This is a genomic window from Cognatundibacterium squillarum (genome assembly GCF_014652435.1).
Taxonomy (GTDB): domain Bacteria; phylum Pseudomonadota; class Gammaproteobacteria; order Burkholderiales; family Burkholderiaceae_D; genus Undibacterium; species Undibacterium squillarum.
Window position 1 is genome coordinate 230,687 of record NZ_BMYU01000001.1, and the last position, 764,688, is coordinate 995,374.

The 764,688-nt window shown below is 51.8% G+C and carries 630 protein-coding genes, 18 tRNA genes, 1 other RNA gene, 1 pseudogene and 3 riboswitches (1 of these 653 running past the window's edge); of the genes and pseudogenes, 243 read left to right on the forward strand and 407 right to left on the reverse strand.

Features of this window, described 5'->3' with window-relative positions; all coding sequences use genetic code 11:
- The 6 genes from IE092_RS01005 to IE092_RS01030 all read right to left on the reverse strand — a co-directional run.
- On the reverse strand, positions 1-2,201 hold the 5' portion of the coding sequence (locus tag IE092_RS01005; RefSeq protein WP_189355149.1) for an alpha-2-macroglobulin family protein. The gene continues 3,520 nt to the left of window position 1, outside the view; the window shows 2,201 of its 5,721 coding nt (coding positions 1-2,201); the start codon lies at positions 2,199-2,201; its stop codon lies beyond the left edge, outside the window.
- Positions 2,202-2,204: 3 nt separating this feature from the next.
- Entirely contained in the window at positions 2,205-4,091 is a 1,887-nt protein-coding gene (locus IE092_RS01010; RefSeq protein WP_189355150.1) for an MFS transporter, read from the reverse strand.
- Positions 4,092-4,279: 188 nt separating this feature from the next.
- The gene (locus tag IE092_RS01015) at positions 4,280-5,026 is read right to left on the reverse strand and encodes a polysaccharide deacetylase family protein (protein ID WP_189355151.1); all 747 of its coding nucleotides are present in this window, start codon (positions 5,024-5,026) and stop codon (positions 4,280-4,282) included.
- Between the two features lies 1 nt (position 5,027).
- Positions 5,028-6,332: a hypothetical protein gene (locus IE092_RS01020; RefSeq protein WP_189355152.1), complete on the reverse strand. Its 1,305-nt coding sequence runs from the start codon at positions 6,330-6,332 to the stop codon at positions 5,028-5,030.
- Positions 6,329-7,033, reverse strand: a complete 705-nt coding sequence (lolD, locus tag IE092_RS01025) for a lipoprotein-releasing ABC transporter ATP-binding protein LolD (protein ID WP_189355153.1) — start codon at positions 7,031-7,033, stop codon at positions 6,329-6,331. Before lolD ends, IE092_RS01020 begins: the two co-directional genes overlap by 4 nt.
- On the reverse strand, positions 7,026-8,297 hold the full coding sequence (locus tag IE092_RS01030; protein ID WP_229792962.1) for a lipoprotein-releasing ABC transporter permease subunit: 1,272 nt from the start codon (positions 8,295-8,297) through the stop codon (positions 7,026-7,028). Before IE092_RS01030 ends, lolD begins: the two co-directional genes overlap by 8 nt.
- Before the next feature lie 40 nt (positions 8,298-8,337).
- On the opposite strand from IE092_RS01030, the gene IE092_RS01035 reads away from it, so the two are divergent.
- The 3 genes from IE092_RS01035 to IE092_RS01045 all read left to right on the forward strand — a co-directional run bounded on the left by IE092_RS01035 (position 8,338) and on the right by IE092_RS01045 (position 13,149).
- A complete protein-coding gene (locus tag IE092_RS01035) occupies positions 8,338-9,312 on the forward strand; it encodes a hypothetical protein (protein ID WP_189355155.1) in 975 nt (324 codons plus the stop codon).
- Positions 9,309-11,003 carry a single-stranded-DNA-specific exonuclease RecJ gene (recJ, locus tag IE092_RS01040; protein WP_189355156.1) on the forward strand — a complete coding sequence of 565 codons (1,695 nt, stop codon included), beginning with the start codon at positions 9,309-9,311 and terminating at the stop codon, positions 11,001-11,003. The genes IE092_RS01035 and recJ overlap by 4 nt, the downstream gene beginning before the upstream one ends.
- Before the next feature lie 112 nt (positions 11,004-11,115).
- Positions 11,116-13,149 carry a M13 family metallopeptidase gene (locus tag IE092_RS01045; protein ID WP_189355157.1) on the forward strand — a complete coding sequence of 678 codons (2,034 nt, stop codon included), beginning with the start codon at positions 11,116-11,118 and terminating at the stop codon, positions 13,147-13,149.
- 367 nt (positions 13,150-13,516) lie between these two features.
- Here IE092_RS01045 and IE092_RS01050 read toward each other — a convergent pair whose 3' ends face one another.
- Both IE092_RS01050 and IE092_RS01055 read right to left on the reverse strand, forming a co-directional pair.
- A complete protein-coding gene (locus IE092_RS01050; protein ID WP_189355158.1) occupies positions 13,517-16,543 on the reverse strand; it encodes an HD domain-containing protein in 3,027 nt (1,008 codons plus the stop codon).
- A 431-nt stretch (positions 16,544-16,974) separates the two neighbouring features.
- A complete protein-coding gene (locus tag IE092_RS01055; RefSeq protein ID WP_229792963.1) occupies positions 16,975-17,988 on the reverse strand; it encodes a site-specific integrase in 1,014 nt (337 codons plus the stop codon).
- A 139-nt stretch (positions 17,989-18,127) separates the two neighbouring features.
- Between IE092_RS01055 and IE092_RS01060 the strand changes: the two genes are divergently transcribed.
- The 5 genes from IE092_RS01060 (at position 18,128) to IE092_RS01075 (ending at position 22,634) form a co-directional block, all read left to right on the forward strand.
- Positions 18,128-19,216, forward strand: coding sequence for a DNA-binding protein (locus tag IE092_RS01060; RefSeq protein WP_189355159.1), 1,089 nt, complete (start codon positions 18,128-18,130; stop codon positions 19,214-19,216).
- Between the two features lie 239 nt (positions 19,217-19,455).
- A complete protein-coding gene (locus IE092_RS01065) occupies positions 19,456-19,740 on the forward strand; it encodes a FeoA family protein (protein WP_189355160.1) in 285 nt (94 codons plus the stop codon).
- 20 nt (positions 19,741-19,760) lie between these two features.
- The gene (feoB, locus tag IE092_RS01070) at positions 19,761-21,644 is read left to right on the forward strand and encodes a ferrous iron transporter B (RefSeq protein WP_189355161.1); all 1,884 of its coding nucleotides are present in this window, start codon (positions 19,761-19,763) and stop codon (positions 21,642-21,644) included.
- Position 21,645: 1 nt separating this feature from the next.
- Positions 21,646-21,900 (forward strand): hypothetical protein, encoded by a 255-nt coding sequence (locus IE092_RS18670; RefSeq protein ID WP_229792964.1) that lies wholly within the window; start codon positions 21,646-21,648, stop codon positions 21,898-21,900.
- A 137-nt stretch (positions 21,901-22,037) separates the two neighbouring features.
- Positions 22,038-22,634 carry a hypothetical protein gene (locus tag IE092_RS01075; RefSeq protein ID WP_189355162.1) on the forward strand — a complete coding sequence of 199 codons (597 nt, stop codon included), beginning with the start codon at positions 22,038-22,040 and terminating at the stop codon, positions 22,632-22,634.
- A gap of 378 nt (positions 22,635-23,012) precedes the next feature.
- On the opposite strand, the gene IE092_RS01080 is transcribed toward IE092_RS01075, so the two are convergent.
- The 7 genes from IE092_RS01080 to IE092_RS01110 form a co-directional block, all read right to left on the reverse strand.
- Positions 23,013-24,614: an ABC-F family ATPase gene (locus IE092_RS01080; protein ID WP_189355163.1), complete on the reverse strand. Its 1,602-nt coding sequence runs from the start codon at positions 24,612-24,614 to the stop codon at positions 23,013-23,015.
- 64 nt (positions 24,615-24,678) lie between these two features.
- Complete coding sequence (locus tag IE092_RS01085; RefSeq protein ID WP_189355164.1) at positions 24,679-25,353, reverse strand: GAF domain-containing protein; 675 nt, start codon at positions 25,351-25,353, stop codon at positions 24,679-24,681.
- A 54-nt stretch (positions 25,354-25,407) separates the two neighbouring features.
- Positions 25,408-25,484, reverse strand: a tRNA-Arg gene (locus IE092_RS01090).
- A gap of 83 nt (positions 25,485-25,567) precedes the next feature.
- Positions 25,568-26,908 (reverse strand): phosphoglucosamine mutase, encoded by a 1,341-nt coding sequence (gene glmM, locus IE092_RS01095; RefSeq protein WP_189355165.1) that lies wholly within the window; start codon positions 26,906-26,908, stop codon positions 25,568-25,570.
- A 16-nt stretch (positions 26,909-26,924) separates the two neighbouring features.
- On the reverse strand, positions 26,925-27,764 hold the full coding sequence (gene folP, locus IE092_RS01100) for a dihydropteroate synthase (protein WP_189355166.1): 840 nt from the start codon (positions 27,762-27,764) through the stop codon (positions 26,925-26,927).
- A 49-nt stretch (positions 27,765-27,813) separates the two neighbouring features.
- Positions 27,814-29,691: an ATP-dependent zinc metalloprotease FtsH gene (ftsH, locus tag IE092_RS01105; RefSeq protein ID WP_308427093.1), complete on the reverse strand. Its 1,878-nt coding sequence runs from the start codon at positions 29,689-29,691 to the stop codon at positions 27,814-27,816.
- Between the two features lie 112 nt (positions 29,692-29,803).
- Positions 29,804-30,448 (reverse strand): RlmE family RNA methyltransferase, encoded by a 645-nt coding sequence (locus IE092_RS01110; RefSeq protein WP_189355167.1) that lies wholly within the window; start codon positions 30,446-30,448, stop codon positions 29,804-29,806.
- Between the two features lie 32 nt (positions 30,449-30,480).
- Between IE092_RS01110 and yhbY the strand changes: the two genes are divergently transcribed.
- A complete protein-coding gene (yhbY, locus tag IE092_RS01115; protein WP_189355168.1) occupies positions 30,481-30,951 on the forward strand; it encodes a ribosome assembly RNA-binding protein YhbY in 471 nt (156 codons plus the stop codon).
- Positions 30,952-30,994: 43 nt separating this feature from the next.
- Here yhbY and greA read toward each other — a convergent pair whose 3' ends face one another.
- From greA to IE092_RS01135, 4 genes are all read right to left on the reverse strand, one after another.
- On the reverse strand, positions 30,995-31,471 hold the full coding sequence (gene greA, locus IE092_RS01120) for a transcription elongation factor GreA (protein WP_189355169.1): 477 nt from the start codon (positions 31,469-31,471) through the stop codon (positions 30,995-30,997).
- A gap of 118 nt (positions 31,472-31,589) precedes the next feature.
- Positions 31,590-34,808 carry a carbamoyl-phosphate synthase large subunit gene (gene carB, locus IE092_RS01125; protein WP_189355170.1) on the reverse strand — a complete coding sequence of 1,073 codons (3,219 nt, stop codon included), beginning with the start codon at positions 34,806-34,808 and terminating at the stop codon, positions 31,590-31,592.
- A gap of 4 nt (positions 34,809-34,812) precedes the next feature.
- Positions 34,813-35,979, reverse strand: a complete 1,167-nt coding sequence (gene carA / locus IE092_RS01130) for a glutamine-hydrolyzing carbamoyl-phosphate synthase small subunit (RefSeq protein ID WP_189355749.1) — start codon at positions 35,977-35,979, stop codon at positions 34,813-34,815.
- A 267-nt stretch (positions 35,980-36,246) separates the two neighbouring features.
- Positions 36,247-36,663: a heme-binding protein gene (locus IE092_RS01135; protein WP_189355171.1), complete on the reverse strand. Its 417-nt coding sequence runs from the start codon at positions 36,661-36,663 to the stop codon at positions 36,247-36,249.
- A gap of 257 nt (positions 36,664-36,920) precedes the next feature.
- Here IE092_RS01135 and IE092_RS01140 point away from each other — a divergent pair, with 257 nt between their 5' ends.
- On the forward strand, positions 36,921-37,466 hold the full coding sequence (locus tag IE092_RS01140; RefSeq protein ID WP_189355172.1) for a C40 family peptidase: 546 nt from the start codon (positions 36,921-36,923) through the stop codon (positions 37,464-37,466).
- Positions 37,467-37,557: 91 nt separating this feature from the next.
- On the opposite strand, the gene IE092_RS01145 is transcribed toward IE092_RS01140, so the two are convergent.
- On the reverse strand, positions 37,558-38,526 hold the full coding sequence (locus tag IE092_RS01145) for a patatin-like phospholipase family protein (protein ID WP_373295313.1): 969 nt from the start codon (positions 38,524-38,526) through the stop codon (positions 37,558-37,560).
- A 263-nt stretch (positions 38,527-38,789) separates the two neighbouring features.
- Between IE092_RS01145 and IE092_RS01150 the strand changes: the two genes are divergently transcribed.
- Together IE092_RS01150 and IE092_RS01155 are read left to right on the forward strand one after the other, a co-directional pair.
- A complete protein-coding gene (locus tag IE092_RS01150; RefSeq protein WP_229792965.1) occupies positions 38,790-40,886 on the forward strand; it encodes a bifunctional 2',3'-cyclic-nucleotide 2'-phosphodiesterase/3'-nucleotidase in 2,097 nt (698 codons plus the stop codon).
- Positions 40,887-40,953: 67 nt separating this feature from the next.
- A complete protein-coding gene (locus IE092_RS01155) occupies positions 40,954-41,688 on the forward strand; it encodes a tetratricopeptide repeat protein (RefSeq protein ID WP_189355173.1) in 735 nt (244 codons plus the stop codon).
- 226 nt (positions 41,689-41,914) lie between these two features.
- Here IE092_RS01155 and IE092_RS01160 read toward each other — a convergent pair whose 3' ends face one another.
- The 9 genes from IE092_RS01160 to IE092_RS01200 form a co-directional block, all read right to left on the reverse strand.
- Positions 41,915-42,202 carry a hypothetical protein gene (locus IE092_RS01160; protein ID WP_189355174.1) on the reverse strand — a complete coding sequence of 96 codons (288 nt, stop codon included), beginning with the start codon at positions 42,200-42,202 and terminating at the stop codon, positions 41,915-41,917.
- 634 nt (positions 42,203-42,836) lie between these two features.
- A tRNA-Ser gene (locus IE092_RS01165) sits at positions 42,837-42,927 on the reverse strand.
- A gap of 55 nt (positions 42,928-42,982) precedes the next feature.
- Positions 42,983-44,992 (reverse strand): putative bifunctional diguanylate cyclase/phosphodiesterase, encoded by a 2,010-nt coding sequence (locus IE092_RS01170; protein ID WP_189355175.1) that lies wholly within the window; start codon positions 44,990-44,992, stop codon positions 42,983-42,985.
- Position 44,993: 1 nt separating this feature from the next.
- Positions 44,994-46,178: an EAL and HDOD domain-containing protein gene (locus tag IE092_RS01175; protein WP_189355176.1), complete on the reverse strand. Its 1,185-nt coding sequence runs from the start codon at positions 46,176-46,178 to the stop codon at positions 44,994-44,996.
- Positions 46,179-46,511: 333 nt separating this feature from the next.
- Positions 46,512-47,759, reverse strand: a complete 1,248-nt coding sequence (gene hemW / locus IE092_RS01180) for a radical SAM family heme chaperone HemW (protein ID WP_189355177.1) — start codon at positions 47,757-47,759, stop codon at positions 46,512-46,514.
- Entirely contained in the window at positions 47,759-48,343 is a 585-nt protein-coding gene (gene rdgB, locus IE092_RS01185) for an RdgB/HAM1 family non-canonical purine NTP pyrophosphatase (RefSeq protein ID WP_189355178.1), read from the reverse strand. The genes hemW and rdgB overlap by 1 nt, the downstream gene beginning before the upstream one ends.
- Positions 48,340-49,074 carry a ribonuclease PH gene (rph, locus tag IE092_RS01190; RefSeq protein ID WP_189355179.1) on the reverse strand — a complete coding sequence of 245 codons (735 nt, stop codon included), beginning with the start codon at positions 49,072-49,074 and terminating at the stop codon, positions 48,340-48,342. Before rph ends, rdgB begins: the two co-directional genes overlap by 4 nt.
- Before the next feature lies 1 nt (position 49,075).
- On the reverse strand, positions 49,076-50,017 hold the full coding sequence (locus IE092_RS01195; RefSeq protein ID WP_189355180.1) for a PP2C family protein-serine/threonine phosphatase: 942 nt from the start codon (positions 50,015-50,017) through the stop codon (positions 49,076-49,078).
- Between the two features lie 36 nt (positions 50,018-50,053).
- Entirely contained in the window at positions 50,054-51,067 is a 1,014-nt protein-coding gene (locus tag IE092_RS01200; protein WP_229792966.1) for a serine/threonine protein kinase, read from the reverse strand.
- 122 nt (positions 51,068-51,189) lie between these two features.
- Between IE092_RS01200 and IE092_RS01205 the strand changes: the two genes are divergently transcribed.
- From IE092_RS01205 to IE092_RS18675, 7 genes are all read left to right on the forward strand, one after another.
- Positions 51,190-52,104 (forward strand): YicC/YloC family endoribonuclease, encoded by a 915-nt coding sequence (locus IE092_RS01205; RefSeq protein WP_229792967.1) that lies wholly within the window; start codon positions 51,190-51,192, stop codon positions 52,102-52,104.
- An 87-nt stretch (positions 52,105-52,191) separates the two neighbouring features.
- Positions 52,192-52,836 carry a guanylate kinase gene (gene gmk / locus IE092_RS01210; RefSeq protein ID WP_189355181.1) on the forward strand — a complete coding sequence of 215 codons (645 nt, stop codon included), beginning with the start codon at positions 52,192-52,194 and terminating at the stop codon, positions 52,834-52,836.
- 18 nt (positions 52,837-52,854) lie between these two features.
- Complete coding sequence (rpoZ, locus tag IE092_RS01215; RefSeq protein WP_189355182.1) at positions 52,855-53,058, forward strand: DNA-directed RNA polymerase subunit omega; 204 nt, start codon at positions 52,855-52,857, stop codon at positions 53,056-53,058.
- Positions 53,059-53,117: 59 nt separating this feature from the next.
- A complete protein-coding gene (locus tag IE092_RS01220; RefSeq protein ID WP_189355183.1) occupies positions 53,118-55,376 on the forward strand; it encodes a RelA/SpoT family protein in 2,259 nt (752 codons plus the stop codon).
- 43 nt (positions 55,377-55,419) lie between these two features.
- On the forward strand, positions 55,420-56,508 hold the full coding sequence (gene moaA / locus IE092_RS01225; protein WP_308427102.1) for a GTP 3',8-cyclase MoaA: 1,089 nt from the start codon (positions 55,420-55,422) through the stop codon (positions 56,506-56,508).
- Positions 56,509-56,510: 2 nt separating this feature from the next.
- On the forward strand, positions 56,511-57,143 hold the full coding sequence (mobA, locus tag IE092_RS01230) for a molybdenum cofactor guanylyltransferase MobA (protein WP_268249256.1): 633 nt from the start codon (positions 56,511-56,513) through the stop codon (positions 57,141-57,143).
- Between the two features lie 298 nt (positions 57,144-57,441).
- The gene (locus IE092_RS18675; protein ID WP_229792968.1) at positions 57,442-58,308 is read left to right on the forward strand and encodes a peptidylprolyl isomerase; all 867 of its coding nucleotides are present in this window, start codon (positions 57,442-57,444) and stop codon (positions 58,306-58,308) included.
- Positions 58,309-58,390: 82 nt separating this feature from the next.
- Here IE092_RS18675 and IE092_RS01240 read toward each other — a convergent pair whose 3' ends face one another.
- The gene (locus IE092_RS01240) at positions 58,391-60,739 is read right to left on the reverse strand and encodes a hypothetical protein (protein ID WP_189355186.1); all 2,349 of its coding nucleotides are present in this window, start codon (positions 60,737-60,739) and stop codon (positions 58,391-58,393) included.
- Positions 60,740-60,808: 69 nt separating this feature from the next.
- Between IE092_RS01240 and IE092_RS01245 the strand changes: the two genes are divergently transcribed.
- On the forward strand, positions 60,809-62,170 hold the full coding sequence (locus IE092_RS01245) for an O-antigen ligase family protein (protein WP_189355187.1): 1,362 nt from the start codon (positions 60,809-60,811) through the stop codon (positions 62,168-62,170).
- Here the strand turns inward: IE092_RS01245 and IE092_RS01250 are convergent.
- Genes IE092_RS01250 through IE092_RS01270 form a run of 5 tightly spaced genes read right to left on the reverse strand, consistent with a single transcriptional unit; the run spans position 62,113 to position 67,438 of the window.
- On the reverse strand, positions 62,113-63,162 hold the full coding sequence (locus tag IE092_RS01250) for an acyltransferase family protein (RefSeq protein ID WP_189355188.1): 1,050 nt from the start codon (positions 63,160-63,162) through the stop codon (positions 62,113-62,115). The two genes, IE092_RS01245 and IE092_RS01250, sit on opposite strands and share 58 nt — an antisense overlap.
- Positions 63,162-64,100 (reverse strand): glycosyltransferase family 2 protein, encoded by a 939-nt coding sequence (locus IE092_RS01255; RefSeq protein ID WP_189355189.1) that lies wholly within the window; start codon positions 64,098-64,100, stop codon positions 63,162-63,164. The genes IE092_RS01250 and IE092_RS01255 overlap by 1 nt, the downstream gene beginning before the upstream one ends.
- A 4-nt stretch (positions 64,101-64,104) precedes the next feature.
- Positions 64,105-65,019 carry a polysaccharide biosynthesis tyrosine autokinase gene (locus tag IE092_RS01260; RefSeq protein WP_189355190.1) on the reverse strand — a complete coding sequence of 305 codons (915 nt, stop codon included), beginning with the start codon at positions 65,017-65,019 and terminating at the stop codon, positions 64,105-64,107.
- 23 nt (positions 65,020-65,042) lie between these two features.
- Entirely contained in the window at positions 65,043-66,452 is a 1,410-nt protein-coding gene (locus tag IE092_RS01265; RefSeq protein WP_189355191.1) for a Wzz/FepE/Etk N-terminal domain-containing protein, read from the reverse strand.
- 8 nt (positions 66,453-66,460) lie between these two features.
- Positions 66,461-67,438, reverse strand: coding sequence for an SLBB domain-containing protein (locus tag IE092_RS01270; protein WP_189355192.1), 978 nt, complete (start codon positions 67,436-67,438; stop codon positions 66,461-66,463).
- A 235-nt stretch (positions 67,439-67,673) separates the two neighbouring features.
- On the opposite strand from IE092_RS01270, the gene IE092_RS01275 reads away from it, so the two are divergent.
- Both IE092_RS01275 and IE092_RS01280 read left to right on the forward strand, forming a co-directional pair.
- On the forward strand, positions 67,674-68,564 hold the full coding sequence (locus tag IE092_RS01275; protein ID WP_189355193.1) for a glycosyltransferase family 2 protein: 891 nt from the start codon (positions 67,674-67,676) through the stop codon (positions 68,562-68,564).
- Between the two features lie 30 nt (positions 68,565-68,594).
- Positions 68,595-70,010, forward strand: a complete 1,416-nt coding sequence (locus tag IE092_RS01280) for an undecaprenyl-phosphate glucose phosphotransferase (protein WP_189355194.1) — start codon at positions 68,595-68,597, stop codon at positions 70,008-70,010.
- A gap of 111 nt (positions 70,011-70,121) precedes the next feature.
- Here IE092_RS01280 and IE092_RS01285 read toward each other — a convergent pair whose 3' ends face one another.
- Both IE092_RS01285 and IE092_RS01290 read right to left on the reverse strand, forming a co-directional pair.
- Entirely contained in the window at positions 70,122-71,174 is a 1,053-nt protein-coding gene (locus IE092_RS01285; RefSeq protein WP_189355195.1) for a GNAT family N-acetyltransferase, read from the reverse strand.
- A complete protein-coding gene (locus IE092_RS01290) occupies positions 71,149-72,429 on the reverse strand; it encodes a YihY family inner membrane protein (RefSeq protein WP_189355196.1) in 1,281 nt (426 codons plus the stop codon). The genes IE092_RS01285 and IE092_RS01290 overlap by 26 nt, the downstream gene beginning before the upstream one ends.
- A gap of 69 nt (positions 72,430-72,498) precedes the next feature.
- Here IE092_RS01290 and wrbA point away from each other — a divergent pair, with 69 nt between their 5' ends.
- The 5 genes from wrbA (at position 72,499) to IE092_RS01315 (ending at position 76,628) form a co-directional block, all read left to right on the forward strand.
- Positions 72,499-73,107 carry an NAD(P)H:quinone oxidoreductase gene (gene wrbA, locus IE092_RS01295; RefSeq protein ID WP_189355197.1) on the forward strand — a complete coding sequence of 203 codons (609 nt, stop codon included), beginning with the start codon at positions 72,499-72,501 and terminating at the stop codon, positions 73,105-73,107.
- Positions 73,104-73,499: a DUF2069 domain-containing protein gene (locus tag IE092_RS01300; RefSeq protein ID WP_189355198.1), complete on the forward strand. Its 396-nt coding sequence runs from the start codon at positions 73,104-73,106 to the stop codon at positions 73,497-73,499. The genes wrbA and IE092_RS01300 overlap by 4 nt, the downstream gene beginning before the upstream one ends.
- 3 nt (positions 73,500-73,502) lie before the next feature.
- Positions 73,503-74,933: an FAD-binding oxidoreductase gene (locus IE092_RS01305; protein WP_189355199.1), complete on the forward strand. Its 1,431-nt coding sequence runs from the start codon at positions 73,503-73,505 to the stop codon at positions 74,931-74,933.
- Between the two features lie 15 nt (positions 74,934-74,948).
- Positions 74,949-75,416, forward strand: a complete 468-nt coding sequence (locus IE092_RS01310; protein ID WP_189355200.1) for a DUF4124 domain-containing protein — start codon at positions 74,949-74,951, stop codon at positions 75,414-75,416.
- 111 nt (positions 75,417-75,527) lie between these two features.
- The gene (locus IE092_RS01315) at positions 75,528-76,628 is read left to right on the forward strand and encodes an NADH:flavin oxidoreductase/NADH oxidase (protein ID WP_189355201.1); all 1,101 of its coding nucleotides are present in this window, start codon (positions 75,528-75,530) and stop codon (positions 76,626-76,628) included.
- 341 nt (positions 76,629-76,969) lie between these two features.
- Here the strand turns inward: IE092_RS01315 and IE092_RS01320 are convergent, their stop codons facing one another.
- The 3 genes from IE092_RS01320 to ppsA all read right to left on the reverse strand — a co-directional run bounded on the left by IE092_RS01320 (position 76,970) and on the right by ppsA (position 80,907).
- Positions 76,970-77,896, reverse strand: coding sequence for an SPFH domain-containing protein (locus IE092_RS01320; protein WP_189355202.1), 927 nt, complete (start codon positions 77,894-77,896; stop codon positions 76,970-76,972).
- A 33-nt stretch (positions 77,897-77,929) separates the two neighbouring features.
- The gene (locus IE092_RS01325) at positions 77,930-78,352 is read right to left on the reverse strand and encodes an NfeD family protein (protein WP_189355203.1); all 423 of its coding nucleotides are present in this window, start codon (positions 78,350-78,352) and stop codon (positions 77,930-77,932) included.
- A gap of 146 nt (positions 78,353-78,498) precedes the next feature.
- On the reverse strand, positions 78,499-80,907 hold the full coding sequence (gene ppsA / locus IE092_RS01330; protein ID WP_189355204.1) for a phosphoenolpyruvate synthase: 2,409 nt from the start codon (positions 80,905-80,907) through the stop codon (positions 78,499-78,501).
- Between the two features lie 210 nt (positions 80,908-81,117).
- On the opposite strand from ppsA, the gene ppsR reads away from it, so the two are divergent.
- Positions 81,118-81,966 (forward strand): posphoenolpyruvate synthetase regulatory kinase/phosphorylase PpsR, encoded by an 849-nt coding sequence (gene ppsR, locus IE092_RS01335; protein ID WP_189355205.1) that lies wholly within the window; start codon positions 81,118-81,120, stop codon positions 81,964-81,966.
- Positions 81,967-82,319: 353 nt separating this feature from the next.
- Here the strand turns inward: ppsR and IE092_RS01340 are convergent, their stop codons facing one another.
- The 15 genes from IE092_RS01340 to IE092_RS01410 form a co-directional block, all read right to left on the reverse strand.
- Entirely contained in the window at positions 82,320-83,105 is a 786-nt protein-coding gene (locus IE092_RS01340) for a TrmH family RNA methyltransferase (protein ID WP_189355206.1), read from the reverse strand.
- Between the two features lies 1 nt (position 83,106).
- Complete coding sequence (rnhB, locus tag IE092_RS01345; protein ID WP_189355207.1) at positions 83,107-83,706, reverse strand: ribonuclease HII; 600 nt, start codon at positions 83,704-83,706, stop codon at positions 83,107-83,109.
- Positions 83,703-83,960: a glutaredoxin family protein gene (locus tag IE092_RS01350; RefSeq protein WP_189355208.1), complete on the reverse strand. Its 258-nt coding sequence runs from the start codon at positions 83,958-83,960 to the stop codon at positions 83,703-83,705. Before IE092_RS01350 ends, rnhB begins: the two co-directional genes overlap by 4 nt.
- 69 nt (positions 83,961-84,029) lie before the next feature.
- A complete protein-coding gene (locus IE092_RS01355; protein ID WP_189355209.1) occupies positions 84,030-85,490 on the reverse strand; it encodes a DegQ family serine endoprotease in 1,461 nt (486 codons plus the stop codon).
- Between the two features lie 17 nt (positions 85,491-85,507).
- Positions 85,508-86,485, reverse strand: a complete 978-nt coding sequence (locus tag IE092_RS01360; protein WP_229792970.1) for a MucB/RseB C-terminal domain-containing protein — start codon at positions 86,483-86,485, stop codon at positions 85,508-85,510.
- A gap of 10 nt (positions 86,486-86,495) precedes the next feature.
- On the reverse strand, positions 86,496-87,104 hold the full coding sequence (locus IE092_RS01365) for a sigma-E factor negative regulatory protein (RefSeq protein WP_189355210.1): 609 nt from the start codon (positions 87,102-87,104) through the stop codon (positions 86,496-86,498).
- A 30-nt stretch (positions 87,105-87,134) separates the two neighbouring features.
- Complete coding sequence (gene rpoE, locus IE092_RS01370) at positions 87,135-87,737, reverse strand: RNA polymerase sigma factor RpoE (protein WP_189355211.1); 603 nt, start codon at positions 87,735-87,737, stop codon at positions 87,135-87,137.
- 596 nt (positions 87,738-88,333) lie between these two features.
- Positions 88,334-89,575 carry a beta-ketoacyl-ACP synthase II gene (fabF, locus tag IE092_RS01375; protein ID WP_189355212.1) on the reverse strand — a complete coding sequence of 414 codons (1,242 nt, stop codon included), beginning with the start codon at positions 89,573-89,575 and terminating at the stop codon, positions 88,334-88,336.
- Positions 89,576-89,607: 32 nt separating this feature from the next.
- Positions 89,608-89,847 carry an acyl carrier protein gene (acpP, locus tag IE092_RS01380; RefSeq protein WP_189355213.1) on the reverse strand — a complete coding sequence of 80 codons (240 nt, stop codon included), beginning with the start codon at positions 89,845-89,847 and terminating at the stop codon, positions 89,608-89,610.
- Positions 89,848-89,993: 146 nt separating this feature from the next.
- Complete coding sequence (fabG, locus tag IE092_RS01385) at positions 89,994-90,737, reverse strand: 3-oxoacyl-ACP reductase FabG (protein ID WP_189355214.1); 744 nt, start codon at positions 90,735-90,737, stop codon at positions 89,994-89,996.
- 2 nt (positions 90,738-90,739) lie between these two features.
- Positions 90,740-91,672 carry an ACP S-malonyltransferase gene (fabD, locus tag IE092_RS01390; RefSeq protein WP_189355215.1) on the reverse strand — a complete coding sequence of 311 codons (933 nt, stop codon included), beginning with the start codon at positions 91,670-91,672 and terminating at the stop codon, positions 90,740-90,742.
- Positions 91,673-91,702: 30 nt separating this feature from the next.
- Positions 91,703-92,689 (reverse strand): beta-ketoacyl-ACP synthase III, encoded by a 987-nt coding sequence (locus IE092_RS01395; protein ID WP_189355216.1) that lies wholly within the window; start codon positions 92,687-92,689, stop codon positions 91,703-91,705.
- Complete coding sequence (gene plsX / locus IE092_RS01400; protein WP_189355217.1) at positions 92,686-93,762, reverse strand: phosphate acyltransferase PlsX; 1,077 nt, start codon at positions 93,760-93,762, stop codon at positions 92,686-92,688. Before plsX ends, IE092_RS01395 begins: the two co-directional genes overlap by 4 nt.
- A 240-nt stretch (positions 93,763-94,002) precedes the next feature.
- Positions 94,003-94,185, reverse strand: coding sequence for a 50S ribosomal protein L32 (gene rpmF / locus IE092_RS01405; protein WP_189355218.1), 183 nt, complete (start codon positions 94,183-94,185; stop codon positions 94,003-94,005).
- Positions 94,186-94,310: 125 nt separating this feature from the next.
- A complete protein-coding gene (locus IE092_RS01410) occupies positions 94,311-94,835 on the reverse strand; it encodes a YceD family protein (protein WP_189355219.1) in 525 nt (174 codons plus the stop codon).
- Between the two features lie 110 nt (positions 94,836-94,945).
- On the opposite strand from IE092_RS01410, the gene IE092_RS01415 reads away from it, so the two are divergent.
- The 3 genes from IE092_RS01415 to IE092_RS01425 all read left to right on the forward strand — a co-directional run bounded on the left by IE092_RS01415 (position 94,946) and on the right by IE092_RS01425 (position 97,610).
- Positions 94,946-95,587 (forward strand): Maf-like protein, encoded by a 642-nt coding sequence (locus tag IE092_RS01415; RefSeq protein WP_189355220.1) that lies wholly within the window; start codon positions 94,946-94,948, stop codon positions 95,585-95,587.
- A 13-nt stretch (positions 95,588-95,600) separates the two neighbouring features.
- Positions 95,601-96,356, forward strand: a complete 756-nt coding sequence (locus tag IE092_RS01420; RefSeq protein ID WP_189355221.1) for an SAM-dependent methyltransferase — start codon at positions 95,601-95,603, stop codon at positions 96,354-96,356.
- Positions 96,357-96,449: 93 nt separating this feature from the next.
- Positions 96,450-97,610, forward strand: a complete 1,161-nt coding sequence (locus IE092_RS01425) for an iron-containing alcohol dehydrogenase (RefSeq protein ID WP_189355222.1) — start codon at positions 96,450-96,452, stop codon at positions 97,608-97,610.
- On the opposite strand, the gene IE092_RS01430 is transcribed toward IE092_RS01425, so the two are convergent.
- The 6 genes from IE092_RS01430 to IE092_RS01455 form a co-directional block, all read right to left on the reverse strand.
- The gene (locus IE092_RS01430; RefSeq protein ID WP_189355223.1) at positions 97,611-98,471 is read right to left on the reverse strand and encodes a substrate-binding periplasmic protein; all 861 of its coding nucleotides are present in this window, start codon (positions 98,469-98,471) and stop codon (positions 97,611-97,613) included.
- Between the two features lie 803 nt (positions 98,472-99,274).
- On the reverse strand, positions 99,275-100,492 hold the full coding sequence (locus tag IE092_RS01435) for a hypothetical protein (protein WP_189355224.1): 1,218 nt from the start codon (positions 100,490-100,492) through the stop codon (positions 99,275-99,277).
- 59 nt (positions 100,493-100,551) lie between these two features.
- On the reverse strand, positions 100,552-101,310 hold the full coding sequence (locus tag IE092_RS01440; protein ID WP_189355225.1) for a hypothetical protein: 759 nt from the start codon (positions 101,308-101,310) through the stop codon (positions 100,552-100,554).
- Between the two features lie 7 nt (positions 101,311-101,317).
- Positions 101,318-101,896: a hypothetical protein gene (locus IE092_RS01445; RefSeq protein WP_189355226.1), complete on the reverse strand. Its 579-nt coding sequence runs from the start codon at positions 101,894-101,896 to the stop codon at positions 101,318-101,320.
- The gene (locus IE092_RS01450) at positions 101,893-102,171 is read right to left on the reverse strand and encodes a DnaJ domain-containing protein (protein ID WP_189355227.1); all 279 of its coding nucleotides are present in this window, start codon (positions 102,169-102,171) and stop codon (positions 101,893-101,895) included. The genes IE092_RS01445 and IE092_RS01450 overlap by 4 nt, the downstream gene beginning before the upstream one ends.
- A gap of 55 nt (positions 102,172-102,226) precedes the next feature.
- A complete protein-coding gene (locus IE092_RS01455; protein WP_189355228.1) occupies positions 102,227-102,706 on the reverse strand; it encodes an FKBP-type peptidyl-prolyl cis-trans isomerase in 480 nt (159 codons plus the stop codon).
- Between the two features lie 404 nt (positions 102,707-103,110).
- On the opposite strand from IE092_RS01455, the gene IE092_RS01460 reads away from it, so the two are divergent.
- From IE092_RS01460 to IE092_RS01475, 4 genes are all read left to right on the forward strand, one after another.
- Positions 103,111-104,319 (forward strand): hypothetical protein, encoded by a 1,209-nt coding sequence (locus tag IE092_RS01460; protein WP_189355229.1) that lies wholly within the window; start codon positions 103,111-103,113, stop codon positions 104,317-104,319.
- A gap of 4 nt (positions 104,320-104,323) precedes the next feature.
- Positions 104,324-104,761, forward strand: a complete 438-nt coding sequence (locus IE092_RS01465; RefSeq protein WP_189355230.1) for a hypothetical protein — start codon at positions 104,324-104,326, stop codon at positions 104,759-104,761.
- The gene (locus IE092_RS01470) at positions 104,762-106,390 is read left to right on the forward strand and encodes a sensor domain-containing diguanylate cyclase (RefSeq protein ID WP_189355231.1); all 1,629 of its coding nucleotides are present in this window, start codon (positions 104,762-104,764) and stop codon (positions 106,388-106,390) included.
- A gap of 259 nt (positions 106,391-106,649) precedes the next feature.
- Positions 106,650-108,566 (forward strand): tetratricopeptide repeat-containing diguanylate cyclase, encoded by a 1,917-nt coding sequence (locus IE092_RS01475; protein WP_189355232.1) that lies wholly within the window; start codon positions 106,650-106,652, stop codon positions 108,564-108,566.
- Positions 108,567-108,577: 11 nt separating this feature from the next.
- Here IE092_RS01475 and IE092_RS01480 read toward each other — a convergent pair whose 3' ends face one another.
- The 7 genes from IE092_RS01480 to IE092_RS01510 all read right to left on the reverse strand — a co-directional run bounded on the left by IE092_RS01480 (position 108,578) and on the right by IE092_RS01510 (position 117,420).
- The gene (locus tag IE092_RS01480) at positions 108,578-110,002 is read right to left on the reverse strand and encodes a DNA recombination protein RmuC (protein WP_189355233.1); all 1,425 of its coding nucleotides are present in this window, start codon (positions 110,000-110,002) and stop codon (positions 108,578-108,580) included.
- Complete coding sequence (locus IE092_RS01485; protein WP_189355234.1) at positions 110,002-110,445, reverse strand: group II truncated hemoglobin; 444 nt, start codon at positions 110,443-110,445, stop codon at positions 110,002-110,004. Before IE092_RS01485 ends, IE092_RS01480 begins: the two co-directional genes overlap by 1 nt.
- 37 nt (positions 110,446-110,482) lie before the next feature.
- Positions 110,483-112,981, reverse strand: coding sequence for an ABC transporter permease (locus IE092_RS01490; RefSeq protein ID WP_229792971.1), 2,499 nt, complete (start codon positions 112,979-112,981; stop codon positions 110,483-110,485).
- A 26-nt stretch (positions 112,982-113,007) separates the two neighbouring features.
- Positions 113,008-114,246: a cystathionine gamma-synthase family protein gene (locus IE092_RS01495; RefSeq protein ID WP_189355235.1), complete on the reverse strand. Its 1,239-nt coding sequence runs from the start codon at positions 114,244-114,246 to the stop codon at positions 113,008-113,010.
- A 77-nt stretch (positions 114,247-114,323) separates the two neighbouring features.
- Positions 114,324-115,385, reverse strand: coding sequence for a patatin-like phospholipase family protein (locus IE092_RS01500; protein ID WP_189355236.1), 1,062 nt, complete (start codon positions 115,383-115,385; stop codon positions 114,324-114,326).
- Between the two features lie 124 nt (positions 115,386-115,509).
- Positions 115,510-116,406, reverse strand: a complete 897-nt coding sequence (locus tag IE092_RS01505; RefSeq protein WP_189355237.1) for an alpha/beta fold hydrolase — start codon at positions 116,404-116,406, stop codon at positions 115,510-115,512.
- Positions 116,407-116,769: 363 nt separating this feature from the next.
- Positions 116,770-117,420 carry a flagella assembly protein FlgT middle domain-containing protein gene (locus IE092_RS01510; RefSeq protein ID WP_189355238.1) on the reverse strand — a complete coding sequence of 217 codons (651 nt, stop codon included), beginning with the start codon at positions 117,418-117,420 and terminating at the stop codon, positions 116,770-116,772.
- Positions 117,421-117,641: 221 nt separating this feature from the next.
- Here IE092_RS01510 and IE092_RS01515 point away from each other — a divergent pair, with 221 nt between their 5' ends.
- Positions 117,642-118,205 carry a GNAT family N-acetyltransferase gene (locus tag IE092_RS01515; protein ID WP_189355239.1) on the forward strand — a complete coding sequence of 188 codons (564 nt, stop codon included), beginning with the start codon at positions 117,642-117,644 and terminating at the stop codon, positions 118,203-118,205.
- A 210-nt stretch (positions 118,206-118,415) separates the two neighbouring features.
- Positions 118,416-119,036 carry a GIN domain-containing protein gene (locus IE092_RS01520; RefSeq protein ID WP_189355240.1) on the forward strand — a complete coding sequence of 207 codons (621 nt, stop codon included), beginning with the start codon at positions 118,416-118,418 and terminating at the stop codon, positions 119,034-119,036.
- A gap of 90 nt (positions 119,037-119,126) precedes the next feature.
- Here the strand turns inward: IE092_RS01520 and IE092_RS01525 are convergent, their stop codons facing one another.
- Complete coding sequence (locus tag IE092_RS01525) at positions 119,127-119,933, reverse strand: ferritin-like domain-containing protein (RefSeq protein ID WP_189355241.1); 807 nt, start codon at positions 119,931-119,933, stop codon at positions 119,127-119,129.
- 141 nt (positions 119,934-120,074) lie between these two features.
- On the opposite strand from IE092_RS01525, the gene IE092_RS01530 reads away from it, so the two are divergent.
- Both IE092_RS01530 and hslO read left to right on the forward strand, forming a co-directional pair.
- On the forward strand, positions 120,075-120,599 hold the full coding sequence (locus IE092_RS01530) for a gamma carbonic anhydrase family protein (protein ID WP_189355242.1): 525 nt from the start codon (positions 120,075-120,077) through the stop codon (positions 120,597-120,599).
- A 96-nt stretch (positions 120,600-120,695) separates the two neighbouring features.
- Entirely contained in the window at positions 120,696-121,622 is a 927-nt protein-coding gene (gene hslO / locus IE092_RS01535) for an Hsp33 family molecular chaperone HslO (protein WP_189355243.1), read from the forward strand.
- 316 nt (positions 121,623-121,938) lie between these two features.
- Here hslO and IE092_RS01540 read toward each other — a convergent pair whose 3' ends face one another.
- From IE092_RS01540 to rraA, 25 genes are all read right to left on the reverse strand, one after another.
- A complete protein-coding gene (locus IE092_RS01540; protein WP_189355244.1) occupies positions 121,939-122,748 on the reverse strand; it encodes a 4'-phosphopantetheinyl transferase family protein in 810 nt (269 codons plus the stop codon).
- A gap of 6 nt (positions 122,749-122,754) precedes the next feature.
- On the reverse strand, positions 122,755-124,032 hold the full coding sequence (locus tag IE092_RS01545; protein WP_189355245.1) for a hypothetical protein: 1,278 nt from the start codon (positions 124,030-124,032) through the stop codon (positions 122,755-122,757).
- Complete coding sequence (locus tag IE092_RS01550) at positions 124,029-127,169, reverse strand: outer membrane lipoprotein-sorting protein (RefSeq protein WP_189355246.1); 3,141 nt, start codon at positions 127,167-127,169, stop codon at positions 124,029-124,031. The genes IE092_RS01545 and IE092_RS01550 overlap by 4 nt, the downstream gene beginning before the upstream one ends.
- 243 nt (positions 127,170-127,412) lie before the next feature.
- The gene (locus IE092_RS01555; protein WP_189355247.1) at positions 127,413-127,877 is read right to left on the reverse strand and encodes an SRPBCC family protein; all 465 of its coding nucleotides are present in this window, start codon (positions 127,875-127,877) and stop codon (positions 127,413-127,415) included.
- Positions 127,874-131,893: a non-ribosomal peptide synthetase gene (locus IE092_RS01560; RefSeq protein WP_195826273.1), complete on the reverse strand. Its 4,020-nt coding sequence runs from the start codon at positions 131,891-131,893 to the stop codon at positions 127,874-127,876. Before IE092_RS01560 ends, IE092_RS01555 begins: the two co-directional genes overlap by 4 nt.
- Positions 131,890-132,171: an acyl carrier protein gene (locus IE092_RS01565; RefSeq protein ID WP_189355248.1), complete on the reverse strand. Its 282-nt coding sequence runs from the start codon at positions 132,169-132,171 to the stop codon at positions 131,890-131,892. Before IE092_RS01565 ends, IE092_RS01560 begins: the two co-directional genes overlap by 4 nt.
- A 24-nt stretch (positions 132,172-132,195) precedes the next feature.
- A complete protein-coding gene (locus IE092_RS01570; protein WP_189355249.1) occupies positions 132,196-133,959 on the reverse strand; it encodes an acyl-CoA dehydrogenase family protein in 1,764 nt (587 codons plus the stop codon).
- Entirely contained in the window at positions 133,949-135,703 is a 1,755-nt protein-coding gene (locus IE092_RS01575; protein ID WP_189355250.1) for a fatty acyl-AMP ligase, read from the reverse strand. Before IE092_RS01575 ends, IE092_RS01570 begins: the two co-directional genes overlap by 11 nt.
- Positions 135,704-136,103: 400 nt before the next feature.
- Positions 136,104-137,279: an acyl-CoA dehydrogenase gene (locus IE092_RS01580; protein ID WP_189355251.1), complete on the reverse strand. Its 1,176-nt coding sequence runs from the start codon at positions 137,277-137,279 to the stop codon at positions 136,104-136,106.
- A gap of 169 nt (positions 137,280-137,448) precedes the next feature.
- The gene (locus IE092_RS01585) at positions 137,449-137,856 is read right to left on the reverse strand and encodes a RidA family protein (RefSeq protein WP_189355252.1); all 408 of its coding nucleotides are present in this window, start codon (positions 137,854-137,856) and stop codon (positions 137,449-137,451) included.
- Positions 137,853-139,046 (reverse strand): acyl-CoA dehydrogenase family protein, encoded by a 1,194-nt coding sequence (locus tag IE092_RS01590; RefSeq protein WP_189355253.1) that lies wholly within the window; start codon positions 139,044-139,046, stop codon positions 137,853-137,855. The genes IE092_RS01585 and IE092_RS01590 overlap by 4 nt, the downstream gene beginning before the upstream one ends.
- 1 nt (position 139,047) lies before the next feature.
- Complete coding sequence (locus tag IE092_RS01595; RefSeq protein WP_189355254.1) at positions 139,048-139,902, reverse strand: enoyl-CoA hydratase family protein; 855 nt, start codon at positions 139,900-139,902, stop codon at positions 139,048-139,050.
- A gap of 34 nt (positions 139,903-139,936) precedes the next feature.
- The gene (locus IE092_RS01600; RefSeq protein ID WP_189355255.1) at positions 139,937-140,431 is read right to left on the reverse strand and encodes a MarR family winged helix-turn-helix transcriptional regulator; all 495 of its coding nucleotides are present in this window, start codon (positions 140,429-140,431) and stop codon (positions 139,937-139,939) included.
- 101 nt (positions 140,432-140,532) lie between these two features.
- The gene (locus tag IE092_RS01605) at positions 140,533-141,324 is read right to left on the reverse strand and encodes an SDR family NAD(P)-dependent oxidoreductase (protein WP_189355256.1); all 792 of its coding nucleotides are present in this window, start codon (positions 141,322-141,324) and stop codon (positions 140,533-140,535) included.
- Positions 141,324-143,657 (reverse strand): oxidoreductase, encoded by a 2,334-nt coding sequence (locus tag IE092_RS01610; protein WP_189355257.1) that lies wholly within the window; start codon positions 143,655-143,657, stop codon positions 141,324-141,326. The genes IE092_RS01605 and IE092_RS01610 overlap by 1 nt, the downstream gene beginning before the upstream one ends.
- Positions 143,654-145,303 (reverse strand): AMP-binding protein, encoded by a 1,650-nt coding sequence (locus tag IE092_RS01615; protein WP_189355258.1) that lies wholly within the window; start codon positions 145,301-145,303, stop codon positions 143,654-143,656. Before IE092_RS01615 ends, IE092_RS01610 begins: the two co-directional genes overlap by 4 nt.
- A 147-nt stretch (positions 145,304-145,450) precedes the next feature.
- On the reverse strand, positions 145,451-145,789 hold the full coding sequence (gene ftsB / locus IE092_RS01620; RefSeq protein WP_189355259.1) for a cell division protein FtsB: 339 nt from the start codon (positions 145,787-145,789) through the stop codon (positions 145,451-145,453).
- A gap of 54 nt (positions 145,790-145,843) precedes the next feature.
- On the reverse strand, positions 145,844-147,127 hold the full coding sequence (gene eno, locus IE092_RS01625) for a phosphopyruvate hydratase (RefSeq protein WP_189355260.1): 1,284 nt from the start codon (positions 147,125-147,127) through the stop codon (positions 145,844-145,846).
- Between the two features lie 144 nt (positions 147,128-147,271).
- Positions 147,272-148,123, reverse strand: a complete 852-nt coding sequence (kdsA, locus tag IE092_RS01630) for a 3-deoxy-8-phosphooctulonate synthase (RefSeq protein WP_189355261.1) — start codon at positions 148,121-148,123, stop codon at positions 147,272-147,274.
- 26 nt (positions 148,124-148,149) lie between these two features.
- Positions 148,150-149,778, reverse strand: a complete 1,629-nt coding sequence (locus tag IE092_RS01635; protein WP_189355262.1) for a CTP synthase — start codon at positions 149,776-149,778, stop codon at positions 148,150-148,152.
- 96 nt (positions 149,779-149,874) lie between these two features.
- Positions 149,875-150,816, reverse strand: coding sequence for a lipid A deacylase LpxR family protein (locus IE092_RS01640; protein ID WP_189355263.1), 942 nt, complete (start codon positions 150,814-150,816; stop codon positions 149,875-149,877).
- Positions 150,817-150,845: 29 nt separating this feature from the next.
- A complete protein-coding gene (locus IE092_RS01645) occupies positions 150,846-151,658 on the reverse strand; it encodes an alpha/beta fold hydrolase (protein WP_189355264.1) in 813 nt (270 codons plus the stop codon).
- Entirely contained in the window at positions 151,651-154,098 is a 2,448-nt protein-coding gene (locus IE092_RS01650; RefSeq protein ID WP_189355265.1) for a DNA internalization-related competence protein ComEC/Rec2, read from the reverse strand. The genes IE092_RS01645 and IE092_RS01650 overlap by 8 nt, the downstream gene beginning before the upstream one ends.
- Positions 154,095-154,898, reverse strand: coding sequence for a TatD family hydrolase (locus IE092_RS01655; RefSeq protein WP_189355757.1), 804 nt, complete (start codon positions 154,896-154,898; stop codon positions 154,095-154,097). The genes IE092_RS01650 and IE092_RS01655 overlap by 4 nt, the downstream gene beginning before the upstream one ends.
- Before the next feature lie 166 nt (positions 154,899-155,064).
- Positions 155,065-155,562, reverse strand: a complete 498-nt coding sequence (gene rraA / locus IE092_RS01660) for a ribonuclease E activity regulator RraA (protein ID WP_189355266.1) — start codon at positions 155,560-155,562, stop codon at positions 155,065-155,067.
- Positions 155,563-156,360: 798 nt separating this feature from the next.
- On the opposite strand from rraA, the gene IE092_RS01665 reads away from it, so the two are divergent.
- Positions 156,361-158,490, forward strand: a complete 2,130-nt coding sequence (locus IE092_RS01665; protein ID WP_189355267.1) for an NACHT domain-containing protein — start codon at positions 156,361-156,363, stop codon at positions 158,488-158,490.
- Positions 158,480-159,355, forward strand: coding sequence for a RelA/SpoT domain-containing protein (locus IE092_RS01670; RefSeq protein WP_189355268.1), 876 nt, complete (start codon positions 158,480-158,482; stop codon positions 159,353-159,355). The genes IE092_RS01665 and IE092_RS01670 overlap by 11 nt, the downstream gene beginning before the upstream one ends.
- A gap of 200 nt (positions 159,356-159,555) precedes the next feature.
- Here IE092_RS01670 and IE092_RS01675 read toward each other — a convergent pair whose 3' ends face one another.
- Positions 159,556-160,782 (reverse strand): MFS transporter, encoded by a 1,227-nt coding sequence (locus IE092_RS01675; protein ID WP_189355269.1) that lies wholly within the window; start codon positions 160,780-160,782, stop codon positions 159,556-159,558.
- Between the two features lie 268 nt (positions 160,783-161,050).
- Between IE092_RS01675 and IE092_RS01680 the strand changes: the two genes are divergently transcribed.
- Positions 161,051-161,890, forward strand: a complete 840-nt coding sequence (locus tag IE092_RS01680) for an AraC family transcriptional regulator (protein ID WP_189355270.1) — start codon at positions 161,051-161,053, stop codon at positions 161,888-161,890.
- 102 nt (positions 161,891-161,992) lie between these two features.
- Positions 161,993-162,286, forward strand: a complete 294-nt coding sequence (locus IE092_RS01685; protein ID WP_189355271.1) for a putative quinol monooxygenase — start codon at positions 161,993-161,995, stop codon at positions 162,284-162,286.
- A gap of 350 nt (positions 162,287-162,636) precedes the next feature.
- On the opposite strand, the gene clpB is transcribed toward IE092_RS01685, so the two are convergent.
- Complete coding sequence (gene clpB, locus IE092_RS01695; protein ID WP_189355273.1) at positions 162,637-165,228, reverse strand: ATP-dependent chaperone ClpB; 2,592 nt, start codon at positions 165,226-165,228, stop codon at positions 162,637-162,639.
- Between the two features lie 237 nt (positions 165,229-165,465).
- Between clpB and IE092_RS01700 the strand changes: the two genes are divergently transcribed.
- Positions 165,466-167,352 carry a cold-shock protein gene (locus IE092_RS01700; RefSeq protein ID WP_189355274.1) on the forward strand — a complete coding sequence of 629 codons (1,887 nt, stop codon included), beginning with the start codon at positions 165,466-165,468 and terminating at the stop codon, positions 167,350-167,352.
- A 66-nt stretch (positions 167,353-167,418) separates the two neighbouring features.
- Here IE092_RS01700 and pip read toward each other — a convergent pair whose 3' ends face one another.
- From pip to IE092_RS01725, 5 genes are all read right to left on the reverse strand, one after another.
- Positions 167,419-168,378 carry a prolyl aminopeptidase gene (gene pip, locus IE092_RS01705; protein WP_189355275.1) on the reverse strand — a complete coding sequence of 320 codons (960 nt, stop codon included), beginning with the start codon at positions 168,376-168,378 and terminating at the stop codon, positions 167,419-167,421.
- A 153-nt stretch (positions 168,379-168,531) separates the two neighbouring features.
- Positions 168,532-170,676: a TonB-dependent receptor plug domain-containing protein gene (locus IE092_RS01710; protein ID WP_189355276.1), complete on the reverse strand. Its 2,145-nt coding sequence runs from the start codon at positions 170,674-170,676 to the stop codon at positions 168,532-168,534.
- Positions 170,677-170,866: 190 nt separating this feature from the next.
- Positions 170,867-172,723, reverse strand: coding sequence for a M56 family metallopeptidase (locus IE092_RS01715; RefSeq protein ID WP_189355277.1), 1,857 nt, complete (start codon positions 172,721-172,723; stop codon positions 170,867-170,869).
- On the reverse strand, positions 172,720-173,127 hold the full coding sequence (locus IE092_RS01720) for a BlaI/MecI/CopY family transcriptional regulator (RefSeq protein WP_189355278.1): 408 nt from the start codon (positions 173,125-173,127) through the stop codon (positions 172,720-172,722). Before IE092_RS01720 ends, IE092_RS01715 begins: the two co-directional genes overlap by 4 nt.
- 222 nt (positions 173,128-173,349) lie before the next feature.
- Complete coding sequence (locus IE092_RS01725; RefSeq protein WP_189355279.1) at positions 173,350-174,627, reverse strand: DEAD/DEAH box helicase; 1,278 nt, start codon at positions 174,625-174,627, stop codon at positions 173,350-173,352.
- A gap of 113 nt (positions 174,628-174,740) precedes the next feature.
- On the opposite strand from IE092_RS01725, the gene IE092_RS01730 reads away from it, so the two are divergent.
- On the forward strand, positions 174,741-175,472 hold the full coding sequence (locus tag IE092_RS01730) for a hypothetical protein (protein WP_189355280.1): 732 nt from the start codon (positions 174,741-174,743) through the stop codon (positions 175,470-175,472).
- Positions 175,473-175,474: 2 nt separating this feature from the next.
- Here IE092_RS01730 and crcB read toward each other — a convergent pair whose 3' ends face one another.
- From crcB to IE092_RS01755, 5 genes are all read right to left on the reverse strand, one after another.
- Positions 175,475-175,855 (reverse strand): fluoride efflux transporter CrcB, encoded by a 381-nt coding sequence (gene crcB / locus IE092_RS01735; RefSeq protein ID WP_189355281.1) that lies wholly within the window; start codon positions 175,853-175,855, stop codon positions 175,475-175,477.
- The gene (gene moaE / locus IE092_RS01740) at positions 175,852-176,331 is read right to left on the reverse strand and encodes a molybdopterin synthase catalytic subunit MoaE (protein ID WP_189355282.1); all 480 of its coding nucleotides are present in this window, start codon (positions 176,329-176,331) and stop codon (positions 175,852-175,854) included. Before moaE ends, crcB begins: the two co-directional genes overlap by 4 nt.
- A gap of 1 nt (position 176,332) precedes the next feature.
- Entirely contained in the window at positions 176,333-176,596 is a 264-nt protein-coding gene (gene moaD / locus IE092_RS01745) for a molybdopterin converting factor subunit 1 (RefSeq protein ID WP_189355283.1), read from the reverse strand.
- A 1-nt stretch (position 176,597) separates the two neighbouring features.
- Positions 176,598-177,812 (reverse strand): molybdopterin molybdotransferase MoeA, encoded by a 1,215-nt coding sequence (locus IE092_RS01750; RefSeq protein WP_229792972.1) that lies wholly within the window; start codon positions 177,810-177,812, stop codon positions 176,598-176,600.
- Between the two features lie 207 nt (positions 177,813-178,019).
- Positions 178,020-178,508 (reverse strand): outer membrane lipoprotein, encoded by a 489-nt coding sequence (locus IE092_RS01755; RefSeq protein ID WP_189355284.1) that lies wholly within the window; start codon positions 178,506-178,508, stop codon positions 178,020-178,022.
- 272 nt (positions 178,509-178,780) lie between these two features.
- Here IE092_RS01755 and IE092_RS01760 point away from each other — a divergent pair, with 272 nt between their 5' ends.
- From IE092_RS01760 to IE092_RS01770, 3 genes are read left to right on the forward strand one after another with little or no spacing between them, the layout of a single operon-like run.
- Complete coding sequence (locus IE092_RS01760; RefSeq protein WP_189355285.1) at positions 178,781-179,635, forward strand: phosphate/phosphite/phosphonate ABC transporter substrate-binding protein; 855 nt, start codon at positions 178,781-178,783, stop codon at positions 179,633-179,635.
- Positions 179,636-179,656: 21 nt separating this feature from the next.
- Positions 179,657-181,756 (forward strand): ATP-binding protein, encoded by a 2,100-nt coding sequence (locus tag IE092_RS01765; protein ID WP_189355286.1) that lies wholly within the window; start codon positions 179,657-179,659, stop codon positions 181,754-181,756.
- On the forward strand, positions 181,753-182,439 hold the full coding sequence (locus IE092_RS01770) for a 4'-phosphopantetheinyl transferase family protein (protein WP_189355287.1): 687 nt from the start codon (positions 181,753-181,755) through the stop codon (positions 182,437-182,439). Before IE092_RS01765 ends, IE092_RS01770 begins: the two co-directional genes overlap by 4 nt.
- A gap of 276 nt (positions 182,440-182,715) precedes the next feature.
- Here the strand turns inward: IE092_RS01770 and IE092_RS01775 are convergent, their stop codons facing one another.
- The 3 genes from IE092_RS01775 to adhP form a co-directional block, all read right to left on the reverse strand.
- Complete coding sequence (locus IE092_RS01775; RefSeq protein ID WP_189355288.1) at positions 182,716-184,944, reverse strand: ATP-binding protein; 2,229 nt, start codon at positions 184,942-184,944, stop codon at positions 182,716-182,718.
- 63 nt (positions 184,945-185,007) lie between these two features.
- A complete protein-coding gene (locus tag IE092_RS01780) occupies positions 185,008-185,499 on the reverse strand; it encodes a cache domain-containing protein (protein ID WP_189355289.1) in 492 nt (163 codons plus the stop codon).
- A 517-nt stretch (positions 185,500-186,016) separates the two neighbouring features.
- Positions 186,017-187,042 (reverse strand): alcohol dehydrogenase AdhP, encoded by a 1,026-nt coding sequence (gene adhP, locus IE092_RS01785; RefSeq protein WP_189355290.1) that lies wholly within the window; start codon positions 187,040-187,042, stop codon positions 186,017-186,019.
- 315 nt (positions 187,043-187,357) lie between these two features.
- Here adhP and IE092_RS01790 point away from each other — a divergent pair, with 315 nt between their 5' ends.
- Complete coding sequence (locus tag IE092_RS01790) at positions 187,358-188,731, forward strand: M16 family metallopeptidase (RefSeq protein WP_189355291.1); 1,374 nt, start codon at positions 187,358-187,360, stop codon at positions 188,729-188,731.
- Between the two features lie 296 nt (positions 188,732-189,027).
- Here IE092_RS01790 and IE092_RS01795 read toward each other — a convergent pair whose 3' ends face one another.
- From IE092_RS01795 to IE092_RS01810, 4 genes and pseudogenes are all read right to left on the reverse strand, one after another.
- A complete protein-coding gene (locus IE092_RS01795; protein WP_189355292.1) occupies positions 189,028-190,833 on the reverse strand; it encodes an ATP-binding protein in 1,806 nt (601 codons plus the stop codon).
- Positions 190,826-192,034 (reverse strand): hypothetical protein, encoded by a 1,209-nt coding sequence (locus tag IE092_RS01800; protein ID WP_189355293.1) that lies wholly within the window; start codon positions 192,032-192,034, stop codon positions 190,826-190,828. The genes IE092_RS01795 and IE092_RS01800 overlap by 8 nt, the downstream gene beginning before the upstream one ends.
- 146 nt (positions 192,035-192,180) lie before the next feature.
- Positions 192,181-193,108, reverse strand: a pseudogene (locus tag IE092_RS01805) (IS5 family transposase).
- Positions 193,109-193,425: 317 nt separating this feature from the next.
- Positions 193,426-193,515, reverse strand: a tRNA-Ser gene (locus tag IE092_RS01810).
- A 173-nt stretch (positions 193,516-193,688) separates the two neighbouring features.
- Here IE092_RS01810 and IE092_RS01815 point away from each other — a divergent pair.
- The gene (locus IE092_RS01815; RefSeq protein ID WP_189355294.1) at positions 193,689-195,536 is read left to right on the forward strand and encodes a GGDEF domain-containing protein; all 1,848 of its coding nucleotides are present in this window, start codon (positions 193,689-193,691) and stop codon (positions 195,534-195,536) included.
- A gap of 369 nt (positions 195,537-195,905) precedes the next feature.
- On the opposite strand, the gene serS is transcribed toward IE092_RS01815, so the two are convergent.
- The 5 genes from serS to IE092_RS01840 all read right to left on the reverse strand — a co-directional run bounded on the left by serS (position 195,906) and on the right by IE092_RS01840 (position 202,580).
- Positions 195,906-197,201: a serine--tRNA ligase gene (gene serS / locus IE092_RS01820; protein WP_189355295.1), complete on the reverse strand. Its 1,296-nt coding sequence runs from the start codon at positions 197,199-197,201 to the stop codon at positions 195,906-195,908.
- Positions 197,202-197,315: 114 nt separating this feature from the next.
- Positions 197,316-198,083 carry a hypothetical protein gene (locus IE092_RS01825; RefSeq protein WP_189355296.1) on the reverse strand — a complete coding sequence of 256 codons (768 nt, stop codon included), beginning with the start codon at positions 198,081-198,083 and terminating at the stop codon, positions 197,316-197,318.
- A gap of 147 nt (positions 198,084-198,230) precedes the next feature.
- Complete coding sequence (locus tag IE092_RS01830; RefSeq protein ID WP_189355297.1) at positions 198,231-199,529, reverse strand: replication-associated recombination protein A; 1,299 nt, start codon at positions 199,527-199,529, stop codon at positions 198,231-198,233.
- A gap of 5 nt (positions 199,530-199,534) precedes the next feature.
- Positions 199,535-200,176, reverse strand: a complete 642-nt coding sequence (lolA, locus tag IE092_RS01835; protein ID WP_189355759.1) for an outer membrane lipoprotein chaperone LolA — start codon at positions 200,174-200,176, stop codon at positions 199,535-199,537.
- Positions 200,177-200,237: 61 nt separating this feature from the next.
- Positions 200,238-202,580, reverse strand: a complete 2,343-nt coding sequence (locus tag IE092_RS01840) for a DNA translocase FtsK (RefSeq protein ID WP_189355298.1) — start codon at positions 202,578-202,580, stop codon at positions 200,238-200,240.
- Between the two features lie 204 nt (positions 202,581-202,784).
- Between IE092_RS01840 and trxB the strand changes: the two genes are divergently transcribed.
- A complete protein-coding gene (trxB, locus tag IE092_RS01845; RefSeq protein WP_189355299.1) occupies positions 202,785-203,732 on the forward strand; it encodes a thioredoxin-disulfide reductase in 948 nt (315 codons plus the stop codon).
- 18 nt (positions 203,733-203,750) lie between these two features.
- The gene (locus IE092_RS01850; RefSeq protein ID WP_189355300.1) at positions 203,751-204,386 is read left to right on the forward strand and encodes a Smr/MutS family protein; all 636 of its coding nucleotides are present in this window, start codon (positions 203,751-203,753) and stop codon (positions 204,384-204,386) included.
- A gap of 54 nt (positions 204,387-204,440) precedes the next feature.
- Here the strand turns inward: IE092_RS01850 and IE092_RS01855 are convergent, their stop codons facing one another.
- The 3 genes from IE092_RS01855 to IE092_RS01865 form a co-directional block, all read right to left on the reverse strand.
- The gene (locus IE092_RS01855; protein WP_229792973.1) at positions 204,441-205,526 is read right to left on the reverse strand and encodes an ABC transporter substrate-binding protein; all 1,086 of its coding nucleotides are present in this window, start codon (positions 205,524-205,526) and stop codon (positions 204,441-204,443) included.
- Positions 205,527-205,601: 75 nt separating this feature from the next.
- Positions 205,602-205,940 (reverse strand): P-II family nitrogen regulator, encoded by a 339-nt coding sequence (locus IE092_RS01860; protein WP_189355302.1) that lies wholly within the window; start codon positions 205,938-205,940, stop codon positions 205,602-205,604.
- Positions 205,941-205,958: 18 nt separating this feature from the next.
- Positions 205,959-207,575 carry an NAD+ synthase gene (locus IE092_RS01865; RefSeq protein ID WP_189355303.1) on the reverse strand — a complete coding sequence of 539 codons (1,617 nt, stop codon included), beginning with the start codon at positions 207,573-207,575 and terminating at the stop codon, positions 205,959-205,961.
- A 255-nt stretch (positions 207,576-207,830) separates the two neighbouring features.
- Between IE092_RS01865 and IE092_RS01870 the strand changes: the two genes are divergently transcribed.
- Positions 207,831-208,856, forward strand: a complete 1,026-nt coding sequence (locus tag IE092_RS01870; RefSeq protein ID WP_189355304.1) for a serine/threonine protein kinase — start codon at positions 207,831-207,833, stop codon at positions 208,854-208,856.
- A 79-nt stretch (positions 208,857-208,935) separates the two neighbouring features.
- Here the strand turns inward: IE092_RS01870 and ppa are convergent, their stop codons facing one another.
- The 5 genes from ppa to hemC all read right to left on the reverse strand — a co-directional run bounded on the left by ppa (position 208,936) and on the right by hemC (position 213,586).
- Positions 208,936-209,472, reverse strand: coding sequence for an inorganic diphosphatase (gene ppa / locus IE092_RS01875; protein ID WP_189355305.1), 537 nt, complete (start codon positions 209,470-209,472; stop codon positions 208,936-208,938).
- Between the two features lie 94 nt (positions 209,473-209,566).
- Positions 209,567-210,763, reverse strand: a complete 1,197-nt coding sequence (locus tag IE092_RS01880; protein WP_189355306.1) for a heme biosynthesis protein HemY — start codon at positions 210,761-210,763, stop codon at positions 209,567-209,569.
- Positions 210,764-210,765: 2 nt separating this feature from the next.
- Positions 210,766-211,905, reverse strand: a complete 1,140-nt coding sequence (locus tag IE092_RS01885; protein ID WP_189355307.1) for a uroporphyrinogen-III C-methyltransferase — start codon at positions 211,903-211,905, stop codon at positions 210,766-210,768.
- On the reverse strand, positions 211,902-212,678 hold the full coding sequence (locus tag IE092_RS01890; protein WP_189355308.1) for a uroporphyrinogen-III synthase: 777 nt from the start codon (positions 212,676-212,678) through the stop codon (positions 211,902-211,904). The genes IE092_RS01885 and IE092_RS01890 overlap by 4 nt, the downstream gene beginning before the upstream one ends.
- Positions 212,679-212,701: 23 nt before the next feature.
- Positions 212,702-213,586 carry a hydroxymethylbilane synthase gene (gene hemC, locus IE092_RS01895; RefSeq protein ID WP_229793024.1) on the reverse strand — a complete coding sequence of 295 codons (885 nt, stop codon included), beginning with the start codon at positions 213,584-213,586 and terminating at the stop codon, positions 212,702-212,704.
- A gap of 289 nt (positions 213,587-213,875) precedes the next feature.
- On the opposite strand from hemC, the gene trpS reads away from it, so the two are divergent.
- From trpS to IE092_RS01935, 8 genes are all read left to right on the forward strand, one after another.
- Entirely contained in the window at positions 213,876-214,901 is a 1,026-nt protein-coding gene (trpS, locus tag IE092_RS01900) for a tryptophan--tRNA ligase (protein WP_189355310.1), read from the forward strand.
- Entirely contained in the window at positions 214,901-216,127 is a 1,227-nt protein-coding gene (locus IE092_RS01905) for a winged helix-turn-helix domain-containing protein (protein ID WP_189355311.1), read from the forward strand. Before trpS ends, IE092_RS01905 begins: the two co-directional genes overlap by 1 nt.
- Before the next feature lie 140 nt (positions 216,128-216,267).
- Positions 216,268-216,903, forward strand: coding sequence for a response regulator (locus IE092_RS01910; protein ID WP_189355312.1), 636 nt, complete (start codon positions 216,268-216,270; stop codon positions 216,901-216,903).
- Positions 216,904-217,040: 137 nt separating this feature from the next.
- A complete protein-coding gene (locus IE092_RS01915) occupies positions 217,041-217,424 on the forward strand; it encodes a response regulator (RefSeq protein WP_189355313.1) in 384 nt (127 codons plus the stop codon).
- 76 nt (positions 217,425-217,500) lie between these two features.
- Positions 217,501-218,316: a Crp/Fnr family transcriptional regulator gene (locus IE092_RS01920; RefSeq protein WP_189355760.1), complete on the forward strand. Its 816-nt coding sequence runs from the start codon at positions 217,501-217,503 to the stop codon at positions 218,314-218,316.
- 62 nt (positions 218,317-218,378) lie between these two features.
- Complete coding sequence (locus IE092_RS01925) at positions 218,379-219,218, forward strand: universal stress protein (RefSeq protein ID WP_189355314.1); 840 nt, start codon at positions 218,379-218,381, stop codon at positions 219,216-219,218.
- 321 nt (positions 219,219-219,539) lie between these two features.
- The gene (locus IE092_RS01930) at positions 219,540-221,480 is read left to right on the forward strand and encodes an MASE3 domain-containing protein (protein ID WP_189355315.1); all 1,941 of its coding nucleotides are present in this window, start codon (positions 219,540-219,542) and stop codon (positions 221,478-221,480) included.
- A 55-nt stretch (positions 221,481-221,535) separates the two neighbouring features.
- Positions 221,536-221,859, forward strand: a complete 324-nt coding sequence (locus IE092_RS01935; protein ID WP_229792975.1) for a flagellar basal body rod C-terminal domain-containing protein — start codon at positions 221,536-221,538, stop codon at positions 221,857-221,859.
- A 15-nt stretch (positions 221,860-221,874) separates the two neighbouring features.
- Here IE092_RS01935 and IE092_RS01940 read toward each other — a convergent pair whose 3' ends face one another.
- The 13 genes from IE092_RS01940 to IE092_RS02000 form a co-directional block, all read right to left on the reverse strand.
- Positions 221,875-222,600: a sulfite exporter TauE/SafE family protein gene (locus IE092_RS01940; protein WP_189355316.1), complete on the reverse strand. Its 726-nt coding sequence runs from the start codon at positions 222,598-222,600 to the stop codon at positions 221,875-221,877.
- A 1-nt stretch (position 222,601) separates the two neighbouring features.
- Entirely contained in the window at positions 222,602-223,999 is a 1,398-nt protein-coding gene (hemN, locus tag IE092_RS01945; protein ID WP_189355317.1) for an oxygen-independent coproporphyrinogen III oxidase, read from the reverse strand.
- Between the two features lie 11 nt (positions 224,000-224,010).
- Positions 224,011-224,262: a hypothetical protein gene (locus tag IE092_RS01950; protein WP_229792976.1), complete on the reverse strand. Its 252-nt coding sequence runs from the start codon at positions 224,260-224,262 to the stop codon at positions 224,011-224,013.
- Positions 224,263-224,320: 58 nt separating this feature from the next.
- Entirely contained in the window at positions 224,321-224,872 is a 552-nt protein-coding gene (locus IE092_RS01955) for a FixH family protein (protein WP_189355318.1), read from the reverse strand.
- A gap of 25 nt (positions 224,873-224,897) precedes the next feature.
- Positions 224,898-226,310: a cytochrome c oxidase accessory protein CcoG gene (ccoG, locus tag IE092_RS01960; RefSeq protein WP_189355319.1), complete on the reverse strand. Its 1,413-nt coding sequence runs from the start codon at positions 226,308-226,310 to the stop codon at positions 224,898-224,900.
- A 70-nt stretch (positions 226,311-226,380) separates the two neighbouring features.
- Positions 226,381-227,373, reverse strand: coding sequence for a cytochrome-c oxidase, cbb3-type subunit III (gene ccoP, locus IE092_RS01965; RefSeq protein WP_189355320.1), 993 nt, complete (start codon positions 227,371-227,373; stop codon positions 226,381-226,383).
- A gap of 2 nt (positions 227,374-227,375) precedes the next feature.
- On the reverse strand, positions 227,376-227,522 hold the full coding sequence (locus IE092_RS18935; protein WP_189355321.1) for a cbb3-type cytochrome oxidase subunit 3: 147 nt from the start codon (positions 227,520-227,522) through the stop codon (positions 227,376-227,378).
- A 34-nt stretch (positions 227,523-227,556) separates the two neighbouring features.
- Positions 227,557-228,174 (reverse strand): cytochrome-c oxidase, cbb3-type subunit II, encoded by a 618-nt coding sequence (gene ccoO / locus IE092_RS01975; protein ID WP_189355322.1) that lies wholly within the window; start codon positions 228,172-228,174, stop codon positions 227,557-227,559.
- Between the two features lie 17 nt (positions 228,175-228,191).
- Positions 228,192-229,622, reverse strand: coding sequence for a cytochrome-c oxidase, cbb3-type subunit I (gene ccoN, locus IE092_RS01980; protein ID WP_189355323.1), 1,431 nt, complete (start codon positions 229,620-229,622; stop codon positions 228,192-228,194).
- Positions 229,623-229,833: 211 nt separating this feature from the next.
- Positions 229,834-231,753: a SurA N-terminal domain-containing protein gene (locus IE092_RS01985; RefSeq protein WP_189355324.1), complete on the reverse strand. Its 1,920-nt coding sequence runs from the start codon at positions 231,751-231,753 to the stop codon at positions 229,834-229,836.
- 83 nt (positions 231,754-231,836) lie between these two features.
- Positions 231,837-231,913, reverse strand: a tRNA-Asp gene (locus tag IE092_RS01990).
- Positions 231,914-231,929: 16 nt separating this feature from the next.
- Positions 231,930-232,005, reverse strand: a tRNA-Val gene (locus IE092_RS01995).
- Positions 232,006-232,054: 49 nt separating this feature from the next.
- A complete protein-coding gene (locus IE092_RS02000) occupies positions 232,055-232,342 on the reverse strand; it encodes an HU family DNA-binding protein (protein ID WP_268249257.1) in 288 nt (95 codons plus the stop codon).
- A 251-nt stretch (positions 232,343-232,593) separates the two neighbouring features.
- On the opposite strand from IE092_RS02000, the gene nadB reads away from it, so the two are divergent.
- The 6 genes from nadB to IE092_RS02030 all read left to right on the forward strand — a co-directional run bounded on the left by nadB (position 232,594) and on the right by IE092_RS02030 (position 240,522).
- Complete coding sequence (gene nadB, locus IE092_RS02005) at positions 232,594-234,201, forward strand: L-aspartate oxidase (RefSeq protein WP_189355326.1); 1,608 nt, start codon at positions 232,594-232,596, stop codon at positions 234,199-234,201.
- Positions 234,202-234,465: 264 nt separating this feature from the next.
- Entirely contained in the window at positions 234,466-235,119 is a 654-nt protein-coding gene (locus IE092_RS02010; RefSeq protein ID WP_189355327.1) for a class I SAM-dependent DNA methyltransferase, read from the forward strand.
- A 324-nt stretch (positions 235,120-235,443) separates the two neighbouring features.
- Positions 235,444-236,109: an ABC transporter ATP-binding protein gene (locus IE092_RS02015; RefSeq protein WP_189355328.1), complete on the forward strand. Its 666-nt coding sequence runs from the start codon at positions 235,444-235,446 to the stop codon at positions 236,107-236,109.
- Positions 236,106-238,067 (forward strand): HlyD family secretion protein, encoded by a 1,962-nt coding sequence (locus IE092_RS02020; RefSeq protein ID WP_189355329.1) that lies wholly within the window; start codon positions 236,106-236,108, stop codon positions 238,065-238,067. Before IE092_RS02015 ends, IE092_RS02020 begins: the two co-directional genes overlap by 4 nt.
- Before the next feature lie 2 nt (positions 238,068-238,069).
- Complete coding sequence (locus IE092_RS02025; RefSeq protein ID WP_189355330.1) at positions 238,070-239,287, forward strand: efflux RND transporter periplasmic adaptor subunit; 1,218 nt, start codon at positions 238,070-238,072, stop codon at positions 239,285-239,287.
- Positions 239,284-240,522, forward strand: coding sequence for an ABC transporter permease (locus IE092_RS02030; protein WP_189355331.1), 1,239 nt, complete (start codon positions 239,284-239,286; stop codon positions 240,520-240,522). Before IE092_RS02025 ends, IE092_RS02030 begins: the two co-directional genes overlap by 4 nt.
- 93 nt (positions 240,523-240,615) lie before the next feature.
- On the opposite strand, the gene IE092_RS02035 is transcribed toward IE092_RS02030, so the two are convergent.
- The 9 genes from IE092_RS02035 to IE092_RS02075 all read right to left on the reverse strand — a co-directional run bounded on the left by IE092_RS02035 (position 240,616) and on the right by IE092_RS02075 (position 251,583).
- The gene (locus IE092_RS02035; protein WP_189355332.1) at positions 240,616-241,470 is read right to left on the reverse strand and encodes a LytR/AlgR family response regulator transcription factor; all 855 of its coding nucleotides are present in this window, start codon (positions 241,468-241,470) and stop codon (positions 240,616-240,618) included.
- Between the two features lie 14 nt (positions 241,471-241,484).
- Positions 241,485-242,384, reverse strand: coding sequence for a sensor histidine kinase (locus tag IE092_RS02040; RefSeq protein WP_189355333.1), 900 nt, complete (start codon positions 242,382-242,384; stop codon positions 241,485-241,487).
- Entirely contained in the window at positions 242,377-242,685 is a 309-nt protein-coding gene (locus tag IE092_RS02045) for a hypothetical protein (RefSeq protein ID WP_189355334.1), read from the reverse strand. The genes IE092_RS02040 and IE092_RS02045 overlap by 8 nt, the downstream gene beginning before the upstream one ends.
- 191 nt (positions 242,686-242,876) lie before the next feature.
- Positions 242,877-243,824: a hypothetical protein gene (locus tag IE092_RS02050; protein WP_189355335.1), complete on the reverse strand. Its 948-nt coding sequence runs from the start codon at positions 243,822-243,824 to the stop codon at positions 242,877-242,879.
- 152 nt (positions 243,825-243,976) lie between these two features.
- Complete coding sequence (locus tag IE092_RS02055; protein ID WP_189355336.1) at positions 243,977-244,924, reverse strand: hypothetical protein; 948 nt, start codon at positions 244,922-244,924, stop codon at positions 243,977-243,979.
- Positions 244,925-245,240: 316 nt separating this feature from the next.
- Positions 245,241-246,107: a carboxylating nicotinate-nucleotide diphosphorylase gene (gene nadC / locus IE092_RS02060; protein WP_189355337.1), complete on the reverse strand. Its 867-nt coding sequence runs from the start codon at positions 246,105-246,107 to the stop codon at positions 245,241-245,243.
- Between the two features lie 28 nt (positions 246,108-246,135).
- Positions 246,136-247,272: a quinolinate synthase NadA gene (gene nadA, locus IE092_RS02065; RefSeq protein ID WP_373295314.1), complete on the reverse strand. Its 1,137-nt coding sequence runs from the start codon at positions 247,270-247,272 to the stop codon at positions 246,136-246,138.
- Positions 247,273-247,483: 211 nt separating this feature from the next.
- Positions 247,484-249,547: a M13 family metallopeptidase gene (locus tag IE092_RS02070; RefSeq protein ID WP_189355338.1), complete on the reverse strand. Its 2,064-nt coding sequence runs from the start codon at positions 249,545-249,547 to the stop codon at positions 247,484-247,486.
- A 65-nt stretch (positions 249,548-249,612) separates the two neighbouring features.
- Positions 249,613-251,583 carry a CocE/NonD family hydrolase gene (locus IE092_RS02075; protein WP_229792977.1) on the reverse strand — a complete coding sequence of 657 codons (1,971 nt, stop codon included), beginning with the start codon at positions 251,581-251,583 and terminating at the stop codon, positions 249,613-249,615.
- Between the two features lie 252 nt (positions 251,584-251,835).
- Between IE092_RS02075 and IE092_RS02080 the strand changes: the two genes are divergently transcribed.
- Entirely contained in the window at positions 251,836-252,300 is a 465-nt protein-coding gene (locus IE092_RS02080) for a hypothetical protein (RefSeq protein WP_189355339.1), read from the forward strand.
- A gap of 155 nt (positions 252,301-252,455) precedes the next feature.
- On the opposite strand, the gene IE092_RS02085 is transcribed toward IE092_RS02080, so the two are convergent.
- The gene (locus IE092_RS02085; RefSeq protein WP_189355340.1) at positions 252,456-253,415 is read right to left on the reverse strand and encodes a chemotaxis protein; all 960 of its coding nucleotides are present in this window, start codon (positions 253,413-253,415) and stop codon (positions 252,456-252,458) included.
- Positions 253,416-253,576: 161 nt separating this feature from the next.
- Positions 253,577-254,947, reverse strand: a complete 1,371-nt coding sequence (gene ppnN / locus IE092_RS02090; protein WP_308427094.1) for a nucleotide 5'-monophosphate nucleosidase PpnN — start codon at positions 254,945-254,947, stop codon at positions 253,577-253,579.
- A 197-nt stretch (positions 254,948-255,144) separates the two neighbouring features.
- Here ppnN and IE092_RS02095 point away from each other — a divergent pair.
- Positions 255,145-255,221 (forward strand) — tRNA-Met (locus IE092_RS02095).
- 131 nt (positions 255,222-255,352) lie between these two features.
- Complete coding sequence (locus IE092_RS02100) at positions 255,353-255,610, forward strand: hypothetical protein (protein ID WP_189355341.1); 258 nt, start codon at positions 255,353-255,355, stop codon at positions 255,608-255,610.
- A 119-nt stretch (positions 255,611-255,729) separates the two neighbouring features.
- Here IE092_RS02100 and IE092_RS02105 read toward each other — a convergent pair whose 3' ends face one another.
- The gene (locus IE092_RS02105) at positions 255,730-256,524 is read right to left on the reverse strand and encodes a LytR/AlgR family response regulator transcription factor (protein ID WP_229792978.1); all 795 of its coding nucleotides are present in this window, start codon (positions 256,522-256,524) and stop codon (positions 255,730-255,732) included.
- Entirely contained in the window at positions 256,521-257,558 is a 1,038-nt protein-coding gene (locus IE092_RS02110) for a sensor histidine kinase (RefSeq protein ID WP_189355342.1), read from the reverse strand. Before IE092_RS02110 ends, IE092_RS02105 begins: the two co-directional genes overlap by 4 nt.
- A gap of 101 nt (positions 257,559-257,659) precedes the next feature.
- On the opposite strand from IE092_RS02110, the gene argH reads away from it, so the two are divergent.
- Positions 257,660-259,054, forward strand: coding sequence for an argininosuccinate lyase (gene argH / locus IE092_RS02115; protein WP_189355343.1), 1,395 nt, complete (start codon positions 257,660-257,662; stop codon positions 259,052-259,054).
- Between the two features lie 222 nt (positions 259,055-259,276).
- On the opposite strand, the gene IE092_RS02120 is transcribed toward argH, so the two are convergent.
- Both IE092_RS02120 and pmbA read right to left on the reverse strand, forming a co-directional pair.
- Positions 259,277-260,050, reverse strand: coding sequence for a pseudouridine synthase (locus IE092_RS02120; RefSeq protein ID WP_229792979.1), 774 nt, complete (start codon positions 260,048-260,050; stop codon positions 259,277-259,279).
- Positions 260,051-260,183: 133 nt separating this feature from the next.
- The gene (gene pmbA / locus IE092_RS02125; protein WP_189355344.1) at positions 260,184-261,536 is read right to left on the reverse strand and encodes a metalloprotease PmbA; all 1,353 of its coding nucleotides are present in this window, start codon (positions 261,534-261,536) and stop codon (positions 260,184-260,186) included.
- Between the two features lie 229 nt (positions 261,537-261,765).
- On the opposite strand from pmbA, the gene yjgA reads away from it, so the two are divergent.
- From yjgA to IE092_RS02140, 3 genes are all read left to right on the forward strand, one after another.
- A complete protein-coding gene (gene yjgA / locus IE092_RS02130; RefSeq protein WP_189355345.1) occupies positions 261,766-262,374 on the forward strand; it encodes a ribosome biogenesis factor YjgA in 609 nt (202 codons plus the stop codon).
- Positions 262,367-262,987: a molybdopterin adenylyltransferase gene (gene mog / locus IE092_RS02135; RefSeq protein ID WP_229792980.1), complete on the forward strand. Its 621-nt coding sequence runs from the start codon at positions 262,367-262,369 to the stop codon at positions 262,985-262,987. The genes yjgA and mog overlap by 8 nt, the downstream gene beginning before the upstream one ends.
- A gap of 170 nt (positions 262,988-263,157) precedes the next feature.
- Positions 263,158-263,841, forward strand: a complete 684-nt coding sequence (locus IE092_RS02140; protein WP_189355769.1) for an alpha/beta hydrolase — start codon at positions 263,158-263,160, stop codon at positions 263,839-263,841.
- A gap of 281 nt (positions 263,842-264,122) precedes the next feature.
- On the opposite strand, the gene IE092_RS02145 is transcribed toward IE092_RS02140, so the two are convergent.
- Both IE092_RS02145 and purU read right to left on the reverse strand, forming a co-directional pair.
- Positions 264,123-264,665 carry a YaeQ family protein gene (locus IE092_RS02145; RefSeq protein ID WP_189355346.1) on the reverse strand — a complete coding sequence of 181 codons (543 nt, stop codon included), beginning with the start codon at positions 264,663-264,665 and terminating at the stop codon, positions 264,123-264,125.
- The gene (purU, locus tag IE092_RS02150; protein WP_189355347.1) at positions 264,665-265,531 is read right to left on the reverse strand and encodes a formyltetrahydrofolate deformylase; all 867 of its coding nucleotides are present in this window, start codon (positions 265,529-265,531) and stop codon (positions 264,665-264,667) included. Before purU ends, IE092_RS02145 begins: the two co-directional genes overlap by 1 nt.
- 1,037 nt (positions 265,532-266,568) lie before the next feature.
- Between purU and IE092_RS02155 the strand changes: the two genes are divergently transcribed.
- Positions 266,569-269,685 (forward strand): collagenase, encoded by a 3,117-nt coding sequence (locus tag IE092_RS02155; protein ID WP_189355348.1) that lies wholly within the window; start codon positions 266,569-266,571, stop codon positions 269,683-269,685.
- 286 nt (positions 269,686-269,971) lie between these two features.
- Here IE092_RS02155 and otnI read toward each other — a convergent pair whose 3' ends face one another.
- Both otnI and IE092_RS02165 read right to left on the reverse strand, forming a co-directional pair.
- Positions 269,972-270,760: a 2-oxo-tetronate isomerase gene (gene otnI / locus IE092_RS02160; protein WP_189355349.1), complete on the reverse strand. Its 789-nt coding sequence runs from the start codon at positions 270,758-270,760 to the stop codon at positions 269,972-269,974.
- Between the two features lies 1 nt (position 270,761).
- The gene (locus IE092_RS02165; RefSeq protein ID WP_189355350.1) at positions 270,762-271,733 is read right to left on the reverse strand and encodes a bile acid:sodium symporter family protein; all 972 of its coding nucleotides are present in this window, start codon (positions 271,731-271,733) and stop codon (positions 270,762-270,764) included.
- A gap of 248 nt (positions 271,734-271,981) precedes the next feature.
- Here IE092_RS02165 and pepF point away from each other — a divergent pair, with 248 nt between their 5' ends.
- Both pepF and IE092_RS02175 read left to right on the forward strand, forming a co-directional pair.
- Positions 271,982-273,847 carry an oligoendopeptidase F gene (pepF, locus tag IE092_RS02170; protein ID WP_229792981.1) on the forward strand — a complete coding sequence of 622 codons (1,866 nt, stop codon included), beginning with the start codon at positions 271,982-271,984 and terminating at the stop codon, positions 273,845-273,847.
- A gap of 149 nt (positions 273,848-273,996) precedes the next feature.
- Entirely contained in the window at positions 273,997-274,596 is a 600-nt protein-coding gene (locus IE092_RS02175) for a hemerythrin domain-containing protein (protein ID WP_189355352.1), read from the forward strand.
- 19 nt (positions 274,597-274,615) lie between these two features.
- Here the strand turns inward: IE092_RS02175 and IE092_RS02180 are convergent, their stop codons facing one another.
- Positions 274,616-275,023, reverse strand: coding sequence for a DUF4019 domain-containing protein (locus IE092_RS02180; protein WP_189355353.1), 408 nt, complete (start codon positions 275,021-275,023; stop codon positions 274,616-274,618).
- Positions 275,024-275,163: 140 nt separating this feature from the next.
- On the opposite strand from IE092_RS02180, the gene IE092_RS02185 reads away from it, so the two are divergent.
- Positions 275,164-276,231, forward strand: coding sequence for a WD40/YVTN/BNR-like repeat-containing protein (locus IE092_RS02185; protein ID WP_189355354.1), 1,068 nt, complete (start codon positions 275,164-275,166; stop codon positions 276,229-276,231).
- On the opposite strand, the gene recD is transcribed toward IE092_RS02185, so the two are convergent.
- Genes recD through recC form a run of 3 tightly spaced genes read right to left on the reverse strand, consistent with a single transcriptional unit; the run spans position 276,213 to position 285,227 of the window.
- Complete coding sequence (recD, locus tag IE092_RS02190; RefSeq protein ID WP_229792982.1) at positions 276,213-278,171, reverse strand: exodeoxyribonuclease V subunit alpha; 1,959 nt, start codon at positions 278,169-278,171, stop codon at positions 276,213-276,215. The genes IE092_RS02185 and recD overlap by 19 nt on opposite strands.
- Positions 278,172-278,185: 14 nt before the next feature.
- The gene (recB, locus tag IE092_RS02195; protein ID WP_189355356.1) at positions 278,186-281,800 is read right to left on the reverse strand and encodes an exodeoxyribonuclease V subunit beta; all 3,615 of its coding nucleotides are present in this window, start codon (positions 281,798-281,800) and stop codon (positions 278,186-278,188) included.
- On the reverse strand, positions 281,793-285,227 hold the full coding sequence (gene recC, locus IE092_RS02200) for an exodeoxyribonuclease V subunit gamma (RefSeq protein ID WP_189355357.1): 3,435 nt from the start codon (positions 285,225-285,227) through the stop codon (positions 281,793-281,795). Before recC ends, recB begins: the two co-directional genes overlap by 8 nt.
- Before the next feature lie 268 nt (positions 285,228-285,495).
- Here recC and IE092_RS18685 point away from each other — a divergent pair, with 268 nt between their 5' ends.
- Both IE092_RS18685 and IE092_RS02210 read left to right on the forward strand, forming a co-directional pair.
- Positions 285,496-286,395, forward strand: coding sequence for a DUF1186 domain-containing protein (locus IE092_RS18685; protein WP_229792983.1), 900 nt, complete (start codon positions 285,496-285,498; stop codon positions 286,393-286,395).
- 600 nt (positions 286,396-286,995) lie between these two features.
- Positions 286,996-288,276, forward strand: a complete 1,281-nt coding sequence (locus tag IE092_RS02210) for a dicarboxylate/amino acid:cation symporter (protein WP_189355358.1) — start codon at positions 286,996-286,998, stop codon at positions 288,274-288,276.
- Positions 288,277-288,387: 111 nt separating this feature from the next.
- Here IE092_RS02210 and IE092_RS02215 read toward each other — a convergent pair whose 3' ends face one another.
- The 4 genes from IE092_RS02215 to IE092_RS02230 form a co-directional block, all read right to left on the reverse strand.
- Positions 288,388-289,905, reverse strand: a complete 1,518-nt coding sequence (locus IE092_RS02215) for a hypothetical protein (protein WP_189355359.1) — start codon at positions 289,903-289,905, stop codon at positions 288,388-288,390.
- 426 nt (positions 289,906-290,331) lie between these two features.
- On the reverse strand, positions 290,332-291,030 hold the full coding sequence (locus tag IE092_RS02220; RefSeq protein WP_189355360.1) for an SLATT domain-containing protein: 699 nt from the start codon (positions 291,028-291,030) through the stop codon (positions 290,332-290,334).
- Between the two features lie 87 nt (positions 291,031-291,117).
- Positions 291,118-294,096 carry an antiviral RADAR system adenosine deaminase RdrB gene (gene rdrB / locus IE092_RS02225; RefSeq protein WP_308427096.1) on the reverse strand — a complete coding sequence of 993 codons (2,979 nt, stop codon included), beginning with the start codon at positions 294,094-294,096 and terminating at the stop codon, positions 291,118-291,120.
- Entirely contained in the window at positions 294,080-296,449 is a 2,370-nt protein-coding gene (locus IE092_RS02230; protein ID WP_189355362.1) for a hypothetical protein, read from the reverse strand. Before IE092_RS02230 ends, rdrB begins: the two co-directional genes overlap by 17 nt.
- Before the next feature lie 144 nt (positions 296,450-296,593).
- Here IE092_RS02230 and IE092_RS02235 point away from each other — a divergent pair, with 144 nt between their 5' ends.
- Entirely contained in the window at positions 296,594-297,505 is a 912-nt protein-coding gene (locus IE092_RS02235) for an alpha/beta hydrolase (RefSeq protein WP_189355363.1), read from the forward strand.
- 428 nt (positions 297,506-297,933) lie between these two features.
- Here IE092_RS02235 and hrpA read toward each other — a convergent pair whose 3' ends face one another.
- On the reverse strand, positions 297,934-302,127 hold the full coding sequence (gene hrpA, locus IE092_RS02240) for an ATP-dependent RNA helicase HrpA (protein ID WP_189355364.1): 4,194 nt from the start codon (positions 302,125-302,127) through the stop codon (positions 297,934-297,936).
- A 171-nt stretch (positions 302,128-302,298) separates the two neighbouring features.
- Here hrpA and IE092_RS02245 point away from each other — a divergent pair, with 171 nt between their 5' ends.
- From IE092_RS02245 to IE092_RS02260, 4 genes are all read left to right on the forward strand, one after another.
- Positions 302,299-302,526 (forward strand): DUF2798 domain-containing protein, encoded by a 228-nt coding sequence (locus tag IE092_RS02245; protein ID WP_189355365.1) that lies wholly within the window; start codon positions 302,299-302,301, stop codon positions 302,524-302,526.
- A 189-nt stretch (positions 302,527-302,715) separates the two neighbouring features.
- Positions 302,716-303,861: a tetratricopeptide repeat protein gene (locus tag IE092_RS02250; RefSeq protein ID WP_189355366.1), complete on the forward strand. Its 1,146-nt coding sequence runs from the start codon at positions 302,716-302,718 to the stop codon at positions 303,859-303,861.
- Between the two features lie 57 nt (positions 303,862-303,918).
- On the forward strand, positions 303,919-305,229 hold the full coding sequence (argA, locus tag IE092_RS02255; RefSeq protein ID WP_189355367.1) for an amino-acid N-acetyltransferase: 1,311 nt from the start codon (positions 303,919-303,921) through the stop codon (positions 305,227-305,229).
- Between the two features lie 47 nt (positions 305,230-305,276).
- On the forward strand, positions 305,277-305,549 hold the full coding sequence (locus IE092_RS02260; RefSeq protein WP_189355368.1) for an oxidative damage protection protein: 273 nt from the start codon (positions 305,277-305,279) through the stop codon (positions 305,547-305,549).
- Between the two features lie 314 nt (positions 305,550-305,863).
- Here IE092_RS02260 and IE092_RS02265 read toward each other — a convergent pair whose 3' ends face one another.
- The 3 genes from IE092_RS02265 to IE092_RS02275 all read right to left on the reverse strand — a co-directional run bounded on the left by IE092_RS02265 (position 305,864) and on the right by IE092_RS02275 (position 308,424).
- The gene (locus IE092_RS02265; protein ID WP_229792985.1) at positions 305,864-306,592 is read right to left on the reverse strand and encodes a carbonic anhydrase family protein; all 729 of its coding nucleotides are present in this window, start codon (positions 306,590-306,592) and stop codon (positions 305,864-305,866) included.
- A gap of 80 nt (positions 306,593-306,672) precedes the next feature.
- Complete coding sequence (gene rpiA / locus IE092_RS02270; protein ID WP_189355369.1) at positions 306,673-307,344, reverse strand: ribose-5-phosphate isomerase RpiA; 672 nt, start codon at positions 307,342-307,344, stop codon at positions 306,673-306,675.
- A gap of 60 nt (positions 307,345-307,404) precedes the next feature.
- Positions 307,405-308,424 carry a serine/threonine protein kinase gene (locus tag IE092_RS02275; protein ID WP_373295315.1) on the reverse strand — a complete coding sequence of 340 codons (1,020 nt, stop codon included), beginning with the start codon at positions 308,422-308,424 and terminating at the stop codon, positions 307,405-307,407.
- A gap of 117 nt (positions 308,425-308,541) precedes the next feature.
- Here IE092_RS02275 and IE092_RS02280 point away from each other — a divergent pair, with 117 nt between their 5' ends.
- Positions 308,542-309,231: a UPF0149 family protein gene (locus IE092_RS02280; protein ID WP_189355371.1), complete on the forward strand. Its 690-nt coding sequence runs from the start codon at positions 308,542-308,544 to the stop codon at positions 309,229-309,231.
- Positions 309,232-309,332: 101 nt separating this feature from the next.
- A complete protein-coding gene (locus IE092_RS02285; protein ID WP_189355372.1) occupies positions 309,333-309,587 on the forward strand; it encodes an acyl-CoA-binding protein in 255 nt (84 codons plus the stop codon).
- A gap of 64 nt (positions 309,588-309,651) precedes the next feature.
- On the opposite strand, the gene IE092_RS02290 is transcribed toward IE092_RS02285, so the two are convergent.
- On the reverse strand, positions 309,652-310,617 hold the full coding sequence (locus IE092_RS02290; protein ID WP_189355373.1) for a 2-hydroxyacid dehydrogenase: 966 nt from the start codon (positions 310,615-310,617) through the stop codon (positions 309,652-309,654).
- A gap of 344 nt (positions 310,618-310,961) precedes the next feature.
- Between IE092_RS02290 and fdxA the strand changes: the two genes are divergently transcribed.
- Positions 310,962-311,285: a ferredoxin FdxA gene (gene fdxA / locus IE092_RS02295; protein ID WP_189355374.1), complete on the forward strand. Its 324-nt coding sequence runs from the start codon at positions 310,962-310,964 to the stop codon at positions 311,283-311,285.
- A gap of 62 nt (positions 311,286-311,347) precedes the next feature.
- Complete coding sequence (locus tag IE092_RS02300) at positions 311,348-312,418, forward strand: NAD(P)/FAD-dependent oxidoreductase (RefSeq protein WP_189355375.1); 1,071 nt, start codon at positions 311,348-311,350, stop codon at positions 312,416-312,418.
- A gap of 63 nt (positions 312,419-312,481) precedes the next feature.
- Here the strand turns inward: IE092_RS02300 and IE092_RS02305 are convergent, their stop codons facing one another.
- On the reverse strand, positions 312,482-313,609 hold the full coding sequence (locus IE092_RS02305) for a response regulator (RefSeq protein WP_189355376.1): 1,128 nt from the start codon (positions 313,607-313,609) through the stop codon (positions 312,482-312,484).
- Between the two features lie 64 nt (positions 313,610-313,673).
- A complete protein-coding gene (locus tag IE092_RS02310) occupies positions 313,674-317,930 on the reverse strand; it encodes a response regulator (protein WP_229792986.1) in 4,257 nt (1,418 codons plus the stop codon).
- A gap of 291 nt (positions 317,931-318,221) precedes the next feature.
- Between IE092_RS02310 and IE092_RS02315 the strand changes: the two genes are divergently transcribed.
- The 3 genes from IE092_RS02315 (at position 318,222) to nth (ending at position 320,900) form a co-directional block, all read left to right on the forward strand.
- Positions 318,222-319,457, forward strand: coding sequence for a polyhydroxyalkanoate depolymerase (locus tag IE092_RS02315; RefSeq protein ID WP_189355378.1), 1,236 nt, complete (start codon positions 318,222-318,224; stop codon positions 319,455-319,457).
- 113 nt (positions 319,458-319,570) lie between these two features.
- A complete protein-coding gene (rsxB, locus tag IE092_RS02320) occupies positions 319,571-320,260 on the forward strand; it encodes an electron transport complex subunit RsxB (RefSeq protein ID WP_189355379.1) in 690 nt (229 codons plus the stop codon).
- The gene (gene nth, locus IE092_RS02325; RefSeq protein ID WP_189355380.1) at positions 320,253-320,900 is read left to right on the forward strand and encodes an endonuclease III; all 648 of its coding nucleotides are present in this window, start codon (positions 320,253-320,255) and stop codon (positions 320,898-320,900) included. Before rsxB ends, nth begins: the two co-directional genes overlap by 8 nt.
- 348 nt (positions 320,901-321,248) lie before the next feature.
- Here the strand turns inward: nth and IE092_RS02330 are convergent, their stop codons facing one another.
- Entirely contained in the window at positions 321,249-321,833 is a 585-nt protein-coding gene (locus IE092_RS02330) for a malonic semialdehyde reductase (RefSeq protein ID WP_189355381.1), read from the reverse strand.
- 109 nt (positions 321,834-321,942) lie between these two features.
- Here IE092_RS02330 and IE092_RS02335 point away from each other — a divergent pair, with 109 nt between their 5' ends.
- The gene (locus IE092_RS02335) at positions 321,943-322,374 is read left to right on the forward strand and encodes a DUF1841 family protein (protein ID WP_189355382.1); all 432 of its coding nucleotides are present in this window, start codon (positions 321,943-321,945) and stop codon (positions 322,372-322,374) included.
- Between the two features lie 35 nt (positions 322,375-322,409).
- Here the strand turns inward: IE092_RS02335 and IE092_RS02340 are convergent, their stop codons facing one another.
- A complete protein-coding gene (locus IE092_RS02340) occupies positions 322,410-322,760 on the reverse strand; it encodes a c-type cytochrome (protein WP_189355383.1) in 351 nt (116 codons plus the stop codon).
- A gap of 17 nt (positions 322,761-322,777) precedes the next feature.
- Entirely contained in the window at positions 322,778-323,101 is a 324-nt protein-coding gene (locus IE092_RS02345) for a c-type cytochrome (protein WP_189355384.1), read from the reverse strand.
- 262 nt (positions 323,102-323,363) lie between these two features.
- On the opposite strand from IE092_RS02345, the gene IE092_RS02350 reads away from it, so the two are divergent.
- Entirely contained in the window at positions 323,364-324,227 is an 864-nt protein-coding gene (locus IE092_RS02350; protein ID WP_189355385.1) for an AAA family ATPase, read from the forward strand.
- A gap of 79 nt (positions 324,228-324,306) precedes the next feature.
- Here the strand turns inward: IE092_RS02350 and acs are convergent, their stop codons facing one another.
- Positions 324,307-326,301, reverse strand: coding sequence for an acetate--CoA ligase (acs, locus tag IE092_RS02355; RefSeq protein ID WP_189355386.1), 1,995 nt, complete (start codon positions 326,299-326,301; stop codon positions 324,307-324,309).
- Between the two features lie 271 nt (positions 326,302-326,572).
- On the opposite strand from acs, the gene IE092_RS02360 reads away from it, so the two are divergent.
- From IE092_RS02360 to murI, 3 genes are all read left to right on the forward strand, one after another.
- Positions 326,573-327,172, forward strand: a complete 600-nt coding sequence (locus IE092_RS02360) for a TIGR00645 family protein (RefSeq protein ID WP_189355387.1) — start codon at positions 326,573-326,575, stop codon at positions 327,170-327,172.
- A 66-nt stretch (positions 327,173-327,238) separates the two neighbouring features.
- Positions 327,239-328,756 (forward strand): fumarate hydratase, encoded by a 1,518-nt coding sequence (locus IE092_RS02365; RefSeq protein ID WP_189355388.1) that lies wholly within the window; start codon positions 327,239-327,241, stop codon positions 328,754-328,756.
- A 30-nt stretch (positions 328,757-328,786) separates the two neighbouring features.
- Complete coding sequence (gene murI, locus IE092_RS02370) at positions 328,787-329,650, forward strand: glutamate racemase (protein ID WP_229792987.1); 864 nt, start codon at positions 328,787-328,789, stop codon at positions 329,648-329,650.
- A gap of 84 nt (positions 329,651-329,734) precedes the next feature.
- On the opposite strand, the gene IE092_RS02375 is transcribed toward murI, so the two are convergent.
- The 3 genes from IE092_RS02375 to IE092_RS02385 all read right to left on the reverse strand — a co-directional run bounded on the left by IE092_RS02375 (position 329,735) and on the right by IE092_RS02385 (position 331,777).
- A complete protein-coding gene (locus IE092_RS02375; protein ID WP_308427097.1) occupies positions 329,735-330,190 on the reverse strand; it encodes a pilin in 456 nt (151 codons plus the stop codon).
- A 95-nt stretch (positions 330,191-330,285) separates the two neighbouring features.
- A complete protein-coding gene (locus IE092_RS02380) occupies positions 330,286-330,741 on the reverse strand; it encodes a pilin (RefSeq protein ID WP_189355389.1) in 456 nt (151 codons plus the stop codon).
- A 421-nt stretch (positions 330,742-331,162) separates the two neighbouring features.
- Positions 331,163-331,777: a LysE/ArgO family amino acid transporter gene (locus IE092_RS02385; RefSeq protein WP_189355390.1), complete on the reverse strand. Its 615-nt coding sequence runs from the start codon at positions 331,775-331,777 to the stop codon at positions 331,163-331,165.
- 103 nt (positions 331,778-331,880) lie between these two features.
- On the opposite strand from IE092_RS02385, the gene IE092_RS02390 reads away from it, so the two are divergent.
- Positions 331,881-332,783 carry a LysR family transcriptional regulator ArgP gene (locus IE092_RS02390; RefSeq protein WP_189355391.1) on the forward strand — a complete coding sequence of 301 codons (903 nt, stop codon included), beginning with the start codon at positions 331,881-331,883 and terminating at the stop codon, positions 332,781-332,783.
- Between the two features lie 56 nt (positions 332,784-332,839).
- Here the strand turns inward: IE092_RS02390 and IE092_RS02395 are convergent, their stop codons facing one another.
- Positions 332,840-333,874: a zinc-binding alcohol dehydrogenase family protein gene (locus tag IE092_RS02395; protein ID WP_189355392.1), complete on the reverse strand. Its 1,035-nt coding sequence runs from the start codon at positions 333,872-333,874 to the stop codon at positions 332,840-332,842.
- 88 nt (positions 333,875-333,962) lie between these two features.
- Between IE092_RS02395 and IE092_RS02400 the strand changes: the two genes are divergently transcribed.
- Positions 333,963-334,880 (forward strand): LysR family transcriptional regulator, encoded by a 918-nt coding sequence (locus IE092_RS02400; RefSeq protein WP_189355393.1) that lies wholly within the window; start codon positions 333,963-333,965, stop codon positions 334,878-334,880.
- 239 nt (positions 334,881-335,119) lie between these two features.
- On the opposite strand, the gene IE092_RS02405 is transcribed toward IE092_RS02400, so the two are convergent.
- Both IE092_RS02405 and IE092_RS02410 read right to left on the reverse strand, forming a co-directional pair.
- Complete coding sequence (locus IE092_RS02405) at positions 335,120-336,073, reverse strand: alpha/beta hydrolase (RefSeq protein WP_189355394.1); 954 nt, start codon at positions 336,071-336,073, stop codon at positions 335,120-335,122.
- Between the two features lie 17 nt (positions 336,074-336,090).
- The gene (locus tag IE092_RS02410) at positions 336,091-337,005 is read right to left on the reverse strand and encodes an alpha/beta hydrolase (protein ID WP_189355395.1); all 915 of its coding nucleotides are present in this window, start codon (positions 337,003-337,005) and stop codon (positions 336,091-336,093) included.
- Positions 337,006-337,128: 123 nt separating this feature from the next.
- On the opposite strand from IE092_RS02410, the gene IE092_RS02415 reads away from it, so the two are divergent.
- Positions 337,129-338,088, forward strand: coding sequence for a LysR family transcriptional regulator (locus IE092_RS02415; protein ID WP_189355396.1), 960 nt, complete (start codon positions 337,129-337,131; stop codon positions 338,086-338,088).
- A gap of 268 nt (positions 338,089-338,356) precedes the next feature.
- Here the strand turns inward: IE092_RS02415 and IE092_RS02420 are convergent, their stop codons facing one another.
- Both IE092_RS02420 and IE092_RS02425 read right to left on the reverse strand, forming a co-directional pair.
- Positions 338,357-338,752, reverse strand: a complete 396-nt coding sequence (locus IE092_RS02420; RefSeq protein ID WP_229792988.1) for an MAPEG family protein — start codon at positions 338,750-338,752, stop codon at positions 338,357-338,359.
- Positions 338,753-338,974: 222 nt separating this feature from the next.
- Positions 338,975-340,168, reverse strand: a complete 1,194-nt coding sequence (locus IE092_RS02425; RefSeq protein WP_189355397.1) for an amino acid aminotransferase — start codon at positions 340,166-340,168, stop codon at positions 338,975-338,977.
- A gap of 601 nt (positions 340,169-340,769) precedes the next feature.
- On the opposite strand from IE092_RS02425, the gene IE092_RS02430 reads away from it, so the two are divergent.
- From IE092_RS02430 to IE092_RS02440, 3 genes are read left to right on the forward strand one after another with little or no spacing between them, the layout of a single operon-like run.
- Positions 340,770-341,396, forward strand: coding sequence for a hypothetical protein (locus IE092_RS02430; RefSeq protein WP_189355398.1), 627 nt, complete (start codon positions 340,770-340,772; stop codon positions 341,394-341,396).
- A gap of 41 nt (positions 341,397-341,437) precedes the next feature.
- Entirely contained in the window at positions 341,438-342,475 is a 1,038-nt protein-coding gene (locus IE092_RS02435; protein WP_189355399.1) for a nucleoside hydrolase, read from the forward strand.
- A 43-nt stretch (positions 342,476-342,518) separates the two neighbouring features.
- Complete coding sequence (locus IE092_RS02440; RefSeq protein WP_189355400.1) at positions 342,519-344,144, forward strand: hypothetical protein; 1,626 nt, start codon at positions 342,519-342,521, stop codon at positions 344,142-344,144.
- 387 nt (positions 344,145-344,531) lie between these two features.
- Here IE092_RS02440 and IE092_RS02445 read toward each other — a convergent pair whose 3' ends face one another.
- A complete protein-coding gene (locus IE092_RS02445) occupies positions 344,532-347,810 on the reverse strand; it encodes an amidohydrolase family protein (RefSeq protein WP_189355401.1) in 3,279 nt (1,092 codons plus the stop codon).
- A 731-nt stretch (positions 347,811-348,541) separates the two neighbouring features.
- Here IE092_RS02445 and IE092_RS02450 point away from each other — a divergent pair.
- Together IE092_RS02450 and IE092_RS02455 are read left to right on the forward strand one after the other, a co-directional pair.
- A complete protein-coding gene (locus IE092_RS02450) occupies positions 348,542-351,370 on the forward strand; it encodes a TonB-dependent receptor plug domain-containing protein (protein WP_189355402.1) in 2,829 nt (942 codons plus the stop codon).
- A gap of 187 nt (positions 351,371-351,557) precedes the next feature.
- Entirely contained in the window at positions 351,558-353,810 is a 2,253-nt protein-coding gene (locus IE092_RS02455) for a carbohydrate binding family 9 domain-containing protein (protein WP_189355403.1), read from the forward strand.
- Between the two features lie 81 nt (positions 353,811-353,891).
- Here IE092_RS02455 and IE092_RS02460 read toward each other — a convergent pair whose 3' ends face one another.
- The 8 genes from IE092_RS02460 to IE092_RS02495 all read right to left on the reverse strand — a co-directional run bounded on the left by IE092_RS02460 (position 353,892) and on the right by IE092_RS02495 (position 364,378).
- The gene (locus IE092_RS02460) at positions 353,892-355,325 is read right to left on the reverse strand and encodes an aldehyde dehydrogenase family protein (protein ID WP_189355404.1); all 1,434 of its coding nucleotides are present in this window, start codon (positions 355,323-355,325) and stop codon (positions 353,892-353,894) included.
- The gene (locus tag IE092_RS02465; RefSeq protein WP_189355405.1) at positions 355,325-356,611 is read right to left on the reverse strand and encodes an NAD(P)/FAD-dependent oxidoreductase; all 1,287 of its coding nucleotides are present in this window, start codon (positions 356,609-356,611) and stop codon (positions 355,325-355,327) included. Before IE092_RS02465 ends, IE092_RS02460 begins: the two co-directional genes overlap by 1 nt.
- Positions 356,608-356,874, reverse strand: coding sequence for a (2Fe-2S)-binding protein (locus tag IE092_RS02470; RefSeq protein ID WP_189355406.1), 267 nt, complete (start codon positions 356,872-356,874; stop codon positions 356,608-356,610). Before IE092_RS02470 ends, IE092_RS02465 begins: the two co-directional genes overlap by 4 nt.
- On the reverse strand, positions 356,867-358,000 hold the full coding sequence (locus IE092_RS02475) for an NAD(P)/FAD-dependent oxidoreductase (protein WP_189355407.1): 1,134 nt from the start codon (positions 357,998-358,000) through the stop codon (positions 356,867-356,869). The genes IE092_RS02470 and IE092_RS02475 overlap by 8 nt, the downstream gene beginning before the upstream one ends.
- Before the next feature lie 21 nt (positions 358,001-358,021).
- Positions 358,022-358,918 (reverse strand): dihydrodipicolinate synthase family protein, encoded by an 897-nt coding sequence (locus tag IE092_RS02480; RefSeq protein ID WP_189355408.1) that lies wholly within the window; start codon positions 358,916-358,918, stop codon positions 358,022-358,024.
- A 575-nt stretch (positions 358,919-359,493) separates the two neighbouring features.
- Positions 359,494-361,059 carry an FGGY-family carbohydrate kinase gene (locus IE092_RS02485; protein WP_189355409.1) on the reverse strand — a complete coding sequence of 522 codons (1,566 nt, stop codon included), beginning with the start codon at positions 361,057-361,059 and terminating at the stop codon, positions 359,494-359,496.
- 94 nt (positions 361,060-361,153) lie between these two features.
- On the reverse strand, positions 361,154-362,770 hold the full coding sequence (locus tag IE092_RS02490; protein WP_189355410.1) for a glycerol-3-phosphate dehydrogenase/oxidase: 1,617 nt from the start codon (positions 362,768-362,770) through the stop codon (positions 361,154-361,156).
- A 3-nt stretch (positions 362,771-362,773) separates the two neighbouring features.
- Positions 362,774-364,378, reverse strand: a complete 1,605-nt coding sequence (locus IE092_RS02495) for an FAD-binding oxidoreductase (RefSeq protein WP_189355411.1) — start codon at positions 364,376-364,378, stop codon at positions 362,774-362,776.
- 99 nt (positions 364,379-364,477) lie between these two features.
- Here IE092_RS02495 and IE092_RS02500 point away from each other — a divergent pair, with 99 nt between their 5' ends.
- The 3 genes from IE092_RS02500 to IE092_RS02510 all read left to right on the forward strand — a co-directional run bounded on the left by IE092_RS02500 (position 364,478) and on the right by IE092_RS02510 (position 367,090).
- Positions 364,478-365,521 carry an AraC family transcriptional regulator gene (locus IE092_RS02500; protein WP_189355412.1) on the forward strand — a complete coding sequence of 348 codons (1,044 nt, stop codon included), beginning with the start codon at positions 364,478-364,480 and terminating at the stop codon, positions 365,519-365,521.
- Between the two features lie 137 nt (positions 365,522-365,658).
- On the forward strand, positions 365,659-366,417 hold the full coding sequence (locus IE092_RS02505) for a cupin-like domain-containing protein (protein ID WP_189355413.1): 759 nt from the start codon (positions 365,659-365,661) through the stop codon (positions 366,415-366,417).
- The gene (locus IE092_RS02510; RefSeq protein ID WP_189355414.1) at positions 366,410-367,090 is read left to right on the forward strand and encodes a hypothetical protein; all 681 of its coding nucleotides are present in this window, start codon (positions 366,410-366,412) and stop codon (positions 367,088-367,090) included. The genes IE092_RS02505 and IE092_RS02510 overlap by 8 nt, the downstream gene beginning before the upstream one ends.
- Positions 367,091-367,209: 119 nt before the next feature.
- On the opposite strand, the gene IE092_RS02515 is transcribed toward IE092_RS02510, so the two are convergent.
- The 3 genes from IE092_RS02515 to IE092_RS02525 form a co-directional block, all read right to left on the reverse strand.
- Positions 367,210-369,438: an ATP-binding protein gene (locus tag IE092_RS02515; RefSeq protein ID WP_189355415.1), complete on the reverse strand. Its 2,229-nt coding sequence runs from the start codon at positions 369,436-369,438 to the stop codon at positions 367,210-367,212.
- Positions 369,435-371,168, reverse strand: coding sequence for an ABC transporter substrate-binding protein (locus IE092_RS02520; protein ID WP_189355416.1), 1,734 nt, complete (start codon positions 371,166-371,168; stop codon positions 369,435-369,437). Before IE092_RS02520 ends, IE092_RS02515 begins: the two co-directional genes overlap by 4 nt.
- Before the next feature lie 577 nt (positions 371,169-371,745).
- Positions 371,746-374,514 (reverse strand): ImpA family metalloprotease, encoded by a 2,769-nt coding sequence (locus IE092_RS02525; RefSeq protein WP_189355417.1) that lies wholly within the window; start codon positions 374,512-374,514, stop codon positions 371,746-371,748.
- 318 nt (positions 374,515-374,832) lie between these two features.
- Between IE092_RS02525 and IE092_RS02530 the strand changes: the two genes are divergently transcribed.
- Complete coding sequence (locus IE092_RS02530) at positions 374,833-375,918, forward strand: hypothetical protein (RefSeq protein ID WP_189355418.1); 1,086 nt, start codon at positions 374,833-374,835, stop codon at positions 375,916-375,918.
- On the opposite strand, the gene IE092_RS02535 is transcribed toward IE092_RS02530, so the two are convergent.
- From IE092_RS02535 to IE092_RS02550, 4 genes are all read right to left on the reverse strand, one after another.
- Positions 375,874-376,353: a hypothetical protein gene (locus IE092_RS02535; protein WP_189355419.1), complete on the reverse strand. Its 480-nt coding sequence runs from the start codon at positions 376,351-376,353 to the stop codon at positions 375,874-375,876. The two genes, IE092_RS02530 and IE092_RS02535, sit on opposite strands and share 45 nt — an antisense overlap.
- Positions 376,354-376,691: 338 nt before the next feature.
- Positions 376,692-377,060, reverse strand: coding sequence for a response regulator transcription factor (locus IE092_RS02540; RefSeq protein ID WP_189355420.1), 369 nt, complete (start codon positions 377,058-377,060; stop codon positions 376,692-376,694).
- Positions 377,061-377,278: 218 nt separating this feature from the next.
- The gene (locus tag IE092_RS02545) at positions 377,279-377,917 is read right to left on the reverse strand and encodes a response regulator transcription factor (protein WP_189355421.1); all 639 of its coding nucleotides are present in this window, start codon (positions 377,915-377,917) and stop codon (positions 377,279-377,281) included.
- Entirely contained in the window at positions 377,910-379,763 is a 1,854-nt protein-coding gene (locus tag IE092_RS02550; protein WP_189355422.1) for an ATP-binding protein, read from the reverse strand. The genes IE092_RS02545 and IE092_RS02550 overlap by 8 nt, the downstream gene beginning before the upstream one ends.
- A gap of 377 nt (positions 379,764-380,140) precedes the next feature.
- On the opposite strand from IE092_RS02550, the gene metG reads away from it, so the two are divergent.
- The 3 genes from metG to IE092_RS02565 are packed head-to-tail and all read left to right on the forward strand — an operon-like array spanning position 380,141 to position 384,493.
- A complete protein-coding gene (metG, locus tag IE092_RS02555) occupies positions 380,141-382,195 on the forward strand; it encodes a methionine--tRNA ligase (RefSeq protein ID WP_189355423.1) in 2,055 nt (684 codons plus the stop codon).
- 4 nt (positions 382,196-382,199) lie between these two features.
- Positions 382,200-382,679: a GNAT family N-acetyltransferase gene (locus IE092_RS02560; protein ID WP_189355424.1), complete on the forward strand. Its 480-nt coding sequence runs from the start codon at positions 382,200-382,202 to the stop codon at positions 382,677-382,679.
- 26 nt (positions 382,680-382,705) lie between these two features.
- Positions 382,706-384,493 carry an aminopeptidase P family protein gene (locus IE092_RS02565; protein ID WP_189355425.1) on the forward strand — a complete coding sequence of 596 codons (1,788 nt, stop codon included), beginning with the start codon at positions 382,706-382,708 and terminating at the stop codon, positions 384,491-384,493.
- Positions 384,494-384,627: 134 nt separating this feature from the next.
- Here IE092_RS02565 and IE092_RS02570 read toward each other — a convergent pair whose 3' ends face one another.
- Complete coding sequence (locus IE092_RS02570; RefSeq protein WP_189355426.1) at positions 384,628-385,575, reverse strand: TraB/GumN family protein; 948 nt, start codon at positions 385,573-385,575, stop codon at positions 384,628-384,630.
- Between the two features lie 673 nt (positions 385,576-386,248).
- On the opposite strand from IE092_RS02570, the gene IE092_RS02575 reads away from it, so the two are divergent.
- Positions 386,249-386,407: a hypothetical protein gene (locus IE092_RS02575; RefSeq protein ID WP_189355427.1), complete on the forward strand. Its 159-nt coding sequence runs from the start codon at positions 386,249-386,251 to the stop codon at positions 386,405-386,407.
- A gap of 113 nt (positions 386,408-386,520) precedes the next feature.
- Here the strand turns inward: IE092_RS02575 and IE092_RS02580 are convergent, their stop codons facing one another.
- Positions 386,521-386,763, reverse strand: coding sequence for a hypothetical protein (locus IE092_RS02580; protein ID WP_189355428.1), 243 nt, complete (start codon positions 386,761-386,763; stop codon positions 386,521-386,523).
- On the opposite strand from IE092_RS02580, the gene IE092_RS02585 reads away from it, so the two are divergent.
- On the forward strand, positions 386,762-387,427 hold the full coding sequence (locus IE092_RS02585) for a hypothetical protein (RefSeq protein ID WP_189355429.1): 666 nt from the start codon (positions 386,762-386,764) through the stop codon (positions 387,425-387,427). The genes IE092_RS02580 and IE092_RS02585 overlap by 2 nt on opposite strands.
- A gap of 198 nt (positions 387,428-387,625) precedes the next feature.
- Here the strand turns inward: IE092_RS02585 and IE092_RS02590 are convergent, their stop codons facing one another.
- Complete coding sequence (locus IE092_RS02590) at positions 387,626-388,540, reverse strand: LysR family transcriptional regulator (protein WP_189355430.1); 915 nt, start codon at positions 388,538-388,540, stop codon at positions 387,626-387,628.
- A gap of 102 nt (positions 388,541-388,642) precedes the next feature.
- Between IE092_RS02590 and IE092_RS02595 the strand changes: the two genes are divergently transcribed.
- Positions 388,643-389,662, forward strand: coding sequence for a YeiH family protein (locus tag IE092_RS02595; RefSeq protein ID WP_189355431.1), 1,020 nt, complete (start codon positions 388,643-388,645; stop codon positions 389,660-389,662).
- 30 nt (positions 389,663-389,692) lie between these two features.
- On the opposite strand, the gene IE092_RS02600 is transcribed toward IE092_RS02595, so the two are convergent.
- Positions 389,693-390,448 (reverse strand): PilZ domain-containing protein, encoded by a 756-nt coding sequence (locus IE092_RS02600; RefSeq protein WP_189355432.1) that lies wholly within the window; start codon positions 390,446-390,448, stop codon positions 389,693-389,695.
- A 363-nt stretch (positions 390,449-390,811) separates the two neighbouring features.
- Between IE092_RS02600 and IE092_RS02605 the strand changes: the two genes are divergently transcribed.
- Complete coding sequence (locus tag IE092_RS02605) at positions 390,812-391,138, forward strand: Hpt domain-containing protein (protein ID WP_189355433.1); 327 nt, start codon at positions 390,812-390,814, stop codon at positions 391,136-391,138.
- Between the two features lie 19 nt (positions 391,139-391,157).
- On the opposite strand, the gene phoR is transcribed toward IE092_RS02605, so the two are convergent.
- From phoR to pstS (IE092_RS02640), 7 genes are all read right to left on the reverse strand, one after another.
- Positions 391,158-392,456, reverse strand: a complete 1,299-nt coding sequence (phoR, locus tag IE092_RS02610) for a phosphate regulon sensor histidine kinase PhoR (RefSeq protein ID WP_189355434.1) — start codon at positions 392,454-392,456, stop codon at positions 391,158-391,160.
- A 101-nt stretch (positions 392,457-392,557) separates the two neighbouring features.
- Complete coding sequence (gene phoB, locus IE092_RS02615; protein ID WP_189355435.1) at positions 392,558-393,244, reverse strand: phosphate regulon transcriptional regulator PhoB; 687 nt, start codon at positions 393,242-393,244, stop codon at positions 392,558-392,560.
- A gap of 17 nt (positions 393,245-393,261) precedes the next feature.
- Positions 393,262-393,969: a phosphate signaling complex protein PhoU gene (gene phoU / locus IE092_RS02620; RefSeq protein ID WP_189355436.1), complete on the reverse strand. Its 708-nt coding sequence runs from the start codon at positions 393,967-393,969 to the stop codon at positions 393,262-393,264.
- Positions 393,970-393,995: 26 nt separating this feature from the next.
- Positions 393,996-394,772 (reverse strand): phosphate ABC transporter ATP-binding protein PstB, encoded by a 777-nt coding sequence (pstB, locus tag IE092_RS02625; protein WP_189355437.1) that lies wholly within the window; start codon positions 394,770-394,772, stop codon positions 393,996-393,998.
- Positions 394,773-394,784: 12 nt separating this feature from the next.
- Positions 394,785-395,654: a phosphate ABC transporter permease PstA gene (gene pstA, locus IE092_RS02630; RefSeq protein WP_189355438.1), complete on the reverse strand. Its 870-nt coding sequence runs from the start codon at positions 395,652-395,654 to the stop codon at positions 394,785-394,787.
- Positions 395,654-396,598: a phosphate ABC transporter permease subunit PstC gene (pstC, locus tag IE092_RS02635; protein ID WP_229793027.1), complete on the reverse strand. Its 945-nt coding sequence runs from the start codon at positions 396,596-396,598 to the stop codon at positions 395,654-395,656. Before pstC ends, pstA begins: the two co-directional genes overlap by 1 nt.
- 185 nt (positions 396,599-396,783) lie before the next feature.
- Positions 396,784-397,827 (reverse strand): phosphate ABC transporter substrate-binding protein PstS, encoded by a 1,044-nt coding sequence (gene pstS, locus IE092_RS02640; protein WP_189355440.1) that lies wholly within the window; start codon positions 397,825-397,827, stop codon positions 396,784-396,786.
- 317 nt (positions 397,828-398,144) lie between these two features.
- On the opposite strand from pstS (IE092_RS02640), the gene ppk1 reads away from it, so the two are divergent.
- Positions 398,145-400,247 (forward strand): polyphosphate kinase 1, encoded by a 2,103-nt coding sequence (ppk1, locus tag IE092_RS02645; protein WP_229793028.1) that lies wholly within the window; start codon positions 398,145-398,147, stop codon positions 400,245-400,247.
- Positions 400,247-400,729, forward strand: coding sequence for a SixA phosphatase family protein (locus tag IE092_RS02650; RefSeq protein ID WP_189355442.1), 483 nt, complete (start codon positions 400,247-400,249; stop codon positions 400,727-400,729). The genes ppk1 and IE092_RS02650 overlap by 1 nt, the downstream gene beginning before the upstream one ends.
- 432 nt (positions 400,730-401,161) lie before the next feature.
- Here the strand turns inward: IE092_RS02650 and IE092_RS02655 are convergent, their stop codons facing one another.
- From IE092_RS02655 to IE092_RS02665, 3 genes are all read right to left on the reverse strand, one after another.
- Positions 401,162-402,019, reverse strand: coding sequence for a UDP-2,3-diacylglucosamine diphosphatase (locus IE092_RS02655; RefSeq protein ID WP_229793029.1), 858 nt, complete (start codon positions 402,017-402,019; stop codon positions 401,162-401,164).
- A gap of 6 nt (positions 402,020-402,025) precedes the next feature.
- On the reverse strand, positions 402,026-402,787 hold the full coding sequence (locus IE092_RS02660) for a GNAT family N-acetyltransferase (RefSeq protein WP_189355444.1): 762 nt from the start codon (positions 402,785-402,787) through the stop codon (positions 402,026-402,028).
- A gap of 261 nt (positions 402,788-403,048) precedes the next feature.
- Positions 403,049-403,432 carry a hypothetical protein gene (locus IE092_RS02665; protein ID WP_189355445.1) on the reverse strand — a complete coding sequence of 128 codons (384 nt, stop codon included), beginning with the start codon at positions 403,430-403,432 and terminating at the stop codon, positions 403,049-403,051.
- Positions 403,433-403,759: 327 nt separating this feature from the next.
- Here IE092_RS02665 and pstS (IE092_RS02670) point away from each other — a divergent pair, with 327 nt between their 5' ends.
- A complete protein-coding gene (gene pstS / locus IE092_RS02670; RefSeq protein ID WP_229792989.1) occupies positions 403,760-404,743 on the forward strand; it encodes a phosphate ABC transporter substrate-binding protein PstS in 984 nt (327 codons plus the stop codon).
- A 105-nt stretch (positions 404,744-404,848) separates the two neighbouring features.
- Here the strand turns inward: pstS (IE092_RS02670) and IE092_RS02675 are convergent, their stop codons facing one another.
- Positions 404,849-405,694, reverse strand: a complete 846-nt coding sequence (locus IE092_RS02675; protein ID WP_189355447.1) for a hypothetical protein — start codon at positions 405,692-405,694, stop codon at positions 404,849-404,851.
- Positions 405,695-406,144: 450 nt separating this feature from the next.
- On the opposite strand from IE092_RS02675, the gene rpoD (IE092_RS02680) reads away from it, so the two are divergent.
- Together rpoD (IE092_RS02680) and IE092_RS02685 are read left to right on the forward strand one after the other, a co-directional pair.
- Positions 406,145-409,099, forward strand: coding sequence for an RNA polymerase sigma factor RpoD (rpoD, locus tag IE092_RS02680; protein WP_308427098.1), 2,955 nt, complete (start codon positions 406,145-406,147; stop codon positions 409,097-409,099).
- Positions 409,100-409,183: 84 nt separating this feature from the next.
- Positions 409,184-409,384 (forward strand): hypothetical protein, encoded by a 201-nt coding sequence (locus tag IE092_RS02685; protein ID WP_189355448.1) that lies wholly within the window; start codon positions 409,184-409,186, stop codon positions 409,382-409,384.
- A gap of 128 nt (positions 409,385-409,512) precedes the next feature.
- Here the strand turns inward: IE092_RS02685 and IE092_RS02690 are convergent, their stop codons facing one another.
- From IE092_RS02690 to IE092_RS02700, 3 genes are all read right to left on the reverse strand, one after another.
- On the reverse strand, positions 409,513-410,064 hold the full coding sequence (locus tag IE092_RS02690; RefSeq protein ID WP_229792990.1) for an AAA family ATPase: 552 nt from the start codon (positions 410,062-410,064) through the stop codon (positions 409,513-409,515).
- Positions 410,040-410,627: a nicotinamide riboside transporter PnuC gene (gene pnuC, locus IE092_RS02695; RefSeq protein WP_189355449.1), complete on the reverse strand. Its 588-nt coding sequence runs from the start codon at positions 410,625-410,627 to the stop codon at positions 410,040-410,042. Before pnuC ends, IE092_RS02690 begins: the two co-directional genes overlap by 25 nt.
- A gap of 173 nt (positions 410,628-410,800) precedes the next feature.
- Entirely contained in the window at positions 410,801-413,059 is a 2,259-nt protein-coding gene (locus tag IE092_RS02700) for a TonB-dependent receptor plug domain-containing protein (RefSeq protein WP_189355450.1), read from the reverse strand.
- A 266-nt stretch (positions 413,060-413,325) separates the two neighbouring features.
- Between IE092_RS02700 and IE092_RS02705 the strand changes: the two genes are divergently transcribed.
- Complete coding sequence (locus IE092_RS02705) at positions 413,326-413,958, forward strand: response regulator (protein WP_189355451.1); 633 nt, start codon at positions 413,326-413,328, stop codon at positions 413,956-413,958.
- A gap of 90 nt (positions 413,959-414,048) precedes the next feature.
- On the opposite strand, the gene maiA is transcribed toward IE092_RS02705, so the two are convergent.
- Complete coding sequence (gene maiA / locus IE092_RS02710) at positions 414,049-414,705, reverse strand: maleylacetoacetate isomerase (RefSeq protein ID WP_189355452.1); 657 nt, start codon at positions 414,703-414,705, stop codon at positions 414,049-414,051.
- A 228-nt stretch (positions 414,706-414,933) separates the two neighbouring features.
- Here maiA and IE092_RS02715 point away from each other — a divergent pair, with 228 nt between their 5' ends.
- Positions 414,934-416,244 carry a TRZ/ATZ family hydrolase gene (locus IE092_RS02715; RefSeq protein WP_189355453.1) on the forward strand — a complete coding sequence of 437 codons (1,311 nt, stop codon included), beginning with the start codon at positions 414,934-414,936 and terminating at the stop codon, positions 416,242-416,244.
- A gap of 136 nt (positions 416,245-416,380) precedes the next feature.
- Entirely contained in the window at positions 416,381-418,156 is a 1,776-nt protein-coding gene (locus IE092_RS02720; RefSeq protein WP_229792991.1) for a M14 family metallopeptidase, read from the forward strand.
- Positions 418,157-418,595: 439 nt separating this feature from the next.
- Here IE092_RS02720 and IE092_RS02725 read toward each other — a convergent pair whose 3' ends face one another.
- The gene (locus tag IE092_RS02725; RefSeq protein ID WP_189355454.1) at positions 418,596-419,882 is read right to left on the reverse strand and encodes a hypothetical protein; all 1,287 of its coding nucleotides are present in this window, start codon (positions 419,880-419,882) and stop codon (positions 418,596-418,598) included.
- 380 nt (positions 419,883-420,262) lie between these two features.
- Positions 420,263-421,501 (reverse strand): nucleoside recognition domain-containing protein, encoded by a 1,239-nt coding sequence (locus IE092_RS02730; protein ID WP_189355455.1) that lies wholly within the window; start codon positions 421,499-421,501, stop codon positions 420,263-420,265.
- Positions 421,502-421,653: 152 nt separating this feature from the next.
- Here IE092_RS02730 and IE092_RS02735 point away from each other — a divergent pair, with 152 nt between their 5' ends.
- The 4 genes from IE092_RS02735 to IE092_RS02750 all read left to right on the forward strand — a co-directional run bounded on the left by IE092_RS02735 (position 421,654) and on the right by IE092_RS02750 (position 424,335).
- Positions 421,654-422,100 (forward strand): hypothetical protein, encoded by a 447-nt coding sequence (locus IE092_RS02735; RefSeq protein WP_189355456.1) that lies wholly within the window; start codon positions 421,654-421,656, stop codon positions 422,098-422,100.
- Positions 422,101-422,201: 101 nt separating this feature from the next.
- Positions 422,202-422,504 carry a hypothetical protein gene (locus tag IE092_RS02740; RefSeq protein ID WP_189355457.1) on the forward strand — a complete coding sequence of 101 codons (303 nt, stop codon included), beginning with the start codon at positions 422,202-422,204 and terminating at the stop codon, positions 422,502-422,504.
- Positions 422,501-423,301 (forward strand): HDOD domain-containing protein, encoded by an 801-nt coding sequence (locus tag IE092_RS02745; protein WP_189355458.1) that lies wholly within the window; start codon positions 422,501-422,503, stop codon positions 423,299-423,301. Before IE092_RS02740 ends, IE092_RS02745 begins: the two co-directional genes overlap by 4 nt.
- A gap of 5 nt (positions 423,302-423,306) precedes the next feature.
- Positions 423,307-424,335: a GGDEF domain-containing protein gene (locus tag IE092_RS02750; protein ID WP_189355459.1), complete on the forward strand. Its 1,029-nt coding sequence runs from the start codon at positions 423,307-423,309 to the stop codon at positions 424,333-424,335.
- 122 nt (positions 424,336-424,457) lie between these two features.
- Here the strand turns inward: IE092_RS02750 and IE092_RS02755 are convergent, their stop codons facing one another.
- From IE092_RS02755 to IE092_RS02775, 5 genes are all read right to left on the reverse strand, one after another.
- Positions 424,458-425,135 (reverse strand): OmpW/AlkL family protein, encoded by a 678-nt coding sequence (locus IE092_RS02755; protein ID WP_189355460.1) that lies wholly within the window; start codon positions 425,133-425,135, stop codon positions 424,458-424,460.
- 14 nt (positions 425,136-425,149) lie between these two features.
- Entirely contained in the window at positions 425,150-426,682 is a 1,533-nt protein-coding gene (locus IE092_RS02760; RefSeq protein ID WP_189355461.1) for an alpha/beta hydrolase family protein, read from the reverse strand.
- Between the two features lie 398 nt (positions 426,683-427,080).
- A complete protein-coding gene (locus IE092_RS02765) occupies positions 427,081-427,863 on the reverse strand; it encodes an HvfC/BufC N-terminal domain-containing protein (RefSeq protein WP_189355462.1) in 783 nt (260 codons plus the stop codon).
- Positions 427,850-428,728: an MNIO family bufferin maturase gene (gene bufB, locus IE092_RS02770; protein ID WP_229792992.1), complete on the reverse strand. Its 879-nt coding sequence runs from the start codon at positions 428,726-428,728 to the stop codon at positions 427,850-427,852. The genes IE092_RS02765 and bufB overlap by 14 nt, the downstream gene beginning before the upstream one ends.
- A 6-nt stretch (positions 428,729-428,734) precedes the next feature.
- Entirely contained in the window at positions 428,735-429,025 is a 291-nt protein-coding gene (locus IE092_RS02775; RefSeq protein WP_189355463.1) for a BufA1 family periplasmic bufferin-type metallophore, read from the reverse strand.
- Between the two features lie 261 nt (positions 429,026-429,286).
- On the opposite strand from IE092_RS02775, the gene IE092_RS02780 reads away from it, so the two are divergent.
- Entirely contained in the window at positions 429,287-429,502 is a 216-nt protein-coding gene (locus tag IE092_RS02780; RefSeq protein ID WP_189355464.1) for an RNA-binding S4 domain-containing protein, read from the forward strand.
- 11 nt (positions 429,503-429,513) lie between these two features.
- On the opposite strand, the gene IE092_RS02785 is transcribed toward IE092_RS02780, so the two are convergent.
- Both IE092_RS02785 and IE092_RS02790 read right to left on the reverse strand, forming a co-directional pair.
- Entirely contained in the window at positions 429,514-429,948 is a 435-nt protein-coding gene (locus tag IE092_RS02785; protein ID WP_189355465.1) for a hemerythrin domain-containing protein, read from the reverse strand.
- 135 nt (positions 429,949-430,083) lie between these two features.
- A complete protein-coding gene (locus IE092_RS02790; protein ID WP_189355466.1) occupies positions 430,084-430,284 on the reverse strand; it encodes a YjfB family protein in 201 nt (66 codons plus the stop codon).
- Positions 430,285-430,477: 193 nt separating this feature from the next.
- Here IE092_RS02790 and IE092_RS02795 point away from each other — a divergent pair, with 193 nt between their 5' ends.
- Positions 430,478-431,608, forward strand: coding sequence for an ABC transporter substrate-binding protein (locus tag IE092_RS02795; protein WP_189355467.1), 1,131 nt, complete (start codon positions 430,478-430,480; stop codon positions 431,606-431,608).
- Positions 431,609-431,699: 91 nt separating this feature from the next.
- Complete coding sequence (locus IE092_RS02800; protein ID WP_189355468.1) at positions 431,700-432,239, forward strand: porin family protein; 540 nt, start codon at positions 431,700-431,702, stop codon at positions 432,237-432,239.
- Between the two features lie 327 nt (positions 432,240-432,566).
- Here IE092_RS02800 and IE092_RS02805 read toward each other — a convergent pair whose 3' ends face one another.
- The 5 genes from IE092_RS02805 to edd form a co-directional block, all read right to left on the reverse strand.
- Positions 432,567-433,019, reverse strand: coding sequence for a hypothetical protein (locus IE092_RS02805; RefSeq protein ID WP_229792993.1), 453 nt, complete (start codon positions 433,017-433,019; stop codon positions 432,567-432,569).
- Between the two features lie 496 nt (positions 433,020-433,515).
- Positions 433,516-436,272, reverse strand: coding sequence for a phosphoenolpyruvate carboxylase (ppc, locus tag IE092_RS02810; protein ID WP_189355470.1), 2,757 nt, complete (start codon positions 436,270-436,272; stop codon positions 433,516-433,518).
- Positions 436,273-436,452: 180 nt separating this feature from the next.
- Positions 436,453-438,087, reverse strand: a complete 1,635-nt coding sequence (gene pgi, locus IE092_RS02815) for a glucose-6-phosphate isomerase (RefSeq protein ID WP_229792994.1) — start codon at positions 438,085-438,087, stop codon at positions 436,453-436,455.
- Between the two features lie 85 nt (positions 438,088-438,172).
- On the reverse strand, positions 438,173-438,817 hold the full coding sequence (gene eda, locus IE092_RS02820) for a bifunctional 4-hydroxy-2-oxoglutarate aldolase/2-dehydro-3-deoxy-phosphogluconate aldolase (RefSeq protein ID WP_189355471.1): 645 nt from the start codon (positions 438,815-438,817) through the stop codon (positions 438,173-438,175).
- A gap of 75 nt (positions 438,818-438,892) precedes the next feature.
- Entirely contained in the window at positions 438,893-440,743 is a 1,851-nt protein-coding gene (gene edd / locus IE092_RS02825; RefSeq protein ID WP_189355472.1) for a phosphogluconate dehydratase, read from the reverse strand.
- Between the two features lie 323 nt (positions 440,744-441,066).
- Here edd and zwf point away from each other — a divergent pair, with 323 nt between their 5' ends.
- The 5 genes from zwf (at position 441,067) to IE092_RS02850 (ending at position 445,745) form a co-directional block, all read left to right on the forward strand.
- Complete coding sequence (zwf, locus tag IE092_RS02830) at positions 441,067-442,527, forward strand: glucose-6-phosphate dehydrogenase (RefSeq protein WP_189355473.1); 1,461 nt, start codon at positions 441,067-441,069, stop codon at positions 442,525-442,527.
- A complete protein-coding gene (locus IE092_RS02835; protein WP_189355474.1) occupies positions 442,514-443,209 on the forward strand; it encodes a 6-phosphogluconolactonase in 696 nt (231 codons plus the stop codon). Before zwf ends, IE092_RS02835 begins: the two co-directional genes overlap by 14 nt.
- Before the next feature lie 116 nt (positions 443,210-443,325).
- Positions 443,326-444,216: an SIS domain-containing protein gene (locus tag IE092_RS02840; protein ID WP_189355475.1), complete on the forward strand. Its 891-nt coding sequence runs from the start codon at positions 443,326-443,328 to the stop codon at positions 444,214-444,216.
- Between the two features lie 202 nt (positions 444,217-444,418).
- A complete protein-coding gene (locus tag IE092_RS02845; RefSeq protein ID WP_189355476.1) occupies positions 444,419-445,261 on the forward strand; it encodes an HDOD domain-containing protein in 843 nt (280 codons plus the stop codon).
- Between the two features lie 16 nt (positions 445,262-445,277).
- Positions 445,278-445,745: a YciI family protein gene (locus IE092_RS02850; RefSeq protein WP_189355477.1), complete on the forward strand. Its 468-nt coding sequence runs from the start codon at positions 445,278-445,280 to the stop codon at positions 445,743-445,745.
- A gap of 157 nt (positions 445,746-445,902) precedes the next feature.
- On the opposite strand, the gene IE092_RS02855 is transcribed toward IE092_RS02850, so the two are convergent.
- From IE092_RS02855 to IE092_RS02875, 5 genes are all read right to left on the reverse strand, one after another.
- Positions 445,903-446,385, reverse strand: a complete 483-nt coding sequence (locus IE092_RS02855; protein ID WP_189355478.1) for an SAM-dependent methyltransferase — start codon at positions 446,383-446,385, stop codon at positions 445,903-445,905.
- A gap of 150 nt (positions 446,386-446,535) precedes the next feature.
- Entirely contained in the window at positions 446,536-447,105 is a 570-nt protein-coding gene (locus IE092_RS02860) for a P-loop nucleotide/nucleoside kinase family protein (RefSeq protein ID WP_308427099.1), read from the reverse strand.
- A gap of 4 nt (positions 447,106-447,109) precedes the next feature.
- Positions 447,110-447,547 carry a GNAT family N-acetyltransferase gene (locus IE092_RS02865; protein WP_229792995.1) on the reverse strand — a complete coding sequence of 146 codons (438 nt, stop codon included), beginning with the start codon at positions 447,545-447,547 and terminating at the stop codon, positions 447,110-447,112.
- Between the two features lie 89 nt (positions 447,548-447,636).
- Positions 447,637-448,275 (reverse strand): GTP cyclohydrolase II, encoded by a 639-nt coding sequence (gene ribA, locus IE092_RS02870; protein ID WP_189355480.1) that lies wholly within the window; start codon positions 448,273-448,275, stop codon positions 447,637-447,639.
- 425 nt (positions 448,276-448,700) lie between these two features.
- Positions 448,701-450,392 (reverse strand): hypothetical protein, encoded by a 1,692-nt coding sequence (locus tag IE092_RS02875; RefSeq protein WP_189355481.1) that lies wholly within the window; start codon positions 450,390-450,392, stop codon positions 448,701-448,703.
- 631 nt (positions 450,393-451,023) lie between these two features.
- Here IE092_RS02875 and IE092_RS02880 point away from each other — a divergent pair.
- Positions 451,024-451,848, forward strand: a complete 825-nt coding sequence (locus IE092_RS02880) for a hypothetical protein (protein ID WP_189355482.1) — start codon at positions 451,024-451,026, stop codon at positions 451,846-451,848.
- Between the two features lie 353 nt (positions 451,849-452,201).
- Here IE092_RS02880 and ilvD read toward each other — a convergent pair whose 3' ends face one another.
- The gene (gene ilvD, locus IE092_RS02885) at positions 452,202-454,091 is read right to left on the reverse strand and encodes a dihydroxy-acid dehydratase (RefSeq protein ID WP_189355483.1); all 1,890 of its coding nucleotides are present in this window, start codon (positions 454,089-454,091) and stop codon (positions 452,202-452,204) included.
- 941 nt (positions 454,092-455,032) lie between these two features.
- On the opposite strand from ilvD, the gene IE092_RS02890 reads away from it, so the two are divergent.
- Entirely contained in the window at positions 455,033-457,231 is a 2,199-nt protein-coding gene (locus IE092_RS02890) for a TonB-dependent receptor plug domain-containing protein (protein ID WP_189355484.1), read from the forward strand.
- Positions 457,232-457,305: 74 nt separating this feature from the next.
- On the opposite strand, the gene IE092_RS02895 is transcribed toward IE092_RS02890, so the two are convergent.
- Complete coding sequence (locus tag IE092_RS02895) at positions 457,306-458,076, reverse strand: substrate-binding periplasmic protein (RefSeq protein ID WP_189355485.1); 771 nt, start codon at positions 458,074-458,076, stop codon at positions 457,306-457,308.
- 335 nt (positions 458,077-458,411) lie between these two features.
- The gene (locus tag IE092_RS02900) at positions 458,412-458,936 is read right to left on the reverse strand and encodes a MarR family winged helix-turn-helix transcriptional regulator (RefSeq protein ID WP_189355486.1); all 525 of its coding nucleotides are present in this window, start codon (positions 458,934-458,936) and stop codon (positions 458,412-458,414) included.
- A gap of 147 nt (positions 458,937-459,083) precedes the next feature.
- On the opposite strand from IE092_RS02900, the gene IE092_RS02905 reads away from it, so the two are divergent.
- Entirely contained in the window at positions 459,084-459,968 is an 885-nt protein-coding gene (locus IE092_RS02905; protein ID WP_189355487.1) for an EamA family transporter, read from the forward strand.
- Between the two features lie 6 nt (positions 459,969-459,974).
- Here the strand turns inward: IE092_RS02905 and IE092_RS02910 are convergent, their stop codons facing one another.
- From IE092_RS02910 to IE092_RS02945, 8 genes are all read right to left on the reverse strand, one after another.
- Complete coding sequence (locus tag IE092_RS02910; protein WP_189355488.1) at positions 459,975-460,703, reverse strand: sterol desaturase family protein; 729 nt, start codon at positions 460,701-460,703, stop codon at positions 459,975-459,977.
- 143 nt (positions 460,704-460,846) lie between these two features.
- Positions 460,847-462,505, reverse strand: coding sequence for a methyl-accepting chemotaxis protein (locus IE092_RS02915; RefSeq protein ID WP_189355489.1), 1,659 nt, complete (start codon positions 462,503-462,505; stop codon positions 460,847-460,849).
- 494 nt (positions 462,506-462,999) lie between these two features.
- A complete protein-coding gene (locus IE092_RS02920) occupies positions 463,000-467,109 on the reverse strand; it encodes a translocation/assembly module TamB domain-containing protein (protein ID WP_189355490.1) in 4,110 nt (1,369 codons plus the stop codon).
- A gap of 11 nt (positions 467,110-467,120) precedes the next feature.
- Positions 467,121-468,857 (reverse strand): autotransporter assembly complex protein TamA, encoded by a 1,737-nt coding sequence (locus IE092_RS02925; RefSeq protein ID WP_189355491.1) that lies wholly within the window; start codon positions 468,855-468,857, stop codon positions 467,121-467,123.
- Between the two features lie 116 nt (positions 468,858-468,973).
- Complete coding sequence (locus IE092_RS02930; protein WP_229792996.1) at positions 468,974-469,414, reverse strand: biopolymer transporter ExbD; 441 nt, start codon at positions 469,412-469,414, stop codon at positions 468,974-468,976.
- An 11-nt stretch (positions 469,415-469,425) separates the two neighbouring features.
- A complete protein-coding gene (gene tolQ / locus IE092_RS02935) occupies positions 469,426-470,121 on the reverse strand; it encodes a protein TolQ (protein ID WP_189355492.1) in 696 nt (231 codons plus the stop codon).
- 18 nt (positions 470,122-470,139) lie between these two features.
- Positions 470,140-470,559 carry a tol-pal system-associated acyl-CoA thioesterase gene (gene ybgC, locus IE092_RS02940; protein ID WP_189355493.1) on the reverse strand — a complete coding sequence of 140 codons (420 nt, stop codon included), beginning with the start codon at positions 470,557-470,559 and terminating at the stop codon, positions 470,140-470,142.
- 81 nt (positions 470,560-470,640) lie between these two features.
- The gene (locus tag IE092_RS02945) at positions 470,641-471,390 is read right to left on the reverse strand and encodes an SDR family NAD(P)-dependent oxidoreductase (RefSeq protein ID WP_189355494.1); all 750 of its coding nucleotides are present in this window, start codon (positions 471,388-471,390) and stop codon (positions 470,641-470,643) included.
- Positions 471,391-471,590: 200 nt separating this feature from the next.
- Positions 471,591-471,714: riboswitch (ZMP/ZTP riboswitch) on the forward strand.
- 105 nt (positions 471,715-471,819) lie between these two features.
- Between IE092_RS02945 and glyA the strand changes: the two genes are divergently transcribed.
- The 3 genes from glyA (at position 471,820) to IE092_RS02960 (ending at position 474,672) form a co-directional block, all read left to right on the forward strand.
- The gene (glyA, locus tag IE092_RS02950) at positions 471,820-473,070 is read left to right on the forward strand and encodes a serine hydroxymethyltransferase (RefSeq protein WP_189355495.1); all 1,251 of its coding nucleotides are present in this window, start codon (positions 471,820-471,822) and stop codon (positions 473,068-473,070) included.
- Between the two features lie 92 nt (positions 473,071-473,162).
- Positions 473,163-473,612 (forward strand): transcriptional regulator NrdR, encoded by a 450-nt coding sequence (gene nrdR, locus IE092_RS02955; protein ID WP_189355496.1) that lies wholly within the window; start codon positions 473,163-473,165, stop codon positions 473,610-473,612.
- 460 nt (positions 473,613-474,072) lie between these two features.
- Positions 474,073-474,672 carry a hypothetical protein gene (locus IE092_RS02960; RefSeq protein WP_189355497.1) on the forward strand — a complete coding sequence of 200 codons (600 nt, stop codon included), beginning with the start codon at positions 474,073-474,075 and terminating at the stop codon, positions 474,670-474,672.
- A gap of 401 nt (positions 474,673-475,073) precedes the next feature.
- On the opposite strand, the gene IE092_RS02965 is transcribed toward IE092_RS02960, so the two are convergent.
- The 5 genes from IE092_RS02965 to IE092_RS02985 all read right to left on the reverse strand — a co-directional run bounded on the left by IE092_RS02965 (position 475,074) and on the right by IE092_RS02985 (position 481,585).
- Positions 475,074-475,149 (reverse strand) — tRNA-His (locus tag IE092_RS02965).
- Between the two features lie 272 nt (positions 475,150-475,421).
- Positions 475,422-475,868: a copper chaperone PCu(A)C gene (locus tag IE092_RS02970; RefSeq protein ID WP_189355498.1), complete on the reverse strand. Its 447-nt coding sequence runs from the start codon at positions 475,866-475,868 to the stop codon at positions 475,422-475,424.
- Positions 475,869-475,925: 57 nt separating this feature from the next.
- Positions 475,926-476,957, reverse strand: coding sequence for a tRNA dihydrouridine(20/20a) synthase DusA (gene dusA, locus IE092_RS02975; protein ID WP_268249261.1), 1,032 nt, complete (start codon positions 476,955-476,957; stop codon positions 475,926-475,928).
- Between the two features lie 161 nt (positions 476,958-477,118).
- On the reverse strand, positions 477,119-481,192 hold the full coding sequence (locus IE092_RS02980; protein WP_189355499.1) for a DEAD/DEAH box helicase: 4,074 nt from the start codon (positions 481,190-481,192) through the stop codon (positions 477,119-477,121).
- Positions 481,193-481,255: 63 nt separating this feature from the next.
- Entirely contained in the window at positions 481,256-481,585 is a 330-nt protein-coding gene (locus tag IE092_RS02985) for a DMT family transporter (protein ID WP_189355500.1), read from the reverse strand.
- 253 nt (positions 481,586-481,838) lie between these two features.
- Between IE092_RS02985 and IE092_RS02990 the strand changes: the two genes are divergently transcribed.
- On the forward strand, positions 481,839-482,657 hold the full coding sequence (locus IE092_RS02990; protein WP_189355501.1) for a M48 family metalloprotease: 819 nt from the start codon (positions 481,839-481,841) through the stop codon (positions 482,655-482,657).
- Here IE092_RS02990 and IE092_RS02995 read toward each other — a convergent pair.
- A complete protein-coding gene (locus tag IE092_RS02995) occupies positions 482,647-482,955 on the reverse strand; it encodes a DUF1294 domain-containing protein (protein WP_189355502.1) in 309 nt (102 codons plus the stop codon). The genes IE092_RS02990 and IE092_RS02995 overlap by 11 nt on opposite strands.
- 142 nt (positions 482,956-483,097) lie before the next feature.
- Here IE092_RS02995 and ccoG (IE092_RS03000) point away from each other — a divergent pair, with 142 nt between their 5' ends.
- Together ccoG (IE092_RS03000) and IE092_RS03005 are read left to right on the forward strand one after the other, a co-directional pair.
- Positions 483,098-484,537 (forward strand): cytochrome c oxidase accessory protein CcoG, encoded by a 1,440-nt coding sequence (ccoG, locus tag IE092_RS03000; protein WP_189355503.1) that lies wholly within the window; start codon positions 483,098-483,100, stop codon positions 484,535-484,537.
- Positions 484,538-484,546: 9 nt separating this feature from the next.
- Positions 484,547-485,974 carry an aminotransferase-like domain-containing protein gene (locus tag IE092_RS03005; protein ID WP_189355504.1) on the forward strand — a complete coding sequence of 476 codons (1,428 nt, stop codon included), beginning with the start codon at positions 484,547-484,549 and terminating at the stop codon, positions 485,972-485,974.
- Between the two features lie 210 nt (positions 485,975-486,184).
- Here IE092_RS03005 and IE092_RS03010 read toward each other — a convergent pair whose 3' ends face one another.
- From IE092_RS03010 to IE092_RS03080, 15 genes are all read right to left on the reverse strand, one after another.
- Positions 486,185-487,258, reverse strand: coding sequence for a hypothetical protein (locus IE092_RS03010; RefSeq protein WP_189355505.1), 1,074 nt, complete (start codon positions 487,256-487,258; stop codon positions 486,185-486,187).
- 486 nt (positions 487,259-487,744) lie between these two features.
- Positions 487,745-490,231 (reverse strand): PKD domain-containing protein, encoded by a 2,487-nt coding sequence (locus tag IE092_RS03015; protein WP_229792997.1) that lies wholly within the window; start codon positions 490,229-490,231, stop codon positions 487,745-487,747.
- 281 nt (positions 490,232-490,512) lie between these two features.
- A complete protein-coding gene (locus IE092_RS03020) occupies positions 490,513-492,957 on the reverse strand; it encodes a PKD domain-containing protein (protein ID WP_189355507.1) in 2,445 nt (814 codons plus the stop codon).
- Positions 492,958-493,081: 124 nt separating this feature from the next.
- On the reverse strand, positions 493,082-494,443 hold the full coding sequence (gene trhP / locus IE092_RS03025; protein WP_189355508.1) for a prephenate-dependent tRNA uridine(34) hydroxylase TrhP: 1,362 nt from the start codon (positions 494,441-494,443) through the stop codon (positions 493,082-493,084).
- An 82-nt stretch (positions 494,444-494,525) separates the two neighbouring features.
- On the reverse strand, positions 494,526-495,410 hold the full coding sequence (locus tag IE092_RS03030; protein ID WP_189355509.1) for a DMT family transporter: 885 nt from the start codon (positions 495,408-495,410) through the stop codon (positions 494,526-494,528).
- A gap of 374 nt (positions 495,411-495,784) precedes the next feature.
- Positions 495,785-497,596 (reverse strand): DUF4153 domain-containing protein, encoded by a 1,812-nt coding sequence (locus IE092_RS03035; RefSeq protein ID WP_189355510.1) that lies wholly within the window; start codon positions 497,594-497,596, stop codon positions 495,785-495,787.
- Between the two features lie 407 nt (positions 497,597-498,003).
- Positions 498,004-499,845, reverse strand: a complete 1,842-nt coding sequence (typA, locus tag IE092_RS03040; RefSeq protein ID WP_189355511.1) for a translational GTPase TypA — start codon at positions 499,843-499,845, stop codon at positions 498,004-498,006.
- 111 nt (positions 499,846-499,956) lie between these two features.
- Entirely contained in the window at positions 499,957-500,892 is a 936-nt protein-coding gene (truB, locus tag IE092_RS03045; RefSeq protein WP_189355512.1) for a tRNA pseudouridine(55) synthase TruB, read from the reverse strand.
- A gap of 43 nt (positions 500,893-500,935) precedes the next feature.
- Positions 500,936-501,331, reverse strand: coding sequence for a 30S ribosome-binding factor RbfA (rbfA, locus tag IE092_RS03050; protein WP_189355513.1), 396 nt, complete (start codon positions 501,329-501,331; stop codon positions 500,936-500,938).
- Between the two features lie 57 nt (positions 501,332-501,388).
- Complete coding sequence (gene infB / locus IE092_RS03055; RefSeq protein ID WP_189355514.1) at positions 501,389-504,247, reverse strand: translation initiation factor IF-2; 2,859 nt, start codon at positions 504,245-504,247, stop codon at positions 501,389-501,391.
- A gap of 46 nt (positions 504,248-504,293) precedes the next feature.
- On the reverse strand, positions 504,294-505,853 hold the full coding sequence (nusA, locus tag IE092_RS03060) for a transcription termination factor NusA (RefSeq protein ID WP_189355515.1): 1,560 nt from the start codon (positions 505,851-505,853) through the stop codon (positions 504,294-504,296).
- On the reverse strand, positions 505,850-506,335 hold the full coding sequence (gene rimP, locus IE092_RS03065; RefSeq protein ID WP_189355516.1) for a ribosome maturation factor RimP: 486 nt from the start codon (positions 506,333-506,335) through the stop codon (positions 505,850-505,852). Before rimP ends, nusA begins: the two co-directional genes overlap by 4 nt.
- 208 nt (positions 506,336-506,543) lie before the next feature.
- Entirely contained in the window at positions 506,544-508,052 is a 1,509-nt protein-coding gene (locus tag IE092_RS03070) for a pseudouridine synthase (RefSeq protein WP_229793031.1), read from the reverse strand.
- The gene (scpB, locus tag IE092_RS03075; RefSeq protein WP_189355518.1) at positions 508,042-508,824 is read right to left on the reverse strand and encodes an SMC-Scp complex subunit ScpB; all 783 of its coding nucleotides are present in this window, start codon (positions 508,822-508,824) and stop codon (positions 508,042-508,044) included. The genes IE092_RS03070 and scpB overlap by 11 nt, the downstream gene beginning before the upstream one ends.
- A gap of 251 nt (positions 508,825-509,075) precedes the next feature.
- Positions 509,076-509,152 (reverse strand) — tRNA-Met (locus tag IE092_RS03080).
- 171 nt (positions 509,153-509,323) lie between these two features.
- Here IE092_RS03080 and IE092_RS03085 point away from each other — a divergent pair.
- From IE092_RS03085 to IE092_RS03110, 6 genes are all read left to right on the forward strand, one after another.
- Positions 509,324-509,896 (forward strand): NUDIX hydrolase, encoded by a 573-nt coding sequence (locus IE092_RS03085; RefSeq protein WP_189355519.1) that lies wholly within the window; start codon positions 509,324-509,326, stop codon positions 509,894-509,896.
- Entirely contained in the window at positions 509,893-510,609 is a 717-nt protein-coding gene (gene aat, locus IE092_RS03090; protein WP_189355520.1) for a leucyl/phenylalanyl-tRNA--protein transferase, read from the forward strand. Before IE092_RS03085 ends, aat begins: the two co-directional genes overlap by 4 nt.
- Positions 510,606-511,334, forward strand: coding sequence for an arginyltransferase (locus tag IE092_RS03095; RefSeq protein ID WP_189355521.1), 729 nt, complete (start codon positions 510,606-510,608; stop codon positions 511,332-511,334). The genes aat and IE092_RS03095 overlap by 4 nt, the downstream gene beginning before the upstream one ends.
- 50 nt (positions 511,335-511,384) lie before the next feature.
- Positions 511,385-512,440 (forward strand): quinone-dependent dihydroorotate dehydrogenase, encoded by a 1,056-nt coding sequence (locus IE092_RS03100; protein WP_189355522.1) that lies wholly within the window; start codon positions 511,385-511,387, stop codon positions 512,438-512,440.
- A 206-nt stretch (positions 512,441-512,646) separates the two neighbouring features.
- Positions 512,647-514,920: a catecholate siderophore receptor Fiu gene (locus tag IE092_RS03105; protein ID WP_189355523.1), complete on the forward strand. Its 2,274-nt coding sequence runs from the start codon at positions 512,647-512,649 to the stop codon at positions 514,918-514,920.
- A 109-nt stretch (positions 514,921-515,029) separates the two neighbouring features.
- Positions 515,030-515,710 (forward strand): Fe2+-dependent dioxygenase, encoded by a 681-nt coding sequence (locus IE092_RS03110; protein WP_189355524.1) that lies wholly within the window; start codon positions 515,030-515,032, stop codon positions 515,708-515,710.
- Positions 515,711-515,912: 202 nt separating this feature from the next.
- On the opposite strand, the gene IE092_RS03115 is transcribed toward IE092_RS03110, so the two are convergent.
- Genes IE092_RS03115 through IE092_RS03125 form a run of 3 tightly spaced genes read right to left on the reverse strand, consistent with a single transcriptional unit; the run spans position 515,913 to position 518,523 of the window.
- Positions 515,913-517,025 carry a zinc ribbon domain-containing protein gene (locus IE092_RS03115; protein ID WP_189355525.1) on the reverse strand — a complete coding sequence of 371 codons (1,113 nt, stop codon included), beginning with the start codon at positions 517,023-517,025 and terminating at the stop codon, positions 515,913-515,915.
- A gap of 34 nt (positions 517,026-517,059) precedes the next feature.
- Positions 517,060-517,545 (reverse strand): GNAT family N-acetyltransferase, encoded by a 486-nt coding sequence (locus IE092_RS03120; RefSeq protein WP_189355526.1) that lies wholly within the window; start codon positions 517,543-517,545, stop codon positions 517,060-517,062.
- Positions 517,546-517,572: 27 nt separating this feature from the next.
- The gene (locus IE092_RS03125; protein ID WP_229792998.1) at positions 517,573-518,523 is read right to left on the reverse strand and encodes a peptidylprolyl isomerase; all 951 of its coding nucleotides are present in this window, start codon (positions 518,521-518,523) and stop codon (positions 517,573-517,575) included.
- 355 nt (positions 518,524-518,878) lie between these two features.
- Between IE092_RS03125 and IE092_RS03130 the strand changes: the two genes are divergently transcribed.
- Positions 518,879-519,898 carry an SDH family Clp fold serine proteinase gene (locus tag IE092_RS03130; RefSeq protein WP_189355527.1) on the forward strand — a complete coding sequence of 340 codons (1,020 nt, stop codon included), beginning with the start codon at positions 518,879-518,881 and terminating at the stop codon, positions 519,896-519,898.
- Between the two features lie 202 nt (positions 519,899-520,100).
- Here the strand turns inward: IE092_RS03130 and IE092_RS03135 are convergent, their stop codons facing one another.
- From IE092_RS03135 to ribB, 4 genes are all read right to left on the reverse strand, one after another.
- A complete protein-coding gene (locus IE092_RS03135) occupies positions 520,101-521,033 on the reverse strand; it encodes a methyltransferase domain-containing protein (protein ID WP_189355528.1) in 933 nt (310 codons plus the stop codon).
- A gap of 192 nt (positions 521,034-521,225) precedes the next feature.
- Positions 521,226-521,441 carry a hypothetical protein gene (locus IE092_RS03140; protein ID WP_189355529.1) on the reverse strand — a complete coding sequence of 72 codons (216 nt, stop codon included), beginning with the start codon at positions 521,439-521,441 and terminating at the stop codon, positions 521,226-521,228.
- The gene (locus IE092_RS03145; RefSeq protein WP_189355530.1) at positions 521,426-522,037 is read right to left on the reverse strand and encodes a fumarylacetoacetate hydrolase family protein; all 612 of its coding nucleotides are present in this window, start codon (positions 522,035-522,037) and stop codon (positions 521,426-521,428) included. Before IE092_RS03145 ends, IE092_RS03140 begins: the two co-directional genes overlap by 16 nt.
- 126 nt (positions 522,038-522,163) lie before the next feature.
- Entirely contained in the window at positions 522,164-522,889 is a 726-nt protein-coding gene (gene ribB, locus IE092_RS03150) for a 3,4-dihydroxy-2-butanone-4-phosphate synthase (RefSeq protein WP_189355531.1), read from the reverse strand.
- Positions 522,890-523,024: 135 nt separating this feature from the next.
- Positions 523,025-523,175: riboswitch (FMN riboswitch) on the reverse strand.
- 382 nt (positions 523,176-523,557) lie between these two features.
- On the opposite strand from ribB, the gene IE092_RS03155 reads away from it, so the two are divergent.
- From IE092_RS03155 to cobA, 9 genes are all read left to right on the forward strand, one after another.
- Positions 523,558-526,386, forward strand: a complete 2,829-nt coding sequence (locus IE092_RS03155; protein WP_189355532.1) for a TonB-dependent receptor plug domain-containing protein — start codon at positions 523,558-523,560, stop codon at positions 526,384-526,386.
- Between the two features lie 441 nt (positions 526,387-526,827).
- Positions 526,828-529,572, forward strand: coding sequence for a TonB-dependent receptor (locus IE092_RS03160; protein WP_189355533.1), 2,745 nt, complete (start codon positions 526,828-526,830; stop codon positions 529,570-529,572).
- A gap of 262 nt (positions 529,573-529,834) precedes the next feature.
- Positions 529,835-530,608, forward strand: coding sequence for a sulfite exporter TauE/SafE family protein (locus tag IE092_RS03165; RefSeq protein WP_189355534.1), 774 nt, complete (start codon positions 529,835-529,837; stop codon positions 530,606-530,608).
- Between the two features lie 47 nt (positions 530,609-530,655).
- Positions 530,656-532,362: a nitrite/sulfite reductase gene (locus IE092_RS03170; protein WP_189355535.1), complete on the forward strand. Its 1,707-nt coding sequence runs from the start codon at positions 530,656-530,658 to the stop codon at positions 532,360-532,362.
- Between the two features lie 11 nt (positions 532,363-532,373).
- Positions 532,374-532,907 carry a DUF934 domain-containing protein gene (locus IE092_RS03175; protein ID WP_189355783.1) on the forward strand — a complete coding sequence of 178 codons (534 nt, stop codon included), beginning with the start codon at positions 532,374-532,376 and terminating at the stop codon, positions 532,905-532,907.
- Positions 532,904-533,617, forward strand: a complete 714-nt coding sequence (locus tag IE092_RS03180) for a phosphoadenylyl-sulfate reductase (protein ID WP_189355536.1) — start codon at positions 532,904-532,906, stop codon at positions 533,615-533,617. The genes IE092_RS03175 and IE092_RS03180 overlap by 4 nt, the downstream gene beginning before the upstream one ends.
- A 35-nt stretch (positions 533,618-533,652) precedes the next feature.
- A complete protein-coding gene (gene cysD / locus IE092_RS03185) occupies positions 533,653-534,588 on the forward strand; it encodes a sulfate adenylyltransferase subunit CysD (RefSeq protein ID WP_189355537.1) in 936 nt (311 codons plus the stop codon).
- Complete coding sequence (locus IE092_RS03190; protein WP_189355538.1) at positions 534,588-535,904, forward strand: sulfate adenylyltransferase subunit 1; 1,317 nt, start codon at positions 534,588-534,590, stop codon at positions 535,902-535,904. Before cysD ends, IE092_RS03190 begins: the two co-directional genes overlap by 1 nt.
- Positions 535,901-536,629 (forward strand): uroporphyrinogen-III C-methyltransferase, encoded by a 729-nt coding sequence (cobA, locus tag IE092_RS03195; protein WP_189355539.1) that lies wholly within the window; start codon positions 535,901-535,903, stop codon positions 536,627-536,629. The genes IE092_RS03190 and cobA overlap by 4 nt, the downstream gene beginning before the upstream one ends.
- Positions 536,630-536,897: 268 nt before the next feature.
- Here cobA and IE092_RS03200 read toward each other — a convergent pair whose 3' ends face one another.
- Entirely contained in the window at positions 536,898-537,644 is a 747-nt protein-coding gene (locus tag IE092_RS03200) for a LytR/AlgR family response regulator transcription factor (RefSeq protein WP_189355540.1), read from the reverse strand.
- 33 nt (positions 537,645-537,677) lie between these two features.
- Positions 537,678-538,733: a sensor histidine kinase gene (locus tag IE092_RS03205; protein ID WP_189355541.1), complete on the reverse strand. Its 1,056-nt coding sequence runs from the start codon at positions 538,731-538,733 to the stop codon at positions 537,678-537,680.
- A 198-nt stretch (positions 538,734-538,931) separates the two neighbouring features.
- On the opposite strand from IE092_RS03205, the gene sodC reads away from it, so the two are divergent.
- Positions 538,932-539,447 (forward strand): superoxide dismutase family protein, encoded by a 516-nt coding sequence (gene sodC, locus IE092_RS03210; protein ID WP_189355542.1) that lies wholly within the window; start codon positions 538,932-538,934, stop codon positions 539,445-539,447.
- A gap of 46 nt (positions 539,448-539,493) precedes the next feature.
- Here sodC and IE092_RS03215 read toward each other — a convergent pair whose 3' ends face one another.
- From IE092_RS03215 to lptF, 3 genes are read right to left on the reverse strand one after another with little or no spacing between them, the layout of a single operon-like run.
- Positions 539,494-539,865 carry a sirohydrochlorin chelatase gene (locus tag IE092_RS03215; protein WP_189355543.1) on the reverse strand — a complete coding sequence of 124 codons (372 nt, stop codon included), beginning with the start codon at positions 539,863-539,865 and terminating at the stop codon, positions 539,494-539,496.
- A complete protein-coding gene (lptG, locus tag IE092_RS03220; RefSeq protein ID WP_189355544.1) occupies positions 539,865-540,995 on the reverse strand; it encodes an LPS export ABC transporter permease LptG in 1,131 nt (376 codons plus the stop codon). Before lptG ends, IE092_RS03215 begins: the two co-directional genes overlap by 1 nt.
- A complete protein-coding gene (lptF, locus tag IE092_RS03225) occupies positions 540,992-542,125 on the reverse strand; it encodes an LPS export ABC transporter permease LptF (RefSeq protein ID WP_189355545.1) in 1,134 nt (377 codons plus the stop codon). Before lptF ends, lptG begins: the two co-directional genes overlap by 4 nt.
- 50 nt (positions 542,126-542,175) lie before the next feature.
- On the opposite strand from lptF, the gene IE092_RS03230 reads away from it, so the two are divergent.
- On the forward strand, positions 542,176-543,684 hold the full coding sequence (locus tag IE092_RS03230; protein WP_189355546.1) for a leucyl aminopeptidase: 1,509 nt from the start codon (positions 542,176-542,178) through the stop codon (positions 543,682-543,684).
- Between the two features lie 64 nt (positions 543,685-543,748).
- Positions 543,749-544,522, forward strand: coding sequence for an exodeoxyribonuclease III (gene xth, locus IE092_RS03235; protein WP_189355547.1), 774 nt, complete (start codon positions 543,749-543,751; stop codon positions 544,520-544,522).
- Positions 544,523-544,683: 161 nt separating this feature from the next.
- Here the strand turns inward: xth and IE092_RS18985 are convergent, their stop codons facing one another.
- Positions 544,684-546,558, reverse strand: coding sequence for a methyl-accepting chemotaxis protein (locus IE092_RS18985; protein WP_189355548.1), 1,875 nt, complete (start codon positions 546,556-546,558; stop codon positions 544,684-544,686).
- Positions 546,559-546,777: 219 nt separating this feature from the next.
- Between IE092_RS18985 and IE092_RS03245 the strand changes: the two genes are divergently transcribed.
- Positions 546,778-547,305, forward strand: a complete 528-nt coding sequence (locus IE092_RS03245; RefSeq protein WP_189355549.1) for a GNAT family N-acetyltransferase — start codon at positions 546,778-546,780, stop codon at positions 547,303-547,305.
- Between the two features lie 147 nt (positions 547,306-547,452).
- On the forward strand, positions 547,453-547,866 hold the full coding sequence (locus IE092_RS03250; protein ID WP_189355550.1) for a hypothetical protein: 414 nt from the start codon (positions 547,453-547,455) through the stop codon (positions 547,864-547,866).
- A 338-nt stretch (positions 547,867-548,204) separates the two neighbouring features.
- On the opposite strand, the gene IE092_RS03255 is transcribed toward IE092_RS03250, so the two are convergent.
- Entirely contained in the window at positions 548,205-548,675 is a 471-nt protein-coding gene (locus IE092_RS03255) for a cyanophycin metabolism-associated DUF1854 family protein (protein ID WP_189355551.1), read from the reverse strand.
- Complete coding sequence (locus IE092_RS03260; protein ID WP_189355552.1) at positions 548,675-550,933, reverse strand: cyanophycin metabolism-associated ABC transporter; 2,259 nt, start codon at positions 550,931-550,933, stop codon at positions 548,675-548,677. The genes IE092_RS03255 and IE092_RS03260 overlap by 1 nt, the downstream gene beginning before the upstream one ends.
- A gap of 371 nt (positions 550,934-551,304) precedes the next feature.
- Here IE092_RS03260 and IE092_RS03265 point away from each other — a divergent pair, with 371 nt between their 5' ends.
- Together IE092_RS03265 and cphA are read left to right on the forward strand one after the other, a co-directional pair.
- Positions 551,305-553,467: a cyanophycin synthetase gene (locus IE092_RS03265; RefSeq protein ID WP_189355553.1), complete on the forward strand. Its 2,163-nt coding sequence runs from the start codon at positions 551,305-551,307 to the stop codon at positions 553,465-553,467.
- A 119-nt stretch (positions 553,468-553,586) separates the two neighbouring features.
- Entirely contained in the window at positions 553,587-556,157 is a 2,571-nt protein-coding gene (gene cphA, locus IE092_RS03270) for a cyanophycin synthetase (RefSeq protein WP_189355554.1), read from the forward strand.
- Between the two features lie 69 nt (positions 556,158-556,226).
- Here the strand turns inward: cphA and IE092_RS03275 are convergent, their stop codons facing one another.
- The 4 genes from IE092_RS03275 to IE092_RS03290 form a co-directional block, all read right to left on the reverse strand.
- Entirely contained in the window at positions 556,227-557,216 is a 990-nt protein-coding gene (locus IE092_RS03275; protein WP_189355555.1) for a response regulator, read from the reverse strand.
- Positions 557,213-560,851, reverse strand: a complete 3,639-nt coding sequence (locus IE092_RS03280; RefSeq protein WP_189355556.1) for an MHYT domain-containing protein — start codon at positions 560,849-560,851, stop codon at positions 557,213-557,215. Before IE092_RS03280 ends, IE092_RS03275 begins: the two co-directional genes overlap by 4 nt.
- A 241-nt stretch (positions 560,852-561,092) precedes the next feature.
- The gene (rnhA, locus tag IE092_RS03285; RefSeq protein WP_189355557.1) at positions 561,093-561,545 is read right to left on the reverse strand and encodes a ribonuclease HI; all 453 of its coding nucleotides are present in this window, start codon (positions 561,543-561,545) and stop codon (positions 561,093-561,095) included.
- Positions 561,538-562,296 carry a class I SAM-dependent methyltransferase gene (locus IE092_RS03290; RefSeq protein WP_189355558.1) on the reverse strand — a complete coding sequence of 253 codons (759 nt, stop codon included), beginning with the start codon at positions 562,294-562,296 and terminating at the stop codon, positions 561,538-561,540. Before IE092_RS03290 ends, rnhA begins: the two co-directional genes overlap by 8 nt.
- A gap of 24 nt (positions 562,297-562,320) precedes the next feature.
- On the opposite strand from IE092_RS03290, the gene gloB reads away from it, so the two are divergent.
- The 3 genes from gloB to IE092_RS03305 all read left to right on the forward strand — a co-directional run bounded on the left by gloB (position 562,321) and on the right by IE092_RS03305 (position 565,007).
- Positions 562,321-563,094, forward strand: coding sequence for a hydroxyacylglutathione hydrolase (gene gloB, locus IE092_RS03295; RefSeq protein WP_229792999.1), 774 nt, complete (start codon positions 562,321-562,323; stop codon positions 563,092-563,094).
- A gap of 61 nt (positions 563,095-563,155) precedes the next feature.
- Positions 563,156-564,313, forward strand: coding sequence for an elongation factor P maturation arginine rhamnosyltransferase EarP (earP, locus tag IE092_RS03300; RefSeq protein WP_189355559.1), 1,158 nt, complete (start codon positions 563,156-563,158; stop codon positions 564,311-564,313).
- Positions 564,314-564,431: 118 nt separating this feature from the next.
- The gene (locus IE092_RS03305; protein WP_189355560.1) at positions 564,432-565,007 is read left to right on the forward strand and encodes an elongation factor P; all 576 of its coding nucleotides are present in this window, start codon (positions 564,432-564,434) and stop codon (positions 565,005-565,007) included.
- A 177-nt stretch (positions 565,008-565,184) separates the two neighbouring features.
- Here the strand turns inward: IE092_RS03305 and IE092_RS03310 are convergent, their stop codons facing one another.
- From IE092_RS03310 to IE092_RS03335, 6 genes are all read right to left on the reverse strand, one after another.
- Complete coding sequence (locus tag IE092_RS03310; RefSeq protein ID WP_189355561.1) at positions 565,185-565,634, reverse strand: DUF2214 family protein; 450 nt, start codon at positions 565,632-565,634, stop codon at positions 565,185-565,187.
- 585 nt (positions 565,635-566,219) lie between these two features.
- Complete coding sequence (locus IE092_RS03315; RefSeq protein ID WP_373295316.1) at positions 566,220-567,011, reverse strand: MetQ/NlpA family ABC transporter substrate-binding protein; 792 nt, start codon at positions 567,009-567,011, stop codon at positions 566,220-566,222.
- Positions 567,012-567,061: 50 nt separating this feature from the next.
- Entirely contained in the window at positions 567,062-567,721 is a 660-nt protein-coding gene (locus tag IE092_RS03320; protein ID WP_189355563.1) for a methionine ABC transporter permease, read from the reverse strand.
- Positions 567,721-568,758, reverse strand: a complete 1,038-nt coding sequence (locus tag IE092_RS03325) for a methionine ABC transporter ATP-binding protein (RefSeq protein ID WP_189355564.1) — start codon at positions 568,756-568,758, stop codon at positions 567,721-567,723. The genes IE092_RS03320 and IE092_RS03325 overlap by 1 nt, the downstream gene beginning before the upstream one ends.
- Before the next feature lie 247 nt (positions 568,759-569,005).
- The gene (locus tag IE092_RS03330; RefSeq protein WP_189355565.1) at positions 569,006-570,535 is read right to left on the reverse strand and encodes a thioredoxin family protein; all 1,530 of its coding nucleotides are present in this window, start codon (positions 570,533-570,535) and stop codon (positions 569,006-569,008) included.
- 163 nt (positions 570,536-570,698) lie between these two features.
- The gene (locus tag IE092_RS03335) at positions 570,699-571,253 is read right to left on the reverse strand and encodes a cysteine hydrolase family protein (RefSeq protein ID WP_189355566.1); all 555 of its coding nucleotides are present in this window, start codon (positions 571,251-571,253) and stop codon (positions 570,699-570,701) included.
- Between the two features lie 374 nt (positions 571,254-571,627).
- Between IE092_RS03335 and IE092_RS03340 the strand changes: the two genes are divergently transcribed.
- Together IE092_RS03340 and IE092_RS03345 are read left to right on the forward strand one after the other, a co-directional pair.
- Positions 571,628-572,932 (forward strand): GGDEF domain-containing protein, encoded by a 1,305-nt coding sequence (locus IE092_RS03340; protein ID WP_189355567.1) that lies wholly within the window; start codon positions 571,628-571,630, stop codon positions 572,930-572,932.
- A 180-nt stretch (positions 572,933-573,112) separates the two neighbouring features.
- Complete coding sequence (locus tag IE092_RS03345; protein WP_189355568.1) at positions 573,113-575,527, forward strand: S9 family peptidase; 2,415 nt, start codon at positions 573,113-573,115, stop codon at positions 575,525-575,527.
- A 205-nt stretch (positions 575,528-575,732) separates the two neighbouring features.
- Here the strand turns inward: IE092_RS03345 and uvrB are convergent, their stop codons facing one another.
- Positions 575,733-577,841 (reverse strand): excinuclease ABC subunit UvrB, encoded by a 2,109-nt coding sequence (gene uvrB / locus IE092_RS03350; protein WP_189355569.1) that lies wholly within the window; start codon positions 577,839-577,841, stop codon positions 575,733-575,735.
- A gap of 239 nt (positions 577,842-578,080) precedes the next feature.
- Here uvrB and IE092_RS03355 point away from each other — a divergent pair, with 239 nt between their 5' ends.
- The 5 genes from IE092_RS03355 to IE092_RS03375 all read left to right on the forward strand — a co-directional run bounded on the left by IE092_RS03355 (position 578,081) and on the right by IE092_RS03375 (position 581,985).
- Positions 578,081-579,295: an amino acid aminotransferase gene (locus IE092_RS03355; RefSeq protein ID WP_189355570.1), complete on the forward strand. Its 1,215-nt coding sequence runs from the start codon at positions 578,081-578,083 to the stop codon at positions 579,293-579,295.
- Between the two features lie 65 nt (positions 579,296-579,360).
- Positions 579,361-579,436: transfer RNA gene (locus IE092_RS03360), tRNA-Asn, on the forward strand.
- A 71-nt stretch (positions 579,437-579,507) separates the two neighbouring features.
- Positions 579,508-579,583, forward strand: a tRNA-Asn gene (locus tag IE092_RS03365).
- A 95-nt stretch (positions 579,584-579,678) separates the two neighbouring features.
- Positions 579,679-579,754: transfer RNA gene (locus tag IE092_RS03370), tRNA-Asn, on the forward strand.
- A 239-nt stretch (positions 579,755-579,993) separates the two neighbouring features.
- Complete coding sequence (locus IE092_RS03375) at positions 579,994-581,985, forward strand: methyl-accepting chemotaxis protein (RefSeq protein WP_189355571.1); 1,992 nt, start codon at positions 579,994-579,996, stop codon at positions 581,983-581,985.
- Between the two features lie 473 nt (positions 581,986-582,458).
- Here IE092_RS03375 and IE092_RS03380 read toward each other — a convergent pair whose 3' ends face one another.
- From IE092_RS03380 to IE092_RS03435, 12 genes are all read right to left on the reverse strand, one after another.
- Entirely contained in the window at positions 582,459-582,806 is a 348-nt protein-coding gene (locus IE092_RS03380; protein ID WP_229793000.1) for a MerR family transcriptional regulator, read from the reverse strand.
- A 37-nt stretch (positions 582,807-582,843) separates the two neighbouring features.
- On the reverse strand, positions 582,844-583,257 hold the full coding sequence (locus tag IE092_RS03385) for an integration host factor subunit alpha (RefSeq protein WP_189355573.1): 414 nt from the start codon (positions 583,255-583,257) through the stop codon (positions 582,844-582,846).
- 42 nt (positions 583,258-583,299) lie between these two features.
- Entirely contained in the window at positions 583,300-585,714 is a 2,415-nt protein-coding gene (gene pheT, locus IE092_RS03390) for a phenylalanine--tRNA ligase subunit beta (RefSeq protein ID WP_189355574.1), read from the reverse strand.
- Positions 585,715-585,754: 40 nt separating this feature from the next.
- On the reverse strand, positions 585,755-586,771 hold the full coding sequence (gene pheS / locus IE092_RS03395; RefSeq protein ID WP_189355575.1) for a phenylalanine--tRNA ligase subunit alpha: 1,017 nt from the start codon (positions 586,769-586,771) through the stop codon (positions 585,755-585,757).
- Between the two features lie 124 nt (positions 586,772-586,895).
- Entirely contained in the window at positions 586,896-587,255 is a 360-nt protein-coding gene (rplT, locus tag IE092_RS03400) for a 50S ribosomal protein L20 (RefSeq protein ID WP_189355576.1), read from the reverse strand.
- 24 nt (positions 587,256-587,279) lie between these two features.
- Positions 587,280-587,477 carry a 50S ribosomal protein L35 gene (gene rpmI, locus IE092_RS03405; protein WP_189355577.1) on the reverse strand — a complete coding sequence of 66 codons (198 nt, stop codon included), beginning with the start codon at positions 587,475-587,477 and terminating at the stop codon, positions 587,280-587,282.
- Between the two features lie 163 nt (positions 587,478-587,640).
- Complete coding sequence (gene infC, locus IE092_RS03410) at positions 587,641-588,177, reverse strand: translation initiation factor IF-3 (RefSeq protein WP_189355578.1); 537 nt, start codon at positions 588,175-588,177, stop codon at positions 587,641-587,643.
- A gap of 58 nt (positions 588,178-588,235) precedes the next feature.
- Entirely contained in the window at positions 588,236-590,146 is a 1,911-nt protein-coding gene (gene thrS, locus IE092_RS03415; RefSeq protein ID WP_189355579.1) for a threonine--tRNA ligase, read from the reverse strand.
- A 198-nt stretch (positions 590,147-590,344) separates the two neighbouring features.
- Positions 590,345-590,421: transfer RNA gene (locus IE092_RS03420), tRNA-Val, on the reverse strand.
- A gap of 61 nt (positions 590,422-590,482) precedes the next feature.
- The gene (locus tag IE092_RS03425; protein WP_189355580.1) at positions 590,483-592,723 is read right to left on the reverse strand and encodes a RelA/SpoT family protein; all 2,241 of its coding nucleotides are present in this window, start codon (positions 592,721-592,723) and stop codon (positions 590,483-590,485) included.
- Positions 592,724-592,751: 28 nt separating this feature from the next.
- Complete coding sequence (locus tag IE092_RS03430) at positions 592,752-593,102, reverse strand: RidA family protein (RefSeq protein ID WP_189355581.1); 351 nt, start codon at positions 593,100-593,102, stop codon at positions 592,752-592,754.
- A gap of 14 nt (positions 593,103-593,116) precedes the next feature.
- A complete protein-coding gene (locus tag IE092_RS03435) occupies positions 593,117-593,983 on the reverse strand; it encodes an alpha/beta fold hydrolase (protein ID WP_229793001.1) in 867 nt (288 codons plus the stop codon).
- 158 nt (positions 593,984-594,141) lie between these two features.
- Here IE092_RS03435 and IE092_RS03440 point away from each other — a divergent pair, with 158 nt between their 5' ends.
- Entirely contained in the window at positions 594,142-594,936 is a 795-nt protein-coding gene (locus tag IE092_RS03440) for a 3-hydroxybutyrate dehydrogenase (RefSeq protein ID WP_189355582.1), read from the forward strand.
- A gap of 256 nt (positions 594,937-595,192) precedes the next feature.
- On the opposite strand, the gene IE092_RS03445 is transcribed toward IE092_RS03440, so the two are convergent.
- Together IE092_RS03445 and IE092_RS03450 are read right to left on the reverse strand one after the other, a co-directional pair.
- Positions 595,193-595,834, reverse strand: a complete 642-nt coding sequence (locus IE092_RS03445; protein WP_189355583.1) for a CoA transferase subunit B — start codon at positions 595,832-595,834, stop codon at positions 595,193-595,195.
- A 19-nt stretch (positions 595,835-595,853) separates the two neighbouring features.
- Positions 595,854-596,558, reverse strand: coding sequence for a CoA transferase subunit A (locus IE092_RS03450; protein WP_189355584.1), 705 nt, complete (start codon positions 596,556-596,558; stop codon positions 595,854-595,856).
- Positions 596,559-596,688: 130 nt separating this feature from the next.
- Here IE092_RS03450 and IE092_RS03455 point away from each other — a divergent pair, with 130 nt between their 5' ends.
- A complete protein-coding gene (locus tag IE092_RS03455) occupies positions 596,689-597,252 on the forward strand; it encodes a LuxR C-terminal-related transcriptional regulator (protein ID WP_189355585.1) in 564 nt (187 codons plus the stop codon).
- A 1-nt stretch (position 597,253) separates the two neighbouring features.
- On the opposite strand, the gene IE092_RS03460 is transcribed toward IE092_RS03455, so the two are convergent.
- Entirely contained in the window at positions 597,254-597,706 is a 453-nt protein-coding gene (locus IE092_RS03460; protein ID WP_189355586.1) for an acyl-CoA thioesterase, read from the reverse strand.
- A 2-nt stretch (positions 597,707-597,708) separates the two neighbouring features.
- Positions 597,709-598,485 carry an SDR family oxidoreductase gene (locus IE092_RS03465; RefSeq protein ID WP_189355587.1) on the reverse strand — a complete coding sequence of 259 codons (777 nt, stop codon included), beginning with the start codon at positions 598,483-598,485 and terminating at the stop codon, positions 597,709-597,711.
- A gap of 516 nt (positions 598,486-599,001) precedes the next feature.
- Here IE092_RS03465 and IE092_RS03470 point away from each other — a divergent pair.
- The gene (locus IE092_RS03470; protein ID WP_189355786.1) at positions 599,002-600,630 is read left to right on the forward strand and encodes an electron transfer flavoprotein-ubiquinone oxidoreductase; all 1,629 of its coding nucleotides are present in this window, start codon (positions 599,002-599,004) and stop codon (positions 600,628-600,630) included.
- 95 nt (positions 600,631-600,725) lie between these two features.
- Here the strand turns inward: IE092_RS03470 and IE092_RS03475 are convergent, their stop codons facing one another.
- The 27 genes from IE092_RS03475 to IE092_RS03605 all read right to left on the reverse strand — a co-directional run bounded on the left by IE092_RS03475 (position 600,726) and on the right by IE092_RS03605 (position 628,145).
- Entirely contained in the window at positions 600,726-601,298 is a 573-nt protein-coding gene (locus tag IE092_RS03475) for an NUDIX domain-containing protein (protein ID WP_189355588.1), read from the reverse strand.
- Entirely contained in the window at positions 601,288-601,596 is a 309-nt protein-coding gene (locus IE092_RS03480) for a DUF2818 family protein (protein ID WP_189355589.1), read from the reverse strand. The genes IE092_RS03475 and IE092_RS03480 overlap by 11 nt, the downstream gene beginning before the upstream one ends.
- Positions 601,597-601,605: 9 nt before the next feature.
- Positions 601,606-603,081, reverse strand: a complete 1,476-nt coding sequence (gene nuoN / locus IE092_RS03485) for an NADH-quinone oxidoreductase subunit NuoN (protein ID WP_189355590.1) — start codon at positions 603,079-603,081, stop codon at positions 601,606-601,608.
- A 67-nt stretch (positions 603,082-603,148) separates the two neighbouring features.
- Entirely contained in the window at positions 603,149-604,642 is a 1,494-nt protein-coding gene (locus tag IE092_RS03490) for an NADH-quinone oxidoreductase subunit M (RefSeq protein WP_189355591.1), read from the reverse strand.
- A gap of 25 nt (positions 604,643-604,667) precedes the next feature.
- Entirely contained in the window at positions 604,668-606,710 is a 2,043-nt protein-coding gene (nuoL, locus tag IE092_RS03495) for an NADH-quinone oxidoreductase subunit L (protein WP_189355592.1), read from the reverse strand.
- A 74-nt stretch (positions 606,711-606,784) separates the two neighbouring features.
- Positions 606,785-607,093 carry an NADH-quinone oxidoreductase subunit NuoK gene (gene nuoK, locus IE092_RS03500; RefSeq protein ID WP_189355593.1) on the reverse strand — a complete coding sequence of 103 codons (309 nt, stop codon included), beginning with the start codon at positions 607,091-607,093 and terminating at the stop codon, positions 606,785-606,787.
- A gap of 1 nt (position 607,094) precedes the next feature.
- Positions 607,095-607,718, reverse strand: coding sequence for an NADH-quinone oxidoreductase subunit J (locus IE092_RS03505; protein WP_189355594.1), 624 nt, complete (start codon positions 607,716-607,718; stop codon positions 607,095-607,097).
- A gap of 14 nt (positions 607,719-607,732) precedes the next feature.
- Positions 607,733-608,221, reverse strand: a complete 489-nt coding sequence (gene nuoI / locus IE092_RS03510) for an NADH-quinone oxidoreductase subunit NuoI (RefSeq protein WP_189355595.1) — start codon at positions 608,219-608,221, stop codon at positions 607,733-607,735.
- A gap of 13 nt (positions 608,222-608,234) precedes the next feature.
- A complete protein-coding gene (gene nuoH / locus IE092_RS03515; protein WP_189355596.1) occupies positions 608,235-609,299 on the reverse strand; it encodes an NADH-quinone oxidoreductase subunit NuoH in 1,065 nt (354 codons plus the stop codon).
- The gene (nuoG, locus tag IE092_RS03520) at positions 609,299-611,605 is read right to left on the reverse strand and encodes an NADH-quinone oxidoreductase subunit NuoG (protein WP_189355597.1); all 2,307 of its coding nucleotides are present in this window, start codon (positions 611,603-611,605) and stop codon (positions 609,299-609,301) included. The genes nuoH and nuoG overlap by 1 nt, the downstream gene beginning before the upstream one ends.
- 32 nt (positions 611,606-611,637) lie before the next feature.
- Complete coding sequence (nuoF, locus tag IE092_RS03525) at positions 611,638-612,933, reverse strand: NADH-quinone oxidoreductase subunit NuoF (RefSeq protein ID WP_189355598.1); 1,296 nt, start codon at positions 612,931-612,933, stop codon at positions 611,638-611,640.
- Positions 612,933-613,421: an NADH-quinone oxidoreductase subunit NuoE gene (gene nuoE, locus IE092_RS03530; protein ID WP_189355599.1), complete on the reverse strand. Its 489-nt coding sequence runs from the start codon at positions 613,419-613,421 to the stop codon at positions 612,933-612,935. The genes nuoF and nuoE overlap by 1 nt, the downstream gene beginning before the upstream one ends.
- A 32-nt stretch (positions 613,422-613,453) precedes the next feature.
- On the reverse strand, positions 613,454-614,707 hold the full coding sequence (locus tag IE092_RS03535) for an NADH-quinone oxidoreductase subunit D (protein ID WP_189355600.1): 1,254 nt from the start codon (positions 614,705-614,707) through the stop codon (positions 613,454-613,456).
- Positions 614,707-615,303: an NADH-quinone oxidoreductase subunit C gene (locus IE092_RS03540; RefSeq protein ID WP_189355601.1), complete on the reverse strand. Its 597-nt coding sequence runs from the start codon at positions 615,301-615,303 to the stop codon at positions 614,707-614,709. The genes IE092_RS03535 and IE092_RS03540 overlap by 1 nt, the downstream gene beginning before the upstream one ends.
- Before the next feature lie 28 nt (positions 615,304-615,331).
- Positions 615,332-615,808, reverse strand: a complete 477-nt coding sequence (locus IE092_RS03545; RefSeq protein ID WP_189355602.1) for a NuoB/complex I 20 kDa subunit family protein — start codon at positions 615,806-615,808, stop codon at positions 615,332-615,334.
- Positions 615,809-615,814: 6 nt separating this feature from the next.
- Positions 615,815-616,174, reverse strand: a complete 360-nt coding sequence (locus IE092_RS03550; RefSeq protein WP_189355603.1) for an NADH-quinone oxidoreductase subunit A — start codon at positions 616,172-616,174, stop codon at positions 615,815-615,817.
- Positions 616,175-616,272: 98 nt separating this feature from the next.
- A tRNA-Leu gene (locus IE092_RS03555) sits at positions 616,273-616,357 on the reverse strand.
- A gap of 90 nt (positions 616,358-616,447) precedes the next feature.
- A complete protein-coding gene (secG, locus tag IE092_RS03560; RefSeq protein WP_189355604.1) occupies positions 616,448-616,801 on the reverse strand; it encodes a preprotein translocase subunit SecG in 354 nt (117 codons plus the stop codon).
- 33 nt (positions 616,802-616,834) lie between these two features.
- Positions 616,835-617,584, reverse strand: a complete 750-nt coding sequence (tpiA, locus tag IE092_RS03565) for a triose-phosphate isomerase (RefSeq protein ID WP_189355605.1) — start codon at positions 617,582-617,584, stop codon at positions 616,835-616,837.
- 70 nt (positions 617,585-617,654) lie between these two features.
- Positions 617,655-618,635, reverse strand: a complete 981-nt coding sequence (locus IE092_RS03570; RefSeq protein WP_189355606.1) for an NAD(P)H-quinone oxidoreductase — start codon at positions 618,633-618,635, stop codon at positions 617,655-617,657.
- Between the two features lie 402 nt (positions 618,636-619,037).
- Positions 619,038-621,167 carry a polyribonucleotide nucleotidyltransferase gene (gene pnp, locus IE092_RS03575; RefSeq protein WP_189355607.1) on the reverse strand — a complete coding sequence of 710 codons (2,130 nt, stop codon included), beginning with the start codon at positions 621,165-621,167 and terminating at the stop codon, positions 619,038-619,040.
- Between the two features lie 203 nt (positions 621,168-621,370).
- Entirely contained in the window at positions 621,371-621,640 is a 270-nt protein-coding gene (gene rpsO, locus IE092_RS03580; RefSeq protein ID WP_189355608.1) for a 30S ribosomal protein S15, read from the reverse strand.
- Positions 621,641-621,754: 114 nt separating this feature from the next.
- Positions 621,755-623,293 (reverse strand): 2-isopropylmalate synthase, encoded by a 1,539-nt coding sequence (locus tag IE092_RS03585; protein ID WP_189355609.1) that lies wholly within the window; start codon positions 623,291-623,293, stop codon positions 621,755-621,757.
- Between the two features lie 335 nt (positions 623,294-623,628).
- Positions 623,629-624,357 carry an SIMPL domain-containing protein gene (locus IE092_RS03590; RefSeq protein WP_229793003.1) on the reverse strand — a complete coding sequence of 243 codons (729 nt, stop codon included), beginning with the start codon at positions 624,355-624,357 and terminating at the stop codon, positions 623,629-623,631.
- 510 nt (positions 624,358-624,867) lie between these two features.
- Complete coding sequence (gene ilvC / locus IE092_RS03595) at positions 624,868-625,884, reverse strand: ketol-acid reductoisomerase (RefSeq protein WP_189355611.1); 1,017 nt, start codon at positions 625,882-625,884, stop codon at positions 624,868-624,870.
- Positions 625,885-625,938: 54 nt separating this feature from the next.
- Positions 625,939-626,430 carry an acetolactate synthase small subunit gene (gene ilvN / locus IE092_RS03600; protein ID WP_189355612.1) on the reverse strand — a complete coding sequence of 164 codons (492 nt, stop codon included), beginning with the start codon at positions 626,428-626,430 and terminating at the stop codon, positions 625,939-625,941.
- Positions 626,430-628,145 carry an acetolactate synthase 3 catalytic subunit gene (locus IE092_RS03605; protein WP_189355613.1) on the reverse strand — a complete coding sequence of 572 codons (1,716 nt, stop codon included), beginning with the start codon at positions 628,143-628,145 and terminating at the stop codon, positions 626,430-626,432. Before IE092_RS03605 ends, ilvN begins: the two co-directional genes overlap by 1 nt.
- 513 nt (positions 628,146-628,658) lie before the next feature.
- Here IE092_RS03605 and IE092_RS03610 point away from each other — a divergent pair.
- The 13 genes from IE092_RS03610 (at position 628,659) to IE092_RS03670 (ending at position 639,494) form a co-directional block, all read left to right on the forward strand.
- Positions 628,659-629,231, forward strand: a complete 573-nt coding sequence (locus tag IE092_RS03610) for an RNA polymerase sigma factor (protein ID WP_189355614.1) — start codon at positions 628,659-628,661, stop codon at positions 629,229-629,231.
- Complete coding sequence (locus IE092_RS03615; RefSeq protein WP_189355615.1) at positions 629,228-629,656, forward strand: DUF3619 family protein; 429 nt, start codon at positions 629,228-629,230, stop codon at positions 629,654-629,656. The genes IE092_RS03610 and IE092_RS03615 overlap by 4 nt, the downstream gene beginning before the upstream one ends.
- Before the next feature lie 62 nt (positions 629,657-629,718).
- The gene (locus tag IE092_RS03620) at positions 629,719-630,339 is read left to right on the forward strand and encodes a DUF3106 domain-containing protein (protein ID WP_189355616.1); all 621 of its coding nucleotides are present in this window, start codon (positions 629,719-629,721) and stop codon (positions 630,337-630,339) included.
- On the forward strand, positions 630,336-630,854 hold the full coding sequence (locus tag IE092_RS03625; protein ID WP_189355617.1) for an RDD family protein: 519 nt from the start codon (positions 630,336-630,338) through the stop codon (positions 630,852-630,854). Before IE092_RS03620 ends, IE092_RS03625 begins: the two co-directional genes overlap by 4 nt.
- Positions 630,855-630,917: 63 nt before the next feature.
- The gene (locus IE092_RS03630; protein ID WP_189355618.1) at positions 630,918-631,589 is read left to right on the forward strand and encodes a TetR/AcrR family transcriptional regulator; all 672 of its coding nucleotides are present in this window, start codon (positions 630,918-630,920) and stop codon (positions 631,587-631,589) included.
- A complete protein-coding gene (locus IE092_RS03635) occupies positions 631,586-632,182 on the forward strand; it encodes an LOG family protein (protein ID WP_189355619.1) in 597 nt (198 codons plus the stop codon). Before IE092_RS03630 ends, IE092_RS03635 begins: the two co-directional genes overlap by 4 nt.
- Positions 632,183-632,269: 87 nt before the next feature.
- Positions 632,270-632,479 carry a DUF3460 family protein gene (locus tag IE092_RS03640; RefSeq protein ID WP_189355620.1) on the forward strand — a complete coding sequence of 70 codons (210 nt, stop codon included), beginning with the start codon at positions 632,270-632,272 and terminating at the stop codon, positions 632,477-632,479.
- A gap of 34 nt (positions 632,480-632,513) precedes the next feature.
- Entirely contained in the window at positions 632,514-633,359 is an 846-nt protein-coding gene (locus IE092_RS03645) for a segregation and condensation protein A (RefSeq protein ID WP_189355621.1), read from the forward strand.
- Between the two features lie 29 nt (positions 633,360-633,388).
- Entirely contained in the window at positions 633,389-634,228 is an 840-nt protein-coding gene (panC, locus tag IE092_RS03650) for a pantoate--beta-alanine ligase (RefSeq protein ID WP_189355622.1), read from the forward strand.
- 3 nt (positions 634,229-634,231) lie between these two features.
- The gene (locus tag IE092_RS03655) at positions 634,232-635,122 is read left to right on the forward strand and encodes a cobalamin-binding protein (RefSeq protein ID WP_189355623.1); all 891 of its coding nucleotides are present in this window, start codon (positions 634,232-634,234) and stop codon (positions 635,120-635,122) included.
- 315 nt (positions 635,123-635,437) lie between these two features.
- Positions 635,438-636,328, forward strand: coding sequence for an EamA family transporter RarD (rarD, locus tag IE092_RS03660; RefSeq protein ID WP_189355624.1), 891 nt, complete (start codon positions 635,438-635,440; stop codon positions 636,326-636,328).
- A gap of 57 nt (positions 636,329-636,385) precedes the next feature.
- Positions 636,386-636,481, forward strand: a riboswitch (TPP riboswitch).
- 57 nt (positions 636,482-636,538) lie between these two features.
- Positions 636,539-638,656 (forward strand): TonB-dependent receptor, encoded by a 2,118-nt coding sequence (locus tag IE092_RS03665; protein WP_229793005.1) that lies wholly within the window; start codon positions 636,539-636,541, stop codon positions 638,654-638,656.
- Positions 638,657-639,086: 430 nt separating this feature from the next.
- Positions 639,087-639,494 (forward strand): GFA family protein, encoded by a 408-nt coding sequence (locus IE092_RS03670; RefSeq protein WP_189355625.1) that lies wholly within the window; start codon positions 639,087-639,089, stop codon positions 639,492-639,494.
- Positions 639,495-639,577: 83 nt separating this feature from the next.
- On the opposite strand, the gene IE092_RS03675 is transcribed toward IE092_RS03670, so the two are convergent.
- The 11 genes from IE092_RS03675 to IE092_RS03725 form a co-directional block, all read right to left on the reverse strand.
- Entirely contained in the window at positions 639,578-640,108 is a 531-nt protein-coding gene (locus IE092_RS03675) for a DUF3455 domain-containing protein (protein ID WP_189355626.1), read from the reverse strand.
- Positions 640,109-640,550: 442 nt separating this feature from the next.
- Positions 640,551-642,008, reverse strand: coding sequence for a Ppx/GppA phosphatase family protein (locus IE092_RS03680; protein ID WP_189355627.1), 1,458 nt, complete (start codon positions 642,006-642,008; stop codon positions 640,551-640,553).
- Between the two features lie 97 nt (positions 642,009-642,105).
- The gene (locus tag IE092_RS03685) at positions 642,106-643,008 is read right to left on the reverse strand and encodes a class I SAM-dependent methyltransferase (RefSeq protein ID WP_189355628.1); all 903 of its coding nucleotides are present in this window, start codon (positions 643,006-643,008) and stop codon (positions 642,106-642,108) included.
- A 156-nt stretch (positions 643,009-643,164) separates the two neighbouring features.
- Positions 643,165-643,240: transfer RNA gene (locus tag IE092_RS03690), tRNA-Lys, on the reverse strand.
- Positions 643,241-643,284: 44 nt separating this feature from the next.
- Positions 643,285-643,360 (reverse strand) — tRNA-Lys (locus IE092_RS03695).
- Positions 643,361-643,394: 34 nt separating this feature from the next.
- A tRNA-Lys gene (locus IE092_RS03700) sits at positions 643,395-643,470 on the reverse strand.
- Positions 643,471-643,532: 62 nt separating this feature from the next.
- Positions 643,533-644,291, reverse strand: a complete 759-nt coding sequence (ybgF, locus tag IE092_RS03705) for a tol-pal system protein YbgF (protein ID WP_189355629.1) — start codon at positions 644,289-644,291, stop codon at positions 643,533-643,535.
- 94 nt (positions 644,292-644,385) lie between these two features.
- Complete coding sequence (gene pal / locus IE092_RS03710; protein ID WP_189355630.1) at positions 644,386-644,922, reverse strand: peptidoglycan-associated lipoprotein Pal; 537 nt, start codon at positions 644,920-644,922, stop codon at positions 644,386-644,388.
- Between the two features lie 23 nt (positions 644,923-644,945).
- Positions 644,946-646,232 carry a Tol-Pal system beta propeller repeat protein TolB gene (gene tolB, locus IE092_RS03715; protein ID WP_189355631.1) on the reverse strand — a complete coding sequence of 429 codons (1,287 nt, stop codon included), beginning with the start codon at positions 646,230-646,232 and terminating at the stop codon, positions 644,946-644,948.
- A gap of 6 nt (positions 646,233-646,238) precedes the next feature.
- Positions 646,239-647,225, reverse strand: coding sequence for a cell envelope integrity protein TolA (gene tolA, locus IE092_RS03720; protein ID WP_229793006.1), 987 nt, complete (start codon positions 647,223-647,225; stop codon positions 646,239-646,241).
- Positions 647,226-647,372: 147 nt separating this feature from the next.
- Positions 647,373-648,062 carry a TetR/AcrR family transcriptional regulator gene (locus tag IE092_RS03725; protein ID WP_189355632.1) on the reverse strand — a complete coding sequence of 230 codons (690 nt, stop codon included), beginning with the start codon at positions 648,060-648,062 and terminating at the stop codon, positions 647,373-647,375.
- A 114-nt stretch (positions 648,063-648,176) separates the two neighbouring features.
- Between IE092_RS03725 and IE092_RS03730 the strand changes: the two genes are divergently transcribed.
- Complete coding sequence (locus IE092_RS03730) at positions 648,177-649,232, forward strand: MBL fold metallo-hydrolase (protein ID WP_189355633.1); 1,056 nt, start codon at positions 648,177-648,179, stop codon at positions 649,230-649,232.
- A 187-nt stretch (positions 649,233-649,419) separates the two neighbouring features.
- Here the strand turns inward: IE092_RS03730 and IE092_RS03735 are convergent, their stop codons facing one another.
- The 5 genes from IE092_RS03735 to pepN all read right to left on the reverse strand — a co-directional run bounded on the left by IE092_RS03735 (position 649,420) and on the right by pepN (position 656,165).
- Positions 649,420-649,872 carry an SMI1/KNR4 family protein gene (locus IE092_RS03735; RefSeq protein ID WP_189355634.1) on the reverse strand — a complete coding sequence of 151 codons (453 nt, stop codon included), beginning with the start codon at positions 649,870-649,872 and terminating at the stop codon, positions 649,420-649,422.
- Between the two features lie 19 nt (positions 649,873-649,891).
- Positions 649,892-650,521, reverse strand: coding sequence for an RDD family protein (locus tag IE092_RS03740; RefSeq protein ID WP_189355635.1), 630 nt, complete (start codon positions 650,519-650,521; stop codon positions 649,892-649,894).
- A 463-nt stretch (positions 650,522-650,984) separates the two neighbouring features.
- Positions 650,985-651,824, reverse strand: a complete 840-nt coding sequence (locus tag IE092_RS03745; protein WP_189355636.1) for a TraB/GumN family protein — start codon at positions 651,822-651,824, stop codon at positions 650,985-650,987.
- A 643-nt stretch (positions 651,825-652,467) separates the two neighbouring features.
- Positions 652,468-653,469, reverse strand: a complete 1,002-nt coding sequence (locus IE092_RS03750; RefSeq protein ID WP_189355637.1) for a class 1 fructose-bisphosphatase — start codon at positions 653,467-653,469, stop codon at positions 652,468-652,470.
- Between the two features lie 20 nt (positions 653,470-653,489).
- A complete protein-coding gene (gene pepN / locus IE092_RS03755; RefSeq protein WP_189355638.1) occupies positions 653,490-656,165 on the reverse strand; it encodes an aminopeptidase N in 2,676 nt (891 codons plus the stop codon).
- 312 nt (positions 656,166-656,477) lie between these two features.
- Here pepN and IE092_RS03760 point away from each other — a divergent pair, with 312 nt between their 5' ends.
- Complete coding sequence (locus IE092_RS03760; RefSeq protein WP_189355639.1) at positions 656,478-657,101, forward strand: hypothetical protein; 624 nt, start codon at positions 656,478-656,480, stop codon at positions 657,099-657,101.
- Positions 657,102-657,256: 155 nt separating this feature from the next.
- Here the strand turns inward: IE092_RS03760 and IE092_RS03765 are convergent, their stop codons facing one another.
- Positions 657,257-659,392, reverse strand: coding sequence for a DUF1631 family protein (locus IE092_RS03765; protein WP_189355640.1), 2,136 nt, complete (start codon positions 659,390-659,392; stop codon positions 657,257-657,259).
- Between the two features lie 672 nt (positions 659,393-660,064).
- Here IE092_RS03765 and IE092_RS03770 point away from each other — a divergent pair.
- The 9 genes from IE092_RS03770 (at position 660,065) to rng (ending at position 667,459) form a co-directional block, all read left to right on the forward strand.
- Positions 660,065-660,325 carry a hypothetical protein gene (locus IE092_RS03770; RefSeq protein WP_189355641.1) on the forward strand — a complete coding sequence of 87 codons (261 nt, stop codon included), beginning with the start codon at positions 660,065-660,067 and terminating at the stop codon, positions 660,323-660,325.
- A 159-nt stretch (positions 660,326-660,484) separates the two neighbouring features.
- The gene (locus tag IE092_RS03775; RefSeq protein WP_189355642.1) at positions 660,485-661,210 is read left to right on the forward strand and encodes a YebC/PmpR family DNA-binding transcriptional regulator; all 726 of its coding nucleotides are present in this window, start codon (positions 660,485-660,487) and stop codon (positions 661,208-661,210) included.
- Between the two features lies 1 nt (position 661,211).
- Complete coding sequence (gene purD, locus IE092_RS03780) at positions 661,212-662,486, forward strand: phosphoribosylamine--glycine ligase (protein ID WP_189355643.1); 1,275 nt, start codon at positions 661,212-661,214, stop codon at positions 662,484-662,486.
- Between the two features lie 71 nt (positions 662,487-662,557).
- Positions 662,558-663,457, forward strand: a complete 900-nt coding sequence (gene hemF, locus IE092_RS03785; RefSeq protein ID WP_189355644.1) for an oxygen-dependent coproporphyrinogen oxidase — start codon at positions 662,558-662,560, stop codon at positions 663,455-663,457.
- Positions 663,457-664,119 (forward strand): nicotinate (nicotinamide) nucleotide adenylyltransferase, encoded by a 663-nt coding sequence (gene nadD, locus IE092_RS03790; protein ID WP_189355645.1) that lies wholly within the window; start codon positions 663,457-663,459, stop codon positions 664,117-664,119. The genes hemF and nadD overlap by 1 nt, the downstream gene beginning before the upstream one ends.
- Before the next feature lie 2 nt (positions 664,120-664,121).
- Positions 664,122-664,799 carry a ribosome silencing factor gene (gene rsfS / locus IE092_RS03795; RefSeq protein WP_189355646.1) on the forward strand — a complete coding sequence of 226 codons (678 nt, stop codon included), beginning with the start codon at positions 664,122-664,124 and terminating at the stop codon, positions 664,797-664,799.
- Positions 664,800-664,888: 89 nt separating this feature from the next.
- A complete protein-coding gene (gene rlmH, locus IE092_RS03800) occupies positions 664,889-665,359 on the forward strand; it encodes a 23S rRNA (pseudouridine(1915)-N(3))-methyltransferase RlmH (protein ID WP_189355647.1) in 471 nt (156 codons plus the stop codon).
- A 12-nt stretch (positions 665,360-665,371) separates the two neighbouring features.
- A complete protein-coding gene (locus IE092_RS03805) occupies positions 665,372-665,986 on the forward strand; it encodes a Maf family protein (protein ID WP_189355789.1) in 615 nt (204 codons plus the stop codon).
- A gap of 6 nt (positions 665,987-665,992) precedes the next feature.
- The gene (gene rng, locus IE092_RS03810) at positions 665,993-667,459 is read left to right on the forward strand and encodes a ribonuclease G (protein ID WP_189355790.1); all 1,467 of its coding nucleotides are present in this window, start codon (positions 665,993-665,995) and stop codon (positions 667,457-667,459) included.
- A gap of 199 nt (positions 667,460-667,658) precedes the next feature.
- Here rng and IE092_RS03815 read toward each other — a convergent pair whose 3' ends face one another.
- The gene (locus IE092_RS03815; protein ID WP_189355648.1) at positions 667,659-668,549 is read right to left on the reverse strand and encodes a LysR family transcriptional regulator; all 891 of its coding nucleotides are present in this window, start codon (positions 668,547-668,549) and stop codon (positions 667,659-667,661) included.
- A gap of 153 nt (positions 668,550-668,702) precedes the next feature.
- On the opposite strand from IE092_RS03815, the gene IE092_RS03820 reads away from it, so the two are divergent.
- Both IE092_RS03820 and IE092_RS03825 read left to right on the forward strand, forming a co-directional pair.
- Positions 668,703-669,566, forward strand: coding sequence for an MBL fold metallo-hydrolase (locus IE092_RS03820; RefSeq protein WP_189355649.1), 864 nt, complete (start codon positions 668,703-668,705; stop codon positions 669,564-669,566).
- Positions 669,567-669,812: 246 nt separating this feature from the next.
- Entirely contained in the window at positions 669,813-670,241 is a 429-nt protein-coding gene (locus IE092_RS03825; RefSeq protein WP_229793007.1) for a lysozyme inhibitor LprI family protein, read from the forward strand.
- A gap of 95 nt (positions 670,242-670,336) precedes the next feature.
- Here IE092_RS03825 and IE092_RS03830 read toward each other — a convergent pair whose 3' ends face one another.
- Complete coding sequence (locus tag IE092_RS03830; protein ID WP_189355651.1) at positions 670,337-672,016, reverse strand: long-chain-fatty-acid--CoA ligase; 1,680 nt, start codon at positions 672,014-672,016, stop codon at positions 670,337-670,339.
- A 183-nt stretch (positions 672,017-672,199) separates the two neighbouring features.
- Here IE092_RS03830 and IE092_RS03835 point away from each other — a divergent pair, with 183 nt between their 5' ends.
- A complete protein-coding gene (locus tag IE092_RS03835; protein ID WP_189355652.1) occupies positions 672,200-673,231 on the forward strand; it encodes an acyltransferase family protein in 1,032 nt (343 codons plus the stop codon).
- 22 nt (positions 673,232-673,253) lie between these two features.
- Here the strand turns inward: IE092_RS03835 and IE092_RS03840 are convergent, their stop codons facing one another.
- From IE092_RS03840 to IE092_RS03875, 8 genes are all read right to left on the reverse strand, one after another.
- Complete coding sequence (locus IE092_RS03840) at positions 673,254-674,444, reverse strand: acetate/propionate family kinase (protein WP_189355653.1); 1,191 nt, start codon at positions 674,442-674,444, stop codon at positions 673,254-673,256.
- Positions 674,441-675,865, reverse strand: a complete 1,425-nt coding sequence (locus IE092_RS03845) for a bifunctional enoyl-CoA hydratase/phosphate acetyltransferase (protein WP_189355654.1) — start codon at positions 675,863-675,865, stop codon at positions 674,441-674,443. Before IE092_RS03845 ends, IE092_RS03840 begins: the two co-directional genes overlap by 4 nt.
- A gap of 20 nt (positions 675,866-675,885) precedes the next feature.
- Positions 675,886-676,653, reverse strand: a complete 768-nt coding sequence (gene fabI, locus IE092_RS03850; protein WP_189355655.1) for an enoyl-ACP reductase FabI — start codon at positions 676,651-676,653, stop codon at positions 675,886-675,888.
- A gap of 97 nt (positions 676,654-676,750) precedes the next feature.
- Positions 676,751-677,905, reverse strand: coding sequence for an ABC transporter permease (locus IE092_RS03855; RefSeq protein ID WP_189355656.1), 1,155 nt, complete (start codon positions 677,903-677,905; stop codon positions 676,751-676,753).
- Positions 677,906-677,912: 7 nt separating this feature from the next.
- Positions 677,913-679,097, reverse strand: a complete 1,185-nt coding sequence (locus IE092_RS03860; protein WP_189355657.1) for an ABC transporter permease — start codon at positions 679,095-679,097, stop codon at positions 677,913-677,915.
- The gene (locus IE092_RS03865; protein ID WP_229793008.1) at positions 679,094-681,112 is read right to left on the reverse strand and encodes an ATP-binding cassette domain-containing protein; all 2,019 of its coding nucleotides are present in this window, start codon (positions 681,110-681,112) and stop codon (positions 679,094-679,096) included. The genes IE092_RS03860 and IE092_RS03865 overlap by 4 nt, the downstream gene beginning before the upstream one ends.
- Positions 681,088-682,200, reverse strand: coding sequence for an HlyD family secretion protein (locus IE092_RS03870; RefSeq protein WP_189355658.1), 1,113 nt, complete (start codon positions 682,198-682,200; stop codon positions 681,088-681,090). The genes IE092_RS03865 and IE092_RS03870 overlap by 25 nt, the downstream gene beginning before the upstream one ends.
- 25 nt (positions 682,201-682,225) lie before the next feature.
- Complete coding sequence (locus tag IE092_RS03875; protein ID WP_189355659.1) at positions 682,226-683,551, reverse strand: TolC family protein; 1,326 nt, start codon at positions 683,549-683,551, stop codon at positions 682,226-682,228.
- Positions 683,552-683,953: 402 nt separating this feature from the next.
- Here IE092_RS03875 and IE092_RS03880 point away from each other — a divergent pair, with 402 nt between their 5' ends.
- A complete protein-coding gene (locus IE092_RS03880; RefSeq protein ID WP_189355660.1) occupies positions 683,954-685,765 on the forward strand; it encodes a PHA/PHB synthase family protein in 1,812 nt (603 codons plus the stop codon).
- Here the strand turns inward: IE092_RS03880 and IE092_RS03885 are convergent.
- From IE092_RS03885 to dnaE, 6 genes are all read right to left on the reverse strand, one after another.
- Positions 685,759-686,694 (reverse strand): DUF808 domain-containing protein, encoded by a 936-nt coding sequence (locus IE092_RS03885; protein ID WP_189355661.1) that lies wholly within the window; start codon positions 686,692-686,694, stop codon positions 685,759-685,761. The two genes, IE092_RS03880 and IE092_RS03885, sit on opposite strands and share 7 nt — an antisense overlap.
- A gap of 802 nt (positions 686,695-687,496) precedes the next feature.
- Positions 687,497-688,096, reverse strand: a complete 600-nt coding sequence (locus IE092_RS03890; protein ID WP_189355662.1) for a Crp/Fnr family transcriptional regulator — start codon at positions 688,094-688,096, stop codon at positions 687,497-687,499.
- Positions 688,087-689,112, reverse strand: a complete 1,026-nt coding sequence (gene waaF / locus IE092_RS03895) for a lipopolysaccharide heptosyltransferase II (protein ID WP_189355663.1) — start codon at positions 689,110-689,112, stop codon at positions 688,087-688,089. The genes IE092_RS03890 and waaF overlap by 10 nt, the downstream gene beginning before the upstream one ends.
- A 21-nt stretch (positions 689,113-689,133) precedes the next feature.
- Entirely contained in the window at positions 689,134-690,948 is a 1,815-nt protein-coding gene (gene msbA, locus IE092_RS03900) for a lipid A export permease/ATP-binding protein MsbA (protein ID WP_189355664.1), read from the reverse strand.
- Positions 690,949-691,002: 54 nt separating this feature from the next.
- Positions 691,003-692,277: an O-antigen ligase family protein gene (locus IE092_RS03905; RefSeq protein ID WP_189355665.1), complete on the reverse strand. Its 1,275-nt coding sequence runs from the start codon at positions 692,275-692,277 to the stop codon at positions 691,003-691,005.
- Between the two features lie 4 nt (positions 692,278-692,281).
- On the reverse strand, positions 692,282-695,713 hold the full coding sequence (dnaE, locus tag IE092_RS03910) for a DNA polymerase III subunit alpha (protein ID WP_229793034.1): 3,432 nt from the start codon (positions 695,711-695,713) through the stop codon (positions 692,282-692,284).
- 291 nt (positions 695,714-696,004) lie between these two features.
- Here dnaE and IE092_RS03915 point away from each other — a divergent pair, with 291 nt between their 5' ends.
- Together IE092_RS03915 and IE092_RS03920 are read left to right on the forward strand one after the other, a co-directional pair.
- Positions 696,005-697,735, forward strand: a complete 1,731-nt coding sequence (locus IE092_RS03915; RefSeq protein ID WP_189355667.1) for a glutamine--tRNA ligase/YqeY domain fusion protein — start codon at positions 696,005-696,007, stop codon at positions 697,733-697,735.
- A gap of 155 nt (positions 697,736-697,890) precedes the next feature.
- A complete protein-coding gene (locus tag IE092_RS03920) occupies positions 697,891-698,814 on the forward strand; it encodes a type 2 periplasmic-binding domain-containing protein (RefSeq protein ID WP_189355668.1) in 924 nt (307 codons plus the stop codon).
- Between the two features lie 56 nt (positions 698,815-698,870).
- Here the strand turns inward: IE092_RS03920 and IE092_RS03925 are convergent, their stop codons facing one another.
- Complete coding sequence (locus IE092_RS03925) at positions 698,871-699,545, reverse strand: hypothetical protein (protein ID WP_189355669.1); 675 nt, start codon at positions 699,543-699,545, stop codon at positions 698,871-698,873.
- A gap of 366 nt (positions 699,546-699,911) precedes the next feature.
- On the opposite strand from IE092_RS03925, the gene IE092_RS03930 reads away from it, so the two are divergent.
- From IE092_RS03930 to IE092_RS03940, 3 genes are all read left to right on the forward strand, one after another.
- Entirely contained in the window at positions 699,912-700,247 is a 336-nt protein-coding gene (locus tag IE092_RS03930) for an energy transducer TonB (protein ID WP_189355670.1), read from the forward strand.
- Between the two features lie 184 nt (positions 700,248-700,431).
- Positions 700,432-701,907 (forward strand): aminoacyl-histidine dipeptidase, encoded by a 1,476-nt coding sequence (locus IE092_RS03935; protein ID WP_189355671.1) that lies wholly within the window; start codon positions 700,432-700,434, stop codon positions 701,905-701,907.
- 121 nt (positions 701,908-702,028) lie between these two features.
- Positions 702,029-702,376 (forward strand): c-type cytochrome, encoded by a 348-nt coding sequence (locus IE092_RS03940; protein ID WP_189355672.1) that lies wholly within the window; start codon positions 702,029-702,031, stop codon positions 702,374-702,376.
- 99 nt (positions 702,377-702,475) lie between these two features.
- Here the strand turns inward: IE092_RS03940 and IE092_RS03945 are convergent, their stop codons facing one another.
- The gene (locus tag IE092_RS03945) at positions 702,476-703,057 is read right to left on the reverse strand and encodes an outer membrane beta-barrel protein (protein WP_189355673.1); all 582 of its coding nucleotides are present in this window, start codon (positions 703,055-703,057) and stop codon (positions 702,476-702,478) included.
- Positions 703,058-703,400: 343 nt separating this feature from the next.
- Here IE092_RS03945 and IE092_RS03950 point away from each other — a divergent pair, with 343 nt between their 5' ends.
- From IE092_RS03950 to IE092_RS03965, 4 genes are all read left to right on the forward strand, one after another.
- On the forward strand, positions 703,401-704,168 hold the full coding sequence (locus IE092_RS03950) for a response regulator (protein ID WP_189355674.1): 768 nt from the start codon (positions 703,401-703,403) through the stop codon (positions 704,166-704,168).
- A 125-nt stretch (positions 704,169-704,293) separates the two neighbouring features.
- Positions 704,294-704,971, forward strand: coding sequence for a TonB family protein (locus IE092_RS03955; protein WP_189355675.1), 678 nt, complete (start codon positions 704,294-704,296; stop codon positions 704,969-704,971).
- A 289-nt stretch (positions 704,972-705,260) separates the two neighbouring features.
- Complete coding sequence (locus IE092_RS03960) at positions 705,261-705,923, forward strand: TonB family protein (RefSeq protein ID WP_189355676.1); 663 nt, start codon at positions 705,261-705,263, stop codon at positions 705,921-705,923.
- 379 nt (positions 705,924-706,302) lie between these two features.
- Positions 706,303-707,586: an MFS transporter gene (locus IE092_RS03965; RefSeq protein WP_189355677.1), complete on the forward strand. Its 1,284-nt coding sequence runs from the start codon at positions 706,303-706,305 to the stop codon at positions 707,584-707,586.
- Here the strand turns inward: IE092_RS03965 and IE092_RS03970 are convergent.
- Positions 707,580-707,996: a hypothetical protein gene (locus tag IE092_RS03970; RefSeq protein WP_189355678.1), complete on the reverse strand. Its 417-nt coding sequence runs from the start codon at positions 707,994-707,996 to the stop codon at positions 707,580-707,582. The two genes, IE092_RS03965 and IE092_RS03970, sit on opposite strands and share 7 nt — an antisense overlap.
- A 173-nt stretch (positions 707,997-708,169) precedes the next feature.
- Between IE092_RS03970 and IE092_RS03975 the strand changes: the two genes are divergently transcribed.
- Positions 708,170-708,628 (forward strand): hypothetical protein, encoded by a 459-nt coding sequence (locus IE092_RS03975; protein ID WP_189355679.1) that lies wholly within the window; start codon positions 708,170-708,172, stop codon positions 708,626-708,628.
- Between the two features lie 44 nt (positions 708,629-708,672).
- On the opposite strand, the gene IE092_RS03980 is transcribed toward IE092_RS03975, so the two are convergent.
- Positions 708,673-709,065, reverse strand: a complete 393-nt coding sequence (locus IE092_RS03980; RefSeq protein ID WP_189355680.1) for a nucleotide pyrophosphohydrolase — start codon at positions 709,063-709,065, stop codon at positions 708,673-708,675.
- 254 nt (positions 709,066-709,319) lie between these two features.
- Here IE092_RS03980 and IE092_RS18940 point away from each other — a divergent pair, with 254 nt between their 5' ends.
- From IE092_RS18940 to IE092_RS04020, 8 genes are all read left to right on the forward strand, one after another.
- Positions 709,320-710,216, forward strand: coding sequence for a hypothetical protein (locus IE092_RS18940; RefSeq protein ID WP_268249262.1), 897 nt, complete (start codon positions 709,320-709,322; stop codon positions 710,214-710,216).
- Between the two features lie 158 nt (positions 710,217-710,374).
- Positions 710,375-711,394, forward strand: a complete 1,020-nt coding sequence (locus IE092_RS03990; protein ID WP_189355681.1) for a class I SAM-dependent methyltransferase — start codon at positions 710,375-710,377, stop codon at positions 711,392-711,394.
- A gap of 62 nt (positions 711,395-711,456) precedes the next feature.
- Positions 711,457-711,828 carry a hypothetical protein gene (locus tag IE092_RS03995; protein WP_189355682.1) on the forward strand — a complete coding sequence of 124 codons (372 nt, stop codon included), beginning with the start codon at positions 711,457-711,459 and terminating at the stop codon, positions 711,826-711,828.
- A 163-nt stretch (positions 711,829-711,991) separates the two neighbouring features.
- Positions 711,992-712,348 (forward strand): hypothetical protein, encoded by a 357-nt coding sequence (locus tag IE092_RS04000; RefSeq protein WP_189355683.1) that lies wholly within the window; start codon positions 711,992-711,994, stop codon positions 712,346-712,348.
- Between the two features lie 17 nt (positions 712,349-712,365).
- Positions 712,366-713,058: a LiaI-LiaF-like domain-containing protein gene (locus IE092_RS04005; RefSeq protein WP_189355684.1), complete on the forward strand. Its 693-nt coding sequence runs from the start codon at positions 712,366-712,368 to the stop codon at positions 713,056-713,058.
- A 2-nt stretch (positions 713,059-713,060) separates the two neighbouring features.
- On the forward strand, positions 713,061-714,131 hold the full coding sequence (locus IE092_RS04010; protein ID WP_189355685.1) for a sensor histidine kinase: 1,071 nt from the start codon (positions 713,061-713,063) through the stop codon (positions 714,129-714,131).
- On the forward strand, positions 714,128-714,877 hold the full coding sequence (locus IE092_RS04015) for a LytR/AlgR family response regulator transcription factor (RefSeq protein ID WP_189355686.1): 750 nt from the start codon (positions 714,128-714,130) through the stop codon (positions 714,875-714,877). Before IE092_RS04010 ends, IE092_RS04015 begins: the two co-directional genes overlap by 4 nt.
- Before the next feature lie 113 nt (positions 714,878-714,990).
- Entirely contained in the window at positions 714,991-715,281 is a 291-nt protein-coding gene (locus IE092_RS04020; protein ID WP_189355687.1) for a hypothetical protein, read from the forward strand.
- Here IE092_RS04020 and pyrF read toward each other — a convergent pair whose 3' ends face one another.
- On the reverse strand, positions 715,282-716,100 hold the full coding sequence (pyrF, locus tag IE092_RS04025; RefSeq protein ID WP_189355688.1) for an orotidine-5'-phosphate decarboxylase: 819 nt from the start codon (positions 716,098-716,100) through the stop codon (positions 715,282-715,284). It abuts the gene before it with no gap.
- Between the two features lie 106 nt (positions 716,101-716,206).
- On the opposite strand from pyrF, the gene IE092_RS04030 reads away from it, so the two are divergent.
- On the forward strand, positions 716,207-716,662 hold the full coding sequence (locus IE092_RS04030) for a MarR family winged helix-turn-helix transcriptional regulator (RefSeq protein WP_189355689.1): 456 nt from the start codon (positions 716,207-716,209) through the stop codon (positions 716,660-716,662).
- 141 nt (positions 716,663-716,803) lie between these two features.
- Here IE092_RS04030 and IE092_RS04035 read toward each other — a convergent pair whose 3' ends face one another.
- The gene (locus IE092_RS04035) at positions 716,804-718,876 is read right to left on the reverse strand and encodes a TonB-dependent receptor (RefSeq protein ID WP_189355690.1); all 2,073 of its coding nucleotides are present in this window, start codon (positions 718,874-718,876) and stop codon (positions 716,804-716,806) included.
- Positions 718,877-719,472: 596 nt separating this feature from the next.
- Here IE092_RS04035 and IE092_RS04040 point away from each other — a divergent pair.
- Positions 719,473-719,892: an organic hydroperoxide resistance protein gene (locus IE092_RS04040; RefSeq protein ID WP_189355691.1), complete on the forward strand. Its 420-nt coding sequence runs from the start codon at positions 719,473-719,475 to the stop codon at positions 719,890-719,892.
- A gap of 251 nt (positions 719,893-720,143) precedes the next feature.
- Here the strand turns inward: IE092_RS04040 and IE092_RS04045 are convergent, their stop codons facing one another.
- From IE092_RS04045 to IE092_RS04075, 7 genes are all read right to left on the reverse strand, one after another.
- Positions 720,144-721,625 (reverse strand): DEAD/DEAH box helicase, encoded by a 1,482-nt coding sequence (locus IE092_RS04045; RefSeq protein WP_189355792.1) that lies wholly within the window; start codon positions 721,623-721,625, stop codon positions 720,144-720,146.
- A 224-nt stretch (positions 721,626-721,849) separates the two neighbouring features.
- Positions 721,850-721,926, reverse strand: a tRNA-Ile gene (locus IE092_RS04050).
- Between the two features lie 103 nt (positions 721,927-722,029).
- Positions 722,030-724,786, reverse strand: coding sequence for an RNA polymerase sigma factor RpoD (gene rpoD, locus IE092_RS04055; RefSeq protein ID WP_373295317.1), 2,757 nt, complete (start codon positions 724,784-724,786; stop codon positions 722,030-722,032).
- A gap of 429 nt (positions 724,787-725,215) precedes the next feature.
- On the reverse strand, positions 725,216-726,997 hold the full coding sequence (gene dnaG / locus IE092_RS04060; RefSeq protein WP_189355692.1) for a DNA primase: 1,782 nt from the start codon (positions 726,995-726,997) through the stop codon (positions 725,216-725,218).
- Between the two features lie 28 nt (positions 726,998-727,025).
- Entirely contained in the window at positions 727,026-727,472 is a 447-nt protein-coding gene (locus IE092_RS04065; RefSeq protein WP_189355693.1) for a GatB/YqeY domain-containing protein, read from the reverse strand.
- Positions 727,473-727,592: 120 nt separating this feature from the next.
- A complete protein-coding gene (gene rpsU / locus IE092_RS04070) occupies positions 727,593-727,805 on the reverse strand; it encodes a 30S ribosomal protein S21 (protein WP_005877634.1) in 213 nt (70 codons plus the stop codon).
- 133 nt (positions 727,806-727,938) lie between these two features.
- A complete protein-coding gene (locus IE092_RS04075) occupies positions 727,939-729,132 on the reverse strand; it encodes a BaiN/RdsA family NAD(P)/FAD-dependent oxidoreductase (protein ID WP_189355694.1) in 1,194 nt (397 codons plus the stop codon).
- A 345-nt stretch (positions 729,133-729,477) separates the two neighbouring features.
- Here IE092_RS04075 and IE092_RS04080 point away from each other — a divergent pair, with 345 nt between their 5' ends.
- Entirely contained in the window at positions 729,478-731,739 is a 2,262-nt protein-coding gene (locus tag IE092_RS04080) for a TonB-dependent receptor (RefSeq protein ID WP_229793009.1), read from the forward strand.
- Between the two features lie 98 nt (positions 731,740-731,837).
- On the opposite strand, the gene ybiB is transcribed toward IE092_RS04080, so the two are convergent.
- The 5 genes from ybiB to IE092_RS04105 all read right to left on the reverse strand — a co-directional run bounded on the left by ybiB (position 731,838) and on the right by IE092_RS04105 (position 734,483).
- The gene (gene ybiB, locus IE092_RS04085; RefSeq protein ID WP_189355695.1) at positions 731,838-732,815 is read right to left on the reverse strand and encodes a DNA-binding protein YbiB; all 978 of its coding nucleotides are present in this window, start codon (positions 732,813-732,815) and stop codon (positions 731,838-731,840) included.
- Positions 732,805-733,275: an EVE domain-containing protein gene (locus IE092_RS04090; protein WP_189355696.1), complete on the reverse strand. Its 471-nt coding sequence runs from the start codon at positions 733,273-733,275 to the stop codon at positions 732,805-732,807. Before IE092_RS04090 ends, ybiB begins: the two co-directional genes overlap by 11 nt.
- A 152-nt stretch (positions 733,276-733,427) precedes the next feature.
- Positions 733,428-733,607, reverse strand: a non-coding RNA gene (gene ssrS / locus IE092_RS04095) — 6S RNA.
- A 67-nt stretch (positions 733,608-733,674) separates the two neighbouring features.
- Positions 733,675-733,986 carry a cell division protein ZapA gene (locus IE092_RS04100; RefSeq protein ID WP_189355795.1) on the reverse strand — a complete coding sequence of 104 codons (312 nt, stop codon included), beginning with the start codon at positions 733,984-733,986 and terminating at the stop codon, positions 733,675-733,677.
- An 11-nt stretch (positions 733,987-733,997) separates the two neighbouring features.
- The gene (locus IE092_RS04105) at positions 733,998-734,483 is read right to left on the reverse strand and encodes a hypothetical protein (protein ID WP_189355697.1); all 486 of its coding nucleotides are present in this window, start codon (positions 734,481-734,483) and stop codon (positions 733,998-734,000) included.
- A 519-nt stretch (positions 734,484-735,002) separates the two neighbouring features.
- Here IE092_RS04105 and trxA point away from each other — a divergent pair.
- Together trxA and rho are read left to right on the forward strand one after the other, a co-directional pair.
- The gene (gene trxA, locus IE092_RS04110) at positions 735,003-735,329 is read left to right on the forward strand and encodes a thioredoxin TrxA (RefSeq protein ID WP_189355698.1); all 327 of its coding nucleotides are present in this window, start codon (positions 735,003-735,005) and stop codon (positions 735,327-735,329) included.
- 188 nt (positions 735,330-735,517) lie between these two features.
- The gene (rho, locus tag IE092_RS04115; RefSeq protein WP_189355699.1) at positions 735,518-736,780 is read left to right on the forward strand and encodes a transcription termination factor Rho; all 1,263 of its coding nucleotides are present in this window, start codon (positions 735,518-735,520) and stop codon (positions 736,778-736,780) included.
- On the opposite strand, the gene IE092_RS04120 is transcribed toward rho, so the two are convergent.
- Positions 736,730-737,149 carry a hypothetical protein gene (locus tag IE092_RS04120; RefSeq protein ID WP_189355700.1) on the reverse strand — a complete coding sequence of 140 codons (420 nt, stop codon included), beginning with the start codon at positions 737,147-737,149 and terminating at the stop codon, positions 736,730-736,732. The two genes, rho and IE092_RS04120, sit on opposite strands and share 51 nt — an antisense overlap.
- Positions 737,150-737,181: 32 nt before the next feature.
- Between IE092_RS04120 and IE092_RS04125 the strand changes: the two genes are divergently transcribed.
- From IE092_RS04125 to IE092_RS04140, 4 genes are all read left to right on the forward strand, one after another.
- Complete coding sequence (locus tag IE092_RS04125) at positions 737,182-737,715, forward strand: hypothetical protein (RefSeq protein ID WP_189355701.1); 534 nt, start codon at positions 737,182-737,184, stop codon at positions 737,713-737,715.
- 85 nt (positions 737,716-737,800) lie between these two features.
- On the forward strand, positions 737,801-738,334 hold the full coding sequence (locus tag IE092_RS04130; RefSeq protein ID WP_189355702.1) for a hypothetical protein: 534 nt from the start codon (positions 737,801-737,803) through the stop codon (positions 738,332-738,334).
- A gap of 50 nt (positions 738,335-738,384) precedes the next feature.
- Positions 738,385-738,873: a hypothetical protein gene (locus tag IE092_RS04135; RefSeq protein ID WP_189355703.1), complete on the forward strand. Its 489-nt coding sequence runs from the start codon at positions 738,385-738,387 to the stop codon at positions 738,871-738,873.
- Between the two features lie 21 nt (positions 738,874-738,894).
- Complete coding sequence (locus IE092_RS04140) at positions 738,895-739,584, forward strand: DNA alkylation repair protein (protein WP_189355704.1); 690 nt, start codon at positions 738,895-738,897, stop codon at positions 739,582-739,584.
- A gap of 325 nt (positions 739,585-739,909) precedes the next feature.
- Here IE092_RS04140 and IE092_RS04145 read toward each other — a convergent pair whose 3' ends face one another.
- The 6 genes from IE092_RS04145 to IE092_RS04170 all read right to left on the reverse strand — a co-directional run bounded on the left by IE092_RS04145 (position 739,910) and on the right by IE092_RS04170 (position 750,130).
- Positions 739,910-741,607, reverse strand: coding sequence for a hypothetical protein (locus IE092_RS04145; RefSeq protein ID WP_189355705.1), 1,698 nt, complete (start codon positions 741,605-741,607; stop codon positions 739,910-739,912).
- A gap of 9 nt (positions 741,608-741,616) precedes the next feature.
- Entirely contained in the window at positions 741,617-743,650 is a 2,034-nt protein-coding gene (locus IE092_RS18990; RefSeq protein ID WP_189355706.1) for a hypothetical protein, read from the reverse strand.
- Positions 743,651-743,863: 213 nt separating this feature from the next.
- Positions 743,864-745,288 carry an efflux transporter outer membrane subunit gene (locus IE092_RS04155; RefSeq protein ID WP_189355707.1) on the reverse strand — a complete coding sequence of 475 codons (1,425 nt, stop codon included), beginning with the start codon at positions 745,286-745,288 and terminating at the stop codon, positions 743,864-743,866.
- 3 nt (positions 745,289-745,291) lie between these two features.
- Entirely contained in the window at positions 745,292-748,444 is a 3,153-nt protein-coding gene (locus tag IE092_RS04160) for an efflux RND transporter permease subunit (RefSeq protein ID WP_189355708.1), read from the reverse strand.
- Between the two features lie 79 nt (positions 748,445-748,523).
- Positions 748,524-749,849: an efflux RND transporter periplasmic adaptor subunit gene (locus IE092_RS04165; RefSeq protein WP_189355709.1), complete on the reverse strand. Its 1,326-nt coding sequence runs from the start codon at positions 749,847-749,849 to the stop codon at positions 748,524-748,526.
- 89 nt (positions 749,850-749,938) lie between these two features.
- A complete protein-coding gene (locus IE092_RS04170; protein WP_189355710.1) occupies positions 749,939-750,130 on the reverse strand; it encodes a hypothetical protein in 192 nt (63 codons plus the stop codon).
- Between the two features lie 84 nt (positions 750,131-750,214).
- Between IE092_RS04170 and IE092_RS04175 the strand changes: the two genes are divergently transcribed.
- Positions 750,215-750,889, forward strand: coding sequence for a TetR family transcriptional regulator (locus tag IE092_RS04175; protein WP_189355711.1), 675 nt, complete (start codon positions 750,215-750,217; stop codon positions 750,887-750,889).
- 253 nt (positions 750,890-751,142) lie between these two features.
- Here IE092_RS04175 and IE092_RS04180 read toward each other — a convergent pair whose 3' ends face one another.
- Positions 751,143-751,772 (reverse strand): trimeric intracellular cation channel family protein, encoded by a 630-nt coding sequence (locus IE092_RS04180; protein ID WP_229793014.1) that lies wholly within the window; start codon positions 751,770-751,772, stop codon positions 751,143-751,145.
- 290 nt (positions 751,773-752,062) lie between these two features.
- On the opposite strand from IE092_RS04180, the gene IE092_RS04185 reads away from it, so the two are divergent.
- From IE092_RS04185 to IE092_RS04200, 4 genes are all read left to right on the forward strand, one after another.
- Positions 752,063-752,332 (forward strand): type B 50S ribosomal protein L31, encoded by a 270-nt coding sequence (locus IE092_RS04185; RefSeq protein ID WP_189355712.1) that lies wholly within the window; start codon positions 752,063-752,065, stop codon positions 752,330-752,332.
- A 168-nt stretch (positions 752,333-752,500) separates the two neighbouring features.
- Positions 752,501-754,219 carry an ArnT family glycosyltransferase gene (locus IE092_RS04190; protein WP_189355713.1) on the forward strand — a complete coding sequence of 573 codons (1,719 nt, stop codon included), beginning with the start codon at positions 752,501-752,503 and terminating at the stop codon, positions 754,217-754,219.
- On the forward strand, positions 754,219-755,586 hold the full coding sequence (locus IE092_RS04195; protein ID WP_189355714.1) for an MATE family efflux transporter: 1,368 nt from the start codon (positions 754,219-754,221) through the stop codon (positions 755,584-755,586). Before IE092_RS04190 ends, IE092_RS04195 begins: the two co-directional genes overlap by 1 nt.
- Before the next feature lie 53 nt (positions 755,587-755,639).
- Positions 755,640-755,724, forward strand: a tRNA-Leu gene (locus IE092_RS04200).
- 245 nt (positions 755,725-755,969) lie between these two features.
- On the opposite strand, the gene IE092_RS04205 is transcribed toward IE092_RS04200, so the two are convergent.
- The 3 genes from IE092_RS04205 to IE092_RS04215 all read right to left on the reverse strand — a co-directional run bounded on the left by IE092_RS04205 (position 755,970) and on the right by IE092_RS04215 (position 758,233).
- Positions 755,970-756,278 carry a hypothetical protein gene (locus IE092_RS04205; protein ID WP_189355715.1) on the reverse strand — a complete coding sequence of 103 codons (309 nt, stop codon included), beginning with the start codon at positions 756,276-756,278 and terminating at the stop codon, positions 755,970-755,972.
- Positions 756,279-756,398: 120 nt separating this feature from the next.
- On the reverse strand, positions 756,399-757,187 hold the full coding sequence (locus IE092_RS04210; protein WP_189355716.1) for a substrate-binding periplasmic protein: 789 nt from the start codon (positions 757,185-757,187) through the stop codon (positions 756,399-756,401).
- Positions 757,188-757,450: 263 nt separating this feature from the next.
- Complete coding sequence (locus IE092_RS04215; protein WP_189355717.1) at positions 757,451-758,233, reverse strand: SDR family NAD(P)-dependent oxidoreductase; 783 nt, start codon at positions 758,231-758,233, stop codon at positions 757,451-757,453.
- Between the two features lie 79 nt (positions 758,234-758,312).
- On the opposite strand from IE092_RS04215, the gene IE092_RS04220 reads away from it, so the two are divergent.
- Entirely contained in the window at positions 758,313-759,488 is a 1,176-nt protein-coding gene (locus IE092_RS04220; RefSeq protein WP_189355718.1) for a phosphatase PAP2 family protein, read from the forward strand.
- Positions 759,485-760,108, forward strand: a complete 624-nt coding sequence (locus IE092_RS04225; RefSeq protein ID WP_189355719.1) for a CDP-alcohol phosphatidyltransferase family protein — start codon at positions 759,485-759,487, stop codon at positions 760,106-760,108. Before IE092_RS04220 ends, IE092_RS04225 begins: the two co-directional genes overlap by 4 nt.
- On the opposite strand, the gene IE092_RS04230 is transcribed toward IE092_RS04225, so the two are convergent.
- From IE092_RS04230 to IE092_RS18730, 5 genes are all read right to left on the reverse strand, one after another.
- Positions 760,074-761,831 carry a bifunctional alpha/beta hydrolase/class I SAM-dependent methyltransferase gene (locus IE092_RS04230; protein ID WP_189355720.1) on the reverse strand — a complete coding sequence of 586 codons (1,758 nt, stop codon included), beginning with the start codon at positions 761,829-761,831 and terminating at the stop codon, positions 760,074-760,076. The two genes, IE092_RS04225 and IE092_RS04230, sit on opposite strands and share 35 nt — an antisense overlap.
- A 32-nt stretch (positions 761,832-761,863) precedes the next feature.
- Positions 761,864-762,784 (reverse strand): phosphatidate cytidylyltransferase, encoded by a 921-nt coding sequence (locus IE092_RS04235; protein ID WP_189355721.1) that lies wholly within the window; start codon positions 762,782-762,784, stop codon positions 761,864-761,866.
- A 334-nt stretch (positions 762,785-763,118) separates the two neighbouring features.
- Positions 763,119-763,589 carry a hypothetical protein gene (locus IE092_RS04240; protein ID WP_189355722.1) on the reverse strand — a complete coding sequence of 157 codons (471 nt, stop codon included), beginning with the start codon at positions 763,587-763,589 and terminating at the stop codon, positions 763,119-763,121.
- Between the two features lie 84 nt (positions 763,590-763,673).
- Entirely contained in the window at positions 763,674-764,054 is a 381-nt protein-coding gene (locus tag IE092_RS04245; protein ID WP_189355723.1) for a VOC family protein, read from the reverse strand.
- Between the two features lie 400 nt (positions 764,055-764,454).
- A partial coding sequence (locus IE092_RS18730; protein WP_229793015.1) for a hypothetical protein occupies positions 764,455-764,688 on the reverse strand: 234 nt, incomplete at its 5' end.

Below are 764,688 nucleotides of genomic sequence, written 5' to 3' on the forward strand. Positions count from 1 at the left end.
AATTCTTCGACACGGAAACTGCCAGTCAGATACGTGCCGCTCGGCAAGCCCCATTCTTCATATTCCGGGCGTTTCTCCGTTGGGGGTGTGCTTTCCAGATACACTTCATACGTGCCGAGTTTTGCCTGCTGCGGAATCGCAAATTGCGTCAGCGCGGACTGATTACCGCGCCACTGCAACGGAAACACATATTCCTGCCCGCTACCCTGATGCACAATGCGCACTTTCACCGGCAAGTCTTTCGGATTCACATTTCCAAATCCGTTACGGGATTCAGAGCGGAAAACGTGTTTCATTGAAACCGTCTGACCCGCACGGAACAGCGGGCGGTCAAAAATCGTATGCGCCCGTTTGGTGCTGACCGGACTGAAATCTGTCGGGAAATTGAAGCGGAAACTTTCTATCCCCTGATTCCAGCTGGACAAGACAAAAGACATGTCTTCCACACCGTTAGCATCTGTCAGGCGTGCGCTGGCGAACAATCCCTGAATTTTGGCTTCAGCGCCCTGCACTGACGGACAAGCCTGGTCGGATGTAACGTTTGCCAGCACCGTTCCCTGCGCGCCGGTTTTACCGTTCCAGATTTGTTTGCCGTGGCAATCAGAAATACGTATCTCGGCACCTGCAACCGGTTTTCCGTTATCCAAACGCGTAACCCAGACCAGACTGTTTTCACGACCCGTTTTCAGATGTACTGCAAGATTGGTCGTGAGCGCACTGGTGCGTACATACATTGGTGCGTCGCGGTCCAGCAGCGCTTTGCCGAGTAAACGGGATTCCACTTCAAACACATAAAAACCCGGCTTGCGCATTGGAATACCAACCACTTCGAACGGGCGCTTATTATCGTTAGCTGCGCTTGGTAAACTGATTTTTTCTGTCCCTTTTTGCTGATTCAGTAAAGACAGGGTGCGCGACTGCACATCTTCCTTACCGATACGCAGTATGGATTCATGGTACTTATTCAGTTGCGCGATCCAGCCTATGATGGCAGCATCTTCCGTTGCCCGTAATTGCGTCAGCTGACCTGCCGGCTTTTTGCCATCTGCCTGCTTTACGCCAATATCCAATTCAACCTGACGTAAGGTCAGTGGCATTGCTGCATCCGGCGTCCATTCAACAATCCCGAATGGCGCGGTCGCAAATTTTGCCAGCGGTGGAAAATCTGCGGTACGGATTTTCATCGGGAAAGCAGATGCATTCTCCAATTTGCGACCGGACTCATCCGTCAGGGAAGATGGCAATTCAAGGCTCAGCTCAGCATTTTCCGTATAAGGAGCAGGAAAACTGACATAGCTCAGCGTCTGCGCTTTCTTGTCGTCTGCAGACAAAACCGGTTTCAGCGTTGCCTTTGGCGTTTTCAGAGTGATTTTTTCAATCAGTTCACGCTTAACCGGTGTGTTGAATGTCAGTGTCAGCGGGAGTATCGGCGTACAGGCAGCGCGGGCATTTTCGCGTGTGCAATTCATCTCTGCAGTAAATGCCGGTCTGACTTTGTAACGGAAAGATTGTGGCTTAGAGTTTGCCGGTCCACCTTCGGTACTGACGATACCTTTCTCCCACACAACCCTTACTTCAGCGGCGTTCGGAAAGGTTTGCTGGCACTGAATAACAGAGACGCGGTCATCAGTGACTTTGATTTGCAGATTATCCAGTATCGCTTTCCGATCTTTGCCTGACACCAGCTTCACAGGGATGCGCTCTTCCACCCCTTTACGTTCGCAATAAACTTTTTCACGCAATACAGATTCCGCCACCGGAGCAGAATGCTGTAATACAAATGCCTGATCTTCTTCGATCTGTGCGCTTGCATATGGCTGAATGCGGCTGACAAAAGGTCCGCCAGTGGTAAAGGTAAATGTACTTTGTCCTTGAACCGGGCTGCCCGACAAGGCATTCAGTCCGGCGATCAGCTTAAACTGGCAATTCAGGCCGGAACCCAGTGGCTCTGTAAATTCATATACCCAGTTTTTTTCATTGGTCCAGCGCCCGTTTCCTCTGGCTTTACATTGCACCGTGAAAGGATCTTTAATTTTCGGATCACCGAATGCGATCATCGGCTCTGAAAACTGTGCCCTGACCTGACTGATCTGAGTGACTTCACCCTGCGGTGAAAAACTGGCGACCGTTGCCGCCTGAGAACCTGCTGCTAACGCATAAAGTGCAACCAGTGGCAGCGCTGAACGCCAGTAATTTGTCATGTCTTATCTCCAGTTTCCACGCAACGCAGTCACGCGCTCTTGCAATATTTCAGGTGTCACTGCGGTAGGCAGCATAGGCTCACCGACAACCAGCTCCAGTCTGGAGAATGGCCCGCGACGGAATGCGCGTTCAAACGGATTCGTTTTATCGCGCGAGAAAATACTGCCCCACAAACCACGCAACGCCATCGGAATCACCGGTACAGGTGTGCGCTCGATAATTTTCATCACGCCGCCTTTGAACTGATTAATGTCACCGTTACCGGTAAGCCGGCCTTCCGGGAAAATACAGACCAGTTCGCCCTCTTCCAGCGCCTGTGCAATATCGATGAAAGATTTTTCCATCAGCCATTTGTCTTCTTTTGCCGGTGCAATCGGAATGGTTTTGGCGGTGCGGAAAATCCAGGAAATCAGCGGGATTTTAAAAATATTGTGATCCATTACAAAACGTACAGGACGCGGGCTGCATGCCATCAGCACGACTGCATCCAGATAACTGACGTGATTACAAACCAGTACCGCCGGGCCTTGTTCCGGAATATGTTCAGTGCCGATACCCCGCACTTTATGAATAGTATGAATCAGTATCCATGCGAGGAAGCGCATCAGGAATTCCGGTACCAGACTGAAAATGTAAGCGGCAACGAATACATTCAGAATGGCGGTTGCGAGAAATATCTGGGGAATCGTAAAGCCTTTTACCAGCATCGCACTTGCTGCGAGTGATGCAACTACCATGAACAGCGCGTTCAGGATATTCATCCCAGCAATCGTGCGTGACAAATGTCCCGGTTCGCAGCGAGTCTGAATCAGCGCGAATAAAGGCACGATGTAAAAGCCACCGAATACACCAAGCAGTACGATGTCTGCCAGCAAGCGGATTGCGCCCGGTTGCATCACAAACTGCATTGCGGTGACATTCTGTGCTGCGACATACGCCTGACTTGCCAGCGCTAAATCAATGCCGAACAGGCTCAGACCAATCGAACCGAATGGCACGAGACCGATTTCCACCTTGTGACCGGATAATTTTTCACACAGCAGAGAGCCGGCGCCGATACCGAAAGAGAAAACTGTCAGCAACAGCACGAACACCGAGTGGTCGCCGCGCAGGAAATCTTTCGCAAATAGAGGAAACTGGGCAAGAATAATCGCGCCGTAAAACCAGAACCACGAGTTGCCGAGTAAGGATAAAAAAACCGGCCGGTTCTGCTTACTGAAAGCGATATTGCGGATGGTTTCCGTTACCGGATTCCAGTTCATCTTCAGGTCGGGATCCGCTGCCGGGGATTCAGGAATCCCAAGACTCGCAATATATCCGAGTACTGCGATGCCGATGGTGATACCAGCGACCAGCATCACACCGCCATCACCATGTGAAACCAGCATTGCGCCGAGGATTTCACCGAGCAAAATGCCGACGAAGGTGCCCATTTCGATCAGACCGTTACCACCGATCAACTCATCGGTATGCAAATGTTGCGGCAGGTACGCGTACTTGACGGGGCCGAATAAGGTTGAGTGTATCCCCATGCCCGCCACACCGCCGATCAGCACCCATACATTGTGTTGCAGCCAGCCGTAAGCGCAGACCAGCATAATCACGATCTCAAGCAGTTTCACTCTGCGGGCCAGCCAGCCTTTTTCTTTTTTATCTGCCAGTTGTCCGGCAGATGCCGACAAGATGACAAAAGGCAGAATAAACAAACCCGGAATTAACTGATTCAGCAGACTTACCGGCATGTTTGTCCAGTGCAAAGCGTCAAATGTCAGCACTGTTAACAATGCAGTTTTAAATACATTGTCATTAAACGCGCCCAGAAACTGGGTCCAGAAAAACGGCGCAAAGCGCTTTTGCCGCATCAGGGAGAACTGGCTATTTGAGCTCATGGTAGATTCATTTTTTGCAAAAACCCGTTTATTCTAACGAAGCTCAGCATGAATCCGGCAAAAATTTACATCATGAAACCAGCAATAAACACAGAGGCTGTATTTGCATTTCCTGACGGAAATGCAAAGCGCCGATGATGGCACCGGCAGGTGCTCAGGATGGCGGGAAAATAGCTGCAAGCGCGGCTTTAGCTGCGTCGCGCCTGTTCGAAATACAAAATGGCATCACGGATTGTTTTCACTTCGCAGCCTGCGCTGATTGCTTCTGCAATACAAAAACCCAGCAACTCCGGTGTCGCACCCCATTGTCCGGGTTGATGGGTTACTTCGTGCGTGTAGAAGATCAGCCAGCCTTTTCGCTTCGCAACATCCTGAATCAGTGCCTGTAATGTTTGTGGCGTCATTCGGCCTTCATACAAGGCCATCGCAGGTAGAGCGTAGACATCAGCACCATCGAACATGGTGCGGTTTCCGGTAATACGGGCATAGCCAAAGTGCGCTTTCGCTAGCAATTTCGAGGCAAAGCTGTATGCGCCGAACGGAAAAGCAAATCCGGATAAAGGTAATTGCAGGCGCTTAAAAAAATCCTGATTACGCAGCAAATCTGCCTGAATCTGATCCCTGTCAGCGCGCTCGCAATGTGTGTGTGAAAACGTATGGCAGCCTAGTTCGTGGCCGGCGAGGTGCAATTGCCGGAGAATGTCTTCAGAGTGGCATTGCTGCCCTTGCTCGGTCTGATCAGTCAAACCACCGCACACAAAAAATGTTCCGCGAACACCGTGCTTTTCCAGTATTGCGGCACCCTGCTCACAAGCACTCAGCGGTACATCGTCAAAACTGAAACTTACCACGCCGCGCGGCGCATGAAACGGCAACCAGCTTTTTGCAAAGTGACGGGCAGCAAAACGGCTTATCCTGCGTATCAGCGATTGCATTTTATTGTCCTTCAACAGCACTGTAATGCTGTTGATAGCGGCGCAGGCGCAGTTTATCCGCGCTGCCAGTCTGGTTCTCAAAAGTATATTCAAGTGCAAGGCTGATAATCCGCTGTGACTGGCGCAAACCGTCCTCATCGCGATTCGAGCGTTCTGCGATACCATCCAGCATCAGACGCCAGCGCGGATCAAACTGCCATACAGCACCTGCACCGAAACGCTGCAGCTTTTCATTACGGGTTGCATAGCCGCGCGTGCGGACTATGCGCTCAATAAGTTGCTGTTCACTGTTCTGATGCAAATAAGACAGATTCATTTTCCATTTCGGAGAGTAATTCCAGCTCAGATCCAGTCTTTGTCCTGTTGCGGTGACATACTGAATCGCCGGATCAATCAGCGAATACGGACGATTAAACAGCTGCAAATCAAAGCGCAGTGACGGTGAAAAATGATAAGTGCCGCGCAGTACAAGATTCGTCAGATAAGTATCCCGACTGTCATCGAAATGATATTCACGGCGGATTTTTCCCAGATGACCACTGAAAACAGTCTTTGGGCTGTACAACCATTCGATGTCTGCAGCCAGTTCGCGTTCTTTATATCCCTGATCCAGATCTGCAATTTGCCGGAAATCGCGATCGGTAAATTGTGCTTCACCCTGACGCACGCCAGCCTGCACACTTGAGCCGGTTGGCGATGTATAACGCAGAAAAAACTGTCCGCCTTTTTCATGATTGTTATACAGCTGATTCACTGCTAATTCATAATTGGTTTGATTGCGGTACAAACCGGCATTGAACTGAAAATCATTCATCAGCTTCCAGTAAGCATTCAAATCGGTCTGCCGTGATGTCACCAGATCACGGTCGGTCAGACTGCCATTGATATACTGAAACAGTTTTTTTCCGGTGCCCGCATGCGCCTGCAGCAATACATTATTAGCGATGCTGACATCCAGCGTGGCGTCACCGGCGCTTTCACGGTGATTCAGCTGACTGTAATCTTTGTAGTGAACCGAGCCCAGTGAGCCCGTCAGAATCAGCCGTGTCTGATCCGAAGCCAGCGGAATCAGCACGCCGGCACGGAGATTAGCGCCGGTAACTGTATCACCACCGCGTTGTTCCTGTTGCACGGGGCCAGGTCCGGGGCCGCCGGGCGCGGGATTATCATAAAACTTCAGCGGGTTACTGTCACTGCGCAGCGAAGTTTCCATTTGCAATGCCAGTTCCGCTGCCATGGCAGAACCCGAAAATGCGCTGATCAGCGCAATCGCGACCGATGAATTTTTCAGCGCACGGTATTTCATGCCAGTTCCTTTAAACCTTCAGACGTCAGCCGCAATCTGCGGTCGCAACGTGCGGCGAGTTGCTGGTCGTGGGTCACAATAACGAATGCCGTTGCGAGGGTTTGTGACAGCTCCAGCATCAGGTCGAATACCTGTTGTGCCGTATCCGTATCCAGATTGCCGGTTGGCTCATCTGCCAGCACGCACGCCGGATCAGTGACCAGTGCACGTGCAAGCGCAACACGCTGACGTTCGCCACCGGACAGTTCACCCGGTACATGGGTGATCCGCGCCTCCAGTCCGACTTTGATCAGCATTTCTTTTGCCTTTTGTTGTGCCTGTTCGCGATTGCAGCGACGGATCAGTAAAGGCATGGCGACGTTATCAAGCGCAGTAAATTCCGCCAGCAAATGATGGAACTGGTACACAAAACCCAGCGCATGATTACGTAAATCGCCGCGTTTCTTTTCGCTGATATCGTTCAGACATTGCCCGAGCAAATGCACGGTTCCGTTGCTCGGTGTGTCCAGCCCACCAAGCAAATGCAGCAAGGTGGATTTACCTGAACCGGATGCGCCAACAATTGCCAGCCTTTCACCTGCATGAACATTGATACTGACTTTGTCCAGCACACGCACAATAGAATTACCTTCGGTAAAACTCTTACTGAGATTCTGACCAGCAAGCACCAGATCACCGTGTTGAATACGGGAATTATTCATAACGTAAAGCCTCCGCCGGTTTAACTCTGGAAGCTTTCCAGCTCGGATATAGGGTTGCGACAAATGCGAGAGATACCGCAATCACACTGATCTGCCAGACATCAGGCCAGCGCAGATCAGAAGGCAGGCTGGAAACGAAATACAGTTCACGCGGCAGGAAAGCGACGCCCAGCATGCGTTCGATCGCCGGAACAATGACATCGATATTCAGTGCAACTGCAACGCCCAGCAGTACGCCGCCCAGCGTACCGACGATACCGGTAATGCCGCCCTGAATCATGAAAATCTTCGTGATCGACCATTGTGATGCACCGAGTGTACGCATGATCGCGATATCGGCTTGCTTGTCCGTCACCGTCATGACTAGCGTCGATACCAGATTAAACGCTGCCACCGCCACAATCAGGGTCAGGATAATGAACATCATGGTTTTTTCTGTTTTGACTGCCGCAAAATAATTGCGGTTTTGCTGAGACCAGTCGCGGATCAGCAAATCACCGCTCAGACTGCGCGACAATTCCAGCGCAATTTGCGGTGCTTTCAGCATGTCATTGACTTTTAAACGGATACCGGTCGGTGCGGACAGGCGGAAAAACTTTTGCGCATCATCCAGCTGCATGAATGCCATGCCGGAATCGTATTCGTAATGGCCTGCTTCAAAAATGCCGACGACACGAAACGCTTTCAGTCGCGGCATAACGCCCGCTGGCGTCATTTGTCCTTCCGGTGCCGCCAGCGTGACTTTGTCACCCACACCGACATGCAGACCTTCCGCCAGTGCGGCACCGAGAATGATATTGAACTCACCGGCACGCAAATCGTCCCAACTGCCGACCTTGATTTTGTCTGCAACTTCGGAAACCTTCCGCTCTTCTTCCGGCAGCACACCACGCAAAATAACGCCGCGCATGGTTTCATCGTGCAGAATCATCGACTGCCCGTCGACATACGGTGCGGCACCTTTTACTGCCGGATTGCGTAATGCTTCCGTTGCCGTGGTTTTCCAAGCAGGCGCAGAGCCGCTCGGATCAAAAACTTCAATATGTGCGACGACCGATAACATGCGGTCGCGGACTTCTTTCTGGAATCCGTTCATGACGGATAAGACAATGATCAGGGCAGCCACGCCAAGCCCGATGCCTAACATCGAGATAGTCGAGATGAAAGAAATGAAACGATTCCGGCCACTGCGTTTGCCTGCACGGGTATAACGCAGACCGACCAGCCATTCATAAGGCAAATTTTTCACTATGTGTTGAACCACAAAATTCAGGTAGGCGAGAGTTTGCCATACAATCACGCCTATGAAAAATCTGACACTCATTTTGCCGTTTGCAATTCCGCCTGCGGAATTTCTGACGGACTTTCGCAAATCGCTGAAAATGCCCGCGCTCAGCCAACTGTTTGCCGGGCTTGAACAAACCAGTACCCATTCAATCGACGACTTTTCGCCGGCGCTGCCACACGAATACTGGCAGGCAGGAATGCACTTGCAAGCACCGGTCAACAGTCCGCCGGTTGCCTGGCATCTGATGCAGTCTGCCGGTATTCCGGTGACGGAAGGTTTCTGGTTTTTGCTGCAGCCAATTCATATTCACGTCGCCCGCGATCATCTGGTACTGACCGATACCGAGCGCTTAGAAATCAGTCAGGCGGAAGCTGAAGCTTTTTTTGCGATCGCTGCGGAAGTTGCTGCTGAATATGGTCTGACTCTGCAATACGGGAATCCGCAACAATGGTTTGTACGCGCAGATAAATGGTGTGAATTGCGCACCAGTACCACTGCGGCTGCATCCGGCCACAACATCGATATCTGGATGCCGCGTGGTGAGGGAGAACGTCAGTGGCGTCAGTTCCAGAATGAAATACAAATGCGCTGGCATGATCACCCGCTGAATCAGGAGCGGGAAATGCGCGGCCTGCGTACTGTCAATTCGGTCTGGATTTCCTGCGGCGCAGGCCAGCATTTACCTTCGTTTCAGAATTCCGTCATCTGGAGCGGAAAATACCATGCAGACCAGCATCCGGTCTTGCAGGTGAATACGCTCAGTTCACACGCACTGAACAGTGACTGGGGCATGTGGCTGGATCAGATGCAAACGCTGGATCAAACGCTGTTCGCACCGGTGCTGGCGGAATTGCAATCCGGAAAATGGCATTCCGTGACGGTGCTGATCAGCGATTCCCGCAAGCTGTGCACGCTTACTTGTAAAAAAGTGCCTGGCTGGAAATTCTGGCAGCGCGGATCACTGGAACCTTTATTCGGAGCCGCAGCATGACGACGATCGCCAGCCGGCCTTATTCTGAAGCCATTGCCCAGCGCTTAAAAAGCGAAGGCATCCACCCTGTACTCGCACGCATTTTTGCTGCCCGAGGCATACAAAGCAGTGCCGAGCTGAATATGGAGCTGGGCGCCCTGCTCCCGCCATCCGGTTTGAAAGGCATACAGGAAGCCGCTGTATTTCTGGCAGATTGCATCGCAGCCGGGAAACGAATGACCGTGATTGCAGATTATGACTGCGATGGCGCGACTGCCTGTGCTGTGGCGATACGCGGCTTGCGTATGTTCGGCGCGCAAATGACGTATATCGTTCCCAACCGGTTTGAATATGGTTACGGGCTGACACCGGAAATCGTGGAACTTGCAATACAGACCCACGCACCCGATGTGCTGATCACGGTCGATAACGGCATTGCCAGTGTCGATGGTGTAAAAACAGCGCGCGATAAAGGTTTATCGGTACTGATTACCGATCACCATTTACCGGGCGACACCCTGCCTGACGCCAATGTGATTGTGAATCCGAACCAGCCGGATTGTGGCTTTGACAGCAAATCGCTGGCCGGTGTCGGGGTTATGTTTTATGTGTTACTGGCATTGCGCGCTGAATTACGTCAGCGTGGCATGTTCGATCAGCGCAGCCAGCCGCGCCTCGATACTTTATTAGACCTGGTAGCACTGGGAACCGTAGCAGACGTGGTCAGTCTGGACAGCAACAATCGGGTGCTGGTGGCGCAGGGCTTAAAGCGTATTCGTCAGGGTCAGTTTTGTCCGGGCGTAGCCGCTCTGTTTCGTGTTGCGGGTCGCGATTTTCCTCAGGCTACGCCGTTCGACATGGGATTTGCGCTCGGCCCGCGTCTGAACGCTGCCGGACGTCTGGCCGATATGTCACTGGGTATTGAATGCCTGCTGACTGACAGCATGGAACGCGCATGGGAAATCGCGCAGATGCTGAACAGCATGAATGCAGAGCGCAAACAAATCGAGCAGGACATGCAGGAAGTTGCGCTGATTCAACTGGAATTGTATGGCTCCGATGCGCAGCATGCGATTGTGGCGTTCGATGAAAACTGGCATCAGGGCGTGATCGGTATTCTCGCATCGCGTCTGAAAGACAAGTTTTATCGCCCCGTGATTGCATTTGCACCGGGCGATGCCGGATTGCTGAAAGGCTCTGGCCGCTCTATTCCCGGTTTTCACATGCGCGATGCATTGGATCTGGTGTCCAAACGTTATCCGGATCTGATCAGCAAATTTGGCGGACATGCAATGGCAGCCGGTCTGACCATTGCGCAGGATGATTTACCGCGCTTCGCCAAAGCGTTTGAAACCGTGGCGCAGGAATGGCTGCAAAAAGAAGATTTACAGAAAGTTGTTGCCACCGATGGCGCGCTGAGCGCCGACGCGTTCAGTCTGGATTTTGTGTATCTGATGGATCAGTACGTGTGGGGGCAATCTTTCCCGCCGCCAACTTTCAGCGGTGAATTCCGTGTGATACAACAGCGTGTTCTGAAAGAACGGCATCTGAAACTGGTGCTGGAGCGCGAAGACGGCACGCGCTACGACGGTATCTGGTTCGGCCATAATACCTATGTACCGGATGTCGCGCATGTAGCTTTCCGTCTGGATATCAATGAATACAACGGCACAACAAGGTTGCAGTTACTGGTAGAACATATCGAGGAATAGCGTTTTTCTGTGACTGCGGGAACCAAGTTTCCGGTCCGTGGTCACAAACCTGCTGCACGGGCAAAGTCATATTGTCCGGCATTCATATAACTCACGACGAGGGGAATTCAGTATGAAAACCAAAATCGCACAGGCCGCAGCAATCCTGCTGGCAGGTCTGGCAAGTTCCGGTCTGGCACAAGCAGGCATGGACAAAGCCGGTATCGAAACCAGCTTCCGCGACACTACAGTGCGTCCGCAGGATGACTTTTACCGCCATGTAAATGGTAAATGGCTGAAAACAGCAGAAATTCCTGCTGATCGTTCCAGCGCCGGCGCCTTCATGGATTTGCGCGAAGCGGTTGTTCCGCGCCTGCACACGCTGATCGAAAATCTGCAAAAGAAACCGGGCGCAGCAGGCAGCGATGCACAGAAAATCGGTGATTTGTACGCCAGTTTCATGGATACCCGCCAGATTGAAGCAGCAGGTCTGAAACCATTGCACGCTGAATTCGCAAAAGTGGATGCCATTAAAGACAAGGCCGAACTGCCTGCGCTGTTTGCCTGGCTGAACCGCATGTCCGTACTGGCGCCGCTGGATATTTCTGTGCATCAGGACAATAAAGATTCCACCAAATACGTACTGGACGTTGGTCAGTCCGGCACTGCGCTGCCAGACCGTGATTATTACCTGAAAGACGATGATGCCAAACTGAAAGGCACACGTGAAAAGTATCAGGCACATATCGCCAAAATGCTGAAAATGTCCGGCGATAAAGAAGCTGAAGCCCATGCAGCTGCGATTCTGGCACTGGAAACCGAATTTGCCCGCGCCCAATGGACCAAAGTTGAACTGCGCGATCCGGTAAAAGCCTACAACAAAGTAGAACTGGCGAAACTGGGCGAAGTGACCACAGGCTTTGACTGGAATGCTTACCTGAAAGCTCTGGGCGTGACAGGTAAAGTGGATTACCTGATTCTGGCGCAGCCAAGCTACCTGAAAGGCATGAGCGAAGTTCTGGCAAAAACACCGCTGGACACCATCAAGGTTTACCTGAAATGGAATCTGCTGGCATCTGCCGCATCTCAGTTGCCGAAAGAATACGCGGACGAAAGCTTTGCTTTCTTTGCACAAACCCTGCGCGGCGTACCGCAACAGGAAGTTCGCTGGAAACGCGGCGTGCGTCTGGTGGATTCCGGCATGGGTGAAAGCCTCGGCAAGCTGTACGTCGAAAAATACTTCCCTGCCAGCAGCAAAGCCCGCATGGAAGAACTGGTCGGCAATCTGCTGCAAGCTTACAAAGACAGCGTCGGTACGCTGGACTGGATGAGCGACGCGACTAAAAAAGAAGCGCTGGGCAAACTGGCGACCTTCATGCCGAAAATCGGTTATCCGAACAAATGGAAAGATTACTCTGCGCTGCAAATCAAAAAAGGCGATGCGCTGGGTAACCTGCGCGCCATTCGCCAGTTTGCTGCAGATGCTGAACTGGCAAAGCTGGGCAAACCGGTAGACCGCGATGAATGGGGCATGACACCACAAACCGTCAATGCTTACTACAACCCGGAAATGAATGAAATCGTATTCCCGGCAGCAATTCTGCAGGCACCGTTCTTCAATCCGAAAGCAGACGACGCAGTGAACTACGGCGCAATCGGCGCGGTCATCGGTCATGAAATCAGCCACGGTTTCGATGATCAGGGCGCACAGTACGATGGTCAGGGTAATCTGCGTGACTGGTGGACAAAAGAAGACCACGAAAAATTCGCCGCGAAAACCGCTGCACTGGTGAAACAGTACAACGGCTACAGCCCGATTCCGGGTTACAACGTCAACGGCGAACTGACACTGGGCGAAAACATTGCGGATAACTCCGGTCTGGCCATTGCCTACAAAGCGTACAAACTGTCCCTGAAAGGCAAACCGGCACCAGTCATCAACGGCATGACCGGCGAACAACGCTTCTTCATGGGCTTTGCGCAGGTTTGGCGCGGCAAAATCCGTGAACAGGAAGCGATCATCCGCATCAAAACCGATCCGCACTCCCCTGGCGAATTCCGCGCCAACGGCACACTGCGTAACATGCCATCGTTCTACGATGCATTCGGCGTCAAACCAGGCGACAAGCTGTATCTGGCACCAACCGAGCGCGTATCGATCTGGTAATTGTTTGCGCTTAGCTGTATTTGTTCAGGCAAATGCAGCTAAGCTGCGCAGAAACAAAAAACCGTCTGTTGTAATGACAGACGGTTTTTTTATGCCCGTTTCATTTCAAGTGTTCAATCGTCAGACGTATGGCGCTGAAGCCTCATCATCGGCGCCACGGATGCCCGGAATTGCTCCAAAATGCCAATAAACACCCCAAATGCGGACTTTGGCACAGCGATCCGGCGGTCGTCGGTAGAAAGTCTGGCTGTCCAAAATGTTCAAATGACGAACTTTGCATAACATTCAACAAATGCGCCACTGGAAATCTTTTGTGAAATCTGAATTGCAAACTTGCTTTGAAAAATAAAATTATCGATAGACTAACTTACTCAATTTTTTTCTGCCGCAACTTAGTCCAATGCCTAGAATTTCCTGTTTTCTTCATAAGATTACCATCAATATATTCAATTAAATTTTTATAGGCCTTTTTGATTTCCTCAAGTGATAATTGCTTAATTAAATGCGGCTGAATAAAATTGCAAATCTGATCAAGTTGATGATTTGTGCACTCAATACTTCCCTTAAATCCATTGTACAAAAAAGGCAACAATAAATAATTGCAATTAAGTCCTATTGAATGAGGATATAACATTTCTACTCGCAACGCCGTCTCAGGTTTTAAGTAAAGCTCTTCCCAATATTCACCTCTACAGGGCAATAGATACCTGCTACAATTCATTGGATCCAAACCTTCGATCAATGCCCGAGCTAAAGCCCTGTCCGTATATAAATTTTTCTCACTTTTTGAGAATTTATAAAATAAATTAATCGAAAAATGCAAGTTAAATTCTCTAATTGAAATATATTCATCCACCTCATTCAATCCAATATCCTTGCGATCAACTATTGATATATTGTTGCACGATTCTTTTCCCCAAGCTCTCCACAAAATCTGAATAAAATCTTTATCTTCAATCTCGATTAAACTTGATGAAAAATTTTTCGAATAATCATAACGATAACTATGAAAACAAGCAAAAAATTCATTTTTCTCAAAATATTCTCTAAAAGTATTTCCCCCCCAAATTTCAACCAAATCTAACCATGCATCATTTGATTTGATTGCAAAGTCTCTCCAGTGGCTTTCGTACTTGATTGCCATTTTACTCAAAAATAGAGAAAATAGGGGGTCTTTGAAAATGGCTTCATTTTTTTCGATATCGCGCTCAACCGCTATTTTCAATACCTCTAAAATAAGCTCCCCCAATTTTTCTTTTGCATCTGAAGCTATCGAATCTCTACTTGCATTTAGCCATTCACTGGCTTTTCCTGACATTAAATCTAATTCAATGTTAATATTTGGTATTTTGATAGCATTAAACTTAAAGGGCTGCCCCTTAAAGGATATATGAAAATTTGGCGGCCCAAAACTCGACCGATTCAATTCATAATAAAAAATTATATTATGGCCATTCAATTCAATATAATTCAAGCTTTGATCGCGACTTGCATCAAATAGCTTGCTTTTACCAAAATGATAATTACATTCATAACCATCTATCAACACTCCTTCAATAGGAAGAATGGATTTTTGTGAAAAATTTATAATCCGATCCGCCAATTCAGCTGCATCCTTCGGGAAATAATCATTCAAAACCGGATCAAATTGACTAATAAAATGCATTTGTGTTGCTTTTCGTCTATCAAGGGACCAGTTTTTTGACGAATTTTCGATTTCTACTTCAAATTTAATTTCTGTTCCATAGTCGAAAGACACGTCAAAAGGAATGGTTTTGATCGTAACCATACCTTCGTTTACTCCCGTTGGGCTGTGCATCGTTATTTTCAGCTGTTCGTTCGTAAAAATGCTCTTGGTAATTATTGTAATTTTATCAGTTACCATAAAAACACTTTGCAGTCCGATACCGAATGCACCGGAAGGTTTTATCCATTCAGGCATAGACTTAATCAAACTTTGTCTTTCAGTATTGCGCTGAGAGCCGCCGACCCTCGACATATGTGCTAAGTCTGTACGACTAATACCGGTACCTTTATCTTTAATATGTATTCGCCAAAATGATTTTCCTGCATCATCTGAAGCTGGCACCCCGGTTTCCACAAGGTTAACTTTCACTCCCCAGTCAGCAAACTCTTTTTGAAAAGATTCATAATTTTCCTGATTAAATGCCCAGCTTGGTAATACATCCCTTTTTGTCAGCCAAATTCGTAGCAGTGTTGCATCGATGGCATTTTGTAAAAGCTCTCTGATGCAAGCAAATTTCGTGTTGTACAGATTACTACCCTGCAATAATTCAAATGCTTTCGCTGTATCAACCGTGAATTGAGGACGTTCACCCGCTTTGAGTAACTGATATTCCCCCGCAAGCCGAACCGATATTTCTCCGAGCGTAGGAAGCAAGCCAAGCTCCCTGCTGGGAACAATGTCCTGCCAGTGCGACATTTGGTCTTGCATTTCTTGCTTCAGCCAGTCGAACCACTTGAATGTCTCGATATACCCATCAATGTTTTCACATTCAGCAGACACTTCAATCCGTTCGCGATCCATCCGCAAATGTCGAATGGCGGCATGTTTATGCTCATGCGCTTTGCTGAGATGTGGTCTGTTTTCTCCGGCAATGCGCTGCATGACCGGACAGAAACGGTTATCGTCCATGTCCAGCAAATCGCCCATACGCAAAAGACAGGCAACAAATCGCGGATGGCAATCTTCCTGCGCCATACCTGCTTCGCGAAACGGCAACCCTTTGGTGTTTGAAATAAGATCTGAAAATGGCACGCCATGCATTTGGCAGATATTGCCGAGCAAACGAAAGAGCCTTGCAGGAATCAGCTCGGTTCTTGGCGAACTGATGCCAACAGTTGCCCACGGGTCTTGTACGATTGCATTGGATCGCGTCGCGTGACTCTGGCGAAACCACTCTGCCATCAATTGCCGGAATTTATCTAATGCATCAAGCGGCGTATCTGCACCACTAAAACATTTCGTCAGATCTTTTGCGTCAAAAGTAAGTGCAAACCGGTGCAGTTCATGGTTGGGTGAATTGCGGATGCTGTCGAGATACGTTTCGAATGCCGGGTTATTTAAAGCATCTTTAAGAGCATCGGCAGGAACGACCATGCCGATGTCGTGCCAGTACGCCGCCTCCAGTAACAGCCAAGTATCTGTCGCAGTTAGCAACTTGATGTTGTCGCCCAGAAGGCGCTCGATATTGATAAGGATTTGCTTGCAGTGCGATTCATCATGGCGACTGTAGTGCGGAAAAAGATTTCCAACAGTTTGCAGGGCTTTCGGAATTATTTTTTCGTCATAGCCCCATTGATTCAGCAATGTTGCTAATGCGGAATGCTCTTCTGCTTTTGCTTTGAGATGCTTGATAAGAATGTCAGCCATGTTGTCATTTTTCAGGTTGGATCCATCCGTCAGTGTGTTGCGCTCAGTTTTGTCAGTGTTGGTTCAAAGCCATTCACTGAAGTTTTCTGATACGCATTACTTGGATAGAAAAAATCGGCGCTGCTCGCAATGTCGCCACTATTTCGGATTTTTATGCAGATGAAATCGTCAGGCAACGAATTAGCAATATTAAATCTTATTTTTCATTTTGATTTGAATATTGAACAATTTTTGTCACAAATGCATCTGTATACACGACGCGCTACGATTTGAAGAGATGAGGTTGGTGAAAAAACACCTTTTCAGGTCAATTTACACACCAAATGCGGACTTTGGCACAGCGATCTGGCGGTTGTCGGCAGAAAGTCCGGCTGTCCAAAATGTTCAAATGACGATATTTGCATAATGGCCGACCGTAAAACTGTGTGCGTCTACGGCTTGCGTTTCGCGATCTGCGTGACCACGCTTTCCTCAAACAGATCAGCATCGGCAATATAACGGTGCACGGTGGTGTCTGAACGCCAGCCGCCCTGACGTTTAATGGCGCGGAAACTTGCGCCGGCATGGTAAGCCTCCGTCGCCATGCCACGGCGCAGGCTGTGGCTGGAAATGGCTTGCGAAGGACCGGCGACATCCTGCAAATGTTTTTTGATGACGAGATTGATGCCATGTCCGGTCATGGCGTTTGCGCTGAGTTGCCCCCACTGATTGATGGCGCGGAAAACCGGCCCTTGCGTGATGTCTGCTGCCGCAAGCCAGCGTTTCAGCAGCGTGGCAGCGCAGCTGGCTTCATTGGTATAAGGAACGGCTTTCTGCAAGCCTTCACCGGTCTGATCCGTTTTTGAGCGTGGCAACAGTATGACAACGCCGCGCTTTTCCCACTGCAAATCTTCTGCTTTTAAGGCTGCCAGTTCAGAGCGGCGAAAGCCACCGGAAAACCCTAAACACAATAAAGCCATATCGCGCTGTGCTGCCAGATCACCCTGTTTGCTCATTCGCTCACAAACCGCGCTCAGCATGGCGCTGTCAGCCGGCGCAGCCTTCTTTTGCGGACTGCCGTGGGTGCGGCGTATGCCGGTCAGCAATTTGCGGATATCCGGTTTTGCCGTCGGGTCATCGAATCCCTGCAGTGTATGCCAGCTCGACAGCGCAGCAATACGCAGGCTGAGTGTGCTGCTTTTCAGGCTGGCGGCATGGGTCAGCAGATAGTCGCGCAGCATTTGTTCCGTCGCAGGTAAGACAAACCCTGCCCTCAGAAACTGCCGGATGGCCGTCTGATACGCGCGCCGTGTATTCGGGCTGGTGGCGGCTGCCAGAAATTGCTGGTGCAGCCTGGTCAATTCCTCGGTATTCGCCAGTGCATTCGCATCGTTTTTTACGGCAATTTTGGTTTTTTCTGAGGAAACACCGGCAAATGCACTATTTTGAGTTTTGCGTAACGACATGGGCAATCAGCATTATTGAGCTTTACTAACTTTCGATAATATACATTAGCGTAAGTTATTTCGTGAATTTTTTCTGAAATTTTAATCGTAATTTGCTACACTATTACGTATTACGTTATTTATTACTTTATTTGCAGATATGGCCAGATCAGGAATCCTCTATTCGGACGTTGCCAAAGCCGCGAGCCAGCTAACTGAACTCGGGCATCCGGTAACGGTTGATAATGTGCGCAAAATGCTCGGAGATACCGGCAGTAAAAGTACGATTGCACCGTATCTGCGCCAGTGGCGCGAAAATCATGCACTGGAGAGCGAATCCTCCCGCCTGAAGCTGCCACCTTCCCTGCTGTCTGCTGTTCAGTCTTTATATGAAGGAATGCAGCAGGAGGCGGAAATCCGTTTCACGGAAGCAGAAAAGCAGCATGAAGAAGCCGTTGCAACGCTGCAGGCCGAATTGCACACGCTGAAAAAGCGATTAGACGAAAGTGCACAAGCCCATCAGGAAGCGTTGATGGAATTGCGCTTAAGTCAGAAAGAACATCGCAAAACGCTGGAAACACTGGAGCGCGAACGCTTACAAAGTCTGGCGCAGCAACAGCAAATCACCCTGCTGAATCAGCGCCTGACCGACAAACTGCAGCACCTGCAAATGCAGGAAGAGCAATTGCAGCAGGCGCATCAGCAGTTTGAGCATTTTCAGGCGGCCAGCATGCGCCAGCGACAAGAAGAAACAGCAATGCATGAAGGTCGCCTGCAACTGGCAGAGCAGCAATTGCGCAAAACGCAGGCGCAATTGAGTGAAACGCAGGCGCAAGCCAAAGCCCATGAATCGGATCTGCATAATCTGAGCCGTCTTTATGAGGCGGCACTGACATCACAGGCACAACTGAAGCAGCAACTGGAGTCTGAAAAATCGCAGTCTCTGACGCTGAAACTGCAATTACAAAGCAGCGAAGAACAACAAAAACTCGTGCGTCTGCAGGCAGAAGATCATGAGCAGCGTCAGTTTGTGCTGGCAACCGAAAAAGCAAGGCTGGAAGAACGCCTGCATCTGCTGGAGCAGGAAATGCGCCGGATGCAGGAAAATCTGGGGACGCGTGAGCAGGAGCATCAGACTTTGCTCAGCACCGTCGCCGATCTCAGCGCAGCACTGGTGCATCCGGAAGCGGAAACCAAAGAAAAGCCCGTCGCCGCGCCACGCAAGCGCCGCAAACCAGCCGCAGACTAATCATCTTGGTCGCCAGATTCAGCGCACATCACGTCGCTGACTCTGGCGACGATCAGGATACATCTGCATGCTTCTGTTCGGAAAAGGCCGGCATCCCGCCCGCCTTTTCTTGCGTCATCACAAGAAACATCCGGATACCCGCCCTGCCCTCATGGATTCAAACTAGAATGATTGCAGCACAGGAGTTATTGAGATATATTCTCATTATCATTTCGAATTAACCCTTTCCCGCCGCTGCCATGAGAAATTCCACCCGCACTGATGGCGTCCAGTCCACACTGGATCAATTGAAAGTTGGAGAATCTGCCATCGTTTCCGGCATTTGCGACCATGCACAGCATGGTCCTGAGACACAAATGCGCGAAATTTCGCGCCGCCTGAAAGAACTGGGCTTTGTTGCCGGCGAATCGATTCGTGTGCTGCATCGCGGCTACTTCGGCGGCGAGCCGGTTGCAGTCAGGGTTGGTCACTCTACTTTTGCTCTGCGCAATTTTGAAGCAGCCCTGATCGGCGTCACTAAATAAAGCTCACGTGGTATTCATGCATGGCAACACTTCCGAAGGCAACACCTCGGATTGCGCTGGTTGGCAATCCTAACTGCGGCAAAACTGCTCTCTTCAATCGCCTGACCGGCGCCCGACAAAAAGTCGCCAATTACGCCGGTGTCACCATAGAACGCAAAGAAGGACGCTTCGTTGCCCCTGATGGCAAAGAGTGGCGCATTCTCGATTTGCCCGGCACTTACAGTCTGCGCGCTGTTACACCGGATGAAAAAATCACAGAACAAGTGCTGACCGGTCATCAGAAAGATGAGTCTGTTCCTGATCTGATCCTGTGCGTAGTCGATGCATCGAATCTGCAGCGTGGCTTACGGCTGGCGCTGGAGCTGAAAGCGCTCGGCCATCCGATGATGCTGGCGCTGAATATGATGGATATTGCAGCGAAAAAAGGTCTGGAAGTCGATGTGGCTAAGTTATCGGCAATGCTCGGGATGCCGGTTGTCGAAACGATCGCGGTATCACCACAAGGCATACGCGCACTCTGCGGCGAACTGGAAAGCTTCGCAAAAACCCTGCCTGATCAGCCGCCATCTGCACTGGAGCTGCAAACAACTGCACCGGAAGTAATTCATGCAGAAGTCAATCGCATTCTGAAAGACGTGATGCACGCTGCCAGTGAACGGCTTGATCACTTCCGCAGTCTCAGCTATCAGGCTGACCGCTGGGTGCTGAATCCGGTTACCGGACCGCTGATTTTCGCAATACTGATGTTTCTGGTATTTCAGGCGGTTTTTGCATGGGCGCAGATTCCGATGGAATTTATCAAAGGCAGCATGGAAGATCTGGGATCGCTGGTGGAAACCCATATGGCGCCTGGCGTCCTTCAGGGTTTGCTGGTCAAAGGTGTGATAGGCGGCGCTGGCAGCGTGCTGGTGTTCCTGCCGCAGATTCTGATTCTGTTCTTCTTCATTCTGGTGATGGAAGATTCCGGCTACCTGCCGCGCGCCGCCTTCCTGCTGGATCGCTTGATGGGGAAAGTCGGTTTGTCCGGCCGCGCATTCATTCCGCTGTTATCAAGTTTTGCCTGCGCGGTACCCGGCATTATGGCAACCCGCACCATTCAGAATCCGCGCGACCGGCTGATCACCATCATGATTGCGCCGCTGATGACTTGCTCTGCCCGCTTGCCGGTTTACGCACTGATCATTGCCGCATTTATTCCAGACCGCGAAGTGCTGGGTATCATGAATCTGCAAGGTCTGGTGCTGTTTGGCTTGTACATAGGCGGTATCGTTTCGGCCATGCTGGTTGCGCTGTTCTTTAAACATCGCTGGGGCAATGCAGCACCGAATCCCTTAATGCTGGAATTGCCGGATTACCGCCTGCCGAATGGCCGCAATCTGGCGCTGGGATTGTGGGAACGTGCAAAAGTTTTCGTCACCCGTGTCGGTACGATTATTTTGTCGCTCATGGTAATTTTGTGGTTCCTCAGCAGCTTTCCGGGCGCACCGGAAGGCGCAGACAAGCCGGAGATTTATTACAGCATCGCCGGTTATCTTGGTCGCGCACTGGAAGTGGTATTTGCACCGATCGGCTTTAACTGGCAGATTTGTATCGCACTGGTGCCGGGTCTTGCCGCACGCGAAGTGGCTGTGGCTGCACTGGGTACGGTCTATGCGTTGTCTCAGAGCGGCGAGCAGTTAAATCAGGCGCTGGAACCGCTGATTGCGCAATCCTGGTCTTTGCCAACTGCACTGTCACTGCTGGCCTGGTATGTGTTTGCACCGCAGTGTATTGCGACGCTGAGTATCGTGCGTCGCGAAACAAACTCAGTACGCTATCCGCTGATGATGGCAGGCTATTTGTTCGGTCTGGCATACGCTGCATCGTTCCTCGTGTATCAGATTTCGCGTCTTCTGTTAGCCTGATATGCAAACTTTCCTGACTGCGCTGATTGTTCTGATTTGCGTCTGGCATCTGGCAATGCGCTGGATGCCGGCAAAAATACTGGCCTCCCTACGCAAGAAAGCCAGTCATTCGGTGTTCCGGTTCCTGCTTCCTAAGGTGCCGGTGGCTTCCTGCGGTAGTGGCTGCAACTCCTGCAGTGATTGTCCTGATGACAACCCGCAAAACGGTCAGCAGCAATTCAAATCCATTCCGGTCCGCGTACAAAAATCTGACTGACGGTATTTCTGCTGTTTTTAGAGGCAACATTCGTACCCAAATACAACATTGCCCACAAGTACAATAGCGTAAAGCCGGCATGTCAGATATGCTGATTTCCCCCGATAGTGTCACAAGCACGGCAAAGAAATCAGTGTATGCTGGATATCATCTACGATAAAACCGACAAAGGCCGCGAAGAAATTGCTTCGCGTAAATTTGGCTTATCTGTCAAAACCCGATCATTGTTGCTGTTAATTGATGGTAAAACAGCTGCCAGTGACTTGCTGGCAAAACTGTCTTCCGTTGGTCTGGATATCAGCCGGCTTGATGAACTGATCGAAGGCGATTTTATTGGCCCGCGCGCAATTGCGGAACCGGAATCGCAGGCTGCACAGGAGGCTGCCGCCGCGTCCCAACCCGCGCCAGGTCTTGCGTCAACCGCAACAGAACAAGCCAGCAGCTTCCGTGAGGGTATGAGTGATGCAGACCGTTTTCAGGCGGTCTATCGTTTTTACAATGAATCTATCAAAGCCAATCTTGGCTTCCGTGGTTTTACACTGCAACTGAAAGTGGAAAAAGCTGCCGATATGGCAGATTTTGAACAACTGCGCGTTCCGTTTCTGAAAGCAGTGATGAAAGTCTGCGACCGTGACACCGCCCGCAAACTGCGCGACCGCCTCGACCCCCTGCTCTATCTCGGCGACATCCATCTGGACAGTTTTATCGAAGTGAAAAAGAACGGGACGGAATAAGTTCTGAACCCCGGCTTCCTTCTTTCTCAGTAAAAGGCATCGTTTTGCCAGTCGGCAACGGTGCTTTTTTATTTTCTGCAATCCGGTGTGGAGGGTTGCAAATCCTCCTTCATTTCTTACTTGCCCCACTGCAATCCTGACAGGTAAGCAATGCTAAGGCGGGGATTGCATCTGAACGGGCAATTTCGTTCGATTTACGGCCTAAATGCGGACTCCTGCACAGGCATCCGGCGCTCGTCGGCAGAAAGTCCGGACCTCCAGAAACACCGGATGACGATTCCTGCACAGCCAGTGATACTGCTGATCCCCAATTCAGCAATAAAAAAGGCTGAGCGTATGCTCAGCCTTTTTTAACACCGGATACCGGACAGGCAATAATTACTGAATGCCCTGACTGGTCAGATACTCTTCGTAAGTGCCTTTGAAATCGATTACCTGACCATCTTTGATTTCCAGAATACGGTTTGCCAGCGACGAAACAAATTCGCGGTCATGCGAAACGAAAATCAGTGTACCGGCATATTTTTCCAGCGCGATATTCAGAGATTCGATCGATTCCATATCCATATGGTTGGTCGGCTCATCCAGCAGCAGCACGTTGTGACGGCCAAGCATCAGCTTGCCGTACAGCATGCGGCCTTTTTCACCACCTGATAAAACTTTGACCGATTTACGGACATCATCACCACCGAACAGCAGACGGCCGAGGATGGAACGGACAGCCTGATCATCATCGCCTTCTTTGGTCCATTGCCCCATCCAGTCTGTCAGATTCAGATCACGTGCAAATTCTTCGGCCGGATCTTGCGGCATGTAGCCAACCGATGCGTTTTCCGCCCATTTCACCAGGCCATGGTCGCCGGACAATTGTGCAATGTCAGCGCCACCGATACAGCGCAGCAATGTGGTTTTACCCGCGCCGTTGGCACCGATAATCGCGATTTTTTCACCGGCTTCCACCATGATGTCGAAACTGGTAAAGATCTGGCGATCGTATTTCTTTGCCAGGCCCTGCACTTCAACCGCCAGACGGTGCAGTTTTTTCTCACCTTCAAAACGCACAAACGGGTTCTGACGGCTGGAAGGCTTGAATTCTTCAACTTTGATCTTATCGATCTGTTTCGCACGTGATGTCGCCTGACGTGCCTTAGATTTGTTTGCAGAGAAGCGGCGAACGAAGTCTTGCAGTTCAGCAATTTTTTCTTTTGCTTTGGCATTATTCGCCAGTGCCTGAGCGCGCGCCTGCGATGCTGCCAGCATGTAGTCGTCGTAGTTGCCCGGATAGACCTTCAGCGTGCCGTAATCCATATCCGCCATGTGCGTACAAACCTGATTCAGGAAGTGGCGATCATGGGAAATGATGATCATGGTGGAGTTGCGCTCATTCAGCACATCTTCCAGCCAGCGAATGGTGTTGATATCCAGGTTATTGGTCGGTTCGTCGAGCAGCAATACGTCCGGATTCGAAAACAGTGCCTGAGCCAGCAATACACGCAGTTTCCAGCCCGGTGCAATTGCACTCATCGGCCCCTGATGCAGGTCAATCGCAATGCCAACGCCCAGCAGCAGTTCACCAGCACGGGATTCCGCAGTATAACCATCGAATTCAGCGAAGCGCGCTTCCAGATCAGCTGCGCGCATGTAGTCTTCGTCAGTCGCTTCCGGATTCGCGTAAATGGCATCACGTTCAGACATTGCCGCCCACATTTCTGTGTGGCCCATCATCACGACGTCCAGTACGCGCATGTCTTCGTACGCAAACTGATCCTGTTTCAGCTTACCAAGACGGATATTCGGGTCCAGAATCACAGAACCTGAGCTTGGTTCCAGATCGCCGCCAAGAATTTTCATGAAGGTCGATTTACCACAACCGTTCGCCCCGATCAGACCATAACGGTTACCTTCACCGAATTTGACGGAGATATTTTCGAACAGGGGCTTTGGCCCGAACTGCATTGTAATATTGGCGGTAGAAAGCACTGCTTTATCCTTTTATAGAAATCTGAAACAACCCGCAATTATACCATCCGCGACTGCATGGAATTTACAGAATACTGCTCAACGCAACGCAAACTGCGAGCAGCAAAGCCAGCTCATCATTCTGGTAAAGATTCTGGCGGAAGGTTTCCGCATCAATAATCCCAAGTACCTTGCCATCGGTTGTCAGCACTGGTAAGCAAGCTTCGGCATTCACCTTTGGATCACAAGTATAGTACTCGCCGCCTCTGGCAACATAAGCTTGCACATCGTGAATGATACGCCCACGCCCGGACAAACCAACCGAACTGTTGTTGCTGATCGCAGCAAATTCCGGTGTTAGCGGAAATTCTGCACGCGAAGGGGCGCCGAAATACGCAAGCTTTACCAGCGCACGATGCGCGTCAAGTTGTCGGGCCTGATAAATACCAAACCAGTCTGACTGACTATGCTGCCGGTAAAAGGCGGTAATTTGTGTTACAGCTTTGAGTAAAGGTTTAGCGACAAGCGCATCGCCACCCAGCGTTTTTAACAAGTCGTAAGGTTCGGACGCCAGTTGACCGAACAGAGAACATGAGCCACCCTCTCCCAGCTCGGGGACAGCATATTGCCATGCGATATCTATTTCTTCAGATGTGGCTAACGCGGACTTCAATGCGTCCAGATATTGCTGTGCTTTCTCGAGAACTGCAGAACCAATATCCTGCAATCCAACCTGCCCTGCGTATGCGGAAACATCCATTCCTGAATCACTCCTTGAAATGAAAAAAGCCCGGAATATCCGGGCTTTGAAATCTGGCCTGCCCAGTAGGAATCGAACCTACGACCCCGGGCTTAGAAGGCCCGTGCTCTATCCAACTGAGCTATGGACAGCAAATTTTTCTGTCAGAAAAATTTCTGAAGGCAGAATAGTACATGATGGCACCCCTACTTTCAATAAGGACACCAAAAATTCCTTATCCGCGCAAATGTGCCGCTAAACGGTGTGCACATGCATGTGCAAGATCAGCGTTGTCCGCCTCAACCATCACGCGGATCAACGGTTCCGTGCCAGAAGCGCGAATCAGAACGCGGCCACGATCACCGAGCTCTTCTTCCACTGCTGCTTTGTCTGCGACCATTGCTGCATTCGCTCTCCAGTCGGTTCCTGCCGCAACACGTACATTGACCAGCGACTGCGGATACAGATTCAGATCCTTCACCGCCTCGTCCAGAGATACTTTTTTACGTTGCAGCGCAGACAGAACCTGCAGAGCGGACACAATACCGTCACCAGTAGAGTGTTTATCCAGACACAGCAAATGACCCGAGCCTTCACCACCAAGCAACCAGCCGTGCTCAGCCAGTTGTTCCAGTACGTAGCGATCCCCAACCTTCGCGCGCACAAAGCCAATACCTTTTTGCTTCAACGCGACTTCGACCGCCATATTCGTCATCAGCGTACCGACAACACCTGCAACCGGCCCGGTAGATAAACGATCCGTTGCCATCAGATACAACAACTGATCACCATTGTAGATTTGACCATGTTTATCAACCATGATCAGGCGATCTGCATCACCATCGAGGGCGATACCAAGATCGGCATGATTTGCGCGGACAGCTACGGCAAGCGTTTCAGGGTGAGTTGCGCCAACTTTATCGTTAATGTTTAAACCATTCGGTGTATTGCCAATTGCAATAACTTCTGCACCGAGCTCATGGAATACATTCGGGGCGATATCATAGGCGGCGCCATGCGCGCAATCGACGACAATTTTCAAGCCACGTAAATCGAGTTCCGATGGAAAAGTACTCTTGCAGAACTCAATATAACGACCATTGGCATCGCGTAAACGGTGTGCTTTCCCGAGTGCGTCGGACGAAACGCATTGCATACCTTTTTCCAATTCCGCTTCGATTGCCAATTCAATTTCATCTGGCAACTTGTTACCTGAGGCAGAGAAAAATTTGATACCGTTATCGTCGAACGGATTGTGCGAAGCGGAAATAACAACACCAGCTTGCAAACGGAGGGCGCGCGTGAGATATGCAACAGCTGGTGTCGGCATTGGCCCCGCCAGCATGACATCGACGCCCGCAGCAGAGAATCCTGCTTCAAGGCTGGCTTCAAGCATATAGCCGGAAATACGGGTATCTTTACCGATTAAAATTGTTGGTTTGACACCGGGGGCAGCATTACCCTGCGCAAGGACTTTACCCGCAGCATAACCCAGACGCATTACAAAGTCTGGTGTAATCGGACTTACACCAACTTTGCCACGAATACCGTCTGTCCCAAAGAATTTTCTTGTCATTTTAATTTTCTCAATCTCAGATTAAATTCCGCATTACTTTCAAAGCATCGACTGTTTCTGGTACATCGTGTACGCGAACGATTGCAGCCCCAAGTTGTACGCCGGCCAGAGCACCGGCAAGACTGCCAGCGAGCCTCTGGTCTGTTGATTTTCCTGTTAAGCCGCCAATCATAGACTTACGTGAAATACCAATCAATAGAGGCAAGCCAAATTCATCTGAAAAATATGGTATTTTTTTAAACAAATCTACATTGTGCTGCAAAGATTTACCGAATCCGAACCCGGGATCCAGAGAAATTCTGGCACGCTCAATGCCACTCGATTCAAATTCCTGCAATCTTTCCCGAAAGTAGGCATGAACCTCTGATACCACATCCTCATATGCTGGTGCAGTCTGCATGGTTTCAGGCGTTTTTTGCATATGCATGATGCATAGTCCAACATTGCTGTCAGCCACAGCAGATACCGACTCCCGGCTTTGAAAGCCTTTGATATCGTTAACCATGTCCGCTCCCGCAGCAATTACCTCCCGCATCACTTCTGGCTTATAGGTATCGACCGATATTGCAACACCACTATCCCTTAACGCATAAACTGCAGGCATCACACGATCCAACTCTTCCTGCAAAGATAAAGGCTTTGAGCCGGGACGCGTAGACTCACCACCGATATCAATAATATCTACTCCTGCTTCAATCATTAATTGCGCATGATCCAGTGCGAGATCCAGATTGCGAAACTTACCGCCATCTGAAAACGAATCCGGTGTGACATTTAAGATCCCCATCACCAGCGGACAATAAGGTTCCGGGGAGATCGCGAATTCAAAGCGACCACATTGAAAAACTGGGTTCATAATAAAAAAAGGTGAGTCAGACTCACCTTGAAAGAGATTACAAATCGGATCAGGCGTGAGCCGCAGCGCCTGGGGTTAATCCACCGTCACTGCTGCCGGATGGTTTTACCGTTGCCGAGCTAACCTTAGGAGGACGCGGTTCCATTCCCGCCATAATGTCATTGATCTGATCAGCGTCGATGGTTTCCCAGTCGAGCAATGCTTTTGTCATAGCCTCAACTTTGTCGCGGTTCTCTTCGAGCAATCGACGCGCAAGTGCGTACTGTTCATCAAGAATGCGCTTAATTTCCGAATCGACTTTTTGTTGGGTTGCTTCGGAAATTGTTTTTGATGATCCGCCAAAGTAGCCATCCTGACTGTCTTCATAAACCATTACGCCCATCTCAGACATACCGAATTTAGTCACCATTGCTCTTGCAAGTTTGGTCGCACGGGCAAAGTCATTGGAAGCACCGGTGGACATCTGGTTGACAAAAACCTCCTCAGCAATACGTCCGCCAAACAAAATAGCAATTTCTTCCAGCATTTTGTCTTTGTAGCCGCTGATCTGATCATGCTCTGGCAATTGCCACGTCAGTCCTAAAGCGTACCCGCGCGGCATAATCGTTACTTTATGTACCGGGTCTGCCTTAGGCAATAATTTTGCGACAACTGCGTGACCGGATTCGTGGTAAGCCGTATTTCTGCGCTCTTCTTCACGCATTACCATGGATTTGCGCTCCGGACCCATGAAAATCTTATCCTTCGCATCTTCAAAGTCCTGCATCTCGACGAAGCGTTTGTTACGGCGTGCAGCAAACAGGGCGGCTTCATTGACAAGATTTGCCAGTTCAGCACCCGAAAAACCCGGTGTTCCACGAGCCAGAATGTCTGCTTTTACATCCGAACTTACCGGAACCTTGCGCATGTGTACGTTCAGAATCTGCTCGCGGCCACGAATATCCGGCAACCCTACATTCACCTGACGATCAAAACGACCAGGGCGCAACAAGGCTTTATCAAGTACATCCGCACGGTTGGTTGCTGCAATCACAATTACGCCGGAATTTGGTTCAAAACCATCCATCTCGACAAGCATCTGATTCAGTGTTTGCTCGCGCTCGTCATTTCCACCACCCATCCCAGCTCCGCGATGGCGACCAACAGCGTCAATTTCGTCAATGAAAATGATGCACGGAGAGTGTTTTTTCGCAGTTTCGAACATGTCGCGCACACGAGATGCACCAACACCAACGAACATTTCAACGAAATCCGAACCGGAAATAGTAAAGAAAGGAACTTTCGCTTCGCCGGCGATGGCACGCGCCAACAGGGTTTTACCCGTTCCTGGCGGCCCAACCATCAGAATGCCACGGGGAATGCGCCCGCCGAGCTTTTGAAATTTACTTGGATCGCGCAGAAAGTCGACAACTTCAGTCACTTCTTCTTTTGCCTCGTCACAACCGGCAACATCAGCAAAAGTAACATTATTGTTTGTATCATCCAGCATTCTTGCTTTTGATTTACCAAATGAGAATGCCCCGCCTTTGCCGCCGCCTTGCATTTGGCGCATAAAAAACACCCAGACACCTATCAACAAAAGCATCGGGAACCATGAGATAAATATCTGCGACAGGAAGGATTGCTCTTCAGGTGCTTTAACGTCAAATTTAACGTTGTTGCTGACCAGATCACTTACTAAACCGCGATCAAGAATCGTGATTTGGGACTTAATCTTTGTGCCTTCTGTGGTGACGGCAGTGACAGTCCGTGCCGCCTCGTCAATAGTTGCTTCTTTAATGCGGTTATTTTTTACCCGTTCCAAAAACTCCGAGTATGGAACAGATGCGCCGATATTGGCACTCTTGCTCTCGAATTGTTTAAATAAAGTAAACAGCACCAGAGCCACGACGACCCAGATTGCTGCTTTTGAGAACATATTATTCACGAAAACTCCTTAAAAACAGGACGAGGCTTTTCAATCAGGCGATTCTACCTTTATTACAAAAAGCCTGCTAAGTGGCATATGCAGGCCACCTTGCGAATTATCAACCCCAAATTCATTGAGAATTTTTCAAACCTTTTCCCAGCAAGAATATCTCGGACGATTTATCCCTGCTCGCCTTTGGTTTCTTATTGGAAACAAGTTTAAATTCACTTTTGAACATTGTCACAATATTATTGTAAGCAGGACCATGAAAACACTTTACCAGCAATGCACCATTGGGCTTGAGATGTGCTTTTGCAAAATCTACGGCGAGCTCCATGATGTATTCTATTCTTGCCGCATCGACCGTTGGGTGCCCAGACAGATTTGGCGCCATATCTGACAAAACCAAATCCAGCTTTCTACCTTTCAGGCGTTCCTCCAGTTGATCCAAAACTGCCTCTTCGGTGAAGTCCCCCTGAATAAAGTCGACATCAGCAACCGGGGCCATAGGAAGTAAGTCCAATGCAAAGATTTCCCCGTGGATTCCTCCCCCCTCTTTTCCGGAAAGCTTATTGCGCACATATTGCGACCAGCTACCCGGCGCCGCACCAAGATCGACGATCAGTTGTCCGGGACGGATGAGTTTTTCTGATTCATCGATCTCTTTTAACTTGTAAACTGCACGGGCCCGATAGCCCTCTTTTTGCGCCAGTTTCACGTAAGGATCATTAATATGATCGTGAATCCAATTTTGATTGAATTTATTCTTTGCCATTCGCGTAAAATACAGCCTTGAAAGGAAATTTTATGTTGAAACTTACACCTGCTGAGCGCAGTGATTTGCGCTCACAAGCACATGGACTGAAACCCGTTGTTCTGATCGGCGAAGCCGGTCTCAGCGAGACAGTTGTTAAAGAAATTGATGCTGCACTGAATGCACACGGCCTGATCAAAGTTCGTGTCTTTGGCGACGATCGTGAAGCACGCATTGAAATATTCGACACAATTTGTGCTGACTTGAAAGCTGCACCGATTCAACACATCGGAAAACTGCTGGTGCTATACCGCCAGCAAAAAGAGAACTCAAAGACAAGCAATTCAGCCCCTAAAGGGAAAGGATTGCGTGAAGTAACGATTGTCAAACCGAGCGCCAGTGGCACAAAAAAACCAACGGTTAAAAAAGTTCTGGTTAAAGGCAATGAGCGGGTAACCCAGGGCGGCAACATTAAGCGCGCTAAGCAACGCCAGTCCAGCGCAAAGAAAACAGTACTTCGCTGATACTAAAAACAAACCGGCGCCGTGCGCCGGTTTGTTTTGTCGCTTACAGATACTTTACATCGAGAATTTCATATTCACGAACGCCTGCCGGCGCCTGAACGCCAACAACATCACCAGCATATTTACCAATTAATGCCCGTGCGATCGGGGACGTAATCGACACTTTACTTACTTTAATGTCTGCTTCGTCTTCACCAACAATCTGGTAACTGACTTTTTGCCCGTTTTCCAGATCTTCCAGCGCGACTGTCGCGCCAAAAACCACACGCCCCTCTGCATCGAGTTCAGACGGATCGATTACCTGTGCAGAGCTTAATTTTCCCTCAAGCTCTGCGATACGACCTTCGATAAAAGCCTGACGCTCTTTAGCAGCATCATATTCCGCATTTTCCGAAAGATCACCCTGAGCCCGCGCCTCTGCGATTGCATTAATCACCGCCGGACGCTCTTTTGTTTTCAGCGTGTGCAATTCTTGCTTCAGTAATTCCGCGCCAAATTTGGTAATAGGTACTGTACTCATTTACTTACCAGAAAAATGAAAAAGAAAAAATACAGAGGCCACAGCCAACATCTTTACAGATGTTCAGTGCGGCCTCTGTATTCAGGATTGTGACGGCTACCCGTCACTTAATTGCTCGTCAGTTTAAAGACTTATGCAAGCCTTGTAAATCATAAACATGCAACTGGTTCAAGTGACGCATCCCCTCAACAGCTGCTTCTGCTCCGGCAATTGTAGTGAACGTCGTCGCACGTGCCGCCAATGCGGATGTACGAATTGCGCGAGAGTCCAGAATTGCATTGCGACGCTCTTCTACGGTATTAATTACCATTGCAATATCGTTATTTTTGATCATATCAACAACGTGCGGACGTCCTTCAACCACTTTGTTGACGACAGAAACAGGAACGCCTTCAGCTGCAATCGCTGCTGCCGTGCCACGGGTTGCAACGATTGAAAAGCCCAGCTCGACCAGATCTTTCGCCACTTTCACGGCACGTGGCTTGTCACTGTTTTTGATGCTCAGGAAAACCTTACCGCCTGTTGGCAGTTTCACACCGGCACCGAGCTGAGACTTAACAAACGCTTCGCCGAATGTCTTGCCAACACCCATCACTTCGCCCGTCGATTTCATTTCAGGACCCAGAATAGTATCTACGCCAGGGAATTTAACGAACGGGAAAACAGCTTCTTTCACGCTGTAGTAAGGCGGGACGACTTCCTCGCCGATACCCTGTGAGTCCAGAGACTGACCAACCATGCAGCGTGCCGCAATCTTAGCCAGTTGCAAGCCTGTCGCCTTGGATACGTAAGGCACTGTCCGTGAAGCACGCGGATTCACTTCCAGAACGTAGACCACATCCTGACCTTCAGACTGCTGAATCGCAAACTGTACGTTCATCAGACCAACGACGTTCAGACCTTTGGCCATCAATGCGGTTTGGCGCTTCAGTTCGTTAATCGTTTCCTGTTTCAGGGAATATGGCGGCAACGAGCAAGCTGAGTCACCTGAGTGAACACCAGCTTGTTCAATATGCTCCATGACACCACCGATAAAGGTGCGCTCTCCGTCAGACAAGCAGTCAACGTCAACTTCAATCGCATCATTCAGGAAGCGATCCAGCAATACCGGAGAATCATTGGAAACTTTCACCGCTTCACGCATATAGCGCTCAAGATCACGTTGCTCGTGAACGATTTCCATCGCACGACCACCCAGAACATAAGACGGACGAACCACCAGTGGGTAACCGATTTCCTGTGCCAGAGCCAGTGCTTCAGACTCAGTACGTGCCGTACGATTAGGCGGTTGACGCAGGCCCAGATCCTGCAACAGTTTCTGGAAGCGTTCACGGTCTTCCGCTGCATCGATCATGTCAGGAGATGTACCTACGATAGGCACACCGTTAGCTTCCAGATCCAGAGCAAGCTTCAGCGGCGTCTGGCCACCGTATTGGACAATCACGCCGACAGGCTTTTCTTTGTCGACAATTTCCAGTACATCTTCCAGTGTCAGCGGTTCGAAATACAAACGATCAGATGTATCGTAGTCAGTCGAAACTGTCTCAGGATTACAGTTCACCATAATGGTTTCGTAACCATCTTCGCGCATCGCGAATGCCGCATGAACACAGCAATAATCGAACTCAATACCCTGACCGATACGGTTAGGACCTCCACCCAGCACCATGATTTTTTTCTTATCAGTAGGCTGAGATTCGCACTCCTCTTCATATGTGGAGTACATGTACGCTGTGTTAGTTGCAAACTCACCTGCACAGGTATCCACGCGCTTATATACCGGACGAACATTCAGTGCACGGCGTTTTTCACGCACGGCAGCATCAGTAGTTTTCAGCAGTTTCGCAAGTCGGCGGTCAGAGAAGCCTTTTTTCTTCAGCGTCAGCATCAGATCGCGGTCGATGTTTTCCAGTTGCTGCTCATCCAGCCAGAGCTCGATATCTACGATATCTTTGATCTGAACGAGGAACCATGGATCGATGTGTGTCAGCTGATGCACTTCCTCAAGACTGAAACCCTGCGCGAACGCATCACCAACGTACCAGATACGATCAGGGCCCGGCTCACCCAGTTCTTTTTCCAGAATCTCGCGATCCTGGGTTTTTTCATTCATACCATCCACGCCAACTTCCAGACCACGCAGTGCTTTCTGGAATGACTCCTGGAAGGTGCGGCCGATTGCCATGACTTCGCCGACCGATTTCATTTGCGTTGTCAGGCGATTATCAGCCTGTGGGAATTTCTCAAACGCGAAACGCGGAATCTTGGTAACAACGTAGTCAATCGAAGGCTCAAATGATGCTGGTGTTGCGCCACCAGTGATTTCATTGCGCAGTTCATCCAGTGTGAAGCCTACGGCCAGTTTTGCCGCAATTTTTGCAATCGGGAAACCAGTTGCTTTCGATGCCAGCGCGGAAGAGCGGGAAACGCGCGGATTCATCTCAATTACGATCATACGGCCATCTGCCGGATTAACCGAGAACTGCACGTTGGAGCCGCCAGTGTCCACACCGATTTCACGCAGAACTGCCAGCGAGGCGTTACGCATGATCTGATACTCTTTATCAGTCAGCGTTTGAGCAGGTGCTACAGTGATCGAGTCACCGGTGTGTACACCCATCGGATCCAGATTTTCGATCGAGCAAACGATAATGCAGTTATCTGCTTTATCGCGCACGACTTCCATTTCATACTCTTTCCAGCCAATCAGCGACTCTTCAATCAGCAACTCATTGGTAGGGGAAGCTTCCAGGCCACGCTTACAGATTGTCTCGAACTCTTCAGGATTGTAAGCAATACCACCACCTGTACCACCCATCGTGAATGAAGGGCGGATAATGACAGGGAAGCCTACATCTTTCTGCACTGCCCATGCTTCATCCATGGAATGCGCGATACCGGAACGGGCTGAACCCAGACCGATGCGCGTCATCGCTTCTTTGAATTTCTGACGGTCTTCTGCTTTGTCAATCGCTTCAGGTGTCGCGCCGATCAGCTCCACTTTGTACTTGTGCAGTACGCCGTTACGCCACAGATCCAGCGCGCAATTCAGTGCGGTCTGACCGCCCATCGTTGGCAGAATCGCGTCCGGACGTTCTTTGTCGATGATGCGCTCAACGACTTGCCATGTGATTGGCTCGATGTAAGTCACATCGGCCATTTCAGGGTCGGTCATAATGGTCGCAGGATTGCTGTTGACCAGAATGACGCGATAGCCCTCTTCGCGCAATGCCTTACATGCCTGAGCACCGGAATAATCGAACTCACAAGCCTGACCGATGATGATCGGACCAGCGCCAATAATCAGAATACTTTTTATATCGTTACGTTTTGGCATCTTATTACTCTCCTGTATTCGCCTTGGACTTCGCTTCTGTCATCAGACCGGTAAAGCGGTCAAACAGGTAAGCAATATCATGCGGACCCGGCGATGCTTCAGGATGGCCCTGGAAGCAGAATGCTGGTTTATCCGTACGGGCAAAGCCCTGCAGGGAGCCGTCGAACAGAGACACATGCGTAACGCGGCAATTTGCCGGCAGAGATTCAGCATCAACGGCAAAACCGTGATTCTGAGAAGTGATCAGCACCTGACGGGTATCCAGATCCTGTACAGGGTGGTTACCACCGTGGTGACCGAATTTCATCTTCAGTGTTTTTGCACCGGATGCCAGCGCCATAATCTGATGGCCTAAGCAGATACCAAAGGTCGGGATACCTTTTTCAATCAGCTCGCGCGCTGCATTGATCGCATAATCGCAAGGCTCAGGATCGCCTGGGCCGTTCGACAGGAATACACCGTCCGGATTCAGTGCCAGCACATCTGCTGCACTGGATTGCGCAGGCAGCACCGTTACTTTGCAACCGCGCTCAGCCAGCATACGCAAAATATTGCGTTTTACGCCGAAATCAAAAGCAACCACATGGAATTTTGGCGCAGTCTGCTGACCATAACCTTCACCCAGTTTCCATTCGGATTCGGCCCAGACATAGGAAGATGTCGAGGAAACGACTTTCGCCAGATCCATGCCCGCCAGACCCGGAAAGCCTTTTGCCAGTGCGACTGCTTTTTCAGCATCGGTACCGACATAAATCGTACCCGCCTGAGCACCTTTTTCACGCAGAATACGGGTCAGCTTGCGGGTATCAATACCTGCAATAGCAACGATGTTCTGGGATTTGAGATAGTCAGAAAGGGAGGATTCAGAGCGGAAGTTCGAATGCAGCAGAGGAAGGTCACGAATAATTAAACCAGCTGCATGAATCTTTTCAGATTCGACGTCTTCAGAATTGACGCCGGTATTACCAATATGCGGATAAGTCAGTGTAACGATTTGGGAACTGTAACTCGGATCAGTCAGAATTTCCTGATAACCCGTCATGGAAGTATTAAAAACAACTTCACCAACGGTATGTCCGGAAGCACCAATCGAATATCCGGTGAACACGGTACCATCTGCGAGAGCGAGTATTGCGGGTTCACGGCCTGAATGAAGAAGGGACTGCGGAATGGGCAGCAAGGGCAACTCCTGTATTGTTACCGCCGCTGCGTCACCCCAATTTGACTTTGTTCAGCCTCTTCCAATCCGAAGCAGCCTGAATGTGAAATATAACTGGAGCAAATGTTAATTTGGGTAGGCGCTACGGCGAATTTTTGGATTAGATAAACCCTCAGATTATAGCTCAGCAGCGCCTTTTTGGCAATCCTGAATACTGAAAAAACAAGAACTTAGCGATAAGTCATGTGAATCGGGATTGCCTTTTGGTGCTGCATTTTTTCAGTTCGGATCGAGACCAAGTGCAACGATGCCCGCTTTGGCAATTTGCGCATCCTGACTGGATTTGACACCGGACACACCAATCGCGCCGACACATACGCCGTCAGCAAATACCGGAACACCCCCCTCCAGCATTCCTTCCAGCCCCGGAGCACTGAGGAAGGAATAACGACCGTTATTAATCATTTCTTCATAAATACGGGATTCACGTTTTCCCAGTGCTGCAGCGACGGCTTTTGCCGGTGCAATTTGCGCAGAAACCGGCGCTACACCATCCATACGCTGCAGATATAACAGGTGACCGCCATCATCAACAATTGCGATTACGACAGGCCATTGATTTGCCAGCGCTTCGGCCTCTGCCGCCGCAGCCATTTTCTTTGCATCTTCCAGACTCAGCACGGGTTTCGTGTACATCGTTACTCCATTCCTGTTTTCAAAATATTCACCGCAGCGGCGATTGTTATCGCTCGCGAGGAAACCGGATTGTAGAGGATTTACTCCAGCCCAAACCGCGCTGCGATTTCTTTCATCTGTTCGTGCGCCAGAAATGGCCAAATCGCTTTGCTGGGGCGCAAACAAATGAAAACGAGTTTTCATGTCAATCGCCAAACCGTTTACATTGTTTCAAACTTCGCTTAGAGTAGAACGGTTTTTGTTTTTCAGGTGCTAAGATGCTAACAAACGTTTCCAGATTAAAAAGAAATGTCGCGTACGCCGTCGTTGCACTCAGCCTGCAGGCAGGTTTCGCGATCAACGCCAGCGCTGATGAGAAAAACCCCTTCCCAGAATCTTCTACCGCGTACACCAAACTGCAGGAATTGCGCCAGCGCGCTTCCGATCTGACACTGAAAGCCATGGATTTTGTCGGCATTCATTACAAACGCGGTGGCTCCACTCCTGAAAACGGCCTCGATTGCAGTGGTTTTGTACGTTTAGTCTTCAAAGATGCGGTTGGCGCTGAATTACCGCGCACTTCTGCTGAAATCAGTAAAGTCGGTGAAAAGATTGAAGTAAAAGATTTGCAACCAGGCGATCTGGTGTTTTACAACACATTACGTCGCGGCTTTTCCCACGTTGGCATTTATCTGGGCGACAACAAATTTATTCACTCACCTTCCGCCGGTGGTCAGGTGCGTATAGAAAGCATGGATCTCAGCTACTGGAAGCAGCGTTTTAATGGTGCGCGACGCATCAATGAACAGGAAGCTGGTAAGTAAGCTTGACGGACAGCGGTAAACTAAAAAACGGAGGCATTGCCTCCGTTTTTTAGTTTACCGCATCGGCTCAGGCACGACGCGGAATGTCTGATCATCTTTCCAGCAACTGACGGATCTTATGCTTCAGTTCCGGCATCAGTGCCATTGCCGCTTTTTCACCTGCCAGAATTGCATGATTACGGCTGGTAAAGTCACTGCTCTTCATGTTTGGCAGATCAGGGCGAATCACGATGTCAGCCTGCTTCAGTTCAAACTGATTAATGCTCTGCCCCATAATGGAAACGGTTTGCATCAGAATATCAATCGTACCGGAACTGCTCTGCCCTTCCACCGCTTGCGAAATATTGACGGCAATCACCAGATCCGCACCCATTTCGCGTGCAAAGCGTACCGGCACCGGCGAAACCAGTCCGCCATCCACATACTGACGATCATTGATCTTCACGGGCTGAAACACAGCCGGAACGGCAGAAGATGCACGCACTGCCGCACCGGTATTGCCGCGCTGAAATAAAATCGGCTGACCAGTTGCCAGATCGGTCGCCACTGCGCCGAATGGCTTCTTCAGACGCTCAATCGGCACATTGCCAACCATACGATTCACATAAGCCTGCAGCGCATCGCCTTTCAGGACACCGCTGGATTTGGCAAACAAAGGCAATGACCAGTCAGAAATGGTTGCCTCATCCATTTCCAGCGCCATTTTTTGCAAAGTAAAACCGTTATTGCCTGCCGCATACATCGCACCAACCACACTGCCCGCACTGGTGCCGACGATAATATCCGGAACGATGCCCTGCGATTCCAGCGCCTTAATCACGCCGATATGCGCAAAACCACGTGCCGCACCGCCGCCGAGTGCCAGACCGATACGTACAGGTTTCGGTGTTTTCGGTACAGCCACCGGAGCCGGTGTCGCTACTGCCGGTGCTGGCGGTGGCGCACTCCCTGTCACACAGGCCGATAAACCGGTGCTCAGTACCGCCATTCCAAACAAGCGCTTGAGCGCTGCCCTTTTGCCTGTATCACCTGCAACCATTTTCAATTTGCCTCGCAGCATGCTAATCCTTTTATTCTGCTTCAGAAAACCCCGCATTATATAAGACGAATGCTGTGCAAATGCAGCAGAACGACCGAAGGCATCGCGCATCTGCACATGTTCCTTTGATGAATTTAATTCATGCGAAACTTACGTCATGCCAATGACATATTTGCATCCGATAATTCGCCGGCCTTGCCACTGAACGTTGTCGGCAAGAAATTCAAAATAAAAGCAAACGATTGCTACAATGCGCAATCGTTTGCACTACATGACAAGGGAATATGATGAAAGCGCCGTTTCGTTTAACGCCTGTTCTGGCTTTACTACTTTCTGCCTGTGCAAACAACTCTTCCGACAGTCCTGCACCATCCACGGCAAATAGCATTCCGGAAGGCACCATCGTTAAGCTTGCTTTACTGGAAACCACCGATTTGCATCAGAACATACTGAGCTATGACTACTACGGCCTGAAAGCCGACACCAGTCTTGGTCTGGAGCGCACCGCCGCCCTGATTGCTTCTGCGCGCGCGGAAAACCCGAACAATGTCTTACTCGACGATGGCGATACGATTCAGGGCACGCTGCTCGGTGATTTTCAGGCTGTCGCCTCCCCTGTGACCTGCGGCAATACGCTGGCGATCCATAAAGTGATGAATGCCCTGCGTTACGACGGCGCGGGCGTCGGCAATCATGAATTCAACTATGGTCTGAATTTCCTGAGTCAGATTACCAATACCGATTTCAGCGTCACCGGCATTGCAGCGCCAACTAATTGCGGCGCACCGAAGTTTCCCGTGGTATTGGCGAACGTTGTGAACGCCAGCTCCAAAAAACCGATCTTCAGCCCGTATTCGATTTTGCCGAAACGTTTCACTGCAACCCGTCCTGATGGCACCAGCATGGATGTCAATGTGAATGTCGGTATTATCGGCTTTGCGCCTCCGCAGATTATGGAATGGGATCAGAAGCATCTGGATGGCAAAGTCATGGTCAACGGTCTGGTGGAATCTGCAAACCAGTATGTGCCGGAAATGCGCACCAAAGGTGCAGATCTGGTCGTGGCCTTGTCGCACGGCGGTCTGGACACATCCGCGTATAGTCCGAAAATGGAAAACGGCAGTTACCACCTGACGACTACCGGTATCGATGCACTGATGCTGGGTCACTCACATCTGATTTTCCCGCAAGCGAAAGAAGCCGGCGGCCCGAAAATTGATTCATCGCTGGCCGCACTGCCAGCCGATAAAGTCGATGTCGTTAAAGGTCTGGTCAATGGCGTGCCAGCCGTGATGGCGCAAAGCTGGGGACGTCGCCTCGGTATCATTCAGATGACGCTGAAATACCAAGGCGGCAAATGGGTCGTGCAGAAAGATCAGACCAATGTTGAAGCTCGCGGCTTTAAATACAAAGATGGCACAACGATCGTTGACGCTGACGCTTCCGTCGCGCCGCTGGTCGATACCGAACACAAAGCTGCGGTGGCTTACGCCAGCCAGCCTATCGGCACCACCACAGACTTTGAAATGTCCGCCTATTTTGCGCTTGCCGGCGATGTGACTGCGATTCAGATCGTGAATCAGGCACAAATTGATTACGTCAAAAATCTGCTGTTAACGACAACTGATCCTGTGCTCAGCACTTACAAGTCGATTCCGGTAATTTCTTGCAGTGCGCCGTTCAAAGCCGGTCGTAACGGTCCTACTGACTTTACCGATGTTGCGCCGGGTGCGAACGCCGCAGCACCGTTTGCCCTGCAGGTACGCAATCCGGGAGACTTGTATTTGTACGGCAATAACAATCTGCAAGCCGTCAAAATCAAAGGCAGCGATCTGAAAGCATGGCTGGAAACGGCAGCCAAGCAATTTGCGCAAATTAATCCGGCGCTGACCACAGAGCAGGATCTGGTTCCATCCTACGGCACCATCTACAACTATGATGTGTTCTACGCTGACAACAACGCGCTGCAGTATCAGATCGATGTGACCAAACCTGCCGGCAGCCGTATTGTGAATCTGAGCTATCAGGGCAAAGCGATTGCTGATACAGACGACTTTATCGTTGCAACCAACGATTATCGCGCTGGTGGCGGTGGCAGTGTGCCGGGGATTGATGGCAGCAAAACCATCATAAAATCACCGGATGCAAATCAGGCCGTGGTTGCCACTTATCTGAAAAAAGCCGGTAAGCTGACGCTCGCGAATAACGGCAGCGGACAAAGCTGGTCTTTCGTCAAAGTCGCAACGCAGGGTCCGGTGATTCTGCGCTCCACGCCGGGCAAACTGGCGGTAGCACAAGCACTGGGACTGGCCCGGGTACGTGCAGAAGGTTCCGTTGATGCAAGCGGCTATGCCAAATACCAGATCGACCTTTCTAAATAAACCAATGTAAATCAGGCGCCTGTTTCTGTTTCAGAAGCAGGCGCTGTCTGACACAGAGCTTATTGAAATGTTGAAACGATACCCATTCCTGCTGGTGCTGGCGACTACCTGCGCACTGTCTGCATGCTCACTTGGCAGAACACCGGTTCCTGGCAACGCCTATCTGGAATCGCTGGGCATACGCGCACGTCAGGCCAGTGATCTCGCCGCCATCAGCGAACTTCAGCGCTGGTCGCAGCAACATCTGGTGACCGCGCAGCGTGAGCTGGGCTTGTCGCTGGCGCGCACCGAAGACAAATATCCTGATGCCGTTTTCTGGTTACTGGAAGCAGCCCGTCAGGGTGACGCAGAAGCGCAGTTCCAGATTGCCGAAGCGTTCTTTCATGCGCGCCTCGGTCTGCAAAAACAAAGCACACAAGCCTACCGCTGGTATCAGGCGGCGGCTGCACAGAATGATCACAAAGCAGCACTGATGCTGGCACGCATGGCCAAGTACGGCGATGGCACAGTCGCCAGCACGGCAAGTTCGCTGCAATGGCTGCGACGTGCCGCAGACCTGGGCAATGCGCAAGCCATGTTCCTGTTATCCAATGCATATGAACACGGCGAAGGCGTGAATGCCGATCCGGCACTCGCCCGTGAATGGCTGGAAAAAGCGGCGGATGGTGAATATCCCCCAGCCGTGCATCAGCTCGCCCTGTTGCTGGAAACCGATCAGAAGCCGGAAGAGCGTGAACGCGCCCGCTTACTGCGCAAAGAAGCCACCGACGAACGCCATCTGCGCTGGAAAAACTACCAGTAACACCACCACCCTGCCTGTCATGCGTGGCAGAACGCAGGAGTGCATTGCATGCTTAAACGTCGCTGATTGTGCACTTTCCCGCATCAGCGACTTTTCAGACCACCCCGGAGCGCCAGCATTCATGCCGGCATCCGGGAAAACAGGCTGTTTTTCTGTGCTGAAATGCGCAAACAGGGGCGCTGGCGGCAAAATGGCCGGCCTCTGTTGCAGTCATAAAAACAAACGCTTACTTACTGAATTTATCCAGATGTATTGCCAGCAGTTTGCAAGAGGATTTCGGCTCGGACGATGCCTGCAACTGGAATCGCTGACCAGTCTTTGTCACGATCACGGCCCAACTGCCATCAAATGCATAGCTTGCGGGTAGCCCCTCAATCGCAACGCTCTGACGGGCGGATTCGCCGGCTGAAGCATGCTTCGCCGGCAGTACTTTTTTTACCGGACCAATCTCCGCCGCGATTCGCTCCAGAGACTGAGAAACCGCATCACCCGGCTTCGCGAACATCTTTGCCAAATCGCTCACCTTCCCTTGCGATAACAATCTGGCTGACTGTACTGCACATGAATCCGCCGCATTGGCAGCAATTGAAATCAACAACCCCAAAGATAAAACGATACAACGCTTCATTTATTTGCCCTTTAAAAAACGCCTTCGTAAGACAGAAAATTTACTGAAAATACAATAAATTATCCATATTGCATATTATTTCGATATTGCTTCGAATGCAATAACAGCTACCTGACTTCGCATTTTTTCTTCATCCTTACAAAGATGTTTCAGCGTCATTTCTTCCGGCTTTCCAGCACTGATCCTGAGAAAGAAAAATGGGAAGCCGGATTTGTCGTCCGATTGGATGATCCACAACGAACCGGAATTTGGCTTCAAACAGGCCTGAATGCGGTGTTCTGCATAGCGATCCGGCGGTCGTCGGCAGAAAGTCCGAGCCTCAGAAAATGGTCGATGACGATCCTTGCACAGTCGTAGAAGTAAACACAGAAGACTGACCTGAAATTACAGATCAAAGAGAAGGACATTTCTTCTCGAAGGAGTAGCAGAGATATGAGCAATTTATTGCGCTTAAGCTGAGAGGAAATCAGACAGCAAAAACAAAAACGCCCTTGAAAATCAAGGGCGTTTTTGATGAAACTGGCGGAAGGTGTGAGATTCGAACTCACGGAGAGCTTTCGCCCTCGTCGGTTTTCAAGACCGGTGCATTAAACCAGCTCTGCCAACCTTCCGAAGCCATAAAGTATAGAGCATCGTTGATAGCAACGCAAGAGCATGAAGGCATTTTCAGGCGCCTGATACCGCTTGCCGGCGCAGAATTGTCAGGTATTCGTCGCCGGACATCGGCTTCGCCAGCAAGTAACCCTGCACCTCAGCGCATTCAGCATCCCGCAAGAAGGCCAGTTGCTCCTCGGTTTCCACGCCCTCTGCCACCACATTCAGCTGCAGGCGCTTCGCCATACTGATAATGGCGCTGGCAATCGCGCAGTCACTGACATCTGCAGGAATGCCGCGCACGAATGACTGGTCGATTTTGATGCAGGCAATCGGGAAGCGCTTCAGATAGGTCAGACTCGAATATCCCGTACCGAAATCATCCAGTGTCAGCGTCAGGCCAAGTGCGACCAGGCCTTTCATAATGGTGATCACTTCTTCTTCGCTGTGCATCAGCGTGCTTTCAGTGATTTCCAGCTCCAGCCAGTCCGGCGCAATACGATAGCGCTGCAGTAAGCCGGCAATATGCTGAGGCAATTGCGCAGTAAAGCTTTTTGCAGACAAATTCACAGCAATCCGCGTCGGATGAATGCCCAGCGCACTCCATTGCGCAGCCTGCTGGCATGCTTTGTCCAGCACCCATGCATCCAGCTCCTGAATCAGATCACTTTTTTCTGCGGCGGGAATAAATGCAGCCGGAGATTGTATGCCACGCTCCGGATCGCGCCAGCGCACCAGCGCCTCAGATCCCGCCAGCTGACTGGTTTGCGCATGGTATTTCGGTTGAAATACCAGATAAAACTCATTGCACTGCAAAGCGCGGCGCAATGCGGATTCCATTGCCAGCTGATTGCTGACTTGCGCATCCAGACTCTGGCTGTAGTACGCATAAGCACCGCTCGCGCCCTGACGATTCAGCTTAGCTTTACCCATCGCGATATCGGCACGGTGCAGCAAGACATCGGCATTTTCACCATCGGCCGGTGCGATACTGATGCCGATACTGGCACCTACCTGCAGTGGAAATTCGCCGATCTGCAATGGCACGAATAAGGCTTCCAGAATCTTGTTTGCCACAACGCTGGCATGATATTCCTCGGCGATGTCTGTCAGCATGACAGCAAATTCATCGCCATTCAGATGCGCGACGATATCTTCTTCACGCAGCGTGGCCTTCAGGCGCTTACCGACTTCAATCAGCAGAGAATTACCATACTGATGACCCAGCGTGTCATTAATCAGCTTAAACCGGTTCAGATCCACATACAGCACCGCACAGCGTTGCTGCTTACGCGCCCCCGTCTGCAATTGCTGATCGGCCAGCTTTAAAAATAACTGGCGGTTCGGCAGGCTGGTCAGCGCATCAAAGTAGGATAAATAATCCAGCTTCTCTTCAAATTGCTTGCGGTCACTGATGTCGGTCAGATAGCCAGCCATTGCCACCGGCTGCCCTGCTTCGTTTTTCAGGATAGACAGCGTCAGGCTTGCCCAGAAAACTTCGCCGTTTTTGCGCTTGCGTCGCACTTCCATCGTGCGTCCGCCATGGGTCAGAAAATAATCTGACTGCGGATCATCTTCTTCATTTTCATAAAGAAATATGACATTTTGTCCGATCGCTTCTTCAGCGGTGTAACCAAATAAACGCTCAGCTCCCGCGTTCCAGCTCAGAATGAAGCCAGCCAGATCCATCGTAATGACCGACTCATGGATCTGATCCAGAATTTGCAGCTGCTGAATGTATCGATCGCGCTCCGGATCAGAAAAACGCCGTACTGAAGCGCGCACCGCCATCAGTTCTGAGCAAATTGCAGACAGAGATTGCAAGTGCTGCCAGTCATCCGCATCGGGCAAGCGCCCTTCTAAATGCATGCGCAGGAAGTGATCTGCGGTGATCGCCTGCGAAGGGATATCCGTGGTCTGCAAGAGATTCTGCGCAGACGAGCTCAGATGAAATTCACCAAATCCCGCATCGTTCAGCTCCTGGTTCAAATTTGCCAGAAACTGCGAGTCAGAATCATTCACCATTGCTTTGGCGAAACGCAATCCATGCTCGAAAAAACGCCACGAAGATTTGCCGGCCAAATCAGAGCTCCTTACAAACCTGATTGACCCACTGGAATGCGCTCTGCACTGACTCGTAGTATGCCGTGCTATCAAGTTCACGCTGCTGCAGCAGTTGCGCTATTTGCGGATTCCAGCGTCTGTCTGCATGCGCCGCGATTTGCAGGCATTCACCCAGCAAGCCTTCTCTGTGCATCAGTGCGTTCAGCACGTCATCTTCCAGATGCAGAGGCGTCAGCACTTTTTCCAGTTCTGTACCAAACAAGACATCAAGCAGCGAAAACATTCCGGTCATAAACGCGCTGTCTCCGGCATCTCTGCTCCCGCCGGAACGCAGTACCAGTGCCTCCATCATTGCCGCCCTGAACGCAGCGCGTGGCATCAGCGGATGCAGACTGCCGGGCTGATTCGCCTGGCTTGCGTATAACAGCAATTGCAGCCAGCGCTGCAATTGCCGCCTGCCGATCAGAGCAATTGCCTGATTTAAAGAGCTTACTTTGGTCATCTGCGCGAATGCAGCAGAACTGACCAGTTTAAATAATAAAAATGATAAATTCGGATCCTGCCTGAACAACTCTTCCAGTTCACGGGTATCCGCATCACGCGCCACCAGCCCTAACAGCTTCAGCAAGCGCGTGCGGGCAGACTGATCTGCCTGACTTTGTACGGACACCGGCACATAAGGATAGCTACCCTCAAACCATTGAAAGCCACAAGCTTTCATTTGTTCGAATACAGCGGAATCTGCGATCCCGCTGGCAAGATGGATTCCGCGATGCAAACCACTGACACGTATTCTCGCGCCAGTCGGTAACACTTCTTGCAATGAGTAACACAGATTCTGCGCGCCATCCCATTCCGCCTGCGCATCTGAAGGCATTACCATGAAGCTCAAGCCTTCGCTGCGCAGATGACGCAGACGTGCCTGATGATCTGCTTGCAGACACTGCTGCTCATCGAACAACAGATGCAGTTTAGATGCGGGCAAGCGTTGCCCGAGGTCAGCGGGAATTTCAGCGATATCGCCAACCGGAACAATCAGCTTTAATCCGGCAAGCTGATCAAACCAGCCTGACTCCTGCATTCCTTGAAGGGTTTGAATAATCTGAAATTGCGCTGCGTTTCCGAAATCGGGAAATAAGGCAACAATTTGCTGCCGGGCATTCGAAACGGGCCTGAAAGTCGCAATCGGAAATTGAAAAGTCATACGTGGTAAATGCATTTACCCATTGTTACGGGCATTATTTTTATGTTTCAGACTGTAAATGATGCGCCCTGCGAAAGCAATCGCTTACAGCCATCTTCACCCGATAAACCACAGGGAAACCGGAAAAATATTTCCGAAAACGTTTTGAAAGCAATCTGCACATTTAGATATGCGAAGATTGCGCAAGAAATACTGGTCGCGGCACAGAACAGCCAAGCCCGGTATGGGATTTTTTTGGATTCCAAAAAAAGAAAGGCCACGGATCTGCGGCCTTTCTTTTACTTAATATTTACTGATGCATTACTGCAAAGATTGCAAATACCAAAGTACTCGCTACTTCAAAAACATTTCCTGCAAATTATTCAGAAAATCTCTGCCTGCTTCAGTCGGCGCAATCCTCTGATAGTCGCGGAACAGTAAGCCTTTTTGCTCTGCCAGCTGCAATTCTTTTTCTATGGTGTTCAGCGTCAGGCCGGTTCGCTCCTGAAACAAAGCAACCGGAAAACCATCACGCAAACGCAAAGCGTTCAGCATGAATTCGAATGGCAGATCCTCCGTTGCCACTTCAGAAGATTCCTGCACCGCGTTCCCTTCAGCAACAGCCTGCATATAGGCTTTTGGCTGTTTGTGACGCATTTGCCTTACGATGCGGTGCGGAAATGATATTTTGGAATGCGCACCGGCACCGATACCAAGGTAATCACCGAACTGCCAGTAATTCAGGTTATGCCGGGACATTCGTCCCGGTTTGGCATAAGCAGACACTTCATAATTGATATAACCACCACCTGAAAGCCGTTCACGCAGCATCTGATGCATATCTGCACTCAGATCATCGTCAGGAATCACAGGTGGAAACTTTGCAAAATAAGTGTTCGGCTCTATCGTCAGATGATACAAAGATAAATGCGACGTACCGAAAGAGAGTGCTGTCTGAACATCCAGCTCACATTGCTCCAGAGTCTGCCCGGGCAATGCAAACATCAAGTCCAGATTGATGTTGTCAAAATGCGTAGCCGCAAATTCCGCCGCACGCTGGGCTTCGTCCCCCTGATGAATACGCCCGAGTTTTTGCAAAAACTCGTCGTTGAAGCTTTGCACTCCGATCGATAGGCGATTGATCCCGCTGTCTCTGTAGGCACGGAATTTCTCCACTTCAAACGTCCCCGGATTGGCTTCCATCGTAATTTCAGCGTCCAGTTCCAGCGGTAGTAGTGTACGGATATCGGATAATAGTCTGTCCATGCCCTGCGCACTCAGCAGACTGGGTGTGCCGCCCCCGATAAATACGGTCTGGATGCGACGCCCCCAGATCAGGGGCAAAGCCGCTTCCAGATCACCGCGCAAGGCATCGAGATACGCAGCCTCATCGCTGTCTGGCTTATGTTCGTGCGAATTAAAATCGCAATAAGGACATTTTCTGACACACCACGGAAAATGCACGTACAGGGACAGCGGTGGGAGCGCAGAAAGATTCAGCGAACCGGGAGATAAATATTGCGCCAGAACCGTTTGAGGAACGGCGGACAAATCCTGACGCACCGTTTTTGCAGCCTGCGCTGCCGTTTTAATCGGAATCATTACTTCAGTTTTTCAAGCAAAGTCTGCAGTGCTTTACCACGGTGAGAAATACGGTTTTTATGCGCAGGATCCAGCTCTGCCACAGTGCAGCCGGATTCCGGCAGCCAGAAGTGCGGATCATATCCGAATCCGTTCTCACCACGCGGCTCAGCAACAATCTGTCCTCGCAAAATGCCATCAGCGATCACGGGCTGCGGATCATTGGCATGTCTTACAAAAACCAGAACGCAATAGTAATAAGCTGACCAGTCCTCATGCTGCTGCAGATCTGCCATCAGCTTCGCATTATTCCGTGCATCTGATTTTGGTTCACCTGCAAATCGCGCAGACAAAACACCCGGCGCTCCGCCAAGAGCGTTAACACAAATACCTGAGTCATCCGCCAGTGCAGGCAAACCAGTAATGGCTGCGGCGTGACGCGCTTTACGCAGTGCATTTTCCACAAACGTATTAAATGGTTCGTCCGTATCACTGACATTCAGCTGCTGTTGCGACAGTACTTCAAAACCCAGCGGGGCCAGAATTTCACCAAACTCTTTCAGCTTTCCGGCGTTACCGGAGGCCAGAACTAATTGCTGGCTCATGCACTCAGCCCCAGCGCCTGTTTTTGTAATGCAATCAGATCAGCAATACCGTCTTCGGCCAGATCCAGTAACCGATTCATTGTTGCACGGCTGAAAGCAACACCTTCCGCTGTACCCTGCACTTCGATAAACTCGCCACTCTCTGTCATCACAACATTCATGTCGGTATCACACTGCGAGTCCTCGTCATAATCCAGATCCAGAACGGGCAAACCCTCGTAGACGCCAACAGAGATCGCTGCAACAAACTGACGCACCGGTGTCCGGGTAATCAAGCCCTTATCAAGCAAACCCTGAATCGCGTCATATGCAGCAACCATTGCGCCAGTAATTGATGCTGTGCGTGTGCCGCCATCGGCCTGAATTACATCGCAGTCCAGATGAATTGTGCGCTCACCAAGCAGACTCAGATCAAATGCTGCTCGCAGCGAGCGTCCTATCAGGCGCTGAATTTCCTGGGTACGACCGCTTTGTTTACCTTTAGCAGCTTCGCGATCCATACGCGAATGCGTGGAACGCGGCAGCATGCCGTATTCAGCCGTCAACCAGCCCTGCCCTTTCCCTTTAAGAAAAGACGGTACTTTTTCGTCCACACTTGCCGTACAGATAACACGGGTACCGCCAAACTCAATCAGTACAGAGCCTTCGGCATGTTTGGTAAAGTGACGGCTGATTGTTACCGGACGTAAGGCATCAGCGGAACGACCGCCAGGACGCGAAGTAGTTGTCATATCAAAATTTACCTGTCAGTTTCGATGACTTATGAATAGCATTACGAATTTCCGCAATCGCTTTCTCAATTTCAGCATCGTTGAAAACATCTTGCTCTCCTTGCTCGCCTAAAACGTCGGGATCAAGAGGGGCCTGAATTGTGGTGGTGATCGACCCGATTGGCAAGGTGTTTGTTGTGATCACAGAGGACTCGTCGAGCCTGTCATCACCCTCCCACATCATTGCAAGAGCAGTCGTATTGTCACCATTTTTTCCGGCAATACTGACTGCCGTGCGAATCAGCTCAGGAATTGCACGGACAATCGTGTGCTCTTGCAAGCGTTGTGCCACTAGATGATCAGGCAAAGTCGACCACAATCCGTCGGAACAGAGCAAAATCAGATCGCCCGGCTGCAAAGCCGCACGGCGGGATAACTCAACAATCGGTGAATTTGGCGCTCCCAGACAGTTGAACAATTTATTCCGGTCGGGATGAGTATGCCTTTCTGACGGATCAACTTTGCCTTGCGCGATGAGGGTCTCAAGTCTGGAGTGATCCTTTGTACGCAGCAGGATTTGTCCCTGACGAATCCAGTAAAGTCGCGAATCACCGCAATGGGCCCAGTAGGCGTGACCATGCTGAATAATGCAGGCAACGATTGTTGTACGCGGTGTTTCAGGTAGATTATTCATCGTTCTGTAACGATGGATCTCCTGATGCGCGGCAAGGAAACTATCCTCTAAGAAGCGCTCCGGCCTCGCAATCGTTGGCTGCGCCTGTTGCTGAAACAGGCTACCCACGGTTTGCATCGCAATTGCTGCTGCCATTTCGCCCATAATATGGCCACCCATACCATCAGCCAGCAACAGCAAAATTGCATCGCGGGTAAAACTGTAGCCCATACGGTCCTGATTGACTTTACGTCCGCCGATATGGCTTTCTTGATAAACTGAAAATCGCATGAATGAGTTCGATCGTTAACGCATCACTATTAAATATTAATTAAGCGTACTTTCCTGAATAGTGGTGTTATCCCCATCTTTGTCAGATCGTTTTTTTCGCTCAAATAATGTCGATATCTTATGCTTCATTTTTTCCAGCATAGTCGGCTCAGCCTGAGGCTCGACCTTCGCTGCTAGCGCTTTTTGCAGTGCGAATACGCTTTGCGGACGCTCCAGCGGATCTAATTTCAGACACCAGCGCACTACCTCAATCAACTCTTCGGAATAAACCCCTTCCAACTTCCGGTAATGGGATTCCATTTTGTCATTGGTTTTGCGCTGATCAGCGGGTTGCGGTGGGGCACCAATCATACAGGCAAACATCGATGCGCCAATGCTGTAGATATCTGTCCATGGCCCCAGATTTCCATTTTTCTGGTAGAGCTCAGGAGCAGCAAAACCCGGAGTGTACATTGGGTACAGTTTAGGAATATCTGTCTTCAGCGTCTGGCGTGCAGCACCAAAGTCCAGCAAAATCGGCGTCCCGTCAAGGCGGAGATAAATGTTCGCGGGTTTTAAATCCAGATGCAGCAATTTATTAGTATGTACTTCGCGCAAACCATTCATCACCTGATTAAACATGCGGCGGATAAAACGCTCAGATACCAGCGGTTTCTCACCCTTATCGCGCCGGCGCAGGATGTGTTCCTGCAATGAGCGACCCGACTCATACGCCATTACCATGTAAACGGTTTCATTGGCACGGAAAAAATTGATAACACTGACAACGTTCGGATGAGAAATACGCGCCAGTGCGCGCCCTTCTTCAAAAAAGCATTTCAGTCCGATTCGGTAAACCGGCAAGTTCTCAGCGGAAATCGCAGGTACCAGTTCACCTTGCTGACGTAAGGCCAGTGAGCTTGGCAAATATTCTTTAATTGCTACCGCATTGCCATCTTCATCTGACGCGAGGTATACAATACTAAAGCCACCGGACGCGATTTTCTTTACAATGCGATATCCGGCAATTTCAAGCCCGTCCGGCAAAGGGGCATTATTTTGTGCAGCCATTGCTTATCCAATCCTGTTGACAGCAGCGATTGTGTGGACTCTGCAGGGTTTTGTAAACATCTGCCTTACCAACAACCAATATTGCGCATAAATCTGTGCAATGTTACCAAAAAGGAACAAATTTGAGCATCCAAAGTATGACCGGGTTTGCGACCAGCTCCCTTGAAACCGAAGCAGGTACCATTACCGTCGAACTCAAAAGCGTTAACTCCCGCTTCCTTGACCTTCAATTTCGCATCAACGATGATTTTCGGGCGGTAGAAAGCATATTCCGCGAACTGATTTCACGTCAGATTTCACGCGGCAAAGTTGAATGCCGCTTCAGCTTCGGTAAGAAAATCGCGTCCGGTCAACAAAAAAATCTGAATCAGGAAGCTTTAAAACAGCTGCAAACACTGGAGCAGCAGGTAGCCGCACTCTTCCCTAATGCGCAACCACTGACCACGCACGACATTCTTCGCTGGCCTGGCGTGATGGAGGAACAGGAAATTTCAGGCGAAGCACTGCAGCCAGCAATCCTGCAAACCATTCAGCAAGCGCTGGAGCAATTCAGAATATCACGCGAACGCGAAGGTGAAGCACTGACAGCGGTACTCCTGAGCAAAATCACCGCCATGGAAGAAATCGTCGAACGCATTACGCCATTAATGCCACAAGTACTGCAGCAATTCCAGCAAAAAGCGACAACTCGCCTCGAAGAAGCGCTCGGTTTTGCCGGTTCGGAAAGCACGCAGACAACGACAACGATCACCCGCGACGAAGCCCTGGATCGCATTCGCCAGGAAGTGACGCTTTACGGCGTGAAGATTGATGTTGCCGAAGAACTAGCACGACTTGGCGCTCATTTGAAAGAAACCCGGCACATTCTGAAAAAAGGCGGCCCGGTCGGCAAACGTCTCGATTTCATGATGCAGGAACTGAATCGCGAAGCAAATACGCTGGGATCCAAAGCAGCAATCAAAGATCTGGCGGACGCATCAATGGAGTTAAAACTACTGATAGAACAAATGCGCGAACAAGTTCAGAACCTTGAATAAGCCGGCTGGTTTGCTTATACTCTCGGTCAACAAGGGCGGGTTTATCCCGCCCTCATTTATTTGTTCGTCTAATCCGGAATAGAAAATATGATCCCTAGCGCTGAACTGGCTGGCAGCCTGTTTATCGTGGCAGCCCCGTCGGGTGCCGGAAAATCGACGCTGGTGAACGCTTTACTGGCGCAAGAGCCAAATATTCGCCTGTCGATTTCATTTACCACGCGCCAGCCGCGCCCAGGCGAAGAAAATGGCCGCGAGTACCACTTCACTACCGTAGAAGATTTCATTGAGCGCCGTGCAAACGGAGAATTTCTCGAATCAGCTGAGGTGCACGGAAATTATTACGGCACTTCCCGTATTTTGATTGAGAATGCGATGCGTCAGGGAACGGACGTATTACTTGAGATTGACTGGCAAGGTGCGCAGCAGGTGCGTAAACAATTTCCCGGCGCGATTGGCATTTTCATTCTTCCACCATCTATTCAGGCACTGGAAGAGCGCCTCAACAAGCGCGGCACCGATGAACCGCACGTAATCACGCGACGACTGCTGGCTGCTGGCGGAGAAATCGCGCACTCGCCGGAGTTTGAGTATGTTATTATTAACGAAGACTTTGGAACTGCGCTGTCTGAGTTGTCTGCAATTGTCAAATCAGCACGATGCCGATTCCGGCAACAAACAGCACGCAACACGGACTTATTTGCGCAACTTGGCATTCATGCCAGCCCGAACTGAACTTACCCAGGATTAAACATGGCACGTATTACTGTTGAAGATTCTCTGAAAACTATCCCTAACCGTTTTGAACTGACTCTGTGTGCGACTTACCGTGCACGTCAGCTGCTGCAAGGTCATTCGCCAAAAGTAGAGGCGAAAAACAAACCAGCAGTTATGGCATTGCGTGAAATCGCTGCAGGCAAAGTCGGAACAGAAATGCTGAAAAAAGTACCGGTCTGATAACACCGTACTTTCCTCACTGAGCGGCCGGGAGTTCCAGAATGCATATATCGGAAGATATGTCATCTCTGTCAACTAACCCGGCTGTTCGTTTTTCTGACACCCATCAGGATAAATCAGGCATCTTGGATCTGCGCGACTCTTCAGCACCCTCCGGAAATCTTCAGGTTGGCGTTGCTTCAATTACTACACTGACTGAAAAACTTTCCACCTATTTGTCGGCCCAGGACTTAAAACTGGTCCGCGACGCATATCGTTTTTCTGACGAAATGCATTTGGGTCAGGTCAGGAAATCCGGCGAACCTTACATATCCCACCCGATTGCTGTTGCGGAAATCTGCGCGGAATGGAAGCTGGATGTTCAGGCTATCATGGCAGCGCTGTTGCATGATGTGATGGAAGATCAGGGTGTCAAAAAAGAAGAGCTGATTGAACGTTTCGGTGCGCCGGTCGCCGCGATGGTTGACGGTCTTTCGAAACTCGAAAAAATCGAGTTTCAAAGTCAGATTGAAGCGCAGGCAGAAAACTTCCGGAAGATGTTGCTCGCCATGGCGAGGGACGTACGTGTGATTCTGGTGAAACTGGCTGACCGCCTGCACAACATGCGTACGCTGGGCGTAATGCTTCCGGCAAAAAAAAGACGCATCTCCCGTGAAACCATGGATGTTTATGTGCCGATCGCGCATCGTCTTGGTTTGAATAATCTGTACCGTGAGTTACAGGATCTGGCATTCTCACACCTGTTTCCGATGCGTTACCGGACCTTATCGAAAGCAGTGCGTGCTGCCAGGGGTAACCGGCGCGAGGTCGTTAACAAAATACTCAGCTCAGTGAAAGAGTCACTGAGCGCTGCCGGCATTGAGGCGGAAGTATACGGGCGCGAAAAAACGCTGTACGGCATTTACCGCAAGATGCTCGATAAACACTTGTCGTTCTCACAAGTGCTGGATGTATATGGTTTCCGCGTAGTTGTTGAGAATTTCCGCGAGAGCTATTACGCACTCGGTACCCTGCATGCATTGTTCAAACCAATGCCGGGCAAATTCAAGGATTACATTGCCATTCCAAAAACCAATGGCTACCAGTCTTTGCACACAACGCTGATCGGCCCTTACGGCACACCGGTTGAATTTCAGATTCGTACCCGTGAGATGCACCGCGTTGCGGAATCTGGTGTTGCAGCGCACTGGCTGTACAAAAATGAAGGATCAAATCTGACGGATTTGCAGCAGCGGACCCATGCATGGCTGCAGTCCCTGCTCGATATTCAAAAGCAAACCGGCGATTCTGCCGAGTTTCTTGAGCATGTCAAAGTCGACTTATTCCCCGGCTCGGTTTACGTCTTTACACCGAAATCTAAAATTGTGGCATTGCCGCGTGGCGCTACCGCGCTGGATTTCGCATACAACATTCATACAGATATCGGTGATCAGGCAATTGCGACGCGCATTAACAACGAGCCTGTTCCACTACGTTCCGAATTAAAAAACGGAGATATCGTCGAAATTATTACATCCCCGAATTCCCGACCGACTGCGAACTGGTTGTCTTACGTCCGCACAGGGAAAGCTCGTTCTGCGATACGCCATTTCCTGCGCACAGCCAATCTGAATGAGTCGACTGAGCTCGGAAAACAATTGCTGGCACAGGCACTTGTTGCGCTTCAGTTAAATCCGGAATTGCCTGATTTTCTCGTGGACAAACTCCTCAACGAGTCCACGGCAAAATCTATGGATGAGTTGTATACCGATATCGGTATCGGTAAACGCATGGCTGCACTGGTCGCGCGCCACATACTGGATCTGGTACAGGATGATTCGCCGACGATTCCATTCCAGCAATACGGCGACCGCCAGGTACACCGCCCTGCTCCGGTTATCATCTATGGCAGCGAAGGCGTTTCTGTACAACTTGCGGCTTGCTGTATGCCAATTCCAGGCGACGGGATTATAGGGCAGTTAAAGCGCGATCAGGGTCTTGTCGTCCATACTGACGATTGCAAACACGCAAAACGTTTGCTGACCAAAGAACCGGATCGCTGGATTGATGTGACCTGGGGCGACGATCTGAACCGCCGGTTCGACACGCGAATTTCGGTTGTCATCACCAATGAACGCGGTGCGCTGGCGAGGATTGCAGCAGAAATCGGCGAAGCAGATATCAATATTTCTCATGTCAATATGGAAGATGGCGATTCGAATGACATGACTCACATCCATTTCACCATACAAGTCGAAAGCCGTAACCATCTGGCGAAACTGATGCGCAGCATTCGTCATCTGAACGGCGTATCGCGGGTTACACGCGAGCGGGGCTGAGCAGTTTCCGACAATTCCCGCTGATCAACGTATGAACCAGAAAATGATTCCTGTAGTTCCGTCCAGACCGGCTGCGAAGCCGGTTCCGCCGGCACAAATGAGCAGTGGTGACGTACTTGATCAGTACGGAAGACGCTTCACAGACTTGCGCATATCGGTCACAGATCGCTGCAATTTCCGTTGCGGCTACTGCATGCCGAAAGAAGTTTTCACACCGGATTATCCGTATCTGCCACGCAGCAGCATCCTGAGTTTTGAAGAAATCACCCGCGTCGCCGGAGCGGCGGCTGTGATGGGCGTGACAAAATTCCGGCTGACCGGCGGCGAACCCTTGCTGCGTAAGGACATTAGTTCGCTGATACGCATGCTGTCCGGCCTGAAGACGACAAATGGCTCGAAACCGGACATAACCCTGACAACAAACGGCGTTTTGCTGACCCGCAAAGCGATGGAGCTGCGCGATGCGGGGCTCGACCGCGTCACCGTTTCACTGGACGCAATGTCTGATACCAACTTTCAACGTATGAGTGATTCAGATTTTTCTGTCCGGGATGTGCTGGCTGGGATTCACCATGCGCTGGAATGCGGCTTCCGAAAAGTCAAAGTCAATATGGTCGTGCGCAAGGGCTGGAATGAGAATGAGGTCATTGCGATGGTGGACTATTTCCGCCAGTTGCCAGTCGCACTGCGCTTTATTGAATATATGGACGTCGGAGCAAGTAACAGTTGGAGTTTACAGGAAGTCGTTTCCAGCAACAGTTTGCTGGAGAACATCCGACAGGCCGGCAATACCCTGGTTGCGCTACCTGCTGAAACCGGCTCGGATACCGCAAGCCGCTGGCAGCATCATGATGCACCGGGGGAAATCGGTTTTATTTCCAGCATCAGCCAGCCTTTCTGTCATAGTTGCAGCCGTTTAAGGCTGTCTACAGACGGCAAAATCTATACCTGCTTATTTGCCAGTGAAGGCTTTGATTTACGGCCATTATTGCTCGCAAACGCCGATCAGCAGACACTGCAAAATGCACTGACCGGCATCTGGCAGCAGCGTGATGATCGCTACTCAGTGACGCGCACACAGGCAACTGCTCAGCGCCGCGAACGCATCGAAATGTCGTACATCGGTGGCTGACAATGCCGCTACAGACGCTTTCCACCCTGACTTGCAACGATATTACCGGCTTAATTCTGGCCGGCGGCCGGAGCAGTCGCATGGGCGGACAGGATAAGGGCCTGATACAGCTACACGGCTTACCACAGGCGCAATGGCTTGCGCAGCAACTGCGCCTGCAAACTGCCGGGGTTCTGATCAGCGCAAACCGCCATATCAACATCTATCAGCGCTTTGGATTTCCGGTAATTCAGGACGATGACGATAGTTTCGCAGGACCGCTGGCTGGCATACTGGCAGCACTCAGACACTGCCCTACCTCCCTGCTACTGGTCACCCCATGCGATACGCCAGCAGTACACCCAGAGCTCGCACTGCTGCTGCTACGCCGTCTTCAGCAGGATGAACGCCCACTGGCATATATACAAACAATCAGTACTACCGGCGAATCGCGCGATCATCCGGGATTTGCGCTGATACATCGCGACCTTTCAGGCCAGCTGGAGGCATATCTGGCAAGTGGTCAGCGTCGCGTTTTGCAGTGGTTTCGGGAACAGAAAGCCAGCGTCTGTGTGGTACCGGATCACATCAGTTTTCACAACCTGAATACGCCGGAAGCCGTCAGTGCTTACCAGAGCGTAGCTGGCTCCCGCTAGCCCGATCCACTTCTAAAGTCACTCAGTTGTGCAAATATCGTCATCCATCAATTTCTGAGAGCCGGACTTTCTGCCGACGACCGCCAGATTGCTGTGCTGAACTCCGCATTCTGGCCTTTTTTACACGATTTCCGGCATCTCGAAGCCTCCTCACAGAATTGCATTTCAAAGTCCGCTCCCCCTGCCCCCGGAGTATTGCAGCACGCGCTTTCTTTCAGTTGCGCAATTTGATACAGAAAAGCGCACGCAAACCAGCGGCGGCACAGTAAAATATTTATTTATTTGACTGGAGATCAGATTGAAAGCATCAGTTTGGATTCTGAGCGGACTCGCAGCGGCAGCTTTGCTCAGCGCCTGCGGTGGCAACAAAAGCGATACACCGACCGTCACCGCAACGGTCAGCAGCGTCAGTATTGACCCTCTGAGCTATCGCAAACTGACCACCATCACCATCAATGGTCAGAATCTGGATAAAGGTATCAATATACTGAGCATGCTTCCGAACCAGAGTACAGCTTGCCTGAATTTGACAGAAGTTGCAGGCGGCACTGCCACTAAACGCACTTTCACTTGCAAAGTCGTTGGCTTAGGCAATGTGGTGACAACAATTACGGATACATTAACAAAAGTACTGTATCAGGCAACGCAAACATCTTCTCTTGCCTTACCTCCGCAGGTGACTATGGTGACCGATAAGGGAACAGTCGTCATCGAATTAAATCCTTATAAAGCACCAGTCACCGTAGATAACTTCCTGAATTATGTAGAGAGCGGATTTTATCCAAGCAAAATTTTCCACCGCGTAGAGGCAGGACTGGTGATTCAGGGCGGTGGCTATACCAAGGATCTGGTTGCAGCAGCAACAAATAATCCGATCAAACTGGAAACTGCGGTTGGACTCAGCAATACTCGCGGCACAATCGGACTGGCACGGACATCAGACCCGAATTCCGGTACTTCTCAGTTCTACTTCAATCTCAAAGATAACAGCGCCGCATTTGACTATCAAAGCGCAGCATCTCCCGGCTATGCAGTGTTTGGTCAGATTGTTTCCGGACTGGATGTGATGGATGCGATCGCCGGCGTACCGGTTTCCACGCAAAATGGCATGTCCAATGTACCGGTGACGCCGGTGCTGATTCAGTCTGTCAAACAGACCCAGTAAGCCCTTAATCAGGAAAAGCGCCGGAGTATCCGGCGCGTATGCCATACAAAACCGCGCTGTCGTTTGCCGACAACGCGGCTTTTTATTTAACGATAATTTCGTACCAGGGACTCTCTGCCCTGATTCTCAGCGTCAGCACCCCGTTATTCAGAATAACATTATCTGACTGCAGATTAGCGGATCTCTGCCCACGCTCATCAAGCTGATACACAGTGACTTTTTGCCCGGACACTGGCAAACCAATGCTGATGTCCAGTTTCTCCATCCATACCGGCCCCTGCGTACTTCGTGAACCTGAGGGGTGCGTGCTTCCACTCTGGTCCGGTTCCAGCGTCTGCCACATTGCATCACCTTTATACGGCACCAAATGTTTAGGACGGAAACCGGTTCCGGTTTTCTGCGAACCGGTGCTTGCACCCGCCACAGTCAGCAACAAGCGACGAGACTTGTCCAGCGGCATGCCATCACGTGTGGTCAGGCTGACCACCGCGAAACCGCGGCTACCCGGCGCGTGCTGAACGGACCATCCGTTGGTTGCGTTTGCATCACCAAACCCCGCATATACCGCTGCGAAGCGATCGGCCCAGATCAATTGCCCAGGCTGCGCATTCCACACCGGAACTGCGGCCTGAGTACTGGTCGCAATGGCTTTCTGACGCAGCACAGCTTGCGACGAAGCTGCAGTCTGCACACTGATTCTGTATTGCAAAGTGTCGGTTGCGACTAATCCAAAACGTCGGCGGACAAAGTCGTCCATGACCGCCGGATCAATACTTTCTCCACTCAGTGCCAGACTGATCATTTCCGGCTCAGAGACGGGCAGAACCTGCTGCTCTGGTAAAGCATTCATCTGAAATTGCCTGAATACAGAGGCCAGTGTGCCAAAACTGACCAACTGACTACTGTGATTATTCAGATTAAATGCGCTCATCCATGTATCGTCATCCGGCATTTGCCCATACTGAAAAAAGAATAAACCATCCCAGTCCTGCAAACTCGCGAGCGTCACCATTGCGGGAACAATCTCCGCCGATTGCCGGTTCGGGTAGGCCTGATTAAATTCGCTGACCACAAATGGCTTTTGACGGTCACGGTAAAAACTGCGCTTCAGCAGCGCTCCCGTCGTATCCCGCAGACTGGATGCATTCCTTATCCGCCAATCCTGATCTGACCAGCCTCCACCGGGAAAATCATAGTGATCCGTATAAAAATGCTCATCTGCATAATCCATATTCCGCTGACTCAGCTGATTCGCAAGACCACCAAAATAACGCTGCGTACCAGTCACAGCAACCTGCTCGCCCGCTTCCTGCCTGATCACCTGCCGCAAATTTTCGAAGTATTGCTGATCAGTTTCGATCAAAAAGCGGACAAAATCCGCAGCGCGCAGACCCAGTCCCTCTGCAGCGGGCTGATAACGGATTTCCAGAAATCCGGGCAAGGGCAAGCCTAGTTTATGAAACAGTTTGCGCCCCAGCCTGCGAATGCGCTCTATCCATCCAGTGCCTGTCTCGGGCGCAATCGCCTCGTCTTTTTTGAGGTAAACCGCTCCCTGCGCCGGTAATTCGCAAGTCTTCCAGCGCTGGCATGCGACTTCTGTGCTGCCGTATTCCCGTGCGATCCACTTGCGCCAGAGGGCAGTCCATGTGCGCTCATATTCGCCATTCAGTTTATCCAGCTCACCACGCTGCCAGGCGCCCACCAGAGAAGATTCGTTATTAATCTCCACCATGGCCAGCGCCGGATCATTTTTCAGCTCCAGCTGCCGTAACAACTGCCGGGCAAGTTCCGCCTGCAATGCAATCATCCTCGGATCAATCAGATGCAAGGGATGACTGTTAACGGGCATTTGTGCGCCATCGAGCAGTGGATTCACCTGATCGACAGCAGGCCTGAACCGGTAGTTAACATGCAGATTCAGATTGGCATAGATGCCCTCTTCTCTGAGAACACTGATGAAGTGACGCAAACGCCTGATCGCTTCCGGATGAAAACTGGGGAATGCGCTGTTTGTCAGCAAGCCAGTGGGTGGTGAACTTTCATCTGACAGTGCAGCGTCCATCTGATGCAAGCGGACGGCGTTCAGCCCCAGTCTTTTAAAGCGCAGCGCCAGTATGCGTGCCTGCTCTTCATCCGGAAAACAGGCAGGTCCGGACAAATTTATTCCGAATATACGAATGCGCTGATCATCCGCGGTTCCGGGACGCCGGTCGCGGCCTACCTTAAAAAAATGCCCGTCATGTGCAACGATTTTGTCTTCTTCGCCAATACGCCTGTTCAGACCGGAAAAATCCACCACTGGTGCAAGCCGGTCAGGATCGGGACGAAATCCATACCAGTTCAGGGTTTCAGCCTGTGCAGAATTGCCCAAAGCCATCATCACTGCCAAGACGCTGGCGAGGCGATAGAAATAATTGTGCGTTTTTTTCATTGTTGCCGAAATTGAATAGCGTGCTAACCGTTAAAATAGCGCATCCTGAAGCAAAGCACACTGATTCTCATGCAACTGCCGTTGAAATCTCCGACATCTGTCTTAAGCCCTTTGGCAGAAGCATGGCTGCTGCGCCTGATCGTCATTTTATTTGTGGTCTTTGCCTTGCTTCCCTATGGCATCTCATGGGACTACACCGGCACGTCCTCGTTAACAATGGAAGGTTCGCTTGCTGTAAAACTGGAATGGGGTAGCCTGTTTGCAGTGTCAGGGTTTCTGCTTTATCAGTATCCGGCGCTGGCTATACGAAACCTGAAAGCGCTGAATCCTTTTCTGATTCTGATCTTATTGTGGTGTCTCGGTTCTTTTATCTGGTCACCAATGCCCGGCGTTACTTTCAAACGGGCAATCCAGTTGTATGGGTTTGTTGCGATCGGACTGGCATTACAGATCTCTGATCACCCCGTCCGGTTAATCGTCTCGAGCATGCTCTATACACTGATGGTGATGCTGGCTGCTTCGTTTGTGATGGGTATAGTTAATCCCACAATCGGTGTTGATTATGAGCTTGGCGGCGCATGGCGTGGCATATTGTCGCAAAAGAATGAGCTCGGACAAGTCGCAGCAATGTCCATTTTGCTGTGGCAGGTACTCGCCTGCATTTCAAAGGTGAACATGCGGATCATGGCCGTTTCACTGATCTTTGCGTTTCTGATGCTGGTATTAAGTAAAAGCTCGACCAGTATGATCGTCACAATCACAACCAGCAGCATTTTTCACTTGCTGCGAAAACCCCGTATTGATTCGGAATACGCCGTAACGCGGGTATTGCTGAGTTTACTTTGCCTGATCCTGGTCGCACTATTTATATTTTTTATGCAAGAGTCGCGTCTTCCGACATCTGCTGAAGTAACCGCCCCCATTGCAGGCTTGTTCGGAAAAGCGTCGGACCTCACGGGGCGAACAGATATCTGGGAACTCGTCTGGCTGGAAATTCGCCGGCACTGGGTGATGGGGCTGGGCTACGGCGCTTTCTGGCTCGGGCCAGACAGTCTTTCACAATATGTCATCGACGCTTTGCACTGGATTCCACTGCAATCGCACAATGGCTATCTGGATATTCTGAATGAGCAAGGTTTAGTCGGATTGACGCTGACCGTTCTGGTCATTCTGTATCATGCTTACAGCTTGTTGCTGATGCGCAGAACAGATCAGACGCAGGCAGCGTTCTGGACAGCGATGTTACTGATCATTGTTGTCACTAATTTCACGGAAAGCAGTTTGTTTCGTGGCTTTGGATTTCTGAATGTCTTTTTCTTCATTGCGATGTGCACAGTGACTTCACACAATCGCGCGCAACGCGATAAGGCAATTCAGGATTTCAGGAATTTACGTCCCGCGCGTAAACCAGGATTCTCTACACAACGATAAGACAAATCCGCCATTACAAAAGATAGCAGCGTCATCGCAAGAATTCGCCAGATCAACGCCGCGTTCCCCATCCAGAACACAACAATGCCAAATGCCAGCCAGTGATACAGGTAAAGCGAATAGCTGATTTTCCCTACATACAGAAAAAAACGATTCGATAACAATTGGCTGATAGCTGAATTACTCAGAACTGCGTAGGGAAACAACAAAAACAACGCGAGCCCTTGCAAACTGTAGCGTAAAGATTCGCGAAATTCTTCCGAACGTATCAGCAAAGTTGCCAGAATAATTGCTGTTCCGGCAACAAAGCAATGCATATTATTTAAACGCTCCCACAGCGCTTGTTTTCGCGCCAACAAAACAGCAAGTAGTGTGCCGTACAAAATAGAATCAACACGGGTATCAGTTGCTTTGTAAATGCGGTAATGCGGTAATTGTTCCAGCCCGACGCCAAAGGCCAGCCAGCATCGCCAGCACAGCACAATGACCAGCACGCCAACAATCAGCGAAACAAAACGCTTCCAGCTGACGATCAGTCCGACGAACAAGCTCGGGAAAATCAGATAAAAGTGTTCCTCAACAGCGAGCGACCAGGTAATTGCAAGCGGTGGCGGAAATGTGTCTCCGGAAAATCCGATGAAAATTCCGTAGTAATTCGCGGTGTACAGAAACACTGCCAGAATTTCCTTCCAGCCAACTCCCTGTCCGGCAAGCTGTAACGTCAGGACAGATAAAAAAATGAACACTGTCAGTGCGGGCATCAGCCTGAAAAAACGCCTGATATAAAAATGCGAAATTCGCATGCTTCCAGTCGTATCCCACTCACTGATCATCAGGCGGGTAATAATAAAACCACTGATAAAAAAGAAGATGGTGACACCCAGCCCGCCAGGAACAATATGTCCCAACCATGCATGGGAAATCAGTACCAGTAAGATTGATACCGCCCGCAAACCATCAAGAGCGGCGATACGTGAAGATCCGTGCGACATTATTTCTTTTCACTTTCCGCGCCGTAAGCCTGCGCAGGCGCGTGTGTGAACACCGATAACTTCCCGAACTGAGAAGCAGCAATTCGCGCCCAGTGGAATGCCTTCAGTGGCTTAATGGGACAGAGAAAAATTGTCAGTCCAATGGCAATCGCCGCTTGTAAAATCGCTCTGAAACCCAGCTCAAGGCCTACCAGAAACCGTTTTTCCGCAGGCGCCATTTTCATCTCAGTTTTCAAGAACAAACCACCTGTCCGAAAAGATCGTTTCAGTAGCCAAGCTGCGTTTGCACGATCTGCAGGCACAACTTCGGATACAGGCGCATCATCACACCAAACCATGCTGGCTGCGGCAAGCTCAAGCTGACGGAATAGGAGAGAGTCTTCACCGCCAGTGCGACCGAACTCAGGATCGAATACAAAACCCTGTGTTGATCCCAGCTTAAATAGCAATTCTTTCCGAATCAGCACGTTGCCGCTGCGGGCATTTTTATGATTAATCATGGTTCCGGACGCCATACGCGGACGCTCAAAATAACCGCCTTTAATCAGCCAGTCTGGCGTATCCGGCAAATATCGCGGTACAACCGGCGCAAAAACCACATCAGCAGAATATTGTTGCTGAACTTTTAAAAGTTGAGATAACCAGTCTTCCTTTGGCAGCTCGTCATCATCCACCATTGCAAGCCACTCGCCCCGGGCCACGGAAATCGCTTCATTACGCGCAAGAGAAATATTGGATGCGCTGATATGCCGGCATACCAAGCGCTCTCCCCAATACTGTTTTTGTGCCTCAAGAACCTGCGTCGCGGATGCGGCAGGGTCATTATCAATGACAACCACCTCAAAGGAATCAGCGCATTGCTGAAAACGCAAAACGTGAAGCAATTCGTCTAATAATGCTGGCCGTCGGAACGTGCAGATGCAGATACTGATCAGCATACTGTCAGCCCCTGCGGCGACCAAATCTGAAAAAGCTTCGTAAGCGGCTCAACAGAGTGCTTTTCTGATCAGCATGCGGCGCATGGTTAAATACCGTTCCGAGCACTTCGACGCCCGCAATCTGCATCGACTCTCTCAGAGTGCGCAAGTCATCTATTTCTGTCTGATCTTTTCTTGCGATGAGTAAAGCGTGTCCGGTCTGATGTGCAATCATTTGTGCATCAGACGCCAGCGAGGCCGGAAAAGTATCCAGAATAAACGCATCAAAACGCTCTGTATGACTCTCCAGTAACCGCCGGATTTCTGGTAAGCGAATCAGTTCAAGCGGGTTGGGCGGAAGTGGTCCTGCAGGAAGAAAATGCAGATTCGGCATCAGTGGCAAAGCAACTTCGTCCAGCGTACGACGCTGCGCCAGAACGGACGATAGTCCATCGGGGTTTTCGAAACCAAATAAGTGATGCAAATCACCTTGCCGTAAATCCGCATCAATCAGCAAAGTTCTGCGGCCTGCCTGTGCGACTGCAACGGCGAGACTCGCAGCCATGTATGACTTTCCATCCCCGGTACCTGCACTGACGACGGCAATGCGTATCTGATCCTGATTCGCGAATTTCAGCAACAGTTCGCTGCGTAATCGCCTGATTTCCTCAGACTCTCTTGAAAATGGCTGGCGCAGAAATGTCAGTTTTTCGCCCGCAATTCCGGAATACTGTAACTGATATGAGTGACCGAACTGTTCACCAAGCGCAGCGTCAATCTGACTCTGTGTTAAGAACCCGAGATATAACGCTGCGTCACCGAACCGCATCTTCCGCTCGCGCTGAGTCTGTCCAATCTGCTCGATTTGTTGCGCGTCAAGCAAGCCTTGCTCAAGGAACAAATCACCAAGCCGGGCAACTTTTTGTTTGGCTGCGCTCAATTCAAAACTCCTGTGATCTGCCTTCATGACTGCGTGAAATAACGTACTTTCTCGTTGAAGCCAACCTGTGCCATCACAGGAACGTCAAACTCTTTTTCAAGATCTTCAACACAACGTACTTTGCGGCGGCGCAGCTCTAACAAAAACGACAAACTCAGACTGAACATCAGACCCGCGATAGCACCGAATATCAAATTGTTTTTTAACAATGGTTTCGATGCCTTCTCTGGCAATTCAGCCCAGCGCATCACAGACGCATTTGCAATAGCGACATTACTGGTCATCAGCAACTCATCAAATTTCTGGATCGCGGCGTTGTAAACTTTTTGTACTGAATCAAGCTGACGCTGATAGGAATTTATAACGTTGCGGTGTTTTTTATTTTCAAAGGTCTTTTTTTGATATGCAGCGAGTTCGTTCTCGATTTCTTTTTCCTGCTGGCGCAAGCGACTTTCCGAAGAATTCAGGGATGCAATTGCCGTGGCCGATTCCCGTTGCAGTTTATCAACCAGATTCTGACGTTCATCCTGTAATGCGATAAATTTCGGGTGCCTTGGGCCCAGTGTCGTCTTTGCATTTGCAATTTGTGCATCCAGTGCGGTTAATGCCGCCTTAACGCCTGAAATATGTCCGACACCCGCAACTTCCGGCAAATCAGAGCCGGGGTTTCCTTGTCTGATCAGCTGGTCAAAAGTTTGTCTTTTAGATTGTGCCTCTACCCGCGCCATTTGCAATTCAATCAGACGGGCACTGAGCGCAGCCATTTGCTTGGACTCGAGATCTGCACGCTCGTCAACATCCACAATCTGAAATTCTTCCTGATAGGCAGTCAGCTTTTTCTGAATATCGTCTATTTGTTTAGAGAGTGTTTCTAACTGCGCGTTGTACTGATCTTTCCTTGCACGTGCCGGAGCATTCATCATTTCCAGCGACAAATCAATGTAAGCACGGATTGCAGAATTCACGACATCGCGTGCAGTTTGCGGATTGCCGGACGAATACAAAATCTCAATAACGCGACTGTTTTTTCTTGGTGCGACTTCGATATTTTTTGCGACTGACTCCGCCAGATCACGTATCGCGCGCTGGCTGCCATATTTCTCAGACAGCTTTCGCGCTTCCATTGTATCCATCAGACCGAGATCACGGATCACCCGTTCAGCCACTTGCACACTCTTGATCACGTCAAACTGCGTTTGCAGATAGCTTTCATCCTGCATAGGATGAAATTGCTTTCCAGCAATCGGATCGTTGACCCGATAGTCGATAAAAATATCAGCACTGGCCTGATAAGTTTTTGGCAGCAACACAGTCACACCGCCGGCGACCAGTACAGATGCAGTTGTAACCGCAGCAATCAGCTTCCGGCGTGCTTTCAGCATCGCGCCTATCTGTACAAAAGACAGCACGAAATCAGCTGGAGATCTTTGCATGCCTGTCCTCAGAAAATACGCTCATTGACGAACACAACATCTCCGGGCAAAACGACATCGCGGATACTTGCGGAAATTTCCTGTATCTCACCTTTGTCATTTTTTCTTAATATACGGATACGGGAAGATGAGCCACGTTCACTGACACCACCACCAATCGCAAGAACACGCATCACATTCAGATCATCTTCGACCGGGTACATACCGGGTTTGCGAACTTCGCCGTATACATAAAAACTCTTTTGCTGTCCAACGATAATGACATCGTTCGGACGAATTCGCTGCATCAGGCGCTCCGCATTTTTATTGTCATCAAAATTCAGAGTCAGCGTCTCGGTGTTGCCATCACTTTCAGCATCCTGATGTTTGCGCAGAATACGAATCTGTTTATCCGCACGCTGGGTCAGTCCTCCTGCAATACTGATGGCATCCAGAATTGAAATTTGTCCCTGGATCGGGAACTTTCCTGGCCGGCTGACTTCGCCCATGACAGAAAATGCCCTGCTGACCTGCTGCCCGATTCTTGCAGATACTTTGGGATTCAATAAATACTGCCCTTGCTCAAGTTTGCGTGCAAACATCTGCGCAATTTCGATTGCCGATTTACCCTTCACCTCCAGCGTTCCGATCAGCGGCAGTGTAATCAGCCCCGAACTGCCGACGACAACATCTGCACTCAGATCAGGCTGACCGAATACCGTTATCAGAATCTGATCGCCCTCTCCTGCCAGGTCCGTACTGACTTCCGAAGGCTCTTCATTGCTGAGATTTTGCAATGCCGTTCTCATCGGGCTCTCAACGGCAACCGGTATGGTGGCGACAACAGGAAAATCTGCCTGCACTGGCGCAGTAAGCCAGTAGTCGAGTTTTAAGCGCAGAGGCTCAGACTCCTGTGCATATGTGTTACCTGACAGGCCAAACACCGCTCCGGCAGCCATACCCAGCCCCAGAAAGCGTCGCCATGAAGATGCAGACTTTTGTAACACAGAATTCATTGAAGAAGGCAAAGGCAAGTAGAACAAATATTTTATCGTGCCGCACAAGCGCAGAGCCAGCATTTTGTCATAAAAACAAAGCAAATCTGCAAATTTCAAAGACGATATCCGCATTGGGCTAACAATAATTAACTGTTTGCAATTGTTACATATCCTAAGCTGGGATAACATTGTAAAAAAGAAAAATCCTAAGCCCTGCCACTATTTATCTCTGTTCAACCCGCTCATGCAAAATTCCTCTGTAACAGTCGTCCCGCTTGCAATTGTGGCTCCGGTACGCGATGAAGCGAAACTCATTCGTCTGACTCTGGATTCGCTGATACGCCAAACTGTTCAGCCAGTGGAGTGCTTATTCGTCGATGACGGCTCAACCGATGACACCTTTGACATCATTCAGTCGTATTCCGCACAGTTTCCGTTTATCCGCGTCATCAAACGCGGTGATCGCGGTTTCAGGAAAGTTGGCGGCGGCGTGGTCGCTGCATTTAAATTCGGCGTTAGCCAGATTCAACATCAAGAATATCAGTTTGTAGCAAAACTCGACGGTGATATGTCATTCGGGCCGGAATATCTGGAAAAGATGTTCGCACAGTTTGCTGCACATCCGAAACTGGCCTGCGTTTCGGGAAAAGTATTTCGCCCGGAAGGCGATTTACTGATTGAAGAGCAGATTATCGATGAGCATGTAGCTGGTCAGTTCAAGTTATACCGTCGTGAGGCTTTCGAAGAAATCGGCGGATTCGTTGAGGAAGTCATGTGGGACGGGATTGACGTTCACATGTCGCGTATGAAAGGCTGGGAAACTAAAAGCTTTTATGACAAAGATGCGATCTTGTATCACCACCGCCTGATGGGGTCTTCCGACAAAAACGTTTACAAAGGCAGATTGCGCTGGGGGCGTGGCATCTGGTTTATGGGCTACCACCCGCTTTACGCTGTGGCTTCCGGATGTTTTCGTATGCGGGAAAAGCCTTTTGTGATCGGTGGCTTACTTATTATTGCCGGATATCTGGGCGCCGCATTACGGTCTGCTCCACGCTATAACTACCCTGGTTTCCGCACTTACCTGCAAAGCTGGCAGTTAGGTCAGTTAAAAAAAATGCTGTTGCGGCACTGATTCCGCATTTCAACTGATACTGAATTAACAATGATAGGTTCCAGCCAATCTCACCAATCTTTAGCCGGACAGATTTTCTCTGTCCTGGTTGGCATTTCCCTCAGTGCTGTTGTTTGTGGAAATTTATTTTTCATCATTCATTTTGTAGACAACACTGAAACGCGCATCTTTGCAGCAAGCTTCCTGATTTCTGCGCTTACAAGCCTGATTGTTTTTTCCAGTCACAGCCTGTTAAATGCACTGCAAAGTCGTCGTGCGTTTACCTTATTTCCGCGTCTGACCTGGCGTTGGCTAACTGTTTTCATGGTTGTCTTACTGACAGCTTATGCAGATAAAGCAACAGAACAACTGTCACGAAAGGTGATGCTGATCTGGCTTGGCAGCACGCCGTTTATCTTATTCTCGTGCGCACTGGCGATTCGGTACGCGGCAAAGGTTTATTATTCCAATGCTGAAAACCGCCGTAAAGCGGTGATGATATGGTCAAATTCTGCGACGGCTGATCTGACAACAGCGCTGCGAAACTCGCCCCTTGCAGCGATTGATTTGATCGGTTTTTTTGATAATCGCACCGAAACCCGTCCTCACGCCGATTTAAAATGGATGGGTACACTGGAAGATGCCATTGAGTGGCTAATCGACCCTGAAACTGGCAAGATGCGTGTAGATGTCGTTTTTGTCGGTTTAAATAACAACGAACCTCCTGAACTCGGTGAAGTGATCGAAGTGTTGTTCGACAGTACAGTCACCACATACTTCGTTCCGGAAGCACTGATCTTCGGAATGCCGGGCATTCAGTTGCGCGAACTGGCTGGAAAACCGGTGCTCGCCTCAGTAGAACCGCCGTTCTTTGGTATTGCAGCATTACCCAAACGCTTACTGGATTTTTTCGGTGCGCTGACAGGTATTCTGTTGCTTTCACCGGTGATGGTCGCCGTTGCGATTGGCGTCAAACTCAGCTCGCCTGGCCCGGTACTGTTCAGACAAGTACGTTATGGTATTGCCGGAAAACCGATCAATGTTTACAAATTCCGCTCTATGCGTGCCGCGAACCGGGATGCTCCTGTTATTCAGGCAACGGTAAACGATCCCCGCGTCACCGCATTCGGTAGTTTCATCCGGCGCACTTCTCTTGATGAATTACCGCAACTGTTCAATGTATTGTCCGGCGATATGAGTCTGGTCGGCCCGCGCCCGCATGCTGTTTCCCACAATGAACTGTATCGCAAATTAGTTAGTGGCTATATGTTCCGCCACAAAGTAAAACCGGGCATTACAGGCTGGGCACAGGTGAATGGCTTACGAGGTGAGACGGAGACGCTGGAAAAAATGCAAAAGCGTGTGGATTACGATTTGTATTATGTTCAGCACTGGTCTTTCTGGCTGGACATTGTGATTATCTGGCGCACAATTAAAGTGCTGTTCGGCGATAAAAACGCTTACTAAAAATCATAATAAGCATCAAAAAAGCGTCGGGAACCAATGATACCCGACGCGTTTTTGGCTTGGTTTTACGACGGATTCTTCCTTCAACTTGCCATTTGCCCCCGTGCAAATTTATCTTAGCCTGTTCTTGAGGTTTCTTAATTGCTGCCCGAACACCGAAGACTTCATTTGCTCACGTGCCAGCCAGAATTTTCGTAAGAAGAACCCCTTCCAGGCAGGTACCGTAATCACTCCCTCACTCAGCGCTATACTGCCGGTCGCAAATCTTTGCTTGTAAGCCTGCTCACCACGTCCGAGATCAACCATCGTTAAGCCGTGTTCAGCTGCCGCTTCGGCGCAGCGTGCCAGCAAAATCAATCCGGGTGAATATTCTGCGTAGCGGGTCTCATACCATGGAAACCAGTAATGCAGCGTTTTACCGGAACGTATGCCAAAGTGTGCAGCAATCAGCACGTCGCCCGCGTAAAGCCCAGACAATACACCGGCAAACAAAGGGGCCTGTGCAGAATGCAGCATTTCAACGGATTCACGTATCCATGTCGTCCGGAAAATGTCAGCTTGTTCACCAAGAGTGCGTACAAACTGGTCTGATTTGCCTGCCAGCAATGCATTCAGATCACGTTGTTCTGCACTGTGCCAGACGAAATTTACCGGACCAACTTTGTTTCCGAGCTTTCTGACATTGGTATCAATTTTCTTAAACAGGCTGGCTTCCCTGCCCGTCTGCAGCTTTTGCTGGTAAGCCCCGTAGCCTCCGCTCAGATCCATCGTCAGACTGCGCGATCCTTTCCATACGTAATCTTGAAATTCTGTAAACGTCGCCGGTACGTGGTTGAAATCCAGCCGATGTATGCCTGTCTGCCGGAAAGCACCGGCGCAATCAGGCAGTTCTGTTTGCTCTCTGATCCAGCCCTGATAATCCGTCAGCCCCTCCCCAATCACCGTGGTACGTTGTGGCGTATGATGCAAGGGCAGGATTCCGCATAGACGGTTATTTTGCTCAGCGAGCAAAAGATATACGTCGTCGCGAGTCCGCGCTATTGCCTGCGTGTATGCCGGATGAAAATACGGACTGTGATACAAAGGTTCGGTTGCCAACATAGCCAGCCACCGGCTGACCACAGACTCATCAAGCTCTTTACTGTGGATGCGGGTATATTTCATTGGCGTCCTGCGGTTTAACAAAATAATCGTGCAAGCTGATCAGCAAACCCGTCTCAATACGTTTTTCTATGAACGCGGAAAAATGGCTGCCATGCATGGGTTCATACACAAACAAGCGATAGACATCCGCCATAGTCAGCTCTTTCGGATTCAGCGTCAGCATCCAGAATTCCTGCGGTCCTTCGGATAACTTCAGCCATGCTGCGGCACTTGCTGCAGAAACTTCGGGGACGACACGTGCTACCCATTTTTTTTCTGCCATCCGTTCCAGCAGATTTTCAATTTCATCCAGACCAAACCGCGTTGCTGAACGCAATTGCGTCAGACTCAGCATGGCCTGATGATCCTGCTCACGGGCTTTCACCAGCAGCCCAAGCAGTTGCATCGCATCGTCAAAAGCGCTGCCCGGCGCGGGCACGTGCCACCAGCGTTCAAAGCGTACAACGGGTAAAGACGCAGCAATTACAGCGCCGATCAGCGTAATCATCCAGGACAAATAAATCCAGACCAGAAAGATCGGAATAGCAGCTAACGCACCGTAGACCATGGTGTACGTCGGGAAATGCGTAACAAACAAAGCGAATCCACGCTTGGCAATTTCAAATGCGCACGATGCGACAAAACCGCCCCATGCTGCATCACGCCAGTCCACGCTGCGGTTCGGGACTGTCGTATACAGCAAGGTATAAGCACCCATCGTGAACAAAATCGAAATCGCGGTATACGCAACACCGCCGATAAAAGGAAGTGTCCCAACCACACCACTGGTTGCAGTAAACAAATAAGAAGTGACTGATATCGAAGCACCGATCAGCAACGGCCCCAGCGTCACAATGGCCCAGTACACCAGCAAACTTTGAAAAAACGGGCGCGGCCGTTTTACCTGCCATATCTGATTGAATGCTTTATCAATCATGGCCATGGTAGCGATGGCAGTAAACATCAGCATCACACCGCTGACTGCAGACAGGCGCGTTGCCTTCGTTGCGAACTGGGTTAAATAACCGAGAATCGTATTCGCAAACGCTTTCGGCATCAGATTCTGGACGAAATATGCTTCGAGCGACGTGCGGAAAGTATTGAATAACGGAAAGGCGGTAAAGATAGCCAGTGCCACCGTAATAATCGGCACGATGGCCAGCACAGAAGTCATGGTAAGACTGCCTGCCACCTGCGTCAGTCTGCCTTCACGCAAACGGCGCAATCCGAATTTCAGCAGGTTTTGAGTTTGTCGCCAGCTAATCAAGCGCATCATATTCTTTTTCAGTCATACACTGCGCTATTTTAATAAGTTTCGTTGCTAAAGGCTCATATAATACGCGCCATGAACACGATCTCTATCCTCATTCTTTACTATTCCCGCCACGGCGCAACACATGCACTCGCCGAACTGATCGCACAGGGCGTGGAAAGCGTGGCCGGATGCGAGGCCCGTATCCGCACGGTACCGCCGGTTTCCGCCAATTGCGAAGCGACCGCACCGGCAATCCCCGATACCGGGCCACCGTACGTTGAGCTGGAAGATTTGCGCGAATGTGCTGCACTGGCACTCGGTTCACCGACCCGTTTCGGCAACATGGCTGCGCCGCTGAAATATTTTCTGGACTCCACCAGTACCGAATGGCTGGCAGGATCGCTGAGTGGCAAACCGGCGTGCGTATTTACCTCTACCGGCAGCATGCACGGTGGTCAGGAATCCACACTACTTAGCATGATGCTGCCGCTGCTCCATCACGGCATGATGATTGTTGGCATTCCCTACGCCGAACCCGATCTGATGCTCACGGCCAGCGGCGGTTCACCTTACGGAGCAACCCACTGGTCTGGCCTGGACGGCAAACAAAAAATTACAGATGAAACCCGAAAGCTGACAATTGCGCTCGGGAAACGCCTTGCCACCACCGCGATGACGCTGCAACGGGGCCGTGCATGACACTGACACCAAAACAAGTTCTCGGGCATAAGCTCGCAGGTATCAGTTGGGCACTGTTGATCTTGTTGTGTCTCAGTTGGGAAATATGGCTCGCACCATTACGTAGTGGCGGTTCCTGGCTGGCGCTGAAAGCGCTGCCACTGCTGTTTCTCGCCAAGGGAATGATCAAAAGAGACAATTACACGCTGCAATGGGGATCGATGCTGGTCTGGCTGTACTTTACCGAAGGGATTGTGCGCGGATTCAGTGATACAAATCAGGTATCCGCGTGGCTGGCAATCGGCGAACTGGTGTTGTCACTGCTGCTGTTTGCCGGTATTGCGCTGTATCTGTATCCGATGAAAAAGGCGGCCAAGCGCTTAAAAAAAGCAGCGGAGCCTCGTACGGAGTGAACAATGACGCAAGGCTCACTGCTTTACACAGATTTTCTGGCCGCATGCCGCGCGGTATGCGGAGAACAATTCGTCATCACCGATACTGCAGAGAAACAGATTTTTGAATCCGAATGGCGCGGACGTCAGAAAGGCGATGCACTTGCCGTTGTCTTGCCCGCTTCAACGCGTGAAGTCGCCGACATTGTCCGACTATGCCGCGATGCAAATGTCGCCATTGTTCCGCAAGGCGGCAATACAGGTTTAGTGCTTGGTAGCATCCCCACTGCGCCGCAAACTGCAATTATCCTCTCAACCCGCCGCCTGAACCGGGTTCGTCAGCTTGATTCTGATGGAAATACCCTGATTGCCGAAGCGGGCTGCACGCTCGCAGCCATTCAGCAAGCGGCTGCAGAGGTCAATCGACTATTTCCGCTGTCACTGGCATCAGAGGGAAGCTGCACCATCGGTGGCAATTTATCGACGAATGCTGGCGGCACCGCCGTACTGCGTTATGGAAATACACGCGATCTCTGTCTGGGGCTGGAAGTGGTCACGGCTAACGGGGAAATCCTGACCCAGTTACATGGCTTACGCAAAGACAATACCGGCTATGACCTGAAACAGTGGTTCATCGGTGCAGAAGGAACACTGGGCATCATTACCGCCGCCGTTCTGAAACTGTATCCGCAACCGCGCAGCCGCTGCACAGCATTGCTGGCGGTGCAGTCGGCGGAAGATGCCTTACACATTTTGCGGCTTGCGGGAGATCAGTTCGGCCCAGCGCTGACGACATTTGAACTCATTTCCCGCGTTTGCACGGATCTGGTTCTGCAGCATATTCCCGGTACCCGCGCAGTATTTGCACAGCCTTATCCGTACCAGATTTTGCTGGAAATTTCTGATTTTCACCCTTCTGCACATACTGCGGCGGTCTGGGAAGACTTTCAGCAAAACCTGATTCAGGCAAATTTGCTGGCAGACGGTGTACTTGCCACATCGGTAGCGCAGGCAGATGCCTTCTGGAAGTTGCGTGAATCCATTTCAGAAGCGCAGGCAAAAGCCGGACGGAATCTCAAGCATGATATCGCCGTACCGGTCAGCCGCATCCCTGAATTTATTAAACAAACAGAACACCTGCTGTCCAGCCGATGCCCGGGTGCGCAAGTCGTGTGCTTCGGTCATATGGGGGACGGTAATCTGCATTTTAATGTCAGTACCCAAGCCGTAGACCGCCAACTGACGCCGGATGCGCTGAATGATGAAGGAGTCAGTCGTCTGATTCATGATCAGGTTCATGTGTTTGGTGGTTCATTTTCTGCAGAACACGGAATCGGTGCGATGAAGCGCGACGACATGCTGCGTTATAAGTCAGAAACCGCACTTTCCCTGATGCGTGCCGTCAAGCAGGCGCTGGACCCTGCTGGTATGATGAATCCGGGCAAAATTTTGTAATATATTTAAATTTCCATGAAAGTAAGATCCCTGTTATTGCATAGCGTGGCACTCAGCCTCATGTTTGTGCTGCCGCCACTGTCAGCGCAGGCAGATATCATGCGCTGCGAAAAAAACGGACAAGTCATTTACCAGCATGATGCCTGCCCGAAAGGTACCAACTCACTCGGTCAGCTGAAGCCCTTACCTGCGCCCTCCGAAAAACAGAAAAAGGAAGCGCGCAGACAAGCCGATCAGGACAAAAAACAAACCGAGCAAATGCGGAATCAGCGTCTGAAACGTGAAGAAAAAACAGATCGCGAGATCCGGCGTGCTGTCGCCAGCTCAGAAAAAGCCCGAGTGTTATGTGACAAAGCAAAATTGCGGGTGAAATGGGCGGAAGAAGATTTGCGCGGCGCGGGACCAAAACAGGAAAACAAGGCGCGTCAGAAATTACGTCGGGAAAAAGAAAAAGCCGAACTGAGCTGTAAAAACCCGCGCTGACAAGCTCACTTCTTCGGCATTCATCCCCGCCGTTAAGTCATTTTTTGTATCTCTGAAATATATTGCCAGCTGGCGCATAATGATTCTGTCTTTTTCAAGAATGGAAATTTTATGCAAAGCCAGCTGTTCACGCCGTTTCAACTGGGCAAACTCACCTTACCTAACCGCATCATCATCGCGCCGATGTGCCAGTACTCAGCGCAAGATGGTTTTCCGTCTGACTGGCATTTAATGCATCTCGGCGCAATGTCGCATTCCGGCGCGGGTTTGCTGATTCTGGAAGCAACGGCCGTTGAAGCGCGCGGCCGTATTTCACCACTCGATCTGGGTATCTGGTCTGACGCGCATGCTGAATCACTGAAAGATCTGGTAACCCGCTTGCGCCAGTATTCTGCGATGCCACTGGCAATTCAGCTTGCACATGCAGGACGCAAGGCTTCCAGCGCTGCCCCCTGGAATGGCGGACAACTACTGAATACCGATCAGGGTGGCTGGCAAACTGTTGCGCCATCGGCGATTCCACACTATGCCCATGATGCTGCTCCACATGCACTGACGCTGGGTGATATCCAGGAAGTTCGTCAGGCATTTACGGACGCTGCGCGTCGTGCTGTCGCAGCGGGATTCGACAGCATAGAACTGCATGCGGCGCACGGGTACCTGCTGCATCAGTTCATGTCTCCCCTGTCCAATCAGCGTACGGATCAGTATGGCGGCAGCCTGGAAAACCGTCTGCGCCTGACGCTGGAAATTTTTGACGACATGAAACGCGTCATTCCGGCTGACTACCCTCTGGGCATTCGCATTTCAGCAAGCGACTGGGCTGATGGCGGCTGGGATCTGGAAGGCAGCCTGATTCTGACGAAAGAACTGGAAAAACGCGGCTGCGCGTTTATTCATGTATCCAGTGGTGGCCTTTCCGCGCAACAGAAAATCCCGTTAGAACCGGGTTATCAGGTACCGTTTGCTAAAGCGATCAAAGCCGTCACCAGCATGCCGGTGATTGCCGTCGGTCTGATTACAGAGGCTAAACAAGCCGAACAAATCTTGCAGGAGCAGGAAGCAGACCTGATCGGCGTTGCCCGCGTCATGCTTTATAACCCGCACTGGCCATGGCACGCAGCGGCGGAGCTTGGCGCTGGCATTCATGCACCACGTCAGTACTGGCGCTCGCAGCCACGCGAAGTAAAAGATTTGTTTATCGGGATGTAAGCTTAAAAACACTGAGCCTGACCCGACTATGAAGTCAGGCTCAGAACCGCCCTCAGTGTTGGAAACAGTCTGAAACTGTCTGAAATCACCCAAAAATGCCTGAAATGCGCAGTTCTGCATAGCGATCTGGCGGTCGTCGGCAGAAAGTCCGGCTCTCCGAAAATCGCAAATGCGGATTTTTGCACAATGCTTGTCCGTCATCCGCGATAACCGGTACACCTTCCCTGCCCGTCTGCTTTCGCCATGCTGCAATAAAGAAAAACGGCCATCATTGCAGATGGCCGTTTTCTGTTTGTCGATACTACGGGTAACTAACGAGCTTTCCTGTGTCGCTGACAGCCTTACTGCGCTTTGCCGTTCTGCTTCAGCACCTGCATCGCGCTGGCTAACAAACTACTCATATCCCCGAAGTTTCCGGGAACAATCAGGCTATTGTTAGTTTTTGCCAGTTTGCCGAAGGCTTCCACATATTGCTCGGCGACTTTCAGATTCATCGCATCGCTGCCACCCGGCTGTTGAATTGCCGAAGCGGTAACACGCAAAGCTTCTGCACTGGCTTGTGCAATTGCCAGAATCGCGGCGGCCTCACCTTCAGCACGGTTAATCGCTGCTTGTTTTTCACCTTCAGACTTTGCAATCGCCGCCTCACGTTCGCCGCTGGCCAGATTGATTTGCTCCTGCTTACGACCTTCAGAAGCGGCAATCAAAGCCCGCTTTTCACGTTCAGCAGTGATCTGTGCCTGCATTGCATGCAAAATCTCTTTCGGCGGTGTTAAATCCTTGATTTCATAGCGCAACACCTTCACACCCCAGTTCGCCGCTGACTCATCAATCGCATTCACCACGGTGGTGTTGATGTGATCACGTTCTTCAAACGTTTTATCCAGCTCCATCCGGCCAACGACAGAACGCAGGGTTGTCTGCGCCAGTTGCGTGATCGCAGCGATATAGTTGGATGAACCGTAAGAAGCGCGCATCGGATCTGTGACCTGAAAATACAGAATACCGTCAACCTGAAGCTGCGTATTGTCTTTGGTGATACAGACCTGTGGCGGCACATCCAGCGGGATTTCTTTCAGCACGTGCTTATATGCAATACGGTCAATAAACGGCATCACGATATTCAGACCCGGCCCCAGCGTGGAATGGTATTTCCCCAGCCGCTCCACCACCCAGGCATGCTGCTGCGGAACGACGTTGACGGTTTTCATCGCGAACACAATCACGACAAATAAAATGATCAGCGCAACAACACCAAAACCTTCCATGAAAACCTCCGTATAACGATTTATAGGCCCTGATTACGAACGGACGACCAGGGTATTACCACGCACTTCTTCAATCAGAAAATTGCCTGCTACCGGATGCCCTGCCAGAAGTTCCACATCCCACTGACATCCGCGATGGCAGGCTCGGGTGACAAAGCGTCCATTGCCGATATCCCGCCATTCATCGACACGGATTACCTGACCAATATCCAGAGAATTTTCCGTATCTGACGATTTTGCTGTGCTTTGCGGCCGGATCTTGTTTAGCATGGTCACTGCAGAAGCCGCCACAAATGCGGCAACAATGATTTGTGGCGCCAGTCCGGCACCCGCATACGCTGCAATTCCGCCGGCAACAAAACCAATCGCCACCATCAGCAAGTAAAAGGTTCCGGTCAGTATTTCTGCAATCAGCAGAATGCCGGTCAGTACGCCCCACCACATCCAGTCAGCCATGATTTTCTCCTTGTCGAAGTCTTGCCATTCTTGGTTATTGTGTACATTTCTGCACCGGTAATTTTGATCCTATTTCACCTGCTTTGCTTACGCGCATAAAAAAAGAGGCTCTTACGAGCCTCTTTTCTGTTCAGATTTACAACAAATCACTTCGCTGCCAGTTTTTTCCATGTTTCAACAACGGAATCCGGATTCAGAGAAATCGATTCGATGCCTTCCTGCATCAGCCACTCGGCAAAATCAGGATGATCCGAAGGACCCTGACCGCAAATACCGACGTATTTACCGGCTGCGCGGCAAGCAGCGATCGCTTTCGACAGCAGCGCACGTACCGCCGGATCACGTTCATCAAAATCAGCTGCCAGCAATTCCATACCGGAATCACGGTCCAGACCCAGTGTCAGCTGTGTCAGGTCGTTAGAACCGATAGAGAAACCGTCGAAGTACTCAAGGAATTGTTCCGCCAGAATCGCGTTTGATGGCACTTCGCACATCATGATGACGCGCAAGCCATTTTCGCCACGTTTCAGGCCATTTTTTGCCAGCAGATCAATGACGCGTGCAGCCTGTGGCAAAGTACGCACGAATGGCACCATCAGTTCCACGTTGGTCAGACCCATTTCATCACGGACGCGGCGCATTGCCAGACATTCCATTTCAAATGCGGCACCGAAATCTTGTGCAATGTAGCGCGCTGCGCCACGGAAGCCCAGCATCGGATTTTCTTCATCCGGTTCGTAGCGGGAACCACCAATCAGTTTTTTGTACTCATTGGATTTAAAGTCAGACAAACGCACGATGACTTTTTTCGGCCAGAACGCAGCAGCAATCGTTGCAACGCCCTCTGCCAGTTTGTCGACATAAAACGCTTTCGGCGAAGCATGACCACGCGCCACAGATTCCACCGCTTTTTTGAGCGAAGGATCAATATTCGGGTATTCCAGAATGGCTTTCGGATGGACGCCGATATTGTTATTAATGATGAATTCCAGGCGCGCCAGGCCAACACCTTCGTTTGGTACGGACTGGAAATCGAAAGCCAGTTGCGGGTTACCGACGTTCAGCATGATTTTTACCGGCAGCTCAGGCAGCTCACCGCGGACTTCCTCAGTGATTTCTGTTTCCAGCAAACCGTCGTAAATCTTACCTTCATCGCCTTCGGCACAGGATACGGTGACCAGCGTGCCGTCTTTCAGCATTTCTGTCGCATCGCCACAGCCAACCACTGCCGGCACACCCAGTTCGCGCGCAATAATCGCTGCATGGCAGGTACGGCCGCCACGGTTAGTGACGATCGCGGATGCACGTTTCATGACCGGTTCCCAGTTCGGGTCTGTCATGTCAGCAACCAGAACATCACCTGGCTGTACACGTTCCATCTCAGACGGATCATTGATCACGCGCACCGGACCGGCACCGATTTTCTGACCGATCGCACGGCCTGAAGCCAGCACAGTACCACTGCCTTTCAGACGGAATTTTTGCTGCGCGTCATGGGCTTTTTCCTGAGACTTCACAGTTTCAGGACGTGCCTGCAGGATGTACAGTTTGCCGTCACGGCCATCTTTACCCCATTCGATATCCATCGGACGGCCATAGTGTTTCTCGATGATCACGGCATATTTTGCCAGTTCAACGATTTCACGGTCTTCCAGCGAATAGCGGTTACGCAGTTCGATTGGTACATCCACGGTTTTCACCGAGCGGCCAGCTTTGGCTTCGCCGGTGAATTCCATTTTGATCAGTTTGGAACCGATGTTTTTACGGATTACCGGCAGTTTGCCCAGTTCCAGCATCGGTTTGTGAACGTAGAATTCGTCAGGGTTAACCGCACCCTGCACCACGGTTTCACCCAGACCATAGCTCGAAGTGATGAATACCACATCTTTGAAACCGGATTCCGTATCGATGGTGAACATCACACCGGCAGCGCCAGTATCAGAGCGCACCATACGCTGAATACCGGCGGACAGTGCAACTTCGGAGTGCGTGAAGCCTTTGTGAACGCGGTAAGAAATCGCACGGTCGTTATACAGCGACGCGAATACGTGTTTGATTGCTTCCAGCACGTTATCGATACCGACCACATTCAGGAAAGTTTCCTGCTGGCCTGCAAAGGATGCGTCAGGCAAATCTTCCGCTGTCGCAGAAGAACGCACCGCAAACGACACTTCACTTTCGGAGTCAGCTACCAGACGGTGATAAAAAGATTCGATTTCCGCCAGCAAACGTGGCTGGAACGGTGTTTCAACGATCCACTCACGGATTTCCGCACCGGCTTTCGCCAATTCTTTCACGTCATCGATATCCAGCGATGCCAGACGTTGTTCGATTTTTTTTGCCAGAGAGCTTTCGCCGTCTTTGCTGTATTCGAGAAAATCACGGAAAGCTTGCGCTGTGGTGGCGAAACCACCCGGCACACGGACGCCGGCAGTTGCCAGCTGGCTGATCATTTCACCCAGCGAAGCATTTTTACCGCCAACCGACTCCACATCGGTCATCCTTAATTCTTCAAACGAAGCAACGTACACGGCTTCTTTTACTGCGTCAGACATAACAACCCCATTTTGATGATAAGAAATCTGTCTTAGCGCGATTTACATCATGCACCCGGAATATTTTTATTCTTGTTCGCACGGGGAACGATAAAATGCACTACTGTTGCTCCATTTTACATGCTGTACTGCAAAATTGATCTAGCCTAGAAAATATATTCGAGTAATTGTTTTCACCGAACACTTTCATTCTTTTTGACCTGATTCTGTATGAACTCATCCGCTAACAGCACAATGCCCATCGCCAACCGTACCGTCTTTTTTGTTTCAGACGGTACCGGTATCACTGCGGAAACTTTCGGACATTCGGTCCTGACCCAGTTTGACATGAAATTCAAACAGGTGCGCCTGCCTTTTATCGATACGCTGGATAAGGCGCATGAGGCGGTACGTAAGATCAATGATGCTTTTGATCGCGAAGGTGCACGCCCGATTGTTTTCTCGACTCTGGTGAAGTCTGACCTGGCTAAAGTAATATTTTCCTCCAGAGGTATGCATATGGATCTGATCCAGACCTTTGTATCACCGCTGGAGCAGGAACTGGGTGTCAAATCCACCCACACCATCGGGCGCAGCCATAATGTCGCAGATACAGAAGAGTATAAAAACCGGATTGAAGCGATTAATTTCTCGCTGGCGCATGATGATGGTCAGTCAGATAAAAATCTGTCGACTGCCGATGTGATTCTGGTTGGGGTGTCGCGCAGTGGCAAAACACCAACCAGTCTGTATCTGGCAATGCAATATGGCATCAAAGCCGCCAATTACCCGCTGATTCCGGAAGATTTTGAACGCGGCAAGCTGCCTTCCTGCCTTCCTGCATATAAACATAAATTGTTCGGTCTGAGTATCATGCCTGAGCGTTTATCAGAAATCCGTAACGAACGCCGTCCGGGCAGCAAATATGCATCACTGGAAAACTGCCGCTATGAAGTCAACGAAGCAGAGGCACTGATGCGTAAAGAAGGCATACGCTGGTTATCTTCCACCACCAAATCGATTGAAGAAATTTCGACCACGATACTGCAGGAAATTAAGGCTGACGTTCGTATTTACTAATGCGCTGACACAGGCAAGTGTCGCCTGTACAAAGAACTGAGTAAGAAAAAGCACCGGCTTCCAGACAGGAACCGGTGCTTTTTGTTTTGCCGGAGAGGAAACCTCCCTTGAATGAAGTCGTCAGCCGGATAGGCCGGCTAAATCAGCCGAAACCGCGTTTCAGGAGCCCCAAAATGCCTCAAATGCGGATTCAGGCACAGCGATCCGGCGGTCGTCGGCAGAAAGTCCGGCTCTCACAAAATACCAAATGACGATATTTGCATAGTCTGCTACTCAACACTCAGGAAAATTCCCCGCCTGAGCCAATGGGCCGCTGAACTGCGATACCCGTTCAGCGCAGCCGAGCCGAGCGCTCAGGCCAGCAATTGCCGCCTTTGCTCAAAGAAACAAACGGCTGCGCTGGCGGCGACGTTCATCGATTCAATTTTCGGGGATTGCGGGATAGTGACGGTCAGGTCAGCACGCTGCATCAGCTCCGCAGACACACCGCTGCCTTCGTGACCAAACAGCCATGCAACCGGACGCGCCAGATTGGCTGCATAAATCGTGGTTTCGGTATGAGAACTGGTCGCGCACAAAGGCATCTGCAGCTTATCTGTGATTGCAGACAATTCCAGCCCTTCGTAAATATTCAGTGCAAAATGCGCGCCCATGCCCGCACGCAACACCTTTGGCGACCATGCCGCTACCGTGCCTTGCCCGCAAATCACATGCTGAATTTCCGCCGCTGCCGCACTGCGCAATATTGAGCCAAGATTGCCGGGGTCCTGTACGCCATCCAGCAAGACCACAGTCTCGTGCAGGCGGTCAGGCATAGGGCAAACCGGTGTATCGATCAGTAAGGCAACCGGCACGCCGTTTTCCACCTGACTCAGGGCGGCATACAAGGCATCCGGCAGGCAAATCACTTCGGTGCCGCGGTCTTCGGCGCGGGCAACCAGCGGCACCACTTCGGACATCCGCATACCGGTTTCCGACACAATCATGGTGGCCTTTGCAGCGATATGATCAAAATATGCATCACACAAATGGACGCCGTCGAGTATCGTTTTTCCGGCTTTTTTGCGGGCTTGCGCGCTGGATGCAAGCTGACGCATTTCCTTATAACGCGGGTTATCGCGCGAACTGATGATCTTCATATCAACCTAATAATTTTTTAACTGGCCCGAAAGATTTACGATGCACCGGCGTTACGCCATGCTGTGCCAGACGTGCCAGATGCAGTGCAGTTGGATAGCCTTTGTGCTGATCAAATGCATAATCCGGATATTGCTGATGCAACACCATCAGTTGTGCGTCCCGGGCGGTTTTTGCCAGAATCGACGCGGCTGAGATTTCTGCGACTTTATCGTCGCCTTTTACAATCGCCTCAGATCGTACCTTCATCACAGGACAGCGATTACCATCGATCAGCGCCAGTTCCGGAACGATTGCCAATCCTTCGACCGCTCTGCGCATGGCCAGCATCGTCGCCTGCAGAATATTCAGTTCATCAATTTCCTCAACACTGGCCTCAGCAATATGCCAGGCCAGTGCTTTTTCTTTGATTTCTTCGGCCAGTGCATCACGCTGCGCTTCGCTTAGCTTTTTGGAGTCCCGTAAACCGTTGATTGGCTTTTCAGGGTTCAGAATGACTGCCGCAGCAACTACGGAACCGGCCAGCGGACCACGCCCTGCCTCATCCACGCCACAGCGCAGAATATCTTCCTCGATGGCGAATAAATCCATGGTTTCCGTCATGATTGTTCCTGTACAAATGCAGTGACTGCCTTCGCGTCCAGATGATAGTGGCATAATTGCTGCCAGCCATTGCTAACCGAATAGCCTGTCAGCACCGGAACCAGTTCATCATATTTCTCAACAAGTGCCGGATCTGCATCGACATCCGTGATCTCCAGATCGTATGGCAGGTCACCGAGCAAGGCTTTCAGTGCGAGGGCCATATCCTCACATAAATGACAGTAACTGCGGGAGTACAGGGTAAATTTCAGCATAAGCAGTTTTATCCGGATAAAAAAAGAGCCAGCCCGCACGGGCTGGCTCCCAACAGAGTGATTTTATGCTTATTGCTGCGGTTTAAGCAATACGAACTGAGAAACACGGTCGCGACGCACCAGCACAACGGCTGCTTTCTTCGGATCCAGTTTTGCCACAATCGCAGCAAACTGTTTAGCGTCTTTCACTTCCAGCTGATTCAGCGACAGAATATAGTCGCCCGGCATAATGCCAGCCGCAGCTGCAGCGCCGTCAACCGCTTCCACCACTACACCACCGGACTGCAAATCACGTTTTTGCGCTTCGCTCAGATCAGTTACCGTTAAGCCCAGCGAATTAGCAATTTCTTTCTTGGACTTTTTATCGGCTTTTTGCGCAGTTTTGTCGGTTTCTGCCTCACCGATCACCAGCGCGACTTCACGTTGTGCACCATTACGCCAGACGGAAATATTCGCTTTTGTATCAGGCTTCAGGGCACCAACTGCGCGTGTCAGATCGACTGGCTTCTCGATAACTTGTCCGTTGAATTTCAGGACTACGTCACCGTCACGCAAGCCTGCTTTCTCTGCCGGAGAGCCCGGTTCGACTTGCGCAATCACCACGCCCTGCACTTTCGGCAAACCGATTTGTTCGGCGATGTCTTTTGACAGCTCAGCAATCCGAACACCCAGACGGCCACGTGATACCTTGCCACCAGCTTTGATTTGTTCGGAGACGCGGATTGCCTCATCAATCGGAATCGCAAACGAAATGCCCATATAGCCGCCGGAACGGCTGTAAATCTGTGAATTAATACCAATGACTTCGCCCCGCATATTAATCAGCGGACCACCGGAATTACCGGGGTTGACGGCAACGTCCGTCTGGATCAGAGGAACAAAATCACCGGTGTCACGGGCTTTTGCTGAGACGATACCCGCCGTTACCGTATTCTCAAGATCGAATGGTGAACCGATAGCAATCACCCATTCACCGGCACGCACTTTCGAAGAATCGCCGACATTTACTTTCGGCAGATTTTTTGCCTCAATCTTCAGGACCGCGACATCAGTCTTCGCGTCACGACCAACTACTTTCGCCTTGAATTCGCGCTTATCTGTCAGCTTCACATACACTTCGGAAGCGCCTTCGATAACGTGTGCATTGGTCAGCACGTAACCATCAGCAGAAACAATGAAGCCGGAACCGACTCCGCGCGGAATTTCTTCCTCGTGTTGTGGGGTTGAACGTTTTTTCGGTGCTGCCTTCGGAACCGGCATACCCCAGAAACGACGGAAAAATTCCAGTGCCGGATCTTCTTCAGCAAAGCCATTTCCTGCCTGAATTTTTTCCGTTGTACGGATATTCACGACAGCAGGTCCGACTTTATCCACCAGTTCGGTGAAATCCGGCAGTCCGGCGACTGCAGCGCTGGCTGCATGGGTTTGCGGCATCAGATGACTGGCTAACGGAAAGGCGCCAGCCAGTCCACTCAGCACGGCAAATGCGACAATTGTTTTTTTCAAAGGAAAAAGTTTATTTTCTTTCATAGACTCGTTCTCGATGATTACTTAACTGGCCGGAATTCCAGTGAGCTGACCACCTGACGTACCACGGAGGCAGGCACCTCACCGACTACTGTTATCCATGCATCGCCGACCCTGCGTGCAGTGATATTCATTGCTCCCTGCTGGATACTGCCTTCTGTACGCCCTTCGGAATCCGGCTCAACGAAGACAGAAAACGCACCCAGACCGTCAGAGAAGGTCATTTGTATGACCGGATGGGTTTTTCCGCCCGTACCACCGGCAATCAGACGTTTAATTTCTTTCGTCTTTTTATATCCGGCTGGCAATTGCTTCACGATCCATCCCGAACTTATATTGGATTGCACCGTCAGATTTTCAATACGCCAGTTTGCAGCGCCGCTAAAGCCGGGTTTCAGTTTTGAACGGTCGATATCTCCGACCTGCAATTGGGTAAACGCAATCTGTTCAATCACTTCATTCCGTGTATTAACGGTTTGCGCACGCAACAGCAGGTTGCTGTTTTTATCCGCGCACAACTTATAGCCGTAACGGAAGCCATCTTTCGGATCCAGTAAATATGTCTGGCAATCAAGACCCGCTACCCGGGCGGACTCGCCTTTGCGTATATGGTAAATCTCGGACAGTGCTTGTGCGTTCTGTGTCAGAAGCGCGGGAAATGATTCCGGATTAACATCTTTCTCGACCTGAACGAGTTTTTGTTCCGGCAAATAGCATGAGACTTCGTCATTACGGCGAATGTATTCTCTCGGCTTCCCGTCGAGGATCTCCAGCTTTTCGATCTCATTACCGCCGTCATTGACATGCGTAATCCGCGATGTTCGTATCTGGTTCGCCTGCTGATACACAAAGGTGCCCGAATAGCTGAGCTTTTGCGCAGCAAGCTGGATGCTTTTCAGCACTTTCTGAGGATCATTTTTTTCCCCGGAACCCGCCGCAAATGCAAAAGCACTTCCGGCCAGCAACAACATTCCGAGGTAAATTTTTTTATACAACATCTTTACGTGTTCACTTTTCCTGAGCAGGCTGAGTAACTACCGCTGCCTTGCTGATTGTCGGAGAAAACCGCTGGTGTGCAACCAGATAGCTGTCGATTCGCGGGTCTCGCAGCATATCAAGCTGATTCGGCTTAACGACCGCCACCTCATCACTGGCAGATGCTTGTGCAGAACGCACTTCAGGTTTAGCTGATGCCAGCTGGAATCCACTTTTCGCGGCAGCCATTTCAGCCGGCTGAGCAGGCGCTCTGCCGGTTCCGGCAATTTGCGGCATCAGTACAAATGCCATCAGACCGGCAGCAATTGCACCGGCAAAACCCCACTTGTATGGTGCATATTTTCTTTCCTGTGAGCCCTGAGGATTGTTTGCAGGCAGCGGAGCCGAAAGGATGACAGGCTCAGACGCAAATCGCTCAGCAAATTTCTCGTTAAAAGACGAGCTCATTGGCATATTCAGATCATCAGAACGCAACGCATCACCAATCTGATGATAAAGATCCCATTCATCTTTCAGGCCGGACTGTTCAAGCTGGCGAATCAATGCGTCCAGTTCTGCATGATCAGCTTCGCCATCCATGAGGGACGACACAGCTTCTTTTTCGCGATCAATATGGTTCATAGTTTTCCTGCACTTCTTTCTTAACAACGCTTACCAGCGCTGATCAATATTGGTTCCAAGCAAGGGCCGCAGCTTTTCTGCAATCGCTTCACGGGCTCTGAAAATACGGCTGCGAACAGTTCCGATCGGGCAAAGCATGACTTCTGCAATTTCGTCGTAACTCAAACCTTCAATTTCACGCAAGGTGATGGCGTTTCTTAACTCTTCCGGCAGCGCATGCATCGCAGCATTCACCGTCTGAGCAATTTGCTTACTAAGCAACAGCGATTCAGGCGTATTAATGTCTTTCAACCCATCCGCATCGACAAAACCTTCCGCCTCCTCTACATCTGCTTCAGTAGAAGTCGGCGCCTTTCTGCCCTGCGTGACAAGATGGTTCTTTGCCGTATTGATGCCAATTCGGTACAGCCAGGTATAAAACGCTGACTCACCTCGAAAATTTGGCAACGCCCGGTACGCCTTAATAAATGCCTCCTGCACAACATCTTCAGCCTCAGCCTGATCGTAGACGAGCCGCGACACGAGCCGCATCAGTTTCCGCTGATATTTGGAAACCAGAAGCTCGAAGGCTTTTTTATCACCACGCTGGACGCGTTCAACCAGTATCTGGTCTATCTCGCGTTCTGTTGTCACTCAATTATCCTTATTATTTTCCGGCTCAACTCCGGCAAGCGTTTCTATGCTCACGTTATATAGAACAACAGTAATCCCGGTAAGTTCCCGGATAAAACGTAAAATTTCGTTTCAATATTGATTTTCATTATGTAAACGGCGCACGGCAATCTGAAATTTACGCCAGTCCTCCTGACACATCATATCAATTGCTACCCAATACGTACGATAACCGATCTCAGATGTGTGCCTACCAAGGGATACCATCCAGGGCAAAGCGACATCAGCATGCATACATGGCAGCTCCTTCACATCGTTGCCAGTTCCCATCAAAAGCGTGATACAGCCGTCCGGTTTTAAGAAAATCGTTTTAACGCATTCAAATTTTGCACGCCAATAATGCAACCCGAAAGTCAGCGCAATGATTGCTGTGGGCAGGACCAGAAATCTAGACTAGAACGAAACAAATATTGAAATGCCGCATGCGCACAACAAGATCTGCATAGCGCCAACAAGAGACAACAGACTGGAATTTTTCACAACAATCAAAATCAATTTCCCATAAAAAAAGCGCCTTATTCAAACGAATAAGGCGCTCCGATTGCAATTGACTGAAATCAGACTTTTCCGAATATCAACGTACCGTTAGTACCGCCGAAACCAAAAGAGTTTTTCATTGCATAATCAATTTTCATCTCACGTGCAACATTCGGAACATAGTCCAGATCGCACTCAGGATCAGGAGTGTGCAGATTAATGGTTGGCGGTGCAATCTGATGATGCACAGCCAGTACTGTGAACACAGATTCCAGTCCACCTGCACCACCGAGCAAGTGACCAGTCATCGACTTCGTCGAACTGATCGCCAGCTTTGCTGCATGATCACCAAACGCTGCTTTAATCGCTTCCGTTTCGTTTTTATCACCCAGCGGAGTGGAAGTACCATGTGCATTCAGGTACTGAATATCTGAAGCGCTCAGACCTGCATCCTTCAATGCATTGACCATACTGCGGCGAGGTCCATCCATACTTGGTGAAGTGATATGGTACGCATCACCGCTCATACCAAATCCCAGCACTTCCGCATAAATTTTGGCACCACGTGCTTTTGCGTGCTCATATTCTTCCAGCACCATCACACCTGCACCCTCACCCAGAACAAATCCATCCCGGTCTTTATCCCACGGACGGGATGCTGTTGCAGGATCATCATTGCGTGAAGATAATGCACGCGCTGCGGCGAAACCACCAACACCCAGTGGTGAAATGGTCGATTCAGCACCGCCCGCCACAACGACATCCGCATCACCATATTCAATCATACGTGCAGCAGAACCAATGCAGTGCAAACCTGTTGTACATGCTGTCACCAGCGACAGGTTTGGCCCCTTGAGACCGTATCTGATCGACAAATGCCCGGAAATCATATTGATGATCGAAGCAGGCACGAAGAAAGGGCTGATGCGGCGCGGGCCGCGTTCAGTCAGCACTTCTTTTGTCTCTTCAATCATCGGCAAGCCCCCGATACCGGACCCTACGATGACGCCGATACGATCGGCATTTTCTTCGGTGACAACCAGACCTGAATCCTGAAACGCCTGCACGCCCGCTGCGATACCAAAATGAATAAAGGTATCCATCGAACGTGCTTCTTTCGCAGGAATGTACTCTTCAACGTTGAAGCCCTTCACCTCTCCGGCAAAATGCGTGGAAAATGGTGTGGCATCAAATTTAGTGATCGTAGCGATACCGGACTGACCCGCTTTAGCGGCATCCCATGCACTGGCAATCGAGTTACCAATCGGGGAAATACAACCCAGGCCGGTGACGACAACACGACGTTTATGCGTACGACTCAAGCGCTTCTCCTGAATGTTGATAATCGTGCTGATTACGCGCCAACGTGTTTTGTTGCGTAGTCGATAGCTTGTTGCACGGTAGTGATTTTTTCAGCTTCTTCGTCAGGAATTTCCATTTCGAATTCGTCTTCCAGCGCCATTACCAGTTCAACTGTGTCCAGAGAGTCTGCACCCAGATCGTCAACGAAAGAGGATTCAGTTTTGATGTCAGCTTCTGCGACGCCCAGTTGTTCTGCGACGATTTTCTTAACGCGTTGTTCGATATCGGACATGTGTATCTCCAGTGAAAAAATCAAAAATAAGGGGCCTGTTTAAGGTGCGCGCATTTTATCAGGTTTATACGCCAAAAAAGCAAGTCCCGGGTTAATTAGCGACATTTGCCGTTATTTTCGGCAAAATCACCACTAAAATCCATCTATTAAGCCAGATACATACCGCCGTTTACATGCAGTGTCGTACCTGTAATATAACCAGCGTCACGCGAAGCCAGGAAAACCGTTGCAGCAGCAACATCTTCCGGACGACCAAGCTTCGCCATCGGAATTTGCGACAGGATCGCGGCCTTCTGATCATCCGTCAGCGCCTGCGTCATATCAGTATCGATAAAACCCGGCGCAATACAATTTACGGTGATATTACGGCTGCCGATTTCACGCGCAAGCGCGCGACTCATACCAGCAACGCCCGCTTTTGCAGCTGCGTAGTTCATTTGCCCCGGGTTGCCGGAAGAACCAACCACAGAAGTGATATTAATAATGCGGCCATGTTTGGCTTTCATCATTCCGCGCAGCACAGCACGCGACAATCGCGCAACAGCTGATAGATTTGTGGAAATAACGTTATCCCACTCTTCTTCTTTCATACGCATTGCCAGCTGATCCTGTGTGATCCCCGCATTATTGACGAGTACTGACAATGCGCCATATTCCTTCTGAATTTCATCGACCAGCGAGGATGTGCGCTCTATATCGTTGACATTGAACACAACGCCCTTACCATTCACACCAGCTTCAGCAAAATATGCTGTGATCGCTGCTGCACCAGCCTCTGAGGTTGCTGTTCCTACGACTTTCGCACCAGACTTTGCCAGCGCAAGCGCAATCGCTTTACCAATACCGCGTGATGCACCGGTAACCAGTGCTACTTCATTATCCAAAGTCATGTTCATTTCAGTGTTTCCAGTACTTTTTCAAGGGTTGCCTGATCATAAATCGCATCACCGATCAAATCAGCGTGAATACGCTTAGTCAGACCCGCAAGTACTTTACCGGGACCGCATTCGATAATATGCGTGATACCGCTCTGCCGCATAGACTGCACACTTTCAACCCAGCGAACAGGACTTGCAGCCTGACGAACCAGCGCATCTTTAATGGACTGAGGGTCTGTCACGATTGCTACGTCCACATTGTTGATAACAGGTATAGACGGCGCGGAAAAACTTACATCCGCAAGATATTCGCGCAAACGATCCGAGGCAGGCTTCAGTAAAGACGAATGAAATGGCGCAGAAACCGGTAGAGGAAGCGCGCGTTTTGCGCCCTTTGCTTTCGCAATTTCGCAAGCCCGCTCAACGGCGGCTTTTGTGCCGGCGATGACTACCTGTGCAGGCGCATTAAAATTGACAGCCTCAACAACCTCTCCCTGAGAAGCTTCCTGGCATGCTGCACGCACATCATCGTCTGACAATCCGAGAATAGCAGCCATACCACCCTGCCCTACCGGGACAGCTTCCTGCATAACTTTTGCGCGAAAACGCACCAGCGGAACAGCATCCTTAAATGCGATAACACCTGCAGCAACGAGTGCGGAATACTCACCCAGACTATGTCCGGCTACCAATCGCGGTAATTTACCGCTAGCTGCAATCCATGCACGATAAGCCGCCACTGCGGCGGTCAGCATAACCGGTTGCGTATTGGTTGTGAGATCCAGTTCTTCTTTCGGACCTTCAGCGATCAGTTTTGCGAGATCCATCCCAATTGCTTCAGAAGCCTCTGCAACGGTCTGCGCCACAACGGGATTTTCACCAAATCCGTTCAGCATTCCAATCGCCTGCGACCCCTGTCCGGGAAAGACGAATGCAAATTGCGTCATAGTAATTTTCTTCCTCGTGTAAAAATATCGTCAGATCTGAACGATCGCGGCACCCCAGGTAAATCCGCCTCCCACACCTTCCAGCAGTACTTTGTGTCCTGACTGAATTCGTCCATCACGCACAGCAAGATCAAGTGCTAACGGAATAGAAGCGGCAGATGTATTGCCATGCTGGTCGACAGTTACGATCAGCTTCTCCAGAGGGAGCTGCATTTTCTTCGCTGTACCGTGCATGATGCGGATGTTAGCCTGATGCGGAACAAGCCAGTCGATATCGGCAGCTTTCAAGCCAGACATTTCAAGCACTTCGTTCGCAACTTTATCAAGTGCAGTAACAGCGAGCTTAAATACGGCCTGACCATCCATATGCAGATAAGCACTGCCATCGACAACACCCTGACCGACCCGTCCTGGGACACATAAAATATCGGTGTAATTGCCATCAGCGTGCAATTTGGTTGCCAGCACACCCGGCGTTTCCGAGCGCGACAATACAACCGCGCCGGCACCATCACCAAACAGAACGCACGTTGTGCGGTCTTCAAAATTGAGGATACGGGAAAAAACTTCAGCACCGATAATCAGCGCATTTTTATGCGCACCGGTTTTGATCAGGCTGTCAGCCAGCGTCAGTGCATAAACAAAGCCTGTGCATACCGCCTGCACATCCATTGCTGCCGCACCGTTCTGTATACCCAGCTTTCGCTGAACAACACATGCAGTTGAAGGGAATCCGCCGATAAAATCCGGCGTCGATGTCGCCAGAATAATCAGATCAATGTCGCTTGACTGCATTTTTGCAGCCTCGAGCGCGTTCTGTGCGGCGATCACAGCCATATCACTGGCCAGCGCACCCTTCTCTGCATAATGCCGTGCTTCGATGCCGCTGCGGCTGACTATCCAGTCATGTGAAGTTTCAATTCCCTTTGCAGCGAGCTCTTCGGCGAGCTCGTGATTTGTCACCCTGCGGGGCGGCAAATAGCTTCCCGTTCCAACAATTTTGCTGAAAAATGTCATGCGGTCTTTTGGTTAAGTGGTTCTTGATCTGCAGGCAAAGGCTGATCCTGCGCAGGCATCAGTTTTGCCATCGAACTCGAAATCCGGCTCAGCACGTCATTTTTTGCCGCATCAAACGCACGCTGAATCGCCCATTCGTAACTGTATTTATCAGCACTGCCATGGCTTTTAAAGACCAGGCCACGCAATCCAAGCAGACTGCCGCCGTTATAATTAGATGGGTTCATCGTACGGGAAATGGACTTCAGTGCACCACGGGCAATCACAGCACCGAGCATATTCAGAATACTGCTCTTAAATGAACTGGTCAGCGTGGTTTTCACAAATCTGCCTAAACCTTCAACAGCCTTCAGTGTGACATTTCCGACAAAGCCGTCGCAGACAACAATGTCTGTCGTGCCTTTGAAAATGTCATTACCTTCAACATTGCCGTAGAAATTCAGCAATCCGCGTTCATGGTCAGCACGCAGTAACAACGCTGTCTTCTTAACAACATCATTGCCTTTGATATCTTCTTCACCAACGTTGAGCAAGCCAACGCTCGGACGCTCCTTGCCTTCCAGAGCGGATACCAGTGCGGAACCCATAATCGCAAACTGATGCAAATGTTGCGGTTCGCAATCGACGTTTGCGCCGAGATCGAGCATATAAGTCGGACGGTTAGTCTGATTCGGCAGCATACTGCAAATCGCCGGACGGTCTACGCCTTGCATCGTCTTTAAGACGTATCGCGAAACTGCCATCAGTGCTCCGGTGTTGCCGGCTGACACACATGCATGCGCCAGACCATCTTTCACCTGAGTAACCGCCACACGCATTGATGAATCTTTTTTGCGACGTAATGCCACTTCCACCGGATCATCCATCGCCACCACTTCGGAGGCATGAACGATTTTCAGACGCGGATGTTGCTGTGCATTCAGCTTTTTCAGCTCCATCTGAATATCCGATTCCAGTCCAACCAGCAGGAATTCGACGTCAGGCTCACGGTTTGCAAAAGCGACTGCTGCTGCAACTGTTACCGCTGGCCCATGGTCTCCCCCCATGCAGTCAATGGAAATTTTTATTGTCATGTAGTGTTACAGAACTTCAATGCGAAACAGCTAGTGTATCAAATTAGAGGACTATTTCAGTTATTTTGATTACCTCAAAGATAACAAAAACATAGTTTTTTTCAAAAACCGCCCGCCCTGATGCACCAAACTGGGTTAAAAAATGCGAATCCATCCCCGAATTCGCGCCATAAAAACCAAATAAAAAAGCGGCGTCAAGTGCGAGACTTGAACCGCCGCTTTTTCAGATCCAAAAATCAATTATTCGTCGTTTTTGGTTTTCAATACTTTACGACCACGGTAGAAGCCGTTAGGGCTGATGTGGTGACGCAGGTGAGTTTCACCGGTTGTTGGTTCGATTGCCAACTGTGGTGCAGTCAGAAAATCGTGAGAACGGTGCATACCACGTTTGGATGGGGATTTTTTATTTTGCTGAACTGCCATGATAACTCCTAATACTTCAAAAAAGGTTTCTAAAAATTTACACACCTGGTTGAAGAGCAGACACGTCGCCAACCAAGAATACTTAAACAATACTTCAACCTAAGTGCTTTTTCAGAATAATGCCACTAGGTACGCCCATTCCAGTTTTTCAATACAGCAAACGGCGATTCTTTTTTGCTGCCGTCAGCAGGAGTAGTCTCCGCCTTCGGAACTGAATTACCGGAAGTGTCCGGGCATACTGCATGTCTGGGCGATTGGGGTATTGCCAGCAACGCTTCATCTTCAATCAGATCCCTGACATTCAATGATTTGCTGCCCACTACAACATCGACCTCGTCGTCTTCGAGCAATGCTTCAATTTCATCCGCATCCTCTTCAGACTTCGCGAGGACCAATACAGATTCTGAATCTATTTCGTATGCAAACGGTGTCAGACAACGCTGACACACCAGATTCACTGCACCGCTTACGGTGAGCGTCAGTTCGGGATGTCCGTACTGATTCTGGCCACCTGTCAGCGACCATTCCAGTACACCCTCAGAATTGGCACAGTCTTCTGACAAACGCAGTAACTCTGCGACTTGCAGACTTCCGCTTGACTGTTCATTGTTACGGCAGAAAGCGAAAGCATCAATCACAAAATCTTGCATAGGATTATTTGAACCCAGAAAACCTGCGATAATAACAGCATTCAGCCTACCTAGTCAAAGGCTTCGCTGACTTTTTTACCAGAGCGCGGCAAAGCCCGTATTGTACCAATATGCTTTCTTCAGATACACCTTTTTCTTCTTCTGCCAGACTGATTCTGGCCTCCGGATCGGTTTACCGGCAAGAATTATTGCAGCGATTGCAAATTCCTTTTTCTTGCGTCAGCCCGAATATCGACGAAACACCGCTACCCGGAGAATTACCTCAGGAAACCGCCCTGCGTCTCGCACAGCAAAAAGCACAGCATGTCGCTCGTCAGCACGCGGGAAGCATTGTGATTGGCTCGGATCAGGTGGCAGCGCTGGATCAATTGCAGATCGGCAAGCCGGGAAATCATCAGCGCGCGCTGGAACAACTAATGCTGATGCGCGGACGCGAAGTGATTTTCCACACGGCGTTGTGCGTTACCGACAGCAGGGAGCACGCTGAGCACCCGGTGCAACTGGTGAATGTGCAAACACGCGTCACAATGCGCAACTTACCGGAACATGAACTGGACGCCTATTTACGCATAGAACAACCTTACGATTGCGCAGGATCAGCAAAAAATGAAGGCCTCGGTATCGCGCTGCTGGAATCAGTTGTCAGTGACGACCCCACGGCACTGACTGGCCTGCCGATGATTGCACTGACAGGCATGCTGCGCCGCTGCGGCGTGCCTTTCTTTTCCACAGCACAACCCCTCTCCCGATAAAAACATCCCGGTTATGAAGCAAACAGGAACACTTTTTTTACTCCCGAACACGCTGGGAAACAACAACGACACTGCAGATATTCTGCAACACATTATTCCTGATGCGGTACAGCACCGCACCACTGGTCTGCGCTATCTCATCGCTGAAAATGCAAAAACTGCACGCGCACATCTGAAGCTGGTTGCCAACCGTCATCCGCTGCAAACCACACTGCAGGAAATCCGGATCAGCGAGCTGAATATCAATACACCGGCAAATGCGCTGGATGCCTTACTGGAACCATTGCTGAATGGCGAAGATGCAGGCCTGATATCCGAAGCAGGTGTTCCTGCAGTGGCTGATCCGGGTGCTGCGCTGGTTCGGCTTGCACATCAGCGCGGCATCAAGGTGCGTCCGCTGGTCGGGCCGTCCTCGCTACTGCTGGCAGTAATGGGGAGCGGTCTGAACGGACAAAGCTTTGCTTTTCACGGTTATTTGCCAACGGATGCGGCGCAGCGGGCAAAACGCATCAAAGAACTTGAGGAGCGCTCCCGCAAGGAGAAACAAACGCAGCTGTTTATCGAAACACCTTATCGTAATGCTGCTTTTCTGGAGGCCTTGTTGCAGCATTGCCACCCGTCTACCTCGGCCTGTATTGCTACTGATCTGACACTCGATAGCGAAAGCCTGCAGACGCGCACCGTCGCAGAATGGAAAAAGCACATCAGCCAGTGCGGTCAGCCTGATTTCCATAAGAAACCGACTGTTTTTCTGTTTCTTGCAGTGTAAAAATCCTGAGCAACCCCGCCAGAAAAGCCGGTCACCGACCGGCTTTTCTTTTTTCCGCTACCATTAGCAGCTTTCTTGCACAGCGGAGTCATTATGCTGAATTTCGATTTCTACAATCCAACCCACATCGCTTTCGGCGAAGGCAAAATTGCTGATCTGAATACTTTGGTACCGGAAAAAGCACGGGTTCTGATGCTGTACGGCGGCGGCAGTATTCACAAAAACGGTGTTTACGATGAAGTCAAACACGCACTGGGAAGCCGCTTAATTGCCGAGTTTTCCGGCATCGAGCCAAACCCGACCTATGAAACCCTGATGAAGGCGGTTGCCGACGTTAAGACACATCAGATTGATTTTCTGCTCGCTGTTGGCGGTGGCTCTGTCATCGATGGAACGAAATTCGTCGCAGCTGCCGCTGTCTTTGAGGGCGAAGATCCGTGGGAAATTCTGGAAAAACGCGGCAATAACGTCAGCAGCGCCCTGCCATTCGGCAGCGTGCTGACACTGCCTGCCACCGGCTCAGAAATGAATTCCGGCGCTGTGATTACACGCACTTCCATTCACGCCAAACTCGCTTTCGGCAGCCGCCACTGCTTCCCGCAATTCTCGGTGCTTGATCCGGTAAAAACCTACACGCTGCCAGTTCGCCAGGTCGGCAACGGCGTTGTGGATGCTTTCGTGCATGTGATGGAACAGTATCTGACCTACCCCGTGAATTCCCCGGTGCAGGATCGCTTTGCCGAAGGTTTGCTGCTGACGCTGATCGAAGAAGGCCCGAAAGCCCTGGAAACGCCTGAGAACTACGAAGTACGCGCCAATCTGATGTGGGCTGCAACGATGGCGCTGAATGGCGTTATTTCTACCGGTGTGCCGCAAGACTGGGCAACCCATATGATTGGCCACGAACTCACTGCCCTGCACGGACTTGATCACGCGCAGACGCTGGCAATTGTTTTACCTGCGATGCTGCGGGTACGCAAAGATGCGAAACGCGAAAAATTACTGCAGTTTGCAGCCCGTGTATGGCAAATTCAGGAAGGTGATGAAGATGCCCGCATCGAAGCCGCGATCAGTCGTATGCAGGCATTCTTTGAACAAATGGGTGTCAAAACCCGGCTGCGGGATTATGGCCTGAGCGCAGAGCAAATTCCTGCCATCATGACTTCCCTTGAAGCCCACCGCATGACCAAACTCGGTGAACACCGCGATGTCACGCCAGACGTCAGCCGTCAGGTGCTGGAGCTGGCTGTGTAATCAACGCACTGTGACTTTTGTAACCGGATATGGCCCCATTTTCACCAGGCGGGCAAATTCCGGTTGCAGGTGACGATGCAGGATCTGATCCAGCGTACCATCATCTTTGATGGCCTGCAGCGCCTGCCGCAAACGCTCGATATCTTTAGTCGCCATACGCTGGCGCGACAACACCAGCGAGCCGGTAACATCATCCGTCATCGACCAGTCTGCTATCTGACCCGGTGACAGGCTTTTGCTGCCGGTGATTATCGGGGCAAGACTAGTTGGCAAACCAAGTATTGCGCTGACCCGTTTCGCCTGAAAAATCCGAACCAGTGTCGGATAATCGGACGCTTCTACGATACGCCCCTGCTTTCGCAAGGTTTCAACCACTTCATCGTAATATTTTCCGTGGCGGAAGCTTTTGACGACGCCCAGCATCAGGGTACTGTCCCTTAAGAAGGCTTCCTGCGTTGCGATCAGTGCCGCCACTTCCGGTTGCATCAGTACATAATTGCGGGTGGTAATGTAAGGCAAAAAGACGGCGAATTTTTCCCGTTCCGGCGTTGCAATACCGGAAACCGTCATATCCAACGTGGCAGCTTCCATACGACTCCAGATTCTGACCCGGGAATCAACACTGGTTTGTAATTTGCAACCACTACGCTTCACCAGTTCATCAATCAAATCTTTATCGATACCCGCCCCGCCGTTTTCCGCCTGGTAATACAAGGTACCAAATTCGTAAAACGCAAGCTGGTAGGGACCACAAGCTGCCGCCTGCGTCCCCCATTGCATAACTCCGAAACAAATCGTCAGCTGAAAAACAACTGATAAGCGTGTTTTGCGCAGCTGCGTCGATACGATATTTTCACCCATTAATACATCGCCCCACTTATGCCTTTATCGATTTCACAATGAACTACGCAATATCGACCCCCATCGTTAGCATGTTCAGTCTTACCAGGAACATCGCGAATTTCCAATAATTTATCAGTAAACATAGGCACTTTTCACTATTTTTCACATTGAGTACTGCACACTGCGCAAAAAAATGCCCAACATCATCGACTGAACAACTACATCATTTTGCGTGACCGCAGACAAATCCCGTACCAACGCCAGCAGAGCGGGGGCACAGATTTCTTCCTACCTGATTACGGTTACTGCAAAAACTCTTGTGGCAAAACCGGTGACCAAGGCAGGAAAAATACAGATTTCAGCCTAGCAGTCCGGCGGTAACCGGCGAATACGCTGACTTTGCGAAATGCATGAATGCGGATAACTGTACAATCCATGCCCCTTGCAGACATATGGCGTTCGAGAGCGTACATTCCTTGCGCATCGATTTGTTTGCGACCCTTATCGCAAAGCAGAACCGAAAATGATATGAGCCAGATTTGAATCGGATGCTCAATCACGCCAAGAACGCTGAGAACACCGTTAACCAGTTAAAATGCGGTGTTCTGCACAGGTCCCGGCTTGTCGTCGGCAGAAACACCGGGCTTACGAAATGCACCCATGCAGATTGCTGCATCATGGCGTGTCCGAATCGGCACTGAGATTGTCATCTGCCAAAGGAAAAGACCATAAAAAAGCCCCCGATCACAGGCGGGGGCTTTCTCGTTTTGAGTCAGGTTCGGATTGTGTCAAGCGACATTCCGGCCAGATACCGGAAGAGATCAGCGATTTTGCTGGATATGACAATGCATCGCTAAGAAACGCAAAGCGCCTGTGTAAGTGTCATCCCATTCGTCCATCATGTAATTCTCCGCCTCTTCCACGAATATCTGCCAGTCTTCCAGCAAACCTTCCTGTTTTTCATGCGGGGCATGCTGACGAATCCAGGTAACGGCTTTTTCGTGCGCAAAACCCTGCTCACGGAACTGCTTCACCAGTGCTTTCGCATTTTTCACCGGCAGTTCTGTTTTCGGCGTCACACCGGCTGCGATACACAGGAACAAGGTCATGAGCGAATCGACATCGGTTTTACCCTGCGTGATCCGTGTCCACTCTTTCGAGACCAGTGCATCGTAAGCCGAGGTATCTTCGATCTCGATATCGCGCAGGAAGTAACGGTCTTTCAGGGTGAACACCAGACGGTCCAGCGATTGCTTTTTATCTGCAAACACCGGTACATCCTGGGCAATAATCTCTGCGCGCACACGTTCAGCCACAGGCAGCCAATGTTCCGGCACTTCCGATAAATCGATCTGTTCCAGTGCCTGCAGGCGCTTCGCCGCACTCAGCTTACGTACCGATTCAGCCATCCGTGCGAAGTCGACCTGATTCTGCAATTCAGTTTCGTTGTCGCCAAACGCAATCAGCAACAACGCTGTCCGTACCACACTGGCAGCCTCGATATGCTCTTCTTTCAGATCCGCTGCACCCAGCCCCAGATAACCGGCAAACCAGACCGCCGCATCCAACTCTTCCTGATTCTGCTTCCGGTAAGCCAGCGCTTTCAGGTAGGCGTCGTAATCTTCTTTCAAAGACCAGGCATCAAGAAAGTCTTCGACTTTGCCTTTTGCCACTTCACCGAACATCGGAAATTCCGGCATGGCGAATAAGGCTTTCAGCAAGCCGGAGCCGCCGCGTGACAAGGTCAGAAAAGTATTGTCGCGTATCATGCGGGCAGCGACATCGACATCACCTTCCGACACATCACGCAAATACAAACTGACCAGATTCACGATGCGTTTACGCGCCAGCTCCAGCTCCGGACGCAGGTATTTACTGCCGAAAGCATCGGCAATCTGCACAATGCCCTTCGCCGCTTCAGTGCCCAGCGTTTCCATACGGGCAGAAGTCAGAATGGCACGCTGCAGACCGTGCCGCAGCGCGGTTTCAAAAAACGGCCGGTTATCGACCACTGCAATATGTAATCCGGTTCCTGTCATGGAATACCTTTAGCAAAAAGAGAAGTAATGAAGAAACGAATATCAGTCAGCGCAATGCATCAGAGCGCGGACTCTTCATCATCGTCGTCTTTATCTTCTTCTTTGCGCAGTGGCTCGTGGCCATCATCTTCCGCAACACCGCCGCTCTCTTCCAGCTCTTCCTGCTGCATCTTCGCCAGATAGGCACGATAACGGGCGCGCAGCTTCATCAGCACTTCGCGGAAAATTTCCGGCAATTCATTGCGCAGAATATGGGTGACCTGCATCCAGTCATGATCTTCCAGATTCGCCATATCCAGCGGTGATGCCAGCCCTTCCGTATCGCGGTCCAGATTCATCAGATCATCTTCACGCGCTTCGGTGCGGCTGTCGCCGTATTCATGCAGATCAAAGGTGGCGTATTTGTAAAAATGCTCAACCATCGGCGCACGGTCCAGCAGATAATCTGCCAGCGCATCATAGCCACCATCGACTTCACCGATTTCATACAGAAATTCGGCAGGATCCGCGCCTTCGCGGAAAATCACCGAATTAATCATGCCGCGCAGCTGTTCATGCGTCTGATCGCCGTAGCGGCGCTCCAGCACAACCGCCTGTGCAAACTGTTCAGGCGTCACCAGCAGGTTGATCACGGATTCACGCGAAGCATCGTATTCACGAATCACTGCCAGCAAATCTTTCGATGGCAGATCATCGAGCGCGCGTACCAGAGCACGGTCGCCCTGCGTATCCGCAATCGACACCAGTGCATGTTCAGCACCGGCAATGTCACCGGCCATAATCAGATTCTGTGCTTCAATAATTGCAGGCAAAGTCATTTATCGCTCACTCCTTACGGTCAAAGCCTTGTTCTACCAGCCAGTCAGCACCGGCCTCGTCCAGATCACGGTCATCACCATCATCGCCGTCATCGCGGTCGTAACGGCCTACATTGCCATCATCACCATCGTAATCATCATCGCTGCTGTCGTCGTCTTCATCCTGATCGTTCTGAGGCGCCGCCGTTTGTGCACCGCGATGACCGCGCAGCAAATATTCCAGTGCAGCAGCGATCACCAGAAAGCGATCACCGCCCTCTTCTTTCAGCACCAGCTTCGCCAGTGCCTCCGCCCAGGGTTCCAGACGCACAGATTTCGTCAGCGCAGACCATGCCGGCAACTGATGCGCTTCTTTGCTGATGACGCCTTCCAGAGCCAGCGGATTCAGGAAAATAAATGCCTGATGAAATGCCGGTGCCAGCATTTCAGGATTGCTTTCCATCATCGGTAACAACAAAGGTAATTGCTGCGCTTTTTCGCGCAGACGTGCTTTCAGTACGTTTTTACCTTCTGAATCTGACTTCAGATCTTCAATTTCCGCCTGATAAACCGCCATCAGGTCATCAAAAAAACGTGACAACTTCACTGTGTTACTCCTGCAATATAGTTTTGCCAGATCTCGCCTGCTGTTTCCAGCGGCGAATCCAGCAAATTACGGCGCCGGTTATCATCATAAGCGGCCCGTTTTTCATCATCTGACAAAACGTCATACGCTTCTTTCACCTCATGAAATTTCTGAGGTGCCAGTTCCGAGCTGTTACGGTCAGGATGGAACTCCGCCGCTTTCACCCGGAACGCTTTTTTAATGTCCGCCAGCGTCGCTGTTGGTGCGAGACCAAGAATGATGTAATAGTCTTTCATCTGTCTGTTAAGCGTGATTTCTGACAAACTGTCCCGATCCGGCGCTGCTCAGGCATCAATGATGATGGCCGCCTTCGCCGTGTACGTGGCCGTGTGCCACTTCTTCATCGGTAGCAGCACGTACTTCCAGTACTTCGGTTTCAAAACGGATATGCATGCCTGCCAGAGGATGATTGCCATCCAGAGTTACTTTGCCGTCTTCAATCGCACGCACGGTGAACAGCAAATGTTCACCGGTGGTTTCATCCAGTGTTTCAAACTGCATACCGATTTCGATGTCCGGCGGGAATGCGCTGACTTCTTCTTCGCGCATATACTCGGCATCGTATTCGCCGAAACCATCTTCCGGTGACAGCTCAACCACCACCTGATCACCGGCTTTTTTGTTTTCCAGCGCGGCTTCCACTGCAGGCAGGATATTGTCGTAGCCACCATGCAAATACACGATCGGCGCTGCGTTCTGATCGATCAGCTGACCATCCGCGTTAAACATTTTGTAGTTCAGAGTGACAACTGAGTTTTGTTGGATTTGCATGATTTTTAATTGAATTGATTGCGGGAGAATGATTTCCGGTGGTGCAGATGTCTTTGATGCCACCGGGACAAGGGGCGGTATTGTAGCAGATAAAGCCCCCCTGACCTGCCGGAAAATGCTGACCGGAAGCCTGACGCAGCTTAACCGAATCTGCACCGGACCGGCTTGAAAGATAGGCATTCAAGCCGCGAATTCAATAGCAGTCAGATCAAAACCACATCAGATAGTCAAAAATCTTGAAAACGGTGGTGTTGTTATAGCAGCAGCAAAGTTTCTGCCTATACTGCAACCATACTGACAGCACAAAAACAGCGACAATGCGAACCCTCATTCCAATTAGACATGCAAACCGCTGTGACCGAAAGCCAGGAGAACTTTTCCTGCTATCGGGCATTTTGTTTTTTTTGGCAGTAAGCAGCACAGCCAGATCACAAGCGGAAGAATTACCCGGCGTCGAACTGACCGGTTTCGGCACTTTCGGTGCCGCTTACAACACCACGAACAAAGTTGACTTACTACGCGATCTGTCACAAACCAATGGCGTTGGTTACAGCCGAAAATTAGATTTCGGACTTGATTCGAATGTAGGCCTGCAGCTGGATATGCACTCAGCTGTCAGAACAATCAGTGGTGCAATACAGGTCGTCGCAAAACGCGATCATGCTGGGATTACACCTAATCTGACCCTTGCATTCGTCCGCTATGCCGAAGATGATTGGTCACTCCGCACAGGTCGTGTCGGCTTTGATGTCTACCCCAATGCAGATTCGCGCCTGATCGGTTACTCCTATGTCTGGCAACGTCCTCCGGTTGAATTTTTCGGCCCTTTAATTTTCTCTCATTTCGATGGTGCAGATCTTCAGTTTCGGTATCGTCGCGATAACCAGGAATGGCGGTTGAAGCTGTATTCCGGCATTACGAATGAAAAGGTTGAAGTCACGCCGGCCAGCACTTATTTCTTGCTGAACCATTCGCGCCTGCACGGCGGTCATCTTGAGTATCGCCAGGATCCCTGGTCTTTCCGTGCGTCGTATGCAGAACTGCATATTGCGAATGAGAATCCCGCTCTACAAAGTTCACTGGATCAGTTGCGCTCTCCGGGCATCAGCTTTTTTGTCCCGAATGCGAATCCTGTGGCCGATAAGCTTCAGATGAAGGGCAAGGTATTCCGATTCAGCGCACTCAGCCTGACCTACGACAACGGACCATGGCTGTGGGAAGCTATGGCAGGTCGCACCCTGACCGGCAATACTTTTATTCCGGACTATAAGGCAGGCTTTATCAGTGGTAGTTACCGGCGCGGAAAATTCACGCATTACGGCGTACTTTCTGCCATTCGCCCGCTGACAGATCCAGAAAAAGCCATTGTGCTGCCCGGTGCGCCACCTGAGCTGATTGCTGGTGCAAATGCACTGAATACCCAAATGATAAATCAGCGCGGCTGGCAAACTTCGTTGTCGGCAGGCTTGCGTTATGACCTTACGCCACAATCAAATCTTAAGTTTCAGATCGATTTTGTACGCAGTCACGATAATCTGCTGCTCCGACGAGTACAACCCGACTGGAATCGTGAGGCAGTTTTACTGAGTGCTACCTATAACTTTATTTTCTGAACTTATGCGCCGCTTCTGTCTGTTATGGCTATTCACACTCTTACTGACGGTGACTCAAACCGCCAGTGCTGAGCTCGTGGTTGTCGTCAGTGCCGCATCCGGAATCGAAAAAATGAGCCGTGACGAAGTGGTCGATCTGTTTATGGGGCGCACCAGGAAATTACCGAACGGCACGCTGGCCATTCCGGTCGATTTATCAAATACCAACCCGGAAAAAGCACTTTTTTATCAGCAACTGATAGGACGGGAACTGGCCGAAGTCAATTCTTACTGGGCTCGCCTGCGATTTTCCGGACAGGGAATGCCGCCAATACAGGCGGAAAATGCGGATGAGCTAGTACGCTTAATTGCTGACAATAAAAGTGCAATCGGATACATTGACCGGAAAAAACTGGATCGTCGCCTGAAACCGGTTTATATATTTAGCCAGACTACTCCCTGAATGAAAAATTTTCTGACCAACAGTTTACTCGCCCGCACAACGGTGCTCGTGCTTGGCATCAGTTTTCTAGTGGGTAGTCTGTTTTCAGGTCTTGCGTATATTTACTTTTTACAGGCAGAACAAGAACGTGCTGTCAGCTACACAGCTGGTTTGCTGGACACTGTCGAGGACACAATGCAAATCGCCTGCTACCTCTCTGATCGTAATCTGGCAAAAGATGTGGTAGACGGTATTGGCAAGCGCAAGGAAGTCAAAAGCATACGAATCAGTAACAGTAAAGCCGTTCTGGCTGAATTCCACCGAAAGAACAGTGGAGCAGTCACTGCGCTGCCAGACTGGCTGGTACCCGGGACGGGCCAAATTAATAAAACAATTTATTCTCCATTTAACTTGCGCGAACCAGTTTGCCAGGCATCGATTGAGCTGAGTCAGCCTGAAATCAGAAATCATAGTAACCGTAACGCAGGATTTATTGCGGCATTGCTATTAATTGAAATGATAGTTCTGTCTGTGGTCGCAGGGGGACTGATTTTGCTAATGGTTGTCAGACCGATTCAGAAAATCTCACGCGGTCTGCACAGACTGAACGCCGAGCAAGGCCAACAGTTACCGGCGCTGTCCAGTCACCGTTACGATGAATTGGGTACGCTGATCGACGACATTAATTTGCTGATTATCAAACTAGTGGCACTTATCAGCAAGGAACGTGCATTAAAAACGGAGCACGAAAAAGGTGAACTGAAACTGAGAACGATTTTTGAAAAAGCCGAAACCGGCATTTTTCAGTTGAATGACTCCGGCGAAATTCTGGCATCTAATCCGGCATTCAGACGTATGCTGGCCTTGCCTGAACATTTATCTCACGCCCCCGATGCTTTATTGCGTCTAATGGAAGGTCAGGAACTACGGTTGCATCTGATGATCTATCAGGCAACTCATCAACAACAAACCATGGCAGAGGACTTCTGCATTGAACCAGAACAGAGCGGTGGCCAGAAAAAATGGATACACCTAGTCGTACACTCCGCCAGCGAAGGTGTCCTGCAAGGATTGATTAATGATGTAACCGAACGTAAACGTCAGGAAGAACAAGCGCAACGGCTAGCAGTTACTGATCATTTGACCGGATTGAACAACAGACTTGGCTTCGAACGGGAAATTCAGCGCCTGCATAAAGAACACCTGGCAAATAACGGGCAGCCATTTGTATTGATGATGATAGACCTGGACCAGTTTAAGCAAGTGAACGATACGCTGGGACACCACGCTGGTGATCAGGTATTACGCCATTTCGCGACTTTACTTAACTCTGTTCTGCGGAAAACCGATTTCACGGCGCGCTTAGGGGGAGACGAATTTGTTGCGCTGCTAAAAGATGTGCATGAATATGCGACTGCACAAAAAGTTGCAGAAAAAATCCTGTCACTAGTGGCAGAGCCTGTCATGATAGAAGATAGCAGCGAGGCGCGTATTGGAGCAAGTATCGGCATTTGTTTTGCAGACCAAAGCGCATTTGATATTCAGGAGTTAATGAATGCTGCCGACGATGCCATGTACACAGTAAAGCAATCCGGTAGAAATGGTTTTCACCTCCGAATACTGAATCCACCTGAAAGCGTCCCTAAATGACGAATGGTGCACAAATGAAATTTTGATCAGGCTGATCCTGTTATCAAAGAAATCTAACCCGCACAGTAGTATACAAAGGCAATAAATCAAATATATTATTGCCTCTTTTCCCTCTGGAGGTCAGCAGATGCAACTCGCAAAGAATTTACGAAAATTCTGTTGCACTGCACTTGTAATCTCTGGTTTTACGTCTGCAGCCACGAACGCACGTCAGTTGGAACATCTGGGGATGGAAGTCTTTTCACCATTTGAGACTGAAATGGATCAACTGGCAAATCGCTATGGCGACAAGCCGGAACTTGCCCTCAAGTACCTCGCAGAGCTAAAAGCAAAAACAACTATTCCGGTCGAAATCGCTACTGCACAAGCATACCGTTGCGGCTTACTGTCGGGATTACGCAAGTTAAAAGATATCCCTGCAGTTATTTCTGAACTGGAATCGGTACCTGCTGATGGAGGTCAGCGTCAGGCAAAACTGGCTGCTGTAGAACTCTGTAAATTGTACGCGCTAGATGAAACTGAGCGCGGTAAGTATGACAGCCTGGTAGCAGCAGCGTTTCACTTTATCAAATCCGCGCAAGCACCGACTTTGCGGTACTGGATCAGTACCATGTATGTCGATATGACATCACGTCAGGGACGTGCGCGCGATGCAATGGAAGCAGCAAAAATTGCTCTGAACGTCGCACGTTCGAATAATGACACTCGCCGCCAAAGCACCGCTCTGCGGGATCTTGCGCTAATCGAGGTTGACTTCGGCAGCAAGGAGGATGCGCTTACCCATATTGATGAAGCTATCCGTATGGCACAGACCGGAAATGTCCCCGCTTCTGAACTCGAATACATGCTGAACCGCGGTTTTATCTTAACTGCACTACAACAGATAAAGGACGCAAAGAAATGTTATCAGCAAGCTGAAACACTGGCCGCTCAGCTCAACCGTGATGATATTCCCGGAATCATTTGGAGCAACCTCAGTGACATTGCTTATCAGGAAGGTAAATTTCAGGATTCGAAAGTTTTATCCGAGAAACTATTGCAATGGGCGAATAGCAGAAAAGATGTAAGGATGGCCGCCTATGCGCGTGTTTCTCTCGGTATCGTACTCATACGGCTTGGTCAGCCTGATCTGGCTGACAATTACTTTCATGATGGCATTCGCTATTTTGAGTCGGAAAAACAGCTGGTTGACATGAGAGAGTATTACGGAATCCGCGCTGTGGCATTGGCCGCTGCAGGTGACTTCAAACGTGCCTATTATTCTCTCGAAAAAAAACTGGATTACAGTACAGAAATCGATCAGAACAGCCGTGGTCATGATGCTGCCGAATTGCGTGAATTATTAAAAACTGAACAACGTGAAAAAGAAAATCTGGAACTGCGTCAGCAAGCACAACAAAGCCGGGTCGCGGTAAAAGAAGCCCAACTGAGGATACAGCGCTGGTGGCTGCTGGCCGGCCTGCTCGGCGTATTTTTACTTGCCGCAATTCAGGTTATCTGGTTTTCACGTCGTAAAAACCAGTTATTAGAAAGAGAGAATCAGCATCTTGACCGTGAACGCTATCTTGATGCGTTGACAGGGCTACATAACTGGCGCTATCTGATGGACAGAAAAGCACAAATGTGGGCACATGCCTTACAAGAACATCAGCGCGGTCGCTGCGCCGCCATCATGATTATTGACGCTGACTTCTTTAAAAAAGTTAACGACACCTTCGGCCATGCAGCGGGCGATGCCGCGCTGATTGAGATTGCGAACCGTTTGAAACGCAATATACGCGAGACGGATTTGCTGGTACGCTGGGGCGGTGAAGAGTTTGTCATCTTTACTGATGCACCGAACCAGGAAGGACTGATTAATCAGATCGACCGGCTGCTAAAGGATTTCAAACCATTCCCATTGAATTTTGAGGAGCAGCAAATCACGCTGAGTGTCTCAATCGGCTATGCACTGATGCCTCTGAGCTGGGCTGATCAGAGTCATGCAGATATTGATCAGTCGCTGATTATGGCGGATTCCGCATTGTATATGGCAAAATCCCGTGGACGTAACCGAGCAATCGGTGTTCATTTACTGCGTCAGCAAAAACTTGACCGGCAACAGATACTGCAGGATCTGAGCCTCACAGAGGGGGCAGGCGAGGCAATACTGGTGGAATCTGTCGGCCCGAAATAAAACTCAGATAATCAGTTCACATCTTCTGCTGACGAATCCAGCAGGCTTTGTGTTTTCTCGTCGGGCAATGCTTCTACTTGCTTCAGCTTGCGGCTCATCTGACGTGTTCTGACTTCTGCCTGATCAATATTCCGTGCAGCTTTTTCTAAGGCAGTGCGGGTTGCCGCGAGCACATCACCGAACTTGGTAAATTCGGTTTTCACAGCCCCCAGCACTTCCCAGACTTCAGACGAACGTTTTTCCAGCGTCAGTGTACGGAAACCCATTTGCAGACTGTTCAGCAATGCCGATAAAGTTGACGGGCCGGCAATAGTAACGCGGCTGACGCGCTGAATTTCATCTGCCAGTCCCGGACGACGCATGACTTCCGCGTATAAACCTTCAGTTGGCAGAAACAGAATGGCAAAATCCGTAGAAAATGGCGGAACGATATACTTTTCAGCGATTGTTCTGGCCTCGCTTCTGACAGCACGTTCCAGTTCACGACCCGCAGTCAGCACTGCGTCTGCATCCGCGCGGTCTGCCGCTTCCTGCAGCCGTTCATATTGTTCTTTCGGGAATTTCGCATCAACCGGCAACCAGACTGCTTCAGCGTCATCACTGCGCCCAGGCAGACGAATCGCGAACTCAACCCTCTCCCCGCTTCCCCGCCGGACCTCAACATTTTTGGCGTATTGTGCCGGCGTCAGCATCTGTTCCAGAATCATCTCAAGCTGCACTTCGCCCCATGTGCCGCGCGTTTTCACATTGGTCAGGACTTTTTTCAGATCGCCAACGCCAGTTGCCAGTTGCTGCATTTCACCAAGTCCCTGATGGACTTTTTCCAGTCTGTCAGACACCAGCCGGAACGATTCACCCAGCCTTTGCTCCAGCGTTGCATGCAGTTTCTCATCAACCGTCTTACGCATTTCTTCCAGCTTCTGCGTATTGTCGGTCTGTAACTGAGCGATTTTCTGCTCCAGTGTCTGTCGTATTTCCTGCAAGCGGCTGGCGTTACCTTCGCTCAGTGCCAGAACCGATTGCTGCAATGAATCCGATAGCTGGCGCAGCGCTGCGCCCTGCTCTTCGCGCAATTGCTGACTGAGCTGCGTCTGTGTCTGGCGGAACATTTCCAGCTGTTGCGCAAAGCTGTCAAGCTGCGCTTTTGCAGACAAATGATGTTGCTGCTGTTGCGCAATCAACAGTTGCTGCAAGCGAGTTTGCCCGGCTGCAGCCTCCTGCCTGCCGGATGACGCTTGTTGCTGAATCTGATCACCCAGCGCACGCACGGTGCGCTCCTGCTCTGCCACAATCTGTGCGTTCAAATGCTGCAGCATTTGCTGCAATTGCGCATCTGCTTCCTGCCCTGTTGCGCCTGCATTCTTTCTGATCTGCCAGATTTGCAGACCCAGTACCGCGATCACCAGCCCTGGCAGCAGCCAATCCAGTCCGCTCATCAGCGGCCCGCCTGATTCCGCATCCAGTCGGCGGTCTGATAAAACGACATCATTAAATGCTCCTGCATTTCCTGATCAAGTCCGACATCCTGCATCGCCCATGCCATGCAGCGCAACCACTGATCCCGTTCACTGACACCGATTGCGTAAGGTAAGTGCCGCGCACGTAAGCGCGGGTGTCCGAACTGACTGATATACAGATCCGGACCACCCATCCAGCCACTGAGAAACCAGAACAATTTATCGCGCGAACTGTCCATCGGCGTCGGGTGCATCGCACGAATTCCGGCAAACTCCGGTTCCAGCTCCATCAGGTCATAAAACCGGTCTACCAGTTCGCGAACCACCGTTTCTCCGCCAATGCGTTCGTAAAGCGTTTGCTCACGGTCGTTTGTCTGTTCTGTCGTTTCCTGAGAATCTTGCTTTGAACCTTGCTCTGTCACTGCCAATACCTTTTAATTAAAATATTAATTTAGAACGTCAGCTGGCTTCGCGCAGACTGGCGACCGGTGGCCGCGTCAGAATACGCTGCAGACCAACGCCGGCAGCCAGCAAAGAGCATGAAATGCCGGCGATGATGCCTGCAATCCATGGCAACAGCGAGAACTGCCACGTAAATTCGAAAAACTGTGTCGCCAGCATCCATCCTATTGCGCTGGCTGTCAGTGCTGCGAGGACACCGGACATCATGCCCAGTAAGCTGAATTCCAGCCACTGTGCACGCTGTAATTGCTTTTTAGTCGCGCCCAGTGCCCGCAACAGTGCCGACTCTTGCTGGCGCACATCCAGCGACCCTGCTAATGCAGCGTAAAGCACCAGCATGCCGGATACCAGCGCAAACAGGAACAGGAATTCGACCGCTGCAATCACCTGATTCAGCACATCCTGCACTTGTTTCACCATCGCCCCGCTGTCAACCACGGTCAGATTCGGAAAATCTGCGCTGAGCTGGCTGACACGCTGCATCTGTTCCGGTTTGACATGAAATGCAGAAATCCAGCTTTGCGGTAAATTTTCAGCAACGTCCGGCGTCAGCAATACAAAAAAGTTCACGCGCATCGAAGCCCAGTCCACTTTACGCAGACTGGTGATTTTGACTTCGAATTTCTGACCGGCCACATCAAACTGCAGTTTATCGTACAGTTTCAGCCCCAGTGTTTTTGCCAGGCCTTCCTCTACCGACGCACCCGATGTTTCGTAAGGTTCAAACCAGCTACCGGCAGTCAGCTGATTAGCAGCAGGCAAGCGATCACTGGTTGATAAATTAAATTCGCGATCCACCAGACGTTTTGCCTGATCCGCCGCATAATCATCCACGCTGACAGCTTTTCCGTTCACTGCGGTCAGCCTGCCGCGTATCATCGGATACATCGGTGGCTGCTGAAATTCGCTGAGCCTGTTTGCGATATCGGCTTTTTGTTCCGGCTGTACATTCAGGACAAAATGATTCGGCGCATCCGGCGGCGATGCCTGACGCCAGGCGGCCAGTAAATCCTGACGCACAACCGTCAGTAACAGCAATGCTGTCAGACCAAGAGCCAGCGAAACCATTTGCACCACTGTCACCATCCGGCGGCGCAACAGATTATTCACGGCAAAACGCCAGCTCTGAAATGGCAGACGGTGGCGCAGCAATCCCAGCACGGACAATAATCCCCTTCCCGCCAGAGCAAACACCCCGCCCGCAACCACAAACCCGACCGCCAGCAAGATACTCATTTTGATCTGGCCGGTATGCCAGATCATCAGACCCAGCATCGCAAGCAGTCCGGTCAGATACGCGCCCCATAACCACTGGCGTCCGCTATCTAACTGACGGCGAATCACATGGGTGTGCGGCACTTTACGTAAACGCAGCACTTGCGGCATCGCAAAACCGGCAAGCAAAACCACACCTGTAAGCAAACCTTTTCCTGCCGTCGCAACACTCGCCGGTGGCAAATCGGTGGTCAGCAGATCGCCGAGCCAGCGTATCAGTGCCAGATGGCCTGCATAACCCAGCAAGACACCCGCAACACTGCCGGCAATCGCCAGCATCAGAAATTCCAGCGCAAACACGGTTGTTGCCTGCGTCTGCGTTAAACCCAGACAACGCAACATAGCGACCGCATCCAGATGACGCTGCATATAGCGATTTGCTGCCATCGCAATCGCCAGTGCTGCCAGTAAGGCCGCGAGTAAGCTGACCAGAGACAGGAATTGCTCTGCGCGATCCAGTGTGCTGCGCATTTCCGGTCTGCCACTTTCCCAGCTTTCCATCCGGACGCCGCGATACTGTCCCTTGTCCAGCATGGTTTGCCACTGCTTTTGCAAACCGGCTATGGCATTCTTTTCGCCGGCAACCAGCAAACGGTAGGTCACACGGGAACCATCCTGTATCAGTCCGGTTGCTGACAGATCAGACATCGCAATCATCGCGCGCGGCGCAAAGTTCATAAAGCCTGCGCCACGATCCGGCTCGTTTTCAATCACAGCGGCGATACGTAAAGTCAGATCACCGAGACGCAAAGCCTGTCCGGTTTTCAGATTCAGCGCATACAGCAGGCTCTGATCGACCCAGACCGTGCCTGCTGCCGGTGCACTGGCAGATTGCAACTGGTTTTGTGCATCACGGATTTTCAGCGTGCCGCGCAGGGGGTAAGCAGTTGAGACCGCTTTCAGTGAAACCAGTTTTGCAGACGGCTGTTCGTTATCCGTACTAAAAGCCATACTGGGAAACACGACGGTTTCGGCGCTTTGCACGCCACTGGCAGCAATTTTTTCTTTCCACTCAGGAGCCAGTGGCTGATCACCGCTGACCAGTAAATCGGATGCGAGTAACTGGTGGGCATTCTGCTCCAGTCCGGCGCGCATACGGTCACTGAGAAAACCCACGGAGGCCAGCGAAGCCACCGCGATCATCAGTGCAATCAAGAGAAAATTCAGTTCCCCTGCGCGCCAGTCACGCAAAGTCATTCGTCCGGCCAGCGATGCAATCATGCCCAGCTCCTGTCAGTATTGGCAGATCAGGCTTGCAGCGCCTGCGTAAAATCGTGAACGATGTCGGCGGTATCTTCGATACCGACGGAGACACGGATCAGTGAATCCGCAATCCCCATTTCCGCACGGCGTGCAGCGCCCATTTCGAAGAAGATGGTGTGCGCAACCGGAATCACAAGCGTGCGGGTATCACCCAGATGCGTGGCATTGATCGCCAGTTGCATACGGTTCAGATAATCAAAACAATCAATTTCCGGTTTCAGTTCAAAACTGAACAGGCCGCCATAATGGCGGAACAATTCTGTCGCCAGCGCATGCTGCGGATGCGATGCCAGACCCGGATAATGCACCACGGCGACGCGCTCGTCGGCTGCCAGCGCTTCTGCAATGGTTTTGGCATTGTGGCAGGCACGCTCCATGCGCAACGCCAGCGTTTCTGCGCCAATCGCAATCTGATGTGCCGCATCAGGCGACAGGCTGGCGCCGAAATCGCGCAATGCTTTGGCACGAATCTGCGATAAGCCCTGCATCGCTGCAGGCTGTTTGCGGAAGTTATCTGCAATATTCGGATAAGCAGACCAGTCAAATAAACCAGTATCGGTAATAGCGCCACCCAGCACATTGCCGTGGCCGGCAATCGACTTCGTCAGCGAATTCACGACCAGACCTGCACCGACGGCTACCGGACGGAACAGATAAGGCGAAGTCATGGTGTTATCCACCACAAACAGAATGCCGCGTTCAGCACACAATGCACCGATGCGCTTCAGATCAGCAATCTGGGTACGCGGATTCGCGATGGTTTCCACAAACACCATGCGGGTTTCCGGTTTCAGTGCTGCCCGCACATGCTCCACATCCGTCGCATCCACCATCGATACCTGCACGCCCTGTGTTGCAACGGTTTGCCACACACTGTTGGTGTTACCGAACAGAAAAGACGATGAAACGATGTGATCACCCTGACGCAGCAAGGCCTGAAAAACAGCGCCAATGGCCGCCATGCCGGTTGAAAAACAAATGCTTCCTTTGCCGCCTTCCATCGAAGTCAGCTTTTCCTCAAGCGCACTGACAGTCGGATTGCCCTGACGGCCGTAACGATAACCGCTGGCTTTCCCCTGAAACACATCAGCCAGTTCCCGGGCATCTTTATAGCCATACATCACCGCCGTATGTACCGGCTTGTGAACCGAACCGTGTTCAATGGATTTCTGGCGGTCGTGATGCAGGATCGTGGTGGTAAAGCCTTTGTTTGCGGAAGTCATATGCAAATTACGTCAGTGGTTGAACGGAAACTGCGAGTGTAACGCAGAAGCCCGCACACTGCGCATCTTCACCAGCGTCAGACCGCCTTCGGCAGTGACGCAATGGTTTGCATCCCGCGCTGATAACCGTATTCCCATTGCAGGCGGTTCATCGCAAGGAATTGTTCATATTTTTCCGGCAGGCTCAGGTGAATACGGTTCTGCCGCCAGTCCGCTTTCATTCTGATCTGATGATCCACCAGTGCGGTTTCCATATCGCTGGTATCAATCCACGCTGCAGCAGGGCTTTGCATCATTTTGCGCAGCCGGTAATTTCCGTTAAAACCAAGCACACGGCGTACCGCAGGCAGGCTTTTAAACCAGTCGTATTCCGCTTTTCTTTCCATCCAGACTTCCGTCGCCAGCGCACTGGCAATTTCCATCGGAAATAAATCGGTCACGCCCCCCAGAAAATCACCGTGTGGCGAACGATGGCAGGGAAAATAAAACATATCAGATACCGAAGCACGTGCGGCGTCAGCCATATCGGTGGTCTGAATCACGCTCAGCTGCGGTGCAACCCGTGAATGCGGCAAAAACGCAGCACTGACCGGAGACAACTGCCCATGTAAATGCTGCAGTTGCGGGCTGTTTGTGAAAATCGTTTCTTCAAACCACGGTGCGCTGCGCCACTGTCCGGTGGCATGTTGCGGATACAGAATTTTGCCGGCGATCACAGCAACATCGCTGCCTGCCTGCTCAGGCAAGGGCGGCAAGGGTAATTCGCCGGGAACCGAAAACAGAAAATCCTGATACAGATCGGGAATGCGTTTGTACTGCGGCGGAGTCGCCCAGCGCTTCAGCAGGGATCTGGACACCGTAATCATGGACTGGCGCGGATTCCAGCGCAGGCTTTGCCAGAACGCGAACATCGCTTCAGAATCCAGCCAGGCACGGCGCTGCGCATCAGTTTCCAGACCGGCAATCACATTCGCCGCAATCGCTGCACCACAGGTGGCCAGCAGCAGATCCGGCTTGTGGCCATGCTCTTCCATCGCGGCATACACGCCGAGATAATAACCAAACCGAAAACCGCCGCCGCACATTACCAGACAACGCTGATAAGGCTTAGGCCCTGCCTGCTCCAGAAAACTTGTCATACCTGCCGCACGTGATACAAAAGACCGGCATTCTGGCACGGATTAGCGGATGCCGCTGCGCAGATCAGGCAAAGCTGAATCTGACGCAAACCCGAAAACAACGGTTTATCCCGTTTACACCGTATCAGCGCAATAAAAAGGCTTCGATCAGCGATGCGAGCAAGGCTGGCTGATCATGATGCAGCATGTGTCCGGCATCGGTCAGGAAATGTTTTTCCAGATCTTTGAACGCGCTGAGACGGCGTTCGATTTCTGGTCTGGCCTGCTCTTTTGCGCCCATCCATTCCCAGACATTGGTGTCTTCCGCTTCCGCCCACATCACTGGTGCGGTGACAGCCTGCCAGCAAGCCAGCATTTCATCGGTGTGGAACAAAATAGGACTCACACGCTTGTGCGCCGGATCGCCCAGAATCGCCCATTGTCCGTCTGCACCCTGCTCTGCCCAGTGCTGCGCCAGAAATGCAGCTTTGTCATCGCTGAGGCGCGGATTGGTTTTCTGCAGGCGCTGCGCGACTTCCTGCAGCGTGGCATAGGTTTTCATGCCCATCGGGGTACGGATTTCGTCCATCCAGCGGCGATAACGCTTCGGCGCCTGTTCCGGCGTGGTGGAAGGCAAACCAAAGCCCTCCAGATCAATCAGCTTGCGCACCCGTTCCGGACGTGAGCCTGCATACATTGTGACCACGTTTGCGCCCATGCTGTGACCGAGCAGATTTACCGGTTCGTCCGGACTGTAGTGCTGCAGTATCGCATCCAGATCCGCCAGATAATCCGGGAACCAGTAGCAATCAGTCGCTGGTGCTTTGGTCAGTCCGAAACCACGCCAGTCGGCGGCAATCACATGCCAGTCATGCTGCAAATGATCGACCACAAACTGAAACGACGCCGATACATCCATCCAGCCATGCATCATAAACAGCTTAGGCGCACCCTCATGCCCCCAGTGACGCAGGTGGTAACGGATACCGCGGATCTCGAGAAATTCGGAACGGGATGGCTGATGTTCTGTTGCGATAGACATGCGAAAGCTTTCCAGTAGATGACGATGAAGTGGCTGTGGTCAGCACAAAATAAAACGAACGTTCGCTTATTATAGCCACTTTTCAGGCAATGCACTTTCCGCTCAGAAAGATGGCATAAGCCGCACACCCGCAACCCGTAACATCGTTTGCTTTGAGAGTTTTCCGGTCCAGACGGTTGGATCGGCTGCCGGATGACAGTCCGGCGCGTCAGCAAACCGTAGTCACATCATGCAGAAATCGTCATTTGTATTTTCCGGACAGCCAGAGTTTCTGCCGACGATCGCCGGATTGGTATGCCAGAATCCGCATTTGAGCCAATTTTTGGCATTTTCCGGCACTTTTGCGTGTGCAGAACAGGAGGCTCAGCGCCCTGCCAGTGACTCCAGCACCGATTTCGCCGCCTGATCCGCCACTTCCAGCACGACTTTGCCGTAAGGATGGGCAGCGAAGCCCTGTCCGCCGAACACTTGCTGTTTGCCGATGGGCGCATCACCCTCCACTTCTGCGCTGAAACGATGGCGGGCAACCAGTTGCCCTTCGGTGGTGTCGTAAATATCGAGATCCAGCTCGATTGCACGATGATGCTTCGTCCACAGGCCGAACAACAGGCTGGTCTGGCGCATGCCGGTATTGCGAATTTCTCCGGCAATCACATAGCGCACACCATAGGCTTTGGCGACTTGCGCCAGTAAAGCCGGCGTCGGTGTTTTCGCGGGCCATTCGGTGGATAAAAAATCCGGTGTGATACGCAGCGAAACTTGCTGGCTTTGCTCCAGCCGCCGCGCCAGTTCGCGCGGGAAGCCCTGTGCAATATCATCCAGATCGGCGCTTTGCGCCGGTTTATTCACGATAAATCCGGTCATCAGTATCGCTTTTCCGGCTTCACGCACCGGCGTCACAGATTGCACTTGCACACCGGCATTGGCAGGCGAAATCACTGCAGCGCATAAACTCAGCAATACAAGCAGATTGCGGGTAGCGGATAACAGCGTATGGCGAACGGGATTTTTCATCATCATCCTCAGAATCAATATCAGATAAGCATCGCACAGGACGCAACAACTGCATTTGATTTCTTTACGGCAGGAAACCCGCGTTCTGTAACGGTTTCCCGATGCACTCCGCGCTTGTCGCCCGGAATCCACATTTCCGGGAAAAAACACGGCATCTGTTCACAGTCTGTGCTGTTATCTGCCATACAATGCCAGATCTTACCTGCAAGACACTTTTTTCTATGTCCGAACTGAAGCTGACACCAGCCCGCGCGGAAGATGCCGCAGCGGTACTGGCCTTTGAGCGCGAAAACCGCGCGCATTTTGAACGCTGGATTGCCAGCCGCGGCGATGCCTACTACCACCTTGCGCAAGTGGAAAAAAGTCTGCAAGAAGCCCAATGGATGTGGGCTGCCGGACGCGAATACCACGTACTGGCATGGCATCAGGAAACGCTGGTCGGCCGTCTGACCATACGGAATATTGAACGCACCTACTATCAGAAAGGCGAAATCGGTTACCGCTTCGCAGAAGCTTCCGGCGGACGCGGCTTCGCCAGTGCCGCGGTGAATCTGCTTGCGCAAAAAGCCTTTGCAGAATTTGGTCTGCACCGAATTGAATCCAAAATTATCGTCGACAACCTGCCCTCGGTCGGCGTGATGCGCAAAAGCGGATTCCGGCAGTACGGACATGCCAGATCCGCTGTGTTACGCCATGATCAGTGGCACGATTTACTACTGTTTGAACGCCTGCATCCGGACTTCGTAACAGCGGAGCCGCCAACTGAGCCGGCGCAGAAACTCTGAAATAAGAAGCTGAAACCTGATGCCGGTTTCGTCACGCGGTGACGAAGTCATTCTCCGGCTGATAGTGAAAAAACACAATTCAACCCGCGGATTTGTCAGTCTGTCGCAATCCGCTGGTTCTTGCCCGACGGACAAAACATAATCCACCCACGTTTTGAAGACAACAACGCTGCAACACAGCGTGAAACACCAACCATCAGGAGATTCTTTATGCGCACCGCTCTCGTTCTTGCCAGTTTGCTGATTTCTCAGGTCGCTTTTGCCGGTGAATCTGTCCGCACCGTCACCAATTTCACAACGATCAAAGCAAAAGGCGCATTTAACATGGTGGTCGAAGTCGGCAAGAATCCTTCTGTGGTGGTCAAAGGCAGTAACCAGTTCGCAGACCGCATCAGCACCGAAGTCGTTGGTGATGAACTGCGCATTATGAACAAAGATCACAAAAACAATACCGTCAACAGCGACGATCAGGTCATCATCACCGTGCCGGCGCTGAACAGAATTAAAGTGGAAGGTGTCGGTGCAACGACGGTTTCCAATCTGAACAATAAAGAATTTGAAATTGAATACGAAGGCGTTGGCAAACTGGTCGCCAGCGGCAAATCCACCAATCTGCGTCTGAGCGCCAAAGGTGTTGGCATGGTCGATGCAAAACAACTGGTGGCAGAACAGGTTTCCGCTACGCTGGATGGCGTGGGCTCGGTCGATGTCCATGCGAAAAACCAGCTCAGCGCTTCTGTACACGGCATCGGTTCGCTGACTTACTACGGCAAACCAAAAACCGTCAGCAAAACGGCTGACGGCATCGGCAGCATCCGCGCCGGTGACTGATCACCCCGAATACCGGTAGTCTCTCTGTGCGTCCCTCTCCCCAGGTTACGGACGCTTACTCCCCGGGAAATGCTTCCTCCCGGGGATTTTTTACTGGCCCTGCAGCCAGACTAATTCTGACTCGGTAAATCCGGCCTGACGCCTTCCCTCCAGATTAAACGGTCCGCGCAGACGCGGCGCCTTATATCGTTCTGACAACACCGGATAGTAAGCAAGCGCATCATGCCCTTCTTTCCGGCATTGATAGTTGTACCAGCGGTTCCCGATCTCCACATGCCCGATTTCTTCATCGTAAATCGTTTGCATGATTTCACCGGCGCGCAAATCGCCCGCCTGTACCAGCTTTTGCATCAGCCCCGGTGTCACATCCAGCCCGCGTGCTTCCATGGTGCGCGGCACCAGTGCCAGACGTGCGGTCAGATCAGCTTTGGTTTTTTCCGCCATTTCCCACAGACTGTTATGGGCGGAAAAACTGCCATACGGAAATCCGAGGTCACGTAAATGCGCGTTCAGCAAACTGAAGTGCTTAGCTTCTTCGCGTGCGACTTTCATCCAGTCGGTATAAAACGCCGGTGGCATATCTGCAAAACGCCAGATGATATCGAGCGCCAGATTGATCGCATTCATTTCGATATGTGCCAGTGCATGCAGCAGAACAGCGCGGCCTTCGACCGTATGCATAGCACGCCGCCCGACTTTTCCCGGTGCTACCAGTTCCGGCTTAGCGGGACGGCCGGGAATGCCTTCCGGGCAGGCAAATTGCTGCGCCGTATCGCAAGGCATATTTTCAGGCAGGTTCAGCACAAAGCGGGATTTATCATCCGCATCGCAGATCAGCAAAGCTTGCAGCGCTGCAGCCCGCAATTCAGCAGGCGTTTCAGGTAGATAATTTGTCATTCGGCGTAGAAAAACGATTTTGGCGGGCAGTAAAGTGGCGGCAGATGTAAAATACCGGTCTTTCGCAGCATTGCCCCGTTCAGTGCGCCACACCAGTCCGGTGAGACGCGACGCAAAACCCGCTATTTTACGGAAATTCCTATGCCAATCTACCAGTTGGGTCCGCATATCCCGCAAATTGATGACACTGCGTACATCACCGATACCGCCAAACTGATCGGTAAAGTGCAGATTGATGCACGTGCCAGTATCTGGTTTGACGTGACGATTCGTGGTGACAATGAGTTAATTCATATCGGGGAAAATTCCAACGTCCAGGAATCCTGCGTATTGCATACCGATCCGGGTTATCCGCTGACGGTGGGGCCAAACGTCACTATCGGCCATCAGGCCATGCTGCACGGTTGCACGATTGGCGAAGGTTCGCTGATCGGCATTCAGGCCGTCATTCTGAACGGTGCGAAAATCGGAAAAAACTGTCTGGTCGGTGCCGGTGCGCTGGTGACTGAAGGCAAAGAATTTCCGGACAATTCCCTGATCATCGGTGCACCGGCCAAAGCCGTGCGCACCCTGACCGAAGCCGATCTGGCCGGTATGCAGCGCAATACCGCCAATTACGCAGAACGTGGTCAGTTGTATAAAACTGAACTGAAACGCATAGATTAAGCCTGTGCCTCAGCCTTACCAACCCGGTTCCGGCTGTACGAACCGGGTTTTGTCGTTATGCGCCATGCAAACGGCAATTTTTAGCAAGAAGAGATTATGAGCGATACATTACAAAAATTCATGTTTGAACACGCCGGTGTGCGTGGTGAGCTGGTGGAATTGCAAGCCTCCTGGCAACAAATTCAGGAACACCAGCAATATCCAGCGCCGGTGCGCAACCTGCTGGGTGAAATGATGGCAGCCGCCGCGCTGCTGTCCGCCAATCTGAAATTCAACGGCTCCATGATTCTGCAAGTGCATGGCGATGGCCCGGTCAAACTGCTGGTAGTGGAATGCGATTCCCAGCTGCGTCTGCGCGGCACTGCTAAGCTGCGTGAAGATGCGCCGATTGCCGATGACGCCAGCCTGCACGATCTGATCCACTCGCACGGCAATGGCCGCTGCGTGATCACGCTTGATCCGGCAGACAAAGTCCCCGGCCAGCAAGCGTATCAGGGCATTGTGCCGCTGGATGGTGATGATATCGCGACCATTCTGGAAAACTACATGCTGCGTTCGGAACAGCTGGACACCAAACTATGGCTGGCGGCTGATCATCAGAATGCACGCGGCATGCTGCTGCAAAAACTGCCGCGTCACGGCGGCACGCAGGCGCAGGTGGAAGATGAGCAACAGGCATGGAACCACGCTGTTATGCTGGGTGACACGCTGCGTCGTGAAGAGATGCTGGAACATGACATCCAGACCCTGATGCACCGTTTATTCTGGGAAGAAACCCTGCGCGTCTTCGATCCGCTGCACCCTTCTTTCCATTGCACCTGCAGCCGCGAAAAAGTCGGCAATATGCTGAAGATGCTGGGCGCACAGGAAGTGGAATCTGCGCTGGCGGATATGGGCAGCATTGAAGTGAAATGCGACTTCTGCGGCCAGAAACAGCAATTTGATGCCGTGGACTGCGCACAGTTGTTTATCGCAGATGCAACGACAGAAACCACTGTCAGCGACACCGCAACACGCCACTGATCCCGCTGACCGGCGAATCACGTGGCGTTTCAGCTGAATGGCTGAAAGCTGAAAAAACGGGCTGCAATCGACGCAGCCCGTTTTGCTTTCCGGCCTGGATTTGGTGTTGGCTTCGGCTTTGGCTTTGGCTTTGGCTTTGGCTTTGGCTTTGGCTTTGGCTTTCAGCAGCTTAGCGAATCGCTGGCATCTGTAGGAAAAATTGCAGAAGCAATAGCGTTTCACCCTTCACCAGCAGCCTGCCTCCTGTGCTCTGCAAACCACGCAGCGCCACCCGTTTTTTGCGGGAGCGACGCTACTATCATGCAGAAATCGTCATTCACACTTTCCGGAGAGCCAGACTTTCTGCCGACGACAGCCGGATCGCCATGCTGAAATCCGCATTTGGGGTATTTTCGGGCTGCCAGAGGGCATTGTCAGCGCATACAGTGTCGTCATTACGGCAAGCCTTAAGCAGACCCTCAGCCTCGCAGCATTGCACACGCACAGGCTGCGCCGTACACAAAGCAGCCGAATAGCCCTCAGCCGCCGGAATTTCCTGAATACACCAGTCGGTACCGAGCTGATATTCCCATGCAGGCGCGACTTCTGCCGACTGAAAATCTTCGCGGATAAAAATCGCTTGCGGCGGCAATTGCAGCCCCAGACCGGTGTGCTTCATCAGGGCTTCTTTGGCGACCCAGTGGCGGTAAAACTGTTTGATTTTGTCTGTGTCAGACATACTATGCAGCCGCGTTTGCTCTGCCGTCTGCATGACATATGGTACTAATTGCTGCATGACTTCCGCTGTGGCCTGATGCGCTTCCAGATCCAGTCCGACCGGACATGCAGCAACCGCCAGCATGATGTGCTGCCCCGCGTGGCTCAGACTGAAATGCAGAGGCTCGGGTGTTTCTGATAGCAGCGAAGGTTTGCCAAGTGCGGAGTAGGAAAACCGCAAATCCGCAGCATCCCTGCCCGTGGCATCCGCCAGTGCAATGCGCAGGCCGTAATGCGCCTGATCAAACCGTTCTGTTAAGGTGGAAAAACGCAGACGGCTGCGACGCCGCTGCTCATGCTGATCAAACTGCAGTCCGGCAGCATACGCTCGCCGGACTGCATGCCAGCGATACAAACGCACCGTCGGCATGCGGACTCAGAACCCCGTGCGCAGTTGCAGATACAGCAGATTGTTATCTTTCAGCTGGCCGAAAAAATGGCTGCGCGGCCCGAAATAACGCTCTGCACCGGCTTGTACATGCCATTGATCATTCAGTGCGTAATCCACTTTGACACGCCATAATCCGGCACGTTCCGGTGCCAGCATCAGACCGCTGACTTCTGCCACTAAGCTGTCATTCAGTTTGCGGGTTGCCAGTCGCCATGTCAGCCCGTACTGGGATGCAAGTGTCTGATTCTGAAAACTGGCTTGCTGCATTGCCAGTGTTCTTTGCAAAGGATCTGCCAGACTCTGCGGATCACGCCAGCCGGATACGCGCTGCAACAGCACTTGTACGCCCAGCGTGGTATTGCCACCCAGTTCGGCTTCCGGCCCGGCAACCAGCATCCACTGGTGACGTTTAGGCTGCAGCAAGGCGGCACTGTCTGCTTCCACGCTGTCGGTAAAACGGGAATACGCTGCTTCAGCACGCCAGATCAGACCGCCATAGCTGGCGCTGAAATCTGCACCCAGCACGGTTGCCTGCGCCGGACGCATATGCAATTGCAAACCCTGTGCATTCATGCTGACATGTGCCAGTCCCGGCATCACGTCCGGCCCGCGCAGCAATGACAGCGAGGCGTCCACACCTTCTCCGCTGTAATCCCATTTCAGTGCCATGGCTTGCTGCTGCACTGCCTCAGACGCATGCCATTGCACACCCGGCATTGCCGGTAAGGGAATACGGTGACTCTGCAGCGCCGGTATCGCGATCAGACTGAATTGCCCGATACCGGTGCTGTAAATGAATTGCACGGCATCGCTGCCGTTGCGCTGATCAGCATCTTCCGGTGTCAGCAGCCGAAAATCTTTCGGGCTCAGATTATCGGTGGGATTCACACCATCAGCCCGTCCCCAGACCAGCAACTGCCGCCCGGCGCGGATCTGCACATCACCGAACTGCTGCCGCCAGTACAATTCGCGTAATGCACCGCGCCGCAGCGCTGGCGCATTTTCCGGTGTCTGCGCACGCAGCCAGCCTTTGGCAAGCACCTGACCCGCAGCCCCCGCATCCAGTCTGAACTGACTCCACAGAGATGCCTGCGCGAGATTGCCATGCGCACTCAGCTGACGGTCACCGCTCCATAACTCGGCGCGGGCAGAATGCTGATGATCCATCGCAATTCCTGCATGTTCGTCGTCCGCACTTGCTGGCAGCGGCAATAATGCCGCCGCCAGTAAGGCCGGAGACCAGGCTCGCGGCAGCTTCATCATTTCTCCAGCTCGCGGGGCGAAAACAAAGATTCCGCTACATTCTGATCTGCCTTGAATTCCTGCAGACGGATACTGGTTTTGTGACCGGTCTGTACGTTTTCAGCTTCAGACAGCATCGCTTGCCATTTGCCCTGATTGCCGGCTGCACGGATATCACTCTGCACAAACTTTTTCAGCAACTGACCACCCGCATCGTAAGCTTCCGCTTTGCTGGCAACGAAATTATCTTTACGCACCCAGCTGATACGGCGCGAATAGCCTGTCTGAGCGGTAATTTGCGCGCTTTCCGGCAGTGATTCGATGACGTAATGCCCGATGCCGTCGACATTTTCCTCACGCAGCAACTTATGCTTCCATTCATCGACTTTGTAGCCAATCACATCGGCGTAGCTGAAGTCGGTACCGACGAAAGCATCTTTTTTGTTGGATGCAGATAAGCGGCGCACCTTACCCAGCGCTGGCAGATAAATCCACATATCGTCATCGGCACCTGTGCGTTCGATCAGCAGACTGGCCGTGCCTTTAATGTCTGCCGGTGAACTGAATCGCACCAGACGCATATTGTCATTCCCGTTGGCTTGCAGACGGGTATAACCGCTGGTTTTACGTACACGGGTCGAACCGTCTTTCGCTGTCAGGGTGAATGTCGCTTCTGCAACCGAGTCCTTAAGTTTGGTTGCTGCCAGATTTTTGCGCATGATATCGCTGGCTGACAGCGTTTCAGCATGCGCCATGCGTGCAACAGACAACAACAGTGCCGAACCCAGTCCCAGTGCGACCAGCAATTGCCACCACGGACGCTGACGATGCGATTCGAAAATAAAGCGCGGTTTCATCATCAGCAGCGTACCCGGCACCAGTGTCAGCGACGCCCATGCACTGACCACCATCGCCAGAACAATGAACAGAGACAGCCATTTGTGCACGTTATAGCCGAACGATAATGCCAGCACGCCATAACCACCCGCTACCGCCGTTGCCACAAACAACGCCGCTTTACCGGCAGTTGCCAGTGTTTCACGGGTTGCAGTGGCCTCATCCTGACCGGAAGCCACTTGCTCACGCATACGGTACAGCAGATAAATCGCGTAATCGGCACCGATACCGACGGCCATCGCGGAGATCAGGGAATTCGGAATATTCAGCGGAATACCGAACATCCCCATCACACCAAACACCGCCGCCACCGCCATAACCAGCGGCAACAAGACGATAAAACCTGCGGTGAATGAACGGAATGCCAGTGCAGACACCACGAAAATCGCGAGTGCAATCTGAACGATGTTCAGGATTTTGCCCTTCACCATCGTATCCGTCAGTGCAATGGTCTGCGCCACATCGCCGCCGAAACTGACGGTAATATCCGGACCAAATGCTTTCTGTGTATGTGCCTGCAAGTTGTTAACTAACTGCTTGATATACGCATTAGAACCGGTTTTCAGCAAAATCGTGATCTTGCCTGCTTTGTACTGAGTGTCGACCACAGAATCAAAATCGCCAGGTTCACCGGAAATGGAATACAACAACAGGTATTGCGAAATCAGTTCACGCGAATCGGGTAAATGATCGAACTGTGCCTGATCTGCGTGCATCGCACGGTTCATGCGCTTCAGGTAATCAACGATAGATAAGGTTTTGCCGACGTGATCCAGACTTTCTGCGTAACGCTGAGTACTTTCAATCGCTTTCAGAACAGCCGGATCTTTCAGTGTATCTTCGGTCTTCCCTTCCACCATGATGTACAGACTGTTCGTGCCACCCAGTTGCTGATTCAGGAAATCATCATCCTTCTGTACAGTCAGATCTTCAGCAAAAAAGTTTTTGGTCGCGTTATCAATCACCACCTTATTCATACCGAAACCAAACACCACCAGCAAGGCTGCCAGACTGGCAAACACCGCTTTACGGCGTACCGGCGAAATCACTTGCTCTGCGATCCAGCGCGGAATACGGTCCCAGATACGCATTTTCTTTTCGGTAGCACGATCTGCATCGCTAGGCGGCTTCAGCATGGAACGCACGGCCGGGATGAAAGTCATTTCAAGCACAACAGCGCTCAGTACACCGCTACCGGTGAAAATACCGAAAGCGCGGATCGATTCAATCTCGAAGACCAGCAGCGAGAAAAACCCGAGTGCCGCCACGCCACCCGCAATCATCATGACCGGTCCGACGCCGGACAAAGAACGTATCACTGCCTCGCGGTTTGCTTCTACCGGCGACATATTTTCAATTTTGCGCAGCAATTCGTATTCTTCGTAAAAGCGCTTCAGCAGCTGTACCGCATGCCCTGCCGCGATAGCGAGAATCAGAATCGGTGTCGGCGAATTGAAGATATCCATTTGCTGACCGGACATACCCATCATGCCCGTGGACCACATCACGGCCATCAGTGCAGTCACCAGCGGCAAAATCAATCCCTGCTTGGTGCGGAATGCTTCGAAGTGCAGTAAGCCAATCACCAGCAATGCGATCGGGAACAGAATATTAATCCGTTCCGCAAATTTTTCGGTCTGATCCAGATACACCGGATTGCCACCAAAGGTAACGAGCACATCTTTACCCGCTTCCGCTTCGACAACAGCTTTCACCGGTTCTACCATCTTCTGAAAACCGTCTGAACGCTCTTTCAGCTCGACCATAATGGCAGCTGTTTTATAGTCTGCAGAAACCACTGTTTGCAGATACACAGGATTTGCCGCGAGTGCCGTTTTCACCTGAGTAATTTCATCAGGACTCAGATGTGTTTTTTCCAGCAAAGGCTTCACTTCCAGACCATCGTCCACGCCACGAATTGCTTTTGCAGGCCGTGCTGCCAGACTCAGAAGCGTGCTTTTATTCACCCCTTCCAGTGTTTCCAGCTTACGTGTAATGCGTTCCACACTTTCCAGCACCGCCGGCTGAAATACATCACCTTCGCGTGCGGAAATACCGATCAGCATCAGGTATTTTGATCCGAAGACTTTATCAACATGATTAGTGGCCTGAATATAGGGGTGCCCCTGTGGTGCCAGCGTTGCCGGGTCGATAATGACCTTGAGCCCGGCGCCGAAAAATCCCAGCACGCCGGTCACCACCAGCGTGACAGCGATGACCGCAATGCGGTATCGCAACAGCCATTGAGCGTAGCGAGTCATGATTTCCTTTTTCTGAAGAAATTCGTTGATATTGAATAGTGATCACCGGGCCAGAGAGCCGGTGAATCGGGTTCCGCCAATTAATGACTTAAAAGTCATTAATTGGCGGTGGAAGTATAAACAGGGGCTTCCATGTGCGGATAGACGAACTGTGACCGCGAATTGTGCAGATGTGGCACAGTAATTTTTACTCTGCAGTTTCAGATAAACATCCGATCGCAGTCGTACTCCACACGCGTCTGCTTACGCTGCAAGCTGGCGCTCCAGCGTGACGAAGTCTTTTTCGATCTGACTGACAAGCACTTTTCGTAAGATTGATGCGGGCAGAATGCCGAAAAATTTGCCCGGTTCTGCGGCGAAATGCCAGTGAATGCGTGTGTGCCGCCCGTCTTCCTCAAAGCGATACTGCCCTTTGTAATAAAACGGCCCGTCGATGACTTCAAACGCGTAATCGCTGTCGGGGCGCACATCCAGAATACGGGCACGAAAATCCATTTTGCGCCCCAGAAAGCTGAACTTGATGCTGTATTCGGCACCGCTTGCAGGTGCAGATGCATGCAACTGTGCGTCCACGCACGAGCCCTGCCAGATTTTGTCATTGACCGGATTCGATAAATAGGCGAATACTTTGCTGCGCGGTGCTTTCAGCACATATTCGGTTTCCGCTTCGATCAGCTGACGCTGCACTTCTTTTACAGTACTACTCATACTAAAAAACCTTCCATTGCTGCATTCGGATAAAAACGCTCGATTTCGGCTGCCACCGCTTTTGCCTGCGGCGCGTACATAATGGAGTTGTGATCGCCGGGCAAATCTATCTGTGTCAGTGCCGTTGTAATCAGTTCAGACCAGCCCAGATCCGGGCCAAAATCTTCTTTTTCATCCTGCGCTTTAATCAGTAATGCAGGAATTTCCTCCCCTTCCGGGAAATACGTCTGCAGTGCGATACCGTTGCCAATATAGACTTCAAAATAGCGTTGCAACTGTTCCGCGTCAGCGTCAACCGGCAATACCGCAATTTCTTTCGCGCGGTCCAGCACATAGGCAAACATTTGATCTGCTTCCAGCTGACGCAATGTTTCCGGTGCGATTGTCAGTGTCTTGTTGAATGGTGCAGCGAGATCCCTCGCAAACCACGATAACAAGGTCGCGTCGTCCGCATCGGATGGCACATTGGCCGGCACCGGTGCGCGGGAGTCAATCAGGAAAATGCCGCGAATCTGTTCGCCCGCAGCCCTCAACTGGCGTGCAGCCTCATAGGCAATCACGCCACCGAAGCACCAGCCACCGAGCAGGTAAGGTCCGTGAGGCTGCGCAACGCGCAAATCCTGTAAATACCGGGCTGCCATGTCTTCTACCGTGACATCGGCTTCACCGGTTTGTTCAAGACCAGGCGACTGAAATGCCAGTACAGGTCGGGACGCATTGAAATGACGATTCAGTTCAAGATAGCAAAATACATTGCCACCGATAGGATGGAACATCCAGACGGGCTGCACCTGCTCACCGGGACGCAGGGTGATCAGGCTGCCTTTAGTCGCACTGTTTTCACCACGGATGTAGGCAGCCAGCGTCGCCACTGTCGAAAACTGAATCAGATTACCAACGGCGATTTCGGCACCGAATACTTCTTTGATACTCGCAACCAGCCGCACGGCTAACAACGAGTGTCCGCCCATCGCAAAAAAATCATCATGAATACCGACCTCCGGCAAATCCAGACATTCCGCAAAGATGCGGGCTAACTGAATTTCCGTGGCATCGCGCGGTTCTGCAAAGTTACTTGCGGAAACCGTGACTTGGGGCGCAGGCAGTGCGTGCCGGTTGATTTTTCCGCTAACGGTGAGCGGAAACGCCGGCATGAATACATAAGCAGACGGAATCATGTAGCCGGGCAACACCGAGCGCAGTGCAGCGCTGATACTTTCCGCCGGTAATGGTTCTCCGGTGAGATAAGCGACTAAGCGCAAATCACGGGGTTTGTCTTCACGAACAATGACGAATGCAGTGCGTTCCGGATACTGCCTGCTGAGCACATTTTCAATTTCTCCGGTTTCTATCCGGTAGCCTCGCAGTTTGACCTGAAAGTCCAGACGGCCCAGATGTTCTGGCTGACCATCGAAACGCAGACGTGCACGGTCACCGGTTTTGTACAGACGTCCTTCAGATTCCAGTCCAGGCAACACCCGGAAACGATCTGCTGTCAGATCTGGCATGTTGTAATAGCCTTTGGCCAGTCCTTCTCCGCCAATCCACAGTTCGCCGGGAACGCCGCGAGGAACCGGTCTGCCATCCTGATCCAGTATCAGCATCACGGTATTCAGTACTGGCTGGCCTATCGTTACATTGCCCTTGCCCACACGTGCGGCGGAAGACCAGACCGTTGTTTCTGTCGGGCCATACAAATTCCAGACTTCTTTACCTTTGCTCAGCAGCAAAGCTGCAAGAGAGGTATCCAGTACGTCGCCGCCGCTGAGTATTCGTAAATCAGGTGTTCCCTGCCAGCCGGCATCCGTCAGCATGCGCCAGGTCGCCGGCGTTGCCTGCATCAACGTCACCGGTTCGCGCTGAAGAATGTCGATTAACAGCGCGGGTTGTGTCGCACTGTCACGATCTGCAATCCGGACGCTGGCACCCTGCGTCAGTGGCAGAAATAACTCCAGCAGAGAAATATCGAATGCCGTTGTGGTCACTGCCAGCAGACGATCTTCTTCTGACATCGGAAACAATGCCTGCATGCCGAGCATAAAGTTCATCAAAGAACGGTGACCAACTTCGACACCTTTCGGCTTTCCGGTGGAACCTGAGGTAAATAAGATGTATGCGGTCTGCAGCTGACTAACCGGGAAAACATCCGTTTCCGGCATGCTTATACCGGACTCCGCATTCAGGATATCGCTGAGCAGATACATCGGGCGTTTTGCTGCAGATACCAGATCCTGCCAGATATCCGTGATCACGATGGCAAGGTCTGCTTCTTCAGCAATTGCCGATAACCGTTCTTCAGGAAATGACGGATCCATTGGTACATAAGCGCAACCAGCCATCCAGCAGCCAAGTATGCTGGTGACCGTCTCCACACTGCGCTGCAGGCACAAACCAACCGTAGCACCCTCTGCAATTCCTGCTGTTTTGATGGCGTCACGGAACAACTTTGCCTGTTGCCACATTGCCGCGTAACTGATGGACTTTGACTGATCGCACAGCGCAACACGCTCAGGGAACTGGGAACAATTTTCTGCAATCAACTGCAAAATCCCTGAATGCGGCAATGTTCGTTCCGGCCCGCGTAATAGCGAGAGGCTGTTGATATCCGGTTGTGCAGTTGTCTGACCTGAAGTCAGCGTGTCATCTGCGGCAACTGCTGCGGCAATCTCTTGTAAGCGCATGACGAATTGCGCGGCAAAATCCGGGCTGAATAACTGATCGTTATATTTCAACACACCGGCAAAACAGTGGTCTTTTTCACCGCCCATTTCGAGCAGGATCTCTTGCTGGCCTTCCTGTTGCGGAACATAAAATGGGCGCAAACGGAAATCACCGCAATCAATGCACGTATCTGCGGGCTCAGCGAGGAAGAAATCTGCGAAATCCGCCAGCAGTGGCAAACGCTCCCAGGAAAATCCTATCTGTGCCAGCGGCGTATAACTCGAATCCCTCGGTGGTGCAAGTTCTTCGACCAGCCAGTTAAACGGGCATTGCTGATAACGCAGTCCGTCAATAACATGTTTTCTGACCTGTGCCAGTAAGTCGGAAAAAGCTGTTCCTGCGGAAAAACTGGCCCTTAACGGCAGCGTATTGACGAATTGTCCCAGCATTGTTCGTTGTGCACGTTCGGTACGACCGGCAACCGGCGATGCAACGACAAAGTCTTCACTGCCGGAGAAACGCTGCAGTGCAAAGAAGAAAACCGACAACATCACCATAAACGGCGTAGCCGCGTGTTTTTGCGCTAACTGGCGAATGCCGTCACTGACATCCCGTCGCATCTGAAATGGCAGTGACTTGCCACGATGCACCTGTACCGCAGGGCGCGGAAAATCTGTCACCAGTTCATGCACTGGTGGTGCGCCATTCAGTTGTGCGTGCCAGTATTTAATCCATGACGATTGCTTTTCGGGCGATGCGATCAGTCTTTCCTGTGCCTTCGCATAATCAAGATAACCCGAACCATCGGGCGATAACCCGCCGGATGCAGTGATGTCCAGCCGGGATGCAACTTCCTGCAATAACAATCCTAATGACCAGAAGTCAAGCAAGGCGTGATGTACTGCCAGAACCAGCAGGCAGGATTCGGAATGGCGACGCAACAGATGTACACGCCACAACGGTGCATGCGTCAGATCGAACGGCGCGGAAGACAAAGCGCGCGCGTGTTCGCGCAGAGTTGCTTCATCCATATGCTCTGCATCATGTTCAAGCACAAGAGGCCGAACACTGTCATACAGTTGCATGCAAGGAGCATCCTGATCTGCAGGCATCGCGCAACGCAGCACCGGATAATCCGCAGCGATCTGATGTAAAAATGCCGTTACATCATCAACAGACAGAGGCTTCCCGTCAATCTGCACGCTGAAAACCAGATTATATGCACCACAATCAGGTGCAAGATTCTGAATGAACCACAGACCACGCTGCTCGTAAGCCAGCGGCACTCTTTTCACAGGCGCACGCTCAGCTTCCCCGATCTGGCCGCTGGTGTACTGTTTTGTACTATCCGTCATGCAGTTACGCCTTCACCCTGTGCTTTACCAGTGAGCATCCCTTCCAGATGTGCAGCAAGTGCATCTATGGTTGGGCAATCCCACAGCAGAGTCGATGGCAACTCAATGTGAAATGCTTCCTCCAGTTCCCCGGCAATCGTCAGTGCGGCGATGGAATCGAGGCCGTAAGAAGTCAGCGCTTCATCCGCACGAATGTCCGTAATATTCAGTCGCAGCTCTTTAGCGAGCAAATTGCTGATTAACTCTGTCAGTGCCTGTTTATCTGTTCCAGCTTGCATAGCATCATTCCCGAAAAAAATTGATTAACTGTTTTGTTCCGCTTGCCCGGCTACTGCCAATTGCCATGGAATCAATGAAAACATTTGTGATTCCCGGTACTGTCTGAACAATTGATCAAGCAGCTGCCCCACCTGATTATGTTGCAGACTGCCGGTATGAAAATCTGCTGAGCCACCGCGCTCAAGTACTGCAGAAAGCCATACCCCCTGCCTGCAAAACTCATCCAGACCTTCGCGGTTAAACACCCAGAATCCCAGCGCACAAATACAGGCATGAATCGCACAATAGCGTTCAGCAAAGGCAAATTGTTGCGGCGTATTGCGCTCGCCCCGCACAACTTCTGAATTCTGAATTTCAGATTCCAGCTGTTCCAACCGCTGTAATAATTTTTCTGATTGCGCACTGATAGCTGCTGTCCGGGCACACTCAGGCTGATCAGCAGAAATTTTGCTGAGAATATTGATCAGATGGGGCAGGCTCTCTGCCACAGCATCTCTTCCGCGTCCGTGCAATTCAAAACTTTCAAACGGAAAAGCTGGTAAATCAGCCCGTAAATCAAACAGAGGGCGTATCTCTTCGGGCGTTAATTTCCTGCTGTTTGACGCACGATTTTTCGCGATTCCCGGCAACAGCGTTGCAAGGCTGTCAAGGCAGACAATACTGCTGCCATCAAATACCGAAACAATGGCGCCATCGCGCAGGAACTTCTGAAAAATGCCTTCGCAATACTCTTCACGCATGAAGTAGCGGGCCCCCAGTAAGGAAGCCAATTTCTGACAGGAAAAGTCGATCAGATAGGTGTTCTGAACTTTTGCAACACTTGACCAGGAAGAAAAATGCTTAGGAAATAAATGCAGACCACGTGCCGAAATGACCGAAACAGTCTCCGCCATTAACTGCGATATATAAGCGTTTGCCAGCGTTTCGCGCGTGTGCGGCAAATCTGCCATGCGGCCGTTGTACAACTGACGCTCAAGTGCAAACTGTGTTACCAGCCTGAGTGCAGAATCGCCGACACCCAGCGACAGCGCGGTACAGAAAGTTCTCGTGACCTGAAACCCTTTTAAGGCAAGTTCCAGTCCGTGACCTTCTTGTCCGATGCGTGCTGATGCGGGCATCAGTGCGTCGCGAAAACCGACACCACTGATATCGCAACCGCGCAGACCGTGTGTTTTTACCCGTGGTAAATGGTAATACTGGCGGCAATCCAGTTCCCGTTTATTCACGATAAACAAAGAGTGATTGCGCAGACTTGTGTCGTCCCTGACCTTTGCCAGCAACACTAGAAATCCGGAGCGTGTCGCACGATTAATCGGCCATTTTTCGCCACTTAGCCGGTAAGAACCATCTTCCTGAACTTCCGCCGTCAGTTCATTCGCAATCAGATCAGCACCGTGTGTTTTTTCCGAATATGCTAAACACGGGAATTCCCCGTTGTTCAGTACCCACCGGGCGATTTTCTGTTTCTGATCACTGTGTCCGCCAATCCACGCCAGCATTGTCCACAGCATAGTGCTGTAACTGACCGCCGCAGACATGTTGCGGCGTGCGAGAACTCTGCCAAGTGCCACAAAGGATTCCGCCGACTCAAATTGCCCGCCCAGCTGCACCGGCACATATACCTGATGCAATCCCAAATTGTGCAGACGTGTCACTTCCGCTTCGGGAAATGCATCTGCTTCGTCCAGTGCCATTGCTTTAGCATAGGAAAAAAGATTGCTACTCAATGCGGGGTCACCAAATCGCTGATCTGTTTCTGCCGCAAACCGGTACTGATCAGGCGTCATCACTTACTCCCGGCTGCACCTGCGCATCGTTCTCAGGCAACAGCGTCAATTCTCCGGCCTGCCAGCGTTTTCTCGTCTGCAGACGCTGAATTTTCCCACTGGACGTTTTTGATACTTCGCCCGCTGTGACCAGCACAAGGTGATCAATCTGTAATTGATGATGTTTAGAAACCGCATCTCGAATAATCGCCCGAAGGAAATCTTGCCCCTCACGGTATTTACGGTCGATCTCAACAACAATGACTAATTGTTCAGCGTCGGCATGATCGACTGAAAATGCGGCGACACCCTGAGCACGAATGGCGGGATGAAGACCATTGACTGTTTTCTCAAGATCATGCGGATAATGATTCTGTCCCCTCAGAATAATGAGGTCTTTTATGCGGCCAGTGACGTATACATGCTGCTCCCTCATCACACCAAGATCACCGCTGCGTAACCACTGCGCATCATCACCTTTAAGCTGGTTATGAAACGCATATTGCGTTTCTTCCGGCCTCTCCCAGTAGCCTGCAGCAACCGTTGCACCGGAAATCCATATTTCGCCAACCTGACCATCCGACAGGACTTGCATGGTTTCAGGATGCACAATGGCAACTTTGACTTCAGAATCGGCTCTGCCGCTGCTAACCAGTTCGGTGCTGTCGTCCGGACTATGCGGCTCACAGATACGACCGTGTGTCAGCCCTGTTCTCGAGACTGAAATACTGTGCACGCCTTCCTGAAATGCCATTCCGGTGACGAATAACGTGGTCTCTGCCATCCCATAGCAAGGCATAAATGCCGCGGGCCGGAAACCCGCCGGTGCAAATGTTTCCGAAAATGCCCTCAGTGTTTCCGCACGAATAGGTTCGGCACCATTACCGGCAACCTGCCATGCACTCAGATCCAGTGTTTCCACGATCTCAGGCCGTGCACGTCTGACACAATGCTCATAACCAAAATTTGGTCCGGCACTGTGCGTAGCCTTAAACTTTGTCATTGCTTCCAGCCAGCGCATTGGCCTCTGAAGAAATGTTGCCGGTGACATCAGATGCACAGGAAAGCCCGTGTACATTGGCTGCAGTATGCCGCCAATCAGGCCCATATCATGGTAAGGCGGCAACCAGATCACCCCAACTGAGCTTCGATCACAACTCATATTCCTGGCGATCATACGGGAATTCGTGATCAGGTGATCATGTGTCAGCATGACACCTTTAGGTATACCTGTGGAACCAGATGTATATTGCAGAACTGCCAGTGAATCCGGACGCAATGCGGGCTCGCGCCATTCAGATACATCAGGCAATTGCGCTTCATCACTTGCCAGCGTTTTGAGCCCGGACTGTATCAATGCCTGCCATGCTGTGTCCTGCAACTGCGAAACAACCTGACGGGTAGAGATCAGTACAGAGGCTCGGGCACTTTGTGTTACCTGTAATACGCGCTCATAAGATGCATTCATTCTCGGCGCGTACACCGGCACGGCTATCATCCCGGCGTAAAAGCAGGCCATCATTGCGCAGATATAATCAGCCCCTGGCTGAAATAACAGAACGACGCGATCGCCGGCGCTGGCCATTTGCTGCAGCATCGCTGCAATACGCTGAGCCTTCACATCCAGCTCTGCGTAAGTCATCAGCACTTCATCGTCCAGTGTATTACCGATAAAGCCAAATGCTGTCTGATCTGGCGTGTCTTCAGCTCGGTAGCGCAGTAGCTCCAGCCAGTGTTTAAAAGGAGATTTTTCTGTTTGCCGCATATTAGGTGCATCCCTGTCGGACAGTATTCAGGGCAAGCGCCGCAAATCTGTCTTAATTAGTTTTTTAACTTTTTCATTTTTTAGTATATCAACTCTAATTTTGCCGACGATAGACGATTCACATTCAAATCACATAATCAAATTGCATAGTTCTCCAACGGCAATAACGTGCAATCACTTACGCTTACATCTGCTTACATTTTTTATTAACTAAACAGCTTAACAATAAAATCCTCGGTAAAGCACTCCATTCGGAGCTGAGCACAATTCACTGTTTACGCCCTGAAGCAAGCATTAAAAAACTCTCGGCGGGCATGCAATTACCCCTTAAACGAATTCAACAAACAAAAAAAAACGGCAGGAAAACCCTGCCGTTTTTTTCATTCTTATGCTCAGCAAATCAGAATGCAGCGATACCTGTCTGCGCACGTCCGAGTATCAGTGCATGAATATCATGCGTGCCTTCATAGGTATTAACCACTTCCAGATTGACCATGTGACGTGCAATGCCGAACTCATCGGAAATGCCGTTGCCGCCAAGCATATCGCGGGCAACACGGGCGATATCCAGCGATTTACCGCAGGAATTACGCTTCATAATCGACGTGATTTCTACCGCTGCCGTGCCTTCATCTTTCATGCGGCCCAGACGCAGACAGCCTTGCAGTGCCAGCGTGATTTCGGTTTGCATATCCGCCAGTTTTTTCTGTACCAGCTGATTTGCAGCAAGTGGTTTGCCAAACTGCTTACGGTCGATGGTGTACTGACGTGCCATATGCCAGCAATATTCCGCTGCACCCAGTGCGCCCCAGGCGATACCGTAACGCGCTGAATTCAGGCATGTGAACGGGCCTTTCAGACCTTCCACACCCGGCATCAGATTTTCTTCCGGTACAAACACTTCATCCATCACGATTTCACCGGTAATCGATGCGCGCAGGCCGACTTTGCCGTGAATTGCCGGCGCGGACAAACCTTTCCAGCCTTTTTCCAGAATGAAACCACGGATTTTGCCGTCATCGGTTTTCGCCCAGACGACAAATACGTCGGCGATCGGGCTGTTGGTAATCCACATTTTAGAACCGGTCAGCGCGTAACCGCCCGGTACGGATTTGGCACGGGTAACCATGCTGGCCGGATCAGAGCCGTGGTTAGGTTCGGTCAGGCCAAAGCAGCCTATCCATTCACCGGTTGCCAGTTTCGGCAGGTATTTTTGCTTTTGCGCTTCCGTACCGAATTCGAAAATCGGTACCATTACCAGCGAGCTTTGTACACTCATCATGGAGCGGTAGCCGGAATCAACGCGTTCGACTTCACGTGCAATCAGACCATAGCTGACGTAATTCAGGCCGGCGCCACCGTATTCTGCAGGAATGGTCGGACCCAGCAGACCCAGCTCACCCATTTCACGGAAAATGGCCGGATCAGTTTTTTCGTGACGGAAAGCCTCCAGTACGCGTGGCATCAGACGCTCTTCGCAATACGCACGCGCAGCATCCTGCACCATACGTTCTTCCTCGGTCAGCTGCGAGGACAGTAACAGAGGGTCTTCCCATTGAAACACCGGCTTAGCCATCAATATCTCCTGATTTATTTGTTCTTAAACGATTTTACGAAGCGGTTACTTCGTTTTGCGCCGGATCGGGAATCACTAATTCCGCGCTCCGGCCTGATCCCGCCAACTGGTATGCTTGCGGCAGGCGCTAGTATACGCAAGCTGAACCGCGCTGAGTAAACATTCCTGATCAGACGTTGCGGGACGGAATCACTGCAGTTGCTTCGATTTCCACCTTCGCACCGTCTTCCATCAGTGCTGCCACCTGTACCGCTGTCATTGCCGGAAAATGCCGTCCGAAAATCTCGCGGTAGACTGCGCCGAGTGCCTTGCGTTGTGCCAGATACTCTGCTTTGTCAGTCACATACCAGGTCAGACGCACGACATGCGCAGGTTCTGCACCGCCACTCGCCAGCACATCAACAATGTTTTGCAATGCCTGGCGTGCCTGCAAAACAAAATCATCACTGACCAGTTGCTGGTGCTGATCCCAGCCTATCATGCCACTGACAAATACCATGGTGCCGCTGGCAGCGATGCCATTGGCGTAGCCTGAAGGGCGCGGCCAGCCATCCGGCTGTAAAACTTTCTGACTCATACATTTCCACCCTGCCGCGCATTTTTCAGCGTTTCTCTGGCAATAATGATCTGCTGCACTTCACTGGCACCTTCATAGATGCGTAAAGCCCGGATTTCGCGGTACAAACGCTCCGTTAATGCGCCGCTGACGACACCGGCACCGCCATGTAATTGCAGCGCAGTGTCGATGATTTTCTGTGCTTCTTCGGTAGCACGCCACTTCGCCATGGCAGCTTCTTTTGTGACTGGTATGCCCTGATCCCGTCGCCACGCGGCACGGTAAATCAGCAAAGCACTGCTATCGGCAGCGGTGACCATGTCTGCCAGTTGCGCTTGTGCCAGCTGGAAATCCGCCAGATAACCCTGAAACATTTTGCGGCTGAGCATGCGCTGTGTTGCCGCGTCCAGTGCGGCCCGCGCAAACCCCAGTGCGGCCGCCGCCACCGATGTACGGAACACATCCAGCGTTGCCATCGCCAGCTTGAATCCCTGCCCCGCCGCGCCGATACGCTGACTGGCCGGAATACGGCACTGGTGAAAACGCAGGCGTGCCAGCGGATGCGGCGCCATCACATCGATCCGTTCGGCGATTTCGAATCCCGGCGTATCCGCATCCACGATAAATGCGGAAATGCCGCGCGCCCCCGGCGCTTCTCCGGTGCGTGCAAACACAACATAAAAGTCTGCGATGCCGCCGTTTGAAATCCAGGTTTTCTCGCCGTTCAGTACATATCCGTCACCGTCAGCAGTTGCACTGCATTGCATCGCCGCCACATCAGAACCTGCATCCGGTTCGGACAATGCAAAGGCGGCGATTGCCGTGCCGTTTACTACCCGCGGTAAGTAGCGTGCTTTTTGGGCTTCGGTACCGAACAGGGAGATCGCGCCGGAACCCAGCCCCTGCATTGCCAGTGCAAAATCCGCCAGCCCGTGATAGCGCGCCAGCGTTTCTCGCAGCAGACACAAAATTCGGGTATCAATCTGCTCGCTGGCGCCGCCGTATTCTGTACCCGCAACCACGTAACGCAGCCAGCCACCATCCGCCAGCCGGCGCACCAGTTCACGGCATATTGCATCAGCGTCGTCGTGTCCCAGTTGCAGATGCTGCTGCGCCCACTGATCCAGTTCAGGCAGAAACTTGCGATGGAAATCATCGAAAAACGGCCATTCCATTTGCTCGGATACGGCTTGCGGTAATGCTGCACTCATTTCAGTTTCCTTCGAATTCCGGCTTGCTGCGTGCAACAAACGCATGGTAAGCACGATGAAAATCATTGGTCATCATGCAGATTGCCTGCGCCTGCGCTTCTGCTTCAATCGCTTCATCAATGCCCATATTCCATTCCTGATGCAGCATTTTTTTGGTCATACTGTTCGCAAAGGTCGGGCCCGAGGCCAGTTGCGCTGCAAATTGCTGCGCAGTTGCCAGCACCTGATCGCTTTCCGTCAGACGATTGTAAAAGCCCCAGCGTTCGCCCTCGTCCGCCGTCATTACCCGTCCGCTGAACAATAATTCTGAGGCGCGGCCCTGACCAATCAGGCGCGGCAACATCGCACACGCCCCCATATCACAACCGGCCAGTCCGACTTTGTTGAACAGGAAGGCGGTCTTTGTCTGCGGCGTGGCAAAACGGATATCCGAGGCCATCGCCAGAATCGCACCGGCACCGACGCAAACACCGTCGATTGCAGCAATCACAGGCTGCGGGCAATGGCGTATCGCCTTCACCAGATCGCCGGTCAGGCGGGTAAATGCCAGCAAAGATGGCATATCCATCGTTGTCAGCGGGCCAATAATTTCGTGCACATCACCACCGGAACAAAAATTTCCGCCAGCGCCGGTCAGCACGACAGCATGCACTGCTTTACTGTCTGAAAGCGCACGGAAAAAATCACGCAATTCGGTGTAAGAATCAAAACTCAGTGGATTTTTACGGTCGGGACGGTTCAGCGTCACCGTTGCCACGCCATCGCTGATCTGCAATGCAGAATGTTGCAAACGCAGATGGGCAGTACCGGTTTGCTGGCCTGGTAAGTTTGCGGATGTACCGGGTAAATAATTCATGCCATTCACTTTCTCAGCGCCAGTGCGCCGCTGCTTAATCCCGCGAAGCGTCGGTCAGATGATTTTTAAGGCGGGTCAGAATAGTCTGCATCTGATCTTTTTCATCAGCAGGCAAACCCGACATCAGTTCTTTCACCCAACCCTCATGGACTTTTGCCATACGGTGAAAACTCTGACGTCCCTGTTCGGTCAGGCGCACGGTATAAACGCGGCGATCCAGATGATCAGCTTCACGGATTACAAGACCTTCCGCTTCCAGCTGATCGGTGATGCCGGTCACGTTTCCGCCGGTCACCATCATGCGGCGTGACAACTCGCCCATGCGCAAGCCTTCCGGATAGCGCTCCAGTTGCGCCATCAGATCGAAGCGGGGCAGGGTTATGCTGAATTGCTCACGCAAACGGCTGCGGATTTCACGTTCTATCATCATGCTGCATGACAACATCCGCAGCCACAATCGCAGCGACTGGTGATGATCATCGGTCAGGCGACTTTCCAGATCCCTGATTTCGGGCTCTTGAGCATTCATTTTGTGTTCCAGATACTCCCGGGGGTATATTTCAACCACCGCATGTTTATTCGGACAATCGTGCCATTTTATCGGATACTCCCCTCTCTTGCAGGGGGGCGTCAGCCTGTCCACTCTGCGCCGCACACCGGAAACACTTGTCCGGAATACGCTTGCTGAGATGGCTGACAAAGCCAGCGCACCATCTCCGCGACCTCTTCAGGCTGTATCAGTCTGCCCTGCGGATTGGCAGCAGCCAGTACAGCCTGTGCCTGATTCCGCGTCAGTTGCTTTGCCTGCATCAGATTTTCCAGCGCTTGCTCTGCGATGCCGGTTTCGGTGTAACCGGGGCAAACTGCATTGACCGTGATGCCCGTAGCGGCATATTCCAGCGCGACCGTTCTGGTCAGGCCCAGCAATGCATGCTTGGCAGCGCTGTAAGCAGAGATCGTTTTGTAAGGTTTGATGGCGGCTGTACTGCAGATATTGATAATGCGGCCTTGCGGTAGTTTCTGCATGTCGGGCAGAACCGCCTGCATCGTCTGTACCGCGCCGAGCACATGAACCGCGTACATTTCTGTGAATTTCGCTGCTGTGGTATCTGCAAATTTTGCGCTGTGCGCACTGCCCGCATTGTTGACCAGAATACTGACAGGCCCGAAACGTGCCTTTGCGCTTTGCGCAGCCAGCTGCACCTGAGCGAGATCGGCCACGTCCATCGTCTCACAGGCTATACCGCCCGGATTCAGTGCGTTGAGTCTCTGCGCTGCCGACGCCAGCACATCGCTGCGACGACCGCTGATCGTAAGCTTCGCACCATCGCGCAGCAAAGCGGCTGCGATTGCGTAGCCGATACCGGAGCCACCGCCGGTAATCCATGCATGCTGTCCTTGCAGGCTGCCGGAATTTGCCATTACGGATTCTCCTTGCTGGTCTGTAATTGTTGTCTCAGTTGCCGCTCCCCCGCTTGCCATGACAAGGGCCACTGCCCTGCAATACCCGCCTGCGCCAACTGATGCAGGGTCCAGTTCGGATTCATCAGATGCGGCCTGCCAATTGCACATAAATCCGCACGTCCGGCCGCAATGATGGTATTCACCTGATCCAGCGAAGTAATCGCACCGACCGCCATCGTGGCAATGCCAGCCTCCTGACGAATCTGATCTGCAAACGGGGTCTGATACATGCGTCCGTACACCGGCTGCTGATCGCAATGGACTTGACCGGATGAGCAATCGATCAGATCAGCGCCTGCCTCACGGAAGCGTAATGCAATCTCGGTTGCCATTTCCGGCGTCATACCGCCCTCCAGCCAGTCGTGCGCAGAAATTCTGACCGAGACCGGCAAATGCGCCGGCCAGACCGCGCGCACTGCAGCGAAGACTTCCAACGGATAACGGCAGCGCGCTTCTGTACTGCCACCATAGGCATCAACTCTGTTATTCGTCAGCGGCGATAAAAAACCCGATAACAGATAACCGTGAGCGCAGTGCAACTCCAGCCAATCAAATCCTGCACAGGCTGCACGATGCGCGGCTTCCACAAACGCTTGTTTTACCAGCTGCATCTGACTGAGTGTGATTTGTTCTGCCTTGACTGAAACACCTTTACGCCAGACCGTTTCACTGGCAGCGATCAAAGGCCAGCCATCTTCACCTAATGGCAGGTCTTCACCTTCCCATGGCACATGACACGCACCTTTAGCGCCGGCATGTCCAAGCTGAATCCCGATACGTGCATCGCTATGGCGATGTACCGCATCGGTGATACGCCGCCATGCCACCAGTTGCTCATCGTTGTACAAACCGGTACAGGCAGGTGTAATGCGGGCATCTGCACTGACAGCTGTCATTTCCGTCATCACCAGCCCTGCGCCACCCATTGCCCTGCTCAGGTAATGCATTAAGTGATAATCACCGGCGATACCATCCTTTGCCTGATACTGCGCCATTGGTGAAACAACGATTCGGTTTTTCAGATGCAGTTCACGCAGGCGGAACGGTGTCATCGCTGGTGAGATACGCGAAACTCCCGAACATTCGATTCCTGACTGCGATGCAATCTGCTGCTCAACTGTCGTCACCAGCGCAGGATCGCGCAGCGCCAGATTGTCGTGCAGAATTCGCTGACTACGTGTGAGCAATGAGTAAGCCATCTGCCACATTGGCAGTCGCTGGTACCTGCCCGCATGTTCAAACCAGTTCATCGAATTGCGTGCTGCGCTCTGATAGCGCAAGAAGCCGGTTTGCCGGATTTGTTCGTATTGCTGCAATGCAGACGACAAATTCCGGGGATCACTGGCACAAAGCTGCGATACCAGCTCCGCCATATCATCCATTGCCAGACGGGTGCCGGAACCGATAGAAAAATGCGCAGTATGCGCTGCATCACCGGCCAGAACGACTGAAAGCTGCCGGCCATCCGCCTGCACTTTCGTCTGCCAGCGCTGACAAAACAATTGCGGAAACTGCATCCACTGCACAGAGCCGCGCTGCTGCTGATGTTGTGCGTACAGGCTATGCCCCTGCAAATCCCTGGCAAACAATGTTTCCAGCCGGTTCAGGGATTCCTCAGTCTGCATCGACGCCCACCCACCCTGCTCCCAGACCGCTTCGGGCATCTCCACAATCCAGGTGGCACAAACGCCATCACTATTTTTGTGATGGCGATACGCATGTGCCTGTATCCAGCCATGTTCTGTTTCAACAAAGGAAAACAGGAAACTATCCAGCGGCAAGCTTGTTCCCAGCCAGACGAAACGGGTCTTACCCTGCGTTTGCCGTGGCTGAAACGTAGACTGCAATTGCTGACGCACCGCGCTGTACAAGCCATCGGCGCCGATCAGTAAGTCTGCCTGCATACTGATTGCCATTTGCACCGGATCCGTTACCGCTCGCTGCCAATGAAAAATCACACCGGCGGATTCACACAAATCCTGTAATTGCTGCAGTAACTGATAGCGACTGATTGCATAAAAATCGTGACCTGAACTGCGTACGACTTCCGTATTGCGCCGTATTTCTATGGTGTCCCAGTGATGCAATGAGGGGGCGAGTGCTGCAGCAAGATCAGCATCCTGAACACCGATGGCTTCCAGTGCATCTTCCGACAACACCACACCCCAGCCGAAGGTATCTTGCGCTGCATGGCGCTCTGTCAGATGAATTTCCCAGCCTGGACAGCGTTTTTTCAGCAATAACGCACCGAACAATCCTGCTGGCCCGCCGCCGTTAATCAGAATTTTCATTGCACCTCCTCTGCACTTTGTTGCAACCCGGATTGACGCAATGCATAGCGTTGCAGCTTGCCGCTGTCAGTACGCGGCAGTGAAGAAACAAATTCAATTAAACGCGGATATTTATACGGCGCGATCCGCTGTTTGACCCAGTGCTGCAGGATTTCTGTGATGGCTGCATCAGCCATTTGCGGATCACGTAACACGACAAAGGCTTTGACCAGTTGTCCGCGCATTTTATCCGGCACACCAATCACAGCACATTCAGCGACCTGTTCGTGCGCCAGCAAAGCATCTTCCACTTCGCTGGCAGCGATGTTGTAACCTGCACTGACGATCATGTCATCAATACGGCCGTGATAATAAAAATAGCCATCCTGATCCATCGCATATGCATCGCCGGTCAGATTCCAGCCGTTCTGTACATAGGTTTGCTGACGGATATCGTTCAGGTAGCGACAACCTGTCGGCCCTTTCACAGCAAGTTTGCCAACAACGCCTGGTGCACATAACTGGCCGTTTGCATCCAGCACACAGGCCTGATAGCCGGGAATCACTTTTCCAGTCGCACCGGCCCTGACTTCATCGCCCGCCGCCGCAATAAAAATATGCAGCATTTCCGTCGAGCCTATGCCATCAATCATGGTTAAACCTGTGGCAGATTCAAATGCTGTACGTGTTGCGACAGGCAGTACTTCTCCTGCAGAAACCACCGTGCGCAATGAGCGCAAGTCCGCTTGCGGCAGTAAAGGCAGCATTTGCCGGTAACAAGTCGGTGCGGTATAGCACACCGTGATCTGATGTTCTGCGATCGTGCTCAGCAAACTCTCCGGCGTGTAGCGCTCCAGCAAGATACTTGCTGCGCCATAACGCAGAGGAAACAGCAGCAACCCGCCGAGCCCGAAAGTGAAAGCCAGCGGTGGTGTACCGGTAAATACATCGTGCTGCGTGATCCTGAGTACCGAGCGCGGAAACAAGTCACAGATCGCCAGCAGATCTTCATGAAAATGCACCGTTGCTTTGGGCTTGCCGGTGGTACCGGAGGTAAATGCAATCAGACAAGGATCATCTCTGGCGGTATCTGCCACCTGAAATTCCGCAGCATTTGCTTGCTGCACTGTTTGCAGAAATACAGAATCAGCTTCGCGAAAACGGATAACACAGAGATTTTTTAAAATGCCATCGTCCATCTGCGCGACCTGGGTAAATACCTGCTCATCGCACAAAATATGACTGACACGGGCATACATTGCCATTGCGCTCAGTTCTTTTGCCCGCAGCATCGGCATAGCGGGAACAGCAATTGCACCGGCACGTATCACCGCCAGCAAACAAGCAGCCAGCCAGGGATGATTTGTTCCGCTGATCAGCACGCGTTGTCCGGCTTTTAAACCGTATGTTCTCTGCAGGGTTAAAGCGATGCGGGCAGAAACAGATGACAGCTCGGCATACGTCCAGCGCACACCGCTGCCAGCCAGTGCAAGACGTTCTGCGAACTGCTTATCCTGCGCTTTTTCAAGTAATACTTCCGCACAATTCAGTCGGTCGGGGTACTGTAATTCAGGAAGAGAAAAAGGCCGTTCGGGCCAGAGATTTTTTGACGGGAGATGCTGACGCACAAATGCGGCATCATCTGCACCAGAGACCTGCATGGTCATCCGTTACTCCGGTTGCGACAATGCACGATACTTTAAACCTAAAATAATTTCAGGTAAATACTATTCAGCAGGATCAGACTGCGCGAAGTATTATTCCTTGTCCGCTGACAAGAATAATTTCAGAGGAGAGACAACGGGAAAACTGCATCAGCGCTTACGCTTTTCCGCAGGAGGTGCCGGCTCTTTCGGTGCCGGTGGTGGTGGCAGACTGGCATTCGCATCCAGAATCTGCACAAAAATCTCATCCTTGCGCAGCATGCCAAGTTCAAGGCGTGCACGTTCTTCAACAGACTCTGTTGAGTTTTTCAGATTATCGATTTCGGAAGCCAGCTTCGCATTACGCTCACGCAATTGCTCATTTTTACCATGCACCTGTCCGAGCTGACGTTCCAGTTCCCAGACACGCAGCCAGCCACCTTTCCCCAGCCACAGCGGGTACTGAATCAGGATCAATAAACATGCAAAAGCAAGCGCAATAAGACGCACAATAAACACCTTGCCGACACAAAGGGCTTATGCCCTTCGTGTCAGTCACAACAATTACTTCAGATTGTAGAACGCGTCGCGACCAGGGTAAGTAGCGATTTCACCCAGATCTTCTTCGATGCGCAGCAGCTGATTGTATTTCGCCATACGATCAGAACGGGACATAGAGCCAGTTTTGATCTGCAGTGCGTTAGTACCAACAGCGATATCTGCAATTGTGCTGTCTTCTGTTTCACCGGAACGGTGAGAAATTACTGCAGTGTAACCTGCGCGTTTTGCCATTTCGATGGCTGCGAAAGTTTCTGTCAGTGTACCGATCTGATTGATTTTGATCAGAATAGAGTTAGCGATATTTTTCTGAATACCTTCCTTCAGAATTTTCGTATTGGTCACGAACAGATCGTCACCAACCAGCTGAACTTTTTTGCCCAGTTTTTCTGTCAGAATTGCCCAGCCTTCCCAGTCGCCTTCTGCCATACCGTCTTCGATGGAGATGATAGGATATTTATCAACCCAGGTCGCCAGCAGGTTAGCGAAATCGGTAGAAGACAGTATCAGGCCTTCGCCTTCCAGATGGTATTTGCCGTCTTTGTGGAATTCCGAAGCAGCGCAATCCAGACCCAGCGCGATTTGTGTACCTGGCTCATAGCCAGCAGTTTCAATCGCCTGAATAATCAGCTTGATCGCTTCTTCATGATTTTCAACGGAAGGAGCGAAACCACCTTCATCACCAACAGCAGTTGTCAGGCCTTTGTCGTGCAGGATTTTTTTCAGTGTGTGGAATACTTCAGCACCGTAACGGATCGCTTCACGGAAAGATGGTGCGCCAACCGGAATAATCATGAATTCCTGCAGATCCAGATTGTTATCTGCGTGCGCGCCACCGTTGATCACGTTCATCATCGGTACCGGCAATTGCATTGCACCGGAACCGCCGAAATAACGGTACAGTGGCAGACCAGCTTCTTCTGCCGCAGCTTTTGCAACTGCCATCGAGACTGCCAGCATTGCATTCGCGCCCAGACGGCTCTTGTTTTCTGTGCCGTCCAGATCGATCATTGTACGATCCAGGAAAGCCTGTTCGTTTGCGTCCAGACCGATAATCGCTTCTGCGATTTCAGTATTGATATGCTCAACCGCTTTCAGTACACCTTTACCGAAGTAACGGGATTTGTCGCCGTCACGCAGTTCGATCGCTTCACGCGAACCGGTGGATGCGCCGGACGGAACGGCAGCACGGCCCATTACGCCGGATTCCAGCAGTACATCGCATTCCACGGTTGGATTACCACGGGAATCGATCACTTCGCGGCCAATAATATCTACGATAGCGCTCATACAAAGCTCCTAAGTTGAATAAGAAAACACAAACCTTACGGAAATCAGTCTGACCGACAAAGAAAAGCGCATAAAAAACGCGGCGGACAGACTGAATGCTGCTGTCGCCGCGTTTTTCGCAGCCACAGCGGCTACAAATGCGGATCAGAAATCAGCTTCGAGAAAGCCTGTTTTCTTAACGACGCGGTCAAGATCCGCCATCGTTTCCAGAAGTTCTTTCATGCGACCCAGCGGCACCGCGTTCGGGCCATCGCATAAAGCTTCTGCAGGATTCGGATGCGTTTCCATGAATACACCGGAAACACCTGCGGCGATTGCCGCGCGTGCCAGCACAGGCACAAATTGACGTTCACCACCGGAAGAAACGCCCTGCCCGCCCGGCAATTGCACGGAGTGGGTGGCATCAAATACAACCGGGCAACCGGTTTCGCGCATGATTGCGAGCGAACGCATATCGGAAACCAGATTGTTATAGCCGAACGAAACACCACGTTCGCAGGCCATGAAATTATCTTCATTCAGACCGGCAGCACGTGCTGCTGCACGTGCTTTACCAATCACATTGACCATATCGCGCGGTGCGAGGAACTGGCCTTTTTTAATATTCACCGGCTTACCGGAACGCCCGCAGGCTTCAATGAAGTCTGTCTGACGGCACAGGAAAGCCGGTGTCTGCAACACATCAACTACCGCTGCAACAGGCGTAATTTCTTCTGTGGAGTGAATATCGGTCAGTACCGGTACGCCAATCTCACGTTTGACTTTTGCCAGAATTTCCAGCCCGCGCTCCATACCAAGGCCGCGGAAAGAATTACCGGAAGAACGATTAGCTTTATCAAACGAGGATTTGTAAATAAACGGAATACCGAGTTCTGTCGTGATCTCTTTCAGATAACCCGCTGTATCCAGCGCCATTTGTTCTGTTTCAATCACACACGGACCAGCAATCAGAAAGAAAGGCTGGTTCAGACCGACTTCAAATCCACATAATTTCATACTGTTTTCCTTTTACAGCGCAAATATCAGGACTGCTTCTGAGCGAGTGCTGCTTTGACAAACGCGATAAACAGCGGATGGCCGTCGCGTGGTGTCGATTTGAACTCAGGGTGATATTGCACGCCGATATAGAACGGATGCACGTCACGTGGCAATTCCATGATTTCACACAGATCTTCTGTCGCAGTACGGGAAGAAACCACCAGACCAGCCTGCTCAATACGCGTCAGGTAATGGTTGTTTGCTTCGTAACGGTGACGGTGACGTTCAGTCACAACGTTGCCGTAGATTTCTGATGCCAGTGTGTTTGGTTTGATTGCGCAGGTCTGTGCACCCAGACGCATGGTGCCGCCGAGATCGGAATTTTCATCACGTTTCTCAACTTTACCGTCAGCGTTTTGCCATTCATCGATCAGCGCGACAACCGGTTGCGGTGTTTCAGGATCAAACTCAGTCGAGTTAGCCTGACCCAGACCTGCCATATTACGTGCGTATTCGATCAGCGCTACTTGCATACCGAGGCAGATACCGAGGTAAGGCACTTTGTTTTCACGGGCAAAACGGGCAGCTTTGATTTTGCCTTCCACGCCGCGTTTGCCGAAACCACCCGGCACCAGAATCGCATCGAATTTTTTCAGGGAATCTGTACCTTGCGCTTCGATTTCTTCGGAGTCTACGTACTCGATGTTCACACGGCTTTCGGTGTGGATACCGGCATGACGCAGCGCTTCTGTCAGCGATTTGTACGATTCAGTCAGATCGACATACTTACCAACCATGCCGATGGTGATTTCTTCTTTCGGGTTTTCCAGCGCGTACACCAGTTTGTCCCACATAGACAAATCAGCTGGTTTAGGATTGATGCCGAGTGCTTCACAAACGATGGTATCCAGACCCTGAGCACGCAGCATTTGCGGAATCTTGTAGATGGTGTCTGCGTCCCAGACGGAAATCACGCCTTCTTCGCGAATGTTTGCGAACAGGGAGATTTTTGCGCGCTCATCGTCAGGAATACGACGATCAGAACGGCACAGCAGCGCGTCAGGGAAAATACCGATTTCGCGCAGCTTCTGAACGCTGTGCTGTGTCGGTTTGGTTTTCAGTTCGCCTGCAGCAGCAACGTAAGGAACCAGTGTCAGATGCACGAAAGACGCATTATTGCGGCCAGCGCGCAGACTCAGCTGACGTGCTGCTTCCAGGAATGGCAGGGACTCGATATCGCCAACGGTACCACCGATTTCAACGATCGCGATTTCTGCGCCTGCTGCGCCGCGATGGATGAATTCCTGGATTTCATTGGTGATGTGCGGGATAACCTGAACGGTTTTACCCAGATATTCGCCACGACGTTCTTTACGGATCACGGATTCGTAAATCTGACCGGTCGTGAAGTTATTCACTTTCTTCATCTTGCTGCTGATGAAGCGCTCATAGTGTCCCAGATCCAGATCGGTTTCCGCGCCGTCATCGGTAACGAAAACTTCACCATGCTGGAATGGGCTCATTGTGCCCGGATCAACGTTAATATACGGATCCAGTTTGAGCATTGTGACTTTGAGGCCGCGCGATTCGAGGATCGCGGCGAGAGAGGCAGCGGCAATACCTTTGCCCAGAGAGGAGACTACGCCCCCGGTAACGAAAACGAATTTTGTCATTGCAGAAGGTGCCCTACGGCACAAGCGGGAAATCGGAATTATACATCAGCTTTGGCTGAGTACACGAGTACCCGCGAATTCTGCCATATTTCCGGCTCAGTTTTGATATGCAAATTGCAATCTGACGAAATTCTGATTTCCGGTTGCATCGGTGATTTCCCGGATCTCATTCATACGCCGCACCACGGAAGCATTGATGCCCCACTGCGCACCCTGCCAGCGATATCCGAGTTCAACTTCACCGCCGCGGTGACGAATATGGACAGGCAACGTCTGGTTGCGGAAGTAACCGCCCTGCACGGTCGCGTTATAGCCCACCCATTTAAGTTCCGTGCGCAAAAAGGCATAGGAAGCTTGCTGTCCTGGCAATAAATTCAGATTGCCTGCGCGCAATTCAGCCTCGACGCCGGCATCGGTAAAAATATTTCCAAAGCGGCCTTTGACCAGCGGGCGAAACTCAACGCCAGTCCACGGCAGCATTTTCCCCGGAGAATAACTGCCGGACAACACCACGCCCGCCTCGTTTTTCAGCTGCGTGCTCCAGCCCTGCGCTTGCGGCTGACGTAAAATTTTATGCAGAACTTCCTGAGACTTTTCGCCTGCGGCGCACGGACCAAGGCAGCCAATGTCCAGTCCGATTTTCCATGAGCGTCCGGTTGCATCGGTTTGCTCACGCCAGACACCGCCATACAACCATGCCGCATACGGGTGATCAATCACCGGCATTTGCGCTGGTGGCAACTTGATATCCGAACCCGTGTATAAATCCTGACCGAGTCGCCAGCCGTATTCCACCACCTGTGTACCGGATTGCAGCATGAAGCGACGACTTAAATGGTCGCCAGCTGTGTAAAAGCGGTCATCACGCTTCAGCAACAGGCTGTCATTTTCAACTTCCACCATCCATTCCGATTTCCCCTGACTGCTGACTTTCTGCCACTCCTGCCAGTCAGGCAAGACCTGCGCAAAAGTTAAGCCGGAAGCGCTGATCAGCATGAAGGCAAAAACTGTATGAACGGTATTTTTGGAAATCATCATCGGTATCCGGAAAGTACAAGGATCTGATTTTAACGTGTGGCAGCCGACTGGCTGATGACTTTCTGCAACATTTTCAGCACAGTTTCTGCGGTTTCTTTCGGCTTCTCCATGGGTATCAGGTGCCCGCCGGAAATCAGCGTGTAATGCTCTTTCATTAAACGTCTGGTATGGCGATCACCCGCCATGCCACATTCTTTTGATTCCGTTCCGCCGACAAATCCCAGCGGCACATCCGGCCATTCATGAATCAGCTTACCCATATGGTGCGGCATGGTGCGGTAGATCCGCGTCTCAATGTCACGCAGAAAGCGCAAAGTTACGCCATCAGCATTCACTTCAGTTCCTGCATGGACGTAATCCCACAGCACTTCAGGCTCCCATGCCTGAAACACTTCTTTGACAGCGAAATGCTGATGCACTGCCTGATGGTTTTCCCACTGCTGTTTGCGAACTTCAGAAAAGCGCGCCGGTGAGAGGTATTTATCGACACCCAGCTTTTTGATTGTCCAGAGCACACCGGCACGCCAACCCGCCACAATCGGTGCATCAATCACCACCACGGCTTTCACCAGCTCCGGATGCTGATGCGCAACCAGCATGGACAGCAAACCACCCAGCGAATGGCCGAGCAATATCACCGGTTCCTGATAACGCTGGCGCAAATCAGTAGCGATTTCCTGAATCAGCCATGGCCAGCAATCCGTCACCGGATAATCCGGATGATGTCCGATGCGTTCTGTGCTTTGTATCTCGTAATGCGGTTCCAGATACGATAAAAACCGGCGGTAAGTGCCTGCCGGAAAACCGTTACCGTGCAAAAAATGTAATCGGGGTTTATTCATGGTCTCCACTCCCGTCTGCGCGGGTTTGCCAGTAGCGTGGCCGGTCGCGCCGGTAGCTGCTGACTTCAGTTGTTTCTGAAAAAACAAACTGTATCGCACCTTCCGAGTCACTACGTAGACGTTTTACTCCAAAATCCGCATAGCGCTGCCACACGTCGGCGCGCGGATGCCGGTAACGATTTCTGTAGCCAAGCTGAAACACCGCCCATTCCGCTTGCACCGCTCGCAGAAATGCGGGCGTTGACGACGTGCCGCTGCCGTGGTGCGGCACAAGTAAGACATTGGCGCGTAACTTGTCCGGCAGCATTTGCAGCATTTCATCTTCCTGCACCGCTTCGATATCGCCTGCCAGTAAGATCACCTGATCACGATAAGCGATACGCAGCACACAACTGCGCGCATTCGGCTTCCATTTATCACTGGTATAACTGACCGCAGCCGGTTGTAAAAACTCAAAATCCACACTATCCCAATGCCAGCGCATTCCGGCTTCGCAGCGCTGATGCGGACGCATACGAGCTTGCAACGCATACTGTTCGGGCAAAGAACTGTACCACTGCGCCGTGGCAATATTTTTTGCGATACTCGCCGCACCGCCGGAATGATCAGTGTCCTGATGTGAAACAATCACCGCATCCAGCTTTGAAATTCCCCGGCTTTGCAAATACGGCAGCACAATCCGCGCACCTGCATCTGCACCGGCATTCCATGCAGGACCAGTGTCGTACAGCAAGCGATGATGCGGCGTTTCCACCAGCACCGCCATCCCCTGCCCTACATCCAGAAACCGGACAACCAATCCGGCTTCCTGCAATGGCACCGGCAACAGCAATGGCAGCCAGCCGCACAAACCCAGCCAGCGTAAAGGCCAGCGTCGCGGTAAAAGCAGAATCAGACTACCCGCCGTTGCCAGCAGCAAATACGGCCATTCCGGCACGGGACGCTGCCACACTGCCCACGCAGGTGCCGCCATCCATTCCATCAATGGCATTAACCACGATAACAACAGATGCGCCAGTTGCCACACCAGCTTTGCCAGTGCGTCCGGTAGCAGACAGCCAAACAGCGCAAGCGGCGTAACCAGCCAGCCGATCACCGGAATCGCGATTGCATTGGTGAATGGACTCACCAGACTGAACTGACCAAACCAGAACAGACACGCCGGCAACATGGCCGCCATCAGCGCCCACTGACTTTGCAGTGCCTGCATCAGCTTCTGCCGCCAGTGCATTTTCTTTGCTGGTTTCTCCGGATCCGGTTGTACTACCGCCATCAAAGCCGCAACCGCGCCGAACGATAACCAGAATCCCGGCCACATCGCCGCCCACGGATCACACATCAGAACAAGCGCCAACGCCATCGCCAGTATTTGTGAGGAACGCCACGGAATACCGCCGAATGCAGCCAGCGCCGCAACCGTCAGCATAATTGCGGTACGTTGTGCTGGCACGCCGAAACCCGCCAGCGCCACATACAGCCAGGCCGTGATCACACCGGAAATCAGCATGATGTGTTGCGTCGGGCAGCGCAAAGGCAATGCCGGTTGCAGCGGCAACCATGCAGAACGTCGCCAGATCTGTCCGCACAGCCATGCCACCAGTGCCGCAATCATGGTGATATGCGATCCGCTGATCGAAATCAGATGCCCGATGCCGCTGCGCATCAGCATGCTCCAGTCATCCTGCGAAATGCCGCGCTGCTCGCCGATCACCAGTGCTACCACCACGGCGGCGTAACGCTGCTCCGGCAACGCGGCATATATCCGGTCGCGCAAACTTGCCCGCCAGCGTGCTATTTGTGCTGTCGCAGACCAGCCTGTATCGCTGCATGGTCGCAGGCTGGCAACGCGAACAGACGCCGCACCATCCAGCCCCTGTTCCAGCGCCCACAGTTCGCTGTCAAAACCACCGGGATTCGCGGTACCGTGAATCTGCTTCAGCCGCAGTTGCATTTGCCAGCACTGGCCGGAAATCAGTTCCGGCAAGGCTTCGCGTTGGGGAAACCAGTTTGCACCGAGTTTTTGCGGGGAATGGAATGTGTCGATATTCGCAGGCCAGTCCGCCTGCAGCAACTTCGCTGTGAAGTGCCAGCCAGTATCATTGCGGTAAGGCAAACCCTCGATTTGTATCAGCGCCTGAATTTCCTGCCCGTCAAACGCCTGTGGCAATCGGGTTTGCAGCGCGTCACAGGCTTGCCAGTGCGCCCAGCTCAGTCCCGCCAGCAAGCCAAGCATTGGCGAAACCAGCAAACACCACCAGTGATGGCGGCGCTGAACCGTACTGGTATCGGATTTAAACCTTGTATGACGCCGCAGCCACCACCACAGCCCATGCAAAAATAAAACCGCGATCAGTATCTGATTTGCATATGTGTTGATCAGTGTCGCTTGTTGCTGCAGGATCAGCGTACCAGCCAGAAATCCCGCAGCCCAGCGCCTCATCGCAGTAAAGCCTCCAGCCGTGGCATGGCCGCGATCGCATTCTGTGTTGTGATACGGGCGGTTTCTTCCGGCGTCCAGCCACGCAATTCCGCCAGCACCTGCGCAATCTGCGGCAATTCTGCCGGACTATTACGCTGACCGTGCAACCAAGCTGGCGGAATATCCGGCGCATCGGTTTCGAGCACGATGGATTCCGGCGGCAGTTCGGCCGCCAGTCTGCGAATCTGGCGCGAACCGGAAAACGTCATGGTGCCGCCGAAGCCCAGCTTAAAACCGAGCTTAATAAATTCCATCGCCTGATGATGGCTGCCATTGAATGCGTGCGCGATGCCGCCGTGCACCGGAATCCGGCGTAAATGTTTCAGAATCTGATCTTGCGATCTGCGCACATGCAACAGCACCGGCAAATCAAAATCACGTGCGATTTTTAACTGCTCGCGGTAAAACCATTCCTGCTTCTCTGCCAGCGGCGCTTCACGCAATGCCGGCACAAAATAATCCAGCCCGATTTCACCAACCGCCACCAGCCGCGCATCCTGCGGCAGCCGCTGCGCAATCTGCTCGCGCAACAGCGCAATATCGCTCTCGTCGGATACCGGCACATACATGGGGTGAATCCCCAGCGCATAACTGCAACCAGGCAAACGCGCTGCCATTTCCGCCGCCTGCGCAAAGGTATTGCGATGCACCGCCGGAATCACCACCTGCGCCACACCACACTGCTGCGCCTGCGCACGGATGTGTGCCGCTTCATCACCAAACTCAGAAGCGTCCAGATGGCAGTGGGTATCAATCAACATCGCTGGCGTCAGCATTTCCGGCATCACAAACAAAGAAAATCAGAAAAAAAAGCAGTGTAGCGCGGATGAAGAACACTGTCTCTGCAGCAACCTATTTCAATCATGCACTGACAACAAAAACAAACAGCCGGACATGCCGGCTGCGTAACATCAAAAACAAAATACTTCAGCTATGCAAAGGCTGACTGGAAACAATCACACCGTCCTCGTCTGCATACAGCCATTCTCCCGGCGCGACGCGCACACCGTCGATTTGTACCACCGCATCCTGCAAACCACCGCCGCGCTTGATACTACGAACAGGAATAGTGCCGAGCGCTTTGACGCCGACTTCACAAGCTGCCAGTTCCGCGCTGTCACGTACGCAACCGTGGACCACAATGCCGGACCAGCCATTCTGCTCCGCCAGCTTGCCCAGATTGCCACCCACCAGCGCGCAACGCAGGCTGGCGCCGCCATCGATCAGCAACACGCGGCCATGTCCCGGCGTTTCCAGCAAAGTACGCACCAGCCCGTTATCTTCAAACAAACGCAAAGTCACCACCTGCCCCGCAAAACGCAGCACGCCACCGTAATCACGAAATACCGGCGGCAACGCACGCACGATACCGCGCGCAATCAGGTCTTCATTGGCATCACACAAATCACAGGTCTGAAAATCCATGGCTACTCCTAGCGGTTGAGTTAACGATTCCGCATCAGTTTGCCATGGTTTACCGAAAGTTGGCGCATCCGCCGCCAGAGCATCAACTCAAATTTGCGCTGCCGCAGACGCCGACCATGTTGCAGAAATCGTCATCAGCCCATTCCGGACAACCAGACTTTCTGCCGACGACCGCCAGATTGGTGTGCGGGAATCCGCATTTTGGGTGGAAAATAGTGATGTTGCGCTGATCTAAACCTGATATTTTTTCATAAAGATGAGGACGGGCATCAAATAAATTGAGATATCAAAATAACAGAAGCATGATGAACAAGCCGCAAAATTAAAATCAATAAATCAACCCAGAACCATTTTGCAATACCGCGATTTTGAGCAAAAATATATCTTATATCAAAAAAAACAAAAAATTTAAATAAAAAATCCTTAAAAATAAATTAAAATTAACTTTACTTACGAATTCCCCATTAAAATTTAATCTAATCTAATCTAATCTAATCTAATCTAATCTAATCTAATCTAATCTAATCCAATCAAATTAAATAAAATTGTTGCATTTTAATAATTAAAACATCAAACTTATATCAATATACTTCAACTTTTCCTATTTCGCACAACCAACGACAAAAGGAATTGGCGCTGAAATATTGATAGACAGCAATGCTATTTTTTGCAAAACATGATATCCTAACCATTGTTTTTTTAACAAACCCTACCAGTAGCTGAGTTACTTAAACTTTTCAACATCCTGCTTCCGATCAATAGACTCTATCTCGCAGCGTACTTCGAAAATGAAATCTCATGGATATCTATCTCAAGCAAAAATTAACTGAAGTCTACAAATCATACGGCTTCACCCTCGCCAAATCTTACGAGACAGATGAAGTGTTAGTTTTCACTTTAAAGACTGGCTACTTTGACAATGCCGACATCGTTCCTACGAATCAAAAATCAAACTCGGATCAAGCATTTAAAGAATTCTCCGATTCGGGATTTGCGTGCACGATACGACCATACATGTCTCCACTGCAAGCAGAACAACAACTTTTCAATGGATTTTTCTCTGTTGAATCAGTTTTAGCTCGTTTATCTAACGATTATCATCGATTCACAAATGCAATAGTTTCGGTATTCTCTTCTGAGGCCAAATATGAATATATAAATGCTCCCTATTTGATAAATGGACGAATGGGAATGCAGTCACCGGCTGACGAAGTAATATCACGAATCGAAATAAAAAAACCTACACTCTTCTTAATTGAAGCAGCTGCTGGCTTCGGAAAAACCTGCGCAGCTTACGAATTAGTAAATAAGTTAACGAAAAAAGGCGGTGTTTTACCGTTATTTTCGGAGCTTGCTCGAAATCGACAAGCTGTCATTTTTCGGCATATTTTACTCGATGAAATTGATCATACGTTTCCTATGCTCAGTTCCCGTCTCGTTCAAAATGAAATGCGCAATGGACGTGTCATTACAATACTTGATGGATTTGACGAGCTGCTACGAAAAAACGAAGATGGCAGTGAATTTGAGAATCATGAGCCAATGCTAGAGACTATTGGTGAATTCCTGACTGGCAATGCGAAAATTGTTCTAACAACACGTCGAACAATACTGTTCGAAGGTGACGCCTTCCACAACTGGGTTGACAAACATACTGACGATTTTGATTTAATACGAATCAAAATAAGTGAACCTCGTGTCGCTGACTGGCTGCCAGAATCTAGATTATCCGCATTAAGTGATACGGGATTAAAAGTTGAACATATCGCCAATCCGGTACTTTTATCTTATTTAAGATGTATTTCAGACGATAAATTTTCGGAAGTCGCCTCAAAACCGCATGAACTTGTTGAAAGGTATTTTGAGTTCATGCTAGACAGGGAAACCATTCGACAAGATCTCCGAATAAGTCAGGCTCGTCAGCAAAGAATTTTAAAGTCAATTGCCGAAGACATGATGAATTTCGGCTACACATCAGAATCACGTGATTACATAGTTGATCAAATTGCTCGTGATAATTCTAGATTAATTGAAGATGCAATAGCTTCATATCCACCAGGACAACGTCCTACGAAAGATGAGGTTGCAAACAAACTCGCAAGTCATGCACTATTAGATCGAAATATTAGAGAGCCCGACAAGATAGGATTTGTTAATGAATTTGTATTTGGGCACTTTGTAGCGCAAGTTATTACTAAAGATCGTGAATGGATAAGCGATGACCTTCGGTTTATTGAACCCGCTGTAATTTCTTATCAACCTCGATCTTTTCAAGCAAAAGAGAAGTTGTGGCATAGCCTTGAATCATCACTCGAATTCCTCTCTGCTTCAGACAAAGTAGATTTTTCCGCAAAGTTACTCGGATCGGTTACTTTTGATTTAAAAAATGATGAGGCTCAAGGTATTGACTTTACAGATATTCAAATTGGTGCGGGAAAGATCGACAGTTTTCAATTTAATGAATGTGTCTTTAGACGATGCTCTTTTGATCTTAGAAATCTAAGCAATGTCACTTTTTTAAACTGTAAGTATTACGACTGCAGCATCCTTGAATCAAATGCCGGCGGCCCAATTCATGAGCTAGGAGGTACCGGTGATGATGCGATTATAGAAATGCTAACCAAATCAACTATAGCCACTGCAATTTCCATAACTCCTGATAGACAGCAGCTAATTGAGCGCGCCGTTTTAGAGAGGTTCTGGCCAGTGGGTAGGGACACGGTAACACACAAACATCGACCAATTAAGGGCATTTGCGCAGGCTTGGGTGAATTTAAGAATGGCGAAGTATTGGACACGATCACAGTATTAAAGCGCAAAGATATATTACGAGTACCTCATCAATCATCTTTTGTAGAAATTAATTTCGAGAAAATCCTCGAAATCAGAGATATCCTCGGTAGAACTGGGAGCGTAAATGGCAACTAATTTCAAGCACACAGCAGAAAAGCTCCGCAGAAATGTAGAAAGTATTTTGCAGCGAGTTGGAATTCTATGCCGCGTATTCGCGAGAGGCAAAGATGATAAATCCTTAGAGAAGAAACTATCCAAAGAAAAAGGGAAATATTCAATTGGCGGAAAGTTAATACAAGATGCGATTGGCATCAGGGTTGCCGTTTATTTTTCCGAAGACGTTGAAATTGTAGCCGCACTTTTACATAAAGAATTCACTCACAAAGAAGCATCCTCAACTGTTGACTTGCCAAGGAATGATCAGTTTGCAGTTACTAGACACAATTTAGTTTTTCAAGTTCCTTCAGAAGACATGGCTGATATGCAAAGAGATATTGGAAAATTACCAATTGACTGCACTTTCGAAGTCCAACTTAGAAGCATTCTTTCCGAAGGTTGGCATGAGGTAGAGCATGATCTTCGCTATAAGTCGAAGGAAAACTGGGTAGGTCAAGATGACTTAAGTCGTGCACTAAATGGAATAATAGCAACCATCGAAACATCCGAATGGACTATGCGGAAAATATTTGATGACTTAGCCTACAGAAACTATAAATCTAAGAAATGGGCTGAAATGTTACATAATCGAATTCGGATGAGAACTGCGCCTAACTTGTCGGAGGAACTCTGTTTACTATTTAATTCTGACCCAGATATAGCAAAATCATTATTTCGACTTAATCGGAAAGAATTAATTTTCTTCCTAAATCAATTAAGGCCGACTTTACCGCTTACATTAGATAATGTTGTGTATGTTTGGAATCACCTAAAAATCTCAGACGAAAGGATAAAAAAACTAACCCCTGATTATATTGCCAATACAATTGGCATTAATTCTTAGTAGATTAATAAAATAAATTAGTTTAAACTTTGATCACTTAATTTTGAACTTTTGCAAAAAAAGTGCCGCATTTCACACAACCAGATTTTCTGCCGACGACAGCCGAATCGAAACGCCGGAATCCGCATTTGGGGCGAATTCCGGCTGAAAAGGTGGTGAAGAGGTGCTGCTGAGGGGGGGTAGCAGCGGTTCAGAGGTCATCAGGCTTGTGCAGCCAGTTGGCGGGCGCGGGTGTTGTTGCCGACGTTGACGGCGGTGGCGATGGCCAGTATCTGAAAAATGGCGACGCCGATGAACAGCGATGCGACCATGTGCTGGTCCATGAAAACACCGAACAGCACCGGTGCGATGGCCAGTCCGCTGTCCAGACCGGAGTACACGATGCCGTAGACGCGGCCAGTTGCGTTGGCGGGTGCGGCGGCACGAATCATCAGGTCACGCGATGGTCCGGCGATGCCGGTACAGAAGCCGGTCGCTGCCATCAGCGCCAGTGCCAGTGCGCCGTTGCCTGCGCCTGTGGCGAGTATCAGTGCGAACACAGCAGAGCCGACGAAAGCGATTGCAATGGTGCGGTCGTGTTTGCCGCCACGCGCTGCCAGTACGCCACCGGCGAACATACCGAAAGCGGAAGCCAGCATAAAGGCGGAATACGCGGAGGTAGCCGCGTTCAGCGACATGCCGTACAGCTCGCGCAGTGCGGTTGCTGCAAAACTGTGTACGCCGCCCAGTGCCATTGCGGTCAGGAAGAAGAAGGCAAAGCACATCCAGACGGTAGGCAGTTTCAGAAAATCCAGCCCGCCGCCTTTCGCGCCTTGCACTGCTTTTTGCGACGGTTTGGTTTGCAGCACTTCGCGGTAAGCAAACAGTAGGCACAGTACCAATGCCGGTAATGCGGCGGCAGACAACAAAGCGCTACGCCAGCCTGCAATTTGCGCAATGCCGACCAGAAACACCGGTGCGCAGGCCCAGCCCAGATTGCCGGTTAAGCCGTGTACAGAAAAAGCGTACGCTAAACGCGGATGCGAGACTTTCTGGTTCAGCAGCGAGTAATCTGCCGGATGGAAGACGCTGTTACCGACACCGGCGATGACCGCACCGGCAGCCAGCATCCAGACGCCGTTTGCCATCGATAACACTATGGCAGACAGCATCAGGCAGAACACGCCGAAAAACAGTACGGTGCGTGCGCCGAGTTTATCCACCACAAAACCGGAAGAGGCCTGACCAATGCCGGAGACCACAAAAAACGCGGTCATCAGCATGCCTAGCTCGGCGTAGCTGAGGCCAAATTCCGCCTTAATCCACGGGAACAAAGGCGCGAGTATCAAATGAAAAAAATGGGAAATACTGTGTGCCAGCCCCACCAGTGCAATCACCAGTGCATCCTGCCGGACCGGCACGGCAGGCATCGCCTGTGCTGTTGTCATTCCAGACTCCTTATTCTGTCTGCTATCTCTTACGGATAGCGTTTGTGCCGTTTCCGGCAAAATAAACCCAGTGTTGCGCAACATCATCAGTGTAAAGAAAAGCGGTTTGGCGCATTTCAGTTAAACTGACATCTTTTAGTGATTTCACGCCAACCCGCACTGCACGGATTTACTGGCTGAAGTGAGCCGGGTTTTGCCGTTGAAACCCTGTTCAGTCTGCCACCGGCATCACCATCGCTTGCAGATCAACTTTCAGGAAAAATCCGCCATGCCTGTACCGGTACTCACCGACACCAGCACCTCGCCCTACCAGCCGGATCAGCAGCATCCGGTGCGGCTGATTGCGCGCAATCTGAATCAGGGTGAAAAACTGGCACCGCACAGCCATCCGTGGGCGCAGTTAACCTATTCGCCGCAGGGCATGCTGAAAGTCACTGCCGACGCGCAGGTCTGGTTTGTGCCACCGCAACGTGCAATCTGGATACCGCCCGGCATTCCGCATGAAGTCACCACCCTCAGCACTGCCCGCTTGCGGGTATTGCACATTGATGCGTCGCATAATCCGCGCCCTGCCACTAACTGTGAAGTCTTAGAAATTTGTCCGTTAGTTAAAGAATTGATTGCACGTATGGAGCAACTGGACCCGTCCGTTGCCTGCGAGCGTGAATTACGTCTGAGTGCGGTGTTGTGCGATGAAATTCAGGCGGCGCCATCAATTCCTGTGCATTTACCAATGCCGTCTGAAAAACGCTTGCGTGCCGCCTGCGACTGGCTGATTGCCCATCCGGCGGATGCGGATTCACTGGAGATCGTTGCCCGTCATGCTGGTGCTTCTGCGCGTACGCTGAACCGCTTGTTTGAAAAAGAATTGCATATGAGTTTTGTGCAATGGCGGCAGCAAATGCGCCTGAGTCTGGCTGTGCCGCTGGTAGCGCAAGGACTGCCCTTGTCGCGGGTGGCAGCGGAACTCGGTTATGCCAGCCAGTCCGCATTCAGCGCCATGTTCCGCAAGGCGCTGGGCGTGCCGCCGGGAATGTTTTTCAGCGGTCATCAATCCAGTTCATCCGAGGCGAATAGTCTGCAGGTGGAATCCGCGTCTTCTTCGTAACGATCGGCAGCATCGTAACAACCTCGCAGCCGATATATCAAACCTATTTTAATTTCCATCTTTACAATGAAAGCTATCAATTTACTCTGATTGCCTTTCACTATGTCCAGTATCGCCCTCTCCGTAACCTTTACCTGTTTGCCAGAACACCTCGCCGCAATTGTGAGCGCACTGGTGCAGCACCGTGTGCGCAGCCTGCAAACCGAACCGGGAACGCTGCAGTTTGAAATCATGACGCCGGATGACAAGGCCGACAGCATCATCCTGTTTGAACTGTATGCCAGCCAGCAAGCGATGGAAACGCATATGGAAGGCAGCAGCCTTGCGCAATTCCGTGCCGAAACCGAGGGACAGATTCTGACCATCAACGTGGAGACATGCAGCCACCATCGCTGACAGGCTTTGGCGGTTTCGCTGGCGAATCATCAGCGTTTCTTTGCCTGCTCACCAGACATCACCGTAAGCCTCCAAAAAGCCTGATTTGGGGCTAAATGCGGATTTCTGCACACCAATCCGGCGGTCGTCGGCAGAAAGTCCGGCGCTCCGAAAAATGAAAATGCTGATTTCTGCATAATATCGTCTGACTCCAAGCAATTTTTATCTGCCATCCGGTGCTGCCTGAGCAGCGCACCACTCTGCCCTTCTGCGTTCCTGCAGACAAAAAAAGGGCGACAATTGCTTGCCGCCCCAACTTGCTTTCTTTCCGGCCTGATGTCAGGCCACGCGTGCATTGTATGCCGCGAAACTTACGCCTTGCTGAAATGCAGTGCACCGTCCTGTACGTCGATACGGATTGTATCTTTTGCTGCAAATTCGCCTTTCAGCAAACTGCGCGACAGCACGTTTTCGATTTCCTGCTGAATCGCCCGTTTCAGCGGACGCGCACCGTACACCGGATCGAAACCGGCTTCGGCGATTTTCAGCAGCGCGGCATCGCTGACCTGCAAACCGATTTCCAGCTGCGCCAGACGTTTTTCCAGGGTTTTCAGCTGGATTTTTGCAATCGAGCCGATGTGTTTTGCATCCAGTCCGTGGAACACCACAATTTCATCGATACGGTTGATGAATTCCGGACGGAAATGGGTTTTCACCTCGGCCATCACCGCCGTTTTTACCAGCGCCGGCTCACTGCCTTCCATCGCCTGAATCTGATGTGAACCCAGATTCGACGTCATCACAATCACCGTATTTTTGAAATCCACGGTACGGCCTTGTCCGTCGGTCATGCGGCCATCGTCCAGTGCCTGTAACAGGATATTAAAGACGTCGTGATGCGCTTTTTCAACCTCGTCCAGCAAAATCACACTGTACGGTTTGCGACGCACTGCTTCGGTCAGATAACCGCCTTCTTCGTAACCGACATAGCCCGGGGGCGCACCGATCAGACGGGCGACCGAATGTTTCTCCATGAATTCGCTCATGTCGATGCGGATCAGCGCTTCTTCACTGTCGAACAGGAAAGTCGCCAGCGCTTTACACAACTCGGTTTTACCGACACCGGTCGGGCCTAAGAACATGAACGAACCGTACGGACGTCCCGGATCGCCAAGCCCCGCACGGGAACGGCGAATCGCATCCGACACGGCAACAATCGCTTCATGCTGCCCCACAACACGCTCATGCAGCACATCTTCCATGCGCAGCAGCTTATCGCGCTCGCCCTGCATCATTTTCGAGACCGGAATACCGGTTGCACGCGATACGATTTCTGCGATTTCTTCCGCACCAACTTGTGTACGCAGCAGACGGTTTTTCGCAGGCTGACCATCGGCTGCGCCTTCTGCGGCATCGGCTTGTTTCAGTTGCGCTTCCAGCTCAGGCAGCTTGCCGTACTGCAGTTCCGACATGGTTTGCCAGTCACCTTTGCGACGCGCTTCTTCCATTTTCTGACGGATGCGCTCAATCTCTTCCTTGATATGCGCACTGCCCTGCACCGAGGCTTTTTCGGCTTTCCAGATTTCTTCCAGATCCGCGTATTCGCGCGACAAACGGGAAATTTCTTCCTCAATCAGCGCCAGCCGTTTATGCGAAGCTTCATCTTTTTCACGCTTCACTGCTTCGCGTTCGATTTTTAACTGAATCAGACGGCGGTCCAGCTTATCCATCACTTCCGGTTTGGAATCGATTTCGATTTTGATTTTCGATGCTGCTTCATCGATCAGATCAATCGCTTTATCCGGTAAGAAGCGGTCGGTGATATAGCGGTGCGACAATTCTGCCGCTGCCACAATCGCCGGATCGGTGATGTCCACGCCATGATGGACTTCGTATTTTTCTTGCAGGCCGCGCAGAATCGCAATCGTCGCTTCGACGCTTGGTTCATCCACCAGAATTTTCTGGAAACGGCGTTCCAGCGCAGCATCTTTTTCAATGTATTTGCGGTATTCGTCCAGCGTGGTCGCGCCAACGCAATGCAGTTCACCACGCGCCAGCGCAGGTTTCAGCATGTTACCGGCATCAATCGCGCCTTCGGCTTTACCGGCACCGACCATGGTATGAATTTCATCAATAAACACAATGGTCTGGCCTTCATCCATCGCGATTTCTTTGAGCACAGCTTTCAGGCGCTCTTCAAATTCACCACGGTATTTGGCACCGGCCAGCAAGGCCGCCATATCCAGACTCAGCACCCGTTTATTGCGCAGACTGTCCGGCACTTCGCCATTTACGATACGCTGCGCCAGCCCTTCCACAATCGCGGTTTTACCCACGCCCGGTTCACCGATCAGCACGGGATTATTTTTACTGCGGCGTTGCAGAACCTGAATTGCGCGACGAATTTCATCGTCGCGGCCAATCACCGGATCCAGCTTGCCCTGGCGGGCGCGTTCTGTCAGATCCAGTGTGTATTTTTTCAGGGCTTCGCGCTGGCCTTCTGCTTCCGGACTATCAACCTGTGCACTGCCGCGCACTGCATTAATCGCGGCTTCGATAGCGCTGCGGGTCAGACCGTTTTCTTTGGCGATGCGGCCTGTATCGGACTTATCTTCTGTCAGCGCCAGCAATACCATTTCCGAGGCCAGAAACTGATCCTGACGTTTTTGCGCTTCTTTATCGGCCAGATTCAGCAGACCACCCAGTTCGCGACCCAACTGAACTTGTCCGCCATTTCCTGACACTTTCGGCAGACGCTCGAGAGATTGTTTTAAGGCATTCTGTAAACCATTTACATTCACACCGGCGCGTTGCAACAGCGAACGGCTGCTGCCGTCACTTTGCTGCAGCATCGCCAGAATCAAATGCTGGGTTTCAATGTAAGGATGATCGTTACCGACAGCCATGCTTTGCGCATCTGCCAGTGCTTCCTGCAATTTGGTCGTAAATTTATCGAGACGCATGATTGTGCTCCTGATTTTGAATTAACTCCCAATTTGGGGCTGAGAAATGCTTTTCAAGCAGTTTAGAAAACGCCTGCGCATAAAAATTTGTTTTAGCGCAAACCTGTTCCCTTGCGGATTTAAGTACGAATTATTCTGACAAGCATTCCTGAAAATCTGAGGCAGCCAACCGCGTTCTGATAGTCGCTCAGGTAATATTGTGTTGTAATAAACTTTTTTGTCTCCGGCCCTCTGATTATGTCGTTCGATTTCAATACCAAAGATCAGTTATTCAGTCGTTATCCGAACCCCTATAAAACCGAAAACTGGTTTCTGCTCGGTGTCAGCCTGCTGAATTTAGCGGGCGTAATCGTGTTATTTCTGAATGCCCGTGCTTATCTGCGTAATGGCGAACACATGCTGTTTGGTATGTGTATGGTCTTGACCGTGCTGTTTTTATTCGTGCTGGGCCGCACCGCAATCCGTTTGCTGACACAGCTGCGTTTTGTCTTTGGTCGCGGTTATCCCGCAGGTCTGGCACCGGAGCTGAATGCAGGTGTGATTGGTCACAGCAAACAGGCAGATCAGCTGATCGAACTGATGCGGCATCAGACCATTCCGTTCAGCGAACCGCAAGGGCCGGTGGAGGGCTTACTGTTTGCGCTGTTCCGCAGTCTGCTGGTTGCGCCGGGCGCGGTGCGTGAACAGGCAAAACAGCATTTTGAATCGTTGCTGATACACGGCGCTTTATTACTGTCCTTGCTGAGTTCCTGGTTATTGTTCAGCGGCAGTGATCAGGAAGGTGTGGTGTCTGTGCTGTATCTGCCATTAACCGGTTTGTCGCTGCTGACAGTTTTACAGCGCCGCTACGCCGCACAACAACAGACTTCTGCTTTCCCGTTTATGCTGCGCCTGATCGGCCTGATCGGTTTTGCGATTCTGGGGCCGGTGCTGGTACCGCGTGTGCTGCCGCATGCAGACCTGACACCGATGTGGACGCCGCCGCTGATTTTGCTGACAGGCACATTGCTGAATGCGGGTCTGGCTTTATATGCGCTGGTGGCGCAGCTGGATATTCCGACTTCCACTTCCGTCGCCTGCGAAGAAACCCGCCTGACCATGAATGCCGCGCCGGGCCAGCTCTGGACGGAAATCAATCAGTTGTTCAAAGAAAACTGGTTTGAAGGCATTCCTAACCGCGCTTACGCCAATATCACACCGGAAATTGCCGGTGAAATCCGCGGCCGTTTTCAGGGTTACATTCTGGAAGAAACCCAGCCGGAACCGGTACATCCCAGCGGCAATGGTGAGCCGGGACGATTGCTGCAAACCCGCTTCGGCCCTGCGCTGCTGGCATTGAACGGTCTTGCAGTACTGGCAGCATTTTCAGCATTTCTGAGTGCGGCGATTTTGTCGTCATCGCTTTCTGATTTTAAACCAGCCGGCGTGTACAACTTCGTATTGTGCCTGCTGGCCTTGCAAATGCTGACCTTACACGCGCTGCGTTCCGGTCATTTGCTGTGGTCGCGTATGTATTTCCGTTCCACGCTGATCTGGATAGAAACGCAGGGTACGTATCAGACTGCGGATTTTCAGGTTGGTAATCAGATGAACAGCCATTTCTCATCCCGTTCATCCGTCACCCGTACAGAGGACGCAATTCTGCGCGTATGGATGGCAGATTTGTACACCGTGTGCTTTGGTAAAGAAAATCAGCGCTATCTGGTATCGCTGGCGCCTTCGCTGGTGAAACCAGCCTGGTATTTGCGCCGTCTGGAAGAGTTTGCACGCAATCAGTCTTCCGTTGCCGCGCCGGTGTCTACGCGTGATCTGGAACATACCCGCACCATGAGTGGCTTTGAAGCGCTGGCGAAACAAACGCCGGATCAGCAAAGCCTGCAACAGAATCAGATCGCACAACCGGAACAATGCCCGTTGCCAACCATAGGCCATGGTCGCATCAAATTAATTCAGCAGGATCGCGGCTTTGGCTTTATTCAGCAGCAAGGCGGGCCGGATATGTATTTCCGTGTTCAGCATCTGGAAACCCAGGATTTACAAGCCGGTGCCGAAGTGCGTTTCGAAATCATCAGCACGCAGCGCGGTTCGGAAGCACGTAAGATTCGTGCGCTGAACGAGCAATGATCCGCTAATCTGAACACACACAAAAAAGGCCGCACACAGCGGCCTTTTTCATGACAACAGATGCCGTCAGCTGAATGCGCGACGCAAGCGGAAATCTTCGGTCGCCTGCACCAGCGCCTTGGCAATACCCGGCTCCATCGCGGCGTGTCCGGCATTCTGGATCACGTGGTAGGCAGCTTCCGGCCATGCATTATGCAAGCGCCATGCGGAAACCGGAGGACAGATTACATCGTAACGGCCTTGCACGATCACAGCAGGCAGATGGCGGATACGCGCGATATTGGTGATCAGCGCATCGTCTTCCATAAACGCGCCGTTCAGCATGTAATGCGCTTCGAGACGACCAATGCCGAGGCTGACGGCATCGGATTCAAAACTGGCAATCGCATCGGCCTGCGGTTCCAGGAACAGGCAGGAACCTTCGTAGCGGCTCCAGTTGCGTGCGGCTTCGGTGTAAATCGCCGGATCATCGCAGAACAGGCGTTTGACATAGGCTTGCAGCAAATCGCCGCGTTCGTCTTCCGGTACGCCTTCGGCAAAGCGCTGATGGATTTCCGGATAAAACCAGCGCATACCATTAACGAACCAGTCGACTTCTTTACGGGTGCACATGAAAATGCCGCGCAGAATAAAGCCAAGACAGCGTTCCGGATGCGTTTCGCCGTAAGCCAGCGCCAGCGTGGAACCCCAGGAACCGCCGAACACCAGCCACTGATCGATGCCGAGCATAGCTCGCAATTGTTCGATATCGCTGATCAGCAATTGCGTCGTATTTTGACGGTATTCACCGAGCGGCAATGATTTCCCTGCGCCGCGCTGATCAAACAGCACAATACGGTAATGCTCCGGATGAAAAAAACGGCGGTGTGTCGGAGATGTACCCGCACCCGGGCCGCCGTGCAGGAACAGCACAGGAATGCCGTTTGGATTGCCGCACTCTTCCCAGTAAATCGTATGCAGATCATCGACCGGCAGCATGCCGTGGCGGTGCGGCTCAGTGGCCGGAAACAGAATATCGTCGCTCATGAATTGTCCTCGCTTCAGGTCTGGAATGCGGGGATTATAGGCGGCAGCACCGGCGCTGTGCACGCTGATGACAGCAGCGGCTGCACAAATCGATAAAATTCGGTGCAGCCGCCGGAATGCAGCAAACCTGTTCGGCAAGCGCCCCTCGCCGCCTTACATTTTGATTTGCCAGACCAGCTTCACTGTGCGTGCTTTGCCAACCCGCATATTTTCTTCCAGCTCCAAACCCTGATACCGGTAGCGGTCTGTACTGTCATGGCTGCGTGCGAGCAAATCTGTGACACTGAGTTTGAATTGCTGACTGCCCTGCTGCCAGTGCAGATACCAGTCCAGTTGCAGCGGATGGTGATTTTCTGCCTGCAACACGCTGGTTTCGTTATAGGTTTCGGTTCCCTGCCATTGCAGACTGAGGCCGCTTTTCCATGCGCCGTTCTGCAAATCGAGCTGCCACTGTGCGCCGTAAGGTAATTGTTCCGGCAGGCGCGAATTGACGCCGTTCAGCTTCAGCTGTGACCAGTTGGCATAGGCATGCCAGCGCATCTGATAACGCAGGTCGCCGAATTTGCCGTCACGCTTCAGTTCAGCCTCGGCACCTATCCAGCGTGCGCTGCCCTGATTCACGGGACGACTATTCCAGATGCCATTCGTCTGCGTCAGATCGTAACCGATACGGTCGCGCATCTGACGTGCGAATAATCCCAGTTCCAGCGCACTGCTTTCATCCAGTTTGCGCTGGTGATTGAATTCAATACCGGTAATCGCTTCCGGTTTCAGCGCCGGATTACCGGTCTGATCCGGATTAAATGGTGAATTGTGATCATCCACCCGATAGCGGCGCGGAATCAGCTGAAAACTAGTCGGCAGCTTCCAGTTCTGGCTTATACCTAGACGCCATTCCTGCCCTTCCGCTGTTTTCCAGACTTGCTGCCATACCGGGCTGATCAGCCAGCGGCTTTGCTCCACAGGCGAGGTCTGATTATCACGCAACCGGTTTTGCCAGTATTCCAGCCGTATGCCCGCCTGCTGATGCCAGCCGGTTTGCTGGAACCAGTTACGCTCCAGCCACAAGGTGCTGCGACTGCTGTCGGCGATAAAGCGGCGCTGATCGCTGTCAGGCATGCCGCCATTCAGTGGCTGGTCGGTTTCATCACGGGTTTCCGTGCGTGAAGCCGGTTGCCAGCTGATACCGCCTTTCCAGCCCTGCTCATCGGCATTGATTTGCTGCCAGTTCAGCGCAAGCCGGAATTCATTGTCGTGCACGCTGCCGGTAACCAGCCGCTGTTCCAGCGCCTTCCCTTGCAGATCGCTGCCACTGAAATCGTAACGGGTATGACGTAACTGCTGATTCCAGCCTGCAATCAGACTGAGTTTGCCCCAGTCTGCCTCGCGCTGATCCCATTGCATTTCCTGCCGCCAGCTGCGGTTCAGCGCGGCAAACTGGCTTTGATTGAACGGAAAAGGTACCGCATCGCCGCTGATCACTGTTTCCTGTCTTTGTTTATCCTGTGCCGGACGACTCCATTGCAGCCAGCTTTGCCAGCCCAGTTGTCCGCCGGAAGGAATCCGCCATTGCAACCGCTGCTGGCTGCTGAGCACGGTTTTGCGCTGCTGGCTGGTTTCCGTCATGCTTTGCTGCACGGGATGCTGCAAATCGTTATTGCGCCGGTCTGCCTGCAATAAACCATCTTCGGTTTGCTGTTCCGCCTGCAGATTCCAGAAGCCCGACCAGTCGCCATGCTGACCTGACTGACGCAGCGCGAACACCGGACTCCAGCGTCCCTGACGTAAAGACTGCGTCAGTTCGGCTTCACTCTGCCCTGCACGAAAACGCGGCTTCAGAATCAGGTTAATGCTGCCCGCTGCCGCTTGCTGGCTTTGCCCTGCTCCCGGTGTGCGTTCGATCTCGATGCGCTCAATCTGGCTGGCCGGAATACTGTCCACGGAAAATCCGCGCGGCATCAGTTGCCCGTCGACCAGTATCTGCACATAGCCATTGCCCATGCCGCGCAGACGCACTTCGCTGGCTTTCGCACCCTGCTGCACGATCTGCACGCCCGGTAACTGGCGCAGTAATTCGCTGGCATCGGTCGCGCCAAACTGGCTTAAATCGCTGCGCTGGAAGCTTTGCTTGTTGCTGAATTCGTCAGACCGCCCCTCCGGAGCGCCAGAGTTGACGCGGACAACCTGAATTTCCTGTGCTAAAACCCGCATTTGAGGACAAAACAGACCAAAACAGCCTGCCAGCAGACAAACTGCAGGGCGCAGCCGGAAACCCGAAAACAAAACAGCGTGAGACATAGACGTTCAGCCTTTCAAAGTGTGATGGATGCACCCCACCCTGCCGGTACGCAAACGCGAAAACCGGCAAATGCAGAGTGCAGTTCACCCGCACTGCAGCGCCAGGCTGCAATGCAGATCAGTTCAGAAAATCAGAGAAAATTAGGAACCGGTTGCCACAAGCCAGAACCTTGCAGCAGCCGGAACGGGCTTATGAAGCTGGCCGCTGCATAGTGCGGTTTGCCAGTGGCGGGCTGGTGTTGGCGGATGGCGTGGCCTGACGTAATTGCTGCAGAATCTGACGCGCATCTTCCGTGCGCTGTTCCGGACTGGCGGCGTGCATTAACACGATCAGAACACGGCGTCCGTTCAGATTGGTCAGCATGGTCAGGCAACGTCCGGCTTTGCGCGAATAACCGGTTTTGGTGACGCTCATTTGCCAGTCCGTATCACCGACCAGTTGATTCGAGTGCCAGAAACGCTGGCTTTTGCCATGCAGGTTCAGAGTAAGCTCCGGCATGGTGCTCAGTCTGCGGATTTCCGGATAGCTGGCTGCGGCCTGCAGTAAGCGTGCAATATCCCGCGCACTGGCTGCATTTGCTTCATCCACACCGGACGGGCTGACAAACTGCATGGTCTGCATGCCCAGCGCCTGCATTTTGCGCTTCGCCGCTGCATAAAACGCCGCTTCGCCACCGGGAAAATGTCTTGCCAGCACATTCGCCGCCTGATTGCTGGAAGGGATCAGCATCAGCGCCAGCCAGTCAGCACGGCGCAGGGACATACCGGCCTTCATTTTCAACGGCAAGACATTCGGATCACGCAGATCAGCGGCCTCAGCAGACAATTGCTCGTCGAGCGCTGCACCACTGTCCAGCACCAGCATCGCGGTCATCAGCTTGGAAATCGATGCCATCGGTACCACCGTATCCGCTGCTTTTTCCAGCAATACACGTCCACTGGCTTCATCCATCACCAGCGCATGGCTGGAATGGGTATCGACATAGATTTTCTGCTGAAATGCTGCCAGCGTTGCACCGGATGGTTCAGGTAACACACGTTCCAGCGGTGCAGGCTCCGTACCGCGTTCTGCCACTGCAGGGCTCCACAGGCCACCGCCCGCCAGCGCCAGCAATACTGAGACCAGTGCCGGTGCCAGCGTACGCCAGCGCAATCGTTGCTGCTCCGGACGTACCAGACGGCGGATACGGCTCAGCAAATCGCCACCATGCGCAGCCAGCCCCTGCTGATGCGTATGCAGTTGCCACTGATCGAGTTGCTGTAAGGCCAGCGCGAGCTGACGGCCATCACCGGTCAGCTGTCGTGCAATATCATCGGCGATCAGTTCGCGCTCTCTATCGATCTGACGACACAGCCACCAGACACCCGGATGAAAAAACAGACAGGTTTGCACGCCTTGCTGCAGCATCAGGAAGAAATAATCCCAGCGTGAAATATGCGCCGCTTCATGTGCCAGCAAAGCTTGCAGCGATGGCAGATCCATCCCCGTCAGTAAAGATGCCGGTACCAGAATCACCGGCTTTATCAAACCCGTAGTCAGCATCGCTGTCACTTGCGGATGCGCGAGTACGCGTACTGCACGGCGCTCGCCCAGTTTTTGCAGTTGCGTACCGACATACGCAGACAGTTCGCCCTGCAAAGCGGAAGATTGCCGGATCAGACGGCGCAGCCACCATAAACCCAGCGCCACGCGGCTGCCCATCAACAGGACACCCGCCAGCCAGCCACATACCAGCACCGGCATCGCCGCACGCAGGCTTTTCATCCAGCCCGGCTCCGCCACGGCTGCCAGCGGACTACCCATCGCTGTCCAGGCATCCATACTCAGCACTTGCGGTACGCCCCAGCCACTGAGCACCGTAGCGACCGGCATCAGCCAGCAAGCCAGCAGCGCCGTCAGTGCCAGCGCATAACGCTGACGCGGATGGCGGTTACGCATGGCTGCCAGCAACACCGCCGCCCCGCCGCTGATCAGCGCCACCTGCCAGACTGCATGCAGCAGCATCCAGCCCAGTGTTTCAGTCCAGACCATCAGTACCGGTTTCATGATTTGTCGTCTTTGAGGAATTTGGCGATTTCTTCGCGTTCAGAATTGCTGACATGTCCACGCAGTGCTGCCAGCACCAGAGACTTGGCTGAACCGGCAAATACTTTCTGGATCATGTCTTTCAGCAGACTGGTTTGCAGCGAATCCTGTGCCACCACCGGTGCATATACATGCGAACGCTGACTCTCATCGCGACTCAGCATGCCTTTGCCATGCATGATTTGTAACTGACGCAGCACATTCGCGTAAGTCAGGTCCGCACGTTCGCGCAGCATGAATTCGTGTAATTGTTTTGCAGTGGCAGGGCCGGTCTGAAACAAGGCTTGCAGAAAACTCAGTTCCGCTGCGGTGGGTTTCACTGGTTGGGCGGAATCGGGGCTGAGGTCTTTATCGGTCTGGGTCATTACCTGTCCTTCACGGAATATCGGAATAGCACAATGGTTGCAGAATAACTTTTCTAGAAAAGTTTGTCTACAACTTTCTGGCGATATTCATGACAGGTTTGATGGCGATCCGAAATCCGGTTTCAGCACCATGCAGGAAAACGGATGCCTTGCAGAAAACACGGAAATGGATAAGAAATAAAAAAAGACGCCCGTTGCAGGCGTCTTGGTTCCCTCAATACCTTAAATGCTTCCGCTGTTCTTTTCAGCCTGCGCTGCCAAAGCACGCAGCTTGTCTTTTTTACTCGGGCGTTTTCCTTTGACGCCGCCGTTAGGATCGCTGACTTTGGCCTGAGCAACCTGCTCCAGCGTTTCAGGGCTAATTTCGAAACCCGGCACTTGTTCACGTTCAATTCTGACACCGTGACGTTTTTCAATCAGCCGGAAATGTGCTTCATTGGCGGCATCAGCACAGATAAAGCTGACCGCCATCCCCGCTTCACCGGCGCGTCCGGTGCGACCTATGCGGTGGGTGTAATCTTCGCTGGAACGCGGCAAATCAAAATTCACCACCACCGGCAACTGACTGATATCGATACCGCGGGCTGCCACATCCGTCGCAATCACAATTTTGACGCGGGCATCTTTAAAGTCACTCAGCACCTGCATACGCTTACCCTGCGTTTGCTCACCATGTAAGGCTTCGGCACTGATATGCAGGCGGCGTAATTTGGTTGCGATCAGATCAGCACTGTACTTGGTTGCCACAAACACCAGCACGCGCGACCATTTCTCCGTTTTGAATAAATGTTTCAGCAACTGAGTGCGCCGTTTTGCATCGACCAGAATCGCGCGCTGGAGAATATCCGGCTTGCCTTCTTCTGTAGTCGGAATGTTGACCTTCACCGCATCACGCAACAAAGTATGCGCCAGTTCTCGGATGCTGTCGGAAAACGTCGCAGAGAAAAAGCAATGCTGGCGTTGCGCCGGCAATAATTTCAGCACCGCATTCAATTCTTCCGCAAAACCCAGCGCCAGCATGCGGTCTGCTTCATCCAGCACCAGTCGCTCCACCTGATCCAGGCGCAACGCATTCTGCTGCACCAGATCCAGCAAGCGCCCGGGCGTCGCCACCACAATATCGGCACCGCCACGTAAATGCAGCATTTGCGGATTAATCGAAATCCCGCCGAATAAGACTGCCAACTTCGGATAATGCGTAAAACTTTTACTCAGCGTGCGTAAGGTATCGCCGACCTGCACCGCCAGCTCACGGGTTGGCACCAGAATCAGCGTGTGCACTGTCTTCCGCGTAGTCGCTTTGCGCTGCAGATGCCATTCCAGCACCGGCAAACAATAGGCCGCTGTTTTCCCCGAACCGGTTTGCGCACTCGCCAGCACATCTTTGCCTGCCAGAATGGAAGGAATGACTTCGCTTTGTACCGGCGTAGGCTGGGTAAAACCTTGCTGCTGCGCCGCGTTTCGCAAAGGAGTGGAAAGACCGAGTTGAGAAAATGACATTGAGTACTTTGGAGGAATGAAAGAGGTAAAACTGCGTAACCGTGATTTTAAGGGAATTATGCGGTGACTTGTTACAATGCAGGCCAGCCAGCCACTTTTCTTTACATACCGCCATGAATCCATATCAAACCCTGACCTCTTCCATCCTGAATCAGGCGGGCTTGAATTGTCATGCGGTTTTCCGGATATCCGATTTACCGGAAGCGATGCTTAACTGCCTGCGCGATGCAAATCCTGACTATATGCATTACCGGCAACTGATTTTAATCGGACACGGTGGCAGGGATTTCTGGGCAGCCTTGACAGCACAAGCAGCCGCGCAGAATAAACCAATGACAAGGCAGGAAGATGAACATCCGGTGGACGATTTTACGGTGAGTAAAGTGCAGGAATATATGCAGACCGAACATCCGCAGGCTGCATATACCCTGCTGTATCCGGGCGCTTATCTGCTGAATCTGCAGGAACTCGGACAACTGGCCGGATGGCATCATGCGTCGCCGTTTATGGTCGGGATCAACAGCAGCTTCGGCCCGTGGTTCGCGTATCGCGCGGTAGTCTTAGCGAATACAGATTTACCGATCACGGCGCAGCATCAGAGCGCGCCGCCATGTCAGCGTTGTGATGAAAAAATCTGCATCCGCACCTGCCCCGCTGCCGCATTAACGGTTGACAGCTACGACTTAGCAAAATGCCTGCACTACCGAAAGCAGGGAAATTCACTGTGTGAAATGAACTGCATCGCTCGCTGGTCTTGTCCGGAAGCGCCGGAACACCGCTATACCAAAGAACAAATGCAGTATCACTATGGTTGTTCGATCAGGATGATCAAACACAGCACCTAATTTCAGTGCAGCCACTTCCACAACTGATAACCGGCGAAGCAACAGGCAACCGAGCCCATCAAATGCACAGCGCTGTGCGCTAAGGCCCAGCCGGGTTCGCCTTTTTGCAGTAAAGCCATTGCTTCGGCAGAAAAGGTGGAAAACGTCGTCAGACCGCCAAGGAAGCCGGTCACAATGAATAAGCGCCATTCCGGCGCAATGGCTGTGGCTTCGTTGAAGAACGCCACCGCCATGCCAATCATCAGTCCGCCACCCAGATTGGCCGCCAGCGTACCGAGCGGCAGTGTCGCCAGAATGCCGTTAAAACTCAGCGATAACCACCAGCGCAGCCACGCACCAAGTGCAGCACCGACGCCGACTGCAACAAATCCGGCCGGATTCATATCGCACAATCCTGCGGCACACCTGCTGCAATCCATTTTTCCAGTGCAACCTGATCGGTTTCACGCGCATCAACCCAGCGCTCACCTTCGGGTGTTTGTTCTTTCTTCCAGAACGGCGCTTCGGTTTTCAGATAATCCATGATGAATTCACAGGCGGCGAAGGCATTCCCGCGATGACGGCTGGCAACGGCAACCAGCACAATCTGATCGGTGGGCAGTAAAGGGCCGACGCGGTGAATGACTGTTACATCGATCAGTTCCCAGCGCTGCTGCGCCTGCTCAGTAATCTGCTGCAGGGCTTTCTCTGTCATGCCCGGATAGTGCTCCAACTCCATGCCAGCCACGCTTTTACCTTCGTTGATATCGCGCACCAGTCCGATAAAACTGACGATTGCACCGGTGTCGGGACGTCCGGCGCGCATCGCATTTAACTCGGTCTGCAAATCAAAGTCAGCGGTTTGCACCTGAATTTTCATATCAACCTCCGGTCACCGGCGGGAAAAATGCGACTTCACAACCGGCATGAATTTCTGCTTCCGGCTCGCACATTTCGTGATCCAGCGCCATACGCAGAGCGCGGCCTTCGGCCAGCACTTCCGACCACGGTTCGCCACGGCTGCACAGCCACGCACGCACATCACCGACCGTTCTGACGCTGTCAGGTACGTCGGCTTTTTCTTCACTGATACCGAGCTTTTCACGCACGCTGGCAAAAAAACGTAATTCAATCAGGGTTGCCATCTCAGACTGCTCCTAAAAATTCAAACGGCAGATAGTTCACCATCTCGCCTCTTTGTATGGTTTGTCCCGGCGGAATGCTGACCAGTCCATCGCCCCACACCGCCGATGTCAGCACGCCCGAACCCTGATTCACAAAACGGTCTACACCGCCGCTTGCATTGCAACGTACGCGGATAAATTCGTGACGACGGTCCGCTTTCGGCCAGTCAAAATCAGCACGCATGGCAATGCTGCGCGGCGCTTGCTGCGGCATGCCTTGCAGCGCCAGCAGGAAAGGCCGCACAAACAGCAGGAAGGTCACAAAACTGGAGACCGGATTGCCCGGCAAACCGACAAAAAAGCTTTGCCCGACTTGTCCGAAGGCCAGTGGTTTGCCCGGCTTCATTGCAATCTGCCACAGATGCAAATGCCCTTCCGCCTGTACTGCAGGCCGCACATGGTCTTCTTCACCAACGGAAACACCACCGGAAGTAATGATCAGGTCATTCCCTTTTGCCGCCTCACGCAAAGCGGCGCGTGTTGCTTCGAGCTTGTCCGGCACAATGCCCAGATCGGTGATGTCGCAGCCGTGCTGCTCCAGCAAGCCGCGAAGCATGAAACGGTTAGAGTTATAAATCGCACCCGGTTTTAAAGGCTGACCCGGCATAGTCAGTTCGTCACCTGTAAAAAACACGGCAACGCGCAAACGGCGCAACACTGGCAGTGTTGCCAGTCCGACCGAGGCTGCCAGTCCCAGATGCGCTGCACCGAGACGGGTTCCGGCTGGCAAAATCACCGCACCGGCTTGTACATCTTCACCACGACGACGCACCCACTCACCGGCTGCGGGTTGATGCAGAATGCGCACACTATCGCCCTGCACTTCGGTTTGTTCCTGCATGACTACGGCATCAGCACCGGCCGGTATCATTGCGCCGGTAAAAATTCGCGCAGCCGTGCCTGCTTGCAAAGGCGCACCGACCACACCAGCAGGAATACGCTGACTGACCGGCAGCAGCGCATCACCGGAAGCGCAATCCGCTGCACGCACTGCGTAACCATCCATCTGCGTATTATCCGCCGGTGGCACATCCAGTTGCGACAACTGATCGCTGGCCAGTACGCGGTTCCAGCATTGCTCAGTCGGCAATATTTCACTTTCCGCGACTGGGCGGACAGCTTGCATCAAATAGTCCAGTGCTTCCTGCACACTCAACATCGGGGCTTTAGGTTTCATTCCGCTCACAAATCGGCTCTTCAGAAATAAATGACTGCCAGCATTGTAACGGCTTCGACTGCCAACTTGCAGCAGCACGCTATGTCTGCATGGTTTTTCGCGTCAATTCCTTGATCCTGCGCGGGTTTTCCGGACACAAAAAAACCGGTCAGCCTTGCGACTGCCGGTTTCTTCGCAATTCGGATTCCGAATGCCGGAATGATCCGCTTAATTGACTGCGATGATTTGTCCGTTCTGAATTGTGACACGTACACGGTCACCGACACGGTAATAGCCACGCTGATCCAGCACCATCACACGGCGTTCTCCGTTCGGGAACTGGAAGGTGAATTCATATTTCACCTGATCAGGTGTACGGTTTCTTTCCATTTCGTTGCCAGCAATCGCACCGGCAATTGCACCGCCCACTGTTGCCAGATCACGTCCGGTTCCTTTGCCGACCTGATGACCGAGCACACCGCCTACCAGCGCCCCGACAGCCGCACCACCGCCGGATGTTTTACCCTGTACATTCATAGGCCGTAAATCCACGATAGTCACGGTTTCGGTGTAAGTAGAGCTGTATTGCTGAGGATAGCTATGGCGATAATTCTGCGGATAATCGCGGTAGCCCGGCTGGCTGTTGTGATAGTGATTCGTGCTGGAACAACCCGCAAGCACAGCGAGCAAAGGGAAAACAAGGTAAATAGGTTTCATAACAACTCCTGTAAATGCGGTGTGATCTGCATGAAACGCCTGAACAGCCGGATTTGTTGACTTCAGCGCTTATTCTGATTTTTTCAGCTTTCGCGTCACGCTGATTTTCTTCAGAACAACAGATTGCAAAATTTCATGGCAGAGCCAGTTTCAGAATAGCAACTTCCTGTTTTTCGGCCATAATGCAGTGAATTCCTGCAGTCTCGTTGCGTTTTTCTTTTTGAGCCAGTCCGGGCCACGGTGGCACCGGCGTTTAATACGTTACGGAGAACATGATGCGCCGCTTTTTCAAACCCTTCGCTGTCCTCGGTCTGAGCCTGCTGACTCAGCTTCCGTCTCAGGCTGTTGCTGAAGAAACGGTGTACCGTTTCTCACCGGTGAATCAGTACGATATCAATCTGACAGCGGCGTACTGGAATCCGATCATCAACTATGTTTCCGAAAAAAGCGGCGTGAAGCTGAGCCTGAAAATAGGCCGCACCAGTGCTGACACCACCAGCTATGTACTGGCAAAAGAAGTGGAATTTGTGTTCAGCAATCACTTATTTTCACCGGAACGCGAAAAACTGGGATGGCGGGTATTCGGCAGACGGAATACACCTCCGATTCAGGGGCAAATCGTCGTGCCATCAGATTCTCCGGTACAAACGATCCGTGATTTGCAAAGCACGTCCGTTGCATTCCCGGGGCCGGAAGCCTTCATTGCCTACAAAGTGCCCTACGCACACTTATTGAATCAGGGTGTGAACGTCAATGTTGTTTTCGGTGGCAATATGAACGGTGCAATTGCGCAACTTTTTGCAGGTAAGGTTCAGGCAGTCGGCGGCAACTCTCAATTACTGGAATCGTATGCGAACCGGGAGAAAAAATCTTTCCGCATTTTGTGGACCTCAGAACCTTACTATGATCTCGCATTGATGGCATCCAGCAAAGTCAGTGACACCACGCTGAAAGCCGTTGCCAACGCATTTATGCAGATGAAAAATGACCCGCGCGGCCGCGAAATTCTGCACGAGAGTGCTGCGAAAGTCGGACTTGATAAAGACGCTTATTTTATTCCATCCGATGGCAGCGAGTATGCAAGTTACCGGCGCTTTTATCAAACTGCGCCTTCGACGCTGCGTTAATGGTGTCAATACGAGAAACATATGAATTACCTGTGGCGCCAGATACAAAGGATATTGCCGCAATCACTGGTTGCGCGGGTGTTCGCATTGTATATGGCCACCTGGCTGCTGATAATGGGAACCGGCTTAGGTATTTATTATGAAACCCGCTTCACCCAGGTCATTCGCGATGCCCAGGAGTCGGCCGCCTCATTACTGGAAGTATCCGCACATATTGTTTCGGACAGCGCTGTAATTGGTGACTATGACACCATACAGCGCACTCTGAATAAAATGGTGGTCAGCCCCAGTTTTCTGTCAGCACAATTTATCCCGATCGACGCCGGCAAAATGAGCAGCCATCCGAAATCCCGCGCCAAATCAGACTCAGCGCCTGTCTGGATAGTGGATCAGGTCAGTGCCCGCTTATACGACGATAACCGTGTGCTGCGGGTGGGTGGACAGGATTACGGCGTGCTGCGCCTCAGTTTTGATGACATTCAAATTGCACAGGATATGTGGCAGGTTGCCCGTGCCGCGCTGTATATGATGCTCATCAGTTTTGCCAGCGGTCTGTTGCTGATCTGGTATCCGCTGCGGCGCTGGCTGGGTACACTGCAGGAGGTACATGCACGCAGTCTGGAGACCGGTGGTAACAGCGATGAAGATAATCTGGCGCTGATTGAACAGGCTCCGGCCGAGATGCGGCAAACTTTGGTAAGTTTGCAGTCTACCGCTGCTCGTTTACGCAGCGAGTTGCAGGAGAGAGAAAACAACCTGAATTCGCTGCGTAGTATTCTGATCAGTATGCTGACGCAACCTTCGGGTGAATTACCGACCGATGTAACGACCAGCGATATCATTCAGCAAATTTCAGCACTGATACAGGAACGTGAACAGACCAGGCAGGCACTGACTCAGGCGAAAGAACAGGCAGAAGCAGCCAACCGGGCAAAAAGTGATTTTCTTGCAAACATGAGTCATGAAATCCGCACGCCGATGAATGGCATGATAGGTATGCTGGATCTCTGTCTGGACACGCAACTGACCGGCGAGCAGCGCGAATATCTCAGTGTGGCACAGCGCTCGGCAGAAAATTTGCAAGTCATCATCCGCGACATCCTCGATTTCAGCAAAATCGAAGCCAATAAAGTCGACATTGAAAAGCTGCCGGTTCAGTTGCATCAGTTACTGAAAGATCTGATTCCTGCGCACCAGACAACTGCAGGCGGTAAAAATCTTGCGCTGTCTTTACAGATCAATGAGCTGGTGCCGCAGCACATACTCAGTGACCCGGTCCGTATCAATCAGATTCTGAATAATCTGATTAGTAATGCACTGAAATTTACCGAATACGGCGCGGTCAATATCGAATGCACATATACGCCAGACAGCGAACTTCCCTTGTCTATTGCCGTCAGCGACAGCGGTATCGGTATTCCCTTGCAGGATCAGGAAAGGGTGTTCGATGCGTTCGCACAACAGGACATTTCAACGACACGCCGCTTTGGCGGAACGGGATTAGGACTCAGCATCAGCCAGCGCCTGGCCAGGCTGCTCGGCGGAAAAATCAGCCTGAGCAGCAGACCGGGGCTGGGCAGTTGCTTCACACTGCATCTTCCTGTCATTACAGTTGCCGCCAATCCGGCCCGTCAATCTGCAAACACTGGTCTGTTATTACCGCAACAGCATCCGGTGACGCTGCAGATTCTGATTGTCGAAGACAATGAAATTAACCAGACCCTGATTACGACACTGATTCAGAAGCAAGGACATCAGAGCAAGCTGGCATGCAACGGACAAGAAGCTGTTGCACTATGCGAATGTCAGCGATTTGATCTGATCCTGATGGATTTGCAAATGCCGGTCATGGGTGGACTGGAGGCGACGCGCCTGATACGCCAGCTGGAGCAACAGGAGCAACAAACGCCCACACCGATTTACGCCCTGTCCGCCTCTGCACTGGCCAGTGAGCAGGAAGAAGCCATGGCAGCAGGGCTGGATGGCTACATGACCAAACCGATCAATCGTCAATTACTGAATCAGTTATTGCAGGCTATTGCCACGAGCAAAAGTCTTAAGGCACCACCGCCATCTGCTATTCCCGGTTCAGGTCTGCTCAATCCTGCTGCACATCCATGAGCGATACCATTTATTACCAAACCGGAGATATCCGGCAGGAAGATTTTGTACTGCATCTCCATTTACTGAATGACAGTGAACGCCTGCGTGCAATGCGTTACCAGCATCTTTCCGATAAACTCCGTTTCGCCTGCACCCGTATTGCGCTGAAGCGCTTGCTGGCACAGCTAACAAAAAGCAATGCTGAGCATATCGCGATTCAGTTGACGCCTGAAGGCCAGCCATATTGCGTACAAGAAGGCAATCGCTGGCAAATCAGTGTCAGTCACTGCGAACAGCATTATCTGATTGCGGCGACCAGGGCGGAACTGGCGATTGGCACGGATCTGGAAGTTTGTCACCGGCATGCTGCATGTCACAGCGATATGCAGACAAGCTTTTGCCATCCACAGGAAATCACTCTGCTGAAGTCACTGCCCCCCTCACAGCAAAACCATGCAGCACAAAGCATCTGGAGCGTCAAAGAAGCATTGCTGAAAGCACGCGGCACAGGCTTACGAAGTGATCCCTGTGCTATTCGGCTGCCAGTGCCATTTCCGGCGCAATACGATCTGAAGATCTGGGGAGCGCATTTTCGGCTGATCCAACAGACCCTGTTGCATCCAGTGAATCCGCTGCTGCTGCTGACTTTCTGTGCAAATAATCCGAGAGCAGACTGGCTGCCCGTCAGCACGCCGATGTAGCGTCAGTCTGCGCATCAATGTTCTTACGACTACCCCAGTCGACCTGCATTTGCCTGAAAACTGCCTAAATGCGGAATTTGGCACAGTAACCGGGCTGTCGTCGGGAGGAAATCCGGGCTTCTACAAAATACAAATGCGGATTTCTGCACATTCAGCAGCCTGTTAAATCCTCCGGCGCTTTGCTTTGCCGGATCAGATAAGTCTTTTTGATCAACGCCAGGCGGTGACAAACTGTACCAAACAACGCACCAGGCTCTGTGCAGGTGGTCAGAGCGTTCAGGCATTCGCAGCGTTAGACTTGACTGGTGCAATTTTCGGAATAATCAGGTGAAAACGGGTACCATGACCGGGCTCACTTTCCAGCGTCACCCTTCCCCCGAGCACGTCCGTCACCAGGTTGTACACAATATGCAGCCCTAATCCGGAACCACCCTGACCAAATTTGGTGGTAAAAAAAGGATCGAATACACGCTTAATATGATCCTGTGGTATGCCAATGCCATCGTCACTGAATCTGATTTCAACCTGCGTCTCATTCAGCAAGCGCGCCTGCAATTGCATCGTTCCCTGCGTACGCCCTTCAAATCCGTGAATAATCGCATTATTGATAATGTTACTCAGGATCTGAGAAATGGCTCCCGGAAAACTGTCCATGCAAATACCGTCGTCCAGATCCGTCTGAATCTGATATCCGGTTCGCTTATATACCGGCTCCAGTGTCAGCAACACTTCCTCGATGGTTTCCCTGAGTTGAAAGACACGACGCTGATCACTCGACTGATCCACCGCAACCCGCTTAAAACTGACTATCAGTTGCGCTGCGCGCTGAAGATTGCGCAGCAGAATATCCGCCCCTTTCCCGGTATCTTCCACCAATTGCAGCAAGCGGCTTTTTCGTAATTGTCCGGTTTGAATTTCATCCACCAGTCTGCTGGTATTTTCATGGATCGTGCTGGCAACCAGCAGGCTGTTACCAATCGGCGTATTTAATTCATGTGAAATGCCGGCCACAAGACAACCCAGTGCCGCCATTTTTTCAGAGCGGAACATCTCCTCCTGCATCACTTTCATCGTGTTCAGTGCGTGCTCTAATTCAAGGTTAGTAGCAGCAAGGCTGCGTGTACGCTCAGTGACTTTCTCTTCTAACTGAATATTCAAAAGCCGTATCTGCAACTCAACTTCCCGTAAGCGGGAAATATCGATAGGCGAAAAAATCAGTAATTGTTCCGTGTCCGACGTAAAACTTTTCGACGAAATCTGACAAATGCTGACATTGCCATGATGATCACGCAATTTGACTTCGAACTGCCGGACAACGCCACTTTCAAGCAAGCGTTGATGATGAAAGCAGGCATCCTTAGGGTTATCCCAGATATTCAGATCGTCCAGTGATCTGTTGAGCACCTGATCCAGGGAATAACCCCATTGTTGCAGCAAATTTGTATTAATCGCGAGGATACGTCTTTCATGCAGGCTCAGCAGCGCCAGCGGTACCGGGGAGTTTTCAAACAAGTGCGTGAATTTCCGTTCACTCTGCATTAAATGCGCCTGCGAAGCCAGCAATGAACGTTCAGATTCATGTAACTGACGGAATTTTCGCCACAATAAAAATGCCAGCGTAACAACCAGTAAAATCATCAGGCCCGCAAACAAAATCCGGTTCTGACTTCGCTCCCGCCACGGACTCATAATGACATCAATATCTCGTGCGAAGATAGAAATGACCGGATAATCGGCAAACTTCCGGTAAATATAGAGACTGGTTTTCGTATCTTTGTCACCGAGAAAATCCTGCAGCTCCAGCATTCCTTCCTGCGGCGCGTCTTTCAGCCTGAGAACCACCGGCGACTTCGACAGATCCTGTCCGACTTCCTGCGGATTAAAAGGAATGCGGACAATCACAACACCTTCATTGGTAAACAAGGAAACTTTGGCTTTGCTGTCCCGGGCGACACGCTGATAAACATGATTAAAAAACGAAACGCTGATATCGGTACTGATAATCCCCAGATAACGGCCATCGTCCAGAAACACATTGCGTGCCACCGGTACGACCAGCTCTGCATCGTAAAATCGCTGAAACGGACGTCCGAGTATGGTTTTCTTTTCCTCTCTGTGTTTCAGCAGATACGGGATATATACCCGGTCATCCGCATCAGTCTGGTACGCGGGGTAATCAATCGAACTGACCCACGCCTGACCGTCCGGATTGACAAACTGCAGCGCTTTGAAGGTACTGTTGAAGGGTTGCGCTTTGGTAAGGATTTGCCGGATCAGATTGTCATCAATTTTATTGCGTTTGCCTTCATTCACAATTGCATTGACGACGCTGTCCAGGTTGCGGTCGGCGTCACGCATGGTTTGCAGCGCATGCTCTTCCAGCAAACGCACTGCAATCAGGCCATGCTGAAACTCAGAATCGACAGTGAGCTTACGGTCCTGCTCAATTGCCCACCAGGATTGAAAAACGATGCCAATAATGATCAGGCTCGCAAAAAGCAGCAACAATGAGGCCGTTGTCTTTAAAGAAAGCGCCGCTTTTTTCATGTAAATCAGAAAATTTGTCCGTTATTGATAAATGCCGGTGCCGATACAAAAATCTGTTCCGGGCACACGCTCAACATAGCCCTGTTTTGGCTCAACCTCTTTCGTTACCGGATTAGGCCAGCGATAGCGGGTCCAGCCTTTGCCATCCTTACTCTCGAAACAGGCTTTAACCAGATCCCTGATAATAAACACACCGTCAATATCACGCATATCCAGCATCACTTTTCCGCGAATTTTGGGATTTTTACCATGCACAGATTGAAACCCGTTTCTGTCTAAGGTGTAGACATAGAGATCCCCGTGGGGATTGATTGCACTTTTACTATTAAACGGACTATCAAGCCGGTTGAATTCAATGATCGCTTTATCCACCCCGTTTTCCTGAATATAGCTTTGCGCTTTTGCAATCAGTTGTGTCGCCATTCGGGCATCGCTGCGTTCCAGCGCCCGCGCAGAGATAAAAGGCGTGAAAGAGATAAGGAACGCCATTAAATAACGTTGTGAACGCAACATATATCACCCCGAAAAGAGAAAACACCCGGATTTCATTGTAATAGAAAAAACTCCGGAATCATGGCGAATACACCTTGCTGCAGATAAAACCACCAGCTTTTTCCCGTTTTGCCACCACAGTGCAACATACCCAGGCCCGCCTCCCCGGACGCATACAATTTCCATGCGAAAAAACCGCCAAACAGTCACCCACCCTGCCACTGCATACACCGCCCCCCCCCAACCGCGCCCCTTACTCCGAAAACAGCCTGAATGCGGACTTCAGCATAGCAATCCCGCTCTCGCCGGCAGAATGCGCGGCTTTACAATTCGAGTTTATGCAGATCACTGCACAATCATCCGCAATACAAGCGCCGTCATGCCCGAAAACACCACCTCACAGCCGCGCCGCTACATCATCGATCTGTTTAACACGCCACTACCGCCATCAATGCAAAAACGCCCGGTCGGGCGTTTGTCATTTACAGCTTGCTTAAAACGCCGGCCCACCAGTAAACAAGCGGGCCTGCACAGTTTATTAACGTAAATCCAGCACGATACGTCCGTCTATCTTACCTTGTTCCATGCGCTCAAAAATCGCATTGATATTGTCCAGCTTGTCCCAGGTAAAATGCGCCGCTACTTTGCCTTCAGCAGCAAACACCAGCGATTCTTCCAGATCCTGACGGGTACCGACAATCGAACCGCGCACGGTAATGCGTTTTAACACCGTGTTAAACACCGGCAGAGAAATATCGCCCGGCGGCAAACCAACCAGCGCCATCGTACCTTTGGCACGCAGGAAACCGAAAGCCTGCTCCATCGCTTTCGGCGACACCGCCGTGACCAGCGCGCCGTGTGCACCACCGGTAATGCGCTGTACATCCGCCACGGCATTGATACTGCGACCGTCCACCACCATATCTGCACCCAGCTTTTTCGCCAGCACCAGCTTTTCTTCATGGATGTCTGCAGCGATCACGTGCATCCCCATCGCTTTCGCGTACTGCACCGCCATATGACCCAGACCGCCGATACCGGAAATCACCACCCATTCACCGGGGCTCACTTCGGTTTCTTTCAGGCCTTTATAGACCGTCACACCGGCGCATAACACCGGCGCTGCAGGGCCGAATTCCAGACCATCCGGCAGCAAGCCCACAAAATTCGGATCTGCCAGACCATACTGCGCAAAACTGCCATTCACCGAGTAACCGGTATTCTGCTGCTCACCACACAGCGTTTCCCAGCCGGTGCGGCAAGGCGTGCAGCAACCGCAAGCCGTATGCAGCCACGGCACGCCAACGCGGTCACCCTCTTTCAGACGCTTCACACCCGCACCCAGCGCCGCCACATAGCCAACACCTTCATGCCCCGGAATAAAAGGCGGCGTCGGTTTCACCGGCCAGTCACCATTGGCCGCATGCAAATCCGTATGACAAACCCCGCTCGCTTCATATTTCACCAGAATCTGCCCCGGCCCCGGCGTTGGCACCGGTACTTCCTCAATCGACAGTGGCTTACCAAATTCACGTACTACCGCAGCTTTCATCATCGTCGCCATTTGAACTTCCTCCGCAAAACAAGTGAATAAATGACCTGCCGGTCATATGGGACTTAGTATGCGTATAAAGTGCGAAGGGGTATTGATGGAGGTCTAATGATTGAATCAATACAAAGTGCAACTTTAATTACCTAAAAGTATTAATACTGCACAAGTATGGATATACTGACTAGTTTTCAAAAACACAATTCCAATAACCAGTGCCGTCATTTTAATAGATGCCCGTCCTTGAACGTTTGACCGATAGTGCACATCCGGAATACGGTGAGATTCATCAATCCTGCAAAACTCAATGAATATTTAAACAGGAGAAATATGCGTATTTTGTCTATTGTCGTTTTCTCATTCTGGCTGATCGGTAATCAATGTGCATGGAGCTCGGTTACTCAGCAAGAGATGCTCACCTATGTCGGCGAGTCACATGGTATCCGTGAATACAAGCTCAACAATCAATTACAGATTCTGCTGAAACCGGATACAAGTAGCACCGAACTAGCTGTCAACATGATTTACCACCACGGCAGAAAAAATGAACAATTAGGACTAACAGAGTTAAACCATGTCCTGGAACACTATCTCGTGCAAAGAAGCGAGGAAACGCATAAGAACAATCACCCTGATTTGAAATTCAGAGGTACAGGAATTACTTCCAGCGACTTTACCTACTATCGCTCAGTTCTGAAAAATGAGACAGATCTGGCTCCTTTCATCGAAATGGAAAGAGAACGCATGAGCCAATTCAAAGATCATTTGCCTTACCTGAGGCAATCTGTCGATGAAGTAGACGAAGAGCTCACGGCAGCACATCAAAATAAAACTTACACGGAATATTGCCTGATGCTGAAAGATCTCTTCAGAAACGAAGCCTATGGCGTTAATCCAGTCGGCGAAAAACAAGACTTACGACGCATCACTCTGCAAGATCTCAAACAATACTGGTCTGAACACTATCGTCCGGACCGCGCCACCCTGTTGATTGCCGGCAATTTTGACTTACCAAGTACATTAGCACTGATTACAGAAAAATTTTCCAGCGTTCCACTACCGCAGCAAGTGTCAAAAAAGTTCGAATATCAACAATTGCCACAGTTTGGTGAAAGGGAATTCATCATCCGTAAACACGATGCCAAACCCGTGGTGTGGGTCGGATACCGTGTACCACAACTAAATTCATCGGAATACGCTGCGGTATTGATGGCAGGTACATTCATTTCTCCGACGACGGATACCAGCATTTGGCAAAAGTCCTTGCTGGATGCAAAAAAAGCTGAATCCGTCGACGCGTACACTTTCCCATTCGTACACGGCAGCGCTTTCATGTTGAGGATACGCTTGAGTACAGAACAGCAACTCGCGGAACTAAGAAAATTTCTGACACAGCAAGAAAAAAATCTGGCTTTGCAGGTGACGGATAAGATGATCAACGCACAAAAAGCAGAGCTATTGGATGATTTGAACAAAAAGGACATATCGCCAAAACAATTTGTGGAAAGTATTGCACCGCATGTTGTCAGTGGGGACTGGCAAAGCTATTACCGCTTACGTGACGAAATTGAGAATATGAATGCGGTGAAATATCGTCAAAGTTTGCAACGCTGGTTTAGACCAGAAAACCGAACTCTCGGCATTTTCCTTGATCCGCGTGACAGCCAGCCTTTGACTACGCCGAAACCAAAAAGGAACGGTTAGGCAAGGCGTGAAAATACAGCGCCGCCGAATTGAAGCATCAGATGGCGCAATGACAGCAAACAAAAAAGCCCGTCGTTTTCACGACGGGCTTTTTATGAGGGGGGGGTGAAGTCGAATAATCTACTGAAAACCGCATGAATAAAAGGTTTACGTGTTTTGAGATTGACTCATGGATGCAACCATGGATGCAAAAAGAATTTCTCAATTACTTTCCTGCCTCCATGCTTGGTTTGGTACTTCGAGGTATCGCACAAATTACTTGGCAAACAACCTAGTTGATCAATCAAACATGCGCATTAGGCGTCTGCTTCCTTTCTCCATCGTTTTACGACATCGTTAAAATCAATTACACGCCAATTGGAATTCCATTCAGTATAAGTGTCAATGCTTGCCGATTTTGGTTCCGGACAAGGTGGAGGAAGTTGAACCAAACTTGGCATAAGAACTGCATCACCAACAATGAAAGCCTCACCCTGCCTTAGCGTTGGCAACAATTCAACTAGCTCGCTAGAGCTGTCGGGCAGCAATGCCTTTATATAGTTTTGGTCTGCTTTATTGGTTAATCTAAGTGATAAAAAATTATTGCATTGGGAAAAAATGGTATCGGAAACTTCCGATGGACGCTGACTAACAACCATGAGACTTAACCCATATTTCCGACCTTCTTTAGCAATTCGTTCGATCGATTTTTTTGCCGCTTTGTAGTCAGCTCCTCCGGTCTGAGGGATGTAATTATGAGCCTCTTCGCAAACGATCAAAAAGGGGATGTCATTTTTAAGATTCTGAGAGTGCCTAATTTTAGAGTAGTGAAAAGCAAAATCAAAAATCAGCCGCGAAATTAGACTTACAGTAATGCTCAACACCTCAAAAGGAATGCCACTTAGATCGACAATCGTCACATTCGATTTGTTTAAGTACCCTAGAAATTGTTGTAGTACTTTTTCAAAATCGTCTGTTTTTAATTCTGCGCCGGATGCGTCCGTGGGATTAAGCAAGAAGCCAAGTCTTTTATCATTGATACGCGTCTCCAAACGTGAAACGAAACGGTCGAATTCACCGTTAAATCCTCCCTCTTTTGACACCTTCGAACCCAGAATTTTATGAGAAGAATTTCCAGTTGAGGCTTCGAATTGAATGGGATCCCACAACTTGTTTTCGGAATATTCAATGTCTTTGATAGGGATAGAGGCAAAATAATTTTTTGAATCTTTCTCGTACACCGTTAAGTTGTTTTTATTTTCAATATAGTTGAATACTTCTTTTATCGAAAAGTAAACGGGAGTGTCATACGTTATTTTTTCTATTTTCGGATTATGTCGTTCTTTGTTAGCTATAACTGCTCTCTTAAATTGAGAAATTTGGTTATGCTTGTTTTGTTCGCCGCTCTCAATAAAAAGCGCTTCCAACTCCTCTGAGTTCATCAGCCAATAAGGGATTCGCAACTTATCAACATCGAGAACGTTCAGATTGAATTTCTCCGAATCGCTAATAGTGAATGCAGAAGCGTACTCCGAGTGGATATCGAATATTAAAATATGCGAATTCTTTTGGGTTTCTGAATACTCGTTTTTGAAATTACTAATTCCGACTGCACCTTGCAACAAACTCGCCACAGTACAAGACTTACCTGATCCAGTGGACCCCACAACGCCAATATGTTTACCAAAAAATTTGTCACCGTCGACGTAAAATGGCACGTTCTCGTTACCCGATAGCATTCCAATTTTAAAATTGAAATCGGCTGTGTTTGAGAAAATTACTGCAAGATCGGACTGACCAAAAACATATACTGACTCCGTTGGTACCGGCAATACTTGACTACCTCGCACAAACGTAAATTCTGTGCCCTTCTTTATCAAAGCCCCGAGGGGATTAGCATCCAAAACAAATCGCCACACCGCAGTGCTACCTTCATCCTTAACTATCTGGGTACTGGTAATATTTTTAATTGATGCGACGGCGAAGTTATGATTTCCATCTTCAATTTTCAAGAATTTCCCAACTTGCAATTGCGATTTATTTCCTTCGAAGTACTCCAGCCCCTCAATCTCAATTGAGATCTTGTCCGGCGCACTGGAAGTTACATATCCAATTTTATTCATGGGTTCCTCTTAGTTGCATAACATATTCAAGCTCCTTGAAACTTGATATACCTAAATGAATTACATTAACATCCGAGACATCAAGGTCAGTAGGAATTGAGTCACATACACAAAAAAGGTCTTGGCTCCTCCTATAATTCAATGGGGCAATAGTCGGGCGAGTATGCAGGAGGCGAAGGTCGAACTCACGCTCCCTTATTTTTCCGCGAGCTTGCTTTGTAATCGGTTCTCTAAATAATTCCGTAATTTCAAAGTTTGAGCCAACCATGCCCGTTGTAACCTTTACTTCCTTTCGAAATAAGCGAGATTGAATGTCATTTATCCCCGATATGTCTTTCTCGATGGCTATCAAAGGCGTCTTATCGTGCGACGGTTTTGTATGGTATTTTTTCAGATAGTTGCAAACAAAAATGACAATTTCGTCGTCAAAGTTATCTATTGCATCTGGCTGAAAATAAAAAAACCGTTCACGACTATTCTGTGAGAGACCTTCGGAAAGTTGTTTTCTCACAGCTTCCAAAATTTTCTTCTTGTTTCTCGATGCGAGTACCCATTTCGATACGGCTGTTGCATTAGCTGCTGACAGATAATCATAGAAAATTCTTCGAGTTATCTTTCGATCCGACTCTTGCTTCAAACTCGAAAGTTTTGCGACGCGATGTATTGCGTTCGGATAAAGTACGCAATCCACATCAGCGTCGTTTAATCCGAGCGTGCGAAGGGCGTTCATTGCCTCTTGTTCTAGTTCATCAATAGACGGCCCAAAATCCAGAATCACATTATCTAGAAAAGTATTTTTATCGAACGGACTAATAATCCGAGCGACAATTTTTTTTAGCTCTTGATCACCTGTCGCCAAAGCGTTTTCCAATGTTTGCGCCGTGATTTTGCGCTCACCTTGTGCCTCTCCCGGTACATGTACGAATATCCGATAACTAATCGTTTTTGCAGTTGACTTTGAGAATGTTTCAGCCATCTGGAGTAGCGGCTTGAAGATCAAACTTTCAGAAAATGTCGAAGCAGCTTCATGATATTTGCATTGGACAGCTTTCAATGTGCCATCCAGAGCTTCAATATCAATGTCTTCTACCAAACCTTCCACGGTAATTATTTCCCCTGCAGTGGCACCAACAACCGAAATTATTGTTTTATTAAATTGATACAAAAAACCTTTAATCGTGCTGTCAGCCGTTCGCTTCATATCTCTCCTCGCCTCATTAAAGTATCAATCGCGTACAAAAACGAGAATAACTTATTTAGCAATATTTTGTGAATGCATTTTTAATATCAATAGGCGCTGTTGCACAAATCCTGAACAGGTCGGGACTCACTTTTCCCCAAACCGATTTACGCCACCGCCGCCGTGCATGGACGACCCAGCATGCTGAAGCGATTCAAGATGGCAGCACGCGCTTGCAGCTCTGCCACTTGTCCATCGAAGCACAGAACCATCATCCTTTCACCCAACCGTTTGAACCAATACATCTTGGTTTCCACCAAACTGCGGCGATGATAGCCGCTCCAGCGCTTCCAAATCGCCCGGCCCAGTCGTTTGGTTGCCCGTAGAATCTCGTTCCGAGCCAGCACACCCAGCGATCTTCCTTTCCACGATCTTGCATTCTTGCGAGTCGGAAAGCATCCACTTGCACCCCGCGCGGCAATCGCTTCATGACAGGCCTGAGTATCGAAAGCCCCATCACCGCTCACGCAGCTTATCGGCTCATCGGCCGGGATCTGCGCCAATAGCGAAGGCAGCATTTGCGCATCGCCCTGTCGGTTGTCAGTCACCTCAATGGCGCGAATCTGCAGGGTTTGCGCATCGATGCCCAGATGCACTTTGCGCCATTGCCGGCGATATTCTGCGCCGTGCTTCTTGGTTTTCCACTCACCTTCGCCCAGCATCTTGATGCCTGTGCTATCCACCAGCAGATGCAGCGCACCTGAGCTTTTCTGGTAGGGAATCTTGACCTGCAGCGTCTGCTGCCGCCTGGATAGCGTGCTGAAATCTGGGACACTCCAGACCCGCCAGCTTGAGCAGGCTTTGGATGAAGCCGATGGTCTGCCTCAACGCCAGTCCAAACAGGTTTTTGATGGGCAGGCAGAATTGAATGGCGGCATCGCTATAGGTCTGCGTCCGTCCGCGCGTACCGCGTGGAGTGGCCTGCCATGACATGTTTGTGTCCAGCCAGACGGACAGAGAGCCGCGTTGGATCAGAGCTTGGGTGTGGGCTTGCCAGTTGGTAGTGCGGTAACGTTTCGGAGCGGGCTTGGTCATGCCACTATCTTACCAAGCCTCGCTAGGGAAGGATTTGTGCAACAGCGCCGGTTGCCGCTCGCCAGTTCAATATCTGGAAAATTGGATGAAGAAACAAAATCAAGAGAATTTGGCTGCATGACATTCACTTGATGGCTTACTAAATATCAAGAGACGCGCAACTGACACGGTGGAGGATAAAAACTCACAAAGAGCATTGCCTATGACAGGCAAAGTAAGTGATCTTTGCTCTCACCGTTAATGGCATACTAAGTGGCATACCGATTGACTTAAAAAACAAAAAAGCCCTTGAAAATCAAGGGCTTATTGCACTAACTTGGCGGAGAGGGGGGGATTCGAACCCCCGATAGGTGTTACCCTACGCCTGATTTCGAGTCAGGTACATTCAACCACTCTGCCACCTCTCCGGCTTGGGTTGTTCGCTTTTGCGAAGCCTCGCATTATAGCAAGACATTGCCCGCAATTCAATCACGCCTGTCTTTTTCCGTTTGACTGTGCAGAAACCACTGCTGAAATATTGCGGTCATAAAATTTACATATAGTTTTACCTCAGAGAAACAAGTTTCGGATGGGGTTGGTTATGGAGAGCACATTGTATGCACAAGACCGTGGTGTGCTTCAGGATTTACTGAATTCGGCGGCGATCAGCAGTGCGGCTGCGCAGCCGTCTTTGCATCAGCATCTGAAAGATATCGTTCGCAACCGCCAGCTTACCGCCCGCTTCCAGCCGATTATCGAAATGAGCGATGGCTCCATTCTGGGGTATGAGGGGTTGATTCGCGGCCCGTCGGATTCGCCTTTGCATTCGCCGATCAATTTATTCAAAACCGCGGCTGATTTTCAGATGACGGTGACGGTGGAGCATTTGTGCCGTCAGATTGTGATGGAGCAGTTTGCGGCGCAAAAGCTGCCGGGCAAGCTGTTCTTAAATGTAAGCCCGGAAACGCTGATGCAGCGCGATGCGCGTTACGGCGAAACGCTGGAATACATTCATCATCTGGGTATTGCGCCGGATTCTGTGATTATTGAGCTGACAGAAAATCAGCCTACGCATGATTACGCGCTGCTGGCGGATGCGGTCATGCATTACCGCGACATGGGTTTTGAGATTGCGATTGATGATCTGGGTGAGGGTTTTTCCAGCCTGCGCCTGTGGTCTGAGCTGAAGCCGGATTACGTCAAAATTGACATGCACTTTATTCAGGGCATACATCAGGATCAGGTCAAAGCACAGTTTGTGCGTTCGATTCAGTCAATTGCAGAAAAATCCGGTACCCGTGTGATTGCGGAAGGCATAGAAACACATCAGGAATTGCTGGCACTGCGCGATATTGGTGTGGCTTGCGGTCAGGGCTATCACATCGCCCGCCCTCACCCGCGCCCGACGCATTCGGTGTCTGCGGAGGTGGCAAAAGTGCTGTCAGCGAATCAGTGGGCGCAGCGTAAAAGCACGCCGAAGGTGCAACATACCTTAATCGAACGCATTCTGCGCGATGTTCCGTCGATTCCATCCACCATGCGCAACCGCGATGTTGAGACGATGTTTCTGGAAAACCCGAAACTGCAACTGATTCCGGTGGTGGATGACGGTGTTCCGGTCGGCATTATCAACCGCTATCGCTTAATCGACAGTTTTGCGCGGCCGTTTCAGCGTGAGGTTCAGGGGAAAAAAGCCTGCAAAATCTTTATGGATGAAAATCCGGTGATTGTGGATCGCGGTACGACGATGCAGGAAGTCAGCCAGATCATTGTTGAAGCGAATCCGGATCATCTGATTAACGGCATTATCATCACCGAAAACGGTCAGTACGCCGGCATTTGCACCGGCCCGGATCTGATGCGTGAGATTACGCAATTGCAGATCAATGCAGCGCGTTACGCGAATCCGCTGACGGAATTGCCGGGCAATGTACCGATCAATGAGCATATCGACGAGTTGCTGGAAAAAGAAATCGCGTTCTGCGCCTGCTACTGCGATCTGGATCATTTCAAACCATTCAACGATGTGTACGGTTATCGTCGCGGTGATGACATCATTCAAATGACCAGCGCCCTGTTAAAGCGCCATTGCGATCCGAAGCGGGATTTTATCGGGCATATCGGCGGCGATGACTTCATTATTCTGTTTCAGAGCGACGACTGGCATCAGCGCTGCGAACAGATTCTGACGGAGTTCGCAGAAGATATTCAAAACTATTACAGCCATGAAGATCTGGAGCGCGGCGGTTATCTGAGCGAAGACCGGCAAGGCACGCGGGTGTTCTGCCCGCTGATCAGTTTGTCGATTGGCGCGGTAAAAGCCAGACCGGGTCAGTTCTACACCCATCATCAGATTTCGATTGCGGCAGCGGATGCGAAGAAGCAGGCCAAGAAAGTGCGTGGCAATAGTTTGTTTGTAGACCGCCGGCAGGATGGCGCGCCTAACTGAGCGAGGATCGTCGTCTGCGGGTGTGCGCAACTACAGGTACTCGCAGTTTCGCGGACACAATTTGCCAGTCATAGTCGAACCGGACGGGCTTTCTGATACCCGCAATTGTGCACAGATCGTCATTTGCCATTTACGGAGAGCCGGACTTTCTGCCGACGACCGCCGGATCGCTATGCAAAACTCCGCATTTGAGGCATTTTTGGCCTGAAAATGGCTGTTCGGGGACTGCCCGGCAGCTGCCCTGCTCCCTCCCCAGTCTGACTAGCTGACACGGAAAACAAAAAGCACCGTTTTGCCTATTGCAGAAACGGTGCTTTTTTGGGGTTACTGCGCCGGAAAAAGCGCAGTTCAGCCGGAATACGTCAGCAATTAAGCTGCCGGTGTCAGTTTTTCCAGACCGCCCATGTAAGGACGCAGTACTTCCGGAATAATCACAGAGCCATCGGCTTGCTGGTAGTTTTCCAGCACGGCAACCAGTGTACGACCCACTGCCAGACCGGAGCCGTTCAGTGTGTGTACCGCTTCCGGTTTACCAGCCGCGTTGCGGTAACGGGCTTGCATACGGCGCGCCTGGAAGGCTTCCATGTTCGATACGGAAGAGATTTCACGGTAAGCATTTTGCGCTGGCAGCCACACTTCCAGATCGAAAGTTTTGGTGGAACCAAAACCCATGTCGCCGGTACACAGCAACAGTACGCGGTATGGCAGACCCAGTTTTTGCAGAACGGCTTCCGCGTGCTGCACCATTTCATCCAGCGCTTGCATGGATGTTTCCGGTTGCACGATTTGCACCATTTCTACTTTGTCGAACTGATGCTGACGGATCATGCCGCGGGTATCGCGGCCATAGCTGCCGGCTTCGGAACGGAAGCATGGTGTATGCGCAGTCAGTTTTACCGGCAATGCATCAGCTGGCAGAATTTCATCGCGTACGGTGTTGGTCAGCGATACTTCGGCAGTCGGAATCAGGTACAGGTTTTCACCTTCGCCTTCCTGGCCGCCTTTTTTCACCGCGAACAGGTCTTCTTCAAATTTCGGCAACTGGCCGGTACCGCGCATGGAATCGGCGTTCACAATGTACGGTGTGTAGACTTCGGTGTAGCCGTGTTCGCTGGTTTGCAGATCCAGCATGAACTGCGCGAGCGCGCGGTGCAGACGGGCGATGCCGCCTTTCATCACCGCAAAACGGGAACCGGTCAGCTTGGTCGCGGTATCAAAATCCAGACCCAGACCAGCGCCGACATCGACGTGATCTTTGACTTCAAAATCAAAGGTCGGCACGGTACCGAAACGGCGTACTTCCACGTTGCCGGTTTCATCCTGACCAACCGGTACGGATTCATGCGGCAGGTTCGGGATATTCAGCAGGAAAGCCTGCATTTTTTCCTGTACTTCCGCCAGACGCACTTCAGACGCTTTCAGCTCATCACCAATACCGTCCACTTCGGCCATGACAGCGCTGACATCTTCGCCCTTGCCTTTGAGAACGCCAATCTGTTTGGACAGATTTTTACGTTTGCCCTGCAATTCTTCGGTGCGGGACTGAATCTGCTTACGCTCAGACTCCAGCGCATTGAATGCTTCGGTATCCAGTTTGAACTTACGGGTTGCCAGACGCGCGGCAACATTGTCTATATCTTTGCGTAACAGTTGAATGTCTATCATGATGATCTGATATCAGCGACTAAAAATTCGAATCCGGTATTGTAGCAAGGCCACCACCAAATCCCTAGTGTTGCGTTGCAATACCGCGGTCGGCTACGCCGGCGAAAGCCGCCCTCAGCTTTGCGCACCGGCTGGCGAATTTGCAAGAAATTTCAGCAAAGCACGGGCATTCAGCCAGTCGCCGATTTTCAGCTTGGTCGGCTTCAGCGTGATTTTCGTCTGAATGATTTCGGCTTCGCTCGGCTGAATCGCGAGATATACCGGTTTCAGACGCGAATAGACTTCGCGCCGCATGAAGCGGTTGCGGTTATAACTGATCGACAGATAAAGCAAACCCAGTATGCTGACTGCTGTAATACCAACTACCCAGAGCGGATGATCTATCAGCGGGCCGAGCAAACTACCGATCAAAGCACCAAGCACAAACGCCGCCATACCCGTCAAAAGTCCGGTCAGCGTGACGTTTGAGCCTTGCTTTTCTGCCAGATACGATAAATGGTACAAAGGCTGAAGCAGCAAATGCTGGCGCTCTGCCGGGGAAAGCTCTTGCGGACGCTGGCGCATTTTTTCGCTGAGCGCCACATCTTCCTGCCAGATTTCCATACAGTTCGGGTTGGTTTCTTCAATCAGTAAATCCAGTGGTTTTAATTCGCTGGCTGTATGAAAGGCCTGATCAAGATTTCTGTAATGTTCCGCACCACAATGCTGGCAGGTAAATGTATGTCCGACCGGATCGCCTTTGGAAAAGCTGATGTAATACACGTGGCTGGCGAGATGAATTCGTGTCACTTTGAACTCACGCATGTCGTGGCAGACAGCGCACCAGTTTGCGATAAAACCTTCCGGAAAGCGCTTTTGCTTCTTACCCCAGATGATGAACATTTGTATCCCCCGATACTGAAAATCGAAACTTTATTTTTTCTTAATTTTCTGCTTAATATGCTGGCAAAAATTCTCTTTTGAATTCAGATTTCATTACCTTGTTCAATTGCAGCTAAAGCCACAAAAATACTGTTCTGCATTACAGAATTACTCACTCTCCTGATCCAGCTTGCGTAAAAAAGCCAGCTTATCAGCGATCTTCAGCTCCAGACCGCGCGGTACTGGTTGGTACCAGTCTGGCTTCTCGATACCGTCAGGAAAATAGTTTTCTCCTGCCGCGTAAGCGTGTGGCTCATCATGTGCGTAGCGATAAGCCTTGCCATAGCCAAGCTCGCTCATCAGTTTGGTCGGTGCATTGCGCAAATGAATCGGCACTTCCCGGCTTCTATCCTGCTTCACAAAAGCGCGTGCCTGTTTGTACGCCATATACCCCGCATTACTTTTTGCAGCAACCGCCAGATAAATCACCGCCTGTGCCAGCGCCAGCTCACCTTCCGGGCTGCCAAGCCGTTCAAACGTGGTCGCCGCATCATTGGCGATTTGCATCGCGCGCGGATCAGCAAGGCCGATATCTTCCCATGCCATGCGCACGATGCGGCGCGACAGATACTGCGCATCCGCGCCGCCGTCCAGCATACGACACAGCCAGTACAGTGCTGCATCCGGATCAGAGCCACGCACTGACTTATGCAATGCCGAAATCTGGTCGTAAAAATTGTCACCGCCCTTATCGAAACGGCGGCTGTTGAGGCTGAGCGCATTTTGTAAAAACTCAGCATTAATCTGTGTTTTTCCGGCGGCAGATGCTGCGGAAGCGATTTGCTCCAGCAAATTCAGAAATCGTCTGGCGTCGCCGTCTGCGTAACCAATCAGAATCTGGATTGCTGGCTCATCAAACGCTAAATCGTGAATCACTTCTGCGCGGGCACGTTCCAGCAACTGGCGTAATTCGTCATCCGTCAGCGATTTCAGAACGTAGACCTGCGCACGGCTCAGCAACGCAGAATTGACTTCAAATGAAGGGTTTTCGGTGGTTGCACCAATGAAGGTAATCAGTCCGCTTTCCGCGTAAGGCAGCAACGCATCCTGTTGCGACTTATTAAAGCGATGAATCTCATCGACAAACAGAATCGTGCGTCGGCCGCGCTGCAGATATTGCTCAGCCTGCTCCATCGCGGCGCGAATATCTTTGACGCCGGAAAATACCGCCGACAACGCAATAAATTCGCAATCGAAAGAATGGGCAGTTAAGCGGGCCAGCGTGGTTTTACCCACGCCGGGTGGTCCCCAGAAAATCATGGAATGTGGCTTGCCGGACTGAAAAGCCAGCCGCAGCGGCTTGCCTTCGCCCAGCAAATGACTCTGCCCGACCACATCTGACAATTTTTTCGGGCGCAGGCTTTCCGCTAACGGTGCCTGCTGTTCCTGCGAAAACAAATCATTCATACCGCTTACGGACGCAGTACGTCGGCACCGGCTGGCACCACAAATTTAAACTGATCCGGCTTCAGCGCAGGGTTTCTCTCCATGTTTTTCAGCGTGACCAGAGAAACTTGCCCGAAGCTGTCGCGCAATTCCAGCGCATACGGCAAGCCATCTTTCATTCCCACGCCGATGTGCTCAAATTGGGAATCTTTGGCTTTGGGAATCGCATCCAGCCATTCCATACCCTGCTTCTGACCGGCTTCTTTCAGTGTGAAATTCTTGTCCAGTTCAGCCGTACCGGAAACACCGAACAATATCGCTGCCGGACTGGAGCCAAGTGAGTTGCCGAGATCCCGTATCGTGACCTGATTCAAATCTTTATCGTACAAAAAAAGTTTGTCGCCATCAGCCTGCAGCACTTGCTCGTAAGGCTTTTGATAAATCCAGATAAATTTACCCGGACGCGCAAAAACAAAATTACCGCTGAGCGTTTTTGTCACTTTCGGCGCGCCATTCGTCATGCGCACCTGCTGCTGCACAAACTCGCCTTTAGCACTTTTTGTTTGTGCAGCAAACTGGCGAAATTGCTCAACGGCAGAAGCAAATGCCGCTTGCGAAAACAATAAACCCGATGCGGTTGCCATCAGCAAACCGGCTTTCATCAACATACGACGCAAAAGAATTCCTTTCGAATTGACTTACTTTGCCTGCTTATTTATTCCTGCTTACTTATTCCTGATTATTCCCTGCAGGAACCAGAATTTCGCGATTGCCATTTGACTGCATAGAAGAGACCACGCCGGAGGCTTCCATTTGCTCCAGCAAACGGGCAGCGCGGTTGTAACCAATCCGCAAATGGCGCTGCACCAGAGAAATCGAAGCGCGGCGGTTCTTCAGAACAATCGCCACCGCCTGGTCGTACAGAGCATCTGACTCCGTACCGCCTTCTGCACCACCGCCTGCTGCTGCACCGCCTTCTTCGGACAGCGTACCGCCTTCCAGAATACCTTCGATGTAATTCGGCTCGCCCTGCTCTTTCAGATGCTCCACCACGCGATGTACTTCGTCATCCGACACAAAAGCGCCATGAACGCGAATCGGCAATGCAGTGCCCGGCGGCATGTACAGCATGTCACCCATACCAAGCAGGGTTTCCGCGCCCATCTGGTCAAGAATCGTACGGGAATCGATCTTACTGCTGACCTGAAACGCAATACGGGTTGGAATATTCGCTTTAATCAGACCGGTAATCACATCCACCGACGGACGCTGCGTTGCCAGAATTAAGTGAATACCGGCTGCACGGGCTTTTTGAGCGATACGCGCAATCAGCTCTTCCACCTTTTTACCGACCACCATCATCAGATCTGCCAGCTCATCAATAATGATGACAATGGTTGGCAACTTATCCAGCGGCTCCGGCGCATCCGGTGTCAGGCTGAACGGGTTAGGAATTTTTTCTTCCTTGCGATTAGCTTCGGCGATCTTTGCGTTGTATCCGGCCAGATTACGCACGCCAAGCTTAGACATCAGCTTATAGCGACGTTCCATTTCCGACACCGCCCAGTTCAGCGCGTGGCCTGCTTGCCGCATGTCCGTGACAACCGGCGCCAGCAAATGCGGAATCCCTTCATACACCGACATTTCCAGCATTTTCGGATCGATCAGAATCATCCGCACATCGTTCGGATCCGACTTATACAGCAGCGACAAAATCGTCGCATTAATACCGACCGACTTACCGGAGCCGGTCGTACCAGCAATCAGCAAATGCGGCATTTTAGCGAGGTCCGCGACAATCGGATTACCGGCAATATCCTTACCCAGTGCCACAGTCAGTGCGGACTGGCTGTCGTTGTAAACTTTCGAGCCGAGAATTTCAGTCAGACGCACAATCTGACGCTTAGGATTCGGCAATTCGAGGCCCATGAAATTTTTGCCCGGAATTGTCTCCACCACGCGAATCGACGTCAGTGCAAGTGAACGCGCGAGATCGCGCGCCAGATTCACAATCTGGCTGCCTTTGACTCCGGTGGCAGGCTCAATCTCATAACGGGTAATAACAGGCCCCGGATAGGCCGCAACGACTTTGGCCTCGACGCCAAAATCGGAAAGTTTTTTCTCAATCAGGCGACTGGTGAATTCCAGTGTCTGAACACTGACCGTTTCCTGCGCAGGCGGCGCTTCATCCAGCAAACCCAGCGGCGGCAGGTTGGTGTCCGGCAGTTCATTGAACAGCGACACCTGCTTCTCTTTCTCAACCCGTTCGGATTTTTGTACCGCAACCACCTGTGGTTCTATGCGTACCGGTGCAGCCTCGGTAATCTTAGCGCGCTCCTGAACAATGGCTTCTTCACGTTTTACTGCTGCGGTTTGTCCCATTCGGCGGTCTTCTGCTGCCGCAATCTGATCCTGTACCGATACAAATAACCACTCAACGCCCGCGCCTATTTTCTCTGCAATGGTCAGCCACGACATTTGAAAATACAAACTGAGGCCCAGCGCCAGCATTAGCAACAACAGCAGTGTCGCACCGGTGAAGCCGAGTACTCCTTGCAGTAAATTGCCAACGATATTTCCGAGTACTCCGCCCGGTTCCAGCGGCAATGGCAGCTTGTGCGAATACAAACGCAGATACTCAATCCCCATCGATCCGGTAAGGATCATGGCGAAACCCAGTTTACGACCGATGATGTGCAGAAGGTTTTCCTTGTCCTCATCCAGTTCCGGCTTTAATGCAAGCCGGCCTGATAAAGTCCTGTACGAAACCATCACTTGCCTGACACCACCGACAATCCACCACCAGGCGGAAGCGCCGAAGACGTAAAACAAAACATCTGACAGCCAGGCACCGAACTTGCCACCCAGATTATGGACGTGCAGCACATCACGCGCCTGAGACCAGCCCGGATCAAGCTTTGAATAGCTGCCAAGAATCAGCACCAGACAAATGGTCAGCGCGGCGAAGATAATCCAGCGCGCCTCCATCAGCAGAACAAACATCCTGCCAGGCAACGGCGGCAATGCTGTTGTCTTCTCTGTACGTTTATAAGCTTCGTTTCCTGATGTCATAAAAACCTGAAATGCATGCTGCAACAGCAAAATGACAAGATAGCATGTAAGCCTGTGCTGCAGCAAACCCGCTCAGCGGTTTGCCGCCGCTTGGTCTATAATTCGGCCTGCTGAGCGCCGCCCGATCGGGTGCAGTGCTTTATGCCCCCTGACACTGAAGCTGCAGCGGGCTTTTTTACACTTCCATTTTTGACAGGTTTATCCATGGCGACAACGAAACATGCACGTGTCCTGATTTTAGGTTCTGGCCCGGCGGGCTACTCGGCCGCTATTTACGCTGCCAGGGCAAATCTGAATCCGGTTCTGATTACCGGTGTTGAGCAAGGCGGTCAGTTGATGACTACCACTGACGTTGAAAACTGGCCTGCAGACCCGAACGGTGTTCAGGGCCCGGAACTGATGCAACGATTCCTGCAGCATGCCGAGCGTTTCAATACCGAAATGATTTTCGATTACATCCACACCGCAAAACTGACAGAAAAACCAATCCGTCTGATCGGTGACGCAGGTGAATATACATGTGACTCGCTGATCATCGCCACAGGTGCATCTGCGCAATATCTCGGTTTGCCTTCTGAAGAAGCATTCATGGGTAAAGGTGTGTCTGCATGTGCAACTTGCGACGGTTTCTTCTACCGCGGTAAAGAAGTCGCCGTAGTTGGCGGTGGCAATACAGCGGTTGAAGAAGCACTGTATTTGTCGAATATTGCAAGCAAAGTGACTGTTATTCACCGTCGCGACAAATTCCGCGCCGAAGCCATCCTGATCGACCGTCTGATGGCAAAAGTCGCCGAAGGCAAAGTTGAAGTTAAATGGAACCACACACTGGATGAAGTAAAAGGTGATAACAGCGGCGTTACCTCAGTAGATATCCGCTCTGCAGAAGGTACCGTCACCAATGTGCCTGTGCATGGCGTATTTATCGCAATCGGCCACAAACCAAATACCGGTATTTTTGATGGTCAGCTGGACATGCAGAATGGCTACATCAAGACCCGCATGGGCAACGAAGGTATGGCAACGGCAACCAATATTCCGGGCGTATTTGCAGCTGGCGATGTGCAGGATCATATTTATCGTCAGGCGATTACCAGCGCAGGCACAGGCTGTATGGCTGCACTGGATGCGCAACGTTATCTGGAAGAACACTGATATCGCTCACGGACGGCTATGGCAAATCTGAAAAATTTCGCTGATCTCAAGTCACTTTCCGCTCAGTTAAAAGCAGAAAGTGAGAAAAAAGCGCGCGAAAGAGCCTTACGTGAAGAAGAAATGCGTAAGGCAGCTGCAGAAGCTAACATTTTCAGAACTGCAGTGGCCGGCGTCACACCGGTACGTACAGTGCAACGTCACGTACCGGAAACTCAACGCCCTGCTCCACTGCCGTTTCAGCATATCGCTGATGAGCAGGCGGCGTTAATGGAGTCCCTTTCTGATGAATTTGACGCTGAGTCCTTGCTGGAAACGGATGAAGCACTGAGCTATGCCCGCCCGGGGGTAGGCCCTGATGTCGTCAGAAAATTACGTAAAGGCAACTGGGTTATTCAGGCGCAACTGGATTTGCATGGGAAGCGTCGCGATCAGGCCAGAGAAAGTCTCGGAGAGTTTCTGAGAAAATGCTGCAAAAACGGGACACGCTGCGTACGCATTATTCATGGCAAAGGAAATGGCTCGATGAATAAAGAACCAGTTCTGAAGCACAAAGTCAGAACATGGCTGGTACAGAAAGAGGAAGTTCTGGCATTTTCGCAGGCAACAGCCGCAGACGGCGGATCTGGCGCCCTGATCGTTTTACTGCAATCATAGAGATAATTGCCAAACAGGCCGTAGGCATACATTTTGGCGAAGGTGGTACAAAATTCAGTTTTTGAACTTGCCGTCTGCCCCGATTACCGTCATTTCAACAAACCTGGAACCATTATGACTGGTTCGAGAAAACTGAATATCAAAGCCGCTAAGGGCGTAAGTCCGCGTATTGATGGTCTCAAGTGCTGAAATGAATTTCTCACGCGTCAGTTCAGGGCCTGCCCTCCTCAGCCCCTCGACAAACACTTTTGCCGCGATATAGCCCTCAAAGCTGGAAAAATTCAACTGTTCATAGCCAGCTTTTCGCATTACGGCTGCGTACTCATTCACCAGAGGATTTGCCGTTGTCCATGGAAACGGAACAACCTGAGATATCACGACGCCATGCGCATCTTTACCAAGCAAATCCATCAAGGCCTGACCACCGACAAATGAAACGTTGTAGAACTGTCCGGCAAATCCACGATCACGCATTTGTCGTATCAACGCTGCAGAGGAACTGTACGCACTGATCTGAACAACGACTTCTGGCTTCTTCAGCATCAGCCGCTGAACGGCTGCACCCACATCCGTACTGTTACGCTCGACTGTCGCCGTTTCGACCAGACTCAGATTACGTTTTCTGAGTGCATTTTCGATGCCGGCTAAACCAGCAAGACCGTAGGCATCATTCTGATAAAAAACGGCAATCTTCCGAATTCCCATTCTTACAGAACGGTCAATCAGAAATTCCGTTTCATCGTTATATCCTGCACGGATATTAAAAACAAACCGGTTGAATGGCTCACGCATCGAGGACGCACCAGTCAACGGTGCAAAAAACGGAATCCGGACCGCATTCACGATCGGAATTGCCGCATTGCTGGTAGGTGTACCGACATAGCCAAACAATGCAAATACATTCTCTTTTGCAATCAGTATTCTTGTGTTCGCAGCGGCGTGATCCGCCTCATACTGATCGTCTCGGGTCAGCAGACGAATCTGACGTTTATGAACGCCCCCGATTGTATTGACGTAATCAAAATAGGCCAGAGCTCCTGCCCGATATTGCGTACCAAGTTCTGCTGCCGGTCCGGAGAACGCGGCAGATTGCCCGATCACAATCTGCGCCGGCGTCACCCCCGGAACATCCGCAGACATACTTATTCCGGGAGTTAATACCGCGAATAATGTTACAACCCGGATAATCTGACGCCGGACTGAAGACATATCTTATCAGACAGCGTCCGGACCGGTCTCGCCAGTCCGGATACGAATGACCTGCTCAACATTTTGCACAAAAATTTTGCCGTCACCAATCTTACCAGTGTGTGCTGCCTTGATGATCGCATCAACCGCATGATCGGCGATCTTGTCATCCACTACAATTTCGACCTTTATTTTTGGCAGAAAGTCGACGACATACTCTGCACCACGATAAAGTTCTGTATGGCCCTTCTGACGACCAAAACCTTTTACTTCGGTCACAGTCAAACCGGTAACCCCTACTTCAGCCAGACTTTCGCGCACTTCATCCAGCTTAAATGGTTTGATAATTGCGGTAATTTGTTTCATGTTGCACTCCTATGCTACTTAGTCTCTGAATTTAGATGTAATCGGATGACGCCAGTCACGACCGAATGCACGATGCGTTATACGTATCCCCACTGGTGCCTGACGTCGTTTATATTCGTTCAGCTTAATCAGACGCGTCACTTTCTCAACGTCTTCGGCAGCAAATCCTGTCGCAATAATTGCCTCGCGCGACTGATTTTCTTCCATATACATACGCATGATAGCGTCGAGAATTTCGTATTCCGGCAAAGAATCCTGGTCCTTCTGATCCGGACGCAACTCTGCTGACGGCGGGCGCGTGATAATACGTTCAGGAATCACCTCGGATAAACTATTTCTGTAATGACATAACTTATACACGAGTGTCTTTGCAATATCTTTAATTACCGCAAAGCCACCAGCCATATCGCCGTACAAGGTACAGTAACCCACGGCCATCTCGCTTTTATTACCAGTCGTCAGCACAATTGAGCCATACTTGTTCGACATTGCCATCAGGATCGTTCCCCTGATTCGCGCCTGAATATTTTCCTCGGTAGTATCTACAGGCAAACCCGAAAATTCTTGCGCAAGCGTTGCATTAAAAGCATCAAAACATGGATTAATCGATATTTCGTCGTAACGCACACCGAGACGCCGAACCATGTCCCGAGAGTCAGTCAGCGAAATGTCCGCTGTATATGGAGATGGCATCATCACCGCCCGGACTTTCTCAGCACCAAGCGCATCACACGCAATTGCCAACGTCAAAGCTGAATCAACACCACCGGACAGGCCAAGAAGCACGCCCGGGAAACCATTTTTACTGACGTAATCCCTCACCCCCAGAACAAGCGCTTGGTATACATCTGCTTCCTGCGACTGCACCGGATTCAGTGACTTATTACTGGAAAATGCTTTTCCATTCCATTCAACTAGACCAAAGTCTTCCGCACAGTGCAAAAGGGTAGTAACGATTGCACCGTCCGAATTCAAAACAAACGAGCTACCGTCAAAAACCAACTCGTCCTGCCCGCCAACAAGATTGCAATAGACTAACGCAAGCCCCTGTTCACAGACGTTTTTACGCATCACATCCAGGCGTTGCGCCTGCTTACCCATGTGATAAGGAGAACCATTTGGAACTAACAGAATTTCAGCACCAGCGGCCTTGGCCATTGCCGGAGCATCAGGGAACCAGGTATCCTCACAGATATTGATACCGACTCTCGTACCTTTTACATCAAATACACAAGCGGAATTGCCCGCAGAGAAATAGCGGACTTCATCAAACACCATATTATTCGGCAAATTGTGCTTGAGATAAGTGCATTTTATCGCGCCATTCGCCAGCACAGAAACTGCATTAAAGTAATCGTGACCGGCAACAGCCGGATGTCCTACCAGGACATGGAGACCGGGAAAAACCGCGAGCCTTTCAGCTAGTTTATAAAGTTCTTGTTCACATTGCCTGTAAAATCCCGGCCGCAGCAATAAATCTTCAGGTGGATAGCCCGCAATACTAAGCTCTGGAGTAACAACAATATCCGAGCTATCGGTTGAAGCCCGAGATGCTGCCTGAAAAATTTTTTCTGCATTTCCGGCCAGATCACCAACAAGGCTGTTTATTTGTGCAACTGCTATCTTTAAATTCATATCTAATTCAAAAAACCGGTCAGCAAAGAAGCTACCATTATCGCATGCTCACTCCGGGCATACAAAAACAGCCTGAAAAGGAGATTTTTTCGAATCAGCAACCAGTGCCGGAAGATGGCATCCGTAGTTGTATTCAGGTTAAATTTCGATGAAATTCGGAGTATGTGTGCATACCTTGTGTCATTGAATTAACAATTTGCGTATTCACTGACCTGCAGACTTGAAATTTTGTAAGGTTCAGTGCATCCTCCGTACATGCAATCAGAATCAAACTTCGAAAAAGACCCGAATTCGCTCACACCGTTGAACAAACGGGCAGGACGTTTTTTGCTTACCGAAAAACTGGGGAGTGGCACAGACGGCACTGTCTACAAAGGGCATGATCCTGTCATTGATCGTGACGTTGCGATCAAAATTTTAACTCCGCCGGCAAATCCAGCCGAAAGGAAGTCTCGGGAACAACAGTTTATTAATGAAGCCCGCGCGGCTGGTCGCTTATCACACCCGAACATAGTTACCATTTTCGACACATCTGTTGAGAATGGCACCACTTTTATTGCAATGGAGTTTCTTCCGGGACGCGATTTAAGGGGTGAGCTGAACTCTGGCAGAAAATTCGATATTATTGAAGCTGCTAATATCGTTCAGAAAATTGCTGAAGCTCTGCACTTTGCACACCAGAACGGTGTAATTCACCGAGATATTAAACCAGGCAATATTTTTGTCTTACCCAACGGGCAACCCAAAGTGGTCGATTTTGGGATTGCACGTGCACCTAATAGAGTCCACACCCCGGGGAATACCAGTGGAGCTACCCTTTTCCACAATAATGTGATGGGTACACCAAACTATATGTCGCCCGAACAGGCAATGGGTCGAAATGTTGATGAAAAAACAGACATTTACTCCCTTGGAGCGGTCTTGTACGAATTAATTGCTGGCGTGAAACCATTTCCAAGTCAGGATATGGATAAACTACTTCAGCAAATCATTCACAAGTCACCAAAACCAATCGCAAATTATGCACCAAATGTGCCAGAGCAATTAGTCAGAGTTATTGTGAAGGCAATGCAAAAAGACCCGAAACAGCGATATCAGACAGCAGGTGAAATGTCGGCTGCGTTGATACAATTTCTCGAGCGTGACAGAAAGCTTAAACGGAAAAGAAAAAACGGCGACGCAGGGGCGACACCGGAAACAGGGAATGCATTGCCCTGGGTTAGCATTGTCGCCATTGTCATAGCGATTGCGTGTATCGGTTTATATTATTTTTTACGTTAAAATTTAACGAACAATTTAAAGCACAATAAAAAAAGAGCGATGAATATTCATCGCGCTTTTTTTATTGTACTTTGAGAACTTATTTGTCAGCGTCTGCAAAATTTTTCACGCCATCCAGGATTTCCTGTTTAGCTTCTTCGGCGCCAGTCCATCCTTCAACTTTGACCCATTTGCCTTTTTCCAGATCTTTGTAGTGCTCAAAGAAATGCTGTATCTGACGCAAAGTTAATTCATTCAGATCTTCAGGCTTTTGAATATTGCTATAAATCGGCAGCAATTTATCAACCGGAACAGCAAGAACTTTTGCATCCGAACCGCCTTCGTCGGTCATACGCAGCATACCAACCGCGCGGCATCGCACTACTACGCCTGGCAACAGCGGGAATGGAGTAATAACCAATACATCCACAGGATCGCCATCACCAGCGATAGTTTGCGGAACATACCCATAATTGCACGGATAATGCATCGCAGTGCCCATGAAACGATCAACAAAAATTGCGCCAGACTCTTTATCCACTTCGTATTTGATCGGATCAGAGTTCATCGGAATTTCAATGATGACGTTAAAGTCATTTGGCACATCACGCCCTGCAGGCACATTATTCAGGCTCATTGCTTTCTTTCTGATAGAAAATTTAGTCAATAAAACAGACGATTAGCGATTATATCGGGATTTAACTGAGTTTGGCGCGTTGCAACAAAAAAGCTTAAAGACTGGTCGCCAGCGCACAGCGTTTGTAGCAACGCGCAGCATCCTCTTCCTGACCGAGCGATTCAAACAGTTGAGCAAGTTTAAGATTAGCTTCACGAACAGTTTCGCCAGCAATTGCATCATCAATTGCCTGCTCAAAATGTCGTTGTGCTTTTCCCCAAAGTTTTTGCCGGTTGCAAAGAGTACCCAGCGTCAACGCCAGTTCTGCATCGGAAGGATGCTCTGCTACCCAGCGTTCGCAATTTTCGATCTGGCTCAACAAGGCTGCGGATCCTTCTGGTGCAGCAGCATCACGATACGGTTTCAGTAAGCGCTCATCCCACTTCTCTTCCATCGCTTTTTCCACAACCAGACGGGACTCATCAAACAGTCCGCGGTCATTAAATGCCACAGCCGCATGAAGTGCAATAGAGGCGCGCTTTCTCTCGGCAGAAGGAATCTCAAACCAGACACGCTTCAATGACTCCCCGTCATGCCCATGATCTTTCAGTAAATCTTCATATGACAAATCTTTTAAGCGTGCCGCAAGTGCCGGGTGAATTGCATGATGCTTCTCCAGCGTCTTTACTAGCTTTAAAACATCTTGCCAGCGACGAGCCTGCTGGTTTGCTTTCAGCGCCCAACGCAAAACCTGAATGTGGCGACTGCCGTTTGCTTGCAATTCCCTCACTGACTCAAGTGCTTTTTCAGAATCATGCTGATCAACATGCAATTCCGTAGACGTCACCAGTCGTGCAACTTTGTGACTGGCATCTGATGCTGCGTTCTCCAGCCATTCGTCACGCCGCCCGAACTGTCCCATGTGATGTGCAGCACGCGCTCCGATAAGCGCAGCAATACTACTGTTCTCCGGCAACTCCGCAGCTCGACTCGCAGCTTTTTCCGCATAGCCAAAACGACCTTCAAACAAGGTACGTATAGACTCACGAAGTGCTTTATTTGCATCACGCTCTTTCTTACCCTGACGATACTCCGCAACCCTCGCAGGCATTTTACGAGCCGATTCAAGAGCATTTAATGCAATATGCAAAGCGACAAATAAAAACAGGATAGCAATGATTGCGAGATTCAGTGACAGGTCTATTCTGTAAGGTGGAAAGAAAACCACTATATTGCCCGGGTTGTACCTTGCGCCAATTGCCAACCCCACGGCAAAAGTGAATAAGACCAGTAGGCGAATAAAAATACGCATAATCAGGGCTTCACTTTGTAATTACGGACTGCTGTCAGACTTTCAGATAAATTCGGCATTTCAATTGACAAATTACTACCCTGAATTTGTCTTAACAAAGTTTGTACTGTTTGGGTTTGTTTGGCCCTGCTGTCGAAATACTTACCGAGCACATCCTGAGCAAGGATAATGTCATTGCGAAAAACACCTTCATTTCGTGACAGCAGCGCCAGCCTTGCATTCAGCAATCGCAGCTTCAGATTCTCGCGAGCGAAATAGGCTTGCTCAGGAGCCAGCAGCAATGCATCCGGATGCTCAACATTTCGCACACGAATCAACTGCCTCAATTCAGACCACATTTCAGTAGAGAAGCTCTGCCATCCATCCTGAAGCCGCGCAGAGAAAGTCAGCTCATCGGCTACGGGTTGCTCGTTTTTACCCAATTTAGCATTGTTCGATTTTGGTAAAACCCGCAGTGGCGCTTTTGGAGCCGTAGCAGCAGGTACTGTTTTTTCTGCAGACCAGAGCGGGATATGATCAACCTGTGCGATCACGCTATCCAGACGCAATGCAATGCCAGGCAAATCAAGTGCAGGCAAAGACTTGAGTCGCTCAATGTCTTTAGCGATCGCTCTCCGAATCGCAATAAACTGCGGCTTATCCGACTTTGCAAGGCGATTATCCGCGTTTTGCAGTGCAATCAACGCCCCTGGTACATTGCCAGCGAGTTGAAGCTGCTGACTTGCCGTCGAAAGCACTTGCTCAATTTCTGCAAGTGCCCATTCATCTCGATTCCGAGACAAATCCTGATACACCTGCTCCAGAGCCAGTTGCTGACTTTGCGCCTCTGACTGCTTACCTTCAAGCAAAATAATTTTTGCCTGCATTTCTTTTACGGTTTCCTGAGCGCTCTTTGCAACTACTCTGGTTTCGTTACCGCTCAGATCAGAAGTCTGCAAACGACGGGCAACTTCCTCTCGTAACGAAGAAATCTGATTTTGAGAAGTCCACCAATTCGCTGCAAGCAGAATCGCCAGCACACCAGACATAACATATGCCGGATGAACCCATCCCCCCTGCGGAGAATGGACGATCGCAGGCGCGACAACCGGAGACACGGTAGTCGGAGCTGACGCTCCGTTTGGATTTTCCTGTTCGTTCATACTTTGTTTGAAAGTGCGATCATTAAATTCTGATCACCAGAACCTGTCAGCTCAATACGGGAAAACCCGAGTTGCCTGGCAGTTTCTGCAATTCTGACATGCGGGACAAAAAGCCGCTGCGATTGCAATTTTGCCACGAATGCGCGATCTTCACCGAGTCTTTCTGCGAAGCTTATCAGGAAACGCAGTGATTCCGAGCTGGTAATTATCCAATCGTTTTGTTCTGACAACAAAGAAACCAGCAATTTCGCGCGCTCAGCATCGAATACCGGTGGCAAGCGGCGATAGGCAACCAGCGTTTCCAATTCCATACCCCGCGCCGTCAATTGTTCAGGTAACAGCTCACGACCCGATTGACCTCTTACGAGCAATACCTTTCTGCCCTTGAACCGCGCTACATCAATTAACGCAAGCAAAGCTTCTGAATCCATCCTGTCCGAAGGACCAGGGGCAAGGATTTCAACACTTTGCCCGTTCAGGTATTGCCGGATCGCTTTGGCACCTGAAAAACCAACAGCCGACGCAACAGTGTCTTGCGGCCATACTCTTGATTGTTTGTCAAAAAAAGCGTCCACTGCGTTTGGACTAACAAACACAACCAGCGAAAATCTTTGTAAATTACGCCAGACTTTCTCAATTTCTGCTCGGTCTTCCAGCGCAACAATTTCCAGCATTGGAAATGCAACTGCCGTAAATCCATCCGCGCACAAAGCATCACATAAAATCTGCGCCTGCCTGTCCGGTCTGGTTACAATGACTTTCGGATTAGCCATAACAGAGATAGCTCACGCAATCACTATGCAACCGAGCGACAAGCAGCGAGAATTGCTGCTGCATCCTGATCCTCTAAAGACTGAATAATCGCTTTTGTCAGTTGATCCAGGTCCTGAACACTCGCTGACATATCAGCTTTGGCAACATTGACGCCGTCAACAGATGCAATCATCGCTCTGAAACGCGCTTGCCCGTCAGCAATTTCCACATGCGCGGCTAATGGTACCTGGCAACTACCGCCAAATGCCCGAGACACGACGCGTTCAGCATGAACACTCAACGCTGTATCTGTATGATTCAGTGGAGCCAAAATCGCTGCAATTTCCGGCCGCCCGGCTGGAATTTCAATCGCCATGGCACCCTGCCCCGCAGCGGGCAGACTATCTTCCGGATCCAGAATTGCACGAATTCGCTCTGGCATACCAAGCCGCTTCAAGCCTGCTGCTGCCAGAATAATGGCTGCATACTCGCCTTCATCCAGCTTACGCAAACGGGTACCGAGATTCCCCCTTAATGGACGAATTTCAAGGTGCGGATAGCGTTGAGCAATCATTGCCTGACGACGAAGACTGCTGGTGCCAACAATACTGCCGGCGGGCAATTCCGATAAATTTGCATACACGGAAGACACAAACGCATCGCGCGGATCTTCACGCTCCAGAATGGCAGCCAGATCGAATCCATCCGGTAGCTCCATTGGAACATCTTTCAGGGAATGCACCGCCAGATCTGCACGCCCCTCGCTCATTGCCACTTCCAGCTCTTTGACGAACAACCCTTTACCACCAACTTTAGACAAGGCGCGATCGAGGATCTGGTCGCCACGCGTTGTCATTCCCAATATCTGGACATCACATGCCGGATATAAAGCTTTCAGGCGATCTCTGACATGCTCAGCTTGCCACATTGCAAGCGGACTCTCACGCGACGCGATCACGAGTTTCTCAGGTACGGAAAAATTCAAGATAGGCTTCCTAAATCAAAACGAATGTCGGATAAAACCGGATGCGGCGCATTCTAACACTGGCCGCATTGACAATCCCCCGTTTTCGTCAATGTTTCAGGTTAAAATTAGGACAGGATCTGCAATTTGCAGATCAAAAGCCAGCGTCGGTGTGCATTCTGATCGCAATCAGCGTACACATCAGTGGTCAATTTACTTACGAGACTGAGCTTATTCGCTCACACAAATTCTTATGCAAGAAACAATACAAACAGAAAAAAAAGAGCACCTTATTCTGACCGGTGACCGCCCTACCGGCCCGTTACACATCGGCCACTACGTTGGCAGTTTGCGCAACCGCGTTAGTTACCAGCATCAGTATAAGCAATACATCATGATTGCCGATGCGCAGGCGCTGACCGACAACATGGACAACCCTGTTAAAGTTCACAACAATGTGATCGAGGTTGCTCTGGATTATCTGGCTGTTGGTATTGATCCATCGAAAACAACGATTTTTATTCAGTCTCAGATTCCCGAACTGACTGAGCTGACTTTTTATTACATGAATCTGGTCACTGTTTCACGCCTGGAACGTAACCCGACCATCAAGCAGGAAATCGTTATGCGTAATTTTGAGCGTGATATTCCTGCCGGTTTTCTGACCTATCCGGTAAGTCAGGCTGCTGACATTACCGCATTTAAAGCATCACTTGTTCCGGTTGGCGAAGATCAGATCCCGATGATTGAGCAAACCAACGAAATTGTGCGCCGCTTCAATCGTCTGGTGAATAAAGATGTTCTGGTTGAATGCGAAGCGTTCGTTCCGGAAATTGGCCGCTTGCCTGGCATTGACGGCAAAGCGAAAATGAGTAAATCACTGGGCAACGCGATTAATCTCTGCTCCAGTGCACAAGAAATCACCGCAGCAGTTCGCAACATTTACACAGACCCGCTGCACCTGAAAGTCAGTGATCCCGGTCACCTTGAGGGCAATGTCGCGTTCATGTATCTGGATGCGTTTGACCCCGACAAAGAAGGTCTGCAAGCAATGAAAGATCATTACGTTCGCGGTGGTCTCGGTGATTCGGTCGTTAAAAAGCGGCTGGAAGGGATTCTGCAAGAATTACTCGGTCCAATTCGTGAACGACGCGAAGAATTTGCTAAAGATAAAGCTCAGGTACTGGAAATTCTGCGTCAGGGCACGATTCGTGCGCGTGAGGTTGCTGCGCAAACGACGGACGAGGTCAAATCCGCAATTGGCCTGAAGCATTTCTGATGACGATCGTGCAGGAAATTTCGCAACGGCATGCGCGCTTCCTGCACCTGAACGCACAAGGACTGCTGCGCTATCCGCAAGGAACGCCTCAGAAAGAGCATGTACTTTCATGCATACAAAAAATGGGCGTACTTCAGATTGACACAATCAATGTGGTAGCGCGCAGCCCGTATCTGGTACTCTGGTCCAGACTTGGGCAATACCAACCGGAGTTTTTGCGCGACCTTCTGGTTGAAACCAGGCTGTTTGAATTCTGGGCACACGAAGCAAGCTTCCTTCCTATCGAAGATTTCGCCCATTTCCGGCATCAAATGTTAGATCCGGCTCACCTTGGCTGGCGCTTTAATCACCGATGGCTGAATGAGCAATCAGAGAACATTCGCAAGGTTCTCAAAAAAATCTCAGAATCAGGGCCAATGCGCTCAAAAGATTTTGAACGTCGCAACGACGGCAACAGCGGCTGGTGGGACTGGAAGCCGGAAAAAAAGTCGCTTGAAGTTTTACTTACAACTGGTCAATTAATGGTTCGGGATCGCGATCAGTTTCAGCGCGTTTACGACCTGACATCCCGTGTTCTGCCCGAGTGGTCAGACGAAAACAATCCTTATTCACCAAAAGACAGCGAAGCTTATTTGCTAAGCAAATCTGTAGCAGCACTTGGTATTTGTTGTGCAGACTGGGTGCCTGACTATTTCAGAATGCGCCTTAAACATATAAATCTGCAGGCATTTCTGAAAGCGCAAGCAGACGCGGGTAATTTTATTCCCGTCAGAATTGAGGGCGATCATCGCCAGTTTTATGTGCATCAGGAATTTTCTGAACTCCTGCACAATCCTCCTCCCCTTTCCAACGCACTGAAAGCAACCAGAATTCTGTCGCCATTTGACCCCGCAGTTTGGGACAGGCGCAGAGCAAAAGAACTATTTGAATTTGATTACAAACTGGAGTGTTATACACCAGAGAATAAGCGACGTTACGGCTACTTCTGCTTACCGATACTGCGAGACGGACAAATGATTGCACGTATGGACGCGAAAGCACACCGACAACACAAAATATTTGAAGTGAAGTCCCTGCACCTTGAGTCGGGCATCAGACAGTCTGCTGCTATGTTCAGTGACGTGAATAAAAAAATACAGGAAATGGCTTCATGGCATGACTGCAACAGCATCCGGTATGGCGCTGATGTTCCGTCCGGATTTCAACTCGCTGATATTTCGTGTTAATCCGCAACGGATTACTGAGCTTACTTTTCCATCACCGATTGATGAATATCTTTCCAGTCAGAAAACTTTTTAACTTCTTATAAACCCGATACAATGCACGTCTGACTTGTTTTACTCCGTACTTTGTACAACGCCTGACTATGATCCGAATTCTGATTGCCGACGACCACACCATAATGCGCGAAGGACTTAAGCGTATTCTGGATGGTATTGATGACATTCGGGTAATCGGGGAAGCAGTAGACGGGTTTGATACACTGGATAAAGTCCGGCACAATGAATTTGATGTCCTGCTGATGGATCTTTCAATGCCAGGACGCAGTGGTGTTGACCTGATCCGGCAAATCAAAGATGAATTTCCCAAGCTGCCAATTCTGATTCTGACTATGCACGAAGAGGAACAGTACGCAGTCCGCGCCATTCGTGCGGGTGCGCGTGGATATCTAACGAAAGAAAGTGCGGGTACCCAGCTGGTAACTGCTCTTCGTAAAGTTGCTTCCGGTCGCCCTTACATCAGCATTGAAGTTGCTGAGCAACTAGCAATGAATGCGATGCCGGCAAGTGACGATATGCCGCATACCGCCTTATCCGACCGAGAATTCGAAGTCTTTTGCCATCTGGTGAAAGGCAAGTCGATTACCGAAATTGGCGACTTACTGCATCTGAGCGTTAAAACCGTCAGCACTCACAAAATGCGTATTATGCAGAAGATGAACATGAGTAATCTCTCTGACATGGTCCAGTACGCTATCACCCACAATCTGCTGCAATCCTGATTTCGTGCTTGTAGGAATATTCCTATAACAGCGACGCGGAATCTGACATTTCAATTCAGCATCCCCCTGATTTAAATCAAGTACTTATTTCCTGATAATACTCATACGCAACAAGCGGTGATGTGTATCAAGAAATCATGAATTTATTTATCGTTGAAGACTCCATTCTGATTCAGAACAGGCTTGTCAGATTTATCGAAGAAATCCCTGGCATGCATGTTGTTGGCGTTAGCGCTGACATCCGTTCTGCGTATGAAGGTGTTATGCGTCACAACACTGACGCGATGATTCTTGATCTGCAACTTGGTGAAGAAAGTGGTCTGACTCTGCTGCGGGAAATCAAAAAAACCCGCCCTGAAATTAAAGTTGTCGTACTGACCAATCATTCGACTGAGGATTACCGCACACAGGCATTACGTGCCGGCGCTGATGGTTTTTTAGATAAATCCCGGGATTTCGCCGAAATCCCTGCTTATCTGATGCGCTGGCAAGGACCAGATTTCAATTCTCAGATTAACTAACTTTTTCGTGCGGAGACTTAAAATGACTACTGCAGCATTCCAAACCCAGGGCAGCACAACTAAACGTATGGTCAGCATGGGCGGATCAAATGAAGCCGGCTGGCGCTGCCATGGCAACCTCTGGTCAAATCTGCGCGAAATTTGCGATCTGTTGCACATTCAGGCACCGGTTGCCTGCCAGGATGACGAAGTTCTGTTTCAGCACGTTCGCTTCAAAGCAGGTCAGCGCGTTCATACTATCGGCCAGACATTCGACACGCTGTATCTGGTGAATTCCGGATTCCTGAAAACGGTGCTGATCGATGAATACGGCAATGAGCAAGTGTTGAGTTTCCCGATGAAAGGTGACTTGCTGGGTATTGATGGTATTCATTCGCAACATCATGCATCAGAAGCAGTTGCATTATCTGATTGTGACATTATCCTGATTCCATACAAAGTGTTTGCAGCACTGGGTCGCAGCCATGCTGAGCTGGAACATGCGATGTTCTCTGTACTGAGCCGTGAACTGGTACGCGAACAGATTATGATTGGTATGCTGAGCGCGCTGAGTGCAGAAGCGAAAGTTGCGCGCTTCCTGACCAACCTCGGTGAACGCTTCAGTATGCTGGGTTATTCCGGCAAATCATTTAACCTGCGTATGACCCGTCATGAAATCGGCAGCTATCTGGGGCTGACACTGGAAACAGTCAGCCGTACACTGTCTGCGTTTAATGAAATGGGGCTGATCCAGGTTGATCAGCGCGAAATCACCCTGCTGGACACGAATGCATTGAAAACACTGCGTCGCCTGCCACCTGCAAAAGCACGCGCAAAAGTAACAGATAAAGTGCAGGCGCTGGTTGGCAAAAAACTGCTGCCTCAATGGAGTGGCGACGCTGTTGCAGCCTGATTAAGGCTCAGAACAGAACTAAGCGTACATTTCAGTAATCTGCATTTCACCGGGAGAACACAATGGCTTACAAAACCATCCTTGTCCATGTTGATGAATCCGAGCGCTGCCAGTTACGTGTTGACGTTGCGGCCGAAATCGCAAGAAAATCAGATTCACACCTGATTGGAGCGGCAATTACCGGCGTGTCACGCTTCATTTATCAGGATGGCAATCTGGGTGCTGCCGATCCGAATCTGGCTTTACATCTGAACTATCTGAAAGAGCGGGCTGAGGCTGCAGCAGCGAAATTTCGTGTACGCACCGATGCATTAGGTGTACGTTCGTCCGAACTGGCAGTAGTGAATGATGAGGCGGGTGGCGGTATGGGCTTACTGGCGCGTTACAGCGACCTGCTGGTCATCGGACAAACCAACCGTGACGAACCGTCGCCAAGTGTTTTGCCGGATTTCCCGGAATATCTGGTTCTGAATACCGGTCGTCCAGTGCTGATTATTCCGTATGCCGGCAGCTTCCCGACGATTGGGAAACGTCCAATGATTGCCTGGGATGCCAGCCGTGCTGCAACCCGCGCAGTGACCGACGCCCTGCCTTTGCTTAAGGAAGCAGATCTGGTGCAGGTCGCAATCTTTAATGTTAAAGCTGATCCGGATGCACACGGTGACCAGCCTGGCGCAGACATCGCGACATATCTTGCGCGCCATGGTGTTCGTGTCGCGGTCTCCGTACACAAAACGAAAACAGATATCGGAAATGCAATCCTGTCTTTGGCACACGATCTCGACAGCGACTTACTTGTCATGGGCGGATACGGACACTCGCGGTTCCGCGAAATGATTATGGGCGGTGCCACTCGCACTATCCTTGAAAGCATGACAATTCCGGTGCTGATGTCACACTGATTGACAGCACAAACTGTCAGCAACACCGACGAAGCCGTTCACTGATTTTCAGTGAACGGATTTTTGTTTTTAAGCCCCACTGCACATGGGATTTCCGCAGCACCCTTTATCTTTAAATGTGCAGAAATCTGCATTTGTATTTTCTGGACGGCCAGACTCTCTGCCGACGAGCGGGATATTGATATGCAGAAATCCGCAAATCAGCCAGAAACCGGCACTTTCAGCGCGCCAGACAAATCTCCGAATAACCCTGCGCCAGGTAGGCGCTTTGACAATAAATTTTTCGCTACAATGCAGACTTTTGATTTTCGGAATATCGCTATGACCAGCACTCCCCGGTCGACCGCCCCCGCATTGAAACAGGCAATTGCCGCTGCAGTCTTCGCATTGATAGCATCGCTGATCCTCTGGACTAACCAGCAGCATGTTTCGCGCTTTTTCATGCTCTCGCCGTTGCTGGTGCATACGCTTCTTGAAACCATCACGATTACCATTTTCGTATCCGTTTTCATCGTCTGCTGGAATGCTTTTGGCGGATACCGCAGTCGCAGCAGCGTCGTACTGGCCGTCACATTTTTAAGCGCTGCGATTCTGGGATTTGTACATGCGATCAGTTTTCAGGGGATGCCGGAATTTACCGGTCCGTCTGACATGCACAAGTCTTTCTCAGCATGGATCGCCAGCAGAGCCATCATCGCCCTGACACTGCTGGGCTTATCGATGAATCCGAAAGACCCGAACCTGTCTCAAAAGCAGTCAGATGCTTTTCTGATGACCGGACTTGTTCTGACTGCGGTTATTTGCGGGATTATTTTTCTGTTTCCCCATGCTGTGCCGCTGATGTATTCCGAACAGCATGGACAGACGAATTTCAAGATCGCATGTGAGATCGTTCTGATCCTCATCAATCTGATTTCCGCAGCACTTTTTCTGAAACACAGCCTGAAAGGGCCTGATCAACAGGTAGAAGACCGGCTTGAGATTGCACGCGTACCCCTGTTTCTCGCCAGCTGGCTGATGGGTATTTCTGAAGTTTATTTTTCACTCTATGCTGAACGCAGTGACGTGAATGTTGCGATTGGTCACTTTCTCCAGCTCGCTGCAGCAATTGCAATTTACCGCAGCATGGTTGCGATCAACATTCATAAACCCTACACCCGCCTCGCCACGCAAACCATCGAAATCGCACGTTCTGCCAGTGAGCTTGCTGCTCAGCGCGAACGTCTGCACCGCATGATCGACACTGCAATTGACGGCATCATTACCGTTGATGAACATCAGACTATCCTCATGATCAACCCGGCAGCGGCGGCTATTTTCGGATATGACGCAGAATATCTGATGGGAAAAAGCCTGACGCTTCTGCTCCCTGAGCGCCATCGTGCCGGACATGGCGGCCATTTAAAAAAATTCGGAGAAACAGGTTCAACCCGACGCAAAATGGGAAGTCACTACGAAGATTTCTACATTACAGGTCGCCGCGCTGATGGTACAGAGTTCCCGATGGAAGCTTCTATCGCTCATCAGCTGGAAAATGGTGCCCGTATTTATACTGTGATCTTCCGCGATATCACGGACCGTAAAATCGCCAAAGAAAAGATGGCGCAATACCATGAAGAACTGAGCCAGCTGTCTGCAGCGTTGCAGTCTATCCGTGAAGAAGAGCGCAAGCATATCGCACGTGAGCTGCACGATGATCTGGGGCAGTTGCTGGCAGCCTTGCGGATGGATCTGACGCTGGTGCAACGGGCGCCGGAACTTGCTGCAAAGAGTCAGTCCGCGATTCAGAGTATGGACCAGTTAATTCTGACCGCGATCACCACCCTGAGACGAATCGCCACAGATTTGCGCCCGCGTGCGCTGGATGAGGGTGGGCTCTACTTTGCACTACAAACTTTGCAACGTGAATTTTCGCATCGGCACATGATTGACTGTGAGCTGATCGCAGACGAAGACCAACTGACGCTGGATGATGCACGCAGTACAGCAATTTTCCGTATCGTTCAGGAGTCGCTGACTAATGTTGCCCGGCACGCAGAAGCAAGTGCTGTCACCATTGAGTTCGAACATTTCCCCGACAAAATCGTCTTCAGTATCTGTGACAACGGTAAAGGGATCGATGAAGAAGATATGCGCAAATCGCGTTCGTTCGGGCTGGTTGGTATGCGTGAACGCGTCAAAGCGATGCATGGCCATTTTCATGTTTCCGGCAATGCAGGTGAAGGCACTTGCCTGCATGTTGAGTTACCGTTTTCCCGTTAAAGTTCCGGGCAAACTGCGTAACCAGGTGCTACACTGAAACGTCAGACAGGAGAATATGATGAGTATCGGTGCAATTTCCAGCGGACTTTCGGGCTTACGTTCAGCACAGATGGCGCTGGATGTCAGCGCACATAACATCGCAAACGCCAATACTGCCGGCTTTAAACCACAAACGATTCAGCATCAGGAATCACCGACGGGAGGTGTGAGTTCTTCTGTTTCAGCACCGCAAGCCGCCGGCCAGGCAGCAGAATCGGGGACCGATCTTGCCACTGAAACAGTCAACTCACTGGTCTACAAGCATCAGTTTGGCATCAATGCAAAAGTAATTCAGACGGCTGACCAGAATCTCGGCACGCTGGTAAACATAAAAGCCTGAAAAAACACCCCTGATTCACTTAGGTGGCACAACACACAGCCAGTCAGGCATATGACCTGACTGAATTCCTGCGATCCCGGCAACAGCCAACCCGATCAGTAACAGCCCCGCACCCAGCGAGAACCATTTGCGCTTCTCCTGCAATCCAATCACCGTCAGCAATTTTTGTGATACCAGCAAATGGGGCAATGCACACAAGCCAAACACTGCCATCAGAAGCGCTCCGGACAGCATGTCTCCCGAAAAAATCGCGAGCGGAACTACTGCATACAGCAAGCCACAAGGCAGTGTCCCCCATAACAGCCCGGCAATATAAGGTTGTCGTTGAATAATCCTTTGCGCAGCATCCAGGCTGCGCTCTTGCCAGGTAGCGAAGCCTGAGGGCAAACGGAAATTTGGTATCGATACACCGGTCAGACGGAGACCGAGAATCGCCAGCGCCAGATATCCGGCAATCATTACCGCAATATGGGTTTTCCCACCGAAAAAGAATAAACCCTTCTGCCCTGCCAATCCCAGAACACCGCCCGCCGACATATAGACACTGAGACGCCCTGTGTGTAACCAGAATTTTGTCGCACCAGAATACGCTTGCTTTGCATTTACAATTGCAATGACTTTTTGAGATGTTGTCTGAGGACGCATGAGTAAGCTGGTCAGGCTACCGCACATAGCAGCGCAGTGGATACCTCCCAGCAGTCCGGCAGATGCCGCCGCGGTCAGCAACGGTATCGTCAGCATGTCAGATTAATTTCGAATAACGCGCTGTCGTTTGTTGCTGCAGGAATGCATCAAAAACCATTCCGAAAGCGCGGACAAAGAAGCGACCTTTCGGCAAAACGGATATCCGGTCATCCGTTACTTGCAGCAAACCATGCTCTTCGTACTGTCGTAAAGTTGCAATTTCATCGGCAAAATGCGCAGAAAGATCGCGCCCGGTTTCACGTCCGAGTTCGGCAAAATCAATCCCGTTACTGCACATCAGATCAAGAATAATTTGTCTGCGTAACACATCCTCATCACTCAAATGTATGCCTTTCTCAACCGGCAACTGATGCTCGTCAATCGCTGCATAATACTCATCGAGTGTACGAAGATTCTGAACATAGGATTTACCAAGCTTGCCAATTGCTGACAAACCCAATGCAATCAGATCACACTCAGCACGGGTTGTATATCCCTGAAAATTCCGGTGCAAACTGCCATCATCCATTGCTTTCGCCAGGCCATCATCCGGCTTCGCAAAATGGTCCAGACCAATGTAGACATAACCGGCCTCGATCAGACGACGAAGGGACATGAAAAAAATCTCCAGTCTTTGCTCAGCAGTCGGCAAGTCTGCCTCTGCAATCCGTCTCTGAGGCTTAAAACGCTCAGGTAAATGCGCGTAATTGTATAAAGCAATACGATCCGGACTGAGTTCAATCACCTGATCAAGCGTGCGTGTAAAACTGGCAAGATTTTGTTTTGGTAAACCGTAAATCAGATCGAAGTTAATTGAACTGAATCCGTGTGCACGTGACTGTTCAATGGTTCGCTTAACCATTTCAAAATCCTGAATCCGGTGCACTGCTTTCTGCACTTCCGGATCAAAATCCTGAACTCCGAGGCTGGTACGGTTAAATCCAACTTCCTGCAACAGTGCCAGCGTCGATTCATCTACGGTACGCGGATCGATTTCAATGGAAATTTCAGCATCTGGCGCAAAATCAAAATGCGTCCTTAATAAATTCATCAGGCGACGAATTTCATCATGACTGAGAAATGTAGGCGTACCACCACCCAGGTGAAGCTGGCTCAGTGTCTCACGCGCTCCCAGGTGCGCTAATACCAGATTCAGTTCTTTCTCAAGATAATCCAGATACTTAGCTGACCGTCCGTGATCCTTCGTAATGACTTTATTACACGCACAGTAATAGCAAAGCGACGCACAAAACGGAATGTGTATGTACAGAGAAAGTGGTTTCTTCTCGGTTTGTGACGCGCGCTCCTGCAAATAGGCGATATAGTCTTCAGCCTTAAAATCTGCATGAAAACGATCAGCGGTCGGATATGAAGTATAACGAGGACCGAGTTTATCAAAGCGGCGAATGAGTTGTTCCGGGATATCCAGAACAGAATTAGTCAACATCGAAGTCATTTTATTTTTGCTTAACGGGCCTTCTGAACCAGCAATACAGTGAGGCCACTGGAGAGAATACCGAGCAACCAGAAAGCAAAAAAACCAATCGTATATACGCCGGTAATATGCATCTGCAGTCGCTCGTCGAATATGATCAGCTCCATCGGGTCGACCAGACTGAATACCAGCCCGGTAGCAGCACATGCCATCAAAAATGCTGGCCACAACACAATCATCATTGCCGGACCAAAGAAAAAACGTCCTGATTTTCGGGTTTCCATGCTATCTCCCCCTCTGTTATTGAAGCTGATGTCAATCGCCAGGGAAGCGCTGACTATTTTAAAGTGCAGATAGCTGCGCCACCTTCACTTCGGGGTTATACCAGTCCCCCGTCAGTCGCCAATCTGTAGTCTCTAATTTGATATGAAACAATTTAACAGAACCTGATGAAAGTTTCGATATGAAATTCAGATCACCTTCATAGCTGCCATCTGCGTTGCGGTTAAGTGGCAAACGATGTATTACTTCGTTAACACTCGAGGCGTTATCCGAAGCACGCGCCAGACTCAACTGGACTTTTTCAGGCAGCACAGTGTCCGGAGCGGCACTGTTTAGTTGCATACGGATTTTCGATGTTTTCAGATCGATATACAGGCTGGCATTCAGTCCCAGAGCCTTTGCTTTGGCATCGCGCTGAATATCTTTGTTGATCATTAAACCCTGTTTGTAGTAGTCGTCCGCCACAACCTTATCAGATCCTTTTATCGCGATGTATCCTGTAATGACACTGGCAACGACGACAAACGCAGGCCCACCTGCCACGAGCAACAGCCACGGCTCTTTGTACCAGACATCACGTTTCTTAGGCTTCAGGTTCAGTGTTGCTTCCATTTAGTTCTCCTGATGTTCCGCCAGATTATCGCGGAACGATAAATACGGCCTTTTCACTTACTTTTATTGCTGGCTCGTCGGTATTCTGAATTTCAAACCGGATACGGTTTGAACCTGTTTGAACCGACGAAGCTGGAATTCGTACGCGAACAGGGAAAGCTTTGGTTGTTGCTGCATTTACTTCAATCTGTTCATTCATCAGCAACTCTGCACCTGCAGCACCCGTCACTTTAACGGTGTAGTGCTGCTTCTGCTCCTTCGTATTCATTACCTGCAGTCGATACACATTTTCTATTGCACCCGTCTCGGTAATTTTTGGCATGCCACGATCTCTCAGCACATCGACCTTTAACGGGATATGCAGGTAAAGAGAAATCCCGGACAAAATAATTATCAACAGTAAAATGCCCGAATAAATCAGGGTACGAAGCCGGAATACACGTTGCCACATCGCTTTCTTATCCAGTTTACGATCGAGTGCGTGCTCGGTGGTATAACGGATTAAGCCCCGCTCATATCCCATTTTATCCATCACCTGATTGCAACTGTCTGCGCATAATCCGCATGCGATGCACTCATATTGCAATCCATTGCGGATATCAATTCCCATCGGGCAGACCTGAACACAAATACCGCAGTCAACACAAGAACCAAGACCCTGGGCTTTGTAGTCAACTTTTTTATTTCGAGAACCACGTGGGTCACCGCGCTCTTTGTCGTACGTAACGATCAGCGTATCCTTGTCAAACATGGCACTTTGAAAGCGCGCATATGGACACATGTATTTGCACACCTGTTCACGCATCCAGCCTGCGTTACCATAGGTAGCAAAACCGTAAAACAGCAGCCAGAAAATTTCCCATGGGCCGAGCGTAAAATTCAAGATCTCGACTGACAGGTCACGGATCGGAGTGAAATAGCCGACAAAGGTAAATCCCGTCCACAAACTCAGTACAAGCCAGATAAAGTGCTTAAGGAATTTCAGCGAAAATTTACGGGCGGTCAGTGGCGATGCATCCAGTTTCAGACGGGCATTGCGATCACCTTCGACTTTATATTCAATCCACAGAAATATTTGCGTATACACCGACTGCGGACATGCATATCCGCAAAACAAGCGGCCAGCAATAGCTGTAAATAAGAATAGTGATAAAGCGGAGATCACCAACAAAACGGCGAGATAAATAAAATCCTGTGGCCAGAAGACAAAGCCGAAAATATAAAATTTCCGAGTGACCAGATCAAACAAAACAGCCTGGCGCTCGTTCCAGTTGAGCCAGGCTGTTCCGTAAAATAGTAACTGAGTAAACGCGACCAGTACCCAGCGCCAGGAGGCAAACCAACCAGTCTGATGGCGGGGATAGATTTTCTTCCGTTCTTCGAAAAGAGCTATTTCCTTTTCTTCGGGCTCAATGGGTATGATCGGGATTTGCTTCATAAATCGCTTCTCAAAAAAAATGAGTTACAGTCTTCCTCATATACAGGAGCGACTGTAACCCAATTTTGTCTTACTTAGATTGTGCTACATCAGTACCAGCTGCGATTTGTTTTACGGAGTCCATCTCGGCTGCAGAAACTTTTGCACCATTGCTCGACAGGCCCCAAACATATGCCGCTAACAAGTGAATCTTACCTTTTGTCAGAATGTCTTTATGGGCAGGCATCTGATTGGTTCGACCTTTATTAATCGTTTCCATAATGGTATCGATACTGCCGCCATACAACCAAGTTTTATCAGTCAAATTCGGCGCGCCGATTGCCTGATTACCTTTACCGTCAGCCCCGTGACATGCCGCACAAGCTGCAAATTTAGGTTTGCCGAGTGCTGCTTTGATCGGATCATGTGCACCACCAGACAGACTAAGGACGTAGTTAGCGACATTTTTAACATCTTCGTCGCCACCAATTGCAGCTCCCATCGGAGGCATTACGCCATGACGGCCTTCAGTAATTGTCGTTTTAATTACCTCCGGATCACCACCATACAACCAGTCTGTATCAGTCAGATTTGGATAGCCTTTTCCGCCTTGCGCGTCAGAACCATGACACTGAGCGCAAGTATTCAGAAATAAACGCTGACCGATTTCTTTCGCTGCAGGATCTTTCGAAACATCCTTCAGATCCATCGCCAGATATTTATCAAAAATTTTGGCGTATTGCTCTTCACCCGCCTTCATTTCTTTTTCATAGGCACCTACCTGACTCCAGCCGAAGGTTCCCTGGCGATCACCAAAACCCGGATAAACAACCAGATATCCAATACTGAAAATGATGGTCAGATAGAACAACCATTGCCACCATTTAGGCAAGGGATTATTTTCTTCCATCAAGTCGGCATCCCAAACGTGACCGGTTGTTTCAGCTGGTAAAGGCTTGCCGTCCGCACCAACTTTAACCTTTACGTGCGACTGAGACCATAACAGCAACGCACAGGCGACGATACTGATGGTGACAACAATAGCAATACCGATGCCCCACCATTCACTAAAAAAATCTGCCATGACTATTTTCCATTCTCATTATCAATTGGCAAACGTGCCAGTTTCTCGAAGCGCTCTTTGTTATCCGAACTGAATGCCCAGTAAACAATACCCAAAAAAACAAGCAGGCTGATCACTGTGACAACACTACTGATAATTGTAAAATTCATAATTATTCCTTCCGGCAACAAAAAGCGTTTTCAATCAGTTCTTATTTTTGATCGCAGTACCCAGAACCTGCAGATAAGCAATCAGCGCATCGAGCTCTGTCTTATTTTCAAGTTCAGCAGGACCTGCCTGAATTTCCGCATCGGAATAAGGTACACCCAGCGTTTTCATCGCAGACATTTTCGGTGCGATACTCTTTGGGTCCAGTGCATTTTTTGCGAGCCATGGGTAAGCAGGCATATTGGACTCAACGACAACAGAGCGCGGGTCATTCAAATGATCACGATGCCAGTTATCGCTGTAACGGCCACCTACACGAGCCAGATCCGGGCCTGTACGCTTACTACCCCATTGGAACGGATGATCATAAACAGACTCACCTGCAACCGAGTAGTGACCATAACGTTCGGTTTCAGCACGGAACGGACGAATCATCTGAGAATGACAACCGTAGCAACCCTCGCGAAGATAAATATCCCGACCAGCCAGTTGAAGCGCGGTGTATGGCTTCAGACCAGCAACAGGTTGCGTGGTTGATTTTTGAAAGAACAACGGAACAATCTCAACCAGTCCGCCAACACTGATCGTCAGAATCACCAGCACAAGCAACAGGCCAACATTACGTTCAATCAGGTCATGTGTAAATTTACTCATTCTATTTCTCCTTCCGGTTAAGCGTGTGCAGACACAGCAGGAATTGCATTGTTTGCAGGCTTCGCTGTCATCAGGGTACGCACAACGTTGTAACCCATGACCACCATACCGGACAGATACATCAGGCCACCGGTCAGACGAATCAGATAGTACGGATAGGTTGCTTTCACAGATTCAACAAAGGTGTATGTCAAGGTACCGTCTTCGTTAACTGCACGCCACATCAGACCCTGCATCACACCTGCAATCCACATTGCGGCGATATACAGAACCACACCGATCGTTGCAACCCAGAAGTGCACTTCAATCAGGCGCTTGCTGTACATTTGTGTCTGACCAAACAAGCGAGGCACCAGGTAGTACAAACTGCCGATAGAAATAAAGCCAACCCAGCCCAGCGCACCAGAGTGAACGTGACCAACCGTCCAGTCTGTGTAATGCGACAGCGCATTGACTGTTTTGATCGCCATCATCGGGCCTTCAAAGGTGGACATACCGTAGAAAGACAGCGAAACAATCAGGAAGCGCAGGATAGGATCTGAGCGGAGTTTACTCCATGCACCGGACAAGGTCATGATACCGTTGACCATACCACCCCAGGATGGTGCCAGCAAAATCAGGGAGAACAGCATACCCAGCGATTGCGCCCAGTCAGGCAGTGCTGTGTAGTGCAGATGGTGAGGACCCGCCCACATATATGTGAAGATCAGCGCCCAGAAGTGAACGATAGAAAGGCGATAAGAATAAACCGGACGTTCGATTTGCTTAGGAATGAAATAGTACATCATGCCAAGGAAACCGGCAGTCAGGAAGAAACCAACCGCATTATGGCCGTACCACCACTGAACCATTGCGTCCTGTACGCCAGCGTATGCAGAGTAAGACTTTGTCAGGCCAACTGGCAATGCTGCACTATTAACGATATGCAAAACCGCAACCGCAACGATAAATGCACCGTAGAACCAGTTCGCCACATAAATGTGTTCAACTTTACGTTTTACCAGCGTACCGAAGAAAACAACTGCGTAGGCAACCCAAACCACAGCGATCAGCAGATCGATTGGCCATTCCAGTTCAGCATATTCTTTACCCTGAGAAATACCCAGCGGCAAACTCACCACTGCGCCCAGCAAAACAAGTTGCCAGCCCCAGAACGTGAACTCAGGCAACCAGCCACCGAACAGGCGCGCATTGGTTGTACGCTGAACGACATAGTAGGAAGTTGCAAACAAGGCACAGCCACCGAATGCAAAAATAACCGCATTCGTGTGTAACGGTCGTAACCGCCCATAGCTAAGCCATGGTATGCCACCCAGGAATTCGGGCCATGCCAGCTGGGTTGCAATAACGACACCAACCAGCATGCCGATAATGCCCCAGATAACAGCCATGACCGCAAATTGACGCACAACTCGATAGTTGTATGTGTTTTCTTTAGTTATCGTCATGATCTCACTCTGTTGTAACACTCTGTTGTAAAAATCCACAGCTAGAATAACAATCGCACTGTGTAAACATCTTGATACAAGTCAAACGTCACCGGAATCCAAATCAGGATGGAATACCGAACAACAAAAGCAAGCATAGTCCTGCAAATGCATGACGAAAATAGAAACGGCGCCACAGGGGCGCCGTTTTTTTGATCTGAGACAAGTCAGCTTAATTTGCTGGCTTAGGTACTGTCAGAGCACTTTTATTTACCGTTGTTTTCGCTTTCTTTTTCAAAGCTTCCACATAAGCAGCTAACTCCTGCTCAGCATAAATAGAGGCCAGCTGTTGCTGCTCCTGAGCGCGTCGCGCCTGGTCTGGCGTACCGTCAGAAACTTTATTAACACGGATCACCGCATAACCCAGCCCAGGGATTTCAACACCCGTCATTGCCGGCAATTGACGTGTATCAGCCTTCATGATTTGAGGAACCGCAATTGCAGGCACACCTTCAGGTTTCGTACGCGAGATAGTGACAGGCGCTGCAAATCCTTCTGCAGAAGGTGCCTTTTGCAGAGCTGCGAGCTTTGCCTTGCCTTCGGATGCCGCCAGTTTCGCTGACTCCTCTTCTGTCAGTCGCGTCACAATCAATTGACGTACCTGATCCAGTGGACGGCGCGACGCCGCTTTGTACTCGGTAACATGCGCTGCAATGATATTGCCGCCACCGATGTCAACCGCTTCTGTGTTGTGATTTTTCTTAATCACATCATCAGCAAACAAGGCCTTCAGGAATTTCTGATTGTTCAAAGGCAATGTAGCCGGTGCTGCAGGAATACCTTTTCGGGTAATACCTTCCGCGGTTTCAATTTTCAGTTTCCACTTGTCTGCCACGCCTTTCAGGCTGTCAGGCTGCTGATACACAGCATCGGTAAATGCTTCTACTGCTTCACCATATGCTTTACCTGCTTTTTGCTTCTTAATATCTGCAACAATCTGATCTTTCACTTCTGCCAGAGGTTTTACGCTTCCCGCACTCAATGAAGTCAGCTGAATAATGTGGTAGCCGTACTGGGTTTGCACCAGATCACTGATCTCGTCTTTTTTCAAACGGAATACAGCGTCTTCGAATGGCTTAACCATTGCATTTTTGGCGACAACACCCAGATCGCCGCCCGCTTCTTTCGAACCAGGATCGTCAGAGTTTTCTTTTGCCAGCTTTGCAAACAAATCCGGATTTTTGCGGATCTGTTCCAGCAAAGCCTGCGCTTTTGCGCGTGCTTTTTCTTTATCCGCCGGCGCTGCTTTTTCAGATGCTGCGATCAGGATATGTCGCGCAGAACGCTGTTCTTCGGTAGTGAATTGCTTCGCATTTGCTTTGTAGAATTCATTGATTTCGGTGTCATTGACACTTACCTGCGCTGCCAGTGCTTCCGCATTCAGAATCACATATTCAGCTTTGACAGCTTCCGGTACTTCGAAGTTTGCTGCGTTCTTCTCGTAATACGCCTTCACCATCTCATCCGTGATGTTTACCTTGGATGCAAAATCAGCGTTTTTCAGAATCATCAACTGCACTTCACGTTCCTGCTCACTCAGCAAAGCAATACGCTGTGCGACAGATTTCGGAACGATGGCGGTATTTTGCACTGCGCCGATCAGCTGCTGGAAAGCCAGTGTCTGGCGACGCTCATATTCATAACCTGCTTTGGTATAACCGCTGCGGGCGAGCAATTGTTCGAATTTATCTTTATCGAGTTTGCCGTCAGCACCGATCAGCGCCGGGTTGTTCATATAGTCATTCGCCAGAACACGGTCAGGAATGACGATGCGCTCTTCCTGCACTTCAGCGGTGATTGCGCGCTGGGCAAGAATTTCATCCAGAATGGCCTCACGTGCTTCCGGTGTATTCAGCATTTTCGGATCGAACTGCGGACCGTATGCCTGACGTAAAGAGTCCGCTTTATTACGAACGGCAATTTCAAGCTCTTGCTGGGTGATCGACTGACCAGCAACGCTTGCAACCTCAGCACCAGCCTCCGCTTTAGAGCGGGTGTAGCTTTCAATGCCAAACAAAGCAAAAGACGGGAAAATAATCAGCAACAGCAAAAACTGCATTAAACGCTGATGGGTACGGATGTATTCAAACATGTTCAACCAATCAAATGACTGAAAAAATAAACACGGAAAACAGATATAAAAAAAGGCGAACATATGTTCGCCTTTTCGGAATCTGGCGGAGCGGACGGGGCTCGAACCCGCGACCCCCGGCGTGACAGGCCGGTATTCTAACCAACTGAACTACCGCTCCGAATATCTGTGTACGCTGGTGGGTGCTGAGAGGGTCGAACTCCCGACCTACGCCTTGTAAGGGCGCCGCTCTACCAACTGAGCTAAGCACCCAGCGCTTTGCAGATGCGCCGCATTATAACATAACGCGGCAACAAAGGCATTAGTTTACTGCATCTTTTAACGCTTTACCAGGTTTAAATTTAGGCACCTTGGCTGCCTTGATCTTAATTGCTGCGCCGGTTTGCGGATTGCGGCCGGTTCTGGCAGCGCGTTTGCCGACAGAAAACGTGCCGAAACCCACCAGCGTTACCGTTCCGTTTTTCTTCAGCGTCGTTTTGATTGCGCCGACCAATGCGTCCAGCGCACGTGCAGATGCTGCTTTAGAAATATCTGCCGTCTTCGCAATATGGTCGATCAACTCAGTCTTATTCACGTAAAGCCCCCTCACAAAATTTAGTATCACGCAATTGTTTTGTATGCCAGATCTTGTTGCCGGCGAATCCTCAGGGAGCCGCCGCGACTGCGCACAGTATTAGAACAAGTGCCAAACTGCCATGTCAAGCAAATTACCTGAGCATGCAATCAGGCTGTAGGTTTGTCACATAAATAGTCGCTATAATCGCAGATTCGCGCCGGTTTGCCGCAACACAGAGGCAAGTGCCGCGCGGAAACACCGGAGACTCTGAAAAGCAACGTGTTATGAAAACCTATGATGTCGTGATTGTTGGCAGCGGACTGGCCGGATTATCGGTGGCCCTGCATCTGGCAAAAACCCGCAAAGTGGCGGTGATTACAAAACGAAAACTGCTGGATGGTGCCAGCGACTGGGCACAAGGCGGCATTGCTGCCGTTCTGGATTCTCATGACAGTCATGAAGAACATGTCAGCGATACTCTGATTGCCGGTGCTGGCTTGTGCGATGAAGGCGCCACCCGCTACATCATTGAGCATGGCCGTGAAGCCATTGAGTGGCTGATTGAACAAGGCGTGCCATTTACTCGCGATGATGAAGCTGAACTGGGTTTTCATCTGACCCGCGAAGGTGGTCACAGCCAGCGCCGCATTATTCATGCCGCTGACGCCACCGGCCACGCCGTTCAGGTAACACTGGAACAGAAAGTCCGTGCGCATCCGAACATCGCTCTGTACGAACATCATTACGCAATTGATCTGATCACCAGCGCCAAGCTAGGCGACAGCTCGCCGACACCACGCTGTCTCGGTTTGTATGCACAGGATATTAAGACCGGCGAAGTACATACCTTCTCCGCTCAGCATACGATTATGGCGACCGGCGGTGCCGGTAAAGTGTATTTATATACGACAAATCCTGACACTGCGACAGGTGACGGCATTGCGATGGCGTGGCGCGCAGGATGCCGCGTCGGGAATATGGAATTTATTCAGTTCCATCCAACCTGCCTGTATCACCCTTACGCCAAATCTTTCCTGATCACGGAAGCTGTGCGTGGCGAAGGCGGCGTACTGAAATTACCGGCAGAAGCCGGCGCCGCGGCAGGCAAGCGCTTCATGCTGGATCATGACGAGCGCGCCGAACTCGCGCCGCGCGATGTCGTTGCACGCGCGATCGACTTCGAAATGAAAAAACGTGGTCTGGATTATGTGGAACTGGATATTTCCCACCAGCCGCCGGAATTCCTGAAAGAGCACTTCCCGACCATTTATGCGCGCTGTCTGGAACTGGGAATCGACATGACGAAACAAGCGATTCCGGTGGTTCCGGCAGTCCATTTCACCTGCGGTGGCGTGGTGACGGACACCAATGGCCGCACTGATATTCCGGGCCTGTATGCAATCGGTGAAACTGCATACACCGGCCTGCACGGTGCGAATCGTCTGGCCTCCAATTCGCTGCTGGAATGTCTGGTGATTGGCAAAGCGGCTGCTGGTTTTATTGAAGCTCAGCAACGCGTGAATCCGATTGCCCTGCCCGACTGGGATGAAAGCCGCGTGTCGGATGCTGACGAAGAAGTGGTGATCGCCCATAACTGGGATGAGCTGCGTCGCTTCATGTGGAATTACGTGGGCATTGTGCGTACGACCAAACGGCTGGAACGTGCCAAACACCGCATTCGCCTGCTGAAAGAAGAAATCGATGAATACTATTCGCACTTCCGCATCTCCAGCGATTTGCTGGAATTGCGGAATCTGGTGGAAGTTGCATCACTGATCGTCAATTCTGCGCTGTCGCGCCGTGAAAGCCGTGGCCTGCATTTCAGCCGCGATTATCCGGATACCCTGCCGAAAGCACTGCCGACGGTGTTATCACCGAAACGCAAACGCTGACGCCCTTCCGGTGCACATCGTGTCGGCCGGAACTCAGCAGAAACACCCATACAGCCCGGCACTGCGCCGGGCTTTTGTTTTGCGTCACTGGCCAGCTTCCGTCCGCAACGGTTACAAACCGTCAAAAAAAGGCTCAAATGCGGTGTTCAGCACAGCTACCGGCTGGTTGTCGGCAGAAAGTCCGGGGCTTGGCAAACGTGCAATGACGATTCCTGCATCATATAATTGTTGCCTGCCCTTTTATTTCAGAGAGTGAGCGAGGTTATGGATCAAAGCGCACAGGATATGCAAACCTATTACAGTGCCCGCGCCTCGTATTACGACGCTGTGTATCTGAAGCCGGAGCGGCAGGCGGATATCCAATTTCTGAGCGCCTATTTACCGGCGCAATTTGCAGGCAGGAATGTGCTTGAAATCGCTTGCGGCACGGGTTACTGGACGCAGCACATTGCGCCGGTGACGCGCAGCATGCTGGCGACTGACGGCAATGCCGATCCGCTCTCCTTTGCCCGTCAGCGTCCCGGCACTGCACACATTGCATTTCAGGTTGCAGATGCGTTTGCGCTGGAAAATATCAGCAGTGAGTTTGACGCCGCCTTTGCCGGACTGTGGTTTTCACACGTTCTGAAGCAGGATCAGCAAAGATTTCTGAATGGCTTATATTCACGGTTGCAGCCCGGAGCCAGAGTCATCATGATCGACAACAATGCATCGCAGTTGCTGGATTTTCCGATCACGGAAACCGATGCAGACGGCAATACCTTCCAGCACCGCGATTTACGCGATGGTTCGGTGCACCGCATACTGAAAAATTTTCCGGCCGAAGCAGAACTGCGCGCACTGGTGGACGGTTGCGCAACGGACATTTCCTATCAGAACCTCGGTCATTTCTGGCTGTTCAGTTACACCCTGAAGTAAAGCCTCTGCACGAACCAACGGAAGACACTTAACAAAACCGGAAGTCCGGATGCGTAAAAGCACTGAAAATGCCTGAAATGCGGTTTATGGCACAACCATCTGCCGCTTGCCCGCGAAAACAGTGCGTCTCTGTATTTGGCTCTTGCCGATTTTTGCACAATCAAACCACCATTCCGCCGCTCTCAAAGGCGAATTCTCACAACTTCTTACACAAATATTGACTTTTAGTCTTTTCATAGTCACATTGTCGGCTCTTTCTTTTCAGAACTGTTTTTTGTACCTAACAGCAAAAAGCATTCTCAGATACTCCGCGGTGACTCAGGCATGATTCAGCTAGACAATATACAGCGCCACTACAAACAGGGCGGCGGCACGATACAGGCATTACGCGGACTCAGTTTACGCATCGCGCCCGGTGAATTTGTCGCGATTATGGGCTCTTCCGGTTCCGGCAAATCCACTTTACTGAATATTCTTGGCGCACTGGATAAACCCAGCGCCGGCAGTTACCGGCTGAACGGTACGGAAGTCGGCGCAATGGATGACGATGCAGCATCTGCCCTGCGCAGCCGGCAAATCGGCTTTGTATTTCAGTCATTCCACTTGCTGCCACGCTTAACCGTACTGGAAAACGTGCTGCTGCCGCAGCGCTACTTGCCGGAACAAGACCCGGAAGCACCGCAGCGTGCACGCGCACTGCTGGAACGCATGGGTCTCGGTCATCGCATTGATCACCGCCCCGGAGAACTGTCCGGTGGTCAGCTGCAGCGTGCCGCAATTGCGCGCGCCTTGCTGAATCAGCCTTCCCTGTTACTGGCGGATGAACCCACCGGCAATCTGGACAGCAAAAGTGCGACCGACGTACTGCAGTTATTTTCTGAATTACACAGTCTGGGTCAGACCATCGTACTGGTTACACATGATCCGAATGTCGCAGCAAAAGCGCAACGCACTATCCTCTTAAACGACGGCAATCTGGTTTCCGCATGACATCCCCTCAGTTTCTTATGACGCGGCTGGCCAGCGCCACCGCAATCGCCCTGCTCTGCCTGCAGGCTCACGCTGACACAAGCAATGCGACTACGCCAGCGAAACCCGCAGCAGCAAGCCAAAGACTGGTTATTCTGAATGGCAGTGTGGATTCGCTGAACAGTCAGTCACTGTTTATTCCCGTCTCTGACATTAATCCGGTTACTTTGAAATTTTTTGTACCGGAAGGCGGCAAAGTCAAAAAAGGCGATGTGGTGTTATCGATAGGCACTTCGGGCAACAACACGCAGGAAATGCAAACCCGTCAGGAACAGCAGCAAGTGAAAATGGCGCTGGAACTGGCAAAGCTGGAAGTGGTGGCGATTGAGGCAGAACGGGCACTGCATACGGCCCAGATCGCGCTGGCGAAAGCACGACTGGACGCCAGCCTGCCGCAAGGTCAGATCAGTGCGCTGGATTACGACAAATACCAGACCGATAAAGAAAAAGCGCTCAAAGAACTGGAAATCCGTAAAACTGCGGTCGAGATCGCGCGTAAAAACATCGCCAAAACCAAAACTGACGGCGAACTGGAAGCACGTAAAAACCAGTTGCAAATGGCGTATCTGCTGAAGGAAAACGCAAACACGTCGGTTCATGCAGAAGTGGATGGTGTCGTTATTCATGCATTTAACCAGTGGCGTGGCGAACGTTATGACGAAGGCGTACCCGGATTTTCCGGGCACCGTGCCGGTCAGGTAATGACAGATGGTGCTTTTGAACTGATTGCCTGGGCACTGGAAGCCGACCGCCTGTCGCTGAAAGAAGGCATGCCAGTCTATCTGACGCCAGACGCTTATCCCGGGAAAACGATCAGCAGCACGATCAAGCGCATCAGCCCGGCACCGGAAGCCGGCCCTTCCGGAGAAAAAGGACGTTTTTTCAAAGTCACGATTCCTTTACCGCCGCAAGCCGGCCTGACTTACGCACCGGGAATGAGCATTCGCGTCAGTACCGCACCAGCACCAGCGCGCCATCTGAGCCAGTCCCTGCCCGACAATCTGACCATTGATGGCGAAGTCTTATCGCGCAATTACCGGTCGATTATTCCGCCATCCATTCGCTACATCTGGAATTACACCGTTGGCCAGATCGTGCCGGAAGGCACGCATCTGAAGGCTGGTGAACAAGTCTTGCAACTGCAATCGACCGAGGTGCAGGAGCGACTGGTCACATCGCGCAATTTACTGAATGAAAAAAATAAAGCGTTAGAAAAATTACTGCTGGAACAGAAAGAAGCGGAAAGACTGGGCGAAATCCAGATTGCGGAAGCCCGTGCAGCAGCAGAAAAGGCGGCGCGTAAAGCGACGATGCCGAAAGAGCTGATACGACGTATTGATTACGACAAACTGGTGATTGATAAAGAAGCCGGTCAGGCACAGCTCGAATTGCAGCAAAAGCTGGTCGCAGCACAATCTGCGCAGCGCAATGCAGAGAAACGTTTCCTGCAAACTGAAATGCAGATGGAACAAAAGAATCTGAACGATTTGCAGGCTGGCATTAAAGCACTGACCATCACGGCACCAACTGCCGGTATCGTGCAATACCGGATGTCTTATGACGATGAAAAAATCAAGAAAGGCAGCAAAGTCTGGATGGGACAAACCATTGCCGGACTGGCAGACCCGGACAACATGTATATCAAAGCAAAAGTGCCGGAAGCCCAATACGGTTTAATCAGCATGGGGCAAACCGTGACTGTCAAACTGCCCGGTGGCAATCAGACTGCACAGGCAAAAATACTGAGACCGGGACTGGCTTTTCAGTCACGCTCTCATACCGACAACAGCATTGTCCGTGATCTGGAACTGGAATTTACACAACGCCCGGCCAATCTGAAACCCGGCTCCGCTGTGCAAGTCATTATCCCGCTGACGAAGGCGGCCACCTCTGCTCAGCCAAAATCCACTGCAAAATGAAGATGCGATTCCCACTCTCTGCCGCTGCGCTCGGCGTTTCTTTATTAATCAGCGCATGCAGCCAGCCCGCCGAGCAGAATGCGACCACTGAAATCCTGCAAGAAGCGGCATGGCGCGAAACCATGGAAATTCAGGGTGAAGTCATTGCCCCTGAAAAAACACCGGTCAACGTACCCGGCTCGGGCTGGGCTCCGCGCATTCTTGAATACATCGCGCAAAACGGCAACGCTGTCAAAAAAGGTGATCTGATTGCGCGTTACCGTGCACCACGATCGGAAACAGAGCTGGCAAAAGCAGAACTGGAACTGGACCGCAAAGAACTGGCACGCGAAGAGCTGGAACGCAACGATACCAAACGCCGTGCCGAAATCCATGCAGACCAGAGCAAAGTCAATGCTGATCTGCATTTAAGCGAACGCTATTCAGGTGCGGATCAGCAATTATTCTCGCGCAATAAAGTCCTCGACACGATTCAGGATCAGGCGTTTCTGAAACAAAAACAAGGCTATCTGAACTGGCAATTGTCACAAACCAGTGTGCGTACGCAGTCGGATCAGGCACTGCTGCGTTCGCAACTGGAATCTGTCACGCAAAAAAGAGATACCGAAGCGAATGCTTTGCAGCAACTGGAAGTCCGCGCACCGCATGATGGCTTTCTGATGCTGGAAAAAAACTGGAGCGGTATGACACCGATGGTCGGTGCAACCGCAAGGCCGGGCGATGTGATCGGGAATTTGCCGGATCTTTCGCATCTGGTTGCTAATTTTCAGATTCCTGAACAGCGCACCTTTGCACTGCAAACCGGCCAGACCATTGAAGTCAGGCTGATGGGCAGCGGCAAACATGTGCCGCTGAAAGTCACCCGTATCGGCACTACTGCCAGCCCGATCGGCGAAAAATCGCCGGTTAAATTTATCGAAGTGGATGCGGCATTCAGTGCAGAACATATTCAGCAAATGCAATTAACACCGGGGCAATCGCTGAGCGGCAATCTGATTTTCGCGAATAAGGAAAAAATCCTGACCGTACCGAACATTGCACTGAAAGAAGAAAACGGCCAGTTCTTCGTATTCCGGATCGAACAGGGAAAACCCGTCAAAACCGCCGTCAAACTCGGGTTACGCGGCCCTACCCGCTCTGAAATCACCGAGGGCTTACGTGCCGGCATGCAAATCAGCCTGATTCCGACCACTGAACAAAAAGAAAAATCCGCATCATGAATATTCCGTTTGCCCTGATCACCGAAGCGGTGGATGAGCTCAGCCGACGCAAACTGCGTACCGGTTTAACCCTGCTGGGCATGTTGTTCGGCGTGGCTTCGATTGTTGCGATGCTGGCGGTTGGCGAAGGCAGCCGGCGCGAGGCGTTGCGTCTGGTATCGGAGCTGGGTCTGCAGAATCTGATCGTGGAATCCAAGAACCTCAGCAATGAACAATTGAAAGAGATCCGCGGACGCAGTCTGGGCCTGAGCAGTGATGACGGCGCCGCTGCGTTGCTGGCAGTACCCGGTGCGGAATCCGTTGCCTTGCGCACCGAAATCAAAACCGACCAGATTGTGTACGGTCAGAAAGTCGAAACCGGCCATACTTTTGCTGTGACGGAACCGTATGCACAGCAATCCGGATTACAAACCGGCGCTGGCCGCTGGTTTAATGCATCGGATTTTGCAACACAGGCTGCCGTTGCCGTGATCGGCCCGCGTATCGCGGCGCAGTTATTCGGTCAGGTAAATCCGGTCGGAGAATTTATCCGCGTCAATAATGTCTGGCTGCAGGTGGTTGGCGTACTGGCTGACCGCGCCAAAAGCAAATCGGAATTTGAAGGCATTAAGCTGGGGCTGGATGATGAACGGATTTTTGTACCGTGGGACAGCGCAAAAATGCGCTTTCCCGTGCGTGAACTGGAAGATGAAGTCAGTTCTCTGAGCCTGCGTTTGCGCGAAGGCACATCGCCGGAAGCGGCAGCCCGCGTACTGCAACGCCTGATCGAAGCACGCCATAACGGTGCAGACGACACCACCCTGATCGTACCGATGGGTTTGTACCGCCAGAACCAGCAAACCCAGAAAATTTTTACGATTGTAATGAGTTCCATTGCCGCCGTTTCATTACTGGTTGGCGGCATTGGCATCATGAATATCATGCTCGCGAATGTACTGGAACGTAAAAAAGAAATCGGTTTAAAGCGTGCTCTGGGAGCAACCCAGCGCGATATCGTGCGCCAGTTTCTGGCCGAAGCACTGGTGATTTCCGGAATGGGTGCGCTGCTCGGCTTGCTGGCCGGTATTGCGGCCGCTTACAGTATTGCAGCGCTGGCAGGCTGGTCGGTGGCATGGTCACCACTGACGCTGATCATCGCCGTTTCTGCCTGCGTTGCCACCGGTCTGGGCTTCGGTGTTTTCCCCGCCCGTCAGGCCGCACAGCTTGATCCGATTGCGGCGTTACGCAGCGAATAAATTCTGCAGTTCACGGTGTCCCGCAAACGGACACCGTTTTCTATCTTTCCTGTAAATTTCACATTAATTTAAATATTTACAAAATCTAACCACTCACATCTGCTGAAACAAATGTGTATGGTTGCGACTGACTTCCAGTTTCTCTGTACTGCCTTTGATGCTGACTAACTGGCGGCCACGAAAATCGCGGGTGACTTCTGCAATCGCGGAAACGCGCACCAGCGACGAGCGGTGGATACGCCAGAATTCATCCGGGTCCAGTTCATCTTCCAGCTCTTTCAGCGATTTACGAATCAGATATTGCGCCTGCTCGGTTTGCACCAGCGTGTATTTTTCATCCGATTTAAAAAACAGAATTTCTTTGGTGCTGATCATGCGCAGGCTGGTACCGACACTGGCCTGCACCCAGCGCAGATAATCGCGCTTCTGCCCCTGCTGCATTTGCTGCTGTATCAGCTGGGTCAGCATGGTTTGCACATCGGTGGCAACCGGCAGATTTTCACTGGCGTTGCCCGCTGCAATCGCGGGACGTGACTGCGCCTGTGCTGCTTCTGCTGCTTTGCGCTTTTCGGAGATGCGTTCTTTCAGGCGGTCACAGGTCTGCGCTAAACGCTCTGCATCCACTGGTTTGAGCAGGTAATCCATCGCACCGCGTTCAAACGCTGCAATCGCATATTCGTTATATGCGGTGACAAACACCACCTGTGCCATCGCAGCCAGCTGTGCTGCCGCTTCAATGCCGTTTTTACCGGGCATACGAATATCCAGAAACACCACATCCGGTTGCAGCGCCTGCGCCTGTTCAATCGCAGCGATACCATTACCCGCTTCGCCGGCGATTTCCAGTTCCGGCCACACCTGCGCAAGACGGCTGCGCAGCCAGTCGCGCATTGGCGCTTCGTCATCTACCAGTAAAGCCCGCACTGTGCTTATATTTCCGATACTCATGCCCTTTTGTCTCCTTAAGTTTGGCTTACTGTGTCTGCAGCCGGAACACGCAGAATAAATGTCGCGCCACCCGCTGCCGGAATTTCTGTCAGCAGACTTGCCTGCCCTTTGTACAAGGCGCGTAAGCGTTCACGGATGTTTGATAAACCCACACCGTCGTCGGCATGCATGTCTAAGCCGACACCATTGTCGCTGACTTCCACTTCCATAAACCCGTCCTGCAATCTCGCACTAATACGAATCTCGCCACCTTCGGTACTCGGCTCCAGCCCGTGCTTGATCGCGTTTTCGACCAGCGTCTGTACCATCATTGAAGGAAAGGCTTCCAGCGCCAGCGCTTCCGGCACATCAATGCTGAAGCGTAATCGCTGCTGCATCCTTGCCTGCATGATGTTCAGATAGGCGCGTGACAATTCGATTTGCTGTCCCAGCGTCCCCATCCCCTGCTGACGCATTTGCGGCATGGCAGAACGCAGATAGCGAATCAGGTCGGCATGGACTTTCGATGCCTGTTGCGGCTGTGTTTCAATCAGCTGACCAATCAGCGCCAGCGTATTAAATAAAAAGTGCGGTTCAATCTGTGCCTGCAGCGCAGCCATTTCTGCTTCTAACACGCGCCGCTCCAGTGCCTCCATATCGGCTCGCGATGCTGCAGCCACCGCTGCCAGTTCCGCACGGTGCTTACCACCGGCCAGACTTTTGATCAGGATGGACACCACAATCAGCCAGAATGCCAGCGGCCCCAGCCCCATCGTTCCGCCGATGATCAGCACCAGAAACGATACAAAAAACAGATACTTCCACGAGATGACTGCCAGCCAGTCAAAAAACTTCCACCAGCCCTCCCGCAACAAATCGCGTACCTCCAGCACAATACTGCGCAGTGACGGAGGTACAAACTCAGGCTTATTCATGATCTTCTTTTTTCTCGCTGTCAGGTGCCGGTAATGCGATCGCGGCAGGCTCGCTCTTTTCTGCGCTGTCTTCTGCCGGATTCACAAAGCATTTTACCAACAGTGCTGTCAGAACAAACACATTTGCCAGTGGCACCAGTGCCAGAATGCCACTCAGTATCCACACCAGCAAAATCACCGCAAACAGGCGCAGCCAGCTCATCGCAACAATCTTGGTGACAAACCACATCCAGCAATAATGGATGGTTTCGCCGGTTTGAATGACGGTTTCCAGAATCGGGTTACGTTGTGTGCTGTTCATGATCTCTCTCCTCGGGTGTGTGTTGAAATGTGCTGCTGATGGACACAGTGTGCACCGCCCCCGCCCCTGCTTCCAGCTGCCTGCGACTAAGTGCAGCAGCAACGGGTTTAATGGCAGGATGGCGGGTTAAACGGGAGTGAGATTTTTCGTTACGACAGAACGGATGCTGAAACTGCGGTGTGAATGTGCGGTTAAGGGCGGATAAGTCGGGAGAAATCTCTGGTTTGAAATGCTGTGACGATGATGTCACGCAATATGATCAACTGTTGAAACAGAGCAGGCTTAGAGGCGTACTTGTCGCGGTAGTAAGAGTCTATGCTGTCAAAACACTTGCTATCGTGCACACAAAAGGTCAGCAATATCAGACTATTAGCCTTGCAATCCACGCCCAACTGGCAGGAGGCCCAACGCCAGGCATCTTCAACCAATTCTCTGCGTCCATTGTCGGCATATGTCTCACCGTTGACCCAGTAACTTTGCTCACCCTTTTCGTTGTAATAACGGCTTGCTTCAGTCGCATAGAGTGCAATCGTGGCGGGATCCTGCAACTCTGCAAGTCCGCTCATCAGTTTCAGGCGCTGTGTCGCAGTGAACCTACTTTCTTGTACCAACTGAAAAAAATCATTTCTGACGCGCTCAAGCAAATCTCCGGACTCGACAATTCCGCCAACAAATTCATTTATACCTTCAAGGCTGAGTTCCCTGCTGGTAAATCCATGACAGCGATAGCGCAAATCATTGAGTGCAGCCTGTTTTTTTGCAAACAAGCCGGCATCGGTGTAATCGGTTGCTTTGACATCTGCAACCTTTCTAATGAAGAGACAAATATTGATCGCATCAAAAGCATACGTCCCACCACCTTCCTGCGGACGTTTTTTCGCCATTTCCGCAAAGGCACGCAAGTCCTTGCTGGCGTAAAACGCCTTTGCAATCTCCAGCGTTTTCCCTTTGGTCGGGTTTGGTGCAGCAGCAGGCTCAGAACTTGCCTGTACAGGTACAGCGGGCTGTTTATTGATCGCAACAAGCTGCGCAGGATTAGCCGGCCCAAGCGTGAGATCGGGCGACGTCTGATACCAGCGCCAAACGGCAAAGCCACTCACTGCCAGCAAAACTGCGACGCCTGCAATGCGCTTATTCACCGGTTTCTCCCATTCTTTGTAACGATTAACTGTGTACGCCGTTATGCAAACGCTGCCAGCGACATTGTCTGCGGAAAAACAGACAAGAATTTCGCATCGCGGTCATCACACATAGATGTCTGTTTTGAATTGCCTCGTACCGAATACTGTCATTACGGCTTAATCAGCTTAGAAAAATCTCTGTTTTGAAATGCAGTGACGATGATGTCACGCAATACGATCAACTGTTGAAACAGAGCGGGTTTAGAGGCGTACTTGTCGCGGTAGTAAGAGTCTATGCTGTCAAAACATTTGCTATCGTGCACACAAAGGGTCAGCAATTTCAGGCTGTTAGCCTTGCAATCTACCCCCAGCTGGCAGGAGGCCCAACGCCAGGCATCTTCAACCAACTCTCTGCGTCCATTGTCTGCATAGGTCTCTCCATTAATCCAGTAACTTTGCTCATTTTTTTCGTTGTAATAACGGCTTGCTTCAGTCGCATAGAGTGCAATCGTGGCGGGATCCTGCAACTCTGCAAGTCCGTTCATCAGTTTCAGGCGCTGTGTCGCAGTGAACCTACTTTCTTGTACCAGCCGAAAAAAATCATTTCTGACGCGCTCAAGCAAATCTCCGGACTCGACAATTCCCCCAACAAATTCATTCATACCTTCAAGGCTGAGTTCCCTGCTGGTAAATCCATGACAGCGGTAGCGCAAATCATTGAGTGCAGCCTGTTTTTTTGCAAACAAGCCGGCATCGGTGTAATCGGTTGCTTTGACATCTGCAACCTTTCTAATGAAGAGACAAATATTGATCGCATCAAAAGCATACGTCCCACCACCTTCCTGCGGACGTTTTTTCGCCATTTCCGCAAAGGCACGCAAGTCCTTACTGGCGTAATACGCCTTTGCAATTTCCAGTGTTTTCCCTTTGGTCGGGTTTGGTGCAGCAGCAGGCTCAGAACTTGCCGGTACAGGTACAGCGGGCTGTTTATTGATAGCAACAAGCTGCGCAGGATTAGCCGGCACAAGCGTGAGATCGGGCGACGTCTGATACCAGCGCCAAACGGCAAAGCCACCCACTACCAGCAGAACTGCAACGCCTGCAATACGTTTATTCATCCGGTTTTCCTGTTTTTGTCTATTTGCGTATTCCGTGCTTCCTGGTAATTCATGTCGCCAGAGAAACATTTTCTCAGCAGATTAACGGTGAAGTGCAAAAAGCGCAATAAAACAGGTGAAATGCGGTGTTCAGCACAAGGATCCGGCGGTCGTCGGCAGAAAGTCTGGCTGTCAGAAAATAGTAAATGACGATGGCTGCACAGTACCTAGCCGCATAGCCAAAAAAAACCACCGCAGACCAGCAGGTTTGCAGTGGTTTTTTTTGCAGCCGACCAGCGCTGAAACTGCGCGCTAATCAAATTGCTAATCACATCATTTACAGCACGCGCAGCGAGTAATCGGTGGCTTTGACGTCTTTGGTCAGGCTGCCGATGGAAATGCGGTCGACGCCGGTTTCGGCGATGGCGCGCAGCGTGGAATGATCGACGCCGCCGGAGGCTTCCAGCAAAGCGCGGCCTGCGTTGATGCTGACCGCTTCGCGCATCATGTCCGTACTGAAGTTATCGAGCAGAATCGATGTCGCACCGGCGTCCAGTGCCTGATGCAGTTCGTCCAGATTTTCAACTTCAACCTGAATGCTGACACCGGCGTTCAGCGCGAATGCCTGTTGCATCGCCGGCGCGATACCGCCCGCGGCGGCGATATGGTTTTCCTTGATCAGAATGCCGTCGTACAGTGCCAGACGCTGGTTTTTACCGCCGCCGACGCGAACTGCGTATTTCTGCGCCAGACGCAGGCCAGGCAGCGTTTTGCGGGTATCCAGCACGGCAGCGCGGGTGCCTTCGGTCAGTACTGCGTAGTGACGGGTTTTAGTGGCAACACCGGACAGCAATTGCAGGAAGTTCAGCGCGGAACGTTCTGCGGTCAGCAGCGCGCGTGCGGGTGCTTCGATGCGGCATACCACGCTGTCGGCACGCATCAGATCGCCTTCGGCATATTGCCAGTCAACGACGATACTGGAATCGCAGGCTTGCATCACCGCATCAAACCACGGTGCGCCGCACAGTACGGCATCTTCGCGCACAATCACTTGTGCTTTCACACGTTCTTCCGCCGGTACCAGCAGGCCGGTCAGATCGCCGCTGCCGACATCTTCTGCCAGTGCGTCGCGGATATTGCGCTCAAACGCTTGCTGCAGGTCTGCATCAAACGGTGCATGCGCATTGTTGAGGTTGCTAGACATAAGAGACTTTCTCTGAAAATAAAGCGGATCAGGCCGGACCGATGTTCTGGAACAGCGCACCGTCTTTGGCCAGATCGCCGGACGGACGCACATTCGCTTTCTTCGCTGCAGCGAAGTCCAGCATACGGTCGATACAGGTTTTGGCTTTCTGTGCGATGGCGGTATCAACGTTGATTTCATTGCTGCCGGTTTCCAGCACGTGCAGCAGATTGCGCAAGCCATTCATCGCCATCCACGGGCAATGCGCGCAGCTCTTGCAAGTGGCGCTGTTGCCGGCAGTCGGCGCAACGATAAAGCGTTTGCCCGGCGCAGCCATTTGCATTTTGTGCAGAATGCCGTTGTCGGTGGCGACGATGAATTCCTGCGCATCCATGGTTTGCGCGGCATGAATCAGTTGCGAAGTGGAGCCGACCACATCGGCCTGTGCCACTACAGACGCTGGCGATTCCGGATGCACCAGCACTTTGGCGTTCGGATATTCCGCCTTCATCACATCCAGTTCCACGCCTTTGAATTCATCATGCACCAGACAGGAACCCTGCCACAGCAGCATGTCAGCGCCGGTTTCTTTCTGAATGTAGCTGCCCAGATGTTTGTCCGGCGCCCACAGAATTTTTTTGCCTTGTGCATGCAGGTAGCGCACGATGTCCAGACCGATGCTGGAAGTCACCATCCAGTCGGCGCGTGCTTTGACGGCGGCGCTGGTGTTGGCATACACCACCACGGTGCGGTCAGGATGGGCATCGCAGAACGCCGCGAATTCATTCGCATCACAGCCCAGATCCAGCGAACAGGTCGCATCCAGATCCGGCATCAGAATGGTTTTTTCCGGGCTCAGAATTTTGGCGGTTTCGCCCATAAAGCGCACACCGGCCACGATCAGGGTTTTAGCTTCATGATCACGGCCAAAACGCGCCATTTCCAGCGAATCAGATACGCAGCCGCCGGTTTCTTCGGCCAGATCCTGCAAGTCCGCATCCACATAGTAATGCGCCACCAGTACCGCCTGCTTTTCTTTCAGCAAGGCACGGATACGGTTTTTCAGGGCGATTTTTTCTTCCGGTGTCGGCATATCCGGCACTTTGGCCCACGCATTGGCGACACAACTGCTGCCTTCTTCCATTAAAGGACGTTCAAATTCAACGACTTTGGTAGCTTCCATCATTCTCTGCCTATCGCCGGAAGCACGCTGGAAGGCGTTCCGGCATCAAAATATACTCCCCCGGGGTATATAAAAAGGCCCAGTGTTTACGCTGACAATAGGCCGGTTTTGGCATATACCCCCTGTTTTTCAGGGAAATTGAGGATAAAAAACGCCGGTTGCGCTGTGGGCGGAACCGGCGTTGGGATCACAGCAAAGGCGATAGTATACGCTGTTACCAGATATTCACACGCTTTGCCTCAGTACGCAGTGGCGAACGCTTGCCTTCGCAACGGAAAGCCGCACTGAATTCCGGCATATTTGCCAGCGGTGCCAGCACACGGTATTTGTCCGGCGAGTGCGGATCAGTTGCCAGCGTCATGCGCAGCATTTCATCACGGATATTGCTGCGGAAGCTTTGCGCATTTGCGACGAAGAAGCGTTGTTCGGCTGTCAGACCATCCAGTTCCGGTTGCGGGTTTTTCGCCAGCGCTTTACGCAATGCCGCCAGCGCAATCTTCATCCCGCCCAGATCGGCAATGTTTTCACCGGCAGTCAGCTTGCCGTTGATATGCAGCTTGTCGATAGGATTGTATTCGCCAAACTGCACTTCAATCGCTTTGGCACGGCGCACGAATTCTTTTTCATCCGACTTGGTCCACCAGCTTTTCAGATTGCCTTCGGCATCAAACTGACGGCCTTCATCATCAAATGCATGGGTCAGTTCATGGCCGATGGTGGCACCGGTATTGCCGTAATTCGCTGCCAGATCGCCCTGCACATGGTACAGCGGCGCCTGCAGAATACCGGCCGGGAACACGATTTCATTCATGCTCGGGTTGTAATACGCATTCACGGTTTGCGGTGTCATACCCCATTCGGTGCGGTCTATCGGCTTGCCGAGGCGATTAATCATGCGCTGATATTCAAATGCAGACGCACGTTTCACGTTACCGGCGTAATCATCACGCTTGATTTGCAGACCGCTGTAATCGCGCCAGACATCCGGATAACCGATCTTCACCATAATGCTGTCCAGCTTTTTGTAAGCCTGCTGCTTGGTCACATCCGACATCCAGCTCAGGCCGGCGATGTTTTCACGCATCGCTTCTTTGATGTTATTCACCATGTCCAGCACACCTGCCTTGGCTTCCGGCCCGAATTGCTGTGCCACATACAATTGCCCCAGCGATTCGCCTGCACTGTGATCCAGCACTTCGAGCACGCGCTTCCAGCGCGGCGATAATTCTTTGGTGCCTGCCAGTTTCTGTCCGTTGAACGCAAAATTCTGTTCAACAAAGGCTTTGCTCAGATACGGCGCATAGCTGCTGACCACATCCCAGCGCAACAGCAATTGCCAGTCGCTGACCGGTACGGATTGCATTAACTGATCCAGACCTTTAAAGAAGGCAGGATGGGCGATATTCAGCGGGCCCGGATCTTTCACGCCTGCCGCTTCAAAGAAGGCTTTCCAGTCGGTGCGCGGTGCCATTTTTTGCAAGCCGGCCAGATCGGATAAGTGATAGCTGGCTTCCGGATCGCGTAATGCCACTTTATCCATACTGACTTTCGCCAGACGGGTTTCCAGCGCCAGAATGCGTTTTGCCGCATCAGCCGCCGCCGCTTCGCTGTCGCCCGCCAGCACCAGCATGCTGGCCACATGCTTCAGGTAAGCGGCGCGGATGTCTTTGCTTGCTTTATCCTGTTTCAGATAATAGTCGCGGTCTGGCAGACTCAAACCACCCTGTGAGATTTGTGCGATATAACGGCTGGCGTTTTTGGTATCCTGATCCACCACGAAGCCAAAACCACTGCTGATGCCTTCACGGTGAAATTCACCAATTACCTGCATTAACTGCGTGCGGTCTTTGATCGCAGCCACTTTTTGCAAGGCTGGCTGCATCGGTTGCGCACCCAGTTGCTCAATCCGCGCTTCATCCATGCCACTGGCGAAAAAATCACCGACCAGTTTTTCACTGCCTTTCGCATCCGCTTTATTCACCGCTGCTTCCGCCAGCGTGCGCAGAATATTCAGGTTGCGCTCGTTCACTTCTTCGTAGGCGCTGTAGCGGGAACGGTCTGCCGGTACCGGATTATTTTTCAGCCAGACACCATTCGCAAATTCGTAAAAGTCAGTACAGGCATCGGCTTTGCGGTTCATGGTATCTGCCTGCAGTACCAGCGCATTCGAGACAGTAGTTACAGGAGTCACAGCAACCGCAGACGCTGAGACACCGGCAATGGCCAGCGCCATCAGGCAAGGTTTCAGTTTCTTCAAAAAGTGAGACTGGATTTTCATCGTGTTAATTTTTTCTTTATATAAATCGTTAAAGCAGTTCGGCTGGCATTTTCGATAATGCGCCGTCAGGGCTGATGCTGCGTAGGATTGGCACGCTGCAACACCGGTAACACCAGTGCCGAATACTGGCCGGGCGCATGATAGACGCGCTGCGTGGCTTTGACAAAATCTTCCGGTTTAGCGGAAGGAATGTGCATAAACTTTTGCGGATTCAGATCCACCAGCGGAAACCAGCTGCTTTGTATCTGCACCATAATGCGGTGCCCGCGGCGGAAAGTGTGATTCACATCCGGCAGTGCAAAATGCAGTTTGCTGACTTCACCGGGGACGAAGGCTTCCGGCTTTTCAAAACTGTTGCGGAACTTACCGCGGAAAGGTTCGCCGCGCACCAGTTGCTGATAACCACCCATTGCCAGCTCCGGCGCAGGCACATCTTCACCGCGTTTGCGTCGTTGCGGCGCATCCGGATAATCGTCCGGATACACGTCAATCAGTTTCACTACAAAGTCCGCATCCGTGCCGGTGGTAGAGACAAACAATTGCGGCTGCACCGGACCAGCGACCGTCACGTCATCTTCCAGCACATCGGTCATATACGTCAGCACATCCGGACGCTGCGAGGCAAAACGCTGATCGCCAACCATGTACTCGCGCGGCGCACCGGTGGCCGGATAATTGATAAATGGCACCGGTTTTTTCGGATCGGCAATGTATTCGTCAAACGCTGCGCCCGCTGCCGGTTGCTGCCAGCTGAGTTTGCCATCGGCCTGCAAATACAAGCTGACTTGCTTGGCCTGCTTTGGCGGCCAGCTCGCATATTCACGCCAGACATTGGTGCCGGTTTCAAACGCATGCACTTCCGGCAGCGTTTTTCCCTGTACGCCTTTCAGATGCTGTTCAAAGAAAGGGAACAGAATATTCTTGCGATAGTATTCCGAGGTTTTGCTGCCGAATTGCACCAGCCCCAGCGATTTGCCATCGGCGCCAGCCCAGCCACCGTGTACCCACGGGCCAATCACCAGTCCGTTATACGGCGCTTTGGCATTGGCCGGGCGATTGGCGCGAATGGACTGATAGGTATAAAACGGACCTGCCACATCTTCCGCATCAAACAAACCGCCGACAGTCAGCACGGCAGCGCTGATATTGCGCAGATGGCGGGAAATATCACGGCTTTGCCAGAACGCATCATAGGTATCGTGCTGTATGGTTGGCATCAGCAGCTCGCGCTGTTCCGGCGACATTTGCGCCAGAATATTCCCCAGCGATAAATGCTTCAGAAAATAACGGTAACCATCCGGTGTGCCGTAATCAAATTTCTGCCAGCCGCGCGGTTCCTGTGTCGGATTTTTCTGTTCGGTGAAGCTGGCGTAAAAGTCAAAATTCGCCGCCAGCATCAGCGCACCGTTGTGATAGGTATCGTCACCTTTGTAAAGGTTCGTCACTGGTGCCTGCGGAGAAGCCGCTTTGATCGCCGGATGCGAATCGATGATACTGGCCGAGGTGTAGAAACCCGGATACGAAATGCCCCAGATACCGACTTTACCGTTATTGCCACCGATATTCTTCAGCAGCCACTCTACGGTGTCGTACATATCCTGACTTTCGATCCCCTCACCCGGTTTCTTCGCAGGATTCTGATGCGGCGTCATTTCCTGCCATTTGCCTTCCGACATAAAACGTCCACGCACATCCTGATTCACAAAGATATAACCGGCTTCCTGAAATTCTTTTCCAGGACCCAGCGAGGAAGGATAAAAATCAACGCCGTAATGATTTTCTGCACCTGAAAAATTGCCGCTGCCGTAAGGTGTGCGCACCATCAGAAACGGATAGGTTTTACTGCTGTCTTTCGGCACATACACTACTGTCATCAGCTTTACGCCATCGCGCATCGGAATACGGAACTCGTATTTGGTATATTTTTCCTGCACCAGATTTGCCGGTGGTTCGTCTGCTGCCAGCGTCTGAGGTGCAAAGGCCGCTGCGCCGAGCGCCAGCAACATTGCCTGACATAATCGCTTGAGTTTCATCATTTCCCTTGTTATTCCGTATAGATACAGAGCCTGCATGCCGCCACCCGGGGCAGCCGTCTGTGCGCTGTTACAAAACGCAAAGCTGCAGAAGCGCCACTTTGCTATGATGCACAGATACGCCGCATGAAAGATGCAGTGACCGGAAGTTCGTCAAAAAGTTTCCGGTTTCACACGAAAAAACCTGTATCCGCCTTGATGTGCGGAATACGGGTTTCCTTTTTACCGTGCGGTATTCTCCAGAACAGGATTGCTATGAATACCTTACTCCGTTTGTTCCTTACTGCCGCAGTAATGTGCAGTGCCGGGGCAGTTCAGGCTGAAGTACGCACCAGCATTTCAATCGGCTTCGGTACCGGATGGCACAGTCACGGGCACAGCATTTACCGCCCGTATTATGGTCATCATCATTATTACCGGCCTGCTCCGGTGTATTTCGGCCCGACAGTCACCTATTACAGCTCGCCGACGGTCTATGTCGCTCCCGCACCAGGCTATACCGTGTACAGCGCGCCAGTTGTCAGCAGCGCACCTGTCACGGTCTACAACGATATTCCCATCACCCGTGAAACCGTGACCGTCTACGACAGCCCGCGTCCGGCTGGCGCACCACCGGTCGATGGTTCCGGCGACTGGTGGTACTGCCATCAGCCTGATGGTTTTTATCCTGCAATAAAAACCTGCCCGTCCGGCTGGCAACGCGTACCGGCAAACCGCTGATCCATACACAGCTGTTCTGAGATACTGCACGTCGTTTGCGCAAGACAATCAGGAGATTCAGCCCCGTCACAGCAACAACAGCGCCAATAAAAAACCCGCGCCGGACAACACCGGAGCGGGTTTTCATCATCAGGCGGCATTCACCGCCGAAGGAATTACTTTTTCGCGAGAATGTTCCGAATCGTTGCAGCCAGCTCTTCCGCAACGAACTTCGCCACATATGCATCCGCACCAACCGCACGGATATGTTCTTCGTTCGTCGAGCCAGACAGCGACGAGTGAATAATCACAGGCAGCGACTTATACCGGTCATCCTGTTTAATCTTGCGTGTCAGGGTGAAGCCGTCCATTTCCGGCATTTCCAGATCGGTCAGCACCAGCGCAATTTTTTCACGCAAAGGTTTACCTTCAGCTGCAGCACCGGCAGCAATCGCCTGCAGTTTATCCCAGGCTTCTTTACCGGTTTTGGTCATAATGAATGGCGCATGAATCGCACCCAGTGTCTGCTCGATCAGGCTGCGCGCCACACCGGAATCATCGGCTGCCAGAATTACCGCACCCGGATTCAGCTGCAATTTACTACCAACCGTTTCAGGATCAACATCCTTGCCTTCCGGCGGGGCAATCTGGCGCAGAATCTGCTCCACATCGAGCACCTGTGCCAGACGGGTCGCTTCATTATCACCGTCCAGGCGCGCAATACTGGTCACCATACCACCAACCGCACTGTTCTCCGCAGACAGAACCTGGTTCCAGTCCAGACGAACGATTTCTTCCACTGACTCCACCGCGAACGCCTGCGTAGTGCGCGCATATTCCGTGACCAGCATAATATTCAGACCGGTTTTCGGTTTGCAGCCGACGACCGAAGGCAAATCCACCACGGGAATAATCTGTCCGCGCAAATTCACCACACCCAGCATATGCGGCATAGAACCGGCTACCGCCGTGATTGCCGGCATCGCGACGATTTCCCGCACCTTAAACACGTTTATGCCGAACAATTCGGAACGGGTTTCAGAAGCATCCATGCCCAGTCTGAACAGCAACAATTCAAACTTATTCGAGCCGGTCAGATTGGTACGCTCATCGACTTCTTGTTGTACGGTGCTCATAAATATTCCTATCTCAATTGGAAAACAGTGTTCAGTACCCCCCCTGTCTGCTGGCTTAATCTGATACAACACACAGCTTCATGCAGGGTAAAGATGACATCATCTTAGATTACCGCAGCCACAGAGAACAAGGCTAACTGTCAAATTCCGAAAAGTTGATGTTATTTAACAATACGATAGCAAGGCTGATACGCTTTGCCGGGTAGCTTCATCCTGTGTTGCGCAACAAACGATGTCAGCAATTTATCCATACGCTCCATGATATCGGCGTCACCATGAATTTCGAACAATCCATTTTCCTCAATCGCCCGGATTCCCTGCGCCTTCACGTTACCGGCAACAATACCGGAAAACGCTCTGCGCAACTGCGCAGCCAGCATATGTACAGGCTGATCGCGGCATATAGCGAGATTACGCATATTGTCATGCGTCGGGTCAAACGGACGCTGAAATTCCGGATCAATATGCAGCAACCAGTTGAAGTAGTACGCATCCCCTTTTTGCTTACGAAATGCACGTACATCACGAATACCATCAACCACTGCACTCGCCACCGCCTCAGGATTCTGTATGATTATCTGATAACGCTTTTGCGCTTCAGCACCAAGTGTATCGCCGATAAACTGATCAATCTGACGGAAATAAGCCTCTGCTGACGCCGGTCCGGTAAAAATCAGCGGGAATGGCAAATCCCGATTTTCAGGATGCAACAGAATTCCCAGCAAATACAAAATTTCTTCCGCAGTACCCGCACCGCCGGGAAACACAATCACGGCATGTCCGATACGCACAAAGGCTTCGAGGCGCTTTTCGATGTCCGGCATAATCACCAGATCATTCACGATCGGGTTCGGCGCTTCTGCAGCAATAATACCTGGCTCGGTCAACCCGATATAACGCCCCTGGCCTACACGCTGTTTTGCATGGCCTATGGTCGCCCCTTTCATCGGGCCTTTCATCGCCCCCGGACCACAACCGGTACAGATATCCTGACCGCGCAGGCCAAGCTGATATCCGACCTGCTTGGTGTAATCGTATTCTTCGCCGGAAATCGAATGCCCGCCCCAGCACACCACCAGATTCGGGTTAACTTGCGGCTGCAGCAGATTGGCATTGCGCAGAATATGAAATACCGCATTCGTGACACCCTCGGTATCACTCAGGTCAAATTGCGGATTGGACGTAATGTCTGCATGAATAAACAGGATATCGCGCAACACCGCAAATAAATGTTCCTGTATCCCCTTGATCATCACGCCGTCAACAAAAGCTTTTGCCGGCGCATTTTTCACTTCCAGCTTAATACCGCGCTCACGCTGGATGATGTTGACTTCAAAATTCTTATAACGCTCCAGCAATTCTTTCCCATCATCCAGACCGCTGCCGGTATTTAATACGGCCAGCGCACAATTTCTGAATACGGTGTACAAACCACCATGGCTGCTGTCGAGCAGTTTTCCGACTTCCGCTTTCGACAACACTTCCATCCGCCCTTCCGGCGAAATCACACTGTCGATTGTTGCGTATTCCATAGCATTCTCCTTCTGTGACAGGCTGACTGTTATCAATCGCCAGCCGCCTGTTTGCCCATTATGCACACAACTTTCCGGCGCGGAAGCTTGTCGCAGAGAAATCATGCATTTTTTAACATCCTGTTTGATTTTCATATCAAACACCCGCAAGGCCTTGCTTTTACGCCCTTACCTGTATATACTTCATGCCTCTCAGACGCGGGGTGGAGCAGTCTGGCAGCTCGTCGGGCTCATAACCCGAAGGTCGTAGGTTCAAATCCTGCCCCCGCAACCAAATCTCTCTTCAGCGTGCGTCCGCACCAGCTCAAACAATACCCATAACACCAACAGGAAAATTTTCTGATGGCGGATTATTGCGTTTTGCGTGACGCGCAGGCTGATTCGTAACCAGGCTGATACGGGCACATGAAAGATCACAAAGACAATGCGACACTGGAGTTGCCGGGCTTTGAGCTCCCGCTTCCCTTTGATCTGCCTGATCAGAAAAAAATAATTCCGACCGGACGCAAACCGCGCCGCCGGCAGGAGCAACTAGATTTACTGGCCGAACTGGGGCCAACGGATGTCACCGGCTTACCGGCATGGATCAAAGACGAATCACTCGATGATACCGGCCTGCCGGTCTGGCGATCCGAAGATGACGGACAGGATCAGCAAACCTGATTTCAATAATGTCAAAGCCAGAAAATGTCTTGATCCGGAAATTCTTTTAAAACAAAAAGCCCGCAATTAAGCGGGCTTTTTATTGATTTCCCGTCGCAAGAACGGGAAACACTCACACATTATCGCAGCAGCGGCTTGATGACCGACCACTGACGGCGCGAAACCGGCAGTTTTTCCGCGCAGCCGGCAACCAGCACCTGCCAGCCTTCTGAGACTTTTTCATCGCCATTCGGGCGACTGACTGACTGCACCACCTTCTCGACACCTGCGATTGCACTGCGGCGCACCAGCGCATTGCGGTGTACGCGCACAAAGCGGTCCGGAAATTCTGCTTCCAGCGATGTCAGCGAATCTTCGATCAGGTAAGAACGGAAAGATGTGTGCAGAGACACATATTTCTGATCCGCTTTCATAAACAGCACCTCGGAGACCGGCACCATCACAACACGACCGCGCTCCATAATTGAGAAGCTGGTGCGCGCAGGACGACGATCATCAGTACCGGAAATCTCGGGTTGCGGCAGACGCGCACGAACACGGCGCAGCGATTCCAGCAAGCGACTTGCGCGCACCGGTTTCAGCAGATAATCGGTTGCCTGCACTTCAAATGCTGGCAATGCAAATTCTTCGTATGCGGTGATATAAATAATTTGCGGACGATCACCCTCACCGGAAGCTGCACGCAGCGCTTTCGCGAATTCAATGCCCGTCATGACTGGCATCTGCACATCCAGCAGAATGACATCCGGTTTCACAGTCTGCATCAGACGCAATGCTTCCTGCGCATCACCAGTCTCTGCCACCACTTCGTGCGGAAATTCGTGTGCAATGTCATCCAGCAGGGTGCGCAAACGCACACGTGCAGGGGCTTCGTCATCCACAATTGCTATTTTGAACATTTGCTCAGTTTTCATTTTTTCGCCGGGAAATACAGTTTTACTACAAATTCTGAATTGAGCGCCTCACTGGTCATCCCTGCCTCGACATCGTATAACAAAGACAGTCTTTGTCGGATATTGTCTAGTGCAATCTGATTACCGGACGCTGCATAACCAGGCGTATGCTGCGGATTTTTAACAGTGACATCAACTTTATTTAAACTTTTTTTCAAATGTATCGAAACGGTTGCAACTTGTAACGAAGGTTCGACACCGTAATGCACGGCATTTTCGATTAACGGCTGCAATAACAGCGCAGGTACTTGTATCTCCCTGATATCCGCATCAGATAAGCCGGTAATCTGCCAGTCCGTTTGCAAGCGCTCTCCGAGCCGTACACTTTCAATTGCCAGATATTGTTTACAAAGCTGCAATTCATCTTCCAGAGAAATCATGATGCGGGCGTCACGCATCAGTGCACGGAACAAATCTGACAAATCCTCCAGCACGCGTTCGGCGCGACGCGGGTCCTGCCGGATCAGCGACAACACGGTGTTCAGGCTGTTAAATAAAAAGTGCGGACGTATCCGCGCCTGCAAAGCTTGCAGCCTGGCTTCTGCCAGTACCGGCGAATACGCGCGGGTGCGCAGTTCGAAGTAGCGCTGCAGCGCCATCCCCGTTACAAAGACAATTGTCATCACCGGCAAACGCTGAAATCGCGGATAAATCACATCCAGCACATCCGCAAGCCGGAACAGCTCCGCCACCACCCAGATCAGCAGAGCCGGAACAAGCCCGCAGGACAATCGTTGCAACCACGGGTGCAAACCAGCTTTCGGCATCAGCATACGCAATTTGCACAGCATAAGAACCGAACCGAGTACAACGGGCACCATCAGCGCGACCGCTTCGGCAAAATTTTGCACAAGCAGCAATCCCGATTCACCGCGCGCAGCAAGAATCAGAAACAAACCACCACTGACCGCTGCGAGTATGCGAAAAAGTACGCCAGTGTTGCAGCAATCGGGAATGAAGGCTTCTAAAACCTGAGTATTTTCTGTTTTCCGCATAGCAAAAAATGGCTGATTATCTGAGGGAATTATGCGCCATTGCTTTATAATCGTATGGAAATTTCCGACAAAAACGCAGTAATCTACGGCGAATGAGCAACATGACATCACAATTCCAGAAAAAAAGCGAAGCCTGGTCGGCGCGCTTTTCCGAGCCGGTTTCCGATCTCGTCAAACGTTATACAGCCTCTGTTTTTTTCGATAACCGCATGGCGGAAGTCGATATTCAGGGTTCGTTAGCCCATGCAGAAATGCTGTGCGCACAAGGCATCATCACAACACAGGATCATGCAGATATCCAGCGCGGAATGGCGCAGATTCTTGACGAAATCCGCAACGGCCAGTTCACCTGGCTGCTGGACCTGGAAGATGTGCATCTGAATATCGAAAAACGTCTGACCGAACTGGTAGGCGATGCCGGCAAACGTCTGCATACCGGCCGTTCGCGTAATGATCAGGTTGCAACAGATATCCGCCTGTATCTGCGTGGTGCGATCGATAATATCGTTGGCTTGCTGAAAGATTTACGCGCTGCGCTGATTAATCTGGCGGAACAAAACACCGACACCATTCTGCCGGGCTTTACCCATATGCAGGTAGCGCAGCCGATTACTTTCGGCCATCACATGCTGGCCTATGTGGAAATGTTCAGCCGCGATACCGAACGTTTGCTGGATTGCCGCAAACGTGTTAACCGCCTGCCGCTGGGTGCAGCGGCGCTGGCTGGCACCACCTTCCCGATTGACCGTGAACGTGTTGCTGCCACACTGGGCTTTGATGCGGTGTGCTACAACTCACTGGATGCCGTGTCTGACCGCGATTTCGCGATTGAATTCTGTGCGGCAGCTGCACTGATCATGACGCATATTTCGCGTATGTCAGAAGAGCTGATTATCTGGATGAGCCCGCGCGTCGGCTTCATTGATATGGCAGACCGTTTCTGCACCGGCTCGTCCATCATGCCGCAAAAGAAAAATCCGGACGTTCCGGAACTGGCACGTGGCAAAACCGGCCGCGTGAACGGTCATCTGATTGCATTGCTGACCCTGATGAAAGGCCAGCCGCTGGCATACAACAAAGACAATCAGGAAGACAAAGAACCGCTGTTCGACACCGTGGATACGCTGGTCGATACCCTGCGTATTTTTGCTGATCTGGCCACCGGCATCCGCGTGAAGCCGGACGCAATGCGCGCTGCTGCATTCCAGGGCTACGCGACAGCAACCGATCTGGCCGATTATCTGGTCAAAAAAGGTCTGCCTTTCCGTGACGCGCACGAAGCTGTGGCGCATGCTGTGCGTACCTGCGTGGAGAAAAACTGCGATCTCAGCGAATTACCGCTGGCAGAGCTGCAGGCTTACTCACCGCTGATCGCTGACGATGTGTTTGAAGTGCTGACACTGGAAGGTTCGGTTGCAGCACGTAATCACGTTGGCGGCACGGCACCGGAACAAGTGCGTCTGGCAATTGCCCGCGCCCGTGCAGCGCTGAACTGATCGCTGTTTCTACTGAAAACAGGAAAGCCACCTGCGGGTGGCTTTTTCTTTTGCAGACTGGAAAATGAAGCTGCTACCGATCAGACTTACTCAAAGACCGGTCTGAAGCACCCAAAATGCCCCAAATGCGGTGTTCAGCACAGCGATCCGGCGGTCGTCGGCAGAAAGTCCGGCTCTCCGGAAATGATCAATGCGGATAGCTGCACAATACGAGCCACTATCTCAGACTGAAATGTCGGCAGCTGGCGGCGTACAGACATACGCCTGCATCGCATTCAGCGTGTCTGCAAACATCGCTGCAGGCGGACAATCCAGTCGCAATGCTTCACCGCTGACCGGATGCTGCAAGCTCATCGCAGTACACGCCAGCATCAGCCGGTGACAATCAAAATGCTCACGAAAATAGCGGTTATACGCACCGCGTCCGTAACGCACATCGCCAATCAGCGGATGAAAAATATGTTTGAAGTGGCGGCGTATCTGGTGCTGGCGTCCGGTTTCCGGAAACACATTCACCAGCGAGAACCTGCTGACCGGATAACGCTCGATCAGCGCCGGAATTTCAAAACACTGCACACGTTCATAGCGGGTTTGCGCGCTTTGTTTTTCTTCGGTAGTCGCATCGTCATAATCATCTTCCACCCGTCCCAGAGCATGATCAATGTAACCCTGTGCAGGCACGAAGCCACGCACCAGCGCCTGATACTGCTTATGAATGCGCTGCTCTGCAAATTGGCGCATCAGATGCTGGGCCGTTTCCTTTTGCAAAGCCATCAGCAGAATGCCGGAAGTCGGTTTATCCAGCCGGTGCACAGGATGCACATACTGTCCGATCTGATCGCGCACGATCTGCAATGCGAAACGGGTTTCGTGACGATCGATTTCACTGCGGTGCACCAGTAAGCCAGAAGGTTTATGCACGGCAATCAGGTATTCATCGCGATAAATCACATCCAGTGTTTCCGCTGCGGTTTCTGCGGGAGTTTCAGTATTCACAGACAGCATCAGCGCACCCATTTACTCATTTTTGATTTGTTTAATAAACTGATTCAGAAAATCCGGATTCTGAAAAGCACAACGCGTCCATTGCTGGACGCGTTGTCGGAAAAAGCTCAGGCTGCAGTGGCGTTTAGTTACCTGCCACCATCATTTCTTCAATCAGAATCGAGCCGGTTTCTTTGTTGCCGCGTATCAGCGTATCGTTACCGATGGCAGCGATCTGCATATACATACTGCGCAGATTTCCGGCAATCGTCACCTCTTCCACCGGATACTGAATCACACCGTTTTCCACCCAGTAACCGGATGCGCCGCGCGAATAATCGCCGCTGACATAATTCACGCCCTGTCCCATCAGTTCCGTCACCAGCAAACCGGTACCCATTTTGCGCAGCATGCCTTCAAACGTATCTGCCTTGCGGGTCAGCTTCGATGCGAAGCGCAGATTGTGCGAGCCACCGGCGTTACCGGTCGTTGTCATGCCAAGTTTGCGGGCGGAATACGAAGACAGGAAATAACCTTGCAGCACACCGTCTTTCACCAGATCACGCTTCTGTGTACGCACGCCTTCATCATCAAACGGCGCAGAACCGGAACCGCCAATCACATGCGGATCTTCGATCACGCTGATATGTTCCGGGAAAATCTGTGTACCCAGCGAATCCAGCAGGAAAGTGGATTTGCGGTACAGCGCAGTACCCGCCGTTGCCTGCACCAGCGAACCGAGCAAACCTGCTGCCAGCGGCGCTTCAAACAACACCGGACATTTGCGCGTATCCAGCTTGCGGCCATTCAGACGGGCCAGTGCACGTTCGGCGGCGTAGCGGCCGATATCTTCCGGCGCTGCCAGTTTTTTCGGATTACGCTGTGATGAATACCAGTCGTCACGCTGCATTTTTGCACCGCGACCGGCAATCGGACAAACCGAAATCGTATGACGCGAAACAGGATAACCACCGATAAAACCACGCGAATTCGCATGTACGAAATGCGACTGCTGCAAATGCACGCCAGCGCCTTCGCTATTGGTAATGCGCTTATCAACGGCAAACGCTGCGTTTTCTGCGCGCAGTGCGATTTCCATCGCTTCTTCCGCAGAAATTTTCCACGGATAGCAAAGCTTCAGATCACGCGGACTGGTTTCCATCAACGCTTCATCCGGCAAACCGGCGCAGTCATCTTCTGCGGTAAAACGCGCAATGTTGTAAGCCGCATCGACGGTATCGCGCAGCGATTGCAGCGAAAAATCGGAAGTGCTGGCATTACCGCGACGCTGTCCCAGATACACGGTCACGCCGATACCTTTGTCACGGTTTTGTTCAATCGTTTCTACTTTTCCTTTACGTACGCCCACCGACAGGCCTTCGCCCTCACTGATTTCCACCGCGGCGTCGCTTGCGCCTTTTTCGCGTGCGAACTGCAACACATCGGCGGCGATTTGCTTTAACTGTTCCTGCGTGTGGGTAAATACGGGTTTGCTCATAAGCGGAAGTTTCTGGTTGTAAGAGAAAAGACAGAGATTACCAAAACAATATCAATATTGCCGGACAGCGTGCAGACAGGCGGATCTGCGATATCTTGCCGCACGCCGGATTTTGCGATCTTTTTCAGGGACTTAGCGCCTTGCAGCAGCCCAAAATCGCATCTATCCTCAGTAAAACGGTTATCATAGCAGCCGTTTCAATGAGTTTATATAGTAAAGGCGCTGAATTATGCCAAATCCGAACCGTGGCTCCTGCGGATTCCAGTCCAATGAGTTTGAGCAAGAGTACGACCGTCCGTCCAAATCCCAGTTAAAGCGCGAAATGGATGCCCTGCAAAAGCTGGGCGGCGAGCTGGTTGACCAGCCGCGTGACCGCGTTAAACGTGTACCAATGCCAGAAGATGTGCGCGACGCCATTCTGGAATGCCAGAAAATCAAAAACCATGAAGGCCGCCGTCGCCAGATGCAATACGTCGGCAAGAAAATGCGCTCGCTGACGGAAGAAGAAGTTGCAACCATCCAGCGCACCATCGATAGCTGGAAAGGCAGCTCCAAAGCAGAAACCGCACTGATGCATTCTCTGGAACGCCGCCGCGATCTGCTGCTGACCGATGAAAATGCACTGACTGAGCTGCTGACTGAATACCCAGAACTGGATGCGCAGCAAATGCGTACGCTGATTCGTAACGCACGCAAAGAACAGGCTGAAAGCAAACCGCCAAAAGCCTATCGTGAAATTTTCCAGATTCTGAAACAGTGCGCACATCAGGCTGCACTGGATGCCAAAGCGGCTGCTGATGCTGCGTCCGGCGATGATGACGAGGAAGACGATGCGTAATGATCTGACCGAACGCGCTTTGCGCATCGGTCTGGTCTCGGTGTCCGACCGCGCTTCGTCCGGCACGTATCAGGATCAGGGCATTCCTGCGCTGCGCGAATGGCTCGCCAGCGCACTGAGTTCCCCGTTTGAAATCCATGACCGCCTGATTCCGGATGAACGCGCACAAATCGAAACCACGCTGGTGGATTTGTGCGACAACCTGCACTGCGATCTGGTTCTGACCACCGGTGGCACCGGCCCTGCGCGGCGCGATGTGACACCGGAAGCCACGCTGGCCATCGGCACCAAAGAGATGCCGGGTTTCGGCGAGCAAATGCGCCAGATCAGTCTGCGCTTTGTGCCGACCGCGATTTTATCGCGTCAGGTTGCCGTCATTCGCGAAACGGATACGCACGCGGCACTGATTATGAATCTGCCGGGCCAGCCAAAATCGATCCGCGAAACGCTGGAAGGTTTGCGCGATGCCGACGGCAAAGTGATTGTGCCGGGTATTTTCGCGGCAGTGCCTTACTGCATCGATTTAATCGGCGGTCCGTATGCGGAAACACGCGGCGAAGTCTGCGCAGCCTTCCGCCCGAAATCGGCCATCCGTCCGGCAAAACCTGCCTGACACGGCGGGCATCCGCTGACGGATCTGAATACATGCCTGCATCACCGAAACGCCGACACACCACCAAAGCCTTGCTGGCACTGACGCTGGCAGCGGGTGGCGTGGGCGCAGCGGCGTATGCGGGCATTTCTGCGACTGCAAGTTCAACCTCACAACGAAAGTCACGCTCTATGAGTTCTCTGCTGCACTTTACCGAAGTGGAATCCGGCCAGAATCCGGAATTTGCGATTATCTGGATGCATGGTCTCGGCGACGAAGGCCGCTCTTTTGTCTCACTGGTTCAGGAACTGGATTTATCCCGCACCGGCGCAATCCGGTTTATTTTCCCGGATGCACCGATGATGCCGGTAACCATCAATAATGGTTATGTGATGCGCGCCTGGTACGACATTCTGGGTACCGATATTGCACGCCGCGAAGATGAAGCGGGTTTGCGCGTTTCGCAAATTGAAATCGAAAAACTGATCCTGCGCGAAATCCAGCGCGGCATTCCGGCTTCGCGTATTTTCCTTGCTGGTTTCTCTCAGGGTTGCGCCATGACGCTGCAAACCGGTTTGCGTTATCCGGAAAAACTGGCGGGTCTGATCTGTCTGTCCGGTTACATGCCGCTGGCGGACAAAATCACTGCTGAACGCGATGCCGCCAATCAGAGTACGCCAGTATTTCTGGCACACGGCGTGCATGATCCGGTCGTTCCTCTGCAACGCGCGGAACAGGCACGTGATCTTCTGAACTCGCTGGGCTACTCCGTTGAATGGCATCAGTATTTTATGCAGCACTCGATGAACATGCAGGAAGTGCAGGATATCTCTGCATGGCTGAACCGCGTCTGCGCGACGATCCGTCAGGGCTGAGCCTGAGACTAAGGCTGAGCCTCAGACCGCTCTGCCGGACAATATAAAAAATGCGGATGACTGTGCAGTTATCCGCATTTGTCTTTTCCGGATGACCAGACTTTCTGCCGACGACCGCCGGATTGCTGTGCTGATCGCCGCATTTCGGGCAATTCTGAGCAATTCTGGGCACTCCGGCAGCCGCCCGAACCAGCGCTGGCAAGATGCATCTGTTCAGGCAAAAAAACAGGGAGCCTGCGCTCCCTGTTTTCGTTTAACTCAGAAGGATTTCAGCAACCGCATTAACCCGGTTGTTTCAGCACTTCCGGCTGCACTTCTACGGTCTGATCACCACTGCTGATCCAGATTTGTCCGTCCTGTATCGTGCATTGCAACTGCATGTTGCGGCTGGCAAATTTTTCCAGCGCCTGACTTTGTTCAGACGGAATATTGATGACCTTCAGCACTTTTGCGCGATCCAGACGGCTGTTCATCGCTTTCCACCAGACATCGCTGGCGGATGCGTAGCTGTACACCACCACTTGCTCCGAACGACCGCAGGCTTTCAGCAGGCGGCGGTCATCCGGCTGCCCGACTTCCACCCATAACTGCACCGCGTCGGTATAGTCTTTTTCCCACAGATCCGGCTCCTCACTGTCGGAAATGCCTTTACCGAATTCCAGACGCTCAGATGCATGCAGCGCAAAGGCCAGCACGCGGATCATCACGCGCTCTTCGGTTTCAGACGGATGACGGGCAATCGTCAGGGCATGGGTCGCGTAGTAACCGCGGTCCATATCAGAAATAGTCAGTTCTGCTTTATAGATGGTGGATTTAAGTGCCATTATCGAAATACAACTGTTTTGTGTCCGTTTAAGAGTATGCGGTGCTCAACAAACCATTTCACTGCGCGCGCCAGCACCACACACTCCACATCACGTCCGATCGCGGTCAGTTCTTCCGGTGTCATCGCGTGATCAACCCTTTCCACATCCTGCTCGATAATCGGCCCCTCATCCAGATCCGTGGTGACAAAATGGGCGGTCGCGCCAATCAGTTTGACGCCACGCTCATGGGCCTGATAGTAAGGTTTCGCCCCTTTAAAGCTGGGCAGAAAAGAATGGTGAATATTGATCGCGCGCCCTTCCAGCGCCTGACACATCGATGCGGACAATATTTGCATGTACCGCGCCAGCACGACTAATTCTGTCTGATGCTGCGCCAGTACTTCCAGTATCCGCGCTTCCTGTGCCTGCTTTTGTGCATCGTTTGCACCGGCTGGCAAAGGAAAATGATGAAACGGAATATTGTAACTTGCCGCCAGCTGATAAAAGTCGGCGTGATTGGAAATAATTGCGCAAATCTCCACCGGCAGCAGACCGCTGCGGTAGCGGAACAGCAAATCGTTCAGACAATGCCCGATCCGCGACACGAAAATCACCACTCTGGGTTTGTGATGCGCGTCGTGCATTTCCCATTTCATGTGCATCGCTTCCGCAACCGGCGCGAATGCGGTGCGCAGACCGTCAAGGCTGTGTTCCGGTGTTTCAGCGGCAAAGTGAATACGCATAAAGTAAGTGTCTGATTGCAGATCACCGTACTGCGCAGAATCCAGAATATTGCAGCCCTGCTCCACCAGAAAACCGGAAACGCGGTGCACAATGCCGCGCTGATCCGGGCAGGACAAAGTTAAGATAAATTCCTGTTGCATAAAATCCCGTTCTGACGAACACGTCAGTTTCCGTTGAAAAGTGAAAACTGTACCTGATTTTTGCATTCATTTCGAATTTTATTCAGCCAACTACCGCCTTCGCGCAGTGCAGCAAATTTTGCTATGCAAGACCCCTGACGCTTGCTCAAGCCCGAAAGACATCAGGAATCCGCATTACCATTTATCGCCCGATTATTTCCTACAGGCAATTCTTTTAGCATACTCACACTTTTTTACTTGCTAAACAGCAAAGACAGTGGCAGGCGCTCACTTGCCAGATACCGCTTCGCACAAAATATTGTTCTCAGGAAATTTTCATCATTTTCATTACCTTTTCGCAAAGTCATCCGCTGTTCGTCGCTCGCGATAAACCTATGATTTCCATAAAGAAAGCTCATATCAGAGCTATGCATGCGGCATTCGGCATATGCAGAACAACCAAATATGCGTTAGAGGAAGCGCTCGAAACGGAATTTTATTTACCGAAATCAACGAAAAATTCAGCCCTCTGCCTTTTTATTCACGCGCATGATTTCCGATATTTCAGAAATACATATCTCATTTTTACAACAAGATTGTTTCACTGTGACTAATGATTAGTCGTTTTGTTACATCAAAACCTTCCAAAGCAGCAACTTTGCATACTTTTTTCTGTTTTTTTACAAATCCGCTTTGACTTTCGTCTGCGCTTCAACAAATATACCAATCGTATATTTTACGAATATCGGCAACACAGCTGATAACGAAGACAGATGAACTCTGGATCCGCTATCAGATTTTGACTGAGGGAATGCCAGTGCCCGCATGAAAACTGCATCAGGCACAGCAAACCTGAAAGGAGAACGAAAGGCTTTTATACGCAAAATATATTTGAAGGAGGTGCACAAAGGGAATGCAAACCACACCCCAGACACGAGCCTGCAAGTTAGCGGTGCAGGAAAAAATGGGGGAGCCTTAACCGGCGCAATAACAACAAGTCAGTACCTGACACATTGAAATAGCAGTACGAAATCTCTCACCTTAGTAAGGAGAACTCAGTGAGTACAAGTAACCGTTTCGTTCCAAACACACGTCTGCTCGCCGTATCCGCAGCTGTGATTTCTGTTTTCGCAACATTCAGTACAGAAGCAAACGCCGCAGGTCAGCACGACAAAGAAATGCGCGGCATGCGTAAATCCGGCTCGATGGAGTCGATGGTATTCGGTCAGCATCATCAGCACAAAGCACTGAGCCCTGCTGAACGTATGCCGAAGCAGGCAAGCACCTCCACCACCGCAAAAGTTGACTACAGCAAAAAGCAGACTACTTCGCTGCAACGCCCTTCGCTGCTGAAAGCCAACATGTCCGTCGCTGAAAAAGCGTCTGCACCAAAAGGCGTCAGCAAAGCCGCCGTTGCTGCATGTGACCGCGCAGCGTTCGCATCTGCTTCCGGCTCCACACTGGTCAATCTGGTGAAATCTTCCAGCACTGACTGTATCAATGATCTGTTCGGTGTTTCCGGCTCTCAGGCCGCTGCAATTTTCAAAGAAAGCCAGATGGTTTCTGTGGCGAATGCGTTCCGTACCGCAGCAGCTTCCTATGACGGCACGAACTCCAGCAGCATCGAACAGTTAGTCATGTTCCTGCGCGCAGGTTACTACGTTCAGTGGTATGACACTTCTGTCGGTACTTACGGTGCGACACTGACCACCGCGATTCAGGGCGCGCTGGATGCATTCTCTTCGAACGCCAACTTTGGCCTGATCAATGATGTACACGGTGAAATTCTGGGCGAAGTTGTGACGCTGGTTGACAGCTCCAGCCAGAATGCACGTTACCTGAACAGCATCGTTAAACGCGTTCTGACACTGAACAACAGCTTCCTGAACTACTGGTGGATGCGCGGTGCTGTAAATAATGCATTCACTGTATTGTTCCGTGGCCATCAGAATGCTGACTTCCAGGCGCTGGTGAAATCGGATACATCCATCATCGATACCCTGTACAACTTCATGAATACCAACTGGAGTGTTCTGGGCACCGACAATGACTATCTGGTTGCCAATGCCGGTCGCGAAATGGGCCGTTTCCTGCAATATGCGGAAGGCAGCGCGCTGAAGAGCATTGCAAAATCCCGTGTCAAAACGATGATCGACCGCAGCAGCATCACCGGCCCGACAGCATCTGTCTGGGTTGGCCTGGGCGAAATGGTCGATTATTACGACAAAGCCAACTGCAGCTATTACAACATGTGTGACTTCCAGACGAAACTGGATGCCACCATTCTGCCGATCAAATATAACTGCTCCCCTACCCTGCGTCTGAAAGCTCAGTCTCTGACAACAGCACAATTGCAGGAAGCATGTAATATCGTTGGCGGTGAAGAAGGTTACTTCCATCAGCAAGTTCAGTCCGGCAATATTCCGGTCGCGAACGACAATAACACCCAGCTGGAAATGGTAATTTTCAGCAGCTCCAAAGACTACGGCAATTACGCAGGTTCCCTGTACGGTATCGATACCAACAATGGTGGTATGTATCTGGAAGGTGATCCGTCTGCTGCAGGTAATCAGCCACGCTTCATTGCTTACCAGGCTGAATGGATGCTGCCGAAGTTCGAAATCTGGAATCTGACGCATGAATACATCCACTATCTGGATGGCCGTTTCGATATGTATGGCGACTTCAATGCTTCGATCTCGGTACCGAAAACCATCTGGTGGATCGAAGGTTTTGCCGAGTACATTTCTTACTCTTACCGCAAACTGGATTACACCGATGCGAAAAACCAGGCTGCAACCGGTGCATACCGTCTGAGCGATATTTTCGCAAACGACTATAACTCCGGCCAAACCCGTGTTTATAACTGGGGTTATCTGGCGGTACGTTACATGTTCGAAAAACAGCGTAACAAAGTCTCTTCTGTACTGGGCTACCTGCGTCCGGGTAATTACTCTGGCTACAGCAGCTACATGAACAGTCTCGGCACCTCGCTGGATTCTGACTTCGCGAACTGGCTGCCATGCGTGAACAATGCATCCCTGCCGCAATGTACTGGCACAACACCGCCAGTCAACAGCGCACCGGTTGCAGCATTCAACAGCAGCGTAAACGGTCTGACCGTGGCATTTACTGACACATCGACAGACAGCGACGGCGCAATTGCTTCCCGCAGCTGGAACTTCGGTGACGGTACAACATCGACTGCAGCAAACCCGAGCAAAACTTACTCTGCAGCAGGTACCTACACAGTAACTCTGAAAGTAACAGACAATGCAGGTGCAAGCACGACCACCAGCAAAACTGTGACTGTCAGCGCAACACAGACCAACAAACCACCGGTTGCTGCATTCAACAGCACAGCCAGCGGCCTGACTGTGAACTTCACTGACGCATCCACCGATGCAGACGGCACAATCGCTTCCCGCAGCTGGAACTTTGGTGACGGCACAACTTCCACCGCAGCGAATCCAAGCAAAACCTACGCTGCAGCAGGTACTTATACTGTGACACTGACAGTAAAAGACAATGCAGGTGCAAGCACCACCGTCAGCAAAACCGTGACTGTGAGCGCAGGTACAACCAATAAAGCACCGGTTGCTGCTTTCACTAACACTGTTTCCGGTCTGACAGCGACCTTCACTGATGGCTCTACTGATGCAGACGGCACGATCGCATCCCGCAGCTGGAACTTCGGCGACGGTACAACATCGACCGCAGCAAACCCAAGCAAAACTTACGCTGCAGCAGGTACCTACACGGTAACGCTGACAGTGAAAGACAATGCTGGCGCAAGCGCAACTGTGTCGAAATCGGTGACTGTCACTTCCGGCGGTACTTCTCTGCCAGAATGTACAGGTAGCGCTGAAGTGCTGGGCAAAAACTGCGTACGCAGCAACCTGAGCGCAACAGCCGGTAACTATGTCTACATGTACATCAACGTACCTGCAGGCACACCGAAACTGACCATCACGACCTCCGGCGGCACTGGCAATGCAGATCTGTTTGTCAGCACACTGGGTACATGGGCAACCCGTGATTACTACAACTACGGTTCTTACACCAGCGGCAACAACGAAACTGTTGTTGTGAACAATCCACCAGCTGGTTATGTATTCGTCAGTCTGTACGCAACCACCAACTTCTCCGGCGTGAAGGTCACTACTCAGTACTGATCCTGAACTCCTGATAAGTTCAAGGCCTGACGCCAGTCAGGCCTCTGCAAAACACAAAGCCGCCGTAGTGATACGGCGGCTTTGTTGTTTCAGGCACGGATGGAACCAGTGATGAAGACAGTGATTCTGCGCGGCACCGGAGAAACAAAGATTATGCGGCTATCGTCATTTCCGATTCTGCAAGGCCCGGACTTTCTGCCGACGACCGCTGGATCGCTGTGCAGAGCACCGCATTCAGGGCCAATTCAGGCTGGTTAAAGGCTGATTCAAGGCTGGTTGACGGCTGTCAGCGAAGATCGCGCAGCCAGCTCAGGCCTGCAGACGTATTGCCTTGCGGACGATATTCACAACCGACCCAGCCGCTGTAAGCCAGCTCGTCCATGCGCTGAAACAAATACGGATAGTGAATTTCACCAATATCCGGCTCATGCCGCCCCGGATAACCGGCAAGCTGTATATGCGCAATCTGCCCGTGCTCACGCACCAGACCATCCTGCAGCCAGTGACTGAGACTGCCTTCCGTGCGCTGACAATGGTAAATATCGAACTGCACCGCCAGCGCAGGATGTTGCAGTTCTGCGCAAATCTCTGCAGCCTGCGCCTGATAACGCAAAAAGTAGCCCAGCATATCAGCATTATTAATCGGTTCAATCAGAATGCGGCATCCGGCTTGTTCAGCAAGATCTGCGGCGTAAGCCAGATTCTGCAGATAGGTGTTACGGTATTCACCGGCATCTGCACCGGCAGGCAGGATGCCAGCCATCACATGAATCAGCCGGTTCCCCAGCACTTCCGCATAGTGCAGCGCCAGCGCGATACCTTCACGGAATTCAGCCTCTCTGCCCGGCAGTGCCGCCAGTCCGCGCTCGCCGCCATCCCAGTCACCGGGCGGCGCATTGAATAAGACTTGCTGCAAACCGTGCTGTTGCAGCAGCGATTTCAGTTTGTCCGGCTGCCATGCGTAAGGAAATAAATATTCCACGCCCTGAAAACCGTCCGCCGCAGCCGCAGCAAACCGTTCTGTGAACGGTACTTCGTTGTACATCATGCTCAGATTTGCAGCGAACTTCGGCATTTCACTCTCCTTCGGACTGATTCGCAAAGCGCTGCGCCAGCACTGTGCATACCATCAATTGCAACTGGTGAAATAACATGATCGGTAACAGCACGATCCCGGCTGCGCCGCCCGCAAACAAGACTTTTGCCATCGGCACGCCGCTGGCCAGACTCTTTTTCGAACCGCAAAATAAAATCGTAATGCTGTCAGCACGGTTAAAGCCCAGCAAGCGTGAAGTTAACACGGCAAACACCATGATAATCGCCAGTATCAGCGCACTCACCAGCAGCAAAGTGCCGATCAGACTCAGCGGCAGTTTGCTCCATAAACCCTGCACCACGGCTTCACTGAACGCGACGTACACCACCAGCAGAATCGAACTCTGATCCAGTTTTTTCAGAAATACCGAATGACGGTCCACCACTTTGCGCAACAGCGGACGCAATACCTGCCCCGCCACAAAAGGCAGCAATAACTGGTTCACAATTTTCAGTACCGGCTCCCATGAAAACGGTCCGGCATCACCGGTTTTTACCAGCAAACTCACCAGTACCGGTGTGATGAAAATACCGAGAATATTGCTGGCAGATGCACTGCAAACCGCCGCAGGAACGTTGCCGCGCGCTACGGAGGTAAATGCAATCGATGACTGCACGGTCGATGGCAGCACGCATAAATACATCACACCCAGATACAGTTCCGGCGTCAGCCACGGTTGCAGCAAGGGTTTCAGGACGATGCCGAGCAAGGGAAATACCGCAAACGTGATGCTCAGCACCAGCAAATGCAGCCGCCAGTGGAATAAGCCGGCAATCACTGCCTCCCGCGATAAGCGTGCGCCGTGCATGAAAAACAGTAAGGCAATCATCCCCACCGACACCTGATCAATACCGGCAGCGAATTGTCCGCGTGCCGGAAAAAAACTCGCCAGCAAAATCATGCTGAACAGCATCAGCATCATGGCGTCGGGTAAATATTGTTTTAATTTCATATGTTTCGTTTCGGAAAATGACGGAAATTTCGCTGCAAGAAAAAATCGTCCGCCAATCAGGCAAACTGACTTTCCGGCGTCAGAACAATCCAACGAAATCACCGCGCAAAGATCGGATTCATCGTCAGATTGCCGAATTTTCTGTGTATTTTAAGATCATGCCACGCTACGGGGTATAACCGAAGTTATCTGTACCGGAAATGCTTTATATTCGCGGATTACCCCGACTGTTAATGATGGAGTTTGTCATGAAACCTCGCCTGATTCCCCTACTGATCAGCCTTTGCCTGTCTGCGCCTGCGATAAGCAACGCTGCGCATCCTAACGATACTGAAGCGTTCCGCTGGAAACTCAGTGATATGTACAGCACGCAGACAGCGTGGAAAGACGATGCAGCGAAAATGCGTGAGCAGCTGACCCAGTTTCAGCAATGCGCAGGCCAACTGACGGCAACGCAGGCGAAGTTTAAAGCCTGTCTGGATCAGTATGCGGATATTCAGAAGCGGTTTGCGCGTCTGGCCGTGTATGCGTCGCAGTTCCACGATCAGGATACCGGCAATACAGCCGGTCTGGATTTACAGCAACAGGCCGATATTCTGGGTAACAAGCTGGAAGAGGCCACTTCCTTCCTGCGTCCGGAACTGATTGCCGCCGGCCCGAAAAAAATCGACGCGTATCTGGCAAAAGACAAATCCCTGCAAATTTACCGTCAGCCGCTGACCGATATTTTGCGCAGCAGCGCCCACACCCTGAGCAAATCCAGCGAACAAATCGTTGCACAGTTCGGTGCAGCCACCGGTACAGCAGCAGCAACCTACAGCACGCTGTCAAATGCCGATATGCCGTGGCCAAAGATCAAGTTGGCTGACGGTCAGGAAGTGACGATTGATCAGGCCGCTTACACAAAATATCGCGCCGCCGGTAACCGCGATGACCGCAAACGGGTGTTTGATGCATTCTGGGGCAAGTGGAAAGAGTTTGAACGCAGCTATGGCGTGATTTTTTACGAGCAACTGAAGCGCGACAGCGTCTACGCCAAAGTCCGTAACTATCCGGATTCACTGACACAAGCGCTGGATGGAAATAATCTGCCGCGCGCTGTCTATGACACGCTGATCGCGCAAACCCGCGCTAACTTGCCGACGCTGCACCGCTATTTCCGCCTGCGCGCGAACATGCTGGGTGTAAAAGACCTGCAATATTTCGACATTTACCCGCCTCTGGTTTCCGGCAACTTCGTTTACCCGATTGATCAGGGCGTGAAATTCATGCTGGACTCCGTTAAACCGCTGGGCGACAGTTACACCACCGCGATGACAAAAGCCACCACTGCAGGCTGGATGGATGTGTATCCGCGTCCGCGTAAGCGTTCCGGCGCCTACATGAACGGTGCTGCTTACGATGTGCATCCTTACATTCTGCTGAACTACAACGATGACTACGAATCCGTCTCCACGCTCGCGCACGAGTGGGGCCATGCGATGCATTCGTATTTATCGAACGGCACCCAACCGTTTATCACATCGGATTACCCGACCTTCACAGCGGAAATCGCATCGACCACGAATGAAGTTTTCCTGCTGGATCACATGCTGAAGATCGCAAAAACCGATGAAGAACGCTTGCTGTATCTGGGTTCTGCACTGGAAAACCTGCGCGGCACCTTCTTCCGTCAGGCGATGTTTGCCGACTTCGAACGCGAAGTACATGCCCGCGTTGATAAAGGTGAATCGCTGACCGGTGAAGAACTCAGCAAAATCTATACAGATATTCTGAAAAGCTATCACGGCGATAAAGAAGGTGTCATGAAAATTGATGACACTTACGGCATCGAATGGGCGTACATTCCGCACTTTTATAACCGCTTTTATGTATTCCAGTATGCGACTTCCATCGCGGCCGGTTCGATGTTTGCAGACAGTATCCTGCAAGGCAAAGACGGTGCACGTGACCGCTATCTGAACATTCTGAAAGCAGGCAGCTCGGCTTATCCTTACGATCTGGTGAAATCTGCCGGTGTGGATCTGGCCAGCCCTGCGCCGTATCAGGCAGTGTTTAAACGTATGAATGCGATCATGGATCAGATTGAAGCGATTCAGGCGAAAAAGAAATAAATAACGCAAAAAATTACGGTGCAATACTGAACGGACTGTGAACTTTAGCTCACAGTCCGTTTTTTTATCCTTTTGCCTTTGCGCTCAGTCAAAATCCCCTCGAATCCCTAGGGTTAAATTAGCCGCAAACAACCTGACGGAGACCACAATTGAGCGCCAGAAACTTTCATCCGATTTCAGTTGATATCATTCAGCAGGAACATGAACATCTTTCCGCGGTCATTCAGGGCATGCTGTATTTTGTGCGTGCCATCAAAATGGGTGGTACACCGCCAGATCTGAAAGTGTTCCGTGCAATGCTGTACTACATCACGGAATATCCGGAAAAAATTCATCATCCCAAAGAAGACCAGTATCTGTTCGCCAAAATCAAAGAGCGCACCCATCAGCTCGATTTTGAACTGGACGCACTGATTGAACAGCACAGCCGTGGCGAAATGCTGGTGCATACGCTGCAGGACACGCTGCTGGAATACGAATTCGCCGGTGCACCGGCCTTCGATAAATTTGCAGAACAGGTGGAACAGTACGTGAAGTTCTACTATCAGCACATGCGCAAAGAGGAAGAAGTCATTCTTCCGGTTGCCAAACAGGTGCTGCATATTGCTGACTGGCAGGAAGTGGATCAGGCTTTCATGGAAAACCGCAAACGCCTCGATGACAGCGGCGAACGCTATCGTTATGAGCAATTATTCTCGCTGATCGTCAACATCAGCCCCGCCCCGATCGGCGTGGCTGATCCGCTGTAATCGTTACATTACAGGCGGGTTATTGCAGAAAATAACCCGTCACCTTCCAGCTGCCGTCTTTGGTCTCGGTCAGCACCACGGTTTCCTTTACCTGCGGTGCTTTTTCAAAAGCAGTCTGATACACCACAATTTTGTACTTACCCGCCGGTGCGCCGGGAAGATCGGATTTGATGTCTTCCGTTTTAAATTCGCGCTTCAGCATTTTGCCGGTCTGTGCATGAATTTGTTGCAGCGTTTGGGTCCATTGCAGCTCGCTCACATTTGCCTGAAAACCGGCATCAGCCTCTTTCCACGACTTTGCAAAATCACCCTGATCAATTATCTGCACCCAGCGGTCCGCCGCTTCGTGGGTGCTCTGATCGGCGGCAATGGCTGTTCCGCTCAGCAAACTCAGGCTCACAGCAATACAAGAAATCCAGCGACGCATAGGTTTTTCCTCTTCTGTAACGGGTCACACACCCGGATGTGGCAGTTTAGCGCAAAAAATTGCCAAAATGCATATTTGAGCACAGCCATCGGGCGGACGTCCTCTACAATAGTGGCTCTCCGAAAACAGGAAATGACGAAATGCGCGTACAACCATCACTGTTGCTGACCTCACTTTGCTTACTGATCAGTCAGGAAATTTATGCCGCTGACGCGGTCTGGCAACGATTCAACAGCCCTGTCACCGCAGAATTGCGCGGCCTGTCTGTGGTCAGCAGCTCGGTAGCCTGGGCCAGCGGCGCACAGGGAACGGTGTTGCGCACCACCGATGGTGAACACTGGGAAAAGATCGCCGTACCCGGTGCAGAAAAACTGGATTTCCGTGCGATCAAAGCATTCAGCGATCAGATTGCGTGGATCATGAGTGCGGGACCGGGCGACAGCTCCCGTATCTTCCTGACCAGAGATGGCGGCCAGCACTGGGAACAGCGTTTTGTGAATACTGACCCGAAAGGCTTCTGGAATGCGATTACCGTTACCACCGAAGGCATACTGACGGTTTTCGGCGATCCGGACAGTAACGGACTGCAATTCTGGCAAACCAATGCGCAAGGACAGAATTTACAAAGACTGCCTGTTTCTGATGCCTTGCGTCCGCTGGAAAATGAAGGCGCATTTGCCGCCAGCGGCACTTGCCTGTTTCAGCTGAACCCGCAGCATTTGTGGGCGGTCACCGGCGGCGCAGTGCGTGCCAGAATCGCGCGCAGTAGCGATGGCGGTCAGCGCTGGGAAATGCATGATTTACCGCTGGCCGCCGGTGCCGCCAGCCGTGGTGCTTTTTCCGTCAGTTTCCGCGATCCGCTGAACGGCGTTGTGGCGGGCGGTGACTACAAAGAAATTCACTACGACAGCGCCAACCTCGCGCTGACCAGCGACGGCGGCAAAAACTGGCAGAGCATACGGGCTTTGCCAGCCGGATTTTTATCCGTTGTCACGCATATTCCGGGAACCCGGCAAACCGTGGTGGCCGGCGGTCTGACCGGTTCCGGAGTCAGTCGGGATGGTGGTCTGCACTGGCAACAGCTGGACAGCACACCGGTGAACACAATTGCGTTTGCCGACCCGCAGCATGGCTGGGCCATCGGCCCTAAAGGTTTGCTGCTGCGCTACCAGGGACCGGCGCTGGATACTCAGTCCGACAGCAAGTAACGCAATCCGCTGTTACGGCGTGTCACCTGCGCCGTTGCCTGTTCCAGACTGCCGGGCGATGCGGTCAGCAAGGTAAAGCAGGTTTTTGCGCGGGTAATGCCGGTGTACAGCAATTCGCGGGTCAGCACCTGTGTTTGCTGCGGCGGCAACACCAGCGCCACATGGCCGAATTCTGAACCCTGTGATTTATGAACCGTCATCGCATACGCCGTTTCCACATCGCTCAGCCGGCTTGCCAGCACGCTGTGTAACTGATCTCCGGCAGGAAAATACACCCGCACTGAACCTTCACGCGCCGGATCCGGCAGACAAATCCCGATGTCACCGTTGAATACACGCAGACTGTAATCATTGCGGGTCACAATCACCGGCCGTCCCACATACCAGTCACCCTGACGCCGGATTTTTTCCTGTTTCAGCAGGGCCGTTTCGATCAGCGTATTGATGCCCTGCACACCCCAGTCGCCTTCGCGCACCGCACACAGCACACGGAAGCGGTCAAATGCTTTCAGCACCGCTTTTACCCAGCTGTCGTAGTCGGGCCAGGATTCTGGTCCGGCGTTCAGTACAGACCTGAATGCCGCGTAGCCGCTTGCATCCGTATGGGCATCCCTGCCATGCAGAAACAATGGCAGACTTGCTGCAATCTGCGCCGGCTGTTGCCAGCTCAGCACATCATCTTCCGCTGCGCGCAGTACGCTGGCCGCACTTGCCGCATCTCCGCGATTGACCGCCAGCGCAAGCTGACCAATCGCACCACCGAAGCGGCGACTCTGGCGCAGCATCGCGGTGTGCTGCGCCAGCAGGCTGCGACTGGTCAGGAAATTGTCCGGTATTTGCTCTCCGGTCGCGTCAGCCAGCCAGTCTGCCGTCGCGCGGCTGTAGCCGCCTTCGGTGGCAAATTCGCATAAATCTGCCATCACTGCACCGGCTTCCACCGAAGCAAGCTGATCTTTATCACCGAGCAGTATCAGTAAAGTATGCGGCGCCAGCGCATCGAGCAGATTCGCCATCATTTCCAGATGAATCATCGACGCTTCGTCCACCACCAGTACATCCATTTGTAAAGGATTACCGGCATGGTGACGCAGACGACGGGTGTCTGGTCGCGCGCCAAGCAGACTATGCAGCGTGGTTGCAGACGGGATCGCACTCGCCAGCTGTTCCGCACTCAGCACGCTGTTGAGCACCGGTGCCAGCGCAGCCAGTGCCGCATCAATCGATTGTTTCAGGCGGGCCGCAGCTTTTCCTGTCGGTGCGGCCAGTGCAATCCGGAACTGATCCGGATGTTCCTGCAAAGCCAGCAGCAGACACAATAAACGCGCAACGGTGAATGTTTTACCGGTACCGGGGCCACCGGTAATCACACTGAATCGTCCGCGCAATGCCAGCGCACAGGCAATGCGTTGCCAGTCCGGCCCTGCATCTGCCGCATTTTCCGGATTTGCCGGAAACAGTTTTTCCAGCCATGCGCGGATGCGTTCTGACGGCAAATCACCGTCATTCGCATGCGCAGTTTGCAAGCGCCGCTGAATGGCCGTCGCAATCGCTTGTTCATCCTGCCAGTAACGGCGCAGATACAAGCGGTTCTGATCCAGAATCAAAGGTTGTCCGGCATCCGCTTGCCCGCTATCCGCCAGCCATACCAGCCTGCAAGCGGCTAACACTTGCCGCCAGCCAGCGAGGTCTGCAGGCAGAACACCAAAGGCTGCCTGCAGCAAAACACGCTCTTCGGTATTCAGCGCTGTCAGCAGTAAGGCAGGCGCTGATTCGTCATCTACACAAATACAGGAATGCCCCTGCGCTTCCGCCTCTGTCAGCTGCAACACAAGCCAGATCAATGCATCCGGTACAGGTGCATGTCTTTGCAGATAGCGTATAAAGTTCAGTGTTAACAAACTCAGCCTGCCATCCTGTGCCAGTTGCTGCAGTGTATTCATTGCAGAGTCCTGCATCAGATAATCTCCTCGTTGCTGCAACTGAGCATTATTTCCAGTGCATCCATCCATTCAGCATCAGGCGCAAGCAATACGCAGCCTGAGGTTTCCGCATTTGCGACACCGCGCAGAAAATAAAACACAGCACCGCCGAGATGTTGTTGCGGCACATAGTCATCGCCAAGCCGCAGTTTCAGTAAGCGGTGTAAAGCCAGCAGATACAGCATACCCTGCACTTCATAGCGGTGCTGCAGCATCGCTTGTTGCAATGCTGCACCGTGATACGCATCATCGTTGTTGCCAAGTGCATTCGACTTGTAATCCATCACCCAGTATTTGCCGTCGTGCTCCACGACCAGATCCATAAAGCCGCGCAGCATGCCCTTTACAGCACTGTCTGCCAGCGCTGGACGCGCCAGTTCGGGCCAGATGGTTTGCTGGCTCAGCTGATCAAGTTCAGCAACAGAAAACGCATCCGCGGGGAACCAGAACTCCATTTCCGGCACACAGCTTCCGGTTTGCGCCAGCGGCACGCCCCATTGTGGAATCGCGGTCTGACTGATTTGCTGTAACCAGACTATCACTTCTTCCTGACGGTGCGCCCAGCCAGCGCGTTCACAACGTGCGCGCACTGCATCTGCAAACCAGGCTTGCGTCGAAATACCAAATCCCTCGCCCGCCAGCCATTCAAGCTGCTCATGCAAAAACTGGCCCGGAACCGGACCGCGCGGAAACCCATGCCAGACTTGCGCTACGCTGACTTTATCGGGGACACTGTCATCGCGCTCACCCAGCTTATCCAGCAGCGGCAAAGGTGTGCGTACCGATTCGCCCAGCCCGCGCGTAATTGAGCTGTAACTGACAACCGCCCAGTCACGTTCAAAACGTGCCTGATACACCGAAGCCGGATAGACAGGCGGCGGACTATTGCGTGGCAACCAGCGCGAGACGCCGGCCTGCTCCGGCAGATGCAGTATCTGCATCGCGGAACAATCTGCACAGATGTTTTGCAAACGTTCTTCTAATGCCTGCTGTACTTCATCACCAAACAGCCCGAACAGATACGCCAGTCCGCCGTAGCGGAATTGCTCCTCGACATCAGCAACGCCCAGCCACATTGCATGGCGCGGGCGGGTCAGCGCCACATACAGCAAACGTAAATCTTCCTCCAGCTTCAGTAAGCGCAGACGCAGACTGCTTTCCTTGCTTTTGGCAAAATCCAGCCGCGTCTGTCCGCCTTCTTCCGGCAATTGATAAAACGCTGCTTTGGCATCCGGACTTTTGCGCATACCAGCCGCAATAAACGGCAAAAACACCAGCGGATATTCCAGACCTTTGGATTTATGAATCGTGATCACCTGCACCAGTTCCGCATCGCTTTCCAGCCGCAGCACATGCTCGTCTGACTCGCCGGGATCATGAATTTGTTCTTCCAGCCAGCGTATCAGCGCCTGCTCACCTTCCAGCTGCACACTGGCTTGCTGCAGCAATTCCGCCAGATGCAGCAAATCCGTCAGACGACGCTCACCATCCTGCTCTGTCAGTAAGCGTGAGCCCAGCGACATGCCGTGTATCATTTGCCGTATCATCGCCAGCACGCCCTGCCTGCGCCAGATTTGCTGCCACTGACGCAACTGCTCGACTTGCTGCTCCCACGCATAATCATCTTCGGCATACGCTTGCAGCTCATCCCAATGCCTGCAGGCGCTGCGGGTTGCCAGCGCTGCGCGGGCTTTTCCAGCCGCCAGCGGGTCTGCTACCGCCTGCAGCCAGTACAGCACATCCTGCGCTTGCGGGGTCTGAAAAATCGAATCTTTATCCGACAGATACACCGATGCGACACCGCGCTGACTGAGTGCTGCACGGATTTCTGCCGCTTCATAACGGTTACGCACCAGCACTGCCATATCAGCCGGACGCAAGGCACGGAAATTGTCATCGCTGCGGAATCCGCATTCTGCATCGTTCAGCAATTGCACCATATGCTCCGCACATTGCTGCGCCAGCTCACGTCGGAAATCCGCTTCCTTCGTTTCGCTGATTTGCGGCAGCATCCATTGCAGACCGGGAATATCCGCATTGCCCCGTACCAGTTTTTCTGAGCGGCCTTTTGCCTTCACGGGTTCAAACGGTAAAGGATTATGTTCGCCGCGCCGGAAACAGAATGCGCCACCGGCTTGCCCGTTTTCCGGATCTTCGGCCAGCATAAACACATGATTCACTGCATCCACCACCGCTTCCACCGAGCGGAAATTGGTATCCAGCACGTAATGTCGGCCTTCCGTTGCGCTGCGTGCAGTCAGGTAACTGCGGATATCCGCGCCACGGAAACCGTAAATCGCCTGCTTAGGATCGCCAATCAGAAACACGCCGGTATCGTTGCGGTTTTCCGCAATCGCATACAGCGCATCAAAAATCATGTACTGATCCGGCGAGGTATCCTGAAATTCATCAATCAGTGCCACCGGAAACTGCTGACGTATGCGTGCAGCCAGTTGTGCCGCATTGTCGCCCTGTAAAGCGGCACGCAAACGCTGAAGCATGTCCGCAAAACCAAATTCACGTGCTTGCTGCTTCAGCACTGCCATACGATGACTGATACCGGCAGCAGCGTGCCCGAACAGTAATGGCTTTTCAGTGGGAATTGCCGCCAGTGCCTGCTCCAACTGCTCTATGCTGTCTGCGATGCGTGGCAACTCACCTTCTTTGCCTTTTTTCCAGCAAGTTTCCAGATGTATGCTGGTCCATTTTTCCAGATAGGTAATGGTCTTCGCCGCCGGAAAAGCACGTTCCGCATTTGCCAGCCAGTCAAATACGTCGGTGAAAAATCCTTCCACCGATGTTGCTCTGAGCTTATTACCATTCAGCGCGTCACAATTATCCTGATACCAGCTACCCAGCTCTTCGAGCAAAGTTTTCCATTCCGATTTAATCTGCGTTGCCGCCTTCAGAGCTTCCTGATCCGCAAATTGCAGACACTCCGTCAGCGAACGATGCTGCCAGTGCTCATAACGAAGGGCATGCGGCAGCATGGCGCGGATTTTTTCTTCGAGCACATAGACATTGCTCCAGACTTGCTGAACCCGCACAAAATCTTCCGCACCGAGCGGATAAACTTGCTGACGCCAGTAATCCTTGCTCGCCTGTTCACGCCAGCCGCTTTCATCGGCATTCAGTTCTTCATCAAACAAACTGCCACTGTCAAATGCATGCTCACGCAGCATGCGCTGACACCATGCATCAATCGTGAATACTGCGCTGTCATCCATCGCTTCCGCGGCCATCGCCAGACGATAAGCCGCCTGTTCGCGTGCAGCGGGGTCTTCATATTCCTGCAGCAAGCCGCTCAGAAACGGGTCCGCAGCTTTCGCATCACCGCGAAACACCTGTGCTGCTTCAATTAAACGCGAACGTATCCGGTCAGACAATTCACGGGTTGCCGCCCGGGTAAATGTCATCACCAGAATTTCTGCCGGTTGCAAAGGCCGCACGAATGCATTGCCGCCGCCGTGCCCCAGCACCAGACGCAAATACAGTGCTGCAATTGTCCAGGTTTTTCCGGTACCGGCACTGGCTTCAATCAGACGCGAACCGTGCAAGGGAAATGCGGCCGCCTGTAAAATTTCACTCATCCTGTTTCTCCTGCGCCGCATCACCACTATCCAGCATTTGCACCTGCACTTGGGTCTCTGCCCAGATCAGCAAAGGCTGATACAAAGCTTTTGCCAGCACATCAAACTCTCCTGCCTGCAGCAAGCTGCCGAAGTCCGGCCAGCAACGCGCCAGCGCGAGGTCTTTATGAACTTCGCCTTCATTAAAAGCATCGCCCTCAAATGCCTGTTGCGCTGCACGTAAATCTTCATTTTTCTTCAGCCATTCCAGCGCACTGCGGCTGGCAATGCCCAACGGCCGCGTCATCCCCTGCATCCAGTAAGCCAGCAAAGTCTGCAAATACTGTTGCGCCTGAGGCTGGGGAATCGCCGGCATTTCCAGCCACGCATCACGCCCAACCAGCAACTGCGTCAGAGCAACGCCCTGAGCACCGGCAATGATTTGCCGTATCCATGACTGAAAGAGTTTTTCAGGCAAAGCCAGCGGCTTTCTCTTTTGCCCGTTGGTCAGCTTGGTCGGCGTAAAATCCAGCAAGCGCCAGCCCCGCCCTTGCTCAACCAGCCCACCGGTCCAGTCTTCCAGCAAAATGTGCTCCGTACTGTAGCGCCATTGCTGAGTGCCGCTGGCTTCACCAGCTTCCTGTGCAAGTCGCCACCAGGTACGCAACACCGGCTCCGCCTCTCCCATCAGTTGAACAGCAATCTGCTCGCCGGTGTGGGATAAAGGCAAAACACCTTCACGCCGTATGGTTTCCAGCCTTTGTTGTAACTGTGTATTCAGATCGTCATCTGCAAACTGATCGCGCTCGGTCAGCCTGCTGAGCAGCGCCCAGCTTTCCAGTCCGTCAATTGCAAACGGTTCATCATCCTGACTTTGCGCGCTTTCCTGATCAAAACGGATTTGCAGACGCTGCGCCATAAAGGCTTTGACTGGTTGCTTTAAAAAATCGGCCAGCTGTTTGATATTCAGTTTTTGCCCGGATTCCGGCGGCGTCAGGCTCAGTGGTGCAGCCTCAGTCGTCGCCGCATGCACTGCAGCCCATTCACGCGCCCAGGTCAGGCTCGGTTCTGATTCAAAATAGCGGCGGCTGAATGGTTGCAGTGGATGCTCGGTCAGCAAGCCATGCGCAGGCAAATGCCAGCATTGCGCGATGTAATCACGCAACTGTGACACCAGCACCGAAGGCGGTTGCCAGCTGTTGTCGCGTATGCTGCGTCCTGTCCAGCTGATATACAGTTTCTGACGCGCAGCCAGCAAAGCTTCCAGCATCAGGTAACGGTCATCCTCCCGACGCGAACGGTCACCCGGCCGCTGCATGCCGGGCATACGCAGCAAATCAAAGTCAGCCGATGGTGTGCGGCGCGGGTAATCGCCATCGTTCATACCCAGCAGACAAACCACTTTAAACGGCACTGCACGCATCGGCATCAGCGTACAGAAGGTCACTCCTCCCGACATGAAACGCTGATTCAGATCCGGTTCATCAATCATGGATAACCAGGCTTCCGCTGCCACCGTCAGTTGCAGAGGCTGATCAAACTGCGCCAGCGCGCAATCATCCACCCAGCGCTGCAAAGCCTGCTCCGCCTGCAGCAGCGTCATTTTGTCGCGCTCATCTGCCGCATCAAAAAACTGCTGAATCAGTTCACGGAATAAGCTCGCCCACGCTAACGGCGTGTAGCTTTGCAGCATGCGGTCGCTCCATTGCTGCAAGCGATGCAGCAATTCCGCCAGCGATCCTGCCAGCACAGCATCCAGCCCGGCCACCTCTGCAAACGGCGCAATGCCGTCGAAACCGCTGTGATCGCCGTTGGCGTAACCGGTGAGCATGCGTTCCAGACCAAACAGCCAGGAATTCTGTGCACCGGTGGCACCCAGTCCCAGACGCTGCCTGTGCGCATCATCCAGTCCCCAGCGTATGCCTGCACCTTCAATCCAGCGTGCCAGCAAAGGCAAATCGTTTTCACGGATACGGAATCGCTGAGCGAGCGCCGGCACTTCGAGTAAATCGCGAACCTGACTCTGACTGCAGCGCTGATCCGGTAATTTCAGCAGCCATTCCAGTGCAATCAGTAAAGGGTTTTGCTGGCGCTCTTTGGTATCCGCAATTTCATACGGAATATAACGGGTATCGTGACGCGGATACTGGCCGAACACGGCATGAATCGCCGGTATCCATTTCTGTAAATCCGGCACCATCACCACAATGTCACGCGGACGCAATCCGGCATTGGGTTCAGCAGAATTGGCCAGCCAGTTCAGGCACTGATCATGCAACACTTCCACTTCGCGCTGCGCACTGTGCGCCACATGAAATTCCAGCGAACGGTCATCCTCTGCAAGCGGCAGACGCGCATGCTCACTGACCGGCTGTAAATCGCGGATCGCTGCCTGAATTTGCTGCAGCAATGTACTGCCCTCACCTTCGCTGAACAAATCCAGCCGCAGACTGGAATACTGCCTGCGGGTCGCATCCGCATCGTCAAAACCATCCAGCATACGAATAAAGTCACGCCCCAGTTTGCCCCATGCAGCCAGCAAAGGATGGGCATGCGCGTGTAATTGTTCGGGCGGCAAAGCGTCCAGTGACACACTGCGGGACTTCTCACGCGCGGCACGGCGGCGTTCGGCACGCAGTAATTCGCGGCCTTCGATAATATCGCCCCAGTAATACTGACAGGGATTACTGACCGCAATCACGACTTGGGTGTAACGCGCCATCGCACTCAGTGCTTCCATGGTCTGCTGCGGCATTGCCGACAAACCAAACACCACCACGCGACGCGGCAAGCCATGCGGTCTTGCCTGTGCATCCTGTAATGCAGAAACAAAGCGCTGATGCACGTGCGAACGGCCCGAAGCCCGCTGTTCTGCATCCACGCTGTCTGTAACTGCTCGCCACAGCACCGGTTGCCAGCGCTGATCGTCCGGAACCGGCACCGGCTCACCGGCAGCACGGCGTAACTGATCCAGCCCGGCTTCCCAGTCCTGCAACCAGTCTGCACGGAACATCTGATAACCGTCGAATAAGTCAGCAATACGGGTTGCCAGCTGATAAGCGCGGATTTGTGTTCCGTCCTGTAAATACTGACGTAAAGGTTCGCATTCCGGCAGTGCCAGTACCTGGGGCAGCATTTGCTGCAAGCGCCAGCCCAGCGCAGATTTATCCAGCGGCGAGCGTTTTGCCACTTGCTGATGCCCCAGCACCTGCCGGTAGGCATCCCACAAAAAACGCGCTGGCAGCATGACTTTTGCCGAAGCACATACGCCCTGACGGCGTGCCATTGCAATCTTCAGCCATTCCGCCACACCGTTCGACTGCACGATCATGATTTCCGGTTCCAGCACGCTCAGCGGATTTTGCTGTATCCATTGCAAAACGGCTTCACCGAGTTGCTCCAGCTGATTGCCATGCAAAACAATCAGGCCGGGTTGTATGCTAGTCATTGTGCTTTTATCCATTCAGCAAAGCTGCGTTCCGACGGCCATCAGGCAGCTTTTCGCTGCCCGCCACCGGACTGCATCGTCTATTTACAAATTGACACAAAATATACCCGATGCGACCTGCTTACACCAGCCTGCGCATCGCCTATCCTGCTGCCAGACCATCAGCAGCTGACGCAAGCGCGTAGTAAAACTCCGTCACAAACTGTTATACTGCCGCATTAACGCGGGCGACTCTGGTCGCCCGTTCGCATTTACCGGAATCTCTGACATGACATCTACCCCGATCTGGCCTGCGCTGGCCGAGCAACTCCGCTTCCAGACTGCTCCCTTCCCGGCGGACGCAATTCAGGCAATTGCCGCGCACAAAGAGGCTGTGATCCCCGAACTGATTCAGGTATTACAGGACACTGCCCGCGATCCGTCTGCCGCATCCGATGGCAATTACATGCTGCACCTTTACGCCATGCATTTGCTGGCTGCCTGGCGCGTCACGGATGCGTATGCTGCGATGGTGGCAATTGGCGGCTTTGGCGATGAGCAGCTGGAAATGATCATGGGCGATGTGATTACCGAAACCTATGGCCGTTGTCTGGCATCGGTTTGCGATGGCAATACCGCGCCGCTGCAAGCCATGTTTGAAAACAATGGCATTTCAGTCTGGTCACGCACCGCTGCGCTGATCGCATGGCAGGTCCGCGTCATCAGCGGCGATAACGAGCGTGCGCCATTGCTGCAATTCCTGCAGGAACAAGGTGAAAAGCTCGCGAATCAGCGCCGCCACGAGAGCGAAGGCGATGCGATTCTGCTGGAAACCATCGTCGATGTTGCCACCGCGCTATGCGCCAACGAAATGCTGGATCAGATCAACAGCTGGTTTGATGAAAACCTGCTGGACCCGCAACTGAGTGACCGCGACTGGCTGAACGAACATATCCACGCCGATTTTCAGGCCAGCCGTTTGCTGGAACTGCAGCATGGCAAAAGCTATATCAGCGACGTGGAAAAAGAAATGGGCTGGTGGCCGGTGTTTCAGGAACCGGAAAAACAAACTTTCCGCAAAACCTATACCCAGCACACAATACGCAAAGAAGCCAAAATCGGACGCAATGATCCCTGCCCTTGCGGCAGCGGTAAAAAATATAAAAAGTGCCACGGCAGCGACGTTTAATACGGGCATCACGATACGCTGGCAAGTAAAGAAAACGGATATCCGCCAACGCTGGCCGATATCCGTTTTTGTTTTCGTTTATTTTTTACGATCTTCTGATACCGCCATCAAATTCCATCACCGGCATGAAGATTTCGCCATCTGAATTACACACTTAAGGAATCTGTGATTCCTGATACTCCCAAAAACAGCAAGCACTTAGACGTTTTTCTCAAATCACACAGACTATTGTGGTTATCCCCAATTCATAATGCGGCAAGGCGGTGGCATGATGCACACGCATCATGCTGTTTCTGCTCTCTGTGCAAATCGTCTTCATCTGCGTGCGCAGCCGGCAAAGCCAACGGTCAACCGGTCTCAGCTTTCACGCTGTAAGTCAGGTTCACCAGCCAAATGCATGCCCCCACCGGGCGACAAACTGATCGGACCACAAGTCTGAACTGAATTTTCCGTGACATCCGGTTAACGCAGGATGGCATGGCTCCTGTTTTATTTTTTGTGATCGCATATCCCGCGAGGGCTGCGCTCATCCCGAAAAAAGCAAGCCACAACAATGACACTGGCAGACGCAGGATGATCTGCTACTAAGGAGAACTATTGATGAAGAAAAAATCCAATACGCTGATGATTTTCATCGCGATGATCGCCGGTATCGGCGTCGGCTATGCCTGCCACGAAACCTGGGCTGGCACCAAATTCGCGACCGAACTCTCCGGTTACTTCTCTATCCTGACAGACATCTTCCTGCGACTGATCAAAATGATCATCGCACTGCTGGTGTTTTCAACGCTGTCGGTTGGTATTGCCAATCTCGGCGACACCAAAACCGTCGGCCGTATCGGTGTGAAATCCATGGGCTGGTTTGTGATTGCATCGCTGGTCTCGTTGTCTATCGGTATGCTGCTGTCGAATGCGCTGCAACTCGGTACCAATCTCGGTCTGCCGCTGCCGGATGTGCACGCTGCCACCAATCTGAAAACCAGTGCATTTAATCTGAAAGATTTCGTCGGCCATCTGTTCCCGAAATCGCCGATTGAAGCGATGGCGAATAATGAAATCCTGCAAATCGTCGTGTTCTCGCTGTTCTTCGGCTCTGCACTGGCAGCACTGGGTGAATCCGGTAAGAAACTGACAGCAGTGATTGATGAACTGGCGCACGTGATGCTGAAAATCACCGGTTCCATCATGACACTCGCACCAGTGGCGGTATTTGCTGCGATGGCTTCCGTCATCACCACACAAGGTCTGGGCGTACTGGTAACGTTCGCGAAGTTCATGGCAGGTTTCTACTTCGGTCTGGCGATTCTGTGGGCGCTGCTGATTGCGGCGGGCTTTATGTTCATCGGCAAATCCATCTTCCGTCTGATGGCGCTGATCCGCGAACCATTCCTGCTGGCATTCTCTACTGCAAGTTCTGAAGCGGCTTACCCGAAAATTCTGGACGCACTGGATAAATTCGGCGTACAACGCAAAATCTCCAGCTTCGTTCTGCCGATGGGTTACTCCTTCAATCTGGATGGCTCGATGATGTACTGCACCTTCGCGGTTCTGTTCATCGCACAGGCTTACGGTATCGAACTGTCGGTCAGCACCCAAATCACCATGCTGCTGTTGCTGATGGTGACATCCAAAGGTATGGCCGGTGTGCCACGCGCTTCGCTGGTCGTAATCGCTGCAACACTGAATCAGTTCAACATTCCTGAAGCAGGCTTGCTGCTGATCATGGGTGTGGACCAATTCCTGGATATGGGCCGCTCTGCAACCAATGCGGTTGGTAACTCGATTGCCGCTGCCGTAATCGCGAAATGGGAAAACGGTATCGACCCGAACGCCAATGTCGCCAATATTGAAAACGCGAAATCCGGCAAAAAAGTCGCCTGATTTCAACACCCCCTGCCTGCCGTTTCGCTCCTGAGGCGGCAACAGACAACGCCCCGGTTTTCTCTGAAAGCCGGGGCGTTTTGTTTTGATACTGAGGAGGTCAACAACGCATTAATTTTCCGTTGTCGGTAATTGCGGCGGCAATGACCAGACAGCCGTCGTCTGCCATTGTGTCTGAGGTTCATTCACATTGGTGGTGACGATACACGCTGTGCCGTGGGTTCCGTCGGTACCGAGCGACATCACCACATCAGTGAACAGGGCGGGATATGCGAGGATGTACATCAGCGGAACATAAATCACGCTATGGCGTCCATGCCCGTTATAGATCACATTGTTATTTCCCTGAATTGTCAGGCAATCGCCGCTCGCATTAGTCAATGACAAACCACCGAAAGCCGTCAGCGGCACAGGGTTAAACGGGGTAAAACCGGTCACGAATGTTTTACCGATTACGCCCTCCAGTTTTACCAGTGCATTCGTTCGCGCATCATAACTACGGGTCAGTGTCAGCTTCACGCCAAATTCCGGTATGGTCAGTTCGCCGTCTTTGTAACTCATATTGCTATTAATACGATCAAAGTAGCAGCCTTGCGATTGCACACCGTCGAAAGACCAGCTGATCAGCACCATATAACAATCGGCAGAATGCCCCGGAAGCCAGGTGGAATACTGCGCCTGAATCGAAACAAAACCTGCTGGCGTGCAGCGATCCGGGCCGTTTGCATAGGTCAGCGGATAGTAGCCACTGAAATTGACCAGATCGATATCCGGCTCGCCAAGAATATTCGGCCAAATTGTCGGCGCATCAGGAATCGTAAGTAAAGAACGTACAGGATTTGCACCGCCGTCACACATATCATTACACGCGAAACCTTTGTTACCCGATGTTCCCATAATCAGATGCACATAACTTTCCAGCTGCGGGAACAGGAAGTAGTACATATTCAGGTTATAAACAAAGGCTGGCACTGCCATTAACACCCCATCGTTAGAACCAAAATCGTAACGCAACTGATAATTCGCCCCGATTTCCATGACTTCGACAGGCGCGCTGCCGGAGGTGGATGCATAGTATTTTCCGGCGAACAGGGTTGCCTGAATCGGATTATTATAAGTCTGGCCAGTCACTGTCACTTCTATGCTGCCCGGCAAAGTAATCGTTCCGGTACAAGTGGCGACAGCACCGTATGTGTCAGCGTTACGCACAAAACTCAGCTCGATTCTCAGACCATATTTGTTCGTTTGTACCAGAGTCGTTCCGTCAAATGCAGAATCAAACCGGAACCGATTCGCATGCTTTCCATCCAGCGAAACAATCAGCGTTACATCCAGATACGGCTCACTCAGCGCAGGTGTCACAACCATGTTGGCATCAATCGCGAAGAAAGCACCCGTCGCCACCGATTCCGATGCGGCATCCGGACCGGAAGCACTCAGCGTGTAATAGCCATTCCACAGCATCAGCGCCTCGCGCGCGGCTTTACCCTGTGCAGTGTTATTTTCTGGCGTTACACCGGGCACACTCAGCGTTTGCAACAACTTTTGATAATAATCGCGTGATTCTGCCGATGGCTTTGTGTGACGTGTTGCATGCATCATGCTGACTACCTGTGGTTCCTGACTCATACCGATCTCCGAATTGACGTGTTGAAAGAGGATTGCAAACTGAATGGCAGTACAAACACCAGACGCCACACCCGCTGGCTGGCGCATGGTCAGCACCCAATTGCAAAGAGCGTGCCTCCCGCATTAATCACCAGCGCAACACACAAAAAGCACAGAAATCCACACCCCGAAGCAAGCCGCCTTACACGTAATCGCATGATTTAACACCGCAGAACACGTCAACAGCCCCAAATGCGGTGTTCAGCACAGCGATCCGGCGGTCGTCGGCAAAAAGTCCGGGCTTCCGGAAATGCGAAATGCCGATAACTGCACAACGTTCACAGGATTCATCTGCAAATTCAGCGACCAAAACAAAACGCGGACAATTGCCCGCGTTTGCATTGCTCAATCACTGCACCGGCAACAGGCCGGTTCCGTGATGTTATATCAGCCTGCCTTACCCTCTTCTGCCGCCTTCGGCACCGAGGTTTTCATGCCAGCTTTAAAACTGCTGATCCATTGTTCGGTTTCGGTCTGAATGATGTTGTAGCGTGCGCTGGAAACGCGAATCAGTTCGGTGAGTTCTTTGGCCAGATCCGGCTTACCGGCACCGGCTACCTGCAAAGCCAGCCAGTTCAGTTCAAACTCTTCGGACAAACGCTGCAAGCGCTGCCTTGCCATCTCAAAACGCATCCATGCATCGGCATTACCGTAGTAGCGCTCGTAGGCATACATGGTTGCCGTCACCACCATCATGACCGAGGTGGCACTGGCCGGAATCGTCCATGTTCCCAGATTGAACGGCGTGATCACCGGAAGCACCGCAGAAACACCACCAAATCCGATCATCGATCCCCGAATCAGACGCGCCCAGAACGCCCGCTTCTGCTTAGCGCCGTCATACCATGCAATATCTGCCTCAATGGATTTCATCAGCTTATCCCTGGCATCCACAATACTTTGCGCCGCATCCTGACTAAACGGCATCGCCTGCGCCAGCACTGCGGGATCGGCCGCCACCTGATACGGCTGCTCCGACGCATCCGTCGCCAGCGCTGCCGGTGGTGCGATCGCATCAGCGCCGGCATCACCGGTATTATCTGAAGCCGATGGCGTCGCTGCCAGTTGCGGATCTTGTTCTGCCATGTGATTTACTCCTGTTGTTATTGTTAATGAGATAGCGTGCTGCAGATTCTATCCGTTTGCGTTGACTGCAATATGAAACTTCGGCGGTCAGTGTGCTTTCCGCCACACGGGTACATGCTTTTGCCTGAACTCGTCCATCCCCGCCTGACGCAGTTTTTTCACCCATGCTTCAGCCAGAGCCTCTTCGTCACCACGATCCAGTGCGGCCTCTTTCAGTAAGCGGAATTCCGTGCGCAACGTCGTTGGCATAATGCCGGGGTCATCGGTATTGATACATACCGTCATTGGCTTTTTTCTCAGGCCGAAAACATTGAATTTGCCGCCTGCATTCAAATCCGCTTTCGCAACCGGATACCAGCGGAATACCGGATGCTCTTTAAAATCTTCCAGTCTGGCGATATAGGTATTCGAAGTCAGATTCACTTCTATCATCAGACCCAGATCAGCGTACTCCTGCATTTTGACATCCTGCAGCGCGTGGATGAATTTCAGTTCGTCGGAATGATAGAAATCCGTCAGCATGTTTAATGCATCGGGTTCAGCCACAGCAGGCAACGCCGTTCCGCGACGCAAACTGCTGACGCGCACTTTCAGCAAACCGTCTTTCGTGAAATCGCAATAACCAAACGGAGGAGGTTTCGGCAACGCGGGGCGAACCTTGATAGCGGTCTTTTCCTCTTTTTGTGCTTTCGAATCTTTTTTCCCGGCTTTACCGGAAGCTGCCTTTCCAGAGGTTTTTTCGTCACCGTTATTCTGACCGGAAGTTTCCGGTTGCCAAGATGGCTTCTGCACTTCCAGCCAGCGCGCCCGCTGCAAAAACAGTTTGCCTGCTTTGTTATCGGACTGCTTCAGCAGATCAAGGTCGGGCAAGGCGGCCAGCGTTGCATCGTCCTGCACGCCGGATTGCTGCCAGCGTAAAAACTGCCAGTAGCAATTTCGGCGCAGCTTCCATGCGGTGTACAAATCGTCGATAAGGATAGATTCCGTCGCCGATTTTTCCTGACAATCCTTGCGCAACTGGCGCGTTTCAAGCCTTTGCTTCAGCGGGTGTTCCCATGCAAAGCACACCGGATGCAGCCACGGCACATAAGGCAGCAAGCGGCGTATGCGTTTTTCCAAATGGTCTTTTACCTTTGCACACCACGGCAATCGTTCCGCCAGCGCGCCAGCTTCATGCCAGGCCCACACCAGATTATCGACATGCTCATCCACCGGCAGCAACGCATCGCCATGCCGCGCCAGCCAGCTTTCTGCATCCACACCCAGCGCCAGCGCATGACCTAAGCGATCACCTTTTTTCATCGCACAAAACTGCACGGTTTCATCCAGATGCCGCAAGCCGGACAAAGGATGAGCGTAATCCTCGCCCGCATGAATACTGAAATGCCAGCCCTTCAGAAGATCAGCACTTTCTGATGCAGCACCGACTAAGGCTTGCAAACTGCGTTCTGTCTGCCGCGCCACAAACGCTTGCCGCAACCAGCGTAATGCCGGTGCATACACTTCAATCCGCACCAGATTTTCATCGCCAGCCACATCCAGCCCGCGTATCCACGCGGCCGGACGCAATGTCTGTTGCTGTTCATCAGACAGTTGAGAACTCAGTCCCAGCAATTCCGGCCTGTCCCAGCCGGACAAACTAAAACACTGCTGCAGCAAGGCTCTGGCTTCATGCCAGACTTTTTCGGGGTGATGCTGAAATGCCGGAGTGCGCAAAAAATGAATGCAGAAATGCCAGCGCTCCATCAACGCGCGATACGCATTCGCCTGCGCCGCTGTTGGCGGCACAAATCGGCTTGCAACTGCATCACCGTAAGCGCTGTCGGGCTGCACAGCCTTTTCCATTTGCTTCAGCCACAGGGCTAAGTCTTTGGGATTGAGCTTGCTGCGCGTTACTTTCAGCTCTGCCACATCTTTGGCATTCTGAAACAACACCTGCGCGGCATTGAATTGATTCGGCGCTGATTTTCCCCAGCGCAAAGGTTCATCATAATACTGCACGAAGCGGCTCAGGCCCTGCCCGTCCATAATCACTTCGCGCCGCAGACGATTAATCCGGTTCAGAAAATACAGCGTCAGCGTACGGAAACGCTCGCAGCAGTGCGGATCCTGATAATGCCACCACAGCCAGATCAGCAAATACAGCCACGCTTTCGACACATCACCGGCCTGCATATATAACGCAACCTGCTTGCGCAACCACGCCGGATTCACCACCGATTCATCCGCGGGTTGCTGCGCAATACCGTACCAGTCCACCTGCATTTCTGTCTGAAACAACCACGCCTGCCCGATGGAATACTGAATCAGTGCATTGATACGCTGATGATGCTGATCCTTCGTAACAGTTTGCTGTTGCGTTTTTTTCGTTTCAGCGGATGGCAGCAACCAGTCTGGCAGCTGCAACAAGGCTGCCAGCAAACGCTGTAACTCCTTTATCAATTCCTGCTGCGCATGCTGCTTTAACTGCCCCTTTGCCGGATGCAACACCGCCAGCATCAGCGCCAGCCCGCTGCCATACACACCACCCAGATGCACGTGATTTTCCGCAACCGCAGCAGCATTTTTTTGGACGGGCGGACTAAACAAAGGCTGCAAAGCATCAATCAGTTCTGACGCTTTACTGACTTCCTCAAATTTTTCAGTCTTCGTTTGATCGCGAAAATCTTTCGCTAACTGCCACGCCGCCACATACGCCGGATCAAGCCGTGCGCACAGACGCACAAAATCCGGCTCAGTCTCTTTGCGGTAATGCAAGCCGCCATTGGTCGTATCAAAAAGCTCTGCAGCCAACTGATCCAGCGCTTTGAACTCCGGTGTGACAAGCATTTCTGACGGCCAGATTAATTCCACTGCGTGAGCGATTTCGTTCAGGCGGAAGCGACGGGGCCATTCGTTATCAACTTCTTGGGCAAGAAGTTTTCGACACTCACCCGAACAACCAAAAATATTTAATTTATCTTTTAGTTCAAAATGAAGTAAATTGGTTTTTACCATCCCAGAAATCAAATCAGAGCAAAATATCACAAACTTAACAGAATCAACTACATTAGATATCTTCTTCATGGTAAGTCGGTGTATTCACATTCAGCCAATTACGAATTGGGTGCGTGTGAAAAATTTCATATGCGTACCCCTTTGATTGCCCACTCGAAGTTTGAATATTCGCGCCATAGATTTCAGAAAAGACAAATCCTTCACCAACGTAGCCAAATCCAGAACCATTTGATATTTCAGAATGATTTTTTACCTCGTAACTACCAATCGCCGCGCAAAATGCATTAAATGCTCTCAAACCCAATTCAGCTACATCAGTTACGTCATTAACTTCCTTAAATCGCCCCCAATCACTTTCATACTCCGCCAACTGAGTAAAAAACTTATTCATTACACGATATATTAATAAAGCACTTGGCTGATCTGGCCAAAATTCGTTATATTTAGATCGCCACTCGATTAATTGACTCGAATATTCCGCAACAATTTCTTCCCAATGAGGAAGTTCACTTAAAACGCGGTAATCTTCCCTATGCACGTCATTTGAAGAGTTAAATTTTGAAATCCTATCTTCCTGAAATTCAGGAAAACCAATTACTTTTGTTTTGGAGAACGCAACCAATGAATAAAAAGGAACCTCATTCAATACATTCCTAACCGCATCAACACAAACATTCTTAAATAGCCCAAGAACTAAAATCTCAAAAAGTCGCCCAAAATAAACAAAAGATCCATGATCTTCCTGTAAATACACTTGATTATGACTGAGAAGCTTACTGACAAAAATTTTATTTTCACTGTTTCCAAACAAAGCACCAGGAATTGGAACACCTTTATCTGGAGGAGGATACGATAAGACTGTCTTTTCCGGCAAATTATTCAACCAAAATTCATTAAAAATAATCCCATCTAAATGCTCCCTCCACTGCACCCCAAGCCCTTCAACAATACATCCATCTTTAAATGCATTTAATTGATCCAAAGGCTGAAACAAAGCCACTTCGAAAACAGAGGTTTCGGGCACAAAAGGCTTCAACATATTTCGATCAAAATCAAGCCAATTAGCCTGTGCCAAATAAATCAACAGCAAGTCCTTTTGATAGTCTCCCGATTGCAATACATCAATCAACTTCAATCTTATTTTTTTCTCAAAATTTAAATATTCCTCTCTTTTTTCCAACCTAAGAATCTCGCACAAGTAAACAATATTCTCTTCTTTCAAATCAAAATTCGCAGAAAGAAACCTATCCAGCTCAATCAACTCAGACTTAACCGCAGAAATTAGCTGAGCAAGAGACCTAACACTAGAGAAAGAAAATTTAATCCAACTACTCTCAAAATCATTCAACCAAAAATTATGAATCCTATTTAACAAATTAAAGAATTCGCTAAGAGAAATTGAGAGTGGCGACCCATCTTTACTCAAATAAATCTTTGGATTAGCAATGTGTTGCTTGAGACTTTGAACTAAATTTCTCCTTGCAACCGGCAGAAGTTTCCTTTCATATTCATCAGCCAGATTTTTTGCACGCAGTTTTGCATCATCAACCTCAACCGTGCGTGCCTTAGCAGTAATTCCTTCGAAAAAATTCCGCCAGATCACTTCGTGAAACAAATCAAGATCACCGGAAATGATGGGGACTACATAAGGTGAAGCCAAATAACGCCTCACAACTTCCAGATTATTAAATGCGTGTTGCAATGACGTATCCACATCATCAATTGGCAACACGATCAGTCTCTTACCGGTGATTTTGAGTGCCTCGTAAAACAACTTGTGCACTTCATCGCTGACGCTGTGATTGCCAATAAAAGCACGCAACTTATCCATGCCAAATTCTGATTTCTGCTTCTGAGTCCCCTCCAAAGCACTTCCAAGTGCCTGCAATCGCGCATAAAAAGTTTTGGATTTTTCGTAATCTTGCGTTGCGTCCTTCACTTCTTTATTTCGAAGCAAGGCCGCGACAATAATGTTGAGGAAAAGGTCGTCGTCATTCTCCAGCAGAGTGGGATCAACGGGTTTTAGAATCAATAAAACTTTTGATAACGGGAGTATTTCAGGGTTGTTTCCTGACCTATTTATTTCAACTAGTTCGTCCTTCATAAAGGTCGGCAAATTGACGAGAATCGTACTTTTTCCAGTACCCCTGCCACCGTCCAGCAAAATGGCGTTATGGGCACGGTGTTCATCCAGATCGAGAATTGCTTCAACTGAATTAGGCAAATCATCTTTTTTCTCGATGTTCTCTTTATCTTTACTAAACGAATCGCTTGTTTTATTGACGCTTTCTTTAAGAAATCCCGCAATCCGCTGATATACCGGTCGCGCCAGCAGATATTCCGGCTTTGCTTGCTTTGCCTGTTCGCCCTGATCAATCGGAAAGTAAATGATGTCTTTATCTTCGCTCGCCTTCGTCGCCATATCGCCCGCCCGTGCAGATTGCATAAAACAACAACTATAAAACAGCACTTATCAGATTGGTTAGTCAAATCACTAAGACTGCTCAAAATCGTAGAAAATAGCGCACCGGCGCAAAAATGCCGGAGAACAGAACAGGAGACGACGATGAGACTTTGGCAGCAAATGGGTGTGGCGGCGGCTTTGTCGCTGGCGGTACTGGGGCAGGTGCAGGCGCAGACGGCGGGTGGTTCGGCTGCTGCAGCAAGTGCGGCGCAGGCTTTACCGGCGAGTAAGCCGTATGTGATTGCGCAGACTTACACGCTGCAATCGCAGGTGCTGAATGAGCAGCGCGAGCTGAACATAATGCTGCCGGAGGGGTATCACGAACATCCGGAGCTGCGTTATCCGGTGGTGTATTTGCTGGATGGCGGGCAGCATGAAGATTTCACGCATATGGCGGGTGCGGTGCAGTATGCGAGTTTTTCGTGGGTGCAGCGTTTACCGCCGGTGATTCTGGTGGGGATTGCGAATACGGACCGTAAGCGCGATATGACGTTTAAAGCCTCGCCAAAATTCGTGTGGCCGAAGTGGATGCATGCGTACACGGATGCCTATAAAAACGCCGGTGGTTCGGATGCGTTTATCCGTTATATCGAAACTGAGGTGCAACCGTATGTGCAGCAGCATTTCCGTACCGGGCCGGACAAAATGCTGGTCGGGCAATCGCTGGCGGCTTTGCTGGCAACGGAGATTCTGCTGAAGAAGCCTGCGCTGTTTAATCAGTATGTGATGATGAGTCCGAGCTTGTGGTGGGACAATCAGTCGCTGCTGAAGCAAGCGCCGCAGTTGTTGCGAAACATGCCTGCCGCGCCGATGAAGGTGTATCTGGCGGTGGGCAATGAAGGGCCGGAAATGGTGAACGATGCGCGTGCGCTGGCGGCGCTGATCCGCAAGCATAAGCCGCGCAATACGCAATTTGTGTTTGAGTATTTGCCGAAAGAAGATCACGGCACGATTTTGCATCCGGCAACGCTGAATGCCTTTGCGCATTTCTTTCCGCGTCCGCCGGAAAAATAAACTTCTTCCGCTTTAATGAAGTGCATCACAGCCAGCCTTGCTTTGCAGCGCTGGCTGTTTTATTTGATTAGGTTTGGTTTTGAATTCCCAGATTCAATCCGCTCGGCATGGTCACGGCTGGCATCCTACACCTTGCAGGCGCAACGTGGCGCATCGAGATTGCCCGCAGGCCGCTGAAAATGCCTGAAAACGGCTAATTTGCGGAGTTCTGCATAGCGATCCGGCGGTCGTCGGCAGAAAGTCTGGCTGGCCGGAAATCACAAATGCGGATTTCTGCACAAAATTATCTGGTGGCGCTTGCGAAGCCGCAGCCGCCAGCCTGCTATTACAGCCTTGTTTCTGCTGCCACAAAGCAAAACGCCCGCAGATAATTCTCTGCGAGCGTTTTTGCGTTGTTTTGCGTTTTTCGCGGGTTACGAAGCGGACGATCAGCGTTGCAGGCTTTCCCAGACTTTTTGCAAACGCTTCACCGATACCGGCATCGGCGTTTTGAGTTCCTGTGCAAACAGGGACACGCGCAATTCTTCCAGCATCCAGCGGAATTCAATCAGCTTAGGATCGGCATCCGCACCGTGGCGGCGCGGGTGGCGCAGCCAGGCTTGTGCAACGCTGTTCCATTCTGCCATTTGCTTCTGATCGCGCGCCGGATCAGCGCGCAGCTTGTCGATACGCACTGCCATCGCTTTCAGATAACGCGGAAAATGCGCGAGCTGCACATAATCGTTTTCCGCGATAAAGCGTTTATGCACCAGTTGCTGCAACTGCGTTTGCATGTCTGCGGCTGCGGCACTGTGTGCTTTAACGGACTGGATTTTTTTCGGCAGCGCATGGTACTCGCTGAGAATTAATCCTGCCAGTCGCGCAATTTCATTCGCCAGCAAATTCAGACGCGCCTTGCCTTCTTCGCGACGCTGACGGAATTCGCCTTCGTTCGATGGCATACCATTTTGCAGGCAGGCGCGTTCCAGCGCGGTCTGAATAATCTGATCGCGCAATTCTTCGTGCGAACCCAGTGCCATAAACTGCATGCCCATTTGCTGCATGCCAGGAATATTTTTTTCTAAGAACTTGACCTGTTCTTTGAGCTGCAATGCAAACAAACGGCGCAAGCCGGTGCGGTGGATACGCGCTGCCTCATCCGGATCATCAAATACTTCAATCTGGCAATGGGTTTGCTGATCCACCAGCGCCGGATAACCGATCAGGGTTTGTTTGCCCTGCTGCACTTCCAGCAGTTCCGGCAATTCACCAAAGGTCCAGTCGGTCAGTTTTTCCTGCTGATACACCACGGGCGCAGCACCGCCCTTGCCTTGCGGTCTGGCGCTGGCTTGCGGCACGGCGGCGCTGCGGCTTTGCGCGCTGACGGCTTCGTCTGCATCATTACCGCCTTCCAGCAGGGCCAGTTTTTCTGCGCTGGCGATTTTCTGGAAGCTTTCACGCGCCTGTCCGCCCAGTTCTGCGCGCAGGCTGGCGAGATTACGACCCATATCCAGCTGGCGTCCGTGCTCATCCACCACTTTGAAATTCATTGCCAGATGGGCTGGCAAGGTTTCAAATTTGAAGTCGGTGCTTTTGCACAGCAAGCCGGTTTTTTCGCGGATATCAGCGATCAGCACATCCAGAAAAATCCCTTTCCCGAAATCATTACGCTCACAGAATCCGGCGGCGTATTCCGGCAAAGGTACGCAGTGGCGGCGGATTTTTTGCGGCAGCGATTTCAGTAACAGCTGCACTTTTTCTTTCAGCATGCCCGGCACCAGCCATTCGCCACGCTCTGCCGATACCTGATTCAGCAGATACAGCGGCACGCTCATAGTCACACCGTCACGCGGGCTGCCCGGTTCAAAGTGATAACTGAGCTGCACCGCCACGCCGGACACCTGCATGGTTTTCGGGAAGAAATCTGTGGTGATGCCTGCAGCCTCGTGGCGCATCAGATCATCTTTCACCAAATACAGCATTTTCGGCGTGGTGCGCGTGGCTTCGCGGTGCCATTGCTCAAACTCCACCGCATTACAAATGCCGGGCGGAATCAGCTTGTCGTAAAACGCGACGATCAGTTCATCATCCACCAGCACGTCTAAACGGCGTGACTTGTGTTCAAGATTTTCAATCTCGCGCACCAGTTGCTGGTTATGTGCAAAGAATGGCAGACGGGTTTCAAACTCGCCGTTCACCAGTGCTTCGCGGATAAAGATGGTACGCGCTTCATCCGGATTGATATTGCCGAAGTTGATACGGCGCTGGCTGTACACCACCAGCCCGTACAGCGTGGCGCGTTCATGTGCGACAACTTGACCGGCTTTCTTTTCCCAGCGCGGATCGCCGTAAGATTTTTTCAGCAAATGCGCGCCGGTTTTTTCCAGCCATTCCGGCTGTATCTGCGCAATGCAGCGACCGTACAAACGCGAGGTATCCACCAGTTCCGCACACATAATCCAGCGACCGGCTTTCTTACTCAGATGCGAACCGGGCCAGATATGAAACTTAATGCCGCGCGCGCCGAGGTAATGGCTGTCTTCATCCGATTTATAACCAATGTTACCGAGCAAACCCGTCAGCAGCGCCAGATGCAATTGCTCGTAGGTGGCTGGCTTCTCATTCATGCGCCAGCCCTGCTCTTTCACAATCGTCAGCAATTGCGAATGCACTTCGCGCCATTCGCGCAGGCGCAGCTGATTCACAAAATTGCTGCGGCAGTTATCCTGCAACTGGCGATTGGTTTTTTTATGTTCTATCGCGTCTTCAAACCATTTCCACAGTTTCAGATACGATAAAAATTCCGATTTCTCATCGGCAAATTTTTTATGCGCCTGATCTGCAGCTGCCTGCGCTTCCAGCGGACGTTCACGCGGGTCCTGTACCGACAAGGCGGCGGCGATGATCAGCACTTCCTGCAGGGCTTGCTGATCGCGCGCTGCCAGAATCATGCGGCCAACGCGCGGATCTAATGGCAGCTTGGCGAGCTGACGACCAACCGCAGTCAGCTGATTGGTTTCATCCATCGCGCCCAGTTCCTGCAGCAGCTGATAACCGTCAGCAATGGCGCGGCCCAGCGGTGGCTCGATGAACGGGAAGCTTTCTACGTCAGTCAGGCGCAGCGATTTCATGCGCAGAATGACAGATGCCAGCGAAGAACGCAGAATTTCCGGATCGGTAAAACGTGCGCGCTGCTGAAACTCTTTTTCATCGTACAAACGAATACAGACACCGGACGAAACACGGCCGCAACGACCAGCACGCTGATTCGCCGCCGATTGCGCAATCGATTCGATTTGTAATTGCTCGACCTTATTGCGGTAGCTGTAACGCTTTACCCGCGCCAGACCGGTATCCACCACAAAGCGTATGCCGGGTACCGTCAGCGAGGTCTCAGCGACGTTGGTCGCCAGCACAATACGGCGTGCATTCGATGGTTTGAAAATGCGTTCCTGCTCCTGCGCCGATAAACGCGCAAACAGCGGCAGAATTTCCACATGCGGCGGATGGTGTTTGCGTAAAGCTTCCGCTGCGTCGCGGATTTCGCGCTCGCCCGGCAGGAAGATCAGCACATCACCGGAACCCAAACGGCACAGTTCATCCACCGCGTCGGTGATTGCGGTCATCAGATCGCGGTCTTTATCTTTTTCTGTGTCCTGCACCGGACGGTAACGGATTTCCACCGGATATAAACGACCGGACACTTCAATCACCGGTGCCGGTTTTTGCTGCGCATCGCAGAAATGGCGCGCGAAGCGGTCGGCATCAATGGTGGCGGACGTGATGATAATTTTCAGATCCGGACGTTTCGGCAGAATCTGCTTCAGATAGCCGAGCAGAAAATCAATGTTCAGGCTGCGTTCATGCGCTTCGTCGATGATGATGGTGTCGTACTGACGCAGCAAAGGATCGGTCTGGGTTTCTGCCAGCAGAATACCGTCGGTCATCAGCTTGACGCAGGCACCTTCGTTCAGCGTATCGGTAAAACGCACTTTATAACCGACATGCTCCCCCAGTGGCGAGCCGAGTTCCTGCGCAATCCGTTTTGCAGTGGACGATGCAGCGATACGGCGCGGCTGGGTGTGGCCGATCATGCCGGTGCTGCCACGTCCAACTTCCAGACAAATTTTCGGCAGCTGTGTGGTTTTACCGGAACCGGTTTCACCGCAAACAATCACCACCTGATTTGCAATCAGTGCATTTGCAATATCCTCGCGCTTGCCGGATACCGGCAATTCTTCAGGGAAAGTGATTTCCGGTAAAGGATTGCGTTTCGCCAGAAACGGATGCACCTGCCCTGCAGTGTTTTTAGCGCCGGATTGATTCGGCTTCCGGCTGGCAACTTTGCTGTTTTGTTGTGCTCTAGCTGGTGCTGCCGGCGATTTCTGCATTTCTGCGGGTTTTCGCGGCACACCCTGACGGCTGCCCTGATTACGCTGTGTATCCTGCGTGCCATTGCGGGTTTGCGTTGCCGCCTGCGGCCTACGTGCCTGCGCATCACCACTGTTCAGTGACGGCGTGTTTATTTGCTGCTTTTGCTGTTGTTCTTTTTGTTCGATCAGCTGCGCGCGTAAATCGCGCAATCCGGCCAGTCCGTCCAGTTTGGCGGCGCTGCCGGAAGTAGATGTTTTTTTCTGTGTCATAGGGGCGGGATTATCCCAGATTTAGCCAGCAGCGACAAAACCGGGCTGCGCCGATTGCGCAGCTTTGTTGCGATGCTGTTATGCAAAAATTTTCTGTACTGACTTGACTTAAAGTGCGCTGGAACTTTTAGACTTTGCAGTTCTTTCTTTTTAGCGAATAAGAGTTTTACGATGATTCCGAAAAAATATGCGCAGCTGGTGTTCAGCCTGATTCTCTCCGGCCTGATGTCTTTACTGGTTTCCGGCATCACCACGATCCGCACTACCGGCCTGCATGATCAGACGTTGCATTTATGGCTGAGCGCATGGCTGCCGGCGTGGATAGTGGCATTTCCGTCGGTGATGGTGGTTGCGCCGCTGACGCAAAAACTGGTGGCGATGCTGGTGCGTAAAGACTAACCAGTTATCAGCACCAACTAACAAATGCCATAAAAGTAGTCGCCTCGTAAAGTTATATATATCTGGCAGGAACTACCGTCAGCTGCTAAAACGCAAATGAAAGAATCATCGGAAAATCAGTCAACCCGAGGTTGTAAACTTCTTTTCGGTGTTTAGGTCCGCCAAACATTGTGCGATGAGGAGCTGGCTATGTTCACACGTTTGCTGTTTTTTATGCTGTTTTCAATACTGACCGGCTGCGCCACCCAGACGAAAGTAGCGCAACCCGCTTTGTTTCATGACGCTGCTTTTGCGCTGAGCCGCAGCGAACCGCGTGCCGAAGATGTTCTGAAAGTCAGCGAACCGATGCGGGAATTCCTGAAGCAGCATGTGCGTGCCGGAAACGGCGATATGCGTGTCAGGTTGTATCAGGCGCTGAAAAAAAACAGTGGTCTGATGCTGGAATACGATGCCGAAGAAACGCTGAATGCGAGCGAAGCATTTGATCGTAAAAGCGGTAATTGCCTGTCGCTGGTACTGATGACCGCCGCAATGGCGCGTGAGCTGGGGCTGGATGTGCGCTTTCAGAATGTACGCATGGATGACAGCTGGACCCGTACCGATCATATATTGCTGGCATCCGGCCATGTAAACGTGCTGCTGGGGCAGCGTACCAGTGCCTTTGATCTGGATCTGGGCGACCATGCTTCGCTGATTATCGATTTCCTGCCACCGGGTGTTGCAATGCGTCAGCAAGCCGACATCATCTCCGAAAAACGTATTGTGGCGATGTATTTCAATAACCGCGCTGCTGAACTGCTGGCACGCGGCAAAGCTGGCGAAGCCTACTGGTACGCAAAAGCAGCCATCACAACAGACCCTGACTTTTCGATTGCGATTAACACTCTCGGCGTCGTGTATCGCAAACAAGCGATGTTTGCGGAGGCCGAACAGTTATTTCGCTACATTGTCGTAACGCAACCGGAAAATGTTGTCGCACTCAGTAATCTGCAAGAGTTACTGGTAACCCGTCAACGCCCAGCAGAAGCCGCTGCTGTGGCGACACAACTGGCAAAACTGCAGCCGGAACCACCTTTTTATTTCCTGAATCAGGGCAAACAAGCGTATCAGGAAGGCCGCTTTGCCGATGCGCGCAAACTGATCGAGAAAGAGTTGCGCAAAGATCCGTATAACGAAGAATCTTACTTCTGGCTGGCACGTACCTATTTCCAGCTTGGCAATCTGCAGAAAACCGATGAAAACCTGCAAATGGCGGAGAAAAATGCGCTGACGCGGAAATCGCAGGATTTGTATTATAAAAAGCGCCAGTCTCTGGCTTTACTGGCGCAAAAATAAGTTTCCGGAAGGCACAGACTATGCAAGATTCCTGCGTGATCAGATTATAATTCGCGCATGGAAAATCCCGTTCAATTCGTTCAGTGGCTGCGCTCGGTCGCACCGTATATTCATGCCTTCCGTGGCAAGACTTTCGTCGTGGCCTTTCCGGGCGAGCTGGTCGTTGCCGGCGCACTGCCTGTTCTGGCGCAGGATTTGTCTTTATTGCATGCTCTCGGCATCAAAATTGTGATCGTACACGGATCGCGCCCACAGGTGGCTGAACAGCTGGCCTTGCGAAATGTCGATGCCCACTTCCATCATGGCGTTCGTATTACCGATATCGCAGCGATGGAATGTTCAAAAGAAGCTGCCGGTGAACTGCGCCTGGATATCGAAGCAGCATTCAGCCAGGGCTTGCCTAATACCCCGATGGCACACTCTGCGATCCGTATTATTTCCGGCAATTTTGTGACCGCACGACCAATCGGCATTGTGAACGGCGTAGATTTCGGTCTGACCGGTGTTACCCGTAAAGTGGCAGCGGAAACCATTCATAAAATTCTGGAAGCAGGCAGTCTGGTACTGCTTGGCCCGCTGGGCTTTTCGCCGACAGGTGAAGCATTTAACCTGACGATGGAAGACGTGGCGGTTTCGGCAGCAACTGCGCTGAAAGCAGACAAACTGATCTTCATCACCGAAACACCGATGATGGTGGATCAGGACAATGAAGAAATTCACGAATTATCATATCAGCATGCTGACGACGAGCTAAGCGCCGGTTATCTGCCGCCGGATTCTGCGTTTTATCTGGAACACGCTGCCAAAGCCTGCAAAGCCGGCGTACCGCGTGTGCATATCGTGCCTTACGCGATGGATGGCTCTGCGTTGCTGGAATTGTTCACGCACGATGGTGTGGGCACGATGGTCACATCGGAAAATCTGGAAACACTGCGTGAAGCGACGATTGAAGATGTCGGTGCGATCATTAAACTGATCGAACCACTGGAAGCGGACGGTACGCTGGTGAAACGCGGCCGCGAACTGATAGAACGCGAAATCAACCAGTTCTCTGTGATTGAGCATGACGGCGTGATCTTTGGTTGCGCAGCCCTCTATCCTTTCCATTACGACAAAATGGCAGAAATGGCCTGCCTGACGGTAAATCCGGACGTGCAGGGTCAGGGCGATGGCGAACGGATACTCAAACACATGGAAAGACGCGCCCGCCGCGCTGGTTTCCATTCGCTGTTTGTACTGACGACGCGCACCGAACACTGGTTCCTGAAGCGCGGATTCGTGAAGGCGACTGTCGACGATTTACCGCGTGACCGTCAGAAAATGTACAACTGGCAACGCAAATCTCTGGTACTGATCAAGCAGCTGTAAGCAGCTTTACGTATAATCGCGGCATCGCAAATTCAACAGGAGTTACTATGGCCCGCATGGTCCACTGCATTAAACTGGATAAAGAAGCAGAAGGTCTGGATTTCGCACCGGTTCCGGGCGAACTGGGCGCGAGAATTTATCAATCCGTTTCCAAAGAAGCCTGGGCTGGCTGGATCAAACACCAGACTATGCTGGTGAATGAAAACCGCCTGAATCTGGCTGATATCCGTGCCCGTAAATACCTGATGGCACAAATGGAAAAGCATTTCTTCGGCGATGGCGCAGATGCTGCTGCCGGTTACGTACCACCGACTGCCTGATCTCGTTCAGCGCGAATAAAAAGCCTCCTGCAAACGGAGGCTTTTTTATTTCTGTTGCGTTTGCCGCAACGGATCGCAAAAACAGATCTGTTCCCGTGCATTTGCTTTTGCACCCGGCAGACGCCGCACAGGTAAGCTGCCTGCAGGCTGAAAAATGCCCCAAATACCCTCAAATGCGGCTTTCAGCACAGCGATGCGGCGGTCGTCGGCAGAAAGTCCGGGCCTCCGGAAACACCATATGACGATAACTGCACAAAAGCCCGTTTTCCTGACGCAGAAAAACGGGCTTTTTCGGGAGATTAGCTGATACGGAATCAGTTCAGGAAATCAACTTTCCCGGTTTCCACGTCATGCATTGCACCGATCACTTTGATCTGGCCTTTATCGACCATTTCTTTCAGCACCGGGCTTTTATCCAGAATCGTTTTCACAGTCATGCGCACATTGGTTTCGGCTGCAGCATCCACAAAGTGATGATTTTTGGAGGAGCGGTCGCTGCCATGCACATTCGGCGTTGCTTTGACTGCTGGCGAGATTTTTTCGATCAGTGCGGTCAGATTACCCATTTTCACGCCATCACAGGCACCTTTGACTGCGCCGCAGTGGGTATGCCCCACCACCACAATCGCTTTGGAACCGGCAACTTTGGATGCATACTCCAGGCTGCCCAGAATATCTTCATTGACGATATTTCCGGCAACACGGGCGGTAAACATATCACCGATACCCTGATCGAACACCAGTGCAGGGTCAGAACGGGAATCAATGCAGGAAACGATACTGACAAACGGGAACTGACCTTGTGAACCGGCAGCTTTGGTCTGGGCGATCAGATCACGCTTTACCATATTGCCAGACAGGAAACGGGCATTCCCATCTTTCAAGCGCTGAATTGCTTCCTCCGGTGTGACCTTAGCCTGAGATTCTTTGGTCATCGGTACATTCAGAACGGCATCCGCAAACACGGATGGTGCGGTTCCGAATGTTGCGGCAACCAGTGCTGCCGCCATGACCACCTTTTTCAGACCGATTTCCTTCAACATAGTGACTCCTCTCTGTAATTAATTAGAATGAGCGAAAATCATAATGACTCAGGCAGCGACAGCACAATTCGCTTTTTCCTTCAGAACTGTAAGGTTTTTACCCCATTAGTTGTTCCCAATAAACATACGTCCGCGCCTTGTGCCGCAAATAAGCCTACAGTCACAACACCAACGATATTATTAATGCTTGCCTCCATTGCAACCGGATCACTAATCTGCATCCCGTGCACGTCCAGTATATAGTTGCCGTTGTCAGTTACCAGTGGTTTCTCATCTTTCAGGCGTAATTTTGCCTGACCACCCAATGCGTTCAGTTTACGGGCCACGACCGCATGCGACATCGGAATCACTTCTACTGGTAACGGAAATTTGCCGAGCGTCGGCACCAGTTTGGAGCCATCAGCAATACAAATGAATTTTTGCGCAACGGACGCCACGATTTTTTCGCGGGTCAGTGCTGCGCCGCCACCTTTGATCATCGCGCCGCTGGCGGTGATTTCATCCGCGCCATCGATATACACTGGCATGCTGGTCACATCATTCAGATCCAGCACTTCAAAGCCATGTGCGCGCAGACGCGCGGCGGTTGCTTCAGACGATGCAACCGTGGCTTTGACTTTATCTTTGATTTTCGCCAGTTCATCAATGAAAAAATTGGCTGTCGAGCCAGTGCCGACACCAACGATGTCGTTCTCAACCACATAAGCAATCGCTGCTTTTGCCACTTCCAGTTTCAGTTCGTCCTGAGTCATGATTTCACTTCTTTCTAACAAATAAAAAACGTTTAAGGATGCTCCTGCAAGCAAAACGCCTTACACCGGCCATAAGGTCGGTGCCTGCATTGCAGCAATCTGTTCCTGTAATTCTGTAATTTTTTCCTGCCAGTAACGCGGCGTTCCAAACCACGAAAATGCGGCAACAAATGCCGGATCAAAACGGCGCTGCGCCAGCCATGCGGAATAATGGATCAGCCGCAAAGTGCGTAAAGCTTCAATCAGATGCAGCTGACGCGGATTGAATTCATAGAAGTCTTCGTAACCCGCCAGTAAATCGCCGAGTTGCGCCTGCATATCAGCACGTTCACCGGATAAGAGCATCCACAAATCCTGCACCGGCGGCCCGCTGCGCGCATCATCAAAATCCACAAAATGCGGGCCTGCCTCATCGCCATCATCCACCCACAACACATTGCCCGGATGACAGTCTCCGTGCAGACGAATTTGCGGCACATCACCCGCCAGATCAAACTGACGCTGCACCTGATCCAGTGCACGCTGGCTCGTATCAGCCCAGGCAGCTTTCAATTCATCCGGTATCAGATCCGGTGTCTGCAGCAACCATGCGCGTGGCTCAAATCCGAAACTTTGTATATTCAGCGCAGGACGATGCGCAAAGGCTGTTGTTGCGCCCTGTGCATGAATCCGTCCGATAAAGCGCCCCAGCCATTCCAGAGTAGCCGGATCATGTAATTCCGGCGCATGCCCGCGCTGACGCGGAAACAGCGCGAACCGGAATGCCTGCCAGTGACGCAGCGTATTTCCCTGCGCATCCGGCAATGCGGTCACCACCGGAATTTCCGCCTGCGCCAGCGCTGCGGAGAACTGATGCTCCTCAATAATTGCGGCATCGGTCCAGCGTTCAGGTCGGTAAAATTTAGCGATCAGCGGCGGGCCGTCTTCGACGCCAACCTGATACACACGGTTCTCATAACTGTTTAAAGCCAGCAAACGGCCGTCAACCATCCAGCCGGCCTGTTCCACTGCGTCCAGCACCAGATCCGGCGTCAGCCCCGAAAAGTGCGAAAAATCCTGATTTTTATCCATAGGCGGCATTGTAAGGTGAATCGATTCTGACTCAGCGATTTTCTGGGCGTGATACCTGAAAAATCGTGCAGATGCCCGCCTGAGCGGCTACACTTCGGATATTTCAACGAATACGAAGTAATTGCTATGCATCTTGATGAACCATTGAGCGATAAGGAATTTAACGAACTGGACAAGTTTCTGATGTCTGACCGTGTTGGTGATGACGGTATGACAATGGACGCTTTGCACGGTTTTCTGACGGCGATCGCAATCGGCCCGGAAATGATTCCTGTACAGGAATGGCTGCCAGTGGTCTGGGGCTTACCGGACAATGAACAGCCGAAATTCAAGACTGACAATGAAATGAAACGCATCACGAATCTGATCGCGCGTTTCATGAACGAAGTGCAGATTACCTTTGAAGTCGCACCACAAGAGTTTGAGCCGCTGTACTGCGTACAGGAGCATAACGGCAAAGAACTGGTTGACGGCGAAACCTGGGCCTGGGGCTTCTGCGAAGGCATGCGCCTGCGCGAAGACCAATGGCAACCGGCATGGGAAGATGCACTGGCAGGTCCGGTGCTGCATCAGATTTATTTGCTGGGCGCAGAAGAAATCGAGGAAGAGGAAGTTGAATTCGTTGACACACCGGAGAAATGCCATACGCTGGCGCTGTCGATTGAAAAAGGCATTCGTACCGTGCGTCAGTTCTGGGCACCGCTGCGCAAAAATGGCGTGGAAACCGTGAAACGCGAAGCGCCGAAAACCGGTCGCAATGATCCGTGCACCTGCGGCAGCGGCAAGAAATTCAAAGTCTGCTGCGGCGCAGAGTAAGTACACAGCGCCTGTTGAAGAAAACCTCTACGGCGCTGGCTGTTTTGAAATGCTGACATCGTGTTAAGGTAATTGCCTGTTTATCCGCAGAGGGAATTTTCATGAGCTTACAGCAACAATTTGAACAGGCAGTTATCGATTCCAAAGCGCTGCCAGAGCGTCCGGACAATATGACACTGCTGAAAATTTACGCACTTTACAAACAAGGCGCGAGCGGCGATGTCACCGGTGATCGCCCTGGCATGATGGATTTTGTTGCGCGCGCCAAGTTTGACGCATGGGCAGAGCTGAAAGGCACTGCACAGGAAACAGCAATGCAAAGCTATATCGATCTGATCAATTCGCTCAAAGGCTGATGATCTGAGCAATACAAGCAGCAAAAAAACGGGAGGTTTTCCTCCCGTTTTTTATTTCCGCAATTTACCACAAGGGATTTTTTGCCTGCCCGTTTAGCAGTCCGGCAATCAGATTATCCGCAGCACAATCTGCCATTGCTCTGCGTGTTTTGACTGATGCGCTGGCAATATGCGGTGTCAGCACCACGTTTTCCAGCGTCAGAAAATCCTGCGCAAACGCAGGTTCGTTTTCAAACACATCCAGTCCGGCAGCTGCAATCCTGCGCTCACGCAAAGCGACAATCAGCGCATGATCATCCACCACACCGCCGCGTGCAATATTGGTCAGCGTGGCCGTCGGCTTCATCATCGCCAGCTCTGCTTCACCGACAGCATGGTGCGACGCGGCTGAATACGGCAGCACCAGAATAATGTGATCAGCCTGCCTGAACAGCGTTTCTTTGCTCACATACTGCGCCTGATTCGCCTGCGCTTCCTGCTCTGCGCTGAGGCGACTGCGATTGTGATACATCACCTGCATCCCGAAACCCTGTGCACGGCGCGCAATCGCCTGCCCTATCCTTCCCATGCCCAGAATACCGAGCGTGCTGCCGTGGATATCAGCGCCGGACATCAGGTCGTAATGCCATTTATTCCATTTTCCGGCACGCAGAAAATGCTCTGCCTCAGTGACACGACGCGCAGTCGCCATCATCAGCGCCCAGCCAAAATCTGCCGTCGTCTCGGTCAGCACATCCGGCGTGTTACTGGCCAGAACACCGGCTGCCTGCATCGCAGGAATATCCAGATTATCGTAACCCACTGCCATATTGGCGACCATGCGAAGGTCAGGACAGGCTTGCAGCACTGCGCCATCAATTCGTGACGAGCCGGTGACGAGCGCCCCTGCTTTCCCCTGCAATCGCTGAATCAGCTCTTGCGGCGTGAAGAGGTGATCATCCTGATTTGATTCGACTTCAAATACACTTTCCAGACGGCGCAAAACCTCCGGGAAAATGGCACGTGCAACCAGAATGGCGGGTTTCGACATAGATCATTTCCTGAAATTAACTGGCAAATCATCGCTGAAACAGCGTTCGTCCTTCCGGCCTGCGCTGAGCAACGACATGGACAAAAATAGTCATTGTGACATTACAGCACTGATCATGCACAAATTTTCGGCTATTTACCCTGTTCATCCGTGAAAATCTGTTTTATACCGGTGTGAGCGCGGTCCGGATGCTGAGCACACCCCGCATTTGCTTATGCGCAAACTATATAAGCTCAGTTTGTGAGAAGCGCTGAATTGCCTTAAAATACAAGGCTTTGCAACCCACAGAGTCTTTTGCTTACTCGCAGGGCTAACAATTTACGTATTTTTTTGATTGGACTGTTATGACCCACGTTGTGACCGAATCCTGCATCCGCTGCCGCTACACCGATTGCGTGGATGTCTGCCCTGTTGACTGCTTCCGCGCCGGCCCGAATTTCCTGGCCATCGATCCAGATGAGTGTATCGACTGCGCAGTGTGCGTCGCAGAATGCCCGGCAAACGCAATTTACGCTGAAGAAGATGTACCAGCAGATCAGCAAAAATTCATTAAGCTGAATGCCGATCTGGCACGTTCCTGGCCTTCCATCACCAAAACCGTTGCACCTCTGGCGGATGCGGATGACTGGAAAGACGTTAAGGACAAACTGCAGTACCTCGAACGTTAATCCCTTGCCAGCCCGGCGCTGGCATTGTTTTAGTCTGACTGTATCTGAAAGCACTTCCTGCTATGGAAAATCAACAAACCACTCTGGCTGATGGCGTCATCGACGCGGATGCCGTTATTATCGGCGCCGGCCCGGTCGGCCTGTTCCAGGTATTCGAGCTCGGTCTGCTCGAAATCAAAGCACACGTTATCGACTCTCTGCCAGTTGTTGGTGGTCAGTGCGTGGAGCTGTATCCTGACAAACCAATCTACGACATCCCTGCCGTACCGGTCTGTACCGGTCAGGAACTGACTGACAATCTGCTGAAGCAGATCGAACCGTTTGAACCGACTTTCCATCTGGGTCAGGAAGTGACTGTGGTTGAACGTCGTGAAGATGGCCGTTTCAATGTCGAAACATCCACCGGCACACGCTTCATCACGAAAACCATTTTCATCGCTGCAGGCGTTGGCTCCTTCCAGCCACGCACACTGAAAGTGGACGGTATCGAAGAATTCGAAGGTAAACAGGTTTTCTACCGCGTCAAAGATCCTAGCCAGTTCCACGGCAAAAATCTGGTCATCTGCGGTGGCGGTGACTCCGCGCTGGACTGGGCACTGAATCTGGTTGGCAAAGCAGAATCCGTTATTCTGGTACACCGTCGCGAAGATTTCCGCGCTGCACCTGCATCCGTCGCAAAAATGAAAGAACTGTGCGACAACTACGAAATGCAATTGCTGATCGGTCAGGTAACCGGCGTAGAAAACAAAGACGGCGTAATGTCCGAAATTAAAGTGACTGGCGCTGACGGTGTAACCCGTCGCCTGGAACTGGACAATCTGCTGGTATTCTTCGGCCTGTCGCCGAAACTCGGCCCAATCGCTGAATGGGGCCTGGAAATCGAGCGTAAGCAGCTGAAAGTCATGAACACCGAAAAGTTCGAAACCAATGTTCCGGGCATTTTCGCGGTTGGCGACATCAATACTTACCCTGGTAAGAAAAAACTGATCCTGTCAGGCTTCCACGAAGCGGCACTGGCTGCGTTCGGTGCTGCACCGTACATTTTCCCTGAAAAGAAAATCCACATGCAGTACACCACCACTTCCCCGAAACTGCACAAGATTCTGGGCGTGGAAACACCAGTGTTTGACTGAAACACAGTCTGCCGAAAAAAAAGCGCATCATCGATGCGCTTTTTTACTTTATGCCTTTCGGTATCAGGCGGCCTGATGAGAGCTCAGCATACTTTTTGCAGTCTGGCTACGGATACAACTAACCGCCATTTCAATTGCGTCAGAAATCTCCAGTGCAACCGCCACCATCGCAGGATCGAACTGCGTCCCCGCTCCTTCAGCCAGCAACAGCATCGCCTCCTGATGCGAGCGCAAAGTTTCATAATGCCTGGAACGTGTTAAACCATCATAAGCATCCGCAATCGCCATCAGACGCGCAGATACGGGAATTTCCTCTGCAATCAACCCCTGAGGATAGCCTTTTCCGTCCCAGCGCTCCTGATGCGAGTAAGCCAGTTCTTTTGCGATTCGCAAAAATAAATGCGGCTTCCCGAGAAACTCTTCGACCGACAGAATAATTTCAAGTCCGAGTTGCGGATGCTGACGCATTAATGCGTATTCGTTCTGATCAAGCTTTCCCTGCTTGAATAAGACCTGATCCGGTAAGCCCAGCTTGCCAACGTCATGCAAAGGAATTGTCTTAAATAGTGCAGCCAGATATTCATCCGACAAAAGCTGACGGTGCACTCCTTTTTCCTGCATGCGTTTTGCAAGCAATAAGGCAATCTGCTGCGTCACCTTAATGTGACGGGCCGCATCTGAATCACGTGCCTCCGCCATTAAGCCCATCGTCATAATCAAAGCATCTTGCATACGCGCCAGCTCAATTGTCTTTTCTTTGACGCTATTTGCGAGTAAAGCATTGGAATTTTGCAATCGGGCATTCGCTTCTTGCAGAGCAATCTGGGATGCAATTCTGGTCAGAATCAGCGCTGGAGCCATTGGCTTTGCCAGATAATCAACCGCACCTAACTGCAGACCCAGCTCTTCATCTTCCGCACGATGGCTGGCACTATGGAAAATCACTGGTATCGCAGCGGTTTTCGGATTCTGTTTCAACCGCCGGCAGACCTCAAAACCATCCAGGTCCGGCATCATAACATCCAGCACAATCAAATCCGGACAAGGCATCATCTCAGCAAGTTCCAGTGCACGAAATCCGTCTTTCGCAATACGAATACGGTATTTCTCACGCAGTAAATGATGCAGCACGGCGAGATTATCGGGCACATCATCCACGATCAAAATCAAGGGTTTGCCTGAATTACTCATCTTTAACAACTCCCCCTTATCACTGACACACTAAACGGCTGAAAGATCTACGCATTCGCACACGCTAGGCATTTTCGCGGGAAAGCTGTTCGTGCAAGAGCCCGGCTGCCGTCGGAAAATCAAAATCACGAATTGCGCTACTGAATGATTTATAGCGCTCAACACCAAAAATCTGAGAAAATTGATCAGCATTTTCTTCAATCAGCTCAATTGCGTCCGCATCTGACTGATGCAATTGATTTAAGCATTGCCGAATCAATTGCATATTCAGTCCGGTATGCTCCTGGTTTTTTTTAGCATCCTGAACAGGTAAATTCCGCATAGCTTCCTCTGCTGCCTGCAACGCTTGCTGCAACAACTGTTCACATTGATCAAAAAACTGCAAAATTTCCCGCGCTGCTTTTTTCTCACGCAGCGCCATTTCCAGACCTTCAGCAGCATCGCGCAACAAATTGGCAGCAACTAATCCTGCCACGCCTTTGAGCGTATGTATGATTCTGATCGCATCCTGCATACGCCCCTCAATGTAAGCTTGACGACCAGTCTGCGCAGCATCCGACTGGTCACTCTGGAACCTGCGCAATAGCTCCGCATACAATCGGACATCTCCCATCGTTCGGCGCAAACCATCTGCAACGATCAGACCGGGAATCTGCACGTGCCTCATTTCAGCGGCACGGACGGGTTCAGTAAGCGTTTTTTCAGCGCACAAAAATTCCGGACAATATCGCGCCACAATTTCATACAACGATGCAGGTTCAACCGGTTTGGCCAGATGCTCATCCATACCGGAATCAATGCAGCGCTGCTGCTCTATCGGCATCGCATGTGCGGTCATCGCGATAATCGGCAGTCGGCTGTATCGTCCGTCCTTACGAATCAGCATCGTTGCTTCATGCCCGTCGAGTTCCGGCATCTGCACATCCATCAATACCATACCGTAATTACTGGCTGTACCCGGGGCCAGTTTGGATAAGGCCTGGTGCCCGTTTTCTGCAATATCGACTTCAATACCAGCCGCTTCTAATAACTCTCTCGCAATTTGCTGATTCACTTCATTATCTTCCACCAGCAACACCCGGAGCCCGGAGAAACGCGGAATACTCAATGCCATCGTCGTTGAAAGTCCGGCCTCTGACTCCGGCATCATCGATGCCAGGCACTGCTGCAACGCGTGCAAAGTTACCGGTTTACGTAAAAAAGCATCCGGCGCATCCAATTCGGACCTCGCACCGTCGCGTGCAAGCATCCCAGTCAGAATATATTTGGGTTTCTTACGCAGTATTTTCAGATTTTTGAGTAAATTAATCAGTGCAAGTCCGTCCAGCTGCGGCATCATCAGATCGCTAAATACCAGATCAAAACCATCGTTCTGATCTGCACTGGAAATCAAATCGATTGCCCGTACCGACTTATCGACGACAACAGCATCGATTCCCTGGAAGCGTAATAGCTCAACCAGTGCTCTTGCTGCTTGCGCATGATCATCTACGATTAATGCCTTCAAAGGCTGATCGCGCAACACCTGTATTGGTTGCCACTTTTCTGCCAATGTAAAACTGATTTCACAGCTGACAGTTGTACCATCCCCCTCCTGGCTTTGGAGCTCAATGCAGCCCCCCATCAGCTCGACCACCCGGCGGGAAATGGACAAACCAAGCCCAGTACCACCAAAGCGCCGGGTTGTAGATTCATCGGCCTGACTGAAAGGCTGAAATAACCGGTTTTGCTGTTCACTGGACATACCAATACCAGTATCAGAAACAGTAAATCCCAACGTTGCCTGAGCACTGTCACGACGTACCAGTTTACAACTCAGCGTCACCTGTCCGTGATCGGTAAATTTAATCGCATTATTCACCAGATTAATCAGAACCTGACTCAGGCGCAGCCCATCACCCATCAGGCGCCATGGCACTTCGGGGTCAATCTGAATCAGAAATTCCAGTTTCTTTTCAAATGCACGGTCAGCCGTCATCAGGCTGATATTTTCAAATACCTCGTGCAGATCGAACTCCACTTGTTCAATCCTGAGCTTGCCTGCCTCGACTTTGGAAAAATCCAGAATATCGTTAATGATGCCCAATAGAGATACGCCAGCGCGATGTATTTTTTCAACGTAGTCACGTTGTTTTTCGTTCAGGCCGGTTCGCAGCGCAAGATGCGCCATACCGATAATTGCATTCATCGGCGTGCGTATTTCGTGGCTCATGTTAGCCAGAAACATCGATTTGGCTGCTGTTGTTTCTTCGGCATGGATACGGGCACGCTCAGCCTCCCGTAAATCATTTTCCATTTGCAGCGTCTGCAGACGCATCTGCTCTGCCATACTTTCACGCAGTTGCTGCTCAAGCAGTTTCTTCTGCGTCACATCGGAAATAAATGACAAGTTAGCCGGTGCACCATCCCATTCAATCAGCACCGATGACATTTCTATCCACACCAGTTCGCCGGATGCGTGCGATAAATTGCAGCTGAAATCTGCAGCGTGCCCACCGTTTTCCAGGCAGTGACTGACATGTGCATCAAAACCGGCACGCCAGTCCGCATTCAGCAAAGCTGAAAATACACTTCCCCGTAGCGCGCCGGAGTCCCGGCCAAACAGCTGACAAATACGCGAATTGAAGAAAACAGCCTTGCCGTGCTGCAGAACGACAATACCTTCGGAAGCATTTTCAACGACTTGCTTGTAACGTTGCTCGGAAACGCTGAGATTGATTTCCAGCTGGCGGCGCAGAGTGATGTCCATGACCACCCAGACCGTCCCCAGCGCCGGGCGGGTCTGATCCACCGCTCTGCCGGAAAAATGCACCCAGAAAAGACTGCCATCGGCACGACGCATCTGGATTTCACTGTCAAACGATTCACCGCGCCATACCGCTGCACTGACCGCCGAAGCACATTGCAGGAAATTTTCCCGCGACGGATAGAACTGCTCGAGCGAAGAACCAAGAACAACATCGCGTTCAAACCCGAATAACTGACACAAAGGGGTATTGGCCCATTTAATGCGCCCGTGATTATCCAGAAACAGCATCCCGACAATTGAGTTTTCGAGGATCGTTTCGCGCTCGGCCAGAATGCGCTGCAGTTGATCATCCAGCGCTTTACGCTGCACAACAGCCTCCTCCGCGAGACGGCGCGCCAGCTCCGCTTCTTGCAATTCATGACGGATATGCAAGGTCTGCACATGAACGCGGGTTGCCAGCCCTTGCGCTCGTGCATACATTTCGAGATAGCGCTGCTGCTCTTTAAAGCCCAGCTCCCAATGACCGATTTCGCCGTAAATTTCAATCAGTTCTGCCATCGCACGCAACGGCGTATAGATGTAACCCTTGTCACCGGCAACAGCAATTGCATGCTTCAGCGCATGTATCGCTTCCGGATAACGCTGGTGGCAACGGTGCAGATAACCGCTGACCCACCATGCGTAAGAACGCAAAGGACGATCTTCTGAGTCTTCAATTAATTCCAGCGCAGCTTCGCACAGACGCTCGGCTTCACTGAGCTGGCCACGCTTCGCCAGCGTGTAAGAGGCAACCGCTGAGAAAAAAGCCTTACTGGCTTTATCTGTGTAATGCGCAGCACCTTTGGCCAGGTAATTAGCAACGCAGGAATATGCATCATCATATTTTTCGCGCGCCAGATAACACAACGCCAGCATGGTGGAAATAAACGGCGCCAGCCAGCGCTCATCTGAATCAACGGCAATCTCACGTGCTTCTTCCAGCAAGGGTTCAGCATCTTCCGCATTACCACTGATATATAAAACTTCGCCGAGATTCGCGAGAATCTGCGAGGCGCGGTTGGGGATGTGCAGGCGACGCGCCTGCCCGAGTGCATTGTAAAGATGCCGGATCGCCTCTTCTGTATATCCGAGATCCTGCGACAATGCACCCAGTAAGTTAAACACCAGGACAGATAAACGGTGATCTTTTGCAGGAAGCAACTGCAGGATGCGGGCATGGCACAGGGAATATGCCTGCTCAGCCTTGCCGTGACGCCACCAGACGGAAACCGTACCGAGTAAGGCAAATGCAAGCCCCTCAGAATCACCAATCAGCTCAAACATCATGGCAGTGCGTTCGAATTCCGGCTCTGCCGCACTGAGTTTGCCTTCAAAAAAGTCCGCGTAGGCAGACAGCAGGTCAGCCAGCGTACCCAGAACTGGTCGGCGGGAAGCGACGGCATCTGACTTCAACCGACCTGCGATCAGGCGTCCCATTTGCGGGGAATCCCGCATTAAATCGAATGCAACAAAACACTGTTCACGCCAATCGAGTTCGGTCTGAGTCACGTTGATCCCCGTTTTTTTATTCATTTACCGCAAGTCATATGAGCAGAAAAACAAGCTTTCTGTACCTGCCCGCCGGTTTTAACGGTTTTTGGGGCAGCAGACCCGACAATTCAGCAGAAAATTATACTTTATCCAAGCATTTAACATAAATTTGCAGGAAAACTAACAACGCTTTTTCGCAACAGCGCAAATTCTCCTAAACTCATTTATGATGCAATGCAAAAAACCAACTGTGTTTCGTCATCAGATGCACAGCGCTCAGGACAAGTCGGTATACTTGGATCAAGTTGCGACCTTTTTCAGAAAGAAGTCATCATGCTCTACCAATTTCATGAATTGAACCGTGCTTTTCTGAACCCATTGACACAATGGGCCGAAGCTTCAGCAAAATTGTTCACGAATCCTGTTTCTCCGCTGGCACACACACCTTTCTCACAGCGTATTGCTGCTGGCTATGAACTGATGTTCCGCCTGGGCAAAGATTATGAAAAACCGGAATTCGGCCTGACTTCTACAACTATTGGTAAGCAAGTCGTTGAAATCGTACAGCGTACGGAAGTGATCAAGCCTTTCTGCAAGCTGCTGCATTTCAAAAAAGTACTTGATGATAAAGAGCTGGCAAAGCTCGATCAGCCCAAAGTCTTACTGGTTGCTCCGTTATCCGGCCACCACGCGACACTGCTGCGCGATACGGTGCGCGGCCTGCTGCCGCAGCACGATGTGTATATCACCGACTGGACAGATGCGCGTATGGTGCCGCTGTCGGAAGGCCCGTTCCATCTGCATGACTACATTTACTATGTGCAGGATTTTATCCGCCTGCTCGGCCCCGATGTGCACGTAATTTCTGTCTGCCAGCCAACCGTACCGGTACTGGCGGCAATTTCACTAATGGCGACAGAGAAAGATCCTAAGCTTCCAAAATCGATGACGATGATGGGTGGCCCGATCGATCCGCGCAACTCGCCTACGCAGGTCAACAATCTGGCCACTGAGAAAAAATTCTCATGGTTTGAAAACACCGTTATTTACGGCGTTCCCGCCAACTATCCGGGCTATGGCCGCAAAGTGTATCCGGGCTTTTTGCAGCACACCGGCTTTGTCGCGATGAATCCGGACCGTCATGCACAAAGTCACTGGGATTATTATCAGAACCTGATCAAAGGGGATGATGAATCTGCTGAGCAGCACCGCAAGTTTTATGATGAATACAATGCCGTACTGGATTTACCGGCAGAGTATTATCTGGAAACCATCAAAACAGTATTTCAGGAATTCCGCCTGCCGAAAGGCACTTGGGAAGTTGAGGGTAAACTGGTTCGTCCGCAGGATATTAAAACTGTGGCACTGTTCACAATCGAAGGTGAGCTGGACGATATCTCCGGCCCTGGTCAGACACAAGCGGCCCACAATATCTGCAGCAACATTCCTGCAAGCATGAAACAAGACTTCGTGGCACCGGGTTGCGGTCACTATGGTATTTTCTCCGGTCGCCGCTGGCGCGAACTGATTTGCCCGAAAATCGGCGAATTCATCCAGAAACACCGCTGATCTCCGCCATCATCAGCCTGAAGCACTGAAAAGCCACCGTCATGGTGGCTTTTTCGTTGATACCGCGTAGCGTTACAGCGATAATCACCGTTTTTGCAAGATAAAGAACTGCCGTGTCTACCATCACCGCCAGCCAGATTGACGCTCTGTTACCGCAAACCCAGTGCACCAAGTGCGGCTACCCTTCCTGCCACGATTACGCAGTTGCCATCGCTGACAATCAGGCATCGTACAATCAATGCCCGCCGGGCGGCGCCGAAGGCATACGTCGCCTCGCGCACTTACTCGGCAAACCGGAAATCCCGTTAAACCCGGCGAATGGCGAAGAACGCGAACGTCCGGTTGCCATCATCCGTGAACAGTTTTGCATAGGCTGCACCTTGTGTATTCAGGCTTGTCCGGTCGATGCGATTGTCGGCGCGGGTAAGCAAATGCACAGCATCGTGCCGGATTTGTGTACCGGCTGCGAATTATGCATCCCCCCCTGCCCGGTCGATTGTATTGATCTGGAAAGTGTCACACCGGGTAATACCGGATGGTCTGCATGGAGTCAGGCACAGGCGGAAACTTCACGACTGGCATTTGACCGCCGTAAAATCCGCTTAGTCCGAGAAAAAGAAGAGAACGATGCGCGTCTGGCTGCCAAAGCCGTGGCAAAACTGGCCGCCGTAAATGCTGAAGCAACCCACAACGATGCGGAAGCTGCCGAAAAAGCCCGCAAAAAAGCCATCATTGAAGCCGCGATTGAGCGCGCGCGCCTGAAAAAACTGGAAGCCGAGCAAAAAGCCCAAAACAATGAATAACGCCAAACGTCGCGAGATCTTTTTACGCCTGCAGGCGCAAAACCCGCATCCGACCACGGAGCTGGAATACAGCACGCCGTTTGAATTACTGATTGCGGTTTTGCTGTCGGCACAGGCCACGGATGTATCGGTCAACAAAGCTACCCGTAAGCTGTATCCGGTAGCAAACACACCGGCAGCGTTGCTGGCGCTGGGTGTTGACAGTCTGATGCCGTATATCCAAACCATTGGTTTGTACAAAACCAAGGCGAAGAATGTGATCGCAACCTGCCAGATTCTGCTGGAACAGCACGGTGGCGAAGTGCCGAAATCACGCGAAGCGCTGGAAGCCCTGCCTGGGGTGGGCCGTAAAACCGCAAATGTGGTGATGAATACCGCATTTGGCGAACCTACGATTGCGGTTGATACGCATATTTTCCGTGTCTCCAACCGTACCGGTCTGGCACCGGGCAAAAACGTGGATATCGTCGAAGAAAAACTGCTGAAGTTTGTGCCACCGGAATTCAAACTGGATGCGCATCACTGGCTAATTCTGCACGGTCGCTACACCTGTATTGCACGCAAGCCCAAATGCTGGAATTGCATGATCGCTGATCTCTGCGATTTCAAGCCCAAAACACCGGTTCCGGACGGCGTGTAAGCGCTGAAAAACACAGTCTGTCATCAAAGCACTGCGCCGTATTCTCATGAACGAATATGGCGCTTTTTTTTATTTGCCGCAGAGCAGGCCAAATCGGCCTGAAATGCCTCAAATGCGGACTTTGGCACAGCAACCCGGCGGTCGTCGGCAGAAAGTCCGGGCTTCCGAAAACAGCAGATGACGATATCTGCACATAAACCAGCTCATCATCCGCCACGGAGGCAAGTTCTGCGACCAAAGAAAAACGGAGAAAACCTGCTGCGGACAGCAAACTTTTCTCCGTTCATTCACTTCATCACAGCCGGAAGCCTGAATTGCGCTACTCAGCGCAGCCGGTTCCGGTAAGAGTTACACAATCTGGCAAGCCTCATCGAAACTCAGGCGTGGCAGGCGCGGATGGACGCCGGCGATATCGCCATAACCCAGATTGCAGACAAAATTCACTTTGACGGAAGTACCGCCGAAGAAGGCTGCATTCAGCTTATCGGCATCAAAACCGGACATCGGGCCGCAATCCAGACCAACAGCGCGGGCTGCCAGCATCAGGTAAGCACCTTGCAGCGAGCTGTTACGGAAGGCGGTGGCATCAATCACAGGCTGATTGCCGGCAAACCATGAACGTGCATCAGCGTGCGGAAACAGTTGCGGCAGTTTTTCAAAGAATTCCATGTCCATGCCGATAATCGCAGTCACCGGTGCAGTTTTGGTTTTCTCCAGATTCCCTTCGGACATGCATGCCAGCAGTTTTTCTTTCTGCTCGACAGAACGGACAAAGACGATGCGTGCCGGAGACGCATTGGCGGAGGTTGGCGCCCATTTCATCAGGTCATAGACCTGTTTGAGCAACGCATCCGACACCGGTTTTTCCAGCCAGCGGTTATGCGTGCGTGCATCATTGAACAAGGTATTCAGTGCTTCCTGACTTAACATCATTCTCTCCTTTTAAGAAACAGCAGAACTATACCGAATTCTGCCGCTTTCAGGACAGTCTGCCGAAAAGCCCCTACAATAGCCGCTTTTTACAGTTCGCCGGAATTCAGCAATGTTTAACCCCAGCCAGCAGGATGTGCGCCGCTTTTTTTGTGAAACATTTCAGAAAATGCGTGAAAACGGCATTCTGACGCCACTCGAAACCATCGCCGCCGACTGGATCGGTCAGCATCCGGAATACCATGATGATCTGGCCGACACCGAGCGTGCACTGGAAGCCAATTACGCGGTTGATCAAGGCAAAACCAACCCGTTTCTGCATTTATCGATGCATTTATCGATCAGTGAACAGATTTCTATTGATCAGCCGCGCGGCGTCAAAGCAGCTTTTTTTGCACTGGCAAACCGCTTCGGCAATGAGCATGATGCGCACCATGAAATGATGGAAGCGCTGGGACAAATGATCTGGACGTCGCAACGATCCGGTCTGCCGCCGGACGGACAAGCCTACATGGATGATCTGGCAAGACGCGCGCGGGGTTAAATTCCGCCGGAACTTAACCCGCCGCCTGAAGATGCTTACTTCTGTACCACCAGCGTACCGGGCAGCGAATGCAGATACGCTGCAATGTTTTCAATATCGGCTGCACTCAGTGCTTTGGCCTGCCCGCCCATGATGGCATTGGCCCGCCCGTTCGGGCCTTTATCACCGCGCTGATAAGCTTTCAGCGCCTGCACCAGATAGTCCTGATGTTGTCCGGCCAGCTTAGGATAAGCCGGATCAATCGGACTTTGAAAATCTTTGCCGTGACAGGATGCGCAATTGAATTTTTCTGCAGCAACCTTCCCCGCCTCCACATTTCCACCCGCCAGTACGGATTGGCTGACCAGCAATAAGCCAGCAGCCGTTATGCTCAGGAATCGCTTCATCGTTTTCTCCGCTTCGCTTATTTCTGCTGTGAGTAATAGGCCGCCAGATCGGCGATATCCTGCTCTGTCAGGCTACCGGCAATGCCGCGCATCGTCGGGTTTTTGCGCTCACCTTTCTGATACGCCTTCAGTGCCGCCTCGATGTATTTCGCGGACTGCCCGCCTATCATCGGAACCTGAAAGACTTCAGGGAAACTGGCTTTGTAGCCGGGAATCGCATGACAGCCAATGCACATCGCGATTTTCTTGTCAGCAGCGTCTTTCGCCTTACCTACCACTTCTGCCGCCTGTGCTCCGTGAGCCAATCCCGCCAATGCGAGTAATGCAAACAGTTTTTTCATAGGAGTCATCAAAAATTGGAATCGGAAAACGTCGTCACAACATCTTGATACTGCTCATAATTCTAATATGATCCAGAACAAAACCCGTGCAGCTTTATTGCTTTTCCGCCATAAACCCAACAACATTCGATGCTGCATTTGCACAAAAAACACGCACTTCCCGGTTTCAATTCCCGCGGACTAAAGGCCAGCCTCCAAAAACTTCAAAGCGTTCTGACGTATACTCAGCGCCTCAGTAACCGATTTCTTCTCAGGATTTTCCATGTCACAGTCCCCAGCCGCACCACGCTTTGAAGGCAGTGAGCGATATGTTGCCACCGCCGATCTGAAACTGGCAGTCAATGCTGCTTTACGCCTGCAGCGTCCCTTGCTGATTAAAGGCGAACCGGGTACCGGCAAAACCCTACTGGCGGAAGAAGTTGCTGCAGCACTCAATATGCCTCTGCTTCAGTGGCACATCAAATCCACCACCAAAGCGCAACAGGGCTTGTATGAATACGATGCCGTTTCGCGTCTGCGCGATTCGCAACTGGGTGATGAGCGCGTCAAAGATATTCAGAACTACATCGTGAAAGGCGTGTTGTGGCAGGCGTTCACCGCCGATGAGCCTGTCGTGTTGCTGATCGACGAAATCGACAAAGCAGATCTGGAATTTCCGAACGACTTGCTGCGCGAACTCGACCGTATGGAGTTTTATGTCTATGAAACCCGTGAAATGGTCAGAGCCAAGCACCGTCCGCTGGTCATCATCACGTCTAATAATGAAAAAGAATTGCCGGACGCTTTCCTGCGCCGCTGTTTCTTCCACTACATCTGCTTCCCGGATAAACCAACGATGGAAGATATCGTGAAGGTTCACTTCCCCACGCTGAAGGCGGACTTGCTGGCACAGGCACTGGAAACCTTTTATGAGGTGCGCAATGTCGCCGGACTGAAAAAGAAACCTTCTACTTCTGAACTGATCGACTGGCTGAAATTACTGATGGCAGAAGACATTCCGCCGGAAGCACTGAAAAATCAGGACAGACAAAACCTGATTCCACCGCTGCACGGTGCTTTACTGAAAAATGAACAGGATGTGCATTTATTTGAGCGCATCATGATGATGGCCCGTAATCACCGCTGATTTGCAGATAAAAAAAGCTCCGGCAGTTGCCGGAGCCAAGTCGGAGGTAATGCACTTACACAGAAACTGACAGACAGGTTTATTGTGCCTGTTTGAGTTGCTCCAGAATGGCAGGATTTTCCAGTGTGGACACATCCTGCGTAATTGCTTCACCCTTCGCCAGCACGCGCAGCAAACGGCGCATAATTTTGCCGGAACGGGTTTTCGGCAAGTTGTCGCCAAAACGGATTTCTTTCGGTTTTGCAATCGGGCCGATTTCTTTCGCCACCCAGTTACGCAATTCCGTTGCGATTTTCTTGGCTTCATCCCCGGTCGGACGTGCACCTTTCAGCACCACGAAAGCACAGATCGCCTCACCGGTTGTGTCATCCGGTTTACCAACCACAGCAGCTTCTGCCACCAGCGGATTGGCCACCAGCGCGGATTCAATTTCCATCGTTCCCATGCGATGGCCGGACACGTTCAGCACGTCATCAATACGACCGGTAATCGTGAAATATGCAGTATCCTTATTGCGAATCGCGCCGTCGCCAGCCAGATACAGTTTGCCGCCAAACTCTTCCGGGAAATAGCTCTTCTTGAAGCGTTCCGGATCGCCCCAGATCGTACGGATCATCGATGGCCACGGACGTTTCACAACCAGAATGCCGCCCTGCCCGTTCGGCAGATCGTTACCGGTTTCATCGACAATTGCAGCCATAATGCCCGGTAAAGGCAGCGTGCAGGAACCCGGCACCAGCGGTGTTGCGCCAGGCAGCGGCGTCATCATATGGCCGCCGGTTTCAGTCTGCCAGAATGTATCCACGATAGGGCAGCGCTCCTGCCCCACATTGCGGTGATACCACATCCACGCTTCAGGATTGATCGGCTCACCAACGGAACCAAGCAAACGCAGGCTGGAAATATCATATTTCAGCGGATGCACGGCAGGATCAGCGTCAGAAGCTTTGATCAGGGAACGGATTGCGGTTGGTGCTGTGTAGAAGATTGTCGCTTTATGTTTCTCGATCATGCTCCAGAAGCGACCGGCATTCGGATAGGTCGGCACACCTTCAAATACGATTTCGGTTGCGCCCATCGCCAGCGGACCATACGCAATATAACTGTGACCAGTGACCCAGCCGATATCAGCAGTACACCAAAACACGTCATCCGGTTTGATATCGAAAGTCCATTTCATCGTGAGCTTTGCCCACAGCAGATAACCACCGGTGGAATGCTGCACGCCTTTTGGTTTTCCGGTAGAGCCGGATGTGTACAGAATGAACAGCGGATGTTCCGCATCCACCCATTCAGGTTCGCAATCAGCCGCCTGATTCGCTACCAGTTCATGCATCCACAAATCACGGCCTGCTGTGAAACCAATTTGTCCGCCGGTACGACGGTAAATCACAACATTGCGTACTTTTTCGCAATCGCCCATCGCAATCGCTTCATCAACGATGGATTTCAGCGGCAAGTGTTTGCCGCCGCGTACCTGTTCGTCAGCAGTGATGACAGCGACCGCACCAACGTCAACAATACGTTCCTGCAGCGACTTTGCAGAGAAACCACCGAACACAACAGAATGGGTTGCGCCGATACGCGCACAAGCCTGCATCGCCACCACGCCTTCCACCGACATCGGCATGTAAATCACGACGCGATCACCTTTAACGATTCCCAGTGATTTCAGACCATTCGCAAACTGACAGACCTTTGCATGCAACTCACGGTACGTAACCTTCGTAACAGTGCCATCATCAGCTTCAAAAATCAGCGCTACTTTTTCAGCATTGCCGTTCTGCAGATTCACATCAAGACAGTTGTAAGAGGCGTTCAGCAAACCATCTTCAAACCAGCGATAGAACGGAACATTGGATTCATTCAGCACGGATTCAAATGGTTTGTGCCATGTCAGATTTTCTTTCGCCAGACGTCCCCAGAAGCCTTCGTAATCCTGCTCCGCTTCTTTGCACAGAGCATGGTAAGCATCCATTCCGGAGATTGCAGCTTTGGCTGCAAATTCTGCCGGTGGCGGGAAAATACGATTTTCAGCTTTTACGTCATCTTGTGTGTTTTGCAGATCGCTCATGCTTGTCTCCGGTTAGTTATTCATCGTTCAGGCGATACCAGACTTCCCCTGAACACAGATCGTATGCAATCACCTTAACGCCGCAGTCTTACGAAACCCTTACGCTGCGTTTGCGTTGAATCATACCCACTTTACATTACCAGATTAATACCTGTCAAAATCCAGTGTAATACCATGCAATTTTCTGCACGGACGCCATGCTTTTTGCACGCAAAATTATCGGGGATGTAAAATACCGGCTTTGATTTCATGCTGATAAGGCAATACACCTATGACTGACAACGCGACCAAAAAACGTCTGACACCGTTATCCGGTTTGATTTTCTTCAGCCGCTGGCTGCAATTACCGCTGTATCTGGGCCTGATACTGGCGCAATGTGTGTACGTCTTTCACTTCTGGGTAGAACTGACGGATCTGATCGGTGCTGCAATGGGCAATCAGGCGGCACTGGAACACATTCTGGATGCGGTGTCCACCGGCGGCAATCGCCCGTCCAAACTGAATGAAACCACCATCATGCTGGTGGTGCTCGGACTGATTGACGTGGTGATGATTTCCAACCTGCTGATCATGGTCATCATCGGCGGCTACGAAACTTTTGTTTCCAAACTCGGACTGGAAGGCCATCCGGATCAGCCGGAATGGTTATCGCACGTGAATGCATCTGTACTGAAAGTAAAACTGGCAATGGCGATCATCGGTATCTCATCGATTCACTTGCTGAAAACATTTATCAATGCAGCCAACTATGATGTGAAAGTGCTGGTTGCGCAAACTGTGATCCACATGGCGTTTTTACTTTCCGCACTGGCCATTGCCTACTGTGACCAGATCGTGACAAAAACTCAGCTCGCAGGAAACGAGCACTGATCAAAACGGGGTACAATCACCCCGTTTTTTGTTTATTACCCAGTTTTTTTAGCCAAGAGCCATATCATGACAGTCATTAAGCAAGACGATCTGATTGAATCCGTTGCAGCCGCGCTGCAATACATCAGCTACTATCACCCGGCTGACTACATCGCCCATCTGGCACGCGCCTATGAAGCAGAGCAAAGCCCTGCAGCAAAAGACGCGATTGCGCAGATTCTGACCAACTCCCGTATGTGCGCAGAAGGCAAACGCCCTATCTGTCAGGATACCGGCATCGTCAACGTATTCATGAAAGTGGGTATGGGCGTGCGTCTGGAAGGTTTTTCCGGCTCTATCGTTGACGCCGTCAACGAAGGTGTACGCCGCGCTTACAACTTTGCCGACAATAAACTGCGCGCCTCCATCGTAGCTGACCCGCAGTTTGACCGCAAAAATACCAAAGACAACACACCGGCTGTGGTGCATGTGGAACTGGTTCCGGGTAACACAATCGATGTAAGTCTGGCAGCCAAAGGCGGCGGCTCTGAAAACAAAACCAAATTCGTGATGCTGAATCCTTCCGATTCGCTGGTCGACTGGGTACTGAAAACTGTACCGCTGATGGGCGCTGGCTGGTGTCCGCCAGGCATGCTGGGTATCGGTATCGGTGGTACCGCTGAAAAAGCAATGCTGATGGCAAAAGAGTCCCTGATGGACGACATCGACATGTACGAGCTGAAACAGCGCGGCCCGCAAAACAAACTGGAAGAACTGCGTATCGAACTGTGCGACAAAATCAACGCACTCGGTATCGGTGCACAAGGTCTGGGCGGCCTGACCACGGTGCTGGACGTGAAGATCAATATGTATCCGACTCACGCTGCATCCAAACCGGTTGCGATGATCCCGAACTGCGCAGCAACCCGCCATGCACACTTTGTACTGGATGGTTCCGGCCCTTCTTACATCGAACCACCAAAACTGTCTGACTGGCCTGAAGTACACTGGACTCCGGATACAGAAAAATCCCAACGCGTCAATCTGGACACACTGACCAAGGAAGAAGTCGCTTCCTGGAAACCGGGTCAGACCCTGCTGCTGAACGGTAAAATGCTGACTGGCCGTGACGCTGCACACAAACGCATTCAGGACATGCTGTCCAAAGGCGAAAAACTGCCGGTTGACTTCACTAACCGCATTATTTATTACGTTGGCCCGGTTGATCCTGTGCGTGATGAAGTGGTTGGTCCTGCAGGCCCGACAACCGCCACCCGTATGGACAAATTCACTGGCATGATGCTGGAACAAACCGGCCTGATCGCGATGGTCGGTAAAGCAGAACGCGGCCCGACAGCGATTGAACAAATTCAGAAACACAAATCTGCGTATCTGATGGCAGTTGGCGGTGCAGCATATCTGGTTTCGAAAGCGATCAAATCTGCCAAAGTCGTCGGCTTTGAAGATCTCGGCATGGAAGCAATCTATGAATTTGATGTTCAGGACATGCCAGTAACCGTTGCAGTAGACTCTACCGGTACTTCTGTTCATCAGACCGGTCCGAAAGAATGGCAGGCTAAAATCGGTATCATTCCAATGAACTGATTTGATCTTTACTGATCAGACAGCTCCGGCATGCAATACATGCCGGAGTTTTTTATTTCAAAACGTATGAGTCAACTTCAAGCTGATGCGCCTGTTGGTATTTTTGATTCCGGCATTGGCGGCCTATCTGTAGTGCGCCATCTGCGCAAACAATTGCCACAGGAATCTTTACTGTATTTTGCAGACTCCGCATACAATCCGTACGGTGATCGTGATACTGAATGGCTCGCAGCACGCAGCATCAGAATTGCTGAGTATCTGTTTGCCCGTGGAGCAAAAGCACTGGTTGTTGCATGCAACACTGCTACCGCAGCCGCGATTCATGCAATCCGTTCCCAATTCCCGCATAAGATTGTCATTGGGCTGGAACCTGGTTTAAAACCGGCTATCGCCGCCACAAATAATGGTCACATTGGCGTACTTGCAACCAGCGCAACCTTACGCAGTGAAAAGTTTGCTGCGCTATGCAAACAACTTGCAAAACCGGATTTACATTTTCATTTGCAAGCCTGTCCCGGACTTGCAGATCGGATCGAGCACGGGGAATTACAATCACCCCAGACACTAGACATGGTCCGGCATTATTTAGCACCACTGCTCGACGTGGGCTGCGATAGTCTGGTACTCGGCTGCACACACTATCCATTCGTTGCTGATCAGATTCTCAATTTGTGGCAACAACACTCCGGCAATACGCCGGCATTGATTGACACCGGGGAAGCGGTTATCCGCCATCTGCGAAATTTACTGAATCAGTCCAGACTCTTAAATCCAGCTACAAGTCCGCCCACTTTGTGCTGGCTCAGCACAGGACAGTCAGTATCTATCACTGAGGCACTACGTCACTTATTGCCAGAGGCTGACAGCAGTAACATGGAATCCGTATCACTCTGATTCAGACCAGATTTTCTGCCGGAATATTTAAGAATAAATAAAAATACCCCGCTGCGCGGGGTATTTTCCTCCTAAAGTCGGGAGTTATTTGCAGGCAACCGGGCGAAATTTCAGTTCAACCGTACCACCATTGCAGCTCCATGTATTTCCACCGTCTGCGGTTTCCATGAAGATCGTTTTAGTATCTGCCTGACCGGACGTCATGGTTGCCGTGATTTTTCCAATCGGAAAACTACCATCAAGTGTATCCTTCAATTTCGAATATTTACCGATCGTTGTTGCGGTCAATTCCGTTGCATTCGGAGCAACTGCAGCGGAAGTTGGCACTAATTTAGTCGGCCAAACATTCTTCTGGTAACCGTATTCAGCCAACGGACCTTTTAATCCGCCCATCAGTTCAATTGCCTCCGAAACCTGTGCACGAGTGGTGTAGTCATTGTAAGCCGGAAGTGCAACTGCAGCCAGAATACCAATGATCGCAACAACAATCATCAATTCGATCAGCGTAAAGCCTCTTTGAACCTTTGCATTGATTTTCATAACAAATCTCCGAATATTAACTAATTAAAATATGGTTCGATTTCCTTCAGAAAAAACAAGAATTAAATCTTTCAGGAAATCACATGAAAAAATTATTACTTACAAGCCACCGGACGAAATTTCATTTCTACTGTTCCGCCGTTGCACGACCAGGTATTACCGCCATCTGCGGTTTCCATGAATACAGTCTTTGTATCCGCCTGACCAGAGGTCATCGTTGCTGTCATTTTTCCGATTGGGAAAGTACCGTCAATCGTATCTTTCAGCGTTGAATATTTACCTACCGTTGTAGCCGTTAACTCGGTAGCTGTCGGACCGACGGCAGCCGATGTCGGGACCAGCTTTGTAGGCCATGCCTTGGTTTCATAGGCAAACGATGCCAGTGGTTGCTTCAAACCACCCATCAGTTCGATCGCTTCAGATACCTGAGCGCGTGTGGTGTAGTCGTTGTATGCGGGCAGCGCAACTGCCGCCAAAATGCCGATAATTGCGACAACAATCATCAGCTCGATCAGTGTGAAGCCTTTTTGAATTTGTGCTGCTACTTTCATTGTCTATCTCCAGTTTAGAACGGTTATCCCCCCGTCCAATTCAGAGCAACCCATGTGCCATGTTGATATTCCTTAAATAGGCATTGAATTCTGCGCAGCGATGACTGGACGCGTCAACACAATGACAATTAATGTTAATTTATGAAATATGCATATGCTAAGTGAATATTTCAGATTGAAATAACATTTTTTGTCAGATTCATATTAACCGAGGAAAGTTCAGCAGAAAATCAGTGACGTGTACTGACTGTATTTTTTCAAAGACTTGAATGCAGAACGGAGTAATTCACTCTGCAATGGCAGGCTCCCTGCACCCGATACCATACGGTCCAAGTCATCACAGAAAAAAGCCGCCTTCGTTCTGTAAAAGCCCCGTCACCAAGTGTCACCAAAGCATCGGCGCACATATACAAAAAGACATTCACACACCCTGTGTCAGCAGCATCAAAGCCATAGACCACATCGTCACCACAATCAGTGCATCGACGATTTGCCATGCGCGGGGATGTGCGAATAGCGGTGCGAGTCTGCCTGCGCCGAAACCAATCAGGCTGAACCAGCCAAGGCTGGCTGCGCTGGCACCGGCGATAAACCACCAGCGCAAATCCGGTGGTTGCTGCGCACCAATGCCTCCCATCAGCAGAACCGTATCAAGATACACATGCGGATTCAGGACGGTAAACGCGGCAGCTTGCGCGAGTATGGCTGCGGTTGTGGCTGTTCCGGTAGCTGCCGCCACCGCCATTTGCTGCCCTCTTCTGACACGTTGCAAAGCTTGCCAGCCATAGATAATCAAAAAGCAGGCGCCGCCTGCGGCAAGTAACTGATTCAGTAGCGGACTGGCTTTCAGTGTTTGCGACAATCCAAGCACACCACTGCTAATCAGCACAGCATCGGTTGCTGCACAGAAAATAACTACCGGCCAGATACTTTCACGGCGCAAGCCCTGACGTAAAACGAAAATATTCTGCGCCCCGATCGCTACGATCAGACTCAGACACACCATCAAACCCTGAAAAAATGCTGCCAGCATCATGTCACCCTGTTTTCAAGCACTTTACGAAGAAGTCAGCAGCTTGCCTTCCGCACAAAATGAAGACAAACTATATTTACTTAATCAAATGTAGAAAAACTTAATCATGTTTGACTATGAAGCCCTGGCGGCGCTGTCTGCTGTGATCAGAGAAGGCAGCTTTGAACGTGCGGCACGTGCCTTGCACGTTACGCCTTCGGCGGTGTCACAACGCATACGATTGCTGGAGGAGCGTGCCGGATGTGCGCTGGTGGTGCGCGGGCAACCTTGCGAAGCCACGGAAACCGGTCGCCAGCTATGTCTGCATGCAGATCGCGTCCGGCTGCTGGAACTGGAATGTCAGCAAAACTTACCCGGACTGATGCTGGATCCGGAATCGCGCGCGACAATTTCGGTTGCCGTCAACGCAGACAGTATGGCCAGCTGGTTCGCGCCCGCGATGGCGGCGTTTGCGGCGGTTTCTCCGGTATTGCTGCAAGTCTCAGTTGATAATCAGGATCACACCAGCCAGTGGCTGAAAAATGGTGAAGTGATGGCAGCGGTCACCAGTGCCCGGCAGGCTGCCGCCGGATGCAATAGTCTGCCGCTCGGCGCGATGCGTTACCGCGCTACAGCCAGTCCGGCGTTTATGGCGCGTTACTTTGCGGACGGGGTGACTGCTGACAGCCTGAGAACAGCACCAAGCCTGCTGTTCAACCACAAAGACACCTTGCAGGACCTCTGGGTAGAAAGCCTGTGCGGCATTGCCATCCCCTTACAACGCCACACCCTGCCATCCAGCCACGCTTTTGTGAAAGCGACGGTGGCTGGCATGGGCTGGGGCATGAATCCGGATTTTCTGATCGAGCCATATCTGAACGATGGTTCTCTGGTTGAACTGGTGCCGGATACACCGCTGGATGTGCCGCTGTACTGGCAGACTGCGCGCGCTGCATCGCGCATTCTCGACCAGTTCAGTCGTCACATTCTGGCGGCAGCAGAAACCGCACTGATGCCTCTGTCAGCATGAGCCTTCACCTGCATCGCTGAAGTGGCAAAACCGCTGCCACATCCGGTACCAGCCAGTCATTCAGATGCAAAGCCGCTGATCACGATTTTGCCGATAGTTTGCTGGGTTTCAATCAAACGATGCGCTTCACGCAGGGTGGCGGCATTGAATGGCTGCATGACTTCGCTCAGTGTCGTGCGCAAACGGCCGCTGTCAACCAGCGCGGCTACTTCCGCCAGCAATGCGCCCTGTGCTGCGATATCTTCCGTACTGAACATCGAACGGGTGAACATGCTTTCCCAGTGCAGCGAAATGCTTTTGCGTTTCAGCGGCATCACATCCAGCACGTCGGCATCGTCAATTACTGCCAGCTGGCCTTGCGGCGTCAGGCATTCCACATACTGCGCCATGTAATCGGTGGTATGCGTCAGGCTGGCGATCATATCGACGCTGTTCAGGCCCAATGCCTGCAATTGCGGCAGCAGTGGCTGATGGTGATTAATCACATGATCCGCACCCAGTTCGCGGCACCATGCTGCTGAAGATTCACGGGACGCGGTGGCGATCACCGTCAGATCCGTCAACTGTTTTGCCAGTTGTATCATCATCGAGCCTACCCCGCCTGCACCACCGGTAACCAGCAATGTGCGCTGACGCGGCTTGCGTGGTTCAGCGTCTTTGCGCTGCACCTGCAGACGGTCGAACAGGATTTCCCATGCGGTGATGGTGGTCAGCGGCATCGCAGCAGCCTGCTCATCGCTGAGGCTTTGCGGCGCAACTGCAATCAGACGTGCGTCCACCGCCTGATATTGCGCATTGCTGCCCTGACGCGCCAGCGCACCGGCGTAATACACGCGCTGCCCCGGCTGAAATCCGCTGACTGCGCTGCCAGTCGTCACAATTTCACCGACTGCATCCCAGCCCGGAATCCGCACTTCTCCCGCTGCAGGCGCAGCCAGTCTGCGAATTTTGGTATCGACAGGATTGACGGCAATCGCACTGATTTTGACAAGCACATCGTGCGCTTCCGGCACCGGCAGCGGCAATTCCAGATCGATCAGGGCTTCAGGGTGACTGACAGGTAAAGACTGACGAAATCCAACGGCTTTCATGATTTTCCTTTCGTGAACAAAATGTATGCGATGATTGTAGACTTCAAAATATTTTTGATTAAGCCTGATAATTCCGAAAGACTTTCAAATGAAAATTGAAAATATCAGCGATTTGCGGGTCTTGCTGGCGACTGCACGTCAGGGCTCGCTGAGTGCAGCAGCACGCGAGCTGGAAATCACACCAGCCGCAGCCAGCGCCATGCTGAAGCGGCTGGAACAGCAACTCGGCGCGCGCTTATTTGTGCGTTCCACCCGTGCATTGCGTTTAACCAGCGAAGGTGAACTGCTGCTGAACTACGCCAGACGGGCGCTGGAATTACTGGAAGAAGGCATTACGCAGGTTGGCGTTGGCACTACCCATCTGAGCGGTCATATCCGCGTCGCCGCGCCATCGGATTTGTCACGCCACTGGCTGCTGCCGTGGTTTGATCAGTTTATGGAAATGCATCCGCAAGTCAGCATTGCACTGACCGTCAGCGACAAATTGCAGGACTTGCACCGCGATGCACTGGATCTGGCGATACGCTACGGCGAGCTGGCAGATTCCGGTCTGGTCGCGCGTTTGCTGGCCGAAACGCAGCGCATTGCCTGCGCCAGCCCTGCCTATTTTGCCCGTCACGGCTACCCTTCTGATCCGGATGACTTGCAGCGGCATGACTGCATCAGCCTGCATATTGCGGGACAGCGAGATACTTTATGGTGGTTTTCAAGGGCAACATCCGGCACAAAACCGGACATACGCGAGGTGCGGATACAGCCGCGCCGCAGTGTGGATGATGGCGCGCTGGCGCATGACTGGGCGCTGGGCGGCAAAGGCATTACCTACAAATCGGCGCTGGATATTCACGACGATCTGCAACAAGGCCGTTTGCTGCCCGCGCTGCCGGACTGGCAAGGCAAACCGTATCCACTGCACGCCTTGTATCCGGCCAATCGTTTTCTGCCGGCGCGCGTCAGAGCGCTGACCGACTTTCTGGCGCAGCAATTCGCTGCTTTACGCAGATAAACTGGCCATTGCAGCGAGCCTGATTGTGCAGACATCGTCTTTACAAAATTTGTGAGCGCCAGACTTTCTGCCGACGACCAGCCGGCTGCTGTGCTGAACTCCGCATTCTCGCTTGTTTTGCACCTTTTTTGATGATTTCCCCCGCTTGCGCATCGCGTTTCAAGGTACAAGGACTTGCCGGTACCTGAACACAGGTCCGGCAAGCATTGCGCTGACAGGGGTGTCGTTGCGGTCGCAGATCAGCGTGCAGACTCCGCCGCTAAATGACGCCTGAAGAATGGCAGCATCTGTTCCAGTACCTGCGCCACCGCTTCAGGCTGATCGTACAAATCATAATGAGAGCAGTCAGGCACAATCAGCAATTGCTTATCACGCGATGCAGCCCGTCCATAAATCTCATGCGCATCCCGGTAAGCACCGAAGCCGCCCGGCTGATCACCTGCCACCACTAACAAAGGCTGCGTCAGGAATTGTTCTGCAAACTGAAATGCATCCCATGCCACTGCCGCACCGTTAAATGACATCAGATTGCGGGTCTGTCCGTTTGCAGCTTGTCCGCGCGGTGTTTTGTAATATTCTGTCGCCTGCAATACATCGACATCCTGAATGCCGGCCTGTTGCGCTGCCTGCGGTGATGCGGGCAGCAAATCCTGCTCCAGTCTGTCCGCACCGGCCGCTTCCGCACTGCGCTGTTGCGCGATTGCCTGCAGAGCAGCCAGCGGCTGAAACTGACTGAAGCCTTCACGCATTAAGCGCCCGAAATTCACACCGGTAATGGATGCCAGAGCGCGAATGCGGTGATCCGTCATAGCGGCCTGTATCGTATAGCCGCCACCCCCGCAAATGCCGATCGCACCGATACGCTGCGCATCCACATACGACAGGCTTTGCAGATAATCGACAGCAAACCGGATATCCGATACCCGCAACGCCGGATCTTCCAGCCAGCGCGGTGCACCGCCACTCTCACCCTGAAAACTGGCGTCAAATGCGAGCACAATCATGCCCGCCCGCGCCAGTGCCGCACCATACACACTGCCCGACGTTTGCTCCTTACAACTGCCGATAGGATGGGTGCTGACGATGGCAGCATATTGTCTGGCAGGATCGAAATCCGGCGGCAGATACAAATGACCGGCAGACATCCAGCCCAGATTCTGAAATTCCACTGTTTTCACTGTGTGCGTATTCATGGCGGTTCCCGGTCTGCTTACAGTGTACGCTGGAAGAACGCGGTCAGGCTGCTGACTGCCTGCTCAACATACACAGGGACATCGTACAAAGACATATGATTGGCACCCGCGACGATATGCAATTGCTTATCCTCCGTGGCTGCACGCTGCATCAGATCCTCACTCATCCATTTGCTGCCGGCATCACTGCCCGCCACCATCAGCAAAGGCTGTGTCAGGAACAAATCAGCGAACTGATAGGCATCGTAAGTCACCAGCTGATTCAGACTGCGCACCGTCATCAGACTCGGGGAACGCGGATGGGCGCAACGCGCTGTGCGGTAGTATTCCCAGGCTTCACGCAGCTCAGCGTTTGGCGCATCTTCTGCGCTTAAAGGTGCCAGCGGCAGCGCGGCAGCCTCATCCTGACCTGCATGCTGTGTGCGACTGTCGGCACCCATTTTCAGCAGCGCCTGAGCGACGCTCACTGCCTGCGTGCTATCCCAGCCCTGACGGAACATTTGCCCGATATTCACAGCGCTGACCGTTGCCACCGCACGAATACGCGGATCATTGATCGCCGCGTTCACGGTATAGCCACCGCCGGCGCAAATCCCCATAGCACCAATGCGCTGTGCATCGACATAAGGCAACGTGGTCAGATAATCAATCACTGCACTGACGTCTTCAGTGCGAATCGCCGGATTTTCCAGCTGGCGCGGCATACCACCGCTTTCACCCTGATACGAGGCATCAAACGCCACCGCAATCACGCCGGAGTCAGCCAGATGACGCGCATATAAGCCTGCAGTCTGCTCTTTCACGCCGCCACCCGGATGGGTCACAACCACGGCCGGATAAGTGCGGGCCGGATCGAATCCCTGCGGAAAGTAAATGTCTGCCGACATGGTGATAGCTTGTGCATTGCGGTTTTCAAAACGATGGTTTTCCATGATCAATCTCCTGAACTGTGATGAAGCGCTGAAGTAGTGCAACAGGTCCCATCTTAGGCACTTGATTCGTTCAGATAAATCCCATTACCATGACATCACTGTTTAGCCAAACTTTACAATACCATGATAGATCCGCATTTACTGCCTGCGCTGGCCTGGTTCGTCCGGGTGGCACAGCATCGCAGCTTTACCCGCGCTGCGCTGGAAATGGATGTCTCACGGGCGGCGCTGTCACAGCAAGTCAAAGCGCTGGAACAACAACTGAAAGTGCGCTTACTGAACCGCACCACACGTGATATGTCGCTGACGGAAGAAGGCCAGCGCCTGTACGATGTACTGGCACCGGCATTCAGCCATATCGGGCAGGCAGTTGCCAGTGCCGGTGATCAGGGCAAAGAACCCGGCGGTTTGATACGCCTGACCACGTCGCGGCCGGCAGCACGCTTGCTGATTGAACCGCATCTCGGCGAATTTCTGCGCCGTTACCCCAAGCTCAGACTGGAACTGGATTTAGATGACGGTATGTCGAATATCTTTGCAGAAGGCATGGATGCCGGCATCCGCCTCGGCGAAAGTCTGGACCCGAACGTGGTGGCAGTGCCGGTCACGCCGCCGCTGGAAATGGCCATCGTCGGTGCACCGGACTATCTGCAACGCGCCGGCATACCGCAAACACCACAGGATTTATCCGGACACAATTGCATCGCCTACCGTTTCACCACCAGTGGCACACTGGATCGCTGGAGCTTTACCCAGCCGGACGAAAGCGCGCGCATAGTGCAACTCGAACCGCAGGGGAATGCCGTCTTTAATGATGATGACAGTATGTTGCGTGCAGCCTTGCAAGGCACAGGTTTAGTCCAGCATCTGGACTTATGCGTGCTGCCGTATCTGCAGTCCGGACAATTACAGCGCGTACTGAGTAACTGGTGCAAGCCCTTCCCCGGCTTCTTTCTGTATCTGCCTTCCCGCGCACAGATGCCAGCCAAGATCCGCGCACTGATGGACTTTCTGATCGAAAAACGTCAGCTTTTAGAACAAGCACAAAGCGCATTACGCAAGAACGCACTGAAAACAGATTGAAATTACACTGCGCCAGTCGCCCGATATCCACCTGAAAACTGCCCGCAATTGTGCAAAATTCGTCATTATGGATTTTGCGAGCGCCGGACTTTCTGCCGACGACCAGCCGCTTGCTGTGCTGAACTCCGCATTTGAGGGGGTTACGGGCCTCTTTCAGGCATTTTCGAGACCTGCGATCAGGTCTGGACACGTTCAGACGGAACACCATGTAGCCGGTCCGGGTACTGCGATGTACTGAAGCGGCTGTGTTGTCTCAGCGATGCGCCTGTCAGCTTTCGATGACAATCACCGCCCACATCGCCAGCACCGCCAGAAAATTCAGCGTAAATACGATGCCGCGCAAGCGCACATTACTCGTCAGTATCTGCACGCCGCTGTGTAAGACTCTGCCTGTCACAAACAACCACGCCAGCACAGGCAGTGCAGCACTGCTCAGCGCCAGCAATTCGCTGAGCAGACAAGCCACGTAGAACAGCATTGGCCATTCAAACTGATTTTTCAGATTCGCACTGATGCGCGGCTCAAATACGGCAAACGGATTCGAACCATGGGGATTTCGTCCCACACCCCATACTGCCGGTGCACGGGCGATGGTCAGCAATACATACAGGCTAGCGAGCAACAGTACATGGACAAACATCGGTAACAATAATTCATGCAACATACTCTTCTTTCCTGAGAGAGCGATCTGTCGGAGAAAATAACATTAACGTCAGATATTTACTTACACGCAATTAACACAGTATTGACATGTCAACTGACATCTTCCGCAAATATTGCTTACAGAGTACAAACAAAAAAGCGGTGACAGAAAACTGTACACCGCTTTTTACTTTGTCTGTACGGCAGCGTCATGCAATCCCCGCTGCCAGCAAACAGACTTGATTTACTTCAGCACTGCTGCAATCGCGTTTGCTGCTGCTTCCACGTTACCGCTGTTCAGACCAGCGATACACATACGGCCGGAGCGAACCAGATACAGGCCGAACTCTTCACGCAGGCGATCGCACTGTTCTGCGCTCAGGCCGGTGTAGCTGAACATACCGCGCTGTGTCAGGAAGTAAGAGAAATCGCGGCCCGGCACTTTGGCGCTCAGGACATCATGCAGTTTGCGGCGCATTAACTGAATGCGTTCGCGCATTTCTTTGACTTCTGCTTCCCACATCGGACGCAGTGTTGCATCGCTCAGCACTTGCGCCACCAGCTGACCACCGTGGATAGGCGGGTTGGAGTAATTGCGGCGAATCGTTGCTTTCATCTGACCCAGTACATTCACTGCCTGTGCTGCGTCCGGACACACTACGCTCAGTGCGCCGCAACGTTCGCCGTACAGGCTCATGCTCTTGGAGAAAGAATTCGCCACGAAGAAGCTCAGGCCCTGCTCTGCGAACAGACGGATCGCAAACGCATCTTCGTCGATACCGTCGCCGTAACCCTGATACGCCAGATCCATGAAAGGAATCAGTTCGCGTTCTTTGATCACAGGAACCAGCGCCTGCCATTGTTCTTTGCTCAGATCCACACCGGTCGGATTGTGGCAGCAAGCGTGCAGCAATACGATGCTGTGTTTGTCCGCCGCTTTCAGAGCTTCCAGCATGGCCTCAAATTTCAGGCCACCGGTGGCGCTGTCGTAGTAAGGATAGGTTTTGACGGTCATGCCGCAGCCTTCAAACACGGCGCGGTGGTTATCCCAGGTCGGATCGCTGACCAGCATTACAGATTGCGGGAAGTAACGCTTGATGAAATCGCCGCCGATTTTCAGGCCGCCGCTGGAACCCACGGTTTGCATGGTCACGACACGGCCTTCTTTGACTGCTGCACTGTCTGTACCGAACAGCAATTGCTGTACCGCGCTGCGGAAATTCGCTGCGCCTTCCATCGGCAGATAAGGACGCGCACCGGCATCATTCACCACTTTGTGCTCTGCAGCACGCACCGATGGCAGCATCGGAATCTTGCCGTTGTCGTCAAAGTAAATACCGATCGAAACGTTGATTTTGCCCGGGCGGGTATCTTTGCCGAATGCTTCGTTCAGAGACAAAATTGGATCGCCTGGGTAGGCTTCGACGTGCTGAAACATAGATGGACTCCAGAGTAAAAAATCATCGCCCTGCCACTGCAGACGTTTTTTGCAGCGCAGACAGAAAGCGCCATTTTGACATACTCCGCCTGCAAAACAGGATACACATGGTGTTTTTACGGGGGCTTTTCTGTGCGGATTCCCCTACGCATTCACTGATTTTCTGAAAAATGAAAATCCATGCCGCAAAAAATTGATTAATCAGGAAAAAATATTTCACTTCCTGAAGCATTTGTTTTTCAACAATATTATCTTTTTAAAATTATCGGACAGCTTCACCAAAATACTCTCCGCCACCCGCCCTCCCCCCGCAACAGTGCTGTTTTTTGCTACGCACCACATCCGGCTACCGTGACACGCAACGTTGCTCCCTATTCTCATCTGCGCTTTATACGACCTCATCAACGGACCGGACAATAAAACAACAGCATGAACCCATTGCTATGCAGCAATATTCAAAATTCATAATGCGTTTCGTTTCTGACGCTGATTAGCAATTGCCTCGCAATATTTAGAAACAACATAATTGGCATAATGCTTGCTAATAATTCCTTCATTAACTATCTTAAAATTCCAATTTCATAACATCGGGGAGACAAAAATGAAGAAAATTTCACATGCTGTGTTAATTTACATGTTAGCTGCCGCACAACCGGTGGCATTTACATTCGGGATACTGAGTTTCCACGATGACGCGCACGCTCAATCTGCAAACTCCACAGCCAGCCTGTCGCAAAAAGCGCAAAACTACCAGCAAATGTGTAATGCCGCGGGTGGCTACTTTCAGACCGGCACGGTGAATTCCACAACGAACAATGATTATCCGCAAGTCACCAATTACACCTCCGGTAAGAAGCGTCAGGGCATCCCACTATCGCATACACATATTGAAATCACTTCCGCGATTGACGGCAATATTTACGATGTCGCGATCGATAACGTCTTCGCCACAGATTACGACCCGAACAGCTACGTGGTGCCGCCGTCCTATGTGAACGGTATTCAGGCGGGTGGCAATCTGTATCTGTGCAGCGGCAACCCGACCAAAGTGCCGTACACCGTTTCGGAATCCGTCGCCAGTGCGGGTTTCGACTGGGTGCATACCAACTGTGCAGCCAGCGGCTATTCCACTTCTTTCAAAAACGGCTTTATCTACAACGATCAGGGCGTGAATCTGACCAACAGTCAGACCTATTGCTACTTGTGGCCATCCAGCTCTTCTAACTGATTCACCCGTCCACTTTTACATAGAGAGAACAGGAAATTCCGATGAAACAACGTACAAAAGTCATTATCGATACGGATGTCGATTTCGATGATTACATGGCCATGGTCTACCTGATGCAAAACCCCGACATCGATGTCATCGCGATTGCGGTGACCGGTTGCGGCGCGGTGCATTTATCCAAAGGCGTGGATAACGTCGCCAATCTGCTCACATTATTCGGCGAACGCGCACTGAAAACACCGGTGCTGCGCGGTGCGCAGGCACCGTTAAGCTTCAGCAATGTGTTTCCGGCAGATGTGCGCAACGGTGCAGATCTGCATTACGCAGCTGCTTTCCCCGGCGTAAATCCGTCTCCGGCGATTTACGAGGCTCAGAGCTGGCTGCATGACTTCTTCATGCATAACGATGAACCGGTAACAGTGTTATCGATTGGCGGTGGCACCAACTTCGGCACGCTGTTCCGCAGCGCACAGCAAAACCCTGCCCTGCAAGCGAAACTGCTGAGCGGCATACAGCAAATCGTGATGATGGGTGGAAATATCCTGCCACGCGATATTTCACCGGGTGCAGAAGGCAATATTGTTCCGACACTGGGCAATAACGTGATTTACCGGAACACCGTGGCGGAGTGGAATATTTTTATCGATCCGCTGGGTGCGCAACTGATGTTTGCATCCGGTGTTCCGATGCGTCTTATCGCCCTGAATGCCACAAATGATGTGCCGCTGGATCAGGATTTTGTGAATCAGCTCAACGATATCAATACACCGCAAGCGAAATTCCTGAGCGCCGTACTGGCGTATCCGGAAAACGCTGCCGGTATCGGCACGTATCTGTCATTCTGGGACCCGCTGGCTGCCTGCACGATTCAGGTGCCATCACTGGTCAGCACCCAGACTTTCCGTTTGCTGGTGTGTCAGGAACTGAACGAAGAAGACGATCAGAGCGCCAGCCTGATCGTGGATAACGAGCGCGGCGCCGCCATTGAAGTTGCCATTTCTGCTGACAAAAACGCGGTTTACACAGAATTTCTGCGCGTATTACGTCTGCGTCTGCCCGACACCTGCAGCAGCCAGTGAAGTAAAAAAGACCGTAATGACCAATCCCAAAAAGGACAACACCATGTTTAAACGATCTGTGAACACCGCCATGCAGGCCGGCATTATTGCGCTGCTGGGAATGTCAGCATCTGCTTATGCCGCCAAACCGGTTAACACTTGCAGCGGTACCTATCCTAGCTACTGGCAGGATGTCGCACCGAAATTTGCTGAAATGTGGAAAGGCCAGACCATTTCGAATGCACCGACAGGTGCTTATTCGGGCCCGATATTTAAATTGTCCGATGATTATCCGCGTCAGCCGGTAGATGACAAAGCCAATCAGCCGTGGCGCTCTGCCAAATTTGATCCGCTGTTCGACCCTGCCACACCGCAGGATGTGAAAGCCAGACTGGCAAAAGAATACGGCTGGCTGGTGTACAACTACATTCTGGCAGGCAATATCAACCAGCCGGGCCAATCCGATTTTGATGTCTGTGAAAATCCTGTGCGTCCGTGGTATCACATCGCATTCCAGACCTATGATCCTTTGAGTGGCCGCGAATTTATTCACGGCCTGACCCGTGAAGCACCGGTTACTTTCTCGATCAAATCCGGCACCGGCACAGCGGCCACCACCATGTGGGCGGTTGCCGTCTATAACGCCACCGCGGCTTACACACTGGGCACCGTCTGGCAAAAAGACGGTACAGCAAAAATCCCGACCTCGAATATCCGCTTTCAGGAAGGCGCTGTGATCGGCAAACCGCTGTTCAATACCGCAACGCTGGATCAGTTGCCGGTGCTGGCAAATATGCCGCGCTGGAATGCGAATATTTCGGATCCGACTTTCTGCAATGCACCGCAGGGCGCTTCCATGGCGGAACAATCCGCTGCCTGTCCGCGTAATTACGCCGCGTGGAACGATGTCCGTTTGCTGCAGTTTGATATTTCGATTGCAGACAGCCGCGCCAAAGGCACGGGCTGGGTTTACGGGACTTTCGTTGCCGACGGTCAGCGTAAAGCCAAAGTCAAAGATGAATGGCAGCGCGTGAGCCTGCTCGGCATGATGTGGGGTAACGATACGCCGCCACCAGGCCAGCTGGCTTACAACTATCCGCCTAATCCGCGCAAAAACGGCTTTAAAGAAGAAGTGATTTTCTGGGATGTGGTGGATGAACTGAATTCCTACGGCGGTACCGGTATGGTGCAGCGCATGGGACATCTGGGCTCCAATCATCGTCTGAATGGCCCTGCAGATAATGCCAACAGTTCCTGTATGTCTTGCCACGGCACGGCGTCCGTACCGGATTCCACATTCACGACACCGCCACTGCTGGCAAAATTCACATCGAATATGACGTATCAGTCAGTTGCGCCGGTAAATGGTCTGAAAACGGTCGGTCTGGACCGCAGCGGCTCACCGGCAACCGTGAAAAACGATGTCAGCTTCAGTGAAATGGATGCCATTTATTTTGCGAACGTGATGGCGGGTACATCATTCAATATGACAACACCATCCGGCAAAAATGTGATGGGTGAAGGCGTGCCGAATTATCCGAATCCTGCGCAGAAGCAATGGATTTCGCTGGATTATTCGCTGCAGCTGTCGATGTCGCTGACTCAGTGGATGCAGTGGAAGGCCGCCGAAGCTGCGCAGACGCCGCCGGAAAAACGTCAGTTCGTCAAAGCATTGCGCCGCACACAGTAATCGCTTTCTCAGCGCTTTACTGAAAAAACGCCGGACGTGTTCCGGCGTTTTTCTTTTTGCTTGCGGGCAATCTGCCAGCGACAGGTCGCCAGACGCAAGGTTGAAGTGCCTGAACGCCCGAAAATGCCTCAAATGCGGACTTTCGCACAGAAAAAACACCCTGTTTCGTTGTCGTCCGCGAAAACAGTGGCGCTCCGGCCTGCCTGTTTTCAGGCAAATGACGATTTCTGCAGAATCGGACAAGCCTGATAACAAAAAAGCTGCCCGGAAACCGGACAGCTTTTTTGTCTTATCAGCAGCGGTACGCAACACAAATGCTTGCCGCGTAGCTGCTTCAGCCTTGCAATGTAAAACGCTGTACAGCGCATTACAGCCATTTACAGCGCATTACTCATGGTTGTGATTGTGCGAATAATCGATCGCATCCACTGGTGCATTCGCGCCCTGCTTGCCTTCAAAGAAGAATGGCTTGCGTGGTTTGGCGCCTTTGCCTTGCGGATTCATGGTCGCGGTATCGTACAGGCGGCCATTAATCATCACGTGAGTTAAACGATCCGACTGACGGATATCTGCCACCGGATTGCCATCCACCACCATCAGGTCAGCCAGCTTACCGACTTCCAGCGAACCGACGTCTTTATCCAGTCCCAGATATTTTGCGCCATTCAGCGTGGCACTGCGGATGGCTTCCATCGGTGTCATACCGCCCATCACCAGTGTCCACATTTCCCAGTGTGCAGCCAGACCTTCACGCTGACCGTGTGCGCCCAGATTCACCGGCACACCGGCACGCTGCAGTTCGGTTGCCACTTTGGCGGCTTTGATCACGTTGAAATCTTCTTCCGGCGCAGTTTCGCGACGCACACTGCGCGGTTGCAGCACAGTGCGCGGCACGTATTTCGACAGAATCGGATGTTCCCAGACATTGGTGCGCGCATACCAGTAATGTTCGCCATCCAGACCGCCGTAAGCCACGCCCAGCGTCGGCGTGTAACCGACCGCCGTTTGCGACCACAACTGGCGCACATCATCATAGATATTCGCCACCGGCAACGCATGTTCAACACCGGTATGCCCGTCCACCACCATAGTCATATTGTGCTGGAACAGCGAACCGCCCTCCGGCACCACCATCATGCCTGTCTGACGCGCCGCTTCCAGAATTTGCTGACGCTGTTCGCGGCGCGGCTGATTATAGCTTTTCACAGAAATCGCACCGGCAGCTTTCATACGCTTCAGGTGTGTCAGCGCATCATCGTAATTGTTTACCACGGCGCTGAAATTACTCTTTGCACCGTAGAGTATCGTACCGGTCGAGAAAATACGCGGCGCCACCACCAGACCGGCTTTCTGCATTTCACTGTGAGTAAAAATCGTGCCGGTATCATTCGAAGGATCGTGAATCGTGGTCACACCAAACGCCAGCGAGGCATAATCAATCCAGCTTTGCTGCGGAATAATGCCGTCTTCACCCATGCCGCCATGCCAGTGCACATCCACAATACCCGGCAAAATGGTTTTACCACTGACATCCACACGCTCCGCACCGGCTGGCACAGCGATGTCCGCTGCTTTGCCTATCGCTTTGATACGGTTGTTTTCAATCACGATGCGGCCCTGCTCGATGACCTCATCACCGCGCATGGTCACAATACGCGCACCATCCAGAACTTTGATGCCGGTCGGCTTATCTGCCTGCATACGCAAACCGATTTCCAGTCCACGTTCAGGATTCGGCGCTGCTTTCGCATCGGCGGCCGCACCTGCCTGCCACGGGAACGCATCTTTCAGCTCACGGGTGAACAATTCATTCCCCAGCGCAAAATGCAGCTTGCGACCATCGCCGGACCAATGCAGATACTGACCGGCATTCACATCTAACTGTTTTACCGGCAGCGCATCCATGTTTTTACCGATAGTGACGGGCTTACCGGCTTGAGGTAACGGCGTCACATACGCGTGGAATCGTTCACCGAAGGCCAGCCACTGACCATCCGGCGACAAGGCAAATTCACCGGCGAATTCACTCTTCGCGACCGGCGCTTCCTGATGGGACTGCAAATCGAGGCGCACTAAGGATGTGGTCCAGTCAACTTCACCACTGTATTTGGTACGGCTGACATACAGCACATCGGAGCGGTCTGCCCATTGCGGATTGTTTCCCTCTTCCGTGACCAGTTTCGCCTCGCCACTGCCGTCCGCCGCTGTCACATACACACCGGTTTCCATGCCATGCCATGGCGTCGTCAGGTAACCACCTTTAGATTTTACGAAGCTGACCGATTTGCCATCCGGCGAGAATGCCGGTTGCAGATATTTACCCGGCGCTTTGGTGATTACCGTTTCCTTACCGCTGGAAACATCCAGCACGCGCACACTGCCAAGTTGCTGATCATCCCAGGTCGTGAAAACCAGCTTTTTACCATCACGCGAAAAACGCGGGAAGTATTCAAAATGATCTGCCTGACGGGTTATGCGACGCGGTGTGCCATTTGGTAAATCACGCAGATACAAATGGCCCATCGCGGAGTACACCACTTTATCGCCCGCCGGTGACACATTCACCCAGCGCAACTGGTGCACTTCGAACTGATCCGGCGCGACTTCATGCGCAAAACGTAATGCAGGACGGACTTCGCGGCTGTCTTTGACGTGGAAGGCAATCTCTTTCGCGCCGCCTTTGAAAGGATCCACCCGCCAGATACGGCCTTTGGCCCAGACCACAATTTCCTTACTGCCCGGTGTCCATGCGAATGCCGGATACACGCCGTGAATTGCCCACGATTCCTGCATGTCACGTTCCAGCTCCGGCCATGCAGCACGCTCTTCACCGGTTTGCAAATCTTTCAGGAATAAAGTGGACTGATTACGGATGCGGCGCACGAATGCCAGATAACGGCCATCCGGCGAAGGAACAGGACGTACCGCACCGCCCGGGCCACCGGCAACGGCTTTGACTTTACCGTCGCGCAAATCTTTGCGGAAAATCTGGTAAATCTGGTTGTTTGAATCCTTGTTGTATTCAAACGCCGTTCCGCCGGTGGTGTCCTGCGAGTAGTACACATAACGGCCATCCGGCGAAAATGCCGGTTCACCCAGATCTTTTTGCCAGCTCGGTTTTTCATTCAGCTGAATACCTGCACCGCCATTGACGTGGTACATCCAGATTTCACCGGAACCCAGCGAACGGGTGCCGCTGTAATGCTTGCGTGCGGCGATGTACTGACCATTCGGATGCCAGACCGGATTATTCAGCAAGCGGAAATCTTCTTTGGTGATCGCGCGCGCGTCGCTGCCATCGGCATTCATGACCCAGATATTGTCACCGCCGCCCGCATCCGACATAAATGCGATCTTTTTACCGTCCGGCGAAAATTTAGGCTGCATTTCCCACGCCACCGAATGCGTCAGCGCTTTCGCTTCCCCGCCCTCGGCAGGCATCAGATAGATATCACCGAGCAGATCAAAGGTGATCCATTTGCCATCCGGGCTGATATCCACACTCATCCAGGTGCCGGTACGGGTATCAATACCAACCGTTTTTGCCTCACCGGGTGGCTGATTCACATTCCATTTTGGTTTTTCAGCTGGCTTGCTGTCTGCTGCAACAGCGGGCATCGCAAACAAACTGGCAATCGCCAGTGAGATCAGGCTGGTTTTGAACATGCTGCATTTTCTCCGTTGAATTTTTGTTTTGTAGCGCGGCAATCTTACTGACTGCCAGACGGTGCCGGACCAGCGCAGTTTCCGCACATTCACAGTGCAAAAACATCCCGCCGGTTGCACCTGATTTCGGTGTTTTATTCGGGTGCGGCGTTCAGACGAAAACCCGGAAGCAAAGTTCCTGAAAATTTTTTTGCATATCAGCGGTGTAAGCGTCTTTTCTGAGGCTTGGAAATACTATCCGGCACAATGAAGCGCCTTTCTGTGCATCTTTACACTATTTTCAAACACTGTTTTTCATATTTATTTTGCATTATTGCTGCACCATTTTTGTGCAATCATAAAATGATGAAAATATGGTCAAAACCGGTGCAATTCTGTGTTTTGTGCAGTTTTACGCACCTAGACGCCTTAATTACCAAAGCTTATATGGGTATTCGTGAAACTTATTTTGCATGAAAACCTTTTTTCACCTTGTCGCAAAAAACGAACAAAAAAACGACAATTTTTTATCAAATATTCATCGTTTTAAATAAATTTCGTCAGTTTTTGGAAACAAAACGTTACTATTAATTTTGGGGCGGAAATTTTTTCTCAGCGAGGGGGATCTCGCGGGGGAGAAGAAGTAGCAAATCAGTTCCACCATCGTCTGAAAAGGCGAACAAAAGATGCAGGCAAGCCCTGTCAAATCCCGGCAAAACGTACGGGTTTTCTTATAACTGGAGAGTTAAAGAATGAAATTAACTAAAATTACTCTGGCGCTGGCAGCTATCGGTATGTCTACCGTTGCCTTCGCACAAGAGAAAACTGAGACCACGGAGAAGATTCAGAAAGTTGAAGTGACTGGTACAAGTATTAAACGTACCAACACTGAAACAGCTTCCCCTGTTCAGGTGATCAAAGCCGAAGACATCAAACGTTCCGGCGCATCGAACATGACCGAACTGTTGCAGACTATCCCTGCAATCACTTCCGGTGGTCAGAATGACTTCACTTCCGGTAACGGTTTTGCTGCAGGTACGGCAACTGCATCCCTGCGTGGTATGGGCTCGGCATCGACCCTGACCCTGATCAACGGCCGCCGTATGGCAGCGACTGCAACTGCAGATCCTAACTCTGGTCAGTCCACCCTGTACAACATCAACAACATCCCGATGTCCGCGATTGAGCGTATCGAAGTTGTGAAAGACGGTGCATCCGCTGTTTACGGCTCTGACGCGATTGCCGGTGTTGTTAACATTATTCTGAAAAAAGAATACACAGGCTTCGAAGCAACTGCGACCGAAACTGGCGCAACCCAAGGCGGCTTCAAAAACCACAATATCTCTCTGTTCGGTGGCTGGGGCGATGTTGAAACAAACGGTTTCAATGTGATGGTTGGTCTGGATGCATCCAAGCGTCCTGGCACCAAGTACACCAAAACCGGCGGTCTGAACATGAACGCGGTGAATCTGGGTAGCTTCTCCGGTGGTTCCCAAACCGACCCTGATTCTGCAATCACATACACACCAAACTTCTACCCTGAATCGGCAAAAGGCAGCGGCGCGTTCCTGACAACGTCCCCACTGACACCGACCAAGTGTCCTGCAAATCAGATCAGCACAACATGGTTCGCCACTGGCAAACCAACTTGCGTAATGGATCTGAGCCAGTTCGGTTACCACACAACACCATCCAAATCTGCAAACCTGTTCTCACGTATCTCGTTTAACGTGAACAAAGACATTCAGGGTTATGTAGAGGCAAGCTACTCCCGTCTGGAAAATGACTTCCCAGGTGGCGGTGGTTTCGCAACATTGTCCAGCAGCCTGTCTACCTGGTTTGACCCGGCAGGTAACCGCCGTTCGTTCCGCTTCGTTATGCCAGCGAACCATCCTGACAATCCACTGTTCCAGGCAGATCCGAATAACCAGCTGCGCGTTGTTACCGGCGCACGTCTGGCTGACATCGCTGCAGGCACATACGTTACTCAGGACACTTACCGTATCGTCGGTGGTCTGAGCGGCACACACTTCGGCTGGGACTGGCAGTCTGGCGTTCTGCTGAACCAATCCAAACGTGATCAGCGTGAAACCGGTATGATCAATTCCGTCACTGCACAAGCAGCACTGGAACAATACCGCTTCGGCGGCAGCAACAGCGCTGCTCTGCTGGCACAAATCAGCCCTGAAGCACTGTCTACCGGTAAAACAAAAGTTAACTCTGTTGACTTTAAAGCTTCCCGTGAATACGGTGCTTTGCCAGGTGGCGCAGTTGGTATCGCTGCTGGCGCTGAATTCCGTAAAGAATCCATCGATATGACACCTGATGCCAACCTGGCAGCTGGTAACTTCGTTGGTCGCGGTGGTTCTTCTGCTACTGGTTCCCGCAATGTTTCTTCTCTGTTCACAGAGCTGAATCTGCCAGTATGGAAAACTATCAATATCGAAGCAGCGGTTCGTTATGACCGTTACAGCGATTACGGTTCTTCCACAACACCAAAACTGGGCTTCAAATACACACCAATTCCGGAACTGAGCATCCGCGGTACTGTTGCTGAAGGCTTCCGTGCACCTGGCCTGACACAGATTTCCAAATCTAACGTGTCCAGCTTCCAGTCCATTTCCACATGGCGCGACAACGTTCGCTGCCCGGGCGGTAAAGTGATCCCTGGTGCAACTGGCTACGAAAGCGCAAATGAATGTAACGCAGCTTCCAGCTCCGCAACACGTACTATTGCGTCCTTCATCGTTGCAAATCCGGATCTGAAACCAGAAACATCCCGCAGCAAAACGCTGGGGCTGGTATTTGCTCCGACAAACAGCCTGAGCGCAACACTGGATATCTATGAAATCAGCCGCAAAAACGAAGTTGATCGTCTGAGCTCTAACGACATCCTGCGTAAGCTGTACCAGGAAGGTAATACTTTCTACAACGACGTGGTATTCCGCAGCCCTGATCCTGCTACTCAGCTGAAAGATGCTGCCGGCAATCCGATCCCAGGCACTGGCACTATCGTTGGTGTAAAACGTAAATACCTGAACCTGGGTGAAACCATCGTTAAAGGTGTGGATCTGGACATTACCTACAAAGCTAATCTCGGCTCTCTGGGTAAAGTAACAACCTCCCTGTTCGCTGGTTACAACGACAGCTACAAGTTCCAGCGTGAAGTCGGTAACCCATACGTTGACGAAGCAGGTACTGAAGTTGCTCCACGTCTGAAATCCCGTGTAAACGTCAGCTGGGAAAAAGGCGACTACACTGTGTTTGGCTCGATGAACTACACCAGCGATTACAGCCTGGCAAGCTTCAACACCACTACCGGTGTGAAGACTGAATGTCCGGCATCTGTATCCGTTGCTCCGTACACCATCACCAATCCAGGTTGCCGCGTTCCTGCAGACTACACGTTTGACTTCGGCGCAAGCTACAAAGGCTTCAAAAACCTGACTCTGCGTGCAACTATCCGTAATATGTTTGATCGTGCTGCACCATACGATCCATACTACACCTACTACAACACCGTTCTGGCTAACCCGAATGGTCGTCGTTTCTCTGTTTCCGCAAACTACAAATTCTTCTGATTTGGCAGTTTAAAGACAGTGAGTTAAAAAGCCCGGTCTCTGATCGGGCTTTTTTTATATCCGGAGAAAATCGGGGTGAGAAGAAAATATCTCTGAAAACAGGGCACAACACCGGAACTTACATTTCCGTTTTACGATCAGAGCAGGCAAGCATCAACGATGCAGACGCACATTCCCAATATCAATAATGACATTCAGAAAAAAAACCTTACTCGCCTGCCTGCTAACATCCGCTTTTTTCGGCACGATGACTTCCGGGGCACACGCGCAAACACAAAGCTTTCAGGCGGTTCGCATTCCGGATAATGCCCCCAAAATCAATATCGACGGAAAACTGAATGATCCTTTATGGCAGTCAGCACCGGTGTCAGATACTTTTTATCAGACGCAACCCATCGATAAGCAAAAGGCGCATCTGAAAACTGAAGTCCGGATACTGTACGACGACAAATATTTGTACGTGGGTATCCGTGCTTATGACAACGCGCCTGCAGATATTCGCGCCCCATTTGCGCGTCGGGACAAGGTCAGCATCGATCAGGATTTTATTGCCCTTTATATCGATCCCAGCGGCGCACACAAAGCATCTCAGGTGTTTTACGTCAATGCCAGAGGTGCTGTCATGGATGGCATCTACAGTGATATGACGGGCGACGATACTGCGCCGGATTACCAGTACGACGTCGCAACTGCAATTGACAACGAAGGCTGGACAGCAGAATACCGGATTCCGTTTTCGGAGATTGCTTACAACAAAGATGCGACGCAACCCTGGAGCTTGCTGGTATTAAGGAATATGACCCGGGATCAGCGCTATCGCATGTACAGTGGTGGCGTAACACGTGCTGCCAGTTGCAATCTGTGCTTTTCTGATCCAGTGACTGGCTTACGCGACTTGCCGTCTGCAAGCAACTGGCATCTGACACCGCAACTGGTGGTGCGCCGTGCTGAAGACCGCAGCGGCGATCAGGTAACGCGCTCAGCGTCCAGCCGCGATCTGAGTCTGGATCTGAAATTCCGCCCGGATTCTTCAACTACCATCGACGGCACGATCAAGCCGGACTTTTCTCAGATTGAACTCGACGCACCGCAATTATCCGGCAATACAAAATTCAGTATTTTTTCACCGGAAAAACGTCCGTTTTTCCTGGAAGGTGCGGATATTTTCAAAACACCGCTGAACGTTATCAGTACACGCAGCATCGCCAATCCTGATGCCGGTTTGCGATACACGAAAAGGGATGAGCAGAAAGATATCAGCGTTCTGGTCAGCCGGGATGCTGCAGGTGGCTTAGTATTACTTCCGAACAGTTACTACACCGGGCTGGCGACTTCAGTAACCCGTTCCGTTGCGACTGATGCACGTGTCAATTTTCGTTTCGGCAATATGTCTGCAGGTGCAGTACTGACGGATCGTAATTACGGTGACGGCCGCGGCTATAACCGGGTATTCGGTCCGGATCTGGTATGGCAGGCAGATGAAAACGAGTTATTGCGTATTCAGTTACTTGGCAGTCAGACTACTGCTCAGGCAGGCACTGATGGCAATCTGCAATCCGGCAATACGACCAGCGGCTATGCCGCCTTTGCTGACTGGTACCGAGGCAATGATGCTTGGTCCTACTCGGCAACGTATAAAGACTTCAGCAAAAACTTCCGTGCGGACAATGGTTTTTTTGCCCAAACCGGATTCCGCAGTGTCAATGGTGAGCTTGTCAGAAAATGGGGCAAGTATCCCCCGCTGCATGAACTGAATACCTATTTACAGGCAGAATATAAGCTTGATGCCGATGGAAACCTGATGTCCCAAAGCTTTACACCCGGCATACGGATCGCAAGCCATTACGACAGCAGCGCTTATTTTGCAGTCAGCCCTTCGGTGCGTTCGCGTATTCAACGGTTTGGTGAAGCGTATGACACACGTAAAATTCTGACGGGATTTGCTCTTAGTCCCGGACGCCATCTGGCGCGACTGACAATCGATATGACGTTCGGTGATACGATTGATGTCGATGCGAACCGTATTGGTCGTGGCGGCACACTTACCGCAAGCGCCAAAATACGCGCACATGACAGACTGGAAATTGAACCAAGTTACGCAGTAAACTGGATAGATCATCCGGGCAATACAGCAATCAGCCAGAAAGGGCGTGCATTTACGGAAACAGCAATTCAGTTAAACACCATCGCACACTTCAGCAGCAAGGATACGTTGCGCTGGATTTACCAGGGCAGACATACCTCCCGCAACCCTTCCCTTTACAACTTCAGCGTGACACCGGACAGTCAGCGTCAGGTGAATTCCGTTGTATATACCCATACACAAGCGCTGGGCAAAGTAATTTATCTCGGCTGGACACAATCCACGGCGGAAGCAGCCATAACTTCGCCGCGCACAAAACAGCAGGAAATTTTTGCGAAATTTTCCTGGAGGATCTGATTGCATATTCAGATCAATAGAAAACCGACAGAAACAAAAACGGCCTCCTTACGGAAGCCGTTTTTTATGAAACAAACAGAATCAGCCAGCAAAGGTATAACTGGTTTTCATGGTCGTGAAGAATTCAACAGCAGCAGAGCCCTGTTCACGCGCACCGTAACTGGAGCCTTTGGTGCCGCCGAACGGCACATGGTAGTCCACACCGGCTGTCGGCACATTCACCATCACCATACCGGCACGTGCATGACGCTTGAAGTGTGTAGCATGCTTCAGAGATGTTGTGCAAATACCGGCTGTTAAGCCAAATTCCGTATCGTTTGCCAGTTGCAGCGCATGTTCATAATTCTTCGCCGGAATAACCGAAGCAACCGGGCCAAAGATTTCTTCACGTGCATGCACCATAGCCGGATCACAATCAGTAAACAGTGCAGGATTCAGGAAATAACCTTCTGTGTCGCGTTTCAGCAGATCACCGCCAAATGCCAGCGTGGCACCTTCGTTTTTCGCAATTTCGATATAGCGAAGATTCTGTTCCAGTTGCGACTGATCAGCAACCGGACCGATATCAATGCCAGCGTGCAATGCATGACCAACTTTAATTTGCGCGAGCTTGTCTTTCATTGCAGCGACAAATGCGTGATAAATGCCCTCTTCCACGATCAGGCGGGAAGATGCGGTACAACGCTGGCCGGTGGAATAGAAAGCACCCTGAATGGCGGCATTTACCGCAACATTCAGATCTGTATCCGCCAAAATCACCAGCGGATTTTTACCACCCATTTCCAGCTGCACTTTGGCACGGCGCGCTGCACACGCTGTCAGCACACGCGTACCCGTTGCAACGGATCCGGTAAAGCTGATTGCATCAACACGACGGTCATTCACCATCGCCTCACCGACAACACGACCAGGGCCGGAAACCAGATTAAATACACCTGCAGGCAAACCGGAACGGCTGATAATTTCCGCCATTTCCCAAGAGCAGCCCGGTACCAGATCCGCCGGCTTCAACAACACGGTATTGCCGTAAGCCAGTGCCGGAGCGACTTTCCAAGCAGGAATCGCAATCGGGAAATTCCATGGCGCAATGATACCGACAGTACCAACTGGTTCACGGGTCACATCCACATCAAGACCGGGACGTACCGATGCCAGCTTGTCGCCACGAATGCGCAATGCTTCCTGCGCAAAAAATTTGAAAATGGCGGCTGCACGCCCGACTTCACCAATTGCCTCCGGCAAGGTCTTACCTTCTTCACGCGCCAGCAAAGTACCGAGCTCATTTTTGCGCTCATTGATTTCAGTACCGATTTTATCGAGGATATCGGCACGCAGCTGAACATTAGAATGTCGCCAGGATTCAGCAGCATTGCTGGCTGCAGCAATCGCCATCTCAACTTCGTTTGTTCCGGCGCTGGCATATTCGCCAACCACATCACTCAAATCAGAAGGGCTGCGCGTTGTGGTAACTTTTGCGCCTTCTAACCATTCACCATTAATAAAAAGTTTCTTCATTACTTAGCTTCCTTAAGAGAAGAGGCAGCAATCGCTGCAAGAGTTGATGTTCTGCATGGAAATACAGGCTGGCGTAATTCAGGTGCATCCCAGCCAAACATGGTTTGACAGGCTGCGCCACAGATTCGTCCCTGGCAGGCACCCATACCAGCGCGGGTAACCAGTTTTGCGGCGCGCCAGCTATCGTGCTGGCGTAATTCAGCAAGTGACACGTCTTCGCAACGGCAAACCAGTGTGGCATCAGAAGCGAGCTGACGCATCTCCTCAGACACCGCAAATGTCTCACGTAACAAATGCATGAAGTGTTGAGCATGCTCACGCTTCGTTTCATCGTCCTGACTAACGACCTGATCACTTGCAGCCAGTCCGGCAATATGCCCTTCAGCAATCGCCTTCTCAACACCACCAAAACCCGTGATTTCACCGGCGGCATAGATGTGGGGTGCAGAAGTACACTGACGCTCATCGTGCGTCACTACACCTGCAGCCACATTACAGCCGAGTAAGCGTGCAATTTCTGTGTTAGGTATAATGCCAAAGCCACAAGCGAGCATATCAGCCTGCACTGTCATTAATTCCCCGCCACGCCGCAAGTGCACTTCCGTCAGCTGAGCGTCTCCAACCGCCTTTTCAATAAGGACATTGCTCAGGTAAGGTATTTTTTTCAGCGACCAGTACAGTGAGATTGCCTGTGTTGCTTTACTCCGGTGATGCAGACATAACTGCCACATAAACCGTGACAATGCTGAAAATGGCTGCGCTTCGGCAACCAGCAGTACTTCGGCACCGGCTTTATGCGCTGTTTCTGCGACTGCCAGCAATAGTGGCCCGGTTCCCGCGATCACAATACGCTTACCGCGCACATCCGCACCCGCCTTAATCAGGGCTTGCAAGCCGCCGGCGCCTGTTACTCCCGGCAATGTCCAGCCATCGAATGGCAGTAAGAGTTCTCGTCCGCCATTGCAAAGAATCAGTCGCTCATAGCGAACACTGACGACTTTATCAGCCAGTTCGAAAATTGCTTCATGCGTATGGTTGAAGGCGACCAGACGTGCACTGTGCAGCCACTGCACATTCAGCGCATTCTGACAACGATCCCAGAAAATGCCTGCGCGTGTATCCGGCACTTTCTTTGGCCCGCCGCGCCAGATTTGCCCGCCGGGTACCGGATTATCGTCTGCGATCAGTATCTGTTTACCGGAATTCAGTGCCGCACTTGCCGCTGCCAGCCCTGCCGGTCCGGCACCGATAATCAGAATGCCGGTTTGTAATTCCTGAAGCTTCATACGGCTGCTTTCTTATCCGTCTGTATGACCATACCTGCTTCACACATCGTCTGACATGCAAGGCTGTGCGGATGCCCGTTGATCTGTACGCGGCATTCCTGACAAATTCCCATACCACAAACAGCAAATCGCGCAGCACCAGCAACAGAACGACGCGTCAGCAGGGATTCTTCTTTCATCAGGAGCGCGGCTACACTAACACCTTGCTCTGCTTCAACTTGTTTGCCATTGACCCAGAGTCTGATCCGGTTTTTATCAGGCATAGTGCAATTTCTCCCGGGTTATGAAACGCGAAGGGTCATAAGGCTGCATATCAAGCGCAGTCGGTTTTCCCGACATCTGTGCCGCAAGCAAATGTGCTGTCGCGAATGCCGTTGTAACGCCCAGCCCTTCATGTCCGGCTGCGATCCAGATTCCAGTTTGTACCGGATGCTGTCCGATCACAGGATGTCCATCCGGCGAAGCCGGTCGCATCCCCGCCCAGGCACGGATAATCCGCATCTCTGCAAGACAAGGTAATAATTCGGTTGCCGATCGCAGCACTGCGCTCAGTGCGCGCGGGTCCAGCGCCGTATCTGTTTGCTGATCCTGCCTGCAGGAACCAATCAGCCATTGTCCGGTTGGTCTCGGCTGAACATTGGCAGCAACAGTCAGCGCATCTGCAGTCACCGCAGCCTGACCATAATTCATGCTGACCACCTGATGCTGCAGCCGTCCCGGATAGCGATCCGTAATCGCGAGGTGCCCTTTGCGCGGGAAAATTCTGAAATCCGGTAATAAGCGACTGACACTGGTACCTGCAGCGACAACGATCTGTTCTGCATGTAAAGTGCTGCCATCACTGAGGATCACACCATCCTGATGCAAAGAGACGACGGCGCGTCCGAATTCGCACCTTCCCCCAGCTTTACGTAGCTGCTCTGTCAGATAGTGCGCAACTGCGGGCGGGTAAATGACTGCGTCGCCGGATACTCGCACACCGCCTGCCAAACCACTGCGCAGGCTGGGCTCCAGCCGGCGTAACTGGTCGCTGCTCACCAGTCCGGCGCGCCAGTGATGATGGTTCAGCCGTTCAGCACGGCGTGCTGCTTCTGCCAGTTGCTCTTCATTCTCAGCAACCCACAAAGTACCGCACTGACTGTAATCACCGACACCGGGATGCTCCCGAACGAAGTCCTGCCACAGATTCAGCGCGTACAGGCACAGATTCAGTTCATCTTCAGATTCATCCAGCGCGACCAGATGTCCCATACCGGCAGCAGTCACACCGCTTCCGGGAGACTTTTCATCAACCAGTGTGACCCGGTAACCCTGTTGCTGCAAAGTGAAAGCGCAGGCCGATCCAACGATGCCTGCGCCTATCACCAGCACATCGGCTTTGTTGCCCATGTGTTGATCACCTATCTCAGATTATGCAAAGCTTGGCAGCTTAGGACGGTTCGCCAGAGCAGCTTTAACAACTGCTTCTGCACGTGTACGTGGCTCGCCTTCCAGCGGCATACGTGGCAAACGTACGCGTTCGTTAGAGTCGATCACCATGGCTTCAACCAGTTTGATGTTCTGAACCAGATATGTGGAAACGTCCAGATCCAGCAATGGACGGAACCAGCGGTAAATATCCAGCGCTTCAGCGTAACGGCCAGCCTGAACCAGGCGGTAGATTGCAACGGTTTCGTGCGGGAATGCCACCACCAGACCGGCAACCCAGCCAATCGCACCGGCTGTCAGTGCTTCGAATGCCAGATTATCCACACCAGTGAAAACGTCATAGCGACGACCCAGACGATTGATGATTTCTGTTGTACGGCGGATATCATCGGAAGATTCTTTCACCGCGACGAAACGCTTGTCGTCTGCCAGTTCTTCCAGCATATCGGTTGTCACATCAACACGGTAAGCAATACGGTTGGAGTAAATCATGACTGGCAGATCTGCTGCTGCAGCGATTGCACGCAGATTAGCAATCGTTTCTTTTGCATTGGTGTGATAGATGGTGCTTGGTACAACCATCAGACCGTCAGCGCCTGCTTTCGCGCCTTTTTCTGCCAGCGCACATGCATCGCGAGTGGATGCCTCAGCCACGGTCAGCAATGCAGGTTTTGCACCGGTCACTTGCTTAGTGACTTTCAGAACTTCAATACGTTCATCATGCGACAGGAATGGGCCCTCACCCAGAGAACCGCAAGCGATCAGACCATCGCAGCCTGCATCCATCAGGAACTTGAAGCAACGCTCCATTTCGTTATAGTCCAGCTTGTCGTCGGCTGTGAATTTAGTCGTTACCGCAGGAATAACACCTTGCCACATGATTTACCTTACTTTCTCCGGCTAGTCCGGTATCTGTTAAAAAGTTAAGAATTCACCGCAACAGTCCGGTGCACCGGCTATCCGGCACACCTGTTCCCGCTCGTGTCCGAGAGACTGATGCGGAACATTGCACAGTTTAAGCAGCCGTACGTAGCCCGTCTTGATAGTTGTAACCAGACAAAAAGCAGAATTCTGCACAGTAAAATACTGCTGTTTTCAGGTAGCCAACAGAAGTTTTTGCTGCACGACTGCATTTCCATTGGGCAATTTCACCCTGATTTCGTGGTGTAAGCCGATGAGAAATACCCGGTTTTCCGTATTTTTCCGGAAAAATATCGCCAGATTTGGAATTTACTTTGATATATCAGGATGGAAAACGAATTTATTTTATTTCTGCGTTAATTAAAAATCGGCTTCCGTCAGCTTAAATAAAGATGAAATCCGCACAGTAATTGTCGTTTTTTTATCAGCGGAGAAATCAATCGATGGCGAAATCTGCCACATCAGAAAGAAATTGCGAACAAACCCGTGTTTGCAGTTAACTGCACAAGCCAGCCAAAACCGCACAGACTGGCTTACTCATGCATTTTCGGATAACCGGTAATTTCCTGTATGGATTTGTACAGGGGTTGCAGACGACTGTACATTTTGCAATAGACTTTTTTGTACAGCGCATCATACATCTGATGATGATGTGCAATCGGTTCAAAGGTCCGGCCAATGCGGGTCATGGCTGCGATGGCACTATGAAAATCGCTGTAACACCCGACACCGACAGCCGCATTAATTGCCGCACCGAGTCCGGACGTTTCATAGACGTGAGGTCTGGAAGTAGGCAGACCAAAAATATCCGCGGTCAGCTGCATCGCCGCATCGCTTTGCGAGCCGCCACCGGATATCCGCAGACTGGTGACAGCAACGCCGCTGCGTTTTTCGATACGCTCTTTTCCTTCACGCAAGGCATAGGCCAGCCCTTCAAGAATGGCGCGATACATATGCGCACGGTTATGAACATCACCGAACCCTATCATGGCACCTTTGGCTTCCGGCCCCGGGATTTTGATGCCCGGCGTCCAGTAAGGCTGTAGCATTAATCCCATTGCCCCCGGTGGTACGGAATTCACCAGTTCGTCGAACAGGCTTTCAGGCGATACACCCAGCTGTTCGGCTGCCAGACGCTCGTTTAAGCCGAATTGTTCCTTAAACCAGTTGACCATCCAGTAGCCACGGAAAATCTGCACTTCTGTGCTGTAAGCGCCCGGAATAGCCGCCGGATACGGCGGGATAAACGGTGTGACTTCCACATATTTGCGGCTGGTTGTGTTGATCGTCGCCGTTGTGCCGTAGCTAAGACATCCGATATGCGGCGCTTCGCAACCTGCGCCAATCACTTCGCAGGCTTTATCTGCTGCTGCCGCAATCACCGGCGTACCTTCCAGCAGGCCGGTCATTGCAGCAGCACTGGCTGTGATCTTACCCAGCAGACTGCCCGGAGGAACCAGTTCCGGCAACATCTCTTCTTTTACCGCCAGCGCCTGCCATTTCCAGTCCCATTTGGGTGCCCAGCGCAAACCTTTGTAATCAAACGGAATATAGCCAACCTGCGAGCCGGAAGAATCACGAATACAACCGGTAAGACGATAGTTCAGGAAACCGGACAACAGCAGAAAGTGCGCGGTTTTATCCCAGATTTCCGGCTGCATGTGTTTGATCCAGTTCAGCTCGGCCTCACCCCGGAAAAAACGGATGGTATCAGCCACACCGGCAACCTTAAACGCGGCCAGCCACAGTGGATTGACGGGCGGATAGTGTTCGGTACGGCGCTGATCCAGCCATGTGATTGCGAGACGCAAAGGCTGCCCCTGCGCATCAAGATTCACTACAGTGCCGCGCTGCGTGGTCACCGAGACCGCTGCCACATGCTCCGGCCCCGCGGAAGATTGCGCCCATAGACGCTGGCAGGCGGTACACACTGCCTGCCAGTAACCGTCTGCATCGTGCTCAGCCCAGCCGGGCTGCGCAGAAAAATAGGCTTCCAGATGCACCTGCGATTTGGCAACGATATTTCCGTGCACATCAAACAAAATTGCGCGTACGCTCTGAGTGCCGTTATCGATGGCGAGCAGATACGTTGCCGACATAAGTCCCCTCGTTTCTTTTTTCTTTATCTTTATTTTTTATTTCAGCTTCGTTGATGTGGCGCGACTGCATTTTTCCGGATGACTTCCGGATTGTTCAACTGTTCTGCAAGCAGACAGCAGGCAACTGATATGCATCGCGCCAGATCGCCAGATAGCGCTGCTGTTCGAACTGCCAGCGCTGATCATCCCAGCCCAGCGCAGTCTGACACAGGCCACGCAGCACTGACAAGTGAGCTTCACCACCCTGCGGCAGAATCAGCCCGTAACGTGTGCGCCGCAGCAGCAAATCATCCAGATGATGCACGCTTTCATGTCTGGCACACCAGACCAGCTCAGCCCACAGAATCTGAGTACCGGCGACAAATGCCTCCGGCACATTACACCGGATACTTAGTATGTCCCGCGCCGCATTGCCGTAGTACCCGCACAAGCGCTGCCACAAATCAGCAGGGATCCCGGTAGGCGTGTTGATTTCGTTCAGCGGGCTGAATAACCGTTCATGCCCGACCGCCGCATCAGGTAATGGCAGAACGTCGGACAAACTATCCAGCGCCTCTTTTGCAATCAGGCGGAACGTCGTCAGCTTGCCGCCCGTCACCGTCAGCAAACCATTTTCCTGCCATAACACATGATCACGCGAGACTTGCGAAGGATCGGCGTGTCCGTCATCGACTACCGGCCTTACACCCGCATAGCAGGACAGCACATCGGCTGTGGTCAGCGCCAGCGAAGGAAATTGCCAGTGCAGAGCACGCATCAGGTAATCCACTTCTTGCTTGCTGATGCGCGGTTCCTGATCAGCAGACTCCTGATGATCCAGATCCGTGGTCCCCACCAGCGTTACCCCTTCCCACGGATACAGAAAAACCGGACGGCCGTCATCCGGATGCAGCAGGCTGACCGCCTGCGCCACCGGCAAACGCCATGCCGGAAATAGTAAATGACTGCCGCGTAACGGGCGCAGTTTCTGCGTATCCGGAAGCACTTTCCGCAACTGATCCGACCATGCGCCGCAGGCATTTATAACGATCTTTGCTCTGACTTCGACAATGTCGTCGCTGTCTGCAGCGCAAAGCGCAGCTCCGCAGACCTGATCACCGTCATATAACAAATGCTGCACTTTCAGATAATTCCGACACACTGCACCCAGTGCGCGTGCTTCCTGCAGTACCCGCAACACCAGTCGCACGTCATCGGTTTTCGCATCCAGATAGCACATACCGCCGTCCAGCCCTTCGGCGCGGATATGCGGCGCCAGCCAGCGGTATTCGGTCTGGTTATACTGATGGCGCGCATGGCTACCGGCCATTTTGTCGTAGATGGCCAGCCCCAGCGCAAACAGCCAGCGCGACGGGCCTTTACCGCGATAATGGCTGAACGCAAAACTCTGCGGCTGTACCAGCCCCGGCGCTTCATTCAGCAAGCGCTGACGTTCGCGCACTGAATCACGGGTGAGTTTCCACTGCCCTTCTTTCAGATAGCGCAGACCACCGTGTACCAGTTTGGATGAACGACTGGAGCTGCCCCAGGCGAAATCTTTTTGCTCTGCCAGCAAAACACGGTAACCGGCCCGCGCCGCTTCCAGCGCAATCCCCGCACCGGTAATACCGCCTCCGGCAATCAGAATATCCACTTCTGCCGGCAGTGTTTGCGCACTCCCGTTATTTGCGATGCGCTGGCTGCGCCAGTCATGCTCACCGTTCACAGACATACTTCAGTCTCCTTTCGCCGCAACACATTTACCGGGATTCATCATGTCCTGCGGATCAAAATGGCGGTAAAGACTGCGTATCACTTCCAGCCCCGCTTGCCCTTTTTCCACATGCAGATACGGGGCATGATCCAGCCCGACGCCATGCTGATGGCTGATGGTGCCGCCAAATGTTGTGATCGCTTCGGATGCTGCGCGCTTCAATCGCTGCCAGCGCCGCAAATCCGTCTGATAATCGCCACTCAGACGGTACACAAACGTGGTGTACACACTCGCTCCCTGCGTGTACACATGCGACAAATGCGTATAGGTGTGAACAGCCTCGCCCTCTTCGGCGAATGCGCCACGCGCCGCCTGCTCCACTGCCTGCATCAGCGGCGTGATGCGCGACCAGTCAGTCGCCGTTTCCACCGTATCAATTGCGTATCCCATATCCCATAAGGTGTTACGCAGATACACATTGCGGAAGCGCCCGTGCTGCCACTTCTTCCCCAGCAAGGTCCCGAGTCCGATACCGCTGTGCTGACGCCAGACCTGTTTCGCCTGCTGCAAAGCCTGCCGCACCTGCAATGCACTGCCACTGGTACCGATAATCGCCATGCATTTCTGCTCCGCGCAACCACGCCAGCGCAGGTAACGCTCCAGCCACGTCACTTGCTGCACATGCCCTGCCAGTTTCAGGCTGGTTGCGGTTTCGGTTGCGTTCGACAGACGCAGCATGGATAAAGGAATTTGCTGCTGCGCCATTTGCCGCAGCGCCTGCCTTCCGCTTTCCCAGTCCGGAAAACATACAGCAATGAAACTTTCTTTTTCCGGCAAGCGCTGCACCCGTACGGTTACATCCGTCAGCACGCCGATGCGCCCTTCTGAGCCCAGCACGATTTCACGCAAATCCGTACCCGCAGCGGATGCCGGAAATGCGCGGATATCCAGCGAACCACCCGGCGTTTCCAGATGCCCGCCCGCAAACATGGCTTCGATGCGGCCATAACCCAGCGATTGCTGACCGGACGAACGCGTTACCACCCAGCCGCCCAGACTGGAATATTCAAACGATTGCGGGAAATGCCCCAGCGTAAAGCCCCGCGCACGCAGTTGCGCTTCCAGATCCGGTCCCAGCACACCGGCACCGAAAGTTGCCAGTTGCGCTTCCGTATCCAGCGATTGCAATTGCATCATGCGCTGCATCACCAGCGTGATGACTGGCCGTGACGAAGCCTGCACATTCACATGACCCGCCACGCTGGTCCCTCCGCCGTAAGGAATCACCACACAACCTTGCTGCGCCGCCTGTTGCAGCACTGCGCGAACCTCTTCCCGACTTTCCGGAAACGCCACCGCATCCGGTGCCTGTGCAATCAGCCCGTAGCGTAATTGCAGCCAGTCGGGCAGGCTCTGCCCCAGACTGTAGCGGATACGCTGTGCCGGATTCGTCGTCCACAGTTTTGTGTCGTCCAGTCTTGACGCCGACAAGCGGGCAATCGCTGTGTTCAAATCCGCATTTGGACCATTTTTGGCCTCTCCGAGCACTTCCAGCAGGAATAGTTTTGCCTCCGGCGCCAGCGGCAGCTGAACCTGCTCATCCCCCCAACCATTCCATCTGCGCATGTTGTCTGTCCTTTTTTCCGTTTTCTGACAAGTTGCCGTAAGATTAGCGAGGTCCGTCAGGCGCGTATTGCGCACAGACGTCAGGATTTTTGCGAAAACATGCCAAACACCGATTTACGCCCTGCCACCGGTCCGTCCACTACTCACATTGTCAGCCTTGCATATCTGCAACCGCTGCAGGATGTGCTGCATGCCCGCAACAGTTCGCTCGAAAATCTGATGCAGCATGCGGGTCTGCGGCACAACGCCGCAGCGGATGTCATGCCCGCCGGCCACTATCTGCAATTACTCGATGCCGGTGCGGCGCTGTTCGATGATCCGTTTTTTGGTCTGCATTGCGGAGAAAAGACGCGGCTTGGCGCCTATAACGTGTACGGGATGATCCTGATGAGCTGTCAGGATCTCGGGGAAGCACTGCATCAGACCATGCGCTATGAAGAACTGGCGCATGATCTGGGCAGATCTGAATTGCTGATCGACTGCGACTACGCCGAATACCGCTGGCACAGCCACTTTCCGCAAGCCAGCCGCCATCTGGCAGAAAGTGTGTTTGCGGGCATCCGCGTGTTTGCCGACTGGTTTGCAGGTCAGCCCTTGCCGCCCGGCGAATTACGCTTTCAACATACCGCGCCAACGGATTGCCGTGAGTATCTGCGGGTGTTCGGCGCGATGCCGGCATTTGAAGCGGATTGTCATGCCGTCCGTTTTCCCGCAGCACTTTTACGCTTACCGGTGCCGAATGCCGATCAGTCCATGGCCAGTATGCTGCGCCAGCACGCCGACACCCTGCTGCAGAAAAAACGTCAGCAAGCCTTACCGGACATTGTGCGGCAGCTGCGTCAGTTATTCGAACATCAGCTCAAAAGCGGCGAGCTGAAACTCATCGATGCTGCGGCATACCTGCAAATGAGTGCTCGCACACTGCAACGCAAACTGGCGGAAGCCGGCACCGGATTCCAGCAAGTGCTGGATCAGACCCGTTATGAGCTGGCTTGTGTGTATCTGGCAAATCAGGAGCTCAGCCTGACCGATATCGCCTTCCTGCTCGGCTATCAGGAACAAAGCAGCTTCCAGCACGCCTTCCGCAGCTGGAGCGGCATCACACCGGGGCAATACCGTCAGCGCCCACACAGGACGACTTGATCGCTATCTCTGCTTGCAACAAAAGAAAATGCACATTTATGTAATTTTTTGTAAGCAGTGGAAAGTAAATATTTAAATTAACAATACGAACTTCCAGACTTTCTAAAATGCGGCCTTTTTTCTGACAGGTCGCCTGCATGTTGATCCGACGCGCTTTAAAGCTCCGTGCTGACGAAGTTAAGTCTGCCATTACCCGCCTCGATACTCCACTACTAATCCAGAACAGTCCGGAATTCGCTGATTTTTGCGCGGACTGGAATTTACAAAATCTGCGGTCAATGACCGAAGATCAACTGGTCAGTATCGTTACTGCGAACCGCGAACAAGAGGCAACCCGATTCCGGGAAGTCAGTCTGCATCAGTTCCTGAACAGCCTGCATCTGCGTCACCAACAAGACTTTCGCTATTTGAAAGAATTTCCACTCAACGCATTGCATCACGAGTTACCCAAGGCACTGGCACAACACCGCTTTATTCCGAAATCCGGAATCGCCGGCAATGCATGGATAGGCAGCGGCCAGACAACAACCGGTACGCACTTCGATCTGTTCGATAACTTACTGTTTCAGGTCGATGGTAGCAAAGCAATCTGGCTCGCGCCACCTTACGCAATCTCCCGCCAGCAGTACTCCCGAAAATATGATCGTTTTGCACGACTTGCGACAACGCAACTGGCTGAGCTGCCGGACGCTGTCCGGATTGAAGTGCAGCGAGGTGATTTACTTTTCATCCCGCGCCGCTGGTGGCATCAGGTGCAAAACCTGACCCCTTCTTTCACCGTCAGCGGCTTCCATTACAGCCGCACAGAAATACTGACACGTGCTGTTCCTGAATACCTGCGCCACGGTGCGCACTGCATAAACCCTTTACGAAGAGAGTGTACTTGCCATGTCTGACTTAACCGTACGATTGCTAAGCAATGCGGATCTGGATGCCCTGTTAACCCTGGAACATAAGAAATGGGAGCCTTCCCAGTGTGCAAGCCGCGAAATGTTATCCGTTCGCCTGATGCATTTACCAAGAACCAGCTGGGGTGCATTTCGTGCCAATGGCGAACTGGTCGGCAGCCTGTTTGTGATGCGTAAATGCCGGCAGCGACTTGCTTTAAGCAAGAACTGGTACGAAACCACCCACGGCGGCATTGGTTTTCCGGAGGATGATGCACCCTATTGGTTCGGTATCAGCCTGACCTGTGACGATATTCATGCACAGTCTGCGTTGTTTGCCTTTGCCATGCAAAGCGCACTGGAACAAGGTATACGCTCGGTATTTCTGGGCTCACCGGTACCCGGTTTCGCAAAAGCACGTCAGCGGCAACCGGAATTAAGTCTGCAGGAATATGTCGCCCAGACCAGAACTGACAAACGCGGCGGTACCGCCGTACCGGCAGATCCTCAGCTTTACTACTATCACCAGCGCGGATTTAACCAGATTCTGGCTGCGCACGAAAATTACTTTGAACATGATGCAGCACTGAATTGCGCTGCGCTGCTGGAATACGTGCTTATCCCCGATCCGGCGGTTTCACAGAATCAAACCACCGAAATCCCCGGCAGAACCTGGATGTAACCCCCCATACATAAAAGTTTAATCCATCGTATTTTTACCGAAAAAAACAAAAAAGCATCGTTCTCCGGTCCGGAAAAACGGTGCTTTTTTCCTTGCGCCGCAGTATAGCGATGCCGATGTCAGTGTTGCGCTTCCGGCGCTATGGCAGGCAGTATCAGTGTGAAGCTGGTGCCTTTGCCGGGTTCGCTCTCTAAATGGATACGTCCACCCAGAATTTCTGTGACCAGGTTGTACACGATATTCATCCCCAGTCCGGAACCGCCCTGTCCGAATTTGGTGGTAAAGAACGGGTCGAATACCTTACTCAGATGATCAGCAGCAATGCCATGACCATCATCACTGAAATGAATTTCAACCGCATTATCTGCATTCAGCCGGGTTTCCAGCTGCATCAGACCCGCACTGCGGCCTTCAAAGCCATGACGGATGGCGTTTGCAATAAAATTGCTGATGATCTGCCCCAGCGCCCCCGGATAACTGTTCATACTGATCCCTTCAGCCAGCCTGGTTTCCAGCTTGTACGGTGTCTTCAGATACATCGACGAGTTGGTCAGTAAAATTTCCTGCAGCGTTTCTTTCAGATCGAACTGGCGACGCATATCGCTGGACTGGTCCACAGCAACATGTTTAAAGCTGCGTATCAGCTCGGAGGCGCGCGCCAGAGATCGCATCAGCACATCGGCACCGAAATTCAGATTATCCAGCAACTGATTCAGCATGGAACGTTTTAACTGGCCATTGTCCGCTTCGCGCCGGAAGCGCCTGATTTCATCCTGTAAAGTGCTGGTCACAGTCACACTGTTACCGATAGGCGTGTTCAGTTCGTGTGCAATTCCCGCAACCAGCGCGCCCAGTGAGGCCAGTTTTTCCTGCCGGATAACCTCTTCCTGCATCATCCGCACCGATTGCAGCGCCTGCGCCAGTTCGGCATTTGACTGTTCCAGATTACGCGTTCGTTTGGCGACACGGTCTTCCAGTTCGGCATTCAGTTCCAGCAGCTTCTGCTCAGCAGCCAACGCACGGGTGACATCCATCGGAGTAACAATGTAACGGGTTTCGTCACCAACAAATATTTCCCGTGCAGAAAGTAAACAGGTACGCACCGCGCCGTCGGCGCGGATCAGTTCAGCCTGAAACTGATCAAGCTGCTGATTTTCATTTAATTGTTTTACAAACTGTGTAAGTTGCTCAGGGTGCTTCCAGAAACCCGTCTGCCAGTCTGTCTGATCACCGGCAAGGACCGATTTGTTGTATCCGAATAAATCCACCCAGGCCTGATTCACGGTCTCGATTCTTCTGTGCCGTAAATCTACCAGCGACAAAGCCAGAGGAGAGTGCTCGAAAATTTCGGAAAATTTATATTCTGCCTGCCGCAATACCGCTTCTGATCGGCGCAATTTTGACAATTGACGACCGAGCAATGCCATCATCACCATCAACGCAACCAGCACCAGTCCGGTATACATCAGTTTGTGTTGCACCCGTTTTTCCCAGCCCGCCAGCATACTTTCGAAATCACGTCCGTATACCACAGTCACCGGGTAGTTTTTTATTTTACGGAAAACATATAAACGGCGAAATTCATCATCCAGCCAGCTGTCATCTTCAATCTCGCCCTCACTCCCCATCGCTGCCAGAAGCGTGGTTGCGTCCTGTGCAGCAATATCACGTCCGGCATAACGCGCTTCAAATGGCGAGCGGATAATGATAAATCCTGCATCTGCAATCAGCGCCAGCATCACATTATTTTCTACTGCAATACCGTTATATAAATCACCAAAATAAGAAAGACGAATATTGGCGCTGATGATACCAATCTTACGGTTATCGCTATCGTAAACATAACGAGACAGTGGCACCACTAGCTGGCTGTCATACGGGCTTTGATAAGGATGTCCGAACACAATACGGGTATAACTGGGATTCAGCAAAAGAAACTGTATGTCATCACGTTCAGCAATATTCACGCTGTGCGCCGGAAAATCTGGCGACTCCACCCAGCTTTCGCCATTCGGATGAATAAACTGCAGCGACTTCATAAAACGTGAATCCTGTAGTACGTTCTGACGCAGAACTCGCTGCACCAAACGCTCATCAATACTGACATCCGCAATCTGCTCCGCCACCGCATCCAGCTTACGCGCACCGTCTTCAAATGTCTGCGTGACATGCTCCTCCAGAATCCGTATTGCCACGTGACCATTGGATTTTTCCGCATCAATAGTCTGTTTACGATCGTCGGTCAGACTCCAGTAAGTCTGCACCACAATCGCAAATGCCATGCCGATACCCAGCAGTAACAGGCTGAGTTTATGCGATACGGCGCCGGTATCCTGCGCGTCTTTCATCGCAGTCTCCCTTCTTTCCACGCTTGCAGTAAGCGCTCATAGGGAATAGTTTCACCGGGTGGCTTTTCGTTGGGCAGTGCCTGCCACGGTGCACCTTTACCAGTCAGATAGCGATCTTTACCTTGCTTTGCATTTAACTTTGGTGTGCAGTGCATCATGCCGCGACGCTGCAACTGCCCCAGTACATCATCCATTTGCTGTGCCAGTTGCCCCATCGCCTTCGACGGAGACAATTTGCCGTCGACAGCCAGGCCAATGTTGCGCCACCACAGTTCTGCCATCTTCGGATAATCGGGCACATTTGTTCCGGTCGGCGTCCATGCGATACGTGCAGGGCCGCGGTAAAACTCAATCAGCCCGCCGAACTGATCTGCATGTTCTGTGAAATAAGGATGCCGGATGTCTGACTCGCGGATGAAAGTCAGTCCAGTAATCGACTTTTTCAGGGAAACGGTACGGGATGTGACAAACTGCGCATACAACCATGCAGCCGCCTTACGCCAGCGCGGCGTGGACTTCAGAAACGTCCAGCTTCCGACATCCTGATAACCATTCTGCATTCCTTGCTTCCAGTATGCACCGTGCGGTGATGGTGCCATACGCCAGCGCGGTTTACCCGACGCATCAGTTACCGGCAAGCCGGGTTTATTCAGTGCAGCAGTAAATCCGGTATACCAGAAAATCTGCTGGGCAATTTGTCCCTGTCCCGGCACCGGACCTGCCTGCGTAAAATTCAATTGCTTTGCTTCCGGCGGTGCAAACCGGTTCAGCCAGTCCAGATAGCGGCTGAGTGCATAGATTGCTGCAGGAGAATCGGTTGCGCCACCGCGCTCCACCGAAGCAGCAACCGGCGTACACTGATCACCGGCAACACGAATACCCCATTCGTCGACGGGCAATCCGTTTGGCAAACCCTTATCCGCGACACCTGCCATCGACAACCATGCATCCGTAAAACGCCATCCCAGTGAAGGGTCACGGGCACCATAATCCATATGGCCATAAACACGTTTTCCGTCGAGTTCCCGCACATGCACAGAAAAAAACTCTGCAATGTCTTCATAAGCGGACCAGTTTAAAGGCACACCTAAGGCGTACCCGTATTTTTCACGGAAACGCTGCTGTAAGTCTTCGCGAGCGAACCAGTCGGCACGGAACCAGTAGAGATTGGCAAATTGCTGATCAGGTAACTGGTAAAGTTTTCCATCGGGACCTGTCGTAAACTTCAGGCCGATAAAATCTTTCAGATCCAGCGTTGGGCTGGTGAAATCACGTCCGTCTTCCTTCATATAGTCGGTCAGGGGTTCGACCAGACCATAGCGATAGTGTGTGCCGATTAAATCCGAATCTGTCACCCAGCCATCGTAAGGACTGTCCGGACTATCCATCGCTTGTCTGAATCTGCTGACCAGTGTGCCTTCCGGTACGATATCGTGTACGACGCGGATACCGGTGATTTCAAAAAACGCTTTTGCAAGCACTGCGGATTCGTAATGATGGGTTGCGAGATCTTCCGATATGACCCGAACCTCGCGAATGCCATTCAGACGCAGACGATCCGCTGCGAGCACAAACCAGCGCATTTCGCTGCGTTGCTGCTCAGCCGAAAGTGAAGATGGCTTAAATTCTTTTTGTATCCAGCGGTCCGCATCAGACTGCCCTGCCATTGCAGTAACGCACATCAGCGATGTGCAGAGAATGGCTGTTACAGACCAACGGGTTAACCTCATACATTTCACTCCGGTACTGCAAAAGATGGTGATTTAGTTTGCAAAACGAACCAGTATCCTGCGTCGGTACCGCGTAACAAAATCTGCAAATGACAATGCTTTCGAACCTTTATGCAAAAAACTATGCAATCGGGTAAGAAGTTTGTTAAGCCATTATAGGTATGACGCTTTAACAACCGCAAGCAAGTACAGACTGTGCAGGCAGTTGAATGCAGGGAATTTGGGAAACAACAAAATGAAAACGGAGCCACAAGGGCTCCGTCTGAAATGCGGGACCGGCGACTACCGCAAAGCAGCAAGCACACCGGACTGCCGTCATACATATCGGTTGTATGTACAGCAGTTGTTGCAAACTATATCACACGATCTCTAAATCAGCACAAGTAGCACCGAAAAACAGTAGCTTGTTTGCAACAACTGAATTTCCATCATTCCAAAACAAAACCGGCCAGCCGCTTGCGCGAACTGACCGGTACCACCGTCATACATATCGGTTGTATGTACAGCAGATGAGTGAACTTTATCAGATCAATACTACAAAATCATGACATAAAACAAAGTTCATGCTTCCTGCCACTCAGTACGGATACGCTGGTGTTTTTCCGTCGATATCTACCCAGACACCGGTTTGAACCTGATTACCCTTGCCCGGTGCAAGTGCATATAACCATAAAGGTGCAACCGGCAGTTTCAGATCAGATACCGAGTCCAGTGAACGCTGATCCAGCGGAATACCCCATGCTGCAAAGTACTGACGCATATCCTGACCGATAATCTGTGAACTCAGTACGTACAACAAATCGTGGTTCGTGATTGTGTTGTTCGCATACCGGCCCATTGCATACTTAGATGCATTTGCGGCCGTCCAGTCTTTTGCCACTAAGCGGTCACCCTTGGTCAGCAAAGTCAGATACTCCAGTGATGTATCGACCGTCGGCTTATCCATTCCCAGTCGGAAACGGGTGTACAAGAAACCAAGCTGGAAATGCACTGCACGCATTGCGTTCTGGTTATCGCTGTTCCACAGGCGATTGCTCATTTCTGCCACCAGATCGTTACCGGTTTTTCCGGTTGCCCGGCTTGCGCTCAGATAACCGTACAAACCTTTGTAATCGATGCGATCACCGCTGACATCTTCCCCGGACACAGCGTAGTTACGCATGGCGGATGCTGTCGAGAGAATATTGTTATCGCACTCAACCACACAGCCTGCTGTACCCGGCGGCACAATATGGTGAACACGTTGCACGGTGTTATGGCCAAGTTCATGCCACCAGCCCCAGCCCGCCGCAATACCTGCAAATCCGTCAGACGGGTTACCGGAACACAGGAAACCGCAAGTTGCAATCCAGCCGACAAAATGTTGTACGCCCGGCGCGCGGTGCATATCACCGTCGCACGTCCATCCGAGTTTGTCGCATACTGCTTTCACGTTTGCAGACATCGCCATATTGCTGTAACCGTTGGCAATATGGTTCGAATCGAAAATACGGGCGCGCAGATTATCCTGAATGTAGTCACGCGGGTCTTTGTTACCGATCACGCTAAGCGCATAAGCATTCGTCTGATGCACTTCACCACCGACAAATTTCGATGTCTGCCAGCCAAACACTTTAGACTTAATCACGGCGGATGCTGCATCAATCTCAGCCTGCGACATTTCTTTCGTGAAGTCAAAATGGCCGTACTTAGCGCCACCTTTAATCTGCAGCTTCACGACCTTGCCAGCTGCCAGTCCACTGTAATTTAAATACAGCGGGCCACCAAACGGTGTCACGAATACATTATCTGTTGTCGCTGACAAAGGAATATTAGGTGAAACGGGTTTGCGCGGACGGCCATACTTTTTACCGTCTGACACCGGATTGCCCCACGTGCGCGCAAATCCTGACTGAATACCAAGCGAACCGCCTGCCGCATCAACGATACGTATCGCCACCGGTTTGCCGGGTACGGCTGCACGTCCGATGGCTGTGATACCGCTGCCTTGCGCAATCGTTACGTCGATACTTTCAAAGTCGGTGCTGACCGGCATAGCAGCCGCTTCTTTTGGCATAAAGTCGCCATAACCATTAGGCGCAATCGTAGTTTTTTCACGGTTAAAAACAACCCAGGAATCACTCGCGTAGGTACGCAAAAAATCCGGCGCTGTCGACTTTTGCTCTGGTGGCAACTGACCATATTTTGTGACTGACGGACGCCATAAATCTGCCCATAACACCAGCAACTTATGCAAATCCATCGTCGTTCCGCTGAACAAATTCAGACCCCTGCTCTGAATACCGTTGACCTCATTCATCATCAGCGTGACCGGATTCAGCGGCGTACTGTCCGCTGCAAAATCCCAGAGTAACTGATCCGTTTGCAATTTCTGTATTGTGCCAATCAGGCCCGCCATCTTATCCGCCCGGCCAATAGTATCTGCCGCAGTACGTGTATTCGAAATTTTCAGATCATCCGCAGACGCAAAATAATTTCCCGGATACCCGCCAACATCAATACCCATCGCATTTGCGACTTTACGACCACCGCCGGATTCAATCCAGCTCGGCGCAAAATACACCACGACCTTACCCGCGTTCAGATACGTCTGAATCTGCGCACTCAGCCCCGCAACATCTTTTGTTCCGCCACCAAACACCATCAGGTCAGTATTTTGCCAACAAGTATTCGCCAGATCGGTCAGATCACAGCTGACTTCCTGCGCCTGCCAGCCGGATTTCTTAAAAAAGTTATTCACATTAGCGGCACCGTAGCCAGCTACCGTGAATTTAACGGTTGCCGGCATCGCACCATCAGGATTGCCGGTCACCAGCCAGGTCATCACACGCTGAAACAATGGCAAATGCTGTTGCTGATTCGTCGAACCTGCCATCCATGACAACACATCCGCACCGTAAGCCAGCCCGCGTCCCTTGCCGACAACGGAAAATGCGGCCATACCGTTACCGCCATCAGCATCCAGAAAGCTGACTGCTGAAGTAGAGTTTTGCGGATAAATGGCAATGCTGTTGCCGGTATAAGTCAGTGACTGATCAAGATCCGCACCGTTTTTTCGCAAAATGCTGCCCAGCAAAGCAACCTGCTGTTGCTGAACATTCCCGGCGATCACCAGGGCTTTTTGCAGCAAGCTCGGCTGTGCTGCAGCCGGATCCAGTCCGGAGGCATCACCAGTTTGCATCGCGGTTGCAATTTTTTCATCCAGAGTGGGCACTTTTGGCGGCGTAACGACACCGGTATTGCTGTCTCCACCCGAAGCTGAACCGGAACCACCTCCGCCACCACCACAAGCCGCGAGCAACACGGCTGCGGCAAGCAAGCTCAATTGTTTTTTTAACATTTGCATACCAATCTGTTATCAGGTCATGAAATAGGGCTGACACCATGCCGGAAAAGGGTTCGTGCTTTACAGCAAGCCGGGGGAGCCTGAATCTCTCAATACAAAGTCAATTTTCTGTTAAGTGAACAGAAGTGCAATACACGGAACAGCAATTTCCGGATTCTGGCGTCAGCATGAAAAAGTTTACGCATGGCAATGGGTTTTGCCTATTGCACTTTGGTGCAACTCCACGAAATCCTGTATGTTGATGCAGCGCAGACCGGGGCGATCAGGCAGGGAAATTGGTAAAATGTAAGACTCGCTTTTGCACAAGAAATATTAAGCATGTCATCCATCACTGCCAACGACAATCCTTTCCTGACTGAATCAGCAACAGCGCACACTGCAGCAATCTTGCGACACGCATTTCTGCATGATGCGCAGCAAGCTGCATTATTGATTTCTGACTATCGTTGTGAACTGACATGCATACTGACTGAAGCCTACAGACGCAATTTGCCGCAGGCAGCCGTCTTGCATTTTGATCAGTTAGCACCGCAACAAGTGCTTGATCATATTCTCGCATTACCCGCCGGCGCACTGGTGGTGCTGGTTCAGTCCACGCATTTCCGGCTTGAAGCTTATCGCTTGCGGGTTGAATTATTTAAACGCGGATTAAAAGTGATTGAACATCCGCATCTGGAACGCATGCTGCCAGATGAAATATCGACTTACATTGAGTCGCTGGCCTACGATCCGGATTACTACCGCAATACCGGTAAGGGTTTAAAGAAACTGATCGATTGCGCAAGGAGTGGCATTGTTGACAGCGGCAACGGCGCACAATTATTTTTTGATGGCGGTTTTGAGCCAGCACGACTGAATGTGGGCGACTACAGTGGCATGCAAAATGTAGGCGGACAATTTCCCATCGGCGAAGTTTTTACCGAAGCGGTTGATCTGGAAAAAGTGCATGGCCGCGTCAACATTTTTATATTCGGCGACACCAACTTCCGCATCAATGAGCCGGAAACGCCGATCACTCTGATTGTTGAGTCCGGCAAAGTGACTGGCACAGAAAACAGTACACCGGAGTTTGATACGGTTCTGGAAAATATCCGCCGTGATGAAGGTGGCATCGTCTGGGTTCGTGAACTCGGCTTCGGATTAAACCGTGCTTTCAGTGCGGAACGACGGGTTCGGGACATAGGCACCTATGAACGTATGTGCGGCATCCATTTGTCACTGGGCGCAAAACACGGCAGCTACGGCAAACCCCATATTAAACGCGGCGAAGGTCGCTATCATATTGATGTTTTTGCCATCACAAAACAAGTATGGCTCGATCAGAATAATGTTTTTCAGAATGGTGCCTGGCAATTGCCATCAGAATCCGGCCTGAGCGAAGCCGTATTGTCCACTGAGGGCTGACTGCAACTGTACCTGCCAGTCTGGCTGCGCCAGCATTTGAGACAATTGTCTTAACATGCGCAGCACATCCAGCTGGCGAGTTAGCACAGGCGCAAATCCGAACTGCGCCATGTGTGTCAGATCAAAATCTACCTGAACACCACTCAGCATCAGTGCCTGCAGCATCAGATGCCCGTCTTCATGCAGTACAGCAAATGCAGGCGCACCACTCTCCTGCTCAGGAAAAGCGATATCAAATTCCCCCTCCGGAAACCAGTCATGCAGGCGTTGCGCGAGCGCATGACGACTGAGCGCATGTGGCTCCTGCGGGCAATACACCAGCACATATTCATGCGGCGCAATGAAGGGATGCGCGGACTCTACCGGCAATGCCGGCACCTGCTCTGGTTGCTGAGACAACAAATAACTGACAACGGCTGCATCCAGCGTACTCATCCGGCTTCCTTCCCGATTCGGGTTTAATCTGAACATCTGAAACACCGTAATTCGTTTTCGCCACATTTCCCGCCAGAGCGATTTCTCTGAACAGGACTCGCATTGCATGACGACATCTGGTGCACTATTCCGATTGTAGAAAACTTACGCTGTGCTTCATATTGCACTTTGGTGCAGCCAGATGCATATCAGTACGAATTTATGAAGGGAATTGATGCTTTGCGTCGTCATTGGCGCACTGCTGCAAAGATGGCGAGCACCACACGCAATTTTCAGCGTTCAGGTACACATAGGATGAAACGACTCTAGCTAAAAAACGCGGGAGAAGAAACGGAAAATCAGCCGAGCGACTGAGCATCGCGCAGAGATTGCAACAGATTCAGCAATTCCGCCTTTTCGACCGGACGACGAATAACCGGCAATGCTAATCCGGGTACAGTACGTGGCAAGCGCGGCGCAACCCGCTCATCCGCCATCAGTATCAAAGGAAAACGCTGTTGCAAAGCGCTGAGCCGCTCGCTGAGATCCGTTTGCGCCAGCATACGTTCGCTGACTTCCAGAATAACGCAACCGGGATTGTTATTTTCTGCGTTGGCAAAGTCGGTCATCGCATCGTAGCACTGCACGGTATACGCGTAAGCCCCCAGTACCAGACTCAGGACAGCCCGTTCGAAATCGTTACCGGAAATAATATGGGTTACAAACACAAGCGACTGCCTCAGAGAAACGCAAAATACTGCCGAAAACCTATCGTGCGCTGAAATCGCAGTACACAGCTTGATCCGGATCGTGATATTGCTCAAAACCCCAAGTATACGTAACTGAGTGGCTCTTGCCTATCGTACTTTGGTGCAAAAGTGCAAATGATTGAAAATAATCGTGTCTGAATTCGCCAGTAAATCTACAAAATTTGAAATAATTTTTTCTATTTAGGCACCTGATTCAGGTTCAGCACACCAAGTTGAGTTGCCTGTAAAACAAGTTCCGCCAGTGTATCTGCCTGCATTTTTTCCATCACACTGCTGCGGTGGGCTTTGATTGTCCGCTCCGAAGTCCCCAGCTCAAACGCTATTTGCTTGTTCAGCTTGCCACGAACAACCTGATGGAATACTTCCAGCTCACGTTCGGTCAGTTGTCCAAGCCGGTAACGCAAATCATCCAACCTGATACGTTCAGCCCTTGCACTGGCACTGCGCTGATGCGCTGCATCCACCGCCCGCAGCAAATCTTCCTTTCGTACCGGCTTACTCAGAAAATCATCTGCGCCCGCTTTGATCGCCCGCACACTCATCGAGATGTCACCATAGGCAGTCAGAAAAATTACCGGCACCGGGCACTGACGGCGGTTCAGCGCTTCCTGTACTTCAAGTCCGCTGAGACCGGGCATATTCACGTCCAGCAACAGACAGCTGACGACATCTTCCGGTTGCATCTGAAAGAAATGCGCACCGGATTCAAAGGTCTGAACACGATAGCCGCAGGCCTGCAGCAGAATGCTCAGACCGGAACGCACGGAGGCATCATCGTCAACCACGTACACAAGCGGTAAGGTTTGTTCACTCATGATGTCCACGCAGTAAAGGAAGTTTGAAGCGCATAATGCCTCCACCGAGGCGATTTTCTGCCCAGATATGGCCACCGTGCGCCTGCACGATTGACGCGCTGATCCATAAACCCAGACCAACCCCTTCCGGTTTGGTCGTGAAGAAAGACTCAAAGACCCGTTCAACACCCTGATCAAAGCCAGTCCCGGTGTCTACCACCGAAATCCTGACCTGATCACTGGCATACAGACTGGTCTCCAGCGTAATCACCCGCTCTTTTCCTTTTTTACGGTCAATGGCATCCATACTGTTCAGTATCAGATTCACCAGTACCTGCTGTAACTGCACGATATTGATCGACACCAGCATCCCGTCCGGACCGAGGTTATCGCGAATCTGAATGCGCCGGACTTTGGCTTCGATTGACAGAAAATTCAATACCTTACGTACGAGCCAGTTAATATCAACCGGCGTCAGTTCGGTATCTGACTTCGTCAGTAAACCCTTCATATTCCGGATCAGTTCATCGGCGCGTAAATTATCGCGGCGTATGTTCTGCAGGGTTTCGTGCAACAAATCGTAGGCCGGCGGTTCCCGCTTCAGAAAAATCATCGCTGCTTCGACATTCGATAAAATCGCTGCCAGCGGCTGCATTAATTCATGTCCGATCGCTTCGTTATAAATTGATGCAGTCATTTTGCGGTTCATTTGCGTAATCTGACTGAGTACCTGCCGCGAAGCATCGACTGCACTGGAATGCAGACGGCGCTCAATCACCAGCGCGATCACTGCAATCAGCAGCAATAAGAATGTGGCGAAGGCTGCAATCAGATACCAGCGGTAGGCTTCCCAGATGGTCGGAGTGTAAAAGCGGCGCTGCGTACCTGCGGGCAGGCGCGAATCCGGTATTTGCCAGCGTTCGGCCTGATGGTTATCCAGCAGCGGAATAAAGCCGGAACTGATCAGATCATGCGAGCCTTCTTTTCCGGCTTTTGCTTTTAGTGCGAGTGCCGCTGTTTCCTTTGCCAGCTCAGAAAAATCAAAACTCAGCGCAACCAGCGGACCTTTCCCCAACTGTCCGGGCTCATCCACAATCACCGGATGCTGGGCCTGCGCCAGAACAGCTTGCAGCAAGTCTGCGCCGTATTGTCTGGCGCTGGCACGGTCAGCACTTTGCAAACCCTGAAAAATCACACTGCCTGCAGGCAGCTTACGAATTTCCTCAAGTACATCGGCAAGCGGTAAATGCCGTAAATCCTGAATACTCAGTTCGTCGGACATTTGCAATGCCTGCTGTCGGAAGAAAGTCCGGTTGAGCTCACCGGGCGGCACGCTGCCTGTCAGCACCAGACGCTTTGTGCCGGGCAACAGGGTCTTCACAACATGCACCACATTGGAAAAGTTGGCGCGCAACACTTTACCGTTGAAATGCGGCGGCAGATTCATCTGGATAACATCCACATCACTGGCCAGCGAAAAAACCACCGGCGTTCCGGGCCACATCCATTTTTCGTATTGCAGACTAAAGCGCAAAGCTTGCTGGCCGGTCACGATAATCACATCCGGTGGTACATTTTTGTATTTGTCGCGGAACCAGCGCGCCAGATTCTGGCGATAGGTTTCATGCGGAAATTCCTGCAGATCAAGAGATTCGTGATACAGCGTGACGTTACCGGCCTCCTCCAGCGACTGATGCAGTTGCCCGTAAAACTCCTGCAAGCCCTGATCGCGGCGCGATTCCGGTGTCAGCAATAAAATACGTTTACCGTCCGCAGCGTGCACTGTCGGCAGATAACCTGCAACGACAAACGCCAGCATCAGCCAGATCAGCGTATTCAAAAAACGATGCATTAAACGTACTGACATACGCAATCACTTCACGGAGCACACAGCATGTGCGGATTAAACAGATGGCGGGATACCGGCGTTTGAGGCTGAATGCACGCATTAAGCGGTGACGAAAACAGCATCGGCCCTTGCAGCGACACAAGGCTGGATAATTGCGTTAAAGCAATGAGATCGGAATTATCTTCGAAATCGCAACGATCAGCAAAATAATTTACCGATTAACGGCGGTCATTTCCATATTTTCAATTGCCAGACTGATTACAAATCCGCACAAAGCCAGTAAAACATGCATCGCATGAGGAAGTCTTCGGGTTTCGCAAGGGCTATAAGCGGAAATTCAGCTCCGTTCGCTGCTAGAATAACGCTCTTGTTCTATCTCTATGATTGCGAATCCTATGACCAGAAAGTTGTTTGTCACTACCGCTCTCCCTTATGCCAACGCGCCCTTCCATCTGGGCCACATCATGGAATACATCCAGGCAGATATCTGGGTGAGAAACCAACGAATGTCTGGCAGTGAAGTGCATTTCGTAGGGGCAGATGATGCGCACGGTGCGCCAATCATGATTGCTGCAGAAAAAGCCGGTCTGACACCACAGGAATTTGTCGGCCGCATCGCCGCAGGTCGTCAGCAGTACCTCGACGGATTCCATATCCGCTTTGATAACTGGCATTCCACCGACGGCCCGGAAAACCATGCGTTGTCACAAGACATTTACCGCAAACTGAAAGCTGCCGGTTTTATTATCAGCAAAACCATTGAACAGTTTTTTGATCCGGTCAAAAACATGTTCCTGCCGGACCGTTATATCAAAGGCGAATGCCCGAAATGCGGCGCAAAAGATCAGTACGGCGATTCCTGCGAAGTCTGCAGCGCCGTGTATGCACCGACTGAAGTCAAAAACCCGTACTCTGTACTGACAGGCGCTACGCCGGTTCTGAAATCCTCTGAACACTTTTTCTTCCAGTTATCCAATCCGCAATGCGTTGAGTTTCTGCGTAACTGGGCGCTGTCGGATAACCGTCTGCAGTCTGAAGTTGCGAATAAATGCCGCGAGTGGCTGGAAGGCGAAGGCGGTCTGGGTGACTGGGATATCAGCCGCGATGCGCCTTACTTCGGCATCGAAATTCCGGATGCACCGGGCAAGTATTTCTACGTCTGGCTGGATGCGCCGGTCGGTTATCTGGCTTCGCTGAAAAATTATTTCGCGAAAACCGGTCGCGACTTCGATGCATTCATGGCTGACCCGCAAACCGAACAGATTCACTTCATCGGTAAAGACATTACCTATTTCCATACGCTGTTCTGGCCTGCGATGCTGAAATTCTCCGGTTACAAAACACCGGATTCCGTTTACGCGCACGGCTTCGTCACCGTTTCCGGTGAAAAAATGTCGAAGTCGCGCGGCACCGGTATTTCTCCGCTGCGCTATCTGGAAATCGGCATGAACCCGGAATGGCTGCGTTATTACTTCGCTGCCAAGCTGAATGCAAAAGTCGAAGATCTGGATCTGAATCCTGAAGACTTCGTTGCCCGCGTCAATGCAGACCTGATCGGCAAATACATCAACATCGCCAGCCGCGCATCCGGCTTCATCACCAAACGTTTTGACGGCGTGATCAATACCGCATGGGCAACTGACAGCGATGAATTCCTGAGCCATATCCGTGCCGCCGCCGGTGAAATCCGCGCGTTTTATGAAAACCGTGAATACGGTAAAGCGCTGCGCGCCACGATGGAACAGGCGGATTACATCAACGCTTATGTGGACGCCAACAAACCGTGGGAACTGGCAAAAAATGCCGATAACAATGCGCGCCTGCAGGAAGTTTGCAGCCGCTTGCTGGAAGCCTTCCGTATCCTGACAATTTATCTGAAACCGGTACTGCCTGCGCTGGCAGCCAAAGTGGAAGCGCAACTGAATATCGGCGAACTGAGCTGGGCAGACGTGAACACGCCGATGGCAGATCAGCACAAAGTCAATGCGTATGAGCATCTGATGCAGCGCGTTGATATCAAAGTCTTCGACGACCTGTTCGATCCGCCAGCACCGGCGGCTACTGCTGCAGCGGCAGAACCTGCAGCAGCAAGCATTGAACCGATTGCCGAAGAAATCAAAATTGACGACTTCGCCAAAGTCGATCTGCGTATCGCCAAAATCGTGAATTGCGAACACGTTGAAGGTTCCGACAAACTGCTGCGCCTGACACTGGATGTCGGCGAAGGCCGCACCCGCAATGTATTCTCCGGTATCAAATCCGCGTACCAGCCGGAACAACTGATCGGAAAATTCACTGTGATGGTGGCCAATCTGGCACCGCGTAAAATGAAGTTCGGCATGTCCGAAGGCATGGTACTGGCGGCATCCGCTGCGGATGAAAAAGCCAATCCGGGTCTGTACATTCTGGAACCGTGGGCTGGCGCCGAGCCAGGCATGCGCGTCCGTTAAGCGTATGCCCGACCTTACGATACGCGAAGCGGGTCAGACGGATGCGGCGTTAATCGCCGACCTGACCCGCCAGTGCTGGGCCAACAAAGTTGCGTCCAGCTCCAGCGGCCACCGTGAAAATGCTGAACAGGTAGAAACAGAGCTCGCGCACGGCGGCGGATTCATCATGTATCTCGATGATGTTCCTGCCGGATCTGTGCGCTGGCTGCCGGTGGATATGGATGCCAGTATCTGGGAAATGCGGCGCATGGGTGTCCTGCCCGCTTTCCGTGGTCAGGGTTACTCTGAGCACTTACTGGAAGCAGTGATTCTGGCCGCGCAGACCGCCGGCATTGAAGAACTGCGACTGGGTGTGCGCATTGATCAGCCCCGCCTGCTGGATTTATATGCTGCTTACGAATTTGAACTGGCACCTGAGCTGGACTATGCTCATGCTAACCCCGCCGAACCCAAACCTTATGTGATGCGCCGCTTTTTGCGCTGATCTCTCGCCCTCTCCGGAACTCTTTCATGAAAACGATACCAGAACGTTTATCCGCACTGCGTCAGGCGATGCAAGCGCAGCAGGTACATGCCTGCCTGATTCCTTCTGCTGATCCCCATTTATCCGAATATCTGCCGGAACGCTGGCAGGGTCGCGAGTATTTCACCGGTTTCACCGGCTCGGTCGGCACGCTGATCGTCACCGCTGACTTTGCCGGTTTGTGGGTGGACAGCCGCTACTGGAGTCAGGCAGAAACCGAACTGGCCGGCACCGGCATCACCATGATGAAAACCAATTCCGCAGCCGCTACCAGCTATATCGAATGGCTGGCACAACATCTGGGCGCTGGTCAGGTGCTGAGCGTGGATGGCATGGTGCTCGGCCTCGCAACTGCCCGTATGCTGGAACGTCAGGCAGCGCAATCCGGCTTTATCCTGAAAACCGATACCGATGTGACCGACCTGATCTGGCACGACCGCGCCAGCCTGCCAACCGCAGCGGTCTACAGCCACATGGCGCCGTTCGCCGTGGTCAGCCGCGCGGAAAAACTGGCGCAAGTCCGTGGCCGCATGCAGGAACTCGGTGCGCAGCATCATTTGATTTCTACCGTGGACGATATTGCATGGCTGCTGAATCTGCGCGGCGGCGATGTCAGCTACAACCCTGTATTCATTTCGCACCTGTTGCTGAATGCGGAACAAGGCACGCTGTTTATCGCCGAAGGCAAAGTACCGGGCCCGATTGCCGCCGAACTGGCTGCCGACGGCATTCAGATCGCTGCTTACAACAACACCATCGCCGCATTGTCCGCGCTGCCTGCTGACAGCAGCGTGCTGATTGATCCGCGCCGCGTGACATTTGGTCTGCGCTCCGCCATTCCGGCCAGCGCCAAAGTCATTGAAGCGATCAACCCTTCTGTCTTCTTCAAATCCCGTAAAACTGCCGGTGAAGCGCAGTTTATCCGTGAAGCGATGGAACAGGATGGCGCAGCCCTGTGTGAATTTTTCAGCTGGCTGGACAAAGCACTCGGACAAGAACGCATCACCGAAATCACGATTGATGAACAAATCTGCGCGGCACGTGCGCGTCAGCCTCACTTCATCAGCCCTAGCTTCGGCACCATCGCCGGCTTCAATGCCAATGGCGCAATGCCGCACTACCGCGCCACACCGGCATCGCATGCTGTAATTGAAGGCGATGGCCTGCTGCTGATCGATTCCGGCGGCCAGTACTTGAACGGCACCACCGACATCACCCGCGTGGTGGCAATCGGCGAAGTCAGTCAGGCACAAAAGCGCGATTTCACACTGGTGCTGAAAGGCATGATCAACCTGTCCCGTGCTCACTTCCCGACCGGCACGCTGTCTCCGGCGCTGGATACGCTGGCGCGCATTCCGCTGTGGCAGGAAGGCATTAACTTCGGTCATGGCACCGGCCACGGCGTCGGTTATTTCCTGAACGTGCATGAAGGCCCGCAATCCATCAGCCCGACCATCGCCGAGCCACACATGGCACTGCTGCCGGGCATGGTGACTTCAAATGAACCGGGCATTTACCGTCCGGGACAATGGGGCGTGCGTATCGAAAACCTGATTATGACCGCCGATGCCGGCGACGAAGGCTTCGGCAGTTTCCTGAAATTCGAAACCCTGACCCTGTGCCCGATCGACACCCGCTGTCTGGATACCAGCCTGATGCGCGACGATGAAATCGCGTGGCTGAACGATTATCACGACACCGTCCGCGCCCGCCTGTCCCCGCGCGTCAGCGGCAACGCCCTCGAATGGCTGCACCGCGCAACGCAACCGGTTTAAGGCAATACATTTCCGGCTTTGCGCTGAATGTGAAAAAGAGGAGCAATGCTCCTCTTTTTTATTTTTACTCGATTCGGACTAATCAAGGCAATCAGTATTTATCATTTCAACAATCTTTCATGCCGACTTGCCCATCAATTTACCTTCGTGATTTTATATTTCTTATCCTTTAACATCTTCAACAACCCACTCTCCCCAACCAAATGATCAACCCCTACCGCAAACAATATTCCGCTCTTACCACTGGAAATTTTTTCAATCTTCTTTAAAAATCCTACGTTTCTCAAATTTACTACTTTTCCAACATAGAAATTCGAATAAAAATTATTTCTTCTCGAAAAATCACCAAGACTTTTCTCAGCCAAAGAAATATCTGAATTAGCCCAGGCTTCGAATAAGTCAATTCCTCGCTGGCGTATCACTCCCTGCTCGACCAAATTAACATAATCTCTAAAATATCTAACCTGCTGATCTTCTGTCATTTTATTGAAGATATTTGCCTGAAAAGTAGCACCCTCCAGCTCATTAACAGTAATATTATTTTCCTTAGCCAAGACAATCAGCTGCTCTTCCGTTCCAAGTTCCAAATTCAAATTTTCACTATTAGGAATAGGGACAGCATTTACCAAATACCATGGCTGCAATGACTCATACTCATCCTCAGAAAAAATCTCCATTTCACTCACGAGATTTTTTTTCAATAAATTATAATACTTTTCACCAATTAGATTAACAAGTTTCTTACCACCTGCTTTTCGCTTGGAATTTAAATCTACCAAATCTATTGCCGAATCATCCATGATTACTTCCACGTAAATTCCGGATGATTTTTTTGCAGCATTAATAATATTCAACCCTATTTTTTGCCGATTTGAAATTCCTGCATGAATTGTACCCAACAAATAGAATCCTCTCTGATCTTTTTCAACAAAATATAAAAAACCATTCAAACTCACAGAAGAACTCTCCGGGACATCTGCAAATTTTACATTTTCAGCATAAGCAAGACTAAAAACTGAATGCAAAACAAAAAAGGAAGCAAAAAATAATTTTACAATTTTTAGCCTTAAACTCAATATCATCTTCAAACCCATTTAAATGACTTTTTTAGTTAGTTAAAAACAAAAATGGGATCTATGAAAGCAGCACCATCATCAGCGCTATCACAGCAAACCATTTAAGTCACAGCCTTACAATCAATGGTTCAATACACAGGTACTGTGCACAAGTAAGCCTGCACTATCGATCATGGGCAATGTTATCTCTGTAACAAGCAAGGTAAACAATCCAGCCCCGTCCCTATTTAGCATACGCGATTTGTTAAAAACTGTTAACTATACAGGCAAAATTCTCAATTTTACTTAAATTATATTGATATGTTAGAAAGGATTACTCGTAGAAGATAATTCAACCTTGATTCACACCCGAATAAAACAACTCTACACATAGTTACACTTGCAATTACTGAAATTTAATTAGGAGGCAACTACAAACATTCATCATTCTTTGCTTTGCACTGCGTGAAAATTAAAAAAGCATATTGATGCTCAATACTCCTTTCCATTCTCGGAGATAAGCAAACCTGACCTTCGCCCACTTTGCACAAAATGCCACCAGCACTGCGGCTGTTGTACGCAAGTTGCAAGTCACTGCAGGTCACTATGCAATTTGTATAAGTACCGATAGGATGCCGTTCAGATCTTTGCATTTTTTCATCAGTACCTGAATTCGCACTCAGCGAAGGAGATGGTTCTAATGAAGTCTGCCCTCAACACAGCATTTGGCACCATGGCTGGCACGGCCGTCTACAGCTGGCTGACCAGCAGCCCTGCCGAAATCGATCTCCAGCGTACGCTGTGGGTCGGTGTGATTACGATTTTACTTTTACGACTGTTTCAACTGATCAGGCACTGAGACTTCGCGCACTCCAGCGATGAGCGCAGCATCGTGCTTCGACAGATGGAACGCGCAAAGCACGCCAAAATCGCACCAAATCAGTGCAAAATGCGGGCTTCAGCACAGCTTTTTTAGCTTACCCCCTTGTCGTCGGCGATGGCTCTGGCTTTCCGGGGCATGGCTTTTTGAATGAATGCGGGTTTCTGCATAGTTATGGCTACTGCCAGAATGAAGTCCGGACGCCCGGCTGTGACAGGTAGCGCGTGGTGCCTGTTGCAGTGCATCTGCAATCCTTCATCAAATACCGCAGATGACGCGCAGGTGACTGGTATTCCTCTTACAATCCCGCTCACCGGATCAACAGAAACGATCATGCTCAAAGCCGACAAATTACTGATCACACAACTGGCATCCGCCGAAGACACTGAGCGCCAGCATGCGGCGCTGGCGTTACAGGCGCTGCCACGCGGACACTTTGAAGACCATCCGCCGTCGCGTAAATTCATTCTGGGCTTGCAGGCCGCGCTGCTGCTGGCGTATCAGACCAGTGCTTCTGAGCTGGTCAGGGACTGGTGCGTGCAACTGCTGGCGGATGCGCAAGTCATGGGGGCGGAAATGGAAGGCCTCGTCAAAGCGGCACTGCAGCCGGAATGCGCTTTTCTGAAAACCCTGCTGTACTACATTTCGCTGAACCCGCGCCGGTTTCAGGATTGCAAATCACAAATTCTGCGCTTGTCGGCGCACCCTGACGAAGAAGTGCGCTGGCGTTGCGCGTATGTGCTGGAAATGCTGGTACTGGACTACGACAGCGACGCCGCCACTCTGCGCGGACTCTTCGCTGATAGTTGCGAAACAACCCGGACCTACGCCGTTCTGGCGTTCAAACGATTGCGCCGTCTGGAAGTGGAAGACATTTCAGCCTTGCAGGCGCTGATTCAGACGAATGCCGATGCTGCCAGCGCCCATGCGCAGGATTTGCTGGCAGGAAGAATTGACCCGTATTGCAGTGCCGATCCGCTGGCGCACCAGCGCGGCTGACATCCGCCCGCGTTCTGAGGTGGCGGCTGGCATTTGCTGTCATCGTATCTGGCATCGTCTTTTATGACTAAAATCGCACCAATTCAGTGCAAAATGCGGACTTCAGCACAGCTTTTTTAGCCTGTCGCCTTGTCGTCGGCGATGGCTCTGGCTTTCGGGGGCATAGCTTTTTGAACGAATGCGGGTTTCTGCATAGTCTCAGGTGTTGCTGGCGGGTGGTTGCCACTGGCGCAGGTACTGAAATAAGGCGGTGGCGGCTTTGGTGCGGCTTTTTTGCGGGTGCCAGATGAGGTAAAGCTGCCGGTAAAGTATGCCGGTTGGCAGCTGCAATTCAGCCAGCGTGCCATTGTTCAGCATATCCGTGACAGCGATACGCGACAGGTAAGCGATACCCAGTCCGGCGGCAACGGCTTGCTTAATGGCTTCGGACTGCCCCAGTTCTGCCATGCGTGGCTGATCGCCGAGCAAGGGGCGGATTTGCTGTTCCCAGACTTCGCGGGTACCGGAGCCCGGTTCGCGCAGCAGCCATTGCGCCTGCTTCAGCGCTGCCAGCCGCTGACCGGGGCTCATGGCCAGCAGCGCATCTTCTTTGGCACAGACCAGCACCAGTTCTTCCCGCAGCCACGGCTCGCAAGCGAGTTCGGCTTGGTGACATTCCCCTTCGATCAGCCCGACGTCGGCGCGCAAGCCATGCACCAGCGCAATCACATCGGCAGTATTGCGAATCAGTAATTCAGGCAAGCCGGTTGTCAGTGCGGACGGCAGTTCGCGTCTGGCCTGCGCCAGCAGCGGCGGGCAATAGTAATTGCCGATGGTGGTGCTGGCGGCGAAGCGCACGCGTTGCCAGTTATTGCCTGCGCTGAAATCCTGTTGCAGGGTTTGCGCCTGATCGAGCAAGGGTTGCGCCTGCGCCTTCAAGGCCTCGCCTTCCGCATTCAGCGCAAGGCGTTTGCCGATACGCTCAAACACGCGGGTATCGAGCTGGTTTTCCAGTTCATGCAAACCCGCGCTGACCGCGGATTGCGACAATCCCAGCTGTTCCCCCGCTGCCGCCGTGCTGCCGTAGTCAGCAATCGCAATGAAAATCTCTAACTGTCTGAGCGTGATGCGCATAGGCTTAACCAGTTTTTTAGTTTGATTTGACTAGTTTAATCCGTTTTACAGCTTAATTGCGCAGGTTTAGGATGAAGGCATTGTTCTGACTGAGGTTTCATCATGTTGTCGCGCATCTCCCCTGCCCGCATTCAGCCATTTTTGTCCGGTAGCGCACTGGCCTTGCTGGTGGCCTTACTGTCTTTGTGGCTGGTCAGTGCGTGGATACCGGCCAGCGCGGGAATCACGCCGCTGCATCTGAGCCTGATTGCCGGTTGCGTGCTTGCGCACAGTCTGCCGGCCAGCTGGCAATCACATTGTGCTGCGGGGCTGGGCTGGTCGCGCCAGACGCTGCTGCGGCTTGGGATTGCGCTGTATGGCTTGCAGGTCAGCTGGTCGGATCTGGCGGCACTCGGCCCTGCCACACTGCGCGATACGATACTGGTGGTGTTTTCAACAATCGGCCTCGCGGCATGGGCCGGCCCGCGCTTGCTGGGGCTGAACCGTCGTGAATCCTTACTGATCGGGGTTGGCAACGGCATTTGCGGTGCGGCGGCGATTATGGCGGCATCGGACACCCTGCGCGCGCGGCAACAGGAAACACAGGCCGCAGTGGCAGGCGTGATGATCTTCGGGACGCTGAGTATGTTGCTGTATCCGTATCTGGCCAGCCTGCTGCATTTATCCCTGCACGGCACGGCAAGGGCGCTGGGCGGCACAATACAGGAGGTGGCGCAGGTGCTGGTGGCGGCGCGTCAGTTTGATGCAGACGCCCTGCCCGCCGCAATCGGCAGCAAAATGTTCCGCGTCATTCTGCTGACACCGGTGATCTTACTGCTGAACCGCAGCACGCCTGTCAGCGATGCAGACGGTGCGCGGACACAAAGCCGTCCGGCAGCCGTACCGTGGTTTATTCTGGCATTCATTGCTGTAATTACGATTCACCCGTTTTTGCAGCTGAGCGCCGGTACGCATACCGCGCTGATTAAAGCCGATCAGTTGATGCTGACCATGGCGATGTTTGCACTGGGCATGCAAATGCAGATTCCGGCGCTGATCAGAGGCAGCCGCCGTACACTGGGTCTGGGTGCGATTTTATGGGTCTGGCTGACCATCTGCGCCGCGCTGATTGCGGGCATCTGATTTCAGCAAATGCTGCGCTGAGCGTAGCGTTCAGCGCAGATGCGGCTTGTGGGCGCTTTCTGCCATTACCAGTTTACGCAAGCGGTTTGCCTGCGCTTCCGGCAGATCGACAATTTCAAAGCCCAGCTCCAGATTCTGACCGCGATGCACCTTGTTACGCAGGCGCGCACTGACCTGAAAACTCTGACCGTCTTTAATCATCAGGTCTGCCACACAGTGCTGGTCCATCATTTCAAAAAAATGCGACTCTTCCCGGACGCCAGCAACTAACCGGAAACCGCGCTCGCTGAAATCGCGTAACTGACAACGGAATTCACGCAGCTGCTGATCCAGTATCCTGACTGTGGAACGACTGTCCGTGACGTAAATACGCAAATAACGCCGGAATTCAGACATCAGCAACTTGTCCGGCAGCTGAAAATGCCAGTGCAGTGCCGCATCGTTTTGCTCACTTTGCAGCAGCGTGGTTTGCGCCAGATAATTTTTGATGCCGTCCGAAAACGCCATGTTCAACGCCTGACCATCAGCTGCCGGCATACCGGGTGCCTGACTGGCGGCAACCAGCACCGCGGATTCTGATGCATGCATTTGTATAAAATTACCGTGAAGTACGGTGATATTTTCATCCATCAGCAATCGCACGCCTGCACGTCTTTCACACAATGCACTGAAAATATCCCGCAGCGTTTCCTCCCCTGCAATGACAGGATCTGCGTCACGCGCAGTATTCGCCGTCAAATCTTGTCCCGTACCTTTACCGGCATCCGGACTCTCCAAGGTCAGCACGGAATATATCCGTTTCCACCAGCCTGCCATTACCCTGCAACCTTTTTCTTCATTTTGTTTCCACTTCGCGTTTAGCGAAGCACCATGGTCCTGCTGTACTTTTATCAAAGCAGCGACACCATATCCTGTTCGCCTGTGCTCCGCAATCTTATGCACAGTTTTTCAATCATCTGTCGCAATTTACGTAGTAATTTACGCATACTCCGGTGTCCCGCCGACGGCCGGGAATGCTTCATGCAGTCCTTTCGTATCAGGATGGCCGATAATTTCAGTTGCGTTGTTAATTTCTGTTAATGTGATATTAAAGAGATAAAATGCAGTCAGCCTTGCAAAGCGTCGCGCAGACGCATTAGGAGAGAATAAATGACTTCTGTCTTCGATTACACGCTCGCATTACAACACGCAGATCAGGAAATTGTACAAATTATGCGTGCGCCGTTTCTGGCGGCCTTACCCCAGTATATGCAGGAAATTGAATCAGCATTAGCAGAGCTGCGCCATGATGATTTACGCAGACATGCCCACACGCTGAAGGGTCTGGCAGGGAATTTTTCAGCTGAGCCTGTGGTTTTACTATGTCTTCAGCTTGAGGTGCTGGGGCAACAAAAACGCGCCGAACTGGGAATTGCGTCCATGCCTTTGCTGCGAAAAGAAGTAAGCGCGCTGGAGGCAGCCCTCAGCGCGACCTGACTACTGCCGTTGCGGCGCATTATCCCTGCGTGTGCGCCGCAGACAGCGGGAATTGCACGCTGAACTGACTGCCCACATCTGGTGTGGAATCAATCATCAGTTGCGCATGGTGACGCAGCAAAACATGCTTCACAATCGCCAGACCCAGACCGGTTCCCTGCGTTTCACGCGAACGGCTCTTATCAACACGATAAAAACGTTCGGTTAAGCGGGAAATATGTTCCGGACTGATACCGATACCATCATCTTCCACCGAGAAGCGCGGGCCTTTATCTGTTTGCTCCCAGCGCAACTGTATGGTGCCACCCTCCGGTGTGTAACGAATCGCATTCGTCACCAGATTGGTCAGTGCACTGCGGATTTCATCGGTACTGCCTTTCAGATCCGGACCATCGGTATGCAGGGTAATCACGTGACGGCCATTAGACAAAGCATTCGCTTCCTGCAGAATCTGCTCCAGCAAAGCACGCATATTAATCACTTCCATGCGAACCAGATGATCCATTGATTCCAGACGGGTCAGCGTCAGCATATCTTCCACCAGACGCTGCATACGGTTACCCTGCTCAGTCATTAAACGGATATGCGCAGCGCGGGTTTCTTTATCCATTTCCACGCCGGATGCGGCGATTTCCAGAAAGCCGTTAATCACGGTCAGCGGCGTGCGCAATTCGTGCGAAGCATTCGCAATAAAATCTCGGCGCAGCATGTCGATACGTTCAGATTCAGTCACATCATGCGTAACCAGAATCTGACGGCGGTTTTCAAACGGAATGATATGCACGATCAGTTTGTGATCGCGGAAAGATAAGGTCAGTGGCGTGTCGTAACGTCCCAGAATAATGTAATCCATGAATTCCGGACTGCGCACCAGATTGGTCACACGCATGCCTTTATCATGATGCAGGCTGAGGCCCAGATGCCGTTCTGCCGCCGGATTACACCATTCCAGAAACAGCACGTCATCCATAATCACCACACCGTCCGGCAGCAGGGTCATAGCCTGACGGAAACGCGCCAGCCACTCCGCCAGTTCGGCCTGATTTTTTTCATCGCCGCGACGCAGTTTGTACAGACGCGAAAACACTTCCATCCATGCACCGCTGCCGTCCGGCAAACGGGAACTGCTGGGATGATCCAGCCACACCGCCAGTCGCTGCAGATAATACAGCTGATGCAAAAACAAGCCGAGCACGCCTGCAAAGCCGAGCAACAATCCCGTGGTAACGCCCCAGAAGTAGCATGCCAGCCAGGTACCGGCAATAATCAGCAGAATACGAACAGAATTAGAAATCCAGAAAATGGTGCTTGGAGACATGGGCACAGGGAGGAAGAGATTGCAAACCGGCGAGCCGGTAAACATTCAGGGCAGAAAACTTCTGCCCTGATATTCAGAAACAACCGGCAAGCAGCGCCGGTTTAAGGCTTTTCAGACAACATATAACCAACACTGCGTACAGTGCGGATTAGGTTCTCTGCATTTTTTAACACTTTGCGCAAACGCAGTACGTGTACGTCCACGGTACGCTCTTCGATCACCACATGGTCGCCCCAGACTTTATCCAGCAGTTGGCTGCGGGAAAACACACGTTCCGGATGCGCCATGAAAAACTTCAGCAGTTTGTATTCCGCATGACCAATTTCCACTTTCTGATCATGAATACGGACGGTACAACTAACCGGATCCAGAATCACCGGTCCTGCTGTCAGTGCCGTCTGTGAATGCTCAGGCGCTTTACGGCGCAGCAAGGCTTTCACGCGGGCGGTCAGTTCACGCGGCGAAAACGGTTTGGTGACATAGTCATCCGCACCATGATCCAGACCGGCGATTTTGTCTTCTTCCATGCTTTTTGCTGTCAGCATGATGACCGGAATTTCATTGAACTGACGGTCCGAGCGGATTTTTGACAGCAAACGCAGTCCGCTCTGATCCGGCAGCATCCAGTCCAGCAGAATCAGCTGCGGTGTGCGGCGCTGGATAAATTCCCAGGCTTCACCTGTGCTGCCAACAGCCACCGTATTCCATCCGGCAGCCTTCAGGGTAAAACTGACCAGCTCAACAATCGCTGGTTCATCTTCAACTATTAAAATCGTGGTATCGGCCATATCAGAGTCGTTCCATCTTATTGTTGTTCCTGGCGGGCAGCCACGTAATCCGAGTGGCGAATGTCCTTACCTTCAACAATATAAATGGTGTGTTCCGCAATATTTTTCGCATGATCGCCGATGCGCTCTATCGCTTTTGCCACCCACAGGGTGTTCAGCGAAGAAGAGATCGTCGACGGGTCTTCCATCATATACGTGATGAGATTCCGCATAATCGAGCGAAAATCGTTGTCAATAATAGCATCTTGTGCAATTAACTTAACAGCCTTTTCCTGATCCAGACGGGCAAATGCATCCAGCGAATCATGCAGCATGTCAGCCACACTGCTGGCCAGCACGCGCACAGTTTCATATTCACTGAAAATCGGCAGGCTGCGACGGCCTTGTGCGGATTCTTTTGCGATGCGTGCAATCTTGGTGGATTCATCACCGATGCGTTCCAGATCGGTAATCACCTTGCCGGTTGCCATCACGGTACGCAGATCATTGGCAGCTGGCTGACGTTTAACGATCAGGTGGCTGCACATGTCATCCAGCGCTACTTCCAGACGGTTAACTTCCAGATCAGACTGAATGACCGCCTCAGCCTGTTCCGCATTACCGCTGCGGAAACATGCCATTGCGTCATGGAAATGGCTTTCTACCAGGCCGCCCATCAGCAGAACCTTGGAGCGAATCGCCTCCAGATCCATGTCGTATTGTTTTGAAGAATGTTCTCCAGTCACAGCTTTCTCCTCTTTTTATCCGGGAATCAGCCGAAACGGCCGGTAATGTAATCCTGTGTTTCTTTTTTCACAGGGTTCATAAAGATCTGATCGGTTTCACCAAACTCAACCAGTTCGCCCAGATACATATACGCAGTGTAATCAGAGCAACGCGCCGCTTGCTGCATGTTATGCGTGACGATCGCGATCGTGTACTCTTCTTTTAATTCATTGATCAGCTCTTCGATTTTCACGGTGGAAATCGGATCCAGCGCAGACGTTGGTTCATCCAGCAACAGTACATCCGGCTTCACGGCAACACCACGGGCGATACACAAACGCTGCTGCTGACCACCGGACAGGCTCAGACCACTCTTATTCAGTTTGTCTTTCACTTCGGTCCAGATCGCTGCTTTTTTCAGCGCCCATTCAACACGCTCATCCATTTCACCTTTGGACAGGTTTTCGTACAGACGCACGCCGAATGCGATGTTGTCGTATACCGACATCGGGAACGGTGTCGGCTTCTGGAACACCATACCGACTTTTGCGCGCAGCAAGTTAATATCCTGATCACCATCCAGAATATTTTTGCCGTTATAAATGATTTTGCCTTCAGCACGCTGACCCGGATACAGATCGTACATACGGTTTAAAGTACGCAGCAGCGTGGATTTACCGCAACCGGACGGGCCGATAAATGCAGTGACTTTTTTATCAAAAATATTCAGATTAATATCGCGCAGACTGCGGGTTGCACCGTAAAAAAAGTTCAGTCCGTTAATTTCAATCGCTTTTTTCAGATCGTTCGCTTGAGTAGTCATATCGGTGCTCAATTAATGCTGTGTTTTTTGGTTAAACAGGGTGCGGGACAGGATATTTAATCCGAGTACGCTGAAGGTAATCAGCAATGCACCACCCCAGGCGAGTTCACGCCAGTTGTCATACGGGCTCATTGCGAACTGATAAATCACAACCGGCAGATTGGCCATTGGTTTATTCATGTTGGCGCTGAAGAACTGGTTGTTCAGTGCGGTGAACAGCAGCGGTGCTGTTTCGCCGGAAATACGCGCAACCGCCAGCAGAATACCTGTCACCACACCGGCTTTCACTGCACGCAGACGCACCATCAGGGCAACTTTCCAGCGCGGTGCACCGAGTGCAAATGCTGCTTCACGTAAGCTGGCAGGTACCAGACCAAGCATATTATCGGTGGTACGCACAACAACCGGAATCGCAATCAGAGAGATCGCAATACTGCCTGCCCAGCCGGAAAAATGCTTCACGTTGGCAACATAGACCGCATATACAAACAGACCAATCACAATCGATGGTGCGGACAGCATGATGTCGGTCACAAAGCGTGTCAGACCGCCGAACCAGCTTTTATCACCGTATTCCGCCAGATAAATACCGGCCAGAATGCCGATTGGTGTCGAGATCAGCGTGGCGCTGCCGACCATCATCAGCGAGCCGACAATCGCATTCGCCAGACCGCCGCCATCGCTGCCCGGTGCCGGTGTCGATTCGGTGAACATGGTCCAGTGAATCGCGCTGACGCCTTTGCCGATCAGGATAAACAAGATCCACAGCAAGGCACCGATACCGAAAGCCATTGCTAACGAAGAGAAAAAGATACCGATTTTGTGACGCAGCAAACGGCTGCGGTAAACCGGATTATTGGCAGTTAATGTGATGTTTTCCATTATTTTGCTCCCTCACTCTTACTCAGACCCAGCAGCAACAATTTGGCTGCGGACAGGACGATGAAGGTGATCACAAACAGAATCAGGCCCAGTTCAAACAGGGAGGCGACATGCAGTGGCGATTCCGCTTCAGCAAATTCATTCGCCAGTGTCGATGCAATACTGTTACCGGCGGCAAACAAAGACCAGGACAGCTTGTGTGCGTTACCAATCACAAATGTCACCGCCATGGTTTCACCGAGTGCACGGCCCAGACCCAGCATCACGCCGCCAACCACACCAATTTTGGTGTACGGCAATACAATCTTGCGCACCACTTCCCATTTGGTGCAGCCCAGACCGTATGCAGATTCTTTCAGAACCGGCGGCACCACTTCAAACACATCGCGCATCACAGAAGAAATGAACGGGATAATCATGACCGCGAGAATGATGCCCGCAGTCAGAATACCCAGACCAATCATCGGACCGGAAAACAGTACGCCGATGACTGGCAGCTTACCGAGCGTCTTCGCGAGAAACGGTTGTGCGTATTCAGAAAACAGCGGTGCAAATACAAACAAACCCCACATACCGTAAATGATACTTGGCACACCGGCCAGCAGCTCAATCGCGGTTCCCAGCGGGCGTTTCAGCCAGGCCGGGCAAATTTCAGTGAGGAATAATGCAATACCGAAGCTGACCGGAAATGCGATCAGCAGAGCGATCAGCGAGGTTGCCAGCGTGCCGACAATCGCGATCATGCCACCGAACTGATCATTCACAGGATCCCATTCGATGGTCGTAATAAAAGCGAATCCGTATTCTTTCAGCGCAGGCATTGCGCGCAGGAACAGAGAAACAATAATACCGAGCAAAACGACCAGCACCAGTGCTGCGAAGCTCAGGGTAATTTTATGAAACAGAAAGTCTTGCCAGCGCTGGCGACGCATAATCTGATGCATACGCTCATCGCTGATTGCCGCATTGACCGGCACTTGCACAGACTCGTTCGGGTGTATAACCGAAGGTGAACTCATGTTGACCTGAGAAGTTGATGTGGACATAAGCTATTTAGCTGACTGACAGCGCCGGCAGAACCGGCATCTGCCAGAAAAAACGGGGAAGACTGGCTTCCCCGTCACTGAAATTACCAGAGCGCCTTACCGGAAGCGTCTTTGATTTTTGCTTTCCAGCTGTCTTCAATCAGTTTGACAACCGGTGCTGGCATAGGAACGTATTCCAGTTCTGTTGCCATCTGACCACCGTTTTTGAGTGCCCAGTTAAAGAACTTCAGCACTTCTTTACCTTTTTCTGCTTCAGCCTGAGATTTGTGCATCAGGATGAAAGAAGCACCGGTAACTGGCCATGTTGCTTTGCCTGGCTGGTTAGTCAGCACCAGATACATGCCCGGTGCTTTTGCCCAGTCAGCATTCGCTGCAGCGGCTTTGAAGTTTTCGTCATCAGGAGAAACAAACTGACCGTCCAGATTTTTCATCTGTGCGAAAGTCATCTTGTTGCGTTTTACGTAAGCGTATTCCACGTAACCGATGGAGTTTTTAATACGTTGAACGTTCGCTGCCACGCCTTCGTTACCTTTACCGCCCAGACCAACCGGCCATTTCACGGCAGTCGCTGCACCAACGGAGGATTTGAATTCTGCGCTGACTTTGCTCAGGTAATCGGTCCACAGGAAAGTGGTACCGGAACCGTCAGAGCGGTGTACAACGGTGATGTCTTCCGCAGGCAGTTTAACGCCAGGGTTGATAGAAGCGATTTCAGCTGCATTCCATTTGGTGATTTTGCCGCCGAAAATACCTGCCAGCACTTCACCTGTCATTTTCAGCTGACCAGGTGCAATACCGTCAACATTCAGTACCGGAACAACACCGCCAATCACTGCCGGAAATTGTGTCAGACCTTCCGCTTCCAGCTCTTCCGCTTTCAGAGGCATGTCAGATGCACCAAAATCAACCGTTTTTGCTTTGATTTGTTTGATACCACCACCGGAACCGATGGACTGATAGTTCAGACCATTACCAGTCGTTTTTTTGTATGCTTCCGCCCATTTAGCGTAGATCGGGTACGGGAAAGTTGCGCCAGCACCGGTGATATCCGCCGCTTGTGCAACAGAGTAAGTAGCAGCTACACCAACTGCAGCGATCAGGGATTTGACGACACGATTCATTTGCATGTTCACCTCAGGGTTAAATAACAAGTGTTGTTAATGCGAGGCGAACTTTAATGACGAAATATGACCGGATTATGACAAGATGAAATCCGTATGAAATATTTCACCAGCGTGAAATATTTTCTGTCATAAAATTGTCATACAGGCCATTTAGAATATGGCAAACAGCAATGAAAAAGCCTATGACTCAAAGACTTACACCAGAATCAGCCTCCCCTGTAACAAATGCGGCGACTGATCAGCCAGCCGGAACATCTGCACCGGCTCCGGAGGCTTCTGTGACAGACGATACGGAAACCAGCATCCCCGCAGCGGGTAACATTCGCGTCCGCCGTGGCGCCGGCACCGAAGGAAGCCGCAATCTGATTTTTCTGGATCGTGAAATTTCACAGATCGCATTTAACTGGCGGGTACTGGCGCAAGCAGAAGACAAACAGGTACCACTGCTGGAACGCTTAAAGTACTTATGTATCGTCGGCAGTAATCTGGATGAGTTTTTTGAAGTCCGCATCGCCAGCCTGCTGGCCCAGAATACCGTTGATGGCGAATTGTCTCAGGATCCGGCATTCCGGCAGCAGTTACGGAAAATTTCTGAAAACTGCCATCAGCTGGCGCAACGCCAGTACGAATTACTGAACACAGAAATTCTTCCGCTGCTGGCAAAAAAAGGCGTCCGAATCCTGCGCCACAATGACCGCAACGAAGCGCAGCGTGCATGGGTGAAAGCCTACTTCGAACGCGAAGTCAAACCGCTGCTGACCCCGATTGGTCTTGATCCTGCCCATCCGTTCCCGCAAGTCGTCAATAAAAGTCTTAACTTCATCGTTTCACTGGCTGGCAAAGATGCCTTTGGTCGCGGTACTGCGATTGCCATTGTGAAAGCACCCCGTGTATTACCGCGCATCATTAAGCTGCCGGAAGAAATTTCCGGTAACTGCATGGCATTCTGCCTGCTGTCTTCCGTAATTCATTCCCATATCGAAGATTTGTTTAATGGTCGCGAAGTCATTAATTACTCACAATTCCGCGTTACCCGCGACAGTGATTTATGGGTTGATGAAGAAGAAGTAAAAAATCTGCGTCAGGCCTTGCAGGGCGAATTGCAAACCCGCCAGTTCGGCGAAGCCGTGCGTCTGGAAGTCGCTAAAAACTGTCCGAAAGAATTGTCGGACTTCCTGCTGGCGCAATTCAATCTGCCGCAAGACCGTCTGTATGCCGTTGATGGCCCGGTGAATATGGTACGTCTGGGCGAATTGCTGGATTATGTGCGCCAGCCTAGCCTGCGCTTCCCGCCGTTTGCAGCGCGCTTTGTGACAAAAGCAAATGGTCTGGATATGTTCAGCAATCTGCGTAAGCATGACATTCTGCTGCACCACCCGTTCCAGGCCTTCCAGACCGTGATTGATTTCATCCGCTCGGCCTCGCTGGACCCGAATGTGGTCGCGATCAAACAAACGGTGTACCGCACCGGTATGAATTCCGACCTGATGGAATCGCTGATTACGGCAGCCCGCCTTGGTAAGGAAGTCACGGTCGTTGTCGAGTTAAAAGCCCGTTTCGATGAAGAAGCGAATATCAACTGGGCAGACCGCTTACAGCAAGCCGGTGCGCAAGTGGTGTACGGCGTTGTCGGTTTGAAAACCCATGCCAAGATGGCGCTGGTGATCCGCCGCGAAGAAGGCGGCGTACTGCGCCACTACGCCCACTTAGGTACGGGCAATTACCACCCCTCCACCACACGTTTCTATACCGACTTTGGTTTGCTGACCGCACATCACGGTATTGCCACCGAAGTCAATGAAGTATTTATCCACCTGACCGGCCTGAATAAACCGAAAAAGCTGGAGCATCTGTGGCTGGCACCATTTGGTCTGCAACCGCAAATCATTAAAGCGATCCGCAATGAAGCGCGCATCGCCCGCGAAGGCCGCCCTGCCCGCATCATTGCCAAAATGAATGCGCTGCTGGATGAATCCGTGATCCGCGCTTTGTACGCCGCGTCTGCCGATGGCGTAAAAATTGACCTGATCGTGCGTGGCGCCTGTGCTTTGCGTCCGGGCGTACCGGGCTTATCGGAAAATATCCGCGTGCGCTCCATCATCGGCCGCTTCCTGGAACACAGCCGGATTTATTACTTCCGCAATGATCTGGCACATGATGTCTATCTGGGCAGCGCCGACTGGATGAACCGTAATCTGTTCCGCCGTATCGAAGTCGCTTTCCCGGTACTGGACAAAGCGCTCAAAAAGCGTGTGATCAGCGAAGGTTTAGACCCTTACCTGAAAGACAATACCAACGCCTGGGTGCTGGACAGCGAGGGCAATTACGAACGTCGCAAACCGCGTGGCAAGCAAGCTGCTTTCTGCGCCCAGAATTATCTGATGCAGCAATTAGGTTCTCTCTCTCATACGGACGATGACTAATGGACTTAATCCTCTGGAGACATGCAGAAGCAGAGTTCGCCACGGGCGACATGCAGGACAGTGACCGCAAGCTGACTGCAAAAGGCTTAAAACAAGCCGCGAAAATGGCATTCTGGCTGGACAGCGTACTGCCGGACACTTGCCGGATTCTGGTCAGCCCCGCGGTGCGTACCCGCAGCACCGCGGATGCCCTGCTGGAATATGGCCGCAAGTACAAAGTGATGCCTGAACTGGGTGTGGATGCCACGGTGCGGGAAGCCCTGCTGGCCGCCAACTGGCCCTACAGCCGCGAACCGGTGATGATCGTCGGTCATCAGCCCTATCTGGGCGAAATCGTCGGCGAATTGCTCGGACATCCGCTGCATGACTATTCAGTCCGTAAAGCGAATGTCTGGTGGATTTCGCAGAAACAGAAAGAAACCACGGACGCAGAAACGTATCTGAAAGCCATCATGGCGCCGGATCTGGTTCTGAAATCCTGATCACGCTGAAGCACCGGTACGCAATGTGCCGGTGCGCTGTTCCACCCATATTCCCCCAGAAAGCCAGTGCCGGTATCGTACAGTGAGACCGGCAGCTTCTGCTCATCAAGAAGTCAGAATTGCGCTTGGCAAATGATGCAGGCGCGGCTTACACCGCGATCATTGCTGGGGAAACCACCCGTAACTGATCCGCAATTGCCGCAGAGTCCGTGGCAAAGTGCTGACAATGGCAAAAAATGGCTGAAAATGCCAAAAATGCGGATTCTGGCATAGCGATCCGGCGGTCGTCGGCAGAAAGTCCGGGACTCACAAAAATGCAAATGACGATATTTGCACAATACTTACTGAGCCCCCCCCCGTTAGCCGGAGCTTTACTAAAGTCGAAAAGATCAGCGCCGGATGCAGTGCAGCAGACCGCTGCACTGCACCACATCAGGCAATAATGCCTTCACTGACAGGCGCTGCTGCACCGTTTTCCGGATCTTTCGATGCATGCTGATACACCACATCGTGCCAGGTCACGATACTCAGCTGCCCTGCCGCATCTTCCACCAGTGCCGACAAGCTTTCTACCCAGTCACCGTCGTTGCAATACAGAATGCCGTTGATATCGCGGATTTCAGGCTTATGAATATGACCACAAATTACACCATGCAAACCTTTACGGCGCGCTTCTTCGGCTAAAGCATCTTCAAAACGGGTAATGTAGCTGACCGCATTTTTGACTTTCAGCTTCAGATATTGTGACAGTGACCAGTAAGGCAGTCCGGCGCGGGCGCGCCAGATGTTGTAGATCTGATTGAATTTCAGAATCATGGTGTACAGGCTGTCCCCCAGATAGGCCAGCCATTTGGCGCAGGCAATCACGCCGTCGAAACGGTCGCCGTGCAACACCAGCAATCGGCGGCCATCGGCGGTGGTGTGTACCAGTTCATCACGAATCTGGATACCGCCAAAGTTCAGATCAATAAACTGGCGCACCGATTCATCATGGTTGCCGGGAACGAAAATCACATTCGTCCCCTTCTTCGCCTTTTTCAGCACCGTCTGAATGATGTTGTTGTGAGTCTGATCCCAGTACCAGCGGCGTTTCAGCTGCCAGCCATCGATGATGTCGCCGACCAGATACAGGGTTTCGGATTCAGTGGCCTTTAAAAATTCCAGCAAACGGGCCGCCTGACAACCGGTGGTACCGAGATGCAGGTCAGAAATCCAGATGGTGCGGAACTTCTGCACATCTTTCTTACTGACCTTATGCAGTTTTTTCCCGAGGAAGCGGTCGGCCTGCATCAGCATTTACTCACCGGTACCGTAATGACGGGCATAACGGGCATCCAGATTCGCCAGCGGCAGCATCACAAACAGATCAGCGCTGTGGAAATCAGGATCCCAGGCCGGTTCACCGCAAATCCACGCGCCGGCACGCAGATAGCCTTTCAGCAGCGGCGGAATACGGGCATCACTGGCCTGCGCTTCAATGCCATCCAGCGGGAAAGGCAGCAAAGGACTGACGCGGTATTCCAGCGGGCACATTTCTTTTTCTGTCAGACTGCGATAAATCGCTGCCGCATTCACACCGCCATCGGTCAGACTGATGCTGGCGCAACCAATCAGGTGCGAGCAGCGTTCACGGCGCATGTAAGCCGCAATACCGGCCCACAGCATCATAATCACCGCACCGCTGCGGTAGTCCGGATGGATACAGGCGCGGCCTGCTTCTGCAATGCCGGAACGCAGATTCGCCAGACGAGTTAAATCGAATTCTGTTTCGGAATAATAACGACCAATCGTGCGTGCCGCATTCGGGCCGAGGATACGGTAGGTGCCGACGACTTTCAGGGTTTTGCTGTCGCGCACCAGTAAGTGATCGCAATGTTCATCGAACTCATCCTGATCCAGACCTTCCGCATTTGCCAGCGCAGACAAGCCCATACTTTCGATAAATACTTTGTAACGCAGGCGCTGCACTTCCCGGATTTCTTCCGGTGTGGTTGCCAGACTGAGACTCAGTTTGGAAAAACTCGGATTTGCATCGGCCGGGATCGTAAGTAATCGCATGAATTGTCCTTTTGCTCATAAATGTGCTTGACTGACAGGCACAGATTAATGAGGGATTACTTCAGGACGATGACGTTTTGATTGCAGTTTAATGACAGGCAAAAAATACAACAAATGCTCAGGAAATAAGCAATCAGCAAGGAAGAAACGTGATGAAAACGACAGCAGAAAATGCGGACGGGACTAACAGGAATGCAGCAGCGCAGGCACACAGGGTGTCTGCGCTGATCAACAGAAAATGTAAAGACAGTAACGCGCTGTTTAATCGCGGTCTTTTTTCGGGCGGCCAGCCTTCAGGACAGGCAGTTCCGCGATCAGTTTTTTCAGTGCCGGCGTTTCTGTCTGACTCAGCAGCAGCAAACCAATGCGCAGCAGCTGACTTTTCTTCACTTCAATACCGGCTTTCAGGCAGGCTTTTTTGGTTGCGCCCAGAATCGCGTACTCATCTTCGGGCATAGTGAAACTGTCACGCACCAGCCTGGTTTTTGCCGGTTTAGCCGGTGCTTTGGCGACTTTCAGTCTGACCGGCGCTTTTGCCGCAACTTTGGCGACTTCCGCTTTCTTCACTTCGTCTTTCACCGTTGCAGTCTTCTGTCTGCTGACAGCGCGTACTGTCGTCGTATCCCGTTTTGTCGTAACCGCCATAAGGTCCTCAGTCAAAATAAGCAATTCGTTAATCGATATAAACCATTCCAGCATCCGGTATCAGCATACCTGCATGGCATGACAACTTTGTTACCGGAGAGTAGCAAATTCATCAGAAAAAAGCTTCAGAGTCACACTCTAACCGGCGGATATATCAAGGTGAGATGCGCAATGGACGAATTTCCGAATTTGCTTCAGCGCAGGCACTGTCATAATCACGCCTTTTTCCGCAGCGTTTGTCAGCGGGCCGTCGAAAGCCGTTATATGTTAACAAAGTTGTTCAGTTCTCTCTGTGTCAGCGCAATCTGTGTATTCAGTAACGCAGCAATGGCACAGGATATTCAGGGCGCAGGTTCTTCCGCCGCCGCTCCGCTGTATCAGTTGTGGGCCGATGCATTCGGTAAAGCCAAAGGCAGCAAAATTGCGTATCAGGCCAGCGGTTCTTCGTCCGGCATTCGCCAGATTAAAGAAGCTAAAACTGATTTCGGTGCGAGCGATGTTGCTTTACCCGCTTCCGAACTCAAACGCCATGCCTTGCTGCAGTTTCCGTCTGCCATTTCCGGTGTGGCCGTTGTCTATCATCTGCCCGGCATCAAATCTCAGGAATTGCGTCTGACCGGTGATTTATTAGCGCAGATTTTTTCCGGAAAAATCACGCAATGGAATGATGCACGCCTGCAATCAGCCAATCCGCAATTACGTTTGCCAGCGAAAGCCATTGAAGTACTGGTGCGTGAAGATGGCTCGGGCACGACCTGGAATTTCAGCGATTATCTGAGCAAAGTCAGCACTGGCTGGAAAGCCGAAACCGGCCGCGATTTCGTATTGCGCTGGCAACCGCATTTCCGCGCCACCAAAGGCAGCAGCGGTGTTGCCGCAGCGCTCAGAAAAACGCCGTTCAGTATCAGCTATATCGATTACAACTATGTGCTGCAGGAAAAACTGGACGCTGCACAGTTACAGAATCAGGATGGCAAATTCGTCAGCCCCGGTGGAGAAAGTTTTGCCGCCGCGCTGAACAACAGTCGCTGGAAAGCCGAAGGCGGATTTGATGAAACACTGACCAATCAGCCGGGTGCGAAAAGCTGGCCGATTACCATGGGTACCTTTGTGATTCTGCCGCAGGTGACTGCCAGTCCGGCGCAAACCCGCACTGCATTGCAGTTTTTTACGTGGGCGTTTATGAATGGCGACCGTCTGGTCGGTGCTGCAGACTTTGTGCGCTTACCGGATGCGATACAGGCACGTATTTTCCGCGAACTGAACAGTGTGACAACCCGTGACGGCAAACCACTGAGCTTTTATCAGTAACAGGTTTACGATTATTGTCAGCGACATCTCGCAGCAAATAAAAAAAGCGCAGAACCACCATTCTGCGCTTTTTGTTTTTCGGTCATTCACATATTCAGATCAGCATCACTCCGCCGGTGCCTGCATCCATTGCTGCGGCGTGCAGCGATCCCAGTTCATGCCCGCAGCGTAAAACAGTGCTGCGCGGTTTTTCGATAAGAAGTTAAAAGATGGCTGCTGAATCACCTTCACCTGCCCTGCGCTGACAAAAAATTCGACGGTATATTTCGGATACGCCATCACCAGACCACCCGGTACAAACGATACGTCTTCAGGACGGATAATCGCCGCCAGCTGGATCTCGGTCGCACCGGTAACCACCGCCTTCAGGCGCTGAGAATTTTTCTTATACGCTTCACGCTCTGCCATATTGTCACGGGCAGAACTGAGCTTACGGATAATATTCAGCGGATTGGTGCCGACACTGACCAGCGACTCCAGATCAGACAAGGAAGGATCGCGTGCCACTTCGACAATGCTGCGCCAGGTTGGTTTTTCCGGCAGCGTGATACTCAGCTCCGTCACTGCCTCAGTACGTGCCGCCAGTGATTTCATCCATGCATCTGCATCATCGCCCCAGTGGCGGCGGGTAGCGGTTGCGTAGCCGCGGCAACTGTAAAAAGCAGCCGCATCGCGGCGGCTGAGTTTCCCACTGAGCTTGCCATCCTCAAAAATCAGCGCGCCTGGCTCACCTTCGGTCAGCGCGAGGTAATGCCAGACCTTGCCCTGGCTGTCTTTGACTTCAAAACGCTCCATAACGGCTTCAGGCGGGAAATCAGCGACGACCTTACGGGCTTCCTGCGTCGCACTCACCTGTACCGTCTGGGCCTTTGCCAGAACGTTCTGCGCGCACAGCAAAGGCAGCACCAGAGCGCAACAGCGCAGCGCCGGTCTGATCTGATGGTGTTTCATACTTCAGCTCCGTAACAAAAAGGCATACAAAATAACAAACTGTTGCCATGCCCGCCAGAAAATTCTGATCAGACACGAATAAAACCGTGAAAACGTTTTACATGATTTAACATAATTTTCCGTCAACACCGCCTGTGCCAGCCCTTACTGCATAAGGGTTTCCCACGAAGTCGCAAAAATTTTATACAATTGCGCCCTTTCGGATTTCTGCAATTTACCAGACAAAGCTTGTCAGGCAAGGCGAAGACTAGGATAATCTCGCCCTCGCGCAAAAATCCTGTGCGTATAACCGAGTAAGATGATTTCGCTTTTTTGTCAGCGTAGCCCGCTAATTTTCAGCGGGCTTTTTCGTCCGTGTCTGCCGTTGATCTGTCACTTTGATCGTCTGCAGCATCTCGCTATTGCCAAGCTCACTTGACTAGCCCTTTGTTGCCGTACTGAACTTGTTACATGAAAAACAGCTTAACTGACTCATCGACTGCCAACGTAAAAACAGGCTCCACGCTCACGCTGGGTAAAAAGACCCTGCAGCTGAACCGTGGCGCAGCCCCTGCAGCTGCTGCGACACCTGCCCAAGCTGAAGTCACTGCACCTGAAACGGTTGCCGGTGCTGATGCATCCGGCGCCGTACCTGTCATTACCCGCCGCAAAGTCCGCATTCAGAATGTGGCAACTGCAGCGGTCGCTGCACCAAAAGCCTGGACAGCAGAAGAAATCGAAGCAATGGCGCAGATGCCGGAAAGTGAACTTGCTTCCGCCGGTCTGCAAATTCCTGCTGAGCCTGTAACACCTGAAATCATTGCGGAAACTGCGACACCGGAAACGGATGCCGCTGCTGCAGTGATGGCTGCCATCGCCGCACCTGCTGCACCGGCCGAAGCAGAACCGGTCAAACCGGAAGTGAAAGCGGAAATCCGTGCCGACCTGCGTGCGGAACTGCATACCCTGAACGGCAATGACCTGCAAAAACCGCGTGCCGCCGTGATTCGTAAGACACTGGCGAAACCGGCTAAAAAATTATTGCTGGCTGATCAGAAGCAGGACATCAGCAATGTTGCCGGCAGCACCATTAAGAAAGAAGCGCGCATCAGTAATTCGCGCTTTGCGGAACCCTCTCCGGTCAAAACACTGAAACCTGTCAGCGCAGCACCGGCAAGAACCGTCGTGCGCGCAGCGGCGCCTGCAGTGCCTGCAACACCGGTCACACCTGCGCCGGTTGCACGCTTTGAACAGCCTGCGATCATTGCACCTGTCAGTGCACCGGCACCGGTTGCTGTTGCACCTGTGATGCCAGCCGCACCTGTGCGTCCTGCAGCTGTTGCAGCAGCGCCGGCAACACCGGCAGCACCGGCGAAACCTGTCGTCGCCGCATTCAGCGATGCCGATGCGGCAGCAATTCTGACACCGGTAAAAGATGTAAAACGTGGCCGTAAAGCCGTGGATGCGGATGCCGAAGGCGATGAAATCGCCATGCTGAATGCCGCCGAATCTGCAGAGATCAAACTCGCAGCGCGTGCACGCACCCGCAAGAAAGATACACCGGAAGCAGAAGCAGCGCGTCTGGAACACTATCGCAAGCAATTAGCCAAACTGATACGTCTGGGCAAAGACCGTACTTACCTGACTCACGCTGAAATCAATGATCATCTGCCGGAAGAAGTGGCAGATGCTGAAATGATTCAGGAAGTCATCAGCACCCTGAACGATATGGGTATTGCTGTGTACGATCAGGCACCGGACGCAGCCATGATGCTGCTGACCGATACCGTGGTCAGCAATGTCAGTGATGATGAAGCGGAAACCGTGGCAGCGTCTGCGCTGGCCACAGTCGATTCCGACTTCGGCCGCACGACCGACCCGGTTCGTATGTATATGCGTGAAATGGGCGGCGTGGAATTGCTGACACGCAGCGGCGAAATCGAAATCGCCAAGCGTATCGAAGAAGGCCTGAAAGACATGGTGCAGGCAATTTCTGCCTGCCCGGTCACGATTTCTGAAATTCTGGCAATCGCCGACCGTATCGAAAAAGATGAAGTCCTCGCCGATGATGTGGTCGATGGCTTTATTGCTGCGGAAGACAATGAAAACGCCAGCCTGATGCTGAACGACGGCGATGATCTGGATGAAGAAGTCGGCGGAGACGATGACAATGTATCCGACAGCGTCGGGGGCATCAGCGATGAGCAACTGGCACAGCTGAAAGCAACGGCACTGCAAAAACTGCGTTTTGTCGCCAGCAACTTTGAAAAACTCAAAGAAGCGCGTGCAATGGACGGTTATCAGTCTGCAGCCTATCAGCAGGCGCAGCGTGCGATTACCGCAGAACTGCAAACCATTCGCTTTACCACCAAGACAGCAGAAAAACTGTGCGACACCCTGCGCAAGCAGATGAAGGAATTGCGCACGGCAGAAAAGCAATTGATGGATCTGGTGGTGAACCGCTGCGCGATGCCGCGTGAGTATTTCATCAGTATGATTAAAGTACACGCAACCAATCCTGACTGGTTTGAACAGGAAATGGCATCCGGCAAACCATATGCCGCTGCCCTGTCCCGTCATATCCACGCGGTACGCGAACAGCAGCGCCGTCTGATTGAGCTGGAAAACCGCGTTGAACTGCCGCTCAGTGATCTGCGTGACATTAACCGTCAGATGATTGCCGGTGAAAAACGTTCTGCAGAAGCCAAACAGGCGATGACTGAGGCCAATCTGCGTCTGGTCATTTCGATTGCGAAAAAATACGTGAACCGTGGTCTGCAATTCCTGGATCTGATTCAGGAAGGCAATATCGGCCTGCTGAAAGCGGTTGATAAATTTGAATACCGCCGCGGCTACAAATTCTCTACCTATGCAACATGGTGGATTCGTCAGGCAATCGCCCGTGCGATTGCAGATCAGGCACGCACGATCCGCGTTCCGGTGCATATGATTGAAACCATCAATAAGATGAACCGCGTTCGCCGTCAGTTGCTGCAATCCACCGGTCTGGAACCTGAACCGGTTGCGATCGCAGAGAAAATGGGCTTACCGGAATCCAAAGTCCGCGAAATCCTGAAGATTTCCAAAGAACCGGTATCGCTGGACGTCCCAATCGGTGATGATGGCGATTCCGCGCTGAGCGACTTTATCGAAGACGGCAACACCATGTCGCCTATGCACGCAGCAATGCAGGCATCGGTTAACGCCAAGCTGAAAGAAGCACTGGATGGCCTGAGCCCGCGTGAAGCGAAAGTTTTGCGCATGCGTTTCGGTCTGGAAACATCCACCGAGTTCACGCTGGAAGAAGTTGGCAAACAGTTTGAAGTAACGCGCGAACGTATTCGTCAGATCGAAGCGAAAGCGATGAAGAAACTGCGTACACCGGGCAAAGCAGAACAATTGCGCAGCCTGATGGAAAACGAATAAGTCTGAGCTGATCGCTTAGTACTGTTGAAAAAACGCCCGCGAATGTTGCGGGCGTTTTGTTTTGGATGTCAGCGACGGCAAGAAATGTCCGCATTGTCCGTGCCGCAGAAATTCATCGTCCCGCTCATGCGCCGTCAAACGGCACAACAAGTCAATAAAGCACGCTCCGAACGCGGTGACTATGCAAAAATCCGCATGTGTGATTTCCGGAGCGCCAGAGTTTCTGCCGACGACAAGCCGGATGCTATGCAGAACCCCGCATTTAGGCTGAAAAATGGCCTTTGACAGCACTTTTGACCGTCACAACGGACTTTACTCATCAGACCCAGTTTAAAACGATCTTCAGCACAGAGACTGAAAAAACAAAAAAGCCGCTCAGCGAGCGGCTTTAACAGCAACGACCGGCAATCAACTCAGGCGCCGATCAGAAAATCCATGGCAAACGCGACCTGATCCAGACGCTCCTGCATACCGCCAGCGAGCAGCAAATGCGGGATTTCGCGCTCTTCCAGCTCCTGCTGCAACTTATCGTGAATACGCTGGCGTACCGCAGGTGACTCGCGCTGCAAACCGTCATCCACCCACGCAAAGTCAGGCGAGGTCAGCAAAGTGAAATCGTAGTCATGGGTTGCAGCCAGCTCAAACAACGCCAGATCAGCTTTACCGAAATAATGTTCGCTGTATAAACGAATCATCAGCGGCGAGGTATCGCAGAACAGAAAGCGATTCGCCTGCGGCAGCATTTCTGCCTCGCGCTGCACCTGCATACGCGCGATGTCAATTTGCTCATGTTCTTTTGGTGTGCGCTGATGCTGCGCGACAAAATCACGCAGATATTCCGGCACCCATACCGTGTTGTAATGCGTTGCCAGCGCTTGTGCCAGCGACGTTTTACCGCTGCACTCCGCACCGACAATCACAATTTTCTGAACCGGTTTATTTAATTCTGCAGATCCTGCTTCCAACGTTCCCACCCCTGTACTGCCATCAACACAAAAATACCGTATAACACCGCGGTCAGCTGCAAACCTTTATACAGATACAAACCAACGTACAGCACGTCCACTGCAATCCAGATCAGCCAGTTTTCGACGCGCTTTTTGGCGAGCAGATACTGCCCGACCAGACTGCCTGCCGTCAGAAATGCATCGATGTAAGGTACATCGCTGTCTGTATAAATACGCAATGCTGCAGCAATCGCCACAAACGATACGCCCCAGCTGGCAAACACAGCAAGCTGCCCGCGCTGTGTCAGCTCCGTCACAGGTAATGCGCGTTGCTCAATACCGCGCAACCACCAGATCCAGCCCTGTACCGATACCGCGACGAACACCGCTTGCAGTGCCATATCGCCATACAGTGCAGACTGAAAAAACACCACGCCGTACATCAGCGACGAGACAATCGAAAACAGCCATGCCCAGTGCAACTGACGGATATTCAGCCAGACCGTCGCCACCGACAGCATAAAAGAAATCAGTTCCAGCCAGCTGGTGCTGAACGGACCGATGACCAGTGCATCGTTCATTCTGTACCCTGTAAAAAGTCAGTCCGGCATTATCGGCGATGATCGCGGTACTGTCATGAAAAACTTTGAAAAATTGCCCCCGGACAGACAAGCTGTACGGGGGCAGGTTTATTGCTGCGTTACGGCGTGCACCATCATCGTGCGCACAATCACTTACATCATGTTTTCAGTGCTCAGAACTTGTGTTCAAACATCGCACGGAAAGTCACGGTGGTTGGTGTGTAATTCGTTTGCACGATAGAACCGGCCGCGTTGTAGTAAGTGGATTGCGACAGATTATCCTGATGCAGCCAGTTCGAGACCGAAGCACGCAGGCTGGTTTTCGGATCGAATTTCCACAGTGCATATACATCCACCACACGCTTCGGTGTTGAATATGCGGTGCGGTCTGCAGCAATACGTACTTCGCCTGCACCCTGATAACCGTAGTTACCACCGACAGTCAGCGGCGTACCGTCGATCTTGTAATCGACACCAATGTTTGCGCTGACCGGCGTTTGTGAGGCCAGACGGTTGTTCGGGCCAGGTACAGAACTCAGATCCGAGAAGTTAAACGATGCATTTGCGCGCAGATCAATCGAAGGCGCATTGTCCATCAGCGCGCGCAGCGGCATTTTTGCATCCAGCTCTATGCCTTTGGTGGTTGCATTACCGGCATTCGCAGGCATCGATACCCAGCGGCCATCAATCTGGTTTAACTGTGTAATCACCACATCCGTGATTTTACGCATGTACACGCTGGCACTCAGCACACCGCCCTGTGGCATGTAATGTTCGTATGCCAGATCCAGACCCCAAGCCAGTTCAGGCTTCAGATTCGGATTACCGGTGGAATCCGGATTGGTTTGCTTATTGTCTGTCGACAGGAAGCGACGCGGAATCAGCGAATTGGTGTCAGGTGCTTTGTAAGTGCGGGTCAGTCCGAATCGCAGCTGATCATTTTTACTGTCCGGCAGTTTGTACAGGGTTTGCAGAATTGGGCTGAATACGCTGGAACGGTTTTTCACGTCAGCATAGGTATTACCGGAACTCTTGGTTTCCAGACCTTCCCAGCGCAGACCGGCGTACACCGACCATTGCTTGGTCACGTTCCATTCATCCTGCGCAAACAAAGCCAGACGCGACACGGTTGCATCAAAATCTTCATTCAGATTAATCGGTGTCAGCTTGGTGCCGGTGACCGGATCAGCCGTCACCACATCTGCCTGCGTACGGGTTTCATTCCGTTTGGAATACTCAGCATCCCAGCCGAATACAACGGAATGGTCTTCGATGAACGGTGCGCTGTACTTACCGCTGGTAGTCCAGCCTTTCGCCGTGCCGGACGATGAGGTACTGCGATTCAGAATCGATGCGCCATTGTTGCCAAAGCCGGCCAGATCAACATCCGATTCACGTTTATTCAGGTTAACACCAAACTTCACATCGAGTTTGGCACTGTCCGCCATGCGGTGTATCCAGTTCAGATTACTGCGCAGCATCGCAAATTCAGACGTCACACGCTGCAAATCCGACAGGTATTGCGGCTGCGGCCCGCTTGGTGCTGCAGTCACTTCCGAGTTGTAGCCACGGAAGCGGTTCGCGTTAATAAAACTCTGGCTGGTGATGATGTCACCGTTCGGCAAATTCCAGTTAACACGCGGCGACATACCAAGGCCATCAAACGTGCCCCAGTTATTTGAATCTGTGCGCTGATTACCGGTTTGCTTACCGGTGGTATCGAAATACTGCGTCGTGGAATACGACGGACGCTCAAACTTACCGTGATTCAGATTACCGGAAACCGAGTACGACATCGCGCCCGCTTTATCCGAAATCTGAAAATTCACGTTCGCGCCGTACTTACCGCCGTCGGACTGGCCGCCGGCTTTGATTTCGCGCTGCGCAGTCTGAATTGCACGTTTCAGAACGATATTAATCGCACCGGCAACTGCCTGCGTGCTCAGTTCTGCAGTTGCAGCACGGATGACTTCAATACGCTCAATCAGATCAGGAGAAATCGAATCCAGCGAAAAACCCGGCGGACTTGGCTCGCCATTCAGCAGAATCTGGGTATAGCCTGCACCCAGGCCACGCATACGGATTTCACCACCACGACCCTGCACGCCGCCAATGGTCACACCCGGCAAACGCTTCAGAACGTCACCAACGGTGGTATCACCAAAACGCACGATTTCTTCTTGTGTGACAACGATTTTTGTAGCCGTGTCCTGACGACGCTCGTCATAGCCTTTTGCGCCCTGCACTTCCACTTTTTGCACTGCGCCAGTATCCGGCACCGCTTTTTTGACGTCCACCGCTTTTTTCGGCGCTTCTTTTACAGGTGTTTCAGGTGATTGCTGTGCATGCGCAAATACCGGCAGTGTCATCATCACTGCCAGTGTGAGCATACGTTTCGGCGTGTTCGGCATCTTGGCTTTCTGGGTTTTCATCGTAGTCAGATTGAGTCATTACTGCGCATATGATGCTGCATTGCACGAGAAAGTTCCCCGCATACAAACATCGTTAATCTTTGATACTTTTCAGCGTCCGCAGCAACACTGCGATACACTGACAACACATAATTACTACGCGTAATAACCAACCGGAATGCAGTCTTTCAGCCACAAACTGCCTGATTCACCGCTTGATTAAGGGATGCAGTTCACATATCATGAATTGGTAAAAAGACTTTTTCCAAGCACCAGGGAGCACACTGATGATGTCACAACACAGTAAAATGCCCGGCTTGATAAGTAAGCGCTGCACGCAGTCTACGGGCAATCTGACATTTGGCAGCGACTATTTTCTGACAGCAATTCCGTCACTCATCTTGCAGGATGGCATTTCATCTGCCTGCGAAGCGGATGACGATATGATCAGCTTCGCAGACGAAGAGGCTGATGGTTCTGCCGCCAAAAATGAGCTTACTCCGTGGAAAATCCTGATCACGGATGACGATAAAAACGTGCATGAAACCACATTGCTGGCACTCAGCGGTGTACGCATTCACGGACGACCTCTGCAATTTCTGCATGCATACTCTGCCGGCGAAGCCCGTCAGTTACTGCAGAGCATCCCGGATATTTCTCTGATACTGCTGGATGTGGTAATGGAAACCGTGGACGCAGGTTTGCGACTGGTCGAAACCATACGCGGCGAAATGAATCAGAAAGCCATTAAAATTGTGTTGCGCACCGGTCAGCCCGGCTATGCACCGGAGGATACCGTCAGCCATCAGTTCTCTATCGACGGTTACACCACCAAATCCAAACTGACCCGCTCGCTGCTGATTTCTGTCCTTAGCGACATTCTTGGTGACGCACATAAAGCCAATAGTTTCGCCAGCTAAGCAAACCGAAAATTTTTAAAGCAATAAAAAAGCCCCGTTGTGACCGGGGCTTTTTTATTACGAAGCAAAACAGTCAGCACAGTTATCCGCTTATTCTGCATCCGGTTGCGCCGAAGGCTGCGCCTGCTGGAATGCCGGCAATGCCATACAGCGTTCATACACCGCCATCAGCAAAGGCATAGACGACAAATCACACTGAAAACGCTGTGCATTAAAGATTTGCGGAATCAGTACGCATTCTGCCAGACCCGGTTGCTCACCAAAGCAAAACGGCGTTTGTACCGCGCGCTGCTGCAAGCGCTGCTCCAGTACTTGCAAACCACTTTCGCACCAGTGTTTATACCAGGCATTTTTCTGTTCATCGCTGACACCCAGTGTTTGCGACAGATATTTCAGGATACGCAGGTTATTCACCGGATGAATTTCACAGGCTATCGCCAGCGCAAATGCACGCACTGACGCACGACTGGCTGCATCTTGCGGCAACAGCGGATGTTCCGGATGGGTTTCTTCCAGATATTCAATGATCGCCAGTGACTGGCTCAGCACCACTTCACTGTCCGCGCCGTCATCCACCAGCGCAGGCACCAGCCCTTCCGGATTGATCTGACGATAGGCATCAGACAATTGTTCTCCGCCGTTACGCAGCAAATGCACGCCGGCATGCTCATAGGAAATGCCTTTCAGATTGAGTGCAATACGTACGCGATATGAAGCGGAACTGCGGAAATAACTGTACAGACGCATGAGAAGTCTCCGGTAAAAAGGACGTTTTATGCCTGGATTGTAGCAATCAGACTGCTTAACTGCACATACCGCAAGAATACGGTAGCGGAAGCGGCCATTGACACCCATTCACCGCTGGCGGGTATTTTTGAAGTGAGTTCTATATAATGAGGCACGATTTTGCCCCGCTGCTCAGCATCTGCACCTGCGCTGCAAGCCGCTGCACGGGGCCACAAAAAAGGATACACAATGACAATAACATGCCTGCACCCTGCTTATCTTATTCCCGTGGAGCCCGCCAATCAGGTACTGACCGGTCACGCACTGGTGATGAATGACAGCCTGATCGAAGCCATCCTTCCTTCTGATGAAGCGCGTCTGCGCTATCCGGATGCAATCCATCAGGAATTACCGGATCACGCCCTGACACCGGGCTTCATCAATCTACACGGCCACTCAGCGATGAGCCTGCTGCGCGGGCTGGCGGACGATCTGGCCCTGATGGACTGGCTGAATCACCACATCTGGCCCGCTGAAAAAGCCCATGTTTCTGACGAGTTTGTGTTCGACGGCACCAGTTTTGCGATGGCGGAAATGCTGCGCGGCGGTACGACCACCATCAATGACATGTATTTCCACCACACTGCGGTAGCACGTGCCGGCATCGCATCCGGCATGAATACCGTGGTTGGCTGCAGCATTCTGGAATTTCCTACCGGCTACGCGCAGGATGCCACCGGTTATCTGCAGTTAGCAGAAGATGCGATCAATGAATACCGTGGACAACCCGGCATCGGCTTCACCCTCGCACCGCATGCGCCTTACACTGTTGCCGACGATACCTTCCGCAAAGTCGCTGCTATGGCGGCAGACAAAGGCGTGCGTATCCATTGCCATATCCACGAAACCAATGACGAAGTTCAGGGCAGCATCAGCCAGTACGGCAAGCGTCCGCTGGCACGTCTGGCAGAACTTGGATTGCTGAGCGAGCAACTGATCGCCGCGCACATGGTGCACACCACCGATGAAGACATCGCATTACTGGCAAAACACGGCGTGCACATCGCTCACAATCCGGCCTCTAATCTGAAACTGGCTTCCGGTTTTGCACGAATTCACGCAATGCAGCAAGCCGGTATCAACATCGGTATCGGTACCGATGGCGCTGCCAGCAATAACAAGCTGGATATGATGGCTGACACCCGCTTGGCAGCGATTCTGGCCAAAGCGCAGTCCAGCGATCCGACCGCAGTGAATGCACACACTGCGCTGCGCATGGCGACACTGGATGGTGCAAAGGCGCTGGGCATGGCAGACCGCACCGGCAGCCTGACGGCTGGCAAACAGGCGGATGTGATCGCGATTGATTTGTCGGCAATCGAAACCCAGCCTGTGTTTGATCCGGTATCCCATGTGATTTACGCAGCCGGTCGCGAGCAGGTCAGCCACGTCTGGGTACGCGGCAAAGCGCTGCTGGTGAACCGTGAATTGCAGACACTGGATCAGCAAGCCTTACTGGCAAAAGCACGCTGGTGGCAGCAACGCATACGCCCGCAATGAACTTTTAGCAAACAGAGCCGTCTGACTTCGCGTCAGGCGGTTTTTGCAGGACGGGCCGCAACGGCCACCGCTCCCTTTTCCACGGCGCCAGTGCGCGTCTGACCGGTTTCCGGTTCATATTCTCAGTTGGTTGACGATGATGATGCATAAGTTATTGCCAGCGGCGCTGGCTTGTCTGTTTGCAGTACCGGCGGCGCAGGCTGCTGAAAACATGGTGACATTGGCGGAAAAATCTCAGTTCACCAAAACCGGGCGCTACACCGAAGTCGATACCCTGTGTAAAAATTTCCAGAAAAATTATCCGAAATGGGTACGCTGTCAGGAAATCGGCCGCTCACCGGAAGGCCGCCCGATCCTGGTGCTGATCGCCACCAAAACCGGCGCACTGACGCCACTGACCGCTAAAGAAAAACAGATTCCGGTGACGCTGCTGCAGGGTGGCATTCATGCCGGAGAAATCGACGGCAAAGACGCCGGATTTCTGGTGCTGCGCGAATTACTCGAAAACCCGTCCAGCGACGTGCTGGACAAGCAAGTCGTGATGTTTGTGCCGGTATTTAACGTAGACGGACACGAACGTTTCGGCAAATGGAACCGCCCGAATCAGCGCGGCCCGGAAGAAATGGGCTGGCGCACCAGCGCACAGAATGCCAATCTGAACCGCGATTACGCCAAAGCAGACACGCCGGAAATGCAGGCGATGCTGCGAATGGTGAATCAGTGGGACCCGCTGGTCACGGTGGATCTGCATGTGACCGATGGGGCTAAATTTGAGCATGATGTGTCTGTGCAGGTAGAACCAAAACATGCGGGCGATGAAAAACTGCGCACAGCCGGTCAGTTACTGCAGCAGGCCGTTTTGCAGGATCTGAGCAAAGCCGGTTCGCTGCCGCAACCGTTTTATATGTCGTTTAATCAGGAAGACGATCCGATGTCCGGCTTCACGGATGAAGTACCGGGCGCACGTTTTTCCAACGGTTATTTCATGCTGCGCAACCGCTTCGGCATTCTGGTCGAAACCCATTCGTGGAAAGACTACGCCACCCGCGTCCGCACTACACGCAACACACTGCATTCAGTGCTGAATCAGGTCGCACAGCAAGGCGCACAATGGAAAAAACTGGCCGAAGAAGCCGATCAGCAAGCGATGCGGATGGCGGGCAAAGATATTCCGGTCAGCTACCGCAGCACTGATGCCTACAAAACCATCGAATTCCGGGGCTACGCCTACACCCGCACCCAGTCGGACATTTCCGGCGCGCTGATGACACGTTACGACGAAAGCAAGCCGCAAATCTGGCGTGTGAAACTGCGCGATCAGAACGTACCCGACAAGCTGGCACGCCTGCCGGAAGGCGGCTATGTGGTACCGGCTGCCTGGGCGAAAATGGTGGTCGAAAAACTGCGCGTACACGGCATCCAGTTTCAGGCACTGACCAGCGGCTGGAAGGATGTCAGCGTTGAGCGCTTCCAGACCGAAAAAGCCAGCTTCCGTCCAGCGTCGTATGAAGGCCGTCAACCGCTGGAAGTTAAAGGCCAGTGGGTCGCTGATCAGAAACTGCAGTTTGCACGCGGCAGTATCTTCATCCCTTCTGCCCAGCCAAAATCGGCACTGGTGGCAACGCTGTTTGATCCGGCTTCCGCCGATTCCCTGCTGAGCTGGGGCTTGTTCAATCAGGCATTCGAACGCAAAGAATACATGGAAGCCTATGTCGCTGAAGAGGTAGCCCGTGAGCAACTGGCAGCCGATCCGGAACTACGTAAGCAATTCGAACAAAAACTGCGCAGCGACCCGGCATTCGCCAAAGACCCTGCAGCACGTCTGGAATTCTTCGCGCGTCGTCACAGTTCCTGGGATACGGCTTATCAGCAATATCCAGTCTACAAAACGGCGCAGATCCCGAAAAGCTGAGATGTGAACACGGGCGACGGATCACCTGCCCGTGCGCTTGCCCTTACCCGCAAAAACAAAACCGGCCTTCGTCAGGGCCGGTTTTGTTTTATACCTACTGGAACTTTGCCCGCTATCCGGCACAACAAACAGCCATGCATTGTGCAGAACTCCGCATCACCCGGTTTCGGAGAGCCAGACTTTCTGCCGACGACCGTCGGATCGCTGTGCTGAACACCGCATTTGGGGCATTTTCAGGGCTTTACGGCGCTGTTTCAGGGAAGTACGCGAGCAGCTAATGAAGCAGGCTGCCCGATGGATACCGAGTTTGTTCCGGATTGCAATAAATCGTTCGTTCGGATGCTGCCGGTGAAAGCATCATTAAACTGTTACCAAAACTTTCAAGCCAAGGCGTACCAGCCCGCCTTGCGCATGAGAGCATCCAAATATCAGGCACAGTTCAGAACTGATTCTTTTTCCCCAATCTGGCATTCACAATCGTATTGGCAATTACGCGGCGAATCTCACCCTGTATCAGCGTCGCGCACAATCCGGGCTGAACGGGAAGTTCATGCGGGCAAGTGTCGAGAAACACTTCGCGGCAATCTTTTGCGCCACTCAGACAGTATGGATCTTCGTTAAGGACTAATACATCTCTGCCGGATTTAAAATAGCGAATTGAACCCTGGTAAGCGTCCATACTCTTATATGCAGCGTCCTGCTTCAGCATGTCGCGCCAGTAACGAGGCCTTGACCAGGATTGTGTCATTAAGAAATACCGCACGAACTGGCTGGCACCCAAAAAGTGCTTTACCTCCTCAGCCCCGACACGATACTTCGCAAAAAGCTCTCCCAGCTTTACGTATTCTTCGGAACTAAGCTCAGTGCCGTAGCTTTGGCTGAGCATACTTAGCGCTTCGATCATCTGGATGAAAATTCCTTCACCAATGCGCTGTTCATTGCAGTCGGACTCCGGAATGCCTATCTTGCTGCAATAACTGGCACTGTCTTCAATCAGACCCAAAGGTATATACTTCCGCCACTCAACCGAGTGCGAATGTAAGTTACGCAACTCATGCAACGATCGTCCCAAGCCCTGCCTTCGTAACATAGACCAGTGCGTCCAGTGTACAGTCTGTAAAAGAGTATTAAGTTGCATTGATACGCCAGGGCAGCTAATCATGAGCAGTGGTTCTTCACGCAATCTTCCGTCACTGACCAATTTCGCTACATGATTACATCCATGCGAGACGCCGATAATCACCAATGGCTGCTTCAAATCTGATGCCAACTGACGAGCCTGATCGAGTGCGCGCTCCGCTTGGCTCTGTGCATCTGCCAGACTAAAATTTGCCTGAGCGTTTCGAGACTGACAGTATTTTCTGTAATCATCTGAATTATTGATGTTTTTGTGAAGTCGTTCGGTGCAATACCTGACACGTGGCAACGCTGAGGTCGCGGCAGACACACCACTGTGCTCAGTACCAAGCAAGCTGGACAAAAACCATGTTGCATTATCGGTAGGGGACAAAATCCGCATCGTGGCAAAATCAGCCACTCCCTCGGTGCCCGGAAGGTACAAGATCACTGCACCGTCACGATCATGCTTATTTTCTAATTTTTCACATTTACCAGCGATACCTCCAATAGCAGGATCTATGCTGCACGAGCCTGATCGTCCATGCGCATTAAGAATAACAAGGGCTAAAATGAAAAAAACGATAGTATTAACTTTAATTGAGGACATTCACCGACCTTTCCTCGGCAATTAATTCACCATCCGGTGAATATTGTGAATTTCAGATAGAGAAGTCCGGCTGACTGATCAGTCGCCGCTCCACCAGCCAGCAAACAAAAAACCGGCCTTCGTCAAAGCCGGCTTTGTTTTTTATTCGCCGGAACTTTGCCCGCTATCCCGTACAATCATCAGGCGCACATTGTGCAGAACTCCGCATCACCCTGTTTCGGAGAGCCAGACTTTCTGCCGACGACCGCCGGATCGCTGTGCTGAACACCGCATTTGGGGCATTTTCAGGGCTTTACTGGGCTGTCTGAGGCTTGCGCCGCGACAGCACGGACAGCCGGATACCGTCCGTGGTTGCGCTGCCCTGCCCGCTTCGTAAAGATTCAGTGAAAGAACAAATAAGCCACGCCAATTGCGGCGATCACGCCTGCCAGATCTGCCAGCAAACCCATAGGAATTGCGTAGCGGGTTTTGCGGATGCCAACTGAGCCAAAATACAGGGCGACGATGTAGAAGGTAGTGTCAGCCGAGCCCTGGAAAATACAGGCCAGACGGCCGGCAAACGAATCCACGCCGAAGGTTTTCATGGTATCGACCATCATGGCGCGTGCGCCGCTGCCAGAAAGGGGTTTCATCAGCGCGGTGGGCAAGGCATTGACAAAATCGGTGTTCCAGCCGAATGCGGCGAACAAGGCTTCAAAGCCTTTGACAATCAGCCCCAGCACGCCGGAATTGCGCAGCAAGCCAATCGCCACCAGCATGCCGACCAGATACGGAATGATGGTCAGCGAAGTTTGTATGCCGCCTTTCGCACCTTCGATGAAGGTGTCGTAGACATTCACGCCTTTGCGCATGGCGGCGACGATGAAGCCGGTAATGATCAGCAACAGCAGGAAGTTCGCACTGACTTTGGAAAAGGTTTCCAGCTCGGCGCGCGTCATCCATTCGCTCATACCCCAGACCATTGCGGCGATTGCGGCGCTGATACCGCCGAGCCAGCCGAGCAACACACGGTCCCACAGATTGATGCGCTGGCGTATCGCCACTGCCAGCATGCCGGTGACCGTGGCCACATAGGTTGCAATCAGACAGGGAATGAAGATATCCGACGGATTCTGCGCGCCCAGCACCGCGCGCTGCGCCATAATCGCCAGCGGAATCAGTGTCAGGCCGGAGGTATGCAGCACCAGAAACATAATCTGCGCATCGCTGGCGGTTTCTTTGTCCGTATTCAGGCTTTGCAGGCTTTCCATGGCTTTCAGGCCAAATGGCGTGGCAGCGTTATCCAGCCCGAGTAAATTGGCGGAAAAGTTCATCACCATGTGGCCATTGGCCGGATGATCTGCCGGTACTCCGGGGAAGATGCGCGAAAAAAATGGTGCAATCTTACGCGCCAGCCATGCCACTACACCGGCTTTCTCACCGACCTGCATCAGGCCCAGCCACAGCGTCATCACCCCTGCCAGCGGCAAAGCGATATCCATCACTGCAATGCGGGCGGATTCAAAAGTGCCGTCCATCATGCGCTTGAAGACCTCGGTATCGCCGAGGAACAGAAACTGCAATACGGCAGCCGCAAAACTGACCAGAAAGAAGCCTATCCAGATGTAATTCAGAATCATTGCGTTTACGGAAATCAAAACCGCCAATGTATAACGAAACTGTGCTGCGGGAACAGCCTTTTTGACTGCAGTGATCCGGCCATTCATGCTGTCAGCCGAATGCAGACCTGCGCCGTTAAAGGCATATCCCGATTTTATTTACGGAGTTCATCATGCGCTTCGCACTTCTGACTGCCGCGCTGCTGGCCGGCGCACTGCATACCGGCACCGCTTCCGCCCAGCAATGGGATAACTGGAGTTATTCCGGTTACAGCCCTGCACCGCAAATCACGTATGACTATGTCTATTATCCGGCGCAACAGGTGTATTACTCACCGCGCTTCCGTACTTGGTACTGGCCGGAACAATCGCGCTGGATCGAAAGCGCCTACTTACCATCGTATATCCGGGTCGATTACCGCAGTGGTGGTTACAACATTCGCTTATCCAGCCGCGTTCCGTACACCCAGCATATTTACGTGGAACAGCAATACGGCCACATGTGGCGCAGAGTGCCTGAATGGCGCCGCGAATACCGCGAAGAGCGCTGGGAGGAACGATACGAGCGCCCGCGACATCACCACCATCATCATCACGGACACCACGGTCACCGTGACTGATCCGCAAATGCTGCCATCTGACGCGAAATGCTCCTACGCAAGCCAGCGTACTCAGAGTATGATGAATAGAACATCAACTCAGCACAAACGAAAGGCAAGCGATGAATGCACGCTCGTATATCGTTCTGTCAAAGGCCGAACCCGGTCAGCAACTGGCTGAAGCGGTACAGGATCAGCACGGGATGGTGTTATTACCGGCCGGCGCAACCCTGACGATTCATCACCTGCAGCATTTGCAGGACCATGGTGTCAGTATTCTGAGTATTCAGACCGGCGAAACAGCCATTCCTTCTGATCCGCAGCAACTGACGCAACGACTGAATCATTTGTTCAGCACTGCCGGCAATTCGGATGCAGCCTTGCAGTTGCGTCTGGCCATTCAGCATTACCGGAGCCAGTCATGAACAGAACAGCGATACACGAGCCTGTTCCATCGCTGGCTAAATTGCAGACCCTGCCGGTAATGCCCGGTGTATTACGCTTGCTGTTCGAGGCAGGAAAACAGGAAAACCCTGAACCGGTTGAACTGAGCCATCTGATCGCGCTGGACCCGGGACTGACCGCAAAACTACTGCGCCTGACCAATGCGTCACATTTCGGCACAAACTCGAAAGTGGTTACCGCTGATCAGGCTGCCGCACTGCTCGGCAGCAATCAGTTACTGCAAATGGCAGCAGTCACCAGTCATCACAATCCGGCATCGCTTTTACCGGCAGATGCACTGGAGCAGTTCTGGCGACGCAGCATTGCGACTGCTTTTTGCGCTAAAGCAATCGCACGCACGCATCACATGAAACATGATTACGCCTACACCGCCGGGTTGCTGCATCGTTGCGGAGATCTCGTACGCATGTTGTATCCCGATTTGCATACAACAACGTCTGAGGGCAACATACCGCTGACGGCGATCCAGGCTGGCACAGCACTGGCACGCCAGTGGCAGTTTGCAGATACGCTGACTGACGCACTTACCCATTTCACAGCGCCACCCGACGATCCGCATCAGTTGCTTGCATCAGTCGTGCATCTGGCGGAAGCCTTTGTCACAGCACTGGATATTTGCGGCGACAAGGCAGCCACACTGCCCTTGCTGAGCACTCACGCTTGGGATACCCTAGCGCTGACAGAAGCCGAATGCCTGCAGGTATTCCGCGAGACAGAAATGCACGCGCTGGCTACCTTCGATTTACTTCAGATCTGAATTTTATGCTGCTGGACAAAACGGTTTTAGAACGCGTCAACACCTTTCAACACATCGAATATCCGCTGGAAGCCATACAACTGTTCAGAAATATTTCTGATAACAATCTCGGCGTCATCCGTCATCTGATACAGGATTGCGACATCGTCCGCGCCCGTGCCGGACAAACTGTGCTGGATGCCAGCAGTGCGGGTTCCCGTCTGTATATCGTGCTCAGTGGTGCACTCGGCGTCACTATGCTGAATGAAGACGGTAATCATCTGGAAAACACGATCACACAGTACTTACCCGGCGAATGTGTCGGCGAAATATCTGTGCTGGATGAAGAAATCCATTCTGCAACTGTGTCTGCGATTCATGACAGTTTGCTGTTGGTAATTGAATCGTCCATCGTCTGGCAATTGATTGAAGAGTCCAACGGCGTTGCGCGCAACTTGCTGCAACTCTTGTCATTCCGCATCCGCGCTGCCAATGCACAAATCCGCAGCCGCAAAAAAGTCGGCGAGTTTTATCGCCAGTTATCGATGGTCGATGGCTTAACCGGCCTTCACAACCGCGCCTGGCTGAATCAGCAATTGCCATCACTGATTCAGGCTGCGCATGGCGGCAATCAGCCGCTCAGCATTGTAATGGTCGATCTGGATCACTTTAAGCGCTTTAACGATACCTACGGTCATCTGCGTGGCGATGACGCATTGCAGGCGGCAGCCAAAGTATTGAATTCAGGGCTGCGCCCGACGGATTTTGCGGCACGCTATGGCGGCGAAGAAATGCTGGTGATTTTGCCGGAGACAGATTTACAGGCAGCCAGCATCGTTGCAGAACGCCTTTGCCAGCGATTGCGCAGCGCACCTGTCTTCACGGAATCAGACAAACCTTTACCTCACATTACCGGTTCATTTGGTGTTGCCACGCTGCAGGAAGGCGAGGATTTTCAGAAATTGCTGGATCGCGCCGACAGCGCACTGTATTTCGCAAAGCAATCCGGCCGCAATCAGGTAGCTTGCGCTCCGGCACTCAACAACATGAACTGATTCTGCCTGCAATTTCTGCTGAAAAAAGAGGCTGGAATAAGGAGTTAAACAGGCAGAGTTATGTGTGTTTGCCAAACAAAAAAGGGAGCTCACGCTCCCTTTTTTACATCTGAACAATACGATCAGAATGCGTAACCAACGCCAACTGTCACAACGATTGGTTTGAAATCAATGGTTGTTGTACGGTCGATACTGCCGGTAGTAGCACGCAGGTCAGTTTTCACTTTCGCTGCCGCAACCGATGCACACAAACGCCATTTTTCAGTCAGTTTGTAGTTCACACCGATCTGTGCTGCCAAACCCCAGGAGCTGGTCAGATTGATCTTGGTCGGACCACCTGTTGCCAGATCATTTGCTGGTGTCGAGTTCGCATCAAAGAACTGCGTGTAGTTCACACCGGCACCAACGAAAGGACGCAGGTTGTCAGACGGCGAACCGAAGTTATAGTTCGCAAACACGGTTGGCGCACGTTGTTTCACTTTCGCCAGTACACCGTACGGAGCCAGTTTGCCGCGACCAAACACTTCATGTTCTGGCGGAAGACCTGCCACAAAGTCGATATCCCAGTGGTCTGTCAGACGTTTTGTCACGCCGAACAGCAGAGTCTTCGCGTTACCAACCGTAATACCGGCTGGTTGTGGCGTCAGGAATTCAGGACCATTGCTTTTGAAGTCCGGAGATTCAGGATGCAGTGCAATACCAATCACACCTGCACGTACGGTAATGCCCAGATCTTCCGCGAAGCTGCTGCCTGCTGCTAATGTCAGGGCGACTGCGGCTGCAATTTTCAATACTTTCATTGTCGGCCTCCTGATTAGTTAGATTGCGCCAGCACTTGCTGGAAGAAACCACGTGCTGCAGCATTGCAGAACGGTGGAACCAGAGTACCGTGGTATGCACTGGCAACGGCTGTTGCCGGGTTCTGACCCGCAGCTTGTGCTGCAGCAATCACTTTTGCTTTGGAAGTCGCAAAACCAACTTTTGCTGCCGCAAACGGATCAGTTGCACCGGTTACTGCAGAATCAACGTCCAGAACAGGCAATGCTGCTGCTGGGAAACCTTTACCCTGGAAGAATGCCTGCGTCAGCTGAGTATTCACCCAGAATACTGTCGGGTCAGCGTTACCGCCGCACAGCATGACAGGATTAGAAGGCACGAAATTACGCAGATCGTTTTTCAGTGCTGCTTTACGGAACGGATGTGCGGGTGTGCAGTTCAGTGGATCCAGAGGATTCGCGCCACACTTATTCGCTTGCAGATCCGCCAGATAGGCATTACGGAACGATGTTTTGATCAGGTTGCCATCACCGAAGAATGCTGCAAATTGCGCAGATGTCGGACCAGGCAGCGAGTCTTTTGCGAATGTCGCTGTTTGCGGCAGTTTGCCGGATGTGTACAGATCGCTCAGTGTGTACTGACCAGGAATCAGAGATTCGATACCGGTTGCGTATTTATCTTCATAAATATCGCCCGGGGTGTTGTACAAGCCACCGTAAGATTTTTGCCAGCCGGTTGTGATCATTGGCAGGAAAGCGGTACCACCCAGGTTCGGGCTGCCTGCGAAAATCGCGTCACCCATTGTGCTGATCGCGTAAGGACCAGACATACCAGCGGTTGCAGTCACTTTAAATTCAGAAGAATAAGTAGATTGCATTGCTTTTTGCGTTGCAACCGCAACGTGGCCACCCTGAGAGTAACCTGCGATCAGCAGTTTGCCGGAATCCTGCGCACCAATCACAGGGAATGCTTTACGTGCAGCACGCATTGCATCAACCATGTCGTTGGCTTGCTGTTCAGCATTCAGATATGGATGGTAGGACAGAGAAGAAACATCGTAGCCAGCATAGTTAGGCGCAACGACGATGAAACCCTGAGCGGCGTACATCGCTGCAACCAGCGTTGCTTCGGCGTAGCCGGAAACGTTCGCCATGTTGAATGCTTTTTCGACAGTAGTGCCGTGCGCATACAGCAAAACCGGACGTGGACCAGCACATGCCGGATCAGAGCCGGAAGGTACGTACATCGCTGCCGTTGCCGTCGCTGGCTCATTTGCGCCACCGACGGTTGCATATTTCATGTAATAGACCGACAGCGCGCATTTCGGCGTACCTGTGACCTGTGTAATACCAGGAGAACCTGCTTCCAGCTTCGCAGCGAATGCGGCTGGCTCCAGTTTAGGCAGTGCTTCGCCGTTAGCCTGTGGAATCGGCACCTGAATTGGCGGACTCGCGAGCAAAGTACCGCGAGCCATGGAATCAGTTACTGTCGGACCAGGTGTCCCGCTGCCACCACAAGCTGCCAGAACAGCAGTTGCGAGCAGGGATAACGCGACGTGGTGTTGACGCATTGTTGTCTCCTCTAAGAATTATGTAGTCAAGTTTGCAAGAAGCAATCGTCTTCAAATGGAACGAGCGTTCAAAAAACTCAGGTTTAGTATCTCACCAGCACATTTACTATGGTAGTAAAAAGCACAAATCTAGAGGAAATCCTCTTAATTAAAAAACCTTAAGTCCAAAGCGGAAATAAGCCGCATAAGGGCGCGAATTATAGGCGCTGCCGGTTAATTTTAAAAGACGATTTCAGCATAACTTTGATTATGCTGATTTTGCAATCTGACACAATTAAATTCGCGTTTGTGGGATTTTTGCGACGCATGAAAGCGAGGCTCAGCATTGCTCCGACAGGCGCGCCGGAAACATACTGTCAGCAGTAATCAGACTGATCTGCAAGACAGGCTTTCAAGGCTTATTCGGCAGCAAATACACCCAACGCAAGCCAGCGCTGCACACATTGCAAAACCTGCTCTGGCGAAACCGATTCCGCAACCAGCAGATGGGTCAATGCATAACCCAGCGCATTACCTGCAGCAATGGATGACAAGGCCTGAAATTCCGGCGCACTGATCACGCTCACTTCAGCCCGCCAGACAGGCCGGCTGACAACCGCATACTGCCCATACTCCTGCCATGCAAGCCCGTCCACATCACCGTTCTGATGTGCCAGCCAGATCTCGGTCACATTTCCCTTGAATTGCATTATCTGCACGCAATCAGAAATCTTCAGCTTCACCTGCATCATGCGGTCAATTTCAGCACCACACTGACTGATTAACTGATGCAGCGTCAGCAATTTCTGATCCGCAGCGTAATAGATCCGATGCACTTGCCATTCGAGGCGGGCCACCTCTGCCAAGTAAGGATATCCGGCACATAGCGGACTTTGACAAACAAAATCTGAAAATGAGGCACCGTACAAATGCAGGTCACCGCTTAACGAGGGCGTTTCTTCTGCGTACGTGTCCGCCAGTGCGTGAAAGCATTGCACGCCAACCAACTGACACAAAACAGGATAAGCCTGCTTCAGAACTTGTCTGCGCTGCGCACGCTGGCTGTCGCGGTACAGATGCAGTCCGTTTTCAAACGGCGACACCAGCAAGCCGGATAACTTCTGAACATCGGTATCCCGCTGACGAATTGCATCAAGCAATGTAGCCTGCCATGTTAAATCCGGCGATTCATGATTCTGCATTTCCGCCTCCCGCAGCGCTCCGGATTTCCCTGACTTCCTGCAATTCAGACAACAAATCTGACAATGGGGGAATGTCCGCATCGCGCTCTATCATCACCGGAACTGAAGCAGCACCGTGCTGACAAGCGAACCGGTACAAGTCAATCACCTGATCTGTCAGCGGCGCGTCATGGGTATCAAACAACAATTCGCCACGAACCTGATGTCCGGCAAGATGAATCTCCGTGATCTGATCGAGCGGCAGAGCAAGGTAGCGCATCAGCTCAGCGCGGGCATCCACTTTGTGATTCCACTGGCTGACATATAAATTATTGATATCCAGCAGAACACCGCAACCACTGCGACGTGCAAGCGTTGTCAGGAATTCTGCCTCTGTCATATCGGCATCCTGAAAGCGGACGTAGGACGAAACATTTTCCAGCGCAATCCGGCACCCGAGAAAGTTTTGTACCTGGTCTACCCTGTCCGTCAGCCAGCCGAGTAAATTACGACGCATCGGCAGCGGCAATAATTCGTTAGCAAATACGCCGCCAGCGGCATTCCAGCAAAGATGCTCAGAAACCGCCGCTGGCTGCACCTGACGTATCAGCGATTTGAGTTTTTCGAGGTGGCTCAGAGACAAAGGATCCGCAGAGCCGATGCCAAGCCCCACGCCATGCAAACTGACTGGATAATCCTCGCGCAAGCGCATCAGCACATGACGGTCGTAGCCGCCCTCACTGAAATAATTCTCTGAGTGGACTTCCAGCCAGTCGACCGGCTGTTTTTTTTCGAGAAAATCCGGATAGTGTGCGTGACGCAAGCCCAGTCCGACACCGGACAAAGGATGCGGGGCTTGCGCAGCTGGTGTAACGATCTGACTCACGCCAGATTACTTACTCATTTCCATCACTTTGGCACCCTTGTCTTTCGGGTCGGTTTTGCCACCAAGCTTCTCGCAAGTACCTGCAGGGACTTTTTTCCATTCATTCGGATCATTATCCTTGCTCGCCTGCCCTGCACAACCGTGTGAACCGTCTTTGCTTGCACAATCATTCTGACCGGCTTTCGCAATGCCGTAGCAACGTTCGGATTTTGCTTTAGCCGGTGCGTCTGCAGCGTCTGCCGCACCTGCACTGATCAGTCCCGCCAGAACGGCGGCAATCATTGCCTGCTGATTCATAGATATCTCCTCTGAGTAATCAAAAGCAGTTTCCTTAACAGTGAGGAAACCTTGCTGCGCATCATACATTTCCTGATAAAACCATGCAGCATTTGCCGGCGGATAATTTCATCACTGATGATTATTGACCTTCACAATTACAGGTGTACAGTAGGAAAACCTTTTACCGCCTTTCCATTAGTCTGCGATACCAAACCTCAGCAATGCCGGCACCTCTGGTTCTGGTGTATGCTTCACCCTTTTTTGCTCAGAAAGTCCATTATGGAAAAGATTACCGTCCCGCTGCGCGGTGAGTTCATCGAACTGAACCAGCTTTTGAAGATCGCAGGTGTCTGCGATAGTGGTGGCGCCGGAAAAATGATCGTCGCCAGTGGTGATGTGACTGTGGATGGCCAGCAGGAATTGCGCAAAACTGCAAAAATCCGTGCCGGCCAGGTCGTACAGATCGGTGATATCCGGATTTCGGTCACCGAATAAACATAGCTTGCTTAAGCAGGCGTTTGCCCGGCAGCAGACGCCGGTGCGGGCTCTTTATTCCATGCAATCATAAAACGCGCCAGCATGTTATCCATGGTATCGACATGGTGTTCAAACCAGTGCGGCAATTCTTCTGCCAGTTTCTGTCCGAGATCCGTTTCACCAGCGAGATAGCGGCTGCGTACCTCGCGCATGATTTCCAGTACAGAATCATGCTCTTGTTTATGACAGCCGACCGGCGGAAAATTTGTTTCTTCCATCCAGCGGTTTTCCTGCTCGAAGTGCTCAACCGAATGCGCAATCAGCGCGTCCAGACGTTCGATAAATGTGTCCGGCGAACCCTTACCCAATGCGGCACATAGGGTCACGAACTCGACATGTGTTTCATCCATCGGGCCATAACTGAGTTTCAGGCGGTCTGACCAGCCCCATTCTGTGTTTTCCATGCTCTATCCTGAAAATGCAATGCCCCGCATTATCCGGCATCAGCGTGCTTTTCGCTTGCGTCAGATCAGTGGATTCCGGCCGCAGGCATAAAAAATGCGGCTGACGCCGCATTGTGTGTATGAAAACGGAGAAACTCAGGCCGTCGTATTAATGTTGCGTCCCAGATGCGGCGGCAGATTGCTGGTTGCCTGATTATTCGGGATCGCTTCTATCAGTGCAGTTGCACTTTCAGCCTGTATTTCATTGGCTTTCTTCAGAACAGCAATGCTGACCGCCTGTGCATTGCCGACATCTGCCAGTGTTGTAGACAATTTCGCAATTCCAGTGACGTCCATGACATTACTCCTTATCTGTACGTTTCTGTTAACGTCACGATGCAAGACCTTCTGAAGGGCAATGCACAAAATAAAAGCAGATTTTTGTGCTGCAAAGCATCATTTTTTCCGTAGCGAAACAGCACAGTCACTGGTAGGTCATATTTGAGCGGCAAACTTCGGGACTTGTTTCAATTTCCGGTTTGCAAGCATCATGTTGAAGACTTTTATCACGCCGCTATTACGCTGTTTCATTCTGTTTTTTATCACAACCTTGTCGCTGCCACTCAGTGCGCAGGACAATCTGATCATTGTCGGACAAGCTATTGATTTATCCGGCCCGAACGCGGCGGTCGGTCGCGACTATGTGGCCGGCATCACCACATTTTTTGACAGTATCAACAGCCACGGTGGCATCCACGGCAAACGCGTCCGCTATCTGGTGCGTGACGATCAGGGTAATCCGGCCAACTCTGCAAAGCTGGCAGCGGAGCTGATCGAACGCGACAAAGCAGATTTTCTGATCGGTGGCATCGGCGCATCCACAGTCGATGCCGTTGTCGCAACATCAGCCTTTCAGCAAAGCAAAATCAGCCTGTTTGCACCTTTGTCCGGCGTGCAGAAACAGCATGGCGGCCGCGTGGTGTACTGGCGTCCGAGCGCAGAACAGGAGATGCAATACATCTTCTCCTACTTCGATAAACTCGGCATTCGTCAGGTTGGCATCGCGCTGCAGGAAAACAGTGTCAATCACGACATGTACCAGTATGTTGTGAATGAAATCCAGCGTCGCAAAATGACTCTCAGCGGCGTCGTCAAAATTACCGGCAATCCGACGGAACTGAGTCGCGAATCCGCTAAGCTGGCTGCCGGCAATCCGAACATTGTGATCACCGTTGCAGACACTGTGGCGACCGGCTTGTTTCTGAAATCTTTCCGCCGCTCTGCGCCGAAAGTATTTGTTGCCGGACTGTCGCTGACCAATCTGGATACGGTCGCAGAACTGGCGGGGCGTAGCGCGCTGGAATGGACGGTGTTTTCACAAGTAGTACCGAATCCGCTCGGCAAAAAATCGGTTGTACAGATTGACCATAGCAATATGATGAAGAAATTCCGTGACGAAGAACTGTCTTCACTGACCTTCGAAGGTTTTCTGGTCGCAAAAACCCTGAGCCGCGCCATGCAGAATGGCCGTGGCGGACGCGATGCATTTGCCGGCATGACAGGTCAAAAAAATCAGATTGATCTCGGCGGATTTCTGATGACCCCGGATGAACAGCAAAACCGGATATCCGGATTTGTTGATATTGCATTATTCCGTAAAGGCGGCGGCCTTTTGTTCTGATTTACCACGACCTGAAGTCGCAAAATTATTGCTTTGCATCACTATTCCGATTAGGCTTACGCGCGTTGAAACAAGCATAGGCAATCGTGTTATGAATAAAGTCGTTATTTCCGTTTTGCTGGCCTGCGCCAGTCTGTTGCTGACCAATACCGCTGCTGCACAAGTGTATGGCGGTATCGGCGCCGGCAAAACCTCATGGTCCTTAAACTGCACAAGTACCTGCAGTGCCAGCAAACCGGATGTACACCTGACACTGGGCTACGATCTGGGTCAGGACTGGAGCGTGGAAGGTCGTTTCAGTAAATTATCGGACGTTACTGAAACCACAAAACAATGGCGTTTCCGCAGCTACCAGACCGAAGTCGCCGGTCTGCGCCGGTTCATGGTGCAAAACAATCTGGTGACGTTTGGTAAATTCGGCGTGACGTACACCCGTTTCAGCCCGCAGGAAACCAATGGTGCCACCGTAGAGAAAAGCAACCGCTTCAGCCCGATGGTTGGCGTTGGCCTGGCCTATAAGATCACCAATCTGGTCGCAGTACGCGGCGAAATCGAAACCCGCCAGATTCGCTTTATGGAGCAAAACAGCAAGATCACCAGCGTCTCGCTCGGTATCCAGAAAGCATTCTGATCGCAGAAGTTGCGACCTGAACACGGATGCGGCAAATCCGTTTGCTGCAAATTAAAACACCGCTCCTCCATCCGGACAGCGGTGTTTTAATTTATGGATCACACAGACTTTCGCTGGTCAGAACCAAGTCAGCTGCGGAACTGCCAGTTTTTGCTCAAAAATACCCCAAATGCGGAGTACAGCACAGCAATCCGGCGGTCGTCGGCAGAAAGTCCGGCTCTCTGGAAATGCAAGATGACGATCTTTGCACAACAAGACTACCGGTTTGCACTTCTGACTTATATTTCTCCCTCAATTTAAGCCCGACAAGGTACTCCATTCAGAGCATCAGTCAGATGCAGAACCGATGATGACAAAGGAAGCATCAGTACGACTGAATAAAAGGGCAAAATCCCAAAAAACCGGATATGCAGGATGTCCTGTTTTAAGCCAGAAACGCTCAATTTTGTTTGCCGCCTTCGCTTGCTTCCGCACTTCCGCAAGCAATTCGTCCAAACAATTTGAGAATTCTACTGAAGCGACCACTTCCGCATCCGGTCCTGCGCCGGTATCCCCGGAGAACATTAAACTGTCTTGTATTTCGGCGACGATCTCATCCTCAGTGACTTCCTGAAATTCAACCGCGAGCACTTCGGCTCCCAGAACAGAGGAAACTCTGTTGTCTGATGATTCGCCAGCCATAGCTGTGACTTGATAACTTTGCAAAAAGACCGTGTAGTTTGTGGCATTACTATTCAAGCGCTCGCACATCTCGGAAAGTATCGCTGACTTCATCAACATAAGTTCTGATTTGAAATTTATAAGTATCAATAACAAGTTTCTGCGATTAGTTGCAGTCATCACGGTGCAGGAACAATTGTCTCACCGTTGCACTCGGCGCATTCAGTCAAGACCGCAGTCCAGCGACCGTTATTTTCCTGCTCACTACAGACAACGCCACGGCCGCCACATTTCGGACAAATCTGAAATCCATACTGCTGCTCACGCCTGCTACGGCGTATGGCCTCCAGAAACATTCTGCGTCGTATGGCCGTTTTTAAATCAGTTGAACTCAAAAAATAGACTCCTTTCCTTACACTCAACTGCCACCGCTGACTTTACTAGCAAATGCGGTGTTCAGCACAGCAATCCGGTGATTGTCGGCAGAAAGTCCGGCTCTCCGAAAATGCAAGATGACGAACTTTGCACAAATACAATCGTTTTCAAACTGAGAAAACCATAAAAAAACGCTGCTCATCGTATCCCATGAGCAGCGTTTTTCAGAAGCGGAACGAACTTAACCGCTGTTGCGCAAGCCGGCGGCGATGCCGTTGATGGTCAGGTGGATGCCACGGCGGACGCGTTCGTCTGCGTCACCTTCGCGGAAGCGTTGCAGCAGTTCGATCTGTACGTGGTTCAGCGGTGACATATACGGGAAGCGGTTGCGGATTGAGCGTGCCAGCAGCGGATTCGCTTCCAGCAATTCATTCTGTCCCGAAATTTGCTTCAGCACGGCAATGGTCAGGCTGTGCTCATCCTGCATACGCGGGAAAATGCGGTCACGCAGTGCCGGATCGCGCACCAGTTGCGCATAACGGCTGGCGATACCGATATCGCTTTTTGCCAGCACCATTTCCATATTCGACAGTACCGTCGCAAAGAAAGACCAGTTTTTGAACATGGCTTGCAGGGTTGCGAGGCCGGAGTCCGAATGTTTTGCCAGATAACGCTGTACCGCAGTACCAAAGCCGAACCAGCCCGGCAGCATCAGACGGCATTGTGACCAGCTGAATACCCACGGAATAGCGCGCAAATCTTCAATCGCCGTGGTCTTTTTACGCGAAGCCGGACGGCTGCCGATATTCAGACCGGCGATTTCAGAAATCACTGTCGATTCCCAGAAATACTGTTCAAAGCCATCGGTTTCGTACACCAGATCACGGTAAGCGCGGAATGCATCAGCGGACAATTCTTCCATCGCCGCCAGATACGCGGCTTCCGGCGCCGGTTCCTGATGCGCAAGCAGACTGGCTTCCACTGTGGCAGCAGCCAGCACTTCCAGATTACGGCGGCCGACTTCCGGATTACCGTATTTGGCGGTAATCACTTCACCCTGCTCGGTCAGACGGATTTGTCCCTGCACTGCACCGGCTGGCTGCGCCAGAATCGCCTGATAGCTAGGGCCGCCGCCACGACCAACGGAGCCGCCGCGACCGTGGAACAGGCGCAGACGCACGCCGTGTTTTTCAAATACTTTGATCAGTTCCAGCTCGGCTTTATACAACTCCCAGCCGGAAGTCAGGAAACCGCCGTCTTTATTGCTGTCGGAGTAACCGAGCATGACTTCCTGCGCCTGCGCACGGCTTGGCAGGAATCGCGCGTATTCCGGCAGGCTGAATAAACGGTCCATCGCGGTGGCGCTGTGCTGCAAGTCGCCGATGGTTTCAAACAGCGGGATGATGTTCACATCCAGACGCCCTTCCTGCGGATGCAGCAAGCCGGATTCTTTCAGTAACAGCGCCAGCTCCAGCATGTCGGACACACCGTCCGTTTTGGAAATGATGCAGTTCGGCACCGCCTGACGACCGTAACGCTGATGCGCGAGCGCCGCACCACGGTAAATTGCCAGCTCGGAGCGGGTTTCGTCAGAGTACGTCAGATAAGGCGATACCAGCGGACGTGCCGATGCGATTTCGCGGCACAGCAAGGCAATCCGGCCCTCTTCATCCAGACTCAGATAATCCACCGATGCATCAGCAGCGCGCAGCAATTCTGCCACCACGCGCTCATGCACATCCGAGTTCTGACGCAGATCCAGCGGTGCCAGATAGAAACCGAATACGCGCACCGCACGGCGCAAATGACGCAGACGGCCACGGGTAATTTTGGCGGAACCGTTTTCCACCAGCGACTGATGAATGATATCCAGATCTGCCGCCAGTGCTTCAGCGCTGTCATACGGTGCTGCGGGGCCACTTGGTGGTATGACTGCATGTGCGCCGAGCAAACGGGTATACGTTGCCGCCAGACGTGCATAGATGCCGCTGATCGCCAGACGATAAGGTTCATCGGAACGGTGTGGCGAATGATCCGGCGAGCTTTCTGCCAGTGCGCGTAAATCATCCGACACATTCACCAGCAACGTCGCCATCGACAATTGCGAACCCAGCGTATGCAATTCTTCCAGATAAAAACGGAAAACGCGGTTCGCCTGCATGGCCAGTGTTTTTTCCAGCACTTCTGCCGTCACAAACGGATTGCCGTCGCGGTCGCCGCCGATCCAGCTGCCCATTTTCATGAAGCTTGGTAATTCTTTTTGCGCGAAAGCCGGATCACGGGCGCGCAGCACATCTTCCAGTCCCGCGTACAGCGAGGGTAATTCGCGCAGGAAGGTGTAGTCGTAAAAACTCAGGCCATTTTCGACTTCATCCAGCACCGATAATTTGGAAGTACGCAGCATGCGGGTTTGCCACAGCGTCAGTACTGCGCGTCCCAGTGCTTCATCGTTCGCTTCCTGCTCTTCCGGTGTTAACTGCATACGGTCGCGCTCGTCGAGCAAGCGCGCAATCACCATCTGGCAATTCAGAATACTTTTACGCTGCACTTCAGTCGGATGCGCGGTCAGTACCGGCACCACGCTGGCAGTATCGAAGAATTGTCCGATTTCATCGCTGCTGCGACCGGATGCATACAGCGCATCAATCGTGTAAGCCAGTGTACCCGGACGCGGTGCAGAGCCAGCGATCTGATGCGCGCGGGTGCGGCGAATGTGGTGCTGATCTTCCGCAATATTCACCAGATGCGAAAAATAACTGAACGCACGGATTAGCTGCGTCATTGCATCATTGCTGAGGCCATCCAGTGTCGCTTCCAGTGTGGTACGCGCTGCCACATCCGCATCGCGGCTGAAACGCACCGATAACTGACGCACGGTTTCGATGCTGTCGAAAATCTCATCACCATGCTGATTGCGGACTGTATCACCCAGAATACGACCGAGGCGGCGGATATCATCACGCAGGCTCTGATCTTTATCGTCTTGAAGTTCTTTCATTTTGAGGGCCGGAGTTAAGTGAGCATTCATGGCAAAGTGTAAAGGAGGACAAACAACGCACAGATGAAAATTATCGACGCGTGTGTGCACTGCAACAAACCGATTCGGGAGTCATTGACACCGTAAATCCGTTTGCTGCAGAAATCAGCTTAAAAAAGGAATTTGACGTGAGACTTACATTCAGGCGACGCGACGCAGTTTCTGACTGCGTGCCACCGCTTGCAATAAGCCACGGGTGGAACTGTCTTCCGGTTCGCGTACCGCAGCAGGATCGAGGTTGATTAATTGCTGCGCCAGCGATTTACCCAGCTCCACGCCCCACTGATCGAAGGCATTGATATCCCAGATCACCGATTGCACAAACACTTTGTGTTCGTACAAGGCGATCAGCGCCCCCAGCGAACGCGGTGTCAGGGCATCCAGCATCAGCGTGGAAGTCGGACGATTGCCTTCAAACACGCGGTGCGCCAGTACGTGATCCGGCTGATCACCGAGTTCCTGACGCACTTCTTCCAGCGTTTTACCCCAGGCCATGGCTTTGGACTGCGCAAAGCAGTTCGCCAGCAAGGCCTGATTGTGACTGGCAAGGCCGGCATCATCATCCGCCACCACGATGAAATCAGTAGGAATAATCGTTGCGCCCTGATGCAGCAACTGGAAGTAAGCATGCTGACCATTGGTACCGGCTTCGCCGAACAGAATTGCGGACGTTGAATAATCCACACGCTGACCTTCACGGGTCACGGATTTACCGTTACTTTCCATTTCCAGCTGTTGCAGATACGCCGGTAAGCGCGTCATACGCTGGTGATACGGCGCAATCGACAAAGCCTGCAGACCGAGGAAGTTGATATTCCAGACACCGATCAGCGCCATCAGCACAGGCAGATTCTGTTCCAGCGGTGCATGCGCAAAATGCAAATCCATTTCATGCGCACCGGCCAGCATTTCTTCAAAACGATCCGGGCCAATGTACAGCGCAATCGACAAACCAATCGCGCTCCACATCGAATAACGGCCACCCGCCCAGTTCCAGAACGGGAAAACATTTTCTGCCGCAATACCGAAGGCTTCTGCGGCTTTGACATTGGTACTGAGCGCTACAAAATGCTGACGAATCTGATCGGTAGGGCAACCATGCGCCAGCATCCATTCGCGGGCTGTTTTCGCATTGGTCAGCGTTTCCATGGTGGTGAAGGTTTTCGATGCCACCACGAATAAAGTCGTTTCAGGATCGGCATTTGCCAGCGCATCTGCCACATGGCGGCCATCCACATTCGAGACAAAATGCAGCGATAAATTCTTTTGCGACCACGGGGCCAGCGCGATACACGCCATTTGCGGACCCAGATCAGAACCGCCGATACCGATATTCACAATTGTACGTATCGGTTTGCCGGTGTAACCGAGCCAGCGCCCTTCCCTGACCGCATTCGCAAACTCACGCATTTGCGTCAGTACCGCATGCACATCTGCCGCGATATTCTGACCATTCAGCATGAAGGATTCTTCTTTTGGCAAACGCAATACCGTATGCAGCACGGCACGGTTTTCGGTGTGATTAACCGCTTCACCGCGCAGCATCGCATCACGACGCTGCTCCACTTGCTGTTGTCTTGCCAGCGCCAGCAAATTCAGTTTCGCCGTCGTGTCCATGCGCTGTTTGGAATAGTCGAGCAGAATGCCACAGGCCGATGCAGAAAAATGGTTAAAGCGTTGCGGGTCCGCTTTAAACAAGTCTTTCAGACTGGGCATATGGGTAGCACGTTGTTGCAACAGGCACCAGAGCGGCGTACGGGAAACAGAATGAGCCATGATAGTCAGTACAATCCGGGAAGAAAAAACAGGTTCAACACAAAAAAAAGGCAACGCCCTGACGGGAGTTGCCTGAATTCAGAGATCAGCTTTGCCGGCCTGCAGCCGCCGCAGCGGCAGCGAGCTGGCCGATTTGCGCCCAGTCAGCAGCATTGATCAGCGGTGCAGGACACATCCATGAACCACCGACGCACAATACGTTAGGCTGGGCCAGCATTTGCGGTGTGCTTTCCACAGTCACACCACCGGTCAGGCAGAATTTCACATCCGGGAACGGGCCGCCGAGTGCTTTCGCCATTTTGACGCCACCCACCAGATCGGCCGGAAACAGTTTCACAACTTTGAAGCCATGCTCCACCGCCAGCATCAGATCGCTGGCACTGCCGACACCCGGAAAATAAGGCAAAGCACTGTCACGCGCTGCTGCCGCCAGTACCGGTGTAATGCCGGGGCTGATACCGAACGCCGCACCGGTGGCGAGCACCGCATCCAGTTGTGCCGGTGTCAGAATGGTGCCTGCACCGACAGTAACTTGCGGGCAGGCTTTCACGACTTCTTTCAGCACCGTCATTGCATTCGGTGTACGCAGTGTGATTTCCACTGCTGGCAAGCCGTTTGCCGCCAGCGCATTCACGCAATGAATCGCCTGATCGACATCATCGGTTACCAGAATCGGCAATACTTTGACTTCTGCGAGTTGCGCGGTAATTTCATTCAGTTGCTTGCTCATCTTGTCTCCTGTTCTGTCTTCCCCGCACGGTGATCCGCTGCACACAGGGGGAGCTGTGCGCAGCGGCTACCGGCATCAGACAGCGGTATCGATAAATAAAGTACTTGCACCCTGCTCCGGACTGGTCACGACCAGACGCTGCGCAGCAAATAAATCACGGCCAAAGCCTGTTGTTGTATCCGGTTTAGCAGAACGCACGGCACGGCTGTTCCATTCAGCTTCATCCACTAAAGCACGCAATTCACCGGTATGCACATTCAGTTCGATCAGATCGCCGTCGCGCACTTTGCCAAGCGGGCCGCCTTGTGCCACTTCCGGACTGACGTGCAGTGCCGCCGGGACTTTGCCGGAAGCGCCGGACATACGGCCATCGGTGACCAGCGCCACTTTGTGGCCTGCAGACATCAGGCTGCCGAGTACCGGTGTGAACTGATGCAGCTCCGGCATACCGTTGGCACGCGGGCCCTGATAAATCACCACCGCAACAAAATCACGGTTCAGCTCACCGGCTTTATACGCGTTAACAAGTGCATCCTGTGATTCAAACACCACCGCCGGTGCGCGGATAATCCAAGCATCTTTCGGCACCGCTGATGCTTTCACAATCGCACGACCGAGGTTACCCTGCAGCAAACGCAAGCCACCGGTTGGCGCAAATGGTTCAGCGACTGGTCGCAGTACGCTGGTGTCGCCGGACACTTCCGGCAGTGCATCCCATTGCACACGACCATCTTCACCCAGCGATGGTGTCACTGCGTGACCATGCAAGCCTTGTTTGCCGAATACGGTCATCACGTCGCCGTGCATCAGGCCAGCATTTACCAGTTCACGAATTACAAACGACGGGCCACCGGCATCCTGGAAAGCATTCACATCGGCGGTACCATTCGGATACACACGCGCCAACAGCGGTACCACGGACGACAATTCATCGAAATCCTGCCAGTCGATCAGAATGCCGGCTGCACGGGCAACCGCAATCCAGTGAATCGTGTGATTGGTAGAACCTCCGGTTGCCAGCAGAGAAATCAGTGCATTGACGATGGTTTTTTCATTCACCAGCTCGCCAATCGGCGTGTAATCACCGGCGATTTCTGTCAGTTGCACGATGCGCTCTGTCGCAGCTTCGGTCAGAGCATTACGCAGCGGGCTGGAAGGATGTACGAAAGCAGAACCCGGTAAATGCAGGCCCATCGCTTCCAGCAGCATCTGATTACTGTTAGCCGTACCGTAAAAAGTACAAGTACCGGCGCTGTGATAAGCCGCGCTTTCTGCTGCCAGCAATTCTTCTTTGGTCGCTTTGCCCTGCGCATAACGTTCGCGTACAGCCGCTTTTTCTTTGTTCGACAAACCGGAACCCATGGGCCCTGCCGGTACAAAAATCACCGGCAAATGACCGAACGCCAGTGCACCGATCAGCAAGCCCGGCACGATTTTGTCGCAGATACCAAGACACAAAGCTGCATCAAAAGCATCGTGCGATAAGGCGACTGCCGTTGCCTGCGCAATCACATCGCGCGAGAACAGCGACAATTCCATGCCCGGACGACCTTGCGTCACACCGTCACACATCGCTGGTACTGCGCCGGCAACCTGCGCAGTGGCACCGGCTTTCAGTGCAGCCTGACGTATCAGTTCCGGATAGCCTTCATACGGCTGATGCGCGGACAACATATCGTTGTAGGCCGTCACGATGCCGATATTCGGTTTTTGCGCCTGCGCCAGCCAGATTTTCGATTTACTGTCCATCGCCGCATTGGCATGCGCCTGATTGGCACATGACAAACTGCTGCGACGCGGGCCACGGCCTTTGAACTGACGGAGTTGTTCGAGATAGGCAGTGCGCAGCGATCGGCTGCGTTCTGTAATACGTTGCGTGACCTGTTGGATCACTGGGTGGAGACCGGAAGTTGTGGTAGTTGTCATTTAACTCACCTATGCTGTTGGCAGCGGTTACTGCCCGGAAGATCAAAATGTTCACGCAAACCGTTGTCAGGTACTGCACCGCCCCGGTTTGCGTAAAAATTCTGATGACCAGCTGACAGAACGATAGCACAAATTCAGAAATTTACGTAACAAACTTTCAGAATTGACGATTTATACGAAAAATTTACAGAAACAAAACCACAAAAACGTAAAGAAACTACATTTTTGATTTTTTTCTGGCATAATTCAAACACTGAAAAAGTACCGGAACGCCATGCCGGCAAGCCGGTTGAACAGCACAGCCAACTCTCTGTGGAGACACTATGACCACCTTTGTTCTTTTCGGCGGCACCGGCGATCTGGCCCGGCGCAAGATTATTCCGGCGCTGTACAGTGCCTTTGTGAACGACAGGCTGGATGCCTCGTTCCGCTTTATCGGCGCTGCCCGCGAAGGCTTGCAAAGCGAAGATTACCGTCAGCGTGTTGCTGACGCGATTGCCCAGTTCGGCGGCAAAGTGTCCGGCGGCACACCTGAAAAACTGGCGGCATTTCTGGCTGTCACCTACTACCAGAAAGTCGATGCGCGCATTCCGGAAGATTTCGAAGGTTTGCGGGCACAGATTCCGGTCAGCGAAGCCAACCCGACGCTGTTCTATCTGGCGACGGCACCGAACATTTTTATTCCAGTAGTTGAACAATTACATGCGCACGGCCTGACTGCAGGCAATGCACGCGTTGTGGTTGAAAAACCGCTGGGGCGTGACGGGCAGTCAGCGCAAGCGATTAATCAGGCGCTGCGTCAGTATCTGCATGAAAAACAAATCTATCGTATCGACCATTATCTCGGTAAAGAAATGGTGCAAAACCTGCTGGCGCTTCGTTTTGCCAATTCTTTCCTGGAGCCGCTGTGGAATCGCAAATGGATACAGGACGTCCACATTTCGATTTCTGAGCAGGTTGGTGTCGAATCCCGTGGTGATTTCTATGATCAGACCGGCGCGATGCGCGACATGATCCAGAACCACTTGCTGCAACTGGTGTCGATTGTGGCAATGGAACCACCGGTAAATGCTGATCCGGATTCGATCCGTGATGAAAAAGTCAAAGCCCTGCGTGCTTTACACAAATTCACACCGGAAGAAGTTTCCAAAAAAACAGTGCGCGGCCAGTACCGTGCAGGTGCAGTCGATGGCAAAGCCGTACCGGGCTACCAGACTGAACCCGGCGTGCCGACCGCTTCGCGTACTGAAACCTTTGTCGCCATCCGTGCAGAAATTGATAACTGGCGCTGGGCTGGCGTACCGTTCTATCTGCGTACCGGCAAACGTATGGCAACCCGCAGCGCGGAAATCACGATCAATTTCAAACCGATTCCGTATGCGATTTTCGGTAACGGACAAGGCCCGATGCGCTCTAACCGTCTGGTGATTTCTTTGCAGCCGGAAGAAAGCGTCAAACTGTTTATGAAAGCCAAAGAACCGGGCGAAGGCATACGCTTATCCGAAGTGGCGCTGGATCTGGACTTCGCTGAGGTATCCACTTCACGCCGCGTGGAATCGTATGAACGCCTGTTACTGGATGCGATGCACGGCGATCTGACCTTGTTTGTACGTGATGATGAACTGATGGCAGCATGGAACTGGGTTGACCCTATTCTGCAGGCATGGCAAAACGATAGCGAAGGCCTGAAATCGTATATCGCCGGCAGCTGGGGGCCAGCCGCTGCCAGCTATCTGCTGGCACAGCATGGTGCAGCCTGGGGAGAAGAATATGTTGAAGGCTGATCCGGGTATGCAGGCAAATTTACAGTGGCACACATTTGAAAATTTTGATGCGCTGAGCACTGCGCTCAGCGAGCAATGGCTGACGCTGATACAGCAAGCGGAGACCGGCAGCAGTTTTGCACTGGCTGGAGGTTCCACACCTTCACCGGTGTACCGCAAACTGGATACCTTGCTGGCGCAAAACAAAACGCCTGCACTGTGCAAACTGGTCGCGACGGATGAACGCTGGGTCACGGATGCCGATGCCCAAAGCAATGAAGGTTTATTCCGCCGTTGTTTTGAGCAAAGCATGAATGCTGGTCAAACCGCACTGGTTTCACTGAAAGATGCTGCCAGTACGCCGGAAGTGGCCACGTCCGCGATTCATCAGCGTCTGCAACAGCAATTGCCGAAAGCCTTTGACGCTGTGCTGATCGGTATGGGCGCGGACGGTCATGTGGCTTCACTGTTCCCGGGTGCACCGGTGCAGCATGATGATCTGGATTGTCTGGCTGCGCTGCATCCGCAAACCCGCCAGTGCCGTATGTCCTTATCGCTGCCGCGTCTGGTGAATACCCGCCGTATCTGGCTGGTGATCAGCGGCGCAGAGAAGCGTCAGGTACTCGAAAATGCAGCGGGTTTACCGGTAGAAGCGCTGGTACGTGCCGCTGGCTGCACGGTTGATGTGTTCTGGTGTCCATGACGACGCCACCTGCTGTCAGCCATCCCTGACAGCAGGTATCTTTCCCTGTCCGGGGCGGTTACAATTCCGCTTCCATCCACCGGTTTCACGACAAATCTGCGCATAAGAAAAAGACGATGGCAACCTCGCTGACCGATACCCGCTCTTCCCCGCCGAACGAAAAAGGCTTACTGGCCCGCATCCGCATTGCCAGTACGGCACTCAGCCGCGCTGAACGGCAGGTGGCAGAATTTCTGCTGCAAAAACCGCATGATGCACTGGAAATGTCGATCCGCGTTCTCGCGCAAGCCTGCGATGTCAGCGAACCGACCGTGGCCCGCTTTTCGCAAAGTCTGGGGTTTGACGGATTTAAGTCCTTCAAACTTGCCTTTGCCAAAAGTCTGGCAACCGGCATTCCGTATCTGCATCTGGATGTGAATCAGGCCGATCAGGTGCGCGATGTATTACCGAAAGTGTTTGACCGCACCATCGCAGCACTGATGGAAGCGCGCAATAACGCGAATATTCCGAATTTCGAAGCAGCCGTGAACCTGCTGGCGCGCGCACGCCGGATTGAATGTTACGGCCTCGGCTATTCCGGCGCACTGGCGACCGATGCGCAACTGAAATTTTTCCGTTTCGGCATTCCGACCACCGTATTTTGTGATGCCCACTTGCAGGCGCAGTCTGCCTCGTTACTGAACAGTGACTGTGTCGTGGTGGCATTTTCCCGCACCGGCCGCACCCGCGATCTGATCCACAGTGTGCAGATCGCCAAAAATGCCGGTGCGCGTGTACTGGTGCTGTGCGCCAGCGGCGGCCCGCTGGCGGATCTGGCCGATGTGCATCTGAGTGTGGACGTGGAGGAAGATCCGGATGTGTACACGCCGATGACTTCCCGCCTCGCCCATCTGACCTATATCGATGCTCTGGCGGTTGCCGTGACATTGCTGCGCGGACCGGCGGCAATTGATATGCTGGAAAAAGTGAAATCCAGCATCAGCGCCAAACGCGTACAGCAAGAATAAACCGCAAGACGGAATCACCAGCCCGACATTCAGCCCGCATCACATCTGAAACGCCGAAAACATTGCTGTACAGCATGTTTTCGGCGTTTTTCGTTTTCTGACCTCGCTTATTCGTCGTACAAAACCGACAAACAAACACCCTTTGCCGCCGCGCAATCGCATCGCACGTGGTTTTCAGTAATACTGTTTTACGGAGGTGTTTATGGTTCAACTGACAAGCGAACAAATTGCGCAAGACATTCAGGACTTACCCAGTCTGCCGGGTCTGGTGATGGATATTCTGAACAACATCGATCAGGACGACGTGGATGTGCGCGAACTGGCAGAAAAAGTGTCACGCGATCTGGCGCTGACCGCAAAGACCCTGCGTTTTGCCAATTCTGCGTATTACACCACCATGGTGAAAGTCACCACCATTGATCAGGCGATCAGCCTGCTGGGTTTAAATCAGGTCAGACAAATCATTATCAGTGCCGCGCTGACCGGCTGCTTTCCGGAAAATAATTGCCCCGGCTTCAGCCATCTGCAATTCTGGCGACATTCCAATCTGGTAGCGATTGTTGCCCGCTTGCTGGCAAAGCACCTGAAATTCAATCCCGTCGTCGCTGGCACTGCAGGCATATTGCACGACATCGGCACGTTGGTGCTGGTCAGCAGTCACAGTGATGCCTACGCCGAAGTATTGCGGCATCAGGAAGAAAAACAATTACAGCAATTGTTTGCAGAGCGTCACATACTCGGCACCGATCATGCGGCAGTCGGCGAAGCGCTGGCGCGCGCGTGGATGTTCTCTGAAGAAATGACCCATGCAATTGCCTACCACCATCAGCCGGAACGGCCCGGTGCCGGCTTTCTTGCCACCATCATTCACGTGGCGAACGGTATCACCCACGCGATTACCGAAAGTGCCAGCACGGAAATTCGCGATGCCGACATTTCCGCACTATCATGGCAAAGTCTGGGCATCAGCGAAGCGGATTTGCAGGCACTGACCAATGAAGCCGCTGATCTGTTTGTCCGCATGGAAAGTGAAATTGACCTGTAAACCGGAAGGAATGAACATGCGCCGCGCCCTGCTCATCAGTTTATTTTGCAGCACACTGTCCGCTGCTTCTGCGAATGCGCAGGAAGCCCAGCTTGCCAATCCTGATTTCAAACCGGAACTGGCAAAACAGCTCGGGGCCGACAAAATCGGCATGCGCCATTATGTGATGGTGATTCTGAAAACCGGCCCGAACAAAATCCCTGCTGGTAAAGAGCGCGACGCGATGTTCGCCGGTCACTTTGCGAATATGAAGCGGCTGGCTGCCGAAGGAAAATTAATGGTGGCGGGTCCGGCAGATGGCGTGGATGGCTGGCGCGGTCTGTTCTTTTTCGCAGTCGATAATATCGACGCCGCCCGCGAACTGACCGCTACCGATCCGGTGATTCAGCAAGGCGAAATGATCGCCGAGTATCACAAAGTGTATTTATCTGCGGCACTGATGCAGGTACCGCAGATACACAAACAAATCTCCGCAAAAAACTGAAACGCCTTGCAGGCATCTGCGCATGCTTCAGGATGCCTGAAAATGCCCGAAATGCGGACTTCTGCATAGCAATCCGGCGGTCGTCGGCAGAAAGTCCGGGGCTCAGCAAATGCCTGATGCGGATAGCTGCACAGACAAGCATCCCGTCAGCTGATATTCAGGGCTTGCCAGCATCTGCCTCAGACCAGTAATCCTGCATGAGCTCTGTTGACCATTGCGGCTGAATTATCGCTTGCCGTGGTAGAAATTCCTGCATGACCGGTTTAATGTCGAGCACCGGCGTACCATCGATTGCATCCAGCTCAGCCACCCGCAACGCATTGCCATCCACCGACAACAAGCGGCAAATTGTACTGCCGATCCGATTCGGTCTTGCCTTCGCCCGTTGTGCGAAAATGCCCAGCTTTGGCCACGCCGGATTATTTCTCGGGTGACGTGCACCATAGGTCAAATGCTGCTCATCAACCTGATGAAACAAAAACAGAATCTCCACATGTGAAAACCCGGACAAACCTTGCAGCGCTTCCGGCTGCACAGTATCCACCAGCCTGATCACAGAAACTTCATTCCCCCAAAAATCATCCTGCGCTTGCAAACGCTTTGCCTCCACATAGGCAACCGGTTTCATGGTAATTTCCATAGCATTCCCTGTGAATGCGGGATCATGTTCAGCGATACCCGCAGATTGAACGAAGGGGATCTGATTTGATTAAAGCTTCCCAGTCAACAAGCTGCACCGCATGCAGTCAAAATCAGATGCCAGATCGACCAAAGCGCTTATTCGCCGGCTTCACAATGCGCTGGCGGGCAGCGTATCGCTGAAATAAAACCGGATATCAAACTCGCGGCACTCATCTTCATCCGGTGCCTGCCACATCTGACTCGCAATTTCAAAAACCGTCTCTGTCACTTGCATCGCATAAGTCGGTCCTCGCTCACGATTGCGCTGCTGCACGCGCTGCCAGCGTACTTCCTGCGATGCATCCAGTACATGCATTGTCAAAGGAAAACCCGCTGCGATGATCTGACGGCAAAACGCTTGTCGCTGTTCCGCCTGAATTAAACCCATTTCCAGAATCACGTCTTGACCGCTGGCGAGGATCTGCTGCGCATGCCACCACAAGGTTTGCAATAAACGCTCTTTACGTGCGAGATACCAGTTCACCACATCCGTTTGCGGACGATCCGGGCTGAACAAGGCCACAAACCATTGATCCAGCGCCAGATGGACTGCCTGCTTTTCGTTTGCCAGTTGTGCCGAAAACCTTGACTTACCGGCTCCGACAGGACCTTCGATCAGATATACCATTGGCATGATGTATTCCTCTGAAGAATTTTTATCATGCCATGATATCAACAAACATTCAGTTTGTCGGTGATTGCATCAGCCAGTAAGCACCATCGTCGCAATCGCCGCTTTCTATCGCAGAGAAACCTTGTGCCATATAAAAATTCACTGCAGGCTGATTGAGTTGCAGGCATTTTAACTGCCAGGCTTCTTGCTGCCATTGCGGCAATTGCTGCAGTAAAGCTGCACCGATACCGAGTCGCTGATGCGTGGCAGCGACGTAAAGGTGGTGGATGAATCGTGATTCTGATTGCACAGAAATGAATCCGGCCAGCTGTCCCTGTGCATCTTCGGCCAGCAGGATATTTTCACCGCTGGTTTGTGCGTCCAGATCTTGCAACTGAAAACGACGGATGTCGGTCCAGTGAAATGCAGCAATCCGGGATTGCAGAAATAAACGGCGCATGGCTGGCCAGTCACTTTCCTGCGGCGGCCGGATAACAAGTTGCGTCAAGTATTTGCCTCACTCATGAAGAAATTAATATTTTCGCAAATTTACGCGCAAAAAAAATGCGGAGACTGGCTCCGCATTTTTTACTGGATTTATTCGTCCGCTTCAGCGCTGAACAAGTGGCCGAGTTTTTCGGCTTTGGTGCTCAGGTAGCGTTCATTGTGCGGGTTGCGGCCGGCGATGATCGGCACCTGTTCGCTGACGGGCACATTCATGCCCTGCATGGCGGCCAGTTTGCGCGGGTTGTTCGTCATCAGGCGTAAGGACGAGATGCCGAGATGGCGTACCATCGGTTCAACCAGCCCGTAATGGCGCAGATCTGCGGCGAAACCCAGCTTCTGATTCGCTTCCACTGTATCAGCGCCCTGATCCTGCAAATGATAGGCGCGGACTTTGTTCAGCAAGCCGATACCGCGTCCTTCCTGACGCAGATAAAACAATACGCCGCGGCCTTCATCCGCGATACGCTGCAGCGCGGTTTCCAGTTGCGGGCCACAGTCGCAGCGCGCGCTGAACAGCGCGTCACCGGTCAGGCATTCGGAATGGATGCGCGACAGCACAGGTTCACCGTCGGCCACGTTCCCCAGCGTCAGCACCACGTGCTCTTTGCCGGTGGATGTTTCAAAAAACGCATGCATTTGAAATTCTGCCCAGCGGGTGGGCAAGCGGCAGGATTCAACAAACACCAGATCCTGCGCGCTGTTTGCGGCAGGCGCCACGGTTTCAGACATAGACAAACTCATAATATTTTTCGGATAGCGGCTGCGGGTTTCCGGAGGCGACAGTCAATGTGGCGGGCAAAGCCGGAAAGCGGCAAAACAGCAAGTATAAACGAGTGCGGATTTTTCAACCGGAAACCACTGCGTTTTCGAGGAATCTGACCAGTCAGCCAGCATGAAATCCGATTTTATCTGACAGCTTCGCCGCTGACTTTGCGGCGCAACACCGCCTGCGGCAAACAAAGCGCACTATGCAGAACGCCGCATTCAGGCAAAAACAGCCCTGCCCGCTGCGCCACTGTTTGCGCCGGTGTCCGCAAAACACCATGAAAATGCTGTGCTGAACCCCGCATTCCGGGGTTTTCAGCGCATTTTCAGCGGCCCGCAACTTCCGGGCAAGCTGCGGCAGTCAGGCATTCGCCATAGCCATGGACATGCTAGGGTTGCAGGACTTTCAGCGCGGCATCGGTCTGCAATTGAAAGAACGCCGAAAACATCGTCAGCGGCTGCCTGCATTGCAGTGTCAGCGTTTGCCCCTGCGCCAGCCCCAGCCGCACTTCCTGACGATCGCGGCAAGCGCTCACCATGGCTGGCAAGGTGCGGCGGTCACCGCTGTATGGCAAACCTTCAATCTGTGTGACGCTGACTTCGGCGCGCAAGCGCTGACATTGCGGCAAACCGCTGAGCACGATGCGGTCTTTCTGCGGATACAGATTGCGCATTCCGCTGCAGTCTTCGCGCATCAGTTGCCCGATCGCGCTGACCAGCATTTCATGCTGCTGCTCAGCGGTCGGTGCTGCGCTGACGGCAAATGGGGATGCGCTCAGCCACTCCTGCCACACCTGCTGCATGCGGAAGTCAGAGCGCAGCAATCGCGGCAAATGACGCGGCAGGCAATCCGCCTGATCACCGCATTCCATCATGCCGGCAAAATCGACCGGCATCTTCTGGGCGGAAGACGTCTGCTGAGCTTGCAGCAAGCGGCGATAGTAAGCATCCAGTCTGGCGTAAGCCTGTCCCGGCGGCGCACTGCCAGTCAGCGCATACACATAAGCCGGCAAGCCGCAGACATAACCGATGCGCCCGCCATCGACTTCAGCCCGGCTCAGGCTGCGTAAAGAACGCTGTCCGGCTGTAATCAGGCAACTGGCCAGCGCATTATCCACATCCGCCGCTGCTTGCTGCGGAGTCAGCCAGCCCTGATGCAGACTGGTCATCCAGCGTAAAAATTCTGCGCCGCCTTCATGGATCAGGCGCTCTTCCGCGTAGCTGGCAACACCGGTCGGATACATCTGAAACCGGTGACTGAATTCATGCGCCACAAACTGTGATACCGTGCGCTGTCCGCCCTCGTCCATGGTCAGCGGCCAGTTAAAAAATGCCAGTTGCAGAATATCCTGCGCATTGCCGTTGAAATAAGTCGGCCCGCCGTCCCGGATGGATGCTGCAGCAACCATCGGCATCTGAAACGGCACCGATGGCAGGCGTTCACGCAAATGCTGCACGGTATGATCAGCCACATCCCGTATCAGCGTCACCGTGGCTGGCGGCACATCCGGATCAGCATAAAACGGCGCACCTTCGAAGCGGATTGTCGCGTCCGGCAACAGTAAGGCTGGCTGGCTGTCGCGCTCTTTAACGCCGGTATCCAGCACCAGTTGCGCAGGCACAGCCTGACCGCCGGTTGCCACCGCAGGCGCATTCAGCACGTAACGGCTGTCACCGCAGGTATTGTCGACCGCATAATTCGAGGTGTGCAGTAACACCGCCTGCCCCAGCGGTAAAGCGGGCTGGTAGTGGTGATAAATCTTTTTTGTGACCGGCACCGCAAAACGCGCCACACAATTTGCCGCATTTGCTGCCTGCTTCCACACAATCTGATCGCCTTCCAGCCGTGCGCAATCGTTCAGCGCCTGCCAGCCATCGCGCAAGCCTTCGTCGTCGCGGTTCTCTTTGCGCAGTCGTAAACGCTGGCAGGCTTTCTGCGGCGCGTAACTGACTTCCAGTTGCTGCGCATCGCGGTAAGTGATCTGTATCGTCAGAGGCGCACCGGACTGCGCGTACGCAACCGCCTGCCCTGCCAGCAGCACCAGCCCCGCCACCCGGCATTTGCTCCATCCCCAACCCATCTCAGCCTCCTGTCACCTGCAGCGCACGACACGCCGCACATTGGTCAGGAAAGCAGTTTCCGGCAAAACAAGATTGCCTTACAAGCAAATTCCGGTAGTAAGTCCGCTTCCGCTCCGTAGCTGTGGGACGCACGCGACAAGCACATTCATTATGCAGAACACCGCATTTGTGTAATAACACCCCCTGCCCGCTCAGCCACTGTTTTCGCGGATGTCCTGAAAAAATGGCGAAAAGGCTGTGCTGAATGCCGCATTTTGTTCATCTAAGCTGCCTTAAACCATACTGACCACAGCAATGCGCTGGATATGCGCAAATACGAATGATAGTTATTTGCATTATGCATAGCAATATGCAAAGTATTTCGTTATCCTTTATTTAACTTCTGCAGCTTTACGGTAAATGGATTTACTCTCGGTCACGAATCTTTTCTGCCGATGCTGTTTTTGCGTATGGGAATGTCCGCAGGAACACTGTTTGTCAGATAGATGAACGAATGACAAAGAGATATCTCCGCATGCAAACGGGCATTAGATATGCCTTGTCGGAAACATATTTCAGTACTCTGTTCAACCGGAATAATGACCAATTCAGGCAAATGCGATTGGTGCAACCAAGCAAAGTGAAGATCATATGAATAAGAAGTTGCCCACCATTTTCCTGGGCTGTGCCATGCTCGGTGGTTTAGCGCTTTTAATACAAACACCGGAAGTGAGAGAGCACAGAGTTCTGGCACCAGTGCCATATACCAGCCCTGAAATCATTCGCGATAAGCCGGTTCAGCCTGTCGAGAGCTTCCAGCCCAAAAAGAAAGAGGTGTTATTCACCCCGGCAGAAATCCTGATCATTAACGCCTGGTTGAAGAAACACGGCTATATGTTGTCAGTCTCAGCGAATGGAAAAGTCAGTTTATCCGGCAATCACGGTTATCTGCATTACGACCATCACACGCTGCTCAGCCTCGCAAAAAGCGGGGATACGATTGCGGCCAGCACCCTAGGCGCACGCGCCATTTCCTCGGAGCATTTGCTGGATAACAGATCTGCTCAGGAAAACAGCGACCTTCAGCATGCATTACTCGATGCAACCGCACGTGGCTTAACAAGCAGCATTGATCAGTTAATTATTCTGAAAACGCAGGACTATATCCAGTCTTACGACAGAAAACTAAAAACATTCGACAGCAACCATATTATTGATGCGTATGCCTACCTGAATATACTCAAATTACGCAGAAGTATCGATACGGAACTTCGCGAATATTCACTGCAAATGGCCAGAAAATTAAGTGCCTCCGAATATGCACTGGCACGACAACGAACGGCGGAAATTTACGCTTTTTTGTTGCAACGACGGGCTGAGCTTGGCATGGGGCCATTTGAAAATACTGATTCAGCTGAAACTCAGGCATTGCTGCAACGCTTTTTCCGGGCACTTGAGCAAGGTGAAATTGCGTGAGTCAACTTTTCGCAAATACTCGCCTGTCGCAGCGAACAACTGAGTTTTTTTACCCTTGCGTAATCTGTTCACGTCGCTGAGCACTGAATAAATATCTACCCGATATGTGCAAGATTCCGCATTTGCGCAAAAACACCCCTGCCCGCTCAGCCACTGTTTTCGCGGACGTCCTGAAAAAATGGTGAAAAAGCTGTGCTGAATGCCGCATTTCGGGCATTTTCAGGCGTTTTCGGTGTGCATACGGATTCGGAGCAGATCAGGAAGCACGGCGTCTCTGCTCGGCGATTTTCGGTGCATAAAAAAAGGGGAGCCTAGGCTCCCCGGACACTGGAACAACAGAGCAAAACAAAATCTTATCGGCGGCGGATCTGGCTGATGTCGCGTACTGCGCCACGGTCGGCAGAGGTAGCCAGCGCGGCGTAGGCTTGCAGTGCTTGCGAGACATAGCGTTCGCGGTTTTCCGGCTGCCATGCGGCATCGCCACGGGCTTCCATCGCGGCACGACGCGCTGCCAGTTCTTCATCGCTGATACGCAGCTGAATGGTACGAGCAGGAATGTCGATGTCGATCATGTCACCTTCCTGCACCAGACCAATCGCACCGCCTTCGGCCGCTTCCGGTGAGGCATGACCGATTACCAGACCGGAAGAACCGCCGGAAAAACGACCATCAGTGAACAAGGCGCAGGCTTTGCCCAGACCCTTTGATTTGATGTACGAGGTCGGATACAGCATTTCCTGCATACCCGGGCCGCCTTTCGGGCCTTCGTAGCGAATAATGACCACATCGCCTTCATGCACGGTATCACCGAGAATGCCCGCGACTGCATCGTCCTGACTTTCGAAGACACGCGCTTTGCCGCTGAATTTCAGAATACTTTCATCCACACCGGCAGTTTTTACGATACAGCCTTTTTCAGCCAGATTGCCGTACAGCACAGCAAGTCCGCCATCCTGCGAATACGCATGGGCGCGGTCGCGGATGCAACCGTTTTCGCGGTCGGTATCGGCGCTGTCGAAACGCTTATCCTGCGAGAAAGCTTCCTGCGTCGGCACGCCGCCCGGTGCAGCGCGGTAAAAGTGTTTTACTGCTTCGTCGCCGGTCACCGTGATATCGTATTTCGCAATCGCCTCCGCCATGCTGGCGCTGTGCACAGTAGGACGGCTGGTGTCGATCAGACCTGCACGCGCGAGTTCGCCGAGAATCGACATAATGCCACCGGCGCGGTGTACATCTTCGATGTGGAATTTATCGGTCATCGGCGCAACTTTGCACAGGCAAGGTACTTTGCGCGAGATGCGGTCGATGTCGGCCATGGTGAAATCCACACCGGCTTCATGCGCCGCTGCCAGCAAGTGAAGCACGGTATTGGTGGAACCACCCATCGCCACATCCAGCGCCATCGCGTTTTCAAAGGTTGCTTTGGTCGCAATCGAGCGTGGCAGAACGCTGGCATCGTCTTGTTCATAATAACGGCGTGCCAGTGCAACGATCTGGCGGCCTGCCTGCAGGAATAATTCACGACGGTCTGCATGGGTGGCGAGTGTTGTGCCATTGCCCGGCAGCGACAAACCCAGCGCTTCGGTCAGGCAGTTCATCGAATTGGCAGTGAACATGCCGGAGCAGGAACCGCAAGTCGGACAAGCGGAACGTTCGATCCGGCCAACTTCTTCATCGCTGACCGAGGTATCACCCGCTTTGATCATGGCATCCACCAGATCCAGCTTTTTCACGATGCTGACCGCCTGCGAGGCCGGTTGATTTGCCGGATGGAACACATCAATTACTTTACCCGCTTCCATCGGGCCGCCGGAAACAAACACTGCCGGAATATTCAGGCGCATGGCGGCCATCAGCATGCCGGGTGTGATTTTGTCGCAGTTGGAAATACAAACCATCGCGTCCGCGCAATGCGCATTCACCATGTATTCCACGGAATCTGCAATCAGTTCACGCGAAGGCAGCGAATACAGCATGCCGCCATGCCCCATTGCGATACCGTCATCCACGGCGATGGTGTTGAATTCTTTCGCCACGCCGCCAGCCGCTTCAATTTCACGCGCCACCATCTGGCCCAGATCTTTCAGATGCACATGGCCCGGCACAAACTGCGTGAAGGAATTCACGACAGCAATAATCGGTTTGTTGAAGTCCGCATCGGTCATACCGGTAGCGCGCCACAAAGCGCGCGCACCAGCCATATTGCGACCATGCGTAGTTGTACGGGAACGGTATTGGGGCATGCCTGACCTCTTTCTAATTCAATTCAGCGCAGAAGAATCCGCGTTTTCTGTATAAAAATGAGCATGCACCAGCTTATTTATCTGGTCAAATACCAAAATTGAATGTGATTTATTCGTTTTTCAGATAAATCAAAGAACAGCACCGGAACGCAGTGTCGCTGATTCAGGCTATCTGACGCTTATGACGACTAACTCAGGCGGTTTCGCCCGGCAAAGCTTTCCGCTTGTATCGCGCAGCCGGGTCGCTGACGGATTTTCTTGCACGGTAATTCCGGTAAAGAACCGTAATCATCCAGGGTACGTACACCGCAAACAGTATCGTTTTATGGGTGAACCAGAATACACATACCCAAACAATCAGCAGCGCCATTTCCCACTTCGGGATGTCGGCGCGATAGCGGTCTGTCAGAAAAGTCCCGCAATGCGGGCAACTCTCACATAAATGTGAAGGTTTGTACCACTTTTGGTTTGGTGGCCATTCCGCCATCACGGGCTTATCAAAGCCTCCGTGACATTGAGGACAATGGTACTGACCGGCAGGCATTGCAGGTCGCAAGTGCTGATCACAGGTACGGCAAACAGATGCCTCCGAATCCAGCGGTTGACCACAGTTTTCGCATCGTGAATTTGGTGAATGCATAGCGCAGTACATCCTTTCCATGGTTAAGCCACATCAATCTGGGAAGCCAGAGTAAAACGCTGATCGGAGAACGCAACTGCGGGCAAACAAATGTAGCTCAGACTTTATGCTTTTGCGATCCAATCCAGACTAAGGGATAGATACAAAGCAGTATGAATTATGCATTTCACGCCATAAATCCGGCGTTTCATCGCAAACCGGATTTCAGCGCGAATGCATGTCGATATAGTTCGCTCCGTTGAAGACACACAAACAATTCATTCACCGCTGCGCAGGCAGCAGTTAATACGGAGACTTAACAATGCCATACCCGATGAGTTCAGTTCTGACCCTGTTGTTATCTAATGTTCTGGTTGTGAGCGCACATGCGCAGCAAGCACCGGCACCGCAAACTGCGCCGGCAACACCGGCTGTCAAAGCTGCAGGTCAGCAAGAGCCGCAAAAAGTGGAAGTTCAGGCACGCGGTGAAGTACAGGCAGCGCGTCAGGAAGCAGCGGCACGTACCATTATTTCGAATGCAGATCTGGTGAAGTTCGGCGACACCAATATTCTTGATGCGATGCGCAAAGTACCGGGCGTGCAGGTGAACAATAATAAAATCCAGCTGGCCGGACTGAATGCAAACTACACGCAGGTTCTGATTGACGGCGAGCCGCCACGCGGCGTGAACGTGGAAGATATCCCGATGCAAATGATAGACCGCATCGAAATTTATCGTACCGCAAATGCACAGTTCAGTACGCAGGCCGTCGGCGGCACTGTCAATATCATCCTGAAACGCTCTGCAGCCACCAGCCAGCCTATGCGCTCCATTAAGCTGACAGCCGGTTATAACCAGCGCGAACAGGGGACGGTGGAATTTAATGACTCGGGTAAAAACGGGAATCTGTCACACAATGTGGCGGTCACTGCATCGCTGAACAATATCGGTTCTGGCGTGCCGCGCACAACACTGACAGAGCAAAGCATTGCAGACAGTAACGGCAAAATTTTGCAGCAATACAATTCAAATATGGACAAACGTATGTCAGACCGCGATATACGCATTGTGCCGCGCTTCACCTATAAGACCGCAAACAATATTAACCTGATCTCCACTACGATGTTTGCCCACGCAAATGGCGAAGCAGATTCAGGCAGAGCGTATCAGTTCCTGCAGGGACCGGTGCTCGATATCGGAAGCATCAGATATCACGACACGAATAACCGCACCAGCCTGAACAGTACATTGCGCGCAATGGCCAGTCTGGACAACGATATTAAGCTGGATATTTCCGGCGGTTTCCACGCCAACCGCATGAAGAATGGTCAGACTTCCAGCAATTTTGCACCGGATGGCAAACTGAGTTTCGACCGGAATTACGATACCAATGTGCGCGTTCTTGGCGGACATACCAGCGGCAAAGTCAGCTTCCCGACTAATGCTGAGCACGATATCGTGGTTGGCTGGACCGGTTCACGTACTGTAGTCAATATTGATCGTGACCAGACTGACATTCCAGCAGGCGGTGCAGCAGTTTTCCTGCCGCAAAATGCACGCAATGAATTAACCAAAGCTGCGATTTATGCGCAGGACGAATGGAAATTCCAGAAAAATTCTTCTCTGTATCTGGGCCTCCGTTGGGAGTCGCTGGGCATTGCCAGTGAAGGGTCTGCGCAACAGAAATCCGACTACAACACCAGTGTTCTGAGTCCTATCGTACAAACGATGTGGCAGCTGAATCCGGAAAATACAGATCGTATCCGTGTCGGGCTGGCACGTACTTATCAGGCACCGAATGATTTTTATCTGGTGTCACCGAAAATCTATTCTGTAAATAATTCGATTCAGAATCCTAATTTTGTTGGCAACCCTACCCTGCGTCCGGAATTAGCATGGGGACTGGATACCGCATTTGAACATAATGGCAAAGACGGTCTGAATTATTCGGCACGCGCCAAAATCCAGCAGATCAATGATTTACATCGCGAAACGCTGTACTTTGATAACAATGCCTGGTGGAAAAAATATGTGAATGCCGGCAGCGCGCGCGGTGCAAGTCTGGAACTGTCAACGCAATTCCCGTTAAAACGCTTTATGACAGATGCGCCTGATCTGGATGTCAGTCTGACTTACATTCACTTCTGGTCTGATGTAAAAGGCTTCCCTGAGCCATACAATCAGCTGAATCCTTACACCTACCAGTTCACGCTGAATATGAATTACCGTATGAAAGCCCTGCCAGTCACGATGGGAATGAATGCACGCCTGCAGGATGCACACTGGCAGCAAATCAGCTTAACTGACCGTGAATATGTGAAATCACCTGCCACACTGGATCTGTATGCCATGTGGAAGATTGATAAACAGAGCTCGCTGCGCTTAGCGGTAAACAACATCACTAACAGCAACATGACGGATCAGACCGTTATCAGTAATGTGCCGGGCTTTATCAGCAGCACCCGTACGCAGAATGAACGTGCTCGTCAGATCAACCTGAGCTACGAACACAAGTTCTGATTAACACAAATAAAAAAGCCGGAAGCAATCAGCATTGCTTCCGGCTTTTTCTTTTGCAAGCTGCAAACCTCTTGTTAATCCGGCGCTCTCAGCAACAAATACCTCGCCTGCTCTGCACCGACATAACGGGTATAAATTTTTTCGAGTGTACCGTCCTCATGCATGGCGCGAATGCCACGCTGCATGATCTCCACCGAGGTTTGAGGAACGCGCTGACGCGACAGCACAAGTCCATGCGGCACTACGTCCGATGGCGCCCAGTCCAGAATCACAAAACTATTCGCCATTTCTTTACGACGCAAAGGTTCCAGACTGGTTGGCAATGCGAGAAAAGCATCGACACGCTTTGCCATAAACAAGCGCACGACACTGTCAAAATCTGCGGCTTCTTCAACGCGATGCTGTTCACGCAAACGGGCAAGCCAGGCATCATACAAAGCCCCGTGCCGGAAACTTTTAACAACGGCAACTCTTAAATTTTTTTCCGCAAGAAATCCGTCAGCAGTATGGGTACGCGCAGGCAGTGAAGCTGACACAAGCAGAAAATTCCGCGTAGAAAAATAGGGAATAAACCGCGCAAACTGTTCACGCTCGGGCGTTGCAATTCCGGAAACTGTCATGTCCAGCGTTTGCTGACTCATCTGATGCCAGATTCTGACTCTTGATTCCAGTACGGTCTGAAACTGGCAACCGGTGCGCTTACTCAATTCGTCAGCAACATCTTTATCTATGCCGGCATACCCGCCCTGTGGCAATTTAAAATACAGCGCACCAAGCTCATAAAATGCCAGCTGAAAACTTCCGCAATCAGACTGCGCCGCCATCACCGGCTGCATTGTCATCATGCAAGTAATCACACCGACTCCGCACAGATCTTTCGATCTGTGACGGATTGAATGCCAATTGCTCTTGAATGCCTGGAATAACACCATACCTCCGCAATTCACATTACCTCATACATCCGCCACATTGTCAGACGTAATGCAGACATTGTTTGCTTGTAGCCGCAAGCCAGCGAAAAACAAACGGGAACTACTCTGGCTGGTGTTCAGAAGTACAAAAAGTGAAGCTCAATTTAAGCATAGACAACGAAGCAGCACGTGCGGCAACGGGCCCGCTTGTTTAACAAAATTTAACCGTACATGCGACGGTAAGGCGACGACGAAGGATAGGGTGATCGCTATGAAAACTTTGACTCGAGTAAGCGCAATAATTGCTTTAAGCCTGCATCCAGTTGCCTGCAGGCTTCCGGGTCAAGCCCCTGCAGAATCCTGTGTTGATTTTCAGCATGGGCTGCAATCACTTTTTCTATCATTGAGAACCCGGAAGAACTGAGTTGCACCAGCATGGAACGCGCATCGGCAGGATTAGGCAGGCGCTCGATCAGACCACGGCTTTCCAGTTGCTGCAATTGCCGCGTCATTGTTCCGGAGCTGAGCATCAGTGATGAAAATAATGCCGTGGGGGATAAACGGTATGGCTGGCCGGAGCGTCGTAACGTTGCCAGCACATCAAATTCCCAGTGACTTAGGTCATACTCCGCAAAAACCACTGCCAGTTGCTTTTGAACCAGTGCACCGGTACGTGCTAACCGCCCCAGTACACCCATCGCACTGACATCCAAATCGGGTCTTTCACAGTGCCACTGTCCAAGAATCCGGTCTACAGCATCGTCAGGCAGCAAAATTTTGTTTAAGTCAGGCATAGTCAATCCGCTAACAGTGAGTCTTTCCGCAGTATCCCGCAGGAATGTCATGTCACCCGCAATAGCTCAGGGGCTTATGTCAGTTTATCTTGAATTCGAGGTAAATTCACCCTATTATGTGATTTATCTTGAATGCGAGACAAATACATGCAACATGCTCCACATTATCTGCGTGACATATTACTGACCGCGATTGCCCCAATGCTCTGGGGAACAACTTACATCCTCACAACGCAAGTATTACCGCCGGATCGTCCGTACACTGCCGCTGTGATCAGGGTATTACCTGCTGGCCTGATTTTGCTGGCATGGGCCAGATCTCTGCCTGCACGTGGCTGGTGGTTGAAACTCTGCGTACTTGCCGCACTGAACATCGGCATTTTTCAGGCATTTCTGTTCATCGCTGCCTATCGCCTGCCCGGTGGGCTGGCAGCGATATTCGGCGCGTTGCAACCCTTGATTACGATGGCACTGGCCAGTTTCGCCAGCCGCCGCTCTCCGGGGTGGCGCATGATAGCCGTGGCACTGCTTGGATTACCCGGCATGGCAATGCTGTTATGGTCCCCCGGAATGCAATGGGATCTGACCGGCGTACTCGCTGCTTTTGCCGGCGTCTGCTGTGTATCTGCCGGTGCTTTTCTGGTGAGGCGCTGGCAACCACCGATGTCTGTCATTGCACTGACAGGCTGGCAGTGTGCGCTCGGGGGATTCATGCTGCTACCACTCGCTCTTTTACTTGAGCCTGCGCTACCGGCACTCAGCCTGCAGCAAATCGCCGGTTACAGCTATCTTTCCGGATTTGGTGCCTTGCTGGCCTATGTACTGTGGATACGCGGCATACAAAAACTGCCGCTCGCAGCGTCATCTTCTCTGGCCTTACTGAGTCCCGTCGTTGCAACGATTCTCGGCTGGGCTATTCTGGATCAGAAACTCGCCGCACCTGCAATGGCAGGTATGGGAATTGTTTTACTCAGTGTTTATCTGGTTCAGCGGGAAGCGGCAAAACCGATCACGCCTGCCAGCAACCGGTGACATCCGTTATAAGGTTTTATGTACATCACGGCCACACAGCATATCGTTGATGCGGCCGGATTTCTCCGGGTCAAAACCGACTTTTTCAATCCATTGTTCTGTATTATTCCAGGTGCCGAACAGCATATCCCAAAGCGGCAAGCCATAGTTCTGCGCATGATGTTCCCACGCGTGATGCACTCTGTGCATTTCCGGTCGTTGAATAAAATATCCCAGCCAGCGTGGCGAACGGGTATCAGAATGCAGGTAGATATCAAATAGACCGGTGAAAATCAGCCCCCACATTGCAGCAACCGGTGTCGCACCAAATAGCAGATAGCTGCTGAAACTGGACATCATCGTTGCGGCAGCAGTTTCCAGCGGGTGCGCAAAGAAAGCCGTCAGAGATTCAATTCTCAGCGCAGAATGATGCAGCTGATGTACGTGTCGCCACAAAAAATCTGAGGCATGCGTGGCGCGATGCCACCAGTAAAAAATAAAGCTGGTGCTTAAGAAACAAAGAAAACCGAGCAACACATCCGGTATTTTTCCACCCAAAGGCATCAGCGCAAAACTCTGCCATCCCGAAAGCAACCAGCCGACCACCAGTGAAGCGATCGCTGACACTGTCGCAAGAGAAAACGAAAGAATCTGCCAGCGTTTATCGCAAGCATTACCGGAAGCAGGCGCAATCACTTCGCGTGTGAACAGTGTTATCAGCGCCAGCAAGATCACTGGATACGCAAGCCATTCCATAAATTCCTCTTTTTTCGCACATTGTTATTCAGCTATTTTGCCGTGAATTTATCGGTGCAACAAATCAAAATGCCGGACATCCGCCCGGCATTTTCACAATAACTGAAAAATTTAGAGAATCAAAAGAATTCCGGGTACAGAAATCACCAGGATTGCTCAATTTGCCTGCTTTGAGCCGCATGCGTTGCAATGCCTGGCTCCTGCGGCGCACGTCTGATTCTTGGCTGCATCTGAATAATATTTTCCTGTTGTGTCGTCAATTCAAATGCATTCACCAGATCGCGCAAAACACTGACCTCTTCTTCCAGTTTTTCTGCCGAATACGTCGCTGCGGACACAATCTGCATGTTTTGCTGTGTCATCTCATCGATTTCGATGACTGACTGGTTGACAGTTGAAATGCCAAGACTCTGTTCTTGCGTTGACACCGTGAACTCCTGCATCAGTGCCGCGACCTTTTTCACTCCGCTGACCAGCTCGTCCATACTCTGTCCGGCTTCATCAACCAGCTCCGCCCCCTGTTCCACCTGCTCGACAGAGTGCTGAATCAATTCTTTAATTTCTTTAGCAGCGCTTGCGCTGCGCTGCGCCAGTGCACGCACTTCACTGGCAACAACTGAAAAACCACGCCCCTGATCACCTGCCCGCGCTGCTTCTACTGCCGCATTCAGCGCCAAAATATTGGTCTGAAATGCAATACCATCGATCACAGAAATAATGTCTGCAATACGAGAGGAACTGTGGCGTATCGCGCCCATAGTCTGCACAACTTTCTGCACAGCACGACCACTGGTATCTGCCAATCCTGCAGAACGGATAGCCACCTCACTTGCCTCACGCGAATTCGCGGCATTGTGCTGCACAGCGACCGTAATCTCTTCCATGGAACTGGCCGTCTGTTCCAGTGATCCCTTTTGAGATTCTGTATGTTGCGCCAGTTCACCACTGCATTCACTGACATCACTGCCGATCGCATGCACATGACCGCTGCTTTGTTTAATCTGTCCGATCAGCAATTTCATATTGGTCTGCAAAACCCGCAGCGATTGTGCAAGCTCACTGATTTCGTGACGGCCATGTACCGCAATCGGCTGAGATAAATCGCCCGCACTCATTGCCTGAATATGTTGCCGTAATCGCCCGACCTGTCCCGAAATCAGGCGATGCACGCTGACCGTAAACACAGCACAGGTCAACAACCCGGTTGTAATTGTCAGCATTTGCAAACCGCTTTGCCATGCCTGAGTCTGCCACCCGAGTAACAGTAAAAAAATAGCGGAAAATACCGCATAAATGCGCAATACGCTGTGTATAGGTAATGTGAATTTGTCGCGAATTACCTGCCATGCACTGCGTCGATGCACTCTGCCATCGCGAATGAATAAGGCAGTGTTTCCTGACCTGATCTGCGCGTAAGCTGCCTCAGCTGCCGCAACCTGCACCGGGTTCGGCTTTACACGGACGGAGGTATAGCCAATGGTTTTTCCATTTTTTGTTAACGGAGCAGCGGTTGCTTCAACCCAGTAAAAATCACCATTTTTACAACGATTTTTGACCAACCCATGCCATGAATGCCCACTCTGGATTACCCTCCATAAGTCAGCAAAAGCCTCACGCGGCATATCCGGATGGCGCACAATATTCTGTGGCGCGCCAATAAGCTCTTCCAAAGAGAAGCCGCTGATCTGAACGAAGTCGTCATTGGCATAGGTGATATTCCCGGACAAGTCCGTTTTTGAAACAATAGTTTCATCGTCGCTGAGTATGTACTCGCGCTGATTTTGTCCAACCTGGCTACGCATACAAAATCCTCTCGTGAAAGATTACAGTAGCGCTGGCTCGCCGTGACAACCTGATACAGCACTGGCAGGCATACATACCCGCTCGCACTGAACAAACAAATCCGTCAGCCGCTCCGAATAACTGAAAAAATTTTCAGTCTGACCAGCACAAGCCTGCCTGATCCTGATCAATAAAGAACGCAAATAATGAAGACAGAAAGCGACCGGCAACACGGGCTTCCGGATCGAAGATACAGACAGGCGGAGAGTTCACAAGATACGTTGTTGTGAGCACTTGTTATTGTGTTACATCAACCGGAAAAAGCAAAAGAAACCACGTGAAACATTACGTTACTTTGCCGCGACAACTGATGAAAAACAGGAGCCTTCGAAATCATTTTTCCGAACATTGCTCTCATGCTGCAGGATGGACAGAAAGCCAAAATTTAACTGACTAGTCTACGTTCACCGAAAATAAGTCCGACTGCGTGATAACACTTCCGGATATTCAGGAATCAGTTAAATGAAAAAGTATAGTTAACATCCAGCGCGGATTCACTGCCAGCACGCCCGATCACAGTAACGCGCCGCGTCAGCTGCCAGCTTAGTTTTAATGCACCGCTGGCATCTCCCAGACCACGCTCAATCGATAAAACCAGCCCGGGCATCAGACGTTTACCAACGGTAACCACCTGATCTGATGGTGAGGAACTGCTGCTACTGACGCCGGTTGCACCTGCAATCGTCTGCCCCGGCAAACGGGAACCAGCAGCAGTTTTTGCTGATCCGATAGAAAATTCATCGAACCCTAAACCTTGCACTACATCACGGGGAATATTCCGGCTGCCATCACCGCCAAAAATCGCACTGGCAGCAGATAACAACAGGGAAGCATCTCCGGACGATAACTGATCAGAACCACGTCCCAGCACCAGCCACGCCAGTTTTTCACTGTCTGGCATGGCAGTATCGGAATATAAACGCACCTGCGGGTTTGCAACGGTTCCGATGACTTCCACGCCAACCGGTGATGCCAGTCCCGGCCTGACCGCCAGTATATTCAGTCCCGGATTTAACGGCGGCCCCTGAAAGTTCAGAATTCCCCTTTCGATTTCTAATTGCTGACCGTATCCCTCATAAAGTCCGTTACGGGTACTGATACTGCCATTGGCTTGCAGCGGACTCCCATCTGCTGAGCGAAGACGCAAACTGCCTGCAAGTCCCGTATCCAGCCCGCGCCCGACAAAGACAAATTTCGGCCCCATATCAAATGTCATATCCAGTCTTGTGCGAATCACTTTCTTCGCATTCGGGTCTGGTTCACCTGCTGTTTTCTGACTCCGTTTGTTTTGAACAATCACATCCGAAGACAACGATGGTGGCGGCATTTTGGGGAGGCGGAAATATGCCCCATCAGCGGTCAGTTTCCCCTGTAACGACCAGACATTTGCCGACTCTTTCACGCCAGCCTCTCCGCTGACCACCAGCCAGCGGTCTTTTCTTTGCAAAAGCGGAAACTGCTGCCAGTTTGCCTGGATACTGCCTGTTTCTTTTCCGAGATCAATATCCCCGGATGCTTTGAATTCACCCTTTTTGCCAACGAGGTCCAGACCTTTAAATTGCGCATGCTGCGGTACCATATTTACCGTACTCGCAAATGCAAGTTGGTTAAGGCGTAAATGCATCCCGTTTATGTCTGCATCCAGCTCACCGTTTGGCAATAACAAACCTTCCGAAGCAAACGCAAGCTCCAGCTTGCTTCCTTTTACATGGGCTTTCCAGTCGGGCTGATTCAGTTTTCCTCCAAGCGTTGCATCTGCACGCAACTGCCCTTTCATCACCAGTCCGGGATAAATCAATGGCCCCATCCATTCGAGATCAGGAATTTCCGCACTGCCACTTCCGGACAAGGCTTGCTCACCTGCCAGTGTCCAGATGCCGTCGCGCTTATGCAACGCCGATTCTGCATGTAACTGCATCAGTCCGAGCCGGCTCCCTTCCGCCCGGATATCGGCAATCAGTTTTTCTCTGTCAGTTCCACTAATCAGGCCGGCTGTACGGATATTCAACTGAAAATCTTTCAAACCGGCTGGAATACTGGCACCGGTTCCGTCGGGATCCTGAAAGCGCAACTCACCCGACTGCCGCTTCAGCGACACCTGCACATTCGCAGTATCATTCAGTCGAAGTTTCCACGATGCCTGAAGACGCAAGTCTCCGCTCAGTGTGGTTTGCTGACGCACCCGTTGCAAAATATCAATCAGACGAATGTCCTGCACCGAGCCGTTTGAAATCACCCCTGCTTTGCCAATTTCAAGCGACTCTGCCTGAATCTGTGCAAGGGAAGTCTGTAATACGATGGCACCTGCTCGCAATCCTTTTTCGGACACATCCAGTTTTACCGGGGCTTGCAAACTTGCAGAAGGTTGTCCGCTAAGTTGTAAGCTACCGAGTTCACCTGACCAGCGCCATTCGTCTTTTTCTGACTGGACAGCGCCCCTCAGCTGTACGCTCAGTTTCTGGCGCGGATTCACTGTCAGCTGCAATGCTGACTGATGGGATGACAATTGTCCCTGCAGATCCCAGTCAAGCTGTTCTAACTGCTGACTATCCTGACCGAGACCATCATGCAAATGGGCAAGTAAAGGAATGTCTCCCTGAATTTGCAGCAGCTTGAGCGCGCTCTGAACCGGTCCGTTTCTTAAATCCGGGGCTTTAACATTCAAGCTCACCGTGGCTGCACGATAGTGCTTACCTGCATATTCCACTTTCAACTGATCTGCCTGCAAGCTGGACTGCAGTCCTGGCTGGCGCAGCTGACCACTGAGCTGAATCTGGCCCTTCATTTTTCCGTTGAGATTCAGGTCCCAAATCTGCAAAAGAGGATTCAGCTCCTGCAATGCAGGCATATCAACATTCAGACTCAGTTGGTCTCCTGTTTGTCCCCAACGGCCCTGCACTGCCAGCTTATTACTGCCGATCGCAATTTCCGAAGGACGTACAAGCCATTGCGAAAAACTCTTTAAATCAGCATCGATGTGTCCCTTGAGTGCCTGACCTGCGTAATGCCCTCCAAGCTGCCTGACCAGCGCATGCACTGCCCACTTTGGCTGCAAAATTCCATCAAGTACGATGTCTGCATTCACATCTCCCGCAGGAAACTTACCCCATATGGCCGGATTAACATTCTTAATTTGCGTATTCAGCTGAAATTTCTGTTGCATCAGCTGATAACTGCCATCCGCAATCAGGTGCGCATCACCGAAAGTCATGTTGAGCTTTTCGAGATGAATCGCTTTCTTTACCAGATCTGCCACCATATGAAGTTGCAGATTTCCATTGATGTCTTTCAGTTCACCGTACGCCAGAATCTGTTTACCATCCGTCGTTTTGAGATCCAGATCGCCATTGATAGCGGTTTGATACAGCTTTCCCGAAAAATCCTTCAGGTTAATTTTTCTTAACTGAAACTTGCCGTCAGCCCGCATCGCTTTACCCCAGGCCAGGTCACCACGCCCGTTGATCGCCGATTTACCGGGCAAACTGACTTCAAGTTGTTCAAGCATCAGTCGCTCTGGCAAAATTTGCAGATTCGCCGAAACTGCTTCGACAGGAATGCGTTTCTTATCGAGATTACCCGCTAAAAGGTTGCGGACACTGACACTGGCACGTAAAGATGTTTCATCGCCCTTTCCCTGACGCGGGGACTGCTGCAGTAAAACATCTGCACGCAGGTCGAGGTCTGCTTCAGGTAAACTGGCATGCCATGCGGCCGGATTAAAGTGCTGAAAGGCAATCGTTGCCGGTCCCAGTGCAGGCTGAGAAAATGGAAAAACATCCAGTTCAGCATGACCGGTGAGCGCTGCCTGTAATGGATTTTCTTTGAACAGTGGACGCGCATCGAGCGACGCATGGAATGAACGTAAATTACCAACAAGCTGCAAGTCCAGTGTCACCGGAGGCACTTCCGGATGCGGATGCGATTCAAGACTCGCCACGCCACTCAGATCGAACGGCGCCACTCCGTTCAGACTAAGACGCGCACTGGCTTTACCGTAATCAGAATCAGCAATGGCATTTACCATATAACGCTGACCATCCCATGCAAACTGGCCTGTCAGCGCCCGCAATTCGGCATCTTTTTGCCGTTGCTGACCTTGCATACTTTCAATCAGCAGTGTTCCTACAGCCAGTTGCTCAGCTTTCAGGCGCAACGGAAGAGCAAGATGCTCCGGAAATACCGACGCGCTGTCACTGTGAGCAGTGGCAACCCGCACACTGCTCGCAGTCAGCTCCTGAACAGATGCAGCGCCGGTAAATAACTGACTGGCCTGCCATTGCAAGTGTACGCCATGCATTTCCAGCTCGAATTCATCCGACTTCCACTGCAGACTCTGTAGGCGCAGATCACTTGCTAATTCTCCGCTGACACCCGTCACACTGAGCTGCGGCAAGACTTTTTCCAGCAGGGTAAATGTAGTCCGTGTTCCGCTCGCTGTCATACTCAGCCAGAACACCAGTGCGGTGATCACCAGAAAAAATGCACATAGCCAGTAAAGCAGACGAAAGCGCACTGGCGTTTTCGTTGCTGGTACCTGATCTGTGCTTGTTGGCGTGCTATTCATGCAAACCCGGTTCAGAATGCAATTGCAATAGAAAAATCAATACGCGCCCGTTTTGTTTTGAGCGCATACCCCAGATCCAGCGCGACTGGCCCGGCTGGTGTGCGGTAACGTAAGCCTGTACCGATACTCTTCTTCAGACTCAGTTTACGCCAGACAGAAGTGGCATCACCCGCGTCGGCAAATGCCGCTACACCCCAGTTGCCATTCAGCCAGTGCACAGCTTCTGCACTGACAACAGCCATCACCCGACCGCCGGTTACGGCACCCTGCACCGGAATCCCGATGCTCTGATAAGCGTAACCGCGAACAGTGCTGGCACCACCTGTACGAAATAAATACTCTTCCGGAATACCTTCTTCATCCGGTGCAATCACCTGCCCTGCCTCAACCCGGAAGATCAGTGTGTCCTGTTTATTGAGCGGCATCCATTGCTGGTACTTTCCGACCAGACGCACAAAGCGCTGATCTGACAACAATGCTTTCTCCGAAACAGCGACATCTGCCTGGATAATCTTGCCTTTGTGCGGATTAAACGCATCATCAATATCACGCCAGGTCCAGCCAGCGCTCCACACCAGTGCTTTGGAAATTTCTTCAGGCTCGCCTTCTATCGTACTTTTTTCGCGCAATAAATTCAGTCCGAAACGACGCTCAATATCGCCTGTATGACTGGTACGACGCACGCCGATTGCCTGCTTGACGGTGCGTACCCCGGAAACGTCCTGACGGTCTGCCAGCACACCGAATGAGTTCAGTACCTGATCCGAAGGCGGCAGGTACACGTCTGCGTAACCAAGCTGCCGTTTTTGCTCAATACGGACTGCTGACCGCAGATCCCATGCCCGGCTGAGGATATCCCGGTCACGGTAGGCAATTTCGCCGCGAAATCCGGTATTCGAGCTGTAACCAGCACCAAAGCTCAGATCCCGGGCTTTACGTTCAGTCAGATTCACCTCGACCGGTACTGCCGCCGCTTTGTCAGGATCAGCATCAATCTGCACCGCTACCGACGCAAAGTAAGGTGAATTCTGCAGAGTACGCTGAAAGTCGAGTAAGCGGTTACGGGAATACAGTTCACCGGGCTTTGGCGGATCATATCTGTCAAGCAACCACAACGGATATCGCTGCAAACCTTTGACGCTCAATGCGCCAAGTCTGAACTCAGGGCCGCTGTCGAGCGCAACTTCAACCCGCGCTGTCGATGACTCTGCATCGACTTTTACCGCCGTTTCCTCTAATCTGGCAGCAGCGTAACGATCCGAACGAAAGCTTTCCAGCAGCCCGTTTTTTGCATCACTCCAGTCGCCCTCCCGAAACGGCTGACCAACGGACAAACCCCAGTCCTCATGCACCTGACGCCGTCGTTGAATTGCGTCCTGCTGTTCTGCTTTCAGCGCATCGTTAAACGCACCGGCAAAACGAATGCTGACGTTTTCAATCACAGTACGCTCACCGCGTTCGACAATGACACTGATCTGCCGCTCCGCCGCGCCTGAGCGGGCCTGCGGCAGCGCTTCAAAACGGATTTGCGGATTGAAGTAGCCTTCGGTGAAAAGAATTCCGGAGATATCCTGACGCAATCGCCGCAACAATGCAGGGGTAATATTCTGTGGCTCAGCATTGCTGCTGAATTCAGCAATGTGTTCTTTTAAGAGTGCAGACTCAGTATCTGCTTTCATGCTTAAGACAAACCGCACAGTGCCAAGACGTTCTGCACTCAATTCGCCTGCCGCAGACATGACAGTCATGACATCCTGCGGCGCAACGCCAGTCGCATCTTGTGCGCAGGCGGCAGTACTGGCCAAAATCAGAGCCACCGGGCCCAGTACGAAAGATAAGCTTTTTATGGTGGCTCTGTCTGTCATCAACGGGTCGCCAGTGCTACACGGCTGATGCCGATTTTTTTCGCCTCTGCAATCACTTGCACGACTTCGTCGTAGACGATGCCTTTATCTGCGGAAATCATGACTGCCAGATCAGGTTTTGACTGATGGTATTCCTTAAGTAAATTCATCAGTTGTTCTTTGTTTCTGACTTCGTCGGTACGCTCACGCTGTGTCGCGCTGCCATTCCGGGTAGTCAGACTGATCGAAGCCGATGCATCAGGCTTCAGCGTGACCTCGATGAAGCTGTTCGGAGGTTGCGTTGACTGCCCCGCCGTTGGCAGGTTTATCACGCTGGGATTGGTCATCGGTGATGCCACCATAAAAATAATCAGCAGCACCAGCATCACGTCGATATACGGAACGACGTTAATTTCCGCTTTAAGTTTGCGCTTGCTGCGCTCGCCTCGCATGGAACCCATGAGTCCTCCGCTCAGCGCGACTGACGCTGAAGAATATTGGAGAATTCTTCAATGAAGGTTTCAAAACGCATCGCCAGACGATCAATGTCGTGAGAGTAACGGTTATATGCCAGCACCGCAGGAATCGCAGCAAACAAGCCGATCGCCGTTGCAATCAGCGCTTCCGCAATACCGGGTGCGACTGCTGCCAGCGTTGCCTGCTGAACATTCGCCAGACCACGGAAAGCATTCATAATCCCCCACACCGTACCAAACAGACCGATGTAAGGAGAGACAGAACCAACCGATGCCAGAAACGACAAATGCGCTTCCAGCAAATCCATTTCACGCTGAAACGCTGCACGCATCGCACGACGCGCACCATCCAGCATTGCACCAGCGTCCAGATTGCCTTTATTCGCATTTTTTGTTTTGTGGTATTCGCTCATACCCGCTTCAAAAATGCGCTCAAGCGAACCGGTCTGATCTTTACTCTGGCGACGCGCTGCGGAAATATCCTGATACAGTTCCACCAGATTGCCACCCGACCAGAAGCTGCGTTCAAACGATTCTGTCTGCTGACGCGCTTTTTTGATGGTAAACATCTTATTAAAAATATAGCTCCAGCTGGTCAGCGATACGCCCAGCAGTAACAGCATAACGAGCTGAACGAGTAACGATGCATTCGCGATCAGGGTGATAAACGATAAATCTTGTGTTGCGTTCATATTCAGATTTCTAATCAGTCATTCATTATTTTGCTGCATTGCCTGCAGCACTTCAGCAGGAATGGCAGCAGGACGTAAACCTTGTGCCGTTACACAGCCGATCTTCACTTCTGCGCTGACCAGCACCTGCTCAGCGCGTAAAACCTGTTGCCGTATCAGAATGGATGCCTTACCGATTCTCTGCACCTCCACCGTGGTGTGTAACTGATCATCAAGCACAGCAGGTGCCTGATAATCCACCGCCACGGACTTTACGACAAATAGCAGGCCGGATTCTTCTCTGAGCGCGTGCTGATTCACACCGGCGGCCCGTAACCATTCGGTGCGGGCACGCTCCATAAATCGCAGATAGTTTGCATAAAAAACGATACCGCCAGCGTCGGTATCTTCGTAGTAGACCCGTACCGGCCACACAAACAAGGCGCTCATACCTGCCATTTAGTTATCAGAAACCGGCACATTATACCGCCGGACGCAATTACGTCAGCATTTACCTGCAAAGCGCCGGACGGAACTGCCTCAGGTACTGCGTTTGATGTTCAGCGGACCAAATCCCTGACAAGCCGGCATCATTTCGATGTAATTGATGTTCACGTGGGCCGGCAGTGTAGCGATCCAGTACGCGGCTTCAGCGATATCGTCTGCAGTCAGGGGTTCCGTCCCTTCGTAGACTTTTGCCGCTGCGGCATCATCACCACGGTAACGCACATTGGAAAACTCGGTACCGCCACACAGACCCGGGGCAATATTGGTTGTACGCACACCTGTACCAACCAGATCCGCTTTCAGATTACGGGTAAACTGATCCACGAATGCCTTTGTTGCACCATACACATTACCACCCGGATAGGCGACGGAACCCGCAATCGAACCGATGTTAATCACCATACCGGAATTGCACGCCACCATTTCCGGCAACACAGCACGCGTCATCAGTACCAGGCCGCGTGCATTGGTATCGATCATGGTTTCCCATTCATCTTCTGATGCCGTATATGCCGGCTCTGTACCCAGCGCCAGTCCGGCATTATTGATCAGCACATCAATCTGACGGAATGACTGAGGCAGTCCGGCCAGCATTGCCTGAATTGATGATTTATCGGTCACGTCCAGCACCACCGGCAGTAATTGCTCACCCAGCTCCTGTTGCAGCGCTTGCAGGCGATCCGCACGACGCGCCGCCGCGATAACCTGATGGCCATTCTGCACAAAACGACGGGCCATTGCCTCTCCGAATCCTGAACTTGCTCCGGTAATCAGTACGATCATGAATGCTTCCTTTTCAGACTGTGAATTCCGCACAATGGCGGCGTTGATGTTTTCCGGCTTATTTTAAATTCATTTCGGCAGTCACGACGGTTACAAGCGACAGAACAAACATTTTTCATCTGTTGGAATTTCGAAATCCGCATAGCAAAATCCCGCTTGCTTGCCCATTCAACAGCCATCACGTAAAATCGCCGCACCATTTTGTTTCACGTAACTGGCGCAAGCGCAGACACAGCAAATTGTTCCTGCGATAGATGGAGGAATCCCATCAGGAAGCGTGAGATATACGGAGTGTTCTCCGTGCCGTACGCCTGGGCAGCCCGATGGTAGAGCAAGAATGCGGCTGCCTGTCTGTTTTCACATCACTGACACCTCATTTTTGTCCATTCTTTAACATCGTTTCAAACTTAACAGGAAATCAGGAAAGCTATGTTTGCAAAAAATCACACCCTCGCGAATATCGATCCGGAGCTGTTTGCTGCCATTGAAAAAGAAAATGTGCGTCAGGAAGAGCATATCGAGCTGATCGCTTCGGAAAACTACACTTCTCCGGCGGTTATGCAGGCGCAAGGTTCTCAACTGACCAACAAATATGCAGAAGGCTATCCGGGCAAACGTTACTACGGTGGCTGCGAAAACGTGGACGTTGTGGAACAACTGGCAATTGACCGTCTGAAAGAATTGTTCGGCGCAAACTTCGCCAACGTTCAGCCGAATTCCGGTTCTCAGGCAAATCAGGGCGTGTTCTTCGCGCTGCTGAACCCGGGCGACACCATCATGGGTATGAGTCTGGCAGAAGGCGGCCATCTGACCCACGGTATGCCACTGAACATGTCCGGCAAATGGTTCAATGTTGTTTCTTACGGCCTGAACGCACAGGAAGACATCGACTATGACGCGATGGAAAAACTGGCACGTGAAACCAAACCAAAACTGATCATCGCCGGCGCATCTGCATTTGCGCTGCGTATCGATTTCGAACGTTTCTCCAAAATCGCGAAAGAAATCGGCGCGTACTTCATGGTGGACATGGCGCATTACGCCGGTCTGATCGCTGCAGGTGTGTACCCTAATCCGGTGCCGTTTGCTGACGTTGTGACCTCCACAACCCATAAGAGCCTGCGCGGCCCACGCGGCGGTATCATTCTGTCCAACGACGAAGCCATCGCTAAGAAAATCAATTCCGCGATTTTCCCAGGCCTGCAAGGCGGCCCGCTGATGCACGTCATCGCTGGTAAAGCAGTTGCATTCAAAGAAGCACTGTCTCCGGAATTCAAAGCGTATCAGGAACAGGTTGTGAAAAATGCTGCAGCACTGGCACAAACCCTGACCGAGCGTGGTCTGCGCATCGTTTCCGGCCGCACTGAATCTCACGTGATGCTGGTTGATCTGCGTCCTAAAGGTCTGACCGGTAAAGAAGCGGAAGCGATTCTGGGTTCTGCACACATGACCTGCAACAAAAACGGCATCCCGAACGATCCGCAAAAACCAATGGTGACTTCCGGTATCCGTCTGGGCAGCCCGGCATTCACTACCCGCGGTTTCAAAGAAGCCGAAGCGATCAAAGTCGGTCACCTGATCGCTGACGTTCTGGACAATCCGCACGATGCAGCAACGATCGAGCGCGTGAAAGCAGAAGTTAAAAAACTGACTGCAGCCTTCCCAGTGTACGCAGCCTGATAACTGTGATATAAAACAACGCCACTGCCTTGCAGTGGCGTTTTTCTTTTTGCGGCTGCACTCAGGTTCATTCACAGGAACGGAACATTTGCATGAAATGCCCTTACTGCCACCATACTGATACTCAGGTCATCGAAACCCGTGTTTCCGAAGACGGCAGTGCCATGCGTCGCCGTCGTCGTTGCAGTGCCTGCGATAAGCGCTTCACCACCTATGAGCGCACCGAACTGATGATGCCGGTCATCGTCAAGAAAAACGGTAGCCGTACCGAATATGAATCCGGCAAGCTGCGCGCCAGTTTCATGCTGGCCTTGCGCAAACGCCCTGTTTCCGCAGAAGCAATTGACAACGCTATTCAGCAAGTCGAAGAAAAACTGTTGTCCAGTGGCGAACGTGAAGTGATGTCCGTGTATCTGGGTGAACTGGTGATGCGCGAACTGAAGAAGCTGGACAAAATCGCGTATATCCGCTTTGCCTCAGTCTATAAAAGCTTCAAAGATATTTCTGAGTTTGCTGAGGCAATCGAAGAGATCAAGAACTGACATAACGCAGCGGTTTATAGCAAAACCCGCCATCTGCGCCAGCAAGTAACGGACCCGCAGCAAGCGCTAATGGCGCAGTCAGTAACACTGCATTTCAACTCCGCAGCTCCTCCCTCACCCTGCCAGCCCCTGACCCAGCAAAACCATGCAGAAATCGTCATCCGGCATTTCCGGAGAGCCAGACTTTCTGCCGACAACCGCGAAACCGGTATGCTGAACTCCGCATTTGCGCCCAAAAACACCCGAAACAGCGGTCAGCAACGGCTTGCAAAGCAGACCCGAACCGCAAAGGTCAAGCGGAGAAAGCCATAGCAAGCCAGCCACACCATCACTTATCGCTCGTATAAGTTGTTAGCAAATTTAAATCTTCTTGTCCGGTTTATGCAAAACTGCTAATTTCATTCCGTTTCAAACTTGGCAAGCCAGACCTGACGGATAACTGAGAGACGAAGGAAGCAACATGGAGACATTTACTTATCGCGGCAAAACACTGGATTTTCGCAGTATTACCGGCACGGTACTGGACACCAGCACCCGCAGCGAAACCCATATTTCCGGTGGTGGCGGCGGCGGTTACATCGGCCCGAAAGGCGGTCATATTGATGACATCAGCATCAGATCACACAACACAACGCTGCAGGAATTCTGGATAAAAACCGAAGATGGCATGGAAAAATCGGTCAACATCAGCGGCACCTCGATTCCTTTACGCGCTGGGCAGCGGATTACCCTGATAGCAGCAGAACAAAAGGGGCGCAATGAAGGCTGGTATGCGAGCGTGATCAACCACAATGCCAATCAGTTTTCGTTTATTTGCGATGGCGCTTCGCTGAACAACCTGATGAAACTGGAAGTATTTCCTAAATACTTTTTATTCATCGGATTTGCGCTGTGGCTGGCACTCGCGGTCGCGTTGCGCGATGGCGGACTTGCCGCATTCTTCGCCATCATGACGATGGGCATTTTTGCCATCAATAAAAATCTACGCATCAAAAGACTGATCAGCTCACTCAACGCCCATATCGAAAAGGTCAGCCAGCCGTTTTTACAGCGCGGCTGAAATTCCGGCGACCTGATGCGCAGGCTCTGAGTTACCGGGCCTGCAGCCCTCCCCGACCGCTGCAGCACACTCTCCAGACACGGAAAAAGCGCAAAATGCGGATTTTTGCATAGCGATCCGGCGCTCGCCGGCAGAAAGTCCGGGCCTCCGCAATCATAAAATGACGATAAAGGCATATCCGGCCAGGCTGAAGATCGGCCTTTATCAAACTTCGCTTCAGCCTTTTCTTCACAATTACCGGAATGCAGACAAACCACTGAAAACACGGCGCTGCGCCGAAAAACCCGGCAGCCAGATCAGCAGCCACCTGATTGCATACACTCCCATGAAACTGAGCAGCTGAACAAATCAGCGCAGAAAAGCAAAAAGCCCGTCGAAACGGGCTTTTTGCTTTTGAATCCTGGGGTGGCTGATGGGACTCGAACCCACGACGACAGGAATCACAATCCTGGACTCTACCAACTGAGCTACAGCCACCGCTGTTTTTTCTAACTAACTTTCGTTCGTCAGAGAGCACGCATTATAGGACAGTTACTGCATTTTCGCAAGTTCCTGCCGGGATTTTCTTTATTCTGCGATCACAGTCCGCCAAAGAAAAACGCCCGCTACCAGATGGTGCGGGCGTAAACTCACGTCTGTGAGATGAGGAGTGTGCATTGCAACTCATCTCAGACTATACGCTGCGGCGCGATGTTTACAGCAAAGATTACACTTTATTACTTGCCGCAATATCATGATACGGAATGCAGTCAGTGCGCTGGCTTAGTCAGGGAGCGCACCGGCACGACCACCTCTTTCACTTCACGCTTTTTCGCTTTATCTTCAAAGGTCAGTTGCAGCGTCACGGATTCTCCTTCCGTCAGCGGCTTTTTCAAACCCATCAGCATAATGTGCATGCCACCCGGCTTCAGCGCCACTTCCTGTCCCTGCGGCAAAGGCAGACCATCGATTTCACGCATACGCATGACCTGATTTTCCATTTTCATTTCATGGATTTCGGCGCGGTCTGCAGCACTGGTTGCCACGGCGACCAGACGACTGTCCTGCGAACTTTTCAGTTGCATGAACGCACCGGTTGCCATTTGCTGCGGCACCGTCGCACGCACCCACGGCTGCGATACAACAACCTCGGCCGATGCAGTCGCCATCACACAGGCTGCTGCCAGTAAAGCGATTCCGTATTTCACTGATTTCATTCCGGTCTCCGAAAAAAGCCGCGCAGATCCTGCGCAATCAAATCACACTCAAACGGTTCAGGCATCCGCTGCCATGGACTGCATCACACCCTGCATCTGTGCCAGCGCTACCCGCAGCAAAGCAGGATCGCCACTGGCCAGTCGCTTGCTATCCGACAAAGTCTGGCGGAAACTGCGTGCGCCCGGCAAACCGGTCATCAGGCCCAGCATATGCCGCACTACTGAGTTCAGGCGCAAGCCTTTACCATTGTTGCCGTACAGTTCCAGCTGACGCTGCACGTAAGGAATCATTAGCTCGATGATGGCTTCGCGGCTCAGCGGTTCGGTGCTGTCGCCATAAAAACGCGCATCAAATTCCGCCATCATATACGGATTGTGATACGCCTCACGGCCAATCATCACACCATCCACATGCGCAAGATGCTGCTGCACTTCGTCGGCAGTTTTGATACCGCCATTGATCAGAATTTCCAGCTCCGGAAAGTCCTGCTTCAGTTGATACGCAAAATGGTATTTCAGCGGCGGAATTTCGCGATTTTCCTTCGGCGACAAGCCTTTCAGAATTGCGTTCCGCGCATGCACAATAAACGTCTTGCATCCGGCGTCCGCCACCGTACCGACGAAGTCGCGCACGAAGCCGTATTCTTCTACCTGATCAATCCCGATGCGGTGTTTTACGGTGATATCCACATCCGTCGCATCGCGCATCGCTTTCACGCAATCTGCCACCAGCACCGGCTCTGACATCAGACAGGCGCCGAATGCACCCTTCTGAACGCGCTCAGACGGACAGCCGCAATTCAGGTTAATTTCATCGTAACCCCATTCAGCACCAATCACCGCACAACGCGCCAGATCCGCCGGTTCGCTGCCGCCCAGCTGCAGGGCTACCGGATGTTCCGCTTCGTTGTAATTCAGATGCCGTTCCACATCGCCATGCAATAACGCACCGGTCGTCACCATTTCGGTGTACAGCCAGGTATGACGTGTAATCTGACGATGAAAATAACGACAATGCCGGTCTGTCCAGTCCAGCATCGGGGCAACGGATAAGGTTCTTGGCGGCAGCGCGCGCTTGGTGCCGCTCACCTGGTCTGCATCTTTCACTTCGGGGCTTTCAATCTGTAAAACGGAGTTGTGCCGGTGAATCGCACCGGCAAATCAGGGGCGTAAGTCTACCAGCAAACGCAGAAAACCGTACCCGCTGTACGACGCGGAATTAGCTGCGATCTGCGGTTTACGCTGTGCGATCAGATGCCTTCTTTCAGCAATTGCAACAAAGCATTGGCATCTAAACGGGCGCTGGCATCGCCGCCTTCCAGCAGGCTGTCGGCCAGATCACGTTTCTGCGCATGCAGAGCAAGAATTTTTTCTTCGATAGTATTTGACGTCACCAGACGGTAAATCGTCACCGGCTTCTGCTGCCCCATACGGTGCGCGCGGTCCGATGCCTGATCTTCGACTGCCGGATTCCACCACGGATCAAGGTGAATCACATAATCAGCAGCCGTCAGATTCAAACCGGTACCACCAGCTTTCAGGCTGATCAGGAACACATCGCCCTCACCGGACTGGAAAGCGTCAACACGGCGCTTACGCTCCAGCGGCGGTGTCGAGCCATCAAGATACTGATACGCGATATCGCGCTGCTCCAGCACTTCGCGCACCAGCGCCAGATGATCGACAAACTGGCTGAATACCAGCACTTTGTGACGGTTATCCAGAATTTCGGTCAGCGTATCGCTGAACACCTGCAATTTACTGCCCTGCATTTCCTGCTGACGCAGCACCAGCGAAGGATGGCAGCAGAAACGGCGCAGGCGCGTGATTTCGGTCAGGACTTTCAGAGAACTGCCATCGGCGCCTTCACCCGAACTGGCCAGTTTTTCCAGCGCTTCCTGACGCAGGGCTTCGTACACGTGACGCTCTTCATCACTGAGTTCGACTTGCAGCGTGATTTCGGTACGCGGTGGCAACTCGGTCAGCACTTGTGTTTTGGTACGGCGCAAAATGAAAGGCTGTATCAGTTTTTTCAGCAATTGTTTCGCCTGCTGATTACCTTTTTCCACCGGCAGTGCGAAGCGATCATTGAATTGCTCTTTGCTGCCCAGCAAACCCGGATTAATGAAGCGGAACAGATTCCACAATTCACCGAGATGATTTTCCACCGGCGTACCGGTAGCGATCATACGGAAATCGGCTTCCAGCGCCATCGCCGCCTGACTGCGTTTGGTCGCCGCGTTCTTAATCACCTGCGCTTCGTCCAGCACCACGGTATGCCAGTGCTGACGGGCAAATACTTTCGCATCGGTCTGTAGCAAACCATAGCTGGTGACCACCACATCAAATGCTGCCGGATCTTCCAGCTTGCGGCGCTGATGATAGGCGCAGATTTTTAAATCCGGCGCAAATTTCTGTGCTTCTGCAATCCAGTTCATGGCAACCGAGACCGGTGCGACCACCAGTGCCGGACCGCCTGCTGCGCGATGCAGCAACAACGCCAGCGTTTGCACGGTTTTACCCAGACCCATATCATCAGCCAGACAGGCACCGACGCCCCAGTGTGCGAGTCGTGTCAGCCACTCGAAACCCTGCAACTGGTATTCGCGCAAAGTCGCCTGCAATCCGGCAGGCACTTCCGGCACAAATGCGTCCAGCGTACTCAGGCGCGACAACTGTTCCTGCCATGCGGCATCTACGGTCAGTTGCGCTGCTTCATCCGTGATTTCCGCCACCGCACTCGCCGACAAAGGATGCAGTCTTAACTGGCCGCGTCCATTGACTTCGCCCAGAGCACGCAATTGCTCCAGCTTGCGCTGGAAACTTGCCGTCAGCGCCAGCCAGTCTTTTTCCCCTATTTTCAGGAAACGGCCTTTGGCGCTGTCCATCATTTGCAGCAATTCGCGCAGGGCAATGACTTTGCCGTCATCCAGCACCAGTTCGCCACCGGCGACAAACCATTCGCCCTGACGCTTAATGCTCAGGCGCATGTTTTGCATAGAACGCGAACCGTTCAGACGGTAACGCTCACCTTCCGGCCAGATCAGTGACAAACCCTGATCCTCCAGCGCACGTAACTGACTCAGCAATTCCAGACATTGTTCCGGGGTGTGAATTTCCCATTCCGGCATCTCACCCGCTGCGGGCAATGCCGGACAAGCGGCAATCACTTCTGCCAGTTTTTGCTTTTCCGCCTCCAGATCGCGGGCTGCCTGCACCATGCGGCCCTCCACTTCGCCCATCAGTACCGCCGCGCCATTCCCCGGCATCAGCCAGCTGCCTTCCGGCAATGGTCTCACCAGCATCTGCAGGCGCAATCCTTCCTGTAAAGGCAGCAAGTGCGCGTACAAAGTAGCGTCTGCACTGATGGTTTTCACATTGCTCGCCAGTTCAGGCAAATCGGAGTGAATCACCATATGCGGCGCAATCGCGGCAATCGCATCCAGCAATTGCTGACGCGCGCTGACCGGCACTTGCAGACCGCGACCGAGAATGCCGGAAATCTGACGGATTTCCGGACTGGACTGATACACCACCAGCCGTGTCGGTGTTTCTTTGCGCCAGACCATTTGCTCCGTCGGTGCCACATACGGATCTAACTGCAGCGCGATATGTTCGCCGCGCTCCTGCAATTGTAAGGCCACTTCACCGCGCACCAGATCCACACGCACTTCCGGCGCATCCATCCAGTAAATTGCCGGATGTCCGGTCATTAAGGGCAAGGCTTTATGAATATCAAAATCATATTCCGAACCGAAAGAGCCGGCGGTACGGCGAATAGCATGGGCAGTAATTTGTCGGTCCTGCTCGGTCAGATAGGCAGGCGGTTCCTGCAATAAGCGACGCAAAGCTACCGCACGTCCTTTACTCCACGCCGCTTTACCATTCCGTTTTTGCTCACGCGGCTCAGCACGCAATTGCTGAAATTCCATTTCCAGCATCCACGCCAGACGGGTCTGTTCAGCAGGCGCTTCTTCTTTCTGTTCTGTCTGCGGGCGCAACTGACTCAGCGCTTCCAGTGCGCGTTTCCATGGTTCTTCTTTCTGCAAGACTTGCAACACCGGACGCCAGCCCGCCTGCTCATGCCAGTGCGATAACACCGGTGCCTGCGAAAAGCGCTTCACCAGCAATCCGTCTGCCTCTGCAGCAACCCACAGATAGCCACGGGCCTGCATCAGATCACGCATATCATTCAGCTTGGTTTGCAGACGCGGATGCGATGGTGCATCCAGCCAGTCACTGGCATGTGCTTCAAACAGCGCATCCACATCATGCGTGGTACGCACGGCAAAAGCAGAATGCGGCAACTGCGTTCCCTGCTGCATATGATTCAGCAAAGGTTGCAGCGCAAAATAGGTATAGGCTTCGCGCTGTTTGACACCTTCATCAATCTGACTCTTCGCCAGTTTCAGACTGGCAGCATCATTTTTTGCCAGCAGTGCAACGGCGGCAAATAAACCACCGGGGCCGGACAGGAAAAATTTACGCTTGCCGGTGCCTGCACGTTGCGATTCAGCATAGGTTTGTGCAAGGCTGCAGGCTTGCGCGATTTTGTTTTGCATGACGGACATCACCATCTGCAATTCCGGCAAATACGCAGGCGATACGCGTGGCATCAGCTTTTCCAGCGACGCAGTATCGCCGCGCAGGATCGCTTGCCAGCACAGCAGACTGATCAGTTGCGGCCAGTGCGCCCCCAGCTTCTCTGCCTGCGCACAGCCAAACTGGTAAGCGCGACCGCAGTCAGCCAGCGTCCAGTTCGCATGCTGAAACAAATCGGTCAGCATCATGCCCTGATCAATCACGCGCAGTTCAGAGAATAACTGCACGCCGTCATCGGTAGCGAAGAACTTATCGGCCGGCAAATTACCTTGTAAATTTTTAACGCTGAACAGCTTTTCGCGCCACAACAGGGCTTCATCGGTACGGCCGGACAAAACGGAAAACTGCACTTCACGTCCGTAAAATGCACCGTCGTACGATTTCCAGTACTGGTATTCACCCAGACGCTTGAGCATGTCGCGGATACCGGCAATCCATGTGCGCAAAATTCCCTGCCGGAACATATGCAGTATCACCGTCATGCGCAATCCGTCTGCCATCAGCAGACCGATCCCGATTTCCTGCTTCAGTATCTGCTTACGCATCAGCCCTGTGCACACATCTTTTAACAGGCGCTGCGAATACGGATTGCCCATCGCATCAGTTTGCGCACGGGCCTGAAACAAATCTGCAAGTTTGGCAGCGCTGATCGCTGCATCGTATAAAGCCACCGCGTAAACGACGGGCAGCTCATCTTCATTTAATTCTGTCAGCCAGTTCATTCTGTATAGTTATCCGGTTTGTCCGTCGTCTGAAATTACTGTTCTTTTCCGCAGCGCCGCTGTTCAGCGGTGCACCGATTCAGAAAATAGATTCAGCACCACGACGCCCACCACAATCAGCCCGATGCCGATCAGGGCCGCTTTATCCAGTGATTGCCCGTACAACCACCACGCCAGCAGAGAAATCAGGATGACACCCACACCGGACCAGATTGCATAGGCAATCCCTACCGGAATCGTGCGCAGTGTCAGCGATAAGAAATAAAACGAAGACGCATAGCCCACCGCCAGAATCAGCACCGGCCATGGCTTTGTGAAGCCTTCCGATGCTTTCAGCGCGCTGGTGGCAATGACTTCACTCAGAATCGCAATACCCAGATACATCCAGTTCATCCACACTCCTTGACGGCCATCACTGCAAGTTTCGGGGGAGGACGCACGACTTAAGCGGCCTCCGGACATAACCTGACATTATCCCGCGAATTGCTGTACTGAATGCCATTTTTTTTCAGCAATGTTCGAATCCGCCGCTGCAATGGTGCAACGGCGCAATTTCCGAATTAACAATCGTTTTCTTGTGATGAAGCACAGGCATTTCTATGCTGCAACTATGCCTGCACCCCGACAGACTGCGGAGGAGATCATCATGAAAAAAATGCTGCCCATGCTGTTTTTCTGTTTATTTTGTGCGCAGGCAGGAGCGCAGGTACCTGCTACCGGTCGCTGGCAATCGCTGTCGTACAGCAGTGCCGAAGTCAATGCACGTCAGGAAAGTGACTATTACGAACTGATACGGGAACTGGCGGATCAGGGCCAGATCAACCGGAATCCGGCAATGCTGGCAAAACTCAGAGACATTCTCGCCAGCCTGATTCCTGCAGCCACAAAATTACATCCACCATCGGCAGACTGGGAGTGGGAAATTCATCTGACCAGCTCTGCAGACATCGACGCAGTCTGTTTCGCGGGTGGAAAAATTCTGGTCAGCGAGCATTTTTTACTGCAGTTGCAGCTCAGCGATGGCGAAATTGCCGCGCTGCTGGCGCATGAAGCAGCACATGCGCTGGCCAGTCATCAGCATGAAGAATTATCGGAAGCCCGCTTACTGCGGGATGCGCCGGGCAACGACTTAACTCTGGTAGCAGAACAGTTACGCAGCGATTACCGCCTGCAACTGAAACTCAGCGCCCTTTCGTATCAGCATGAAGCCGAAGCAGATCAGTTGGGGATGCAACTGGCACTGGATTCCGGCTGGAACCCGGCAGATCTGGTGCGCTTTTATGAAAAACTGGCCAGACTGCCGGACCGTGCCTTACTGTCGCGCAGCGTGCCGCTGCCCTCTGCCAGACTGAGTATGGCGAACGGCATGGCGAAATACTGGGCATCGCTGCCCGCACCGTGGCACGGCAGTGTTGCCGCACGCGCTACGAGAATTCGCCATCCGGACGCCGTTGCTATGCGCTGAACAAAGCCTGCCAGCGAACCGACTCTGCACCGCTCAGCACGAGGAATATACCCATGATCATTAGCAAATGCAGTATCAGCGCCAGCACAAACTGCAGCAGAAATGCGGTTTTTCTGCGCTTGTGCCGGCAAATCCACATGGCCAGCAACGCACCTGCCCAGCCACCCAGCATTACCGCAGCCAGCAAATGCCGCTCCGGCACCCGCCATGCATTACGCACTGCCTGTCGTTTATCCAGTGCAAACAAGCCATAAGTCAGTGCATTCACAACGATGCACCACATCATCAACAACGACATTGTTTCTGACAAAATCCGGATCCCTTTCTTTGGCAAGCTTGCATGAAGCGGATCAGCAGTAGCCGCTTCAACTGTCCGCCATTCTGATCTGTACTGCTTTTTTTCGCCAGACTGCTTCTGTTTTTCATATCAGCAGCAGCGCATGATCGCGCCACGAATCACTCCCCTGATGATGGCTGCCATGCAAACACCTTCTGCACCCCAATACCGCACCATATCGATTTACACCAAATTTGATCCGGTGTATGTGCGCGAATCACAAGGCCGGTTCACCCGTCTGCGCTGGTTTTGTGTACTGCTGACGCAACTGGTCTTTTTCTGTACGCCATGGCTGCAATGGAATGGCCGGCAGGCAGTGTTACTGGATATGGCCGCCAGAAAATTCTATCTGTTCGGCCTGATTCTGTATCCGCATGATCTGATTTATCTGGCCCTGCTGCTGATTGTGTGTGCGTTTGGTCTGTTTCTGGTGACGACGATTGCAGGCCGTGTCTGGTGCGGTTACGGTTGTCCGCAATCGGTCTATACCCTGATCATGATGTGGATAGAAAACCGTACCGAAGGCAACCGCAGTCATCGTATGCGTCTTGCGCGGGAAGGCTGGACAACAGAACGTCTGCTGCGCACAGGCAGCAAACACGCGCTATGGTTATTGTTTTCCGCGCTGGCCGGCTTCACATTTACGGCATGGTTTGTCCCTGCCAGTGAACTGATCAGCGGCTTACAGCAATGGCATTTCAGTGCAGGCGCGGCGACCAGTATGCTGCTGTACGGCGGACTGATGTATGCCAATGCGGGACTGATGCGCACCCAGTTCTGCCGCTATCTGTGTCCGTATGCACGCTTTCAGGGTTCTATGCTGGATCAGGACAGTCTGATCATCAATTACGACAACCAGCGTGGCGAGCCACGCGCCAAACCGGGCGCAGACCGGCCTGCCGGTGCGAACAGTTGTATCGATTGCGGACTGTGCGTACAAGTCTGCCCCGCCGGTATTGATATCCGCAAAGGATTGCAGCACGACTGCACCGCATGCGCCGCCTGCATTGATGCCTGTGATCATGTGATGGATAAACTGGATTTGCCGCGCGGTCTGATCAGCTACAGCAGTGCTCGTCAGATGCAGAACACGAAGCCCGAACAGACTGCCCGCAAGCTCAGGCCACGCCTGCTGCGTCCGCGGGTGCTGGTGTACAGTGCACTGATGCTGCTGATGTGTCTGTCAGCCGGTGTTTTACTGGCGAAGCGCGACAGTGTGCGCATGCATGTGCAAACCGACCGTATGCCCGCAGTGCGCGAACCTGCGCCAGGTCAGTTTGAGCAAGTCTACCGCTTGCATTTACTCAATACCCGTGAGGAAACTGGCAATTATGATTTAAACATCGAAGATGCACCGGCGCTGACCCTGAATCCGTATGACGGTATCCGGCTTGCACCCGCCGGTGGCGGACTGATCAGCGTCACGGTGCGCAATGCCGTCACACTGAAACCCGGACATTACCGTTTCCGCCTGACGCTGCGGGATAAAGCAACACAGCAAACCGTGGCATCTGAGCAAGCGATGTTCCGCGTACCCGGCTAAGGGAAACCTATGAAACTGTATGAAAAACTGGCAGAAGACATCGCGCAGTCGATACGCACCGGCACCTTACGGCGCGGCGAAAAACTGCCCTCAGTGCGGCAAGCCAGCGAAGCACGCGCAGTCAGTCCGGCCACCGTGTATCAGGCATACTATCTGCTGGAAGCACGCGGACTGATACGCGGCAAAGAGCGTTCCGGCTATTTTGTGATTGCAGGTAGTCACGAAGCCTTACCCGAAGCGCGGGTCACCGCCCAACTCAGTGGCGAAAAACAAATGCTGGATGTCAGCAGCCTGATTTTCAGCATTCTGGAATCCGGCCACCGCGATATGGTACCGCTGGGCTTTGCCTTCCCCTGCCCCACGTTGTTTCCGATGGGCAGACTGGCGGCCTGCATGTCGCAAAGCCTGCCGCAGCTCGATCCGTGGAATACAATTGATGATCTGACGCCCGGCAGTCAGCATTTACGCAGGCAAATTGCGCTGCGCTATCTGACCATGGGAATGCGGGTGCATCCGGATGATGTCCTGATTACCAACGGCGCGCTGGAAGCACTGAATCTTGCACTCGCATCCGTCACCCAGCCCGGCGATACCGTGGTGATTGAATCACCGGCGTTTTACGGCGCACTGCAAGCCATCGAAAGAATGGGATTACAGGCGCTCGAAGTGCCTAGCCATCCGCGTGACGGCATCGACCTGAATGCGCTTGAATCAGCATTTCGCCGCCACCAGCCAAAAGCCTGCTGGCTGATGAGTAATTTTCAGAATCCGCTCGGCAGCACCATCCCTGAACAAAACAAAAAGGCCATCGTGGCGCTGGCGACGCAATACGGCGTCACCATTATTGAAGATGATGTATATGGCGAACTGTACTTCACCGCAGAACGCCCGTTGCCGCTGAAAGCCTGGGACAGCGAAGGCATCGTGATTCACTGCACCTCGTTTTCCAAAAGTCTGGCGCCGGGCTACCGCGTTGGCTGGGCGCTGGCGGGAAAGCATACCCATGCGATGATCCGGCAAAAACTCAGCACCAGCCTGTCCACCGCGCTGCCAACACAGGAAGCGCTGGCCACCTTTCTGAGCAAAGGCTATTTCGACCGCCACCTGCAACAGTTGCGTCATCATTTATCGGTGCAGCAAAGTGCCAGTCTGGAAATGGTGCAACGCTATTTTCCGGAAGGCACCCGCACCAGCCGGCCGGCGGGCGGCTATTTTCTGTGGCTGGAATTACCGGAACCGGTAGATATGCTGCTGATACAACGTCAGGCGATGGCGATAGGCATTTCCATCACGCCGGGCCCGATGTTTTCTGCCAGCCGCCAGTTCAAAAACTGCATGCGCTTAAACACCGGCCACCCGCTGACCCGCCGCCACGAACAGGCCCTGAAAACACTGGGACAACTGATCAGCCACGCCTGCGGCATCGAAAGCCACTGAAACCGTCCAAAACCACCCCAAATGCGGTGTTCAGCACAGCACCCCGGCGGTCGTCGGCAGAAAGTCCGGCTGTCCGGAAATCACACATGACGATATTTGCACAGTACAGTTGACTGATTGCGTGTATCTGACCTTACCTGACTGAGAGCACTGTCGAACGGGTCGCAGGCTGATCAAAGACCGACGGAGTTATGGAGCAACCATCGTTATCTACTTACCGTAGCAGAGCGGTTTAATAACTCTGCCCAAATGAAACGGAAACTCATACTTCCCCCACTGCTCGACACTCACACGTTCTTCTTGCAGACAAACTCTGGGTTCATCTTGCCGTATTAACTTTAATCTGAAGCTTTCCGGCATTTGGCTTACCCGAAGATAATTATTGAGACTTTCTACAATTAAAGGAGCCGCATCACGTTCACCTCTGATATACGCTTGCCGCGCTAAAAAGAAAGCCAACAGGTGGTTTTCCTGAAAGCGAAAATGTGTCTTTCTTTGCTTTTTCAATGTACTCTTCGTACGATTCATCACTTGTGCTGCTTCAAACAATGTCCTGGCGTTCCAGAGTACGTCTTCCGCCATTACTTCATACAGCCGCGCCCTGCGCTGGCTATCGCCGATACGTTCTATTGTTCGGTTAAATATCATCTCGTCTTTTTTAAACAGACTGCGAGTCTGTTGATCAGCAACATATAGCTGATTCATTTCGTTATCCCGGATGGTTGTGCGCAGCGAATCGGGCAGTGGATCTTCGTTTGTGCTCAGATATGAAGCTAGCAATGCAAATGGAAATCCGCGCTTCATACGCTCATCATCAGAAATTGTATTGCGTGCTATTAATGGTTTCTTTAAGTCTTTATCTTCTGTCCATTGAACATCCAGTTCTACCGGGAGACCCATTACACGACAATAACGATACGGCCCCAAAAGAGCACCAGATTTTCTTTCTATAAGACGTGCATATTCTTTGTGTAAAAAGAATGTAAACAAATGCATTTCCTGAGAGCGGTATTCTTCACCGTCATCGGGCTCATTTTCTGTATTTGTGTGTTGCAAGATAATGCCCGCTTGACGCAAGCTTTCCGCAGTCCAAGGTAAGTCTCGCGAAATTGCTTCAAACACTTGCATACGCCGTTCAGCATCGGCGCCCTCACCAGACAACTTATTTCCCTTTGTGTCTATAACTTTGGCGAATTGACGGAGACGCACCGTTTGCGACGCAACTGATAAATTTTGGATACCCGTCAAAAACAGAGCAAGAAATAAAATGGCCGCTATTTTCATAAATTGATTAGATTAAAAATATCAATCAAGCATTCGTGCAATTTTAACAAAATAACCGATACCCCAAAAAATATACAAAAGCAAATAGCACTATGCTTCCCTCAGTGAACCGTTTCGGTTTTCTGAGACCTTTTTTTATGCGAGTCAGGCTTATAAGGCCTCACAAGAAAATTATTAATATTGGCTTTTTAGTCTGATGACGAAATGCGACCTATTAACTCCAATCAACGGTGATGACTGAATCACAAATCCCATTCCAGTATCGCCAGTTCCTCTGCTTCCCGAGTCGGTATTCCATTAAGCAAGGATTTCACTACGTTTACGTCACCTGCCCGACAGTCAGGCGCCATCGGATTACGTTGGACACCCGTCTCACTCCGGATCGCCATAACGCTGCATTGATAACCACCCGCCCATAAAAAAACCGCTCCGGTTTCCCGGAGCGGCGAGCTCTCTTACGTTTTACTGTTTATTCAGATTCGCTGATTATGGTGCTGCGTCGCGAACCATGATGTGGAGTGTTGCACCTGCCGGCACGATTACACCGGATTTGCTGAAGCTGGTTGCGCCTGCAGCAATGGTTTCCTGTGCAAAGTAGTGCGAGGCCGGAACCATCGCTGCCGGTGTTTTCGCTGTGAATTTGAGTGCTTTCGCTACTGTTGCCACGTCGATCGCATCAAATACGCCGTCTACGGTACGTTGCGGGAAGCCCAGACCGGAAGGCAGAGCCGATGCCGGTGTGTTACCCCACAGAGAGATACCGAATTTCGCCAGTTCATCGCCCATGCCAACACCACCGGCACCCTTGATCAGGGTATCCATACAAGCGTAGCTGGTGATCTTCACGCCATTGACTGTTTGACCATCTTTACAGTCGGTCACGATTTTCTTGAACATGGACAGGCCGTATTTACGGTTAATGTATGCACCGAATGCACCACCGAACGCATAGCTGTCGCTGGACAGATTCGTCCAGTTCACATAGCTCACACCGCCACCGGTACGCAGGTATTGCGGAATGCGAACCTGAGTCATTTCATTGTAGCTGCCACCGAAAATGGTTTTTGCCAGAATGTCTTCACCCATCATCGCTGTGGTTTCTTCCAGCCATGTGTCGTGCGCTGTATCCAGAACAAATGCGCGCTGGTAGAAGTTAATCATATGCACGGCTTCATGCATCAGCGTGGATTTGTAGTAGTTCAGTGCCTGCGATACTTGTTGACCGTTGACAAAGAACACCAGTGCTTCATTACTGTTTTTGGTGCTTGGGAATGCGGTTTTCAGGAAGTTATTACCGCCCCAGAAGTAGCCACCCCATTTAGTTGAGGAAGGCACGTTCGGTACAACCACGTTGATATCGAGCAGCCCGTTGGTGTCACCAATGGTGTTGCTGTAGCTCTTCGTACCATAGGCATCACCCATGATATCGGTCAGCGCGTCAAAGCCGCCTGTACCTGCACCGCCGTTAGAACAGAAGGTGTTCGCCAGCGCCAGCAAATCAGCGGCAGTTGCGCCACCGTTCGGGTCACCCCAGATTACCGCATTACGGCCGGTTTTCAGCTTACAGATCTGCGCTACTTTCAGTGTGTAGCTGACTGGATTTGCGCTGTCGTAAGTATCAACCCAGACCTTGGTATCGCCCACAGCAACTGCACGAACCGGAGGAACGTTGGCCGCTTTGACGCCTGCTGCACGAACTGCTGCTGGTTTAGCACGCATTTGCTTGATCAGCTCATGATTACGCTGATGCATAGACTCATGTGCTGCATCCATTTGAGCGTGACGGTTCAGCGCCTGCATATTCAGAGACAAAGCACCGGTGGATGCTGCAGGAATCGCTGCCGGCGCTGCACCGAAGGCCGGCGCTGTCAGAGAACTGCTGTCAGAAGTGTTTGTGAACACCAGAGTTGCTACCTGACCTGCTTTCACACCGCTGATCGCGAAGTTCAGAGAAGCTGGTACGGAACCTGTATTTTGGTACTGCCATGCACCCACACCGGAACCGGCATAAGTAGTTGCGCTGCTGGCGCTGCAACCAGCACCGGAACAGCTAGGCGCCAGCACATTCGAAACCGCTTGCATCACAGTAATCTGTGTTGCAGACGATTTGGTCGATTTATTCTGGCTGTTGGTTGCAGTCACAACCACGTTGTAAGTACCCGCTGCTGTATAGCTCTTCTGAACAGTTGCGCCGGTACCGGTAGTGCCATCACCGAAGTCCCAGCTGTATGTCAGCGGCAGTGTGTCTTGTGCAGACGCATTGAATGTAATAGCTGCGTTCGGCAGCACAGTGGTGTTGTTTGCGCTGATCACCGGTGTCGATGGTGCACCGGCTGCTGCGGAAACACTGTAATTCAGTGTTGTGGTCGCTTTGGTGCCCAGATCATTGGTGACTGTCAGTACAACAGGGTAATTGCCCGCTGCTGCAAAGGTATGCTGCACACTCGCGCCGCTGCCTTTGGCTGTGTTATCACCGAAATCCCAGCTGTATGTCAGTGTGCCGCCGCTAGGATCGCTGGAAGCACCGGCAAAGGTTACAGCATTCCCTGCGATTGCCGACGCGACGCTAGGTGTAATGGTTGGTGTGGTCAGTACCGCGTCCACAATCGTCACCGTGCCGGATGCACTGGCTTTAGTGCCATTTGTATCGGTTGCAGTGACTTTGACTGTGTAAGTACCGGCTTTGGCAAAGGTATGCGCGGAAGTCGCGCCAGTGCCTGCTGCAGTATTGTCACCAAAATCCCAGGAATAGGTTAATGCCAGATTGGCAGACGATGTGCCCGTCGCGCTCAGCGATACGGAACGACCTGTGTAAAGAACCGGCAAACCGGATGTCGAAATGCTGACGGATACGGTTGGCAATGGTGCCGGTGCTGTTGTGGAATCCCCTCCTCCGCCACCACCGCAGGCAGTCAGCGCTGCCAGTGACAGGGTAGATACGAAGAGCATCTGTGCTGTGCTTTTTTTCATCATTACTCCGGTTTCATTAAGAAGCGCGTTGATCCTAGCACAAGACACAAAATTACACATTGTCGTTACAGTTTGAAATATTTCACAAAATCGCAGTTTCCTCTGTTATTTTTTTACTAAATTCGCCTAACTTTCAAAAAAACACCACCTTTTCAAATTATTATTTTTGCATATTCTGGTTTTCTGGAATTTTGTACGAAAAAGATTGCCTGAATAAAAAATGATAAAAAAAAGCCGTCGCACAGAAAGCGACGGCTTTTTACCACACAGTTGCCGCAGGTAAATCAGGGAGCAGCGTCCCGGATCATGATATGCATAGTGACTCCGGCAGGCACCAGCATGCCGGACTTGGTGTAACTGCCCGCACTGCTCAGCACTTCCTGACGGAAGTAATGTGAGGTTGGCATAAATATCAGCGGAATTACGGGCGTAACCTGCAAAGATTTCGCGATGCTTGCCATATCAATCGCTACCAGATCGCCATCTGCTGTGCGCTGTGGAAAACCGAAGCCTTGCGGCAACGCTGAACCGGGAGTATTCCCGAACACAGATATCCCCATCCGCGCCAGATCATCCCCGATGCCATTACCCCCCGCCGCTTTGATCAGTGCATCCAGACACTGATAACTGGTTTGTGCACCACCGTCTTTGCAATCGGTTTCAATTTTACTGAACAGACTTTGCCCGTATTTCCGGTTCAGGAATGCGCCAAAGCTGCCACCCATCGCGTAATGATTTCCGGATAAATTCGGCCAGTTGATGTAACTGACGCCACCACCGGACGCCAGAAATACCGGCATCCGGCTTTCTGCGATTTTATTGAAGCTGCCACCGGACAAACGCTTGCTCAGCAAATCTTCTGCCATCATCGCAGATGTCTCTTCCAGCCAGGTGTCATGTCCAATGTCCCGGACGATCGAACGCTGGTAGAAATTAATCATATGTACGGCTTCATGAATCAGCGTGGATTTGTAAAAATTCAGCGAACCCGCAATACCCGTACCGTTAACGAAAAATACCAGTGCTTCATTACTGAGCTTAACTGAAGGATCCGCCGTTTTGAGGAAATTATTCCCGCCCCAGAAGTAGCCCGCCCACCCCAGACCCGCTGGCACTTTGGGCAGAACGATATGAATATCCTGCAATCCTTTGCTATCGGAAATCATTTCTGAAGTGCTGGCTGTTCCCCAGGCATCCCCCATGATATCTGTCAGGGTATCAAATCCGGCTTTTCCCAGACCGCCGTTCGAACAGAATGCATTTGCCAACTCCGCGATATCCGCCGCAGTCGCACCACCATTCGGATCGCCCCAGAAAACCGCATTCCGACCGCTGTTCAGGCGACAAATCTGGGATGCCTTCAGGTTGTAACTGACGGGATTACTACGGTCAAAGGTATCCACCCAGACTCTGCTGTCCCCCACTGCCACGGGACGAACAGGTGGTACTGCCCTCGCATGACTGACTGCCGGTTTACCGCCTGCTGCTTTTTTACGGATCATTTGCATCAGAGCCAGATTACGCTGCAGCATGTCATCGTGTTGGAGATCTGCTTTGGCAGCATGTTGCAATGCAAGCATATTCAGCGATTTTTGTGCTGCACCCACGGCCCGAACTGGCATGTTGGCAAATCCCGGCGCCAGCAAAGTCGCGGTTTCAGAAGGATTGGTGAATAACACGGTGGCAAATTGTCCTGCCTTCACGCCGCTGATACTGAAATCCATCAGTACCGGCGTGGTACCGGTATTCTGGTATTGCCAGACCCCGACACCTGATCCGCTGTGTGTCGTTGCATTAGTGGCAGAACAATTCGCGCCGCCGCAAGCCGGTGTCAGCGCATTACTCACTTGTTGCAACACCGAAACACTGAACGGCGCCGATACCGACTTTGCCCCCTTGGTATTGGTCGCTGTCACGGTAACCTGATAAGTACCGGCATTGCTGTAGCTATGCTGAACAGAAGCACCGCTGCCTGTCGTGTTATCGCCGAAATCCCAGCTGTAGGTCAGCGGCAAGGCATCGAGTGCGGATGCGCTCAGCGTAATGGCTTTGGTGGTACTGGTGACTGTGGGGGCGCTGATCACAGGTACGGTCGGCGCACCGGTATAGGCATTGACCAGATACGACAGCGTCGTTTTTGTGCTGGCACCCAGATCATTGGTGACTGTCAGCACCACTGGATACGTGCCCTGTGTTGAAAAACTGTGCTTTACGGTATCACCGGTGGCTTTTCCCTGATCGCCAAAGTCCCAGTTATACGTCAGCGTACCGCCGCCGGGATCGGATGATGCACCGGTAAAACTGACTTCGACACCTGCAAAACCGCTGGCAGGATTTGCCGTAATTACCGGCGTTGTCAGTACCGCATCCACCACGCTCAGCACACCGGAACTGCTGGCTTTCACGCCGTTGCTGTCAGTCGCCGTGACTTTGATGGAATATGTGCCGGATTTAGCAAAAGTATGATTCAGGCTGGCACCGCTACCGGTGCTGCCATCACCGAAGTCCCACTGGTAAGTCAGGGGTAAATCAATCGAGGATTTGCCAACCGCAGAAAAAGAGACCGCCCGACCGGTGTACAACACCACCTGTTTCATGGGGGAGATGGAAACCGCGACTGTACCGACAGGTTTTTCAGCAGGGGCGGAACTACCGCCGCCACCGCAGGCAGTCAGACTGCCACCAACCAGCACAGTAACCAGTAAACACTGCGCAGCATGCTTGTTCATATTCACTCCGTTGAAAAGAAACGGAGCGATATTAACATGACAACATCAATATAATTTAATAAACCACGATATTACAATGATGTTTTGCGGATAGTGTGCCACATTCCACGCGGCACACAGAGAATTACAGCATTTTTGCGATCAGTGCTTTTTCGTATTTGCCGTCCAGCGGAATACGCACGGTATGGCCTGCACCGCTGATCATGTTCAGCGACTGGTTCTCGGTATTGCGCATTTCACCGAGGGTCACGATTTCATTGCCGGCCGGGGAAATAATTTCGATGCGATCACCGACGCTGAAACGGTTTTTCACCTGTACTTCTGCCCAGCCATCTTCCACTTTGGTGACCTGACCAACGTACTGACTGCGGTGCGCCTGCGATACGCCTTCCATGTAATTCTGGTGGTCTTGTGTATGGTGACGCTGATAGAAACCGTCGGTATAACCACGGTTTGCCAGACCATTCAGTTCGCCCAGCAAGTCCGGATTGAAAGGACGACCAGCAACCGCGTCATCAATCGCGCGGCGATAGACTTGCGCGGTACGTGCCACGTAATACAGCGACTTGGTACGGCCTTCGACTTTCAGGGAATCCACACCGATTTTCGCCAGACGCTCGACGTGTTCCACAGCGCGCAAGTCTTTGGAATTCATGATGTAGGTGCCGTGCTCATCTTCCAGAATCGGCATCAGGCTGCCCGGCTTACCGGTTTCTTCGATCAGATAAGGACGGTCTGCCAGCGGATGACGTTTCATGTCGCCCATTGCAGAGAACGACTGATTCGCATCTTCCAGTGCTTTATTGAAATCGAACTTGATGGTTTCGACCGGAATATTCACCAGATCGCCGGTTTCGTTTTCTGATGCATTGGAAACTTTGTAATCCCAGCGGCAGGAATTGGTGCAGGTACCCTGATTCGGATCGCGGTGATTGAAGTAACCGGACAACAGGCAGCGGCCGGAGTACGCGATACACAGCGCGCCGTGCACGAACACTTCCAGTTCCATATCCGGGCATTCCTGACGGATTTCTTCGATTTCATCCAGCGACAGTTCGCGCGACAGAATCACACGGGTCAGGCCCATTTTTTTCCAGAATTTCACGTCGGCCCAGTTCACCGCATTTGCCTGTACCGACAAATGCACATTCACTTCCGGCCATTTTTCACGCACCATCATGATCAGACCCGGATCGGCCATGATCAGCGCATCCGGTTTCATTTCGATGACCGGTTCCATATCGCGCAGATAGGTTTTCAGTTTGGCGTTGTGCGGAAAAATATTACTGGCAACGAAGAACAGTTTGCCGCGCGTGTGTGCGCCTTCGATACCCTGACGCAGCACATCCAGCGTCGAAAATTCGTTATTGCGGGCACGCAGACTGTAGCGCGGCTGACCGGCGTACACCGCGTCTGCGCCAAAGTCGAAAGCAGCATGCATTTTTTCCAGCGAACCGGCTGGCAGTAAAAGTTCAGGAGATTTCATAATCACAACATTCCGTAACAGAACCGCAGCGCAACCGGCGCCAGCGGAAAATTGGGGTAAATAACCCGCTATTTTACTGCGATTAAGCCCGTTTCTGTTGCCATGTCCGGATTTCATTGCCGATTAAAGCGGCTAACACCAGTGCGCCGCCGGTCAGCGTTGCCGTTGCAGGCACCTCGCCCGCCCCCAGCCACGCCCATAATGGCGCCAGCAAGACTTCCAGCAAAGCCAGTAAGGCAACTTCATGCGCTTTCAGATGCGCAGATGCCTTCACCATCAGCGAACACGGCAAGCCAAGCTGAAAAAAACCCAGCGCGCCGAGGATCAGCACATCCTGCACCGATGCCTGAAACGGCACCGACAATGGCAGCATCGCCAGCGCCGAGAATGTGCCGCCCAGAAATACCGCCGGAATCAGGTCCACCGTATGCGCGCGTCGTTTCAGCAGAATCATATTCACCGACGATGCCAGCGGAATTCCCAGTGCCACCAGCATGCCGAGCACGCCACGGCTGTCCGTCACGGACAAATTACCGGCAAACATCCAACCCATGCCACAAGCAGCCAGCGCAATTGCGATCCAGGTCGCGAACGGAATCCGTTCTTTCAGCACCAGCCATGACAGCAGCGCCGTGAATAACGGTGCCAGACTTTCCATTACCGAGGTGTTTGCCACCGTCGTCAGCGTCAGCGCCGTCATGAAGCAACTGTACATGGTGGCCCACATCAGGCCGGATACCACGCCGGTGCTGCCCATCAGTTTCAGACGACTGAGAAAACCGCGCCCGTACTGATGCAGCATCAGTCCCGCGACAAAAATCGCGGCAAACAGGCTGCGCCAGAATACGATTTCAAATCCGGCCGCGCTTTGCAAATGGCGGCTGGCGACACCTGCAGTACTCCACAGGGTGGCGGCAGCAATCATCAGCAATATGGCTTTACGGCGGGCATTCTGGGCGGCGGGCATGCGTTCTCCTGATTCAATACGGTCTTCAGCGCGGCGTGAGTATGCTAAGGGTCACGACGGCTCTTGTCCAACAAGGGCAACAACAGACTTTCCGGCTTGCAATTCACAAAAACTGAATATATCAGGCACTTTATCAGGATGACATCGTGGATGTCCGCAGAAACAGTGGATTTCAGCCTTGAAATTTTTTGAATGCAGATAGCATTTAACGACTGAGCGGCGGATTATTTTCATCTGACCGACGCTGCAACGGACATTCTTGCCGGACAGGCAGACATAAAAAACGCGGCAACATCACAAGAATGTGCCGCGTCGGCTCACTGCGGTCTGCGGTTCAGCATGCAGACATCAGCGAGAAGATTCCGCTCTGGCGGTTATGACTTACAACGCTGTCTGACAACCGGATCAGGACGCACCATTAAGCGCATACTGCCTACAACCAGCATATCCCAGCCCGTCACTGCTTTTCCCTGTCCGGCACGCAGGGCATCGCTCAGCTTATCGCAGTCGTCCGCTTCCACATCCACATGCGCCTGCCGTTTCCAGACGCCGGGCTGTACTTCTGCATACAGATTACCGCCATAGTTACTGTTGCGATCCAGTACCAGCACTTCCGGCTTGCCATCCCGATTCATATCCTGCAGCAACACATCGCAGGCATGGGTTTTCGCGATCAGGCATTCGGTGTCTTTCTGTGTCAGCCAGCCATTATCTTTTTGATCGGGCTGGCGCAAAAATCCTTGCGGCAAGACAGCACCTTTCGGCCAGACTTCATACGGACGCACGACCTGCACCGGTTCTTCTGCATACGATTTATAGGTCAGTGCCAGCACAGACGCCGCTTTCTCGCGAATCTGTTTTGCCTCAGGCAAAGCAGTTTCCAGCTTCAGTTGCTCCAGCGCTTCGCGTCCGTAACGACCACCTTCAAAGCGCAGATAACGGTAATCGAACTCGTCCGCCATGACTTTGCCATCGCGCAGACGCGCGACCTGATCCGCCACTGAAATCCGTGCCGGGTCCAGCAAAGGCGAAAACAAAGCCAGTACCGCAGCCAATTGCACATAAGCCATCACCACATTCGCACCGGCTATCTTGCTCAGCAAACCATCTGCAGCGATTGCAGCACGCAGATAGGCAAGACCGTAAGCCAGTGCAATCAGCGCACAAACCACCGCGATCAGGCGATCACTGCTCCAGCCATATTGCGTAATCCGCAATTGCAGCGCACGCAAGGCCAGCAAGGCCAGTACCGGCAATATGAAACAGGCCAGACGGGCACACCAGCGCAGTATCTTCGGCGCAGTCGCCAGTGCAGCACCATCCTGAAACGCGGTATTGATCAGCACCACCAGTACAACGCAGGAACCCAGCAAGAGATTGGTTGCATGACGGGTCGCCCACAGTAAATCCACGCCTTTGTACAGCAACGACACCAGAAATCCGGCCAGCACGATGGTCGCCAGCGGCAACAGCCACGACAACAATACCAGCAGCAAATTACGGATACCGCGCACAATTGCCGGACGCATATCCGTCAGATGCAGCGCAAACCCGAAGGCCAGCACGATCACTGGTATGTTGAACCATTCACGCTTAAGCAATTCAGACAGGAATTCCAGCTTCAGCATATCGAACAAGCCAGCCCCCAAAGCCAGCAACGCAAACAGCGCACCGACGAACAAGGCTGAGAATTTCAGCTGCACCAGCAACTTCCACGACAAATCAAAATACTGCGGATATTGCGCAACGCCCTGACGTTTTTGCTCATACGCCAGCTTCAGCGATTGCGCCACATACAGGCACAGGAAACTGAAGGTGAACAATAAAGGCGACGGATACGGCCCCTTATCGCTGCGGTGCCCCGGATACTCCGCCGAACCCCATTCATTATTCAAACCATTGCGGCGGAACCAGTCATGCAAAGTCAGTCCGGTCAGCACCAGTGCCAGAAAACCCAGCCAGCGCAACAGCTTTGCCGTTGGCATTTGCCCGAGCGAAGAAATCGCGATTACCGGCAAACCCAGACCGCATAACAGTAAAGGGAAGAACAGTTCCGGCTGCGTCGCCGGCCATAACCTTTGCGTACCCGCCCGGTACAGAAGATACAGCAGCACCGCCTGCCCTGCTGCAATCGCAATGCGCACCCAGCCGGTACGCGGATTCAAGCCTGAAGATTCCTGATCCATACAATCCCGCATGAAGATTAAAAAGAAATGCTGCGCTTCGCTTTTTTATGACAAGAGCAACATTGGCAAACCGGCATGCTAACTCAGATTTCCTTTTATGCAATCACAATCTGAGGTAAAAAAACTGATGAAAGATTCGGGAGCATCATGCAGAAATCGTCATCCGACATTTCCGGAGAGCCGGACTTTTCACCGACGACAGGCGGATTGCTGTGCGAAAGTCCGCATTCCTGCACTTTTTTGCACTTTTTTGCACTGCTTCGCACTGTTACGTGGGAAAAACAGGCTGATGACTAAAAGACGGCTACACGGCCTTTCCGCCGATGTGTGAAGAAATCCTCCCAGCATCGCAGCAATAAAAAAACCGCAGACTAGGCTGCGGTTTTTTATTCGTGCACTGAAGCAGATTACGCTTCAGATTCGCGCTGAGCGCGTTTGCGTTCGTGTTCTTTCAGGAAACGCTTACGCAGACGGATGCTCTTCGGTGTGACTTCAACCAGTTCGTCATCTTCGATGAACTCAACCGCGTATTCCAGGCTCAGCTGGATCGGTGGTACCAGACGCACTGCTTCGTCGGTGCCGGAAGCACGAACGTTGGTCAGCTGTTTACCTTTGACCGGATTCACAACCAGATCGTTTTCACGGGAGTGAATACCGATGATCATACCTTCGTACACAGGGTCGTTGTGGCTGACGAACATACGGCCGCGATCCTGCAGTTTCCAGATAGCGTAAGCAACTGCTGCGCCGTCTTCCTGAGAAATCAGCACGCCGTTACGACGGCCAGCCAGTTCACCTTTGGTGTTATCGACTGGTGCGTAATCGTCAAATACGTGGCTCATCAGACCTGTACCACGGGTCAGCGTCATGAATTCGCCCTGGAAGCCGATCAGACCACGTGCAGGAATACGGTATTCCAGACGGACACGGCCTTTGCCATCCGGTTCCATGTTTTGCAGATCACCGCGACGACGACCCAGTTCTTCCATGACGCCGCCCTGATGGGATTCTTCCACGTCAACGGTCAGGTTTTCGTATGGCTCGTGACGTACGCCGTCAACCATTTTGAACACAACGCGCGGACGGGAAACTGCCAGCTCGAAGCCTTCACGACGCATGTTTTCGATCAGAATAGTCAGATGCAGCTCACCGCGACCGGAAACTTCGTAGCAGGAGTCATCGTTTTCCATCTGTTTGACGCGCAGCGCCATATTGGATTTCAGTTCGCGTTCCAGACGGTCACGGATCTGACGTGTGGTCACGAATTTACCTTCGCGGCCTGCCAGTGGCGAGCTGTTAACCATGAAGTTCATGGTCAGGGTTGGCTCGTCAATTTTCAGCATAGGCAGCGGTTCGATGCAGTCTGGTGCGCAGATAGTGGAACCGATACCGATTTCTTCGATACCGTTGATCAGAACGATGTCACCGGCTTGCGCTTCTTCAACCAGTACGCGGTCCAGACCTTTGAATGTCAGCACCTGATTGATACGGGCTTTGGTTGGCTTGTCTTCCGGACCATTCATCCAGACCACGTCTTGCAGACCACGGATACGGCCACGCAGGATACGGCCAACGCCGATTTTACCAACGTAGGTGGAGTATTCCATGGAAGTGATTTGCAGTTGCAGAGGACCATCAGGATCATCTTCGCGTGCCGGAACGTGCTTCAGGATCGCGTCAAACAGCGGCTCCATGTTGCCTTCGCGGACGGTGTCTTCCAGACCTGCATAACCTTTGAAGCCGGATGCGTAAACGATAGGAAAATCCAGCTGTTCGTCGGTTGCACCGAGTTTGTCGAACAGTTCGAAAGTCGCGTTAACGGCTTTTTGCGGATCCGCGTTTTCACGGTCAATTTTGTTAACCACAACGATAGGTTTCAGGCCCAGCGCCAGCGCTTTACGGGTCACGAAACGGGTCTGTGGCATCGGACCTTCCTGCGCATCAACCAGCAGCAGAACAGAGTCAACCATGGACAAAACGCGCTCAACTTCACCACCGAAGTCCGCATGGCCCGGGGTATCCACGATATTGATGTGGGTACCTTTGTATTCAACGGCACAGTTTTTGGACAGAATGGTAATACCGCGTTCTTTTTCGATGTCGTTCGAGTCCATGACTCGGGAATCGACTTGCTGGTTGTCACGGAAAGTACCGGACTGGCGCAGCAGCTGGTCAACCAGGGTAGTTTTACCGTGGTCAACGTGAGCGATAATTGCGATGTTGCGAATAGCGCGTTTAGGAGTAGACATGTTGATTCAGTTCAAGGTGAAATCGGATAACCCAAAATTATACCATGCTGCGCAGCAGCACCAGAAAGCATTATTTCAGGTTAGCGCGACAATTCAATGACAAAAAGTACTTCAGTTGTGTTCCGTGCGGATTAAACGTTCCGGTGCAAGAATGCCGCCCGCCTGCAATTGTGCCGAGCCGAGCAGACCACCATCCGACTGACGATATACGCGGACGCGACCAGTTTCCGCAGGGAGTTCCACGGCTTCTTTCGCCAGCGCCAGACGCTGCCCTTGCAACAGGCGCGCTGCCAGCGCATCAGACAATTGCACCGCAGGAAAATTCGACAGCAAGGCATCCACCGGATCGAGCAAAGCGGTGCGCTCTGCTTCCGGCATCGCATCCAGCATATCCAGCGTGATCGATTTGCTCAGCACCAGCGAACCCACGCCGGTACGGCGCAGCGCATTCAGATGCGCACCGCAGCCGAGCGCGCGGCCGATATCTTCGCCCAGCACACGGATATACGTGCCTTTACTGCAGCAGACGCGCAGGCGCAGGAACGGCGCTTCGTAACCGAGAAATTCCAGACTGTGAATCACGACATTGCGCGCTTCACGTTCCAGCGTGATCCCGGCACGTGCATACTCATACAAGGGTTTGCCATCACGCTTTAAGGCGGAATACATCGGCGGCACTTGCGCAATCGGGCCTGTAAACTGCGGCAACACCGCGAGAATATCGGCTTCAGACACGGTCAGCTCGCGTTGCTCCAGCACTTCACCTTCAGTATCACCAGTGGTCGTGGTGACACCCAGATGCACGGTGGTTTCGTAGGTTTTATCCGCTTCCAGCAAATCGTGCGAAAACTTGGTGGCTTCACCAAAGCACAGCGGCAGCAAGCCGGTGGCAAACGGGTCCAGCGTACCGGTATGACCGGCTTTTTGCGCGTTCAGCAAACGCTTGGCGCGGATCAGCGCATCGTTGCTCGACCAGCCCACAGGCTTATCCAGCAATAACACGCCATGCACGGGCACGCGCACCCGTTTGACATTTGGTTTATTCATACAAAAACAAACGGGGCCAAAGCCCCGCGCTGATTATCTGTGATTACTGGTTTTGCTCATCGTCATCGAGGGCGCGGGTGGCATTGGCTTCGTCAATCAGTTTTGACATCGCCATCCCGCGTATCGTGGATGTGTCATGCACAAAGTGCAGTTGCGGCAGTGTGTGGATGCGCAAACGCAGACCCAGTTGCGCGCGCAGGAAACCGGCAGCTTTACTCAGACCCTGCAGCGTCGCTTTCACACCTTCAGGATCGTCAGTCAGCGTCGTGAAGTACACTTTCGCATGCGCATAATCTGGCGTCAGCTGTACTTCCGTCAGCGTGATCATACCGACGCGCGGATCTTTGAGCTCAGCCCAGATAATTTCGGATAAATCTTTCTGGATCTGGTCTGCGACACGCAAACCACGACCCGGAATACTTTTACTATGTTTTGCCATAAATTCTATTCAGCTTAAAACAAGAACCCCGGATCAGGTCCGGGGTCTTGAGATTTCTTACAGGGTACGGGCAATTTCCTGTACTTCGAAGATTTCCAGCATGTCGCCAACCTGGATCTCGTTGTAGCCCTTCAGTGACAGGCCGCACTCCATACCGGCTTTGACTTCCTTCGCGTCGTCTTTGTAACGCTTCAGGGAGTCCAGCTCACCTGTCCATGTCACCACGTTGTTACGCAGCAAGCGGACGGACGATGTACGTTTGACCATACCGTCAACTACCAGACAGCCCGCAATTGCACCGACTTTGCTGACCATGAAGACCTGACGGATTTCAACCATACCGATCACCTGTTCACGTTTTTCAGGTGCCAGCATGCCGGACAACGCTGCTTTCACATCATCCACTGCGTCGTAAATGATGTTGTAGTAACGGATGTCGATGCCGTTGGTTTCAGCCAGCTTACGTGCCGATGCGTCAGCACGGGTGTTGAAGCCGATGATAACTGCTTTGGAAGCCACCGCCAGATTGACGTCGGATTCGGAAATGCCACCAACCGCTGCGTGCACAACCTGTACGCGAACTTCGCTTGTTGACAGTTTGACCAGCGATTGCACCAGCGCTTCCTGAGAACCCTGTACGTCGGTCTTGATAATGACTGGCAGATTTTTGAGTTCGCCTTCGCCCAGACCTTCGAACATATTTTCCAGTTTCGCAGCTTGCTGTTTCGCCAGTTTCACGTCACGGAATTTACCCTGACGGAACAATGCGATCTCACGGGCTTTACGCTCGTCAGCCAGAACCATGACTTCTTCACCGGCTGGCGGCACTTCAGTCAGACCCTGAATTTCAACCGGAATAGACGGACCCGCTTCAGTAATGCTGCTACCGGTTTCATCCATCATCGCACGGACACGACCGTAGGATGTACCTGCCAGAACGATGTCACCGCGACGCAGTGTACCGGACTGTACCAGCACGGTTGCCACAGTACCGCGACCTTTATCCAGACGTGCTTCCACAACCAGGCCTTTTGCCGGCGCATCTTTCGGTGCTTTCAGTTCCAGAACTTCAGCCTGCAGCAGTACGTTTTCCAGCAGATCGTCGATACCCTGACCGGTTTTCGCGGAAACAGGGATAAACGGCGCATCACCACCGTACTCTTCAGGAACAACGCTTTCAGCAACCAGTTCCTGCGTTACGCGATCAGGGTTTGCCGCTGGCTTATCAATCTTATTGATCGCCACAACTATCGGCACACCCGCTGCTTTCGCATGGGAAATCGCTTCTTTGGTTTGCGGCATCACGCCGTCGTCAGCTGCAACAACCAGAATAACGATATCGGTCGCTTTCGCACCACGCGCACGCATTGCCGTAAAGGCTTCATGGCCCGGTGTATCGAGGAAAGTGATCATGCCGCGCGGTGTTTCAACGTGGTAAGCACCAATGTGCTGAGTAATACCACCAGCCTCACCGGAAGCCACTTTAGCGCGACGGATGTAATCCAGCAGAGAAGTTTTACCGTGGTCAACGTGACCCATGACCGTAACAACCGGCGCACGCGGCAATTCTTCAAATTCAGTTTGTGTACCGTCGTCCGTCAGCAGCGCTTCAGGATCATCCAGTTTCGCAGCAAACGCTTTGTGACCCATTTCTTCCACCAGGATCATTGCAGTTTCCTGATCCAGAACCTGGTTAATAGTACACATCTGACCCAGCTTCATCAGCTGTTTAATGACTTCTGCCGCTTTCACGGACATTTTGTGCGCCAGTTCAGCGACTGTCAGGGTCTCAGGTACGTGAACTTCTTTGATGATCGCTTCAGTCGGCATCTGGAAGTTGGTTTCACGCTGATCTTCGTGATGATGGCGACGGTTTTTCGGGCCTTTCCAGCCATCACGACCACCGGACGCATCACCGCGTGTTTTCAGACCACCGGAACGTTTCTTCGCATCGTCATTCCAGCTACCGTTCTGACCGCCTTTACCGCCTTTACGATCAGCCGATGCCGGTTTTTTATCATCTTTTTTGTCTGCAGTTGCAGCAGGCGCAGCAGCAGCCGGTTTCTTGTCGGCAGCTGGTTTTTTATCCGCAGGCTTATGCAGCGTACCTTCAACTTTAGGCGCAGCTGCAGCCGGTGCAGGCGCTGGTGCAGGAGCAGGCTTAGGACGGCGCATATTCGCCATCATTTCTTTAATCTGCGCTACTTCATCTGCCACTGCTTTACGGGCTTTTTCTGCAGCTTCAGCACGTTTTGCAGCATCAGCGGCTTCCTGCTTACGGCGTGCTTCAGCAGCTTCCGCTTCCTGACGTTTGCGCACTTCTTCTGCAGCAGCACGCTCTTCCGCGCTCTTCGATGCTGCAGCAGCGGCTGCAGCTTCTGCCGCGGCACGTTCTGCTTTTGCGCGCTCTTCATCACGACGCTTCGCTTCAGCTTCCGCCGCTTCGCGTTCAGCGCGTTCCTGCGCTTCACGCTCCGCTTCCAGCTTGGCTAAGTGCTCTTCTTTTGCACGCAACTCAGCTTCCTGACGCGCCAGCAATTCCGCTTCGCGGCGCGCTTCTTCTTCATTGCGCGCCTGCTCTGCCGGATCCGCTGCCGGACGGGAAACTTCATCATCACGTTTTACAAAAGTACGCTTCTTGCGCACCTCGACCTGAATGGTACGAGATTTGCCCGTCGCATCCGCCTGTTTGATTTCAGACGTTTCCCTGCGGGTGACCGTAATCTTCTTCTTTTCCTCATTGGCAGTAGTGCCATGAGAACGACGCAGGTGTTCCAGCAGTCGGTCTTTATCTTCTTTAGTCAACGCGTCATCTGTCGATGTTTTATTGACGCCTGCTGCACGCAATTGCGTGAGCAGCAGTTCCGCTGACATTTTCAGCTCGGTGGCAAATTGGGCAACGTTGTTACTCGCCATTCAGTCCTCTTTTCCTATGTGCGCTTTATGAATATGAAACCCGTGATTACTTAGCCTCTACGAGTTTCCAGGCAGTCGCCAGCAGCGCTTTTGCCTGATCATCATATTTAGCGTCGATGAGCTTCATCTCATCATCGGTCACATCTTCAAATGCATTTTTAATCAACTGGCGTGAACGGTCGGCAGACAATGCCAGAATCGCGCCAAATTCGTCGTATGCCAGAGCAGCAAATGCTTCCAGCGTTTTAATTCCTGCCAGACCAAGCTTACCGGCGGTATTACGTGTCATACCTTCGAGATTGATCAGGTTGTCTTCCATGCCTTCCAGACCTTCTTCCGATGCAATTGCTTCTGTCAGCAGCGCATCACGGGCACGGTTACGCAGTTCGTTTACAGTGTCTTCGTCGAATGCTTCGATTTCCAGCATTTCGCTCAGTGGCACATACGCCACTTCTTCCAGACTGGAGAAGCCTTCTTCCACCAGAATATCGGCCACTTCCTGATCCACATCCAGTTTTTCCATAAACAGGGTGCGGATACCAGCTGTTTCTTCAGCCAGTTTGCTCGCAGATTCTTCTGCGGTCATGATATTGATTTGCCAGCCAGTCAGCTCAGCTGCCAGACGTACATTCTGACCTGCGCGACCAATCGCGATAGCGAGGTTTTCCTCATCCACCACGACATCCATACCGTGCTTTTCTTCATCAACCATGATAGAAGAAACCGCAGCCGGTGCCAGTGCACCGATCACAAACTGCGCAGGATCTTCAGACCACAGAACGATATCAACACGCTCACCACCCAGCTCAGAAGTTACAGCCTGAACACGGGAACCGCGCATACCAACACAAGTACCAATCGGATCAATACGTTTGTCTGCTGTGAATACGGCAATCTTTGCACGTACACCAGGATCACGTGCAGCAGATTTAATGATCAGGGAACCCTGTTCAATTTCCGGCACTTCCAGCTCAAACAGCTTCATGATGAACTCAGGCGCTGTACGGGACAGAATTACCTGAGGACCACGTGCATTACGGTCAATACGCAGAATGTATGCACGAACACGGTCACCAACACGCAGATTTTCTTTCGGAATCATCTGATCGCGTGGCAGACGGGCTTCCACCTTACCGGACTCAACGATTGCATCGCCGCGTTCCATACGCTTGATGGTACCGGTCACCAGAGAATCACCGCGCGCCAGGAAGTCAGCCAGAATCTGTTCACGTTCCGCATCACGAATACGTTGCAGAACAACCTGCTTTGTATCCTGCGCAAAACGACGGCCGAAATCGACAGATTCGATTTCTTCTTCGATGTAATCACCGACCTGAATTTCAGGATCATCTTCCACGGCTTCAAAATGCAGAATCTCCTGATCCGGCAATTGCAGACCAGCTTCATCCGGCACAACGTGCCAGCGGCGGTAAGAACGGAATTCACCGGTATCACGATCGATTTCAACGCGAATATCGACTTCGCCCGGGAAACGTTTTTTTGTCGCTTGTGCTAAAGCATGTTCCAACGCGCCGAAAACCACCTCTTCATCGACGTTCTTTTCACGCGCGAGCACATCCACCAATAACAACAAATCACGACTCATGCTTTGCGACTCCTAAAATCCACTTGCGGCACCAGGCGTGCCTTATCCACATCAGCGAGCGTAAACTCCAGCATCGCCGACCCGTCTTTTACTTCAAATTCCAGCTTCAGATTTTCACCTTCCGGTTCATGCAGAATGCCTTCAAAGGTTTTGCGGTTAGGCGTACCAGGCATCGGCATGCGCAGCTTTACGGTTGCGCGGCATCCGGCAAAACGAACAAAATCGTGCAGCTTCTTCAGCGGACGATCCAGACCGGGAGAAGAAATTTCCAGCCGTTCATAATTGACATTCTCAACCATCAGCACGTGCGACAGCTGATGACTGACTTTTTCGCAGTCCTCAACCGCAATTCCGCCCCTGTCATAATCTGCCGGCAACAGGTCGATATATACCCTGAACAGACCACGCTCAGCCTGTTCAAAATCAACCAGCTCGTATCCGGTGCCGTTGACGGTTTTTTCAATTAAATCCAGCAAAACCAAACTATTCTCCGATCAGTGAACGCCTGCATGAAGTGCTTACCAACTGCGAAAGCGGGAAACCAAAAAAAAATGGGCAACTGCCCATCTTTTTAGTAGCACCCGATTAACTTCATCAAGGCAAATCTGCTAACTACAAGATTATAAACGATTACCCACCCCGTCGCAATCAAAAAACATGGGGCAGGCAAGGGTAAAAACAGGCAGAAAATCAGCCGTTACGTGAGCGGCGGCGGGCAGCAATTGCCTGCCCGATCGCCTGACCACTGCCACGCTGCGTAGGACCACGACGCGGCGCCATATCCTGAAAACCGAGCGCCGTCTGCAACGGATCCGGCTGACGGGAGCGCTTCTTCGCACCCTGCTGCTGATCGCCACCACGCTTTGGACCTGCCATGCGGGCACCGGTCAGCTCACCACGGGAAGTCATTGGATATGAAGGTTGCTTGCCCGCAAACGGATCCGCATTACGATTTGAAATACGCGGTTTCTGCTCTTTGCGAGGTGCTTTATCCTGACCGGATTTTTCCATACCAATCAGTTTCAGCAGCGATTTCACACCATCATCCGACAACTCTTCCCAGCGACCGCGCTTCAGAGAAGGCGGCAAAGTCAGCACGCCGTAACGGGTACGAATCAGACGGGAAACAGTCAGGCCAACCGCTTCAAACATACGACGAACTTCGCGGTTACGACCTTCACCAATAATGACGCGATACCACTTATTCACACCCTCACCGCCACCGTCAGCGATACGCGAGAATTGCGCAACACCATCCTCCAGCTCAACACCTGCCAGCAAAGCCTGACGCATACCCTCTTCCAGCTCGCCCAGCGTACGGACCGCATATTCGCGATCAATGCCGTAGCGCGGATGCATCAGACGATTCGCGAGATCGCCTGAATTCGTAAAGAGCAACAAACCCTCGGTATTAAAGTCCAGACGCCCCACCGCCAGCCATTTACCGACTTTCATTTGCGGCAGACTGGAGAACACGGAAGGACGACCCTCAGGATCATTCATACTGACAATTTCACCAGCCGGCTTGTGATACATCAGCACGCGTGGCGGCCGCTTAGTCACTTTTCGCTGCAAAGGCTTACCGTTGATTCGGACCTGATCAGTCGGAAGAATACGCTGACCGATATGCGCAGGCTCTCCATTGACCGACACACGACCGGCAACGATCAGCTCTTCCATATCACGGCGCGAGCCCAGACCTGCCTCAGCCAGCACTTTATGCAGCTTTGGCGCATCATCATCCGATGTCAGATCGCGACGGGCACGCGGCGCACCACGTCCGTTACCGCGACCACCTTTTTCATCCTGCTGCGCATCGAAATTATCAGACGTCACCCAGGAGAACACATCCTCATCAACCGCAGGCTTTTCTGCACGCGGTTTACGCCCTCTTGCCGCAACCGGTTTCGCATCCGCAGACTGCTTACCGCGACCACGCGGAGCACGATCACCGCGCTCTGCACGCTCAGCGTGCTCAACAGGCTTTGCCTCACGACGCGGACGCGCAGACTTCGCGCGTTCAGACTTTTCAGTTTTCTCCGCCTTCACCGGCTCGCCGGCTGACTGCTCGCCTTGCACACCGTCCTGTCGGGGACGTGCACGACGCAAATTCCGCGGACCACGCAAAGCACGTTTCGGCTTTGCCCCATCGGAGCCACCACCGGCTTCCTGTTCATTTTTTACTTCATCAGAGTTCATTGGACTCACTATTTGATTCCATATCGGGCGCCGCATCCGCAGCCAGCCCGGTTTGCCATTCAGGATCAGAAGCTGCCGCATCTACCCCGGATGGCAATGCCACCCCGTCACCGGGCTTCTGTTCTGTACCATTTTCAGCCACAGATACTTGCTGCGACTGACCGGACACAGCAGATTCTGCCTGCTGCACTCCGAATTCAAGAGAACCGGACTGATCATCCTGTTCCAGTATTTTTTCTTTTGAGATTTGCTGCAAAGGCGGCAGCTGATCAAGCGAATTCAGTCCAAGATCACTCAGAAACTGTCGCGTCGTCGCAAACAGCGCTGGCCTGCCGGGAACATCACGATGACCAATCGTTTCAATCCACCCGCGATCCTCAAGAGATTTAATCATTTGAGAAGAAACCGTCACACCGCGGATTTCCTCAATATCACCACGCGTCACCGGCTGACGATAAGCAATGATTGCCAGCGTTTCGAGTGTTGCACGGGAATAACGCGGCGGCTTCTCGGGATTCAGCCTGTCGATATATGCACGCATCTCAGGACGACTCTGAAACCGCCAGCCTGTTGCCAGCGATACCAGCTCAATTCCTTTATCCGACCAGTCAGAGCGAATCTGCTCAAGGATGGTTTTAATCGTATCCGCACCAACCACATCAGACTGATCATCTGTTTCAAGAAACAATTTTTTCATTGACTGCACAGTCAGGGGCTCAGACGCACACAGGAGCGCCGTCTCGAGGACCCGCTTTGCCTCAGCAGTATTCATGCAATTCTATGAGTAGGTTGATTCAATCGGCTTTTCAGAAGAGCAGCCCGTACAGACTGCGACCGGCACGTTTTTGCGACGTGAACCGCACTCCCTATGCTGGATGCGGTTTGGCAGAAAGCCACAGATTCCGGTAAGGAATTTCGCCGATAAATCGGCAGACACCGAATTGTAGTCCAGAAAGCCTGTGGCAATCAAAAATTTTCATCAGGTAAGAAAAAAGCCACGCTAGCGTGGCTTTTTTAGAATCCTGGTTGCGGGGGCAGGATTTGAACCTACGACCTTCGGGTTATGAGCCCGACGAGCTGCCAGACTGCTCCACCCCGCGTCTGAAGTCCAACACTATACACGATTTTTTAAAAAAAGCAAAGATTGACCAAATCCGGGCGGTAAAAAGATCCCATCCATTCCCGCACACATGCAGCACACAGATCGCCGGAAATGCCGGAATCCATGTGCCGGTGTTAAACTTTGGTTTTTCCCGCCACTAAACGCCGGTATGAAATTCTGCTCTGAATGCGCCACCCCTGTTATCGTCACGATCCCACCAGATGACACCCGCGAACGCTTTGTTTGCCCGGCGTGTCACACCGTGCATTATCAGAATCCCAAAATGGTGGTTGGCAGCATTCCGGTATGGGAAAGCGACGGCATCACAAAAATTCTGCTGTGCCGCCGTGCGATTGAACCACGTTATGGCTACTGGACTTTGCCAGCCGGCTTCATGGAAAACAAAGAAACCACCGGTGAAGCAGCATCCCGCGAAACCGACGAGGAAGCCGGCGCTGATATTCAGCGCCACGCGCTGTTTGCGATACTGAATGTACCGCATGTACATCAGGTACATTTGTTTTACCGCGCCACACTCCTGAATCTGAATTACGCCGCCGGCACTGAAAGTCTGGAAGTAAAGCTGTTCACCGAACAGGAAATTCCGTGGGAAGACATCGCGTTTCCAACGGTCAGCGAAACGCTGCGCCTGTTTTTTGCCGATCATGCCCGCGTCAAAGCAGGCGGCAGCTATCAGGTGCATGAGCATGACATTACCCGTCCGATGCGGAGCAGCGAGTGATTCCGTGGCTGGATCCCGATGACGCTTTTCCGGATGTCAGCGAAGCGCTGACCGAATCACACGGCGCGCCGGGCTTACTGGCTGCAGGTGCAGATTTAAGTCCCGAGCGTTTGCTGATAGCATATCGCGAAGGAATCTTCCCGTGGTTTTCTGAAGGACAGCCAATACTGTGGTGGTCCACCGATCCGCGCATGGTACTGAAAACAGATGCATTCCGCGTTTCCGACAGCCTGAAAAAAACCTTAAGAAAAATTGCGCGCGATCCGGCATATACTTTCCGCTTTGACTCAGCATTTGAACAAGTCATGCGCAATTGTGCAGCACCGCGTGCAGATGGTTACGGCACCTGGATTTCACCGGATATTATTCGCGGCTATTGCGGACTGCATGAAGCCGGTTATGCGCACTCAGCAGAACTATGGCATCACGGAGAGCTTGTTGGCGGGGCTTACGGTGTTTGCATAGGAACGATGTTTTACGGCGAATCGATGTTTGCACGCGAACGCGATGCCTCTAAAATAGCGCTAAGCCAGCTCGTATTTCATTTACGCAGGCATGGCGTGGCAATAATTGATTGCCAACAGGAAACAGGTCATCTCGCGTCACTGGGCGCACACCCCATCCCGCGGGAACAGTTTATTCAGCACCTGAAACAGGCAATACAATTTCCGGCGATTCGCGACTGGACAAGCACAGGAATACAAGCCCCGTGAGCACCCCGAACGAACCTCCTTTTATTTCGATACAGTTTTACGCAACCGCACCCTATCCGTGCAGCTATCTCGATAACCGGGAGGCTCGCTCTCAGGTTGCCACACCGACACATCTGATCAGCGAACAGCATTACGCGGATCTGGTGCGACTGGGTTTTCGCCGCAGCGGCGTATTCATTTACCGCCCGTGGTGCGACCACTGCAATGCCTGCACGCCCGTCCGTGTCAGAGCCACCGAATTTCAGGCAGACCGCAGCCAGCAACGCGCGTGGAAAAAACATGAAAGCCTGCTTGCCTATTCCTGCCCGCTGGATTTCACCGAAGAACACTACGATCTTTATCTGCGCTATCAGCAGCAGCGCCATCGCGGTGGCGGCATGGATCAGGACAGCCGCGAACAATACGCGCAATTTTTACTGCAAAGCAAAGTCGATACGCGCCTCGTTGAATTTCGTACACCGGAAGGCGTTCTGAAAATGGTCAGCATCATCGATATTCTCGATGACGGACTTTCTTCGGTGTACACGTTTTTTGATCCGGATGATGATAAAGCATCGTACGGAACGTACAATGTCCTGTGGCAGATTACACAGGCCAGAGACGCAGGACTGCCTTATGTCTATCTGGGTTACTGGATCAGCGAATGCCGCAAGATGACTTATAAGACCCGTTTTCAGCCGCTGGAAGCTTTCCGCGATGAACACTGGCAAGCGATGCCGCGCTGACACCTCAACAAACCCGCCTTACCGATTTCTTTTGACTGACTGAACCTCTTATGATTTCTCCGAGCTTTTTATATACCCTCGCCCGCCCGATTCTGTTTTCCATGGAACCGGAAAAAGCCCACCATTTTGCATTGCCGGCATTGCAGGCAATGACCGGACTGGGCTTAGGCAAACTGACCGGAAGCAGGATTGATGATCCGCGTGAAGTCATGGGAATCCGGTTTCCGAATGCGGTTGGTCTGGCTGCAGGTCTGGATAAAGATGGCGCTTACATCGACGGTCTGGCAACGATGGGCTTTGGCTTTATTGAAGTCGGCACTGTCACGCCACGCGCACAACCCGGTAATCCGCTGCCGCGCATGTTCCGCCTGCCACAAGCGGATGCCATCATTAACCGCATGGGCTTCAATAACGGTGGTGTGGATGCATTTGTGCGCAATGTGCAGTCCTCACGTTACTATCAGGAAAAACAAGGCGTACTGGGCCTGAATATCGGTAAGAATGCAGACACGCCGATTGAGCGCGCTGCTGATGATTATCTGCACTGTCTGGAAAAAGTGTATCCGTATGCAGACTACGTCACCGTCAACATTTCTTCACCCAACACCAAAAATCTGCGTCAGCTGCAAGGTGCAAGCGAACTCGATGATTTATTATCCCGCTTAAAACAAGCGCAATTACGTCTGGCTGATCAGCACAAAAACTATGTGCCGGTGACACTGAAAATTGCACCCGACATCGACAGCGAACAAATTAAGAATATTGCGGATGCCTTGCTGCGTCACGGCATTGATGGCGTAATCGCGACCAACACCACCATTACCCGCGATGCGGTTGCCGGCCTGCCGCACGGAGAAGAAACCGGTGGCCTGTCCGGTAAGCCGGTATTCGAATTATCGAACCGCGTTGTGCGCGGGCTGAAACAGGAACTCGGCAATGCGATTCCGATTATCGGCGCCGGCGGCATTTTCAGTGGCGATGATGCAATCACCAAAATGGAAGCAGGTGCATCACTGGTTCAGGTGTACTCTGGCCTGATTTATCAGGGCCCGGGTCTGGTACGCGATTGCGCAACCGCATTGCGCCGCCTGCACCAGAGCCGCTGAAATCAGTTTATTCAGTGCGCATATAACAAAAACCCGGACTTTTCCGGGTTTTTTATTGAGCAATATCATTAGTAAGAATCATTCTCATTTACATTTATCAAAAAGTTCGTTACACTTTTACATTCAGCTTCCACCCAGCCATTCCCTTTGCCGGAAAAGCCAGACGGTATCTGAAGCACCGTTACCACTACTTCCGGAATTTCGTCATGTCGTACATTAAGAGTAAAAAACACCCAGTCACACTGGCACAAACCACCTTAGGCGCAGCTGTCAGCGCAGCTTTACTGTTACCAGCTACTGCAATGGCTGCAGATAACAATCTGCCTGAAGTGATCGTCAAAACGAAAGCTGAAAACGAATTCAAGGCAGAAAAAGCGGCTTCGCCAAAATACACGCAACCGCTGGTCGATACACCGCAAACCATCACCGTGATCAAACGCGAACTGATCGAACAGCAAGGCGCACAAACGCTGACCGAAGCGATGCGCAATGCACCGGGTGTTGGCGCATTCTTCCTCGGCGAAAACGGCAGTACCAACACCGGTGACGCGATCTATATGCGCGGCTTCGATACTTCTTCCAGCATTTTTGTGGATGGCGTGCGCGACATGGGTTCGATCTCCCGTGATCTGTTCAATATCGAGCAAATCGATGTACTGAAAGGCAATGCCGGTACCGATTCCGGCCGCAGCGCACCAACCGGCTCTATCAATCTGAGCTCCAAGCAAGCGAACATGGAAAACGCGACCAGCGTGAATCTGAGCGTTGGTAACGGTTCACAAAAACGCGTGACTGCGGATAAAAATGTGGTGCTGGACGAGAAAAGCGGTACGGCATTCCGCATTAATGTGATGGATCAGGACAGCGGCGTGGTTGGTCGTAATGTCGTGAACAACAGCCGCTGGGGCGTGGCGACAGCACTGTCTTACGGCTTGGGCAGCAACACCCGCTTCCATCTGAACTATCTGCATGTGCAGCAGGACAATATTCCGGATGGCGGCGTACCGACCATCGGCCTGCCGGGCTACAGCTCGCCGGATGCAAAACGTCCGTTCATCAGCAACGCTGCCAAAGTCGATCCGTCCAATTTCTACGGCTCTTCTTCTGACTTCGACAAAGTCAAACTGGACATGCTGACTGCACGCGCTGAGCATGATTTCAGTGACAAAGTCCGCCTGATCAATACCGCACGTTACGGCAAAACTACCCAGAATTATCTGCTGACGGCATTTATGGCAAATCCTGCCAATCTGGTGACGCCATCTGCAACCGATCCTTCCGGCTGGACACTGGCGCGCAGCATCCGCACCCTGAAAGATCAGGTCAATGAAGTGCTGACCAACCAGACCAATCTGCAGGCAGAACTGACTGCAGGTGGGATCAAGCACACCCTGCTGGGCGGTATGGAATTCACCTATGAAAAACAAAATACCTGGGGCTACAGCGGCACTGGTACTTTGCCTGCCGCCAATCTGTACCGTCCGAATCCGGATGATGCGGTAAGCGGCCTGAATCTGGTACGCAATGGCGTATTCACCCGTGGCAGCACCAGCACCGTCAGTGGCTACATCTTCGACACGATGGAATTCAACCCGCAGTGGCAACTGAATGCCGGTGTCCGCCTTGATCGTTACAACACCGATTACAGCGCAGCATCGTTGTCGACTGCAACCAGCAATCCGACGCTGCCAGTCGGCACTCTGGTGCCAACCAACCTGAATTCCAGCGGCAATCTGGTCAACTGGAAAACCGGTTTGCTGTACAAACCAACCAGCTACAGCAGCGCCTATGTTTCGTATTCCACATCGAAACAACCACCAGGCGGCTCTAACTTTGCACTGAGCACTGCGTCCAGCAGCGCAGCCAATCCGAAATTTGACCCGCAGGAAACACGCAATTTTGAAATCGGCACCAAATGGGATCTGCTGAAAGAAAAACTGTCGCTGACAGCCGCAATTTACCGTACCGATGTGACCAACGAAGTCGTGCTGAACCAGGTTGATCAGCTGTACTACCAAACGGGTGCGAAACGTGTGGATGGTCTGGAACTGGGCGTGACCGGCGCGATTAACCGCGACTGGCTGGTCAGTGCAGGTTATGCCTACATGAAGACCAGCGTACAGTCCGGTCCGAATGTGACTGCCAACGGCGAAAACAATCTGGCTTATGCGCCAAAACAAGCTTTCACGCTGTGGAGCTCGTATCAGGTTCAAAAAGGCTGGAAAATCGGTGGCGGCGCGCGCTTTGTGGATGCACTGCTGCGCGGCACGGATGGTGCAGTCGGTACACCGGCGAAATCAGACAGCTACTGGGTTCTGGATGCAATGACCAGCTACAGTGTGAATAAAAATATTGACCTGCAGCTCAACGTCAATAACCTGCTGGATAAAACCTATGTCGCAGCGATCAATAAGAGCGGCTATCGCTACACCCCCGGCACACCGCGTGCGGTGACTCTGGGCGTGAATGTGAAGTTCTGATCGCCAGCATGATCTGATGTCTGCAAAACTGCCCTGCCGGTGAACGTCAGGGCAGTTTTTTTTGGGCAATGATAAAAATTATCAAGATGAAACGAAGAGGAGTAAGACCATGATGCTGCATATTCCCGGCGTACTGAGCAAAGAACAGGTACGCAACCTGCGTCAGAAATTACAGGAAAGCAACTGGGTGGACGGCCGCGAAACCGTCGGCGCACAAGGCGCTGTGGTCAAACAAAACCGCCAGCTGCCGGAACACGGCGAAGTTTCCCGCGCACTGAGCGAAGAATTGCTCGGCATTATCCGCCGTCATCCGGTATTTTTCGCCGCCGCACTGCCTTTGCATATTGTTCCGCCGCTGTTTAATGCGTATAGCGGCGGCGAACATTACGGTATGCATGTCGATGGATCTATCCGCCATTTGCCGGGCACCGGTCAGAGCATCCGTACCGATGTCTCAACGACGCTGTTTTTGTGTGAGCCGGATGAATACGAAGGTGGCGATCTGGTGGTCAGCGATACTTACGGCACGCATGAAGTGAAATTACCGGCTGGCGACATGATCGTTTATCCGTCCACCAGTCTGCATCAGGTGATGCCGGTTACCGCCGGTGAACGGGTTTGCGCATTTTTCTGGAGCCAGAGCATGATCCGCGACGATGCGAAACGCGCCATGCTGTTTGAAATGGATAAGACCATCACATCGCTGCGTGGTCAGATGGGTGACAGCACCGAAGTGGTACAACTGACGGCGCAGTATCACAATCTGTTGCGTATGTGGGCTGAAACCTGAGCGTTATCAGTCGCAAAAGGCAGCGCGGACAGTCCCAGAGTATGCAAATATCGTCATTTGCACTAAAACTGCCCTGCCCGCTCAGCCAGAGAATTCGCCGACGTTAGTCAAAAATGCCGTTTTTCCTGTGCTGAACACCGCATTTGAGCCAACAAACCGTCTGCGGACGGTTTTTTGTGTTTTACGGGCATCTGCCGTCTGACTATCCGGCTGCAGGCGGCGTGCTGACGGTTGGTGACAAGGAAGCATCCGCTGGCTGCGTATCCGTTTGGGTATCTTCTTTTGCCGCTGTTCCGCAGGAAGGGCAAAACGGGAAAAACGCGTTGTGGCGCAAACCGCAATGACCGCACTGGCGGAACAGTTTTAAGCCGCAGTGCATACAGAAATTCACGTTACCGCCTTCGGTCTGCACGACTTTGCGTTCGCAACCCGGGCAATGCGATTTCGCCATTGATTCCAGTGCTTTTTCATAGCGAATTTCATGCTTGCGCGCTTCCTGCGGAGCTGCCTGTTCCTGCTGCTTACGCTCCAGATAGGCTTTCAGCGCCGCGATTAATGCCCTGCCACCCCAGAAAGTCAGCACCGCGCCGACGCCATAACGGATATAGCCGCCAAAGCTTGGCAGGTAAGGCACCAGTTCAAAGAAAAACGCAAACAGCGCGAAAAAGCCGAAGCCCCAGATAAACGGCCACTGATCCGATTTGCGGTAGCGGCGGAATAACCAGATCGCCAGCGCCAGCACCGGCCCCACCAGTGCCAGCCGGAAACCGAAGGCTTTCAGGCTGTAGATACGGTTTGCTTCCAGAAATCGGTCATAGCCGGCCTGATTCAGCGTATTGATCTGCTGATTCAGCGCTTCCAGTTGTTCCGCGTTTTTACGGTGTGCATCCTCCACAGACGCGACCGCTGCCTCCACGGTTTTTTGTTGCTTCAGTAACTGATCCAGATTGCGCGCCCTGAGCACCACTTCAGGATTCTGCTCGGATTGTCCGGTTGAGCGTCGCGCTTCTTTCCAGTTATCAAAACTTTCTTTTTCGTGCTGATACTGATCCCGCGCCTTTTGCAATTGATCAGACTGGGTACGCGCCGATTCCTGCAGTGATTGCTCACGCTGCAGCAAGGGTGCGCGTTGCTGCTCCAGATTGCTGAGTGCCGCCTTATCCTGAAAATCTTCCACTGCCGGTGCGCGGGATACCGATGGCACATCGGCAATCAGACTGGCACCGACCTGCGTCAGAAAATAAGCAAATAAAACGGCAACACACCACTGACCGATCCGGAACAGGCGTTCCGGCGCGCGTAACTGCTGATACATAGACTCTCCGTAAAATCCGGCGAAAAAGCGGGCATCAGCCCACTTTCATCGCCTGCAGGGAAACGCTTTTACCGTTTGGCAAGCGCTGACGACCGACTTCTTCAAAACCAAAGCCGTGATGGAATTTTTCAGATACCGGATTGGGCGGATCGACATCGTATTCACAGGTCAGCAGCGGTGCGCCCGTTTCCTGCGCAAATGCCAGCACCCGTTCGTACAGCAAGCCGCCAACACCCAGCCCGCGCACATCTTCACCGATCACAATGCGGTCGATGTACAGAAACTGCGGATAACGCGCCGCGAACCACTGGTAATTCAGGCTGTCGTAATCGGCGCCTTCGCGGAATGCGAGTACAAACCCGACCACCTTTCCGTCCAGTTCCACCACCTGATGCCAGACAGCTTCCTGCTGCAAGTGCGCAAGCCGCGCAGCATCCATAGGACTCAGCAAATGGACAGAATCCGCATTCAGGGCGAGGATTGCCTCGCCATCCTGCGGTAATGCATTCCGTATCTTCATGTCAGCCTCCGGCTCTTTGTCCTGAAATCAGGATTGTTTTGCCCTGACCGGGATCGCCACATTACACAAATCCACATAAGCTGCAGGCACCTTGTACCAGTCGCCGCCACGATTCCGCAGGGCTTCTTTGATACGCCCGAACACCGGTGCATCGGTACGTATTACTTCCAGCGCACTGCGCTCCGCTTCCGGTACATCCGCTGCCATACGAACGGCTTTCACCGGCGTGCGTTCTTCTGCTTTCTCATAAAAACCCAGCGCACCTGAACCGCGTGGCAGCGTGGTCAGCAATTCCATGCCCTTCATCACGCGCCCCACCACTGCGATATTCCGGTCCAGCTGGCGCGGTGCATGACCAATCACCACGTACAGCGAGGTGCCGGAGCCACTGTCCAGCTCATTACCGCGTGCGACACCAACCGCGCCGTAGCAATGAGCAAGCCAGGTTTGCTGCGTTTTCGGGTCCCGCCCCGCTGCAAATCCGTTCACATGCCCTGCCTGCGGTGCAAAACCATCGCGATCCGGTAAGGCGCTGAATACTTGCCCTGCCGGTACGGGTACGGTGAATTCCGGTGGCAGTTTGCTTTTGGCTTTTTTCAGCTCGCGCTTTTCATCCGGATCGGCCCATTGCACCACATAGTTTTCATGCGAACGCACAATCGCCAATCCATCATAGTATCCCTCGCGTACCAGTGTGCGGATATTGTCAGCGTGGGCTGGCGCAAATTCAGGTGCCAGCTCGATCACGACGCGGCCTTTTTCCAGTTCGAGATACAAAGTATTTTCCGGATTCAGCGGACGCCAGTCGCCGGGTTGCGACGCTTTCAAAATATCGCCCACCGACTGATACGGCTTCGCGGCTTTTTCTGCTTTGAGCGATTTACCTGCATCAGCTGCCTGTACTGCGCCGCTGATCAGCATACCGGCCACACCGGCTGCCAGACAAAGTTGTGCTGCACGTGTTGCGTGTTTCTTCATTGCGCCCCCGTTATTGTTCTGATGTTTTTAAGATGAATCTCCGTAACCGTGCCGGACACGGCGGCATAGGCCTTTTGCATATTTCGCAAACAATGACCTTACTGCAAGGCTGCAGCCTTGTCCAGACGACATCCCTTACCATTTATCTGAAAACAAAGAGGAATGCACGGTATGAAAGTTGCTTAAAGCGACGGCTTTTGATAAATTAATTTTTTTACATTACCACCAAGCGGCGGTAATGCAGACAGGACAGCGCTCCTGCAAGCCTGCAAAGGCAAACGACCGCGACGATAACGCGGAACCACAACAATCTCCGGCTGCCATTGCTGCCGGTTCAACGCCGAGAAAAATCCTTATGGAACAAGCACAAAACGATGCAATTCCGGTCAAACAACCACCGGTATTGTTCAAAAAAACTCAGACCACCCTGAAAAAACTGTCTGCCATTCTGGGCGGACCGGTGATTTCTTACTGGAATGCTTCACGCGGTTCCGTCTGTCATAACGATGTGATCGCCTTGTACGAATTGCTGGGCAAACTGGGGCATCACGATACGTTGTATCTGTTTATTAAATCTGCCGGTGGCAATGGTCAGGCATCGCTGCGCTTAGTCAGCCTGTTGCGCCAGCACTGCAAAAAGCTGGTGGCACTGGTGCCGCTGGAATGCGCATCGGCTGCCACCATGATTACGCTGGGTGCGAATGACATCATGATGGGCCCGATGGCTTATCTGACCGCCGTGGATACTTCGCTGAATCATGCACTGTCACCGATCGACCGCGACAATGACCGCGTCAGCGTCAGTCTGGATGAGCTGAACCGTGTCATGCGTTTATGGGAAAGCCAGCAACAGGGCAAACCGCAGGGTGATAATCCGTATCAGTCGCTGTTCCAGTATGTGCATCCGCTGGTGATTGGTGCGGTGGACCGTGCGGAATCGCTGTCGATTATGCTGTGTAAAGAATTGCTGGCATATCACATCAAAGATCCGGCACGCGCCGATCAGATCGCGCAGGATCTGAACAGCAAATATCCTTCGCACAGTTATCCGATTCTGCTGAACGAAGCCGGCAAGCTCGGTCTGAATGTCAGCCCGATGGATTTGCAGGTGAATGCGCTGCTGCTGGAACTGAACCAGTACTACAGTGAAATGGGCCAGAAAGCGATTACCGATTTCGATGAAATCCGTTCGCACAGCAATGAAATCCTGAACATCTGGGAAGGTCTGGATACGCAGATCTTCTTCCAGCAGGATAAAGACTGGTTCTACCGTGCGGAAGAACGTCGCTGGATTACGATGAATGACAATTCCGGCTGGCGTAAGCTGGAGCAAGTCGGCGGCAAAACCCGCAGCAGCCGTTTCCACATCGAATAAAGCCAGAAAACAGGCCAAATGCGGTGTTCAGCACAGCGATCGGCTTGTCGTCGGCAGAAAGTCCGGCTCTCCGTGAATGACAAATGCGGATAGTTGCACAATCCGTGCAAGTCTGACGGGGTGATAAAATCAAAAAGCGCGTTCCGGTCATCATTACCGGAACGCGCTTTTTTTGAAATCAGAAGTGCGAATTGCGGGCAGATCAGGCAGCTACCAGACCCGCGGCGACAGCTTCCTGCATTTGTGACGATTGCTGACGCAGACTGATACGCAAGCTGTTCTGCAACGCCGAAATCGGTGCGCCGGTATGGTAAGCGAACGACACATCCACAATATCACCGGCTTTTACCTGCACTGGTTCCGGCACCGGAATCGCCATATAGTGATTCAGCCAGTCAATTGTGGAACCGGTATCCAGCAACACTGCCAGCACATTTTTGGTCACAAAACGCAGCGCGGTCAGGGTGCCTGCGGTTTCAATCTGCAGACTGCCCTGCCAGCGCACCGCCAGCTCATTCGGCTGACAAAAATCGATCACGCTGTACAGTACCGGCTGTCCCAGTTCCTGCGTATTCGCAGAAAACACGCCCGGCTGCGTGAACTGAATAATCGGTGCCTGATAACCCCAGAAATCATAGGTTTCCTGCAAAGGCTGCACCGCCATCAGCACGGCTTCCGGAATAAACACCGGCATTTTTGCGTCAGGGAAGCGCTGTGCATAACGGCGCTTGAAGCCTTCAATGACTTCAACTTGCTTTTCACGCAGCATCGCAACGTGAATCATTTCGCAAATCACAAAATCCACAGGCTCAGGTGGCAGGTATTCAAACGCATCGGCGTGAATCACTTCCACGCGCTCACCATAACGGTTTTTCGCCAGCAAGCGACGCGCTTCCGCCACCATGTCCGGATTAAATTCCACGCAATACACTCTGGATGCGGATTGCGCCGCAAACCACGACAACACGCCGGTACCGCCGCCGAGTTCCAGTACTTTGGCGCCTTCAAACACATGGTGCTGAATTGCCGCTTTAAAATTGTCCATGCGGTTCGCGTCCATCAGCATATTGTGATGGTATTGCACCGGAATAAACTGCCCCAGATAGCAGCTTTCCGCTTCACGTTCTACCAGCATATGTCGTCCTTCCCGTTTGAATGTGATCACTGTGCTGCCCGCACGCTGCGTGGCAGTACGCCTGCTGTCAGGCAGGAAGATCAACCTGCTATGACACAGGCTGATTATCTCTGAGCGCACAAAAACAAAACGGCGAAGCAGAAGGTGATTTCCCCCTCTGTTCGCCGTTTGCACAACGGGAATATCAGCAGATCAGTTTTTTTCTATACTGCAACGCGCATCCAGATAGGCTTTTTTACCCTGCTCCCAGCCATCACCGGGCGAAGTCTGGGCGCAAATCCGCGCGTCGCTGGTTTTGCTACTCCACCAGTACCACGGCGCCGGTGCAGCCTGTGCCAGCGACAACAGGCTCAGCGCTGTTATGGCCAGTAAGCTGCGGCGAAAGAATGACTTTACTGAACGATCCATGTTGCTTCTACCAGCAATTGCGCGTCACTGAAAATTTTTCCGGTGTAAGTTTGCCCCGGCAACACTTGCCCCACGCCCTTCGGGGTACCGGTCATGATCACGTCACCGTCTTCCAGCGTTGCGAAACTCTGAATTTCCGGCAGCAGCGCAGCAGGCTTGTTCAGCATCAGCGGCACACCGCCGGCCTGCGCCAGTTTGCCGTCTATCCACAATTCCAGATGCAGGCTTTCCAGTGGCACATTCAGCGTCACGAATTCGCTGAACACGGCTGCACCGTCAAACGCTTTTGCACGTTCCCACGGCAAGCCTTTCTCCTTCAGCTGATACTGTACCTGACGTTTGGTCAGATCCAGACCAAATCCCACTGCAGTGTACTGACCGCCCTGCACCAGCAGAGAAATCTCGCCTTCATAATGCACTTCATCGCCGTTGTGAATGCGCAGTACATCGGTCACTGCGGAATTCGGCTTCATAAAGATTACCGCTTGCGCAGGCACTTCGTTATTCAGCTCAGCAATGTGATCTGCGTAATTACGACCGATACACACCACTTTCGATGGCTGCACCTGCTGCGCTCCGAATCGAATTTTCTGCACGGGAACTCCTTTAAAAAACTTAAAAGATTTAAAGATATAAAAAATTAAAGATCAATTTAATACGCAGGAAGCGCCTGCGTATTCTGACTGTCAGGACTTTCTGTTTTTCACAAAATCCACTGCAAATTATTCAGCAGCCGCGATCTCTGCCGAACCGGACTGCTGCAAATGCTGCACCAGCTCTTCTATCGTCAGAATCACCATATCGTGCGCCAGCGCATAGCTAAGTACCTGCGCACCGGCAGCCATGCTGCCATCCGGATTCATCAGCTCACATAATACGCCTGCCGGCTGCAAACCGGCCAGACGCATCAGATCAATCGTGCCCTCGGTATGACCACGCCGCTGCAAAACGCCACCCGGCATCGCACGCAAAGGAAATACATGTCCCGGACGCGCCAGATCTTCCGGCTTTGCCTGCGGATGAATTGCCGCCTGTATCGTGGTGACGCGGTCTTTGGCGGAAACACCGGTGGTGACGCCGTGTTTCGCTTCAATTGTGACGGTAAACGCCGTGCCGTAGCGGCTCTGGTTATCTTCCACCATCATCGGTAACTCCAGCGCGCGGATTTTTTCCGTGGTCAGGCACAGGCAGGCAATGCCGCTGCAATCGCGAATCAGCCGCGCCATCATGTCTGTACTCAGCTTTTCAGCTGAAACGATCAGGTCTGCTTCGTTTTCACGATCGGCATCATCCATCAGCAAAACGGCACGGCCTGCGCGTAAATCATCCAGCGCACGCGGCAAACGCTGCGCGACGGGATGCTGTACGAAGTAGTCAGAAAACGCCGCAGCGGACGCTGCACCGGAATTCGCAAGAATTTGCTCAGAAGTAAAGGTAGTTTGTTGCATTGAAACGCTCCACAAAAAAGTTTGTAAAAGACGTTTCAGGGAACGACGTAAGATCCGCAATTCTGCAGCACCCATGCAGCAGCCAGCCTTTCCGCCGGACGGAAATGCAGCAGCACTGCGAATGCGCAGCAAAACAGACATCTTCTCTCATCCGGACTTTGACCGTCGGCTCCGGATTCACACCGGATCTGCTGACCCTGAGACAACTCAGGCGCTCGCGGGCTGGTTACAGAAACCCTGCAACTTCACCGCCGGTGGGGAATTTCACCCCGCCCTGAAGACGACGTTGTGCACAGCACAACGGGTGAATTATACCGTTTCCGGAAAAACAGTATCGACGGCACGCGCAATCACCAAGACGATCTCCGCACAAAATACATTTCGTTTTTTTTCGCTGCCTGACAAAGCCTCGAAACCAGCGCCGTTTCATGCCGCATTTTTCATATGCACTTCACTAAATTCAAAATGACGAAGTAAGCACAATCAGGTCATTTTGTTGCGCGCCAGCCGCAAAAAATACTTTTCGCATATCGCTAATATTTCATAAATATATTCAAATAACATATGCAGCATGAATATTGCATAGAAGTTATTTGCACAGTGCATTCTGCATCAGCAGTACCGGCAACTCACACACAAGCCGGTCGCAAAAAATTTGAGGAGAAAACGTGAACAAGCTTCCGCAACTGAAGAAAATGAGTCTGGCGATTGCCCTGTGCATCGGCGCATCGCCAGCTGTGTTTGCACAGACAGCAGACAATACAGACAAAGATGCAAAAAAAGATGCTCCGCAACGTGTGGTCGTTACCGGTTCCAACATCAAACGGATTGACGTTGAAACCGCCGCACCACTGCAAGTGATTTCCCGCAAAGAAATTCAGCAAAGCGGCGCAATTACCGCCAAAGATATTCTGGAACTGACCACGTCGAATGACCGCTCTGCATTGTCTGACCTCGGCGGTTCCAATTCCTGGGCCAGTGGTTCCTCCGGTGCATCCTTACGGAATCTGGGCGTCAACAGTACGCTGGTGCTGATCAATGGCCGTCGCTTACCGAACTATGGTTTCGCTGATGGCACAAAAGATACGTTTGTGAATATTGATTCGATCCCGGCTTCTGCTGTTGATCGCGTCGAAATCCTGCGCGACGGCGCATCGGCAATTTACGGTTCAGCAGCGATTGGCGGTGTCATCAACATCATCACGCGCAAAAATGTGACCGGTGTTGAAATCGGCGGTAATTTCAGCGGCTCCACTGAAGAAACCAAATTTAACCGCAATCAGACTGCATCCGTCACAGCGGGCACAGGCGACTTCGCGAAAGACGGCTATAACGCGTATATCTCGATGGACGTATTCCGTCGTAATTCTTACAGCCTCGACTACGCCAACCGTCGCCTGCCGGACTGGTATAAAACGCTGAACAAATTTAATGATCCGAATGTTCCGGGCAATTATCTGTCCAGCTATTCCTGGCCGGGTAACTACTACGGCCGTTACCCTGCAAATTATGCAGATCCTAAACTCGCAGGCAAACTGATCAACACACCGGCTCCCGGTTGCGCCGCTGACAAACTGATTGACGGACTGTGCCGTTTCAACGGAAGTGAAAATGTTGACCAGATGCCGGGTGCAGACCGTGTCATGATTCACTCTCAGGGCACACTGCGTATTAATGAAAATCTGACCGCATGGGCAGAAATTCAGTTAGCGAATGTTCAGTCAACCTACCATACCGCGATTGCACGCCTGAATTCCGGCGCAGCCAGCAGCTGGTACGACTCGATCAAAGGTGAAATGCAGTATTACACCGATCCGAGTCTGCCGACAGGCCATGCCTACAATCCCTACAGTTTCCCGATTGGTATGCAGTATCGCTTTGCCGATAATCCGGACATGTTCAAGAATGTCGGCGGCTCTCAGCAATACCGCGTTGTTACCGGCTTGCAAGGCAGCAACTTCGGCTGGGAATGGGATGCCTCTGTCGGCACCATGCTGAACCGCGCGCACCAGCGCCAGCAACTGTATAAAGACCGCTACGCATTCGCGGATGCAATCACCAGCGGCGAATACAAATTCGGCCAGAAAAATTCTCAGGCCTTATTAGACCGCATGTTCCCGATCATGGGTTCTGATGGTAAATCCACAGAAAGCTGGATTGATCTGAAAGGTAACCGTGAACTGATGGAACTGGGTGGCGGTCCGCTGACACTGGTACTCGGCGGCGATATCCGCCGTGAATCCCTGCTGCACAAGAGTATGGACAATATTCTGGCGGCCCGTATTGTCGGCTTCAGCGGCGTATCGATCAGCGGCAGCCGTAACGTATACGCCGCATTTGCCGAACTGGATGCGCCGGTCACCAAACGTCTGAACCTGAATTTCGCATTGCGTGCTGACAAATCCGGACCGACTGCAACGGAATTTATTCCAAAATCCAGCGCCAGCTTTAATGTCAACGACAGTGTGAAACTGCGTGCCTCCGCTTCCCGTGGCTACCGTGCGCCAAGCTTGCCGGAAACAGGTAACGGCGGCGTGTCCTGGTTTACTTCAGGCGACGATCCTAAACGTTGTGCTGACGCAGATGCAATCTATGAGGCATTACAAAAAGGCAATGCAACCGATAAACAAAATGCAGAAACGGCTTACTACTCGGGTTGTAATGTTGGCTTCCCGGTTGCCATCACACCAAACAAAGCCCTGCAACCGGAACGTTCTGCTGTATACGGTTTAGGCGTTGTGCTGCAACCGACCAAAACCATGTCTGTGACATTTGACTGGTGGAGCGTACATCGTCGCAATGAAATCAGCACTTTCGACAATGACTACATTCTGAATCGCGAAGACAGCATTCCGGGTCAGGTCATCCGTGACACCATCTCTGATAAAGACAAAGAGCTGGCGGCCCGCGCATCAGAACTGGCTGGTAAGCCACTGAGCTTCAAATCCGGCAAAATCCTCGGCATTCGCAATATGTATGTCAACATGGGACAAACCAAAGTATCCGGTCTGGACTTCAGCGTGAAAGACAGCTGGAACCTCGGCGAATACGGAAAGCTGAATGCAGGCCTGGAAGGCACTTACATGCTGAACATGCAATGGTTCGATATCGACAAAGGCCAGCTGGATGAAGGTCAGGTCGGTTACCGCAACTACCCTCGCCTGACCAGCAACTTCATGCTGAACTGGTCTAAAGGTCCGTGGTCGGTTTCCAGCCGCACTCGTTTCGTTTCTGCAACCCGCATGGCGTTCAGCACTTACGATAGCACCAACTATCAACAGTACTGCGACAAACTGGGTGCATCCGGAGAAGGCTGTAAAAAATCATACGACATCGTCACCGGTGTCGGCATGTCTTACACCGGCTTCAAAAATGCAGAAATCGGTCTGGATATCGGCAATGTCTTCAATCGCCCTGACCCGGTTCTGTACACACTGGGCAGCAGCCTGCCTCTGCGTGGCCGCACCTTCAATGTCTGGGGCCGTTATAAGTTCTGAAAGTAAATATTCAGAGGCATAGTCTGCTCTGAATTTCGCTTCCCCTCCCTTATTTTTCCAATGTAAGGGAGGGAACTCCTGCCCCGTCTTTCGAGAATGGCAAAGTCAGTCTCCAAATTCGTCCTGAATGACGAAATACATACAGTAACAATTCATCACCTGTATTAAATCACAACGCCATAACGTGACAAGCTTCACTTACCGGCAACGACTTCGCTGTACCCATCAAATCTTAGGAAAGCATTAAATGCGCACAACAAACCCGTTTTGTTGTTTTGCCACCGCATATTCCTCACAGCAACAATCGCAAATATTCCGATAATATATTGTAATAATATTTACAGAAATCTCCGACCAGAGTACAGCTTCCTGCCGGTCTTTCTGTTTCTTTGGTGTAGATGAAATCTGCACACCATATGCAATTAAATTTGAGGAGAAATTGTGAACAAGCTTCCGCAACTGAAGAAAATGAGTCTGGCGATTGCCCTGTGCATCGGCGCATCGCCAGTTGTGTTTGCACAGACAGCAGACAATACAGACAAAGATGCGCCGCAACGTGTGGTCGTAACTGGCTCAAACATCAAACGGGTCGATATAGAAACAGCATCACCGGTGCAAATAATTTCTAAAGAAGAATTAACACGCAGTGGAGCAACCTCACTGACCGATGCGTTGAAAACTATTTCTTCAAATATGGGTGGCGTCAACGAAAATGCCGTCGGATATACAACTACCGGCGCATCCAGTATGAATCTGCGTGGCATTGGCAGCCAGGCGACTTTAGTTTTACTGAATGGTCGCCGTGTTGCTCCTCACGGCATCCCTGATGGTTCTACCGGCTTTGTCGATTTAAACTCAATTCCCATGGCTGCCGTCGAACGGGTAGAAATTCTGAAAGATGGCGCATCGGCTATCTACGGTTCAGATGCCATGGCGGGCGTAGTGAATATCATTCTCCGTAATAATTATCAGGGAATTGATCTCAGTACCGGCTATGGGATTTCCGAACGTAATGACGGTGAACAAGCGCGTGCAAGTATTTCCATTGGCGCTGGTAGCCTTGCCGAAGATAAATGGAATGCATATGCAACTTTTGACGTACGGTCGTTTAAGCCCACATTTATTAATAAACGCGACGACTATCTGAGCACACAAGATTTGCGTTCATGGGGCTATAAAGATGGTCGGACAATGTATACATTTCCGGGAAATTTATACTGGTCAGACGCCGCAACCGGAAAACGCGTAGCAAGACCGATCAGTGGTAACTGTCCTGCTGAGAAGCTCGTTCCAGCAGAACAGTTGCTTGGCAACACAGCAACAGGGCAAATTTGCGCTAACGATGACTTCAAAGATACTCGCTATAACTCGGGGGTTAAGTCAGACCGGTTTAGTTTTACAGGAAAAGCGACATATCTACTGAGCGAAAACACTGAATTTTTCGCTGAGGCAATGCTATCCAGAAATAAAGCGCGGGGCGAGGGAATGCCGCACTTTTTTTTCGGTTACCTCGGCAATGCTACTCCGGATCTTCCCATCACACATCCTCAATACCCGAAGGATCTGATTGATCCGGTAACGGGAAAAACACTTGCTGGTGGAAATAAGACCGTCAGAGTCGCAGCTCGCTTAACCGACTTTCCAGGTATGGGATTTGAGAATCAAGCAAGCTTTAACCGATTGCTTGGCGGATTTAAAGGCACTTATAAATCCTGGGACTGGGAATCCGGACTACTCTTTTCCAGCAGCAAAGTTGATTCGATACTTACGAATGGTTTATTACGTCAACCACTATTGGACGCCTATCTGAGTGGCGAATTTTTGTTTGGTCAATCGGCAAGCAATGGACAACTTGCATCAAAAATCTCGCGAAATGCCGTTCAGTACTACAAAAGCAACCTGTATCTTTGGGACGCTAAAATGAGTGGCGAATTGATGCAACTCCCCGCGGGGCCTCTAAATATTGCCGTAGGTATTGAAGCAAAACGCGAATCTCTGACATCTTCGCCGGATCAGGCTTTGGTCAATGATCTTTTTTACAATTGGTCGCCATCAGCACCCGGATACTCTCGAACTAGAAAATCCACATCCACATATACCGAGTTAACCGTCCCCATCATGAAAAACCTTGAAGCAAACGCGGCTGTTCGCTTTGATCATTATGATGACTACGGAAACTCCACAACACCAAAATTAGGCTTTAAGTGGAACGCCTTACCTGCCTTTTTGGTTCGCGGCACATATGCTCAAGGATTCAGAGCACCAAGTCTGCTGGAAAACTCCAGTGACCTTTCAAAGTACTATGCCACTTTTGATGACCTTGCACGCTGCAACGATAAGTTCCGCGACGGTTGCCGTTGGCAGATTCAATACAGCACTGGAGGTAATCCTAATTTAAAACCGGAAAAATCGAAGAGTTTTACACTTGGACTTGTTTGGGAGGCTAGTAAATCACTCGATTTCAGCCTGGATTTCTGGCAAATCACAAGAAAAGATGAAATTAAAACACTGGATCTTGCGACCGTCATCCAAAATCCTGAGCGATATGCCGGCAATTCTGCCATTTCAATTATTAGAAAACCTTTAACTGCTGCAGATGCGGCAGCAGGAGCGACAGCTGGCGAAATAACGGGACTTACGCTGCTACTTGCGAATATTGCAGAAACAAGAGTACGCGGTGTGGATTTAAACGTAAACCACCGCTATAACGCGGGTGAATTTGGCAAGCTCATCAGTACTGCTCAAGTTACCTACAATCACTCTTATGTATCCACCCCGGCGCCGGGCGCAGACGCAATCGACTACGCTGGATCTCGCTATATGCCAAGAGTGTTTGCAAATATTGGTACGAGCTGGAAAAAAGGTGCCTGGAATATTTCCGCTGACATAAACTATGTCGGTCATCAATCCCCTAAAGATTACGCTGCGCAAGAATGTAAGTTTATTACTCAGGGATTTCCAGCACTTTGCGGAGATATCGCGTCGTTCACAACAATTAATTTTGGAGCTAAGTACAGCGGCCTGATGAAGAACTTAGTTTTAAGTGCAGCTATAAGAAATGCGTTTGATCAAAAACCACCATTTGCACCTGACCCAGTTTCTCAGTACCGAGTTGCTGCAATTACATCGCTACACAGCACAATGGGCAGGTATTTTTATATTTCTGCAGACTATAAGTTTAAATAACTCTTCGTTTTCTAATCCGGGGCAAATTAAGCATTTCCCGGCATCTGTCCAATCGACAGAGAAAACTTGAAAATCACATAGCCGTAGCTATCTCCGAACGGCGCACTTGGCAGTGCGCCGTTTTTTTATATACTCCATTCAACATTTACCTGCGGGCAACGAGAATCTATATAAGAAAACCACATATAAGCAAATAAATTCTCTGTAGTTGGGAATAAAGAGTCACTTGTTTACGATTCAGCCTAGTAAATAGTGAGGGACTATGACAGTTACTTATGTGATTTCCGGCTTTGCCGTGGGCTTGCTGGTTGGCCTGACCGGTGTGGGTGGCGGCTCGCTGATGACGCCGTTGCTGACGCTGCTGTTCGGCGTTTCGCCCAGCGTTGCTGTCGGCACTGACCTCGCTTTTGCATCGATCACTAAATCTGCCGGCACACTCACGCATCGTCTGCGTAACACTGTGGAATGGCGGGTTGTACGCTTGCTGTGTATCGGCGCACTCCCCGCAGCACTGCTGGCCACACTGGCGTTAAAAGAACTCGGTGCAGTGAGCAAAGAAATCGGGCAGATTATTCGCTACTGCATTGCAATTTCCGTGTTACTGACCGTGGTTGCGATTTTGTTCCGCGCCAAAATGCTGGCCTGGCTGAATGCCCATCCCGAAAAGCAACTGCAAGGCCGCGCATTAGACATCGCCACAATCACTACCGGTGCGGTACTTGGCGTACTGGTGACGATTTCTTCGATTGGTGCCGGTGCAATCGGCGCCACGATTCTGGTGATGCTGTATCCGCGCATGTCACCGGCACACATTGCCGGAACTGATATTGCCTATGCCGTGCCGCTGACCGCAATTGCCGCTATCGGCCACTGGTGGCTGGGTTCCATTAACTGGGAATTGCTGGGCACACTGCTGATTGGCTCTTTACCCGGCATCACCATCGGTGCTCTGGCTGCAAAAGCCGTACCGGAAAAATTACTGCGCGGTTTACTGGCTGTCACACTGACAGCGGTTGCTGCCAAACTCATGCTCTGAATTAACCTTGATTTTCTGCCACACCGGCTTACCCAGAAGGGATAACGATGTACCGATATGACCAGCACGATCATCTGATCATTCAACAGCGTATCGCGCAATACCGCGATCAGGTCAGACGCCGTCTTGCCAATGAACTGACCGAAGAAGAATTTTTGCCACTGCGTTTGCAGAATGGTTTGTACCATCAGCGTCACGCCTACATGCTGCGTATCGCCGTTCCTTACGGCATGTTATCCAGCACCCAGCTGCGTAAATTCGCGTTCATTGCACGCCGTTATGATCGTGGTTTCGGTCACTTCACCACCCGTCAGAATATTCAGTTCAACTGGATTAATCTCGAAGATACGCCGGAAATTCTGGAAGAATTAGCCAAAGTCGAAATGCACGCGATTCAGACTTCCGGTAACTGTATGCGTAACATCACATCGGATGAATTTGCTGGCGTTGCGGCGGACGAAATCATCGATCCGCGCCCGTATGCGGAGATTTTGCGTCAATGGACAACTTTCCATCCGGAATTCGCTTATTTGCCACGTAAATTCAAGATCGCAATCAATGGTGCAGAACAAGACCGCGCAGCGATTGCGATGCATGATATCGGCCTGACTGTCGTGCATAACGACGCTGGCGAAGTCGGTTTCCGTGTGATGGTTGGCGGTGGTCTCGGCCGTACGCCGATACTGGGCAGCATCATTCGTGATTTCCTGCCGTGGCAACACGTGATGACCTATCTGGAATCCATCCTGCGTGTTTACAACCTGCACGGTCGTCGCGACAACAAATATAAAGCGCGCATTAAGATTTTAGTTAAAGCAATTGGTATCGAAGAATTTGCACGCCAGGTCGAAGCAGAATGGCTCAATAATAAAGATGGCCCGGGTACGCTGACCGAAGCAGAGCTGAAACGTGTTGCTGCATACTTCACGGCACCGGCGTACGAAGCTTTACCAGCCAGTGATGCCGCTTATGAAGAAGCACTGCAAACGAACAAAGCCTTTGCTAACTGGGTACGCCGCAATGTGAAACCGCATAAAGTCAGCGGCTATGCCAGCGTGGTGTTATCGCTGAAAAAAGCCGGTGTACCTCCTGGTGATGCAACTGCAGATCAGATGGATTTTGTGGCGGATCTGGCAGACCGTTTCAGTTTCTCTGAACTGCGCGTGACGCATGAGCAGAATCTGGTGCTGGCCGATGTACGTATCAGTGATCTGCTGCAAGTCTGGCAGGAAGCCAAAGCACACGGACTGGCAACACCGAATATCGGTTTGCTGACCGATATGATTTGCTGCCCAGGCGGTGATTTCTGCTCGCTGGCGAATGCGAAATCGATTCCGATTGCGCTGGATATCACGGAGCGCTTCCAGGATCTCGATTACCTGTACGACATCGGTGATCTGGAACTGAATATGTCCGGCTGTATTAATGCCTGCGGTCACCATCATATTGGCCACATCGGTATTCTGGGCGTGGATAAAGACGGCAGCGAGTTTTATCAGGTTTCCATCGGCGGTGCGCAAGGTAACAATGCTTCGATCGGCAAAATCATCGGCCCGTCTTTCTCTGCAGGTCAGATGCCGGAAGTGATAGAGCGCATCGTTCAGGTGTATCTGAAAAACCGTCTTGATGCAGAACGTTTTATCGATACCGCTTTACGTATTGGCGTCACCCCGTTTAAAGATTTTGTTTATGCCACACCAATCTCCACCGTCTTACATACCGGTGAAGATGCGGGTACTGCAGTCAGTTACTGAAAGGAAGCATGATGCGTGAAATTATTAAAGACCGTGCCATCGTTCAGGATGACTGGAGTGTACTGCGCCTGAATGAAGGCGAAACACCGGAAGCAGTCAGCGTACCGGCTGGCAAAGTGATTGTGCCGCTGGCAGTCTGGCAGGTGCAGCGCCCTGCCCTGCTGCAACGTTTGCAGGCCAGTCAGGAAATCGCCGTCTGGCTGGCACCGGATCAGCCGGCCGAACTGATTGCAGATGACGCCGCACTGTTCCCGCTGATCGCCATTGATTTTCCGAAGTTCAATGACGGGCGCGGCTATTCCGCAGCCTATCTGCTGCGCAGCCGTTACCGTTACAGCGGTGAACTGCGTGCGATAGGTGATGTACTGCGCGATCAGTTGTTCTACATGCAGCGCGTGGGTTTCAATGCATTTGCAACCCGTGCTGACCGCAACATTCAGGATGCTCTGAAAGGTCTGACAGACTTTTCAGAAGTCTATCAAGCATCTGTGGATCAGCCACTGCCATTGTTCCGCCGCACGGAACGTCAGGCGGAGAGCGCATGAGCACGCTGAATGAGAAAGTCGCGCATACCAGCGCCTTGCTGCAGAAAATTGCGGATACTTATCAACCTGCCGCACTGGCCTCCAGTCTGGCAGCGGAAGATATGGTGCTGACCGATCTGATTTTGCGTAACAAGCTGAATATCAGTATTTTTACTTTGCAGACAGGTCGTCTGCATGCAGAAACACTGGCAGTTGCAGACCGTGTCCGCGAGCACTACGGCTACGAAATCACGATGATGCACCCTGACCCGGCAGCCGTTGAGCAGTACGTCAGCAATCATGGTTTAAATGCATTTTATGACAGCGTGGATTTACGTAAGTCCTGCTGCCATATACGTAAAGTTGAACCGCTGAACCGCGCACTGGAAGGCAAACAAGCCTGGATTACCGGACAGCGCCGTGCTCAGGCTGCCACCCGTACCGAACTGGCAGAGCAGGAAGACGATACGGCGCGTGGCATGCAAAAGTTCAATCCGCTGGCGGACTGGACTGAGCAGGATGTGTGGGACTATCTGCGCCAGCATGAAGTCCCTTACAATGCTTTGCATGACCGTGGTTACCCGTCGATTGGCTGCGAACCCTGCACCCGTGCGATACAGCCCGGCGAAGATGTGCGCGCCGGACGCTGGTGGTGGGAAAATCCGGAATCGAAAGAATGCGGCCTCCATCTCGTGGATGGCAAACTGGTCCGTATCAAACAAGCGGGTTAACACCCTTTTCACAATAAGTGAACACATACTGAATTATGAATACTGTCGCTGATCAATCCGTACTTGACGCCGCCAGCAACCGTCACCTCGACTGGCTGGAATCTGAAGCGATCCACATCATGCGTGAAGTGGCTGCGGAATGCACCCGCCCTGCACTGCTGTTTTCGGGTGGTAAAGATTCCATCGTATTGCTGCGCCTCGCTGAAAAAGCATTCCGTCCCGGCAAATTCCCGTTCCCATTGGTACACATTGATACCGGTCACAACTTCCCGGAAGTGATCGCTTTCCGCGATAAGCGTGTGGCGGAACTGGGCGAACAACTGATCATCGGTTCCGTGGAAGATTCGATCAAACGCGGCACTGTGCGTTTGCGCAATCCTGCCACCGATTCACGCAATGCGGCGCAAGCGGTGACCCTGCTGGAAACCATTGCAGCGCATCAGTTCGATGCCTGTATCGGCGGTGCGCGTCGCGATGAAGAAAAAGCCCGTGCCAAAGAGCGTATTTTTTCATTCCGTGATGACTTCGGTCAGTGGAATCCGAAGGCTCAGCGTCCTGAACTGTGGTCGCTGTATAACACCCGCGTACATGCCGGTGAAAACATGCGCGTATTCCCGATTTCCAACTGGACTGAGCTGGATGTCTGGCAATACATCGCCCGTGAAAAACTGGAATTGCCTTCCATCTATTTCGCCCACGAACGTGAAGTGATTCCGCGCAATGGCTTGTTAGTGCCGCTGACAGATCTGACACCGCCACGCGAAGGCGAAACCGTGCAGAAACAAGTCGTACGTTTCCGCACTGTTGGCGATATCTCCTGCACCTGCCCGGTATCTTCTGATGCAGCGACGGTAGACGCGATCATTCGCGAAACCGCCATCACCCAGATTACCGAACGCGGCGCAACCCGTATGGATGATCAGACTTCTGAAGCATCCATGGAAAAACGTAAGAAAGAAGGATATTTCTGATGACCAGCACTAACACTACAGCTATTTCCGAACGTGGTTTGCTGCGTTTTATCACTGCGGGTTCGGTGGATGACGGCAAGAGTACGCTGATCGGCCGTTTACTGTTCGACAGCAAAGGGATTTTTGCGGATCAGCTGGATGCGATTTCCCGTGCAAAAAACAAACGTACCGTTGGTGACACCATCGATTTGTCTCTGCTGACCGATGGTCTGGAAGCCGAGCGCGAGCAAGGTATCACTATCGACGTCGCTTACCGTTATTTTGCAACGCCGAAACGTAAATTCATCATCGCCGATACACCGGGCCACGAGCAGTACACCCGTAATATGGTGACAGGCGCATCGACCGCCGACGCGGTCATCATCCTGATCGACGTATCCAAAGTGAAGCTGAATGACGATGGCAGCGTGGATTTGCTGACTCAGACCAAGCGCCACTCCACCATCGCCCGTCTGCTGCAAATTGAACACGTGATCGTTGCAGTCAACAAAATGGATCTGGTGAATTACGACCAGACCGTGTATCAGCGTATCGTTGATGCTTACAGCGCATTCGCAGCACAACTCGGCCTGAAAGATATTCATGCGGTGCCGATGTCGGCACTGGCTGGCGACAACGTGGTGACTGCGGGCGACAATATGCCGTGGTATCAGGGCCCGACACTGATTGACCTGCTGGAATCCTTGTCCGTATACGATGCCTGCCACGATGAACCTTTCCGTTTCCCGGTGCAGCTGGTAGCGCGTCACAATGGACATGAAGCGAATGACTTCCGTGGCTACATGGGTCGTATCGAAGCCGGCAGTGTGCGTCGCGGTCAGAAAGTATTGTTGCAACCGGGTGGTCAGGAAGCCACTGTCAAAGACATTCTGACCTTTGACGGTTCTTTAGAATCGGCAAATGTGGGCCAGTCTGTTACCATTCTGCTCAATGAATACCTCGACATTTCGCGCGGCGATATGCTGACGGAGGCAGAACGTCCTGCCACGCTCAGCAAAAATCTGAAAGCCGATCTGTGCTGGTTATCAGAAGATGCACTGGATGTGCGCCGCAAATACTGGCTGAAACACACAACCCGCCAGGTTGCAGCCCGCGTGACCGGTATCGAATCGCTGCTGGATATCAACACCCAGCAACGCCGCGAAGCGGATACGCTGCGCCTGAACGATATCGCGACCGTCAGCGTCACAGTGCAGCAGGCAATTGCAACTGATGCCTACGCAGATCTGCGCTCTACCGGTGCCTTTATCCTGATTGATGAGGTGACACATCAGACCGTGGCTGCAGGCATGATACGTCCCGGAGACTCAGATTGAATCAAACCCACAGCACCGGCAAAGTTTATCTCGTCGGTGCCGGTCCCGGCGCTGCTGACCTGATTACGGTACGCGGCGCCAGACTACTGCAACAGGCTGACATCGTGTTATACGATGCACTGGTCACCCCGGACATGCTGGCGTTGTGTGCGCAGGCGGAACAGATTTCCGTCGGCAAACGCAGCGGTCAGCGTTCTGCGGCACAAAGTCATATCAATACCCTGCTGGTCGAATCTGCGCAACGCGCAGCGGTTGTCGTGCGTCTGAAAGGCGGCGATCCTATGCTGTTCGGGCGTGCTGATGAAGAACTGAATGCGCTGGAAGCTGCCGGCATCGAATATGAAATTGTGCCCGGCATCACCACCGCACTGGCTGCCGCCGCCAGCACCCGCCAGCCGCTGACCAAACGCGGTATTGCACGCAGTGTTGCGCTGTTTACCTCCAGCACCGCGCCGGATGAAGCCGAAGAAACCCGTATTCCCGATTGCGATACGCTGGTGCAGTACATGGGTGGCCGTGAAGCCATGCTGACGGCAGAGCGTATGCTGAGCCGTGGCTGGTCGCCGGATTTACCGGTGATGCTGGTGGAAAACTGCAGTCGCAGCGATGAAGTCATTCGTCGGGTCACTTTGCAGCAACTGGCGCAGGAACCGGTTTCTGCCACCGGTCCGGTGCTGGTGATGATGGGTGAAGCGATGCGCCAGCGGATCAACGCTGGTCACTGAAATCAGCGCAGGACCAAGGAAAATCGCCCCGCTAGTCGGGGCATTTTGCTTTTCAGGGCTATCAGACAACATCTGGCGGAAGGGGAAATTCAGAGCAAATATTGTTCGGCATTGTGCAGAACTCCGCATTCCGGCTAAAAACCACCTGCCCGCTCAGCCAGGGCTTCTGCCGACGTCCGCCAAAACAGGCACTTTTTCTGTGCTGAACACCGCATTTGGCACAAAAAACGGCTTTTCCGCTGACTGCAGCGCCCCGCCAGCACTGAGACTACATCACCTGATCCCGCAACTGGCGCGATACTTCGCGATTCGCCGTCAGCACCGCGCCGTCATCCATGTGCATTTGCAACTGTGACTGTTCATCGGTTTTCATGGCTTGCACAAAGTCCAGATTCACCATCACTGAGCGGTGGATACGGATAAAGCGCGACGGGTCCAGCCTTTGTTCCAGCTCACTGATACCGAGGCGTATCAGGTAAGTTTTGCCGCCGGTCACCAGCGCCGTGTATTTGGCATCGGCTTTCAGATAACTGATCTGTCTGGTCTGCACCGGAATAATCTGGCCGCGCTCACGCACCAGTATGCGTTCCAGTGGCACTTGCGGCGCCTGACTGGCCTGCACCGCTGCCTCGGTGAAGTCATTCGTCAGTCTGCGCGGTGCTTCTAACACACGCTGTATTGCCGCGTCGAAGCGTTCGCGGGTGAAGGGTTTCAGCAAATAATCGATTGCATTCAGTTCATAGGCGGTGAGTGCGTACTGATCATACGCTGTCGTCAGCACCACCACAGGGCGATGCTGAATCTGGCGCAAGACCTCCAGTCCGGTCAGTTCCGGCATCTGGATGTCCAGCAACACCAGATCCGGTTTCAGCGCGTCTATCATTTGTTTCGCCTGCAAACCGTTTTCTGCTTCACCGCATAACTGCAGTTCCGGACGCGAAGCGACAGCATCGCGCAGGGTCTCACGCGCCAGCGGTTCATCTTCAGCGATCAGTACACTCAGCGTTTTTTCCATCACTACTCCACAAATTGTTTCAGACTGCCGCCTTTACGATGATGCTGTTTCCAGCGGCACAGAAAACGCGACACTCATACCCGCACCGGGTGCTGTGCTGACGGTCCATGCCGCTGCATCTCCGAATTCCAGCGCAAGACGACGCTGTATCGTCCGCATTCCCATACCGGCAGCCTGCGCAATCTGCTGCGGATCACAACCGGGGCCGTTATCCCGCACTTCCACCCGTAAACACTGCGCCGATGCATCCGGATAGCAGCGTATCGTCAGCAAACCGGGCTGGCTGCGCGGGTTGAAAGCGTGGCGAATACTGTTCTCCACCAGTGGCTGGATGATCAGCGCCGGCAAACTGACGCCGGTACAGCTGTCATCCACATCCCATTCCACTTGCAGACGAGCGCCGAGTCGCAAGCCTTCCAGCGCCAGATAATCACGCACAAACTGCAATTCTTCTTCCAGCGTTACGCGGTCATGGCCGCTTTTTTCCGTGTCGAGGATATAGCGCAGCATATCGGAAAAGCGGAATAAAGCCGATTCCGCCGCCTGCTGATCCTTACGCACCAGTGCAATAATCGAATGCAGGGTATTAAACAGAAAATGCGGATTCAGCTTATTACGTAAAGCATTCAACTCGGTACTGATCAGCAGCCGGCGGGTTTGCTCCAGTGCCAGATCCTGCTGCACGCGCTGACGATGAATACGAATTCCGTGAAACACCAGCGCATGGGTCAGATACATCATTCCGTTGTACAAGGTTGGCCAGAATGAAAACAGTCTGGCAGACGGATCCGCCTCCGATGCTCCCAATCGCCATAGCACAAGATAAAAAAGTCCCGGAATATATGCGTAACTGATGGCACCGACGACATGAACAGCGACCATCGTCTGTACCTGCCAACGCTGCTTTTGCATATAAGCGGAAAGCGGCCAGATCAGCGCCAGTAAAAACGGTGCCGGCAACATCAACAGCATATTTCTGAGGAAACTGACGGATGCAATCGACACTTGCTCCTCTGTGATCAGTGCAAAACTGACGGTGAACGCATACAAGGTCCACACCAGGGCATACGCACCCCAAAATTTTTTCATTGCTGCTTCCTTTTTATCGCGGCTCCTGACATCGCATCTTACCCAGCGAAACAGGGTTTATCAGCAGAAATGACACGAACTGCAAGCTGAATGGAATGAATCGCCGGACGCCCAGTCGAATCAGCGATAGTTTCCCTATGGATAACGCAAAGAATCCGGCACACGACTACAATGAATTCTTGCTTCCAAGGAGACCACATGAAAAAGACTCTGATGACTACGCTGCTGGCGCTGTACACATTTTCTGCAAGTGCCGCTGACCTCGTCGTGAATGTGCAGCTTGCCGGCGAAAAAGGGCCTACCGGTGAAGCCGGCAGCATTACCATCTCCGAATCCCGCTATGGCCTGGTTTTCACACCGAATCTGAAGGGCTTAACACCGGGTCTGCATGGCTTTCATCTGCATCAGAATGCCAGCTGCGCCCCCGTAGAAAAAGACGGCAAAGTCATTCCTGCCGGCGGTGCTGGCGGTCATTTTGATCCGGCTGGCAGTAATAAACACGGCACGCCATGGGGTGAAGGTCATCTTGGCGATTTACCCCCCTTGTTTGCAGACGCGTCCGGCAATGCAACGCAGCCTGTACTCGCACCGCGCCTGAAAATGAGCGACCTGAAGGGTTTGTCGCTGATGGTACACGCCGGAGCAGATAATCATGCTGATCATCCTGCACCGCTGGGCGGCGGCGGAGCACGCATGGCTTGTGGCGTACTCTGAAATAAAAAAGCCCGCAAAACCGCGGGCTTTTTTGCATTAGAACCTGTTAAGCAATCGCTGTCTTTGCAAGGCAGTAATCTGCCATCGCAGCAACCACAGACTCGCTTTCTCCCACCGCTGGCTGCAGAGCGATACGCAGTGCCGGTGCCTGCTGATGTATTTCCTCCAGCAGCAATGGCAGGTCGCGCAGCACATGGCCGCCCTGACCCAGAAACACCGGTATCAGTGTGATATCGGTGATGCCGTCTGCTGCCATACTGACGGCAATTTGCGGCAGTGAAGGGCTCATAAATTCCAGAAATGCCAGTTCAACGCGCAAATGGGGCTGACGGTTGCGTATGGTGTCACGCAGGCGTTCAAACGGGGCTGCCCAGCGCGTATCACGCGCACCGTGCGCAAACAGAATCAGGGCTTTCATTAATGCCGCTCCACATAACGTAATCCGGCCAGCGCCAGTGTCATAAATAAAATACTCGGTACCATCGCGGTCATCACCGGTGGCCAGGTATTCAGCAAGCCCAGATGCGAGAACAGGCTGTTAATCAGATAAAACACCATACCGATCATAATGCCGCTGAAAATCTTCAGGCTGACACCGCCGCTGCGTACATGCAGATAGGCAAATGGCAATGCCAGCATCATCATCACCAGCGTCACAAACGGATAAATCATTTTTTTCCAGAAAGCGATTTCATAGCGTTCGCTGTCTTGTTTATTTTCCGCCAGATGACGGGTGAAGGCCGCCAGATCATAGGCGGACATGCGGTCAGGATCGGCAAACAGCACCGCCAGAATATCCGGCGTCACTTCAGACACTACTTCACGGCTCGGAAAATACTGGCTGCGAACCTTTGCGATATCTTCTGCGGACAAGGTTTTCGGAAAAGTCGTCTCCGTTACTTCGGATAAACGCCAGACATTGTTGCCGGCGTATTCCGCACGGGCTGCCGTCACTTCACGCGATAACTGAAAACGCTTATCAAACTCGTAAACCCGTACACCTTTCAGTTTGCGTTCAGGTGTGATTTCTTTCACGTTCAGAAAACGGGACCCGATCACTTCACCGCTGAGGCCGTTTTCACGCACAAGATCCTTCGTCCACAAACCGGTACGGAATTCTTTTTTCTGATTCGCACCAATCGCCGACAGCTTCATACTTTCCGCGTAACGGCTGCTGGCCGGTGCAACGAATTCACCGAATAAAAAAGTCATCAGTACAAACACCATACCGACTTTGAGCAGCATCGCCAGCGCCGTACCGGTAGCCATACCAGCGGAGCGCATGATGGTAAATTCGGAATTTGAGGCGAACTGAGCCAGCACATAAATCGTACCGATCAGCACTGCAATCGGCATGAACTCATACATGTAACCCGGCAAACCAAGCAGCACATAAAACACCGCGTGCATCAGCTTATACCCGCCACGATTAGCATGCTGCAACTCACCCATCAGATCAAAAAAGGTGAACAGCGCCAGCAATGCCAGCATGACGAAACCAACCGCGCGCAGAATTTCTGACGCGAAATAACGTTGCAGTACTCTCATCCCGCGCATCCTTCCTTACGGCGCAAACCGGCTTTGCAACGTGACCACACAACCAGCGGATGCCAGCGATGGTGAATTTTCAAACGCCATAAAAATAACAGGGCAATCACGGTGGCGGTGATCAAATGGACAGGCCACCAGGCGCGGTCAAAACCGGCACGCCCCTGCGCTACCATTGCCTGAGAAACGTTGATCATCGACAGATACATCACAGTACATAGCAGTGCCACAATCAGATTGGCGGAACGACCGACACGCGGATTCACAAAACCCAGCGGTATCGCCAGCAGCATCAGCAGCGTCGCCATCAGTGGCAGGGAAATGCGCCACAGCAGTTCTGCGTATTTACGGGCATCCGGTGCTTCCAGCAAACGTGCCAGCGGCATGGACTTTTCTGAATTATCGCCGTTCACCACACCTTCCTGTGACGACACCAGCACACCGTAACGCTCAAACTGCATCATCTGAAAATCCGGCTCGGTCGGCAAACCATCGTAACGACGCCCCTGATCCATAATCAGAAATTTATCGCCGTTTTTATCGAGAGAAATCGTGCCCTCGCGCGCAACCACAACGCTGGACTTACCATCTTTGACGGTATTAATAAAAACATTCTGAACTTTGCTCAGATCACCGGCAACTTCTTCGACAAAGAAAATACGGTCTGATCCGGCAGATTCCTGAAATTTACCCGGCGACACTTTGGCAATATCCGAACGCTTTTCAAAGCGCTCACGGAACTCTGCGCTCTGCTGGTTGGCCCAGGGACTGACGACAAAACTCAGCAAGCCTGTCAGCAAAATCAGCGGTGCACCGAACTGCATCACCGGCCTGATCCAGCGCGTCAGACTGAGACCTGAAGCGAACCAGACCACCATTTCAGAATCCTGATAACTGCGGGTCACCACCAGCAACACCGCAATGAAGCCGGTCAGTATCAGCAGAATCGGCAAATACATTAAGGATGTGAAGCCTATCAGGGCCAGCACATCAGAAGACGCAACCTTGCCGCTGGCAGCCTGCTCCAGCACCCGGATCAGCATCCAGGTAACAGTAATCACAAACAGGGTGGCAAGTACCGCGCCGGCTGCGTTTAATAATTCACGTCGAAGCGCGCGTTGAAAAATCATGAGAAGGATTATAATGTCCGTTTTACGAGACTTACCAAGAGGAGTAATACGTGGACTTTAGCATAAAACCAATCGACGCTAAAAGCGCCGCCACTGGCCACAAAGCAACCAAAACCGCTTGCCTGATCGTTGGCGTGTTTGAAAACAAAAAGCTCTCCGCGGCCGCGGCTTTGCTGGATGGCGCAGGCGTGATCGCTGCAGCCCTGAAAGCAGGCGACATTTCCGGCAAAGCCGGCTCTACCCTGTTGCTGCGCAAACCGGAAGGTGTTGCTGCAGAGCGCGTATTACTGGTTGGTCTGGGTGAAGAAGCCGCTGAAATCTCTGAAAAAGCGTACAGCAGCGCAATCAGCGCAGCCGCACGCGCACTGTCCGCACTGGGCGCGGCTGATACAGTGATCGCACTGCCGGCTGTTAAAGCACAATCCGTACAATGGTCTGTCCGCACTGCTGTGCTGGCATTCCGCGAAAGCATCTTCCGCGCTGACGGCCTGAAGAGCAAAAAAGATACAACGCCTCCTGCACTGAAGAAAATCGCTTTCTCCGTTGCACAATCTGACGCAACAGCTGCCCGTAATGCACTGGCACAGGCTGTTGCCATGGCAAATGGTGTTGATCTGGCAAAAGAACTGGGCAACCTGCCTGCAAATTACTGCACACCTACCCATCTGGCGAACACAGCGAAGCAAATCGCTGCAGATTACGGCATGACTGCTGAAATCCTGGACAAAAAACAAATCCAGGCTTTGAAAATGGGCAGCTTCCTGTCCGTGGCGGCCGGTGCAATTGAACCACCGAAATTCATCGTTCTGAAACACAACGGCGGCAAAGCCAAAGATGCGCCTGTGGTTCTGGTTGGTAAGGGTATTACCTTTGATACGGGCGGTATCTCGCTGAAACCGGGCCTGAACATGGACGAAATGAAATTCGACATGAGCGGCGCAGGTTCCGTACTGGGTACCATGCGTGCGATCGGCGAAATGAAACTGAAACTGAACGTGATCGGCGTGATCCCTGCCTGTGAAAACATGCCGGCCGGTAACGCAACACGTCCGGGCGACATCGTGACATCCATGTCCGGCCAGACCATCGAAATTCTGAACACAGACGCTGAAGGCCGCCTGATTCTGTGTGATGCACTGACATACACCGAACGCTTCAAACCGGCAGCAGTCATCGATATTGCAACCCTGACCGGTGCTTGCGTAACCGCGCTGGGCTATCACAATTCCGGCCTGTTCACACGTCATGATGATGCGCATGATGCACTGGCAGATGAATTGCTGGCAGCTGGTAAAGAATCCGGTGACACCGCATGGCGTATGCCGATTGGCGAGCTGTACAACGATCAGCTGAAATCCAATTTTGCTGACATGGCAAACATCGGTGGTCCGGCTGGTGGCAGTATTACTGCAGCCTGCTTCCTGGAGCGTTTCACCAAGAAATACACCTGGGCCCATCTGGATGTCGCTGGTACAGCATCCCGTTCCGGTGCGGCAAAAGGTTCTACCGGTCGTCCGGTACCTCTGCTGACCACATTCCTGATCAACCGCGCAGGCTGATCGGTTACGTGTAACTGACAACCGCACTCGTTTTCCGGGTGCGGTTTTTTCTTTTCTGAACAACATGAAACTGACAACCTGGAACGTCAATTCGCTGAAAGTCCGGCTGCCGCAAGTGCTGCAGTGGCTGCAAACCAATCCGGTTGATGTCCTGTGCATACAGGAAACCAAGCTGACCGACGATAAATTTCCACAGGCAGAAATTGAAGCTGCCGGCTATCACGTCGTGTTTACCGGCCAGAAAACCTATAACGGCGTCGCGATTCTGTCGCGTCACCCGATTGAAGACGTACAAAAAAACAATCCGCTGTTTGAAGATGAGCAGCAACGGATTATCGCCGCCACCATTGCGGGCATGCGCATCATTTGTGCCTATATCCCGAACGGACAGGCACCGGGTACGGATAAATTCAGCTACAAACTGCGCTGGCTGGAAGCACTGGAACAATGGCTTCAACAAGAAATGGCAAAGCATCCGAATCTGGCTTTACTGGGTGATTACAATATCGCACCGGATGACCGCGACGTGCATGATCCTGCAGCATGGGAAGGAATGAATCTGGTATCGCCGGAAGAACGCACCGCCTTCCAGCGCCTGATCGCACTGGGACTGAGCGACAGTTTCCGCCAGTTTGAGCAGCCGGAAAAAACCTTCAGCTGGTGGGATTATCGTGCACTGGGTTTCCGTCTGAATAAAGGTGTGCGTATCGATCACGTCCTGCTGTCTGCACCACTGGCACAACGCTGCATCAGTTGCGCTGTAGATAAAGTGCCACGCAAATGGGAACAACCTTCTGATCATGCGCCGGTTACTGCGGAACTGAAACCTGCAGAGTAACTCCGCGGGATCTGTTTTTGTTTTTTGTTTTTTGTTTTTTGTTTTTTGTTTTTTGTTGATGACAACAGCCACGCATAAGTACTCACGCATCAACAATTATCAAAAACAAATCAGCAATAAAAAAGGGGGCTGACGCCCCCAATCTACCAACGGAACAAATCTTAACGTCCGATCGCCAGCGATCCCGGCCCGCGTTTTCCGCCACCACCCTGTGGTGCGGCAGCGATTCTCGGACCTGCACTGGCTTCCATACGGAATGCGGACATTGCCGTTTTCAGGATATTGGCCTGCTCTTCCAGCGAACCGGCTGCTGCCGCTGCTTCTTCCACCAGCGCAGCATTTTGCTGGGTTGCCTCATCCATATGTGACAGCGCCTGATTAACCTGCTGAATACCGTCACTTTGTTCGGCGGAGGCAGCCATGATTTCGTTAATAATAGAAGCAACCTGTTCTACCGCTGACACAATGCGTGTCATCGACGCACCGGCTTTATCGACCAGATCCGAACCCTCATTCACCTTACTGACGGAATCATCAATCAAGCCTTTAATTTCCTGCGCTGCAGCAGCACTGCGCTGCGCCAGCGTACGGACTTCGCTCGCCACCACCGCAAAGCCGCGCCCCTGCTCACCGGCGCGTGCCGCTTCAACTGCAGCATTCAGCGCCAGAATATTGGTCTGGAAAGCAATGCCTTCGATCACACCGATAATATCCACAATTTTGCGCGAGCTTTCAGAAATACCCTGCATAGTGGACACCACTTTACCGACCACTTCCCCGCCCTGCGTAGCCACTTCCGAAGCATTCATCGCCATACGGTTGGCCTCGCGTGCATTCTCTGCATTATTGCGCACGGCTTCGGTCAGCTCTTCCATGCTGGCCGCGGTTTCTTCCAGTGAAGATGCCTGCTGCTCGGTGCGCCCGGAAAGATCCATATTGCCGGTCGCAATTTCGGTAGCACCCACCGTAATCGAATCTGTTGCACGGCGCACATCGGACACCATCACGCGCAGCTGATCCAGGAACTGGTTGAAAGCATTGGCAGTCTGTGCAACTTCATCATCACCGTCGATCTCAATTTTGCGGGTCAGATCACCGCCACCGGCTGCAATATCCGTCATTGCATCACGTACGCGGCGCAGACCGGACAGCATGGTGCCAACGAGGAAATTCGATACCGGCAGAATCACCGCCAGCAATACAATCAGCACGATTAAGGACACGATCAGTAACTGATCCAGTGCAGACAGCGCTTTCTTCTTATCGATGACGAGTGCCAGATACATATCGGAACCGCTGATAGGCTGCACAAACAACAGGGATGCTTTGCCATCAACCGTCGTTTCGCTCAGCGCATTCGTTTTCGCCAGTGCCTGCAGATTATCCAGCGCCAGTTCCGGTGCCAGATCTTTCGCAGGCTTCAGTACTTTGGCCTGATCCGCATGCGCCAGCACCTGACCGGATTTATCCAGCAGGAAGGCATAGCCTTCGCCACTGAGCTTCATATTGAGAATTTGCTCAACAATTTTGGTCAGAAAAACGTCCGCAGCGACCACACCGCCTTCACCACCTTTGACCGGTGCAGCGAAAGAAATCATCAGTCCCGGTGGATTGACGCCCATATAGGCGGAAGTCACGATCGGTTTTTTGGCTTCCATCGCAGCCTTGTACCAGGGACGAACGGTCGGGTCATAGCCTGCAGGCGGTGGATTCGCAGGGAAGTTCGTAAAGGTTTTGTCCGGCGTTCCCAGATAAGTACTGAGGAAATTGCCACCCTTACTGATCATTTTGAGACTGGTTTCCAGATCTGCACCGTTACCCAGTGCAATCGACAAGCTTTCCACCATCGAGGTGTTCACCTGTATCCAGTTGGAGAGGATTGCGTTATAGCCGGCAGCAACACCGCGCACTTCATTATTCAGATCCCCTTCGATCTGGGTCTTCAGACGGATATAACTTCCGAGTGTCAGAATGATGACGCAGACTGCAACCAGACCTGCAATTGCAACAGTCAGCCGGGCCTTCAGTGATTTCATTGAAATTCTCCGTGGGTGCGACAAACAACTGAAAAAAGAAACCGAACAAACTTTTGTTCCATTTTCATATTACGTCGTCCGATTCAGGAAAACCAAGATTTCTTGATGAAAAACTGTTAAATTGAATCAACATTGAATTTTTGACTATTCAAATAGAAAACCTTTATTCAATATGCTTTTTGCTATCTCACTGATTTGTAAACGTACTGGTGCGGAAACATGATCATTTTAGAAACGACACGTCTGGTGTTGCGTTTGTTCAACAGCACGGATGCGGCATTCGTCAACGAACTACTTAACTCACCCGGCTGGCTGAAGCACATTGGCGACCGTGGCATACGCAATGATGAAGATGCAGCCCGCTGGATTACCGAAAGACCGCTTGCTGCACAGCAACGCGATGGCTTCAGCTTTTATGTTGTTACCGAAAAATCGAGCGGAAATGCCCTGGGCATTTGCGGACTGGTCAAACGAGATGCGCTGCCGCTCACGGACATCGGATACGCGTTTCTGGAAAGTGCGCAGGGACAGGGTTACGCACACGAAGCGGCTGCCGGCGTCATGCGTTATGCAAAGGAAGTACTGCAGATGCAGGAACTGATGGCGATTACCTCGCCCGAAAACACAGCCTCGAATCAATTGCTGCAGAAACTGGGATTCCGCTTGCAGGAGGAAAAAATACTCGATGGTGAAACCGAACTGACCCGGATTTATCACATCGCCTTTACCAATACTGAACAACACTGAACGGCTGCCAAGATGAGTATTCTGCTTCGAATTCTGACTTTAATTTTATGCGCTCTCGTTCTGAGCACACCGGCCTGTGCACAGAATGAAAATGACGAGACTTTCCGCCAGATTTACTACCTGCAGTTTGTCGGAATAAAAACGGCCATGACAAGCTCATCCGGCGCGTTTTTTCTCGACAGTCAGCAAGGCAAACTGAACCGCTTTAAAGAAGTCGCCCGCAAGGTCGCTCCCGAAAGCTATGTTGACGGCATTCAGGTCAAAAACATCCCTGATCTGAACAGCGTTCTTTTTATTTTTCCGGAACCGGCTCGAATGCCTTTGTGCTACTTCATTCTGGTCAGAAAGGTACCGGACAAAGAAAATTCATATCAATTTTACACTTACGAAAAATCCGTCAGCCTTTTCGATAAATCACAATTTCGGGCGGTTGTCGGCGGCATTGATGCTAATGACGGAAGCCATATGAATTTTGGCAGCCGGACATTCCGTGATGCAGACAGTTTTGTCGACGATATTCGCAGGATGCTGACAACCCGCAAAGAAGAACCGGCACGCTGATCTTTGAAGTCAGCGCTTCCCACTCTGCGAGCGGATGCGCTGAACATTCTATGCTGCGGCAGATCGCCGCTTATCTGTCTGAATGACAGGCTTATTATGCCATTATCGTCATTTGCATTTTCCCGAGCACCAGACTTTCTGCCGACGACCGGCGGATCGCTGTGCTGAAACCCGCATTTCAGGCATTTTTTGCCGGAAAACGCATCTGAGCAGCACTTTCCCGTCTGCTTCAAGAGAGACATAAAACCCAAAACAAAACGCACTGTTTCCAAGACGGAAAACAGTGCGTTTTATTTTGCAGCGCAGCCGTGTTAAGGCGGCGCTGTACTGCGCAATACTTACAGGAAACGGTCCAGAATACGACGGCTGTTTTTATCGATACTGAACATGTCACGGATCAGAAACTGAATGCCGTGGTTGTCGGTAATAATCAGCGATTTTGCGCCGACACGACGAATATCTTCATCACCTTTCAGCACGAAATCCGTCGTGCCGCGATCCGTTTCGACTGTCCATGTGCAAGGCATCGCGAAGCTGGTCAGCGTCACGATACGCTGGATTTCCGGCATAAATTCGCGGCCTTCCAGCTCGGTTCTGATCAGTGCCTGCTGCGCTTGCGGCAGGTCCGCCAGCACATCAATCCACGCCACTTCGCGGCCATCCGTCGTCACCAGCGAAATGCAGTTATCAGGCGACTGAATCGGAAATGCACGTACCGGATTCACGCCTTCAAACACTTCACCGGCGGCATTGGTCAGCACCAGTTTGCCGAAGCTGTCTTTGCTCAGTTGAAAACTCGCACCACTCATTATTCATCTCCTGCCAGTGCGGCATTGCGTGCCTGTGCGTTGTACAACTCAAAGTACGCACCTTGTTTTTCCATCAGTTCATCGTGACCGCCGACTTCCACAACCTGTCCACGATCCAGCACCACCAGCCGGTCTGCTTTGTGCAGCGTGGATAAGCGGTGCGCAATCGCAATCGTAGTACGGCCCTGCACCAGATTATCCAGCGCTTTCTGAATCTCTTTTTCTGTCTGCGAATCAACGGAAGACGTTGCCTCATCCATGATCAGAATTTTCGGATCAATCAGCAAAGCGCGCGCAATCGAAATCCGCTGACGTTCACCACCGGACAAGCCCTGACCGCGTTCACCCACCATGGAATCATAACCCTGCGGCAGACGCAGAATAAATTCGTGGGCATGGGCAGCACGGGCAGCAGCCATGATTTCTTCGCGGGTCGCATCCGGTTTGCCGTAGGCGATGTTTTCAGCAATCGTACCGAAGAACAGGAAAGGTTCCTGCAGAACCAGACCGATGTTGCGACGGTAATCCGATACCGCATACGAGCGGATATCGTTACCATCGAGCAGAATCGCCCCTTCTGCCACGTCATAAAAGCGGCAGATCAGATTGACCAGCGTACTTTTGCCGGAACCACTGTGACCGACCAGACCAATCATTTCGCCCGGTTGTATCTTCAGATTAATGCCGCGATTCACCGCACGGTTACCGTAACGGAAGCCAACTTCACGCAGTTCGATTTCACCTTTGATGGCGTCGATTTTCTTAGGATTCTGCGGATCAGGCACGCTGGAAACATGGTCCAGGATATCGAAAATCCGTTTTGCAGCCGATGCTGATTTTTGTGTCACCGATACAATGCGGCTCATCGAATCGATACGTCCATAGAAGTTAGAAATGAACGCCACCGAAGCTACCAGCGCACCCACGGTGATTTCATCGTGCGCTACCTGCCAGATACCGAAAGCCCATACCACCAGCACGCCCAGATCCGTCAGGAAAGAGACTGTCGGTGAAAATAAAGACCAGACTTTATTGAGCTTGTCGTTGACTGCCAGATTGTGTCTATTCGCTTCGCGGAAGCGATCTGCTTCACGTTTTTCCTGCGCAAACGCTTTCACAACGCGGATACCCGGAATCGTATCGGACAACACGTTGGTTACTTCGCCCCAGACGCGGTCAATTTTTTCAAAGCCGGTACGCAGTTTGTCGCGCACCAGATGAATCGCCCACGCAATCAGCGGCAAAGGCATCAGTGTGACCAGCGCCAGCTTGGTGTTGATTTGCAACAACGCGACAGCGGTCATCACAAACATCAGCACATCCGTCAGAAAGTCCAGCAGATGCAGTGACAGGTAAACGCAGATACGGTCACTTTCACTGCCGAGGCGCGACATCAGATCGCCGGTACGTTTGCCGCCGAAATATTCCAGCGACAGGCGCAGTAAGTGCTCGTATGTGGTGGTACGCAAATCCGCACCGATACGCTCGGACACCAGTGCCAGAATATAGGTTTTTCCCCAGCTCAGCAGCCACGCCAGCACCGCTGAACCCAGCAAGCCGCCAATATATAAACCGACCAACTGCGGATCTACGGATTCATGATTCTGATACGGAATCAGCACTTCATCGGTCAGCGGTTTGGTCAGATAGCGCGGTATCATATGCGCCGCAGTACCAAGCAGCATCAGTGTGAAGCCAATAAATAAAGGCAGACGATAAGGACGGGCGAAACGCCACAAGCGGAACAGTGTCCAGGTCGAAGGCGGCGTATGCACCACCTTGGTACATACCGGGCATTCTTCTTCATCCGCTTCCATCACGGCTTTGCAGCTCGGGCAAGTATTCTGCTCTTTCGCTTTTACCGGTTCACGGGTCAGAAAACTGTGTAACTGTTCTTTAAACTGATCCAGCAAGCGTATCGCATGCAAATTATTACCCAGCGTAAAGCGCCAGCTTTCCAGTAAGCCGTTCTGATCCGTCAGCTGCAAATGACCGACGCCCGCATGATCATGATGACTGAGTGTCAGCCCGTCGCGAAAGCCGGTACGCTGCCAGCGGTTTTCACCGGCCGGACAGGAAATCAGGCCCTGATCGGTCAGCACCAGTACGCCGTTCACAAAACGCAAACGGCTGTCGAGGTCAACCTCCAGCACTGCCAGTACGTTTTCACCGGTATTCAGTTGCTGTTTCAGCTGAGACTGCCATCGTTCAGGCAGGCTGAGCACCGGTTGTCCGGCGCTGGATAATATCGTGGTCATCGTGAAGCAAACTCCGCCAAAAAGAGCGTCCCCGCGTTAATCGGGGTCAAAAATTGGTAAAAATCAGCCCTGCACATCCCCTTATCGGGATGTTCCGTATCACGGAGGAGGCAATTTACGGTATTCTATCGAAAGAAAAATGATCAAACGCTACTGATCAAGAGGATTCAGGCTGTTGCGCTGGCGCGCAAGTATATCGCAAGCGCGTCGCTCCTTTTAGCTTTGTCGAGAATATATCCGTGCCAAGCCCCGCTAACGGGCACGCTGCGCTGATGGTTGACATTCGCAGCCCGAAGACTACCTTGTGAAACAAACTGATCACAGAATGACAAGACCCGTTACCGCGGTGCGGGACTCTGGAAATGACATACATGACAACAAAGAAGAAAGACATTGAGATTCTCCGCGTCAGTTATCTGCGCGGCCCGAATATCTGGACCTACCGTCCTGTAATTGAAGCCTGGCTTGATATAGGCGGCCTTGAAGACTTTCCTTCTAACCTGATCCCCGGATTGTACGAGCGCCTGACAACGCTGCTGCCGGGTCTGATCGAACATCGTTGCGGCGTCGGCGAACGTGGTGGTTTCCTTGAGCGCCTGCGTGAAGGTACATGGGCTGGTCATATTCTGGAACACGTTGTTCTGGAGCTGCAGAACATGGCAGGTATGCGTACCGGCTTTGGTCAGACCCGCTCCACCAGCGAAATCGGCGTTTACAAGATGGCTTTCCGTACCCGCGAAGAGTCCGTCGGCCGCCGTGCACTCGCCATTGGCCGCGATTTACTGATGGCTGCGATCAATGATCAGCCTTTCGATCTCGAACCATTACTGATTGATCTTCGCGATCAGGTTGATTCCCGTTGTCTGGGCCCGAGCACTTCGCATATTGTGGATGCAGCAACTGATCGTCGTATTCCGCATTTACGCCTGTCTTCCGGCAATCTGGTACAGATCGGCCACGGCAAAGCACAGCGCCGTATCTGGACTGCGGAAACAGACCGCACCAGCGCGATTGCAGAAAGTATTGCCAGCGACAAAGATCTCACAAAAACTTTACTGAAAGCGGCTGGCATTCCGATTCCGGAAGGTTCACTGGTACACAGTGCTGAGGAAGCATGGGAAGAGGCGCAGGATATCGGCGTACCTGTTGTCGTCAAACCGTATGATGGCAATCACGGTCGCGGAGTTTCTCTGAACCTGATGACCAAAGAAGATGTGGAGTCTGCATATCATCTGGCCGTTCAGAAAGGTGGCAGCAACGCCATCATCGTTGAAAAATACATTGTTGGCGATGAGCACCGTGTACTGGTAGTCGGCGAACGCGTTGTTGCTGTCGGAAAAGGCGAATCTTTGTGGATCACAGCGGACGGCACATCGACCGTTGTTCAACTGATTGACGCGCAGATCAATACTGACCCGCGTCGCGGCACGACAGAAGAATTCCCGCTGAATATTATCGATATCAACGAGGCGGTTGAGGTTGTTCTCGAATTAACACGTCAGGGATTGACAGGTGAATCTGTTCCGCCTGCAGGACAAAAAATTCTGATTCAGCATAACGGCAATGTCGCGCTGGATGTCACAGACCAGATTCATCCGGATGTCGCGCGCGTTGCCACACTGGCAGCACGTGTTGTCGGACTTGATATTGCCGGCATCGATATGGTCGCCGAAGATATTTCCCGTCCGCTGCAGGAACAAAGCGGAGCCATCATCGAAGTCAACGCCAGTCCCGGCCTGCTCGCACATATCAAACCTTCCAACGGCCCTGGTCGTAACGTCGGTGAAGCCATCATGGCGCATTTGTTTGCCCCGGGAGAATCCGGCCGCATCGATGTAATCGGTATTTCCGGCAGTCGCAACACAACACTGATCGCTCATCTGACCAGCGCGCTGGTGCGCATGAACGGCAAATATACCGGCGTCGCCTGCCAGGATGGCTTATATCTGAACAACCGTCTGGTCACCAAAGGCAATTGCACACGCTGGGAAGATGGAGAACGTTTGCTGATTAACCGTTCGGTTGAAGCAGCAATTTTCGAGAACAGCCCGCGCAACATCCTGACCGACGGCCTCAGCTATGATCGCTGCCGCATCGGTATCGTGACAGACATGCCGGACACCGCTGGTCTGAGTGAATTTTATATTCATGATGCTGACCAGATGCGCAAAGTCATCCGAACACAGGTCGACGTCGTTTTAGCCGATGGCGCTGCTGTACTGAACGCTGATAATGCGGAAGTTGCCGGTCTGGCGGAACTGTGCGATGGCGATGTATTACTGTATGCCGTCAATGCAGATCTGGATGTAATCCGCGAACACCGTGCAAATGGCAAACGCGCAGTCGTCATCAAGGATGGTGTGATCACGCTGGCGCAGGCAGAAGCAGAAACTGCGCTGATACCGGTACAGGCCTTACCTGCAACGCTGGCAAGCCAGACAGAAAGCGTACTGGCGGCGGTTGCAGCCGGCTGGGCAATGGACATTGAGCCGGAACTGATGGCTGCCGGACTGCGTACATTCCACGGAAAGTAATCAATGCATAACAAGCTACCTGCTAACAGGAAAATGATCCGTTGGCAGGTATGACAATGACAGGCAGTGCCGGACTCTGGCCTGCTATCTTGAATGCCCTTTTAACAGGACAAGGTTTTATGGAAGTATCCCGTATCCGCGCACTGCGCGGCCCTAACCTCTGGAGCCATCATACTGCGATGGAAGCAATTGTCAGCTGCAGCGAAGCTGAACGCTCAATCGCTGAGCTGCCGGGGTTCGAGGACAGGCTGCGCGCACTGTTTCCGGAACTGAGTATTTTGCAGCCGACCGGACACAATGATGCCGTACCGATGGCGCATGTGTTTGAACTGACCGCACTCGGGCTGCAAGCACAGGCTGGCTGCCCGGTTACCTTCAGCCGCACCACACAAACACTGGAAGATGGCATTTATCAGGTGGTTGTTGAGTATTCTGAGGAACAGGTTGGACGCCTGGCACTGGAATTAGCCGAGAAACTGATCAAAGCCGCATTGCTGAATGAAGAATTCGACCTGACTGCAGCGCTTGATCAACTGCGTGAGCTGGATGAGGATGTGCGTTTGGGCCCTTCAACCGGTGCTATCGTGAATGCTGCAGTTGCCCGCAATATTCCTTACCGCCGCCTGACCGAAGGCAGTCTGGTTGTTTTCGGCTGGGGTTCACGTCAGCGTCGCATTCAGGCGGCTGAAATTGATGTGACCAGTGCGATTTCCGAAGCCATCGCGCAGGATAAAGAACTGACCAAAAAACTGCTGCATGCAGCGGGTGTTCCGGTTCCGCTGGGCCGCTCTGTCAGTAACGTTGAAGATGCCTGGGCAGCGGCGCAGGAAGTCGGTTTGCCGGTTGTGGTGAAACCACAGGATGGCAATCAGGGCAAAGGCGTAACCGTCAACATCACCACACGCGAACAACTGGAAGCTGCTTATCAGGCAGCGACTGAATTCCGCGATGACATCATGGTTGAGCGCTTCCTGCCCGGTAACGATTTCCGCTTGCTGGTCATTGGTAACAAACTGATTGCGGCAGCACGCCGCGATCCGCCGCAGGTCGTAGGCGATGGTAAATCCACAGTGCGCGCGCTGGTGGAACAAGTGAATAAAGATCCGCGTCGCGGAAGCGGTCATTCCACGTCACTGACCAAAATCAAGTTCGATGATATCGCGCTGGCAACGCTGGCAAAGCAAGGCTACAACGCTGAATCCGTACCGCCGAAAGGCCAGCGAGTCGTACTGCGCAACAATGCAAACCTGTCTACCGGTGGCGCTGCGACTGACGTGACAGACGATGTGCATCCGGAAGTCGCAGCACGTGCGGTAGAAGCGGCGCAAATGGTTGGGCTGGATATCTGCGGCGTCGATCTGGTTTGCGACAGCGTACTGAAACCGATTGAAGATCAGAACGGCGGTATTGTTGAAGTCAATGCTGCACCGGGTTTGCGTATGCACTTGTCACCGTCCTTCGGCAAAGGCCGCGCTGTCGGTGAAGCGATCATTGATGCGATGTTCGATGAAAACGATGATGGCCGCATTCCGATTATTGCCGTTACCGGCACCAATGGTAAAACCACGACCGTGCGCCTGACTGCACATCTGCTGTCTGAAAGCGGACTGCGCACCGGCATGACAAACACCGATGGCGTGTATGTGAACGGCGTGCAGATTGACAGCGGTGACTGCAGTGGTCCGCGCAGCGCACGTAATGTACTGTCCCATCCGGATGTCGATGCAGCCGTGTTTGAAACTGCACGCGGCGGTATTCTGCGCGAAGGTCTGGCGTATGACCGTTGTCAGGTGGCCGTTGTGACCAACATCGGTGCAGGTGACCATCTTGGCCTGAACTACATCACCACTGTTGAAGATCTGGCGGTGCTGAAGCGCGTGATCGTGCAGAATGTGGCCGATAACGGCTACGCCGTTTTAAATGCAACAGACCCTATCGTGGTCAGCATGGCAGCCAACAGCCCTTCTCAGGTGATTTTCTTCGCTGCCGACAAACACCATCCGGTAATGGCTGCGCACCGCGCACAAGGCAAACGTGTTGTGTATGTGGAAAACGGTTATCTGGTCGCAGCAGAAGGCAAAGAAAAGCAGCTGATTCCGCTGGCCGATATTCCGATCACCCGCAATGGCACCATTGGCTTCCAGGTTGAAAATGTGATGGCGTCGGTTGCCGCTGCATGGGCAGTGAATGCCAGCTTCGAAGCGATCCGTCGTGGTCTGAAGAGCTTTGCCAATGAAAACGATAATGCACCGGGACGCTTCAATATGTTCAGCTATCGTGGCGCAACCGTGATCGCTGACTACGGACACAACCCGGATGCGATGATCGCACTGGTCAAAGCCGTTGAAACTATGCCTGCAAATCGCCGGTCTGTCGTCATCAGCGGTGCAGGTGACCGCCGTGATCAGGACATTCGTCAGCAAACCGAAATTCTGGGTAATGCATTCGAAGATGTGATTCTGTACCAGGATCAGTGTCAGCGTGGCCGTGCCGACGGTGAAGTAATTGCGCTGTTACGCGAAGGCCTGAAAAATGCAACGAAAACACGTCGCACTGATGAGATCACTGGTGAATTCGTCGCGATTGATCTGGCGCTCAGCCGCCTCGAAGCAGGCGACCTGTGTCTGATTCTGATTGATCAGGTCGAGGAAGCGCTGGCGCATATTGCCAGCCGCTGCAAGGAAGCCTGATAAAACTGTTGGAATGACTTACGACAAATAAAAGCCCCCGTCCTGCGACGGGGGCTTTTTCTTTTCTGATCAGTCGGCCCAGCGCTTCTGAATGTCTTTGATTTTTTCGCTGAGAGACAGAAAATGTTCCACAAGCACCGGATCAAAATGCTGGCCTGACTCTTCCCGGATAAGCTGCATCGCGGCTTCAAACGGCCATGCATTTTTATACGGACGGACGCTGGTCAGGGCATCAAACACATCGGCAATGGCTACAATTCTGGCTTCCAGCGGAATGGCCTCGCCAGCCAGACCATCCGGATATCCGCCACCATTCCATTTTTCATGATGGCAGCGCGCAATGCGCGCTGCCATTTGCAATAACTCTCCCTGACTTCCTTCCAGAATCTGCGCACCGATTTCGGCATGCGTGCGCATCACCGCCCATTCAGCGACATCGAGTTTTCCCGGCTTGCGTAACACCGCATCCGGAATACCGATCTTACCAATGTCGTGCATAGGTGCCGCACTCAGCAGCATGTCTGCAAAAGCTTCCGGATAACCTGCCGCCAGCGCCAGTTCGCGGGCGAAGTAACTCATACGCACAACGTGCATCCCGGTTTCATTATCTTTGTATTCTGCTGCCTTACCGAGTGTCTGAATAATCTGCAGGCGGGTACGCTCAAGCTCTTCTGTTCTGACCAGTGATAAATGGGTTTTGACACGTGCACGTACAATCGCCGGACTGACAGGTTTAGTGATGTAATCCACTGCGCCGGCTTCCAGACCGCTGGCTTCGTCGCTGGTGTCAGCAAGTGCGGTCACAAAAATAACCGGAATCGCGCTGGTCTCAGCAGACGCTTTCAGTGCCCGGCACACTTCCAGCCCGCTCATACCCGGCATCATGACATCCAGTAAGATCAGATCGGGGCGTGAGCGATGCGCAAGCTCCAGCGCTTTTTCTCCGTCCCGTGCAAATTGCAGCTGATAACTGTCCTGCAAAATCGAACGCAGAACCTGCAGGTTTGCAGGTTCATCGTCCACGATCAGTACGGAAGGCCGTCGTTGTTCAACCGTCATATTTTATCCTCCGCATCCTGCAGCAAGGCTTTGGTCAGTTTTTCTGCCAGCTCAAAATCAAATTCATCCATCGCATCAGACAAGGGCTTCAACACAGCACGTCCCAGTTCGTTCTGTAATTGCAGCATTAACTCTGCATCAATTCGGCTATCCCGCAGCAGAATCTGTAATTGCTTCAACATGGCAACAACAGCGACCGGATCACTGGTCTTCGCCGGCAGGTCAGATACATCAGCGACGGACATGGAAATCTTACTGTGCGCAGCATAAAGAGCTGCCTGCATAAGTCCGGTTTCCCGTTCTGAAAAATAACCGGACGATTCAGCATCTGCCGCAATCCGGGCAATGTCCGCCAGTCCCAGATTTTGCGCCGCGCCTTTTATCCGGTGTAACCAGCCGTGTGTTTTTTCAGACTGGCTCAGCTCATCTCTGAGTCTCCGTAAAAAAGCATTGGCTGCGGTTGTCAGTGCAGCTTCTGATCCCCAGCGCTGAAGTGCCTGCTGCCATGGATCATCGTTCATCGGATCAACAGGAACTTGCTGCTCAAATGTCACCAGTCCGGTTTGTACAACACGGGCAATTTCTCTTTCCAGCTCAGGCAGATCAACCGGCTTGGTTGCAAAACCCTGCATTCCGGCCTGACTGGCTTCCTCACGGTCTTTGCTGAGCACACTCGCTGTCAGTGCAATCACGGCCGGTAAAGGACGGGAAGTTTCTGCTGCCAGCGCATGCAACATTCTGCTTGTCTGCAGACCATCCATTTCCGGCATCTGCACATCCATCAGAATGACATCAAATGTGTGTTGCGCAAACAATGCAATGGCTTCCTTACCACTGCCGGCTTTCATGACATGATGTCCGCGTGGCTTCAGCAGTAACTCCAGTAACTCAAGGTTTTCGGGTACGTCGTCAGTGATCAGAATGCGCAACGGTGGTAACACAGACTGCTGATGTGCCACAGGTGCCACTGCCTCTTGTTGTGACAGCTGTACTGGCAATCGAACTGTAAAACAACTGCCGGAACCCAGCGTACTGGTAACACTGATGTTTCCGCCCATCAGCTCCGTCAGTTGGCGCGCTATCGTCGTGCCAAGGCCGGTTCCGCCGAAGCGTCGCGTCATTGATGCATCGGCCTGTGTAAAAGGCGCAAAAATTGCATCGAGGCGATCCGGACTGATACCGATACCGGTATCCTGAACAGACAGAATCAACTCAGGTGCAACATAGTCCGCCGTCAGCGTCACACTGCCCTGCTCGGTAAATTTCACTGCATTACCAACCAGATTAGTCAGCACCTGACGCAGTCTTAATTCATCTGCACGAATCATCGCAGGCAATTCCGGCTGCAGGCAATGCTCAAGTACAATCCCCTTCTGCGTTGCCTGTAACTGAAATGTGCTGACAACCTGCTGTAGTAATTCCTGCAGCACACAATCTCTTAATTCCAGCGTGATGGCGCCGCGCTCGAGTTTGGCCGTATCCAGAATATCATTCAGCAATCCCAGCAAAGACCGCGCAGATTGCAGTACGGTGCGGACATATTTTTCCTGTTGCGTATCCAGTTTTGTACCGGTCAGAATTTCGGTGAAACCGAGTATTGCATTCATCGGCGTGCGTATCTCGTGACTCATATTCGCGAGAAACATTCCCTTTGCTGCCGATGCCGCTTCGGCTCTCTCTTTTTCGTGGATCAGGTCGCGCTCAATACTTTTCCGCAAAGACAAGTCAGCCGCGAGCTTAACAACTTTCCAGGGTTTTCCATCAGTATCAAGGATAGGGTTATATGCTGCCTGTATCCAGACGTCCTGACCATGCTTGCCAAGCCGGCGGTATTCGCCGCTCTGGAAACGCCCGGCCCGCAGGTTATCCCAGAAAATCTGATACGCCTGCTCTTCAAAATCATCTTTCGGACAAAGTATGCGGTGATTACGCCCGACGATTTCTTCTTCGCGATAACCGGTCAGCATCAGGAACTGATCATTCACAAACAAAATGTTTCCCTGCATATCAAACTCAGCCACCACCAGCGCTTTTTTCATCGCGGTAACAATGCCGGCAAATTCTGCGGACTGATGCTTAGAATCAGAAATATCGAACATGACACCATCCAGCCATTCGGGATTTCCGTGTTCGTCAAATGCTGCGCCAGCACTTTCAGCAATCCATTTTTCCTGACCATCTCGCGTCAGAATACGATATTCAAGGCGCCACGACGCTTGCTGCTGCAACGCCGACTGTACTTGCTCGCGCACGCGCATAATGTCATTCGGATGGATCAGATCAGGAATGCGTACCTGCCCTGAGATAAAGTCTGCAGCACTCCAGCCGGTCAGACTGAGAACAGAGTCGCTGATGAATAATTTGCTCCAGTCCGCATCAGGCTTACTGCGAAACACCACGCCGGGAATATTCGCAATTAATGTGCGGTAACGGCGCTCCCGTTCCAGAATTTCTTTCTGCATTGTTGCCTGACGCGTCATGTCAGAGACATAGGCAATCAGCAAAGCTTCCGGCCCGCTGCCGACCTGCCCGACCGCAAGCCGTGCCGGAAAAACTCTGCCATCCATACGGCGTGAGCGCACCCACTCGCCTGCTCCCAGTTCAACGGTATCGCCAGGTTCAAGATAAATATCCAGCAAACCATCCGCATCCGGCGTAAACACCGTCGGAAAGAAAACCGTCAGAGATACACCATGCAATGTATGCGCAGGCGCTGCGAGAATGCTGGATGCCGCAGTATTGGCTGACTGAATAACGCCACGCCGGTCGCAGGTCAGAATACCATCCAGCGATGTATTCACCGTCGCCTGAAGGCGCGACTGAATTTCCAGATTCTGGCGATAAATCTGAATGAACCGCAGCAAAAAATTACCGGCAAGCACAACAAACCCGGCAATAACCGTACTGACAGCAATCGCACCGGTCAGTAAAACATGATTTTCATCCAGATTAGCCAGACTGGCCCAGCGCGGAAAGCCGATAAAACGGGCGGCAGCCATACCGGTGTAATGCATCCCGGAAATCGCCAGCCCGAAAAACGTCCCGCCTATCATCAGCCGGATAATCGCAGGCATGGCGCGGTACTGCTGCAAATGGTGCCAGACCATAATTGCCAGCACAGCAAGCACCACGGCCACGACTATCGAAAGGAAGAATAAAACCGGATCGTAGCGCAGCAAGCTGATCATCCGCATCGCTGCCATGCCGCTGTAATGCATCAGTCCGATGCCGGCACCAAGCACCAATCCACCGCAGCCCACTTGCCAGCGGTTCAGTTGCGGCCGCTCCATAATCATCAGTGCGACCCAGGATGCAAAAATTCCCGGTAATACAGATAACCCCGTAACCCAGGGATCGTAGGTCACCGACACGCACAGGCTTTGCGCCAGCATGCCGATAAAATGCATCGCCCAGATACCGATGCCCAGCGCAACCGAACCGCTGAATAAAGCAGCCTGACGTTGCCAGCGCTGCCTGGCTTGCTTTGCCAGACCGGCAACCTGCAATGCCAGCACTGAACTGAACACTGCAATGGCGACCGACAGCACCACCATAGAAGCGGAGTACTCGCCCTTCAGATACAGTCCTGCGGGGACGACATCACTGACAAAAAAATCATTCCACCACGATTGCATCGTTTCCCCTGAGTGGCAGCATCGCCGCCTTGCTTTGACTTTTGTACAAACAGATATACAAAGCTGGAATGGCTTTGCATGTGTAGCGCATTATGGCTGAGAAAAAGACAATTTGCCGGAGAAATCAGCAAAGGCAGAATTCACTAAAATGCAATTGGCAACGGGGGTTAAAGCGAAATACTGCCGCAAAATCCGGTGTACAGAGCTGATAACTTCACCAGATTTTACAAATATGCAGGGACTATTGATCGTGATTACCCTGCCGGACAGACTCCACTCCCTGATTCGCCAGCTGATCTGCCAGTTCATTGCCGGGATTGCCGGTATGTCCGCGCACCCAGATCCATTCGATCCGGTGCGTCTGGCAGGCAGCATCCAGCGCCTGCCATAAATCCACGTTTTTAACCGGTTCTTTGGAAGCAGTACGCCAGCCACGGGCTTTCCAGCCGCTGATCCATTCGGTAATACCTTTCAGTACATACTGGCTGTCGGTGTGCAATTTAATTTCACACGGGCGTTTCAGAGCGGATAAAGCTTTGATGACTGCCATTAACTCCATACGGTTATTGGTAGTTTCCTGCTCTCCGCCAAATAATTCTTTCTTGTGCGCGCCGGATTCCAGCACTGCACCCCAGCCGCCAACGCCGGGGTTTCCCTTGCAGGCGCCGTCGGTATAAATCGTGACTTTATTCATGCGTTTGTTTATTTACCTGATTAACTGCCGGTACTGCCTGTGCCCGGCGTGCACGTTGTTTTTTCCAGGCGGGACCGATTAAATGCATGCCACGCACACGTTTAACTGCCTCCATCACATACACTGCCCCGAACACCGGCCACCAGCGCGTTCCGGCTTTTTCTGTGAACTGATAGCGCTGCAGCCATTTTTCCGAACGGAACGGCGGTGCGTAACAGCCAAAATGGGTCGCGCTGACTTCCATATTCAGCAACTTCATCCAGTCGCGCAAACGCGCCGGGCTGATGAACTCGCCCTCTTTCGGCAAGTAATAACGCTTGCGTAACCGGTCGGTGGCCTGTCGCATGCCCCACAGACTGGCGCGGTTGAAGCCACTGATAATCACCCGCCCTTCCGGAATCAGTATCCGCTCGACTTCGCGCAGAATCTGATGCGGTTCTTCCGCAAACTCCAGCACATGCGGCAACACCACCAGATCCAGACTTTGCGAGGCAAACGGAAATTCTGCAAAATCATGCAGCACCGCAACACGCGGATTACCAAAGCTGCGTTCTGCTTCTTCCTGCGCTATCCAGCGATGCGGCATACGACTGGCGCGCAGCGCATCAATTTGCGGCAAACCAACCTGCAGCGCGTGGTATCCGAAAATATCCGGTGTCAGCTGATCAAACAGGTTTTCTTCCCAGCGTTTGACATACTGACCAGCCGGCAGCTGCAGCCATGCATCGAGGTCTATAATGTGTTTTTCCAAAGCTTTTCCGAATGGATGAACAACATGCTGAGTATATGGGGACTGCCTGCATTTGACGACAATTATCTGTGGATTGTACACAATGGCAAAGATGCGATTGCGGTTGATCCGGGTGATGCCGCTGTCGTCAGTAAAGCCTTGCAGGAACACGGTCTGCAATTACGCGCCATTCTCGCAACCCATAAACATGCAGATCACACCGGCGGCATAGCCCGTTTGCTGGCGCAGTCTCCGGTTCCTGTGTATGGCTCGCAAACTGACCAGATTCCCGGCCTCACGCATCCGGTCAGTGATGGTGAGCGGATCACGATTCCCGAATTAAATCTGACACTGGAGGTGATTGCCGTTCCCGGCCACACGCTCGGCCATGTCGCCTATTACACGGCATCAGAACAGGCTTTATTCAGCGGCGACACCTTGATTGCCGGCGGTTGCGGCCGTCTGTTCGAAGGCAGCGCAGCACAAATGCGCGCATCGCTGAACAAGCTGGCCGCACTGCCTGCCCATACCCGCGTCTACTGCGCCCACGAATACACCCTCAGCAATCTGCGTTTTGCTGCCGCCGCCGAACCGGACAACCCGCAAGTCGCTGTCCGCCTGCAGCATGTACAAAGTCTGCGCGCTGAAAACAAGCCCAGCGTGCCAAGCTTGCTGGCCGATGAACTCGCGACCAATCCTTTCCTGCGCAGCGACCAGCATGGTATCGTGGCGACCCTGCGCCGTGAATGCGGATTGCCGGAACAGGCTGATGCCGATGCCTGCTTTGCCGCATTGCGCGAATGGAAAAACCGCTTCTGAAACACCCGTGTGCTGATGCCCGCCATCAGCCGCTCTGCAGCAGCACCGCTGCCTTATCATCATGATCAAAACCCTCACCATTTTCTGCCGTGTTGTCGATAACTACGGCGACATCGGCATCTGCTGGCGCATTGCGCGCCAGTTCGCGCACGAACACGACCTGCAGGTACAACTGTGGGTGGATGACCTGATCAGCTTTCGCCGCATCTGTCCGGAAGTAAATACTGAGGCTGCAGATCAGATGGTGCAGGAAGTCCGCGTCAGGCACTGGGCGCATCAGGCACTGGAATTTACTGACGAAGATATCTCTGATGTCGTGATTGAATTTTTCGCCTGCGACATCCCGCCTGCTTACATCCCGATGATGGTGCAGCGCCAGCCGCAACCGGTCTGGATTAATCTGGAAGGACTGACCGCAGAAGACTGGGTGGAAGGCTGTCACACGCTGCCATCGCCGCATCCGCAGTTTCCGATTACCAAATACTTTTTCTTCCCCGGGTTTAATCAGCGCACAGGCGGCCTGATTTACGAACCGGCACTAAAACCAGCGCGCGAACGCTTTTTACTGGACCAGTCTGACCGCGACTTCCTGCGCAGTCTGGGTGCCGGCGATGTTGAACTGGCAATGTTCCGCGTTTCCCTGTTTTGCTATCCGCACGCACCTGTGACTGAGATGCTGCAAGCTTTTGCCGGCGGTGAGCGCGAGGTGCTGTGCTTCGTACCTGAAGGCGTCGCCAGCGATGCTGTCACGGCATTCTGCGGACAAGCCCTGCAAGCCGGCGATTGCATCCGTCAGGGTGCCCTGACACTGCGCTGCCTGCCCTTTATCCCGCAAACCGATTACGACAAACTGCTGTGGAGCTGCGACCTGAATCTGGTACGCGGCGAAGATTCGTTTGTCCGTGCACAGCTGGCAGGCAAACCCTTCCTCTGGCATATCTATCCGCAGGACAACAACTTGCACCATAAAAAACTGAAAGCCTTCCTGCAGATTTACTGCCCGCAACACCCTTTGCTGCGCGACATGATGCTGGGCTGGAACCATGCCAGCGTACAAGTACCGGACTGGTCTGTGCTGTGGTCGCAACTATTACAGACGTTTCCTGCAATGCAAGCTTCGGCTGAGGATTGGTTGCAACAAATTCATGATTCCGGCGACATGTGCAGCCAATTATTGCTGTTCTGCAGCAGCAAAACGGGAAATTCCGGCCAAAAATAGGTTAGAATGTGGGGTTAATTTTTCGGGAATTATCTCGACCCCGTCGACTGAGCTTGCGCGGCGAATGCCTACAGGCGTCAGATAACATTTAAGCAACCAACTTTTTAAGATATCTGCTATGAAATTTGCAAAAGAAATCCGCGTTGGCAACATCATTATGGTTGACAGCAAGCCAATGATCGTTTTGCGCTCTGACGTAAACGGTTCCAGCCGCACCGGTTTCACCTACAAATGGAAAATGAAAAACCTGCTGACCAATGCGCCACAGGAATCCGTTTTCCGCGGCGACGACAAATTTGACGTCGTTGTTCTGGACAAAAAACCAGTTACTTACTCTTACTTCGCTGATCCGCTGTTCGTATTCATGGACGAAGAATACAACCAGTACGAAATCGAACAGGAAAACATGGGCGACGCAATCAACTACCTGAAAGACGGTATGGAATGCGAAGCAGTTTTCTACGACGGCAAAGCTATCTCCGTAGAACTGCCAACCACCATCGTTCGCCAGATCATTTACTCTGAGCCAGCAGTCAAAGGCAACACTTCCGGTAACGTTCTGAAAGAAGCGAAAATCGAAAACGCGATCGAAGCTTACTGCCACACTGTTCAGGTTCCGCTGTTCGTTGACCAGGAAGACAAAATCGAAATCGACACACGTACTAACGAATTCAAAAAAGTTGTTCGTAACTAATTTTTTAGTTTCGTCGATCAAAAAAGCCGCTCTGATGAGCGGCTTTTTTATTGCCTGAACAAGTTCCGAAATCGCCCGAAAATGCATCAAATGCGGGTTTCAGCACAGCACCCTGGCGGTCGTCGGCAGAAAATCTGGCTGTCCGTAAATGGCGGATGCGGATAGCTGCATAATGCGTCAGCTGGCTATGCCGCGTGCCATCAGGCTGGCGCTGGCGAGGATGGCGGTCAGCAGGGCCAGTTCCAGCAGCAGGATGCTGCGCAGGCGCTTGTATTGCTGGCTGCTGATCACAGGGGCGATGCCGGCTTTCAGGTCTTTGCTCCAGCGCAGGAAAGTGATGGTCGGGTAGATGGAAATCAGGCCGGTGATCACATACAGGGTGATTTTCAGGTGAAAGTAAGGATTGCTCATATAGAACGCAGTGCCTTTGGCGTAATACAGCACGCGGAACAATCCGGCGCCGAGCACGATACCGGCGAACATGCCGTACCAGCGGTCGCACCATTGCAGCAGGCGGGCTTCGCGCAGCGTGGGTTCGGGACGCAGCAGCATCAGTTCTGCGAACAGGGTGGCGGCCAGACCGAAAGCGGCGAAGAAGTGCAGAAAGGCGACGAAGACTGCCATCATGATGTGACTCCTGAAATAGTAAGGACTGAGTGCTCCGGCATTTTAATAGCAATCTGATCATGCAATCCGGATAATTTTCTGTATCGCCACAGCCAGTGTCCGCGCAGGAAATGCAATCTGCGACGTCTTTGTATGACGACGTACAGCAATCTGCGTCAGCCCTGCCCGTCCTGCTGCTGTCGCAGCCTCGCGTCAGCCGCTGTGATGTTTCTCCCTTGCTTTGCCCGCCAGCTGCCGGACTGCTCAGCAGGTGCCGCTGCAGCGCCAGAAATCGCCTGAAAATGCCTCAAATGCGGTTTTCAGCACAGCACCCCAGCGGTCGTCGGCAGAAAGTCTGGCTGTCCGTAAATGGCGGATGCGGATAGCTGCACAAGACCCGTTCTGTTTCTGCTGGCGTTTTGCTATCGTTCTGCGTCATTACAGTCTGGCTTTCAGGCTGATTTTGCAGGTTCTCCCGGGATTCACTTAGTCCTGATATCCCGCTGTGCCGTGCATTGCGCACAATGCTCCGGCACGCAACAAAAAAGCCGGACCCTTTGCAGGATCCGGCTTTTCGCGGATTGGTCAGCCCTTTGCGGGTCTGGCTCAGAATGCCGGTACAACAGCACCTTTGTATTTTTCTTCGATGAAGCGTTTTACTTCAGGAGAATTCAGCGCGGAGATCAGTTTTTTGAAGGCTGGCGAATTTTTATTGTCTTCGCGTGCCACCAGCAGGTTGGCGTACGGAGAATTCGCATCTTCAATGAACAGCGAATCTTTCACAGGATTCAGTTTGGCTTCGATGGCATAGTTGGTGTTGATCAGCGCAACGTCTACCTGATTCAGCACGCGTGGCAGTGTTGCTGCTTCCAGCTCTTTGAATTTCAGGTTTTTCGGATTCTCAATAATATCTTTACGGGTTGCAGAGATATTGGTCGGATCTTTCAGTTTCAGCAGACCTTGTTTAGCCAGCAGCAACAGTGCGCGGCCGGAGTTGGAGGGATCATTCGGGATCGCGATAGTGGCACCGGCAGGAATGTCCGCTGTTTTTTTGTATTTCACAGAATAAGCAGCAAACGGTTCGACGTGGACTTTCGCTACCGGCACTTCAATGTCGTTTTTGTGGCTTTTCTTAAATTCATTCAGGTAAGGCTGATGCAGGAAGAAATTGCCATCCAGATGTTTTTCATTCACTTGCACGGCTGGTTGCACGTAGTCAGTGAATACCTTCACTTTCAGTTCAATACCTTCTTTGGCAAGCTGCGACTTCACGAATTCCAGAATTTCTGCGTGTGGCACCGGTGTCGCTGCAATGGTCAGGGTTTCCGCAGCAACAGCACTTGCCATCAGCACGGAACCTGCACTCAGCACAGCCAGACGTTGAATTTGTTTTTTCAGAAATGCAGTCATGTTATTTCCTCTCAATTGAAATACGGTGCAAAAATATGTTATTTACGGGTGAAGTGACGAACCAGACGGTCGCCGAGAAACTGAATAATCTGTACCAGCAGAATCAGAATCGCGACGGTGACAATCATCACATCGGTCTGAAAACGCTGATAGCCAAAGCGCAGAGCGAGATCGCCAAGACCACCGCCGCCAATCACACCGGACATCGCGGCATACGACACCAGCGCAATCGTCGTTACCGTACCGGCTGCCAGCAAACCGGGCAAAGCTTCCGGCAGCAATGCGTGGATCACGATCTGGCGTGTGCTTGCTCCCATAGACTGACAGGCTTCGATAACGCCTTTATCAATATCTCTTAAGACATTTTCCACCAGACGGGCAAAGAACGGCGCAGTACCAATCACCAGCGGCGGAATCGTGCCCGGCACACCCAGCGAAGTTCCAACCAGTAACAGCGTCAGCGGAATCAGTACGATCAGCAAAATGATGAAAGGCACGGAACGCAGCACGTTCACCACCACCGACAACACGGCATACAAGGCTTTTTGTGCCGGCGATGATGAACGGCCACTGAGGAACAGTAAAATGCCCAGCGGCAATCCGAGTAATACGGTGAACAGCAATGAGAAGCCGGTCATCGTTAAGGTATCCAGCGTGGCTTGTGCGATGTCAGCCCAGTCGATATTGCTCCAGTCCATTACGCGGCCTCCTGCTGTAAATGCTGCTGCGTGATCACATCGACCCGCACATCCTCTGCTGACAATTGTTTCAGTACACGAATCGCGGTGTCTTCATCGGCACGCAATCCAATCACCAGTTGCCCGTAAGGCGTATTTTTGATGCGCGAAATCACGCCCTGCAGTATCGAAATTTCGACGCCGGTTTCAGCACCGACACGGCTGAGCACCGGCGCGTGGGTGCTGTCACCCAGATAGGTCAGTCGCCACAAACGATAATCCGGATGACGCAATCCGCTGAGCCAGCTCAGGTCCAGTTCATGCTGTTCGGCAACCATTGCGCGGGTGACCGGATGCTGCGGATGCAGAAAGACTTCTGCGACTTCGCCCTGTTCCACAATGTCGCCGCGCTCAATCACGGCAACCTGATCACAAATGGTGCGGATGACTTGCATTTCATGCGTGATCAGGACGATGGTCAAACCAAGCTGGCGGTTGATATCCAGCAGTAATTGCAGAATCGACTGGGTGGTTTCCGGGTCCAGTGCCGAGGTTGCTTCATCGCACAACAGCAGACGCGGCGCATTGGCGAGTGCGCGGGCAATGCCGACACGCTGTTTTTGTCCGCCGGATAACTGCGCCGGATATTTATCCGCATGTTCAGTCAGTCCGACCAGCGCCAGCAATTCCTGCACACGTTCCGCACGTTGCTGCGCATTCATCTGACCGGCAAGCCTGAGCGGAAACGCAATGTTCTCTGCAATGGTTTTAGAAGACAGCAGATTGAAATGCTGAAACACCATGCCGATACGCTGACGCAGTGCCAGCAACTTGCGGTGTTCGTAAAAGGTAATGTCTTCGCCATCAATCAGGATACGACCCTGATCCGGGCGTTCCAGCAGATTCAGTGTGCGCAGCAGCGTACTTTTTCCGGCACCTGAACGACCGATAATGCCGAACACGCTGCCCGTCGGAATACTGAGCTGGATATTGTTTAATGCAGGTACTTGTTTGCCTGCGACGGTATAACTCTTATGGAGTCCTGAAATTTCTATCACGGGGTAAGGCTTTCTTTATTACTGAAAGCCAGTATAACCAGAATAAATTCAAACTTTTAATCATATAAAGTCACTAGCTTATGCTGCATTGCATATAAAGCGCTTTCATCACTGCATAATGATGAATATCTGCTAAAAACTGCGCACGAAAACAGCGTATCAAAACAAAAAGGCGACCCGTTTCCGGATCGCCTTTTTCAGCATATGACGCAGACTTCTCAAATGGTTTTACCGGGAGCGCACAGCATCAGCCTTTCAGTATGCCCTGGCAGCTGGCTTTTTGCGGATCGCCGGAAGGCAGCTTATTGCAGATGCCATCCAGCTGCGATTTCACTTTCGCAAACACTGGCTGGTGTTTACCATCCTTATTCCATTCCACCAGTTTCTTACCCATTTTTTCCAGATAAGCGCGGTTACGTTCGTAAAACGCGGTATCGGATTTACCTGCTTCATCAAACACGCTGCTGACCGCTTTTTCGATACGCGGTGCATCGGCCGGTGTCAGATCCACCAGACTGACCACATAGTTAGAACCCCATTGCAAGCGCGTCGCCGGACCTTTGGAGGCGTTATACGCTTGCTCATACCAGTTCACCGCACCGGCTTTGTCACCACGTTTTTTCGCATTCGAACCCAGCGTGGACATGAAGTAATACGGCGAATGCGAACGTTTCAGTTCCGCTTTCAGCAGATTATCGGAGTCATCCAACAAACCGGCATTACCCAGCGCATAGGCTGCAGAACTGACAACGGACTGACGCTCGTAGCTGTCGGTCGTTGCCTGCTCGATACTGCCGACGCGTTTCTGCACTTCTTTTTGCAGTGCCGGTGTTGGCTTACCACCATCCAGTTTTGCCAGTGCGATTTCTGCTACTACCGCGCCCAGACGGTCGGTTTTGGAAATGGTCTGATCATCCGCCAGTTTTTGCAAAGCGGCATTCCATGCTGTCACCAGTTTGTGACGGCTGTCAGAGCCGGATGCGGTCAGGAATTCTGTCAGTTCAGCAGCAGAACCTGCCACCAGATCCAGATTGTCACGCGCCACTTTTACATCGGACAAAGCTTTGATCAGCTTGTCGGTGGCCTGTGCTTTGTCCAGCGCTGCATTTTTCGCGCCTGCCTGCGCATACAGCGATTTCAGATACAAGCGGGTTGCATTCAGGCCAGCCGGTGCCAGCTCGGCCAGTTTGCTTAAGGTTGCAGCGATCTCTTTCTGCGGCACCAGTTTTTGCTGCGGGTCATCCCAGGAATAGTCTGCCAGCAGACTCCAGTCATCTGCTTTCAGGGTTTTACCACCCGCCAGCGCCAGCTTCAGGGTTTCGCTGACCGGCGCAGCGCTGTTCAGCGCCAGTGTCAGTACTTGCAGATAACGTTCGGAATCCACTTCACCCGGCAGACGGGTCAGTTCGGTACCGTCCGGACGGAACAGAATCATGGTCGGGTAACCGCGCACTTTGAATTGCGCTGCATATTTTTGTGCGCCCGGACTATCTCCATCCAGATACACAGGAATGAAGTGACGGCTTTTATCGATAAATTCCTGACGGTTAAAAATCGTCGCTTTGACCTGATTGCAAGGCGGGCACCAGACCGCGCCCCAGTACAGGAACAAAGGCTTATTCGCAGCCTTCGCCGCGGCAAACGCCGCTTCCACATTGTTATCTTTACGCCAGTCAATCGCAGCAGCCTGTGCGGAAGCTTTGTCCGCCGCCAGCGCCGGTTGTACCAGTTGCGCTGCAGTCAGCAGGCTGAATACCAGTGTCGGGAGAAATTTCATCTGTCTTTATCCTGTTACTTATTTTTTTGACGGAACAAGAGTGTAGCAAAGCCCGACGGGATCAGGCTTTGAAGGCAAATACACACTTTTTATATCAATATGCCTGCGCGGGCTGCCTGTCTGGTTTGAGACCTCAAAGACCTTCTTTTTGTTCCGCCGGAATTCAGGCGGCGCTGGCAAGCGCGTTAAATTGCAGGCTGGCTGCAGGCAGTGCACTGATACGGCTGCCGAAACTGCGGATCGACGGCAGCGTACGGTTGTGATGTTCACGGATCTGGCGTGCGGACATATGGGCTTTGTCATGCGTCGTGTGTGCATCTTCCACCAGCACCACATCCAGGCCCTGTGCTGCTGCGCGGCGCACCGTGGTATCAACACAGAATTCACTGGCGTAACCACACACCACCACCTGCTCCACTTCCCACACTTGCAAGAGTTCTGCCAGCTCGGTACGCAGAAATGAATCCGGCGTGGTTTTGCGCAATACCACATCGCCCTCTTCCAGATCGAGTTCCTGCGCCAGTTGCCAGCCATCGCTGCCGAACTGCAAACTGCCTTCACGACTTTCATGCTGGATAAACACCACCGGCACACTGTGCGTTCTTGCCTGTGCGGCTAGCTGATTGATACGGCGCATGACCTGGTCTGCTTCAAACGGACGCGGCTCAGGATCAAACAAACCGCGTTGTACATCGATGATCAGTAAAGCTGTTTTCATGTGATTTTCCCCGACATGCCGGGCTGACAGACCGGCCGGTTACGACACTGACAAACTGCACCATCAAAGCACCATTCGGCCTCATACATGCCATGAGAACAACGGCAAACCATTGTCGCACGAAGTTTTAGTGTTGTATCACTACAAAATGCACACATGCTGCTTCAGTGTCACAGTTATGCCATACTGCAACAAATCAAAGGTCATACAGCCATGCTGTATCAGCGAACATTCAGATACAAATGTCATTATTAATTCAACAGCAGACAGCAGTTTCACGAAATCACCTGTTTATGTAATCGCAATACATCGCTACAATCAGCGGACTAACACAGTACCGGAATCGTATTTCAGCACAGCAGATCGGAGCAGGAATGGCAGAAGTAAGCTTGTTGTTTAAGAATAAGGTGTACCTTCTGGCGCAGATTTTTTTCATTGCAGATAACCGCGAAGAGTTATTGCTGAACGCACACAAATACGATTTTGACATTCTGTTTTTTCACCAGATGAGCGATTTTGTCACTGCAGTCAGCCATGCGGAAGACAACGCTTTATTTCTGATTGATCTGGATGTGTTATACAACATGCAAGCGGATATGTTGCAGCAAAAGCGCCAGACCATGTTTCTCAGCGATTTATTGCAACGGCTGCCGACTGGACGCGAATACATCTATTTACAAACCAATCGCCAGGGTGAGCGGTTTGCATTGCAGCAGCGACTGGTTGACAGCCAGTGCCTCGCGTATGCGGAAAAACCAATCAGCAACGCGAATCTGGTTGAAAAACTGTTCAATATATTTGCACGTCAGCAAACCGGTAGCAGCAATACGATTCTGTGTCTGGACGACCAGCCGCCACTTGATCACGCCATGCTGGCAGCGCAGGATATACAACTGGTTCAGCATACGGATGCGGCTACTTTTCATCTTCGTGTCAAAGCCTTACAACCCGATATCGTACTGATCAGCGAAGCGAAGTATCAGCAAACTGAAGCGGTCGCCCGCATTCTTAAGAAAAATATTGAATTTGATAATGGTCGTGAAATTTTTCTGATACAGGAAACCAGTCAGCCGCACATAGCACGCCGGGCACTGGACAGCGGTTTTGATCAGATCCTGAATCGCAGCGAACCGGATATTCTCAGCCGCCAGCTGATCCAGCGCATCCAGAAAATCCGCACCGCCAAAGATTTAATCAGCCGTGATCGCGCAACCGGTTTACTGAATAAAGTCGGTTTGCAAAAGCGGGCGCAGGACTGGATACAAAAAGCGCAGCAACAAGGCAAGCCACTGGCCTATGGCGTCATTGATATTGATAAATTCAAAACTATCAACGATACCTGGGGCCATTATTTCGGCGATATCGTGATTAAACGCTTATCGCTGGTGTTGTCCGCGTATATCGGCGAGAACGATTTGCTGAGCCGCTTTGGCGGCGAAGAATTTGTGATGGTGTTCTGGGATTGCGATGCACAAACCGGCAAGCAAAGAATGGATATGATGCGCGAAGCCTTTGGTCGCGTCGTGTTTCAGGTAACGCCGGAAGAAACCCGCCAGTTCAGCTTCAGCGGCGGGCTGGCGACTTTCCCGGAATGCAAATCCGAAAATGAATTATTCCTGCGTGCAGATGAACAGCTGTATCAGGCCAAACAGAATGGCCGCAATCAGATTTGCGGCTGATGCAAACATCCCTCGATAAACGCCGGTGACATACCGGCGTTTTGCTTTTTGCCGGTCACCTACATTTTTATACAATTCCCCGCCACTGTGCGGGAACCAGCACATCGTTTTTCCCTCTAAGCACAGACGCTGACGCGACACGCATCCGCCAGCGAACACAGACAACAAACGGGGAGAAACATGAAATTACGCCATTCGCTGCTGCTGGCTGCCATGCTCAGCGCACAAGTATTCGCACAGGAAAATCTCGGTTATCAGGTTCCGCCGCCATCGATTATGGCGCTGGCCGATTATCAGCGTCCGCCGACTGTGAGCTTTGATCATCAGCGCCAGACCATGCTGCTGAGCTTCCGCAACACCTATAAATCGCTGCGTGAACTGAGCCAGCCGGAACTGCGTCTGGCAGGTCTGCGGATTAACCCGCAAACCAATATGCCGACCACCCAGCCGTATGTGAACCAGCTGCGCCTGAAACAGGTCAGCACCGGCAAAGAAACCGAGATCAAAGGCATGCCGGCAGATGCTCTGATTTCGAATGTGAAATGGTCGCCGGATGGCAAAAAAATCGGCTTCACCAACACGACAGATAAAGGTGCGGAACTGTGGGTGATTGATGTCGCGAAAGCGTCTGCACAACGTATCACCGGCGCGAATCTGAACGGTGCCGGCGGTGCCGCCTACAGCTGGCTGGCTGACAGCCAGGGTATGCTGGTGAAAATGTTGCCGAAGCAGCGCCCTGCCCTGCGCGACGCCAGCCGCGATCTGCCAACCGGCCCTATCATTTCCACTTCCACCGGCACTGTTTCGCAAACCCGTACATACGCCGATCTGCTGAAAAACAAAATCGATGAAGCAAATTTGGAAACACTGCTGACGTCGGATCTGGTGAAAGTCAGCCTGAACGGCAAACAAACCGTGCTGCGCAAAGGCGAAATGCTGACCGAAGTCGATGTATCGCCGGATGGCCGCTATCTGTTGCTGGATGTTCTGCAAAAACCGTTTTCGTATCTGGTGCAGCTGGATCGCTTCCCGTTCAATACCATCGTGACCGACCTCGATGGCAAAGTCGTCAAAGCGATCCACGAACGTCCATTGCTGGAAACCATGCCAAAAGGTTTCAGCGCAACGGAGCCGGGCAAACGCCGCATCGGCTGGCGTGCCGATAAACCGGCGACGCTCAGCTATGTGACAGCACTGGACGGTGGCGATCCGTCTAAGAAAACCGAATTCCGTGATGAATTGTTCAGCTGGGATGCGCCGTTCACACAGGCTCCGGTCTCTCTGGTCAAACTGCGCCAGCGTTTTGCCGGTGTGGTCTGGGGTGATGATCATACGGCAGTGGTCAGCGAAAGCTGGTACGACACCCGTAACAGCAAAACTTTCCTGATTGATCCGGCAGCGCCAGCCAAAGAACCGCGTCTGGTATTCGACCGTAATATTCAGGATATTTACAAAAATCCGGGCCGCTTTGAAACCCGTCGCAATCAGTTTGACCGCCGCGTACTGGCCACCGAAGACGGCAAGGCTTTCCTGATCGGTGAAGGCTTCACGCGCGAAGGTCAGTTCCCGTTCATTGATGAACTGGATCTGCAAAGCCTGCAAACCAAACGTCTGTATCAGGCAACTGACAAAGACAAGATGGAAACCATCGTGTCGCTGGAAGATGCGAAAAAAGGCGAAGTTCTGGTCAGCCTGCAATCGCGTACTGACTATCCGAACTACTACATGCGTTCGGTCAAATCCGGTGAACCGCTGAAAGCGCTGACCTCGTTTGCCAATCCGTTTGCGGGTCTGAAAGACGTGCACAAAGAAGTGATCAAGTATCAGCGTAAAGACGGCGTGCAATTGTCCGGCAATCTGTATCTGCCAGCGGGCTACGACCGCAGCAAGAAAGAAAAACTGCCACTGCTGATCTGGGCGTATCCGGCAGAATTTAAAGACAAGGATTCCGCAGGTCAGAGCCGCCACAATCCGAATCAGTTCACCTATCCGAGCTACGGTTCTTTCATTTACTGGACAACCCGTGGCTATGCGGTGCTGGACGACGCAGCCTTCCCGATTATCGGTGAAGGCAAGGCAGAGCCGAACGATACTTTCTTAACGCAGTTAGTTGACAATGCGGAAGCGGCAATCAATGCCGTGGATGCGATGGGGTATATCGACCGTAACCGTGTTGCTGTTGGCGGCCATTCTTACGGCGCGTTCATGACAGCCAATCTGCTGACCCATTCCAAACTGTTTGCCTGCGGTATCGCACGCAGCGGCGCGTACAACCGCACGCTGACACCGTTCGGCTTCCAGAATGAACAGCGCAACTACTGGGAAGCGCCGCAGATCTACAACACCATGGCACCGTTCATGCACGCGGACAAAATGAAGACACCGCTGTTGCTGGTACACGGTGAAGCCGATAACAATCCGGGTACCTTCACCCTGCAAACCGAGCGCTACTTCCAGGCATTAAAAGGTCTGGGCGCACCGGTACGTATGGTGATTCTGCCGAAAGAAAGCCACGGCTACGCGGCCAAGGAAAACATCCTGCATCTGCTGTGGGAGCAGGATCAGTTCCTCGAAGGCTGTCTGAAGAAAAAATAAGCCAGCACCACGCTGACTGAGTTCGCCTTGCCGGCTCACGCTGGCAAGGCTTTTTTTATGGTCACTGGCTCAGCTTCGGAAGAAGACTGAAAGAAGCTGAAAAGAGCCTGAAAACACCTCAAATGCGGTGTTCAGCACAGCGGTACTGCGGTCGTCGGCAGAAAGTCCGGGCCTCAGAAAAAGGCGGATGCGGACTTCTGCACAATCAACCCTGTCCGCCGGCAATCTGGTTCACTGCATCATGCCCGCCGGCACCGAACAGCAAGTCTTTGAGTTTCGCCAGTTCATCGCGTACTTTGGCGGCTTTTTCGAATTCCAGATTTTTCGCGTGATCCAGCATTTGTTTTTCCAGACGCTTGATTTCTTTGCTGATCTGTTTCTCGCTCATGCTTTCGTAGCGTGCCTGCTCTTCCGCCACTTTCTGTTCCGGCTGTGAAGATTTGTCGGAATACACGCCATCAATAATGTCGCGGATTTGTTTCTGCACGCTCTTCGGTGTGATGCCATGTTCCAGATTGAAGGCAATCTGCTTGGTGCGGCGACGTTCGGCTTCTTCCATTGCACGACGCATGGAATCGGTGATGCGGTCAGCGTACAGAATCGCTTTACCGTTCAGGTTACGCGCTGCGCGGCCGATGGTCTGAATCAGCGAACGTTCGGAACGCAGAAAACCTTCTTTATCTGCATCCAGAATCGCCACCAGCGACACTTCGGGAATATCCAGCCCTTCGCGCAGCAGGTTAATCCCGACCAGCACATCAAAAGTACCGAGACGCAGATCGCGGATAATTTCCACCCGCTCCACTGTATCAATATCGCTGTGCAGATAGCGGACTTTGATACCGTTATCATTCAGGAATTCGGTCAGTTGTTCCGACATGCGCTTGGTCAGCGTTGTCACCAGCACACGCTCGCCTTTGGCGATACGCGCCACGGCTTCATTCATCAGATCATCAACCTGCGTGATTGCCGGACGCACTTCAATTTCCGGATCGACCAGACCGGTCGGACGCACCACTTGTTCCACCACCTGATCCGTGCGACGCGCTTCGTAATCTGCCGGTGTTGCCGACACGAAAATCGTCTGGCGCATCTTGCCTTCAAATTCTTCAAACTTCAGCGGACGGTTATCCAGCGCGGACGGCAGACGGAAGCCGTAATCGACCAGATTCTGCTTACGCGCACGGTCGCCGTTATACATGCCGTTCAGTTGGCCGATCATCATGTGCGATTCGTCGAGGAACATCAGCGCATCCTGCGGCAGATAATCCACCAGCGTCGGCGGCGGTTCACCGGGCGCAGCGCCGCTCAGATGGCGCGAATAGTTTTCGATGCCTTTGGTAAAACCGATTTCCGCCAGCATTTCCAGATCAAAACGGGTGCGCTGTTCAATGCGCTGCTCTTCGATCAGCTTGTTTTCACGCCGGAAAAAGTCCAGACGTTCACGCAACTCTTCTTTAATCGTTTCGACTGCACGCAACACGGTTTCACGCGGTGTGACGTAATGCGAACCCGGATACACGGTGAAACGCGGAATCTTCTGCCTGACTTTGCCGGTCAGCGGATCAAACAATTGCAGCGATTCAATTTCATCGTCAAAAGTATCGACCCGCACCGCCAGTTCCGCGTGTTCGGCAGGGAAAATATCGATGGTATCGCCGCGCACACGGAAAGTGCCGCGTGAAAAGTCCATTTCATTGCGGGTGTACTGCATCTGAATCAGGCGGGCGATGATGTCGCGCTGGCTGACCTTGTCTTTGGCGCGCAGCGTCAGAATCATTTTGTGGTATTCGTTCGGATTACCGATACCGTAAATCGCAGATACTGTCGCCACAATCACCACATCGCGCCGCTCCATCAGCGATTTGGTGCAGGACAAGCGCATCTGCTCGATATGTTCATTGATTGCCGAATCTTTCTCAATGAACAAGTCACGCTGCGGCACATAAGCTTCCGGCTGGTAGTAATCGTAGTAAGACACGAAATACTCGACAGCATTTTTCGGGAAAAACTCACGGAACTCGCTGTATAACTGCGCCGCCAGCGTTTTATTCGGCGCAAACACAATCGCCGGACGACCGCAGCGCGCAATCACATTCGCCATCGTGTAAGTCTTACCGGAACCGGTCACACCCAGCAGGGTCTGGAACGATAAGCCATCCTGTATGCCTTCAGTGAGACTGGCAATCGCCGTTGGCTGATCGCCGGCCGGCGGGAAAATTTCATACAAGGCAAACGGGGAATCCGGAAAAGTACGGAATTTTGATTCGTCATAGCCTTCCGTATTTGCCATATTCACTGGTGCGACCGCCATCGTGACTCTTCCTTTGTTAAAATGTCCGGCTATCCGGGTATTACGCGAAGCACAATCCGCAGGCCATCCGCCTGCACTCAGGTACCACCCGTACTGTCATTGTGTTGAATGCTGCATATCGTGCGTCAATGATTTGTGTAATCCCCCGCTGCTTTCACGGCAAAGAACCGGAAAAGCCGGACCACAGTTTTATTTCAACCACTTCTGTCACTGACACAGAAACATTTCATATTATCACGATGACTGCTACCGCAACTTCTACCCTGTTTTCCGCGATTGACATGGCACCGCGCGACCCGATTCTGGGCGTGACTGAAGCATTCAATGCCGATACCAACCCGTCCAAAGTCAACCTCGGCGTGGGTGTTTACTATGACGATAACGGCAAAGTACCGCTGCTGGCCTGCGTACAAAAAGCCGAAGCCCTGCTGATGGAAAAAGCTGCACCACGCACCTATCTGCCAATCGAAGGTCTGGCGGCCTATGACCGCGCCGTGCAGGATCTGGTATTCGGCGCGGACAGCGCAGTAGTACGTGAAAAACGTGCGATCACGGCACAGGCCATCGGCGGCACCGGCGCACTGAAGCTGGGCGCAGACTTCCTGAAACGTTTTTCTCCGGACGCACAAATCTATATCAGCGACCCGAGCTGGGAAAACCACCGCGCGCTGTTTGAATCTGCCGGTTTTCAGGTCAATACCTACCCTTACTACGACGCGAATACCCGTGGTGTGAATTTCGACGGCATGCTGCAGGCACTGCAAACCATGCCAGCGGGTTCTGTCGTTGTGCTGCACGCTTGCTGCCACAACCCGACCGGTGCGGATCTCAGCGACGCGCAATGGACACAAATCATTGAAGTGGTGACCAGCCGTGGTCTGATTCCTTTCCTCGACATGGCCTATCAGGGCTTTGGCGAAGGCATCGAAGCAGACGGTCAGGTTGTGCGTCGCTTTGCCGATGCAGGCGGCCCGCTGTTTGTATCGAACTCGTTCTCGAAATCGTTCTCTCTGTATGGCGAACGTGTCGGCGCACTGAGCATCGTTGCTGCCAGCGCAGAAGAAGCCGCGCGCGTGATGTCGCAACTGAAACGTGTGATCCGTACCAACTACTCCAACCCGCCGTCACACGGTGGTCAGGTCGTTGCTACTGTGCTGTCCACACCGGAGCTGCGTCAGCTGTGGGAAGACGAGCTGGCGGGCATGCGTGTGCGCATCCGCGAAATGCGCGCAGCGTTTGTGGCTGGTCTGAAAGAAGCGGCGCCAAACCACAATTTTGACTTTGTAATGCAGCAACGCGGCATGTTCTCTTACTCCGGTCTGAGCAAAGAGCAAGTCACCGTGCTGCGCGAACAGCATTCCGTGTACGCGGTGGATACCGGTCGTATCTGCGTTGCGGCGCTGAATAGCAAAAACATTGGCCACGTACTGAGCGCCATCGCACAGGTGCTGTAATCGCGCAAAGCGCCGGGGCAGATATTGACAAGGATTACTCACGTCCCTATAATGTCTGTCTCTGTTCCCTGATAGCTCAGTCGGTAGAGCGACGGACTGTTAATCCGCAGGTCCCTGGTTCGAGTCCAGGTCGGGGAGCCAAAGAATTCAAGTTGGCAATGAACTTAAAAATAATCATTGCAATGTAACAAGTTTTGAAGCGCAGCTTCTGTTCCCTGATAGCTCAGTCGGTAGAGCGACGGACTGTTAATCCGCAGGTCCCTGGTTCGAGTCCAGGTCGGGGAGCCAGAACACTTTAAGGCTTAACGCTGGTTAAGCCTTTTTTATTCCAGTCAGCAGCAAACGGATAAGAAAAATTGCTGCAGTTGGTTGTATAAGTTTGATCCCTGATAGCTCAGTCGGTAGAGCGACGGACTGTTAATCCGCAGGTCCCTGGTTCGAGTCCAGGTCGGGGAGCCAAAATTTAAAGGCTTAACTTAGGTTAAGCCTTTTTTATTCCTCGCACGGTTTTACCCGTCATTCTATTGTCAGAACGCGTCATTCTGAATCCCATCTGACGCCGCATCTACCGTAATCATGCAGTTCTGAAGGGCCCTCAGACTGTTTCGTTATACCCTTATTTCACTTACATTTAGTCACAATTCAGTCATATTGCTCACGTAGTATTGCCGCGAATCAACTCAAGGCAATACCCTACCGTGAACACACTATTCTCCCCCGCCATACGCCTCGCGCGCCGTTTCCGCATCGCACACAAAGTCAGCTTTATCGCCGTCGCGTTCGCGATTCCGCTGCTGATTGTTGTCGGCTTACTGATTGCCGAAATGAGTCAGGGCGTTCGGGCTGCTGCGGAAAAACGCGATGCATTAGGCACCATACAGCAGCAGGAAAAACTGATCGCAGCGCTGACCCGGTTACGTGGCTTGCAGCACCGCCAGATCATGGGCAATAAAGAACTGGCAGAACCGATACGCCAGACTGAACAGTCACTGGCTGCATTCAGCGAAAATCCGCAAAACAAAGCATTACTCGATGCGCTGCAACAAAGCATCCGGCAGGATGGTATCAAGGCACCGGCGGTATTTGCGGCTTACAGCAAAACTATTCACACCATTCGCGAGCAGCAAAGCACCATCGCCCAGCAAGCGAAGCTATCGCTGGACAGCGATGCGATGAATCACAGCCTCGCCAGCCTGAGCCTGCAAGCCCTGCCCGCACTGCGTGAAAAAGTGGATGTCATGACTGCACGCGGCGCCGCTTACATCGACTCCGGTTTGTTCGAAGCTGGCGAAGATGTGATGCTGAACTCACTTGCCATGCAGGCAAATAACGATATCGCCGCCCTGCTGCAGACCAGCGCAGCACTGAAAGAGCGCGACGCGGGCTTTGCTGCAGAACATGAACAAATTCAGAAAATCAGCGATCTGACACGTCGTTTTTTTGAACGCGCAAAAGATGAAGTGCTGGCCTCTGTGAATCAGACTTCCGGCAAAGAATTCAGCGAAGCCGGTGAGCAGGTACTGAATGCATTACAGCAAACCCAGCAGCAAACCGAACAACAGCTGAGCAATCGGCTCACGCAGGAACAAACAGCACTGCAATTGCGCATGCTGGAAATCGTGGCAGGCATCATCGTGCTGACGCTGATCGCAGCCTATCTGCTGGCCGGCATGTATATCGCATTCAGTGCGGATATCCGTCAGCTGACACACAACTTGCAGGAAACAGCCGCCGGTAATCTGCATGATCCGGTACCGGTCAACGGTCAGGATGAATTATCCGCATTGCTGAGCGCCATTGCAGACATGCGCCACGGTCTGAGTCAGATGGTGGAAAACATCCGCCACAGCGCACTGGAAATCGACAGCATTGCACATGAAATTCATCAGGAAAATACCGATCTCGCGGAACGCACTGCACATCAGGCCGACTCCGTGCAAAAAACCAGCAGTGCAATTTCCCAACTGACCAGCTCAACACAGGAAAATGCGGCGAATCTGGCGCAGGCAAATGCCGTGATCGCGGGCACAGCAACACAGGTACAGGAAGGCCTGAACGTGATGCAGAGTGCAATTGAATCGATGCAAAGCGTCACACACAGCGCCAATCTGATTTCTGACATCATTAACGTTATGGATGGCATCGCCTTCCAGACCAATATTCTGGCGCTGAATGCCGCTGTCGAAGCAGCCCGTGCCGGACAGGAAGGCCGCGGATTTGCAGTGGTCGCCAGCGAAGTGCGCAGTCTGGCGCAACGCAGTGCGGAAGCGGCAAAAGAAATCAAACAGCTGATCGACCGTTCAGGTCAGGCAATTTCACGCGGTAACGATATGATTGAAGCCGCTGGCAGCAGTATGAGCACAATTGCCCAGGATGTGGCACAAGTCTCCGCACTGATCGAACAAATCGCCGGCGCAGGCCGCGAGCAAAGCGCAGGCATCTCCAGTGTGAATGACACCATCGCCAGCATCGACAGCATTACCCAGCACAATGCCAGCCTCGTCAGTGAAGCAGCTCGTTCAGCAGCACAACTGGAGTCGGAAGCGGCAGCACTCAGCGCCGCCATCAGCGCCTTCCGCCCTGCCACAGAGCATGGTCATGCAAGCGGATTCAGCATTCAGCCTGCAGCCGCAAAGAAACTGTTGAAAGGAAAGCAGGGAGCACAACGCACCAATCCGCGACTGGCATAACAGCGCATAGTGACGGCAGGCACCTGCGGTCGCCATCGCCTCGTCATCAGATACAGGCCCACGTCTTGACGTGGCCTTGTCCATTTCAGCACCGGACGAATCCTGAGCCAGGCATCAATCGCATTGGCCAAGGGGAGGAGAAATGTCCGACAGTATGCAAAATTCGTCATTCGTGATTTTCGGAGAGCCGGACTTTCTGCCGACGACCGCCAGATCGCTGTGCGAAAGTCCGCATTTCGGGCATTTTCAGGCAAAAAACCGGCCCTGAAGCAGGCTGCCATCATCCCCGCCAGCAATGCAGCCTGCCTCGCGGCTGCCTGGTCCGCGATGCGGCACCTGCGCAGTAACATCGCGTAATAGTGCGCAATAGTGCTCCGGAACTGCGTTGCATAAAAAAACACCGCATCATTTACAGAACACGGTGTCGTTTTACTTGTGCTGACAACAATCCAGAGGATTGCAGTCAGTCCGGATCAGCTTGCTGCCGGCTCGCGCAGCAGCGTGAGTATGGCTTTCAGTTCTTCACGAACTTCGTGCAGACTGATTTCCGGTTCCGCGTGGCTGCTGCCATTCGGTTTTGGCCCCGCCAGCTTGTTGCGTGCACCATTGATGGTGAAACCGAGGTCATACAGCAACTCACGGATACGGCGCACCAGCAACACTTCATGATGCTGATAATAACGACGGTTACCGCGTCGTTTTACCGGCTTCAGCTGTGAAAACTCTTGTTCCCAGTAACGCAGAACATGGGCTTTCACACCGCATAACTCACTGACTTCCCCGATCGTAAAGTAACGTTTTGCCGGAATCGGGGGCAACATACTGGTTGGTATCCTGCTCTCTGTCATACTCTGCCACTCAGGCTACATTTACAAGGTTAGCGGAATTGGCGTCGTCAACCATGCCCTTCAGTTTCTGACTGGCATGGAAAGTGACGACGCGGCGTGCGGTGATCGGAATTTCTTCACCGGTTTTCGGATTACGTCCCGGGCGCTGAGGTTTGTCACGCAACTGAAAATTCCCGAATCCGGACAGCTTGACCGATTCCCCGCGCTCCAGTGCATCGCGGATCTCATCAAAGAAGGTCTCCACCATGTCTTTTGCTTCGCGCTTGTTCAGGCCGACATGCTCAAACAGCAGCTCTGCGAGCTCTGCCTTGGTCAGTGTCGGCAGTTCTTTTTCTGCCTGTGAACGCGCTTTGGCTGCCTGAACAGCACGGGATAAATCAGCATCAAGTACCGACTGAAATTCAGCGGAATTTACGTCATTCATTGTCAAACTTCTCTCACCTATAAGACTCGCTGAACGCAATCATTAACGCAACTTCGCAGCATACTGCTGACCGGCTGCCGTTGTCAAAGCGGCCATGGCTGCTTCAACCTGCTCGTCCAGCAAAGTGCCCTGAGTATCTTGTAAGCTGAAACGGAAAGCAAGGCTTTTCTCGTCATCCGCCAGTCCCTTACCACGGTACTCATCGAACAGGCGAACAGACTGCACAATCGCACAGGCAGGATCCTTAGCACGGGTCTGACTGAAGCAATCCAGCAGCGACTGCACCGCCACATCCTGACGTACTACCAGTGCCAGATCACGACTGACCGCCTGGAACTTGGAAATTTCCTGATACACAGGCACATCTATATTCTGCAGCGCAGCGACGTCCACTTCAAACACCACCGGTGCTTGCGGCAGTTCGTATTTTTGCTGCAGCTTAGGATGCAGTTCGCCGATCACGCCAATGACTTTGCCATCGAGTTCAACACTGGCGGAACGTCCCGGATGCAACGCCACATGCTCCGCTTTCACAAAGCGCAGAGACTTCGGTGCAAACAGTGCTTCCAGATCAGCTTTGACATCAAAGAAATCCACCTGACGGTCAGCAACGCCCCACTGCTCTTCCAGCACTGGCCCGTAAGCCAGACCCGCCAGACGTTTAGGCTGATGATAGCCTGCGACCGTCAGCGGACCATCGGTCACTTGCGCATCTTTCAGATACACAGCACCGATTTCGAAAACGCGAACACGGTTCAGCTTGCGGTTAATGTTGTAGCGCGCATTCGCCACCAGACTGCTGATCAGCGTGGTACGCATCACACTCATCTGACTCGCGATCGGATTCACAACGCGCACCGGATTGGCATTCGCCGCAAAATCCAGCTCCCAGCTTTCATCGACAAAGCTGTAATTCACCACTTCCTGATAATCCTGATCAGCGATCAGGCGGCGGATGGCGAACTGAGAACGGTGGTTTTCCGGCGCGATACGCATGACATGCTCAGCCACCGGCGGCAGCGCAGGGATATTTTCAAAACCGTAGACACGTGCCACTTCTTCAATCAGATCTTCTTCGATTTCGATATCGAAACGATAGGATGGCGGTACCACATGGAACACGCCTTCTGTCAGGGTAAATTCCAGTTTCAGGCGTGTGAACACGTCAGCGATCTGTGCATCTGCCAGTGCAACACCGATCACTTTACGTGCACGGTCAGCACGCATTGCCACAGGATTGCGCTCAGGCAAACGGGTCACCAGATCGGTCACAGGACCAACCTGACCACCGCAGATTTCCACGATCAGTGCGGTAATACGTTCGATATGTTCAACGATGCTCGCAAAATCGACACCACGCTCAAAGCGGTGCGCTGCGTCAGTCGAAAAATTCAGTTTGCGTGCGCGGCCCTGAATTGCGTCTGGCCACCAGAACGCAGCTTCCAGATAAATGTTTTGTGTATCCAGCGTGACTGCACTGTCGTCACCGCCCATGATACCCGCCAGAGATTCCACCGCTTTATCATCCGCTACCACACCGAACCACGGGTCCAGCGTCACAGTATTACCGTTCAGCAGCTTCAGCGTTTCACCTTCTTTTGCCCAGCGTACTGTGATGCCGCCGTGCATTTTATCGAGGTCAAACACGTGTGACGGACGACCGAGCTCCAGCATCACATAGTTGGAAATGTCGACCAGTGCGGAGATAGAACGCTGACCACAGCGCTCCAGTCGCTGTTTCATCCAGTCCGGCGTTGCCGCTTTTGCGTTTACACCGCGAATCACGCGACCGGCAAAACGACCGCACAGCTCTGGTGCTTCGATTTTAACGGGCACGGTTTCAGTCAGTGTGACCGGCACTTCTTTGGTGGTCGGCAGATGCAACGGTGTACCTGTCAGCGCAGATACTTCACGTGCCACGCCAAGAACCGATAAGCAATCTGCTTTATTCGGTGTCAGTTTGATCGTGAATTTCAGGTCATTCAGCTGATAGTAGTCACGGAAGTTCATGCCGACCGGCGCATCCGATGGCAACTCCAGCAAACCACTGTTTTCTTCGGACAGTTTCAGTTCACGTGCGGAACACAGCATACCCTGTGATTCCACACCGCGCAGCTTGCCGACTTTGATCACGAATGGTTTACCATCCGCACCCGGCGGCAGTACTGCACCAGCCGTCGCGCACGGAATACGCAAACCGACGCGCACGTTCGGCGCACCGCAAACGATATTCAGTAAAGTGCCGGTACCCACATCCACCTGACATACATTTAAACGGTCTGCATCCGGATGCTTGACCACTTCACGTACTTCCGCCACCACCACATTGGTGAAAGGAGGAGCAACGGGCTCAACTTCTTCCACTTCGAGGCCAGACATCGTCAGCAGATGGGACAGCTCATCCGAAGTCAACTTCGGATCGACCATGGTACGAAGCCAGTTTTCAGAAAATTGCATAATTCAGCTCTGTCTAATGAGATTAATTCGGTTGTCGGGATCAGTTGAACTGCTTCAGGAAGCGCAGATCACCCTCGTAGAACAGGCGCAGGTCGTTCACACCATAGCGCAGCATGGTCAGACGCTCCAGACCGGAACCGAATGCGAAACCGATGTATTTTTCAGGATCCAGACCCATGTTACGGATCACGGAAGGATGTACCTGACCAGAGCCCGAAACTTCCAGCCAGCGGCCTTTCAGCGGACCACTGCCGAACGCGATATCGATCTCTGCGGATGGTTCAGTGAAAGGGAAATAGGATGGACGGAAGCGCACTTGCAGATCGTCGGTTTCAAAGAATGCGCGGACGAAATTCAGGTACACACCTTTCAGATCCGCGAAGCTGATATTTTCAGCAATCCACAGACCTTCTACCTGGTGGAACATCGGAGAATGCGTCGCATCGCTGTCAACGCGATAAGTACGGCCCGGTGCGATTACTTTGATCGGCGGCTGATTAGCACGCGCATAGCGCACCTGCATCGGGCTGGTATGGGTACGCAGCAGCAATTGCTTGCCCTGGCTGTCGTTACCATCAACATAGAATGTATCCTGCATCGAACGTGCCGGATGATTTTCCGGGCTGTTCAGCGCAGTAAAATTAGTCCAGTCAGTTTCAATTTCGGGGCCGTCTGCCACATCGAAACCGATAGAACGGAAAATCTCTTCAACACGCTGCCATGTGCGCATTACCGGGTGAATACCACCAACACTGCGGCCACGGCCTGGCAGGGTCACATCAATTGCCTCTGCATTCAGGCGCGCCTGCAGCTGTGCATTCGCCAGCGCTTCACGGCGCTCGGTCAGCGCATTTTCAATCTGTGTTTTGGCAGCATTAATCACTGCTCCCTGTGCTTTACGCTCTTCCGGTGCCAGCTTACCCAGACTTTTCATGAGTTCGGTAATCTGGCCGCTTTTTCCCAGATAAACCGCTTTGGCGTTTTCGAGCGCTGCAGCATCCGGCGCTGCAAGAAAATCAGCACGGGCCTGGCTGACAATTTGATCTAATGAATTCATGCGTTGTTCCCGCTGACTAGAAGCTGAATGAAAAACTGAAAACAAAACGGGGCACAGGAATCAACCTTTGCCCCGTTTGCTGTGGCTGACCAAAGAAAGTCAGCCAGCGCGACTGTAAGTCAGATTACGCTGCCAGGTTGGCTTTAACTTGGTTCACAATAGCAGCGAAAGCAGCTTTGTCAGTTACAGCCATGTCAGCCAGCACTTTACGGTCGAGTGCAATCGCGGCTTTTTTCAGGCCGTTCATGAACACGCTGTAAGTGATGCCGTGTTGACGTGCACCAGCGTTGATACGTGCGATCCACAGTGCGCGGAATACACGTTTTTTGTTGCGGCGGTCACGGTATGCGTACTGACCAGCGCGCATAACTGCTTGCTTAGCAATACGGAATACTTTACTGCGACGACCACGGTAACCTTTTGCAAGGTTCAGAACTTTTTTATGACGGGCACGAGCTGTAACCCCACGTTTTACTCTAGGCATAATTACTCCTTAACGGTGTTGAGGTTAAGCACTTGGCATCATACGTGCCACGGATTCCATATTGGTGCTGTGAACACCTACGGCACCGCGCAGCTGACGTTTGTTTTTGGTCGTTTTCTTAGTCAGGATGTGACGTTTGAACGCTTGACCACGTTTTACAGTACCGCCCGGACGGACGCGGAAGCGCTTTTTCGCGCTGCTTTTCGTCTTCATTTTTGGCATAGCATCTCTGTCTTTTCGACAGCTCCGTTATATATGATGGTAGGTGGCAGCAAATTCACTGCTCTTGGATGCCTACTTCTCACTTATTAGTGCAGTCTGTTTCCAGACTGCATTCTGTCCGGCTTCACAACCGGACGAATTCTGATAATTCGGAAAAACCGGATTATTTTTTCTTCTTCGGTGCCAGAACCATCACCATCTGACGGCCTTCCACTTTCGGGAATTGCTCGACCTGACCATATGGTTCCAGATCTTGCTTCAGGCGTTCCAGCATACGCACACCGATATCCTGGTGAGCCATTTCACGACCACGGAAACGCAGTGTGATTTTGGTCTTATCACCTTCCTCGAGGAACTTAATCAGGTTACGCAGCTTGATGTTGTAATCGCCATCGTCTGTACCCGGGCGGAATTTAATCTCTTTCACCGAAATGACTTTTTGTTTCATTTTGGCTTCATGAGCTTTTTTCTGCTCCTGATACTTGAACTTGCCGTAATCCATCAGACGGCAAACGGGAGGTTGCGCATTCGGCGCAATTTCAACGAGGTCAACTTCAGCCTCTTCCGCCAGGCGGAAGGCTTCACTTAATTTAACGATACCCAGAGGTTCGTTATCAACGCCGGACAAACGCACTTCAGACGCGTTGATTTCCCCGTTGATACGATGTGTCTTATCGGTAGCTATTGCCGTTTCCTTCAAAAAAAATAATCAAAACTGTGCTACCCCGCTTTACCGGCGGGGCTGCCCTGACAACGGATTACACCTTGGATGATACCTCGTCCTGCAGACGGAAAATAAAGGCTTCGAGCGACATTACGCCCAGATCCTGATTGCCACGCGTACGCACAGCGACAGTGTTTGCATCACGTTCTTTATCACCGACAACAACGATATACGGTAATTTTTGAATAGAATGCTCGCGTATTTTATAGGTAATTTTCTCGTTGCGCAAATCGGCATTTGCTCTAAATCCTTGTTTTCTCAGGATTTCAGCAAGGTTTTTCGCATACTCAGCCTGCGCATCGGAAATATTCAGCACCGAAATCTGCACCGGCGCCAGCCACAAAGGCAATGCACCAGCGTGATTTTCGATCAGAATACCGATAAAACGCTCCATCGAACCAACAATCGCACGATGCAGCATGACTGGCACTTTACGACTGTTATCGTCAGCAACATATTCCGCACCCAGACGTCCCGGCATAAAGAAGTCGACCTGCATCGTACCCACCTGCCATGGACGACCCAGACTGTCTTTCAGGTGATACTCGATTTTAGGTCCGTAAAACGCACCCTCACCCGGCAGCTCTTCCCACTCTTCCACACCGCAGGCACGCAAGCCGGCGCGCAGAGTTTCCTCCGCACGATCCCAAACCTCGTCGGTTCCGATACGGTTTTCCGGGCGCAGCGCCAATTTGATCGAAATATTCTTGAAACCAAAATCCTGATAAACCTTCATCGCTTGCGGATGGAAAGCCGTCACTTCTGACTGAATCTGTTCTTCAGTACAGAAAATATGGCCGTCATCCTGCGTAAAGCCACGCACACGCATAATGCCGTGCAACGCGCCGGATGGCTCGTTACGATGACACTGACCAAACTCACCGAAACGCAATGGCAAATCACGGTAAGACTTCATGCCGGAATTAAAAATCTGCACATGACCCGGGCAATTCATTGGTTTCAGCGCATACGAGCGGTTTTCCGATTCGGTGACAAACATATTGTCTTTGTAGTTATCCCAGTGACCGGTTTTACCCCACAGAGAGCTATCCAGAATCTGAGGACCTTTCACTTCCTGATAACCACAGTCCTGATACACCTTACGCATGTACTGCTCTACCTGCTGCCACACGGTCCAGCCTTTTGCGTGCCAGAACACCAGACCCGGTGCCTCATCCTGGAAGTGGAACAGATCCAGCGATTTCCCCAGCTTACGGTGATCACGCTTCTCTGCTTCTTCCAGCATATGCAAATATGCTTCCTGCTCCTCTTTTTTCGCCCAGGCAGTACCATAGACACGCTGCAGCATTTCGTTTTTCGAATCACCGCGCCAGTATGCACCGGCCAGCTTCATCAGCTTAAATACTTTCAACTTACCAGTCGACGGTACGTGCGGACCACGGCACAGGTCAGTGAAATTGCCTTCGGTGTACAGAGAAACATCTTCACCTTGCGGAATAGAAGCAATAATCTCAGCTTTATAGCTTTCACCGATGGACTTGAAGTAAGAAACGGCCTCATCACGTGGCAACACTTTGCGAGTTACCGGCTCATCTTTCTTTGCCAGTTCCGACATCTTCTTTTCGATTGCCACCAGATCATCCGGTGTAAATGGACGCTTATAGGAGAAGTCGTAATAAAAACCGTTTTCGATCACAGGACCGATAGTCACCTGCGCATCCGGAAACAATTCTTTCACTGCATATGCCAGCAAGTGAGCTGTTGAGTGACGAATCACCTCCAGACCATCCGCATCTTTATCGGTGACGATTGCCAGATCAGAATCCTGCTCAATCAAAAAGGAAGTATCCACCAGCTTACCGTCAACACGGCCTGCCAGTGCTGCTTTTGCTAAACCGGCACCAATACTCGCTGCCACTTGGGCAACAGTTACCGGCGCATCGAACTGACGCAAAGAACCATCAGGAAGTTTTACTGAGATCATGTCACTCTCCAAGTGGCAAAATACAAAAGAAACGGAAAAATGCAGGAATTTCTGGACGAAAAAAAAAGCACGGCTAGCCGTGCTTTTTCTTTTATTGAAAGACGAAAAAGAACCCTGACTAGCGTCACTCACAAACCATCAACGTGGTAGTTCGCGGTGTCATAACCGGGTTGCCTTTCTCGCTCTTATCTGAATTGGTGGTAGACACGATTGGACTCGAACCAACGACCCCTACCATGTCAAGGTAGTGCTCTAACCAGCTGAGCTACGCGTCTATAGGAGCAGCATTATAGCAAGGCCAACGAAAAAAGCTAGCCCTGCCACCATATTTTTACTTTACTGCCGGCGAACCTCCTGAATGCCGGTAACTTCACGGATCGCGTTCAGCGCCTTTACCAGTTGAGAGGTGCCGCTGATTTCCACGGTAAACGACATCCTTGCCTGACCTTTTGCACTTTGCGTATGGACGCCGATCACATTGATTTTATCTTTAGACAGCACTTCAGAAATATCTCGCAACAATCCCTGACGGTCCTGCGCCAGCACAAAAATATCGACAGGAAAAACCGTGTCACGAACCTGATCACCCCAGGTCGTCTGAATCACACGTTCCGGCGCCTTATTGCGCATTTCGGCAAAATTCTTGCAACTCAGCCTGTGTATCGACACACCTTTGCCGCGCGTGACAAAACCAACAATGTCATCCGGTGGCGCCGGCTTACAGCAGCGTGCCAGCTGGGTCATCAGTCCATCCGTACCAACCACCAGCACACCCGACTTTGCGCCCTGAATAACGCTGGAAGCGCGACTCTTATTCGTAATCTGCAATGCATCCGGCAATTCCGGCTCTGGCTGCTGTTCGCGCAGAATCAGTTCGATCTGGCGCAGACTAAACTCTTCTTTTCCGACAGATAAAAACAATTCATCCGGTGCAGCAAATCCAAGCTTACGCGCCAGCTCTTCAAGATTGACTGCGGTCTTCCCCTCGCGCTGCAGCGTTTTCTCCACCATCGCCCTGCCTTCAGACAGCGTTTGCTGCTGGTCGATTGCATTGAACCATGCCCGGATTTTGCTGCGGGTTCGGGTGCTGGCGGAATACTCGGGACTCAGCCAGTCGCGCGATGGTCCGGTTTGCGGCGAACCGGCTTTGAGCGTAATGATTTCCACCGTCTGCCCGTTTTGCAAACGCGTATTCAGCGGCACCATCACGCTGTCAACTTTTGCACCACGGCAGCGATGTCCGACATCCGTATGCAACTGATATGCAAAATCTACCGGCGTGGCATTACTTGGCAATTCGATGACTTTCGCCTGCGGTGTTAATACATAAATCCGGTCGTCAATGGATGCGGATTTGAGTTTTTCCACCCATTCTTTTTGTACATCTTCATGCTCAACAACCGCATCGGTCACATCCGTTTTCCACGCCAGCAACTGACGCAGCCAGGCGATTTTTTCATCATATTCCTGCGCGGTGAAATTTGAACCGCCGCTTTCTTTATAGCGCCAGTGCGCTGCCACACCATACTCGGCAAACTGATGCATTTCGCGTGTGCGGATCTGCACTTCGAGCGGACGACCATCATCCACCATCACTACCGTGTGCAAAGATTTATACCCGTTTGGTTTCGGACGCGAAATGTAGTCGTCAAATTCTTTTGGGATCGGTACCCATGCGTTATGTACGATACCGAGTACGGTGTAACAATCCTTAATATCATCAACAATCACACGGAAGGCACGGACATCGTACAGTTCACGGAAATCAACCGACTTCCCTTTCATCTTTTTCCAGATGCTGTAGATGTGCTTAGGGCGGCCTGATACTTCTGCGCGTACGCCAGCCGCTTTCAGCTCGCTGTTTAAACGGGCAATCGAATTCACCACGAAAGATTCACGTTCAACCCGCTTCTCTTCCAGCATCTTCGCAATACGCTTGTACTGATCAGGCTCGAGAAAGCGGAACGATAAGTCTTCCAGCTCCCACTTCAGTTGCCAGACACCGAGCCGGTTTGCCAGCGGCGCATACAAATCCATGGTTTCGCTGGCGTACTGACGGGCGGCACCGTCTTCCTTTTTGACTTCGGCAAAATAGCGCAGCGTGGTGACGCGGGACGATAAGCGTATCAGCACCACGCGCATATCACTGGCCATCGCCAGCACCATTTTGCGCAGGGTTTCCATCTGTGCGGCTGCCTTATCCGCAGCATCTTTACCTTTCCCCGGATCGTGCTGGGTCAGTGCTGTTTCACGCAAACGCAGCAGACGACGGGTGCCAGTCACCAGATCGGCGATCTCTGCACCAAAACGGGCCTCGATCTGCTCTGCCGCTTTTGGCGCCAGATCCGGCAATTCGAACAATAAAGCGGCAATTCGGGAATCCACATCCGTTCGCAGCATCGCCAGTGTGCTGGCCACGCCGCGCGAGAATGCAAGGGCATTCTGGCCGGTAATCACAGACTGTTCCTGATAATAAGGCGTGACAAAATCCAGCGCGTCTATCAGTTTATCTTTATCTGATTCGGACAGACTTTCCAGTAACTGTGCTTCAGACTGGGCAACGGAAGTAGAAACCATAGTGCGTTATCGGTGCTTTCTTAATTCTTTATTTCAGAGCTGCAGTCACAACCACTTCAATCAGCCATGCCGGATCAGCCAGCGGCGCCTGTACTGTTGCACGCGGCGGTGTATTACCTTCTGCCACCCAGGCATCCCAGACTTCATTCATCGCGCCGATTTGCTGAATATCTTTCAGAAAAATCTGGCAGGACAAAATACGGGATTTATCGCTGCCAGCCTCATTCAGCAAGCGCTCTACATGGCCCAGTACTTCACGGGTCTGGCCGTAAATATCCTGACTGACATCTTCCGGAATCTGACCCGCCAGATACACGACACCGTTATAAACAGCGGCTTCCGACAGACGTTTTCCGACGTGCATGCGACGAATTTCCATATACTTTTTCTTCCTTACTTTGCCAATAAAAAATCAATGACGGTCTGAATCTGATCCGGCTGCTGAAACATCGGTGCATGGCCGACACCGGCAAATTCCGCCAGCGTCGCTTTCGGACCACGCTGCTGCATTTGGGCAGCAGTTTCCGGAGTCAGCAAATCAGATTCTGCACCGCGTATGAGCAAGGTGCGTGCCTGAATTGCGTCATACGCTGCCCATAAAGACTGTTCACCTGCTTTCAGCACTTCCGGTGTGGCACTGGCAAATGCCTGCGATAAACGCAGATCATAATGGCGACGCCAGCTGCCATCGGGGTTCTGGCGCAAGACATCACCGGCCATTTTGTCCCACTGCGCATCAGAATGCGGCCCGAAAGAATCAGAGATGGCGCGGATATAAGCGACGGCTTCATCACGAGTCGCAAAGCGTACATCGTCGCCGACATAAGTTCCGATACGCGCCAGCGCAGCCGGATCGAGTGCAGGCCCGACATCGTTCAGCACCAGCTGGCGGATCGGGGAATCATTCTGCGCTGCGAGTATCATGCCGATCAGACCACCCATGGAAGTGCCGACCCAGTCCACCTGCTCTGCATTCACGCGCGCCAGCAAAGTAACCATATCGCTGACGTACTGCGGAATCGCATAAAACGCAGGATTGGCCAGATGTCCCGAATAACCGCGCCCCACCACATCAGGGCAGACAACGCGGTAGGTGTCACACAGCCGGCTTGCCAGCGCGTCGAAATCTGAAGAAACACGGGTCAGGCCATGCACACAAACCAGCACACGCGGATTCTGCGGATCACCCCATTCCTGATATGCCATTCGGTGCAGACCGGCAGGTGACAGACATTGCACATCATGACGCCGGTATTCCATGTGGTTCTCCTTATCAATGCAGCGCGTAACGCTGATAAAACCGTTTTCTCTCACATTTTACCGAGCGTTGACATTAAAATCATTGATAATTTTCCCGATTCACCGTCAAACATTCATTCGATATTCATTCACACTCCCATCACACAGGAAGGAAAGCTATGACGACTGCGACATTGCGCGGTAAAACAGCGCTGGTTACCGGTTCCACCTCCGGCATTGGTCTGGGCATTGCCCGCAAACTGGCGGGTGCCGGTGCCAATGTGATTCTGAACGGCTTTGGCGATGCCGACGACATCCAGCGCATCCGCGACAGCATCACCGCGGACTTTGGTGTGCAAACCGGTTATCACAATGCAGACCTCAGCGTCGCCACTGAGATCAGCGCGATGATGGCGTATGCGCAGGCTGAATTCGGCGGTGTCGATGTGCTGGTGAATAACGCCGGCATTCAGCATGTGGCCAGCGTCGAAGATTTTCCGGTGGAAAAATGGGATGCAGTGATTGCGATTAATCTGACCGCCTGCTTCCACACCACGCGCCTCGCGCTGCCGCAAATGCGTCAGAAGAACTGGGGCCGGATTCTGAATATTGCATCGGTACACGGTCTGGTCGCCTCCGCGAACAAATCCGCTTACGTGGCAGCGAAACACGGCCTGATTGGCTTCACCAAGACGGTGGCGCTGGAAACCGCGCAAACCGGCGTGACCTGTAACGCGATCTGTCCGGGCTGGGTGCTGACACCGCTGGTACAAAAGCAAGTTGATGCGCGCGCCGAACGCGATGGTTTGAGTAATGAGGACGCCAAAAAAGCACTGCTGCTGGAAAAACAACCATCCGGCGAATTCGTCACACCGGATCAGTTAGGTGAACTGGCAGTATTTTTATGCAGTGATGCCGCCAGTCAGATTCGCGGTGCGGCATGGAATATGGATGGCGGCTGGGCAGCCCAATAAGCCTTCGCCCCTGCCCGTTCAGAACGCTGCCAGCCCTTATGGTGCGCAGCGTTTTTTCTTTGTTCGGCATGATGATTGTGCAGATATCCGCATGAGCACTTTCCGGAGAGCCGGACTTTCTGCCGACGACCACCGGATCGCTATGCCAAAGTCCGCATTTGAGGCATTTTCCGGCAGTTTCGGGGCATGTTCCGGCTCCGCTGAACGAAAAAAGGGCGCAGCATGCTGCGCCCTGCTCCGGTGAGCTTTGACCGAATTATCCCAGCAGGGAGAAATCCAGTGCCGCCTCCGTCTTTGCCGTGATTTCTTCACGGCTCACACCATCTGCCAGCTCCACCACTTTCAAGCCTTGCGGCGTCACATCAATCACACCCAGATCGGTGATGATGCGGTTCACCACACCGACACCGGTCAGCGGCAGATTGCACTGTTTCAGGATTTTCGGTGCATCGCCTTTGGCCACATGCTCCATCAGCACGACCACGCGGCCAACACCGGCCACCAGATCCATCGCACCGCCCATGCCTTTGACCATTTTGCCCGGAATCATCCAGTTCGCCAGATCACCGTTTTCGCTGACCTGCATCGCGCCCAGAATCGCCAGATTAATTTTGCCGCCGCGTATCATCGCGAACGAATCTGCTGAACTGAAAATCGACGAACCCGCCAGTGTCGTCACGGTTTGCTTACCGGCATTGATCAGGTCTGCATCGACTTCAGCTTCCGTCGGGAAAGGACCGATACCTAGCAATCCGTTTTCCGACTGCAGCCAGACTTCCATACCGGTAGGCACGTGATTCGCCACCAGCGTTGGCAGACCGATGCCCAGATTCACGTAAAAACCGTCCTGCAATTCTTTTGCTGCGCGCGCAGCCATTTCATCACGATTCCATGCCATCGTTATCTCCTGATTCTGGTTAGGCTTCGGTTGGACGCACGGTGCGTTGCTCGATGCGTTTTTCCGGCGTTGCATTCACAACGATACGGTGCACGAAGATGCCCGGCGTATGCACTTCATCCGGATCGAAGCTGCCGGTTTCCACCAGTTCTTCCACTTCCACCACCGTGATTTTGCCCGCCATTGCCACATTCGGATTGAAGTTACGCGCAGTTTTGCGATACACCAGATTACCGGCTTTATCGGCTTTCCAGGCTTTTACCAGCGACACATCCGCCACCAGCGAACGTTCCATCACATATTGCTTACCATCGAATTCACGAATTTCTTTGCCTTCAGCCACAATCGTACCAACACCGGTACGGGTGAAGAACGCAGGAATACCTGCACCGCCGGCACGCAGTTTTTCAGCCAGCGTTCCTTGCGGTGTAAATTCCAGCTCCAGTTCGCCTGCCAGATACTGGCGTTCAAACTCTTTGTTTTCGCCAACATAAGATGAAATCATTTTGCGGATCTGACGGGTTGTCAGCAGCTGGCCGAGGCCAAAGCCATCCACACCGGCGTTATTGGAAATCGCTGTCAGGCCTTTAACGCCACTGTCACGCAGCGCGGCAATCAGCGCTTCCGGAATACCGCACAAACCAAAGCCGCCAACCGCAATCGTCTGATTATCTTTGACGATATCAGCCAATGCGCTTGCTGCATCGGGGAATACCTTGTTCATCCTTGTCTCCTTGATGGTTGAATCGCTGCTGCATCCATTGTGCAGCAGATAACGGGAACCGTTCTGCAGAATAATGACCTGCGTTATACTCCGCAATACCGTAAAACTACCTGACACCGACTGCCGCGCCATGCACCCTACGCTGCCCGACACCGATTTTGCCGACATTTTCCGCTTAGCACCGATCGGGATGTGTGTTTCGCGCCACCGTATCATCGTGGCATGCAATGAAGCACTGGCAGCCATGTTCGGCTATCTGCCACAGGAATTGTGCGGTCAGTCATTTCAGATTCTGTATCCGAGCGCGGATGAGTTTGAACGCACCGGCGCACGGATCACGCCGATTCTGAATACCAAAGGCTCATACTCTGATGAGCGTATTATGAAACGCGCCAATCAGGAATTATTCTGGTGCCACGTTTCCGGTCGTGCGCTGCACCGCGCTGATCCGCATGCAGAAGGGATCTGGACGTTTGAAGATTTAAGTGCGCGCCGTCCGGTATCTGCCGAACTGACGCCACGCGAACGCGAAATCGCCGCGCTGATTGTTGAAGGTAAAACCAGTAAGCTGATTGCGCGTCAGATTGATCTGAGCCCGCGCACGGTGGAGATGCACCGCGCCAAACTGATGAAAAAGTTCAGCGCTTCCACCTCCAGCGAACTCGTGCATAAATTGCTAGGTATCACACGCTGATTCAGCGTACGCGGCGGCCTTGCTGATCGCCTTTCAGCTCTGCGTATTTGTTACGGATTGCGTCCGGAAATGGCGTGCCCTTACCGGTTTTGCTGTCAACCCACACAACGGTTGCTCCGCCTTCTGCGTACACAGCGTAACCGTCATTGACGGAACGCATTTCCTGCGCAGTCTCAAAGCTGCTTTTCCCGAGCGAATAAATATAGGTGCAGACTTCCACCTGATCCGGATAAGTCAGTGGCTTACGGAAATCACAGCGTGCACTGACAATCACCGGGCCATTGCCATTTTCATCCGGCAGGCAACCCATCGCTGCCAGCCATTCAATCCGCGCCTGCTCCATATAGCGGAAATACACGGTATTGTTAACATGCCCCAGTGCATCCATGTCACCCCAGCGCACCGGAATCGTCATGGTATGCACCAGTTTTTTCTCGTTACTTTGTTCGGTCATCTTTATTGCGCACTTAAACCATCATCTGCCGTGACGATGGTGCCATTTAAAAAACGGGATTCTTCTGCTGCCAGCAGCAGCAACAAACCATCTAAATCTTCCGGCGCTCCCACGCGTCGGCGTGGCAGTATATCGATCAGTTTTTTACCCTGCTCGGTATGAAAATAATCTTCATTGATTTCGGTTGAAATATAGCCGGGACAAATCGCATTTACGTTAATGCCGAAGCGTCCCCATTCAACCGCCATCGCCTTCGTCATATGAATAATGGCAGCCTTGCTCATGCAGTAAATGCCAATCTGCGGTAATACACGTAAGCCAGCAACAGAAGCAATGTTTACGATTCTGTGTTGTTTGCGCGGATCACCTTTATGACGTGCAATCATGCGCTTGGCGGCTTCCTGCGCTACAAAAAATGCACCGCGCTGATTGGTGTCCATCACATAAGCGTAGTCATCCGGTGTCACATCAATCAGCTTTTGTGTTGTTGATACACCGGAATTATTAATCAGAATATCAATCGGACCGGCTTCCGTTTCAGCATGGGCAATCGCAGCTTTGATACTGGCATAGTCCGTCACATCGAGACTCACAACATGCGCTGCACCGCCTTCTGATTCAATTTCAGCCCGCAGTTCTTTCAACCGGTCAATACGGCGGGAAGCAAGCACCACCTGCGCACCCGCCTGTGCCAGGACTTTGGCAAAACGTGCACCAAGACCACTGGAAGCACCGGTCACTAATGCAATTTTTCCTTCAAAATTGACTTCCACTCCCATTCGCCGTTCCTCCTGTGCGTCAATGTGGTTTGGTTCTGCGCGAAAAAGCGCAGGCATGTATCCGTATTATCATGACACAACGCTAAATCAAAATGTTGTAAGTCGCTGAAAATATAGCGCTGGATCAGATGAAAACCGGCAAATTCACATCGCACCTGATGCACTGAAACAGTGAAGCTGCGATAATCTCGGCACAACGAATGCCTGTTTTGTCGCGGCGAATATCCGACTGATTACCGGAAACGCGACCAGCCTGCTCACAAAGGCGTACAGACACAAACGGAGACATCCCTCCACAGCATGTTCAGCTGTCTTTCGGTCAGTCAGCATATGCAGCGACAACACTGGCAGCACCAGCGCTTTTCTAGGCGACGGTTTCTAATCCCGTACTTGCAGATTGGTAAACCAGCAGATACCATGCTGAGAACAATTTAGCACGTTCGTTCGAAAAATTTTCAGAAAGCGAAAACAGTCATGACACAAAATCTTGTCGAACAGTTCGGCCCTCGCGATGCGATGGAATACGACGTCGTCATCGTTGGCGGAGGCCCTGCTGGCCTGTCAGCCGCGATTCGTTTAAAGCAGCTTGCAGCAGAGCAAGGTAAAGAAGTTTCCGTCTGCCTGTTGGAAAAAGGCGGAGAACTGGGCGCACACATTCTGTCCGGCGCGGTCATGGATCCGAAAGCACTGACCGAACTGATTCCTGACTGGAAAGAACGTGGCGCTCCGCTGCATACCGAAGTCACAGAAGACCGCTTCCTGTTTCTGTCTGAAACGAAAGCTTATAAAACGCCGAACTGGTTATTGCCGAAGTGCTTCCAGAATCATGGCAATTACGTCATTTCTCTGGCAAACGTTGTACGCTGGCTCGGTCAGCAGGCTGAAGCGCTTGGTGTGGAAATTTTCCCGGGCTTTACTGCTGCAGAAGTGCTGTATAACGACAATGGCTCGGTAAAAGGTATCGCAACCGGCAATATGGGGGTTACACGCGAAGGCGAAGCGGGTCCGAACTTCCAGCTGGGTATGGAACTGCACGCGAAATACACCCTGTTTGCTGAAGGTGCACGTGGCCATCTCGGCAAACAACTGATGACGAAGTTCGATTTGAACAAAGGTAAAGATCCGCAAACCTATGGCATCGGTATTAAAGAACTGTGGGAAATTGATCCCGCAAAACACCAGCCCGGGCTTGTCATTCATACCGCAGGCTGGCCGCTGGATAATGACACATATGGTGGCTCTTTCCTCTACCACCTGGAAAACAATCAAGTTGCTGTAGGTTACGTGGTTGGTCTCGGCTACGAAAATCCTTATCTGTCACCGTACGAAGAGTTCCAGCGCTATAAAACGCATCCTGAAATTCGTCAGTTCTTTGAAGGCGGCAAACGTATCGCTTACGGCGCACGTGCAATTGCAGCGGGCGGCCTGCAATCATTGCCGAAACTGACTTTCCCCGGTGGTGCACTGATTGGCTGCGATGCCGGCTTCCTGAATGCGAGCCGTATTAAGGGCAGCCATGCAGCGATTAAGAGCGGCATGATGGCTGCAGATGCCGTATTTGGTGCGCTCGGACAAGATCGCGCTTACGATGAAGTCACAGATTACAGCAAAGCTTTTGAAACTTCTTGGCTGCATGAAGAATTGCATGTTGCCCGTAACTTTAAGCCGTCCATGAGCAAAGGTCTGGTTCTAGGCACGTTACTGGTGGGGATTGATCAGGTTTTATTCGGAGGCAAAGCACCATGGACTTTCCGTCACTCCAAGGCGGATCATGAATATCTGCGCCCTGCATCTGATTTTGCACCTATTCAGTATCCGAAGCCGGATGGCAAACTGACATTTGACCGCTTGTCCTCTGTCTTCATTTCAAATACAAACCATGAAGAAGATCAGCCGATTCATCTGACATTGCGTAATTCTGAAGTCCCGGTCAATGTAAATCTCGCGAAATACGCAGGCCCTGAAACCCGGTATTGCCCGGCAGGTGTATATGAGTTCACAAAGACTGATGAGGGTCAGGATAAGCTGCAGATCAACGCGCAAAACTGCGTACACTGCAAAACCTGTGACATCAAAGATCCGACACAAAACATCGTCTGGATTACACCGGAAGGTGGCGGCGGTCCTAACTATCCAAATATGTAACACCCATGAGAAAAGCAGGCAAATGCCTGCTTTTTTTATTTGCTACATCATTGCTTATCAGAGTGTACCCAGATGCGCCTTGATATTAATGGTCGTCAGGCAGGCCACTCACCCCTGAGAATTTTCTCAAGCCAGAAAATACCGATGATGGTTTTCACATCCGTAATTTTCCCTTCCCTTACCCACTGAGACAATTCTTCCGGTGTTGCATAAAAAGTTTCGAGAAATTCTCCGTCATCAAGATGCCGTTGACCTTCTGTAATTTCACGAGCAAGGAAAATTTCGATACGTTCGTTTGCATAGGCGATCGCATTATGAATGGTCGTCAGATGCACCCAGTTCTGAGCGGCACAACCAGTTTCTTCCTCCAGCTCCCGCTTCGCACAGGTCAGCAAATCTTCGCCGTATTCGAGCTTACCGGCCGGAAACTCGATAAACACTCTGTTAAGCGGATATCTGAATTGTCGCTCGACCAGTACACGCCCATCATTCATGAGAGGAATAATAACTACCGCGCCGGGATGCAAAATATATTCGCGTGTTGTTTCTTTTCCGTCAGGCAAAATTACGGTATCCCGCTTCACTTTCAGGAAATGTCCATCCAGCACAAGCGTGCTGTCCTTGGTCAACTCACGCAAATGTCCGTCATCTTCTTGTTTATGCTGCATGCCGTCTCATCAGATATCGGTAAACGAAACCGGGAAATGCCAGAACAACAAATAGGCACAAAGTCACCACAAAAAATTGCCATTCCTGTGGAAACCGGTTTCCCCTTGCTGATTCAAACTGGAACCCGGCAAACAACAAGACACCATAAAGCGTAGTCAGTTCCAGCAATCGTAGCCAAAAGGGTTTAAAAGAAAAACGCTGCATCGCGATAATTGCGAAGCAGCGCTCACTGATAAAAGGCAGGTTAGCCAGTATTACTGCCAACCCGCCAAGAATCCACACACCAAAGCTATTCAAAGATCAACCTCAGGAAGCCAGTGTTTTAACAATTGCGTTCAGACACACGTTCATTAAGCCACTTGGCAGAATACCCAGTACCAGAACTGCAAGTCCGTTGAGGCTCAGAACAACGCGCATATCTGCAGTCGTTTGAATTTCTGATGTATCAGCAGCATCGTCAAAATACATTACTTTAACGACACGCAGGTAATAGAAGGTACCAATCAGAGAGAACAGTACTGCAACAATTGCCAGCCACAACTGTCCGGTAGAAACAACCGCCTGCAATACCGACAATTTAGCGTAGAACCCTACCATTGGCGGAATACCCGCCAGAGAGAACATCAACAGCAACATGACGAACGCAAACCATGGCGAACGTTTGTTCAGACCCTTGAAGTCTTCCAGAGTGTCCGCCTCAAAACCAGCACGTGACAACAACATAATTACGCCGAAGGTACCCAGGGTAGTCAGAACATAAGTAATGCTGTAAAACATCGACGCACTGTAAGCATCCGCAGCATTACCAGCGCTACCATTCGCTACGCCCGATAAGAGGCCCAGCAACATAAAACCCATCTGCGAGATCGTCGAGTAAGCCAGCATACGTTTGATGTTAGTCTGTGCGATCGCGGTAATGTTACCAATTGCCATCGACAAAACAGCCAGAACAACAAACATTTGCTGCCAATCAACCGCTTGCGCAAACAAACCTTCAACCAGCAAACGGAAAGTAATAGCGAATGCTGCCAGTTTTGGTGCGCCACCCAGCAACAAAGTCACCGCAGTAGGTGCGCCGTGATATACGTCCGGCACCCACATGTGGAATGGAACCACACCCAGCTTAAACGCCAGACCGGCCACCAAGAACACAATGCCAAACACAAGGATAGTTTTATTTGCAGTGGCAGAAGCAGATGCTTTTGCGACTTCAGTCAGATCCAGAGTACCGGTTGCACCGTACAACATCGAAATGCCGTACAACATAAAGCCAGAAGCCAGCGCACCAAGCACAAAATACTTCATCGATGCTTCTGTAGAAATTGTGTGATCACGGCGCAAAGCAACCAGGGCATACAACGCCAGCGACATTAACTCCAGACCCAGATAGATAATCAGGAAATTATTGCCTGAGATCATTACCATCTGACCAAGCAGTGCGAATAATGCCAGGACATAAAACTCGCCACCGAGACTGCCATTTGACATTCCACGCGCAGTTGCATACGCACGGGAGTAAATCAGTGTCATACCAACAGCAGCGTAAGAAGCGAGCTTCAGCACCATAGATAATGGATCGGAAACAAACATATTGCTGCTGGTGTATTCAGAGCCACCACTATTTCCGGTCGACAAGGTCAGTGCAGCGGTCACTCCCAATGCAACCAGACTTAACACATAAGTCAGATAACGCTTACTGTCCGATAAAAACATATCAGTCAGCAGGATGGCGCAGATCGCCACCAGCAGAAAGATTTCAGGATAAAGTGGAATGAAGTTCATTTTAATTTTCTACTTGCTTAAGTATGTTGCCGGACTGCTCCGGCAACTATAGTAACCACGCTCTTATTTACGGAACCAGTTTGGAAACCGAAACATGCTTCAACAGATCACTCACGGAAACTTGCATGGAATCAGTAAATACGCCCGGATACAAGCCCATTACCAGTACGCAAATAGCAAGCGTGCCCAGCATAAAGAACTCACGTCCGTTCAGATCGGTCAGTTCAGCGACATGCTGATGCTTGATATTGCCGAAAATAACGCGCTTAACCATCCACAGTGAGTAGGCAGCGCCGAAAATCAATGCAGTGGCTGTAAGCAGACCAATCCAGAAATTAAATTTCACAGCACCCAGAATCACCATAAACTCACCGACGAAACCTGAAGTTGCCGGCAAACCGCAATTAGCCATCGAAAAGAGCACAAAGAAGGCTGCAAAACGCGGCATAGTATTAACAACGCCACCGTAATCAACGATTTGACGGCTGTGTACACGGTCATACAGGACGCCGATACACAAGAACATCGCACCAGACACGAAACCGTGAGAGATCATCTGGACAATTGCACCCTGTGCGGCCATATCGTTGAATACGAAGAAGCCCAGGGTCACAAAGCCCATGTGAGCGATCGAAGAGTACGCAACAAGTTTCTTCATGTCTGCCTGAACCAGCGCAACCAGACCAATGTAGATTACGGCGATCAGCGACAGTGTAATAACAAATCCGGACAAATAATGACTTGCATCAGGCGCAATCGGCATCGAAAAACGCAGGAAACCATAGGCACCCAGTTTAAGCATAATCGCTGCCAGAACGACTGAACCACCAGTAGGCGCTTCAACGTGGGCATCCGGCAACCATGTATGAACCGGCCACATTGGTACCTTGACCGCAAATGCCATGAAGAATGCAAAGAAAATCAGTATCTGTACATCCATAGGCAACGGTAACTGGTGCCATGCCTGAATTTCAAACGAATGACCAGCTTTGATATACAGATAAATGATTGCAACCAGTGTTAAAAGCGAGCCAAGCAAGGTGTACAAGAAGAACTTAAACGCTGCATATACGCGGTTCGGACCACCCCAGATACCTACGATGATGTACATCGGGATCAGAGTCGCCTCAAAGAAGATATAAAACAGCATGCCGTCAGTTGCACTGAAAACGCCAACCATCAAACCAGACAAAATCAGGAATGCGCCCATGTACTGAGCAACCTGTGTTTCGATGACTTCCCACGCAGCGATTACCACGATGATCGTGATAAACGCGGTCAATGGCACGAACCAGAGGGAAATACCATCGACACCGAGTGCATAAAACACATTGAATTTTTCAATCCAGGTGTATTTTTCAACAAACTGCAAACCATGTGCCGCATTGTCAAAGTTTTTAATTAACGGGAGCGTGACGAGAAAACTCGCGAGCGCGCCTATTAAAGAGACTCCCCGCACCAGACCGCGATTAGAATCGCGGCCAAATGCAAGAATGAAAAAGCCGAATGCGATCGGGCACCAAATCGCCAGGCTGAGTAATGAAGAAGTAGACTGCATCATAGTTCTGATTATTTAGCCAGGTGAATTATTTGCCGAAAGGAGTTGGCATAAAGTAAAACAGGAACAAAATTACGCCGAGAATCATGACAAATGCGTAGTGATAAATATAACCACTTTGGAAGTGACGAACCAGCTTAGCAATCCAGCCAACCAGCTTAGCACTGCCATTAACAATCAGGCCGTCGATAATGCCTTTGTCGCCGATATTCCAGAGACCATTTCCGAGGAAGCGTGCACCACCGGCAAACACTACTTCGTTAAATTTATCCATGTAATATTTGTTATCCAACAGTGTGTAAATCGCCGACGCACGCTCTTTGATTGCCGCAGGAATTGCTGGTTTCACCATGTAGAAGAAATACGATGTCGCTACACCCGCAAGAGCAAGCCAGAACGGTGCGGTAGTCAGCGCATGTGTTGCCATGCCAACTGCCCCGTGGAACTCTTCGTGCAACTCATGCATCGCCGGATGATTTTCAGAAACAAAGATCACACCCTTAAAGAATTCACCAAACAACATCGGTTCAATCGCGATAAAGCCAATCACGACAGATGGGATAGCCAGCATTACCAACGGGAACCAGACAACGAATGGAGATTCGTGTGGTTTCTGGCCAGGAGCCAAGCCGTGATGATGATCATCATGTGCATCATGCTCGTCATGACCATGATGATCGTGTGCTTTACCGAAGCGTTCTTCACCGTGGAAGACCAGGAAGTACATACGGAAAGAATAGAATGCTGTAACAAACACGCCAGCAAGCACGGCAAATTTAGCAAAGCCAGCACCGGCGATATGCGTCGCAGCAACGGCTTCGATAATACTGTCTTTCGAGTAGAACCCTGAGAAGAAAGGCGTTCCGATCAATGCAAGGGACCCCAGCAGCGAAGTGATCCAGGTGATCGGCATGTACTTACGCAATCCGCCCATATTGCGGATATCCTGGTCATGGTGCATACCTATGATGACGGAACCTGCACCGAGGAATAACAATGCTTTGAAAAATGCGTGAGTCATCAGGTGGAACACAGCCACTGAATATGCAGACGCGCCAAGCGCCACCGTCATATAACCAAGCTGAGACAATGTCGAATAAGCGACTACACGCTTGATATCGTTCTGGATAATACCGAGGAAACCCATGAACAAAGCGGTAATCGAGCCAATCACAAGAATGAACGACAACGCAGTATCAGACAGTTCGAACAGTGGCGACATACGCGAGACCATGAAGATACCGGCAGTAACCATCGTCGCCGCGTGAATCAGAGCAGAGATAGGCGTCGGCCCTTCCATGGAGTCTGGCAACCAAACGTGCAATGGAAACTGTGCAGACTTACCCATCGCACCAATGAACAAACAGATACATGCGACCGTGATCAGCATCCAGTCTGTCCCGGGCAACATCAGCTTAGCCAGCTCTTCTTTCTTAGCAAATACTTCCGCGTAGTTCATCGATCCTGCGTAGGCCAACAGCAGGCCAATGCCAAGGATAAAACCAAAGTCACCAACACGGTTCACCAGAAACGCCTTCATATTGGCATAGACTGCGGTGTCTTTTGTATACCAAAAGCCAATCAATAAATAAGAAACAAGACCAACTGCTTCCCAGCCAAAAAACAGCTGCAGGAAATTATTACTCATTACGAGCATGAGCATTGAGAAAGTGAACAATGAAATGTACGAGAAGAAACGGTTGTAACCTTCGTCCTCTTCCATGTATCCAATCGTGTAGATGTGAACCATTAAAGATACAAACGTGACAACGCACATCATCATTGCGGTCAGATTATCAACGAGGAATCCCACCTCAAGCTTCAAGCCCGCAACAGACATCCATTCGTAGACCGTCGCATTGTAAACAGCTGCGCCATCAAGCAATTGCTTGAATGTCATTGCTGAGATAATAAATGCGATCAGCACACCAAGAATTGTCGCTGAATGAGAAACCTTCCGGCCTACTACATTCCCGAAAAATTTGGTGCCTAATAAGCCCGCAATCGCTGACCCAGCCAATGGCGCAAGTGGCACGGCTAAAAGTAGTTGTGGGTTAAGTTGCCCCGTCATAATGACCCTTTTTGCTTAATACTTATTTTAAATCCGCAACAGTTCATGCCAGCCTGATAGCTGGCATATTTCCATTAACCTTTAAGAGCGTCCAGATCTTCTACATTGATTGTATCCAGATTACGGAACAATACGACGAGGATTGCCAGACCAATCGCAGATTCAGCAGCGGCGACTGTAAGAATAAAGAACACGAAAATTTGCCCTGCAGCATCACCAAGATAATGGGAGAATGCGATGAAATTGATATTAACTGCCAACAACATCAATTCGATGGCCATCAGCAAAACAATTACATTTTTCCGGTTCAGAAAAATACCGACGATAGAAATCGCAAATAATATTGCTCCGAGCACCAGGTAGTGTGTTAAACCCAAAGTCATCTTATTCCCCTTGATGCGCTGTTTGTCGCGCTTCGGTATCAGGCTTCATACTGATAATACGAACCCGGTCTGAACGTTTCACTTTTACAGCATCAGCAGGATCAACGAAACGTACGTCCTTACGGCGGCGCAACGTCAACGCAACTGCTGCAACGATTGCCAGCAAAAGAATCGCCGCAGCAACTTCAAATGCATAGGTGTACTGGGTAAAAATCATATTACCGAGATACTTTGTATTCCCGATCTGATCCGCAGCCACCGGAACATGGTTATCCGGACGTAAGAAACCTTTCCATAACACTGCCGACATTTCGAGTACGACGACCACACCTACCAACGCGGCTACCGGGAAGTGGCTCCAGAATCCTGCGCGTAACTTATCCAGATTAATATCCAGCATCATGACGACGAACAGGAACAAAACCATTACAGCGCCAACATAAACCAAAACCAGGACAATCGATAAAAATTCCGCTTTCAACAGCATCCAGATTCCAGCTGCATTAAAGAACGCCAGCACTAAAAACAATGCTGCGTGTACTGGATTCTTGGTTGTAATCACCTGCAGCGATGCGAGCACCAGTACCGCAGAAAATACATAGAACAAAATACTAGTAAATTCCATAATTTCTCCGGACCTTATCTGTAAGCAGCATCAGCAGCTCGTGCTGCGGCAATCTGGTTCTCATAACGATCACCAACTGCGAGCAACATTTCTTTAGTAAAGTAAAGGTCTCCACGCTTCTCTCCGTGATATTCGAGAACATGCGTTTCAACAATCGAATCAACCGGGCAGGATTCTTCACAGAAACCGCAGAAAATACACTTGGTCAAATCGATATCGTAGCGCGTGGTACGACGGCTTCCGTCTGCACGCTGTTCAGACTCAATCGTAATAGCCATCGCGGGGCACACTGCCTCACATAATTTACAAGCGATACAACGCTCTTCTCCGTTTGGATATCTGCGCAAAGCATGTAACCCACGGAAACGCGGAGACTGAGGAGTTTTTTCTTCGGGAAACTCGACTGTAATTTTACGGGCAAACATATAGCGCCCGGTCAGTGCAAGCCCTTTAATCAACTCCCGCAGCATCAGGCTGCCAAAAAAATCTTTAATTGCTTCCATTTTCAGCCTTTAATTACTTCCAGATATTCCAGGATGTCTGCATCCACGCAGCGACAATAACCAGATACACCAATGTCAGTGGAATAAATACTTTCCAGCCGAGACGCATAATCTGATCGTAACGATAGCGTGGAAATGATGCACGTGCCCAAATGAACAGGGAAACCACGACAAATGTTTTCATACCGAGCCAGATCCAGCCTGGGATAAAACTCAGGAATGCGAACGGAGCACTCCAACCGCCGAGGAACATCAGTGAAGCAATGGCGGAAATCAGAATCATATTTGCGTATTCTGCGAGGAAGAACATCGCAAAAGACATACCCGAATATTCAACCATGTGACCCGCAACAATCTCAGACTCACCTTCGACAACGTCGAACGGATGGCGATTTGTTTCAGCAATACCTGAAATCACATAAACCACAAACATTGGCAACAAAGGCAACCAGTTCCAGGACAGGAAAGTAACACCCATGTCTGCAAATCGACCTTTCATCTGGCCGTTTACGATGTCCGTGAGGTTAAGACTACCCGATACCATCAGAACGATCACCAATACGAAACCCATTGCAATTTCATAAGAAACCATTTGTGCAGATGCACGCATTGCGCCGAGGAATGCATATTTAGAGTTTGATGCCCAGCCTGCAATAATGATGCCGTAAACTTCCATGGAAGTAATTGCCATCAGCAGCAACAAACCCGCATTCACGTTTGCGAGCACTGTTTCAGGTCCGAAAGGAACAACAGACCAAGCCGCCAACGCAGGCATGATTGTCATGATAGGAGCCAGAATAAACAGGACTTTATTTGCCTTAGCAGGAATAACAATCTCTTTCAACAACAACTTCAGGCCGTCTGCGATTGGTTGCAGTAACCCAGCAGGACCAACACGGTTCGGACCAAGACGAATGTGCATCCAGCCGATCATTTTGCGTTCCCATAAAGTGAGATACGCGACACACCCCAGCAGTGGCAAAACGATACAAACAATTTTCAGTAAATTCCATACCAGTGGCCACAACGCGCCTAACTGCGCCTGCCCGACTGACTGGATAGTAGCCAACAAATCCATTATGCGCGCTCCAACGAAACCTGACCGAAATAAGCATTCAGATCAGTAGTTGATGATGTACCGGCCATCACACGAACAACCCCGGCTGCAAGCGCCGAATCCACTTTTGCCGTCACAACCAGAGATGAAGTTCCCTGAACCAGTTTTACCTGACCGCCATCCGTGATGCCTGATGATGATGCAACATCAGAACTGATACGAAGCAGTGGAGCTTTTGCGTCAGCTGTGAGCTGCAGAGACTCTGCTCTGCGAATAATCGCGTCGCTGCTGTATATTCCGGGTTCTGTAATCAGCTCAGCAGAACCTGCCGCCAATGTCTGCTCACCAATAAACTGATCTGCTTTATTAGAGAGCTTGGTCTTCCAGCCATCAACCAGTACGGCATCGCGTACCGCTTCGGACGTTTCAAATTCAAAACCGGAAAGTCCGAGCAAATTACCAAGTACGCGCAATACTTTCCATGCAGGACGTGTATCTGCCAATGGCTTCACAACCGCGTGGAAACTTTGAGCACGCCCCTCAGCATTTACAAAAGTACCGGAGGTTTCGCTGAAAGGAGATACTGGCAGTAAAACGTCTGCATATTCCAAACCGTGCTTAAACGGAGACAAGACAACAACCATGTCAGCCGCAGCCAACGCTTGCTTAGCCCTGGCAGGTTGCGCCGAATCTTTCTCTGGTTCCGCGTGCAAAACAATGTATGCTTTCTTCGCTTCAGAAAATACCGCTTTTGCTGCTTTCTGAGGGTAAGCGCCAGCGACGTATCCACCTACAGTATTTGCCGCTTCGGTTAGATAGCCAAACTTCGCATCTGCCTGGTCTGCGATCCATACACAGATGGAATGTAAAACGGATGCATCCGGGTAATTCGCCGCAGCATTGCCAAGCAGAATTCCACTATTGCCAGCCAGAATGGAAGAAGCAACTTTCTCAGCAGCTTCAGAAACAACAACGCCATTCGCAAATTCAGGAACTTGCAGATCTTTTTGTTTAGCAACCGAAACTGCAACTTGTTTTGCAAAAGCCACCCATTCTGAAGGAGCCAATGCTTGCTGCACATGCAACGGCATTAACAACTCGTCCTTAGCCGCATGGATCACACTTATACGTGACCCGGTTTTTGCTGCCTGACGGAATTTTGCTGCAATCAACGGATGATCTTTACGCAGGGAGGAACCGAAAATCAGCACATTTTTTAAGTGTGTAATTTCCTGTACAGATCCGCCCAGCCATGGCATCACTTTTCCGTTCAGACGGAAATCAGACTGGCGCAGACGGAAATCAATTGCATCCGAGCCAATGCCTTTGATGACTTTGTTTAACAGCGACAATTCTTCCAGTGTCGAGTGCGGAGCAGCAATTGCAGCCACTGAATCCGCGCCGTGTTCATGGCGAATATTCCGAATCCCGTGAGCGACATATTCGATTGCAGTCTGCCAGTCCGTTTCCTGCCACTGACCACCTTGCTTGATCATTGGTTTAGTCAAACGGTCAGCGCCATTCAATGCTTCATATGAGAAACGATCACGGTCAGAAATCCAGCACTCATTCACCTCTTCGTTTTCGAGAGGTACCACCCGCATCACTTTATGATTTTTAACCTGAACAATCAGATTAGATCCAAGCGAATCGTGAGGGGACACAGACTTACGGCGTGACAATTCCCAGGTACGTGCAGAGTAACGGAAAGGTTTTGAGGTCAATGCGCCAACTGGGCACAGATCAATCATATTTCCTGACAACTCGGAATCTACAGTCTTACCGACGAAAGAAGTAATTTCGGAGTGCTCGCCACGATTCAGCATGCCGAGTTCCATAACGCCTGCAATTTCCTGTCCAAAACGAACGCAACGTGTGCAATGAATGCAACGGCTCATTTCTTCCATCGAAACCAGTGGCCCCACGTCTTTATGGAACACAACACGCTTCTCTTCCTGATAACGGGAGCTGGTACCGCCATAACCAACGGCCAGATCCTGCAACTGACATTCACCACCCTGATCACATACCGGGCAATCCAAAGGATGGTTGATCAGCAGGAACTCCATCACAGCCTGTTGCGCTTTTACCGCTTTATCGCTGTGCGACCGCACGATCATACCAGGCGTTACAGGAGTAGCACATGCCGGCAGAGGCTTAGGTGCTTTCTCAACCTCGACCAGACACATACGGCAGTTTGCCGCGATTGATAATTTTTTGTGGTAGCAAAAATGCGGGATATATGTGCCAAGTTTATTGGCAGCATCCATCACCATACTACCTTCCTGCACTTCGACTTTTTTGCCGTCTATTTCGATTTCGACCATGGTTTACTCTAATTGTGCTAACCGAAGCCGGCTTACAGATATGCCGGAACCAAGCAATGCTTGTGCTCGATATGATATTCAAATTCTTCGCGGAAATTTTTTACGAAACCTCTGACTGGCATCGCTGCTGCGTCACCGAGCGCGCAGATAGTTTTACCCTGAATATTGTCAGCAATCGAATTCAGCATATCGAGATCTTCAGGACGGCCTTTGCCGTTCTCAATACGATCTACGATTCGATACAGCCAGCCAGTACCTTCACGACATGGGGTGCACTGGCCACAGGATTCTTCAAAATAGAAATATGACAAACGCTGCAACGACTTCACCATGCAACGTGTTTCATCCATCACGATGACTGCTCCCGAACCCAGCATTGACCCTGCTTTTGCAATGGAATCGTAATCGAGGTCCGTTTCCATCATGACATCACCGCGAATTACGGGCGCGGAAGAACCGCCTGGGATAACCGCTTTAATCTTCTTACCACCACGCATACCACCTGCCAGCTCCATCAGCTTTGCAAACGGTGTACCGAGCGGCACCTCGTAATTTCCCGGGCGCTCTACGTCGCCGGAGATCGAGAAAATCTTAGTACCGCCATTATTTGGCTTACCAAGCGCCGCATAATTCTCACCACCGATTGCAAGAATAAACGGTACAGCGGCGAACGTTTCTGTATTGTTGATCGTGGTCGGTTTTCCGTACAGGCCAAAGCTCGCCGGGAACGGCGGTTTAAAGCGTGGCTGTCCTTTTTTACCTTCAAGAGATTCCAGCAATGCAGTTTCTTCGCCACAAATATACGCACCGTAACCATGCGATGCATGCAGCTGGAACGAAAATTCCGAACCAAGAATATTGTTACCAAGGAAGCCAGCAGCGCGCGCCTCTTCCAAAGCATCTTCAAAGCGCAGGTAGTCAGCGAAAATTTCACCGTGGATGTAGTTATAACCTACGGTAATACCCATCGCATAAGCGCCGATCGCCATGCCTTCGATCAAAGCATGGGGATTGTAACGAATAATATCGCGGTCTTTAAATGTACCCGGCTCACCCTCGTCTGTATTACAAACCAGATATTTCTGACCCGGATACTGCCGTGGCATGAAACTCCACTTCAAACCAGTCGGGAAACCTGCGCCTCCGCGACCACGCAGTGAAGATGCCTTCAACTCAGCAATGATTTGCTCCGGCTGGATTTTTTCAGACAAAATACGTTTTAAAGACTCGTAACCACCACGGGCAACATAATCTTTTAAATGCCAGTTATCGCCATTCAGCCCGGCGAGAATTAATGGCTTAATGTGACGGTCATGCAGGCATGTCATTATTTACTCGCCTCTTTCAATTCATTGACCAGTTGATCAATTTTTTCGTTCGACATAAAGCTGCACATACGTGCATTATTAACGAGCAATACCGGAGCATCACCACAAGCTCCCATACATTCACCCTCGACCAGAGTAAAGTTGCCGTCAGCAGTTGTCTCTTTGTAGCTGATGCCCAGTTTTTGCTTCAGATAATGCGCAGCACGCTCACCACCTGACAAGACACACGGCAAGTTGGTACAAACGGTAATTTTATGTTTACCAACTGGCTTGGTATTGAACATATTGTAGAAAGTTGCAACTTCCTGCACAGCCACCGCCGGCATGCCGATATAGTCGGCGAGTGTCTGCATCACTTCCGGAGAAATCCAGCCTGTTTCTTCCTGCGCAATAGCAAGAGATGCGATTACCGCAGATTGACGCTGATCTGCCGGAAACTTAGCGAGCTCCCGATCGATACGTTTAAATGCTTGCTCTGATAAAACCATAGCTAATGCCTCAAATTAACGCTGACGCGTCTTTATCTGTCAATTTCACCGAAAACGATATCCTGAGTACCGATGATCGTTACCGCATCAGCAATCATGTGACCCTTCGCCATCATATCCAGTCCTTGTAAGTGAGCAAAGCCAGGAGCACGGATTTTCAGGCGATAAGGTTTATTAGCACCATCAGAAACGAGGTAAATACCAAACTCACCTTTCGGATGCTCAACTGCAGCGTAAGCTTCGCCCTCAGGAACGTGGAATCCTTCAGTGAACAGCTTAAAGTGGTGAATCAGATCTTCCATATTGGACTTCATGTCCACACGCTTAGGAGGAGCCACTTTCAGATTATCTGTAATGACAGGACCAGGATTTTTTCTCAGCCAGTCGATACATTGCTTAATAATGCGATTGGACTGACGCATCTCTTCGATACGTACAAGGTAACGGTCATAGCTGTCACCGTTTACACCAACCGGAATATCGAAATCCAGGCGGTCGTAAACTTCATAAGGCTGTTTCTTACGAACGTCCCACGCGATACCTGACCCACGCAACATAGCACCGGTGAAGCCCATCGCCAGAGCCTGCTCAGGAGATACAACACCAACGCCGACCAAACGCTGCTTCCAGATACGGTTATCTGTCAGCAGGGTTTCATACTCATCAATATATTTCGGGAAACGTTTTGTGAAATCATCGAGGAAATCCAGCAACGAACCCTGACGATTTTCGTTCAACTCGCGAATCGCTTTTTCGTTACGGATTTTAGATGCTGCATATTGCGGCATTTTTTCCGGCAGATCACGGTAAACGCCACCGGGACGATAGTAAGCGGCATGCATACGAGCGCCGGATACGGCCTCATAGCAATCCATCAGATCTTCACGCTCACGGAATGCGTACAGCATTACAGCCATCGCACCAACGTCAAGAGCATGACACCCCACCCACAACAAGTGATTCAATACACGCGTAACTTCATCAAACATCACGCGAATGTACTGAGCACGCAAAGGCACTTCAATGCCCAGCAATTTCTCAATCGCCATGACGTAAGCGTGCTCATTCATCATCATCGACACATAGTCGAGACGATCCATGTAAGGCACAGATTGCAGGAAAGTTTTTTGCTCAGCCAGCTTTTCAGTTGCGCGGTGCAGCAAACCAATATGAGGGTCTGCACGCTGAATCACCTCACCGTCGAGCTCAAGCACCAGACGCAAAACACCGTGCGCAGCAGGATGCTGAGGACCAAAGTTCAAGGTATAGTTTTTAATTTCAGCCATTATTTCACCCCGTAGTTCTCTTCACGGATCACACGCGGCGTGTTTTCGCGTGGCTCAATCGTAACAGGCTGATACACAACGCGCTTTTGCACATCGTCGTACTTCATCTCAACATAACCTGAAACCGGGAAGTCTTTACGGAAAGGATGTCCGATAAAGCCATAATCCGTCAGGATACGACGCAAGTCGTTATGACCGTCAAACAGAATACCGTACAGATCGAATGCTTCACGCTCATACCAGTTTGCGGCAGGCCAAACATCCACCAGGGATGCGACAACCGGCATATCATCATCAGCAGCAAAAACACGGACGCGCAAGCGCCAGTTATGCTTCACAGACAACAAATGAGAAACCACAGCAAAACGCTGCCCTTCCCAGACGTCATTGCCGTAGGATGAATAATCCATACCACAAAGATCAATCAGTTGCTCAAATGCAGTTTCTGCGCGATCGCGCAAATCGCGCATCACGCTCAGATATTCAGCCGGCGAAACGACGATTGTCACTTCACCAAGTGCATTTTTCAAACTGACGATACGTTCACCGACAACAGCATTAACCGCTGCTTCAAGTTGCTCGAGTTTGCTTGTCATAATCAGAGACTACCCTCAACAACAATGCTCAACGAGCGATTGTATTGGTACGTTTAATTTTGTTTTGCAGCTGAATGATGCCGTACAACAAGGCTTCAGCCGTCGGAGGACATCCGGGAACGTAAATATCAACCGGAACAATACGGTCACATCCACGCACAACAGAGTAAGAATAGTGATAATAGCCACCACCGTTCGCACATGAGCCCATAGAAATCACCCAGCGTGGCTCTGCCATCTGGTCATAAACTTTACGAAGCGCCGGAGCCATTTTGTTGCAGAGCGTACCCGCAACAATCATCACATCAGACTGACGTGGAGACGGACGAAACACAACGCCAAAACGGTCAAGATCGTAACGCGAACAACCCGCGTGAATCATCTCAACCGCACAGCATGCGAGACCAAAAGTCATTGGCCACATGGACCCGGTGCGGGTCCAGTTAATCAGTTTATCGGCTGTCGTGGTAACGAAGCCTTCACTCAAAACACCATCAATTGCCATATCGCATCACTCCCAGTCCAGAGCGCCTTTTTTCCAGATGTACCAGAAACCCACAGCAAACTCCAACACAAAACCCAGCATAATCAGAAAACCTGACCAGCCCAGATCACGCATTGCAACGCCCCATGGGAAGAAAAATGCCGTTTCGAGATCAAACAGAATAAACAGAATCGCAATGAGGTAATAACGCACATCGAATTTCATGCGCGCATCCTCGAAGGCTTCAAAGCCACACTCGTAGGCGGATGTTTTTTGCGAATCAGGTTTATGCGGAGCTACCAAGCGCCCCAGGATTTGCGGCACGACACCAACGCCGATACCAACAAGAAGAAACAAGAGAACGGGGAAATAATTTTCGAGGTTCACGTTAGGCTACCTGTAATTGAACGCCATATTTGAAGAAAACTGCACTTTAACATACTATGCAGCCCCTCCTCGAGACAGCCAGAAGATCTGACTTTTTTTGGTGCCGACGACGAGACTCGAACTCGTACAGCTTGCGCCACTACCCCCTCAAGATAGCGTGTCTACCAATTTCACCACGTCGGCTGGAGCCCAGCATTGTACTACGTCTAACAATCTAATTCAATGCGGGCTGCAAATAAATTACTCTGATCAACTGTCTGCTACAACACTTATTTATTTAGGAATCTGCGTACCCTGCGATTCTGCAGGAGCGGATGCAGGCGCTGCTTGCTTTGCTGGCTGCGTTGCAGCAGGCAGCGAATCCAGAACTGTGCCGCCACTGGCTTTTTTACCGGAAGCAACGATGCTCAGACCCAGTGTCGCAACAAAAAACACTACCGCGCATACCGCTGTCGCGCGCGAGAAAAAGCTTGCAGAACCACTTGCACCAAACAGACTGCCGGATGCGCCGGAACCGAAAGATGCCCCCATATCCGCACCCTTGCCATGCTGGAGCAGAACCAGCCCGATAATCGCGATCGCAGAAACGACCTGCAACACGATCAGTAAGGTATAAAACGCTTGCATTAACTTACCCTAGAAGACAAAAAAAAGACTTTATCAGACAGCAGCAATAATTGCGAGGAAATCATTCGCCTTGAGCGCTGCACCACCGATCAAACCACCATCAATGTCTGTCTGACGCAATAACTCAGCCGCATTGTCGGGCTTCATACTGCCACCGTACAGAATTTTGACAGTTGCTGCAGCTTCTGGATTAAACGATGCAATCACCTGACGTAAAAATGCGTGTACTTCCTGCGCCATTTCCGGTGTTGCCGTTTTACCCGTACCAATTGCCCACACAGGCTCGTACGCTACGACAATTTTTGCGATCTCTGCGGAGTCCAGTTTTTCCAGCACGGCTTTGAGTTGCGCACCAACGACCGCATCGGTCGCACCGGACTCACGCTGCTCCAGTGTTTCGCCAACACAAACGATAGGTGTCAGGCCTGCGCGCAGTGACTGCAGAGTTTTTGCCGCAACAATCTGATCGCTTTCAGCATGGTAAGAACGACGCTCGGAGTGACCCAGAATCACATAAGTGCAACCAACGTCACGCAGCATACCGGCAGAAACTTCGGAAGTGTATGCGCCGGCATCATGCACGGAACAATCCTGAGCACCAACCGCGATCGCTGTACCCTGCACTTTATCCAGCGCCTGCGTCAGATATGGAAAAGGCGGACAAACCAGTACATCTGCCTTTGCGACATCCACACCACCCGCCGAAATCTCTGCCAGCAGCGAAGCATTCGCTGAGACAGAACCATTCATTTTCCAGTTACCCGCAATAAGTTTACGTCGCATAGCGCTCTCAGATTAGTAGTCAAATAACCCGCGATTGTATCCTGCGTTCAATTTGAAGGTCAAACTGGTATCAGTTGAGCTTCAGCATAATTTTGCCAATATGCTGAGAGCTTTCCATCAGGCGGTGCGCCTCAGCGACCTCACCCAGACTGAACACACGGTGAATGACCGGCCTGACCTTACCCTGTGCCAGCAAAGGCCAGACATTCTCTCTGACCGAATTCGCCAGCGCAGCCTTGAAGTCATGCGGACGGGCGCGCAGTGTCGAGCCTGTAATCGTCAGACGGCGGCGCAGTATCTGCGCCATATCGACTTCCGCTCTTACGCCACCCATGACTGCGATAATCACCAGACGCCCGTCATCTGCCAGCAAACTCACTTCTTTCGGCACATAGCTGCCCGCGACCATATCCAGAATCACATCCATGCCACGACCTTCATTGGCAACACGCAATTGCTCAAAACAATCTTCATCACGATAATTGACGCACGCCACTGCACCGAGCTCCTGTGCAAACTGACATTTTTCCGCACTGCCTGCTGTGGCGAATACTTTTACCCCCATTGCAGTTGCAATCTGAATCGCGGCGACACCGATACCGGATGTGCCACCCTGAACCAGCAAGCTTTCGCCTGCTTTCAGACGTGCGCGGTCAAACAGATTGCTCCAGACTGTAAAGCAGGTTTCCGGCAAAGAAGCCGCCTGAATCATGTCCAGCCCTTGCGGAACCGGCAGACAATGCGCAACCGGTGCCACGCAGTATTCCGCATACGCGCCGCCAGCCAGCAATGCGCAAACATGATCACCAATCTGATAGCCCGACCCAGTCAGATCGCCACCAACAATTTCGCCCGCAACTTCCAGCCCGGGAATCAGGGTAACGCCCGGCGGTGGCGCATAGTGCCCCTTTCGCTGCAAAACATCCGGCCGGTTCACTCCGGCAGCATGCACCCTGATCAGCACTTCAGATTTACCCGGCACCGGCACAGGCATATCCGCCACCTGCAATACTTCCGGCCCGCCGAATGCTGTTATTTCTATCGCACGCATCATCATTCCTTCTGATTAAGTTTCCGTTAGCAACCGCATATTACCCGATCCCGCAAGCTCAGCAGCCATCCGGCCACCGCAGTTCCAGTCATCCGAAGCCTGTCGCATGCCAGGAGAGGCTAGCGATGACTATGCAAACATCGTCATTTTACTTTTTCGGAGGTCCGGACTTTCTGCCGACGACCGCCAGATCGCTGTGCCTGAATCCGCATTTAGCCCGTTTTTGACACGAAACCGGTCGTTTCAGGCACCCGAGTCGTGCAATAGCGACCAGACAGCGAGTCCCTTCCCGTCCTGCGCAGCACGTCAGGCAAATAAAGCGGGGCCATAAAAAAACACCGCCCTGTTGAGGGGCGGTGTTTTTCAGTTGCCGATACAGTCCGCACGGGGCGGACTCTGGCATTACTGTTGTTGCTGCTGTTGTTGCTCGCCTTCTGCTGCGACGGCTTTCATCGACAGTTTGAAGCGACCACGGTCATCCGTTTCCAGCACTTTCACACGTACAACCTGACCTTCTTTGAGGTAATCAGCAACGGCGTTCACACGCTCATTGGCGATCTGGCTGATGTGCAGCAGGCCATCTTTACCCGGCATGATTTGCACGATTGCGCCGAAGTCCAGCAGTTTCAGAACGGTGCCGTCATAGACTTTACCCACTTCCACTTCTGCAGTCAGCGCTTCGATACGACGTTTCGCTTCCTGACCTGCAGCCGCGTCAACGGATGCAATCGTCACAACGCCTTCATCGCTGATATCGATCTGTGTACCGGTTTCTTCTGTCAGAGCACGAATCACCGCACCACCTTTACCGATCACATCACGGATTTTTTCCGGATTGATTTTCAGAGTGATCAGGCGTGGCGCAAAGTCAGACAATTCTGTGCGGCCTGCAGGAACAGCTTCCTGCATTTTGCCCAGAATATGGATACGGCCTTCTTTTGCCTGCGCCAGCGCGACTTCCATGATTTCTTTAGTGATACCCTGGATTTTGATATCCATCTGCAGCGCAGTAATACCGTCAGCAGTACCGGCCACTTTGAAGTCCATGTCGCCGAGGTGATCTTCGTCACCGAGGATGTCAGTCAGAACAGCAAATTTATTACCGTCTTTGATCAGACCCATTGCGATACCGGCAACGTGCGCTTTCATCGGAACGCCAGCGTCCATCAGTGCCAGACAGCCGCCGCAGACGGAAGCCATCGAAGAGGAACCATTGGATTCAGTGATTTCAGAAACCAGACGTACGGAGTAGCTGAATTCGTCCGCTGCCGGCAGTGCTGCCTGCAGTGCACGTTTTGCCAGACGGCCATGGCCGATTTCACGGCGTTTTGGCGAGCCTACGCGGCCGGTTTCGCCGGTTGCGAACGGAGGCATGTTGTAGTGCAGCATGAAGCGCTCAGAGTATTCACCGGTCAGCGCATCGATTTTTTGCTCATCACGTGCTGTACCCAGTGTTGCAATCACCAGCGCCTGTGTTTCGCCACGGGTGAACAGTGCGGTACCGTGCGTACGTGGCAGGATGCCTGTGCTGATGGTGATAGGACGCACAGTGCGTGTATCACGACCATCGATACGCGGTTCGCCGTTCAGAATCTGGGAACGAACGATACGTGCTTCCAGATCAAACAGGATGTTGCTGACTTCAGAAGAATCAGGCTCTGCTTCACCTTTTGCAGCCGCTTGCTCAGCCAGTGCTGCAGTAACCGCAGCGTGCGCAACTTTGATTTCGGTTGTACGCGCTTGTTTTTCTTTGATTTGATACGCAGCGCGCATCAGTGGCTCAGCGACTTCGGTCACAGCAGCGATCAGTGCTTCATTTTTTGCAGGCGCAGTCCAGGTGGATTCTGGCTTACCAGCATCGCGCACCAGTTCGTGGATCGCATCGATCACGACTTTCATCTGTTCGTGGCCGTAAACAACCGCACCCAGCATCACTTCTTCAGACAATTGCTGAGCTTCAGATTCCACCATCAGTACAGCGGCTTCGGTACCGGCAACAACCAGATCCAGAGCAGAAGTTTTGATTTCGGTTGCAGTCGGATTCAGCAGGTACTGACCATCAACATAACCAACACGCGCTGCACCCAGCGGACCATTGAACGGAATGCCTGCCAGCGAAATCGCAGCAGATGCACCGATCATGGAAATGATGTCCGGATCAATTTCAGGGTTGACCGACAATACGTGCACGATCACCTGAACTTCATTCAGGTAACCTTCCGGGAACAGAGGACGGATCGGACGATCGATCAGACGTGATGTCAGTGTTTCTTTCTCTGTCGGACGGCCTTCACGCTTGAAGAAGCCACCCGGAATACGGCCCGCAGCATAGCTTTTTTCCATGTAGTCTACGGTCAGCGGGAAAAAGTCCTGGCCAGGTTTCACGTCTTTTTTCGCAACAACAGTTGCCAGAACAACCGTGTCATCCATAGATGCCATGACGGCGCCGGATGCCTGACGGGCGATTTCACCGGTTTCCAGTTTGACTGTATGGTTACCGTATTGGAAGGTTTTAGTTACTTTATTAAACACAATGTGTCCTTTCTGATTTGCCGACAGAATTTCAGGCGCTGTCGTTCACCTCACCACGCGCAGTCTTACGACCACGGATTGCAGCACGTCCTGCATTCAGCGCAGAAACATACCACGAAAACGAATGCAAAATACAAACAAAAAGCCTGCGACAGCAGCACTGTCACAGGCTTTTTTATGCAACTTTTGCGAAAAAGTGCAAATTACTTACGCAGACCGAGTTTTTCGATCAGGGAGCGGTAACGGTTCAGATCTTTACGCTTCAGGTAAGCCAGCAGACTTTTACGACGGTTAACCATCATCAGCAGACCACGACGGGAGTGGTGATCTTTCATGTGGGATTTGAAGTGACCGTTCAGGTCGTTGATGCGTGCTGTCAGCAGCGCAACTTGCACTTCAGGAGAACCTGTGTCGTTTTGACCACGTGCGTTGTCTGCAACGATTGCAGCTTTCTGATTTTTTTCGATTGCCATGATTTTTCCTTAACTGGCGATAAAAACAGTTGCTTCCATACAAACCGTCTTTATCGTGATTACAAAGCCGCTTTTCAGCGGGATCCGAATACTAACACACAAAGAAAATAAAGATCAAATTTGCGGGTTCAGCTTTTCGGTTTTGGACTGCAATTTATTTAAAGCCGACAGATACGCCTTGGCTGACGCGACCACGATATCAGGGTCCGCACCGGTGCCATTCACGATACGTCCTGCTTTCGACAAACGCATCGTCACCTCACCCTGCGATTGCGTACCGGTCGTAATCGCATTCACCGAGAACAGCAACAGCTCTGCCCCGCTCGGCACTTTGGCCTCAATCGCATTCACGATTGCATCGACCGGACCATTGCCGGTCGCTTCACTGATGTATTCTTCGCCAGCGCGCGAAAAAACAATTTTCGCCGATGGCAGCTCGCCGGTTTCAGAACACTGCGACAGGGAAACAAAATGGAAGGCATCGACTTCGTTGGCTTGTTCGCCATCGGACACCAGCGCCAGAATATCTTCATCGAAGATTTCGGCTTTACGGTCCGCCAGTTCTTTAAAACGGGAGAATGCCGCATTCACATCGGCTTCTGAGCCGAGCGTGATACCCAGTTCTTCCAGACGCTGACGGAATGCATTACGACCGGACAATTTACCAAGCACAATCTTGTTTGCACTCCAGCCCACGTCTTCTGCACGCATAATTTCGTAGGTATCACGCGCTTTCAGGATACCGTCCTGATGAATGCCGGACGCATGTGCAAACGCATTCGCACCGACCACTGCCTTATTCGGCTGTACGGCAAAACCAGTGATCTGCGATACCAGTTTGGAAGCCGGCACGATCTGGCTGGTGTCGATACCCAGCTCCAGTCCAAAGTGATCTTTACGGGTACGCACCGCCATTACGATTTCTTCCAGTGCGGTATTACCGGCACGCTCACCCAGACCATTAATCGTACATTCGACCTGACGCGCACCGCCTATCATCACACCCGCCAGCGAGTTCGCGACGGCCATTCCCAGATCGTTATGGCAGTGTACCGACCAGACGGCTTTGTCCGAATTCGGAATCCGTTCGCGCAGGGTTTTGATCATATTGCCGTATAACTCCGGCACAGCATAACCAACAGTGTCCGCAAAGTTAATGGTGGTTGCACCTTCACGGATGACGGCTTCGATCACGCGGCACAGAAAATCCATTTCCGAGCGGCTGCCATCTTCCGGGCTGAACTCCACATCATCCGTAAACTGACGCGCATAGCGCACCGCCTGAATCGCTTGCTCCAGCACCTGGTCCGGACTCATGCGCAGCTTCTTTTCCATATGCAACGGTGAAGTCGCGATGAAAGTATGGATACGTTTGCGTTGCGCTGTTTGCAATGCTTCGGCTGCGCGGGCGATGTCGCGTTCATTCGCGCGCGACAAAGAACAAATCGTGGAATCTTTGATCACCGAAGCAATCGCTTTAATCGATTCAAAATCGCCCGGCGATGCTGCTGCAAAACCCGCCTCAATGACATCCACTTTCAGGCGTTCCAGCTGACGCGCAATACGGATTTTTTCGTCGCGGGTCATGGATGCGCCCGGTGATTGTTCGCCATCACGCAAAGTTGTATCAAAGATAATTAATTTTTCAGCCACAGTAGCCTCCGGCAATTTTGGTTAGTTGATTTGTCTGGTGCGCCGCAGAGGAACACGCGGCATGCGGGTAAAACAGGAGAGGATTTTCTGCGTGCGATTACGCTAGCAGAACAAATAGCGATAGCGGACTTAGGAAGTCCGCCAGAGTGGATTTAACAGCGAAGGATGCAGTTAAAGTAAGCATGGCACAACTATATGCCGGAACAGGAAAATCCGCAACCGAAAAAGCGAATTTTCCCTTGCAAATCTGAGGCTTTAAAGCAATAGATTCTGACTTTCGCAGAAAGACATCCAAATTTACAGAATTTTATTCCGCGACAGCCCGTGAATCCGGATTACTCTTTGCGCAAACGGACCTTGCCTTCAATTGAAATATTCAGTTCAGAAAAACCCGGCTCGAAACGAAAACCCGGATTTGGCGCTGCGCCGTCAGCCATCGGCGCCGCCATAGCCATCATTTTCATTTCCGGCACTGGTCCGCTCATATCCGTCACATTCAGTTCCGCCAGCTCCGCCTGCGATTCGGACTTGCCCATCGCTTTCAGCAAATAAGACAGCTTGTGCGAGAATTGTTTGTAACCAGAATCAAATTTCTGCTGCTCCGTTTTCGCTTTCGCCGCATCCGACAAACCGAAATTCAGCTGCGTCATTTGCAGGCTCTTTTGTGCATCTCCGACCAGACTGGTCAGACGACTCAGATCAGCACTTTTCACATCCAGTTTTTGCCCGACGCGCCATGCAATGATGACAGGCGCCTTACCCGGTTTTGCGCGGGCAGCATCGTAGACCGGATAACTGTAGACGCTACCGGTTTGCAACACTGCGGAAGGATCGGATTTCTTAATTTGCTCGGTGCCGGTACGCATACGCTGATTCAGACGGGTGATTGCCTGCTGACGGTCTGCATCCTGCTCTTCGGCAGAGAACTCGATTGCTGCCTGATCGTTTTCCACCCGAATGCTGGTTTGCGCACTCAGCGTAATCAGCGCACCACTGGTCGATTGTGCTGCAGCGACACCGGCAACGGACAGCAGGGACACGAGTAACAGTTTTTTCATCATCATTCCTTTCAGAGCAAGACCTGACGCATCCGCTTCGCAACACGCGTTCAGGCAAAGAGCACAGCTTAATCACACATGGTAAAACTTCCAAGATTTGAATCCGCTTAACCGGTTCGGGACACAAAAAGTACCGTATCACAAACCCGTTCAAGGTAAAAAGGAATCAAAGACGGTCTTTTGATTTACCAGGAACAGACCATTCGCCTGATCAACCAACTCCGTTACTGGTCTGCAATTGCCAAAAAATGTCCAAAAATGCCCAAAATGCGGTGTTCTGCACAGCGATCCGGCGGTCGTCGGCAGAAAGTCCGGCTCTCCGATATTCATCAATGACGATATCTGCATATTCATTACGCCTTGCATGCGCTCTGTCAGACCATAAAGACAGTCCGCCAAATCGTATATTCAGCGAATCAGTAAGCCATACTCAGGCAGTTCCCGCACACGCGCATCAGGTTTTGACGCCACAAATAAAAATACCCGCCGCAGCGGGTATTTTTATCACCGGAACAATCAGTTTTTGGACTGATCAACCAGTTTGTTTTTCGCGATCCACGGCATCATTGCGCGCAGTTTTGCACCGACTTCTTCGATCTGATGTTCAGAAGTCAGGCGACGACGGGAAATCAGCGTTGGTGCACCAGCTTTGTTTTCGAGGATGAAGCTCTTCGCGTACTCACCGGTCTGAATGTCTTTCAGACACTGACGCATCGCGTCTTTGGTCGCGGATGTCACCACTTTCGGGCCGGTCACATATTCACCGTATTCCGCGTTATTGGAAATCGAGTAATTCATGTTAGCGATACCGCCTTCATAAATCAGATCAACGATCAGCTTCAGTTCGTGCAGACATTCGAAGTACGCCATTTCCGGTGCGTAACCAGCTTCCACCAGTGTTTCAAAACCGGCCTTGATCAGTTCTACCGTACCACCGCACAGAACAGCCTGTTCACCAAACAAGTCTGTTTCGGTTTCTTCACGGAAGTTGGTTTCGATGATGCCGGCACGGCCACCGCCGTTTGCCATCGCATACGACAGCGCGATATCGCGTGCTTTACCGGATTTGTCCTGATACACAGCCACCAGATGCGGCACGCCGCCACCTTGTGCGTAAGTACCGCGCACTGTGTGACCCGGTGCTTTCGGCGCAACCATGATCACATCCAGATCGGCACGCGGCACTACCTGACCGTAATGCACATTGAAGCCGTGCGCAAATGCCAGCACTGCGCCCTGTTTCGCAAATGGCTCAACGTTTTCTTTGTAAACCTGCGCAATGTTTTCATCCGGCAGCAAAATCATGATGACATCAGCCTCTTTCACTGCGTCATTGACTTCCGCTACGCGCAGACCAGCCTGCTCTGCTTTCGCCCACGAAGCACCGCCCTTACGCAGCGCAACAGTCACGTTACAACCGGAATCATTCAGATTCTGTGCGTGAGCATGACCTTGAGAACCGTAACCGATGATCGCTACTTTTTTGCTTTTGATGAGGGAGAGATCACAATCTTTATCGTAAAAAACTTTCATTTTTATATCCTGTCTGAATTCAATATTTATCAAAAATTTTCTTTACAAGCGGCATCACACTTTAAGGATGCGTTCGCCGCGACCAATACCGGAACCACCGGTACGGACAGTTTCCAGAATTGCCGTACGGTCAATCGCGTCGATGAAAGCATCGAGCTTACCGCGATTACCGGTCAGTTCTATCGTGTAGGTTTTTTCAGTAACATCAATGATGCGGCCACGGAAAATATCTGCCGTACGCTTCATTTCTTCACGCTCTTTACCGACCGCTCTGACCTTAATCAGCATTAACTCGCGCTCAATATGCGCACCTTCGGTCAGATCCACCACCTTCACCACTTCAATTAAGCGGTTCAAGTGTTTTGTAATCTGTTCGATGATGTCATCGGAACCGGAAGTAACGATAGTCATACGTGACAAGGTCTGATCTTCGGTCGGCGCAACGGTCAGCGTTTCGATGTTGTAGCCGCGAGCAGAGAACAAACCAACCACACGCGACAGAGCACCGGCTTCGTTTTCCAGCAAAATTGAAATAATGTGTCTCATTACAGATCCTCCGAACCAAGCAGCATCTCGGTGAGGCCTTTACCGGCCTTCACCATCGGCCAGACGTTTTCTGTCTGATCGGTAATGAAATTCATAAACACCAGACGATTTTTCATGGCGAAAGCTTCACGCACTGCGCCATCCACATCAGCCGGGTTTTCAATACGCATACCAACGTGACCGTAGGCTTCTACCAGTTTGGTGAAGTCCGGCAGCGAGTCCATATATGATTCGGAATAACGCGAACCGTAATCCAGTTGCTGCCACTGACGCACCATGCCGAGGAAACGGTTGTTCAGCAGAACGATTTTCGGTGTCAGGTGATATTGCTTACACGTCGCCAGTTCCTGAATACACATCTGAATCGATGCTTCACCGGTAATACACGCCACTGTTGCATCCGGATTGGCCATTTGCACGCCCATAGCGTATGGCAAACCAACACCCATGGTGCCCAGACCGCCGGAGTTAATCCAGCGACGTGGCTTATCAAATTTGTAGTACTGCGCGGCCCACATCTGATGCTGACCAACGTCGGACGTAACGAAAGCGTCACCACGGGTCACTTCAAAAACTTTTTCCACAACGGATTGCGGCTTGATGACCAGATCCGACGTCGGATATTTCAGACATTCTTTCGAACGCCATTCATCAATCTGTTTCCACCAGGAAGCGAGTTTGCGTGCATCGATACGCTGCTCCTGCGCATTCAGCTGAGACAGCATTTCGACCAGTACATCCTTCACGTTACCGACGATAGGAATATCGACTTTCACGCGTTTGGAAATCGAAGACGGATCAATATCAATATGAATGATCTTGCGCGGATGCGAAGCGAAGTGTTTCGGATTACCGATAACACGGTCGTCGAAACGGGCACCGATGGCAACCAGCACATCGCAGTGCTGCATCGCCATATTGGCTTCGTAAGTACCGTGCATACCCGGCATACCGACAAATTTGGAATCGGTGGCGCGATAGCCTCCAAGTCCCATCAGTGTGTTGGTACACGGAACACCGAGCATATCCACCAGACGATTCAGTTCCGGTGCAGCATGCGCCAGAATGACACCGCCGCCGGTGTAAATCATCGGGCGTTCAGCCGACAACAACAGTTGAACAGCTTTACGAATCTGCCCTGCATGGCCTTTATCCACCGGACGGTAGGAACGCATTTCCACTTCTTTCGGATAGTGGTAAGTCGTTTTGTGCATGGAGATATCCTTCGGAATATCGACCAGCACAGGACCGGGTCTGCCGGTTGTGGCAATAAAGAAAGCTTTTTTGATCGTGGTCGCCAGATCACGCACGTCCTTGACCAGGAAATTATGCTTTACACAAGGACGGGTAATACCGACGGTATCACATTCCTGAAAAGCATCCTGCCCGATCACGGCGCTTGGCACCTGACCTGAGATAACCACCATCGGAATCGAATCCATATAAGCGGTCGCAAGACCTGTCACGGCATTCGTTACGCCGGGACCGGATGTGACAATCGCCACACCAACTTTACTGGATGAACGGGAATAAGCATCTGCTGCATGAATCGCAGCCTGCTCATGGCGAACCAGAATATGCTGAAACTTATCCTGATTAAAAATTGCGTCATAGATGTAGAGAACGGCACCGCCCGGATATCCGAAGACGTGTTCAACACCCTCTTCGGCCAGACACTTTACCAGTATCTCTGCGCCTGTAAACTCTGAACTCATTGTTGTCCTTTCAAGGTCCATAGGAAATTGATCGGATGTTCTTTCCTGGCGAAATCACGACGCATATCTGTTCACCGATGTCCCTTTTTTGCATCGCCGCACTCCCCTTGCTGCACCCGTTGGGTACCGTTCCAGGCAATACTTAAGACACTCGTTCGATCAGCGGAAAAAATATAACGAAGACAGACTTCTCACGCTTGTGGCGTGGGTCAGAACAAACAGCTACTAAAAGCGCACTTACTGAATTGAGCGTGGTGGGCTGGTTCAGCAAGCATTTTTGTCCCGGGATTGTGGGACGAGCGTCAACAGTACTGCGTCGCAGCATTTTGGTCAAGTGAAATTCGTACGGCATACGCGATAATACGCAGTCAACTTGTGCCAACCGGTTTGCTGCGCCGTACGTTAATAAAAATCATCCCCGTTTACGCATTTTTTGCTAGGATGTGCCCTCTTTTTCCGGGCAGTCGTCTGACTGAGCCGGTCCGCTGTTACTGAACCGAATGATTGCCAACGATGGCTACAGACAAAGAACTCTCCGATTTTCTGGAAAGTGTCGAGCGAAGAGCATTTAAACATGCCGTTTATGCCGTCAGAAATGACGAGTCCGCGCTCGACATCGTTCAGGAAGCCATGATTAAACTTGCTGAAAAGTATGGCGATAAGCCGGCAGCAGAGCTGCCTATGCTGTTTCAGCGCATTTTACAAACGACCATACTGGATTTCTTCCGTCGTGAAAAAGTCCGCAACACCTGGGTCAGCCTGTTTTCGAACATGATCCCAGCTGGACAGACCGAAGAAGACCAGTTTGACCTGCTCGAATCGTATGCAGGAGAAGAAGGCAGTGAGACCACAGAGTCCACTGCTGATAAAATGGAACGTGAGCAGGTTTTGGGCATTATTGACGAAGAAATAAAAAAACTGCCCGCACGTCAACGGGAAGCATTCCTCATGCGTTACTGGGAAGACATGGATGTAGCAGAAACTGCCGCCGCAATGGGCTGCTCGGAAGGCAGCGTGAAAACGCATTGCTCAAGGGCAACGCACGCACTTGCTGCGACACTGAAAGCAAAAGGAATACAGCTATGAATTACTCAAAAGAATCTCAGGATCTGGACTTCGCCTACAAAGTCCGGCGGGCGCTGAATGAATCGTCCGAAAATCTGCCCGCACCGACGCTGGATCGTCTGGCACAGGCACGTAAATTAGCGTTGTCGCGTAAGAAAAAAGAAAGTCCGGCAGTTGTACGTGTCTTCCGGAATGTACTGGCCACCGCAAACGGTTTCCAGTTCAGTGGTCCGTCTTCATGGCTGGGACGTGCAGGACTGGCGTTACCAGCTATCGTACTGATCGCCGGTCTGGCAGGTATTTACGAATACGAACAACAACAGAATATTAACGAACTGGCCGACATCGATACATCTATGCTGGTGGATGAATTACCACCGGCAGCGTATGTGGATACCGGCTTCACGACTTACGTCAACAATAAACAAAACGAGGAATCTCAGTGAGGCTTGCCGTTTTTCTGAGCACACTTGCCGTCATTTGCACCACACTTCCGGCGCAGCCAGTCATGGCAGCCGGAAGCGATGCCTCTGCCATTTTCGGGCTGAAGCCTGCTCCTGCAAAACCACTGTGGTCTGAACTGACTCCGGCGCAGAAAGTGGCGCTGGCACCATTACAGTCAGAATGGGATGCCTTGCCGGAAGTACGCAAAAAGAAATGGCTGGAAATCGCCGGCCGTTACGCCACACTAAAGCCGGAAGAACAGGCCCGCTTACAAGAGCGTATGCGTGACTGGCTGAAGCTGACTCCGGAACAGCGTATGGCGGCACGTGAAAATTTTGCCAAAACAAAACAAATCTCGCCGGAAAAGAAAAACGAGCAATGGCAAAAGTATCAGCAGCTCACCGAAGAAGAGAAAAAGAAGCTGGCGTCGGATCAACCTGCAAAAAAGTCACTGACCAATCTGAGTCCTGAGGCTTTGCGCAATCCGAATACGTTGCAGCCAATTAAAGGAAATCTGCCAAAACCGGCAGCGCCTGCCGCTAGCGTCAAAGCAGTACCGGCAAGTACGCCCGCTGTCAGCACTCCGGTGCAGGCGCCCGCGCCAGCTGCTGCACCCGTACCCGCCTCAGCACCGGCAGAAGTACCGGCTGCGACCCCGGCCTCCACAGCTACCGCAATAAAATGACTGAACCGGTAACATTCACAACGCCTTCCATTCGAAGGCGTCTGACCTGCATGTTGTATGAAGGCATGCTTTTATTCGGGCTGGTATTTATTACCGGCTTTTTGTTTGATGTACTGACCCAGAGCCGACACGCCTTACTGCATCGCCATACGCGTCAGGGATTTCTGTTTCTGGTCATCGGTATTTATTTCGTTTATTGCTGGACACGTTCCGGCCAGACGCTGGCTATGCAAACCTGGCGCATTCGCGTCACAGATCTTGACGGAAAACCGTTGCCACGCATTAAAGCCGTGGTTCGCTATGTTCTGTGCTGGATGTGGTTTTTACCTGCAATGGCATTAGCTTTTCAGTTCAGTCTGCAAAAAACTGAAACGGTGATCGCTTTATTCGCCGGTGTTGCTGGCTGGGCGATGACAGCGCTGCTCGATCCTGAGCGGCAATTCATGCATGACAAACTGGCAAAAACCCGCTTAACGGAATTGCCCGCAGCGGCAAAAAGCGATCACGCAGAATAACGCGGGTTTTGTGGATATGCGGAAGAATGCTATTCTTACGAAATATTATCTCGAAAAAACAGCATGCAACACAAAGCTCCGCGTCGTACCAGGGAACGAATCCTAGAGCTTTCCCTGCGTTTATTTAATGAATTTGGTGAGCCTAACATCACAACTACCGTGATCGCGGAAGAGATGAACATCTCTCCGGGCAATCTTTATTATCATTTTCGCAATAAAGACGATATCGTCAATTCCCTGTTTTCTCAGTTTGAAACTGAGATCAATAAGAAACTTGCATTCCCTAGCGGACGCAAAGCGAATATTCAGGATGTCTGGACTTATCTGCACCTGACCTTTGAACTGGTCTGGCGTTATCGCTTTTTCTATCGTGACCTGAACGATCTGCTTTCGCGCAACCGTAAGCTGGAACTGAATTTCAAAGAAATCCTGACACATAAAATCCGTGTCGCGACAGAACTTTGCACTGGCTTGCGTGCTGACGGCGAATTTGAAGCAACTGATATGGACATTGATGCGCTCGCTACCAATATGGTGGTGGTCGCAACTTACTGGCTGTCGTACGAATATGTACGCAATCCGCGTAAATATACAGAAGCGCAGATCATGTCGGAATCACTGGCGCGTGGTTGCTATCAGGTCATTGTGCTGATCAGCCCTTATCTGCGCGGACAAGCGAAAGAAGTGTTTGAGCGCCTCTCCGCTGAATATCTGCGTAAGATGAAGCCGGAATGAAATCGGTTTGTGTTTATTGCGGTGCACGCACTGGCAATGCAGACATTTATCGTGCACAGGCTGCAGCGCTTGGCGCGGCGCTGGTGAATAACAACACCGCACTCGTGTATGGCGGTGGCAATGTTGGCCTGATGGGTATCGTTGCCGATGAAGTAATGCAGCGCGGCGGCATGGTTACCGGCGTGATTCCTGACCCGCTGCTGGCGCGTGAAGTCGGTCATGACGGCCTGACCAAACTGCATGTCGTTAAGTCTATGCACGAGCGTAAAGCGCTGATGGCCGATTTATCCGATGGCTTTATCGCGATGCCGGGTGGGTTCGGCACACTCGATGAGTTATTTGAAATTCTGACCTGGGCGCAACTCGGCTTTCACAACAAACCTGTTGGTTTACTGAATACCGCCGGTTACTTCGATCATTTGCTGCAATTTATCGACCATGCCGCAAACGAAGGTTTCATCGGCGAAGAAAACCGGCGCATGTTTTGCGTTGCCAGCGATCCGGCACAGTTACTGCAACAAATGCAGGCCTTGCAATCCCTGACCAACACAGAAGATTTGCCGGATTACGCAAACGCCAACGATCTTCGTTGAAGTTCTACTAATCGATCGGCTTTTTTCTCTGCAACGCAGCAAAAGCGGAGTAAAATGCCGCAGTTTTCAATCTGACCTAGTCCTAACATGAAATTCTTAAACCAAGTTTCCATGTACGAATCTGAAGCCACTGCATTTCTGAAAGACCTGAAAAAAGCCAAGCCACATCTGGATCAGGAGCAAGTTGCAGGCCGTTCGCTGCTGTGGGACAAAGCACCGCTGGATCTGGATCAGCAAGAGCGTTTTGCCGAAGCACGCATCGCGCAACAGGCTTACGTTTATCAGAACAAAGGCTGATTGCCACCATTTGGCGCACAGCTGATCGCAACCAGTGACAACTGAAACGACTGACCTCCCGGTAGTGGGAGCGCAGGACACGACACCGGATGTCGTAGACGGTCTCGCGCTGGCGCGACTGTATGGCGAGCCTTTATTCAAGGTGCCTACAGACTTATATATTCCGCCGGATGCGCTGGAAGTGTTTCTGGAAGCGTTTCAGGGGCCGCTGGATTTGCTGCTGTATCTGATTCGCAAACAGAATTTTAATATTCTGGATATTCCTATGGCGGATGTTACCCGCCAGTACCTGACCTATGTTGAGCAGATCCGCAGCCGCAATCTCGAACTTGCGGCGGAATATCTGCTGATGGCGGCGATGCTGATTGAAATTAAGTCACGCATGTTGCTGCCATCCAACAAAACACAGGAAGGCGAAGAAGCGGAAGATCCGCGCGCCGAGCTGGTCAGGCGCTTACTCGAATACGAGCAAATCAAGCTGGCTGCGTTTGATCTGAATAACGTGCCACAACTGGGTCGCGATTTCCTGCACGCTCAGGTCTACATTGAACAAAACACCGTGCTGCACTGGCCACAGGTGGAACTGGTCGATCTGCAGTCTGCCTGGGCTGATGTACTGAAACGGGCGACACTGGTACAGCATCACAAAATCAGCCGTGAAGAATTGTCTGTGCGCGAGCACATGACTGCCATTCTGCGCAAACTGCAATCGACCCGCTTTGTGGAATTCGCAGACTTGTTTGATCCTTCCCGCGGTGTTCCGGTACTGGTGGTCAATTTTATTGCCCTGCTGGAACTCGCAAAAGAAACCCTGATCGAAATCACCCAGGCGGAAGCATTTGCGCCTATTTATGTCAGACTAGCGTACTCGCCCGCCTGACACCGATTGTTTACCGGAAAAATCCCATCATGAAAGTTATCACCTCGATTGAAGAGTTGCGTGCTCACCTGACTGGTCAGCTGCGAACCGCATTTGTCCCGACGATGGGCAATCTGCACGAGGGTCATTTATCCTTAATGCGACTGGCGAAACGTCATGGCGATCCGGTGATCGCCTCGATTTTTGTTAACCGTCTGCAATTCGGTCCTAATGAAGATTTCGACAAATATCCGCGCACACTGCAAGCGGATATTGATAAGCTGGAAAAGGAAGGCGTGTATATCCTGTTCGCCCCGAGCGAAAAAGATCTTTATCCGGAACCACAGGAATACCGTGTCCAGCCACCGAATAATCTGGGCGACATTCTGGAGGGTGAATTCCGTCCGGGCTTTTTCGGCGGTGTGACCACGGTCGTTATGAAGCTGTTTTCCTGTGTGCAACCGCGCGTTGCCGTGTTCGGCAAAAAAGATTATCAGCAATTGATGATCATCCGTAACATGAGCAAACAGTTTGCACTGCCGACAGAAATCATCGCAGCGGAAACCTATCGCGCCGATGATGGTCTGGCTTTGTCTTCCCGTAACGGTTATCTGTCTGCGGAAGAACGTGCTGAAGCACCGGTGCTGTACCGCACGCTGAATGAAGTGGCGGATGAGGTTCGCTCTGGCCAGTCGGACCTGCTGCGCCTCGAACAGCTGGCAATGGAAAAACTGGCGACCCGTCAGTGGGCGCCGGATTATATTTCCATCCGCAAACGCGCTAACCTGCAGGCACCGACACAGGAAGAGCTGCTGGCCGGTGAACCACTGGTTGTACTGGCGGCAGCGAAGCTGGGCAAAACCCGCCTGATCGACAACCTCGAGATCTGATCCATGCTACGCCGTCTGACTGCTTCGCTGATTCCCTTGCTGCTGGCTGGCAGCGCCGCAGCCGCTATCCGTGTCACGGATGATGCGGGTCAGACGGTCTCCATGGAAAAACCGGCGCAAAGGGTGATCAGCCTGGCGCCACATATCACGGAACTGATGTTTGAAGCCGGCGCAGGAAAGCAACTGATCGCGGTCAGTGATTACAGTGACTATCCTGCCGCCGCGAAGCAACTCCCCTCGGTGGGTAATGTGTTTGCACTCGACACAGAACGTTTGCTCGCAATGCGACCGGATCTGGTCGTTATCTGGGGAACCGGCAAAGGTCATGCACTCGCCGATCAGCTGCGTGCCAACAATATTCGCATCTTTGAAAGCGATCCGAAAAATTATGAGCAGGTTGCCAGCAGTCTGGAACGGCTCGGCGAACTGACAGGTAATGCCGCCACCGGTCAACAGGCAGCAAAGCGTTTTCGCGAACGCCTGCAAAATCTGCAAAACCGCTACAAACTGAAAGCCGGCGAACCCGTGGTCACCGTGTTTTATCAGGTTTCGCATCAGCCGCTGATGACGCTGAGCGATCAGCATCTGGTGTCATCGGCAATTCGTTTATGCGGCGGTAAAAATCTGCTTGGCGCGCAGCAGGATATCAGTCCGAAAGTCGGAACCGAAGCGGTGATTGCCGCCAATCCGGATGCGATTCTGACCGGTGGCGACTCCACGACTCAGCTGGAGCAATTCTGGCAGCATTACCAAACTATGTCTGCTGTAAAAAACCGGCAGTTTTATGCGATCAAAGGTGACTGGCTGAACCGCAACGGCCCGCGCGTACTGGATGGCACCGAAGCACTGTGTCAGGCTTTGCAAAAAGTCCGTGTGCAAAAAAACCGTCCCTGAAATTCCACAGACCCGAAATCCCGCCCTTCCCGCCGACCACATCCACTCGCCCCCATTTTGTAATACTTAGCGCACACAGCCGGCATTCGCCGTCGCCAACGCGAATCGCAGGAACTTGTTACACTGTGCAGTATCTATGCATTTTCTGCAGTAAAACCACCAACACGGCAATCACCTCCGGCAAGACCCTGCATCCACTGCGTGAAGTTTCATCTACCTGATAACTTTATCAGGAAGACAAGGTAACAATCGCCGTTGACAATGTCTTTCTGACCATTCCCGTGAACCTGCAGTCTTTTTCTGATCGGATTTTCCATGCGTCGTAACGGTACTTTACTGGCAGGCTCTGCTTACACTATCTGGGGATTATTCCCGCTGTATTTCAAAGCACTGCACAGTGTGCCTTCGCTGGAAATTCTGCTGAACCGCATGGTCTGGTCGCTGCTGTTTCTGATCGGCATTCTGACCTGGAAAAAGCACTGGGGCTGGATTTCACAAGCCATACGGAACCCGAAGCTGGTGATGAGTTTCGCACTCAGTGCAACGCTGCTGTCGGCTAACTGGCTGGTATATATCTGGGCGGTAAATGAGGGGCGTGTGATTGATGCCAGCCTCGGTTATTTCATCACGCCGCTGGTGAATATTCTGCTCGGTGCTGTCGCCCTGCGCGAACGTATGCGCACAATGCAGTGGGTCGCCGTCAGCTTTGCGGCGGCTGGTGTGCTGTGGCTGACCTGGCTGACCGGTAACTTGCCGTGGATTGGCCTGACACTGGCGCTGACTTTCGGCACTTACGGCTTACTGCGTAAAACCTCATCGCTGGGTGCGCTGGAAGGTTTGTCGCTGGAGACTGCGCTGCTGTTCCCGTTTGCCGGTGGCTATCTGTGCTGGCTGGCACTGCAGGGACAGAATGCGTGGTTCACGCAGGACAGCCATGTGGTGACCATGCTGTTACTGACCGGACCGGTCACCGCGATACCGCTGCTGCTGTTTGCCGCCGGCGCGCGCAAAATTCCGTTGACCACACTCGGCATCCTGCAATACATTTCGCCGATGGTGCAATTTCTGATGGGTATCTGGCTGTTTCATGAACCGTTTAATGCACAGAAACTCGCCGGTTTCGCGCTGATCTGGCTGGCCCTGATACTGTATTCAGCCGAAGGCATCTGGATGAATTTACGCAAATCCGAGGCTAAACCTGCCTGAGAACGCCGGGCGTTATGCGGCTGTCAACGCAATACCGCTGAAATCCGTGTAAAATCCGCTGCACGCTAGGGGTCCCGGCTGTTATGCCGGGTGAGAGAGTCCCTTATACCTGATCTGGATCATGCCAGCGTAGGAAAGCGCACAGCGAACAAAGTTCCTTCTTTCTTGCTTCCGGCGCTCTCTGGCATATCTGTTTAACGAGAGTACCGAATGTCTGCCAATACTTTTCCTTGTTCTAAACGCCCTGTTGTTCTTGCCCTGTCTCTGGCATTTGTGATGCCGGTAGCGATGGCGGAAGAAAAAACTGAAGCACCCCAGTCTGTTGTCATCAAAAGCCGTAAGGCAGATAACAGCGCTGAACTGACACGTAGCGCCGGCAAAATCGATACACCCCTGCAGGACACACCGTTTTCCGTGAACCGCTTTGATGCGCGCCAGCTGCAGGACCTCGGAGCCCGCATGACCACCGATGTCAGCCGCTTTGATGCCAGCATCAACGATGCCTACAACGCCGTCGGATATGCAGAACAATTCTCGATTCGCGGTTTCGCGCTGGACAATAACAGCAGCTACCGTAAGGACGGTTTCATTATTCCGGCCGATGCATCCATTCCGCTGGAAAACAAAGAAGCCGTGGAAGTACTAAAAGGCGTAGCTGGCTTTCAGTCCGGCATGACCACACCGGGCGGCTATATCAACTACGTTGTTAAACGTCCGCTGACCAGCCCGCTGCGCACCCTGAATCTGGAATTGTCTGAGCGCGGTACACGCTATGCTGCAGTGGATGTGTCTGAACAGTTAGCCGGAACACCGGTCAGCATTCGTCTGAATGCAGCGGCCGAACAAATGCGCTCGGTGATTCGCGGCGCCAACGGCAATCGTGAATTTTTCTCGGCTGCGGTGGATCTGAAAACCGGCAGCAATGGCCTTTTGCGCGCTGATATCGATTACCAGCACAAATCCCAGCTCAGCGCACCGGGCTTCCAGTTGTGGAATGGCACGGATCTGCCACGCGGTATCAGCGCCGATATGATGCTGAATGTGCAGCCGTGGGCTAAACCGGTCGATACCAAATCCCTGAATCTGGGGCTGCAGTACCAGTACAGTCTGAACAGCGACTGGCAATTCCGTACCGGCGCGAATCTGCACCGCTTCCAGCGCGACGATTACACCGCATTCCCGTGGGGCTGCACCAGCGGCAATCTGTTCCCCGGTTATTGCGCTAACGGTGACTTCGATATGTATGATTACCGCAGCCTGAACGAAGCGAAATATCTGGTGGCCACCGATACCGGCTTGCAAGGCAAATGGAGCGCGGCAGGTATGCAGCATGAAACTGCGTTCGGATTTGAAACCAGCCGCCGCCGTGACTATGCCGGTGACTATGTATATGACTTCGCCGGCGTCAGCAATGTGTTTAACCCGGTTGCCGTACCGCCAAGCAGCAAACAGCCCGGCCCTGCTTCCCTGCGCCGCATGGATAAAGAAACCGCGCTGTATCTGCAAGACATCATCAGCCTGAACACCGAATGGAAACTGCACCTGAATACCCGCCGTGTGCAGCTGGACCGCGTTCAGTTCGACAATCCCGGCTACAACCAGCAACACTGGGTTTCCGGCGCGGCCTTGGTGTACAAACCGGTCGCCAGCCTGACAACCTATCTGAGCCAGTCTCAGGGTCTGGAATACGGCGGCATCGCACCGGTCGGCACCAATAATCCGAATCAGATGCTGAATCCGGTCCGCTCCCGTCAGACCGAAGCCGGTATCAAATACAGTGGCGACAACCAGCTGCAACTGAGCGCTGCCATTTTCCAGATCACCAAGCCACTGGAACTGATTAACGCCGCCAATTACTATGTACAAACCGGCGAAGCCCGCCACCGCGGCATCGAACTGAACGCACAGGGTAACCTGCTGAAAGATCTGAAAGTGCTGGCCAGCTTCACCGCCATTGACACTGTTCAGCAGGATACCGGCAGCGCGGCTTACGATGGTAAGCAAGTGCTGAACGTACCGGGCCGCAAAGCCAGCATCACACTGGATTACAGCCTGCCGGTGGCTGGCCTCAGCGTACAGGGCGGCTGGCAGTATGCGAGCGAGAAAGCCTTCTCGCCGGATAACCGCATCATGGTACCTGGCTATTACGTGCTGAATGCCGGTGCGCGTTACCAGACCCGCATCAGCGGCGTACCGACCACCTTCCGTGCCCAGATCGACAACCTGACTGACCGCTTCTACTGGCGCGACGTGACCCAGTCGCTCGGCGGCTACCTGTTCCCGGGCGCACCGCGCACGGTTCGTTTGTCCGCTCAGCTGGCATTCTGATCGTCCGCACGCTGACGCAACAGCGTACAGCCTGCCCCGCTCCGCACTGACGACCGTTCAGTACAGGCAGCGCGGCAGGCTGTTTTATTTCTGGCTTTAGCAGGCACCAACAACGCGGGCTGACACCTTCAGATGACCTCAAGCACCTGCAGTCAAACCGTGCCTGACTACTGCCACTGTGCATAACTCCGCATCTGCATTTTCCGGACAGCCAGACTTTCTGCCGACGACCGCCGGATCGCTATGCAGAAATCGGCATTTGAGGTGTTTTCAGGGTGATTTCAGGCTGTTTCAGCGCTTTTCCGGCGCTGCCTCAGGCACGGTAAAGCGCCGGCAAAAAAGCTGTCCTTCCGGCAGTTCACACATGAAGTATGGTGAACGGCGATGTGTGTTTTAATACGCGTCCGATTCATTCGTGCTGGGATACGGAATGCAACAACTGTCTACCGGAAGCTGCCTGTGCGGCCTGATCCGTTATGAAATTCAAGGGATGATCAACGATGTTTCACACTGCTACTGCCGCATGTGCCAAAAAGCACATGGTGCAGCCTGCGGCAGCTACGCCAATGTCCCGACCCATCAGTTCCGCTGGATACAGGGACAGGAATATCTGAAAACTTACCATTCCAGTCCCGGCGTACAACGCCTTTCCTGTCAGGAGTGCGCATCTCCGCTGATCTGGCAATCCGGACAACACTTTCCCGGCATGGTGTCCTGCAGCCTTGGCACACTGGACACACCGCTCCCGCCGCTTACCTTGCTCACGTCGCGCCATCTGTATGCCGAACAACAGCCAGCATGGCACCGGGAATTACTTGCGGAAAACCCGCGCAAATAAAAAAGCCGGGTGGTATCCGCGATACCGCACCGGCTGCTGTTCTGCGTCGCTGTCGGGACAGGCGACGCAGCAGGCAGAATTATTCAGCCCAGAAAGTTGTAGCTAGCCGTATAAGGAACCTGAATTTCACTGCCTTCTGTTGTGGCATCGCATCCGGTAGCCGGTGCTTTACCCAGCGTGGTGGCAACGCGCTGTACGCTCTTAACATTTGCGAATGCTCCGCTGCCCGCATTACTTTTTACTTTCAGCAGTAACCAGGGAATTGCATTCGCATCCGGCGCATCCGCTTTCGCAACCACCTCCCCGACAATGCGACCACCGTCGGCCATCGCCCAGTAAGGTCCCGCTCCGTGATCGCCGGTTTTGGCACCGCTGACCTGATACAAATCTGCCTGTGGTGCAACAAACGTCCATGCGAAGCCGCCATTATTCGCCAGACCTTTGCAGGTATATCTTTGCACCCCTTTTGCAGCCAGTTCAAACATGAATTTCTGACCTTCCGGTGCTTGCAAACTCGCAGGCGCTTCAGTTGTTGCACGTTGCGGCAAGACCTGGCAGGCGCTCAGTCCCAGTGACAGAGTCGCAGCAATCACACTGACATGCATAATGTTCATCCAGAATTTCCTTCGTGTTATCCAGGGAAAATTTCTCAGCACCGCCAGCATGCTGGTGAAAAGTCCGCGCGGAGTGATAAAAAAAACAAAATTATGGCGTATGCATACCATTTTTTCATGGCTGATTTTGATACTCTCCTGCGGGTAATCTGCAGCAAATCAGGAAGAACAAGCTTACAACAGCCACCGGCAAGGTCCGTCAGAAGCGCATCCTTGTGCAAAATTCGGCATCTGCATTTTCCGGACAGCCAGACTTTCTGCCGACGACCGCCGGATCGCCATGCAGAAATCCGCATTTGGGGGTGTTTTCAGGCAGTTTCAGCGCTTTTCCGGCGCTGCCTCAGGCGGGGTGTAGCACAAATAAAAAAGGCAGCCCGCAGGCTGCCATTCTTTTTCAGCTTGCTGATTCGATTTACGCAATCCAGTCAGCGGGTTAACATCGTCAGACGTCGGTACGTACCAGCACTTCGGTGCCGACTTCGCGCCAGAACTCGGTTTCTTTTTGCAGCCAGTAAGACATGGTCGGGTGTTCGGTCATCCATTTGCGCTGCAATTCCAGCTCAATATTTTTCTTCATACGCACACGCAGATCTTCGTATTCGATATCAGCGCGGGAATGCATCAGCATCACGGATAAACGCAATGCCAGCACCGCTTTGGCAAAATCCGGATCATTCAGACCTTCAGCGATTTTACGCAGATTGCCTTTCTGGCTCAGGATCAGTTTGCTCATGATGCGCTGCTCGCGCGTGGTGAAGCCGGCCAGATCCGCATTCTCCACCATGTAAGCACCGTGTTTGTGATACCCGGTATGTGAAATCAGCATGCCGGATTCATGCAGCAAGGCACTCCAGTACAGCAAACGATTGTATTGCTCGGAAGCCGGACGCAATTGCTGATACAGCAGTTTCACCAGATCTGCCACGCGGTTGGCACGACTCATATCTGAATGAAACTGTTGCGCAAATTTCTGCACCGAGACTTCACGACGGTCACGCTTGGTAGCGCGCAGATACAAATCCCACATCACACCGATACGCAGACCGGCTTCAATCGGATGCAGCACCTCGATTTTGAACTCGGTCATCAGACCGATCAGAATCGCCAGCCCGCCGACGACCATCGGCACGCGCTCCGGCTTCACACCGTTCAGCGCCAGTTGCTGCATCGAACCCGCTGCCACACAGCGATCAATCAGCGCATACAGATTCGGCAGCGTCACACGGCCATCGCCGATGCCATTCTTTTCTATCGCTTCTGCAATCGCACGCATGGTGCCGGACGAGCCGTAAGCCTTGCGCCAGTGCTGCGGCGCGTAGACCGAGGACATGTCTTCAAACACAGAACGCGCGGTCAGAATCGCGGCATCAAAGGCTTCTGCCGTAATCCGACCCTCAGGGAAAAAATTGATTGCGTGCGGAACCGTGCCAATGCTGAACGATTCCACATTCAGAATTTCATGACCGCGGCCAAGGATGACTTCGGTAGAACCGCCGCCGATATCCATCACCAGACGACGTTCACCCGGCACAGGGACAGTATTGCAAACACCCAGATAAATCAGACGGCCCTCTTCTTCACCGGAAATCACTTCAATCGGATGACCGATTGCCGCTTCCGCACCGGGCAGCCAGTCTGCTGCATTTTTTGCGATACGCACGGTATTCGTGGCCACCACACGCACAGCTTCCACCGGATACGCTGCCAGCACCTCGGCAAAGCGCGCCAGACAGGCAGTAGCCCGCTGCATTGCTTCTTCGGTCAGATTGCCGTCTTTGTCCAGACCCGCCGCCAGCCGGATCGGCTCACGCGCGGTTTTCAGGATACGGATCGCACTGCCTTCATGCCGGGCAATATGCATACGAAAACTGTTCGAACCAAGGTCGACAGCAGCAAACATAATTTTTCCTTCTCGTCTGTGGTGCGATACTTTATTCAATCACAAAGGGCGGAAATGATACTAATCATTTTTTGTGACTCAAGCGTGACCTGCTGATTCAGCTTGCCGCTTCTGCGTTCTGCGCCACAAAAAAGCGTGGCTGCAGGGCTTGTAAGCCGGTGTTTTCCAGAATCTCATGCAGTCTGGCAGCAGCGCGTTTTTGCGGCTGGCCTTTGTATTCAGCAATGATCAGTTCATTCTTCATTGAATGCTCCCAGCCCACAAGTTCCGTGACCGTGACCTGATAACCGTGCGACTCCAGTTGCAGACAACGCAGAACATTGGTGATCTGGCTGCCGAATTCACGGGTATGAATCGGATGACGCCACAGTTCCGACAAAGGATTCGATTTCACCGCCTGCGATTTTGTGCGGCGCAGTTCTGCAGCCACTTCCGCCTGACAGCAAGGTACCAGCACCATGTAGCGGGCTTTTTTACGCAGCGCAAACTCAATTGCATCATCGGTTGCGGTATCACAGGCATGCAGCGCAGTGACGATATCCACGGTTTCCGGCAATTTGTCGGAGGTTACCGAATCTGCAACCGATAAATGCAGAAATTCCATGCCGGGAAAGCCAAGGCGCTGTGCCAGTTCAGTGGATTTTTGCACCAGCTCGGCACGGGTTTCGATGCCGTAGATACGCGAATCTTTCAGCGCTGGCTGATTCTTGAAGAACAGGTCATACAGAATGAAACCCAGATAGGATTTACCGGCACCGTGATCCACCAGCGATACAGCGCGGTCGCCTTCACTCAGATTTTTCAGCAGCGGTTCAATGAACTGATACAGGTGATAAACCTGCTTCAGTTTGCGACGGCTGTCCTGATTCAGTTTGCCGTCACGGGTCAGAATATGCAGTTCTTTCAGCAATTCTTCTGACTGCCCTTCACGGATTTCATGTTTTTGTGCTGCCGGACTGGTGTCCGCTTTCACTGCACTGGCTTTGTTTTTTTTGCTCATGATGTCTGATTCCGGAAGAGTCGTATCCTGCACGGCCGCTCGCAACATGCGCAACATGCGCGCCATGCAGAGCACAGCAGATGATAGCGGCGATTCGTGACGATAACGGCGAATATAAAACAAAAAGGACCCAGATTTTCATCTGGATCCTTTGTCTGGTGGGTTGTGCGGGATTCGAACCTGCGACCAACGGATTAAAAGTCCGCTGCTCTACCGACTGAGCTAACAACCCGTTAGCCTGCTTGCAAACTCCTTCACAGGAACCTGCGGAATTTCTGGTGGGTTGTGCGGGATTCGAACCTGCGACCAACGGATTAAAAGTCCGCTGCTCTACCGACTGAGCTAACAACCCAACTTATTTCTCGACACCATCACCAAAAGGACTCTGGTGGGTTGTGCGGGATTCGAACCTGCGACCAACGGATTAAAAGTCCGCTGCTCTACCGACTGAGCTAACAACCCCGAGAAAGACAGCTATTATAGGAGCCTAAACCATAGCTGTCAATAGACACGCGCCCTCCGGCTTACTTCAGCGCGCCGATACGGCTTTTTGCCGCTTGCGCTGCTTCTGTGTTCGGATAATCGCGCACAATGGTTTCCAGCGTTTTCTTCGCAGCCGGTTTATCTTTCAGCTCGACCTGACACAAGGAAATATTCAGCAACGCTTCCGGTGCTTTCGGATGATCCGGATACGATTTCACCAGCTGTTGCATGACAGGAATCATGCCTTTGCAGTCACGCTGCGCCAGATACGAATTACCCATCCAGTACTGCGCCTGACCGGCGTACACCGAATTCGGATAACTGTTCAGGAAACCGCTGAAGCCGTTCACCGCCGCTTTAAAGTCGCCGGACTTATACACATTCATCGCACCTTCAAACGCACGCTCTTCACCCGGCTCGATTACCGCTTCACGGCCATCCACCACCATGCGCTTCGGTTCCAGTTTGCGGATACGGTTATCCAGATCCACATAAAAATCCTGCTGACGGCGCTGCGCATTCGCAATGTCATTCGCCAGCACTTCGACTTGTCCGCGCAGCTTTGCTAATTCAGCGCGCAGTTTTTCATTTTCATTGGCCAGATCCAGCGCGGTCGACTTATCGGCCTTGGTTTCAATGCGCGAATCCAGACGGGCATTTAATGCCTCAATCTTGGCGCGCAGGTCCAGAATCGCTTTACGGGCTTCATCATCATCAAAAATACCTGCAGAAGCCATGGCAGGAAAACATCCGGCAAATGCCAGTGTCAGCAATACACGGTGGACTGAGTTTTTTTTCATCGCATTGCTCGTCAAAATAAATACGCCGCTTATCACAGATAAGCGGCGTCAGTTAGCTGTTCAACAGACAGGCATGTCCGTTTTCAGGCTGGTATTACTGATAAACGATATCAGCACGGCGGTTTTCCGCCCAGGATGCTTCATCGTGGCCAGTTGCTTTTGGCTTCTCTTTACCCAGAGAAACTGCTTCCATCTGACCATCAGCAACGCCCATCAGGCTCATTGCTTTACGCACTGCTTCAGCACGTTTCTGACCCAGTGCCAGATTGTATTCGCTGCCGCCGCGTTCGTCAGTGTTACCCTGGATCAGGATCTTGCGATCTTTTTTGGATGCCAGGTATTTGGAGTGGTTTTCAACCACAGATTTGGAATCGTCTTTAACAACATAGCTGTCGAAGTCGAAGTACACGCTGCGCAGTGCCAGTACACCTTTAGGATCGTTCAGCGGATCCATTTCAGGTGCTTTCACTGGTTTAACCGCATTAGGATCAACTTGTGTGGTTTGTGTGGTTGTTACTGGTTTTTCTTCCACTTTTGGCGGATCCAGAGGCACTTTAGAAGCACAGGCGGACAGCAATGCTGCGCCGGAAATCAACAAAGCCAGTGTTTTAGTTTGGGATGTGAAACGCATTTTCTCTCCTGAATTGAACAGTTTTATTTGAGATACGGGCCCCAGGTCGGTTCCCGGATATCGGCAGCCTGCACCGATAATTTTTGTCGCACCTTACCGTCTACAGACACGACTGCCAGTGTAGCCTGACGTCCAGTTTCGGTAGCGTACATGATATAACGACCGTTCGGCGAAAAGCTAGGCGATTCGTCTTTGGTCGTATCTGACAGCCTTGTTTCCTGACCGGACGCAAGATCCAGCGCATACAGCTGGAACTTTCCTTCACGGCGGGAAATGTAAGCAAGGGTTTTGCCGTCCGGCGAAATACGTGGTGTGATGTTATAGCTGCCGTTAAACGTTACGCGCTTTGCTTCACCACCATTCACACTGACGCGGTAAATTTGCGGACCGCCGCTGCGGTCACTGAGGAAATACACATACTGGCCATCTGCAGAAAATTGCGGCTCGGTATCAATCGCATTACTGCTGGTCAGTTTTTGCAGACCGGAACCATCGGCATTGATCAGGTAAATCTGGGTCAGACCATCGCGCGACAAGGCAATTGCCAGACGGCTGCCGTCCGGCGACCATGCAGGCGCAGAGTTGCTGCCCTTAAAGTTCGCTACCACACGGCGTTCGCCGGTCAGCAGGTTTTGCACCCAGACCACCGGTTTTTTCATTTCAAACGACACGTAGGCAACTTTGCTGCCATCCAGTGTCCAGGCCGGCGAAATAATCGGTTCGCGGGAACGTAAGGCAGCTACTTCGTTGTAGCCATCAGAGTCCGCCACCACCAGACGGTATTCGCCACCGGATTTGGTGACGTAAGCGATACGGGTTGCAAATGCACCGCGCACACCGATCAGCTTTTCATACACATCATCGGCAATTTTATGTGCGGAAACGCGAGTACTGGTTGGCAGCGTTGGCAGCGCAAAGCCGGACAGCATTGTCGCTTTGCTGGTATCGAACAGCTTATAGCGCACATCAAAGCGGCCATCTGCCAGCTTTTGCACACTGCCGACCACCAGCGCTTCTGCGCCTTTACGTTTCCACTCTTCAAAGTTCACAGGTGCGGTTTCCGACAACACAGTGCCCGCATCAATCAGACGGAAATAACCACTGCGCGCCAGATCATCACGAATAATCTGAGAGATTTGCTGCGGACTGAGATCTTCATTACTGAAACCTGCAATCGCAATCGGAATCTGGTTAGAACCGACACCGGAAACTTCCACCCGCAATTGCGCCTGTGCCGGTACAGGCGGCACACCCGCCATCAGTGCCAGCGCCAGCGCAGGAATACTCAGCAAACGTAAACCTGATTTCATATCGTCTTACTCTTCTCGTAATTTGTAGACCAGTAACAAACTGGAAGGAACCTGACCATTTTTATCTTTTGGCAGCGGCGCGGATTTTTCAATCGCTTTCGCCACCGCTTCATCAAAAGACGGAACGCCGGAACTCTTTGCCATACGTGGCAAGCCGCGCAGGGAACCATCCGGCAGCAATTCTATTTTGTATTCCACCGTCGGATTGCGGCCGGCATTATCGCCCGGCGGATAAATCATGTTCGAACGCACTTTCGATGCAATTTTCGCGATATAGCTAGGATCGCCGCGGTTATTACCGGTCGATTTTTCCGCCGTACCGCTGCCACCGGAACCAACTGCACCGGCCTGCGCATTGATGCGCTGCATTTGCTCGCTGAACAGTTTGTCAGCCAGCGCTTTTTCACGCGCATCTTTGGCTTTCTGATCTGCCTGTTTCTGCTTATCGGCTTTTTCTTTCTGCGCTTTTTCCTTCAGCTCTTTTTCTTTGAGCGCTTTCTCGCGTTCTTTCTCACGCTCTTTTTCGCGCTCCAGACGTTCTTTCTCGCGCTGTTTTTCCAGCTTCTCTTTTTCGAGTTTTTCTTTTTCGCGTTTTTCTTTCAGTTCAAGCTGACGCTTTTCCTCTGCAATACGCAGTTTTTCTTCTTCGCGTTTTTTCTCTTCCTGAATGCGTTTCTTTTGCTGCTGCAAAGCGATTTCCGGATCTTCCACCGGTTTGGCGACAGGCTCAGGGGTGCGCGCGACTGGCGCAGGTTCCGGTTCCGGCTCGGGTTCCGGTGCGACTTGCGGTACCGGCAAAGGCGCAGCTTCGCGCGTGGTCAGATCCCAGACTTCCGCTTCCACTGCATTCGATTCATGGCTTTGCCAGTTGATACCGACCACAAAAAACAGCAATAGGGCCAGATGCACCAGCAATGCCAGAACAATCGCGCCGGGCGACACACGCGCCTCACGGTTGATCATGGAAGTTACCGGATTTAATGCAGCATTCATATGGGGACACAGATCACAGGCAGACACAAAAGTTCCCGCAAATATGCAGAAAATATGCGCCACCAGTCAAAGTTCGGTTATTAACCCGTCATTATAATGGCTAGAGCGCCTGCCGATACATGAAACTCCTTCAGCGGTGTGCCGGATTTATGGCTTTTTCAGTGTATCGCCGCGCAAGCCCTGCAGTTCGGCATCCGGTTGCTGACTGAAGGTACCCAGAAACTGCCGGATCGCCATCTCCGCCAGACGCTGGCGGCGCAATTCATCCAGCGGTGGCTGGCCCATCATGATTTGCGGCCAGAGTGCTACCGCTTTCACCTGCCCCATCAGCAAATCACCCAGCTCAACAGGTTCGTACTCTGCCAGCAAACGGCCCGACGCTTGTGCATCACGTATCCAGCGCACAATCACCGGCTCACTGGCCTTCAGTTGCTCCACCATGCCACGCGCCCGTTCCGGCACATGAATCGTCGCCGCCACAATCACGCGCACTAAATCCACAAAAGCAGGATCGCTGAATAAAGCGATTTTTTGCTGCAGATACTGGCGCAACTGCTCAGACAGCGATGGCTGTGCGACAAAATCAAAGCGATCATTCACGATCACGGTATCCCATAATCGCTGCAGAATCGCGGAAAACAAATCCTCTTTGCCCGGGAAATGGTTATACACGGTGCGCTTGGACACACCGGCGCTGGCGGCGATCGCATCCATACTGGTTGCGTCATAGCCCAGACGACGGAATTCTTGCACCGCTGCCTGCACAATCGCTTCTTTTTTCTTATCTGTCAGCCTGCGCAACAGCGAGGGACAGCTATTACAGAGACTAAACGCCATACTGCCGCCGGAGATTTATTCGGGAAAACATAATTCTACACCGGGCAGTTTACTTTTTTCCGAAACCCGCCTAAACTAAAACTACACCGTATAGTTTACTTTTAGAGGCTAAACATGCATTCTTCCGGCGCTGCATCCGATACAACCCGCTATCACAACCCATCCGGCGCTGGCATTCAACAGCGTGGCTTCCTTGAGCATGTACGCATCGCCTGGAAAATGCTCAGAAAAAATACCCGCGATACGGTGCCGAACGGGAGTATTCCTGTCCATGAACTGGATAGCACCGCTATTCTGCGTGCACCGGATAACAGTATCTGGCGCTTTGGCCATTCAACCATGCTCTTAAAACTGAACGGGCAATTACTGCTGACCGATCCGGTTTTTTCGGATTACGCGTCGCCGTTTCAATTCCTCGGCCCTAAACGTTTTCATGTGCCGCCGGCGGCAATCAGCGAATTGCCGCAAATCGATGCGGTACTGATTTCGCATAATCATTACGATCATCTGGATAAACGCAGCGTGCAGCAACTGCGTGGCAAAGCGGACCGCTTTATCGTACCTGCCGGACTGAAGCAGCAACTGGTGCAATGGGGTATTCCGGCCACCGCGATTACGGAATTGCAGTGGTATGAAGAAACCCGCTTCAACGGCGTGCGTATCGTTGCCACGCCGGCGCGCCATTATTCCGGCCGCAGCCTGTGGGACCGAAACCGCAGTTTATGGGCGTCGTACTGCATGATCAGTCCGCATGCTCGGGTTTTCTTCAGTGGCGACAGTGGCTACTTCGATGGCTTCCGCGAGATTGGCGAGCGTTACGGCCCTTTTGATCTGACCCTGATTGAAGCTGGCGGCTACAACCAGATGTGGCATGACGTGCATATGGCACCGGCGGAAACACTGCAGGCGCATCTGGATTTACGCGGGAAATTCCTGATGCCGGTGCATAACAGCACCTTCGATTTATCAGAACACGTTTGGTGGGAACCGATGGAGCAGTTACTGAAGCTGGCAGAACTGCGCGGCGTACGCATCAGCTTTCCGCAGATCGGTGAAATGCAGGATATCAGCGAGCCCTCCCCCGGCCACGCATGGTGGAACAGCGAGCGGGTCCACCGTCGTCAGAGCGCTGCCGGCGCAACGCAGCCTTCACGCATACAAAACGCCTGAACACCACCGGATATCGCCAGCATCCCCGCCTGCCTGATGACGAAGATTTGTGCAATTTTCGTCATCAGGCAATTTCGCAAGCCCGGACTTTCTGCCGACAACAGACGGATCGCTGTGCTGAACACCGCATTTGAGCCGTTCTGGCTCACTCACAACGGCCTGAGGTTGCCCCCAGTGTGTAGCAAGCCTATTCTTCCAGCGACGCTGCCATGTCCTGAATGAAGGCCCCGATATCCAGCCCCTCACATAACTCTGCTTCACCGGTTTCATGATCCAGCCTGAAGATCAGCGAAGCGGATTCGGGTTGCGCCTGCAACGCAAAGTAATTGCCGCCGCCATCATCCGCAATAATCAGCAAATCAGCGATATTCAGCGTCGCAGCAGCCGGATGTTCGCGCTGCCACCACAAACGAAAATGTTGCGTTTCTTCGGCAATTCTTTCGGAGCCATACAGCAAAGTAACGAACAAAAACGCTTCTTCATCCTGAATCGCCACACCGTCAGCAACCGACAGCATCGACACCAGATCTGCAGGCAGCGCCGTCGCCACGGTCGTCGCCAGCGTCTGCAACTGCACCGGCGTGGCGGGCGCTGGCAGCACGATATGCGGATGTAACGCCAGCAATTGTTGTTGGTTCATGCCTGCCCCCTTTTACACATCAGGCCAGCGGAGTTGTGCCGGACATTGCGGTGTCACCGGTTTGCTGGTCTTGTTTGACTTCGTGAATCACGACAGTACCTGCGATCAGATCGTGCAGCGATCTGCGGCGTTTGTTGGTCAGCATCACGATATATTCACTGAAGAGCCAGACGTTGTAGCAATTATCTACAAAACCATACCAGGCCGGCGCATGCTCCCGCAGGAATTCCGCTCGCTCCATAATTTCATACGACAGATAATCGGGGTCACTGACGGACAAATACGCCATCAGCATCCCAATCGTCAATACTGCACCGAACACTGTCTGTACGGACTCACGCAGAATCGCTTCGCGGTAACCGATCGCCGAGCCGTCGGTCCGGCAAATACGCATGTTCAACAAGCGTTTGCCCGGCGTTCCGCCGAAACGCTTTACCAGATACACGCTGTACACCAGTCCGGCGAAAAACATAATCACCGATCCGATACCGTCGAGTAAGCGAGTATGCGGACTTAACCATTCAATACCAAACACAAAAAGCAGAATGATCGCCGCATCAATCAAACCTGCCCCAACCCGCCTGAATACGCTCGCGTAGCGCAATTCTCCGTTGAAATTCAAACCTGCCTGCATCGCTTCACTTTGCATTAACTGTTATCCAATAAAAAGATGTTGATTTATTTTTGTGCATTGCACGCCGCTGATTGTAGCCAATGCCTTATGAAAATTACATAAAATAAAATCAATTTCCAAAAAGTAAGCCTTCACAGATACCTGCTTACAACAAAAACTGTGAAGAAGGCTTCGTGTAACAGAACAGGAACGGGGTTACGCTGAAGATTGCAGGGCCTGAAAAGGAAAAAATTGCTGACGACCGGCAATGAAGCGCTAGCAGAGATTATGCAGTCTTCGTCATTTCATTTTCGCGGACAGCCAGACTTTCTGCCGACGACAGACGGATCGCTGTGCTGAACACCGCATTTGGGGCATTTTCTGGCTGAAAAAGACGCTGGGCTGGCTCGCCGGATGGCAATGACTGATTTGGTGAAAGCAAAGCGAGTTCAGAAAACGGGGAGCAAAGCCCCCGCTTACCTTTTGCATCATTGACGCATTACTGATCCAGACTAATCAGTGGCGGTGATGCCGTTACCTTACCAAGCTCGATCGAAAAGTCATCTTGCGCAGAAATTTTGGTTTCCCTCGCAGAATAGTTGTGCGGACCGCAAACAAACTGCTCACCGGGTTTTCTGCAAACCCAGAACTCGCCACCCTGATGTGACAAATACACGGTTTGTATTGGTTCCCTCTGTGACAGTAAATACGCCATCGGACTGAAATCCGGGTTATTCGGATAATGTTTACCTCTGCTGGCGTGATTGCTGCCAACCAGTGCCACGTAGGTGTATTCCGGATATTGTCTGAGTCGGTCGATAATATTTAGTGTCATTTCACCGTCAACTCTGCCAATGGAGAATGGTTCGTTTTTCTCTAAACGAACCGGTTTATAGTCATCACTGATGTCAAATGCGGCCAGCAGTACTTTTTGTCCGGCTTGCTTCAGCTTTCTGACAGCGTCGATCAGCCCGAACATTGCAACACTGGAACGCCCGTCCTGAATCCTGCCCTGCCAGAATTTCCCTTTCTGCAATGCACGTCTGTCTTCAGCGGTACCACTCGATTGCAGATAATGATTGATCGCCGCTTGTTCGTTTTCGGGAATTTCCAGTCCCAGTATTACCGGCTTATTCGCCGCCAGCAGCTGACACACCACACTTTTTGCAAATGCAGGATATTCATTGGAACCATGTGTTTCGCCAATCACCAACACGCGGGTTTTCAGCTCCGCGACAGGAAATTTGCCCTCTTTCGGGCAGACTAACTCATCTGCACTGGCCGTCGTAAACAAACCGGAAATACACACCGATAAAGCAAGCTTCAAAAATTTTTTCATAGAAATAGGAATCAGAAATAAAAGCGCAGCGCAAGCAGTGAGGCGAAAAAACGCCTTCATTCATATGCTGCATGCTGCAATTAAAATTTGTCCGGCATGAAACTGCGGAACTGACGCATGCGCCATCACCACACGTTTCTGCACTTATCGCCATACCGTTGTCATTCTAAGCAACAGACCATTCTTTTTTATCATTGCCATTTAATTTTTTAAAAGAAATACAGTATCTGTACTCTTTTACAACAACGCTACGCCTGAGTTTTCTTTTACGCCGTGTTTTCAGCAAATTTTGCTTCGTATTGCACATCGGCTTGCCCCCGTGCTCCCGGGGCGCCGCCGTACAACCCGCCGCTTGTGTTGTGTAGATTTCGTCATTTCGTTTTTACAGACAGCCAGACTTTCTGCCGACGACCGCTAGGTTGTTGTGCTGAACACCGCATTTGAGGCTATTTCAGCCTGAATTCAGCCTCTCCGGTGACTTTACCGGACGTGGACGTGGTAATCCCGATACGGATACGGATACGGATACGGAACAAGATGAACAAAAAAACCGCCGTTCATTGCTGAAAGGCGGTTTTCTGTGGCAGTTCGTATCAGCGGCAGCTGCGGTATGTTCGGCTGCAAATGCTGAGTAAAAGCTGAATTACTCTTTGTGATACGAGGTGACCAGCTCAACTTCATTGCGGGAGCCGAGGAATACGGCAACGCGCTGATGCAGTGCAGTCGGCTGAATGTCCAGAATGCGTTCTTTGCCGTTGGTTGCCATGCCGCCAGCCTGTTCCACGATCATCGCCATCGGGTTGGCTTCGTACATCAGACGCAGCTTGCCGGCTTTTTCCGGTTCACGCAGATCGGCCGGATACATGAAGATGCCGCCGCGGTTCAGAATGCGGTGTACGTCAGCCACCATGGAAGCGATCCAGCGCATATTGAAGTCTTTGCCGCGTGGGCCGGTTTTGCCAGCCAGCATTTCATCCACATAGCGTGTGACCGGCGGATACCAGTGACGGCTGTTGGAAGCATTGATCGCAAATTCTTTGGTGTCTGCCGGAATTTGCACATTGCTTTGTGTCAGTACCCAGGAACCCATTTCGCGATCCAGTGTGAAGCAGTTCACGCCGTTACCGGTGGTCAGCACCAGCACGGTTTGCGGACCATACACAGCGTAACCGGCAGCAACCTGTTTCGTACCCGGTTGCAGGAAATCCTGTTCGGTCGGCGTGCTCATGCCTTCCGGTGCTTTCAGTACCGAGAAAATTGTACCGATCGACACGTTGACGTCGATGTTGCTGGAGCCATCCAGCGGATCGAACATCAGCAGGTATTCGCCGCGCGGATAACGGTTAGGAATCGGATGGATGGTTTCCATTTCTTCCGATGCCATCGCCGCCAGATGGCCGCCCCATTCGTTGGCTTCCAGCAGAATTTCGTTGGAAATAATATCCAGCTTCTTCTGTACTTCACCCTGTACGTTTTCCGAGCCGGCGGTACCGAGCACTTCGCCCAGCGCACCTTTACCAACCGCATGGCTGATGGTTTTGCAGGCGCGCGCCACCACTTCGATCAGCAGACGCAATTCAGCAGGGATAGAATTGTTTTGTCTTTGTTGCTCTACCAGAAACTGGGTCAGACTTACACGTTTCATAATAACTCCGTTTATAAAATTTATTCAGCCGCCAGCGCTTTGGTCACGACTTCTGCGACGTCTTTCGACAATTTTTTCGTACCAGCTACTTTTTCCAGCGCCGCTTTCATCTTTTGCTGTAATGCCGGGCTGTATTTTTTCCAGCGATCCATACTGCGTGCCAGGCGCGCGGCAACCTGCGGATTGATCTTGTTCAGCGCAATCACCAGTTCGGCCCACAGTGCGTAACCGCTGCCATCCGGCGCATGGAATTGCGAAGGATTGGCATTGCAGAAGCTGAAGGTCAGACTGCGTGCACGGTTAGGATTATTCAGCGTGAACGCCGGATGCTGCATCAGTTCGCGTACTCTGGCGACATCGGTGGTTTCTGCCACGGCTTGCAACATAAACCATTTGTCCACCACCAGCGCTTCTTTCGCGAACTTCTTGTAGAACTGCGCCAGCGCTTTATCCGCCGCTTTTTTCAGTTTCGGATCGCCTTTGAAATTCACCAGTGCATGCAGGGCTGCGAGGCGATCGGTCATATTTTCCGCTTCGTCGAACTGCGTCAGTGCCAGTTCAAATGTTGCCTGCTGCGGCCAGTCCGCCAGATACGACAGGGCCAGATTTTTCAGCGCCCGCTTCGCTGCCGGTTCCGCATCCGGACTGTAGGCGCCCGGTGTCAGATTGTTTTCGTACGCCGTCAGCAAGTCGCCGCGCAACGCATCGCTGATCGCTGCACGTGCATACTGACGTGCGGTATGAATTGCCTGCGGATCGACTTCGTCAAACTCTTCGGCAATCACCAGTTCTGACGGCAGGGTCAGCACCAGTTCACGGAAGGCCGGATCCAGTGTTGTATCGTTCAGAGTATTACGCAATGCTTCGAGGAACATTTCATCCAGCGCCAGCGCTTCACCGGCCTGTACTGCTTGCGTCAGTTTCACCAGACGGCGGGTTGCCAGTCGCTGACCGGCTTCCCAGCGGTTAAACGGATCGCTGTCGTGCGCCAGCAGATGCGCCAGTTGCGCATCGGAATAATCAAAGTGCAGCACGACCGGCGCAGAGAAATTGCGCAGCAGCGATGGTACAGGTTCTTCCGCAACATCACGGAAGACGAAAGTCTGGCTCGCTTCGGTCAGTTCCAGCACCACGCTGGTCTGACCAGCCTGTGCGCCATCGGTATGCAAAGGCAGATCACGACCATCCGCACCCAGCAAGCCCACCGTCACCGGAATATGGAAAGGCAGTTTTTCAGCCTGACCCGGTGTCGCCGGACAGGATTGTGTCAGTGTCAGCGCGTAGGTTTTTTCGTCAGCGTTGTACACGGCGCTGGCATGGACACGCGGTGTGCCTGCCTGGCTGTACCAACGTTCAAACTGCGTCAGATCACGTCCGCCTGCGTCGGCCATCGCCGCACGGAAGTCATCACACTCCACAGCCTGACCATCATGGCGTGCAAAGTACAGGTCCATGCCTTTGCGGAAACCGTCGTGGCCCAGCAAGGTGTAATACATGCGCACCACTTCCGAACCTTTTTCGTAAATGGTGACGGTGTAGAAATTATTGATTTCAACAAAGGAATCAGGACGCACAGGATGCGCCATCGGGCCGGCATCTTCAGAGAACTGTACCTGACGCAGCACGCGCACATCTTCAATCCGCTTCACCGCACGACCGGTCGCCGTACCCACCAGATCCGCCGAGAATTCCTGATCACGGAAAACGGTTAAGCCTTCTTTCAGCGACAACTGGAACCAGTCGCGGCAAGTGACGCGGTTACCGGTCCAGTTATGGAAATATTCGTGACCAACCACAGATTCGATACCGGCGTAATCGATATCGGTGGCAATGCTAGGATTCGCCAGTACGTACTTGGTATTGAAAATATTCAGGCCTTTGTTTTCCATCGCGCCCATGTTGAAGTCGCCGGTGGCAACAATCATAAAGCGATCCAGATCCAGTTCCAGCCCGAAACGTTCTTCATCCCAGCGTATGCTCTTCTTCAGAGATTGCATTGCGTGGTCAGTTTTATCCAGATTGCCCGGCTCCACCCACACTTGCAGCAATGCATCACGGCCATCCTGCAAACGGAAAGTTTCTTCCTGACACACCAGCTTACCGGCGACGATTGCGAACAGATACGATGGTTTGAAGAACGGGTCTTCCCATTTCGCATAGTGACGACCATCACCCAGATCACCTTCTTCGATCAGATTGCCATTGGACAACAGTACAGGAAACGCTTTCTTATCTGCGCGCAGCAGCACGGTGTACTTCGCCATCACATCCGGACGATCCGGGAACCAGGTAATACGGCGGAAACCTTCTGCTTCGCACTGCGTAATCAGATTACCTGCGGATGCATACAGGCCGGACAAGGCGGTATTTTTTACCGGCTGAATCAGGGTTTCAATTTCCAGCACCACGTCGTCCGGCGCATCCGGAATACGCATGGTTTCACCCTGAATACTGTATTGCGATTTTTTCAGGTTCACACCGTTCAGGCGCAATTGCAGGGTTTTCAGGCCGTCACCAAACAGCACGATATCTTTTTCCGTGCTGTCCGGATTGCGGCGCAGGGTCATCCGTGTCGCCACATAAGTCTGTTCGAGGCCGAGATCCAGCCCCATTTCCACGGTATCCACCCAGAAGCCGGGTGCTACATAATCTTTACGGTAAATTGCCTGAGGTGCAGAAAGGTTGTCGTTTCGCATATGCAAGCTGTCTCTTCAGTCAGAAATCGGATGGACGCCGTATTTACAGCGCAAACCAGCATTGTAGCAATGGCTACAGAAATTCCGGAAAATACCCGCTGAAAATTCAGCGGAAACAATGAAAATTCGGTGAATTTGCGCACGCGCATGACGGATGCAGGTTTTGTTCCGCTGCGTTACAGTTCGAAACGGAAAGTCAGGCAATTCGATTTACACTACACGTATGATTGTCCGGACAACATCGCCCGCAGTCCATCGGCAGCAAAGCATTGCTGCCACCCGCTTTCTTTGAGTTATTGCAGGAGAATGATCATGAGTAAACTTGTCAGAATATTGTGCCTCAGTGCGATTACTTTACTGATGTCAGCCTGTGCGACGACGTTTTCCGGGCAGGTCAGCAGTTTCCATGAATGGCAGGCACAAACCTCCAGAGTGTATGTGGTAGAACGCGCACCGGATCAGGAAAACAATCCTGAGTACAAAGTATACGAAGAGCAGTTGCGCAGGCAGCTGGGTATTTCCGGATTTCAGGAAGCCGATGCACAGCACCCCGCCGCGATTAAAGTCAGCATGGCCTATGCAAGCAATATCGCAGAACTGCAGGTGAGCAGCTTACATCCGGCTTTGTATGATCCGGTCTGGCGCCTGCATTTCCGGCGCGGTTTGTATTACGGGCCTTACTGGTATCCGTATCCGCCACTGTTTCCATCCGATCTCAGCGTAAAGCGGAACTACCTGCACCAGTTGGAGCTGCGTTTCAGCGAGGTGCAAAGTGGCAAACGCCTTGCCGATATCAAGGTCAGTACCGAACAACTGAATCCCGCCATTTCCATGTTTATGCCGGATTTGCTGGCACTTGCGCTGCAGGACTTCCCGCAGCCGAACGGCAGCACCCGTGTGATTGAATTACAAAAGACCACAAAAGAAGCGAAGTAAGTAAGCGATGGAAGCAAACGGTTTGCTGCGTTGGCGTCTCTGAAGGCGACAAAGTCAGACTGCAGATTTGGGCTCAGATAAAAAGGGAGGCACCCGTCAGAGTGCCTCCCTTGTTTTTTCATCGTCTTGCAGTTGCAACGCAAAGCCATCACCCATCAGAGTGGCGGATCACGCAAGGCTTCGACCAGCGCGCGGTCAACCACAGAATGGGCTGCGACTTTCACCGCTTCACCACAACGGAATTTCTCGGTCAGCTCGTCAGCCGACACTGAGAAGGAATCATGTCCCTGACGGCTGCTGAAGATGTAACGCGTGCGCTTAGGACTGATCCATGCCAGACGATAACGCGTTGTTACATCAGCCTGATTGGTAAAATCCACCCAGACGCCGGATTCCAGCGCATCGACCATGGTTTCCCATTCATCGCTTTCTTTCGGCACATGATCCTGTGCCTGACGATTCAGGCGTTTTTCGCTGGCGCGCTGGGCAATATTCACCGCAATTTCCAGCTGGCGACGCGGCGATAATTCCAGCGGCGCACGTGCGATTGCGGCATGACGCTCTGCCAGTTTGGAAAAGAAAATCACCCGTTCCGGCTCATCCCATTTAATCGCATTCAGCCATGCGTTCAGCAGCGTCAGCATCGCCGGCAGTTTACTGACCAGTTCCTTGCGCTCCTCCGCGCTGTTTTTCGGTTTCAGACTCCAGATCAGATCATCCATCGTCTTCAGCGCGTTTTCCAGTGCGTTCGGCTTTTCTTCTTTGACGTTGTGCGCAATCGTCAGAATACGTATCCACTGCGTGCGCAAAAACTCTTCCAGAAAACCTGCCACCTCACCGGTTTCCACGCGAATTGCCACATCATTCTCGGCGAACTCACGCGCCAGCCGCATTTTCTCCTGCTTCAGCGCTTCCTGCACCGGCTCGGAAATTGCAGTTGTTGCCTGCTTTTCCTCCTCACGCAGGAAGTTTTCCAGATCGGCGACCACATCAGAAAACAAATCAATTTGCAAATCAAATTCCTGCTGCACCCGCTCGACCACGCCTTCAATCATCTGATACAGCGGATCTTCTGCGCTGGCATCGTTTCCGAGTAATACGGATGACTTCGCCAGCGTATCAATCAGGACACGCGCCGGATGGCTGTCGCGGAAAAAGAAATCCTTATCCATCAGCGCAACCTTCAGCGTCGGTATCTGCAGCTGGCCAATCAGATTTTTTATTTCTGCGGGAATATGCGGGTCGTTGAACACATAGTCAAAAATACGGGCAAGTAATTCGATCGTATTCTGATCGATATGTGTGAGTTCGCTCTGGCGATGGCGGGAAATTTCACGCAAATGCATGCCGCTTGCCACACCATCGGGCGTGCCGGCATTACGCTGAATACTGGTCAGATAATCGAAGAACTGGCGGTCTACGGTGATCGTTTCCATACCATCACCCGATCCACCCCACGACTCAGCACCGCTGAATCCCGGCAAGGATGCATTTTCCTTGCGTGCATTCTGATCCGAAAAGATATTCCGCAGCTTATGTTCCAGATAAGGATCAGATGCTTCCAGATCTTCGCGCCGGGTGAATACCATGCGTTTTTTGGTCTGGCGCTTGGCACCTTCAATATCAACAACAATTCCGCGTTCGACGAATGCGTCATTCAAACCCTGATACACCGGATTCAGTTGCAGAAAGATCTCTGGCTGCAGCAAACGTAAAATCAGCGGCAGACTGTCTTTGCTGTTGCTGTCAAATTCCTGCCAGGCATCCAGCACAGCATGGACAAAAATTTCAGGCCGGAAAGGATTCTGCGAAACGGCGATCGGCGTACGGCGCAACACATGGCCAATACGGATATTCAGCCCGACCAGCTGATCTGCGTTATTCAGTTCCAGCGACTTGCACAGGTTTGAAGTCAGGATTTTGTTTTCCATTTCTTCAAACGGCACCAGTGACATATCCTGCAGATTACCCTGCTCACCCAGCCGCTTGCGTGTATTCATCACGCCGATTTCTTTACTGAGTGCGCTGTTCAGATGACTCGCTGCGAGCCGGTAAAAGCTGCTGTGATTGCGTTTTAACAACTGATAGGTTTGAAAGCTGCTGGTCGCTTCGTCGGGTCGCACATTCTGATCGGCGACTTTAAACAGTGCCTGTGTCAGACGCGATGCAAATGCCTCCAGCTGTGACGAAATCAGATTGACCGCAACCGGCACCATTGCCTGCAGCATCTGCACTCTCGGTGCTCCGGACGGATCATGTTGTCTTTGCGGATTGACCGGCAGTGTATCCATAAATTTCTGTTCTGTCTGAATCTGTTATCTTTACAGCATACGGAGATCGGATCTCCGGAAAACTCCGCCACCGGCTACAACCTCACTGGTTTTGCAGCGCCCATCATTTGTAAGCAAGGATCACACCGCAACTTCCGGCAATTTAATGCTTCATTCCCGCAGTTGACATGTTAATTAAGTCAGTATCCTGACTGTCAAGCGCTTTGCGCTTTTCGGTTATCTCAAAAGCGGAAGGATGACGAGACAGATCAGACAAGACCGAGGGCTTTTCGCACTCTCTGCTTTTACTACATTTGGATGCCTTGCATGATAAAGAAGTACATCAGGCCTGCCATCCGTTATTTCCCTTATATTTTTCCGACCAGCGGTACTTGATCAGATGCTGCGTTTCACACCTTTTTCGCGCAAATCACTCCCGGACAACTTGCATTGAACATTGGCAGACTGCTGATGCAGAAATATGCACAGCATAATCGATCGCAGCCAGTGGTGGCAGGCTTAGTACTCAATCAGCAACCAAATTTGTGTACGGCACAACAGCACATCGCTGGAACAAGCAGCAACCATAACAAAAGAACAAATAACGCTGGCACCGCAATTATTTTCCACATGGAAAAATTATAACAATTTCTTACAAAGTCCCGACGGATTTTTCAAATTACCTGAAAAACAATGACTCAGAAAGCAATTATTCTTTCTACAATGGAGAGACTCCTACTAAACCAACAACATTACCAATCCGTCATGTACAGCCCAAGCCTGCAATTCTCAATATTCAGAAAAAAAACTGCCCGCGAAGAAGTCAGCGTCACTGAATCAGGTGACATGACTACCTCGAAACCAATGAAATCTGCGTTTGCGAGCGACAAAAATACGCCGCTTTCGGACATTTTTGCACGACTAAGCAGGATGAATTCTGCACAGGAAAGCTGACAGCAGGAAATATGAGCTGCATCAATCACATCCCTGCCATCCCGGAACTGGCTTACCCGGGGTGCCTGTATGGTAAAATGATGGTTTATCTTCCAACCTGACAGGCAGTCAGAGTTTCTTCCTGAATCCGGCCGACTGCCTCCATAAGAAAGACACATCATGGCAGGACATAGTAAGTGGGCCAATATTAAGCACAAAAAAGCTGCGGCAGATGCAAAGCGCGGCAAAATCTGGACACGCCTGATTAAAGAAATCACCGTTGCGGCCCGTATGGGTGGTGACGACGTGAATTCCAATCCGCGTCTGCGACTGGCTGTTGAAAAAGCAGCAGATGCCAACATGCCGAAAGATAACGTCGCACGCGCTATTCAGCGCGGCGCCGGCACCGCTGAAGGCGTAAACTACGAAGAAGTCCGTTACGAAGGCTACGGCATTGCCGGTGCAGCGATCATCGTTGACTGTCTGACTGATAACCGTACCCGTACCGTGGCGGAAGTGCGTCACGCATTCAATAAATACGGCGGCAACATGGGAACCGAAGGTTCCGTTGCCTTCATGTTCAAGCACTGCGGACAACTGATGTTCGCTCCGGGCACCAATGAAGATGCCCTGATGGAAGCAGCACTCGAAGCCGGCGCAGATGACATCATCACCGATGATGAAGGAGGCATCGAAGTTCTGTGTGAACCGTACTCTTTATCCGAAGTGCGCGCCCGTCTGGAACAGGCAGGCTTCAAACCGGAAGTGGCAGAAGTGCTGATGAAGCCTTCCACTGAAACCGTGTTCACCGGTGAAGATGCCCAGAAAATGCAAAAGCTGCTGGATGCGATCGAAAATCTGGACGATGTTCAGGAAGTATTTACTAACGCCATTATTGAAGAATAATATGAAAATTCTCGTCGTCGGCTCTGGTGGCCGTGAACACGCACTGGCGTGGAAACTGGCGCAGTCTGAACGTGTGCAAACCGTTTATGTTGCTCCGGGTAATGGCGGTACCGCTAAAGATCATCGTCTGAGCAATGTACCCTTATCTGATCCGGCTGCGCTGGCAGACTTTGCGGAAAAAGAAGGTGTTGCACTGACCGTCGTTGGCCCTGAAGTACCGCTGGCGGCTGGCATTGTGAACATTTTCCGTGACCGTGATCTGAAAATTTTCGGCCCTACCCGTGAAGCAGCCCAACTGGAAAGTTCCAAGGACTTTGCCAAAGCGTTCATGAAGCGCCACAAAATCCCGACAGCTGAATACCAGACATTTTCTGATCTGGCTGCTGCGCATGATTACATCAATGCCAAGGGCGCTCCTATCGTGATCAAGGCAGACGGCCTGGCTGCGGGTAAAGGTGTTGTCGTCGCGATGACACTGGAAGAAGCGCATGCTGCGATCGATATGATGCTGGCAGATAACAAACTCGGCGACGCCGGTGCGCGCGTTGTGATTGAAGAATTTCTGGCAGGCGAAGAAGCCAGCTTTATCGTGATGGTAGACGGTAAAAACATTCTGGCGCTGGCAACCAGTCAGGATCATAAGCGTTTGCTGGATAACGACGAAGGCCCGAATACCGGCGGTATGGGCGCTTACTCGCCTGCGCCTATCGTGACACCGCAGCTGCATGCACGTATCATGCGCGAAATTATCGTACCGACCGTACAAGGCATGGCAAAAGACGGCATCGTCTTCACCGGTTTCCTGTATGCGGGTCTGATGATTGACGATCAGGGCAATCCGAAAACGCTGGAATTCAACTGCCGCATGGGTGATCCTGAAACCCAGCCTATCATGGCGCGTCTGAAGAGCGATCTGGTACAAGTCATGGAGCACGCGGTCAACGGTACGCTGGATACAGTGGAACTGGAATGGGATCGCCGTACCGCAATGGGTGTTGTAATGGCAGCCCATGGCTACCCGGACAGCCCGCGTAAAGGCGACAAAATTACCGGTATTCCGGCTGAAGCCGCCGACGCTGTGGTGTTTCACGCTGGTACCACTGAACAGGATGGTGCAACCGTGACCAGCGGTGGCCGTGTTCTGTGCGTGGTCGGTCTGGGCGATACCGTCAAACTGGCACAAAAACATGCTTACGATGTGGTTGAGAAAATCAACTTTTCAGGCATGCAATACCGCCGCGATATCGGCTGGCGCGCACTGAACCGCAAACACTGATCTGTTACAAGATTCTGCCATATGTGGGTTGGATGCACTCCAGCCCACATTGTTTTTTATGAGATGCTGACATGGTGAATACCGAAGCTGTCAAAACCTATTTACTGGATCTGCAGGCACGCATCATTGCTGCGCTGGAGCAACTGGATGGTAAAGCCTTCCTGACCGACAGCTGGCAGCGTACTGAAGGTGGCGGCGGCATTACCCGTCTGGTAGAAGAAGGTAATGTGTTTGAACGCGGCGGCGTGAATTTTTCACACGTCAAAGGCAGTACCTTGCCGCCATCCGCTGCTGCAAACCGGCCTGATGTGGCCGGTCAGCCGTGGGAAGCAATGGGCGTATCGCTGGTGCTGCATCCGCGCAATCCGTATGTGCCAACGGTGCATATGAACGTACGTTTTTTCAGTACCTGTGATGCGCAGGGCAATCCGGTCTGGTGGTTTGGCGGTGGCATGGACCTGACACCGTATTATGGCTTCGAGGAAGATGCCGTACATTTTCACCGCACCTGCCGTGATGCATTAACGCCATTTGGCGAAGACCTGTATCCTCGCTTCAAAAAATGGTGCGACAACTATTTTTACCTGAAACACCGTCAGGAAGCGCGCGGCATCGGCGGCGTGTTTTTTGATGATTTCAATGAAGTCAGCTTTGAACACAGCTTTGCGATGATGCGTTCTGTCGGCGACAGCTTCATTCCGGCGTATGTGCCGGTTGCTGACCGCCGTCAGGCGATCGCTTATGGCGAACGTGAGCGCGACTTCCAGGCGTATCGTCGTGGTCGCTATGTCGAATTTAATCTGGTATTTGACCGCGGCACGCATTTTGGCCTGCAATCGGGCGGACGGACAGAATCTATCCTGATGTCGATGCCACCTGTCGTAAAATGGCGGTATCAGTGGCATCCGGAAGACGGCACGCCGGAAGCACGTTTATGGACAGACTTCCTGCCACACCGTGAGTGGGTCTGATGTCCGCAGCAGTCTCTTCGGTTCTCGTGTTCGGTGGCAGCTTTGACCCTGTTCACCGCGGTCATGTTGCGCTGGCAAGCCGCTTTTGTGAACTGCTGCAACCACAGCAACTCAGAATTATTCCTGCCGGGCAACCCTGGCAAAAAAGCGCTCTGACGGCTACATCGGAGCAAAGAGTCAGCATGCTCAGGCTGGCTTTTGAAAACTGGTCATTGTGCCAGCTGGAGATTGATGAACAGGAAATCGTGAGGGCGTGCCAGCAGCAGCCCAGTTATACGATAGAAACCCTGCGTCAGCTCCGTGCTGAATTAGGACCGGACACCTGCATTCATCTGGCGATGGGTGCGGATCAGTTACATAACCTGCATACCTGGCGCGAATGGGAACATTTGTTCAGCTATGCCAACCTGTGCGTGGCAGCCAGACCGGGCTTCAGTCTGGATTTGTCCGCCGGTGCAGTCAGGGATGTCTGGAAACAAAGAGCAACAAGCGCAGAACGATTACGCAGCCTGCCCTGTGGCGGCACCCTGATCGAGCCGGATCTCGACTGGGATGTCTCTGCCACCCAACTGAGGGAAGGTTTAATGCGGCATAATCCTGCAATCCGGTCGCTGGTTCCTGTCAAGGTGCTAGACTACCTGCAACAACATACTATTTACTGATTATGGATATTAAAAAACTGCAAAGCCTCGTTGTCGATGCCCTGGAAGATGTTAAAGGCCAGGAAATTCAACTGTTCGACACGACGCATCTGACCAGCCTGTTCGACCGTGTACTGGTCGTTTCCGGTACATCGAACCGTCAGACCCGTGCGCTGGCCGCATCGGTACGTGACAAAGTCAAAGGCGCCGGCGGCGACATCGTCAGCATGGAAGGCGAAACCACCGGTGAATGGGTACTGGTCGATCTGGGCGACATGGTCGTTCACATCATGCAACCGGCAATCCGTGCTTACTACCGTCTGGAAGAAATCTGGGGCGACAAACCAGTGAAACTGGGCGCAGCAAAACGTACTGCGAAGAAAACCGCCAGCCCGAGCACCGATGACGAAGAAAAACCGAAACGCACCCGCAAAACTGCGGCGAAAGCACCGGTTGAAGTGACCTTCGACATGATGGCAATTCAGGCACCGCTGGAAGATGATGAAAAACCGGCACGTAAGCCACGTGCGCGTAAAGCAGCGACTACTGAAACTGCTGCCGCGAAACCGGCCGTACGTAAGCCACGTGCACCAGCCGTTCCAAGCGGTGGCCGTGTGAAAGTTGCCGCGACTAAATCTTCCGTTGCTTCTGCAAAACAGGCTGCGGCAAAACGCACAACCCGTAAGAAAGCAGCAGAATAAACCCTGCTTCTGTCTCTGTCTGACACAGATCTTGAAATGGCTGCCGCGGCAGCCATTTTTTGTGGACGACAGCTCACCGAAAGAACACCATGCAACTGATTATTGCTGCAGTCGGGCACAAAATGCCGGACTGGATAGAAAACGGCTTTCAGGAATACACCAAGCGTATGCCTGCTGAATGTCGCGTCATACTGAAAGAAATCAAACCGGTAGACCGCTCCGGCAGCCGTACTGCCGAAACCGTCATGGCTATGGAGCGCACCCGCATTGAAGCGGTGATCCCGAAAGGCGCGCGCGTCATTGCGCTGGATGAACGCGGTAAAGACTGGACCTCGGTCGCCCTGTCGCAACAGCTGACGCAATGGCAGCAGGACGGACGTGATGTGGTGTTTATCATCGGCGGTGCCGACGGTTTAGATCCTGAAATCAAAGCCCGTGCAGATAATCTGATCCGCGTTTCCAGTATGACCCTTCCGCATGGTATGGTTAGGGTTTTGCTCGCAGAACAACTTTACCGGGCCTGGTCGATTACCCAGAACCATCCTTACCACCGGGTCTGACACCGATTCATGATGAAACCACCAATGATTTATCTGGCTTCCAAAAGCCCGCGCCGCCGTGAGTTACTGACACAGGCAGGCATTTCTTACGAATTACTGCTGTTACGCGACAAGCCGCCGCGCGGTCCGGATGTGACGGAAATCGTGGAGCCGGGCGAGTTGCCGCTGCACTATGTACAGCGTGTCACCCGTGAAAAAGCGGAAATGGCGTGGAAAGCCATGCACTGGCGCAAATGGGAAGAACGTCCGGTGCTGGCAGCCGACACCACGGTCGTGGTGGATCATCATATTCTGGGCAAACCAGCTGACCGCGAAGAAGCGGAACACATGATGCGTATGCTGTCCGGACGCAGCCATCAGGTGCTGACCAGCCTTGCGCTGCGTACAGCCAGTGGTGTGCTGGCAGTGACGCAAAGCTCCGACGTCACGTTTGCGGCGCTCAGCGATGCCGACATCGCCGCCTACTGTGCCGGCAGCGAACCCTATGACAAAGCCGGTGGCTACGGCATTCAGGGCAAAGCCGCGCAGTTTATCCGTCATATCAGCGGCAGTTACTCCGGTATTATGGGCTTACCGATTTTTGAAACCTGCCAGCTGCTGCGTGATGCTGGCCTGCAATGGGAATAACAAAGAATCATGGAAGATCTGCTGATTAACATCACCCCGCAGGAAACCCGCGTGGCTCTGATTTTTCAGGGTGCCGTGCAGGAACTGCATGTGGAACGCACCTTGTCGCGCGGTCTGGTTGGCAATATTTATCTGGGCAAAGTGGTCCGTGTTCTGCCGGGCATGCAAAGCGCGTTTATCGACATCGGTCTCGAGCGCGCCGCTTTCCTGCATGTGGCTGACATCTGGGATGCCAAACCGCAGGACGGCAATCCGAACACCGCATTGAAACCGATAGAAAAACTGCTGTTTGACGGCCAGAGCATCACTGTTCAAGTCATCAAAGATCCTATCGGCACCAAAGGCGCACGCCTGTCGACGCAAATCTCGATTGCTGGCCGTATGCTGGTATTCCTGCCACAGGACAAGCATGTCGGCATTTCGCAGAAAATTGAAAATGAAGCAGGTCGCGAAGCCCTGCGCGAGCGCGTAACCAGCCTGCAGCAACCGGAAGATAAAGGTGGCTTCATCGTACGCACCATGGCGGAAGATGCGAATGACGATGAACTGAAAGCCGATATCGATTACCTGCGCCGCACCTGGGCCAATATCAGTCAGGCCGCCAAAAGCAAACCGGCTGGCAGCCTGCTGTATCAGGATCTGAATCTGGCGCAGCGCGTGCTGCGCGATTTTGTGAATGAAGAAACCGGTTCGATTCAGGTTGATTCGCGTGAAAATTTCCAGATGCTGACCGAATTCGGCAGCCAGTACATGCCTTCCGTGCTGCCACGTCTGCAGCATTACACCGGCGAACGTCCGTTATTTGATTTGTACGGGGTGGAAGAAGAAATTGAACGTGCGCTGGGTCGCCGTGTTGATCTGAAATCCGGCGGCTATCTGATCATCGATCAGACCGAAGCCATGACCACCATCGACGTCAACACCGGCAGCTTTGTCGCCGGTCGCAACTTTGACGACACGATTTTCAAAACCAATCTGGAAGCAGCGCACGCCATTGCGCGTCAGCTGCGCTTGCGTAACCTCGGCGGCATTATCATCCTTGATCTGATCGATATGGAAAATGCAGAGCACCGCACCGCCGTGCTGGCCGAGCTGAACAAAGCCTTATCGCGTGACCGTACCAAACTGTCGGTTTCCGGCTTTTCTGCACTGGGTCTGGTGGAAGTCACCCGCAAACGCACGCGCGAATCGCTGGCGCATGTGTTGTGCGAAACCTGCCCTGCCTGTACCGGCAAAGGCATGGTCAAAACCGCCCGTACCGTTTGCTACGAAATCCTGCGCGAACTGCTGCGCGAAGCCAAGCAATTCAATCCGCGCGAATTCCGCATTCTGGCCTCGCAAATCGTGGTCGATATGTTCCTTGAGGAAGAATCGCAGCATCTGGCCATGCTCGGCGATTTCATCGGCAAACCGATCTCGCTGCAAGTCGAAAACTCTTTCCATCAGGAACAGTACGACATCATCCTGATGTAATCCGTCAACCGGAATCCGGATCAGGCTGCGCTGCGGACTATGCAAGTCTCCGCATCGCAGCCTTTTTTTACCTGTCCGGAGCGCCACTGTTTCTGCGGACGTCCGTGAAAAACCAACTTTTTTCTGTGCAGGACTCCGCATTTTGGCTATTTCAGGCAGTTTTTACGCCTTCGGGTGCTGTCGGAACCCAACAGGACATTCACCAAGGCCTTTGCTCGAAGCGCTGCACCAGAAAATCCAGCAAGGCACGTACCGCAGGCGCGAGATGACGGCGTGACGGGTACAAGGCATACACACCGATTTGCGCTGCCTGCCAGTCGCTGAGCACGCTGATCAGCTGACCTTCGCGCAGCACAGGATTGACCAGATACGCCGGAAGTAAGGCGATACCGGCACCGGCGATTGCAGCCTGCATCAGCGAGGTCGCGTCATCCATCGTCAGTCTGACCGGAACCGTAAACCGCTGCGTCTGTCCGTTGTGGCTCAGGGTCCAGCCGTCACGCCCGAAATGACTGTGGCTGATACAACTGTGCTGCGCCAGCTGATCCGGATGCGCGGGCGTGCCAGCCAGTCGCAGATAGGCAGGACTGGCCACCATTACCGAGTCACAGATTGCCAGCGGACGCGAAACCAGACCGGGGTCGGGCGACTGACTGATGCGGATCGCCAGATCTATGCGCTCTTCCAGCAGATTCACCGCCTGATCGCCGAGTTTCACGTCAATTTTCAGCGCCGGATGCTGCTGCAGAAACGCCGCCAGCGCTGTTGCGAGCTGCGCATAGGCAAACGATACGCTGCAGGTCAGACGCAGCAGGCCGGATAACTCTTCGGCATCGGTACGCACTTCCTGCTGCAAAGCCTCCGCCACGCCGTGCAATTGCTGCGCACGCTGCAGACAGCGCTCGCCCGCATCCGTCAGCGCCAGTCTGCGGGTGGTGCGCTGGATCAGGCGCACACCGAGCCAGCTTTCCAGCGATTCCACATAGCGGCTGACCATCACCCGCGACATTTCCAGCCGGTCGGCGGCCGCCGTAAAACTGCCGGTGGCAGCCACCTCGCAAAACACTTTCATCGCCATCAGCCTGTCCATGGATCTCTCCCGGTCTCCCTCGCGTCTAATTTGCACAATTTCTGAAACAATGAAGCACAGTTTAGCGCATTTATCTTCTGTTTCATTACCAATACACTGCGTCCTGTCGAATCTGAAACGGTTCAAAATAACTCTCACCCGAAAGGATGCATCATGCTGAAATCTGTTGTTCTGACTGCCACCCTCGCCCTAACTGCCACCACTGCAATGGCAGAAGCCCCGTTGAAAGTCCGCGTCTATCAGGCGGATGGTGCCAGCTTCAATGTCACTTCCACCCTGATCAGCGGCGAAAAAGAAGCGATTGTGATTGACGGTGGCTTCACCCGCGCCGACGCGCTGCGCATTGCCGCCAATGTGCTGGACAGCGGCAAAACCCTGAAAACGATATTCGTGAGTCAGGCCGATCCTGACTATTACTTTGGCGTGGAAACGCTGAAGCAATTTTTCCCGCAGGCAGAAGTGCTGACCACACCAGCGGTACTGGAAAAAATTCAGGCCAAAGTTGCCGGTAAAGTCGCTTACTGGGGCCCGAAAATGGGTGCGAATGCGCCGAAACAACCGGTACTGCCACAGGTTTACACAGCAAAATCGCTGCAACTGGAAGGACACAGCATCGAAATTCGCGGCACCAGCGGCATCCTCGCGCATCGCCCTTATCTGTGGATTCCGTCACTGAAAATGATTGCCGGTGACATCGCAGTATTCCAGCAAATGCATGTATGGACAGCAGACACCCAGTCTGTTGCTGAACGTCAGGCATGGCAGGCACAACTGAACGAGATGCTGGCACTGAAACCGGAAATGGTCGTGCCGGGTCATATGCGTCAGGGTGAAAAAACCGATACATCTGCGATTCTGTACACCGCCGAATATCTGAAACGCTTCGAGCAGGAAGCCGGTAAAGCCAAGGACGGTAATGCTCTGATCAGCGCCATGCAGGCCGCGTATCCGGACGCCGTTGGTGCGATTTCACTGGAAATCGGTGCCCGTGTCGCGAAAGGTGAAATGAAGTGGTAAGTCGTATTGCCGCAGGCTGAATAAGGTTTTTCAGACTGCTTCAATCGAAAATAGCAAAGCGTAATCAGCGGAATCTGCTGGCGACGCTTTTGCTTTTGTTCAGTCAGAAGTCTGTCTCAGTCCGAATTACAATCAACTGAAGAGCCCCCTCATTTTTACTAATATATTTTAGTTTCCCTCATCCGAATTCACTTAAATATGATTTAATTAACTCGTTTGATTAACTCCATTAATTTTGATCCGGACATGAAAATCACTACGCTCTGGAAGTTCCTGATGACAGCCCTGCTCACCTTCATCAGTGGTGCTTCGATGGCGGCGCCTCCCGACGCTGACTGCTCTGACCGTAAAAATACCTTCGATATTACAAATTGTATGATCGAGAAAATGGATGCAAAAGAAGTGAAGCTCAGAAAATATCTGTCTGCTGCACAGAAACGGGAAAAGGAAACCGGGGGGAATGACGAGGAATTAATTGAAACGCAGAAAATCTGGGAAAATTATGTGCGTAAGCATTGCGGTTATCTTTACAGCCGCGAACCAGGAAGCGCACGGTATCGCGATTCGGCCGAATGCCAGCTGCGGCTCTACGATGAACGCATTAAGGAAATCTGGCTTGCTTATCTGACCTACAATGGCTCCACGTCACCGGTTCTGCCGGACCCGAAAGATTAAATGCAGTTGCAGCACTATCACTGACAACTAACGATAAAAAAAACGGCTGATGTTCATCAGCCGTTTTGCATGACAGTTTTTCACCTCAGCCTGTCTTATTTTCCGTCGCGCAGTTCGCGGCGCAGAATTTTACCGACATTGGTTTTCGGCAGCTCCATACGGAATTCGATGTACTTCGGTTTTTTATAAGCCGTCATCTGCTCTTTGCAGAACGTCATGAGTTCGTCCGCAGTTAAGGCCGGATCTTTTTTCACGACAAACAGTTTCACGGCTTCGCCTGAGTTGGCATCCGGAATCCCGACGCAAGCACATTCCAGCACGCCCGGATGATTCATCACCACGGCTTCGACTTCGTTCGGGAATACATTAAAGCCGGACACCAGAATCATATCTTTCTTACGATCGACGATTTTCACAAAGCCGCGCGCGTCCATCACGCCGATATCGCCGGAGCGGAAGAAGCCGTCCGCCGTCATCACTTTGGCCGTTTCATCCGGACGGTTCCAGTAGCCACGCATCACTTGCGGACCACGGATCGCGATTTCACCGGTTTCACCGATGGCAAGATGTCTGCCGTCATCATCCAGAATAGCGATTTCTGTTGATGGTATCGGCAAACCAATGGTGCCGCTGAAACCGGCCATGCCCGGTGGACACAAGGTCGCACTCGGGGAGGTTTCTGACAAACCGTAGCCCTCCAGAATCGGCTTGCCGGTCAGTTTCTGCCAGCGGTCACTGACAGCCTGTTGTACCGCCATGCCGCCACCCAGAGCAATTTGTAACTCGCTTAAATCCAGCAGCTTAATATCCGGATGATTCAGCATCGCATTGAACAGGGTATTCACACCGGGGAAGAAGTGAATTTTGAAACGGCTCAGGGTTTTCATCAGGCCGCCAATGTCACGTGGATTCGGAATCAGCACATTCAGCGCACCCCAGCGTGCGCCCATCATCATGCAGGCGTTCAGCGCCAGAATGTGATACAGCGGCAGTGCGCAAACGGTGACCCATTGTTTACCCTGCGGCAGATCTTTCATCGCGGGTACGGACCACGCATCATTTTGCAGAATATTTGCAATAACATTTCTGTGCGTCAGTACGGCACCTTTAGACACACCGGTGGTACCGCCGGTATATTGCAGGAACGCGATATCCTCATGTCCCTGCAAAGGTTTATCCAGATGTAATCCTGCACCAACCTGCAACACGCGGTTAAAGCTCAGCGCATCCGGAATCGAAAATGCCGGCACCATTTTTTTAATATGGCGTACCGCGAAGTTCAGCAACATGCCTTTCACGCCACCGTGCATATCGCCCATGCTGGCGATAACAACCTGACGTACCTTTGTTTTCGGCAACACTTGCTGAACGGTAGAAGCGAAATTTTCCAGTACGAAAATCACTTCTGCACCGGAATCAGCCAATTGATGTTCCAGTTCGCGCGCAGTGTACAGCGGGTTCACATTCACAACGGTATATCCGGCGCGCAGAATACCGGCAACAGCAATCGGGTACTGCAACACGTTTGGCATCATCACGGCCACACGGGCATGCGCGGATAATCCCAGACACTGCAGCCATGCGGCAACACGTTGAGAATGCAGATCAATTTCGCGGTAAGTCAGTGACTTACCCATACAAAAGTAGGCGTCGCGGTCTGCGTAGCGATGAAATGATTCTTCGAGTAAGGCTGTCAGCGAAGAATACGTATCAGGCTGAATCTCTGCAGGTACACCTTGCGGATAGGCGGAAAGCCAGATTTTATCTGTTGTCATGTTGTCTCCTGTTATCATGTCTGGCTGCGCAATACAGCGTATTCGCTGCTTGTCTTCGTCTTTTATCGTGCGCAACCGGTTTATTTTGCATTGAATGTAAAGATTTCCTGCACAGAACACAATCAGAATTTTAGATGAGCACTTCGGCGACTTTCTTCCTGCTGTTTATCAGTCTGCAAAACCATGAAACAACGTGATATCTGGGTAGATTACGCAAAAGGTGTCGGCATTTTACTGGTGGTCTACGGTCATGTTGCCCGTGGCATGGCAAATGCCGGGATAACGATCAGTGAATCGCTGTACCGGCTTGCCGACAGCATGATTTACAGCTTTCATATGCCGCTGTTTTTCTTTTTATCCGGTCTGTACTTTCAGGGATCGGTGCAGCGTCATGGGCGCTGGCCGCTGATCACAGAAAAACTGCGTACCGTGTTATACCCCTACGCTGTGTGGTCTCTTCTGCAGGGCGGCATAGAAGTGATGCTTTCGCGCTTCACAACGGCAAAAACCAGCTGGGCAGATGTTCTTGCGCTGGGCTTGCAGCCGCGTGCTCAATTCTGGTTTCTGTATGTGCTCTTTTTTTTGTTTGCCCTGCTCACGCTGGTGTATCGCAGCCACTCCCGCTGGCTGATGCTGATCTTCAGCGCAGCTGCAGGTGGGTGGGTAACGCAGCAGTTTTTTCAGATTCCGTTTCCGCTGGATTTTATCGCCAGCTACGCATTGTATTTTCTGGCTGGCAGTTTGTGGATGCAGTGGCAACAGGAAGACCGGCTGCACAATTTGCCCGCGCTGACGGGGATTGCACTGCTGTCAGGTTCAATACTGCTGAGCGCTGTTTATCATGTGCAGTGGGGATTCACTTTCCAGTCCCGCAGCCTGTGGTTATTACCGATTGCACTATCCGCCATTGCCGGTATCTGTCTGTTATGCCGTCAATGGGCAGGCAGCGCCCGGCCAATACTGCAAAAGACAGGCAACGTGATTGCATGGTGCGGACGTTACTCTATGCCGGTGTATCTGATGCATATTCTGACGGGCAGCGGTGTACGGATCGTGCTTTCTAAACTCTTGCACATCGAAGATCCGGCAATTCACTTATTTGCCGGCTGTCTTGCCGGCGTGCTGATCCCGGTGCTGATTTATCGTTTGCAGGAAATACCGGCACTCCGCAGCATGTCCCTGCTGTATCAGTGGCCGCGTCGCCGGACACCGTAAACGGTCTCCGGCCTGTTCTGCGTTACAGCAACAATGTCAGTGCATCCTGCGCTGCAATCATGCCTTCATCGGTTGGAACAACCCAGATCTCCACTGCGCTGTCCGGCGCATGTACAGGCATTGCACGGTCACCGGTTGCGGACTGATTCGCAGCATCGTCCAGTTTGAGTCCGAGAAAACTGAGCCCGCGAACAACATCTGCGCGCAATTGCGCATCGTGCTCACCAATGCCACCGGTGAATGCCAGCAAATCAAGCCCCTGCATAACCGTGATCAGCCCGCCCGCTTCACGCCGGACGCGGTAAGTAAATTGCGCGATTGCCGCTGTGGCGCGGGGATCTTCTGATGCTCTCAGGGTACGCATGTCAGCCGAAATACCGGAAACACCAAGCAGCCCGGATTCTTTGTACAGAACGCGCTCAATGGTTTTCCGGTCCATCCCCTGATCCAGCCAGTGCAAAATGACACCCGGATCCAGCTGACCACACCGGCTACCCATCATGAGTCCGTCCAGCGCAGAAAATCCCATCGTCGTGGCGATACTTTTGCCTTCCTGCATCGCACACAAACTGGCACCGTTACCTAAGTGCGCCATCAGCGCGCGACCGGACGCCCGTCTACTGAGTGTTGTGAGACGGTGAGAAACAAAACGGTAGGATAATCCGTGAAATCCGTAGCGACGGACTCCCTGCTCGTGCTCGCGCAAAGGCAGTGCAAAGCGTGTTTCTGTTTCCGGCATCGTGGCGTGAAATCCAGTGTCAAAACAGGCAATCTGCGGGACACCCGGATAAGCCGCTGCGAATGCAGCAACGCCATCCAGATTATGTGGCTGATGCAAAGGCGCAAGGTGCTCATATCCCCGCAGTGTCTGCAATACATCTGCTGTCACGATACATGAATCGGCAAAGTGGCCACCGCCATGCACAATACGGTGTGCAACCGCACAAACCTCAAATGCTCCGGCGTGTAAACTGACCTGACTTTGCAACCACTGCAACGCCGCCGCGAAACGCGTTTCTTCGTCTTTGCTGTTGATACTATCCGCAGACAGGATTTGCTGATTAAGCCGCAGACAGATTATTCCGCCGGGCTCCAGTCCCTCCAGTACACCGGACAAAATTGCCGGCCCCAGCGTTTTATTCTGCACCGGATACAAAGCAAATTTAATCGTAGATGAACCGGAATTCACCGACAGGATTGCCTGCTGACTCACGGTGCAATCTCCCGGTAACGATGCGCAAGCAGTTTCACCAGCGCCGCCGAAGCAACACGGGCTTCTGCGCCATCTGCGCGACTGGTCAGCGCAATCGGAACACGTGCACCGAGTACGATGCCGCAAGCCGATGCACCCGCCAGATATTCAAACTGTTTGGCCAGCATATTACCGGATTCAATTTCCGGTACCATCAGGATGTCGGGGTCACCGGATACCGGTGACTGAATGCCCTTGATGCGTGCAGCATCAGCGGAAATCGCATTATCAAATGCCAGCGGACCATCAACCACTGCACCACAGATTTGCCCGCGATCCACCATTTTGCACAGTGCTGCAGCATCCAGAGTTGCAGGCATTTTTCCATTTACGGATTCCACTGCTGCAAGCAATGCCGCTTTTGGCTGTGTGATGCCGAGTGCATGTGCCAGTTCGATGGCATTTTGCAGAATTTCTGCTTTTGCCTGTAAGTCGGGAGCAATATTCAGCGCGGCATCCGTCAGCAGAATCACTTTGTGATACATCGGCACATCCAGATGGAATACATGCGATAAGCGGCGGCGGGTCTTGAGCGCGACGCAATGCACCACCGCAGACATCAGCTCATCGGTATGCAGACTTCCTTTCATCAGTGCCTCGACCTGCCCTGCCGCGGCCAGTTCAACTGCCTTTTCGGCTGCGGCATGACTATGTGGCACGTCAATCAGCTCGATACCTTCCAGCGACCAGCCAAATCCTGATGCCAGTTGCTGAATTTTCTCTGCCGGCCCGATTAACACAGGAATGATCAGATGATGATCTGCCGCATCCAGTGCTCCGCGCAGCGATTCCTGGTCACACGGGTGAACTACCGCACAACGAACCGGAGATAACTCGCTGACGCTGTGTATCAATGCCTGCTGACGCGCTCCGAGATCAAACATCGCTAAAGTGGGTAAATGGGCACGCGGACGTGCTACCCGTTCCGTCGGCGCGATGACCAGCGCTTCTCCGCTGACGACCGTTTGCCCTTTCTGATTCTGAATCTCACACTGCAAGGTCACGCGCTTTTTTTCCGGGTCCTTGGTCAGCACAGTTACGGAAATATCCAGCGCATCACCGACTCTTACCGGCTTGGAAAAACGCAGATTCTGCTCCAGATAAATGGTTCCGGGCCCGGGCAATTGTGTTCCCAGAACCGCGGAAATCAGTGCGCCGCCCCACATACCATGTGCGATAACGCCGTGGAACAAAGTCTGATCTGCATATTCCGCATCGAGATGAGCCGGATTCACATCGCCGGAAATGGTGGCAAATGCCTGAATATCCGCTTGTGACAATACCCGCTGCGCACTCGCAGTCTGGCCTATCTGGATTTCATCGAACACGACATTTCGGATCATCGTCTGATCACTGGCTAACGGGTAGACCGGATTATTCATTGTCTCTCCAGAATAAATTATTAATTCACAATATGATACCCACCATCGACATACAGGGTTTGCCCTGTCATTCCCGATGATGCATCACTGGCCAGAAATACCGCCAGATTGCCAATTTCCTCCAAACTAACGAGACGTCGTAACGGCGAGCGTTCAACAGCTTTTTGCATCAACTGATCAAAATCTTGTAAGCCGGACGCAGCCCGTGTTGGCACTGGACCGGGAGATATCGCATGTACACGATGCCCGTCAGGGCCCAGTTCAGCTGCCATATACCGCACGACGGATTCAAGCGCAGCCTTAACAGGCCCCATCATTCCATAATGCTCTACCGCTTCATCTGCGCCCAGATAAGACATTGTCATCAGGCTGGCAGAAGCAGACAAATGCGGTTCACAACAGCGGACCAGTTCCGCAAATGAGTGGCATGAAATACGCATTGCGCGCAAAAATCCCTCCGCGCTGCTGTCGGTGACACGTCCATGCAAATCTTCCAGTGGTGCCCATGCAACGGAATGCACAACAAAGTCAATCTTGCCCAAGTGACCGGCAGCAGTATCGACCAGACTCTGCACACAACCAGCCTGCTCCACATTACAAACAATCAGCGGTGCATTCAGGCGCTCAGCCAAAGGTGCAACAAACTGCTGTGCTTTTTCATTGACGCACGACATCACCAGCTCAGCCCCCATCGCATGCATTTGCTGCGCACAGCCCCATGCGATACTCTGTTCGTTTGCTACACCCACAACCAGACCACGTTTCCCTGCCAGTGAAAAATTCTGCATGTTTACTCCTGTTGAATTTGACAGCATTGTGATGTTCTGACTATTTTACCGAACAATATTCATAACTAAAATTAGTTAATTATTTATCCAATTAAAATCAGGCGAATTGCTGCCTGAAACGCTGCATCGTGACGATTCTGACCAGCGTCCCAATAAACAATATCCCGGCCAGCATAGGCCATAAGATCTGCAGATCTGCACCTTTCATCAGAATGCCGTAACTCGCATTGATATAGTAATAAAGTGGTGAAATATACATTCCCCATCGCATCAGAACCGGCATTGCCTCCGGAGGCGTCCATAATCCGGACAAAAACATCATAGGGGCAATAATCAGAATCACCATCATTCCGGCCTGCGCCATATTTCTTGTAACTGTTGCAATCAGTATGCCGATTCCCGCCAGGGTCGCTACATATGCCGTACTGAATACAAAAAATAGAATCAGACTACCCGCAACCGGAATGTGAAACACCGGAATTAAGATGGCGAATAAACCCAGCGCAATACCACCAAGAATGACAGCGAGCATTGCAATAATCTTCGGCAGCATAATCTGCAGAGGTGATAACGGTGAGACCAGCAATTGCTCAATCGTGCCACGCTCCTTTTCTCTGACCATCGCAGCAGCAGGTAACAGCATCGAAAACAGAGTCACGACATTCAGCAATTCGGAAATTCCCATAAACCAGGCATCGTTCTGATTCGGGTTAAACCAGACGCGTACATCATTACTGACTACCGGCAAACTCAGATTGCCACCGCTCAGTGCGAGCCCGTTTTGTGTCGCTAACTGTTCCAGCCCGAATCTTGCAACGATCTGACTGGCATCCAGTGTTGCCAGAAATCCCTGAACAGAATTAGATGCATCAATCTGCAGCTGCAAATGTGTCCCCTTCCCGGATTGCAGATCTTTGCCAAATCCCGGGGGTATTTCCAGAACTGCCAGCGCTTTGCTTTCATCCAGAAATCGAATGCCGTCAGCCGGTCGCGTCGTACTGGCCAGCCAGCGAAATTCTGGTGGCATAAAGCGCCCTGCAAGTTCACGCGATACTGCGCTGCGATCCTGATCACTGAGAACCATCGCAACATTATTCAGTTGAAACGAAACACCGGAGCCTGCATTATAAATATCCGCTGTAAATGCATACAACACAAACACCAGGAGGACCGGATCGCGCATTAACTGCAACAGTTCTTTCCATGTCATTGCGCGCAAACGACGCAGCCAGACAATTATCATCGGAGACATATAATTCCTAACGTACCGGACGTTTATGAAACTGTAAATATCCGGCACTGAACAATGCCAGCGTGTACAACAGCAAAATACACAGGTCATCCCATAAGGAAAATACACTGACATCCTTCAGGAAACACGCCGTGGCAATTTCTGCGTAATACATACCCGGCAATAAATGTGCAATAACACTGGCGACTGCTGACAATGACGGTATCGGAATAATCATGCCGGAATAAAGCACTGCAGGGACCACGGTTACAATTGCAGTTCCAACCATGGCAGCAACCTGTGTTGAAACCATCACAGAAACCAGCAGCCCGATTCCTGTAGTACAGACCACATATAAGACTGTGGCGATAAAAAACAGAAGCAGGTTGCCTTTAAACGGTGTCCCGAACAGTAACCATGCCATCACACTCAGTAAGCCCGCATTCACTACGCTGATGCCGACATAAGGTAACAGTTTTCCGATCAGGTATTCAGCACGGCTCAGTGTCGACGCATATACGTTATAAATCGCACCTGACTCTTTCTCCCTGACTACACCAAGTGCGGTCAGAAATGGTGGGGACAACATCAGAATAACCATGATCAGTTTCGGTGCGAGTGACCAGATACTTTTGACCTCCTGATTGTACAAATACCGGACCTCAATACTGACTGGCTGCAACAATTGCTGAACCTGTGACTTGCTGAGCCCGGTTTGCGCGGAGACTGAGGTAGATAAGTGCTCAACACTGATCGCAGCATTCATTGCGGTGATATAACCGCGCGCTGTAAGCGCCCTGAACGGAAACGTACCGTCAATCCAGGTTTGTACATGCGCAGGTTTCCCTGCCATTAGACTTTTGCCAAAATCTGGCGGAATCACGAGTACTGCACGCAAGCTGTTATCCATTAACATTTGCTCCAGCTTTGCCTCATGTCCGCCCTGCTGTTTCAGTGAGAAATAACGACTGTCGCTGAACTTATGTGCGTAGTCACGGGAAACACTGCTCTGGTCATAATCAACAATTGCCAGTGGAATATTTTCTACATCCAGAGAAAGGCCATAGCCGAATAACAGCATCAGCAATGAAGGAACAACAAAGGCGAGAATAAAGAACAAGCGGTCACGGATAATTTCACGCCATTCTTTATAAGCCACAACAAAAATGCGTGTCCAGTTCAGCAAATGTGGTAGAGACTTATTTTCATTCATACCGACTCCGTGGATACAGCAGCTGTTTGTGCGGGTGTCTGAGATTGTTTCTCCAGCTGACTGACAATGTGAACGAAGACATCTTCCATGCTGAGTTTTTGCGTGCTAATCCGGATCAACTCTCCGGGGTCACATTTGCTTCTGATGATATTTTCTGCTTCACTGGCATTTTCAACAAACACATGCACATGTGGACCGAATACTGCCGCGCTGGCAAACCCTTCTCTCTGCAGCACTTCTGCTAACCTGGCAGAATCTGCGCCACTGATACGCAACAACTGCCCTGCTTCACTCTGGACATTCTGTTTTAACTGCTCAGGCGAAGCATCAGCAACAACCCGTCCGGCATACATCAGCGCAATATGATCACAATGTTCTGCTTCAGACATATAGTGTGTGGTGACCAGAATCGTGACTTTCTCTTCACGCGACAAACGGAACAGCACGTCCCAGAACGCTCTTCGGCCCAATGGATCAACGCCTGAGGTAGGTTCATCCAGAAATAAAACCGACGGCCTGTGAATCAGGGCACATCCCAGTGCAAGGCGCTGACGCAAGCCCATCGGTAACCCGGCTGTCAACGCGTTTGCATAGGGCCGGAGTCCTGCCATGTCAAGTATCCAGCCCATACGGTCGCGAATGCCACTCTCACTGAGACCATAAATTCCGCCGTATAAACGAATATTTTCAGTCACACTCAGATCCAGATAGAGAGAAAATGCCTGCGACATATAGCCAATGCGCTCTCTGATCTGCAGACCCGCGGTCCGCATATCCGCGCCAGCTACCCAACCGGCACCATCACTTGGCGTAAGAATGCCTGTCAGCATTTTAATCACCGTACTCTTACCGGCACCGTTAGCGCCGAGCAACCCGAAAATTTCCCCCTGCGGCACCTGAAAGCTGACGCGATCAACTGCTTTGAACTCACCAAAGTGCCGCGATAACTGACGAGCTTCGATCGCCATCCCGCTTTGTCCCGCTATTTTGTGAGACTGGCTTATATGATTGCTTGGAGCGCTGGCACCGTACTTCTGTCGCAATAAGGCAATAAAGGTATCTTCGAGTTCCGGATCTGTTTCTGTTGCGGGTGCAAGCCCCGAGCAAGCCGCCATTTGCGACAGTTGTGAGATTGCTAGCTCCGCCGGCACATCTGAAAAAATACGCACTTCATTTCCGAGCACTTCCAATTGCGGAAACACCGGCTGTACTTCATTCACGATACGCAATTGCTGCTGAGGATCTTCGCAATTCATACTGAGCATGGAGCCACTTGCCAGATGACGCAACTCCGATGGAACACCGGATGCCAGAACCTGCCCGGCATGCATAAGAGATACCCGGTGAAAGCGGCTTGCCTCATCCATATAAGCAGTTGAGACCAATGCGGTGATTTGTTTCTCTTTCAGCAGACGGCTGAGAATATTCCAGAATTCACGTCGCGAAACAGGATCAACACCGGTAGTCGGTTCATCCAGAATGACAAGGCGAGGCTCATGGATCAGCGTACATACCAGTCCGAGTTTTTGCTTCATACCACCGGACAGATTTTTCATCGGCCGATCGCGAAAGCGATCGAGGCGTGTTGCCTGCAAAAGCAAATTTTTTCGTTGTTCAAGGACGTTTTTTGGTATCAGCCTTAGGCCGCCAAAATAGTCAATATTTTCTTCAATTGAAAGATCAGCATATAAATTTTGCCCAAGACCCTGCGGCATCAGACCTATTCTGTCTTTTACCGCATCGGCATCGCGCTCGTTACGGATCTTTGTACCAAATACCGTCAGCTCACCACTATCCTGCGCAAGTACACCCGCAACAATTTTCAATAAACTGCTTTTACCAGCACCATCTGGTCCGATCAGTCCATAGATTTCCCCAGGCTGGAGGTTAAGGCTGACACCATCCAGCGCATTCACTGCACCATATGATTTTCTAAGTCCCTCCGCAATTACCGGCGCTGCCGAAGACATGGTCGACATTACTCCGCCTTTCAGTGCCAGCGTGGTTTTTGCCATTCAGCATTTTCCTTCCAGCGAATAACTGCATCGGCTGGCAGGCCCGGTGTCAGCTTATGACCCGGGTTAGCAATCAAGGTCAGCTTCACGGCATACATTAACTTGACGCGTTCATCCGTTGTCTGTACTTCTTTTGGTGTAAATTCAGCTTTTGCCGAAATATAAGAAACCCTGGCGTCGTAATAAATATCCGGCTGAGAATCGACATACACACGTGCAGGCAATCCCAGTCTGATCTGACCAATTCTGGATTCAGGAACATAGACTTTCAGATACAACTGATCAAGATTCACCATTTCGAGAATAGCACCACCCGGCATCACGACCTCACCCGGCTCGCGTAAACGTGTCAGTACAACCCCTGCAGCCGGCGTAACAATCTGCATATCTTTTAATGCTGCACCGGATTCTGTGACTGCTGCTTCAGCCCTCTGCCTCTGTGCAGCAAGTGCTGCAACCTCCTGACGACGGGCCTGAATTTTTTGTTGCCCTAAGCGGGCCTGAGCGAGAGCCTCTTTTGCACGGCGAACGTTCTCAGTTGCTGCACGCTGATCGCTATCTGCGACTTTCAATGCAAGTTCAGCCTGTTCCAGCCGGTGTTTTTCAATAACACCTTTTTCATACAATGCCTGATGCCTGTCTGCGTCGCGTTTAGACTGCAATGCAACTGCCTGTGCTTTAATCAACATTGCTTCAGCCTGACTGACTCCGGCATCTGCCACTGTAATTGCCATCGGAATTTCTTTTTCCGCAACGTCAAGACTGGCTTCCGCACCGTTTAGCTGCGCGGTGGCGGCATTTACCATTTGACGTGCCTGCTCTGTTCTTGCCTGGACACTATCGTCTTCAAGCAGTGCGACCAGTACACCTGCCTTCAGCTCATCACCTTCTCTGGCACGAACTTCACGCAAACGTCCGGGAAACTTTGCCGCTGCCATGATTCGGTCCCCCTCAACACGGCCACTTGCAGCAATTAACCCTTCGGGCAATTTTCGATTGCTCTGAATGTAGTAAGCAATACCGGATGTAATCGCAATCGCTGCCGCAATCAGCAAAACGACTCCCGTTTTTCCCGTCTGAATATTCACTGTATTTCCTCTCTGCATCTAGGGGTTAGTGCTGTCCAAGTAAGCCACTGGCGTACTGCAATTGAATATCCGACAGAATCAGGTCATATTTGGCCTGATCCCGGTTTGCATATGCCTGTAACCTTCGTGTCTCTGCATCGAGGACTTCCGTATTATTTGCAAGACCATTCCGATAACGCTCCCTCGCGAGATCACTGACCTGTTCTGCTTGCGCAAGTGCCTTTTCTGCCAGTTCCTGCCTCAATGACGATTCACGACGATTCAGCCAGGCCTGACGGACCTGTAGCGAAATCTTTTCCTGACTGTCTTTCAGCGATTCATCAACCGCTCTGCTTTCAGCGAGTAATTTGGAGGACTGCATCTTTGTCTGCCCGCCATCAAATAAATCCCATTTCATCATGACACCCGCATACCAACCCTTATCCTGTGTCAGGTAGCGGTTATCCAGTTTCGCGTATCCAGCACTGAACCCAATTTGTGGTAAGTGACTGGCTTTTACACTAGCCGCCTGTGCTGTCAGTGCCTGAGCCTGCTTTCCGAGCGCGGTAACTTCAGGCCGTTTCAGCATTGCGGCAGCACTTAACTCATGAAGAGAAGCAGAATCGTTCATTACAGGCGCTTCCGGATCACGCAGCGTAACAGCTGCATCTGAGGAACGCCCCAGCCAGCGGTTATAGGATGCTCTGGCAAGATCCAGTGCATTGATCGCCTGCAATTGCAACTGCAAAGCATTGGCCAGTGCGACTTCCGTCGCAAGAACATCATGCTTGGCAACATAGCCATTGCGATTGAGCTCACTGACATCCGTTGCGTGCCTGCGCATCGCGGCAACATGACTGTCAGCCACTGCAAGCGCATGTTGCGCTCTGAGCACGGTGATATATGTATGGGCGATTGCCAGTTTAAGATCAGCAACTGCGACTTCCGTCATTGCCTTCCGTGCTTCTGAAGCTGCATCTGCCGCACGGACGCCTGCACTGATTCTTCCGCTGGTCATCAGGGGAATCGTCATCTCAAGCATGCCGAAACTTGCTGCATCCTGAGCAAATGGTAATGACAGATTTTTCAAAGCTGGAATTGCTGGCAGAGAAAGATGCGCTGATGGCTCTGACTGAAGACGCAGGTAACCGGCATCCATTGTGATTTTTGGCAAGCGAAGTGCACGTGAAGCTCCCTGCTGCGCCTGTGCGGCTTGCTCCTGATAGCGTGCCGCAAGCACAGTGTGATCTCGTTGCAAAGCACTCTCCCAGGCTTGTTGCAGACTTTCTTGCGCCGCAACATCCGCTGCCGTCCAATAGCCATTGATACAGATCAAACCGGATGCAAGCAACAGAATTCGTCTTGCTTTCAACAGCTTTTTCCCGCACACATATTGCAGAGAATACAAATTTCTCATTTTCACAAATCCAATCAACTCATTGATTTTTATAGATTTTTAAGGTCACAACAAAAATCCGCATGTCAAAAACAGAGATTACTCAGTTTATTGCTGCATATGCACATTTCAATTGATCAGAATCAATTGTTCTGAAAGCGCACTTTGTGAAAATGGCTCATTCAATGAAGCCAGAGCTGACTTGACAAATGCCCTTGCAATACCGCGGTACAGCTGTGGCGACTGAGATACCACGCTACTCTTTGAGCTGTAAGTGTTTTGATAAAACTGATCCCGTAAAGCGATTTTTGAAATGCATTCTGATTTTTACCGCAGAAGCAATGCAAAAAATCATTCAACTCCTAACGAGGAAACGCCATGAAAACTGCTAACAAGCATTTGCAAACTCATCAAGAAAGCGCTTTCCCGGTCGCCGATATGATTTGCTATCTGACTGGATGCAGTGACACCCCGCACCCACTGGATCTGGCGATGCATCACAGAATTTCACGCCTGACAGGCGGGCTTTCACCAGCAAGTCTTATGCTTGCCTGGCTGGACTGGCATCTCCATTTAAGCTTCTCTCCCGGCAAACAAGCAGAACTATTAAGATTGCTGGAAAATCAACTGTATGAATGGCCATTACTGCTATCGCAAATTGCGGGAAATCAGGGAATGCTGACTGATGAACAGATACAAACCAGTGATACTCGCTTCAAAAGTGAAAGCTGGAGTAACTGGCCGTATAACCTCATTAGCAGACAATTTTTACAAGCTCAGTCATTCTGGGATTCAGCAACAACAGGGGTAAGGGGCGTAAGTTCGCATCATGAAAATGTTGTGAATTTTGCGGCAAGGCAATGGCTCGATATGATCGCTCCGGCTAATTTTTATCCGACTAACCCTGAAGTTCAGAGAAAAACCTTCGAAGAATTTGGTGCCAATTTGTGGCGAGGCTTGCAAAACTGGGGGAGCGATGTGCGGAAAGGCGTCGCACAGCAGATACATAAGTCCGAAACGAATGAGGACTTACCATTCAGGCCAGGACAGGATGTCGCAATCAGCGAAGGCAAAGTTGTTTTCAGCAATCATCTCATCGAATTGATTCAGTATGCTCCGGCCACAGAAACCGTCTTTAGTCAGCCTGTCCTGATTGTTCCGTCTTGGATCATGAAATACTATATTCTTGATCTGTCACCACACAATTCTATGGTGAAGTTTCTGACTGCTCAGGGTTTTACTGTGTTCATTATTTCATGGCGTAATCCTGACTCTCTGGACCGGGATCTTGGCATGGATGACTATGTGCAGTCCGGTTTTTATGCCGCATTGAAAGAAGTCAGTAAAAGGTGCGATGGCGCGTCTGTACATACCGCCGGATATTGCCTGGGCGGAACCTTGCTCGCAATCGGCATGGCAGGACTTCCCAGTCTCGAGGAATCCGGAGAAATCACGGTTGCCAGCATGACTCTGTTAGCTGCCCAGACCGATTTTACTGAGCCCGGCGAATTAGGCTTATTTATCGATGAAAGCCAGTTAGCCATGCTTGACGCACTAATGTGGAAACAAGGATATCTTGATGGCCAGCAGATGGCTGGCTCATTTCAGTTATTAAATTCGAAAGATCTGGTCTGGTCCAGGAACATGCGACGCTATTTGCTGGGTGAAGCAGAAAAGTCAAATGACCTGATGTCCTGGAATTCGGACACAACGCGCATGCCGTACAGAATGCATAGTGAATATCTGAATCATTTGTTCCTGCACAATGATCTGGCCCAGGGTCGCTATCGATTGAATGGACGCACCGTGAGTTTAAAAGCGATTAACACACCGTTATTTGTTGTTGGAACGGAAAAGGACCACGTTTCACCGTGGCGGTCCGTTTATAAAATTCACAGCCTTAGCGATGTAACGGTAGACTTCATACTTGCATCGGGTGGCCACAATGCCGGGATTGTGGCGGCGCCGGGAAACCCTAAGTGCAGCTTTTACACTTCGAAAACACTGATGCCCGGAGAGGCCGTCCCCTCTCCGGATGAATGGCTCAATGCGGCACAGAGAACAAATGGTTCCTGGTGGCTACACTGGAGTAGCTGGCTTGCAAATCAGAATTCTGATCACGTCCCGGCAAGACAATTAGCGGAGGAATTCGAATTCGCATCCGCTCCGGGAACGTATATTTTTCAGTGAGCGCCTGGCTTGATATGCTGCCATAAATTCAGCAGTAAGACCGCAAAAACACCTGCGACGACACCGGTCAATGCATCTGCCAGTACACCAGTGATCATTCCGAATAATGGATTATGTGCGAACTGAGTAACCCATTCCGCTGCAGACTCCGTTAAGTGATGCACTGGTGGTATTCCATGTTCTAATATGCCGCCGCCAACCGTGAACATCGCGATCGTCCCTGCAACCGCCAGAAATCTCATCAGCAAAGGTGCAAATTTCAGCAGAGCAGTACCGATAAAGTAGCGCAGATCACGCTGTTTTCCTGACTGACGCTGAAGATAGAGTCCGATATCGTCCAGTTTGACAATAGCAGCGACAATTCCATAAACACCAACTGTCATGAGCACTGCGATCAAAGACATTACAGAAAGGCGCGTCATAAAGGATGCCGTTGCAACCGTTCCCAGAGTGATAATCATAATCTCTGCGCTCAGCACAAAATCCGTACGAATTGCACCCTGAATTTTTTCTTTCTCAAGCTCCAGTAAAGCCTGCTCATTATCCGGACTGGCAAGCATTGCGGCAGCTTCATGAGCAACCTGATCGTCTGCCTCATCACCGTGATGGAGAATCTTCTCAGCACCCTCAAAACACAAAAATAGACCGCCAACCATCAGTAATGGCATCACTGCCCATGGTAAAAAACTGCTCAGCAACAATGCCATCGGCAGCAAAATAAGTTTATTTCTAAATGAGCCTTTCGCTACCGCCCAGACAACCGGTAACTCTCGTGCAGCTCTCACACCCGCAACCTGTTCCGCATTCAATGCAAGATCATCTCCCAGGACCCCGGACGTCTTTCCCGCTGCAACCTTTGTCATCGCAGCAACGTCATCAAGTACCGTCACAATATCGTCAATCAGTGCCAACAGGCTGGCTCCGGCCATTTTTTATCCTTTCTAAATTTTTGGTTAACTTGGTTCAATATGGCATCACTGTGCATTCAGGGAAATGATCAATAATTCTGAGGTAGCAAGAATCGTTGCAAAAAAAATTCACTTCTTACTTTATCAGAGAGGACGGATATTACATGAAGGTACGCGCAAATATTTCGAATTTAACGAGGATCGGGCTAATGGAAAATATTTTCAGCAACAACCTTGAAGCAGTAGATTCGCCGATTTCACAAAAATTGTGTAGAAATATATTCCTTTATTGAACGGGCTATTTTTTCAATAAATAAATTTATTGAGTTTATTTATACTAAATCACTGTAATACAGATAGTGCCCTGCTTTTCTAAAAAAAAATTTCACATGCATTTGCTAGTTTTGCTTAATACATCGCGAAGTCTGCAGCTTTGGCAAGCATACACTCATTTCATCTGACTCGATGTGCCCCAAAACAGTCAGGCACGGGGAGCACGGAAGTCGTAGAGCACAAAGCTAATTGTTGCGTAACGATGTTCGCTTACCAGCACACTGCATCTTAAAATTGAACAAGGTGGCGAATTGGTGTCATTCAGAACTAGTTCAAATCTGCCCGCCAAGTCCAATGAGATAAAATCTCTTGGAATGGAGGTGGAGTGCACTGCTTTGCTATGTAACGCACCTAGCACAACTTTCCGGGACTTCACATTTGCACGTGCGCCCATTTGTATAATTTGTTTTATACCGTCGCTATCCGCGAAAAGCCGTAGACAAAAACGCGAAAATCAAAACCATTCAAAGTATAACGAAATGCACCGACACTACTTGCTGGCCTTATGTTTCATTCTGGTTCGTATTCGGCTGAGAGCTTCGGGTGTAATGCCAAGATACTTCGCTACATCCCTGACCTGCAGGCGTTTTGAAATTTCGGGGTTGTGATGTAAAAATGAACCATACCTGACGTCAGGAGCCATGGTTAGCAATTCGCGTTCACGTTGCTCTTTTTTTAAAATGTGCGTCTCAAGTAAAACTCTTATTGCTTTTGCCCATTCAGAATTTTGCTCCGCTAGTTTTTGCAATTCAGGGTATCGTAACTGCTCAAGCTCAACATCCTCAACGGCAACGGCAAAGTAATCTGTGGTCCCACCAGAAATTATGACCGCAGGACAGGCAAAAAAGCCCCCTTCGCCAATGAAAGATTTGATCCACTCTTCGCCTGTTTCATCCAGATAACTTAGTTTGACGATTCCCGTCCGAATGACGTAGATGTATGGCTGCCATTCACCGGAACCAAATATTTCCTGTGCCCTCAAAAACCGGCGTATCTGTGCATTACTCTCCAGTGCATCCCATCCTGAAAGCTCCGTTCCGGCAGCGCCGGACATCAACAACCTAGTCTGCCTGAGCAATTTCACGTCCATTGCAAACGTTTCAAAACAGGCTCGGCAACACTTTCAGGCGACAAATTCCGCATACACTGATGGTGCCCTAATGGACACTCTCTCTGCTTACAAGGAGCGCATTCAATCGGATAACTGAATGAAAAAGACATATCGGAAAATGGTGGCGCATGCATTGGATCTGTCGGCCCGTAAATTGCGGCAACAGGACGATTCAGCGATGACGCAATATGCAGCAAGCCGGAGTCATTGCTGACGATCAGATCCGCAGCTGCGATAAGAGATATCGCCTGAAACAAATCTGTTTTACCGGCAAGCACTTGCGCATGCGGTAAACCGCTTTGCACCTCATTGCAGACTTCAGTATCTTTTGCAGACCCCATCAGAATAAACTGCACATTCGGATCTGCTGATTGGAGCCGCTGACCAAGTAGCGAAAAATATTCTGCAGGCCAGCGTTTGGCATTACCAAACTCAGCGCCCGGAGCGAAAATAACAAGGCGCCGCGACTGGATTAGTGAGAAGGCGGCCAATACTGCAACAACATCCCGATTTTCTATCACCAGCTTCGGTTTCGGTACTTCAGCAGTAAATTTCTTTACAGGAGGGAAAGCCAGTGCACCGTAAAATCGTGTCATCGGACGCGGATGATTTTTATCATCAAAATGCATCCTGTTAATTAATCCGTACCGACTTTCTCCTTTATACCCAATTCGCAACGGAATACCCGCCAGCCAAGGCAACAATGCAAATTTCAAGGTATTTGGTAATACATAGGCTGCGTTATATTTTCGTTGTCTGAGTTCACCCGCAAAAGCGAGTCTTTCTCTCAATTGTAAAGCTCCGTGACGGAATGGCGCCTGAATTACTTCACTGACTTCAGGCATCGCCCGCACAACCTGCGCAACCCAGGCTGTAGTCAGCACATCAATCTGAATATCCGGATCTTGGGCATGAAGTAATTGCAATAGAGGTTGAGCCATCACCGCATCACCAATCCAGTTAGGCATAATGACCAGTACACGCTGATTCTTCATATCACTTTATCTTCTGGAAAATCATTCTGCGAATTGCATTCTGTATAAATTTGCGTAAACGCCGTCCTTTGCCAATAACTGCTGATGCGTGCCCTGTTCCGCGATCTTTCCATCAGCCAGCACGACAATCCTGTCAGCACGTTCAATTGTTGACAACCTGTGAGCGATAACCAGAGTAGTTCTGCCTCGCATCAGCGCATCTAATGCAGACTGTACAGCTCTCTCAGACTCCGTATCCAGCGCTGAAGTCGCCTCATCTAGAATGAGAATTGGCGCATCTTTGTATATGGCACGCGCAATCGCAAGCCTTTGTCTTTGCCCACCCGATAATCGGGACCCGTTATCACCTATGCGTGTTTCAAGTCCATCGGGCAATTCGCTTACGACTTCGCTTAAATATGCTGCCTGGACGGCAGCCTTTACCTTTACATGATCCGGAGAAGAGTCGCCATACGCTATGTTCGCTGCGACTGTATCATCAAACAGCACTACGTTTTGACTCACCATTGCGATCTGACGTCGCAAACTATCAAGTGACAATTCATTGATATCTTGCCCGTCAAGCGTTATTTTTCCAGCCTGAGGCGAGTAAAATGCAGGCACGAGATTTACCAGTGATGTCTTCCCTCCACCGGACAGACCCACCAGCGCAACGGTCTCGCCGGACGCGATATCCAGCTGAATATCGTCAAGTGTGACTTGTTCCTGCCCCGGATAGGAAAAGCTAACACCGCAGAATGATAAATCACCACGCGCGCGTACATTCAGCAGTTTTCCATCCGTTCGCTCCGGGCTGGTATCGATCAGCTCAAACACAGATTCCGCTGCCGCCATACCACGCTGTATTGGCCCGTTCAGGTCTGCAAGACGTTTTAACGGAGTAAGCAGCAACATCATTAACGTGACAAACTCTACAAACTTTCCCACGGTTGTTGCATCTTGAGCAGCCTGCGATACAGCGAACATAATCACTACCGCAACAGACACTGCAGCTGCAAGCTGGGTCAGTGGTGTCGTCGAAGCAACGGCGATAGTGGTACGCATAGCATAACCACGTAATTTTTCATTACTCTCAGCAAAACGCTTTTTCTCGTATTCCTGACCGCCGAATATGCGTACAACCTGTGTTGCACGCGTCGCTTCTTCGATTACTTGTGTAAGTTCATTGTTTACATTCAACTGACTCTGATTCAGCACCCGTAATCGTTTACTGACACTACGGACCAAGTAAGCCATGACTGGCATCATAACCAACGCGACGATTGTCAGCTTCCAGTTTTGCCAGACAAGCGCAGCCAGCAAAACGAATACGGTCAGTGAATCCCGGATCAGCGTTGTCATGGAAACTTTCAGCATTTCTACGATCTGCTGTGCTTCCATCATAATCACATTGATAATACGGGAAGCAGACTCTTTCTGATAAAACCCTATTGGTACAGAAAGAACTCTGTCGAACACTTGTGCACGTAAGTCGTTCAAAAGTCTGGTAGATATCCAGCTCATCAGATAGCTGGTTGTAAATGTACAAATACCGCGTAGCAGAAAGATACCAATAATCGCCGCAGGAATTTTCCACAATGCAAGTCCCTTGATCGCATTCGACTTATCTTGCGCAACTGTCTCGCCACTAAGCGTATTCAGCATCGCAACATCGTTACCGCTTGGGCGACCAAAGCCATGATCCAGTATGTAGCCAAGTACGCGCGGAAAGGCAGCCTCAGTCAGCGCGGTAACAGCCATGGTTAACATTGCGATCCAGAAAAATTTACGGTAAGCCCGCATCGAACGCCATAACCTGCTGAATACCGCTCTTGTATTTTGATCAAACAAACGCATAGAAAACTCAATTAGAAAAGTCCGGCTCAACGACGGATCAAAGTCAGCCGTCGCTCAGCGCCGTAATCCGCTCAGTGGAATAGACAAAAGTATGAGGAATGCAACTGCGAAAACTGCATCTCGCATGATCGCATTAAAAAATGCGCCGGCAGTCATAAACAAAGTGAGTAACAATAGCTGCATTCCACGCTGCCGAAGCGATAAGGATGCGCTTCTCAGTAACGTCACAGACACCCGGATTTGCTGACCCCAAATAATGATCAGTGCAAACAATCCTATTAGCCCAAGCTCCGTAAGATATAAAAGGTAATCACTATGTGGTGTTGTCATTGTTGCACTGGATAATCCGTTTGCCCGCGCATGATAGATTGGCATCCAGCTGCCTGCACCGTGCCCTAGCAATGGCTGCTCTGAAATTATTCCGGACGTTATACGATAAATTTCAGAGCGCATTCCGTCATCATCTTTGCTACGTCTGCCCTCACGCAAATCGTTAACCTGCTGCAGAGTACAAACCGCGCGCAAATGCAAAATCTCCCATGGAGCTGCTTTCACTTCATTAACAACGCACGTTGCCGGACGTGGCTGATTTACAGCATATGTCCAGAATGTACTGATACTAGCGATAAAGACAGCAATAAACAGGACGCTCTTCCAACTCCAGCGAATTGAACAAAGTGTCACGGCAAGAAATCCCAGCACAAACAGCAATACGGCCGTCCGAGTCTTTGCTAAAAATACAGCTGCGGCTGCCAGAAAAACAAATAATGCAATATTTCTGACGGATACCTGCCTCTCAAAAAATATCCGCGCCCACATCCAGCAAGCAGCCAATGCCAAAAGTATGCCCAGTAAAATCGACTTATTGCCGAGATAGACAGCATAACTTTTGAATAAAGAAATATCAGGCAGCAAATGCATCGTATTCAGTAAAAACAGCATTGCCGCAAGGACCGCACTGCCAAGGAAAATATTTTCCATTTTTTCCTGCCATTTTCCTGAGGCTAAAGTAAGAAATGGCAAGACCAGCAAATAGGTTTGATAGTGTCCCACCGCACTCCAGAGTTCATTGCTTGCGACCAGCGCACTGCGGTTCAACAGAGAAATCAGTAGTGTTATCAGACTCAGTAACAAAATCGGAAGTAACAATGGACTCGTTCTGAGAATAGCCCAGCGGTTTTTCCAGTTCCCCGTCAATACCCAACTGATCCAGAAGGCGAAAAGTCCCGCATACATAAAGCCGACAGGAAAGAACAGGGTGAGCGGCAACCACATTAAAATCCGCTCAGAAACGCCTTCTTTCGGGGATGGGGAGAAAAAATATTCCATACAATTACTGATACTCAATCGCAACCTGTGATTTACCCAGCCACAAACTCAGCTGGAGCCTCAACTGATCATCGGGGCTTACCCGCCACTGATCAGACAAATAAAAATCAGCATCAGCAGACTGACCGGAGTAACTGATTAATACAGGGCATCCATCCGTATTCAAATGAGGAAGTAAAAGTTCACGTAGTTTTTTGAGATCAGCTTTTTCATCCAGCTTTAAGCGCAGCCCCTGTGAGAATTGAATACGTGCGCGACCAATGTCCAGCACACGCTCAGCAGATATTCTGAGTCCGCCTGAGAAGCGATCCTCCGATACTTTCCCAAGCACAGCAAGAAATTCATCCTCTTTCAGGAAACCCTTTGCCTCATCCATGAGTTCAGCATAAACACTGACCTCGACTTGTGCAGTTCCATCATCCAGCGTCACAATCATCATCTTTCCGCGTTGCGTAAGCTGAGTTCTTACCCCGGCAATTACACCACATATCATCCGCAGATCGCGTGAGGGCTCAAGCTTTGCCAGTGTCGTCTTTATAAACTGCCTGACTTCTGGCGCATAGGCATCAAATAAATGACCTGACAAATAATAGCCAAGCGCCTGCTTTTCTTCCATTAAGCGCTGACGGTCCGTCCATACTGGGACATCAATATATTGTGGTGGCGGAATCAGATCCTCATCATCCCCGAACAAACTCACTTGATTAGCTGCAGCATCAGCCTGTTCCGCTGCTTCCACTGCCAGTGGTACTGTCGCCAGAAGAACCGCGCGGTCCTTTCCAAGACAATCCATCGCACCAGCGCGAATCAGTGCTTCAATTGTTCTGCGATTGACAATTCGTTTGTCAATGCGTTTACAGAAATCAAACAGGTCTTTAAATTCACCGTCTTTTTGGCGGGCAGCGATAATGTTTTCTATAGCACTTTGCCCCGAACCCTTTACCGCTCCCAAACCATAGCGAATCTGAGTCGCACGTTTTCCGGGCTCGCCGACCGGAATAAACCGGTAATCAGAGGAATTAATATCCGGAGGCAACATACTGAGTTTGCACACATCAATTGCGTCTTCAACCAGAATTTTAATTTTGTCGGTATCGTCCATTGCCAGCGACATATTGGCTGCCATGAATGCTGCAGGATGATGCGCTTTCAGATAAGCGGTGTAATACGACAATAACGCGTAGGCAGCGGCGTGGGATTTATTAAAACCATAACCGGCAAACTTTTCCATCAGATCGAAAATTTCATCGGCCTTTTCTTCGGTCAAGCCATTTTTGCCGGCACCTTCCCGGAAAATCTTTCGATGCTCGGCCATTTCCTCCGCTTTTTTCTTCCCCATGGCCCGGCGCAGTAAATCTGCACCGCCGAGAGAGTATCCCCCGATGACCTGCGCCATCTGCATAACCTGCTCCTGGTAAACCATGATGCCGTAGGTTTCAGACAGAATGCCTTCGGTACGGGGATCGGGATATTCGAATTTTTCACCGTGCTTACGTTTACAGAAGTCCGGAATCAGATCCATCGGACCCGGACGATACAAAGCAACCAGCGCGATAATATCTTCGAAGCGGTCGGGGCGGGCATCTTTCAGCATTCCCTGCATACCGCGACTTTCCAGCTGAAACACTGCGACTGTTCTGGCTTTCGTCAGCAACTCGTAAGACGCGCGATCATCCAGCGGCAGAGTTGCCAGGTCAAATCCGGACATCGCAGGATCAAGCGCACGAATATAATTGACAGCACGGTCAAGAATTGTCAGTGTCGTCAAACCCAGAAAGTCGAATTTCACCAGACCAACAGCTTCAACATCGTCTTTGTCATACTGTGAAACTACGCCGGAATCTCCGCCCTGGGTGTACAGCGGACAGAAGTCAGTCAGCTTTCCGGGAGCGATCAAAACACCACCGGCATGCATGCCGATATTCCGGGTAATGCCCTCGACCTGTTGTGCCAGATCCAACAAAGTGCGCACTTCCTCTTCATTTTGCTGACGTTCGGCGAGCAACGGCTCCTCTTCCAAAGCATCAGCAATCGTGACTTGTTTCCCCGGCTTGAACGGAATCAGTTTGGATACACCGTCACAAAAGTTATATCCGAAATCCAGAACACGACCAACGTCGCGAATGGCTCCCTTGGCCGCCATCGTTCCGAAAGTCGCGATCTGGGAAACCGCTTCTTTTCCGTAGCGATCCTTCACATACTGAATAACCCGGTCACGCCCCTCCTGACAAAAGTCGATATCAAAATCGGGCATAGAGACACGCTCAGGGTTCAGAAACCGTTCAAACAGCAGGTTGTAACGCAGCGGGTCAAGATCAGTAATCAACAGACAATAAGCAACCAGAGAACCAGCGCCGGAGCCACGGCCCGGACCAACCGGAACACCGTTATTTTTAGCCCACTGAATGAAGTCAGCAACAATCAGGAAGTAACCGGGAAACCCCATTTTAATAATGGTATTCGTTTCAAACTCCAGTCTGGCTTCGTAACGCGGACGTTCTTTTTCTCGCTGCACAGCATCCGGGAACAGTTGTTCCAGACGCATCAGCAAGCCACGTTTTGACTCGTACACCAGAAAATCATTCAGCGACATGCCGTCCGGTGTCGGAAAAAGAGGCAGCTTTGGTTTACCGAGCTCCAGTGTCAGATTACAGCGTTTGGCAATTTCAACGGAGTTCTGCAGTGCTGCAGGCATATCTGCAAACAGCTCAGCCATCTCGTCCTGGGTTCGGAAACATTGCTGATCGTTAAATCTTCTGACACGGCGGGCATTCGCCAGCATATCGCCTTCCGCGATACAGACACGTGCTTCGTGCGCAGTGAAATCCTCTTTATTCAGAAACTGAACCGGATGGGTTGCAACCACTGGTAAGCGCAGCTTCGCAGCAAGCTGAACTGCCTGACGAACATGCGGCTCCATATTCGGCTGGCCTGCGCGCTGAATTTCGATATAGAAATGTCCGGGAAAAATATCTGACCAGCGCTTCGCGCATTGTTCCGCCTGATCATAATTACCATGATCAATCGCCATACCGATATCACCGCTGTGCGCCCCGGACAAAACGATCAGATGTCCGTCTTCACCGGCGGAACGGATTTGCTCCAGCCATTCGAACCGTATTTCCGCACGCCCGCGATGCTGGTTTGTGAGCCAGGCACTGGTCAGTAACTCGCAGAGTTGCAGATAGCCCGTTCTGTCTTTTACCAGAATCAGCAAACGTGACGGCTTTTCGCGATCTGCTTCGTTCGTAATCCAGACATCACATCCTGCGACAGGCTTAATACCTTTACCACGCGCAGTTTTATAAAATTTGATCATGCCGAAGAGATTCGCAAGATCAGTCATTGCCATTGCCGGCTGCCTGTCTTTCAGTGCAGCCTTTACTACATCGTCAATACGGACCAGGCCGTCTACGATGGAGTATTCCGAGTGCATTCGTAAATGCACAAAACGTGGATCGACTGGCTTTGCAATTTCAGCAACACCAGCATCTTTCTGGAGAGAATTTTCTGTCGTCATTCCCCTATTCTACCGTGCCGATGGCCGGAACTCAGCAATCCGGTTGGCAAACGCATAAAACAAATACGCGTTGTTTGCTGCGCTACGGTAGAATATGAAGGTTTCACGTCCGCAAAATCCACCGCTTTTTGCTAGAAAGCACGGATAAGCCAAACAGCTTGATCCCGCGGACGTTCCTCTCTATTGTGACCAGCGCTTACATCTAACATGAGCAACGACAACAAAAACAAAGCAGCAGAATCTGCTGCCCCTGCCTCGAATTTTCTGCGCAATATCATTGATGCGGATCTGGCCAGCGGCAAATATCAGCGAGAAGGCTTACCCTCCGTCATTACCCGCTTTCCACCGGAACCAAACGGCTATCTGCATATCGGACATGCAAAATCGATTTGCCTGAACTTCGGACTGGCCCGCGACTACGAAGGGCGTTGCCACCTTCGCTTTGACGACACCAATCCGGAAAAAGAAGATCAGGAATACGTTGATACCATCATCGACAGTGTTCAGTGGCTGGGCTTTGACTGGAACCGCGCTGACGGCAGCCATCTGTATTACGCAAGTGATTACTTTGATACGTTTTACGCGATTGCGGAGTACCTGATTCAGGCAGGCCATGCTTATGTTGACAGCCAGTCTGCCGAAGATATGGCAGCTAACCGCGGTGATTTTTCACGTCCGGGCGTGAACTCTCCTTTCCGTGACAGACCGGCAAGCGAATCTCTGGATTTATTCCGCCGCATGAAGGCCGGAGAATTCCAGGGTGGCGAGCATATCGTTCGTGCAAAAATTGACATGGCATCGCCCAATATGAACATGCGCGACCCTGCAATTTATCGCATCCGCCATGCACATCACCATCGTACCGGCGACAAGTGGTGCATCTATCCAATGTATGATTTCGCGCACCCACTGGAAGATGCCATTGAAAAAATCACACACTCCGTTTGTACACTGGAATTTCAGGATCACCGTCCGTTCTATGACTGGGTCATCCTGCGCGCTGCTGAAGGTGGATTCTTCCAGCAACCGGTTCCTCAACAATATGAGTTCGCACGCCTGAACCTGACCTACGTTGTCACCAGCAAACGCAAGCTCCGCCAGCTGGTTGAACAAAACATTGTCAGCGGATGGGATGACCCGCGTATGCCTACCATCGTCGGTTTCCGCCGCCGTGGATACACACCTGAAGCCATTCAGCTGTTCTGTGAGCGCATTGGCGTTTCCAAAGCAGATGGATGGATAGACTACAGCACGATTGAGGGTGCACTGCGTGATGATCTGGATCCGAAAGCTCCGCGCGCGACTGCTGTTCTGCGTCCGCTGAAACTGATCATCGATAACTTCCCTGAAAATGAACAGATTGCCTGTTCTGCGCCGGTACATCCACATCACCCTGAACGCGGTCTACGTGAATTTACCATTGGCAAAGAGCTCTGGATCGAAGCCGAAGATTTTATGGAAGAGCCGGTTAAAGGTTATTTCCGTTTATTCCCGGGCAACAAAGTACGTTTACGTTATGGCTATGTTGTCGAATGCACAGGCTTTGATAAGGACGCAGACGGCAATATTACTGCTGTCCATTGCGAGTATTTCCCTGACAGTAAGAGCGGTACGCCGGGCAGCGCTAACTATAAAGTAAAAGGCAATATTCACTGGGTGAATGCAGCTGACGCTGTTCAGGCAGAAGTTCGCCTGTATGATCGTTTATTCACGGATGCAACACCGGATGCGGGCGGTAAAGACTTTATGACTTTGCTGAACCCAAATTCTCTTGAAGTCATTCAGGCTTATGTTGAACCTGGCATGGCACAAGTCGAGCCGGATACCCGACTGCAGTTTGAACGGCATGGCTATTTCGTGACTGACCGCAAAGATTCTCAGGTAGGCAAACCTGTCTTTAACCGCATTACTACGCTGAAGGATTCTTTTGGCAAGTAAGCAAAGTAAAGTGCCAAAGAGTCAAAAATAAAAAGCCACAGCGATTGCTGTGGCTTTTTTTCTAAAAAAACCGGGATTATCCTAACGACGCTGGCATATTCCGTGTCGGCTCGCTAAGCTGGTAAGTATCACATTGCCTCCCAAGCAGGAAAGATATGTTTAACCATCTGCGCCGGATTGCCGGCATTTCAATGACTCTTTCACTGCTTTGCAGTTTGTCGCCAGTCAGCGCAGATACGAATGAACCCATCCATGTTCGTTATTATCAGGGCGGCACAGTACCGGACTACGCTGTTAAGGTGCTGACGCTTGCCTTACAAAAAAGTGGTTCTGCCTACACACTGACCCCTGTTACAACGCCGATGACAACGCCGCGCATTGTCAGAACGATCAAAAACAATACATCGGATGGTGTCAACATATTCTGGGCGGCAAGCAGTCCCGAACTGGAAAATACACTGGCAGCAATTCCTGTTCCGATAGAGCGCGGCTTAATCGGATTCCGGGTACTGGTGATCCGGCAAGATCACTTACTGCGTATAGAACAAATCAGCAACGAGATCAGTCTCAGAACCATCAGTCTGTTGCAGGGCTTAGGCTGGAGTGATGCCGCCATCTTAAGAAAGAATGGTTTTTCTGTTACGGAAGCTGTACCCGACAATCTGTACAATATGCTTGCGGCCGGACGGGCAGACGCGTTCCCGCGAAGCGTCATCGATGTAGATCGTGAACTTCGTGCTCAGCAAAAGTTGCATACCGGACTGATCATAGCGCCGGGAATCGCAATCACCTACCCACGATTTGGTGTCTTTTTCTTTGTTTCCTCCAATAACAAGCCGCTTCGGCTTGCACTCGAAAAAGGAATGCAGACTGCACTAAAAGACGGAAGCTTTTTAAAACTATACGAAGAGGATCCGGACATCCGGACCGCCCTGAAAATTTTGCGTGAACCACGCAAAATTTATGTATTAGCAGCAAACTCACCGGATTCAGCTTTGCAAAGACTGGATCCAAGCTTATTTGAGCCTATGTTGTCAGGGATTATCAAAGAAAGCCCGGTAAAAAACTCTTCAAAATAATACTTTTAAAGCAATTTCTGCCTGCAATCCGTCGCAACACTTTAAGACAGGAGGACTCAGAATATATCCGCTGGTGTTATAACGAATACTGCGCCCCCCGCTTTTGCCGTCCAGAATGCCGCATCGGCACACTGAGTGGAATTGACAGGAGAGTCGTTCGTTAACTGATCAGCTTTCCCTTCAGATGCGACATAAGCCAATGCACAAGACTGCACGCTCATACTACCGGGCACCATTTTCCTTAATAAATAATAACGCTGATCATTTGCTCCGTAAAAAACCGAAGCAGCAACCAGCTCCTGATCAGCATATGGAATATCAGTCTGATATTGCGAAATGACATCGCCATTCAGGTCATAACGCATCTGCTCTACTTTATAACGGGTTTCGTCGCGACCAGCGATGGTGCAATCGAGATACTTACGACCGGGTGCCCAGTTTAGTTGCCCGCCCGCGCAAATTGTTTTCGGTATTAGTGTGCCTGGCTGCAATAGCTGGTAACGCGGACTTTCTGCCAAACCGAGCGCACGTACAGGATTCAGCATAACGACTTTGCTGACATTCATCCGGCGCCACTCTTTACCAAACTTCAGATACACATCCTGCTGTCCATTCTGCGTACTTTCCAGCTTCAGCCAGTTTGCAGGCTGCTTGCTGTCGCCGGACCTTTCACATGCACACAGCGCCACCAACAGGCTGCCTGCCATCAGGAAACGGAAAAACTTTTGCATTATTTTTAAATTTCTGATTTTCTGAATGATTTAAAAAACATCCCGTAAAACGGCTCATCCCCAGCATATCCGGATCTGAAGTGCTGCGACCGGACTTATATCATTATCCTGTAAAAAAGAATGTGCGAACTCCGAAAAACTATGCCAGTTTCGGCTTTCTTAAATTGAATTTTAACAATGTTTTTTTGATAAACATAATACATTTTCAACAGTATCGCATAGGTAAAAATACCAGTTTTTAAAATTTTGACTGTGCAGAATTAAATTTCCATTGCCACAAAGAAATTTGATCAAGTAAAATCGCGGCAAATTTCTTTACAGCAATTTGCTGCCTGTATTCCCTGAACCTACTAGTCTCTGTTAAAAATGAAAAAACTGCTGTTGATCTCCGCATTATCGCTGGCTTCTTCCCTGTCATTTGCAAACGAAATTGCACCGGTTATGGATAAACAAACCTGCGAAAAGCCGGTTTACCCAAAAGCTGCACTGATTAATGAAGAAGCGGGTGCTGTCGCATTGTCTGTTCTGGTTGCACCTGACGGTAACGTTGTGGACTCCAAAATTGAAAAGTCCAGCGGTTCTAAAACACTGGACAAAGCAACAGTCAAAGTTTTCTCCTCCTGCAAATTTAAACCGGGCACGAAAGACGGTAAAGCACAACAGGCATGGGTGAAACTGGAATACGTCTGGAGCCTTTCGTAATTATTACGCAGGTTTACTGATGAATAAAAAAGGATGCCTAAGCATCCTTTTTTATTTTTACAGCAGACAGCCGTAAGGTATAACTGATGCCTCCTCAGCGGGTATCCAAAAAATCCGGAACACAGCGTATGGTAAACTTCACCCTTTACAGTACAGCGCAGGCCATTGCCTGAAAAGGTTTATCGTGACGACTACTCAAGACATCAGCCAACTCTATCCGAACGCTTTATGGAACTGGTTTGCGCAAATCTGTGCAATCCCTCACCCGTCAAAATATGAAGCAAAACTGAGTGCGCACATTCAGCAATGGGCCGCAGAAAAAGGTTTACCAGTCGTTGTTGACCATGTAGGCAACTTAATCATCCGTAAGGCTGCAACGGCTGGCATGGAAAACTGCAAAACCGTGGTTATTCAGGCGCACCTTGATATGGTGCCGCAGAAAAATGCTGATAAGCAGCATGACTTTGTGCTGGATGCGATTGAACCGCGCATCGACGGTGAATGGGTTAAAGCGAATGGCACCACACTGGGCGCGGACAATGGTATCGGTATGGCATCTGCGCTGGCAATTCTTGGCGCTGACGACATTCCGCATGGCCCGCTGGAAGTATTACTGACGGTTGATGAAGAAGCCGGTATGACTGGTGCATTCGGCTTGCAGGCAGGTATGCTGAACGCAGAAATCCTGATCAACACAGACTCTGAGCAGGAAGGCGAAATCTATATGGGATGCGCAGGTGGCGTTGATGCTGAAATCAGGCTGCCGCTCAGTACAGAAAACACACCTTCAGGATTGCGCCAGTACACACTGTATATCAGCGGTCTGAAAGGTGGTCATTCCGGCGTCAATATTCATCTGGGTCGCGGTAATGCCAATAAATTATTAGCACGTTTTCTGGCCGGTCATGCGAATGAGCTGGGCATCCGTATCTCTGATATCAGCGGCGGCACACTGAGAAACGCCATTCCGCGCGAAGCGCAATGCCGGTTTCTGATTGCGCCTGAACAGGTAACACTGCTGAACCAGCGTATTGCACAATACGAGCAAATTCTGAATTCTGAACTGCGCCAGACCGAACCGGCACTGAAAGTACGCGTTGAAGAAAGCGATACGCAAGCAGACAAAGTACTGAGCTTATCCGCGCAAACACGCTGGATTAATTTGCTGAATGCCTGTCCTAACGGCGTTATCCGCATGAGTGACGACATTCCGGGCGTGACCGAAACATCACTGAATCTCGGCGTCATCAGTATTGAAAATGGTCATGGACGCGCACTTTGCCTGATTCGTTCGCTGATCGATACGGGTCGCGAACAAGTGGAAAGTATGCTGACATCTCTGAGTGACATCGCGGGTGCAGAAATCAGTTTATCCGGCTGCTACCCGGGCTGGAAGCCTGACACCAGCTCACCGGTCATGAAAATCGTGAAAGACACTTACGAAAGTATTTATCACAAAGAACCTGACATCATGGTGATTCATGCGGGTCTGGAATGTGGTCTGTTCAAAAAACACTATCCGGAACTGGATATGGTGTCGATAGGCCCGACAATTCGCTTCCCGCATGGCCCGGATGAAATGGTGAATATTAAAACCGTTGGTCAGTACTGGGAATTGTTACTTGCAGTGCTGGCACGCATTCCGCAAAAAACAGCCTGATTTTTGTCATGCGGTGATCAGTGTGATCTGACCACCGCATCACAATCTGACCTGTCTGAACCCTTCTGCCATCATGCCCATGTTGCGCCGCCTTTTATTAAAAGCCATTGCTTGCATTGTTATGTTGCAACCGTTACTGGCGTCTGCAGCGGCGCAGACGCCCGGCGAGCGCCAGTTTCAGCGTTGCATCAACTGCCACCAGATCGGCCCATCCGCGCGGCACGGATTCGGGCCATCTCTGACTGGCGTGATGGGCAGACAATCCGGCAGCGCCAGCGGTTACAGTTATTCTTCGGCAATGAAAAACAGCAAGATAGTCTGGGACGAAAAAACGCTGTCCGCGTTTCTGAAAAATCCCGACGGTGTGGTACCGGGAACGCGGATGCGCCTCTGGGGTTATAACGATGATCAGCAAATCCGCGATCTGATCGCTTATCTCAAATCTTATCCTGCACCGGCATCGCGCTGAATAAAAAAAGCCCCGGCTGCTCTGATCAGACAACCGGGGGAGGGAGAACCCTGCACCGGGGAAGTACAGGGAGAGTGTGAGACAACGGAGCATTCAGATTCAGAAGTGATACTGCAAACCAACGTTCAGGTTGCGTACCGTTTCTTTGTCGTCACCGAATTTCACTTTACGGGACTCAAATTCCGCACGTAAGGCGAGCTCTTTCGTCAGTTTGTAATTGACGCCCAAGCCCCATACCGGCTGGGTGGAAGTGGTACTTGCGGACGCATAAGCTGGCGCAGTACCGGTACCCCAGAATTCGCCCTCAGCCTTCACACTGGCAATACCCAGTTTTGCGAAGCCGGACAATTCTGATGTGAACTGGTGGTTACCTACTGCCGCCAGTTCAAAAGAACTGGTTTTTACCTGTGTACTCTGGGTCGAACCGACATCTGCATAGGAAGACTTGAATTTGCCGAGATTGGAATAGCTCGCTTCTACAGCAAAATTCGGGTGGAACTGATAACCACTAAACAGTTTGTAGGATGTTGCATTGGTGCTGCAGCTGACCTGCCCCTGGCAGTCATCTGACAATTGAGAGCGGCCAATACTTGCACCACCATATACCTGTGCAGATGCGGCGGCACTCAGTGCCAGACCAGCAACAACCAGACTTGCTTTCATCAGCTTACTTTTCAGCATTTTGCATTCCTTTAAACGGGTTAAACATCATCGCGTTCCGGCGGGTATTTCCGCTTGCGGTGCAGCGATGAGGCAAGTGTTGCAAACACGGTTCACACTTGCCAGCATCGCCTCCGAAGTCGCGTAGCCATCTCGCATAAGCACTACATTTCAATACCTTTCAAACGAAACACAAGAATTAATCCCAAATTGCGCACCCATTTCGACTTAATTTCCAGCTGATACCTGCACAAGCTGCAAACTTCCCTGCAAAAAACCGCTTTTTCTTTTGGTTAAACTCTCTAAAATAAGACATCGTTGTACCCGCTTTTCACTGACAATTCCTCAACATCTAACGGAAAATATGAGCGCACAACACGCACAGGCAATGCTTGATGCTTTACGCAGCAACTATCTTCGTGATTTACCGGCAAAACTGGATGAACTGGAATGTCTGCTGCTGAGCAGAGTGGCGACACAAGACAACGACCCCTTACGCGAACTTTACCGGCAGATACATAGCCTGAAAGGCAGTGGCAGTACTTACGGGCTACACGCGGTTTCCGATATTTGCCATCCGTTTGAAGACTTGATTGCAAACCACCTGGAATCCGGCCTGACGAATTTCAGACAGTTCACCGATTTCTCACTGCGTTATCTGGATTTGCTGCGTGAAACCGCCGAATATTATCGCCAGAATCTCAGCGTGGACGACTGGTTGCCACAACGTTTGCTGGCACTGAATCAATCCAGTACGGCAACACGTTATTCCGCACTGATTGTAGAAAATTCCGAAGTGGTGATTAACATCATCAGCGAAGTATTACGCCAGTTCCAGTTCCGCATCGAAATTGCCCGTGATGGGTATCTCGCACTGGGTCGCGTGCTTTCCGGCAGTTTTGATCTGGTAATCACCGGCATGGAAACGGGTCGTTTAAACGGCCACGCCATGATCAGCGCCGCACGACTTGCTGAAAGCCGGCGGCAAACCACCCGCTTTGTGCTGGTAACCGCTTCCGGATTTAATACACCGCTAGCTGAAGGCGATGCGGTATTTCATAAAGATTCCCTGCTGCGTGAAAACCTTTTCCGCCATCTGCGCGATATGACGCTGGCGAAAAACGCGCTTTGAGACATACACAATAAAAATTAATTGATATTAAATGCAATTCGCATATTAAAAAGGTAAAATAGCATTCGCCGGCAATATACGAACCGGCAGTGATCACCGTCGCCCCTTTTCATCTCTTTTCGATAATGCGCCCCCTCTTTTTTTCTGCTTTCCTGCTGTTCAGCAGCTTTACCGCATCTGCTATCGCCGCTGACAAACTGGACGACCATCCTTTACCTGCCGACCTGCGAGTCTCCTTCGAACAATGCGAAAAACCTGCTTATCCGAGATCGGCAGGCCGTAACCTGAAAAGTGGCGATACGCTGGTATCGACGCTGACAGATGCAGATGGCAAAGTAACTTCGGTGGATGTGGTGCGCAGCAGCGGCTGGCGAACACTGGATTTCGCCGTTGCCCGTGCCGTCATCGGCTGCAAAATCACAAACCTTGCGCCGGGTAAGGCGATAAAAGCAGGGCTGGCCTTCCACTGGATGATTGAAGGCGCGGATTTCTTTTACTTTGAACCAGCGAAACTACTGCCAGCAAGTTGCCCTGCTTCCGATTCACTGCGCATACCGGGAAATGATGAACCTGGTCTCGGCATTGTGATCGGCGCAGTCGTCACCAAAAAAGGACTCGTGTCATATCATTCTGTCGAATGGGCAGATGACGACGATGCGCTGACGCAGGAAGCCGTACGGATAGTCAAAGGCTGCAAATTTGAACCGGGTGCAAACAGCCATGGCATCCTTGAAACCGCCATTGCCATTCGCCTGTTGCCGAAAACATCCGGCGCGACAGCCATCGTTAAAGCTGCTCAGTAAATGGTGCAGATCCCGAGCCGGAACCGCACCACACCCGAGGTTCCGGTTTTTGTTTCTGCACAGTGCCATTCCCCGTCAATCCGACACACCAGCCACCATCGTTTTTAAACGGTTTTTGGACAATTTACGACAGCACGCAATCGTTTTCGCTGATTGTCATGCAAACTTCATGTCGGTTCGGTATATTCGCTCTCCATTCCCCCCTGCGCTTCAGATCAGCCAATGTTGACTGATATCCTGATGCGCAATCGTTTGCTAGCCGGGGATTGAACAAATTTAAGGACAGAACATGAAATTTCCTCTGATCAGCGGTCTTCTCTACCTCGCCATCAGCGCAGCACCAGTACAAGCACAGGAAGCACCGGCAGAACAGGATCTTTTTCTGACGAAAAAAGATATCCTGCAACACTGCCTGCAACCCAAATATCCGCCGGCAGCCATGCGTAACCGTTTTCACGGTACAGCGCATGTCGCGATGACCATCAATGAAAAAGGCGAAGTGGAAGCCGTGGATTTCCGTCGCAGCAGCGGCTGGTGGCTGCTGGATCAGGCAACCGCCAAAGCGCTGATCGGTTGCAAGCTGCTGGATCAGCCGCCAGCGAAAAAGATTATCGCTGCAACCCGTTACAGCTGGAATCTGGAAGAAAAACTGCGCTATGACAACGATCCGGTGATTCGTCCGGAAACTTGTCCGGAATCCGACAAAGTGCGTCTTGCTGGTGAAACGGAAGGCGGACTGGGCATTGTGGTCGGTACGCTGGTGTCACGCGAAGGTCAGGTAAAACAAGCTTCACTGGAATGGGCCAGTGGCGATGCGGATACCGATATTGCCGCCATCAATTTTGTCAAAGCCTGCCAGTTCAACCCGGCCATGATTCAGGAAAAAGCCTACAACGCACCGGCATCGGTACGCTTGCTGGAAAAGAAAGCAGCGCCAGCCAAGGCACAGTAAATCCTGCCCGTAGCAGCATCCGGCCGCAGCATTTTCCGCGCATAGTAAATGCTGCGGCCTTGCTTCGCAGCGTGCTACGGCACGCAACCTCTGTGCGATTTTCGTCATTTGTGTTTTGCGGACGTCCGGACTTTCTGCCGACGACAAGCCGGTAGCTATGCAGAACTCCGCATTTCGGCCGGTTTTGGCCGGTTTTGGCACTTAAGCGGCGCCGGAAGGAGCCGAACTGAGGCCGGCAGTCATCCCCACGCCCGTCCCCTGCTCCGCGAGCAGCGCAAGTGTCACGCTGTTACTTTTTCCATGCTGCAATTTTGAGCAGGCGGCGGCATAATAGCGGACTTTCTTTCGCGGAACATCTGCCCGTCGTGCTGACCCTGTTTTGCACGAAACACCGCACCCGTTCTCTGCCACCATGCGCTTCTCTTCACATTTTTCTTCGCGTACCCATGCGAACCTGATCTACACCGGTGTGGCGATTGCATCCGGTGGCGTGGCCTTGTACACACCGCTGATTGTGTCGCAAACCGGCCTGAAATTTTCCGGTTTCTGGGCAGCGTCGATTTTGTTCGGCCTGAATCTCGGGCGGGTTGCCGGTGCATGGCTGGGGACGCGCTTTCCGGTGATTGCGAATCATCCGTTTTCTGTCTCGGGCAATATTCTGCTGGAAGGCATTGCCCTGTATTGCCTGGCGTTTCTGGATCAGGCCTGGGCGCTGGCTTTGTTTGCCACGATTGCCGGACTGGGCAGCGGTCTGTCATTTCCGGGGCTGAAATTCTTTCTGCTGAAACTGCGCGATCTGGATCAGTCTGCACTGTTTGCACGCTTGTCGATGTCGATACGGCTGGGACTGGTCGCCGGTTATTTGCTGGCGGGATGGATTCCGCATGACACCATGCAACTGGTGTTTTTGATCGTACTGCTGACGTTCACGGGCTACGGAATACTGATGCTGATTGCGATGCGCGGCATCGTGCAGAAAGAGCAGCTTGCGGCCGATCCGGAAAGCCTGCACGGGCATCCGGCACAACAAGTGCACGCCCAGTTCAGCCCGCGCGCTGTCAACCCGCAGGCAGAACTGCCATGGCTGTTTTATGTCTCGAATGCGGTGTTCTGGTGTCTGGCGATGCAGCCGAATATCAGCCTCAGCCTGCACATACCGCATTTCACCCCGTCGATTCCGGTCTCCACGCCGTTCTGGGTCGGCGCGCTGGTCATCATCGCGCTGCAAATGCCGGTCTCGAAACTGGCGGTGCGGGATCAGGATCACTTCCGTTTTTTGCGCTTCGGCTATCTCGGCCTGTTGGCAGGATTTGCAACGCTGGCATGTTTTCCGCAATCAGCCACCGCCGTCATTGCTGCTGCCATTTTCATTTCTTTCGGGCAGATTTTCTACGGGCCATCGCTGGATGTACTGACCGCCCGTTTTGCCGACAAAACCAATGCCGATACCGGCCGGCTGATGTCGCGCCAGATGCTGTATCAGAGCAGCGGCAGCATGGCAGGCAGTTTGTCCGGCGGCATTCTGTTCGATCTGGCCCAGCGCCTGCAATTACCGGTACTGAACTGGGCTGCGCTGGCGACGCTGGCACTGCTCATGTGCTGGTACAGCTACCGCAAAATACCGGCACTGTACAAGCAGGCGGTACACAGTCAGCGTCAGTGATGACACTGAAAAACCGGTGTCAGCTGGCAGCGCAATACTTGCTGCGGCTGATTAGCAATCAGGGCTTGCAGCAAACCTGCAGCACCTTCCTGCGCGGTATGAAAACGGAAACCGGTGCGCGCATATAAACTTTCATGCTGCGCCGACCAGACATAATCCAGACGCACTGCAGGCATCTGCATCCGGTCGCCATGGTTATCCAGTAAATGCACCATCCAAGCAGACGACTGCGGACGGTCTTCCCATACCGTCATCACCTGCACCCCGCTATCGCTGAGATCCACAATCAGACCCGTTACTGCATCGTCCTGCGGTTGCTTATTAAATACCCAGACCGGCACAAACTCGCGGTCACGGGTTAAACGAAAGAACTGTACGCGCTGAAACTGCCGTTTTTCTGCTGTATTCATACCCAAAATTTGAAAACTGTTGGCAAAAGTACCGAAAATCGGCGCTGTCAGCTAACTGTCAAGAAAGCCCGTTACAATAGCGCCGGAGAATGGTTCGATACCATAAGTGTGAAATATGACCCGGTCGTGACGCTGAAGCGGAACGAACAGACAGCAGAAAAGAGATACAGAACATGTTGCCCTGGCAGCGAATTCACGGTGAGTGGCAAATCAGCCTGGTCGGCAATGTCCTGATACGGACATTCGCAGGCAATTTTAATGATGCAGGCACCCTTGCCTGCTATGAAGAATTTCAGCAAAAAGCGCCGAAAGACCGTCCGTGGGCCAGTCTGGCCGATGGCCGCTTCTGGGAAATGTCCACGCAGTCTGCGTTACAAACGTATCAGGAAATGCGCGACTGGGCATTTGCCAATGGTTGTGAACATATCGTTTTTATTTTACCGAGCAAATTTCACAAAATTATTGTGGAACGCGAAACACAGGCGCTGAGTGACCCGCGCTACCATCTCTGCTTTGACCTTGAACATGCCTGCGCGCAGCTGACTGCACTGGGATTTCCATTGTCGCTGGAAGCCTATCCGCATACCGCATTTGCAGAAAAAGCGCGTCGTCATTTCGGCGAAAGCGCCTGAAGCCTCGTAACAAATCTCACAACCCAAATCTCACAACCGGTGACTTACACTTGCTCAGGTTTTTCCGGTGCTGCCTTTTGTGCGTTTCCGCGCGCACTGCTGACCGGATAACGCTGCGCATTCCGGTCAATTTTGCTATTGCAGGCTGCTGCCAGATCAATGTTTAAGCGGTCCGCCATCAGTAGCAGGTAACAAAGCACATCCGCCATCTCATCACTAACCGCCTGCAACTGCGCTGTGCTCAGCTCAGCGCGCTCGCCAGCGTGTAGCCACTGAAACGGCTCCAGCAATTCTGCCGCTTCCACCACCAGTGCACTGGCCAGATTTTTCGGGGTATGGAATTGCGCCCACTGTCTTTCATCACGAAATGCCGCCAGTCGGGTTTGCAGTTGCGCCAGCCTGTCGGTGGCGGACACGTTGTCGGGAAAATTTTGCATATTGCACTCGCAGTTGATCCGCCCGCATTGTAGCAGCAGCGCTCCGGCGGAATCCGCGTTTCCAGAGGATGAGCTTTATCGCCCGGCATCCGCACTGCAACAACGCTTCATCTCCCGCTTGTGTAAATAGTCCTGCGTAATTGCTGAGACACAGAGTAAAATTCTTTTGCTGCATCGCATCATCCGCATTTTCAGATTTTCTGTTTCAGTATATTTCCGACAATAGCGCAGTCTTCCGAATGAAGGAGAACTTCATGGCAACTTCCGGCTTTACGCAGTCTCAGGTGTTTGAACAACCCGCAACCGTCTTACGTCAGCTTTCAGAACAAGGTTTGCAGCAATATCAAAGCGTGCTGCAGTGGCATTGGGAAACCAGCCTGCGCATGCTGCAGGAATTCAGTCAGCTCGGACAATTCTGGCTCGGCTCTCACAGCCTGCACGACGCCATCAGCAATCAGCAACAGCAAATCAGCGATTTCTTCCGTTTTTTCCAGACCGAACAGCACAACTGGGACAGCGTGCAGTCTGCCAGCCGCGAATTCTGGCAACAGTTTTCCGGAGAGCAGCATCCGCTGGTGAAGTTGCAATTACAAAGCATTACACATTTCAGTGAAAATGCCGCACCGGTTTCCCAACCAGTCAGTGTCAGCGTCAATATTCCGGGGCCAGTGACAGTGCAAGCCGTGGCGGAAGTCAGCACCACGCCAGTACAGACAGAACTGGTTTTGCAGCCGGAGCCGGTAACGATTAAAGTTGCCGAGATTCCCGCTGCGACAGAGGCTGAAATCAGTAAGCCGGCAGAGCAAATCCAAGAGGATAAACAAGAAATACAGGATGTTATTGCGGCACCGGTTGCGGCCATCGCTGAAACACCGGTAAAACCTGTCGTTACTGCGCAAGCAAAAACTGTCGCCGTTGCAAAAGCACCGTTAGCGAAAACCGTTACAGCAAAGCCGGTGAAAAAACCTGCCGCCAAGCCTGTAGCAGTACCTGCTCCCGTCTCCACAGCTGCAAAAACCGGCTTTCCTGCACCGGACACCAGCCATCTGAAAGCAGAAGCTGCAAAAAATGGTGGTCAGAAACCGGCTGTTGTTAAAAAAGCCACTGCACCGGTCGCCGCAAAAAAAACCGTTAGCAAACCAAAGAACTGAACTGCAGCATCTGAAGTCCTGCATTAATAAAAAACGCCGGTCATGATCCGGCGTTTTTTATTATCGGGATTCGCACACGGTTTATCACAGCGCACAAAAAATATCAGTAATCAGTGCGAATCAGAGATAATCCGGCATCCGTTTCCAATTCAGACACCATGCCACGCCGCCCCAGTTTATCGACCCTGTATCTGCGCAAACCGGATGCCGCAGAAACCCAGCGCCTGCAGCAATTACAAGCTCTGTATGACGCAGCCGGACAGCAGGCTTTTTTATCTGACGATGAAACACTGCACTGTCTGTATCTGCAACCCGGTGTGATGCAAAGCGCCATGCTGACCACGCATCCGTGGTATCTGGTATGCGCTTATGCAAGACTGATGATGAGTGCACTGGTGCAGCAACCGGAACCTGCTTCAGCATGGATACTGGGGCAAGGCGGTGGCTCACTCAGCCGGTTTTTACAGTACGCTGCACCGGCCTGCCACACCGATGCAGTAGAAATTGATGAAACCGTGCTGCGGCTGTACCGGCAACTGCCAGCTGCGCCGGACAATCATCAGGTTACATTACATCACGCTGATGCTACCCGGTGGTTACCACAGCAGGTAGCCACCGGACGCCGCACTGACTTACTGCTGATCGATGTGTATGACAGAAACGGTCTGGTACCGGCGCTGAACACGCCGGACTTTTATGCAAGCTGCGCCAGCGCACTCAGCCGCAGCGGAATGCTGGTGGCGAACGTCTGGGGCAAGCCATCACAACTGAGCGTGATGCTGGCCGATTTACGGCAACAATTCGCCAGCGTGCAATGGGCACGCTCGCCGGACAGCTATAACCTGCTGGTGTTTGCCTGCCAGTCGCCGGTATCTGCAGAAACAAGGCAGGCGCACGTCGCCAGTCTGGAACAGCGTTTCCCTTCGCTGAACGTCACCGACAGTCTGCGCCGGCTGCGTACACTGCCGCTGACATCATGCAAAGACGCCGATCAGCAACAGCTGCTGGAAGATTTGCGCAGTATCCTGGTACCGGACAGCGCCGTCCCGCAGAATTATCCGGACTGGAAAAAAAGTGTTTTGCAGCAGGCAGATACGCTGCTGTCGCTTCCGGCTGACAAAATCCCGCCATACGGCGAAAAAGCATACGGTGATTGTGCTGGCGAATTGCCAGCCTGACAGGAATCTGGCAATCTCACAGCGAATCCGGTCAGGACTGACAGACCGGTAGCGGAGCAATTATGTACGATGACAATGACTTTACAGCGATCTCCAAGTTTTTAAAGCTCGGGGTCAAAATTACCTTCCGGGACCCGATGGGGAATAATTCGGCTTTTGAAACCAGCTTTCCGAATCCGCGCGGCGGCGTGGTACAGATTCGTGAAAAGAGTTTGTACGATGTGGAGCGCAAACTGCGTGCGCTGCTGAACAACGATACGCCGGTCAAAACCAAGCTCGCACCGTTTGCCTATCTGGGCACCAATTTCCGTGGCTTGCTGTATTGCACCCGTGGTTCTAACGAATTTATTGTCGAAGAAACCCACAATGTATTCGGATCGGAATCCAAACGCATCGTGCGTCAGGCTGACGACTTCAATCAGTTACTGAGCTGACGCACCAGCTCAGTAACTGCCCCGGTTTTGTACTTCAGTGCGTCATTCGCCGCTGCCGGCGGCACTGACCGACAAACTGCGGCATTCACCGACTGAGGCGCGACATCTTTACGCCAGCGGTTTATTCTGCCTTCATCGAATCCAACACATGAAGGAGAAAATCATGCGTGAAGAATGTGAAAATCCGGTTGCCCGCCGTCGCAAAAATCTGGTCTTCGGCCTGATGCTGATTGCTGCAGGCATGTATTTTATGGCGAACGACTGGATCGTCATTACCGAACTGCGCTGGTGGCACTGGGCTTCCGGTGCAATCGCCTTATCCGGTTTTATCGAACTGATCAGCGCACAAAATGCGGCGCACGTCGGACGCTCAGTCTGCACGCTGGTAATTGCCGCCTGGCTGTACATTTCCGCTGAGCACTTATGGGGCTGGAATTTCTCTAACAGCTGGCCTCTGTTACTGATCGGTGCCGGTGCGCAATACCTGATCGGCGGTATGTTTTCTTCTGATAAAAAATAATTCTGCGGAGTCCCATCATGTCTGCTCGTAAACAGCAAAACCGTGTCGTCTTTGGCGCAGCTCTGTTAATTTTCGGTGTTCTGGCCTTACTCGACAATCTGAATATTTTCAGCCATCTGAATTTTCTGCATTTCTGGCCTACGCTGTTCATTCTGGTCGGTATCTTAAAAATGTCCCGCAGCAATACGATTTCGGGACAATTAATCGGCGGCGGATTTGTTGCCTGGGGTGCGATCCTGACGCTGAAATACATGGGCATTATCAGTTTCAACATGCGCCATATCTGGCCACTACTGCTGATTCTCGGTGGTCTGGCAGTGATTTTTAAAGACAAACTGATCAGTGAAACCCAGTGGGGTGGGGTCGGCGAAGGTGCCGGTCAGTCCGACGTTTGCAACGTTTCCGCAGTCATGAGCGGCGCGAATGTACAGAACTCTGCGGTGAATTTCCGCGGCGGAGAACTGACAGCAGTGATGGGCGGCATTGAACTGGATCTGCGCGGTGCACAATTGCAGGATGACGCCACACTGAATGTATTTACGATGTGGGGCGGTATCAGCATCAAGGTGCCGCAAGACTGGACCGTGATGTCGCAGGGCGTGCCACTGCTCGGCGGGATCGATGACAAGACTGTCCCTCCGGCAATCACCGGCAAACGCCTGTTCATTCAGGGGTATGCAATTATGGGTGGTGTGGAAATTAAGAACTGATCATGCATCCCCTGCTCAGTAATCCGCAACGGGTGGCATGGTATCTGGCAGGCTGGTTATTCCTCAGCCTGCCGTGGATCAGGCTGGCGCACACCAGCCTGCAATTTTCTTTCTGGGCGGCTGCGGTACTGGTAATTCCGGTCATGCTGGTGACAGGCATCATTTGCAGCTCGGCGTATTATCTGTGTAAAGCCATGCCATCGAACCGGCGCAGTCTGGGACAAACGCTGATGGCATTTGGATTATCGTCAATCGTATCGGCCTTATTGGTCATGGCGCTGATCAGTGCATGGCATCAGGCATTAACGCTGCTGGCGCTTAACGAATTTCAGTGGCAATGGCAGGAACATCAGACCTGGCTGCTCGGCGGCAGTGCCGCCATCCTGTTTCTGGTGAATTTACTGGCCTATGATGTGTTTCTGAGTTTTGAACAGGTGCGCATCAGCGAACAGGCTGCGGCAGCCGCACAACTGGCAGCGCGCGATGCGGAACTGCAGGTACTGCGCTCGCAGATTGATCCGCACTTCCTGTTTAACAGTTTGAATTCCGTCAGCGCACTGACCACGATAGCGCCGGAACGTGCGCGGGAAATGACCATTGCGCTGGCCGATTTTTTCCGGCTGACGCTGCGCGCAGGACAGGATGACAAAATACGTCTGCAGGATGAACTGCAACTGTGTCATCACTTTCTGACGGTGGAAGGCATACGCTTCGGCCCCAAGCTGCAATATCAGCCGGAAGTTGCGGAAGGCCTGAATCTGGCACTGATACCGTCTATGCTGATTCAGCCACTGCTGGAAAATGCAATCAAACACGGCATTCAGCATTTACGCAAAGGCGGTTGTATCCGCTTGCAGATCCACGCAGATCAGGGCTGGCTGCATATACAGATACACAACCCTGTCGCTGACAGCGTCGCCGCCGATGAACGCAGCAATGCCGGCTTGGGTTTGCGCAATTTGTCCGAGCGCTGTCAGGCCATGTATGCAGGCCGTGCCCGCGTCAGTCATCAATCTGCTGACGGCCTGTTTTCTTTATCCGTAACGCTTCCTCTGGAGTTTGCAGCATCATGAAATCACCATGCCGTGTGTGTATTGCCGATGATGAATATCTGGCACGTGAGCTGGTCAAAGAATTTTTACGGCCGTTTCCGCAATTTCAGCTGACATGGGAATGTGAAACCGGTCAGGAAGCCGCGGATGTGATTCGCGATGAACAGCCGGATCTGGTATTTCTGGATATACAGATGCCGGAACTGACCGGACTGGAAGTGCTGGAGGTGACCGGTCGCAAACACGGCGTGATCTTCACCACTGCATATGATCAGTACGCGCTGAAAGCGTTTGATCTGCATGCGGTCGATTATCTGCTGAAGCCGTTCTCGCGCGAACGCTTTGAAGCTGCACTGCATAAAGCGGCGCAGCAGGTCGCCGCGCAGGAAAACCCGCCACTGCAGCAATTACTCAGTCAGCAGCAGCAACAGGCCCAGCGGATTTTGCTGCGCGAACGCGGTCAGACCGTGGCGATTCCCTTTGAAGAATTACTGTACGCGGAAGCGCAGGATGATTACGTGGTGCTGCACACCGCTGCACGCAGCTGGATGAAAACCCAGACACTCAGCGAGCTGGAACAACAGTTACCGGCGCAGCAGTTTGTCCGTGTACACCGCTCGTTTATGCTGAATCTGCAGGCTTTTGACAGCCTGCAGAAAATCAGCAAAGACAGCCATCAGGCGCTGATGCGGGGTGGCAAAAGCGTTCCGGTCAGCCGTTCCGGACTGGATAAGCTGCGGGCAGCCGGTTTGTCACTCAACGCTTAATCCGGCGTTCACGCCATTCAGCCTGTCAAAGCGGCGCTTTATCGCAAAGCGCTGTCGGCGAACGGATTGCCGGTGCAAGATAGCAGCATCCAATCTCATTCAGGGAGTACAACATGGCACATCCGGACCGCATTGAAGTGATTTTCCGTCAGACCATCGAAGAGTTTCTGTATCTGGCCCGCCGCGCCTTCCGCGCACTGGATGAACTGCCGCTGCCGCGTCTGCTGCTGGCTTGTCTGGTGATCGCGCTGATGATCAGTGTGATTCCGCTGGCGGTTAGCCTGTTTCTGATTTTTCTGGGTGTGAAGCTGCTGATGGGACTGGTGTTTTATAACGTGCACCAGCAAAAAGGGAAATCACCGCGACTGGCAGATGCGCCGCCAGCCGCAGATGATCATCGCTGATCAGCGATACTGATTGATCGCGTCGCGGGTTTGCACAGCCACGCGGCGCGCTGCATCGGTGTAGCTTTCACCGGCTTCTGCGCGTGCATACAGAATCGCACGGGATGAATTAATCATCATACCGGTGCCATTCGCGGTACGACCGGCACGGACAGTGGCTTCAATATCACCACCCTGCGCGCCGATGCCCGGAATCAGCAAAGGCATGTCGCCGGTTATTTCGCGCACGGCTGCGATTTCATTCGGGAAGGTGGCACCAACCACCAGCGCTGCCTGACCATTTGCATTCCATTTTTCTGCAACCAGTTGCGCCACATGCTGGTACAGCGGTTTGCCGCCGACATCCAGAAATTGCAGATCCGAACCGCCTGCATTTGAAGTACGGCACAGAATGATCACGCCCTTCTCTTTCCATTCCATGTACGGCTGTACCGAATCAAAGCCCATGTAAGGATTGACAGTGACGGCATCCGCACCGTAACGCTCGTAGGCTTCGCGCGCATATTGTTCTGCCGTCGCGCCGATGTCGCCGCGCTTGGCATCCAGAATCACCGGAATATGCGGATACTGCTGTTTAATGTAGCGGCAGATGGCTTCCAGTTGGTCTTCTGCGCGCAATGCGGCAAAATACGCAATCTGCGGCTTGAAAGAACAGGCCACAGACGCCGTGGCATCCACCATTGCTTTGCAAAACTGATAAATCGCGTCAGGCTGCCCTTGCAATTCTGCCGGGAAACGCTGAATATCCGGATCAAGGCCGACGCATAACAAAGACTGATTGGATTGCCATGCGGCTTGCAGTTGTTGAATAAATGTCACGATTTACCCCATATAATTTCAGATTGGTCACGGCCAGCATTATACCTGCTGAAGCAGGCGCTACCCTGACCACAAAGCCGGCTTTCTGCCGGCGCAGGACACTACCATGACAGTTTGCCCCCCAGTCAATGCCAGCCCGCTGTTGCGGCTGGATCGCCAGCTCTGCTTCGCGCTGTATTCCGCCTCGCTGGCAATGACCAAAACCTATAAGCCTCTGCTCGATCAGCTGGGTCTGACCTATCCGCAATATCTGGTGATGATGGTGCTGTGGGAACAGGACGACCGTGCCGTCAAAGAGATCGGCGAATTGCTGCATCTGGATTCCGGCACGCTGACTCCCTTGCTGAAACGTATGGAAGCGGCGGGTCTGGTACACCGTCAGCGCGACAGCAAAGATGAACGCTCGGTCCGCATCCGTCTCAGCGATCAGGGCCGCGTACTGCATGAACGTGCTGCGGAGATACCACTGCAAATATTCTGCGCCAGCGGCCAGACACCGGAACAACTCGACACCCTGCGTACCGCACTCAACCAGCTGCGCGATCAGCTCAGCGCTGGTTAAGCACACCATCACTATGCAGAAGTCCGCATCCGTCATTTCCGGAGAGCCGGACTTTCTGCCGACGACCGCCGGATCGCCATGCTGAAATCCGCATTTGGGCGTTTTTTAGCTCTTTTCAGACACCTGTCGGCATTCACCTGTTCAGCCAAATTTTCTGACCAGACCGATTGTGAGCCTGCGCGCAACAAAATGATCCCAGGCACGCTGATCAAAGTAGGAGCTGCGTGTCCAGTACGCATTTTTGCTGCCATCAAAAAAATCGCTGAGATTCAGCGTGAGATGCAGCTTTTTGCTGATCTGATGCTTCCAGTTCAGATTCACGGCAGACCTTGCTCCGTAACCGCCCAGTGCTGATAGGCCGGCCGCTGTGTAAGAAGCATCAAGCGCAATACTGTCTGCTCCAGCCTGATAAGTCGCACTCAGTTTCAGATAGCCGGAATCGGCGCTTTGCAAAACCATATTATTTCCGTCCGGCGTGTTCAGCCAGACGTGATAAATTGCCGCGTCCAGCCCCAACTTCCAGTGCGGACTCAGTGTACTATCCAGCGTGACGGTCATTCCCGCTGACCGTGCGTTACCACCGTTTTGTTTCGAAGTAATCAGTACATTGTCGGTAAAACTGCGTGCATCAACTACCGTATTCCTGCTACTGCGGTAAAAAACGCTGAAGCTGCTCTGCCATCTTTCTTCCTCAGTCTGACCTCCCAGCTCCCACATCTGTACCTGCTGAGGTTGCAACGCGGAATTACCACGCGTCAGATTTTGCGCATCGACATAACTTGAATACGGATTCAGATCGCGAGGATCCGGTCGCTGTGAGCTGCGGCTGACGCTGAAACTGAGTTCACGCTTCTCATCCAGTGCGTAGCGCATATGCAGGCTCGGGTTCACTGCCAGCTGCCTGGAGGGTGAGGCCTCAAATTCCCCGGACTGCACCAGTGTTGTTGGCTGTTCGGCCCGCACCCCCAGCAGCAGTCCCCAGTCTGCGAGTTGTAACTGTGTCGTCAAATAGGCGGCCAGTACGTCTGTCCGCACCAGATACGCATTGCTCACATCCGTTCTTAAGGTTTCTTTACCACTGTAGGGATCGGTGTCAGCCTGCCAATTTGCCAGTCTGTCAGTCTGGCGATGCCAGTCCAGCCCTGCGCCCCATTGCACACCGTCCTCCCGGTAACTCCAGTCCACACTGAGCTGGCTCAGGCTGCGCCTGTTATTGGTATTGCCATGACTTTGCTGCTCCGGTCGCTGCGGCTGCACGTAAACATCGCGATAGGATTTATCAATCAGCCCATCGGTATAACTTTGCTGTGCTGCCAGCTTCAGTGCCCGGTTCGCGCCCTGCTGACTGTAACTGAGACTTACATCTGCATCCGTTTGCGTATTCGGTCCGACTGAAATCCGGTGAAACACGGTATCCTGCGCCTGCGTTGCATCTTGCTTCAAAACATCCAGTACTGGCCGCGACTGACGATGGTTGTAATGGGTGCTGATGCTGAGCGTATCCGCATTGTTTGGTAAATAGTCCACTCCGGCACTGCCGCTCAACACTTGCCGGTGCACAAATACCTCAGAACGCTGTTCATTTGTGCCGGATTGCCCGTTGACGGGATTGCGCCAGTGCACCATCGAATAGCGTTGCTTCAAATTGCCGTCTTCCCTGAAGCTCAGTGTGCCGTGCAAACTGAGTTCCCGCTGCGTCCGGTCCGCCGTCAGATGTGTCTGCCATAACGCGTGATCAGACATACTGGCCCTGAACTGTGCATGCTGACCCGGTTTGCGGTCACGCTGCAAAACGAGATTGACAATCGCGCCGCCATTAGCGGCATACGCGGCAGAAGGATTGGTAATTACCTCCACCCGTGCGAGTTCGGCGGCACTCATGGTTTGCAAGGCAACTGCGCGCTCCTCACCAGTCAGCGCAGCCAATGGTTTGCCGTCTACCAGTACGGTGACTTGTGTTCCTCCCTTTACAGTCATTTTCCCTTCGGCACTGATATTCAGATCGGGCAAATTACGCAAGATATCCTGCACAGACATATTATCTATTGCCACGAACTGGCTCAGCTCATACACCGTTTTATCGATTTTTTTTACGACTGGTGCTTTATTGGCGATAACTTCCACCCTGGCAGCTTCTGGCTCAGCGGTATAGCCCGCGCTTGACATGCTGAGGAGTAAAAGGCTGCCAAGCAATCGACCAAGCTGACCTGACATGTTTCCCGAAATCCGGTTAAGGCTGAAAAAACAGAGATGCACTGTCTGCACAGAAAGTAAATGAGGCATAAATAAGGGTCAGACCAGCGCAGCCAGATAGACGATCGATGTCCGCCCGTTCCATGAATTAAAAATCAAGCAATTATAAAATGACTATGCAGAAGTCCGCATCCGTCATTTCCGGAGAGCCGGACTTTCTGCCGACGACCGCCGGACCGCCATGCTGAAATCCGCATTTGGGGTGATTTGGGGCATCTGGAAGGCCTGCAGACCTCCTCTGCGATGAAAGGGCGTGCTTTCACGTCCGGCAGACAGATCCCCCGACAAAATTTCAAAGCGCGGTTTACGCCTTACTCAGGCGCAGAGGTGCCGTCATCCGGGCTTGTAATCGATGTTTCAAGATAGCACATGCAGGTACGCTGTACGCAGTCAGCCAGTCTTACAAGGGCCTTCCACCATCTGATACAAGCTGACTATCAGGATGATTGAAAAAGACAATCGCAATTTATATTGCACACAATTGAATTGCACTCTATCATTTACTCCATCGCAGCAATCATGTTGCGAACCGAATCCACCTCAATCAGGAGAACATCATGCAAGTACTGTACACAGCTAACGCAACAGCAACCGGCGGCCGCGACGGCCGCGCAGTTTCCAGCGACGCACAACTGGACGTCAAACTGACTACACCAAAAGAACTGGGCGGCGCGGGCGGCGCAGGCACCAATCCTGAGCAATTATTTGCTGCCGGTTACTCTGCCTGCTTTATCGGTGCGATGAAATTTGTGGCTGCTGCCGCGAAAAAAGCCCTGCCGGCAGATGTGTCCGTCAATGGTCTGGTCGGCATCGGCCCTAACGGTAAAGGCGGTTTCGGTATTACCGTCACACTGAACATCAGCCTGCCGGGTATGGACCGTGCCGACGCGGAAGCACTGATCCACAAAGCACACGAAGTCTGCCCGTATTCGAACGCAACCCGCGGCAATGTGGATGTGACACTGAATCTGATCTGATTTGCTGATCACACAAACCTGCTGACACGCGGAGGCAAGCCCGAAGCGGGTTTGATCGAGGTTTGATGCAGAAAATAAAAACGGAGCATTCGCGCTCCGTTTTTTGTTTTGCAGCAGATGCAGCTGCCGCGTGTCATGCCAAGCTGCCTGCAGAAAACCAGCAGAACAGTTTCAACAAATAGATTCAGATATAAAAAAACGGAGCACTGAGGCTCCGTTCTCTGTCTGCAGCACTGTGCGGTACACGCAGCTTATCCGGTGACGCTGGTCTTACGCAAGCCGCCGAGCAGAGCGGCACGCTTCTGCGGTTTCGGAGCAGCTGTGTTGTTTGCAGCTGCAGACTTTTCGTTACGTGCGCTGGCAGGTGCTGTGTTCGGCGTGTAAGGGCGCAGGAACCAAGGATCAACTTTTTCACGTGCCGCGCCATAACCACCACGGCTGCGGCCTTCGCCACGCTGTTCATGACGATTTTCGCTACGCTGATCACCGCGATATTCGCTGCGGTGTTCACGTTCGCGGAATGCCGGTGCGCTGGTCGGCACAAAACCAGCCAGTTGCAAACGCACGATTTTACGACCGGTCAGTTTTTCGATATCAGCCAGTGCTTTGTCATCCTGTGCTCCGCACAGGGAAATCGCATCACCCTTGGCGCCGGCACGACCGGTACGGCCGATACGGTGCACATAATCTTCTGCGTTAAACGGCAGATCGTAATTGATCACGCACGGCATTTCAGAAATATCCAGGCCACGCGCGGCAACGTCGGTTGCGACCAGCACTTCCACTGCACCGCGCTTGAAATCTTCCAGCGCAGTCATCCGTTCCGATTGGGATTTATCGCCGTGAATGGCTGCAGCTTTGACGCCCTGCTTTACCAGATGCACGGACAGACGCGACGCGCCGATCTTGGTATTTGTAAATACGATCACTTGCTTCAGGCCGCGTTCGCGCAGAATGAAGGCAATCGCATCGCGTTTTTCATCTTCCTTCACTTCATACAGAATCTGCGTCACGTTGTCGGACGTTGCATTGCTGCGCGCCACTTCAATCGTTTGCGGATTACTCAGGAAGCTGGCAGCCAGTTTTTTGATTTCCGGCGAGAAGGTCGCAGAGAACATCAGGTTCTGACGCTGACGCGGCAACAAATTAATGATGCGCTGCAGATCCGGCAGGAAACCCATATCCAGCATACGGTCTGCTTCATCCATCACCAGAATCTGGGTCTGGCTCAGATTGATCGATTTTTGCGCGACGTGATCCAGCAAGCGGCCCGGAGTCGCGATCACAATTTCCACGCCGGAGCGCAGTGCCGTAACCTGAGGTGCGATATCCACACCGCCGAATACCACGGTTGCGCGCAAGCCGGTGTGACGCGAATACGCTTTCACGTTTTCCGCGACCTGATCTGCCAGCTCACGGGTTGGCGTCAGAATCAGCGCACGTACCGGATGGCGTGCCGGAGACGCACTGTTGTTCGCATGCGCCATCAGACGCTGAATAATCGGCAGAGAAAAACCGGCGGTCTTCCCGGTACCGGTTTGCGCGGCGCCCATCACATCCCTGCCTTGCAGAACGACCGGAATGGCCTGCGCCTGAATCGGTGTCGGATATTCATAGCCCTGATCGCGCAAAGCACGCAGAATCTCAGGGGCTAAACCGAAATCGTCAAAACGCTGGCGGGCCGCTGCTGAATCAGCAGGGGCAGAAACTGGGGAAGACTGTTGGTCTGTCATCATTATTGAAACCTCATCCGGCCTGCGGCATTGCTGATGCAATGACTCGCAGTGCATGTGCTGTTACTACCGGAATGAAAGCAAATAGAAAATCGTGTGCGAAACCTGCATTGTAGCACCATGCAGCAATCACAACCGTATTGACTGGTATGTTCTGTGAATATCACCGCAGATCAGAGACAGAAAAGGACTTAATCAGTCCTTCTTGTGCTCAAAACGGTAACTGGTGGGCCCAGCAGGACTTGAACCTGCGACCAACGGATTATGAGTCCGCTGCTCTAACCAACTGAGCTATAGGCCCGGTTTTCCAAAGATTGGCTGTTTTTAACAACCGCCCGGCTGACACAAACGCATGCAGCGCAAGCAAAAAACGGGCACCGAAAAACGGCACCCATTATAAACGATTAATTACCTTCGAGGAAGCTCTTCAGCTTATCGGAACGGGAAGGATGGCGCAGTTTGCGCAATGCCTTGGCTTCGATCTGACGAATACGCTCACGGGTCACATCAAACTGTTTCCCCACTTCTTCCAGTGTGTGGTCAGTCGACATTTCGACACCGAAACGCATACGCAGCACCTTGGCTTCACGCGGCGTCAGAGAATCCAGCACGTCTTTCACCACATTGCGCATCGATGCATGCAACGCTGCGTCGGACGGTGCCAGTGTGTGATTATCCTCAATGAAATCACCCAGATGCGAATCATCATCGTCACCGATCGGTGTTTCCATCGAAATCGGTTCCTTCGCGATCTTCATGATCTTGCGGATTTTATCTTCCGGCATTTCCATCTTGATCGCCAGTGTCGCCGGATCCGGCTCCACGCCGGTTTCCTGCAGAATCTGACGGGAAATCCGGTTCATCTTATTGATGGTTTCAATCATATGTACCGGAATACGGATGGTACGTGCCTGATCGGCGATAGAACGTGTAATCGCCTGACGAATCCACCATGTTGCATACGTGGAGAATTTATAACCACGGCGGTATTCGAACTTATCGACCGCTTTCATCAGACCAATATTACCTTCCTGAATCAGATCCAGGAATTGCAAACCACGGTTGGTGTATTTTTTCGCAATCGAAATCACCAGACGCAGATTGGCCTCGGTCATTTCACGTTTTGCCTTACGTGCCTTCATCTCACCGGCGGACATGCGTTTATTAATATTCCGCAAGTCAGCCAGCGGCAGAACAACACGCGCCTGCAAGTCGATCAGTTTTTGCTGCAATTGCTGGATTGCCGGTACGTTACGGCCCAGTGTCGCACTGTAAGCGTGACCGCCGTTAACTTCACCTTCAACCCACTGCAGATTGGTTTCATTGCCAGGGAAAACTTTAATAAAGTGGGAGCGCGGCATATTGCAGCGATTCACCGCCACATCAAGAATCTGTTTCTCAATATGACGCACTTCATCAACCTGTCCACGCAGAGTGTCGCACAGTTTTTCAACGACCTTGGCTGTGAAGCGGATACCCAGCAGTTCGTTAGAAATCGCTTCCTGTGCTTTTACATAGGTCTTGGAGTTATAACCTTCTTTTTCGAAGGCTTTACGCATTTTGTCAAAATTAGAGGAGATCACATCAAACTTCGCCAGAGAATCACGCTTCATCTGCTCCATTTGTTCTGCGCTCATCGCCGTTGCACCAGCAGCGCCACCGGATTCTTCTTCCTCTTCTTCTTCCTCTTCCTCTTCTTCCTCGTCTTCATCAGACTCATCATCAGAAGCAGGTGGAGGAGCAGCCACCACAGGCTCATCATCGCTGGCGTTAGGGTCTACCAGACCGTCAACGATTTCATCAATCTTAATTTCATCAGCAGCAATCTTATCTGCCATTTCCAGAATCTCAGCGATTGTGGTCGGGCAGGCGGAGATTGCCTGAATCATGTCTTTCAGACCTTCTTCGATCTTTTTCGCGATAACGATTTCGCCTTCGCGCGTCAGCAACTCGACCGAACCCATCTCACGCATATACATACGAACAGGATCAGTGGTACGACCAAAATCAGAATCAACCGTCGACAGTGCGGCTTCTGCTGCCGCTTCAACTTCATCATCATCTGAAGCAACGGTAACGACATTGTCGGACAGCAGCAGTGTTTCCGCATCCGGCGCCTGTTCGTAGACAGCCACGCCCATGTCATTGAAGGTGCCGATAATGCCTTCGATTGCCTCCGGATCTACAACGTTTTCAGGCAGATGATCATTAATCTCCGCAAACGTCAGGTAGCCGCGGTCTTTACCGAGTTTGATCAGTGCTTTCAGTTTCTGACGGCGACGCTCAAGTTCTTCTTCCGTTGCTTCCGGATCAGAAGAAAATGCATCTTTCAGTAAAGCTTTTTCTTTCGCTTTACGGTCTTTTGCCTTCGCTTTATCAATCGCTTTCAGCTCCGCACGCTCAACGGCGTTCAGGGCGGCAATTTCATCATTCTCAGGCTGAAAATCTTTTGGCTTACGCCCGCGACGTCCCGGTACTTTCACACCAGGCAAAACATATCCGGAAGTATCAATGGTTGCCAGCACAGCAGCATCCGTCGTCTGACTGACAGCAGGTGCATTACCCTGACGGATTTCCTGAACCTCGGCCGCTGGCGCAGCGGTTTTCGCAGCAGCCGCTTTTTTCGGCGCACGTGCCGGCTTGGCTTCGGTTGCCACGGACTCTGCTGGCTGCGCAGCAACAACCGGAGGTGCAATTTCTGCAGCCTCAGCTTTTTTGCTGCGTTTTTTCGGCGCTTCAGCGACAACCTGCTCTGCTGCCTGCGGAGCGGCTTTCTTTGCTTTGGATGGGGATTTGCTGCTGGATTCTTTCACGGGTGCTTTCTTTGCTGTGACCGGATCGTTATTTTCCGCGACCGGGCTCTGACTGCTGGACTTCTCGGATTCTGATGCTGCCTTCGCTGCGACAGCCGTCTTATTTACTTTAGGCGCTTTGCTGTCTTTCGCAAGCGCTTTCTGTTCAACCGGATGATCAGACGATGCAGGTGTCTTTGGTTTGGCGCTGGCTTTCACGGCCCTGGAAGTTTCGGTGACACTGTCTTCGGTTTTTGCTGGCTTTTTCGAACTTCTGGGCGCAGTTCCGCTGCCGGTTTCTTTGTGGGTTGCCTTTGCCGCTGATGTGGATTCCGTTGCCGGCGTCAGGGTTTTCGCGGGTTTCTTCATTGCGTTAGCCATTGAATCAAACCATCCGGTACTGAGGAAGTCGTCTGCGCTACCCCATACAAATTTCATAACGACAGACAGACTGCTTACAGCCCTGCTTCGCCATTCTTTTGTTTCAGACTTCCCGAGTCTCAGCGCCAGTGTTTGGGTTACTCGGAGGAGCACAAAGGCTCACCTAAACAACACGTTCTGCCTAAAAATTCAGCAAATTACACAGAACAAAACAACCTAAGACCTTGAATTGAAAGCTTTAAATTATAGCACGCAGACACCGCTTTCTCCAGTCTGTGGACCGCCGACAGCGCAGGAATCTGATAAAAAAATAGGCAGATCCCCAAAGACGCATCTATTCAAACATGCGTTTTTATCAAGCCTGAGGCCGGAAATCAAGCCCCCGCCCTGCCGATGATGATTTATCGCAACGGGAGCTCAGGCTGCAGACTGTCTTTTTAGCTGATCCAGTAAAGCCATAATCTCACGCCAGCGCTGCCGCGAAGCATCATCCGCCAGACCTCGCGCAACCAGCTGATCCGCCTCAGCACGCAATGCCTGCATACGCATCTGACGGATTGCTCCGGCAAGCTCAAGCTGCGCCAACTGAGGATCAATATCGCCCTGACCGGCAATTTCAGTAATCAGACCATCAAAATCGTTGCCGGTTCCACGCAGAATCTCCGCCAGCGCGGCAAATTGCCCGTGCTCGCCCAGCGATAATGCCGCCTGAACAAGCCCCTGCAGCATTTCAGCTCCATCGGGTGCAAGTTTTGCAGCATCAGCCATAACAACCAGATCCAGCATTGCCGCCAGAGGCGGGAACGCCATAACCAGGCGCATAATCTGCAACTCAAGTCCAACCGGTGCGCTGCGGCGCACGCGTGCAGGCGCAGCAGCCTGACGACGTACTACAGGCTGAGTCAGCGAAAACAAGGCCTCAATATCGCCGGCAGGTGTTTGCGTCAGCTGCGCCAGTTGCCGCACGATTTGCAATCGCAGCGCCGTTGGCTGCATCGCCTGCAACAAAGGCTTTGCCTCTGCCAGTGCGTGCGCACGACCTTCAGCCGATTGCAAACTGAGACCCGCCGTTACTTCACGAATAAAAAACTGTGATAACGGGGTTGCGCCACGAATTTCCTGCTCGAACGCATCCGCGCCGAATTCACGGATATAGGAATCCGGATCATGCTCGGCAGGAAGAAACAAAAACTGCACCAGTTTGCTGTCATCCAGTAAAGGCAGACAGGCATCCAGAGCGCGGCGTGCTGCGCGGCGACCAGCCGCATCTCCGTCAAAACTGAATATAATCCGGTCCGTCTGACGCAACAGCTTTTGCACATGCGTCGCTGTACAAGCGGTTCCCAGCGTTGCGACGGCCTGCGGGAATCCCATTTGCGCCAGCGCGACGACATCCATGTAACCTTCCGTGACCAGCGCGTAACCAGCCTCACGGATCGCCTGACGCGCCTCAAACAAACCATACAGTTCCAGCCCCTTCTGAAATACCGGTGTTTCCGGCGAATTCAGATATTTAGGCTCTCCCTGTTCCATAATACGACCGCCAAATCCAATGACCTGACCCTTCGTATTGCGAATCGGGAACATAATGCGGTCCCGAAAACGGTCATAACGCTTACGCTGGCCACCATTTTCAGCACTTTTATCGATGACCAGACCTGCTTCATCCAGTGCGCCAGCAGCGTAATCGGGAAAGACCTGCCGCAGACTGTCCCAGGCATCGGGCGCAAATCCAAGTCCGAAGCGCGCAGCAATCTCACCCGTCAGACCACGTTTTTTCAGATATGCAATCGCCTGCGGCGCTGCTTTTAACTGCTGTCGGTAAAACTCACAAGCCTTACCAAGCACATCACTGAGCGCCATACTTTTTGCCTGCGCCTCAGCACGTCTTTCGGGAATGATGCGGTTTTCTTCGGGCACAACCATACCCATTCCCTGCGCCAGATCCCTCACTGCATCAGGAAAGCTCAATCCTGAAAATTCCATCACAAATCCGATCGCCGTGCCGTGCGCACCGCAACCGAAGCAGTGATAAAACTGCTTGGTCGGGCTGACGGTAAAACTAGGCGATTTTTCATTGTGAAACGGACACAAACCCATATAGTTTGCGCCGCCTTTTTTCAGCTGAACATGCTTGCCAACAACATCCACAATGTCGACGCGGGCCAGCAAATCCTGAATAAAGCTTTGCGGTATCAATGCCTTCTCCGGCGCAGAAAGCGGGGGATTACTTGCTCAGCGCCGCTTTGACGAGGCCGGAGACTTTACCCATGTCGGCACGTCCTGCCAGACGGGTTTTCAGTAATTCGATGACTTTGCGCATATCCTGCGGGCCAGCAGCACCAGTCTCTGCAACCGCCGCCGCAACCGCAGCCTGCACTTCTTCATCAGACAAAGCGGCTGGCATATATGTAATCAGCACTTCAATCTCGGATTTCTCGATTTCAGCCAGCTCCGGACGACCACCAGCCTCAAATTGCTGGATAGAGTCTTTACGTTGCTTGATCATTTTTTCAATGATCGCGAGAATCATGCCATCATCCAGCTCCACACGCTCATCCACCTCTTTCTGCTTCATTGCTGCCTGCAGAAGACGAATAGTCGCCAGCTTGCTCGCCTCTTTCGCGCGCATTGCTGCTTTCATATCATTGGTGATTTGTTCTTTTAAGCTCATGAAATTTCCTGAATGACGAAATAAAAAATGACAACGCCCGCTGCGGTACACCGAAGCGGGCATGCAAACCTAATGACGGTTCATTGCTTTCCATCTGGCGCTGCCAGACGAGGCAATGAATCAGTACATTTTCTTAGGCAACTGTTGACTACGAATGCGTTTGTAGTGACGCTTAACAGCCGCAGCCAGTTTGCGTTTGCGTTCTGCTGTTGGCTTTTCGTAGAACTCGCGAGCGCGCAATTCGGTCAACAGACCGGTCTTTTCGATAGTGCGCTTGAAGCGGCGCATGGCGACTTCGAACGGCTCGTTTTCTTTAAGGCGAATTGTGGTCATTTAAGTTCAAACCATGGAAAAAATTGTAGGAAGACCGAGATAGTAACAGGATTTCAGGCTTTTTGGAAGAATTTTTTGATTAATTCTTATGCAGTCAAGCCCCTGCCCGGCCTTTTTGTTGTGAATCCACTGTTTACGCCGACAAGCCTGCTACATAGCCGGAAGCCCAGGCCCACTGGAAATTATACCCGCCCAGCCAGCCTGTCACATCCATTGCTTCGCCAACCACATATAAGCCGGGGACTTTCTGCACCATCATCGTTTGTTGCGAGAGTTCGCGGGTATCTATCCCACCGCGCGTTACCTCAGCTTTGCGATACCCTTCCGTTCCATCCGGTATCAGTTGCCATTGATTGACCGCCTCACCGATACGGCGCAGTACTTTATCGGACAAGTCAGCCATACGGCAGCTTCCGTCCGCCTCACAAGTGATTAGCAACACCTCAGCCAGACGCGCTGGCATGTATTGCGTGAGCACCGTCAGTAACTGTTTTTTATTGCCGGATTTTTGCGCAAGCAGTTCGTCAGCCAGATCGGTTTCGGGCAATAAATTAATTGTCAGTGGCGTGCCCGGCTCCCAGTAACTGGAAATCTGCAGAATCGCCGGACCGGACAAGCCACGGTGCGTAAACAGTAAATCCTCCCGGAAAGTGATCTTATTCTTTTTCGTTCCGGTAGAAATATCCACTTCCAGAGAAATTCCGGCGAGAGGCACGAACGGAGCCCAGACCGACTGCGCAAAAGTCAGTGGCACCAGTGCCGGCCGTGGCTCAACCATGCGCAGGACAAACTGACGGGCGATCCGGTAAGCAAAATCCGTCGCGCCGATTTTCGGAATCGATAAACCGCCGGTCGCAAGCACAACACTCTGCGCAGAGATCTTCCCGCCCGATGTTTGCAGCACAAAACCTGTTTCTGCTGACTCCAGTGCATCAACCTCTGCAGGCATTCTCCAGCAGACACCGTTTTTATCGCACTCCGCTTTCAACACCCGGATAATCTGTTCTGCACTGTCATCACAAAACAATTGTCCCTTGTGTTTTTCATGCCAGGCAACATGATATTTTTTCAGCAATGCCAGAAAATCCTGCGGGGTGTAGCGCGACAAGGCGCTACGGCAAAAATGCGGATTATTCGAAAGATAATTAGACGGGCCAGCATGCAGGTTTGTGAAATTGCATCGCCCGCCGCCGGAAATACGAATTTTCTCAGCAAGCTTCGTTGCATGGTCGAGTAAAGCGACACGGCGCCCCCGGCCTGCCGCGGTAGCAGCACACATCATCCCCGCAGCACCAGCTCCGATGACAACGACATCAAACACTTCCATTTGCTACTCCCGCAAAAATCGAACCCCGCATTCTATCGAAATCCCCATTCGCAGCACAGCAAAATCAAGCACTCACGGCGCCACCCAAAAGAATGTTGCAATGCAATAAATTATTCGGGATTCCCGCCATTTTTTGTGGGATCTGCACAACGAAAATTCATTTTTTCGTGATGTTCTCCATATATTTTCTATGATGAACTTGACGGCTTTGTCACAAAACGGAAACATGCGCGTTAATTTTGCGCAAACGTTTGCGCAAATTCCAAGATTTTCGATTATGTTGACGTTGAGCGCCTTGCCGGCTCGCTGACGTGGTACTGATTTTTACTTTTAAACAGGAAAATTATGTCTACACCTTCCAAAAGACTGATGCTGCACACTACCCGCAGCCTCATCGCCGTAGCAATCGCTACTGCATTCCCTGCGCAAATGGCGTTTGCTGATGATGCAAAAACCGAAGCGAAGAAAGACGACACCAAACTGGAAACCGTGATTGTTACGGCAAACCGTCGCGCGGAAAGCATCAAAGAAGTGCCGATGTCGATTTCCGCAATCAAAGGCGAAGCGCTGGACACCTACACTGCATCCGGCCAGGACATCCGCTTCCTGTCTGCACGCACACCGAGCCTGAACATTGAGTCTGATTTCGGCCGTTCTTTCCCGCGCTTTTATATCCGCGGTCTGGGCAACACTGACTTCGATCTGAATGCATCGCAGCCTGTCGGTCTGGTATACGACGACATCGTTCAGGAAAACCCAGTGTTGAAAGGCTTTCCGGTATTCGACGTGGATCAGGTTGAAATTCTGCGCGGCCCGCAAGGCACGCTGTTCGGCCGCAACTCCCCGGCTGGCGTGATCAAATTTGATTCCGCTAAACCAAGCAAACGCTTTGAAGGCTACGCCTCTGTCGGCTTTGGCAACTACGGCGCAGTGAATCTCGAAAGTGCAATCAACGCGCCAATTAACAGCGACTGGGCTGCCCGCGTTTCTGCGCAGGCACAAAGCCGCAATGACCGCGTAAATAACCCGCAAGCGACTGGTACGCGCAGCCTGGAGGGCTACCACGACAATGCGGCACGCGTTCAATTGCAATACAAAAATCAGGACTTCACAGCATTACTGAATGTTCACGGCCGTGATATGGCAGGTAATGCAACGTTGTTCCGTGCCAATATTATTCAGAAGGGTACGAACAATCTGGTGCCGGGCTTTGACTACACAGTCTATCCGACGGATGGTGTCAATAAACAAACACTGACATCCTGGGGTAGCAACCTGCATCTGCAGTGGGATCTGAAAGACATGTCTATCTACGCCATTACCGGCTATGACCGCGCGAAGTTCTACAGCCGCGCTGACGTCGATGGTGGATACGGTGCATCTTTCGCACTGCCTATGGGCCCGGGCTTCATCCCATTCCCTGCAGAAACAGCAGACGGCGTTCCATATCTGCGTCAGATGACACAGGAAATCCGCGTTCAGTCCACTACCAAAGATGCGTTGCAATGGATTGCAGGTCTGTACTACTTCAATGAAAGCCTGCAGGTTGACAGCTTCGACTTCAACTCTCTGGGCGGCAATGTACAGGATGGTTACGCAGTTCAGCATCAGCAAGCGAAATCCTACGCTGCATTCGGTTCTGTGAACTATGCCATCAATGAGCAAACCAAGGTACGTGCCGGCCTGCGCTACACCAAAGACAGCAAGGACTTTGATGCGCAACGCCTGTGGACTCCGGGCAAGCCACAAAGCGCCGGTGGCACTAAGTTATTCACCACCAGCCCTTCTGCCAGCAATCTGACATGGGATCTGAACGGCAACTATGCACTGGACAAACAAACGAACCTGTTTGCCCGTATTGCAACCGGTTACCGCGCACCGAGTGTTCAGGGCCGCGTATTGTTCGGTGATGGTATTTCCGTAGCCCGCTCCGAAAAAACACTGTCGTTTGAAGCCGGTGTAAAGAAAGACATCCTGGAAAACACTGCACACGTTGACTTCACAGTATTCCAGTACACAGCACGCGATCTGCAACTGACCGCTGGTAACGGCAGCGTCAACCAGAATCAGCTGGTGAATGCTGACAAGGCGACTGGCCAAGGTTTCGAACTGGATCTGACTGCGAAAATCAACCGTAACTGGAAAGCAATCGTCGGCGTTAGCTATAACGATACGCAGATCAAAGATTCTGCTCTGTACGTTGTTCCTTGCGGCAATGGCTGTACAGTAACGAATCCTGCAGGTCCGAATGGAACTGTTGCGATCAATGGCAACCCGCTGCCACGCGCGCCGAAATGGGTTGGTAACTTCTCTCTGAAGTACACAACACAAATCGGTGATGGCACACTGTACGCAATCACCGACTGGTCTTACAAAGATCGCTACAACATGTTCCTGTACGCAGCCAAAGAGTACGACGCAAAATCCATGCTGGAAGGTGGTCTGCGCGTAGGTTATCAGTGGGCAGATGGCAAATATGAAGTTGCAGGCTACGCCCGTAACATCACTAACCGTCAGCAAGTGGTTGCCGCGATTGACTTTAACAACCTGACCGGCATCCTGAACGAACCACGCAGCTACGGCGTTCAGTTCAAAGCCAACTTCTGATTATTCTGATTCAGAAAAAACGGAAAACAAAACGCCCGCAATTGCGGGCGTTTTGCTATCAGTCACTGAAGATCGAATATCTGATTACAAGGTACTCATCACATTTTTTCTGCGACCCTGGCAGACCATTCACGACACCACTGAAACTGAAGCTGAATATTGGCAGGAACCGGCTTCTTCCCTTCCAGCACATCAGAAATCCATTGTGCAGTCGTTACTGCATCCAGTGCTTCAGGCAAAATTTCTGCGCCTTCGAAAGCCACTTCCTGCGTTTCGCCAAGTACTTCCTGCTGACCGTCATACCAGACATTCAGCTGCTGCATCCTTGCTGTATTTGCCACCGTTTCACCTTCTGTCGCACGCATCAGAAATAATGCTCCTTCAGATGCCGGAAGGCATTGCGCAGCAAATTCAGACAAAGTCGTCAGATATTCGCGATGTGTGTACGACGTCAGTCGTAATGCGGGTATGGCGAACGGTTGCAATAACTTAACCAGTGTATGCGTGGAGTTGCGCAATCCCAGCTCTTTGCGGATATTCAGCAAACCTGACATGGCAGGCGACAGAGTGGATAATGCCATCCAAGCCGGCAAACCGCTTTGCCAGCATGCACTGACCTGCGCAGCGTCTTTGCACTCTCCGATCTCCAGTTGCTGAAAAATTTCTGCACTGGTCACACGTCCCGCATCCTGCAAAACACCGTGCAGCAATACCGGTACACCCTCGCGTGCCAGTAGCAGTGCCAGCAACGGCGTCAGGTTCGGCTTTTTACGGGCACCGTTATAACTGGGTATTAAGACAGGTGCAAAATCTCCGGGTGTACTGACTGGCAAAGACAGGCAGTGCGGCTTGCAGGCATCCAGAAATCCGGCAATCTCTTCCGGCGTTTCGCCTTTGATCCGCATCGCAAGCAAAATCGCCCCGAGTTGCAGATCACTGACTTCACGTTTCAGCATCGCATCGTATAACTTCGCTGCAGTTGCGCGATCCATCGGCTTTGCACCGAACTTACCACGCCCGATCTCTTTAATAACGGATGGCACATGCCATTCTGCAAAGCCGGCATCAAGCTGCATGTTTTGCTCCTGCCAGTTGCTCCGTGATAAATTGCCACTCATGCGCCGTCACTGGTGTGATAGACAGGCGGCTGCCTTTTTTCAGTACCAGCATATCTTCCAGTTCAGGATGGCTGCGTAATTCATTAAGAGAAATCAGGCGCGTTTTGCGTATGGCTTTCACATCGACCATGATCCAGCGCGGATTTACCTGCGTGGATTTCGGATCGTAATAATGACTGGCCGGATCGAACTGGGTGTGATCCGGATACGCAGTACTGCAAACTTCTGCGATACCTGCAATGCCAGGTTCCGCGCAACTGGAGTGATAGAACAAAACACCATCGCCTGGCTGCATTTGATCACGCATAAAATTGCGGGCCTGATAATTGCGTACGCCAAACCACGCAACGCTTTGCTGCGCCAGCGCATCGTCAATGCTGACTTCATCGGGTTCAGATTTCATGAGCCAGTAAGCCATCGTCTGCCTCTTCAGAGTGAATATGAAAGATAAGGAATGCGGAGATTGTAGCCGGAAAGTACGGCGCAAGCGGGCGTCAGCAATTTACTGGAATGGCAATCGGTGACAAACACCGGAAAAGAAAACGGCTGTCATGTGACAGCCGTTTAAGAGAAGGCCCCGCCAGAGTCGCTATGCCGGCATCCTGAACCTGACGGTTCAGTTCGGCTGCAGTCAGTTCAATTTCGGGTTCATCGGACTAGCGACGCTCACACCTATCGAACAATATCCTGCTGCCTATGCACGAAAATGGTTCAAGGAATATATGGCACTGGCGAACACGGCAGGGAGACTTAAGTGTACTCCCAAATCCGTATGACTTGCTAGACCCTGCGTAAAAAATTCAGGTAAAAAACCTTTTCAGAATAAGGTTTTTTGCGGTGTGATTGCTTCGTCAAGAATCTGATGCATGCGACTGATTTTCTCGCGCACATCCCCCATCGACATACCTGAAAGCGGACCATCCGGCGCTTTAGTGGACAGCAATTCTGCCGTCATCCCCAGTGCAGCCATCACAGCAATACGGTCGGTTCCTTTCACCTTGGCGGTATCGCGGATCGCGCACATTTTGGCATCCAGATACGCTGCCGCTTCACGCAAAGGACGGTCTTCGCCTTCTTTGCAGGCCAGCTTGTAAATTTGCCCCATGATCATGACATCAATCTGGATCATTTTTTTCTCACTCATGCAGATTCTCCGTCATTCAGCACTTCCGGCGGCAGGCGGTCTAACAGCGCCAGCACTCTTTGCTCAGCCTGTTGCAAACGTTTTTGCATATCGTCACGGCTGGCGGTCAGCGCGGTAACCACCGTGTTGTGCGTCGTGGTCAGCGATTCGACTGCTGCATTGTGAGTGGTCGTCAGAGACTCAACCGCAGCGTGATGACTGGCATTCAGCGCATCGACCGCGGCGCTGTGACCGGTTTTCAGCGCAGTCACTTCATCGCTGTGGCCGGTTTTCAGTCGTGTCAGTTCCTCACTGTGACTGGTCGTCAGACGCGTCAACTCTTCGGAATGGCTGGTTTTGAGCGAGGCGATTTCCTCACGCAGGCTGGCAGTGACCGTGCTGAACTCTTCGCGCAGGCCGGCATTTTCCTTGCGCAGCGCATGCGTCTGTTCAGCCAGACGGCTGACTTTTTCCACCAGTTGTTCGAAATCGGGGATCATCATAGATGTGACAAATTATGCAACAAAACTGAAACAGAAATTATACGGGGAAATCAGGAAGATACACCGGAAATAGCTTACAAATCTCGATATTCAACAAATTTTAATATGCGTTAACGACCATGACTGACTTTTTAGTGACAGAAGGCAGCAAAAAGCCTCGCTGCGCGGACAAAAAGCCGCATTCATCACGATAAACGCCCGTCCAGACTCAGGATAGTCCGCATTGTGCGGCGCAGCAAGCGGGGTGCAGCAACTTTCGCTTTTTCACCCTCACCACGACAATTTTGGAGGGTGGACGCACATCTTGAAAAAAAATAGGTTATTATCTGCCGCACGGTTGTTCTGGCTTGTTGCCACAGCAATCACATTTGCAGTCGCCGCTCAGGCATCTATTGAATCTGCAAAGTTCGTCCCCAGATCCGGCATATCAGCCGCCAGTGCAGACAAGCTAGGCCTGCCGCGCATACCGGTGGTCTGTGGCGCAAAACACTTTTATTTTTCCCTCAAGCTGAGGACTTCATGAGCGATTTAATCAAACACATTAGCGATGCTTCCTTTGAAGCAGATGTACTGAATTCTGACAAACCGGTTCTGGTCGATTTCTGGGCAGAATGGTGCGGCCCTTGCAAAATGATCGCTCCGATTCTGGACGACGTTGCAAAGGAATACCAAGGCCGTCTGTCTATCGTTAAACTGAACGTGGATGACAATCAGGCAGTTCCTGCGAAATTCGGTATTCGCGGCATTCCTACCCTGATCCTGTTCAAAAACGGCGAAGTCGCTGCACAAAAAGTCGGCGCACTGGCAAAAGGTCAGCTGGTTTCCTTTATCGACGCCAATATTTGAGTTATGATACAGGCCTTGCCGGCGCTGTTCCTCAGCGTCCCGCAAGGCCGGTTGCAGTCAGCCCCTGTATGAAATCAATAAGCCGCTGACGCAGCTAGCCATTAGAGACTTGCAAACACTCTGTTTCTTTAGTCATTCCCCCGTATTTTCCCCACCTAATTTCCCCGTTTCCGGGACACACATTCACCATGCATTTATCTGAATTAAAGGCCTTACATGTTTCCGCATTGCTGGAAATGGCCATCGGACTTGAAATTGACAATGCCGCCCGGATGCGCAAACAGGAACTGATGTTTGCGATCCTGAAAAAGCGCGCCAAAGCCGGCGAACAGATTTTCGGTGACGGCACGCTGGAAGTGCTGCCGGATGGTTTCGGTTTCCTGCGCTCGCCGGACGCCAGCTACATGGCATCGACGGACGACATTTACATTTCTCCGTCCCAGATCCGTCGTTTCAACCTGCACACCGGCGATTCGATCGAAGGTGAAGTGCGTACACCGAAAGACGGCGAACGTTATTTCGCGCTGGTGAAAGTCGACAAGGTCAACGGGGAATCGCCGGAAGCGTCGAAGCACCGTATTCTGTTTGAAAACTTAACGCCGCTGCATCCGAACAAGATCCTGCATCTGGAACGTGAAATGCGCGGCGAAGAAAATGTCACCGGCCGTATTATCGACATGATCGCGCCGATTGGCCGTGGTCAGCGCGGCTTGCTGGTGGCATCGCCGAAATCCGGTAAATCCGTGATGCTGCAACACGTTGCGCATGCGATTACCACCAATCATCCTGACGTAACCCTGATCGTGCTGCTGATCGACGAACGTCCGGAAGAAGTCACCGAAATGCAGCGTTCCGTCCGCGGCGAAGTGGTTGCATCGACTTTCGATGAACCACCGATGCGCCACGTACAGGTTGCTGAAATGGTGCTGGAAAAAGCCAAGCGTCTGGTCGAAATGAAAAAAGACGTGGTCATTCTGCTCGACTCCATCACCCGTCTGGCCCGTGCTTACAACACCGTGATCCCTGCGTCCGGTAAAGTGCTGACTGGTGGTGTGGATGCGAATGCGCTGCAGCGTCCTAAACGCTTCTTCGGTGCGGCACGTAATGTTGAAGAAGGCGGCTCGCTGACCATCATCGCAACTGCGCTGATCGAAACCGGCAGCCGTATGGATGATGTGATTTACGAAGAATTCAAAGGTACCGGTAACATGGAAGTGCATCTCGAACGCCGTCTGGCCGAGAAGCGCGTGTATCCGTCGATCAACCTGAACAAATCCAGTACCCGTCGTGAAGAATTGCTGATCAAACCGGATCAGTTACAGAAGATCTGGGTACTGCGCAAACTGCTGTACGGTATGGACGAGATCGAAGCGATGGAGTTCATCCTCGACAAAATGCGCTCAACCAAAAACAATGCAGAGTTTTTTGAAATGATGCGCCGCGGCGGTTAATCCCCGTCTGCACAGAAAAACGGTGAATTGCGAAAGCAACTCACCGTTTTTTGTTTTTATACGCCCGCATCTTTTCCCTGTCGCCCCGATATTTCTCACCGCAGACGCCGCCTGACATCTGCCGGATCCTCCCGATTTCATCTGCGCTATTGTGCAGAACTCCGCATCTGCCATTTCCGGACAGCCAGACTTTCTGCCGACAACAGGCAGATCGCTGTGCTGAACACCGCATTTCCGGCATTTTCCGGCGTTTTTACTCGCTAACGCCAAGGCCGTAACAACAGCACCAGCCAGCAGCAAACACCACCCGTCGCAGACAAATTGATTTGCATGATCAAAACAACAAGAATAACGATTCAATCGATGCATTGCCCCGCTACCCGCAAAATACGCCCTACCCCATGCTGAACATCCACAAACTGCGCCAGCGCGCGACTGAACTGAAACCCGTACTCGGCAGCCTACTGGCAGCCGGTATTACGACATTTATTCTGTCGCAGCGTCATATGGGAGAAGGTTTAGCCGTGGTTGCGGTGATCTTCATCCCCTGGCTGCTGTTTAAGATCTATGACTATGTCAAAGAACCGGAACAGCGCCACCTGTTGATACAGAAAATCCTGATCTGGCTGCTGGCCATCAGTCTGATCACCATTATCCATTTGGTACGCCATCACTATGTACGCACCCATGCGCAAAACATCGCTGACAGAATTCAAAACTTCGCCGACCAGCACGGCCACTACCCGCCCGATCTGCAAAGCATAGGCACATCCCCGGCGCAGGAGAAAGCTCTACTGGGTATGTTTCACTACGGCTTACCGGACAACAAAGGCCCCGACGCTAAACCCGATTTTTTCTATGTCGCGACCTATATGCACATAGAAGTTGATCGCTATGACTTCAATGCGCGGCGCTGGGAGCATGTGTACGACTGAGACGCCAGACCAGCGCTGCAGCCACTTCTATTGAAAGCCCTCAAACTCCACCCGAATCACTGACTAACGGATCGAATGTCATACAATGCAAAAGCTCTCAGAACAAGGCTCACGCACCACTGAACTGAAATCCGTACTCGGCAGCCTGCTGGCTGCGAGCATCGTGACATTCCTTTTGTCACAGCGCGGCGCCGGTTTCATGCTGATTTTCTTTGGTTTTATCTGTATCCCATGGCTGCTGCAAAGTATTTACTACTACATCAGCAAGCCCGCGCAGCGAAAGCTGTTAACACAAAAAACCCTGATCTGGCTGATCGCTTTGTTCATAATCGCGGGCATCCATCTGGTACGCCATCACCATGTACGCAACCAGGCGCAAGACATCGCCGACAGGATTCAGCGCTACGCTGATCAACACGGCCATTACCCGCCCGGTCTCGAAAGCATACGCAGGCCTGAAGAACTGAACGAAGTCTCACTGACTCGCTTCAGCTACGTATTACCGGACAACGAGGAGCGCGATGCACAGCCTGCGTTTTTTTATCCGTCCACCTTCGTAGCTTTCGAAACTGAAAATTATGACTTCAAGACACGGCGCTGGGAGCATGATTCTCGCTGATCCCGCTTATAATCAATATCAATATTCATCTTATTGATCGGGACACGTTTATGAGTAGGCAGTTAACGGCTTTATTTATCAGACTCTTTTCAATATGGCTGGCGTTGATGGGTCTTCAGATTTATTTTATTTTTTACGCATCCAAAGACCTTCTCCAAATTCCCTTCTACCTTTCGCTGCTATGCATTGCGCTGCCAGTACTGCTTGCTGTCGTTATGTGGAAGTTCCCTTTAGCAATCGCCGGAAAATTATTAAACGGCATTCATTCTTCTGAAGAAAAAACCAGTATTTCCAGTCGGGATATTGTAGCAATTGCGTCCGTTGTCATTGGGCTCTGGACAGTAATCAACGCGCTTCCGAACGCCGTTGGCGGATTTGTAACGGTGATAGGGCTTTTTAGACAAGGAATGTTTGATACATCCTATGCGATGTCGAAGCTGGCAATCTTACTACAATTTGGTATTGGCTCATATCTGATATTCAGACCATGGTCACTGGCTAACCGGATTTTTCCGACACACGCCAGTGCAGATCAGTAATTCACATCTGAGTACTTCATCATGCCCCACAACACCGCTCTGCAAGCCTTACAGCACACCTTACTCAGCCACGCCAATCCGCAGAAGGCGCAGGCGATGGCGGATTATCAGCGCGGGCAATTTGCGTTTATCGGTTTGTCTGCGCCGGAGCGGCGGGCGCTGGTGAAATCGCTGGGCTGGAAAAAATTTCCGCGTACAGAATTGCTGAGGCTGGTGCAGGCATGCTGGGAGTTGCCGCAGCGTGAGTTTCAGTATGTGGCGGTGGATTTGCTGGCGGCGCATCACAAGCTGTTGCAAACCGAAGATATTGCGTTGTTACTGACGCTGGCGCAGCAGCGTTCCTGGTGGGACAGCGTGGACGGGCTGGCGGGCGTGATGGGGGATTTGCTGCGGCGTCTGCGTGATACGGATGCGACGGTGATTGCGCAGATGGACGCCGCGATACAGCACGAAAATTTCTGGGTGCGCCGGATTGCGATGCTGCATCAGCTGGGATGGCGTAAAGCGACCGATACGCAGCGCCTGTTCGGTTACGCGCTGCAACTCAGCCATGAGCAGGAATTTTTTATCCGCAAAGCCATAGGCTGGGCGTTGCGCGATTATGCACGGGAAGCACCGGAAGCAGTGCGCGCCTTTGTGCTGGCGCACCGCGATCAGTTGTCGCCACTCAGTCAGCGTGAAGCCTTAAAGCACTGCGCTGAAGCGATATAACTACCTGCATGACATCGCCGGACAAGGCAGATTCTCCGGCGCAGCGACACCTCCATTGTGCAGAAAGCCGCATGAGTGTTTTACGGAGAGCCGGACTTTCTGCCGACGACAAGCGGATTGCTGTGCTGAACACCGCATTTGAGGCAGATTCGGGCAAAAAACGCGGTTGCTGGCATCCTGTGATCAGGTTCCACCCATAGTCGCGGCAAAGCACACTGATGTCCGGCAGAACAAGTCAGCATCGCCTAATCGTGCAGCGTTCTCAGAAATAAAAAACGGCAGCGAACTGCGCTGCCGTTTTTGTGCAAGCTGATCACGGAAAGTATCAGCGCCACTGCACCTCTTTCATTTCGCCGAGCCACTGCCACTCACCTTGTCCGCGACGGAAGCGCAGCCACATTTTGTCGCAGCCATCAAACGGAATAAACACTTCAAACGATTCTTCGTTTTCCTTTTGCGTCAGCATGCCGAGGCAGGAACCGAGCTGCGCCACTTCGGTCACACGGAAGGCTTCAAAACGTCCATCCGGATACACTTCCAGCCAGCGGTCCGGTTTCACCAGTCGCCAGTCGCGGCGACCCGGCGGTTCAAACGGATAATCGAAATAAAAGCGTGCCAGCAAACCCGCTTCAGCACGTGCCTGTTCCTGCTCAAAACGTTCCAGCGCCTGACGTGCGGCATCTGCTGCGGGACCTTCCTGCTGCAGACTCAGTACACGGCGGTAAGATTTTTGCGCAGGCATTTTTTCATCCATTTTTTCCTGCGCCTGCGCCAGAAACAGCCATGCCAGCGCATTGTTCGGATTCGCCTGCAAAATCTGGCGGTACTGTTTTGCTGCGACCGGATAGCGGCCAGCATCAAACTCTTTCACCGCGGCTTCCAGTTGCGCCATTTCAGGATCGCGTGCAGCCGGTGCTGCTTTGGCATTGACGTTCGCGCCGGTTTTGGCCGGCGTGCCTTTTGCCGCTTTGCTACGCGCTTCCGGTTCTGGCTTCGGTGCGTCTGCGCTGGTCAGCGGTGGTGGCGACACCAGATTGCCCATGTTCCAGACCTGTGCAGTCTGGCGTCCTGTGTTATCGGTGCTGATGCCTTCGCCGTGGCGTTTGCCTTCGCTGAACTGGCCCTGGTACTGCGTACCGTTCGGTAATTTTTCGATACCGGCACCGTGTTGCTTGCCGTTCAGAAAACCGCCCTGATAAAAATAACCCGCCGTCGTGGAGAACACGCCGTTGCCGGTGCGTTCATTTTCCACAAAGTCGCCGGTGTACTGGCTGCCGTCCGCCCAGGTATAACTGCCCTGACCGTGGCGTTTACTTGCGACAAACATACCCTGATAACGACTACCGTCTTTCCAGATAAATGTTCCCTCGCCCTGCTGCTGGCCTTTGACAAAACTACCTTCGTAGCGATTGCCGTCAGCGGTGACAAATATACCCTGACCGGTACGTTCACCATCCACAAAATCGCCGCTGTAACGGTTACCGTCCGGCCAGCGTAAACTGCCCTGCCCCGTGCGGGCATCCTCCACAAACGGGCCTTCGTAACGCATGCCGCTAGCCCACAGCAATGCACCGCGACCATGCTTTTTGCCATTCACAAAATCGCCTTCGTACACATCGCCATTCGCCCAGACAAATTTGCCCTGACCGGTGCGCTGATCATTCACGAAGTCGCCTTCATAACGATTGCCGTTCGCCCAACTGTAAATACCTTTACCGTGCTTTTCGCCGTTCACAAAAATGCCGTCATACACATTACCGTCCGGCCAGCTGTAACGGCCACGGCCGTTGCGTTTGCCTTGTGAAAATTCACCTTCATACCGCTCGCCGCTGGGCCAGGTCATCACACCGCGGCCATGCAGCGTGGTGCCAATGGCTTCGCCCTGATAGGTTGCACCGTTCGGATACTGCACGCTGTAGGGCTGGGTTTGCTGCGATACGGCCAGCGGCGTTTGCAGTGCCAGCGCCAGCAGCGTTGCGGCCTGCACACTGCGTGCTATCGTCTGAATCTTATTTTTTTTCATGACACGCCCTTACTTTTTCCCGAAGCTGCATTCACGCACATCTGTCACACGAATTTCCACTTCTTTCACCGGGCAAGGCGGCTTAGGGTCGATCTTGTAGGTATCGCCAAAGCAACCACTCATACCGATGAAATTATCCGCGACACCACGACTCGGATAGCCCGCTGATCCGGGGCAGTATGCATCATACGATACATCCACACAGTAATCGCCTTTCGGGCGCTGCTTTGGCAGCACACCTGTTGCATAGTAATGGCCTTCTCCGTCAGGACATTTCGTCGCCACCAGACGGATACCGGCAATCAACGCCTGAAAATAGTTCGATTTTTTCTGCGCTTCTTCTGCTTTGCGCTCTGCTTCTTTTTGCAGATATTCCGCGCTGTGGCCGCTGGTTTTCTGTTGTCCGGCGGCTGGCATTCCACCGTTCTGCGGATAACCATATCCATTGTTTGCCGCGTTATTCTGGTAGCCGCCGGCATTTGCGCCGCCTTGCGTGGCCGTGCTCTGCGTGCGACTTTGCTGCAGCAAACCGGACTGGCTGACCGGTGCATTGGCGGGACGCGCAGAACCACCGGATTGCACTGGCAATGTCTGCACCCGCTCATGTTGTTGCGTCTGCCCCTGAGAATGTTGCGACTGGTTTTGCTGTTGAGGTGCATTAATCACGCCAGTAGGCTGCAAGCCGCTGTGCTGCCCGGGCTGACGAATCGAGCCGTTGTACACCGGCTGCTGGTGTTGTTGCTGCTGCACCGGCTGATGCTGCATCTGCGCATTGCCGTTAGCGACAGTATGTGCGGATTGCGCACCATTGTGCTGTTGCAGATACATTTGTGCTGCGGCAGGAAGATGCTGATTCTGCTGCACCGGCACACTGGTTACCACCGCTGCCGGTGGTGCAGACGGCGTACGCTGCGCATTCGGCACGGTGCCATTGGCAGGCGCAGGCTGCGCCTGCAACTGCCGTGGCTGTACCGGTGCGGGGACCGGCTGCTGCATTTGATTTACCGGCACTGGCTGCGGTTGCTGAGGTTGTTGCGGCGTTACGACCTGATTTTGCGGCTGTAACTGACGTGGCGCAACCGATGCCGGCGGCATGCCCTGCACTGGCTGAATCTGCGGCTGCAACTGACGTACAGGCTGTGCCTGTGTTTGCTGTTGTTGCTGTTGCGTCTGCTGCATCAGTTGTTGCTGCGAGACGGGCTGACGCTGTTGCATCTGCTGTTGCTGCATTTGCTGCTGTTGCAATTGTTGCTGATACTGTTGTTGCTGCACTTGCTGATTCTGCTGCTGCGTGTACTGATTCTGCACCGGTTGCACCTGTACCGGCTGCTGGCGCTGCTGCATCTGTTGCTGTTGCAACTGCTGCTGATACTGTTGTTGCTGCATCTGCTGATTCTGCATTTGCTGCTGTTGCAGTTGCTGCTGACGTTGCTGCATCTGCTGCTGTTGAATCTGTTGCTGCTGAATCTGCTGTTGCTGGATTTGTTGTTGCTGCAACTGCTGTTGCTGTAGCTGCTGCTGGCGTTGCTGCGCCTGCTGTTGCTGCATCTGTTGCTGCTGCATCTGCTGTTGCTGGATTTGTTGTTGCTGTAACTGCTGCTGACGCTGCTGCGCCTGCTGCTGTTGCATTTGCTGCTGGTATTGCTGCTGTTGCATCTGTTGTTGCTGCAACTGTTGCTGGCGCTGGCGTTCGTTTTCCTGGCGCTGACGCTCACGCTCAGCTTCCTGACGTTGCCTTTCCTGTTCGCGCTGACGTTCGCGCTCCTGCTCCTGACGCTGTCTTTCCTGCTCACGCTGGCGTTCACGTTCCATTTCCTGACGCTGGCGCTCCTGCTCACGCTGGCGCTCCATTTGCTCCTGCTGACGGCGCTGTCTTTCCGCTTCCTGCTGGCGCTCGCGCTCCATACATTGCTGTTGCAGATACGGTGGATTGGTCGGCGGGCAGTAAGCCTGCACCTGTTCTGACCAGCACAGAATGGCAGCTGTCAGGGATAACAATAACGGAGATGCGCTGCGGCGCGAAAATGGCGAAGAAGTAGCCACGGCAAGCCTTTATACGGAAACACAGTAGAAGCAAGTATTGTAAGTGGGCGTTCCGGCCGGAAACAATGCCAAAACATTACGATCCATGCATTTTCCGGAAATTTACCTGCAATTCGTGGAAGATCGCGCAACATGCAATCTGCTGCATCTTTTGTTCCGCGCATAAAAAAAGGCTTGCCGCAGCAAGCCTTTTTCAGAAGAAAGATCTCCTTCTCAGGCGCGGGGTGCAGAAACATCCCAACCACCGCCGACCGCTTTGTACAAGCTGACAACGGCTGCCAGATGCGCACGCTGCGCTTCAATCAGGGCAGTTTGTACCTGCGCCAGATCACGCTGTGCATTCAGCACTTCGCTGTAGCTGCTGTAACCCTGCTCGTAGCGACGCTGGATAATCCGCTGACTATCACGCAGCGCATCAACACGCTTCAGGCTGGCCTGATACACCTGATCATTGGTGCTGACTGCGGACAGTGCATCATGCACATCGCGGAACGCGCCCTGCACTGCCTGCACATACTGTGCTGTGGCCGTGGTTTTACGTGCTTCGGCACCGGCCACAACGGCATCAATTGCACCGGCACGGAATACCGGCTGCACCAGATTACCGGCCAGATTCCATAACAGCGAACCCGGTTTGGTCAGGTTTTCCAGTACGTTTGATTCATAGCCGGTGGATGCAGTCAGACGCAGACTAGGGAAATACTGCGCTTTCGCCTGTCCGATATCCGCGTTGGCGGCAATCAGGTTTTGCTCGGCAGCGATCAGATCCGGACGGCGTTGCAGCACATCGGATGGCAAATCGGCAGGCAAACCGGCGAGGCTGTACAAAGCCTGCACTGGCTTACCGCGTGCAATCTGCGGTTGCGCCACGGCGGCTGGTGTACGGCCGAGCAAGACTGCCAGCGCTGATTCCAGACCGGCCTGATTTTGCTTTGCCTGCGCCAGCGTTACTTCGGCACCGGCAGCTTCGCTTTCTGCCAGATGCAGATCAGCATCACCGATCGCACCGGCGGCGCGGCGTTTTTGCTGCAGCGCCAGCACAGTCTGACGGCTCTTCAGCGTATCCTGCGCCAGTTGCACCTGCTCATCTGCGGCACGCAGACTGAAGTAAGTCTGCACCACGCTGCTGAGTACCGATGTACGCACGGTGTTGCGGTTAGCTTCCGATGCCAGATAGCGCGCTTTTGCTGCTTCATCCGCACGCGACAATTTGCCCCAGATATCGACTTCGTACGATGCGGTCAGGCCCAGCTGAAAATCCTTGCTGCGCGGATCCGCACCGGCCGCCAGACGACCGGTGGTTTCGCTGGCTTTGGAACGGCTGGCACCGGCAGTCGCATCCACCGACGGGAAGCGGTTGGCACGGGCACCGACTGCCAGCGCACGCGCTTCTTCCATACGGCCGGTGGCTGCCACCAGATCCTGATTCGAGCTGATCGCTTCCGCGATTAACTGATCCAGTACCGGGTCCTGAAATTGTTTCCACCAGTTTGCGAAGTCAGTCTGTTGCTGACCAGCGGTTTTCCACATCACTGTGGTTTCCATCGCCGGACGCTGATAGTCCGGGCCGACAGATGCACAGCCGGACAAAACCATCGCGGCCAGCAGTGCAGAGATCGTAAATGTTGATGCTCTCATACCTTACTCCTTACCTGCTTCTGCATTGTGTAAAACATGCACAGGATGATGGAAGTCTTCTTCGGTTGTTTTAAAGCGGCGATCGTGGATCAGCTTGAAGAACAACGGTACAAAGAAAATAGCGAGGAAGGTGGCTGCCAGCATACCGCCCAGCACACCGGTACCCAGCGACTGACGCGCCGCCGCACCGGCACCGCTGGAGAACGCCAGCGGAACCACACCCAGAATAAATGCCAGCGATGTCATCAGAATCGGACGGAAACGCAGACGTGCTGCTTCCACCGCTGCCGCCACCGGCGCATAACCTTCCTGTACTTTCATGACCGCAAATTCCACAATCAGAATCGCATTTTTCGCGGACAAGCCCAGCAAGGTCACCAGACCAATCTGGAAGTACACGTCATTGTTGAAGTGACGCAGGTACACCGCCAGCAGCGCGCCGAATATACCGAACGGCATTGCCAGCAACACAGAGAACGGCAGCGACCATTTTTCATACTGCGCCGCCAGAATCAGGAAGATCATCAGCACACCTGCGGCCAGCGCCAGACTACCGGCGCTGCTGCTGCGTTTTTCCTGATACGAAGCGCCGCCCCAGTCGTAAGTCACGTCAGACGGGAACACTTGTTTCGCCACACGTTCCATTGCTGCCAGTGCCTGACCTGAGCTGTAACCGGCTTTCGCTTCACCCATGATTTTGATCGCAGGCAAACCGTTAAAGCGCTGTACAGAATCCGGGCCGGTCACAAACTTGATCGTAGTGAACGCACGTACCGGAATCATCTGACCAGTGGTGGCGGAACGCACGTACATATTGCCAATGTCTTCCGGTTTGGAACGGAATTCACCTTCTGCCTGCAACTGCACCGTGTAAATACGACCGGCTTTGTTGAAGTCATTCACATAGTAGCTGCCCAGTGTTGCTGCCAGCGTGTTATACACATCCGACAAAGCCACACCCATGGAACGCGCTTTTTCGTTATCGACATCCACGTACAGTTGTGGCGAGCTGCCTTGCCACAGGGTTTTCACACCCGCCAGTTCCGGCTGCTTGTTCGCTTCTGCCAGGAATGCCGGCATCAGTTGCGCGATGCGTTTAACACCGCCTTCACCGGCATTCTGCATATAGAACTCAAAACCACCGGTCTGACCCAGACCCTGAATTGCAGGCGGCGCAAAGAACAGCGGTAAGCCTTCTTTGATACGGCCAGTCTGCATGTAGGATTCGCCCACCAGTTGCTGCGCAGACTTACTACGCTCTTCCCATGGTTTCAGCGGGAAGAACATGGTCGCGGAAGATGATTTCAGACCGCCGCCACCGAGGAAATCCAGACCCACCAGTGCGAAGGTGGTATCGATATCCTTGTTTTTCTGCATGATGGATTCAACCTGCTGCACCATTTTGTCGGTACGCGCCAGCGAAGCACCATCCGGCATAATCGCTGCACCGATGAAATAACCCTGATCTTCATCCGGCACCAGACCACCCGGCACGGTTTTCCACAACACGCCGGTCAGTGCCAGCATACCCAGCACCAGCATGGTTGCCAGTACTGCACGGCGCAGGAAGAAACTCACACCGTTGGTATAGCGTTTGGTCAGGCGCAGGAAGGCCGCGTTAAACCATGTAAAGAACGCATTATGATTTTCTGCACCCGGTTTCAGGATCAGTGCACACAATGCCGGTGTCAGCGTCAGCGCAACCACGCCGGACAAAATCACCGCAATCGAAATCGTGACCGAGAACTGACGGTACAACTCACCTGCCAGACCACCGAGGAAAGCAATCGGGCCGAACGCTGCAGTCAGCACCAGCACAATCGCAATCACCGGCCCTGTCACTTCGCGCATCGCTTCAATCGCTGCATCTTTCGGGCTCATGCCCTCTTCATTCATCAGACGCTCAACGTTTTCCAGCACCACAATCGCATCGTCCACCACGATACCGATCGCCAGCACCATACCGAACAGCGTCAGCGTATTAATGCTGTAGCCAAGCAAATGCAGACCCGCCATGGTACCGATCAGCGACACAGGAACAGCCAGTGTCGGAATGATGGTAGCGCGCCAGCTTTGCAGGAACAGATACACCACGATGAAGACCAGCACCATCGCTTCCACCAGCGTTTTCAGCACTTCATGAATCGATTCGCTGACAAACGGTGTTGTGTCGTACGGTACGGCATAAGTCATGCCTTCCGGGAATTTGGCGGCCAGTTCCTTCAGGGTTTTCTCAACCGCTTCGCGGGTTTCCAGCGCATTTGCACCGGTTTGCAGGAACACACCGATATTCGCCGACGGGTGACCATTCACACGACCCAGCAGGTTGTAATCTTTGGAACCGAGTTCCACCCGCGCCACATCGCGTACACGCACAGTGCCGCCGGTTTTTGAAGAACGCACAATAATATTGCCGAATTCTTCCGGGTCCAGCAGACGGCCTTTGGCAGTCACGGTCATGGTCAGTTCTTCGGTGTTGCCCGGCGTCGCACCGATCTTACCGGCAGCGTACTGGTTATTCTGCTCACCAATCGCATTCGACAAATCCGCCACGGTCACGCCCATTTGCGCCATACGGTCAGGACGCATCCAGACGCGCATCGCGTAATCTTTGGCACCGAAAATCTGCACGTTGGTTGTTCCCGGAATGCGTTTGATCGCATCCAGCACGTTTTGCGTTGCATAGTTCGACAGATACAGCGCGTCGTAACGGTTATCCGGCGAATACAGCGCAGCCACCACCAGGAAGTTAGACGAGCTTTTCGCAACCGTCACACCCTGACGACGTACTTCCTGCGGCAGTTTCGGATCTGCCTGACGCACGCGGTTATTCACGTTAACCGCTGCAATATCCAGATTGGTACCGACTTCAAACGTCACGTTAATCGATACGCGACCGTCAGCAGACGACGTGGAATCCATATACAGCATATGTTCCACACCATTGATCTGCTCTTCGATCGGTGCCGCTACCGTGCGCTCCACCACTTCAGCGGATGCACCCGGATAAAACGCGGTGACATTCACCACCGGCGGTGCAATTTCGGGATAGCGCGAAATCGGCAATACCCGTAATGCAGCCAGACCGGCCAGCACGATCAGCAACGAAATTACCGTCGCAAAAATCGGCCTATTAATAAAAAATTTAGAGAACATGAAGTTTCCTTTTCTTCTGCCGTCAAGCCTGCCGCTTCAGCCGCGCAGATGCGCACTGAAGGCAGAATGACATTGCAGATTATTTTGTACTCTGTGCAGAAGCCTGTGCAGATGCGCTGGCAGCCGGTTGTGCGCCCTGTTTCTGTGCTGCAGCAGGTGCAGACGGATTGGCAGGCAGCGCAGCCGCTTCTTTCGCAGACAGCGGCACCGGTGTCACAGTCATACCCGGATCATGGGCTTTGATGAAACCATCGACCAGTACGCGGTCACCGGCATTAATCCCTTTGGTGACGATCCATTCACCGTGCGACCAGCCGTCCAGCTCAACCGGTTTCGGTACCAGTTTATTGTCCGGTGACACGGCGAACACCATTTTGCCCATCGGCGAATCAATCACTGCACGTTGTGGCACAGCCAGTGCTGCCTGACGTTTCGCGCCGGACAGAATCACGCGGACAAACTGACCCGGACGCAGGCTGCCATCCGGATTTGCCACGATGGCACGCGCATCAAAGCCGCCGTTTGCGGTGGTGATTTTTTCGCTGACGAAATTCATTTTGCCGGTTTGTGCAAACATACTGCCGTCTGCCAGTTTCAGTTTCACATCGAAACCGATACTGCCATTGGCTGCGCGTTTGCCCGGTACGCTGACTTTGCCTGCGCCAACTTCTTTTGCCACTTTCAGGTAATCCGCTTCCGGAATACTGAAGTTCACATACAGCTGATCGGTTTGCACGATGGTGGTCAGCAGATTGTCAGCTGCGGTAATCAGATTACCGTTGGATTTGGCAGCGGTGCCGGTCACACCGTCAATCGGCGCAACGACTTTGGTATAGCTCAGATTCAGCTTCGCTTCGGCGACTTGCGCTTTAACTTGTTTGTAGCTGGCATCGGCCAGTTCCAGCGCGGACTTCGCATCATCCATTTCTTTCTGGCTGATGGCTTTGTCGGCTGCCAGTGGCAACAAACGCGCAAATTCGCGTTTTGCCTGATTCAGTTTAGCTTCCGCCACGCCCAGCGATGCTTCTGCTGCCGCTAACTGGGTCTGATACGTACCCGGATCGATCTGGAAAAGCACAGTACCCGCTTTAACGCGGGCACCTTCTTCATACAGACGGTTTTCCAGGATGCCCGGCACACGGGCGCGGATTTCGGTTTCTTTCAGACCGGCAGTCTGGCCAACGTATTCGTAATCCACGTCCAGATCACGCGCCTGCACAGTTACCACACTGACTTCCGGCGGCGGCATTTTGCCCATACCGGGACCGCCCTGCTGTTGTTGTCCGCAAGCGGCCAGCACCGCTACCGGCAAGACCAGCGCCAGCTTACGCCAGCTGCTGCTCTGCACCGCAGAACGAAATGCCGCGACACCGGCACGAAGAGTCATTCGAGAATTTGGTTGCATAAATACACTTTCATAACAGGGAAAGGATGGTGTAGGATTATATACATACACGAATGTTTGTAAATGAAATTCTGCATTGCCCCCGAAATTCACAGGGTTTTCATGGTGAAGATGGAAAAAGTATTGGTCAGCGTTTGGCACATCGTCAAAACTTCACAATATTTAACAATGTTGCCGAAAGAAATGTGAGCAAAGTTTGTGCATTCGTCATTGCGCAAACAGTGCGCTGAACTTAAGATGCCGCCCAGTTCACCGGCGCCGTACCCCTGTACAGCAAGCATGGCAGATCAGCGTGACCGAACAATGAAATACGGTGACGCTGATATCCCGTCATCAGCCAACAATGCCGGAACGGAGAAGCAAAAATGGTCAGGAAAACGAAAGAAGAAGCTCAGGAAACCCACGCCGCGCTGCTGAATGCAGCCGAACAGGTATTTGCCGCCAAAGGCGTCACGAATACGACGCTGAATGATGTCGCACAGGCGGCAGGCATGACCCGTGGCGCGATTTACTGGCATTTCAAAGATAAAAACGCGCTGTTCAAAGCCATGTGCGACCGTGCATTTTTGCCGATGGAAGTGCTGCTGAATGAAATCACGTCCAGCACGGATGATGATCCGCTGTTTGCCCTGCGCCGCCTGAACCTGCACTTTCTGCACAAAACCGCCGGCGACGAACGCCAGCGCCGCGTGTTCGACATTATGTTTCACCGCTGCGAAAAAAATTCGGTGATGCAGGTCATCGAAGAAGAAAAAGCCAAGCGCGACGAATGCCTGAATCAGGTCGAATCTCTGTTTGTACGGGCGGTTGCACTGGGCATGCTGCCGCCGGATACCGATACGTATATGGCGATGCAGGCCAACCATGCTTATCTGGTCGGTATCGTGCATGAATGGCTGGAAGACCCGAGTGCGTTTTGTCTGCTGCAAAAAGCAGAAGCGATGGTGGATATGTTCATCGCCGGCTTACGCGCCTGTCCGCCACGCATCAGCGCTGGCTGCAACACGCAGGCTACTCCCGCTGCCAGCCCCGCTGCCTGAGACCGGACACTGCATCAGGCGCAAACGCCTTCCGGCCAATCCAAAACAAAAAGCACCGAACCTTATCTGGTTGACGGTGCTTTTTTCATGGTTGCCGGAATTGCCTTACCAGTCCCGAAAGCGCCCGAAAGCGCCTGAAAATGCCTCAAATGCGGTGTTCAGCACAGCAACCCGGCGGTCGTCGGCAGAAAGTCCGGGCCTCCGGAAATGTCAGATGACGAGTTCTGCACAGATAACAGGTCCGACCAACTGCTCAGGCTGGCAGTTTCCAGTCAAAACGGATCGCCAGTATCCGCAGGATGAAGGTACTCAGAATCCCCGCCAGCAGGCTGACCACTTCCGGTAACTCCACATAATGTCCTGCCAGATAAATCCAGCAACCGGCAAACGCACAGGTCGCATACAACTGGCTGCGACGGAACACCATCGGGATTTCGTTACAGATAATGTCGCGCAGCACACCGCCAAAAATGCCGGTAATCACGCCCATCATCACGCAGACAAACACCGGCATACCGGCTTCCATCGCCATCGAGGTGCCATTCACCGAAAACAAGCCCAGACCAATTGCATCGGCCCAGTCCAGCACTTTATCCGTCATGATCTGGCGCAGGCGGCGCAGCATCGGTACCGCAATCAGCGTCAGGATAAACAGGATGATCGGGTATTCCTGATTTTCCACCCAGAACAGCGGTCGCCGGTCTAACAGCAAATCGCGCAGCGTACCGCCGCCAAACGCGGCAATAAAGGCCACCGTGAACACGCCCACCCAGTCCATGCGTTTGCGGCGGGCTTCAATCAGGCCCGAGCAGGCAAACGCCAGTACACCGATCAGTTCTATGGTATGTAACATCGCACTCATGCTTAAGTAACTGACCGCCATTGATTCTTTCCTCCATCTACGCCGAAGCTCCTGCAAAAAGGAGCAAAATCAGCATATTGTAGCGTGGAAACTCTGTTTCTCCGGCACTCAGGCGTGATCACGGCGATCACGCGGCGGTGATTTTACCCCTGTAAACTTGCGCTCTGCGGGCATAAATCATTGTATAATCGAGGGCTTGACGTTTTTCGTCATGATCTTTGTTCAACCGAGGCAAGTGATGCGCAATCGGGCCAAGAAGCAAGCCGGCCGACGAAGTGTGTATTGGCTACCCCACATATACTGAGGCAATTATGAAAGCTGGTATCCACCCAAATTACCGTGAAGTAGTGTTCCACGACGTTTCTATCGATTTCAAATTCGTGACACGTTCCACTATCCACACTAAAGAAACTATCGAATTCGAAGGTAAAGAATACCCTCTGATCAAGATCGAGGTTTCTGCTGAATCTCATCCTTTCTACACTGGTAAGCACAAAATCGTTGATACCGCTGGCCGTGTTGAAAAATTCCGTCAGAAATTCGGCAAAGTTGGTTCCCGTACTGCTGTTGCTCAACAGTAATCCGGTTATCACCGACGATAAAAAGGCAGCTGCGGCTGCCTTTTTTTCTGTCCGGCACTGCCGTTCCCTGCTGTTTTCCTTACAATGCAGCCTTCGGAACCGGATAATGGCAATGCATTGCCGCACAACCCCGTTCCTGAATTTTTCTGACTATTCACCGGTCTGTTTATGAAGCCTGTCCGACTCCCCGCCGCTGCTACGGTTGCCCTGCCCCGCTGGGCGATTTTCGCCCTGTGTCTGCTGTATATTCTGCCCGGCCTGATTGGCCGCGATCCGTGGAAAGGTGATGATGCCAGCGCATTCGGCATGATGTGGACGATGGCGCACGGCAGCCTGTCTGACTGGCTCTGGCCGCATGTGGCTGGTATGCCAACACCGGAAAAAGGCCCGCTCGCTTACTGGATCGGCGCTTTATTTATCCGCTTATTCGGCGGCGTGTTCGGTGATCCGATGGCAGCGCGTTTAGCCGGCGGGATTTTCTTCATGATTGGCGCAGTCTCGGTCTGGTACGCGACGTATTTGCTCGGTCGCCGTCCGGAAGCACAGCCAATGAAACTGGCATTCGGCGGCCAGCCCGATCCGCGCGACTTTGGCCGCACACTGGCCGACGGCGCTTTACTGATTTATATCGCCAGCCTTGGTCTGCTGTTGCACAGCCACGAAACCAGCGTCGAAACTCTGCAGATTTCGCTGATCGCCTTTTTGTTTTATCAGAGCGTACGCCTGTTCGACACCCCCGGTTACCGCGCAGGCCTGATGCTGGGCGCGACTGCCGGTTTGCTGGCACTCACCAAAGGCTGGGTATTGCCGCTGGCAGTTTTACTGACACTGGCGGGCGTTGCTGCTTATCGCCGTCAGGGCAAAGTGTTCAAAGCCCTGTTTCCGGCATTGTTACTGGCGGCATTGCCGGTGCTGGCATGGCGTTTTGGCCTGAATCAGGTACACCCGTTCGACAGCAGCCCTTTCCCCGCCTGGATGGAATGGAATTACCGTCTGGTCAGCGGCCCGACCAGCGAATCTGTCAGCTACACCTTCAAATATCTGCTGTGGTTTGCATGGCCAGCATGGCCGTTTGCGATCTGGGCTGTGTACGCGTGGCGTCGTCAGGAAAAGCCGCTGCACATTCTGCTGCCGGTGGCGTATCTGCTGTGCTTCCTGCTGCTGGCTTGTCTGAACAAGCATTCGGAAGAAACCATCCTGTTACCAATACTGCCGGTATTCGCGATTCTGGCCGCCTTCGGTCTGACCACCGTTAAACGCAGTACCATTAATGCTGTGGATTGGTTCTCGGTGATGATCATGACCGGCGTCGCCGGACTGATCTGGCTGGGCTGGATTGCACAACAAACCGGCTGGCCAAAAGGACTGGCGCAACAACTGAACCTGCTGCTACCCGACTACAACGGTGCCAGCCAGCCGCTGGCGATGATGACTGCGATGCTGGCCACGGTTGCCTGGTTTGCGCTGGTGTACTGGCGTATTTCACGTCGCCCTGCCGTGTTGTGGCGTGCAGTGGTGTTATCCGGTGGCGGTGTGATTTTATGCTGGCTGTTGCTGATGACGCTGTGGCTGCCGTGGCTGAATCAGCGTATCAGCTATGCCAGCCTGACCACCGAACTCAGCGCCAAACTGCCCGTTAAATACAAGTGTGTAGACGCTTACATCGGCGCTTCGCAGCGCGCATCGTTCGCGTATTTCGGCGATATCCGTTTTGCCGGTTTCAGTGATCAGCGTTGCGATTACCTGCTGCTGCAACACAGCCGCAAACGCAATCTGGTGCCGGACATGCCGGAACCTTACGAAGCCCGTCAGTGGGAATCGGTCTGGATTGGTCATCGCGCCGGTGACAAAGATGAATTGTTCACCCTGTACCGCCGCCGTCGCTAATGTCGCGCTTTGCTTATGAACGTCAGATCAGCGCACTGGCATGGCCAACGCTGATCGGCCAGCTCGCCACGGTCAGCAATGGAGTGATCGATACCGCGATGACCTCGCGTTATTCCGCCACCGATCTGGCAGCGCTGGCCATCGGCGTGTCGTTGTACGTGACGATCTTCGTCGGCCTGAACGGCGTTCTGCAAGCGATTTCCCCCATCATCGGCCAGTTATACGGCGCAAAAGATTTTCATCAGATCGGCGACAAAGTACGCCAGGCCGTCTGGCTGGCAGCTGCACTCAGCCTTAGTGGTTGCTTACTGTTATTGTTCCCCGCGCCTTTGCTGCAAATCTCCAATGCCGAAGGCGAGCTGTACGACAAAGCCGCGCATTACCTGCAGATACTGGCGCTGGCCCTGCCCGCCACACTGGGTTTTCGTATTTACAGCGGTTTAAACAATGCGGTCGGCAAACCAAAAATGGTGATGCTGATTCAATTGCTGGCGCTGGCAATGAAATTTCCGCTGAATTCTTTATTTATTTTCGGTGGCTTCGGTATTCCGGCCATGGGCGGCCCCGGCTGCGCGGTGGCAACGGTGGTGATTTCATGGATCATGCTGGCAGTCGCCTTTGTCATTCTGCGCCGCAATCCGTTTTATCAGTCATTTCAGTTGTGGGGACAAGGCTGGGTTGCGCCGCAGAAAGCCGCGTTCCGTCAATTCCTCGCGCTCGGCATTCCAATGGGCTTCAGCTATCTGATCGAAGTCAGCGCTTACGCATGCATGGCCTTATTCATTGCCCGCATCAGCGAACTGGCGGTCGCAGGCCACCAGATCACCGCCAACTTCGGCACTATTCTGTACATGATTCCGCTGTCGCTGGCCAGTGCCAGCAGCACCCTGACCGCGCAAGCCATCGGCGCACGCGACCTGCCGCGCGCGCAGCACACCGCCTTAGCGGGTATACGGCTGGCGCTGATGTTTTCTGTTCCGGCCGCTGTGCTGATCTGGCTGGGTCGTCCGCTGATTCTCGGCATGTACACCAACAATGCCGCCATCGCCGCCGCTGCCATGCCTTTACTGACTTACATTTGTCTGTATCAGATCGTCGATGGTGTGCAGATCGTGTGTGCCTTCAACCTGCGCGCCTACAAAGTCGCCACCGGCCCCACGCTGCTGTACGCGCTGGCCTTATGGGGCTGCGGACTCGGCGGCGGTTATCTGCTCGCCTTCAATCCGCTGCACTGGTTTGATAACGCCACACTCGGCGCCGCCGGTTACTGGATCGCCAACACCGCCGGCACCCTGCTGATCGCCACCGCCCTGCTCGCCTACCTGCTGATCATCCAGCGCCGCTACCGCCATCTGCACACACATTAATGCCCGTACTTGCAAAGTCGTCGCCGTGCTGTCATAATCGCGATCTGTGCGTTGCCGAGATGGCGGAACTGGTAGACGCACGGGACTCAAAATCCCGCGCCGCAAGGCGTGCCGGTTCGATTCCGGCTCTCGGCACCAAAGAATGCAAGCCCCTTGAGAAATCAAGGGGCTTTTTTCGTTTTGTCCGATTTACAAATTCGAAAGGCTCTTTGGGCATTCATGTGCGTTAAGAATTTTTTCCAGCACACTGGTCGTTTTACTTACCTCGTTATCTGATGCCCCCGTAAACGGCGCGAATTTAGCTGTTTTGCGAACGACCTACGCATCCATGCAGCACAATAGATAAAGCCCTTTTTGCCACTGTGAGATTACGCATTAAAGGATCAATATTTTTTCATGTGTGTCACCTCTAATATATTCCCATCTTTATCAAGATATTCAATTAACAAGAGAGTAGCTTTATCTTTTTCTACGAGCTGACCAGTCTTGTCCACAGTCGACAATCTGATCTCTGCAACAGGAACCTGAACAGTTTTTTCAACTTTATCGCAGATCATCAGGCGAGGTTTGAATCTTATGTTAGTTGGCAATTCCGAAAATTTTTCGACTATGCGAGTATTAGCATACCTATCAAATATAACCACCTTCATTTCACTGGTTTCATATATTTCATTGCACATTGCATCCATCATATTTCTCCTGAAATTAAATCATCTGCCCACCGATCGCTGCGGCGCAGTGGAATATGCAGCTGCTCTTGTAAGCCTTTCAGATTAACGTCAATTCATATTCGACGACGGAAAGAACTCAGCTCAGTGCTTGTTCGCAGGCTGGATATACCACTTCGCCAGCAAGCCTGACTTGGCGGCTTTGCTGAGGGCTTTGTTGAGTTCTTTCAGGTATTCTGGGTGGTAGCCGGGGGTGGCGGCGAAGTGCAGGCTGCTGGAGTGGACGGGTTTGCCCTGAGCGCAAAACGGGCGTTCGCGGATGGCCGGATTTTCCTGTTCTGCGAGCCGGCCGTACTGCATTTTCATCATGTCTTCCAGCGCACGCGGATCGGTGAGCTGGGTGTACACAAAAATGCCGTCGGTACGGTGCTTTAATAATTTATCAAAGCGCGAAATCGAATCATTGACATCGTATTCCGGTGTAAATACAAAGTTAACAGCTTTGGCGACTTCCGGCCCGTAGTAGGCATCGCGGATCATGCCGATGGTTTTTCCCTTCAGATCAGCGATGCTGTTGTAGCTGAACCTTGCATCGCAGCGGGTGACAATCCAGACGTTATCAATATATATCGGTTCGCTGAACACCAGATGCTGTAAGCGTTCCGGCGTTTGCGATGCGCCGAATACAAAGCCCTTGCCTTCTATTGCTGATTGCAGTGCGCGTTTCCACGGCACAAACTTGCGTTCGAACTGCACGCCGGTTTCACTTTCGATATACGCCAGCAACTGGCGGTTCGGTGCGCTGAGTGCGGCAGCGGGATTCACGCGATCGTGCTGAGCACTGAGAAATAAGGTGATTTTTTGCGGTTCAGCCTGCGCAGCAGCGGCGCACATCCACAGAAAAAGAAAACCGGCTTTCGACATCGCACGCATTGTGATCCCGTAACACAAAAAAGCAATAAAGCGGAAAAACGTTATCGTACAGCCTAACGCATGACGCTGCCGGAAGACAGCGCAAGTTTGCAAAGGATGGTGGCATCACCGGAGGATGTTGGGTGCTGGCGACGTTCATCTGCCGGAACTGCTATTTCATGCCTGAAAACCGCTATTTTGCGGAGTTCTGCATAGCGATCCGGCGGTCGTCGGCAGAAAGTCCGGCGCTCGCAAATCATCGAATGACGATATTTGCATAGTTGCTACTTTCTGAATTGCAGCAGGCTGGCAGGCAACAGGTTGAGCAGACGGATCAGCCAGATCATGCGGCGCGGGAAAGCGATGATGGCTTTGCGCTTTGCAATGCCATCTGTGATGCGTTGCGCCGCATCGTCTTCGGACAATAAAAACGGTTTATGGCTGGCGTCACCACCATTCAGTTCACGCAAACGCGCAGTGTTGATATAGCCGGGAATAATCGTGCTGACCTGCAGGCCAAACGGCGCGTAAGCGCGGCGGTAGGTATCAGCGATCTGGATGACCTGACGTTTGGTGGCGCTGTAGACCGAAGCGCCGGGGTCGGCTTTCAGCAGACCGGCAACGGAAGCAATCACGGCCAGTTGCCCGTGCCCCTGCCGCAGCATCAGTTGTGTTGCCGCTTCAAATGCGTATTGCACGCCGTGTACGTTAATCCCAATCATGTCGGCACATTGTGCGGCCGTCAGTTGCTGGCTGCGCGCATTGAAATACATACCGGCGCTGACCAGCAACAGATCAAGTCCGCTTTCGGAAAAAATCGCTATGCAATCGCGCACGGCAGCTGCATCGCGGATATCCAGCTGCAAGCATTGCAATTGCGGATACTGTTCGCGCAATGCTGAAGGTACTTTGTGCGGATGACGTCCCGCGACACTGACCTGATGCCCCTGCGCCAGATAGCACCGCGCCACCGCCAGCCCGATGCCGGACGTACCGCCGATGATCAGTATCTGCTGTCTGCGGTTTGAGTTTTGTTGTGCGGGTGCGTGGAGGATGATGCCGGTCATGAATCTGCCTGTAGTCAGTCTGGTACGCTGCAGCGAGGCTGGCGCGGGTAAAATGGCATTTTAGCTATTTATCGAATGTATGCGCCACGCAGACCGGCATTTGTTGCTGAACGCGCTCAGTTTCAGCCTGATCTATCACTGCACCAACTGGCTCGCAGTGCGGTCCGGTGCGCAACAGCATGTGATGCTGGCGGCAGAGCAGGATCTGCCTTTCATCGCGTGGATGATTTTGCCTTACAGCTTGTCGCTGCTGTTTTTTGCACTGCCTTTCTGGCTGGCACGCAAACGCGATGATCTGCCGTCGATCCGACATATCAGCCACCGTTTTTTACTTGCCACCACGCTCGCTGGAATGGTGTTTTTGTGGTGGCCTTTGCGCCAGCAACACACGATTCCTTCCGGTGATGTTTCGTTCGGGATTTTTTATCAATGGCTGCACAGTGTTGATCAGCCGTATAACCAGCTGCCGTCTTTGCATGTGGTGTATGCCTGCCTGGGTTGGTACTTCATCCGCCCTGCACTGCGTTTGCAATGGCAACGCTTGTTGCTCGATGGCGCTGCGCTATTGCTTGTGGCATCAACGCTGTTCACCTACCAGCACCATCTGGCCGATGTGGTGTCCGGTATAGCGCTGGCGGCTTGTTGTCTGCGCTGGCGCTTCGATGCGACCAAACCCGGTGTCGCGCTGTATTACGGGCTGGCGGCGGCCTGGGCCGGGAATCTGGGAATTTACAGCGGCCAATGGTGGTTGCTGTATCCGGCATTCAGCTGGCTGCTGGTGGCACGGGCTTATCAGCATCATCGGGCAAACTTTCTGAATAAACAGAATGGCAAGTTCAGCTGGCAAAGCTGGCTGCTGTATGCACCGTATTTGCTCTCGTATCGCATCAGCTGGTCGGTACAGCGCTTTTTGCTGCGACCGGATATTCAGCCACGGCACATCAGTGCGCAATGGATGACAGGTCCCCGTTTAAGCGCGGCTGAAGCGCGCCGCTTACCCGCCGGAATAGTCGTAGTGGATTGCAGTGCAGAGCTCAGTGAACAACCTGTGATTATGTCGCGTGTTGCTGCCGGTGAACTGACTTATCTGTATATACCCATGCTGGATATTGTGCAGCCTGACGCTGCAGTCTGCGACGCATTGTTTGTCACGCTGCAGCCTGCGCTGAAACAGGGAAAAACGATTTATCTGCATTGCGCGATGGGCTTTCACCGCTGCCGGTTGATCACTGCCCGCCTACAGGAAACATCATGAAAATTTCTGTCTATCAGTTAAAACCCGCATTTCAGCGCAGCCTGCAACCCTTGCTGCAATGGCTGTTGCGCAGTGGTGTGCATCCTAACCATATCACGCTGGGTGCGTTGGCGATCTGCATAATCTATGGCGCAGCGCTGATCTGCTGGCCTGCGCAAAAAGCCCTGTGGATCATCTATCCGCTGATGATGCTGTTGCGCATGATGCTGAACGCGCTGGATGGCATGCTGGCCAATGCTGCGCAGCTGCGTACCCGGCTTGGTGCTTTGCTGAACGAGTTATGCGATGTGCTGGCCGATATTGCGGTGTATCTGCCGCTGGTATGGCTGTTGCCGGAACATGCGATCAGTTTGCTGATTTTACTGGCACTGGGAATGCTGACAGAGTTCACCGGTGTGCTCGCCGTCAGTGTGCAGGCGGCGCGGGCTTTTGACGGACCAATGGGTAAAAGCGACCGCGCTGTATTGTTCAGTGTACTGGTGTTACTGCAGCTGGCAGGTGTCAGCACACAGGTATTACTGTGGCTGCAAATACTGGGGATTGCGCTGGCAACCCTGACGGTTGCCAACCGCTTTCGCAGCGCACTCAGGGCGCAGCAAACTCCGCCAGACTCACACTGAAAATGCCCTGAATACCCACCAGCGATTGCAGTTTTTGTCCGCCAGCCAGTGCCACCAGTGCATCCAGTTCTGCCTGTGGCCGCGGACGCATCACCCAGGGTTTGCCCTGATGATTGGTCAGCGTGTGTGCAATCATATCCAGTTGCGGATGCCACGGCTGTCCGGTGTAAATCAGTTTCGCACCGGGCAGCATCTGACGGCGTACACCTTGCAAAGCCGTGTTGAGCAGATTGTTATCTGAAAACAATTCAAACAAACCGGAAATCACAACGATATGAAAACGCGTTTCGTCCTGATAACTGTCAGCACTGAATGCATCGCAACGACGGCAGCGTACCTGTTCTGCCAAGCCCAGCTGTTTTGCCAGCGCAGATGCTGCATCCAGATTAGATTGCACATAATCGCGCAGTTCAATTTCAAACTGCCGGTTACCAAAGCGCTTTACCGTTTCCAGTAAATACCGTCCGCCACCGGTGGCCAGATCCAGTATCCGTATTGTCTGGCCTTCAGGTACCGCGGCAATCGCCAGCGACAGCATTTTTTCCAGATGCTGTTTGCGCTCACGAATTCCACGCCAGCCGATCGCATCCAGATAACCTCTGTCGATCAGCGCACCAATGCCCAGCTTACCGGATGCACGGTTGCGGTACACATAATCCAGTGAAGCACCGGAATCAAAACCGGTTTGCATTCCCAGCGTAATACCCTCGCTCAGCCAGCCCAGATGCCGCATCATCAGACGCTGTACGCCAAATGCGACACGGTTTGCGATACCTGGCGCAGGTAAGTCTTGTAACTGCAATTCACGCTGCGCAGATGCGGACTGGATCACACGCTGCTTCAGCTCCGGCATCGCCAGCGCATAGCATTCCTGTATAAATTTGCGTATTTCAGAAAACGCGACGCTGGTATCTTTCTCATACAACAAAGCATGATGCGCTTCCGGCAAATACACCCAGCGTTTCAATGCAGAACTGAGCCTGTCGTAAAACGCTTGTTGAGCCGCGGTTTTGACCACATAGTCCTTCCCCGCCACCAGCATCAGCACCGGCAAATCAATCGCTGCAGCATCCGCCACCACGCGTTGCGCAGTATCTGCCAGATCGATCAAAACACGCGCGGAGATATTCTTTGTAACCAGCGGATCGGTTTCATATGATTTTGCTTCCGCCTCACAATGCGTCAGCATACCGGCACGGACATAACTGGTCACATTCAGTTCCGGCTGCAGGCGCAAACCCAGTCGCAATGCGGGCTTTGCCAGCGGAACATACAAATTGATATCAAAAGCACTGGCCGCCATCACCAGCCCGCGCACGCACGGTGCGTAATCGTGTATCCATGTTGACGCAATCACCGCGCCGACACTGTTTGCAATAATCAGAATCTGTTCCTGCTGACAGCCGTGCACGCTTTGCAGATGCTGAATGAAAGCTTCGAAATCTTTCACCAGACACATAAAATCCGGCGCATCGCCGCGCTTGCCGTGCGAGTAACCGTGTCCGCGTGCATCCCATGCATACGCACTGCAATCTTGCGGAACCAGCGCATCCACCAGTTGCTGTACCCGTCCTGAATGTTCATGCCCTCGATGCAGCAATACAATCACACGACCCGAATCACTGACACCCGGCTGCACCGGCCAGTGCCGGTAGAACAATCGTGCACCGTCGTGTGAAAAAAAACCGTTCTCTTGCGCTGCCCTGCTCACTGCCTGACTCATCTGTCTCCACTCTCTGAAGCCTGCGGCTCCGGTTATCGGGTCTGCCAAATCATGAGAAAAAACGTCATGGCGGGCGCAGTCAGCATCAGGCTGTCCGCACGATCCAGAATACCGCCATGACCGGGTATTAAATCTGAAAAATCTTTAATCTGTAAGCGGCGCTTGATCGCAGAAAACCACAGATCCCCCGCCAGTCCGCACACTGACAACGCCGCACCAAGTGCTGCGAGTACCGGTACCGGTGCCAGTTGCAGATAAGTGCCGACTGCCATTGCCAGCAAAGTGCTGACGGCAACGCCCCCAACCACACCTTGTAAAGTTTTATTCGGACTGATACTGGCGGCGATCTTTTGCTTTCCGAACCGGCTGCCGCTGATAAACTGCGCAACATCGTTAAAGCATGTCATAACCAGCAGGAAAAACATCCAGCGCATGTGTTGCTCAGGTGCTTGTGCAATCATGCCGATCAGCAACCCGAAAAAACCTAAGCCACAACAGGCGCTGGCCCATGCCAGCCACAAATACAGATTTTGCACTTGCCTGTGTTCTCGCCTGAAGCCACCGGTCAGCACACAGGGTAAGGTCAGTAACAAAACGGATTGCATCAATGGTGACAATGCTTCGCCTGAGAAAACAATCAGCACCGAGATCGCAGCAAACCCTGCTGCCACCGCGCAAAATGTACGCGGACGGAGGCTCAGACGGAACAAGTCACGGAATGCCAGTAAAGCGATCAGTGCGGTAAATACTATTAAGCCGGATACCTGAAACAGCAAAGCGAGATGGATAACCGGCAGCATTAACCACCAGGCATACACCCGTGGCGCCAGACTTTTGCGACGTCCCTTACGTGTCAGCAGCGCGGTAAGCACACTTGCGACCAGTAAAAACAAATAAATTCCCTGCATCCCACCGGAAAAAAGCGCTGACTGCCAGGTGTCGAATGTTGTCATGCTGAGCGTGCCGAGAAAGCTGAATATATTGAAGCTTGCGTCATCTTGTATTGAAAACAGCAGAGAGCCGGGAATTTTTGTTAATCAGCATGCGGCAGAAATCCGCATCTGCCATTTCACAACCCCCGGACTTTTCGCCGGCGAGCGCCAGATCGCTGTGCAAATTTCCGCATTACATATACTTTAATGTCTGACGGATGCCTGCAATACTTTCTGTCAGGCCGGCGCCAGGAACAAATATCGATGATAGCATTTTCATCATGCTTTACTGTAGCGAACCGATGAGCGCTGAATACCGTTTCCGCCTTTTTGTCAGCTGTATCATTCCCATGATTCAGCAGGCCGAACCGGCGTCATCGGAACAAGTGATTACCGAAGCGGGAAAGATCTGTGCAAACTGCTGACGAACGGATTCGTCGGCAGAGCTGACTTGCAGAGCCAGCGTGCTCAGCTCCAGCGGCGTCGCACACAATCGCCACAATTTTGCACATTCTTTCAGTTCCCGTTGACGTATATTCCGTAGCAGCAATTCAGAAAAATGCCGGTGCAGCCGGTTTTTCTGCATTGTAGTGAGTGCCGCATGCTTTAACCGGCGGGCAAATAATGCGCGCAGATAACCTGCGTATGAACCGGAATAATTCAGAATCAGATAGCGTATTGCTAGTTCGGCACAGCCTGCATCCCCGGCACTGATACCATCGGCGATTCTGTATAAAATCTCGCGATACTGATGCCACTCCGGCCATTGGGAACAGGCTGCAGGAAGACTCAGATCGTACTGACCACCCAACTGCGTATGTGTCATACGGATCTGCTCCGGCAACCACCCGGGCGGCACAGCGGAGTAAGCAGCACGCATCTCCGGCGATCGGCTAATCCGAGACATGAATCAGGCTTCCTGTACCCGCCAAGGCGGATTTTTACGATTGTCGCCGGCAAAATACAGACAGATCTCATTCCCCGAAGGATCTAGCAGTCGCGCCTCACGCCATAACCAGCGCTCATCCTGCGGTAGCTGCGAAAATACATAACCCTGTCCCGATAAAGCACGAACCCGCGCATCCAGATCTTCGCATTCGAAATACACCACAACACCGTGCGCAGACACTGGTTGCAGACTCAGATGCACAGAAAACGTCGCATCACCATCCGGACATTCAAAGCGCGCATAATGCGGCGAAAGCACAATCAGACGCAATCCCAGTCCGCGATAAAAGGCAACCGCCGGCGCAATTTCATTCACCGCCACTGTAACCTGGTTCAGATTCATTCCATTCTCCTTGCTCAGAAGCCCTGCAATTTGCGTCGATACCGACGAGTGCTGGCTTACCTGATAACGATTAATTCGCTTATCCGGCAAGGATACCGCCCGAATGACAATCTGTGTAACGGATGATCTTCAACGGTGGAGAAATACGGGTATCCCGAGCGTACGGTTAGCCTCATATCAGCGCGTAAATGAGGAAATCGGTGAGTCATCGGCTTTTAGACTATGGCGCTTAGTCATCGTGAGGTGTATCGAAATGACTCACATGTGTGGAGGCTTTTTTTGCACAGAAGACTAATCGTTTTTCGAACGGCGCAATCAAACACCCGAATCCGGGTGCGATTGTGGCGGTTGTGCGGGTGGCGTATCCATTCTGAGGTGTTTGCGGCGCGCTGTCTGTGCATTAATCCGCATTGATGCATTTTGGAGAGCCGGACGTTCTGCCGTGGAGCGGCAGATGGCTGTGCTGAACACCGCATTTGTCCTGTTTTCTGATCTGCAAAGCACAAACCCGGCGGCAGCCGGGTTTGTGTTTGTCTTTCCGGTTTTGTGTTGTTTGTGCTTTTTGCTTAGTTCTTGTTCTTTTTCCGCTTTCGCACTTTTGGCGCGCACAAAGCAAAACCCCCGCCTCATTCGA

What these genes read in the sequence shown, in the direction of transcription:
- fabG (WP_189355214.1), bottom strand. Translation starts at nt 90,737, where the DNA reads ATGACTTTGGATAATGAAGTAGCACTGGTTACCGGTGCATCACGCGGT.
- tolQ (WP_189355492.1), bottom strand. Translation starts at nt 470,121, where the DNA reads ATGAACGCAACACAAGATTTATCGTTTATCACCCTGATCGCGAATGCA.
- IE092_RS03440 (WP_189355582.1), top strand. Translation starts at nt 594,142, where the DNA reads ATGACGACTGCGACATTGCGCGGTAAAACAGCGCTGGTTACCGGTTCC.
- IE092_RS03305 (WP_189355560.1), top strand. Translation starts at nt 564,432, where the DNA reads ATGAAATTTGCAAAAGAAATCCGCGTTGGCAACATCATTATGGTTGAC.
- IE092_RS02450 (WP_189355402.1), top strand. Translation starts at nt 348,542, where the DNA reads ATGAAATTAACTAAAATTACTCTGGCGCTGGCAGCTATCGGTATGTCT.
- pepN (WP_189355638.1), bottom strand. Translation starts at nt 656,165, where the DNA reads ATGCGAAACGACAACCTTTCTGCACCTCAGGCAATTTACCGTAAAGAT.
- IE092_RS02660 (WP_189355444.1), bottom strand. Translation starts at nt 402,787, where the DNA reads ATGCGATTACTTACGATCCCGGCCGATGCAAATCCGAGTTTTTCCAAA.
- IE092_RS03020 (WP_189355507.1), bottom strand. Translation starts at nt 492,957, where the DNA reads ATGAACAAGCATGCTGCGCAGTGTTTACTGGTTACTGTGCTGGTTGGT.
- IE092_RS02110 (WP_189355342.1), bottom strand. Translation starts at nt 257,558, where the DNA reads ATGCGGAAAACAGAAAATACTCAGGTTTTAGAAGCCTTCATTCCCGAT.
- IE092_RS02925 (WP_189355491.1), bottom strand. Translation starts at nt 468,857, where the DNA reads ATGACTGTCATGTCTGCGGCAGGCGAATTGAGTGCAGAACGTCTTGGC.
- argH (WP_189355343.1), top strand. Translation starts at nt 257,660, where the DNA reads ATGACATCACAATTCCAGAAAAAAAGCGAAGCCTGGTCGGCGCGCTTT.
- IE092_RS01195 (WP_189355180.1), bottom strand. Translation starts at nt 50,017, where the DNA reads ATGCGATTTTCAGTTTATCAAGAAAGCCATATCGGCGGACGTAAAGTC.
- IE092_RS01545 (WP_189355245.1), bottom strand. Translation starts at nt 124,032, where the DNA reads ATGATGAAGCTGCCGCGAGCCTGGTCTCCGGCCTTACTGGCGGCGGCA.
- IE092_RS18940 (WP_268249262.1), top strand. Translation starts at nt 709,320, where the DNA reads ATGGCAACTTCCGGCTTTACGCAGTCTCAGGTGTTTGAACAACCCGCA.
- IE092_RS04140 (WP_189355704.1), top strand. Translation starts at nt 738,895, where the DNA reads ATGCCCCACAACACCGCTCTGCAAGCCTTACAGCACACCTTACTCAGC.
- IE092_RS18935 (WP_189355321.1), bottom strand. Translation starts at nt 227,522, where the DNA reads ATGAATTTTACAATTATCAGTAGTGTTGTCACAGTGATCAGCCTGCTT.
- IE092_RS03275 (WP_189355555.1), bottom strand. Translation starts at nt 557,216, where the DNA reads ATGACGGTTGAACAACGACGGCCTTCCGTACTGATCGTGGACGATGAA.
- IE092_RS04090 (WP_189355696.1), bottom strand. Translation starts at nt 733,275, where the DNA reads ATGGCTTACTGGCTCATGAAATCTGAACCCGATGAAGTCAGCATTGAC.
- IE092_RS02525 (WP_189355417.1), bottom strand. Translation starts at nt 374,514, where the DNA reads ATGCAAATGTTAAAAAAACAATTGAGCTTGCTTGCCGCAGCCGTGTTG.
- IE092_RS02685 (WP_189355448.1), top strand. Translation starts at nt 409,184, where the DNA reads ATGTCCGCATTGTCCGTGCCGCAGAAATTCATCGTCCCGCTCATGCGC.
- IE092_RS03950 (WP_189355674.1), top strand. Translation starts at nt 703,401, where the DNA reads ATGAGCGCACAACACGCACAGGCAATGCTTGATGCTTTACGCAGCAAC.
- IE092_RS02840 (WP_189355475.1), top strand. Translation starts at nt 443,326, where the DNA reads ATGGCAACCTCGCTGACCGATACCCGCTCTTCCCCGCCGAACGAAAAA.
- hemW (WP_189355177.1), bottom strand. Translation starts at nt 47,759, where the DNA reads ATGATTCCGATTAAAACGGCAGCGCAGGCTGCAAAAACGGTGCGTCAG.
- IE092_RS01465 (WP_189355230.1), top strand. Translation starts at nt 104,324, where the DNA reads ATGCGCCGCTTCTGTCTGTTATGGCTATTCACACTCTTACTGACGGTG.
- IE092_RS01305 (WP_189355199.1), top strand. Translation starts at nt 73,503, where the DNA reads ATGACGCAAGGCTCACTGCTTTACACAGATTTTCTGGCCGCATGCCGC.
- IE092_RS01505 (WP_189355237.1), bottom strand. Translation starts at nt 116,406, where the DNA reads ATGTCTATCGCAACAGAACATCAGCCATCCCGTTCCGAATTTCTCGAG.
- nadB (WP_189355326.1), top strand. Translation starts at nt 232,594, where the DNA reads ATGAAAACCTATGATGTCGTGATTGTTGGCAGCGGACTGGCCGGATTA.
- IE092_RS03590 (WP_229793003.1), bottom strand. Translation starts at nt 624,357, where the DNA reads ATGATGATGAAAAAACTGTTACTCGTGTCCCTGCTGTCCGTTGCCGGT.
- ppa (WP_189355305.1), bottom strand. Translation starts at nt 209,472, where the DNA reads ATGAGCCTGAATAATGTGCCTGCAGGGCGTGATGTGCCAAATGACTTT.
- IE092_RS03175 (WP_189355783.1), top strand. Translation starts at nt 532,374, where the DNA reads ATGCGTGAAATTATTAAAGACCGTGCCATCGTTCAGGATGACTGGAGT.
- IE092_RS01420 (WP_189355221.1), top strand. Translation starts at nt 95,601, where the DNA reads ATGAAGCAAACAGGAACACTTTTTTTACTCCCGAACACGCTGGGAAAC.
- plsX (WP_189355217.1), bottom strand. Translation starts at nt 93,762, where the DNA reads ATGACAATAAAAATTTCCATTGACTGCATGGGGGGAGACCATGGGCCA.
- IE092_RS01575 (WP_189355250.1), bottom strand. Translation starts at nt 135,703, where the DNA reads ATGCGGCAAACAGAAAAATCTCCTTTTAAACACTGGCTGGAGCTACTG.
- IE092_RS02465 (WP_189355405.1), bottom strand. Translation starts at nt 356,611, where the DNA reads ATGAAGCTTCAGGAATTACAAACCGGCATTCTGATTATCGGTGCCGGA.
- IE092_RS03430 (WP_189355581.1), bottom strand. Translation starts at nt 593,102, where the DNA reads ATGGAAATTCGTCGCATGCACGTCGGAAAACGTCTGTCGGAAGCCGCT.
- IE092_RS03470 (WP_189355786.1), top strand. Translation starts at nt 599,002, where the DNA reads ATGGAATACGACGTCGTCATCGTTGGCGGAGGCCCTGCTGGCCTGTCA.
- trxB (WP_189355299.1), top strand. Translation starts at nt 202,785, where the DNA reads ATGGCGACAACGAAACATGCACGTGTCCTGATTTTAGGTTCTGGCCCG.
- IE092_RS01905 (WP_189355311.1), top strand. Translation starts at nt 214,901, where the DNA reads ATGACGATCGTGCAGGAAATTTCGCAACGGCATGCGCGCTTCCTGCAC.
- IE092_RS02505 (WP_189355413.1), top strand. Translation starts at nt 365,659, where the DNA reads ATGTTGATCCGACGCGCTTTAAAGCTCCGTGCTGACGAAGTTAAGTCT.
- IE092_RS02765 (WP_189355462.1), bottom strand. Translation starts at nt 427,863, where the DNA reads ATGCAGAATCATGAATCGCCGGATTTAACATGGCAGGCTACATTGCTT.
- ilvC (WP_189355611.1), bottom strand. Translation starts at nt 625,884, where the DNA reads ATGAAAGTTTTTTACGATAAAGATTGTGATCTCTCCCTCATCAAAAGC.
- IE092_RS03665 (WP_229793005.1), top strand. Translation starts at nt 636,539, where the DNA reads ATGTCTGCCAATACTTTTCCTTGTTCTAAACGCCCTGTTGTTCTTGCC.
- IE092_RS03835 (WP_189355652.1), top strand. Translation starts at nt 672,200, where the DNA reads ATGAAACAACGTGATATCTGGGTAGATTACGCAAAAGGTGTCGGCATT.
- IE092_RS03260 (WP_189355552.1), bottom strand. Translation starts at nt 550,933, where the DNA reads ATGACCACGATATTATCCAGCGCCGGACAACCGGTGCTCAGCCTGCCT.
- hemC (WP_229793024.1), bottom strand. Translation starts at nt 213,586, where the DNA reads ATGTGGCAAGCTGAGCATGTCAGAGATCGCCTGAAAGCTTTATATCCG.
- IE092_RS03865 (WP_229793008.1), bottom strand. Translation starts at nt 681,112, where the DNA reads ATGGCAAAAACCACGCTGGCACTGAAAGGCGGAGTAATGTCGACCATG.
- IE092_RS01425 (WP_189355222.1), top strand. Translation starts at nt 96,450, where the DNA reads ATGCTGAATTTCGATTTCTACAATCCAACCCACATCGCTTTCGGCGAA.
- tolA (WP_229793006.1), bottom strand. Translation starts at nt 647,225, where the DNA reads ATGAATGCTGCATTAAATCCGGTAACTTCCATGATCAACCGTGAGGCG.
- IE092_RS01595 (WP_189355254.1), bottom strand. Translation starts at nt 139,902, where the DNA reads ATGAATTATTTACCCGGTACATCCGCAAACTTACCAGGCCAGCAAACC.
- IE092_RS02010 (WP_189355327.1), top strand. Translation starts at nt 234,466, where the DNA reads ATGGATCAAAGCGCACAGGATATGCAAACCTATTACAGTGCCCGCGCC.
- IE092_RS02390 (WP_189355391.1), top strand. Translation starts at nt 331,881, where the DNA reads ATGTTTGACTATGAAGCCCTGGCGGCGCTGTCTGCTGTGATCAGAGAA.
- rnhB (WP_189355207.1), bottom strand. Translation starts at nt 83,706, where the DNA reads ATGACGGAAACCATGGATTTATTCGCCATCGAGGAAGATATTCTGCGC.
- tpiA (WP_189355605.1), bottom strand. Translation starts at nt 617,584, where the DNA reads ATGCGACGTAAACTTATTGCGGGTAACTGGAAAATGAATGGTTCTGTC.
- IE092_RS01730 (WP_189355280.1), top strand. Translation starts at nt 174,741, where the DNA reads ATGAATCCATATCAAACCCTGACCTCTTCCATCCTGAATCAGGCGGGC.
- IE092_RS02250 (WP_189355366.1), top strand. Translation starts at nt 302,716, where the DNA reads ATGTTCACACGTTTGCTGTTTTTTATGCTGTTTTCAATACTGACCGGC.
- IE092_RS02285 (WP_189355372.1), top strand. Translation starts at nt 309,333, where the DNA reads ATGAGCTTACAGCAACAATTTGAACAGGCAGTTATCGATTCCAAAGCG.
- IE092_RS03335 (WP_189355566.1), bottom strand. Translation starts at nt 571,253, where the DNA reads ATGAAAACAGCTTTACTGATCATCGATGTACAACGCGGTTTGTTTGAT.
- IE092_RS03640 (WP_189355620.1), top strand. Translation starts at nt 632,270, where the DNA reads ATGAAATTCTTAAACCAAGTTTCCATGTACGAATCTGAAGCCACTGCA.
- IE092_RS01410 (WP_189355219.1), bottom strand. Translation starts at nt 94,835, where the DNA reads ATGCAAGATTTTGTGATTGATGCTTTCGCTTTCTGCCGTAACAATGAA.
- rho (WP_189355699.1), top strand. Translation starts at nt 735,518, where the DNA reads ATGCATTTATCTGAATTAAAGGCCTTACATGTTTCCGCATTGCTGGAA.
- IE092_RS02085 (WP_189355340.1), bottom strand. Translation starts at nt 253,415, where the DNA reads ATGAGCACCGTACAACAAGAAGTCGATGAGCGTACCAATCTGACCGGC.
- rpsU (WP_005877634.1), bottom strand. Translation starts at nt 727,805, where the DNA reads ATGACCACAATTCGCCTTAAAGAAAACGAGCCGTTCGAAGTCGCCATG.
- yhbY (WP_189355168.1), top strand. Translation starts at nt 30,481, where the DNA reads ATGTTGAAACTTACACCTGCTGAGCGCAGTGATTTGCGCTCACAAGCA.
- IE092_RS04215 (WP_189355717.1), bottom strand. Translation starts at nt 758,233, where the DNA reads ATGACCGGCATCATCCTCCACGCACCCGCACAACAAAACTCAAACCGC.
- glyA (WP_189355495.1), top strand. Translation starts at nt 471,820, where the DNA reads ATGTTTGCAAAAAATCACACCCTCGCGAATATCGATCCGGAGCTGTTT.
- IE092_RS03685 (WP_189355628.1), bottom strand. Translation starts at nt 643,008, where the DNA reads ATGAGCAAAAAAAACAAAGCCAGTGCAGTGAAAGCGGACACCAGTCCG.
- IE092_RS02435 (WP_189355399.1), top strand. Translation starts at nt 341,438, where the DNA reads ATGAAACAACGTACAAAAGTCATTATCGATACGGATGTCGATTTCGAT.
- IE092_RS03385 (WP_189355573.1), bottom strand. Translation starts at nt 583,257, where the DNA reads ATGAATGACGTAAATTCCGCTGAATTTCAGTCGGTACTTGATGCTGAT.
- IE092_RS03330 (WP_189355565.1), bottom strand. Translation starts at nt 570,535, where the DNA reads ATGAAATTTCTCCCGACACTGGTATTCAGCCTGCTGACTGCAGCGCAA.
- IE092_RS01635 (WP_189355262.1), bottom strand. Translation starts at nt 149,778, where the DNA reads ATGACAAAATTCGTTTTCGTTACCGGGGGCGTAGTCTCCTCTCTGGGC.
- IE092_RS01530 (WP_189355242.1), top strand. Translation starts at nt 120,075, where the DNA reads ATGCCAATCTACCAGTTGGGTCCGCATATCCCGCAAATTGATGACACT.
- IE092_RS02705 (WP_189355451.1), top strand. Translation starts at nt 413,326, where the DNA reads ATGATGTCACAACACAGTAAAATGCCCGGCTTGATAAGTAAGCGCTGC.
- IE092_RS01150 (WP_229792965.1), top strand. Translation starts at nt 38,790, where the DNA reads ATGATGAAAGCGCCGTTTCGTTTAACGCCTGTTCTGGCTTTACTACTT.
- IE092_RS03540 (WP_189355601.1), bottom strand. Translation starts at nt 615,303, where the DNA reads ATGACAAGCAAACTCGAGCAACTTGAAGCAGCGGTTAATGCTGTTGTC.
- IE092_RS02470 (WP_189355406.1), bottom strand. Translation starts at nt 356,874, where the DNA reads ATGCCTGATAAAAACCGGATCAGACTCTGGGTCAATGGCAAACAAGTT.
- IE092_RS02385 (WP_189355390.1), bottom strand. Translation starts at nt 331,777, where the DNA reads ATGATGCTGGCAGCATTTTTTCAGGGTTTGATGGTGTGTCTGAGTCTG.
- IE092_RS01140 (WP_189355172.1), top strand. Translation starts at nt 36,921, where the DNA reads ATGCTAACAAACGTTTCCAGATTAAAAAGAAATGTCGCGTACGCCGTC.
- IE092_RS01055 (WP_229792963.1), bottom strand. Translation starts at nt 17,988, where the DNA reads ATGTCGTTACGCAAAACTCAAAATAGTGCATTTGCCGGTGTTTCCTCA.
- IE092_RS02585 (WP_189355429.1), top strand. Translation starts at nt 386,762, where the DNA reads ATGCTCAAAGCCGACAAATTACTGATCACACAACTGGCATCCGCCGAA.
- IE092_RS03245 (WP_189355549.1), top strand. Translation starts at nt 546,778, where the DNA reads ATGATCATTTTAGAAACGACACGTCTGGTGTTGCGTTTGTTCAACAGC.
- nuoG (WP_189355597.1), bottom strand. Translation starts at nt 611,605, where the DNA reads ATGGTCGAAATCGAAATAGACGGCAAAAAAGTCGAAGTGCAGGAAGGT.
- IE092_RS01870 (WP_189355304.1), top strand. Translation starts at nt 207,831, where the DNA reads ATGCAATCAGAATCAAACTTCGAAAAAGACCCGAATTCGCTCACACCG.
- IE092_RS03885 (WP_189355661.1), bottom strand. Translation starts at nt 686,694, where the DNA reads ATGGCCGGAGCCAGCCTGTTGGCACTGATTGACGATATTGTGACGGTA.
- trhP (WP_189355508.1), bottom strand. Translation starts at nt 494,443, where the DNA reads ATGAAATCTCCTGAACTTTTACTGCCAGCCGGTTCGCTGGAAAAAATG.
- IE092_RS01850 (WP_189355300.1), top strand. Translation starts at nt 203,751, where the DNA reads ATGGCAAATCTGAAAAATTTCGCTGATCTCAAGTCACTTTCCGCTCAG.
- IE092_RS03830 (WP_189355651.1), bottom strand. Translation starts at nt 672,016, where the DNA reads ATGACAACAGATAAAATCTGGCTTTCCGCCTATCCGCAAGGTGTACCT.
- IE092_RS04020 (WP_189355687.1), top strand. Translation starts at nt 714,991, where the DNA reads ATGGCACATCCGGACCGCATTGAAGTGATTTTCCGTCAGACCATCGAA.
- IE092_RS02490 (WP_189355410.1), bottom strand. Translation starts at nt 362,770, where the DNA reads ATGTCTGTGAACGGTGAGCATGACTGGCGCAGCCAGCGCATCGCAAAT.
- IE092_RS01430 (WP_189355223.1), bottom strand. Translation starts at nt 98,471, where the DNA reads ATGGGTGAAAATATCGTATCGACGCAGCTGCGCAAAACACGCTTATCA.
- IE092_RS03880 (WP_189355660.1), top strand. Translation starts at nt 683,954, where the DNA reads ATGAAAACTGCTAACAAGCATTTGCAAACTCATCAAGAAAGCGCTTTC.
- IE092_RS01415 (WP_189355220.1), top strand. Translation starts at nt 94,946, where the DNA reads ATGCTTTCTTCAGATACACCTTTTTCTTCTTCTGCCAGACTGATTCTG.
- rpiA (WP_189355369.1), bottom strand. Translation starts at nt 307,344, where the DNA reads ATGACTCAGGACGAACTGAAACTGGAAGTGGCAAAAGCAGCGATTGCT.
- IE092_RS03535 (WP_189355600.1), bottom strand. Translation starts at nt 614,707, where the DNA reads ATGGCTGAAATTAAAAACTATACCTTGAACTTTGGTCCTCAGCATCCT.
- IE092_RS03140 (WP_189355529.1), bottom strand. Translation starts at nt 521,441, where the DNA reads ATGGATCGTTCAGTAAAGTCATTCTTTCGCCGCAGCTTACTGGCCATA.
- IE092_RS01320 (WP_189355202.1), bottom strand. Translation starts at nt 77,896, where the DNA reads ATGGAAGGTTTTGGTGTTGTTGCGCTGATCATTTTATTTGTCGTGATT.
- IE092_RS04065 (WP_189355693.1), bottom strand. Translation starts at nt 727,472, where the DNA reads ATGAGCTTAAAAGAACAAATCACCAATGATATGAAAGCAGCAATGCGC.
- IE092_RS02035 (WP_189355332.1), bottom strand. Translation starts at nt 241,470, where the DNA reads ATGAGTATCGGAAATATAAGCACAGTGCGGGCTTTACTGGTAGATGAC.
- IE092_RS02745 (WP_189355458.1), top strand. Translation starts at nt 422,501, where the DNA reads ATGAACAGAACAGCGATACACGAGCCTGTTCCATCGCTGGCTAAATTG.
- IE092_RS01540 (WP_189355244.1), bottom strand. Translation starts at nt 122,748, where the DNA reads ATGCCGACGGTGCGTTTGTATCGCTGGCATGCAGTCCGGCGAGCGTAT.
- IE092_RS01565 (WP_189355248.1), bottom strand. Translation starts at nt 132,171, where the DNA reads ATGCAAGCTGGAACAGATAAACAGGCACTGACAGAGTTAATCAGCAAT.
- acpP (WP_189355213.1), bottom strand. Translation starts at nt 89,847, where the DNA reads ATGTCCGATATCGAACAACGCGTTAAGAAAATCGTCGCAGAACAACTG.
- IE092_RS03105 (WP_189355523.1), top strand. Translation starts at nt 512,647, where the DNA reads ATGTCGTACATTAAGAGTAAAAAACACCCAGTCACACTGGCACAAACC.
- ybiB (WP_189355695.1), bottom strand. Translation starts at nt 732,815, where the DNA reads ATGCAGCTTGATGCCGGCTTTGCAGAATGGCATGTGCCATCCGTTATT.
- IE092_RS01550 (WP_189355246.1), bottom strand. Translation starts at nt 127,169, where the DNA reads ATGACTCGCTACGCTCAATGGCTGTTGCGATACCGCATTGCGGTCATC.
- IE092_RS01480 (WP_189355233.1), bottom strand. Translation starts at nt 110,002, where the DNA reads ATGAGCGGACTGGATTGGCTGCTGCCAGGGCTGGTGATCGCGGTACTG.
- IE092_RS03940 (WP_189355672.1), top strand. Translation starts at nt 702,029, where the DNA reads ATGTTGCAACCGTTACTGGCGTCTGCAGCGGCGCAGACGCCCGGCGAG.
- IE092_RS02400 (WP_189355393.1), top strand. Translation starts at nt 333,963, where the DNA reads ATGAAAATTGAAAATATCAGCGATTTGCGGGTCTTGCTGGCGACTGCA.
- IE092_RS02495 (WP_189355411.1), bottom strand. Translation starts at nt 364,378, where the DNA reads ATGCGCAGATGGAATGGTTGGGGGGATGAGCAGGTTCAGCTGCCGCTG.
- IE092_RS01515 (WP_189355239.1), top strand. Translation starts at nt 117,642, where the DNA reads ATGTCCGAACTGAAGCTGACACCAGCCCGCGCGGAAGATGCCGCAGCG.
- IE092_RS04235 (WP_189355721.1), bottom strand. Translation starts at nt 762,784, where the DNA reads ATGACAACATTCGACACCTGGCAGTCAGCGCTTTTTTCCGGTGGGATG.
- IE092_RS02290 (WP_189355373.1), bottom strand. Translation starts at nt 310,617, where the DNA reads ATGTCGAAACCCGCCATTCTGGTTGCACGTGCCATTTTCCCGGAGGTT.
- IE092_RS02445 (WP_189355401.1), bottom strand. Translation starts at nt 347,810, where the DNA reads ATGTTCAAAACCAGCCTGATCTCACTGGCGATTGCCAGTTTGTTTGCG.
- IE092_RS01880 (WP_189355306.1), bottom strand. Translation starts at nt 210,763, where the DNA reads ATGCGTATTTTTATTCGCCTACTGGTCTTATTCACTTTTGCCGTGGGG.
- IE092_RS02415 (WP_189355396.1), top strand. Translation starts at nt 337,129, where the DNA reads ATGATAGATCCGCATTTACTGCCTGCGCTGGCCTGGTTCGTCCGGGTG.
- IE092_RS04160 (WP_189355708.1), bottom strand. Translation starts at nt 748,444, where the DNA reads ATGTTCTCTAAATTTTTTATTAATAGGCCGATTTTTGCGACGGTAATT.
- scpB (WP_189355518.1), bottom strand. Translation starts at nt 508,824, where the DNA reads ATGAATACTGCTGAGGCAAAGCGGGTCCTCGAGACGGCGCTCCTGTGT.
- IE092_RS01200 (WP_229792966.1), bottom strand. Translation starts at nt 51,067, where the DNA reads ATGGCTGCACAAAATAATGCCCCTTTGCCGGACGGGCTTGAAATTGCC.
- IE092_RS02855 (WP_189355478.1), bottom strand. Translation starts at nt 446,385, where the DNA reads ATGGAAATTACCATGAAACCGGTTGCCTATGTGGAGGCAAAGCGTTTG.
- IE092_RS01495 (WP_189355235.1), bottom strand. Translation starts at nt 114,246, where the DNA reads ATGACTTCCGCAAACAAAGGCTTTACCACCACGATCCTGCATCACGAC.
- IE092_RS02310 (WP_229792986.1), bottom strand. Translation starts at nt 317,930, where the DNA reads ATGAATAAAAAAACGGGGATCAACGTGACTCAGACCGAACTCGATTGG.
- pepF (WP_229792981.1), top strand. Translation starts at nt 271,982, where the DNA reads ATGAAACCTCGCCTGATTCCCCTACTGATCAGCCTTTGCCTGTCTGCG.
- IE092_RS02550 (WP_189355422.1), bottom strand. Translation starts at nt 379,763, where the DNA reads ATGTCAGTACGTTTAATGCATCGTTTTTTGAATACGCTGATCTGGCTG.
- IE092_RS03990 (WP_189355681.1), top strand. Translation starts at nt 710,375, where the DNA reads ATGCCACGCCGCCCCAGTTTATCGACCCTGTATCTGCGCAAACCGGAT.
- IE092_RS04125 (WP_189355701.1), top strand. Translation starts at nt 737,182, where the DNA reads ATGCTGAACATCCACAAACTGCGCCAGCGCGCGACTGAACTGAAACCC.
- IE092_RS02300 (WP_189355375.1), top strand. Translation starts at nt 311,348, where the DNA reads ATGGAAAATCAACAAACCACTCTGGCTGATGGCGTCATCGACGCGGAT.
- IE092_RS03675 (WP_189355626.1), bottom strand. Translation starts at nt 640,108, where the DNA reads ATGAACATTATGCATGTCAGTGTGATTGCTGCGACTCTGTCACTGGGA.
- IE092_RS01715 (WP_189355277.1), bottom strand. Translation starts at nt 172,723, where the DNA reads ATGAAACCGGTACTGATGGTCTGGACTGAAACACTGGGCTGGATGCTG.
- rnhA (WP_189355557.1), bottom strand. Translation starts at nt 561,545, where the DNA reads ATGAATAAAGTCACGATTTATACCGACGGCGCCTGCAAGGGAAACCCC.
- edd (WP_189355472.1), bottom strand. Translation starts at nt 440,743, where the DNA reads ATGACAACTACCACAACTTCCGGTCTCCACCCAGTGATCCAACAGGTC.
- IE092_RS02220 (WP_189355360.1), bottom strand. Translation starts at nt 291,030, where the DNA reads ATGGCAGAACAAGATCCGCAACTGGCAGCGACGCCATCGGCTTCAGAT.
- rarD (WP_189355624.1), top strand. Translation starts at nt 635,438, where the DNA reads ATGCGTCGTAACGGTACTTTACTGGCAGGCTCTGCTTACACTATCTGG.
- mobA (WP_268249256.1), top strand. Translation starts at nt 56,511, where the DNA reads ATGCCGCTACAGACGCTTTCCACCCTGACTTGCAACGATATTACCGGC.
- IE092_RS03255 (WP_189355551.1), bottom strand. Translation starts at nt 548,675, where the DNA reads ATGAGTGGTGCGAGTTTTCAACTGAGCAAAGACAGCTTCGGCAAACTG.
- uvrB (WP_189355569.1), bottom strand. Translation starts at nt 577,841, where the DNA reads ATGGCGGTCGCACCAGTGAATATGGCAAATACGGAAGGCTATGACGAA.
- IE092_RS01365 (WP_189355210.1), bottom strand. Translation starts at nt 87,104, where the DNA reads ATGAACCATATTGATCGCGAAAAAGAAGCTGTGTCGTCCCTCATGGAT.
- IE092_RS02025 (WP_189355330.1), top strand. Translation starts at nt 238,070, where the DNA reads ATGCGATTCCCACTCTCTGCCGCTGCGCTCGGCGTTTCTTTATTAATC.
- pnuC (WP_189355449.1), bottom strand. Translation starts at nt 410,627, where the DNA reads ATGAACGATGCACTGGTCATCGGTCCGTTCAGCACCAGCTGGCTGGAA.
- IE092_RS02015 (WP_189355328.1), top strand. Translation starts at nt 235,444, where the DNA reads ATGATTCAGCTAGACAATATACAGCGCCACTACAAACAGGGCGGCGGC.
- IE092_RS02075 (WP_229792977.1), bottom strand. Translation starts at nt 251,583, where the DNA reads ATGATGAAACTCAAGCGATTATGTCAGGCAATGTTGCTGGCGCTCGGC.
- IE092_RS04225 (WP_189355719.1), top strand. Translation starts at nt 759,485, where the DNA reads ATGAAAATTTCTGTCTATCAGTTAAAACCCGCATTTCAGCGCAGCCTG.
- IE092_RS03805 (WP_189355789.1), top strand. Translation starts at nt 665,372, where the DNA reads ATGAAACCACCAATGATTTATCTGGCTTCCAAAAGCCCGCGCCGCCGT.
- IE092_RS04040 (WP_189355691.1), top strand. Translation starts at nt 719,473, where the DNA reads ATGCAAGTACTGTACACAGCTAACGCAACAGCAACCGGCGGCCGCGAC.
- IE092_RS02030 (WP_189355331.1), top strand. Translation starts at nt 239,284, where the DNA reads ATGAATATTCCGTTTGCCCTGATCACCGAAGCGGTGGATGAGCTCAGC.
- IE092_RS01685 (WP_189355271.1), top strand. Translation starts at nt 161,993, where the DNA reads ATGTCCAGTATCGCCCTCTCCGTAACCTTTACCTGTTTGCCAGAACAC.
- IE092_RS01675 (WP_189355269.1), bottom strand. Translation starts at nt 160,782, where the DNA reads ATGACAACAGCACAGGCGATGCCTGCCGTGCCGGTCCGGCAGGATGCA.
- IE092_RS02890 (WP_189355484.1), top strand. Translation starts at nt 455,033, where the DNA reads ATGCCATACCCGATGAGTTCAGTTCTGACCCTGTTGTTATCTAATGTT.
- ppc (WP_189355470.1), bottom strand. Translation starts at nt 436,272, where the DNA reads ATGAAAGAACTTCAAGACGATAAAGATCAGAGCCTGCGTGATGATATC.
- ribA (WP_189355480.1), bottom strand. Translation starts at nt 448,275, where the DNA reads ATGTCTGAAACCGTGGCGCCTGCCGCAAACAGCGCGCAGGATCTGGTG.
- IE092_RS01110 (WP_189355167.1), bottom strand. Translation starts at nt 30,448, where the DNA reads ATGGCAAAGAATAAATTCAATCAAAATTGGATTCACGATCATATTAAT.
- dnaE (WP_229793034.1), bottom strand. Translation starts at nt 695,713, where the DNA reads ATGCACTCGGAATACTCCATCGTAGACGGCCTGGTCCGTATTGACGAT.
- IE092_RS01300 (WP_189355198.1), top strand. Translation starts at nt 73,104, where the DNA reads ATGACACTGACACCAAAACAAGTTCTCGGGCATAAGCTCGCAGGTATC.
- gloB (WP_229792999.1), top strand. Translation starts at nt 562,321, where the DNA reads ATGCTGAGTATATGGGGACTGCCTGCATTTGACGACAATTATCTGTGG.
- IE092_RS03190 (WP_189355538.1), top strand. Translation starts at nt 534,588, where the DNA reads ATGACCAGCACTAACACTACAGCTATTTCCGAACGTGGTTTGCTGCGT.
- IE092_RS02315 (WP_189355378.1), top strand. Translation starts at nt 318,222, where the DNA reads ATGCTCTACCAATTTCATGAATTGAACCGTGCTTTTCTGAACCCATTG.
- ybgF (WP_189355629.1), bottom strand. Translation starts at nt 644,291, where the DNA reads ATGAAAAAAAACTCAGTCCACCGTGTATTGCTGACACTGGCATTTGCC.
- IE092_RS01255 (WP_189355189.1), bottom strand. Translation starts at nt 64,100, where the DNA reads ATGCTGATCAGTATCTGCATCTGCACGTTCCGACGGCCAGCATTATTA.
- IE092_RS03015 (WP_229792997.1), bottom strand. Translation starts at nt 490,231, where the DNA reads ATGATGAAAAAAAGCACAGCACAGATGCTCTTCGTATCTACCCTGTCA.
- ppnN (WP_308427094.1), bottom strand. Translation starts at nt 254,947, where the DNA reads ATGGAATACGCAACAATCGACAGTGTGATTTCGCCGGAAGGGCGGATG.
- IE092_RS01825 (WP_189355296.1), bottom strand. Translation starts at nt 198,083, where the DNA reads ATGTTCATCATCTGGGGTAAGAAGCAAAAGCGCTTTCCGGAAGGTTTT.
- IE092_RS03820 (WP_189355649.1), top strand. Translation starts at nt 668,703, where the DNA reads ATGCTGAAATCTGTTGTTCTGACTGCCACCCTCGCCCTAACTGCCACC.
- IE092_RS02185 (WP_189355354.1), top strand. Translation starts at nt 275,164, where the DNA reads ATGCGCGTACAACCATCACTGTTGCTGACCTCACTTTGCTTACTGATC.
- IE092_RS03135 (WP_189355528.1), bottom strand. Translation starts at nt 521,033, where the DNA reads ATGCTGGTAGAACGTGAAGCGGAAAGCTGCTATCTGGGGCAGTTTATT.
- IE092_RS03445 (WP_189355583.1), bottom strand. Translation starts at nt 595,834, where the DNA reads ATGGCATGGAATCGTGATGAAATGGCTGCGCGCGCAGCAAAAGAATTG.
- cysD (WP_189355537.1), top strand. Translation starts at nt 533,653, where the DNA reads ATGAATACTGTCGCTGATCAATCCGTACTTGACGCCGCCAGCAACCGT.
- IE092_RS01610 (WP_189355257.1), bottom strand. Translation starts at nt 143,657, where the DNA reads ATGAAAATTCTGATTAACGGCGGCGGGCCAGCAGGATTGTTCGGTGCG.
- IE092_RS04010 (WP_189355685.1), top strand. Translation starts at nt 713,061, where the DNA reads ATGCATCCCCTGCTCAGTAATCCGCAACGGGTGGCATGGTATCTGGCA.
- rlmH (WP_189355647.1), top strand. Translation starts at nt 664,889, where the DNA reads ATGCAACTGATTATTGCTGCAGTCGGGCACAAAATGCCGGACTGGATA.
- rpoD (WP_308427098.1), top strand. Translation starts at nt 406,145, where the DNA reads ATGAAAAACAGCTTAACTGACTCATCGACTGCCAACGTAAAAACAGGC.
- IE092_RS02835 (WP_189355474.1), top strand. Translation starts at nt 442,514, where the DNA reads ATGTTGAAGGCTGATCCGGGTATGCAGGCAAATTTACAGTGGCACACA.
- IE092_RS02655 (WP_229793029.1), bottom strand. Translation starts at nt 402,019, where the DNA reads ATGCAGGCCGACCGCTTCCTCGGGAAAAAACTGCATAAGGTCAGTAAG.
- IE092_RS02375 (WP_308427097.1), bottom strand. Translation starts at nt 330,190, where the DNA reads ATGAAAATCAATGCAAAGGTTCAAAGAGGCTTTACGCTGATCGAATTG.
- IE092_RS01605 (WP_189355256.1), bottom strand. Translation starts at nt 141,324, where the DNA reads ATGGCAAATTCCGGCAGCCTGCAAGGACAGCATGCATGGATTACCGGC.
- IE092_RS02565 (WP_189355425.1), top strand. Translation starts at nt 382,706, where the DNA reads ATGAAAACGATACCAGAACGTTTATCCGCACTGCGTCAGGCGATGCAA.
- IE092_RS01890 (WP_189355308.1), bottom strand. Translation starts at nt 212,678, where the DNA reads ATGGCTAATCCGAAAGTCATTGTAACCAGACCGGACAGGCAGGCGCAG.
- pstA (WP_189355438.1), bottom strand. Translation starts at nt 395,654, where the DNA reads ATGGAAAACATCACATTAACTGCCAATAATCCGGTTTACCGCAGCCGT.
- IE092_RS02750 (WP_189355459.1), top strand. Translation starts at nt 423,307, where the DNA reads ATGCTGCTGGACAAAACGGTTTTAGAACGCGTCAACACCTTTCAACAC.
- serS (WP_189355295.1), bottom strand. Translation starts at nt 197,201, where the DNA reads ATGATAGACATTCAACTGTTACGCAAAGATATAGACAATGTTGCCGCG.
- moaA (WP_308427102.1), top strand. Translation starts at nt 55,420, where the DNA reads ATGATTCCTGTAGTTCCGTCCAGACCGGCTGCGAAGCCGGTTCCGCCG.
- IE092_RS01555 (WP_189355247.1), bottom strand. Translation starts at nt 127,877, where the DNA reads ATGAGTAGTACTGTAAAAGAAGTGCAGCGTCAGCTGATCGAAGCGGAA.
- infB (WP_189355514.1), bottom strand. Translation starts at nt 504,247, where the DNA reads ATGGCGAGTAACAACGTTGCCCAATTTGCCACCGAGCTGAAAATGTCA.
- hslO (WP_189355243.1), top strand. Translation starts at nt 120,696, where the DNA reads ATGAGCGATACATTACAAAAATTCATGTTTGAACACGCCGGTGTGCGT.
- carB (WP_189355170.1), bottom strand. Translation starts at nt 34,808, where the DNA reads ATGCCAAAACGTAACGATATAAAAAGTATTCTGATTATTGGCGCTGGT.
- rbfA (WP_189355513.1), bottom strand. Translation starts at nt 501,331, where the DNA reads ATGGCAAAACATAGTAAAAGTATTCCGGGTCGTGGTTTGCGTGTCGCA.
- feoB (WP_189355161.1), top strand. Translation starts at nt 19,761, where the DNA reads ATGGCAACACTTCCGAAGGCAACACCTCGGATTGCGCTGGTTGGCAAT.
- IE092_RS01145 (WP_373295313.1), bottom strand. Translation starts at nt 38,526, where the DNA reads ATGCTGCGAGGCAAATTGAAAATGGTTGCAGGTGATACAGGCAAAAGG.
- rsfS (WP_189355646.1), top strand. Translation starts at nt 664,122, where the DNA reads ATGGATATTAAAAAACTGCAAAGCCTCGTTGTCGATGCCCTGGAAGAT.
- hemF (WP_189355644.1), top strand. Translation starts at nt 662,558, where the DNA reads ATGGTGAATACCGAAGCTGTCAAAACCTATTTACTGGATCTGCAGGCA.
- lolD (WP_189355153.1), bottom strand. Translation starts at nt 7,033, where the DNA reads ATGAATAATTCCCGTATTCAACACGGTGATCTGGTGCTTGCTGGTCAG.
- IE092_RS01985 (WP_189355324.1), bottom strand. Translation starts at nt 231,753, where the DNA reads ATGTTTGAATACATCCGTACCCATCAGCGTTTAATGCAGTTTTTGCTG.
- IE092_RS01175 (WP_189355176.1), bottom strand. Translation starts at nt 46,178, where the DNA reads ATGACTTTTCAATTTCCGATTGCGACTTTCAGGCCCGTTTCGAATGCC.
- IE092_RS02520 (WP_189355416.1), bottom strand. Translation starts at nt 371,168, where the DNA reads ATGAGGTTAACCCGTTGGTCTGTAACAGCCATTCTCTGCACATCGCTG.
- ccoO (WP_189355322.1), bottom strand. Translation starts at nt 228,174, where the DNA reads ATGAGTAAATTTACACATGACCTGATTGAACGTAATGTTGGCCTGTTG.
- rpmI (WP_189355577.1), bottom strand. Translation starts at nt 587,477, where the DNA reads ATGCCAAAAATGAAGACGAAAAGCAGCGCGAAAAAGCGCTTCCGCGTC.
- nadA (WP_373295314.1), bottom strand. Translation starts at nt 247,272, where the DNA reads ATGATGGAAGCTACCAAAGTCGTTGAATTTGAACGTCCTTTAATGGAA.
- IE092_RS02900 (WP_189355486.1), bottom strand. Translation starts at nt 458,936, where the DNA reads ATGCCTGACTTAAACAAAATTTTGCTGCCTGACGATGCTGTAGACCGG.
- argA (WP_189355367.1), top strand. Translation starts at nt 303,919, where the DNA reads ATGGAAAATCCCGTTCAATTCGTTCAGTGGCTGCGCTCGGTCGCACCG.
- IE092_RS01220 (WP_189355183.1), top strand. Translation starts at nt 53,118, where the DNA reads ATGTCATCTCTGTCAACTAACCCGGCTGTTCGTTTTTCTGACACCCAT.
- IE092_RS02845 (WP_189355476.1), top strand. Translation starts at nt 444,419, where the DNA reads ATGGTTCAACTGACAAGCGAACAAATTGCGCAAGACATTCAGGACTTA.
- rdgB (WP_189355178.1), bottom strand. Translation starts at nt 48,343, where the DNA reads ATGAGCCAGCAATTAGTTCTGGCCTCCGGTAACGCCGGAAAGCTGAAA.
- IE092_RS18670 (WP_229792964.1), top strand. Translation starts at nt 21,646, where the DNA reads ATGCAAACTTTCCTGACTGCGCTGATTGTTCTGATTTGCGTCTGGCAT.
- IE092_RS01085 (WP_189355164.1), bottom strand. Translation starts at nt 25,353, where the DNA reads ATGGATGTTTCCGCATACGCAGGGCAGGTTGGATTGCAGGATATTGGT.
- IE092_RS01865 (WP_189355303.1), bottom strand. Translation starts at nt 207,575, where the DNA reads ATGAATTTAAAGATAGCAGTTGCACAAATAAACAGCCTTGTTGGTGAT.
- IE092_RS03205 (WP_189355541.1), bottom strand. Translation starts at nt 538,733, where the DNA reads ATGAAAAAATTTTGGGGTGCGTATGCCCTGGTGTGGACCTTGTATGCG.
- IE092_RS02590 (WP_189355430.1), bottom strand. Translation starts at nt 388,540, where the DNA reads ATGCGCATCACGCTCAGACAGTTAGAGATTTTCATTGCGATTGCTGAC.
- IE092_RS02665 (WP_189355445.1), bottom strand. Translation starts at nt 403,432, where the DNA reads ATGGCGGTTACGACAAAACGGGATACGACGACAGTACGCGCTGTCAGC.
- IE092_RS02575 (WP_189355427.1), top strand. Translation starts at nt 386,249, where the DNA reads ATGAAGTCTGCCCTCAACACAGCATTTGGCACCATGGCTGGCACGGCC.
- IE092_RS03215 (WP_189355543.1), bottom strand. Translation starts at nt 539,865, where the DNA reads ATGAAAGCCCTGATTCTGTTTGCGCACGGTGCGCGTGATACGCGCTGG.
- IE092_RS04145 (WP_189355705.1), bottom strand. Translation starts at nt 741,607, where the DNA reads ATGAAAAAAAATAAGATTCAGACGATAGCACGCAGTGTGCAGGCCGCA.
- lolA (WP_189355759.1), bottom strand. Translation starts at nt 200,176, where the DNA reads ATGTTGATGAAAGCCGGTTTGCTGATGGCAACCGCATCGGGTTTATTG.
- IE092_RS01020 (WP_189355152.1), bottom strand. Translation starts at nt 6,332, where the DNA reads ATGAAATACCGTGCGCTGAAAAATTCATCGGTCGCGATTGCGCTGATC.
- nuoK (WP_189355593.1), bottom strand. Translation starts at nt 607,093, where the DNA reads ATGACTTTGGGTTTAACACACTACCTGGTGCTCGGAGCAATATTATTT.
- IE092_RS04135 (WP_189355703.1), top strand. Translation starts at nt 738,385, where the DNA reads ATGAGTAGGCAGTTAACGGCTTTATTTATCAGACTCTTTTCAATATGG.
- IE092_RS02545 (WP_189355421.1), bottom strand. Translation starts at nt 377,917, where the DNA reads ATGAGTGAACAAACCTTACCGCTTGTGTACGTGGTTGACGATGATGCC.
- moaE (WP_189355282.1), bottom strand. Translation starts at nt 176,331, where the DNA reads ATGAAAATTCAGGTGCAAACCGCTGACTTTGATTTGCAGACCGAGTTA.
- rpoZ (WP_189355182.1), top strand. Translation starts at nt 52,855, where the DNA reads ATGGCACGTATTACTGTTGAAGATTCTCTGAAAACTATCCCTAACCGT.
- recB (WP_189355356.1), bottom strand. Translation starts at nt 281,800, where the DNA reads ATGAGTGAAATTTTACAGGCGGCCGCATTTCCCTTGCACGGTTCGCGT.
- IE092_RS01500 (WP_189355236.1), bottom strand. Translation starts at nt 115,385, where the DNA reads ATGACAAGTTTTCTGGAGCAGGCAGGGCCTAAGCCTTATCAGCGTTGT.
- phoR (WP_189355434.1), bottom strand. Translation starts at nt 392,456, where the DNA reads ATGTCTCCAAGCACCATTTTCTGGATTTCTAATTCTGTTCGTATTCTG.
- IE092_RS03200 (WP_189355540.1), bottom strand. Translation starts at nt 537,644, where the DNA reads ATGGAAAAAACGCTGAGTGTACTGATCGCTGAAGATGAACCGCTGGCG.
- rpsO (WP_189355608.1), bottom strand. Translation starts at nt 621,640, where the DNA reads ATGGCAATCGAAAAAAATCAGAAAGCTGCAATCGTTGCAGACAACGCA.
- xth (WP_189355547.1), top strand. Translation starts at nt 543,749, where the DNA reads ATGAAACTGACAACCTGGAACGTCAATTCGCTGAAAGTCCGGCTGCCG.
- IE092_RS02305 (WP_189355376.1), bottom strand. Translation starts at nt 313,609, where the DNA reads ATGAGTAATTCAGGCAAACCCTTGATTTTGATCGTGGATGATGTGCCC.
- IE092_RS02235 (WP_189355363.1), top strand. Translation starts at nt 296,594, where the DNA reads ATGAGACTTTGGCAGCAAATGGGTGTGGCGGCGGCTTTGTCGCTGGCG.
- thrS (WP_189355579.1), bottom strand. Translation starts at nt 590,146, where the DNA reads ATGATCTCAGTAAAACTTCCTGATGGTTCTTTGCGTCAGTTCGATGCG.
- rpoD (WP_373295317.1), bottom strand. Translation starts at nt 724,786, where the DNA reads ATGAAGAAACCCGCGAAAACCCTGACGCCGGCAACGGAATCCACATCA.
- IE092_RS01275 (WP_189355193.1), top strand. Translation starts at nt 67,674, where the DNA reads ATGCAAAATTCCTCTGTAACAGTCGTCCCGCTTGCAATTGTGGCTCCG.
- IE092_RS01285 (WP_189355195.1), bottom strand. Translation starts at nt 71,174, where the DNA reads ATGAAATATACCCGCATCCACAGTAAAGAGCTTGATGAGTCTGTGGTC.
- IE092_RS04120 (WP_189355700.1), bottom strand. Translation starts at nt 737,149, where the DNA reads ATGCATCGATTGAATCGTTATTCTTGTTGTTTTGATCATGCAAATCAA.
- IE092_RS01885 (WP_189355307.1), bottom strand. Translation starts at nt 211,905, where the DNA reads ATGAACGAACAGGAAAATCCAAACGGAGCGTCAGCTCCGACTACCGTG.
- trxA (WP_189355698.1), top strand. Translation starts at nt 735,003, where the DNA reads ATGAGCGATTTAATCAAACACATTAGCGATGCTTCCTTTGAAGCAGAT.
- panC (WP_189355622.1), top strand. Translation starts at nt 633,389, where the DNA reads ATGAAAGTTATCACCTCGATTGAAGAGTTGCGTGCTCACCTGACTGGT.
- IE092_RS01915 (WP_189355313.1), top strand. Translation starts at nt 217,041, where the DNA reads ATGAATTTATTTATCGTTGAAGACTCCATTCTGATTCAGAACAGGCTT.
- IE092_RS02350 (WP_189355385.1), top strand. Translation starts at nt 323,364, where the DNA reads ATGTCACAGTCCCCAGCCGCACCACGCTTTGAAGGCAGTGAGCGATAT.
- IE092_RS01525 (WP_189355241.1), bottom strand. Translation starts at nt 119,933, where the DNA reads ATGACAAATTATCTACCTGAAACGCCTGCTGAATTGCGGGCTGCAGCG.
- IE092_RS04075 (WP_189355694.1), bottom strand. Translation starts at nt 729,132, where the DNA reads ATGGAAGTGTTTGATGTCGTTGTCATCGGAGCTGGTGCTGCGGGGATG.
- trpS (WP_189355310.1), top strand. Translation starts at nt 213,876, where the DNA reads ATGCAAGAAACAATACAAACAGAAAAAAAAGAGCACCTTATTCTGACC.
- IE092_RS01790 (WP_189355291.1), top strand. Translation starts at nt 187,358, where the DNA reads ATGCGTATTTTGTCTATTGTCGTTTTCTCATTCTGGCTGATCGGTAAT.
- IE092_RS03855 (WP_189355656.1), bottom strand. Translation starts at nt 677,905, where the DNA reads ATGTCTCCGATGATAATTGTCTGGCTGCGTCGTTTGCGCGCAATGACA.
- acs (WP_189355386.1), bottom strand. Translation starts at nt 326,301, where the DNA reads ATGAGCGATCTGCAAAACACACAAGATGACGTAAAAGCTGAAAATCGT.
- yjgA (WP_189355345.1), top strand. Translation starts at nt 261,766, where the DNA reads ATGCCAAATCCGAACCGTGGCTCCTGCGGATTCCAGTCCAATGAGTTT.
- IE092_RS02755 (WP_189355460.1), bottom strand. Translation starts at nt 425,135, where the DNA reads ATGAAAGTATTGAAAATTGCAGCCGCAGTCGCCCTGACATTAGCAGCA.
- IE092_RS02230 (WP_189355362.1), bottom strand. Translation starts at nt 296,449, where the DNA reads ATGGCGACGAAGGCGAGCGAAGATAAAGACATCATTTACTTTCCGATT.
- pheS (WP_189355575.1), bottom strand. Translation starts at nt 586,771, where the DNA reads ATGAATTCATTAGATCAAATTGTCAGCCAGGCCCGTGCTGATTTTCTT.
- IE092_RS02920 (WP_189355490.1), bottom strand. Translation starts at nt 467,109, where the DNA reads ATGAATAGCACGCCAACAAGCACAGATCAGGTACCAGCAACGAAAACG.
- IE092_RS03825 (WP_229793007.1), top strand. Translation starts at nt 669,813, where the DNA reads ATGAAAATCACTACGCTCTGGAAGTTCCTGATGACAGCCCTGCTCACC.
- IE092_RS01755 (WP_189355284.1), bottom strand. Translation starts at nt 178,508, where the DNA reads ATGAAACCTATTTACCTTGTTTTCCCTTTGCTCGCTGTGCTTGCGGGT.
- IE092_RS01840 (WP_189355298.1), bottom strand. Translation starts at nt 202,580, where the DNA reads ATGACATCAGGAAACGAAGCTTATAAACGTACAGAGAAGACAACAGCA.
- IE092_RS02990 (WP_189355501.1), top strand. Translation starts at nt 481,839, where the DNA reads ATGAAAAAAATGCTGCCCATGCTGTTTTTCTGTTTATTTTGTGCGCAG.
- IE092_RS04105 (WP_189355697.1), bottom strand. Translation starts at nt 734,483, where the DNA reads ATGATGATCCCCGATTTCGAACAACTGGTGGAAAAAGTCAGCCGTCTG.
- clpB (WP_189355273.1), bottom strand. Translation starts at nt 165,228, where the DNA reads ATGCGTCTCGATAAATTTACGACCAAATTGCAGGAAGCACTGGCAGAT.
- IE092_RS02265 (WP_229792985.1), bottom strand. Translation starts at nt 306,592, where the DNA reads ATGTTGAAGGAAATCGGTCTGAAAAAGGTGGTCATGGCGGCAGCACTG.
- IE092_RS03770 (WP_189355641.1), top strand. Translation starts at nt 660,065, where the DNA reads ATGACTCAGAAAGCAATTATTCTTTCTACAATGGAGAGACTCCTACTA.
- IE092_RS02475 (WP_189355407.1), bottom strand. Translation starts at nt 358,000, where the DNA reads ATGGGCAACAAAGCCGATGTGCTGGTGATAGGCGCAGGCATCGTTGGA.
- IE092_RS02360 (WP_189355387.1), top strand. Translation starts at nt 326,573, where the DNA reads ATGACTGACAACGCGACCAAAAAACGTCTGACACCGTTATCCGGTTTG.
- IE092_RS02735 (WP_189355456.1), top strand. Translation starts at nt 421,654, where the DNA reads ATGCGCTTCGCACTTCTGACTGCCGCGCTGCTGGCCGGCGCACTGCAT.
- IE092_RS04030 (WP_189355689.1), top strand. Translation starts at nt 716,207, where the DNA reads ATGACAGTTTGCCCCCCAGTCAATGCCAGCCCGCTGTTGCGGCTGGAT.
- IE092_RS01925 (WP_189355314.1), top strand. Translation starts at nt 218,379, where the DNA reads ATGGCTTACAAAACCATCCTTGTCCATGTTGATGAATCCGAGCGCTGC.
- IE092_RS01585 (WP_189355252.1), bottom strand. Translation starts at nt 137,856, where the DNA reads ATGAGTCAGAAAGTTTTACAGCCGGATGGCTGGCCGCGCCCTTCAGGC.
- IE092_RS03945 (WP_189355673.1), bottom strand. Translation starts at nt 703,057, where the DNA reads ATGCTGAAAAGTAAGCTGATGAAAGCAAGTCTGGTTGTTGCTGGTCTG.
- IE092_RS01665 (WP_189355267.1), top strand. Translation starts at nt 156,361, where the DNA reads ATGGATATCTATCTCAAGCAAAAATTAACTGAAGTCTACAAATCATAC.
- IE092_RS03745 (WP_189355636.1), bottom strand. Translation starts at nt 651,824, where the DNA reads ATGAAAAAATTTTTGAAGCTTGCTTTATCGGTGTGTATTTCCGGTTTG.
- IE092_RS01450 (WP_189355227.1), bottom strand. Translation starts at nt 102,171, where the DNA reads ATGAAAGACTATTACATCATTCTTGGTCTCGCACCAACAGCGACGCTG.
- IE092_RS01395 (WP_189355216.1), bottom strand. Translation starts at nt 92,689, where the DNA reads ATGACATTTTTCAGCAAAATTGTTGGAACGGGAAGCTATTTGCCGCCC.
- IE092_RS04180 (WP_229793014.1), bottom strand. Translation starts at nt 751,772, where the DNA reads ATGGCGGTCAGTTACTTAAGCATGAGTGCGATGTTACATACCATAGAA.
- IE092_RS02500 (WP_189355412.1), top strand. Translation starts at nt 364,478, where the DNA reads ATGCCAAACACCGATTTACGCCCTGCCACCGGTCCGTCCACTACTCAC.
- IE092_RS01280 (WP_189355194.1), top strand. Translation starts at nt 68,595, where the DNA reads ATGATAGGTTCCAGCCAATCTCACCAATCTTTAGCCGGACAGATTTTC.
- IE092_RS02345 (WP_189355384.1), bottom strand. Translation starts at nt 323,101, where the DNA reads ATGAAAAAACTGTTTGCATTACTCGCATTGGCGGGATTGGCTCACGGA.
- purD (WP_189355643.1), top strand. Translation starts at nt 661,212, where the DNA reads ATGAAAATTCTCGTCGTCGGCTCTGGTGGCCGTGAACACGCACTGGCG.
- IE092_RS02100 (WP_189355341.1), top strand. Translation starts at nt 255,353, where the DNA reads ATGAAAGATCACAAAGACAATGCGACACTGGAGTTGCCGGGCTTTGAG.
- IE092_RS04220 (WP_189355718.1), top strand. Translation starts at nt 758,313, where the DNA reads ATGCGCCACGCAGACCGGCATTTGTTGCTGAACGCGCTCAGTTTCAGC.
- IE092_RS03620 (WP_189355616.1), top strand. Translation starts at nt 629,719, where the DNA reads ATGGCAGCCGGAAGCGATGCCTCTGCCATTTTCGGGCTGAAGCCTGCT.
- IE092_RS03680 (WP_189355627.1), bottom strand. Translation starts at nt 642,008, where the DNA reads ATGTTTGCTGCTGTCGACCTTGGTTCGAACAGTTTTCGTATGCATATT.
- IE092_RS01590 (WP_189355253.1), bottom strand. Translation starts at nt 139,046, where the DNA reads ATGAGTGCAGCATTACCGCAAGCCGTATCCGAGCAAATGGAATGGCCG.
- IE092_RS01600 (WP_189355255.1), bottom strand. Translation starts at nt 140,431, where the DNA reads ATGAATGCTCAAGAGCCCGAAATCAGGGATCTGGAAAGTCGCCTGACC.
- IE092_RS01010 (WP_189355150.1), bottom strand. Translation starts at nt 4,091, where the DNA reads ATGAGCTCAAATAGCCAGTTCTCCCTGATGCGGCAAAAGCGCTTTGCG.
- IE092_RS02960 (WP_189355497.1), top strand. Translation starts at nt 474,073, where the DNA reads ATGGAGACATTTACTTATCGCGGCAAAACACTGGATTTTCGCAGTATT.
- IE092_RS02915 (WP_189355489.1), bottom strand. Translation starts at nt 462,505, where the DNA reads ATGCGTAGCCAGGTTGGACAAAATCAGCGCGAGTACATACTCAGCGAC.
- IE092_RS02330 (WP_189355381.1), bottom strand. Translation starts at nt 321,833, where the DNA reads ATGATGTTAAGTCAGGAAGCACTGAATACCTTGTTCAATGATGCACGC.
- ilvN (WP_189355612.1), bottom strand. Translation starts at nt 626,430, where the DNA reads ATGAGACACATTATTTCAATTTTGCTGGAAAACGAAGCCGGTGCTCTG.
- IE092_RS04240 (WP_189355722.1), bottom strand. Translation starts at nt 763,589, where the DNA reads ATGACACATACGCAGTTGGGTGGTCAGTACGATCTGAGTCTTCCTGCA.
- IE092_RS02420 (WP_229792988.1), bottom strand. Translation starts at nt 338,752, where the DNA reads ATGTTGCATGAATTATTGTTACCGATGTTTGTCCATGTACTGTTGCTC.
- IE092_RS03610 (WP_189355614.1), top strand. Translation starts at nt 628,659, where the DNA reads ATGGCTACAGACAAAGAACTCTCCGATTTTCTGGAAAGTGTCGAGCGA.
- IE092_RS01770 (WP_189355287.1), top strand. Translation starts at nt 181,753, where the DNA reads ATGAGCGATACCATTTATTACCAAACCGGAGATATCCGGCAGGAAGAT.
- wrbA (WP_189355197.1), top strand. Translation starts at nt 72,499, where the DNA reads ATGAACACGATCTCTATCCTCATTCTTTACTATTCCCGCCACGGCGCA.
- IE092_RS02995 (WP_189355502.1), bottom strand. Translation starts at nt 482,955, where the DNA reads ATGTCGTTGTTGATGATGTGGTGCATCGTTGTGAATGCACTGACTTAT.
- IE092_RS03970 (WP_189355678.1), bottom strand. Translation starts at nt 707,996, where the DNA reads ATGAATACAGCAGAAAAACGGCAGTTTCAGCGCGTACAGTTCTTTCGT.
- IE092_RS02485 (WP_189355409.1), bottom strand. Translation starts at nt 361,059, where the DNA reads ATGTCGGCAACGTATCTGCTCGCCATCGATAACGGCACTCAGAGCGTA.
- pgi (WP_229792994.1), bottom strand. Translation starts at nt 438,087, where the DNA reads ATGGCTCATTCTGTTTCCCGTACGCCGCTCTGGTGCCTGTTGCAACAA.
- IE092_RS01360 (WP_229792970.1), bottom strand. Translation starts at nt 86,485, where the DNA reads ATGTTGTATAAAAAAATTTACCTCGGAATGTTGTTGCTGGCCGGAAGT.
- IE092_RS01240 (WP_189355186.1), bottom strand. Translation starts at nt 60,739, where the DNA reads ATGAAAAAAACGCACAATTATTTCTATCGCCTCGCCAGCGTCTTGGCA.
- IE092_RS02785 (WP_189355465.1), bottom strand. Translation starts at nt 429,948, where the DNA reads ATGGAAAACACAGAATGGGGCTGGTCAGACCGCCTGAAACTCAGTTAT.
- nuoH (WP_189355596.1), bottom strand. Translation starts at nt 609,299, where the DNA reads ATGGATTTGTTGGCTACTATCCAGTCAGTCGGGCAGGCGCAGTTAGGC.
- lptG (WP_189355544.1), bottom strand. Translation starts at nt 540,995, where the DNA reads ATGAGAGTACTGCAACGTTATTTCGCGTCAGAAATTCTGCGCGCGGTT.
- IE092_RS03345 (WP_189355568.1), top strand. Translation starts at nt 573,113, where the DNA reads ATGAAATTACGCCATTCGCTGCTGCTGGCTGCCATGCTCAGCGCACAA.
- IE092_RS01640 (WP_189355263.1), bottom strand. Translation starts at nt 150,816, where the DNA reads ATGATGATTTCCAAAAATACCGTTCATACAGTTTTTGCCTTCATGCTG.
- IE092_RS02780 (WP_189355464.1), top strand. Translation starts at nt 429,287, where the DNA reads ATGGAAAAGATTACCGTCCCGCTGCGCGGTGAGTTCATCGAACTGAAC.
- IE092_RS03120 (WP_189355526.1), bottom strand. Translation starts at nt 517,545, where the DNA reads ATGAAGATACGGAATGCATTACCGCAGGATGGCGAGGCAATCCTCGCC.
- IE092_RS01065 (WP_189355160.1), top strand. Translation starts at nt 19,456, where the DNA reads ATGAGAAATTCCACCCGCACTGATGGCGTCCAGTCCACACTGGATCAA.
- IE092_RS02070 (WP_189355338.1), bottom strand. Translation starts at nt 249,547, where the DNA reads ATGAAAATCCAGTCTCACTTTTTGAAGAAACTGAAACCTTGCCTGATG.
- pheT (WP_189355574.1), bottom strand. Translation starts at nt 585,714, where the DNA reads ATGCAATTTTCTGAAAACTGGCTTCGTACCATGGTCGATCCGAAGTTG.
- IE092_RS01325 (WP_189355203.1), bottom strand. Translation starts at nt 78,352, where the DNA reads ATGGCTGACTGGATGTGGTGGGGCGTACTGACCGGCATTCTGCTGATT.
- IE092_RS02720 (WP_229792991.1), top strand. Translation starts at nt 416,381, where the DNA reads ATGATGATGCATAAGTTATTGCCAGCGGCGCTGGCTTGTCTGTTTGCA.
- nadC (WP_189355337.1), bottom strand. Translation starts at nt 246,107, where the DNA reads ATGTCTAGCAACCTCAACAATGCGCATGCACCGTTTGATGCAGACCTG.
- IE092_RS03765 (WP_189355640.1), bottom strand. Translation starts at nt 659,392, where the DNA reads ATGGATACACTGCCGGTCAATCCGCAAAGACAACATGATCCGTCCGGA.
- IE092_RS03545 (WP_189355602.1), bottom strand. Translation starts at nt 615,808, where the DNA reads ATGGCAATTGATGGTGTTTTGAGTGAAGGCTTCGTTACCACGACAGCC.
- IE092_RS01855 (WP_229792973.1), bottom strand. Translation starts at nt 205,526, where the DNA reads ATGTCTGCGGATGTTCCGGGGGTGACGCCGGCGCAGATTGTGATCGGG.
- IE092_RS04045 (WP_189355792.1), bottom strand. Translation starts at nt 721,625, where the DNA reads ATGACAGACCAACAGTCTTCCCCAGTTTCTGCCCCTGCTGATTCAGCA.
- hrpA (WP_189355364.1), bottom strand. Translation starts at nt 302,127, where the DNA reads ATGACACAGAAAAAAACATCTACTTCCGGCAGCGCCGCCAAACTGGAC.
- rph (WP_189355179.1), bottom strand. Translation starts at nt 49,074, where the DNA reads ATGACAACTACTTCGCGTCCTGGCGGTCGTTCCGCTGATGCCTTACGT.
- folP (WP_189355166.1), bottom strand. Translation starts at nt 27,764, where the DNA reads ATGAACCCAGTTTTTCAATGTGGTCGCTTTGAATTCGCGATCTCCCCG.
- secG (WP_189355604.1), bottom strand. Translation starts at nt 616,801, where the DNA reads ATGCAAGCGTTTTATACCTTACTGATCGTGTTGCAGGTCGTTTCTGCG.
- IE092_RS01720 (WP_189355278.1), bottom strand. Translation starts at nt 173,127, where the DNA reads ATGACCCAGACCGATAAAGACCTCAGCCCCGATTCCGCCCAACCAGTG.
- IE092_RS03615 (WP_189355615.1), top strand. Translation starts at nt 629,228, where the DNA reads ATGAATTACTCAAAAGAATCTCAGGATCTGGACTTCGCCTACAAAGTC.
- IE092_RS03475 (WP_189355588.1), bottom strand. Translation starts at nt 601,298, where the DNA reads ATGCAGCATAAACAAGAAGATGACGGACATTTGCGTGAGTTGACCAAG.
- IE092_RS02930 (WP_229792996.1), bottom strand. Translation starts at nt 469,414, where the DNA reads ATGGGTTCCATGCGAGGCGAGCGCAGCAAGCGCAAACTTAAAGCGGAA.
- IE092_RS03925 (WP_189355669.1), bottom strand. Translation starts at nt 699,545, where the DNA reads ATGCAAAAGTTTTTCCGTTTCCTGATGGCAGGCAGCCTGTTGGTGGCG.
- nadD (WP_189355645.1), top strand. Translation starts at nt 663,457, where the DNA reads ATGTCCGCAGCAGTCTCTTCGGTTCTCGTGTTCGGTGGCAGCTTTGAC.
- IE092_RS04195 (WP_189355714.1), top strand. Translation starts at nt 754,219, where the DNA reads ATGTCGCGCTTTGCTTATGAACGTCAGATCAGCGCACTGGCATGGCCA.
- IE092_RS03005 (WP_189355504.1), top strand. Translation starts at nt 484,547, where the DNA reads ATGAAACTGTATGAAAAACTGGCAGAAGACATCGCGCAGTCGATACGC.
- IE092_RS02650 (WP_189355442.1), top strand. Translation starts at nt 400,247, where the DNA reads ATGGACTTAATCCTCTGGAGACATGCAGAAGCAGAGTTCGCCACGGGC.
- IE092_RS01860 (WP_189355302.1), bottom strand. Translation starts at nt 205,940, where the DNA reads ATGAAACAAATTACCGCAATTATCAAACCATTTAAGCTGGATGAAGTG.
- IE092_RS02740 (WP_189355457.1), top strand. Translation starts at nt 422,202, where the DNA reads ATGAATGCACGCTCGTATATCGTTCTGTCAAAGGCCGAACCCGGTCAG.
- ppsR (WP_189355205.1), top strand. Translation starts at nt 81,118, where the DNA reads ATGAACTCATCCGCTAACAGCACAATGCCCATCGCCAACCGTACCGTC.
- rdrB (WP_308427096.1), bottom strand. Translation starts at nt 294,096, where the DNA reads ATGAAGAAGATATCTAATGTAGTTGATTCTGTTAAGTTTGTGATATTT.
- IE092_RS01650 (WP_189355265.1), bottom strand. Translation starts at nt 154,098, where the DNA reads ATGAGGCGCTGGGCTGCGGGATTTCTGGCTGGTACGCTGATCCTGCAG.
- IE092_RS02985 (WP_189355500.1), bottom strand. Translation starts at nt 481,585, where the DNA reads ATGAACTGGATGTATCTGGGTATTGCGATTCTGAGTGAAGTCATTGCC.
- pstB (WP_189355437.1), bottom strand. Translation starts at nt 394,772, where the DNA reads ATGACTACTCAAGCGAACGATCTGAAAAAAGCGATTGAAATTAACGGA.
- nrdR (WP_189355496.1), top strand. Translation starts at nt 473,163, where the DNA reads ATGAAATGCCCTTACTGCCACCATACTGATACTCAGGTCATCGAAACC.
- IE092_RS03635 (WP_189355619.1), top strand. Translation starts at nt 631,586, where the DNA reads ATGAAATCGGTTTGTGTTTATTGCGGTGCACGCACTGGCAATGCAGAC.
- IE092_RS03460 (WP_189355586.1), bottom strand. Translation starts at nt 597,706, where the DNA reads ATGACCGAACAAAGTAACGAGAAAAAACTGGTGCATACCATGACGATT.
- IE092_RS01780 (WP_189355289.1), bottom strand. Translation starts at nt 185,499, where the DNA reads ATGTTGCGTTCACAACGTTATTTAATGGCGTTCCTTATCTCTTTCACG.
- IE092_RS02980 (WP_189355499.1), bottom strand. Translation starts at nt 481,192, where the DNA reads ATGAACTGGCTGACAGAATTAAATGAAGATGAGCTGCCCGTCGTTTAC.
- IE092_RS03750 (WP_189355637.1), bottom strand. Translation starts at nt 653,469, where the DNA reads ATGAAACGTGTAAGTCTGACCCAGTTTCTGGTAGAGCAACAAAGACAA.
- greA (WP_189355169.1), bottom strand. Translation starts at nt 31,471, where the DNA reads ATGAGTACAGTACCTATTACCAAATTTGGCGCGGAATTACTGAAGCAA.
- IE092_RS03320 (WP_189355563.1), bottom strand. Translation starts at nt 567,721, where the DNA reads ATGGACTGGAGCAATATCGACTGGGCTGACATCGCACAAGCCACGCTG.
- IE092_RS02775 (WP_189355463.1), bottom strand. Translation starts at nt 429,025, where the DNA reads ATGAATCAGCAGGCAATGATTGCCGCCGTTCTGGCGGGACTGATCAGT.
- IE092_RS02140 (WP_189355769.1), top strand. Translation starts at nt 263,158, where the DNA reads ATGAGTTCTCTGCTGCACTTTACCGAAGTGGAATCCGGCCAGAATCCG.
- metG (WP_189355423.1), top strand. Translation starts at nt 380,141, where the DNA reads ATGACCAGAAAGTTGTTTGTCACTACCGCTCTCCCTTATGCCAACGCG.
- IE092_RS03845 (WP_189355654.1), bottom strand. Translation starts at nt 675,865, where the DNA reads ATGAATAATCCGGTCTACCCGTTAGCCAGTGATCAGACGATGATCCGA.
- IE092_RS02480 (WP_189355408.1), bottom strand. Translation starts at nt 358,918, where the DNA reads ATGTGGCAAGGTGTTATTCCTGCGGTAACGACTAAATTCACAGCCGAC.
- IE092_RS03505 (WP_189355594.1), bottom strand. Translation starts at nt 607,718, where the DNA reads ATGGAATTTACTAGTATTTTGTTCTATGTATTTTCTGCGGTACTGGTG.
- pip (WP_189355275.1), bottom strand. Translation starts at nt 168,378, where the DNA reads ATGAGCGACGATATTCTGTTTCCGGCCACTGAGCCGCACCGCCACGGC.
- IE092_RS02165 (WP_189355350.1), bottom strand. Translation starts at nt 271,733, where the DNA reads ATGAAATTAAAACAATATTTACCCGACGCCATGATGCTGATGCTGTTC.
- typA (WP_189355511.1), bottom strand. Translation starts at nt 499,845, where the DNA reads ATGTCTACTCCTAAACGCGCTATTCGCAACATCGCAATTATCGCTCAC.
- IE092_RS03630 (WP_189355618.1), top strand. Translation starts at nt 630,918, where the DNA reads ATGCAACACAAAGCTCCGCGTCGTACCAGGGAACGAATCCTAGAGCTT.
- IE092_RS04185 (WP_189355712.1), top strand. Translation starts at nt 752,063, where the DNA reads ATGAAAGCTGGTATCCACCCAAATTACCGTGAAGTAGTGTTCCACGAC.
- gmk (WP_189355181.1), top strand. Translation starts at nt 52,192, where the DNA reads ATGATCCCTAGCGCTGAACTGGCTGGCAGCCTGTTTATCGTGGCAGCC.
- IE092_RS03605 (WP_189355613.1), bottom strand. Translation starts at nt 628,145, where the DNA reads ATGAGTTCAGAGTTTACAGGCGCAGAGATACTGGTAAAGTGTCTGGCC.
- ccoG (WP_189355503.1), top strand. Translation starts at nt 483,098, where the DNA reads ATGATCGCGCCACGAATCACTCCCCTGATGATGGCTGCCATGCAAACA.
- IE092_RS03465 (WP_189355587.1), bottom strand. Translation starts at nt 598,485, where the DNA reads ATGGGAGTGGAAGTCAATTTTGAAGGAAAAATTGCATTAGTGACCGGT.
- IE092_RS01015 (WP_189355151.1), bottom strand. Translation starts at nt 5,026, where the DNA reads ATGCAATCGCTGATACGCAGGATAAGCCGTTTTGCTGCCCGTCACTTT.
- IE092_RS02790 (WP_189355466.1), bottom strand. Translation starts at nt 430,284, where the DNA reads ATGGACGTCACTGGAATTGCGAAATTGTCTACAACACTGGCAGATGTC.
- IE092_RS01910 (WP_189355312.1), top strand. Translation starts at nt 216,268, where the DNA reads ATGATCCGAATTCTGATTGCCGACGACCACACCATAATGCGCGAAGGA.
- pstS (WP_189355440.1), bottom strand. Translation starts at nt 397,827, where the DNA reads ATGCAAATGAATCGTGTCGTCAAATCCCTGATCGCTGCAGTTGGTGTA.
- recJ (WP_189355156.1), top strand. Translation starts at nt 9,309, where the DNA reads ATGACGACGATCGCCAGCCGGCCTTATTCTGAAGCCATTGCCCAGCGC.
- IE092_RS03655 (WP_189355623.1), top strand. Translation starts at nt 634,232, where the DNA reads ATGCTACGCCGTCTGACTGCTTCGCTGATTCCCTTGCTGCTGGCTGGC.
- ppsA (WP_189355204.1), bottom strand. Translation starts at nt 80,907, where the DNA reads ATGTCTGACGCAGTAAAAGAAGCCGTGTACGTTGCTTCGTTTGAAGAA.
- IE092_RS01155 (WP_189355173.1), top strand. Translation starts at nt 40,954, where the DNA reads ATGTTGAAACGATACCCATTCCTGCTGGTGCTGGCGACTACCTGCGCA.
- IE092_RS03010 (WP_189355505.1), bottom strand. Translation starts at nt 487,258, where the DNA reads ATGAAAATAGCGGCCATTTTATTTCTTGCTCTGTTTTTGACGGGTATC.
- IE092_RS04210 (WP_189355716.1), bottom strand. Translation starts at nt 757,187, where the DNA reads ATGCGTGCGATGTCGAAAGCCGGTTTTCTTTTTCTGTGGATGTGCGCC.
- IE092_RS01350 (WP_189355208.1), bottom strand. Translation starts at nt 83,960, where the DNA reads ATGCTGAAATTTACCCTGTACTCCCGCAGTTACTGTCATTTATGTGAG.
- IE092_RS02425 (WP_189355397.1), bottom strand. Translation starts at nt 340,168, where the DNA reads ATGTTTCAGCACGTCGAAGCCTACCCAGGCGATCCAATTTTGTCTCTG.
- IE092_RS02145 (WP_189355346.1), bottom strand. Translation starts at nt 264,665, where the DNA reads ATGGCACTTAAATCCACCATCTATAAAGCAGAACTGACTATTTCTGAT.
- IE092_RS02945 (WP_189355494.1), bottom strand. Translation starts at nt 471,390, where the DNA reads ATGATCGTACTGATTACCGGAGCAAGTTCAGGATTCGGAGAGGCAATG.
- IE092_RS03960 (WP_189355676.1), top strand. Translation starts at nt 705,261, where the DNA reads ATGAAATTTCCTCTGATCAGCGGTCTTCTCTACCTCGCCATCAGCGCA.
- IE092_RS04230 (WP_189355720.1), bottom strand. Translation starts at nt 761,831, where the DNA reads ATGAGTCAGGCAGTGAGCAGGGCAGCGCAAGAGAACGGTTTTTTTTCA.
- IE092_RS02535 (WP_189355419.1), bottom strand. Translation starts at nt 376,353, where the DNA reads ATGAGTACGCTGGATGCAGCCGTTGTCAGTTATTTGTTGTCTCAGCAA.
- IE092_RS03975 (WP_189355679.1), top strand. Translation starts at nt 708,170, where the DNA reads ATGTTGCCCTGGCAGCGAATTCACGGTGAGTGGCAAATCAGCCTGGTC.
- IE092_RS01920 (WP_189355760.1), top strand. Translation starts at nt 217,501, where the DNA reads ATGGGCGGATCAAATGAAGCCGGCTGGCGCTGCCATGGCAACCTCTGG.
- earP (WP_189355559.1), top strand. Translation starts at nt 563,156, where the DNA reads ATGATCAAAACCCTCACCATTTTCTGCCGTGTTGTCGATAACTACGGC.
- IE092_RS03030 (WP_189355509.1), bottom strand. Translation starts at nt 495,410, where the DNA reads ATGCCCGCCGCCCAGAATGCCCGCCGTAAAGCCATATTGCTGATGATT.
- rraA (WP_189355266.1), bottom strand. Translation starts at nt 155,562, where the DNA reads ATGGATTTTCAGACCTGTGATTTGTGTGATGCCAATGAAGACCTGATT.
- IE092_RS02510 (WP_189355414.1), top strand. Translation starts at nt 366,410, where the DNA reads ATGTCTGACTTAACCGTACGATTGCTAAGCAATGCGGATCTGGATGCC.
- IE092_RS02280 (WP_189355371.1), top strand. Translation starts at nt 308,542, where the DNA reads ATGCATCTTGATGAACCATTGAGCGATAAGGAATTTAACGAACTGGAC.
- IE092_RS02805 (WP_229792993.1), bottom strand. Translation starts at nt 433,019, where the DNA reads ATGTTGATGAAGTCAGCGATACTTTCCGAGATGTGCGAGCGCTTGAAT.
- ccoG (WP_189355319.1), bottom strand. Translation starts at nt 226,310, where the DNA reads ATGAAGCAAATCCCGATCATACCCATTGAGCCCGAAGAAAAGGAAATA.
- IE092_RS01520 (WP_189355240.1), top strand. Translation starts at nt 118,416, where the DNA reads ATGCGCACCGCTCTCGTTCTTGCCAGTTTGCTGATTTCTCAGGTCGCT.
- IE092_RS01435 (WP_189355224.1), bottom strand. Translation starts at nt 100,492, where the DNA reads ATGACAGGAACCGGATTACATATTGCAGTGGTCGATAACCGGCCGTTT.
- IE092_RS02560 (WP_189355424.1), top strand. Translation starts at nt 382,200, where the DNA reads ATGCCCGACCTTACGATACGCGAAGCGGGTCAGACGGATGCGGCGTTA.
- IE092_RS18685 (WP_229792983.1), top strand. Translation starts at nt 285,496, where the DNA reads ATGACATCTACCCCGATCTGGCCTGCGCTGGCCGAGCAACTCCGCTTC.
- IE092_RS01455 (WP_189355228.1), bottom strand. Translation starts at nt 102,706, where the DNA reads ATGCAAATCCAACAAAACTCAGTTGTCACTCTGAACTACAAAATGTTT.
- IE092_RS01710 (WP_189355276.1), bottom strand. Translation starts at nt 170,676, where the DNA reads ATGTCTCACGCTGTTTTGTTTTCGGGTTTCCGGCTGCGCCCTGCAGTT.
- IE092_RS03125 (WP_229792998.1), bottom strand. Translation starts at nt 518,523, where the DNA reads ATGAAGAAACACGCAACACGTGCAGCACAACTTTGTCTGGCAGCCGGT.
- IE092_RS02245 (WP_189355365.1), top strand. Translation starts at nt 302,299, where the DNA reads ATGATTCCGAAAAAATATGCGCAGCTGGTGTTCAGCCTGATTCTCTCC.
- pal (WP_189355630.1), bottom strand. Translation starts at nt 644,922, where the DNA reads ATGCGTTTCACATCCCAAACTAAAACACTGGCTTTGTTGATTTCCGGC.
- IE092_RS03920 (WP_189355668.1), top strand. Translation starts at nt 697,891, where the DNA reads ATGTTTAACCATCTGCGCCGGATTGCCGGCATTTCAATGACTCTTTCA.
- IE092_RS01315 (WP_189355201.1), top strand. Translation starts at nt 75,528, where the DNA reads ATGCAAAGCCAGCTGTTCACGCCGTTTCAACTGGGCAAACTCACCTTA.
- IE092_RS04245 (WP_189355723.1), bottom strand. Translation starts at nt 764,054, where the DNA reads ATGAATCTGAACCAGGTTACAGTGGCGGTGAATGAAATTGCGCCGGCG.
- rpmF (WP_189355218.1), bottom strand. Translation starts at nt 94,185, where the DNA reads ATGGCAGTTCAGCAAAATAAAAAATCCCCATCCAAACGTGGTATGCAC.
- IE092_RS01050 (WP_189355158.1), bottom strand. Translation starts at nt 16,543, where the DNA reads ATGGCTGACATTCTTATCAAGCATCTCAAAGCAAAAGCAGAAGAGCAT.
- IE092_RS03070 (WP_229793031.1), bottom strand. Translation starts at nt 508,052, where the DNA reads ATGAACTCTGATGAAGTAAAAAATGAACAGGAAGCCGGTGGTGGCTCC.
- IE092_RS02215 (WP_189355359.1), bottom strand. Translation starts at nt 289,905, where the DNA reads ATGAGTCAGGAACCACAGGTAGTCAGCATGATGCATGCAACACGTCAC.
- IE092_RS03860 (WP_189355657.1), bottom strand. Translation starts at nt 679,097, where the DNA reads ATGAATGAAAATAAGTCTCTACCACATTTGCTGAACTGGACACGCATT.
- IE092_RS02080 (WP_189355339.1), top strand. Translation starts at nt 251,836, where the DNA reads ATGAATACCTTACTCCGTTTGTTCCTTACTGCCGCAGTAATGTGCAGT.
- IE092_RS02180 (WP_189355353.1), bottom strand. Translation starts at nt 275,023, where the DNA reads ATGCGTCGCTGGATTTCTTGTATTGCTGTGAGCCTGAGTTTGCTGAGC.
- IE092_RS03115 (WP_189355525.1), bottom strand. Translation starts at nt 517,025, where the DNA reads ATGTATCAGCAGTTACGCGCGCCGGAACGCCTGTTCCGGATCGGTCAG.
- fabI (WP_189355655.1), bottom strand. Translation starts at nt 676,653, where the DNA reads ATGCAGAATTTTTCACTGGCAGGGAAACGTGGTCTGGTTGTGGGTGTA.
- IE092_RS04155 (WP_189355707.1), bottom strand. Translation starts at nt 745,288, where the DNA reads ATGAGAGCATCAACATTTACGATCTCTGCACTGCTGGCCGCGATGGTT.
- IE092_RS01060 (WP_189355159.1), top strand. Translation starts at nt 18,128, where the DNA reads ATGGCCAGATCAGGAATCCTCTATTCGGACGTTGCCAAAGCCGCGAGC.
- IE092_RS01830 (WP_189355297.1), bottom strand. Translation starts at nt 199,529, where the DNA reads ATGAATGATTTGTTTTCGCAGGAACAGCAGGCACCGTTAGCGGAAAGC.
- IE092_RS01800 (WP_189355293.1), bottom strand. Translation starts at nt 192,034, where the DNA reads ATGAAGCGAACGGCTGACAGCACGATTAAAGGTTTTTTGTATCAATTT.
- IE092_RS03435 (WP_229793001.1), bottom strand. Translation starts at nt 593,983, where the DNA reads ATGGAATACCGGCGTCATGATGTGCAATGTCTGTCACCTGCCGGTCTG.
- IE092_RS01655 (WP_189355757.1), bottom strand. Translation starts at nt 154,898, where the DNA reads ATGTTGATTGATACCCACTGCCATCTGGACGCTTCTGAGTTTGGTGAT.
- IE092_RS01645 (WP_189355264.1), bottom strand. Translation starts at nt 151,658, where the DNA reads ATGAATAAACCCCGATTACATTTTTTGCACGGTAACGGTTTTCCGGCA.
- IE092_RS04005 (WP_189355684.1), top strand. Translation starts at nt 712,366, where the DNA reads ATGTCTGCTCGTAAACAGCAAAACCGTGTCGTCTTTGGCGCAGCTCTG.
- IE092_RS01510 (WP_189355238.1), bottom strand. Translation starts at nt 117,420, where the DNA reads ATGAAAAATCCCGTTCGCCATACGCTGTTATCCGCTACCCGCAATCTG.
- IE092_RS01135 (WP_189355171.1), bottom strand. Translation starts at nt 36,663, where the DNA reads ATGTACACGAAACCCGTGCTGAGTCTGGAAGATGCAAAGAAAATGGCT.
- IE092_RS04205 (WP_189355715.1), bottom strand. Translation starts at nt 756,278, where the DNA reads ATGATGGATGCAATGTGCAATGAAATATATGAAACCAGTGAAATGAAG.
- IE092_RS01935 (WP_229792975.1), top strand. Translation starts at nt 221,536, where the DNA reads ATGATGAGTATCGGTGCAATTTCCAGCGGACTTTCGGGCTTACGTTCA.
- waaF (WP_189355663.1), bottom strand. Translation starts at nt 689,112, where the DNA reads ATGAAGAATCAGCGTGTACTGGTCATTATGCCTAACTGGATTGGTGAT.
- glmM (WP_189355165.1), bottom strand. Translation starts at nt 26,908, where the DNA reads ATGACAAGAAAATTCTTTGGGACAGACGGTATTCGTGGCAAAGTTGGT.
- maiA (WP_189355452.1), bottom strand. Translation starts at nt 414,705, where the DNA reads ATGCGTCTGTACAGTTATTTCCGCAGTTCCGCTTCATATCGCGTACGT.
- IE092_RS03930 (WP_189355670.1), top strand. Translation starts at nt 699,912, where the DNA reads ATGAAAAAACTGCTGTTGATCTCCGCATTATCGCTGGCTTCTTCCCTG.
- IE092_RS03490 (WP_189355591.1), bottom strand. Translation starts at nt 604,642, where the DNA reads ATGATGCAGTCTACTTCTTCATTACTCAGCCTGGCGATTTGGTGCCCG.
- IE092_RS03455 (WP_189355585.1), top strand. Translation starts at nt 596,689, where the DNA reads ATGCACCCTACGCTGCCCGACACCGATTTTGCCGACATTTTCCGCTTA.
- IE092_RS02725 (WP_189355454.1), bottom strand. Translation starts at nt 419,882, where the DNA reads ATGTCCTCAATTAAAGTTAATACTATCGTTTTTTTCATTTTAGCCCTT.
- IE092_RS03085 (WP_189355519.1), top strand. Translation starts at nt 509,324, where the DNA reads ATGAAATTCTGCTCTGAATGCGCCACCCCTGTTATCGTCACGATCCCA.
- IE092_RS04130 (WP_189355702.1), top strand. Translation starts at nt 737,801, where the DNA reads ATGCAAAAGCTCTCAGAACAAGGCTCACGCACCACTGAACTGAAATCC.
- IE092_RS02380 (WP_189355389.1), bottom strand. Translation starts at nt 330,741, where the DNA reads ATGAAAGTAGCAGCACAAATTCAAAAAGGCTTCACACTGATCGAGCTG.
- IE092_RS04035 (WP_189355690.1), bottom strand. Translation starts at nt 718,876, where the DNA reads ATGTCAGGTCAGCTTGGTCGATTGCTTGGCAGCCTTTTACTCCTCAGC.
- IE092_RS01815 (WP_189355294.1), top strand. Translation starts at nt 193,689, where the DNA reads ATGGAGAGCACATTGTATGCACAAGACCGTGGTGTGCTTCAGGATTTA.
- IE092_RS02970 (WP_189355498.1), bottom strand. Translation starts at nt 475,868, where the DNA reads ATGAAATCAGTGAAATACGGAATCGCTTTACTGGCAGCAGCCTGTGTG.
- IE092_RS04170 (WP_189355710.1), bottom strand. Translation starts at nt 750,130, where the DNA reads ATGCTTGCTGTACAGGGGTACGGCGCCGGTGAACTGGGCGGCATCTTA.
- truB (WP_189355512.1), bottom strand. Translation starts at nt 500,892, where the DNA reads ATGAATAAACCAAATGTCAAACGGGTGCGCGTGCCCGTGCATGGCGTG.
- IE092_RS04100 (WP_189355795.1), bottom strand. Translation starts at nt 733,986, where the DNA reads ATGATCCAGATTGATGTCATGATCATGGGGCAAATTTACAAGCTGGCC.
- IE092_RS01475 (WP_189355232.1), top strand. Translation starts at nt 106,650, where the DNA reads ATGGATCAACTGGCAAATCGCTATGGCGACAAGCCGGAACTTGCCCTC.
- IE092_RS01940 (WP_189355316.1), bottom strand. Translation starts at nt 222,600, where the DNA reads ATGCTGACGATACCGTTGCTGACCGCGGCGGCATCTGCCGGACTGCTG.
- IE092_RS01570 (WP_189355249.1), bottom strand. Translation starts at nt 133,959, where the DNA reads ATGACGCCTGATCAGTACCGGTTTGCGGCAGAAACAGATCAGCGATTT.
- nuoE (WP_189355599.1), bottom strand. Translation starts at nt 613,421, where the DNA reads ATGGTTTTATCAGAGCAAGCATTTAAACGTATCGATCGGGAGCTCGCT.
- IE092_RS03425 (WP_189355580.1), bottom strand. Translation starts at nt 592,723, where the DNA reads ATGGTTTCTACTTCCGTTGCCCAGTCTGAAGCACAGTTACTGGAAAGT.
- crcB (WP_189355281.1), bottom strand. Translation starts at nt 175,855, where the DNA reads ATGAATCCGGCCGGATTTGTTGCAGTCGGCGTCGGTGCTGCACTTGGT.
- sodC (WP_189355542.1), top strand. Translation starts at nt 538,932, where the DNA reads ATGAAAAAGACTCTGATGACTACGCTGCTGGCGCTGTACACATTTTCT.
- nuoL (WP_189355592.1), bottom strand. Translation starts at nt 606,710, where the DNA reads ATGACGGGGCAACTTAACCCACAACTACTTTTAGCCGTGCCACTTGCG.
- IE092_RS03995 (WP_189355682.1), top strand. Translation starts at nt 711,457, where the DNA reads ATGTACGATGACAATGACTTTACAGCGATCTCCAAGTTTTTAAAGCTC.
- rplT (WP_189355576.1), bottom strand. Translation starts at nt 587,255, where the DNA reads ATGCCTAGAGTAAAACGTGGGGTTACAGCTCGTGCCCGTCATAAAAAA.
- IE092_RS01035 (WP_189355155.1), top strand. Translation starts at nt 8,338, where the DNA reads ATGAAAAATCTGACACTCATTTTGCCGTTTGCAATTCCGCCTGCGGAA.
- ilvD (WP_189355483.1), bottom strand. Translation starts at nt 454,091, where the DNA reads ATGCCCCAATACCGTTCCCGTACAACTACGCATGGTCGCAATATGGCT.
- lptF (WP_189355545.1), bottom strand. Translation starts at nt 542,125, where the DNA reads ATGATTTTTCAACGCGCGCTTCGACGTGAATTATTAAACGCAGCCGGC.
- IE092_RS01310 (WP_189355200.1), top strand. Translation starts at nt 74,949, where the DNA reads ATGAAAGTAAGATCCCTGTTATTGCATAGCGTGGCACTCAGCCTCATG.
- murI (WP_229792987.1), top strand. Translation starts at nt 328,787, where the DNA reads ATGCAATACATGCCGGAGTTTTTTATTTCAAAACGTATGAGTCAACTT.
- IE092_RS02045 (WP_189355334.1), bottom strand. Translation starts at nt 242,685, where the DNA reads ATGAACAGCACACAACGTAACCCGATTCTGGAAACCGTCATTCAAACC.
- nuoI (WP_189355595.1), bottom strand. Translation starts at nt 608,221, where the DNA reads ATGGAAGCAATTAAAGATTTTTTTGGCAGCCTGATGCTGCGGGAGTTG.
- IE092_RS02460 (WP_189355404.1), bottom strand. Translation starts at nt 355,325, where the DNA reads ATGAAGAAACTTTTTATTAATGGTGAATGGTTAGAAGGCGCAAAAGTT.
- IE092_RS01250 (WP_189355188.1), bottom strand. Translation starts at nt 63,162, where the DNA reads ATGTCGCACGGATCTTCACGTATCGCCGCTCTTGATGGTTTGCGGGCG.
- IE092_RS02260 (WP_189355368.1), top strand. Translation starts at nt 305,277, where the DNA reads ATGGCCCGCATGGTCCACTGCATTAAACTGGATAAAGAAGCAGAAGGT.
- pstS (WP_229792989.1), top strand. Translation starts at nt 403,760, where the DNA reads ATGGCACAGGATATTCAGGGCGCAGGTTCTTCCGCCGCCGCTCCGCTG.
- IE092_RS03380 (WP_229793000.1), bottom strand. Translation starts at nt 582,806, where the DNA reads ATGTTGCCCCCGATTCCGGCAAAACGTTACTTTACGATCGGGGAAGTC.
- IE092_RS01355 (WP_189355209.1), bottom strand. Translation starts at nt 85,490, where the DNA reads ATGAAAGAAAATAAACTTTTTCCTTTGAAAAAAACAATTGTCGCATTT.
- IE092_RS02795 (WP_189355467.1), top strand. Translation starts at nt 430,478, where the DNA reads ATGTTGAAGACTTTTATCACGCCGCTATTACGCTGTTTCATTCTGTTT.
- IE092_RS03980 (WP_189355680.1), bottom strand. Translation starts at nt 709,065, where the DNA reads ATGCAAAATTTTCCCGACAACGTGTCCGCCACCGACAGGCTGGCGCAA.
- adhP (WP_189355290.1), bottom strand. Translation starts at nt 187,042, where the DNA reads ATGGCGACGATGATGAAAGCTGCGGTAGTACGTGAATTTGGTAAGCCA.
- IE092_RS02910 (WP_189355488.1), bottom strand. Translation starts at nt 460,703, where the DNA reads ATGGAATGGCTTGCGTATCCAGTGATCTTGCTGGCGCTGATAACACTG.
- IE092_RS03110 (WP_189355524.1), top strand. Translation starts at nt 515,030, where the DNA reads ATGATGCTGCATATTCCCGGCGTACTGAGCAAAGAACAGGTACGCAAC.
- IE092_RS02395 (WP_189355392.1), bottom strand. Translation starts at nt 333,874, where the DNA reads ATGAAAGCCGTTGGATTTCGTCAGTCTTTACCTGTCAGTCACCCTGAA.
- IE092_RS01955 (WP_189355318.1), bottom strand. Translation starts at nt 224,872, where the DNA reads ATGGAAGCAACACTGAACCTGAAGCCTAAGAAACGTGATGTCTGGTAC.
- IE092_RS01930 (WP_189355315.1), top strand. Translation starts at nt 219,540, where the DNA reads ATGACCAGCACTCCCCGGTCGACCGCCCCCGCATTGAAACAGGCAATT.
- IE092_RS02340 (WP_189355383.1), bottom strand. Translation starts at nt 322,760, where the DNA reads ATGAAGCGATTCCTGAGCATAACGGCTGCTGGCTTATTGCTGGTCAGC.
- IE092_RS03815 (WP_189355648.1), bottom strand. Translation starts at nt 668,549, where the DNA reads ATGGACAGGCTGATGGCGATGAAAGTGTTTTGCGAGGTGGCTGCCACC.
- IE092_RS01580 (WP_189355251.1), bottom strand. Translation starts at nt 137,279, where the DNA reads ATGGCTAAGCCGGTGTTTCAATGGGAAGACCCTCTGTTACTGTCCTCG.
- IE092_RS02210 (WP_189355358.1), top strand. Translation starts at nt 286,996, where the DNA reads ATGAAGAAAAAATCCAATACGCTGATGATTTTCATCGCGATGATCGCC.
- mog (WP_229792980.1), top strand. Translation starts at nt 262,367, where the DNA reads ATGCGTAATGATCTGACCGAACGCGCTTTGCGCATCGGTCTGGTCTCG.
- IE092_RS02055 (WP_189355336.1), bottom strand. Translation starts at nt 244,924, where the DNA reads ATGAATAAACGTATTGCAGGCGTTGCAGTTCTGCTGGTAGTGGGTGGC.
- IE092_RS02675 (WP_189355447.1), bottom strand. Translation starts at nt 405,694, where the DNA reads ATGAAACACCATCAGATCAGACCGGCGCTGCGCTGTTGCGCTCTGGTG.
- recD (WP_229792982.1), bottom strand. Translation starts at nt 278,171, where the DNA reads ATGAATACACTGCAGCAACTGGCACAGGATGGCAGGCTGAGTTTGTTA.
- IE092_RS01670 (WP_189355268.1), top strand. Translation starts at nt 158,480, where the DNA reads ATGGCAACTAATTTCAAGCACACAGCAGAAAAGCTCCGCAGAAATGTA.
- IE092_RS03355 (WP_189355570.1), top strand. Translation starts at nt 578,081, where the DNA reads ATGACTGCTACCGCAACTTCTACCCTGTTTTCCGCGATTGACATGGCA.
- IE092_RS02570 (WP_189355426.1), bottom strand. Translation starts at nt 385,575, where the DNA reads ATGATATTGAGTTTAAGGCTAAAAATTGTAAAATTATTTTTTGCTTCC.
- IE092_RS04015 (WP_189355686.1), top strand. Translation starts at nt 714,128, where the DNA reads ATGAAATCACCATGCCGTGTGTGTATTGCCGATGATGAATATCTGGCA.
- IE092_RS02515 (WP_189355415.1), bottom strand. Translation starts at nt 369,438, where the DNA reads ATGAAAGACGCGCAGGATACCGGCGCCGTATCGCATAAACTCAGCCTG.
- msbA (WP_189355664.1), bottom strand. Translation starts at nt 690,948, where the DNA reads ATGCGTTTGTTTGATCAAAATACAAGAGCGGTATTCAGCAGGTTATGG.
- eda (WP_189355471.1), bottom strand. Translation starts at nt 438,817, where the DNA reads ATGAGCAAGCAACTGAATGAAATTACCGCGCAACTCGCAGAAGTCAAA.
- IE092_RS02020 (WP_189355329.1), top strand. Translation starts at nt 236,106, where the DNA reads ATGACATCCCCTCAGTTTCTTATGACGCGGCTGGCCAGCGCCACCGCA.
- IE092_RS03100 (WP_189355522.1), top strand. Translation starts at nt 511,385, where the DNA reads ATGATTTCTCCGAGCTTTTTATATACCCTCGCCCGCCCGATTCTGTTT.
- IE092_RS02605 (WP_189355433.1), top strand. Translation starts at nt 390,812, where the DNA reads ATGACTTCTGTCTTCGATTACACGCTCGCATTACAACACGCAGATCAG.
- ribB (WP_189355531.1), bottom strand. Translation starts at nt 522,889, where the DNA reads ATGCAACAAACTACCTTTACTTCTGAGCAAATTCTTGCGAATTCCGGT.
- IE092_RS02595 (WP_189355431.1), top strand. Translation starts at nt 388,643, where the DNA reads ATGTTGTCGCGCATCTCCCCTGCCCGCATTCAGCCATTTTTGTCCGGT.
- IE092_RS03165 (WP_189355534.1), top strand. Translation starts at nt 529,835, where the DNA reads ATGACAGTTACTTATGTGATTTCCGGCTTTGCCGTGGGCTTGCTGGTT.
- IE092_RS02905 (WP_189355487.1), top strand. Translation starts at nt 459,084, where the DNA reads ATGCAACATGCTCCACATTATCTGCGTGACATATTACTGACCGCGATT.
- IE092_RS03625 (WP_189355617.1), top strand. Translation starts at nt 630,336, where the DNA reads ATGACTGAACCGGTAACATTCACAACGCCTTCCATTCGAAGGCGTCTG.
- IE092_RS01765 (WP_189355286.1), top strand. Translation starts at nt 179,657, where the DNA reads ATGAATTACCTGTGGCGCCAGATACAAAGGATATTGCCGCAATCACTG.
- IE092_RS03280 (WP_189355556.1), bottom strand. Translation starts at nt 560,851, where the DNA reads ATGCAATCGTGGTGGAATGATTTTTTTGTCAGTGATGTCGTCCCCGCA.
- IE092_RS02410 (WP_189355395.1), bottom strand. Translation starts at nt 337,005, where the DNA reads ATGGAAAACCATCGTTTTGAAAACCGCAATGCACAAGCTATCACCATG.
- IE092_RS03915 (WP_189355667.1), top strand. Translation starts at nt 696,005, where the DNA reads ATGAGCAACGACAACAAAAACAAAGCAGCAGAATCTGCTGCCCCTGCC.
- IE092_RS02895 (WP_189355485.1), bottom strand. Translation starts at nt 458,076, where the DNA reads ATGATGACAATGCAGCCGGTGATGGCGGCGCAGTCTGATTGCGGAAGT.
- IE092_RS04000 (WP_189355683.1), top strand. Translation starts at nt 711,992, where the DNA reads ATGCGTGAAGAATGTGAAAATCCGGTTGCCCGCCGTCGCAAAAATCTG.
- IE092_RS02800 (WP_189355468.1), top strand. Translation starts at nt 431,700, where the DNA reads ATGAATAAAGTCGTTATTTCCGTTTTGCTGGCCTGCGCCAGTCTGTTG.
- IE092_RS03340 (WP_189355567.1), top strand. Translation starts at nt 571,628, where the DNA reads ATGGCAGAAGTAAGCTTGTTGTTTAAGAATAAGGTGTACCTTCTGGCG.
- IE092_RS03670 (WP_189355625.1), top strand. Translation starts at nt 639,087, where the DNA reads ATGCAACAACTGTCTACCGGAAGCTGCCTGTGCGGCCTGATCCGTTAT.
- IE092_RS03180 (WP_189355536.1), top strand. Translation starts at nt 532,904, where the DNA reads ATGAGCACGCTGAATGAGAAAGTCGCGCATACCAGCGCCTTGCTGCAG.
- IE092_RS03310 (WP_189355561.1), bottom strand. Translation starts at nt 565,634, where the DNA reads ATGATGGCAGTCTTCGTCGCCTTTCTGCACTTCTTCGCCGCTTTCGGT.
- IE092_RS04165 (WP_189355709.1), bottom strand. Translation starts at nt 749,849, where the DNA reads ATGCAACCAAATTCTCGAATGACTCTTCGTGCCGGTGTCGCGGCATTT.
- nuoF (WP_189355598.1), bottom strand. Translation starts at nt 612,933, where the DNA reads ATGACATGCCTGCATGACCGTCACATTAAGCCATTAATTCTCGCCGGG.
- IE092_RS02040 (WP_189355333.1), bottom strand. Translation starts at nt 242,384, where the DNA reads ATGAATAAGCCTGAGTTTGTACCTCCGTCACTGCGCAGTATTGTGCTG.
- IE092_RS02875 (WP_189355481.1), bottom strand. Translation starts at nt 450,392, where the DNA reads ATGGGTTGGGGATGGAGCAAATGCCGGGTGGCGGGGCTGGTGCTGCTG.
- IE092_RS01490 (WP_229792971.1), bottom strand. Translation starts at nt 112,981, where the DNA reads ATGATTGCATCGCTGGCCGGACGAATGACTTTGCGTGACTGGCGCGCA.
- purU (WP_189355347.1), bottom strand. Translation starts at nt 265,531, where the DNA reads ATGCAACAGGAATTTATCTTAACTTTGTCCTGCCCGGATCAGCGCGGC.
- IE092_RS03250 (WP_189355550.1), top strand. Translation starts at nt 547,453, where the DNA reads ATGACAAGCTCATCCGGCGCGTTTTTTCTCGACAGTCAGCAAGGCAAA.
- cphA (WP_189355554.1), top strand. Translation starts at nt 553,587, where the DNA reads ATGGAAGTATCCCGTATCCGCGCACTGCGCGGCCCTAACCTCTGGAGC.
- zwf (WP_189355473.1), top strand. Translation starts at nt 441,067, where the DNA reads ATGACCACCTTTGTTCTTTTCGGCGGCACCGGCGATCTGGCCCGGCGC.
- IE092_RS02700 (WP_189355450.1), bottom strand. Translation starts at nt 413,059, where the DNA reads ATGAAAACCCAGAAAGCCAAGATGCCGAACACGCCGAAACGTATGCTC.
- IE092_RS01615 (WP_189355258.1), bottom strand. Translation starts at nt 145,303, where the DNA reads ATGACCATGCAGGTCTCTGGTGCAGATGATGCCGCATTTGTGCGTCAG.
- IE092_RS03730 (WP_189355633.1), top strand. Translation starts at nt 648,177, where the DNA reads ATGCATTCTTCCGGCGCTGCATCCGATACAACCCGCTATCACAACCCA.
- pstC (WP_229793027.1), bottom strand. Translation starts at nt 396,598, where the DNA reads ATGCATCAGATTATGCGTCGCCAGCGCTGGCAAGACTTTCTGTTTCAT.
- pmbA (WP_189355344.1), bottom strand. Translation starts at nt 261,536, where the DNA reads ATGAGCAAACCCGTATTTACCCACACGCAGGAACAGTTAAAGCAAATC.
- fdxA (WP_189355374.1), top strand. Translation starts at nt 310,962, where the DNA reads ATGACCCACGTTGTGACCGAATCCTGCATCCGCTGCCGCTACACCGAT.
- IE092_RS03890 (WP_189355662.1), bottom strand. Translation starts at nt 688,096, where the DNA reads ATGGACGTGAAATTGCTCAGGCAGACTAGGTTGTTGATGTCCGGCGCT.
- IE092_RS03735 (WP_189355634.1), bottom strand. Translation starts at nt 649,872, where the DNA reads ATGAACCAACAACAATTGCTGGCGTTACATCCGCATATCGTGCTGCCA.
- nusA (WP_189355515.1), bottom strand. Translation starts at nt 505,853, where the DNA reads ATGAGTCGTGATTTGTTGTTATTGGTGGATGTGCTCGCGCGTGAAAAG.
- fabD (WP_189355215.1), bottom strand. Translation starts at nt 91,672, where the DNA reads ATGACGCAATTTGCATTCGTCTTTCCCGGACAGGGGTCGCAGGCGATT.
- IE092_RS03570 (WP_189355606.1), bottom strand. Translation starts at nt 618,635, where the DNA reads ATGCGTGCGATAGAAATAACAGCATTCGGCGGGCCGGAAGTATTGCAG.
- IE092_RS01265 (WP_189355191.1), bottom strand. Translation starts at nt 66,452, where the DNA reads ATGCAAAGATCTCCAGCTGATTTCGTGCTGTCTTTTGTACAGATAGGC.
- IE092_RS01045 (WP_189355157.1), top strand. Translation starts at nt 11,116, where the DNA reads ATGAAAACCAAAATCGCACAGGCCGCAGCAATCCTGCTGGCAGGTCTG.
- IE092_RS01560 (WP_195826273.1), bottom strand. Translation starts at nt 131,893, where the DNA reads ATGACGGATAGTACAAAACAGTACACCAGCGGCCAGATCGGGGAAGCT.
- IE092_RS01470 (WP_189355231.1), top strand. Translation starts at nt 104,762, where the DNA reads ATGAAAAATTTTCTGACCAACAGTTTACTCGCCCGCACAACGGTGCTC.
- IE092_RS02580 (WP_189355428.1), bottom strand. Translation starts at nt 386,763, where the DNA reads ATGATCGTTTCTGTTGATCCGGTGAGCGGGATTGTAAGAGGAATACCA.
- IE092_RS02760 (WP_189355461.1), bottom strand. Translation starts at nt 426,682, where the DNA reads ATGCGTCAACACCACGTCGCGTTATCCCTGCTCGCAACTGCTGTTCTG.
- recC (WP_189355357.1), bottom strand. Translation starts at nt 285,227, where the DNA reads ATGACTAGCATACAACCCGGCCTGATTGTTTTGCATGGCAATCAGCTG.
- IE092_RS02405 (WP_189355394.1), bottom strand. Translation starts at nt 336,073, where the DNA reads ATGAATACGCACACAGTGAAAACAGTGGAATTTCAGAATCTGGGCTGG.
- IE092_RS01075 (WP_189355162.1), top strand. Translation starts at nt 22,038, where the DNA reads ATGCTGGATATCATCTACGATAAAACCGACAAAGGCCGCGAAGAAATT.
- IE092_RS03775 (WP_189355642.1), top strand. Translation starts at nt 660,485, where the DNA reads ATGGCAGGACATAGTAAGTGGGCCAATATTAAGCACAAAAAAGCTGCG.
- IE092_RS02440 (WP_189355400.1), top strand. Translation starts at nt 342,519, where the DNA reads ATGTTTAAACGATCTGTGAACACCGCCATGCAGGCCGGCATTATTGCG.
- IE092_RS04175 (WP_189355711.1), top strand. Translation starts at nt 750,215, where the DNA reads ATGGTCAGGAAAACGAAAGAAGAAGCTCAGGAAACCCACGCCGCGCTG.
- IE092_RS03725 (WP_189355632.1), bottom strand. Translation starts at nt 648,062, where the DNA reads ATGGCGTTTAGTCTCTGTAATAGCTGTCCCTCGCTGTTGCGCAGGCTG.
- ccoP (WP_189355320.1), bottom strand. Translation starts at nt 227,373, where the DNA reads ATGGCAGATTTTTTTAGTGAATGGTGGGGCATCGGTATTGCTATTGTT.
- moaD (WP_189355283.1), bottom strand. Translation starts at nt 176,596, where the DNA reads ATGGCAACCCTGATTGAATTACGTTTTTTTGCCAGCGTGCGTGAAAAG.
- IE092_RS01680 (WP_189355270.1), top strand. Translation starts at nt 161,051, where the DNA reads ATGCCTGTACCGGTACTCACCGACACCAGCACCTCGCCCTACCAGCCG.
- otnI (WP_189355349.1), bottom strand. Translation starts at nt 270,760, where the DNA reads ATGCCGAAGTTCGCTGCAAATCTGAGCATGATGTACAACGAAGTACCG.
- ccoN (WP_189355323.1), bottom strand. Translation starts at nt 229,622, where the DNA reads ATGACGATAACTAAAGAAAACACATACAACTATCGAGTTGTGCGTCAA.
- eno (WP_189355260.1), bottom strand. Translation starts at nt 147,127, where the DNA reads ATGAGCGCTATCGTAGATATTATTGGCCGCGAAGTGATCGATTCCCGT.
- nth (WP_189355380.1), top strand. Translation starts at nt 320,253, where the DNA reads ATGAATAACGCCAAACGTCGCGAGATCTTTTTACGCCTGCAGGCGCAA.
- IE092_RS02430 (WP_189355398.1), top strand. Translation starts at nt 340,770, where the DNA reads ATGAAGAAAATTTCACATGCTGTGTTAATTTACATGTTAGCTGCCGCA.
- IE092_RS01440 (WP_189355225.1), bottom strand. Translation starts at nt 101,310, where the DNA reads ATGACTTTGCCTGCAATTATTGAAGCACAGAATCTGATTATGGCCGGT.
- IE092_RS04190 (WP_189355713.1), top strand. Translation starts at nt 752,501, where the DNA reads ATGAAGCCTGTCCGACTCCCCGCCGCTGCTACGGTTGCCCTGCCCCGC.
- IE092_RS01760 (WP_189355285.1), top strand. Translation starts at nt 178,781, where the DNA reads ATGATGCGCCGCTTTTTCAAACCCTTCGCTGTCCTCGGTCTGAGCCTG.
- phoB (WP_189355435.1), bottom strand. Translation starts at nt 393,244, where the DNA reads ATGGCCGATACCACGATTTTAATAGTTGAAGATGAACCAGCGATTGTT.
- IE092_RS02530 (WP_189355418.1), top strand. Translation starts at nt 374,833, where the DNA reads ATGTCATCCATCACTGCCAACGACAATCCTTTCCTGACTGAATCAGCA.
- IE092_RS04080 (WP_229793009.1), top strand. Translation starts at nt 729,478, where the DNA reads ATGTCTACACCTTCCAAAAGACTGATGCTGCACACTACCCGCAGCCTC.
- IE092_RS03740 (WP_189355635.1), bottom strand. Translation starts at nt 650,521, where the DNA reads ATGCAAAGTGAAGCGATGCAGGCAGGTTTGAATTTCAACGGAGAATTG.
- kdsA (WP_189355261.1), bottom strand. Translation starts at nt 148,123, where the DNA reads ATGAAATTATGTGGATTTGAAGTCGGTCTGAACCAGCCTTTCTTTCTG.
- IE092_RS03170 (WP_189355535.1), top strand. Translation starts at nt 530,656, where the DNA reads ATGTACCGATATGACCAGCACGATCATCTGATCATTCAACAGCGTATC.
- IE092_RS01950 (WP_229792976.1), bottom strand. Translation starts at nt 224,262, where the DNA reads ATGGAAACCCGAAAATCAGGACGTTTTTTCTTTGGTCCGGCAATGATG.
- IE092_RS02105 (WP_229792978.1), bottom strand. Translation starts at nt 256,524, where the DNA reads ATGAAAACTGAGCAAATGTTCAAAATAGCAATTGTGGATGACGAAGCC.
- IE092_RS01700 (WP_189355274.1), top strand. Translation starts at nt 165,466, where the DNA reads ATGTCGTTCGATTTCAATACCAAAGATCAGTTATTCAGTCGTTATCCG.
- IE092_RS01795 (WP_189355292.1), bottom strand. Translation starts at nt 190,833, where the DNA reads ATGAATAAAATTGGATATGTAACTTCCAGTGCGCCGGACAAGATCTCA.
- IE092_RS02730 (WP_189355455.1), bottom strand. Translation starts at nt 421,501, where the DNA reads ATGATTCTGAATTACATCTGGATAGGCTTCTTTCTGGTCAGTTTTGCG.
- IE092_RS02850 (WP_189355477.1), top strand. Translation starts at nt 445,278, where the DNA reads ATGCGCCGCGCCCTGCTCATCAGTTTATTTTGCAGCACACTGTCCGCT.
- IE092_RS02365 (WP_189355388.1), top strand. Translation starts at nt 327,239, where the DNA reads ATGACAGTCATTAAGCAAGACGATCTGATTGAATCCGTTGCAGCCGCG.
- IE092_RS01290 (WP_189355196.1), bottom strand. Translation starts at nt 72,429, where the DNA reads ATGATGCGCTTGATTAGCTGGCGACAAACTCAAAACCTGCTGAAATTC.
- IE092_RS03905 (WP_189355665.1), bottom strand. Translation starts at nt 692,277, where the DNA reads ATGGAATATTTTTTCTCCCCATCCCCGAAAGAAGGCGTTTCTGAGCGG.
- IE092_RS03760 (WP_189355639.1), top strand. Translation starts at nt 656,478, where the DNA reads ATGAGTAAACTTGTCAGAATATTGTGCCTCAGTGCGATTACTTTACTG.
- IE092_RS03955 (WP_189355675.1), top strand. Translation starts at nt 704,294, where the DNA reads ATGCGCCCCCTCTTTTTTTCTGCTTTCCTGCTGTTCAGCAGCTTTACC.
- IE092_RS01245 (WP_189355187.1), top strand. Translation starts at nt 60,809, where the DNA reads ATGCAACTGCCGTTGAAATCTCCGACATCTGTCTTAAGCCCTTTGGCA.
- IE092_RS03450 (WP_189355584.1), bottom strand. Translation starts at nt 596,558, where the DNA reads ATGAACAAGGTATTCCCCGATGCAGCAAGCGCATTGGCTGATATCGTC.
- IE092_RS02880 (WP_189355482.1), top strand. Translation starts at nt 451,024, where the DNA reads ATGAATAAGAAGTTGCCCACCATTTTCCTGGGCTGTGCCATGCTCGGT.
- IE092_RS18985 (WP_189355548.1), bottom strand. Translation starts at nt 546,558, where the DNA reads ATGAAATCACTGAAGGCCCGGCTGACTGTTGCAATTGCAGGTCTGGTT.
- IE092_RS02715 (WP_189355453.1), top strand. Translation starts at nt 414,934, where the DNA reads ATGACAATAACATGCCTGCACCCTGCTTATCTTATTCCCGTGGAGCCC.
- IE092_RS01750 (WP_229792972.1), bottom strand. Translation starts at nt 177,812, where the DNA reads ATGAAACCTAAAGCCCCGATGTTGAGTGTGCAGGAAGCACTGGACTAT.
- IE092_RS01725 (WP_189355279.1), bottom strand. Translation starts at nt 174,627, where the DNA reads ATGTCATTTTCTCAACTCGGTCTTTCCACTCCTTTGCGAAACGCGGCG.
- IE092_RS03035 (WP_189355510.1), bottom strand. Translation starts at nt 497,596, where the DNA reads ATGGATCAGGAATCTTCAGGCTTGAATCCGCGTACCGGCTGGGTGCGC.
- ybgC (WP_189355493.1), bottom strand. Translation starts at nt 470,559, where the DNA reads ATGGCAGGTATGAGCGCCTTGTTTGTGTGGCCGGTACGGGTCTACTAC.
- tolB (WP_189355631.1), bottom strand. Translation starts at nt 646,232, where the DNA reads ATGAAATCAGGTTTACGTTTGCTGAGTATTCCTGCGCTGGCGCTGGCA.
- IE092_RS02335 (WP_189355382.1), top strand. Translation starts at nt 321,943, where the DNA reads ATGTTTAACCCCAGCCAGCAGGATGTGCGCCGCTTTTTTTGTGAAACA.
- hemN (WP_189355317.1), bottom strand. Translation starts at nt 223,999, where the DNA reads ATGACTTCGATGTTGACTAATTCTGTTCTGGATATCCCGGAACAACTC.
- IE092_RS01340 (WP_189355206.1), bottom strand. Translation starts at nt 83,105, where the DNA reads ATGAAGATCATCAGTTCGCGCGATAACCCGCGTTATAAGGAAATGCGT.
- IE092_RS03130 (WP_189355527.1), top strand. Translation starts at nt 518,879, where the DNA reads ATGGAACAAGCACAAAACGATGCAATTCCGGTCAAACAACCACCGGTA.
- IE092_RS03265 (WP_189355553.1), top strand. Translation starts at nt 551,305, where the DNA reads ATGACAACAAAGAAGAAAGACATTGAGATTCTCCGCGTCAGTTATCTG.
- IE092_RS02275 (WP_373295315.1), bottom strand. Translation starts at nt 308,424, where the DNA reads ATGCCGCCTATGGATAAAAATCAGGATTTTTCGCACTTTTCGGGGCTG.
- nuoN (WP_189355590.1), bottom strand. Translation starts at nt 603,081, where the DNA reads ATGAACTTCATTCCACTTTATCCTGAAATCTTTCTGCTGGTGGCGATC.
- IE092_RS02455 (WP_189355403.1), top strand. Translation starts at nt 351,558, where the DNA reads ATGACATTCAGAAAAAAAACCTTACTCGCCTGCCTGCTAACATCCGCT.